The sequence below is a fragment of the Spirosoma rhododendri genome, from assembly GCF_012849055.1.
Taxonomy (GTDB): domain Bacteria; phylum Bacteroidota; class Bacteroidia; order Cytophagales; family Spirosomataceae; genus Spirosoma; species Spirosoma rhododendri.
The window spans coordinates 403,700-1,326,445 of record NZ_CP051677.1 but is presented as its reverse complement, the minus strand read 5'-3'; the positions used below and the strand labels follow the sequence as shown (position 1 = coordinate 1,326,445).

The following is a 922,746-nucleotide window of genomic DNA, read 5'->3' as shown; positions in this document are numbered from 1 at the left end:
TCGCCACCAGGTCATAGTCGGGCGCGGAGATGAGCTGTTTCAGGTTTTTACCCGGCATCATCGCTTTCATCGCCATACTCAGCATAGCCGCCGAGTCGACCGTTGTCTCGACCACTACCCCCGCCGACTTATCGAATGCCTGCTGCACGGCGGGTGCCTGTTTGAGGTAGCTGTCTTTCAGAATATGGTAGGTGCCGAACAGATAGGAGGGTTGTTTGAGGTCGTTGCCCGACACTTCCCACAGCATCGACTGACCGCTTACCCGGCCCCCGAGAAGAACCAGAATCAAAAGAAGAATGCGCATGATTGATAAAAGTTAGCGCTGTAAAGAAACGGGTTTTGGGGCGAATGCCGATTACCGCTCAACCCGACAAACCGGGCTTTCAACAAATTTAAAACAGTCGCCCTACGGCAGGACGTACCTTTGCTGTCAAACAGCCCATTCCTGCTCCCGGAACAACAAATTATGAATCAACAAATACGACTAGGGTACCTCTTGCTGATCAGCTGGCTGGTTGGTGCCGGTGCAGCTTTTGCGCAGGACAAACTGACAGTCAGCGGGTACGTGAAAGATGCGGCCAACGCCGAAGGGCTGATTGGGGTGTCGGTCTACGTGAAAGAAACCGGTACCGGTGCCGTAACCAACAACTATGGCTTCTATGCCGTGACGATGCCCGCCGGTACGTATAATCTCGTCATCAGCTATGTTGGCTACGCGAAGCAAACGCGCACGGTAACGCTGACCGACCGCAGCGTAAAACTCGATCTGGAACTGGCGCAGGAAGGCAAGCAGCTTCAGGAGGTAACGGTATCGACGCAGCGCGACGACGACAACGTAAAAAGCGTGGAAATGAGCGTCAATAAAATCGACGTACAGACCATCAAACGCATTCCGGCACTGCTCGGCGAGGTCGACGTGATCCGGAGTATTCAACTGTTGCCGGGTGTCAGTACGGTAGGGGAGGGCGCAACGGGTTTCAACGTGCGCGGGGCAGCATCGACCAGAATCTGGTGCTGCTCGACGAAGCACCGGTCTATAACTCGTCGCACCTGTTCGGCTTTTTCTCGGTCTTTAACCCCGACGCGATAAAGGATGTCAAGCTGATAAAGGGCGGTATTCCGGCCAACTACGGTGGGCGTATCGCATCCATTCTTGATGTACGGCTCAAAGAAGGCAACGCCAAAAAAGGCGAACTGAACGGCGGTATCGGGCTGATCTTCAGTCGGCTGGCGTATGAGCGGCCGTTCCTGAAAAACCGTGGTTCGTTTATCGTCGCGGCCCGGCGGTCGTATGCCGATATTCTGGCGCAGCCGTTCCTGCGGGGCGATTTGAAAGGGGCTAAATTTTACTTCTACGACCTGACGACAAAGGCCAACTACCGCATCAACGACCGCAACACGGTGTTCCTGTCGGGCTACCTCGGCCGCGACGTGTTCGGGGCTGATTTCGGTTTCAACTGGGGTAGTACGACGCTGTCGGCCCGCTGGAACCACGTGTTCAGTGACAGACTGTTTCTCAATACGACGGCCTATTACAGCAATTATCAGTACGCCCTCAACTCCGACCAGAGCGGTAAGAATCCGCAGGATAATTTCCGCACCGACTCGCGGATTGTCGACTACAGTATCAAGCCTGATTTCTCGCTGTTTCTGGGGAAAAGTACCCTGTCGTTTGGTGGGCAAAGTATTCTGCACGACTTCCAGCCCGGCGTAGCTACAGCGACGAGTGCGGGTGTCGAGCGGAGGTTTGGACTGGACAGCCGCTACGGACTGGAAAATGCGCTGTACATCGGCAACGAGCAGCAGCTAACCCGGCGGCTGCAACTGCAATACGGCCTGCGGTATTCGCTGTTCACCTACATCGGCCCCGGCGAGGCATATACGTTCAGCACCGACGGCGCGTTGGGCACCCGCAAATCACTCGTCTCGACCCGGACCTATGACCGGGGCAAGCCAATTCAGACCTATGGTAATTGGGAACCCCGCCTTGCCGCCAAGCTCGACCTCGACCCCAACAGCTCGCTCAAACTCAGCTACAACCGGCTGGCGCAGTACATCCACCTGATTTCCAACACCACAGCCTCAACCCCGCTCGACGTCTGGACCCCCTCGACCAACAACGTGAAACCCCAGATTGCCGATCAGGTGGCGGGGGGCTACTTCCGGAACTTCGGTAAGAGCAGCACGCGCGGTAGTGAGTTCGAAGCGTCGGTGGAGGTGTATTACAAATGGCTGCAAAACCAGATCGACTACATCGACGGGGCCAACCTGATTCTGAACCAGTATCTCGAAGCCGACCTGCTCAGCGGGCGCGGCCGGGCCTACGGGGCGGAATTTTACATAAAGCGTAACACAGGCGTCGTCAATGGCTGGATCAGCTATACGCTGGCGAAGACCGAACGGCAGGTGGCGGGAATCAACAACGGCGAGTGGTACGCTACCCGCTTCGACAAACGCCACACGCTGACGTCGGTGCTGCTGATCGATCCGCCCGGCCGCACCGAAGGCCGCAGCCGCTGGAATTTTTCGGCCACGTTCACCCTTACCAGCGGTACCCCGGCTACTTTCCCGACCAGCCGGTTCGAGTACGAAGGCTATGTGGGGTACACCGTCAACGGGCGCAACAACTACCGCATACCGCCGTACCACCGGCTCGATCTGGCGGCTACGTTGCAGGGCCGCAAACGAACCGGCAAGCGCAAAGACGACAACTGGGTGTTCTCCGTGTACAACGTCTACGCCCGTAAGAACCCGTTTTCAGTGTATTTCCAGCCGGGTAACACGAGTGACCCAATTGTCAATCCCCGCGTGACGCAGGCCATCCGGTACTCGGTCTTCGCTACCGCTATCCCATCTGTCACCTACAACTTTAAATTCTAGACCGGGCATGACAACTGCTAAATTTCTGCGCCTTTCGGGGATGCTGCTGGTACTAGCCGGTTTGACGACGGCCTGTACGACAGTCATCAACGCTGACCTCGATACGTCGCCAACGCAGCTATCGGTTGATGGTACGATCACCGATCAGGTCGGGGCCCAAACGATTCGACTTAGCCTGACGGCGGCTTACCTCGATAGCACGATCACCCCAGCCGCCAAAGGGGCTACCGTGACCGTTGCCGATAACACCGGCCGGATCTACGCCTTCACCGACCCCGACAACGACGGTTATTACGTCTGGAAACCCACAGCCCGCGACACGATGGGCCGCATCGGCCATACCTACAAGCTGACAATAGCGTATCAGGGCGATACGTACGTTGCGAGTTCAACCCTTAACCGTGTCCCCACCATCGACTCACTGGTGTTCAGGCAGGCCCGTATCAACCCGATTTCCAGCCAAATGGGGTATCAGGCCATTTTTTACGCTACCGACATCGCCGGTGCCCGCGACTATTACCGCGTCCGCTTTTTCTGGAATGGTGTATTGCAGAACCGACCCCGCAACATCGTTACCGTGCAGGATGCCGCCTTCCGGGGCAGCGCCGACACCGACGGACTTCAATTTATCCAGCCCATCCGCCAGTCGGCCAACCCCGACAGTTTGTACCGTATGAATGATTCGGTGCGGGTCGAGGTAAGCTCGATTACGGCGGAAGCGTTTGATTTTCTGGGCCAACTGCGCACGCAGCTTACCAACGGCGGTCTGTTTGCCACGCCCCCGCCAACCTGCCCACCAACATCGTCAACACCAACGCGGCTGGTCGGACCGCAACGGGTTTTTTCACTGCAACGGCCATCCGCAGCCGCTCAGCCGTTGTTAAAAAAGAGAATTTGCGGTAGTGTGTGCAACTTGGCGCGGTAGTGTAGCCTGGACGTCCACGTCCGGGTGGACGCGTAGCGGCCAAATAGCTGCCGCCGAAAGTGGTTGCCCTGACGGGCACCCGGACGTGGACGTCCAGGCTACACAGTACCCAAAGCCGATACAACGGATAAGAGTGCCCATGTGAGTCACCCCTCTCCTGTTTTAGGAGAGGGGCCGGGGACGGTCGGCCGCTGCCGTGAGTTCATTCGAGGTCAGCTACTACACCACCGGCGTAGTCGTACCCCGTTTTCGGAACCGGCGTATGCCGTCCTGAATTGTGTCACGCTCAACAATGGCGATAACGCCGAGGAATAGTGCGAACAGTGCCAGATGATACGGAATGGCAATCCAGAAGCTGCTGATTTTAATAAGGCCCGACGCCCAGATCAGCGCACCCGCGCCAGCGATGTACCCCAGCGCCGAACCGACGTCATAAGGGACCGGGTAGTATTTTTCACCCAGCAGATAACACACGGCGGTCATCACAACGCACGACGCCAGAAACGCGATGGCGCAGCCCATATAGCCAATTGCTGGAATCAGCAGTATGTTGCCCCCGACCGTCACGGCTAGCCCGATCACAGTAATCAACGTGCCGAAGCGGGTTTTGTCGCTGAGTTTGAACCAGAACGAAATGTTGTAGTAAACGCCCAGAAACAGGTTCGCCAGCAGCAGAATTGGTACAATAGCCAACCCCGTCCGGTACAACGGCGACCGCAGCATTAGTTGTCCGATCACGTCGATGTTCAGGCTGACGCCCACCCAGATCACGACGCAGATAATGACAAACCATTTCGTGACGCGGCCCAGTAGATCGGGGGCCTGCTTGTCGTCCGCCTGTGCGAAGAAAAACGGGTCAGCCGCGAATTTGAACGACTGAATTGCCAGCGCCATAAAGACCGACAGCTTGTAACAGTTGCCGTAGATACCCACTGCGTCATTGGTCGTCAGGCCGGGGTAGAAGCCGGTTGGGAGCCAGTGGGCCAGTACGATCCGGTCGGTTAGGGTGTTGAGCAAACCGGCCAGCGTCGTGAGCATCAGCGGAAACGAATAAATCAACAGTGGTTTTACGGCTTCCGGGCGAAGTTGGAATTTGAAGTTTTTCAGCGTGTCGCGCAGCAGGTAGACGTACAGCAGGTTCGCCAGCAGGTTCGCCAGGAAAATATAGCCGGGGCCGACGGCTGGAAAGTAAATCAGCCGGACGAGTGGTTGCAGGCTAGTGAGGTACTTCCCCATATACACGTCGCGGCAGAACAGCAGGAAAAAGAAGTTCAGCCCGACCATCACGACCACGTTGACAATCTTAGCCGTAACAAACTGCCGCGCCCGATTCTCGACCCGTAGCCGCGCGAAGGGTATAGACATGGTGGCATCGACGGCTACCAGCAGCGCACACCACGTAATCGACAGTTCCTGCCCCCGGTAGTCGAGCCAGCCCGCGATGGGTTTGGTCAACAGCAGAATCAGGGTCGTGCAGAGGGCCGTGATAACCAGTACGATACTAAGTGTATTGTTGAACGTTTCGTCGCGGACGGCTTTGTTTTCCGGGCCTTTGGCGCGGGCAGCACCCCGAAAAAAGGCCGTTTCCAGCCCAAACGTGTACACAGCCAGCATCAGCGCGACGTAGGAGTACAGCACGACGTTGGACGACAGTTCGCCGGGGCGGGTGAAAACCCACGTCTGCAACGGCACGAGCGCGAAGTTGATCATGCGCGGCACAATCGTGCTCAGTCCGTACAGGGCCGTATCGCCAGCCAGCTTTTTGAAGGTACTCATACGCGAGTGCGGACCACGAAGCCCGGCAAACAAAGGTAAGCACCTTTGGCTATCTTTGCGGATACGTTCATCGTACTGTATGTCCCTTCCAATTGCCTCCGCGCTGATTTCCGTCTACTACAAAGACGGCCTCGAACCTCTCGTTCGCCTGCTTCACCAGCACAACGTAAAATTGTACTCAACTGGTGGTACGCAGACATTTATCGAAAACCTCGGTATTCCGGTTACGGCCGTTGAAGACCTGACCGGCTACCCGTCGATTTTCGGGGGGCGGGTAAAAACGCTGCACCCGGCCGTGATGGGCGGGATACTGTACCGGCGCGACACACCCGAAGACCTCGCACAAGCCGAGCGACACCGCATCCCGCCGATTGATCTGGTGGTGGTCGATCTGTATCCATTCGAAGAAACTGTCGCGTCGGGTGCGTCGGATGAAGACATTATCGAGAAAATCGACATCGGCGGTATCTCGCTGATTCGGGCGGCTGCCAAAAACTACAACGACGTTCTGATCGTGTCGTCGCGCAGTCAGTACGACGGCGTGGTGAGCCTGCTGACCGAGAAAAACGGCGGTACCGACCTGACCGACCGGCGCGAGTACGCGGGCAAAGCGTTCAGCGTAACGTCGGGTTACGATACGGCTATTCAGAATTATTTCCTGGGCCAGTCGACCAGCCCTGATACGGCTGATGCCGCCGACGTACACAATTTCCAGCAGCTTCCCGAAAACCACCTGCGCTACGGCGAAAACCCGCATCAGCAGGCCCGTTTCTTCGGTGATCTGAATGCGATGTTCGATAAACTGCATGGTAAAGAACTGTCGTACAACAACCTCGTCGACGTCGATGCCTGTGTGGGGCTGATCGACGAGTTTGGCAGCACGCCGACCTACGCGATCATCAAACACACCAACGCCTGCGGTATCGCGACGGCCCCTACGGCGCAGGAAGCGTACCTCAACGCCCTCGCCTGCGACCCCGTGTCGGCTTTTGGCGGGGTGGTAATAACCAACGTGCCGGTCGATCTGGCGACGGCGCAGGAATTGAACAAGCTGTTCATGGAAATCCTGATCGCCCCCGACTTCGCCCCGGAAGCGCTTGATCTGCTGAAATCGAAAAAGAACCGGATTTTATTGAAACGCAAGCCCGTCGCGCTGCCTACGGCCATGTTCAAGACCATCCTGAACGGAGTGCTGGAGCAGGACAAAGATAACACCGCCGAGGTCGCTGACCAGTTCAAGACCGTCACGCTGAAAGCCCCGACCGACAGCGAAGTACGGGCACTGGAGTTCGCGCTGAAAGTGTGCAAGCACACCAAGTCGAACACGATTGTACTGGCAAGAGAAGGCCAGCTGCTGGCGAGTGGCGTCGGTCAAACGTCGCGCGTCGATGCGCTGCGGCAGGCTATCGAGAAGGCCCATGCCTTCGGCTTCGACCTGACGGGTTCGGTCATGGCATCCGACGCCTTCTTCCCCTTCCCCGACTGCGTTGAAATCGCGGGTCAGGCGGGTATCACGGCGGTCGTGCAGCCCGGCGGCTCCATCCGCGACCAGGATTCCATCGACTACTGCAATCAGCACGACATGGCGATGGTCACCACCGGCGTCCGGCATTTCAAACATTAATTCGTTTAAGGTTTGTGGTTCAATGTTTAAGGTTGTTTTCTCTCACGGAGTACTAACCTTAAACATTGAACCACAGGCCTTAAACTCATTCCATGCGTCTTCTCTACACGGTTTGGTGTGCTGTGGTGCTGGTGGGGCTGTATCTGCTGCTCTTTCCGGCGCAGTTCGTCTGTTTGCAACGGACCGCGTGGAAGCCGACAGCGCACTGGATCAACCGGTTGTGGGGAAAGGTATTTTTCGCGCTGGTGGGTATTCCCGTGCAGATCGAACACCGGTTCCGGCCGGAACCCGACGGGGTATATGTGTTTTGTGCCAACCACTTTTCGTACATCGATATTGCCGCGATGGGTGTTGTTGTGGATAACTACTTCGCTTTTGTGGGTAAAAGTGAGGTGAAGCACATTCCGCTGCTGGGGTATATGTTCGCCAAACTGCACGTACAGGTCGACCGGGAGCAGGCCAACAGCCGGGCTTACTCGCTGGCGAAGTCGATTCGGACACTGGCGTCGGGGCGTAGCATTATGATCTTCCCGGAGGGCGGCATCGTCGCTAAAGACATCCCGCAGATGCGCCATCCGTTCAAAGACGGCGCGTTTATCATGGCAATTCAGCAGCAGGTGCCCATCGTCCCGATTACGTTGCTGACGAATTACCAGATCCTGCCCGACGTCCCAACAATTCGGATGCGTCATTACCCGTTACGCGCCGTTATTCATCCGCCCATTCCCACCACCGGTTTGACGCAGGACGATGTAGAAACGGTAAAAGAGCAGACGTATCAGATCATTCAGGATGAATTAAATTTGACAAGCAAACAGGCTATATTTTAAACACAGAGGCACGGAGATAACAGAAAATGTTGTGTCTGACTCTGTTAGCTCCGTGCCTCTGTGTTTAACCAAACTCGTTGATTATGATTACCCCCGAACTCCTGCACAAAATCGCTCACCTCGCCCGGCTGGAAGTCCGGCCCGAGGAAGAAGCCGGTATGGTCAACAGCCTGAACGACGTACTGACGTGGATGGAACAACTCAATGAAGTTGATACGACGGGCGTTGAGCCACTGACGCACATCTCGCTGGAAACCAACGTCCTGCGCGACGACGTCGTCGCTAACCAACTCCCCCGCGAACAAGCGCTGACCAACGCCCCCCAACAGGACGGGCAGTTTTTCGAAGTGCCGAAGGTATTAGAGTAGCTGGTGGCTGGCTAATAAGCTCTCCGTAGATTCGCCACACAAGACGCTAGACGTCAGACAGTACGAACATGACTTCACAACTCGGTAAATGGCTGATTAGTATTGTGATGACAATGGTCATACCCATAACGGGTATCATCTATTGGGGTGCGACTAATTTGAGAGGGAAACTCTGCATTGCTCTTACAGGAGTGTTGATCAACATCGGGCTGGCTTTCTGGTATAGTTGGCTCGATCGTCGCCCCAAAAGCTTCACTGACTGGATAAGGAATTAGGTGTAGTCTAACGAGTTAATTTTCTGGACGCAGCCGTAGGTATGAAATAAGTACAACGCCCAGCTACCAATAGTAGTAGCTGGGCGTTGTACTTGTTGAGTAGTCAGTAACCTATGTAGCAATAGTGAACTAATGTTCTACAGCTTTCGGAAAAAACCGTGGGAGTATTCATTGCCGTACAATGAAGCGACCTTCTCGGGTCTGTCGGCGAAAAAAGCGTCACAGGCCAGCTTAACGCCGGGATTCGCATCGGCGCCTTTATCCCCTGTTTGGTCGTCGTGGTAATCCATCAGGACAACGACGGCTCCGCGAGACAGGCGCGGGTAAAGGTGAGTCAGGCAATGCAGCATGATTTCGCGGTGCTGTTGTGGCTCCCCGCCGAAACCGCAGTCGATGTGCGCAAAGCAAATCTGCTCCGGCAGATTCGCCGGGAGGGTCTGCTCAAAGTAGCCCTTGTGCAAAACCGGCTGTTTGAGGTTCGCTCTCTCAAAGTTGCTGACTAACTCCTGCTCGATGTTGCCTTTGAACGAGAAATGGGTGTCGAAGCTATCGTACAAATGCAGCTGCTTGTCGCTGTTATGATCGGCAATTATTTTCTGGAATAGCAACGCACACTGACCGGTGTAGCAGCCCAATTCCACGACGTCGCCGGGAACATGATACGCAATGACGGCATCCAGCAAATGAAAATAATTGATCCGCTGCTCCACCGAGTTCATATCGGTAGTCCAATCCAGGTGCTGGTGCAGAGTGTAGCGTAAGCCCAGCGACTTAATCAGCGTATTGCCTACCCGGCCCAGAAAGCGTTTGTTACCAATATGTATATACGGCTCCTGCGTGATAAAGAAGTTATCCATTTCGAGTAGGTACTGCTAGCGGTGAAGATGGGCGCGGCCAGTTTGATGGACCATCGCGCTGCCGATTTTGCAGCATAATCTATACCAAACGACAAATCGTATACTACTGAATGGAGTCTGACACTAAATGTACCAGGCGCAGTGTCTTCGCTTGCTCTATATCACGAGCGCAAGGCTATACGCTGTACCCGGCAGCATCCTGCTGTCTGGAACAATGTAATGGGTTATAGGAAGCCTATTACTGCGCCCGTAGGTCGACGCGGGCGGTGTCATCTTCGCCAGTATCGACACCATTATTTGGGGTTGAATCTGGGTCAGACGGGGTCGATGCGGTGATTTCTGACGTGCAGGTACCACTACCAGCGGCCGTGATGCGGGCCTGAAACTGGAGCGTGACGCTGCCGCCCGACGCGATGGAATCGACCGTGCCGAGGGCTCCGTTCTGCGTGGCGGTCATGTTGGTGCCCGACGCAAACGTCTGGCCGTTGGGCAGGTACGCCCGCGCTGATACGTTCGTGGCCGTTGCGCCCCCCCGGTTGTAGATCGTCAGCGTGTACGTAACTATGTCGTTGACTTTCGGCGTACGGTTGCTTACGGCGATGCCCAGACTCAGGTCAGCAGTGTTAGGGTCGGGCGTGGGTTGATTGCTTTGTACAGCGGGTAGGGGCGTCTGATTCGGGTTGGGCGATGCGTAGACGCTGCTGCCGCCACCCCGTGTGCGTAAATCGGCCTGTGCCGCGTCGTCCTGCCCGTCGCCGGTGCCGGAATTGGGCTGGCTGTCGGGGTCGTTGGTTTCGGTTTGCGCAATCTCGGCGGCATTCCGGTAGAGTCCGTCGGCGGTGGGCTGGGCGGTGAAGTTCAGGCTGGTACTATTGCCTGCGTTTAGTTGAGAAATTACGCCCGTCACGACACCATTCGCTACTGTTACACCCGTGCCGGATACAAACGCCAGGTTGGCCGGGAGCCGGTCGCGTACGACGATATTGGAACTGGTTACGGGGCCGTCGTTGCGAACGGTCAGCGAGACCGTCACAACATCGCCAACCGAGGGTGTGCGCGCACTGATATCCATGCCTAAGCTCAGATCGGCATTGTTACCCTGCGAATTGATTTCAAATGAGTTGGACGGTACAGCAGGTAGTACTGGCGACGTTGATACAACCCGCAGGCTATACGAGCCGCTGGTGTAGGTGCTGGGCAATGTGACCGTGATGGGGCTGCTGCTGCCACTACCCAGCGTGGCCAGATAATAGCCATTTGAGCCGATCAGCTGCACCTGCCACTGATTATCGCTGTTGAACGTACCGGTCGTGGCAAATGACACGCTGATCGTTCCGCCTGGTACTACATACCGCGCCACGTTGCCGGTAGCGGCAAACTGCGTCGGAGTGATCGGCGTGGCATTTTGAAAAAAGTTGCCATCCAGACTGGCGTTCCAGTTCCGGGCGAAGCGCGATAGCCCCATTTCCACCGGAATACTATTCGGGTTGAGGTAATACCGGGGGTGCACGTCGGGCCGGAAGCTGTTGCGGAAATGGACGTCGGTATTGCCAGCGTTGCGGTTCTGAATCGTATCGTTGTATGGCCCCGGATATACGCTCAACCCCTGCGTCAGGATAACCGCGTTTTGTTTGTCGATTACCGCCTGCCGTGTTACCGAACCGTCGAACGATGCCCGCGCAACGACCCACGGAATGTTGCGCCCGTTGAAATCCTGCCGCGATCTCTGAATCACATTGACCAGTCGATCGTAGTAATACTGGATGCTGGAGTTGCCATTGCCGAAGTCATATTCGGCCTCACCCTGGTGCCACAGAACGGCCCGCACACCCGCCACCGACAGGTAGTAATTCTGAACGTTTTTCAGGTTGGTGTAGGGTTGCAGGTTAGGCCAGTCTTCTGTGCAATTGTAGCGGTTGCAGGTTGGTTGCCCGTTGGCCGTCTTGTACCAGTTCTCGACCGTTGAGCCGTCCCAACCTGCCACGTAAAACGCAACGGGGACGTTGAACCGATTGACGATGTAGTCGCCCAGCTCGCCCCATCCCCACGAACTTTCGGCCATTGGAAACACCCGCCGACCCGCTGTCAGTGCCTTATAAACAGGCACCGGCGATGGATCACCGGATGAAAACAACTGCTTGCCGGTACCGGCCGGGTAATAATGGTTGATGGTATCGATGGCATTGACCCGGTCGGTAGCCGTGCCGAGGTCGTTGTCGCCCGAACCTAGTCCGCGCGCGTTCGACTGACCGGCTGTTACGAACACCTCGCCGATACCAACCGGCTGAACGCTCGCCCGCGCTGTCTCGGCCCCACCGGTAATCGTGCGGACTGTCAGCACGTACCAGCCGCCCGTACCGGCGACGGAGCCGATAAACAGATTATTCGTCGGGCTGGTCTGCACGATCTGCCAGTCGGTTGCCGTGCCCTGCCCGGCCGTAACGGGGGTCAATTGCGCTTCGACCCGGTCGACGGCCCCCGCTATACGCCCAGACACGTAAATCCGGCCGTTGTTGCTGCCGTCCCGCTGCACAACCAGCCGGGCCATGGGGTGTGAAATCTGAAGCTGTGCAGTTGCAATCAGGGGAAAAAATAGCAACAGAAAAAGACAACGAACGGGCAGCGACATGAGCAGGTGCGAAAGCCAGATAGAAAACAAAAGTAATGCCTTCGGACGGGTTTATGCCGGATTGTTAGTAAAGCGCCCTATCGGACACGGATCTGAAGTTGGGCGGTATCGTCTTCGCCGTTGGTCAGGCCATTGTTCGGTATTGAATCGGGATCGGCAACGCTGGCCGCGCTGATTTCGGCCCGGACAATGGCTGGCTGTGCGGTAGTCGCTTTTATCATGACAACGACCGGCGTGGTCTGGCCGGTTGCCAGCGTACCCGTGACTGTTAGCGAAATCGAACTACCGGCTGCGCTGCCGTCGGCCAGCGAAACCCCGGTAGGGAGTGCCAGCCGCAGGGAAATTCCGGTTACCGGCCGGCCTCCCTGATGTGTGACCAGCAGCGACAGCGCCGTTGGCGCACTGGCCATGAGCACCGGCTGACTGATTTGCATCGACAGGCTCAAATCAGCTTTGGTCGAGTCGGAACGGGGCTGGTTGGTCAATACGGCCGGTAATGGCGTTTGGAATGGATTGGGCGATACAAACACCGCCGGAGCGACCTGCGCGGTGCGGAAATCCACCGACGCCATGTCGTCTTCACCATCGCCCGTGCCGGAATTTGGAATAGAAGTTGGGTCGAACTGATCGGCGGCTGTTACCTGCGCTGTCGGCCGGTACGTGCCGGGCAGTGTCGGGCGTAGTAGCAACGAGTACGTGACCTGGTTGCCAGGGCCGAGTTGGGCAATCTGGCCTGTTAGTTGCCCATCGGTCATCGACAGGCCGGCCGTCGACAGGAGCGTCAGTTCGGCTGGTAGCCGGTTTCCGACCGATACGTTCGTTGCTGTTTCCGGCCCTTCATTCCGCACCGTCATGTACAGTTGCAGTGGGTCGCCGGGCTGCACAACGCGCTTGTCGGTTATGAGCTGCATGGTCAGATTGGCCGGGGGGATATTGGTAAACACGTAGGTGCCGCTACCGACGGCAAACACGATACGGTCGCCATCCTGCCGCAGAAATACCAGATCCGGCGATTCCACGGCCCGCCGACCGCCTTCCCAGACCAGTTCGGGTGCGCTGGCCGGTACCGCCACTTCGGCGCGGCAGTTGCCCGGCACCGTCACCGACCAGCGGAAGCCGCGTGCGTTCTTCTGCCAGTCGCTGCCGATCAGGCCATACGGCGACGAATGGCTGGCACTGACCCGGCTCAGGTCGCCAACGGGGGTTGGAACCATACTCAGCCGCCGGAAACCGGGTTCGGTTTGTTTAATACCGGCCACGTTTTCATACAACCACACCAGCAGATCGCCCAGCAGCATCACGTGGTTACCGGAATTCATAAATGCGCTGGCGGTGTTGCCGTTCCAGAGTTCCCAGATCGTGGTGGCTCCCTGTTGCGTCATGTAGCCCAGGCTGGGGTAGGTGGTATTGGTTGTAATTTGATATGCCAGATCCGGGCGGCCAAGGCTGGTCAGTGTACGCATCAGCCACTGTACGCCCACCACACCCGAACTGACGTGGGTGTTGTATTCCCCCGTCAGGCGGTTCAGCAGATTTTTCGTAACCCGATCGCGCCGGTCGTCGGGCACCATGCCGAAGGCCAGCGGTAGCACGTTGGCAGTGGTCGTGTTGTTGGCGTATTGCTGTTTGTCGGTGTCCCAGTGGTTGCGGTTAAACGCGTCCTTCACCAGCCCCGCCCGTTCGGCAAACCAGGCTCGGTCGGTATCGTTGCCGGTGATGGTAGCGAAGCGTTCGAGCAGTTTCAGAACATAGTAGTAGTGCGTCGATCCCAGCACATCGCCGGGTGTTTTGCGGGTCGGGTCCTGCGTAATGATTACCTCGGGCGCTTCGGGTGGCACGGCCCAGTCGCCGTATTCGTCTTTCCAGTAATTGTAGTTCTGCTGATACCGGTCGATGTACTGAATCCAGCGTTTCATCGATGCGTAGTGCTGGCGAATTGGGCCGTCGTCGCCGTACTGATCGTACAGCATATTGGCGATGGACGCGTAAGCGGCTGGCCAGGTAATGTTGTCGGTATAGGTTTTCCAGTACGACGGAGCGACGTCGGGAATGCTACCCTGGTCGGACTGGGCGTCTTCGATGTCGCCGAGCCACTTGGCATACAGAGCCTGATTGTCGTACAGGAAGCTTTCGCCCTGGGCGCCCGTCGTGCGGTCGCCGAGCCAGCCCAGCCGTTCGTCGCGCTGCGGGCAGTCGGTCGGGATACCCTGGTAGTTACCTTTGATACCCCAGTCCGCATTGGCCACGATCTGATTCAGCAATGCATTCGATGAGGTGAACTGCCCATGATGCACCATCTCGTCGTAGACCACGCAGCCGTCGAACTGATCGGCGGTAGGCATTGTCGGGAAACCCGATAGTTCGACGTAGCGGAAGCCGTGAACCGTGAAGCGGGGTTCCCAGACTTCCGGGCCATCGCCCCGCAGCGTGTAGACGTCGGTTTGCTGCGCCGACCGGAGATTTTCGGTGTACAGTGAGCCGTCGCCGGTCAGGCCCTCGGCGAAGCGCATCGTCAGGCGGGTGCCGCGCGGACCACTTACCCGCATACGTACCCAGCCGGTCATGGTCTGGCCCATATCCATGATATACACGCCGTCGCGCAATGGCCGGATCGAGCGGGGGCGAAGGGTTTCCATAACCCGAATCGGCGGGTTAATCTGGCTTTCCAGCCGACTCGCCGGGGCCGCGACCGACTCAGCCGCCAGCCAACCCGAATCGTCGTAGCCGGGCTGGTGCCAGTTGGTCAGTTCGTGGGTCGCGTCGTATTCTTCGCCGTCGTATTCGTTGTTGGCCCGGATCGGTCCGTCGGCCGTCACTTTCCAGGATGTATCGCTGATAATAGTTTGTTTGCTGCCGTCGGTATAGGTCACTTCAAGCTGAAACCACAGGCGGGGCAGGCCGTAGTGCGTTGTTTCGGGCAGGCCCGACTGGTTGAGCCGCATCCGGAAAAAGTGACCGTTCCCCAGCGTAATACCCAGCGCATTGGTACCCTGGCGGAGCTGGGCCGTGACGTCGAAGGTGTTGTAAAAAACGCGCTTGTTGAATTCCGTCGGGCCGGGAGCCAGCACCTGCGTGCCGATGCGCTGCCCGTTGAGATGCAGTTCGTACAGGCCTAACCCGCAGATATAGGCAGTAGCCTGCCGGATGGGCTTACTGAGCTGTGTTTCTTTTCGAAAATACCGCGCTGACAGCCGGGTGCGGTTGGCCGTGGGCTGATCCCAGGGAAACGTTTGCTCCAGCCCGATCCACTGCGCATGCCGGTCGCCGGGTTGTACCAGTCCCATCGTCCAGGTGGCAGGCTGGCTCCAGTCCGACGTTACGCCGTTGGTCGTCGTCAGTTGCACTTTCCAGAAGTAGGCTGCCCGGCTGGTGAGGGTTTGGCCACCGTAGGGCACCCAGATCGACCGGTCGGACTGCACGACGCCGGAGTCCCACAGGTCGCCCTCATTGCGGCTTAATTTCGCGGCTGAACTGGCGACCAGCACGTGATAAGACTGTTGAATCAATCCTCGTTCGCCCCCGCTTACCTGCCAGCCCAGTCGGGGTTTGAGTGTTTCCAGCGCGACCGGGTTGGTCAGGTTTTCACAGCGTAATGCTGTCGCACTGATCACATTTTGCGCTTTCAGGGAATACAAACCGAGCCAAAGCCAGCAAACGAAAGCCAGTAGCGAACGCGACATAGAAACGAAGGGTAAAAGCGTATAGTAGTACGCTTGATACATTTCCTATGCCGAACGTTGCCAAATGTGCCTGAAGTCAAACGAGTGGTCATAAAACGCAAAAGCGGATGTTGCCACCCGCTTTTAGGTCAGACTAACTTTTATAATTAAGCTGCTTTCTTTGAAGAAAACCCGTTGCGCAAGGATTGCATGGCTTCTTCCAGTAGAAAGCCACGCAGACTCAGATCTACATCGATGTCAGGCCAATGAATGCCCGCTGCCGACAGCGTATAGGCCGATAACTGCTGATCGCTGGCCTGATGCAACAGCGAGTAATCAGATAGCGACCGACTGATTATTTGTCGGCTGGATAGTACGATGAGGAACATATCCAGTTCACGAAGACAGACAAACCGGGCAATCTGCAACCCTTCCTCCGCGATCAGCACATCGACCGGATCGTCGTAAACGAGCGTCGCTTCATCTGAGTCTTGTAACCAGTTCGCCAGTCGACTACTAATCGAAGGTGTTGTACTAGGCGTTGATGATCGTTTCATAGTGGTCAGAAATAATCGTTACGATATCACGAATCTCACTCTTTTTAAAGCCTCGACTGTACGTCATATCAATTTCAGGTACCAGCACGAATCGGGCTTCACTGCCTCCTTTTGAGACATGAATATGAATTGGCTCGTGTTCATTTAGATAAAAATAAAAACGATACCCTCTGATCAACAATACGGTAGGCATACTCAAACCTACACTTTTCCGCGCAGGAAATCGGCGGTGAAGTTTTCGCCTTCGGGTAGCTGTACCATCTGCTCGGGCGTACCCGTAAACGTGACGTAGCCGCCCGTTTCGCCACCGTCGGGGCCGAGGTCGATGATGTGATCAGCGTTTTTGATGACTTCCATGTTGTGCTCGATGATAATCACCGAGTCGCCCTGATCGACCAGCGCGTTTATGGCGTCGAGCAGCTTGCGAATATCGTGGAAGTGCAGGCCGGTCGTCGGTTCGTCGAAGATAAACAGCGTGCTGCCTTTATTAGGATTACCCTTGCCGAGAAACGACGCTAGCTTCACCCGCTGCGCTTCTCCGCCCGACAGCGTATTGGCCGACTGCCCCAGCCCGATGTACCCCAGCCCGACCGCCTGCAACGGTAATAGCTTATCGGCCATTTTCGGATCGGCGGTGCGGAAAAAGTCGACGGCTTCATCGACGGTCATGTCCAGAATGTCGGATACGTTTTTGCTGTCGAGCGTGACTTCCAGCACTTCCTGCTTGAATCGTTTGCCGCCACAGCCTTCGCATTTGAGGTAAATGTCGGCCATGAACTGCATCTCGATCTTGACCTCACCCTCGCCCTGACACACTTCGCAGCGGCCCCCGTCGACGTTGAACGAGAAATGGCTGGGTTTGTAGGCGCGGGATTTCGACACCGGCTGATCGGCCATCACCTGCCGCAGGTAGTCGTAGGCTTTGATATACGTAACCGGGTTCGACCGGCTCGACTTACCAATCGGGTTCTGGTCGATCATTTCCACGGCCAGAATCCGGTCGAGCGATCCTTCGAGGGCGTCGTACTTGCCGGTTTCTTCGGTGGCGTCGCCCCGCTGCCGCATCAGGGCCGGGTACAATACCTTGCGAATCAGTGTACTCTTGCCCGACCCCGACACGCCCGTCACGACGGTTAGGTTGTTGAGCGGAAAACGTACCGATACGTCTTTCAGGTTGTTCTCCCGTGCGCCTTTCAACTCGATAAAATTGGCTGATTTGCGCCGGAACGACGGTACGGGTACGGTTTCGCGGCCCGTCAGGAAGTCGAGCGTGTGCGACGGATAGTGTTCGTCGGTGGTTGCGTGATTGTCGCCGTTTACGACGTCCTGCCATGTGCCCTGAAACACGAGGTGCCCACCCAGCGAACCGGCGTCGGGGCCAATGTCGATGAGTTGGTCGGCCGCGCGCATCACTTCTTCTTCGTGCTCCACCACGATCACGGTATTGCCCATGTCGCGCAGCGATTCCAGCACACTCACCAGCCGCTTTGTATCGCGCGGGTGTAGCCCAATGCTGGGTTCGTCCAGAATGTACATCGACCCGACCAGTGCCGATCCGAGCGACGTCGCCAGCTTGATGCGTTGATACTCGCCCCCCGACAGCGTGTTGGTCAGGCGGTTGAGCGTCAGATACCCCAGCCCGACGCGTTCCATGTAGTCCAGCCGGTTTTGTACCTCGACCAGAATACGGTCGGCTACTTTTCGCAGGTGGTCGGGTAGTTCGAGTTCGCGGAAAAAAGCAGTGGCTTTGTCGATGGGCATCAGTACCAGATCGGTGATGCTCTTGCCGCCGACTTTCACGTAGCCCGCGTCTTTACGCAACCGTGACCCCCGGCACTCCGGGCAGGTGGTTTTGCCCCGGTAACGCGACAGCATCACCCGGTACTGCACCTTGAACGTCTGACTTTCCACGAAGTTGAAAAACGTGTTCAGACCGTCGAAGTATTTGTTTCCCGTCCAGAGCAGTTCCTGCTCGGCGGGGCTAAGATCTTTGTACGGTCGATGGATGGGGAAGTCGAAGCGGATGCCGTTACGAAGCAGTGGTTTCAGGTATTCGGCGCTCATTTTCTCACTCCGCCACGGCATGATGGCCCCCTCGAACACCGACAGGTTTTTGTCGGGGATAACCAGATCGGGGTCAATGCCCAGTACTTTACCGAAACCGTCGCACCGGCGGCACGCACCGTAAGGGTTGTTAAATGTGAACAGATTCACGCTTGGCTCTTCGAACGTAATGCCGTCCAACTCGAACTTATCGGAAAATGTCCGCGACTCCTTGCCAACAATGTCGACGCGGCAGGTGCCGTTGCCCTCGCTGAAGGCCGTTTGTACGGAGTCGGAGAAGCGGTATTGGTTGTCTTCGTCGGGTTGCCCGGCTTCGTCGTAGATCACCGTGCCCCGGTCGACCAGGATCTCCAGCGGCTGCGATACCAGCTTATCGGTTTCGTCGGGCTGTTGCAGCAGTTCTTCGATAAATTGAACCGCTCCGTCGACCGCAATCCGGGTATAGCCCTTCTGAATCAGAATGTTCAGTTCCTGCGAGAGTGTACGGCCGTCGTGCAGCCGCAACGGAGCGAGAATCATTACCCGCTGCCCAGCCTCGAAGCTATACATATAATTGACCACGTCACTGACGGTGTCTTTTTTGACTTCGTGGCCCGAAATGGGGGAATAGGTCACGCCCACCCGTGCAAACAGCAGCTTCAGGTAGTCATAAATTTCGGTCGAGGTGCCGACCGTCGAGCGGGGGTTGCGGGTCGACACTTTCTGCTCGATGGCGATAGCGGGCGACACACCTTTGATGTATTCGACTTCCGGCTTTTCCATCCGCCCCAGAAACTGCCGGGCGTAGCTGCTCAGGCTTTCAACGTACATCCGCTGCCCTTCGGCAAACAGGGTGTCGAACGCCAGCGACGACTTGCCCGACCCCGACAGACCCGTCAGGACAACGAGCTGATTGCGGGGGATGGCAACATCAATTCCTTTCAGATTATGTACTTTCGCCCCCTTGATGATGATGTATTGCTTGGGGTCGAGATGGTCGACGGAACGCGGTGATTCGACTTCCGGTATATGAGTCATTCGGCGATTTTTCAGGCTATAAACTATCTAGGTTTTAACGGTTTTACGGCGCGATAGGTTCTTTCTGAGTCGAGCTGAACAACTATGGAATTTGCAACAGACGATTTAATCCGGCTGACAGTCGCGCTGGTCATGGGCGGGCTGATCGGGGCCGAGCGGGAGTACCACGGGAAAGCCGCCGGGTTTCGCACGATGATTATGATTTGTGTGGGGTCGGCCCTGTTTACGATGGTATCGAACCGGATGGGCGGCACCGGCGACCGCATTGCCGCCAACATCGTCAACGGTATCGGTTTTCTGGGGGCGGGCATCATCTTTCGTGAAGACAATCGGGTGAAAGGGCTGACCACGGCTGCAACGGTCTGGGCCGCGTCGGCGTTAGGTATGTGCGTGGGCAGCGGTCACTTCGACATAGCCATGGTGGGCTTCGTCTTTATTTTCAGTTCGCTGCTGTTGCTGGCGGGAGTGGCCAAGCGGATCGAGCGCTTAAATCAAACTCGTGATTATAAAATTGTTACGCCGTTCCGCCACAAAACCCTGAACCAGTACGAATCGTTGTTTCAGACGTGCGGTCTGTCGCCGACGCGGGGGCAGCAGCAGCGCATCGGCACCGAGATTATCGGACGCTGGCGCGTCGATGGGTCGCAGGCAAACCACGAGCGTTGCATCGAACGGTTGCTCAACGACCCGGAGGTAAAAGAATTCACGTTCTGATTTCGTTTCTATTTTTGTAATCTATAGACTATCAAACCAGCTCATGCACTCGCTTCAGAAGTTTCTGTTACTCATAGCTTTGTTTAGTAGCACGGTCGCTTTCGGGCAGCTAACTGCCGACCCCGAAGACCGGCGCGAGCAGGGCAAAGACCCCCTGCGTACGCAGACGCCCGAAGGCCGGCCACTGCCATTCAGTCAGCGGCTCCGCTTTGGGGGTGGTATCAACAACCTGCGCTTTGGTAATCCGTTCAGCATTGGCGTGTCGCCCGTAATTGCCTACCAAACGACTGAGCGACTGTTACTTGGTGTGGGTGGCACATACGCTTACACGCGCTACAAAGCCATTTCGAATACGGGCGCGACCGTGCCGTTCCAGACCTACAATCAGTACGGCGGACGTGTATTTGCCATGTACGAGTTTATTCCGTCGATTCTGCCGAACCTGTACCTGCATGGTGAAGTGGAAAACAGTTCGATTTCGGTGCGTAACGATCAAAGTGGTGCCACCGGCAACTACAGCCTGACCGCTCCGCTGCTTGGTCTGACGTACTCCCAACCCATTTCGGGCCGATTCGGTATCAACCTGACAGCTCTGTACAACCTGAATTACAACCAGAATCAGGCCGTGGCGCAGGCAATCTATGGTAGCCCGCTGGTTATCCGGCTGTCGTTCTTCTAGCAGAAATCGAGTCCTATTCCGACTTCCATACACACAGAAAGGCCCGGCTGATTATCAGCCGGGCCTTTCTGTGTTCGGTCATATACCGAGTACCGTAAACTGAATACCTTAACCATCCTACGGCATGGTGTCCCAGATGATGTCGGCGATGCGCTGCATACCGGCGTCGTTGGGGTGGGCGGCAACACCCGCATTGGCGTACTGACTGGCGAAGTAGGAGGGTACACCGACCATACTTTTCAGTTCAGCCAGTGGAACGCCTTTTTCGGCAGCTACCTGCCGGATGACGGCGTCGGCCTGCGGCCGATTCCATACGCTTGTCGAGCAGATGATTTGTACCGGTCCTCCTGCGTTCTGCCTCAGGAAGTCGAACAGCACCCGGAGGTTACCCGCCAGATTATTTTGCTGAACAGCGCCCTCGTCCATGTTTTCGCCAATACGAACGAAGACAATGTCGGGCTTGAACTCCTGAAGGGGCGTCAGAAACTCGGTGACACTGTAGCCTGCCTGCCCAAACTGCCGCTCGAAAGCACCGCCCGAAACCATTCGGAGCTGTACGTTGTCGCGCAGGCCGTTCAGCTTGGCTTGCAGCAGATGCGTATAATCTTTGTCGAGTGCCGACGCAGCCATGCCGTTGAAATTATTCCATCCCAGATTGGGGGCGGGGCCGTGGCTCATGATACTGTTGCCAATGACCATCATGCGCTGGAAATAAGGCGTTACCGTTGCCTGCGCCGTCTGCGAAGTCAGGTCGTTGATCCGCGTGCGGGCCAGCATCGGCTTCTTCGTAACGACGGGTACCTGATCGCCTTTCGTCCAGGTGGTACCGTTGTCGTACGAGTACTCCGTATAAGCCCCGCTTGGCATGTTGCTTGCAGAGAGCTTCAGGGTACTGCCGTAGGCTGCCGAGCCGCTTTGCTGGTTAAAACTCGGAATCGGTAAGCCCTGTGGCGTTGGTGCCGGCGTGTTGATGGGCGTCGTAACGCGCTGAATTGTGATGGTGCGGCACGAGGGGTCGGTCAGGGCCGCAGCCGATGTAGTAGCCGGCTCGACCTGGGCGCAGCCGAACTGCCAGAACGAAAAATAAAGGAGGTAGGTAAGGCCAAAACGGATAGCGCCCGTTCCGACTCGTAGATGCCTGAGAAGCTGATTCATGCCGAAGATTATTACTAGCTGACCAGCCATGAGGCTAAAAGTGTGCCAACCCGACAAAACTGTCAACAGACAGGACAAATCAGTTGACCCGCTGAACATCAGCAGTATGATCGCAAAAACGGACATCTGCATATAAAAACCAATTGAGAAAAAAGCGGACCCCTCACCAAATAGAGTGCCAATCAACGGATTAATACGAATACTACCCAGAAAGACTACCCAACGGAATGCTGTAATTAGTTACCTTTGACTCTATTCATAAACTTAACCTATGCTGTTCAGTTCGGCAATTTTTCTGTTTCTGTTTCTGCCGGCCTTCCTGATCGTTTATTACCTACTACCTAAACGATGGCACAACGCGTTCCTGTTTGGGGCTAGCCTAGTATTTTACGCAAAGGGTGAAGGCATCGTTGTTTTGGTACTGCTGCTATCGGCCCTGATTAATTACGTTGCCGGACAACTCATTGAGCAGGGCAGGCGAAAAGCCGGGTTGTGGCTGTCGCTGGTCGGGAGCCTGTCGCTGCTGTTTTACTACAAGTACGCCAATTTTCTGTTCGATTCGGTACGGGGCTTTGCCGAAGCGTTTATGTTTCCCGTATCCAGCGATTTCACGCTTGCCCAGATTGCACTGCCTATCGGTATTAGCTTTTACACCTTTCAGGGGATCTCCTACACGCTCGACATCTACTGGGGCCGTATCCGGGCCAACAAAAGCTTTCTTGACTACGGTACGTACGTAGCCATGTTTCCGCATCAGATCGCGGGGCCAATCGTGCGGTACGCTGATATTGCCCCCGAGCTGACCGAGCGCACCACGACGCTGGAGAAGTTTGGCATCGGGGCCGAACGGTTCGTGATCGGGCTGGCCAAAAAAGTGTTGATCGCGAATACATTCGCCAACATCGCCGACACCATTTTCAACGCCAACGCCAACAGTTACGGTACCGCCACGGCCTGGATCGGTATCATTGCTTATTCACTCCAGATCTATTTCGATTTTTCGGGCTATTCCGACATGGCGATCGGGCTGGGGAAAATGGTCGGTTTCGATTTTAAGGAGAACTTCAATTACCCATACATCGCGAAATCCATTCAGGACTTCTGGCGCCGGTGGCATATCTCGCTATCGAGCTGGTTTCGCGACTACGTGTACATCCCGCTGGGCGGAAACCGGGTCGGGAATGTCCGCACGTATGTCAACCTGCTGATCGTATTTCTGGTGACGGGCCTCTGGCACGGCGCCAGCTGGAACTTCATCATCTGGGGTTTGTACCATGGGGCATTCCTGCTCATCGAACGGGCTGGGCTGGGCAAATGGCTGGCGAAGGTATGGGCGCCGATCGCTCACCTGTATACGTTACTGGCCGTACTGATCGGGTGGGTCTTTTTTCGGGCACTGACCCTCACCGAAGCGATTGATTTCCTGAAAAAAATGGTCGGTGCCGGGCCGGAACTGCCTGATACACTTGCTTATCCGCCCGCTTTCTTTTTAAATGCCGAAGTACTTGTCACGTTTATTATCGGCATCATTTTCGCTACCCCCGTATATCATAAATTTCAACAAAACTGGTTTCGGTTACAAACGCGGTCACTGCGACCTACTCCGCACTACCTGTTTGATTCGGTTTATGTGCTGGGGCTGGTTTGTCTGTTTGTGATGTCTGTTATGTATCTGGCCGCTGATACATACAATCCATTTATCTATTTCCGATTTTAGCCACAGTTATGACCGCCTATCCGAAAAACGATCGTCTCGATGCGCCCAGGCCCGTGTTTACGGCGGGTGTACGTCGGCCGTCGCTGCGGTTTCGGGCCATGCTGGCGGGCTGTTGTTTTGCGGTGTTGCTGCTCATGCCGGCGCTCGATCAGTGGCTGCACCTGTCGGTCCGATTTCAGAGTACCGAGAAGCGTGCATTGGCGGCTCGGCCTGAACTGCACTTTCCGCACGTGAAAACGTTTGTGCGCGATTATGAGCAGTATTTCAATGAGAACTTCGGCTGGCGCAACGCGCTGTTCTACGCCTATAGCCGCTGGAAATTAAACATCCTCGGGCAGTCGCCCCTGCCCGAAAAAGTGGTGATTGGCAAGAACGGCTGGTTTTACCCCGGCAATTACTTTGCTGGAATCGTTGATCAGCACCGGGGTATTAGCCCCCTGCAACCGCAGGAACTGCGGGCCATCAACAATCGACTGACGTACTACCAGAAACAGCTGGCCCGGCAGGGTACGAAGCTGTATGTGATGGTCGTGCCGGACTCGTACACGATGTATCCCGAGTACCTGCCCGACGATATCAGACGCGCGGATAGCCTGTCGAATTTAGATCGGCTGAGTACCTACCTGAAAAAGAAATCGGCTGTACCGCTGATCGATATAAGACCGGCCTTGGGTGTTGCCAAGAAAGAGCGTCCTATCTACTGCCAGACGGATACGCATTGGAACGATTTCGGATCGCTGATCGGATCGCTGGCGATGGTCGACCGGCTCCGGCTGGATTTTCCGCAACTGACCGACCCCTGCCCAACCGATTACCGGATTAGCCCCAAGCCGGGCGTTGGTGGCGACCTGACGACGATGATGGCCCTGCACAGTGCTTATCGGGACTCTATCAGTTACGCCATTACGCCGACTGCCGGGCTGGTGGCGCGGCAAACGATGAATATACCGAATCCGGAGATGAACCTGCCGTCGTCGCGCTTCGTGGGGCCGAGCCCCGCCATGCCCCGGCTGCTGTTTATCGGCGATTCGTTCAGTTACAGCATGAATCAGTTCGTACCACAGTATTTTGGCGAAAGTTTTCTGGTGCGCAGCAATCGGCTGAACATGGCACTGGCACGGGCCGAACATGCGGATATTGTCGTCGTCGAAATCGTTGAGCGCAACTTGCGTAAACTGGCTGATCTATAACATCGTATTTTTGCGTTCGCTTACACGCCGGGTGCGTACGTATTAGTCCTGAATGAACACTTCTTTTCGGTTTAAACTGGCCGCGTTTGCGTTTACGGGCTTGCTTCTGCTGCCAACGCTCGATCAGCTACTGAACCTGTCTGTCGCCTTTAAGAGTACCGAGAACCGGACGCAATCGACATTGCCTTCGCTGCACTTTCCCCACGTACGCAGCTTTGTACAGCAGTTTGATCGGTATTACAAGGAAAATTTCGGCTGGCGCAACGCGCTGTTCTACACCTATAGCCGCTGGAAACTGAACATTCTTGGACAATCGCCCCTGCCCGAAAAGGTAGTGGTCGGCAAAAACGGCTGGTTCTATCTGGGAAACAGCTACAACCACGTTGTCGATCAGCACAGGGGGCTACTGCCTCTCTCGGCCGACTCAGCCCAAACTATTGCGCGGCACCTGGTTGATACGCAACAGGAACTGGCGAAGCAGGGAATTCGCTTTTACGTGCTGATTGCGCCTGATTCCCACACGATCTACCCCGAACACCTGCCCGAGGAGCTTACCGTCAGCCAACAGCCATCCCGACTCGATGTGCTGGAAACGGCCATGCGCCAGACCAGCGTGCCGTTCGTCGATATTCGCGATACGCTGATGGCGGCCAAAAAAGAACACGTGGTTTATTACCAGACGGATACGCACTGGAATGAGTACGGTACGCTGATTGGTAGTGCGGCCCTGCTGAATCGTATCCGGCAGGATGTGCCCGGCCTGCCTGCCCCCCGCCTGACCGACTACCACATCGAAAAACAGCGCGGTCTCGGCGGTGACCTGACGACAATGCTGACCGTGCAGAAGGAGCACACAGACCCGGTTTATTACGTAGTCGAACCGGTACCGGCGCGCAAGGCACGACAGGTGGCCGAAGTGCCTAACCCTGTGTCTGGCTTTCCGTCGGTGCGGTTCACCAACGCCAGCGCTGAGAAATTACCCCGGCTGCTGTTCATCGGCGACTCGTTCAGCCACAGTATGATGCAGTTTGTACCGGGTTACTTTCAGTCGGCTTATTTCGTGCGTGGCCGACACCTCGATCCTGCGGTCGTTGCCGCTGAAAAACCCGACGTCGTCGTTGTGGAGATTGTAGAGCGGAACATCAACGAGCTTGCCACGTTATAGCTGCCCGTGCGCTGACTGCGCCTTCTCTGCCGTATATACGGGTAGTTTACCTAAAATCAGATCGGCGGCTTTCTCGGCAATCATAATGACGGGTGCATTGGTATTGCCCGACACAATCGTTGGCATAATCGACGCATCGACTACCCGCAACCGGTCAACCCCCCGCACCCGCAGCTGATCGTCGACAACGGCCAGTTCGTCGCTGCCCATTTTGCAGGTACCAACCGGGTGATATACCGTTTCAAGCTGCCGCCGGACGTGGGTCAGAATCGTTTCGTCTGATGCCCGGTCAGGGGGTGTCAGCAGGCATTGATGGTACGGGCTGAATGCATCGGATTCCAGTACCGCAATCGCCTGCCGGACGCCTGCCAGCAGCACCCGCACGTCGTCTTCGTGGGTCAGGTACTGCGGGTCGATGATGGGCGCGTCGAACGGATTGGCCGACCGCAGCCCCACCCAGCCCCGGCTTTTGGGTTTCAGCAGCGTTGGCAGGATGGTATAGCCGTCGGTACGGGGGTAGGTGGCCATGTCGTATACGTCAGTAGTGTAATCATCGCCGAAGTGAACCGGTGCGAAGTGCAGCTGCATATTTGGCCGGTCGGTGGCTCCGTCGACCCGGGTAAAAGCGTTGGCTTCCAGTGGGCTGCTCGTCATTGGCCCTTTCTTGCTCACCATGTACTGCACCAGGGCCTTCAACTGGTTCAGCGGTTTCAGCGATGTGTTACCCGAAACAGCCTGCGAACAAAGACTGCTGACTCCCGTAAAGACGTGATCCTGGAGATTCTGCCCCACACCCGGCAAATTGAGCAGGCAGTCGATGTTGTGCTGCCGTAGGGCATCGGCCGGGCCAATCCCCGACAGCATCAGCAGCTGGGGTGAGTTGAAGGCACCAGCCGCCAGAATAACTTCGCGCTGCGCTTCCGCCCGCTGAACGGGTTGTTTGCCCACCGAAAACTCGATGCCGGTGGCCACTCCGTTGCGGCACACAACCCGGTGCGTATGGGCGTGCGTGATAACCCGCAGATTAGTCCGGTTCAGAATAGGTTTCAGAAAGGCCGCGGCCGTACTGTGTCGCCGGGCGTTGCGGATCGTAAACTGTAAAAGGCCCGCGCCCTCCTGTTCCCGCCCATTGTAGTCGTCGTTCCGCGCTATGCCAACCTGCTGACAGCCGTCGACGAAGGCACTGGATAGTGGAGTGCGAAACTGCTGCGCGAACGTTACGTTCAGCGGACCCTCAGTGCCGTGGTAAGTGGGGTCGAGCTGATCGTATTGCTCGTTGTGCTCCGACCGGATGAAGTAAGGCAGTACGTCGGCATAGCCCCAGCCCCGGTTTCCCAGCGCGGCCCAGTCGTCGTAGTCGAGCCGGTTGCCGCGTACGTACGCCATCGCGTTGGTTGAACTGCTGCCGCCCAGCGTTTTGCCGCGTGGCTGGTACATCCGCCGGTTGTCGACACCCGGTTGTGGTTCGGTCCAGTACCCCCAGTCGACAGCCGTGCCGTTGAGTTTACTGTAAGCCGCCGGGATATGAATTTCCGGCTTGGTATCCGGACCACCCGCTTCAACCAGCAGAACAGAAATGGCCGGATCAGCCGATAGCCGGTTGGCAAGCACACAGCCCGCCGACCCCGCACCCACAATGATATAGTCAGCCTTCATAGTTGTTTTTGGTCAGAGGAGTAGATAAAATAGAAAGAAATATTGTAGTCTTATTTACTGACTAACAGGCGAATAGGCACAAAAAAAGGGTAGCCCTGTACGGGTACCCCTTTATCAACAGCAGATTGATGTACTACTTACGCGGGCATGTCGGCCAGCACGGTAACACCACCTTTGACGCGGTCGCCGATGGCTACCTTAACATCGGCATCGAGCGGCAGAAACACGTCGACGCGCGAACCGAATTTGATAAAGCCAAACTCGCTACCCTGCTCAACGGGTTGCCCTTCTTTCACGTACCAGATGATGCGCCGGGCCACGGCACCCGCAATCTGCCGCAGCAGTACTTCGGCTCCGTTGGCCAGTTGAATAACGACCGTGGTACGCTCGTTTTCCGTACTCGACTTGGGGTGCCAGGCTACCAGATATTTACCGGGATAATACTTGAAATACCGCACGACTCCCGTCACCGGATTCCGGTTGACGTGTACGTTGAGGGGCGACATAAAAATAGACACCTGCCGTCGGCGACTCTTGAAATACTCCGTCTCGTCGGTTTCTTCAATCACGACAATCGTACCGTCGGCCGGGGCTACCACGTGCTGTTCGCCCGTTGTGAGCGGCCGGGTCGGAATGCGGAAAAACTGGACGACCAGTACGAACAGAATCAAACTGGCTACGGCTAACAGCGCAATGGCTGTGGTATTGTCGGAAAACAGGAAATAGTAAGCCAGCAGATTTAGAGCGAGCAGAACCAGCCCCGTTACCAGCATAATCGTGTTTCCTTCCCTATGTAAGCGCATCGAGTCGAGAGTGAAGTTCAAGATAAAGCCGGGTAATCGACGTTGATTACCCGGCCGAATAGCAAAAATCGGAAATTACCCGGCTGAAACCAACACTTGCTTAGTAACCGCCCCGATACTTATATGTACTAGCCACTTTATCGATGGCGACGATGTAAGCCGCCAGGCGCATGGGCACCTTATAATGCTGCGACGTATCGAACACCCGGTCGAAAGCATCTTTCATAATTCGGTCGGCCCGGCGATTAACCCGGTCGAGCGTCCATTTGTAGCCGATCCGATTCTGGACCCACTCAAAATACGATACCGTGACGCCACCGGCATTGGCCAGAATATCGGGTATCACCATAATACCCTTGCGGTTGATGATTTCGTCGGCGCTGGCGGAGGTTGGTCCGTTGGCGCCTTCTACAATCATCTTGGCCTGAATCGACTCGGCGTTATCGTCGGTGATGACGTCTTCTTTAGCCGCCGGAACCAGCACGTCGACGGGTAGGGCCAGCAGTTCTTCGTTGGAAATAGGTTCGGCACCCGTAAAGCCCTCCAGCGATCCCCGGTTGTTATTGCGGTAGGCTACCGCAGCGGTAATGTCGATGCCGTTTTCGTTGTAATAACCACCCGAAATATCACTGACCGCCACGACCGATACCCCACGTTCGTGAAGCAGTTCGGCAGCAAACGAGCCCACGTTGCCAAATCCCTGAATAGCCGCCGTCGACCGATAGGGGTTCATCCGAAGCTTGTCCATCGCGGCCAGCGCGGCTACCGTAACACCCCGCCCGGTCGCTTCCGTGCGGCCCAGTGAGCCGCCCAGTACCAGCGGTTTGCCGGTTACGACGCTGTTGACGGTCATTCCTTTCGCTTTCGAGTACTCATCGACGATCCAGGCCATCTCACGCGGGCCGGTACCCATGTCGGGGGCCGGAATGTCGCGGTCGGGGCCAAATACGTCGAGCATACCGGCGGTGTATTGCCGCATCAGCCGTTCGATTTCGCCCGCCGACATTTCGCGCGGGTTGCAGGCAATACCGCCTTTGGCACCTCCGTAGGGAATGTCGACTACGGCGCATTTCCAGGTCATCCAGGCGGCAAGTGCGCGTACCTCGTCGAGGTTCACCGCCGGGTCAAGCCGGATACCACCCTTTGACGGACCCAGAATGTTGGAGTGAATAACGCGGTACCCTTCAAATACCCGGATACTGCCGTTGTCCATCGTAACGGGGAGCCCAACGATAACCTGTCGGGCGGGTACTTTCAAAATATCATACATCTCGTCAGAGATACCAACCAGACGGGCTGCCGCATCGAAGCGCGACATCATCGACTCAAGTGGATTTTCTCTGTCTTTTATAGGAGCTGGTTCTATATACGCCATGGCCTTTACTTTACCGGTGTTAACCTGATTTTTAGTGAAGTGTATGGTAAACTTACGAAAAGCCTGAATATGTTATGAAAGGTCTATTTTTTCCTTGATTAAGATAAAATTAACGACCACTCGTAAATAAATGCATGCAAGAGTAAAGCCAAACAGTGTAATCATTGGCGGAATAGAAGCCAAAGAAAAATCGGTTGATTGGCCGTTTTGCCAATCGAATAAATAATTACCATAACCTCAAGATATTGGCTGAGGGATTGAAAATCAGATACAAATGCATTAATTTCGTGACTTCTTAAACACTAGTCATCACGGCAGTCTGCTATGGTCCAGGAAGAAAAAAAACGCTATTCTGAAGAAGATCTAAAAGAGTTTCAGGAACTGATAGGTCAGAAATTGGAAGCCACACGTAGCGAACTGAACTACATTAAGGAAACCCTCAGTAAGCGCAACGATAGCGGTACGGATAACACCTCGGGAAACTCGAAACTGCTGGAAGATGGCGCTGACACCAGCGAGCGGGAGAACCTGAGTCAGCTGGCGGCCCGCCTGCAAAAATTTACTCAACAGCTCGACGCTGCTATGGTCCGCATCAAAAACGGAACCTATGGCGTTTGCAAAGACACTGGAAAACTAATTCCTAAAGAGCGGCTTCGGGCAGTGCCACACACCCAGCAGACGATCGAAGCCAAGTTGCGCCAGTCTCGCTAGAACGCACACACATACAAACGATATAGTCAAAAGGCTGCCTGACCGCAGCCTTTTTTTGTGGGCAGAAATTTTGACGGGAAATCCGTTCCCCAAAAACAAAATCAGCTGTTATTTGTAAATAGAGAGAAACAAAAAAGTAAAGCCATGCTAGAGCACCTCGAAGAGATTCGGGAAAATATATTTCGCTATCTGGAAGCGCGTATCGAGTTGTTTACGCTCGAAACCCGGTCTAAGATAGAGGAAGGCGTCGTCGTCGGTATTCATGGCGTTGTACTGGCACTACTGGGAAGTATGACGCTGATTTTTCTGTTTTGCCTGTTAGCCGCTTATCTGAACGAAGTGCTCGACAGCCGGTATCTGGGCTTCCTGATTGTGGCGGGCTTTTTCCTCATCCTGACGCTTGTCTGGGCCGCAGCGAAAGACGCCATGAAAGGGCGGATCCGGGTATTTGCCTACAGCGCCATCAAGAAAAGTCAGGAGAAGAAAGCAGAGGAAAAAGCTGAAGCTGTTAAAGACCTGATGGAGAAAACGGACGGAATTGGTCCGAATCGGTGATCACGTTTCAGTTGTTAACAATCAATATAAGTGCGGATCAATAACATGGAAGATTCCAAAGTCCCATTCTCAGACACTACCGAACGCCGTGCGCAGCTGATTGCTGCTACCGAACGATTCAAATCGTCTATATCCGAAAGCGTCGATGACATCAGAGGAGATGCGTCGGAGGTTGGTAAAACGGCGGCTTTTGTTGCAGGCGTTAGTTTAGCCGTATATTTGGTAGTGAATGCAATCCTTCCGAAGTCGGCAGAGTATCGCTACGCTGAAAAGTATGGTGAGCCCGACGAGGATGATTACGACGAATACGGTGAACTGATCGCTCCGGCGGGCAAGCGCAAAAAAGAAGCGCAGAAAACGGGAGCCCTCAGTGGCATGGTTAGTGGTCTGCTGACAACGGTTGTCACCAACCTGGCCCGCCAGCAACTGACCAGTTTCGTCGAACGCATTCGGGACAACAATGCGCTTACTTCAACTGCAAAGACTGCGAGTGGACGTCAATACCAAACAAAGACACCCTCTGAATATACTGACTACTCTACAAACTCGTAGAGCGGTTGGTCAGAAGTCATTAGCCGTCCTGCTCGACCCCGATAAGGTCAGGCAGGACGCTTTGGTGGACCTGCTGGTCCGTACAATCGACTACCCGGTCGATTTTTTTCTGGTCGGCGGTAGCCTTGTCGTCGACTATGTACACCGCGAAGTGATCGACACCCTACGTCAGCACCGCGATGCACCCATCATCCTGTTTCCCGGCAATCCCCTGCACATCGATCCGGCGGCCGATGCAGTGCTTTTCCTGTCGCTTATTTCCGGGCGAAATGCCGACTTCCTGATCGGGCAACACGTGGTAGCGGCTCCTATGCTGCGGAAAAGCGGCCTTGAAATCATGCCGACTGGTTATATGCTGGTCGACAGTGGCGCGCAGACAACGGTTTCGTACATCAGCGGTACTATGCCCATGCCAAGCAACAAACCCGACGTTGCCGCCTGTACTGCCATGGCGGGCGAAATGCTGGGGCTTAAACTGATGTATCTGGATGCGGGCAGTGGGGCACAGCGTCCCGTTCCGACCGATATGATCGCGGCTGTCAATCGCGTAATCGACGTGCCACTTATTGTGGGGGGCGGCATCGATTCGGCTGAGAAAGCCCGGCAGGCGCTGTATGCAGGCGCGGATATGCTGGTTGTGGGGAATGGTATCGAGCGCAACCCCGATCTGTTGCCCGAACTATGCGCCGTGATGCAGGAAGTCAACCAAACTGTACTACAGGATTAACGCATGAACTGGATACGTACAACGCTGATTTGCCTGTTCACGTTGGCGGGTGCGCTTACCGCGACAGCCCAGACCCGCACAGGAAAAGTCTACACGATAGCGGAACGGGCTCCGGAGTTTCCGGGTGGCAAATCGGCCCTGAGCCGATATCTTGCCGAAAACATTCGTTACCCCAACGTTTTGCTGCGTAAAAATATCAATACCGGCCCGGTGTCAGCCCGGTTCATTATCGACGAAACGGGGCAGGTGTCCGATGTTCGGGTGCTGACGAAAGCGCTGGGTACTACGAACCGGAAAGGAATGGAAGAATACATGGGCACGATCATTACGGCGGTCGAGAAGATGCCCCGCTGGCAGCCCGGCCTGGTCGATAACCGGCCCGTACCCGTGTTCTACACGTTGCCAATCGAAATCAGTACGAAGTAATTTTAGCCCAAACAGGAAAGAGGTGAGAAGAAAGACGCTGGCGCAAACCAGTCCTTTTTCTCACCTCTTTCCTGTTTGCACTAGCTCCTATACGTTCATCAGCGATTCGCGACGGCGCATCTTGCCAGCCGGAATACCGAACATCATCTTGAAACGACGGCAGAAGTAAGCGGTGTCTTTGTACCCTACTTCGGCGCCAATCGCCCGGATGCTTTTCTTGCTGGTACGCAGCAGACCAACGGCCGCTTCCATGCGCTGGTACTCAATATAATCCTGCGGATTGATACCCGTCAGCATCTTGAAATACTGCCCGACGTAATCTTCCGACACGTTTGCAACGTTCGCCAGTACCTTGTTCGACAGATCGCCACCGAGGTTGTCTTTGATGTAAGCAAAGATGTCGATCAGGCGCGGGTCTTTGAAGTAGGTGCTGTTGGTAACCAGCTGCTCAACGAACAGGTGATTTTTCAGGATATACCGCACTACCTCGATTACGATCTCTTCCGTCTTGATCTTGATGATCCGGCCCTTACCCGCCAGATCGTTCATGTCTTCCGCCAGAATCTGATCAATTGTGGTAGCCAGACTGTCTTCCCGCTTGATGATGAACGGGGGTACGTCGAGCGAGTTGAAGAAGTTGACCGAATCGAACACTTTGGCTTCAAACGAAACAAAGCCGAACGAGTTTGGCAGGTGCCCGATCAGCCGTGGGTCGTGGTTCCCTTCCCAGTACGACTCCCGGTGGGTCATAAACTCTTCGTTCGACACCACCTTTGGGTTCGCCGGGTCGCCGTAGGTAACCGTAACGTGTTTGCCACCCGGAATGAACAGCATATCACCCACGTCGACCTTGATCCGCTCTTCACCGATCGACACTTCGCCGTTGTACAAAATCAGCAGCGTGTTTTCTACGTCGTAGAAGTTTTTGATCGTGATAGGCTGAAGAATACGAATGTTGCGAGCCTTGATGAACTTGACTCCCAGCGATTCGATAATTTTATTATAGTCTTCCATAGTCGAAAGAAGTATGTCGTAAAGTCAGGTTGTGCGTAAAGTTGCACAAAACTAATAATTTGTACAAAACTAATATAGGCATAAAAGTTTCAAAAAAAATAAAAAAGAGGGGCGTATTCTTACCGAACACGCCCCTCAGTTGCAGAAAATACTATTTTATTAAGAAATCAACTAGCGGATTAACTCGCGGGCAATCACCAATTTTTGGATTTCGGACGTACCCTCATAGATCTGAGTAATTTTCGCATCCCGCATCAGCCGTTCAACGTGAAACTCTTTTACGTAGCCATAGCCACCGTGAATCTGAACGGCTTCTGTGGTGGCCCACATGGCAACGTCGGATGCGAACAGCTTGGCCATTGCCGCTGCCTGCACATAATCCTTGTGTTCGTCTTTAAGCCGGGCGGCTTTGTAGACGAGTAAGCGGGCGGCTTCGATCTTCGTCGCCATTTCGGCTAGCTTGAACTGAATGGCCTGGTGATCGAAAATCTGCTTGCCAAATGCTTTTCGCTCCTGACTGTATTTCAGCGCCAGCTCGTAAGCCCCGGCCGCGATGCCCAGCGCCTGCGCGGCAATACCGATGCGGCCACCGTTGAGCGTCGACATAGCGAAGCGGAAGCCAAAGCCGTCGTCGCCGATGCGGTTTTTCTTCGGCACTTTTACGTCGGTGAATAGCAGCGAATGGGTATCTGACGCCCGAATGCCCATTTTGTCTTCTTTCTTGCCTACCACGAAACCGGGTGTGCCTTTTTCAACGATCAGGCAGTTGATGCCCCGGTGTTGCTTCGTGCGGTCGGTTTGGGCGATAACCAGGCATATGCCCGACGAATTGCCGTTGGTAATCCAGTTTTTAGTGCCGTTGAGCAGGTAATGATCGCCCTTGTCTTCAGCAGTAGTCGCCTGTGATGTCGCGTCGGAGCCGGCTTCGGGCTCCGACAGGCAGAACGCACCGATCGTTTCGCCGGTTGCCAGCCGGGTTAGGTACGTCTGTTTTTGCTCTTCGGTGCCGAACGCTTCCAGTCCGTAGCAGACCAGCGAGTTGTTGACCGACATGATTACCGATGCCGACGCGTCGACTTTGGAGATTTCCTCCATGGCCAATACGTACGAGACGGTGTCGAGCCCACTGCCGCCGTAGTCGGGCGAAACCATCATGCCCATAAAACCCAGTTCGCTCATGCGCTTTACCTGCTCGGCCGGAAAGCGGGCTTCGTTGTCGCGCTCAACGATGCCGGGAAGCAGTTCGGTCTGCGCAAAATCACGGGCTGCTTCCTGCACGGCCCGGTGTTCTTCCGATAAATTAAAGTTAAGTCCCTGTAAATCGAGCGGTGCCGTTGTCATCTGAGTGTCTGGCTAATTTGTGCTGAAGTATAGGGTAAAGGTAAGAATAAATTAAACTATAGTATGCACGCATACTATTCAAACAACAGCACAATCAGTTCGGCGACGCAGGCCGGTTTCGTTTCACCTTCCACCTCGAATACGCACTCCATGATAGCCCGTGCGCCAGGGTGATCGGGGTCGTTGGCGGGTTGTGGCTCTACGTGGTGCAGCCACGCTTTCAACCGCACCTGACTACCCACCGGTACGGCGTTGGTAAACCGAATTTTATTGGCTCCGTAATTGATCCCCATCTTCACCGAATCGACTTTATAAATCTCGGCCAGCAGGCGGGGGGCAAGTGAGAGCGTCAGAAAACCGTGGGCGATGGCCGCTTTGTAGGGTGATTCGCGCGCAGCCCGGTCGGGGTCGGTGTGGATCCACTGGTGATCGCCGGTTGCTTCGGCAAACTGGTCAACCATCGCCTGCGTGATGGTGATGTAGTCGGTTTCGCCCAGCGGTTGCCCGGCGTGGGCCGTAAATTCGGATAGATTGGCAAAGGTTTGCATGAAGGAAAAAAGGTTATGTGCATTTTTGACTATGGACGATCACGACAAACACCAGTTCTTCCGTTACCAGAACCATCAGCTCGCTTATCGGAAGCTGGGCACTGGCTCACGGGTAGCCCTGGCGTTTCACGGGTTTGGGCAAACGAGTGTCGTCTATGCCCCGTTGGCCGAAGTCGTCGGTGATGTATATACCATCTATGCCATTGATCTGTTTTTGCACGGTGGTAGTAAACGCGCGAATACCGACTGTTTGCAAAAAAACGAGTGGTTCGACTGCATAACCGCGTTTCTGGCCGACAGGCAGATTGCCCGGTTCTCGCTGATTGGCTACAGCCTGGGCGGCCGCTTTGCCCTGACGCTGGCTGAATGCCTCGCCGACCGGCTCGACGAGCTGATACTGCTGGCCCCCGACGGTATTCGGTTTAGTCGCTGGTACGGGGTAGCCACGCAGTCGATGGCTGGGCGGGCGGTGTTTCGGTATGCCATGCGTCATCTGTCCGTTCTACACCGGGTCGGGCAGGGGTTAGTCGGGCTGGGTGTGCTACGACCATCGTTGCTGCGATTTGCGGAGGTATCGCTCGCTACGCCTGAACAGCGAAAACTGGTCTATGACGCCTGGACGCAGTTCCGGCACGTAAAACCCGATCTGACCCGCATCGCGAATGAATTGACCCAACACGCAGTACCCACACACCTGATTGCGGGCATACACGATCAGCTCGTACCAGCCAGTTACCTACTGCCGCTCACCCGGCTGCTCGATGGATATACGCTGACACAGCTACCAACCGGACACAATCGGTTAATCGAGAAGAGCGCGACTGTGCTGCTCACTTGAGGGCTTTTTGCACGACCCGCCATAAGCCGAATATCGAAACCAGAACCAGGGCAACGATGATGACCTGCCCCCAGATGCCCTGCTGCGGATTTTCGAGCAGGGTGCGGATTTCCCGCGCTTCGCGGCCCGTGAAGATCGCCAGCAGGGTTCGGGGCAGCATACCCAGGAAGCCACCCAGCAGGATATTTTTCAGACTGGCTCCCGACAAGGCAAAGAGCAGATTCGTGAGGCCGAAGGGCAGGATGGGGGAGAGTTTGGCGAAGAAAATAACCTCCAATTCCTTATCGCGTATACGGTCGAGCACCGACTGCGCCTTGGGGTTCCGACGCAGAAATTTCAAAAACTGGTCGTGATTAAGCCAGCGGACGAGCAGGTTGATAAACAGAATGCCGCCCAGATTGATGATGAACAGGGGCAATACGGCCTGCCAGCCGAGAAAATAGCCAAAAATCAGGGCCAGAATAGTTGGCGGGGTCAGACCGGCCGAGGTCAGCGTGCAGATAAGGGTAATTAGTACCCACTGCTCCGTATCGAACGTACGAACGACCGGTTCGTAGACAATCGCATAGTACGTCAATACCGACGTAAAGACAATCGGTAACACCGACAGCACGACGCCCATCAGGGCTGGTCCCGTAATTTTCTGTAGAATGGCTTTGTTCACTGTTTGCTTAACCCGGAAACGGGCATTGGAGTTTATGTACCTTTGTCTATGAACTTCGCGACAAAAGCCATCCATGCCGGTGTCGAACCGGACCCCACGACCGGAGCCATTATGACGCCGATCTACCAGACGTCGACATTTGTGCAGGCGTCGCCGGGGCAGCATAAGGGCTACGAATATGCCCGTACCCACAACCCGACCCGCACGGCGTTGCAACAGAACCTGGCCGCGCTGGAAAACGGCCGTCATGGCATCTGCTTCGCGTCGGGGCTGGCTGCCACCGATGCCATTCTTAAACTCTACCGCCCCGGCGACGAAATCGTGGTCAGCAGTGATCTGTACGGCGGCACGTACCGGATCATGACGCGCGTGTTTCAGGAGTTCGGTCTGGTCTTCCGCTTCGTCAACTTGGCTGATACGGCACAGCTGGAAACGGCGCTGACGCCCGCCACGAAAATGGTCTGGATTGAAACGCCGACGAACCCACTGATGCGATTGGTCGACATTGCTGGCGTGGCCGCAATTACCAGAGCAAAGGGTATTCAGTTGGTTGTAGATAACACGTTCGCGTCGCCTTACCTGCAAAATCCGCTCGATCTGGGGGCCGACATCGTTGTACATTCGGCAACCAAATACCTCGGTGGCCACTCCGATACGGTAATGGGGGCTATCGTGCTGAACGACGACGATACGGCACAGCGGCTGGCGTTTATTCAAAATGCCTGTGGGGCCGTGCCGGGGCCGCAGGACTGCTTTCTGGTGCTGCGGGGCATCAAAACACTGCACGTTCGTATGCAGCGCCACTGCGAAAATGCGATGGCCGTAGCCCAGTACTTAAAACAGCACCCCAAAGTTGCCCACGTCTATTACCCTGGCCTGCCCGACCACCCCGGCCACGAACTGGCACAGCGGCAAATGCGCGGGTTTGGTGGCATGCTGTCGTTTGAGTTGACCGGTGATTCACTGGCCGACGCTACTCAGGTAATGGAACGCATACAGGTATTTTCCCTGGCTGAATCGCTGGGTGGAGTCGAGTCGTTGTGTACGCATCCGGCCAGCATGACCCACGCCAGCATCCCGAAGGAAGAGCGGGCTAAAAATGGCCTGCGCGATACGTTGATCCGGCTCAGTGTTGGTATCGAAGACAGTCAGGATCTGATCGCTGATCTGGCACAGGCAATTGGTTAACGGACGCTCCGTCAGCCAATTAAAACAGGCCAATGACCGTGAAATTGAAACGGTTTATCGAAAAAAGATGTAACCTTGTCATGGTCTGGCCGTCTAATATCCCATAAAGCCGCTAGAAAAAATGCAATCGGCATAATAGGTGTAAGAGTAGCTACTGGGACCGGTCGACGCGACGCGCTGCCTGTGCACCAATTGCTTACTGCCCGGCCTGCGGTATTTGCCGGACGACGGGAAATTGCTATATTGCCCAAGATGCCGTTTTAGTGACTTGCCAATCAACAATTTACAGCAGCATACCACCCACTAATACACCGTAACAATGATTTCGAAGAAAGCAAAATATGCCATAAAAGCACTCAAGGTGCTTACTGAAGAATATAGCAAGGGCCCCGTACTGATTTCATACATCTCAGCGCGGGAAAATATCCCGAAGAAATTTCTGGAGGCCATCCTGCTTGAGCTTCGTAATCACGGTATTCTACAAAGCCAGAAGGGCAAAGGCGGAGGCTACCTGCTGCGCGTTGATCCGGGCCGGGTCAATCTGGCGCAGGTACTCCGCGTAATCGACGGGCCAATTGCGCCAACACCCTGCGTGTCGTTCAACTTCTACGTTCGCTGCGACGACTGCACCGACGAAGTTACCTGCGCGCTCAAACCAATCATGGAGCAGGTGCGCGACGCTAACCTGAGCGTTTACGAAAACACGACGCTACTCAGCTTCGCCAGTAAACCGACCGTGGAGGTAGCAGAAAACAAGGAAGAAAACAACGGTGCGGCCGGGCACTCAGTCGGGCAATTCGAAGATTACGCAGCGGCCTAGTCTCATACAACATAAAAAAGCGGGGCCACTATCAGAGTGGCCCCGCTTTTTTATGTGACGCTTTACCAACAACACTAAGTGCTAACTTTTACTGGTATCCAGATTTCCTCTTCAGAGTCTGGATTGTTGTTTTTGTATTTGCTTCCCAATACTTCGAAGTGCGGGCGGTTGTCCAGTGTATAATCTGAGTCTGGTAACCACTCGCCTATGATGTACTGAAAAATGGTGTTGTCGGTACTCAAGCCTTTGTAATCAAAGACTGCGTAGAGTCCACCAGTCAGCGTGAAAGGCTCCATTCCAGTCGGAACAGTATCGAAATTGACAACTTCTACAGCGGCCCATTTATCAAACCGGTTGGAAGGATTGAAATCTGTAAAATGGGTTGAACTGTAGACGGCCATAGAGATAAGTTCGTCGGATAGGCTCTTTATCTCACTTCGTCTGGGCATAAATCGTTGCCAAAGCTGCCCCGCTTTGTAGTCCGTGAAACTCATAGTCATGCGTAGACCAACAAGCTTTCGTTCATTGGTCATACGTATCGTGGGTATCATAATCGGCTGATTCAGGACCGGCGTCAATTTTAGTTCTACTCCTGCGGCTGGTGCTCTTTCCGTAGCAGGTCGTTGACCGTTTTGACGGGGTTGAACGTAATCAGCGGCACCTCTACGAAGATCGTGTTCCAGTCCGCCATCGCACCGTTCCACAGGCCGGGCAATTCCTGCGCTTTCAGGTCCTTGCCGTCTTTCGACTTCGCTGTGATGAAGCCGGTCAGTGGGTCGCGAAAGTCGGGCAGGTTGTATTTTTTACCGTGGCTGTCTTTTACCCCGCACACCAGATCAACGGGGTTGAAGTGCGTAGCGGTGTCGAAAATGGTTTTCTGCTCATCGTCGGTCAGGTCGATCTGCGCTGATTCAACGACTTGTAGGGAAACAGACCCGTCAGTATTTCGCGCCCAGAACGGGCCACCGCCCGGCTCACCCACGTTTTTCACCATGCCGCACACCCGTACCGGCCGGTTCAACTTGCCACGCAGGTAATCGAGTTTCTGCGCGTTTGTCATCGAGTCATAAGCGGCCGGGGGCTGCGTAAACAGTGTCCGGCGCAGGAGTTCGTCGGCTTCGGCAATGTAGCCTTCGCTAGCGGTATCCATGTCGAGCAGGCCCTGTAAACGGGCAATCTGTTGCTGCGCATCGAGCAACACGGCTCCGATCACTTTCTTGTATGTGACGGTCGGCTCCTTGATTTCGTCGGGCACGACGTTGTCGATGTTCTTGATAAAAATGATATCGGCGTCGATGTCATTGAGATTCTCGATCAGCGCACCGTGGCCCGCCGGGCGGAACAGCAGTGAACCCGGGCCGCCGTCGCGGTCGTTGTTGCGGAACGGCGTGTTGTCCATGTTCACCGAGATCGTGTCCGTCGCTTTTTTCTGCTCCGAAAACGAGATGTCGAACGTCACACCCAGCCATGCTTCGTAATCCGCTTTGTTGTCGGCGATCAGCTTCTCAAAGCGGTCGCGGTGTTCGGGCGAAACGGTGAAGTGAATCCGTACGACGCCGTTTGAGTTGGCGTAAGCGGCCCCTTCCACCAGATGCTCTTCAACGGGCGTGCGCGGCCCGTCAGGGTATTTGTGGAACTCCAGCAAGCCTTTGGGCAGATTGCCGTAGTCCAGCCCCGGCGTCGCCAGCAGATAGCGCAGCACCGTTGCGCGGTCGTTAGCGGCAACGGCTTCGTCCAGGCTTTTGCCGTCGGCTTGCATGGCTGCTTTCAGATCGTCGTAAAACGCGAAGTCGGGCAGGCGGTCGAAAAAGCCGTCTACTGACTTATCCGATTTGCCGTCGAGGGCCGAGAACAGCGACTTAAACATACGGGTGGCCGCCCCTGACGCTGGTACGAATTTTACCAGATCCCGTTCCGCTGCCGCCTGATCGAACTGGTGCAGATACTGGTTCAGCTTATCCTCGCTGACGCGGATGATACCATCGTCGACGGTGGCGGCCCGGATTACGTTGAGGTAAGGGAAGCCATCAACAAAGTGCTGAATCTGCTGATTGATTTTTTCGAGGGGGATGCCCTGTGTTTCGATCTGGGCGTGGTCTTGTTGGGTAAACGACATAGTGGCTTTACGGAAAAAATAGGAGGGGTGACTCAGATGGCAAGTTGCGGATTTAGGCTACACGACGCAAACGAATCGCGGATAGCTTACTAGCCGGGTAAACTACTTCCAGCGTTCTTCGATGGCTTCGAGACTCATGCCTTTGGTTTCAAATACCAGAAAACGCGTAAACAGCAGGCCAAACAGTACAACGCCCGTGTAGATCATGAAAATACCCCCGTTGTTGCCCAGCGAGGTCGCGGCCATGATCGGGAAGGTGAAGCTGACCCAGAAATCGAAGAACCAGTGGTAGAAGCTGCCCATGCTGGTGGCAAATCCGCGAATACGCAGTGGGTATACTTCGGCAATCAGCAGCCAGCCCATTGGCCCCAGACTGATCGCGAAGAACATAATGTACACGTAAACCCCACCAACCGACAGGAGTTTGAGCAGGTCGGGACTGATTGATTCGCGGAAAAAGAACGCGGCTGCAATAGTCGCCAGCGAAATCGCCGTACCCGTCAGGCCGACGTACAGAATGGGTTTACGCCCCCACTGATCGAGGAAACGAACGGCAATCAGGGTGCTGATCGTGTTGACGACCCCAACCCCGACCGTAGCCATAATCGAGGTGGTGCTGGAGCCAAAACCCGCCATGCCGAAGATGCGCGTCGAATAATAAATGACGGCGTTGATACCCGAAAACTGCTGGATGAAGAAGATTCCTATGCCGATCAGTAGCGGAATGCGAAGCCGGGCCGAGAACAGTTCGCGCCAGTCGGCTTTCCGATTCCGTTCGTCGCTCATGGCTTGCTCGATCTGGCCCAGTTCGCGGTCGACAGCTTCGGTTTCGTGGAGTCGCAACAGTACCGTCCGTGCATCCTGTGTGCGGCCTTTACTAAGTAGCCAGCGCGGACTTTCGGGCACGAAAAACATGCCGATCAGCAGCAGTGCCGCCGGAATGAACCCCGCCCAGAACATAAGCCGCCAGCTATTTTCATATCCGGCGAAGGCATAGCCGCAGAGGTACGAAATGAGAATGCCGAGTGTAATGGCCAACTGGAAGAATGTTACCAGCCGCCCCCGGATATTACTGGGCGCGATTTCGGCGAGGTAAAGCGGTACCGAAAACGACACGATACCGATGGCCAGCCCCAGAAAAAGCCGACCGGCGATAAGCATACCCGGCGAGGTTGCCAGCGCTGCAATGCCTGAGCCAACTACGAAAATGATAGCCGCCAGGATGTTGATGCGTTTGCGACCCAGCCCATCGGCCAGCCGACCGCTGAGCAGCGAACCGGCCATGCCCCCGGCCAGTACCGCCCCGACGACCCAGCCTTCGGCCGTTTCGGAGAGGTTCCATTCCTGTTTGATGAAGGGGAGCGCAACGTTGATAACGCCGGTATCGAAACCGAAGAGTAGGCCACCCGTGGCCGCTATGGCCGCGATGACGTACGTAAGCAGGAGTTTCCTGTCCATTGTAGCAAGTAGAAAGGGTTCATAGGTTATGTGCCTAAAGGCCGGGCAAAGATAGCCGAATGCCGGGCCGTCGCAAGCCTACAAACTCGCTTCCTACAGCAACGTAAACGCGTCGGCGTCGAGGTTGGCGGGGAACGCCTGCCGGAACGCTTGCAGCTCGTCGAGCGACAGGGTTTGCTGGTGTGCCACGGTTTCGTCGGCCTGCCGAAACAGCACCTCGCCTTTGAAGTTAATCAGGGCTGAATCGCCCGAGTAAGGGTGACCGTTACCGTCGATACCCACCCGGTTGACACCCGCCACATAGCATAGGTTTTCGATGGCGCGGGCCTGCAAGAGCACGTTCCAGGCATTGCGCCGGGCAGCGGGCCAGTTGGCCACGTACAGCAGCAGGTCGTAGGCAAACGGCTCGGCGGTATCGCTGACGTTGCGGCTGAACACCGGAAAACGCAGGTCGTAGCAGATCAGCGGGCAGATGCGCCAGCCTTTCCACGTTTTGACGATGCGCCGTTGCCCGGCGGTGTAAATACCGTCTTCGCCCGCCATCCGAAACAGGTGTCGTTTGTCGTATACGTCGTATTGTCCGTCGGGCTGCATCCAGATTAGTCGGTTGGCGTACTGCGGTCCGGCTGGGCCATTCTCCCGCACCACGTAACTACCCGTCACAACGGCTCCCGTCTGCGCGGCTATCTGCTTCAGCCAGCGCAGGGTGGTCAGGTTAGCGGGTTCGGCTACGGTGGGGGCATCCATCGTAAAGCCGGTCGTGAACATTTCGGGCAATACGATCAGGTCGGTGGGCTGCGGCAGGGCGGCAATCTGCTCCTCCAGCATAGCGCGGTTGGCCACGGGATCGTGCCAGTAGAGTTCGGTTTGCAGGAGGGTGATGTTCATAGCAGACTGTTTCAACAAAAATAAGTGACCAGCAAACAGCAGGATGCTGTTTGAGACAAAGAAACACGACAATGAATAGCAGTAGAAACCGATAATCCAGCGTTTACTTCTACAATACGTTACTCATTTTTATCAAACTCAATGTTTAGTCGATTCGCTGCCGTTTGCCTACTCACTTGCTCTGCCCTGATCAACACCTACGCGCAAGCACCCAATACCCTGTCGGCATCCGAGAAGAAAGCGGGCTGGCAATTGCTCTTCGATGGGCGCGACCTGAAAGGCTGGCACCGCTACAACGGCAAAGGCACACCCACATCCTGGAAAGTGGAACAAGGGGCACTGCATCTCGACGTACCCAAAACGCCGGCGGCTACAGCCCGCGACGCCGGTGACCTGGTAACGGACACCCCCATCGCTGGTGATTTTGCGTTCAAAGCAGAATTTAAACTCGAACGATACACGAATAGCGGGGTATTTTTCTTCGTGCAGGAAAGCGCGAAGTATCCGAAGATTTTCGACACAGGGCTGGAAGCGCAGATTGGCGACGACGACCTCTACCAGCGCGACGTGAAACTGCCGCACCCGCACAACTCCGGCGATTTTTTCAGCATTGCCGATGCGCGTATCAAAGAGCCGAAGCCGCTTGGCGAATGGAATCAACTGGACGTGACGATGCGCAAAAACAAGCTGGTCGTGATGATAAACGGCTTTACCGTGCAGGAACACGACCTGACGAGTGCCGACTGGAAGCAGCGTATGGCCGCCAGTAAACTCAGCAAAGCCCCCATCGCCAGCGGCAAATTCAGCGGTCGCATCGGCTTGCAGGATTGGAATACGGGCGTCTGGTTCCGTAACATCAAAGTGCGGTCGTTGTAGAGACGCGACCAAATCGGCGACCGTCGTGGTGCCGCAGACAATCGAATGAATGTGTAGCCTGGACGTCCACGTCCGGGTGCCCGTCAGGGCAACTGCGTAAGGCGGCAGCTTTGTTGGTCGCTACGCGCCCACCCAGACGCGGACGTCCAGGCTACACCGGTCCAAGTTACCTCACTTCGGAAACTTCATCCGGTACTCGGCGTCGGTTTTGCCTTTGGTGATGTCAGACAGCTTTTTCTTGATAAGCTGACGGCGCAGGGTGGGTAGGTAATCGGTGAATAGCTTGCCGTCGAGGTGGTCGTATTCGTGCTGAATGATACGCGCGGCCATACCGTCGAACTCCTCTTCGTGTTCGTTCCAATCCGTGTCGAAATAGCGCACGACCACGATTTCAGGACGGAAAATTTCGCCCCGGATGCCGGGAATGCTCAGGCACCCTTCTTCAAAACCCCAGTCATCGCCCGCTTCTTCGATGATTTCGGGATTGACGAACACCTTCTTGAAACCGACCAGTGACTGGTCGATGTCTTCTTCTTTTTCGTCTTCGTTGAACGGCTGCCCGTCGACCACGAACATACGGACGCTCTGCCCAATCTGCGGAGCCGCCAGCCCAACGCCCGACGCTTTATACATGGTTTCGAACATATCCTCGCTCAACTTTTTCACGTCGATTGAGCCGGGTTCGATTTCTTTTGCCCGCTTCCGCAATACCGGATCGCCGTAGGCAATTATGGGGAGAATCATGATCTACTAACTAATTTTTTCAGGTTCTTGGCCGGCTACTTTCCATGTACGATTGCAGGATAATCGCGGCACTGACCTTGTCGATATTACCCTTGTCGCGCCGGTCTTTCTTGGTACTGCCGCTGGCAATCATCGCCTGCAACGCCATCACCGACGTAAACCGCTCGTCGTGCCAGTGTACTGGAATGGCGGGCAGTGTCTTTTGCAGCAACTCGACAAACCGCCGGACGCGGGGCGTATTGTCGGTATCGGTACCGTCGAGCCGCTTGGGCAACCCCACGATAAAAGCCTCGACCGGTTCGCGCTCCACGTAGGCTTTCAGGTAGGCCAGCAACTGATGCGACGGCACCGTCTCCAGCGCCGACGCGATTAGCTGAAGCGGGTCCGTAACGGCGATGCCGGTGCGTTTGGTGCCGAAGTCGATTGCAAGGAGTCGGGCCATAGGGGGGCAAAGGTACGAAGGATCGGGCTGTTTTGGGTACATCAACTGGCTTACTGACTTGCCTGTTGCGCCTGCCAGTGACGCAGGTCGGCGGGGGTGTCGAGATCGATGCCGGCCAGCGAAAACGGAACGCTGGTGCAGTCAGACGCATATTGCTGAATGAGTTTCCGGGCACCGGTATCGCCGGTCAGGCCCAGAAATTCGCGCCGGTAGTGGGTGTCAAACAGGGCCGGTACGCCCAGCACCCCGTCGGGTTCGGCGTAACGGCTGGCGATGATCCCCCGGCCGGTGTGATTGCGGGTGTCGATAAGTTGCTGGAGCAGCGTCGACGTTACGTAGGGCTGATCGGTCAGCATCACCAGAAACGCGTCGGTCGTTTCCCAGTCGATTGCCCGCAGGCCCACCCGTAGCGACGACGCCATTCCCTCCGACCAGGCCGAGTTTACGACGGTCGTTACGGATAGTCCAGCCAGTTCGTTGCTAATCCGGTCCTGACTGGCACCCAGCACCACCACGACCGGCCCCGCCTGTAACGCCAATGCCTGCTGCGCCATGCGCCGGACCAGCGTTTCGCCGTCAGCCAGAATAAGTTGTTTTGGCTGGCCCAGCCGGGTCGAACCACCAGCCGCCAGTATAATCGTCGCAATTGCCATCTGTACACCTTCCCTCTTATTGACCAACATAAACGGCGAACCGGAAGTTGTTTCTACGAACAAAAAAGGACGTTATGGAACACGAAGGACTCGATCATAAGGTAATTGGCATTGGCGTAATCGGTATGGGCGGTTTCGGTTTGTTTGCCGTGCAGCAGTTTCTGCAAACTCCTAACACGCGGCTGGTGGCCATTGCTGGCTCGAAGCGGGAAGAAGCCATCGCGACGGCTAAACGCTTTGGAGCCGAGCAACTGGAAACGCTGGAGCAGTTAGTCAATCACCCCGACGTCGACCTGATCTACATCGCAACCCCGCCGTTTCTGCACTACGAGCAAAGCAAACTGGCCCTGAACGCGGGTAAACACGTAATCTGCGAGAAGCCACTGGCGATGAACCCCGAGCAGGGCCGCGAAATGCTTGAACTGGCTGCCAGCAAGGGGCTGCTGATGGTAACGAACCTGATGCAACGCTACAACCCAATGTTTGCGCGGGTAAAACACCTGATCGACAAAAAGCTGCTGGGCGAATTTCTGCACGGCTATTTCGAAAACTACGCGGGCGATGAAGGACTGTCACCCGAACACTGGTTCTGGGATCGCAGCAAGTCGGGCGGTATTTTCATCGAGCACGGCGTTCACTTCTTCGATATGTTCGCGGGCTGGCTCGGCAAGGGTACCGTCGTTTCCGCGCAGATCGTAAAACGGCCGGATAGCAACGACATTGAAGATCAGGTGCAGGCTACCGTTGAATATGGTGACGACGAAACTGGCAAGAAGCTTGTCAATTTCTACCACGGCTTTACACAGACGGGGCGCATGGACCGGCAGGAGATGAGGTTACTATTCGAACGGGGCGACATCACGCTGTACGAATGGGTGCCGACTCGCATGGTGATGCGCTGCGTCGCCGACGAAGAAACGACCCGCGCCCTGATGGACCTTTTCCCCGGCGCGCAACTCAATGTAACGGCCAACATCGGCGGGTCCGACCGGACGCTGAAAGGGCGGCACAAGACCTTCGACGCGTACCAGCAGATCGAACTGAAGGCCGGTTTTGGCGACGAGAAGCAACACATCTACAGCGAACTGCTGCGGCTGATGTTCCGTGATCAGGCAAGCGCGATTCATTACCCAAACACGCACCGGATTGTCGCGGAAAGCAACGGGCTGGAGTCACTGGTTACCGCCACCGAGGCTGATTCGCTGGCTCGACAGGGGCACTAACCGGGCGTAACGGCTCAATTGATAAAAAATTTTAAAAATATGCCTGTCTCTGTGGGCATTGGCTGGATAGTGCCCCGATTTTTTGCCAACTTTGCCGCTTCACATAACGCTGTACACAACCGAATATGACTACGGAGTCTCTGGTACTCAACGGTTCCGATGGGCAGGTAGCTGGGTATCCGCCTGCGGGAGGGCCAATTCAGTCGGCTATTACCTACGAAAAAATTCCGACCCATATCTACGCTGACGCGAAGAACGCCAGCCGGGCCGTAGCACACGAAATTGCCGAGTTGATTCGGTCGAAACAGCGCGAAGGCAAGCAGGCAGTGCTGGGTCTGGCGACGGGTTCGTCGCCCAAGACGGTTTACGCCGAGCTGGTCCGGATGCACCGCGAAGAAGGGCTGAGTTTCCAGAACGTTGTTTCGTTCAACCTGGACGAATACTACCCGATGGAACCCGATTCCGTGCAGAGTTACTGGCGGTTTATGCGGGAGCAGCTTTTTGATCTCGTCGACATTCCGACTGGCAACTACCACGTTCCCGACGGTACCGTTCGTACCGACGAAGTTGCTGAGTTTTCAAAGCAGTACGAAGCCAAGATCGAAGCCGCTGGCGGACTCGATTTTCAGTTGCTGGGTATTGGCGGTAACGGCCACATCGGTTTCAACGAACCGGGGTCGCTGATTAACTCGCACACCCGCCTGATGATGCTCGACAACTCGACGCGGGCCGCTGCATCGAGTGACTTCGGCGGGCTGCCGAAAACGCCACGCAAAGCGATCACGATGGGCGTTGCCAGCATTCTGAATGCCAAGCGTGTTGTGCTGATGGCCTGGGGTGAGCGCAAAGCTCCCGTTATTCAGGAAGCGCTGGAAGGTGTCGTCACGGAACTGAACCCGGCGTCGTACCTGCAAACGCACCCCAACGCGCTATTCGTAATCGACGAGGCCGCTGCGTCGCAGCTGACGCGGATGAAAGCGCCGTGGCTGGTTGATTCGGTGGTGTGGGACAACAGCATGAAGAAGAAGGCCGTGACCTACCTGTCGCTGGCCCTCAACAAACCCATTCTGAAGCTGACCGACCGCGACTACAACGACAACGGCATGAGCGATCTGCTCGCGCTGTCGGGGCAGGCGTACGACATCAACATCGACGTGTTCAACCAGCTTCAGCACACGATCACGGGCTGGCCCGGTGGCAAACCAAATGCCGACGATACCAACCGCCCCGAACGGGCAAAACCAGCCCACAAACGCTGCCTGATTTTCAGCCCTCACCCCGACGATGACATCATCTCGATGGGCGGCACATTCCAGCGCTTGGTCGACCAGGGGCACGATGTACACGTGGGCTACCAGACGTCGGGCAACATTGCCGTGGCCGACGATGAAGCCCTGCGTTTTGCCGATTTCGTAGTCGATTTCAACAGCAAATTCGGCATCGACAGCCCTGAGGCTTCGCGCATTTTTGAAGATGCCGCCGAGTTTCTGCGCGACAAGAAAGATTCTGAAGTCGATACGCCCGAAGTACGGTACATCAAAGGGCTGATTCGTATGGGCGAAGCCAAAGCGACTTGCCGGTTTGTCGGTATCCCCATCGAGAACGCGCACTTCATGAATATGCCGTTCTACGAAACCGGTACGGTGGCGAAAAAGCCGCTGGGCGAAGCCGACGTGCAGATCGTGATGGATTTGATCGAAGAAATCAAGCCGCAGCAGATTTACGCAGCCGGTGATCTGGCCGATCCGCACGGAACGCACAAGGTTTGTCTGGATGCGGTGATGGAAGCCGTTCGGCGGTTGAAAGACAAGGATTTCATGCAGGATTGCTGGGTGTGGCTCTACCGGGGTGCCTGGGCAGAGTGGGACATCCACGAAATTGAAATGGCCGTGCCGATGTCGCCCGATCAGGTGATGAAGAAGCGGCTTGGTATCTTCAAGCACCAGTCGCAGAAAGATGGCGTGGTGTATCAGGGTACCGACGCCCGCGAATTCTGGCAACGGGCCGAAGAGCGCAACCGGGGCACGGCCGCGCTCTACAACCGGCTTGGTTTGGCCGAATACGAAGCGATGGAAGCCTACGTGCGCTGGAAATACTAAGCTAGTGTATACCAACGGAGGGCTGAAGCGCGCCACCATGGCGCGTTTCAGCCCTTTTTTATGTTATAAATTAAACCGAAAGCGTAGAAATATATAATAGTTGTATTATAATTGCTCTCATACCAGCCTGTAACACACAAGACAGCCCTGCAATGACGAGTAAACATAAACAGCGCACGACCCGGCTTTTTGCCGTACACGAGTTCGCGCGCAACCACTTCACCAAGTCAGACTGGTTCCGCGTGGCCCACCTGACCGATACCGTTGAGTTGCTCGAAGATCACCCGCGTCTGCTCAAAAGCCTCGACTTCCACGATGACGATTACGACGGCAACAGCCTGCAAGTGCTCTCGAAAATTGTGAACGTCGGGGCCGCGAACCTGGCGGAGCTGGAGCGGTACGTCGAGGAGCAGAAAATCCGGACAAATTACCCGCAGCCCGTTGAAGCGCGGTTTGTCTCGACGGCGTCGGGGCGATTGCCGGAGCGTATCGTTACGTTTGCGCCCGATGTGTTTCAGATTCCCGACAAAACCGTCGAGCCCAACGTACTGTCGGTAATGATGCCGTTTGAAAGCCGGTTTGCCGGTACGTACAACGCCATTCGGAACGTCTGCAACAAGCTCGGTATTGAGTGCCGCCGGGCCGACGACATCTGGGAAAACAGCATTTTGATTCAGGATGTGTTCGACCTGATCTTCACCGCCCGCGCCGTCCTGACCGACTTCACCGACCGGAACCCCAACGTGTTCTACGAAACCGGCGTTGCCCACACGCTGGGTAAGCTGGTGATCCCGATTACGCAATCGGTGGCCGATATTCCGTTCGACCTGCGGCACCACCGCGCCCTGACCTACCTGCCCAACTCGGAGGGCTTGCTGAAGCTGGAAGCCGATCTGGAAAAAAAGCTGGTGAAGGTGTTCCGGTAGGGTATTCCCCGGCGGAATTCCGGACGACAATCGCTAAGTTCGGGTCTGTGCGTCGGTCGACGCCGTAGCCTGAATCGTATGCAACCAAGTCTGACGCCCCAGGGTCTTCTGACGCCCGAATCGCCGCGCCCCGCCCGCCTGCTTTCGCTCGATGCGTTTCGCGGCCTTACGGTGGCCTGCATGATTCTGGTCAACAATCCCGGCGACTGGGGCCACATCTACCCGCCCCTCGAACACGCGCACTGGCACGGCTGGACGCCCACCGACCTTATTTTTCCGTTTTTCCTGTTCATCGTCGGTGTGTCGATCACGTTTGCGCTGGGGCAACCGGGCAATAGCCGGGGGCTGGTTGGGAAGATCATCAAACGTAGCGCGACGCTGTTCCTGCTGGGGCTGTTTCTAAACTTCTTCCCCAAATTCAACCTCCTGACGGTGCGGATTCCGGGCGTGCTGCAACGTATCGCGCTGGTGTATCTAGTCTGTTCGCTGGTCTTTCTCCGCACCACGCCCCGGCAGCAGCTCTACCTGCTGCTGGCTATTCTGGTTGGCTATTGGGGCCTGATGACGCTGGTGCCGGTACCGGGTGTGGGGTACGCCAATCTCGAACCCGAAATCAACCTCGCGGCCTGGCTCGACCGCACGATCCTGACCCCGGCACACGTCTACAAACCCGCCAAAGTCTGGGATCCGGAAGGTATGCTGAGCACCCTCCCCGCCGTGGGTACGGGCCTGCTGGGGATGCTGACGGGTAACTGGCTCCGCCGAACCGACATAGGCGCGGCCGAGCGGGTGGCGGGGCTGTTTGCGGCCGGTTGCCTGACCGCGCTGGCCGGGCTGTGCTGGGATGGCTTCTTCCCGATCAACAAAGCCCTCTGGACAAGCTCTTACGTGATGCTGGCGGGTGGCCTGGCCATGCTGGGATTAGCCTTGTTTTACTGGTTTATCGACGTTAAGCAGTACCGCCGGGGCGCGTTGCCGCTGGTGGCCTTCGGCGTCAACGCTATCACGGTCTTTTTCCTGTCGGGACTAATCCCGCGAGTGCTGGGTATGCTGAAAGTCGCTGAAGCCGATGGTCACGACGTGAGTTTGCAAACATATCTGTTTCGGCACATCATCGCGCCCCCCTTCACCGACCCGCGTAATGCTTCACTGGCGGGGGCGCTGACGTTTGTCCTGATCTGGTTCGTCGTGCTGTGGTGGCTGTACCGGAAGAACGTCATTATCAAAGTATAATCGATTCAAATCAGCGCACAAACTGTTGTACCTTCGTTATAGAGAAAACGCATACGGCTATGCAATGCACACTTCAGATATCCGATACAAAAGCGGCCTTTTTCATGGAGTTGATTGAAAGTTTAGATTTCGTACAAGTGATTGCTGACGATAGTACAGCTGAATGTGAGCCGTCGAAAGAGCAGCTCAAAGCGGAGATCCGGCAGGCAGTCAATGAAATGAATCTTGTACGAAAGGGAAAGATGAAGAGTCGCCCTGTGGAAAATCTTCTTGATGAGCTATAGTATCGAGACGATTTCTGTATTCGACCGTCAGGCCAAAAGGCTTGCGAAAAAGTACATCTCATTAAAAGCTGACATACAGGTATTAGTGAATGAGCTTCGTAAGCAACCTGAACTGGGTACGGCGATTGGTAAAAACTGCTATAAAATCAGGCTGGCTATAAAAAGCAAAAGAAAAGGGAAGTCAGGCGGTGCGCGGGTTATAACCTATGTCTACGTGGACGCTGAGACCATCTATCTGCTTTCTATTTACGACAAATCAGAAAAAGAAAATCTGGATGAGGGTGAACTGGACGCGCTACTCGGCGAACTCGATTCGGATCAATAATTACCCGTACTCGCCTAATAAACTCAATCCAATCCCTATGATCAAACGCATATTGCCGGTCGCGCTCGTCATCAGCGCCACGCTGGCAATGGGCCAAACAACGCCCAAACCGAAATCCACAACTGGAAAAACGGCGGCCAAACCGACCGCATCCGCGTCACCCGTCAACCTCAGTCAGGCCATTCCAACCGACCCGTCTGTGAAGGTGGGTAAACTGCCGAACGGACTGACCTACTACATCCGCAAAAACGCCGAACCGCGTAACCGGGCTGAACTTCGGCTGGTTGTGAAGGCGGGGTCGGTGCTGGAAACCGACGAGCAGCAGGGACTAGCGCACTTCATGGAACATATGGAGTTTAACGGCACGAAGAATTTTCCGAAGAACGAACTCGTCAACGTCCTGCAATCGTCGGGTATCCGCTTTGGGGCCGACCTGAACGCGTACACAAGCTTCGACGAGACGGTGTACCAACTGCCCGTCCCGACAGATTCGCAGCGGGTGTTCCGGCAGGCATTTCAGATTCTGGAAGACTGGGCGCACAACGCAACCATCGACCCGGCTGAGGTAGAGAAGGAGCGGGGGGTCGTGCTGGAAGAGCGTCGGCTGGGGCGGGGTGCCGGTCAGCGGATGCGCGACAAATACTTTCCGGTGCTGCTCAACGATTCGCGCTACGCCAACCGCCTGCCCATCGGGACCGAGCAGGTACTCACGACATTCAAGCCCGAAACGCTCCGCCAATTCTACAAAGACTGGTATCGCCCCAGCCTGATGGCCGTGATTGCCGTGGGTGATTTCGACATCAAACAGGTCGAGGGAATTATCCGCGAGAAGTTCGGGCGTATTCCCGAACCGGCCAACCCGAAGCCCCGCACCGAGTACACGATTCCGGGTAATAAAGACACGAAAGTCGCCATCGTGACCGATACCGAGCAGCCAAACACGATTGTGCAGGTGATCTACAAGCGCGAAGGGGTGAAAGACAAGACGCTGAACGACCTGCGCGAAGGCGTCAAGCGGGGGCTGTTCAACACCATGCTCGGCAACCGGATTCAGGAACTAACCCAGCAGGCTGACCCGCCGTTTCTGGGTGGCTACAGCAACTACAGCGACTTCCTCGGTAATCTGGATGCGTTCACGTCGATTGCGGTGGCTAAAGAAGGGAATGTTGAGAAGGCGATCCGGGCGGTGCTCAACGAAAACGCCCGCGTGAAGCAATTCGGCTTTACCCCAACCGAACTGGAGCGGGCTAAGCAGGAGTTTCTGACGAACGTGGAGCAGGCCTACAGCGAACGAACCAAGACCCGCTCGGCCAGCTTCGTGGAAGAATACGTCCGTAATTTCACCGACAAAGAGCCGTACACCAGCATCGACTTCTACTACAATTTCCTGAAAAAGGAGATGCCGGGCGTCAAGCTGACGGAGGTAAACGAGCTGGTCGATCAGTTTATTCACAACGACAACCGGGCCGTAATCGTGATGGCCCCGGAGAAGGATAAAGACAAACTGCCGACCGTCGAGCAGATCATTGGCTACATCGACGACGCGGGCAAGGGCCTGACCGCCTACGAAGACAAAACCCTCGACGCGCCCCTGCTCGCCAAACAACCGACGCCTGCGCCGATAGTCGACACGAAGCAGATCAAGGACATTGGCGTAACGGAATGGACGCTGAAAAACGGCGTAAAAGTGGTTGTTAAACCCACCGATTTTAAAAACGACCAGATTCTGTTCAGCGGCACGAGCTTCGGCGGCACCTCGCTCTATGACCTCAACGACTACACCTCGGCCCGCTTCGCGTCGACGGTGACGGCGATGGGCGGCACGGGCGCGTACAATCAGGTGCAGCTCGGCAAGTTTCTGGCCGGTAAGCAGGTGAGCGTGTTTCCGTACATCAGCGAACTGAACGAAGGTGTCAGCGGCAGCACGGCCCCCAAAGACCTCGAAACGGCCCTGCAACTGCTGTACAGCTACTTTACACAGCCCCGCAAAGACGCCGACGTGGTAAAAGGCTTCCTGTCGAATCAGCGGAGCGCGTTGCAGAATCAGATCAACACACCAACCCCGGCACGAGTTTTCCAAGATACGGTACAGGTAACGCTGGGGGCCAACAACCCCCGCCGTCAGCCGCTGCAACCCGCCGATCTGGACAAAATCGATCTCGATAAGTCGCTGAAGATTTATCAGGAACGTTTCGCCAATGCGGGCGACTTCACGTTTTTCTTCGTCGGTAACGTCGATGAAGCGAAGCTGAAACCGCTGGTCGAAAAGTACCTCGGTGGTCTGCCGTCGACGGGTAAGGACGAAAAATTTCGTGATCTGGGTATCCGCATTCCGAGCGGGCAGATCAGCAAAACGGTGTACAAAGGCGTCGACCCGAAAGCAACGGTGCAACTGGTGTATAGCGGTGATCTGAACTGGTCGCCCGAGAACACGACGCAGCTTGATGCGTTGGCCGAAGTGCTGGAAATCAAACTGATCGAGCAACTGCGCGAGCAGGAGAGTGGGGTCTATGGTGTTAACGCCAGTGCGTCGTACAGCAAGAATCCGGTGCCGCGCTACACGTTCCGCATCAGCTTCGGTTGCGGTCCGGAGAACGTCGATAAGCTGATCGCGAAGACGCAGGAACTGATCGCTAATCTGAAATCGAAAGGTGCGGACCCTGCCGACATCGCCAAGTTCAAGGCCGAAACACGGCGCGAAACCGAACTGCAACTGAAAGACAATCAGTTTTGGCTGGGATATCTGCAAAATCAGTTCGTCAACGGCGACGCGCCTGACGAAGTGCTGCGCGAAGATCAGCAACTGAACAAAGTAACGGTAGACAGTACAAAGGCATCGGCCAACAAATACCTGGGTGCCAACTACGCCAAATTCGTCCTGCTGCCGGAGAAGAAAGTAGAAGCCGGGAAGTAAAGGCTGAAGAGGAAAGAAAAAGAGGTGAGATGAAAGACGCTGGCGCAGGCTATCGTTTTCGTCTCACCTTTTTTTGTGGATATCTTCCTAGCGATGTTATCAAGTGCTGGTCCGTTTACCCCCCAGCCCCCTGAAGGGGGAGCACTCTGCGCATGAACTGCTCCCCCTTCAGGGGGCTGGGGGGTAAACGAACCCAACTCTTTTTTCTAGTAAATTCTGTCACTTTCACCTCTTCTGAGCGTCATGTAGTTACTATCTCACCAACGTTCGAACGCTTTTCGTTTCAGGCTATTCCGCACCCCGCCGGGTGGGTGCGTTCCGTAACTTGATCTGAATTACTGTGCGAACTGTCTGGCTGCTGCTGGTTGGGTGCTGCTTCGCGGCTCCGACGCTGGCGCAGAACGAAACCCCCTTCCGACCCAACGACCGCCGTATCGATGCTGTCGGTCGCTATTTACAGGACCTTTTCCCAACGCAGACCGAAGGCGTCAACTACGAAGCCGTGTACGACGCGCTAACGCAGCTCTACGCCAGCCCGCTCGATCTCAACACCGCCACCCGCGACGAACTGTCGGCTACCTACCTGCTGTCGGAATCACAGTTGAGCAATCTGCTCGACTATCGGCAGACGCAGGGCGATTTGCTGTCGCTGTACGAACTACAGGCTGTCCCCGGCTTCGATCTGCCCACCATCCGGCGGATGCTGCCGTTCGTTGCTGTCAGTGGCAGCCGGGATCTGTTGGGCGGTTTACCCAATCCTACCGATCACTACCTGATAGTCCGGCACGAGCGCATTCTGGAGCAGCAAAAAGGGTTTTCTGATGCATCGCCCGATAAGAACGGCAAACTGCCGGTGCGCTACCTGGGCAATCCGCAGCAGTGGTTTGTGCGCTACCGCTATAGCCGTCCCCGTACATTCAGCGTCGGGCTGACGATGGAGAAAGACGCGGGCGAACGAATGGCGTGGGAGCCTGCCCAACGACGATACGGGTTCGACTTTGTATCGATGCACGCCCAGCTACAGAACCGGGGCCGCTGGCGAAACATCATCATCGGCGATTACCAGTTGCAGGTGGGGCAGGGGCTGGTGTTGTCGGCGGGGTTTGTGTTGGGCAAGAGTGCCGAAACCGTGCAGACCGTCCGCCGACCAACGCTGGGCATTCGCCCGTACACCTCGCTGACAGAGTCCGGCTATTTCCGGGGCGGTGCCGCTACCTACGCCATTCACCGCAACCTCGACCTAACCCTGCTGGCATCGCACGTTCGGCGCGACGCTAATACCATAGACGTTGACCCAGATAGCCTGAGCGAAGAGTTACAGGTCACATCGCTACAAATGTCGGGGCTGCACCGAACGGATGCTGAATTAGCCGACCGGGGCAGTTTGCCGGAAACCAATATAGGCGCGCACCTGCTGTACCACAGCCGAAACCAACTGCAACTGGGGCTGACGGTGCTGCAAACGCAATTTGGTGTCGAACTCAAAAAGCGGTCGCAGACCTACAATAACTACGAGTTCTGGGGGACGGATAACCGGGTGGTGGGGCTGCACGGCGGCTATGTCCGGCATAACTGGAATCTGTTCGGCGAACTGGCTTACAGTGCAGGATCGCAGACAAATAGCGGAGGTGTGGGAGCCGTTGCGGGTGCGTTGGCCAGCCTGAGCCGCAAACTCGATCTGGCACTGTTGTTCCGCCACTACGACCGCAATTTCCACTCGTTCTACGCCAACGGGTTTAGCGAGGGCAGCCGGACGATCAACGAAACAGGCGCGTATGCCGGGCTGAAATATACCGTGTATCGGAAACTAACGCTGAGCGGTTTCGTCGACTACTTCCGCTTTCCATGGCAAAAATACTTGGTCAGCGCGTCGTCGCTTGGGTTCGACTATTTGCTACAGGCTCGTTACGCACCCAACCGACAGTCTGCGTACTACCTAATTTTTCACGATGAATACAAAGAGAAGAATCGGTCTAGTTCGACCAATGTCATCGGTACCGCTCGGCGGAATTTGGCTCTCAATGCGGAGTATCGCCCTGTGCCGGGACTGACGATGCGTTCGCGGGCGCAGTGGGGGATGTTTCAGTACACGGGGCAATCTGCATCGCACGGTTTCGCGCTAATTCAGGACGCCACCTTCGACTGGCGACGGCTGAGTTTGTCGAGCCGGGTCGCTTTTTTTAATACGAAAGACTATGATTCCCGGCAGTACGTTTACGAACGCGATGTGCTGTACGCTTTCTCGTTTCCGGCCTATTTCAATGAAGGTGTCCGGCATTATCTGCTGGCGCAGTATAGCCTGAGTCGACACCTCGACGTGTGGGTGCGCTGGGCACGTTCCGATTTCTTCGGTTTGAAAACTGTCGGAACCGGTCTCGATCAGATCAACGCGCCCCACCGGTCGGAGATTAAAGTGCAGGCTCGGTGGCGGTTTTGACTTATTTCTCCATTTCCCGGATCAGCTTATTGGCGTTGATAAACTCGTTCAGTTCATCAACGTTCGAATGCGTTAGTGTTTCGCTGTCGCCTTCCCACAGCTTATTGCCTTCGTAGAGGAACATGATTTTCTCGCCAATCTCCATCATCGAGTTCATGTCGTGGGTGATAATCACCGTCGTGACTTTGTACTCGTCGGTGATTTCCTTGATAAGCTGGTCAATCTTAATCGACGTCAGCGGGTCAAGGCCGGAGTTCGGTTCGTCGCAGAACAAGTATTTGGGGTTCAGTACGATAGCACGGGCAATGCCGACCCGTTTTTTCATGCCGCCACTGATTTCCGAGGGCATCCGATCGCCCGCGTTCTCCAGCCCAACGCGCTTCAGGCACTCGTTCGCCCGGTCGAGCTTTTCCTCCTCCGATTGATCGGTGAGCATATCGAGCGGAAAGCGCACGTTGTCGAGTACGGTTTTGGAATCGAACAGAGCCGACCCCTGAAACAGGACGCCCATCTCGCGCCGGATCGCTTTCTGCAATTCCTTATCGCCCGACAAAAAATCGCGTCCGTCGTAGATTACCTCGCCCGCATCGGGCTTTACCAGCCCGATCATGCACTTCAGCAGTACGCTTTTACCCGTACCGCTACCGCCGATAATCAGACTCGTCTGACCGGGCTCAAAACAGCCGTCGATACCCTTAAGCACCTGCCGGTCACCAAACGTCTTGACAATATTTTTTATGTCTATCATAGCTCAATGAGCGAATGAGTGATTGAGCGAATGAGTGAATAAGGCTTACGCAAAACATTCACTCATTCGCTCAATCACTCATTCACAATTAGGTCAGCAGTACCTGTGTCAGGACGAAGTCGGCGGCTACGATGGCGATACAACTGTTAGTGACGGCCGAGGTCGATGCCGTACCCACTTCGAGGGCACCACCTTTTACGTTGTAGCCCTGATAAGCCGAGATCGTGGAAACCAGAAACGCGAAGACAACGGTTTTTATCAGCGCAAACGTGACGCCAAATGGCTTGTACTCGAAGCGAAGACCCGATATGTAATCTTCGGGCGAGATGACTCCGGCGAGCGTACCAGCGATGTAGCCACCCAGAATGGAGAGGAATGCCGCCATGATAACCAGCAACGGAAACATCAGCACCGACGCAACGACCTTGGGCAAGATCAGGTACGAACTGGAATTGATACCCATCACCTCCAGCGCGTCGATTTGTTCGCTGATACGCATCGTACCGAGTTCACCGGCGATGTTCGACCCGACTTTACCCGCCAGCACGATACATGACAGCGTAGGAGCCAGTTCCAGAATCGAGCTGTCGCGCACGATCAGAGCGATGATATTTTTCGGGACAAATGGGTTGGTCAGGTTGTAGGCCGTCTGCACGCAGGTAACAGCCCCAATGAATGTGTTGACCAGCGCAACGATGAAGATCGAGCCAACGCCGATCGACATACACTCGTCCAGAATAAGGCGCAGGTAAACGCCTATCTTCTCGCGATTGCGAAACAGGGTACCCAGGAAAATAAAGTAATCACCAATGCGAGTGAGCATGATTCCGGTAAACAACGACCGCGTCAGTGTAGTGGGGTAACGGGCCTTACCGTGAAACTCCATCCATCGGCGAATGGTTTCTGGCGTAACTTGCGGGTCTGTCAGTCATCGTGTTTTTCTCGCTATGAAGTTATTAGCCGTTGTTACGGGGGGTACAAAAGGAATTGGACGGGCCATCGCCGACAAACTTGTTACCGAAGGCTTCGACGTCGTCGTCTGCGCCCGCTCGGTCGACGGCATTACCGGTGAAAGCTATTTACCTTTTGCCGCTGACCTCGGTACCCGCGCCGGTGTCGACGCACTGATTGGCTACGTTCGGTCGCTGGGCCGCCCGGTCGATATACTAGTCAACAACACGGGTGTTTTCCTGCCGGGGCAGATTCAAAATGAAGCCGAGGGGACGTTTGAACAACTCATGAACACCAACGTGGCCAGTGCCTATCACCTGACCCGGGGTGTCGTGGGCGAGATGGTGGCGCGCCGGAAGGGGCATATTTTTATGATGTGCTCGACGGCCAGCATTACGCCGTACACCAACGGTGGGTCATACTGCATTTCCAAATTTGCCCTGCTGGGTATGAGCCGGGTGCTGCGCGAAGAACTCAAACCGACAGGTGTTAAAGTGACGGCCCTGCTCCCCGGCGCGACGCTCACCGATAGCTGGGCCGGTACCGATCTGCCGACCGACCGATTCATGGAAGCTACTGACGTGGCCAACAGTCTGTGGGCGGCCTACACGTTGTCGGCGTCGGCCGTCATCGAGGAAATTCTGTTGCGACCTCAACTGGGCGATCTGTAGCGTGCTCCAGCAAGCAACTGGGTATATCGGGGAGTAGAGCGGTTTTTCATTAACTTGCGACCCATCTGTTGAGGATGCAGACTTTCTTTTAATCGAAAAAACGGTAAACGCAGGAAATGGCTTCTGTTGAGTATCTGGGTATAGACGTTGGCGGTACGAACGTCAAAATGGGTATCGTTGACGCGAGCACCGGTAAAATTTCAAACTTTTATAGCCACGATACGGGTAGCTGGCGGCAATCGGGTCACTTCATCGACCGCTTCGGCGATGCTGTCGCCCTGCAACTGCTGGGCAATAAAGAAGTAAAACACGTGGGTATTGGCCTGCCCGGTATGCTCAACCGCGAACGGACCGTGCCCCTCGAGATCACAGCTATTCCCGAGATTGATGACGTGCCGATGGTCGATATCCTGTCGAAACGCTTCCCAGGTATCCAGTTTTTCCTCGAAAACGACGCCAACGCGGCTGCGCTGGGGGAGTACTACTTCGCTGAGGAGAAGATCAACGAAAACTATATCTTCATTACGCTCGGTACGGGGGTTGGTGGAGCTGCTATCATCAACAAGAAAATCTTTACCGGGGGCGATGGCAACGCTATGGAACCGGGCCACATCCCGTCTCGGAATGGCCGGGTGCTGGAGCGTAACATCGGCAAAGTTGAACTGCTGCAACTGGCGAATCTGCGCCGGTCGGAGTTCAGCGGAGAGACGCAGCTCCCCAGCGATGGTAGTATCTCGACAACGGGTCTGGTAGCTGCTGCCGCTGAAGGCGATAAGCTAGCAATGCAGATTTGGGAAGAGGTTGGCGAAATGCTGGGCGAAGGACTGGCCGCCCTGATTAAAATTCTCGACATCAAATACGTCCTGATCGGTGGTGGTTTGTCGGCTTCGTTCGACTACATCCTACCCGCTGTTAACCGTACGCTCGATCATTGGCTTAACCCTTACTACAAAAACGGTCTGGCGATCAAACGCGCCACGCTGGGCAACGATGCGGGCCTGCTCGGTGCTGCATCGCTGTGTTTCGAGTAAGTGATACGACACAACACAAAAAAGGGGCGTAACCAATGGTTACGCCCCTTTTTTGTGTTGAGAAGCCGGGTAGCTGTTAGGTCTTTCTGAGAATTACACCGCCTAAACTACGTTTACTTCCGGTTGAATCGTAACACCGTATTTTTTCTGTACCGATGCCTGTATCTGCCGGGCAAGCGCCATAATTTCGTTGCCGGTTGCCTTGCCATAGTTCACGAGCACCAATGCCTGTTTGGCATGAACACCGGCATCACCTGCACGGTGGCCTTTCCAGCCCGCCCGCTCAATCAGCCAGCCCGCCGGTAATTTCACGCCACCTTCGGCCAGTGGATAGCCCGGCAAATCAGGGTACGTCTGTTTCAAAGTCTCGAACTGCTCCGCCGATATTTCCGGGTTCTTGAAAAAACTGCCCGCATTCCCGATCTGCGCGGGATCGGGAAGTTTGCTCCGCCGGATCTGAATAACGGCATCACTGACCGCCTGAATCGACAGGTTATCTTCCGATACCCCCATTGTGTCGAGCGTTTCCTGAATGGCCCCGTAGCGCGTATGGAACGTAGGTATCTTATCGAGCCGAAACGTCACGTGGGTGATAATGTACTGTCCTTTCAGGTCGTGCTTGAACACACTCTCGCGGTAGCCGAACCCGCAGTCGGCGTGGGAAAACGTGTGTTGCTCCCCCGTTGCGATGTGTACGGCGATCAGCGAGTCGAAAATCTGCTCAATTTCTACCCCGTAAGCGCCAATATTCTGCATGGGTGCTGCCCCCACCGTGCCGGGAATTAATGACAGGTTCTCCATCCCCGCATAGTCGTGCGTCACGCAATGCTGAACCAGCTGATGCCAGTTGACACCCGCCCCGGCGCGCAGATAAATGTGGTCATTATCCTCGCGCACTACCCCGATGCCCTGAATAGCCATCTTCACAACCAGCCCATCGAAGTCGTGGCAGAGTAATACGTTACTACCGCCCCCAGAATCAGTTTGGGAACATCGATAAAATCAGTCAGTAATAGTAAGGCGGGCAGGTCGTTTTCGTGGATGATCTCAACCAGATAGCGTGCCTGAGCATCAATGCCGAACGTGTTATACGGCTTGAGAGACACGTTACTTTGTATATTCAACATAAACCGAGGAGGTAGTCTGGCAAAAATAGCCAAAATCCACGAGGGTATCGCACCCGCACCGGGCCTACCAACATGGCTGCGAAACGCGTACTTTTGTCTTTTCACTACCGATAACTCTTATGGATGTCCGATATGGCATAGCGGGTATAAGCCTGATCGCCTTGCTGACGGGGTGCGCAACGAGCCGCCCGGTGAGCAGTGGCAACAGCCGCCCGTCAACCAGCTATGGTGCTTACAGCGAAGACCTGTCAGCCGTAAGACCGACTTATGGCCCAGCGACCAACCGCCCCGCTACTACCCGCCCGACATCGACCAGTTCAGCCCCGGCTAGTTCGTCTGCTGGACCGCCCCCCGCTCCGCCCCGCCGAACGGAGCCGCGCCGTTCGGCAACACCGGCTGCTCCGACGCTGAACGTAAACCGGCAGCTCGACGCCGTGCTCGATACGCTGGCGGTGCAAAACCGATCGATCCGCTACGCCCCCGGGTTTCGTATACAGGTCTACGTGGGTACGCAACGACAGGAGGTTGATGCCACTAAAGCATTGATTGCCCAGAACTTCCCTGAGCTTAACCCGTATCTCAGCTATAATCAGCCGACGTACAAACTGAAGATTGGCGATTTCATGCGCCGTATCGATGCTGAACGTTATTACGCGTCAATTAAGCAACTGATTCGGTCGGCACAGCTTCAGGGCGACAAGGTCGACGTGCGAAGAGCCCTATTAATAAAATAATACAATTTGTCGTGCAAAAGGATGTAGATTTGATTCGTTTTGTGCAAAAGAATGCAATCGATTTTTAAGAACGGATTATGAAAAGAGCGTTAATAACGGGTGTAACGGGTCAGGACGGAGCCTATCTGACCGAATTATTGCTGTCAAAGGGTTACGAAGTGCACGGTATCAAACGGCGTAGTTCGCTTTTCAATACCCAACGTATCGACCACGTCTACGAAGATCCGCACCAGGATGACGTACGGTTCAAACTGCACTACGGGGACCTGTCGGACTCGACGAACATTATCCGGATTATACAGGAAGTTCAGCCCGATGAAATTTATAACCTGGGTGCTATGTCGCACGTACAGGTGAGTTTCGAAGAGCCTGAATATGCCGCGCAGGTCGATGGTATCGGTATGCTGCGGATTCTGGAAGCAGTCCGGCTGCTGGGCTTGGCGGGAAAAACGAAAATATATCAGGCATCGACGTCTGAACTGTACGGCGGTGTGCAGGGACACGCGCAGTCGGAGACGACGCCATTCTATCCCCGTTCGCCGTATGCCGTTGCCAAACAGTATGCCTACTGGATCACGGTCAACTATCGTGAAGCTTATAACATGTATGCCTGCAATGGTATCCTGTTTAACCACGAGTCGCCACTACGGGGCGAAACGTTCGTAACGCGCAAAATCACCCGCGCCGTTTCGCGTATTGGCCTTGGTTTGCAGGAGAAAATCTACCTGGGTAACTTGGACGCGCAACGCGATTGGGGCCACGCTAAAGATTATGTTGAAGCCATGTACCTGATTCTTCAGCAGGAGACGCCGGAAGATTTTGTGATTGCGACGGGCGTAACAACCCGTATCCGCGACTTCGTTCGGATGGCCTTCGCTGAAATCGGCGTTGAGCTGGAGTTCTTGGGTGAAGGTGCCAGCGAAACCGCTAAGGTCGTGAGCGCCAATAACCCTGATTTCCCTGTGGCTATCGGTCAGGAAGTGGTCTCGGTCGATCCCCGTTATTTCCGCCCGACCGAAGTAGACCTGCTGCTCGGCGACCCTACTAAGGCAATGAGCAAGCTGGGCTGGAAACCAAAATACGACCTGCCTGCGCTAGTGAAAGATATGATGACGGCCGACATCGACCTGTTCCGTCGCGATCAACTGCTGGCAAAGAGCGGTCACCAGATTTTGAACTACTACGAGTAGTAGGTTTAACGTCTAATGTTTAAGGTTGGCTACCGCAGGATTAGCACGCGCCAGCCAACTTTAAACCTTGAACTGTAAACCTTAAACGTCGTTCTTTGAGCAACAAAAAAGCCCGCTGGCAAACGCCAGCGGGCTTTTTTGTTGCTCAAAGAACGATTAAACAGGCACAGCGTAGTAGTACATCCGCGAGCTGTTGGGGTACATCCCAATCAGCATAAGCCCTTCACCTTCCTTCACCGTGCTCATAATCGTTTGCAGGTCTTTAGCCGTCTTCACGTTCCGACCATTAGCCTTGATGATAATGAAGCCTTCTTCAATGTCGGTTTCGGCCAGTTTGCCATCTTTGATTTGCTTCACCCGGATACCACCACCAACACCCAGTTGTTTGGCTTCCTGTGCGCTCAGTTCTTCAAAGTCGGCACCCAGTGCGTTGAGCGAAGCCGCCGAAGCCGTTACTTCCGCCTTCTTGATAATGTCGCGGCCACCGTTCCGGTTGCGTAGTTCGACTTTAACGTCTTTCTCCGTGCCATTCCGGTTGATCGTTACGTTCACGATGTCGCCCGGACGACGACGACCGATGATTTCACGCATCTGAGCGTCTGAATCCAGCGGCTGACCTTCCATCTTCACGAGCACGTCACCTTTCTGAATACCAGCCTGTTTGGCCGCACCACCGTCGACGGCCGTCTCAACATAGATACCCCGATTTACTTTCACGCCCTTCTCTTTTGCCACCGTACTGTTAAGCTCCACTGGCAGGACGCCGATATAACCACGCTGTACGTTGCCATACTTCAGCAAATCAGCTGATACCTTTTTTACCAGCGATACAGGAACCGCAAAGCCATATCCGCTGTAGTAACCCGTTGCCGAAGCGATGGCTGAGTTTATACCGACCAGTTCACCACGCAGGTTTACCAGTGCGCCACCCGAGTTACCGGGGTTGATGGCAGCATCTGTTTGGATAAAGGCTTCAACGGGTGTGTCTCCCTGCTTGCTATCGGCGTTTTGCTGGCCTTGACGCCGGGCGAAATCCTGGTCCAGAATCCCGATTTTCCGGCCTTTGGCACTAACAATACCTGCTGTTACGGTCGATTCCAGATCAAGCGGATAACCAACGGCCAGTACCCATTCGCCAAGCTTTAGACCGTCCGAATCGCCCAGCGTGATGGCTGGCAGATTGGTAGCGTCTACTTTGATAACGGCCAGATCCGTCAGGGGATCAGTGCCGATTACTTTGGCTTTGAAGCTCCGCTTATCGGTCATGATAACTTCCACCTCATCGGCATCCTGCACGACGTGGTTGTTGGTAACGATATAACCATCTTTCGAGATAATAACGCCCGAACCCGATGCCTGCCCCTGCTGACGGCGGGGTTGCTGACGCTGCTGACCGCCGAACTCGTCACCGAAAAATTCCCGAAAAATATCGGGTACCTGTTGCTGCCGCACCGTGCGGGTCATCGTCGTGCGTATATGAACGACTGTAGGCGTAACGGCTTCTGCAGCCGTCGAAAAATCACCGGGCGCGGCCGATGGACTGTCGCCTGTCAGGGCTGCCAGCCGACTTGTAATTGTTGGCGTGGGCGACGATTCGTTGAAGATTACATCCCTATTGTTAAATCCCAACAGGTTGTAAGCGGCTAACGTTACGACGCTCGACAGAATCGCCATTAACGCTAAAAGTTTCCAGTTGCTTTTCATGATTGATTGGGAAAATGAAGTACTACGCTTTTGTGTAAGATAGTCGTTACCGACCTGTATGTGTAACGGAAAGTGATGGGTAAAAATCCGATGCGGGTCTGTCCTTAACAAAATTTAACAGGGCTTTGTTGATCGCATCAGCGGGGCGCTTTTCAGGCGTTTCCAGCGCCATCGACCTATTGGCCAACGGGCTCCTTGTCATCATAAAGTCAAATCCTGTACCATGCCTGCATAGCACGTTGAAAATGACAGACTGACAGCTAATCTACTGAGGTAAATGCGAAAACCGGCCAAAACAACCAATAGAATTGGCCGATGTGCCGGTTTGACAGAATAAAAACAGGAGTGATTACCTACTAGGCTTCGATGAGGGAAAGGGCTTTCTCGGCGGCTGCCTGCTCTGCTTTCTTTTTGGAATAGCCGCTACCCGTAGCAAACGGTTCTTCGTCGACAACCACCTGGGCGATGAACTCGCGGAAGTGGCTGCTGCCTTTCTCCGAAATGATGTCGAACCGGATCTCCTTGCCGGACCGTTGCGCCCACTCAATCAGGCGGCTCTTAAAATTGACATTGTTCTGAACGACCAGGTCGAGGTCGTAGTGCGACAGCAGTTCTTTTAGAATGAACTGGCGCGAGAAGCGAAAGCCTTTGTCCAGATAAACGGCACCGACGAGGGCTTCAAGTGCATCACCATACATTGAACTCCGGCTGGGAACGCTCTTCGTCCGCTGCCCATCGTACTCGATAAGCCGGTCGAGGCCAATCTTGCGGGCAATGCCGTTGAGCGTCTCCCGGTTGACGATCCGCGAGCGAATCTCGGTCAGGAATCCTTCGTCTTTGTAGGGGTATTTTTTAAATAGAAATTCGGCAATGACCATGCCTAGCACGGCATCGCCTAGGTATTCGAGCCGTTCGTTCGACTCTCGGAACCCTTCAATAGCCGTTGCTTTCGATGCCGACGTATGCCGTAAGGCAAGCTGATACAAACCCAGATTAGATGGCCGTTCGCCAATAATGTGGGCAATCGACCGACGTAGGTTCTTGCGGGGGTCAGCGTTGCCAGACCTGAACCAGTCGAGAGGGTTGAACAGACTACGAGGCAGCGTGAGTTGCAAGGGCTCAGCTTGGTTTACGGAAAATTACAATGGCATTGTGTCCACCAAACCCAAAGGCGTTGCTCATCACAGTCGTGATTGAACGCTCCTGCGCTTTGTTGGGCGTCAGGTTAAAGCGCGAGTCGATTTCCGGGTCAGGATTGTTCAGGTTGATCGTCGGCGGCACCAGCTGATGCTGAAGTGCCATTACGCTGGCGATTGCTTCAACGGCACCGGCAGCTCCCAACAAGTGGCCCGTCATCGACTTGGTCGAACTGATGTTCAGCTTAAACGCGTGATCGCCGAACAACTTGTAAATGGCTTTCAACTCCTGCGGGTCGCCAACGGGTGTCGACGTACCATGGGTGTTGATGTAGTCGATTTCAGTTGGTTCGATCCCTGCATCGTTCAGCGCGTCCTGCATCGCCAGGTAAGCACCAAGCCCTTCCGGGTGCGGTGCCGTGATATGATACGCATCCGACGACATACCCCCGCCGATTAGCTCGGCGTAGATTTTAGCGCCCCGAGCTTTAGCGTGCTCGTATTCTTCGAGAATCAGGGCACCGGCTCCTTCGCCCATTACGAAACCGTCGCGATCTTTGTCGTACGGGCGCGACGCTGTTTCGGGCGAATCGTTCCGCTCCGAAAGGGCGCGGTTGGCGTTGAAACCACCGATACCGGCTTTTGTGACGGCCGCTTCCGACCCGCCGACGACGCATACGTTCAGCCGACCGAGCCGGATGTAATTAAACGCGTCGATAATGGCGTTGTTGGTCGAAGCACAGGCCGATACGGTCACGTAGTTGGTGCCCCGAAAACCGTAGCGCATCGAAATCTGTCCCGACGCGCTATCGGCGATCATCCGAACGATAAAGAACGGGTTGATACGCGGGGTACCGTCGCCCTTGGCGTAGTCGATCATCTCATCCTCAAACGACTTCAGCCCGCCGATACCCGACCCCCAGATAACGCCGATCTTGTTCAGATCGTCGTTTTCGAGGTCAAGGCCGGAATCTTTGACAGCTTCGTCGGTAGCAATCAGCGCATAATGGGTAAAGGCGTCCATTTTGCGCGCATCCTGCCGGGGAATAAACTGCGTGACGTCGATCCCCTTCACTTCACAGGCAAACTGCGTGCGAAACTTAGAAGCATCGAACTTCGTGATCGGGCCGGCACCGCTTACGCCGGCTGATAAGTTGTTCCAGAAAGTAGGTACATCGTTACCAATCGGCGTAAGTGCGCCAAGACCCGTTACGACTACTCGTTTTAACGTCATACAGTTAAACTGCGAGGTAATGAAAAAGAAAGCTTCGGTACTACGATAGTAGCTTATTTACCAGCGTTTTCCTCGAGGTAAGTGATCGCCTGACCAACCGTGCCGATGTTCTCAGCCTGATCGTCGGGGATAGAAATATTGAATTCTTTTTCGAATTCCATAATCAGCTCAACGGTGTCGAGCGAGTCAGCGCCAAGATCGTTGGTGAAGCTTGCCTCAGGCGTAACTTCCGATGCTTCAACACCCAATTTTTCAACAATAATGTTTTTGACTTTCTCTGCAATTTCCGACATTTTGATAGTCTGTTCTAGTTAAAAAACTGCGCAAAGAAACAGATTTACGATTGGAATGCCAAATCAATTTTTGGCCTTTTAATGGCCTTGTAAGCCTGTTTTTTTGCTACTAAATAGCTGTTCATCAGTACATTGTTTGCGACTATCTTACCTGATTAAATCAGTCGGCGATTTGGGTATCCGCTAACTTTACGTTGTCGATGTTGTAGTGCAGCCCCCGGTTCTCCCGCCGGGCCATCGCCATCTTGATAACCAGATAGGCCACCTCGATCATGTTGCGCAGTTCGCAGATTGGCACCGATACCTTCGACTGCCGGTATAACTCTTCATGCTCGATGTACAGCAGTTCCAGCCGATCCATTGCCCGCTTCAACCGCCGGTTCGACCGGACAATACCGACGTAGTTCGACATGATGGACTCCAGTTCTTTCCGAATCTCCGTGACTAGCACTAGTTCCTCGGGGTGGGTCGTACCGGCGTCGTTCCAGTCGGGGATGTTTGTCGGCACGGAGGCCCCGCCCAACTGCTTGACCGTTTTCTCGTAGGCGCGGTGGCCGAACACAACCGCTTCGAGTAATGAGTTGCTGGCAAGCCGGTTGGCCCCGTGCAGACCCGTACACGAGCATTCGCCCACGGCGTACAGAAACTGAATATTCGTTTGCCCCCACTCGTTGACGCGCACGCCACCGCAAAGGTAATGCTGAGCCGGTACGACGGGGATGTAGTCTTTCCGCAGGTCAAGCCCCAAATGGTCGCGGCAGTAAGCGGTTATGTTCGGGAAATGCTCGACAAACTTGTCGTAGTCGCAGTGGGTGACGTCGAGATACACAAACGGATCACCGGCTTTTTTCATCTCCGAGTCGATGGCGCGGGCCACGATGTCGCGGGGGGCCAGCGAAAGACGGTCGTCGTAGTTTTCCATGAACGTCTCACCCTTGCGTGTACGTAGGATACCACCGAAGCCGCGCACTGCTTCCGAAATCAGGAAGTTGGGTTTCTTGCCGGGTTCATACAGCGCTGTGGGGTGAAACTGAATAAACTCCATGTCCTTGGCAATGCCTTTAGCCCGGTATGCCATCGCAATACCGTCGCCGGTGGCAATGCTGGGGTTGGTCGTGTTCTGGTAAATGTTGCCAATACCGCCCGTTGCTAGTAGTGTCGTTCTGGCCAGAAACCGCTCGACCTGCCCGTTCTGCGTGTTCAGCACATAGGCCCCGTAGCAATGGTTGTCGGTATCGTAGCGATGCACCGTTTCGCCGAGGTGGTGCTTCGTAATCAGTTCGACGGCGTAGAAGTGGGTGAAAATCTCGATAGACGGCAACGAAGCCGCTTTTTCCAGCAATGCCCGCTCGATTTCGGCCCCGGTAATATCTTTGAAATGCAGGATGCGAAAGTCGGAGTGTCCGCCTTCTTTCGCCAGATCGTAGTCGGTACCGCTGTGCTCCTTGTCGAAGCGGGTGCCGTAGTCAATCAGCTCACGAATGCGCTCCGGACCTTCGTTAACCACGATTTCGACAATGTGGCGGTCGCTAAGGAAATCCCCGGCGATCATCGTGTCGTCGATATGCTTTTCAAACGAATCGTCGGCGGCCCAGACGGCGGCAATACCGCCCTGCGCGTACTTGGTGTTTGTTTCCTCGGCCTGCACTTTGGTAATGACACCGATATGAACGGTTTCGTTGAGCCGCTCGAAGTGCATGGCCAGTTTAGTGGCGTAACTCAGGCCCGCGATACCGGAGCCGATAACCAGAAAGTCGAATTGATGGGGCATATTAATTAGGATGGGCAAGCCGAATTCGTAGCTGATCGTTGCTGAGCACCGCAAAGCTGTTGATGAGATCGTGCTGGTAGTTGATGATAACCTCGCAGACGCGAGCAGACTTTTCAGCACTGGTAATTTTCAACAAACGAACCAGCAAAATACCACAATGCGGCATACGGAGTCGGTGGACGAGTTCACCGAAATCCTTATCCTCAGTAAGTAAGATAGCTTTCCGGTCGGTCGCAATTTGTAGAACCTGTGGGTCGGGAATACTGGGAAACGATTCAGCTATGGCTAACACGAAATAACCGGCCTCCCGGAGTGCCTTAACGATGCTATAATCGAAGTTTTCATCTGCCACGAAGACTAACTCATCCGGCTTGGGCATATACGACTTCGTTTTTCACTACGTCGGAAGCAAACAGCAAACAGGCCATCAGATCGGTTTCCGTAGCCCGTGGGTAAGCATCCAGCAACTGCGGGATAGATTCACCACTTCCCAGCTTTTCCAGAATTAGATCGACCGGAATGCGGGTGCCCCGGATGACCGGCTTACCAAACATGATAGTAGGGTCCGACGTGATGTGGTTTTGCCAGTTCATAACCTGTGTGCGTTTGATTAGGGTCTGCCTTACTCCCGAAAAGCTATTTACTCATTTCCAGCATGCGAATCACCGAGGCCTCGGCCTTGACGCGGACGTCTTCCGGGACGAAAATTTCCGGCTGCTCATACAGCATACAGTTGTACAACTTCTCGAGCGTGTTCATCTTCATGTACGGGCACTCCGAACAGGCGCAGGTGTTGTTCTGACTCGCCGGGGCCGGAATGATTTTTTTGTGCGGAACGGCCTGCCGCATCTTGTGCAGAATCCCCGCTTCGGTGCCGACGATAAACGTTTGCTTCGGGCTATCGACTACGTATTTCAACAGGGCCGTCGTCGATCCTACGTAGTCGGCCTGACTCAGGATATGCTCCTGACATTCGGGGTGGGCGATGAACTCAGCGTCGGGGTTTTCGGTCCGCAGGCGTTGCAGTTTTTCGAGCGAAATATCGATGTGAACGATACATGCACCATCCCACAATACCATGTCGCGACCGGTCTTGTTCATCACGAACCGACCCAGATTGGCGTCGGGGGCGAAGATGATTTTCTGGTCTTTCGGCAGACTTTCAACAATCTTCAGCGCGTTAGACGACGTCACAATAATATCAGACAACGCCTTGATTTCGGCCGAGCAGTTGATGTACGACAGCACGATATGGTCGGGGTACTGCGCTTTGAAAGCCGCGAACTTATCGGCGGGAGCCGAATCGGCCAGTGAACAGCCCGCGTTGAGGTCGGGAATGACGACTTTCTTGTGGGGAGACAGAATCTTGGCCGTTTCGCCCATGAAGTGAACGCCACAGAACACGATCATGTCGGCTTCGGTACTAGCCGCCTGCTGACTCAGGCCCAGGCTGTCGCCGATATAATCGGCAATGTCCTGAATAGCACCGTCGACGTAATAGTGGGCCAGAATAACGGCGTTTTTCTCCTGTTTCAGCCGGTTGATTTCCGCGATCAGGTCGACGTCGCTGTCGACGGGCTTGTTGACGTAACCAACGCGCTGTACTTCGTCCAGCAGTGCTTCCATGGTATAAATCGAATGTCGTTTTTCTTGTAAACAAAAATGGAGTCGTAAAAGTCACTCCGTTGATAAACCCAGCCTGAGACGGGCGAAGTTGTGAAAAGGTTACGTGCTTTCAAACATACCCCCGCCAAACCCGCTGCTATGACCGACGATCATCTGCTGACCCTGCGCGTAACGGCTATTCGCTCCGAAACCGCCGACACAAACAGTTATGTGCTAAAGCCAATTAATAGCGGGCCGGTACCGCACCAGGCGGGGCAGTTCCTGACGCTGATCTTGCAACACCCCGACGGAGGGGGAAAACACCACGAAGTACGTCGGTCCTATTCGCTCAGTTCGGCACCCGATGAACCGCTGCAACTGACGATCAAGCGTATTCACAACGGCGAACTATCCCGTTTTCTGCACGACACACTCCGCGTTGGCGATACGCTGACCAGCCTGTATCCCGCCGGTCGGTTCACGCTCGACGACGAACAGCCCGGCGATTTGATTCTGCTGGGTGCGGGTAGCGGCATCACACCTTTGTTTTCGATGCTGAAGCAGGCCCTGCATCACAGCGAACGCCGGGTGACGCTGCTCTATAGCAACACCCGCGAGCGGTCGATTATTTTTCGGGATGAACTCGACGCACTGACCCGGCAATTCCCCAACCGGTTCCGGCTGATACACCTGCTCAGCGACCCCTCCGACGACTGGACGGGGTGGCGCGGTCGGCTGAACAACGTATTGCTCGAACGGCTCCTGCCTGATTTACTGGGCAATTCTGATCCGGCGACCTGCCAGTTTTATCTGTGCGGCCCCGCCGACTATATGCGGACGATTCGGTTTACGCTGGTGTTTCGCGGCATCCGACCGACGCAGATTCACCGCGAAGATTTCGTTATTCAGCCCGTCGTACTGACACCACCCCCGGCACTGGCGCAGGACCGGTCGGTGCGGGTACAGTATCGGGGGCAGGACGTCGAGATACAGGTGCCAGCGTACAAGTCGATTCTACAGGCGGCCCTTGACGAGGGTGTGCATCTGCCCTATAGTTGCCGGGGCGGGCGCTGCTCAGCCTGCGTTGCCCGCTGCACATCGGGTATGGTTCACATGACGATCAACGACGTGCTGACCGAACGCGACCTCGCTAACGGTTACGTCCTGACCTGCACCGGCTACCCCGAAAGCGATGGGGTCGTGATTGATGTTTAAGTACCCTACCCTGAGAGGTCGTTTGGGGGAGCGTTTTTGTCATCCCGACGACAGGAGGGATCTTCGCTGAAAGCAAACAAAGTCGCCTGCTAGCGAAGATCCCTCCTGTCGTCGGGATGACAAAAAAAGTCATTTTGACACGGATAATGATTCCTCAAAACAACCTCTGACGGGGGAGGGATGTCAAGTGCCAGTGGTGTCAGGCCGGGGACCTGACACCACTATGTCTTCAGAGGAATTGGGCATTCACACTTTCGATTTCAAAAACGCGATCACCACGTCAAGTCCTTTCTGGTAGTGGACGTTGTTGGGGATGACGATGTCGGCTTCGGCGCGGTAGGGCTTGATAAACTGCCGATACGTAGGCTTGACGTGGTATTTCCAGCGGTACATCACATCGTCGAGGTCGTAGCCGCGCTCTTCGGCGTCACGTTTGACCCGGCGTTCGAGTTTGATGCTGTTTTTGGCGTCGATGAAGATTTTCAGGTCCATCTGATCGGCCAGTTCGCGGAAGTGAAACACGAAAATACCTTCGACCACGATAATCGGGGCGGGGTTGAAGGTTAGCATCCGGGGTACGACGGTCGGGTTATTGAACGTGTATTCCTTTTGCTGAATGGCGACCCCGGCGCGTAGCTGTTCGATGTGCTGCGCGTAGAGGTGGTGGTCGATAGTTTCGGGCAGGTCGAAGTTGTGAATCCCCTGATCGTCGACCTGAATCTGATCGATGGAACGGTAGTAGTTATCCTGTGAAATCAGGCAGATTTCGTCGGCAGAAAACGCGCTGAGTACACCCCGCAGAAAGCTTGTTTTGCCGGATGCGCTGCCGCCGGTAATCCCGACGATAAACGGTTTGGTGGTCATGCGGGCAAAGATACGGCAGAAATCAGAGCGCGTACCACCGAATCAACAGCCCACCCACCACTGCGCCGATGATTGGCCCCAGCACCGGTACCCAGGCATAGTTCCAGCCCGACGGTCCTTTGTTGGGGATGGGTAGCACGGCGTGGGCAATGCGCGGCCCCAGGTCGCGGGCGGGGTTGATGGCGTAGCCGGTTGGCCCACCCAACGACAGGCCGATGCTCCAGACCAGTACGCCGACCAGGTACGGCCCGACGCCGATAGCCAGTTCGCCGAGGTGCTTCGAGGAAATACCGGCCAGCCCCAGAATCAGGACAATCGTGGCCATGGCTTCGCTGGTCAGGTTGGAACCGGTGCTGCGAATAGCGGGGGTGTTGCAGAACGTCGCCAGTTTAGCGGCTTTATCGTCCGTCACGGCCCAGTGAGGGAGGTGATGCAGCCACACCAGTACGGCTCCGATGAAGGCCCCGATCATCTGCGCTGTAATGTATGGAATGACGTGGCTATAGTCATCGGTAGCGACGGCAAAGGCGATGGTAACGGCTGGGCTGAGGTGCGCGTCGATACTACCGAAGGCTTTGGCAACAAAAATGCCGATGGTTACCGCAAACGACCAGCCCGCCGTAATGACGATCCAGCCCGCGTTATGGCCTTTCGTCTGGCTCAGTACCACGTTGGCCACAACGCCGTCACCCAGCAGAATCAGCACAATGGTGCCGATCAGTTCACCCAAAAACGGAGAGGTTTGCACAGAATTGGTTTGGGAATAGTTTGTGCGAATAAAGCCATATTTTTGGCCGTATCTACTTACTGATCCAACGATTGTCTCCAGCAGGATGCTGTCGGAGACAATAACTCCCCTTATCAAATGAAAGTCATCCAGTTTGAACAAACCGGCAAACCCGCTGATATTCTGAAACCTGTCGACCTGCCTACGCCCGAACCCAAAGCGGGTCAGGCGCGGGTACGCGTAGTGGCTAGCCCAATTAATCCATCTGACCTGATGTTCGTGCAGAACCGCTACGGCATTCGGCCTCAACTCCCGTCGTTGGCTGGTTTTGAGGGCATGGGCGTGGTCGACGCGGTAGGCGAAGGGGTGGAGATTTCTGTCGGAAGCCGGGTAAGTTTTACGGGGCTCGGCAGCTGGGGCGAATTTATAATCGTGCATCACAAAGCGGTCATTCCCGTCCCCGACGCAATGACCGACGACATTGCGGCTCAGTTGTTTGTCAATCCGTTTACGGCCTACGCGATGGTGCAGGATTCGGGCGTGCCCGAAGGCGGCTGGCTGATGCTGACGGCGGCCGGGTCGGCGTTTGGTAAGCTGGTGATTCAGCTTTGCGCCAAACGGGGCATCAAAACGATTGGTACGGTTCGGCGCGACGATCTGAACGACGAACTGACCAAACTTGGGCTGACGGAGATCATCAATACCGAAACCGACGATATGGCCACCCGTATCCGCGAGATTACCGGCGGGAAAGGCGTACCGTGTGTGCTTGATGCCGTGGGTGGGCCAACCGCTACCGAAGCGATGAAATGCCTCGGCAAAGGCGGTGTTATGTTGATCTACGGCTTGCTGAGCGAACAGGACCCGTCGCTAAACGTCGGGTTGATGATCTTCCGCGAACTGACCGTAAAAGGGTTCTGGCTCTCCGACTGGATGCGCAGAGCCGATGCACAGGTTCGGCAGGAGGTATCGAAAAACGTAATCGAATGGCTGACTACCGGCGACGCGCAGCTCCCTGTCGAGGCCCGGTACGGACTTGATCAGATCGCTGAAGCCGTCGAACACGCCGACCGGCCGGGGCGCTGGGGCAAAATTCTGATTACTCCCTGAACCGCTAGAGTATAGCCGTGATTCCGAAGGCTTACGTATCTTTGACAACAATAACCGGCAAAGTGGGCGCGTTTGTGCTATATTGACCGCTGGTCAACGTTTATCCATAATCCCGATTCGTCTGTATGCTCCTGCTTCAGGTTCCGGCCGTTGATTCGACGGCGTCATTATCGGCCACGACGGCGGCAACTCAACCCCAGCAGCTCCAGCTGCTCGACCTCGTCGCCAAAGGGGGCTGGGTTATGATTCCCATCGCGTTTCTGTTTTTCTGTTCGCTATACCTGATCTTCGAGCGATTCTTCGTGATCCGGGCGCAGACCAAAGCCGACGATAATTTCATCGATAACATCCGCGACATGGTCGCGCAGGGTAACATCAAATCGGCTGAGTCGTTCGCCAAAAATCAGCGCACGGCGATGGGGCGGGTTTTCGAGAAAGCCATCGGCCGGATCGGGTCGCCCATCCGTGAAATCGAAAGCACCGTTGAAACTGTCGGGCAGATCGAACTGTCGCGGCTGGAGCGGAACATGGGCTATCTGGGCATTATCGCCGGTATCGCGCCTATGCTTGGCTTCATCGGTACGATTTCAGGTATCATCCGTATCTTCTACGATATCTCTCTGACCGACAACATCAGCGTTGGTATCATCGCCGGTGGTCTGTACGAAAAGATGATTACGTCGGGGGCGGGTCTGATCGTGGGCGTTATTTCGTACACGGGTTATCACCTGCTGAATATGATGATCGAACGCTTTACGCTGGCCCTCGAAATGAACGCGTTCGAGTTTATCGAAGTCCTGCAAAAGCCCACCAACGAACCGGCACGCGTACGTTAGTTTAATGTTCAAAGTCTAGCGTTTAAGGTTGTTGCTGATTTGGCAAACCAACCTTGAACATCAAACATTAAACCTCAAACTCACCAATGAAACTCCGCCGGAAAAACAAGTTTGCCGCCGAGGTAGCGACCTCCTCGCTGAACGACATCATGTTCTTCCTGCTGTTGTTCTTCCTGATTATATCGACGGTTGCCAACCCCAACGTAATCAAGCTGATGCTGCCAAAAGCGGCTGCCTCGCAGCAGTTGAGCAAGAAGCAGGTGACGCTCTCCGTTGACAGCAACAAGCAGTATTTCATCGATAAAAAACCCGTCGACCCCGCTAATCTGGAGTTGGAACTGAAAACGATCATGGCCGGCATCGCTGAGCCGACCGTGGTTGTTCGCTTCGATAAAGCACTGACTGTTCAGGACCTCGTCGACGTCTTGCAGACGGGTGCCAAGCTGAATATCAAGATGGTGATGGCTACCTCGAAGTAGGTCTTCGGAAGAAAGAGGACACTGTAAAACCCCTAAATCCCCTGAAGGGGACTTTAGGGGTTAATCGATAGTAGTTAAACGTGCTTCGGCAATCGCCTACCTACGCGAACCGGCGCTTCAGGATTTCAACCAGTTCGTTGACCTCATCGCTACTCATGTCCCACGAATACTGCGATGCGTAGCGGTATTGAATCAAATCCAGGGCCTGCCCGTAGTTGTTCAGCGTGTCGAGTTCGGCAATGGCCTGCGTGTAAGCCGCCGTGTTACCGCCGAATAACTGATTGATAAACCGGAATTTCTGGTTCAATGAGATACTGCGGCCAACGCTTTCGATCGGCGTGTGGGTCAATGCCTGGGCAATACTTTCGGGCTCGGCGGCAGTTTTTCCGCGCAAAATATCGTTGAGCGTAACCAGTTCGTCGTCTTCCGTACCACTCACATTCAGCGTTTCGTTTGTCTCAGTCACGCTGGGCTGGCTGATAGCGCCGGTTTGCAACTGCGATGGCTGACTGATCGGGGCCACTGGCTCGGGGCCGGAGTCGCTGCCCAGAAACATAGGACCACCCGACGGCGAATCGACTACGGTAGCGGCTGGCGCAGGTGCTGGAGCCGGAACGTCAGCCGCTGGTTCAGACGCCTGCGGTGTTTCGATAGGCGCGGGGGGCGTTTCGGTAACGGGTTCGCTGGGGCAATGGATGTCGGTGCGTCGGGTGCGACGAGCGGAGCCGGTGGAACACCCGGTTCGGTAGCCATGTCGAAGAACGAACGGGTTGGCCCCGCCGGAATACTGTCGGGGACGTGACTACGTAACAGGGCGGGTACGTCCATCGGTACTTTTTCGGAGAAGATCGCGACGAACTTGTCGTAATGCTCGATCTCGTGTGCTTTCTGGGTGAGAGCCTCATCCAGGTACCCCAGCGCCTGATTGACGTATACGAACGGCTTACCGTTCATCCGCTCCGTCAGGTGGGCGGTGATAAACTGGTTGATTTTCGTGAACCGGCTGATCTGCTTCAGGGCGGGAGCCGTCAGCGTAAAATCGGGCTGACTACGGAGTAGCTCGTCGAAGTAAGCGCGGGGGTCGAAGATGAGAATGATTGTCCGGCGAACGGCATCGGCCAGCAGCGGTTCCAGGTTCTCGCGCCGAACGGCGATATGCTGCGACACTACGTTCATGAAGTGCTGCAACGCTTCCTGCACGTCGGCATGGGTGAAGTCGAAGTACGGACTGCGAAACTTCTCCGCATCGGCCTGCCACTTGGTCGACAGCGTACCAACAATCAACAAGTTGATCTGATTGATTGGGGTCAACGACAGAATCTGGTTGCCGTTGGCCGTGGAATGCTGCTGGTAGAAATCGGCCGCAATTCGCCGGGCATACGAACGACTGTACTCGTTGAGCGCGTTCGCGTTGAACTTGTTGGACATCAGTAGAGACCGTTGGAGAATGAGTGCCGCGTGGGGATCGATATGAACCATACGGGTTCACATTTAACAACAAACTTGCCAATTGTTGGTCTGAAAAAAAAGCGGTTTGCCGTAGAACAGCTGCTTTACATGACGCTATTGCGCTGTTTTTGAGTGTCTGGTTGCCGGCGCCGATAATACTTGCTTTTTTCTGCCTGCCTGTAAGCCTTCGGGGGCTATTTTTGTTGAACCGGCCCAGCCGCGACACCAACTAGTTCTACTCGACACGCTATGTTTATCGAACCCTCCCGACGACGCGAACCACCTCACCTCCGGACCGGCTGGATTGAAGTGATCTGCGGGTCAATGTTTTCCGGTAAAACGGAAGAACTGATTCGTCGGCTGAACCGCGCCCGGATTGCCAAACTAAGCGTACGCATCGCTAAACCGGCCATCGACACCCGGTACGACGACGCGAATATCGTGTCGCATTCGGCTATCAGTATCGAATCTGTACCGGTACATAATGCGATCGATATTCTGGAGCTGGCGGGCGATGCCGAGGTAGTTGGTATCGACGAAGCGCAGTTCTTCGACCGCGAGATTGTCGACGTCTGCCAGACGCTGGCCAATCAGGGAAAGCGCGTGGTCGTGGCTGGGCTAGACATGGATTTTGCCGGGCAGCCCTTTGGTTGCATGCCGCAGCTGATGGCTATTGCTGAGTACGTAACGAAAGTCCACGCGATCTGCGTCGTTTGTGGTGATATCGCCCAGCATTCGTACCGACTGGTGCCGTCGCAGGAGCGGGTGCTGCTGGGCGAAACCGATAGCTACGAGGCCCGCTGCCGCCGTTGTTTTAATCTGGGGGCCGACGCTGGTCGTCGGGAATGGGTTTATGAACCAGAACATCTATAGTCGGCTGGCGCTCATTGGCTGGCTGTGGCTGGCTGTGTCGGTGGGTGCGAAGGCGCAGATCGGTAACTGGCGGTCGCACGTTAGCTACCGTTCGGCGCAAACTGTGGCTGTGGCGACTAATTACGTCTACGCGGCTACGGCCAACGGCCTGTTTGCGTTCGACAAAACCACGAATGAACGCATGACACTGACGAGGCAGGATGGCCTGACCGACGTCGGCATCAGCCGGCTACTATACCTGCCCGATCAGTCGCGGCTGCTGATTGCCTACCGAACCGGTACGATTGACTTTCTGAGCATCGGTCAGGGTGGGGCGCCGGGCAGCGTTACGACGACGATCACGACCATCGCAGCGGCAACGAATCTGCCCGATGCACGGGGAATCAACTTTGTCAGCCGGGTTGGTAATCTGGCGTATCTAGGTACCGACTTCGGGCTGGTCGTGCTGAATCTGGCCGCGAACGATATTCGGGATACTTACTTCAGTCAGTGCACAAACGGCTCCCCGTTACCCATCTACCAGACGACCGTTGTGGGAGATAGTCTGTACGCACTGACGGCACCAACCGCATCGACCGGTACCGTTCAGGCTATTCGGGCCGTGCGCTATTCCGCCGGTACCAACCTGGCCGACCCCGGTAACTGGCGGTCGGTAGCGAATCCACCGGGTTCGCCCGAAACGCTCGTTGCCCGGCAGGGACGGCTGTTGGCAACCGTAAACGAGCGGGGTATCTACGACCGGGTTGCCGGGCAGTGGACGCTGGTGCAGGCCCTGTCGGTGACGCCGGTACGTCAGTTCGTGAGCAGCAGTTCAACAGATGCGGGCGTCATCGTTGCGGCAGGGTCGACGATAACCGCACCGACTGCCGGGACCAGTACCAGCGCACTGCTGACCGACCCACGCGACGCCATTGTGGATGGCAATACGATCTGGATTGCCGATGCGCAGAATGGGGTGTTGCAGGCTACAAACGGCACCATTCGTAGCAGTACACCAGCCGCTGGCCCCGACCGGGATGTGTTCAGTACGCTCTATGCTTATCCCGACCGGCTCGTTGCCTTGCCGAACGGGCCTCAGGATGCGACGGCTTTGCCGACCAATACGGCTTCGGCTAATGAACTACAGGTATCGGCTGATCAATGGCAGGCATTATCGGTGCCGGGGCTGGACCGGGGCTTTACGTCGGCGGCTTACCTGACCGATACACAAACCCTGTATCTGGGTGGTTTCGGGACGGGGCTATGGCAAAAGACCGCCGATCAGCCGGCGCCGGTCGCGGTGTCGCTGCCCGCTACCATCAGCAACTCGATCACCAGTCTGGCCACCGACGTGTTGGGGAATCTCTGGATAGCTACGGGGGGTGCGCAGACGCGGACTACGGCACTGCACGTACGCCGACCCGACGGTACGTTTACCTCTTTTCCAGCGGTAACGGTGCAGACGATCGAACAGCTCGTTCCCGACGATGCCGGGTATATCTGGATGCGTTTATCCGTTGGGAATGGACTACTGGTGTTCGATCCGCAAACCAACCGCACCCGCACCCTGACAACCGTGCTGGGGGGCGGGGGCTACTGACCAACAGTGTTCGGGCGCTGGTTAAAGACCGGCAGGGCGCTATCTGGGTCGGTACGGATCTTGGGCCAACGGTGTTCGATAACCTGAGCGACCCGTTTACGGGGGCCATAAACGCCCAGGCGCCGTTTATCAACCGACGTCGGTTGCTGCTCAATGAACTGGTAACGGCTATCGCTGTCGACGGGGGAAACCGGAAATGGCTGTCGACCCGAACGGGGCTGTACCGGGTGTCGCCGGATGGGTCGCAGTTGCTGGAGACATTCACCGATGATACAACACCACTGCCGCTCCGGTCTATCTCTACGCTGGCGATCGACCCGCTGTCGGGCCGGTTGTTTGTGCAGACGGCCAACGGAATCATCTCGTACCAGACGACCGCTACCGACCCGGCGGATGCCCTGAGCAGCCCGACGATCTTTCCCAATCCCGTCCGGCCCGACTTCACCGGCTCAGTTGGTATCACCGGCCTGACCGACAACGCGACCGTAAAGATCATGGATGCGGGCGGACAGCTCGTCTACGAAACCCGGTCGCAGGGCGGTACGGCAGCCTGGAACCTGCTCGACTACCGGGGCCGGTCAGTGCAAACGGGCGTCTACCTGGTTGTCGTCGTTACGGCGGCTGGCACCGAAGGCGTAGCGGGCAAATTAGCCGTCGTACGATAGCGCCCGGCTCTTTTCTCATCCTCACCACCCAACTAACCTTTGTATGCATCTCGACGCGCAACAACCGCTGCAACTTCAGGATTATCTCGTCCGCCGGGGCTGGATTGACGAATCGGAGTCGATTACGGCACTGGACAAGCCCGGCGAGGGGAATATGAATTACACACTTCGGGTCAGCACGCCAATCCGGACGCTGATTGTGAAGCAGGCGCGGGCTTACGTCGAGAAATACCCGACCATCGCGGCTCCGGCGGAACGCGCAGTGGTTGAAGGTCATTTTTACGAAGCCGTGCAGTCGGTTTCGGTACTGGCCGAGCAGATGCCGCAGCTACTGGGTATCGATCCCGAAAACAACATACTGGTACTGGAAGATTTGGGGCAGTCGCCCGATTACACAAGCCTGTACCAGCCCGGGCAGCAACTGTCCTACGACGAACTGACCGCGCTGACGGATTATCTGGCCAGTCTGCATCACCATTTCACCCAGATTACCCCCGCGCCCCTCTTCGTGAACCGGGCTATGCGCGTGCTCAACCATGAGCACCTGTTCGTGTACCCGTTCATGACCGACAATGGCTTCGACCTGAATACCGTACAGCCCGGCTTGCAGGAACTGGCGATGGCCTACAAGACCGACGAACCGCTGAAAGCCGCTGTACAACACCTCGGCGATGCGTATCTGGCTGACGGAACAACCCTGCTACACGGCGACTATTACCCCGGCAGCTGGCTCCGCACGGAGGCTGGTCCGAAAATTATCGACCCTGAATTTTGCTTCTACGGGCCGCCCGAATACGATCTGGGGGTTTTCATCGCGCACCTACTGATGGCCGATCAGCCCGTGTCGATGACCGAACAGGTACTGGCTATGTACCGTGAAACGAATCCGTTCGATGATAGCCTGCGACAGCGATTTACGGCCGTTGAAATCATGCGACGCCTGATTGGATTAGCGCAGCTACCCCTGCATTTGTCGCTCGATCGGAAAGCGCAGCTTCTGGGGGAAGCGAGGTACATATTTGTGTAGCCCGTGCCCAGCCGTGTCATCATCCGGTGTTGTAGACGTGATACCCGATGGTGAGGCAGGTAGTAGTCGGCCGGGGATTCCCTTGACCAGTAGCCCCCTTTTTGCTACTTTTGGCATCGCATTGTCGGTCATTCGCCGTTGCATTGCCCAGTAGATTGTAAAGTGGGCAAATTCCTTTCTGAACCGAAACGAACAGACTCATTATGAGAGAAATACAGTTCCGAGAAGCCCTGCGTGAGGCTATGTCGGAGGAAATGCGCCGGGATGCCAGCGTTTACCTGATGGGTGAGGAAGTCGCCGAATACAACGGTGCTTATAAAGTTAGTCAGGGAATGCTCGACGAGTTTGGTGCGGAGCGTGTACTCGATACGCCCATTGCCGAGCTTGGTTTTGCTGGTATTGGCGTGGGGTCGGCGATCAACGGTCTGCGTCCGATCATCGAGTTTATGACGTTCAACTTCTCGCTCGTCGCTATCGATCAGGTCATCAACTCGGCGGCCAAGATCATGTCGATGTCGGGTGGTCAGTATACGTGTCCGATTGTCTTTCGCGGCCCGACGGGTAATGCCGGTATGCTGTCGAGTCAGCACTCGCAAAACTTTGAAAACTGGTTTGCTAATACGCCCGGTTTGAAAGTAGTTGTCCCATCGAACCCATACGACGCTAAAGGGCTGCTGAAAACCTGTATCCGCGACAACGACCCCGTAATTTTTATGGAGTCGGAGCTGATGTACGGTGACAAAGGGCAGGTGCCGGAGGAAGAGTATCTGATTCCAATCGGGCAGGCTAACGTCGTTCGCGAGGGTAACGATGTGACGATCGTATCGTTTGGTAAGATCATGAAAGTGGCCCTAGCGGCTGCCGACGAACTGGCGAAAAACGGTATCTCGGCCGAAGTAATTGATCTGCGTTCGGTGCGTCCGATCGACTATCCTACGGTTATCAACTCGGTAAAGAAAACCAACCGGTGCGTGGTTGTTGAAGAAGCATGGCCGCTGGCGGCTATCTCGTCGGAACTGGCCTACAACATTCAGCGTAACGCGTTCGATTATCTGGACGCGCCGGTTATTCGTGTCAACAGCATGGACTTGCCGCTGCCGTATGCTCCCACGCTGATCGAGGCTATTCTGCCCAGCGTTAAGCGTACGCTGGAAGCCGTCGACGCGGTGATGTATAAGAAATAAGGTCAATGCCTATCCCCGGCAGCTTCCATCTGTCGGGGACGGATCACTAACCAACAAGGTCGTCTCTGACGGCATAAAAAAAGCACCCGCGCATTCGTTCGGGTGCTTTTTTATTAACAACGAAAAACGCCGGACGAAATGGTTCGTCCGGCGTTTCCTGCGTAGTTGATAGTAAAACGCCCATCACTACGGTTTAGTTTAAGCATTGAAAAATAGTGTGATTATTTTTCAATTTTATTCTCATAATCAGTAATGACGTCAGAATCGGCCAAAAAAGTCCCAAAAGTGCGGTCAGCTGGCCGCGTTTTGTACGAGGTTTCGGTATCATACACGGGGTCGCTGAATACGGTGCGGCAGCGCGAACCAGTCGTGACGTTTTTTAGCAACCTGCGGAAAGCGGTTGATGCCGTCGTGGGTGAACTGGCCATCAATAACTGGCCGGTGAAGGTAAACTACACGGCTGTGTACCGGGGCATTCGGGAGCGGGGGTTCTACGCCTGTGACTATGACCTGCGCGGGCTGCGGGTGTTTCGTATTCGTATCGTGCCGCGGGTGCTGAATCCGGTGTTGCCCCGGCTGGGGATCGACGAAAACCCGGCTTTGTGAATTAGTGGGGGAGGTGTTTGCGGACTGCGCCGTAGACCCACGTGCCAGCCAGCGCACTCAGCAACGTAATGGCAACCGCCGTGTAGCCCGCTCCAATCTGAGCGAAGAGTGGACCGGGACAGGCACCCGTGATTGCCCAGCCGAAGCCAAACAGCAGCCCACCCCAGATCTGCCCCTGACTGAACTGTTTGGGGGCAATGCTAATGGGGTCGCCCTGCAAGGTGCGGACGTTGAACCGGCGAATCAGGTACACCGACAGCATCCCGACGAGCACAGCCGAGCCGATGACGCCGTACATATGGAACGCGTCGAGTCGGAACATTTCCTGAATACGGAACCACGAAATGATCTCAGCTTTGACGAAGACGATGCCGAACACAACACCGACCAGCCCGAACACCCAGTTGGGTTTAGCCCGCTGCTGAATTGGCTTCGTTTGTGGATTACGTTCGCTAACCATGTGGATAAGTCTGTGTATAAGTGAATAACGTGTGGAATTACAGCCCAACCAGCCGCATCAGCAGGGGTAAACCCAGGTACGTCATGGCGAAGCCACCGATCATAAAGCAACACGTGGCAACCAGCGACGGCCATTGCAGATTCGACAAGCCCATAATCGCATGTCCCGACGTGCAGCCCCCGCGTAGCGCGTCCCTAACCCGACGAGAAAGCCGCCGAACACCAGAAAAAGTAAGGCTTTACCAATGGTCATGTCGGCCCAGCCAAACAGGTCGAGCGGGAGTAAACCACTGCTGAAATCGTGGACACCCAATTGCTGCAAGGCGGTTTGCGTGGCGGGGGCAATAGTCAGCGCAGCCGGGTTAGTCAGCAATTGATTGCCGATAAACCCACCAACGGCGATACCCCCAACGAACCACAGGTTCCAGCTTTCCTTGCGCCAGTCGTAACGGAAAAAGTCGATGTTGGCGGGTACACAGGCTGCGCAGATGTGCCGCAGCGACGATGAGATACCAAACGCTTTGTTGCCTAGCAGCAGCAGGATCGGTACCGTCAGCCCGATCAATGGCCCGGCGACGTACCATGGCCAGGGTTGCGACAGAAACTGAACCATGGCTTATTAACTAGTTGTGAGAAACGGGCTGATCGGCTAGGACCGGAACGTTTGTTTTGCGAATAGCGCCCATGCCGCCTTCTACGTTAACGACGTTATCGAAACCACGGGCTTTCAGAATCGAGTTGGCAACCATCGAGCGATAGCCACCCGCGCAGTGTACATAGACCGGTTCACTATGCGAGAAAGCGGTCATGTGGTCGTTGAGCGTATCGAGGGGGCGGTTCTCCGCGTTCGCCACATGTTCGCCCGCAAACTCGCCCGGCTTCCGCACATCGACCACCGAAAGCGACGGGTTTTGCGCCAGTCGCTGGGCAAATTCATCGGCAGAAATTGACTCGATTGTATCGACTTCGCGACCTGCGGTTCGCCACGCGTCGAAACCACCCGCCAGATAGCCGATGCATTGATCATAGCCAACCCGCGCCAGCCGTTTAACGGTTTCTTCTTCCTGCCCGGCGGGTGCCACCAGTGCAATCGGCTGGGTCAGGTCGGGAATTAACGCACCGACCCAGGGGGCAAACTGCCCGTCGAGGCCGATATTAATGGCGTTCGGAACGAAGCCCGCTGCAAACTCAACAGCCGTCCGCACGTCGAGAATCAGGGCGTCGGTTTCGTTGACGGCGGCTTCGAACGCGTCGGGCGACAGCGCCTGACTGCCCCGCTGCATTACCCGGTCGATGGATTCGTAACCTTCCTTGTTAAGCCGGGCGTTCTGCGCAAAATAGGCCGGTGCTTTTGTCAGGCCGTCGAGGACCTGCTCGATAAACGAGGCCTTTGATTCGGCCCGGAGCGCGTAGTTGAACCGCTTCTGATTACCGAGTCGGTCGGTGGTTTCACGGCTCATATTCTTGCCGCAGGCCGATCCCGCGCCGTGCGCCGGATACACGATCACGTCGTCGGGCAGGGGATAATTTTGGTGTGCAGGCTGTCGTAGAGCATTCCGGCCAGATCGCGTTCGGTGAGGTTGCCTTTGATGGCCAGATCGGGGCGACCCACGTCGCCAATGAACAGCGTATCGCCGGTGAAGATGGCATGCGGTCGGCCGGTTTCGTCCAGCAAAAGGTAGGTTGTCGATTCGGGGGTGTGGCCGGGTGTGTGCAGTACCTTAATCGTTACGTCGCCCAGCGAAAACGTGTCGCCATCGGCAGCGTGGTGGGCGTCGAACGCGGTGTTGGCGTTCGGGCCGTAGATGATCGGTGCGCCGGTTTGTTTCGCGAGGTCGAGGTGACCCGATACGAAATCGGCGTGGAAATGGGTTTCGAAGATATACCTGATCGTTGCCCCGGCGGCTTCGGCTTTGCGGATATACGGCGTTATCTCGCGTAGCGGATCGATAATGGCGACTTCACCCGCGCTTTCAATGTAGTAGGCTCCCTGCGCCAGGCAACCGGTATAAAGTTGTTCAACGATCATAGTACGAATCAAAAAGTAGCCGGTTGGTATGGCAGTTCCAGCCTGCACCGACCCGGCTATCAACTCACCGATAAACCTAAAATCAGTGGTAGAAAATTCCAGTCGGGGCGGTGATTGCTGCGGGTGTACGGCTGGATGGGCCCAAAACACAACAGCCCCCGACGGATGCCGGGGGCTGTTGTGTTTTGAGTAGACGCGACCGGAAACGCTACTATAATTGCTACTCCTGTGGATTGTTGAGATTACTGTGTTTACGGCTATAGGCGAAGTACACAATCAGGCCCAGAATACCCCAGACAACGAAGGTGAGTTTCGTATCCAGTCGCAGGTTCCACATTAGGTACAGGTTAGCCAAGATACCTAGCGTGGCAATGATGGGCAGGGCCGGGGTCCGGTAGGGGCGCTCCAGATTGGGCTCCCGTACGCGCAATAGCCATACAGCTCCGCAGATCATGGCGAAAGCGAACAGTGTACCCGAACTAGTGAGCTGCGATACCTTGTCGATTGGTGTCACGGCTGCTACGATCGAAACGATAGCGCCCACGAAAATCGTGCTTTTCCAGGGCGTTTTAAACTTGGGGTGAATAGCCGCGAAGAGTCCCCTTGGCAGCAGGCCATCTTTGGCCATGCCGAGGAAAATACGGGTCTGTCCCAGCATCATCACCAGCATTACGGAGGTTAAACCGGCGATGGCTGCAATCGTGATGAGGTAAACGGCCCAGGTCATGCCCACGTCGGAGAACGCCTGCGCTACCGGTGCTTTCAGGTCAAGCTTGTCGTAGTGTACCATGCCCGTCAGTACCAGCGATACCAGAATGTAAAGCACTGTACAGATAATCAGCGAGGCAATAATGGCGAACGGAACGTCTTTCTTGGGATTGATCGCTTCACCGGCCTGGGTCGACACGGCATCGAAGCCGATGTACGCAAAAAACACGATACCGGCTGCCGTCACGACACCTTCAAAGCCGAAGTGCGTCTGCCCGCTGGCATCGACTTTCGGTTCGGGCAGAAACGGAGTCCAGTTGGCGGTATCGATATAGAACGAACCTGCAACGATAACGAAGATTACCGTGACGACCTTCACGATCACGATCAGGTTGTTAGTACTCGCGGCTTCTTTGATGCCTTTTACTAGAATGTAAGTAACGACCCACACGATTAGGAATGCGGGTAGGTTGATAGCGAACGTGAAATCAGGGATGCTCTGCCCGGCTGCTCGCAATGCTTCGGCTTTCTCCTGCGCAGTAACGGGATCATTCATCAGCCAGACGGGCGGGTCGACATGGAAAAGATGCAGGAATTTCTCGAAATAGCCTGACCAGCTTACCGCTACCGTTGTAGCGCCCATCATATATTCCAGAATCAGGTTCCAGCCGATGAGCCAGGCGAACAGTTCGCCTACGGTTCCATACGAATAGGCGTAAGCTGATCCTTCAACCGGCAGAATCGACGCAAATTCGGCGTAGCACAAAGCCGCAAATGTACAGGCGATACCGGCGATGACGAACGCCAGCGCCAGTGCCGGACCCGCCCATTCGTTGGCCGCAATCCCCGTTAGTACAAAAATACCCCCGCCGATAACGGCACCAATACCCAGCGAGGTAAGTCCCCAGCGGGTCAGTACCCGTTTGAGTTCACTCTTCTGCATGTCCGCAGCATAAGCCGATAAAGGCTTTTTCCGCATCACGCTGGTATTAACCGGTTTCAATCTTGTTTCCATGCAGGCAAATTCAGTTTGGTGATTTAGTCAGAAGGGAAAATATTATTTCGAGCAAGCTCGGTAAAGATACAAAAATTAAAGAGCGAAAGAGTGAATGAGTGAATGAGCGAAAGATTAGTCACGCAGCTATTCACTCAATCACTCATTCGCTCATTCAACCATTGATTACGACTGCGAAGGCCGGATCAGCGGCTTTTTGTCTTTCTTCTCTTTCTTGGCTGTGAACTCGTCGGGGGTATCAGCCTCTTTGGTCGTGAAGTCGGCCGGAACAGCATCGAAGCCGGTTTTCTTCTCAACGACAGTGACCTTGGCTTCTTCAGCCTGCTCGTTGCTCAGCGAATCGACCACGATCGGGGTAGCCACGAACAGCGACGAGTACGTACCAACGATAACGCCGATCAGCATGGCGAACGAGAAGCCCCGGATGGTTTCACCACCGAAGATGAACAGAACGAGCAGAACCAGAATCGTCGAGAAACCAGTAACGGCCGTACGGCTCAGCGTGCTGTTCAGGGCGTTGTTGATAATCGTCGGGATACTCTCACTCTTGCCTTTGTTCTCGGCCAGGTATTCGCGTACCCGATCAAAAACCACGACGGTGTCGTTCATCGAGTAACCCATGATCGTCAGCAGCGCACCCACAAACGCCTGATCGACGTCGAGGTTGAAGGGCAGCAGGCCGTTGAAGATGGTGAAGATAGCCAGGATAATCAGTACGTCGTGGAACATCGCGACGACAGCACCGTAACCAAACGCCAGCTTCTTGAACCGGATCAGGATATACACGAACACGACCGCTACGGCCAGCAGAATCGACCATAGCGCCGACGTCAGAATGTCATACGCGATCGTGGGCCCTACTTTCTGCGAGCTTTCAATATGTGCCGGGTTGCCCTGTAGGGTGCTCAGCCCTTTGTACACGGTTGCTTCGGCCTGACGGTCGGCCCCCTGCGAATTGTCGTCGATCAGGTAAGGCGTTGTGATTTTAACCTGCGTGTTGGCACCAATCGATGCGCCACCGTACGTCTTCACCTCGGGCGATCCGCCCAGTACCGGCTCCAGCGCATTGCGAACTTCATCCGTGCTAACCGCTTTCTCGAACCGAACTACGTACGACCGGCCGCCTTTGAAGTCGACACCCAGACCGAAGCCTTTGAAGACCGCAGAGATAACACCCGCAGCGATAATAACCGACGATACGGTGTAGTACAGTTTCCGGCGCGATACGAAGTCGAAGTTCGAATCAGCAAACAGATTCTTGGCCCACGACGAGGTGAAGGTCAGCGTCTTTCCGTTGCGGATGTACGAATCAAGCAGTACCCGCGTGATGAAGATAGCCGCGAACAGCGAGGTCAGGATACCGATAATCAGCGTCGTAGCGAAGCCCAGGATCAGACCCGTACCGAAGATAAACAGGACGATACCCGTCAGGAACGTCGTTACGTTTGAGTCGATGATCGACGACAGCGAGTTTTTGAAGCCATCCTGAACGGCAATCTTAAACGGTTTACCTTCAGCCAGTTCTTCTTTGATCCGCTCGAAAATCAGTACGTTGGCATCGACGGCCATACCGATCGACAGTACGATACCGGCAATACCCGGCATGGTCAGTACGGCACCCAGCGACGCCATTACGCCCAGCAGGAAGAACAGGTTGACCAGCAGCGCAACGTCGGCAATCAGACCGGCGCGGTTGTAATAGAACACCACGAAGCCCAGTACCAGCAGGATACCGATAATCGACGAGAGCACACCGGCCTGCACAGCTTCCGAACCCAGCGTAGCACCCACGATGCTTTCTTCAACGATGTTGGTCGGGGCGGGGAGTTTACCAGCCTTCAGAACGTTGGCAAGGTCTTTCGTTTCTTCAACGGTGAAGTTACCCGAGATGCTCGAACGGCCGTTGGGAATCTCGTTCTGTACGTTAGGGGCGGTATAAACCAGCCCGTCGAGCAGAATAGCAACGGGACGGTTGACGTTAGCCGCCGTCAGGTTACGCCATTTGCGGGCACCTTCGGCGTTCATGTTCATCGTCACTTCCGGACGGCCACGGTCGTCGTAGTCGTTGGCTGCGTCGGTGATTACATCACCTTCCATCGGTGCGCGTCCGCCGGGCTTCTTGATGAAGTACAGTGGCAGAATCTCCTTGTTGTCGTTGGTCTTTTCCGACTTCCGGCCCCAGGCAAACATAGCGTCTGCTGGAAACAGGCTCCGTACTTCCGGCGCATTCAGAATGGCGTTGGCGCGGGCCGAATCTTTCAGGTATACGCCCAGTTGGTCGGGGCCCAGCGGAATAAACAGTTGGGTCAGGGCCGATCCCTGTGCCGCAGCAGCGGCCGTGTCCGTCTTGGCGGTTGCGGTCGAATCTTTCTTGCCACCTTTCGCTAGCTGCGATTCCAGGCTATTGTTTGGCGTGGCCGTTCCCGCTGCGGGCGTGGCTGGCGCACCGGCTTTCAACGCGGCTTTACGAGCGGTTTCTTCGCGCAGCAGGTAAGCACCCATGCCTTCGATGGCGGGGGCCAGTTCGTTCAGTTTGTAAACTTCGGTGAATTCCAGTTTGGCAGCACCCGTCAGCAGTCGGCGGATACGCTCCGGGTTGTCAACACCTGGTAGTTCGATCTGAATACGACCCGAACCCGGCAGCCGCTGAATGTTGGGGTTAGCTACGCCAAACTTATCGACACGCGCCTGAATGATCTGGAAGGCGCGGGCGATAGCACCGTTTACTTCCTCGGTCAGTACCTTCTTTACTTCGGTGTCCGACGACTGGTAGTTGATCTTGCTACGGTTGGCGCTCGTTGCGAAAACGCTGGCCAGTTTCGTATCAGGAGCAACTTCTTTGAAATTGCTGGCGAACAGGTCAACGAAGTTGCTGTTGCTGGTTTTCTGATCGTCCAGCGTCATTTTCAACGCCTGTGCAAACTTAGGATCGCGGTTGTTGCCCGACAGGCTCCGCAGGATGTCGGCGGGCGACACTTCGAGTACCACGTGCATACCGCCCTGTAGGTCGAGACCCAGACCCAGTTCGCGCTCGGTTACTTCCTGAAGCGTGCTGCCCAGGTAAACGGGCTCTTTCCAGAGCGAATCGAGGTAGCGCTGCTTCTTGTTGCTATCTACCTGCCCCTGCTTGTTGGTTGCGTATGCCTCGGCGTCGGATTTGATATTGCGCGAGACAAACGTAAACGACAGGAAGTAAAGGCATATAGCCGAAATTACCCCCGTCAGAATGAGTATGCCAGTTCTGTTCTGCATAATACGCACAGACGACCGTCTGTGTTGATTGAAAAAAATAGATGAAAAGTTGAAAAACGACCGAGTCCGCCAGACAAGTGGCTAGTGCGTAATCGGTAAAGCGGTGATGGCTGAGCGCATGAAAATGGGCTCAGCAGAAGGGCCAACTAGGGCGCATTCGTGGCGATGTGGTGCCCGAATACGTGCTGGAAAAAGGAAAAGTAAAAATGCGGCAGCGTGAAATGCCGAAGTAGCGGAACGCTCAGCAACAGCAGAATAACGAGCGCGGGGCGGGCAGCAGAAACACCGACTGCCCTGAATCGCCGAGTTGAACGGCGGGCGCAACAACAGCTTCCAGCGACTTGGCACTGAGCTGTGCCGAGGCTTTCTCCGGCTTGGCGGCTTTTTCAGCCTTGACAACTCCCGCAACGGATTTTTGCGTGCCGCCCCGCTTAGCTACGAGCGCAGCCGGTCCCCACATCGCCGTCACCAATAGGAGAACGGCCAGTGTCAGGCTCGAAACGCGTTGTATGATACGGGGTTGCTTCATCAGTCCGATTAGGGGATGACAAATTTCGCACCGTTTTTAGACTTATACAATAGGGTATTGGACCGGATTGCCGGATTAGCAGGATTTTCTACGGTTGTTGCCGGGCAGTGCCGGGTTTGGGCCGGATGCGGTGGATACCGGTGGTGCCGGGCCTGGAAATAAGGCAAATCCCGTCAATCCTGTAATCCTGTCGATACAAATTCCTTACTTTGCCGCTATGGATTTACCCGGTATGGACTTACACGAATTTATCAGACTTGCGCTGGCCGAAGACATTGGCGACGGCGATCATACATCATTATCGACCATTCCGGCCGATGCCACCAAACGGGCGCGGCTGTTGGTGAAAGAAGCGGGAATACTGGCAGGCGTCGATGTGGCACTGGCGGTGTTCGCCCAGGTTGACCCGGCGCTGCAAGTTGACGTGCTGATGCAGGATGGCGCGACGATCAAACCCGGCGACATAGTGCTGACTGTTTCGGGGAATGCCCGCAACATCCTGACGGCCGAACGGCTGGTGCTGAACTGTATGCAGCGCATGAGTGGTATCGCTACGCACACCCGGCAGCTTGTCGACCTGCTTGAAGGAACCCGGGCCCAGTTGCTTGACACCCGCAAGACGACGCCCAACTTCCGTATCTGCGAAAAGATGGCGACGAAAATTGGCGGAGCCGTCAATCACCGGTTCGGGCTATACGACATGATTCTGATCAAAGACAACCACGTCGATTTTGCCGGGGGGATCGAAGCGGCAATCAATAAGTCGGTAGCATATCTGGCCGAAACGGGCCGGAAACTGCGCATCGAAATCGAAACCCGTAACCGGGCCGAAGTCGAAGAAGTACTACGCGTCGGACAGTCTGACGCGACCCGAGTCGACATCGTGCTGCTCGATAATTTCGCGCCCGATGGTATTCGTGATATGGTACGGCTCATCAACGGGCGCTTTATCACGGAAGCATCGGGGGGCATCGACGAAACCAACCTGCGGGCCTACGCCGAAACGGGTGTCGATTTTATCTCGTCGGGAGCCCTGACGCACCACGTCAAGAGTCTGGATTTGAGCCTGAAAGCGTATTGACCTTTTGTCATTCCGAGCCTGCGAGGAACAACGTAAATTCATCATCAGTTAGCGACGTCCTTCACCGTTGGGCGGTTATCGGGTTGTCGCTTTTCATAGTAAATGCGGAACGCGCTCAGATCGGGCGCGTTTTTGCGTTTGCGCGCTAGTTCGTGCTGGTAAATCGTCTGACCCAGCTGGTACAGAAACGGTGTGCCGATGCTATCGTACTCGTACTTGTCGTCGTTCAGGATACCGTCGTGGTTGACGTAAATCGTGGCCGACAGCATGTATTCGACCTTGTGCGTGAAATCAGCGACGTAAGATGCGTCGGTTAGAAAGCCGTACGCCCAGCCGACCTTGTTGAACACCCGCACCCCGGTGGGTAGGGTATGGTGCAGACTATCCATAAAAAAGTATTTCACGTAGCTGTCGTAGTACTGCGCCGAATCATATTTGGGGTAGTTTGTTTCACCCGGAAACTGCGACAGATACTGCTTCATAAACCGATAATCGTCGGGTGTCAGATTGAACCGCTGCCGCGCTGGACCCGACTGCGGAAACAGCACTGATTTCAAAATCTGCTGGAGCGATTCGAGGGGTAACTTGTTTCGTCCTGTAAAATCGAACGGTTTACGGATAAGCGTATCGCCGGAGTAGTAGCCAATGCCCAGCGTGTCGGTGCGTCGGGTGTCGAACGGAGTGGGGTTGTAAGCGGCTGGCTGTGTATAGATCGTACTGCCGTCGGGCCGGATAAACCGGACGGGGTTGGTGTGCCGGTTCTGTTCCGGCGTCAGTCGGACGAAGCGGTGCGTAATCCGCGTGTCGACGTATCCTTTCGCGTGCAGCGATTGATTGATCGCTTGCTGCCCGACAAACTCGTACATCCGGCTATACGGGTCGTTTTCACTCACCAGCATCGCCTTCCGGATCAGGTGGGCAATCGACGGGTAACCGCTTTGGGCCGTCGGGTCGGTCCATTCCTTTGTTTGTCCGCTATGAGCACTGTCGAACTGCATGGCCGTTTCGCGGGTAAGCTGCGGATTTTTCAGCCCATTCAACTTTTCCAGCGACAGCAACGCCAACGGTAATTTGACCGTGGAAGCCGGGTTGAAATAAACTGTGCTGTCGACGTTGAAATAGTAATTCGTAAACGTCGGTTTGTTAGCCCGGTCGCGGTCGATCTGTGTGTAGATAATCTGGAGCCGGTAGCGGTCAGGGTGTTGCATCACCTCCCGGAACACCGGATTATGATTTGTTGTCAGTAATTTCGTCAGTACCGCATCGGTACGCGGCTGAGCGATGAGTGCCAGGGGTAAATGCAGTAGAAAAAAGGTGAGCCGTTTCGTCATCAGCTAAACAGGAAAAACAAACACGGGACGATACTACCAAAAAAATCAGCCGGGCACATCGTCCCCGGCTGATCTGGTTTATTGATAATCAGTACTCGTTAGAATTTGTAAGCGATACTGCCAACGACGTTTCGCAGCTTCTGTGGGTTCATTGTCGTGTACCCAATCCAATAGTGCTGGTTCGTCAGGTTGTCGACTTTGGCCGAAATCCGAAACTTTCGCTGGTCGTAGAAAGCCGACGCGTTCAGCACGGTGTAGGCTGGCAGGATAAATTCGCCCAGACTTACGCTGTTCTGAATCCGGTTGTCGCTGGCGTAGTTGCCGCCGAAGCCGAACCCTAAGCCGCGCAGGGCCGTGCTCTGAATACGGTAGCTCAGCCACAGATTCGCCAGTACGGGCGATGATGCTGTGGTAGGTCGACGACCGTTGACGTCTTCCGGCGCGTTGGTTAGTTTCGAGTTGTTGTAGGAGAAACCGGCCACGACGTTGAAGCCCGAAAATGGATTGGCAATCACATCGACTTCGATACCCCGGCTCAGCTGCGTACCGTCCTGTGTCTGGGCGAATTTGGTAGCTGCAATCGGGTTCGGGTCGGTGCGCAGCAGGTTCTTCACCTGAATATCGTAATAGCTGATGGTCGCGCTCAGCCGGCCGCTGTACGCGTTCAGCTTGACACCCGCTTCAAACTGATTGGCCTGCTCAAGTTTAGCAAAACGCTGCGTCAGGCTGTCGCGGGCCGTAACGTCATAGGCATTGTAGACACCCCGGTTGTTGAAGCTGTTCTGGTAGTTGGCAAACAGCGAGACTTTATCCGGAACGGCCTGATACACCAGACCAAATTTGGGTGAGAAAGCAGTTTGTTGATAAGGCGCCACCGCCGACCCTTCCAGTCCACCCTTGTTGTTGAAATGGTCGACGCGGAGGGCTGCCAGTACGCTCAGCCGATCGGTCAGGTTGAGCACGTCCGACAGGAAGGCGCTGTAGGTATCGCGGATGCCCGACAACGGGTAGGTGAAGTCAGGCGCTTTGCTGGCATACAGAGCCGCCATATTGGCCCCGTTGAACTTACTGTAATCGTAGGTTGAGTTGATGGGGACAACATCGTACGTGCTGCCAAAAAACAACTGATTCGAGTTGATGTGCAGGTAATCGAGCCCAACCACAATGCGGTTACGCAGGCTGCCCACCCGGAAATCACCGTTTATGAGCTGCTGCACCTCAAACACATCGTTGGTGCTGTTGCGCGTCGACTGATCGGCCCGAACCAGACTATTGTTGCCGAGCGCAGCACCCGCCGTTGGGATGATGTAGAAGTACGGCCCGATACCGTCGGAGAAGCTGTGGCTTGTGCTGATATTGGTCGACGAGGTGAATGCGGGCGAAATCCGGTAGTTGACCTGCCCGAAGAGGTTCGTGCTGCGCGACTGCTGAATCATGCCCGTACCCATGTACGAGTTGCGGTAGTCGACGTTGAGCTGATCGACGCGGGTCGACCCCAGCGATGCGCCCGGCACGTAGAAAAAGAAAATCTGCTTACCGACGCCCGTACCCCGGAAAATCTCCGCGTCCAGTTGCACCGACAGGCGGTCGTTGGGTTTGTAGAGCAGGCTGGGGGCGATGGCCAATCGGCGGCTGAAGCCCTGCGTCTGGAACGTGCCTTCGTGGGTAAAGGCCGTGTTCAGGCGGAACAGCAGGTTGCGTTTGGCGTTGAGTGGCGTGTTGACATCGACGCTGGCGCGCTGGAAATCGTAGCTACCCGCCGACAGGGCTACTTCACCGCCGAAAGTTTCGTAGGGTTTCTTCGTCACCCGGTTGACCAGCCCGCCGTATGACGTCAGCGCGCTGCCGAACAGCGTTGCCGAGGGCCCTTTGATCGTTTCGAGTTTTTCGAGGTTGACCGCGTCGATATCGCTCGTCACGTTACCGGCCAGCCCGTTGCGCAGCTGACTCTGCACGATGAAACCACGGGTGCTGTAATAGCTGCCGCCGTCGCCCGCCCGGCCCGTTGCTTCCCACATCCGCTGCACACCCGGCGCGTTGCGCATGGCATCGTCGACGGAGAAAACGAGCTGTTCGGTCAGCAGTTCCTTACCGATGGTGTTGTATACCTGCGGGTTCTCCAGATTCTTCAGCGGCATCTTCGACACGTAGTCGCTGTTGGTGCGGGCGAAGCGGTTATTTCGGCTGGCGTTTACCGTAACCTCGGTAAGTTGAGCCGCATTTTCCACCAGCATAAAGTCAACGGTGGCGGTTTCGCCATTCGTTACCGTAACTACTTTCTCGGTCGGTTTCAAGCCTACCGCCGACACCTGAATCGTGTACGTTCCCGGTTTGACCCGGTTAACCGTAAACGCTCCTTTCTCATCGGTGATTGCTCCCTGTCCGTGACCCCGTACACTAATGGTAACGGCTTCAACGGGTTTATTGTCTGACGAAAGAACAGTCCCCCGAATGGAGGCAACTTGCTGGGCTGCTACCGGAAGTGATAGTAGCAAACTCCAAAGGGCTAGCCAGATGGCTCGGTAACGACTCATGACTTACTAAACGTGCTTAATATTATTTAGACTTCTTCTAATCAGTGCAAAGCAACAGCATAAAATCCAGTATGCATACTGGCCAAAGCGAATTATTACCAAAAGCGCATAAGATGTTGGTATTGTACCAGCGTTGGGCCGCTAGTCAGTACCGACATACTACTGTTTATACGGGCTAAAAATTATCGTTGAGACCGCATTCCTGTAATCAATAGGCGGCAACAGCCGGTTTACGATGAAACCACTGATAATTATGCTGACAGACTACATGGAAGAAGCCGTTTGTGGGGTCGATGACCTTAAAGACGGTGAATTAAAAGACGTCCGCGTGGGCGATACCGATGTTTTACTGGCCCGCGTTGACGGGCAATATTACGCGCTCCACCCCAAGTGTACGCACTACCAGGCACCGCTGTCGAAGGGTCTGTTGAACGGCAACCGGCTGGTATGTCCGTGGCACAACGCCTGTTTCGACGTGCGCAGCGGTCACCGGCTCGAAGCACCGGCCCTGAATGGCCTGCCCACCCACGAAGTCCGTATTGAAGGCGATCAGGTCATGGTGCGGCTGACGACCGATAAGGAAAGCCTGGAAAATCCGATGAGTACCCCCGATCCGGCCAACAACACTACCTGCGTGATTGTCGGATCAGGCGGAGCGGGGGCCTTCGCGGCAGAAGCGATGCGCGAAGGCGGCTTTACGGGTAATATCCTGATGCTGACGAGCAGCAGTCAGGCCCCCTACGACCGGCCCAACTGCTCGAAAGATTATTTGCAGGGAAAAGCTCCCGACGAATGGATGCCGCTCCGCACCCCCGACTTCTACGCCGACTACGGCATCGAAATTCGGACTGGCCAGCAGGTGACGAGGCTTGACCCGCAGAAAAAAGAAATCGAACTGAGCGCGGGCGAAGGCCAGCCGACTGAGCGAATCACCTACGATAAAGCCCTGATCTGCTCCGGCGGCAAGCCCAACAAACTCCCGGTGCCGGGCGCAGACCTGAACGGTGTGCATGTGCTGCGGAGCCTGCACGACAGTCAGCAGCTGCGCGATCTGGGTCAGCAGGGGAAGCGTATCGTGATTGTCGGTAGTTCGTTTATCGGGCTGGAAGCGGCCATGAGCCTTCGGAAGCTGGGTAGCGAGGTCGATGTGGTGGGTATGGAAGCGATACCGTTCGAGAAAATTCTGGGCGGACGAGTCGGTAAGGTAATTCAGGGCTGGCACGAAAAAGAGGGCGTCCGGTTTCATCTTGGCCGTAAGGTTGGTACAATCGAAGGCACTGATACGGTCGAAGCGGTTGTGCTCGACAACGGCGACCGGCTCCCGACTGACGCCATACTGCTCGGTCTGGGTGTGAAACCTAACGTCGACTTCATCGCAGGTATCGATCGTGAAGAAGACGGTAGCCTGCGCACCGACAAACAGCTTCAGATTGCCGACGGGTTATATGTGGCTGGTGATGTGGCTACGTATCCAACGGCCGACGGGTCGCAGCGGATCGAGCACTGGAAGGTGGCCGGGCAGCAGGGCTACACCGCCGGTATGAACATCGCCGGCCAGGAAATGACATATCAGGAAGTGCCGTTTTTCTGGTCGAATCAGCAGGGTAAGCGGATCAATTACGTCGGTCATGCTGAAAAAATCGACGACGTTATTTACGACGGTAACCCCGAGCAGGACGATAATTTTCTGGCCTTCTACGTGCAGGGCGGGGAAGTCAAAGCCGTGGCCGGGTTGAAACGCGATACCGACATTATCGCCATCCGCGAGTTGATGCAGTACGGGCAACTACCCGCTGTCGATAAAATCCGCAAGGGGGTCGACTGGAAAGCAGAGCTGGTGACGAAGTAAAAAAGAGGCAGGGGTGCGAAGAAAGCTTGGTTCGCGCCAGCGTCTTTCTTCTCACCCCCTGTCTCTTTTCTTCAAAAAAACGCTATTCTTTTCCTTTGGCCAGTTCTTCCTCGCGCAACGACCGGCGCAGAATCTTCCCGACGTTAGTTTTAGGCAGTTCGGTGCGAAACTCAATCTGCTTGGGGACTTTGTAGGCCGTCAGATTTTCGCGGCAGTAGGCTTTGATAGCTTCTTCGGTTAAGGCCGGGTCTTTCTTCACGACAAACACCTTCACGACTTCGTTGGAGCGCTCGTTGGGAACACCAATGCAGGCCACTTCGCCCACACCGGGGCACATCGCTACCACGTCTTCGATCTCGTTGGGGTACACATTGAAGCCCGACACCAGAATCATATCTTTTTTCCGGTCAACGATGCGGAAGAAGCCATCGGTATCCATCGTGGCTATATCCCCGGTTTTGAACCAGCCATCGATCATCGCTTTTTCGGTTTCCTCCGGTCGTTTGTAATAGCCGATAAACACCTGTGGCCCCTTGGCTACGATCTCCCCCGGTTCACCCACCTGTGCATCGGTACCGTCGTCCAGAATCACTTTCATGTCGGTGCTGGGCCAGGGTACCCCGATCGTACCGACCCGCACGGTACCGTCGACGGGGTTCGACGATAGCACGGGTGAGGTTTCCGTCAGACCGTAGCCTTCGCAGGGGGTGTTGCCAGTGAGTTTGGCCCAGCGCTCGGCAACGGCGGTTTGCAGGGCCATGCCCCCTGCTGACGTGATGCGTAAGCCGCTGAAATCGACCTCGCCAATGCGGGGATGATTCAGCAACCCGTTGTAAAGCGTATTGACACCCGTGAAGCCGGTGATTTTATACTTTTTCAGCTCATCAACGAACGCGTTCATATCGCGCGGATTGGTAATGAGCAGGTTCATTGAACCGCTGCGAAGCGCACTCAATGCATTGGTTGTCAGTGCGTAGACGTGGTAAAGTGGGAGGGCTGCTACCATCAGGCCGGCCCCATCGGGAACACCGGCCGGTTTCATCCATTCGTACTGGCATTCAACGTTGGCGAGGATGTTACGCTGGGTCAGCATAGCCCCTTTCGAAACGCCCGTTGTGCCGCCGGTATACTGAATGAACGCTAACTCGCTGCTACGAATATCGACCGGTTTAAACGGCTGTCGTGTCCCCCGGCTGAGGGCATCGTTAAACGAAATAGCGTCGGGAAGGTAGTACGACGGTACCAGCTTCTTCACGTATTTGACCACCGCATTGACGAGTTGCTTTTTCGGAAAGCCCAGCATGTCGCCCAGTTCGGTAACTACAACGTGCTTAATATCCGTGCGGTCGATGATCTTCTCCAGGTTGGCCGCGAAGTTGGCCACTATGACAATGACCTTTGCCCCCGAATCCTTAAACTGATGCTGCATCTCACGAGGGGTATACAGCGGATTCGTATTGACGACCACCATACCAGCCCGCAGCGCCCCAAACATGGCAATCGGGTACTGCAACGTGTTCGGCATCTGAATGGCAATACGGTCACCTTTGAGCAGTTTCAGATCGTTTTGCAGAAACGACGCAAACTGCCGGGACAGCGTGTCGAGTTCACCGAACGTAATCTGCTTACCCATACAGGCATAGGCTGGCCGGTCGGCAAATCGCTGAAATCCCTCCTCCATCAGCGTCGCCAGCGACGTATACTTGTCTGCATCGATCTCATGCGGAACACCTTTTGGGTAAAGGCGAAGCCAGGGACGAGTGAGGGTATTGACGGAGGTTTCCATGTGAAGACTATAAGAATGTATAGCAATAATAAAACTAAAAAAGGAGAAAGTCACTTTCCCCCTGTTGAAGTTAGCCGTTTAAACACGAATACAAAACGGTCAGGCAAGTGCCTGACCGTTGTTCGAATCGAATAAAAAAATAAACAAGCGGAAGCTGTTGATCGTCAGTCTAGTTTTCCGACCAGACGAGAAAAGGCATTGGAAGCGGGACCGGCTTGCCCGACTGCTTGCGAACCCCGCGCGTAACGGCCCGGTCGTAGCGTTGCAGATAGGCTAGCAATGGGCGGTAATAAGCCCCGTGCCAGTCGCGCTCGATGGAATCAAGTTCGTAGCCCCCACTAGCCAGCAACAACGCCCGAACTGTCTGACAGGATAACCAGCCCGCCGACAGGGGACTGTTTAGCGATGCTATCGGTAGTTGTGCCAGAAAGTCGGCCGCTTGCTCCTGACAGGCTTCTACGAGCGGGTAGCCGCTGTTATTATCTGACTGCTGTTGGTAGGCAAACGTGCTGATCCACCGGTTAACCTCGGTCCAGCGGACACTAGTACGGGTTTGGGGCAACAGCCGACGGATTTCCCCAATTAGCATATCAGTTGCCAGATCAATGCCAAGTGGAGTAACGATTAATGAATACATAGGGCGCTCAGTCAACGGGAATTAGCTATTATTTGACTAGGTTACCCGCTTGCCGTCACTACATTATGCTATGCTACCTGTGTAGGTTCAGTATTTGACGCGTACATCAATAGCCGGGTTTGCTTAATCAGAGTATGGTAGAGGGCTACGGAACGTTCGGTCTCGCCCGCAACGGAACGGCCTACTTCTTTTGTAGCAACTGCTCCACGATTTTTTCCAGCCGCCCGATGCGTTCCTGTTGCTGATTGTCGCGCTGTTTTGCGTCCAGACCGGCCTTCTCCAGTTGAATCACGTACAGCGTCAATTCCTCGACTTTTTCCAGCAGTAGACTATTCATCCGCACCAGATCGATCCCTTCTTTCTGAATCTGCTCCGCCGACGGAACGCCGGGTAGATGGCCCTTCTGATGCACGTAGGTCGCTACATCGGTCAATGGTCGCAACTGGTAGGTGGGGCTAAACACTTTGTCACTCCATTGGCTAACATCATTGATACGTAGCTGATAGCGAGCCTTAACTACGTCACCTCGGTCATTGACCGTCAAAAAAGCGTCAGCCGACTGCTGTGCCGGGCTGGCGGCCGTCAAGTCCGACAGTCGAAAACCGGATTGATTCGCCTGACCACTGCTGACATGGAGCCGGGTGGCAGGGGCAGAGGTCCCGATACCGACGTTGGCCTCATTCCCCAGTATGAGTGCATTGCTGATGGCTACCCGCGCCCGCGAACCAATAGCCGTCGCATTGTGCAAACCATCTTCTGCCTGACTGTTGTAGCCCATCAGCACGTTGTCGCTACCGTCGGTGATAGCTGTCCCAGATGTGGGGCCAATAATGATGTTGTTACTACCGGTCGTTACGTTTCGACCCGCCTGATAACCCAGAAAGGTGTTATTTGTGCCGGTTGAGTTGTTATAACCAGACTGGTAGCCAACGGATGTATTTTGGCCACCCGTTGTATTTTGGCGCCCTGCTTCTGCTCCTACGAATGAATTGTACGCGCCAGTAGTGTTACCTATTCCGGCGAAGGGTCCGAAGAACGCATTGTATGTGCCGGACGAATTAGAGTAGCCTGCGCTTGCGCCAACAAAAGCGTTGGCATTGCCCGACTCATTGCCGTATCCAGCGTTGTAGCCGAGGAAAACATTGTTTGTTCCTGTTGTATTATATCGACCAGCTCTACTGCCGTTAAAGACATTATACGTGCCTGATGTATTCACATAACCAGATAGGTAACCTACAAATGTATTTTCTCCACTTGTTGTATTAGCTGCCCCGGCTTGATAACCAACGAATGTATTGTATGTCCCTGACGAATTGTAGCGTCCAGCCCCACTTCCCATAAATGTATTCTGGCTACCGCTTATGTTGTCATAACCGGCTTCATAGCCAACAAATGCATTATTACTACCAGACCTGGTGCTAAGTCCAGCTGTGTTCCCGACATATGTATTGTAGCTACCGTCGTATACGTTTTGTCCAGAATTAAATCCCACGAAGGTATTCTTGCTACCGATACCACTGTAATAACCCGTATTACAACCTATAAATGTATTCTCAACGCCAGTTGTGTTGTTCAAGCCTGCATTGGTACCGATCATTGTGTTGAACCCGCCTGTCGTGACTCCATAACCAGCTCTATATCCCAGGGCTGTGTTGAATGTCCCTGAGGAAAGGGAATATCCGGCTTGACACCCGATAATTGAGTTGTTGATCCCACTCATCCCGCTATTACCGGCCTGAGGTCCTACCAGTGTATTATTATTACCTGGTGAAGACGAATTGGCTGTGTTGGCTACGTAGTTAGTCTGTGCCTGGAGTGGGGCAGATGTAAATACACTTACTGTTAGAAAAAAGTAGAATAGCTTCATGTATACGTGCTTAGGGTGAATGCTGTTGAACCGAGCCAAATATACCCATCTGCTATTGTTCATATATCAGGCCGGTCATTAAAAAAGGCGGCCACCTGATTTACGTAGGTTTGCGGAAAACAAGGAGATAAATGATGAGCGAGGCTAGAACTACATAGCACAAACAAAAAGCGACGACCAGATCTGGTCGTCGCTTTTTGTTTGTGCTCCCGAAGGGATTAAAAAGTATATTGATTATCAATTAGTTATGAGGACGTTTGAATGTAGTTGACGGAATAGTTGACGGATTCGCGATAGCGTACCAATGAATAGCAAACTTTTTGAGCCTAGTTGACGGGTGGCCTTTCGGTGCTGCATACCTTTGTTTCAAACAAGCGGCCGTAACAGGCTACTTGGTTTGGTCAGAGCCGGGCGGGTGGTTCCCCCGGCTCATCGGGTCGGGTGGGTGGTTCCCCCGACCTTTTTTCATTCCCGCGAACGACCGTTCGCGGGAATGACCTGTACCTGCCTGCACAGATCCAGCCTTTATTGTTTAATCACTTTCACCGTTTTGCTCTGAGTCGGTGTAGTTACCCGCAACAGTAGAACACTTTCTGACGACTTGCCTACTTCTATCCGTTGGTGTTGGGTGGCAGATGCCCGCTCCAACTGGTAACCGTTTATCAACCGACCTGATTCGCTGAAAGCCTGTATAAGTAAGGGTTGGCCTTCCGCTCCCTCTATCTCCAACTCAGCATTAGCTTCCTTGATCGGATTACCCAAAACCCTGACCTGTAATCCAGCCGCCGATTCAGCAACTGTACCAATCCGAAAACTGCCTATTGGACAAACATATCTAATATTCCACTCATAGGATACTTCCAAACCGTTTTGGCGTGCTCGTAAGGTAATAATCGGTGCATCAGCGGCCGTGCGCGTTTCCCGATCGACAAACTGATTCGGATTGGTTGTCCAGCCCGTAATGCCAATAGCCATGAACTCAATGGCACTCCCGTCTCCTCCTGTTGTCTGAAACGTAAATGCACCACTGCTACAGGAATAGGATGGGGCAACTAATCGAAGGCTGGTCGTATTCCCGAGCGGGCATTGGGCCCGAATGTCCCATAGTAAACTGACTTCTTTTCCACTTTGCCGCGCCCGAAGAAGAATAGGCTGTGCATCGGTTGCTGTGCGTGTCTCCCTGTCTACAAATTGATCTGGATTGGTTGTCCAGCCCGTGATGCCGGGCACGGCATAGTACTCAATAGGCGTCCCGTCTCCTCCACTTGTGTTGAAATGGAATGCTCCACTCTGGCAGTTGTATGTTGGAGCTAGTAGGGAAAACGCGGTATTGATTGACGTACAATTGAGAAGTACGGTTATTTTATTTTGTTTCTCTACTACGATAGTAGCTAAATCTGGCTTAGTATCAAGATTGAAATCGCCGATGGTGACAAAAAATGGATACGTACTAACAGGATTAGGGCCCAAAACGAAATTAACCGGAGTTCCTAAATTACCACGACCGTCGCCTAGTAGTACTGATAGATTGGCACTGTTATAGTTTACTACAACCAAATCAGCATTCCCGTCCTTGTTAAAATCACTGGTCCGTATTGACTGAGGAAAGTTACCAGTGAAAATATTTTGTTTAGCCGAAAAACCTGCCTTGCCATCGCCCAAAAACACGGCTACCTGATTTACATTGGATACTGCTAAATCTAGGTTACTGTCTTTGTTTAAGTCAACCAAAGTAAGTGTTGAGGGGCCGGACCCGATAGCAATATCTATTTTGGGACTAAATCCACCCTGTCCGTTACCCAATAAGATTGAACCGGAGCTACTGCTGCTACCATTTACATTAGCTGTTATGACATCAAGATTACCATCACCATTCAAGTCGCCCTGAGTTATTGAAAGCGGATTTAGACCTACTGGGAAATCACTGTTTAAACCAAAGCCTCCTTTTCCGTCACCCAGCAGCAACGATGTGGAACTACTGTTGAAATTAGCGGTAACCAGGTCTACTTTGCCATCATTATTGTAATCACCAATTGCTATCGCGTTTGGATAAGCACCAGTGCTAAACTTGGCTACTGCGCTGAATTGCCCAGTGCCGTCACCCAACAGTATACCCACTTTATTTTCTGTATACAATCCAATGACTAAGTCTGCTTTGCCGTCAACATTGAAATCAGCCGTTCCCACGAATGCAGACGTATTTCCTACTTCGATGAGCGTGGCGGGGGCAAAACTACCCTTACCATCACCTAGTAGCATTGAAATCTTCGTGGCATCAAAGCTGCCACCGTTAGCCACTATATCAGGTTTGTTGTCTCCATTAAAATCAGCCACAACCATTGAAGTTGGTAGATTCGCTGTAGCATAATCAACGGGCGGGGTGAAACACTGTGCGTTGAGCACATTAGTCGATAAAAGTAGGTAACAAATGAGAAGCCATACCTTTAACTGACAATTGCTAACAGACTTAGATAAAACACACCACTCAGGGCGGAAAGAATGCGATAGAGTTGGATTCATAATAGCATGAATAGTTATCAGTTATATTCGATTGTAGAAAGTAACCATAAACGAAAAATACTTACACTTCCCCAATTTTGACGGCATATCTTTTTAACGGACCTAACAGTTAACGCGAACGCCGTCTTTTGGGAATAAACCTACCCCTCCCCGGTCAGTGTTACCGACCGTCCGAAAGGTTTGTGATGCTACCCGCCCCCCGCGTCGGAATACAGGCTATCTTTTGGGCTGTTTTTATCTGTCCGCCTTACTCCTTACCCTGTGACCTATCCCGAATTTGAAACCCGTTGGAAAAACTCCGGCGGGGCTGAACGTGCCAACTATGCCGGATTTCTTCAGGACCTGTGCGATTTGATCGGTGTTACCCGGCCTGACCCGATGACCGCAAACCCCGCTGAGGATGCCTACGTAATCGAACGGCCGGTTGAGTTCAATGACAATGGCAAACGTAGTACCGGCCGGATTGACCTCTACAAACGCGGCTGTTTCGTCTTGGAAACCAAACAGGGTACCGATACACCCGATGGGCAAAAGGCGGCTGAACGCGCCGAGCTTGGTTTGCCTACTGAGAAACGCCGGAAAGGTCATGCCGTGCGTGGGTCGGCTAAGTGGCAACAGATGATGCAGACCGCCCGGCAACAGGCGTTGGGCTACGTTCGCGCCTTACCTGCCGACGAACCCCGCCCCCTGTTTGTACTGGTGGCCGATGTGGGCTATTGTATCGACGTGTACAGCAACTTTGCCGGTGTTGGCGATCAGTTCGTACCGTTTCCCGATCAGACCCGGTACCGTATTCCGCTGGCCAGACTAGCCGACAAAGAAACCCGCGAACTACTGCGCCAAATCTGGACCGACCCCCGCGAACTGGACCCCAGCCGCCGGGCGGCACGGGTCACGCGGGAATTAGCGGGCTACCTCGCTAACCTGTCGGCACAGTTGGAACGCGCCGGACACGCGCCCGATTTGGTTGCACAATTCCTGATGCGCTGCCTGTTTACGATGTTTTCGGAGGACGTGGGGCTGATACCAAAGGAATCGTTTACGGGTATGCTGCGCCAATATGCACAGCCTGATCTACGCGACTTCTTGCCCGATGCCCTGCAAACGCTGTGGCACACGATGGACACGGGCGGGTTTTCGCCCGATCTGAAGGCGCGGCTGCGAAAGTTCAACGGCAAACTGTTTCACGATGCCAGAGCGTTGCCCCTGTCGGCCGATCAGATTGCCTTGCTACAAAAGGCGGCTGAAGCGGATTGGACCGCCGTAGAACCCGCTATTTTTGGTACGCTCCTGGAACGGGCATTAGACCCCCGCGAACGGCACAGTTTGGGTGCCCACTACACCCCGCGCCGGTACGTCGAACGGTTGGTACTGCCGACCGTTTTGGAACCCCTGCGCCGAGAATGGGCGGCTGCTCAGGCTGCGGCCGCACAGCTACTGAACGAAGGCAAAGAGAAACCCGCCCGCGCCGAACTGGAACGGTTTCTAAGACGACTAACAAGCATCAAAATTCTTGACCCCGCCTGTGGGTCGGGCAATTTCCTGTATGTGACGCTGGAACACCTGAAACGATTGGAGGGGGAGGTGTTGGCGGCTATCAACTCCTACGGCGTAACGGCCCTGCTCAACCTCAGCGGAGGTACGACCATTTCGCCCCGGCAACTGTTAGGGCTGGAATTAAACCCTCGTGCGGCTGCGATTGCCGATGTAGTGCTGAAAATTGGCTATCTGCAATGGCATTTGCGAACCCACGGCATGAGTGAACTACCCTCACCGTTGCTAGATGAATACGAAAACATTCATCAGCAGGACGCCGTGTTGCAGCACGGTCCCCCGGTGGCGCGGGTCGATGCCAACGGACAACCCGTCACGCGGTGGGACGGGATAACGACCAAACTGCACCCCGTAACCGGCCAACCCGTACCCGACGAAACCGCCCGCGTGACGGTTAACGACTACCCCAACCCCCGCCCCGCCGAATGGCCGCAAGCGGATTACATTGTAGGCAACCCGCCGTTCGTGGGTAACAAATACATGCGTGATGCATTAGGCGACGGTTACACGGAAGCCCTACGCAAGACGTATAAAGGCAAGGTGCCTGAATCGGCTGATCTGGTCATGTATTGGTGGTATAAAGCTGCCGAACATGTAAAACAGGGCAACACGGAACGTTTCGGACTTATCACGACAAACAGCCTGAAACAGACCTTTAACAGGCGTACGATGCAACCGTTCTTGGACGGTGATAAATCTACGTTGGTATTGACTTTTGCCATACCCGATCACCCATGGGTTGAAGGTACGGACGGGGCAGCCGTGAGAATTGCAATGACGGTGGTAGAACCCAAGAGCAATGTTGTAATAAATGGTAACCTCTTAACAGTCCAATCTGAAAGTGTCCCTGTCGGAGATGATGCAGCGGATGTAATGTTTGTTGCACGCCAAGGACAAATCTTGTCTGATTTGACTATTGGTGCTGCATTAGATAGCGTTTATCCCTTAAGGTCAAACAAAGATATTAGTAACAACGGGGTAAAACTTCATGGTTCGGGTTTTATAGTCACAGCGGAGAAGGCTACGGAGTTAGGAATTGGTAGAATTGACGGTATTGAAAAATACATCAAACATTATCGTAATGGAAAGGACCTTACTGATAAGCCTAGAAATGTCTTGGTAGTCGATTTGTTCGGACTGAGCGAACAGGACGTCTTACAAAAATATCCCACTCTCTATCAGCATGTGTACGAATTTGTGAAACCTGAGAGAGAGCACAATGAAAGATCATCAAGAAAAGATAAATGGTGGATTTTTGGCGAACCAAATCCCAAACTTCGTCAGATGGTTGCGTCGTTACCACGATACATTGCAACAGTAGTAACTGCCAAGCATAGGGTATTTCAGTTTCTTGAAGAATCAATTTTACCTGATGATGCATTGGCTATAATTGCTTTAAATGATGCGTACTATTTAGGCGTTCTGTCAAGCAAAATTCACGTTTCATGGGCTTTGGCTGCTGGCAGTGATTTAGGTGGTAACACGCCACGTTACACTAAAACCCGCTGTTTTGACCCGTTCCCGTTTCCTGATGCAGCACCGCAACAGCAGGCCCGTATTCGTGAATTAGCGGAACAGCTAGACGCACACCGTAAACGCCAACAGGCGGCACACCCTACGCTCACATTAACCGACCTGTACAACGTGGTCGAAAAGTTAAAGGCGGGTGAATCCCTCAGCACGAAAGAACAGACTATCAATCAGCAGGGGTTGGCGTCGGTGGTGCTCAGTCTGCATCAGCAGCTAGATACCGCCGTGTCCGATGCCTACGGATGGCTGGACAATCTACCCGACAGCGAGATACTTACCCGGCTGGTACGGCTCAACCACGAACGGGCGGCTGAGGAAACCGCCGGGCATATTCGTTACTTGCGTCCGTCGTATCAGGCACCGGGGCAGCAGCAGCTAGGTATCGACCTGCCAACGGTAACCGCCCCCGCTGTGGAGGTCAGCAGCGGTCCGGCGTCCCGGCAGGAATGGCCGAAAGAGTTAGCCCAACAGATGCAAGCCATACGCGACGCCGTTCAGCAGGCGGGCGTTCCAATCAACGCCAAACAGATAGCCGCGCAATTCCAGCGGACCAACGCCGGGAAAGTACAACCCCTGCTAGACACGCTGGCAACGCTGGCACTCATTCGACAAACGCCGGAAGGTGCCTACGCGGTGTAAAGTCGGGAACGCCTTGCGGAGTCGTCAGAACTTTACTTCGTAGGGCGTTCCTTTCCAGTAGTCGAGCGCGGCCCGTTGCGCGTCGGTGAGTTGAAACGCTCCGAACTCAGGAAACAGGGGTAGTTGCCCGCCCGTTGTCTGGCTGTGTTGCTCTAGGTGTTGTCGGAAGTTGTTGCGCTCTATTCGTCGTCGGAGGTTGTTGCGCTCATTGCTCTCTTTATTCCTGACGTTATGAGCCGCCCGGCTGTATTCATCCTCTTTTGAGCCTTTAGCATACTGTCGGTGCTGTCGTTCGAGCGTCAGCAGAAGGTCGTCGTTCGTGCGTAGCATTGCAGCCGATACAAACCGTTGGCCCGGCTGCGGCTGGTTGATAACCGCCCCCGTAACCGGACAGACCGTAGGGGGGGCGGGTGGTTGGTCTGATTTACCCGTGTCACAAAGTACCTCGGAACATAAAGGGTTAATTCGTGACAAACCGGCGTCAGCAACGTCGGTTAATTCGTGACAGGTTGGCCCGTCAACTGGCACTTCGTCGGTATCAATCGACCCGGTTAATTTGTGACAGGTTTCGCCCTCATCGCTCACTGTATTCTCACTGCAAACGCCGTTTAAAACATCGGGTTTTGGCAGGTTTCGCCACGCTGATTTGTACGTTTCAATCTGCGTCAGTAGGTCGTCGTCAACGGCTGTAAGTTGTGCCCACGTTTGCCGTATGAGCGTCGAAACGTCCCGTTGCCAATTACTCCCGTACTGATGTAGTAAGGCGCGGAAACGGTCTTTGCTACGGCTCATTCGTTGCCGATGGGTTGCAGCCTGTTTCGGGGTCAGATTGTTAGGTGTAGGCCAGTAACGGGGGTTACGGCATTCCTTGTAAAGAGTCCGTTCGTTTGGCGTCAGTACCTTTTGACTTATGGCCGGGTCGTCAAACAGGATAGCATCAAACGTATCGACCAACAAGGCCCCCAACGGCCCGTAATTGGCCACGTTCAGCAAATCGGCCAACGTACGTAACCGGATGCCGGTGCCGTTGAAGTACTGCATCTTTTTTACCCGTATCTCAAACCTCAGCAGATTACAGCCTAACCCTTTCTGTTTGCCTTTGTCGTAAATCTTCACCGTGTAGCGTTGCCGGTTGCAGGTGTAATACGGCGTTTGGCTGTATGGGTCCGATGCAAAGGGCTGGTTTTTGTAACAGATGAGGTTGGCAAACACCTGGCTAATTGCAAACGGCAGTTCGACATTCACGCCGAACTCTATGTTGTTGATTTTCGACTCATACAGGTTAAACCCGTACTCTGTTACCAATCGATCTAACGTCAGCAGTACGTCGTTTGCCGTGTACTGATCGGCGTTGTGTAGGCCGTTGTTATAGAACTTGTGCAAACTGCCTTTCACCTCAACCCGATGCCCCAGCCCCGCCCGGCGTGGTACAAGTCGGAAATTTAACCCCCGGTCTTGCGCCCGTTGTTCTGGATTGAGTACGAACCCCATCTGCATATCGACCAGCCCCCCAAACGTCAGGCGGTCGTTCGTCAGCAGTCCGTCAACGGAAACCGAAACGTCCTGCACTTTGATTCCGTCGAACATGGCATAGTAGACCCGCCCCGCGTGGATTCGCTCCCACGGTCAACGTGCGGTCAATTGCCCACGCTGGACGAATCCACGCGGGGCGGGTCATTTGATAAGAGAAAGATTAGAGCAGGCCCCGGCCAACGATAGCCGACACAAACGCGGCCCGGTCTTTCGGGAAAGGATAGTAGGCCGGGAAATAACGAAGAATCATAGACCCGGCATCGGCTGAGAATCGAATCAGCACACCGTTACGGACCTTGCTGCCGCCCTGCCCAAACGTGACCACGTTGCCGATGTAAACGCCGGTATGGTCGGTACGTTGCAGCCCGGTAAAGAACTTGATCGTGCGTCCTGCGCCTTTACCCGTTCCTTTCTTCTGTGTTTCAGGACCGCGCAAAATGAAATCAGCGTCTATGTTTTCATTAAACCGTCGTTCCTCAACCGTCAATTCGCGGGGAACCTTACAAAAACCCGGCTCGCATTCTTTCACGATGTACCGGCCCCGGTCATGGTCTAGCCGGTACGTCAGGCGGTGGGAGGTAGGTATGTACGTCATTGGTTCCGGCCCTCGTCTGCCTTATGCCGGAACCGGCGCGGCTGTTTTAGCGCGGCCAATACGTCTGCCTTTTGATACCGTACCCGGCCGTTAATTTTGCGCGGCACCAACACCGCCGGGCGGTCGTCAGTATCTGTTGCCCAATCGTGTAGGGTCGTCAGGCTAACTTGTAAGGCGTCGGCTGTCTGGCGACGTGTTAGCAGGTCCGGCAGGGTAGAGCCTTCCGGCGCGGGCGGTATGTAGTTAGCCAGTTCAGAGCGAACGGCCCCCCGTACCAGTTCGGTCAACTGATCGGGCGTTATTTGTATTTGTGTTACTGTGCCGTACATGGCCGTAGTTGATTTAGTACGGCTCAAAGTTGGCGTAAGTGAATCAGCAGATTTTTACGGGCGTAACGTTTCCCGTAACAAGTTAAATTAGTCAGTCTCTTTCGTAATGTGTAAATCAATGCGTCCCCGTTTTGCCTTCTCTAATCCCTGTGGCTCCCGCATCTTTTCCAATTCCCTCTCTACCGTTTCCACACTTGGTAAACCTTCCACGTGCTCTGATAAGAACCGTGCTAATTCTTTAATCGTATTTCCAATCAATCGCTGTCCTGGCTTGACATCTATCAGAGATAATTGAGCAAAAAGATCATATAGTACTCTGTTGGTACCATTCCACAGAAGTTTTACATCAGAACCTATTGGTTGGAATGTCTCCGGTGATGGAATTAATGTTGTTTGCGTGTCATCGTAGAAAGAGAAACGTTTCATTTCATTTATCCGGTCAGACTCGTTAAATAACTCCTCTATAACTCTCATTATCGGGTAATAGGCATTGTCATACCGTTCCTTATTTGATGTAAGAGTTGCGTATTTTTTGATGATAGTTAATATTTCGTAATCATGCTGAGATAAGTACTTATCAGTGTTTTCATCGGCTACATTACTCTCGTTATACTTGCTCAAAGATCCCCATAATTCAAATATTTTGCCTGACACAACATTCAAAAGTCTCAAAAGTTTATTATTGTCATCGCTCAATAGAAAACTGTTTGATATTTCTTCACTGAAGCGATCAACTAAATTGTCGTCATCCAACTTTTGTAGACTGATAGCCACATCTATCGCCCTCTTCATGAAGTCGGAATTAGGCGCGACAGTGTAGAATAAGTTATCTCTGTTTCTCAATAAGAATTCAATACCCTCAATTGAATTCCTTAGTAGATTATTGACAGTTGTTACGTTTTCAAATGGCATATCATTGGGGATGTTTTACACGTCTATTGGTCACTGCCTACTTAAATATGTTCACCAGTGCCAGAACCTTGATTAAGCAAGGTCTGAGAAACCGCCTGCCAGTTAGGGCGGTCAGTTTCCTCTGCCTGTTGCTCCAACAAATTCAGCAGACCAACGACGAGCGGAACAGCGTCGGGTGCAAGGTTGTGTAGGTCAATGGTCAGCACGAAGGGTTTGCCGTTGGGGTCGTTTATAACGTGTATGCCTTGCATGGTTGCCGTGGTTTGCTGTTATTGAAAGTGAGCGTGGTCAAGTAGCAGCATGGCGTTTTGCTCCGATGAAACTTTGATGTAGCGTAGCAGCATCTTTTCGGAACGGTGGCCGGTGATCTTCATAATCTGAACCGGGTCAACCTTTGCCAGATATGCGTTTGTAGCGAATGAACGGCGGGCGGTGTGGGTGCCTATCAACTCCCATTTTTGAACGTAGCGCGTTTTACGGCTACCGCCCTCCGTGCGGGTAACCTCAACCCGCTCCGTTAGCCCTGCCTTTTTGCCTAATTCTTTCAGATGTTCGTTCAGGCGTTGGTTGCTGATCGGCTGAGGGGGCACCCCGTCGTACTTTTCCAGAATAGCCCGCACTTTGGAGTTAAGGGGTATTACTACCCGCTCCGCTGTTTTCTGCGTTCGGCAGGTCAGCGTTCGGCAGGTCAGCGTTCGGCCGTTGTGTGTGATGTTTTCGGGCCGTAGTTCGGAGAAGTCCGAAAACCGTAACCCCGTGAAGCAGCCAATCAGAAACAGGTCACGCGCCCGATCAAGGCCCGGTGTTTGGGTCAGGCTGAGGGTAAAGATTGCCGTCAGCTCGTCGTCAGACAGGTAAACGCTGTCTACGTCCTCTGAGAACTTTTTGAAGTCTCTGTGCTGAAATACGGTGTTTGTGTGGAGTCCGTCAGCGTGTGCCTGTTTCAGCAATATCTTCAGATTCTTCAGCAGACAGCCCACATAGTTCAGCGACAGGCCCCGGTTGGTTAGCCATATCTTGAAACTGTTGTAGAACGTCAGGCTAAAGGCGTCGTAATCAATCGGGCTGCGGGTGTCTGTCTTGTATTCGATCAGCAGCCCTTTCAGGACGCGGTAGCTGGCTAACGTGTAGCGGGAATAGCGGGCGTTTTTTGCGTTCAGCCGTTTGCCATCCTCTGCCAGACTTACAAACCGTTCGATGAAGGCCGTAAACGGTTCCCGGTCAACCTCAACAACAGGTTCGGGTTTGGGTTTCTTCACCCGGCCCATTTCGGCGTTCAGGTGCTGTTTCAGCGTGTCGTTGTCGAGTGGGACGTTTGCCAGTTGCAGGCGCGTCAGGACGGTCTTAAACGCGGCCCTGTGGCGATCAATACCCGCGTTGATGGTTTGATACGTTTCCCGTATGGTTCGGCCTTTCTGGTTGACGTGTGCGCGTTGGTTGGCAATATCCCACTGATAAGGCTCAATAGTCAGGCCGGTTGAATAGACAAGCCGGGTGTTATTGTACCGATAAACGAGCGAAATGAGGGTTGGCCGGTCGGCGCGGGGGTCTTTGAGCAGAAACTTTACGTCCTGATCGGATACGGTTTTCATCAGCAGTACTTGGTTTGGTCACTTCCAAGTTACAAACAATACTGATGCGGTTGACGGATTTAGTTGACGAAACCGTATTTCTTTCGATAAAGCTAGATAAACAAAAAAGGCTAACTAGTTGATAGTTAGCCTTTTTGCCGTTTCACTGTATCGGGTAAAATACAGGATTTGTGCTCCCGAAGGGATTCGAACCCCTATCGTCGGTACCGGAAACCGAAATTCTATCCATTGAACTACGGAAGCAAATTCCCCGGTTGGGACCGCAAAGATAAGGATTGCGGTTGAATAGACGCAATGCAACGCCGAAAAAACCTTACAACAACGCCATCGTTTTGTAATCGCCGACGTGCTTAAGGTACATGAAGTTGAGCAACAGGCCGTTAACGTTGTTAATCAGCTTGTGCGATTCTGGCAAACTCGTTACAACGGTCGTGATCCGTTCAAACTCGGCATCGCTGCCCATATTCTTGTGGTGGAATGCCATGATTTCGTTTCGGGGCAGGGTACGCTCAATAAAGAAGAAGTGCATGCCTTCGTCGCTGGTGCCGGTACTCGGGAAGAATAGCCGGGGGTTTAGCTGAGTCAGCGCATCGGGGGTGACGGTCATACCGATTTCCTCGCTTAGTTCGCGGGCGGCTACCTCGTCGGGAGCGTCGCTGGCGTCGACCATACCGGCCGGATGCTCATACGTTTGCGACCCGTCGCAGATGCGCCGTTGCCGAACAAGTACGACGAATTTTTCGCCCGTTTGGTCATCGATCAGGCAAACCATCATCGAAACGGCGTGTCCTTTCAAAAACAGGGCGGGGGAATCTTGTCGCCTTCGGGCGTGGTAGCGTCGACCTCCAGCATGGCAAACAGCACTTCGCCGTTATGACGTCGGCGGATGTACTTCTCGTCAATCTTATTGATGATCAGGCCGTTGCTGATCATCTGCTCTTGCCAGAACTGAAATTTATGGGCCTGCTCAAGTGGCTCCGGGGTTGGTTTGCTCATCATCATAGGGGATAAAAAAAGCTGAATCGACGTCAGTGCGTCGATTCAGCAATCTAACCGCGAAACAGTTCGTGTGGTTGGGTTTATTTCTGCGTCAGACCCTGCGCGTCGGGGCCGACGTAGCGTTCGAAGAATTCGTAAATCCGCAGTAGCCGGTCGATGCGCTGCCGGACGTTGCCGCTGCGGCTCAGTTCGTGCGTGGCACCGGGCATCCGTACGTATTCGACGGGTTTACCCATAATTTTCAGGCTTTTGTACATCATCTCGCTCTGGATAACGCCCGTGCGTAGGTCGTTTTCGCCGTGCTTGATGAGCAGGGGCGTTTTGATGTTTTGCACGAAGGTGTAGGGCGAGTTGGCGTCGAGTACCTGCGCGCCGGGCATCCATGGGTACTCGAAATAATTAGGAACCAGCCGCCAGGCGTTGCCTTCGCCGAGGAACGTAGTCAGGTCGTAAACACCGCGCTGCGAAAAAGCGGCTTTGAAGCGGTTATCGTGCCCCACAATCCAGGCCGTCAGGTAGCCCGCGTACGAGCCACCCGTAATCACCTGACGACTCGTGTCGACCCATTTTTCGCGGGCGGCAGCGGTGGCGGCTGCCAGTACGTCTTCAGTCGGGCCGGTGCCCCAGTCTTTTTTGTTGGCCTGCTGGAAGTTCAGCCCGTAGCCGCCCGACCCGCGCGGGTTGGCGTATACGATGCCGTAGCCCTGCGAACACATATACTGAAACTCGTGCCACATCGACGATTCGCCCGGCCCCCACATGGCCGTCGGGCCGCCGTGCATATTCAGCAGCAGAGGGTATGTCTTACCCGTTTCGACCACGGCCGGTTTCATGATCCAGTAGTCGACGGTTTGGCCGAGCGAGTTTTTGTAGGTGCGTTTTTCGGGCGTACTCAACTGCCGCTGTGCCACCCAGTCGTTGTGCGTCGTCAGCTTGACGGCATTTTTCGCCAGCGCGTCGGCTTTGTACAGTTCGGATGGGTTGACGAGTTCCGTACGCGAAAAAAGAAGTTGTCCGTTTTCGGCGTCGAAGCTGGTGATGCCCTGCTCGAAATCGGTGAGTTGCGTGACCTGTAGCGACGCCGGGTCGAGCCGGTAGATGGGCACCCCGCCGTTGGCGTTGGCCGTGAAGTAAATCGCGTAACCGGCAGGGGCCTTTTTGCCCGCAGCGGGCAGTTTAGCCCACGTCATATTGCCAGCCGCCCGGTCGAATGTGACGAGCCGGGGAGTCGATACCGTCGTGCCATTCAGACTTACCAATCCGACCTGCGACTGCGTGATGCCTTCGGCGGGAGATACCAGATAGGTCAACAGCTTACCGTCGGGCGAGGGGGTGGGGGAGCCGTAGCTTTTTCCCGCTTCGCTCAGCACCGGACGACGCTGCCCCGACCCATCGGCAGCAATGAACACAATGGCGTTGTCCTGCTCGCGGTCAGGGTGTTTGAGCGAATCGCGGTCTGATACGGCCAGTAGACCCTGCCCGTTGGGAAGCCAGACAGCCGCCCGCGTAGTCGAGAAGCCGCGCGTCAGCGGTTTGGGCTGCGCTTTTTCGGTGACATCGACAATGTACAGGTGCGTAAAGCTGGGGTCGGGTTCGGTGGTCGATTCGCCCTGAAAGTTTAGCCGGTTGATGACCTTGGCCTTTTTATCCTCAACGTCCTTGTTCAGGTACGCCCGGACTTCGGCCAGCGATCCGTCGGGATTCGCTTTTACTTTTTTGTCGATTTTAACAAAGTCGTTAGTCCGAAAACCCGGTTTTTCGAGCGGCCATACCGGCCCGCCCTTCGATGGGTTCAGCAGGGAGTCATTCAGCATCTCGGCCATCGACACGGTGGCCGTGAACACAATCCGCTTGCCATCCGGCGACCACATTGGCCCCGACGCGCCGTAGGGTGTGCTGGTCAGTTGCCAGGCTTCGCCCCCGTCGAGTGGCATCACAAATACCTGCGGCTTGCCCTTTACCGTCCGTGAAAACGCAATTGACTTGCCATCGGGCGACCATGCCGCCTGCCGGGCCGATTCGCTGCCCCGCGTCAGGGCGCGGCTGTCGCCAGGTTGCAGGTTGGTCAGGTAAAGGTGCGTCCGGTAGTCGTATTCGTCTTTCTGGTCGGGGTTGGGTTCGATTGTCGTCAGGGCGTACACGGCGCGTTTGCCATCCGGCGACAGATCGACGGCCCCCACCTGCTTGATGCGGGTGAGGTCGGTAACGGTGACTTTTTGTTTGGTTTGCCCCAGTGCCATCTGCGCGACGCAGAGTAACAGCACGGTAGTTTGTCGAATCATGAAACAGGTTGTTTGTTGATGAAAAAAGAGGTCAGGCAATTTACGCCAGCAACGGCAGATAGCGTTCGCGCAGGATGTTGACGTGGTGCTGCGCGTGTCCGACGAGCACAAAACCCAGCGCCAATGTCGAAATTGGTTTGTCGGACGCCGTGCCGGAACGCAGCAGCATCTCGTCGGTGAAGCTGCTGAACAGCCGGATCGTCGACGCGCGTTGCTGTTCGTATTCTTCGTACAAATCGGCGACGGTACGATTAGCGGCATTGGTGAACTCCGCGAACGATTCTTCATCGAAGCCGGGCAGGGGCGTTTTGTCGTTGCGGGCGATACGTAGGGCGCGGTACGCCAGAATCCGCTCGGTGTCGATGATGTGTTGCAGAATGTCGGTCACGGTCCATTTGCCGGGCGCGTAGCGACGGTCGCCCAGTCGTTCGAGCGTTGGCGCGTCGATCAGGGCGTCAAATGATGCGGCTTGCTTCAGCGCGTCGAGAACATCGCTTTTCGGTACGAGGTTGATGTACCGATCAAAAAATGGCGGCATCGCCGGTAGGTCGTTTTGGGTCACTTTTCAGGGGTTTAATGTTTGCGGTTCAATGTTCAAGGTTAGCTGCTACTCGCTATGCACCGGAGCAACGTTAACCCTTAAACTTCAAACCTTGAACTACTTACCCGCCAACTCCGTCACGAGCCGGTCGGCTTTGTAGATGTAGCGCATCGCTGCGATCATGCCGCCCGCGTGGACGGAGATGCTGCGGTTAGCGTCGGGGACGAAGATAAACTCGCCGGGTAGGCTTTCGATGTTGCCGTCGAAGACCAGCCCCACCGCTTCCCGGTTTTTGTTGATCATCGGGCTGCCGGAGTTACCACCGATGATGTCGTTGGTCGTGATAAAGCACATCGGCTCCTTTAGCAAAGCCGTTGGTGGAGTTTTCCAGCGGTCGGGCAACTGCCACGCGGCCTGACCGGCGAAGGAATAACTGCGGTCGTACAGGCCCGAGAACGTGGTGACGACCGGGGCTTTGGTGCCGTTGTAATCGTAGCTTTTCACTACGCCGTCGTTGATACGCAGCGAGAACGTCGCGTCGGGTGGAACGGCGGCCCCGTAGACGGCATACAGCATCCGGCCCAGTTGCCCGCGCAAAACTTCCTGTTGTTGCGACAGTGCCTGCGCCTGCTGCGCGGCCTGTATGTAGCGGGGAAAACCGATCCGGGCCAGTGCCAGCAGCGGCTCGCTCGAACTATTGATAGACCCGCCCCGCGTGGCTAAGTCTTTGATAAACTCCGGGTCGGTCAGCTTCGTGGTTTTGAGCAGATAAGCGGCTGCTTCGGCGGGTGTTTTGCCGTTGAGGGCAGCTTTCACGTATGGGTCGTCGTTGCCCAGCCCGGCCTGTGCTTCGGCGAGGTGAGCCGCCAGATACGCTTCTTCGATCTGCCTGTTTTTGATGACCGGCGCAACGACCAGACCCCGCGCCCGTTCGGCGTCTTGTGGCCGTTGCGCGGCCAGTTGACCGTACTGCACCAACAGAGCCGCGAAGGGCAACAGTTGCCCGACGGTGCGGTCGTTGGGGGCGAGGTAGGTAGCGTCTTTGAACAGGGTGCGTAGTTTAGTCGTGTTGTCGGCAAGCTGTTTCCACGTCTGTAACTGATCGGCCGGTAGGTTCTTGGCCGTCGCTGCCGCCTGAAACTGCTTCTCGAAATTGGCTTTGCGGGCCATCAGAAACGGGTCGCGCAGACCGGCCAGTTGACCGCTAATCGCTTTGATGCTGTTTTCGTAGCTGAAAATCTCGTTCAGAATGCTGTCGTTCTTGACCGTTGTGTTGTACGCCTGCAAGGCTTTCGACCGGTTTTTCAACAGGTCCAGCGTAGCAGGTGTTTGCAGGTCGCGGTCGAATTCGAGTTCAGCGACGGTCTTAAGCCGCTCGGTCCGGCCGGGGTTGCCGACGACGAAAATGGGTTCGCCCTCGCGGACACCGCTAGGGTTGAACTTGAAAAAGTGCGTCGTTTTCAGTGGTTTCCCGTTGTCATAAACCCGAAAAAACGAGCAGTCGAGGGCATAGCGCGGGTAGGTGAAGTTGTCGTAGTCGCCCCCGAAAAAGCCGAGTTGCAGTTCGGGCATAAACACCAGCCGAACGTCGGTGTAGCGTTTGAAACCGTAGAGCGAGTACCGCCCGCCGTTGTAGAACGTGATCGTCTGAAGTTGCAGCCCCTGCCAGCCAGTCTTTGTCTCGTATTCTTTCTTGATGTCGTCAAATGCTTTTTCGCGGGCCTGTAGCTTGTCTTCTTCCGAACCGGCCTGACCCATTGCCGTCTGCACCCGGCCGGTAATATCTTCAATCTGCACCAACTGATCGACAAACAACCCATCGACTTTGCGCTCTTCGGTCAGCGTTTTGGCGTAGAAACCCGTTTTGTTGAGGTCTTCTCCTTTGCGTTGCACGCCCGTTCCCGACTCACGGGCGCAGTGATGGTTGGTCATTACCAGCCCGTTGGCCGACACGAACGAGGCCGAGCAATAGTCGGCAAAGCGCAGAGCCGCCAGCCGTGTTTCGTCGAACCATTTCGCGTCGGGTGTGAAATTGTATGTCTTTTGAAAATAGGCTGCGGGCGGAGCGTCGAACGTCCACATCTTGCCCAAGTCAGCCGGTCCACCTTTGGCCGAATCAGCCGCAGTGGGGACGAGTTGCGCCGAAACAGGCAGGGAAAATGCACCTGCCAGCAAACCCGGCAGAATCAGGGAACGGAAGGAGTGGCGAAGCATGAATACGGATGAAGGAAGTATACATGCAAATGTAGCGGAAAGACGATAGTGTGGTAAGGGTCTGCGGTAGCGTCGCCAAGTTCTTAACTCAGATTTGCTAATGGCCAATTTTTACTCGGCCCATCTACCCCCGGCCCCCTGAGAGGTTGTTTGGGGAAGGACAATCCGCGTCAACATTGCCTTTTTTGTCATCCCGACGACAGGAGGGATCCGCTCCGGCGGCCCGGTTCGCTAGAAGTAAACAAAACTGCCTACTACCGAAGATCCCTCCTGTCGTCGGGATGACAAAAAATCATTCTCCAGACAACATCTCAAAGGGCCGGAGGTGAAAGAGCCGACCGTAGTAGGGTGCGATTACACAGCCTCGTTGCGTTCCAGCATTTCCTGTCCCACTTTATCGTCTTTGCGGACAAATGGGCGGATGATGATACGGGTGCCGCGCTGGTAGGTGAACAACCGGTACATCCAGTTGCTGAACACGATCAGCTTGCTGCGGAAACCGACCAGGTAAAAGATATGGACAAACAGCCACGACATCCAGGCGATGAAGCCGCCGAGGTGAATGTTGCCCGGTAAATCAGCAACGGCGCGGCTCCGCCCGACGATTGCCAGTGAGCCCTTGTCGAAATAATCGAATGGCGTGGGTTGTTCTCCCTTGCGCATCCGTTGTAAGTTTTTCGCCAGATGCTCGGCCTGTTGAATCGCGGGTTGCGCGACGCCGGGGTGTCCTTTCGGCCATTTCTCCAGCTTCATCAAGGCAATGTCGCCGATGGCAAACACGTCGGTCAGGCCCTGTATCCGGCTGATCGGGTCGACCAGAATCCGGCCTCGCTCCACCACCTCCGACGGAATCCCCTCGATCATGGCTCCGGTTACGCCCGCTGCCCAAACCAGCGTCTGTGACCGGATCTGTTCGCCCCCCTTCAGCGTTACCGTCTGCCCATCGTAGTTGTCGACCAGCGTGTTTAGTTTGACGATGACGCCGAGATCATCGAGGTATCGCTTTGCATCGTTCCCCGCTTCTTCCGACATAGGCGGTAACACCTTGCCCAGCCCCTCGACCACGTAGATTTTCATTTGGCTGAAATCAAGCCCCGGATAGTCGGCGGGCAGAACGTGCTTACGCATCTCGGCCAGCGAACCGGCCATTTCCACGCCCGTCGGTCCGGCACCGGCAATAACGAACGTCAGCAGACTTTCGCGCTCGGCGGGGTCGGTCGTTACGCTGGCCTGCTCGAAGCATTGCAGAAACTGGCTCCGTACGTTGAGGGCTTCGGGAATCGTTTTGAGCGGAAACGAATACTGCTCGATCTGCTTGTTGCCGAAGTAATTGCTTTTCGAGCCCGTCGCAATCACGAGGTAATCGTATTTGAGATCGCCGATGAGCGTCGTCACGGTCTTGGTGGCCGGATCGATCTTGCTGACGCGCACCATGCGATAATGAAAATCCTCGACATCGTCGAACATCTTGCGGAACGGCTCGGCAATGGCGTCCGGCTCCAGCCCGGCGGTGGCTACCTGGTACAGCAGGGGCCAGAAACCGTTGTAGTTCTGCTTGTCGAAGAGCACGATCTGCATCCCCGCGTTGCGCAGACTTTTAACCATATTCATGCCGCCAAAGCCGCCACCGATGACAACGATGCGGGGCTTTTGGGTGTCGGGTATATTGAGCGATAATTTGTCGAATTGAAGCATATAGGCAGGATGCGCTGGCATCGGTTGTAGTCGACAGTATTACCTCGCAATCAGCCGTTTTGTTTGCCGGGCTGGGTTAAAAAACCGCTAAGAATGAGCAAACTGGCCCGGCTGGTACTGCCGCGATTTGCCGCCTGTCTGCGTATTATGCTTTATCTTTGATATGACGGCCAGCCAACCCATCGTTATAAAAGCCAGCGGTTCTGCCCAGCCGACTTACCCACTCGTTTCATGCGTTTATTTACTTACGGTCTGTTCTGGCTTGGCGTGTTCATAAGCGTAGTCGGGCAGGCCCAGTCAACCCGTTATACCATTAGCGGCTACGTGCGCGAAGCCGGTAGTCAGGAAGCCCTCATCGGTGTCAATATCTACCTGCCCGGCACCACTACCGGCACCACCACCAACACGTACGGTTTTTATTCGCTGACGCTGCCCGCCAGGGATAGTGTTCGGGTGGCGTATTCGTTCGTCGGCTACGAAACCAGCAGCCGGTCGGTGCGGCTACGGACCAATCAGCGCGTCGATGTTTCGCTGGCACCCGGCCGTGAATTGTCGGAAGTGGAGGTGCGGGCGGCTCCGCAGGAGAAAGTGAGTGAAACGGCGCAGATGAGTGCCATCGACGTACCGATTGCCCAGATCAAGAAGATTCCGGCGTTTTTGGGTGAGAAAGACGTCCTGAAAGTGCTGCAATTGATGCCGGGCGTGCAGAAAGGCTCCGAAGGGCAAACGGGCATCTACGTACGCGGTGGCGGCCCCGACCAGAACTTGATTATTCTGGACGATGCCGTGGTCTATAACGCCAGTCACCTGTTCGGCTTTTTCTCGGTCTTCAACGGCGACGCTATCAAGAGCGTCGAACTGATAAAAGGTGGATTCCCCGCCCGGTATGGTGGTCGACTGTCGTCGGTGATCGAGCTGAACATGAAAGACGGCAACCGCGAGAAGCTGCACGGCGAAGGCGGTATCGGCCTGATTGCATCGCGGCTGACGCTGGAAGGGCCGTTGACGAAGTCGAAAAAAGGGTCGTTTCTGGTATCAGGTCGGCGGACGTACCTCGACGTGGTGGGAGCCCCCATCATTCGGGCACAGACCAACGGACAGACCCGCGCCGGGTATTATTTCTACGACCTCAACGCCAAAGCTAACTACGACCTCGGCCCAAACGATAAGCTGTACCTGAGCGGCTACTTCGGGCGCGACCGGTTCTACGCGAGCGATGTGCAGTCGGCTACGGAGACGGGGCTGGGCTGGGGCAATGCGACCGGTACGCTCCGCTGGAACCATCTGGTCAGCGAAAAGCTATTCTCGAACCTGTCGGCGACGTTCAGCGATTACAAATTTCAGATTAACTCGACCGAGCGCGGGGCCGTTGACAACCAGACGTACTCGCTGGGTTACAGTTCTGGCATCCGCGACGTATCGCTCAAATACGACGTCGACTATTACCCGTCTCCGCAGCACGCTGTTCGGGTAGGCGCGCAAACGACGTACCACCGGTTTACGCCCAGTGCTATCGTGCTGCAAAATGCGCTGGTCAATCAGTATCGGCAGAGTGTAGAGAACATCGATGTGCTGGAATCGGGCGTTTACGCCGAAGACACCTGGCGACCGTCGGAGCGATTACGGGTCAATGGGGGGCTGCGGCTGAGTTACTACAAACACCCCGACGTGGGCTACCTCCGCCCCGAACCCCGGCTGTCGGCGGCTTATACGCTCCGCCCCGACCTATCGCTGAAAGCGTCGTATGCGTTGATGAATCAGTACGTGCATCTGCTTTCCAATACCGGTATCGGCCTACCGACGGATCTGTGGGTGCCCACGACCGACCGCGTCCGGCCACAGCAGTCACAGCAGGTAGCCATCGGTATCGCCAAAGACCTGCCCGACCGGGGGCTGGCTCTGACCGTCGAGGGGTATTACAAGACGATGAGCAACATTATCAACTATAAGGAAGGGGCCAGTTTTCTGCTGCTCAACGACCCAACCTCGGCGAACAATACGCGCTGGGAAGACAACGTAACGGCCGGGCGGGGCTGGAGTTACGGGGCTGAAGTGCTGCTGCAAAAGAAAACCGGGCGACTATCGGGCTGGGTCGGCTACACACTTTCGTGGACGCAGTGGCAGTTTGCCGATCTCAATAATGGCAAACCCTACTACCCCCGCTACGACCGGCGGCACGACATTTCGGTGGTCGGCATTTACGAACTTAACAAGCGCATTACGCTGTCAGGCACGTGGGTCTACGGCACTGGCAACGCCCTGACCCTGCCCACGGGCCGCTACGACGCCTACCGGCCGGGCGGCAGTTACGCCAACCTGAGTGGGGGCGGGCAGTTTGGCGGTTTGTTTCAGAACAGCCGCGTGGTTGATGATTACGGTACGCAGAAAAACAGCTTTCGGGCAGAGCCGTACCACCGCTTCGACGTTGCCGTGCAGTTCCACAAGCAGAAAAAGCACCACGAACGAACGTGGGAATTCAGCTTGTACAATGCGTACAACCGCCGGAATCCGTTCTTCTACCGGCTTGAATCGGTCGCGCAGACCAACGGTGAACCCAACAAAACCGTGCTGGTACGGTACTCCGTTTTCCCGGTCGTTCCGTCCGTAAGCTATTCCTTTAAATTCTGATGCGACACCCGGCTTTTCTTCACTGGTTCATCTTCCTGAGTGGCCTGCTGCTGGCGGGTTGTGGCAGTCTGCGTACCGAAATCAGTCCCGACCAGTTGGGTCTGGAATCCGCCAAGCTGGTCGTCACGGGCTTCCTGTCACCGCAGGATACGGTGCTGGCGGTCAAATTAACCCAGTCTCGAACGGTGCTGGGCGACAGTATCAGTGCCAGTCTGACTGATGGTAATGTGACCAGTGCTACCGTAACGCTCGGCGACGGAAGCCGGTCTGTCCGGCTGCGTTACATGGCCAATGGGCTACCGTATTACAGCGTCCCCGCCGGGCAGTTACCGATCATAACCGGGCGTACCTACACGCTCAATGTAAACACAGCTGAAGGGCAGCGGGCATCGGCGACCTGCACCATTCCCGCGCCCGTCAGCCTGTCGGCGGTGCAGGTCGACTCGCTGATGGAGAACAACCGCACCCGTCGCTATTTCGTCCGTACCACCTGGCAGGACCCCGCCGGGCAACCCAACTACTATCAGGCTATCGGCACGCTGCAAATGCCGGTCAGCAGGACCGCCACCACAAACAGTACAACCGTGTCGGGCTTTACGTACACCAACCTCAACTTCGACGACGATTTCCGGGGGCTACGCGACGACTCGGATGTTGATGGAACTACGTTGACTTCCGGTCGGGCGTTTCTGGGTAATGTGTCGGTTGCCAACGCGGTGGGGTTCCGGCAGCAGTTCAGCGGGAGTCGGGTGGCTGTGAGTCTATTGGCTGTCGATGCTGCGTATTACCAATACCGTTCGGCGGTAATTCGGCAGGGCCGCGTGCGGGGCAACCCCTTTGCCGAACCCGTGCTGATTCCCAGCAATATCACTGGTGGACTGGGCTGTTTCTCCGGCTATAATAGCTCGACCATCGGCTTCACCGTAAACTGAAAGATTAGTTGTCTCAGACAGCATCCCTGCTGTCGTAGTCGCGTCAGCGGCTTATCGGGATGTGGTAACTTTAGCCTGACGGCTCCGACAGCAGGGATGCTGTCTGGGACGAGTTGTAAAAAACAGAAGCCCCCGCCAGATTGTCTCCAGCGGGGGCTTGTTTGTTGACAGGAAAACGTCGTTACGCGTTTTGTGTCGAGTTGTTCATGATCTCGGTTTGCTTCCGAATCGACTCCATGTGGATAATCTTGTAGATTTCTTCCACCAGTTCGGGGTACAGGCCCAGCTTCTTACCCGTTTCGGTGCGGGTTTGCAGAATCTCCTTCCAGCGCTCTGGCTGAAACAGCGTTACGTTGTTATCACGCTTGTATTCAGCAAGCCGCTCAACCAGGGCCATACGGGCTGCCAGCATTTCAACCATCTGCCGGTCGACGTTGTCGATGCTCCGGCGTGACTGCTCCATGAACGTCTGGAATTCGCGGTTCGGCGAATCTACCTGCCGGATTTCGAGGTGATCGAGCATCTCTCCGAAGGCAGTAGGGGTCAGCTGCTGAGCTGCGTCGCTCCACGCTTTGTCGGGGTCGATGTGCGACTCAACGATCAGACCATCGTAGTTGAGGTCCATTGCCATCTGCGACAGCTCGTTGAGGTACGCCCGCTTACCGGCCATGTGGCTGGGGTCACCGATGATCGGCAGGCTTGGGAAGATCGACTTCAGTTCGATCGCCATCTGCCACATCGGTACGTTGCGGTACTTGCTTGTTTCGCCTGTAGCAAAACCCCGGTGAATGGCCGCCAGCTTGGTGATACCAGCACCAGCGATCCGCTCGAAGGCACCTACCCAAAGGGCCAGATCCGGGTTAACGGGGTTCTTAATCAGGACCGGTACATCCACACCACGCAGGGCATCAGCAATTTCCTGTACGTTAAACGGGTTTACCGTTGTCCGGGCACCTACCCACAATACGTCGATGTCGTACTTCAGGGCCAGTTCGATGTGTTCAGGTGTCGCTACTTCAACGGCAATCGGCAGGCCGGTTTCGGCTTTGGCGGTTTGCAGCCACGGCAAAGCGGCTTCGCCCATACCTTCAAAGCTACCCGGCCGGGTACGCGGTTTCCAGACACCCGCCCGAATGACGTGCACGGCGTTCAGGGCTTTCAGTTGCCGAACGGTTTCGACAACCTGCTCTTCGGTTTCGGCGCTACAAGGCCCGGCAATAATCAGCGGTTTGCCACTGGTATCGATCCACGAATTCAGCGGCTCAACGGTCAAATCTACTTTCATGGTAAACGTATCAGGGGTATGGTGTACCCGGACTAAACAAGGAACTTTAAATCTGATTTTGTGGTATATTTGCAGGGGGAACTAGTTGTGTTTTAGGCTAGTTCCCCACTTTGTCTACAACTGAATTTTGTTTCTTGAACAAGCCGTATCGGGGAGTTTAATCCATTGACCGAAATTTCCTTCTATATTTCGGTCGTCTTACCGACACGCATCTAACGCTATGGACGTAGCACCGTCAAAACGGAGCACTGATATGTCGAACCGAAGTAATGTATTGCCTGTGGCCGGTGAATGGGCCGAGGGCTCGCTTGAAGCCGGCCGAACAGACGCTGGTAAACACAGCACTCAGGTCGGACCAGTCTCTTTCGAAGATACCTCGATTGCGTTTTCAGCTCAGTCGAACGCCAAACTTAGAAAGACGTACTGGCTTTTTGCGTTGATGAATAAGGGTTGGCTGGTAAATTTAGGTACTTTTTTCATAAAACTTGCCCTCCGCCTTCACCTGCCCATCAAATCGCTGATTAAACACACGATTTTTGAGCAATTCTGTGGAGGAGAAAGTATTCGTGACTCAGAACCGACTATCCGCCACCTGCACGACGCACACGTAGGTACCATTCTTGACTATTCGGTTGAAGGTGAGGATGATGAAAAAAGCTTTGACGAGACGACGCTTGAAATCATGCGTACCATCGAACGGGCCAACGAATCAGCCGACATCCCCTTTACTGTCTTCAAGATAACCGGACTGGCATCGACCGAGCTGCTTGAAGCCGTACAGCTGGGCAACTCGCTCGATAAGGACCAGAAAGCGCAGTTTGACCGCGTATTGAAGCGGGTCGATTCACTGTGTCGCCGTGCTTTCGAGCGGAACGTTCGCATCTTTATCGATGCCGAGGAAAGCTGGATTCAAGACACGATCGATACACTGGCGTATGCCATGATGGACCGCTTCAACCACGAGAAACCGATCGTGTACAACACGTATCAGATGTATCGTTGGGAGAGCCTTGACCGGCTTAATCGTGACCTTCAGGAAGCGCACGCGAAAGGGTATTTCCTGGGTGTTAAACTGGTGCGGGGCGCTTATCTGGAGAAAGAACGGCTGCGCTCACACGAAGAAGAGTATCAGGACCCGATTCAGGCCACGAAAGAAGACACCGACCGCGACTTCAACCTCGCAATCGATTTCTGCTTGGAAAACCGCGACGTCGTTTCCTTCTGCCTCGGCACGCACAACGAATACAGCTGCCAGTACTGCGTGCAGAAAATGCAGGCGCTGGGTATCGACCACAACGACCAGCATATTTACTTTGCGCAGCTGCTGGGTATGAGTGATAACATCTCGTACAATCTGGCAACAGCCGGATACAACGTGGCCAAGTACGTACCATACGGCCCTGTTGAAACGGTAATGCCGTACCTGTTCCGTCGGGCCGAAGAGAATAAGTCGATAGCCGGACAGAGCAGCCGCGAGTATATGCTCGTGCGCGATGAACTGAAACGTCGGAAAGGGTGCGAAAAGTAGCGTACCTACCACTGGTTCACAACAGATAGTCATTGCGAACACAGTCTGGAATAGCCTTTAGTAACTCTGGCCCGGCCAACTGGCTGGGCCAAATTTTTTTATGATCAAGAAAAATCCGTTCCCCTTTTTCCTACTGACTGTAGTGCTGATTGCTATCGATCAGGGATCGAAACTGGCCGTTCACCACTACATGGAACCGGGCTTCGCTGGTCAGGTCAAACTGATTGGCGACTGGTTTAAGCTGCATTATGTGCTTAATCCAGGAATGGCGTTTGGGATGCAGCTTGGCTACGAATACGGGAAGTTATTGCTGAGCGTCTTTCGGCTGTTTGCCATGGTCGGCATTGGCTACTATCTGGTGCATCTGGCCCATCGGGGAGCCCCGAATGGATTGCTTTGGGCGATAGCGATGATTCTGGCCGGGGCTGTTGGTAACGTTATCGACAGTACATTCTACGGGGTTTTTCTTCACAACGCCCCCTACGGATCACCGACGCCCTGGTTTCACGGGCAGGTGATCGACATGATTTTTGTCGATGTCTGGGAGGGATTCATCCCGGAGTGGGTTCCGGTTTGGGGCGGACAGTATTACTCGACCCCTATTTTCAACATCGCTGACTCCTGTATCTTTATCGGCGTCTGCCTGATACTCTTGTTTCAGCGTCGTTTTTTCGGTGGTTTCGATCCTGAGGATGGTATGCTGCCCACCTCCGGCCCGGACGCTACGCAAGCATCCGTTCTGCCAATGAGTGAAGTGGAAGAGGAGTCGACACCTACACCTGCCCACAGCGACCGGACGGACGAATCGACTGATGACACGCGTCGCAACGACATCCACGGTGTAAGTGCGACACCGACAATCCCCAAAGAAGACTGACTGGACTAAGCCATTTTTCAACACAAAGGCACAGAGCACACGGAGTTTTTCCTCGGTGATCTCTGTGCCTTCGTGTTGAAAATAAGACTTTTACTGCGCTTCTTCGAGCATAGTAAAGTCTTTGAACGTGCGCTTGACTGCTTTATCGGTTGCTTCCTTTTTTGATTGCCAGTTGGCGTCCAGTTCCAGCGCAACCAGTCCGCTAAGGCTCATTACCCCCCTGAAATCGTCGAGTTTTTTGACAAATTCGTTGCTACGCCGACTTGATTTGAGCGCAAACTCTCGAGCGAATACGTCGCCTTTGTTCTGCAATTCCGCTTTCTTTCCGAGTACATAGTTGTATCGATCGAGTAAGTCTTTCATGGACTTGCCGATTACTTCGGTGGCTTCCAGCGTGCCCATCGTCAACACGGCCGTGCCGCCAATAGCTGAGATAAGCCGCTGCGTATCCTGACTGCCATTACTACTCGTAATAGCAGGTGACACGCCTGTAACGGCACCTAATGATGCGTTGGCAACCGAGCGGTTCCGCTTGCCGCCTTTGGCTCGTTTGTAGTCGCGCTTCAGCTGTTCCTCTTTTTCGCCCAACTGCTCAATCAGACCCCAGGCCTGTACCAGTACCTGCCGGTATTGAGTATAGTAGTACCGGTCTTTCTCCGCTTCGTTGACGGTGTTCTTCACTACAAACGTAATTTGCCGTTCCTGCCGGTTCTGCGCCTTATCGAGCACGTAAAACGTTACGTGCGCTTCCAGTGAATCGTAGGGGTCTTTAACGAAGTCGAAACCGGGTTGCCAGATGAATTCGTACTGATTGTCGGTATTCTTAACCAGCGCCGTTTTTGGGATCTGCTGGTTGTCAGACAGAAAGTTAAATTCGTTGATATCGTCGTCGCCATTCGGGTCTGACAGATAGAATTTCAGATCGACGGTGGCGTTTTCGCGAAGCTTGTAGCGGGTTTCCTGCGGAATAACGGCGATATCGGGCGGCAGGTCCATCTCGGTCACTTCGACTTTGAGCCGTCCTTTCGAGCGGGTCTTGGCGGGTTGATCTTCCACCCAGAACTCAATGTATATCGGTGCCTGCTTGAGTTTCTTGAACTGATTGTACGACAAGGTCCAGATCAGTTCACCCTGTGCGGAGAGCTTGCTGCCCTCCGGCATCTGATCCGGGATTGAAATAAACACGATCGGGTCACCATCGTCGTCATGAACCAGTTCGGGGTCCATTTTATAGGTATTCTGCGTCTTATACTGTACGTAAAAGGGACGCAGTTCGCCAATCATGGGTGGACGGTTGACGTGCAGCACCGCGAAGTCAATGGTTTGGGTCGCTGAATGCCCGTGCTGATCGCGTACGTCGAACGTGATGGGCACCAGCTTACGCGTCTGAATCCGGTCGGCCAGGTTGTGAGCCGGTGTCCAGCTGAAATGGCCCAGCGAGTCGATTTCAGCCCCTTCCGGGATTTTGTCGCCCCGAAGTGAGAATGTCAGCGTGTCGCCGGTAGGCGCGTTGGCTTTTACGTCGAAACGAACGGTGCTGCCTTCCGGTACTACGCTCCAGTCGGACTGAGCAGGGAAATTAAGACGTAATGGTTTTGTATCCTGAGCGTGGGTTCTGCCCCAAAGCAGGCCGATCAGCAACCCCGCCAGTAGACCGGCCGTACGGTTCATAGATAACGTTTACGAGTAGTACTAACAGAAAGAACGCAAAAGTAAGGCCGGGAATTTTGTCGTGGGTCGTTTCTGCCTAACTCTTTGGCCAGATTGACCAACGTACGACGGGCAGCTTTGCACAAATTTCGGGATATACCCGGCATAATGCGAAACGAGTCAGCCCGGTTAGGGACTGACTCGTTTCAATAAGAATCAATGCTTATTCAGCCGACTTACTTGTTTTTCTTTGGCGTCGCGGCTGGAGCAGCGGCCGAACCCGTACCCGTCGTTGCAGGCTTATTGGCAGCCGGAGCAGCAATTTTCGACGGATCGATACCCATCTTGCGAAGCACCAGCTCCGTGATGTTATTTTCTTCAGGCGCTACCAGCAGAATCGGCGTCGTGTTGGCACCGGCATCGAGGTTGAAAACGTAGGTGTACGCGTTCTCCTTCGCTACTGCGTCGATCGCTTTCTGAATTTTCTGTACAACCGGGTTTACCAGCTGACCGTACTTGGTTTGCAGCGACTGCTCAGCCGTCCGACCAAACTCCTGAATGCGGGTTTGCAGCCCCTGCAATTCGGTTTCGCGGTCTTTGCGGATTACCTCCGACATCTGCTCAGCCCCTTTCTGGTAAGCGCCATACTTGTCTTCCAGTTCTTTCTGCATCCGCTTCAGTTCGTTTTCCGACTGCGTCCGCTGAATGGTCAACTGGTTTTGTATGTCTTTAGCTTCGGGTGTCTGGCCGAGAATATAATCGATATTCGTATAGCCCAGCTTTACGGCTGCCGAGGCCGTCGTGGCGGGGGCTGCCGTTGTTTGAGCCTGAGCGTTCAGACCACCAGCCAGCAAAGCGGCTGCGAACGCCATAACGAGTGTCTTGTTCATCTTCAGTTTACTTGGTTTACTACTACTGTTTTGTGGTTGGTTTATTGTCTGTACTGGTTCCGGCGGGGTTGGTAACCGCACCGGCAACGGTGTTGGGCTTACCTGATTTTGCGTTTACATCGAGCCCCAGTTCTTCCATAACATACTCCGTGTAGTCGTGGCGGGGGTTGGTGTACAGCATAACAAAATCAGATGCTTTATCGAACATAAAGTCCAGCTTCTTCTGTACGGATACTTTTTCAATGGCCCGAATCACCATGTCCATCGGCGTCCGCATCAGCTCCTTTTTTTTCTGGTAGAGCATACCCTCGTAGCCAAACACCTTGTTATTGTAATCGCGGGCTTCCCGTTCTTTCTCGCTCAGTAACCGCTGCCGGTCACGCTTCATCTCATCGGTCAGCAGAATCTCTTCTGCCTGGTAGGCCCGCTGCATCTTTTTAATGTCGGCGTACTTGTCCTGTATGTCTTTGGCCCACTTGTCGGTAAACTTGTCGATTTCGCCAAGGGCCTTCTGATACTCAGGCATCTTGCTGTAAACGAACTCCGTGTCGACGTAGCCAAACTTCTGAGCCGAAGCCTGAACAGTTGGCCAAAAGGCGCACAAAAGTACAAAAATTATCCCCTTTCTCATGACCCTGCGTCAACTTTTCAAGACAAACGAATTGACTGTCAGTTAGATTCCCCTGCCAATACCGGGCCAATCATCGGGCCGGTTCGTCGTTTATAAAACGCTGACGCGAGCTAAATCTTATCGGATCTGTTGACCAATCGTGAAGTGGAACTGGCCCGATGGTTTCTCTTTGATGCCCGGAATAGTGTCGAAACCGTAGCCGTAGTCGATACCGATCAGACCGAAGGCTGGCATGAAAATCCGCGCACCAAAACCAATCGACCGTTTCAGATCAAACGGGTTGTACTGCTTGTAGCTCGCCCAGTTGTTACCCGCTTCAAGGAACGTCAGCGCGAAGATTGTGGCCGACGGGTTCAGCGATACCGGGTAGCGCAGCTCGGCTACGAATTTGTTGTACACAACCCCGCCCTGACTGCGGGCAGCCGCTGACGCAACCTGGTTGTAGTCTGCCGTGTAGACGCTCCGGTCGTCGTAACCGCGCAGACCAATGATGTCCTGCGCCAGGGCAAACTGACCCTGACCCGCCAGACCCGAACCACCCAGTACGAATCGCTCGAAGGGGCCGATCTCGGTGCGCTTGTTGTAGCTGCCCAGAAAGCCCATGTGCGCCCGTGCGTTCAGCACCAGCTTACCAACAACAGTCTGGAACCAGCTCGCGTCGAACATCCATTTGTGGTACTCGACAAACTTGAACCGGTTTTCGATGCTTACGTTTTCCTTTTCGGTTTTGAAGGCCGAGTAGGGGGGCGTAAACGAACCGCTCAGCGAGAACGACGAACCCGACCGGGGAAACTGCGGGTTGTCGATGCTGTTCCGGGCAATGGTCGTATTGAAGGTGAAGTTGTTCGAGATACCGTTCTTGTAGCCGATGTAGAACAGGTCGAGGTTGTTCAGATCGTACCGCTGATACGACAGCGAGTGCGTCAGCGAGAAAAAGTCATCGGGTACTTTCAACTGACGACCCAGACCAACGGTGAAAGCCGTGTTCGAGTACGAACCCGTTGGAGTGCGGCCCGCCAGACTCTGGTACAGACTGGCCGGGTTGAGCGGGTCATAGTACGAGCGGTATACCGTGTGGCTGGCACTAACCGACAGGGCGTTGGGCTTGCGGCCACCGAGCCAGGGTTCGGTAAACGACAGCGAGTACACCTGATACTGCCGGCCGTTGGCCTGAAAACGAACCTGCACCCGCTGCCCGTCGCCGGCTGGCAGGGGCTTCCACGCGCTCAGGTGAGGGATGTTACGGGCCGAGAAGTTATTGAACGTCAAACCGAGCGTACCAACGAAGCCGACGTAGCCGCCCCAGCCGCCCGATAGTTCAATCTGGTCGGATGGTTTTTCTTCAACCGTATATTCGATATCGACGGTACCGTCGTTCTGCGGCACAGGCTGAATGCCGATTTTCTCCGGGTCGAAATAGCCCAGCGTCGACAGTTCGCGTTGCGTACGGATGAGCAGCGTTTTGGAAAACTTCTGCCCTGGCAGCGTACGGATCGTCCGCATCACGACGTGGTCGCTGGTTTTGGTGTTGCCATTCAGCACGATCCGGTTGATGGTCGCCTGCTTGCCTTCAAAGACACGAATTTCCAGATCAATCGAATCACCGTCGATCATTCGCTCAACGGGTGTCGCGTTGTAGTACAGATAACCGTCGTCCATGTACTGCGAACTCAGGTCCTGACCGGGGTTACCGTTCAGCCGTTTTTCAAGGTCTTCCGGGTTATATACGTCACCCTTCTGAATGCCAAGCACACCCCGCAGTTGCGCAGCCGTGTACAGGTAGTTACCCGAAAAGTCGATGTTGCGGTAGTAGTACTTTTTGCCTTCGTTGAGCGTGATGTTGAGCGACACCGTATTGTCTGGGTTGTGGATCAGCGTGTCACTTTCAATGCTGGCGTCGCGGTAGCCCAGCTTGTTATAGTAGGCGATCAGCTTCTGCTTATCTTCCTCGTATTTCTTGGGCACAAACTTCGACGGGGTGAACAGGCGGCCGAAGCGCTTTTCCTTCGTGCTCTTCATCTTCATCCGCACGGCCGACTCGTCGGCTTCGTCCATCCCCTCGAAGTTAATTTTGGCAATTTTTACCTTCTGCCCCTTGTCGACCAGTACGCGCATCGTCGCGTTGTTGCGGGCGCTGTCGGGTATCGTCGTGATCTTTACTTTGGTGTTCAGGTAGCCTTTGTCGACGAAGTATTTCCGCACGGCCATCTGTGTATTCTTGACAATCGTGTTGCTGACGATCTTACCCAGGTTCAGCTTGGTTTTGTCTTTCAGCTGATCCTGCTCGCCTTTTTTTATGCCCATAAAGCTAACCCGATACAGCCGGGGGCGCTCCTGCACTTTAAACATCAGCGCGACTTTACCCTCGCCCGTGTGGGTAGCGAACAGTTCGACGTTATCGAGCAGGCCCGAGTCCATCAGCTTACGCACCGACGAGCCAACCGCTTCGCCCGGAATCCGGGTTTTGTCGCCTACTTTCAAACCAGCCAGCGATACCAGCGAGTTTGGGTCGAGGTAGCGGGTACCGGTTACGCTCAGGCCGGTGATCTCGTATTCTTTCGGGCTGGCGTAATTGGTTAGTTCGTCGGAAGAAAATGGCGTTTCAGTAGCCGGACGGCCGACGCCTACCCGCACCTGACCCAGAACGGGGGCCAGCGCGGTTAGCAGGCAAACGAGTGCCAGCATGTACGTTATACGGTGTTTCAACGAAGTAAGTGGTTTACTGATCGCAGGCATTGATAGTGGTAAATCAGCCCGATAGTTGGCTTGCATGAAGTCGGCAGGCAAATTGATTCTTAGCAGTGTATGCACGAACAGGCACGCACGGTGGTATGAAAAACGGATGACCCGCTGCGAACGCTGAGGGTTGGTACGATCACTTTCTTTTTAGTAAGCACGTTATCAATAAGCAGACTGAGCGCAACCCGCATACCAGCCTTATTTGGTTAATTGTTCGCTTGTTTTGCCAAACCGCCGTTCCCGTTGCTGGTAGGTGAGGATAGCCTCATGCAGGTGTTCACGGCGGAAGTCCGGCCAAAGTACTTCGGGCATGTAAAACTCGGAGTAGGCCAGCTGCCACAGCATGAAATTGCTGATTCGCATTTCGCCACTCGTCCGAATCATCAGTTCCGGGTCGGGCATATCGGCCGTCGTCAGGTGCTGGTGGAATCGGGTTTCGTCGATGTCTTCGGGGGCCAGTTTGCCATCGCGCACCTGTATGGCCAGCTGACGGGCGGCTTCCAGAATCTCCCACCGGCCGCTATAGCTCAGGGCCAGTACCAGCGTCAGACCTGTGTTGTTGGCCGTTTCGCGCATGGCTTCGGCCAGTTCGCGCTGACAATCTTTGGGCAACGTTTCGGTGTGGCCAATGGTCGTCAGCCGCACGTTGTTGGTCATCAGCGTTTTGATTTCACCCCGGATGGTATGCACCAGCAGCGTCATCAGCGCGTCGACTTCGAGTTTGGGCCGGTTCCAGTTTTCCGTTGAAAAAGCATAAAGCGTCAGAAACTTGACGCCGAGTTCCGCGCAGCCTTCGGTTACTTCCCGAACCGCCTTAATGGCGTTTTTATGACCAAAAATGCGGGCGGCTCCCTGCTGTTTCGCCCAGCGGCCATTTCCGTCCATGATAACGGCTATGTGCTGAGGCAGATTGCCCGGATCAATATCTTCCTTCATCCCTGGGGGATTGTTTTAACAGTATTTAACAAAGGCTGCGAAGATACGGAAAAAAACGCAGGGGGCCGTGCAATAGAATCAGAACTACAGACGTGGTAATCAGAAAGGTGCTGATGGCCGAATAACGGCTTGTCGGCTGGCTGGTTCTATATTTGCAGCGTAAATTCCGGCGTAATGCTTGACCTGATGAATCGATTTATGACGCAGTGGCTACTCCGTGTGGCACTGTTTTTTATACTGGGCACGTCGTTGACGGGGTGTGGGAATGAGGACGAACAAGTGGCCGTACCCAGGACCATCGCTGACCGGGTGCAGGAAGATGATCAGTTTCAGCTGCTACGGGCAGCTACCAATTATGCAGCCTTCGGTGGCGCGTTTAAATCGGCTAACATGACGCTACTGGCTCCCAACAACGATGCATTCGTTGCGGCCGGTCTGGGCAGCGAAGCGGCAATCCGGGCGCTGCCGCAAGCGCAGGTGCGGGCCCTGCTCACCCACCACATGCTGTACGCACCGCTGTCGACATCGGCCATTCCGTCGGGGCAAACGACGGTGCAGACCGCAGACAATGGTGTCGTGTTTATCAACAAAACGGCGTCGACGCTGTACATCAACGGTGCCAAACTGGTGCAGTCGGATATTCAGACAGCCAACGGGCCGATTCAGGTTATCGATAAGCTGCTGAGCCCATCGCAGAGCAGTTTGCTGGCAACCATCGATGCGAACCAGGATCTTACGTTTCTGTCGGCGGCTGTAAAGCGACTTGCCGTAGCCAACCCTACTTTGTTAACGGCGCTGAGTAGTACGTCGTCGGGTAATCTGGTAACGCTGTTCGCGCCGACCAACGATGCGTTCCGGGCGGCTGGCTACAGCAGCATTAACGCAATCGAATCAACCAGTTCGCAGACGCTGTCGTCGTTGCTGTCGTACCACGCTGTGTCTGGGTCGCTGCTATCCTATCAATTCCAGACCGGTGTACTGACGACGCTGAACGGGGCTCGCCTGACGGTCTTTACCAACACGGGAACGGCCACGATCAAAGGCAACCGCAACAGTACGTCGGCCAATATCAAACAGGCGGATCTGATCTCCAACAATGGGGTCATTCACATCGTTGATCAGGTGCTGTTGCCTTGATTCGGTTGACTGGTTCTGACCCGCTATTCCAACGATTCGCCACGAAACCGGGTCGATTTGCGTAGTATCAGTACATTTCTCTTTTCAATTCATGCGTAACGCAACACAAACTTTACTAACCCTACTGGCGCTGACCGGGGTAATTACGGCCTGCAAGCAAACAGATATCAACGGTACCAATGACCTGTATATCGCTAATGATCAGGCTATTCTGAACTATGCGTCGCAAAAGGCGTATAAAGGTTCTAAGCTGACGAGCGGGCTTTACTTCTACAAAACGGACTCGGTAATCGGGGCGAAAAAACCCGCCGTCGGCGAAGAGGTTCAATTCAACTATAAGTCGTACAACATCAATACGGGGGTGCTCGTCGACAGTTCGGCGTCTACCACGCCGGTGTATTATCCCTACGGAATTCAGTCGATTCTGTCGGGCCTGGAACAGGGGCTGGGGCTGATGGGCGAGGGCGACAAAGCCATCATGCTGCTTCCGTCGTACATCGGCTATAACGATCGGGCGCTGACCAACCTGCCTGCGTATTCACCCGTTCGCTTCGACGTAACGCTGGTCCGGTCGCGGACGCAGGATCAACAGATCAGCGACTACATCAGCCGCAACAGTTTGCCGACGCCCGAACTGAGCACAACCGGGCTGCGCTTTATCCGCACGCAGACAAACACGGCAGGTACTTCGCCCACGACCGGGCAGACGGTAACGATTCGTTATGCTGGCCGGACGTTACGGTCACGGACGGCTTTTGACAGTACCGGCACTGGCACCTTCGATGCTACGCTGGGGCAGGGTAAGTACGTTGCTGGTTTTGAAGAAGGCTTATCGAAGCTACGCGTTGGCGAGAAAGCAACGATCATTTTCCCCTCAACGCTGGGTTACGGAACAACGGGGGTTGTGCAGAACAACACATACATCATTACGCCGTATGCACCACTTCGCTTCGATCTGGAAGTCGTATCGGTGAAGTAAGCACTACCGTTTTGTCAATTGAAGGGGTCCGCACAATCGTGTGGACCTTTTCTGTTTTAAGGAAGTCGGTTAAACTAACATTATCACAATCAAATAGTATTTTTTCAATAACTATAATGATCGTACTTATGACTGTTTCTGTGATAGTATGACTATAGGTAATTATTAAATAAAATTATTAATTGGCAAACGATCAAATACGTAAAATATAAGACTGCTATTTTGGCTAGTAGCAATACGTTGTTTTTATTTGCTGTTTAATTAAAATAGGACTCTATGATTAATCTGTATTTCTATAAAACTTCACGATTTGTATTTTCCGCAGTTGCCTGGCTCTTCGCGCTCTCGCTGGCAGCCGCGCAGGGTCTGACCGGACGCGTCACCGACAAGACGAGTGGTTCGCCGATTCCGGGCGCAACGGTCGTGGTGGTAGGCAGCAGTACCGGTGCCACCGCTGACGCCGAAGGTGTGTATCGGCTCAACGTTAGCCCCGGTACGTACAATGTCCGGTTCAGCTTCGTAGGCTACGAAGCACTTACGCTACCCGTTACGGTAACGACGGGAGAGGAGACTAAACTCAACGCGGCTATTCAGGAATCATCGTCGCGGCTCAACGAAGTCGTTGTCGTGGGATCGCGTGCTGCTACAGCCCGCACCAACATTCAGACGGTGGCCCCGGTCGACGTGATTAGCACGAAAGACCTCAAAGGCTACGCGCAAACCGACGTCAGTCAGATTCTGAACTTCGTTGCGCCGTCGTTCAACTCCAACCGCCAAACCGTAACCGATGGTACCGACCACATCGACCCGGCATCGCTGCGCGGGCTTGGCCCCGATCAGGTGCTGGTGCTGGTTAACGGCAAGCGTCGGCACACGACGGCACTGGTTAACATTAACGGTTCGGTGGGTCGTGGTTCGGTTGGTACCGACATGAACGCCATCCCGGTAGCGGCTATCGAGCGCATTGAAGTGCTGCGCGACGGAGCGGCTGCGCAGTATGGTTCGGATGCCATTGCGGGCGTTATCAACGTCGTGCTGAAAAAGAACTACACGGGCCTGACGGCATCGCTGACGGCCGGGCAGAGTTTCACCAACATGAAATACAACGTGCCGCTGATTGGTGGTGGCTCGGACCCCCGCAGTCAATCGCTGCGCGACGGGGGCGTGTTGCAGTTCGATTTTTCAAAAGGCTTCCGACTCGGTAGAAACGGTAGCCTGACGGTCGCCGGGCAGGTGCAGGAGCGCGGCCGGACGAACCGCAGTGGCCCCGACAACGCGCCGACGGAGTATCTGGGTGCGTCGGGTGGTTTTCCAACGACACCAACGGGCCAAAACGCAAGTGATTTTCGGACCAAACTTATCGCCGACGATCAGGCGATTATCGCCCAGCGGGGCTACAACCGGCAGAACATGATCATTGGTAACTCGTCGTCGCGCAACTACGGGTTGTTCGTCAACGGTACGCTGCCGGTGGGCGTCAACGGAAGCGTGTATTTCACGGCGGGTGCCTCGTACCGCACGGGTACGGGCTACGGTAACAACCGCGTACCGGCCTCGCGTTCGCAGCAGCCGCTCAACGCCGATGGGTCACTGTACTACGCCGATGGTTTTTTGCCCGCCATTCAGTCGATCATCAACGATCAGTCGTTGCTGGTGGGGTACAAGACGAAGCTGGGACAGTGGAACATGGACCTGAGCAACACGTTCGGCCGTAACTCGTTCCGCTTCGACGTGCTGAATTCGGGGAACGCGTCGCTGCCCAACAGCAACACGCAGCAAACGGATTTTTACGCGGGTAAGCTGAAGTTCAACCAGAACACAACGAACCTCGATTTCTCGCGGCTGTACGCGCAGGTTGGCGAAATTACGGGGCTGAACCTGGCGGCTGGTGCCGAATACCGGCGCGACCAGTTCCAGATCGAAGCGGGTGAGCCAAACTCGTACATCGGTGCCAGCATCGGCAAGACTGTGCCAACGGCTCCGTTTACCATTGGCGGTACATCGCCCGGTACGACGCTGGCTCTGCCCGGTTCGCAGGTGTTTCCCGGCTACCAGCCTACCGACGCCATCAACGCCACCCGGCACAATTTCAGCCTGTACGCCGACGTGGAGGGCGAACTGTTCCGCCGACTGCTGCTCGATCTGGCGGGTCGGTACGAGAACTACTCGGATTTTGGCTCGAAAGTGACGGGTAAGCTGGCGGGTCGCCTGCGGCTGATCGACGCGCTCAACATTCGCGGAGCTATCAGCACCGGCTTCCGCGCGCCGAGCCTGCATCAGCGGTATTTCCAGAACACAAGTACGCAGTTTGTGAGCGGCAACCCGTCGAATACGCTGACGGTGAACAACGAAAACCCGATTGCCCGGCAGTTTATTGGTGTCGACGCGCTGAAGCCCGAAACGTCGGTCAACTACACGCTGGGTCTGACGAGTCAGATCGGTCGGCAGTTCACGATTACGGTTGACGCCTACTTGATCGACATCAAAGACCGGATTCTGTATTCGGGTGCGTTCAGCCGGTCGGTGCTGGGCTTTGCCGCCAATGAGTACGTGGGAATCAATAACGTTCGCTTCTTCGCCAATGCCGCCGACACCCGCACGAAAGGGATCGACATCGTGGCGACGGAGCGGCTGAAAGCTGGTCCGGGTCAACTGACGCTGACGGCGGCTATCAACTTCAACCAGAACAAGGTGTTGTCGGTGAACCCGTCGACGCTGATCAATAGTGCGGCCAACAACGAGAACAAGGGCGGCAACCCCGATACGTGGTTCCGCAACATCTTCTTCGACCGCTCGCAGGTAGCACTGCTCGAAACGGGACAGCCGCAGAACAAGATCAACCTGAGCGCGTCGTACACGATCAACAAGTTCGATGTAACGCTGCGGACGGTACGCTTTGGCTCGGTGACGAACCGGACGAATCTGGACCCCTACGCGAAAAACGCCAGCGGTGCCTACTACAATTCGCAGTTTGCCCGCAACGAAGCCGGTGATCCGTACATCGATCAGACATTCAATCCGGTCTGGATTACGGACCTAACGCTGAACTACCGCTTCACGAAAGCTGTCAGTCTGTCGCTGGGTGCTAACAACCTGTTCGATATCTACCCCGATCAGATTTATATCGACCCTCGCAACGCGCTGGGCTCGGTCGATTACGCGTCGGGTCGTGATGCGTCGAACCGGGGCCGGTTCCTGTTTGGCTCGAACCAGGGTGGCTTCAACGGTCGCTTCCTGTTCACCCGCCTAACGGCATCTTTCTAAGGTTACGGTTTACAGATTACGGTCCACGGTGGTCACCGTGGCGCGGGCTGACGCATCACCGGACCGATCAGAAGACAGAACGACCATCCATTTGTGGGTGGTCGTTCTGCGTTTTGGCGGTAACTTGCTTATTCGCTCGACTGTGTGCCGACCCGTCAGACCGCCGAAAACTGTAAACCGTAAACTGAAAACCGAATACCGTGCTACTCCCTGATAAACTACCCCGCGTGGGAACGACCATTTTCACCGTGATGTCGCAACTGGCGACGGAGACGGGGGCACTGAATCTGTCGCAGGGCTTTCCCGGCTTCGACTGCGACCCCGCGCTGACGGCACTGGTCGACGAACATATGCGGGCGGGCCGGAATCAGTATGCGCCGATGACGGGTGTACCGGTGTTACGGGAGCGGCTGGCGCAGAAAACGGCGGAGCAGTACGGGGTTAGTTATGATCCTGATACGGAGGTCACGATTGTGTCGGGGGCAACGGAAGCGATTTTTGCGGCTGTTACAGCAGTGGTGCAGCCCGGCGATGAAGTGATTGTGTTTGAACCGGCTTACGACAGCTACGTGCCGACCATCGACCTGAACGGTGGCATACCCGTCTACATCACGCTAACCCCGCCCGACTACGCCGTCGACTGGTCGGTGGTGGAAGAGGCCATTACGGACCGTACACGGCTGATCATGGTCAACACCCCGCACAACCCGACCGGGCGCTGCTGGACCCGCGACGACCTCGATCAACTGGCCCGACTGGTGCAGGACCGCAACATTTGGCTGGTCAGTGATGAAGTCTACGAGCATATCCTGTTCGACGGGCGCACGCATCAGTCATTGATGACGCATCCGGTGCTGCGCGACCGCACGTTCGTGGTTGGATCGTTTGGGAAGACGTTTCACATCACGGGCTGGAAGATCGGGTATTGTCTGGCCTCAGCCCCACTGACAGCTGCGTTTCGTAAGATTCACCAGTATGTCACGTTTAGCACCGTTACGCCCATGCAATACGCCATTGCCGACTATTTGGCTGAACCGGCCCGCTACCAGCAACTCCCCGCTTTCTACCAGCGCAAACGGGATCTGTTTCTGGCTGGCATCGCCAATAGCCGGTTTCGATCCACACCCGCCGAGGGCAGCTTTTTTCAGTGCGTCGCCTACGACGCGATCACCGATGAGCCAGATTACGACTTGGCTATTCGACTGACGAAAGAGATCGGCGTGGCCTCGATTCCAACATCGGTATTCTACCACCAGCAGAACGACTACCACATTCTCCGCTTCTGCTTCGCTAAAACCGACGACGTCATCCAGGAAGCCGCCGAGCGATTGAGTAAGTTGTAGCTACGGATAGCCTGTTAGTTGTGTAGCCCAGACGTCCATATCTGAAAGGAGCGTCCGTGTAGCCTGGACCGGTGCGCCGGAGCGATCCACGTCCGGGTGCTCGTCAGGGTAACTATGCCAGGCGGTAGCTTTTTCGGTCGCTACGCGCCCACCCGGACCTGGAGCCGCGCCGGCGGGCCGGTCCAGGCTACACAACTACATCAGCACTATTTGGGCCCCATGCGGATAGCGCCATCCAAGCGGATGACTTCGCCGTTGAGCATGGCGTTTTCGATAATACTTTTTGCCAGTTGGGCGTATTCCGCCGGGCGGCCGAGCCGCGACGGGAACGGTACCTGCTGCCCCAGCGATAGCCGTGCTTCTTCGGGTAGCGACGCCAGCAGGGGCGTCTCGAACAAGCCGGGTGCAATGGTCATCACGCGAATACCCGACCGGGCGAGATCGCGGGCGATGGGCAACGTCATCCCGACGATACCGCCCTTCGACGCCGAATAAGCGGCCTGCCCCATCTGCCCGTCGAAAGCCGCAACCGAGGCCGTGCTGATGATAACGCCCCGCTCTCTTTCGGCATTCGGTTCGTTGCGCTCCATGGCCATGGCCGATAGCCGAATAGCGTTGAACGTACCGATCAGGTTGACGGCAATCACTTTCTGGAAAGCCGCCAGCGAGTGCGCCCCATACACGCCATCGACCTTGCCGAGCGTCTTGCGGGCTTCGGCTACTCCCGCGCAGTTGACGTTGATGTGCAATCCACCGAACGTATCGACGGCCCGGTTGATAGCCGCCTGTACGTCGCTTTCGTCAGTGACGTTGGTTAGGCAGAAGCGTACCCGCTTGCCCAGCTCGTCTGCCAAAGCGTAGCCACGCTCCTGATTCAGATCGGCGATAATGACGTTGGCTCCCTGCGCGGCCAGCATCCTGACGGTGGCTTCGCCCAGCCCCGAGGCACCCCCTGTGACGAGGGCAGTTGTGTTATCGAAAGTCATGCGTTGGCTTTTTGAGCGTGCTGATGCGTTATAGAATCGCCATCAGTTCGCGCCAGTGTTGAATGGTATAGGTCGGCGGCTCATCGACGGGTGTACCGGCCTGATTGTAGAACAGCGTATCGAGTCCGGCGCGTTTGCCCCCCAGAATGTCGGCTTCGTAATTATCACCGATCATCAGACTCTCCGACGCGTTGGCTCCGCTAATGTCCAGCGCATACCGAAAGATGGCCGGGTCGGGTTTTTTCGCGTTGACAATACCGTTGGTAATGACGTGTTCGAAGTAATGCGTGATGCCCGAGCTTTCCAGTTTGATTGCCTGAATGTCTGCGAAACCGTTGGTGATGATGTGCATCTGGTAGCGGTTGTGCAGGTAATCGAGTACGTCCTGCGCCGAGTCGAGGAGGTGTTTCTTGCGGGGTAGCAGGCGAAGGTATTCGTCGTTCATGGCTACGTGTATGTCACCACACTCGACGCCCATTGCCTGAAATACCATCGGAAACCGATTCTCACGGATGTAGCCGTGTGTAATCAGATTCTTGTCGTAGTCGGCCCAGAGCTGCTTGTTGATGCGGATAAAATGATTGCTGAACGTGTCGACCGATGAAATGCCCAGGTCGATCAGCGCGAAGGTGTCATACAATTCAGCAATCGACTCAGCGGAGTTTCGGTCGAAATCCCAGAGCGTGTGATCGAGATCAAAGAAAAGATGCTTGTATGGGGCAGGCATAAGATCGGGTTTCGATAGTCAGTTTACGGTTTACGCCACGCGGTGGTCGCCACAAAAGTACGTGTACACCCGGTTACTTTTTGGCTACTACCATCGCCCGGCCGGGGAGAGTGCGGTACCAGATGACTTTATGCTTCTTTAAACCCGCCTGTTGTTGCCACCCCTGTATTTCAGCGATAGAGTAATTTCCGGCAGTACTGCTTAGTCCGTAAAAAAGATCCGTGCTGCTGCCGATTAGTTCGGGTTTGCTGCCGGTTTCGGGCCGGATGAACTCGTTGACGATAAACACGCCACCCGGCCGCAACGCTTTTGCCACCTTGTCGGTCACGTGCTGATTCTGCCCGGCTGTGAAGTGATGAGCCAGACTCGATAGCAGGATAATGTCATAAGCATCGGTGCCAAAATCGTCGGTGAGCGCGTTGCCCGGCTGGTACTGTACCCGGTCGCCCATGCCCTGCCGTTCCAGCAGGGGTCTCGCCTGTTCGATGGCCGGGGGTAGGTCGAGGATGGTCGACGTCAGGGCGGGTATTTTTTTGCAGAGCACTACCGAATGCTGCCCGTGCGACCCACCAATGTCGAGCATCCGCGTGGCCGTTTTCGGAACCGGTGCTCGACGGCCAAACTCTTTGGCTTCCGTGCTTGTCGCGGCTACCATCGCTTCCTGGTAATACTGCCATTCGTCGGTCGTCAGGCTGTCGTGGTAGTGGATACCCTTACCTGTTTCGAGGTAGTCGCCCAGGTGATCGAGCCAATGCCAGGCCACGCGGTTGTTGAACACCATCATGCCGTGCACCGACATAGGGTCGTCGGGGAAGGCAAACCGGCGGGCCATTGGCGTCAGTTCAAACAGCTCGTTTTTGTAGGTGAAGTAGTGCATGGCCGTTAACAGACCCAACAGTTCACCGAGTGCTTTGCGGTTCAGGTTCAGAGCCTGTGTTAGCTGATCGAGCGTCTGCGGACCGGCTCCGGCGGCTTTGAATACCCCCTTGTCGGCAGCTTCCAGCACCGCTTTGGCCATCACGGGCATCACCTGCGCGTGCAACAGCGGAACCGGAGCCAGATTGGCCGTTTTGACCAGCCACTCCAGCGGATTTTCAGTCGAGATCGTTAATTGCATAGAGAAGAATCAACCCGTATTACGGCGTATCTGTCGGGCGTTGAATACAGACCTGTCGGACCGCGCCACGGTGGCCACCGTAAACCGTGATCTATAAACTGTAAACCGCCGATGCTGGTCTATTGATTTGCCGATTTTACCACTACGACCCGGTGTAATTCGCCCCATGCCTGGTTTAGTACGTGTTCGATGCGCTGCCAGTCGGCCTCGGTAGCACCACGCCCGGCTTCGTCGCACAGGCGCATGGCTTCGGCCCGTAGTTGTCCGTACCGGGTGAATGACGACGCCGGTTGTCGGTACAGCACGGCGGCCGTGGTGTCGAGGGCGTTGGCGAGGTCGGCATACGAATAGCGGTCGCGCTGCCGATGGACGATCCACCAGTTGAGCTCTTCGCGAGCCATGTCGGGTATTGTGAACGGTTCGGCCGTCAGTTCCTGAATGTTGTGGTAGTAGGTCGTCAGCTCCGGAAGGGCCTGCTGATAATCGGCGTTCGACTGACCGCGTTTGAACACGAAAGCCGCTTTGGTTGCCTGAAAACCCAGCCCGAACGACCGCCAGAATGGTGCGTGAAATTGTTGCCGTAACCCGCCCGCCAACTGCCAGAACAGCAATACCGGATTCTTGTCATAATACGACCGCCACATCGCCGTTTCGAGCCGGGCGACGGCCAACGGGTCAAACTGTCGGATGCTGTGTTTGCGGGGAACGGACAGATCAACGGCGATCCAGCCAATTAGTAACAGAGCGAGCGTCGGCCAAAGCCAGCGTTTTGGGGGCATATACAAAAAGTAAGGCGGAGCAGTGGCCCCGCCTTACCAACAACATACTGTTCGCTATTTCTTCTTTTTCGCCATCACCTTTTGTGGTGCTTTCGTAGCGGCATTTGTTTGTGTCATCGTAACCGGGTCCCAGTCAACGACTTTCTGCGTAAAGTAGCTTTCGTTGCAGGCCAGCACCGGGGCCGCGGCCCGGAAGCCGAAAACGGGGTCTTCGATCGTACCCTGACTGCCTTCGCGAACATTCTTGAAAAAATCGGCGAAGTGATTGGCGTGCGGATCGTCGTCCTTCGGCGACTCAAATTTGACCTCTTGTACGGGTTCAGCCTTACGCGTATCGGGCGGGTATTTGGCGTCGTACTGCTTGACGAATTCCTGCTGCACGGGTTCGGTGAACGTAAAGAAACTGTCGTAGCCGCCGTAGCCGGGCGCGACGGGCAGCTTCTTCTTGGTCAGGATCAGGTTGTTTTCCGAGAACTCAATCTGTCCCTCATTGCCGATGATGCGCGTCACGTCGTTAATACGTCCCGCGTTGGCAAAGTTGACCCGCAGCACCATCTGGAAGGCATTATGTTCTGCCGTTTTGGGGTAGTCCATAATGCTCGTCATGATGTCGGGCACGTCGCGCCCTTCCTTCCAGTACGCCAGATTTCCCGACGAAAAAATACGGGTCGGCCCCAGCGTATTCGTAACGTAATGTACGCCCGTAATCAGGTGAACGAATAGGTCGCCCGCGACGCCGGTACCGTAGTCGCGGTAGTTGCGCCAGCGGAAAAAACGGTTAGCGTCGAACGGACGTTTTGGCGCATCACCGAGAAACCGGTCCCAGTCGACGGTTTGGGTTGAAGCATCGGGTGGTACCGAGTAGTTCCAGGCTCCGATGGCGCTGAACCGATCGTTGTTGGATTCGATGTAATTAATCTCCCCAATGTCGCCTGCCTGCACCATACGCTTGGCTTCCTGAAAAGCTGCGCTGCTGATCCGCTGACTGCCCACCTGCATCGTCTTACCCGACTTCTTCCACGCGTTGATGACGGCTTTGCCTTCGTTAAGGTGCTGCACCATCGGTTTCTCGCAGTACACGTGTTTGCCCGCGTTCAGAGCCGCGATCGTGATGTGATCGTGCCAATGGTCGGGTACTACGACGATTACCGCGTCGACGTCGGGGCGGGCCAGAATTTCGCGGTAGTCACGGGTCGTAAACAGGGCTTTGTCTTTACCGAACGCCGTCTTGGCGTGTTCGAGCCGCCCGTCGTACAGATCGGCCACGGCCACCAGTTCGACGCCGGGCGTCTTCAACGCGGCCAGTGTGTCGAAATTTCCCTGAATACCCATGCCAATCGTCGCCAGTCGAATCTTGTCGCTGGGCGCAATTTTTTTCAGGTTCGGGATGTAGGCAAAGCCGGGGATGGCGGGTACTGCCGCCAATGCAGAAGCCGCCGAAAGGGTCTTGATAAAGGAACGTCGCGTTGAGGTCATGCTATCGGATGTCGTACATCCGTAAAAGCATCGTGCACCACTAACTTTACCTACGAAGTATTCTTTGGATAAAGCTACAGAGCAAAGTCAGGGTACGTATCCAGCCCAATTCAACGAATTAACGTTAATTCATTGAATGAATTCAACCAATTTAGGTTACAGTCAAAAACAAGCGAGTCCGGCTGAGCGTATCTATCGCTCTACTTGGCCCGTATTTCTGCGGATTTGACAGTAAACTGACTAATTATCCACTGAAATACACCCAGTACTTTTTCTAGTTCGGGATAGTATAGAATAGTCGGATCGGTGATGGCACGGTTTCCGTTTAGTTGTAGAAAAAGCCACTCGTTACCCGTTGTAACGCAGCCGTAAACAGCATCAAAATCAATATTGACTCGCTCATTCGTACTTCGGGCTGCCAGCATTTCACCTACGCACTGCGGAATACCGCTGTACAAGTCCTGACGCTTTGCTTCGACCAATACCATGATAGGTGGCTCTGGTAAAAAAGCTTTTGGATTGGCTGCAATGATGAAATCACAGATGCCGGATAGCTCACCCGGTAACGTTAGGGCTTCGCCGGAGAACAGCGCGATTTTGTCGAGATTGTTCTCTTTCACCGCCGACAGAACGGGCGCAATTAGCATCTCCGATACCGCTTTCTCGGATTTGGCCAGTGCTGGCGACAGTTGATTGATGGCCAGATAGGCGCGCAGCCAGTCAGGCAACGCAACTGGCGTGACCGGTGGTAGAAACGATTCGTTTTCAACGGTAATACCAAACCGATGACGTAGTTCCTGAAACGTTATCTGGCTGTAGATAAGCATGAATAAAGTAAGTTTAGCCTAAAGATACCAGTTCTTTCAGTTCGTCGTCGGAGAGGTCGCCGAGCCAGGTTTCGCCGGTTTTGACGCTGAGGTCGGCGAGTTCTTTTTTGCTGCGGATCATGGCGTCAATTTTCTCTTCCAGCGTTCCCTGGTTCATTAGCCGGTACACCAGTACGTTCTTCGTCTGTCCGATGCGGAAGGCGCGGTCAGTGGCTTGATTTTCGACAGCCGGGTTCCACCACAAATCATAGTGAATGACGTGATTGGCCTGCGTCAGGTTCAGGCCCGTACCACCAGCTTTGAGCGACAGAATAAATGTGTGGTCAGAGCGGTTTTTCTGGAACTGCTCGACCATCTGATCGCGGTCGGGGCGGGAGGTGCCGCCGTGTAGAAACAGCGGCTGCTGCCCAAATGCCTGCTGGATAAACTGTTGGAGCAGTTCACCCATTTCGCGGTACTGCGTAAAAATCAGCACCTTCTCGTGGTTGGCGTAGATCGTTTCGAGCAGGTTGAGCAATAGGGTCGCCTTGCCCGATAATGACGGTGTCGCGTCGCCTTCTTTCAGGTACTGACGTGGGTGGTTGCCGATCTGTTTCAGGGCCGTCATCAGCTTCAACACCAAGCCGCGCCGGGCAATGCCGTCTTTCTCCTCGATAGCCCGGATACTTTCTTCGACCACGCTGTGGTACAGGGCTGCCTGCTCGGTCGTGAGAGCGCAAAACTGATTGTTCTCGATCTTGTCGGGTAGGTCGCTGATGATCGTTTTATCGGTTTTGACGCGCCGGAGCAGGAACGGACTCGTTACGCGCCGGAACTGATCGAGTTTCTGGCGGTCGCGTTCCTGCTGAATCGGCTTGCCAAACTCCTCATTGAACTTGGTCAGCCCGCCTAGATAGCCCTTATTGACGAAGTCCATAATGCTCCAGAACTCCGACAGCCGGTTCTCGACGGGCGTACCGCTGAGGGCAATGCGGATCGGTGATTTCAGGGCTTTGACCGCTTTGGTCTGTTCCGTATCGGCGTTTTTGATGTTCTGCGCTTCGTCGATAATCACCACTGCCCAGGTCGTCTTCTTAAGCGATTCCAGGTCAGAACGTACCACGCCGTAGGTCGTCAGCAGCAGATCGTAGTTCGCGTCGTCGGGAAGCTTGCGGCCGGGACCGTGGTAGACGTGCGGGCGCAGGTCAGGGGCGAAACGGGCGATTTCCTTCTGCCAGTTGGTTAGCAGCGTAGTGGGCAGCACAACCAGACCTTTCTGCTTTTTAAACCGACCTTCCTGCTTGAATTTCAACAGCAGGGTAATGACCTGCAAGGTTTTTCCCAGGCCCATGTCGTCGGCCAGCAGGCTACCCATGCCAAGGGCGGTGTTTTTGACGAGCCAGTCATAACCGCGTTGCTGGTAGGGGCGAAGGCTGGCGTTGAGGGCGTCAGGAAGGGGTTGCGCCTGCGCGTCGGTAAACTGCTGGATGATTTCGCGCACATCAGGCGGAATCCCCAGCCGCCCGCCTTTGTATTCTTCCGACAGAGCCGCCCGGAGGAGGTCGGCACCGGTCAGCTCGGGCGGGGTTTCGAGTTGCTTATAGAGCTTGCTCAGGTCATTGGCATCGATCAATACGTACTGATCTTTGATCTTGACCAGCCCCGTCGAATCGTTGACCAGCTTCTGAAACTCCTTCACGCCCACCATCTCCTCGCCGAGGGCAATCTGCCAGTCGAAGGTGAGCATATCGTCCAGCCGCATAAACGCATTGCTGGCCGTGGCTTTCGCTTTGGCCCGCAGCCGCCCACCCGCCGACGGGCGTACCCAGTGCCGGAGTGATTTTGGGAGCAGCAGCGAAATGCCAAGTAGCTGCATCCGGGGCAGCGTGTCGAGCAGGATCTTGACGAAGTCGTCGGGTTTGTAGTAGAGGTACGCTTCACCGTCGGCTTTGGTTAGCTGGGCCAAGTCGGGGAAGTGCCGCGACAGTACCAGCAGATCCTGCAACACGGCCATGCGAATACCGGCGTGGGCTTTGTCGCGCAGGATGTCGGCCAGCGGTATCGGGGGAACGACGGTGGGTGTGGTTGCCCCCTTTTTCGTCGACCGGCCCGACTTCGGCGCAGGTTCCGGCGCGACGGGTTTGGCGTCGTTGTCGCGGATGAGTAGGCTAACCCGGAATTCTTCGCCCAGTTCGCTGTCTTCCACCGCCAGCACGGGTACGAACCGTTTGTGGGTCAGGAAAAAGTCGTTGAGCCAGAGCTGCATGGCCAGTGGCATCTCCCGCTTGCCAAACCCCTCAAACCGGACTGTTTCGACCCCGAAAAAAAGCCGGTCGGCATCTTCCAGCGGCCAGCGTTCCCACAGTTCAACCGTGGCGTCGTGAACGAGTGGGCGCATCAACAACGAACAGAGCATCAGCGTCTGTTCGCGTCCGGTAAAGGCAAGCCAGTCTTTTTGCCAGCGCAGGGTGAGAAGCAATGGCGGTAGTTGCAGGGCCAGCAAATCAGTTTGCGTCCGTACGGCGTCGTTGAGCGTCGCTGGTAGCCACCGAACCCGATACTGCTCTTCTTTTACGCCCAAACACAGCAACTGCGGCACCACGGCTCCCCGGCGGAGCAGGGCGGCCGAAAACTGGTGCGCGAGGTACAGGGCCCGTACTGAATCGCTCATCTCCGCGAAGTCGGCTTCGGTAAGCGTGTCGAGCCAGTCGGTCAGATCGCTGATGTCGTAATCGGCAAAGGCGCGTTGTTCACCGTGTTCGGAAAACACGCCTACCTTTTTCACCTCCATCAACTCGTCGAGTTGTAGTTCGATGCTGTCGCTCGGGCTGGGCGTTTCGGGTTGCTCGGCGGTCGTTTTAGCCGTGACTTTGGCTGCGGCCCTGGGCTTTCGGCCACGCGCTGCCGCTACCGGACTGGTGGTTTTGGTCTGTTCGTTGGCCGCTTTGCCGAACAACGTGTACGCCCTGCTGAGCGACTTCAGGAAATCACTTTTTGTGAACGTAACGTCGGGTTGCAGCAGATCGAGAAGTTTCTCGGACAGGGGCGGAATGGTGGCAAAGTCGAGCTGTTTGCGGGCGTCGGTGTCGGGTCGCCAGTCTTCGTCGTCGGGCAGGTCGTCAGTACCCAGTTCGCGCAAAAGCAGTACGCTTTCCATCCCGCCAACCAGTACGTCGGCCTGCTGATTCTTCAACTCATCCAGAATGTCCAGCCCTTTTAGCTGAAACACCAGAAACGGATTCCGGTCGATTTCATTGGCAATGACGTAAATGACAGTCGCCAGGTGCTTACAGGGGACCGCGTAATCAGGACAGGAACAGCCCATTCCCAAATCATCGAAGGAAGCGGGAAACAGGGGGATTTTGCGGGCGTCCGCAAACTGTACCAGTTCCTCCGGCAACTGCCGGTTCAACAGCCGCGCCAGTATTGCGGGATTGTTGCTGATTTCCGCTAGCAGCGCTTCTTTTTCCGAACTGGTGAATAGGGGTACGGTCAGCTTTACCTTGTAAGGCCGTGGTTTTGTTCCCTTCACTGACGCGCTGATCAGATTGGCGTCAATTTTCAGGCTTTGAACGGCTCCTTTGTTGGCGTAGGTTTTACCACGGGGAATCCGACTCTCTTCATCAATCTGGGTCAGCGCGTTGAGCCACTGTTGGCCCCACCAGGTTTTGCCGTAGCTAATGCGTTCGGCCATGTAATACGGGATAATTTAGTTGATACGTAAAAGTAACGGTTTACCATTTAATGCTTGTCCGACACAGCCTGTACCCATGGTCGCATGGTGTACTAGTGGACGCTACTGATAGATAAACTGATAACCAGTAAATTTGTATATTGCTTTATGCTTACACCGCTGCAATTAGAATTATTAAAAACGTTCTCCCGGCCAATACCGGAGCATCAACTAGTTGAGATTCGTCAGCTACTAACGGATTATTTCGCGCAAAAAATCGACCAGGATATGGATCAACTGTTTGCCGAAAACGGCTGGGATGCATCCGTGGCTGAACAATGGGCTACTGAACATAATCGAACACCCTACCGGCCTGATTGATGCGAATTGTGCTCGATACGAACTGTTTGCTCGCCATTTTGCCTAAAGTGTCGGCGTATCGACCTGTTTTTGATGCCTATCGAAGTGAACGGTTTGAACTTGCCGTCAGTACGTCAATTCTTGCCGAGTACGAAGAAATTCTGAGTGCCCGGACCACGCCCGCTATTGCCCGCAACGTGTTGGAATTGATCAATCGTCAGCCCAATACTATTCTAAGCACAGTGTATTACCAGTGGGGGATTATCACCACCGACTATGATGATAACAAGTTTGTCGATTGCGCGCTTGCAGTTAGTGCAAACTACATTGTCACGAATGATCGTCATTTCAACCAGATTCGTGAACACGATTTTCCGGTTATCGCCTGCCTGCGGCTCGATGCATTTATGGCACTGCTTCCCTGGATAACCTTACACCAGCCACTTTTCCACAAACAAACCCTTCTCAGCTTCGCAGACGTCGCACGTATAGTCTGTTGCTAACTCCCCGAATGACGTGCCGGGCGTGATGCCCCGGTGCGGTTCGCCGTATTGCGCGTCGTAGCGGCTCAGGCAGCCGGGGCATTGATGGACCAGCCGTTTTGGCTGTTCGGCAGGTTTGTCATCGTCGGCGAAGGAAGGGCTGACGGGTGCGCTGAGTCGCTCGTAATATGCCAATGACAACTGCCGAATCGACTCGCCAAGCTGCCCCAGCGACTGGCTTTTGGCGAATAGCACGTACTGCGCATTGGTCGTGGAATGACTCGCCCGCTGATAGATGTCGAACGATTCAGGGCTACCGTTCTGCTGAATCACAACCTGCGCGGCTGCTTCCGAAAACGGTACTTTCACGGCAAAACTCAGCTCATCCGTCCGTACGTCGGTATCGTCCAGTTGGTTGAGAATCTGGTTTTTCAGCGCAATCGCGTGGTCGTCAGTATTGGGTAACTGCCAGTTCAGGTGCCACGCCGGAACGTTGGTGCGGATGCCGAAACGGCCTAGCAGCCGGTCCCAGGCGGGGCGGTCGGCGTCGCGGATTTCCTTGATGAGCAACGTCTTGTACGGCGTCAGATACAATTGCCCCACGCGGGTTTCGCGGCAGAGGTCGCAGAGGGCTTCTATGAACCCCAGTGGAAACGTAAACGATTTACGGAACAGGCCCAGCCAGTAGTTACCCGATGGTCCCCGGTGGAATCCTTCATAAACAGGCATGGTGCTGTCTGGTAGGATCAGTTCCTGCGACACCTTGCGGGTGTTGCCCTGAAAATCGGCCATCACCGCCCGGTAGAACGTTTCGGCTGTCGCCCGCACCCCCGTATCGACTTCGTTCTGAAAATAATACTTCTCAACTACCCGCACGAACGCGCCGATCGACTCACTTTCCAGCAGAATCGGCCACGCGTACCGGCGTACACTCCCCGACGGCCGCAGAAAGACATACCAGTATCCCGCTTCGGGCGACGCCACGAAATTGACATTACCCGTAAACGGCGAAACCAGCGACTGAGCCGGGTCGATGAAGTTGATTTTCAGCCGGGGGCTTACCTCCCGAAATTGCGCCAGCACGTCCAGATACACGCCCGCTGTCAGCCAGGGGGTATCAGCGAAAACGTCGGTGGCGGGTAAGGACGACACAATGTTCTGCGCCAGCGGATCGGCTTCGTCGGTGAGCAGTCCCAGCGCCTGAATACGCCGGGCAAGGTCTTCGCGAATCGTTTTCGAGGGCGGGTTGAGCAGAATTTCCTGCCGGTTGCTCACTTCCAGCGTTGTCAGGCCATAGTCCTGCGCCCAGCCAGCGATTTGCCGGAGGTCGTTGGGGGCAAGGCTACCGCCTTGTGTGAGAATACGGAGCGACGTCATGGGTTAGTCAATAGTTAGCAATCGGTCAGGCGAATCGATGAGAGACACAGGAAGAGTGGGAGGGGGTAATGGCGGATAGCGGAAGCCACGTTCCTGTTGAATAGCCACATTAATTCTGCCTGAAAGGGCCTTTCCCATGTCAATAGCTTTACTCAAAACTACGTAATTCTTGTCGGTCTACACCCCGACCGCTGCCTTCTTGCCAACCCGGTCGAGGATGGCTTTGACTTCGGGTTTGCAGGAGCCGCAGCCGGTTCCGGCACCGGTCGTCTGGCAAAGTTTACCGAACTCGGTAGCACCCCCTTTGATGGCTTCGATCAGGTTGCCTTCGCCGACGGTGTTGCACGAACAGACCAGCTTACCCAGCACGGGTTTGGGCGCCTGCCCCGACCGAAGCAGCGACAGCCGCTTGTCCGACAGTTCGGTGCGGTTGTGAATCAGGTCTTTGTACTCCAGAAACTCGTTTTTGTCGCCGATTAGAATCGCCCCAACAAGCCGGTCGCGGTGGATGATGCACTTTTTGTAGTAGCGTTTGGCCCGGTCGATGAACACCACTTCCTCGTATCCTTTGGCCCCCGCCGGTGCCGATGGAATGCCCAGCGAACACAGGTTCAGCCCGTCCATTTTCAGGATGTTCATCGATAGCGAACCGGCGTAGTGGTTAACCAGATCGCCGTTGAGGTGTCGGGCGATAACCTCGGCCTGCTCTTCGGCCGCTGCCGTGATGCCCCATAGCTGCCCGCTCATTTCGGCTACCTCACCGGCCGCGAAAACGCTGGGATCGCTCGTTTGCAGGTATTCGTTCACGACGATACCCCGATTAACAGTCAGGCCAGCCGCGCGGGCGAGTTCAGCGTTGGGCTGCGTACCGATAGCAAACACGACGGCTTTGACGGGAATGGTCTGCCCGTTGGCCATGTGTACACCCTCGACCGACTTTTCACCGACGTAGTAGCGAATGCTTTCGTTGTAGAGAATGTCAATGCCCCGGTCGGTCAGTTCCTGATACAGCAGTTCGCTGGCGACTTCGTCGAGTTGGCGGGTCATCAGGCGGTTTTCGCGTTGTACGACGTAGACCCGCACGCCAATCTCCCGCAGCGACGCGGCCAGTTCCAGCCCCAGCAGGCCACCGCCCACGATCATGCACGGGTCGCCGGGTTGAAGCTGAGCCAGCAGGTCGTCGGCATCGTGGCGGGTACGCATCGTCAGCACGCCTTGCAGGTTGGTTTTGTATTCGGCAGGCATAAACGCCCGGCTGCCGGTGGTCAGGAGCAGCACGTCGTAGGGGTGAACCGCGCCGGTTGAATCGGTGATCGTTTTGGCGTCGCGGTCGATGGTGTCGATGCTGACGCCGGTATGCAGCGTTACGTTCAGATCGGCCACGGCGTCGGGCGTGAGCTTCACCAGCTTGTCCCACGATTTGACTCCGCTGACGTAGTCGGGGAGCATGACGCGGTTGTAGAACGGGTTCACCTCCCGGCTGAAGACGTGGATGTCGTCGTCAACGTTGAGGGCGCGGTGGGCACTGACAAAGCGCGTAGCGGCAGCACCGGCCCCGACGATCAGGATGCGCCGGGCAGGCATGGCGACTTTCGCGACCTGCACGGCCGAAAACTTCAAATCCGGTTCTTTCGAGACGGGGTCGTAGAGCGAACTCGTGACGTTGTTGGCGCGGGCGAAGCCTTTGTTGAAGAGCTTGCCCCAGTGCATCGGCAGGAACACTACGCCCCGCCGGATGTCTTTCGTCACGGTCGCGTTGACCCGTACTTCGCCCCGGTGGCCCGTAATCACGACCGGGTCGCCGTCCTGAATGCCGCGCTCGTCGGCGTCTTTCGGGTGAATTTCCAGGAACGGCTTCGGGATGTGCGTGTTCAGCTTGGCGACCTTGCCCGTTTTGGTCATTGTGTGCCACTGATCGCGGATGCGACCGGTGGTCAACACGAGCGGAAAGTCGGGTGTGGTGGGTTCGGAGTGATTTTCGTCGGACACCGTTTTGATCTGCGCCCGGCAGTTGGGTGTATAAAACTGATGATCCGTGAACAGTCGCGCTGTACCGGTCGATTCAGTGGTCGGAACGGGCCATTGGATGGTGCCACCCGTGCGGAGTCGCTCGTGACTCAGGCCCGTAACGTCGATGTTCGTGCCCGTCGTCAGTCGTACGTGTTCGTCGTAAACCTGCGACGGATGCGTGTAGGGAAAAGCGTCGCCGAAGCCCATTTTCTGCGCGAACGTCCAAATGATTTCGGCGTCGGGTTTGGCTTCGCCCGGTGGTTCAGCAAATTTGTTCAGGTACGACACGCGCCGTTCCGAACTGGTCATTGTGCCGATTTTTTCACCCCAGCCAGCCGCCGGTAGCACCAGATCGGCGTAGGCGACGGTATCGGCCCGGTTCGAAATATCCTGTACCACCACGAATTTGGCGTTTTGCAGGGCTTCTTCGACAATTTTTGAGTCGGGCAGGCTGACCATCGGGTTCGTGCAGACGATCCAGACGGCTTTCATGCGCCCGTCGCGCAGGGCGGCAAACATGTCGGTCGCCGTCAGGCCGGGTTTGGCCGGTACACTGTCGACGCCCCAGAAGTCGGCTACTTCCTGCCGGTGGGCGGGGTTGGCCATGTCGCGGTGGGCTGATAGCAGGTTAGCCATGCCGCCCGTTTCACGCCCGCCCATCGCGTTGGGCTGCCCCGTCAGCGACAGCGGTCCAGCGCCGGGCTTACCAATCTGCCCTGTGATAAGCGACAGGTTGATGAGCGACACGTTTTTGTTGACACCGACCACACTTTGGTTCAGGCCCATCGTCCACATGCTCATAAACCCTTTCGAGCGACCGATGTATTCGATGGCCCATTTCAAATCTTCCAGCGAAATGCCGCAGATCGAAGCGGCTTCTTTCAGCGTCCGTTCGTGGACTTTTTCGTTGAACGAGTCAAAGCCGTCGGTGTGGTTGTCGATAAAATTCTGGTCGATCATCCCCCGGTCAATCAGGCCCCGCGCGATGGCGTGATAGAGCGTGATGTCGGTGCCGGGTTTGATTTGCAGGTGCAGGTCGGCCATCACGGCAGTCTGCGTCCGGCGCGGGTCGACCACGATCAGCTTGAAATCGGGGAAGGCCGCTTTGCGGGCTTCGACGCGCCGGAAAATAATCGGGTGGCACCAGGCCGGGTTCGCCCCCGCCACCAGCAGCGTATCGGCCAGGTCGATGTCTTCGTAGGAGCACGGCACCGAGTCTTCGCCCAGCGTCTGCTTGTAGCCCACCACCGCCGACGACATACACAGCCGCGAATTGGTGTCGAGATTGTTCGTCCCCAGAAACCCTTTCGTCAGCTTGTTGATCAGGTAATATTCTTCCGTCAGGCACTGCCCCGATGCGTAGAAACCGACCGAATCGGGGCCGTATTTGGCGATCAGGGATTTAAACACGGCAGCCGCCCGGTCCAGCGCGTCGTCCCACGACACCCGTTCGAGGGGCATACTCCGGTTGTAGCGCATCTGCGGGTACAGCAGCCGGTCCGACTGATCCATGACCGTGTAATGCAGGTTCATGCCCTTCGAGCACAACATGCCCTTACTGCCGGGGTGGCTGGGATCGCCCTGAAGCGTGAGCTGACCGTTACGGTCTTTATCAACCAACACGCCACAGCCGACACCACAATACGAACAGGTTGACTTTACCATAGGAGAGACTGTCTAGGTCTACCCCCAACCCCCTGAAGGGGGCTTCACCGCCGAGTGAGTAAAGCCCCTTCAGGGGGTTGGGGGTAAAATAAACCAACAAAAAAGTGTATAAGGGAGAGCGGATGAACGGGTGGAAGGGGCAGCGCAGGAAAGGCGTTACTAGCCCGACCCATGCTGTCCCCTTCCACCCGTTTCCGGTTTGGATTTATGCAAACTCAACGACCGATTCCTCCACCGGCTTTTTCTCGAAGCGCGTCACGGCGATAATCATCGCGACGACGGCCACGGCAATACCGATGTACAGAAACGCTTGTCCGTAGCTGATACTTTCCGACTTGAACAGGAAGCCCGCCAGCACCCCGCCGACGTTACCACCCGCCCCAACGATACCGCTGACAGCACCTACCGCCCGCTTGTTCACGAACGGTACGATGGCGTAGGTCGCTCCGTTGGCCATTTTCAGGAACATCGCGAAACCCAGCATTACCGCTACTGCCAGCGCGACGCTGGGCATTTGGGAAAACAGCATGATACCCAGTCCTTCGAGCAGCAGCATGGTTGCCAGCAGAATGCCCTTACCGCGCATGCCGTATTTCGCGCCTACTTTGTCGGCGACGATACCGCCGAGCGCACGGGCGAAAATGTTCATAAAGCCAAACACACCCGCCAACAGACCCGCCGTTGCCAGATCAAGTTTGAAGGTGTCGGTGAAGTAGAGCGCGGCCACACCGTCGAAGGTGATTTCGATACCGAAGCAGGCACCATAGGCCAGAAACAAAGCCCACACGCGCCAGTCGGCAGCGGCTTTACCAAAGCTAACCGGATTGGCGTCCGGGGTTTTGGCGCGGTTGATCTCCGAATAGTTGCCCTCCGGCGTGTCTTTCGTGAAGCGGTAATACACAAACGCCATTACCAGCAGCATTACGCCCGGTACCAGCATCGCCAGCCGCCACGCTTCGGGCTTGGTGTAGCCTGCCGCGACGAACGCGCCCAAGATCAGCGGCATCACCATGTTCGTGACGCCCCCGCCGAGGTTACCCCAACCACCGGCTACAGCGTTGGCCGTGCCTTTGATGTTGTCGGCAAACATGGATGAGGTGTGGAACTGCGTAATGACGAACGACGCGCCGATAACGCCAATCGCCAGCCGGAACCACAGAAACGACTCGTAGCTATGCGCCAGCCCGATGCCCAGCACGGGAATCGATCCCAGAATTAGCAGGGCCGTGTACGTAATCCGGGGGCCGAGCGTGTCGCATAACCGCCCGACGATCAGCCGCGCAAACACCGTGATCGACACGGCCGCGATGATCGCGTTACCGATCTGCGGTTTGGTCAGGTGCAGGTCTTCACGGATGATGGGCATCAGCGGGGCAATGCCGAACCAGCCGAAGAAACAAACGAAAAACGTCATCCACGTGATGTGGAACGTGCGCATCTGAATCCCCGATGCTGAGAAGATATTGAGCCTGGTTAACTTGCCGGTCGTCATGAGTACAGCCGTTTTATAGAAAGAAATTGATTATGCGATTACCACTTTTTGTAGCCGAGGAATTTGCCGTTCATCACGATCTTGACGCGGTCGCCTTTGGGGTCTTCCACCTTGTCGATGTCCATCGTAAAGTCGATGGCGCTCATGATACCGTCGCCCACTTTTTCGTTGATGATCTCCTTGATCGTAGGGCCATAGACGAAGCAGATTTCGAAGAACCGGTACAGCAGCGGATCGGTCGGGATGGTCGGGCCGAAGCCTTTGGTCGGGAATACCTGCAAGGCCGTAACAACCTCCGGGCCTAGCCCCAGAAAATCGCAGACCTGCTGTGCTTCCTCCGCCGACATGGTGTTCTGCCCCAGACAGGCCGAGGTGGTCCACACATCCGACCGGCCAATCACGGCCGCTATCTCCTGCCACTGCACACCTTTCGCGGCTTTGGCAACCACGATCGCTTCGGTCATTTCTACTTTGTTCATGCGTACTACGGGTATTGGTAAATGGGAATGAGTTACGGTGAGAGGTTGTGACGGTCGGCCGCTGCCGTGAGGTTTAGTCAGCAATCGACATTTTGTCGACCAGCAGGTCGAGCATACGGTCGCGAATTTGGTTGTAGACGGGTGAGTGAGCCACGTCTTTCTTGTGCCGGGGCCGTTCAATCGTGACGTTCTCGATTTCGCGGATGGTAGCCAACGGACCGTCGGTCATCACCACGATGCGGTCGGCGAGGAAGATGGCTTCTTCGATGTCGTGCGTAATCATGATGATGGTTTTCTGCCGGTTGTCGAGGTTCCAGAGCCGCAGCAGCTCGACGTGCATATCGGCCTTTGTCAGCGCGTCGAGGGCACCGAATGGCTCATCAAGCAGCAGAATTTCGGGGTTGATGGCAAAGGCGCGGGCAATGGCCGTCCGCTGCTTCATCCCGCCCGATATTTCGCTCGGCAGCTTGTTGCGGTGCTGTTCGAGGTTCACCGCCTTCAGAAAGTACTGCACGATCTCGGCCTTCTCGTCCGACGACTTGTCTTTCAGGACTGAGTCGACGGCCACGCGGATGTTGCGTTCAACCGACATCCACGGTAGTAACGAATAATGCTGGAACACCATGCCCCGGTCAGGACCGGGCCCTTTGACGGGTTGGCCGTTGATAAGCAGTTCGCCACCGGTGATTTTGTTCATCCCGGCGATGGCGTTGAGGATAGTCGACTTACCGCAGCCTGAGTGGCCGATAATCGCGACGATCTCGCCTTTCTGTATGGTCAGGTTGACGTTGCGAACCGCCACGAATCGCCCCTTCGCGCCCGTGAAGGCTATTTCGACGTTAGTGAGTTGTATCTGAGACATGGGTTCAGTTTTTGGTTTGTAGTTAGTAGTTCGTGGTTTGTAGTTCCTCCGGCAACAAAAGCTTGCGCCAGCAACTACGAACCGCCCGGCGGCCCGGCACAAACCACCAACTACGAACTCATTTTGCGTATGACACCTTGTTTTCGATGGCGGTGAAGACCCGGTCGAGGAGCAGGCCCACGATACCGATGATGAGGATGGCCGAGATGACTTTTTCCAGGCTCAGGGCGTTCCAGCTATCCCAGACGAAGAAGCCGATACCGACTCCGCCCGACAGCATCTCGCCCGCGACGATTACCAGCCACGCCACGCCAATCGACAGCCGCAGCCCCGTGATGATGTGGGGCAGGCTGAACGGCAGGAGAATTTTGGTGATGTACTGCCATGTCGAGAAGCCGAACACCTTTGCGACGTTCTTGTGATCCTGCGGCAGCGACGCGACGCCAAAGGCCGTGTTGATCAGCGTTGGCCAGAGCGAGGTAATGAAAATGATGAAGATCGTTGCTTTCTCCGCCGACTGAAACGACATCAGCCCGATGGGGAACCACGCCAGTGGCGATACCGGCTTCAGAATCTGAATGATGGGATAGAACACCTTGCGGCAGAAGTCGTTGGCGCCCAGCAGCAGTCCCAGCGGAATCGCGACTAGCGAACCCAGCCCGAAGCCGGTAAACACCCGCACAATCGAACTCCACAGTTGCAGGCCGATGCCCTTGTCGTTCGGGCCCGCGTCGTAGAACGGGTCTTCGAGCAGTGTTTTGAACACCTCCCACGTAGCCGCCGGGGTTGGGATTTCGTTTTTCGTGACGATGCTCACCAGCCACCAGATACCCACCAGGGTGAGCATACCGAGGGCGGCAAAGCCCAGCGATGCCAGCGACGATTTCAGCGAATCCGCCAGCGACGACATCCGGTCGCTGATGGCCGATTTGGGCGCTTCGTCCAGCGCGATAGCTGCCTGATTGCTTACTGCTTCCATTTGGTTGTGTGGGCCAATTCCGTTGCCGAAACCGGCCTGTTTTAGGTTGAATGCTTGTAATCAGTATCGCTTATTTCTTCGCCAGATAGCCCGATGGGTTATTAGGGTCGAACGTGGTTTTGTCAATCGTCAGTGAGAAAGGCTTCATGTCGTCGTTCGGAATCTTGACGCCCATCTTCGTCGCTACTTCTTTGTAGAGGTCCTGCAACACCAGCTTATCAGCGATGGCTTTGTAGTCGGGGGGCGTTTTCAGGTAGTCGAAGCGGACATACTGCGCCAGTGCCCAGATTGCGTGCGACTTGCGGGGGTAGTTGACCTGACCGCCCCGGAAGAACTGCATCATGTCGTCGCCGTAGATTTCCTGACCCTGATTGCAGCCCAGATCGTAGGTGCCGCTCATACGGTTCTCGATCACGTCGGCGGGTGCGTTGACGAACGGACCACGGCCAATTGTCGCTGCGGCTTTCTTGCGGTTGGCCGCGTTGTCGAGCCACTTACACGCTTCCAGCACCGCCATCATCACCTTCTTCAGCTTCTCGCGGTCTTTGGTTGCAAATTCCTTGTTGGCGACCAGCGCCTTTTCGGGGTGATGCTTCCAGATATCCTGCGTCGTGATTTCGGTGAAACCAACGCCCTGCTTCACCGCCACACCCGGCCAGGGTTCGCCCACGCAGAAGCCGTCCATATTGCCGACTTTCATGTTAGCGACCATCTGCGGTGGGGGAATCGTGATGATCTTTACTTTCTTCTGATCGACGCCCGCTGCTGCCAGCCAGTTACGCATCCAGAGGTCGTGCGTACCGCCGGGGAAGGTGATGGCGAAGGTCACTTCTTTCTCGGCTTTCAGCTTGGCGTTGACCGCTGCCGCAACCTTGTTGGTTTGCCGGAAGCCCAGCTTGCCGCAGAAATCATTCGAGAGAGCAATGGCCTGCCCATTGTTGTCGAGCATCATGGCGATAAACATCTCCGATCCCGCTTTGCCACCGATCCCGGTGTAGACCGACAGCGGCATCGAATACAGGCAGTGAGCCGCGCTCAGTTCGCCGGTCAGAATCTTGTCGCGGACGTTAGCCCACGACGCTTCCTTGCTGAGTTGTACGTTGACGCCGTACTTCTCGTAGAGGCCCAGTTCTTTCGCCATCACAATCGGCGCGCAGTCGGTGAGGGGAATAAACCCGATCTTGATTGGTTCCTCTTCTTTGGGCGCGAAGGCCATGAACCCAATCGCCGTGGCAACGACCGCCAGTGAGGAAAGCAGAAACTGTATAGTTGATTTTTTCATAGTGTCAGGTAGTTACGAAATGGGTTAGAACCGCAGGTTGACCATCAGGTACGCCCAGGTAGCTGTTTTCTTCGGAGTCGCTACGCTCTTGGCAGCGGCCAGAGCGTCGGTGGCGTTGAACATACAGTAGCCGCCTTCCAGTCCGATCTGCTTCGTTACGGCGTACTGCCCGATGAGGTCGTATTCCTGTCCGAAGGATGGCTTGTTCATCTCCACTTTATCCAGCCCCATAATCGGGTTGGTGCTCGTAAACTGGTGCGCGTCGAAGCTCAGCGTGAAGCGGTCGAGGGGTTTGTAGCGCAGTTTCAGGTACAGGTCCGACAGGCCACCCGTGCCGAAGCCATCGGCGACGTAGAAGTAATCCATGTAGCCCCAGTGCTTGTGCGGGGTGCCGTAGAGCGGGTCGAAGCGGTGACTCGTGCCGGTCGTGTTGCTGGGGTCGTTGCCGCTGCTGTGGTCGATCCCACCGAGCAGCGTTGTCCGGCGGCTGGTGGCGTATGACAGCACCAGCGAATAGAACGTCGCGCTCAGATCCCGACCATCGCGGTACTTACCGCCCTGGTAGTAGGCTTCGGCTTTCACACCCAGCTTTTTGAACTGCGCGTTGACATAAGCCCCGGCCGTCACCCGGCTCCACGTAGCGTCGGAGTAGGTCGTCGTGGCCGCTACCGTGCCGCTGGCGGGTGTCGTGGTGTACTGGCTGAAATCGTCCTTAATCGCTAGCAGCGAGAAGTTGCCCGCGAAAAACTTACGACCCAGATACACGAACTGAAGCGACTTGTAATCGGTACCGATACCGTTGGTTCCCGCCGAGTACGTAGTCGGGACGCCATTATACACCGTCCCCGCCTTCATTTCGCGGTTCTGGTTGTAGGCAACCCCGCCGTGGAGCATCCAGCCGTTGTTGCCCCATTTCAGCAGCGCCATGTCGTGCCGACGACCCTGCTGGAGCCAGTCGAGGTTGCCCAGCAGCCGCACATCGTCGTAGACCAGTTCCTGACGCCCGACTTTAAGGGCGAACTCCTTGCCGAGCTTGGTTTGGTTGGTGTCCAGCAGGCTGACCTCGCCCCAGGCCTCGTGGAGCATCAGGCCGTTCAGATCGGCGTTGGTCGTTCGGTTGATGGTCGATGCATCCTGTCCCCAAACGCGCACGTCCTGCACGGTGGCGAACGCCTTGATCCGATAGCCTGAATAACCCGCGCTGATGCGGGTGCGTTGTGAGGTGAAAAAGGCCGGACTATCGCCTTCCCTGAGCAGTGTGCCCTGTCCGTTCCGGTATTCCGTCCGGGTGCGGAGTTGGCCACTGAATGTAAATTGGGCAGTTACGGTGGGTGCTGTGAGAACCACCAGGCCGCAAAAACTTAGAATAGTTTTGCTACGTATGAATAATTTCATACATTTGACATGGTTTGAAGTGGAACACAAGATATTTTGAACCGTTTGCCCCGACCGGACCGCCATCCTGCCGGGGTTTTTTTGTCTGGCAAACCGCCATTCGTCAGACACGCTGATGCGTAGGTGAACCGGTAGTTTTTATACTGACTCAGCGGCAAGTGCCCGTTTATCTGGTCTGAGTAGTATTACTGAGTATTTATATCGTTAACGACAGAATAAAAGTAGGTATAAATTCTTATTGACAAAATGTATTGCCTGCTTTTTTATGTAAAACCATACTAAATTCTGATAAATTGCTATAATTAGTTTAAATAATTTGGTTTTTTCTGGAAAAAATCCTCTTTGATAAATGTACCGTATTTTCAGCAAATCGATGATATAGAGTGCATTGCCGCGTGGTCGGCCACACTTACGGGAATACTCACCTGAATTACCGTACCTGCCTGCGGTTGAGTAACCAGCCGAAACGTACCATCCAGCAGTTGTGATCGCTCCCGCATGTTGTGTAATCCCTGCGAACGGCTGGTGCTTACGGGGGTCGGGTAATGAAAGCCGCAGCCGTCGTCGCTGATGCAGAGCTGCAATTGATCGGCGCGCCGGTTCAGGCTGATCGTTACCCGGCTGGCCCCGGCGTGTTTGGCGGCATTGTTGACCGCTTCCTGCGCAATGCGGTACAGGCCAATCTCAACGGCCGGATTGAAGCGTATGTCGCTCCGCCGGGCGTCGATTAGTTTCGACTGGAAAACTACGTTCGTGCCTGTCTGCTCACGTTGGCTTTCTGTCAGTTGGCGCAGGGCCGCCAGCAGACCAAAATCGCTCAGTACGGGCGGCATCAGGTTGTTTGATGAGTGCCGGGTTTCCTGAATAATACGGATCAGCAACGTTCTTAGCTTGCCGAAATTGGTTTGATCGGCGGGTTTCAGCTGATCGACGGAGCGGATGTTTTCGGAGAGTAGCTTGGCCCCGGTCAGCATCTGCCCGATGCCGTCGTGCAGTTCACGCGACAGCCGCCGACGTTCATCTTCCTGCCCCTGCACTACCGCCGATAGCCGCATCCGCTGCTCGGCAAGCTGCCGTTTATGGCGAAGAGACGTTTCGCGCAGGAGTTGTTGCTGCGTCAGTTTCAGCGATTGATTCGTGTGTTGCAGGGCTTCATTGGCCCGTTCGGTCTTTTGTTGGGCTGCTGTTAGCTGATCGACTGCCTGGCGAATCATCTGCACGGCTGGCATAAAGATCAGCAGGGCTTCAAGTACCAGTACGAATAAAGTGACGAACAGCAGCCAGTTTTCGATGGTACGCAGCCGTTCAACTTTGTCGGTTGCTTCGCGGCTATACTGCCGTACAATGGCGTCCATGCGGGCCAGAAACAAAGTGTCGTGGGTCAGCATCGTCTGTAGAGTCGCCTGTTCGGCCGCTCTGTCGCGTACGGGGCGACTGGTCAGGTCGAGCAGGCGGTGGGCCTGATCCCGGATGGTCCGGAAATCCGGATCAATTTGCCGGAACAACGTTTGAACGCGGTCGCTGTTGGACACCGTCAAACCCAGGTCTGTCAGTTGCCCGCTCATCAGTTCGGTATGGTACCGTTCCCAGCGGGCCAGCACCTGCCGTTGCAGGTGGGCCAGCGCCTGCAACGAACTGGCGGGTATAGCCTGACCGGTCATCAGCAGTGCATCTTTCACGATCTGCTGACTCTGATACCGCTGCCGACCCGCGTAGTTGACGACGTACGAATCGCTGGTTTGCTGATCGAGCTGGCGGTGCACCAGCACCTGGCCAAAAATAGTCAGACCGGCTACCACCAATAGGGCCAGCATGTACCGTTGGGTGAACTGCGTCGTAACCATAATGAATCGATTGGGATAGCGAGAACTGACTTGTTTCCGGTTGCGGCACCGGCGGAAAAAAGACCGGGCGACCCCGTGAGGAGCCGCCCGATTCGTTACAAACCGACGTACACCATACCCGCGTCGACCCGGACGGGGTAGGTCTCGATGCGGTAGCTGTCGCCGTTGAGGTTTTCGCCCGTGCAGAGCGAGAACGTCTTTTTGTGGTACGGGCAGGCCACTTTTGGTTCGCCCTGCTGATCGCCGATCAGCCCCCGCGACAGGATCATCTGCATTTTGTGGGGGCACATATTCTGGCAGGCATACCACTCGCCGGTGTGGCTGAAGTTGAAGACGGCAATCTGCCGACCGTCGATCTTCACGCAGGCACCCCCATCGGCGGGGAACGCGCTGACCGGAGCCGCTACGTGCCAGCTTACGGTTTCTGGTGTTTCAAATTCGGTTGTCATAAGGCTGGGAAAATAAGGGTTACCACTGGGCCGGTTGCTTCTGTCCGCGACCATTCGACACGAAAGCCAACGTCTCGTCGGTGTCGCTGGCATTGACGAAGTGCTGATATTGACTACGCAGGTCTTCGTCGTCCACGACCGATTTCCATTCGCACTGGTACGTGTCGACAACGTGCTGCATTTCCTGCTCGAACTGCTCGTTCATGCCCAGCACATCGTCGATCACCACGCTTTTCAGGTACGCCATGCCACCTTCCAGCTTTTCGAGCCAGGGGGCGGTGCGTTGCAGCGGCTCGGCGGTCTTGACGTAGAACATCAGGAAGCGGTCGAGGTAGCGGATGCACGTCTCGCGGTCGATGTCGGTGGCCAGCAGCTGCGCGTGCCGGGGTGTTACGCCCCCGTTGCCGCAGACGTACAGGTTCCAGCCTTTGTCGGTCGCGATGATGCCGAAGTCTTTGCTCTGTGCTTCGGCGCATTCACGGGCGCAACCCGACACCCCACTTTTCAGCTTGTGCGGAGAGCGCAGCCCTTTGTAGCGGTTTTCGAGGTCAACGGCAAAGGCTACCGAATCCTGCACCCCGTAGCGGCACCAGGTCGAGCCGACGCAGCTTTTCACCGTTCTAAGCGACTTGCCATAAGCGTGGCCGCTCTCGAAACCGGCGTCGGTCAGTTCTTCCCAGATGTAGGGCAACTGATCGACGCGGGCACCGAACAGGTCAATGCGCTGACCGCCGGTAATCTTGCAGTACAGATCGTATTTCTTGGCGACTTCGCCCAGCACGATCAGTTTGTCGGCGGTGATTTCGCCCCCGGCAATACGCGGCATCACCGAGTAGGTACCGCCCCGCTGAATATTGGCCAGGTACTTGTCGTTGGTATCCTGAATAACGGCCTGCTTGGCAATCAGCTGGTTATGAACGCTCGCCAGAATCGACGCGACAGCCGGTTTGCAGACTTCACAGCCGCACCCTTTACCGTACTGCGCCAGTACGTCGCCGTAGGATGTCTGTTTGTTGATCCGCACCAGATCGTACAGCTCCTGCCGGGTGAGGTCGAAGTGTTCGCACAGCACCTTCCGCACGATCTTACCCTGCGCCTTGAGCGTTTCGGTAATGAGGTCGTTGAGCATCGGTACGCAGCCCCCGCAACCCGTTCCGGCTTTCGTGCATTTCTTGATCGCCAGAATGTCGGTCGCGTCTTTCTCAGTCACGGCCGAGCAGATCGTGCCTTTCGAGATCGCTTCGCAGGAACAAACGACGGCTTCGTCGGGCAGGGCCATCACGCCCGCACCCGCTGATGCGGCTTCACCCTTGCGGGCGGGCAGCAGCATGTCTTCGGGCGTCGGCGGCAGCACCATCCGGTTTTTGCTCGTTTGCAGCAGCATGTTATACGCTTCCGCGTCGCCGACCAGAATTCCGCCCAGCAAATGCTTACCATCTTCGGTAATGTTCAGCCGCTTGTAGACGCCTGCCAGCCGGTCTTCCCAGACGATGGTGCGGTGCGGAATCTGCTCGCAGAACGGATCGCCGAAACTCGCGACGTCGACGCCGATCAGCTTCAGCTTGGTCGACATATCGAAGCCCATAAACGTCTTGCCTGCTCCACCACTGACGATCTGTGTCGCCACGATGTCGGCCATGTCGTAGCCGGGTGCTACCAGGCCGTAGATCATGCTGTTGTGCAGGGCACACTCGCCGATGGCATAAATGTCGGGGTCGGAGGTTTGCAGCAGGTCGTTGACCAGAATGCCACCGCGCGGCCCCACCGTCAGGCCGCTTTGCCGGGCCAGTTCGTCGCGGGGTTTGATACCCGCCGAGATCACGACCATATCCGTTTCCAGCACCGACCCGTCGGCGAAGCGCAGGCCCGTTACGCGGTCGTAGCCTTCAAACTCCGCCGTGTTTTTGCTCAGGTGAATACGGATGCCGAGTTCTTCCATCTTCTGCCGGAGCATGTCGGCACCGGCCGTGTCGAGTTGCCGGGGCATCAGGCGGGGCGCAAACTCGACTACGTGCGTTTCCAGGCCCATGTCGAGCGCTGCTTTGGCCGCTTCCAGCCCCAACAGCCCACCACCGATTACTACGGCCCGCGTTGCCCGTTTGCCCCAGGCCATCATGGCTTCGAGGTCTTCGATGGTGCGGTAGACGAAAATGCCGTCTTTCTGCACGCCCGGTACCGGCGGCACAAACGGGGCCGAACCGGTTGCCATCACCAGCGTATCGTAGGGCACAACCGTACCCGTGTGCGTCGTGACGGTTTTGGCCTCCCGGTCGATGTGCGTGATGCACTGACTCGTCCGCAGATCGATCTTGTTGTCGGCGTACCAGCTGCCCGGAGCCATCGACAGCGCGTCGGCCGAGGTGCCGGAAAAATAAGCACTCAGGTGAACCCGATCATAGGCCGCGCGGGGCTCTTCACCGAAGACCGTAAGCGAAAACTGACCGCCATCAGTTAGTCCTTCCGTATGTCTTGCCAGCAGTTTTTCGCAGAACTTATAGCCAACCATGCCGTTGCCGGCGACCACAATGTTTTTCATAAACAACGGGTTAAAAAATGGAACACGTTTTACTGACTAAATTTAAATTGTATTATTTGACTAACAATTAGAAAAATATGGCAAAAGTCCGTTTAAGCAGACGAATATTTGTCTTTTACTATGTAAACTTATACTTAATTCTGAGAATAGAGAAATTAATTCTTATTTTTACTGAGTAATTATACTGAACAGAGTTTCTGCCCTATACCGTATATATTAATACCTAACCGGCGACAGACGATGGAAAAAATACCCAGGCTTACGCTGATCGGTGCGGGTCCCGGCGATCCGGAACTGATTACCTATAAAGCCGTTAAGGCGCTGCAAACGGCAGATGCTGTTTTGTACGATGCGCTCGTTCATCCCGATATTCTCCAGTTCGCACCTGCATCGGCTGAGTTAGTGTATGTTGGTAAACGGCCTTGGCAGCAGGGGAAGGGGGGCTGCGAATTTGCGCAGTCCGACATCAACCACCTGATCGTGCAATACGCCCATAGTCACGGTCATGTCGTGCGGCTGAAAGGGGGCGACCCCTTCATCTTCGGTCGGGGATTTGAAGAGCTGGTGTTTGCGCAGGACTGTGGCGTCGAAACGGCGGTCGTGCCCGGTTTGTCGAGCAGTTACGCCGTGCCCGCGCTGGCCGGTATCCCGCTGACCTGCCGGGGGGTGAGCGAATCGTTCTGGGTACTAACCGGTACGACTAAAGACCATCAGCTGTCAAACGACATTGCGGTGGCGGTTCAATCGTCCGCGACGCTGGTCGTGCTGATGGGTATGAAACACCTGCCCGAAATTGTCGGTTTACTGGCGAAGGCAGGCCGGGCTGATGAACCGGTGGCGGTGATTCAAAATGGCAGCCGCCCCGACGAGCAGGTGGCGCTGGCAACAGCCGATCAGATCGTCAAAACGGTGCTGGACCGGAAACTAAGTAATCCGGCCATTATCGTAATCGGTGCGGTTGTAGCCCTGCATCCTGACTGGGTGGCTTACAACCACATAGCCCGGCTGACAGACGCCCCGGTACTGACCAATAGTAGGTAGTCAGTACTGCCTGCTTTTATCTCGCTACTCGCTTACTCGCATGACCATGTCGACTGATAATCTGATTCTTGATTCGCCCACACAAACGGCTCTTGGCCGGGGTATCAAACACATCGGCATTGGTAAATATGGCAGTAAACCGCTCCCGCCCGACCTGCTGGCTGAGTGCCGCGCAGCCCTGATCGATCCAGCTACGCACCCTCTGCAACGCGGGGCTTTTCTGGGTGCGTTGATTGCCAAAGGGCCAACGCCGGAGGAAAAAACGCTGGAAGATGCCATCGGCAAAGGGGCGTTCGATCATCAGACGTTTTTTATCAACAAGGTATGTCCCGAACTCCCCGCCGGGCTGTTGCCCATCGCAACCAAACTGGTGCGGGGGCATAACCTACAGGTTAGCGAAGCCGAGCAACTGGGCGATTACCTGTTCGGAACTGGTAACTGCGAAACATTCCGCGGGCTAGCGGCCAGCATTATGCGGGTGCGGCACGAAACCAACGAAGAATATTACGGCCTGATGCGGTCGGCCGAACGGACATTTACGCCCGGCTTCGGCCCGATCAGTTGCGCCGACCGGCCGCTGGTGCAGCTCGCTGAACCATTTGATGGGGTCGAAAACAGCTACCTCATCACGCCGTTGCTGGCGCAGCAGATGCAGAAACGCGGGTACGGGGCTGTTTCGGTTGTGGGTCGGTCGGGTGGGCCTAAGTTCACGCTCAACGCGCTGGACCTGTACATGCATCTGGGCGTTCAATTTCTGCAAAGCAACCACGAACTCGACACACCCCTCGATGGCTACGGGTGGGTACTCGATCAGAAAGCGCTCTCGCCCGCATTGAACCGCTGGGTCGACCGGCGACGCACGATCATCAAGCGACCGTTTCTGGCGACGCTCGAAAAGTTGCTCAACCCCTGCCACGCCCGTATTCTGGTAACGTCGGTATTTCACATCACCTATCAGATGAAGATGGCGGAACTGGCGATGCTGGCCGGTTTTGATGCGGTGATGGTGCTGAAACGCGGGCTGGAGGGCAGCCTGGCTCCCTCGACAAGTCGGGCCTGCGGGCTCCTCTGTGCGGTCCGAACGCCCAAAGGCCATCTGTTTTTTCAGCAGTTTGAAGGTGATGCACCTGCTTTTGCCACCTACCGCACCGAATCCGAAACCAGCTACGAGCAGCCACAGGCGACAGATAACGCCCGGCTGGTACGGCAATTCATGGAAAAGCAGTATTCCGACGACGCTGACTTCGACAACCGGGTTCGGTTTGCACAGGCCTTGTACGGCCGTGGCCTCGACTGGATTGAAAGTCAGCTTGCCTGAGCAGAATCGCGTATCTTTACGGTTCAGAAACTAGTCCTACAGTCAACGGCGGGTTTCGATTCCATGACAGACGTATTGATTATCGGGGGAGGTATCGTCGGGCTGGCTACGGCCCTGCGTATCAAACAGCAGCGGCCTGGGCTGAGCGTGTTACTGATCGACAAAGAACCCGCCGTGGCCCGGCATCAGACCGGCCATAACTCCGGCGTTATCCATTCCGGCCTGTATTACAAACCCGGCTCGCTGAAAGCGACCAATTGCATTCGTGGCTACCGGATGCTGCTCGACTTCTGCGACGCCGAAAATATTCCCTACGACCTGTGCGGCAAAATCGTCGTCGCGACGAAGCAGGAAGAACTGCCCCAACTCGACGTGCTCTACCAGCGTGGGCAGCAGAACGGCCTGGGTGGGCTGAAAAAACTGACGGCTGGCGAGATGCGCGAGATCGAGCCGCACGTAACCGGCGTCGCGGGGATGTTCGTGCCGCAGACGGGCATCATCGATTACAAACAGGTATCGGAACGCTACGCCGATAAATTCCGCGAACTGGGTGGCGATATCCGGCTGGCCGAGCGCGTCGAGCAGATAACGCCCGGCAACACGCTGACCGTTGTCGTGACGGATAAGAACCGCTACGAAGCCAAACTTGTCGTCAACTGCGCGGGTTTGTACTCCGATAAAATCGCCCAGCTAACCCAGCGCGACCCTGTCGATGTGCGGATTGTGCCGTTTCGTGGGGAATATTTCAAGCTGAAGCCGGAGAAAGAATACCTCGTCAAAAACCTGATCTACCCCGTCCCTGACCCGAACTTTCCGTTTCTGGGCGTTCACTTTACGCGTATGGTACACGGGGGTGTTGAAGCGGGGCCGAACGCGGTACTGGCGTTTCAGCGCGAAGGCTACACCAAGTCGGATGTCAACCTGAAGGAGTTTTACGAAACGCTGTCGTGGCCTGGCTTCCAGAAAGTCGCGGCTAAGTACTGGCAGACGGGGCTAGGGGAGATGTACCGTTCGTTCTCGAAAAGTGCGTTTACGAAAGCATTGCAGGGGCTGATACCAGCTATTCAGGAAGCTGACCTCGTAGACGGGGGCGCGGGCGTCCGGGCTCAAGCCTGCGACCGCACCGGTGGTCTGCTCGACGACTTCGCCATTCTGGAAAACGACAAAGCAATCAACGTCATCAACGCCCCGTCACCAGCCGCCACGTCTTCGCTATCCATCGGCCAAACCGTCTCGGAGAAGGTCCTGGCGCGGTTTGATTGATACACTCCCGACACCACTGAAATGCGTGCATAGAAAAGCCTCTGTCAATTTTGTCTGACAGAGGCTTTTTGTTACTCCGACGATAGGAGGATTCTTTGGTAGCAGGCAATTCGGACCTTGCCTAACGAAGATTCCTCCTACCGTCGGAATGACAGAAAATCGGTAACAGTTACCCTTCCTGTTCCAGCAAAAACGCTTTGATGAACGGGTCGAGGTCGCCGTCGAGAACAGCGTCGGTGTTTGAGGTTTGGTGGCCCGTACGGTGGTCTTTCACACGCCGGTCGTCCAGCACGTAGGAGCGAATCTGCGAACCCCACTCGTTTTTTTGTTTGCCCGCTTCCACTTCGGCGCGTGCCGCGTTGCGCTTCTGTACTTCGATTTCGTAGAGTTTCGACTTCAACAGCCGCATCGCTACTTCCTTGTTCTGTAGCTGACTGCGCTCCTGCTGGCACTCGATGACCAGGCCCGATGGCTGGTGATGGAGCCGGACAGCCGTCTCGACCTTGTTGACGTTCTGACCACCGGCTCCGCCCGATCGAAACGTATCCCAGCGAATGTCTGCCGGATTGACCTCGATGTTGATCGTATCGTCGACCAGCGGGTAAGCGAACACCGATGCAAACGACGTGTGCCGCCGGGCGTTGGAGTCGAACGGCGAGATGCGAACCAGACGGTGAACGCCGTTTTCCGATTTCAAAAAGCCATACGCCAGCGCCCCGTCAACTTCAATCGTCGCCGACTTGATGCCCGCTGTATCGCCTTCCTGATAGTCGACCTGTTTGAGACTGTAGCCGTGTTTTTCGGCCCAGCGCATATACATCCGGTAGAGCATATCGGCCCAGTCCTGACTCTCCGTTCCGCCCGCTCCGGCGTTGATTTCGAGCACTGCGCTGAGCTGATCTTCCTCGTTGCCGAGCATTTTCTTGAGTTCGAGGTCGTCCAGCGTTTCGGCCAGTTTCCGACCTTCTACGTCGACCTCTTCTTCGGTAACGTCGCCCGCTTCGTAGAATTCGAACAGCGTTTCGAGGTCGCCAAACTGACTGTTCAGTTTTTCATAGCCGGTCGTCCAGCCTTTCAGCGTCCGCACCTGCTTCATCACACCTTCGGCGCGGGCGGCATCGGTCCAGAATTCGGGCTGGAACGTCTGCTGTTCGAGTTCAGCTAGCTGTGCCTTTTTATTATCGTAGTCAAAGATACCCCCTCAAAGCCTCTACTCTGGCTCTCAAGTCGGTCAACTGGTCAGTTGTCATGAACTTGTCTTACTAGATTGAAAATGAGTTTTAAACACGGAGTAACGGAGGGTTCACGGAGAAAAAGGAGAAATAACTCCGTGGATCTCTGCGCGTATGCTTCGTGCGCTCTGTGTTTACGAATACACAAAGATAGAACAAAGCCAGCGGGCGAGTGCGTTTCCGGGGAATGGGTATATTTGTCTGAAAACAACAGGACTATGGAAGCGGTACAGCACTATTTCAAAACTATCGAGCGCACCGAAAATCCGCAGCTCATCATCGACCTGCCTGAGGGTGTCGACAAAGCCGAGGTAGAAGTCATTATCCGCCCGCTGCACGACAAGCCAGTAGAAGAGCCGAAACCATCGCGGCTGGAGATCATACAGCGGTTCAAAGGAGCATTGAAAGAGTCAGATTACGAAGTCACTAAATATGATGTCTATGACCAGTAAGATTGTACTGGACAGTTCTATTCTGGTCGAATATTTCAAACAGAACAAAACGGAGTTACTAGATCATTTAATTGCCCTTGGAACGGTTGAGTTGATGATTAATTCAATCGTACTAAGCGAGGCCGCTTATTATTGGCTGGCCCGTAGAGGTAGTAAAGCGCCACGAAGTTTACAGGAAGCGCAACTGATCCCAGGTATTTTACAGCAATACAATCCAACAGATTTTCTGAGCCAGTTTACGGTTCTGCCGTCCGATGACCGCATCGTGTCGCTTTACCTCGACCTGATGCAGCAGTACAATCTGCTGCCCAACGATGCACTCATTATCGCGACCGCCAAGCTGCATCAGATTCCGGCCGTAGCCAGTTTCGACGCCGATTTTGCCGGTGAAGGCATCCGGCTTGTGCGCGACGTAGCCGATCTGGCTTAAGCCGGGCAAATCAACTTTTCGGGCTACCTTTGCGTTCTCCAGACAGGGGCGTTGGCCTATTTGTACCGCTGACAATCACCCCAGGACTAACTAAAACCAATCAATGGCTTCACAGTACGACGTAATCGTTTTGGGTAGCGGACCGGGAGGCTATGTAGCCGCGATCCGGGCTTCGCAGTTAGGGTTAAAAACGGCCGTAGTTGAGCGCGAAAGCCTCGGCGGTATCTGCCTTAACTGGGGCTGTATCCCCACCAAAGCCCTGCTGAAATCAGCGCAGGTTTTTGAATATATCAAGCATTCGGCCGATTACGGGATTACCGTACAGGGCGACGCGCAGGCCGACTTCGGGGCCGTTATCAAGCGGAGCCGGGGTGTTGCCGACAGCATGAGCAAGGGTGTGCAGTTTCTGATGAAGAAAAACAAAATCGATATCATCAGCGGTGTCGGTACGGTAAAGCCCGGCAAAAAGATCGAGGTTAAAGACAAAGACGGTAAGGCAACAACCTACGAGGGTAAGCATATCATCATCGCTACCGGTGGGCGGGCGCGGCAATTACCAGCTGTACCCATCGACGGTGAAAAGGTGATCGAATACCGCAAGGCCATGACGCTCGAAAAACGGCCGGATTCGCTGCTCGTGATCGGGTCGGGGGCTATCGGCGTTGAGTTTGCCTACGTCTACGCCAGCATGGGTACTAAGGTGACGATCATCGAATTCCTGCCCAACGTGGTGCCGGTCGAAGATGAAGACATCTCGAAAGAGCTGGCAAAGCAATACAAAAAGATGGGCATCGAGATCTACACCAAGTCGGAAGTGACGAAAGTCGACACGGCCGATAAAGGGTGTAAGGTGTTCGTGAAAACGCCCGATGGCGAGAAAACCTTCGACGTCGACATGGTACTGTCGGCGGCTGGGGTAACGGCCAATATCGAAAATATCGGTCTGGAAGAAGTCGGCATCAGCGTTGATAAGGGCAAAATCGTAACCGACGATTTCTATCGCACCAGCGTGGAAGGCTATTACGCCATTGGCGACTGCACGAAAGGGCAGGCACTGGCGCACGTAGCATCGGCCGAAGCGATTATCTGTCTGGAAAAAATCGCCGGACTGCCGCACGTCGAGCCACTGAACTACAACAACATTCCCGGTTGTACGTACTGCACGCCCGAAATCGCGTCGGTGGGTTATACTGAGAAAGCGGCCCGCGAAGCTGGCTACGAGCTGAAAGTCGGTAAGTTTCCGTTTACGGCCTCGGGTAAGGCGAAAGCCGCCGGTACACCGGAAGGTTTCGTAAAGGTCATTTTCGACGCCAAATACGGCGAGTTCCTGGGTGCTCACTTCATCGGTAACAACGTCACGGAGATGATCGCCGAGGTGGTAGCCGCCCGCAAACTCGAAACGACCGGCGAGGAAATCCTGAAAGCCGTTCACCCGCACCCAACCATGTCGGAAGCGATCAAAGACGCCACCGAAGCCGCCTACGGCGAAGCGATACATCTGTAGGTTTAAGGTTTGTGGTTTGACGTTTAAGGGTGCCTAAGCGGAAAACCTTGAACATTAAACCACAAACCTTAAACTAACCAACTAGCCCCCACCCAGCGCAAAAAAACGCTGGGCGGGGGCTTCTTTTTTGGCGTAATTTTGTTGTACGATAATCCGGCCCCCTCTACCGGTCGTACCAGTTTTCCCGACGCCATGCTGAACGTTATCCAACTCCTGCCTGATTCGATTGCCAACCAGATTGCGGCCGGGGAGGTAGTGCAACGTCCGGCGTCGGTGGTGAAGGAGTTGCTTGAAAATTCGGTCGATGCGAAAGCGAAGTCGATTCAGGTCATCATCCGGGAAGCCGGTCGCAACCTGATTCAGATCATCGACGACGGTATGGGCATGACCGAAACCGACGCTCGCATGAGTTTCGAGCGGCATGCGACCTCGAAAATTCGCTCGTCCGACGACCTGTTTCGGATCAAGACGATGGGTTTCCGGGGCGAAGCCCTCGCATCGATTGCCGCCGTCGCGCAGGTAGAGATGCGGACGCGCCGGGCCGAAGAAGAACTCGGTACACTCATTCGTATCGAAGGCTCCGACATCAAGGCGCAGGAGTCTATTTCCTGCCTGCCCGGTACGAACCTGCTCATCAAGAACCTGTTCTTCAACGTGCCCGCCCGGCGCAACTTCCTGAAATCGAACTCGGTGGAGATGCGCCACGTCATCGACGAGTTTCAGCGGGTGGCGTTGGCGAATCCCGAAGTGGCGTTCTCGCTATTTCATAACGATCAGGAGATTTACAACCTGCCCGCCGGGAAGCTGAGCCGCCGGATCATCGATATGTTCGGCAAGAGCTATCGGGAGCAGTTAAATCAGTGCGAAGAACAAACACCCTACGTAACGGTGCGCGGTTTCATCGGTAAGCCTGAATCGGCGAAGAAGGCGCGGAATGAGCAGTTTTTCTTCGTCAACAACCGGTATATCAAACATAATTATCTGCACCACGCGGTGATCGGCGCTTACGAAGGCACTCTGCCCGAAGGAAGCCACCCGTTCTACGTGCTGTTTATCGATATCGACCCGTCGCACATCGATATCAATATTCACCCGACCAAAACCGAGATCAAGTTTGACGATGAGCGGTCGGTGTATGCGATTATGATGGCGGCCGTGCGGAAAGCGGTCGGCGTATATAACCTCGCGCCCTCCCTCGACTTCGACTCCGACGTTAATTTCCTGTCGGGTGGGCGAGGGGCTAAACCCGCAGCGCTGCCGGGTGAGGGTGCGGACGCCGGACCGAAACCAATTACGCCGTCGTGGATGTCGGGGACTAGCTCACCGGCTCCGCGACAGGAACCGAAAGCTGAAAAGCCTACACCGCTACGGAACGATACGCTCGATAAGGCCGCCGGGCGGAGCTTTGATATGCCAGCGCGCAAGTCTGACGTACCGCCCAAACCGTCGGTCAACAACTGGCAGGCTTTGTTTGAGGGAGTAACCGACAAAGCATCCGTCCCCGGGCCAGCAAACCAGACCGCTGCTGATTGGCTGGGGCCAGCACCGACTAGTACGCCGACGCCAGCAGCACCCGCGCCGGTTTCCGCGCCTGAGCCCCCCGCCGAACCGATTCGGATAGCTAGCCGGGCCAATAAGATCGACGACGCGATTCCTGATGTGATGGACGATGAAGCCATCGTGCAGATACAGAACCGTTACTTATTGGCCCCCGTTAAGTCTGGTATGATGCTGATCGATCAGCGCCGTGCCTACGAACGGATCTTGTACGATCAGTTTCACGCGTCGCTGACCCGGCGTAACGGTTCGTCGCAGCAGTTGCTCTTTCCAAAAACGATCACCCTGTCGCCGGTGGATTTTCAACTGGCACTCGACCTGCGCGATGAACTGACGAGTCTGGGTTTTCAGTTCGATGAACTGGGCCATCACACGTTTATCATCCGGGGTGTACCGACACAAACGACAGATGAGAAGGAGGAAGAACTGTTTGCTAACCTGCTGGCCCAGCTGCGGGAAGATACCGGACGGCTCAAACTCGACCGGCAGGAGTCGATGGCGCGGTCGCTCGCGCGTCGGTCGGCGCAGCGGCACGCAACCCGGCTGAGCGCTCCCGAACGACGGGCACTAGTCGATCAGCTGTTTGCATCGACAAACCCCAGTTATACGCCCGGTGGTGAATCCGTCATGACTGTTTTATCGTTAGATAAAATTGCGGGACTGTTCGCTCTGAAATAAGTTAAAAAAAGTAAATTGTCTTGTAATACGTAATGTTCAATATTACCCCGGTTGTTCGTGCTCTTCTAATCCTGAACGTGATCGCCTATTTGATCACGGCTGTCAGCCCATCCGTTTTAGAACTGTACGGACTTCACTCGTTTCTATCCGACCTGTTTAACCCAATCCAATTGCTGACCCACATGTTTCTGCATGGTGGGTTTAGTCATATTTTCAGCAACATGATCGGGCTGATCGTGTTTGGGCCGATGCTGGAGCGATACTGGGGGCCGAAACGCTTTACGTTTTTTTACTTTTTCTGCGGACTGGGGGCGGCTCTGCTGTTTTCGGGAGTTAATTATTACGAAATGTCGGCCGTGTACGAAGCCGTTCGCGACTACCGGGCTGCGCCAACACCCGATGGTTTTTCGGCGTTCATCACGGAGCACGCGGGAGCCTATTACGACCAGATGGCGCAGTTTATCGATAGCTATCAGGCGCAGCCGACTAACCCGGATTATGTGCAGGGAAGCCTCAGAATAGTCAACAAACTATTTGGGCAGCAGGTTGATCAACCGATGGTTGGCGCGTCAGGCGCGATATTTGGAGTATTAATGGCATTTGGGTTACTGTTTCCGAACACTGAGCTATTTTTGTTGTTTCCGCCTATACCGATCAAAGCGAAATACTTCGTTATTTTCTACGGGGCATTTGAGATCTACTCGGGCTTATATCAACAGGCGGGCGATAACGTGGCCCACTTTGCCCACATTGGCGGAATGCTATTTGCGTATATACTGGTTAAATACTGGAATTCACAACGGAAAACGTTTTACTAGGAATGAGCGGCTTGTTTGATGACTTTCGGAGCGAATTCAGTAAGCCCAACAATACGTTGGTGCAGATCATACTGGTCAATACAGTTGTCTTTTTGCTATTGCTACTGGCAAAAATCGGGTTTATGATGGCTGAGAATCAGGGTATGTATTACCTGATTCGGCAGCAGATCATGATCCCCGGCAACATACAGGCGTTTCTTTATAAGCCCTGGACGCTGTTTACGTATTTTTTCGCCCACGACGATATTTTCCATATCCTGTACAACATGCTGTTTTTGTACTGGTTTGGGCGGCTGATCGATGAGTACCTGGGCAATAGACGGCTCGTTGGCCTATATTTTATGGGCGGTGTTGCCGGTGGGTTGCTTTATCTGGCCATTTACAACACGGTACCGTACTTCCAGAGCCAGTCTGATACGGCGCTGATGCTGGGTGCGTCGGGGGCTGCGTATGCGGTAGCCGTTGGTGCGGCAACTCTGCTGCCAAACTACACCTTTCATCTGCTACTGCTGGGTGCGGTGCGGATCAAATACATTGTGTTCTTCTTTATCATCTTGTCGTTTGCCCAGACAGCGGGAGCTAATGCAGGTGGTCATTTGGCCCACCTGGGCGGAGCTTTTCTTGGCTTTGCTTACGTGAAGCTGCTGCAAAACGGTACCGATATTGGTCGGCCCATCTACTGGGTAATGGAGTCGTGGAGCAATCTGGTTCGGCCCAAACCACCCGTGCGCGTGTCGTATCGGCAGCGCAGCAGCGCAGGTACAACGGCTACCAGTTACGCAGCGGGGAGCAGCAGCACATCTGTTAACACACCCGATCAGGACGAAGTCGACACAATTCTGGATAAAATTTCCCGCTCCGGCTACGAGAGCCTGACCCGCGAGGAAAAGCAGAAACTGTTTCGGGCCAGTCAGCGCAACAGTTAGCCAATATCGAAAAAAGATAAGCCCTCACGTTGTCTGCGCAAATCCAGACGGGTGAGGGCTTCGTTTATTTATAAATTCCCGACATTTGTGCTACTTTCGTTACCTGAACGACCCGGTGTGTCCGGCATGGTGAACATTGTAAACCAACAGGTTGTTCTTGTCACACAGATACTTATCAGGCACGTATCATGCTGATTACCCCCGGCCCCTTGTTGGCCACCATCAACACACCCGACGACCTTCGCAAACTCGATAAATCCCGTTTGTCTCAGCTTGCCGATGAACTCCGTCAGTTCATCATCGACGACGTTTCCGTCTTCGGTGGGCATTTCGGGGCAAGTCTGGGGGTGGTAGAGCTGACAGTCGCCTTGCATTATGTATTCAACACGCCCGACGATAAGCTGATCTGGGACGTGGGCCATCAGGCATACGGCCACAAGATTCTCACTGCCCGGCGGGAGAAATTTCATACCAACCGATTCTATAAAGGGCTGTCGGGCTTTCCCAAGCGGAAGGAAAGCATCTACGACGCGTTCGGCGTGGGCCACTCGTCGACGTCGATTTCGGCGGCTCTTGGGATGGCTGTAGCCTCGCAGTTGCAGGGTAACGACGAGCGGCACCATATTGCGGTTATCGGCGACGGTGCCCTGACCGCCGGGGAAGCTTTCGAGGGCATGAACCACGCGGGGGCTACCGACAGCAACCTGCTGATCGTGCTCAACGACAACTGCATGAGCATCGACCCCAACGTGGGCGCATTGCGCGAATACCTGACCGACATCACGACCTCGCAGACCTATAACAAGGTGAAAGACGAGGTGTGGAACCTGCTCGGCAAGATGAGCAAGTTCGGCAAGAGCGCGCAGGAAATCGTATCGAAGGTTGAATCGAGCATCAAAACGTCGGTGTTGAACCAAAGTAACCTGTTTGAGTCGCTTAACCTGCGGTATTTTGGCCCGATCGACGGGCACGACATCGACCATCTGGTTAGCGTACTCGATGATCTGAAGAAGATTCCCGGCCCCAAGCTGCTGCATGTGCTGACAGTGAAGGGCAAAGGATACGGCCCGGCCGAAAAAGACCAGACCAAGTGGCACGCGCCCGGTTTGTTCGACAAGGTGACGGGCGTTATCCAGAAGAAAGTTTACGATACCCCGCAGCCGCCCAAGTATCAGGATGTGTTCGGCAATACGCTGGTCGAACTGGCTGAGCAGAACCCGAATATCGTGGGCGTAACGCCAGCTATGCCGTCGGGTTCGTCGATGAATATCATGATGAAAGCGATGCCGAAGCGGGCGTTCGACGTAGGTATTGCCGAGCAGCACGCCGTTACGTTCTCGGCGGGACTGGCCTCGCAGGGTGAAGTTGTGTTCTGCAATATCTATTCGACGTTCATGCAGCGGGCCTACGATCAGGTCATTCATGACGTTTGCATTCAGGAGTTGCCGGTTGTTTTCTGCCTCGACCGGGCCGGTTTCGCCGGTGCCGACGGACCAACCCACCACGGTGCGTATGACATCGCGTTTATGCGCTGTGTACCTAATATGATCGTAGCCGCGCCGATGAACGAGCAGGAGCTGCGCAATATGATGTACACCGCGCAGTCGGACCTGGTGCAGCAGGGGAAGCAGGCGTTCACAATTCGCTACCCACGCGGTGAGGGAACGATGCCGAACTGGAAAACACCGCTGGAAGCGCAGGAAATTGGCAAAGGCCGGTTGATTAGTGACGGCGAAGACGTAGCAATTCTGACGATCGGGCACATTGGCAATTACGCCGTCGAAGCAACGGCGATGCTGGCGAAAGAAGGTATCCGTCCGGCGCACTACGACATGCGTTATGTGAAGCCACTCGACGAAGCTCTGTTGCACCAGATTTTTAGCCGGTTCGACCGCGTTCTGACCGTGGAAGACGGTTGCCTGATGGGCGGGTTTGGTAGCGCAGTGCTTGAGTTTATGGCAAATCACGGCTACATGGCCCGCGTGAAGCGGCTGGGTATCCCGGATGCCATCGTTGAACACGGCGAACAGATCGAGCTTCAGCGTGAGTGCGGATTCGACGCGCCGGGTATAGCTGATGCCGTCCGTGAACTGCTCTATACTGGCCGCGCGATAGCGGTCTAAAACGAAGAGCGAAGGAGTGAATGAGTGAAAGAGCGCGTTTGCCGTATGGCTTTCGCTCTTTCACTCATTCACTCCTTCGCTCTTTAAAATTTCTGACCTATGAAAGTTTTCAAGTTTGGTGGAGCGTCGGTGAAAGATGCTGCGGGCGTGCGGAATCTGGCTCGGGTTGTGAAAGAGCAGGGACCAAAGTCGGCGGTGATCGTGTCGGCGATGGGCAAAACAACTAACGCGCTGGAAGAACTGGTCTGGGCATGGCTGGCAGACGATAAGCCGTCGATTCAGGCGAAAAACGCGCAGATTCGGGCGTACCACGAGGGAATCATGGCCGATCTGACGGGAGACTTCGCGCCAGTCCACCAAACGATTGCGCTATTGGAATCGATGACGCAGCAGCCCGCAACCGGTAGCCGCGATGAAGTATACGATCAGATTGTATCGCTGGGTGAAGTCCTGTCGACGCAGGTTGTCGCGGCTCACCTGCAAAGTGCGGGTGTTCCGACGCAGTGGCTGGATGCCCGACAACTCATCCGCACCGATGTTACGTTTCGGGAGGGGCGCGTCGATTGGACGGAGACAAAAAAGCGGGTGTGCGAGGCCATCGACAAACAGCAGGTGTCGATCATTCAGGGATTCATCGGGCAGTCGACTGATGGGCGGACGACGACGCTGGGCCGCGAAGGGTCCGATTATTCAGCGGCTATCGTTGCCTACTGCCTGAACGCCGATAGCGTGACAATCTGGAAGGATGTGCCGGGGGTTCTCAACGCCGATCCCAAATGGTTTGACGATACCGTACTGCTGCAACGTATTACGTATCAGGACGCCATCGAATTAGCCTATTACGGGGCAACGGTTATCCACCCGAAAACTATCAAGCCCCTTCAGAACAAGAATATTCCGCTGTATGTCCGTTCGTTTATCGACTCGGATGCGCCGGGTACGATGATCGGCGACACGGGGCAGCACCTGACCACACCCTCGTTCATCTTCAAAATAAATCAGTTAATGATTTCGCTGCACCCGACAGACTTCTCGTTTATCGCGGAAGATAACCTGAGCCGGATCTTCGGGCGGTTTGCGCAGGCGGGGGTGAAAATCAACCTGATGCAGAACACTGCAATCAGCTTTACCGTCGTCGTCGACAACGACCCGACCCGTGTAACTCCGCTACTCGACATGCTCCGGCAGGATTTCCGGGTCAGCTACAACGACGGGCTCGAACTGGTCACGATTCGCTACTACGACCAAAGCACCATCGACCGGGTGCTGGTCGGAAAGCGGCTGTTGCTGGAGCAGAAAAGCCGATATACCGTGCAACTGGTGGTTAGAGGGGTTTAAGGTTTTTGGTCTAAAGTTTAAGGTTGCTATCCGTGTCTGTTCGTTGACGCCGGATGGCAACCTTTAACATTGAACCTCAAACGTTAAACCCGAGCATCAAAACTTCGGACAGGGGAGTTTTTTGTCGCGCCGACGGACACCGGTACGGCGTTCGGGCTTCTCGAAGATGTACGATAGCGACAGTTCGTGCGAACCACCGCTGGCTCCCAGCGACGAAATAGTAGCGTCGTAGCTATAGCCAATCGAAAACTTATCGACCCGGTAGCCAGCCAGCAGCGCCACCGCGTCGTTGTTGTTGATCGTCTGATCGTACTTTTTGAACGGAATCCCCCGGTAGTACGCACCGACGGTAATGGGCGAATACGTCAGGTAAGCCCCGACATCCAACTGATCGTATTTGCCCTGAAACTTGTAGAGAATCACCGGCGAAATACTGATTTCGCGGTCCAGCTCGTCGGACAGACCAGTAACACCGTTGAGTGGAATCCGCAGCCCCGCCTGAATACTTCCTTTCATTGGCAGCCGGCTCCGGCCATTGACAAAAAAGCCCTGATCGGGGCGGTTGATATGGTGCGCCGAAACCCCCACCCAATACCAGTCGGAGAAGACCAGCGCCCCCGTCGAGAAGTCGAGGTATTTGTTTTTTGGGAAACCGCCCTGCGCCACCGGATCGATCGTGCTGCTGCCGGAAATGAAGCCCCGATCACTGAACTGATCGCCGAACGTCAGGCCGAAATAATTGATGTTGCGGTTAACATACGAACCCTGCAACCCAAGCCGTACGGTCGACGACTCACTAACCTGAAACTGGTATGCGTATTGCAGGCCAATCTCCGTAGCCTGAATGCGGCCCTGCCCCTGATTGTCGTTGCTGATGAGCAGCCCAACGCCACTGTTGATACGATCGAAATAATGATCGAACCCAACCATTGTCGTTACGTAGTTGGTGATGGCTGGCCATTGATTTCGATAGTTGGCCGTCAGCCGGGGCGCGTAAGCCGAACCGGCGAAAGCCGGATTCAGGTAAAGTGGAGCTGCGTAAAACTGCGTAAACTGCGGATCCTGCGCCTGCGCCAGCCGACCCAACGATAGCAACAGTCCTAAAAGCAGGTATTTCTTGAACATAACAAGTCGTAAAGCAACAGTTGGACCAACTTGGCGGTTGCAACACTATTCCGTGTTAGACGGTACAGATAATTGGAGATAGACGTTAAAACTAGGGGATTTTACGGTGCCGTTTCCGTTGGACGGCGGATAAAATTTTAGTTCGCCAACATCGTTTATAGTAACGTAGTGCTCCCACGGTCTGATATGTTTTGGAGCGAAATTGTGCGGGGTGAGCATTGGTAGCAGCCAGTTCCATGAAAGTCGGTAAGAAGTATACGTGTTTAGCGGGAATGGTGTGGCTGCTGTGCCTGTTTTTTGGCATTGGCGGTGCCCAGGCGCAGGGAATAAAAATAAGTGGAAAAGCCTGTGTGCCCGATCAGCAGTGTAAGGCCGATTCCATGCGGTTTGTGGATAGTGTGCGGACGGGCATAACCCGTCGGGTCTGGAACTTTGGCGACGGCAGCGCAGCCGTAACCAGAACGGCCGTCGGCGATTCGGCCGTGCAGCACGTCTTCGAGCGGGCGGGTACATACACCGTGACGCTGACCCGAACCACCAGCGCGTCGGTAACGACGACCTCCGAGCGGATTGTGTCGGTGTATAACCGGCCGCAGTCGTTTGCCAACTGGAAAACGGACACGACTATCTGTAAAGGCGAAAAAATTACGCTCGATCCCTACGCCAGCGGCCCACCGCAGTCGGGGCTGCGGTTTCTGTGGTACCCCAAAGGCGATACGACGCAGACTATTTCAGTTGACAGTTCTGGCTGTTATTCGGTCGAAGCCATCGATCCGAATGGGTGTACGTACCAGGATCGTATCAACGTCGACGTTTGCGGGGAAAAGAAAGAATCGCAGGGCGTTAAGTGGTATTTCGGGCAGAACGCGGGGCTGGACTTCGGCGGTGGCGGATCGCCCAAGCCAATCACCGATGGTAATCTGAGTACGATCGAGGGGTCGTCGTCGATTGCCAATACGAAAGGGCAGCTGCTGTTTTATTCGGACGGGATTACGATCTACGATAAGAACGGTAACCCGATGAAGTCGCTCGTGCCGGGCGACACCAGTGCCGTTACGATACCATTGGGTGGCAATACCCGATCGACGCAATCGGCCCTGATCGTACCCAAACCGACCTGCCGGGGCTGCGAATATTTGTATTACGTATATACCACATCGGAGATTCGGGGCAACAAAGTATTGACATACAGTGTGGTCGATATGCGGCAAAACAGTGGCAAGGGCGCAATTGTCGAAAAGAACGTTCCGGTTACGCAGAACGGCACCGAACAGTCGGCGTCAGTACGCAACGACCGCGATTCGACGTACTGGGTTGTCAACCGGAAATTTGATTCCAACTGTTTTGAGATTCGCCACCTGACCACGGCTGAAAACCCCATCGTGACGACTTACTGCGGTGGACAGAAAATCGATTCGCTGGCGCAGGCGGAAGGGTATATGAAGATTGGTCCGGCCGATACGAGCAGCGCGAACAAAGGCAATCGCCCGATGGCCGTTGTTATCCCCGGCCCGCCCAAAAACTCCGTCGATCTGTATACGTTCAACGACTCGACGGGTAAGATGACATTCAACCGGACGCTACAGCTGGGCAACGCTCCGCCCAAAGCCTACGGTGTTGAGTTTTCGCCTGATGGCAATAGCCTGTACGTAACCATGCTGGCTGATACCAACCGCGACGGTAGCCAGAAAGGAACATCGTACGTTGTCAAGTATGACCTGACACAAAAGGATTCGTTGTTGACCCAGTCCCGAACGGTGGTCGACAGTAGCACGACGCGGCAATACGGCTCGATTCAGATCGGCCCGGACGGGCGGATTTATGTGGCTGTCAAAGGCAGCCGGAATCTTGGTACGATTGAAAATCCGAACGGTGGCCTGCTTGACAGCCTGCAATTCAACCCAGCCGGTCAATCGCTGGGTGGCAAAACCAGTCAGCTTGGGTTGCCGAACCTTGTGTCGAACTTCAACGACCAGTCGAGCGGTCCGGGCTTTACGTATTCCGACACCTGTGCCCGGCAACCAACCGTGTTTCAGGGAAGCCCCAACTGCCCCAAGCTAAAGGAAACCTATACCTGGAACTTTGGCGACGGTAGTGTACCCGTGTCGACAACGGCCCTGCAACCCCAGCGGCATACCTACCAGCAACCGGGCCAATACTACGTCAGTTTTCACATCGTCACCCGGACCAGTTCGGGCGGTATCTGTAAAGACACGCTCATCAAAGACACGTTGACGATCCTGGAAACTCCGCAGCAGATGAATCTGGGGCCGGATACGGTGATTTGTAACAAACGGGGTATAACGCTCGATCTCAAAGTGCCCGCAACAAACTACGTCTGGCTGGTAAACGGTGCGGTAGCGGGTCGACAACGAACGATCACGTTTACCCGGCCCGGCTTTTACTACGCCATCGGATTCGCTGCCAACGGCGAGTGTTACAAGACCGATACGATCCGGGTGCAGATCAGGCCCGTGCCCTCGCTCAACCTCGGCCCCGATACGCTGACCTGTTACAAATCGACGGTAGAGCTGACGGTACCGCAACAGGTGTGGCGAACGTTCCGCTGGAATACGGGGGCCACGACCAAAACAATTACGGCGCCGGTGGCGGGTGTATACAGCGTCACGGCTACGTTCCCAACCGACAACGCAACCTGCGAAAATAGCGATACGATCCGCGTAAGCGAGCTGCCTCAGATTCGCTTGCAGGCGGCCCTGACCGGGCCCCGGTCCTGTACATCGGCCGACGGAGCCATTGCGCTCACCGTTACGCCAGCGGGCAGCTATACGTATACCTACGCCTGGACCCGAACCGACGGGGCCGTATTGCCGGGCCGTTCGCAACTGACTAACCTGATCGAAGGGCGGTACGCCGTGCAGGTTACCGATAGTATTCATGCCTGTAAGGTTGACTCGGCGTTCCAGCTTAAATCGACCGCTAATCAGTTGACGCTAACGCCGAATGTGCGTGATGCGTTGTGTAGTATACCCAACAGCGGAACGATCAGCCTGAACATATCAGGTGGTACCGCCGTAGCTTATTCGTGGCTCGATCAGAACAACAACCTGATTACATCGACGCCCGTCTTTGACAAAGCTGCGCCCGGCCGGTATAATGTGCAGGTGCAGGACGCCAACGGCTGTAGGGCCGGGCGGGACAGTATCGTTGTCAGGCTGGACAGTGCAGGTTTCGCCCGCTTAGCCGCTGCCCCGCCCAAATGCAGCGGGCAGGGGGTGTCGCTATCGCTGGTGACGGGCGACCTGACCGGCAATGTCTATCAATGGAGCAATGGCGCGACGACGCCCACGATCAACGTCAGTCAGCCGGGGTCGTACAGCGTAACCGTAACGAATACGCAGACCGGTTGTAAAGGCAGCAGCAGCGTACAGGTGGCTGACCGACCCGCGCCAAACTTCGCGGTAACCCAGCAGGCTGCGTTGTGCGTGGGCGATCAGGGACGAACCCAACTGGTGGCCAACGGGGCCAGTGGGCTACAGTTTCAGTGGATTGGCAGCGATGGGCGACCGTTGTCGGATACGGCTCGTGTGCTGGCGGTCAGTCAGATCGGCAACTACATCCTGCGCGTTACCGACCCGCTCGGTTGCACGGCGACAGCAACGGCGAGTGTTATTAACCAGTGCGAGCCACGCGTGAACGCACCGGATGCGTTTTCGCCCAACAACGATGGCGTCAACGATCAGTTCCAGGTGTTCTCCAACTACATCACCGACTACGAAATGCGGGTGTATAACCGCTGGGGCGAAGTGATCTTTATGTCGACCAATCCTGAGCAGAAATGGGACGGCACCTACCGTGGTTCCGACTATCCATCCATGCTGTACCCATACGTCATTAGTTATAAAAGTGAGTCGTTTCCCGAACGGGGCAAAATCGTCAGGCGGGGGTCTGTGCTGCTCGTGCGGTAGTGAAATTGAGTACCCGGTAAAGCCCTGTCGGCCAGTTTAGATAGACTGGTCGGCAGGGCTTATTTCGTTCAAAAAAAGGTGGTAATTCGCAGTTGGATAGCCGTGATTTACGCTGGATTTCTGGCTGTTTTTTTGTACATTTGAAGGAAGTGAATCCGCCTTTAATCAGCTGTTTAGGGCTTTTTTGAGTGAGATTCTGTACCAACACAATAGCCATGCGAAACGATATTATGAAAGGATCGGGCGAGGGCATGACCGCAACGGATAAAGAAATCGAACGGGCTTTACGCCCCCTGTCGTTTGAAGACTTTACCGGGCAGGCGAAAATTCTCGATAACCTTGAAGTTTTTGTGCGGGCGGCTATGCAGCGGGGCGACGCGCTCGACCACGTGCTGCTCCACGGCCCGCCGGGACTGGGTAAAACCACGCTGTCGCACATCATTGCCAACGAGCTGAACGCCAACATCAAGATGACGTCCGGCCCCGTTCTGGATAAACCCAGCGACCTCGCCGGTCTGCTGACTAATCTGCAACCGAACGACGTGCTGTTCATCGACGAGATTCACCGGCTCAACCCCATCGTGGAAGAGTACCTGTATTCGGCGATGGAAGACTACAAGATCGACATTATGCTCGACTCGGGTCCGAACGCGCGTACGGTGCAGATCAAGCTCAACCCCTTCACGCTGATCGGTGCTACAACCCGGGCCGGTATGCTGACGTCTCCGTTGCGCGCCCGCTTTGGCATCAGCTGCCGCCTTGAGTACTACGACGCGCAACTGCTGACCAGCATTGTGCAGCGGTCATCGGCTATTCTGGGTACGGCCATCGATGAGACGGGGGCGTATGAGATTGCCCGCCGGAGCCGGGGTACACCGCGTATTGCCAACAACTTGCTGCGCAGAACCCGTGATTTTGCGCAGGTGAAAGGCAACGGCTACATCAACGTCGACATTGCCGAGATCGCGCTGAGCGCGCTCGACGTCGATCAGAACGGACTCGACGATATGGACAACCGTATCCTGTCGACAATTATCGAGAAGTTCAAGGGCGGCCCGGTGGGGATAACGACCATTGCCACCGCCTGCGGGGAAGAGTCTGAGACGATCGAAGAAGTGTACGAACCGTTTCTGATTCAGGAAGGGTTTCTGAAGCGCACGTCGCGCGGTCGGGAAGCGACCGAGAAAGCGTACCACCACCTGGGTATAATGCCCCCCATGCGGCCCGGTGAGCTGTTCAACTAACTGAACCGGATAAACACACAGCCCGGTTACTGACCAGAACGTATGGTCAGTAACCGGGCTGTCTGCTACGGGGTGGTTGGCGCTATTGAATAATCTTGCTGCGGTAGATGCAGTCAATGATTTCTGCCACGGCCGTATCGACGAGGAAATAGAAAATATTCTTTCCACTCCGCCGAATATCGAGAATGCCTTTGTCGCGCATGTTGATCAGGTGGTGCGAAATCAGCGACTGCTCGGCGTTCAGGTTCTTGTAGATCGTCGACACATTCAGCTCGGTACTTTCGTTCAACATCTGAATGATCCGGATGCGTAGCGGGTGCGCAACGGCTTTCAGCACGTATGCTGCTTTATCAATTTGTTTGTCGTTTTCCATAACCATATCAGGTGTCATTAAGAGAGAGACAAGAAGAAGTCTACTGGTGAATTTAATAGCAAAAGAGGCATCTCTACCTCTGTGAACCCGATTGAAGTTATCAAAAGGTCCAATAACTTCTTATTTAGGAATGAAAACAGGTTGATAAATTGAAAAACGGCATTGTTGCCGATTATAAGCTCATAATCAGTTAATTGTATTTCTATACTTATTTGATGATATAAGTAGCTTTTTCGGAGTTTTCCAGCTTGTCAGAAACACACCGAGCAGGACAAGGCCTGTACCAGCAACCTGCTGCCAGGTGATAACTTCGTGTAAGATAGCCGTCGATAAGCCGATCGTGAAAATGGGGCCGATACTGGCAATGATCGACGTGTTACCTGCGCCAACACGCCGGATACCCTCGGCCATCATAAACGTCGGGACGACCGTTACGAAAATTGCCATAATCAGACCCAGGCCGTATACGGGCATTGGGTAATGAAACAGACCCTCGCCGTGCGCAACGACGCCGTGCAGTACAGTCGGGACAGTAGCCGCTACCATAGCGTAACACGTGAACCGCTGCGAGCCCAGCCGACGCATGACGGACTCACTACCGACCAGATACAGCGCGTAAACGAGCCCGCTCAGAATAACCCAGAAGGCACCCAGCATTACGTTTGTGTGGGCTGACGCGCCGATGTTGCCCACAAACGCCAGTAGGATGCCCGAATAGGTGAGGAGCAACGCAATTACCTGCTGTCGCGTCACCCGTCGGCTGAAGCCAACCGCGTTGAGCAGCAGTACAAAGGTTGGGTAGATAAACAGCAGTATCCGCTCCAGACTGGCCGATATGTACACAAGGCCGATGAAATTGAACAGGCTGGCGAAGTAATAGCCCGTAATACCTACGGCGGCTAAGGCTACCCACTCCCGGCGTGATAGCGATACCGGCCCTTCGATGCGTTTCAGATACTGGCCGATGGCCAGATAAAATGGCAGTGAAAAGGCCATGCGTAAGGTCAGCAACGCAATCGGGTCGACGGGGTAGCGGAACGCCAGCTTGATCAGAATACCCTTGCAGGCAAAGCAGAAGGCCGACAGCAGCACCAGCCCGGCCCCAACCCAATACCGTTTACGATCGTCCATAGGTTAATTCTGCTCCGATAAAAAAAGCACTGACGCGGGCGTAGTGCCGTCGCGTCAGTGCCAGATAAGAAAATACAGTACGGTTATTTCTGCCGGAAGAAAAGCGTCAGCGGTACACCCGTAAAGTCGAAGTGTTCGCGGATTTTGTTTTCCAGAAACCGCTGATACGATTCCTGTACGTACTGCGGCAGGTTACAGAAGAACACAAACGTTGGCGAGGGCGTCGGTACCTGAAGCATGTACTTGATCCGAATCATCTTACCCTTAAGCGATGGGGGCGGCAGCTTCTCGATTTCGGGTTGCAACGCGTCGTTTAGTTTCGATGTCGTTATTTTCTTGCCCCGGTTCTCATATACCTCCATCGCTTTTTCCATCACCTGAAAAATGCGCTGCTTTTCATGGACCGACGCAAAAATGATGGGCACGTAGTCGATCGGCATCATACGCTGAATCATCTCCTTCCGCAGCACATCGGCAGTGCGGTGGTCTTTCTCGACAGCGTCCCATTTGTTGACCATGATGACCACGCCCTTCTTAGCCTTGACGGCCTGCCCGATGATGTTCAGATCCTGCGCTTCCAACCCCCGCGTCGCGTCGAGCATGACAATGCACACGTCCGAATCTTCCATCGCCTTGATAGAACGCAGTGTCGAATAAAATTCGATGTTGTCCTGCACGCGGGCTTTCCGCCGGATACCGGCCGTATCGGTCAGGATAAAGTCTTTACCGTAGGCTTTGTAGCGGGTGTTGATGGCATCGCGGGTGGTACCGGCAATGTCGGTTACGATGCTGCGTTCCTGCCCGGTCAGCACGTTTAGAAACGACGACTTACCGACATTTGGCCGACCGAGAATGGCAATTTTGGGCACACCGGCGTCGGGGTCCTCCACGCCCGGCCCCTGAAAATGCCTGACGACCTCATCGAGCAGATCACCTGTGCCCGAACCGGTCATCGATGAAATGGCGTATGGATCACCCAGGCCCAGGCTGTAGAACTCCGCGGCCTCCTGCGACCGCTCGGCCGATTCAGCTTTGTTTGCTACGATGTAAACCGGCTTTTTCGACCGGCGCAGCACGTCGGCGAAGTCTTCGTCGAGCCCGGTAATGCCCGTCTGGGTGTCGACCATAAACAGCAATACCGTCGATTCCTGAATTGCGATTTCGACCTGTTCCCGGATCGATTCTTCAAACACATCTTCTGACCCGACAACATACCCGCCTGTATCGATAACGGAAAAATAAATACCGTTCCACTCGGCGGTGCCGTAGTGACGGTCGCGGGTAACCCCGCTTTGGTTGTCCATAATGGCCTGCCGCTGTTCCGTCAGCCGGTTAAACAGCGTGGACTTGCCCACGTTTGGGCGGCCAACGATTGCTACAATATTTGCCATGACTGAAAAAGGGAGAAAGAGTGAAACCACAGCCGACAGACTCTATCGTCGCTCGGCGCATCTGATTGCATCTTTCGGTTATTCGTCGTACCCCAGCCGACGCAGCATTTTGTCTTTCTGCCGCCAGTCGGGTTCTACCTTGACGAATTGTTCTAAAAATACTTTTTTGCCGAAGAACCGTTCCAGCTCTTCGCGGGCCATGATTCCCGTCTTCTTAATCATTTTACCGCCTTCGCCCAGCAGGATAGCCCGTTGGGTTGGCCGCTCAACCAGTATTTCGGCCTGAATAACGATGATGTCTTCTTTCTCTTTGAACCCAATTACCACAACCTCGCTGCTGTAAGGTACTTCCTTCTTGTAGTTCAGAAAGATCTTCTCCCGAATGATCTCCGACGCGAAGAAGCGTTCCGGCTTATCAGTCAGTTCGTCTTTGGGGAAGTAGGGTGGGTGTTGGGGCAGGCGGGTGATAATTCCGTCGAACACCTGTTCGATATTGAAACCGTTCAGGGCGGAGATGGGAATAATTGCTTCCGCCCGGAAGTGTTCCTGCCAGTAAGCGATCTTTTCCTGCACCTGATCCTGCGTAGCCTGATCGACTTTGTTGATCAGCAGCAGAATCGGCACTTCCGATTTTTGCAGCCGCTCGATGACGTCGTTTTCATCGTGCTGCTCGAAAATATCGGTTACGAACAGCACCACATCGGCATCCTCGATGGAACCGCGCACGAAGCTCATCATCGACTCGTGCAGCTTATACTGCGGCTTGATGATGCCCGGCGTATCGGAGTAAACCAGCTGAAATTCTGTTCCGTCGTGCGTACCATTGATGATACCCATAATCCGGTGACGGGTGGTCTGGGCTTTCGAGGTGATGATCGACAGGCGCTCACCGACGAGCTGATTCATCAGGGTAGATTTGCCGACATTAGGCTTACCGACAATACTGACGAAGCCGGCCTTATGGGCGGCCGGAAAATTTTCTATGACTTGTGTATTCATTCGTAGGTGATCCCGCTGACTGATTGTCAGTGGCTTTTGCAGACAACGGCCGCTTTTTTAAAAACGTTTCCAGTGACCGCAAACTTTTTTTTGACAAAGGTAGTTGTAATTATCGAAAGGCGTTGTACTTTTGCACTCCCAACATCGCGGGATGGAGCAGTTGGTAGCTCGTTGGGCTCATAACCCAAAGGTCGCTGGTTCGAGTCCAGCTCCCGCTACTAGTAAGCCCTCACTGAAACTCAGTGAGGGCTTTTTTTGTGCCATATATTCTTGCCCAATGACCGTGTCGCAACATAAATCCGGTCGTGGTAGTTTATGTCCTTTGATCTCACCTTCTGACTACAATGATCTTTTATGGCTTACCAATACGTCTGACCACGCTGCTGACGATCTGGCTGTTGGCGGCTGGCCTGTCGGCGCAGGGGCAGCGACGATTGGCACCGGCTGACTCGACCGCCCCCCGACCGTCGACCCGGCGGGTGCGGCAACCCCTGCCCGCCGACCACCCACGGGCTATCGAGCCGGGTGTGCGTCGGCCGGGTATCTACTTCCCGCAGGCACCGATTCCGGGGCGATGGCGCAAGTCGATAGGGGTTGTGTTCACGACGACACCACCTGAACTAACCGAAGAGATCCGGGTCAACGTACCGGCGATTGACTTTAATCTTCAGCGTGGTATAAGCAAAAACTGGTTCATCACTGGCCGGATACTGACGCAGGTCGTGCAAAGCAATGTGGGGGTTGGAGTACGTTACGCCCGCCCACTGACCGACCGGCTCTTTATCTCCGCCGGTGACGATATGCACATCTGGTTCGGGGCGCTTCAAATCAAGGATGTATTCAACAGCCAGGCCTACGGGCTACAAAATTTTCCAAATGTATCCGTTGGCTATCGGTTCACGCGCGATGTGCAGATGACTCTGAAAGGCGAAGCGATTCTGGATGCTTATTACAAGTCGCAGGTGGGTAATCTGACCATCGAACGCAACGCCATCCGGTACAACGGACTGGCTGTAACCGTGGCTATCGAGCAGCCGCTGTACGACAAAAAACACGTTACGCTGGGGCTTCGGGCGGCTTATTCCAATTTCAACTGGCAGCTCTGGTCGCTCTACGATACGTTTGACCGTAATCTGTTTTATCCTCAGCTTATTTTCGGCTTTATCCTGTGAACACGCGCTATCTGGTATTGGTCGGCCTGCTGGTAACCTTATTGATGGGGTGCCGGAAAGAATACGAGGCCCCCGTACCCTACAACTTTTCAAACCTGACTGGGTCGGGAAAATTCTCGACAGCCATTCGCCAGTCCATCAACGGGGTGTACACGGTTACCGACGGATCGGACAAATTCGGCGCGCAGGTGGTACTTCGCTGGACATACACGCATACCGGAGCCGACACATCGCACCATTTGTCGGTTTTTACGTCGAACGTGGGGTACTTTGATATGGAGCCGCAACCGCAAACCGGGGGGCTGGCTGTGGGTGGTTACTGGCGTCGTTTGCAGGATACCGAGATCGGCCTGGTGCAGCTTACCGTAAATGTGCGTCGGAGCGGGGCGGTGAGTCCGTTTACGGGGCGGCTTTCCACGGGCGATACGCTGGTCGTGAGCGGGGTGTATGGTGATGGCGACGTAACCCCAACCAAACGCCTAACGATGACCTACGCACGGCCGCTGAATGCGCGCCCGTTCTCGGTTCTGGCGCACCGTAGTGGAGGTCGAACGTCAGATCTGCTGCCCGCGTCGGAAAATTCGGTGGAAATTATCAAGATGGCGTCCAGGCTGGGGGCGACCGGCATTGAAATCGACGTGCGCTACACCAAAGACGGCGTTCCGATTTTGTACCACGACAACACGCTCAACCTGCGGCTGATCCAGAAAAATGGGCTGGCTGGACCCATCGAAGAGTACACGTATCAGCAACTGAATACGCTGGTTCGGCTGGTCAATGGGGAGCGGATTCCGACTCTGGAAGAAGCCCTGCAAACGGTGGTCGATAACACGGACCTGAGTTTTGTCTGGCTCGATACCAAGTACGTTCGGTCGATGACGCAGGTGCAGTCTATCCAGCGGACGTATCTGCAACGGGCGAAGGCTGCGGGGCGGTCGCTTCAGATTGTAATCGGGTTGCCGAGCGACGATGCGGTTTCGCTGTATCGCGACCTGCCCGAAAAGAGCAATACGCCCGTCCTGTGCGAACTTGATACAAGCATTACCCGAAGCATCAACGCGAATATCTGGGCACCCCGCTGGACACTGGGTGACCAAACGGCAGAGGTAAACGCCATGAAAGCCGAGGGACGGACAGTGTTTGTCTGGACGCTGGACGAACCGCAGTTTATCCGGGAATTCATCGACCAAACCCGTTTCGACGGTATTCTGTCGAACTATGCCTGCGTCGTCGCCTACTACCACTACAGTCAGCAGTAAGTTATGCGCTATTCACTGATATTTATTGCGGGCTTGCTGATCGCAGGGGCTTTGGTACTGCCGGCTTTGGCGCAGAATCGGTCGGCGGCCGATACGACGCGTAAGCGCGGCCCATACGCCGTAGTGCTTTCGGTAGGTGGTGGGTTATCGTATTATTCGACGCACCTGGGCGTTCCGGCTGCTTTGTCGGATGAGCAGGTTAGCCGGTTTGGGGTGCCGCTCACGATTCGGGCGTTATGGGTACCTGACCATCGGCTACGGCTGGGGCTGGAAACCGGCTGGACAACCATGTACTCGTACAAAGGCCGGGTCGATAACATTAACAGCCATGTATACGTATCGGCCATTCCGGCGCTGGTTGTATTTTCAATGCCGATGGCCTGGCTAAGTGGTGACGAGCGCAGTGTAGCCAGGCGCATATCATTGACAGGCGGAACGGGTGTGTATATCATCCATTCGCGACTTGACTTCGCCGGAACAGTACAAACAAACACGCTTAGCCTGGGCTGGATGGCGGCTGCATCGTATACACAGCCGCTGGGCCCCCGATTCCGGCTGTCGGGCGAATTAAAATGGTATGATGCGGTAGCGTCGGAGAACGCAGCTTTTGCGGCCCAGCTGCAACTGAACTACCGGCTGGTGCAATGGTGAAATTGATTGACGAATACGTATGAACGATACTGAACAACACCCCGATATTCTGTTTCTGAGCGATACGCAGGCCCCTATGCTCGTTGAGCGGCTGGTACTGCGAACGCACCAGAACACGAAAGCTACCCGTACAATTCTGGATCAGATCGTCAAACTGCACCCCACCGTGCTGTACTGGCTGGGCGACATTGTATCACTGGGATTTCGGACCAGCAAGTGGCGGACAATCGACCAGTTTCTGGAAAAATGCCGGTCGGTCGGTACGTCGGTGTATGCCATCATGGGGAACCATGACGTGATGGGTCGCCCCCGCAAGGGCGCGCGTAATTTCCAGCAACGCTTTCCCGAACACGTCAATACGGGCTACGTACAGGTGACCGACGGGATCGCGGTTGTAATGCTGAATTCTAATTTCAGTACCATGTCGGGCGACGAGATTGTGAAGCAGCAGTCGTGGTACGAGAACACACTGAAAACACTCGACGCCGACCCGGCTATTCGCGTTGTAATCGTCACCTGCCACCACGCGCCCTACTCAAACAGTAAGCTGGTCGGGTCGTCAAAGCTGGTGCAGCAACGGCTTGTGCCGGCTTATGTCGCGTCGACCAAGGCAAAGCTATTTATTACGGGACATTCGCACGCGTTCGAGCGGTACGAATTCGAGGGTAAAACGTTTCTGGTAATCGGCGGGGGCGGGGGCCTTCGTCAGCCATTAAACACGTCGCCCAGTCGCCTGCCCGATCTGGCGACTAGCTACAAACCGATGTTCCACTACCTCGCCGTCCGGCGCGAAGGCGACGGGTTGGTGCTGACGTCCTATTGTCTCAAACGCGACTTTTCCGGATTCAGCGTCGGCTATGAGTTTGGTATCGGCACGGAAGTGCCTTCGGCTACGGCGGAGTAAGGCTATTGCTCCTCCACGCTGGCTGCGCCCAGTTCGTTGAACAGCGTTTGCCAGTACTGCGTAACGGTCGGATTGTTCTGCTTCACGGAGGCATTGGGTTCAAAGGGCAAGATCATCGTGATGTCGGGGTTGCCGATCTCGTAGCGCTTCAGTTGCTTCGCGTCGGCTTTGGCCCAGTCTTCCGCCTGCCCATTGTCTTTTGGGGCAATCTTCTGAAAATCGCGCCGGTCGGGTCCGTTCACGCTCTCGACCATGTCGCTGAGGTAATACGCCTTCACCGTCGCGCCTGATTCGTTGGCTTTGGCCAGCACGGGCAGGCTTGCCCAGATGTCGGTTTTCTGATTCGACGCGCCGGTATTCTGCTCGGCCAATTCCTGCAACACGCGCTGTCTGATCTGCGCTTTCTCCCGGTTCAGCAACAGCGTAAACTCCGTTTCGGCGGCTTCCCGGTCGGTGGGGCTGGCGGCCGACACGTCTTCCATTTCGCTCCGTACGGTCAGGTTCAGGGCGCGGGCTTTGGCGGTGTTTTCGTGGATAAAATATACCTCCAGCCGGTCGCCTTTCTGATGGATGTTCTGCTCAATGATCTCGTTGATAGCCTGCTGGTATTTCCGGGCTACGAACGCTTTGTTGACGTTGACGGAGCGGGTTTTATCCAGAAAAATCACTGTAAAGGTTGGCTCGTCGGTTTTGGTTGCTTTGTCTTTGTCTGACGAACAGGCAGTTATGAATAGCAGGAGCAACAGGGGAAGAAAGCGCATGAGGGGAGTTAGTTAATGAACCGATTAGTGCATGAGCGTATCGCGCAGCACACTATCGGCGGGGGCGTTGTGGTTCCAATAGGCCGACTGAATGCTTGTTTTCAGCACGGCGCGGGAGGTCAGCAGGTTGTCTTTGCTTTTGTAGGTCTCCGTCCAGCCGACGATTTTGTACGGAAAGACGTTCTCGAAGACGATCAGCAGGTTACGATTGTCGGTTGGGTATTCCAGCCGGTACGCTTTCAGATTCCGGCCCGGAAACAACACACCTTCGTAGTCATCGAGTTTGGCGGTTGCCGCCAGCGGGTCGAGCCGTTTGTGGCGCAGGCGGGCGGTCATGGTGCCGGGGATAAGCTGAATATCGCCCGTCGGGAGTTTGGTTGGGTCGAGCCGGATGCGGTTCCAGAGTTCATCCTCCAGCATCGCTTTCGGTACGGAATACGCTTCGTGGGCTTCTTTTTCGAAATACGACCGCCCATCGACCTGATACCCGTTGTTGGCGTAGTCGATTTGCAGATAGCTATGCCCGCACCATTCCTGCCCCGACGTGCTTACTTTCAACGTGTTCGGAAACGTCGGGTTGCTGATGGGCGTGAACACCGACGTGAACAGCGAATAATCGTAAATGCCAGTCGTGAAGCGTTTGATCAGGTTCGTTTTCAGCACTGGTACGGCTTTGTCGCGGCTGTCGGGCGTTTCGGCTTTTACGTGCGTGTCGGTGCGAAAATCTTCCGTTACGAAAATCAATACCGCTTCACCGCGATTCAGCGCGCCGTACTGCGCCTGCTCCAGACTGTATCGGCTCAACTCCGCCTTACCGCCGAACCAATACTGCCGAAACTGAGCCGGGGGCTCGGTCATGGGCGCGTCGTTGCCTCCGGGGGTTTGCTGAAAAACAGTCGCCTTCATCGCGAAGGCAAACACAATGGCTACGATCAGTACAATGAGCAGGAAATGTTTCGTGACGAAGGATTTCATCGGAACCAGTGAAAAGATATAGTACCTGTTTGATCGACAATGTCTAACTCGTGATGATCGGAAGTGACGACGGTCGCATCAAGCAGTGTGGCTGGTTATGCTCCCGCTCTTTTTCGAGCTGATTTTCCTGTGCTAACATAGCCGAGGTGATCCCCATGTGAGCATACGATCCTCGTAGCAGTTGCCAATCCGTAGTTTGAGTCGGTGTCGGCTGCTCGTTTTCGACCGTTACATACGGCACTGAGCGAAGGAAGTTGATGAGTACTTCCTTCTTCTCATCGGGAACGTGAATGATGACTGTGGACATAACGGGGCTAATTTTTGTCAAATCTACTAGATGGCTACGTATCTTGCTGACTAGCTTATTCCTCTAACGCTGTCGGTAATGGTAAAGAATATACGAAAACGGGTCATTGGTTGTTTGGCACTGGCGGTCGCGGGGCAACTGGCGATGGCGCAGGTGCCGAAAGCGTCGCCCCGCACCGAGGGCGATGGGCCGTTCGGAAAACTCATCATCCGGGGCGTTACGCTCATCAACAGCACCGGGGCACCCCCGATGGGGCCGGTCGATATTGTAGTCGAGAAAAACCGGATTGCGCAGATCAAACAGGTCGGCTATCCCGGCGTACCCATCGACCCCAAAAGCCGTCCGGCGGCTGGCCCGTCTGACAAAGAACTGAACTGCGACGGTATGTACCTGATGCCCGGCTTCATCGATATGCACGGGCACATCGGTGGGCAGGCGCAGGGAGCCAGTGCTGATTACGTCTTTAAACTCTGGCTCGGTCACGGCATCACGACCATCCGCGACCCAAGCTGCGGCAACGGCCTCGACTGGGTACTCGACCAACGGGCCAAAAGCGACCGCAACGAGATCGTAGCCCCGCGCATCAAAGCGTATACAGTGTTCGGGCAGGGGGCGAAGGAGTCGATCACGACGCCCAAACAAGCCCGCGCGTGGGTGCAGCAAAACGCCAAACGCGGTGCCGACGGGATCAAGTTTTTCGGGGCCGAACCCGCCGTGTTCCGGGCCGCGCTGGAGGAAAACAAGAAGCTGGGCCTGCGGTCGGCCTGCCACCACGCGCAGCTGGAAGTGGCCCGGATGAATGCGCTGGCAACGGCGAAAGCCGGTCTGACGTCGATGGAGCACTGGTACGGTCTGCCGGAAGCGTTGTTTGAAGACAAAACGGTGCAGAACTACCCCGCCAATTATAACTACAACAACGAGCAGGACCGGTTTACGGAAGCTGGCAACCTCTGGCAACAGGCTGCCAAACCCGGCACTGACCGCTGGAACAAAGTGCTGGACGAACTGATCGTGTTAGACTTCACCCTCGACCCGACGTTCAACATCTACGAAGCCAACCGCGAACTGATGCTGGCCCGGCGCGCCGAGTGGCACGATGACTACACGCTGCCGAGTTTGTGGCGGTTCTACGGGCCGAGCCGCATTTCGCACGGGTCGTACTGGCACAACTGGGGCACTGAACAGGAAGTGGCCTGGAAAAAGAATTACCAGCTCTGGATGGCGTTCATCAACGAATACAAAAATCGGGGCGGGCGCGTCACGACGGGGTCCGATTCGGGCTTTATCTACCAGCTCTACGGTTTTGCCTACATTCGCGAACTCGAACTACTGCGCGAAGCGGGTTTCCATCCGCTCGAAGTCGTCAGAGCGGCAACGATCAAAGGGGCTGAAGCCTTGGGCATGGCCGATCAGATCGGGTCGGTGGAAGTAGGTAAGCTGGCTGACTTTGTCATTGTGAAAGAAAACCCGCTGGCGAATCTGAAAACGCTCTACGGCACGGGCGCGATTCACCTTAACGACAAAAACGAAGTTGAGCGCGTGGGTGGCGTAACCTACACGGTAAAAGACGGTGTAGTCTACGACGCCAAACAACTGCTGGCCGATGTGCGGAAAATCGTTGCCGACGCCAAAACTGCCGAAAAATTCGAGATCACCCAACCCGGCGTCGCCCCTAAATCCGGCAAACTTTCCGGTAGTAACTAATTTTTTTGACAGGATTACAGCCGGGCCGCCGTTGCGGATTGACAGGATGAGCATGTTAGTAGAAAAAAGAAAATCCTGTCAATCCGCAACGGCGGCCCGGCTGTAATCCTGTCTATACCTCTTTCATCAATGCCTTCTCTTTTCATCGATGCTGAGCGGATGCGTGACCTCAACAGTGGGTTGGGGCAAGTCTGTCTGCATCTGAGCCGCGAACTGGTTCGGCAACGCCCCGCCGGCTGGAATATGACGTTTCTGGTCCCGAAAGGACAGTCGGGCGTATTCGGGTCTGACGCGCAGTACGTCGAAGCAACGGGCCTGCGTAAGCTGTGGGTGCCGGGTCAGTACGACGTCTGGCACTGTCTGCATCAGGATTCGACCTACCTGCCCAGCCCCATCCGGCAGCGCAGCAGCAAGCTGATGCTGACGATTTACGACCTTAATTTTCTGGAACGCGCTGATTATTCGGTGGCGAAAAAGGCCCGCAAACTGGCCCGCCTGCAACGCAAAATCAATCGGGCGACGCTGCTGACGGCCGGTTCAGCGTATACCGCGTCGGTGGTTAAGTCGCATCTGAACGTGCCGGATGGCTTACCATTAGAAGTGATTTATACCGGCCTGGCCGTTGATCCGGCGAATGCACCGGCTGAGGTGCCGCCTGCCGTGGCTAGCCTGACCGACACGCCGTACCTGCTGTTTGTGGGGGTTATTCACCCGAAGAAAAACGTGCATACGCTGTTGCCGCTGCTCGAAGCCTTCCCCGACTACAAACTCGTACTGGCTGGCCCCGACAAGCACCCCTACGCGCAACACATCCGCGAACAGGCCGACAAGTTGGGTGTTACTGACCGCCTGTTTATGCCCGGTGCCGTTGATGAGTCGACAAAGCTGTGGCTCTACGCCCATTGCGAAGCGTTTTTGTTTCCGTCACTCTCGGAGGGGTTTGGTCTGCCCGTTGCCGAAGCCATGACGTTCGGCAAGCCCGTGTTTAGCTCGACGCTGACCAGCCTGCCCGAAGTAGGGGGGAAGGCGGCTTATTATTTCGAGAACTTTGAGCCAGAGACGATGGCACAGACGCTACACGACGGCCTACATGATTTCGGGCAGGATTCGCTGCGCGAATCGGCGGTTCGGCAACAGGCGGCTCTGTTTACCTGGCCCGCCGTTGCCGCCGAATACTGGAAACGCTACCAACGGCTGGTGTAAGGCGATGACGAACGGAGGATAATCTGGTTCGCTATGGTCGTACCTTTACTCACCGATGAAGACTTACCTCCGTTTACTGTCGTTCGCCAAACCGCTGGGCCGCTTCCTGACGCCGTTCGTGCTCACGTCGCTGGTTGCGAGCGTGTTTGGCGTACTGAATTTTACGCTGCTCATTCCGCTGTTGAGTATCCTGTTCGACAAAGTCAATTCGGCGCAGATGCAGGCATTGCTAAGTCGCCCGGCCCCCGCGCTGACCAGTTCGCCGACCGACGCGTTTCAGTACTACTTCGCGCGGGTGTTCCAGCAGTATGGCAACATCGGGGCGTTGCAGTTTGTGTGCATAGTCATCGTCGTGTCGGTGCTGCTGAGCAACGTGTTCAAGTACCTGTCGGTGCGGCAGTTGGAGGGGTTCAAAGCGCGGATGGTGTCGAAGTTGCGCGAAACGGTATTCGACAGAGCCCTCAATCTGCACCTGGGTTTCTTCTCAAACGAACGCAAAGGCAACCTGATTTCCCGCATCACCACCGACGTGCAGGAGGTCGAAAATTCGATTGCCAACTCGCTGTCGGCGGCTTCCAAAGAAGTGTTTTTGCTGATCGGCTATATCGTCGCCCTGCTCAGTATTTCGGTCAAACTGACGCTGTTCGCGCTGGTCGTGATTCCGATTTCGGGTGGGTTTATTGCGGCACTGGTTCGGCGGATGAAGCGCGACGCGCAGACCGGGCAGCAGCGGCTAAGCGGGCTGGTCAGTCTGCTCGACGAAACGTTTGGCGGTATGCGCGTTGTGAAGGGATTTGTGGCCGAAGGGTTTATGCTCGATAAGTTCCGGCGAGAAAACAACGGTTACCGCGATGCCGTGCGGTCGCTGGCGTACCGGCGCGAGCTGGCGTCGCCGTTCTCGGAGGTGATGGGTGTGACCGTCGTGGCCGGGATTCTGCTGTATGGCGGTACGCTCGTACTCAACGGGCAGTCGGACCTGACGGCGGCTCAGTTTATTGCGTACATCGCCATTTTCTCGCAGGTGACGCGCCCCGCCAAAGACATTTCCAACGCGTTCAGCGGCTCACAGCGGGGGCTGGCGTCGGGCGAGCGCGTCCTGGAACTGATCGATGCTGTTCCGGCCATTCAGGATAAACCCAGTGCCCAGGTGCTTACCGGCTTCCGGGATCGCATTACGTTCGACTCCGTTTCGTTTGCCTACACGCCCGACGCGCCCGTACTGCGGAACATTAATTTCGACATTGAAAAAGGAAAAACCGTCGCGCTCGTAGGTTCGTCGGGGGGCGGCAAATCGACCATTGCCGATCTGGTACCGCGCTTCTACGACCCCACCGCTGTCGACTCCACGACGGTCGACTCCACGAGGGGACAGATTCTGATCGATGGCGTCGACCTGCGCGACTGTACGCTGGCGTCGCTACGGGGGCAGATGGGCATCGTGACGCAGGAAAGCATTTTGTTCAACGATACTATTTTCAACAACATCGCTTTTGGCAGCGACGCGACGGAAGCCGAAGTGATGGAAGCCGCCCGCATTGCCAATGCGCACGCTTTTATCATGGCCCAACCCGACGGCTACCAGACCGTTATTGGCGACCGGGGCGGCAAACTATCCGGTGGTCAGCGGCAACGCATCAGCATCGCCCGTGCTATTCTGAAAAATCCGCCGATTCTGATTCTGGACGAAGCCACGTCGGCCCTTGATACCGAGTCGGAAAAGCTGGTACAGGAAGCCTTGTCCCGGCTGATGGCCAACCGCACGACGCTGGTCATTGCCCACCGGCTTAGCACCATTCAGCACGCCGACGAAATTCTGGTCGTGCATCAGGGGCAGATCGTGGAGCGCGGCCGTCACGACGAACTCCTGTCGCTGGACGAAGGGTTTTATCGGCGGCTCAGCACGATGCAGGCCGTGTAAGTACTACCTGTCTCTGGCTCATCAGCGGGTTGCCACTAGCTATGTGGTGACCCGCTTTTTTTTCTGCCAACATACCGACTGAGCGCAGGCAGCAGCTGTTGGATATATGTAAACTCCGGAGTCTAGGTACCCTATGGTCCAACCCTGAATTTACCAGCTCAGACATAATTTGCCGAGAATTTATTGAGTGAGCGGCTGTTTTTAGGCCGCTGGCTCGATTAGAACAAGTTCAAAAAGAAAATTTCATATTTCTCAAATCCTTTTGGGCACTTGGAGCGTAGTTATGTTGTCTGCTCCGAACCGGGCCAGTATCAAACCAAACTTTTTTTCTCAATGGAAAAACAACAAACCGACCCGATGGCCACCGTAGAGGGACTGTCCGGTAAAGCGTCGGCAGCTCTGGGGCGCCGGGTGTTCATGCGATATATTGGTGCAACGGCGGCTGCTGGTGTTGCTCTGAGTGCATGTCACAGCGAACTCGTTGACCCAACAGCTACGGGTTCGGCCCGTCCTGGCGATGCAATCGACCTGGGCGATATCGGTAGCAAAGACGTCAACGTACTGAACTATGCGTATGCGCTGGAGCAGTTGGAGGCAGCTTTCTATACGCAGGCTGTTATGACGCCTTATTCGGGCATTACGGATGCTGAACGTCAGATTCTGACCGACATCCGCGATCACGAGATCGTACACCGTGACCTGTTCAAAGCCGCTCTGGCTTCTGCCGCTATTCCTGGCCTGACGCCTGATTTCAGCAGCATCAACTTCAACAGCCGCGCCAGCGTACTTGGAACGGCCCGCGTATTTGAAAACATCGGTGTATCGGCTTACAATGGAGCTGGTCAGTACATCCGCACGCCGGATTATCTGGTACTGGCAGGTAAGATTGTATCGGTAGAAGCGCGTCACGCGTCGATCATTGCCACATTGCTGGAGCCAATGAGCGCACTGTTCGCTGGCGATCAGGTTGTGTTCCCGGCATCGGGTCTGGAGGAAATCCGGAATCCAGAGGAAGTACTGGCTATTGTTAGACCATACGTTAAGGAATTCCTCAACGGCAGAAACGGACGTCGGTAATCACTACCTTTAAACCACAACGGCAATGAATCTCCAAAATATTCTTAGTGAAATTGAAAAAGTGGACGGTGACGCTCTTGCGCGTATCGAACACATGTCACGCCGGAGCGTTTTTCAGAACCTACTGAAAAAGACGGTTGCTGGCGCAGGCGCTGCTGCATTCGCGGGCGTTCTTAACAAAACATACGCTCAGACGAGCTCGGTTGCAGACGTGCTGAACTACGCACTGACGCTGGAGTATCTGGAAGCAGAATTCTACAACCTGAGCCTTGCTGCACCGAATCTGATTCCATCGGCTGCAAGACCTTACTACGAGCAGATCGCCAAGCATGAGAACGCACACGTAGCCCTGCTGAAATCGGCATTGGGTAGCGCAGCCGTCCCCAAGCCAACGTTCGACTTCACGGCAGGTGGTGCTTTCGGTAACGTATTTACGAATGTAGATACCAACTACGCACTGGCTCAGGCATTCGAAGACACAGGTGTTCGGGCTTACAAAGGCCAGGCTACCAATCTGATGTCAGCACCAGCTATCCTGACGGTTGCTCTGCAAATTCACTCGGTAGAAGCCCGTCACGCAGCGCGGATTCGCTACATACGTGGTCAGAAAGGCTGGATCACCAACGCTGACGCGAGTGGTCTGCCACAGGCCATTTATTCGGGCGAAGAAAACGTAACGCAGGGTGGTGTAAACCTGGTGAACGCACTGGGTATCAGCGCAGCCCGCGTATCGGAAGCATTCGACGAGCCACTGGGCATGTCGGAAGTATTCGCGATCGCTGGTCCGTTCATCAAGTCGCTGAACCGCTAGTCGATAGCTACGAGTACATAAAAAAAGCTCCTCCGGTATCGGAGGAGCTTTTTTTATGGCTTTGTCATGGTAATACTGCGGATGCGGGCGATAGATCCTTTCTCAAACTGAGTCTGGTCGGGGGGCGCATTCAGGCTCAGCTGCGTAACGATACCATCCCAGCCCGACAGACCCGCCATATTGACGGTGTATGTCCGGTACTGCCCATCGCCGATAATGGGTATGTCGATATAGCGACCCGGTATGCCAAAGAAGTCTGACTCGTCGGGTTTGCGCCAGATCATTCGGATCGATGTCGCCTTCGTACTGAAAGCGCCCTGTAGATAGATTGTTGGCACGTCGGTCGCCCGCCAGTAGACCATCGGGCTGGCGACGCGGAAATCAGACTTTGTCGTGTCGACGCGCTGCCATTTGATTGCCAGTTCGTTGTTGATGGGCCAGCCCCGGTCGCGGGCGTTGAAATAATACCAGCCCTGCCGGTCCTGGGTAAAGCGGAAATTGGGGCCAGCCGCCGGGCGAGGCTGCGCGTAGGCAAACTGCCTGATGTCGCTTACCGAACCCAGCACCAGCGTGTACTCAAACTCGTATACGCCGTTGTGGTCGATAAGAATAAAGCTATCGCTGTTGGTATACGTGCTGGTAACGTCGAACTCGCCCCCCACACCCGGCTGGCCAAACCCGGCTGTCCGGTAGCGGAACTCGTTGGATCGGTAAAGGCCAACGCCCCGTCCTTCTTTGTTGAGCAAGGCAACCCAGTTTTCCGTAGCATACCGCGTAACAATATTCTGATCGGTATACTCAGAAACACTACCGTTGGTAAACGGCTGCAAGCCCGTGTACATAACCATTCGGTTCCAGGGGCTATTGACGTAGACACAGGGCGTTTCCTGCGTGCGGGCCTCGTACTGAGTCGTGTCCCGCCGGTTAACGGTTGTGCGGCTGCGTACGTGCACCGTGTTGTCTTTCAGCTCAAGCCAGTGTTCCATGACGCAGTCGGCTGGTTCGTTAAGCAGCGGCCAGATAAGCGGGACCGTTTTTACGTAAAGCCTGTTCTGGTCCTGCTGATAGCTGACGACCTGCGCCGGGTTGTTGAAGTAGTCACCAGTCTGCACGGGGTTCCAGCCCAGGTTGCGCCATTGATAGACTGGGTCTTTGCCGTTGACGGAGTAAGGAAACGGCCCCGCGTAGAGCGCCGTCTGAAGTTGCCGCCCCAGATCATAATTATTGATCATGTTCACGCTCGTACCCGCTTCGGCCAGGTAGTTGATCGCCCCGCCCATGTTCAGGTCGATACCAACCCGGACTTTGTCATTGGCCAGAAAAAGGCGTTTCTGGGCGGGAGCAGGCTGTACTTGTGGGGGTAGGCTACCGGGATTCGTCGGCTGAACAGGGGGGACGTAGGGCGCTGTTGCCGGGTAATCGCGGGCGCAGGTAAAAGCCAGCAGACTAACAATCGAGCACCACGAATACAGGAAAAGACGGCGTTTGTTCATGAGGGACAAAACGGTTCTATCAAAAATAAAGCAGGCCTGTTCGTTTTGCAAGCACAAGGAATACTACGGATCGTTAATTGGAAGTTAATCCGCGAATCCTGTAACCTGTGCCTGAACAAGTGGGCTTTGCGCTAGTTGATAGGCTGTCTATTTGTGTGTTAATGCTAACCTCCAGCTTCTCATGCTTACACTCCTGCTAACTGCCCTATCGTTGGTAAGCCAGCCCAACTCAACGGCCGAAACAGCGTCTACCGCTGCGGTTGGCCAATACGCCCAGCAGCCGCAACCCCGCCGGTCGGGGCGCCGTATTGATCAGACAAAGCCACTGCCCGACACGACACAAAAAAAAGGCAGACCAAAACAGCCTGCCTCCGTTGATTCATTGCGTCGGGGTGGTGCTACGCGGGTAGACACCGTACGGGCCTAACGTTTGGCCGGTACAAATTGCTGCCCGTCGAGTGTCGTGTACTTGAATTCGGTACCACCGTCGAAATGCGCATTATCGAAGCGGGTGCCGCGCGGAAAGTGCGTGTACTTGAAATCGGCCGTGTTGACGAAGCGAGTGCCCTGAAAATCGGTCGGCTCGTCGAACTGAGTGTACTTGAAATCAGCGTACTGCGCAAACTTCACCTGCTGAAACGATGACGATTCACTGATTCGGGCGTACTTGAAGTCAGCGTATTTCTTGAACTGTGTGTTGTTGAAATCGACAGCCGCTAGAAATTTGGTGTATTTGAATACGACATCACCGTTGAACTGACTGCCGCTGAAAACGGCCCGCTGCTGAAATTTAGTGTATTTGAAGCCTGCTTCACCGTCGAATGTGCAGTTGGTAAACGTTACAGGCTCCTGAAAGTTGGCCGTAAACGTCGTCCCGTTTTTACCTATTTGCTGGTCGTATTTACAGGCGATAAACTTACCGGTAAACTGACAGTTATCGAACAGCAGGGGCATTGCCACCAGCGACTCAAACTGCTCCGTACTGCCCCAGTTGCAGTTTTTAACCTGCCGTTTGGTGCTTAGCTCTGTCAGGTCTAAGTCGCCAACGATCGTCGCATTTTTGTACGAAATCGCATCGCCTTTATTGATGCGGGCGACTATTTCACTGGCGTTGATTGTTGTCGACTGCGCCCAGATGAGGGTAGTGCTGACGAGGACAAATACGAAGCTTAAGAGGCTGGTTTTCATAGTGCAAACTGGCTTACACCATAAAGATGCAACTTTATTCTGGAATGTTGCAAACCGTTCGTCTTAAAAATTGATGAACTGATTATCAGTTGTATATACAACAAAAGCTCGATTTACCTTTTGTTATCAGATAAGTCGAGCTTTTTGAATCAGTAAGTCGCTGTGATCGCCTTAATCGAGCCACATGACTTTTTCGTAGGCAACTTCGTAGTCCATTTCTTCGAGGGGAATCAGGCTTTCAAAGTGCCCGGTCTGGCTGGTCCTGACGGCATGCCACAGCCCGGTTGCATCGCGCAGTAACAGCCGGTAGCCATACAGCGGGTGAAGCATATGAGCATCCGTGCGATGATCCCAGCCGGTCTGTAGTTCGATCGCAAACGCAATACGATCCATTACGTCATTCATCTGACTGGCCAGCGTATTGGCCCCGTCCAGTTCTTCAATCCAGAGTACCAGTCCATCGGTGCCCCAGTCGAAATGTACCTCACTGGGCGTAAGCGTAATCAGAGAAGCATTCATAGGTGATACGTTGTTAGACTGAAAGTGGCCGCTCAATCGGTAAGCAAGGCTCAAAGGCAATCAGGCACTGAGTTGCCAGGCCGGAGCCTGCACCAGCCGGTGGCCTTCCTGCTCCTCCCGCCACTTGCGCAGCCAGAACCGATACTTCTTCCGGCCGTACTCAACAAAGCCCGGAATCGATGTGGGTTCAATGGCAAACAAGCGGTGAGGTCGCTGTTTCATCACGCCGACAAATACAAATTTGAACTGCCGCGTATCGGCCCACTCGCCTGACTCGGCGTGGCGCAGGCTGTCGAGGTAGAAAGCTGCCTGCCGGTCGTAGTCGTAGGTGTAGCACGACTCCAGAAACTGCGCTGGTGTGCGGGCTGAGGTTGTTTTTAAATCGATGATAAGCGCGTTCCGGCGTTTGGGACTGGTATAAACCATGTCGAGCCGGGCTTTGCAGGCCACCCCCGTAGCTGGGTCAGTAGACAGAACCACGCGCTCGCAGTCGGCCTGCCGCAGATACCGGCGACAGAACGCGTCGTTGCGTACGGTGTTCATCAACTCCTTAACCTGTTCCGGCTGATGCGCGTCCTGCGACACTGGGGCAGGAAGCAGATCGGGCATAAACTGCTGCATCACCGTACCAATGGTTTCGGGTTCGAGCAGGTGCTGATGAAACGCTCGGCCAAATACCTTGGCCCGGTCGGTACCAGTGCGGCCGTTCGTATCGCCCGCGCCGTAGCCCAGGTGTTCTTCTTTAAGTCGGGTCAGATCAGAATTCGACAAACGGGGCAACGCCCGGTACAGATCGTCAGGGGTAATCAACATAAAAAGCGGATTAGGTGCGAAAAACCGGAAACAAGTCTGTTGCTTCGACCAGCACTGACGCCGGCCGAAGCAACCTTCTCAACGTCTGTTACACCTGAACTGTCTCGGCGGTAAGTAACTGCTCTTCGTCAGCCATCTGCGCAAACGGGTTGTAGTAGTTCATCGCCGTTTTGATATTGGCAATGTCGGTCAGCGTTTCCTGACGGAATATCTTCACCGCACCGCCCTGCGCAAACTGTTTGAGTTCGGCCGTTTTGGCGGGGTCGCCCAGCTTGTAGGAGAAGTTGGCAATGTAGTACACGCCCTTCGGCTGGATCTTGTTGTTCTCCTTTTTTTCAGCCACCGCCGTGATCACCACGTCGGCCAGCGTCTGATCGTCGTAGTAGAGCGGCTCGATAAGCCGGAAGATGTTGTCGACTGAATAGCCATGAAACAGCACCGCCGACACGCAGTCTTTCTCATCGATGAAGAAAAGCTCCGCCCAGTTTTTGGTACCCATATTCAGGATATTGTCGGTGAAGATGCGCCAGGCGATGGGCTGAAACGTCAGCGTGCGGCCCAGCTTTTCCGACCCGTTGATATTGAACACGCCTTCCTTAGCGTCGAATCGATATTGGCGGGGGTGACCTTCGAGATACTTGTACCGCCGGGCTGTACCGGGCTGATTCGTATCAGTTAGTACGGGCAATTGATCCGCATTCGATGCGCTCTCGCTTTGATTTGTCGAAAGTTGGCTTTTGTTTTGTGTGTTCATTAGTATTTGTTGTTTACTGTTCAAGCAGGGGGTCCGTTTTACGGTCCCTTTTGCCTTTTAAAGGGGTGCTGTTTACTGTTTTAAAATTACACAGTTTCGCGTAAAAACAAAACGTTTTGGGCTGCTAAATGGGTCCTTTTTTACGCATTTTTGTGTAAAAATATCGAAGTATAAGGGGCTGCTTTCGTTCGCGCCGGAAAACCCCGTTTATGGCCGCGTACGGGCCGTTTTAGATTCGGTTCCGTTCGCCGGAATCTCCCCGTTCCCCACCTCCTCGTTATGATTGAATCCCGAATCCAACAATTGATCGAGGCACTGAACGTAAGTGTGCTCGAATTTGCCCGGCAACTGGGCGAACACCGGGGTGAAAAAGTGTACCATATTCTGCACGGGCGGATGAAGCCCCGCTACGACACGCTGGAAAAAATTCTGGTGGCTTATCCACAGGTCAACGGCGACTGGCTGATGCGCGGGGAGGGACTGATGTTCAAGGTGCTCGACTCACCCTCTGCTGCTATCACCGTGGAAGAACGCCTGCGCAACATGGAATTTCTGCTGTTTCAACTCAATCAGCGCATGGCGCTGTTGCAGGAAACCAATGACTTGTTACGGACTGATATAGAACAGATGCGGCAGGAACGAAACCACCGTTCGTAGTCTATGATGGTGGCTGAGGTCTGGAAAAACAACCGGCTTGTTTTTCCGGTTACTAGCTGAAACGAATCCTTACGACTATGGCAACTACATCACCATTCGACCCAGATAAAGTAGATCCCGACTTTTATTCGCGCGACCCAAACCAGCATGGTAACTCCTCGTATGGTCAGGAATCGGCGGGTGTAAGTGCAAGCATATCGGACCCCGACCAAGCCAACATATCGCAGCCCAACGCGGCCACTCCCGACCATAACAGTGGTGACGTGACCAGTGCATCGATGCCAAAGAACGATGGTGTCGGCAACTCGGTAAGCTCGACCGGTGAAGATTCGGCTTCTGTTCAGGAGTGGGACGTGCCGGAAGACGTTAAACCACGCTCGGAAGGGCACATGATGAGCGACGAAGCGGCTGCAAAGCTGAATTCAGTTGCCGAAAACCCGTCTGACGACGCGCTGCTGCACCGGGCGGACGCCACATACCTAGAGCAGGGCGACAATCCGAACGAAGGCTACGACCCGCACAACAAAGGGTATGACGGCAAAGACAAAGAAGAAGTGAAATAATAGTATCGTCCAACTGACGCAGAAAGCGACCGGAGCCACGTGTTCCGGTCGCTTATTTTTTTGAGTAAGTCGCGAGTCGTAATCGTCTTTGTTTGTAAACTTGACCCATTCTTTACGCTCCCACACTCGTTTTTTACGCTTCGCCAGTGCTGATTGAAACTCGTGCCTACGCCCGTGCCGGGCTGCTGGGCAACCCTTCCGACGGATTTTTCGGTAAAACTATTGCCGTGTCGGTGCGCAACTTCGGCGCATCGGTTACGCTCTATCCCTCGCCTGAACTGCACATCGAATCACAGCCGCAGGACGGTAACGTGTTTCGTAGTCTGCACCACCTGCGCGATGCCGTCAGCACGCTGGGCTACCACGGCGGGGTACCGCTGGTAAAAGCTGCGATCAAAAAATTTGCGGAATACTGCGAAGCGGAGCGCATCCGGCTACCGAATCATAACTTTTCGATTCGGTATAACACGTCCATTCCCCGGCAGGTCGGGCTGTCCGGTTCCAGCGCGATCATCGTCGCGACGTTCCGGGCGCTGATGCAGTTTTATCAGGTCGAAATACCGCTGCCGGTGCTGCCTAATCTGGTGTTGGCCACAGAGTCGGAAGAGCTGGGCATCACGGCTGGTTTGCAGGACCGCGTTATTCAGTGCTACGAAGGCTGCGTGTACATGAACTTCGACCAGTCGATCATGGACCGACAGGGATACGGCGATTACGAACCCGTCGACGCCCGACTGCTGCCCAAACTGTACATCGCCTACAACACCGATCTCGGAAAACAGTCGGGCCGGATACACAACGACGTGCGGACGCGGTGGCTGAAAGGGGAAGAACTGGTGGTGAACACGCTGGCTGAAATCGCTGATCTGGCCCGGCAGGGCCGCGACGCGATTGCTGGACAAAATCTGCCGCTGCTGAACGAACTGGTCAACCATAATTTCGATCTGCGCACCCGTATTTATACCATCAACGAGCGCAACCGCAGCCTGATCGACACCGCCCGTTCGTGCGGAGCGTCGGCTTCGTTTGCCGGTTCGGGCGGCACGATCATCGGTATCTACCGCGACGACGCCATGCTCAACCGCCTGTTTGTCAGCCTCAAAAAAATCAACGCCCGCGTTATCAAGCCATACGTGGTTTAATGTTGAATGATAGAATTATTGAATGATTGAATAGGCTGGCGCAAGGCATTCACTCATTCTATCACTCACTCATTCTATCACTCAATCATTCTATCATTCGACAATGATCAAGAAAGCCGTTATACCTGCTGCTGGGTTTGGAACCCGGTTTCTGCCCGCCACGAAGGCGCAGCCGAAAGAAATGTTGCCGATCATCGACCGGCCCACGATTCAATACGTGGTGCAGGAAGCCGTTGATTCGGGTATCGAAGACATCCTGATTATCACCGGGAAAGGTAAGCGGGCCATCGAAGATCACTTCGACCGCAACCACGAACTCGAAACCCGACTCGAAGAAAAGGAAGATCAGCTACTGCTCGATGAGATGCGTCGACTGTCGGACATGGCGAATCTGCACTACGTTCGGCAGCGTGAGCTCAACGGGCTGGGCGACGCCATCCGGTACGCCCGGCATCACGTCGGCAACGAACCGTTTGCGGTACTGCTGGGCGACACGATTATGGATTCAGTGATCCCCGTAACGCAGCAACTGATCGATACGTACGCGCAGTACGGCGGGTCGGTGATTGCAGTGGAGGAAGTGCCGCACGACAAAGTGAACCGCTACGGCATCGTCGGTGGTACGACGCTCAGCGACCGGATTCTGCAACTCGATACGCTGGTCGAAAAACCGGCTCTGAGCGAAGCTCCGTCGAACCTCGCTATTGCCGGTCGCTACGTGCTGACACCCGACATTTTCGATATGCTCGACCAGACACCCGCCGGGAAGAACAACGAAATCCAGCTTACCGACGCGATGCTGCTGCTGCTCCGGCGCGAAAATCTGTACGCCCACCGCATTGAAGGCAAGCGCCACGACATCGGTAATAAACTCGATTTCCTGAAGACAACAGTCGAATTTGCGCTCAAACGCCCTGAGTTCGCCGACAAGTTTCGGGCGTTTCTAAAGGAGATTCTAGCCGAATAGTTCTTATTGAGTTTAAGGTTTGTAGTTCAATGTTTAAGGTTTTTCGGCGAAATAGCTCCGCAACCTTGAACGTTAAACATCAAACCTTAAACTAATAATCTCAACCGTTAAACTACCATGAACTACCTCCGTTTATCAGCCGCTGGCCTGCTGGCCCTGGCACTCACGTTTAGCCAACACACACAGGCAACTTCGACCGCAAAGCCACCCAAGGGCAAGTGGGAAAACCTGTTCGACGGTAAAGACCTGAAAGGCTGGCATACCTACCTCAAAGCGGGTCAGCCCGTATCCGACAAGTGGACCGTCGAGGATGGTGCCATTCACTACGCCGGTGGCCGGGGTGCCGGTGACCTCGTAACCGACAAAGAATACGGTGATTTTGAACTCGAACTGGAGTGGAAAATCGCGGAAGGGGCCAACAGCGGCATTATTTACCACGTCAACGAAGACCCGAAATACCCGGCTACCTACCGCACTGGACCGGAAATGCAGGTGCTCGACAACGAGCGTCACCCTGACGCCAAGATGGGTAAGGACGGTAACCGCACGGCCGGTGCGCTGTACGATCTGCAAAAGCCCGTGACGCCCAACGCGGCCAAACCCGCCGGGGAGTGGAACAAAGCCCGGCTCGTTATCAGCAATGGCCACGCGGAACAGTACCTGAACGGTAAAAAAACCGCCGACTACCCAACCAGCGGCCCTGAGTGGGACAAGATGGTGGCTAATAGCAAGTTCAAAGATTGGGAAGGCTTCGGCAAATACCCGGTCGGCCACATCGCGCTCCAGGACCACGGGGATCAGGTGTGGTTCCGCAACATCCGCATTCGCGAGCTTTAGTTTTGAGTGATAGAATGACTGAATGGTTGAATGAAGTCAATGCAGCTTCTTCAACCGTTTCGTCATTCTATCATTCCGTCATTCAATCAGTCAACAGTATATGAAACCTTCCCGCCGTTCGGCTCTTAAAACCATTACCGGCAGCGCATTAGCTCTGCCCGCCCTGACAACCTCGCTGGCTACCGCCAATCCGATGGATACTGCACCGAAGCTGAAAGGCAACATCAACCATTCGTTCTGCCGGTGGTGCTACAGCAAAATCCCGTTTGAGGAGTTGTGCGTGGTGGCTAAAGGCATGGGCATCAAGTCGATTGAGCTGGTTGATCCGCAGGACTGGCCGATTCTGAAAAAGCACGGCCTGACGTCGGCCTTGCCGCAGGGTGCCGGGAAGGGGATTACGGAAGGGTTCAACGATCCGAAATACCACGATGAACTGGTAGCCAGCTACGAAGCCATTTTCCCGAAGCTGAAAGAAGCCGGGTACAGCACAATTATCTGCTTTTCGGGTAACCGCCGGGGGATGAGCGACGAAGAGGGGGCGAAAAACTGCGCCGTGGGTCTGAAACGGCTGATGCCCAGTGCCGAGAAGTACGGTATCACGATGATTATGGAACTCCTCAACAGCAAGGTCGACCACAAAGATTATATGTGCGACCACACCGCCTGGGGGGCCGATCTGTGTCAGCGCGTCGGGTCGAACAACTTCAAGCTGCTGTACGACATCTACCACATGCAGATTATGGAAGGCGACATCATCCGCACGATCCGCAAGTACAGCCAATACATCGGCCATTACCATACGGGCGGCAATCCGGGCCGGAACGAGATCGACGAAACGCAGGAGATCTACTACCCCGCCGTGATGCGCGCCATTGTCGACACCGGCTTCAAAGGCTACGTTGCCCAGGAATTCATCCCCAAACGCGACCCACTGAAGAGCCTGAAAGAAGGGGTTATGATTTGTGATGTGTAATTTTGGGGTTTAAAGTCTACCGTTCAAGGTTTAAGATTATTTGTTGAGCACAACCTTAAACCTTGAACATCAAACGTTAAACGCACCAATGCATCCCGTTGATAGCCATTTGTTTCTGATCGTGGGGGCGGCCCTGTTTAGCATTGGGCTGGCGGTGGTGCTGGTCAAGCGTCACGCTATCGTCGTGCTGATGGGTATCGAACTGATGCTCAACGCGGTCAATATTAACCTGGTCGCGTTTAGTCAGTACGACCCCAACCGCTTGCAGGGGCAGATGCTGAGTCTGTTTGTGATGGTGGTTGCCGCTGCTGAGTCGGCGGTGGCACTGGCGATTGTCTTGCAGGTATACCGCCACTTCCGAACCGCCCAGCTCGACGATCTGAACGAACTCAAGCAGTAACGGTCGCGTTCGACGGACGTATGACTCCTGATTTTGAACCCATCATCGACGGTATACTGGCCAACGGCTATGGTATCGTCGATAATTTTTTATCGGCCGACGAAACCGCTGCGCTGGCAACGCAACTGCGTACACGCTACGAAGCCGGTCAGTTTCGGCAGGCGGCAATCGGTAATCAGTCTGTCGTGGTTGAGAAAAGTATCCGGGGCGATGAAATTCTCTGGATCGATGAAGCTACCGCTACATCCGACGAAGTCGTCTTCCTCGACCGCATTAATCAGTTTATCGACTACGTAAACCGCACCTGTTACCTCGGTTTGCAGGAGGGTGAATTTCATTACGCGCTGTACCCGGCCGGCACGGGCTACCAGCGTCACCTCGACCGCTTCCGCAGCGACTCGCGCCGGAAACTCTCGGTCATCTGCTACCTCAACACCGACTGGCAGGATACCGACGGCGGGCAACTGGCACTATTCCTTCTCCAACCCGACGGCTCCGAACAAACCGAACTGGTCACCCCAATCGGTGGTCGGCTGGTGTGTTTTGAAAGCGACCGGCTCGAACACGAAGTCCGCCCCGCCACCCGCGAGCGCCTGAGCCTGACGGGCTGGCTGAAGACGAGGTAAGTCTCTGGTTTAACGTCTAAAGTTCAAGGTTTAAAGTTGTCGGATGATGGCAACTTTAAACCTTGAACTTTAGACGTTAAACTCACTTTTTCACCATCCGAATCAGGAAGCCGGGTACGAAGCGGCCGAGTTGCCGGATTTTGAGGGGTATGGTATACCGTTTGGCATAGCCCTCGGCTTCGTAGGCCAGCGATTGATCGAAATACTTATTGTCGACAGGCTGGCCGGTGGCAATGTTGGTGATTTTGCGAACGTAGAGTTTATCAATCGTTGCGTCGGAGCGGAGCGGGGTGTAGTAGACGCAGTTCTCGAAAAAGTAGTGCGTCACCTGACTGTGGCGGGTACTGCCGGGCGTCAGGATTTTTTCACCCCCGTGCAGCAGATTGGCCGACCAAATAATCGCCATGCCCTTTTTCATGTTCAGGATGGCTTTCTTCAGCCCCTGCGCCTGAATGATGGAATCGAGTCGCTCTTCGTATTCTTTGTACGTTCTGCCGTATATCTCCTCGACTGTTTGTGCTTCCGATCCTTTCAGGCCGAGATCGATTAGATCGTAGAACGGTAGTCGGTGGCTGCCGGGATAATAATGCAGGGGGCCGTTGCCATCGCTGACGTCTTCCAGCGCGACCCATACGCCACACATGAACCGCTGCGGAATGGAGTTGAAGTGGATGGAATCGGAGTGGGTGCGCTGCTGCGTGCCGACGGGAAAGTTGAGCGTCTGAAACGGAATTGGCTCCCGACGGTATAGCATCCGTAACGTTTCCATGATTCTCGGCGCGGCTGCAATCTGCTGCACGGCCGGAACCGTCCGCCACCCGTCCTGTAGGCGTAACTCACCCTTGTAGAGCGGATCGACATCGGTCAGCGCGGCCTCAAGAATGGTCGGGTCGATCTGCGGGTCGAAGATTAGAAAGCCGTCTTCGGAATACCGGCGGGCCTGTTCGGCCTGCTCCGGGGAAAGGGTAGTGTTCTGTAATTCCTGCGCGAAAAATGGTGATTCGGTCCAGGGAAGATTGATGGCTGTAGATGTACTTGTCATATGTTAGTAGGCTATTTGTGCGGAGGGATAAAAGTACAAAAAGTGGTGACTTAATGATGTTCGGTTCTGGGTTTGTTTCCCCACACTTGAATGGGGATATTTGCGGCCACATTTATCACCACTTATGCCGTTCGCTACTCAACCGCTGGTTCTGCTGCTGCTCCCCTTCGCGGGCGCGTTGGTGACTGGTATGGCGAGTCGGCGGCTGGCTGGCGGCTTGGCTATTGCCCTGACAACCACAGGTCTGGTGCTGACGGGTCTGCTGGCGGCAAACGCATTGGCCGAACCGCTGACCGTCCGGCTCGACTGGGCGACGTTCCCCAATACTTCGTTTGTTTTGTCATTCCGGCTGGACAGCCTGAGTCTGATGATGCTTGGGCTGGTGCATTTCGTGGCGCTGCTGGTCCAGATTTATTCGCTGTCGTATCTGCACGACGAACCCGATCAGCCGCGCTATTTCGCGTATCTGCAACTGTTCGTCGGGGCCATGCTCGGTATCGTGTTGGCCGGTAATCTGCTGGTACTGTACATCTTCTGGGAACTTGTCGGGCTGGCGTCGTACCTGCTCATCGGCTTCTACACCGACCGGCCGTCGGCCAGCAAGGCGGCCATGAAAGCGTTTCTGATGAACCGCATCGGCGATATGGGTTTCCTGCTCGGTATCTTCCTGACGTACATCTGGACGGGTTCGCTCGACCTCGATCTGGCGACCGCAGCCGGTCCGCTACCGACACTGGCGGGGCTGTGCCTGTTTATGGGTTGCGTGGGTAAGTCGGCGCAGTTTCCGCTGCTGACCTGGCTGCCCGACGCGATGGAAGGCCCCACGCCCGTATCGGCCCTGTTGCACGCAGCTACGATGGTCGCGGCCGGTATCTTCCTGCTGGCCCGCATTCACCCACTGCTCTCACCTGACGCACTGGTCGTCATTACGCTGGTTGGTACGATCACGACGATTTGGGGCGGTTATTCGGCTCTTTTTCAAAACGACATCAAGAAAGTACTGGCCTTCTCGACCGTCTCGCAACTGGGCCTGATGGTAGCCGGGATGGGAACGGGTAACGTCGGCGGGGCGATGTTCCATCTGCTGACCCATGCCTTCTTCAAAGCGGGCTTGTTTCTGAGTGCCGGTGCCGTCATCCACGCTGTGCATACGCAGGATATGCGGCAGATGGGCGGGTTGCGGAAAGCGATGCCGGTTACGTTTGCTGTCTATGCGATCTGCACGGCAGCACTGGCGGGATTGCCGTTTTTCTCTGGGTTTCTGTCCAAAGAAGCGATTATTGGTGGCGCGTTTGGCTGGGCCTCCGAGCAGGGTGGGCTCGCCGGACTGATTCCGGTGTTGCTACTGCTGTCGTCGGGGCTGACGGCTCTGTACATGGCGCGGCAACTGCGGCTCGTCTTCTTCGGTAATTACCGCCAAACGGAACTGCCGCTGTCGGGTGTTCACGACGCCGACTGGCTCATGCGCGGGCCAATGCTGTTGCTGGCGGGGCTGTCGGTGTTTATCTGGTTTTCGGTCAACCCGTTCAGCGCGCATACTAGCTGGTTCTGGACGATTCTGCCGCCGGTGGCCGAGCCGGAACTGGTCTGGCTGGCACCCGTATCAATCGGGCTGGTACTGGCAGGTGGCTGGCTGGGTTTCCGGCTGCGCGAACCGGCGCACGACAAAGGCTACGTGCTGTTGTCGGTGGAATACGGTTTTCTCGATACGATTTACAAATACGTGTTTATTAACCCACTGCTGAAGCTGGCGGCTTTGCTGAACCGCACCGATCAGCGGGCGGTCGATGGGGTTGTCAACGGGGCGGGCGTCAGTACGGTTGTGCTGGCCCACCTGATGAGCCTGACCGACCGCTTTGGCGTCGACGGCATCGTCAACGGTGCCGCCTGGCTGGCCGGCCGAACGGGGCAACTGCTGCGTTCGGTGCAGAACGGCCGTGTACAGTCGTACATCACCGTCGCCGTCGTTGGCCTGCTGCTGGTGCTGTGGTGGGTGTTGTAGAGGGGTTTAAGGTTTGTGCCGGGCCGCCGGGCGGTTTAAGGTTCAACGTTCTTCCGATGGCAGTGATCCGGGTGAGAGCAACAACCTTAAACGTTAGACTTTAAACCTTAAACTAACTTAAGGATGCTGCTTTCGTTACTGATATTTTTACCGTTACTGAGTGCGTTGCTGATTGCGCTGCTGCCCGATTCGCAGGCGGAGCGGTTTCGCTGGATTGCGCTGGGCGTGACGCTGGCCGAAGTCGTGCTGGCGGGGGCTTTGGCGGCTGGCTTCGATACGGCCCGGCCTGATTATCAGTGGCTCGAACAGGCCGACTGGATTACGCTGCCGCTGGGTAGTCTGGGCGTCGCGTCGATCGATTATCTGGTCGGTGTCGACGGGATGAACCTGCCACTGGTAGTGCTGTCGGCGGTGGTTATGCTGGTGGGCGTTATCTCGTCGTGGAACATGACGCACCGGCTCAAAGCCTATTACGCTTTGTATTTGCTCCTGACGGGAACGGTCATGGGTTGCTTCGTCGCGCTCGACTTCTTCCTGTTTTTCCTGTTCTTCGAGTTCATGCTCCTGCCGATGTACTTCCTGATCGGCCTGTGGGGTGGCCCGCGCCGGGAATACGCATCGATCAAATTTTTTCTGTACACCCTGGCGGGTTCGCTGCTGATTCTGCTCGTAATGATCGGGCTGTACCTGTCGGCGATGGACCCGGTCAGTACGGCGGTGCTGGCAGGTTTCGTCAGTGACCCATCGGAGGTGACGCCGGAGGTGGTACGTATCGTGCAGGGGCATATGCAGAACGGGCAGCTCAACCCCGCGCAGATCGTGCATACATTCGATATGCGCTACCTCGCCGACGGGGCTAACTACCTGCCTACCGCCTTTCTGAACCCGGCAGCTGAACCCATCGTGCTGGGTTTGCCCGCCCGGATGCTGGCGTTCTGGGCCATCTTTATCGGCTTTGCCATCAAACTACCCATCGTACCGCTGCATACGTGGTTGCCCGACGCGCACGTCGAAGCACCAACGCCGGTGTCGGTCGTGCTGGCGGGGGTGCTGCTCAAGATTGGCGGCTACGGTTTTCTGCGAATTGCCTGGTCGTTTTTCCCGGACGGGGCTGCGCAGTACGCACCCATACTGGCGGGGCTGGGTGCGTTGTCGATTGTGTACGGCGGGTTAAACGCGCTGGCGCAGTACGACCTCAAAAAGATGATTGCCTACTCGTCGGTATCGCACATGGGCTTCGTGCTGCTGGGCGTCGCGTCGCTGACGGCTGAGGGTGTCAACGGGGCCATTTACCAGATGGTAAGTCACGGCGTACTGTCGGCGATGCTGTTTCTGCTGACCGGCGTTGTTTATGACCGCACCCACGACCGGCGCATCGACTCGTACCGGGGTTTGCTTGAACCGATGCCGAAGTACGCCGTACTGACGGCTATCGCGTTCTTCGGATCGCTGGGCCTTCCGGGCTTTTCAGGTTTTGTCGGTGAACTGTTTACGCTGATGGGTAGCTTCCAGTCGGTGTGGTTGCCGGGCTGGATCACGGCCGTGTCGGTGCTGGGTATCGGGCTGGCAGCTGCGTACTTTCTCTGGACGATGCAGCGGATGTTTTTCGGCCGGTTCTGGTCGCGCCACGAAACAAGCACGACCGACGCGAAGCACATCCTGACCGACCTGACCGCCCGCGAACGGCTATTGCTGATTCCGCTAGGCCTGCTTTCGCTGGTACTGGGTCTATTTCCCAACATCATCTTCGCCGTTACCAACAGCACCGTTGGGCAGTGGATTCTGCGCTTCGCTATCGACTAGATTTTTATAGACGGGATTACAGCCGGGCCGCCGGGCGGATTAACAGGACTATTTCTCTTACATCCTGTCAATCCGCCCGGCGGCCCGGCTGTAATCCCGTCCAAGAAAATTCTGGCATTAGCGGTTCCGCTAAAATCCTGTTTATCCTGTAATCCTGTCACATACAGTTTCGTATCTTTAGGTTTTCCTACTCAAACCGCATGAACGAAACACATCCTGAACAACCGACTGGCAACTCCTCGCGCCGGTCGTTTCTCAAGACGCTGGGTATCGCCGGAACCGCTGCCGCTGCCGCCCCAGCTGCATTAGCCAGCACGCCTGTTGCTGCTCCCCAGTATCTCAATCTGATTCGTAACCACGCCAGTACGGCCGCCAACGATAAAATTCGCATCGCCCTGATCGGGACGGGCGGCATGGGTATCGGCGACACACAGACGGCCCTGATGCTCGACGGTATCGAGATGGTTGCCGCCTGCGACCTCTACGACGGCCGACTGCGCCGGGCCAAAGAACTGTGGGGCGAAGGACTGGCCGTGACCCGCGACTATCGTGAGATCATCGACCGGCAGGATGTGGACGCTGTTATCAACGCGACTACCGACCACTGGCACGAAAAGATCTCGTCTGACGCCATGCGGAAGGGCAAGCACGTGTACTGCGAAAAGCCGATGGTGCAGAAGGTCGAAGATGGCCACACGCTGATTAAGGTGTCGCAGGAAACGGGTAAAGTGTTTCAGGTCGGCAGCCAGTTTGGTAGTTCGATCATCGTGGCCAAGGCGCGTGAACTGCTGAAAGCGGGTGATATTGGTGAACTCGTTTTTGCTGAAGCGCAGTACGATCGGCATAGTGCAATGGGCGCGTGGCAATACTCGATTCCGCCCGATGCATCGCCCCAAACCGTCGACTGGGATACTTATCTGGGCACGGCCCCTAAACGGGCGTGGGATCCGCTCCGCTTCTTTCGCTGGCGCAACTATCAGGACTACGGTACCGGTATCGCAGGCGACCTGTACGTTCACCTGCTCACCTCGCTGCACTCGATTACCGGCTCGAAAGGGCCAACCCGCGTGTATTCGAGTGGCGGTACCCGTTACTGGAAAGATGGTCGCGACGTACCTGATATTCAGCTGAGCATCTACGATTACCCCAAAACGGCTGAACACCCGGAGTTTAACCTGACAACCCGCTCGAACTTCGTCGACGGTGGGGGCGGGGGCTACCTGGTGCGGATCGTCGGAACGGAGGGCGACCTGTCGCTGGGCTTCGACACGCTGACCGTGCGTCGGAATAAATTTCCGAAGGCACCCGGTTTGTCGGTCGATAATTTTCCGAAGGATCAAAAGGAATTGTATCTGAAAGAGTACGCGGCCAAGTATCCGCCACACCCCGAACTGGACGGCCCGAAGGAGTTCAAGTATACCTTTCCGAAGGATTACAAAGGCGACCGCTATGAGCACTTCGCCAACTTCTTTAGCTCGATCCGCAACAAGACGCCGAACGTGGAAGACGCAACTTTCGGCCTGCGCGCCTGCGGCCCAACGCAGTGCGGCAACATCAGCTATTTCCAGAAAAAGGTCGTCGGCTGGGACCCGATTAAAATGAAAATTCTGGGGTAGGAATAGTTTGTCATTCCGAGCCTGCGAGGAATCTTCGGCAACAGGCGGCTTACACTGCTACTACCGAAGATTCCTCGCAGGCTCGGAATGACAAAACGCTCACATTATCACCCATAATACGACTGAAGCCACGCTTTCAGGAAGGCGGGCTGGGTCAGGCTTTTGAGCTGGCTTTTGATTGACTTTACGTCGCGTTTCAGCGAATTGACCGCTTCGCCGATGCTGATGTCCAGCCCGAATGCCGACTGTACACTGCTCAGCGGTCGGCCGAGCAGCGACGCCATATACTGTTGTCGTTCCGTCAGTTCTTCCGTCAGGCGGTCGATCTGCTGTTTCAGCAGGTTGTTGTAATGGCGCAGCGGCTCGTCGGCGAGGTTGCTGACGCGGTCCTGATCGAGTTCGCTGAGCGTGAGTTGTAGCCGGAGTAGCGCCATTAGATCGCCCTTTTCATAGGCGTCTGTCACCTGCTGCATGATCGCCGTTTTGCGAATCTTTTCTGCTTCGTCCTGTTCCAGGTCGGGGTGGTACGCTTTCACCAGCTCGCGGTAAAGCGTCCTCACGGTTTTTGTGGTCTGTTGCAGCTTTGCGGCCTGTTTCGCTTCGTCGGCCTGCTGGCGACCCGACTTGGTTTGCTCCGTCCGTTCGCTGCGCCGTTCCTGCTCGGCCTGCCGCTCCCGCAATTGCTGCTCGATATACGCCATCAGGTCGTCGGGCGTATCGAAATCAACATCGTCCAGATCGAGGCCGTAGGTAGCCGCAGCCGTCTGTTTCATCTGCTCCAGTTGCTGCGCGGCATCGTCGGCCTCGTCCATATCCTGCTGACTGTATTTGCCGACAATAGTCCGCAGGTCAGCGAAGCCGTGCCGGAAAATAAGGTCCTCGCCCATGTCGACAATCAGCCGGGCCAGTTTACGTCGTTCGGGGCGGGTGGCGTCGGGGTTGTCGTAGAACCGGTCGAACAGCCGGACGAGATCGGCGCGGCACTGATTGTATGTGTTCAACAACGGTATGTAGTCGCCCTGAATGCGCTGCTGAACCGCGTCGACACTGGTGCGGTAGTCGGTGAGCAGTTTTTCCAGTTCCGCCACGCGGGCCGACAGCCGGTTGAACTCCTTCTGCGCCTTCGACAGCGGCTTCGCGTTCGGCCCCGACAGCGCAATCCTGACAAGTTTATTAGTGTTGGTCATGCACTGCTATAACCCCGCCCGCGCCGTTTTGGTGTCGTTCGTTCATACCCACCGTTCATCACTTAATCCAGACTAATTCAATGAGAATCGTGAATTTTTGCACCGGTTCTCTGGTTCGCTTCCCTAGGGGTTACATGTGGTTACTAACAAAGGTTAACGCAGTAAGCACAACGCATCGGTTCACTTGGAGTAATACCAGTTAGTGTCTGATTAATGAATTGATTATCAGATGATTGTCGTAGGGTGAATAATTTTGATCGTCTGCGTACAATATCCGTTGCACAAAACCGACAGACTATATACAGACGAACGGGTACGCTACTCGCTGAGCTGTGACCCGGCAGCAGGTTTCGATTAGCTGTGGTGTGGCCAACAGGCCGGGAAAGGAAAATGCATCATTTATAACGAGTACACGAATTGAGTAAACCAATACAACCTGATTGATTATGAACATCACGAGTACAATCCGCACGGCAACGCTTTGGCTGTTGACGGGTGGGCTGATACCCGCGTCGGTGGCGCAGGTGGCTACGCAGCCATCGGTTGGGCAGCAACCCACGGGGGCGGCTGCCAGCGGTCAGCAACCGGGTGCCCAGCAGCCAGCCGCTACCGGGGCCATTGTCGCGCAACCCGGCACAACGCCCGGCACTGGAGTCGCCGTACCCGGTCAGCCCAACACAACATCGGCCGCATCGACGCCGTCGCTGGACGGATCAACTGGTCCCGTCAATTTACAGCCCGGTGTGGTATCGACGTTTAATTCGGGACTGGGGCTGGCACCGACAGGACTGACGCCTGCGGGCGGAACGGGTAATGGTCCGTCGTTTACGCTGCAACAGGCCATTGATCACGCGCTTCAGCAGAACATCAATGTAAAAAACAGTGTACTCGACGGCGTCAGCGCAGAGGGGCGCATCCGGGAAGTGAAAGCGTCGGCCCTGCCGCAGGTGGCGGGGAGCGCGTCGCTGACAGACAACCTGATTATCCAGCGCGCGTTTCTACCCGCTAATTTCTTCGACCCAACCGCATCGCCCGATGCGCCCGCCGTGCCGGTGCAGTTTGGCGTGAAGTATTCGGGAAATGCCACGCTGAGCCTGAATCAGGTTATCTACAGTCCGGGCCTGAACGTTGGTCTGCGGGCGGCTGCCACTTACCGCGAACTGGCGCAGCGCAACCTGCAAGGCACCAAAGTGACGGTGGCTGAGCAGGTCGCGAAGGCGTATTACGGGGTGCTGGTGGCGCTGGAGCGGGCCAAGCTGCTCGACTACAACATTGGGCGGCTGGATACGCTGATGAACGAAACCCGCGCCATGAATAAGCAGGGATTCGTGGAGAAGCTGGACGTGCAGCGGCTCGACGTGCAGGCCAACAACCTGCGGGCCGAGCGGCAGAACGTGCAGAACCTGATCGAGCTGAGCTATACGCTGCTCAAATTCCAGATGGGCATGGGCGTCAACGACGAGATCACCCTGGCGGAGCAGTTGCAGGACCGGTCGGTGGATGACCTGCGCCCGCTGATTTCGCCCGACCCGACGTTCAGGTACACGAGCCGGATCGAGTATTCGACGCTGGAAACGCAGATTAAACTCGCCGAGCAGGATGTCGAACTGACGCAGAAAGGCTACTATCCGACGCTGGCTGGTTTTGTTAACTACGGTTACAACAGCGGGCGTAATGCTATCGGTCAGCTCGTTACGGCCCCCTGGCTCAACTTTGCTACGCTGGGGCTGAGTTTGCAGGTGCCCATTTTCGACGGTTTTCAAAAGCGCTACCAGATCGCCCAAAAGCGGGTGACGCTCCAGAAAGCTCAGAACAGCGGTGCCCTGCTTCGCAACTCCATCGACCTGCAAATCCGGCAGGCCAGCATCACGCTCAATAACGGCCTGCAAACGCTGCAAACCCAGCAGCGCAACCGCGAACTGGCGCAGGAGATTGTGCGGGTGTCGCGCATCAAGTACAAAGAGGGTGTCGGGTCGAGCATCGAAGTGCTGAACGCCGAAACCGCCCTTCGTGAAGCGCAGACCAACTATTTCGCGTCGCTGTACGATTTTCTGATCGCCAAAGTCGACCAGGATCGCGCCCTCGGACGGCTCTACATTGGATTATAAACCTGATTGAATACAGAAAAATGAAAGTAGTCTACGCAATTACGCTGACCGCAGGCCTGTTAGGGGCTTGCTCGTCGGAGAAGAAAGAGGGCGCTACCGACCTGGCCGGTAAGCGGACCGAACTGGCGGAACTGAAAACCCAGCAGGCGGAACTCACGAGAAAGATTAAGACGCTGGAGGGCGAAGTGGCCCGGCTCGACCCCGTGGAAGCGACGGAAGGCCGCACGAAAGACGTGACGGTGGCCCCGGTTGCGGCCAGCACGTTTAAGCATTTTGTCGAGTTGCAGGGTACCATCGACGCCAAAAACAACGTGCAGGTGTCGCCCAAATCGGGCGGGGTCGTTACGGCGGTGTACGTCAAGGAAGGCGACAACGTGCGGGCTGGTCAGGCGATAGCCAAAGTCGACGATCAGTTGCTGCGCGAATCGCAGTCTGAGTTGAAAACACAGTTGTCGCTGGCCAATACGATTTTCGAAAAGCAGGCGTCTCTCTGGAAACAGCAGATCGGCACCGAGATCCAGTACTTGCAGGCTAAAAACAATAAAGAAGCCCTCGAACGGCGGCTGTCGACGCTCAACGCTCAGATTGGGCAGTCGGTCGTGACGGCACCCATTTCGGGTGTTGTCGATCAGGTCACTGTGAAAATTGGTCAGTCGGCGGCTCCGGGCATGAGCCTGGTTCGGGTTGTGAATCTGTCGCAGTTAAAGGTCGTCGCGAAAGTGGCCGATACGTATTCGGGCAGCGTGCAGAAAGGCGCGCCCATCATGGTACGTCTGCCGGACCTGAACCGCAACCTGAACTCGACCATCTCGTTCGTGTCGACAACGGTCGATCCGCTGAGCCGGACATTCACCATCGAAGCCCCGCTACCGGCCGACAATAGTCTGAAACCGAACATGCTGGCGCAGGTAAAGATCAACGATCAGACGAAAGCCAACGCCATCGTCATCAACCAGAACCTGATTCAGAGCACCGAAAGTGGGCAACTGGTGTACGTGGTGGAGAGCGCCGGTGGTAAGAAAATTGCCAAAGCCCGGCCCGTCAAAACAGGGCCGTCGTACGGTGGGCAGATTGCCATTTTGTCGGGCCTGAAAGCGGGCGATCAACTAGTAACGACGGGTTATCAGGACCTAGTGGATGGGCAGCCGATCAGTTTTTAGTAGGATAGTTCAAGGTTTAAGGCTCCTCCGGCTAACGTTCGGAGTGAGCGTTAGCCGGAGGAGCCTTAAACCTTGAACCTGAGACATTAAACTCTCTTTCAAATGAAATTTGAACAGTACAAAACCCTCGGCTTTACCAACTGGTGCGTCGAGAACAGGACGGCGATTTACATCTTCACGCTCCTGATTACGCTTGGCGGGCTGTTCGTGTACAACAACCTGCCCAAGGAGCAATTCCCGGACATCAAGGTGCCGCAGGTGTACATCAACACGGTGTACGTGGGTACGGCCCCGGCCGACATTGAGAACACGATCAATAAGCAGATTGAGAAGCAGTTGAAGTCGATTTCGGGTGTCAAGCGCATCAAGTCGAATGCCTTGCAGGACGTGTCGGTGATTCTGGTGGAGTTCAATCCCGATGTGCAGACGGCCGAAGCCCTGCAACGGGTCCGCGACGCCATCGACAAAGCCAAACCCGATCTGCCGCAGAAACTCGACGCGGGGCCAACGGCGCAGGACGTCAACTTCTCGGAGTTTCCGATCATGAACATCAACATGGCTGGTAACTTCTCGCTCAAGCAGCTGAAAGAGTACGCCGAAGATTTGCAGGACGCCATCGAAGCCATGCCTGAAATCCGGCGCGTGGACATCGTGGGTGCGCTGACGCGGGAAATCCAGATCAACGTCGACCTGCCCCGGATGCAGTCGGCGGGGCTGGCTTTTACCGATATTCAGCAGGCCGTGCAGGGCGAGAACGTCAACGTGTCGGGTGGTGAACTGAACGTCGACGGGGTTCGGCGGACGGTACGCGTGAAGGGTGAATTTACGGACGTATCACAACTCGAAAACCTGCAAATCCGCACGGCAACGGGCGCAACGGTCCGGCTCGGTGACATCGCGCAGGTGCAGGACAGCTTCGAGGAGCAGCAGGATTTTGCCCGGCTCAACAACAAGTCGGTCGTTACGCTGAACGTCATCAAACGGGCGGGGGCTAACCTGCTGTCGGCAGCCGACAACATTGAAAAGACGATTGACGACTACAAGGAGACCCGGTTCCCGCAGGGGCTGGACATCAAAATTACGGCCGATTCGTCGGAACCGACCCGCGAGAACGTTAACGACCTGATCAACACCGTCGTGCTCGGCTTCATCTTCGTCGTGCTGATTCTGATGTTCTTTATGGGGGTTCGCGACGCCATTTTCATCGGCTTGTCGGTGCCCCTGTCGGCGCTGGTCGCGTTCGTGCTGATGCCCGTCGTTGGCCCGGCGGTCGGTACGGCGTTCACGCTGAACACCATCGTGCTGTTTGCCTTTCTGCTGGGGCTGGGGCTAGTGGTCGACGACGCCATTGTGGTTATCGAAAACTCGCACCGGCTCTTCAACGAAAACCGGGACTGGAACATCCGGCAGGCGGTGAAAGCGGCAGCGGGTGAGGTATTTGTGCCGGTACTGACGGGTACGCTGACGACCATCGCGCCGTTCTTCCCGCTGTTGTTCTGGCCGGGTATCGTGGGCGAATTCATGAAATTTCTGCCCCTAACGCTGATCCTGACCCTGTTCGCGTCGCTGTTCGTGGCCTACGTTATTAACCCCGTTTTCGCCGTCACGTTCATGCAACGGCATGACGAAGAGCACAAGGAAGCTGTGAAGCCGGGGTTCGATGAGATCAAACGGCCGCTGATTATCATGGCGGTGCTGGCGGGTATTGGCTACGTCATCGACCGGGGTATCGGCAATCTGTTCGTGCTGTTCCTGCTGCTGTACGTCTTCAACCACTACGTGCTGACTCCGAAGCTGATTCTGCCGTTTCAGGAACGCCTGCTGCCTGCGCTGAAGAACAACTACCGCCGGTTGATTTCGTGGGTACTGACGGGCTGGCGGTCGGTATGGATCGTAGTCGGTGCGTTTGTGATGCTGATCGCTACGTTCATCATCACGGGCATCGCCAGTCCGAACGTCGTGTTTTTCCCCAGCGGTGAACCCGATTACATCTACGTCTACAACGTGATGCCGGTGGGCACCGACGCCCGCGTAACCGACTCGGTGACAAAGGTGATCGAGAAGCGAATTTTCAAGGTATTGAAAGACAACAACGCCGACCATATCGTCAACTCGGTGATCTCGAATGTGGGCAAAAACGCGGGCGACCCCACCAACCCCGACCGGTCGGCAACGCCCCAGAAATCGAAGGTGACGATTGCGTTCAAAGGCAACGAAGAGCGCGAAGGTATTCCGACAGATACGATTCTGGCGAAAGTCAGAACGGCGATGAACGGCTTGCCGGGTAGTGAAATTTCGGTCGAGCGCGAATCCAACGGCCCACCGACGGGTAAGCCCATCGCCATCGAGATTGCGGGCGATGATTTCAAAACGCTCAGCACCATCGAGAAGCAGGTGCGTCAGCGGATTCAGCAGGCCGGTATCAAAGGGATCGACCAACTCAAAACCGACCTGATTACCAACAAGCCCGAAATCGTGATCGACATCGACCGTGACAAAGCCGAGCGCGAAGGTATTTCGTTAGGGCAGGTCGCGCTGGCGATTCGGACGGCCCTGTTCGGTACGGAAATCTCGAAATTCCGCGACGCCAAAGACGAGTACCCGATCATGGTTCGGCTGCGTCCCGACGACCGGAGTCAGATCGAGCGGCTGTTGAGCCTGAACGTCGTCTATCGCGACATGGCGTCGGGTGGGCAGTTGCGGCAGGTACCCGTTACGTCGGTGGCCAACATCAGCTACTCGACTACGTTCAGCCAGATCAACCGTAAGAATCAGCAGCGGGTCGTCACGCTTAGTTCAGACGTAGTACCGGGGTATAACGCCAACCAGATTGTGGGGCAGATTCAGGAGGTCGTTAACGACATGGACGTACCGAACGGCTACACGATCAAGATGGGCGGGGAGCAGGAAGATCAGCAGGAGTCCGCAAACTTCCTGATTTCGGCCTTCGGCGTCGCCATTCTGCTCATCTACCTGATTCTGGCTACCCAGTTCAATTCGGTCGTGAAGCCGCTGATCATCTTCGTTACCATCGCACTGTCGCTGATTGGCGTGTTGCTGGGCTTTGTTATCGCAGGTAAAACGTTCTCGGTTATCATGTCGGGCGTCGGTATCATCGCCCTGGCCGGTATCGTGGTGAAAAACGGTATTCTGCTGATCGAATTTATTGAAGAGCTACGCGGGCGGGGTATTCCCCTGCGCGAAGCGATCATCGAAGCGGGCGGTATCCGCCTGACACCGGTACTGCTGACGGCGTCGGCCGCCGTGCTGGGCCTGATCCCGCTGGCGTTCGGCCTGACCATCGACTTCGTAAGCCTGTTCCGCGACTTCGACCCGCACCTCGTCATCGGTGGCGACTCGGCCGTATTCTGGAACATCCTGGCCTGGACAATCATCTTCGGTCTGACCTTCTCAACCGTGCTGACGCTGGTCATCGTGCCGTGTCTATACTGGATCAACGAGCGGGTGCGGATGAAGTGGTTCGGTAAGAAAGACCCCGCCCTGGACATGCAAAAGCAGCCAGAACGTGAGGAAGAGTTAGTGTAAAAAAACGCGGCCCGTAACTCAGTTACGGGCCGCGTTTTTTTGTGGCGACAATAAGCCGGGTGTCGCAAAATCAGTGGCTTCGTGCTCGTTCCGCCTTTAACCGTCTTATGGGGCTGGCTTGTTATTGGGCGAAAGCATATCCCGCGTGATCTCTTTGTCGATGTCGATGTAGCCGGGGTATTTGACCTGCTTGTTGCCCAGCATCAGAGTCGGTCTGATCTTGAGGGTGACGCGTGCCGGGGCTACCTGATCGCTACCGGCCAGATTACGGACGAGGTCGACAAACGCATTTCGTGTCGATGAGCTGGAGATCAGCCCATACGCGTTCGCGTTTACAGGTATGGGTACAATCACTTTCCCTCCGTTCGCTGGTACTTCTACCCGCCGGTCAACGGTGCCCGATGCCAACTCATTACCCGCCAGTAATAAGCGGTAGTCGAACTGATTGATAGCCGCTATCTCATTCGTTGGGTTGGTAATTTCCACGTTGAGGTTGGCCCGGAAGGGAACATCCTTCTTGATCAGACCGGCGGCAATTCGGGGGTAGTTAAGCGGATTTACATCATCCAGACCCCGCATATCCTTGAATTCCCGAACGTCGTAACCAGCGATGGTAATACTGTCGGCCGAGTGAATGGCGTATTTGCTTTTGCTCAACCCTTTAGCCTGTTGAACCTGTCTGTTGATGCCGCACTGGGTGAAGAGCAGTGGCGCAGTGAGGAAAAGAACCAGTTTGGTAGCGTGTCGCATAAGAATAGGTGAATGACGTGTTGATTAGCGTAGGCGATAGGTGAGGAGTACGTTGAGCGTTGGCAAATAGCCGTACTGGCGGAGCTTGGTGTCGATTTCGTTGTCCAGGTTGGTGTACAAACGCTGAGTGACACCGAGGTCATCGATAAGTGGTCGATTGGACGCGAACGTGTTTTTGGTGGTTACGATCTTGCCGAGGCTTAACTCGGTATTCAGACCGAAACGGGAATTGGTAAATTGAAAGGAACGTCCCACGCGCAGACCGGCAACCCAGAAATTCGACTGGAGATTGAAAACAAAGGCGGGCGAGTTGAGCGGGCTAAAGCCGGAAAAGTCCCGATTGAAGTAAATGCCCAGTCCGTCGGCAGGGGTAATTGGCCCGGCTGAAAAGTGAACGTACTGGCCAAACAGCGTTCCGTACCAGGGGGAGTTGGCATGAACGGAAATTCCCAGACTTGCCGAACTACCCTGCCGGAACGAGCGGTCGATAACCCGGCTCAGGTTAGGGTCTAGCCCGAAGCCTTCGAGTAATTTCAAGGTATATCGCTCGAAAGGAGCCGCAATCAATCCACCCTGAACTTGTACCGACAGGCGTCGGCTAAACTGGTACCGGTAGCCGAGGGTGTAGTTGAGCGGAATTTGTACACCCGCAAATACGGTGTGACCAGCCCGAAAAGGTGTGGCCGCGGTAAGCGAATCCTGACCCAGGGTCAGAAGTGGCACACTGACCAGCAGTGCCGACAACGACAGCCAGTGACGTATCTTTTTCATAACTAACGCTGAGCTTAAGCTGGAGTGACCGCCTGCGCGTTGACCCCGGAATTGTGGTACAGTAAGTACTGCCGACGCCTGAGCAGTGGTCCAGGAGGACGCAAAAGGCTGGCCGATGCGTTATGCCGGACAGCTACCCGGTTGATGAGCAGCTGTCCGGCTGTGCCCACTGTCTGAAGGGAGAAACAGTGAGCGTATGTGATGAACTGGCTACCGGCTACTACTTCGATTCGGTGCCCATTTTAGCACCATAGCCGGCGGCTGCAACACCGATCAGCAAACCAAAGAAGCCGAAGATGGCCGCTTTGGAAGCCGCACCGGCAGCAGCGTCAGCCGCTTGCCGCGCTTTTTCAGCCGCTTCCTGCTTGGTTTGCTCAAATTTGGCCGCTGCCTGTTTGTAGGTGTTAATCCAGTTGTCGACTACTTTCTCCGACTCCGCCCGGCTCTTGCCGGTTCGCTTCATAACCACGTTTACCGCGTCGTCCCGGTCTACCTGGCTAATCGTTGCCTGACCCTGCTTGAAGAGTCGGTCGAACAGACCATCGGCCATTCCGCCAGCGGCCTGCGGATTCTCGGCTGCCTGATCAGCGGTATTCTCTGCCTGATCGCCCGCCTGCTTCGCTTTCCGCTCCAGGGCATTAGGGTTCAGGGCGGGGTCGCCCGTTTGCCGAAGAACCGTGTTAACTTCCTTTTGCAGATCACCCAAATCAATACTGTTTACATCAACTCCGTTTTTAGCCAGCTCACCTTTTACCATCTGACCCAGTTCGGGGCCAGCGGCCGACGCAACCGAACCCGCAGCCGACCCGGCCGTTCTGACCAGGCTACCCACCAGCCGACCGGCTCCGCCAATCAGGCTACCGATGGTTGTCGTCAGGAAATAAATGGTAATCAGCGTAACAAGGCTCCAGGTAAGTACGCCGTGAATAACGCCGTCGAACAGCTGGGGGCTACTAGCCAGCCGACCAGCAACCCAGCCGCCAGCAAACAGGGAGAGCAGGCTACTTACGGCATACCATACGGCACTACCCACGCCCAGCCCCGCTGTCGGGTTTTGCTCTGTCATGGGGTCGATGGTGCCCAGGCCGATGCCCAGTCCCAGCAGTGTCAGCAGGAGTTGGCTGACAATAGCAACCAGCACGCCAGCGAACACGGCGCTCCAGGCGATGCGTTTTACAAAAGTGGTGCGGCCGTAAGCCGAGTCGTTTGTGTATGAAGGGGTACGTTCCATTTTGTTTTGTAACTGGATAAGTGAAAAAATGGTGAGTCAGATGAGGCCCAACTCAACTAACCGAAGTTGGCTGAACCGCTTAAAAGCAAGACCCGGTTCATATCATGAATCGGGTCTTTTTCATGATCGTTGAGTAAATCAGTACGTGCTGATGAGCACCGGGGATGGCTGATGGCCTATTAGCCGAGTTTGCCGGTATCCTTGAATTTGTCGAGTGCGGATTTAGCTTCGTCTGACAGGCGACCCGCTTCTTTCACGGCCTCCGTACCTGCCTGTTCTGCCTTATCGGCTTCTTTGACAGCTTTGTCGGCGTACTTGTTGACTTCGTCTTCTACTTTGTCAGCAGCCAGACCAACGTTTGTTTTGATTGTGTCGACTGTTTCTTTGGCCTGCGCTTTTGTTTTGTCCCATTGGTGTTTAACCTCTTTGGTCTGATCGCCAACTGTACCGGCAATCTGCTTCCGCAGCTCTTTTCCAGACCGGGGGGCGAATAAGAAGCCAACTGCCAGACCAGTCAACAAGCCGGTCAGCAGACCTGATACGTATGGGTTCTCGGAGAGGTATTCCTGTGGGTACTTATGCTTCTGTAAGAACATAGTAGTGAGCGGTTAGTGATAATGTTTGCCGCTCACCGTTGAAAAACATGTGCCAGTACCGGGTCAAAAGGTCTAATGTGTTGTCTATTAGCGACTTATTTGTTCTGTCGTGTGTATAATATATGTAGCTACATGTTGGTAATTATACTCAAGATTGTGGCACTACTTTCCCAGTTTTTACGCATATTTTGCTGAATGGTATAGTAAATTTATAAACGCCTAATTGGCTGATAAAGACCGGTAGTCGTTCTGAACTGGAGCTAAATTAGTCGATAGGTAGTCTAGAGTACATACAATCTGTAGAGACATTTTTGTTTGACGCGTATCTGTATTTTTACTGGTTTATAAAATAAAATGCTCACCAGCATTCGCCGGTGAGCAGCTCGTGAAGTACACGTTGTTTTACTGCTTAACGCCGACCAGGTTCAGCAGTAAGGCGTATCCCAGAGGAATCCTTTCAGCGCTACGAGCAGGTCCGTACAGGCTTGTTTCGTGGCGTTGTTGTTTTGTTGCAAATCGGAAAAGCGGCAGTGTACCCTGTGGTGTGGACTGCCACGAGGTAAGACCAACTCGATATCGATAAAAGGGCCGTCTTTTTGCTGTAAGCTCACTTCGGGGTGGGTCATCGCCCATCACCGGTATAATAGGGTCTTTTCGGGTCTAGCTATGAACCTACTGTACAGAAAAACGGTACGTCTGATTCTATCTTTTGGGGGATTAGGTTGGCTGATCGGGCAGTCGTTGCCGGGTAACGCCCAGTCCACACCGATTAATCTCACTCAGTACGTCGATCCGGCAATTGGCACCGGGGGGCACGGGCATGTGTTCATGGGTGCCAACGTGCCGTTCGGAGCTGTGCAGCTGGGCCCCACGCAGATGTCGAAAGGCTGGGACTGGAGTTCGGGCTACCATGCCTCCGATTCGCTTCTGATTGGCTTTGCCCACACGCACCTGAGCGGTACCGGTATTGGTGATCTGGGCGATATTTTATTTATGCCCACTACGGGTCCCGTTAAACTAATCCGCGGAACCCAATAGGACAGCCGGAGTGGCTACGGGTCCCGGTTTGAGCACGCAGACGAAACTACCCGACCGGGTTATTATGCCGTAACGCTGAAACGCTACGGTATCCGGGCTGAGCTAACCACTACCGAGCGGGTAGGTTTTCACCGATACACGTTTCCGGCATCGACCGATTCCCACATCCTGATCGATTTGCAGGAAGGTATTGGCTTCGACTGGTCGACCGATACGTATTTGGAAAAAGTAAACGATACGACGCTGGTGGGTTATCGGTTTTCCAGCGGCTGGGCCGACCGGCAGCGCGTTTACTTTGCCGCTGTATTCTCCCGACCCATTCAGCAGGTGGCGATCTACGACGATCAGACGCTTGTAGCGGACACTAAGGCTCAGGGGGTTAACCTGAAGGGCGTGATTAGCTTTGCTACATCGGCAGGCGAACAGATCAGCGTAAAAGTGGGTATTTCGCCGGTCAGCACCGACAATGCGCTGGCCAATATTCGGGCGGAGGTGCCCCACTGGAACTTCGATACCGTAGCTGCGGCTGCCGATGCGGCCTGGAATCGGGAACTCAACAAAATTATCGTCAACACGCCCGACCGGGCCCGGCTTCGTACGTTTTACACGGCGCTGTATCACACGATGATTGCCCCCTCGGTGTTTAATGACCACAATGGCGATTACCGGGGTACTGACCAGAAGGTGCGCACGAACGCACCGTTTACGAATCTGACAACGTTTTCGCTCTGGGATACGTACCGGGCTGCTCACCCGCTGTTTACGCTGACACAGCCCCGGCGCGTGTCAGACATGATGAATAGTATGCTGGCCATTTACCAGCAACAGGGCCGGTTACCGATCTGGCATCTGATGGGTAATGAAACGTACACGATGCCCGGCAACAATGCCCTGCCTGTGCTGGCCGATGCCTGTCTGAAAGACGTGGGCGGGTTCGACCAGCAGCTGGCTTATGAAGCCCTGAAAGCGACGGCCATGCACGACGACCGGGGGCTGCATTACGTGAAACAAAAGGGATACATCCCGGCGGACCTGGAGAAGGAAAGCGTTGCCAAAGGGCTGGAATACGCCATCGACGACTGGTGCGTGGCGCAGGTGGCCAGAAAACTCGGCCGTAGCAACGACTACACCTATTTCCTGAATCGCTCGAAAAATTACCGGCATTATTTCGATCCGCGGGTGCATTTCATGCGTGGCCGGCTGACCGACAGTACGTGGCGGATCCCGTTCGATCCCATTCAGTCCGACCACCGGAACGACGACTTCTCGGAGGGCAATGCCTGGCAGTACACCTGGCTGGTACCGCACGACGTCGAAGGGCTGGTGGGCCTGCTGGGTGGAACTGAGGGCTTTCGGCAAAAACTCGATTCGCTGTTCATTGTGAAAGGCAACCTGGGTGGTGGGTCTTCGGCCGACATTACGGGTCTGATCGGGCAATACGCGCATGGCAACGAACCCAGCCACCACATCGCATACCTGTATCCTTATGCTGGCCAGCCCCACAAAACCGCCGATAAAGTGCGGTACATTCTGGATAGCCTGTATACCGACCGCCCCGACGGCCTGTGTGGTAATGAAGACGTCGGCCAGATGTCGGCCTGGTACGTATTCTCGGCATTGGGTTTTTATCCGGTCAACCCGGCCAATGGGGTGTACGTGTTCGGTAGCCCGGTATTTGACAACGCTACGTTGCAGCTGGCCGATGGCAACACATTTCGGATTGTAGTTCGTAACAACAGTGCGACTCATCGCTATGTCCAGCGCATGACGCTCAACGGCATGCTGTATACCCGGACCTATATACGACACCAGGATATAATCAACGGGGGCGAGCTGATTATTGACATGGGCGAGCAGCCGAGTCTGACCTGGGGCGCACAACGGCACGACTGGCCCCGCTCCGACTATGCTACCAGCGCAGCCCCACCCGCCGACCTGAGCGCTACGCTGGAAACAGAACAGCTGGTGTGCCGCGTCGGCGAACCGATGGTCGTACGATTGCGGCTCCGTAACCATACGGCGATTACCGAGCCGGTCAGCGCGCTTTGGGAGCATCGGCTGCCATCCCAGCTGGAACTGGTACAGGCAACGGGTATGAGTTATGCCAACGGTGTGCTGACGGGTGCTGTGAACCAACTGGCGGGCCAGACGGATACGACCTTCCGGTTTCTGGTGCGCCCATTACGGGGCGGTGTATTTAAACTGGGTGCCGAACTTATCAGTGCATCGGCTGATGATCCCGACAGCCGGGTTAGTTCGGGACTGGGCGACGGAGAAGACGATGCAGCGATCGTTAGTTTTCGGACGTCAACCGCCGATACCACTCAGTACGTATCGCCCAACCCCTACCAGTTACCGCTTCCGGCCCTGCAAGATAACCAGCCCCCGGCCGACCCCGAAAAGGCCGATCTGAGCCTGCACATGCAGGTTAGCAGCCGGGCACCCGCATTGAACCAGTTAATCAGCTACACGCTCACGGTTGCTAATGGGGGCGGACAGGAAGCTCGCGGAGTTGAGATCGTTCACGAACTGCCGCCTGTCCTGACGCTCCTAAACGGAACCGGAAACGTACTGACCCATACCATTGATACGATTGCGCCCGGCACGAGCCGGAGCGTAGTCGTATCGGCGCGCGTCACCAGCCGGGGGGCGGGGTTGAGCCGGGCACAGATCACGGTTAGCAGCAAACCGGACCCCGATTCGGTGCCGGCCAATGGGTACGGCAACGGCGAAGACGACACGGCCAGCGTAGACATCCGAATCCGCTAAGTTTCGTTGGCAACGGGCTAAAGCATCTGTCGGCTCAGATTACCGACAGATGCTATTTAGCCAATCGCGATGCTTTCTTCCCCCGGCGGACCGGGTCTATCCAGTTACTGCTGAATACCGACCAGGTTCAGCATGAATGCGTACTCCAGGGCGATTTCTTTCAGTGCATGAAACAGTTCTTGTGTACTACTTTTCATACGGTCAGAATCTGCTATACCAATGACAGATTCGGCATTTCATCGTAAGTGCGGCCATGTAGCATACGGCCAGACTTCTTCTTGTTAACTCCGCCCCACTGCTTAAAGAAGAACGCAACGTCAGCTTCGATACATTTTTGATGAATTTCCTCGACCCATTCTTCACGCATAGGTCGTGGCTTCCGGCCGCTTTCACCGCCAACTATGACCCAATCTATTCCAGTGAGATTCAAGTCAGGTAGAGGACCTATAAGTGGTTCACACGATAGAAACTTGATGTAAGCATCTGTCTGGATCAAGTAATCGATCCGGTCTGTAACACGCTCATCTTCGACGGAAACACCCATCCAGATATTAGGTGTCCATGTAAGCATGTCGTTGTACTGTAAGAGTAAATCTGCTCTCTTTGTCAGGAGTTGAAACGTATGTTGCTGATTATCATTCATCACTTTAAATACTTTCTGAATGAATGATAAGGGGACGTCTCTGTGAAACAGGTCACTCATTGAGTTGACAAACACCATCTTGGAGCCCCGCCACGAATAAGGAATGGCTAAGGCACCTTCGTGAACTGCCAGTTGAAAACCATGTTCATACTTAGGGACGCCCATAGCCTGTAGCCTTCTCGCCATAATTTCTGCATAGCAAAACTTACAGCCAGCCGTGACCTTGTTGCACCCTGTTGTTGGGTTCCAAGTCATCTCTGTCCACTCTATGCTTGATTCTGCCATAATTAAATCAGCGAAACGACAACGACGTCTTTTTTTGTTGAGTAATTGTCGTAGTTTATGTAAAAAGTACCTTTATTTAGCTTTTTTCCATCAGTTCTCTCTGCTTTTATAAAGCTTATATTTTGAAGTTTCCTTAAAACCTTCACTAAATGAGTGGGCCGAAAATTATTTTTTAAAGCTATTAAGTACAATTCGATATTCTCTACTGTTTTTTTGATTTTTAGCCTATCTAAAACAATATTCTCTAATTTTAGAAGCTCGTGCTCAAGTTCTATGTTTACTCCAATCATATCAAACAATGATTGATTCATGTCGTTAAGGCGAAACCCCTCTCCTTTCTTTCTATCAATATCCCACTTAATATCTATAATTCTCTCTAATCCTAGAATGTTGTTCGTGATGAAAAAAAGAGCGTAATAATTCGACTGATCTCTTTGTAGGTAAAAGGAAGTTGAATGAAACTTACTGCTCATGGAGAGCGCATCACACACATGTGAAATAAACTCTCTAGTTGATATTTTTTTAACTTTATTGATAGTTCTGATCGGATGTGATTCAGGAAAAAAATCATACAAAAAGTTGCGTAGAGATAAATATGCCTGCTTTTCTTCTTCTTGAACAACATCTTTGAATCTATGCATGTGTGAAGCTGGTAAAAATAAAATAATTTCTGTTTTTTTAGTATTCATTATTTTTTCAATAGTTTCCTTTTTTATTTGGCTATAACCATAGGGGTCCAGAAACATTATATTTCTTTCATTATAATCTTGTGTCTTTATTATTGATAGGGCTCTTTCTATCATATCTTGTGCGTCTAGATTATTATATTCTATATTTACTCCTTCTACACGCTCTTTTTCGTCCAAGTATTGCTTTACATTGTGAATATTATTCTTATTGATATCATTCACATATAAGATAGTGTCTTTTATTTTGGTATTGTTAAATCCTCTCAAAAAAGTATTTACCTTTAATATATTTTCATAGGCTAGAATTGGGCTGCCTACTCTTCCATCGTTGTATATCCCAGTTCCGCAGAAAATATCAAAAATATGTATCTTACTAATTTTTGGGGCTACACTCATTATAGCGAGGTATTTCTCCAAATAATTGGCATATAAACTAAGCTTGGCCCTAGAATGTGGAAATACAACCTTCTTTGCATTGCTTGTTTTCTTCTTCCTCCTCTGCTTTTTCGTTGTTACAATCAGATTACTCGTGGAAATATCTCCAAACAGTGACTGACTCGATACAATATTTTCCTTCATGTTGACTGCACAAGTTTATTCTGTAAGTGCACACATTCGCATGCACTTACAGAATATGGCTTATAGATGCGTGAATTAGTCTGTGAAGAAGGCAATCTCCTTCTTTCGAAAGAAACAACGAATACGATTTCGATCTGCTTGCAAATAATCAACTTCATTCATCACGGCGGCTTGAAGCGATTCCAGAGTTATGAAGACTCGGTTCTTCAAGGATCGCTTCAACTGGCTCCAGACTAATTCCACCGGATTGAGTGCGGGACTGTAGGCTGGTAAACGCTCCAGATGGACCCGCCCCGGTCGGCTTTGGAGCCAGTTCCGAACGGTTTGCGACCGGTGGATGGCCGCCCCATCCCAAACAACCACCATGTTTTGACGGCGATACTGCCAGCAAAGCTTGCTCAAGAACCAACAGATATCGTCACTAGTAAAGGGCTGATCCTGCCCCGCTAGATACAAACGGCCTGTTGGCGAAATGGCAGCAATCAGGCTGAGATGTGCGCGGCCAGCCTGTTCCAGAAGCAACGGTGTTTGACCACGGGGTGCCCAGCTGTGGGCCACAAAAGGCAACAAATAGCACGCTGATTCATCCACGTATAGAATCGTACGCCCCTCAATCTGCGCTTTTTTTGAGCGCAGGCAGTCGCTCGGCTTGCCAGTTGGCCACGGCCTGCGGGTCCTGCTGGCGAGCTTGCCGAGCCGGTTTCTGCCGACTCCAGCCTACTTTCTTAAGCAGCCGTCCAATTTGAGAGGGGTCATAGCTAACACCAAAAAGCTTGTTAATCACATCATTAATACGGGGCCGGGTCCACACTTGGCCTGAAAAACCGTGTTGCTCAGCCCCCTTGGCCAGTTCTTTTGTCAGTTGGTCGAGTTGATCCGCCGTCAGCCGGGACGGGGCTCCGGTGCGTTTACCGGTCATTAGGCCTGCTTCGCCTTGCTCACGGTAGGTTTTCAGTGTTTGGCTGACCCAGCCCTGTGTCAAGCCAAAGGCCCGAGCAATATCGGCCTGTTTCCAGCCTGCCTGTTTAAGTTCGACGCACCGCCGACGCAGCGCTTCGTAATCCGCTTGTTTATAGATAGCCATCAAGAGCTAAAGCATAAACCTTTATGGACTTACTCACGCATCAATAATCTACACGTAATGTAACAATTTACTGCTGAACACCGACTAGGTTCAGCATGAAGGCGTATTCCAGGGCGATTTCTTTCAGTGCCTGGAAACGACCCGATGCACCGCCGTGACCGGCTTCCATGTTGGTGTGCAGCAGCAGTTGGTTAGTGTCAGTTTTCATTGTCCGCAGCTTGGCAACCCACTTGGCAGGCTCCCAGTACTGTACCTGCGAATCGTGCAGGCCGGTCGTGACGAGCAGGTTCGGGTAGGCTTGCTTCGTAACGTTGTCGTAGGGCGAATACGACAGCATGTAGTCGTAATACGGCTTGTTTTTGGGGTTGCCCCACTCTTCAAACTCGCCCGTTGTCAGCGGAATTGACTCGTCGAGCATGGTCGTTACGACGTCGACGAAGGGTACGGCGGCTACTACGCCCCGGTACAGTTGCGGAGCCTGATTGATAACGGCACCCATCAGCAGACCACCCGCGCTGCCGCCCATCGCAAACAGCTTGTCGGCCGAGGTGTATTTGCTTTTGATAAGCTGCTCCGACACGTCGACGAAGTCGTTAAACGTGTTTTTCTTCTTCAGCATCTTACCGTCTTCGTACCACCGGCGACCCATCTCCTGACCACCCCGGATGTGGGCAATGGCGAAGATAAAGCCCCGGTCGAGCAGGCTCAGGCGGGTCGAGCTAAAGCCCGGATCGGTTGAGTAGCCGTACGATCCGTAGGCGTATTGCAGCAGCGGAGCCGAGCCGTCTTTCTTCGTGCCTTTGCGGTATACCAGCGACACCGGTACCTGCACACCGTCCCGCGATTTGACGTAAATCCGCTCCGATTCGTAGTTGTTCTTGTCGAAGCCGCCCAGCACCTCCTGCTGTTTGAGCAGCGTTTTGGCCTTCGTATCCATGTTGTAGTCGAAGGTCGAGGCCGGGGTCGTCAGCGACGAGTAGCCGAAGCGCAGTACGTTGGTGTTGAAATCGGGGTTGTTGCCGATGCCCGCGACGTAAGCCGGTTCGCCGAAATCGAGGTATTCGTCGGCCTTCGTTTTCTGGTTGATTACCCGGATGTTGGTCAGGCCCGCTTTGCGCTCGCCCAGCACGAGGTGATTCACAAACACGTCCATGTTGCCCAGATACACGTCGGGGCGGTGCGGAATCACTTCTTTCCAAGCGGTCTTGTCGGCGGTTTTGCCTTCGGGTACTTCCATCAGCCGGAAGTTTTCGGCCTGCCAGTTGGTGCGGACGTAGAACTTGTTCTGGTAGTGTACGATGTCGTACTCGTGCCCTTTCTGCCGGGGTAGAAAGGTCGTAAACGCACCGGTTGGTTTGTTTGCTTCCAGCAGTTGATACTCCGTCGCGACGCCGTTATGGTCCGACACGATCTCGACGTATTTCTTCGACTTCGAGCGGTGCAGCCCCATGTAAAACTGGTTGTCTTTTTCTTCGTAGACCAGCACGTCGGCTTTGGAGTCGGTGCCCAGTACGTGCCGGTACACCTGATAACCCAGCAGCGTCTGCGGGTCTTTTTTGACGTAAAACAGCGTCTTATTGTCGGCCGCCCACGCCACCGAACCGCCTTCCGTGTTCTTGATGGCTTCGGGGTAAAGCTGACCGGTTTTCAGGTTTTTCACCCGGAGCGTATAAAGCCGCCGGCTGACGGTGTCTTCCGAGAAAATCGCCAGTTCTTCGTTGTCGGAAATTTCGTAGCCACCCAGCTGGTAGTAGTTGTGGCCCTTCGCCAGGGTGTTACCGTCGAACATCACCTCTTCGGCACCCTGCATCGATCCCTTCCGGCGGCAGTAGATCGGGTATTCGCCCCCGGTGATGTAGCGGGTGTAGTAAAAGTAGTTGCCCTCCTTGTACGGCACTGATTCGTCCTGCTCCTTGATGCGTCCTTTCAGTTCGGTAAACAGCTTGTCCTGTAAGGTTTTGACCGGTGCCAGCACCTGATCGACGTAGGTGTTTTCGGCGTTGAGGTACTTGATAACCTCCGGGTTTTCGCGCTCGTTGAGGTAGTAATAATTGTCGGTGCGCGTATGGCCGTTGGTCGTAAGTTCTTTGGGTTTGACAGCCGCTTTGGGCGGCACGGGTGTCTGTGCTTGAGTCATGCTATGCAGCGTGAGCGTGGTGATGAGGGTAAAACAGAGGTGCTTCATCGAACGGTTCGGTTTGACGCAGGTAAAAATACGGCTTTAGCGCATCTTTGTAGGTATGAATCAACCCGAACTGGTGGTGGCCCGCTACCAGGAAAATCTGAACTGGCTCGCTAACCTGCCTGTCCGCCGAACGCCTGACGGCTGGTCGGCGGGGGTAACGATTACCGTGTACGACAAAAGCCCCGATCAGTCGGCGGGGGCGCGGGCGGTGGTGCTGCCCAACGTGGGGCGGGAAGCGCATACCTACCTGCACCACATCGTCAGCCAGTACGACACGCTGGCCGACTGGACGATCTTCTGTCAGGGCAAACCGTTTGACCACGCGTTCGATTTCAAGAAAACGCTGCGGACCTACATCGACCATACCGATGCCCTGATTGACCCCGTTGGGCGACCGTTTCACTGGCTGGGCCACCTGATCGACACCGACGATAATCAGGGGTACCGCCTGTTTCAGCCGTGGAGCAAGAACGAAGACGGGCGCGGTCTGGACCTGCTGGGTTTTCACCGTGCTCTGTTCGGCACCGACGGCCCTGACCTGTACACCTTTGTATTGGGGGCGCAGTTCGCCGTGCACCGCGACCTCATCCGGCAGCGCCCCGTCGATTTCTACCGGCACGCGCTCGACGTATCCGTCACCTTTCCCGACGCAGCTCATTGTTACGAACGAAGCTGGGACCGCGTCTTCGGCATCGTCGGTATCGACCCCAGTTGGCTGGCCGGTCGGGAGACGGTGCACCTAAAGCCGATCAAGCGGCTGGACTATCCCTCGGCCCCGACCCGTCAAGGATAATACCTATCAACGACAATTTGCGCTGGCTTCCGACGCGGTGAGACAGTGCATTGCCCCCTTTTTTCTATCTTTAGCCAGCTCAACACAACAGCCTCATACAGCCTCCTATGAATAACCTCTCCCTGTCCCGACTGGTGCTACTTTCGCTCGGCACCGCCGGTCTGCTTTCGTTTGCTTCGTTCGACGGGGCTCCGCTCGACAAAACCTTTGCCCGGATCAATACCGAAGTGCTCGAACACAGCCGCGCCTACGAAACGCTGGCCGATGCGTCGCAGAAAATCGGGCACCGGCTAACGGGAAGTGCCAACGGGGCCAAAGCCGAAACCTATGCCCACGACCTGCTGCAATCGTACGGTTTCAAAGATGTACAGTATGAACCGTTTGAGGTTGAAGCCTGGAGCCGCGACACGGTGACGCTATCGGTTGTGCCGAACCGTAGCGATAATTTCCGGGAGATAAAAGTCGTTTCGCTGGCGCATTCGCCGGTAAAGGCGAAGATCGAAGGCGAAATTATCGACGTGGGCAACGGGCTGGAAGGTGATTTTGCTGAACTCAAAGATCAGATAAAAGGCAAGGTCGTGCTGGTCAATATCGGGCTGGCGGCACCGACGAAAGGTGCTCGTAACCTGCACCGTTCGGAGAAAACAGCCCTCGCCATTCAGCACGGAGCCATTGGTGTCATCATGGTCAATCTGGTGGCGGGCAACGTGCTGCTGACGGGGACGGCGTCGGTGACGGGCAAGCTCATCCCGATTCCATCGGTTTGTATTTCGCTTGAGAGCGGGCAGGCGCTGCGTAGCTGGATGGCCGAAGAACCGAGTCGGCTGCACGCGCAGATCAACATGACCAACAAGAGCCAGAAGATTCGGGCGCGCAACGTGATCGCGACGTTGAAAGGCACCGATATGCCCAACGAAAAAATCATCGTTGGTGGTCACCTCGACTCGTGGGATCTGGCAACGGGCGCTATTGACAATGGTATCGGCTCATTTGCCGTTATGGATATTGCCCGGACGTTCAAAGCGTTGAAATTGAAACCCAAGCGGACCATTCAATTCGTGCTGTTTATGGGCGAAGAGCAGGGCCTGCTTGGCTCGCGGGCAATGGTCGTCAATCTGAAGAAAAAGAACCAACTCGATCAGGTGCGCTACGTACTCAACCTCGACATGACCAATGATCCGAAGGGACTGAACGCCTTCGGCCGCACCGACATGACCACCATGCTGACCGACCTGGGCGAAACGATGAAGCGTACCGATCCGGCTTTTGCCAATCAGCTGAGCAATCAGGCCGGGCTGCACTCCGATCATCAGCCGTTTATGCTGGAAGGCGTACCTGTCGTGGGGATGAATGGTCACCTCGACCGCAACGTACTCGATTGCTACCACGCCGACTGCGACAAACTTAATCTGGTCAATGCCGATCAGCTGAAGAATACCGTGCGCTACTCGACCATGCTGCTCTACGCCCTCGCCAACGCCGAAACCATCCCGACCAAACGCCAGACCGACAGCCAAACGCACGATTATCTGGTCGCGCAGGGCCTGCGGACGCCCCTTCAGATTGCCAACGAATGGCGGTGGAAAGATTGAGTCGCCAACTGCTGTACGCGGATGATTTTGTTACTTTGTAGTGCCCACTAGCCCGTCGTTGTCATGGCAAAAAACACCTTTGGAACACGCCCTAATTCCCGACCGGCAGGGCGTGGAAGCCGGGCAAAATCGCAGTTCTGGGCTTCGCTGGACCGATTTACGCACTGGCTGGTTGGGGAAGAAAACTCCTGGGCGTCGAACAACTTCTGGCGTATAGCCTGGGTAAGCCTGCTGATGGGCGTCTACATTTACTTCAACCTGCGGGCCGAAAGCCTGGTGCGTCGAATTCAGTCGTCCCGTCTGATACTCGACGAGAAACGGTCGCAGGCCACCGTACTACGGGCTGATTTTGACAAAAGCGGACGGCAATCGGAGATAATGAAGCGCGTCGCCGACCTTGGCCTTACCAACGGCACAACTCCACCCCACAAACTCATTATTGATCGTGGCGAACCATAAAGAACAGATCATCGAGCGGGCCAAACACGTGTCTTACCTGGTGTTTGCCCTGGCCCTCTGCGTTATCGGCCGGCTGATCTACGTACAGTATTTCGACAGCTATCAGGGCCGAAGCTGGAGCGACTGGAAGCAGAAAGACTTTCCGGTCGATACCATCCGTGCCATGCGGGGGAATATCTATGCCGTCGACGGAAGCCTGATGGCCACATCGCTACCGTCCTACGAAGTTGGTATCGACCCCACCGTTGCCAAGGAAGACTATTTCCGGTCTAAAGTCGATTCGCTGGGTTTGTTGCTGTCGCGCATTTACGGCGACCGTACCCCCCGCGACTACACGCAACTGGTGCGCGATGCCCGGCGCAAAAAGCGGCAGTACGTTTTGCTGAGCAACCGGTACGTTACGTTTGAAGAGCGGCAGGAAATGCTCAAATGGCCGTTTTTCCGGTCCAGCGGGCGGGTATCGGCGCGGGGTGGTGTGCTGCGCGCGCATTACGAACGCTATCATCCGTTTGGTACAATGGCCGAACGGACGATCGGTAATCTAGACCCGAAAACGCACCGTGGGCAACGGGGGCTGGAAGCCAGTTTTCAGACGGCCCTGGCTGGTCACGATGCCGTCGGCGAAGTCGAATTGCTGTCGGGTGGCGTGCGTAAACCCGTTTCCGATGGACCAGAGATGAAGCCCGAACCCGGCATGGACCTGTATACAACCATCGACGTCAACTACCAGGACATGGCCGAATCGGCGCTGCGGACGACGCTGGAAAAGTACAATGCCGCCAAAGGGTGCGTGGTGGTGATGGAAGTGGCTACGGGCGAAATTCGGGCAATGGCAAACCTGAGTCGAGTCGAAACCCGAAACGGAGCCAGATACATCGAAACCTTCAATCACGCGCTGGCGGGTGGCTCGGACCCCGGTTCAACGTTTAAGCTGGCAACGATGATGGCCTTGCTGGAGCGTAAAGCCATTTCGCTCAATCAGCCCGTAGCCACCGGCGACGGCATTGCCCGCTGGAACGGCCGCACCATCCGCGATGCACACCGGGTTGGCTTCGGCACGCTCACGGCCCGGCAGGTGTTCGAAAAATCGTCGAACGTGGGGGTTCACCTGCTTATGCGCAGTTACTTCTACTCCCGCCCGGCCGATTACTGCCGGTTGCTGCGGCAGTTTCACCTCGACAAGAAAACGGGTATTCACATGGTGGGCGAAGCGCAGCCGTTTCTGCCTAACCCTGATATGAAAGGCTGGAGCGGACAGTCGGCCACGTCGATGTCGATGGGGTACGAAATGCGGCAGACACCCCTGCAAATGCTGACGCTGTACAATGCCGTAGCGAATGACGGTTTCTGGGTACGGCCCATGCTAGTGCGGCAGGTAAAACTGGCCGATGAGGTCAAGATCGAAAACAAGCCGTTTGTGTCATCGGAGCGGATTTGTTCACTGTCGACCATCCGACAGGTGCAGAGTCTGCTGCGGGGGGTGGTAGAAAACGGAACGGCTAAAAAGATTGCCAGTCCGTACTACACCATTGCCGGAAAAACCGGTACGGCCCAGAAAATTGAGAATGGCCTGTATAAAGTCGGTAAGTACAACACCTCGTTTATCGGCTACTTCCCGGCTACCAAACCGAAATACAGCATGATCGCGATGGTCGACAGTCCGCAGGGCGATAACGTCGATCTGTTGTATGCCGGAGCCGTGTCAGCACCTGTATTCAAGGAAGTCGCTGATCGGATCATGGCCTACGACGTGCAAATGCAGAAGCCCATCCGCGAACGGTCGGCGGGCAAGACACCGGAGTTGCTGGCGGGTTACGCCGACGATATGCACACCATCGATTCGGTGCTGGGCGTGAAACAGCGGGTAAACGTGGAAGGCTGGGTCGAAGCGGGCGAGAAAGGCCGCTGGGCCGAGCGGGCTACCCGGGCCGGTCATGTGCCCGACGTGCGCGGCCTGACCCTGCGCGATGCGCTGTTCCTGCTGGAAAACCGGGGGCTGCGGGTCGTTGTGCAGGGTAGGGGCAAAGTCACCGATCAATCGATCAATCCCGGAACATTAGTAAAGCAAACCCCGGCCCGGCAAATTAGTTTGACGTTGAAGGAGCCCGATCTGCCGTCGAAAGCCGATAGTCTGACTACTAAACGCCGTTCCTCCTGACTTACACATGAAACGAATTCTGATTATCATCGGCGTCATCGCCGTCGTATTGCTGGGTGGTTACCTGACCCTGCGTAGCATTACCAAGTCGAAGAGCCCCGAAGCCGTTGCCCAGGTCAATCAAAATGGCCTGTCGATTCGGGTCGACTATTGCCAGCCCTACAAAAAGGGGCGCAAGATCTTCGGCGGACTGGTACCCTACGGACAGGTCTGGCGAACGGGTGCCAACGAAGCCACTGTCGTTGATTTCGATCAGGACGTGTTTGTGGCCGGTCAGCCGCTCGCCGAGGGTAAGTACTCGCTCTGGACCATTCCGTCGCAGGACGGCTGGATCGCCATCTTCAACCGCGAAACCGGGCAGTGGGGTACCAACTACGATCAGACAAAAGACGCCCTGCGCGTGCCGGTGCCGGTTCGTAAGCGGGCGCGGATGGCCGAGCAGTTTTACATCAGCTTCATGCCCGACGATCAGGGTACCGACATGGTTCTGGCCTGGGACCTGACCGAAGCCATCATCCCCATTCGTAAGCGCGACAAGTAATCAGCGGTGAAACTCCGTTGCAAAAAATTGGAGTACACCCGGTAAACTGCCGCGCCAGTAGGTCCAGTTGTGCGCTCCATCGCGAACGCGGTACTCGTGCGGAATCTGCCGCTTCGTTAGCGCGATGTGCAGGTTGGCATTGCCTTCGCTCAGTGCATCGTCGTCGCCACAATCGATATACCACCGCACTTTTTTCAGGTCGTTCACCGGGGCCGACTGCGCCAGAATAATCGGGCTGTTACGCTTCCAGGTCAGTGTCAGCCGGTCGGCACCACTAACTGGCCCGCTCAGTATCGGTGCCAGCATCCGATTATACAGTTCGCCCGGCATGGCCGTTAGTGTCTCATCGGTAACAGCCGCTGCGCTCAGGGCCGCGCAGGCACCAAACAGGTCGGGATGGTGCATGGCCAGCACGAGCGATCCAAACCCACCCATCGACAAGCCCGATATGGCCCTGAACTCGCGCTGGGTGCGGGTCCGGAACGTTGAGTCGATATGCGGAATCAGCTCCTGCACAAACATATCTTCGTAGCGTACCTGATTGTGGTAATCGTTGATGAAAAAGCTGGTACCGCCGTTGGGCATGACCAGAATAGCCGGTGGTAACTGCCCCGCCCGGACCCCGTCGTCGACCGTACGGTCGGCTTCGCCAAACTGCACCCAACTCGTTTCGTTGTCGCCGTAGCCGTGCAGCAGATACACCACCGGGTAGTGCCGATTCGAGGTGTAGTAATCGGGTGGCAGGTAAATCGAGTAGCGCACCGCTTGATTCAGAATCGAACTGCGCAGGAGCATACCTTCCAGCAGACGGGCCTGCGGAGCCGCCACAACCGGCACGGGCGTGTTGGCTGTCGATGGATTGGTAAGCTGCGCCCGGCGACGCGACTGTGCCGATGCGGGTAGCAGACTCGTCAATAAGAAGCTGACAATAAGTAGTAAACGGACAGACATGGCGTAGAGGAGACAAAAATTACCCAACCCACCGCGTTATTTTCGTCGGTGTGGGTAGTCATAAGCCGCGTATGGCTCTCATGACGGTGACTCTGAAAAGTAAACGTACATGGACGGTGAATGCTTACCTGAACAGACTGTTTTGGCCGATTTTTTCTGTTCTTAGCCCGAAAAGGCAACCATTACTTCCCAAATGGTGATTGGTATACACTAAGGCGAACGGCCTTTTACCAATTAGTGAACAAAATCTACAGGAACGCAAACAAATTTGCGGGTGGTATCTTACCAACCCGTTGTAAATATGCCTACTTTCGGGCAGCTAATCCAATGACAATCGGTGTGATATATGGCTAAACTGCTCATCGTTGACGACGAAAAAGCTATCCGGGCAGCGTTGCGTGATATTCTGGAATACGAAGGTTACGAAATCGACGAGGCCCGCGACGGCGAAGAAGGCTTGGGAATGTTGCAGCGGACACAGTATGATGTGGCGCTCTGCGATATCTCGATGCCGAAACTCAACGGGCTGGAAATGCTTCAAAAAGCGCGTGAGACCAGCAAAGGAACTCAATTCGTGATGATCTCGGCGTACGGTAACGTCGAAAATGCGGTCGAAGCTACCAAAAGCGGGGCTTTCGATTTCGTTACCAAACCACCCGATCTGAACAGGCTGCTCATCACCATCCGCAACGCCATCGAACGGGCTAAGCTGGAGCAGGAAACGAAAACGCTCAAGAAGCGTATCTACAAACTCAACGAGATTGTGGGCGAATCGGACCCGATCCGGCGGGTGAAAGAAACCATCAACCGGGTGGCGGCTACCGAAGCGCGCGTCCTGATTACCGGGCCAAACGGGTCGGGTAAGGAAATGGTTGCCAAGCAGATTCACGAGAAAGGCAACCGATCGGCGATGACTCTTGTAGAAGTCAACTGCGCAGCCATTCCCAGCGAACTGATCGAGAGTGAGCTGTTTGGTCACGAGAAAGGTGCCTTTACCGGTGCTGCGGCCCGGCGCGTGGGTAAATTCGAGCAGGCTGATGGCGGTACGCTGTTCCTCGACGAGATCGGCGATATGAGCCTGTCGGCGCAGGCCAAAGTGCTTCGGGCGTTGCAGGAAAACAAGATTACCCGCGTCGGTGGCGATAAAGAGATAAAGGTCAACGTGCGGGTGATGGCGGCAACGAACAAAGATTTGCGGCAGGAAATTGTCAATGGCAACTTCCGCGAAGACTTGTTCCACCGCCTGAGCGTTATCGTGATTCACGTACCACCCCTCGCCGACCGCCGTACCGATATTCCGTTGCTGATCGACAAGTTTTTGCAGGACATCGCGACCGAATACGGTGCCTCGCCCAAAGACCTGACTTCCGACGCTATGTCGTATCTGCAATCACTACCCTGGACGGGTAACGTTCGCGAACTCCGCAACGTAGTCGAACGACTCGTGATTATGTGTGGCGACGAAATCAACCTCGAAGACGTACGCGCTTACGCGTAATGATTGAATGAGTGAGTGATAGAATGATTGAATGGGCTGGCGCAAACTATTCAATCATTCTATCACTCACTCATTCAATCATTAAATTACACCCCCGAATATCGGAATTGTCGAACCGGCCGATGACGCGGAAATGGCCGTCGGTGCCGACGTATTGCCCGAGGTCCTGCGTTTCGATGAACGAACAGGAGTCGAGGTTAGCCAGATCAATCACGTTGATGCCGCCGGTTCGGGTGTAGCCATCGGGGTATTTGTAGAATGGGTCGTTGATATCGCGCAGCAGCACCTGCAATGTCGGGCTGGGGCTGAATACCCCTTCACCCGTTGAATAAGCCTGCGACAGCAGTTCGGTCATGCCGTATTCAGAGTGAATACGCGGCACACCAAGCCGATGAGCCAGGATCTGGTGTACCTCATCCCGCAGCAATTCCTTCCGACGTCCCTTCATTCCACCCGTTTCCATCACAATCAGATTGGGGTTGTCGCGCAGAAACGAAAAATCCGTGCCTGATTCTGCCCAGTCGAGCAGGCCAAACGTAACGCCAATCAACAGAACGCGGGGTTTATCGGGCCGGGTGCTCAGATGCCGCAGTCGGGCAGTTAGTTCGTCGTGATCGTTCAGGAAAAAACCCGAAAGCGGGTGCGCTGAGCGGTCCATAAATTGGCGAACCATATACACCAGCGACGAGTTATTTCGTTCAAGATAAGACGGTAACAGCGCCAGAATCGCTACGTTGTCGAGCGGGCCGTAGGTTTGCTCAAACAGACGGATACTGACGGCGTCGTACAGGGGTGGGTCAGCTACGTAATGCCGGCTGGTTTGCTCACCGGTTGTCCCGCTACTCGCAAACGTCAGCAACGAGTCGGCTGGTGAATCAACCGAACCCTCGTTCGACAAAACCTGCTGCGTTTTGAAGAAACCAATCGGCATGAACGGAATCTGACGTAGATTGGTAACCGAGTCGGGCCGGATGGTCAGCAGGTCGAGAAAGCGGCTGTAAACCGGGTTCGTAGTGGCCTGATAACGAAACACATCCAGTGCCAGCGGTTCAAAAGACCCGGCGTCGACATCGAGAAGACGCGCGCGAAGGGCTTGCCGCCGGGCTGCTGTTTCGGTAGAAAGCGTAAGAGGAAACGACAAAATAACGAATACGTTTTATAGCAACACGAGTACAACAGTATGCGCCGGAAACAAATTCAACCGTACGTGCTCACGATTGGCATAGCTCTGCTGATGATGGGCTGTTTCAACGAACCTAACTATTCCAACACGCCCGCCATCGACTTTCGCAGCATTTTCCCCTACGAAATTGCCGCCGGTTCGGGTGTCGGTCAGTCACGGCGCGATTCGGTAGTGGTTACGGTTGGCTTCAAAGATGGCGACGGCGATCTGGGTATTTCGCTACCTGTTTCGAAGGCCGATTCGGCTCTGTATTTCGGCAATGGCGGGTGGGGTAATTACCGTATCCGCACGTTCCGGTTGGTGCGGGGGCAATATCAGGAAGTGATTATTCCGGTCAACACAAGTTTGTATTTCCCTGATCTGGCGCGCAACAAGCCAAAGGGACCCATCGAAGGCACGCTGGATTTCAGCACTATTTTTCAGTACGGTACCAGCTACCAGCTCTACCCGGTCAAGTTTCAGATTCAGATTCGCGACCGCGCCCTGAACGTCAGCAACACTATCGAAACCGACACGATCTCCGTACCCTTCCCCCGGAACTAGAGTCGGTACGTAGTTTTCGGTTTACGGTACACGGTTTACATTGTCCCCGACAGCTTCCAGCTGTCGGAGCCGTAGGCTAAGTGCGATTACTTAATTAGCCGCTGACGCGGCTTCGACATCGGACCGCCGAAGCGGCTGGAAGCTGTCGAGGACACCGTAAAACCGAATACCGTAAACCCCTATCCGTTCAGTACAATACGGAAGGTGGTGCCTTTGCCGACTTCCGAACTCTTGACGAACAACCGGCCGCTGTGGTACTCTTCCACGATACGCTTGGCCAGCGTCAGGCCCAGACCCCAGCCGCGTTTCTTGGTGCTGAAACCGGGGTTGAACACCTTCTGCATGTTGGCTTTTGAGATGCCCTTACCCGTGTCGGTGATGTCGATAGCGATACGCTGATTGGGCAGTTGCTGCATGGTGAGTCGCAATTCGCCCACACCTTTCATCGCGTCGACGGCGTTTTTGCAGATGTTCTCGATAACCCACTCAAACAGCAACCGGTTGATCTGCACGGTCTTTTCTGTCGGCAACTGACTCGACAGGCTCATCTTTACTTTCGTTGAAATCCGCTTCGCCAGATAATCGGTCAACTGACTGACGACATCGTTGATGTTTTCGTCTTTCAACGTCGGAACGGAGCCGATACTGGAGAAACGGGCGGTAATCGTTTCCAGCCGCTTGACATCCTTCTCGATTTCGTCGGTAATCGACTCGTCATACTGTGCCGTGTCGGAACGCATAAACTCGACCCACGCCATCAGCGACGATAGCGGGGTGCCCAGCTGGTGGGCCGTTTCTTTCGCCAGCCCGACCCAGACCCGGTTTTGCTCGGCCCGGCGCGACGAACTGAATGCCAGATACGCCAGCAGCCCAAGGGCCAGCAGGATGGTCAGCAGGGCATACGGAAAGTAAGTGAGCTGCCGGAGCAGGGGCGAATTGTCGTAGTAAACCAGCCCCCGTTCGCCGGTGCCCATCTCGACCACTACCGGGCTGTGCCGTTCACGCATGTCGGCGATGATGCTTCGGAGTTCCCGCTGCGTTTCTTCCGCACTCAGGCCCGCGGTTAGGGTGATGTTGTTGGGCTTGGAAATTTCGTTGTTTGGGTCGACGTAAATAGCCGGAATTGTGCTGTTGGCTTCCAGAATCTCACTCGTCACAAACGTCAGGTCGCCGGAGTTGATGTGGTTAGGGTCGACGAGGTAGGCGATGCTCTTTGCGTAGAGTTGTACGTATTGCTGTTCGCGCTGTTCAAGCCGCTCAATCAGCCGGTTGGTGTACAGCAGCGAGCCCGTACCGACCAGCAGCAGATTGACTGCGACGATAATTTTGAGAATGTTGTTCTGGTTGTAAATGTCAAACGACTTCAGCATACGCTCACTGGGTTGAACGACCGGTTGAGTAGCAGACCGTTCACTAAAAATCAACAGCTGGGTTGTTACAAATCTACAGAGACTCGGCGACTAAGCCCATGCTTTCCAACTAGTCCCTGTAGAACAAGAACGACGAAGCACGGGTAAATAATGCGATTGACGAACGTCTGATCGTGCCCTGCTGTTGTCAATAAGAATAGGATTCTGTTTAGACAGGATCAACTAGTTTGGACGGATTCTAAATAGTTGAAACCCGTCCGCAACCAGTTACAATGTCCGGTATTTGTGGCGTAATTTTGTGTTGGCCAATGGCCATTTAGCGCGTTCTGTTACCATGTTAAATACCTTCCGCTCGATTAGTCTGTCGTACAAAACGGCACCGCTTCAGGTCCGCGACCTAATTGCACTGAACGAAGAGGAGGCCAGGCGTTTTATGCTTCGGCTGCGGGATTTCTTTGCCCTTACCGACCTGTTGGTCATCTCTACCTGCAACCGGACCGAGGTGTATTACGCTGTCGATCCGGCCAGCGCGGAAACCGATATCAGTACCGAAATTACCCGACTCCTGCTGATTGAAAAAGGACTGACGGACACGGCCGCTTACCTGCCTTACTTCGACGTATTCAGTACCCACGAAACCGCCGTTCGGCACCTGTTTGAAGTGTGCACCGGTCTGCATTCGCAGGTAGTGGGCGACATGCAGATTCCGAATCAGGTAAAGCAGTCGTACCAGTGGTCGGCGGATCTGGACATGGCCGGGCCGTTTCTGCACCGGCTGATGCACACGATCTTTTTCACCAACAAGCGGGTGGCGCAGGAGACGTCGTTCCGCGATGGGGCCGCGTCGGTATCGTATGCCGCCGTTGAGCTGATCGATGAGCTGATGAGTGTGCAGGTGACGCCAAACATTCTGGTCGTTGGTCTGGGCGAAATCGGAACGGACGTGTTCCGCAATCTCGATGCGCGTAAGCTGGGTAATCTGACGCTTATCAACCGTACCCGCTCGAAAGCCGAAGCCCTCGCCGAAGGAACCGAATACCGGGTAGCCGACTGGGCGGACCTGACCAGCGAGATTCAGCAGGCCGACGTTATCATTTCGTCGGTACAGCGCGACGAGCCGCTCATTACGCTCCAGTTGCTGAAGAACCTGAACGTATTGACGTACAAATATTTCGTTGACCTGTCGGTGCCGCGTAGCATCGATGCGGCCGTTGAGCAGATTCCGGGCGTACTGGTCTACAACATCGACCATATCCAAAGCAGGGCCGACGAAGCCCTTAACCGGCGGCTGGCGGCTGTTCCGCAGGTAGAATCGATCATTTCGCAGGCTGTCGCTGAATTTGGCGACTGGTCGAAGGAAATGATGGTGTCGCCGACGATCAATAAATTGAAGAATGCGCTGGAGCAGATTCGTCGTGACGAGATAGCCCGGCACATCAAGCACCTGACGCCCGACGAATCGGAGAAAATCGACCGTATCACGAAGGGTATCATGCAGAAGATCATCAAACTCCCCGTATTGCAGCTGAAAGCGGCCTGTAAGCGGGGCGAAGCCGAAACGCTGATCGACGTGCTCAACGATCTGTTTGACCTTGAGAATCAGACAGCCGACGAGCCCAAGCGGTTCTTCTAATCGGTTGTTTTGTACTCAAAACGGTGAAGCCCGAACCTGTCGACAGGTTCGGGCTTCACCGTTTTGAGTATACCCGTCTGTACAAAAAATACGCCCTGGATGTTTACTGTTCGGCGCGTTACTTTTCGTTATTATGCTATTCAGAATAACAACCCATTCGCAGGCCTGCACAAGGCTGTATTTGTACGTACCATGTCTCGTTTTATAAATACCCTGATCCGGTTATTCCTGATCGTGCTGGTTGTCGTTGGTCTGATCGCTGCCTGGGAGCAAATCCGGGGGTTTAGCCTGATGGACCGGTTTCGGCGCGACGGACAGACGACTCAGTACATCGTTCTGAAGGAAGTTACAGCGCTGGGGCGGCTCGAACTGGTCAGGTATACGTTCAAGGACATTGTCGAACACGAGCAGGTCAACGCGTTACTGCCCAACGCCAACGCCGTGCTGATCGTAGAGGGAGAAGCGACCGGCTGTATCGATCTGACCCGTGTCCGGGCGGAGGACGTGCAAAGTACCGACGACTCCATCACGATTCGGCTACCACAACCGGAACTGTGCGGCTGGAAAGTTAACCACGACCGTTCGCGGGTATACGATACGCATTTCGCTTTTCTGGACGAGTCGCAACTGGTTAGCGATGCGTACCGGCAGGCCGAGAAGCAGATTAAACAATCGGCACTGACTGGTGGTATTCTCATGCAAACCCGCCAAAATGCGGATCAACTACTGCGGCCACTGCTGGCGCGTATATCGGGCAAAAAGGTAGGACTACGGTTCGACTAGCGGATAGTGAATCCGACTGTATAGTGATTTCGTATAGTAATGACCTGGCTACCTGTCGCCGACAAGTGACCAGTTTACTCACCTCACCCATGAATGATAATCATACTGCCGTTTCGACGGGAAGCCTGCTGGTTGCCGAGCCATTTTTGGGCGATGGTAATTTCGACCGTAGTGTTGTATTGATCTGCGAATACAGCCCGGCCGGTTCATTTGGTCTGATCATGAATCAGGCTACTGATCTGCAACTCAGTGATGTCCTGGATGATGTTTACGCTGACCTGCCGTTGTTTGTTGGCGGACCGGTTCAACAAAATACGCTGCATTTCATCCATCGCCGTCCCGACCTGATCGACGGGGCCATTCAGGTCGATCAGGGGCTGTACTGGAGTGGCGATTTTGAGCAGGTGAAGCAGGCGGTCAATATGGGAACGCTAACCGAGAAGGATATTCGGTTCTTCCTCGGCTATTCGGGTTGGGACGGCGGGCAACTGGCTAATGAAATCAAGCATAAGTCGTGGATTGTTACCCGCGCTAACGCCGATTTCCTGTTCGACACACCCGTGATTGATTTCTGGCGCGACGTGCTGAAACGAATGGGGGGCATGTACCAGACGATTGCGCACTATCCCGCCGACCCCAGTCTCAATTAGGACGTAATCGGCGGGGTGCCGCGCAGCGGAGGCAACCATGTTAACGTTTTTTAAGCCAATTTTACGGGCTGAACGCGCGTTATCGGGAATAACTGCGTCTCTGAATCATCCCGTATGCACACATCTCGACTGCTTGTCATTGCCATTCTGTTTGCCTTTGCCATCCCGCTTGCTGCCCGCGCGCAGAGCAACAAGCTGTATGGTGGTCACTTTGGGTTGAAACTGGGGGCCAACCTTAACCGTATTACGATCTCTGGTACGACGCAAAATATCCCCAAGCAACGTCTCGATCTGGTGCTGGGTGGTATGTACCGCTACCGCATCAACAAATTCGTGGCGCAGCCGGAAGTATTGCTGTCGTTGAAAGGGGCTAACTTCCAGACCGAAGTAACGGGCGGTAACCGGGCAACGACCAAAATTTCGTACCCCTACCTGAGCGTTCCGTTGCTACTGGGGTACATTCCCACCGAGGGGCTAACGATTCAGGCCGGTCCTGAACTTAGCTACGCCATCACAGGCGGTCAATCGGGCGGGCCGGGTGCTACGACCGATATTGGTGCAGTGCTGGGCATTCACTACGACTTCCTGGATATGCTGGACAAGTTCAGCCTGAACCTGCGTTATATCTACGGGTTCAACAACGTGTCGCCCGAAGCCGGTGCCAATTATTACAACCGGGTGTTTCAGGCGGCTATCGTGTACAACCTGTATCCGAAAAAGAAAAAGTAAGGCTTACGGTACATAGTTTACGGTTTACGGCGGTCACCGTGGCGCGGTCTGTCGTACGGTGGCTGACCCTGTACCGCTACGCGCACTGTAAACCGGGTACCGGAAACCATAAACTGTCATTCATGCTATCTGATTTTGGCGCTATCCTGCTGTTTATAGTAGCTGCCTTCGCGTTTATAGCGGTGGTGCTGTTTGGTGCTCGTTTGCTACGGCCCAGCCGCCCTAATGTCGAGAAGAACAGTACGTATGAGTCAGGGGAGGAGCCTGTCGGTAATGCGAACGTGCAGTTCAACATTCGGTTTTACATCGTCGCACTGGTATTCGTCCTGTTCGATGTTGAGCTGGTGTTTCTTTTCCCGTGGGCCACAGTCTTTGGTCAGGCTCGGCTCATCGAAGCGACAGACGGACGCTGGGGCTGGTTCGCCCTGACGGAAGTGGTACTGTTCGTATTGGTGCTGGCGCTAGGGCTGGCTTACGTCTGGGCGAAGGGTTACTTGGATTGGGTGAAGCCGCAGCCAAAACTCCCCGTCATAGAAACTAAGGTGCCCGCCGACTTGTATAAACAAGTAAACGAACGCTATAAATCCAATGATTGAATGGATGAATGATTGAGTGATTGAATCGGAATCGTGGTACGTCAGCCCATTCAGTCATTTAATAACTCAATCATTCAATCATTCAGTTAACATGGAAAAGACCGGCGATACAGGGGTAATTTTGCTCCGCTCTGAAGAACTGCTTAACTGGTCGCGGGAGAAATCGCTGTGGCCGCTGACGTTCGGGCTGGCTTGCTGCGCCATCGAGATGATGGGGGCTATGGCATCGAACTATGACCTCGAACGATTCGGCATTTTCCCCCGGCCTTCTCCCCGGCAGGCCGATATCATGATTGTGTCGGGAACGGTAACCTACAAAATGGCGGACCGTATCCGGCGGCTGTACGAGCAAATGGCCGAGCCCCGCTACGTGATCTCGATGGGGTCATGCTCTAATTGTGGTGGGCCCTACTGGCAGCACGGTTACCACGTTGTGAAGGGAGTCGATCGGATTATCCCGGTGGATGTATATGTGCCGGGGTGCCCACCGCGCCCCGAAGCCCTGATCGATGGTTTTCTGAAACTACAGGAGAAAATCCGCACGGAACACCCGTTGCTGGGCAATAAAGAAATCGTACTTTCGGACGACAAACCTGCCGAACCCGACGATTTTTTGCCCCGCGCTTAATGAAGCACCTCGCCCTTGCGTTTCGACAAACAATAGCATCGCTGCCGATGGTGGGGCTGATCTACGCTCTGACGTTGGGGTTGGCACTGCTGGTCGCGCTGCCGCTGTACAGTACGCTGACGACGGAGGCTCAGGGGTCGCTGGCTTTTCTAAATCTGCTGTCCGGTTTCGATTATACCGTCGTCACCGACTTTATGAAGCGCAGTGGACCGGCGGTAAAAGCCGTCTTTGGCGCGGTACGCTGGCTGAACCTGACTTATCTGCTGCTGACCATCTTTCTGACGGGCGGTATTCTCCTGCGCTTCGCTCAGTTGACCAGCTTACAGGATCGCCCGCTGGGGGCGGGTAGTCGCTTTCGGGCGGGCCTGTTCTGGGAGGGCTGTAGTCATTATGTGGGGCGAATGCTGCGGCTGTTCGGCGTTACTCTGCTGTTTGTACTCGTCACGGGCATTATCTGGATCATCATCGGTATTCTGGTGGGTGGTGCTGTCAGCAGTGAATACAGCGAGCGGGAGGTGTTCGGCGTTAGCATACTGTTCTTCGGACTGTTCGCCGTCACGACTACGCTGCTGCTCTGCATCGGCGACTTCGCGAAAGTGTTGCTCTTCCGCGCCGACGCGCATGGAGCGTTCCGCGCGTTTGGGCAGGCCGGGCGGTTTGTTTTAGCTAATCCGCTCAGGACGTACGGCCCTTACCTGTTGTTTATTCTGATTGGAACGGGGTTTTTCGCGCTGTACTTCCTGCTGGAAAACATGCTGCCAGTCGACGGCTGGCTGATGATTGCCGTACTGTTCGTCATCCAGCAGGTGCTCATCGCCGTACGTGTCGGCTTGAAAGTTGGATGGCTTGGTACGGCTTACGGCATCGCGCAAACGCTACCCCAGCCTGCGGTACGGGTGCAGGAACCGCAGCCGATTCAACAGCCCATCCGCGAACAGCCCGACGAGTTGTAGGTCGCGTATCAGCCGCACGGATCGGCTACGAATATCCCCGTAGTAGTAGGGTAGCGATTTGTCTTTTACTGTTAATATGAATAACTTTGTATCAACATGCTCACCCCGCTTCCCTTCAGAACAGCGCGCTCAGGGTGAGCTTTTTATGTTTATAGGCCATGAGTAGAGTTGCTTATCGCAAACCGGCCCTTATCTATCAGGAGCAACTCGACCAACTAAAAAACCGGGGCTTACTCGTGCAGGATGATGCCAAAGCCATGCATTTATTGGCTCAGGTCAGTTACTACAGGCTAAGTGGCTATTGGTATCCACTCCTGTCTGACAAACGCACACATCAGTTTAAGCCGGGCTCAACGTTTGAAACGGCATTTCGGCTGTATTGCTTTGACCGGGAACTACGCAAACTGGTATCGGCGGAATTGGAAAAGATCGAAGTAGCTGTTCGGGCGCAGATGATCTACGTTCTCTCGCATACCTATGGCCCTTTCTGGTTTGCCGACCAAGCACTGTTCGCAAACGGAGTTACTCATGCGAAGACAATGGCCAGCCTTACAACTGAATATGGCCGGAGCGATGAGGAATTTATCAATGCTTTTCAGCAGAACTATACCGACCCGCTTCCCCCAAGCTGGATGCTACTTGAAATTGCATCGTTTGGCTCACTATCCATGCTCTACAAGAATCTTGTCGCAGGCCATGCCAAGCGGAGAATCGCTAACCAATTTGGTCTGGATGAAAAAACGTTCACATCTTGGCTGCACAGCATCGTTTACTTGCGAAATACATGTGCCCATCATGGCCGGTTGTGGAATCGGGCAATGAGCATTCAACCCCGGATTCCCCGAAAGCCCCAAAAGAAATGGCTGACCAGCCAAACAGTCAATAACGACCGTACTTATTTCGCGCTCTCGATGATTCTGTTTCTGCTACAAACAGTAAATCCAAAACATCGATTCCTGAAAAAATTGGATTCGTTGTTCAGCTCATATCCTGAGATCGATAAAGCGGCTATGGGGTTTGAAACAGGATGGCAGAAAGAACCGCTCTGGCAATAAGACTCCTGACGCAACCCCGGCACGCCTTTTTTGGAGCGGCTGGAATTCGCGGGACCGGCGCGGGGTTTTCTGTATATTTACCTGACGTACCGCCCGCACCCAACTTGTGGAAAACGCCGATCTCTCGCTCTTTTCAACCCTCGACACCGACGAAGTTACCGTCTTCGCCGACCTGATTCTGCCCATACCCGTTCCCCGGCTATTTACCTACCGCGTCCCGCGCGGCATGACCGATCTGCTGCGCATTGGTGCCCGCGTCATTGTACCGTTTGGCAAGAAAAACAGCCGCGTCCTGACCGCTATCGTCGCCAAACTGCACAACTCCCCCCCGACTGCCTATCAGGCCCGCTACATTAGCGAAGTGCTCGATGAATACCCGCTCGTGACCGGCTATCAGCTCGAACTGTTCCGGTGGATGGCCGAATACTACATGTGTACGATTGGCGAAGTAATGAACATTGCCCTGCCGTCGGGCCTGAAGATTTCGAGTCAGTCGAAGGTGCAGTACAACCCCGATTTCGACTATCCCGAACTGCTCACCGAGTTTGAAGCGGTGTTGCTTGTCGAACTCAAAAAACAACCCGCCCTCTCGTATGATGAACTTGGTCGGCTGGCGGGCGAAGGCACCAATGTACCGGCCCTGATTAAGTCGCTGGTGGGGAAACAGGCGGTAATCGTGTTTGAGGAAGTCAAGGAAAAGTACATCCCGAAGATGGTGCGCAAAATCCGGCTGCACCGCAACTACGAAGAACGGGAGCAACTACTGGTGCTGCTGCAACGGCTTGAAAAGCTGCCCAAGCAGCAGGAGGTGGTGATGCGCTACCTGAGCCACGTGCCGATGCAGCGCAACCCCGAACTGAACCAGAAAGGACTCGACAAAACAATTCTGAATCAGGATGATGAACTGTCGCAGTCATCGCTGGCGACGCTCGTCAAGAATCAGGTGTTCGAAACGTTTGAGGTGATTCAGCCGCGCTTCGCCGACGATCACGCGCCACAGGTGGAGATCCGCCTGACGGAGCATCAGCAGCGGGCGTCGGACTCGATCATGGCGCAGTTCGAGAGTCAGAATGTGGTGCTGTTGCACGGTATCACGGGCAGCGGTAAAACGGAGGTGTACATCAACCTCATTCAGCAAGCGCTGGCCGGTGGCTCGCAGGTGCTGTATCTGCTGCCCGAAATCGCCCTGACCACCCAGATCGTCGTGCGGTTGCAGCGCGTATTCGGTGACAAAATGGGCATCTACCACTCCAAATTTTCGGACAACGAACGCGTCGAAGTCTGGAAGGGCGTCGTGTCGGGGCGGTATCAGTTCGTGGTTGGCGTGCGCTCGTCGGTATTTCTGCCGTTCGACAATCTGGGGCTGGTGATCGTCGACGAAGAGCACGAAACGTCGTACAAGCAGCACGACCCCGCGCCCCGCTACCACGCCCGCGACGTAGCGATTATGCTGGCCCACTGGCAGCAGGCTAAGGTGCTGCTTGGCTCGGCCACGCCCGCGCTCGAAACCTACTATCAGGCGAAGCAGGGGCGGTATGGGCTGGTCGAACTGTTTAACCGCTTCGGCAACGCAACCCTGCCCGACATTCGGTTGGTCGATACGAAGCGGGAGAAGCAGCAGAAAAGCATGAAGCAGGAGTTTTCGTCGGTGCTGTTGGAGTCGCTGGGCGCCAATATGGATCGCCGGGAGCAAAGCATACTGTTTCAAAACCGGCGCGGCTATTCGCCCTACATGCAGTGCGAAGACTGCGACTGGACGGCTGAATGCGACAACTGTGCCGTTAGCCTGACCTACCACCAACGCGACGCCGAACTGCGCTGTCACTATTGCGGGCACAAAGAGCAGGTGCCGCGTACCTGCCCGGCCTGCGGCTCTACGAAGGTTAAAACGATTGGGTTTGGTACCGAAAAACTGGAAGATCAGCTCCAGATTTTCTTCCCCGACTCGAAAATACTGCGGATGGACCTCGACACGACCCGCGCCAAAAACGCCTACCAGCAGATCATTCAGGAGTTCGAGACGGGTGGCATCGATATTCTGGTCGGGACGCAGATGATTACCAAAGGACTCGACTTCGACAACGTCAGTCTGGTCGGTATTTTCGACGCCGACCGCCTAATTCGCTTCCCCGATTTCCGGGCTACCGAACGCTCGTTTCAGATGCTGACGCAGGTCAGCGGGCGGGCCGGGCGACGGGCGGGGCGGCAGGGTACGGTGCTGATTCAGACGGCCAACCCACAGCAGTCTATCTTGCAGAAAATCATCCAGAACGACTACATCGGCCTGTACGAAGAAGAGATTCAGGAGCGGCAGAATTTCAACTACCCGCCCTTCTGCCGCCTGATAAAACTGACCATCCGCCATACCGATAAGCGAATCAGTCAGCAGGCAGCCGACCGGCTCGCGGCCGAACTCACCGACGCCCTCGGTAGTAGCCGTGTCCTCGGTCCGGAAGAACCGCTGATCGAGCGCATCCGCAACCAGTTTCTGTTCGACATTCTGATCAAACTCGAACGCGACAAGGTGAACGTGAAAGCCGTGAAAGCCTACATTCAGGACCGCATCAACGATATTCTGACCGACAAAGGCTTACGGCAAGTCAGCATCGTCGCGGATGTCGATTGTTTGTGATCAGTATGGTCTCAAGCAGCATCCTTGCTGTTTACTTTCCTCAGCCAACAAACAGCAAGGATGCTGTTTGAGACAAGTTACAAACCCGCGATCAGCGGCCGACCGGCCAGGGCTTCAAGCAGCACCCAGCTAACGGCCCCGACGTAGACTATCGCGAACAGAACCGTCTGGAACGGGCGACGCGCGATGTAGTAGCCGAACAGGGGAATCAGTTGCAGGGCGTGCATCCCGAAAAAGTGAGCGATACGCAGGTCGCCGTGCTGCGTACTCCAGTTGATGCCCGGCAGGCCCGCCCCGCCGTCGGGTGCGCCTACCGTGTGGGCCAGCCGGGCCGCCATCATCCCACCCTCGAAGGCAAACACGATGAAAATCAGCATGCCCAGTCGAATACCCCACAGGTAGGTACCGCTTAACTCGTCGGGTCGCTGTAGCAGGAACAGTATAGCAATGTACAGCGTCCACAGTATGGCGATAGTGATAGCGACACCCATCAGCGAAAACAGGATGCCACCCGTTGCTGACTTTACGTTGAAGTGCGACAACTGACCCAAACCCGCCTTCACGACAACAACTACCAGTTCAAACGCCAGAATCAGCGTAATTGCCCACGAGTAAATCCGCACGCTTCGCTGCTGACGCAGATAACCCATCAGCCAACCCATCGTCCAGACAAAGATGCTGGATGACAAAAAAAACTTGACGGGTTTGACAAATGCATTGATACCCAGCACCTGCACATTGGTAATGAGCATCAGCCCCACGCAGACGACGGCACTGATTAAGCAAATCCAGCCAAACGCCGATAGGATGGGGTTGCGTTGTCTGAGCGTTGTAAAAAATGAGTTCATCGGTTCAACAGCTAGTGGTTGATCGTCCCCGGCAGCTTCCAGCTGTCGGAGCCGTCAGGCTAAATGGCCGGAGTTCTGTTAGCCGCTATCGCGGCTCCGACAGCTGGAAGCTGTCAGGGACATAGTTGCTCAGTACAGTCAGGTCAGAGCGCGTGTGCGAACGGTACGAATGATCCAGTAGAGCAGCAGCCCGACCGGCCCCAGCATAAAGCAGAAAAACAGCGGTACGATAACCAGCCAATGCGGTATTTGCCGGGCCTGTGCGTCGCGCACCACCACCGACCCCGCCACCAGATCGAACGCCAGGTAATGCACCCAGCCCGCCAGCATAACCCCGTCGCCCCCGTTGGCGAACAACGCTTTTATCCCCGCCAGCGAACCAAACGACCCAAAATCGACCGGTCCGCCCTGAAACAGATAGCTAACGTAAATGACAGCCAGGCAAACCGGAATCAGGTATGAATTCATCAGCCAGCGCGTCACCGACCAGCGCGGAGCCACCACCATTAGCAGCCACTGCGGCAGCACCAGCATATTTGCCAATTGGAAGACCTTTTCGGGAGACATAGAATTTTCAACACGGAGGCACAGAGAACACGGAGAAAAGTTACTCAAAAACGGCTTGGTTCTCTATGCGGCTAGTGTTGAGAAAAATTATTCCGCCTTCGCCTGTCCGAGTACGCGCAGCAGGTTGCCACCCCAGATTTTGGCGATGTCGGCTTCCGAGTACTTCCGGCGTACCAGTTCGGCGGTCAGGTTCTCGATCTGACTGACGTCTTCCAGGCCGTTGACACCCCCGCCCCCGTCGAAGTCCGAACCGATACCGACATGGTCGATACCTACCAGTTTGACGATGTGGTCGATATGGTTGGCTATGTCCGACAGGCTGGCCCGTTCGGGTGCAAATACCTTCGCCAGCGAATCACTTTCGGCCTGTAGGCGGGTCTCCATCTCCGGCGTCATCACCTTCCCGACCCGCGCCATACGTACTTTCGTCTTGGCCGCCCGAAACGCGTCCGACGGCTTTTTCAGGTAGTCGCTCACAAAATTGACTTGCACCACGCCCCCCTTTTTAGCAATGGCCCGAATCATATCGTCGGTCATGTTGCGGGGGAAATCGCAGAGGGCGCGGCAATTGGAGTGTGACGCAATAACGGGTGCTTTCGATAGCGCCAACGCATCGTAAAACGTGCTGTCGGCTACGTGCGATACGTCGATCAGCATTCCCAGCCGGTTCATTTCCGGCACAACCTGCTTACCAAAATCGCTTAGTCCGCCGTAAATCGGCCCATCGGGGTCGGTCGACGAATCGCCGATCAGGTTATTGGCGAAGTGCGTCAGCGTCATGTAGCGGCAACCCAGATCGTAGTACGTTTTCAGCATGGCCAGATCACTACCGACCGGGTAGCCGTTTTCCATCCCGATAAACACCGCCCGTTTGCCCGCCTTCTGAATCCGGTAGGCATCGGCCGGGGTCGTTGCCAGTTCGGCCAGATCGGGGTACTTCTTCAGCGCTTTGTGGATCAGGTCGAACTGGTTGAGCGCGTTGCGTTTCGCTTCGGCATGACCCTCCGGCGTACGCGGCCCCTGCGAGGTGTATACCGCAAAAAACATCGCATCCATACCACCCTGCTTCATCCGGGGGAAGTCGATCTGCGAATTGTCGCGTTTCGTGTCGTGCGCTACACCAACGTCGAAGCCCGGCTTCTGCATGTTAATCGGCGCATCGGCGTGGGTATCGAGCGTCAGTACGCGCTGATGAAGTTTCTGAACAGCCGGGGTCGGTTTGTCGGGCGTCTGCCCGTAAGCAACTGAATTCAGTAACAAAGCCGGTAAAACAAAGCGAAGCATAATCGATCAGGTTGTAAGTAGGAAGGGGTTATTGTCGAAACTACGCACCGCCCCCCGCAATCGCAAACTTTCGCGCCCAACGTGCTGTTAGGCAGTGATTGAATGACTGAGTGACGGAATGATTGAATAGGCTGGCGCGTCTATGCCACTTAATCATTCAATCACTCTATCAGTCAATCATTCAACCATTTTCCCCATGCCCGTCGTCCCGTACAAAGACAAAGACACCTCCAAGCGCGAACAGGTCGCGGAGATGTTCGACACTATTTCGCCTAAATATGACCTGCTCAACCACGTTCTGAGTGGTGGTATCGACATTCTCTGGCGCAAGCGGGCTATTCGTGAGCTGCGCAAGGCACTGGCTCCCAAGTCGCCCAGACGCATTCTCGACATCGCCACCGGCACGGGTGATTTCGCGCTTGAAGCACTAGCCCTGAAGCCGGAGAAAATCGTTGGCATTGATATTTCGGAGGGTATGCTGTCGGTTGGTCGGGAGAAGATGAAGAAGCGCGGTGTCGACAACGTGATCGAAATGCGGTCGGGTGATTCAGAAGGTTTGCCCCTGCCAGACAATGATTTCGATGCCGTCATCGTTGCCTTTGGGGTACGTAATTTCGAGAATCTGCTCAAAGGGCTAACCGACATGTACCGCGTAACGCGCCCCGGTGGCGTCTGCGTGGTGCTGGAATTCTCGAATCCGCGCCAGTTTCCGTTTAAACAACTCTACGGTTTTTACTCCCGGACGATCCTGCCGCTGATCGGACGCGTAGTGAGCAAAGACGCATCGGCATACACCTACCTGCCCGAATCGGTGCAGGCGTTCCCCGATGGTCCCGACTTTCTGCGCAGTTACGAAGCAGCTGGCTTTACAAATACGAAATGGATACCGCTTACCTTCGGCGTTGCGTCAATTTACATTGGTCACAAACGGGCCTGATTTCGTTTCGGCAGTTACCGCTACTGCTTGGAATCTGTCTGTTGCTTTTTGCTGCTTCTCCGGGAAAAGCGCAGGGTTCGTACAAATACGTTGTCAAGCACCTGGAGCACTACGATGATAAGGAAATCCACTACGGTTTCTTTTTCGCCATGCCTGTCAGCCGGTTCAGCGTGGGCCACAGCCCGGCGTTCCTGACCGCCGACTCCGCCTACAGGATTCAGTCGCCGAACCGCCCCAACTTCCGGGTTGGGTTTGTGGTCAACGCGTTTCTCAACGACCGGTTTGATCTGCGTACGACACCATCAGTAACGCTGATGAGCCGCGAAGTACAGTACGACTACCCCAACAGTGCATCGCGTACCGAGGTCCGTGAGTCGACCTGGCTCGACTTCCCGGTATTATTGAAATACAAGTCAGAACGGCGCAACAACTCACGCATGTATTTCTTGGCGGGGGGCGCTTTCAGCGTCGAAACCAACGTACGGCGTAACGAACAGCAGAGTGCCAGCCGGCTCAGCACCGGCACGATGGACTTAGCAGTTGAGTATGGAGTAGGCTTCGAGCAGTTTTTCGAGTTTTTCAAGTTCGCCCCCGAAATTCGCTTCTCCCACGGCCTGATTAACCTTTATCGCCCCACCACCAACGCGGCTGGTATAGGCATCAACCGCCTGACAACGCACAGCGTGACGTTGTATCTGAATTTTGAGTAGGCTAAGCGGTGCTGATTCTTAGTGACTTGCAAAAAAGTCCGTTTTTTTTCAGTCTAACGCTTGCAAAACCCGCCAGTACACGCCTATATTTGCACTCCCAAACGACGACAACGGGCGGGAAATAAGAAGGGAGTTTAGCTCAGCTGGTTCAGAGCATCTGCCTTACAAGCAGAGGGTCGGCGGTTCGAACCCGTCAACTCCCACTACTAAAAGCAAAGCACTTAGCCTCATACGCTAGGTGCTTTTTTCATTTCTACTGATACGTGTCCTGACGCAAGTAGTTGAAGTCCCCTGGCCATACGTAGATATTCTACGACCTCTCTCGGAAAATTCTATAGTAGTGAATCGCGGTTATGGCCAGACCGATGCATATCAGCTTTGCCAACACTGCACCAATCCAATGAGCCGAAAAGGGTTCTGGACTGTGGGTGTCTGGTACAGGGTGAAGAAATTTGGTAATCGTATCATCGGCCACGCTAAAGATTATAAGCCAGCCAATAAAAGTCAGTGCACTGCCTAATCGTTTTCTTTTACGATCATTTGGTTTGGCCTGTAAGTGTACGCCTTCACACGGAGTAGACCTACCTCTACACTTCTTTTCGATCGGTAAACGAAAAGCCCCGCTCAGTAGCTGACGGGGCTTTTCGTTGGAAGGTGTTCTGATCCGTTCCGCTTCCTTCTGTTCATCGCTATAGCTACAGCTTAGACGGTTGACACTGCACGGGATTTATCCGTAGGCGGGCAGTGTGGTGGCTTACCGGGCGATGTCGTTGGTTTGGCCTGGCTTTACTGTTTCGTAGGTGGCCGTGGCTTTGCCGATCGTTACGTCGTCGTAGTACAGAACCCGCTCAGCGTACTTCGACTTGCCCGTCCAGGCGTAGATACCGGCTTTCCAGTAAGGCTTGTACTTCTGTGGGTAGCCGATGTTGATGTTCCGCTCGTTGGCTACCTGCTTGCCGTCCTGCCAGATCTCCAGGATGCCCGTGTTGCCGCTTGGATCCCACTTGATGTGCACTACGTAGTCAACCCATTTATCGTAGGTGGCCGTGCCTAAACGCAGGATGGTCTGGGCGGTTGGCATCTGCTGGGCTTTGGTGATGGCTACGTTTGACGAGCGGTAATAAGCTTTGATCTGGTTGCCCCCTTCCAGGTAGAAGGCCAGTGGAGGAAAGGTATCTTCTTCGCCGGGGTTGGCCACACCGTGCCACTGGCTGAAAACGATAGGCTCATTGTCATTGGCCATCTTAGCCGCTGGCATGTAAACACTGTAACCGTACCAACGCTCAACTTCACCATTCTTCAGCGCGTCGGTGCCCAGTTCCGAGTGAGCCGAGGGGTTGGTGCCGTCGTACTGAGCGGGTGTCCAGCTGAAGCGCATCGATTGCTTGCCCGAGCGGCTGTGGTCGGTGCTGATCGTACCGGCGGTAGCGGTGCGCAGCTCAGGAATCCAGAAGTTAGAGAACCAGCTGCCTTCGAAACCGTCGTTGTTGATAACCGATGAACCGGGGCGGGCCGACGCGTCGGCGGTGGTGATTTGGCTTTGGGGAGCAACGTTTTCCGACTGTGAGCAGCTCATCAGACCTGCGCTTACGACAACCAGCAGCAACAGGGTGCGGAGGGTGTTCAGCAGGGGGGCGGTAGCGGTGTTGAGGAGCATTTCTTTGGTCGTTTTTGCGTTTGCTTGACCAAAGTTGGCTTCTCAACAGGGGGTAGGAGGGGATCATTCGATGAATGACCGACAGCGGGGGGTAATCAACCGAAAATGGGGTGTTTTTGTAATTGGGTAAATACCGAATTAGCTAATGTGCACTTTTAGGTAACAAAAGGTGGTATTTGGTGAATAAGCGGCACTAAAATGGTAGAGTAAATACGTAAGCACCACTTTTCCTTGACACCAATACGAGCAATGACACAACTTAGCCCGTTCCACTGCCTGAAGCAGCTGGTTTATCATACTACTGCCGAGTGCATTCATGCAGCACTCATACCGGTCGAAGAACGCCGTTTAGGGACGGGCCAAAAGGTGGCCTGCCTGTGCTGCCAGCGGCTTATAAAGGGTCGATCGATCAAGCGTACCTAGCCACCCCTACAGAAACATCCGTTAGTTTACGTGAGCCAGCGATACGAGCTGGTCAACGACGTTTACCTTTTCGTCGGCCCGTCCCAGTTGCTGGCTGATCGTGTAGCGGTCAGAATCAACCAGGATACCTAGTTCGGCCAATAACAAAGCCGGAGCCGGAATGCTGACAAGCTGAAAGCCATTCACCGTACGAACAACGACCCGGTACACACCATCTGAGCGCAGTTGGTGGGCCTGATAACAGGCCGTACCGGGACTGGCGAGATTGAGCAGTATCTGGATGAGCTGTCCAAGTGGAGCCTGCGTTGGAATCGCTGATGAGTTGGTGGAAGATGAAGCGTGCATAGGTTCGGGGGTAATTGAATTCGTAACCAACGGATCAAAAGTAGGCGCTCCGGAAAGTGATGTGCCCCAGTATTCGATGAATGGTAATGTATCGAACCAGTTCGGCCGAAAAAGGAAGGTCGATGTTACAACCATGGCCAAATCAGGAGTCGAGACGGTACTCGTTGCGACTTGTATTGATGAACGTTTGGGGTTGGGTTTCCAACTAGCTGGTAGCCGGGAATGTGTTAACAGAAGCTAGGGATAACATTACCAGGTCATGCAGAACGGCTGCTGGACAGGCATTCGAGGAAAGCGGATTGCCCTGCCTTGTTTTCGGAAAAGCGAAATAACATTGCCGCTATGTATCGGTTTCTGTTAGTATGACAGATCTATTCGAGTATATACAAACGCGGAAGAACGAGGGTGGGCAAGTGCTGGGGTCGTATACGGTGAGGGATCTGAACCTGATCGTGCCGCAGCCACAGACGTTTCTGTTCACCACAGAGGGGAAGGGCGAACGAGCAGGTAAACTGGCGACGGTAGCTATCCGCGAGGTCAGCGAGGACGCCTACGAAGTCGATTTTACCGATACAAATGCGGCAAAGACTGTTTCGTATGGTTCGGTGTCGCGGCAGGCCGTCGAACAGTTTCTGCAAACGGGCCTGATGCCGGGTGCTGCCGAGTCGGTGTAGCCTTTTCGGTGCTATTCAATCCGCCGACGGGCGTAGTAAAGCACGTAGCCGTCGGGGTTGCGTGCTTTTTCGGTTTGGTAGTCAGTAAGCCGCGTTAGATTTGCTCTTCTGTTGTCACTATGAATAAACTACTGACGATCGTTACGTTACTGATCGTACACACGCTGGGGGTAGCGCAGACTACTACCGGCTGGAATGGAAAAAAATGCGCGGTGGTGCTGACGTACGACGACGCGCTTGATGTTCACCTGACCAACGTTGTACCGCTGCTCGACTCATTGGGCCTGAAGGGCACGTTCTACCTGTCGGGTTATTTCCCCGGCTACGTAAGCAACATCGATCGCTGGCGGGCCGCTGCGCGAAAAGGCCATGAATTGGGTAATCATACATTGTTTCACCCCTGTCTGGGCAATCAGCCGGGCCGGGAGTGGGTCAACCCGAACAAAGACATGAGCAAGTATACGGTGCAGCGCATGACCGACGAAATCGGTATGATGAACGTGCTGTTGCAAACGATCGACGGCAAAACGGAGCGCACATTTGCTTACCCCTGTGGCGATACGAAAATCGGGGGTGTCGATTATTATAAACCCATCGAGAGCAAGTTTGTGGCGGCTCGTGGCGTACGCTCCGAGATGAAACCAATAGGTCAGCTCAACTACGCGGATATTGGTTCGTACTCAATCGTCGATCAGACGGGTGAGCAGCTTATCGAACTCGTCAGGCAGGCACAGGCGAGCAATTCGCTACTGGTTTTCCTGTTTCACGGCGTCGGCGGTGGGCATTCGCTGAACGTGGCGTTGCCTGAACATAACAAGCTAATACGCTACCTAAAACAGCACGAAGCCGATGTGTGGGTTGCGCCCTTTATCGACGCTGTCAAATACGCCAAAACGCATTCGCCCACAACCCGGTAACGGCTGTAGGCGAAGGTACTGGTGGTGGATAGGCAGTGTCGTTAAAACCGGTCGGGGTTGAAAGCGTCGATAGCCATGCTGTCGACCTTTTCACCCACGGCTTCGCTGACGAGTTTGCCAGTGGCAGGTCCGAGACTCAGACCCATCATGCCGTGGCCCGTTGCCAGAACGACGTTATCGAACCGGCCTGTACGCCCGATATACGGCAGTCCGTCGGGAGAGCAGGGGCGCAGGCCACGCCAGACAGCCTCAACCTTCGGCAGGCTAACTTCAATTTCAGGATAGTAATTGTTGATCGACTGTACGATACCCCGCACGCGGTTCATATTTACGGTCATGTCGGTACCGGCCACTTCGAGGGTACCCGCAAAGCGTAGGTCCTGGCCCATTGGGGTTGCCGTGGCGCGGGCTTCGAGCATAATAGCCGGTACGCGTACGTTGTTTTTTAGTCCCCGCACCATAAAGCTGTACCCCTTTCCGCCCTGCAACGACAGATTCAAACCCAGCTGCTTGCTGATGCCCGGCGACCAAGCGCCACCCGCTACGACAACGGTATCGACCGACACGGCTCCCTCCGCCGTTTGAATTGATGTGACGTGGTTACCCGTTTTGCCAAAGCCCGTGACAGTGCGGTTTTCCAGTATCGTTACGCCGTTGGTCCGTAGGTAGGCTACCAGCGACCGAATCAGTTCGGTGGGATTGAGGTGGGCGTCGCCGGGGTAGAAAATGCCACCCCGCACGTTGACCTGTACGTCGGGCTCCAGATCCTGCACCTGCTGCCCGTTGAGCAGTTGCGCTTCGATGCCCGCCCGGTTGGCAACGTCAGCTTCTTCGGCCATTTCGTGCTCGGCACCCGCCGTTTTATAAAGCATCAGCAGGCCGCGCTCCTGCCACTCGAAATCGAGGTCGCCGTTGGCGGCCAGATCCTGATACAGCGTTTTGCTGAGCAGACTCAAATCGCGCAGGGCCGGAATCGACCGCTGCACGTGGGCATCGTTAGCATGGCGGTAGAACAGCCATCCCCAGCGCGCCAAATCCAGATCGAGCCGGGGTTTGACGTAAAACGGGCTGGTCGAATTAAGCATCCAGCGCATCCCTTTCGAGATCATGCCGGGCTGCGCCAGCGGGATAATGTGGCTGGGTACGATCATCCCGGCATTGCCAAACGAGCAACCGTCGGCAATGGTGTCCTGATCGAGCAGCGTCACGCGGTGCCCTGCCTTATGCAGGTAATACGCCGAGCAAAGGCCAATAATGCCCCCGCCAATAATACCGATGTGCATGGTTTGCAATGATTGAATTTTGAATGATAGAATGATTGAATAGTGCTGGCGTCAGCTCATTCATTCAATCATTCTATCATTCTATCACTCAAAATTAAATCACCTGAAACCCGTGGACGTATGGATCGTCGTCGTTGAGGATGAGGTGGTTGTAACCGTGTATTTTGGCCCAGCCTTCGATACTGGGGATAATGGCGGGCGTAGCCGCCAGCTCCGTAACTGCTTCGATACGCCCGTTGAAAATCGAACCGATGATGCTTTCGTGAACAAATACGTCGCCGGGCTGCATCCGCCCTTTGGCGAACCACTGCGCCATACGGGCCGACGTGCCGGTACCGCAGGGTGAGCGGTCGATGGCTTTGTCGCCGTAGAATACCGCGTTGCGGGCCGTCGACGTTTCCTTCAGCGGCTTACCCGTCCAGAGTACGTGGCTCAGGCCGTTGATCGTCGGGTTTTCGGGATGCACGAAGGTGTATTTTTCGTTCATCCGTGTCCGCATCGTGCGCGCCCAGCCGACAAGCTGATCGGCGGTGTAGTGCTCCAGACCGGGGAAGTTGGGCTGCGGATCAACGATAGCGTAGAAGTTGCCGCCATACGCCACGTCGACCGTTAGTTCGCCCAGGTCGGGGCAGTCGACGGTCAGGTTTTCAGCGGCCAGATACGATTTGATGTTCGTGATCTTCACCGACTGTACCTTGTTGCCTTCCTGCACGTATTCCGCCCGCACCAGCCCAGCCGGTACTTCCAGATTGAGCACGCCCGGCGTTTTGGGTTGAATCAGGTTCTGCTCGATAGCGACCGTGACGGTACCAATCGTGCCGTGCCCGCACATCGGCAGGCAACCCGACGTTTCGATAAACAGCACACCCGCATCGTTGGCCGGGTCGGTGGGTGGGTACAAAATACTCCCCGACATCATATCGTGGCCACGTGGCTCAAACATCAGCCCCCGCCGAATCCAGTCGAATTCGCGCATAAAGTGCTGCCGTTTCTCGCTCATGTTGGCTCCTTGCAGAAACGGAATGCTACCGCCCGTCACAACCCGAACCGGGTTGCCGCAGGTGTGGGCATCAATGCAGAAAAAATGATAAGTCATTTTTTGAATGATTGAATTGTTGAGTGATTGAATGATAGAATAGGGCTGGCGCACGAACAGAAAACTGCGCGCCAGCCCTATTCTATCATTCAATCACTCGATCATTCTATACTAACACCGGCCGCTTGGCCAGTGCAGAGTTGATAACGTTCAGAACCTGCTCGCGCTCGGTGCCGATCAGGGGCAGGCGTGGGGCACGGACGTGCTCCGAACCGATGCCGGTTGCCGTTGCCGCCAGTTTGATGTACTGCACCAGTTTGGGGTGAATGTCGAGTTCGAGCAGGGGCATAAACCAGCGGTAGATGTCCAGTGCTTCGGAAACCTGACCCGCTTTCGCCAGATCATAAATCGCCATCGTCTCCTGCGGGAAGGCATCGACCAGTCCACCAACCCAGCCGTCGCAGCCGAGCAGGATGGCTTCCAGTGCCAGCGTATCAACGCCACCCAGCAGTTTGAAGCGATCACCAAAGGCGTTGCGCATTCGGGTGATGTTAGTCAGGTCGCGGGTCGATTCTTTGACGGCCTGGATGTTGTCGTATTTCGCCAGCTCTTCAAACATGGCTACCGTTGTCATGATCTTGTAATCGTACGGATTGTTGTAGATCATGATCGGCAGGCTCGTTGCTTCTGCTACGGCGGTGAAGAACGCGACGGTTTCGCGGGCGTCGGCGGGGTAGCGCATTGGCGGCAACACCATCAGGCCATCGGCTCCGTTGGCTTCCGCTTCCTGTGCGCGCTTGATCGCCTGCTTCGTGCTTTGCTCGGCGATGTTGAGCAGTACGGGCACCTTGCCATCGCATACCGCCAGTGCTGATTTGAGCAGGGCAATCTTCTCATCGGGCTCCAGCGTGCTGGCTTCACCCAGCGATCCGCCAATGATAAAGCCATGCATACCCGCGTCGAGCTGGGCACGCAGGTTTGCTTCGAACAGAGGCAGATCGAGTTGATCATCGGCCGTAAACGGAGTCAGCAGCGCGGGATAAACACCTTCCCAACGAACAGGTACATGCATGAGAATATCGATTTAATACTGTGTAATTAGTGTATCAAAATTATCACGTTATCCCGTTTGGCATTAGCTATTGGTGCGCTATCTCTAATACTATTTTCACCAGAAAAAGGTTGATAGTGTGTATCTTTGTGCAAAAGATGCGCTATGAAGCCACTCCTGTTCAAAGTTCCGACGATTGATGACCGTTCGTTTCGTATCGAACAGGACACAATGCCGCATTTTTACGGTCACCTGCATTTTCACCCCGAAATTCAGCTGACGCTTATTCTGGAAGGGGAGGGCACCCTGATCGTCGGCGATAAAATCGATCGGTTTGCACCCGGCGACGTGCTGATGCTGGGGCCGAACCTTCCGCACGTACTGCGCAGCGATCCCGATTATTTTCAACCGGAGTCGACACGTCAGTCGGTATCGGTATCGGTTCTGTTTCGGCCGGAACAGCTCGAAATGGGTGTGCTGAGCCTGCCCGAAACGGGCCACCTGCGGCAACTACTGACGGAGTCGCAGCATGGCGTTCGACTCCGTTGTCAAACCAATCCGGCATTCACGGGCAAACTTGAACAGCTCCCCAGCCAGCGGCCGTTCGAGCAGTTGCTGACGTTGTTGCACATTCTGGACGAATTGACGACCCGCACGGACCGGGAAGTACTGTCGGTGACGGCCTACGTACAGCCCCAGCGCCCCGACGATCATCGGCGGCTGGAGCGGGTATTCTCATACATTCTGGACCAGTATCACACGCAGATTACGCTCGACGATATCGCAAATGTCGCCAGCCTGACACCGGGGGCTTTTTGTCGATTTTTCCGCCAGCACACCCGCAAAACGTTTTCGACGCTGCTCAACGAAGTGCGTATCGAGCATGCCTGCCGCCATCTGCGTGAGTCGAAGCAAAGCATCAGCCAGACGGCCTACGTCTGCGGGTTTACGAACCTGTCGAATTTTAACCGACAGTTCAAAACCATTACCGGTCTGTCGCCGAGTGAGTATCTCCGGCGCTACAACAGCTAACGGTCGATTAATTTTGTCTCAAACAGCATCCTGCTGTTTGACTATCCGTGTTCAAAACTATACCGGAACTATTCAATTCATATATCCAAACAGCAGGATGCTGTTTGAGACTATTGTTGCGCAAACATTCATTTGGTACAGCCGGTTAGCCCATCTCAATCAACCAACTCAACGAGATGCGCAAGGGAACGAAAGTACGCTGGAAGTGGGGCAGTAGCCATGCCGAAGGGAAAGTGGTCGAAGTCCACAAGGAAGAAATCGAAAAGACGATCGACGGGAAAAAGATCAAGCGCAAGGGTACCGACGATAACCCGGCGCTGGTCATTGAGCAGGACGACAAGCAACTGGTATTGAAGCTGCAAAGCGAAGTTGAAACCGACTAGCCCCAATCGATTATGGATAACGACGAGAAAAAAGACATTTACGATGCCTTCAGCGACCTAGCAAACATGTCGGTTTCCGAACTGGAGAAGTGGCTGGATACCGACGAATCGAAGTCGGTTGGGCAGAAAAAAGACAGCGATGAATCAGTCGGCCACAAATCGGGCGAGCGCATTGTCGAGATCAAGGGCAAGAAAAAAGGCGACCTGACCGACGATGATTACAAACACATGCAGAAGGTTGTCAGCTATATCAAGCGGCACAGCGCCCAGCGTCCGAAAGAAGTAAAAGGCAGCGACTGGGAATATTCGCTCAAGAACTGGGGCAACGATCCGGAGAAAAAGTAAGCTTAGCTATTTGCGCCAGAATTTGTCATTCCGAGCCTGCGAAGAATGACAAATTCTGGAATGACAAGAAAACACTAGTTACCCTGTCGCTCGAAGAAGCGGAGGGCTTCCAGATGCACGTCGATGTCCTTAGGGTAGTCGTGCTTTCCACCGATCACTTTCAATAGTACCACCTCCGGTTGCCCCTTAGCTTTGTACGTGTATCGCTCGATGGTACGTCCATCGCCGGGGTCGGTATTGGGTAGCGTTTCCATCGACGGTTTACCCTCGTAACGAGCCAGACTAGCCCAGTACGCCAGTGTTTGATCAGTCGAGCGGACCCGGCCCATCTTCATGTTCGGCCCCAGGTTGACATCACCCCCGTTGTACGGGTTAATTGGGTCTTCGGTACCGTTAATAATCATGATCGGTATGGCCTTGCCCGATGCAACACAATCCATATTGGTCGAGTCGGGAAGATTGGCGATGATGGCCGTAACGGCCCGGAACGCAGCGGGCATGGTCATCGCCAGCTTGTAGGCCATGTGCCCCCCGCCCGATGTGCCGACGACGAATACCTGCCGGTCGTTGATGCCGTACCGCTTCTGGAAATACTGAATCATGCCCGCGAAAAATCCCTGTTCGTTGATGCCGATTTTGTTGGCTTCGGCAGGCGACGACTTACGACATTCGTTCCAGTATTTTTTGTAGCCGTCGGGGTAAACGGGCAGTATATTGTCGGCGGTGGCCTGTTGCTGCATGGCGGTGGTTTCGCGCATCATCCCCTGTCCGTTACCGCCCGATCCGTGTAGTACGAACACCAGGCCGGTGGGTTTGGCCGTGGCTGCCGGTTTATTGAAATGGAATGTACGCCAGTAGCCATCGACCTTAACGGAGTCGGTTACGACCTGCGCCTGGGTCAGCAGTGTAGTCAGGTAAAGTAGGGTGAACAGGAAACACGTTTTCATGTACAGGGTCAGTTAGTCGCCGGTTGGTATCGTTGCTTTTGTGGTAGGCTGGCGAGCCATCGATTCGCTCAGGAATCCGGCTTTCAGGTGTTCGTAAAACGATTCGGGGTCGACCAGCGACGCGGCCCCCTGCGCCAGCAAACCACCCAATAATAACTGAAAAATAACCGAATGCCGATCCGTCATTTCCAACACAAGAATGGCGGCTGTGAACGGCGAACGTACAACTCCCGTCAGGAAGCTGACCATGCTGACCAGCACAATCAGATTGTGGTCGGTGGCCGGAATACGGATGAGCCGGGCAATGCCGTCGCCCATGATCGAACCAACGCTGAGGGAGGTTGCAAAAATGCCCCCGGCGGCACCACTGCTGTAGCTTAAGGCCATGCCTACCCAGCGCACAGCCGCCAGATACCAGGGCGTGTGATAAGTGCTTTGAAACAGCAGCCGGTTGATGATTGGCTTGCCCGTCCCGACGGCGTCATTACCAATCCAGTACGCCAGTCCACCCATCAGTAATCCGCAACCGAGCACCCAGCCAGCCTGTGCTTCGAGGGTGCGGAACTCCTTACGAAACTGATTGATCCAGAGCAGCGATTTAGCGAACAGAGCCCCGGCCAGCCCGCAGACAACTGCGACCGTACCGACGCCCAGCCAGACCATCCCGCCCGACATCACGACATTTGGGTAACCCAGATACAGATACGGCCCGAGCATACCCTGCGCCGTCAGGCCAGCGATGATGACGGCGGTGAATACAGCCGTGCGGAAGTGAGTGATATGCGTTTGCGTCAGCTCTTCGACGACGAATACGATACCGCCCAACGGCGTATTGAACGCGGCTGCAAGCCCTGCCGCGCCCCCGGTGATGAGGGCGATCTGCCGCGATAGCTGCGGCCACCCGACGGGTTGCAGCCGGTTGATCGCCCGAAAAATTGCCGCCGATACCTGAATGGTTGGTCCTTCGCGCCCGATGACGCCCCCGCCCAGCAACAGTACAACACTGCTGAGCACTTTCACGATGGCTACGCGCATACTGAGCAGCCAGCCCGCTCTGCGGTGATTGACGGGTGTCGATAGTTCGATAGCCGCCATAACCTGCGGAATACCGCTACCCCGCGCAGCCGGAGCCAGTTGGCGAACCAGAATCCAGGCCACCAGAAATGCCAGGGGAGTCAGCAGAAACGCCAATAGGGGCTGAGCGCGGAGCCACGTGAAGCTGGTTTCTTCGGCCCAGACAAATACGCGCTCGTAAGCGACGGCTGCTATACCCGTGAGCAGCGACGCAATCCAGAAGGGCAGGCTTTGCAGTACCGTTCGCCGGACCCGCGCCGAATAAAGAAACCGAAACACCCGCTGATCGAGCAGCGACAAAACCCGCTGGTAAAACGAGGGCTGCTGCTCGGGTGGTGGCTGGTTCTCGGTGGGTGACTGCATTACAGGCATCGCGGCAAAGCGCCGGGGTCAGAGTTAGCGAATATCGGCCTGTGGCAGGTTTTTCTCGAGCACTTTATTGATCGTATAAATTACGCCGTTCGTAGCCCGAACGTCGCGCTGAATGACATCGGCCACCGTGCCACGTCCGTCGGTAATGGTGATGTTGTCGCCTTGCTTGTGCACGACCAGAATCTGACCGGTGAGGTTCGTCAGCGTCTGTCCGTCGCGCAGTTTGTCGGAGGTGTAACGCCCTTTCACGACGTGGTAAGCCAGCATTTTCGCCAGTCGGCTTTTGCTGGACGGCAGCAGCAGTTCCTGCAACGTCGCATCACCCAGTTCATCGAACGCCCCGTTGTTGGGCGCGAAAACGGTGTACTGACCGGCGGCATTGGCCTGTTTGTCCAGGCCGGAGGCTGTTAGCAATTTCAGCACAGTTGTGTAGTCGGCCTGTCCCTGTGCGCTGGCCAGCATGGTTTTTCCGGTAGCCACGCCACTAGCTTTAAGCGTAGACTGCGCGTGTGTCAGCGTGGCCGACGTGATTGCGAGCGAAAACAACAGTACAGCGGCACGGAGGTGTTGAGTGTTCATAGGTATAGAAAAACGGAACGGACGTTTGCGGGGGCGATGTATACCCCACACTCTCAACTATCGGCCCCGCGAATAGTTTGCCCGACCCACACCCGGCCTCAACGCGTGTACTGGTAAGCCCACCAGATGAGCAGGCCCTGCAAGGGAAGCCGCCCCCAGCGTATCCAGTCGGGTATTTGGGCAAACTGGTCGGACATTGCCATGTGTACGTTGGCGGGAAATACAGCGATCAACAGCAGGATAAGGCCCCACGCTGCCCAGACCCGCGTCGCAGGGATAAGCAGCCCCAAACCCAGCACCACTTCGGCCACTCCGCTCAGGTCGACCAGTAGTTGATGGGCGGGCAGGTATGGCGGCATGAGTGCCAGATAGATCCGTGGCCTGATGAAATGATTGATTCCCGCAGCCATGTAAACGAGTGCCTGTATGTACAATCCTGCTTTGTAGAGCATACGTCTTTAGCGTCTAAATCCAGCCGATCGGTCGTCCGAAACCGGCATTCCATCAGCAACCCGACAGCCGGGCTTAAACCCGAACCGGGCATTACCATCAAACCGGCAAATTCAAACGAATTCCTACACGAAACAACGTAAAATCATGAACACTAAGTCCATCTTCGTTGCCCTGCTGGGCCTGTTTCTTTCGGTCGGTGCCTATGCCCAGGTACAGACGGGTGTGTATAAAGTGAAGCCCCGCCGGTCGCCGGAAGAGCGGGCCGCCCACCACGCGCAGATGAAAGAGAAGCTGGCACATATGTCGCCCGCCGAGCGCAAAGCCTTCAAAAAAGCCCGCCACGACAAGCATCAGGCCCGGTTCAACGCCATGACCCCCGAACAGCGAGCCCGCTTCCAGGACCGTCATCCGCACGGCAAGCGGAACAGTTAGTAGTTTGGGGTTTAAGGTTTAATGTTCAAGGTTAGCACGTGGCGTCAACCTTGAACATTAAACCTTAAACCTTGAACCCTATTCAACCACATGCCCGACGAAGCTGGCGGTGTTGTTGAGGATGGCACCACCACGCCGGAAGCCGAGGCCACAGGCGGCACCCGCGTAGAACACGCCCGCCTGGTAGCGACGGCCATCGGCGTCCTGCGGGAAGTCGACGTATTCCTGGTACACTTTCGGGTAGTCGGCGTAGTCGCCTTCCACCGCGTCGCGTTCGCTGCCGTCGGCGTTGAGCACTCGTACGTTGGCCCCTTCCCGGCCGAAGATCACCTTCTCGACACAGGCTTTGCCCGACAGTGGTTTGGCGTCGGTTTCGAGCAGTAGCGGGTGATTCGGGTAGAGTTCCCACAAAATTTTGAGAATGTGTTTCGACTGGAACAGCAGCGTATAGGCCGGGTTCAGAATCAGGGCGTGCCGTCTGCGGACAATCTCGGTCAGTATCTCGATCAGATCGGGCTCTTCGTCGGCGATAACTTCCCACGGCACAAGCCGGAACCAGAAATCCATTTTCTCGAACTGGCTGTTGCGTGGATTCTGCCAGTAGATGCCGTCTTCTTCCGAAAATTCGACCTCGTCGATAAAGTCAAATTCGACCTCGAAACCGGCTTCGCGGGCCGCTTCACCAATCAGGGCGACGTTGGCGTCGTCTTCGGGGAAATTGCGCATTGCCGATAGCAGCAGCGATGGTTGCAGATCGGGGTTGACGGCCAGAATCTCCTCAAACTGAGCCGTCAGTGTTTCAAATACGCTGTTGAACTGCTGGCTTTCGTCGCGCTTGTTGGCTTTCAGATGGGCAAACTGCACGACGGCCGTTTCGGGCAGGCAGGTAGCCGTGTCGGCGTTGAATTCGATGAGTTTGATCGGCTTGCCGTCGATACCCCCGGCCAGATCGAAACGGCCGTAGAGGTGGATGTTGCGGTCGTCATCCCAGGTTAGCTTGATAAGCTCAACCAGACTGTCGGGGATGCCCAGCTCGGCAAACCGGTTCTGATCAATCACCAGCTGACCAGCCGCGACGAACATATCGAATAACTCCTTGGCCGCTTCTTCGTAGGCGTCGACTTCGGCTACCGTCAATACAACAACTTCATTGGTCAGATAAGGTAATGTGTCCTGCCCCAGCATCCAGTCCCAACCGAGGTTTCGGAGTTGGTCGTCGGGTGCTTTTGGCAGTGAAGTAAGCGTAGGCATAATTTATCAAGTGTATAGGGAGTGCTAGGCAAACGAACGGGCGTCGGTTGGCATACCGGCCTGTTCGCGGAAAGCGGTCAGCAGCGACAGGTAGTCGGATAGATAACTATCGCGCTGTCCGGTGGTCCAGCCGAGCGACTGCGCCATCAGATCGGCTACCTGCGGAGCCGCCTGTGCGGTCAGCTGCCAGTCGGCCAGTTCGAGCCGCCAGCGCCGGGCCAGTACGTCGCGCAGGGTGACCGCCATTTCGTGCTCCACCTGATACAGTACTTCCGCCCGGATATACGGTTGCCCATCGAGAAGCCGGTCGGCCAGCGACGCATCGGTACGCGTCAGCGCGGCTACCCGGTCAGCGCGGTTACCGTAGGTGCGCAGCAGGTGCTGACACACGTCGTCGGGCAGGTTATACTGCTGCTGTAGTTTCGCCCAGTCGGCAAAGTGGTAGCCCTCACCCCCGACCAGGTAATGCGTCGCCGTGGTGCAGGCTACTGGTTGGTTTAGCTGCGCCCCCGCCCGGTCAATAGCGTCCTGCGCCATCAGGCGATAAGTCGTCCACTTACCACCGAGCAGGCTCAGCAGGCCGGATGTTTCGTCGTGTTCGACTTCGTGGTCGCGCAGCAGCGTCTTGGTGTCGGCCCGGCTACTAACGATCAGGGGCCGAATCCCGCCGAATCCCGCCCGCACGTCCGATCGTTTGGGTACTTCCGCTACGTAAGGGGCCAGGGTTTCGAGCAGGTAATCGACTTCGGCGGGTTCCAGCACCGGCTCTTCGCTCAGCGAGTGATAATCGTCGTCGGTCGTACCCACAAATACGCTGTCGCCGAAGGGGATGGCAAAAACCACCCGGCCGTCGGGTGTTTTCGGGATGAGGATGGCACTGTCGCTGTTGAGCACCGACCGGGGCAGTACGATATGAACGCCTTTGCTGGGCCGAATGCGCGGTTCAAGCGCGGGGTTCGCCATCAGCCGGACCGCGTCGGCGTAGGGGCCGGTACAGTTGAGGAAAAGTTTGGCTCGTACCGTAAGTGAGTCGCCCGTCAGTTGATCAGTCAGTGTCGCCTGATTAACACGGCCTGTGGTATCGTGCGAAAAGCCGGTGAGGGCGACGTAGTTGGCAACAGTTGCCCCTGCTTCGGCGGCCGACTGCGCCAGTGCCAGCGCATAGCGGGCGTCGTTGAGCTGCCCGTCGTAGTACTGCACGGCACTGTGCATCCGGGGTGTCAGCGTCGGCATGGTCGCCAGTGCCTGTTTCCGGCTCAACCACTGCCCTTTTGGAAAGGTACTGTCGTGGGCAAAAAAATCGTACAACGCCAGGCCGAAGGAAATATAAAGCCCTTCAAACCGACTGAAGACGGGGGTCAGCAGGCCCAGCGGATGCGCCAGGTGGGGCGCGTTGCGGATAACGGTCCGGCGTTCGGCCAGTCCGTGCCGCACCTGTTTCAGCTGCGCCAAATCAAGTTTTTTGATGGCCTGCTCCAGGTAGCGAACGCCCCCGTGAATGAGCTTGGTCGACCGCGATGAGGTTTCGCCCGAAAAGTCGCCCCGGTCGATCAGGGCAACCCGATAACCGCGCAGGGCCGCGTCGAGGGCGGCACCGGCACCGCTGGCCCCAGCACCGATAATACAGATGTCGAACTGATCGGTTTGTAATTGTCTCTTGGCAGCGTCCCGGTTCATAGTGTAAAGATACGTCAAGCTAGCTACGACAAGTACGCTGTAAGTCAACTCTATTTGGGAAGCCAGTAACCGGCTTACTGCTAGGACGAAAAGCCACCGCTACGGCTGCGACCAAAAAAGCCACTACGCCCACCCGATGGCCGACTGGTACGCACGACCCGCGACGAGCGGACCTGTTCGCCGACCTGGCTGGAGCGTTCGTATAGCCCACGGTTGGCGTATACGCCTGCGCCGTACCGCCGTTCATCGTCGCGAAATTGCGGGGCTGTCGACCGGCCAAGCATGTACCCGAGACTACCCCACATTAGCGCACTCGACAGGCCGCTATGATGCATGCCGTGGTAAGCGCCCGGATTGTTAAGGTAGGTTCGCGTCGACGAGTCGGTGTCGACCAGCCGTTTGGCCGCTGCCACGCTCAGTGTGTCGCGGTGTCCGTCGGCGTAACTGACGATAGCCCCAGCTTTGTCTGGCCCGACCTGTACCTCATCCGTGATTTTAAACGTGCCCGGCTGGGTTTCGGTAATGTAGGTGCGAACGCCCCGGTCGAACCGGGTTTCCGTCCGTTCGGCTTCGTCGTCGCTGCGGTCGTTGCCACAGCTTTGCAGCAATACAGAGCCGTTCAGCAGGGCCAGCGAAAGCGTGGTGCTGAGGGTAATATCTTTGACGCGACGGAGTACGGCACGTTGGCGAAGCGGAGTCATAGCAGCAGTGTTTACAGGCCGAAGCTACGATACGGACTCACCTGCTGCAAGTTGCCGGGGATAAACGGTTGGGAGGGTGGCTAAAAGGGCCGATTGGCGTTGACGAGCAGGATCGTAAGGCCAACGGATGCACTAACGACGCAGATCTGTCGATCGCTGCTGTAAAAAGGTGTTTCGGAAACCCCGTTGGCGCTCCAGGCCTTCGACGACAGATTGGCAAACGTCAGAACAGCGTAACTGAAATCGGCGTTGGCGTGGGCCGATAGCCAGGGGTTCAGCCGGTATCGAACGGTAGTGCCTGCCCCGGCGGTAAGCGCCGAGCTTTGCGACCCGATCGTCTGCATCGTTACGGGCGTGCTGCCGTACGTACCGCTTACCTGGGTGTCGGGCATGGTAGCCCGCGCCCAGCCCGCCAGTATCCGTCCGTCGAACGAAAAGCGGCCTTTCGGAATGGTGACGTACGGACCGGCCATGAATGTTGTTACCGACCAGTCGCCGGAGTTTACCGACCAGTCGGTTGAGTGGGTGGCGTCGACCGACTCGACCAGCGCGCGTGTCTGGATCGTGTTGCGGTGCTGTTCTACTTTCGCCATCAGGCCAGCATGATCCAGTAGCCGGTACCCTGCCGATAGACTGACGGCCAGACCCGGCCCCGCCATACTGGCCCGTTGCGTACCCGCGACCCCGCTGCCGTATTCGCCAACTGGTAGGCTAACCCCCGCTGATACCGCTACGAACGCTTTTTTATCCTGCATTGACAGAATAAACGTCTTCTGACCGAACGACGCCTGGACCAGCCCGAGCAGCAGTATAGATACAAAAAGCGCTTTCATAGACACACGAGTTTATCAACAAAACATGTTGACAAGCTCGTGTGCAATTATGGTACCATATTTGGAAAATTTGATTACTTGGTTATTTCACTTGTTAGCGAATTTATGAAATCGTAAATAAACGCCATTTGTCCAGCCGAAACCGTCCTGATTCGGGTATTCCCCGCCCCCCGTTCTCAGCGCGGCATCGACCACGTTATACTTTTCCATCATCTTGCCTGTTGCCCTGAAAACGCGGTCGTTCAGGTCCAGCCAGTTGTCGCGGCCGGTATCAGCCGTTTCGGTAAAGTGATAGTTGGTCAGCCCTTTGTAAACGATCCATTGCAGCGGTGCCCAACCGTTCGGCCAGTCCCACTGCTGCCCGGTTCGCTGAAGCGTTGTGACCCAGCCACCTGCCTGTAGAAAGCTCGCTTTCAGGTGGTCATGGACAAAATTCGCCTGTAAGTCAGTTGCCAGATTGAAGAAAAGCGGAAACGCGCCCGCCAGTGTCAGCTCCGGGACGAGTCGATCGTTGACCAGGTCGTAATCGTAGAAGAAGCGGGTTTTCTCGTCCCAGAACAGCGTCATGATGGCTTGTTTTCGGGCGTTGGCCAGCTGCTCAAACTGCGCGGCCTGCACCTGTTGCCCGGCGTATCCGTAGGCTTGCCGGAGCGTATCTTCCAGCGCATACAGCAGACAATTCAGATCGACGGGGACGATGTCGGCCGCGCGAATGGTGGCCATCGTCGACGCGTTTGCCATCCATCGGCTGCTGAAATCCCAGCCCGATTCGCAGGCTGCCCGGATGTGCGTGTACAGTTCACCAGCCCGCGGCCCCGCCAGTTTCAGCGCGTCCGACAGGTGCAATTCTTCCCGATAAGCTTCGGGTCGGGGTGTGGGCGTATCGTCCCAGTACCGGTTCAGCACGGTACCTGGCAGCCTGCTGAGACGCACCGTACGGCGGTTTACAGGTTGGGCTGAATCGCCCGCGCCATCCATCCAGAAATCGTATTCGCGCTGAAGCTGCGGCAGGTACTTCGTCAGTACGTCGGAGCCGTCGACCTCGGTCAGTAAACCAATCATCAGGGCGAAATAAGGCGGTTGCGACCGGCTAAGAAAGTACGTTCGGTTGCCGTTGGGGATGTAGCCAAACTCGTCAATCAGGTGGGCGAAGTTGTCGATCATATCGCGCATCAGGTCGTGCCGATTCGAGTCCATCAATCCCAGCATGGTGAAGTAGCTATCCCAGTAGAAAATCTCGCGGAAGCGGCCACCCGGCACCACGTAGGGCTTCGGCAGCGGCACCCGCGAATCGTAGGGCACGGCTTCGTCGGCGGGGCGCGTCAGGCGGTCCCACAGTTGGTGAATATGCGCAACGGTACCGGCGGCAATATCGCTTTCAAACTTGTCGACAGCGGGAGTTGGTATAATGAAATGCTTCAGTACGAACGCCTTAAGGTCGAAGTCAGGCTCATTTTTTTCGACTTCGTACAGCGCCATAAGCTGATCGGGGGCTGTGTGGGGGATGCAGTCGACAAACGTTTTCGAGTCGGGAAACAGCTTGCTGGTCTGCACCGCGATGAACAGATCACCAAACAACTGATCGGGCGACAGGGGGCGGGTTTTGGTAGTCAATGCAGTACGTTTTTTTTAGTAACCAGGTCCGTTTGTATTTGTCCCGGCGCGTGATAGGATTTAGTCGTCAAACTTTGACAATTGTTGAACTTTACCAAAGTTGCAGGACTAATTTTTAGTTCTTCACCCTACCGAACTTGTCTGTATGAATCATTGGCGCATCAAACTGTCTTTGTTGCTGAATTACTTTGTTTTTGCCATCCTGCTCAATAGTGTTGGCACCGTGATTTTGCAGGTTCAGAACAACTACGGCGTATCGGCCTCGTCGGCCAGTGTGCTGGAAGCGTTCAAAGACCTGACCATCGCGTTTGTGTCGTTTCTGGTGGCTTCCTACATAACCCGGATCGGCTACAAACGGGCCATGCTGATCGCGCTGGCGATGGTTGCGCTGGCCTGCCTGCTGATGCCGCAGGTGCCGACGTTCTGGACAACCAAGCTGCTCTTTGCCGCTACGGGGGCCAGCTTCGCGCTTATCAAAGTATCGGTCTTCGCCACGATCGGCCTCGTCACCGAAGACCGGAACGCGCACGCCAGCTTCATGAATTTTCTGGAATCGTTTTTCATGATCGGCGTACTGTCGGGCTATTTTCTGTTCAGCGCCTTCGTCGACGATACCAATCCCAAATCGACCGCCTGGCTGACGGTGTACTATGTGCTGGCGGCTATCGCGGGGCTGGCTTTTCTGCTACTGCTCAGCACGCCGGTCGATGAGTCGAGTGTGCAGCACGAAGCCGGTAAAAACCTGACGGATGATTTGGGCGATATGCTTCGGTTGGCCGTCACACCCGTTGTGCTGGTGTTCGTTATGTCGGCCTTTATTTACGTGCTGATGGAGCAGGGGATTATGAGCTGGCTCCCGACCTTCAACAGTCAGATTCTGAAACTGCCGACGTCGCTCAGTATTCAGATGGCGAGTATTCTGGCGGCAAGTACCGCGCTGGGTCGGTTTCTGGCGGGGCTGGTACTGCGTCGGCTGTCGTGGTACTGGCTGCTGATGATCTGTCTGGTCATCGCGGGTGGGCTGGTGCTGCTGGCCCTGCCGCTGGCGGCTTCCGTCGATGGGCGCAGCGTAACGGGCTGGAGCAGCGCACCGCTGGCGGCTTTCGTTTTTCCGATGATCGGACTGTTTATCGCGCCCATCTACCCGGCTATCAACTCAGCCATTCTGAGCAGCCTGCCCCTGCGGCAACACGGCCCGATGGCAGGGCTGATCGTGATTTTCTCGGCCCTCGGCGGCACCACCGGTTCACTGATCACGGGACACGTGTTTGAAGCGTACGGCGGACAGACGGCCTTCTATTTTTCGCTTGTTCCCATCGGCCTGCTGCTTGTTCTGCTGACTCTCTTCAACCGGATGCAACCCGCTACCAAACTCACCGTGACCAGCTCGGCCGGTCACTGATTGCGTCCCGTTTTTCATCGCCCGACCGTTGGCTCAAAGGCTGTTTCCGGACTCATTGGGTGTTGCGACTATACCGCAGTGGTCGTTGCAACACCCGTTAGTCAAACATCCTAAACAACGCATGGAGTCATGAAAAAACAAGCTAACCCCGCAACCGACGAGTCGTTGGCCGCCGGGCAGAGTGTGCTGGTCGAGATCAAAGTACCACAGGCAGGCTTGCAGGCCGGGCTACAATTTGAAACGACAATTCGGGCCACAACCGTAGCCTCAACGCTGGGCTTTGTCGTTGATCCGTCGTTTAATCCGGTGCCGGTTCGTCCTTCCAATACGCAGCGGGAAGCGATGCTCGCGGCCAATGAAGACAATCAGCATATCGTCGTCAAGGCGACGCTGACTGATGCGCAACGGGAAGCCGCCAAAGCAAGCCCCGATGTAATTGAAATCTGGTCGGACCCGGAAATAGAACCCATTGCCTGCCCCATTCCACCCTGCGATTGTTCGCCCGGTACGCCACACGGTACCATTGCCGACGTTGCTACCTATTTGGGCGTCAACCAGATCTGGAACGCAGGCAAACGGGGCGAGGGTATTGTGGTCGGTGTGGTCGACGGAGGAATCACGGCCACGGGCCGGACGCTGGCCGGTGGCGAAGCACCGGCTCGTACGATCAATAACGTCATCGGCGGCTGGCCGACCGATAGCTGGGGTACGCGCGGCTCGGGTTGGAACTACCACGGCAACATGTGCTCAACCGACGTGCTGGGCATGGCTCCCAACAGCCGGATCTACGACCTGCGAATTGCCGATGCCGCGAACACGACGGGACTGCTGTCCAACGCGTTGCAGGCATTTCAATGGGCAATCAACCAGCATGCCAGCAACGGAACGCCCCACGTCCTGACGAATAGCTGGGGTATTTTCAACATTGCTTCTGCCCCCGATTACGTCAGCAACCCCAACCACCCCTTCACGCGCAAAGTCGTCGAAGCCATCGACGCGGGTATCATCGTCCTGTTTGCCGCCGGTAACTGTGGCGACACCTGCCCCGACGGGCGCTGTGCCAGCAGTGGGCCGGGGCAAAGCATCTGGGGAGCCAACGGCCATCCGCGCGTGATAACCGTTGGTGCCGTCAACAAAGACGAGCAGTTTGTGGGCTACAGCAGTCAGGGCCCCGCTTCGCTCGATCCGCACAAACCCGACTTTTGCAGCATCACGCACTTCACCGGTTATTTCAATTCCGACAGCGGTACATCGGCGGCAACACCTATCGCGGCCGGGGTATGCGCCTTGCTGAAACAGGGGAAACCTTCGGCGTCGCCCGATAGCATCAAAAATGCGCTCATCGCTACGGCGAAAGATATTGGCCCGGCCGGTTGGGACCAGCATTCGGGCGCGGGTATTATCGGCGCCAAACGCGCTTACGATCGACTGACGAAGCTGCTTATCAAAGAAGGTAAAGGCGAAATCAAGGACGTCAAGGAGATCAAAGAACGCAAGCTGGAAAAGGTTGAAAAGCTGGAGATTAAAGAAATCAAGGAGCGCAAGCTGGAAAAGAACGAGGTCATCGAAACTGGTAAGCTCCAGAAAGACCTGCGCGATACGCGTAAGCCAATCATCGAGGTGCCCGTTCCTATTCCCGACCCAATCCGCGATCCGGTCATCAATCCCATCCAGCCCATTGGCCAGGGTGCAGCCACCGGTATCGACCTGCAAAGCCGAATTGATAACCTGGAGGCCGTTGTGCAATCGTTGAGCACATTCATCAGCACCGACGCCCGGCCCGATCTGAGTCAGGGAGCGCTGATGAACGAAGGTGATTTGCAGGCGGGCGACGACACGGCCAGTCAACTGATGAAAGACGCCAGCGACGCGATGATAAACAAGTTGACTTTCGACAATTCACCCCGCTAGCCGAACAGGCCGGAACCCTGCCGGTGCGGGGTTCCGACCGCTTGATCTCCGTCGTCATGATTCTGATTCTCTGCCACCTCCACGACGCCGACGCCATCTGGCTGTATCAGCGGCTAAAACGGGCCAGTCCGCCCGATTCGGTCCGTATCGTCAGCGTCGACGAATTGCTCTACGCCCGTACCGTCCGGCACACGCTGGATGCCGACAGTGTCGAGTTCAGGATCCAGCTCCAGAACGGCCAAACGCTGACAAACGACAACATTTCGCTGGTTATCAACCGGCTGTACTACATCGACCCCGTCGTCTGGAAGCAAACCAGTCCGGCGCAGTATCAGTACGTGTCGCAGGAAATCAACGCGCTGTACCTGAGTGTGCTAACGACGCTGGATAAGCGTCGGCTCTACAACCCGCCTTCGGCTTCCTGGCTGGGCGGGCGCAACCTGACCCCGGCCGAATGGCAGCTGCTGGGCCTGCGGTCGGGCCTGTCTGTTCCGCCCGGCTGGTCTCCGGTTGCTTCGCCGGTTCTGCCCGACAGTCGCGTGCTGGTCATCGTCAGGCAGTTGCTGGGGCAGTTGCCCGACGGTGTTTCGCCGGATGCCTGTCGGCTGGTGGCGCAGCAGGCTGGGATGCCGTTGCTGGAGTTGCAGTTTGTGGAAAACCAGTTCGTCGCGGCTACTTCCTTCCCGGCGTTTCACCACTACGGCGACGATCTGATCACTCATTTTCTAATTGCTACGACCAATGGTACTGATCTGGGGCATCCCGAGCGAATCGCCCATCCAACGTTTGCTTGACGAACTCGACACGCTCGACCAACCGTATCTGGCTGTCAGCCAGCGGCATTTTGCCGAAACGAATTTACACCTAACCGTCGACGCATCGGGTACATTGGGTGGAGAACTGGCGTATCAGCAGCGAACCTACCCACTCGACGCCTTCACGGGTGTGTACCTGCGCCTGACCGACGAAAACACCCTGCCCGAGTACCGGTGCCTTGCCGCCGACGATCCGCTACGTACCCACGCCCACCAACTAATACAGTCACTGACGCTATGGACTGAATGGTCGGGTTGCCGGACCGTCAACAAACTATCAGCAATGGCGTCGAACAACTCAAAACCGTATCAGGCTCAGTTTATCAGGCAGTGCGGCTTTCTGACACCCGACACGCTGATTACCAACGAACCCGCCGAGGTAACGGCCTTCTGCCAGCAGCACAACGACCGGATCATTTATAAGTCGATCAGTGGCGTTCGGTCCATCGTGCAGACGTGGCAGGCCAACGGCGACGCCGACAAGCTGGCACTTGTCCGGCACTGTCCGGTGCAGTTTCAGCGGCAGGTAGAAGGGTTCGACGTGCGGGTTCACGTCATCGGCGAACTGTGTATTGCCACGCGCATCACGGCTCAGGCCACCGATTATCGCTACGCGCTTCAGCAAACCGGCGAATCGGCCCAACTCTCCCCGTACGAACTGGACGATGACTTATCGGCGCGCTGTGTTGACCTGTCGCGGACGCTCGACCTTGATTTTTCGGGCATCGACCTGCGGATTGCGCCCAACGGATCGGTGTACTGTTTCGAGGTAAACCCCTGCCCAGCCTACACCTACTACGAATCGCACACGGGTCAGCCCATCGCGGCCCGGCTGGCCGAATACCTCAGCGGGCACGATAACTATTACCGGCGCGTTTGGCAGCTATAACCCTTCTATCAACATGGCCCAGACTACGTTTACCCTGACAAAGAAAGATGGCTCCCAGACCAGCCACGCCGAAACGACCGTCGACATCGGCCCCGACGAGCTGAAAAAACTAACCACTGATCTGAAAGCCAGCCAGCCCCAACAGTTCGGCGAACTGGCTACGATCTACGTCGCGCCGGAATCGTATGCGCTGCACGTCGACGGTCAGGACATTCCGGTTCAGCCACAGTTTTTCCCGGCTGAATACGGCTACATCATCAATGACCTGATGAGCAAACTAAAACCCGCCGACCGGTAACAGACGGGCCGGTTTTGTGGTTGCTGCCAGTGGACTCTGACGAATAAGCCCGGCTTGGAATACAGCCCGTTTTTTCGTAAATTAGCCAGATTCCAAACGCAGCTAATGAACTTTAAACTAACCTCTGAATTTCAGCCCACCGGCGATCAGCCTAAAGCCATCGAGCAGTTGGTAAAGGGCATCCGGGAGGGCGAACCGGCGCAGGTTCTGCTTGGCGTAACGGGGTCGGGCAAAACCTTTTCCGTGGCTAACCTGATTGCCCAGACCAACCGCCCGACGCTGGTGCTGAGCCACAACAAAACGCTGGCCGCGCAGCTCTACGGCGAATTCAAGCAGTTTTTTCCCGAAAACGCCGTCGAGTACTTCATCTCGTACTACGACTACTACCAGCCGGAAGCGTATATCGCCACGACCAACACGTATATCGAGAAAGACCTGGCCATCAACGAGGAAATCGACAAGCTGCGGCTGGCGGCAACCTCGGCCCTGATGAGCGGTCGGCGCGACGTGATCGTGATTGCGTCGGTGTCGTGCATCTACGGCATGGGTAACCCCGAAGAATTTAAGCGCAACGTGGTGCGGATCGGGGTGGGTGAGCAGATGAGCCGTAACAACTTCCTGCATCAGCTCGTCAGCATTCTGTACAGCCGGACGGAGGGCGATTTTCAGCGGGGTAACTTCCGCGTCAAAGGCGACACCGTCGACCTGTACGTGGCCTACGCCGACTTTGCCTACCGGGTCATTTTCTTCGGCGACGAGATCGAAACGATTCAGCGAATCGACCCGTCGACGGGCAAGAAAATCTCCGACGAAAACCTGGTCACGATCTTCCCCGCCAACCTGTTCGTAACCGGCCGCGATACACTCAACGGCGCCATTCACCAGATTCAGGATGACATGGTGGCGCAGGTGCGGTACTTTGAGTCGGAATTTCGCGAACAGGAAGCGACACGTATTCAGGAACGCACCGAGTTCGACCTCGAAATGATGCGCGAACTGGGCTACTGCTCGGGTATCGAGAACTACTCGCGATACTTTGACAAGCGGATGCCCGGTCAGCGCCCGTTCTGCCTGCTCGACTATTTTCCCGATGATTACCTGCTGGTAATTGACGAAAGTCACGTTACGATTCCACAGATTCGGGCGATGTGGGGGGGCGACCGCTCCCGCAAAACCGCACTGGTCGATTACGGCTTCCGGCTTCCCTCCGCGATGGATAACCGCCCACTGACGTTTCAGGAGTTCGAGGATTTGTCGGGTCAAACGATCTACGTATCGGCAACCCCCGCCGACTATGAATTACGGAAAAGTGAAGGCGTTGTTGTGGAGCAATTGATTCGCCCAACGGGTCTGCTCGACCCCGAAATCGAAGTGCGCCCCAGCCTGAACCAGATCGATGACCTGCTCGAATCCATCGACGGCCGGGTTAAGAAAAACGAACGGGTGCTGGTCACAACGCTGACCAAGCGCATGGCCGAAGAACTGACCAAGTACTTAGAGCGCGTTGGTATCAAAACTCGCTACATCCACTCCGAAGTCAAAACGCTTGACCGCGTCGAAATTCTGCGCGATCTGCGACTCGGCAACTTCGACGTGTTGGTCGGTGTCAACCTGCTGCGCGAGGGACTTGACCTGCCCGAGGTGTCGCTGGTGGCGATCATGGATGCCGACAAGGAAGGCTTCCTGCGCGACATCCGTTCGTTGATTCAGACCATCGGCCGGGCCGCGCGAAACGCCAACGGCAAGGTGATTATGTACGCCGATACGATCACGGGTTCGATGCAGAAAGCGATCGACGAAACTAACCGGCGCCGGGCGGTTCAGATGGAGTACAACACCGACAACGGTATCGTACCGACAACGGTACTGAAGTCGCGCGAAGCCATCCTGGGGCAGACGAAAGTAGCCGATTCCAAGCCGAAGCACTTCTATGTCGAGCCGGAGGAAATTCGCATTGCTGCCGACCCGGTGGTGGCGTACATGGGCAAGGGCGATCTGGAGAAAGTCATCAACGAAACGCAGTCGAAGATGGAGCGTGCCGCCAAAGAACTCGACTTCCTCGAAGCTGCCCGCCTGCGCGACGAACTGTTCCAGCTACGCGACAAACTGAAGAAGGAGACGGCGTAAACGTTTGTCAAACGTTTGCTATTTTGATTACATTTGATTACGTTTGTGACGGTTGGGGTGAGAGCCTCGACCGTTCCTTGAGGTGATGCAACCGGCCGGTACTAGCATCACCTCATTGTATTTTACGGCTTATCGTTCCGTTGAATATCTCTTTCCGCTTCAGGCGAATCAACTCACCCCGCCAGATAATCCACAGTTCCCTGACGTTCGGTGCGGCTTTCATCCGGTTAATCACACCGCTACATAAATCGCTTTTCCTGATGTTACTCCGAATATCGAGCAGTACGTAATCTGCTTGCCGACGGGCATCGCGAATCTCATTGTCGATTGCCGATGCTGTTGCTCGCTGATTATGCTTGAACTCGATTATGATCTGTTCGCGCAGCAAATAAGCGTCTGGATTTTTCATTCCCTGACTGTCATCAATCGCCAGCAGGCGGACTTGAAAACCGAGTTTAGCCAGCACAATAGCTGTTTCGATATTTAGTTCTGTTTCGTGAGAATCGTGTGATAGATGCACTTCGACATACCCGCCGGACGGTTCTACTTCGTTGGTGCGGGGATCGGGGTAAACAAGGCGGTAGTTACGGGTATCAGACATTAGGCAGGACGGCGTGGTACAAGTCAGCAAGTTAGCCAATTGCTGTCACATGACCGCGTCGTCATTAAACAGCGTGATAGCCCGCCATAAACGACGGAGTGTCGGCAGGGGCGATCGAAAACTCCGTTCGCTCCGTGCCGACACTCTGGTACCACTGTGTTTAGAATAAGCCTATTTCTGTACGAATTGAATCGCGCAGCCGCCCCCTTTTGCCAGATGCAGGTTTAGCTTTGTTTTGGCCGTTACGGTCTTTTTCTCGATCACATACGCTTCTGGGTTCGTGTCCCAGTCGGCGGTGGGGGCGTCGCGGTAGATCGTCGCTTCGTAGGTTTTGCTGGGTTCCAGAAAACTCAGATTCAACGGTAAATCGCGGGCGGCTTCGTCAGTGATCGCGCCGACGTACCAGTTGGGCGATTGCTTGTCGCGCCGGGCGATCAGCACGTAGTCGCCGGGTTCGGCCGCGAGTACGTTGGTCTGTGCCCAGTCGACGGGTACGTCGCGGATGAACTGGAAGGCGTCGAGGTGTTTCTCGTAGTTTTCGGGTAGGTCGGCGGCCATTTGCAGCGGGCTGTACAACGTCACGTACAGGGCCAGTTGCTTCGCCAGTGTCGTGCGGACGCGGGTGGTGCGGGTACTGTCGAACTGATTCAGGCGCATGCGAAACAGGCCGGGCGTAAAGTCCATCGGGCCACCGAGCAGGCGGGTGAAGGGCAGTACGGTCGTGTGTTCGGGCGTGATACCCAGCGTCGGGGCGTTGTTGAATTCGCTGCCCCGCGCTGCTTCACTTGCCATCCAGTTTGGGTAGGTGCGGTGCAGGCCGGTCGGGTGAATCGACTCGTGTGAATCGACCATGATTTTGTACTGAGCGGCCTTCTCGGCTACGCGCTGAAAGTGGTTGACCATCCACTGCCCGTCGTGGTGTTCGCCACGCGGGATAATCCGCCCGACGTAGCCCGTTTTGACCGTGTTAATGCCTTCCTTCACCATGTACTGAAAGGCTGCGTCCATGCGTCGTTCGTAGTTCGTGACCGACCCCGACGTTTCGTGGTGCATGATCAGCCGGACACCCTTGCCCTGCGCGTAGGCCGTCAGCGAGTCGATGTTGTAATCGGGGTAGGGCGTGACGAAGTCGAACACGTCTTCTTTCCAGTTGCCAAACCAGTCTTCCCAACCGACGTTCCAGCCTTCTACCAGCACGCCGTCGAAGCCGTATTTGGCGGCAAAGTCGATGTACTTTTTCACGTTGGCCGTGTTAGCGCCGTGCTTGCCGCCCGCCAGTGGCCAGTTTGCTTTACCGACGTGCATCTCCCACCACATGCCCACAAATTTCTGCGGCTTTATCCACGACGGATCGGCGATGACCGACGGTTCGTTGAGGTTCAGAATCATCCGCGACGCCAGCAAATCGGTGGCCTTATCGCTGACCAGAATCGTGCGCCAGGGTGTTTGCGTGGGTGTTTGCAAATATGCCTTGTTGCCGACAGCATCGGGCGTTAGCTGACTAGTCAATGTCAGCGTTTTCTTATCCAGTTGCAGCGCCATAACCGGGTAGTTCAGCACGGCGGCTTCGTACAAACTGATGTATAGCCCGTCGGCAGTTTTGACGAGCAGGGGCGTCTGTACGGCGTTCGGTCCGATGGGCGACTGGAGGGCGATATCTTTCTCTTTCGCCAGTGCTGCCGCTGCGTCGACCTCGGTTAGCTTGGTGAAGTTGTAGAGGTACTCGTTTGAATCGTAGTCGCCGGGCATCCAGAACGTGCGGTGATCAGCGGAAAAGCGGAACTGACTCAGTTCATCGGCCACGATAAAATGGTCGAGTTTGGCCTGCTTCGGAAATTCGTACCGGAAGCCGACACCGTCGTTGAATATTTTGACGTGCAGACGCATACCAATCCCCGACCCACCCTTATCCTGTAAACTGACGATCAGCTCGTTGTACTGATTCCGGATCTGACTTTCCTCACCCCAGACCGGTTTCCACGTGTCGTCGACCTTTGCCGAATCGACGGCTGTAATCGTAAAGCGGTTCAGCGTCACCTGCGGGCGACTCAGCTTGATTCCCACACCCGACGGCTCGATGACTGGCTTGTTTTTGTAGCGAATCTGGTAGGTAACTTCGCCCGCCGGGTTGTTCTGCACGGTTAGTCGGATAGCCTGATTTGGCGAACCAATCGACGTAGCGGACTGGGCATGCAGTAGTGCCCCCGTCAAACCGGTTAGCAGTGCGGTTAAGAATGGTTTGTACATGTTTATAGGTATCATAGGTTTTTCTTATCGGGGCACCATTCGTCCACGACAGCATCCCTGCTGCCGCTGACAGCTATGGCACCTGCGTCAGTTGCAGCACGACGCTGGTTCGGCGGGCGCTGACGTCGGGGTTTAGGCCAACGGTCATCAGGAAGGCACCGCTATAGGTTTTACCGTCTTCGAGCGTCGACTTCGTACCCGGATACAGATTGATCTCGCTGACGCGGTATTGTTTGGCAGGGTCCAGACCGGCTAGTTGAATGGGTCGGTTGGTGTTTGTGTCCACCACCCGACTGTCGTGGAAGTACGTGAACATTACTGCCTTTGCCTTGTCTTCGCTGACGTATGCCATCGACATTACTGAATTGTCGTACGGGCTGGCGAGTCGATATTGCTCACCGTGCCAGACGATGTCTTTGAAGCTGTCGTAGTTTTTGAGCGCCTGCTGGCAGAAGGCCAGATCGTTCGGACTGAGGTGGCTAACCACGATGTCGAAGCCGAGTTTGCCCATACTAGCCACGTCGGTGCGGAACTTGATCGGCTGTTTACCCCAGTCGGTGACGTGGCAGTCGGTGGTGATGGCGGGGAAGAAATACGAGTAGTTCCACTGCTGGAAAATGCGCTCGACAGGTTCGGTGTCGTCGCTGGGCCAGAATTCGGTGAAGTATTTCAGCATCTCGTAGTCGCCACGGCCGCCCCCACCCGAACACAGCATCATCGGCACCTTCGGGTACTTCGCCCGGATACGCTCCAGCACCTTGTACAGCCCCCGCACATACTCGACGTACAGGTGCGACTGCGGCAGTTTCTGCTTGTTGAGCCACGCCGAATACGCGTTGTAAATGACTGCGTTGCAATCCCATTTGATAAACGCTAGGTCTGGATTTTTGGTAAACAACCCGTCGACTACGCCGAACACAAAGTCCTGCACCTGCGGGTTGCTCAGATCCAGTACGAGTTGGTTGCGGTAATACTTCTCGGGCCGGTCGGGTTGGTGGATGACCCAGTCGAGGTGTTTTTCGTACAGTTCACTCTTCGGATTAACCATCTCCGGCTCAATCCAGACACCAAATTTCACGCCTGTTTTGGTGGCTTCTTTCACCAGATAGCCAAGCCCGTTGGGCAGTTTCTTCCGGTTCTCCTGCCAGTCGCCCAGCCCGGCATTGTCGCTGTTGCGCGGGTACTTGTTGCCAAACCAGCCGTCGTCCAGCAGAAACATGTCGGCACCCAGCTTTTTCGTGTCGGCAATCAGCGAGGAGAGTTTGGGTTCGTCGAAGTCGAAGTACGTTGCTTCCCAGTTGTTGAGCAGCGTCAGCCGACTGCCGTTGCCGTCGAGTACGCGGTAGTTGCGCGCCCACCGCTGCATTTGCCGACTTGCCTGCCCCGTACCACGATCCGACAGGCTGTAGATCAAGCCAGGCGTTTTGAACGACTGACCAGCGGGTAGCGTGTAGGCCGACGCGTAGGGGTTTATGCCGGCGATAAGCCGGAGGGTTTTGTAGGAATCGATCTCAAAATCAAGCTTATAGTTGCCGCTCCACGCCAGTTGACCCAGCATCACCATGCCGCTGTTTTCCTGCGCGGGCTGATCGAAGGCCACCATGAAATTGGGTGTACCGAGCAGCATCGCCCGCGTACCCAGTTTGGTATCGATCGTCCGCAGGCCCTGTTGCAGCTTTTCTTCCATCGGCTGCATCTCTTTCAGATACGTTCCCTGAAAGCTGGTCAGGTAAAATGACTTGTTCGGAAAAAACAGATTGGCCGACGCGTATTTCTGCAACACGACCGGCCCCTTTTCGGCATTGCTGATCTCCGACCATTGCTCGATCACGTTCAGCTTCGGCCAGGTTTTGTAGAACAGCGTCACCGTCAGCTTATACACCGGATCGGCCAGTTTCACCATCGTCAGCGTGGAATTGGCGTCGGGGCGGGTGGTCTGGTGTGATACGTATTTGAGGTCGAGTGAGGGGTTGCCGTCGGAGTGCGTCACCTGAATCGCGGGTTCGACCAGATTCCAGGTGCCGGCGGGTGTGTAGGCGTTGTTGTAGCTGCCGCTGTTGTCGCTCGGAAATTGATAGCCGTCGGCAACGCCGGCATAATCGGCTGACTGCGGCAGCTTTTTCCCGCAATAAACCATGTTCAGGTAATTGCCCTTATCGGTTTGTAGCACCACCGCGAAGTCAGCGGTTTCGATGGGTATAGTGGTCTGGGCGTAACTGTGCGCACCGATCAGCAGCCAAACGGTCAGCAGGCGGTAGAGGAGGGTCATGTGTAGGCGTCAGGGTTATCGTAGAATTACCGGCAATCTACGACTTCGGTGACAACTCGCGCAACAACCAGATAGCTGTCTACCGACAACCGGCAGGATGTATACCGTTGCCCACTGGGCGCGGCACATTTTTCAATTTATTAATACAGGTGTAAGTAATTGGTGGTTATATTTGTTTACACTGTTTGTAGCTAATGGAGTCCGTCTTCAGTGGCTGGATCGTTAAGCGCTACCATTATGCAAAAGGACAAATGGATCAGATCGCTTTTTAGACTAAAGCGCAACCATCTCGCCGAAGTGCTGACCTTTCATGCAGATGAAAAACATCTTCTGTGTGAATTAGTCCAGCGCCATCGCGTCAGCTTGTCCGAGGCAGACAGCCCGGCTTCCAGAGCATCCCTTGTTCTGAAAAATCTCCTGGACATCAAGCGATTGCAGACAGAAAGGAGCCTGCGGTTCATTGCCATGAAGCATCGTCACGAAGAGGAAGTCGCTAACCTGTTTCGTTTTCAGAAGCTGACTTCAGCCGTAATGACCTGATAGCGGTTGTCGGAGAATCCCGGTTTATTCTTCCAGATAATCGAGGTCTTTACCGTGGGTTTCGGGGATGGTCAGGATGGAATAGAAGCCCAGTATAAAACTAATCAGGCCCACGACGGCCCCGGCGTTGACGGTGGCCAGCGACGGTTTGAGGGCCTGATAGGTCAGCGTCATTGGAATAACCAGCCCACGTACCATGTTGGGAACGGTGGTCGCGGCTGTAGCGCGCAGGTTGGTGCCAAACTGCTCCGCGCCGATGGTTACAAACATGGCCCAGTACCCGATGCCGAAACCCGCAGCCAGACAAAGGGCATACAGCACGGTTGCGCTGCTGACACCGGAGTACAGGTAAAGCAGGCTAAATACAAGTGCGATGCTCATGAGCAGGGCGACGCCCCGCTTTCGCGACGCCAGCGCGTGACTGATAAAGCCGCTGGCCAGGTCGCCGGTTGCCAGACCTACGTAGCACCACATAATGGCCAGGCCGGGCTGAATTTCTTCGGCGATGCCCAGCGCCTTACCGAACTCGTTGCTGAACGTTGCCAGAATACCGATCACAAACCAGGTGGGCAGGCCGATACCGATGCACTTGAGGTAACGCCCCAGCCGGTTGGCGTTGGTGAAGAACGCAAAAAAGTTGCCCCGGCTGACATGCGACTGTGTGCTGAGGTCTTTAAACATTCCCGACTCGACAACCCCGACGCGCATCAGCAGCAGCCCGACGCCCAGCCCGCCACCGACCAGAAAGGCCGTTTGCCAGTCGAACAGTTTGACGGTGAAATACGCCACGACCGCCCCCGACAGGCCAACGCCCGCTACCAGTGAGGTACCAATCGCCCGCTTCTCGGTCGGCAGCACCTCGCTGACCAACGTAATGCCCGCGCCCAGTTCGCCCGCCAGCCCGACACCGGCAATAAACCGCATCAGCGCGTAGTACATCACCGGGTCCATAAACGTAACCTGCTTCACGAAACCACAGGCAATGTTGGCGATTGAGTAGGTAATGATTGATCCGAACAGCACTGACAACCGGCCACGCTTATCGCCCAGCACCCCCCACAGGATACCACCGATCAGCAGACCACCCATCTGCCAGTTCATAATCGAGGTGCCGACGCTGGAAATCTGCTCGGCGTCGAGGCCCAGGTCTTTCAGGCTCGGCACCCGCACGATACCAAACAGCAGGAGGTCGTAAATGTCGACGAAGTAACCGAGCGCGGCCACGATGACGGGCAGGCTAAACAAGCCGACCGGGGTCGACTGAACAGGTGATTGATGGGTAGGAACGGCCATAAAGTAGCTTCTGACCCGTAGCCAGAATTCGTTTTTACAATAATACGCAATGACCAAATTTTCCGGCACAATCTGATCCTTTTACGCCCTAATCCCTATTGCCCTTATGCCCAGTCAGCCAACTCGTCGTCAATTCATAGGGGCTACGGCCGCCCTCGTTTCCGGTCTGGCTATCAGCCGCACCAGCCTGTTTGGGGCGCCCGCTCTTGTGCGTCGCCTGGGCGACAAACCCAATTCCCGCATCAACGGTGTACAGATCGGAACCATCACCTATTCGTTTCGCGACCGGCCCGACCAAAGCGCCGGTGCTACCTTGCAGTATGTGCTCGACAGCGGTATCAGCGCCATTGAACTGATGGGCGGACCGGCCGAAACGTTTGCGGGGGCGCCGAAGAATCCGGTAGATATGCAGGCTGTGTTCCCGCTCATGCGGAAGCGCCGGGAAAATCAGCCGCTGACCGACGACGAACAGAAGCAACTGGCCGAAGCGGATGCAAAAACGAAGGCGTACCGCACTGAACTGACCAAGTGGCGGCTGTCGGCCCCGATGGACAAGTTCGACCAGTTACGGAAGCAGTACAATCAGGCCGGGGTGACGATCTACGGCTTCAAACCCGACGCGTTCGGTATGGACAGTTCCGACGCCGAAATCACCTATGGGATGCAGGCAGCGAAGCGGCTGGGTGCGAATCAGGTGACGCTGGAACACCCCGGCAACGACGAACACACGCTGAAGCTGGGTAAGCTGGCCGAGAAAAACGGAATCCGGGTGGCGTACCACGGTCATGAACAGCAAACGCCGACGTTCTGGGACACGGCCCTGTCGCAATCACCCGCCAACGCGATCAACTTCGACCTGGGCCATTACATCGCGGCTGGTCAGCCCGACCCGCTGGGGTTCATCCGCGAGCACCACACCCGCATTGCCAGCATGCACATCAAAGACCGGCAGGGTCCCGACCACGGCAAGGGTAATCTGCCGTGGGGGCAGGGCGATACGCCGTTGAAGCAGGTGCTGACACTGCTGCGCGAACAGAAATACACGTTTCCGGCCACGGTCGAGCTGGAGTACAAAGTGCCGGAGGGGTCAACATCGGTGGCCGAAGTGAAAAAGTGCCTGGACTACTGCCGGAATCTGCTGGCCTGACCCGGCAGGCTGCATCAACACTAATGGGATCGGTTTCGGCCGATGAAGCGTCGCGCAAAACGCTGCCGGTGGAAATTGTGTACTACGCCTAAACCTTTGTAAACGCACTGATTGTTATCTGGTAGACAGAACTAGACAACTGATTGACTTGTCGATGGATAACAAGCATATATACGACGTAATCATAGTAGGCGGTGGCCCCTGCGGGCTGGCGGCTGGTATCGAAGCCCAGAAAGCGGGGCTGTCGCACCTGATTCTGGACATGGGGAGCCTGACCGAGTCAATTCGGCAGTACCCGCGCCGGATGCGCTTTTTCTCGACGGCCGAAAACATCGAAATCGGTGGGTTGCCCTTCCCGATTTCGGGTGTCAAAGCCGGGCGCGACGAAGCCTTGCAGTACTACCGCAAAGCAGCGGCATACTACCACCTGAACTTCAAGCTGTTCCAGAAAGTCGAAACCGTTACGAAGGCCGATGACGTCTTTACCGTGACAACTGCGACGGGTGAACAGTTCTTTGCCAGCAAAGTCATCATGGCGACGGGCTACTTCACCCGCCCCCGCTGGCTGGGTATTCCCGGTGAAGAACAGGCCCACGTATCGCACTATTACGACGAACCGTTTAAGTATTCGTTTACGAACGTCGTCATCATTGGCGCATCGAATTCGGCGGTCGAAGCGGCTCTGGAACTGTATCGGCACGACGTCACCATCACGGTCGTACACCGTGGCGACGACTTCCGCAGCACGGTGAAATACTGGCTGATTCCCGACGTGAAAAACCGGGTGAAGGAAGGTAAGATCAAGACGATGTTCGATTCGGTCGTCACGGAAATCGGTACGGATACGGTGACAGTCAATAACCTGAAAACGGGTGAAGAAACCAGCCTCCCCGCCGACTTCGTGCTGGTGCTGACGGGCTACATCCCCGACGCCGACCTGCTGCGCCGGTGCGGTATCGAACTGGACCCCGTTACGCAAGTGCCGGTCTACAACAAGGAAACCTTTGAAACGACTGTGCCGGGGCTGTACGTCTGCGGAACGGTGATGGCGGGAATTTACACGGAAAAGGTGTTTATCGAAAACGGCCGCGAACACGCGCAGGCGATCATCGATCATATCATGGGTCGCGAGATTCACCAGGTCAAAGAGCTTATCCAGCGGATCTGACGAAATCGCTGGGTGAAGTAGGGAGTAGGAATGATGGTATATTTGCCGTCGTTCCTACTCCTTTTTCTATGCCCGTTCGCCTGCTCTTCGTTTGCCTGCTACTGTCGCTGACCACGTTTGCCCAGACCCCCGCCAACGACTGGACGAACCGCTACTGGACGGCGAAGTGGATTGCCTGCCCCGGTGCGCCCGCCAAACAGTACGGCGTCTATCACTTCCGCAAAACGATCAGCCTCCCGCAGAAACCGACGCGCTTTCTGGTACACGTATCGGCCGACAATCGGTATCAACTGTTCGTCAATGGCAAGCGGGTAGCCCTCGGCCCGGCCCGCAGCGACCCGCAGCACTGGTATTACGACAGCATTGACCTCGCGCCGTTTTTGCAGTCCGGGGCCAACACACTGGCCGCGCTGGTCTGGAACATGGGCGAGGGGATGCCGGTATCGCAGACGAGTTATCAGACCGGTTTCATCGTGCAGGGCGACACCGACGCAGAGAAGTCGGCCAACACGGATAGTGGCTGGAAAAGCTACCAGAACCGGGCATATTCACCGATCAAAAACGACATTCCCAAACTCCGTACCTACATCGTTGTGGGCGACGGCGACCGGGTCGATGCTGCGCAATATCCGTGGAGCTGGGAGCAGGCAAACTACGACGATGCCGCCTGGAAACCGGCGCAGCAACTCTGGTTTCAGGCCAAACCACGCGGTTTCGGTACCGATGGCAACTGGCAACTGATGCCCCGCCCGATTCCGATGATGGCCGAACAGCCCGTGCGGCTACAGACCGTCCGGCGCACGTCGGGTGCGCCCATGACCAATGCCTTTTTGCAGGGAAACGCCCCCGTTAACATCCCCGCCAGTACGACGGCCACGTTCCTGCTCGATCAAACTTACCTGACTAACGCCTATCCCGAGCTGACGGTCAGCGGTGGTAAAGGGGCGGTCGTGACGCTGTCGTATGCCGAAGCCTTAATCGATCAGGCGGGGAAGAAAGGCAATCGCAACGAAATCAACGGACGGCACATGCTGGGTTTCGACGATCAGTTTATCGCTGATGGTTCGGCCCGGCGTACGTTCCGGCCGCTGTGGTTTCGCACCTACCGCTACCTGCAACTGACCGTTGAAACGCGAGAACAGCCGCTGGTGCTGGACGATCTGAGTGGGCAGTTTACGGGTTATCCGTTCACCGAAAAAGCGCAGGTTAGTACGAATGATTCGACGCTCAAAAATATCTGGAACGTCGGTTGGCGCACGGCCCAGCTTTGCGCGGGCGAAACCTACTACGACTGCCCGTACTACGAACAACTGCAATACACCGGTGATACACGTATTCAGGCCCTGATTTCGCTCTACGTCACGGGTGACGACCGGCTGATGCGCAAGGCGATCACCGACTACGACCACAGCCGGTTCAGCGACGGCCTGACGCAGAGCCGTTACCCGTCGTCGGATTTTCAGGTGATTCCAACGTTTTCGCTGTTCTGGGTGTGTATGCTGCACGACTACTGGATGCACCGCCCCGACGATGCGTTTGTAAAGTCGATGCTACCGGGGATGCTGGCCGTGCTGAACTGGCACGAGCAGCGGCTGACACCAACGGGCATGAACGGCCCACTCTCGTGGTGGAACTTCGTCGACTGGTCGGACTGGAAAGGGGCGAAGGATGAAGCCGCTGGCGGTGTGCCCAACGGCGCGCGAACGGGCGGTTCGAGCATCCTGACGCTGCAACAGGCGTACACCTACCTGCGGGCGGGCGATCTGCTGGCGCATTTCGGGCAAAACGAGCGGGCCGAACACTACCGCGAACTCGCCCGCCGACTGGCCAAAGCAACCGTAGCGCAGTGCTACGACAGCAATCGGGGCCTGTTCGCCGATACTCCTGCCAAGACCAGCTACAGCCAGCACGCTAACATTCTCGCCGTACTAACCGACGCCGTACCGGCAGCGCAGCAGGCGGCCTTGCTCCAGAAAACCATCAGCGATACCAGCCTGACGCAGGCCACGTTTTACTTCAAGTTCTACCTGTTCGAAGCCCTGCGCAAAACCGGTATGGGCGATCAGTTTATTCCGCAGCTAAAACCTTGGCGCGATATGCTGGCTATGGGCCTGACAACCTTCGCCGAAAACCCGGAGCCTACCCGCTCCGACTGCCACGCCTGGAGTGCGTCGCCCCTGTACGAGCTACTGGCCACAACCTGCGGCATCCGCCCCGCCGAACCCAACTTCAAAACCGTCCGCATCGAACCCAGCTTCGGCCCGTTGACGAACATCAGCGGTAAAATGCCGCACCCGAAAGGTGATATCGCCGTCCAGTTTCAGAAGACGGCGACAGGCGGTTTAGCCGGCACCGTCACGCTGCCCGCTGGCCTGACGGGAACGCTCCGCTGGAAAGGTAAATCGCTGCTGCTGAAGAGTGGCACACAACCGGTGAGTTTGTAGGAGTGCATTCAAATCCAAAAGCACAATCGAAAGCCCCGTTTAGTAAACGGGGCTTTCGATTGTGCTTTTGGATTACGCAAATACCCGTTTAAGCCATAAAGCGGCTGGTCAATCGCCCGCATCACTCCCAAAAGCGGGCAGGTCCAAAACCTCATTTTTCTTTCGGATTTCTGACTACCTGACTGGTAAAAGAGTCTTCTAGGGGTAAATCGACGGCTTGACACAGGCGATGGAGTCGCTCGCTAAGCAAATCCATAAACGACTTGCTGGTACAATCTGAACGATGCTGGTAGCCGATGCTATCAGAACAACCGCGCACGGCCTACAGCGGAATAACCACTCTGCTGTAACAGGCAAATGGACTTGTTTGCGACCCGTACGACCGGTCTGCCAGACAAGCCTACGGTGAACTGATGTTGCTCAGCCTGAAGGGAAAACGAATCATTCCGTGTTGACTGGCTTGCCCGAACCACACGATAGGCCCTTCTGAAAACCCAAACGCTTCGCTCCACGAGCGGGGGCGTGGGTACCTGTGACGAAAATAAGTCTCGGTGGAATCTGCGCCTTTGCAGCCTACGCTTCCGGTAGGTGTCTAGACATGTCCTCGTTAGCGCGGCATGGCAGCTTGATGACTTCAGTCGATTCGTTTCATCATCCCTAACCCCAGCTTACTATGTTAGCCATGAATTTTCGCGGGCCTCGGCAAATCCGGCTAGACCGGGATAAGCCTGAACCCGAGATCAAGCATCCTTACGATGCCATTGTCCGGGTTACCCGATCCCTGATTTGCGGCTCCGACCTGCACCTGTACCACGGTCGTGTGCCCGATACCCGGGTGGGTATGACCTTTGGCCATGAGTTTACCGGCGTCGTCGAAGCCATCGGCTCGGGCGTGCAAAAGCTCAAAGTGGGCGACCACGTGCTGGTGCCGTTCAACGTTGCCTGCGGCACTTGCCCGCACTGCAAGCAGGAACTCTACGGCAACTGCAACGAGTCTAACCCGGAAGCCACGGCCGTCGGCGGCTTTTTTGGCTATGCACACACGGGTGGGGGCTACGATGGCGGACAGGCCGAATACGTTCGGGTACCCTACGCCGATGTGAGCCCCACCGTAATCCCCAAGGAAATGGACCTGGAAAACGCCGTCCTGCTGACGGACGTAGTGCCTACGGGCTACCAGGCTGCTGAGCAGGGGGGCATCCAGAAAGGCGACACCGTGGTAGTGTTTGGCGCCGGACCGGTGGGGCTGATGGCGGCCCGCTTTGCCTGGTTTTTCGGGGCTACCCGCGTCATCGTAGTCGACCACGTCGATTACCGCCTGGAGTTTGCCCGCAAGTTTGCCTTTGCCGAGGCTTACAACTTCCGGGACATGAAAGATCCGGTGTTGTTCCTGAAAAAAGCCACCGACTACTTTGGGGCCGACGTATGTATCGATGCGGTAGGCTGCGATGGTACCGGGAGTGCGCAGCAAACCATCACCGGTAAAGGACTGCTTTTGCAAGCCGGCGATGCCACGGCCCTGCACTGGGCGATCAACTCGGTCAAAAAAGGCGGTATTGTGTCCATCATCGGGGTATACGGTCCTCCCTGGAATCTGGTACCCGTTGGCAGCCTGATGAACAAAGGGATTACCGTACGGGCCAACCAGGCTTCGGTAAAACGGCTGCTGCCCAGGCTGATTGACCACATCATGAGCGGCCGTATCAATCCCAAGGAAATGATTACGCACCGGATACCACTGGAAGAAGTGTCGGATGCGTACCGCATGTTTTCTAGTAAGCTGGATCACATCATTAAACCCTTACTCATTCCACCACGCGCCAACGCGGCCTAACCCCTTGTCTTATGCAGCCCGTATTAGAAGATACAATAGACGAATTTGAGGACCGCAAAATTGCGGACCGAAACCGGGATACCCGCACCAAAGACATTCCCGGCTGGGGCATGGATGCCGATCCGGAGAATGATCCTACCTACCCCATGAAGCATTGGAACGGGGCGGATCACGAGCGGCTCAATTATGTAAAAGCCCCCAGCAGCGCGTCGACATGGAGATTCTGCATTCGGTGGAGCGGCCGGGCATTACCCGGGTCTTCGGGACGTCAACACCGCCTTCGGGTCTGAGTGGGGCTATCCGTCGCTACGCTTATAAGTACAGCGAAGCGACCGCCACGCACTGGATGACGCTCATATTGGCCGACCGGGTCAACGCCATCGAGGGAAAGCTCGACGACTTAAGACACGGCATTCTACCCAACCCGTGGGTTGAGCGGGGCTGGGGAGCGGAATGGAAGTACAACCGCCCTGCTTTTGTGCGCAAGGCCGCGACCACGGCTTTATTGATCACAGCCGGCGTCCTGCTGTTGAAGCGGAAAAACAAGCGTGGGTAACATGAACGTTTTTGTCATGGCTCCGGCCACCCGGCCCGACGTAGGAGGGATCCTCGTTAACAGGCGGTTTTGCTTGCTTTTGCCGAAGATCCCTCCTGTCGTCGGGATGACAAAGAGGCCGCTTTGAATGACTCAAAGTTGTCCCGAAAACAACCTCTCTACGGGTACCCTGTCAAGTAAACCGATCCGAGCATGAGCACGAGCAGTCAGGAATTGGAACAAGTCTTTTCCGATGATACCTACCAGTTAACCGGTGTGGCGATCGCGAAAGACGGGCGTTTGTTTAGCTGTTATCCGCTATGGCCCGGACCCCATCGGTACAGCGTTGTCGAAATATTCCCCAATAACCAGGTGAAACCGTATCCAGACGAGCCATGGAACAGCTGGCAGGAAGGGGACGACGGAACGAACAAATGGGTTTGTGTGCAGGCCGTCTATGTTGATGCGGAGAACAACCTGTGGGTGGTAGACCCGGCCTGCCCGAACATGGAGCAGGTGTATGACGCTAGTTTTAAGCTGGTCAAGTTCAACCTGGCTACCGACAGCATCGAAGCCGTGTACCGGTTTGAGGGCGTACTGAGCAACAAAAGCTACATCAACGATGTGCGGGTCGATACCCGTAGACAGGTAGCGTATCTGACGAACTCCAATGAAGGGGGGATCGTGGTGATTGACCTGTCAACGGGAACGATCCGGGAGGTACTGCGCAACCATCCGTCGGTGAAACACGACCCTTCCTTTACCCTGATCGTGGACGGGAAGGAGTTTAAAAAGCAGGGGCAGCCGGTACACCTTCAATCGGATGGCATTGCCCTGACGCCGGATGGTGAGTGGCTGTATTACAAACCACTCACCGACAATAAACTCTACCGCATTCCAACGGACTATCTGCGAAACGAAGCCTTGCCGGACGATCAGCGGGCGGCTGCGGTGGAAGATTTGGGCCGGTTTGCGGTCACGGATGGGATGATCTTCGACACCAACGGCAACCTGTATCTGGGCGATTACCAGAACTACAAACTGGTCCGAATAACGCCTGCGTACAAGCTGGACGATGTGGTGGCTGACGAAAGGCTGATCTGGCCGGATAGTTATTCCATTTCGACGGATAACTATTTATATATCAGTTGCTCCCAGATCAACAAGCAACCCGATTACAACGAAGGCGAAAACAAACGGACCAACCCGTATGCCATTTACCGAATGAAGCTGCCCGACACCTAAAAACGGCCCTTTCTCAGCCCTGACTTAGAAAAGGCTGGCGAGCGGAATGACCAATCAGGCAGGAAAACAACCCTTAATCTCCCCAAAACTATGGCAAACAAAAAACAGCCCGTGTCGAGCTTACTGGGCATGGGACCGATTGAACCAGATACCAGCGGGTCCAGTCGAATCAACGTTGATAATACGGAGCGAATCTGGTCGGCGGCTGGTGGCGCGCTATTAGCGACGTACGGCTTACGGCGTGGTTCGTTGGGCGGGCTATTGCTGGCCACGCTGGGCGGATTTATGGTCTACCGGGGCGCGTCGGGCTATTGCCCCATGAACAAAGCGCTGGGGCGAAATACGGCCGAGCCGAAGTCTGACGATAAGGCGATGGATTCGATTGAAATCGCCAAGAGCCTGACGATTAACAAACCTCGCAAAGAGGTATACGCCTACTGGCGGCAACTGGAGAACCTGCCCCAGTTTATGTTTCACCTGAGCGAAGTTCAGCAACTCGACAACAAACGGTCGCATTGGGTCGCGAAACTCTCGGATGGTTTGCTTGCGAAAACACTGGGAACGGTGGAGTGGGACGCGGAGATTCTGGAGGAGGTCAAAAACGAACGATTGGTCTGGAAATCAGTCGCCGACGCCCGGATTGACAACGCGGGCGAAGTCCGTTTTGTCGATGCGCCCAATGGCCAGGGTACGGAAGTGCACGCGGTGATCAAGTATCGTCCACCAGCCGGGCAACTGGGCGGTGCGATCATGAAACTGTTCAACCCGGCTTTCGAGGAGATGATCAAACAGGACTTGCGCCGGTTCAAGCAATTGCTGGAAACCGGCGAAATCACGACCATCGAGGGGCAACCGTCGGGTCGGAAAAGCGAGCAACAACCCGGTAAGAAACCTATATCTGAACAGGCCAAAGTAGACGAAAAACATGAAAGCGCTATGTTATAACGGTGTTGGCGACCTGCGCACAGAGCGGGTTCCCGATCCAACAATCATCAACCCCAAAGATGCGATTCTGCGGGTCATCCTGTCATCAGTCTGCGGCTCCGACCTGCACCTGCTCAATGGCTATGTGCCAACGATGCGCGAAGGCGACATCATCGGCCACGAGTTTATGGGCGAAGTGATCGAGATAGGCTCCGAGGTGAAGAATCTGAAAAAAGGCGACCGCGTAGTGGTGTGCTCGATTCTGGGGTGTGGCGAATGTCAATATTGCCAGAGTACGCAATGGTCGCTCTGCGACAACTCCAACCCCCACGCCTGGATACCGGAAAAAGCCTACGGTTATTCGCCAGCCGGAATTTTCGGGTACTCGCACGCCTTTGGCGGCTATGCCGGTTCTCATGCCGATTACATCCGCGTACCGTATGCCGACCGGGGCTGCTTTGTTATTCCCGAAGGCTTGCCCGACGAGGCCGCCGTATTTGCGTCGGATGCCCTCCCAACGGGCTTTATGGCTGCGGATTTAGCAGACATCCAGCCGGGTAACGTGGTGGCTATATGGGGTTGCGGAGGAGTTGGTCAGATGGCCATTCAAAGTGCGTTTCTGCTGGGCGCTTCCCGCGTGATTGCCATCGACCGCGAACCCGATCGGTTGCGAATGGCGAAAGAGATCAGCGGAGCCGAAGTGCTGGATTTCTCGAAAGTCGACGTTCAGGAAGCGTTGCGGGAGATGACCGGCGGGCGTGGCCCCGACCGATGCATCGACTGCGTGGGCATGGAAGCGGTTAGCGAAGGGTTGGATTATTACTACGACAAAACCAAGCAGTTTGTCCGGCTGGAGTCCGACCGGCCGATCGTGCTGCGGGAAGCCATCATGGCCTGTCGGAAAGGCGGCACCGTGTCGATTATTGGCGTTTACGGCGGCCTGGTAGACAGCATCCCGATGGGGGCGGCCATGAACAAAGCCCTGACCTTCCGAATGGGTCAGCAACACGGGCAGCGCTACATTCCCCGGTTGCTGGAACACCTGCAAAAAGGAGAGCTTAACTCAAGCTTCATGCTGACGCACAAAATGTCGCTCGATCAGGGCATGGCGGGTTACGATCTGTTCAACAAGAAAGAAACGATGCGGGTCGTTTTTGCTCCGCAGTAGTGGGTTTGATTCCTTATAAAACGGGTGGTCCGCCGTTGCGCGAGGCCACCCGCCTTGTATGCTGTTTGGTGAACCATTAACCGTGTCAAAATGGCATTTTTTGTCATCCCGACGACAGGAGGGATCTTCGGTATAAGGCAGTTTTCTTGTTTTTACCGAAGATCCCTCCTGTCGTCGGGATGACAAAAACACTTTCCCAAACAACCTCTTACAAGGAGTCAAATCTAATCGAACATGTCTGTCTTAGTCACCCCCTCCAGCAAACCCACTTCCGCAAGAAATCCGGCTGAGCACTATCTCACTCGTTCTACAACCGTACCGCCCCGACGATCTGCCCGCTGTCGGTACGCTGTATGTAAAGTAGCACGGCCGTTTGCTCTGTGCGGAGACCGGGCGGTACCGTTAGCAACACCTGACCGGAGCGGCCGGGTTTTTCGAGCGTTTTGAAATCGCGCACGACGTTGGTATTCGTCAGGGTGCGACCCCCGTTTTCGCCGTTTTTTACAACCGTTTGCACTTCTTTCTGCACCAGCGCAGCATTGAGTCGGTAAGGGCCGTCGCTGCCCAGTTCGTACTGAACAGCTATTTGCCCGTTGGCGCGGTCGGTGACTTTACCGTCGATACCGACGAAGGCTGCTGCGGGCTGTTGCTGTATTGCACGGATGCTTTGCTGAATCCGGCCGCTTTGACTGCCGACTATGTCCTGTCGCCCGTTGATGATGAGTTGTGGAGTGTACGTCTGCGTGTTCAGTGCGCGGTCGTACTGCCGTTGCCGGTTGGTAAAGGATGCGCTGCTGAACGGGTCGCGCCAGCCCAGCCGGTTCCAGTAGTCGACGTGGAACGACAGCCCGTAAACCGCTTGCCCCGACGCGTTGGCCTGATCGGTAATCTGCTTCAACGTCTGATCGGCCGACGGGCAACTTGAGCAGCCCTGCGACGTAAACAATTCGAGCACGACCACCGGGCGGGCCATCGGCTTGCCGGGATTTTTTGGGCCTGCCAGCAGGCTTGTCAGGAGAAGGAGGGTGAGCATAAGTGAACGCGTTTTCGGTATACAGTTTACGGTACCGTCTGGCACAACCGAAAATGGTATACCGTGAACTGAAAACGGATTACAGTCCTACATAATAGTCATAGCCGCGTTCGGTCCAGAAGTCGCGGGGGCGTTCGTCGGCGAAGAAAATCCGGCCGATGCGCTTCAGGTTCTTGACACCGTATTTCACCGGGATAATCAGGCGGACGGGGGCACCGTGCTGTGCGTTGATCGGCTCACCGTTGTTTTCATAGGCCAGCAGTGTCTGTGGGTGCAGGGCGCTCGCCATGTCGATACCCACGTAATAGCCTTTGTCGGGTGTTTCCATACCGACGTGTTTAAACAGGTCGTCGGGCTGATCGGGGTTAGGCGCGTTGCCGCTGCGGGTGCCGAGTTTGTAAGCCGCCATGAAATCCGACAGCCGTGCCCCGGCCCAGTTCTGTACCTGACTCCAACCCTCAATGCACTTAAATTCGTAGGTGATTTCGTGCTTCGGCAAGGCTTTGATCGCGTCCATCGAGAGCATAAGCGGCTCGGCGTTGGGCCGGTCGATCTGAAGCTGCCAATCGTCGGGGATGGGTTTCTTTATGCCGTCGTAGCCGTTGACGCGGGCGGGTCGGGCGGCTTGTTTCGGGTCGAACGTCGGGACAAGGTGATTGTTGCTGAAATAGGTCCGGGCAACCGCTTCGTTTTCGTTCAGCACCAGCCGCAGCGGGCGTTTAACCCCCAGCGCGTTTTTGCTGTCCGCGATGTACTTGTACAACCCCGTCGAACCGGCAGCAGCCAGCGCAAATACGCCGAACGAAATCAGCGTTTTTCGGCGCATGGCCGATTCGGGAACGTTTTCTTCGGGTAGTTTTGGTTCTGTTGACTGACTCATGACAAGGCGGGTTGAGAAGGTGAAACCGGATCGGGTTCGGGCATTGGCGCGGGTGCCTGACTTACCGGCCGTTCGGGATCGGATGGTTTGACAACTTCAAAGCCGGTTACCATCGACTGGAAGTTGTGCCAGCCCGCCCGGATCACCTGCGCGACGTGAATGAAGAAAAACAGTACAAAGCCGACCGTCAGCACGAAATGCTCCAGCCGGGCCGCTTTGTAGCCGCCGAGCAAGGTCGTCAGCCACGCAATCTGTACTGGTTTATAGATGGCGAAGCCCGTCAGTACCGAGCCGATTCCCATCAGTATGATGGTGAAATAAGCGATCTTCTGTGCGCCGTTGTACTTCACAAACGGCGGCTGGGTTTTGCGCAGGCCGAAGTCGTACAGAGTCACCTGAATGGCTTCCCGGAACGAATTTCGGTCGGGAACCAAATGCCGCCATTCGCCCGACATAAACGTGTAGCCGACGTACAGGATGCCGTTCAGAATAAACAGCCACATAAATACCCAGTGCCACGCCATGCCTTCGGCCAGCCGGAATGGCACGCCCAGCGCTTTGTAAAAACCATCCGGGAAAAACGAGAACAACACATAGTCACCGATCTGAATCTTGTACGGGTCGTAGGCCCAGTAGATCAGCAGACCACTCCAGATCATCACGAACAACACCGGGAAGTTGATCCAGTGAAACCACCGGATTGCCAGTGGGTGTTTATGCACAATACGTTTCATGCGCGGTAGATGAGTATATAGCGATAACGATTTTTACCCCATAGCGTTCAGTCCCTGTGGTATGCGTCGGCGGGTATTTGTCTGCGCGCTCAGCTCTTTGGTCTCTAAACAAGCAGTCCGTGAAGTTGTCAGAACCGTCACTACTCAGCGTCATTCGCCAGATCGTCCCGGTCAGTTCGGCCGACGAAGACTGTATCAACCGGTTGTTCGAAACGCATACGCTCAGCGCGGGCGATTTCTTTCTGCGGGCGGGCGAGGTGTGTCGGTACGTCGGGTTCGTTGAAACGGGCCTGCTGCGGTATTACGTGCTCGATGACGGGGAAGAACGAACGTACGATTTTTCGCCTGAACAAACGTTTACCTGCAACTACGAAAGTTTTCTGCCCCAGCAACCGTCAACCCGCTACATCGAAGCCCTCGAACCAACGACCCTTCGGCGGATCAGCTACGATAATCTGCAACTGCTATACGCTCAGATGGAGCACGGACAGGCGCTGGGCCGATTGATAGCGGAGCAGCTATTTCTGGTAACACTTGGTAAATTAACTTCTTTCTACCGCGAAACCGCCGATGAACGTTACGATTCGTTTATGCGGTTGTTCCCGAATCTGGTTGAGCGCTTACCGCAGTATGTTATTGCCTCGTACATCGGCATCAAGCCGCAGTCATTGAGTCGGCTTCGGGCGCAGCGGGCGGGCAAACAGTATTGAACGGAACGCAAGACGATCTTCACCCAGGTGAATGTGGGCGCGTTGGGGGTGGGAGACCTTTGTATCGTTAACCAAAACAAACACAACGATGCAAACGGAACAACTGCCCCGCTGGGCCAAAATCGCAGGTTATACGTTCGGTGCACTGCTCATGTTTATCGGACTCCGGTTTTTGATTATGCCGCAAGCCGCCGAACGCGGGTTTGGCCTGATCTACGACCAATCCGCTTATTCATTTCACTACATCAAAGGCATTCGGGACATATTCTCCGGCCTTATTCTGGCGATATTCACGTACATGAACTGGCGGCTACCGCTGGCGGTCACCTTGCTGGCCGGTTCGCTGATTCCCACCGTCGATATGCTGGTGGTAATGACGGCGGCCCGGGCGGTGCCGGGCGCCGAATGGATTCACGGCAGCACGGCACTGGCCATCTGGGTGACCACTTATTTTCTACTGCGTCGTCGGCGATAGGTTACCGTTCGGTAGCTGGCAGAACGGCAACAGCCCGGCTTTGGGTTATTGCCGTTTTTTGCGATTCTTTACCCGCAAAACCCGAATGCTTTTCCTATGCAACTCAAAACCATCGACGTCGGCCCGTTTAAACTCGACGGGGGCGCTATGTTTGGCGTCGTTCCGAAAACCATCTGGCAGCGTACCAACCCCGCCGACGATCGTAACCTGTGCGATTGGGCGTTGCGCTGCCTGCTCATCGAAGACGGTAACCGGCTGATGCTGGTCGATACCGGTACCGGCGACAAACAGAACGACCGTTTCTTTAGCTTCTATGACCTGCCTAACGGCAAAACCCTCACGGGCGAAATTGAGCGGGCGGGATATTCTACCAACGATATAACCGATGTATTGCTGACGCACCTGCACTTCGATCACGCGGGTGGGGCCGTCAGTTACGCCGACGCGGCCCGCACCCGATTGGCTCCCACTTTCGCCAACGCGACGTACTGGGTGCATAGCGGGCAATGGGACTGGGCCATGAACCCAACCCCCGCGAACGGGCGACCTACCTGCGCGAGAACCTGCTACCCTTGCAGGAAAGCGGCCAGCTGGTATTTACGGACAAACGCGATCACAGCATTGGCGGACTAGACCTGCTGTACGTCGATGGGCACACCGAAAAAATGACGTTGACGAAAATGCAGTACGCCGGTCGGACGTTATTATTCTGTGCTGATCTGATTCCGTCGACCTCGCACGTTCCCATTCCGTACGTGATGGGTTACGATATCCGGCCGCTGGTGGCGATGAGCGAAAAAGAACAGTATCTCGAACAGGCCGTCGATGGCGACTGGATACTGGTGTTCGATCACGACCCCTACGTCGAAGCGGCTTTGCTGGAACGAACCGAAAAAGGCATCCGAATTAAACAGAGCGGTAGGCTGGCCGAGTTATTATAGTGTCCGGTCTGTTCGCCAGACGCGGCCATTAGCTTGCATAGTATGAAAATTGGACTGGTATTGTCGGGGGGCGGTGCGCGGGGCATCGCGCATCTGGGTATTATCAAGGCCCTTCAGGAAATGGGCCTGACATTCGATCAGATTTCGGGAACGAGTGCTGGTGCCATCGTGGGCGCACTTACCGCACAAGGCTACTCGCCCGACGAAAGCCTGAAACTGCTCGAATCGTCGTCGTTTATGAAGCACCTGCGCCCGGCCTGGAACCGCATGGGCCTGCTCCGGCTCGACACCGCCATCGACCTGTTCCGCAAATACATCCCCCACGATTCATTCGAGGGGCTGCACATTCCGTTACACGTTGTCGCTGTCGACCTGACCGACGGTGTGCAGGTGCTGTTCGAGAAAGGGGAGTTGATTAGGCCGGTGCTGGCGTCCTGCTGCCTGCCGGGCATCTTTGAGCCGATGCTCATCAACAAACGACAATACATCGACGGGGGCGTGCTGAACAACCTGCCCATTGAGCCAATCGAGGACAAAATAGATATCGTTATAGCGTCGCATTGCAATCCGTTCGGGAAAGACCGGCCGGTGCGCTCGGCACGAGGGGTTATTGAGCGCAGCCTGATTCTGGCGGTGCAAAGCAAGACCCGCGATAAGTTTAGCCGTTGTAGCCTGCTGATCGAGCCGCACGATCTGGTTGGCTACGGCCCTACCGATATCAGCAAGGCGCGGGAGGTGTTCCGGATCGGGTATCAACACACGATTGCCATGCGGGCTGATATCGAGCAGGTTTTACAGGGCTGTAGTTAGTATTGCATGGACTCATAGTAAGACCGTTGCCCCGCAAGGCAGCGGTTTTTTTATGGGCAACGGGGTCAGCATGCATCGACATTCCAGCCTTATCGCTCCCGGATATGATTCAGTAATGACTACCGACTAACCGCCGAACAGGGGCGCGCCCATCGCTGGGCAAGCTGGTTTTGCGACAAATAGCATTATGAGTATAATACCATTGTGCAAAAGCCTGTTAATCCCGTTTTCATGGTATGATAAAGCGATAATTCAATAGAATATTCGCCCATACGTCAAAGGATTGAAATAAATTATAAACTCATTAAACTTAATCAAAACATAATATGGTCTTTTCGCTGGGGGTATATTTGTAATTGTACTTATAGCTTACCTAACGCAAATTACCTTATGAGAAAAGTTCTATGGATGAGTATACTGTTGGTATGCTCACTGTTGACTATTGTGCAGGCGCAGGATCGACGGGTCGTTGGCAAGGTTACGGCGGCCGAAGACGGTGCCGCTGTTCCGGGCGTATCGGTCGTTATCAAGGGAACCAATAGAGGTACCGTAACCGATGCCGGTGGTACGTATTCGTTGGCTGTACCGAGCGGCAACAACACCGTGCTGGTTTTTAGCTTCGTTGGGTTCAAAACCCAGGAACTGACCCTGCGGAACGACACTGAATTGAACGTCAGTCTGGCTTCCGACTCCAAACTGCTGACCGAAGTCGTCGTGACAGGTAGCGGTATCGCCACCAGCAAGGCCAAGCTGGGTATTTCGGTCGAAAGCGTATCGGCCAAGAACCTGCCCCAGACGCCGACGGCGTCTATCGATCAGGCGCTGATCGGTAAAATTCCGGGTGCACAGATTTCGTCGGTCAGCGGTAACCCCGGTGCGCCGGTCAACATTCTGCTGCGCGGTATCAACTCGGTGCAGGGCAGCACCAGTCCGCTGATCATGGTCGACGGTGTGCAGGTAGCAGGTACCGACATCAACTCACTCGACCTGAGCAACGTCGACCGGGTAGAGGTAGTACAGGGTGCGGCTTCGGCGTCGATCTACGGTGCGCAGGGTGCCAACGGCGTTATTCAGGTATTTACCAAAAAAGGCAAAAAAGGCCGCACGTCGGTTAGCTTCTCGACCAGCTATTCGTCGAACGAATTCCTCAACACGGGCAACGTACGCAAGGCCGACAAGCATTCGTGGCTCACCGACGCCAACAACAACATCATCAGTGGAACGACGGGTCAGCCGCTGGCCTACAACGAAAACGGCTCGATCGTTGGTCTGTCGTATCAGTACGGCGGGGGAACACGCTATGCCATTCAGAACATCAACAACGACAACAACAAAGCGTACGACGCGAACCTGAAATACTACGATCACTTCAAGCAGGTGTTCCAGACGGGTAGTACGACCAACAACACTATCACGATTTCGGGTGGTGGCGAAAAGAACGATTACAGCATCACGGCGTCGAACAACCACACCGTAACGCCGATTCTGAAAAACGGGTACCTGGATCGCAGCAACCTCTCGGCTAACCTGGGTACGGAGATTTTCAAGAACTTCACGATCCGCTCCAGCACGCAGCTGATCTACACCAAAAACACGCTGCACCCAGGGCTGGGCGCTACTTACGCCGTTGGTACGGGCGGTAGCACGGGTCCGGGAACCGGTGCCACTTATGGCTTCCTGAACACATCGCCGTTCTTCGACCTGACCCGCCCCCTGGCTGACGGTACCTACGCCGTTCACCCGCTGGCCGACTTTGTCAGTGTTAACTCCAGCAACCCCTACTACGTGCAGGAGTACACCGACGGGCTGAACAACAAAATCGAGGTACTTCAGAACTTCGACGCCAACTATAAGGTCAACAAGTTCGTGGAACTGGACGCCAAATACGGCATCAACTACCGGAACGAAGCAGCCCGCTGGACCTACTATAACCAGTCGGCCAACGTCAGCTCGAACTACTATAACAACTGGTCGGGCAATAACGCGTCGGATAACAAAGGGGAAATCGACAATTTCCAGTACACCAATACCTTCCAGAACTTCCTCGGTACGGCCTACTTCCGCACCAACTTTCAGGAGGATTTCCGCAGCAAACTCCCTATCGAAACCAGTACGCAGGTATCGTTTGACTACCGTAAAAACCGGTCGACCGATTACCGCACCTACGGACTGGGCCTGAGCATGGCGCCACCGTACAACATCAGCTCGACGGCGTCGCAGGCGGTATCGTACGATTATGTTACGCCGTTCATCACGTATGGTTATCTGGTCAACCAGAAAATCACGTACGGCGATCTGTTTGGTGTAACGGGTGGTTTCCGCAGCGACTGGTCGTCGGCCTTTGGTGGTGGCTCGAAGCCATTTACCTTCCCCCACGCCGACGTGTTCGTCAACCCGCTGTCGTTCTTCAAAAACAGCAGCATTGCTAACGCCCTGCCGTATTTCAAACTCCGGGCAGCCTATGGTGAAGCCGGTATTCAGCCGGGCGCCTTTGATCGCTACCCCGTGCTGAGTCAGCAAAACCTGGGTTCTGGTCTGGTGTATTCGATTCCGACGACGACCAACAACCCCAACCTTCAGGTTGAAGTATCGAAAGAACTGGAAATTGGTACGGACTTTACGGTTGGCGGTAACGCTGGCCGGTCGTGGCTCAACTCGATCACCGGTTCGTTTACGTACTGGAAGCGCAAGAGCGAAAACGTGATCTACTCGGTAAGCGTACCACCGTCACTGGGTTCGACGGGTCAGCTGACCAACGCTATCAATATGTCGTCGAATGGGGTGCAGTTCTCGCTGTCGCTGCCGGTCTACACTTCACCGGGCCTGAAGTGGAATTTTACCACCAACTTCGGTCATCAACTGTCGAAAATTGACGCCATCTCGGGCGGTGCCGACATCATCCTGACGACGAGCGCTGGTAGCACCGCACTGGTGCTGACGCCGGGTCAGCCAATTGGGCAGGTGTATGGTTATAAAGCCCTCACGAGCCTTGATTACGTAAACCAGTCGGGGCAGCGGTATATCACCCCGGCCAACGAAGGGCAGTACCAGATTGTCGATGGCCGTGTTGTGAACAAATCTACATATCAGATGCAGTTCACCAACGAAACGTACCCGCTGATGAACCCGAACCCCAAGTTCAACATGTCGTTCATCAACGGTATCTCGTTCAAAGACTTCCTGACCTTCAACTTCCAGTTCGACTGGGTCTACGGCAGCCACCTTTACAACCAGACGAAAGAGTGGATGTACCGCGATGGTATCAGTGGCGACTTCACCAAGCAGGTAACGATCGACGGCAAAACCGGTGCCTTCCCCGCCTACTGGTCGAGCGCTTATTACAACCTGTGGGGTAGCCTGCGCGGGGCCGGTAACAACGGTACCAAAGACTTTTTCGTAGAAGATGCCTCGTTTGTCCGGCTGCGTAACATATCGCTGGCTTTCGACATCGCCAAAGTGGTGAAGATTCCGTACCTGAGCCAGGCACAGATCGTCTTTACAGGACGCAATATCCTGACGTTCACTAAGTACACGGGCTACGACCCGGAGATCAGTTCGGGTGCGTCGAACTCGTCGTTCGACCGGGGTGTCGACCACAGCACATTGCCCAACATCAAGTCGTACCAGGTGGGTCTGAACATTGGCTTCTAATTTTCTAATGTCTTCACATATGAAATTCATATCGAATCATAAATTTATTACGGCTGCTTGTCTGACAGTTGCTTTGCTGAGCGGAAGCGCCTGCAAAGACCAGCTCGATGTCGGTAACCCCAATGCACCAACATTGTCGGCCAACGTAAACACCGAAGCCGGGCTTATCTCTTTCGCGCAGGGTGGCGTATACATCAACGGCTTCGCCAACGGCGACGGCTGGCTGGGCGACAGTTACTTTTCGCTGCCCTGGGGGTACAGCGCGCTGATGGCTGATATTGTTGGGGCCGATGCCTCCAACAACCAGGTGACGACGATCGGCGTACCCGACTATATCATTCTGGACGACGGTACGAAGCAGACCAACCCGGCCCCACAGATCGGTATCATCCGGGCGTACAACAGCCGGGCTGCCACGGGGGCCGGTAACAACCCGCTTTACTATCAGTGGCTGAATATGTACGCGCTCAACAACGCCTGTAATCAGGTGCTGGCGACCGTCGACAATATTTCGTTTTCAGGCGATGCGACTTCTAAGAAGAACACGGTGAAAGCCTGGTGTTACTGGTGGAAAGGCTATGCCTACGCGTCGATCGGGTCGATGTATTATGCCGGTCTGATCGAAGATCAGGCGGGTGCCACAAACGGGAATTACGTGTCGCACGATGCGATCATTACGCAGTCGAATACGTACCTGAACATGGCCGCTACGACGCTGAGCAGCATCTCCAGCACGACCGATTATCAGTCGATGCTGGGTCAGCTGATTCCGGCGGTCAATCAGGTGGGTCTGGGTGGTGTACCATCGGTCGATGTATGGAAGCGCAACATCAATACGATGCTGGCCCGTAACATCATCGCCAACAAACTGGCTCCGTTCGTCAACGGAAACCCAAGCGCGACCATCGCCAAATCATCGACCTCGACCATGACCGCTGCCGATTGGAACAGCGTGCTGACGCTGGCGACGAATGGTATTCAAAAGGGTGATATCGTGTTCACGGGTCGGAGTACGTCGCAGAACTCGTTCTTCACGCCTACGGGGGGCACCGTATCTGCGCTGACGACTAACCCCAACACGGCGTCGACGTTCAAGGTTACGGAACGGTTTATCCAGGCGTTCAATTCGGGCGATAAGCGGTTGTCGAACAACTTCGACACGAAGACAATGTACAAAAACAACTACACCTACACCACGCGCTACAGCATGGTAAACGGCGGCAACGGCGCGTCGGGTGTATATGTATATGGCAACCGGACGGCTGGCGCGTACGAACTGTACATCGCCGGTAGCTATGAAGAAAACGCCCTGATTCTGGCCGAAGCCAACCTGCGGCTCGGCAACATCGAGAAAGGGCTGGGCTACATCGACGACGTTCGCAACTACCAGGGTGCGGGTGTAGCGGCTGTAACAGGTACGAGCCTGACGCTGGCAAAAGCCCTGACCGAACTGACCAAAGAACGGCGGGTAGCCCTGTTCAGCCGGGGCCTGTCGTACTACGATAGCCGCCGGTGGGGCTGGATCTATGACATCGCCAACGGCGGAGGTAGCTACGGCAACACGGTTGTAACGACGGCTGGAGCGGTTAACAAAAACGTAACCATCAGCTATAACTTCCTCGACTACTGGGACGTTCCGGCGGATGAGTCGGTGTTAAACCCGTCGACATCCAGCGTGGCGACAAAAAACCCCAATTTCTAGGAATACCCTTCCGATTGGGGCTGGTCAGACAGCACAAAAACCGGGGTACTGCTTTCAGCGGTACCCCGGTTTTTGTTTGTAACGCCTGACGCCGGGATAAGGTCAAGGTGATGTCGACGCGAGCAGTGAAATCCTGAACACGTGTTGAAAGTTGACTTAATCCGCAGGTAGGATTGTACAATTTTGCTAAGGTGTTCGTTAACCAAATTTTAAGACGTACTTTGGACAGTAAACAGATCAATAACGTCGCTCATCTATGAGACAACATTTATCTAAACTAACGATTCTGCTATGCCTGCTGCTGACGCTACCGGCATTGGCGCAGAGCCGACGCGTAACCGGGCAGGTGACGTCGGCGGAAGATGGGACCCCCCTGCCAGGGGTGTCCGTTGTTGCGAAAGGAACAAGCCGGGGTACGCAGACGGATGCAGGCGGAAATTATTCGCTGGAGTTGCCACCGAACATCAACACACTGGTATTCAGCTTTGTCGGTGTTACTACGCAGGAGATCTCGGTCGGTAACCGTACGGCGGTGAACGTATCGATGAGCAATGATACCCGCGCGCTGGACGAGGTTGTCGTAACGGGCTATGGCGCGCAATCGAAGCGGAACCTGACCGGTAACATCGCGCAGGTGACCTCACGCGAAGTGGCGAACATTCCGGTACCCAGTGCTGAGCAGGCCCTCGCCGGGCGCGTAGCCGGGGTGCAGATCACGTCGCTCAACGGTAAGGTAGGGCAGGGGCTGCAAATCCGGGTGCGGGGTGCGGCTTCGCTGACGGCCAGCAGCCAGCCGCTTTACGTGGTTGATGGTATTCCGGTTACATCGTCGGATCAGTCGTCGACAACGGCCCCGACCAACCCGATTGCCGATTTGAACCCGAACGATATTGAGTCGATCGAAGTCTTGAAAGACGCATCGGCCGGAGCTATTTACGGCGCACGGGCGGCAAACGGCGTTGTGCTGATTACCACCAAGCGCGGTAAAGCCGGTAAAACGACCTTTGAAATCGGCGCGCAGTATGGTATGAGCACCCCAACCCATTTGCGGACGTGGCTCAATACCAATCAGTACGTCGAACTGCTTCAGGAAGCACTGGCCAACTCGATTAGCCTGGGTTATTTGGCCCCCGGTACGTCGCTGAACAACCGGTTTACGCGCTATGCCGCCGGTGACGCTTCGGGCTGGCAGGCGCCCAACCCGAAGTACAATACCGACTGGCAGGCTGAAGCGTTTCAAAAGGCACCTTCGCAGCAATATGATTTCAACGCTCGTGGTGGCGACGCCAAAACGCGTTTCTACGTATCGGGCCAGTACTTCGATCAGAACGGTATCCTGATTAAAAACCGATTCCGGCGGCTGAGCGGTCTGGCTAACCTCGACCATACGGCGTCGGAGAAGTTGACCATTGGCGTCAAGCTGAATCTGGTGAACTCCGTCAACGACCGGGTATCAAACGACAACGCCTTCTCGACTCCGATGCAGATTGTGGCGCTGCCGCCGATGACGCCCGTTATCGACCCCCGCACAAATCAGCTGAGTGGTAACTATACGCTGTACTACAACCCGTTGCTGAACCGCGACTTTGCGGCCTTGCAGGCACGGGTATTTCGGGTGCTGACCAATGCGTATGCCGAGTACAAAATAGTGCCGGGCGTGACGTTTCACACCGATTTCGGAACCGATATTATCAGTCAGCAGGAGGAGGAATATTATGGGCAGGAAACGGCCCGCAACACGGGTGCGCCGAACGGTCTGGGTGTTAACAGCTTCCGGCAGGTGGTCAACTACACGACCAATAACTACTTCACGTTTGGCCGGACGATCGCCGAAAAGCACGACATCGATGCAACATTGGGTATGTCGTACCAGCAGTCGCGCAGCAACTTCTCGTCGGTAACGGGACAGCAGTTTCCCAGTGATGCCTACAAACAGATTTCATCGGCGGCCCGGGTTACGGGTGGTTTGGGTAACGAAACGGGCTTTAGCTTCCTGTCGTACTTTGCCCGTGTAAACTACCGCTTCGCTAACAAGTACATTCTGGGCGCGTCGGCGCGGGTCGATGGATCGAGCCGTTTCGGAGCCAACAACCGGTACGGTGTGTTCCCGGCTGCATCGGCAGGCTGGATCATTTCGGATGAATCGTTCATGCGGTCGGTACCGGTTATCAGCCTGCTTAAACTGCGGGCCAGCTACGGCCTGACAGGTAATGCTGAAATCGGTAACTTCAACTCGCAGGCTCTATACGCTGCTTCAGGAACTACTGGCTCATATGGGTACGCCGGTATACCAGGGCAGGCTCCGTTGCAGATTGCGAACCCGAACCTGACCTGGGAGAAAACCTTGCAGGCCGACTTCGGCCTTGAGTTTGGTCTGTTCAACAACCGGCTGTCGGGCGAAATCGACTATTATCAGAAAAACACCACGGCCCTGCTGCTAAACGTGAACGTGCCGGGCTCGACGGGCTACCGAACACAACTGCGTAACGTGGGTAAGCTCGATAATAAAGGCGTTGAGGTACTGCTGAATTCGCAGAACCTGACGGGTAAGTTCAAGTGGAACACCTCGTTTAACATTGCCTACAACACCAACCGCGTAACCGATCTGGGCGGTACGACCATTACTGGCTCGTTCCTCAACCGGGCGCAGGAGGGGCAGCCGCTGGGCGTGTTCTACGGTCCTGAATACGCGGGTGTCGATACGCAGAACGGCGACGCGCTGTACTACACCAACACGACCAACGCTGATGGTAGCCTGAACCGCACGACAACCAACGACTATAACGCGGCTCAGTACGTAGCGCTGGGTAGTCCGACGCCGAAATTCATCGGTGGTCTGACCAACAACTTCAGCTATGCCGGTATCGATCTGAGCGTGCTGTTTCAGGGGCAGGCCGGTAACTACATCTACAACGGCGGTGGTAAGTTTCAGTCGGCCAACGGCGATTTCTTCGACAACCAGTCGATCGATCAGCTGAACCGCTGGCGTAAGGCGGGCGACGTTACCAACGTACCGCAGGCCCGCCTGCTGGGCGGCAATGGTACCGGCGAATCGTCGCGGTACCTGCAAAAAGGCGACTACGTCCGGCTGCGGACTGTTTCGCTGGGTTACACGCTGCCGCAGTCGGTTGTTAGCCGGGTGAAGCTGAATCGAGTACGGGTGTATGTGACGGGACAAAACCTGCTGACGTTTACCAACTACACCGGCTGGGACCCTGAGGTTAACTCAGATGCCTACAGTGCTAACCCCGTCAACCTGGGTATCGACTTTTATTCTGCGCCCCAGCCGCGTACAATCGTTGGTGGTGTGCAAATCGGTTTCTAACGCCATTCTTATCTGACAGTCATGAAAATCAACTCTATAGCACTGGCTTCGATGCTGGCAACGGGGCTTTGGCTCACGTCATGCACGGGTAAGCTGGATATTAAACCGGTGACCAACGTGTCGGCCGGACAGGCTCTGTCTACCGCTTCTGACCTGAACGCGCTGCTGGTGGGTGCCTACGACGCCATTGGTAACGTTAACGTGTACGGGGGCGATCTGCAACGCGACGCCGAACTGCTGGGCGATAACGGTGAGGTAACCTGGACGGGTACCTTCGCGGCTCCGCAGCAGATGTACACCAAACGGTTGCTGATTAACAACGATCAGATCGACGTTACCTGGACCAATGCGTACCGGGCTATCAACATCGCCAACACCGTGCTGGCTAACCTGAGCTTGGCCGCATCGGCCGACCGTAACCGCATTGAAGGTGAAGCCAAGTTTATCCGGGCGTCGATGTATTTTGAACTGGTGCGGGTGTACGCCAAGAGCTGGGGCGATGGCGATAACAACGCGAACCTCGGCGTACCCATCGTACTGACGCCGACAACGTCGATCGATGCCAGTAACAACGTCGCCCGCAGTACGGTAGCCGCCGTGTACACGCAAGTTATTCAGGATCTGGTCGATGCCGAATCGAAACTGCCAGCGACTAATGGTTTCTTTGCTACCAAAGGGGCTGCGGCTGCGCAGGCGTCGCGGGTGTATCTGCAAAAGCTGGACTATACCAACGCTGCGGCTGCCGCCAACCGCGTCATCGCGGGTGGTCAGTATGAATTGGTACCTATTGAGCAGGTATTTGACCTGCGTACAAACGTCAGCGGGGGCAATACCAACGAAACGATATTTGCTATTCAGATAACTGATCAGGATGGCACGAATGACCTGAACACGTTCTATGGCGCGTCGGAATACGGTGGTCGGGGTGATATTGAAATCAACGATAAACACCTGGCACTGTACGATGCCAATGATAATCGTGGCGCACTGTTCTACCAGGATGAGATTGGGGCTGTTCGTACGGCCAAATTTATCAATCAGTATGGCAACATCCAGATACTCCGACTGGCCGAAATGTATCTGACGCGGGCCGAAGCCAATTTTCGGGCTGGTACAACGGTTGGCGTAACGCCACTGGCCGACATCAATACGGTGCGGGCGCGGGCCGGCGCTACGGCACTGACGTCCGCTCAGCTGACGGCGGCTGCGATCCTGAAAGAACGGCGGCTGGAGCTGGCGTTTGAGGGTACGTTGCTTCACGATGTCAAGCGCACCCGTCAGAGCATCGTTGCCGGTACGACGACGGTAGCCTGGAACAGCACCCGGCTGATTTACCCGATTCCGCTGCGGGAGATCACGACCAATCCCGCGCTGTTGCAGAACGCCGGGTATTAATCAAGCTGCTTACCCCACAGAAAAAGTGCGCCAGGTGCAAACCCGGCGCACTTTTTTTTGAAAAGTACCACACGATTAAACCCTGAACCCGGCGTTATAATCCAACGTTTTAGGGATGTAATTCCCTGCCAAACAACGACTATGAACCGCCATTTTCTCTCCTTTCTGCTAGGATGCCTGCTGTTGGCTTCGGCTCTGTCCGCACAGGCGCAGTACGTAACGGTAGCCCCCCGCGTCGACGATATAAACGACAAGGACGTGTCTATCCGGCGCGTTGAACTGACCAGCGAATACACGATTATTTACATGACTCACCTGTCACCGGCAGGGCCTGGTTCGACGGGTCGGCGTCGGAATCCGTTTACTATTCCGTTGCCGGGCGGGGGGAGCCGAAACACGTGGACCGAGAGTACGATCGGCTTTCAGCCATCGTCCCGAATCTATGTCAACCAGGGGGAAAAGTCGTATAAGTTTATCCGGGCAGAGAATATTCCGCCCGAAACGAGCCGGGTTGTTGAACCGGGCGAACGGGTTGATTTTGTGGTGTATTTCGAGCGTATTGAACCCGGCTATACCGTATTCGATCTGTACGAGTGCCGCGATCACGGCTCAGTACGTTGCTTCAACTTCTGGGGGGTTCACATCACGAATCCGAAAAAGCAGCAAACGTATGCCCAACGTCGGCCGACGACGCCTGCAACACCCCGCGCCCAGACGCAGCCGCGTACCACACCGCGCACGACCCCCGGCGTTGCGACACCTGCCCCCAAACCCGCGCCAGAACCGGTACAGCCAGCTGAGCCAGCCGTGTCAGAAAACGTAGCGATTACGGGCCTGACGCGCGACGCCAAAACGCGTAAGCTGATTGGCGCGACGCTGACATATCAACTGCTGTCTGGTGCTGAATCAGACGGAAACACGACGTCCGATTCGGTGCGGAGTGGCGACCTGACAGGGGCTTACTCGATCCCGGTGGATACGCGCGGGCGGTACGTCGTAACGGCGTCGCGGCCGGGTTATCTGAGCCGGACCGATACGCTGAACGCCAGCAGCCGCAGCGTAGCCCGCGATTTCGATCTGTTACCCATCGAAGCCGGTACGAAAGTGACGTTGAAGAACATTTACTTCAACGTGTCGAAATACGATCTGAAAGCCGAGTCGTTCCCCGAACTCGACCGGCTGGCCGGGATCATGCAGACTAACCCAACCATGCACATCCGACTGGAAGGGCACACCGACACCGTCGGGGATTTCGACGCGAACGTTGAGCTGTCGCGCAACCGGGTCAATGAGGTGAAGCGGTATCTGGTATCGAAAGGCATCCGTGCCGACCGCGTAGACACGGTAGGTTACGGCCCCTCGCGCCCCATCAACACGAACCGTACGTTGAAGGAACGGCCGGAAAACCGACGCGTCGAGATGGTCATCACGAAAGTTTAAAAACAGTTTGCTTCGATTCGGTGTCAGGTTACGAAACCCTGACACCGATGAAGCCGAACTTTGACCTTGACGCCGTTCTGTCCCGCATTGCCGACGCGGTTCGTCCGTTTCCCAAAGCGGCCATGTTCGATCTGTTCGAACGCGGTTACGATACACTGTTCGAGCAACTGATCTCGTGCATCATTTCTATTCGCACGCTCGACGAAACAACCATTCCGGTATCGCTGCGGCTGTTTGAGCAGGCACGCACGCCCGAACAACTACTCGCGCTCGACATTCCGACGCTGACGGATTTGCTCTACGGCACGACGTATCCCGACCAGAAAGCGTATACCATGCGCGGTATCGCCGAGCGGATTGTCAATGAGTTTGGTGGTGAGCTACCTGCCGATTACGACATGCTCACCTCCCTGAAAGGCGTCGGGCCGAAGTGCGCGAACTTGGCGTTGGGGGTTGCAACGGGGCAGGCGGCTATAAGCGTCGATATTCATGTGCACCGGGTGGTCAATCGATGGGGATATGTGCAGACGACACAACCGGAGAAAACGCTGAAAGTACTGGAAAAGCAGGTGCCCCGCGAGCGGTGGGTCGATATCAATCGGCTGCTGATGCCGTTTGGCAAGCACATTTGTACAGGCACACTGCCCCGCTGCTCAACCTGCCCCGTCCTCGACTTCTGCGAACAGGTCGGCGTCGAAAAGCACCGGTAATGTTTTGTCTCAAACAGCATCCTGCTGTTTGCTGTAACTACAGAAGGATGCTGTTTGAGACAGGTCTAACCCTGCAATAGCGTCAGCCACGCTTCTTCGACCTTGTTATCGGCCAGCAGCTGTTTTGCGCGTAAATGCAGCAGATCGGGGAGATACTGGCAACCGTTTTGCGCTTCATCGAACGTGTCAGTCAACACTCCCGACTGCCTGTACTGCTGCACCGCTTCCGGCGTGGGCAGTGCCGAGAAGCTACCCAGCTTGCCCAGATCGTTGCCCGTCAGAATCGCACTGTTGCGGATCGGTTCGGGCATTTGATCGACACCAATACCTACTTTTGGGCGGGCCAGCGAAAATAGTGCCTCGCCATTGGCACGGCAGTACCAGTCGCCACCGAGTCGCCCGATCAGATCGACACGGCGCGGGTCGATGACGCCCTGCTGATCGAAAATGTCGTCGCGAAAGTGGCCCCGCACGACCTCGCAGATAATCAGATTGCCTGCACCGGGCTCGGTTCCCGTTTCAATGATCTGCTTCACCCGACACTCAAACGAAGCGGGTGCTTCGGCCACGCCCGGTGGTCGCACGACTTCCGACGGGCGTTCAGCGAAACCCGCTTTCTCGAACTCATTGACGCCTTTCTCGAACTCGGCACTCGCCAGCGACATCTGCTCGACCATGCTGTGGCTAACCACGCTGATCGTGACCTCACCGACTTCGCGCAGGTTTTGCAGGGTATGTTTCTGCGTTCCGTGACGGGTTACAGCGGTTGAAAAAATAAGTGTGGGTGGGTTCGAGCCAAAGACGTTGAAGAAGCTGAACGGACTCAGGTTGGGTCGTCCGGCCGTATCGACTGTACCGGCAAAGGCAATCGGGCGGGGGCCAATCGTGGCCGTCAGCAGCTTATAAAATTCAGGCGCAGGTACATCCGCCGGGTCAATCGTTTTCATAGCATTGGTTAAGTGTTCGGCTGAATTGTACCGACTACATCGCCCAGCGTCAGCTGATGCCCGTCGATGTAGCCGTAGCCACGTAGTGTAATGGTGTCGCCGTCCTGCAAGAATGTTCGGCTCGAACTGTCGGCCAGCATCAGCGGTCGGGCTCCGTTCCAGCTTAGTTCGAGCAGTGAGCCAAATGAGTCGCGCTGCGTTCCCGAAATCGTGCCGGTCGCCAGCACATCGCCGACTACCAGATTACAGCCATTGACGGTGTGGTGGGCAACGAGTTGGGCAAACGACCAGTACAGGTGCCGGGCATTGGTCTGACTGATACGCTGCGGGGGCAGGTCGCCGGTTTGCAGCCAGATTTCCAGCGTCAGATCAAAGTGGCCGGGTCTGGTCGAGCGCAGGTAGGGGAGCGGCACTGGTTCCTGCACTGGCCCATCAACCCGAAACGGTTCCAGCTCATCAAACGGAATGACCCAGGCCGAGAGGCTCGACGCAAAATTTTTACCCAGAAACGGGCCCAGCGGCTGGTACTCCCACCGCTGAATGTCGCGGGCCGACCAGTCGTTGAACAACGTGATACCGAAGATGTAGTCCTCCGCTTCACCGACCGGTACGGCCTTGCCCTGTGGGTTCGCTTTGCCAATAATTAGGCCCAGTTCCAGCTCTAAATCGAGCGCCTGCGTTGGCCCGAATACCGGTCGCTGATCCGGCCCTAGAAATGGCCCTGTCGGTCGGTGGACGGGGGTTCCCGATACCACGATCGACGACGCCCGGCCGTGATACCCAACGGGCAGATGCCGGTAATTGGGCAGGAGCGGCTCGGCATCGGGGCGAAACAGCTTCCCCACATTTTCGGCGTGATGAATACCCGCGTAAAAATCAGTGTAATTGCTGATCTGAACGGGTAGATACAGCGTGGTTCGGTCGAGCGGAATCAGCACCTGATCGTGTACGTTGACCAGCGTCGCTTCGCTGTCGGCCAGCAGGTCGCGGATGCGCTGCCCGACCAGCCGATGAACCGACCGGCCCAGCGCGATAAAGGCGTTGAGCGTCGGCTGCGCAAAAACGGACGGGTCGAGATCAAGGTCACTGAAGAAGCCGAGCAGGGCCACCACCTCCAGATCAAGAACAGCGTTGTTCCGTTTGTACCCTAACCGGGGTTGTGCGATGTCGTAGCTGAATATGCCGTACATGCGGGGAGTTCAAAGTTTGTGGTTCAACGTTTAAGGTTTGTGGCGATGCTCTGTTTGGTTGTACGACTAACCTTAAACGTTAAACTACAAACCTTAAACTTGTTCACCTACTCGCTCATATTCTGGTAGATCGAGTCCATGATCTTGACGAACTGATGGTAATCGTCGTCGCTGAGGTTGCCCCAGCCTTTTCGGCGCATGGCCGACACGACGGGTAATACTTCGTCGTATTTAGCTTGCCCGGCGTCGGTCAGGAATACCAGAAACTTCCGCCGGTCGGTATCCGCCATCCGGCGTTCAACAAGCCCTTTCTGGCTCAGCAGGTCGATGATTCGCGTCACCGTGGGCGCATCTTTGACGGTTATCTCCGAAATTGAATTCTGGCTGATACCGGGATTACGGGCAATGTGATCGAGCACAACCCACTGATCCACGGTCAGGTCGAATCCCGCATCGTTGAACTGCTTTTGCAGAGCGTTGCGGATCTTCTTGATCGTGGTGTCGATTTTGAAAAAATAAGCCCTTGCGTCCGAGGGGTGCGTCATAAACAGGGAGTGAGCAGCCGGTTAACCGGCAAGTTAACGCCTGCCGTTCAACTAACCAGCAAAGCCTCCAGCCGGGCTTCGATTTCGGGTATCGATGCGTACAACTGCTCATACGAATCGATCACGAAATACTGCTCCTGAAACCGGTCGATCACATACGGCGTCTGCAACAGCGTATCGACATCGTAGGGCCGACGCTGCACGGCGGGGTTATACAGGCTGTGACTGGTTTCGCCCGCCGACGACAGGATGCCCCCGCCGTAAATGCGCAACCCGCCCGATCCGAGAGCGGTATCTTCCTGAATCAGGCCGAACTCGACGGTGTACCAGTAGAGCCGCGAAATCATGGCAATGGCGTCTTCGCTGTCGATATGCGTCAACGCAATTCGACTCAGCGACGCCAGAAAATCGCAGAATGCCTGATTCGACAGCAGCGGTACATGGCCAAACGTGTCATGAAACATATCCGGCTCCGGCAGGTAATCCAGCTGATCGCGCCGACGCAGCCAGGTAGTCGCTGGAAACTGCTGATTGGCCATTAATTCGAAAAACTGCCGGTTGTCGATCAGCCCCGGCACGGCCACCACCTGCCAGCCCGTAAGCTGGCGGAGACGGGGGTTCAGGTCGTGGGCAAAGTCAGGAATACGGTCTTCGCGAAAGCCCGTCGCTGCGATACCCGCCAGAAACGTTTCACTGGCCATACCGGGCAACTGCGCCATCTGCCGTCGAAACAGCATCGCCCACATCGCCTGCTCGTCGGGGGTGTATTGGGGATAGGATTGGTGCATAGCTGTGATAGAATGATTGAATGATAGAGTGATGGAATGATTGAAAAATGTTCGCGTCAGCCCATTCAATCATTCTATCACTCCATCATTCACAATTAATCATAACGTCCCCCTAAGCGCCTGTTCGCGTTCGATGGCTTCGAAGAGGGCTTTGAAATTGCCTTTGCCGAACGAGCGCGCCCCCTTGCGTTGAATGATCTCGAAAAATAGCGTTGGGCGGGAGCCGACAGGGCGGGTGAAAATCTGCAACAGATACCCTTCCTCATCGCGGTCGACCAGCACGCCCAGCGGGCGCAGCGTGGCAATCTCCTCGTCGATCGGACCGACCCGCTCGGCCAGCGTGTCGTAATACGCGTCCGGTACCGTCAGAAACTCGACGCCCCGCTCTTGCAGCGTCAGCACCGTTTCCACGATGTTGTCGGTCGCCACGGCGATGTGCTGAATACCCGGACCGCCGTAGAAGTCAAGGTACTCTTCGATCTGCGATTTTTTCTTGCCTTCGGCCGGCTCGTTGATCGGGAATTTCACGCGCCCATTACCGTTGCTCATGACTTTGCTCATCAGGGCCGTGTATTCGGTCGAGATGTCTTTGTCGTCGAACGATACCAGTTGCTGAAAGCCCATGACATCGTGGTAGAAATCCATCCAGTAGTTCATGCGGTTCCAGTTGACGTTCGCCACCATGTGATCGACGTACCGCAGCCCCGCTTCGGCTGGCTGGTAGGCTGGTGTCCAGGCGGTAAAACCGGGCAGAAAGAGACCATCATACGCTTTGCGTTCCACGAACAGGTGTACAGTGTCGCCGTACAGGTGAATCCCCGACCGCACGACCCGCCCGTGTTCGTCCTGCATGGTCGTCGGTTCAATGAAGGGCTTGGCCCCCGCCTGACTGTTTCCTCAAAGGCCAGCGTTGCATCGTCGACCCACAGGGCCACCACCCGTACACCATCGCCGTGCTTGTCGACGTGCTCACCGATCTGGGTATAACCGTACAGCGAGGAGGTAAGTACCAGCCGGATCTTTCCCTGCTGCAACACGTACGATTCCCGATCGCGCAGGCCCGTCGTCAGCCCCGCGTGAGCTACCGGCTGAAAGCCGAAGGCCGTCTGAAAATAATGCGCCGACTGTAGGGCATTGCCCACGTACAGTTCAATGTAATCGATGCCGTTTAGTGGCAGGAAATCGGCAGTCTCGGTTTGATGAAGCTCGAGCGTTTCCATGATGAGTTGATGTATGTTTTTTGTTGACCCCACCCCGTTATGGTGGGGTCACTCCAGCCACGACTGGTAATAAATACCGTCGTCCAGTTTCAAAGCCTGCTCCGTCAGCATCAGCGGGCGGAACGTATCGACCATCACCGCGTATTCAACGGTTTCTTTCTTGCCAATGCTTCGTTCCATGGCACCCGGTGCGGGTCCGTGCGGAATACCACCCGGATGCAGCGTGATGTGACCCGGTTTGATGTCGTTGCGGCTCATAAAATCACCGTCGACATAGTAGATCACTTCGTCGGAGTCGATGTTCGAGTGGTTGTACGGAGCCGGAATCGCCAGCGGATGGTAATCGAACAGGCGCGGTACAAACGAGCAAACAACAAACGAATCGGTCTGGAACGTCTGGTGTACCGGTGGCGGCTGATGGACGCGGCCGGTTATGGGTTCGAAATTCTGAATGTTGAACGCATACGGATAGTTGTAACCGTCCCAGCCCACCACGTCGAACGGATGACTGGCGTAGACCAGCGAATGCAAAGACCCTTGTTTTTTGATCTTGATCAGAAAATCGCCCGTTTCGTCGTGCGTTTCCAGATCCTGCGGTCGGCGGATGTCGCGTTCGCAGAAAGGCGAATGTTCCAGTAACTGCCCAAACTGGTTGCGGTACCGTTTGGGCGTGTAAATCGGTGAATGCGACTCGACGTACAGCAGCCGGTTTTCGCTGGTTGCATCGGCAGGCTGGTCGAACTCGATCTGGTAAATCACTCCGCGCGGAATAATCAGATAGTCGCCGTAGCCGAATGGCAGTGTGCCGAACAAAGTCCGCAGCCGCCCCGCCCCCCGATGCACAAACAGCAACTCATCGGAATCGGCGTTTTTGTAGAAATAGTCCGTCATCGACTGACGCGGAGAAGCAAGCCCCACAATCAGATCGTTGTTGAGCAACAACGGCGTGCGGCTGTCGAGAAAATCATCGGCCGGTGGAACCTCAAACCCTAACAGCTTCCGCGACAGCATATTCTTATCGACGGCCAGCTTCGGCGTCATGTCAACACTGTCAGATACATGTTTGACCATCGTCGGGCGATGCGCGTGGTAGAGGAGCGATGACATGCCCTCGAATCCGATTGTACCGAACAGCTGCTCATAGTACAGGTTTGCCGACGGTACCGGGCTGTCGGTGCCGGTTGCCGGTTTGGCAAACTGCGTGTGGCGCTTCTGCGGAATCTGACCGAGTGTGTGGTAGAACGGCATAGCTTGTGCCGTCGCGCCGACGTTCTGCAACCCCGGCGCGACGGACTTTATTGATGAAGTGAATTAATTGCCAAGGCAACTATTGCTTTGCCTACAATTATACTAACAACAACTCTAAATAGAATATTGTTGAGAAAGAATTTTTATAATTGAAGATTAATGAGTGCGAATAAGCGTAACGCTGGGTTTAGTAACCAAAAGCGGGAAAGGCAGACGGCTATTTTTCTCAGTAACTAATGGCCGCTATCGTTTTTGGCTACTTTTGGGACGCTGAACGGAAGTGTTCGTCGGCGCAACCAATTACATTCCTATGAAACCAACACTTCTCCTGCTGGCAGCCGGAATGGGCAGTCGATACGGGGGTATCAAACAACTCGATCAGTTTGGACCGAACGGCGAAACCATCATGGACTACTCGCTGTTCGACGCTATCCGGGCTGGCTTCGGTAAGGTCGTTTTCATTATCCGAGAAGAGCTAAAAGCTGATTTCGAGGAAATCTTCGGTGCGAAACTGGCCGGAAAAATTGAGGTCGACTATGCTATTCAGGCGCTGAACTCCTACGTACCCGCCGACATGGGGCCGATCGACCGGACCAAACCCTGGGGAACGGGCCACGCCATGCTGTGCGCCTGGGAGCAGACAAAAACGCCGTTTGCCGTTATCAACGCCGACGACTTCTACGGCCCTGAATCGTTTCGGGTACTGGGCGAATTTCTGCAAACCGATCCTGATCCCGCGCTGCACGCGATGGTCGGTTATGAGGTAAAGAACACGTTGTCTGAGTTTGGGTCAGTGTCGCGCGGGGTATGCACGGTCGACGAGCAGGAAAACCTGACGTCGGTAGTTGAGCGCACGAAAATCTACCGGAAAGAAGCTGGCCTGACGGGTAGCGTTATCGGCTTTGAAGAAGGCGACGTGTTCGAGACGCTCGACCCCGATACGCCTGTGTCGATGAACTTCTGGGGCTTCAAACCGGCGGTATTTCCGCTGGTAAAGGATCAGTTTGAGGAGTACGCCCGCGCGAACTTCGACAAGCCCAAAGCCGAGTTTTATATCCCGTCGGTTATGGAAAAGCTTATTCAGCGGGGGCAGGGCCGGTGCCGGGTGTTCCGCAGTCAGTCGGAGTGGTTTGGCGTGACTTACCCCGACGATAAGCCGACTGTACAGGCGTCGCTGCGTCGGCTGCACGAGCAGGGTGTGTATCCCGAAAAACTCTGGTAACGGTACAATCCAACCAACAAAAAGGGGAAGCTGACGATCAGCTTCCCCTTTTCTATTTAGTCTTAAACAGCAGAATGCCGCTTCGGCGGTCCGATGTTTGTTTAACCTATCTCGCTTAGCTGTTACGATCCGGAAATTTGTCGACAATTTCCTGTACCTGCTTGGTGAGTCGGTCAGAGATGTTAGCCGGGTTGTTAACTGCATCCTGGATAGAACCGCGCCATACCAGCTTTTTGGTATCAGCATCGACCATATCAACGACTACGGTGCCGGATTTGTACTGCTCCTGCATGTACTGCTGTGTACCGCCCCAGCCACCCCAGTAACCGGGTCCCCAGCCGCCATAACCCCAGCGACCCCAGCCCCCAAACGGACCATAAAAGGCCGAGTTTGGCGTCGATACCGTGCGCGTTTTGTCTTCAACGAAGAAGTGATAACCTACCAGCAGGTCCGGGTTCTTCGTGTTTTCTTTCAGCCCCTTGCCCTTCAATACCTGGCCTACCGTGTTTTCGACATTGTCGGTAGCGATCTGATTGTAGTAGAGTGGATTCTGCCCCGCTTTTATGTCGGAGTCCATCCAGGTAAACGTACGGTACTTGCTGTAGTCAACCTTGTTGTTGTAGTCGACGGCAACGCGCGGTGCACAGGCGTACAGCAGCGGAAATAAAGCCATCAAAAGCATCAGACGTTTCATAACGTAGTTGTTGTTAGTGTTCCTGTAAAGAACGTCTGATGCTGCTGAAAGGTTTGTGGAAACCGGGCAGGCGTAAGGTTACATCGACGGGTGCTTCCTGTGCCATTCCGTAGCCTGCTGATAGGCTCCGGCCACGGCCAGTACATCGCCCTCCGCAAACAGCTGACCCATGAATGTAATGCTGGACGGGGTTTTCTGCGCGTTGAATCCGTTGGGTACAACCACGCAGGGATGGCCGGTCAGGTTGGTTAGCGTCAGGTTACCGCCCGCATAGGTCGGGCTGATGTACACGGTCAGCCGTTCCTTTTTCAGCAGAGCGGCCATGTCGTTGATGAGCCGGGTACGGGCGCGATTAGCCTGTACGTATTCCACCGCCGGTACAAACCGCGACGAGCGGAACTCATTCGGCCACGCATTTTTGATCTGCCGCACCATCTCGTCGTCGCGCCCGGAGCGGGTCAGTTCATCGAATGAGGCAGCCGCTTCCACGCCCAGAATAAAACCGATTCGACCGGAAGATATGGTAGTTGGCAGATCAATTGGTACCAGCTCGGCCCCAAGCGAACGCAGGGATTGAAGTGTCAGCGAATCGTTGCTGCGGGTGGGGTAGTTGCTCTCGAACGCTTTTTTTACGTAGCCAATCCGCATGCCTTTCAGTGAGGTTTTGAGCGCGTAGCGGAACGGAGCGGCCATAACGGTCAGGTCGAGCCCGTCGGGGCCGTGAATAGCGTTGAACACCAGCGCACAGTCGTTGACCGACCGCGTGATGGGACCAATTTTATCCATGCTCCAGCTCAGTGCCATAGCCCCGTGCCGGCTTACCCGCCCGAAGGTGGGCCGTAAGCCAGTCGTGCCGCACACCGTCGACGGCGACACGATCGACCCTAGTGTTTCAGTGCCAATGGCAAACGGCAACAGCCCCGCCGACACCGCCGATGCTGATCCCGCCGACGAGCCACTCGACCCCGTTTCGGGCTTCCACGGATTGCGGGTCATACCGCCAAACCAGACGTCGCCCCACGCCAGCTCACCCACCGACATTTTTGCGCACAGTACCGCCCCGGCCGCTTCGAGCTTACGGATCACCGTTGCGTCGTCGGTCAGCGTCTGATTTTTATACGGTACCGAACCCCAGGTCGTTTTGTAGCCGCGCTTGGTTAGCAAGTCTTTCGCACCGTAAGGAATGCCGTGCAGTGGCCCCCGGTAGTTGCCCGCTTTCAGGTCCGTGTCGGCTTGCCGGGCCTGCTGCATGGCTAGAGAATCGGTAAACGTAATCACGCAGTGCAGCGTAGCATCGTGTTTGTGCAGCCGGTCCAGAAAAAAGCGGGTCAGTTCTACCGAGCTGATCTGTTTGGTTCGGATCAACTCGCCCAGTTGCGCTACGGTGTAAAACGCCAGATCATTCAGTTGCGCCGGACGTTTAAGTCCCGTCGATGCGGGGGCGGGTATAGCCGACGCGCCCGTGGGCAGTTTAAAGCCGGTCGGCAGGGGGTTGAAATACAGGGCTGGGGCTACGTCGTTGGGCAGGTCGACTTTGCGGAGGGCTTCGTAGTCGGGCCGGAAGTCGTTGAGGTTGTCGAGCATGGAGTCGCGCTCGGCGGGGGTAAATGTTAGCCCGAACACCCGCGACGCCACATCGGCCATTTCACTGGTAATTGGTTTTTGAGGGTCGTCGGGTGCCATGACGAAGGCACCGAGCAGGAAGCTGCCCGCATAGGCCAGCAGCAGACGCGTAGTCGTTTTTTTCATTGCTATCGATGAGCGTGTATCTGCTAAAAATACGCGACGGATTTGATTTTGCCGCCTGAGATAGCGCGATCGTTCACGCCAGACCGATCTGGCGTCTCAGACGTTGTGTACGAATCTTTTTCTGTCATCCCGACGTCAGGAGGGCGGCCGGTGCCGAGGGATCTTCGTGAGAAGCTAATGAAATAGCCTATTAGCGAAGATCCCTCGGCACCGGCCGCCCGGCTGCGTCGGGATGACAAACTCGCCGTTTTTGTCATGGATGATTGAATGCCCAATAACCTCTCAGGGAGACACCTCAGGGTTAATTGTTAGCTGGTTGCGCCTGCGCTAGAAACTGCTGGTGCAGTGACCAGATTTGGGGTAGCAGCAACTGCGAATCGTCATTGACCAGTATGTGATCCGCGAACTGTCGACGCTGTTCATCGCTGACCTGATTGGCAATGATGCGCTGAATATCGTCCAGTGTGCGGTGTGTATCGCGCTTCAGGATGCGTTGCGTACGGATAGCCAACGGCGATTCAACGACGATTACCTGATCGATACCTGTTTCCGGGCTGGCGGCTTTCATCAGTGCGGCTTCTTTGATGACGTAGGGCGCGTGTGTTTGCTGCGCTACCCAGTCGGCGGTGTCGGCCCGGACGCGCGGATGAATCACGGCGTTGAGCTTTTGCAACAGGTCGGGATTGGAAAATACCTGACTCGCTACCCAACTCCGGTTGTAATGCCCCAGGGCGTCGTAGGCCATCGGGCCAAGCACCCGCACAATGTCGGCCTTCAGGATTGGGTCATGTTCGGTGAGCCATTTTGCGCGGTCGTCGGCCAGATACACTGGCACGCCCAGCGATTCAAACACCCGACAAACGAGGCTTTTCCCCGAGCCAATTCCTCCCGTAACCCCAACGCGAAACACAGATCTCATTCGTGAACTATCATTGACACGTACAAACACAATACCCTGACACAAAGCTACAGTGCCTTTGTGTCAGGGTAAAGCGACTAGCTAGAACAGTGGTAAACTGGTAGCTGATGTGTGGTGTGGTAACTGGCTAGGCGTTGCCGCGCATCAACTGATTACCGGACTTAGTTAGCCGAAGAAGAAGCCGGAAGCGATAGCAACTGACCAACTTCAAAGCTGATGAGCACCCGGTTGGCCGACGTCTGCAATTGAGGGTGCCGAAACTGTGTCAGCGGCACCTCGTCGTCGTAATTGTCGGCGATACGCTTGCGGGAAATTTTGAGTTGGAGCGTGTCGGGCAGGCCACGTACCAGCCGCTGTGGACCGGTGACGGTTACACTGCCTGGGGTCACGTTGATAACGCTCGACACGGCATAACCGGGGGCCAGATTGATGCTTGTACTATCGGCCCGGAGCCGGATCGTTTTTGTAATACGCCGGTCGAACGCGATGTCGACGGTATCAGCTACGACGTAGTTGACTTTCAGTCGTTTGATCTGCTCGGCCAGGGCCGCCGTCAGCGATGAGGTGTTGATAACCGACGCCCGCAGCGGAGCCTGCACGGGGTAATCGACCGGCTCGACCTGAAAGGGAAGCCACGAATGGCGTAACAGTCCCCAGCCGTCGCCCGACACGTTAACGCGTACGGTACGGGGCAGCGGTGTTACGGGGACGTAGGCCGTATCGTTGTAAACGAAATGAATCGGGTAATCGATGTTGAGCGAGTAGCCGGTTTTGTTCAGCGCATTCAGGAGCCAGAACAAGGCAGCAGCCAGCAGGCAAAGCAAGGCTTTGGTCGGTTGAAACGACGTCGTGTTGGGTGTATTTGTCAAGAGCGAAATCGGCTAGCGCGGCCCTACTTCTTTTCTTCTTCGACGGGTTTGGCCGTGGCCTCACGCGAAATCGACGACTTCTCGAAGGTCAATTTCATCCCCCGATCAACGTCGAGCTGTACCGTTGTGCTGTCGACGGAGGCAATGCGTCCGTGCAGACCGCCGATCGTAACGACGTTGTCGCCTTTCTTGAGGTTGTCGACAAAGCTCTTCTGGTCCTTCTGCTTTTTCTGTTGCGGGCGAATCATGAAAAAGTAAAAGACGATGATGATACCACCCCAGAGCAGGATGTTGGCCAGCATCGACGAGTTACCTCCGGACAGTTGTAGTAATAAGGCGTACATAGCAAATGGGTGACTGGATTAGTTTTTGGCCGTAACCTCCTTCGAGTTGACGAGAGCCTTGAATTGCAGGTCGGTCATCGACGGTTCGGTGTTGGCAAATATCGTGACCGTTTTGTTCTGTTCGCCACTTTTGCCCCGGCTGTTGAACCGAACGCGAATCGTTGAACTGGCACCGGGGGCTATCGGCTCGCGGGGCCACTCGGGCGTGGTACAGCCGCACGACGCCGTGATGTTATTGATAATCAGCGGAAACTCACCCGTGTTTTTAAAGGCAAACGCATGTTCGACCGTGTCGCCTTCGGTCAGGGTGCCGAAGTCGTAAACACCTTTTTGCTCAAAGGTGATTTTCGGCATTTTAGCCGAAACGCTGGCTTGTGCTTCCTTCGCCTGCTGTCGGTTATCGCAGCTGCTAAGCCCAAGACCGGCAATAGCCAGTACGAAAAACCAGTTCGATACGCGCATTGGTAAGTGGCAGTGGTATAGTGGCAGGAAGCCGGGCGCTTAACCCGGCTTCCTGTTCGATCAGGCGTTCTGCTGTTTGATTTGTGCCATCAGCCGATCGACGTCGGCCAGCAGCTGCTCTGCTTTCTCGCGCGCATTGTTTACAACGCGTTCGCCCTCATCCCGCGAGTTGTTGTCCGGTTGTTCGCTGGCGTGCAGCAGATCATCAAGCATTGATTCAACCTGCTCCCGGTATTTCGACAGCCGGTACGACAGCCGGTCGCGGGTTACTTTCCCCCGGTCGGGGGCATAGAGCAGGCCGATTGCCGTACCCGTGGCGGCACCGATGAGCAGAAAAGTTAGGTCGCGGCTTACTTTGTTCATTGGTCAAGAATTTAGGCGGTTGATCCGCGCTGTAGTGTAGGATAAACGAACGGCCTACCCCAAACTGACACGCCCAACCAGCAGAAATAACAATCTATTTATTATCCAGTAATCCCCGGCCACTCTTGCGCAGGCGACCCGACGCCATGAGTTTTTCGGACAGATTATCCAGTATTCCGTTGACAAACTTACCGCTTTTGGGCGTACTGTACGCTTTGGCCAATTCGATATATTCGTTGATCGTGACCTTGACGGGAATGTTCGGAAAACTAAGCAGTTCGCAAACAGCCAGTTTCAGAATGATCCGGTCGAGGATAGCTACCCGTTCAACGTCCCAGTTCTTCAATTGTTCGGCCAGCAACTGCTCGTAATCGGCATCGTTTTTAAGCGATTGCTCATACAGCGTGTTCAGAAACAGTTCGTCTTCCTCCCAGTCGTCGGTGAGCGGTTCGAGCTGCAAACCCGCCACGCTTTGTACTGATTTCAGCGTTCGAATGGCCAGTCCCCGTACAACTTCGCTGTTTTCGGCCCAGCTCAGGTCGATTTCGGCCAGGTGATCGCGGATGATTTCGTGTTTGAAAACCAGCGTCCGCAACACATACTGTACCAGTGCCTGATCTTCATCAGCGGTGTGGGTGCGCTGCTCGCAATACGCCCGGTACGTTTCGTCGTTCTTCAGCACTTCTTTCAGTGCTTTCCGGACGAAGCCCATGTCGTCGGTCCAGGAAATACTGTGCCGAATGGCTTCGTCCTGCAACGGCTGATGGGCCGTCAGTGCCTGCACGACGGTATTTTCGCTGAAATCGGATTCAAATGGGAACGGTGCTTCGTCGACGTCGCGGTACCGACGGTCGCGGTCGGTGCGGGCAGCTTGTCCAAGCGCGACGAGCAGCGTCATCACGCGGAGGTAGTCGTCGTAGATGCCGTTTACCTGCCGGATCATCAGCTGGGCGAGGTGCTGGCGGTCTTTCTGGGTACGGATTCGGTAGAAAACAAGGCCGTCGTTGGCGGCTTTCAGCACGGCTTTGGGCGCGTCGTCGTCCTGCGCGGGCTGATTGGTCTTAATCGCTTCGTCAAAGAGGAGCGCAGCCAACTGGCGATTTCCTTCGAGTTGCCGCTTATCCTGCGGCAGCATCGAGTTGAGGTCGGGTTGAAACAAGTCAGCAATACCGTCGTGGGCCAATTGCTGATTGGAAAATTCGGCCTGCCGAAGCGCGTACAACGCCTGCATGACCTTGATTCGGAGTAGTCGCCGATTAAGCATACCGCCAGAAGTGATTAAGCACCGATAAAGTAAAGAACGAGCTGTATAGAACCGCAAATTTACGGATTTATGGACAGAATTACAGGATTAACCGGATTTTAGTCGCTAGTAGAGGGCTAGCTCACGTACTACCAGTATTGTTACTACCGTCAGCAGATGAAGAAAGAGGAATCATTTTAGCGTCAATCCAGCGATCGGATACAAAAAATCCTGCTCATCCGCCCGGCGGCTCGGCTGTAATCCTGTCCACACCCTTATCTGCAACTTTTCGCGGGGGGGCGGGGTTAAAAATCTGACGCGAACCGGTTCCCTGTGAAAGCACTTTCCTACCTCAACAAATACCTCGTTAAGTATAAATGGTACCTGATCTGGGGTACGGTCTTTACGGCCATTTCCAACCTATTCGGTATCTTCCCTGCCCAACTCGTTCGGTACGCCCTCGACCTGGTGCGCGAAACACTCGACACCTACCATCTCTACGACGGCTCGACGCTGCAACCGGCACTGTACAGCATTTTCGCATTTAGCCTGCTGCTGTTTGCCGGGGGTACGCTGGCATTGGCCCTGCTGAAAGGTTTTTTCCTGTTCCTCGTCCGGCAGACGCTGATCGTGATGTCGCGGCACATCGAATACGACCTCAAAAACGAGATTTACGATCACTACCAGACCCTGCCGCTGAGTTTCTACCGGCAGCACAACACCGGCGACCTGATGGCGCGTATCTCGGAAGACGTCAGTAAAGTGCGGATGTACGTCGGGCCGAGTATCATGTACGGTGTCAACCTGATCGTGCTGTTTATCCTGGTCATTACGTACATGGTCAGCATCAACGCCCGGCTATCGGCCTACGTGCTGTTGCCGTTGCCGATTCTGTCAGTGCTGATTTATCTGGTCAATAACATCATCATCCGTAAGTCGGAGGAAATTCAGGCGAGCCTGTCGAAGATGTCGACTTATGTGCAGGAAGCGTTTTCGGGGATTCGGGTGCTGAAAGCCTTCGTTCAGGAACAACAATCAGCCGCGCGTTTTGAAGTCGAGAGCGACACGTACCGGGCTAAATCACTGAGTCTGACAAAAGTCGATTCGTTGTTCTTCCCCATCGTGGCCATTCTGGTTGGGCTGAGTAATATCCTCGTCGTGTATATCGGTGGTCAGGAAATCATCGCCGGTCGACTGACGCCGGGTAACATCACCGAGTTCATCCTGTACGTCAACATGCTGACCTGGCCCGTCATGGCTCTGGGCTGGACGACAAGTCAGACGCAACGGGCAGCCGCGTCGCAGGCTCGAATCAACGAGTTTCTTAATATCAAGACCAACATCGTATCGAAGAAGGATATCAACCGGTCAATTCAGGGCGAGATTGACTTTCGTAACGTCCGGTTTGTATATCCTGATTCGGGTATCGTCGCCCTGCACAACTTCTCGATGCATGTGAAGGCGGGCGAAACCGTCGCCATTCTTGGTACAACAGGTTCAGGAAAGACTACCCTCGCCAACCTGCTCACCCGGATGTACGATGTATCGTCGGGCGAGATCCGCATCGATAACACGCCCATCGTTGATTACAACCTGACCTCGTTGCGGAGTCAGATGGGCTACGTGCCGCAGGATGTTTTTCTGTTCTCGGAAACAATCAGCAACAACGTTCGCTTTGGCCGACCCGACCTGCCGCAGGCGCGTGTCGAGCAGGCCGTTCGCGACGCCGACTTGTACCAGAACGTGATCGATTTCCCCGAAGGCTTCGATACGGCCGTGGGTGAGCGGGGCGTTACGCTGTCGGGTGGACAGAAGCAGCGGTTGAGTATCGCCCGTGCCATCGCCCGCGACCCGCGCATCCTGATTCTGGACGACTGTCTATCAGCGGTTGACACGAACACAGAAAATATCATCCTGAACAACCTGCGCCGGATCATGGCCGACCGTACGTCGGTTATCATTTCGCACCGTGTATCGTCCGCCAAACTCGCCGACTACATCATCATGCTCGATGAGGGCACTATTGTTGAAGAAGGTACGCAGGCCGAATTGATGGCCCGCAACGGTGCCTTCCGCGAGCTGTACGAGAAGCAGTTACAGACCGAGGAGGTGTAAGGGATTATGAGATGTGCGTGAAATCACGGCGAATCAGAAAGCTTATTTGCTTGTGAACTCATATCGCTTTTCTGTCTATAAATTGGAATAGAATATATTTTTTACTTCTCGAAACGCTCAAGCCTGTATTCTAAAAACTCTTTTCTTGGTTGATACGATTTTGGAATCGTGATGGCTTGATTTTCAAATTTCTCAAAAAAGCGGATATAGTAATCCTTATTCTTTTTCTCTTTCAACTGTTTGGAAATGAGTATTCTATGATCTGTATCGATGCATATCAATCCCTTTTCGTACGCTCTGTCATACAGGTTTGAAAGGCAGATTCCGTTTTCGGGATTTAATCGCTCCTGTTCACTCACTGACCACGGCATTATATGCCCTGCAACTAACAACTCTGGTATGTCAATGCCGGAAACAGCACACCGGTTCTCATACGTTTTCAGAATCATTTGCCTGAAAACACTTTGATTGATACGAACTTTGACAATCCTGTCTTTGACTTCCCCTTTCAATCCGGTTAGGTCAAACGTTAATTCTGAGTAAGCTTCTTCAATTGTTTCGTTTTTGTAATTGGCTAAAATCTGTTCGCTTTCGTATACTAGATTTTCTCGATTGCTATTGAACTCATTCCATATCGGTTTGACTTGATTATATCCTCCAGTCATTCCTTTGACACCACGTTTCTGATGATAAGGATCGACACTAGCGAAGTTGGTGAGCCGCATTGCAACAGAGTCAGGCGTTCGACGTCCTAAAATGCCAGCTAATTTTATTACTTCGGGATTGCCTTTATGCATTTTTCCGAAATCCAATTTCAGATATAGATTAAAGGCCAGGATCAATTCTTCGCGTGTCCAGTTGGGCGATTTTGTCATGCACGAAAATAACGCTTTTGTCAGGGGAGGCTTACCAGATCAGTTCCACTACATCCCGGTAGCGCGTGAACTTCTCGTCGGCCGAAACAACTGGCATTTGCTCGGCTAGTGCCGTTGCCAGAATCAGCCGGTCGAACGGGTCGCGGTGGTCGTCAAAGAAAGGAATTTTTTCGTAAGCCAGAAGATGATTGTCGGTAATTGATAGTACATGTATGGCTTCGCTGCGGCAGTCCTGAATCAACCCATCCAGTCCTCTTTTAAGCGTCAGACGGCCACCGATCTTCAGCTTTATGGCTATCTCAAACAGACTGATTTGGCTTACGCATACCTCGTTGTCGGCATTGGTAATTAGACTCTGTATGTTGGCAGGGAGCGATTTATTTCCTTCGAAGAACCAAATCAGTATTTGTGTGTCAATTAATACACGCATCACATGTAGTCGCTCAAATCGTCTACAGGAGCATTGAAGTCATCTGACATCCAGACTTCTCCACGCATACTACCACCCCGCCGGGTAGCATTTTTTTTCTCGTTTGTCAGGAATGTAACAATCACTTCGGTCTGTTCCTGAACAGGTGGGGTTTCGTGGAGAATGATTTGGCCGTTTTGGTAAGTCCCTTGTACTGTGGTCAGCATGGCGGTTGTGGTTTACAGCTAGTAAAGCTAAACAAATTGTACCGGGAAATAATGCCGTTTCATAGCCACCGTTTTACCCCGCCATGACGCGAGCAGGTGCCCCGGTGCGACTGACTGAAACTGTACGAACCGTCGCGACATTCGGCCGTTGCGCCCGCCGGGGGAACTGAATAGAAGGTTGGCGACTGGACCCGACTACCTGCGCTGTTTCGGTAATAGTGGTAAGCACTTGTGCGCGTACTGCGATGCCGAATGTGCCGGGGAGAAGGCCGGTGAGCAACTATGTGGACCGGGTTGGTAACGGCTATGTTGGCCGATGATGGATCAGTGAAGCCGAGTAGAAAAGTGGTGAGATAGAGCAGATGACGCATAGCTTATTAAAGTGAGTCGCGGTTCTGAATTAACTACTATCGCCCCCTAAATCCGGTTGGGTCTGAGGAAACTACGCGGTGTCCGTTTACGTTGTTTTTTAGAATAAGCCAACCCCAAGCGTGACGACCGAAGAAACGACTCAACTGAACGATATTGACCTGACCGGCTACGAGCAAATCGAAGTGCTGGGGGCTCGCGAACACAACTTAAAGAACATTGACGTCACGATTCCCCGCAACAAGCTGGTGGTCGTGACGGGCATCAGCGGTAGCGGCAAATCATCGCTGGCGTTCGATACTATTTATGCCGAAGGCCAACGCCGGTACATGGAGAGCTTCTCGGCTTATGCCCGCTCGTTTATCGGTGATATGGAACGGCCTGACGTCGACAAGATCAACGGCCTGAGTCCGGTGATTTCGATCGAGCAGAAGACGACCTCGAAAAACCCCCGCTCCACGGTCGGCACCACGACCGAGATTTACGACTTTCTGCGATTGCTCTACGCCCGCGCCGGGGAAGCGTTCTCGTATATAACCGGCCGGAAGATGGAGCGGCAGTCGCAGGATCAGATCATCGATACGATTCTGGAGCAGTACAACGGGCAGAAGCTGACGCTGCTGGCACCGGTCATCAAAGGACGTAAGGGGCATTACCGCGAACTGTTCGTGCAGATCGCCAAGATGGGCTACACCAAAGTGCGCGTCGACGGGGTGGTGCAGGACATCGTGCCGAAGATGCAGTTCGACCGGTACAAAATCCACGATATCGAAATTGTTATCGACCGCATCGTGCCCAAAGCTGACGACCGCTACCGGTTGAGTCAGTCGGTGCAGACGGCGCTGAAGCAGGGCAAAGGCGCGATGCAGATGCTCGACGGGGATGGTCAATTGGTGTATTTCTCGCAGAATCTGATGGACCCCGAGTCGGGCATCAGCTACGACGAACCGTCACCAAACTCGTTCTCGTTCAACTCGCCCTATGGAGCCTGTCCGGTCTGTAACGGGCTGGGTGTGATCGAAGAAATCACAGAAGATTCGGTTATTCCTGATAAGTCGCTGAGTGTAAGCCGGGGTGCTATTGCACCGCTGGGTGAATACCGCGAGCTGTGGATTTTCAAGGAGATCGAAGCAATTCTGAAAAAATACAAACTGAGTCTGAGTACGCCCGTCAGCAAGTATCCCGATGATTTGCTGTATGCGCTGATGTACGGTACGGAAGCGGACGTGGTCGACCCATCGAAGAAGCAGTACGAAGCAGACCACTTCAGTTTCAAGTTCGAGGGGATTGTCAACTTTCTGAAGCGGCAGCAGGAGAACTCCACCGACAAAATTCAGGAGTGGATTAAAGACTTCATGGTCGTCAAGACCTGCCCGGAGTGCCACGGTGCCCGGCTGAAAAAAGAGTCGCTGTTCTTCAAGATCGACAAGAAGAACATATCGGAACTGGCCCGCATGGACATTTCGGAACTGACCGCCTGGTTCGATGGCGTGGAAACTCGCCTGACCGACCGGCAGAACGTGATCGGTAAGGAAATCCTGAAAGAAATCCGTAAGCGCATCGGCTTTCTGGTCGACATCGGGCTGGATTATCTGACGCTCGACCGCTCGTTACGGACGTTGTCGGGTGGGGAAGCGCAGCGGATACGGCTGGCCACGCAGATCGGTACGCAACTCGTCGGGGTGTTGTACATCATGGACGAACCGAGCATCGGTCTGCATCAGCGCGACAACGTGAAACTGATCGATTCGCTAAAAAACCTGCGCGATCTGGGCAACACGGTGTTGGTCGTGGAGCACGACAAAGACATGATGCTTGAGTCCGACTTTATCCTCGACATTGGCCCCGGCGCGGGTCGGCATGGCGGGCAGGTTGTCGGTATCGGTACACCCGATGAGTTTATTCAGAACGGCAGCACCACCGCCGACTACCTGAGCGGTCGCCGGGCGATTGCCGTACCGGCCGAACGACGCAAGGGTAACGGTAAGTTTTTGCTCATCAAAAACGCGACGGGTCACAACCTGAAAAACGTGACACTGAAACTGCCGCTTGGCCGGATGATCAGCATCACGGGCGTTTCGGGTAGTGGTAAATCGTCGTTGATTCACGAGACGCTGTTCCCAATTCTGAACCGGCATTTTTATAAGTCGAAGCGGGAGCCGCTTGCGTTCAAAACCGTCGACGGACTAGAGCACCTGGACAAAGTAATCGAGGTCGATCAGTCGCCGATTGGTCGGACGCCCCGCTCAAATCCGGCCACCTACACGGGTATGTTCTCCGAGATTCGCACGTTGTTCGCCGAATTGCCCGAAGCCAAAATTCGCGGATATAAACCCGGTCGGTTCTCGTTCAACGTGAAGGGTGGCCGCTGCGAAGATTGCGAAGGCGCGGGTATGAAAAAGGTCGAGATGGAGTTTCTGCCCGATGTTCACGTGCTGTGCGAAACCTGCAAAGGTAAACGCTTTAACCGCGAAACGCTGGAAGTGCGCTTCAAGGGCAAGTCCATTGCCGATGTACTCGACATGACCGTTGAGCAGGGGCTGGAATTCTTCGCGAGTCAACCCAAAATTCTGCGAAAAGTAACGACGCTGAATGACGTGGGGCTGGGGTATATCACGTTGGGGCAACACGCGACAACGCTGTCGGGTGGCGAAGCCCAGCGGGTAAAACTGGCCGAGGAACTGTCGAAGAAAGACACTGGTAAAACGCTGTACATCCTCGACGAACCAACCACCGGCCTGCACTTTCAGGACATTGCTCACCTGCTCGACGTGCTGAACAAGCTCGCCGACAAGGGCAACACCGTGCTGATTATCGAACACAATCTGGATGTCATCAAAGTATCCGATCACGTTATCGACCTGGGGCCGGAAGGCGGCAACAAAGGTGGTCAGATCATCGCCGAAGGCACGCCCGAAAAAGTCGCTGAAGCGAAAGGCAGCTATACTGGCAAGTTCCTGAAACTGGAGATGGCTGGTTGACAAGTTACACGGCATAGTTTTGTCATTCCGACGACAGGAGGAATCTTCGTTACCTGTGAAAAGTACCAGACAGTGACGAAGGTTCCTCCTGTCGTCGGAATGACAAATGATTCGAAAAAAGGCTCAACTAACGATAGTTGGGCCTTTTTAGTAGCTGTATAGCTGTCGACGGGCTGTAAAAAACTATCTTCGTTTCGATTAACTAACCTGATTGATACGGTTCATGCGTAGCCCATTTTTTTACGTTGTCCTGCTGGTGCTGGTCGTTCTCGACGGCTGGCTATTGTCGCACCCCAACCTGATTGGTCGGGCGGGCGTCCTTTTTTTTGATTACAACTACCTGGAAACGTTCCCCAAAGCACTCGGTACCGTTGCCGCCGTTGCCGTCGTTGCGGTATTGATTGCCGGTCTGGCTGGGCGACTCGGTCAGGCCATTGGTATCGGTATAGTAGTGGCCCTGCTGGCCCTGTCTGGCTACTGGCTCATTGATAGTTTTACCCTGTACAATGGTGGCGTGTATAAACTGACCGGCGCCGGTTTTCGGGCGGGGGCTATTCTGCTGCCGGGCATCTGCGTCCTGATTTTCGGCGAAAAACTACTAACGCTCATTCAGGGTAAGTCCACGCGCCGATGATAGTTTGTCTCAAACAGCATCCTGCTGTTTGTTTCTTGCGTCAGCTATATTGCCGGTGATAGAGCAAACAGCAGGATGCTGTTTGAGACAAAATAGCTGAGGCAAAACTTGATGCTCCACACCGACTTTTACCGCTCCCGTTTACCACACATCCAACCATTGGGCGGTACGTTTTTCGTGACTACACGGTTATATGGTTCTGTGCCGCAGATCGAAAAGCAGCGTCTGTCAGAAGATTTTTTACTCCGTAAACAACAGATCATCGCTCGACGCGACCACACGCCTGACGAACTAGACAGATTGACCAGACAGTACTTCGCTGCTTACGAAACGATACTTGAGAAATCGAACTTTGGCCCTAAGTGGTTAGCTGTTAATGCGATAGCGGAACAGATTGCTAGGGCACTTCACTATTTCGATGCAAAACGGTATGAGCTGATCGCGTACTGCCTGATGTCGAATCATGTTCACGTTGTCTTCACGCTCAATGATGAAGCAGTGTCGCTGCAACAGGTAATGCACAGCCTGAAGAGCTTTACCGCCAGTAAGTGCAATGAACTGTTGGATCGAACGGGCGCATTTTGGGAGCACGAGAGCTACGACCGGCTTGTGCGTGATCGCGCCGAACTACATCGCATTGTACAATACGTTTTGCATAACCCGGTCAAGGCTGGTTTGTGCCAATGTTGGCAGGACTGGAAGTGGACGTATATCAAACCCGAATACAATGATTTTACATAAGTTGTGGTTGCTCGTTGTTGTCTCAAACACCATCCTTGCTGTTTGTACGGGGCAGTCTATTCCTGCCAGAGCAACAGACAGCAAGATGCTGTCTGAGACATACCTGCTCAAGCCCGACCGCGTGTTTGATGGCGAGACGATGCACGAGGGCTGGGTCGTTCGGGTAAATGGTGATAAAATTGACGCGGCCGGACCAGCAGCCAGCGTACCGGCAAATGGCGCGGAAGTCGTTGAGTTGGCCGGGCAGACGCTGTTGCCGGGGCTGATCGAAGGGCATTCCCACCTGTTTCTGCATCCGTATAACGAAACGCCGTGGGACGAGCAGGTGCTGCGCGAAGCCCGATCACTCCGCACGGCGCGGGCTACCAATCATGCCCGAAAAACGCTGATGGCTGGTTTTACCACTGTGCGCGACCTGGGCACGGAAGGAGCCGAATACGACGATGTTGGGCTGAAACAGGCCATCAATCAGGGCATTATTCCGGGGCCGCGTATGGTCATCGTGACGAAGGCCCTGATCGCATCGGGTAGCTACGGACCGAAAAGCCCTAGCCCCGACATCCAGTTTCCGCAGGGGGCCGAAGAAGCCGACGGGCACGATGCACTGATTCGGGCGGTACGGTCGCAGATTGGCAAAGGGGCCGACGCGATAAAAATCTATGCTGACTACCGCTGGGGCCTGATGGCCGAAGCGAAGCCGACGTTCACGCTCGACGAAATTAAACTCATCGTGGAGGTGGCAAAAAGCAGCGGTCGGGCGGCAGTGGCACACGCCAGTACGGCCGAGGGTATGCGTCGGGCCATTCTGGGCGGCTGCGAAACCATCGAACATGGTGATGCCGGAACACCCGAGATTTTTGCCTTGATGAAACAACATGGTACGGCGCTTTGCCCCACGCTGGCGGCTGGCGACGCGGTGAGTCAGTACCGGGGGTGGAAGAAAGGGCAAGAACCCGAACCCGCCCGCATCCGCGAGAAACGCGTGACGTTCAAACAGGCCCTCGGCGCGGGCGTAACCATCTGCGCGGGGGGCGATGTTGGTGTGTTCAGTCACGGCGACAACGCCCGCGAATTGCTGATGATGGTCGACTACGGGATGAAACCGCTGGCGGTGCTGCGCTCCGTAACCTCAGTCAATGCCGACGTGTTTCACCTGGCCGATCGGGGGCGCGTCAAAGCCGGATTGCTGGCTGATCTGGTGGTGGTTCAGGGAGACCCGCTTGCTGATATGAATGCGCTGCGGCAGGTACGGCTGGTGGTCAAAGGCGGGAGTCGGTACAAGCCGTAAAAACTTAAATGCGCGACAGCCGGTTAGTATCCTATTAAGGAATCGCTTTTTTATGACGATTTCGACTGACTATTGGGTTTTTGGGCTAATTTCGCCCCGCTACCCCCATTGGGCTGTTAATCCTTTACTACTGAATATACTACCCTGATTTTCTGTATGGCAAACACTGCTGAACTCACCGTCGATGGTAAATCATACTCGTTTCCCACGCTGGAAGGGAGTGAACAGGAAAAAGCCTTCGACATTTCTAATCTGCGCGATCAAACAGGTTATGTAACGCTGGATCGGGGTTACAAAAATACCGGTGCTACCAAGAGCGCCATTACATTTCTAGACGGTGAAGAAGGCATTCTGCGCTATCGGGGGTATTCAATCGAAGAATTAGCGTCAAAAGCGTCTTTCCTGGAGGTTGCTTATCTGCTGATTTATGGCGAACTGCCTACGAAAGAGCAGTATGCGCAGTTTGAAGGAGCAATTCGGCATCATACGCTGGTAAACGAAGATATGCGTAAGATCTTCGACGGCTTTCCGGTTAAGGCTCACCCAATGTGCGTACTGGCGTCGCTGGTAAGTGCCATGAGTGGTTTCTACCCAGAATCGTACGAGGGCAATGGCGACGAAAACCTGGACATTGTTCGGTTGATTGCCAAGCTGCCAACCATCGCTACGTGGTCGTACAAGCGGTCGATGGGACACCCGCTCAACTATCCCAAGAATAAACTGGGTTACATCGAGAACTTCCTCAACATGATGTTTGCCCTGCCGGTTGAAGACTATACCGTCGATCCGGTAGTCGCCGAAGCCCTGAACATCCTGCTTATTCTCCATGCTGACCACGAGCAAAACTGCTCGACCTCGACGGTACGGCTCGTTGGTTCGTCGCAGGCGAATCTGTACGCGTCGATTTCGGCGGGTATCAGCGCCCTTTGGGGGCCACTGCACGGTGGCGCCAACCAGGAAGTAATCGAAATGCTTGAAGAAATCAAAGCCGGTGGTGGCGACGTAGCCAAGTACATTGACATGGCGAAGAACGCGAAAACGACGGGCTTCCGCCTGTTCGGTTTCGGGCACCGCGTGTACAAAAACTTCGACCCCCGCGCCAAGATCATCAAGAAAGCGGCCGATGACGTACTGAGCAAGCTGGGTGTGAACGACCCTGTGCTTGAAATCGCGAAAGGGCTGGAAGAAGCGGCTTTGAACGACGAATACTTCGTGTCGCGCAAGCTGTACCCGAATGTCGACTTCTATTCGGGTATCATCTACCGCGCACTGGGCATCCCGACCAATATGTTCACGGTCATGTTCGCCATCGGTCGTCTGCCGGGCTGGATTGCTCAGTGGAAGGAAATGCGCGAGACGAAGGAGCCAATCGGTCGTCCCCGTCAGATTTACACCGGCTCAACCCTCCGTGAATTCGTCCCGATGGAAAACCGGTAGTCGACGCTGCCAACATACAAAACCGCCCCGGTCGCTCTGATGCAACCGGGGCGGTTTGCTTTTCAGGTGGTAAGCATTGGCACTTACATACCCGTGTTGCTTTGCAAGGCAGCGAATCTTTTGTTCTGCTTCGCTTCTTCCAGCGTCATCACCTTCAGTTTGGGGCGGGCACCAAACAGGCCGAAGCGCGTTTTGTATTGCACTACGTACGTCTGGCCATCCTGCGCATTGATCGTCACCGCTTTGTTAGGATTGCGGGGAGCAATCGTGTGGGAACCCGGTGTCAGCGTCGTCGTGTAGATCGACTTATTTTTCAGTTTTGTCTGCTCCTGATTGTCGATGTTGACCCGGTATTTAGCCATGCTACCGTATATGCAACCGGTGCGGTACACGATTAGATTAGCAGCTTTTGGGCCTTCGGTGGGGGCTGCGGCAAACAACGAACCTGCCGACAGACATAGGGCAACGAATAACGATTTCATAGCGTGTGTAGCTTACGAGCCAGTCAACTATCGACCGGCTTCGTAACTATGTACGCATTGACGTATGTGTCTGGATTGAATGCTACCTTATAACGAGTTTGCCGACAGCCCGAGCACAACGATCATAAAGAGCATTACCGTAACCAGATAAATGCCGGAGATCAGTACGAATTTACCCACCGTACGCAGCCACGTCTGATTGTAGACGCGCTTGAGCGAAAGAAGAAAATAGCCAAAACTGACGACGACGGCCCAGAACAGAATCTGCGTTACGACGGATTCCGGCACGTAATGCTCCAGGTAAATGGCGATCAGCAACGCAATTGATAGAAACAGAAACAGCACCGTGTGGGCATGAATTGAGAAGACCAGGTGCTCGTAATAATACCGCCGGTACTGCTTCCGCCGGACATAAAACAGCCATAGCAGAAAAGCCACGAACGGCATCAGCACAAACATAGTCGTCGACAGGCTCTTGATAAACACGTGGCTCAACTCATCCGATACTGTATGAATATCATCAGCCTGGGAAATCTCGGTGATGCGGTTGGCTTTGCGCAGGGCCATACGACCGAAATACCCCGTTTTCAACCTGTTTTTCGTAAGTGTTGAATCGAGCTGCTCGTCGGAGAACAGGCTGATCTGATGGAGGAAATGCCGCCGTTCGCGCTCGGTTGGAAACGAAAAGGAATTCTCGTTGACATTACCGATCAGCACCAGTACCGGATACGTTGTCGGCTCGTCGCGGATCAGCGTCAGCAACCGGGTTAGCTTCGCCCGGTTATCACCCGTAGCCGGCAGTTTCTGTGTCCGGAGCAGCGAATCCAGACCAGCCGCAGGCAACGAAGTCAGGCTTTGGTAAAACAGTTTATGTTCGGCCGGCTGTCCCACTTTATCGACTTCGATAGTCGCGACCTTATCCAACCCCTGACTGGCCAGCAGCGAATCTTTTTTCTGACCAGTTTCCCCGCCGAGTGCCTTTTTGGATACATCGTCGGCCAGTGTCGTCAGCAACACTTCCCGGCTTGTGCTTTCGATCTGATGACTGGCGAATTTGCCGACCAGGAAAAAGAAGAGCACGCTGACGAACACATACAGCCGGGCGGGGGGGACGTAGCGGGCGCGTTTGCCTTCCAGAAATTCGGCCGTCATCTGACCGGGGCGGGTGAAAATGGCTTTCAGCGAGTTCCAGAGCTTGTTGTCGAAGTGGGTGATACTCTCGACAAACTCGTACCCGATGTGACTGAGCGGCAGTTTTACCTCGTGGTTCTCCTGACCGCAGTTGGGGCAAAAGTTAGCGTCGTGGCCGAGGTGGGTACCGCAATTTGGGCAAACGTCGAGTTTGTGATGAGCAGACATGCAGGCAGTGGTCGTTGGCAGGCGAAGCGAAAACACAAAAATAAAAAAAGAGGTGGCCGGACAATGCCAGCCACCTCTTTGTGCAGAAAGATAACGAGTGCTTAATCGTCGATTTCGCCTTCGTCATCGGCCTCGGTACCTTCGAGAACAGGATCGAGCAGGGCGTTTTCGTCGTCGGCGATTTTAGCCCGGATTTTCGTCTCCAGTTCGTTCATCAGCTCCGGGTTGTCGAGCAGCAGTTCTTTCACCGCGTCGCGACCCTGCGCCAGGCGGCTGGTGCCGTACGAGAACCACGAACCCGACTTCTTCACAATTTCCATTTCAACGGCCAAGTCGAGCACTTCGCCCACCTTTGATACACCCTGACCATACATGATGTCGAACTCAACGACTTTGAACGGAGCCGCCAGTTTGTTCTTCACCACTTTCACTTTCGTGCGGTTACCGATCACGTTGTCGGCACCTTCCTTGATCTGCCCGATCCGACGGATGTCGAGTCGAACCGACGCGTAGAATTTCAGGGCGTTGCCACCAGTGGTCGTTTCGGGGTTACCGAACATCACGCCGATCTTCTCACGAAGCTGGTTGATGAAAATGCAGCAGCAGCCCGTTTTGTTGATCGTGCCGGTCAGTTTCCGCAGTGCCTGCGACATCAGGCGGGCTTGCAGACCCATTTTGCTTTCGCCCATTTCGCCTTCGATCTCGGCTTTCGGCACGAGCGCGGCAACAGAGTCGATAACGATAATGTCGATAGCACCCGAGCTGATGAGGTGCTCGGCAATTTCGAGCGCCTGCTCACCATTGTCAGGCTGCGAGATCAATAAGTTTTTGGTATCGATACCCAGCTTCTCGGCGTAGACGCGGTCGAAGGCGTGTTCGGCGTCGATGAAGGCAGCAAGACCGCCGTTTTTCTGTGCTTCGGCGATGCAGTGCATCGTCAGCGTGGTTTTACCCGACGATTCCGGCCCGTAGATTTCAACGACCCGGCCACGGGGTACACCGCCAATGCCGAGTGCAAGGTCGAGGCCCAGCGAACCAGTCGAGATAACCGGAACGTCGACCACTTTACTTTCGCTCAACCGCATAACGGTACCTTTGCCGAATGCTTTGTCGAGCTTCTCAATGGTCGTTTGCAGCGCTTTTAGTTTGTTGTCATTAGCAGATGCTGTGGCTTGCGCCGTATCTGATTTCGCCATGTTGGGATGGTTGTTTTAAACAGATAAAATTACCCAGAATGGGGCAGAATATCAAGCCTTTTTTCAAAATAGATGGTAGGATTTGACGGGTTTTTTTGCTGACTACCAAGCTAGCTTAACGGCCTGTAAATGAGCATATAAAAGACGATATTCGGTGCCAGAAGATCGGGTGGCTGGCAGCGGTTAGTAGTCCGGTCAAAAAAGTAGGCGCTCCGGTACGAAGCGCCTACGTTGAGAGGGCAAAAATGAACTACCAATTGCCGGTTACAGGACTGAGTCAGCCGGGGCCATCGTGGGCTCCTGCATGGGCTGTTGCTGTTGCTGCCCCTGCTGCTGGTACTGCCCCTGCTGTGGATAACCCTGTTGCTGTTGTGGATAACCTTGCTGCTGACCGGGATAGCCATACGCGCCCTGAGCCGGGCCGACGGCTTCGACATTGGTGATGTAGTACTTGGTTTCGCCGTTCCAGGGTAGCCGAAGGATTTTTTCTTCGTAGTGCAGCGTCACGCGCTGACCCGTCTTGACGGCGTCGGTGATTTGCTTGGCGACATTGTCGTCTTTCACCGAAAAGTCAAAGTACTGGGGCGTCAGCGAACCGGTTTCGCCCGAAAAGCCGCCGACGTTCAGTACACCTTCGTAGGTTTTGAACACAAAGCCCCGGCGGCTAAATTTCGACACGGTGCCGGCCCGTTCGCCGTCGCTGAAACTCCAGCCGGTGAGCACGTATAGGATGCCGAGAACAACAAATAAGAACAGTAGGAAGTACAGTAATCCGCGCATGAATGTGGTTGTTTAGTTGCGGTTGAGACGCACAAATAGACGATTTGTTTGCCAGACCGTCAACAACTAGCAACGACTACCCTCACAAAATGTTTGACCGGACCACCCGACGGAATAGGTGAACTATGTACCTATTTGGCACGAATGGCGATGACGGGATCGAGTCGGGAAGCTGAGAAGGCCGGGATGATGCCAGACAGAATGCCAATGACACTCGACACGCCCAACCCCAGCAGAACGTTGCTAAGTGTGAGTTGCAGTTCCAGGCTGCCAAAGGGAATCAGCGACAGCAGATATACCAGCAGAATACCGCCCAACCCGCCAACAAGGCTGAGCAGTACAGACTCGAACAGGAACTGGAACAGGATAAAGTAATTCTTGGCACCCAACGATTTCTGAATACCGATGATGTTGGTACGCTCCTTCACCGACACAAACATGATGTTGGCGATACCAAACCCGCCAATCAGGATCGAGAACCCGCCGATGACCCAGCCCGCCAGCGTCAGGACGGTAAAGATGGCGCTGACAAACTTGACGGCGGCTTCGGGGCGGTTGACGGCGAAATTATCGTCCTGCGTCGGGCGTAACCCCCGCCGGGCGCGTAATAGTCCCTGAACTTCGCTTTCGAGTTCAAGCAAGCCTTCGTCGCTTTCGTATCCTTTAATGGCCACGTCGAACGTGGGAACGCCGGAGTTAAACAGCTTGGAAAAGATCAGGTAGGGGATGATGCACTTGATATCCGGCTGATTGCCGCCTACGCTGACGAGGCTTTTGCCCTTGGCCTGCTGCACACCGATCACCAGAAAGTTAGCCCCGCCGATTTTGATCGTTTTGCCAACCGCTTCCTGCCCGTTGAACAGGTCTTCGGCTACGGTCGCGCCGATGATTGTTACGGGGCGACCGACAGCCATTTCCTGCGGGGTGAAATACCGGCCACTGGCGATAGACACGTCCGAGATGCGGTTGTAGTCGTAGGTCGTACCCTGCACCTGCGACGACGTGCTGTTGTTGCCGTACTTGACAACGGTGCGCTTAAAATCCAGAATCGCCATTGCCTGCGCGTTCTCCAGCTGATCGTTCAGGTATTTAAACTCGCTGTATTTCGTTTCGGGCCGCTGAAAGTACTTCCACCACTGGTATTCACCGCCAAATGCCCACGGCCATTTACTGAGATACACCACTCTGTCGCCGACGAACGACAGGCTGGTTTTCACGCTGCGTTCAAGCGAATCGACTAGCGTGAAAACGGCGATAATGGCGAAAATGCCGATGGTGACGCCCAGCAGCGAAAGCAGCGTACGCAACAGATTCGAGCGCAGCGCCTGCCACGCGAAACGAAAACTTTCCAGAATCTGACGCAAAAAAAACATACTGCCGATGGGGTATACGAATCAAACAAAGAAACAAACAAAGGCGTTGCTGCCAAACGGGTTTTCGATAAGCTTAGCGCGTAAAGGGATAGACGGTCGAAAGAACATACGGCCAATGGAAGCGCGGACAAAATGGGGCCACTGCTTGATGCGAGCCCGCCTTTTCGTAGTTTAGAGGTTTCCAACAACCTGTACTACCTGCTACATGATGAAAAACGTATATCAGTATGCTGCCTGTCTGCTCGTCGGTGGGCTCATTGCCACGGCCTGTAAAACCACCAAATCGCCCGACAGTAAAGTGGGTAGCGTTCGGCAGGGGCAGGGGGTGTACCAGTACAGCGAGGAAGGCGCGTTAACGAAGCCGTTCTATTCCGACCGGAAGGGTGTGATCGGTCGTAACGGCATGGTCACCTCGGCGCACCCCGAAGCCTCGCAGGTCGGGCTAGCTATTTTGCAGGCGGGGGGCAATGCCGTCGACGCGGCCGTGGCGGTGCAGTTTGCGCTGGCTGTCGTGTACCCCAACGCGGGGAACATTGGCGGGGGCGGCTTTATGGTCTACCGCAGCCGCGACGGTAAATCGTACACGCTCGATTATCGCGAGAAAGCCCCCGGACGGGCAACGGCCAACATGTACCTCGATTCGGCGGGCAACGTACGGCCCGGCCTGAGCACGAGCGGCCACCTGGCGAGTGGAGTGCCGGGTTCGGTTGATGGGATGGCGGAAGCGCACAAGCGGTTTGGGAAGCTGACGTGGGCGCAGGTGCTGCAACCCGCCGTCGACCTGGCTACCAACGGCTACTCGCTGACCGAACGCGACGCGACGGGACTGAACCGCATTCGCAAAGAGTTACAGACCATCAACCCCGGCAAAGCGTATTTCCTGAAAAGCACCACCGATACGTCGAGCCGCTGGCAGCAGGGCGACAAACTCGTGCAGGCCGATCTGGCCCGTACAATGCAACGCATTCAGCAGCAGGGCCGGGCGGGCTTCTACGAGGGTGAAACGGCGCGGCTGCTTACCGACGAGATGAAGCGGGGCGGTGGTATCATCAGCGAGGAAGACCTGAAAAATTACCACGCTGTCTGGCGCGATCCACTACAGGCGACGTACAAAGAGTACAACGTGATTACAATGCCGCCAACCTCCAGCGGTGGTATCGCGCTGATTCAGTTGATGCGTTTGTCGGAGCAATACCCGCTGCGCCGGTGGGGCTGGAACCGCGACAGTACGGTGCAGGTGATGATCGAAGCCGAACGGCGTGTCTATGCCGACCGGGCGAAGTTTCTGGGTGACCCCGACTTTCTCAAAATCCCCGTCGCGCAACTGATCGACCCGGCCTATTTGCGCACCCGCTGGCAGGATTTCTCGTTTGCCCACGCGACCGACAGCCGGGCCATCAAAGGCGGTACGCTGCCCGGCTACGAGAGTCTGGAAACGACCCACTTCTCGATTGTCGACAAAGACGGTAACGCGGTCAGCATTACCACGACACTCAACGGCGGCTATGGTAGCCGGGTTGTGATTGGCGGGGCCGGGTTTTTCATGAACAACGAGATGGACGATTTCAGCGTGAAGCCGGGTGTGCCGAATATGTTCGGATTAACCGGCAATCAGGCCAACGCCATCGCGCCCAACAAGCGGATGCTATCGTCGATGACACCGACGATTCTGGAGAAAGACGGTAAGCTGTTTATGGTGGTCGGTACGCCCGGTGGGTCGACGATTATTACGTCGGTGTACCAGACGATTCTGAACGTGATCGAGCACGGGATGACGATGCAGCAGTCCGTCAATGCGCTGAAATTTCACCATCAGTGGCTGCCCGACAAAACGATTTTCGAGCAAAATGCTTTCACCGAGCCAACCACGCAAACGCTCGTCAACCGGGGCTATGTTCTCGAAAAACTGACCAACACACTCGGTCGGATGGACTGCGTCCTGATCCGCCCGGACGGCTCCTACGAAGGTGCCTCCGACCCCCGCGCCGACAACACAGCGAGAGGGTATTGATTGGTAGAGGAAAGCGAAAAGAGGTGAGCAGAAAGATGCTGGCGTAAACCAGTCTTTCTGCTCACCTCTTTTCGCTTTCCTCCAAAACCGTTAGTCCGCTACGGCAATCGTCACCATGCTGACGACTTCGCGGACGGTACTGCCGAGTTGCAGCACGTGTACCGGCTTGCGGATACCCATCAGTACCGGACCGATTTTCTCGATCCGGCCGATTTCTTTCAGCAGGTTGTACGCGATGTTTGATGCCGACAGGTTCGGAAAGATCAGCACGTTGGCGGGTTGCTCGGCCAATGACGAGAACGAATACGTTTCGCGTAGTAACTCCTGATTAAACGGCAGGTGGGCCTGCATTTCGCCGTCGATAATCCAGTCCGGGTGTTTTTCCTGCAAAACAGCCGTGGCTTGCTGCATCTTCTCAGCGTCTTCGCCGGGCGCACTACCGAAGGTCGAGTAGGAGAGAAGCGCCAGCCGGGGCTGAATATTCAGCCGCTGCACTTCGCGGGCGGTCGTTTCGGCGATCTCGACAATTTCCTCCATCGTCGGGTTGACGTTGACGGTTGTATCGGCCAGAAACAGCGGACCGAAGCGCGACATCAGCACGTACATGCCTGACACTTTTTTGATGCCCGGCTGCCGACCGATGACCTGCAAGGCGGGTCGGAGCGTTTGTGGGTAGTTGCGCGTCAGACCCGAAATCAGCACGTCGGCTTCGCCCGTTTCGAGCATTACGGCCCCGAAATAGTTGCGGTCGCGCATAAGGGCCTGCGCTTCGGTCAGGGTCAGTCCCTTGCGTTTGCGCTTTTCGTACAGTACCTGCGCGTAGCGTTCTCGTACGTCCGCCTGCTCGTCAGATCGTTGGTCGATGATGCGGACGTTGCCCAGGTTGAGCCGGAAGTCGCTGAGCATCGTGCGAATGATGTCGGGGTTGCCCAGCAGAATCGGGACGGCGATACGCTGCTCCAGCACGTCGGCTACGGCGCGGAGTACGGTCGGGTTTTCGCCGTCGGTGAAGACGACCCGCTTGGGCGACCGCTGCGCTTGTGCCAGTAGCCCCCGCGTCAGCGAGTTATCCTGCCCCAGTCGGCGCGACAGTTGCAGATCGTATTCGTTCCAGTCGGTGATGGGTTGCTGCGCCACGCCCGATTCGATGGCGGCTTTAGCCACGGCCGGGGCCACGGTCATCAGCAGGCGCGGGTCGGTAGGTTTGGGCAGAATATAGGTCCGGCTGAAGACCAACTCCTGTCCGTAGCTGCGGCTGACGCTCTCCGGTACGGCTTTCTTTGCCAGATCGGCCAGCGCGTGGACGGCTCCCAGTTTCATCGCTTCGTTGATTTCCGTTGCCCGCACGTCGAGTGCCCCCCGGAAAATGTAGGGGAAACCCAGCACGTTGTTGACCTGATTCGGATAGTCGGACCGGCCCGTTGCCATGATGATGTCGGGCCGGGCGGCCGTGGCGATGTCGTAGCTGATTTCCGGATTTGGGTTCGCCATCGCAAACACAATCGGGTTATCGGCCATCGTTTTGACCATCTCGCCCGTCACGACGTTACCGACCGAGAGGCCCAGAAATACGTCGGCCCCTTGTAGCGCATCGGTCAGTGTCCAGTTGGCGGGGCAGCGGTCGGTGGTGTACTTGTACTGATTGGGGGCCAGATTGTTGCGGTCTTTTGTCAGCAGGCCGTCTTTGTCGAACACGATGATATTGTCCGGCGACACGCCCAGGCTGACGTACAGGTTCATGCACGAGATAGCCGCAGCCCCCGCCCCGTTGACCACCAGCTTGATCTCCCCGATTTGCTTCCCGGCCAGTTCGAGCGCGTTGAGCAGCGCAGCCGCCGACGTAATGGCGGTGCCGTGCTGATCGTCGTGCATGACGGGAATGTTCAACTCCTTTTTCAACCGCTGCTCAATGGCAAAGCAGTCAGGCGCAGCAATGTCTTCTAGGTTGACCCCGCCAAACGTTGGTTCCAGAATCTTCACCGTCCGGACAAACTCATCGATGTTGGTCGTGTCGAGTTCGATGTCGAAGGCGTCGATATCGGCGTAGAGTTTAAACAGCAGGCTTTTCCCTTCCATTACCGGCTTCGACGCTACCGGGCCAATGTTGCCCAGCCCCAGCACGGCCGTGCCGTTGCTGATAACGGCGACGAGGTTGCCTTTGGCGGTGTAATCGTAGGCTTTGGCGGGTGTTTCGGCGATAGCCAGACAGGGTTCGGCGACGCCGGGCGAATACGCCAGCGAGAGGTCGCGCTGATTGGCCGTTTCTTTGGTGGGTGTAATTTCAATCTTCCCCGGTCGACCTTTGGCGTGATAATACAGCGCGTCTTCCCGAAGCTTATCCGTAGGATTCGTTGTCATTGTCAGGTAATTGCGTTCAATTCCACCAGCGGTAGTAGCTTCAACTGGTAGCTATCCTGCAAACCTAACTGATTCTATTCGTCTTTCGAGACTGGCCGTACAATCTGATTGGTATCGCGCACATCTTCCAGCTCCGGTGTCTGCGCAAACGCCCGTTCCATCTGCGCGCGGTCGAGTGCGTTTTCGTTGTTTGAGAGCCAGATCGTCGCTACGCCGTTGCCGATAAAATTGGTGATGCTCCGCGCTTCCGACATAAACCGGTCGACGCCCAGCAGTAGCGCCAGCCCTTCGAGTGGAATGGCTTTCACGGCCGTCAGCGTACTAGCCAGCACCACAAAGCCGCTGCCCGTAACACCCGCTGCCCCCTTCGACGTCACCATCAGAATCCCGATGATTGTCAGCATCTGGGTCAGGTCGAGGTGGACGTTGAAGACCTGCGCCAGAAAAATCGTTGCCATCGACAGGTAAATCGTTGTGCCGTCGAGGTTAAACGAATACCCTGCCGGAACCACCAGCCCCACAACCGATTTGGCGCAGCCCATCCGCTGCAATTTGTCGATCAGCGAGGGCAGGGCCGCTTCCGACGATGAAGTACCCAGCACGATCAGCAACTCTTCACGGATGTAGCGCAGAAACTGCATGATATTGACCCGGCAGGAGCGCAGAATCAGGCCCAGCACCCCGAAAATAAAGATGGCCATCGTGGTGTAGACCGTTCCCATCAGCTTGGCCAGTGGCAGCAGCGTACCCAGCCCGTATTTGCCGATGGTGTAAGCCATCCCACCAAACGCACCGATCGGAGCCAGGATCATCACCTTATGCAATCCCCAGAAAATGTATTTCGACGCGATGTTGAACCAGCCGATAACGCGGTCGCGACCACTGTAGCGGCTCAGCACGATGCCCGTCAGAATGGCCAGCACGAGCACTTGCAGCGTCACATTGTCGAGGAAAAACTGCCACCAGCTAAATTCCGTCGCGCCTTTGGTGTATTTGGAAATGTCGCCCCCTTTAGCTGCGACGTCGCGACCCCGTCGCCGGGACGGATGATGTTAGCCACGATGACGCCGATAATCAGCGCTACCGTCGTGATGATTTCAAAATAGAGTAGGGCTTTTGCTCCAACCTTACCCACTTTCTTCAAATCGCCCATGCTGACGATGCCGAGCGTGATTGTCAGAAAAATAATGGGGCTGATAAAGAGCTTCACCAGACTGATAAAAATGCCGCTGAGAAATTCGCTGAACGTCGCGCCGATGGTCAGTTCCTGCCCGATAAAGCGCGTTTTGATGGGCCCGTCGAGTACGGGCATCAGGGCCAGGTCAGGGCGGAAGTGGCCCAGCAGAATACCCAGCGTGATCGCCGTCAATACCCAGAAAGTGAGGTTGGTAAAGAGCCGTTTCATATTAGCCGTTCAGCGCAGTTTTCAGGTTGTTGAGCGTATCCCGGCAAACGGCATCGAGTGCTTTGTATAACTCCGCCTGCTGGTTGGCCACCGTTTCAACAACGGCAGGATTGGCGATCTGAGTGCCCCCCGCCCGCTGCATATCGTCGGCCGTAGCGTTGTTGGGCTGGATAGGTGCCAGCAGGCCGTTGTTTTCCGCAATCAGATCCGTGATAGTCGCTCGGTAACGGCCCATTTTCGCTTCGATCAGCATGGTAAACCGGACAAACTGCTCACCAATGGGGTAAACGCCCCGCACAAACAGAACTCCGTTGGCCAGATCGGGCTGTACCTCCGGTTCGTTGGCGGGTTTGAAATACCGCTCCGCCCACGCCTGACTTTGCGAAAAAACCTGTTTGGAGGGTCGGGTTTTGTCGGTCAGCCGAACCAGTTCCTGAAACTGAACCTGCCCATTGGCATCGGTGGGCAATTGCACCTGTGCCAGCGCCGGGTAGGCCGCAATGAAAAATAAGACTATAAGAAGACGGGTCATAACGCGAGAGGACTAAACATCGAAAGCTGCGACAATATAACCACAGGAAGGCAACCGGTGGTATGGTGTCGCAGAAAGATGCTTACCCGATCGGGCTAGACCAGCCGGTTCGGCGACTTGTCGACCAGTTCGAGCAATTGCTGATAAACCGGCGCGTGATCTAACGTATGCACAGTTCGTTTGGCCCACAACTCAACATCATACTGCCGCAGGTATTCCGCTACGGACGTGCGTACATCGACGTTTTTGCGCAGCAGTTTTTCCGCCAGCACCCGGATCGGTCCGGTTTGTTTGTTGAGGTAAGGCAGCATCGGCATGAGTTGATACAGTACCGTCTGGGGCAGAAAATGACAGCCGATCACTGTGTCCTGCCGGTAGGTGTGTACGCTGGCGTGCCGATCGACGGTTTCGGGAAGCCATATCTTGATGTGGCTCGCCGTTTCAACCATCAGGTAGCCTATTTCAAGGAAGCGTTGCTGGGTACTGTCCTGGCTGATTTCAATGAGTGCCCATTCGCCGGGGTGCATACGTTGCCAGGTCGTGTCGAGGGGGGCGTTGGCAGGCTGGCGGGGGGCGTGTTTCGCTGTTGGGCGTGCTGCTGGCAGGTGGCCGAGCAATAGACGGGGTTTAGATCAAAGGAGCGGAATCGTTTGTGGCACTGTGAACAGGTATAGGTACTATAGGCCATACGGGAGGATAAAGCGAATGAATGGGGGTGGCGGGGAAATTGCCATATTGGCAACGTCCGGAGCAAACATATCAAGAACAGCTAATATCAGGCCAGAGTAGGGGCTGTTTTTTTTGCGAATTCGGCAATCTGGTTACTAAACGGTTTGAAACAGGGCCGAGCGGGTAGCCGTAGCGCTGGCTGGCGCGATAAACCGTCGTCTGAAATACGCCGTTCAAATACAAAAGCGCCCTGATCAGTTATATGATTGCCTGCATCGCTCATCTTTGGCGCTAACCTCAAATCAAAACTACGTATGAAGCTTTCTTCCAAACGTCTATCGACCGTTTCGATCATCAACACGGTAGCTGCCCTGTCGCTGGCCCTGGGCGTGATCGTAAGCTGTAAAAGCGATGATCCGACAACAACCACTACCAACCAGTCTATCCAGGGTAACTGGCGGATATCGGCCATTAACATCAATCCGGCTGTCGTGCAGAATGGTGTCTCCTTTTCAGAAATTGTCTCACCGCTGAATCTTCTGGAAAACAACTGTATTGGTAGTACTACATTGACGTTTTCGAACGGGACAGTTACCAATAATGCGACGTCTATCTCGGCCTGTACAAGCTCCACTAATTCGAAGCTGTTGGTCAACAACATCTTTGGATCTTCTACGTCGTACACGGAAACTGATAATCAGCTAACAATCAGAGGTCCACAGACGGTGACGGCTACTAAAACGATCACGGGTAGTACCGCCATGCTTGTTACATCGTTGTCGGTCAACCCCGCCAATCAGCCAACGCCTACCTCGTACACAATGGTGCTGACTAAGCAATAGCTGATGTTTAGCTAGCTGAGAGTCAGTCTTGCTCGATACGACCGTATTAGTCTGAATTTTACCAAAAAAGCCCGATATGATCGGGCTTTTTTGGTGAGAAGAGAGGTGTATCTACGGGGGGTAGACAAACCGATATTGGTGATCTGTCCTGCGCTATCAGGCTGCCCGGCGTTGATCGGCATTCCATTGAACCGCTACGCCAATTGGTTGTAACAGTTCCCTTAGTTCGGTAATGTAGCGTTCGCGCAGTTCGGCGAACTGGTCGATTGCCAACTGATTAGGTATGTCGGTAGCCACATGACGGGCTATAGCTGCATTCATGCGCTCAATCATTGCTACACTGTGCGAAACCATTGCTGCCCGTTCTTCCGCAGTCCTCGGCTGATCCTCGTCGTCAATCACGTTATAAGGCTCCATGCATCAGATAGTTATTTCCAGAAATCCTTTTGACTCATGCTTTCGGGTTGTACCAAATTGGTACTGCCATTCAATCAGGTCACTCTGGTAGTCGTTATACAAACGATGGGTGTTGGGGTAAACCTTAACAAAATAGCCGTCGATACCAAAACTACGGTCGAGTCGGATACGTCTTAATTCATCGAACGCTGATTCGTGATTTTCGTACAACTGGTAATCTACGAATGTCAGGAAGTCGATATCTCGCGGGTTTAGTTTGCGGCTGATGAAACTCCCATCAACCCATTGTCTGAACCCCGCCGGGATCAACTGTCGTAGCGTGTCATTGTATTGCAAGTATCGCTCAAACAAGGCTCGGCGGGTAGTCGATTCACTCAACCCAAGCACAAATACCTGTTCAAGCGTAAATACGTCGCTCGTAAGTATATTATGTGGCAACAGGTAGCCGCTTGCATCGAAATCCATACTGGCGCGTCAGGCTACTTTTCTTAACTCACAGAGCCGAAAGGTGGCCGGCGGATGTACAGTAATCTACTTGCAAAGTGCATCAGTAATGATCTAGTAAGTGGTGGTCGCGACGGGAATCGAACCCATATCAAACGTTTAGGAAACGTCTATTCTATCCGTTGAACTACGCAACCAATTTTTCAAGTACTCTTTACCAACTCCTGACTTCAACCAGATCTCGCGCTTTCTGGCTTCTACGCGGTTTAGTGCCTGTTCGGTGTAAACTAATCGCCAGGGTCTGTAAAACGCAGTCGATTGGGTTTTGCCCAAATTATGTTCATGCAATCTATGTGTCACATCACCGGTCATCCCCACATAGATGCGGTTATCTTGCTGACTTTGAATAGCGTACACGTAAAACATACTAACTGTTTATGATCGTGACGGAAATCGAACCCATATCAAACGTTTATGAAACGTCCCTGCCTGCCGGCAGGCAGGTATTCTATCCGTTGAACTACGCAACCAAAAAACTGACCGGCAGAATATAAACCCTGCCGGTCAGGCTGTCAGACAAAAATACCGCAATGTGCTTAACCCGCCAAACCGTCGCCAAATTCGGCAGACTCCGATAGGGGGACGTTTACCCAGTTTGGGTAGATGTAGTAATGCTTCTCCCGAACCAGCGAATAAAGTAGTTCGCGCAGTTCGCTGATGTTCTCACCCGTCTCGGCCGAGATGAACACAACATGGTCGGCACGCTGCGCCAGATACGTCTTACGCAGGAAGTTTAGCGCGGTCTGCCGCTGTACAGCGAGGGGTATTTCGGCAACCTGCATCGGCTGATCGGCGTCGAAGTCGTCATCTTCCGCTGGCAGAACCGTTTCGAGCCATTCTGCCTTCGGTTCAAAGCGGTCCATCTTGTTGAAGACCAGCACCGTAGGCTTATCGGCGGCACCGATATCCGCGAGCGTCGATTGCACGACACTGATCTGTTCTTCAAACAACGGGTGCGACACGTCGACGACGTGGACCAGAATATCGGCTTCGCGCACTTCGTCCAGCGTCGATTTAAAGGCTTCGATCAGCATGGTCGGCAGCTTGCGGATGAACCCAACCGTATCCGTCAGCAGAAACGGAATGTTGCCCAGCGTTACCTTCCGAACGGTCGAATCGACGGTGGCAAACAGCTTGTTTTCGGCAAACACGTCGGTTTTGGCCATCGTCCGCATCAGTGTCGACTTGCCTACGTTGGTGTAGCCGACGAGGGCCACCCGCACCAGCCGGTCACGCTCTTTCCGTCGGGTCTGACTCTGCCGGTCTATCTTCGACAGTTTTTCCTTCAAAAAGGAGATACGGTCTTTTACGATCCGGCGGTCAGTCTCCAGCTCGGTTTCACCCGGCCCCCGCATCCCGACGCCCCCTTTCTGACTCGTCAGGTGGCTCCACATCCGGGTCAGGCGCGGGTACATGTACTGGTACTGCGCGAGTTCGACCTGCACGCGCGCCTGCGCCGTCTGAGCCCGCATAGCGAAGATGTTCAGAATGAGCAGGCTGCGGTCGAGGACTTTGACTTCCTTGAAACTGTTTTCCAGGTTACGCACCTGCGAGGGCGTGAGGTCGTCGTCGAAAATAACGATGTCGACGGGGTGCGCCAGGAGAAACTGTTGAATTTCCTCCAGCTTACCCTTGCCCACATACGTGCGGGTATCGGGCCGGTCGAGTTTCTGGGTAAAGCTTTTTATCGTCTTCACACCCGACGTTTCGGCCAGAAACGCCAGCTCGTCCAGATATTCGCGGGTCTGATCGGCGGTTTGTTTCTGGGTTACCAGCGCGATCAGAACAGCTGTTTCGGCTTCTTTATGTGTATCGTGTAACAAAATAGTGTGTCGTTAAAGGTTCGTGGTTTACGGGTCGTACCTGTCGGGCCGGTGCCGTTTTCGTGTGGGCCAACAGGCCGGAAAATCACGGGGCTTACCCCATCCAGCGTAAGCGGGATAGTCGGCCGTACCGGCTTTCGCTCGGCAGATCGACCAGCGGTTACTTCACTGAAAATACCTAACCGGCTGAAAAATAACGCCCCCCTGTTGGTAAAAGTTTCGGGGATAAATAAGCCGGAATCGGGCCTGTATTTCACACCTGAACGCCTTTCCAGCGCCCTCGCCGGAAGATGATAATAGCCAGCACGGCCAGCAGCGACTGACTGATCGCCACCGACCAGAACACACCTGGCGGCCCCCAGTTCAGGCTGTGGGCCAGTGTGTAGGCCAGCGGAATTTCAACCAGCCAGAAACTCACAATGTTGATGATTGTTGGGGTCCGGGTATCGCCAGCACCGTTTAGCGACTGACTCAGCACCATGCCGTAGGCGAAAAACACGTAGCCCGCGCAAAAAACCTGCAATGCATCGACGGCAACCGCGACCACCGCCGGGTTGGTGTTGAACAAGCTAACAATGCTCGTAGCGCTGAGGAAGAATACCAGCCCCACCACCGCCAGAAACACCATGTTGCCGACGGCCGCCCGCCAGGCCGACGCTTCAGCCCGGTCGGCCTGCCCCGCCCCCAGATTTTGCCCGACCAGCGTTGCCGCTGCGTTGGCCATACCCCACGACGGAAGAATCGTGAAGACGATAATCCGAATGGCAATCGTGTACCCCGCGACGACATCGCTACCAAACGTCGATAGAATGCGGGTCAGGAACACCCAGCTGGCTGATGAAACCAGAAACTGCCCTGTCCCGCCAGCCGCCAGACCCAGCAGGCTGCGGATCAATCCGGGATTGGGCGTTATGTCGGCGCGACGAATCTGTACCGTAGTGCCGGGCCGTGTCAGGGCACGCAGCTGATACAGCACGCCCACCGTGCGGCCAATGGTCGTAGCGACGGCGGAACCCATAACGCCCAGTTCGGGCAGTGGCCCCCAGCCAAAAATCAGCACCGGACATAGCACGATGTTGACGCCGTTGGCCAGCCACAGCGACCGCATTGCGTCGGACGCTCGCCCGGCCCCGCGCAAACAACCACTCAGCGTGTACAGCAGCATGATGGCGGGAGCACTGGCAAAGATCATCCGGGTAAAACCCGCGCCACTGGTAACCAGCCGGGCATCGCCCCCCATCAGCCGCAGAATCTGATCGGCAAACAGAAAGCCGGTTATGCCCATCAGCACCGCCAAGCCCAGCGATACCAACAGCACCTGACCGATAGCCGCACTGGCTCCCGATCGGTCGTTTTCGCCCACGCGCCGGGCAACCAGCGCGGTTGCGGCTGTGCTGAGACCAATCGCTACCGAATAGACCAGGGTAAGCACCGATTCCGTCAGGCCAACGGTAGCAACTGCCTCGGTGCCGATTTGGGCCACGAAAAAGATATCGACGATGGCGAACAGCGATTCCATGACCATTTCAAGAATCATGGGCACAGACAGTAGAAACAAGGCCCGGTTGATACTGCCGGACGTAAAATTGGTTTCGGAACCGCGCAATGCGGCTACGAATAACCGGATAAGTCGGGTCATTTGAACAGACAGATTTGCCGTGGTCAGATGCCACGGTATGATGAATAGACTGAATATGGGAAAGAGCCACCGGGCAAACCGGAGCGGGGCGGGTGGCTTACTGAAAGAGAAAAAGACCAGCGTAGGGTCTTAGCAGAGGAAAATCATCGGCGTAGGTGGCCTGCCTGTGCAAGGCGCTAATGCGGTAACAAAGGTAGTGTGAATTTGGTCGAAAAATCAAATGCGCCTGATAACCAGCAGCCTTATTCCCGTACTATAGTTGGCCGAGCACTAAACTCTACCGGTTGCCGACGGGTTATCTATGCATCACACTGGCCCGGCCAGTCAATCGAACCAATGAATACGACGACGCTGTCACTTACCGATATCAGCGATTTTTTACATACGCAGTTAGCGGCCGGCCGTTACCCGTCCGACGAACAGGGGGGCATCTACCGGCCCGGTACCCGACCCATCGCCCGGCTGGGAATAGCCCTGGAACCGTTTCCGGGCCTGGCCGACTGGGTTGAGCAGGAGCAACTCGATGCGTTGTGGCTGCACCGCCCGTGGCACCTCAACACCGATGCGCTACCGTCTGATGTGGGGGTTCTGTACCATCATTTACCATTCGACGAAACACTGACGATCGGCTATTGCGAACCACTGGCATCTCAACTCGACGCAACGGGTGATCTGGAGCCGATCGGCTACAAGCAGGCTACCACGAAGACGGGGGAACCCCTGCCCAAACGCGCGATCGGTATGCTGCTCGACGTCAATGGGCAGGAATTTGATGAATGCCTCGACCATGTGAAGGGCCTGCTCGGTAATTACGACCGGGCCGAAGCCGGGCGTCAGTTCGGTGTCGACAGGATAGCCGTTGTGGGCGCGATGACCGACGAACTGGTTCGGGAAGCCGCCGAACGGGGAGCCAACGTGTATCTGACCGGCCAATACCGAAAACCAGCCCAGGACGCTGTGAACGACACTGGCATGGCCGTTATCGCCGTTGGGCACCGGCGGAGCGAGGAGTGGGGCCTTCGGGCGCTGGCCGACATGATTCGGGCGGAGTGGCCGCAGCTGACAGTGATCGTAAACGAATAGCAGACTGTCAGCCCGTTAAACCATTTTTGTGTTCATTTGTCTTTATGACAGATTGGCCCAAACGGGCCGTCTGCCACGACAACCATTCAGCATAAAACTATGAAAACGAAAGTAAATCCTCTGCTTCTGGGTGCATTTATCATCAGTTTGTCGGCGGGGTCGCTGGCGGCCTGCGCACAGGCAACTACGGGGGTAGCCACTACCAGCCAACCCGTTACCGATACAAATAAGATCGCCGTCATCACCCCCATGCGGCAGATGATGTCGCGCCTGACGAAGCTCGAACCGACCGGCGATCCTGACTTCGACTATGCCTTGCAGGCGCGGGTGCAGACGCAGGGCCAACTGGACCTGCTGAAGCAGGAAGCGCAGAGCGGTAAAGACACTTCGCTGCGGAAAATGGCGCAGTCGATGATCCCTGCCGTGCAGGCCGATATCGACATGATTAACAATCTGGCGCGCCAGCTACGCCCATCGCGGCCTAACCAGGCGTTTATGCAGGCGCAGAATCAGAACATAAAAGCGATGGCGCTGAAGTTTCAGGCGGGTGGGAACACGGAGAACAAACTGACCAGCAACTTCGACAACAACTTCGTAACGGTTATGCTCGATCAGCGGCAGGATGCTATCGATCTGGCAAATACGTATCTGAAGTACGGCAGCAACGACACGCTGAAAAAATACGCCCAGGACCTGACAACGAAGGCGCAGCAGCAGATGAGCAGCATCAAGCAGACCATCAAGTAAAACAAATTGCCTGGATCGCGTGTAGCAATCGGAGTATACCGGTACTACACGCGATTTTTTTATGGAGTTGTCCGAAACATTTATCCCGACGGCGGGCACGGTTGGGCTGCTGCCCATGCTAGTCTACTACAGCTTGATCGTAACGAGTCTGGTGTTTCTGGCGCAGGCGGCCTTTACGTTTACGACCCGCCCGCTGGCTGAACCGGAGCACCAGGTATCGCACATCATAAGCGGGGTCATTGCCATTGTAGCGGGCTATGCTTATTTCCAAATGCAGGGTTTTTACCACGACATGCTGGCCGAACTGGCAACCGTCGCTGACCCCACCGACCGGCAAACCCTGATGCGCGAATCATACCCGGCTATCAGTCAATATCGTTACATGGACTGGGCCATCACTACGCCCCTGCTGCTGCTGACGATGGTGCGGTTGCTGAACGTGCCGCTGCGGGACGTTGCCCGCCCGATTATCCTGATGCTGGTTGCTGATCTGTTTATGATCGTGACTGGGTACATCGGCGAACAGCAGCTGACCTTCGATCAGGAAGCCATTGTGGGGCCGAAGCTGATCTGGGGAGCCGTGTCGACAGTTGGTTATGTTCTTGTGCCGTGGACGTTGTACAAGCTGTATCGCCAGTACGGCGCGTCTCCGAAACTCGACCGTACATTCCAGCTCGTAGCGCTTACGACAGTGACGTTCTGGGGTATTTACCCGATTGGCTACATCCTGTCGGCGGTGGGCGTCGACACAAACATCATTCACATCGCGCTCTGTTTTGGCGACGTAGTCAACAAAACGGGTGTGGCAGCTCTGCTATTTTTGTCGACGCACCAGCAGAAGTCAGCGCAACTGACACCCGACTAAACTGATTTTGGTCATAAAAACCCCGCCTGACAAACAATTGCCGGTGGAGGCTGTTCTAATTGGCAACTACCATTTATTGAAACTCAACTATCATGATTAAGAACGAAGAAATCGTTGACGATCTCAACGACCTGGTAAAAATCAACAACGACCGGATTCAGGGATACGAAAAAGCAATCGAAGACACGAAAGACGCTGATCTCGACTCGCTGTTTCGCCACAATATCGTCCAGAGCCAGAAGTTCCGCAGTCAGCTCGCCGAGCATATTGTCCGCATCGACGGATTGGCCGTGTCTGACGCGACGACCAGCGACATCTCGAGCAAAATTCACCGCGCCTGGATCGACATCAAAGCTGCGGTAACGGGTAAAGACCGGGCTACGGTACTGAGTTCGGTTGAATTCGGTGAGAATGCGGCCGTCGATGCGTATCAGGATGCCATCGAGAAGGATCATATTCCGGCTTACATCAAGGAAGATTTGCAAGCACAGCTCAGCGAACTGAAGGCCACCGCCGACAAGATGAATGCGCTGAAATAGTTAATTAGTGAATGATGGAGTGATAGAATGATTGAATAAAAGACGCTCGCGCCAGCCCATTCAATCATTTTATCACTCCATCATTCAACAGTTACCGAAGTAAGAAAAAGTAAGGGGGTAGAAACAACGTTTCTACCCCCTTACTTTTTCTTACTTCGGTAACGGCATATCCTGAAAATCTTCGTCGGTTAGTTTGAGCGTTGCGCCCAGCACATTCTCTTCGAGGTGCTTCACCGATGATGTTCCGGCGATGGGCAGCATCACCGGCGATGCGGCCAGCAACCACGCCAGCGCCACCTGATAATCGGTAGCGCCGTGCCGCTGAGCTACTTTGCTGATGGCGTTTTCGGCACTCAGATTACCACTCGCCAGCGGATACCACGGGATAAAGGCGATTTCCTCTTCCTCGCAGAATTTCAGCACATCATTCCACTTCTGCTGGCCGAAGTTGTACATGTTCTGCACCGATACCACTTCGAAATACTGCTGCGCCTGCCGAATCTGGTCGACGCCAACTTCCGACAAACCAATGTGTCGGATTTTACCCGCCTGCTGCGCTTCCTGCAAGAAACCGAGAAACTCTTCCGCTGGTACTTTATCGTCGAAGCGGTGAAGCTGGTACAGGTCGATACGCTCCAGTTTCAGGCGTTTCAGGCTACCGTTCAGGGCTTCTTCCAGATGCTTGCGGCTACCGTCGACTGGCCACTGATTCGGGCCGGTACGCAACAGCCCGCCTTTCGTACCGATAATCAGCCCATCGGGGTAGGGGTGGAGTGCCTCCGCGATCAACTCTTCCGATACATAAGGGCCGTAGCTGTCGGCGGTGTCGATAAAGTTAATGCCCAGTTCGAGCGCCCGCTTCAGTACCCGTATCGCTTCGTCGTGGTTCTTCGGCGGACCCCAGATACCGTCGCCGGTGATACGCATGGCACCGTAGGCCATCCGGTTAACGGTCAGGTCGCCACCCAATGTGATTGTACCCGCGTCGAGCGCAGGCTGTGCTGTGTTGGCTTGCATATGTTTTGTGTACTGTTTCCACTTCTATGACTAGGCAGACGGGCATTGTGTTCAACTAAGCTGGTAGATACATCAACTAAATGGGCCGTGTGTCAATCGGACCAGTACCCGCGCTCAGGTTAGCCCTGCATTTTCTAGTAAATCCACTGATTTACTTAAGTTTACCTTAGTAAAGAAAAGTAAATTTATTTCTTCTTTTTTTCGATGTATGGCAATCTATTTGACCTGAATGGAAGTAAATGGTCTGTAAATAGTAAGGGGAATACTACTTATGAGAAAATTACTACCTGTTTTTCTACTAGTACTTACAGCAGCGCTGGCTCAGGCACAAACAGAGGAAGCGATACAGCGCGTGTCGGTAACGCCCAGCGAGCAGACAGGGCAGAGCTATAAACCCTGGCTGAACGACAACGTAAATGACCTGATCGCTAAAGTGTGGCAGGGCAATATGAAATACATCGACGTGACGCTCAAACTGGGTAAAACCGCCAAAATCACGCGGCTGTCACTGTACGATTACGAGGATGTGTTTACCGCCCAGCCCGCCGAATTGTACGCGCTCAACGGAACGAAGAAAACCCTGATCGGTACGTTCGACGGGCGGGAGTACATGAAGTGGGTAGAGATGAAAGCATCGACCCCGTTACAGGCTGACGCCATTGTCGTACGGAAGTTTGGCAATAATTTTCCGCAGAAAATCAAAGTGTTTGGCATAAGTGTTGCGCCCGCGCCCGTCATCACTACCCCTGCCCCGGTAACGACTTCACCGCCAGCAACAACTGTAGGGACGCCCATCTCCACGACGCCCGTTGCTGGAACCGTAGCGCAGGCCCCAAAAATACCCGTTGATGCCAGTCGCTGGTATCAGGTCAACAACGTCAGCAACGGGCTTGGCGGTTTGTTCGATGGCCGCACGGATCAGGCCGTCAACACCGGCTGGGGAAAAATCCTGACCAACTACGACGCGTACTACCCGTTGAATTCGGGAGAAACGATGGTTATCGAGCGGGTGCGGTTCTACGACGGGCCGGGTACGAACGTCGATGCCCCGCTGACGCTGTCGGTGATTACCGACGACTGGAAGCGTGTTCAGATTGCCCAGTTTACCGGTACGCAGTATAACGCCTGGGTCGGCCCGGACCCCAATCAGCCCACCGATTACAATGTCAAAACGATTGTAAAGAACGCGCGCTACCTGGTCATCAACACGTCGGGCGCTTATCCCAACGAGCTGGAACTGTACGGTACGTATTCGGCACCGATCAGTGCCCAGCGCATATCGGCGCGGGCCGCATCGCCCCTGGCGCAGCAGTTTGGCGTAAACGCGTTTGAATGGAATATCGAAGACGCCCGGTCGCCCTGGCAGGTGGATGAGCCAAGCGTGAAGGCGGTGAAAAACTTTTCGGCCATCCGGCACTATATGGATTGGGAAAAGCTGGAGTCGGCGCGGGGCGAGTACACCTTCAACCCGACGCTGAGCGGCAGCTGGAACTACGACGCCATCTACGAGCGGATGAAGGCCGAACATATAGAGGTGCTGGCCTGCCTGAAAACGATTCCGAAATGGATGGAAAACACCTACCCCGACGGGCAGCGTGACTACGAAAATATTCCAACCGTCTATGGGCGGGACCTGAGCAAACCGGCGTCGTACATCGAGCAGGCGCAGGCTGGTTTTCAGTACATGGCGCGCTATGGCTACAACAAGTCGGTCGATCCGTCACTGGTTAAGGTAAGCAGTGTAAAGTCATGGGCTGGCGTCAACACCGTTAAGATCGGGCTGGGGCTGATTAAGTACATCGAGTGCGACAACGAGCGCGACAAAACCTGGAAAGGCCGGAAGGCGTATCAATCGGCCCGGGAATATGCCGCGAACCTGTCGGCGTTCTACGACGGGCATAAGGGCACGCTGGGTGCGGGTGTTGGCGTCAAGAATGCGGATCCGTCGGTGAAGGTAGTTATTGGTGGAATCGCTTCGTCGTCAACGGATTACGTACGCGCCATGATCGACTGGTGCAAGGAGTTCCGGGGTTACAAGGCCGATGGGTCGGTGAACCTGTGCTGGGATGTTATCAATCAGCACCTGTATTCCAACGACAGCAAATCGTCTCAGGATGGTGGCGGATCGCGCGGGGCCGCTCCCGAACTGTCGGGCACGGGCGAGCAGGCGGCTGCGTTCGTGGCTATCGGTCAGCAGTACAATATGCCAGTTTGGATTACCGAAGCGGGCTACGATCTGAATCAGGGCAGTCCGTTCCGGGCGATGCCGATCGGCGGTAAAACTGCCGAGCAAACGCAGGCCGACTGGATACTGCGTACGGCACTGATGTATAGTCGGGTAGGTATCGATCGGTTGTTTTTCTACCAGATGCACGACGACAACGCGGCCGTTCCGGTTCAGTTCTACTCGATGGGGCTCATCAACGACAACAAATCCCGCAAGCCAGCCGCCGACTATCTGTATCAGGTCAACAACCTGCTGGGAGCATACACCTACAAGGAAACACTCAACAGCGACCCACTGGTTGACCGCTACGAGCTGAGCAGCAACGGACAAACCCGGCAGGCATATATGCTGGTTGTTCCCGATGAGCGCGGCCGCACGGCTACCTACGACCTATCGGTTGGCAGTGGCATGGCGGTGAAGCTGTATACGCCGAAGATTGGCAGCGATGAGATGAGTGTAACGACATTGCTGCCGGGCAGTAACGGCAAGGTACGGGTGTCGGTGAGTGAAACGCCGGTATTCGTACTGACGACACCGGCAACGGGGGGGCGGACGGCGGTCGAAGTCGTTGAACCGGCACTGGGTTCGCTACAGGTGTTCCCAAACCCTACAAGCGATTACGTTGAACTGACGATTGACAACGACGACAGCCGTCCCGTAACGGCCCTGCTCTACGACGCATCGACCGGACGCGTACAGAAGCAAACCGATTTCGCCAAGCCAGCGAAACAGCTGCGCGAACGCATCGACATCAGCACGCTGCCTGTCGGGATGTACATGCTCGACGTTCGACAGGGTGCAGAACGGGCCGTTCGGAAGGTGATTAAGGTGCAGTAGATTCCCTCACCCCCAGCCCCTCTCCCAAAACGGGAGAGGGGTGACGACTAGCGGTAAAAACCGTCGGATACGTGGGTTTTTGATGAATATCACACAAGACCGAAACGCCGAAAGCACCATGCTTTCGGCGTTTCGGTCTTGTAGAGTACCGGTAAGAAGAAGGTTAGTATATAGAACAATGGTTCATGATAGCATCCCCTCTCCCGTTTTGGGAGAGGGGGCAGGGGGTGAGGGAGCAAGGGAAGCCTCACTTCTTCTCAATCCCATCCAGCACCCGCCGAATGACGTTGGCCTGCTGCATGAATTCCAGCGAAGCGGGGACATCCTGCGCGTCGATGACTTTTTTGAATTGCTGGAGAAAGTCGATGTACGCGGCCAGGGCGTCGGAAACGTTGGCGCGGTTCTGATCGAAAATGGGGGCCCACATCTGCGGGGAGCTTTTCGCCAGCCGGACGGTGCTGCTGAAGCCCGTACTCGCCATGTCGAAAATGGCCTGCTCATCTTTTTCCTTTTCCAGCACCGTCAGCCCCAGCGCAAACGCACTGATGTGGCTCAGGTGCGATACGTAGGCCAGGTGCAGGTCGTGCTCCTTCGGTGTCATGTAGAACAGCCGCATGCCCGCATCGCGGAACAAACTTTCGACCAGCGCCAGACTGTCGGCATTGCTTTTCTGCCGGTCGCAGATGATGAGGTTTTTGCCGGGTAGCAGATCGCGGAAGGCGGCACCGGGACCGGAATTTTCCGTACCTGCCATCGGGTGCGCGGCTACGAACTGACTCCGGCGCGGGTGCGCGTCGGCTACGTCGCAGATCAGCCCTTTGGTCGACCCCAGATCAACGACCGTGGCCGATTCGGGCAACTGGTCGAGGATCGTTGGCAGCAGGTTCATCAACACGTTGACGGGCGTTGCCAGCACCACCAGCTCGCTTTGAGCAACGGCTTCGTTCAGCGGCAGCACCTCATCGACAATTCCTTTCGCCAGCGCCAGCTGCCCATTGACAACCGACGTATCGACGCCGATAAACCGCATTTTGGGGTATTTCTCGCGAAGAATCAGGGCGAAGGAGCCGCCCAGCAAGCCAATACCAATGATGGAAACGGTCATGCGCGTAATCGGTTAACGGCTTCTTCAATACGTTCTTTCGGAACACAAAGCGAAATACGGATGTACCGTTCGCCTTTGGGGCCAAAGATGAAGCCAGGAGCAATGAAAATATGTTTTTCGTACAGTAGCTGGTCGACAAGGGCTGCGGCTGACTCGACCGAATCCGGCAGTTTGGCCCAGATAAACAACCCTTCTTGATCGGTGGCGTAGGTACAGCCGAGCGTGTCGAGCAGGGCGTGAACCGCGCTGAGCCGACCCTGATAGACGGCGTTGCGGTCGCGGTGCCAGTCGTCGGAGTTAGCGAGGGCTTCGGTGGCGGCATCCATCAACGGCTTAAACTGCCCCGAATCGACGTTGCTTTTGATGGTCAGCACGGCATCGATATACGGTTTGGCACCGGCCAGCCAGCCCATGCGCCAGCCCGCCATGTTGTGCGACTTGCTCAGCGAATTCAACTCAACCGCCACGTCTTTTGCGCCGTCGACCGACAGCAGGCTGATCGGGGCTTTCGTATTCAGAATCAGGCTGTACGGATTGTCGTGACACAGCAGGATTTTGTGGTCGTGCGCAAAACGAACGGCCTGCTCAAACAACGCTTTGGTGGCCGGTGCGCCGGTTGGCATGTGCGGATAGTTGAGCCACAGCAGCTTGGTCGGGTTTGGCGAACCGGCGGGTTGCACCAGTTCGGCCATCTGCGCCCAGTCGGGTTGCCAGCCCGCGTGTTCGAGCAGCGGGTATTCCTGCACCTGCGCCCCCACCATCTGACTCACGGCGCGGTAGGCCGGGTAGCCCAGTTCGGGTACCAGTACGCCGTCGCCCTCGTTCAAAAACGTCAGCGAAAGGTGCGTTATGCCTTCTTTCGACCCGATTAAGGGCAGTAATTCCGTTTCGGGGTCGAGGGTTACGCCGTAGGTATGTGCGTAGAACCGGGCAATGGCCTGCCGCAGGGCGGGCGTGCCCTTATACGACTGGTATCCGTGGGCGGTGGGTTGCCGGGCCGACGCCGTCAGAGCGTCGAGCGTTGCGGTCGACGGGGCCATGTCGGGGTTGCCGATGCCGATATTGATTACGTCGTGGCCCTGCGCCAGTAATTGCCGTACTTCGGCCAGCTTCACCGAAAAATAGTATTCCTGCGTTTGGTCGGCGCGGTGCGCCAGTGGGATAATCATGCACTCAACTGATTGCCGGTATGTGGGGCCGGGCAGATGATGAACTAGGTGTCAACGTGTCGATGAAACGGCAAAATTACGAAGCAGGCGGGGAGTTTCGGTATAGAGTAGCCGGTTTACGGTTTTCAGTTTATGACTTACATTGGCGCTGGCAAGACCACGCGCTGGCCAGCCGTTTTCCGAACATATGAAACTGCAAACCGGATATCCGAAACTGGCCCGTAGTTTGCAGTTTTTTAGTAAGCCTCAGTTCTCTCTTTATGCGATCAAATTTACTAAGCCGTATACTACTCGCCGGTTGCTTTTTGCTATCGGGGCAGTTGGTCGGACAATCTATTCTGCCGACACCAATCAGCGACCCGATCTGTCTGGGAACGTCGGTTGCGGTGCCGTTTACCCCGCAGGGGCGGTTTGCTGCCAACAACGTATTCACCGTACAACTGCGGAATGCGTATACCAGCGAGATTGTGCTGACCTCGGCTTCGGTAACCGCCAGCCCGGCGCAGATTCAGGTACCAGCCAGCCTGACGGCCTACACCGACGCGGCCCGGTATCAGTACCGTATCGTCAGCTCAAATCCGGCCGTCATCGGTGACTGGCAGCGATTCGGCCCCGTACAATCAACGGCGTCGGTTACGTTGGCAGGCAGCCCGGTGCCGCAGGTCAACCCCGGCCAGCCGTATGATCTGCGATTCACGACGGTGGGTTCGTCGCCGGTCAGTGTTACGCTCAGCGATGGAAGTCGCTACACACTGACCAACTGCTGTTCGGATTCGTTCGAGCAGCGTGTCAAGATCAACCCACAGGCATCGGGAACGTACACTATTCGGGCCGTACAAAACAGTTGCGGTTTGGGAAAAAGCACCGGTACTGCGTCGGTGTCGGTCAATGCGGCTTCGTTTAAAACCGTATCGGTTACGCCGGAAACCGTCTGCACAGGCGGGACTATTTCGGTTGCGTACGCGCAAACGGGTACCGCATTCAGCAGCGGTACGACTTTCAAAATCCGCCTGACGACGAGCAACCCGTTTTCGCAATCGTACACCACGGCTGGTCGGTCATACGACCTCGATGCTACGCCCGTTGTGGGTGGGCTGAAAGCGACTATTCCGGCCAGTGTCAGCGCGGATGCTACGACGGCTTATTTCGTGCAGGTTGTTGCGGGTGATCTTGTTAGTGATCCCGGTACGGCTACGGTGCGTGTCTCGTCGGGTATCACGGCGCAGATTACGACGCCATCGACCGCGATCAACATTGGGCAAACCGTACCGCTGCGGTTGCTTCTGACGGGTCGGGGACCGGCGGAGGTCGTGTTGAACGACAGCCTGTCGGTTCCTGTCAGCGACTTCGGTACCGCTACCAACGAAGCGATGATTCAGGTACGCCCGCTGCAAACGACAACCTTTCGCGTCACGCGGGTGCAGAGCGTGTGCGGTACGCAGGTCGTGACCGGCGCAACGGGGCCGACGATTAGCGTACGGCCGGGCATTGCCATAGACTCTCTGCCGGGGTCGGGTTTTGTGCGTGGGCCAGTATGCGAAGGGCAATCGGTTTCGCTGCCCGTCCGGTTGAATTTCACCCCCACAACCGATACACAGGTGTTTGTCGAATTTCGGTACGGCACCGCCGGAGACGTTATCAAGTTTACCCCGGCTACCGTACAGACCGGTAATAAGCTGGTGTTTACGGTGCCGGAGCTACCGTCTGACACGGCCAATTTTTTCGGGCGTCGGCAGTACGGTATACGCGTGCTGACGCTTAACCCAACAACCGCCAGCGTTGCCGATCCGAACTACGTGTTGGCCGTCAGTACCACACCCCGGCCAATTTTCGCTGCGACCGATCGGCAAACTACGCTGGCCAAACCCGGTACGGCTACCGTACGGATTCAGCGCGTAGGCGGTGGCCCGTACGAACTGAAGCTGTCAGACGGGCAGGTACTTTTCAACAACTGCCTGGATTGCGACGATGTCAACGCAACGATCTACGCCAGCCAGACAAAAACGGTGCGGATACTGTACGCGCAGAACGGTTGCGGACGAATTGACAACCCAGCCTCGGGAACGGCCACGCTGACCGTGCAGAACCCGGCCACGACGGGTATAGAAATCGATTCGGTCGAACAGAACAAATGTAATTCCGACAGTATCCGGGTGTTTTTTCGCACAACGGGCCTGAGTTCGCAGACTGTGGTCGTACAGGCTACGTCGGCGGGGTACGGCGCGGGCGAAGGCTGGACTACCGCACCGATCGTCGGGCGGGGTAGCGGTAGCCCGCTGCGGATCAAACTGGACGACATCAGTAAAATCCGCATCAGCGGGAGTGGACAGGTCAGCAACGAGGTTCGGGTCGAGGTAAACAAGAAGCCGACGGCCGAAATCAACTACATGGCACCCGTCACGGCGTTCTTGTTCGGAGCCGAGCCGAACACCATCCAGCCCGGTACGGCCGTAACGTTGAGTACCATCTTCGCGTCGGGCCAGGGACCGTACCGCACCGTGTATACTGATGGGACGACGGATTACGTAGCGCCGAACGGAGGGACGAGTGTTACTGTAACGCCTACGCAACGCACGACCTATCGGCTCAAATCAATTTCAAACGCGTGCGGTGCCGGTACCGTGTCGGGCACCGGGATTACGTACACCCCCATGCCATTCGCGATCAAAGTGCCGGCGCAACTCACCGACCTGTACTACTATTCGCTCTGTGCTGGTACCACGCAGACGATTCCGTTCATCGCCAGTCCGGCGGCACCGGCGGGCATTACGTACGCGCTGCAACTGACCTCGCGCCGTGACTCATCGTTCACAGACCTGACCACCACGACCGCATCGCCCTTTGTCGTGACCATCCCGGCGTCCCTGTCGACGGGTGATTACTACCTGCGAATTGTTGCCAAAAACACCGACGCCCGCACCGCTGCCCTGCTGACCCGTATATCGCAAACGCCAACGGCCGTGCTGACCAGTGCGGGCAGCGGAACGACGGTCGATGCGGGGAGCGCGGTTCCGTTACAACTTGCGCTGACGGGTTCGGCACCGTGGCAGGTGCAGTTTTCAGACCTGACTATGCAGACGTTTACCAGTGCAGCGGCTACCTACGAGGTGCGCCCAACGGCCGGACAAACGTACAGCATTCGTACGGTGGCCAACGCGTGTGGGTACGGCACGGCTACCGGTAGTGTCAGTGTGCGGGTGAAACCGCAGTTAGTCGTGGCAAATGCTGTGTCGGCGGGGAAAGCGGTTTGCGTAGGTAGTACGCTGCCCGTTTCGCTCACGGCCAATGGCGACTTTGCCACCGCTTCGACCGTTCGGCTGGCTCTGATTCCGCAAGCTGGCGGTGCCGATGTTGCCTTGCTGACGGTACCGGCCGCCAGTAGTGTTATGTCCGTATCGGTTCCGGCGGGTTTGTCGGCGGGTTCGTATCGGCTGCGGGCAACAACGGGCGACGGGCAGGCAGAAACGACCAGCCAGCCGTTTGCGCTCAGCGCCCCCCCGGTATACACGCTGTCGGGCAGCACAACGGTCAACGCGGGCGGAACGACATTCCTGACCCTGCGCGGGCCAAACACCAATACGCTGACAACGACATACACGCTTTCGGACGGGTATCAGGGTAGTTTCTTCACCAGCACCGGGCAGACGGGCGTACAGGTTGAACCGCTACAAACGACAACCTACACCATTACGTCGATCAGCAACGGATGCGGCACCGGAGTCGCATCCGGCAGCGCGGTCGTGACTGTATTGCCAGCCACCGAAAAAACCATCGAACTGACGGGGCTGGGCGACGGCTTTACTTGCTCCGGCTCGTCGATAACTGTGCTGTTCAACACAAAAGGCAGCTTCCCCACCGGCAATACGTTTACACTCCAGGTATCGGATTCGACGGGCACGACATTTCGAAATCTGGCCACCGCAGAAGCGGTTAACGCTATTCAGGGAACGCTTCCGGCAGACCTGCCCGCCGGGTATGGTTATCGCCTGCGGATCACCTCGGCGGATGGTACGATCAGCAACACCATCCCGTCGCCGTTCACCATCCGCACCGGCGCAACGGCTACCTTCAGCGCGGCTTCCTACACCGTACGATCGGACAAGGTTGTACCGCTGACCGTAAACTTTACCGGGCAGGGGCCGTGGGTTTACACCATCCAGAACGGGTCGACAAAGCAGGATTTGCAGGCGACGACCAGTTCAGCCACGATCGAGTTACCGTTCTCCGGTACTACGGCCTTTACGCTGACAATGGTAAGCAACGGCTGCGGTACCGGGCAGATTGGCGCTATCCCGACCGCGCAGGCACTGGTCATTACGGCCGAAGAACCACTTGTAGAGCCCGCGATCAGCGTTTATCCCAACCCTGCCGTCGACCGTGTGCAGGTTGATCTGACGAACTGGACGGGTGGCCCCGCCCGGCTGGAACTGATCGATGCGAGCGGACGACTGCTGAGTGAACAAACGATTAGCGGGGCATCGGGTGAGGTATGGCTGAACAAGTGGCCCGATCGGCTGTTTTTTCTACGAGTCAGCAGCACCCGTACCAACTTCCGGGCGACGTACCGGCTCCTGCGGCAGGCTCCCTAACGTCGATTTTAGTGTCGGTATATTGGCGTCCTGTCCGGATTCGTTCTGTTAGGGCCTGCCATCTATGCGCTATCTGTATCAACTTACCCAATGAGAAACCGGATTACTGCGTTCATTGCCTTTTTCTGCCTGACCCTTACGGCCTGTCAGCGGCCCGTCGCTTATTTTCTGCGGACGCCCCACGCTCCCGCTGCCCGTCTGACTGCATTGGTACCCTCAACCTCAGCGGATGTCAGGAGCGATACCGAACTAGTTCGCAGCGAACCTGCTAACCTACCCGAACCGGTGATGACGGTATCGACTGCTGAGCCGCTGCTAGTAGAGACGAGTTCGCAGATCAATCAGCGGGTAAAACATATCAATCGGTTGTTGACCAGCGCGGCAAACGAATCGGCCAGCGTGATCGATCAGCAGCCGAAACCAAAACCCAAGCCAAAGATGAAGCTGGGCAATCGCATTCGCGATGCGTTGGGTATGCCGCTGCGGGAAGAACTGAACTGGTGGCAGCGCATCAGCTGGAAACTCAAAGCGTCGGTGATAATTATTCTGGTCGCCGTACTGTTTGCCATTCTGCACATCACCATTCTGGCCATCATCTTCGGTATCGTCGCGGCATTCCTGCTTATCAGTGGCCTCCGCCGTTCGTTCAAAGTCCGCCGGCCGTGGTTTTAGTTATTAGGTTTAACGTTTTTGGTTCAACGTTTAAGGTTTGCTAACCCTCTGAACGAACTTTAAACGTTAAACCAAAAACTTTAAACCAGACGTCAGTCCGGCTGGGAGGGGAGTTGTTCGGCGGTGTTGCCTTTGCGGATGATGCGGTAGATGACCGACAGGACAAGGTTGTTTTTACCCGCCGAGACAATGGGGGAGAATTGATTCTGGTTGAAGGATGCCGGGCTGTAGTTCGTCTGATTGACCCAACCGATCTGCCCCACCCAACGCGGACTGAACTGGTAGCCAATCCCACCGTATAGCCGGTTTCGCTCGAAGGCTGGTCCCTTTGGGTTCAGAAAAATCTCGTCGTACACCGACGCGAATACCGTACCCGAGCCAATAGTCGGGGTGTTGAGCGGAATGAACAGGTTCAGCCGGTAGCGGAATCGATTGCGGCACTCCGATGTGTTGCCCCGAAAGTCGAACCAGCGCTGCTCCAGCCGGTAGCGGTGCTCAAACCGAATCCGGTTGAGGTATTGATTCAGAGATAGTTGCTCCCAGACGCGTTTCTCCAGGTTTAACGGCCCTGCTGACAGATCCTGATAATCGTTGGTCTGGTAGCGTCCACCCACTACCATCACCTGCACGTTGCGGTCAAGGTCGTAGCTGACACCAGCTTTTAGTTCGTTATAGAAATACTGGTCAAACAAGCCGTTGGAGCGGGCCTGAACCTCTACGTAACCACCCCAGTGCGTGGTGGGCGAAGATGGCATTAGCACCGTCCCGATAAACCAGGTTCCCCAGGTATTCGTAGGCTGCGAAACAGTCTGCGCAGCAACGGTTGCTGTGTACAGGAAGCCAGCGAAGAAAAGCCAGAGGTAGCGCATACGAATCATACCTGCAAAAATAGTCCCCGGCTCACACACGCGTGCGAACCGGGGACTATTTACTTATTGACTGTGTAACCCCGACCGGCCTGCACGGAGTACCCGTTTAGCCTTTCAGGTCGACTTTCCGGCCGGTTTCGGCGGCTTTGTAGATCGCTTGCAGCAGCGTCACGTCGCGTAGACCCTCGGCCCCGGTGATGTGGTCGGGGAGGGGTTTGTTTTGCAGCAATACCTCGCAGACGCCGTCCATGTGCATCGCCTGATGATTCACGATGGGCTTGTCGATGGGGCCTTTGCTGGTGCGCCCTTTCAGCGGGCCGTAGCCGAAAGCGGGCGCCAGTTCAAACCAGCCGTTCTCACAACTGGCGTAGAGCCGTTCGACATTCGCCGTATAGCTCGTTGTCGAATTGCTGACGGCCCCGCTCGGAAACTGAAACTGCCAGAATAGCGTCTCTTCGACGTCTTTAAATTTCTGCGGCTCGGTTTTGGGGCCAAACTGCGCCGTTACCGAAATCGGTTCTTCGCCCGTTACGTACCGCGCGCCCTGCACGGCGTAGATGCCTACGTCCATCAGCGGACCGCCCCGGCCATCTCCTTTTTCATACGCCACTGACCCGGATCACCGATGCGGAAGCCGTCGCTCGATTCGATAAACTTAATCGGTCCGAACACCTTCTGCTGACCCAGTCGCATCGCTTCCTGCGTGAATGGCTCGTAATGGAGCCGATAGCCAACGGCCAGTTGTTTGTTGGCTTTTTTGCAGGCGTCGATCATATCCTGACATTCCTGCGGCATAATCGCCAGTGGCTTTTCACAGATTACATGCTTCCCCGCCTGAGCCGCCCGAACGACGTATTCGCGGTGCATCGAGTTGGGCAACACCACGTACACCACGTCGATGTCTTTGTTGTCGGCGATACGGTCGAACGTCTTGTAGTCGTAGACGTTGGCTTTCGGGATGTTGTATTTCTTCATCCACTCCTCCGCCTTCGACGGGGTGCCGGTTACGATACCCGCCAGGCGGCAATTGGTGGTTTGTTGCAGAGCCGGGGCCAGTTGGTTTTTGCTGTAACTGCCCAGGCCAACGAGCGCGATACCGAGTTTGCGGCCGGGCTGCGCCGTCGGGAGCGGGTTGCCAAATACATCAGTCAGCGCGGGCAACGACAGGGCGGACGCACCTAAACCCGCCATAAACTGGCGACGTGAAAAAGACGAAAGTTGGGTCATGGTAAAACGAAGTAGTCAGTCGAAGTAAGGTAAAGCCATAAAACCCCATTCACAAAAAAACCTACTAACCAGACTCGGCTAGTAGGTTTGGCGTTGCGATAAGCTGATCAGCGAATAATCCCGACCTGTACCTCGGTTACGCACTTCGCCGGGTCGTTCATGTCGACCACGGTATGAATCTCCCGGACGATGTTGCCTTCGGTATAGCCATCGCGGTAAAACTGAGCGAATACCCGATCATAAACGGCGGGCATATCGGTCCACGGGCCGGTGTATACGTGACTTACGCAGCTAAAGCCCGGTAACTCTTTGTAAGAACAAACCTCAGAAGGGGCCCCGGTTTGCTGAATGGGTAGCACAACGTCGAGTTGAAACTCCTGATTATCGTCGCCAGACGCACCGGTGTAATGCCATTGCGATGGGCCGTTGATGATCAGGTTTAGCCGGGCTGCTTCGCCATACAACGCCTGCATAACAGGTTCGCACTCGTGGAGTCGTTTCAGCGTGGTTCGCAGGCTGCTGACCAGTGCTGTAAAGGGCGGAATGGTTTTAGGGACAAGCGTCAGGGGTTGAACTTGTGCGTCGGTTGTCATAAACGTAGGGGGTTTGAAACGTACCCTACAAAGATCAACGCACCCACTGACAGCCCTATGTCAGCAGGCGGGGGCGAGTTTGACGTTTGGGGTTTAAGGTTTGATGTTTAACGTTTAAAGTTAAAGACCGGGAACAACCTTAAACGTTAAACATCAAACCTTAAACCCTACAAATAATGCCCAGTTATGTCCTGAATAAAATGCTGCATGATTGAGCGCATGGATGACGGACTTTCAATGCATACCGACCGGCCGTACATCAGCAGCCAGCGGCCCAGCGACTTTGGGCACTGCGTCAGGAACGTCATGCGAACGCCATCGGGTGTCTCCTCTTCCGACACAAACCCGAATTCGTACCGCTGATCCTGTGCAAACCGCGCCATGTCCCGACTGAATACGATAACGACTTCCTGCAAATCCTGTTCCTGCGTCAGCCGATTCAGGTAATCCTGCAACGACAGCCTCGATTGGCGGGAAAAGGGCTCGGTCAGTTCGGTCAATTGCTCAATCCGGTCAACGCGGAAGTCGCGGTAATCGTGGCGAAGCCGGCAGTAAGCGATCAGGTGCCAGCCCACGCCGTAGTGGCACAAGCCGATGGGTTCGATAGTACGTTGCGTCTGCGTGTCGCTGTAGCCTGCCCGGTAGTCAATCGTCAGCCGGTGGCCCCGTACCAGCGCGCCCTGAATAGCGTAGAGCAACTGCTCGGAGTAGGGGCGGGGCTGCATGGGTTTGATAATTTCAATTTGCCCGGCCAGCTCATCCAGGTGGTCTTTTTCGGTCCGCGATAGCACCGCCTTGATTTTGAACAGGGCCGATTCGTACGGCGTCCGGATGGACTCGTCGGTCATCTGCGCCAGGATTTTGCCGCCGATTAGCAGGGCCGACGCTTCGGCGTTGGAAAACATCACCGGCGGTAGCTGATACCCCGTCAGAAAATAACCGATTCCGGCTTCCGCCCCGATCGGGACACCGGCTTCTTCCAGCGCCCGAATGTCGCGGTAAATCGTACGCAGGCTCAACCCAAACCGATCTGCCAGTTCCTGCGCTTTCACCACCCGTTTCGATTGCAGGTGAATCAGAATAGCCGTTAGCCGATCGATGCGATTCATGAGCGGAAAGCTGGTTTTCTACGCAAGTTAAGGACTTCGTCCCGCCCACAAAACCAGCTCTACAACGCTGTAACACTACAACTTTTGTCAAAACAAGAAAGGCGGCTCTGACCCAGAGCCGCCTTTGCACCAATCATTGTTGTTGGATAATTTGTTTCAGGCTTCCGACTCGCCTTAGAAAATGTATTTGTTCTCCGCAATCATGGCGTCGGCAATCGACCGGCGGGCATCCTTGAGGTTCATTGGTTCTATTTTGGTGAAGCGCTTCAGGCCCATCAGCATACCGCGTAATTCGTCGCCTTCGGCAAACGATGTAACAGCCTGCCGACCCACGTTGTTGATTTTTTCGACGGCTTCGTGCAGGTAAACAAGCGCAATCTGCTTTTGCAGGCTTATTGCTTCTTCGCCCTGCACCCCGATTAGTTTCTCGACGCGCAGCAGCACCGATTCGGCCACGTAGATTTCGATAACCATATCGGCAATGTTCATCAGAATCTCCTGCTCGTTGGAGAGGGTCATCATGAACTTCTGCACGGCGGCACCAGACACCATCAGGGCGGCTTTCTTCAGGTTTTTCAGTACCTTCTTTTCTGCCACAAACAAACCTTCTTCCTCCTCCGTGTTGAAATCAGGAATAGCCATGATCTCTTTCGCCACGGCCATCGCCGGACCCATCAGATCGAGTTCGCCTTTCATCGCCCGCTTCAGCATCATGTCGACCACCAGCATCCGGTTGATCTCGTTGGTGCCTTCAAAAATCCGGTTGATGCGCGCGTCACGGTAGGCCCGGTCCATCGGGGCGTCGGCCGAGTAACCCATCCCGCCGTAGACCTGCACACCCTCATCGACTACATAGTCGAGGGCTTCTGAACCGTGTACTTTCATGATGGCGCACTCGATGGCAAACTGCTCCAGCGCCTGTAGCTTGGCGGGTACGTCGGCGATGTCCTGACTTTTCAGATCCTCGATCATGTCGTCGATATTCTGACCCGCCCGGTAACTCGCCGACTCCGACGCGTACACTTTGATCGCCATCTCAGCCAGCTTGTGCTTGATAGCCCCAAACTGCGAGATCGCCGTTTTAAACTGCTTGCGTTCGTTAGCGTAATTAACCGCGTTGTTGATAACTTCCTTGCTACCACCCACAGCCGCCACGCCCAGCTTGATCCGGCCAATGTTCAGGATGTTGACCGCGATCTTAAAGCCATTTCCACGCTCTGATAGCAGGTTTTCGACGGGTACCTGTACGTCGTTGAAGAAAATCTGACGCGTGTCCGATCCTTTGATGCCCATCTTGTGCTCGGGCTCGTTCATCGTGATCCCGGCAAAGTCTTTCTCGACAATAAACGCCGACAGATTCTTATCGACCTGCCCGTTCTCGTCAATTTTGGCGAATACGATGTAAACGTCGGCAAACCCGCCGTTGGTGATCCACATCTTCTGCCCGTTGAGCACGTAATGCTTACCATCGTCCGACAGTTTTGCGCGGCTCTTTCCCGAGTTAGCGTCTGAGCCTGAATCCGGCTCAGTCAGGCAGTAGGCGGCTTTCCATTCGCCGGTTGCCAGCTTTGGCAGGTACTTTGCTTTCTGCTCGTCGTTGCCGTAGTACACGATCGGCAGCGTTCCGATACCGGTGTGCGCCGACAGGGCTACCGAGAACGAATGCCCGGCTCCCGTTACTTCGGCTACCAGCATTGAGGTATTGAAACTCATGCCGAAGCCGCCGTACTCTTCGGGTACGCCCGTACCGAGCAGCCCCAGTTCACCGGCCTTGTCCATCAGCGACGAGATCAGTTCGGGCGATTTCGCCTTGTCGATTTCGTCGAGCCGGGGCCATATTTCGCGCTCCAGAAATTCGCGGCAGGTGGCCGCGATCATCTGTTGCTCTTCAGAAAATTCTTCGGGTATAAAAACCTGCGCTGCGCTGGTTTCTTTGATCAGGAATTCGCCCCCTTTGATCGATGCTTTTGGTTCGGTCGCAATCATGACTCGTGGTTTGTTATGCTTGCATACTAATTTACACAAAGTAACACGACTCGGAATTAGTATGCAAGCATACTAATAACAAATTTTTCTTTGTAAAGTGCTGACGTCTCGTATACAATTTGCGTCATAAAAAATGGTTAGCTAATTGCTACAATCGTCAACGGTATCCGTTTCGTCCCGAAGCGGCTTCCTGCTCATGAACGGCGTTTGGCGGGTAGCTGGGCGTGTAATATGGCTTACCTATAGTTTTAAAGGTATCAGGCTACTATTTATTGATATTTTTGGTTGTCGACCCGACAGGGTTGGCATAACCCACCATACATGGAACAAGGATTGTTGAAACGACTGGTAATTGGTTGTCTGCTGTTTGCAAGCTGGGAAATAACCAATGGGCAGGCCGTTCCGCAGGTTCCGTTTGACGTGGAGTTTGCGGGAGTTACGGTGCACATCAACGAAGTAGCCCGCCAGCTGATTCAGCAGGAAGTCAACGGCATGTACGCCAACCGGGCCGTGTTGCTACGTGATCTGGAAACGCTCCGGCAATTGAGCCCCCTGCTTGAAGCCCGGCTGGCGGAAGATAAGCTACCCGCCGACTTTCGCTACGCGGCCATGCCGTTTTCCGATCAGACTGGTACCGGCTACTGGGGGCTGACAATCGTTGATGCGGGTCCGTTGAAGCTGCGTATTGATCCGTCGGTTGATGAACGGTTCCACCCGGTTCTGGCGACTAACGCCGTTGTAGATCGACTATCTGATTTGCAACTGCAATCGGGCAACTATGCCCAGACGCTATTGCAGTATCTACAGAGCATTGCGCCGACAGACCGGAAACCAGCCAGCAAATACGCGACCTATCTCCTGCTGACGGAGAAAAATCCACCGCTACTCTGGAAAATACTGGCGCGTAAGTTCGCCGTCGAACGCGAGGAGCCCACGTTTCGACCAACGCAGGTATTTGTGCTGTTTGAATATGCCAATGCCAGCGGGAAGACGCTGGCATCCATCGCGCGGCAACTTAATCTGGGCGAAGACCGGTTTTCGCCGTTCAATCAGTGGCTGAAAACGACGGTTATCCCAACCGACAAGCGGTACCCGGTGCTGATTCGGGTCACGAATGAAGAGTTCACGCAGGCAAAGACAAGTACCCAAAATCAGACCCGGCTGAGCGCTGCGCAACCGGCTGACGTTGGTTTCCCCGTGCTGGTCAAGCGACCGCAGGAACCAGCCAGTATCTATAGCCCGGCGATGTACTACACGATCAATGGGTTGCGGGGGGTACAGGCTCAGCCCTGCGACAATGTGATTACGATGGCCTATTACGGCAAGATGCACGTTGAAGCCTTTATCGCCGATAACGACCTCACTACGCAGGATGTAATCCGTCCCGGACAGATCTATTACCTGGAGCGGAAAAATCGGCGGGCCATGGTTCCGTTTCACGTTGTCCAACGCGGACAGACGTTACGGGATATCGCCAACATGTACGGTGTTCGCCTGCGGTCGTTGCTGAAATTCAACCGGCTTCCGGCTAATCAGCGCGTACAGACCGGCCGAATTATCTGGCTGCAACGGAAACGCCCCCGAAGCCGGCCTGTCGAGTATCAGCAAGTGCCAGAATTACCCGCACCGATCGAACCGTCTGTTGATACACCTGTGCTGACACAACAGGAAAGTGATGTAAAGGCTGATACGATTGTCAGCTCGCCGTTGCCTAAACCTGTGTCAATACCCCCCAGTCGGGCTGTTGCTGTTGCGCCCCCGGCCCGTACGCCAACACCCACACTTGCACCTGCACGTACGAAGCAAAACCCGGCTACGATAGTCACACCAGTGGCCACACCGTCGGTTTCGGTTCAGTCAACCGTGAGTAGTCAGCGGCCCGCCAAAGTATCGTCTGACTCGGGAGCTATTCGCACTACTGCAACCACGCGCCGGGACACAGTGCAGGCTGAGCCGCGCGAAATTGTCAGACTGCATGTTGTGAAGGCGGGCCAGACGTACTATTCCATTGCGCGGCAGTATGGTGTTGCCGTGGGCCAGCTCTACACGTGGAATAATCTGTCGGAGCGTTACCCGCTGGAAATTGGTCAGGAAATTATCGTGAGCGTCGTGAAAGTACCTGCCTCGATAAAGGCCAGAACGACTCCCGGCTCGCCAGTACAGGCTGCGCTATCGGCGCAGGCCGCTGCCCAGTCAAATTACTACTACTATTTTGTTCAGCCCGGTCAGACAGCTTACCGCATTGCGCTGATTAACAAGGTATCGGTCGAGGATTTGGCTCGCTGGAATAACCTGAAAAACTACAGTGTCTCCGTGGGGCAACGGCTGATCATCCGTAAGAAATAATAAGACGCCCTTATAAAAGCAAGGCCGGACTGCTGATTAGCGGTCCGGCCTTGCTTTTGTGGAAAAGCTGTTGAACGCCCTAATTGAGCCGCTCGAAAATACCCGCTACACCTTGTCCACCACCGACGCAGGCAGATACCATACCGTATTTTTCGTCCTGCCGACGCATTTCGTTGAGGAGCTGTACGGTGAGCCGGGCCCCGGTCGATCCCAGCGCATGACCCAGCGCGATAGCTCCCCCGTTCGGGTTGATCTTGCTGCGATCGAGGGCGAGTTCCTGAACAACAGCTAATGCCTGCGCAGCAAAAGCTTCGTTCAGTTCGATCATGTCGATATCGTCCTGCTTTATACCCGCTTTTTGCAGCGCGATGGGGATAGCCGCTACCGGTCCAATGCCCATGATCTTGGGTTCAACACCCGCTGATGCATACGACATCATCCGGGCGACGGGTTTGAGATTTAATTCGTTTACCAGCCGTTCCGACATAACGATCACGAAAGCCGCGCCGTCTGACGTTTGCGACGAGTTACCAGCCGTTACCGAACCGCCAGCCGTAAAGACCGGCTTCAGCTTTGCCAGCCCTTCCGCGCTCGTGTCTTTGCGGGGGCCTTCGTCCTGAGTAACCGTCCACTGACGGGTTTTCTTTTTGTTGCTTTCCGCGTCGAAGTACGTTTCCGTTACGTTGATCGGTACGATCTCGTCGGTGAATTTACCATCGCGCTGAGCCGCCAGTGCCCGCTGATGCGATTCGAGAGCAAACTCGTCCTGTGCGTCGCGGCTGATGTTGAACTGCTGCGCAACCTGCTCAGCCGTGAGCCCCATTCCGATATAATAATCGGGGTGGGACTTGGCTATTTCGTAGTTCAGCGCGGTTTTCCAACCCATCACCGGCACCATCGACATCGACTCCGTACCACCGGCAATGATGCAATCGGCCAGCCCAGCGTGAATCTTGGCGGATGCAATGGCGATGGCTTCCAGCCCAGATCCGCAGTACCGATTGATGGTAAAGCCGGGCACACTGTTTGGCAATGAAAGCAGCGCGATATACCGGGCGATCTGCATGCCCTGCTCTGCTTCGGGCACTGCATTGCCCACGATCAGATCTTCAACGCGTACGGGATCCAGCGCCGGTACCTGACTGAGCAAATGCTTGATAACTTCAGCCGCCATATCGTCGGGGCGGGTTAGGCGTAAGCCACCGCGAGGTGCTTTACCTACCGCCGTCCGATAACCGGCTACGATGTATGCGTCCATATATGAACCAGGTTTATTGACTTATTCGATGAACTATAGCGCAATAACCTACTTTTCAGTCGAAAAATTACACGTTCGGGCGATATTATTATGCACGCATACTATTATGGCCTGAATGAAATGATTTGCTGGTGCAGGCCATAAAAAAAGCCACCCAATGGGTGGCTTTACTAATTGCTCAGGTGGTCAGGTTTAAAAATGGCGATCGCCAGCTTCGCGCTTACCCAGCATCACCGCGCCGACCATCGCGATCAGGAACAGGACCGAAACCAGTTCGAACGGCAGGATATAGCTGCCGTAGAGCAGATGACCAAGATTCTCGACCATACCGGTCTGCGAATCAAATCCGACGACGCTACCGGTCGGCATTTGCGACGATTTAGCCCGGAAGATCATAATCAGCATCACCATCAAGGTGCCTCCCACAATGACCGACGCTATCTTCGTCAGGTTCGTTTTCGACTCTTCGTCATCTTTCCGCAGGTTCAGAAACATGATCGTGAAGAGAAACAGTACCATGATGGCTCCTGCATACACGATAATGTTAACGGCTGCCAGAAACTGGGCATTAAGCAAAATGTAGTGCCCCGACAGGCAGAAGAACGTGGCAATCAGCGCCAGCACACTGTAGATCGGGTTGCGGGCTGTTACAACGCCCATGGCACTGATAAGCGTCAGCGCGGTAAGGATCAGAAACAGATAGCCGGTAGGCGTCAGTGATTTGATAAACGTTAGAAATTCGGTCATAGCTTGGTTATAGCAGAAGCGAACAGGCTGGGAAAGCAGTCAATACTAGGTGGCTGAGCGAGTCAGGCTAGGTTCGGTTGGCGTCGTTTTGACTTCCGAGTTCTTCCGAATATAGCGGTCGTCCATTTTTTCCACCAGCCGGTCTTTACCGTAAATCACCTCGTCGCGCTCCAGGAATACGGGCACCATCTGATCGTGCCGCAGATATACGGCCTGCTTCGGACAGGCTTCTTCACACAGGCCGCAGAATATGCAGCGCAGCATGTTGATCTCGTAGACAGCCGCGTATTTCTCTTCCCGGTAGAGTGACTCTTCTCCTTTTTCGCGCTCGGCGGCTACCATAGAAATAGCTTCGGCCGGGCAGGCAACGGCACACAGACCGCAGGCCGTGCAGCGCTCACGCCCCTGTTCGTCGCGCTTTAGGATGTGGTGTCCCCGATAGATCGGTCCGAGATACTTTTTTACTTCCGGATACTGAATTGTCGGCTTCTTACGGAAGAAGTGTTTGATGGTGATGGCAAGCCCACTCACCACCGCTGGCAGATACATCTTTTCCGCCAGCGTCATTTCTTTATTACTGACCTGCTTGGCGCGATTGGTAAGTTGCATGAGGTTTATAGTTCGTGGTTTGTGGTTTGTAGTTCCGCTGGTTGAAGCAACCACGAATTACAAACTACAAACTGGTTAACTTCTCTGTGGTACGACCTGCTGCTTTGGCGCTTTGGCCTGCGATGTAACGGCCAGCACAATCATAACAATTGCGATTAGCCAGGACGAGTACTTGAAATTGTACAGCAGGCCAGCACCCGTTATAACAACGTTCAGAATCGACAGAGGAATGAAAATTTTCCAGCCCAGATTCATCAGCTGATCGTAGCGGAAGCGAGGGAGCGTCCAGCGCACCCACATGAAAAAGAAGATGAAGAACAGAATCTTGCCGAAGAAAACAAGGAATCCGAGTGCTGTAGCCAGGTTATGACCAGTGATAGCCCCCAGCGAATTTTCCAGTGCACCGTTCACTTCGTTCATAAACGGATAGTGGAAACCGCCGAAGTATAGCGCCGAGATAAAGGCCGACGACACGAACATGTTGATGTACTCCGAGAACAGATACAGACCCAGTTTCATCGAGCTATATTCGGTGTGGTAACCGCCAACCAGTTCGGTTTCGCACTCGGGCAAATCGAACGGGGTGCGGTTACACTCCGCAAACGAGCAGGTCAGGAAGATGATAAAGCCCAGTGGCTGCGTGAATACGTTCCACTCGAAAAAACTGGCTTGCTCATTAACGATCTGCCGCACCGACAGCGAACCCGTCATCATCAGAATCGTGATGATCGACAGACCCAGCGCGATTTCGTAGCTAATGTTCTGCGATGCCGCCCGGATGGCACCTAGCAGTGAGAACTTGTTGTTCGACGCCCAACCACCGACCATAACGCCATACACGCCCAGCGATACGACGCCAAAGATGTACAGTACGCCAATGTTGATCTCGATGCCCTGTACGTTGATGTCGTAGCGAACGTTGTCCCACATAAACCGGATACTGTCTCCGAATGGAATGACCGCACTCGACATCAAAGCCGTGAACATGGCCAGCGAGGGGCCGAGAATAAACAGCCATTTGCTTGCCTGCGACGGGATGAAGTCTTCTTTGAAAAACAACTTACCGGCGTCGGCAATCGGCTGAAGCAGACCCCACGGACCCGCCCGGTTCGGACCAATACGGTCCTGTAGAAAAGCCGCTACTTTCCGCTCGGCATACGTCGAGTAGGTAGCGATCAGGAGCGAAATCCCGAAGATGACCAGGATAATCAGTCCTTTGGTTAACAGAATGGGTAAGGCCATTACTACTAGTTAGTTGATTCGTTATGCCGACCTCGGTCGGTCAGGATCAGGGCTCAGGTTCTACGGCTGAAGGCAGTGTTTTGGCAAACCGGTCGGCCGGAAGCGGCTGAATGCCGAGCTGCGACGTATCCCGCTCATCATGAATCGGCTTGTACTCAGCCGCAGCCAGTCGTTTGCCGAAGCTTGGCTTTTCCAGATCTGCGCGGTACTTGTTAGCCGAAATAACCGACGAACGCGACACTTTCGTCGGCCCTTCGATTACCCAGTCGCTGGTTTTCTTTTTCTCAAACCGGCAGGTGTTGCAGATAAACTCAGTCACCTCGTTCCACTCGTTCTTGCGAGCTGTCACGCGGATTACTTCCTCGCCCCGATACCATACCGTCACCTTACCCGAACAGGTTGGGCAATCCCGGTGCGCATCGACGGGTTTGGTAAACCACACCCGATTTTTGAAGCGGTACGTCTTATCTGTCAGCGCACCAACAGGGCATACATCGATGACGTTGCCTGAAAAGTCGTTGTCGATTGCCTTCTCGATGTACGTTCCGATTTCTGACGCATCACCCCGGCCCAGCACGCCGTGAACGCGCTTTTCGGTGATCTGATCGGCGGTGTACACGCAACGGTAGCACAGGATGCAACGCGTCATGTGCAGCTGAATGTACGGCCCGATGTCCTTCTTCTCGAACGTCCGGCGATCTTCTTCGTAGCGCGTCGTTACCTTGCCGTGATCGAACGCAAAATTTTGCAGATCGCACTCCCCCGCCTGATCGCAGACCGGGCAGTCGAGTGGGTGGTTCAGCAGCAGAAATTCCACGATACCATTGCGGGCGTCGATCACCTGCGGGTTTGTGGTGTTTTCTACCACCATCCCGTCTTGCACGGCCGTCAGGCAGGAAGCGACCAACTTGGGCATCGGACGCGGGTCTTTGGCCGATCCGGCCGCTACCCGCACCAGACAGGCCCGGCACTTGCCACCGCTACCCTTTAGAGGCTGGTAATAACACATGGCCGGTGGGGCCACGTCCGGCCCGATTTTGCGGGCCGCCTGTAGGATCGTTGTTCCGGGTTCGACCTCAACGGCAATTCCGTCAATGGTGACGGTCAGCAACTGCGGTTTTGTATCTTCCATGTATCAATTCAATTCTTAAGGTCTGTAAGCCATGATCCGGTCGAAAGCGTCCTGCTTGATCTGATCGGTATCAATCATTGCAGCGAGCTGATCGGATGAGTGAGTACCCTCAAACGCTTCGTAAGATGCATTACGAATGGCCGATGGAAATGCCTCATCGATCAAAGCGGAAAGCTCTTCGGGTCGTAAATAATAGCCCCCCGCGCTTCGACGCTTGTTTGACGTGGTAATACCGTCCAGCGCATTTTCGATAGATCGATTCCACGACTTTGTCACGCGCTGTTCGGCTTGTTGCTTGATAAGGTGGATCAGTAAAATGCCCAAAAACGATCTGATTTTATTGATTTTATCGTCTTTGGCCATCTCATCCAACTCGCTAATTATGGAGAGAGCACCTTCGTAGTCGTGTTCCTCGACCATTTTTCGTAGCAGCGTTAACTCTTCCATGTTACTTTACATTTAGATTACACCAACGCCATTTCGCCCCGATATACAGCACCGGGCTGGGTGGCTTCAGTTGGATGATCTATGTGCCACTGGAATTCGTCGCGGAAGTGCCGGATCGCACTGGCAACCGGCCAGACAGCCGCATCACCTAATGGGCAGATGGTGTTGCCTTCGATCTTCTTCGACACGTCAACCAGCAAATCGATATCCTGCTGATGCCCGTGCCCGTGTTCGATGCGGTGGAGTACTTTCTCCATCCAGCCGGTACCCTCGCGGCAGGGGCTACACTGTCCGCACGATTCGTGGTGGTAAAAGCGGGAGAAATTCCACGTGTTCCGTACGATGCACGACGTTTCGTCGAACAGGATAAACCCACCCGAACCCAGCATTGTGCCCGTCGCGAATCCACCGTCCGACAGGGATTCGTAGCTCATCAGACGCTTCTCACCGTTTGCCAGTGTCAGTGCCAGATTGGCGGGAAGAATTGGGACGGACGAACCACCGGCAACCAGTGCTTTGAATTTGTGGCCGGGCCGAATGCCGCCACACCATTCATCAGCGTAAATAAAATCTTCAACCGGCAAGCCCAGTTCGATTTCATACACGCCCGGCTTACGCATGTGTCCCGACGCCGAAATCAGCTTTGTACCCGTGCTACGGCCGATACCGATGGCCGCATAAGCATCTCCACCGTTGTTCACGATCCAGGACGTCGTGGCAATCGACTCAACGTTATTAACAACCGTAGGGCACTGGTAAAGTCCTTTGACGGCGGGGAACGGCGGCTTGTTACGCGGATTGCCCCGCTTGCCTTCCAGCGATTCCAGCAGCGCAGTTTCTTCTCCGCAGATATACGCGCCACCGCCGGGCTGCACGACCAATTCGAGATCGTAGCCGCTGCCCAGAATATTTTTGCCCAGAAAACCCTTCGCTTTCGCTTCAGCAATCGCTTTTTCGAGGATTCTGATGACGTACATCAACTCACCCCGTACGTAGATAAACGACTTGTTGGCCCCCAGCGCGAACGACGAGATAATCATCCCTTCGATCAGCAGGTGAGGCAAGTTCTTCATCAGGTGATGGTCCTTGAACGTACCCGGCTCCGACTCATCAGCGTTGCAGACGAGATAACGGGGAACACCTTCCGGCTTGGCCAGAAAGCTCCACTTCATACCCATCGGGAAACCGGCACCACCCCGCCCCCGAACACCGGCTTTCTTGACTTCCTCAACAATCTCGTCGGGCGTCATGGTTTTCAGCGCCTTTTCAACCGCCGTATAACCACCCTGCTGCCGGTAAACATCGAAAGTCTCGATGCCCGGCACGTCAATATGTTCTGTTAGGATTTTAGTCGCCATGGCTATGCTTACTTCGACAGTTCGTCAATGATTTCGTCGACCCGATCGTTGGTCAGGTGCATGTAATACTTCTCCCGAACCTGAAAAACAGGGCCCATTCCGCACGCGGCCAGGCATTCCACTTCCTTCAGGGTAAACTGCCCGTCGACGGTGGTTTGGCCGGTGTCGATGCCCAAACGTTGCTTGAGGTGACCCAGTACGTCTTCGCCACCCATCAGGCAGCACGGACCCGTCCGGCAGTATTCGATCACGTGTTTCCCGACGGGCTGCACGTGATACATGGTGTAGAAGGTGGCTACTTCGTACACTTCGATCGGCTGGATGTCGAGCATTCGGGCAATGTAATCCATGCCTTCGGGGCTTGTCCAGCCTTCCTGCTCCTGCATCAGGTGGAGGAGCGGAAGAAGCGCCGATTTCTGCTTCCCTTCCGGGTATCGGGCGATAATTTCAGTGGCTTCAGCCAGCCGTTCCGGCGTAAACTGTATGGTGGATTCGGTGGTCATAAGTTGACGGAAATGGTCAATCGGGAAAAATTACCCGTCTAGTTCACCCGCGATTACGTTCATGCTGCTCATGATGACAATCGCATCCGACAGCGTCAGCCCCTTACACATTTCGGGGTATGCCTGGTAATAAATGAAACACGGCCGCCGGAAGTGCAACCGATACGGAGCGCGTCCGCCATCGCTGATCAGGTAGAAGCCCAGCTCACCGTTTCCGCCTTCGACAGCGTGGTACACTTCGCCGACCGGTGCGTCGATTTCGCCCATCACAATTTTAAAGTGATAGATCAGTGCTTCCATATTTTTGTATACTTCCTGCTTGGGCGGGAGGTAGTACTGGGGGGCATCGGCGTAGTAAGAACCCTCCGGCAGGTTATCCATCGCCTGACGGATAATGCGCATGCTCTGCCACATCTCTTCGTTTCGAACCATAAACCGATCGTAGGTGTCGCCACTCTGACCGACAGGAATGTCAAACTCGAAATCCTGGTACGACGAATACGGATTCATCACCCGAACGTCGTAGTCGACACCCGCAGCCCGAAGGTTTGGGCCGGTAAAGCCGTAACTCAGGGCGCGTTCCGCCGAGATACCACCAACCCCTACGACGCGGTCCATAAAGATCCGGTTGCGGTTGAACAGATTCTCGAACTCACGCAGCACGCCCGGAAACCGGTCCAGAAACTCGTTGATCTTGCGGATCGCAGTCGGGGAAAGATCGCGCTCCATACCGCCAATCCGACCCATGTTGGTCGTCAGTCGGGCACCACAAATCTCTTCGTAAATTTCGTAGATGTTTTCCCGCTCCTGATAGATATACAGGAAGCCGGTAAAGGCACCGGTGTCGACACCAAGAATACCGTTGCAGATAATGTGGTCGGCGATCCGGGCCAGTTCCATCAGGATCACCCGAATGTATTGGGCCCGCTTCGGTACTTCGATACCCAGCAGCTTCTCGACCGTCATGTGCCAGCCCATGTTATTGATCGGCGATGAACAGTAGTTCATGCGGTCGGTCAGGGTGGTAATCTGGTAGAAGGGCCGACGTTCAGCGATTTTCTCGAACGCCCGGTGTATGTAGCCGATTGTCTGCTCACCCGATACGATCTTCTCCCCATCCATTTGCAGCACGTTCTGGAAAATACCGTGCGTGGCGGGGTGCGTCGGTCCGAGGTTAAGCGTAGTCAGTTCGTTGACGTACTGAACAGGTCCCTGCTCGGCGGGCAGGTTTTGCTTCGTTATATCAAGTTCTTCGGAAACCATATCAGAAAGAGTGAAAGAGCGAAAGAGTGGAAGGGCGAAAGCAGCAATATCGCTCTTTCACTCTTTCGCCAGTTTGTTACCGGCCAAACAAAGCGTCGATCTTGTCTTCACGGGTGGCGTCTTCCAGCGGGTACTCTTTGCGCATCGGATGGTAATCCATCTCTTCCATGTTCAGGATTCGGCGCAAGTCCGGGTGCCCGTCGAAGAGGATACCGAAATAATCGAACGTTTCGCGCTCCATCCAGTTGGCGCTGGCAAACAGCGGTACCATCGTCGGAATATGCAGGTCGTCGGCCGTAAGGAACACTTTGATGCGCAGCCGGAAATTATGAACGAAGCTGTGCATGTGATACACCACGCAGTATTCCTTACCCGGCGAGTCGGGGTAATGAACCGCCGTAATGTCGGTCAGGAAATTGACCTGTAGGGTAGGGTCGTTCTGTAAGTAGCTGATGACCGAAACGATCCGCTCCCGGCTGGTTGAAAACGTGAGTAGGTCGTATGGGTCGTCGAAGTCACCGACGGTATCGCCAAACTGATTGATGATATGCTGCGCAAGTTGCTCGTTGGTGAACATGGCGGACGGAAACGAACTGGTGAGCGATAGCTAGTTATGGTACAAAGCTATCGTTCACCGATTCTGTTATTGGATACTGTATGAGTTCAGCAGTTTTTGGTACTCTTCGGTATTGCGACGACGCAGCGACTCATTTTTCGCCAGTTCCTGCACCTGCATCACACCTTCCAGAATCTGTTCGGGACGGGGCGGGCAGCCGGGTACGTAAACGTCAACCGGAATAATCCGGTCGATACCCTGCAAAACGCTGTACGTGTCGAAAATACCCCCGCTCGACGCGCAGGCACCGATGGCAATTACCCAACGGGGCTCGGCCATTTGCAGATACACCTGCTTAACGACGGGACCCATCTTCTTGGCAATCGTACCGGCTACCAGCAGCATATCGGCCTGCCGGGGCGAAAAGCTGGGACGCTCCGACCCGAACCGGGCCAGGTCGAATGTCGATGCCATCGTGGACATGAACTCGATGCCGCAACAGGAAGTCGCGAATGGCAGCGGCCAAAGCGAGTTGGCCCGTGCCAGGCCAATTATTTTATCGAATGAAGTGGCCTGAAAACCAGCTCCGTCGTAACTCTCAGGACCTTCTACTACCTTGATATTACTAGCCATAGTAAGCGAACGAATTGTCTACTTATATAACAGACAAAACTGTATTATGATTCGACTGTAGACTATTCCCACTTCAAAACACCCTTGCGGATGATGTAGTAGAAACCAGCCAGCAGCAGGCCCATAAACAGCACCATTTCGATGAAACCGGTCATGCCCAGCCCTTTGAAATTTACTGCCCACGGATACAGGAAGATAACTTCAACGTCGAACAGAACGAAGAGGATGGCAATCAGAAAATATTTGATCGAAATTGGTGTACGGGCATCGCCCTGAACGGGAATACCACACTCGAACGGATCGTCTTTCTTGACGCTGTTACGCTTCGGACCGATTGCGTGGGTAACGAGCATCGTTGTGACGATAAACCCCAGCGCCAGCGCCATCTGAATCAGAATGGGCAGGTAATCGGCAGGCACATATGTAGCATTCATCTACTTATCGGAAAATTATGCGATCAAAGGTAAGGATAAAACCGATTGGCCTTCGTCTATATGCCAATGCGCTGGTCGAACCTTATTCAAAAATACAAAAAACAGCGCAGTCGAGCAACATAGGCGGGTGGGGTTGCCCATGTACACCGTCATCAAACAAATGAAGCCTTCCCAGAGAGAAGGCTTCGAGTAGCTAGAGAGAGCGAATCGATGTTAAGGATTAACAAGGATGCGTCGCGAAATATTGAAACTGGCCGATTTAACCTGAATCAGGTATTCGGCCGGTGCTAGCCCGGTCAGGTCAATAGCCTGCCGGTTGTTGAACGTAGGAATCAGGTAAGTTGCCAACTTCTGGCCCGTCATGGAAAAAATGTTAACCTGCGCATCAGCGAGGTTTTCGATTGTTTCGATCGTAACGACTCCATTGGATGTCGGGTTGGGGTAAACACTCAATCCACCCAGGGTGGCGTCGAAGGCGAACGATTGGGGCGAGCTATATGCCGATGCACACGTCAGGTTGCTGCCGTCACCAAGCGTAAAGGTCGATTTAGTTCGGGCCGTGTAGTTGGCCGTGACCACCACTTTTATCTCGGCTCCGTTTTGGGGGATCAGCTCGCCAGACCGACGCCAGTCGAATTGATCAACCTGCGCGCCCGTTGCGCTGGGCAAGTTTGCGCGCAAGGTGTAGGTACCTACCTGCTCGATGCTTGGTGTTGGTAGCCGGGGGCGAACCGTCAGATTTATGGCGCTCGACTGACCCGATCGGCACCCATACACGTTCAGCGTCCGGGCCGAGTACGTACCGGCTGTGCTTACTGCTAAGCTTTTTCCAACAAATCCATTGCTCCACTGCAACACACTGTTCGACGGTAGGTTGGCTGTTAGGGTGAGTACCGAATCGGCGCAGATCTGTTGCTGGGTGGAAGCCGCCTGATTGGTTTGGCTACCCAATGTTAGCGTTGGCGTCGTAGGCTGAATAGCCGACTGAACATCGATCGTGGGCGATAAAAAGGTGTTGCCATAATTATCTTTCAGCGTAGCCTGATACGTCCCCGTCGAATTAACCGAAATAGACTGGGTCTGCTGCCCTGATTTCCAGCTGTAGCTCTTGTACAGCGACGGCAGCGTCAGGGTCAGGCCGGTGTTGCTGGTGTTACAGGCTACCGTGATGCTGGGCTGTATCAGCGGGCGCGAGGGCTGCGAGATGCTGAAAAACACAGCATTGAGGCTGTTGAACCAGGCTTGACCCAACTGATTCAGTCCTTCGTTGCCCGGTGCATTTCCGAAGTGAACTTCGCCTTCGAAGCGGGGTATCTGAATGTTGTCGGTATAAGGACCGGCAAAGACGTTGTTGTTGTACGTGTTGATGACGTCGTTCTGGGCCTGAATAATATCCTGACTGGTCTGCCCCGCGTTGTACGACGAACGGGCCAGCACCCAGGCCGGGTACCGGTTCAGGTCGGAGCGGGTTTTGTTGACCAGGTACTGCATGTCGTTTCGGTACGTCTCTCGTGTTGATCGCAGCGGGATGTTATCATTCTCACCCTGCTGCCACAGTACCGCCCGCAGCCCCTGCAAAGACGCGTAGTAGCGCAGCGCAATCACCAGGTTGGCATAAGGCATACCCACCGGGAAATTTTCGTCGGGGGTGCCCAGTGCAAAGATGTTTTTCGTGATCTGACCGTCTGAGCTTTCTTTCCAGTTACGGATCACGGTACCCTGCCAGGCCGTGTTGATGAACAGCACCGGTACGTTGTACTGTTTGGCGATCAGATCGCCCAATACGCCCCAGCACCAGGCGCTCTGCCCGCGCGGACCAATTAAGGCATTGGCCGTTAACTGCTGAAAAGAAGGAGCGGATGGGTCGGCCAGCGAGTTGGCCTTCGAGTTATCGTAGGTAACGCAGTTGACCCGATCGTCGGCCGCACCAACGGCACCGAAGCCCTGAAAGCCCTGCGCGTTCGACTGGCCGGTGATGATGAACACTTCACCAACGCCCACTTTTCTAACGACATCGGTGCCTAAAACTGCTCCCCCGGCAAAAACCTGCACCTCGAGACGGTACCAGCCCCCCTGTACGCGAATCGATCCCTGGAAGATGCCGCCTGTTGGATTGCGCTGAACCGTTGCCCAGTTTGTGTTAAGGCCCTGTCCGGTTACTTCGGCAACCACGCGAGCCTGCACGCTGTCGATGGGCTGGTAGTAATTACCCGACAGATACAGAATCGATGTGTTGTCGTTCTCGCGCTGAAAAACCGCCCGGCTACCGGGGTACGTAATGCGAACGGGCTGTGAATTGTTTTGGGCAAGTATTCCGGCAGGGGCAATAAGCCAGCCCAGCAGAAAAAGCCCAACCAAACGACTGTATATATTCTTCATAAATTCTTGAGAAAATCGGTTTATGAGCAGTAGTGGCTGAGTCTGGTGGGTACTCACACAATACCGATTTTAGTTGGTTAAAGTATTGCTCAATATGGGCACTTTCCCGGTATAATACAAATTCTGAGCAATGCTTTTATTGACTGAACGGTGGAATGACGTTTAAATTACAAGCCGAGTAAAATTCGTCTCGATACATTGTAATCACTTGCCTGAACCGTAATGACGTACACACCACCTGCGAGGCTGGTCAGGGTTAGTTGCCGACGAGCATCAAACGTTGGCACGACAGTCGAGTAAAGCAGTTGACCGGTCAGGGAATAGACCGAAACGGTTGCATTCGTCAAATTTTGCTGTGTTTCAATGGTGATGACCTTATCGGGGCTGGGGTTTGGGTACAGGCTAAGTCCCTGAAGGGCGGCATCGATGGTGTATGTGTAAGCCGCCGAGGGCAGCGAATAGCACGTCAGCGTATTGGAATAGACGACGGTTGCCTGCGCTGTGTACACGCCAGCCTGACTAGCTTTAATGACCGACGTCGTCGTGCTAAGCGTGTCGGCACCCAGCCGCCAGCGGAACAGCGGGCTGTTTGTCGAGCTTACGGCCTCTAACGTAAATGTACCAATGGCGTTGATCGACGGAGATGGCGGTAGCGGACGTAACTCAACTGTTGTAGCCGCCGACTGTGGCGACAGACAGCCATTTACATCCCGCACACGGGCGGAGTAATTACCGACAACGCCCGTTACGATGCTGCGGGCCGTATCGCCGGTTGACCAGTATACGGTGTATGGGCCAGGAACCGTAAACGTTACCCGGTCGCCTTCGCACAAAATCGGCGATTTATCCGTCAGCAGGGTAGGGGCAGCAGGCAGCGGGTTGACCTGTACGGCAATGACGGATGAGTAGGGCGATAAACAGCCGTTACCATCCTGCGCCTGCGCGGCATAACTCCCCGATTGATTGACGGTTATCGTTTTGGCGGTTTGCCCGCTCGACCAGACTACATTTTGCGTGGTCGTGGCCGATAGTACCACCGTATTGCCAGCGCAGAATGTGGTTGCACCGGCGGCTGAAACCGTCGGGGTTGCCGGCAGCGGATTGACCGTGATCGCCAGTACATCGGACTGGGTCGACTGACAACCAAACTGGTTAGTGACACGGACTGAAAAACTACCCGACTGGCTGATCGTGAGGCTACGGCTGGTCTGCCCGGAGGTCCAGGCGTACGAGGTGGCTTCGGGAGCTGTCAAGGTAATCGTACGGTCAGCGCAGAAGGTCGTTGGCCCGTTGGTGGCTATGGCAGGCTTCGCCGGAACGGGATTAGCCGTTACCTGAACAGTATTTGAAACCGCCGACGTACAGCCATTCTGATCGGTAACCGTCAGGTTATAATTGCCCGATGAGCCAACTGTAACCGCCTTCCCCGATTGGCCATCACTCCAGTTGTAGCGAACATTATCGGCTGAAGCACGCAGTACCGTGTTATCGCCCTGGCAGAATGTGGTCGGTCTGTCGGCGGCTACCGTTGGCGTAGAAGGCAAGGGGTTAACGGAAGGCGTTACTACGTTCGATGTAAACGTACAGCCACTCACATCGTTGTAGCGGAAGAAATAACCGGCGGGTGTATTGACGTTGATCTGTTTTGTGGTGGCGATGACCGCGTTGGTCTGCTGATTCACCCACGACACCGCGTCATAGTTAGCCGTCAGCCCCAGCGAACTACCGACGCAGATTGAGGCCGGACCACCCCCAACAACCGAAACCTGGGGCGCATCGCTAACGCGGACGTAACTGGTGAAGGCCGTATTACCACTAGCGTCTTTCACCTTTGCCCGATATAGACCGGCTCCCTTTGTAATGCTCCGGCTCGTTTCGCCCGACTCCCACTGGAATGAGCTGTAGTTTCCGTTGACGCTGATTGTCAAATTATTACCAGAACAGGCGACTGCTACGGTAGGCGAAGCGGCACCTGATTGTGGGGTCGACTGCTGAAAAAACGTGTCGTTGAGGCTGCTGTTCCAGGCGTTCGCTACTTCGACCAGACCGTCGTAATCGAAGTGGAAACCTTCGGGATCGTACAGCGGGGCACGCGTACGAGGTATTTGAATATTGTCGGTTGATGGTCCAGCAAATACGTTCGGCCCGGCGCTGATAACATTGTTTTGACCAGCAATAACATTGGCATCGGTCAGGCCGGGCACCCGGTCGCCGTACGTTGCCCGCGCCACCACCCAGCTCATATTACGCCCAAAATCCTGCCGGCTCTGGTTGATAACGAACTGTAAATCGCTGGTGTAACTGGCGGCTGAGGTGTTGATCAGATTGTCGGCTTCGCCCTGATGCCAGAGCACAGCACGCACCCCAAGCGTATTGGCGTAGAATTGAAGGGCCAGCTTCAGGTTGATATACGGCTGACGGGGTGCATACGCCAGGGTTGGGTCGTACACACTATTGGCTACACCGCCTGTGGGGGCACTCTGCCGCCAGTTCTGAACGGCAGTGCCCGTGAAGGCACCGTTGAAAAACATGATCGGTACGTTGAGCCGACTAGCCAGCAGGTCGCCCAGCCGTCCCCAGCACCAGCTCCCCACACCTCTTGGGGCAATGGTAAAATCGGTTGAATTGTCGAGATGGGAGAAGACCGGCGTAGGGGGGTCATTCGGGAAACCGTCGTTCGGATAGCGGTAGTTGACACAGTTCACTCGGTCATCGGTCGATACCGGGGCGCTCTGGTGAACGCCCTGTGCATTCGACTGACCCGCAATAACGAATACTTCGCCAACACCAACGCGCTCAACGGTATACGAACCAACCTGCTGATCGCCGTTCATGGCCCGTACTTCGAGAATATACCAACCGCCGGAAGCCGTCAGATCACCGGCAAAGACGCCACCAGTTGGGTTTGTCTGAATTGGCTGCCAGTCGACCGTTGTACCCTGCCCGTTACGGGCTGTCAGGCGGGCATCGATGCGGGTAACTGTGGTAGTATAATAGCCGGTAATGCGAAAGGTTGCCTGATTGGCATTGTTACGCTGGAACACCGCCCGGCTGGTTGGAAACGATACCTGAATCTGTGCTACGGTCATTATTGGCAACAATAGACAGACCACCATACCAGCAGCCAGCAGAACGTGTTTCATAGTGACTAAATACTAAATCGCTTCAAGCGTGATAATCAAAACAGGTGTATAGGTAGTATTAAACAACGGCTGCTGGAGTCTGCGTCAGGTGCTGCCAGATCTGATCTTTCAGTTCGCTCAATCCCTTCTGGCTGACGGCGGAAATAAACGTCACCGGCAGTTTTTCGGGTAACTCTCCCTTTATACGTGCAAGATCGGCTTCATCGACCGTATCTATTTTCGAGATGGCCAGCAACCGATCCTTGTCCATCAACTCGGGGTTATATTCCCGCAATTCATTCAACAGCGTGTTGTACTCCTGTTTTACGTCAGGACTATCGGCCGGAATGACGAAAAGTAATACGGAGTTACGTTCGATATGACGCAGGAAACGCAGGCCAAGCCCTTTACCTTGCGATGCGCCTTCGATGATACCCGGAATGTCGGCCATTACGAATGACTTATAGTCCCGGTATGCTACGACCCCTAAATTGGGGACAAGGGTTGTAAACGGATAATCAGCAATTTCGGGACGAGCCGCCGAGACAACCGATAACAAGGTCGATTTGCCCGCGTTTGGAAAGCCAACCAGACCGACGTCGGCCAGTAGTTTCAATTCCAGAATCACCCATTCTTCGCGACCGGGTTCGCCGGGCTGCGCGTGTTCGGGTGCCTGCAAGGTTGGCGATTTAAAGTGGTCGTTGCCCAGTCCGCCCCGCCCGCCTGGCAACAGGATTGCCTCCTGCCCATCGGTCGTGATTTCCTGCAACTGCTCACCGGTGTCGGGGTTGCGGGCTATGGTTCCCAGTGGTACATCCAGAATCACATCTTCACCCTGGGCACCGCTGCGCCGACCGCCATCACCATTGCCGCCACTATCGGCTTTTACGTGTTTGCGGTATTTCAGGTGCAGCAACGTCCACATCTGCGCGTTACCGCGTAAGATGATATGCCCACCCCGACCGCCGTCGCCCCCGTCGGGGCCACCTTTCGGAACGTGCTTCTCCCGACGAAAATGTGACGATCCTGCCCCGCCCGCACCCGAACGGCAGTTGATCTTGACATAATCAATAAAATTTGAAGAAGCCATAACGTTGTGTTAAATACGAGAATCGAGAAGCGTGGCCTAGTTTGTCTGACCGGTTGCCTGCTCGATCTGTTTGGTAATCAAATCAAAAATAGTCTCGATGTCGCCGATTCCATCAATCGTCGCCAGCTTCTGCTGATCGGCATAATAACTGGCAACAGGCGTTGTCTTTTCGTTGTATTCCGTCACCCGACGACGAATCAGTTCTTCGTTCTGATCGTCAGGGCGCCCTGATGTTTGACCCCGAAGCAGCAAACGGCGCGTCAGTTCCTCATCATCGACCATCAAAGCCACCATCAGATCAATACCTGTCCGGTATTGGCTGAGCAGTTCATCAAGGGCTTCCGCCTGTCTGACCGTGCGCGGAAAGCCGTCAAAAATAAAGCCGGACGCATCCTGGTTTTCGCGCAGCTTACTTTCAATCATGCCGATTACTACCTCATCGGGTACCAGCAAACCTTGGTCCATCAACTGCTTGGCCCGCAAACCCAGCGCGGTACCAGCGGCAATCTGCGAGCGCAGCAAATCGCCTGTCGACAGATGTACCAGCTTATACTTCTGAATGATTCGTTCACTTTGTGTGCCTTTACCGGCACCCGGTGGGCCAAATAGTACAAGATTGAGCATTGTAAGAATAGAAAGCGTGTAGTGGGTCAGACGTTTGCACCTGCAAAGGTATAATACGGCTGGAAATAATAATGCGTGGCAGTTAAAGGCCTAGTTACTGGCTCTGTATATCGCAAAAAAAGCACCGAGGGCTATCCTCGGTGCTTTTTTACTGGTCAGGCAAGCCTTACTTCTTGACGGGCTTCTTCGGAGCCGCCTTGGCTGGGGCCGCCTTAGCTGGCGCCGGGTTCAGCGCCTTCTGAACATCGGCGTCGTTCGGGTCAAGCTCAAGCACTTTGTTGAAGTATTCTTTCGCTTTTGCATCGTCGTTCTTGGAACCGTAGTACGAAGCCAGGAACTTGTACGACGTGATCAGCGGCTTTTTGTACGAATCCTTTACCTTCTGGTCGGTCTCGGCAGTTGCCTGCGCGATAAACTTCTCGTAGTAAGGAACGGCTGTACCACGTGCCAGCGAAACGGCTGATGGGTAAGCGTAGTAGTTCGACTGACCTTCGTAGTAGTAAGCAAGTGGGTACTTGCTGGTTGCTGCGGTGTCGGCCTCAATCTTCGCTGCCATTTTGCCAAAAGCTGAGTCAGCACGCATAAAGTACATCTGGCGAGCCATCCGGATCTGCGCGGTATCCATCGGAGCTACCGTTGAATCGCGGCCTACACGGAAACCATACTGGTAGTTAGACAGACCCTGATATAGGAAGTCGTTGTTCAGCGGCTTCTTGTCCGTCGAAACTACTTTGGCGTAGTAATCCGCTGCCTTGTTGTACTTCTTCATATCGTAGTACTTCTTGGCGATATCACGGTACAGGTTCTCCGTCGTGTCGAGCGGGGCTGCTTTCTCCAGATACACAATGCTCATCGAGTCAGCCTGTGGGGTGTTGACCATGCCATATGCCCGGCCCAGGTACTTGTAATCGTCATAGATTACTTTGTCGGGAGCCGACGAGATGAACTTGTTCAGTGCGTCAACCGACTGCTGAGGCTGGTTCAGACCGTAGTAAGCCCAACCATACATCCGGTCCATGATCGGGTTGTTCACCTTGCCTTTCAGTTGATCGAGGTACGACGTTGCACCCTGATAGTCTTGGGCCAGGAAGCGATAGCGCGCTACGTCGAGCAGACGCTCAGGATCAACAGTGCCACTTTTCTGCACGTACAGATCGTAGTTCTGAGCGGCACTTTTATAAGCCCGCGAGTTAGCAAGTGCATCGGCGTAGGCCAGATAGGTAGGAGCGAACTCAGGATCGTTCTGAATGGCTTGCTTGAAATACTCCTGTGCTTTCAGATAGTTCTTACCACGCAGGTACAGCCGACCGATCTTATAGTTAGCTTCTGCCAGATTTGGCTTCATCGCCATCGCGTTTTCGTACTTGGTGATGGCGTTACCACCATCATTTTTCAGAAAGTAAGCGTCGCCCAATGCCATCTCGATTTCGGCATTTTCGTTCTTCTTATCTTTTTCGTCGGCCATTGTCAGCAGCCGAATCGCTTCCGCCGGATCATTTGTCTTATCCGAAAGCGTGTACATTTCACCCGCGCGGATCAGCACATCCTGATTCTTGCCTTTGGAAGCACCAACAGCACCATCGATCAGCGTCTTGGCCGTAGCCCGGTCGCCTTTCATCAGCGCGACACCAGCCAGACCGACGTTATTCAGCTGATTTTTACCGTCAGCAGCAACGCCTTTTTCGAAAGCCGCTTTCGCCTGATCCAGTTGACCGGTTTTCAGGTAGTAATAGCCGAGATAAAACTGATTGTCGGCAGACGGCGAACTGTTAGCCAGCTGCGTAAACGTTTGGCCAGCCTTCGTAAACCGCTCAGCCTCCAGGTCTTCCAGACCTTTCTGCACGTCCTGCGCATAGACCTGTGTGGTCATTGCCGCACCGACGAACAAGATGGTCATCAGCGATTTTTTCTGGTTGTTCATCATGTATTTAGGTTGGAATTGAAAAAAGGTTATGTACTGGTTAAACAATGCACAAATTTAAAAAAGTGCCGCTAAACCAAAAAATCTACCTATTTCTGTAGGTTTATCTCCCGATTATAGCGTACAGAAGGCCATAGACCTACTTTGTAAATAATGAGCGAACCTGCGTCCCGGATCAGGTAATTCAACAGTCCACCACCCAGTCCAGGGTGCGCTTCGCGGCTTAGAACGTATACGGGCCGGCGCAGTGGATAACGCTGCATACCGAGGTCCTCCTGGAACGGCTGGAAATAATCAGCCCGACCAACCGGATTCGACTTTGCCGACACTCCCATAACTCGTAAGTCGGCTGATAGTTCAGCCGTCAGCGGTTCGTCGCCATCACTGATCCAGTTTACGCCGATAAAACCCAAAGCAGACCGATTTTTCCGCACGTAGTCGATCACTTCACGATTCGACCGGGTTGTAAAAATGCGCAACCCTGCCATCGATTTCACGCCGAACGTACTTAAAACGAAATCCAGGTTGCTGGAATTGTTATTGTCGAACACTAGTGTAATCGGCTCTGCCTGGTTGCCCTTTAATTGCGACCAGTTTTTGATCTTTCCGCTGAATATCGAGCGTAGGGCGTCCATCGTGATCAGGCTGTCGGTATTTGCCTTGTTTACGATAAGGGCTACACCATCCGTCGCGATCTTTACAGCTCCACCAACAATCTTACGCTGATCCAGCGCACGATGCTCGTTTTTCGTCAGCTTACGCGTCGTAAAGGCTAGCCGGGCACTGTCATTGAGCATCATGTTAATGGCTGCCTGCTCGGGCCGGAACACTAAATTAAACTTTACGTTCGGGTAAATGCCTTCGTAGGCAGACGTGATTTGCGTCACCAATGGCTTGAACGACTCGTCGGCGGCAATCGTGATCGTACCCTGCGATGGAGTATCGAGCGGAGCTTTACCCTGGCCACAACCGAGCATCAGCCCGGCGACGGCCAGCATTGCTACAGGAAGGAGGCTACGTTTCATCCCGAATCTGTTGATAAGCCCGGAACATCCGGAAACTCCCATATACGATCAGCATGGCGGCCATGCTATACCGTAATAGGCCCGGTTCTGGGAACACACCAAAAGACTGAGAGGAGGCTATCAGTGCGATGCCTCCTCCCAGATAAGCCAGCGACGCCAATACTGCGATAAACAGCGTCAGACGAGCTGGTCCTCTATTTTGTCCGCGCATAGAAACTATTCCAGCGTGAAGTTGATCGGCAGGTTGTATTTCACCCGTACCGGACGACCCGACTGTTTACCTGGCCGCCATTTCGGCATCGCTTTCACTACGCGCTGTGCTTCTTCATCCGTTCCGAATCCGAGACCTTTCAGTACAGCAACATCCTGGATACTTCCGTCGGTGTTAACAACGAAGCTAACGAATACACGACCCGAGATGTTGGCACGCTGAGCAGCGGCAGGGTAACGCAGGTTCTTTTGCAGATACTGACCAAGAGCGGCCATGCCTCCGGTGAACTCAGGCTGCTGTTCTACCACGGTGAAGACTTCTTCAACCTTCGGTGCGGCTTCTACAGCTACCTCAACCTTCGTTGGTCCAACTGATGCTTCAGGGGCTGCAATAACCTCTTCTGCGTTCGGGTCACCTTCCTGCGTCTTTTCAGCTGCAACGGCTTCCTTCAGTTCTTCAACGGCCGGTGGTGGCGTTTCCTCTGGTACTTCCTGGTCCGGCTTAACTTCCGGCGGCAGGAATTTCACCGTATTCACCTTCGGTGCTTCGACCGGTGGTGGTGGCGGTGGTGGCGGTTCGTTCGGATCAATGGGTGGTGGTGGGAGCTTCATCAGGTCCACCTCTACCATCGCCTGTTCCTCTTGTTCCGGTGTCAGGGCAGTGATAATCGTCGGGGTCAATACACCCAGCGTAAACAGGATACCGCCGATAATAAGGGCGCGGGTAACTGTTTTGGGGTACGTCTTCCGCAATTCATAAGCACCATACGCCTTGTTCCGGTCGGCAAACACGATATCATCGAGTGTCGCCTTAGAATCGAGTTCTGCCATGGTGTTAGATTTGTAGTTTTGCTTTGTCTTTCAGCAGCTTCTCCTCGTCGGGAGTCAGTGCATCTACCAGTGCGTAGCGCTTCGTTTTGGTAATCGCCATTTCGTCCAGCACATCGACCATATTCTTGTAGTTCGACACTTTGGTAGGCTTGATTACGACAACGAATTTGTCGGCGGGTACTTTACGAGCATTGTCCTGGATCGCCTTACGAAATTCATATCCGTAACCAACTGTTTCCAGCTTCGGATCTTCGTTTGCGGCTTTCCCGAATATGTAGTACGCCTTGTTGTTGTCACCGAGGAAAACCGTCATTACGTTTGAGGCTTTGATCGGTTCAGTTTCTTCTTTCTGCGTTTTATCTGGTACGTTGAGCGTCATCGATGATGGTTTGCTCAAGGTGGTAGCCAAAATAAAGAAGGTGATTAGCAGGAATCCCAGGTCAACCATGGGCGTCATGTCTATACGAGTAGACGCTTTTTTCGACCGTACCTTACCACCCTCACTTTTGCCACCACCGCCACCAGTGTTAATTTCTGCCATGGCTTTTTTGGTTTGTCTTTAATTAGGGTGAGCTAATTAAAGTTGTGGATTAGTCAGCTTTCCAACCAGCTGGCGGAGCTTCTGTACCCGTGATGAGGTTGAACTTGTTGATGTTCTGCGCCTGAAGCGTAGCCAACACGTTCTTGAACTCAGGAAACTTGGCCAGGTTATCACCTTTCAGCGCGATACGCAGGCCGTTGTTAGCCTTCCGCGAGTTGAATACCCAATCTTTAAGCTCGTTAGTAACAGCTGCTCCCGTCGAATCCGTGGGGATACCAGGCTGCTTTACTTTTGCTTTTTGATCGTCAGGTAAAGCCAGATACGCTTTCAGCTGACTGATGGGTATGCCGAAGTTCGACATCAACGAAAAATCTTTCTTTTCCTTATCAGAAAAAGAAATGCCCTTTATAGCGGCTACGTTGTCCAGCATCGTGATACGATCCTGCTGGCTGTCAACACCGAAATAAACTTTTCCGTCTTTGCCTAGCGCAATAGTCATGATGTCCTTGTCAGGGACTTTGATACCAGAGATAGAAGACGGCGTTTCGATTGCCGCGGCATCCTGAGACTTAAACTGAGCGGTCAGAATAAAGAACGTCAGCAGCAGGAATGCAACGTCAGTCATCGCGGTCATATCTACCGAAGAGCTGGCGCGTTTAACTTTAACTGCAGGCATGAAATAGTCTGTTTCTGCCTGCCCAGTCCGAGAACTGGGCAGGCGGGTTGTCAACTAAAAGAAATCTAGTAGTGAGCAGCAAAGTTCTGCTGGATGCTCAGACCGATTTCGTCGATGTTGTACGTAAGAACGTCGATCCGGCTAGTGAAGTAGCTATACATGATCGTAGCGATAGCCGCTGTACCGATACCCAGAGCCGTGTTTACAAGGGCCTCAGAGATACCCGTCGACAGAGCACCTGTGTCAGGCTGACCACCAGCACCCATGGCCGCGAAGGCACGGATCATACCAAGTACAGTTCCAAGCAGGGCGATCAGGGTAGATACCGACGCCAGCGTAGCGATGATCGTCAGGTTCTTTTCCAGCATCGGCAGTTCCAGCGTAGTAGCTTCTTCTACTTCCTTCTGGAGAGCGGCCAGCTTCTGCTCTTTGTCGAGGTTGGTGTCGGTAGCCAGTTGCTGATACTTCAACAGGGCGGTTTTAACGACGTTACCAATCGAACCTTTTTGCTTGTCGCACTCCTGAATAGCTGCGGCTACTTCGTTCCGGTCGAGTAGCGATTTGATCTTACGAACGAAATCGTCGATAGAACCCGTACCGTTAGCACGGCCGATGGTGATGAAACGCTCGATGGAGAAAACCAGCACCGTCAGGAAGCAGGTGAACAGAATTGGTACGATGAAACCACCCTTGTAAACGGTACCGAAGTAATCGCCGGGCAGGGGCTCTTTTGTGTTGTCTCCATCCTGGAAGTGGCTGCTATCACCGAAGACGAACATGTACGTCAGGATACCGATGACAAGTAGTACGGGCAGAACGAACGCAGGGTTCAGACCACCTGACTTCTTTTGTGCTGCTGCCGCTTTGGCTGGTGCTGGAGAAGGAGTTTGTGTTTTCATTGGAACTGGACTGTAGGGTTAAAATGAAAGTTGGTTTGCCCGGTAAAAAAAGCGAAAAATCTAACTGTTTCAGTTTATACCAGTCAAAATTTGACGGAAAACCACTGAAACCTCCACAAAACTATGGTTTTTCTGATGAATACAAAGCAATCAGATTTGCCAAATTTTACGCCTTTATTGGAGTTGCCCGCTAATTTGTTGGATATAAACGGCTGTGTTAATAAGCCATCAATAGCGCGAAAAGGCAACCCGACCGGTAAACGCCTGTCTGTCAATCAACCAAATAGTACCTTTCTTTCTGAAATACCCACAGAATAAGTTACTGGTGCTGGGAGGGGCCTTGTTCATAAAGTAAATATTAAGTTTTACTGATTGACTGGCATTCACATCAGAATGCTTTCTGCCTGATAGATGCCGCGGCTCACCTTATTCCATAAAAATTCTCTGGAGAAATTTGAGAGATAGTAAATCCAAGATTTGTGTACAGGAGTATATAGTCGCACTCAACGCCTAAATCTTATGCGAACCTTCCTCATCCTATCAACATTTTTCGCCGTTATCGGCGATGTCTTTTGGCAACTGTCCGAAAAATTGGCCGACCTCGCGTTGCCTATCCGTGTACCGCTCTTACTTGGGGCTGTACTCTTTGCCATATTGATTGGCACATTAGTAGCTCACACACTGTTGTCCCTGGTGCGCGGCACGAATTTGTTTACAGACCTTGTTCAGGAGGAGCCTGTAGAGCAACTTGTCAAGTAGTTGGGTTGGTTGACTAGGAAACAAGAAAGCCCGGCTTGAGTAGCCGGGCTTTCTTGTTAGAAACAAAAAAAGAGCAGCCTGTGCAGACTACTCTTTCTGTCGGGAAGGCGGGATTCGAACCCACGACCTCTTGCACCCCATGCAAGCACGCTACCGGACTGCGCTACATCCCGAATTGGTTTGCAAAGATAGTGAGTCTTATCAAATGCACAACCGACACCGAATGAAAAAGTGCCGGTTGTGCATTTTCAACACATAGCTAGCTATACTTAGTTTCGACCACCACTTTGCGTGGCTGGTGGCTGCGTACCCCGGCGCTGTTGCTGCATTGGGTTACCAGCCTGGGGCGCGTTCTGGTTTTGCCGCTGCCGGAACAGCTGGAAACGCGATGGCTGCGACACCCGCGGAAACGAGTTGTTTTCCGTATCGATATCGGCGATTTCGTAGAACGGATCAAGGGTCCATTGGGTCACCTTCTTGTTCGTGACAAGTACCTTCTTGATCGCTACATCGTTGAAACGCCATATTTCGGCCGGAAAACGCGCAACGGAATCGGTACCGTCTTCGAACTGCATGCGCAGAATAACCGGCATCGGCACACCGCCCTTATTTTTCAGCGATATCGTGTAAAAATTGTTTTTATCGGCGGCTTCGATGCTCTGCCGTTCGCTTTCGCTCAGCGTAGCCAGATAATCCTGATAGCGCTTCCTATCGGTGTCGGTGACTGTATTGGGGTCGTAGCTGTTGTAGAAATCGCGCATAGTCGAGTCCTGCGCTACCACCGATGAACCCTGTGTACCGGCGTCGCGCTGTTTGCTGATCGTACCTGCTTTGCGCTTCTCTTCGGCGCGGGCCGCAGCTTTCGTGATCTCTGGATTGCCCGAATCGATCTGGTACCAGTCAACTTCTACCAGATCCTGATCAACGGGTTCGACACCGTAGAACCAGCCTTTCCAGAACCAGTCGAGATCAACGCCTGATGCATCTTCCAGGGTGCGGAAGAAGTCGGCGGGTTCGGGGCTTTTGAAGGCCCACCGGCGGGCGTATTCCTTGAAAGCATAGTCGAACAGGTCTCGACCCATTACCGTTTCGCGCAGGATGTTGAGCGCCGTAGCGGGCTTGGCGTAGGCGTTGGCCCCCAGGTTAATTACGTTGTCCGAAGAGGTCATAATCGGCGACAGCACGGCTTTGTCTGACTTCATGTAGTCGGTGATGTACTGCGGCTCACCCCGGCGGCTGGGGAAGTTATAATCCCACTCTTTCTCGGCCAGATACTGGCAGAACGTGTTTAGCCCTTCGTCCATCCAGGTCCACTGCCGCTCATCGGAGTTGACGATCATGGGGAAGAAGTTGTGGCCCACTTCGTGGATAATTACGCCGATCATACCCGCTTTCGTGCTGGCCGAATACGTACCATCAGCTTCCGGGCGACCACCGTTGAACGAAATCATTGGGTACTCCATACCGCCACCGGGTGTAGCATGGCACGAAATCGCGACAGGATACGGGTATTTGATAGTCCGGTTGCCGTACGATTTCAGTGTGTGCTCAACAACGCGGGTCGAATACTGACCCCACAGCGGGTTTCCTTCCTTCGAGTAGAACGACATGCTCCAGATCTTGCGTCCGTCGCCGTAGACGTCGGTCTGCATGGCGTCCCAGATAAATTTGCGGCTACTGGCGAAGGCGAAATCGCGAACGTTGTCGGCTTTGTACACCCAGGTTTTGGTGGCCTTCACGTCGCCCGCTTTGGCTTTCTCGGCAGCAACGGCTTCATCCTGCGTGACGATGACGATTGGGTTTTTCGAGTTAGCCGCCTGCGCCATGCGCTTCTGCTGCGTCGCCGTCAGTACCTGTTTGTAGTTCTGGCACTCGCCCGTTGCACCAACAACGTGATCGCTTGGTACGGTGATTGCGACGCGGTAGTTGCCGAAGATAAGGGTAAACTCGCCCTGGCCCAGAAACTGCTTGTTCTGCCAGCCGTTGACGTCGTTATAAGCGCAGAGACGGGGAAACCAGTGAGCGATGAAGTAGTTGTAGTTGCCGTCTTTGGCGAAAAACTCCATCCCGCTCCGACCATAGTACTCCGTGATAAAGTAATTCCAGTCGACTTTAAACGAGTAACTCGCGCCGGGCCGGAGGGGCATCGGCAGGTCAACCCGCATCATGGTCTGGTTGATCGTGTACTTCAGCGCGCTATTCGACTTGGCGTCTTTGATCGAGAGGATCTTATAGCCGAATTTGTCGGTTGCCTGCTGACTGCTGCGTTCCCGAACCGAAGTCAGGTTCTGTAGCTGCGAAAAACTCATCCCGCTTTCGTTGATGCTGCCCGTACGGGTCAGGCTACCCGTCGAGCCTTTGGCAAACAGGTTCTGGTCGAGTTGGAGCCAGATGAAGCGTAGTTCGTCGGTCGAGTTGTTGTGGTACGTAACCGTTTCCGAACCGGTAATTTTCTGGGTGGCATCGTCGAGCGTTACGTTGATGTCGTAGTCGGCGCGGTTCTGAAAGTAATCACGTCCGGGCGCTCCGGCGGCTGTGCGGAAGGTGTTGGGCGTTGGCAGTACGGGGCCGAGCTGTTCGAACCGCGTGTTGGCGTTCTGCGTGGGCGGCCCTTGCTGCTGAGCGAGCAATGACGACGACCACAGGGCCACGCTAACCAGAAACACTAGTTTTTTCATGGTAGATTGAGTTGTTGATTGTTGAGTTAATTACGACCAGTACTTTGGCGGGCCGGTGCCTGCTGCCGCTGTTGCTGCATGGGGTTGGGCGCACCGCCAGCGCGGTTTTGCTGCTGCTTGAAGAGTTGAAAACGGCTGGGCTGAGCCACACGCGGAAACGAATTGTCTTCGGTGTTGATGTCGGCAATTTCGTAGAATGGGTCGAGCGTCCACTGCTTGACTTTCTTCGATGTAGCAATCACCTTCTTAACCGAAACGTCGTTGAATCGCCAGATTTCGGCCGGGAAACGGGCTACCGAATCGGTACCGTCTTCAAACTCCATCCGGACGACGACTGGCATTGGCATACCACCCTTGTTTTGCAGCGAGAGGGTGTAAAAGTTGGTGCCCGCTTCGGCCAGCAGACGCTCTTCCTGAGAAAGCGAAGCCAGGTAATCCTGATACTTCTTCCGATCGTCGGCAGTGACGGCGTAGGGGTCGTATTGATTGTAGAAGTCGCGCATAGTGCTATCCTGCGACACAACCGTCTGATCTTTACTGAGCGCGTCGCGCTGCCGGCTGATGGTGTTGAGTTTTTGCTGAGCCGCAGCCCGTGCTTCCGATTTGGTGACGTCCGGATTTTGCGAACTGGCCTGATACCAGCCGACACTGGTCAATGTCTGATCGACGGGTTGAACGCCGTAGAACCAGCCTTTCCAGAACCAGTCGAGGTCGACACCCGATGCGTCTTCCATAGTGCGGAAGAAGTCGGCGGGTTCGGGGCTTTTGAAGGCCCACCGACGAGCGTATTCTTTAAAAGCATAGTCGAACAACTCGCGGCCCATCACCGTCTCGCGCAGAATATTCAGTCCCGTGGCTGGCTTCGTGTAGGCGTTTGGCCCGAACGTACCCGCCAGAATATTGTCGGAGCTGCTCATGATGGGTACCTGCTGCGTCGAATCAATCTGCATGTACGGTACGATATACTGCGGGTCGATGCCGTGGGCCGGGAAATTAGCATCCCACTCCAGACAGGCCAGTCCTTCCAGAAAACTGTTCAAGCCTTCATCCATCCACGACCATTGACGCTCGTCGGAATTGACGATCATGGGGAAGAAGTTGTGGCCCACTTCGTGGATAACGACCGAAATAAGAAAGTTCTTGGTGCCTACCGAATACGTGCCGTCGGCTTCGGGGCGCGCGCCGTTGAAGCTCATCATTGGGTATTCCATGCCGCCCACCGGGCCGTGTACCGAGTAGGCCACCGGGTACGGGTAGGCGATGGTCCGGCGGGAGTAGGAGTGGAGCGTGTGCGCAATCAGGCGGGTTGAGTACTGCCCCCACAGTGGGTTGGCCTCCTTGGGATACAGCGACATGGCCCACACCCGCTTGCCTTCTACGTTTGGCTGCATGGCGTCCCAGATGAATTTACGGCTGCTGGCGAAGGCGAAATCGCGGACGTTGTCGGCTTTGTAGATCCAGGTTTTGGTGGCTTTCACGTCGCCTGCTTTGGCTTTCTCAGCCGTTTCAGCTTCGGCCTGCGTAACGATCTGCACCGGGTTGTCCCCGCGTTTGTCGCCCCAATTTTTGGCTTCGTTCCACCGCTTTATCTGCGTGGCCGACAGCACCTGGGTTGGGTTCTGCAATTCGCCCGTTGCGCCGACGATATGGTCGTTCGGTACGGTCAGTGCCAGTTTATAGTTGCCGAATATGAGGGTAAACTCGCCCTGACCCAGAAACTGCTTGTTTTGCCAGCCCGTGACGTCGCTGTAGGCACACAGGCGCGGAAACCACTGCGCCATTTCGTAAATGTAGTTGCCGTCTTTCGGGAAATATTCGTACCCCGACCGGGCACCCGTCTGTCTGGCATCAACGATTTTAAAATTCCAATCGACTTTGAAGGAGTAACCTGCGCCGGGCTTTAGCGGGGCGGGCAGGTCGATCCGCATCATCGTTTCGTTGATCGTGTATTTCAACGGCTTCCCGGCCTGATCGAGCACCGCTGTTATCTTATACCCATAGTCTTTACCCGTAAGGGCTGCACTGGGGTCGATCTGGCGGAGCGATGCACCCCGCTCGGCATTGATGCTGCTCGTACGCGTTATATTGCCGGTAGCGTTGGGCTTGAACAGGTTCTGATCGAGCTGGAGCCACAGGTAGGGCAACGCGTCAGTCGAGTTGTTGTGGTAGGTAATTACTTCTGACGCCGTAACCGTCTGATTTACATCGTTGAGCGTAGCCTTGATGTCGTAGTCGGCGCGGTTCTGAAAGTAATCGCGGCCGGGCGCTCCAGCCGCCGTGCGGAAGGTGTTGGGCGTGGGAAGTTTGGGACCCAACTGCTCGAAGCGGGTGTTGGCGTGCTGCGAAGGCGGCCCCTGCTGTTGTGCCCGGGCGCCAAATAAGAGGGCACTAAATCCGGCTGTCAGCAAAAGTATCTTTTGCATAAATGCGTAGAATGTTGATAAGTCGAGGGCTAAAGATACAGAACAGGCCAATTTATACGAAATGAGACTTCGTCAGTCCGACAATTAGTCTACTGATTCGATACTACCGTTCGCGGGGCACTGCGGGCTAGTTGCTCGTATTGCGTGTGCAGATAGTTGGAATACCGTACTGATTCGTCATACAGCAAATGAATGCCGTCGGAGGTGCGAAACGAGTCGGCAGGTAGGGCGATGTGCTGATAGGCGGGGGCCGGGAAATAGCGGTCGGCGTATTGCCGAATCGTGCGGGGGGCCAGCAGATTTTCCAGCCGCGCGTTGATCGGCATCTCGAACAGTATGACCGTGGTACCCTGCTGACGTAGCTGACTCAGGTACGCCAGCGCTTTTTTGAACGGAATGGCGGTTCCTTCCGCCGAAATCGGTCGGCTCATTTCACCCTGTAACTGCCGCACCATCCTCTGCTGAAGCGTCGTGTCGAGCCGGAAAGCCGATTCGGGGGCTACGGTCTTACCGGCCCCCTGTTGCCAGTCGCGCAGCACCGCCTTAAATACGCCCACGGGCTGGTATTTCTGCCGCAGGAAGGGGAGCCACTTCTTGATCCGGCGTTCGGCCGGGTCGGTGAGCTTGGTCAGGTCAAGGGTAGTCGGCGTTTGGCGGGCAATCGAGTTTATTTCAACGAACAGCACGTTGGGAACATGGCCGCTTTGCTGAATCAGGTACAATCCTTCAAGTGCCGATAGTCCGCTAAAACTCAGGTTGTAGCCCTGCGGAGCGATCTGCTCGGTATGCAGACGTTCACTCATCGACGAGCCAACGATCAGCGTGTCGGCGGTAGCGCTGGCTTCGTACAGGTATTCTTCGGCTTTGACCATATTGCGCTGCGCCGTAGTCTGCGCAGTGCGGTTGATCGACGAGCCGTATTGGTTGATGAAAAGCGTGTAGGCCAGCAGCAGCAGACCAGTGATGGCGACGGATTTCCAGATCATCTGAAACGGGTTGCGGAACTGACGTTAGAATTGGAAGTAAATGAATGCCCCGCCCGATCCGCTGTTGGTGATAATCAGAAACAGCAGCAGGCCGTAGGCGAGAGCCATCCGGGTCGAGCGACCCCGCGATAACGTCAACTGATAGGAAGCCGACTGTTGCAACAGGTAGTGCAGGTGATACAGAACGACGGGTATCGAATACAGGACGATAAAACTGATCGCCAGCGTTTCGTGGGGTTTGTTGATGTTGGCGACGATGGCCCGCAGGTAAGCCAGCACGTGATCGAAGTTGGGCAGGCGAAACAGCAGCCACGCCAGCGTGATGTAGCTAAAGACAAGAAGGCCGCGTAGTAGCCGGAAACCCCGGAAAGCCGCTTTGCCGATGGTGTCGCCCGCGAGTCGTTCGAGGGCCAGTGCCAGCCCGTGCGCGAGGCCCCAGACGGCGTAACTCCAGGCCGCTCCGTGCCAGAGCCCCCCCAGCACCATCGTCAGCAGCAGGTTGGTGTAGGTTCTGAACTGACCGTGCCGGTTGCCGCCCAGCGGGATGTACAGGTATTCGCGCAGAAAGCTGGAGAGCGAGATATGCCAGCGACGCCAGAAATCAGCGAACGACGTGGAGACATACGGAAAGTTGAAGTTGATGGGAAACTGATAGCCAAACACAGCCGCCAGCCCCAGCGCAATCAGCGAGTAGCCCGCGAAGTCGGCGAAAATCTGCATCGAGTAGCCGAGCAGCAGCGTAATCAGCGTGACCGACGAGAACGCTTCAAAGTACGGGTACGTCATCAGCATAGTGTGGTCTTTCAGGTTGTCGGCCACGACCATTTTCAGAAAATAACCCAACACCAGCGTACGGAAGCAGTACTCCCATCGCACGGCCTGAATTGGCTTATAGCCGATCTGGGGCAGGAAGAAGTTGGCTTTGACGATGGGGCCAGACACGAGCTGCGGAAAGAAACCCTTGAAAAACAGTACGGTCTGCGCGTGCTTCACCAGGTTGCGGGCAATCAGCGAACGGTATTCCGCTACGTGACGGTATTTGTACGTATCGACAACCAGACTAATGCCCTGAAACGTGAAGAACGAGATGCCGATGGGGAGCGGCAAACTGGCGAGCCAGGCCCCGGCACCACTATCCGATGTGGCAAAGGTTTGCCCCAAGAGCGGCCCGTATTTGAAGAAGATCAGAATCAGCAGGTTAAAGACAACCCCCAGCACGGCATACAGATGATGTCGGTCGGCCCGGCCGTAGATGACCAGGTAGCTGGAAGCGATGTTGATACTAACCGACAGCAGCAGCAGCCACAGCAGATCGGCCTGCCCGTAGGCGTAGAAGTACAGACTGGCGGCAATCAGAATCGGAACCTGATACCGACGCAGGGGCGGCAAATAATAAAGTACGAACGTGCAGATAACCAGAAGTGCGAACTCCGGACTGGTAAAGAGCATGAATGCAGAATGGTATAAGTAGTTGAATAAATCGAAGTGGGCTTTCAGCCAAAGATAGAAAACAGCGCGCTTTTACCTGCTCGCGAACCGGAGAACAGCTAAAAATGGAGCGTTGCCAGGTACTCGTTTTCGAGAAGCAGTGAGATAGCCATGCCAGCTACGATTCCCGAAACGGCCAGCACCCAGCGCAGTTGCGGTACCCGCAACGTGTTGACAATCAAGTAAGAAAGTAGTAGTACAAACGACACAATCAGCAACTGCCCCAGCTCCAGCCCGACGTTGAACGCCAGCAGGGGCGACAGGATGTCGGCTTCACGGCCCAGCAAGCTGCGCAGGTAGTTGGAAAAGCCCATCCCGTGAATCAGGCCGAACGCCAGAGCCAGGCCGTACCGCCATCGCTGGCTGTTGATAACCCCCGCGGAGCGACTGACCTTCTCCCGAAAAAAGAAGTTACTAAACGCTGTGATCAGAATGGTTATGGGAATCAACAGTTCGATTAGATCGGTGCTGTAGTGAATCAGGCGGAGCGTTGCCAGAGCGAGAGTGATCGAGTGGCCAATGGTAAAGGCCGTGACCAGAATCAGTACCTGCCGCCACTGCTGCAACTGGTAAACGGCGCAAAGGGCAATAACGAACAGAATATGGTCGTAGCCGCTGGGATCGGTGATATGGTCGAAGCCCAGCCGAAGGTAAATCAGAAAATCGCTCATTTGAACCAGTCGGCGTACATGACGTAGTTGTTGGCTGTTCGCATGAACACCTCAGCCTGTTCGTCGGAGACGGCCTTGAGAAACCGGGCCGGGTTGCCTGCGTAGATCGAGCCGGGCGGCACAACGGTATTCTGCGTAATGATAGCCCCGGCGGCAATGATGCTGCGCGACCCGATCACGGCCCCGTCCATGACGATAGCGCCCATACCGATCAGCACTTCATCTTCGATGGTGCAGCCGTGAACAATGGCGTTGTGCGCGATAGATACGTTGTTCCCGATGGTGGTTTTGGTCCGCTGATAGGTGCAGTGAATGACGGCTCCGTCCTGCACGTTGCAACGGTCGCCAAAGGTTATCGCGTTGACGTCGCCCCGTATGACGGCGTTGAACCAGACTGTACAGTCGCGCCCCATCCGAACATCGCCAACGACGGTTGCGTTGTCGGCCAGCCAGCAGTTTTGGCCAAACTGAGGCTCAATACCTTTAACCGATTTGAGTAGTGCCATAGCACAAAGATAACCGGTTGGGCGCGTTTGGCCTTGTATAAAACAAAAGGGAGTCGCCCAGACTGAGCAACTCCCTTTCGCTGATGGGTCTGTCGACCTTACATTTTCTTGTCGATCTTGTCGCCCATTTTGTCCATCCAGTCTTTGACATCATCGAGCGACTTGTCAGCGTCCTTCTTGACTTTATCAAAATCGTCGCCGGTAGACCGTTGCACTTTGTAGTACGAATCCATCAGGTCGCTACGCTTGTCTTTCAGTTCGTTGACCTGTTTTTCGCGATTACGTTTGTCTTTGCGACTTTCGTTTTTCACGTCCTGCTTCGCGTCATCCAACTGCTTGTCGATTTTGTCGAGCTGGTCAGAAATACGGTTGCTCAGATCACGTTTTTCACGGTCGTTGTTGCGGTTGTCCCGATCGTTATCACGGTCGCTCATTCGGCGATCGTCGTTCCGGTCCCGATCATCCATCCGACGGTCGTCGTTCCGGTCCCGGTCGTTCATCCGGCGGTCATCGTTACGGTTCCGGTCATTATCGCGGTCATTCATCCGGCGGTCGTCGTTGCGGTCACGATCGTTATCACGATCACGCATACGATCATCGTTTCGGTCACGGTCGTTGTCCCGATCACGCATGCGATCATCGTTCCGGTCCCGGTCGTTCACGCGGTTATTCCGGTCGTTGTCGCGGTCGTCCATCCGGTCATTGCGGTCGCGATCCCGGTCGTTCCGGTTATCACGGTCGTCGTACCGGCTGTTTGAATTCCGATCGTCGTTCCGGTCGCGCATCCGATCGTCATTCCGGCGGTCGTCATTACGATCATTGTACGAATCCCGGTTGTCCCGATCATCATACCGACTATTCATGTTCCGATCATTGTACGAACCGCGGTTATCCCGGTAGTTGTAGTCAGAGCGATCGTTCCGGTCCCCGTACGAATCGTTGTCGTTGTTGCGGTTGCTATACGACCCGCTGCCCATCCGGCCCGACCGGCTATAATCGTCGTTGCGGCTCCGGTAGGAGTATGCGTCCTGGTTTGAGTCGTATGAATCGTTATTCCGGTTTCGACGACCGCTAAACAGGCCCGGTTCACGGTCGCTGTCACGATCATTGTTGTTGTCCCGGCGATTGCCGAACAGACCCCCTTCGCGATCATCACGAGTTGAGTTCCGGTCGTTGTTCCGGTTCCGGCCGCTGAACAGGCCACCCTCCCGATCGTCCCGGCTGTTGCGGTCGTCCCGGTTGCGATCGTTCCGGCTATATCGCTGATCGTCGTCCGACCGGTCCCGGTCAGTCGTACGATCGTTCTGTACCATCTCCTTGCGGCTCGCCTGCGAGTCGCCATATAGCCAACGTTCTGTTGTTGCACAGGAAGAGAGCCCGATTGTAGCCGCCAGCATTGCTCCGACTACCCATGTTCTGCGTTTCATAACGTTGTATCGTTAGGTCGTTGTAGTGATTACCAAAGAAGGCCCAAAAAGCGTACCAGTGCCCTTTTAAGCCATTCAGTACGGATTGTAGCTGCCCGATGGGTATTCCTTTCCCTGAAAACTGTGGAGTAAATTCCCTATTGGCTGTAGCCTTTCTGCCAGATATGTGCTGGTCGACGACTAATCGATTACCAGCGTAGCCTGTAAACCGCCTGTCGACACAAACCGGCTATGTTCGGGGTTGGTGCGCCCTCCGGTCGTATGGGTAAATAGCCGACTGTTGTATCGATCGGCGTAACCCGCACAGACTGGCGGGGTCGCTCGTTTGGTAAAAAAGAGACCGTCAGGACGCATAGTTGCGTTGGTCGTTCCATCTTTACACATTCCTAAATCCACCATTTCACATAGTATACTATGACTATTCAATTTTGGGGTGCCGCCCGCACCGTAACGGGTAGTAAGCACCTGCTGACCACGGCCTCCGGCAAACGAATCCTGCTCGACTGTGGCTTGTTTCAGGGTATCAACACCGACGAGTTGAACCAGCAGTTTGGTTTCAACCCGGCCGACATCGATTACATGGTGCTGTCGCACGCTCATATCGACCATACGGGGCTGATTCCCCGCCTGGTCAGGCAAGGGTTTACCGGGCCCATCTACACCACATCGGCAACGATCGACCTGTGCGAGATTATGCTCATGGATAGCGCTCGTATTCAGGTGCGGGATCTGGAGCGGGTCAACGCCCGGCGCAGCAAGCGGGGAGAAGCTGAACTCGAAGCACTCTACGACGAGGACGACGTGAAACAGGCGCTATCGCAGATGAAGCCGGTGGCATACCGCGAGTCGTTTGTTATCTGCGACGAAGTGACCGGCCTGCTGACTGATGCCGCCCACCTGCTCGGTAGTGCCGCCGTGAACCTGACCATCCGCGAGAACGACAAAACAACCAATCTGACGTTCAGCGGTGATATTGGCCGACCCGACGACAAAATTCTGCGCATATTCGACCAGTTTCCGCAGGCCGACTACATCATCTGCGAATCGACCTACGGCGACCGGCTGCACGAACCCGAACCCGACGTGAAAGCGCACCTGCTGCGAATCGTGCAGCAAACCTGCGTTGAGCAGCGGGGTAAGCTCATCATTCCCGCCTTCGCCGTCGACCGTACGCAGGAACTGATTTACGCGCTCGATCAGCTGGCGAGCGAAGGTAAACTGCCCCGCATCCCCGTTTATATCGATAGCCCGATGTCGGTGCTGGCAACGCGGGTGATGCGTCGGCACGAAGAAGACTTCAACCCGGCTATTCTGGCGTACATCAAAAAAGACGGCGACGCCTTTGATTTCCCCAATCTGTACTACATCGCTGATGTGGAAGATTCGAAGTCGCTGAACGATAGCGACGAGCCCTGCATCATCATTGCGCCATCGGGTATGGCGGAGGCCGGGCGGGTGAAGCACCACATCAAAAACAACATCGAAAAGGCAAGTACAACGATTTTGATGGTCGGGTACGCGTCGCCAAACAGTTTGGGGGGAGCCTTGAAGCGGGGCGATAAGCAGGTAACGATTTTTGGCGAGCGCTACACGGTAAACGCCAATATCGAAATTATGGACTCGTTCTCGGCCCACGGCGACTACAGCGAGATGCTGGGTTTCCTGAGCTGTCAGGACCCCGCCCGCGTAAAAACGATTTTTCTGGTGCACGGCGACTACGATACGCAGGTAGTCTGGCGCGATAAACTGCTGGCGGCTGGTTTTCCGGCTGTGCAGATTCCCAGCATGGGCGATGTGGTTACGCTGGCCTGAGTGCTGCTGGGGTAATCGGTAGAAAAACAGAACCCCGGCGGGTGGGCCGGGGTACATATCGATAAGCCAAAAAAGGAAAAAGTCTACGTAAAACTCGCCCGCGAAAAGCAGCGGTTCAGCACAACCCGGTATATCTTACCGAACTGCGCATAGCACCAGCGTCTGAGTTGTTTAACTTCGTCAGGAATCAGCAGCTTAATGGCTTTGGCCAGTTCTTTCTCGAACAGACCTTTATCAAAACTTACCTTCTGAAGGATCGTTTTGATGTATTCAAGCATCGAAAGCATACCACACGTTGCGTTTGGAGTTATAGGGATTTATTAGCTGTGACGTAAGTGGAAAAGAAGATTTACATTCGTACTAATACCACTGAGCCGTATATAGCGAGAACGGCCTGTTTACTTTATTGTTGCCCAAAAGTACGGATGATAATAGTAATATTCCGAAAATTGTTTGTATTATTTTTTCTATGTTTTACAGAGGTTTTCGCGCAACAGTCTGATAATCTGATCGCCATTGAACTGGGTCCGACTAATTTTTCGATTGAACGGCCTTACACGATTTCGGTAACTGTTCGTAACAGCGAAGACCGCCCCGACATTCGATTTCCTGATATTCCGGGACTGTTGAAGAAAGGAATTTCGACCAGCGTAACGAGTCCCGAAGCCGATGGAAAAGTCACGGTCAGTCAGGTAATCACGCAGATTTATCAGGCAAAGGCTCCTGGTCGATACGTGGTGGCCCCGTTTACTGTCAGCGTAGGCGATAACGTAGCCCGTTCGGAAGGGGCCGTGCTCATTGTGAGGCCCACCGCGGGGGCTTCAGCGCCGGGTAGTCTGTCAGTGACAGCCGCCGGTCCGCCACCGGCTGGCTCAGCGTTTTTACAACTGACAAGTTCAAAATCGCAGATTTATGCCGGGGAAGGGGTGGCGCTAAGCCTGTCTTTTTTTATTGCCGACAACTATCCGTACGCCCTGAACTTTACGGCGCTTGATCGTCAGATTCAGCAAATTGCCAACCGTATCCGGCCGGTCAACGTGTGGGAAGAAAACCAGAATATTACGGAGCTGAAGCCTGTCGCGGTCAGTATTGGGAATCGGAAATTCCGGCAATATCGGCTGTACCAAGCCGTCTTTTTTCCGGTGGCTGCCCGCCCGCTGGCTATTCCGGCCGTAACGCTGCAACTTGCCCGGCCCGGCAACGTAGCCGGTGCACCTGCCTACGTTGCCTTTACCAGCAAACCACTGACGATCGACGTACGGGCATTACCACGGTCGGGGGGGCAGGTGCCGGTTGGGCGGTTTCAGCTGGAAGAGCGGCTGGACCGGCGACGGGTACCGGCGGGGCAAAGTGCGCGCTTCGTCTTTCAGATCGTCGGTGAGGGTAATATTGCTACCCTGCCCGCCCCCGTTACCCTGCCTGATTCGAGCGGCACCGACATCTTTCCGCCGGAAGAGCAGCAGCTTATCAATCGGGATGGCAACCGGATTACGGGTCGAAAGAGCTTTTCTTATTTCATTGTGCCACACCGAAATGGCGTCGTTTCGTTGGCGAATCGGTTTCAATGGGTTTACTTCGACCCCCAATTGGCCCGGTACGATACGTTGCGCCCCGGGCTCAGCCTGCGCGTAGGCGGAACACCCGATTCTACGGATGTTGCGGCTGCGGTGGAGTCAGACGAGCTACTGACGGGCAGTGGCAAAGGAACGAATCTCGCAGCCAAGTCGATTTATGCCGGGTTGAAAACACAGGACAGCCAACAGCAGCCTATCGACTGGGCGGGGTTGATTCGATTGCTGGCGAGCAGTCTGATTGCGGTAATGCTGGTTGGGGTGATTTTTATAATCGTAAAAAAATGAGCAGTACATACGGTACACTTTTCAAAATTTCCACCTTCGGCGAGTCGCACGGCCCCGCCATCGGCGTCGTGATCGACGGTTGCCCGGCGGGTTTGCCCTTCGATACCGACTTTATCCAGCAGGAACTCGACCGGCGCAAACCCGGTCAGTCGCGCATTACGACGCAACGGCGCGAAGCCGATGAGTTTGAGGTGCTTTCGGGCGTATTCGACGGTCAGACGCAGGGTACACCCATTGCGCTGGTGATTCGCAATACCGATCAGCGGAGTAAAGATTACGGCCACATCGCCCGGCAGTTTCGCCCGTCGCATGCCGACTACACTTACCAGACCAAGTACGGCTCCCGCGATTATCGGGGGGCGGACGTTCGTCGGCGCGGGAAACAGCGGCCCGCGTTGCGGCCGGGGCGGTGGCCAAGCTGCTGCTGACTCAACTGGGCGTGCAGATTCAGGCGTATGTGTCGCAGGTTGGTACGCTCCGACTGGCAAAATCTTACACTGAGCTCGATCTGGCAAAGGCCGAGGATAACGCCGTTCGTTGCCCCGACCCCGAGATGGCGGAGGAAATGTTTGCCTACATCGATGACGTACGCAAGAAAGGCGATTCCGTCGGGGGCGTGGTCGACTGCGTAATTACCGGGGCTCCGGCAGGCTGGGGCGAACCGGTTTTCGATAAGCTACACGCCGAACTGGGCAAAGCCATGCTCAGCATCAACGCGGTAAAAGGCTTTGAATACGGTAGTGGTTTTGCCGGTGCCGAACTGTTCGGTTCGCAACACAACGACGAGTTTTACACCGATGAAACCGGTGCCGTGCGGACAAAGACGAATCAGTCGGGCGGGATACAGGGCGGAATCAGTAACGGCGAACCGATCTACTTCCGAACGGCGTTCAAACCCGTTGCCACAATCATGCAGGATCAGGACAGCGTCGATGTTGATGGGCAACCTGTCACGGTATCAGGCAAGGGGCGGCACGATCCCTGCGTTGTGCCACGCGCCGTCCCGATTGTTGAAGCAATGGCGGCACTGGTACTGGCCGACATGATGCTTCGCAACAAAGCCGCGCGGGTTGAAACGCTTCAACCCGTCGGTGAGAAAAGTCACTGATACGTTTCGCCCCGCTCCAGCAGAAAGGAGCGGGGTTCATTTTTTCTTCGAGAAAACGGCCTGCATCAGCACATAGCCGAAAAAGCCAAAGCCGATAGCCTGGGCCGTAATACCAATCGTAAACAACAGATCGGTAAACGACCACTGCTGCGATTTTCCAGCGGCCCCCAGCAACACCAACACCAGCCCGGAGAGCCAGAAACCACCGGCCAGCAGTAGGAATTTATTCTTAATTGTAACCATGCGATTGCGGGTCAATGTCAGGGTAATAACGGTAATCAGCCCCATTTTGTCGTCACGAACGCTTTTTTTACTGATAAGCCTGTGGAGCTGGGCGGGGCACTCGCCCGCGTCGGCGCAACCGATGGGCCGGTATCAGTTTCGGCGCGGGCTGATGGGTACGCAGTTTACGCTGACCATGTACGCGCCCGATAGCCTGACGGCCAGCCGGGCCAATGCCGCCGTGTCGGCGCGGATGGACACGCTGAATCAGGTGATGAGCGACTATCTCGACGGATCAGAAATCAACCGGCTATCGGCGACATCGGGTAGCGGAAAATGGGTACCCGTGTCCCGCGATTTGTTCAACGTACTGGCAAAAGCTCATACGATTGCCCGGTTGTCAGGTGGCCGGTTTGACCCAACCGTTGGCCCGCTGTCGTTGCTTTGGCGACGGGCGGTTCGACGGGGTGAGTTTCCGGCCCGGCAGCAACGCCGACAGGCACATCGGGTTGTTGGCTATCGCTTGCTGGAGCTGGATAGTGTGACCCGCTTGGTACGGTTGCGCCGGGCCGGTATGCGGCTCGACGTTGGTGGTATTGGTCAGGGGTTTGCCAACGATGAGGCCATGCAGGTACTCCATCAGCTCGGTATTCGATCCGCGCTGCTCGATCTGGGTGGTGATATTCTGGCCGGCGATGCACCTCCCGATCAATCGGGATGGCGCCTGGGTATTGGTTCCCCTGAAACGGGCGACACGGCGACCTTGCTACTGCATAATCAGGCCATCACGACCTCCGGCGACCTGTACCGGCATCTTGACTACCGTGGTCGGCGGTATTCGCACATTATGAACCCACGATCCGGGCTGGGCCTGCGGCATTTTGTCAGCGCAACCGTTTCTGCCCCCGAAGGCTGGCAGGCCGACGCGCTTACGAAAGTGTTCAGCGTAGCCGGTCTGCGCAAAAGTCGCCGACTGATACGCCGATTTCCGTATGCCAATGTGCGGCTGCTGGAACGTAAGAGCGGTCGGCTGCACCGCTGGCAGTCGACCGCTTTCTGAGCGTAAAATGCTGGCTAATAAACAGCCTCGGAAAGACTATTTGGCCGGTCTGGTTTTGTAGTATCGCTGCACGAAACCAACTCAGTCTCTCTCCGTTGTGGGAATGCGGACGTCGGGCGCAAACCCTACGTTATCGATACGAAACTGGCGCGTCCAGCCGGTTCGTGACCAGGGAACGGCCAGGTTGAATGTACCGTCGCAGAGGGCTTTGTTTTGATCGCCCCCGTAGTCCATGACGCCGTGCGTGTTTGTGCCGAAGGTTGTCACCTTGCGGCTTTGTTTTCCTTCGTAGACAAAATATTCCGTCGAACTGCCGCAGTCCTTATCGATCAACAGAGCAACACGCTGCGGATTGGCCGTCGGCGATACGTCGGCTGTTCGCGTCAGGTCGTCGCCATAACGGACCATGCCGCCCGGGTTCGCTTTCAGGTCCTGTACCAGTTTTTTAGCCCGCTGGTAAAAGAACGCATTACTGACGGTGTCTTTCCGGTAGGATCGCACTTCCTTTTCGGCATCCTCTATCCGCTCCTTGCTCGACCGTTCGTCCTGCGCCGGGTAAATGATCGGGTTCGTGTAGATGAGCTTAATCATTTCCTCCGACGTGCTGGTGTTGCCTCCGCCGTTTCCGCGCAGGTCCAGAATAAGGTTGGGCGTCCGGGCAATCAACGCGGCATTGGCCCGCAGCAGACTGTCTAATTCGTTGACGTCGCGTTCGTTGAAATGGGCCAGTTTTACGTAGACAAAGTCGGGATTCAGCTGGTTGAACTCGACCAGATTCGTTGCGTTTTTATAAGCCTCCTTGGCCGTTTGTAGCTTGTCCCCCGATCTATTCCAGATCGCAAACACATGGCTATCCCGGAAAAACGAGGTGTAGGCTGTCAGAACCTTACCGCAGTCGTCCATTGTGCGAGCCTGCCCGGCATCGCTCCTGACCCGTTGCAGCAACTGGCTGTATTGCGAACGGGTTTGCGCCGTGACTTTGTCGTCGAAGCCAGCGTACATACGACTTACCTTGTCAATGGCTTCGTCGAGTACGGCAGAGCAGGGGCAGGCGACAGGCAGAGGCTTACTCGCCGAACTGGTATTTTGGGTAAAGGCCGAGCCTGCGACGAGACTGTATCCCATCGCCACGGCTACTATCGATTTAGAGGTGATTCTGGGAAGTATTTTCCATGTCGAAAACGTTTTTTTGTCATCCCGAGCCTGCGAGGGATCTTCGTTAGCAGGCGGTTTTTCTGCACCTAACGAAGATCCCTCGCAGGCTCGGGATGACAAAAATGCGTTCTCAAAAAACCTCTTGAAAACCATATTGTAAACGTCGTTCGTTAGACCGTCACCGTTTTGCCGGGTACGGCTATCGGGTAAAAACCGTCCTTGTCGGGGAGCACTTTGGGCATGGCGTCCCAGGCCAGTTTTTCAGGGAACAAGTCGATCTGCGAGTTCAATGCTTCGTCCCATTTGACGACTTTGCCGGAGTATGTCGCCATACGGCCCATAATTGCGGTCATCGTGCTTTTTGCCACCCGTTCTGCGTCGGCAAATTTGTAATCGCCCTTGGCAATAGCCGCGAACAGTTCGTCGTGCTCGATCTGATACGGGTTGCCGTCCGCTTTGGCGTCATGCGTGTAAATAGGCTGGCCATTGTATCCCATCAGGGCACTGGTCCGTTTCTCCATCCCTTCAACTTTGCCTTTCGTACCCAGGAATAGTTCGTCTACCCGGCTAAAGGTGCCCTCGTAGTGTCGGCATTGGCTGTTGATGGTTGTCCCATCGGCGTAAACGAAGTCTACGATGTGGTGGTCGAAGATTTCGCCGTCGTCTTTGCCATTCCGGACCTGCCGCCCGCCCGTTCCCTGACAGGATACCGGATAACTGTTTTTGACCCAGTTGGCTACGTCGATATTGTGAACGTGCTGCTCGTTGATGTGATCACCGCACAGCCAGTTGAAGTAGTACCAGTTGCGCATCTGATAGTCCATTTCGGTCTGTTGGGGCTGGCGTGGCTTGTGCCAGACCCCCCCGCTGATCCAGTACACCTGACCACCCACAATATCGCCAAGGGCTCCGTCCTGAATCCGCTTGATCATCTCGCGGTAACTGGGCTGGTAGCGCCGTTGCAGGCCAACGACGACATTGAGTTTTTTCTTTTTAGCTTCTTCCGCAGCCGCCAGCACCCGCCGAATACCCGGTGCGTCGGTAGCGACCGGCTTTTCCATGAAAACGTGCTTGCCCTGCCGAACGGCCTCTTCGAAATGGCTGGGCCGGAAGCCCGGTGGCGTTGCCAGAATAACGACGTCGGCCAGCGGAATGGCCTGCTTGTATGCGTCGAAGCCAACAAACTTATGATCTTCCGGTACGTCGACCTTTGCTGATCCGTCGGCGGCTTTGGCTCCCCGGCCAGTCAGGGCCTTGTAGGACTCATCGAGCCGGTCGCGGAAGGCATCGGCCATCGCTACGATTTTAACGTTCTGCTTGGTGCTCAGTGCCTGCTGAGCGGCCCCGGTACCGCGTCCGCCACATCCAATCAGCGCAACCTTGATAACGTCGTTCGCCGAATTATGATAGCCGGTGGCAAACGCTGCGCCCGGCAGGCTGCTCAGCAGTGTTCCTCCGGCCAGCAGCCCCGATGTTTTCAGAAACGAGCGACGGCCGGTCTGATCCAGTAAATTCGATAGGGGAGTAGAGTCGATTGAGTGCTTCATGGTAACCGAAACAGTTGAGAGGTTTGGGAATACAGTTGAAAGGAAAAATATCGGCTGGATATACTAATCGACTGATCGTGAATGTAAAATGGCGGCAAAATCATACCGTTTGTTGCGCCGTTTACTGTATGCTTGCATACTGTTTTTGTGACCACCTGTATACTTATAGTGTGTTAATAGTCAGGTAGTTGACTTAATTAGGTAGAAAATTTTTTTATAAAATGCCAAGAAAAAACAATATAAAACTTATGCTTATCCGTATGTTTACCCAATAAGAGCCATTTACACCTGATGTTGACCGTTTACTAACGAATTATGCAAAAAACCACTACCTACGCACTTTACCTGACCTGCCTTTTAAGTTTGTTAAGTCTGGCCGCCGTGGCTCAGACGCGTGTGTCGGGCCGGATCACCGATGAATCAAAACGAGAGCCGCTGGCGGGTATAAGTATCGCCGTCGTCGGAAAAGTTGTCGGTACAATCACCGACCAGAAGGGACAGTTTTCGCTGTCTGTCAACACCCCGCCCCCGTTTACGCTGGCCATATCGGGCGTTGGTTTCCAGACCCAAACGATTGCTGTCAATGGCAATCGCACCGATCTTGACATTGCCCTCAAAGAGCAGGTAATGCTGGGGCAGGAAGTCGTTGTATCGGCGTCACGGGTTGAAGAGAACGTGTTGAAGTCGCCCGTTACGGTGGAGAAAATGGACATTCGTGCCATCCGCGAAACACCATCGGCTAACTTCTACGACGGATTAGCGAATCTGAAAGGCGTCGACGCGGCTACGCAGGGCGTACTGTTCAAATCACTCAACATGCGCGGTTTCGGCGCGACGGGTAACCCGCGTACGGTGCAGCTTATCGACGGTATGGATAACTCGGCACCGGGTCTGAATTTCCCGGTCGACAACATCAACGGTATCCCGGAGCAGGATGTGGAGAGCGTCGAGATTTTGCCCGGTGCAGCTTCGGCGCTTTACGGCCCCAACGCCATTCAGGGCCTGATTCTGCTGAACAGCAAAAGCCCGTTCCTGTATCAGGGAGTGAGTGCCAACGTGAAAACCGGCGTGATGAACGCCAGCAACCGGACTACGCCGACGACGGGTTTTTACGACGCATCGATCCGCTACGCGAAAGCATTCAACAATAAGCTGGCGTTTAAAGTCAACCTGTCGTACATCAGGGCGCAGGACTGGCAGGCCACCAACTATTCCAACCTGAACGCCCTGAATGGTAATTTCGGTAACGCCGACCCAAACCGGGGCGCAGGGACGGCACTCAACTACGATGGCGTAAACGTTTACGGCGACGAAGCGCAGGCGAACATGCTGACGGTAGGTCAGTCACTGGTAACGGCCGGCCGAATTCCGTCGTCAGCACTGGCGCTGATTCCCAACGTCAACGTGAGCCGGACGGGTTTTGCTGAAGCCAATCTGGTTGATTACAATACGAAAAGCCTGAAGCTGAATGGAGCCGTGCATTACCGGCTGTCGGAAGGGCTGGAACTGATTGGGCAGGCCAACTACGGCTATGCAACGACAGTATACACGGGCAACGGACGGTATGCGCTGCGGGATTTCAGTCTGACCCAGGCCAAGATCGAACTGCGGGGTACCAACCTGACTCTGCGCGCCTATACCACACAGGAGCGGTCGGGTAAGTCATACACGGCGGGTCTGACCAGCATTCAGATGAACGAAGCCTGGAAGACAAGCCCGAACTGGTTCGGCCAATATGTGGGTGCCTACGTAGGCGCACGGGGAGCGGGGCAGGGCGACGACGCGGCTCAGCTAACCGCCCGTGGTGTAGCAGATCAGGGCCGGCCGCTGCCGGGTTCCGATGCCTACAACACGTTGTATGAGCGTATCCGCAACACGCCCATCTCGCAGGGGGCGGTGCTTTCTCCGACAAGTCGAACCTGTATCATTTTGAGGGGCTGTACAACTTTAGAAACATCATCCGCTTTGCCGAGGTACTGGTAGGGGCCAACTACCGGATCTATCAACTCCGCTCCGACGGTACGCTGTTTGCCGATAAAGTCGACGGCCGCAATGGCAGCATTCCTATTCACGAGTTCGGCGGGTTTGCGCAGGCCAGCAAGTCGCTGTTCAGCGAACATCTGAAACTGACGGCGTCAGTTCGTTACGACAAGAACCAGAACTTCCAGGGCCAGTTTACCCCCCGCGTATCGGCCGTGGCTACGTTTGGGGAGCAAAATTTCCGCTTGTCGTACCAGACCGGTTTCCGCATTCCGACCACGCAGAACCAGTATATCGACCTCGTTACGCCGTTGGCGCGCCTGATTGGTGGTCTGCCTGAAGCGTATAACCGTTATGGGCTGGAAGGCAACGCCTATTCGCGCACCGACGTCGCTAACTTCGGCGCGGCTGTGTTACGCACGGCTGCGGACCCGGCTACTGCACAACAGGCGATTGCACTTATCACGGCGCAGGTTAGGAATCAGGTTACAGCCGCCGTAAACGCGGCTGTTGCCGCCGGGCAAGTTCCGGCCGCAGCAGCGGCAGCCTTAATTCAGCAGCAGATTGCGGCTGCGCTGCCGGCAGCACTTCAAGCCAACGGCACCGCTGTTGGGCAGGCAGTGGCCGTTAATAACAACATAAGTAGTCTGCAACCGTATCAGCGCAAAGAGTTTAAGCCAGAGCGCGTAGCCAGCTACGAAGTTGGCTACCGGGGCGTCATCAACCGGCGGTTGTTTGTCGATGCCTACTACTACTATAGTATGTACAAAAACTTCATTGGTAACGTCGTGCTGATTCAGCCAACCGCATCGCTGGCACCGGGCCTGTTGCCTTTGCAATCGGGTGTGCTGAGCGGCAACACGCGGAACGTGTACTCGATGCCCGCCAACAGTAGCGAGCGGATTACGACGTCGGGTTGGGCAATCGGGCTGAACTATCAGCTGAACAAAGGCTACGGACTGTCGGGAAACATTGCCAACAACACGCTGAATAATTTTACGCCGTCGGCTGAGCTGCAAACGTCGGGTTTCAACACGCCGAAATACCGCTGGAACGTTGGGTTCAGCAAGCGGAGTCTGGTAAACTCGAACATCGGTTTTGCCGTGACGTTCAAGCATCAGGACCAGTTTACCTGGGAAGGCTTTGCAGTGCCGTCGGAAGCGGGCGTACCTTTATATGACAACGCCATCGTACCAGCGATCAATAACTTCGATGCGCAGGTCAACTACAAAGTGTCGAGCCTGAAGTCGATTGTAAAAATTGGCGCTACAAACCTGTTCGGAAAGCCCTACTATCAGGCATACGGCAGTTCGTACGTCGGCACTACCTATTACATCGGGCTGACATTCGATCAATTGCTGAATTAAGCGGCCAATAAACCTTGTCTGTTTTTGGAAAACCGGTTCGCCAATGGTGGGCCGGTTTTTTGTTGGCCAATCGATTGGAAACGCGGTCTGCGCCAGCTACCGGCGAACTTTTAGGCCAGTTCCAGCCTTACACGCACAGGCCAATGCCGGTCTGTTTTCAACCCGTACCCCTTTGTCGAACGCTGCATCGACTGGCTCGTCCAGTCTACCGGATGCCCCGGTTCCCGAACATTTGCCCCGTCGGCTGAATCTGCTTCAGGGAACGGCGCTCAACATGATCGACATGGTCGGTATCGGTCCGTTTGTGGTGTTGCCACTGGTGATCAAAACGCTGGGTGGCGGGCTTTTTTTGTGGGCATGGGTGCTGGGGGCCGTTGTTTCCCTGATCGATGCCTTCGTTTGGTCGGAACTGGGCGCGGCCTTTCCGCAGGCGGGGGGTAGCTACAACTTTCTCAAGATTTCGTATGGCGAACAGCGCTGGGGGCGACTGCTATCGTTTCTCTATGTCTGGCAGACGCTGATTCAGGCCCCGCTCGTGCTGGCATCAGGCGCGATCGGCTTTGCCCAATATGTGTCGTACCTGACTCCGCTCGATGAGTGGCAGCGTAAAGCGATTTCGGGCGGTATCGTCCTGCTGATTATCGTGCTGCTCTACCGCAAAATCGATTCGATCGGCACCATCGGTGTGGTTATGTGGGGAGCTGTGCTGCTGACGCTCGGCTGGATCATCGTTGGCGGATTAACCAACGTCAGAATTCCGCTATCGCAGACGCTGTCATCGGTAAGTTCGATCAGCGGGGGTGTGTTGGCCGTTGGGCTGGGGCAGGCTACCGTCAAAACGATCTACTGCTATCTCGGCTATTATAACGTCTGCCATCTGGGCGGAGAAATTCAGAAGCCGACCCGAAACATACCCGCCAGTATGTTTATCTCCATCGTCGGTATTGCCGCACTTTATCTGCTGATGAACCTGAGCGTGGTCAGTGTTGTACCCTGGCAGCAGGCGCAGCACAGTCAGTTTATCGTCAGCACCTTTATCGAAACGTTGTACGGCCCGGGTGTGGCCCGGCTGGCTACGATACTGGTCCTGATTGTCGCGTTTTCGTCGCTGTTCGCGGTGCTGCTCGGTTATTCGCGGGTACCGTATGCCGCTGCTGTCGACGGGCAATTTCTACGTGTGTTCGCCAAACTCCACCCGACCCGCCAGTTTCCATACGTATCGCTGCTGTTTCTGGGTGGATTGGGGTTCGTGTTCAGCCTGCTCTTCAGACTCAGCGACGTGATCGACGGTATTCTGGCGATGCGGATCATGGTGCAGTTTGTGGGGCAGGCCGTGGGCTTGCTGCTGTTGCACCGCCGTCGGACGGCCGAAACTTTCCCTTTCCGAATGCCGCTGTATCCCATACCGGTTCTGCTGGCCATCGCCGTTTGGCTGCTAATCTTTGCCTCGACCAAAGTAACGTTTATGCTTTCCGGCCTGGCTGTGCTGGCGCTGGGCGTCGTCGCATTCCTGCTCTTCAACCGCTACCGGCGGCAGTGGCCGTTTGGACAGTGATTGAATGATAGAGTGATAGAATGACTGAATGCGTCAGCCTATTCAATCATTCTATCACTCTATCATTCAATCATTATTCAGCGCGTCAAACAAGATCTCGGCGGGGTGTTGCGCTTTGCGGGCGGTGCCGTCTTTGATCTGGTGGCGGCAGGAGGTGCCCGGTGCGGCAATGATAACGTCGTCGGGTTGTTGCCGGACGGTCGGGAACAGGACCAGTTCACCGATTTTCATCGATACATCGTAGTGCTCGGCTTCGTATCCGAACGAGCCAGCCATACCGCAGCAACCCGACGGAATCAGCTGTACCGTGTAATTCTTCGGTAACGACAGGGCTTTCTTACCCGGCACCAGTGACGATACCGCCTTCTGCTGGCAGTGACCGTGTAATTTAATCAGCCGCGTTTCCTGCGTGAACTGCTCCGGACGTATGCGTTTGGCGTCGAGTTCGCGGGCGATAAATTCTTCAAACGTCAGCGCATTTTTCGACAGGGCTTTAGCATCGGCAACCAGCGATTCATCGACCAGATCGGGATATTCATCACGGAATGTCAGAATGGCCGACGGCTCCAGCCCGACGAGGGGTGTGTCGGTGGTGATGACGCCACGCAGGCTGCGAACGTTATGGTCGGCCATCTGCTTCGCCATCTTCAGCATACCTTTCGACAGAGCCGCCCGCCCACTTTCGCCGTGTTTGGGTATGATGACCGTGTATCCCAGCCGCTCGAATAATTGCACGGCTTTCTGACCAACCGGTACATCGTTGAAATTGGTAAACTCGTCGCAGAACAGGTAGACGGTTTTCTGCGCCTGATTGCCAGCCGTGGCTACTGTCGACCGGCGCGACGTAAACCATTTTTTCAACGTCGTTTTGTCGAGCAGTGGCATCGTCCGGTCGGGGTGGAAGCCGAGCGTTCGGTTCGCGATCCGGCGCAGGGCAGGGGTTCCGAGTACGCCATTGTACGCCCAGGGTACCAGCGACGCCAGACCCGACAGCCGCCCGAAGTTGGCGATCATGCGCGACCGAAGTGGTACGCCATTAGCATCATAGTAATGCTGCAAAAACTCGGCTTTTAGCTTGGCAACGTCCACGTTCGACGGACACTCCGATTTGCATCCTTTGCACGATAGACACAGGTCGTAGACTTCCTTGATCTCCTTGTTGTCGAAGCGGTTGTCTTTGTCGGAGCGCGTCAGCATTTCGCGCAGGATGTTTGCCCGCGCCCGCGTCGTATCTTTCTCGTTGCGGGTTGCCATGTAGCTGGGGCACATCGTCCCGCCCGACCGCTCCGTTTTCCGACAGTCGCCGGAGCCGTTGCACTGCTCGGCATGCTGGAGAATCGTCTGGTTTTCGTAGCGGAAATACGTCTGGAAGTCGGGCGTCTGCTGACCCGCTTCGTAGCGCAGGAACGTATCCATCGGTGGCGTCTCCACGATCTTGCCGGGGTTGAAAATGCCGTCGGGGTCCCACGTATGCTTAATCTGCCGCATCAGCTCATAATTGTGCTGACCAACCATTTGCGGAATGAACTCGCCCCGCAGTCGCCCGTCGCCGTGCTCACCCGACAATGACCCGTCGTATTTCTTAACCAGCGTGGCAATCTGTTCGGCAATTAGCCGGTACTGCCGGTGCCCTTCGGCCGTTTTCAGGTTGATAATCGGGCGCAGGTGTATTTCGCCCGAACCCACGTGGGCGTAGTGAACCGCCGACATCTGATTTTCTTTCAGGATATCGTTGAACTCGCGGATAAAGTCAGGCAGGTCGTGCACATCGACGGCCGTATCTTCGATAACGGCTACGGCTTTCGCATCGCCGGGCAGGTTACCCAGCAAACCCAGACCCGCTTTGCGCAGCGTCCAGATTTTCTTGGTGTCTTCGCCGTACAGCACCGGGTAATGATAGCCCATCGTCGCCGTCTGCATCTCGGCAATCATCGCATCGGCCAGTTCCTGAATCTCCGCTCTCGTATCGCGCGATAAGTCAACGACCAGAATGATCGGGAAGGTGTCGCTGGCTGTTTTCTGGACGAAAAAGCTGTTTTTGCGCTGCTCCGGATTTTCGTCGGCCCGTTCCAGAATGATGTCGTCGATCAGTTCGACGGCATACGGCTGATACTTCAGTGCCACCAGCGTTGCCCGCAGTGCTTCGTCGATCGACCGGCAGTGAACGCATACCAGCCCACCTTCCTTCGGCGGCAGTGGCACCAGGTTGAGTTTGATCTCCGTCAGGAAACAAAGCGTTCCTTCCGAGCCGGCAATAAATTTAGCCAAGTTGAAAGCCGCCCCATCGGCGGTATAAGGCGCCATGTCGAGCAGCGCGTCGAGCGCGTAGCCCGTGTTACGCCGTTCGATGGTCTGCTTCGGGAAGTTGCGCCGAATTTCTGCCTGATTGGCTGAGTCCGATAGTATCGCGTTCGTGGTCAGTAGAATCCGGTCCACCAGTGAAGCCGTGCCGTTTTTGCGAGTGGCCGTAGCAAGTTGCTCCGCAAAATCTGCCGACGATGTTGCACCAAATTCGACTTCGCTACCATCGGCGAGCAGCGCTTTTACCGACAATGTGTGCTCCCGTGTGGCCCGGTACACAACCGAATTAGAGCCGCACGAATTATTGCCGACCATACCCCCGATCATGGCCCGGTTTGCCGTCGATGTTTCCGGTCCAAAATACAAGCCGTATGGTTTCAACGCCTGATTCAGCTCATCCCGAATTACGCCCGGCTGCACCCGCACCCAGCGTTCGTCCGGGTTGATTTCCAGGATTTTTGTAAAATGCTTCGATACATCGACCACGATACCATTGCCCACCACCTGCCCGGCCAGCGATGTTCCGGCGGTTCGCGGGATGACGGGTAACTTATGATGCCTGGCAAAAGAAAGCAGCGTTTTGAGATCGTTTACGGTTTTGGGCACAGCTACGGCCATGGGCATTTCCCGATAAGCCGATGCGTCGGTCGCGTATAGCGTACGCTGTGTCGTATCGTCATACAGCTCTCCGTCCAGTTGAGCGGCCAGTGGCTGAAAAAAAACAGAATTCATACGGGCAGGTTAACCGGCCTGTGTAAGTAGAACCGGTACAGTTTATACAAAAATAGCCTTTAAACGCACATTCTCCCGGTATACGGGGGAGTTGATAAGTAAAAAGTGAGCGTATGCCGTTGCAGCAGTAAATGGGCGATAGTTGGCTGATTTTCAATTAATTATTGAAATAGGTATAGTTTTGGCTGACCAATTTCGCTTGGAAAAATGAAATTATACTTATACCAATAGTACAATTTTAACCCTCATTGTGCAAATTTTGATATTATCCCTTTGTATTATTAGGAGTAATTCTATTAGTTTTGCCCACTGGTCTTGATATGTTTTTCTTTAATCTGGAATAAATGCATGGGGCTGTCGAAGAAAATAACCTGGTTAAACTAGTGTGATTTCGTCAGTGTATGCGCTGTTGCAGAAGACAGTGAGTAGTATATCAGCCAATTAATAAACCACCCTCCAAGTCTTATTCATTAAATTTTACAGAACCTATGATGGACAAATCCTACTTAGTAGGTCGCACCGATGCAGTTCGGTGTAAGCAATCCGGCCATATCCTGACTCGATTGGGTATGCTGGTTGTCTTGTTGTGTGCATTGCTGAGCACACAGGCTGTATTTGCGCAGGGTACGACAATCTCTGGTAAAGTAACGGACGGTACTGGCGCTGGCCTGCCGGGTGTTACAGTGCAGATTAAAGGTACCACGAAAGGAACGACGACCGACGGAAACGGTACCTACCAGCTGGCCAACGTGCCGGGTGGTTCGACCCTTGTATTCAGCTCGATCGGCTACACGACGCAGGAGATTGCCGCTGGTTCGCGGGCTTCGGTCGATGCCAGTCTGGTTGAAGACAACAAGACGCTGAACGAAGTTGTCGTCGTCGGTTACGGTACGCAGAAAGTAAAAGATGCGACCGGTAGCGTATCGACGCTGAGCACCAAAGAATTCAACAAAGGGGTCATTGCCTCGCCCGAGCAGCTGTTGCAGGGCCGGGTTGCCGGTGTGCAGATTACGCCTGCCAGTGGTGAGCCGGGTGCCGGTATCAACGTACAAATCCGTGGCGCTACGTCGTTGCGGGCTGGTAACAACCCACTGTACGTTGTTGACGGTGTACCTCTCGATGGTGGTGACTTCAGCAGCGGTGGTGTTGACGTCGGTGCGGGTGGCACTTCGACGCCCCGTAACCCGCTGGCGTTCCTGAACCCCAACGACATTGAGAATATCTCGGTACTGAAAGACGCTTCGGCTGCTGCTATCTACGGAGCGCGGGGTGCCAACGGCGTAATCCTGATCACGACCCGTAAAGGTAAAGTAGGTCAGTCGCAGCTGAACATTTCGGCTTCGACCGCTTTCTCGAGCCCGTTGAAGCGGTACAACCTGCTCAATGCCGCTGATTTCGTTAACGGCGTAAAGGCTGCTGGTGGTAATGCATCGGATGCCGCTGTAAACGCTGGTGGCAACACCGATTGGCAGGATGTGCTTTTCCGCTCGTCGGTATCGCAGATCTACAACGCCAGCTTCGGTGGTGGTACGGAAACCACGCGATACAACTTCTCGCTGGGTTATCAAGACCAACAGGGTGTTGTTAACAAGACCGGTCAGAAGCGGATTACAGGCCGTATCAACGCGTCGCACGATCTGTTCAACCACAAAGTAACACTGGCCGTTAACGCGACGACGTCGAACATTCAGGATCAGTACACGCTGAACAACAACAACGCTGGTTATAACGGTAACATCATCGGCGCCATGATTTCGGCCAACCCGACCTACCCCGTTCGTAATGCCGATGGTACGTACTATCAGCTGGCGGGTGGTGGCTTCCGTAACCCGGCTGCGATCCTGGAGTACTACAAAGACAATGGGGTAACGAACCGCTCGTTGGCAAACGCCAGTGCTACGTGGCAGGTACTGCCCAGCGTATCGCTGAAAGCTAACTTCGGTATCGATAACTCGGTACAGACACGGAGTACGAGCATCGATTCGCGGTTGAATGCACAGCTGACGGGAACGATCATCCCGAACGTTGCCAGCGCCAACATCTTCGCCGATCCAACGACTGGCTTGGGTGGCTATGCGTATGTAAACAACCTGAACCGGTTGTCGAAACTGGTTGAATATACGGCGAACTACAACGGAACGGTTGGTCCGGGTACACTGGAAGGACTGTTGGGCTTCTCGTACCAAACCTTTGGTACACGCTCGAACTACCAGGTTGCCGGTAATTTCCCCTACAACGAAGCTGACATCAGCTATCTTGACAATATAGGCGCTGCTGCTACCAAAAACCCCGCTACGGGCGCTGCTATCACCTCGTTCGGTTCGGGTTCGGGCCGTAGCCAGAATGACCTGCAATCGTACTTTGGTCGATTGAACTACAACTTTCTGGAGAAGTATCTGGTAACGGTAACGGTTCGGGCCGATGGTTCGTCGCGTTTCGGTGTCAACAACAAGTACGGTGTGTTCCCTTCGGTTGCCGGTGCGTGGCGTCTGTCGCAGGAAAGCTTCATTCCGAAGAACATCTTCAACGACCTGAAGCTGCGTGCTAACTACGGTATCACGGGTAACCAAGATTTTGCGGGTGGTGCGTCGAAGATTATCTTCACGCGTAACGCCGACGGATCACAAACGCAGCAGAACAACCCCAACCCTGACCTGAAGTGGGAGCAGAATGCAACTGCTGGCATCGGTCTTGATTTCTCGGTTTTGAAGGGCCGTTTGGGTGGTTCGATCGACTACTATCACCGTGAAGCGACCAACACCCTGTTCCAGGTATTCTATGCACAACCTGCTCCGGTACAATACCGCTTCGTAAACTTGCCGGGCTCGATTGTCAGCACAGGTGTCGAGTTGTCGCTGAACTTCCAGGCCGTACAGACCCAGAAATTCACATGGGAAATCCAGGGTAACTTCACGACGCTGAAAAACGAGGTGAAAAACATCGGAACAACCGTAACGGTCGGTGCTATCGACGGTCAGGGTCTATCGGGCGCTTACGCCCAGCTGGTGACGAACGGCTATCCTCCGTTTGCGTTCTTCACACCGACCTTCACGGGTTACGACTCGAACGGCTACGCGACCTACGCTGACGGTGGTGCTTCGGCATACCAGGGAAGCCCCTTCCCAAAAGCTCGTCTGGGTCTGACTAACAATTTCACGTACGGTCGGTTCAACGCCAGTATTTTCTTCGACGGTCAGGTGGGTGGCTACATCTACAACAACACGGCTAATGCCCTGTTCCTGAAAGGTTCGTTGAAAAATGGCCGGAACGTAGACTATGCTGCGGCTAACTCACCAGAGAACGGTCTGAACCCCGGTTCGGTATCGTCGCGCTTCCTCGAAAAGAGCGATTTCCTGCGCCTGACGAACCTAAACATCGGTTACACGTTCAACCTGCCACAGGGTGGCTTCGCCAAGTCGCTGAACGTATCGCTGACAGGTCAGAACCTGTTCATTCTGTCGCCATACACGGGTCTAAACCCGAACGTAAACACGGTGAAAGTGCTGAACAACGTTCCATCGCTGGGTATTGATTACACGCCGTACCCAACGCCACGCACGTTTACACTGGGCCTGAACGTAGGTTTCTAGGACGTTCGGCTGTAGAGTTAAACTTTGCCTATGGCTGATCTTTTTGCTATCGGCAAAGTTTAATCTCCTCGCACTAAATCAAAACGCGTTTTGTACACGTTTTACCAATAAAACACAAAATGAACTTCTCAAAATATAATACAGTAGGTGTGCTGGGCGCTGCTCTGATGATGAGCACAATCAGCTGTACCAATCTGGACGACAAGGTTTTTGGTCAGCTGTCGTCCACCGAGGCATCTCCAGATGCTGTAGTACTTGATCCGCAGGCTACTCTTCAGGGGGCTTATGCGATTCTGAATAATATCGCCACGAACCAGGGAGGCACGTACGCTATGGAAGAGCACCCATCTGACGAAATGATGGGTCCAACGCGTGGTACTGACTGGGACGACTTCGGTACATGGCGGAAACTGCACCAGCATACGTGGGATGCATCGCACCAGCGTATTCTGGAAGCATGGAATGACCTGAACACGGGTGCATTCCGGGCAACACAGGCACTATCGGTAGCGGGGTCGAACACACAACGGGCAGCCGAATCGCGCTTCCTGCGTGGTTTCTTTACCTCATACATTGTTGACCTGTTCGGTCGGGTTCCCGTTCGGCAGGTATCCGATGCCGCCGATGCTAACCCACGCGTGCTGAGCCGTACGGAGGCTACCAACTTTGTTATCAGCGACCTGCGCTACGCATTCAACAACCTGGCAGCAGGTTCGGCGCCGAACGTAGCAACGAAGGAAGCGGCAGCAACGATGCTGGCCAAAATGTACCTGAACAAAGCGGTATATACCAACTCGTCGAGCCCGGCGGGACCGTACACCTTCGCAAAGTCGGATATGGACTCAGCGGTGTACTTCTCTAACCAGGTTATTTCGTCGAGCAAAGGTTTTGCGCTGACGTCGAAGGGTAAGTATTTCGACAACTTCCACTGGGAGAACGATTCGCGCTCGAAGGAGCTGATCTTCACGATTGCCAACAGCTCGGCCGCACAGCCTGGTAACGTGCGGAACCGCTACTACATGACGATGCACTACAATCAGTACGTCAACGCATGGAACGGTTTCACAACGCTGGCGGACTTCTACAATAGCTTCGAAAAATCAGACGAGCGTCTGAGTTCGCAGCCGTCTGACCTGACATCGAAGACGGGTCTGAACGCCGGCTTCCTGGTTGGTCAGCAGTTTGTAGTGAAGCCAAACACGACGGCTGCCGTTGCAGCCACTGATCGTAGCGGTAACCCGCTGGTATTTACTCCGAATGTGAACCTGGGTTTTGCCAATGAGGTACAGGGCATCCGGGTTATCAAATACCTGCCGCAGCCAGGTGCTGTCGATGCTCCGGCCAACGACTACGTATTCCTGCGCTATGCCGACGTACTGCTGATGAAAGCCGAAGCTATCCTGCGTGGTGGCACGGATTCGCAGGGGCAGACGGCACTGGCCATCGTGAACAACCTGCGCACCACCCGTGGCGCATCGAGCCTGAGCAGCCTTGATCTGGCTGGTATGCTGGCTGAGCGTGGCCGCGAAATGTATTGGGAAGGGTGGCGCCGGAGCGATCAGATTCGCTTTGGTACGTTCCTGGCCCCGGTCGATCAGCGGTCTTCGACATCGCCCGCAACGGCTGTTTTGTTCCCGTTCCCGCAACAGGCTATCGACAGTAACCCGAATCTGGCTCCCCAGAACCCAGGGTACTTATAACAGCTGATTTTTCGATTATAGTACCAAACAGCAGCCTGCCCGCAGGCTGCTGTTTGTAGTTTAAAGACCTACCAATTAAAATTGGCTAAAAGCCTGACGGATTGTGATGTATCACGGCTGTCTGGCGTTGTTTACTTAATGAAATTCTGGCTCGCTGTACCGTTCCTCCTTTCCCTGTACGCCTGTAATCAGTCGACTCCGCTGTTCACGCGGGCTGATCCGGCCAGGACGGGAGTGCAGTTTACTAATCAGCTTCAGGAAACCCGAACCGAGAATATTCTGGCCTTCGAGTACTTCTACAACGGAGCCGGTGTTGCGGCTGGCGACCTGAACAACGACGGTCACGTCGATCTGTACTTCACGGGCAATCAGGTCAGCAATAAGCTATTTCTGAACAAGGGTAATGCTTCGTTCGACGACGTGACGGCAAAGGCAGGCGTAGCTGGCCGGGCGGGGGGCTGGAAAACGGGCGTCACGCTGGCCGACGTCAACGCCGACGGCTGGCTTGACATTTATGTTTCCTATTCGGGGCTGCGCCCTGATTCACTGCGCCGAAACCAACTATTCATCAACAATAAAAATCTGACGTTTACCGACCGGGCAGCTGAGTATGGGCTGGCCGATTCAGGGTATTCGGTACAGGCTAACTTCTTCGATTACGACCGGGACGGTGACCTCGACTGCTTTCTGATTAATCATAACCTGAAAAATTACCAGCGTAAAGAAGCCTCCGTCATGCGGACCGAACGCGACTACAACGCGGGCGATAAGCTGTTTCGGAATATGACCGTTGAACGGCAGAAAGGAGACATAGCAACCGGTCCGCTGTTTGTCGACGTGTCGGAGCAGGCCGGAATAAAAGGCAATCCACTGGGGTTCGGGCTGGGTGTATCTGTCTCCGACGTGAACGGGGATGGCTACCCGGACGTGTACGTGTCCAATGATTTTGTCGAAGACGATTACCTGTACATTAACCAGAAAAACGGCACCTTTCGCGACGAACTCCGCGACCGTGTCGATCACACGTCTTACTCCGCAATGGGTATGGATATGGCCGATGTCAATAACGACGGTCGGTCTGATATCATGACGCTGGATATGCTGCCGGAAAGTAACGCCCGGCAAAAGCTGCTGCCCTGGCCCGACAACTGGAACGTGTATCAGGCCCAACTGCGTAACGGATTCTGGCACCAGAACATGCGCAACATGCTCCAGATTCAACAAACCAACGGTCAGTTTGCGGAGGTCGGCCAGCTGGCGGGCGTGTCGGCTACCGATTGGAGCTGGGGCGTGTTGCTGGCCGATTTCGATCTCGACGGTTATAAGGATATTTTCGTCAGCAACGGTATTTTACGCGATTTCACAAACGCTGATTTTGTGAAATTTTCTGACCAGATGCCGGGTACCGATGTGCTGGAGCAGATAAAGCAGATGCCGACGACGCAGACGAAAAACTATATTTTCCGCAACAACCAGAATCTGACGTTTACCAACGAACAGAAGGCGTGGGGCTTCGATGAACCAACGACATCGAACGGATGTGCCTATGCTGATCTCGACAGCGACGGCGATCTCGATCTAATCACGAACAACTTAAACGAACCGGCCCGCATCTACCTCAACCAGGAGCGCGAAACCAAAGCGACGCCCTATCTAGCCGTTAAGTTGACTGGCCCCAACACTAATCCGTTCGGTATCGGCGCGACGGTTACTGTTGCTGTCGACGGGAAAGCGCAGCGGCAGGAGCGGTATCCGACGCGGGGCTACGAATCGTGTAGCCACGGTGATCTGGTGTTCGGGTTGGGGGCAGAACCGAAGCAAATCAGCGTAACCGTACAATGGCCGGATGGCCGTAATCAGACGATAAGTGTGGTGAAGCCAGATCAGGTTCTGGTGCTTGACTATGGTAAGGCATCGGATATTGCACCAACGGTGCCGACGACTGCTAACCCACTTTTCTCGTCAGCCAATGGCCCCGCCTACGTGCACAAGGTCGATTCGACCAGTAACTTCGATCGGCAGGTGCTGTTGCCAATGCAATATTCGGCATCCGGGCCACGCATGGCGGTGGGTGAAACGAATGGTGAGCAACTGGTTTTCGTAGCCGGTAATGCTCAAAACTCAGGTCAGCTATTCAGACAAACGGCTAATGGTACGTTCCAGCCTGAACAGCTGGCAGGTGTAGCGGATGCCACTACGAATGATGCTTGCTTCGCTGACTTTAACGGCGATGGCCGGGTCGATCTGTACCTGGCCAATGGCGGGTACGGGGTAGCCGAAGCCGCCCGACGGCAGGATCAGCTTTGGCTCTGGACACCTGCCGGGTTTGTTCGGCAACCGCTGCCAGCGGAGTCGCTGAACAGCAGTTGTGTAAAAACGCTCGATGTTGACCTTGACGGTGATCTGGATGTGTTTGTCGGGGGCGGCATCCGGCCGTTTCGTTTCCCCGCCGATGATGAAAGTATGTTACTCGTCAACGACGGGAAAGCGCACTTTACGGCGCAGTCGCTGGGGCGGCTGGGGATGCTCACCGATGCCGCTGTTTTGGATGTCGACAAGGACAAGTTTCCTGATCTGGTGCTGGTTGGCGAATGGATGCCCGTCACCGTATTGCTGAACCAGAAGGGTAAACTCAGTGCGGATAGCAGAAAAGTGTACAACGAACTGGCTGGCTGGTGGAACCGTGTCGAACCGGCCGATCTGGATGGCGACGGGGACCTCGATCTAGTGGTTGGTAATCTGGGCTTGAACACGCCAATCCGGGCGAGTGCCGACCAACCGGCGCGACTGACCTACGACGACTTCGATCAGAACGGTACGCTCGACTTTTTCATGAGTTACCTCATCGACGGTAAGCGCTACCCGGCGTACTCCCGCGACGAAATTTGTGAACAGGTGCCGTCGCTGCGAAAAAAGTTTACCAATTATCAGAGTTTCGCCGATGCTACGATAGAAACCTGCTTCGATGAACAACAGCTGAAACAAGCCAAAAATTGGGAGATAAATGAGTTGCAAACGATGGTGCTGGAAAACAGAAACGGCACGTTGATTCCGCATCCGCTCCCGACGATCGCGCAGGCATCGCCCGTTTATGGAATTCTGACCGATGACTTCGATCACAACGGCACCACCGACTTGCTGTTGATGGGTAATAATTCCCGCATGCGGTTACGCATTGGTAAAGTCGATGCGAACCACGGGTTGGTGCTGAGCAACAACCGAAACTGGCAGTTCAGCGAGGTGCCGACCGACAAAACGGGCCTGTTCGTCCGGGGCGATGTGCGCGACGTGAAGCAAGTGAGAAATACTGTGCTGATTGGCGTTTGCAACGGAACCGTACAGGCCAAGCGGTTAGGTGGCTCTAGCCAATTAGTAGCATCGAAACACTGAATTTGTCATTCCTGACTGACAATGGCGATTCCTGAAAGGTCCAGCGTATCAGAATAACTATCTATAACCTATAGCGCGGTTGCCGTAGCCGCCAGTGACGAACAATCAATGAATCATCAGTATAATCGAAAAGCCAGTTTGCTCAGCGCGGGTTTTGTGCTGACTATGTTACTGGTAAGTAGTTGCTCCGGGCCGAAAAAGGATACGCTGTTCGAGCGTATGGACAACAAAGCCATCGGCGTCAACTTTGAAAATACAGTCAAAAACCGGGAGGACTTCAACATATTCAACTACCGTAATTTCTACAACGGTGGGGGCGTAGCCGTGGGCGACATCAACGGCGACAGCCTGCCCGACATTTATTTCACGGCCAATATGGGCTCGAACAAGCTGTACCTGAACAAAGGCAACTGGCAGTTCGAAGACATCACTGATAAGGCAGGCGTTGGTGGCAAGGGCAAGTGGGGTACGGGTGTCGTGATGGTCGACGTCAATCACGACGGCAAGCTGGATATTTTCGTCAGCAACGCCGGGTATCAGAAAAACGTCGGGCAGGAGAAGGACCTGTACATCAATAACGGTGATCTGACCTTTACCGAATCTGCCAAAAAATACGGCCTGAACGAAAACGGCTACACGACACAGACCGCGTTCTTCGATTACGACCTCGACGGCGACCTCGATTGCTACATCCTGAACAACAGCTTTATTCCCGTCAACTCGGTCAATTACGAAAGCAGCCGTAACCTGCGGGCGGAAGACTGGCCGGTAAAGGATTTTTTGAAGGGCGGGGGCGACCGGCTAATGCGGAACGACAACGGCGTTTACCACGACGTCAGCAAGGAAGCTAACATTTTCAGCAGCCTGATTGGCTTCGGGCTGGGCGTGACCATCATCGACGTCAACAACGATCAGTACCCGGATATCTACGTATCGAATGACTTCTTCGAGAAAGATTACCTGTACGTCAACCAGAAAGACGGCACGTTTAAGGAGGACATCGAGTCGCGGATGAAGCACCTGAGTATCGCGTCGATGGGAGCCGATATGGCCGACATCAACAACGATGGGCACCCCGAGATTTTTACGACCGAGATGCTGCCCCGCGACGAAAAGCGACTGAAAACGACGACTTCGTTTGAGAGCCATTACCTCGCTAACCTGAAGCGCGACAAAGGCTTTTACAATCAGCTACAGCAGAACTGCCTGCAACTGAACAATCAGGACGGGACGTTCAGCGAGATTGCCTGCTACGCCGACGTTGCCGCCAGCGACTGGAGCTGGGGCGCGCTGATGTTCGACGCCGACAACGACGGCTATAACGATATTTTTGTCTGTAACGGCATTTACCACGACGTAATCGACCAGGATTTTATCGACTTCTTCGCCAACGACATGGCCCAGCGGATGGCTCTATCGGGCGAGAAACAGCGGTTCGATGAGATCGTGAAAAACATGCCGTCGAACCCCATACCGAACAACTTTTTCCATAACAAAAAGAACCTCAAATTCGACGAGCGGGGCGACGATTTCGGGCTGGCCGATCCGTCGTTCTCCAACGGTGCCGCCTATGCCGACCTCGACAACGACGGTGATCTCGATCTGGTTGTCAACAACGTCAATCAGCCGTGTTTTGTGTACCAGAATCACGCGGAACGCAACCCGGCCAATAGCTTCATTCGGATCAAACTGACCGGTGCCGGGCAGAACACCTACGCCATCGGCTCGAACATCGAACTGTTTGGCGGGGGGCAGATTTTCAGTCGGTACGTAGCCCCGTCGCGCGGGTTTCAGTCGGGGGCCGAGTACACGCAGACGATTGGCCTGGGTAATCTCGATAAGCTGGATTCGGTTCGGATTACGTGGTACGACAAGCGCGTTACGGTTATCAAAAACGTAGCGACCAAAAAGACCTACACGTATTCGGTGGCCGATGGTGTAACCGCTCCGGCCAAAGCAAGCATTGTAACGCCTGCTCCTGCATTTGCTCTACTAACGGCATCGCCGATTCAGCTCGATAAGCACGTGGAGGACGATTACGAGGACTATTTCAATGAACGGAATATCCCCATGAAACTCTCGTCGGAAGGGCCGAAAGCGGCCATTGGCGACGTTAACGGCGACGGTCGGGCCGACCTGTACGTAGGTGGGGCGAAGGGGCAGGGGGGGCAGCTTTATCTGCAAACCGGCGCGGGCTTTACCAAAACAGAGCAGTCGTTCTTTTCGCGGTTCAGCGGCTTTGAAGATACTGCCGCGCAGTTTTTTGATGCCGACGGCGACGGCGATCTTGACCTGTACGTGGGCAGTGGTGGCAACGAACCCGCCACCGACCCCCGCGACCGGCTCGACCGGCTGTACGTCAACGACGGCAAAGGCGGCTTTACGTTCAACAGCCGCGCCCTGCCGCCCAACGATATGAACACGTCGGTGGTGCTGCCCTACGATTACGACAACGACGGTAAACTGGACCTGTTCGTCGGTAGCCGTAGCTACCCGCAGCAATACGGTGTCAGTCCGCAGAGTTTTCTCTACCATAACGTCGGCAACGGCGAGTTCGACGACGTGACACAGCGCATTGCGCCCGATTTGCTCGAAATCGGTATGCTTCGCGATGCCGCCTGGACCGACCTGACCGGCGACGGGCGTAAGGAACTCGTTGTGGTGGGCGACTGGATGGCCCCGCAGGTGCTGCGCTTCGACGGAGGCAAACTCCACAAAACCACGACCGGGCTGGAAAACGTCAATGGGTTCTGGGGCAGCGTGGGCGTGATGGATGTCGATGGCGACGCCCGGCCCGATCTGGTGCTGGGCAACATCGGCGAAAACTTCTCGCTGAAAGCGTCGGAGCAGGCACCGCTCAAACTATGGGTCAGCGACTTCGACAAAAACGGCATTCTCGACAAGATCATGACAAAAACTGTCGACGGGCGGGATATGCCGATTTTCCTGAAGCGCGAAATGGCCGATCAGTTTCCGTTCCTGAAAACCAAGATTCTCAAGCACCACGACTACGCGACCAAGTCGATTCAGGATCTGTTTGCGCCCGATGTGCTGGAGAAAGCGCAGGTTAAGACGGTGAATTACCGCAAGTCGGTGGTGGCGCTGAACCGGGGTAACGGGCAGTTTGGGCTGGCGCAACTACCATCGGTGGTGCAGCTGTCGTGCGTCAACGCCATTGCCTGCGAAGACGTTAACGCCGACGGGCGTAAAGACATGATTCTGGGTGGCAACTTCACCCATTTCCTGCCACAGCTCGGCATGATCGACGCGTGCCGGGGCCTTGTGCTGGCCAACGAAGGGCGCGGTCGGTTCCGGGTGCTGTCGACGCAGAAAAGCGGCTACGTTGTCAATGGCGAAGTCAAGCAGATCAGCCCAATCACGATTAACGGTCGTAACTACCTGATTAACCTGGTCAACAACGACCGCCCCAAACTTTTCGAAGTAAGACGGTGATGCAGAACTGTGTAACCCAGACTCGACTGGCAGTCGGCCGTTGCTGCGGAGTACTCTGCACCCTGCTTTTAGTTGGTTACCTGACCGCCTGCCGAACCGAACCGGCCGAACCTGAGCTGTTTCAGTCGCTCGACTCGACCAAAACCGGTATCGGCTTCATCAATCAGTTGCGCGAAACGGATAGTCTGTCGATTCTCGATTACCTGTATTTCTACAACGGCGCGGGTGTTGCTGCTGGCGATCTGAACGGCGACGGCTTGTCGGATTTATATTTCGTGTCGAGTCAGGGGCCAAACAAGCTGTACCTGAACAAGGGCAACATGGCCTTCCGCGACGTTACGACAAAGGCAAATGTAGCGGGTAAGGCTGGCTGGCAGACGGGCGTGACAATGGCTGACGTCAACGGCGACGGTCGGCTCGACATCTACGTCAGCGCAGTTAGCAAGTTTCGGGGGCTGACGGGTACCAACGAACTGTACATCAATAACGGCCCCGGTCCCGATGGTGTGCCGACGTTCACCGAGCAGGCTGCGGCTTACGGACTGAACTTCGCGGGCTTTTCGACACAGGCCGCTTTCTTCGACTACGACCACGACGGCGATCTCGACTGCTTCCTGCTCAACCACGCCGTACACACCTCGCGTAGCTACGACAACGTATCGGCCCGGAGCGTCCGTGTCCCCGAGTCGGGTGATTATCTGTTCAAAAATCAACTCGTTGAAACGGGCAAGCCGACCTTTACCGACGTCAGCGAACAAGCGGGCATCTTCGGCGCGGCTATGGGTTATGGGCTGGGCATTGCCGTGGCCGACCTGAACAACGACGGCTGGGAGGATATGTATGTCTCCAACGATTTCCACGAAGACGACTACTACTATATCAACGATCAGCACGGCCATTTTCGCGAGAGCGTCCGGCAGGCGTTTGGGCATACGAGCCGCTTCTCGATGGGTAACGATGCCGCCGACGTCAACAACGACGGCTACCCCGACCTGATGACGCTGGACATGTATCCGGCCGACGAGGTGGTCGAAAAATCGTCGCAGGGCGAAGATGCGCTTGACGTGTACCGCTACAAGCTGTCGTACGGCTACATGGATCAGTACAGCCGCAACTGCCTGCAACTGAATCTGTCCGGCAAGCAGTTTATGGACGTCGGCTTATTGGCGGGCGTAGCGGCAACCGACTGGAGCTGGTCGCCCTTGCTGGCCGATTACGATAATGACGGGCAAAAAGACCTGTTTATCGCCAATGGCATTGTCCGGCGGCCCAACAACCTCGACTACGTCAAGTACATTTCGAGCGATTCGGTGCAGAGCCGGATGAACACCTCGGCCGGAACGTTCAACGAGCAGGATCTGGCGCATATGCCGAGCGGGAAGGTGCATAACTACCTGTTTCGGGGTGGCCGTAATCTGCAATTCACCGACAAGTCGCTGACGTGGGGTTTCGAGACGCCGACCTTTTCCTGCGGTGCTGCCTACGCCGACCTCGACAACGACGGCGATCTCGATCTGGTCACGAACAACATTGCCGACCCGGCGGGTGTCTATCAGAATCAGGCCCGCACGCTGTTTCCGGCCAATCAATACCTGAAAATTAAGCTGGCAGGGCAGGCACCAAACACGTTCGGCGTCGGGGCAAAAGTTATTTTGTATAGCCGTGACACGGTGCAGGTACAACAGCTTATGCCGACGCGGGGCTTTGAATCAGCGGTGGAACCTGTGCTGACGTTCGGGGTGGGGACGCACAAAAAGCTGGACTCCGTAGCCGTTATCTGGCCAAATCAGCAGGTCGAGGTTCGACGTAATGTAGCCGCCAATCAAACACTGACCTTGCGGCAGGCCGACGCTCGGGCAATACCGTTTTTGTTTCCCAAACCAGCTGCGGATCCGCTGTTTACGGTGATCAATGACACAACGCTGATACTATACCGGCATCGGGAAAACGTCGACTATTACGATTTTACCCGTGAATCGCTAATGCCATTTAAGCTATCAACCGAAGGGCCGAAGCTGGCAACCGCCGACGTCAATGGCGACGGACTACTTGACGTGTACATTGGTGGTGCCCGTCGGCAGGCGGGGTCGCTGCTGCTGCAAACACTCGACGGACGCTTTACCAATTCGGCGCAACCGGCATTTTTGGCCGATGCTGACGCCGAAGATACCGGGGCAACGTTCTTCGATGCTGACGGCGACGGCGACGCTGACCTGTACGTGGTGACGGGCGGGAACGAGTTTTACGGTCCCGCGCCCGAACTGGCCGATCGACTGTACATCAACGACGGCAAGGGTCAGTTCACCCGTCGCCCTGATGCTTTGCCGCCCATGTTCAGCAACAAAAGCTGTGCGCGCCCTGCCGACGTTGACCATGATGGTGACCTCGATCTGTTCGTTGGGGGTCGTGTCGTTGGCTTCGCATACGGAAAAACGCCCGACTCATACCTGCTCATCAACGACGGAAAAGGGCGATTCACCGATCAAACCGCGTCGGTAGCCCCGGCGCTCAAACAAGTCGGCATGGTGACCGATGCCGTCTGGGCCGATACTGACAATGACAAAGACCTCGACCTGATCGTAGCGGGCGACTGGATGCCGGTGCGGGTATTTGCGAACGACGGTGGTAAACTGACTGAGGTTGAAAATCCGTTCAACGGTACACCTATGAATGGTTTCTGGCAGTGCCTGGCAGCCGCCGATTTCGATCGTGATGGCGACATAGACTTGATAGCTGGTAACCTGGGCCTCAACACGCGTCTGCGCAAGGGAGCCGATATAAAGCTGCACCTGTGGGTCAAAGACCTTGACAACAACAAAACCAACGACCCTATTCTGGCTTACAACGTGCTCGACCATTGGTACCCGACGGCCACGAAAGACGAGCTGGGCAAGCAGGTGCCAAGTATCATCAATCGTCGGTACACTAACTACGCCGACTATGCCGGGCAGACCGTCGAGCAACTGTTTTCGCAGGGCGAACTGACCGATGCTGAAGAGCGGGACGTGAATCAGCTGGCGTCGGTATACCTGGAAAATCAGTACGGAAAATTCGTCGTGCATACGCTGCCAGTACAGGCTCAGGTGTCGAAATTATTTACCCTATTGCCGCTCGACATCGACCACGACGGCGACCTGGATGTGGTAGGGGGCGGCAATTTCTACGGGGCCAGTATGTATCAGGGCCGGTACGACGCCAGCTACGGGCTGGTGCTGCGCAACGACGGTAAAAGGTCGGGCAGTTCCCCGCAGTTCACCAGCTTATCACCAGTCGATACGGGGCTGTTGCTGTCCGGTGAGGTGCGGGACATGGTGGCTATTCCGGCCACGTCGGGAACACGCCTGATCATGGCCCGAAACAATGCGCCGGTGCAACTCGTGCGGCTGAAACCCGCCGGAAATCAGTAAGTAGTAACCGACGTTTTTTCTGCGATTTGTCCGGTATTTTCCGTTAATTTTGTAAGATCAATCAGCCGGTTTACACACGACAACCGGATGCTCAATGTCCCTGCCGTATGAAACGTTTTGCTCACTGGACGAGCTTTTTTACGCTGCTGGCCCTGCTGGCAGGCTGCAAAAAAGAAGCTACTCCCGCTGAATATAATGCGAAAGCTGCCAATCCTGAACGCTATAATTCAGCGCTCAACAAACTGACGGAAGTCGTCGTCCACGACATTTTTTCGCCCCCCGTGGCCAGTCGGATTTACGCCTACGCCAACCTCGCGGGCTACGAAGCGCTCGTGCCGTTCGACCCCAATTATCAGTCCCTCGGCGGTAAGCTGAAGCGGTTTCAGGCTGGGCCGCAACCCGAGGCCGGGCAGCAGTATTGCTATCCACTGGCCAGCGTCCGCGCTTTTATGACTGTCGCCCGCGCGCTCACGTTCAGCGTTGAATTCTACGATGAATTTGAAAAGCCGCTCTACGAGCAATACAAGGAAGATGGCGTGCCCGACGACGTTTACGAACGGTCGATGGCGTATGGCGAAGCGGTAGCCAAACACGTGCTCGACTATGGCGCCAAAGACAATTACAAACAAACCCGTGGCTTCAAGCATACCGTAACCAACGCTGAAGGAACCTGGGTACCAACGCCCCCTGCTTACATGGATGCCGCCGAGCCGCAGTGGAACAAACTGCGCTGCTGGGCTATGGACACCTGTAATCAGTTTATGCCAACCCGCCCGACACCGTACAACATGACTGCGGGTAGCCCCTACCGAAAGGAGGTCGATGAGGTGTACACCATCGGCAAGAATCTGACGAAGGAGCAGGAAGCGACCGCCTACTTCTGGGACGATAATGCGTTCGTGATGAACGTAGCCGGTCACGTTATGTATGCGTCGAAAAAAATGACCCCTGGTGGGCACTGGATGGCAATTGCCCAGACGGTCGGGCGGCAGAAGAAGCTGTCTATGATCCAGATGGTTGAAGCCTACGCCCTGACGTCGTTTGCCCTGACGGATGGCTTTATTTCCTGCTGGGACGAAAAATACCGTAGCAACATGGTCCGGCCAGAAACGGTCATCAACAAGCTGATGGACCCGAAGTGGACACCTTTTCTACAGACCCCTCCCTTCCCGGAGTACCCCAGTGGGCACAGCGTAATTTCCACAGCCGCAGCCACAGTACTGACCAATCTGATCGGCGACAATATCGCCTTCACCGACTCGACTGAGTACAAATACGGGCACGGTGTGCGGTCGTTCAAGTCGTTCCGTGATGCCGCCAACGAAGCGTCCATCAGCCGGCTGTACGGTGGCATTCACTATCGGTCGGCACTGAGCAACGGGCAGATTGAAGGCGAAAAAGTAGGGAACTGGGTGGTGCAGAAAGCAACGGCCCGTCGCAAGCCCGTCGCTGCACGCTAGCTTTAATATGGCTTTAATGCGCCTAGCCCGCGAAACCGGCACTTTGGCTGTTTATCTAAACTCAACAGCTTGTGAAAAATCGTGTTTGGTTAGCCTGTACGCTTGTACTGCTTGCAGCCAGGTCTCTGCTGGCACAGCAGACGTACTTCAACGTGCCATCGTCCGACATTGTCGATAAGAAAAAGTTTGCCGTTCAGCAGCAGTTCAACATCGAATCGTCGTACCACTCTGCGACAACAATCAATTACGGACTGGGGAAGGAATTTGAGGTAGGCGCGAACCTGTACAATCTCATCTACGATCCCGATCTGCGGCAGATCTCCCGCAACGATACCAGTGTGCAGATGCCCTACGGCCCGCTGGTACTGTTCAACGCGCAGAAATCATTCGATCTTACCGATCATCTGGAAATCGGCGTCGGCACGCAGATGGGCTTCAATCTGTCGCCCAGTCACCGGACCCGCTTTGTTTCCTACGGCTACGGACAGTTGGCTGGTTCGTTCGAAAATAAGCGGTACAAATGGTCTTTGGGTGGCTACGTGGGCAATCAGCCCTATCTGGGCGAAGGGCGGGCCTATGGTTTTCAGGGTGGTTTCGATGCGGGCGTTTTCAAGAAACTGCACGTACTGGGCGACTGGATTTCGGGCCAACACGTGCAGGGGCAGCTTGTGGTGGGTGTTGAATATTACCTGACAAAGCAACTGCCCATTGCGCTCGGCTGGCAACGCACAAACGTCGACGGTAGTCAGTCATTCGTCGTTCAGTTCACCTACGCGCCTAACTGACCCCCGTATTTTCTCGGCAACGATAGTTTAGGTGGCGGGCTATTGTTTTCCAGTGTCGGATAGAATTATTTTGATAACTAATTTTTCTATACCCACATGAGAAAAACGTTACTACTGACAGGTTTGCTGGGCGTCGTTGCCTTCAGCCAGCCTGTCTGCGCACAAACTACCTCACCCGACTGGCTGATCGTGGGCCAGAATATCAATCCCGCCAATTATTACGGCATCACCGTTGCCAACGGTATGGTCGGGCTGGTGTCGTCGCCGGAACCGATGAAAGTAAAGGATGTCGTGCTCAACGGCGCATTCGATACCTACGGTCGGGGGCGTGTGTCGAACATTCTGAAAGTGTTCAACTTCGCCAATATGAACCTCGACGTCGACGGTACGCGGGTTGGGCCGAAAGACATCAGCAACTACCGGCAGACGCTCGACATGCAGAAGGCGGCCCTCACCACGACCTTCGATTACAAGGACAAGGTAAGTGTTCGGCAGACGATGATGGCCCTGCGGCACCTACCTTTTTCTGAACTGACGATGATGGAAATTACGGCCAAAAAAGACTGTGATATCATCCCCGCCAGCGTCATCGAAACCCCCGACAATCTGCGGGAAGTAAAAAACCTGTACTCCGAAATCGACCGATCTCACGTTACGATTCGCCTGCTGACCTCGGTCGCTAAAAGCCCGACGGGTCGGCATACGGTAGCCGCGTCGACCAGCTTTATTTTCGAGGAACCGCACGGGCAGGAGCCTGATGTGATCCACGAAGACTGGGACTACAACATGCATCTGGCGAAATTCAAGAAGCACCTGAAAGCGGGCGAAACCTACCGATTCAGCGTTGTTGGCTCAGTATCCTCGACCGCCCACACCGCTGATCCACTCAACGAAGCTGAACGCCTGACGCTGTTTGCCGCCCTCGAACGCAACGACCGGCTGCTGACCCGCCACCGCGCCGAATGGGACAAACTCTGGCAAAGCGACATCGTCATTGACGGCGACCCCGACGCGCAGCGGGCCGTGCGCTCGGCTATTTATCATCTGTATTCGTTTTCCCGCGCTGGTACGGCGTACAGTCTATCACCGATGGGCTTGTCGGGGCTGGGCTACAACGGTCACGTGTTTTGGGACACCGAACTCTGGATGTACCCACCACTGCTGACGCTAAAGCCCGAACTGGCGAAGTCGTTGCTGGAATACCGTTTTGAGCGGATGAGTATGGCCCGGCAAAACGCGTTCAGTCACGGCTACAAGGGGGTGATGTTTCCGTGGGAGTCTGATTCAGATGGGCAGGAAGCAACGCCCGTCTGGGCCTTGACAGGCCCGTTTCAGCACCATATCACCGGCTGCGTCGGCTGGGCGTTCTGGAAATATTATCAGGTAACGGGCGACAAAGAATGGCTGCGCACGCGTGGTTACCCTATGCTAAAAGAAGTGGCCGAATTCTGGGCGAGTCGCGTCGAGCGGGAGGCCCCCGGTAAATACCACATCAACAACGTGATCGGGGCGAACGAATGGCAGGAAAATATCGACGATAACGCCTTCACTAACGCGATGGCAAAAACGTCGCTGAACTACGCCATACAAGCTGCGCAGACGCTCGGTATAACCCCTGACGCCGACTGGAAGCTTGTGGCGGATAATATTCCAATTCTGAAATTTCCAGATGGTGTGACCAAAGAAAACCGTACCTACGACGGCGTGCAGATCAAACAGGCCGACGTAAATCTGCTGGCTTATCCGCTGCGCGTCGTGAGTGATGAAGCCGCCATTCGGCGCGATCTGGATTATTACAGCCCCCGGTATTCACCCGAAGGTCCGGCCATGGGCTGGTCGGTGCTATCGACGCTGAATGCCCGGCTGGGCAACACTGATAAAGCTTACGAATGGTTTCAACGCAGCTATAAGCCGAATGAGGTACCGCCGTTTGGCGTGATGGCTGAAACGGCGGGCGGCACAAACCCCTACTTCGCCACGGGCGCGGGTGGCATGTTGCAGTCGGTGATGAACGGCTTCGGCGGGCTGGAAATTACCGACGCCGGAATCGTTCAGCAGAAAGCCCGCTTGCCAAAGCAATGGAAGTCGCTGACAATAAAAGGGTACGGTCCGCAGATGAAAACGGTAGTAGTGAAATAAGAAGAAGCGGCCGGGGTTTAACTCCGGCCGCTTCTATTAATACGAGTTAGTTAGTTAGTAAGGTAGGGGGAACTACCATTGTGCCATCGGCAATTGCGCCGACTGCAATTCAAGATTAACTTCTTTGGCCTGACTAGCCATGCGGTTCAGGGCAATGTAAATCGTTTTAATCGCGCTCTCAACCCGCTTCCAGCCTTCTTCGCTGCGCAGATCAATGCTGATCATCGTGCGATCGTTCTGGGCCATGATGGTCAGATAATTCATGGCGCCCAGGATGACGGCTGAGATAGCCTGCGTGTCGGCTCCCTGTACAAATGACAACTGCTCAACCAGCCGGGTCATTTCCTCGTCCTGTGCGCGGGCAGTTGTTTCGGCGATCGAATCATTTTCGATGACACTGGCTTTCAGCACTTCGCGGGCTGCTTTGAACGTGCGGAAGTACCGGTACGTCTGAATAACCTGACGGTACCAGATACGGGCAACATCCGAATCGTGCAACGGACGAATCTGATCCAGAACAGCTGGGTTGAATACCGGGAAGAGTTTACCCATCTTCACATAGTATTCCATCAGGCCTTCCATGCCACCGAAGTAGCGGTAGATCAGGACTTTGCTTACATTAGCTTTCTCGGCCACCCGGTTTACGCCCACGCCCTCCAGACCACGTTCAGCAATCACCTCTTCAAGAGCTTCAACGATACGTTGGGTCGTTTTCGCGCGGTTCCGCCTGACCTTCTCGTCCTTCTCCATACAACAAATATGAATTAAAATTCAGAACATTATATTAGTCTGACGTAATTCTTAAAACACGGTCACATCAGGTTATTTACTGTTTTATTCAATCAGTGCGGTTTTTCGTCGCTTAGACAGAATAAGCTTAGTACTTAAACGAATTCAGAATGTTTACCTATACATATATCACGAAAACAGTACGATAAATTTTCAGCGGTAACCGTAGGTCAAGAATTAACCAAGATCAGATACATAGTTGCGCAACCTGAGCGCCTACAGCTCTGTATAGCAGTAAACGGGTAGCGGTTCATACAGCGTTCCTGGCTTCTTCTCTCCTTGTACCAAGGCCGCAGAGTACATCATGCGCCCGGTTGACTGTGTGGGCGACATGCCGTTGCCGGAGCGTTCTAAAACAGTCTGTTGAAAAAATGTGTACGAACTGGCAGATAAACAGAAAGGCCGCTAAGTGTGAGCTTAGCGGCCTTCTTCTGTTGCCCGAGAAGGATTCGAACCTCCACAAACAGAACCAAAATCTGTCGTCCTACCCTTAGACGATCGGGCAATTGCGAGTGCAAATGTAAGGCGTTTTGTGCCTCATAAGCAAGCACACATCATAAAAAATGTGCCAGAAAGGTCTAAATAGCGCCTTTCTGGCTGACAATCAGCGGTAAAAAAAGTTAGATCGCCCGCGCTGGTACTGTCGGTACAATCTTTTTGATCAGGCCTTGCAGCACTTTTCCGGGGCCGCATTCGATAAATTCTGTGGCGCCGTCGGCAACCATGCGCTCGACCGACTGAGTCCAGCGAACTGGCGCGGTTAGCTGCGCGATCAGGTTGGCTTTGATCTCGTCTGGATCGGTGTGGGGCTTTGCGTCGACGTTTTGGTAAACCGGGCAGCGAGGGGCCTGAAACTTCATGTTGGTCACAGCTTCTGCAAACTCGGCCCGGGCCGGTTCCATAAATGGTGAGTGAAACGCGCCACCTACCGATAGTTGCAACACCCGCCGGGCACCAGCCGCCGTCAGCTGCTCGCCCGCCAGCCTGATCCCTTCCATGCTACCCGATATTACGACTTGGCCGGGGCAGTTGTAGTTGGCCGGAATAATAATTTCGTCCGTGATACCGGCGCAGATCCGTTCGATTACATTGTCAGCCAGATTGGTCACGGCAGCCATGCCTGATGGGGCCAGTTCGCAGGCCCGCTGCATCGCCGTAGCCCGAATTGAGGCCAGTCGCAGCCCGTCGGCAAACGACAGGGCTCCAGCCGCTGTCAGTGCCGACAGCTCGCCCAGCGAATGGCCAGCTACCATGTCGGGGACAAACGAGTCGGTGGTCAGCGCCAGTGCCACACTGTGCAAGAAGATGGCGGGTTGGGTGTAGATGGTTTGTTTCAGTTCCTCTTCGGTGCCCTCAAACATAATCTGGGTCAGGTTATAGCCCAGAATGTCGTTGGCCTGATCGAAGAGTTCTTTGATAGCGGGCGAGGTTTCGTACAGGTCGCGGCCCATACCGGGCGACTGCGAACCCTGCCCCGGAAACACGTATGCGTTCATAAATAAATCGGTTTCGCCACTACCCAATGAGCACGTTATTGGGTCGGCGGATGTTCTTACAAAGGAACGGGCCTTTTGGGGTTTATTCAAGATCGGGTTGGAATCCGGCCGGTGATGGTCTATGGATAGACGGGGCGGTGTTGTGTCACCAATTCTACAAAGATCTACCACTATACGCACAAACAATCCTGACGAACAGCCTGTTGGGAAACCATTTCACCTGTATGTATAAGGTACGTAGATAAGGTCTAAATACATGGCGAAAAGGAAATTCAAAGTTGTTTGCATGGGCTTTGTGAAGTAGCTTTGACGCGTCGCAAAACGCGGCTTTTGTCTATATTTTCCCACTACAATTTCGTGTCGTTTTTTATATGGTTTGGATAACGCAGGCATTGTCCAGCTCCCTCGGCCGCAAAGTAATCATGTCGCTGACGGGGCTTTTTCTGAGTACGTTCCTGATCGTCCACATGGCAGGTAATCTGCAATTGTTCAAGGCCGACGGCGGGCGGGCGTTCAATGAGTACACGTACTTCATGACGCATAACCCACTCATTCTGACGGTATCGTACCTGTTGTACACGTCGATACTGGTGCACGCACTGATGGCGTTCATTCTGACCCGCCATAACCGTGATTCCCGTCCGGTACAGTATGCGTATTCGAAACCCGAAGCAAACAGTGACTGGTCATCGCGCAACATGGGCATTCTGGGTACGGTCCTGTTGCTGTTTATCATCATTCACATGCGGACGTTCTGGTACGAGATGCACTTCGGCTCGGTTCCGATGGCTGAATACGATGGTAAGCAGTACAAAGACTTGTATGCCGTAGTGAAAGTGGCATTCGGGGAGTGGTGGTACGTGCTGCTGTACGTCGTGTGCATGGTGGCGCTCGGGTATCACCTGGCGCACGGTTTTCAGAGTGGTTTTCAGTCACTTGGCATTCGGCACAAGAAATACACGCCAGCTATTGAGCTGCTCGGCCGTTATTTCTTCGCGCTCATCATTCCGCTGGCGTTCGCTGCCATGCCGGTGTATGTGTTTTTACAGGTTCACGGGGTTATTTAATAGGTGAAGTATGGATGTATGAACACGGCCATGCCGGTCATGCATTCGCTCACAGAAGTGTCGGACTATCACTAATTCACAATGAATTATGAAACTCGAATCTAAAATTCCTGCGGGGCCGCTGGCCGAGAAATGGGCGCGGCAGAAGTTTGGTTTGAAGCTGGTCAACCCGGCTAATAAACGCAAATATGATATTATCGTTGTGGGAACAGGGCTGGCGGGTGCTTCGGCAGCTGCTTCGCTGGCTGAGCTGGGCTATAACGTAAAAGCATTTTGTTTTCAGGATAGCCCGCGTCGGGCGCACTCGATTGCGGCTCAGGGGGGAATCAATGCCGCCAAAAATTACCAGAACGACGGCGACAGCGTATTCCGGCTATTCTACGATACAATCAAAGGGGGTGACTACCGGGCTCGTGAAGGGAACGTACACCGCCTGGCCGAAGTGAGTGTCAACATTATCGACCAGTGCGTAGCGCAGGGCGTACCGTTTGCGCGGGAGTACGGCGGTCTGCTGGCCAACCGTTCGTTTGGTGGTGCGCAGGTATCGCGTACATTCTATGCTCGTGGTCAGACCGGTCAGCAACTGCTGTTGGGTGCTTATTCGGCGCTGAGCCGGCAGGTGGCCAATGGTAAAGTGAAACTGTATACCCGTACCGAAATGCTTGATCTCGTGGTCGAGGGCGGCAAAGCACGGGGTATCGTGACACGCAACCTGATTACGGGTAAGATCGAATCGCACTCGGCGCATGCGGTGCTGCTTTGCACGGGTGGCTACGGCAACGTATTCTATCTGTCGACCAACGCGATGGGCTCGAACGTGACGGCCGCATGGCGGGCGCACAAAAAGGGTGCCCTGATGGCGAACCCCTGCTTCACGCAGATTCACCCAACCTGTATTCCTGTATCGGGTCACTATCAGTCGAAGCTGACGCTGATGTCGGAGTCGCTGCGGAATGATGGGCGGGTGTGGGTACCTAAGACGAAAGAGGATTCCATGCGGATCCGGGAAGGCAAGATTAAGCCGACAGATCTGGCTGAAGATGCCCGTGACTACTTCCTGGAGCGCCGTTATCCATCGTTTGGTAACCTCGTACCACGCGACGTAGCGTCGCGGAATGCTAAGTATGTCTGCGACGAAGGTCGTGGCGTCAGCAAAACCGGCCTGGCTGTATATCTCGACTTCGCCGACGCCATCAAGCGCGACGGGAAGAAGACGATCGAAGCGAAGTACGGTAACCTCTTCGAGATGTACGAGAAAATCACCGGCGAGAACCCCTACGAACTGCCGATGATGATCTACCCCGCTGTGCACTATACAATGGGCGGCCTATGGGTTGATTACAACCTGATGACGACCGTACCGGGCTGCTACGCGCTGGGTGAAGCAAACTTCTCTGATCACGGTGCCAACCGCCTTGGTGCTTCGGCACTGATGCAGGGCCTTGCCGACGGTTATTTTGTAATCCCGTACACGGTCGGCGACTATCTGGCGACGATCGGTCCGGCCGATAAAATTGCTGTCGACTCACCGGTGTTTAAGGAAGCCGAGCAGAAGGTGCATGACATGGTGCAGAAACTGCTGTCGATCAAAGGTGACCGCCCGGTCGATGATTTCCACCGCGATCTGGGCCACATCATGTGGGAGTACTGCGGCATGTCGCGGGATGCGGAAGGTCTGAAAACGGCTAAGCAGAAGATTCAGCAGCTGAAGAAAGACTTCTGGTCGAATGTGAAAGTGCTGGGTGATTCAGAGGAAATCAATCAGGCGCTGGAGCAGGCATCACGCGTGGCTGACTTCATCGAACTGGGTGAGCTGATGGTCGACGACGCGCTGAACCGCGAAGAGTCGTGCGGTGGTCACTTCCGCGAAGAGCATCAGACGGAAGATGGCGAAGCCCTGCGCGACGACGCCAACTTTGCTTATGTAGCAGCCTGGGAGTTTCAGGGGGAAAACCAGCCTGAAATCCTCAACAAGGAAGTGCTGGAGTTCGAAAACGTGAAGTTGACGCAGCGGAGTTATAAGTAGTTCAAGGTTTGATGTTTAAGGTTTAAAGTGGCATCGCTATCCAACCTTAAACTTTAGACCTTAAACTCTAAACTTATCAAGAAGATGAAGATTACACTCAAAGTCTGGAGACAGAAAAATAATAACACAGCCGGTAAGCTGGTCGAATATCAACTGGATAACGTATCGGAAGATATGTCGTTTCTGGAAATGTTCGACGTGCTCAACGACTCACTGACCCGCAAAGGCGAAGAGCCGGTGGCGTTTGATCACGACTGCCGCGAGGGTATCTGCGGTATGTGCTCGATGTACATCAATGGCCGGGCACACGGACCACAAACGGGCGCAACGACCTGTCAGCTGCATATGCGTTCGTTCAGCGACGGCGATACGATCGTTGTTGAACCCTGGCGGGCACGGGCGTTCCCCGTTATCAAAGACCTGATGGTTGATCGGTCTGCGTTCGACCGCGTCATTCAGGCGGGCGGTTACGTATCGGTCAACACCGGTTCGGCTCGCGACGCCAACGAAATCCTGATTCCGCGTACGATTGCCGACGAAGCGATGGACGCAGCCGCCTGTATCGGTTGCGGAGCCTGCGTAGCGGCCTGTAAAAACGCGTCGGCTATGCTTTTCGTATCGGCGAAAGTATCGCAGCTGGCTATTCTGCCGCAGGGGCAGTCTGAGCACGTCGAGCGGGCTGAGCGGATGGTTGCGCAGATGGACTCAGAAGGTTTTGGTGCCTGTTCGTTTACGGGTGCCTGCTCGGTTGAGTGCCCGAAGTCGATCTCGCTCGATCACATCGCCCGTCTGAACCGCGAATATCTGGGTGCAAAACTGACGTCAGACAACGTTCAGTAAGCCTGATCATTTCAGCTTGCGAAAGCCTGATTCTCCGGTAGAGAATCAGGCTTTTTTTGTGTAGCAATGTATAGATGCCGAACCGTTCGCCTTCTTACAAGAAACCAGTTAGTTTTTAGGCTAGTCTAAAAAATAAATTTAGAAAAGCAATTTTTGCGTTTGATTATGCCGTTACTTCGCTGTTGAATAACGGTTGAGACAGCTACGGTTTGCTGACAAGAACAGACATACGACGATATACGGCGCGGGGGCTGATGCTACTTTGGGGGTTGATTACCCTCAACAGCATGATCTTTATCCACGCCCACCGGCTGTCTGACGGTCGCATCGTTATTCATACTCACCCGTATAAACTAACGGGTAAACAGGGGCCGATTTCCAATAATCCGCACACGTCTTTCGAGCTATTCTGGCTGGACATGTGCAGCCATGCCCCCTTCGTTCCCGGCGTCGAACCGGTAGTTACACCGCCTGTTTTCTGGACGATTACGCTGCCCGACGGCATTTTCTCGTACATCGTACAGACGCTTGAGCAACGTATTGTGCTCTCCCTGCTGCGCGGCCCGCCCTGCCTCGCTTAGCTATTCTTCACGCTTCACGTTCAGGCATTTGTCTCAGACGGCTTCCAGCTGTCTGCGCGTCAGCTACAATGCCCTGGCTTATCCAGAGACGCCCTGTTTTCTGTCAGCCAATAGCAATCCCATCCGCTGGGATTAACGGACAGTATCCTGTTCGGTCATCAGCACACGTCATTCTATGTTATTCCGGGCCTGCCCTGCGGTAGGCGCTATCAACCTCTTTATCATGCGGGTACCGCTTTTACTTGTCTTCTACTTCGTAGTTGCTACATCACTTTTTGCCCAGTCGGTCAGCTCATCAACCATTCGCGGAACGATAACCGCCGGCGAGCAAGTCCTGCCGGGCGCGACGGTTACGCTCATTAACACCCGGTTCGGCACGGCCACCGATTCGGCGGGCGTGTTTCAGCTAGCCGACGTTCCGACGGGGACGTATCAACTTAGCGTATCGCTCGTCGGGTACGATTCATACCGTAAAAGTGTGCGGCTGATGGCTGGGCAGTCCGTACAACTGTCAATTTCGTTACGGGAGGCAGCCAATAATCTGAACGAAGTGGTCGTGACAGGTGCGCGGGCCACGGAACTGCGGAAGAGCCCGGTGGCGATTGCGGTCATTACCCGGAAGGAAATGAATCTTAACGCGAACACCAACGCGGTCGATGCGGTGCTGAAAGGTGTGCCGGGGTTGAGCGCCGTAACAACCGGCCCCAACGTCTCGAAGCCATTTATCAGGGGGTTGGGCTACAATCGGGTGCTGACGCTTTATAACGGTGTTCGACAGGAGGGGCAGCAGTGGGGCGACGAACACGGTATCGAAGTAGATCAGTATGGTATCGAGCGGGCGGAAGTGATCAAGGGACCGGCTAGTCTGATCTACGGGTCGGATGCCGTTGCCGGAGTAATCAATTTCATCCCATACATCCCGCGCGGGGCCGAGGGCAAAGTAAACGGCGACGTTGTTGGCGAATACCACACGAACAACGGCATGATCGGCACATCAGCGGGGCTATCGTACACGAAAAACGGCTGGAAAGCTGCTTTTCGCGCATCCAACAAGCTGGCGACGGCCTACACAAATCCTGTCGATGGGCGGGTGTACGGCACCGGATACCGCGAGTTGAATCTGTCGGCCATGACGGGGGTGGAAAAACGCTGGGGCTCGTCGTTTCTTTACGCGACGCTGTACAACAACTTGCAGGAGATTCCCGACGGAAGCCGCGACTCGCTGACGCGTCGGTTTACCCGGCAGGTGTTGGAGAGCGATCAGGATGATATCAGACAGCGCCCGCTGGTGCCCGAAAATGAATTGCGCACGTACCGTATCAACCCGCTGCACCAGCACATTCAGCATTCGCGGCTGTTCACGCGAAACCGGTTTCTGATCGGTAAAAGTGATCTGTCTGTACTGGCCGGTTTTCAGCAGAGCGTTCGCCGGGAGTACAATCACCCAACGGTTCCTGAGCAGCCGGGGCTGTACGTGCGACTCAACACAATCAATTATGAGGTGAAATACAACCTGCCGATCTGGAGAGGCTTCGAGCCGACGTTGGGTGTGAATGGTATGTATCAGACAAACAAAAACCTGAACGGTACTGATTTTCCCATTCCTGACTACGCCCTGCTGGATATTGGCTCGTTTCTGTTTGTCAAGAAAACAATCGGAGCCGTCGACATCAGCGGGGGTATGCGGTACGACACGCGCTCCGTCGACTGGGGGAATCAATACGTGCAGAACAATCCTGCAACGGGGTTTGACCAGCTGGTTTACTCGCCCACGAGCGCGACGGCAACGCCCCAGTTTGCGGCCTATAGCCGGTCGTTTACCGGTATGTCGGGTAGCCTGGGCGCGACCTACAATATTTCCGAACGGTTGCTGGTAAAAGCGAACCTGTCGCGGGGATACCGGGCGCCAAATATCACCGAAATTGGCTCCAACGGGCTTGACCCCGGTGCGCGCATCGTGTATCTGGGCAACCGTAATTTTCAGCCGGAATTCAGCCTGCAAACCGACATTGGCTTTATCGGTTACCTCAACGACATGGACGTTAGCGTTGAACTGTTCAACAACGTCATCGACAACTACATCTATCAGGCTCGGCTGTACGATGATGCCGGGCAGCCGGTTGTGATTGTGCCGGGCAATTTCACGTACCAGTATCAGCAATCGAAAGCGCAGTTGTACGGAGCCGAATTCAGCCTGAACCTGCACCCCCGCACAAGCCGGTGGCTGACGATTAACAACAGCCTGGCTCTGATCCGGGGGCTAAATCGTAACCCCCAGTTAATCGAACTGGAAGGCGACGCGGCACGGTACCTGCCGTTTATACCCCCGTTGCATGGTCGTTCAGAAATCCGGGCGACGTTTGGGCGGGAAAAGGCGCGGCTGTCGGGCCTGTATGTCCGGGCCGAACTCGACTACTATGGCGCGCAGAACCGGTTTTACGGTGTCGACAATACGGAAACGGCGACGCCCGGCTACGCACTGGTCAACGCGGGTTTTGGCGGTACAATCAACAACCGCCAAAACCGACCGCTACTCCAGCTCTTCTTCCAGGTCGACAACCTGTTCAACGTAGCGTATCAGTCGCACCTGAATCGACTCAAGTATTTTGAGTACTACACGGCGTCGCCAACGGGCCGGTTTGGTATCTACAATGTGGGTCGAAACGCGAGCGTCAAGGTGATCGTGCCGTTTTGATGCCTAGCGCATCGTGATCTGACGCTGGGGGAGCGTTTCGCGGATGCCGGGCGTACTGATGCGGAAGCTGCGCTCCTGAATTTGCTTACCGTCGCTGATGGTGAAGGTATACAGGCCGTCGGCGAGCTGGCTCATGTCGAAGCATTGCCGCCCTTTGTCGGTCTGGCGCGAAACGTAGTCGTCATACATCTCCGTGTTTTTCGCGTCGCGCAGGGTAATGTGCAGCGGTTTGGTGCGGTCGTAACGCTCAAAGTTGAGCCAAATTTTGGTCTGGTCGGGGTTGGGAAACATGCCGATCTGGAACGTCGGTTGTTCGTAGTAATCGGCTTTCTGGGCGAACGTGAGCGACGAAACCGTAAGGCTTGTCAACAGTAGCAGGGCAGACAGGAGGGAGGCATAACGCGTTTTCATTCTCTTTTCAACGTTTCCGATCCGAGGTGTTTCGAATCTGACCAAGAGATGTGCGTTCGTTGGGCCAAGTTGCACCGACTGGACAAACGGCCGATTTTTGGGATGGATGGAAGTTTGCCTGTCACACTAAAAACAAAACGAGCGTCGTTTTGCGCGACGCTCGTTCTGACTTATCTGTTATTACTTCACTGAGAAACAGGCTTACTTCATCAGCTTATTCAGCTTGCCGGACGCCTGCATGGTGTTCATTTTCTTCATCATCTTCCGCATCTCGTCGAACTGCTTCAGCAGATTATTCACCTGCGTAATGCTGGTGCCGCTACCGGCGGCAATGCGCTTCTTACGACTACCGTCGATGATTTCCGGCCGACCGCGCTCTTTCGGGGTCATCGAACTGATGATTGCTTCGATGGGCTTGAACGAGTCGTTATCGATGTCGAGGTCTTTGATCATCTTGCCCATGCCCGGAATCATACCGAGCAGGTCTTTGACGTTACCCATCTTCTTGATCTGCTGAAGCTGCGACAGGAAATCGTCGAAGTCGAACTGGTTCTTGCGCATCTTGGCGTTGATGCGCTTGGCTTCGTCTTCGTCGAACGCCTGCTGTGCCCGCTCGACCAGCGAAATAACGTCGCCCATGCCCAGAATCCGGCTGGCCATCCGGTCGGGGTAGAACACGTCGAGCGCTTCCATTTTCTCGCCCGTGCTGATAAACTTGATCGGCTTGTTGACAACCGTCTTGATCGACAGGGCGGCTCCACCGCGCGAATCACCGTCGAGCTTGGTCAGTACAACACCGTCGAAATTAAGCCGGTCGTTGAAGGTTTTGGCCGTGTTGACCGCATCCTGCCCGGTCATCGAATCGACCACAAACAGCGTTTCTGCGGGGTTGATGGCTTTCTTTACTGCTTCAATTTCCTGCATCATCGCTTCGTCGACCGCCAAACGACCGGCGGTATCAACGATCACGATTTTTTTGCCGGTCTTGCGGGCGTGGTCGATACCATTGCGCGCAATGCTAACAGCGTCTTTGTTGTCTGGCTCCGAGTATACGTCTACCCCAACCTGTTCGCCCAGCACTTTCAACTGGTCGATAGCGGCTGGGCGGTAGATGTCGTCGGCAATGAGCAGCACCCCGCGACCCTGCTTTTTCAGGTGGGCAGCCAATTTGCCCGAAAAGGTTGTTTTACCCGACCCCTGCAACCCTGAAATCAGGATAACCGCCGGGTCGCCTTTCGTATTAATCTGCTGTGCTTCGCCACCCATCAGCTCGGTCAGCTCTTCCTGCACGATCTTGACAAACAGTTGCCCCGGTTCAACCGAGATCAGTACTTTCCGGTCGAGAGCTTTGTCGCGAATACGATCGGTAATGTCTTTGGCAACTTTATAGTTAACGTCGGCGTCGGTCAGTGCCCGGCGTACTTCTTTGACCGTGGCGGCCACGTTGATTTCGGTAATACGGCCCTGCCCTTTAAGGGTCTTAAATGCCTTATTGAGTTTATCCTGAAGGTTCTCGAACATAGTCTATGGCAAACAGTGCTACAAAGATAGTAGTTTCCGGTGGGCAACCGTCACGTATATACCCGGCCGGTCAGGCATCAATCAGATCGCCACAAACTGCCCTGAAACGGGTATCGATGAATTTATAAACATTGTTTGCGCGAATTGGCAATAGGGTAGCGTAAATTGCGTTAATTCCAAACAAATCAACACTAAGTCTCGCATCGGCCGTATATAAATTGGTCAACTTGGTTGATTAATTAAGAATGTTTGGTGGGTGCTTAAAATTTTAATGTGGCTATAAGTAGCACAAATTAGATTATTTTTATATGTTTGTTGTGGGCATACTATTTGCCCGCTACTGCCTAACCGATCTCCTGCAAAAGAATGAAAACGAACCGTGTGAAAGGACTGGCCGTGACGGCTCTGATGCTGGTGACGATGGCCCTCCCGGCTGTATCAGGTAGCATCGACAAACAGGTACCGCTAAGCCGAAATACCGTGCTGAACAAAGCGGATATGCCGGGCAGAAACGCCGTACTTGTCCGTAACACGACTGCGAAAACCGAGTCATCAGCACCGGCTGCCGCACCCGCAAAAACGCACGATAAAAAGGCCGTTGGACGTTGCTGGGGCCGTCTGATGGGTATGTTCCGTGAGATCAACCTGGCTCATCGCAGCCGTACGAAATAATTGGTTTAAGGTTCAATGTTTATGGTTTAAGGTTAGACCGCGATAGCAACCTTGAACATTAGACATCAAACCTTGAACTACCCTTTACAACGCAACAGGCCGTGCAATCACTATGATTGCACGGCCTGTTGCGTTGTAAAAGCTAAACTACCGTTGGCCTGACGTCGCTTTTTTCAGATCGGCCTGCTGATCGTCGCGCAGGGTAGGGTACTTGATACCGAGTTGGTCGAGGTAGGTTTTGTATTTCGTGGGGTCGTAGTAAAACGTCTCCAGCTTTGGCTTGTACTCAGTCATAATCTTCTGGTTCAGGTAAATGGCCGGGTACTCTTTCGGCGAAATCAGCGGGGTATACTTCTGATCCTTCGTCTGCTCGTCTTTGTAGTACGCCCACGCCTGTTTGATTATTTCCGGTTTCATCAGCATATCGATCAGCGTCATGGCTTCGGCTTTGGCGCCGGCTACGATGCCTTTGTGCGCGATGGGCGTTGCCATCGAAATGGCGTTGCTCCAGTGGTGCCCCGGCAGTCCCGGAATGTTCGACGGGTAGTACAAAACCACCGTCGGCAGCGACCACGAAATATCGGCGATATCATCGGAGCCACCCGTTAGCGGAACGAACGTTTGCCCGCCCATCATCATCGTTGGCTGCGTGTTGGCGGGCAGGTCGATGCTGTCGAGTTTCATGGCCAGCCCTTCCACCTTCGGGGCCTGTAATTCTTTCTGCGTCGCCTTAGCCAGCGTCTGATCGTCGGCCGACCAGGTGGGCAGGCCGACTTTTTTGATGTTCATGTACATCGTTTCGGCGATGGGCTTATTGAAGTGCCCCGGCCATGCCGACCCCAGAATTTCGTAGGTCATCTTGGTGTCGGTCATCATCGCGGCACCTTCGGCGATCTTCTTCCCGGTTTCAAACAGCTTCGTGATTTTGGGATAGCTGCGTTCGCGGAAATAGTACCAGGCTGATGCTTTGGACGGTACAACGTTGGGCTGATCGCCCCCGTCGGAAATGACGTAGTGCGAGCGTTGGGTTAGTTCGAGGTGTTCGCGCCGGAAGTTCCAGCCGATGTTCATCAACTCAACGGCATCGAGCGCACTCCGACCGCGCCAGGGGGCACCCGCTGCGTGAGCCGCTGACCCTTCAAAGTTGAACTTCACCGACACCAGTCCGTTGTTGCCCGCGTCGCCGTAGCCGACTTTCAGGTTGTTGCCAACGTGGGTGAAAATGCAGGCATCGACGTCTTTGAAATAGCCATCCCGTACGTAAAACGCCTTCGCCCCGACGAGTTCTTCGGCGACGCCCGGCCACAGCATCAGCGTACCGGGAATCTTCTCCCGCTCCATGAGTCTCTTGACCGATAGAGCCGCCACGATGTTGAGCGCCTGCCCGGAATTGTGTCCTTCGCCGTGGCCCGGCGCGCCCTCAACGATCGGGTCTTTATAGGCCACACCCGGCTTCTGACTCGCTTTCGGAATACAGTCGACGTCGGAACCGATGGCGATAACGGGTTTGCCGCTACCCCAGGTCGCAATCCAGGCGGTAGGCATCCCGGCGACACCTTTCTGCACCGTGAAACCTTCTTTTTCGAGCAGGCTGGTCAGGTACGTAAACGTTTCCTGTTCCTGGAAGCCCAGTTCCGAAAAGCTAAATAGCATGTCGTTGATCTGCTGCGCCTGATCTTTTCGCGCATCGACAGCCGCCATCGCTTCGGCTTTCAGCTTCTCGATCCGGGCGTCTGGCTTTGCCGCTTTTTTCGACTGCCCAAATAGGAGGGTAGGGGCAAGCAGCATGGCAATCAGTAGATTCGTGTGTTTCATTGAGGAAGCAGGTTGTAAGTAGGTTGATAAAAACTGTGTTCGACTGACTAGGGTCCGTCGCGATGTACGTCGCCGTTACCTGCGGTAGTCCAGGGGTGGTTTGCGGTCGCCAGCGAGCGATTTATAGGTGAACGCTTCACCGCCCCGCGCTTTATAAAGTTCGGCTTTCGCGTTGGCGATTAGTTCGGGGTGCTGAAACAGGTCGATGGCAGTTATCGCTAATGTCTTGGCGGCTACCATCATGCCCTTAAACCCGATCGACATACCGTCGCAGGCAACGGCCTGCCAGCTATGGGCCGGTACGCCGGGCACCCATGTCGCCGTCGACAGACCGGCCGTGGGCACTACCCAGCTAACATCGCCCACGTCGGTCGAAGCAGGCGCAATACCACCCAGGGCGTAGGTGCGTATCTCGCCCGCAGTGCTGACCGGCGGTATCGTCTGACTCACCAGCGACTGGCGAAGTTTGTTGGCAAAAGCTACTTCGCCGGTGGTCATTTGTACGCCACCCACCTGTTGCAGGCTGCGCTGCATGGTTTTCGCCAGTGTCTCGTTGGGTAGCAAGTTGTACAGACCGGCCATTACCTCGTGGGTCATGGTGGTTTCGGTGCCGAGGGCCGCTGCCTGCGCCGTTTTCATGATTCGTGCCCACACCTCTTCCAGCCCCTGGGCCGTCGGGTGCCGAACGGTGTATTCCACTTCGGCAAAATCCGGGACGATATTGGACGTCAGCCCACCGTGTTTGATGACGTAGTGAATGCGCGTTTCGGGCGTAACGTGTTCGCGCATCAGGTTGACCATGTAGTCCATGGCTTCCACCGCGTCGAGGGCCGAGCGACCTTTTTCTGGGGCTGCGGCTGCGTGGGCGGCCTGCCCGCTGAACCGAAACAGACCCACCCGATACGCCAGCGACGATGCCGGGCTGGCGCTGTTGTTATCGCCGGGGTGCCAGTGCAGCACTGCATCGACAGATTTAAACGTACCGGCCTGCACCAGATAAGTTTTGCCGCCACCGGCTCCTTCTTCGGCTGGGGTGCCGATGAGCTGAATCGTGCCGGGCTTTCCTGACTGTTTAAGCCAGTCTTTGGCAGCAATGGCAGCTGCTACGGACCCCACCCCAAACAGGTTGTGCCCGCAGCCGTGCCCGTAGGCATTGGGTACCAGCGGTTTCCGGGTCGGCAGTGAATCCTGCGACAGGCCGGGGAGTGCGTCCATCTCGGCCAGCAGGCTGATGACTGGCGCACCCTGCCCGTATGTGGCCACAAACGCCGTCGGGATGCCCGCTACGCCCTGCGTAATGGTAAAGCCGTGCTGCTGGAGTTCGTTCTGCAACAGTCGGGTAGTCTTTTCTTCCAGATACCCCGGTTCAGCCAGTTTCCAGATTTGCCCGGCCAGCGCGGCATAATGCGGATATTGGCCATCCAGTTGGGTAATAACTGCCTTTTCTGGCTGAGCCAGCAGCGGCAAACTAAGTAGAAGCGTGATCGTTAGATGTATAAAGCTGCGCATCAATGAACCCAAATTTTATAACAACTATTTTTGGTTTAGCCGTATAAAGATAGGGTACATTGTGAAAAGACGATGTTTTTTTAGGGTCTATGGTGCGATTAATACCGTTTTATGAGCGGTATGTTGACGTTCAGCTGGTACGAATGAGACGTCGCTATGTTCGTTACGCCATCCAGCACGGCATGGGGCATCGCCCGTGCTTCCACGTAAATGGGCTGGTTTTTTCCAATTATAAAATTGGTTCCTACACCGGCGAGGTACCCGATACCTATGTTTGTGCGATTCAGAATATCAACGGGAATCGTCATGCCCAAATCACTCGATACGAAGTTGGCGTCCCGGATGGTCGTTAGCGTTGGCCCCAGCCCCGCTTTGACATACCAGCGCATACGCTTGTTTATAAAGACGTAACGGGCCGTGAATGGCAGTGAGATATATGACTCTTTAAATGAGTAGAGCCGAGATGCTTTTTTAGCTGGTTCCAGTGGATCGGTAAGGGGGACGTTGCGATTACCCGAATACCAACTGGCGGTTAGTTCGACGCTGGCCGACAGCCGTTTGCGGGGCGCAATCGTGAAAAAACCGCCGACGGCAGCGGTGTAGGTTGGGCTGTAGCTGCCGCTAGGATCGTAATAGGTTGCATTTAACTGGCCCGATCGCCCGTACGCCCAGTGATTTCGGGCTATACCTGCCGACAGGCCAAGTTCGTAGCTCATTTTCTTTTTCTTGGTCGATTGCTTCGCCACCTGATCGGGTCTGACGCAGGCATTGTACGCACTGACGATACGCTTCAACGTAACGTCCGACACGTAAAATGATTGGGGGCTAAGCAGTCGGGTAAAGCTGGGATTGCTGCATTCCTTCAGGCTATTGGTGAGCATCAGCAGCGACAGCTTGCCCCGCAGCGGTACGAACGTTTTGTCGGGTAGACGAAGGGCGTGTGTTAGCCGGCCTTCCGGGCTGAAGAGTCGATACAGACTGACATAGCCATCGAGAAGTTCATACATGAAATAAGAGCTAACCTGTCCGTTTTCTTTCAGATGGACCGCAACCCGGTTGGCATTGTCGGCGAAGTAGCTGGCGAGCTGTGCCGGTGTGTAGTCCTGAGTAGCCGATTGTTCGTTCTGGCGAAACTGAAGCAACTGGCTGCTTTGCTCCCGCAGTTCACCCTTGAGGGTATCGCCGGTAGCTGTCACTACGTAGCCGGGTGTGAAAAAAAGCTGGGCGAAGCTTTGGCTGGTCAGCAGAAAAAAGCAGGCAAGCAAGACGGCGATGCGTCTGGTAGGGGATAGTGACATACAGGCTACGGTGATAAACGATCGGCAAAATACCACGACTGCTTTGTATATCAATCAAGTAACAGCGGTATACATTGCTTTTATGAGCAGATGGTCGCCCGCCTGGTCAGTTGCTCAATTGGTATGGGTAGAATCCGGCGGAGACAGGGTTTTTTACTACTTTTGCCCCCCGAAAGTTGTATCGTTTTCAATCGCTTATACCCAAGTCCAATGGAGAAAATTAAAGTAGCCAATCCGGTAGTCGAACTGGATGGCGACGAAATGACCCGGATTATCTGGAAGTTTATCAAAGACAAGCTGATCCTGCCGTACGTCGACGTCGACATTAAATACTATGACCTCGGTATTGAGTACCGCGATGAAACGAACGATCAGGTAACGATCGACGCGGCTAACGCGATCCGGGAACATGGCGTCGGTATCAAATGCGCTACCATCACGCCCGACGAGCAGCGCGTGGAAGAATTCGGCCTGAAGCAGATGTGGAAGTCGCCCAACGGCACGATCCGTAACATCCTCGACGGTACCGTATTCCGCGAGCCAATCGTGATGAGCAACGTACCGCGTCTGGTTACCAACTGGACGGCCCCGATCATCATCGGCCGTCACGCGTTTGGCGATCAGTACCGCGCTACGGATTTCGTCGTACCCGGTCCCGGTAAGCTGACGATGAAGTTTGAAGGCGAAGACGGTACCGTGATGGACTTCGACGTATTCAACTTCAAAGCGGGTGGTGTTGCTATGGGTATGTACAACGTTGATGAGTCGATCCGTGGGTTTGCGCGGGCCTGTTTCAACGTAGCCCTCGACAAAGGCTGGCCGCTCTACCTGTCGACCAAGAACACGATCCTGAAAAAATACGACGGTCGGTTCAAAGACATCTTCCAGGAGATCTACGACGCCGAATACAAAGGCAAGGTTCATTACGAACACCGCCTGATCGACGACATGGTAGCGTCGGCCCTGAAGTGGGAAGGTAATTTCGTATGGGCGTGTAAGAACTACGACGGCGACGTACAGTCGGATACGGTAGCGCAGGGCTTCGGTTCGCTGGGTCTGATGACGTCTGTACTGGTTACGCCCGATGGCAAGACGATGGAAGCCGAAGCCGCGCACGGTACGGTTACGCGTCACTACCGCGAATACCAGAAGGGCAACAAAACCTCGACCAACCCGATTGCATCGATCTACGCCTGGACGCGTGGTCTGGCTTTCCGTGGTAAACTCGACGGTAACCAACCCCTGATCGATTTCGCCAACGCGCTGGAAGCGGTCTGCGTAGAAACGGTTGAGAGCGGCAAAATGACCAAGGATCTGGCCCTGTCGGCGTTCCCGGCTGGTACGAAGCTGGTAGCTGGTGAGCACTATCTCTACACCGAGGATTTCCTCGAAGCACTGGACGAAAACCTGCAAGCCAAACTGGCGTAAGCGGGTTTTATCCGGATAAAAGCGGGTTGGTTTCTTCGGGAATCAACCCGCTTTTTTATCGGCAAATCGTTACCTTCGCCCTTCACCGTTACCGCCTATGCAAGTTCAAATAGACATTGGATTCAGCCAGTTGGTACAGATCGTCAAAGCGCTGCCGCCAACGCAATTGAAGCAACTACGGGTCGCGATCGACGAAGAAATTCAGGCAGAACGGCCACCGACGAATCTGGAAACGTTGCTATTATCGGGGCCAGTTGCTACCGAGGAAGAGATAGCCGTTATCGAAAGCAATCGAAAAGCAATCAATCAATGGCGAATCAAGTAATGCTGGTTGATACGTCGATTCTAATTGATTACTACCGCAAATCGGACAAGAGTAAATCGATATGGGTTGAGCTGGTAAGGCAAGGATACACATTCGCCGTATCGGCCGTAACTAAGTACGAGATTTATTCGGGAGCCACTGATAGCCAGTTGGTCTTTTGGGATATTGTATTTAGATCGATAACGAATTTACCGTTCGATGAAGCCTGCGTCGATACAGCTGTTCGTATCAATGCCATTCTCAAACGCAAGCGAAAACAGATTGGTATCGCCGACTTGTTTATTGCGGCCACCGCAATGAGTCATCAGCTTCCCGTGGCGACGTTAAATCGAAAGCATTTTGAGCGCGTCGACGACTTACGAATTTTAAACGAGTGACCTGCTTATAATCAACTGTTCCTATGAAACGAATTCTTTCCCTGCTGATGGTTGGCCTGTTGCTGGCTGTCGGTACGTATGCTAAACCGCCTAAGAAAGTCATGAAGAATGCCGTCGTGCAGCACATTGTCCTGTTTAAATTCAAGCCGGAGACGACGCCCGAAAAGCTGAAGGAAATCCTGACGGCGTTTGAGGCTTTGCCGTCGAAGATCAAAGAAATCAAGGGTTTTCAGTGGGGAACGAACAACAGCCCCGAAAACCACGCCCACGGCCTGACACATGCGTTTATCCTGACGTTTGATTCGGAAAAAGACCGGGACGCCTACTTGCCGCATCCGGCTCACAAAGAGTTCGGAACCATCGTCGGTCCATGGCTGGCCGATGTCACGGTCGTTGATTTTACCAATCAGGCCAAGTAACTCGTAACCGGGTGTAAGGAGGGCGGTTGCAACGGTCTATTGATTAGATTGTTGCAACCGCTTTCTTTTTACCACATTAGATAGTCGATAGCCCGAAAAGAAGGGTAGAAAGTCGGCTGTGCATGTTGCAGTAAATACAAATATTCTGCTTAATAATAGTACTTATTGTATTGTGTAGATTCTACACTATATATTTGTTTGCCTGATTAAACCACCGCCTTTCTCTGACCTATGAATCTATACGAAAACAGTCATCGAATATTAGTCGCGTTAGACTGTATTATCTTCGGGTTCGATGGGAAGGCGCTCAAGCTATTGCTGATCAAGCGAAATTTTGAGCCCGAGTTTGGTAAGTGGTCGCTGATGGGTGGGTTTCTGGAAGAAAACGAGGCCTTAGAATCGGCGGCTTCCCGGATTCTGTTTACGTTGACCGGCCTGCACAACAACTACCTGGAGCAACTGCAAACGTTCGGTGCCGTTAACCGGGACCCCGTTGAACGAACCATATCGGTGGTCTATTACGCCCTGGTTACGATCGACGATCAGGACCCGGTTACGCTACAGGCCCACAATGCGTCGTGGATCGACCTCGCCGACAAGCCCGCTCTGATTTTCGACCATGATCAGATGGTGGAAACGGCCCTGCGCCAACTGCGCTACAAAGCGGCCATGTACCCCATCGGTTTCGAATTGCTGCCCGAAAAATTCACGGTGCCGCAACTGCACAAACTCTACGAAGCGATATACGGCGTTCAACTCGACCGGCGGAATTTCAGCCGGAAAGTGATCGCTACCGATCTCTTGCGGGGTACTGGTGAAAAAGATGAGACATCGCTGACCAAGAAGGGGCAGTTGTACGCACTCAATACGGAGAAATACCAGGCTTACCTGAACGGCTACGCGACGTTTATGCCCGAGCTGGCTGAACTGGCGAAACCGTAGCAACTACCTGATGAGTCGCCCTGCTGATTGCTGGCTGACGCGACATAAAAGCGATGCGCTGTGCCGCGTCATTACGATAAGCTAACCACCCAAAACTAGTCTAACAGACGCATGCACGTAGTAACAAAGACGGTTGCCCTGTTGCTGGCAACTGCCTGCCTTGCCCTCGCTCAGCCCGCGCCCGTACTCCGGGTCGACGTGGCCAGGCCCGTCGCGGAAATTCAGCCGACGATGTGGGGTGTATTCTTTGAGGATATCAACTTCGGCGCCGACGGCGGTATTTACGCTGAGATGGTCAAGAATCGCTCGTTCGAGTTTTTTAAGCCGCTGATGGGCTGGAAAGTCGACGGGAAAAAGCGCACCGAAGGCGACGTGCTGGTGCAGAACCGGGGCGATGAGAAAAGCAGCAATCCCCGATACCTACGCGTGACAACCAACGGCGCGGTAGCTGGCGACCTGAGCCTGACCAACGAAGGGTTTCGGGGAATGGGTATCAAAAAAGGGCTGCGCTACGATTTTGCCGTTCTATACGGTTACCCGTCGGCTGGCAAGGTGACGATGCAACTGAACTTGCTCAACGCCCAAAACGAAGTCATCGGCACGGGCACGCTAAGCCCCGACGCGACCGCATCGGCGGACCGCGACGGCCAATGGCACAAAGCACAGGTCAGCTTTACGGCGACGGCCACCGAGCCCAAAGGCAAGCTGCGCATCGGGCTGGAAGGAACGGGCGTGATCGATCTCGACATGATTTCGCTGTTTCCCGAAGATACATGGAAGGGGCGACCCGGCGGGATGCGGGCCGATATGGTGCAGATGCTGGCCGACCTGAAACCCGGTTTCGTGCGTTTCCCCGGCGGCTGTATCGTGGAGGGCCACGACCTCGAACAGCGGTACCAATGGAAGAAAACGCTTGGCCCGATTGAAGACCGGCAACTGCTGATCAACCGCTGGAATTTCGAGTTTGGTCACCGCCCTGCACCCGATTATTTCCAGACGTTCGGCCTGGGCTTTCTGGAGTATTTTCAATTGTGCGAAGACATTGGTGCCGCCCCGCTGCCGATCCTGAACTGCGGCATGGCCTGTCAGTTCAACACCGCCGAACTGGTGCCGATGAGCCAAATCGACCCCTACGTTCAGGACGCTCTTGACCTAATCGAGTTTGCCAACGGCGATGTGTCGACCCAATGGGGGAAAGTGCGGGCGGGTTTGGGCCATCCCAAGCCGTTCAACCTCAAAATGATGGGTGTGGGTAACGAAAACTGGGGACCGCAGTACATCGAACGGTTGGCCGTTTTCCAGAAAGCCATTAAAGCCAAATACCCCGATTTCAAACTCATTTGCAGTTCGGGTACCGACCCCAACGGCGACCGTTTCGACTACCTGAACGGGAATCTGCGTGCCATGAACGCCGACCTTATCGACGAACACTACTACCGTCGGCCCGAGTGGTTTTTGCAGAACGTTGGCCGCTACGACAGCTACCCGCGTAACGGCTCGAAGGTGTTTGCCGGGGAGTGGGCCGCGCAGAGCGACGACGTTGCGAAGCCAACCAACAAAAACAACTGGCAATGTGCGCTGTCGGAGGCTGCGTTCATGACCGGGCTGGAGCGCAACGCGGCCGTCGTGCAGATGGCGTCGTACGCGCCCCTGTTCGCCAACGCTGACGGCTGGCAATGGACCCCCGACCTGATCTGGGTCGATAACCTGCACGTCTACGGGACGCCCAACTACTACGTACAACAGCTGTACTCGCGCAACAAAGGCACGAACGTATTGAGTATGACGGCGAACGGGCAGGCGTTGGCTGGCAAAGACAGCCTGTATGCATCGGCCGCCTGGGACAAAGCAGCCAGTGAGATCATCCTGAAGATGGTCAACGTATCGGGTAAGTCCGTTAACCGTACCGTTCAGCTCGACGGCGCGAAAAAGCTGGCCAGGACGGGGACAGTGATGCTGCTGACGAATGACAAGCTGGATGCCGTGAATTCGTTCGAAAACGCTACCGCCGTCAGCCCGGTAGAACAGCAGATTCCGGTCGACAGCAACAAAAAAACAGTAGCGATGATGCTGGCACCCCGGTCGTTATCGGTCGTACGCATAAAGGTTACGCCATAAATTTTTTCTTATCATAGGTTGGTAGTGCAAATGGGGGTGGGGCCCTGCTCCACCCGCTTTTCGACCGCCGACAAACTACACTATCCCATGAATAACCCTTACGTGATTGGCGTCGATTTCGGGACTGATTCGGTCCGGGCGCTGATCGTTGATACGCAGACCGGGCAGGCCGTCGGGACGCACGTGCACGAGTACGCCCGCTGGAAGCAGGGGCTCTACTGCGACCCCGCCACCTCGCAGTTCCGGCAACACCCACTCGACTACCTCGAAGGTATCGAAGCGACGATCAAGGGCGCACTGTCGCAGGCTCCGGCGGAGGTTCGCGGGCAGGTTGTTGGTATCTCCATCGATACGACCGGTTCGACACCCGGCCCGGTCGACGAAACCGGTTTGCCGCTGGCCCTGCGCCCCGACTTTGCTGAGAACCCCAACGGTATGTTTATCCTCTGGAAAGACCATACCGCCAATGCCGAAGCCGAGGAAATTAATAACCTGGCGCACCATTGGGATACCGATTACACCAAGTACGTTGGTGGTATTTATTCGTCGGAGTGGTTCTGGGCCAAGATGCTCCGTACCATTCGGGTCGATGAGGCCGTTCGGGAAAAAGCGTTCTCGTGGATCGAGCACTGCGACTGGATTTCGGCCGTCCTGACGGGAAATACGAACCCGCTGACCTTGAAACGGTCGCGCTGTGCGGCTGGGCACAAAGCCCTCTGGCACGCCGAATTCGACGGCCTACCTTCCGACGAATTCCTGACCAAACTCGACCCTCTGCTAGCCGGTCAGCGCGACCGGTTGTTCCACGATACCTACACGTCCGATCAGGCGATGGGTACGCTGTCGCCGGAATGGGCGGAGAAACTGGGTCTGTCAACTGACGTGGTCGTGGGCGTAGGAGCGTTCGACGCGCATATGGGCGCTATCGGGGCCGAGATCGAACCGTACGCGTTCGTTCGCATCATCGGTACCTCGACCTGCGATATTCTGATGGCGCCCAATGAAGAAATTGGCCACCGCCTGATTCGCGGTATCTGCGGGCAGGTCGATGGGTCGGTGGCGCCGGGAATGTTGGGTCTGGAAGCAGGTCAGTCAGCGTTTGGCGATGTCTACGCCTGGTTTGCCCGGCTGATTACCAAACCCGTCCGCGAACTACTGGGCGACGAAGCTGCCGACAAAATGGCGGCAAAACTCATCCCGCACCTGACCAAACAGGCCGAGCAGTTGCCCGTTACGCCAACCGACCTGATTGCCCTCGACTGGATCAACGGTCGTCGTACCCCCGATGCTAACCACACGCTGAAATCGGCTATTGCTGGTCTGAACCTGGGTACCGATGCGCCCCGCGTGTTCAAGGCGCTGGTAGAGGCAACAGCCTTTGGTTCGCGCAGCATCGTCGACCGGTTCATCGAAGAAGGGGTCCCCATCAAAAAAGTGATCGCCATTGGGGGCGTTGCCAAGAAGTCGGCGTTCGTGATGCAAACCCTGGCCGACGTACTGAACAAACCAATTCAGGTGGCGCAGGCCGATCAGGCGTGTGCGCTGGGGGCAGCTATGTGCGCGGCTGTTGCGGCTGGCGTTCACCCCACAATGGAAGCGGCTCAGCAAGCGATGGGTTCTGGCTTCGACGCCGAGTATCATCCCCGCCCGGAGCTGGTACCGGTCTACGAAATGCTGTACCAGCGCTATCGGAAACTGGGTGGCTTTGTGGAGAGCGAATTGGCCAAAAACGCTGAGCTGGTTAGTGCTTAAATTTTACCCCCCAGCCCCCTGAAGGGGGAGCATTCCGCGAATGAACCGCTCCCCCTTCAGGGGGCTGGGGGGTAACCTGCCAATTAGAGAAACGCAGCAAAAATCATCGAAAAATCATTCTACAACCGAATACAATGCTTGATTTAAAACAGTACGAAGTCTGGTTCGTAACCGGCAGTCAGCACCTTTATGGCGATGAAACGCTGCGGCAGGTAGCCGACCATTCGACGCAGATCGCGCAATTCCTGAACAGTAATGCTGCTGTGCCGGTACGGGTCGTGTTCAAACCGACCGTTACCCGGCCCGACGAGATTTATGCCGTTTGTCAGGAAGCCAACGTCGCGCCGAACTGCGTGGGTGTGATTGCCTGGATGCACACGTTCTCGCCCGCCAAGATGTGGATTCGGGGTCTGACGATCCTGAAAAAGCCGCTGCTGCACCTGCACACGCAGTTCAACCGCGACATCCCCTGGTCCGACATCGACATGGACTTTATGAACCTCAACCAGTCGGCGCACGGCGACCGGGAGTTTGGGTTCATGGTCTCGCGGATGCGGATGAACCGGAAGGTGGTCGTGGGTTACTGGCAAGACGAAACCGTACTGAAGCAGGTTGGTGCATGGACCCGGGTAGCCGTAGCTGGCTACGAGCTGAAAACGCTGAAAGTAGCCCGCTTCGGCGACAATATGCGGCAGGTAGCCGTGACCGAAGGCGACAAGGTAGCTGCCGAAATGACCTTCGGTATGTCGGTCAACACCTACGGCATCGGTGATCTGGTGGCAGTTATCAACCAAATGGCCGATGGCGATGTGGATAAGTTGGTGCAGGAATACGCCGACACGTATACGCTGATGGATTCGCTCGTGAAGGGCGGGGCGCAGCACGAATCCCTCCGCGACGCAGCCCGGATCGAACTCGGCATGCGTGCCTTCCTAACCGACGGTGGTTTCGGCGCGTTTACCGATACGTTCGAGGACCTGCACGGTATGAAGCAACTGCCTGGCATCGCATCGCAGCGACTAATGGCCGACGGCTTCGGTTTCGCCGGTGAGGGCGACTGGAAAACGTCGGCGATGGTCCGCACGATGAAAGTGATGGCGGCTGGTTTGCCCGGCGGTAACTCGTTCATGGAAGATTACACCTACCACTTCGATCCGTCGAACCCGCTTGTGCTCGGTTCGCACATGCTCGAAATCTGCCCCTCGATTGCGGCTGGTAAACCGACCTGCGAGATTCACCCGCTGGGTATTGGCGGTAAGGAAGATCCTGTCCGGCTGGTGTTCAACGCCCCCGCTGGTCCGGCGATTAACGTGTCGCTGGTTGATATGGGAAATCGCTTCCGCCTGATCGTCAACGAAGTCGAAGCCGTCGAGGTGGCGCAGGCACTGCCCAAGCTGCCCGTAGCCCGCGCGCTTTGGAAGCCCATGCCCGACATGGCCACCGGCTGTGCTGCCTGGATTTACGCGGGTGGCGCGCACCACACGGTGTATAGCCAAAACCTGACGACCGAACACGTCGAAGACTTCGCCGAACTGTTTGGCGTCGAACTGGTGGTGATCGATAAAAACACCACCCTGCGCCAACTCAAAAACGAGCTTCGCTGGAGCGAGGTGGCGTATAAATAAATAGTGAAAGAGCGAAAGAATGAAAGAGCGACTGTTCGGGAGCGCGTCTTTCTTTCGCTCTTTCACTCTCTCACTCTTTCGCTCTTTAAAAATGAAGAAACTACTTACCACACTACTTCTTGCCTCTCTAGCCATACCCACGTTGGCGCAGAACAAGGCGACCATCAATGCTGAGGGGGCCAGCATTACGATTAATAAGCACATCTACGGACACTTCGCCGAACACCTCGGCCGCTGTATCTACGATGGCTTCTACGTGGGCGACAACAACAAGACCATCCCGAACAAAAACGGAGTGCGGCTTGACGTGGTCGACGCGCTGAAGAAGATGAAAATCCCGAATCTGCGGTGGCCGGGCGGCTGCTTCGCCGATACGTACCACTGGAAAGACGGCATCGGTCCGAAGGGCAAACGTCCGAAGATCGTGAACACCTGGTGGGGTGGCGTTACGGAGGATAACAGCTTCGGTACGCACGACTTCCTGAACATGTGTGAACTGCTGGGCACCGAGCCGTATCTGGCGGGTAACGTTGGTAGTGGTACCGTGCAGGACCTTAGCGAATGGGTACAGTACGTCAACTTTCCGAGCAACAGCCCCATGTCGACCCTGCGGCAGCAGAACGGGCGCGAAAAGCCCTGGAACGTTAAATTCTGGGGTGTCGGCAACGAAGCGTGGGGTTGCGGGGGTAATATGAAACCCGACTACTACGCTAACATCTACCGGCAGTACAGCACATTCATGAACGGAACAGTCGGTACCGAAAAGATTTTCCGGATCGCATCGGGGGCCAGTTCCGACGACTTTAACTGGACCGAAACGCTGATGAAAAATATCCCCGGCAACATGGTCGAAGGGGTGGCGCTGCACCACTACTCGGTGTTCGGCTGGGGCGAAAACGCGAAAGGCTCGGCCACCCAATTCACCGAAACCGATTACGCCCACACCATGAACGAAGCCCTGAAAATGGATGACTTCGTGCAGAAGCACTCCGACATCATGGACAAGTACGACCCGAAGAAAAAGGTCGCGCTGGTGGTCGACGAGTGGGGCGCGTGGTACAACGTCGAGCCGAACACGAATCCGGGGTTCCTCTTCCAGCAGAACACCATGCGCGATGCTGTACTGGCGGGAGCTACGCTCAACATTTTCCATAAGCACGCTGAACGGGTTCGGATGGCCAACCTGGCGCAGGCGATCAACGTACTGCAAGCCGTCATCCTGACCGACGGCCCGAAGATGCTGCTGACGCCGACCTACCACGTGCTGGAGATGTATAACGTCCACCAGGACGCGACGATGCTACCCGTCGACGTGAAAGCTGACGACTACAAAGTGGGCGAGTACAAACTCCCCGCCGTATCGGTTTCTGCTTCGCGCGACAAAGCAGGTAAAACGCACGTGTCGCTGGTGAATATCGACGCGGGTAAGCCCCAGACCATCACGGTAAACTTGAAAGGCATCAGCGCGAAAAGCGTAATGGGTCGCATCCTGACGTCGGCAAAAGTGCAGGACTATAACACCTTCGCTCAGCCGAACAAAGTAAAACCCGCGCCCTTCTCCGGTGCAAAGCTCTCCGGTGATGAACTAACGGTAACCCTACCCCCGGTGTCGGTGGTGGTATTAGAAATGTAATGTTTGAATGATTGAGTGAGGGAATGATTGAATAGGCTGACGCACGATTGGGCTGACGCTTCACAGCCATTCTATCATTCAATCAGTCAAAATTCAATCATTGAAATCATGTACAAAGATCTCCAACAGGAGTGCTACGAGGCTAATATGCAGTTGCCGCAGTTGGGGCTGGTGCTGTTTACGTTTGGGAACGTCAGCGCCGTCGACCGCGACAAAGCGGTGTTTGCCATCAAGCCTAGTGGGGTGCCGTACGCCCTGCTCAAACCCGGCGATATCGTTATCTGCGACTACGACGCGAAGATTGTCGCCGGAACGATGCGCCCGTCGTCGGATACGAAAACGCACGCGCTGCTGTACAAAACGTGGGACGACATTGGCGGCATAACCCACACGCACAGCACATACGCCGTTGCGTGGGCGCAGGCCGGTATGGACATCCCCATCTTCGGAACGACCCATGCCGACCACACGCATCAGGACATCCCCTGCGCACCGGCCCTGACCGACGAGATGATTCAGGGCGATTACGAGCACGAAACCGGCAACCAGATTTTCGACGTGTTCCGGGAGAAAGGCTTGTCGCACCACGAAGTCGAGATGGTGCTGCTGCAAAATCATGGGCCGTTTACGTGGGGTAAAACCGCTGAGAAGTCAGTCTACAACGCGGCTGTGCTGGAAGAGGTGGCCCGAATGGCATACATGACACTAGTGATCAACCCCGATACGCCACGCATTAAAGACACGCTGCGCATGAAGCACTACGAGCGCAAACACGGCAAAGACGCCTACTACGGACAAGGCTGCTAACTGTCTCAAACATCGGACCGCCGAAGCGGCATCTTGCTGTTTGCCGCAATACCACACAAACAGCAGGATGCTGTTTGAAACGAAATTATCCTACCCTTACCTTCCATGAAACTCGGACTTGAAACTATTGACTACGTAATTTTCGGGGTCTACTTCGTCATTGTGGCGTCCTACGGCTACTGGGTCTACCGCAACAAAGGCAAGCAGACCGCCGATAGTAAAGACTTCTTTCTGGCCGAAGGCTCGCTGACCTGGTGGGCCATCGGTGCGTCGATCATTGCGTCGAATATTTCGGCTGAGCAGTTTATCGGCATGTCGGGGCAGGCGTTTCAGCTGGGGCTGGCTATCTCGGTTTATGAACTGGTCGGCGGGCTGTCGCTGGTAATTATCGCAGTGTATTTTCTGCCGATGTACATCCGCAACAAGATCTACACCATGCCGCAGTTTCTCGAATTGCGGTACGATAAGCGGCTGGCGACGATCATGGCCGTGTTCTGGCTGTTTCTCTACATCCTCGTCAACCTGACGTCGATCATCTACCTCGGTGCGTTGAGTCTGGAGAAAATGACCGGATTCGACTTCATGGCCTGCGCCGTTTTCCTGACCGTCTTCGCCGTGTTTATCACGCTGGGGGTATGAAAGTGATTGGCTATACCGACGTTATTCAGGTAGTCTGTCTGGTGGTTGGCGGGCTGGCGACGACCTATCTGGCGTTGAACCTACTGTCGGACAAAGTCGGTACGGGGGCGGGTGTGTTTGAAGGGCTGAGTCTGCTGCGCGAGAAAGCCGATCACCACATGCACATGATCTTTGCCAAAGGTGAATACTTCGTGCACGACGGACGTGGTGGCAAGATCGACGCGTATAATCAACTGCCGGGCCTGTGGATGTTTATCATCGGCGGGCAATGGATTGTGAATTTCAACTACTTCGGCTGTAATCAGTACATGATTCAGCGGGCGCTAGGTGCCGATCTGCCTACGGCGCGTAACGGTGTTTTGTTTGCCGCGTTCCTGAAAATCATGATGCCGTTTATCGTGGTATTGCCGGGGTTGGCGGCTTATGTTTTGTTCCAGGAAAATGCCGATATGGCCATTGTGCAGGGTATCACCGACAACAACATCGTCAAGCCCGACAATGCTTACCCCGTACTGCTGAACATCCTGCCGACGGGCCTGAAAGGTTTGTCGTTCGCGGCTCTGACGGCGGCAATCGTAGCGTCGCTGGCGGGCAAAGCCAACAGTATCTCGACGATCTACATGCTCGATATTCACCAGAAGTTTTTCAACCCGAACATGACCGAGAAACAAACGGTATGGCTGGGTCGGGTAGCGATCGTGGTGTCGTTTATCATCGCGCTGGCGATCAGTCCGTTCCTGAAAAATTTCGGACAGGGCTTCGAATACATCCAAGAGTACACGGGCTTCATCTCGCCGGGTATCCTATGTATCTTCCTGTTAGGCATGTTCTGGAAGCGGGCAACAGCGAGCGGTGCATTGGTTGCCGCGCTGCTGAGTATTCCCCTGTCGACGTTTTTCAAATACGAATACCCCGACATTCCGTTCCTGAACCGGATGGGTATCGTGTTCTGGATTTGCGTCGTCGTTCACGTAGCGATCAGTCTGCTTAGCTCAAAAGGAGCGGAAAGCCCGAAAGCGTTTTCGGTCAACAGCGAGTGGTTCCGCACGAATTCGTCGTTCCGGCTGGGTGCCGTAGCTGTCTGCGCCCTCCTGGCGACGGTCTATATCTTCTTCTGGTAAGAAAATTCGCTAACAACAGCGACGGCCCCCTTTCTGACCAGAGTTAGTCAGAAAGGGGGCCGTCGATTGTATCGGGATGACAAAAAATCAGGGCTAATTACTTAACCGGTTCGGCAGCGGGAGTGCCTTCCAGTAAGCCTTTACGCCGGAGAATAGCGTCGGTAAATTTCATGTCCTGCTCGCTATTGAAAATGCTGAACGGCAGGTAGAGAAACTGCGCTTTAGCCAGCCCCTTCGTCACCGTTTTGGCGATCCAGTTTGCTTTAACGTTGCGGGTTGCTTCGGCGTTGTCGAGGTACAGAATATAAGCGTCCGTGTCCTTGCTGACGCTGCTGATCTGATCCCATTTCAGGATACCGCCTTCTTTGGCGTTGATACGCATCAGAATCTGGCGGCTGTCGATTTCGTAAACGTACTTCTGAAACAGGGCTTTGCTCTGCTCCATCTGCGCGATACCTGTGATTTGCACGGCCCAGAACAGGACGTACAACACGGTTAACAGAAAAATAACGATGGCGGGCCAGTAATGATCGAACGTGCCGGTAGCGTAGAGCGCAATATTGATAATAATCAGCGCGAGCGGAATCAGACCCCATTTCCAGTTGTCGCGCAGCCACTGCTTGAGCGCGAGGTTAATGTACGTTTTCTGGTCTAAGGCGTATTTTTTAGTCTTAACAATCATACCTGTGGTAAAATAAAGACAAAGATACGCAACCGACGTCGGTTGTAAAGTTGTAGGGTTATAGAGTTATACAGTTGGATAGTTGTAGAGTTATAAAGTTGCTGCCTGGCGCGGCTACCGGCCGGAGGGGTTGACGCGCCAGTCCCGGCGGGGAACCGCAACTCTACAACTTCATAACTTTGCGACTTTACAACTCTACAACTTCCAACTCTATAACTTTACGACTTTACAACTCTATAAAGAATGGAAACTGTCCAGCCTACGCTGATCCTGACCGCCGAACAAATCCGCCAGAAGATTCGGCGCATTGCTTTTCAGATCTACGAAAACAACGTTGATGAGTCGGCATTGCTACTGGCCGGTATTTCCGGTGAAGGGTTTATGATGGCGCAGTCGCTGGCTGGCGTGTTGCGGGAGATAGCCCCGTTCGCCGTCGATCTGATCGAACTGAAGCTCGACAAAACGCAGCTTAGTCAGACGCCGGTACAGACCGACCGACCCGCCGACGCCTTTACCGACAAAGTGATTATTCTGATCGACGACGTAATCTATACCGGTCGGACGCTTGCGTTCAGCCTGCAACCGTTCCTACAGGTGCCGGTCCGTAAATTACAGGTCGCCGTATTGATCGACCGAAATCACCCGCGCTATCCCGTAGCTGCCGACTACAAAGGCTATGAACTGAGCACCACGCTGACCGAACACGTCGATGTTGTCCTGAGCAACGACGACCGGATGGGGGTGTATCTGCGGTAGAAAAGACAAAAGAGGAAAGAGGTGAGAAGAAAGACTGGTTTGCGCCAGTGTCTTTCTTCTCACCTCTTTCCTCTTGCTGCTGAACGGAGCTTAGCCCTTCGTCGTACGGATCAGGCTGATACCGGCGAAGAAAAGGATACCACCCATAATCAGGTAGACGAACGATGCCTGGGCAACACCCCCTTTGGTGAAGTCGATGCCGCCGTAAATCAGACCAACAAGACCGACCAGGGTCAGGATAAAGCCAATTATACTTTTAGGAGTCATTGTGGTAGAATCAGTTAGTGAGTGATAGGTTTTGATTCACAACTAATTTCGGACCAAAATGTCCCGGAAAATTTAGTAGGCCGCTTGCCAGACTATTCCAGCAGCACCATGATATCTTCCCGCGTCAGCGACTTGATGAAGTTTTCTTCGGTCGTGATCAGGCTGCCCGCGAGTTGTTTTTTAGCCTGTTGAAGCGCCAGTATTTTCTCCTCGACGGTATTCTTGGCGATGAATTTATAGGTGAACACCGTTTTCTGCTGACCAATCCGGTGCGCCCGGTCGACGGCCTGCGCTTCGATGGCCGGGTTCCACCACGGGTCGAGGATAAACACGTAGTCGGCAGCGGTCAGGTTATGCCCCAGTCCACCCGCCTTGAGCGAGATCAGAAACAGCTTTACCGAATCGTCGGTCTGAAACAGCTCGACCTGACTTCGCCGGTCGGTGGTCGATCCGTCGAGGTACGCGTATTTGATGCCTTTCTCCTTCAGATACTGCCTGACCACGTTGAGGTGCTTGATAAACTGGCTGAACACCAGAACCTTATGGTTTTCGGTCATGGCACTTTCCAGCCGCATCAGCACGTCCGACAGTTTTCCCGAATCGCCTTCGTACTCGTCGTTGACCATGCGGGGGTGGTTGGCGATCTGCCGGAGCTTGGTCAGGCCCTGCAACACGACCATCTGCGAACGCGCCATGCCTTCTTCTTCAATCCGTTCCAGAATCAGGTTGCGGTAATACGACTTGGCTTCCTCATACTGCTCGGCCTGCGCGTCGGTCATGTCGCAGAACAGCACACTCTCCACTTTTTCGGGCAGGTCGGTAGCTACCTGCGCTTTGTTTCGGCGGAGCAGGAACGGCTTTATGAGCGTGTACAGCCGGTTGGTTTTGGCTTCATCGTGCCGCTTTTCGATGGGAATCTGAAACTCGTTCCGGAAAAACGTCTGACTACCCAGTAGGCCCGGATTGATGAACGTCATCTGCGCCCACAGGTCCATCGTACTGTTTTCCAGCGGTGTGCCCGTCAGAATCAGCCGGTGCGCTGCGTCGAGATGCATAACGGCCTTCGTGATGTGCGACGACGGGTTTTTGATGGCCTGCGACTCATCCAGAATGACGTAGTGAAAGCGGTAGTCGCTCAGCAGGTCGATGTCAATTCGGACGATACCGTACGATGTCAGAATCAGATCGTAGTCGTCGAACTGGGCCGTGTTTTTCTCGCGATACGTACCCGTGTAGACCATCACCCGCAGGTTCGGGGTGAACTTACGGGCTTCAAGTTCCCAGTTGTAGATCAGCGACGTCGGCATTACCAGCATCGACGGCTGGGTGGCCCCGGCTTCTTTTTGCCCCTGCAACAGTGCCAGCGTCATCACTGTCTTGCCCAGACCCATATCGTCGGCCAGGCACCCGCCGAAGCGGTACTGCCGCAGGAAACTCATCCAGTTGTAACCCGCCTGCTGATAGGGGCGCAGCGTACCGTTGAAACCATGCGGCAGCGGAAACGGCTCGATTTCCTGAAAGTCACGCAGGCGTTCGAGCTTGTGGCTCATCACGGCTGTCGCCAGGTTATCGCGCTCCAGTTCCTGCACCAGGGCGAGGTGATGCTTCCGCAGCATCAGCCGGTCCATTATCAATCCGTCGACACCGTCGGGGTGTTCCAGAAAACCGAACAGTTCGGAGAAGCGCGTAAACCACGCTTCGGGAATAACCGCTATTTCGCCGTTGGGCAGCGTAAACTCCTGCTTCTTATCGAGAATCAGCGAACGCAGTTTAATAAACGGAATCTCGAATTCACCGAAGCGCACGTTGGCGTAAATATCGAACCAGTCGCGCCCTTCTTCGATCGATACGTCGATACTCGAATAGCCGAGGAAATAGCGTTTGTTATCCTGATTATGCTGTTGCAGCAGAAAACCCGCATCGCGCAGCTCATTACTATGGGTGTTGAGCCAGTCAAAGGCCTCGGACTTGGGCAGTACGAGTCGCCCGTGCCGAATGTCGAGCCCGACCTCGCGCAGAAACGTTAGCTTTTGCCGCTCCAGCCGCTGATCGCGCCGAATGCGGTGGAAGATATAGTCGTCGCCTTTCTTCTCCAGATTAACGTTGGCCGACGTGCTGAAACTGTCGAACCGGAAGCCGAAGTCGCCGTACTGAAACGACAGGTCGAACGCGATGCGCTGACAGCCTTCATCGTCGGCGTCGGATCCGTCGATGAACGGCCCCGATGCTACTGTCCGGCTCGATGCTACCTGCTCCGAAACCGTCAGCACCGGAACCGGCTCCAGCGATTCCTGCCGAATCTCAAATCCTTTGGCGTAGACGTCGTACGATGCGATAAGGGGCGAAACAAAGCGTTCGTAGTACTGCTGCTCGATATTACGCGGGATGATGATGTGATTCTTGGCAAAAAACGGCCGGAGTTTACGTCCATCGACGTTTTTGCTGAAATGGTACAACTGATTTCCCACCATCATATAAGCGGGTTCGTCGCAGATCATCAGCGCGTTTTTAAACTGAAATTCGATCCGGCGTGTCTCCCGCGATCCGTCGGGATTTGTGCCGCCGGTCGGATACCGGATGATGGGGAAGTAGTGGGTCGCGTCGGCTTTACGATCGAAGTGAAAGTGAACTTTGGCGGGTTCGGGCATCCAGACGATGGGCTCGCCCGCCGGGTTGCCATCGTTACCCATGATATAAAAGGGCTTGCCTTCCATCAGCCCCATAATCTTGGGTTTGATGGTTTCAAGGTAACTGCTGATGGCCTCCTGCACTACTTTATCGCCCTTGCTGGAGTCGTACAGCTTCAGGAAAAAGTCGACGGTAGGGAGCTTCCGCGTGTTGTACTTCTTAAGAATAATGTCTTGCTGAATGCTTTCGATCAGCCGTACCAGCTCGAAATCCCGTTCATCCAGCCCATAGGCAAACTCACTGACGTTCTGTGTCGATAGCGTTTGATTGAGCAGGGTCAGTTCGCCCCGACTATTTCGCTGCACAACGAACGCTTCAACGAGATAGCCCAGAAACTCATGCTCAAGCAGGGAATAAACAATCTGAAAAGGTTGAGTGGGCGAAACTTTCATGCCGACAATCGATCAGCCCGTCAGGGTGCGCATTCTCACTGCGGGCCGTATTTTAAAGTAGGGAGATCAACTAAGGTTAGGCAAATAAGCTAGTCGAAAAAATGCTTATCAAGTAGCTCATTATGAGTAGGTTAGGTAAGTTTTTTGAAAGGTATTGGGGTCAAATATACAAACGGCAGTAAAAAAACCAAGTGCCTTTAGGTATGATGGTTAAAAAGTACCGACATGTGGTAATTACTTAAGTATCAAGTTGAGCAAGCGGTATAAATAGTCAAAGGTAGGCCGCGTTTCTGACGGATGTATTACATACAGATGTTAGTGAAAAAGTGTGATTGGCATAATCTTAGTGTGGAGAACGCGCTATTTGTCAAAAAAGATAGGCTTCAGAAAATTGGCACACTCTGTAACTATGTTATACGTATATCCCGATTGGGTCAATTAAGTATATTATTATCCAAAAAGAACAAATTATTTAGTGTATAATGAGATTTCTTGCAAACAGAATCTATAAGTAACCTAAATAGCTAAAAATATATACTATACGCTTTATTAAATATCTGTATATCAAGATTTTATGCTTACATAAAGGTGGATTTTTCTGATAAATATGCCTTGAACAGACGGCTGGACCAGAAAATATGACGCTGTGTCCCGGAAGGGGATGTCTATCAGCCGGAAGGGAACCCGTAGTCTGGCATTTTGTTTGCCGACCCCCTACGCGGATAAACGTATGGACGTACATACGTAAGATCCGTAAAGCTATACTGTTTTGATAACTATGAAGAACACCTACAAATCGGGGCGTTCTGCGTTCATTGCAGCATGGACAATCAGCCTTGCCTGGCTGATGTCCATGACTGTATGGGCGGGGAGCCCGTCCGACAGGCCCCCGGACGAGTGGGCGCGCCAACAGCGCTGGCAATTGGCACCCGAATCTTTCAGGATTATAACCGGAATGGTATTCAGGATGCTATCGATCCGGGCGTGGCAAACGTCCCGGTTTATCTTTATGAAAACGGGGTACTACGCGGGTCAACGACGTCGGATGCTAATGGAACCTATGCCTTCGACAACACAAACGTTACAAATGGGCTGAAGCCTAACACGGTTTACGAAGTGCGTATCCGGCGGGCCGACTTTCCGACGGGTTTTACGCTGACCAAACAGGATGTCAACAGCAACGGAAACGATGCGGCTGACAGCGACGCCCAACTGGTCGGTAATCTGGCGGTAATCAACGTAACTACCACATCGAACAACACAGCGAGTAATGCCAATGATTTTGGGTTCTCGTCGGGCGATCCCGATTTGAGTATTACCAAAACCACTAATGCCTCATCCGTAACATTGGGCAGCAACGTGACCTTCACCATTCAGGTGACCAACGTAGCCGCCAACGCAACCGACGTAGCCACCGGCGTCACGGTACGGGATACCCTCGACCTCGGCCTGACTTACGTATCTTCTTCGCCCGCAGCCGCGACCAGTACCGTCGGCAGCGGCACAGCAGTCCAGACCGTATTAACCTGGTCGCTGGGCACTATCTCGGGTGCTAATTCATCGAGTACAGTAACCGTAACGACACGGACAGCTTCTGAAGGGGTGCTGTTCAATACGGCTTATGTAACGGCCGACGCTTCGAGCGGACAGCCCGAATACAACCTGAGCAATAACGTCAGCCGGACCTGTGTAACAGTGCCGGTTAAACTATGTGCGGGCCAGTCGTATCTGGCATCGGTACCGGCTAGTTTCAGCAATGTAACCTGGTACCGGGGTAGCACACAGGTAGCCACCGGTAACAGCTACACCATTACGCAGGCGGGCAGCTATAGCTACACGGCCTCAGGAACGGGTGGTTGCGGAACTGGCAGCTGCTGTCCGATCATCGTAGAAGACGGCATCATTCCGACCCTGGCGATTACACCGAGCAACCCGGCCATCTGCGCAGGCAGCTCGGTTAGCCTGACGGCCACGGCTACTGGTAACGGTAGTTCGGCTGGTACGATGACATGGAGCGACGGAACAACTGTATCGGCCAATACCAGCACAATTCTGGTAGCACCGACCAGTACGACGGCGTACTCAGTAACGTTCACATCATCGGCTTACGGGACCTGTCCGGCATCAGCAAGCACAACGGTAACGGTGAATCCGAACCCAGTGGTGACCTTGACCAGCGCAACCATCTGCGCCGGTACGACAGCAACGCTATCGGCTAGCGTAGCAGCGGCAGGCACCTACACCTACGCCTTCTCGACGGGCCTGACGCCAACCTCGGCTGGCAGCAGCAGTGCGACCACGGGTATACTGGCAGCAGGTTCCTACCCCTACAGCGTGACGGCCACGTCAGCACAGGGTTGTTCCTCGACGGCCACGGGCACGGTAACGGTGAACCCGAACCCAGTGGTGACGCTGACCAGCGCAACCATCTGCGCCGGTACGACGGCTACCCTGTCGGCTAGCGTCGCAGCGGCAGGCACCTACACCTACGCTTTCTCGACGGGTCTGACGCCAACCTCGGCTGGCAGTAGCAGTGCGACCACGGGTGTACTGGCAGCAGGTTCCTACCCCTACAGCGTGACGGCCACGTCAGCACAGGGTTGTTCGAGCACCGCGACGGGCACGGTAACAGTCAACCCGAACCCAGTGGTAACGCTGACCAGCGCAACCATCTGCGCCGGTACGACGGCCACCCTGTCAGCTAGCGTCGCAGCCGCGGGCACCTACACCTACGCCTTCTCGACGGGTCTGACGCCAACGGCACCGGGCAGCGCATCGGCAACGACGGCTTCGCTGGCAGCAGGCACGTACCCTTACAGCGTGACGGCCACGTCAGCACAGGGTTGTTCCTCGACGGCCACGGGCACGGTAACGGTGAACCCGAACCCAGTAGTAACGCTGACCAGCGCGACGATCTGCGCCGGTACGACAGCAACGCTATCGGCTAGCGTCGCAGCCGCGGGCACCTACACCTACGCCTTCTCGACGGGCCTGACCCCAACCTCGGCTGGCAGCAGCAGCGCTACTACGGGTGCACTGGCAGCAGGCACGTACCCTTACAGCGTGACGGCCACGTCAGCACAGGGTTGTTCCTCGACGGCCACGGGCACGGTAACGGTGAACCCGAACCCAGTAGTAACGCTGACCAGCGCAACCATCTGCGCCGGTACGACGGCCACCCTGTCAGCTAGCGTCGCAGCCGCGGGCACCTACACCTACGCCTTCTCGACAGGTCTGACCCCAACGTCAGCCGGTAGCTCGAGTGCGACCACGGGTACACTTAACACAGCCGGTAGCTTCCCCTACAGCGTGACGGCGACTTCGGCAGAAGGCTGCTCGAGTACTGCAACGGGCACGGTAACGGTGAACCCGAACCCAGTGGTGACCTTGACCAGCGCGACGATCTGCGCCGGTACGACAGCCACGCTATCGGCTAGTGTAGCAGCCGCAGGTACGTATACCTACGCCTTCTCGACGGGTCTGACCCCAACCTCAGCTGGCAGCAGCAGTGCTACCACGGGTGTACTGGCAGCAGGTACTTACCCTTACAGCGTGACGGCCACGTCAGCACAGGGTTGTTCCTCGACGGCCACGGGCACGGTAACGGTGAACCCGAACCCAGTGGTGACCTTGACCAGCGCAACCATCTGCGCCGGCACGACGGCAACGCTATCAGCTAGTGTAGCAGCCGCTGGTACCTACACCTACGCCTTCTCGACGGGCCTGACCCCAACGTCAGCCGGTAGTTCAAGCGCGACCACGGGTGTACTGGCAGCAGGTTCCTACCCCTACAGCGTGACGGCGACGTCGGCAGCAGGTTGTTCAAGCACCGCGACGGGTACGGTAACGGTGAACCCGAACCCAGTAGTGACGCTGACCAGCGCGACGATTTGTGCCGGTACGACGGCTACCCTGTCGGCTAGCGTAGCAGCCGCTGGCACCTACACCTACGCCTTCTCGACGGGCCTGACGCCAACGGCACCGGGCAGCGCATCGGCAACGACGGCTTCGCTGGCAGCAGGTTCCTACCCTTACAGCGTGACGGCCACGTCAGCACAGGGTTGTTCCTCGACGGCCACGGGCACGGTAACGGTGAATCCGAACCCAGTGGTGACGCTGACCAGCGCAACCATCTGCGCCGGCACGACGGCAACGCTATCAGCTAGTGTAGCCGCAGCGGGCACGTATACCTACGCCTTCTCGACGGGTCTGACGCCGACCTCGGCCGGTAGCTCGAGTGCGACCACGGGTGTACTGAGCGCGACGGGTACAACGACCTATAGCGTGACGGCAACGAGCACCGAAGGCTGTTCGAGCACCGCGACGGGTACGGTAACGGTCAACCCGAACCCAGTAGCCACGATCACGGCCAGCAGCGCAACAGCCTGCCAGGGCACGAGCATCCTGCTCACAGCTAATGGCGGCTCGGTATTCCGGTGGTCAGACGGCGAAACGACGCAAAGCATCAGCGTAACCGTAAGCGGTACTTACTCGGTAACGGTAGGCAACGCAGCCACCGGTTGTACGAGTGTAGCGAGCACCTCGGTAACGGTATACCCAACGCCAGTACTGACCGTGACGAGCTCGGCTCCATCGGCAATCCTGTGCGCTGGTCAGTCGACCACGCTGACGGTGAATGGTTGCAGCGGTACGGTAGTCTGGAACACGGGTGACACGAATGCTTCGCTGCTGGTTGAGCCAACCATGACGACGAGCTACACGGCAACCTGTACGCTCTCGACTGGCTGCTCGGCTACGACGGCGGTAACGGTAACGGTTAATCCGGCACCCGCTTACGATGATCCGGCGACGGTAACGATGGCGACCTGTAACGGAACTACCGCGAACAGCGATGCTAAAATTACCCTCACCACGCTGCGCAACACGGCGAAAGCAGGCTACTCAATGGGTGCTACCTACAGCGGTCCTGACTTCAACGGTGCAACGGCGGTCAGCGGTACGAGCATCACGTTCAGCGGTCTGACTAATCCGAACACACGGCAGGCCTACACTGTCCGTCTGTATAGCGCGGGTGGTACCTGCTTCACCGACGTGGTTGTGTACCTCAACCCTGCGGAGTGTGTCTGTGCACCTAAGTGCGTACCGGTTGTAATTCGGAAAACGCGCTAACGAAACTGCCCGCTTCGGTGGGTACGTAGAGTGACATAGAGAGAGACTATGCCAAGCAAAAACCCCGGCGACACTGTTGCCGGGGTTTTTTGTTTCTACGAAAAACGCCAGGCGATTCGCCTATTCAACAGACCGCCCGGGGGTAAGTCAATCCGTAACCGATCTTTTGTAGTTTCTGCTGGTATAAACTATACACCGTGGCTATATCCCGACTGCTCATTTTACTGGCCCTGTTCACGATCGGCTGTCAGTCGCGGGAGGAAGGAAAGACGCGGAAGCTTGTGTTCTGGTGCTCGAACAACGGTGGGGAAATTCAGTTTGCGCGGGAGTTTGCCGAGCGTTGGCAGCGCACCCGGCCCGACAAGCCCCTCCGCTACCAGCCCATTCCCGAAGGGCAGTCGAGCGAGGAGATTATTCTGGCGTCGGTGGTGGGCAAGACTACGCCCGACATTTACGCCAATATGTGGCAGGGGAGCGTGGAGATGTACGCCAAAGCCGGTGTGCTGGTACCCCTCGACACGATTGCTGATTTTCGATCGTTCATCCGGGCGCGCTGCGACAGTGCCATGATTCGAGAAGTCACGTCGTCTGACGGGCACATTTATCAGGTGCCGTGGAAAGTGAACCCGATCATGACGCTGTGCAATACTGGTATGCTAACGCCTGACACACCCGCCGGGCCACCTTTTGACTACAGCCGTTACCTGCGGGCGGGCGAACTGATGCAGACCAAGGATGCGAACGGCTATGTCAATCACTGGCTGGGGTATACCGAAGTGAAGGCGATCTGGTACCAACGGCTGTTTAATTTTTACCCGCTCTATCTGGCCGCGTCCAACGGTGCTCCCCTGTTGTCGCAGCAGCCGGGGCAACTGGCTAAAGCGGCTTTCAACAACGCAGCAGCGGTGGAGGTGTTTCGCTTTTTGCAGACGCTGTACCGCAATAACTACTTCGCCCGCGAACGACTTTCCGCCACCCGCGACCCCTTCATCGACCAACGTATCGCGACGCAGTTTACGGGGCCGTGGCAACTGAGCTACCTGGATAAATTCGGCGGTGCTGACCTGCGCTATGCGTTCTACCCAATGCCTGTACCCGACGGCCATCAGGGGCCAATTTATACCTATGGCGACCCCAAAAATATTGTCATTTTCAACACCTGCCCTGATCCGAAAGCGGCCTGGGCGTTCGTCAAAACGCTGGTCGACAAACCCGGTGATCTGCGGCTGATGGAACTGACCGGGCAGTTTCCGCGTCGGCAGCAGCTCGACACCGATCCATTTTTTGCACCGTTCTTGGCTAAGAACCCGCGCATGGCACCGCTGGCCCGGCAAACCCGCTACATCCGGGGTGTCGACAACAGCGAGGTAATCGTGGAAGTGTTCGACATTATTTCGCAGGAGTACGAAGCCTGCGTCATCTTCGGTAAGAAAACGCCCGAAGCCGCCATCGCCGATGCCGCGCGGGCGGTGGATGTGTTGTTAATGACTGAATAATAGAGTGTTGAATGGTTGAATGGGAAACACTTCCGGTAACGCATTCAATCATTCTATCACTCTATCATTCAATAACTGTAGCTATGAAAAAACTCACCCCATACCTGCTCGTTTCGCCGTACGTGCTGCACTTTGCGGTGTTTGTGGCGTTTCCCGTTGTGTTCTCGATTGTGCTGACGTTTCACCGGTGGAACATCATTTCGCCAATGGAATACATCGGGCTGAGCAATTACGAGCGGCTGCTGCACGACCGGCTGTTCTGGCAGGCACTCTGGAACACAATCCGGTTTCTGCTGGTACATATTCCATTGCAGATCGTCGTCGCGTTGGGGCTGGCCGAGCTATTGAACCGGACGGTGCGGGGGGCAGCTTTCTTCCGGGCGTCGTTTTTTCTGCCCGTCATCGTGTCGGGCGTTGTCGTCACGATTCTGTGGCAGCAGCTGCTCGGGTTCAACGCCGGACTCATCAATCGACTGCTAACCGACCTGCATCTGCCGCGTGTGGCCTGGCTCGACGACCCGGCTATCGCCATGTATTCCATCGCGATGATGGCAACTTGGAAGAACGTCGGGTTGTATGTAATTCTATTTCTGGTCGGCCTGCAATCGGTGCCGGAACAGTATTACGAAGCGGCTGATCTGGAAGGAGCAACGACCTGGCAGAAATTCCGGTACATCACGCTGCCCATCATCAACCCCACACTGTTTACGGTCGTCGTCCTGTCGACCATCAGTGGATTTTCGCTGTTTATCGAACCGTATATCATGACCGAGGGTGGGCCGTTGAACAGTACGTTGTCGGCGGTGATGTACATTTACAAACAGGCGTTTCAGTACTATCACATGGGTTATTCGGCCACGCTGGGTTTCTGCTTCGCCCTGATCATCCTGTTCGTCGTCATCATCCAACGCAAGTATGTTGAGCAAGTGTAAGGTTTGTGGTTTAGCGTTCAAGGTTGCTCCGCGAATAGTAAATACATTGAACATTGCCCCGGTCTGCGTCCTCACAGACAGGTCATCCGGCAGGTGAATTTCGCTGACGCAGCAGCGGTCTGTGAGGACACAGACTAAACCTTAAACGTCAAACCCTAAACCCACCCATGAAATACGTCCTCCTTGCCCTGGCTGCGCTGACGTTCGTGTACCCGTTTGTCTGGATGCTCAGTGCGTCGCTGTCGGCGGAGAGCGGGCTGGGTGACCTGACGCTGCTGCCGGAGCAGTTTACGTGGGATAACTACATCACTGTCTTCACCAAAATACCGCTGGGCCGGGCCTTCCTTAACAGTGCATTCGTGGCGATCGTGACAACGGGGCTGGTGCTGGTGACGGGCGCGATGGTCGGCTACGCATTGGCCCGGCACGAGTTCGTCGGGCGCAACTGGATTTTCTATGCCATTATTTTCACCATGACCCTGCCGTTTCAGATTACGCTGATTCCGAACTACATTACGATGGTGCGGCTGGGCTGGATTGACACGTATCTGGCGCTGATTATACCGTTTTCGCTGAGTTCGCTGGCCGTGCTGCTGTTCCGGCAGGCGTTCCAGAGTCTGCCGCAGGCCCTGATCGACGCGGCCCGTATCGACGGGGCGGGGGAGTTGCGCATCATCTTCCAGATACTCGTCCCCAACGTCCTGCCGACCGTGCTGACCATTACCATCCTGACGTTTATGGGCCTGTGGAACGAAGCGCTGTGGCCGCTGATCGTTATTCGCGATGAATCGACCATGACCATGCCACAACTCGTGACGCTGTTTTCGGTGGGTGGCCGGGCTGAGGGGCAATTGGGCGTAAAAATCGCGGCTGCGGTGTTGCTGGCGGTGCCGGTGGTTATTCTCTACCTGTTTTTCCAGAAACACTTTATCCGCAGTATGGCTTCGTCGGGGCTGAAAGACTGAGGTTTCAGACTATGAATCACGCTTATCTGTACCGCCTTGTAGGAATCGTTTTACTGATTGTCAGTAGCGGACGTCTTACCGCGCAATCAACTCCAGCCGGGCGATATGTCAATCTGGCCCATCTCAACCATCTGTACCAGACCGTGACACTACCCAACAGTGCAACGGTTGGGACGGTCGCGATTTACAGCAATGCGCCCGACTATCGACTTGTCGGTGATGACGATGAGGGCTTCACCTGCATCGATGATGTAGCCAGGGCGGCCCTTTTTCTGCTCAACGAACCCGACCTTACTACCAGCCCCAGCAAGCAGACCCGGTTACGCGCCATGACGGAGTTTGTGCTGCAACTACAAGCCCCCGAGGGCGCGGCCGGGGCGGGTTATTTTTACAACTTCCTGTGGCCCGATCGTACAATCAATAAAACATTCCGCACCAGCGTGGCCGAAGCCAACTTCTGGTCGTGGCGGGCGTTTTGGTGCCTCTCAGAAGCCAATTCGTATTACCGGCAGCGCGACGTAAAACTGGCCGGTCGTATTGCGGTTGCAACGCAGAAAATTACGGCCAACGTGCTGCGTGATTTTGGTGGAAAGCCTGCTGAATATGACACAATCCAGAGTGTTGCCGTGCCGAAATGGCTACCGTTCGGATCAGGAACTGATCAGGCGGCTATCCTGCTGATTTGTCTGGCTAATGAGCAGCAACGGCAGGCCAGCGCCGACGTGCTGAAGCTGATCGAGAAGCTGGGTGATGGCATCGTAGCGATGCAACACGGTGGACAAAACCAGTTTCCGTACGGGGCTATCCTGAGTTTTGAAAATACTTGGCATGCTTACGCCAGCGATCAGGCTTATGCCTTATTGCGGGTGGGTAGACAGCTAAACAAGCCCGACTGGCAGGCGGCCGCCCGGCGCGAAATCGACAACTTCTACCCCTGGCTTATTCGGCAGAACTATCTTGAATCGTTCGACGTGCAGCAGACCGGCGATGCAATTACCTCCATCCGGATGAGTCAGTTTTCGCAGATTGCCTATGGTATCCGGCCCATGATCTGGGCCACGCTCGAAGCCTACGACCAGACCAACGACCAGAAATATACCGCCCTTGCCCGTCGGTTAGCGAGTTGGTTTCTGGGTAAAAATATCGCCAGTACGCCCATGTACGACAAAACGACCGGGCGAGGCTACGACGGTATCGGTGCCAACGGCGTCAACCGAAACGCCGGTGCCGAATCAACCATCGAAAGCCTCTGGGCCTTCCAGCGGCTGGAGAAATACAAGATTTTATAAAGAGCGAAAGAACGAAAGAGTGAAAGAGCGAATGACACGCCAGCCACTCTTTCATTCTTTCGCTCTTTCACTCTTTAACTATGGCTAACGTAACTTTAACGCACATTGTCAAAGCCTACGGCGACGGGCCGACCGTGATTCGGGATGTCAGTATCGACGTGCGCGATCAGGAGTTTGTCGTGCTCGTGGGGCCGAGCGGCTGCGGAAAATCGACGCTGTTGCGGATGATTGCCGGGCTGGAAGATATCACATCCGGTGACATGCTGCTGGACGGCAAACGGATCAACGATCTGCCGCCGAAGGACCGTGACATCGCGATGGTGTTCCAGAATTACGCCCTGTACCCGCACATGACTGTGTTCGAGAACATGGCGTTTGGCCTGAAACTGCGCAACATGCCGAAGGCCGAAATCCGGGAGCGCGTAACGCAGGCGGCCCGCATTCTGGAAATCGAGAACCTGCTCGATCGTAAGCCAAAAGATATGTCGGGCGGGCAGCGGCAGCGCGTCGCAATCGGTCGGGCGATTGTGCGTGAACCTAAAGTATTTCTGTTCGACGAGCCATTGAGTAACCTCGACGCCAAGCTGCGCGGACAAACCCGGATTGAACTCCAGAAACTGCACCGGCAGCTCAAGGCCACGATGATTTACGTTACCCACGATCAGGTCGAGGCCATGACCCTTGGCGACCGGATCGTCGTGTTGCGCGGTGGCGACGTGATGCAGTACGATACGCCCCTTGAACTGTACAACCATCCCGCTAATCGCTTCGTCGCGGGCTTTATCGGCACGCCACCGATGAATTTTCTGGCTGGGCAGATTCGGCAAACTACCGAAGGGGCAAGCTTTGTAACAACTGGCAGCGGGTTACAAATTCCGCTAACGGAAGCAGGACCGCAAACGTCACTTACACCTTACGTCGATAAGCCTGTAACGCTGGGCATCCGGGCCGAACACCTGACCCTGTCGCCGGCCGACACGCAAGCAGTACCGTTGCCGGTGGTAATCGATGCCGTCGAAAACATGGGTAACGAAGCATTGGCATACGTCACAATGAACGGCATTCCGCTGGGCGGCATTCCGCTCGTTGCGCGCGTGTCGCCTGCTGATGCGATGCGCTTGCGGGCGGGGCAATCCGTAACGCTGTACCTGAACGTTGGTCAGGCCCACTTCTTCGACGACGCCACCGAGTTAGTCATCCGATAGATTTTTGTGGAACAACCCCACCCCGTTCTAATCTTGTAGGGGTTTCGAGCATTTAAATCTGAGTACTACGAAAAGGAGATTTTTTACCCCTAAATCCCCTGAAGGGGACTTTACTCATGTGTAGAATAAGTCCCCTTCAGGGGATTTAGGGGTAAAAAGGCCTGTCTATGAAGCCAATTAATATACACCACGTGAAACTCCTGCAAGATTAGAATGGGGAGGGGCCACTCTTCCGGTAGTGCCGGAGCGTTAGGAAAGCGGTGAACATGGCTAGCAATGCCAGGCAACCACCAAACAAACCGATGGTCGGGGCGGTGAAGTGCAGCAGGGCCGTACCGGCGAAATAAGTCCCCGCGACGTCGCTCAGGTTTACGAACGCCATGTACGTCGTAAACTGCGATCCTTCGACACCCTTCCGGCAAATCGCCATCAGTACCGGCATCGCGGCCGCACTCACAGCCGGGTCCATAAAATACAACGCCACCAGCCCCGACTGCGCAATGTCGCGCCTGACCCAGCTGGACGACAATAGGTTGAAGCTAATCAGGTACACCGCCACGACGCCCATGACGATGATAAGCAACCGACGGGCACCCATGCGGTCGGCGAGGTAGCCGCCGGTCAATGCGATGGCCGTTGCCGCCACCATCCCATACGTGCCAGTCAGTACAGACACGTCATCGTCGGCCCAGCCCAGTTCGTCAATCAGGTGGTGATTATAGGCGCGTAGAAACAGGGCATTACTGACGTAGGCTAGCAGAATAGCGCCAAACAGCAGCAGACTTTTTCGGGCGAACAGACTTTTGAACAACTCCGTAAACAGCCACTTAAAATCGTGGGTCGGGTGGCTGGCAGCTTCAGTTTTGCCGGGTCCGGCTGCCATGTTAGACTGATTGGTTTCGTCACTAAATAGCGGCAGTAGCCGGTCACCGGGTTTTTCGCGAACAAAAATCATCAGCAGCACACCCGTCAGCAGACACATGATTTGTACCAGGGCCGCGCTATGAAAACCGTAGTCGTGCAGCAGGTTGGCGAACACGGCCGCGCCAATGCCCGTCCCGACGAGGAACCCTGCCCGCATGAACGCATTCACCCGCCCACGCTCGTCTTCGGGAATCACGGTGATTGCCATCGCGTCGACGCTCGCATCCTGAATGGCGGCAAAGACACTCCGGAGGCAGAATAGCCAGCCCAGTGTACCGATCTGCGCGACAGGATTACCCACGAACAGCAGTACGCACGATGCCAGCACAGTCATCAGTTGAGCGCCAACAACCCACGGTTTGCGCCGACCCATCGGCGATCCCTGAAACCGGTCGATCAAGGGGCCCCAGATAAACTGAAATGCCCATGGCAAACCAATGATGGCGATAAACGACCCAACCACGTCCGGGCTGACGCCTTTCCCCGTAAAATAATTGGCCAGTGCCGTCAGGTAGAAGCCCGATGGAATGCCCTGCATGACGTACAGATAGAAGAATACGCCATACCGTAGTAGTCGGCTCTGGCTAAGCGTCAGCGGGTAGCTGGGCGAGGGAAGGGCAATCTGCATGGGTTGGGAAAGGAGATCGGCACGATTATAGATCGTACAATCGGGGCTAACCTACTCATTCACAGCCTCGACTGTTAGTGTACGGAATGTAGAGTCAATATGTTTAAAAAGTAGGTGAACTATCGATGAAAAAATCCGTTTTTACTATTGCATGACCCGGATAAACTCCCGATGTTTGTCCGCTATTTTTGTCAGTTCACAACCGATGGGTAAGCTCGTTTTCATACCGGCCTTCTTCCATACTACACCCTTCCGGTTTAGGTCCGTATGGACCATATAGCATTATTTACCTACGCGGTAAATCAGTTTCGCCCTCTTTTCCGTTTATTCATTCCAATCCATTCACGACGCGGATAGCAACGTCTCCGCAGCGGCCGTAGGGGTCGCCCAATCAACGACGATGATTAAGCCAGAAGTAGTCAACGACCAATACATTGTTCAGGTAGCCAGCGAAAACCATCTGCGACTGGCAGAAGCCATTTGCCATGAGATGGAAGAAAGTGCGAAAGCACGCGGAACCGGTATTGCCAAACGGTCGCCGATATACGTCATGGAAAAAATGCTCGAAGGGAAGGCGATTATCGCCATGACCCTGTCGGGTGAGTGGGTTGGGTTCTGTTATATCGAAACCTGGGACCACGGCAAATTCGTGGCTAACTCAGGATTGATTGTACACCCCGAGCACCGCAAAAGTGGCATCGCGACGCGCATCAAGGCGAAAGCATTTGAGCTGTCGCGGACGATGTTTCCGACGGCCAAGATCATCGGTATCACGACGAGTCTGGCCGTGATGAAGATCAATTCCGATCTGGGCTATCACCCGGTTACGCTCAGCGAACTGCCGGGCGATGAGTCGTTCTGGAAAGGCTGTCAGACCTGCACTAACTTCGACATTCTGACCCGGACGAATCGCAAGCATTGCCTATGCACGGGTATGCTCTATGACCCCGAAGAGCACCGGAAAGAAGAGAAAAAAGAGAAGTGGAATTTCCTGACCGAGTCGAGCCTGTACGAACGCTGGATGCGGATCAAGAAAGGTATCCTGATGCGTCTGCATATTGATCGGGCCCGCACGAAGTCGCGCGACCGTGAACTGGAACCAGCACATTAAGTCGTTTAACGTTCAATGTTTATCGTTTAAGGTTTATCCTTGAAAGCCCCGCCGATGATCGGCGGGGCTTTTTGTTTGTGGCTAAATGGTTAAGTCAGGCGGGGGCATGTCTTTTTTAGATAAACAACGTCACTCCCGTTATGACCGCCTTTTCCCTCGATCGTCGCCATTTTCTGCTGGGCTCAGCCGCTTCACTGGCCATGAGTACCCTTGATGCAAGCGGCCTGCCACTTACTTCGTTTGCCAAAACCTACCGCGTCGGGTTGATCGGCACGGGCTGGTACGGCAAAAGCGATCTGTTCCGGCTCATTCAGGTATCACCAGTCGAAGTGGTGGCCCTGTGCGATGTCGATCAGCATCAGCTTGATGAAGCGGGTAAGCTGGTGAGTCAGCGGCAAAAATCAGGGAAGGTGCCGAAGCTGTACGGCGATTACCGGAAGATGCTGGCCGAGAATCAACTCGATATCGTACTGATCGGTACACCCGACCACTGGCACGCGCTAACCATGATCGAAGCTGTGAAGTCGGGGGCGCATGTCTACGTACAGAAACCCATCAGTGTCGACGTGCTGGAAGGCGAAGCGATGGTCGCTGCTGCGCGTAAATACGGCAAGGTCGTGCAGGTCGGGACGCAGCGCAAAAGCACCCCCCATCTGATTGACGCCAAGAAGAATATTGTCGATGCTGGACTGCTGGGCAACATCCGGCACGTGGAGATGTGTTGCTATTACCCAATGCGTAACAACGGCACCCCGCCCGTCGAACCCGTTCCTGCCTTTTTCGACTACGAGATGTGGAGCGGCCCTGCGCCGAAGCGCCCCTACGACGGCCTGCCGCACATTCGCTGGTGGCGTACATTTATGGAGTACGGTAACGGGGTTGTGGGCGATATGTGCGTGCACATGTTCGACACTGTCCGCTGGATGCTGAAACTGGGCTGGCCGAAGCGTATCAGTTCGACGGGGGGCATCTACGTGCAGAAGGAAGGCAAGTCGAACATTTCCGACACGCAGTCGGCCCTGTTCGAGTACGACGGGCTGAACTGTATCTGGCAGCACCGCACTTGGGGTACACCCAACAATCCTGATTACCCGTGGTCGTTTACGCTCTACGGCGACAAGGGCACGCTCTGGGGCAGTACGATGAGTTACGACTTCATCCCCGCCGATAAAGACGGCCCGACGAAGGGTGAGAAAATCCACAAAGACGTCGTTTTCGAAAAAGAGAAGTACCCCGAAGACCTGAAAGAAGATCGCATCGAACTAAACGCAGCCCCCGCTACTCGTCTGCACATGCTCGATTTTCTGGCCGCTATCGAAAAGAATGGTCGCCCCGTAGCCGACATCGAAGAGGGCCATATCTCAACGGCAAGCTGTATTCTGGCAAACCTGTCGATGAAAACCGGCCGCCCGCTGGTGTACGACCCGCAAAAGCGCGAAGTCGTCGGCGACCCTGAAGCGACCAAACTGCTGCAACGCCCGTACCGGCAGCCGTGGGTACATCCTAACCGGCAGAAGGTGTAGCGACAGGGTGCTGTTACAGCCGAGTTTTGATCCTGCTCATTTCTGATGAACTTGGTCCAAAAATTACGGTCGTTCATGGAAAAAGACGTGCGATGGAAACAGCGGTTTTCCAACTTTAAGAAAGCATTTGGACAACTACAGGAAGCCGTCAGTCTGCATAGCTATTCGAAGCTGGAACAGCAGGGACTTATCAAGTGCTTCGAGTTTACCTATGAACTGGCCTGGAACACACTGAAAGATTATCTCGTCGATCAGGGTTATACGAACATTACGGGATCGAAAGACACCTTTCGACTAAGCAATCGTGTCGGCCTGATTACCAATGGAGAACGTTGGATGGAGATGGTCAGCAGCCGAAATGCTACTTCGCATACTTACGACGAAGCAACGGCTAACAGGATCGCCGAAACTATCCGGCAGGAATATTTTTACGATTTTGAGCACCTGCTCACGGTATTCAACGAGCTGCTAATAGACGATATGGAGCCGAAGAAAAACGATATCGAATGATGTACGGACTGACGGATAAACAACTGGTTCAGATTCGGCAGGTGTTATCGCGAACACCCCGGCTGGAACGGGCAATCCTGTTTGGGTCGCGGGCTAAAGGAACGAACCACCCCGGTTCCGACGTCGACCTGGCGTTATTCGGTGAGTCGTTTGCCCTGCGCGATCGCTTCCGGCTCGACAACGACCTGGACGATCTGGATCTGCCGTTCACCTTCGACTTATTGCTCTACGATCAGCTAACCAACCCCGCCCTGCGCGACCACATTGACCGGGTTGGCGTAACGCTGTACGAGCAAACTTCGTAGTAAGTCACTCTGACTTGTTAGTTCTCAGATCACACATATTCCTATGTCTGTGTCTTCACAGACATAGGGAAAAGGAAGACATTCGGTCAGTTGCAGGAAGCCGTGAGCCTGCATAGTTACAGCGAGATGTTTATACCTATGGAGTTATTGAGTTGAAAAGTACGGGGCGACAGGGCAGGCTCGTTGTTAGTGATGGTAGGCACTTTATATACTGACAGAAAGGCGGCTGAATAAACCAGGCGCATATCAGCAACAAGTGTTAGGCGATTCGCTACCTGCCATAGTAAGCCGCCCCCTAATGAACCGCCCAGCTCGTCTAATCCTGCCTCTTTATTAACGGTTGCAGTCCAAGGGACTAAGTCATCGTAGGTAGCCGTAAACCGATTACGTGGATAGAGACGATTGATAGTCAGTTGACTATTGAGTAGCTTATTGAAAACCAAACCGGCTACCACATAAGGCACTAACCGTTGATGGCTTTGTTTACGAAACTCATATCGTAGAAAAGGACTGACGTATAAGGATTGGCCGCTCAATGCATCAACGATCCAAACTCGTTTAGCCGTGCTATCGGTGTTCCAGTTTATCGTTTTACTGATAAGTGCTATGTCCAGCCCTGCGGTTAGTCGTCTCTCCCACGAAAAATTTACCGAAATGCCGACACCCGGCTTGACGGAAATGGTCGAAGGAGGAGTGGTAGCCCCGTCGGAATAGTGTAGTTTTCCGTAAATTACCGGTATATACAGACGAGCGCCTATCGCCACTTTCAGGGGTCGATAACTGAGGTTCGCATTTTTACTGGTTGAGCCCGGCTCCACGCAACGGTTATAATCGGTCAGGTAACGGCTCAACCGGGCGGTATTCAGCGATAATGGTGTATCGAACGCTGTTGGTCGAATCGAACCACAATCGGGCAGGGTGGCCAGGGTGGAACTAGGCTGACGTGGTTGGATTATTGTGAATTCGCCTTTTTGTTTGAGTAGATAAACTTTGATCCTGTCGCTACGTCTGTATAGGTAAAGTGATGCAGGACCATCTACCAGTTGTTGTACGAATACGGCAGACGAAGCGGAGTCATTACTGGGTCGCCAGCTAACGAATCGCCCCGATTCAACCTCAAACGAACGTAATTCATCGGGGGAATACGTAATCGGTGATGCCTGATTATCTGGACGAAACAGCAGTTTATCACCCAGTTTACCCGTTGTGTAAGCGATTTCGCCGGTTTGTGTAGAACCATCCACTCGCTGGATCCGACCGGGGGCATACACAAATTGCGCAAAGAGCTGAGTAGAAAAACTGACAAAAAGCGATAGTAGTAACCAAACTCGACCGTAGTGGTGTGCCATAGTATCTTGATTGACTGAACAGTAGGTGCCCGATTCGTTAACAAAGCCTGATAGTAAGTATCAAAAAATACAGAATCAACTATTCTGCATAAAAACTACATATGTCTCGCTTATCCTGAGTACTAAGGTCGCTTACAGCTTGAATAGGCTCACGTACAACTATATGATCGACTCACACTTATAGTGAAGAAATAAGTTGCTTTGTCCAGCAGAGGTCGCCAAGTGTACGTGTGGTAAGCGGTACACATTTCTCATAACCGAAGCGGGGGGCTGCGCGTTAGGCAGAGACGATGGTCGATAAAATGGCGGCTGTCGACTCAACGCTATGAACAGATCGAATAGTCACTCTTTACTCTGGACGCTGTTAGGTGTCGGAGCCGCCGTTGCCGCCCGTGCGTATGTCAAGCATCAGCGGACGATGCGTTTCGCGGGTAAAACCGTTGTCATCACCGGCGGGTCGCGCGGGCTAGGGCTGGTTATGGCCCGGCAGTTTGCCATTGAAGGCGCGAACGTGGCCATCTGTGCCCGCGACGCCGACGAGCTGATCCGGGCCGAAGCCGACCTGCTGCAATACGGCCCCGACATTCTCGCCATCACCTGCGACCTGACCCGCAAGCCCGACATCGACGCTTTTATCACGACTGTCGAGCAGCAGTTCGGACCCATCGACGTGCTGGTTAACAATGCGGGTGTTATCAGTGTGTCGCCCTACGAAAACACCACGGAGGAAGACTTCAAGCTGGCGATGGATAGTAACTTCTGGGCGGCTTACCGGACCATCGAAGCCGCACTGCCTGGAATGCGTGACCGCGCCCGGACGCACCCCTGCCGCATCGTCAACATCGCGTCGATTGGTGGTAAAGTGGCGATCCCGCACATGACGCCTTACTCGGCCAGTAAGTTTGCGCTCGTGGGTTACTCGGAAGGCATCCGGGCTGAACTGCTGAAAGATGGCATTCTCGTTACGACAGTCTGCCCCGGCCTGATCCGCACGGGCAGTCCGCGTCATGCGATTGTCAAAGGGCAGACCGAGAAAGAGTATGCTTGGTTCAAAATCGCCGATGCCTTGCCGCTGCTGACCGTCAGTGCCGAAACCTGCGCTAAACAGGTGATCGACGCGTGCCGGATTGGTCAGGCCGAAATCGTTGTATCGCTACCCGCCAAAACGCTGACCGCCCTGCACAACCTGATGCCCGGCTTGTTCATGGATACAATGTCGGTGGTCAACCGGTTGCTGCCTAGTCCCGGCGGTATCGGCGAAGCAAGTGCAAAAGGGTATGAAAGCGAGTCGGCAGTGTCGCGCTCATTCGTAGCTACCCTCGCCGATCAGGCTGCGGAAGCGAATAACGAGTAGCTGTTGAATTGGCTCAGTAGGCTACGCTGTTCAACCAAGCTCGTAGTTCTGGCAGTTGGAAGACCAGTAGCAACACCGGGTCGATGTTGCTACTGAGGACAGTTTGTGGCCCCATATTCGCCCATGTGTAGAACGAGATCGTATCAGTGTCTATGAGCGGTACACTCGCAATAAGTTAGGAGTCGAACACATTCTTATTGAAGCCAAAGCTGACAGTCACAAAATCAGCAAATAATTAATCCGTATGGAGCGCGATCTATCTCTTCGTATCGTATTGGAACAACCGCCGGTGGGGGTCGATTTCGGTTTGCAGAAAGGTAGCGGAAACCACTTTGAAACCGTTCAGGCACAGTGCTCTAACGGACAGTCCATTACGTTTGATTTTACTGTCCGGGTAAAGGGAGACGATAGCCACTCATCGTTACCAAATTTTTTGGGAGCTTACGTGCAGGGACCACCCAACGGCCGGTTTGTGTATCTAGATATTGGGAAAGCCGCCGGTCAGATGGATTCGGTGTGGAGCCGACGCATGAAAATTTCACTCGCTATTTCCTGGGAATTGATCCATCAGCTCGACGCTAGTCAGGGCGGTTTACTGGATGTTCATGTTGCCGGAACTGGTAAAGATGGCAGCCCGGCCTGTGCCACAGTTAAGCCGTTAATCGACTGGTCAATCAGGCTTTTATACAGCTCTACGAACTCCCCCATTACTGTCCGCCGATAACCGGAAACTGCGCGATACGGAGGTTGGTGCAGCCGTAGGGTATCAGCGTGATTTCCTCGACGTCGTTGTCGGCGTCGAGGCCGTAGATGGCGCTGTAGGGCATTGGGCCGGTCATGTCGTTGTACAATTGCCAGGTTGGGATGCGCCGGGCTTTGGCCTTGATCGTCAACGGGGCACTTTCCGGATTCCACGGGTATGCTGAAACCGGGCTGGTCGTGACGGAGAATGCACTGTCGAGTTTGTCGTCGGCAACGTGGAGCAGGCCGTAATTCCAGGGTGTCGTCGGACGGAGTTCAGTGTAGGTGTCGCCGTATTCGATGGGGTCCTTTTTGTTGGTGACCAGCTTCGCCGTCTCGCCAATTTTTAGTGCGTACACCAGCGGTCCACGCTCCACCGACATCGAGTTTTCGTACCACCGGCTCCGGCTGATGTGCATCGGCAGGTGCAGTTCGACTACATCGCCCGAGTGCCACGCCCTGCTGATCGTCACGATCTGATTGCCGGTCGGTTCCTGCGATGTTTTGCCGTTGATAGTGATTTTTGCCCTTTTGCACCAGGCTGGAATACGCAGTTGAAACGGAAAAGATGCCGTTTTCGCGCTGTTACCGACGTTGACGGTGAATCGGACGGTTTCTTCAAACGGGTAGTTCGTTTCCTCGCTGATCGTTACTGGTACATTCCTGCCAACGGTGGTTTTGACTTCGCTGGGCGAATACAACAAGGCCGCGACGCCGTGATTAGCTTGCCCCGCTGTTCCGGTGCTGTACCACAAATTCTGCGTGAACTTGGGCCAGCCCTGATGCATATTCGACGTGCAGCAGGCATAACCCGTCAGTAGGCCGAAGCAAACGTCGGTACCGCCGTGGTTGTCGCGGAAGTTGCGCATGTGCCGGGTCGCCATCACCTGATTGGCCTGCTGAAAATACTGCCGCCCCAGATAATCGTCAGTCGCCTGAGTCGGAAGCGCGTTAAACGCGATGCGCTCCAGCTGATCGGCGTAGGTGAGATCGCCAGCGATTTCGAGCATACTTTCGAGTGAGAACAGCATCTCCACCGCCGAGCAGAACTCCGACCCCTGCGTCGGGTCGTTGCCGTGCAGGGCTTCGTCACCCCCAAACAGACCGTGCGCCATGCCGTTGTAGGTCCGCAAATCAGCCAGTCCTTTCTTCGACGCATCGACGTATTTTTTGTCGCGGTGATACTGGTAGTACACCAACGGCTCCTTGAACCCCTGTGCCAGATTGACGCAGTGAATGCTGCCTTTCCGGCTTAGCAGGTCGGTGTTCAGAAAAGCATTGGTGTAGTCGAAGGTTTGTTTGTGAATCAGGTCGCCGAGAGAGAGCAGGAATTTGTCGCCGGTGATGCCGTAGAGCCAGTACACGACCTGTAGGTTGTCGCCACCCCGGTAGCGTCCCCAGAACGTCCAGTGGTCGAGCGGCTTTTTGGGTAGTTCGGCCAGTTGGTAGCGAAAGTAGCGGGTCATCAGGTCGATTACGCGCTTGTCGTTGGTAGCGGAATAGTACTGCTTCAACACTTTCAGCATCACCATTTTGGGCCACCAGTCGCGACTGTTATCGCGCTGAATACCAGGTTCGGGGCTGTAGTCCGTCGACGGGCCAAAGTACCCGTCGGGTTGCTGACTCTTGATCGCCCATTCGACCCACGGTTTGGTTTTGGCGATCAATGCTTTATCGTCCAGCATATAGGCCAGCGGCAGTAGCCCGTCGATCCAGTACGGCCCGCGCTCCCATTGGTCGCCGTCGCCACCCAGCCAGCCGTTGCGTTGGTTCATCACCAGCGGGTACAGGCTATCGAGTTTACCGGTAGCCCCGTCGCGCTGCCGTACCAGCATTTCGCGCAGCCAGCCCTTGGGCCGGATAGCACCCAGCGGCAGTTCACGGTAGGGATTCTGAGCGACGGACTGCTGTCCCCAGCCGGTCGACCCGAGTAATAACCCCAGTAAGAGGAGGTAGTATCGATTCATAAATTCGTTGAAAAGAGGGTACAGAATCACAAAGCGCCTTGCTCGTATGGACGGAACAAGGCGCTTTGTGTTACTTCTTTGGATGTTTGTCGAGGTAGTCGGCCAGCATCTTGATGTAGTAGCCGCCGACGACTGAGCGGGCCTGAAACCCGACCTGTTTGGCATCAGTGGTTTCGTGCCAGTCGCTGAGTGGTACGCGCGTCGGGGTTTCGTTGGCGTACTTCCAGACCGGTGCGACGAACGCCCTGAAATCCTTGTCTGAGTCGGCCATCGTCGCCGTCCACATAATCCAGTCCGATTTGGTGTAGGTCTTGCGGCTGTCGAGCGGCAGACCGTAGGGTTGCTGTTTGGTCAGGTAGAAGTCGATTTCCGTCTTTGCTACTTCGGTCGGGAACACGTTCAGATCGAGCAGTTTGTCCCAGACGATGTTGTACTTCTGGCTCCAGCTACCCGGCGTTTTGTCGAACGTCAGCGCATAGTGCGTTCCTTCCGAGTCCATCTGCATCCACTTACGAGCGAGGTCGCGCGCCAGCGTCAGGTGCTCGTCGGCCGTTTTCTGATCGCCCAGTTGTGCGGCCATCTGCCCGTAGCAGGCAATGCCCATGATCGCTTTGGCCGACAGGTTGGCGTTGCGGGCCAGGTGCCCGGCAAAGTCGTCGGTGCAGAGCTGACTACCCGGATCGAAGCCATCGCGTTTGAGGAAGCCGACCCATTTGGTCAGCGTTGGCCAGTGCTGTTTGGCGAAGTCGGGCTTACCATCCATACGTACGGTAGCAGCGGTTATAATCATCATGTTGCCCGCTTCTTCGACCGGCATATCTTCGCCGTAGGTCTGCCCGTTGGCCAGCGGATACGTGCCTACGTCGTGCGCCGGAAAATCTTTTTTCCACCGCCCCGACTCGCTGTAGTCGAAAATGAAGCGCAGCAGCCCTTTCGCCAGTTCGTTGTTGTACAACAAAAACATCGGTGCCGATGGATAGGTGATGTCGACGGTACCGATGGAGCCGTTGGAGAAATTCTCTTTCGAGAAAAACAGCAGATCGCCCGTCGGACCGGCTACGATTTTATGGGCCGCAATGGCCTGCCGGTACGCCAGTACGCAGAGGTCGGCGTATTGCTTACCGCCGGATTTTTCCGCGTCCGAACGCAATTGTTTGTCGAAGTTCGCGCTCTTTTTGCGCAGCCGGGCGTAGTCGTTCTCAGCCGTTTGCAGCAGTTGCGGCATGGTCGTTTTGCCATCGCGACGCCACCACGCCCGCAGGTTTTTACCGAAATACTGCACCGAGTACAGGTCGTCGTAACCCAGCAGCAGGTGCCGCTCGACCACATCGTTACCGACTTTACCCATTGGTAGGCTCATCGCCAGGCCGTAGGTTTGGCCCGTACCCAGCGCAATTTTTCCGGCCGGTACGTGACCCGCCTGAATGAATCGGGCTTTCATGGCGTCGATGGGGCCGGGCGACAATTGAGCACCCTCCGCATTGGGAGCGGCCAGATAGGCGTAGCCCCAGTCGATACGGACGTTGTCGCCTTTCTTCTGCAACACCGGCTGCTGCCGTGTGCCAACGTTTAGCCACTTGAGGCTCGCCGTCGTACCCGCATCGCCGATCACTTCCTGACTGCCGGTGTTGGTCGCCATCGTACCCGCTTCACCGAAATACACCTGCACATCGTGGGTCTTGCCGTCGCGCGATTTTACGTCGAAGGTTACGTACGTAACGGGCCGGGCTACGACTTCGAGTTCATCGAGCAGCAGGGGCGATAGGAAGTTCAGGTGCAGATTGACGGGACCCGCCGTGAAGCCATAGTCCGTCTGCGTCGCCGTCACCGTCACGTCGGTCTGCTGCGCCGTTTCGATGCCTTTCGACACGACTGGACTTACGAGACCGACATCGACAAACGAGCCGCCGATGGGGCTGACGCAATGGATGGCCAGTACGTTGCGGCCTTTCCGCAGGGCTTTCTTCGCTTCCGCTGACAACGGTTCCTGCCGGTATTCGCCCGCGCAGCAGGTTTTGGTTAGAATCAGCGTACCGTTCAGATAGACCGTCAGGTCATCGTCGTAGCTGGTCGACAGCAGCAGTTCGTCGGGGTCGAGCTTACCGTCGTAGGTGAATTCGCGCCGGATATGAATGCCGTTAGGGTCGGTTTTGCTGCTAAGCCAGCGCGTGCGCGATTCCGCATTGTCGCCAAACGGACCGGGGCCGGTTTTCCAGCCTTTCGCGTTGTAGTCGGCTTTTTCCCAGCCCGCGTCGGGTTTGGTCAGCGTGTACTGCGCCGTGTAGGGGGCTGATTCGCCGGTGGGTAGCAAGTTGATGTAGGTCGGCGGTACCGCGCCCAGAAACTGATACGATTTCCCATCGACCCGGATAACGCCCTCCATTGACTGCGGCTTACCGGTCCAATGGCGGGTGGGGGAGTCGGTGAGTTTGTCGGTCATGCTCCAGACGCTGAAATACGGGTCGTGGGTGACGAGCGGGTAGGCAGGCGGGCGAAGTTCCTGCGCCTGGGACGTAAGGGCAGCTAGAGCCGCGAACAGCGTTAGTGCGCGGAGCGGAAAACGGTTTTGCATTGACACGTTGAATAGAATGGCTTACTAATACCATTCTGAAAAGCCAGCGACCCCCGGATTATCCCCATTAGCAGCGGAAATCGGGCGAATTCGCTAGCTTAGCGCGTTGTCCATGCCCCTTCTCAATGAGTAAACAGGTAAATCAGTACGACAAAATTCTACGGGAAAATCTGGAAGCGATAATTCCGGGATTGCTGAAAAATGTACTTGGCATCACGGTTGTAGAATCGGAAGAGTTACCTGACGATGTACAGCATACAAAAGAACGAAAGCCCGATTTGCTGAAGAAAATAACCGATGAACACGGCAGTACTTACGTGCTGCAATTAGAGTTTCAAGTTGCTGATGAGCCGGATATGGTGTACCGGATGGCGGAATACTACATCATGCTGGAACGCAAATACCGGCTACCTATTCGACAGTACGTCATTTTTCTCGGTTCAGCGACCCCGCAGATGACGACCCGGCTCGACCGGCCCAATCTGCACTTCGACTTCCCGCTGATTTCATTCGCTGAACTGGATTACCACCTTTTTCTACAGTCGACGCAACCGGAGGAAGTATTGCTGAGTATTCTGGCGAATCTTGGTGGTGATGATACCGAAAAAACGCTGGTGCAAATCGTTCAGCGCGTGGGTGAAACGAGCGTGGGCGATTTATCGTTTAGAAAGCATATCAATCAGTTGCGTGTGCTGGCCCAGCTGCGTAACTTAGGCATCAAACTCAAAGACGCTATGGACAGCATCGAAAAACTTATCAGCCCGGAGAAGGACGTGTTTTATCTGATGGGTGAGGAGAAGGGCGAGCAACGGGGGCAGACGAAAGCCGAGGAGCGTTTTGTCCGAAATCTGCTGGCCAAAATGAACTTATCCGCTGAACAGGCCGCCGACATAGCCGGTGTATCCGTCGAGTTTGTGGAGCAGGTTCGGCAGAAAATGGCGAAGAAATAATCATCCTGCTTGTAGCCACAGATCTCTGCGGATAATGATAGCTGTCGTTACGCCCAGTCGATGTCTACTACACTAGCCACATAAAAAATCCCCGCTGGCATCAGATTGACGCGCAACGGGGATTTTTTTGTGCTATGAGAATTACTGCCGGATCAACCGATAGGTGTAGTTGCCGGGTTTGCTCAGGTCCAGTATGACGGTGTAGGTGCCAGCCGACGGTACGCTGATGTTGTCGCCGTTCAGGTCGAGCAGGCCGTCGGCGCTGGTGTCGCCGTAGTTGATGTCCCAAGCGCCGTTGGCCCGGAATTTAAGCACGTCTTTCGTCAGGGCTACGGTGCCGCGCCAAGTGCCGGTCGTCGCGTCGTAGGTCAGGGGTGTGTCGGCGTCCCAACCTTTGGGCGTTGCTGCACCGATCACCGACCAGGTGGTGGGCGTGAGGGTGTAAGTCAGTGCGTTCAGGTCGGCTTTCAGCAGGTAGTAGCCCGGCGTGGTCACGCTCAGGTTGCCCGCGCTACCTTCAGCCGATAGCTTGCCCGCTGCACCGGCCCCGTAGTTGGTACCGCTCCAGGCCGGTACGCTGGTGAGCTTGAATTCCGACGCGCCGGGGAAGTTGATGTACCCTTCGTATATTTTGTTGTTCGTCACCGACGATAGTTTCGGGGCCTGATCGGGTGCCCAGCCCTGATACGCACCCGGCACGTAGATCGACGGGTAGTAGATCACGACCAGATAAGGCGTACCTGTCAGCGTGGTCGACGCCGAGTAGGTCGGCATCGTCGTGGCGGCTGTCGTGCCGTTTAGTACCAGTTCAGCCCGGACGCGCGCTTCGACCTGTCCGGCGCTACCCGCTGGCAGACCCAGTCGGAGCAGGTTCTGATTCAGGTCGGCGACGGTGACGACGGCGCTGGTGCTGTTGCCCGCCGAAATCTCGACCGGTGCGGCAAAGTTGTTGCCCACTTTGTCGAGTTGAACGGTATACAGCGTTGCCGCCTGATAGCCGTATTGAGCCGGTGTCCAAGTGAAGGTAACGGCGTTCTGCGTCGACTGATCCGCCGATAACGACAGGCTGGTTGCGTTGCTGGTCAGCGTAACGGTACCGGATGGTTGCAGCACGACCCGGTCGTCGGGTTTTTCGCAGGCACTCAAACCGGCCAGTCCGAGGCCAATGAGTAGGATGGAGTTAAGCCAGAATTTCATAAGTGGTTGATGATTAATAGCCCGGACTTTGTTTGAGGTTGGGGTTGGCGATTAGGTCGGATGCTGGAATCGGGAAGATGCGCCGGTACGACTCGACACCCCGCCCCGCGCTGATGCCGCCTTTGAACGGCCACAGGTAGCTGGCGTCGGTGAAACGGCCGAAGCGAATCAGGTCGGTACGGCGGTAGCCTTCCCAGTACAGTTCTCGCGCCCGTTCGGACAGAATCGTGTCAAGGTTCAGCGTCGTCAGGTTGCCCGACGTGTTACCGTAGGCGCGTTGCCGCAGGGCGTTCACGTAGGTCAGGGCCGTGGCCAGATCACCGCCCGTGCCACCCCGCACGACGGCTTCCGCGTACATCAGGTATACGTCGGCCAGACGCAGCAGTGGGAAATCGGTGTCGACGAAGTCACCCGCCGGGTCGGAGCCTTTCGTGCCCGTTGAGGTGATGTTGGTGAACTTCGGAACGGCGTACCCGTCGGTGAACTGGTTGAGAATAGTCGTGATTTCCAGATTCTGTCCGTTGCTGTAGAAGATGGCCCGGCGGTCGGTAGCGCCTGTCGGGTCGGGAAACTGGTTGACCAGTGCTTTCGTAGTCCGCATCCCGGCCCAGCCGCTGTTAACGCCGTAGTTGGCTGCGTTCATCGACCCACCGATCGCACCGTGTACCAGGAAGGTCGTGCCGCCGTAGGTTTTGGTGTTCAGCCCGTCGAAGGCTACCGGCAGGATAATCTCCCGCGACCGGTTGTTGTCGGCTTTGAACAGGTTGCTGTAGGTCGGCTCCAGCGTGTATGCATTGGCACCGATCACCTGGCTGGCATAGGTAACGGCGTCGGTATTGCGGGCCGTGCCGGTGTAGACCTGCGCGTTGAGGTACAGCCGCGCCAGCAACGTCCAGGCAGCGGCTTTGTCGGCCCGGCCGTACTCGTTGGTGCGGGGTGCCAGCAGGTCGGCGTCGATGGCTTTCAGTTCCGATTCAATGTAGCTGAACAGCGCCTGCGCGTTGGTCTGCGTTGGCAGGAACGCGCCGGGTGCGTCGGTTTCGGTTACGAACGGGACGTTGCCACCGTACAGATCCAGCGCGTGCATATACGCCATTGCGCGCAGAAACCGGGCTTCGGCGCGGTAGGCGCGGATGTTCGTCAGTTCCTCGGGCGTGAATCCACGGCTACTGAGCCGGTCGTCGGTGGCTTCGCGGATAAACTCGTTGGTCTGCCCGACGACGTAGTAAATCCGGTTGTACATAGCCGTGACGTACTCGCTGCCGGAGGTCCAGCTCAGGTTGTGCAGATCCTGCACAGTACCGTCATTCCACGAAATAACCGCTTCGTCGGTGGTCAGCTCCTGCATCATCCAGTACTGCCGCACGTAGCTCGACAGTCCTTCGTCGATGTTGCTGATGTCGGGTCGGCCAGCTGGTCCGGCCTGCCCTGTCACGGCCAGCCCGGCGTAGAGTTTGGCCAGCACGGGCTTGTAGTTGGCGGCATTGGCATAGACCGACGCCGACGTAACGTCGTAGGTTGGTAGTCGGTCCAGGTCATTGACGCAGGCGCCCATCGTCAGGGCCAGCGCAACGGCAGGTAGGATCCGTTTGAAATAAGACATGATCGTTGATGATTAGAAGCTCAGGTTAACGCCCAGCGACACGATGCGCGGCCGGGGGTAGAAATTGTTGTCGATACCGCCCGCGATTTCCGGGTCGAGGCCCGTGTACTTCGTCAGCACAAACAGGTTTTGGCCCGTCAGGCTGGCCCGCAGCGGGTAGCGGTTGGCGATGATCTTACCGAAATCGTAGGCGACGTTGAGGTTGTCGAGCCGCAGAAAGCCCGCGTTTTCGAGGTAGTAATCCGAGAAGTACTGGTTGTTGACGAAGTTGGTCGTCAGCACGTTCGTCACCCCGTTGCCCAGGAAGCCCAGCGCGTTGGTAAAGTTGCGGTAGGCTCCGTTGTTCGACCGGGCGTTGTTATAGAGGTAGTTGCCGAAGTTGCCCCGCAGCACAAAACTGGCCGTCAGTTTCCGCAGTGTCAGTTGGGTCGTGAAGCCCAGCAGCACTTTCGGGTTGGCCGTATACGAGCGGTAGCGGTCATCAATCGTGATGCGTCCGTCGGCGTTGCGGTCTTCGTACAGCCCTTCCACCGGCTGCCCCTGAGCGTTGTACACCTGCCGAAGCAGGTAGAACGTGTTGGTCGGGTAACCCACCGTCTGAATCTGCACCGTGTTGCCCGTACCGCCCGAGATGGTTCCGACCAGAATACCCGGATCGTTCGGCGTCGGTACTTTCGACAGGTTGGTGATGCGGTTCTGGTTGTAGGTGATGTTGAAGCCGAGGTCGAGGTTTACGCCTTCGCGCCGGTAGGGCGTCCCCGTAATCTGAAACTCGACGCCCTTATTGGTCAGATTACCCACGTTGGTCAGAATCTGGTTTGTCAGGTTCGACCCGGCCGGTACGGGAATCGTCGCCAGCAGGTTGCTCGTGTTTTTCTGGTACAAATCCAGGCTACCCGTCAGCCGACCGTCGAAGAAGCCGAAGTCAAGCCCCGCGTTGATGGCTTCGGTCTGTTCCCACTTGATGTTGGCGTCGTATCCTTCGGCCCGCAGCGTGCGGTAGTAAGACCCGCCGAGCGGATACTGCGCCGTCAGGTCGCTGAGCGTGTAGCGCGGCAGGTAGGGGTAGTCGCTCAGGCCTGTGGGCAAATCCTGCTGCCCGGTAATGCCGTAGCCCGCCCGGAATTTGAGCAGCGTGAACGCTTTCGAATTCTTCAAAAACGACTCTTCCTTGATGTTCCAGGCGAAGGCCAGCGACGGAAACGTTCCCCAGCGGACGTTGGGCGCGAAGCGCGAAGTGGCATCTTCCCGCACGGTGGCCGTCAGCACGTAGCGATCTTTGAAGGTGTAGTTGACCCGGCCAAAAAACGCCAGTAGCGTATACTGCGTACGGAACGGCGTACCGGCGGCACTAACCGTATCGGTCAGTACGCCATTGACCGGGCGGGGTTCGGCCCGCAAGCTCGCGTACGAGGGTTCATCCCGGATGAAATCCTGGTACGAATACCCCGCCGTTACGTCGAGCCGACTGCTGATTTTCTTTAGATCGCGGACGTAGTTGAGGTAAAATTCCAGCGTCTTGTTATTGCGCGTCTGCGAATACTGCGTGATGCTACCGCCCTGATTGAACGACGCTGCTGCTGCGGCCGGTACCACGCTCTGCCCCGTTGTCGACGACAGATCGTAACCCAGGTTCAGGTTGGCCCGCAGGTCGCGCAGGAAGGGAAGCCGGTAGTTGAATACGGCGTTACCAAACGAACGGCGCACCGTGTTGTGGTCGTTGGTTTGCATCAGCAGGCCTACCGGGTTGCGCGTCGCTTGTGTGTTGATGACTGAGGTGCCGTCGGCGTTACGCGTCACCCACTCGAAGAAGCCGCCGTAGGGCGACCCTTCCTGATAAACGGGCTGCGTCGGGTCGAAGGAAATGGCCGCGCCGATAGCGCCCTGATTGGCGAATCGGTTCTTGATGATCGTGCCTTTCAGGTTGATATCGACCGACAGGTCATTGTTGAAGAACTTGGGCGACAGGCCGATAGCGCCCGAATACCGGTCGAAGTTCGACGTTTTGAGCACCCCGTTCTGGTTCAGATACCCCAGCGATACCCGGTACGGCACGTTTTTAAACGAACCCGTTCCGCTCATATCGATCTGACCGCTGACGGCCGGGCGGTAAATCTCCTTCTGCCAGTTGGTGTTGGCCGTCCCCAGCAGGGCTTTCTGCTCCGGCGTTGCCGCCAGCGTCGTGTTGTTGGTAACCAGATCGCGGAACTGATCGGCCGACAGCACCGGTACCAGCTTCGAATTAACCGACAGCGATCCCAGCGCATTGACGTTCAGGTGAAACTGGTCGCCCTGTCGTCCTTTTTTGGTCGTAATCAGAATGACGCCGTTGGCGGCCCGCGCCCCGTAGATAGCCGCAGCACTGGCATCTTTCAGCACCGTAAACGTTTCGATATCCTGCGGATTAATGAAACTCAGCGCGTTGGCGGCTCCCGATACCCCGTTGTTGTCGAGCGGCACCCCGTCGATTACGTACAGCGGGTCGTTGCTGGCGTTGAGTGACGAGCCACCCCGAATTCGGATCTGACTGCCCCCGCCGGGCTGTCCGCTGGGGGGCGTGATGCTGACCCCCGCCAGCTTACCCGCCAGCAGCTGCTCCGGGTTGACGATGTTGCCCTTCTGAAAATCGTTGGACGAAATGCTGGCAATGGCCCCCGTCACGTCCTGTCGACGTTGCGACCCGTAACCAACCACCACTACTTCCTGAAGCGACTTGGTGTCGTCGGCCAGCGTAACGTCGACCGTACTGCGATTGCCGACCGCCACGCTCTGCGACGTTTTGCCGATGAAGCTGAAAACCAGCGTTGCCGAGGTCGGCACGTTGGTCAGTTGGTACCCCCCGTCGACGGCGGTCTGCGCTCCGCGGGTGGTGCCCTGAATCTGCACCGTTACGCCCGGCAGTGCTGAGCCATCCGTTTCGCGCACCGTACCCGAAACGGTAATTCCCTGTGCCATAGCTGCCAGCGTGGCAAGCTGTAGCACCAATACCCAAACCAGGCTCATTCGCCACACGCCGATCCGCCTGTGGGAGCCTTTATACTGTTGTTTCATAGGTTTATTGTTGATGAAAAAACAAACGAAGCCAATCGGCTTCGTCCCCCGTCGATTAAGAAAAAGGTTTCAAAAGTACAAAAATCAACTTGTATTATGGGGTAACTATACTTTTAGGAAAGCAAAAAGTGATGGAATGGGGATAAATCGCAAAACCCCGCTCAGACCGATGCTGAGCGGGGTTTGTCAAAATAGTTTACAGGGAATCTGGTGCTACTGACCGTGATTACCAACACTTAGACGCGGGGCTGACTATCGGCAGCGGTGACGTATCTTTTGATGAAATCGGGTTTGCTGTCGCGGTACGAAGACACCATTCCGACTTTGTATAACCCGTAGATATACACCCAGGCCAGATCAAGCTGAAAGGGCAGAAAACCAGCGCGGGCACTGCTGGGATACAGGTGGTGATTGTTGTGCCATTCGCCAGCGAACAGGCCGGGACGCCATTGGTTGATCGACAAATTCCGGCGGTCGAAATCCACCCCGTCGACGTGCTGTTCTTCCCCTTTACCATGTCCGGTATAGTTGAACGCCCGCACGATTACGAACCAGAACAGTGCGCCCGTAAACAGCGCGCAGGCCAGACCGGGGCCCCCGATCAGGAAGAAGACGGTGTACCAAAACCCCCAGTTCATCAGCCACAGCCCAACCGTGTAGAGCGGTGACCCAACCGATCCCCAGCGCAGGTAGTCGGCGTAACTGTTGATACGGATGCCGGTATGCGCCAGAAAACCAGCGACACGACCGTAGTCCGTTTCCGACAGATTCTTGGCAATGGGTTGGTGGTTAACATCCGAAAGCAGGCAATACAGCAGCCCCCCACGGGCGTTGTAGGGGTCGCCCGGCTGATCTGACTTGGCGTGGTGAACGTGGTGCGACACCACGTAAATCTCTTCGGGAAACGTCTTGAGCACCAGATTCTGGGTAATGAATCGCCAGATCGGATGACTGAATGTGTACGCTTTGTGCGTGCCGTAGCGGTGAAACCAGATCGTAGCGTGCGTACTCATAATCACCATCCCGTACAGGATGCCAATACCAAGCAGTGAAAACGAAAAATACCGGGTGAACGCAATGATAGCGAAGGGCAGTAAACAAAGAATCATGAGCCAACTAATGGCCGGAATCCAGTTTTTACGGGTGGTGAGGATATTTACCCGCCTGAGCGCTTCCTGAAACAGCTGTCGATGGGTAGGAACGACTAAGTCGCCGGTGGGGGTGCGCCAGCCGTAGGAAGGCTCTTGCAGTACATTGTCGATAAATGGCATAAAGAACTAAGTGAGAGACGGACGGCGGAGTCTGGGCAGACGCAGCCTGATTAAGTTAAGTAACAGAAAGTTGCGGAGCGTAAACGTTGCTAAAAGTAGCTCGTCTGGTCGGTAAAACAACCACTGACAGTCAGATCGCCAGCAATAGCCTCGCCTGATCGACGGCCCGATGCAACTGATTGTGAAGATAAATACGCTGATCGTCGATGAAGAACGCGACGTCTCCATCGAATTCATTAGCGAAGGAACAGCCGTTGGCAAATCGACCCCAGCCTTCGTTGGCATACCGGTTTAGTCGATTCTGTGGCCATTGGCCCGGCCGGTCGGCGGCTACGTCAGGCAGGTGCCGATTCATCCAGTGTACGAGTGATGTAATGTCCTGAATTTTGCCGTTCACCCCGACACCCCGCATAAAGTCGACTCGATACCCCCGTGCTTCAACCTGGGTCAGCAGCGTGTCGACCCGGCCAATCAATTCGGCAAATGCGGTGCGCCAGCCCTGGTCATCGGTAGCATCAGCGGCAAGCGCTGGCGAACGAAACAGGGTATCAATGGCTGTCAGATCGTCAGCCGCCGGTTGTGGGTCAATGGGCATATGTTGTATACAGAGAAAGGTAATCAAGAACAATGGGAGGCTGCGAAGCTATTGGATGGCCCGGTCGGGGTAGATTGTGGCTGACGGCAGCACCGGGCATGGCGCGGGCTGACCGGCTCGCGAGAAAAGACGTACCCGCTGCATAAGTAGCCCCGGACGGGGCTGAGATGTCCGTAGTAACGGACGAAAAACCGGGCTGATGACCAGTTCATACTGATCAAGTAAAGCGGACAGGAACGCCTGAATAGTTGTTTTGACCTGAATGACGGACTGGTGCATTGAGTGAGGGGTTTACAGGCGAATTGGAGGAAAGCTGGTTGGGGAAGCGGAACCAGCTACTGAACAGGGGAGGGGGCGCTGGTCGCCAACTATAGGTAGTAGCTGGCCGATGGTGGTACGAATGGGCGCGTTGTGTTTCGCGGAACAAACGTTTGTTTCCCGGCGCGGGGCCCGGTAATCAGCTCACCAATGGTCGTGACTTGGTTAGTTATGCTGATCTGGTTTTGGACGGTGAAGCCAACCAACGTTTGGTGCGGGTGGGTGCTTCACTTATGCTGTGGGGAAACCGGCGAGCGAGGTGGATTGTCAGCCGGGATCAACTGGAAGTGTGGTCGACCGATGAACCGTTAGTCAGTATGCCGCCGGTCGGGTGTATATACTAAACTGGTTTACACGCCAAAAGATTACCCTGAATGCGATATATTTGCTGACAGCAGCCTGACAATGACGCGCTTCAAAACCGAATTGTCAGGTAAAAACAGGTAGTACAACGCTACAGGACGGTATTCAATCACCAGCTATGAGTAAACAGACCTTAGCAAATGAGCCTTGGCTTTTAATGATCTACCCGTTTAGGCGGGTTTATTTTGGTGAGGTTACGAGCCGATTAAACGAAATGGCGTCTGCTGGGGTTCAATAGAAGACGCGTTATCAACTTTACTCATTGAACTGCGTCTACTCTTCATGAAGCAATACACAGAAATTCCCGACACCAGCGATTCGGATTACTGGCAGATCAAAGTGACAGAGGGCCAATTGCGTAGCCAGACGTTTATACCTCGTGATAAAGCGCTTCACCATCGTCTGAAAACGCAGGCATGGGCGGCTATTCAGGCAGCCCAACCACGTCGGCGCCGGAATTCCAAAGAGTGAGCGTATTCCCTCGTTACGGTAGGAAAGGGGAATCAGGCTTCTTCTCAAAGCAACGGTAACGTGGCAACAGGGATATTGCGTGAACTGCAAAGCCGTAGTAGCCTGATCGCACCATATCGAACTATGGTACTCAGACAGTAGCAGTAGCTATAGACCTAAAAAGCCGCCTGGTAGTCCAGGCGGCTTTTTAGGTCTATAACCAGACGAGTTGATGTTGCTACTTGCGGGGCTAATAAAGTAGACGTGCAGCCATTCGAATGGCTGCACGTCTACTTTATTTCTTTTGCAGCAATTCGACCAGCATCCGTTCCAGTTTGTCGATACGCTCCTGCTGGCTAATACTATAAAGCGTCAACTCCTCGACTTTTTCCAGCAGCAGACTATTCATCTTCACCAGATCGACGCCCTCCTTCTTGACTTGCTCGGCCGAAGGAACGCCCGGTAGATGCCCCTGCTCACGCACGTAGCTCGCCACCTGACTCAGTGGCCGAAGTTGATAAGTTGGGCTGAACACTTTGTCGCTCCACTGACTAACGTCGCTGATGCGCAACTGGTAGCGGGCCTTAACTACATCGCCCTGCGGATTGACCGTCAGAAACTGGTCGGTAGCCAGCACCGACGGACTATTCGTGGTCAGGCTCGTCAGCCGCAACCCGCTCTGATCGGCCTGTGGGCTAACCACTTCCAGCCGGGTCGCTGGAGCCGACGTACCGATCCCCACGTTAGCCCCGTTGCCCAGAATCAGCGCATTGCTAACCGCCACCCGCGACTCCGCTCCGATCGCCGTGGCATTGTGCAGCCCGTCCTCCGCTTGGCTATTGTAGCCCATCAGCACGTTGTCGCTCCCGTCGGTAATGGCCGTGCCGGACATTGGCCCAACGATGATATTGTTGCTACCGGTCGTTACATTGTAACCCGCTTGGAAGCCGAAAAAAGTGTTGTTAGCACCGCTGGTCGTATTGTAGCCAGCGTTATAACCCACTAGTGTGTTGGCAGAACTAGTGAGGTTGTACCCAGCCTGATAACCTGCGATTGTATTCTGTGAACCGGTCTGATTGTTGTACCCTGCGCCACTACCAGAATAACTGTTATACATGCCAGCGGAGTTGCTAAGACCTGCACCTGTACCCATGAAGGTATTGTTACTGCCGGTAGTATTGTTCAATCCAGCATAATAGCCGACAAAACTATTGGCGCTACCGGTAGTGTTGAGGGATCCCACATTATAGCCCATAAAGCTATTCTGACTACCAGAAGCATTGTTGTTACCTGCTCCATAGCCAACAAAACTGTTGTAGTTACCAGTTGAGTTGATTGCGCCTGCATAAGTTCCGACAAATGTGTTGGAACTACCGGTGGTATTATTGTATCCGGCACTGTATCCTAGGAAGCTATTGTTGCTACCGGTGGTATTGCTGTATCCCGCTTGGGTGCCAATGAAACTGTTGTTATTACCGTCCGCATTCCTATATCCAGCATTGTGACCTACGAAGCTGTTGAAAGAACCATTGTTGTTACTTGCCCCCGCGTAAGCGCCTACGAAGCTGTTGTTTTGTCCAGTAGTGTTGCCGCGCCCTGCGTAGAAGCCTAGAAAACTATTACCACCACCAGTTGTATTGCCAAAACCTGTCTGAAAGCCCACAAAACTATTTTGGGTACCAACGGTATTGCTATATCCCGACCCATATCCCACAAAACTATTATTGTCACCTGTCGTATTACGATAGCCAGCATTGCTACCCAGAAAAACGTTGAAATTACCCGTAGTGTTACCGGCTCCTGCAAAGCTTCCTATAAAGTTATTGTAGCTACCAACGTTATTATTGGAGCCGGCACTGATGCCCACGAAACTGTTGTTGACACCAATAGTATTGTTGGCCCCTGCATCAACGCCTACAAAGCTATTTTGACTACCACTAGTGATGGCGGTGCCAGCTCTGGGGCCTATCAACGTATTATTTTGACCGGGTGACGAGGCATTGGCCATATTAACCACGTAGTTAGTCTGCGCTTGCAGGGAACTATAAGCCATACTCAACAACAAAAAGTAGAAGGACTTCATCGATGCTTAATTAAGTAACGGATAAATGAAAGTGGTTAAATATACTCATGTAATGCCGGTCTACTAAAGCGACGAGCAGGTTAAATGTGCCAAACACAGTTCATTATGCCTGTGTAACTGACAAGGGGAGAAGAAAAGCGAGCGATAGATAATTTGCAGGCTCGTGCAAGAAGACAACAAAAAAGCCGCTCAGATGATCTGAGCGGCTTTTTGAGCCTCCTACGGGATTCGAACCTGCGACCTACGCATTACGAATGCGTCGCTCTACCAGCTGAGCTAAGGAGGCCTTTGCTGTTTTGAGGTGCAAATATAATGTGCTAGCCGATAGTTACGCAACTGGTGCCACTCTTTTTTTCAATGCAATCGGTTACATAAATCTGATTAGATTCTGTATGTCGCTGTCTTTAAGAAGCATGACACACAAACCGACAACCGTTAGCCGCCGGTCATTTCTCGACCTGGCCGCCAAAGGAACGCTGGCATCGTCCGCGCTCATCAGTGGATTCCCGACCATCGTTCCGGCGTCGGTGTTTGGTAAAAATGCACCGTCAAACCGGATCAACGTAGCGGCCATCGGTACGGGCCGTATCTCGCGGGGGCACGATATACCCGGCGTTTGGCAGTACGACAACGCCCGAATCATGGCCGTATGTGACCTCGACAGCCAACGCGCAGAAGATGCCAAACGACTGGTTAACGAGTACTATACGAAGAAAACAGGTAAGGATTACGACGGGGTGCGGGTCTACACCGACTACCGCGACTTGCTGACAAACAAAGACATCGACGCCGTAATTGTCAGCACGCCCGATCACTGGCACGCGCCGATGGTGGTCGATGCAGTGCGGGCGAAGAAAGACGTGTATATGCAGAAGCCCGCGTCGCTGACCGTTGCCGAAGGACGCATGATGGCCGACGCCGTGAAGCAGTCGGGGCAGATTGTGCAGGTGGGGAGTCAGCAGCGGTCGTCGCCCCAGTTTCGGTACGCGGCCGAGCTGATTCGGAACGGGCGCATCGGGCAGCTCAAAACGGTGTACGTCGGCCTGCCCGGCGACCCATCGGGCGATGAAGAGCCGCAGATGCCTATTCCCAAAAACCTGAACTACGACATGTGGCTCGGCACCACGCCAGAGGTGTACTACACCGAAAAGCGGGTGCATCCGCAGATGGGCTACGACCGGCCCGGCTGGCTGCGCTGCGAACAGTTTGGCGCGGGTATGATTACCGGCTGGGGGTCGCACCATATCGACTGCGCGCACTGGGCCATGAACACCGAACATTCCGGCCCCGTCGAAATCTGGGGTAAGGCCGACTTTCCCAAGTCGGGCCTTTGGGACGTTCACGGCATCTTCCGTACCGAAGCGATGTACGACAACGGTGTCCACATGATCGTCAGCAACGAGATTCCGAACGGCATTCGCTTCGAGGGTACCGACGGCTGGATTTTCGTGTCGCGGGGGATGCAGCCGTCACGTCCAGTGATCCAACGGCGAAACAGCAACTGGCTAAAAAACTCGACGCCAGCGATCCGAAACTGCTCACGTCAGTGATTGGGCCAAACGAAATTCACCTGCCAGTCAGCAATGAGCACCACGGCAACTGGCTGGAAAGCGTCGTCAGTCGGAAGGAGCCGATAGCGCCGGTCGAAGTTGGGCACCGCTCGTGTTCGGCCTGCCTGCTGCACCACGCGGCCATGAAACTCAACCGGCGGTTGTACTGGGACCCGAAAAAAGAGCAGTTTAAAAACGACGCGGAAGCCAACGCGATGCTGTCGCGTCCGCAGCGCAAGGCGTATGCGATCAAAGCCGTTGCCAGTTCCCGCTAATTCCCCCACCGTTTATATGACTGGTTGATTACGTTGTATCCGACCGCTTCTAGCTGTCGGAGCCGCGTCAGCGGCTAATCAGGCAATCGCACTTAGCCTACGGCTCCGACAGCTAGAAGCTGCCGGATACAACGCAATCGCTCAATATATACTTCACCGTCTATGCATTACCGTTTTTTTGTTGGCGCGGCCCTGTTGTCGCTTGGTCTGATGGCTTACCACCTGCCCGGGCCGCGCTCTGGCGAACCTATCCGGCTGATTACCCTCGACCCCGGCCATTTCCACGCGGCACTGGTTCAGAAAACTGATTACCCAAACGTCGACAAAACGGTGCGGGTCTATGCACCTGCTGGGTCCGACCTCGAGCAGCACCTTACCCGAATCAAGGGCTACAACAGCCGGGCCGAGAACCCGACGCACTGGGATGAACAGGTATATACAGGACCTGACTTTCTCGAAAAAATGCTGACCGAAAAGGCGGGAAACGTGGTTGTGATGGCGGGAAACAACCGGCTCAAAACCGATTATATCCTGAAAAGTGTTGCCGCTGGATTCAACGTGCTGGCCGACAAGCCGATGGTAATTCAGGCGTCGGCGTTCGACAAGTTGAAGGAAGCTTTCGCCACGGCCGCCCGGAACAAGGTGCTGCTCTACGACATCATGACTGAACGCTATGAAATCACAACGCAGTTGCAGCGGGCGTTTTCGCGGCAACCGGGTGTGTTTGGTACACTGGTAAAAGGTACGCCCGACAATCCGGCCATTGTTAAGGAAAGCGTTCACCACTTCTACAAAAACGTGTCGGGTAGTATCCTGACGCGTCCGGCCTGGTTTATGGACGTCGCGCAGCAGGGCGAAGGCATCGTCGACGTGACGACCCACCTGGTCGATCTGGTGCAGTGGGCGGCTTTCCCCGAACAGGTGCTCGACTACAAACGCGATATCCGGCTGACATCGGCGCGGCACTGGCCGACCAACATGAACTGGAGTCAATTTCAGGCCATCACAAAGCTGTCGACTTTTCCCGATTACCTGAAAAAAGACGTGGTTGGCGACAGTGTGCTGCGGGTGTTCAGCAACGGCGAAATCAACTACCAGCTGCGCGGTATCAACGCTCGGGTGGCTGTGACGTGGGCCTACAAAGCGCCCGAAGGCGGGGGCGACACGCACTACTCGATCATGCGCGGTAGCAAGGCCAATCTGATTATCAAGCAGGGAGCCGAGCAGCAATACAAGCCGGTACTATACATCGAACCCATCGTGGGCAATACCAGCTTCGACAGCGACCTGAAAGCGGCCCTGCCTACTATCCAACGCGAATTTCCCGGTATCGACCTGACCAAAACACCCGCCGGCTGGCAGGTGACGGTACCGGAGAAATACAACGAAGGCCACGAAGCGCACTTCGGCCGGGTCATGGAAAAGTACCTCGATTACCTCAACGCCGGAAAACTCCCCGCCTGGGAAGTCCCGAATATGCTGGCGAAGTACTACACCACGACGCAGGCGTTATCAATGGTGAATAAACGAATGCGTGAATGAGCGAATAACTGCTGTCGCTCATCTACCCGTTGTTCCTGCTATTCACTCATTCGCTCAATCACACATTCACTCATTGTTCTCCTATGCAACGACGTAATTTTCTAACGACGGCCGCCGGACTGGTGGCTCTGCCCGCTCTGCCGACCGTCGCGCAGGCGGCTGTACAACCCGATCTGCGTGGCGCTAACCGAATCAAGTTTGCGGCTGTCGGGCTGAACCATAGCCACATTTACGGGCAGGTCGAAGCGGTGATCCGGGGTGGGGGCGAACTGGTGTCGTTCTACGCCAAAGAACCCGATCTGGCGGCTGCGTTCGCCAAGCGATACCCGCAGGCGAAACAGGCCCGCAGCGAGCAGGAGGTACTGGACGACAAGTCTATTCAACTCGTGCTTAGCTCCGGTATCCCCATCGACCGCGCTCCGCTGGGTATTCGCGTAATGCGGGCGGGCAAAGACTATATGTCTGACAAGCCCGGTATCATTACGCTCGATCAACTGGCCGAGGTGCGGAAGGTGCAGCGCGAAACGAAGCGCATTTACTCGATTATGTACAGTGAGCGCTTCGAGAACCGGGCGACGGTGAAAGCGGGCGAACTGGTGAAGGAAGGCGCTATCGGTAAAGTCGTTCAGACAATTGGGTTGGGTCCGCACCGCATTGCGCTGATGTCGCGCCCAGACTGGTTCTTCGACAAAAAACAGTTCGGCGGTATTATCTGCGATATCGGCTCGCATCAGTTCGACCAGTTCCTGTTTTTCACTGGTTCAACCAAAGCTGACGTGGTTGCGTCGGAGGTGGGCAATGTGCGTTACCCGCAGCACCCGCAATTCGAGGATTTCGGCGACGTGATGGTACGCGGCAACGGCGGGATGGGTTACGTGCGTGTCGACTGGTTTTCACCCGAAGGGTTGAAAACGTGGGGCGACGGGCGGCTGACGATTCTCGGCACAGAGGGCTATATCGAAATTCGCAAGAACATCGACATCACCAAAAGCGAGAAGGGCAATCACTTGTATCTGGTCAACCAGAAAGAAACGCGCTACATCGACTGCGCCGATGTGCCCCTGCCGTACGGGCAGCAACTGGTCGACGATGTGCTGAACCGCACCGAAACGGCTATGACGCAGGAACATTGTTTCCTCGCCACCGAACTCGCCATCAAAGCCCAGAAGCAGGCGGAAGTAGTCAAGCTGAAGGTTTAAGGTTTATGGTTTAAGGTTTAATGTTGGTGGGTGGAGTGTAGCCTGGACCTCCAGGTCCGGGTGGCCGTCAGGCCAACTATCTCAGGCGGCAGCTTTTAGGTCGCTATCGCGCCCACCCGGACGTGGACGTCCAGGCTACACACCAGCTAACCGTAAACCCACAAAACTACCGGAATTTAAAGCCGTGCAGATCGGTTTTCTTTCTGGTAACTTTGTGCTATGATTTCCATTACCAACCTCTCGTATTATCTCGGCAGTCGGGCGCTCTACGAAAATGCGTCGCTGCATATAAAGCCCGGTCAGAAAATTGGTCTTATTGGCCTCAACGGAACCGGCAAATCGACGCTGCTGCGTATCCTCAACAACGAATACCAGTATGACGGCGGTACGATCTCCAAAGCGGGCGACGTAACCCTCGGCTTCCTCAATCAGGACCTGCTCTCGTACCAGACCGACGACTCGATTCTGTCGGTAGCCATGCAGGCGTTCGAGCGGCAGAACAAGCTGCAAATACAGATTGATGAGGTGCTCCACGAAATGGAGACCGATTACAAAGACGAACTGGTCGATAAGCTGGGTAAACTTCAGGAAGAATTCGAAGCGCTCGACGGCTACTCGGTGCAGTCGAAGGCGGAGGAGATCATGGAGGGACTGGGCTTCTCGACGGATGATTTGCAAAAGCCACTCCGGCAGTTTTCGGGGGGCTGGCGGATGCGCGTGATGCTGGCCAAACTGCTGCTGCAAAAGCCGTCGCTGCTCATGCTCGACGAGCCGACTAACCACCTTGACCTGCCCTCGATCCAGTGGGTGGAGAAATACATTCAGACTTACGAAGGGGCCGTGATCGTGGTTTCGCACGACCGCGAATTCCTGGACAACGTCATCGACGTAACGGTCGAAGTCGCCAACGCCAAGCTGAACTATTACGCCGGTAACTATTCGTTCTATCTGGAGGAAAAGGCCCTGCGCAACGAAATTCAGAAGGGTGCTTACGAAAACCAGCAGGCTAAAATTCGGCAGACGGAGCGATTCATCGAACGTTTCAAAGCCCAGGCCACTAAGGCTAAACAAGCCCAAAGCCGTGTCAAGCAACTGGCCCGGATGGAGCGCGTCGACGACGTTATCGATGAAGCTGCGCGGGTGAACTTCAAGTTCCAGTTCTCTACCCAACCTGGTCGCCACATCCTGCACCTGGACGACGTGACAAAAGCGTACGGTCCGAAAAAGATTCTGACCAAAGCGGATATCCGGCTCGAGCGGGGCGATAAGGTTGCGCTGATCGGTGCCAACGGGCGCGGTAAGTCGACGTTGTTGCGGATTATTTCGGGGTCGGAGCCGGTCAACGATGGCAACCGGCAACTGGGGCACAACGTGTCGTTTAGTTTCTACGCCCAGCACCAGCTCGAATCGCTCAGCGTCGAAGATACGCTGCTCGATGAGTTGAAGCATGCCAACCCGACCAAGAGCGAAGGCGAACTGCGGGGCGTTCTGGGCTGTTTCCTGTTCTCCAACGACGAAGTATTCAAGAAAATCAAGGTGCTGTCGGGGGGGGAAAAGTCGCGGGTGGCGCTGGCGAAGGTACTGCTCTCGCAGGCCAACTTCCTGCTGCTTGACGAGCCGACTAACCACCTTGATATGCAGTCGGTGAACATCCTGATTCAGGCGCTGGAGCAGTACGAAGGTACCTACGTCGTTGTCTCGCACGACCGGTATTTCGTTTCGCAGATTGCCAACAAAATCTGGTACATCGAAGACGAGCAGATTAAGGAATACCACGGCACCTACGACGAATACGAATGGTGGATGGAAGAGCGCAAAGCCGGTAAGGCCGAGGCTCCACCTGCCCCGCCGAAGCCCGCTGCGACCAACGGAGCGGTAAACGGTAAGAAAAACGGCTCCGACGACGAACGCCGGGACTGGCAGAAAACGCTGAAAAAGCTCAACCAGCAGGCCGAGGACTCCGAAACGAAAATCGGGCAGTTGGAAGAACGTAAGAAGCGGCTCGAAACCGAACTTGCCGACCCCGCTACCTACGGCGACGACAAGCTGATGCAGGCCAAAAACGACGAGTATAGCCGCTTGAAAGCGCAGATCGGGCAGCTACAGGATGAGTGGGAAACCGCCATGCTCGAAGCTGAGGAGTGGGAGAAAAAACTGGCTTAGTCTTTACTTTTTAACACGGAGGCACGGAGATAGACACAGAGAGTATAGAGTTAAAACCTCTGTTTGCTCCGTGTTTATCTCCGTGCCTCTGTGTTTGAAAAAAGACTGTCTTACCGTTAAATAAAGGGCGTTATCCGGAAAAGGTTGATTGCGACTAAGGGAGTGGCCGAATAATCGGTTCAAGCGGTGCAGGCATTGCCCGTTTTCACCTGATAACCCTCTTTCAATCATGTCGCTCGATCTTACTAAGTCTGGTATCAGCCAGACAGATCCAGGCTACCTTGCCATTGCCAACGACCTTCAGGGGAATATCCTGACTTCGCACGGCCGTAATTTTACCGGACAACTACTGGTTCGATTTAACCCGGCTAAGCGGGCTGACGTCCGGGCGTATCTGAAAAAGCTGGCCATTACCGAACGCATCACGTCGGCGAAGCAGCAGCGGGCCGATGCCGACCTGTTCAACAAGCAGAAAAAAGCTGGTAAAGTACCGACGCAGGTTTTCTTCCGGGGTGTTTACCTGACCGCGAAGGGCTACGAAGCGCTGGGTTTTACCAACCTGCATCAGTTTGATTCACAGTTTCAGGCGGGTATGCAGGCGTCGCAGGCTGACCTGCACGACCCACTGGTGAACGACTGGGAGGGCGGCTATCAGAATGAGGGCGATGCGCTGTTTTTATTCGCGCATGGTGTCGAACCGACGCTGCGCGCCAAAGTAGCTGAGTTTGCCGCTTTCCTGCGCGACCAGAAGCTGGCGAAGGTGCTGGCGGTTGAATACGGCAAAGGGTTTACCAACGAAGTAGGCGACCATCTGGAGCATTTTGGCTACGTTGACGGCGTCAGTCAGCCCGTATTTTTCACGCAGGATACGCCCCCGGATCGTACTAACTGGAACCCTGTGGCCCCACTCAAACTGGTGTTGGTACCCGACCCGATGGGTACGCCCGGTCAATCGTTTGGTAGCTATTACGTGTTCCGGAAGCTGGAGCAGAACGTGCGTGGCTTCAAGGAGATGGAGAAAAGTCTGGCTGATGCCCTCGGGTTAGAGGACGATGACGCCGAACGGGCCGGTGCGATGGTTGTTGGGCGATTTGAAAATGGAATGCCCGTGACGATGAGTGCAACCGACAAAAAAGTGACGCTCAAAGACAACCAGATTGGTAAGATCAACGACTTCAACTACGGCCAGCTCATCGACGGTCACGACGATCTGAAAGGTGGCCGTTGCCCGTTTCAGGGGCACATCCGTAAAACCAACCCACGTGGCACGGGCGACGGTGAAAGCCCGGCCGACGAGCGTATGCACCTGATGGCCCGCCGGGGCATTACCTACGGCGACCGACTCATCGAACCCAAAGACGAACCGGATTTTGACGAGATGCCAACGGAGGGTGTCGGCCTGTTGTTCGCCAGTTTCCAGAGCAGCATCGGAGAGCAGTTTGAGTTCACCCAAAAGAACTGGGCTAACCTGTCCAGCTTCCCATTCAGCAGCCCCGACATAACGGGTATCGATCCGGTTATCGGCCAACCAGCGCCGGGCGAAGCCGTCAGCCACTGCTTCCCCACGGTATGGAACGACGGCAGCCCCGGCAACATGAAACAGTTCGACGGCTTCGCTGGGTTCGTGACCATGAAAGGCGGAGACTACTTCTTCGCGCCCTCACTCACGTTCTTTAAAAACCTGTAATTTTTTCAACACAGAGTCACAGAGAGCACGGAGAATGATTGTCGCATCAACTCTGCGTTCTCTGTGACTCTGTGTTGAAAATTTATTTCCGTACCGCTGCGTTTAAAACCACCGGTGTCGGGTGTTCAAAACCCTGCCGGACGGTTTTGTCAATCGACTGGCAGATGGAGTCGAGCGGCAGGTCGTTCTCGTCGTTTCCGAATGGGCTTTCGACTTCTTCGGCCAACACCTCCAGACTCGCCAGTACGTAGAACACAAACATTGTAAACGGCACGACGAGGTAGTGCAGGCTGAAGGTGAAGCCAATGGGTAGCGTCAGGCAGTAGCTGACAATGAATTTTTTGATAAACGAGCTATAGGAATAGGGAATGGGCGTTTTCTTGATGCGCTCGCAGGCTCCGCAAATCTCCATAAACGATTGCAGTTCGAGGTTCAGTACCAGCAGGTGCTCCGGCCGCAGAATGCCCCGCTGCTCCAGCGCATACGCTTGCCCAAACATCGCCGACGCCAGTTGATTCGGAATATGTTCATCGGCGCGCAGATCGGTGAAACGCAACAACGGCGTATCGGCAAACTCGCTCGGTTGCGTATCGTCGCGGAGGTGGTTTTTGAGCGCGAAGGCAAAGTTGGGAATCATGGATTGGTAAAACTGGCGCACGTCGGTGGCTTCGGCGGGTAGCATCTGATGCAGTTTCAGGCCCAGATTCCGGCTATTGTTGACCAGCGACCCCCACAACCGCCGACCTTCCCACCACCGGTCGTACGCCGTGTTGGTGCGAAACACCAGCAGCAGTGAAATCACGAAACCAAGCAGCGTATGCAGTAATGTCACGTTACGTAGAATCGACTCATCAGACAGGTGAAAGACGTGTTTTTCGAGCAGTACAATCGCCAGCGCATAAGCCCCAAACCCCAGAATGTAGGGGGCTAGTTTGCGGGCCGTGTCGCTACGTTTGAGCGTGAAGAGGTTAAACCACTGCTTAGGTTCGTAGGGAATCATGGAGGAGAAATGACAGGTGATCCGGTAGCGTTATAACGACCTAATTGGCCTGAAAGTTGACCGATTTCATTACTACCGGGTTGTGCTGCAAGGCCAATGATAACTAACCAAACTGGCGCATTCGGTACATTCCTGAGCGCATCTCGCGGATTATGTGGTAATTTTAGTGCCAAATCAGTCACAGAACCTGTTTGAGGCATCGTATGAGGATTGCCGGAGTCGTCGTGTTATACAACAGTCCCCTAGACTGCCTGCACAACATCGACACATACATTCATCAGATCGAGAAACTCTTCGTCGTCGACAATTCTGATGTTTCCAATGATGAACTTATTGCTACGCTAAGCCGAATCCCTACTGTCAGTTACATCAATAATGGCGGGAATCGCGGTATCAGCTATGCCCTGAATCGTGGTGCTGAACAGGCGATCAGTGAGGGGTTCACGCACCTGCTGACGATGGATGACGACAGCAGAGCACCCGCCACGATGATCGCCGAGATGGTACAGTACCTGTCGACGCAGCCAGCTGACCAAGTCGGTATTGTCGGGGCGGCCCATTCACCATCGACGATAAAGGCCGGGGTGCCCAGCTCGGTACTGTATACGATGACGTCAGGTAATCTGCTCAATTTACAGGTATACAAAACCGTTGGCCCCTTCCGCGACGACTTTTTCATCGATCACGTCGACCACGAATACAACCTTCGGTTGAACAAGGCCGGTTACAAAGTGGTGGAACTGCCTACTGTTCAGCTCGATCATCCGTTAGGTGAACGAAAACAACGGTGGGGTAAGAAATACGTGTCGCACAACCCGGTTCGGCAGTATTACATCGCCCGGAACGGAATTATCGTAGCCCGTCAATACCGACGTGACTACCCGGCTTTTTCGCTGAAAATGGTTGATCTGCTTGCCAAAGAATGGATAAAAATACTGTTTGGCATGAACGAGCGCGGGCGACGGGCGCGAATGCTGGTCAAGGGTATCAAAGATGGTTTTGCGGGAAAAACGGGCCGACTCTAACTGTACTGAACTACTGGCGAACACGCAGAAACCGAGGTGTTCGACGTGGTATAATTAGCTGATATGAAGCGAATAAGTGTTTGTATGGCTACCTACAATGGGGCCGAATTCGTTGCAGAGCAAATTGACTCGATCTTGGTACAACTGGGTGACAACGACGAACTTATCATCTCAGATGACGGATCGAAAGATGCTACGGTAGCTATCATAAACGGCATACAGGACAAACGCATCCGGTTAGTACCCAGCCAGCGATTTGGCTCAGTAGTCAAGAACTTTGAAAACGCGCTGCGGCATGCCGAAGGTGAAATTATTTTTCTGGCCGACCAGGATGATGTCTGGTACGAGGGTAAAGTCGATGCGGTTATAGCCCGTCTGGAAACCTGTGATCTGGTCCTGACCGACTGCCGGGTAGTAGCGCAGTCGGGTGAGGTGCTACACGAATCGTTTTTTCGCAGTCGCGACAGTCGGCCGGGGTTCTGGCGAAACCTGTGGAAAAATGCGTACCAGGGGTGTTGCATGGCGTTCAGACGAAGTGTGCTGACGTATGCGTTACCGTTCCCCAAAAACATCGACTACCACGACTGGTGGATCGGCTTGCTGGTCGAGCTGAAAGGTACCCCCTGCTTCTACGACAAACCGTTGTTACACTACCGTCGGCATGGGGGCAACATATCGCCAACTGGCCAGGCTCCGCAGGAAAAAGACTGGAAGAATCGGCTGAGGAATCGCTTCTGGCTAAGCTGGTATATCATCGGTCGATCACTGCAACACTGATTGACGTAATTTAGATCGACAATGTTGCTGCGCTACCGGCGTTAGGTTCTCAAAGGCTATCTATGCGGTTTATCCATTTTCTACTGATTGGCTGGCTGGTTATCGGCGCGTGTTCGACCGGTTTGGCACAGGCACAGCAACTGCCCACCATCGACCACATTTACGACCCCAACGTACAGACACCCCTGCTGTTTCCACTGGTTAGTGCCAACCCCGCCGACCCGGCCTTGACGCTTAACCCGCCAATTATTTCGCTGGATGAACCAACGGCGCTGCAACTCGAATTCGACGACCTGACGGCTAATTACCGCTCGTTTCGCGCCCGGCTCATTCATTGCAATGCCGACTGGCAGCAATCGGTGCTGAACGATATCGAGTTTACCTACGAATACAACGACAGTCCGATTACCGATTATCAGGTATCGCAGAATACCAAAATTCCCTACTATCACTATCGCTTTCAGGTGCCGCGAGTGAAGCTGCCGGGCAACTATCTGCTGGTGGTGTATGATGAGCGCAACCGCACCAACATCATCCTGACGCGCCGGTTTTCGACGTACCAGAACCGCGTCGCTGTTAGTGCGGCAGCCCGCTTTTCCGTCGACCCCGCGCGGCAGTTCAGTGATCAGCAAATTGATCTGGCGATCAGTTACAAAGGCTATCAGGTGATTTCGCCACAGGACGATTTCAAGGTCGTAATCCGGCAGAACTACCGCGACGATCGCGAAATCCGGGGACTCAAACCGACCAACGTGCAGGCGTTCGATCAGACACTGCAATACAACGTCGCCGACCTGAGCAACACTATACCGGGCGGTAACGAGTACCGCTTCTTCGATACACGCACCATCCTGTCACGCGCCAACTACATCGACCGAATCGAACGCCCCGCCGACCGTAACATTGCCTATGTGCAGGTCGATCAGCCGCGCAGTCAGGGCCCCTATATTCAGAGCGACGACTTCAACGGGCTGTTTGTGATCGACCACCGCGAAACGGGTAACGGCGACGTTTTCGGCGACTACATCGAAACTATATTTACACTTCGCGCTCCCCAGCTGCCGGGCGATGTATACGTCAACGGTGCCTTCAATTTCTGGCAGCGCAACGATCGTAACCGCATGACCTTCGATCCCGCGACGGGTACGTACCGGGCGGCTATCCTGCTCAAACAGGGTGTATACAACTACGACTACGCATTGCTGACCAGTCAGATGCCCCGACGGTCAATGAGACGCTGATCGAAGGCGATTTTTCGGGTGCCGAAAACGATTACGAGATTTTCGTCTACCACCGCCCCCCGGCCGCCCGCGCCGATCAACTCATCGCCTATCAGCGGCTGGGCGTTAACAAGCGGAAATGAGTGTTGATGGCTGGCTATAGGTAAGCATAAACCGCCTGTGCATCAAAATGATAGCTAAAATCGGCTGTGTTAATGTGGTAGTTCCATTGTGACATAATTGTTTACTAAACATACCTATTGAATAGAATATGTAAATAGTTCTTACCCCACAAGTAGTGCGGGCGTACTTTTGATCGTCTACGAGTCCCAATACTGCGTAGGAGTATCCACACATATAGGTAACTGAAGCGCATTGCTTTCAGCTGCTATGACTGATACCCCATATTAAACAATCACGCTCCTGCCACCTGGCACAACGGTCGTAGACATGCTGTTTCCCGGCGCATTACAAACGCCCGGCAAACAAACTAATCACAGACAAACCGATAGTTTGCGCACTTACACCCAAACGGGGAAGTAAGCGTCTATGCCCTGCCAGTTTCCGGCCGGGGGGTGTATCGCCTGTACCATGATACAACCCGAAAAATTAACGAAGTGGTTAAGTGTTGGCTTGTTTGTCATCCTGATCGGCGGCTTAATTCCTTCCTTATTTTACAAGGAGCAATGGCTGTGGCTCGATGAAGTGCTGAGCTATCTGCTGGTGTCCGATCCGTCGCTAACGCATATGAACGACGCCATCGTAAGCGGGATGGACGCGAACCCGCCACTTTTTCCGAATCTGTACTGGCTTATCGGGCACGGCATCAGTCTGAATCCGATCTTTCTGCGGGCGGTTTCAGTCCTGCTGTTTGCCAGTACGATCGCGTTGTTTTATCGGTACGTTACCTCGCTGATCGGCACGCCCGTTACCAACTTTGTGCTGATTACGCTTATCGTGAGCCTGACGTACCTGAACGTTACGCTGGCGACGCAGGTACGGGCCTACGCCGTTTTTCTGCTCATCGGATTTGGGTACTTCATCGCGTTGCAGCGGCTCATCGGTGCACCGTCCCGAATCAGTTGGTTGCTGGCGCAGTATGGGCTGGGACTGCTACTGGTGTTTACGCACAACTTCGGCTTGTTTTACGTCGCAGTATCGGGCGCGTTTTTCGTCGTGCTGTGGCTGTGGTCGGGGCAGCGGACGTACCTACTTGTGCTGGCCACACACGGGCTTATCGCGTTGAGCTGGCTGCTACTCTGGTACCCTGAATTTGCCATTCAAACGCAGGCTGGTAAACCGCACTCCTGGATACCGCTGCCAACCGTGACTTCCTTTTTCCGGATTGCCGGTGAGCTGGCTCCCACACTATCGGCGAAGCTCGAGATGAAACCGGGGATGCTGACGCTGACTATTCTGCGATTTGTACTGGTCGTCGGTCTGTTCGCTTACATCGCCATCCCCCGACTTCGGAAACCATTCTCGACCATAAAAACGGACCCTGCGTTTGGCCTGTATCTGCTCAGTGGCTGGATCTATATTGGTGTGCTCGCGATAGCCGTGGGCGTATCGCTGGTACATACGTCGGTTTTTCTGAGCCGGTATCTGTGGCCGAGCCATCTATTGCTGGTCTACCAGTTGCTGTATGCCTGGTATGCCCTGGGCGGCCGATGGACAGTTTGGGTGTTCGACTCGGTTTGGGTACGTCGGGCCATTCCCGTGTATGCGTTGCTACTGGTGGGCTTTCTGTTTTACCAGAATAAAAAAGGTGGTATTCCGTTCACCGACGGCATCATGCGTTACATGCCTCAGCTCGACAGTCGTTATCCGGTCCTGTTCGAGTCGGCCCATTATTTTCTGCCAATCTGGTTTCAGGATAAGGGCGTAAACGCGCACTACCTGCTCAACTGGAAAACGGCGAACGACAAAGACAATATTCTAAATGCGACTGTCGAATACAAGATACTCGAAGCCGTGCGTAACAACTACCACATCAACAACATTCTGCCCGAACACAGCCTGGCGCACTACGCCACATCACACTTTTACGTCATCGACGAAAGCAACCGGTACCAAGTCGAAGATTTTATTCGGAAAGGCAGTATTCGGGTGGTTCGGCAACTGCCCATCGACTTACCGGGCCACCGTATTCTGGAGTGTGTTATTGCGCACTGATGCCACATAATGAGCGTGTTTGCTGGCGCTGACAGTCGGTACGTCGTTCATTCGTCGTTGCCTGATAGCCATTCGTGTAATACCGGACCGCATTGGTCGAAATAAGTTTTGACTGCCAGGGATGATCGCGTAATTTGGAAAGGTCTTCAACCTCCCTATTGCGAACGATAACACCATGAAAATCAAACTCGGAAACGTAGTGCTGAATTATCGGGCACTAGTTAAATTATTCCTAATTTTCTTTCTCTTCGGCGCTCTGATCGGAGTAAAAATTCTCATTCGCGATGGGCATAACGATGTATCGTTGCTACCGTTCATGCCAATTTTCGTGATTCTCATCGTACGGCTATACCGCGGTGTTCAAAAGGAAATCGACAGCGAACGGTTGTAAATACCAACGCATCGGTATCAGTAAACCACACCCATGAACATCAAAATTGGCTCATTCATCATCAGCAAACCAGTCTGGATTCGGCTTGGCCTGATTGCAATTGTGGTTATCCTGATGATCGCCCTCGACTGGCTTGACAAATTCATCATTTGGGGGCTGTTTATACCCACTACGCTTACGGAAATCGTTCGTCAGTTTCGCGTCGACAATGGCTACGCGGATGCCGACGAAACGCCGGAGCATTAGTCGGCGGAACGGCCTGCATTGGTCGAAAAAATCCGGGCATTGGTCGAAATAAATTTTTGCCGCAACGGCCTGTTCGTTGTTTCGTACCAGCTTTTCGCGGCTGTCCATCCACCATATTCAATCTCCCACGAACCTTTCTCTTTTTACTATGAACCTACTAATCGACGGCCTGACCAAAACCTACGACAACGGGGTAAAGGCCCTCAACGGCGTTTCGCTGACTATCGAACCGGGCCTGTTCGGCTTACTGGGTCCCAATGGGGCCGGTAAATCGTCGCTGATGCGTACCATCGCTACGCTCCAACTGCCCGATCAGGGCCGCATCGTGATGCAGGACGTTAACGGGCAGGACATCGACGTGCTGACCCAGCCCGACGAACTGCGCAAAATACTGGGCTATCTGCCGCAGGATTTTGGCGTATACCCCCGCATCGATGCCGTAACCCTGCTCGATCACTTGGCCGTACTGAAAGGCATTCACAACGGCAAGGAGCGCAAAGAAGTAGTCGAGACGCTGCTCCAGCGCGTCAACCTGTGGGAAGCCCGTAAGAAAAACCTGAGTGGCTACTCGGGCGGCATGCGGCAGCGGTTCGGTATCGCGCAGGCGTTGCTTGGCAACCCCAAACTGATTATTGTCGATGAGCCAACCGCCGGTCTTGACCCCGCCGAGCGCAACCGCTTTCTGAATCTGCTGGCGGGGCTGGGTCAGGAGGCCATCGTGATTTTATCGACGCATATTGTGGAAGACGTACAGGAACTGTGCGCGCAAATGGCGATCATCAACAAAGGCACCGTGCTGCTGTCGGGCCACCCGCTCGACGCCGTGCAGATGGTGCAGGGCGTGATCTGGAAAAAGAGCGTGGCCCCCGGCGATCTCGATTTGATGCACCGCATGTACGCCGTCATCAACGACCGTATGGTGGCGGGTCAGCCGATGGTGTACGTGTATGCCACGTCGCAACCCGCGCCCGGTTTTGTTCGGGTGGAGGCCGGTCTGGAAGAGGTGTATTTCACGGAAATCACCGACGCCGAAAACCGCTATCACGCCCAGCGTACCGTACCTATCCCCGCCCTCTAACCGCCCGAATCCATGAATTGGTTATCGATTTTTCGTTTCGAGTTTCGCTACCGGCGGAACCGACCGGCTACCTATTTGTATTTCGCAATCCTGCTGGGCATCAGCTTTGCCGCCGTCACCACCGACATGATAGATGGTATGGCAGGTGGAGCCATCAAGGAAAACGGCACGCGCACCATAGCAACGCTCAGTCTTTTTTTATACCTGATGATGGGCGTCCTGATGACGTCGGCCATCATGGGCGTGGCGGTCGTTCGTGATTTTGAACACCGTACCGATTCGCTGTTTTTTACCAAACCCATCAAGCGGTGGGAGTATCTGACCGGCCGCTACCTGGGTGCCCTGACGATTTTACTGCTGACGCTGACGGCCATTCCGCTTGGGCTGATGATTGGCGAATGGATGCCCTGGCGCGACGCCGACCGGCTGCTGCCATTCAGAGCTGCAACCTACTGGCAACCGTATCTGGTACTGATCGTACCGAACGCCCTGATCGTTGGCAGTATCTTCTTTGCCGTGGGCGCGCTGAGCCGTAAAATGCTGGTCGTGTTCACGCAGGGGATGGCGTTTCTGATGCTGTACCTGCTGTCGGGCACGCTGATGGCGCAGATTGACCGGCGCGAAACGGCGGCTCTGCTCGATATTTTCGGCATGCGGGCAATGTCCTTCACGACACAATACTGGTCGATTGCGCAGCAGAATAATCAGCTCATCACGCTGACCGATACGTTTCTGTACAACCGGCTGATCTGGCTGGGCGTCGCGCTACTGGTGATGGCCGCTACGTATTATTTCTTCTCCTACGAACATTCGGCGGGGCCATCGGGCAAACGACGTACTGACAAAACGCCGGTGCTGAGTGCGGCTGCGCTGCGTCGGCCGCTACCGCGCGTCAGTCGACAGTTTGGTACGCTGGCTTGGCTGTCGAGCCTGCGTTCGCAAACGGTGTTTTACGCCAGAGTCGTGCTGCGTGACCTGCCGTTTCTGGCGCTAAGCATCGGCGGGCTGTGTATGTTTCTGTTCCGGGCGTTCGATGATGCGGGCGGCTGGTACGGCTCCCGCACCCTGCCCACGACCTACGTCATGCTGAGCAAGATGAGCATCTTCACCGGCCTGTTTCTGATGATCCTGATGGTGCTGTACGTGGGCGATCTGGTCTGGAAAGAGCGCGACGTGCGGATCAGTCAGATCAGCGACGCGCTGCCCGTACCGAACTGGGTGTCGCTGCTGAGCAAGTACCTCGGCCTGGGGCTGGCATTCGCCCTGATGCTGACCATCGCGATTGGGCTGGGGGCGCTGATGCAAACGATCAAAGGGGGCGCGTCGCTGATTGAATGGTCGGTTTACGTCACCGATCTCTACGCCGGAACGCTAACGGGCCTCCTGATTTTTATGCTGCTGGGTTTCTTCGTACACGTGCTGGTCAACAACAAATTCGCGGGCCACGCCATTGTCGTACTGTTCTTTATCTCGCTGGGACTGCTGTCGTACCTGGGCATCGAACACCGGCTGCTGCTGTTCGACAGCGCCAGCATGGGCACCTACTCCGACATGAACGGGTTCGGGCATTACGTTTCGCCGTTCTCCTGGACGACGCTCTACTGGGCGGCTTTCGCGTCGCTGTTGTTTGCCGGGGCGGTGGTGCTGTCGGTGCGGGGGTCGGAAGAACTGTTTAAGCTGCGACTGCGCATCGGGCGGCATCAGCTAACCCGCCCCATCCTGACGGTAGCAATGGCGTTGCTGATCGTGTTTGTATCGAGCGGTTCGTACATCTACTACAATACCAACGTGCTGCACGATTACCAAAACAGCAAGAAAAACGAAGCCGAACTGGCCCGTTACGAAACGACGCTGAAGAAGTTTGCCAGCCTGCCGCAGCCGCGCATTACCGACATCGATGTCGACGTAGAGCTGTACCCCGACGTGCGCGACTTCTCGGCAAAGGGGCACTACTGGCTGAAAAACAAGACTACGCAGCCTATCCGGCAGATTCACCTGCAAACCTACCCCGCCGACGAAATGCAGGTAAAGCAACTGAGTCTGTCGCGCCCCGGTCGCTTCGACGACCGCTACGTACACGACTTCGATTACCGCATCTACCAGCTCGACCAACCGCTGCAACCCGGCGACAGCCTGCAACTTGCCTTCGACCTGCTGTACCATACCAACGGGTTCAAGAACGGGCGCGAAAATGTCGACATCGTGCAGAACGGCACGTTTTTCACGAACCAGTATTTTCCGGGTATCGGCTATGATGAGCACTACGAACTGGGTTCCGACGATAAGCGCAAAGACAACGGCCTGAAGCCGAAAGAGCGGATGCGTGCGCAAAACGACCCCATCGGACTGCGGCAAAGCGTGATGGGCGACGATGCCGACGATGTGCGTTTCGCCATGACCATCGGTACCACACCTGATCAGGTGGCTATCGCACCGGGCTATCTGCAAAAAGAGTGGACGGGCAAAGGTACCGACGGTAAGCCACGCCGGTTTTTCAGCTACCGAATGGACGCGCCAATGGCCAATTTCTACTCCGTTGTGTCGGCGCGGTATGCGGTGAAGAAAGAGACGTACAAGGGCGTGAATCTGGAAATCTATTACCACCCCGGCCACACCCGCAACCTCGACCGGATGATGAAGGCGATGCAGTCGTCGCTCGATTACTACCAGCAGAACTACGGCCCGTATCAGCACCGGCAGCTACGCATCATGGAGTTTCCGCGCTACCGGGGCTACGCCCAGTCGTTTGCCAACACGATTCCGTTTGGCGAAGACATGGGTTTCGTGGCCAACATCGACGACGCGAAAGACATCGACATGCCGTTTTTTGTGACGGCCCACGAAACGGCGCACCAATGGTGGGGGCATCAGGTGACCGAAGCCGACGTGAAGGGCGGGGCGATGCTGTCGGAGTCGTTGGCTGAATACAGCGCGCTGATGGTTATGAAGCATCACTACCCGAAAGAGCGCATGCAGGAGTTCCTAAGCTACGAACTGGATTACTACCTCAGCGGTCGGCGTGGTGAAAGTAAAAAGGAGCAGCCGCTGAGTCAGACCGAACATCAGTCGTACATCCACTACAACAAAGGCGCTCACGTGCTCTACGCCTTGCAGGATCAGATCGGTGAAGACAAGCTGAATCAGGCCCTGCGCACCTACCGCGATAAATGGAACGTGTCGCAGGTGGCTAAAACGGGTGTTTACCCCACAGCCGCCGACCTGACCGCTGAACTTCGCGCCGTCACGCCCGACAGTCTGCGTGGCCTGATCGACGACTGGATCGACGCGATCACGCTCTACGAACTCAAAACTGATAAGGTCACGGTAAAACCCGTCGGCAAGCAGTTCGACGTAACGATGACGATCTCGGCCGAGAAAGTCCGGGCTGATAGCCTGGGTAACGAAACGCCCCGCCCGCTCAACGAGTGGATGTGGGTTGGGGTGTACGCGCCGAAAGCGAAGGGAAGTCACACCGAAAAGCTGCTCTACTACCAGCGGCAACACATCACGAAGCCGAAGCAGACGATCACCGTCCGCGTCGATCAGAAGCCCGACCGCGCCGGTATCGACCCGCTGAACCTGCTCATCGACCGTCACCCCCGTGACAACGTCAAGACAATTGAGTAAAGACGTGAAAAAAAAGAACGGCCCTGTTTAATCGCTAGACAGGGCCGTTTGTATATGTAGCCTGGAGCCGCGCCGGCGGACCGGTCCAGGCTACATATTCGCGTCAGCTACCGAAAACTGTAAACAGAAAACCGTGAACCGGTTTACGCGCTGTGCAGGAATTCCATAATGTCGCCGTCCTGCACGATGTATTCTTTGCCTTCGACTGACAGTTTACCCGCTTCGCGAACACCCGCTTCGGTCTTGAACTGCTCGAAGTCGGGCAGTTTCATCACCTGTGCGCGGATAAACTTCTTCTCGAAATCAGAGTGAATAACGCCAGCGGCCTGCGGTGCTTTCCAGCCCCGGTGAATCGTCCAGGCGCGGACCTCCTTGACACCGGCCGTGAAGTACGTAATCAGGCCCAGCAGTTTGTACGACGCTTTAATCAGTTTGCTTAGTCCCGATTCGGTCAGGCCGTATTCACCAAGGAACAGTTCGCGCTCTTCGGGGTCTTCCATCTCCGAAATCTGCGACTCGATACCCGCGCTGATGATAATGACTTCGGCGCCTTCATCTTTCACCGCTTCCCGCAGCGTATCCGAGTAGGCGTTACCGTTGGGTAGTGATCCTTCATCGACGTTGGCGACGTAGATAACCGGCTTCACCGTCAGCAGGGCAATGTCGCTGATGGCTTCCTGCTCGTCGGGGGTTGCCTGAACCGTGCGGGCACTTTTCCCGGCTTCGAGGGCTGTTTTGTACCGTTTCAGAACCTCCAGTTCGGCTTTTGCTTTAGCGTCGCCCACCTGAGCTGCCTTCGCAATCCGCTGAATCTTCTTATCGACCGACTCAAGGTCTTTCAATTGCAACTCCGCGTCGATGATTTCCTTATCCGACACCGGGTTAACTTTCCCTTCGACGTGTACGATGTTGTCGTCTTCAAAGCAGCGAATGACATGTACAATCGCGTCGACTTCGCGGATGTTGGCCAGAAACTTGTTGCCCAGCCCGGCTCCCTGACTCGCGCCTTTCACCAGTCCGGCAATGTCGACAAACTCGATAATCGTCGGCACCACTTTCTGGGGTTTTACCAGCCCTTCCAGCGTATCGAGCCGCTCGTCGGGGACGGTTACGACGCCCACGTTTGGTTCTATCGTACAGAACGGATAGTTGGCGGCTTCGGCCTTCCCGCTCGAAATTGCATTAAACAGCGTCGACTTACCTACGTTCGGCAAACCAACGATTCCACATTGTAGACCCATCGTTGAATGGGCGAAAGAGCGAAAGAATGAAAAAGTGATCCATAAGTGTGGGTTTACAAGATCACTCTTTCATTCTTTCGCTCTTTCGCTCTTTAGTTTTTCCACAAAATTACACCTACATCGGCGGACCACCGCACCGGCGGGCCGTAAAAAAAGCCTTCGGTGGCAGCGAAGGCAGCGTAACGTAAGAGGGCTGGTCGGTGAGGGGAAACGTAGCAGACCCCGCTACTCCCATTTCAACTCCGTACTGAAGTCGTCGGATTGCTCGCGATCGTGCTGGGCGAACTGCGAAAAGTCGACGTCGGGCATCAAATCCTGCTTGACGTGGCAGAGCGTTTCCTGGAGGGCTTCCAGAAACTTATCGAAGTCTTCTTTGTACAAAAACAACTTCTGCTTTTCGTAGGTGTAGCTTTCGCCCTGCCCCTGCCGCCGACTTTCGGTGATGGTCAGGTAATAATCGTTCGAGCGCGTCGCTTTGACGTCGAAGAAGTACGTCCGTTTACCCGCCCGTACACGTTTTGAGTAGATTTTCTCCCGATCCCGATCCTCCACAGGTTGATTAAGTTAGCCGATAGTTCGGGCTAAAGTACGTGGAATCAGGCCATAATAAAAAAAGCGGCCCCATCTTTTGTAGAACTGGCGGGATAGATTTCCGCGTACCTGTAGAAGCATTTCCACAGGTTTCGGCCTAATTGCTTGGTAGTAAGGGCTGGCAGGACTACCTTTGTTTTACAGGAGTTGTACTTTTTGGAGATTTCGGCCACGCAGCCATCGTTTTTCGGCAACTGGTCAGTCCGTAACCTTTACCAAAAGTCAAATGAATTTACTCGTGTCGTTGCTGCTTTTTGTAGGCGGCTTTAAGTCGGCAGTAAAACCGGCTGGGCCTGCCCAAAAGGGAAAAGCAACCTATTACGCATCGAAATTTGCCGGTCGCATGACGGCCTTCGGTGAGCGTGTCAACCTCAAAGCCTTCACGGCCGCTCACCGCACCCTCCCCCTCAATACGCTGATTGAAGTAACCAATCTGAAAACGATGAGATCGGTTATCGTGCGGGTGAATGACCGGGGGCCATTCACCAAAGGGCACATCGTCGATCTGTCGCACGCGGCCGCCGAAGCTATTGGTCTGATGGGTAAAGGTGTTACCAGCGTCACCCTGCGCGTACTCGACAAAAGCCGCGTTAACGACTTGGTATCGGTGCTGATTACGCCCGATATGAATCAGTCGCTAATGCAGCCTGCGCTGTAAATCGTCGTCAGTTACAATTGTCGATACCACGGCCGTGCCCCGCGCCGTTGGTAGGATAGGTACGTGCTTTTGCGTACCTTTTGGCAATGAAACAATCCCTTAATCTTGGGCAGGTGCGCGAATTCGGCAACGTCGAATTTCTGGCCCGGCAGATGGTCGAAGGCTTTATCACGGGCCTGCATAAGTCGCCGTTTCACGGGTTTTCGGTTGAATTTGCCGAACACCGGCTGTATAATACCGGTGAAACGACCCGGCACATCGACTGGAAAGTGTTCGGCAAGACGGAGAAGCTGTTCGTCAAGCGGTACGAGGAAGAAACCAACCTCCGCTGCCACCTCCTGATCGACACGTCGTCGTCGATGTATTATCCCGAAGCCAACTACGGCAAGATGACGTTCAGCGTGATGGCCGCTGCCTGCCTGGCGTATATGCTGCAACGTCAGAAAGATGCCGTCAGCCTGACGACCTTCGCCGACACCATCGACGTACAGACGCCGGTCAAATCGACACCCTCGCACGTTCACAAGCTGTTCACGCAGCTCGACCTGCTCATGAAGCAGCCGAAGCCCCTACGACGTACTTCAGCGGCCGACGTGATTCATCAGGTGGCGGAGAAAATCAACAAGCGGTCGCTGGTGATTATTTTCAGCGATATGTTCGAGAACGTGTCGAAGAGTGATGCGCTGTTCTCGGCCCTGCAACACCTGCGACACAATCTGCACGAGGTGTTGCTGTTTCACGTCACGGATAAGAAAACAGAAGAGGACTTTGCGTTCGATGAGCGGCCTTACGAGTTCATCGATTTGGAAACAGGTGAGAAGGTAAAGCTACAGCCGGGGCAGGTGCGGGCGTCGTATCAGCAGGCGGTGAAGCAGCAGTTTCAGGACCTGCGGATGCGCTGCGGGCAATACAAAATCGACTTCATTGAAGCCGACATCGCGCAGGGATTTGAGCAAATCCTGACGGCGTATCTGGTGAAGCGGACGAAAATGAAGTAAAAGGTTCTTCAACACAGAGGCACGGAGGTCACGAAGAAAAAAGAGCAAAGCTCTGTGACCTCCGTGATGCACTCCGTGCTCTCTGTGTTTAAGAACCCCTATTTTTTAGCCGATGCTTTGGCGGTGGCTGCCTGCTGCTTTTTGTGGAACTGCACGAAGTCTTCCAGTTGCTCGGGCGGTAGCTTGCGGGCGATGATCTTCTTCTGCTTGTCGAGCACGTAGACAGTTGGTGTCGTCCATACATCGAAGCGGGTACGGAAGTCGGTTTGGTGCTTGTAATCGTAGCCGTTGATGGCGTTGCCCAGCTTAAACTCACGGATAAACTTCTTCCATTCGGCCGGTGTCTGGTCAATCGCAATCGCGACGACTTCCACACCCTTACCTTTGTTGGCATCGGTGAATTTCTTCAGGCCGGGTGCGCTCTCGCGGCAGTGACCACAGTGCGGGTCGTAGAAGTACACGACCGTATAGTCGGCTTTGATGTTCTGAAAGTTGATGGGCCTGCTCAGCGTGTCGCTCACGACGGGAGCAGGCAGGACTTTTCCAACCAGTAACGGTTTCAACGTGGCTACCCGTTCGCCAATGCTTTTCAACGTCGAGCTATCCGAAACGGGCATAACGCCGGTCTTGTAGTACTTCTCGAACATATGCACGAACAGTCCGTCGGTGCCGACCACTTTGGGCCGTTCGTACTGACTCGTGATGTAGTAAATGACGTACTGGAGCACATCTTTGTTCTTCCCGGCCTGCGCCTTACCAACGACATAATCGGCTTCTTTGACGAGCGAATCCGGGTTCTGCACGGTCAGCTCCTTAATGTACCGATCAAGCTTACGTTGTAGAATGTTGGTGCGGACGAACCGCTCGTCCGAGAAGTCGTAGTCGTCCCAGAAGTGTTTTTTGAAGTAGTTGAATACCCATACCGAGTCGGGGCGACCGTTTGACGCTTTGGGCGCGGTGGGCACTTCGGGTTCGCTGGCGGCTTTGATGATTTTCACCGCAAACGAATTTTTGTTAGCCGTAAAGAACTGATCGCGGTCGGTTTGTGCCTGCTTTTGCAGGGCCGTCATTTTCTTATCGACCTCGGCGTTGGCGGCTGCATCGCCCGGCTTTTTCTGCTGCCCGATTACTTTCGCTTCGTCATACAGTTTGTTCAGGCTCTGCTGGTAGCCATAGAACAGTTCGTTCTCTTTCGAGCCCGTGATTTTCATGTTCTTCACGACGCTCCCCGTGTCGGTGGCAAACGAAAAATTCTGGTCGCTGTCGATCAGGAATTCGACGTAGCCGTTTTTGGGCGTTACGAGCAGATACAAGCCTTCAGGCAGGGGTTTGGCGCCAGTAAATACCATGTGGCCCTCGCGGTCGGTGCGGGCCGTATCTTTGGGGATGTACTGCGTGGTGCCGTAGTAGTGGGCCAGCACACAGGTCGTATCGGAGACTCCGCGAATCTGCCCGTTGATAGTGTAGGCTGCTCCGCCGGTTGCCGGTGCCGACTGGGCCAACAGCCCGGTGGCCGAAGCGAACGCAACCAGCACAGCTAAAAATAAATGATGCATAAACGAGTGGAAATATATCTTCATGGCTGAACAGTCAAATTTACGGGTTTTGCGCCCATCCTCCGCATCGTTACAACGTCTGTGCCAGCCCCGCTAGTCTATGTTTTTCTTCTTTTCTAAAACGCTCAATTACCTGCTCACCCCCGCTGGCTGGCTGCTGGCCGCGCTGCTCTGGGCGTTCTTTACCCGTAACCCACACCGCCGTCGCTGGGGTGTCGGACTGGCTATCGCGCTGTTCTGGTTATCAGGCAATTCGCTGCTGACGAACGAACTGGCGCGGTGGTGGGAATACCCGCCTTCGACCTTGCCCCGCCCCGACAGTTCCCGCTCTGTAGCCGTGGTGCTGACCGGCGGCACAACCAACAGCCACATTGATACGGGCGATGAGCATCCGTCGCTGGGGCCGGAGTCCGACCGGCTGGCGCAGGCGCTGTATCTCTACAAGCGGGGTGTTGTTCGGAAAATTCTGATCAGTGGGGGCAGCGGTAGCTTACCACTCGGGCCGGAGCCCGTCACCGATGAAGGACATCAGGGAGGGCGTTTTCTGATCCTGGCCGGGGTGCGACCGGGCGATATATGGCTGGAAAATAACTCGCGAAATACGCGGCAGAACGCCCTATTTTCTGGCCGGGTGCTGCGCCGACAGTTTCACACGAATCGCTGCGTGCTGGTTACGTCGGCCCCGCATATGCGTCGGTCGGTGAAATGCTTTCAGAAAGCAGGGGTCGATGTATTGCCCTATCCCGGCGGCTTTCGGCAGGCACCCCGCTCGTTTGCTATCGGGGAATGGCTCCTCCCCAACGAAACCGCCTTCCTCGACGCCTACCACCTGATCCGCGAGATCGTCGGCTACGTGGTGTACTGGGTAGCGGGGTATATTTGAAGAGCGAAAGAGTGAATGAGTGAAAGAGCGATGGCGCGCGTTAGCAACCTTTCGCTCTTTCACTCTTTCACTCTTTCATTCTTTCGCTCTTTAAACGCTCAGTATCTTCACCATCCGAAGGAGGTCTTCGCTGATGGGTTTGGGCAGGCGGATCGTATCGCGGAACGGGGTGTAGACGAGTTCGTTGTTGACGACACCCGCCATCACGTTCTTCTCGCCGTTCATCAGGCCTTCAAGGGCACCCAGGCCGAGTCGGCTGGCCAGAATCCGGTCGTAAGCCGTGGGGATACCACCCCGCTGAATGTGGCCCAGCGTCGTGACGCGCATATCGACTTTCGGCTCTACCTGCGCCCGTATTTTTTCCGCAATTTCGGTGGCGATACCGGCTTCTTCGCCTTCAGCGATGACGACGATCGACGATGATTTCTGACGGCTCCAGCCTGCTTTCAGCGTCTCGACAACTTCCGAAATCGGCGTCAGCACTTCAGGAACCATCACCATTTCGGCACCGCCCGCAATACCCGACTGAATGGCGATGTAGCCAGAGTCGCGGCCCATCACTTCGATAAAGAAAATGCGGTCGTGCGAGTCGGCGGTGTCGCGGATTTTGTCGATAGCTTCCAGCGCAGTGTTAACGGCCGTGTCGAAACCGATGGTATGATCGGTGCCGTAGAGGTCGTTATCGATGGTGCCGGGTGCGCCGACGGTTGGGATGCCGTATTCGTCGTAAAATAGCGTAGCACCAGTAAAGGTACCGTTACCGCCGATAGCCACCAGTCCTTCGATGCCGAACTTCTGGAGTTGTTCGGCGGCTTTGGCCCGGCCTTCCGGCGTCATGAATTCTTTGCTCCGGGCCGATTTCAGGATGGTTCCGCCACGTTGAACAATATTGCTCACCGAGTGTGACGTCATCTGAAATATGTCCCCATTTATCATTCCGCTGTACCCCCGGCGAATCCCGAATACTTCGAGTCCGTGATAGACCGCTCCCCGGACAACGGCCCGGATGCAGGCGTTCATACCCGGTGCGTCGCCACCCGAGGTAAACACAGCTATTCGTTTCATAGGTTAAAGACTAAGTTTTATCAGAAAAAGGATAAAAAGGAGATTTAGGGTAGGTTTCAGGGCCAAATTTATGGTCATTCTTCTGTAAAAAGCATAAGACACCTACTTATCACGCCTTTTCCACAAAAATTTAAAAAAATCGTAATGACGGTGCTGTACTCGTGTGTTTGCCGTGGGCCTACCGATCTGCCGCGCGTATCGAGTCTGCCAGCTCCGCGTAGGCCGTCTCTACCTGCCGTTGCAGCCCCGCTGCTACCTGCTCCGCTGCCTGCTTTCCGCTAATGATTTGGCTGGGGTTGAGCGTTGCCAGAAATTGAGCCACCGCCGGGTCGATGGGTTGCCGGGCGTCGATCAGATAGGCGGCCTGTTGCAGCAGCACGTAGCTGTCGCTATCGGGGCTACCGCAGAACAGTACGGGTGAGCCTGAGCCAACCGCGCTCATGGCCTTTGAGGGCACCGCAATGTGTGTCCATTCGGGGAGCAGACTCACAAGCTGAATATCGAGGTAATGCAATTGGCTACGGGGAATATTAGGCAACCGGATGATGCCCGCCTTTCCTTCAGTGGCTTTCAATACCGATTCGGCTTTGGTGCCGTACAGGGCAAGCACCAGCCGGAAACGAGTTGGGTCGAGGTGGCGGATGACGCTTTCCAGAAAGTCCGCCGAGTGCGCCTGCCCGACGTTACCCGCGTAGCCGAGGTAGATCAGGCCGTCGGTTGGGTCGCGCCAGGGCGGGCAGACGCGGTCGCGCTCCTGATGCATCAGCACCCCGCAGGGCAGAATCGTAGTCGGGATGGGTTTGCCGTATTCGTGCCGGACGTGTTCGGCCTGCCGGGGACCAAGCGCGATTAGGTGGTGCGGGGCGTTGCGGTACGTCTGCCGGATTACCCACTTGTAGAGCGCATTCGTCGGGCTGACCTTGCCTTCGGCCGCGAAGCCTTCGGGAAACAAATCCATCGACCAGAGCCAGTAGGGTGTACGTCGAAGCAGCAGCGACGCCCAGAATGGCAGCATCGGCGGACTCGTCATAATCAACAGCGGCCCCCGCCGAACCTTCAGTGCCCGGCGAATGAGCAGAAAACCATCTAGTAAGCCTGCGATGAGTTTGAGCAGCCCATTCTTCCCCGCGTAGACCGTTTTGACGCCGTGCGTTTCACCCACCGGCTGCCGGATAGCCCCACCGCCGTCGTAGGTGCGTTCGATATGTACCACCACAACATCGATGCCGTGCCGGTCGATCAGGTACCGCGCCAAATCCCAGGCCGACTCCCCGGTGATGCCCGGATTCGGCGGATAGTGGCGATTAACGATGGTGAGGGAGGGCATATGTTAAAGAGCGAAAGAATGAAAGAGTGAAAGAGTGATGGCGCCAGACGGTCGCTCTTTCACTCTTTCACTCTTTCGCTCTTTTGTCGGTATAGTTCTAGGTGTTGCTTCACAACTACCCTCTCCCCATAGTGCGCTTCGGCGAAGTGGCGGGCGTTGTAGCGCAGGGTGATCGGGTCGGAGTGGTCGAGCAGGCGGGTGATAGCTTGGGCGAGGTCGGTGGCACTGGCGACGTCGGCGAGGTAGCCGGTCAGGCCGGGTTCGATCATTTCGGGGATGCCGCCAGTGCGAAACCCCACGACGGGCGTACCGCAGGCAAGGGCTTCCATGATCGTATTCGGCAGGTTGTCTTCCAGCGACGGCACGACGAGCGCGTCGGCGGCATTGTAAGCGGCTACGATGTCGTCGGCGTCGCGCAGGATGCCGAGGTGACGCACCGTGTACGGGATTTCGTTGAACAGATAGGTTTTGCCTTTGCCGAACACCAGCAGTTCGAGCGACAGCTCCGGGCGGACTTTGTGAATGTGTTGCAGAGCTTCGGCCAGAAACCGGAACCCTTTCCGTTCGTCGGTAACGTTGGCACTGCCGAACAGCAGCCGCTTCGTCTTCGTGTCGGGCAGGTCGAGCCGGGCGTTGGCATCGGCCCGGTCGACGGGGCAGAAAACGGCCTGATCGATGGTATTGGGAATAACCGTCATCGGCGCGTTTCGCAGCAACGTACTTCGCCGGAGATCGTCGCCCAGCCACTGACTCGGCGGGACAAAATGTGGCGTATGCTGCTCGAACAGGCTTTTCTTCTGCTCGAACAAGCGGTATGACAGGTCGCGTTCGCCCGGTTTTTTCAGGTACGGGCAGGTATGGCAGTGGGTCTGGTAGTGCAGGCAGGTGCGGCTGTAGTGGCATCCTCCCGTAAACGCCCACTGATCGTGGATGGTCCAGACGACGGGTTTACCGAGCGCAAACAACGCCCGGAGCCCCGCTATCGACAGAAAACCGAAGTTAATCCAATGCAGGTGCAGAACGTCGGCCTGCTGGATGGCTGGGTGAAAGGTCAGGTTCGCGCCAAACTGAGCCGGGGAAAAGCCAAACCGCACCGCCGGGCTGCGTTCGTAGGGCAGGAAGTACAGCCGCTCAGCCACGAATCGCCCGAAAGCCGTTTGTTCGGCCAGAAAATTATTCGCCAGATAAAGCACCCCGTCTTCCGGTTGGTGCCGTTCGAGTCGGTCGGGAATACCCACCAGCAGCGTCGACGCAATACCCTGCGCGAGCATGGCCCGGTGCAGGCGCGTGGCCGCAACGCCCGCCCCGCCCGACAGGTGGTAGGTGCTCAGGTGGACGACGTTCACGGGCGGTACGCGAAGATGTTGAGCTGCAAATCCATGATGTCGTTGCCCCGGTACCGGTGGTTAACCAGCGGACGTGTCCGGCCCTGATTGCTATCCATGTAGTACCGAAAGCCGCTGCTTTCCAACACCTGAATGACCTCGCCCAGCGTCTGCTGATGCCCGATGTAGGCGTGAAATTCGACGAACAGATTCTGCACGTGAGCCAGCGCGTCGCGGCAGTCAGTCAGTACGGCGGTTTCGGCCCCTTCGATGTCAATTTTGAGCATATCGACGCGGGTTTCGCGCAGCAGGTAGTCGCGCAACCGCACCGACGGTACCCGCCGACGCCCCGTATCCGAAAACATCGACGCAGCATCGGCCTCGCCCGTTCCGAAGTCCAGCCCGTTTTCATCGACCCAGACGGCTTTGTTGATGATCTCGATGTCGGGAATGTTGTTGTCGCGCAGGTTTTTTGCCAGCACCTCACCGATGGCCGGGTCAGCCTCAAACGCCAGAATCCGGGCAGTGGGGTAGGTCTGCCGAAAGTAGGCCAGACTCGTACCTATGTTGGCTCCGCAGTCGAGGATGATCGGGTGGGCGGCCGTCGTAGTAAACCGGTACGATTCGTCGGCGAAGATTTCCTTGAACTGCCAGACGAACGACAGCGCGTCGGGCACCTGAAAGCGGTAGTTGATAAACGGAATCAGCCCCGACTGGTGGCGCGGCCGTCCGGCGTAGCGGAAGAACAGCCACAGCAGCCGTCGGCCGTTCGGCGTCTGCACCGCCCGGTACAAGTTCGTAAACAGGTATTTAAAGAGCCACATGGTGGGTTTACCGTTTGTGGTTGAAGGTTTAAGGTTCAATGCTTAACGCTAATCTGTGAGAGCAACGTTAAACCTTGAACTACAAACCTTAAACTCATAAAAAAGAAAAGCCGATGCCGGCGCCGGGGTACCAGTGGTCTTTCGGCACTTCGGGGTAGTAGACAAACTTGCGGCCGACTTCCAGCGAGAGTTGTGCTAACGAACTGGCCACGTGTGCGTTGTCGCTGAGTAATACGCCGTTGGGCGTCAGCTTCGGCAACACGACTTTATACTCTTCCAGCTCGTAGGTTGCCGAGTGGTCGCTGTCGTTGATGAACAGGTCGATGGGCTGGTCGAACGCTTTCAGGCTGGTGATCGAATCGCCGTACAGCACCTGCCCGACTTCCTTGTAGATGCCATCGAGGAGGTAGCCCGCTTTGGGCGCGATGTCGGTGCCGTAATAGCGACCCGGCGATCCCTCGGCCCGGTTTCGCAGGAGGGCCGAGCACAGCAGCACCGCCCCTAACCCCTTGTCGACGCCCGTTTCGATGACGACGCCCGGCTTCATAATCCGGACGAGGGCGTACCAGCCCAGCCGCCGACCGAATTCCACGCGTAGATCGGCCACACGCTTGTACGACGACGTTCGGGTTTTTTCCAGGACGTAGTCGCGTAGGGCGTCGTCGGTCTGCACTTCGCGGAAATACGCCTGCACCGTTGCGGGCGACACCCCCGATACCACCGCGACGGTATGCGCCAGATAAAGCAGGCTGTCGTCGGTGAGGGCGTAGGTGTAGTTGGTATCCTCCCGCGAGTCGACGCTCCAGCGCAGAATCTGCCCGTAGCGGTAGTTGTAGGCGCGGGTAGCCTGCCGGAGCCGGGGCAGGTAGTTGACCACCCGCGACTTCCGAATTTTATACAGCCGGTCGAGACCGAACAGATCGATTAGTAGTTTGCGCATAGAATAGAAAACCCCTCACCCCCGGCCCCTCTCCCAGAACGGGAGAGGGGGGCAAAACACTCAAAACTCTCCCTTCTCCTGTTTTGGGCGGTCCGCCGTCGCGGGAGGGGCCGGGGGTGAGGGCCGAGGGGTTACACCGCAAAGATAACCGTTGTTAGCGAACCCGGCGGATGCGTTGCCAGGCAGTTACGGCCATACTGCTCGCGTCGGGCGATAGATTCAGGCCGATAACGCCCCCCACGAACAGGCCGGTTATCAGGGCTGACCGGATCGCCATGTCGAGCAGCGTCTGCCACATCGGGACGGTGGGGGCGGGGTACGGAATTTGTACCGCGAGCCACCAGACGGCCAGCCCGAGTGCGATAACGGCTGCGTTGCGCCAGGTGAACGGCTGCATCCGAAAAGCAAAACCGACGAACAGCGTCCGGGCGAGGTTGAACAGACCCGTTGCCAGTGCCGCGCCGATGGATGCCCCCGTAATGCCGTAACGCGGAATAAGCCAGCCGTTGACGGCGATGGTGATGAAGATCAGCGCAACGAAAAACAGCGAATCGTAGGCGTAGTAGCGCGAGGTCGACAGGATCATGCCGTTGACGCCCGTCGCCATGTCGAGCAGTTTACCCAGCCCTAGCCACAGAATGACGTAATACCCCGCGTCGTAGCCGGCGGGCAGAAAGCGGAATACACCCGGCAGGTTGGCCGCTACGCCTACGAACACCAGGCAGCCCGCCACCAGTTGGTTCAGGCAGCTTTTGCGGTAAATCATCCGAATGTTGTCGAGGTCGTTGGTTTTCCATGAATCGGCGATGAGCGCGCCCGACACTTTGTAGAGGGCCGTAGCGGGTACAGCAATGACCACCGCGAAGTATGACGCTGTGCCGTAAATACCCGTATCGTCCAGTCCCAACTTGTTGGAAATCATAACCTTATCGATCGCCAGAATCACCTGCGACGACAGGGCCGTGGCCAGACTCAGGGCCGAATAACGGATGAGGTCGTAGCGCAGTTGGGCGGTGACGGAGATAAACCGGCGACTCAGGAAAAATGCATCGTCGCGGATGACTTTGGCGATCATCAGCACCGTTGCCAGCAGAAACGCGACAAGCCAGACGTACAGAAACTGCTCGAACGTTACCCAGCCGAGCGAGTACAGCACGCCCGACAGCAGAATCAGAATGCGCAGGGCGAACTGTTGCAGGAGTGTACCCGTAACTGGGTCATAGAGTAGCCGGGCGTAGTTATCGAACACCGAAAAAACCAGCGTAAACAGCGTCAGCGGGATAAGCAGGTAATAGTAGCTGACGAACAGGGGCGAGGCCGTACCGTAGTAATCGAGTACCAGCGGACGCGCCAGCCACAGCCCCAGCACGCTCAGGCCGAACCCCGCCAGCATTGTCAACAGACTAATCAGCAGGTAGCCGTTGTGCTGCCGGTCGGCGTCGCGGAAATAGGTGAAATACCGCCCTCCGGCACTGTTCAGCCCGAGTGTACTTGCCTGCGTCAGCACCTGCGACAACGACACCAGCAGCGTCAGCAGGCCGATTTCGGCTTTGCTGAACAGGTGCGGAAAAAACAGACCCTGCGTCAGAAAGCCCACCGCCACGCCCGCATACGTGTACACCGAACTCTGTATAGTCTGTCGTTTAATAATGCCCATATGTTGAATGATTGAATGAGTGAATGAGTGAATGATTGACTGACCGGGCCGCCGGGGCGGTGAATAGGCTGGCGCGTGATGCATTCAACCACTCAATCATTCTGTCATTTAATCATTCCCCACGCCAATGCTGTTCCGGCGGTGATGTCTTGGGTGGCAACGCTGCCGAGGATATCGTCGTAGTAGCGGGTGTGGAGGCCGTTGGCGGGGCGGATGCTACGGACGGTGTCCGGGGTGAACGGGTCGCCCGCTTTCATGTCGCGCACGACGTAGAGCGACCGTTTGAATTGCAGGCTTTTGCACTCCTTCGGTGTCAGCGTGTAGCTAACGTGGCCCAGTGCCAGTTGTGCCCGTTCTGTTTCGATGACCAGGGCTTTCAGCTCATCAGGTTCGAGCGAGAAGGCCGAATCGACACCGCCATCGGCCCGGCGCAGGGTGACGTGCTTTTCCAGCACGACCGCGCCGAGGGCCACAGCCGCTACAGCCGCGCCAATGCCCATGGTGTGGTCAGATAGACCCACCGGGACGTCGAACAGCGTGCTCATGTGCGGAATCGTGAGCAGGTTGGTGCTTTCGGGCGTGGCGGGGTAGGTGCTCGTACATTTCAGCAGAACTAGTTGCGTACAGCCGTTTTCGCGCAGCACCCGCACCGACTCTTCCAGATCGGCTACCGACGCCACGCCCGTGCTCATAATGACCGGCTTACCCGTCTGCGCCACCTTTTTGAGCAGGATATGATCGGTATTTTCAAACGACGCGATCTTGTACAGCGGTACGTCGAGCGATTCCAGAAAATCGACGGCGGTGGTATCGAAGGGCGAGCTGAACGGAATTAGGCCCCGCTTCCGGGCGTGCTCGAAAATGGGCTTGTGCCACTCCCAGGGCGTGTAAGCGTCCTGATACAGTTTGTACAGATTTTTATCGGCCCATAGCGATTTGTCGTCGCGGATATAAAACTCCTCTGACCCGCCGTTGAACGTAATCGTGTCGGGGGTGTAGGTTTGTAGCTTGAGCGCCTGCGCGCCGGTGTCGGCAACGGCATCGACAATTTCCAATGCCCGGTCGAGCGACTGATTGTGGTTCCCCGACATTTCCGCGATCACAAACGGCCGGGAGCCGGGGCTAATGGTATGGTGAGCAACCTGAATGGGTTGAATTCGGCTCATGGTGTATTCACGTAAAGCAAGCTCAGTTTACCGCTTGCTGAATCCGTAAATTTACCGCTTTCGCCAGACAATGTGAAGCCTGCCCGCTCGAAGGCCCGCACCGACGCCCGGTTGTCGGGTTTGATATAGGCATGAACCGGCACGTCGCCCCACTGCGCGCGGCAGGCCGCACACCCTTGTTCAATCATCTGGCTGGCCAGCCCCTGCCCCCGATAGTTGGCATCAATTGATAGGCCAATGATGATTTCGTCGGGCATATCGGCTTCGGGTTTTCGCTCGAATCGTACCTGCCCAACGGGCTCACCAGCTTCGTTTTCAAACACTAGTAGCATGGCATTAGCGTCGATCAGCTTGCGCGTAAACCAGTTGGCGTGTGTCTCGGCGGAAATCGGATTGCTGTTGAACGACTGTCGGCGCGTGTACGGGTCGTTGGCCCAGTTGAAGTACAGGGCTGAATCGTCGGGCTGGGCGGGGCGGTGTGTGAGGATCATGGTAAAGCTGCCGAAGACAATTAGCTAAATAACGCCCGAAACCGCTCGGGTGATTTACCGTCGAAATAACGACGCTGGTTGGCCAATGATTCGTCGATTTGTTCGGGTGTGAACTGGATCGACTGAATGGCCAGTTTCAGCACCGTTTCCAGCGAGATCGACGGGTCGAGCTGGCTGAGCAGGTGGGGGAAATGCACCGATAGTGCCAGCTTTTCGTCGCTCAGAAACCGGGCGATGCGGTCCTGATTGTCGGCGGTCAGGATGCCAATCAGAGGACGATTAACAGCGCAGACTTCGTAGGCAATCGTACTGCACGCGGTGATCGCCAAACTACATCGTTCAAGTTCGGCTACCATCTCCTCCGCACTCAGATTTTCCAAAATGGTCAGATTGGGTAGATTGGTCCTGAGTGCGTCGATACTGTCGCGCTGCGCATACAGTGGTCCCAGTACCAGCCGCACCACCTGTTTTGGGTCGAGCTGCTGAATGGCCTGCACGACTGACAGTGACACGTTCGATGGGTCAGCCCCGCCCAGACTGACGAAGTACGGGCCGTCCGACGGTGGTGGACCAAAGCCACCGGGTTTTAGAAACGGCGACCGCAGCAGCGCGTAGTGCGGGCCTAGGCAAAACGTGGTGTTTGGGCCGGCGTCGTAATCGGTTGGAGAAACGCCACCCGCATGATTGATAATCACATCGGCAATCTGACGCCCGTCCAGCAAATCATCAATGAAAAACAGTCGTTTAACCCGCTTTTTCACAGCCCGTTGAAACGCACTGTCGAATGAATATCCATCCAGAACGACCTGATCGCTGGGTTCGAGAAGTGTCAGAAAATCGGTCGCTATGCTGTTTTTTTTCAACGCGATGACCTGCAAACCCGCTTGTTCCAGCCGGGTTTGCACGACCGGTTCTGGCTCGGTGATGGCCATATACCGGTCAACCGATGACCCGAGCATATCGGCCAATGCCAGGCAACGCATAACGTGCCCCAGTCCAATCTGACTATCGGCATCGGCGCGAAAGATGATACGGTTCATAACGGGTATACGTCTTACAGACCATGCATCAGCCGATACTTAAACTCGGCGATTTGCCAGTCGTCTTCGGTGTCGATGTCGTGGGCGTGTAGTTCGGGAATGAGGAGTCCACCGGAATTGCTGGTGATGAGTTTGCCGGTGGCGCGCAACACGTCGGGGCGGAACACGTAGCACTGACCGGCGTCGTGGTAGGCGGGTTCGAGGTCCTGCGACCGTGTTAGGGCGTGTTCGGGGTTGAGCCACGCTACCCGGTCGTCGCGCAACGTGACGGCCCGCTGCACCGCAAAGCTGAACTGCTGCACCGGATATACTGTGTCGAATTGCCGGTCGGTCAGCAGCGTGATGGCACGTTGGAGCAGGTCGGCGGTGACGAACGGGGCCGTTGGGTATAGGCAGCATGCCAGATCGAACGACTGACCCAGCCCTTCATACTGACCCAGGACTTCCGTCAATACATCGGCGGTAGTGGCGTAGTCGTTGGCCGTCTGCGCGTTTCGGCGGAACGGTACCGATGCGCCATACTGCCGGGCAACAGCTGCAATTTCGTCGTCGTCGGTCGACACCATTACTTCGTCGAACAGCCCCGATTCTATAGCCGCAACGATACCGTACGTCAGAATAGGCTTGCCCAGAAACGGCCGGATGTTCTTGCGTGGGATGCGTTTGCTGCCGCCCCGCGCCGGTATGATGGCAATGGCTGTCATAGGCTGACCTCACCCCCAACCCCCTCTCCTCGAACAGGAGAGGAGGCTTTTCTGGAGATAGCGTTTATACAATTACTTCTTGCGGAGAAGGTACATGACGTCCTGATTACCGCTTTCGGCCTGATTGACATACGGGTACAGCGTCTGTTTTTCCAGCGTCAGTTCGGGTGATTGCTGCTGAAACAGGGCAGCGTAATCGGCTTTCCAGAGGAAGCCTTCATTACCCCGATACGGTACGCTCGTCAGCGACGGGCTGTAGTATTCAAACCCCCATATGTACTGCCGACTGCACCGGACCATTTCGCCCATGATGCGGGGCAGATCGTCGGGGGCGATGTGGATCAGGACGCCGTTGGTACAGACCAGATCGAAGAAGCCATCGCGAAACGGCAACTCAAACCCTGACCCCTGAATGATGTTGATGTACTGCGTCTGCTGCTTCGCTTTCTCGACCGCGTAGGGCTGCAACTCCACGCCGTACAGGTTAGTAAAGCCCATGTCCTGCAAGCCGCGCAACTGCATACCGGTGTTGCAGCCAACTTCCAGAATGCGGGCGTCGCGGGGCAGGTCGGCCAGAAAAGCCGCGTTCATCTCGGTCTTGGTTAGGCCCCAGTTTTGGCGGTAGAAGTCGTCCCACTCGGCGCGGTCGCGGGTATTGCGGTCGGTATAGCTTTGGCCGAAGTCACCGGCCCAGAATTGTTCCTGTTGGGTCATTGAAATGTAGTTTAACGTTCAAAGTTTAAGGTCTAAGGTTGTTTACCGGAGGAACATTAACCATTAAACCTCAAGCCTTAAACCTAACTTCACCGACTCGATCACGTGGGCTTGCTCGTCGGGGGTGAGGGTGGGGAACATAGGTAGACTCAGGCAGCGGGCGTAGTAACGCTCGGCGTGGGGGAAGTCGCCGGGTTTCCAGCCGAACTGCCGGTAGTAAGGCATCAGATGCACTGGGATGTAGTGAACCTGTACCATGATGTTGCGGCTTCGCAGAAAGTCGTACAGTTCCTTCCGGTTGTCGGTCTGAATGACGTACAGATGGTACGCGTGACCCACATTGGCCGGTGGTACGATCAGGTCGAGGCCGGGCGTGTTGGCAAAGGCGTCGTCGTAGCGACGGGCGATGGCGGTTCGCTCAGCAAACATCGCGTCGGCCCGACCAAGCTGACTTAGCCCTAGCGCGGCCTGGAAATCGGTCAGGCGGTAGTTGTAGCCCAGCTCCTGCATCTCCATGTACCAGCCCCCGCGCTCCGGTTCGCCCGGATATGGTTCGGTAAAGTCGCCGGGTTTGTTGGTGATGCCGTGGGTGCGCAGCCGCATCAGATGATCGTACAGCGTTTTGCTGGCGGTCGTAACCATGCCCCCTTCGCCAGCCGCAATGTGCTTGACGGGGTGAAAGCTGAAAATCGCCAGATCGGCCAGCGAACCGTCACCACAGCGGTGCGTTTGTCCAGCTGCATCCGTGAAAAAGCCGCCCGGTGCGTGGCAACTGTCTTCAATCAGCCACAGCCCGTGCTCATCGGCCAACTGACGGAACTGGTCCATTGGCACCGGGTAGCCCGCAAAATCGACCGGGATGATGCCGGAGAAATAGCCCGCCGGATGCTGTTCGATCAACGCCCGCACTGAATCAATGGAGAGCAGGGCGGTAGCCGGGTCGATGTCGGCGAAATACACCTCGCCCCCGCAATAGCGCACGCAGTTGGCCGACGCCGAGAACGTAATCGGTGTCGTGATGACGCGCGTCCCCGGCCCGACGCCGAGGGCCATGCAGCACAAATGCAATGCAGCTGTTCCGTTGGCAACCGCGACCGCGTATGGCGCATCGACGTATTGCGCAAAGGCAGCTTCAAACTGCCCAATAGTCGGGCCCTGCGTCAGAAACGGGCCCCGCAGTACTGCGTTGACGGCTTCTATGTCGTCGTCCGTAATATGCTGCCGACCGTAGGGAATGGGTTTTTCAGGCATTGGCGGTTCGGGTTTCCACCCAGAAAATAATCGTTTCGGCTAAGTGTATCAGCTTGCCTTTGATGCTGGTGTGTGACTGCCTATAGTGCGTTGCCCGATATATCTCGTCTCGTCTGATGTATCGGTAACATCTGGCTGAGCAGGCAACTCGCCGTAGGTAATGGTCGGTACTTTGCCAATGGCCAGCGACAGGTCGACCAGTTTGCTGATTTTATGATCGAAATCACCATTGAGAACCTGCGATATGTACCCCTTTGTAACGCCAAGCTGCTCCGCCAACTGCGTTCGCGATAGCTTGTTGTCGGCCATGTACTGCTCGATCTGCGCGAAGAGATCAAGCTGAATTTTGGTAATCCAGTACTCCCGGCTGTTGATTAGTTCGTCCCGTGTCATGGCTCTAGTGAATCAAGGTACTGTTGTTTTAACGAACGAAATCGCTTGAAATCTGCCTTCTGCGTCGTCTTAAATCCGCCCAGGATAATGAGCTTACCGTTCTCTTTCTTAATGGCGTAAATGCGCAGGTGCTTTGACTTGAACTCGTACTCTTTTACTCGCTCACTCGTGGGTGTTACGTCTTTAAACTTAGTGTCAGGGAGCGAGTTGCCGTTGCTGATGTATTCCATGTATGTCAGCAGGGTTCTGAATTCGCTCAGGAATTGCTTGTCCCGCAACGTGCGTTCAAACTCAGCGAGCTGACCTATTCCGTCGATTTCCAACTCATCCAGTTCTTGCTTCGCCTAAACGGCAGCTACCTTGCGAACTGTAAATATAGACATAAAAGTTTAGTTCAAACTAAACAGAGTTAGGCACTGGAGGAGGGGTACGCAAAAATACCCGCGTGTCGCTACGCCGAAAAGTTCGGGTCGACGTGTTCGCGAATCTGGTCGCGCAGTTGATCGACGGTGAGCCAGTCGGTGTTGGTGCCAGAGTTGTATTTGAAGCCCATCTCAACCTGCTTCCCGTTGAACGCTTCCAGATAGTCGTCGGTGCTCCAGATCGGTGTCGACGGCGTGATGACGTAGTATTTGTCCGTCTCGATGGTGTTGAGCGCGTCGGTTTCGGTAATCATCTCCTCATGCAGCTTCTCGCCCGGCCGGATGCCGACCAGCTTCTGCTCGCAGTCGGGACCAATGGCTTCCGCCACATCGGTGATGCGGTACGACGGAATTTTTGGGACATAAATTTCACCTCCCCAGGCGTGTTCCAGCGCGTACAGCACCATCTCGACACCCTCTTCGAGCGAGATGTTGAACCGCGTCATATCGGGGTGGGTAATGGGTAGCACGCCGTCTTTGCGCTTTTCCAGAAAGAACGGTACTACCGAACCGCGTGAGCCGATAACGTTGCCGTAGCGCACCACCGAAAAGCGGAGGTCGCGGCTGCCTTTCGCGTTGTTGGCGGCCACAAACAGCTTGTCGGAGCAGAGTTTGGTCGCGCCGTAGAGGTTGATGGGGGCAGCGGCTTTGTCGGTCGAGAGGGCCACCACGCGCTGTACGCCCATGTCCATGGCCGCGTTGATGACGTTCTCCGCGCCGAATACGTTGGTTTTGATGCACTCGATGGGGTTGTACTCAGCCGCCGGAACCTGCTTGAGCGCAGCCGCGTGGATGATAACGTCGATCCCCTCACAAGCCCGCCGGAGCCGGTCGGCATCGCGGACGTCGCCGATGAAAAACCGGATCGACTTGTACTTGCTCTGCGGGTAGTACTGACTCATCTCGAACTGCTTCAGCTCGTCGCGCGAGTAGATCACCAGCCGTTTCAGGTTCGGATACCGCTGGTACACCATCTCGACGAACTTCTTGCCGAACGATCCGGTGCCGCCCGTAATCAGAATGGATTTATTGGTTAAATCAAGCATAAACGAAGGAACGAATTAAACCGGCTGATTCTGTGATTCAGGACCGGTCGCCGTGGTAGTGACGGGCGTTGGGGGTTGAGAAATAACGACGCGGGTAAAGGCGTCGATGTAGCTTTTAACGCTGGCGTTCAGCACCTGTACCCCCCGGTAACGGGCGTAGGCTTGCAGGCGTTCGTAGCCGCGAAAAACTTTGTGCAGCGACAGAAACTGCGATGCCATCGACCAGGTTTGCTGCTGACTGGCGTCGGAATAGACCGGTACGTGGGCGACTTTGCTGGCGTCTTCGTAAAAGTGCGTTTGCTGCATCAGCAACTGATTCTGATCGCTGACGCGGATTTGCTCGTGCCAGGAGGTGTCGGCTCCGAACAGGTAGATGGTCTCGAACCGGCGGTTAATCATCAGGGCCAGCGTCGCGATAATCACGTTCTGCGACTGCATCATGCCGAAGCCGTTGGCGCAGAGCCAGAACGTCAGCCATTGGAATCCGTCGACTACGGTATAGTTGAAATGGGCAACCTCTATGCGCGGATTTTTCTCGGCAATCAGCCGTAGCAGATACGAGCCTTTGGCGAATTGCGGTACGTAGAGCGTCATCTGCCAGTCGACCTGCTCGATAAAGGCGGTCACCGTTTGCCGGATGTCAGCGCGTTCGTCGGGTCCACCCTGATACGTGAAATATGCCGGATCGAACAGAACGTAGTTTTGCGGCTGTAGCTGCGCGAACACGGGCGAATGGGCGAAGTTGTTCACACAGACGAGTTCGGTCTGCCGCAGAAAATCGGTGTGGAGCGCAAGTGACTGGTTGAGCGATGGGCCGTTGCCGAGTACCGAGCAGATGGGCCGACGCGGGGCGGGCAGGCGGGTGCGATGCTGCAACCGGACGGCTACTTTGAGCAGCGACAGCAGCGATGCCAGCCCGTTGCTTACCCATTGATTTACCGTTTTGAATCCGCGCTCAATCATGCTGACGCCCACCAATGACGCGGGCTGTTTTCGACAAAAGTAACGAAAAAAATGGCAGGACGGGGTGCGACGGCTGACCGGTCAGAGCGCGCGTTCGTAGACTGTTTTCGCCGACGACTGCCCGCCCAGATTTCGCTTGAACTGTATCAGGCTGGGCTTGGGTGTACGGTCGCCGTTGAGCGAAACGCCCAGGTCGAGCAGGCTGATCTGCTGTTGCTGGCAGTATTGCCAAAGCCCGTCGATGAGCAGCACCATCGGGCTGTAGGCGTCGTAAGCCGGGTCGGAAACGGGCAGGAAATAGTAGAGAATATCGGGACTGACCCGCACCGCAGCGGCCAACGCGATAAGCCGGTCGGCATCCCACACGCCGAAGAGTGGAAACTGATCGGGGAAAGATAGGAGAAGCTGCCGGAGCGATGCTGGTTCTATGGTCTGTGCGTGGCAGCGCAGTTGCCGAATCTGCCCTACGAATGCCGTTGCCGCACACAAATCGGGCGATTGCCAGTGTGCGAACCGAAATCCGGCGGTCCGGCATTTGCGAAGCCGACGCTGTTTCATTGAGTCAATGCCCGACCCAAACGGTTGGCTGGTTACAGTGAGGTGCAAATTTTCATACGTAGCAACCGGTTCAAAACCGTGTTCAACGAGCTGACGCGCCAACCGCCGGGCCTGAGTGGGTGCGTAGCAATCGGGGTAGTTGACCAGCCGCAGCGAGGTAGCTCCCGCCGTTCGGGCCGCTTTTATCAGGCTGTTGATCAATAGGCTTAGTACATCGTCGGGTAGATCGGGCGCAAACTCGACGGAGCCAAACGGAGCCGCCAACGGGCTAACGGCCTGTTGGTCCCGCAAAAAAAATGCACACCGCCCGTCGGCTTGCCCCGTTTCCTGATTTATAACCACGATTTGATGCACTGTGCCGCCCTGCTGATTCAGGTGCGCCGGGCTATTGAAGAAAAAGCCGGGTTCGCTGAAAGTAGGCAGGGCGGGTGAAATCTGGTCAACCTGATCTAGAATAGTGTATTCGGGCATGGGGTAAGCTACGTGGTGATCAATGCGCTGCAACGATTGAGCCGTATTTTAGTGAAAAGCCTGATGTTTATGTAGCCTGGACCGGTCCGCCGGTGTGGTCCAGGCTACACAACACGCTACCGAATCAGCAACAGCGGGCCTTGCTGCTTGGTGAAGGTCGTTTGTTTGTTGCGCGTTAGCTGGTAGCTGACTGTCCAGGCGTACTCTCCGGCGGTGCAGGGCTGGCCCTGAAACAGACCATTCCAGCGGAACGGCTCCTGCTTCGTCTCGAAAATCACTTCGCCCCAGCGGTTGACGATGATCAATGATAGAATCGTAATGTCGCCACAGCCGGTCGTGAGGAAAGTGTCGTTGAGGCCGTCGTCGTTGGGGAGAAGCTGTTGGGCGCGTATAACTGGCATTCGCAGCCGCTATAGTCGATGCTGACGGAGTCGGCCAGGGTGGCGCAGTCGTTTTGCACCGTGGCCCGGAACACGCCCGAATGGCTGACTTCCCGCACCGGTTCGGCGAAGCCGTCCAGCCAGCGAAACTGCCCGTTGGTTACGGCGGGTTTGAGGTCGAATATCTGTGTGCCGCATAGCTGCTGATCGGGGCCGAGGTCGAGCGTCGGTGGGCTGACATAGCGCACTTGAATCGCGTCGAGTACGGCGCAGCCCCCCTGGGTGACGCTCACCGAATAACTGCCGGGTTGCCCCACCGAAAACGTACGCTGCCGCGAACCATCCTGCCAGCGGTAGGTGGCCCCCGGAATGTCGGGGGGCGACAGTACCAGGTTTTGGCCGGTGCAGAGCGTAGTGTCGCGACCCAGTGAAAAGTCGAGTGCGTAGTTGATCTGAACCGAGTCGGTCAGCGTTTTGCAGGCTGTGATGGCCGTAACGGAGTATTTACCGGGCTGGGTAACCTGTAGTGTTGGCTGTCTGCTGCCGTCGCTCCAGCGGTAATCGAATGCCCCCGGCGTGGTGGCGTTTAGTTCGTAGCGGTCGTTGCGACTGCACAGCGTCTTGTCATCGCCGAGATTGAGCGTAACGCGGGTCAGCGAAATATCGTCGATAAATAGATAGTAAAAGCCGAGGAAAGGTGGGTCTTTAAAAAAGCTGCCGATGGTCAGGTATTCTTCACCGCCCCGGGCTATAATCATCCCGCTGACGCGCTGCCACTGCAACCGGGCGACCGACGTTCTAGGGGTATTGTCGAGTATTTGTGGGCCAGCCTTTAATCGCTCCGTTGAGTTAGGATCCCGTACCGGTTCTTTTGAAACGTACGCACCAATCGTTTCAGAGATATACTTGCCCGGTGTATCGGTCGCGATGAACATCTCGAAGTAGTAGCACTCGTCGGCTTTCAGGGGCTCGGTCAGGCGAACGCCCATGTATTCGGCCCAGCCCTGATCGAAGAATAGCCTCCCTAGTCCCTGTCCGGTACGCGGGGCGAGCTGCATCTGGCCGGAGTCGAAACAGCGGTGGTAAAAGTCGGGTGTTGCTCGGTTGGGGTTGTACCAGGGCACGGCTTCGGACAGCAGGTTGTCCTGGTGGGGGCAGTCGCGGTAGGTTTCAAAACTGCCGTTGGGTACGAGGTTCTGCGCCCCGGCAAGCATCGGCCACGTAGCTATCAACCAGATCAGAAGCCCCGTAATCCGTCGCTGCATAAAACCTGCCCGTTCGCGATTGCTGGGTTAACTACTCCGAACGACAGGCTTCGAAGATACAGAATTTTCGCCAGATAGTGCAAAAATGGTGTTGACAGGGTGCCAGATAGTCCCGCCCCTAAGCGATTGTTTGAAGAATGACTTTTATGGGATTCGACTAAGCAAAATGGTAACAAACCCTATCCGTACTATGGTCTCTGTACAGGCAGTCGTTTTCTCGTGATCCACGCTCAGTCGACAACATTAACTCCGCCATCGGACCGCCGATGCGGCCAAAAATCTGCTCGACAACCCAACGACGGGATACCACCACAACATAATGCGCTTTGTGATTCAACAGAGCTTCTATTGGCCGGCTCGATTCCTGAATTAGTACGTCGACAATTAGGGCGTCGACGCTTGATCTGCTGTTTGTTAATTAGGATTTATTCAATTATGAGTTGTCTCTAGTTTAGGTTACATTTGGTCTGTAGCACTAACCTATGAATCATGAATGGTCTGTTTACGTCGTCAGTTCGCTGCCCGGTGAGCCGAAGGGTGTTGGGAAACGCCCTTTTTGTTCTGCTGATGTTGCTGCTTGATGGTTGTTCTACAGCACCTGAAAAGACCTACCGCATCGGCTTCTCGCAACGGACACAGGCCGACACCTGGCGCCGGTCGATGCTGGCCAGCATGAAGCAGGAGCTGTCCTTTAATCCCGAGGTCGAGTTTATCGTCAAGGATGCGGAAGGGCAAAGTGATAAGCAGGTCAAACAGATTCAGGAACTGATCGATTCAAAGGTCGATCTGCTGATCGTATCACCCAACGCGGCCCGGCCCATCACACCTATTACCGAGCGCGCCTACCAACTGGGTATTCCCGTCATCATCGTCGACCGGCGAACCGCGTCGGATCAATACACGGCTTATGTCGGGGCCGACAACACAGACGTGGGCCGCACGGCGGGTCAGTATGCCAGCGCGCTGCTGAAAGGACGGGGCCAGCTAATCGAGATTGGCGAGTCGCCGGGGTCGTCGGCCGACATCGACCGGCACAAGGGTTTTGCCGAGGTCGTGCGCACCAAGCCGGGGCTGCAACTGGTAGGGAAGCTGGACGGCGACTGGGACAAGCAGTCGTTTTCTGCTGACCTGACGGCACTGCTTCGGGCCAATCCAGCCACCCGGCTCATCTTCGCCCAGAACGACCGCACGGGCCTGAAAGCCTACGACATCTGCCGACAACTGGGAATCGATCAGCGCATCAAAATCATTGGTGTCGATGGTTTGCCCGGTAAAAACGAAGGCATCGACCTGGTTGACCGGGGTATTCTCGATGCTACCGTGCTGTATCCAACGGGCGGCAAGGAAGCTGTTCGCACGGCCGTAGCGATTCTGAAGAAACAACCGTTCCGGCGCGAAAACCGCCTGCCGATTACGCTGATCGACTCGACGAACGTGGATATCATGAAGCTTCAGAATCAGAAAGCTATCGAGCAGCAGACCGACATCGAAAAGCAGAATCAGAATCTGGAGACCCTGACCCGCACCTATACCTCCCAGAAAAATACGCTGTACCTCACGCTGGCCAGTCTCATTATTGCGTTGCTGCTCGGTATGTGGGCCTTGTATCTGTTTCGGAGCAAGCAGCGGGCCTACCTGAAACTGGCCCGGCAGCACGAACAACTCGAAGCACAGAACGAAGAAATCCGGGCGCAGAAAAACCAGATCGAGGTAGTGTCGCAGCAGGCGCGCACGGCCACTGAAGATAAGCTGCGGTTTTACTCGTACATCTCCCACGAATTCAACACCCCGCTCAGCCTGATTCTGATTCCTACCGAAGATTTGCTGGCCAAGAAAACGGTCGGTACGCACGAACTGCGCGGGAATCTGTCGCTGGTGCAGAAGAACGCCTACCGGCTGCTGCGGCTGGTCGATCAGATGCTCGATCTGCGGAAGACCGACGCGGGCAAGCAACAACTCAACGCGTCGGAGCAGGACCTGATTGCATTCGTACGCGACATCGTCACCGATTTTGGCCGAAAGGCAGAAAAACAGCGGATCGACCTGCAACTGATTACGGATCAGGCCGGACTACTCATCTGGTTCGATACTGAAAAGCTGGACAAGGTACTGTTCAACCTGATGTCGAACGCGTTTAAATACACCCCGCGCGGGGGCCGAATCCACGTGCAGATCAATACGATGGATGGGCAGGTGCGGATTCAGGTGATCGACAACGGGGAGGGCATGACCGCACAGGAAAAAGAACATGCCTTCGATCTGTTCTACAGCGGTGCGCCAACGTTCAGCCTCTCGAAAGGTATCGGGCTGGCAATGTCGCTGGAGTTTATCCAACTGCACCGGGGCGATATTAGTGTGACGTCCGCCAAAGGGCAGGGCACTACGTTTACCATTACATTACCGCTGGGTAGCGACCATCTGGATGCGAGCGAACAGACCGGCCCGGCGGGGCGCTATCGGCCGTTTATCGAAACCGAACTCGACGCCGAGGCTGAACCCGTGCTTCGACCGACGGGCCGACATAATGGTACGCTGCTGCTGATCGAAGATAACGACGACCTGCGGGCGTTCCTGATTAATCGGCTGGGGGCTGAATTCGACATCATCGCCGAAACCACCGCCGAGCGGGGCTGGGAGCGAATACTGGAAACTATTCCTGACCTGATCCTGAGCGACGTCATGCTGCCCGGTATAGATGGGGCCGGCCTGGATGGAATAGAACTGACGCAGCGCATTAAGTCTGACTGGCGCACCTCGCACATCCCGGTTATTCTGCTGACGGCCAAACGGCAACTAGAGCAACAGATAGAAGGCACCCGCGCCGGGGCCGACTGCTACATTACCAAACCATTCGACACGACATACCTGATCGAAACGCTGCGCACGACACTAGCCAACCGCCGGAAACAGCAGCAGCGATTCGCGACCGATACCCTGCCTAAGTCCGACAACAAACAGGATCGCCGATTCCTGAACGAGCTGACGGCATTGATCGAGAAAAACATCAGCGACCCGTCGTTCGGAGTCGAAAAGCTAAGTCGCGAGATGGGGCTATCGCGGGTGCAGCTATATCGTAAGGTGCAGGCTCTGCTCGACAAAAACGTGGTCGATCTGCTCTCGGAAGTACGCTTGAAAAAAGCCCGGCAACTCCTGCGCGACACCACCCGAAACGTCGCGGAGGTTGCCGTCGAAACGGGGTTCAGTTCACCGACCTACTTCACGACGTTCTTCAAACAGCATACCGGCAAAACACCATCGGAGTACCGCCGTAATCCGATTAACGTATAGGGGGTGCGTATCAATTTGCTAGTCCCCAGAGATGAGTATTTTTACACGTAACAAAAGCGGAGAGTCAGGTAACAAAAGTTAAGGCCCCTATGTATATATTGTTACTATATTGCTGATAATCAATAGATTGTGATTGAGATTATTTCTTAATCTATTTGAACGTTTTCTTAAGCCGCCCCGCCCTGACATGCGCTAGGTTTGCTGACATGAGCCGCTGAAAAATCGGTTCGTACCAACAAACGTGAGTCAGCAACAACGCATTTTCGTCTGGTCGATTACGGCTGCGCTAGGCGGTTTCCTCTTCGGTTTCGATACCGCCGTTATTTCCGGAGTTGAGCAGTCGCTCCAGACCCTTTGGCACCTCAATGTGTGGGAGCACGGCCTGACGGTTTCCATCGCGCTTATCGGTACGGTGATCGGGTCCATGACCGGCGGTATACCGGCTGAGCAACTGGGCCGTAAGAGAACCTTATTCTGGATTGCCGTTCTCTACCTGGCCGCATCGCTCGGTACAGCACTGGCTCCCAACTGGCCAATCTTTCTGCTGTTCCGGTTTCTGGGCGGGCTGGGCGTGGGGGCGTCGTCGGTGGCGGCACCCATGTACATCACCGAAATTTCGCCCGCCAAATCGCGGGGTAAACTGGTCGGGATGTTCCAGTTCAATGTGGTGCTGGGTATCCTGATCGCGTACCTGTCTAACTACCTGCTGGCTGATGCGGGCAGCGAACCGTGGCGCTGGATGCTGGGTATTCAGGCCCTGCCGTCGCTGCTGTTTCTGGTGGCCGTGCTGAACATACCGGAAAGCCCCCGCTGGCTGCTGCTCAAAAAGGGTGACGCCCAACAGGCGCGGGTCGTGCTGAACATGATCGACCCCGCCACCGCCGACCAAACGTTCGTGGCCATCGAGCAGAGCCATTCGCCACAGGCATCGTCGGCCCGGCTGTTTTCGGGGCAGTACACCCGACCGATCATGCTGGCGGTGCTCTTTGCCGTGTTCAATCAGGTATCGGGTATCAACGCCATCATTTACTACGCCCCCCGGATTTTTGAAATGACGGGATTGGGCAAAAGCTCATCCCTGCTGTCGTCGGCGGGCGTCGGGCTGATCAACCTGATTTTCACGCTGATTTCGATGAATCTGATCGACCGCTACGGGCGACGGAGGCTGATGCTGATCGGCTCGGTGGGGCTGATTGTCACGCTGGGGCTGGTGGCGCGGGCTTTCTACGTGCAGGATTTTGGCGCGACGGTTCCGTTTCTGCTGTTTGCCTACATCGCTTTCTTCGGCTTCTCGCAGGGGGCCGTTATCTGGGTGTTTATCGCCGAAATCTTCCCCAACGAAGTCCGGGCGAGCGGTCAGGCACTGGGCAGCTTCACCCACTGGCTCATGGCCGCCATTATCACCTTCACTTTTCCGTACCTGTCGGAAAAACTGGGGGCGGTACCACCTTCCTGTTCTTCGCTGGCATGATGGTATTGCAGCTTCTGTTCGTACTCCGGCTTATGCCCGAAACGAAGGGTACCAGCCTGGAAAAGATCGAACGCACCGTCTTCGCCCACTGAAAGTCGGTTTTCGCTGTCCCCGACAGCATCCTGCTGTCGAGTCGCGATAGCGGCTAATGGGGTAACTGCACTTAGCCTACGGCTCCGACAGCAGGATGCTGTCGGGGACAACGTAATCAATCAGCTTACATTAACCCTTAAACCCGGAACAAAAATGACACACACCGTCACCTGTTTTGGCGAAACCCTGTGGGACGTCCTGCCGACGAGCAGGCAGCCCGGTGGGGCACCCATGAACGTCGCCGTCGATCTCCGCAATTTCGGAATTACTGCCCGGCTGATTAGCCGGGTGGGTAGTGATGAATTAGGTAGCGAACTGTTCCGATTTATTGAACAGAACGGCCTGCCACCCGACCTGATTCAGACCGGGCATACGCACCTGACGGGAGTGGCGAAAGCCAATATCTCCGACAGCAACGAGGTCACTTACAAAATCGTACAGCCCGTCGCCTGGGACTATATTCACCTCGAACCCCACCTGATCGACGTCGTTCAGAACAGCGACGTGTTTGTATACGGTAGCCTGGCAGCCCGCAGCCCTATGACCCGCGAAACCCTGCTGACGCTACTCGACGTGGCCCGGCAGAAAGTGTTCGACATGAACCTGCGGGCACCCCACTACGACCGCGAAACGGTCGAACACCTCCTGCACCGGGCCGACGTTGCCAAGTTGAACGAGCATGAGTTGGCCGAGCTGGCAGACTGGAATAAAACCGACGCATCGGCCGATCTGCGCGACACGATGCAGCGTATCCGCGAGCGCTACGACCTGCAAGCCCTCTGCGTCACCCTTGGCAGCAACGGGGCTGCGCTGCTCGATGCGGCCGGTTTCGTGCAGCAGGGGGGCTTTGCGGTCAGGGTGAGCGACACCATCGGCAGTGGCGACGCCTTTCTGGCGGCTTATCTCTACAAAACGCTACAGGGCGTACCGGCCCGGCAGGCGCTTGAATTTGCCTGTGCGACGGGGGCTTACGTGGCGATGCAGCCGGGTGCCACACCGTCGTTTACGGAAGCCCTCATTGTCGATACGCTGCTGCGAACTACTCCGAATACCACCCAGACTTCTCTTTCACTCAATTAATCACGTAACCCTATGACTCATGTAAAAAACTACCTGTTCATGCTGGCCCTGCTGCTGTTGTCCGCAACGGCTGTTCTGGCCCAGCAGCGCACGTTGACCGGCACCGTGGTCGACGCTAAAAACCGCGAACCGCTGCCCGGCGCGAGCATCCTGGTGCCCGGCACCACAACCGGAACGGTGTCTGATGCCGCCGGAAAATTCACGCTGTCGGTGCCGCAGGCCGCGACGGGCGTAACCGTTTCGTTTATCGGTTACACGACGCAGGACGCCCCCATTGCCAATCGCAACGATATCATCGTGGCCCTGAACGAAGGCAGTCAGCTCAACGAAGTGGTCGTGCTCGGCTACACCACCGCCCGTAAGCAGGACCTGACCGGTGCCGTAGCCGTGGTCGATGTGGCCGCGACGAAAGCCACCAGTTCGGGTAACCCCATGCAGGCGTTGCAGGGCCGGGTGCCGGGGCTGTACGTCGAAAAGTCGGGGACACCGTCGGGTGAAGCCAGCCGTATCCTGATCCGGGGTGCCAATACGCTCGGCAACAACGACCCGCTGTACATCATCGACGGGATACCGACCAAGCGGCCACAGGTGTTTCAAAGCCTGAACCCCACGGCCATCCAGACGATTCAGGTGCTGAAAGATGCGTCGTCGGCGTCGATCTATGGGTCGCGGGCCTCGAACGGAGTCATCATCGTGACGACAAAAAACGGGTCGAATACGAACGGTAAACTGAACGTACAGTTCAACACCAGTATCGCGGCACAGTCGGAAAAGCCCGAGCGGTTTAAGATGCTGAGCGCGGTCGACCGGGGGCGGGCACTCTGGCGGGCGTCGGTCAACGACGGTGTCGATCCGACGTCGGCCTACGGGGAAATCTATTCGTTCGACTGGAACAAGAATTTCCAGAACCCGGTGCTGAATAATGTCACGGTGCAGCCTTTCGTCGGTGGTGACAGAACCGTTCCGGCGGGCAATACCGACTGGCAGCAGGAGCTGTACAAAACCGGCTACGTGACCAACAACGATCTGACTGTTTCGGGTGGTACGAAAGCGTCGTCGTTGCTGATTAACCTGAGCTACCTGAACAACTCGGGATGGTACAGTACACCAACTACCGCCGACTGACGGGCCGGATCAATGCCGCCACCAGTCTGCTCGACAACAAGGTCCGGTTTGGGGCGAACGTGCAGATGACGTCGTCGCGCGAAACGCCCGTCACGACCGACCTCGGCGGTGCCCCCACGCCGGGTCTGGCGGTTACGCTGGCTCCGACCATTCCCGTCTACACCACCACCGGCGACTTTGCCGGGCCGATTGGGTCGGGCTATTCGGATCGTAACAACCCGGTGTTCATGCAGTACATCAACCGCTGGGATAAGATCAACCGCAACTTCGTATTCGGCAACGTCTTCACCGAGATCGAGCCGATTCCGGGGCTGGTGTTCCGCTCGTCGCTGGGTATGGACAACGCGGGCTACGAGTTTAAAAACATCGAGCAGTCGTTCAAAAACGGATTCATCGCCCGGACGCTCAATAGCCTGACGCTCAATACGAACAAGTTTCTGAGCCTGACCTGGACCAACACGCTGCGGTATAACTTCGAGGTGGGCGCGCACCGCTTCAACGTGCTGGGCGGAATCGAAGCCATCCGCGACAACCTCGACGACGTTACCTCGTACCGCGAAAACTTTGCGGTGCAGTCGGAAGATTACTTTGTGCTGAGCGCGGCTTCGGGCAACGCCAGCAGTACGGGCAACTCGACCGGGAGTCGGCTACTTTCTCAATTTGCCCGAATCGATTACGGGTTCGGCGACCGCTATCTGGCGGCTCTGACGCTGCGACGCGACGGCTCGTCGCGCTTCGGGCAGGAAGACAAGTACGGCTTTTTTCCGGCGGCTTCCGTAGGCTGGCGCATCGACAAGGAAGCGTTCATGCAGAACGTCCGGGCGGTTTCCAACCTCAAACTGCGGGCGGGCGTCGGCCGGATCGGTAATCAGGACATTGGTGATCTGGCCCGTTTCGGTTTGTTTGAAGCGCGGTACGGCACGCTGGCATCGCAGGTGCCCAACGGCCACAACAGCTTTTTCGATCAGTACTGGAACGTGGGAACGGCCTACGACCTGAACGGGGTCAATAGCGGAACGCTGCCCTCGGGCTTCGTGCAGACACAGGCGGCCAACAACGCGCTCCGGTGGGAATCGACCAACGAGCTGAACGTCGGTCTTGACTTCGGCTTTCTGAACGGTAGTCTGGTGGGATCGTTCGATTATTTCACCCGCGAAACCAAAGATATTCTCATCAAGCCACCCGTCGCGTCGGCGGTGGGCGAGGGGCAGTTGAAGTTCGTCAACGGGGCTACCAAAACCAACAAAGGCTTTGAACTGCTGCTGACCTACTTCGGCAAACCCAAGGGTGACTTCACCTATAACGTGTCGGCCAACTTTGCCCGCTTCCGCGACAAAATCACGAGCCTGCCCGAAGAGGTTCGCTCGGCTTTCCCCGGCAACGCCGTCACCACGATTCTGGGCCATTCGCAGTTCGACCTGTTCGGCTACCGCACCGATGGTATTTTCCAGAGCCAGGAAGAGGTGAAGAATCATGCAGCACAGGTAGGAGCCGCACCGGGCCGGATTCGCTACCGCGACCTGAACGGCGACGGCAAAATCGACGCCCTCGATCAGGAGTTTTTCGGCACAACGTTGCCCGGCCTGGAGTACGGCCTGCGCATCGAGCTGGGCTACAAACGGTTCGATCTGTCTATTTTCGGTTCGGGCATTGCCGCCCGGACGGGTTTTGATCCGTACACGTATTACAACAACTTCATCCGGGGGCGGGAGAACGTAGGACCGGGCGTATTCAATGCCTGGACGACCCAAAACACGGGTTCGCGGATTCCGGCCCTGACCCTGGCCGACGGCAACAACGAAACCCGTACCTCCGACTATTTCAACGTTAGTACGGCCTACTTCAAGATTCGGAATATTCAGCTTGGCTACAACGTGCCGCAGGACGTCGTCGGCCGGTTGCGGCTAACCAACGTGCGCCTGTATGCAATGGCCGAAAACGTGTTCTGGTTCAAGAGCAAGAGCTTCGATGGACCCGACCCGGAGCGCACCGACATCAATACGGTGCCCATTCCGCGTACGATCACCCTCGGTCTGAATGTTTCGTTTTAACCCCAAGCGGCTTCCATCATGAAAAATAAAGTACTGATTTCGATAGCGATGCTGGCGGGCACGGGTCTGCTGTCGTCCTGCAAAGACTTTCTGGATTATCAACCCCAGGGCACGCTCTCGTCCGAGAATGTGAAAAGCGTCGACAATGCCGACGCGCTCGTGACGGCGGCTTACGCGTCGCTGGGCAACGGCGAAATGATTGGCCCCATCGCCAGTATGTGGGTGTACGGCTCTGTCCGCTCCGACGATGCCTACAAAGGCGGGGGCGGGGTATCTGACCTCGAAGACATCAATTTCTACGAGCAGCATAACCTCACGCAGCCGCAGCAGGGGGCGGATTCTACCACCCCTACACCTGGGAAAACTACTACAAGTCGATCTCGCGGGCCAACGTCGCCCTCCGCTCGATCAGTGACCTGACCGAAGCGAGTTTTCCGCTGAAGCGCACCCGGCAGGCGGAGTTACGCTTCCTGCGTGGCCACGCCCATTTCATGCTGAAGATGTTGTTCAAATACGTGCCGTACGTCGATGAAACGCTGACGAATGACCAGATTCTGGCCACCTCGAACCGGCAGTACACCAGCGATCAGCTCTGGGATAAAATCGCGGCCGACTTCCAGTTTGCCGTCGAGAATCTGCCCGTTACGCAGTCGCAGCCGGGCCGGGCCAACAAGCTGTCGGCATCGGCCTATCTGGCCAAACTGCGGCTGTATCAGGCGTATGAGCAGGACGATAACAACAAAGTCACGACGATCAATAAAGACAAACTACAACAGGTGGTCAGCCTGGCGCAGACGGTCATCAGTTCGGGAAAGTATAGTCTCCAGCCCGATTTTGCGGAGAATTTTCTGCCCGAGTACGACAATGGTGTTGAATCGGTTTTTGCCGTGCAGTACTCGATCAACGATGGCACGACGGTAGGGCGGCTCAACTTCGAAGATGGCCTGAACTACCCCCACGGGGCACCACAGTACGGCTGCTGCGGGTTCCACCAGCCCAGTCAGAACCTCGCCAACGCCTTCGGTACCGACGCCAATGGCCTGCCGAAGTTCGACACGTTCAACGACGCGGTCATTGATTTCAAAACCGCCACCGTCGACCCCCGCGTCGATCACACAATCGGTATCGACGGGCACCCCTACAAGTACAACGCATCGCTGCCGTTCAGCAATAGCTGGGTGCGCGATCCGGGAACGTACGGGTTTTTCCAGGCAATGAAATCACAGCAACTGGCCAGCAGTTCGTCGTACAAAAAGCTGGGTCCGTTCATGGGTGTGTCGAAAAACATCGACGTCATCCGCTACGCCGACGTGCTGCTGTTTCAGGCCGAAGCGTACATCGAGCTGGGGCAGCAGGCACTGGCCCTGCCGCTGATCAACCAGCTACGGGCGCGGGCAGCCAACAGCACCGGGCGCACCAAAAAAGCCGACGGTACCAACCCCTCGGCCTACCTGATCAAGCAATACAGTTCGGCCAACTGGACGCAGTCGTATGCCCGGAAAGCGTTGCAGTTTGAGCGTCGGCTGGAGTTCGCGACCGAAAGCCCCCGCTTCTTCGACCTGGTTCGCTGGGGTATTGCCGCCGAAACGCTGAACGCGTACCTGACCAAAGAAAAAACCCGGACCTCGCACCTGAACGGAGCTGTGTTTACGGCCGGTCGCGACGAGTATCTGCCGATTCCGCAGCGCGAAATCAACTTTACGAAGGGGTTGTACAAGCAGAACGTGGGTTTCTAACCTGAGAAACCGTCCCCGCCAGCAATTCTCAAAAAGGTTAGTAGTTTGAGCTATCGTGGGAGTCGACGCCAGCAATGGCCGACTCCCGCATACTTTTTTCATCCGAAAACAAATGACAGGTTATGAAAAACGCATGGTTACTGAGTGTGCTGCTGCTGGCCGGAGCCGGTCAACTGTCGGCGCAGAACGCCCCGACTAGTCCGGCCGCGGAACCGTACCGGCCGCAGATTCACTTCTCGCCCAAAGCCCACTGGATCAACGACCCCAATGGGATGGTATTCCACAACGGTACCTACCATCTATTTTACCAGTACTACCCCGACGCGACGGTCTGGGGGCCGATGCACTGGGGACACGCTACCAGCAAAGACATGGTGCACTGGCAGGAGCAGCCCGTCGCGCTTTACCCCGACAGCTCAGGGTATATTTTCTCAGGTAGTGCCGTGGTCGACGTGAACAATACGAGCGGCTTTGGTAAAAACGGGCAGGCACCGCTGGTGGCGATCTTCACCCACCACAACGCGAAACTGGAGAAGTCGGACCCGACGCACGTGGAGCAGCAAAGCATCGCCTATAGCCTTGACGAAGGCAAAACGTGGACGAAATACGCGGGTAATCCGGTTGTGCCAAACCCCGGCATCTCCGACTTCCGCGACCCCAAAGTGCGCTGGTTCGAATCGCAGAAAAAGTGGATTATGACGCTGGCGACCAAAGACCGCGTAACGTTCTATTCGTCGCCCAACCTGAAAAACTGGACGCGTGAAAGTGACTTCGGTGGCAACGCGGGTGCCCACGGTGGCGTTTGGGAATGCCCCGACCTGTTTCCGCTAAAGCACAACGGGAAAGATGTCTGGGTGCTCATTGTAAACATCAATCCGGGCGGACCAAACGGAGGCTCGGCCACGCAGTACTTTTTGGGTAATTTTGACGGCAAAACCTTCCGACCCAACTCCACACAGACGAAGTGGATGGACTACGGCACCGACAACTACGCGGGCGTCACGTTCGCCAACACCGGCAACCGCACCGTGCTAATGGGCTGGATGAACAACTGGCTCTATGCCAACAAAGTCCCGACGGTGGCCTGGCGCGGAGCCATGACCGTACCGCGCGACCTGAGTCTGACGCCCGTTGGCAGTGAACTATACCTGACGTCGACCCCCATCCGGGAACTCGACAAACTCGAGAAGCAGGCTAAGTCTCTAACAAACCTGAAGGTCAACGTAGAAACCGATCTGACGACGAAGTTGAACGTCGGTGCTGGTCCGTACCAACTGAAACTGACCGTGCCGAACCCCGCCGATTTCTCACTTGTGCTGGCGAATCAGCAGGGCAACGAACTCGTAATCGGCTACGATAAAGCGGCCAACGCGTATTTCATCGACCGGACCAAATCAGGCAAAACTGATTTCGATACGAGTTTTGCCGGTCGGCACACCGCCCCCCGGCTATCAACGGCCCCGACGATGCAGCTTACCCTGCTCATCGACCGGGCATCGGTGGAGTTGTTTGCCGACGGCGGCTTATCGGTGATGACCGACGTTTTCTTTCCCGACGCCCCGCTGAATCATCTAAAAATTAAGTCGGCGACAGGCTTGCTGATTACAGAATGCGGCTACAAGCAACTCAGCTCCGCTCGTGATAGTGGTTTGTAGTTTTTCTATCGATGCGCATACGCTGCTACTGGTTTTAGTCAATCGTAATGCAGATTACAGGAGTGCTTAAACCAAAAGAGGTGCCGAGTCCCTGACCCGACACCTCTTTTGGTTTAAGCACTCCTGTAATCCTGTCGAAAAATTAGTACCCTTCGTTTTGGGTCAGGTAGCCGGGGATGTTCGAGGCTCCGTCGATGGCGGTTTGCGGGATGGGGAAAAGCCGCTTCCGAACGTCGGTGTTGGTTTTCTCGGTCCACGTGCCCTCGTACTTACCGAACCGGATCATGTCCGTCCGGCGCACCATTTCCCAATACAGTTCAAAACCACGCTCGCGGAACAGCAGATCGAGGCTCATGCTCGTCAGGGCCGGGGTCGTCGTCGGGAACGTACGGGCCGCCCGAACGGTGTTCACGTCGGCGAGGGCACTGGCGGCATCGTTGCTCTTGCGCAGCTTGGCTTCGGCCCGCATCAGGTACACATCGGCCAGGCGAATGATCGAAATATCGGCGTCGCCGAGGTTACGGCCGCTGGTCGATTTCTTACTGAACTCGTACTTCTCGACCCGATAGCCGGTGCTGTAGTTGCTGCCCGCCACTGTAAAATCGACCTGCTCGGTGAAGTTTACGGGTACCGTGGGGAGGTTACGGGTTACGTTGAACAGCTTGCCAACCTTGTAGTTGCCGTTGGGGCATTTCAGGAACGCGCCGTTTACGCGCAGCAGGCCGTACTGCTGACCTCGCAGGATACCCCGGTTGATGTTGAAGTTAGACTCAGCTACACACGAATCGCCCGGGTTGCTGTAGATCGACAGATTCTGCCGGTAAAAACGCGGGTCGACGGTCGGGTCTTTCGGCGAATAGGCCTGCGCCCAGCTCTGGTAAAAGTCGGGCGTAATGGCCGGGCCGTCGGTGCCGTTGGCAGCTGGGTAAGCCGGAATCGGAAACTGGTTGCCCGACAGCGAGAAGTACGGCAGTCGGTTGTTTCCGTTCAGTTCGGCGCGCTGGTCGACGGCGAAAATCAACTCCTTGTTGTTGTGGTTGTCCTGATTGAAAATCGTGAAATAATCACTGGCCAACTGGTACTGCCCGGAGTTGATGATCTTGTCGCAGTACGAAATCACGTTGTCCATGTCGGTCGACTGGAACGTGAACGAGGTGGCGGTACGGTTACGGTACACGGCCGCGTTGAGGTACATCCGCGCCAGCAAGCCCCATGCTGCACCCTTGCTCAGGCGACCGGGGCCAACCGTCGTCAGTAGGTTTGGCTCGACGGCCAGCATCTCGCTCAGGACGTAGTTATAAGCCGCTTCGCCCCGCAGGATAGTCGAGGTGCTTTGTGGGTCTTCTTTCACGAACACGATGCCAAACAGGTCGAGCAGCAGCATGTTGTAATAGGCCCGCATCCCCCGCGCTTCGGCCAGATACACTTTTGCACTGGCGTCGTTGAGTGTTGGTAGTGCATTGATCGCCGATACCGACCGCGATAGGCTCTGTACCAAGTTGTTCCAGGTGCTCAGCAGGTTCGGATCGGTGCTGGTAGTGGTGTGCTGGTGCAGGGCCAGGTAAATGCCGTTGTCGCCCCAGTCGGTGCCGCCCCGATACGGCAGAATAGCCTCGTCGGTCGAGATTTCCTGAATGGCGAAGTAGTTGGTATGCAGGAAAATATTGGGCAGCAGCGCATACACCGGGGCGATGTTGCCGTCGGCCAGCTGCTGATTCGAGAGACCCGATACCGATGCTTCGTCGAGCACGTTCTCGGCCAGATTGGTACAGCTATACGTCCCCGTCAGGGCTATGGCTGTGAGTATGGAAAGGAGTGTCTTTTTCATCTTTGGGAGGGTTCAAAGTCCAAGGTTCAACGTTTAAAGTTGTTGACCAGTCGATCACTGATACCGCCGGAAAAACCTTGAACGTTAGACCTTAAACCTTAAACTTTAAACCAGCTTTAGAACGTCAGATTTAAACCAACAATAACCGTCCGGGCTTTGGGGTAGGCGAGGTAGTCGATGCCGTACGAGACAACCCCGTTGATAGCCTGGTTGCCGTTGACTTCCGGGTCGTAGCCGTTGTAGGGCGTAATGACGAACAGGTTTTGCCCCGTTACCGACAGACGGATGTTATTAACCCAGCGGTTCATGCCGATCAGCTTCGGGCTGAGATTGTACCCCAGCGCGAGGTTGTTAAGCCGGAAGAACCGACCGTCTTTCAGGAAGCGCGACGATACCGGCGCCGAGTTGTTGATCGACTCCTGCGCGTATTGCACCGCTTCGGGCGTCACGTTCAGGCCCTTGCTCAGCCGCAGTTTGTAGAAGTTGGCGTTAGCCGTGTTGTCATACACTTTGTTGCCCGACACGCCGTTGAAGTTGATCGCCAGATCGAAGCCTTTGTAGGCCAGCGTCGTGTTAATATTGAACTGCTTCGTAGGCAGCGCACTGCCGAGGGCCACCCGGTCTTTATCCGTCACGAGTCCATCGCCGTCGGTATCACGATAAGTACTCATGCCCTTCTCATCGAAACCGGTAAACTCTTTCAGAAAGAACGTGCCGATGGGCTGGTTGTTGACGTAGCCGTTGATCGTTGCCGAGGTCAGGCCCGAGCCGTTGGCCGACCCCGACGTGATAACCGAATAGGGCGAGTTGGTGACCACGTTTTTGATGAACGTCAGGTTGCCCCCAATGTCGAAACGGAACCCGCTCTGGCTGCTGTAGCGGTAATTCAGGTCCAGTTCAAGCCCCTGGTTCGTGATCCGCATGTCGGGTACGTTGGTCCAGTAGGTGCTGGCGGGTTGAACGGGGTCGGCGGGGATAACCTGTAGCAGAATTTTCTCCGACACCTTGCGGAAATAATCGACCGAACCCGACAGCGCCCCGTTGAAGATGGCGAAATCAAGGCCGAGGTCGGTCTGCGTCGACACTTCCCACTGAATATCGGGGTTGGCCAGCCGCGTGTATGAAATGCCGGCGGGGTAGGTGCTCGAACTGTTGAGCGGGTAACTCGTCGTGCCCGAAACGGTCGCCGTGTACAGTGCCTGCGTGATCTTGGCCGGAATTTCCTGGTTGCCCGTCTGCCCCCAGCCAGCGCGTAGTTTCAGATCGGTAAACGGGCCTGATTTCAGGAAATCTTCGTCCGACAGACGCCAGCCTGCCGAGAACGACGGGAAGACGCCGTACTTATTGTTCGAGCCAAATTTGCTCGATCCGTCGGCGCGCAGCGTCGCCGTCAGCAGATAGCGGTCTTTAAAGTTGTACGTGGCCCGGCCGAAGAACGACTGGAGTTCGTTTTGAATCGCGTAGCCGCCCGGCTGGTTGTTGGCCAGCGAGAGGTCCTGCCCCAGGCCGGGGTTGTAGATTGGTTCGACGGGCGTGATCGGAAATTTGTTGATGCTCCAGTTGCGGCCCTGAATGAAAAACTTCTGGTACGAATGACCCAGCAGCGCGGTCAGGTTGTGGCTGCCCTGGTTCAGCGTATATGTGAAATAGTTCTCTACCAGCGTGTTGCGGTTGTTGGTGTAGTAACTGTCCAGACGACCATCCTGCTGCGGCACCGCGTTTGCCAGTGCTTGTACGTCCTGATTGGCGTTGGAATAATCAAGGCCGAGGTTCAGCTTGTAAACCAGGTTCTTCAGGATTTTGAACGAGGGCGATACGTTTGCGATAACCCGGGTCGTGGCCGTCACGTCCTTATTCAGGTTCATCGAGATCAGCGGATTCACACCACTCTGATACTGGTAGGGTGCGCCGGTCGAGTCGTAGGCTGGGTAGGTCGGGTTGGCCGAAATAGCTCCGCCGACCAGACTGGTGATGGGTGGCCGCTGATTGTCGGTGTACGACGCATTCAGGTTGACGTCCAGCGACAGCCGGTCTTCGAGCAACTGCTGCGTTACGTTGATACGACCCGTGTAGCGGTTCAGCTGACTGTTTTTCAACACACCCTGCTGCCGCTGCACACCAACCGACCCAAAATAGGTCAGCTTCTGCGAACCGCCGTTGAAGCCGAGGTTATAATTCTGCGTCACGGCCGTACGGCTAACTACTTTCTGCCAGTCGGTTGCGCCACCTTTATCGTCGAGCACACCACCAACCGCAACGACCTGCCGCCGGTATTCGTCGGCAGAAAACACGTTCAGCGGACGCGCCAGATTCGACACACCCACACTCGCCGACAGCGTCAGGTTCGACGTGCCCGACTTACCTTTTTTTGTCGTAATAAGCACGACGCCATTAGCACCCCGCGCCCCGTAAATCGCCGTTGCCGACGCATCTTTCAGAACGTCGATGCTTTCGATGTCCTGGGGGTTCAGGAACGTCAGCGGGTTGGTTGCGCCACCGGTCGAGGAGTTGTCGAGCGGCAGCCCGTCGAGAACGAATAGGGGCGTACTACCCGTACGGATACCACCCGGTCCGCGAATGGTAATCGTCTGCGTACTACCCGGTTCGCCACTCGCCGAGGTTACGTTGACACCTGCGATTTTGCCCTGAATCAGTTGCTCCGGTGAGTTGATGATACCCCGGTTAAAATCAGCACTTTTGATCGACTTAATCGAGCCGGTCATGTCGCGCTTGGTCGTGCTGCCGTAGCCGATCACAACGACCTGATTCAGCTCCGACGCCGACGATTTCAGCCCGACGTTGATGGCAGTTTGATTGCCGACGACAATCTCCTGCGAGACGAAGCCGATGAAGCCAAACACCAGCGTTACGTTGCCGTTGGGTACAGATAGGCGGTAGTTACCGTTGGCGTCGGTCGTCGTGCCGCGCTGCGTACCTTTGACTACGACGCTACAGCCCGCGAGGGCTTCGCCGGTCGCGGCATCCGTTACTTGCCCGGTAACGGTTACGTCGGCCAGCACGGCGCGCGACGCTGCACGAATGCCGGGGTTTTTCGCCTGCGCGGCAAAAGCCAGCAAACTCAGTAAAATACAAACCACAGCCCACCGCCGGTACTGAGGGGGCGGTGAGAAGGCGTAAAGATTTGTCATGATTTAGTTTGGATTGAGGGGGGCAAATTTCACCCTTATCCGCACCGGTCAGGAGATAGGAAGTGTTATTTAAAAATTTAATAATATCTACGGCAAACAATACGCATGGCTGCTTAGTAACCACTTTTTTCAAATAGATTATAAATCAATTGCCTGATAGTGAATCGCGTATCATTCGTATGGCTGATTGCCGTGATGAGTGCAATGAGAGACACTACTGAATCTGAACGCTACACGGATCGGTAAGTACGGCCTACGTTCCGTGGCTAAAAAACAATTAGTCGTTGTTAAGAAAAGTAGATGATTTTGTAGTGTTCTGGTAACGAATGGTTAACAACGACTGCTGTAAATGATCGGTGGGTAATCTTAGTTTTGTTTCTTTTTCGTCTTTATAGTTTTTGTATGAAAATAGTCCTTTCTACCCTGCTAATCGTTCTATATAGTTGCGCTATTTTGGCACAGCGGCCCGTCGACTACAGCAATCAACTGGCGGCAGGGTATGAATTGGGTGTTATTCCGAACCTGCAAACGCTCGACAACGCACTGAACTTCGCGGTCATCGGCGATTGGGGGCGGCAAGGCGAGTTTCATCAGCGCGAAGTAGCCTTGCAGATGGCGAAGGCGATGGCTGGCCTGGGCGGTAGTTTCATCATCTCGACCGGCGACAATATCTACCCGCAGGGCGTCGCCAGTGTGCAGGACCCCCTCTGGCAAAGCAGCTTCGAGCAGGTGTACCACTACGCCTGGCTACAACGCGACTGGTACGCTATTCTCGGCAATCACGACTATTACGGTAACGTCGACGCGCAGATCGACTACGGCAAGATCAGCCGGCGGTGGCACATGCCCGCCCGGTACTACACGATGAAAAAACGGCTGTCGGGTGGTAAAACGGTGCAGTTCGTTTTTCTGGACACCAACGGCCTCGAAACCGGCTATTATAATGACCCGGAGATGATGGCCGAACTCGCCAAACAGGATACGACCGCTCAGCTACGATGGCTTCGCGAAACCCTCGCCGACCCGGACCCCAGCATCCGGTGGCGCGTGGTGGTGGGGCATCATCCGCTCTACACGGCGGGTAAGCGGGTCAACGTCTCTGGCCCGGTACGCAGCAAACTGGAGCCGATCCTGAATCAGTACAAGGTCGATGTCTACCTCTGTGGCCACGATCACGATTTACAGTACAACAAAGCCGCCGGACCGACACATCATTTCCTGTCGGGGGCGGGTTCGGAGCTGAGCAATGTACCGCATCAAATGCCCTGGAACGTGTTTTACAAGGGCGTCAACGGCTTTATGACATTCTCCATCCAGCCCGATCAGTTCCTCGTCCAGATCATCGACGCCAAAGGCGCGATCCTGTATACGAAGCTGATACCGAAGGGGTAAGGGAGTTTGTCGTTCGTAGTTTGTTGTTCGTAGTTGCTGGCGCGAACGGTGTAGCCTGGACCTCCAGGTCCGGGTGCCCGTCAGGGCAACTGTTGCAGGCGGCAGCTTTTTTGGTCGCTCTCGCGGCCATTCGGACGTGGACCGCACCGGCGGACCGGTCCAGGCTACACCGTTCGCGCCAGCAACCGTGCACAGCAAACCGGATACCGGATACCTATTTCTTCTTCCGGCTGCAAACCTGCTCGTAGACAAGCTGCATGATACCATCTTTCAGGCCCAGATCGGGGACCATGATTGTTTTGGCACCCGCCCATCGCATCACCGAGATATAGATGTCGGCGGCCGGGACGATAACGTCGGCCCGGTCGGCGTTCAGGCGGAGCTTGTTGATACGGTCTTCCTGGCTGAAGTTGGCGACGTAGTTGCGGATGTGCTCGATCTCGCTCAGAGTCGTGGTTGCGTCGGAGAGTTTGGCGGCCATGCTGAACAGCTTGCTGATGTTGCCCCCCGTCCCGACGGCCACAATTTCCTGACTGGCATCGAGGTACTCTTCGACCCAATCCTGCATTTTGCGCCAGGCTCCCTTCGTTTCCTTGCCTTCCAGCAGCCGCACCGAGCCGATCTTGAACGATTTCGACGCGATCTTTTCCCGGTGTTGGTACAGGTTGAGTTCGGTGCTGCCCCCGCCCACGTCGATGTGGATAAACTGCCGATCGTCGAGCGACTGCACTACCACATTGTTGATAAGCTGGGCTTCTTTCTGCCCGTCGATAATCTGAATTTTGATGCCGGTGCTGGCTTCGATGCGTTTGGCTACCTCGTGGCCGTTGTCGGATTCGCGCATGGCCGACGTCGCGCAGGCCATGTAGTGCTCAACCTCGTGCAGCTCCATCAGCAGCTTGTATACCTGCATCAGCTTGGTGGTGCGGGCTTCGCTTTCGGGCGTCAGTCGGCCAAAATTAAACACGTCGTGGCCCAGCCGCAGCGGAAACCGCACGTATTCGACCTTTTTAAAACTAACCTGATCGTCGTTGTGCAGGACGGTCGATATTTGGAGCCGGGCCGCGTTGGAACCGATATCAATGGCTGCCAGTTTCATGCAAGAATAGGAGATACGTAAGGCGGGAACGGGCCAAACAGGATTACACCCGTTTTGCCCGTTCCCGCGCCGTAAAAGTAAGCCTTTTTCGACGGATCAGCCCCTGTCGGCGTATCTTTGTCGAAGAGCAACGGTCTTTCCGGGGGCTACCCGTCTCTGCTTGTCCGTACCGACTGTAGGTACGGTCGGTTCAACCAAATTACGGTTTCGCTTGAAAACGATATACGACCACCTTCGCGACCGAATCCTTGTCCTCGACGGCGCAATGGGTTCTATGATTCAGCAGTATAACCTGACGGAGGAAGACTATCGGGGGAACGCTTCGCCGACTGGTCGCACGACCTGAAGGGCAACAACGACCTGCTGTCGCTAACCCGCCCCGACGTCATCCGGGAGATTCACCGGCAGTATCTTGATGCGGGTTCCGATATTATTGAAACGAACACCTTCAGCGGTACGTCGATCGCCATGGCCGACTACCGGATGGAGGAACTGGTCTACGAACTCAACTATGAATCGGCCCGGATCGCCAAACTCGAAGCCGATGCTGTAACGCAACAAAACCCCGACAAGCCGCGCTACGTAGCCGGGGCGATGGGACCAACCAACCGCACGGCCAGTCTCTCGCCCGACGTGAACAACCCCGCTTACCGGGCCGTCACGTTCGACGAACTGGTTGATGCTTATTACGAGCAGGTGCGCGGACTAATCGACGGCGGGGCCGACCTGCTGCTGATCGAAACCATCTTCGACACGCTCAACGCGAAAGCCGCTCTGTTCGCGGTGGATAAATATTTTCAGGATCAGGGCAAGCCATCGGTGCCCATCATGATCTCCGGTACCATCACCGACGCGAGCGGTCGGACGCTGTCGGGACAAACGACCGAAGCGTTCCTGTATTCGGTGTCTCACCTGCCGCTGCTGAGCGTCGGGCTGAACTGCGCGCTGGGTGCCCGCCCGATGCGCCCGTACATTCAGACGCTGGCGCAGGAAGCCCCGTTCTTTACGTCGGCTTACCCCAACGCGGGCCTGCCCAACGAGTTCGGCGAGTACGACGAGACGCCTGAAATGATGGCCGAGCAGGTCGAGGATTTTATCCAGAACGGCTTCGTCAACATCGTCGGTGGCTGCTGTGGTTCAACACCTCCGCATATCAAAGCCATTGCTGAGGTCGCGGCCAAGTACCCACCCCGCCCACTCCCGACGCCCGAACCGTACCAGAAACTGAGCGGACTAGAGCCGCTGAAAATTACCGAGCAAACTAACTTCCTGAACGTCGGCGAACGTACCAACGTAACCGGCTCGAAGAAATTTGCCCGGCTTATCAAAGAAGGTAACTACGACGAAGCCCTGAGCATTGCGCGGGGACAGGTTGAAGGGGGGCGCAGGTGATCGACGTTAACATGGACGAGGGGATGCTCGATTCTGTCGAAGCGATGACTACGTTCCTGAACCTGATCGCTTCTGAACCCGACATTGCCCGCGTGCCCATCATGGTTGACTCCTCGAAGTGGGAAGTGATCGAAGCGGGGTTGAAATGCGTGCAGGGAAAGGCTATCGTGAACTCCATTTCGCTGAAAGAAGGCGAAGAAGCGTTCAAGGAGCGCGCCCGGCTCATCAAACGCTACGGGGCCGCATCAGTGATTATGGCGTTCGACGAAAGCGGTCAGGCCGATTCCTACGAACGACGCATCGAAATCTGCGAACGGGCCTACCGGATTCTGGTCGATGAAGTCGATTTTGCCCCGCAGGACATCATCTTCGACCCCAACATCCTGACCGTTGCGACGGGTATCGAAGAACACAATAACTACGCCGTTGACTTCATTAACGCGACGCGCTGGATCAAGGAAAACCTGCCGCTGGCCAAGGTAAGCGGTGGCGTGTCGAACATCTCGTTTTCGTTCCGGGGCAACGACGTCGTCCGCGAAGCCATGCACTCGGCTTTCCTGTACCACGCCATCCGCGCCGGCATGGACATGGGTATCGTGAACGCGGGGCAGCTCGAAGTGTACGACAGCATCCCGAAAGATCTGCTCGAACGCTGTGAAGACGTGCTGCTTAACCGCCGGGACGACGCTACCGAACGGCTGGTCGAGTTTGCCGAAACCGTCAAGGCGAAGGGTAAAGCTATCGTGCAGGACGAAAGCTGGCGGCTGGAACCCGTCCGCGAACGGCTCAAATACGCACTCATCAAGGGCCTGACCGACTATATCGATCAGGACGTTGAGGAAATCCGGCAGCAGGTAAACCGCCCGCTCGACGTGATCGAAGGGCCGCTCATGGACGGTATGAACGTCGTGGGCGACCTGTTCGGTGAGGGTAAAATGTTCCTGCCGCAGGTCGTGAAGTCGGCGCGGGTGATGAAAAAAGCTGTGGCTTACCTGACCCCGTTTATCGAAGCAGAAAAAAACGGAACCGGCTCGTCGTCGGCGGGTAAAATCCTGCTGGCAACCGTCAAGGGTGACGTGCACGACATAGGTAAAAACATCGTGGGCGTCGTGCTGGGTTGTAACAACTACGAGATCATCGACCTAGGTGTGATGGTGCCAACCCAGAAAATTCTGGACGCGGCCCGCGAACACAACGTCGATATTATCGGCCTGAGCGGCCTGATTACGCCCTCGCTCGATGAAATGGTGGGCGTCGCGAAGGAGATGGAACGGCAGGGGTTCAAACTTCCGCTGCTGATCGGTGGGGCTACGACCTCGCGGATGCACACAGCCGTCAAAATCGACCCGCACTACTCCGGGCCGGTGGTTCACGTGCTCGACGCGAGCCGTAGCGTACCCGTTGCTGGCCGGCTTGTCAGCGACACGGTAGGGACGAAGGAGCAGATTTTTACCGAAATAAAGGCGGAGTACGTCAAGCTGCGGGAAGACCATAGCCGCCGTCGGCAGGACAAAGCCACGCTGACCATCGAGAAAGCCCGCGAAAACCGGACGAAAATCGACTGGTCCGATTTCGAACCGACCAAACCGGCTTTCCTTGGTAACCGCTATTTCGAGGATTACGACATCGCCGAACTGGTTCCCTATATCGACTGGACGCCTTTCTTCCAGACCTGGCAACTGGCTGGTAAGTACCCGGCTATTCTGGAAGACAAAGTCGTCGGCACCGAAGCGAAACAACTGTTCGATGATGCCAATGCGTTGCTGAACGACATTGTCAAAAACAAGTCGTTGAAGGCGAAAGCCGTGGTCGGTTTCTATCCGGCCAACGCGACGGTTGACGATGTGCTGCTGCACGATTTTGAGGAAGAGCGTCGGCAAATTGCCTGCGAACGGCACGGCTCGCACGAGCATATTCAGTACAAAATCTCGCGGGCATCGGCTGTGCAAACGTCGGTTGATTCGGCGGGTGAACTGGTGTACGATACTAAAACGGTGCTGCACTTCCTGCGGCAGCAAAATCAGAAAGCGCCCGGCCTGCCCAACTATTCGCTGGCTGACTTCGTAGCCCCGCTCGATAGCGGCCGTGAAGACTATATCGGTGGCTTTGCCGTAACCGCCGGTATCGGCATTGAACCGCTGCTGGAAGCCTACGAACGCGACCACGACGACTACAACAGCATCATGCTCAAAGCCATCGCCGACCGACTTGCCGAAGCCTTCGCCGAGCGGATGCACGAGCGCGTCCGTACCGAGTTCTGGCCCTACGCGCCGAATGAGCAGTTCAGTAATGAGCAACTGGTGAAAGAGGAGTATCAGGGTATTCGTCCGGCACCGGGCTACCCCGCCTGCCCCGACCATACCGAAAAAGGACCCCTGTTCGACCTGCTCGACGCGGGTAAAATCGGTATCGAACTGACGGAAAGCTTTGCGATGTACCCGGCGTCGTCGGTCAGTGGGTTCTACTTCTCGCACCCGGCCTCGACGTATTTTGCGCTCGGCAAGATCAACAAAGATCAGGTCCACGACTATGCCCTGCGCAAAGACATGCCGCAGGATGAACTCGAACGCTGGCTGGCACCGGTACTCAACTACGACGCGTAGGTGAGTTCGAGAGTGCAAAACACAGCGAAGCCCGACCGTTTGGCCGGGCTTCGCTGTATTCAACAAATCGGTACTGATTACGGAATCAGGACCGTGTCGATTACGTGAATAACGCCGTTCGACTGGTTTACGTCGGGGATGGTTACCGTGGCAGTGTTGCCCTTGGCGTCCATCAGTTCGACTTTCTTACCTTTCATCATCGCCGTCAGCGACTCACCGTTTACGGTCTTCAGCGTGGTTTTGCCTTTGCCGTCCTTGATCATCTTCATCAGCTCTTCCGCGCTTACTTTGCCCGGTACAACGTGATAGGTCAGCACGCTCGTCAGCTGTGCTTTGTTTTCTGGCTTCAGCAGCGACTCAACCGTGCCTTTAGGAACTTTGTCGAACGCTTTGTTTGTGGGAGCAAACACCGTGAACGGACCCGGGCCCGACAGCGTCTCAACCAGATCAGCAGCTTTAACAGCAGCTACCAGCGTGGTGTGATCTTTCGAGTTGACAGCGTTCTCAACGATGTTCTTCGACGGATACATTGGAGCACCACCAACCATAACGGTTTTTTCTTGGGCAAACGAAGCCTGGCTAATAGCCAGTACTGTAATTAGAGAGAAAAAAAGTTTGGTAATTTTCATTCCTGTAGTGTCAGGTAGTTTTGTGTGAAGACCCAACTGCCCAGATTTACGGCGGGCGGGCTTTGTTTAGATTGATCCTGGGTAAATAAATTTTTGAATAGCAGGGTTAAGAGATTGACTTGAAGCAAGTTAACGCATGAATAAATGAGTGTCTGAAACGGCTGGAACGAGTGCGAAAAGGGCACGATTGTCAGTTAATCAACCGGTTGATAAAAGGAAACCTGTCGGGTAGGGTTAGGTATTGTCGAAACTGGCCTAATCCTCTACCTTCCAGCGAGTTATTCGCCATTTTATCGACGTTTATCCATGCCAATATCCATCGCCATTGCCGACGACCACACGCTGGTGGCTGAAGCATTCGCCAACCTGATTCAAAAGTTCGATGCGTACCAGGTATCGATCATGGCCGCAAACGGCCGCGACCTGCTCAATCAGCTATGCCATCTGCCGCTGCCCGACATTGCGTTGGTTGATTTGACCATGCCTGTGATGGATGGTTTCGAAACAACCGCTCAGCTACGCGAACTGTACCCTTCGGTGCGGGTGTTGGCCCTGTCGATGTCCGCCGACCAGGAGCACATCGTTCGGATAATGCACAACGGAGCGCGGGGCTATCTGCTCAAAGGATGCCGGGCCCCCGAACTACGGCAGGCCCTGGACGATGTAATGGAAAAAGGAATGCACTACTCAGATTTTCTGACCAGCCAACTGCTCGGCAACCTCAATAAGCCGGTTGCCGTGTCGCCAGCGTCGGCCTTTGACCTGAACAACCGCGAATACCGCTTTTTGAAAATGGCGTGTAGCGAACTGACCTATAATCAGATTGCCGATCAGATGTGCGTCAGCCCCCGGACGGTGGATGGCTATCGCGAGATGGTGTTCCAAAAAATGAGCGTTCGGTCGCGCGTGGGAATGGTCATCAAAGCCGTACGTTACAAACTGGTTGATCTCTAGCCAGCCAGCTGGAGCAGGTGCTGACCCAACTCCCGGATGGATTTTTGCAGCTTGCACGTCTGCTCAGCGGATGGAAACGCGGTGCCGCCGATGAACTGATTGACCAGTGCAAGATCAACACCAGAGTTATCAGCCAGATAACTTCCCCGTATCTGCCGGAGCAGATCCCAGACCTCCGTCATGTCCTGACAGGCTTCAATATGTAGTGATTCGACGAGTTGGCAGGAATCGCCAATCGTGTCGGCTAACAAAGCGGCTAATATCTCCCGGACCTGCGTAATCAGACAGGTCGTATCTGTGCTGCGCACGATCAGTAGCAGGCCGTTTATGTCCAGCCGTCCCCAGAGGTGGTCGCCTGTTCTCTCGGTAGTCAGGTGTAAAGCCCCCTTATTCGTGATGGCCTGATGCCAGGGTTGAGTCGATTTAACCTGACCTGCCCGGCGCATAATCGCTTCCAGCGTGCCAGTGGGTACGGGAACGCTATTTTGTGAAGGTAAAACGATAAGCCGTTCCGTACGAAGCTGACTATCTGGCGATAACAGGTACATTCGGCTTGTTTTGTCGATTACTTGCCAGCCACGATTGATAAGTAATTTGTTGACGACCAGTAATTTCATAGGTAAGTAAGCTGACGAAATTGGGATAATCTGCGGCAGGATCAACAGATTATCATTTGTACAATGTGTTTACCTGTTATCCCAGCAAGTTTGTAGCCAGAAGACGATGTACCGGCTAGTAGAATGTATAAAACTGAGGTAAAGGGGCCCGCTACCACTAGGTTGTTGTGTAAGTCAAAAAAAAATAGCCTTCGTCAAATCTAAGTAGTTAGAACTTTCGTACGTATATACATCTGGGGTTCACATGAGTTGAATTGATGAGCAAACTGTACGTCCAAGTAAACTTTCTTAACGCGTTACACCAACCGCCGGTAAGCAACCAGGCTGACTCCGTTTGGTGTAAACAACGTATGTCCGCTCTATCCCGACACTACACGGGATGGAACGGACATACGGAAACAAGATGGTATGGCTGCTACACAGTTAACCCATCAATATGCGTGTATCAGGTACGTCAGTTAGCGAATTGCGTACTGAACCTGATGAATAGCGTGGTAAACGGCGTTGGTCAGCGACTTCCACAACGTGTTTCGTTGTTGCGGCCCTGTCACGCGATAAATCGCTTCAGCACTGTTGTCGACCGTATTATAATAGATGACCCGATCCTCGGCCATTTCCACGATTGACAACATATCGTTCGCTTTTGCAACGCCTGATTCCAGCAAGGTTATCAGGTGCATGCGCGCGTCAACAAGTGTAGACGTTTGTTGAAACGTCGTCGTCATGCCATTGTTGTGAACGGTGAGATAAGGAAGCATAGCGGTATTTTCCTCCGTAAGAAATTTATTGTCAATCAGTTAAGCGACACGATTTTTGCCAAAAATACACCAAAACGTTTGTGCCTATATACGTTTAGCCTTCTTTTCTTAGTATACGAAATCGTTTTATCTGAAAATAGTTTTATCTATTTACGTTAAAACGACAGGTTGCATTTGGAAGAAGAAGCTACCGGTAAATAAGAGGTGTATTTCTGAACGACTTATTATATTGACGTGACCTGCCCGAAACCGTCACATCAGTTAATGAGGTAAGAATCAGTTCCCTCAAATTATGTATGTAAAGTGGGGGTTGATGACGTTCTTTGTCAGACAGTGCTATGCTTCTGACGTTGGCTGAACAATGGCGGAAGCATGGTCAGAAACGAACTGGTTACGCCGACATATAATGCTGAGTGGTGTACCTGCCAATGGCGAGTGCACGGACAGGGTAACAACGTATGAGCCTTTGGCAAACAATCCGACAAACCATTGCCCCGTCGCAGGCCGCGTCGCCGACTGTACCGGCGGATGCCTGTTTCTGGCGTGTCGATATGCATTCTCACCTGATTCCCGGTGTTGACGACGGCGTTAGTTCGCTGGATGAGTCGCTGGTGTGTATGCAAAAATTAGCTAACTGGGGTATCGAGAAAGTGATTACCACCCCCCATATCAGTCGCGACTGGTACCCCAATCGATCCGCTGAGTTACGGGCGGGGCGCGCCGAATTGCAGGCCGTTGCGGACGAGAACGGGCTAAATCTGACCATCGAGGTTGCGGCTGAGTATATGCTCGATGAATTTTTTCCCGAACTGGTCAACGACGACGATATACTTACCTTCGGGGCGGAACGGTATGTGCTGGTGGAAATGGGCTGGGCAGCGGCCCCCCGGCAGGTAGAAGATCTGCTGTTCCGGATGCAGACGAAAGGGTATACTCCTGTGCTGGCCCATCCCGAGCGGTATACTTACCTGTACGAAGACAATAGTCTGCTGACTGCGCTTCACGAAAACGGTTGCCTGTTCCAGCTCAACTGGATGTCGGTAGCGGGGCGGTATGGCGAGCGGGCGCAGTTTCACGCCCGGCAACTGCTGAAAAAAGAATGGGTCGATTTTATCGGCAGTGACATGCACCGGCCGGTCGACCTGAAAGCGATGGAAGCCTTATTTTCGTCGGTCGATTACGAGTTGCTGAAAAAGCAGCCCCTCCGCAACGAGTCACTACGCTGACCGAAGCCAATCACTTTGCCAGAACGTCGTTGATAAGTCGAACGGTGCCCCGCGCCTTGGCGTCTGGGTTAGTCGGCAGCGTGTTCATAACTGTCTGGAGTTGTCCGTAGAAATCGTCGTTTGATTGCGACAGCAGCGCGGAGAGAGATTGGGTGGAGGTGGCTGGCGAGTGAACAGGTGGTGTTGTAAGCATACTGGTAGATGAAGGTGGGCTGGTTGATGCCCCGTTGTAGTGGTTTAACGGGTCGAGAGCGCTTACTGATGTGTACGCTTAGGAGTGGCCCGCCGGATTTAAGGAATTTTAGGATTAAAGGTCCGAAGCGTTAAATCAGGTCGGTAAGACGCTTTATCGAACGGTACGTCACCTTATGCAATGAATCGCCGACTGTTTACCCGCTTCCTCTCGACCCTGCCCACCCTGCCGGATATACTGTCGAATACCAATAACCAGGCCAAATCCATAGATGATCGGGCGTACTGGCGGCAGATGCTGCTACGCACGGTTGATCCGGTACTGAACGCGCTGAGCCGGGGACAGCTACGCGCCCAAATGCCCATAGAAGCGGTAACGGGCGGGAAAGCCGGGCGGGCAGAGGTGTCGCATCTGGAAGCCCTCGGCCGGTCGCTGGCAGGGCTGGCGCCGTGGCTGGAGCTCGCAGCCGACGCCGACGAACGTACCTTACAGCAGCGCTATCAACAACTGGCGCGCGAGAGCATTGCGCAGGCCGTCGATCCGGCATTGCCTGATTTTATGAACTTCACAAAAGGCGGGCAACCCGTTGTCGACACGGCGTTTCTGGCGCATGGGTTGCTGCGCGCGCCGACGCAGTTGTGGGGCGCACTGCCCGCCCGAACCAAAGAGCAACTGGTACAGGCGTTGCAGAGCAGCCGGGTTATTAAACCGGTGTATAGCAACTGGCTGCTGTTCAGCGCGATTATCGAAGCGGCTTTGCTAAAATTTATCGGTTCGGGCGATCTGATGCGGATGGACTACGCCATCAAGCAGCACCTTACCTGGTACAAAGGCGACGGTGTGTACGGCGACGGGCCCGATTTTCACTGGGATTACTACAACAGCTACGTGATTCAGCCGATGCTGCTCGACGTGGTGCAGACGCTGGTTGATGCGGGGAAGGAAGACGAAAAACTGCTGGCGACGTTGCGGACCCGAGCGCAGCGATACGCAGCCGTGCAGGAGCGGCTGATCGCGCCCGACGGTTCGTTCGCGGCTTTCGGCCGGTCGCTGGCGTACCGTTGCGGGGCGTTTCAGCTGCTGGGACAAACTGCCCTGCAACGAAATCTCCCGGCCGACTTATCTCCGGCGCAGGTGCGCAGTGCCATGACAGCCGTGATCCGGCGGACGATGGACCCGGCGGGTACGTTCGATGCGAATGGCTGGCTGCAAATTGGGTTGTGCGGGCACCAACCGGCCATCGGTGAGAGCTATATCTCGACCGGAAGTTTGTATCTGTGTACCGTCGGGTTTCTACCGCTGGGCCTGCCCGCCACTGATCCGTTCTGGACAGGACCGATGCAGGACTGGACGGCCAAAAAAATATGGTCGGGACAAAACGTCCCGACCGATCATGCCATTCATTAAGTTAAAGCGAGGCTTACCTGGCCAGACCATCGCGTCGGGCGCGTTCGTATATGCGCTCGGAGCGGGCTTTGCTGTCGGGGTGGCTCGACATTAGTTCGGCTACTTTGCCCCCCTGACTTCCCCCGCTCAGCTTGGCCAGCTTTTCAAACGACGTGGCCAGCGCGATTACGTTTTTGCCGTTTCGTTTCAGAAAATCGTAGCTGTAATCGTCGGCCTGACTTTCCTGCTCGCGGCTAAATTTAGCCCCCAGAAACCCGTCGGCTACGGCCCCCAGCTGCGAGCGCGACAGCCTGCCGATAGCACCCGAACCCGAACCCAGCGCGTTGCGAACTGCTGACCGGCGCAGCGCGCTTTTCATCGCGTCGCGCGAGTCCTGGTTAACGACGTGGCCAATTTCGTGGCCGATAACGGCCAGCACTTCTTCATCGGACATCAGGTCCATCAACCCTTTGAATACCCGCACACTACCATCGGCGGTGGCGAACGCGTTAACATCCTTAACGGCGTACACTTTGTAGTTGATGGGGATGTTATCGATGGTGCGGTACGGCCCGATGATATTGTTCAGGCGTTGCGTATACGGGTCGTTCGGGCCGGCGACCGGGTTTTTAGCGTCCATTTGCTGAACGGCCTGTTTCGAATATTGAGCTACCTGCTCGTTGGTTACCGTAACGGAGCCAATGGCGTCGGCAACGGCCTGACCCAGTCCCTGAGCGTGGCTGACAGCCTGCGTACAGATCGTCATGCCAAGAAATAACATTACTTTTTTCATATGTCGTGGAGTGCGTATGGTTTGTTTACGTATGTCTATTGACTGAGAAATCAGGGCAAAAGTTTAACCCGGCCCGATAATCCGATCCGCTGATAGCGTCGACTAAAGCCGTATAACCACGTTAGCGGCCTCGTTTCAGCAGCCAGCGTCTAATCATCAATAGCCAGCGTTCGGGGCGGGTCAGGCGGTTCCAGCGTATGGAATAGTAGGTTTCTTCGACCGCGCCGAAACTGCGGTAAAACTGAGTTATCGACTGTTTTTCAGGGCTTTCAAAGTCAAACGCAACCGGTTGCCCGGCCTGCTGCTGAATAAACTGATCGAGCAGCAGCGTCCGGGCGTTACCCCGTCTGCCCTGTTCCGAAGCCGCATTGAACAGATAGATGGCCCGGCTGTCGCTGTGAGCAATTAACATCCCGGCTTCAAGCTGATTGTTGTGTCTGGCGTATCGCAAGGTTGCCAGTTCCCGACGCTGTAATTCATCGATAAGCCGCCTAAGAATGGCATAAGCCCACTCACCGACGCCACCCTCGATAGTGTGAGCGTGGTGTTGCCGGAACAGGAGCAGTAGGGGTTCAGAGTCGGTCTCGTCGGTAACCTGCCAGCCGTGCCGGAGCGCGCGCGTGCGGTTCAGCTGACGGTCAGCTGTGTAGCCCGCCAGTAGGCGTTCGTAGCCGACGGACAGGTCGAGTACATGCGTTGTGCGCGGCTGAACGATCAGATTTGGCAAAGCGGGCGGAAAGCGTAGCGCCAGTCGGGAGCCGTATCGGAATCGCCTGACGACGGCCTGCAAAAATGGCGTCGGATCGCACTGATCGTCGCGGGTGAATACATCCAGAAACGGGCAGAACAACGGCTGATGTACGACCCATCGACCGGCTTTCCGGCGCAGCGGTATAGGCAGCACCGCGACGTAGCGGTCCTGTGCGTCGGTCTGCACCACGGCCTGCCACTGCCAGTCGGGGGCGGGCAGCACGGCGTCGAGGTACCAGCTATAGCCGTAGAGCAACGGATTGTGGGCGTTGGCAATGCAGTCGTCCCAGGCGCGGGTGTCAAGCTGCGAACGATGAAGTAGGGTAGGGGCCACGGGTAGGTCGCGGCTACTTAAACAGGGCTTTCAGCTTCTCGACCGCGTTGCGCGTTTCCGACGGTTTGGCGACGAGATCGCTGATCGTCTGCACGGCATGAATAACGGTGCTGTGGTCGCGTCCGCCGAAGTGATAACCGATTGATTTGAGCGACAGATCGGTTTTTTCTTTTGCCAGATACATCGCCACCTGCCGTGGGTGCACCAGTTCGCGCTTGCGGCTTTTGGCTTTTAAATCGGCCACGGTTACGCCAAAATAATCAGCGACGGCTTCCTGCACGGAGTCGATAGTGACCTCACGCTCAGAATCTTCCACGATGTTGCGGAGCGTGTTCTTGGCCAGTTCAAGGTCGATGTCGCGCCGGTTGAGTGACGCCTGGGCAATCAGCGACACGATGACGCCTTCCAGTTCCCGAACGTTGGTATTGACGCTGTGAGCGAGGTATTCGATCACCGCATCTTCAATGTAAATACCTTCGGCCTGTAGCTTTTTCTGGATAATGGCGATGCGCGTTTCCAGGTCGGGCGTTTGCAAATCGGCCGAAAGGCCCCATTTGAAGCGCGACAGCAGCCGGTCTTCCAGCCCATCGAGGGCGCGGGGTGCCCGGTCGGAGGTCATGATGATCTGCTTGCCCGACTGGTGGAGGTGGTTGAAGATGTGGAAGAAAATTTCCTGCGTCTTTTCCTTTTTCTGGAGAAACTGCACATCGTCGATCACCAGCACGTCAACCTGCATATAAAACGACGTGAAGTCGCGGATACCATCGGTACGAACGGCGTTGAGAAACTGGTTGGTAAACTTCTCCGACGTGACGTACAGGACAAACTTATTCTGGCTGTTGTTCTTGATGTAGTTGCCAATGGCCTGCACCAGATGGGTTTTGCCCAGCCCCACCCCGCCGTAAATCATCAGCGGATTGAACGACGTAACGCCCGGCCGTTCGGCCACCGCGTAACCCGCCGACCGCGCCAGCCGGTTGCAGTCACCCTCGATGTAATTGTCGAAGGTATATACCGGGTTGAGGTACGAATCGAGCGTCAGCGAATCGAGGTCTTTGAGCTGAAACGGGCTCTTCAGAATGTCGGGGCTGACGTTGTCGGGCTTGGCCGACTGGGGCGTCTTCGTCGTCGGCATGTTCACCGTCAGCGGGCGGTTCTGCTCATTGCCTTTGTCGACGATGATCGAATACTCAAGCTGCCCTTCGCGCCCGATGGCCGTGTCGAGTGCCCGGCGCAGCGCATGGACGAAGTTTTCTTCCAGCCATTCGTAGAAAAATTCGCTCGGCACCTGAATGGTCAGGATCTTGCCGTTGAGCCGCAGCGGTACGATCGGCTCAAACCACGTGTTGAAACTCTGCTCCGGTATGATGTCCCGAATCACGGCGAGGCAACGGTTCCAGACCGTTGTTACTTCGCGTTGCGGGCCGGGTTGGGGAGTTCCGTTCACAGATAAAGCGTATTCGTTACGTAATGGGGTGCAAAAAAGGGAGACAAATGTAGGGAAATATCTGGCTTGGCAGCCTATCTCGATCTTGTTCAGGCGAAAATACCGCGAAACAAAGGCTGGGACAATGCCGTACGCGAATCCCTTCGAATAATGCAACCCCACTGTGCGCTACGATACTACGTGGCCGGATTGTCCCCGAAAAGAGAAAATACTACTTTTACCAGTAATAAGGCAACTCGCTTCGTTATGGATACATATTCTCCCCAATCGTTCGCCCCCGCGACGTTCAGCGACTGGCAAAAGCAGGTTCGCCGGGAACTGAAAGATGAGCGGGCCGACGAAGGGCTACGCTGGCTGACGCCGGACGGATTCACAATGGAGCCGTACTACACCGCCGACGCCCTGACAACCCTACCGCTGACGGCCATACAGGGCGCACAACGGACCCAGCCGGGATGGCTCAACGCGCCGGAACGGGTGGTGAAGGATGGCGGAGAGGCCAGTACCGGACTGCGGCAGCTGCTCGATAGCGGGGCCGATTCGCTGGTGCTGTCGCTGCCCGACGCGGTTGATCCGGTGTCGGTGTCGCGGATAATCAGCGGTATCAAACTAAGCGAAACGCCCGTTTTTTTCAGAACCGGCAAACCCGACGAACTGGTAAAAATGCTATTAAACGTCGCGCCGTACCAGTGGCGGGGCGGGCTGCTGAGCGACCCGATTGCCGCGTACGTCTATACGGGAAAAGCCGCCGATACACTACAAACGACATACGCCGAGGCCACCCGGTTGTCAGGTGGTTCACCGCGTTTCAGGACGATTTGCGCCAGTAGTCACGTGTTCCATAATGCGGGGGCTACCGCCAGTCAGGAGCTGGCTTTTCTGCTGGGGAATCTGTCCGATCAGTACGACGCGCTGACGGACGCTGGTTTGTCGATAACTGAACTGCTTGACCGGACGATACTGTCGGTGTCGGTTGGGACGGGTTATTTTCTGGAAATTGCCAAGCTACGGGCCCTACGGGTGCTGTGGTTCCGGCTGGCTGGCTGTTACGATCTGAAGAGCGTACCAGCACCCTACATCCACGCCCAGACATCGACATTCTACGATGCCAAAGCAACGCCTAACACCAACCTGCTCCGGTCGACAACTGAAGCGATGGCAGCCGTAATTGGCGGGGCCGACGTGCTGACCGTTCATCCGTTCGACGCCGTGTTGACAACGCCCTCGGCCTTTAGTGAACGCATCGCCCGCAACGTATCAGTACTGTTGAAAGCGGAAAGCTACCTCGACAAAGTGGCCGACCCATCAGCCGGGTCTTACTATATAGAAACACTGACGAATGAGCTGACCGAATCGGCCTGGACGCTATTTCTTGAACTGGAAAAACAGGGCGGTTTGCTGGCTGGGCTGTCGTCTGGTTGGGTAGGCGAGCAAATCGAGCGGTCGTGGCAGGCGAAGGTAGATGCCGTGCGTCAGGGCCGGGTGCTGGTGGGTGTCACCAAATTTCGGTTCGATGAGCCGAGTGCCGGACAGGATGCTGTGGTACCGGCTGCACAAACCGGCCTGCTACCCGACCGACGGCTGGCGGCTGAATTCGAATGATGAGTTTTTCAACACAGAGTCACGGAGAACACAGATACCGTTCTTCTTGACGGGAAAATCGACGTGTATGCGTTGGGATGAGAAACCATCGTTACGTGCTCTGTGACTCTGTGTTTAAACTAGTAATGATGAACGATGGCAAAGCGATGGATTGAGCGGCACGAATCGTTTCAGCGGGCGTTGGGCCAGCTAACAGCCGGACTGGCAGCTTATCCAGATTTGAACGAACTGGAAAAAGACGGGGCTATTTTGCGGTTTAAATTCACCTTCGAACTGGCCTGGAAAACGTTACAGGATTATCTGGCGCAGGAGGCTGGCCATGCTGATGTAAAAGGGCCGCGTGTTGTTATCAAACAGGCCATTCAGGACGGGCTGTTGACGGATGGGCATTTGTGGCTACAAATGCTCATTGATAGAAACGAACTGATGTATAGTCACGATGGAGAGAAACGCCGATTCGTATTGACCTTGATTACGGTTACTTATGTCGGTTTACTAACCAAACTAAACACGCTCTTTATTGGGAATTGACGATCACCTCCCTGGCAAAGCATTACCTTATGAAACCCGACTTCAACCGATCTGCTTCACCCGCCCAGCCAGCACCTACGAAACCGGCGGGCAAACCGTTCGTTACGGCCGAAGGCATTCCTGTCGAGACGCAGCCCGAAGCGGTAGAGCGGTTCGCGGGCGATCAGGCCGGGATTCCGCCGTATCTGCGGGGGCCGTATGCCAGTATGTATGTGCGCCAGCCCTGGACGGTGCGGCAGTACGCGGGCTTCTCGACCGCCGAAGAGTCGAATGCGTTCTATCGGCGCAACCTGGCTGCCGGGCAAAAGGGACTATCGGTGGCGTTTGATCTGGCTACGCACCGGGGCTACGACTCCGACCACCCGCGCGTCGTGGGCGACGTGGGTAAGGCGGGTGTGGCTATCGATACGGTGGAGGATATGAAGATTCTGTTCGATCAAATTCCACTGGATCAGATGTCGGTGTCGATGACCATGAACGGGGCTGTGCTGCCGGTGATGGCGTTCTACATCGTCGCGGCTGAAGAGCAGGGCGTATCGCCGGAAAAGCTGTCGGGCACCATTCAGAACGACATTCTGAAGGAGTTTATGGTACGGAATACGTATATCTACCCGCCTGAACCGTCGATGCGGATTGTGGGCGATATTTTCGCGTACACCAGTCGCCACATGCCCCGCTTCAACTCGATCAGCATCAGCGGCTACCACATGCACGAAGCGGGTGCCCCGGCACATATCGAGCTGGCCTACACGCTGGCCGACGGGCTTGAATACATCCGGACGGGGTTGCGGGCGGGCATGGGTATCGACGATTTTGCGCCCCGGCTGTCGTTTTTCTGGGGTATCGGTATGAATCACTTCATGGAGATTGCCAAGCTGCGCGCCGGGCGGCTGCTGTGGTCGCGCATCGTTGGGCAGTTCACTCCGAACAATCCGAAGTCGCTGGCCTTACGGACGCACTGCCAAACCTCCGGCTATAGCCTGACCGAGCAGGACCCGTTCAATAACGTCGCCCGGACGACTATCGAAGCTCTGGCCGCTGTGCTGGGTGGTACGCAGAGTCTGCACACCAATTCGCTTGACGAAGCCATTGCGCTGCCCACCGACTTTTCGGCCCGTATCGCCCGAAATACGCAGCTCTATCTACAGAACGAAACAGACATCACCCGCGCTATCGACCCCTGGGGCGGCTCGCACTACGTCGATTACCTGACGAGCCAACTGGTCGACAAAGCGTGGGCGTTGATTGAAGAAGTCGAAGGCTTGGGGGGTATGACCAAAGCTATCGACACCGGCCTGCCCAAGCTGCGTATCGAGGAAGCGGCCGCCCGGAAGCAGGCCCGTATCGACAGCGCGAAAGACGTAATCGTGGGTGTAAACCGCTACCAGCCCGATGTGCCTACCGACATCGAACTGCTTGAAGTCGACAACAAAGCCGTGCGCGACGCTCAGCTAAACCGACTGGCGCGGGTAAAGGCCGAGCGCGACCCGGCGCAGGTCGAACGGGCACTGGCTGCACTAACGGAAGCTGCTCAGGGAACCGATAACCTATTGGAACTGGCTGTCGACGCAGCCCGGCACCGGGCTACGCTGGGCGAAATTTCCGACGCGCTGGAGCAGGTATTCGGGCGGCACAAAGCCACGATTCGGGCCGTATCCGGGATTTATTCGGCGGAAGTGTCGGATGACGAAAACTTCCGGCTGGCGCGGCAGCTGAGCGATCAGTTTGCCGAACTCGACGGTCGCCGTCCCCGAATTCTGGTTGCGAAGATGGGGCAGGATGGGCACGACCGGGGCGCTAAAATCATCGCGACCAGTTTTGCCGATCTGGGCTTCGACGTCGACATGGGGCCGCTGTTTCAGACGCCCGCCGAGGTGGCCCGTCAAGCCGCCGAAAACGACGTGCATATCGTGGGCGTGTCGAGTCTGGCGGCAGGGCATAAGACACTAGTGCCGCAGCTAATTGAGGAGCTGGCGAAACTGGACCGGGCCGATATTATGGTCATTGCGGGGGGCGTCATCCCAGCAGGCGACTATCAGTACCTGTACGACGCGGGCGTTAAAGGCGTGTTTGGCCCCGGCACAGTCATCTCGATAGCCGCCCAAAAAATCCTGAATGAGCTAATGACCGAACTGGCGGAATAGGTGAGATACTAGCAACAGAATCAGGCGGGTTGGTTAGCCGCTATTGCGGCTCGACAGCTGGAAGCTGCCGGAGACACTCGACAATCCGTTCAGCCGCGCGGCCATCCCAGAGTGGAATAGTTGTTTTGGGGCTCTGCTGGCGGGTTAGGGCCGCGTCGACTGCTTCCAGAACGGCCGTCGGGGTCAGGCCGGGGATAAGTCGATTCGTACCCAGTGACGCCGTAACGGGTCGTTCGGTGGTGGTGCGGAGCGTCAGGCAGGGTACGTTGAGGTAAGTCGTTTCTTCCTGAACACCGCCCGAATCGGTCAGCACAATGGCCGCGTTTTCCAGCAGATTCAGAAACTCCAGATAGCCCTGTGGGTCCAGCAGCCGGACGTTCGGCGTGGCCGTCAGCCTATCCAGCAACTCGTGCCGAATCAGGCTGGCGCGGGTGCGTGGATGCAGCGGAAACAGCACCGGTCGGCGTTTAGCCAGTTCCGTCACAATCTCTACGACGCTACGAAGCCCGGTTTCGGTGTCGACGTTGGCGGGGCGATGCATGGTCAGCAACACGTAACGTTTCGGCAATAAACCCAGCTTACCAATTGTATTCAGCGCTGTGGCGGCCGGGCGATGATGCACCAGCGAATCGATCATGAGATTACCCACGAGCCGAACCTTCGCGTCGGGAATGCCTTCCCGGTGGAGATTGTCCAAACCCGCTTGCTCAGTCACGAACAGCAGGTCGGCCAGGTGATCGGTCAGGATGCGGTTGATTTCTTCGGGCATCTGCCGATCGCCGGAGCGCAGCCCCGCTTCGACATGCGCCACCCGGATACCCAGCCGTGCAGCTACCAGCGCGCAGGCCAATGTACTTGTTACGTCGCCCACAACGACGAGCCAGTCGGGTTGTTCCCGCGCCAGAATCGGTTCAAAACGCAGCAGAATATCGGCAGTCTGACGGGTTGGCGTGCCGCTGTCTATGCCCAGAAAATAATCGGGCTGGGGCAGGTCGAACTGTTGGAAAAAAACGTCGCTCATCCGGGCGTCGTGGTGCTGCCCGGTATGTACGAGTTTCGACTCGATGGTTGGGTCGGCCTGAAACGCGCGGTGTAGCGGGGCTACCTTTACGAAGTTGGGCCGGGCCCCGACAACGGTAAGAATCTTCACGAAGCAAGGTAAGCAGAATCCGTCGACCCACGGGGTCGTTGCTCCGCAATCAGGCTGCCATTGCCTGATATACGAATTGCCATTGGTCGACGTTGGCGTTGATGTCGAAACGCTGCCGGGCCAGCGTAGCCGCCTGACTGCGGTAGTGCTGATACTGCTCCGGCGACATGCTCAGGTAGCGGTCAATTTCTTCTTGCAGTGCCGTAGCATCGTTTGGCACCCAGCTACCCGCCTGCTCGGCTTCCAGCACTTCCCAGGGCGTACCCGTCGACGCAATAACCGGCGTGCCCTGCGCCAGCGATTCAAGCACCACATTGCCAAAACTCTCCGACTTCGAGGGCAGGATCGTTATCAGCGCATCGGCATAAAACTGGTCTTTGATCGCGCCCGTCACCAGTCCTGAAAAAACGATTTTCTGGTGCAGATTAAGCCGCCGAATCTGTTCGCGCAATTGCTTTGCGTAGACTGGGTCCGACTCCGGCCCGGCAATAATCAGTTCGTAGTCGCTCTGCCGGAACAGGGCCGACTGGCCCAGCGCGTCGATCAGTTTATCGATGGCTTTGATGGGATGAATCCGGCCCATAAACAGCAGATAAGGCCGGGCTTTGCGGTCGACGGGCAGGGGAATGTCCATCATGTTGCGTACTTCGCTGACGGTGGCGCAGGGGCCGAACTGTTGCCGGATATAGGTCGCTTCGGCGGGGCATGTGGCGTGAAACAGCACCTGCTTCCGCAAGAGCCAGATCAGGCTCAGCACTGCTTTCTTGATGCGCGGACTATAGTCGAGCGCGGGCGGGCTGAGTTCGCCGTGGGGCGACCAGATAACCGGTTTGCCCAGCAGCCGCGCCAGCACCGCCAACACCAGCGAACTGGGGTAGAACAGGCTGTTTAGGTGAACGACATCGGCTTTGCGCATAGTCCGCCAGCCCTGCCAGATGTGGCGGAAGGGCAGGTAAAAATGCGGATTCCGCGTGTAAATAACCTGTCCGCAGTCCATCGTCAGCCATTTGTCGAGCGGGACGGACGACTGCTGCCCCTGCGCCGTTGCGATGACGAATACCGAGTGTCCGGCGCGGGTCAGGGCGCGGGCCTGCCAGTAGATCGTGTTGCTTGGCCCGCCGATGTGGCAAGGGTAAAACCAGTCGGCCGACATTAGAATGGTCATACGAACTATATCGTTAACGGTGGTAAGGAATCAGGCGTTGGTACTGAGTCAGATAGTGAACAGCAATCATTTCGGGCGAAAAACGCCGGGCGTTTCGGTAGCCAGCATCGATTAGCTGTTGCCGGTAAGCCGTGTCGTTGATGAGTCGCGATACGCCCTGCTGAATAGCTTCGGTATCAGCAGGATCGACCAGGTGAGCCGCGTCGCCAGCTACATCGCGCAGGGGCGAAATCGCTGACGTCAGCACCGCCCGGCCAACAGCATTGGCTTCTACAATAGGCATACCAAAACCTTCATACGTCGACGTAAATGTTACTAAATCTGATTCAGTGTAAATTTTTAGGATAGAGGTTGAATCAAGGTTCTGGTACGATTCGTAGTGAATGGCGTTTTGCTGAAGTCGTTTCCGCAGATCGGGCGTGAGCGGCCCAACGAGCCGTAGTGTGCAGGGAATGCCCGTCAGCGCATCGAGCAGGCGCGGAATATTTTTGTGAGATGCCGTACCGACCTGTAGAATGATTGGGTTTATCGTGTTGAAATCAGCCGGTTGGGCGAGAAAAGCCGGATCGACAGCGTTGGGCACTACTATGACTTTTTCGGCCACACGCCCAACGTACCGAAGCAGATCCTGCCGCGTTTTTTCGGAAATCGTCGTCACGACGCGCGCCCGTCGGATGGGCAGGTAATACCAAATCAGCCAGAACAGGGCGTAGCGCAGGGGGCGGTGTCGGAAGCGTTCGAGCGGAATGCAGTCGTGAATTGTTAGTACGGTGCGCGACGCGGGTAGGGCCAATGCCGCGTATTGCACGTCGCCGGTGATGTGAACGATTCCCTGGAATCGCTGCCGCCGGATGAAGCGCAGGTTGTGCCAGACATCGCGCAGGCTACGGCTGACACGGGGCAGATAGACCGAATCTGGCCCGGTGCCGGTCTGCTGACCCACGGCCTGCCGAATCGTGCCGAACAGCGTTTCGATACTGTAGCCGGTGCCGGGGCTACGAAATAGGTACGTGATACGCATGGCTGTTAGAGCTGAATCGAAAATCGCTTCAGCAGCCCGTACAGCACCAGCAGAAATAAAGCGTTGTTGAGTAGACTTCCCCAGGTCGAAAGCAGATCCGTTTCCATGGTCAGGCACCCTACAAACAGCATGGGAAGCCACAAAATAAGCGTTGGTTGCTGTTTCGCCAGTTGAAAAACGCGCCGGAACACGTAGCCTAGCAACCCGCCATAGCCCAGGGCAAATAGCAGCCCGCCGTAGCCAAAATTGACGTAGCCCTCACCCAGGGGCGACAGGTTGATGCTGGTATTTTCCGACTGTGGGAGCGATGTGAACCGCCGAATGTTTTCGTAGCCGCCCGTCTGCGGTTTGCCTGGCCACAGCAGGCGCGGCACGAACGGATACACCAGCGAGAGGAGCACTTCGCCCCCGGCGTAAGGCTCGTGCCGTGGTACTTTCGCCATCGCGCTGCCAATCATCAGGCCTTGGTTGAAGCGCATAAACGAACTGAAAAAATGCGCCGGTGTCAACAGCTTTGACGGGTCGGTCAGGCGGTCGGCGAGCAGTTCGCCCATTAGCCCGGCGTTGCCGCTGCGTTCCTTCCGGGTATGGCCCCATGTGCTGAAGCGGTACTCAGCCTTTACCGACTGAATCAACAGTAGCAGGGCAAACGCCGACGTGACGAAGGCGGTTTTGGTTGTAGCCGACAGTGGGGTAGTTCGCCCGGTCGTCAGAAACAGCGTCAGCAACATCAGCCAGAAAAACAACTCACCGAACATTCCTTCCCGGATGGTATACATGCCCAGCACAACCACGACCAGCCCGACGATGAGCCAGCGCAGCGGACTTCGGGCGTACCAGGTATACAAAACGCTGATAAACAAGCAGTAAGACGGGATATGGCTAACGAACGTTGGCGCGCCCGGCATCAGCGTGCGAACGCCATAACCCGCTAGGCCGATCAGTAGCAGGACTAATCCCGCCCGCTGGTTGTGCCGTAGGGCATCGATAGTCGACCTAATGGCGGCTGCGTGATCAATCTCGCTCTGTCCGGGCCGGACCATAAGGCCGAGGTAAAACAAACTGAACGCGGGCAGCGCGTAGCTGAAATACACGTCAGACTCAATGGGCATCGACGCGGGCAGCAGCCAATACGTGACGGCCGGAATCTGTAGAATTTCCAGCGCGGCCACGAAGGCAATACACTCCAGCAGGGCTATCCGTCGGCTGATCTGATTGACAAACGTCAGGAAGCAATATACGGGCAGAGCAAAGGCAATTGCTTCGGGCAGGGTACCCTTCCAGCCGACATAAGCTACCCAAAAAACGACCAGTGTGGCCAGTATACGCTTCATGGCAGGATAAAAAGGACTCGATAGACATTACCGTGCTCCGGTGCACCGGTCTACCGCTGAAACAGAAAACGGGCCAGCGCAAACTGAGCCGCGTAACCGATAGCCGTTGCCCACGCGGCTCCGGCGATACCCAGCCGGGGGATCAGTAGCACATTGAATGCCAGATTTACGACGACGCCAAACACAGTGTGCAACAAGATATACCGGGTCTGCCCGAAGGTGTACCACTTCAGTTCGAGCAGGTGAATACTGGTCAGGAACAGGTAACCGACGGCTACGAGCGGGGCGACGTCAAATGCCGGGCTGTACCGATCCGACAGCAGCAGCGTGCCAACCCAATTTCGGCTCAGGAAAAAGAGCAAACAGGCAATGCCGGCCAGCCCCAGATAAGGTCGCACATAGCGCAGCAGCAGCGGATTCGCTGTCGATGGCGGTTGATTCTGCGTACGTAAACTCAGCACCTGTGGCGACAGAAACGCCAGTAGGGGCGATGCAAACAGCAATAGTTTGGCCCCCAGACTGTACCCCATGCTGTATTGTCCAACATCGGCGTCGGTCAGGTACAGGCGGATCAGATAGCGGTCGGCGTAGTTCAACACCCAAGCCCAGACGGCCATGCTGAGCAAGGGCGTCACGTAGCGTTGGTAGGCTCTGAAAAGTTGGATCCGGTCGGGGAACGGGTTTTGAACAGGCCGGACCTGTCGGGTCAGCGGGGTAATTGATAGTACCGCAAACAGGCCGTTGACAAGGGCCGCCGATTGCCAGAGTGCAATGCTCGTGTAGTGCTGCAACCCAACGACAACTACGCCAAACGAAACCAGCGCTCCGGCTGCATAGCCGACCTGCAAACGCGTAAACTGACGGTGTTGCCCCAGGGCATTCCGATAATCTGCGCCGGCCTGATACAGCCCCTGCCCAACCGCCACCAGCCAGATCAGCCCAAACACGGGGTTCTGGTAATACAACCCGGCCAGTAGCGCCACCAATGGCATGACCAGCAAATAAATCAGCCCGGCCACCTGCCCATAAAAACGAATAGCAGACGGGTGCGAAAACTGACCCAGTGCCGATTTGAACGACTGAATAGTGGGCGATACCAGCAGACTATGTACGAAGGTCACGGCTACAAGCAACAGGCTATACTCACCCCATACGTCAGGCGAAATGTACAGGGCTGTCAGCTTGCCATATAGCAGGCTCAGCCCGGCCGATAGCCCCTGACCACTCAATAGCGTCAGCAGCGAACCAGACCAGACAGGCCAGCGGACAGGCTTGCTAAACGGGCCGACGTTCATGCATGATTGGCAGGCTATGACCCGTAATACGCAGCAACTCATCGACCCGCTGATCGAACGTATGGTGCTGCTGGAAATGCGTATGCTGGCAGTCGGCAAGTGTGTGCCGCTCGGCGGGGTGCGCCAGAAAATACCGGATCATGTCGATCGCTTCGGCCGTTGTTCGGTAGGTTACGCGCTCAGTCGGGACGAGGCTGTATTCGTCGAGCGTTGGTTTGTAGTCGCAGAGTTGAAAGCCACCGATGCCGTTAATTTCAAAGTATTTCTGGTTGGCTGAGGTGACTTCGGCGTAGTGAAAATTATTAAACACGATCCGTGCCCCGTAGAGCAGCCGGTTTTTTTCGTCGCCAACGAGATACCGCCCCTGAAACGCCGATCGTACCGACGCGGGTAAATACGGCCCTTCGCTGCCGAACACGGCCACCCGAACACCCGCCCGCTGCAACTGATCGACCATGCGGGCGCGGTAGGCGTAAAGGCCGCCGTAGAGCAGCACGTCGATGTTAGTTTGCTGTTCGGCCGTGGCCTTGTCGAGATCGGGTCGGCGGTGAATACGGGGGTTAAATCCTTCGGGCAGGTAGTGCGCGTTCAGTCCGGCTTTGTTGCGCAGAAAATCGGCGATGTACGGTTCCTTTGTGAAGTAATGATCGAAGTCAGCGGCAATGACCTGCTGCTTTTCTAGGTTTGACAAGGCATCGGGATTGATCTGCGCCACGACGATGCCCGGCAGTAATTGCTTCACCGTATCAACAAAAATCGGGTGCAGGTGTCGGTACACAACCAGCACCAGATCGGGTCGTTCGGCCGCCACCCGCCGGGCCAGCTGCCTACACGCAGCCCGGTCGTACGATTCAACAAACCGGCTAACCCAGTAGTGTGCTTTCCGCGCCAGCGTGTATCGGCTTGCCCCATCGACACAAACCGCCTGACCGCCCAGCGCCCGTACCGAATCGGCCAGGTGGTACTCCAGCGAATCAAACGCGCGACTGCCGACGATAGCGATTTTCATAGGTTTATATTTGGTTTACCCTCACCCCCAGCCCCTCTCCCAAAACGGGAGAGGGGTGACTACTGAGAGCGAGTCTTTTGACTACCGCTTTTGTTACACAATGGCTATATGCATGAGTATGATCTACAATATTTATTGCACCCCTCTCCCGTTTTGGGAGAGGGGCCGGGGGTGAGGGTGAACTCACCTACAGCCGCCAGTAATCGAGTCCCGTTTCGTTCTTGACCGAATACAGCCCTTTCAGGTCGAGGAGGATGGGCGAGCCGTTCATCAGCGACCGGAAATACGCGATGTCGAGCGATTTGTACACGTCGTGCCCTACCGCCACGATCACCGCATCATACTGCGCTGAGGGGCTGTCGAGTAGGGTCATGCGGTACTCGTGAGCTACCTCATTGGGCGACGCGTGCGGATCGATCAGATGTACACTGATCGAGTAATTCATCAATTCCCGTACCAGATCGGCGACGCGCGAATTGCGGATGTCCGAGACGTTTTCCTTGAACGTCAGGCCCATGACCAGCACCTTCGTCTGCCGGGGGTTCTTCCCGTGCTGAATCAGTTTTTGCAGCAGTTTAGTCGCGACATAGGCAGGCATACCGTCGTTGATGCGCCGACCCGAGTTGATAACCTGCGGGTCGTAGCCGAGCTGCCGGGCTTTGTAAAGCAGGTAATACGGATCGATGCCGATGCAGTGCCCACCCACCAGACCCGGTGTAAACGGCAGGAAATTCCACTTGGTTGAAGCCGCCCGGATCACTTCATGCGTGTCGATACCCAGCTTGTCGAAGATGATCGCCAGTTCGTTCATCAGCGAAATATTCAGGTCGCGCTGCGTGTTTTCGATCACCTTGGCCGCTTCCGCTACTTTGATACTCGGCGCGACGTACACCCCGCCCGGATGATGCTGTCGTACAGTTCAGCGATAACCCCGGCGGCTTCGTCGTCGCTTCCCGACACGACTTTGAGGATATCGACCAGCGTCCGGTCTTTGTCGCCGGGGTTGATGCGTTCGGGGGAATAGCCCAGTTTGAAATCCCGCCCCAGCGTCAGGCCAGAGGTTTGCTCCAGCGTGGGCAAACAATCGTCTTCCGTACAGCCGGGGTACACCGTTGATTCGTACACAACGTAGTCGCCCGGTTTCAGCGCCCGGCCTACGTCGGCTGATGCGCGTTGCAAAAATCGCAGGTCAGGGACTTTATAATCGTCGATGGGTGTCGGTACGGCGATGATGAAAAAATGGGCCGCGCGCAGGTCGTCGGGGTTGGCCGTAAAAGTAATGTCGGCACCAGCGAAGGCGTCGGCACCTAGTTCGCGCGACGGGTCTTCGTGCCGCTGCATCAGCGCGATCCGGTCAGTGCTGATGTCATAGCCAATTACCCGAAACTGCCGGGCAAACGCCAGCGCGAGGGGTAGCCCCACGTAGCCCAGCCCGATCACGGCAATCGCTTTTTCCTTTTGTCTGAGTGCGTCGAGCAAAGTGGGTTTTCAGTTTACGGTATTCGGTTTTCGGCGGACCGGTCTGGGTTACACCAACATCGCCCGTAGTCTATCCATTACCCCGATCTGTTTGGTCAGCAAATAAACAATGCCGACGATCAATCCGGCGAGGGCGTATGTCAACACGAGCATGGCACGTTTGGGCGAAACGCGAAGTAGCGGAATTTTTGGCGGTTCGAGTACTTTAAACACGGGTGTTCGTTCCTGCACCTTCAGCCGGGCCTGCTCGTACTGCCGCGACAGTTCGGTATACACCGTCTGGGCAATGGTCAGTTCGGCTTCCATGCGCTGCCGGTCCATCGTCGCCGACTGGACAACCAGATACTTGTGCTGATCGTTGTAATGAAACACGTTGTACTGCGCCGTCTGGTAGCGTCGACGCGCTTCGGTAAGCCGCTGTGTGTAAAAGTGCAGATCCTGCCGTGCTTTTTCGGTTCGGTAGCTCGTCACGTACTGCGTCAGGTAATTCATGGCCTGCTGCGCCACTGTAGCGGCTACGCTCGGGTCGGGCATCTGGGCGGTAATCGAAATCACGCCCGACCGGGTGTCGAGTCGGGCCGTTACCCGCTTCTCGATCTCTTCGGCCAGCTGCTGCTGCTGCATGGTCAGCTTCACCGGCTTGTTCGGCCCTGTTGGGGTTGGGGCAGTCGTGGCAACCGGGGCCGGACGCAGCCAGCTAAGCAGGGAAAAGCCGGGTTTCCCACCGTCGGGGTCAAGCAATTGCGTAACGGTCAGCTTTCTCCCGGCTGACGTGACAACCGGTTGATCGAGCAAATACAGAATAAACGGGGTACTTTGCAGTACGTTCGGGTACAGATCCGGCCGTACCGCGTCGACTCCCTCGGCATCCGACAGGTCTATCCCGCCGAAACCCGCCACCGACGCCAGCCGCCGAAATACATCCCCCGAACCGCTGTTCATTTCGGGCATAATCCGCGCTTCCGATATGTATTCCGACCGGGTCAGCAGGGCTACTACGATGCCCAGCGCAGTAAAAACGCCCACAAACAGCATCAGCCGAACGCGCCCCCGCCAGACCGTGCGAACGAGGTTGTCGGGTGATAAATTTAGCCAGGAGTCGGACATGGTATTCAGTTTACGGTTAACAGGTTACGGTATTCGGTTTACAGTGGTTGGCGGGCCGGTGTAGCCTGGACCTCCAGGTCCGGGTGGCCGTCAGGCCAATTGCTCAAGGCGGCAGCTTTTCAGGTCGCTCCGCGCCCACCCGGACCTGGAGGTCCAGGCTACACCCGTGCGACGGACCGCCCGTAAACCGAAAACCAATCACAAAAACAGGCGAATGACCGACAGCACTACGGCGGCACCCGACGAGATTACTGTTAGCAGAGCCGCCCGTTCGGTGGCTGATAATCGATTTTGCTCTTTCGGGGGAACGGCCGGAATAACGACGTTCATACCGCGTTCGGGCGTCGGATAGCGGTGTATACCCAGAAACGAACGCGTCGATACGATTTTGCCGTTGGCGCGTACTGCATACACTTTGCTACGTTGCGCATTGTTCGTGAAGCCCCCCGCTTCGCCGATGTAGTCCCGAAACGATTTGCCTTGCTCAAACTCCACCGTAGCCGGATTCAGCACTTCACCCCGCACCCGCACCAGTTCGGTCCGGCGCGGAATAACCAGTGTGTCGCGGTCTTCCAGCAGCAGGTTTCCTACGTTGGATGGATCGTTCAGAATGGTGTGAATGTCGACGGAAACAACCTCACCCTGACGCGTAAACCGGGCCGATAGCAGATCGGCATCGGGTTTCAGTCCACCCGCCCGGCTGATGAGATCGGCGATGCGGTCGGTGCTGGCGCGGATGGCGTAGGGGCCGGGGTAGTATAATTCGCCAACTGCGACGGCTCCTTTCTGCGCTTCGTAACGGGGCGACGTGCGGACAAACACCTGATCGTAGGGATGCAGCACCAGTTGCGCGTCGGCGGGGCTAAGGCGTAGGTTGCGGTCGATGCTGAACGAGATCAGCCGGGTATTCTGCTCGCTGGGAACACCGGCCGTGTCGGACCCGATGCGCCGGGCAATCTCCAGCCGCGACGCCGTAGCCCCGTCGGTGAAACCACCCGCCTGTACGATCAGATTAGCCACCGTCAGGCTGTCGACAAACGGAAACGAACCGGGCTGATTGACCGCCCCCTGAATAGACACCGTGCGTTCCTGCCGCAACTGCCCGACGCTGATGATTTCGATCACGTCGTCGCGCTTGAGCGGCATATCGGGTTGCTGACCCCGCAGGAGCTTGCTCAGATCGATCGAAATCAGTTCGGGGTCGAGGTTGGCGCGCAGTCGGCGGATGGTAGCCCGGTTCAGAAAGGCGTCTTCCCGCAATCCTTCCGCCGTGCGAATCAGCTGTGTCAGCGAAGGGTTCTGGGTCAGCGCAAATTCGCCGGGCCGGAAGACTGCCCCTTTGATCGTAACCTTGTTTTCGACCCGATTCAGTAAGCTGCCGACCGTATAGCGATCTCCGGCTTTGGGCGCAAATGTATCAATGTCTCCGGCGGGTATCGTCAGTAGTTGTTGCCCCGTCGGCGTGTTGCGTAGCAGACTGATCGATGCCGTGTAGGCCTGATCGGCAAAACCACCGGCTATGTTGAGCAACTGCCGCAGCGTTTCGCCCCGTTTGGCTTCGTACAGACCCGGCTGCCGTACCTGCCCCGCCAGTTCGACGCGCGTATCGTAATGGTCGACAAAGATGATATCCTGATCGTGCAGCCGGACGTTGGCCGACTGATCGGCCCGTAGCAGAAAATCGTATATGTCGAGCGTTTTCACGAGCCGGTTAGCCCGGTACACGCGCACGTCGCGAAACGACCCACGGTCGGGCGACGGTCCTCCGGCTGCGTAGAGCGCGTTGAACACACTGGCCAGCGATGACAGCGTGTACGTGCCCGGCCGCACGACCTGCCCCAGCAGCGTAACGCTGATGCTGCGCACACTGCCGAGCGTCACCTGTGCGCCGATACCCCCGCCGTTGTTCAGTCCCTGAAACAGCGTTCTGAGCCGCCCGACGATGCGTTGTTCTGCCTGCTCGATGGTCAGACCGCTGACGAAGATCGGGGCCAGATTTTCGACGCGAATGCTACCCTCCGGACTGACTTTGGGCCGGTAGGTTTGCTGCGCATTGCCGAAAATATCGATCACCAGTTCATCGTCGGGGCCGAGCTGGTAGTTGCGGGGCGTCGGGATGCGCAGGTTCGGTTCAAACGTCAGATTACTATTGCTGAACAGCGACGCGCCAAACACGGTCGGTGTGGTCGGTGCGGAACCGGTCGTGGACGTCGGCGGGGCCGGGGTGGGGGGCTGCTCACGGGTTACGACAACTGGCGCGGAGGTGCTGCCGGGGCGGGTGGGCGTACCGACCGTTTCCAGAATACGCTGCTGCATCCGGCTGATGTCCGTATCGGTAAAACCCCGGCTACGGGCCATTTGCTCCATCTGCGACTCGTTCATACCGCTGGCCTGCGCCTGCTGGACAAACTGCCGAATCTGATCGGGCGTCAGGTTCTCCACCGTCTGCGCCCGAACGGCCCCAGACAGACAAATCAATGAGATGACTAACCCGCTGATTAGTAAAAAATGACTATAAATCAGTTGGTTACTGGTAATTCGCTTCACGAAAACGAACGGTATGTGTACTTGTCGACACCGGCTAACAGTGGGTAGGTGTCGTTTTCGTGGAGGGTGTGTACAAATTACGGGCCGAAAAAGTGGGAGTGGGGAAGGGACCTCACCCCCAGCCCCTCTCCTAAAACAGGAGAGGGGTGACTCTAAAGACAAACTTGTTGCCGTTTTGTAAAGATTCTAGTGGCGAAGCCAACCAATTGATGGGTCGAAGCCGAAGGTTTACGTGCTGCTAGTCACCCCTCTCCTGTTTTAGGAGAGGGGCCGGGGGTGAGGTAAACCTACAGCCGCTGCATCAACTGGCCGACGATGCTGTTTTTCCAGCTTACGTAATCACCCGCTTCGATGTGCATACGGGCCTGCCGGACCAGCCACAGGTACATCGTCAGGTTTTGCAGACTGGCGATCTGACCGCCCAGCAGTTCATCCGCCTTGAACAGATGGCGTAAGTAAGCTTTCGTGTAGAACGTACTCGCGTAGCCACCCAGCCCCACGTCGATCGGGCTGAAGTCGCGGCTCCACTTCTCATTTTTGATGTTGATGATACCAGCCGTTGTGAATAGCAGCCCGTGCCGCGCGTTGCGGGTCGGCATCACGCAGTCGAACATATCCACGCCCAGTGCAATCGCTTCCAGAATGTTGGCCGGTGTGCCGACGCCCATCAGATAGCGTGGTTTGTCGACGGGTAGAATACCGTTGACCAGTTCGATCGTCTGGTACATTTCCTCCGCCGGTTCACCCACGGCCAGGCCGCCGATGGCGTTGCCTTCGCGTTCTTTACTCGCAATCGTTTCGGCCGATTGTCGGCGCAGATCGGCGTAGGTGCTGCCCTGCACAATCGGGAACAGCGTTTGCCGGTATCCGTAGTGGCCTTCGGTGGCGTCGAAGCGGGTAATGCAGCGATCGAGCCACCGGTGCGTCATCTCCATCGACTGCCGGGCGTAGCCGTACTCGCAGGGGTAGGGCGTACACTCGTCGAAGGCCATAATTATGTCGGCCCCGATGGTGCGCTGAATATCCATCACGCCTTCGGGCGTAAACGTATGCTTCGAGCCGTCGATGTGCGATTTAAACGTAACGCCCTCCTCCTTGATCTTGCGCGTATTCGACAGTGAATACACCTGATAGCCACCCGAATCGGTCAGGATGGGCCTACGCCAGCCGTTGAAGCCGTGCAGGCCGCCCGCCTGTTGCAGCACGTCGAGGCCGGGGCGCAGGTACAGGTGGTAGGTATTGCCCAGAATAATCTCCGCGTTGACGTCGGTTTCGAGTTCGCGCTGATGCACGGCTTTCACCGTTCCGGCCGTCCCGACGGGCATAAAAATCGGCGTTTGTACGGGGCCGTGGTCGGTCGTAAAAACACCCGTTCGCGCCTGCGACGCCGTGTCGCGGGCAGTAATCGAAAATGTCATAAGACAAAGGTACGCAGAAAAGGCGGGTAGGGCAGGGGCAGTATGTGCCGGTATGGCTAGGCCAGCTCCATGTATTTTGGGGCCATTTCCTTGTTATAATCGGCAATGATTTCGCGCAGAATCTGCATGTCGCGGGGGCAGGCTTCGGCAAATTCGGCCCAGTTCGTTATGATCACCTGCTGGGGCATTTCATCGCGGGCAGCGGCAATCACACAGTCCCAGAACGCGTCCCAACTGACGCCGTACCAGTCGGGAAAAGGCAATTCAGTTTTGGCCAGGTGGTGAAAACCGACTTTTGTGTTGATACCAGTCAGGTCGAGCGTCATTGGTTGTTAGTAATGAATTAAAACTAGCTCAACACAGAGCCACAGAGAGCGTAACGGTAAACTGACAGCAATACATGGTCTGTCGGTCAATTAAAACTCTGCGTTCTCTGTGACTCTGTGTTGAACTGTTTTTGCGTTGGTACTCATGATTTTTTACGTAAACGACGAAACGGGGTAGAGGTTGCGGCTCAACGGGCCCTCAATTCCCAATCCCTCTACCCCCCGTCCCGACCCGTCGGACCGCCCTGAAGGGGGTGAGGACTTGGCCTTTGTTGCGGTGACTTCTCCCCCTTCAGGGGGACGGGGGGTAACAGCCACACAGCTAAAACGAAACATACCATACCTACCCCAATCTCCGCCTGACAAACCAGCCGTCGATGGCTGCACCGACCACCACGCCTACGGTGTAGCAAATCAGGTCGCTCCAGACAAACGAAAACCCCAGTACCAGGCCGCCCAGCGTCGTGGCCCGCACCCGGTCGATCCAGGGCGCGTGGTATAGCTGACTCAGTTCGATACCGAAGCAAAACAGGAGGGCTACCAGTGCGACCGTACGCGTCGACCGGCGGGGGAAAAGAAACGCGATGCCGAAAAAGACCATCAAGGCCCACAGGCTGTCGCCGACGTACAGCCGGACAAACGAGTAATTGCCCAGCAAGCGTCGGGATGCGAAGCCAGTCAACAGGGTAGCGATGGCGAGGGCGCCGTAGGTGAGTCGGTTGCGGAGTAGTATTGGGCTGGGCATTGGTTGCTGGCAGGACGGCGTACGACCCGAAAGCTACGGGCTGGCGTTCGTATGACAAGGTTTGCCTTTCCGTATCTTTGCGCGCCCAACCGTATCTGCCTACGTTTCAACCATTACCGACACTGTGCTTAGTATTCTCCTGACTGGCTGGCTGCTGATGCTGGCCGTTCAACTTAGTTACGTCCTGTTTGTCTTTACCCGAACCGCGTTTCGATCGCCCGACCCGACCCCGGCCACGCCGAGGGCTGCTGGTGTAACGGTGGTCGTCTGCGCGCACAACGAACTGGCAAACCTGACCGAACTGCTACCCCTGCTCAACGCCCAGCAGCACCCGCAATTCGAGGTGCTGGTCATGGACGATCGCTCGACCGATGGGAGCCGCCAATTTCTGGAAAACGCCATTGCCGATCTGAAACACGTTCGGTTTCTGCGCATCGACACCGAGCCGGAACACATCACACCGAAGAAATACGCGCTGACGATCGCGCTCAAAAAGGCGACGTACCCCACCGTGCTGCTCACCGATGCCGACTGCCGCCCGGCGTCTGACGGCTGGCTGGCGCAGATGGTGGCCTCGCTGGCCAACCCCGACAAAGCCATTGTGCTGGGCTTTTCACCCTACACCTACCGCCCCGGTCTGCTCAACTTCCTGATTCGCTCCGAAACGTTGTTTACCGCCGTGCAGTATCTGTCGCTGGCGCTGGCGGGTCGGCCATACATGGGCGTGGGACGGAATCTGGCGTACCGCACGAAAACGTTTTTCGACAACCGGGGCTTCTATTCGCATATGAACGTGCTGGGGGGCGACGATGATCTGTTCATCAACGAAGTCGCGACGGGCCGCAACACCGCCGTTTGCCTCAACCCCGACTCGTTTATGTGGTCGGAACCCAAAACGACCTGGTCGGCCTGGCGGATTCAGAAACGGCGACACCTGAACGTCGGCAAGTTTTACCGGACGGGCCACAAAATCCGGCTGGGGCTGCTGGTCGGGTCGCACGTGTTGACGTGGTTACTGGCCCTGGCAACGGGCGTGGCTGTGCTGGTGAAAATGCGGGTCGACCCGTCGTTTACGCCGACCGAATGGCTACTTTTGTGGGGTACGATCGGCCTGTTTGCTGCGCGGCTGCTGCTCTTCTGGGGCATCGTTGGGCGCATCAGCTATCGGCTGAGCCATACCGTTCACTGGCTGCTGATACCCGCTATGGACCTGATGCTGGGTATGTATTACGGGCTGGCGGGACTAAAAACGGGCCTGCGCCGACGGCAGAAAACCTACGACTGGCGGTAGCGCCCTGTATTCGCATGAACATCGACTTACTACTAAAATATTTCCCCAGCCTGACCCCGCAGCAGAAAGAGCAGTTTGCTGCGCTGGATGGGCTGTACCGCGAGTGGAACGCGCAGATCAACGTCATTTCCCGGCAGGACATCGACGCCCTGTACGAAAAGCACATACTGCACTCGTTGGGTATCGCCAAAATCATTCAGTTTAAGCCCGGTACCGAGATTCTGGACGTGGGCACGGGTGGCGGTTTTCCCGGCATCCCCCTGGCGATTCTCTTCCCCCTGGCCGACTTCCACCTTGTCGACAGCATTGGCAAGAAGATCAAGGTCGTGCAGGGCGTAGCCGACGCGCTGGGCCTAACAAACGTAAAAGCGGAGCAGGCTCGGGTCGAGCAGCTCGACACGACCTACGACTTTGTGGTGAGCCGGGCCGTGACGCGGCTAAAGCCGTTTCTGGGCTGGGTACGTTATAAAATCGTGAAGGCGGGCAACAACGACCGCCCCAACGGGGTTCTGTACCTCAAAGGGGGCGACCTCGCCGAAGAGCTGGCCGAAGTACCCGACCGCTACCGCGTCTACGACCTCTCCGACTATTTCGAGGAACCCTTCTTCGAAACCAAAAAAGTAATCTACGTACCGAAGAAATAAGTTTACAGTTTGATGTATAAGGTTCAAAGTTGCTCCGGGGTCAGCAAATGCCCGTAGCGAACAACTTTAAACGTTGAACCAGAAACGTTAAACCAGCAATCGCATGCCCAACGAAACATTCCGCTCCAGCAGCTTTAAAGACCCGATCACCCGCGACGAAGTCGAATTCAGCGACAAGGGTGTCACCTTCCGCGTTCGTAAACTGATCGGCGGCACCGACAACTTTGTTTTTTACTCCGACATATCGGGCGTCGAGATCGACAACGGCATCTTCTTCTGCACCGTCCGGATCATTCCCCGTGCCCGGCCGGAGATCGTTATCAGCAATTTCACCAAGGGCGACGCCCGGCGCATCAAGGAGATTATCCTGAACAACGTCCCGAGCCACCGCCCCGACGCATTTGGCAACCCACCGATGGGGAACCCGCCCCGCTGACACTCAGCCTGATACCGGCTGGGGCATGCAGAAAGGCGATTTTGGTCAACATTTTTTAGTCCGATCGCTTGCGTAGAACCGCACTACGCACTACTTTTGCACCACAATAACCGACAACACTCCCGAATAGCTCAGTCGGTTAGAGCATCTGACTGTTAATCAGAGGGTCGCTGGTTCGAGCCCAGCTTCGGGAGCATTAAAAATTAAGCACTTACAATACTTTTGTAGGTGCTTTTTTTGTTTGGTTGCAATACAAATGGCAATACATTTTGGCAATTGAGAGTATATATTCTTTTTCTATTCATTAACATTCATAAAATTTTATCTTGCCTTTCATCAGGTAGGTCTGGGTCACTTACTTAACATCCAGATTTTGACATCGAGTCACTTTCAATACCGCTATCCAAATGCAATCCCAACACTCCAGTATACAAGCTACTAAACTACCTCTTACCTCTCCAGATTTGACTCAAGAATTGCTTAACCAGCTACTCCAAGCAACTCCTCAAATTTTCAATGAGGGTAAGGTCGACTTCTCAAAATTACGTGCCGCTTTAGGTGATGTAGTTGATGAGTCGCCTGAACGGTATGGGTTAACATGGGCGGGTAAACGAGAAGCATTTCGTAATGTGCAAACCCCAAGCATTGGTACGCTGCGGCCGCAGTTTGAGGAAAGCCAGAATTGGGACACCACGGATAACCTGATTCTGGAAGGTGATAACCTTGAAATTCTGAAACTTCTGCAAAAGTCATATCACGGGCAGATAAAGTTAATTTACATTGACCCGCCATATAATACGGGCAATGAGTTTATCTATCCCGATAATTTCCGGGAGGGATTAGTCGATTACCTGCGCTATTCCAAACAGCAAACAGAAAAGGGCACGGCGACCTCGACAAACCGAGAAACGAATGGACGTTATCATTCTGCCTGGCTCTCTATGATGTATCCACGTCTATTTCTGGCTCGGAATCTATTGAAAGAAGATGGAGTAATCTTTGTCTCTATTGACGATCATGAAGTACCAAACCTGCGCCTGCTAATGGATGAAGTTTTTGGCGAAGAGAATTTCGTTGGACAAATCATTTGGAAATCTCGCCGAAGTGAAGATACTCGAGCTAAAACAGGACTGTCAACTGATCATGAATACATTTTATCATATAGGAGGTCAGAGAGTGCCATCTTTCGGGGGTAGAAAAAGATGTTAATAAGTTTAGTAATCCAGACAATGATCCTCGTGGGCCTTGGCGCAGTGCTGATATGACAGGTCTGGCAACGAAAGAACAAAGACCAAACCTTCATTATGACTTAATAGACACAGAGACAGGCAGAATATTCGAATCACCACCTAAAGGATGGCGTTATGAACCTTCGACAATGTCTAAAAAGATAGCAGAGGGACGAGTGCTATTTCCTTCAGACAATGGTCGGCCAAGGCATAAACTCTTCCTACACGAAATGGATAGTCTGAATAAAAACCTTTCTTCTGTCATTACATCAATTACGACAGGAGAAGGTACAAAGGAGGTGAACGAATTACTTGGTGATGGTAATTTCTCGTTTCCCAAGCCCTCGGCGCTTATTAAGCTCTTGATTACACAGATAACTAATGAGTTAGATAACGATATCGTCTTGGACTTCTTTGCAGGGTCCGGCACTACTGCTCAAGCTGTTTTGGAAGCTAATGAAGATGGGGGTAATCGTCGGTTTATACTTGTACAATTAGATGAGGGAACTGATAAACCAAATTATCCAACTATAGCTCACATAACTCGTGAACGTATTCGTAAAGTAATCCATAAATTAAATCAAGTTCGAGATAGAAGCCTCAATTTTAACCCGGAATCAGTTAAACGACTAGGATTTCGTGCTTTGAAACTAGATTCAAGTAATTTTAAGATTTGGCAACAAAGCGATTCATCCCATACGCTGGTCCAACAACTAGCAATGTTTGCAGATAATCTAGAACCGGGACGGACCGATGAAGATCGACTTTACGAAATTATTTTGAAGACTGGGTTGCCATTAGAGACAAAAATTGATCAGGTATTGATCGCAAATAATTATGTTTATTCCCTTGAGAAAGGAAGTATTATCGTTTGTCTGGTAACACGCCTTTCAATGGAGATGCTGAATGAAATTCTTCGTCCAATATCCTCACCAAAGCGACAAAGACCTAAGTTAGTTATTTGCCTTGATAGTGCCTTTAATGGCAATGATTCGCTAAAAACGAATGCCGTTTTAGAAGCGCAGATGAATAGTATAATGTTAAAGACTATTTAAGCATTGGCACAGACAAACCAACCACCAGTTCAGATTACTCAACAACGACTAATTAGTATGCAGATAAAGCGGCTAAAAAGTTTGGTTGATGTGCGGATAGTGTTTGAAGATGATAAGCCATTAACAGCCATAATGGGCCCCAATGGCTTTGGTAAGTCGACTATATTACATCTGTTGGCTTCGAGTTTCCAACCTACAAATGTTCGGACAGGAAGTACCCAAATAGTACAAGGTGAAGAATGGCAATATGTGAATTTTTTTCCAAGTACTCCTGACGGTACTTGGAGTAGTTCACAAGCATCAATCACACATACTTATCGCACAGGGGCGAAAGAGAATCGTGAGGAATTAACAATTAGTAAGAGCATAAGGTATTGGTTACCTAAAATTAAAAGTAAACCTCACCGGGAAACTTACTATGTCGGAGTGAAAGAATCTGTCCCAGAGATAGAAAAAGAACGTATTCTAAAAAACGTTAAGTATAAGACGAAAGACCAAGTTGATGCTCAATCAGAGAAAATTCGCAAAAAAGTAGGAGAAATTCTGAAACGAGAATATAGCAAATCCTACATAAATCAGTTGAGTGGCAAACGTTCGCTTCTCGGAGTAAAATATGGAGTAATAAATTATTCCTCTTTATCAATGGGAGCTGGTGAACAGCGATTATTTAAATTAATTGAAACTCTTGAAAAAGCGGGAAAGTACGCATTGATATTAATTGATGAACTTGATCTTCTTCTTCACACAGATGCTTTAAACAGATTATTAAAGGTGTTAAAAGAGTATGCCTTGTCTAAGAGTCTACAAATTATCTTTACGACTCACCGAGAAAGCGTAACAGATGTAGATTTCAGCGACTATATAGCAGTGAGGCATTTGTATCATAGTTTAGTTGCGCCTTATAAGACTTTATGTTTTAACGACACTAAACCAGAAGCGTTAGCGCGACTAACAGGAACACTTATTAAAGATTTAGAAATTTTTTGTGAAGATGACATGGCAAAAGCAATAATTGAGAAGCTTGCCTTTCAAGTTGATGTTGCCCGCTTCCTAGCCATTTCTTCCTATGGACCAGCAATTAATAGCTTTACTTACGCATCAGCTTTTATATTGAAAAGAGAAAGTGACGGCACACCTCTCGATAAAACTTTATTTGTATTAGATGGAGATGAGTATGCAACGCTTGATGAACGGAAAACACAAATCAAAAGAATACTGACGGGCAACGAAGGTGGTCAAGGTGGTTTAGGTGATCGCAGAAGAGCTCAAGCACTAGATCTGTTAACCTCGTTTAATTCACCAGATCGTAAATGCCCAGAAGAAATGCTCTATAACATGGTGCGGAGCATAAGTTTGGGTGTTAACGATCAAACGGATCAAGTTTTAAAGGCCGCTGCTGAAGCATCAGGAGAAATACAACCTAAGCAGAAAGTAGAAAAAACCTTAGAATATATTGGTGGTGAGCGTTCAAGAGCACTTGGTCACTTTATTGACGTAGCGGCTCAATCACATACTTGGCCAGCATATACAGAGCCAGTAAGGCAATGGCTTGAGGTTCGAAAAACAGTAATTTTAGAACAGCATTGAGGCAATGAAAATCAAATTCGACAGTAATCAGCCTTATCAGCGCGAAGCCATTGAATCGGTAGTCAATTTATTTGAGGGTCAACCGTTAAAGGCTGGCACCTTCGAACTTACGTTGGCTGTTGCCAGCGAATTAGTTTCAGAGTTAGGTCTAGGTAATCGTCTAGCAATCAATGAAAACACACTTCTAGCCAACTTACGAGCTGTACAACAGGTTAATAATCTACCTGAAAGCGAAGTTTTGAGTGGATTAAACTTCTCAGTTGAGATGGAAACCGGTACAGGTAAAACGTATGTATATATACGCACTCTGTTTGCTCTACACCAGCGTTACGGTTTTACAAAATTTATCATTGTAGTGCCTAGCGTAGCCATACGGGAAGGCGTCATGACAAGCCTACGTTTAATGAGTGAGCATCTTAGGGGACTGTATGACAATGTAGTTGTAGATGCCTGGGTTTATGATTCAAAGCAAGTAACCAAAATAAGGCAGTTCGCACAGAGTAACACCCTTCAGATTTTGGTTATGAATATTGATGCGTTCAATAAACAGGCAAATAATGTCATTCACCAAGAGCGTGATCAGCTATCGGGCCGGCGGCCCATTGAGTTCATCCAGGCAGCTTGTCCAATCGTGGTCTTGGACGAGCCACAGAATATGGAAAGCGAACAGGCAAAAAGTGCGATTGCTAGTCTTAACCCAATTTGTACACTACGCTATTCCGCCACGCACCGTAACTTATACAATCAGGTTTATAAGTTAGATCCAGTACGAGCCTATGACTTGAAATTAGTCAAACGAATCGATGTAAGTTCAGTACTAGATGACCCTGATTTTAATCAGCCTTTTATTCAAATACAGAGTATCAGTGCTACAAAAACTCAGGTGTCGGCCAAGCTGATAATTGATTTTAATGCAAAAGATGGTCCGCAACGGAAAGCCTTTTCAATTAAGGGTAGCGGTGCCGATTTATTTAGCCTGTCCGGCGAACGCGCTAGCTATCAAAATTACATTGTCGATGAAATCAATGCGGCTGATGGATACGTTAGTTTTACAAACGGATTGTCACTATATGTAGGCCAATCACATGGCGGACGTACCGACGATGTATTACGTATACAGATAAAAGAAACAATTCGCGAACATCTGGACCGTGAATTAAAAATAAAAAAGCTATTACCAGGTACTACTGAACCTAACGTACGGCTTAAAGTATTATCTCTGTTTTTTATTGATCGTGTAGTCAATTATGCTTCCGAAGACGGTAAGATTCGGTATTGGTTCGAGCAGGCATATAAAGAACTTTCAGTTCTGCCGAAATACCGCGAGATAGAGCCATTACCTGTTGAACAAGTTCATAACGGCTATTTTGCTGCCTATAAAGGAATACCCAAAGATACGCGAGGGGATACATCTGCCGACGATGAGGCATATGAACTTATTATGCGAGATAAAGAAAGATTATTATCGCCTGATGAGCCTTTACGTTTCATTTTTAGTCATTCAGCACTTCGTGAAGGCTGGGACAATCCCAATGTGTTTCAGATTTGTACATTAAACGAAACTAAGTCAGATGTAAAAAAACGTCAGGAAATAGGCCGTGGTCTGCGTTTACCAGTTATGTCTAACGGGGAGCGGTGTTTTGATGAAAGCATTAACCGTCTAACCGTTATAGCTAATGAACATTATGATGAATTTGCTCGTCAGCTTCAAACTGAAATTGAAGAAGAGTGTGGTGTAAGTTTTGCTGGACGCATCACGAACAAGAAGGAAACACGAACCGCTGTTCTTAAATCTGGATGGAAGCTTAATGAAGATTTCAAAGCTTTGTGGGATCGAATCAAGCATCGTACCCGGTATGCTGTTAAATATGATACGCCCACACTAATTGAGCGTGCTGCTAACAAGCTAGCTAACAGCGATAAACTAGAGTATTCCCGGATTAGCGTTCAAAAAAGCAAGGTTGCAGTGACTGAAGAAGGGTTAGAAACTCAATTGGTGAGCGTCCGTGAAGCTGAAGTTAAGGATGTGGCTTCCGTTACTATACCAGATTTATTGGGCTATCTTCAATCTAAGACAGACCTAACTCGTCGAACGTTGGCTGGCATTTTAATACAATCGGGTCGACTCGACGAAGTAAGGTACAATCCTCAGCAATTTCTAGATCAGGCACAACATGCCATAATGAGCGAGTTACGCACTTTGATGGTAGATGGTATAAAATACGAACGTGTTGATGGTAGAGATTATGAAATGCTTTTATTTGAGGATCGAGAAGTTACAAGTGCATTGGCCAATATGGTGGATGTAGATAACAGTATTTTCGATAGCATAGAGGTAGACTCTAATGTTGAACGTGAGTTTGCTGAGATCATGAGCAGACGCCAAGATATCAGGCTTTTTATTAAACTTCCGGGCTGGTTTCAGATTAATACTCCGCTAGGTAATTACAACCCGGACTGGGCTATTGTAAAGGAGGAAGACGAAAAAGTTTATCTAGTTCGTGAGACTAAGGGTAGCAAAGAAGAACTAAAGCTTAGAGCTTCTGAATGGGCAAAAATACAATGTGGTAAAGCTCATTTTGATGCTTTGGGTATTGACTATAGCGTGGTTACTTTTGCAGATGAGGTCTGAAAGGAGAACTGAGTAATTGAACTGCGTTATTACATCAGTAGTTTACATATCTAATACTACATCCACTTAACAAGTAACTTTCAAAAAAACATCCTTATTCGACTTAGGAACAGGCATTTATTCTATGCCTGATGTAGCAATAATACTCGGTATGCCACAGGATAAAGTACGGCGGTGGCTACTGAATACTAGAACCCACATTTTGGTAAGACTGACCAAATTGCCTCTTCGTATGGCACAGGGCGCCAGAAGTCAGAACTTTGAAGGGATGTGAACAGTTTTGTATCCTACGCCTAATTTACTAGCACTTGATTAGAATAGTCGATAGATATTCATGTTGAGTACCTGTACTTGCATCTGTGCCTTTCTTATAGCTTATCAACAGTTGATCGCGACGACGGGCTAATATAAGCGGTAAGGGCTTATCGGTTTTTCCGAAAACAGCTCGGCATGCCACTACAGCAGAATGCGGTAACAAGGTAGTAACTTAGCCCAGAATTGTGCTTTCTGCATTGTATCTAGCGAGTTTATTTGGTGGATTTATTTTTACGGGTAGTGGTGGCCTGTCTGCTATTGGGGCAAACAGTGGGATTGGCGCAAAAGAAAAACGAAGGCTATCAGCTTCGTATTCAGCGGGCAACATCGCCCATCGTGGTCGATGGTACGGTCGATGAGCCGGTTTGGCAGGGGGCCGATGTCGCAACCAATTTCTGGATGGTGCTGCCCGCCGACACCAGCCGGGCGAACGTCCGGACGGAGGTGCGGATGACCTACGACGACCACGCGGTGTACCTCAGCGCGGTTTGTTTCTACGGTAATGTGCCGGGTCCGTACATCGTGGAATCGCTGCGACGCGACTGGTCATTCGGCAAAAACGATAACTTCATCTTCTTTGTCGACACCTTCGACGATCAGACCAATGGCTTTACGTTTGGGACCAATGCGGCCGGGGCGCAGTGGGATGGCCTGCTCTACGAAGGCGGTAAAGCCAACCTGAGCTGGGATAACAAATGGACGTCGGTGGTGCGCAACTATCCTGATCGCTATGTGCTTGAGATGGCCATTCCCTTCAAGACGCTCCGCTACAAAAAAGGCATCACCCGCTGGGGAATTAACTTCAGTCGGCTTGATCTGAAAACCACCGAAAAATCGTCGTGGACGCCCATTCAGCGGCAGTTTCCCACGGCGTCGCTGGCGCTGACGGGTGTGCTGGTGTGGGATCAGCCGCCACCGCAGCCGGGGCCGAACATCTCGCTGATTCCGTACGCGCTGGGCGGCATGACCCGCGACTACCAAACGACCGCCCCCACGAGCAACCGGTTCAGCGCGGGGCTCGACGCCAAAATTGCGCTGACGTCGTCGCTCAATCTGGACCTGACGGTTAATCCCGATTTCTCACAGGTCGACGTCGATCAGCAGGTGACGAACCTTGACCGGTACGAACTGTTCTTCCCCGAACGGCGACAATTCTTTCTGGAGAACGGTGATCAGTTCGCCAACTTCGGCTATTCAACGATCCGACCATTTTTCAGTCGGCGCATTGGGCTGGGTGGGGTGCCGATCCGGTTTGGGGCGCGGGTAAGTGGTAAGCTCAACAAAGACTGGCGACTGGGCGTGCTGGATATGCAGACCGGAGCTGTGAACGAAACGGGCCTGCCCGCGCAGAATTTTGCCGCGCTGGCTCTGCAACGGCGCGTGTTTGCCCGGTCGAACATCGGGGTGCTGTTCGTCAACAAACAATCCATCGGCTACCACGAGCCGGACGTGCAGGGTGTCCCGGCGGGTTCTGCTCCGGCGGTGAGTCTGCCCGTTTATTCGCAGTACAATCGCAATCTGGGTATTGAGTATAACCTAGCGTCGGCCAATAATCTGTGGTCGGGGAAGGTGCTGTACATTCGTTCGTTCAACGCGCCACCAACACCGGGCAGCGCCGAAGCGACCGCTGCGGGTAGTGGAAATGACAATGCCGTGTATGCGGCTAACCTGCAATATTTCAGTCGGCAGTGGCTGATTGGGGCGCAGCTGGAAGCCGTTGGGCAGAACTACACTGCCGAAGCGGGCTATGTGCCGCGTCGGGGCTACGAACGGGCCATCGGTACGCTCGGTTATACGTTTCTACCAACGGGTGGCCCTGTGCTGAGCCACGGCCCAACGGCCAACTCCACTTATTTCTTCGACCCGGCGGGGCGGCAGAGCGACAACGAAAGTGTGCTGTCGTACACGATTACGTTTCGCAGCAAAAGCGTCTTTACGGGCTGGGTCGCGACCGACTACGTGCGGCTGCTGCAACCCTTCGATCCAACAAATTCCGGCCGCCCGACGCTGGCGACCGGCACCGAACACCGCTGGACGGCCTGGGGCACCGACTTCGATTCCAAGCCGCAGAGCCTGTTTACATATGGCCTGGCGACGCGTTACGGCGGTTATTATGCCAACGGCACGCGCCTGAACGTAACGGCCGACCTGGGCTATCGCTTTCAGCCGTACGTGAGCCTGGCGGCCAGTGCCAGCTACAACGCCATCCAACTGCCGCAGCCGTGGGGTCGAACCAACTTCTGGCTGGTCGGTCCGCGCTTCGACGTGACGTTGACCAACACGCTGTACCTCACCACCTTTGTGCAGTACAACGAGCAACAGCAGAACATGAACGTCAACGCCCGGGTGCAATGGCGGTATAAACCCGCGTCCGATTTCTTCCTTGTCTACACTGACAATTACCTGCCGGGTTCGGCACAGATCGGGCAGGACGTGCCGGGCTTTTTATCGGTAAAAAATCGGGCGCTGGTGATTAAATGGACCTACTGGTGGAACTTATAGCCGTATGCAGAACAGACGTGAGTTTATCAGACAAACAGCCGCTGGCGTAGTTGGGGGCGCGTTGGTGGGGTTTAGCCCCCGCAGTTACAACCGCATCGTCGGGGCTAATGACCTGATCCGGGTCGCGACGATCGGTGTCAACAGCCGGGGCGACGGGATGGGTGGCACGTTTGCTATCCAGAAAAACACGGAAGTCGGCACGGTCTGCGACGTCGACGAGCGGGCCATTCCGAAGGCCATTCAGACCATCCAGAAAGCAAACGCGACGGCGAAACCGAAGTCGGAAAAAGACTGCCGCCGGGTGCTGGAAGACAAAAGCATCGACGCCATTTACATCGCTACACCCGACCACTGGCACTCGCCCCTGACGATTATGGGCTGTCAGGCCGGGAAGCACGTGTATGTCGAGAAGCCGCTGAGCCACAACCCGCGCGAGGGTGAACTGGCGGTGGAAGCGGCCCGCAAGTACAAGCGCGTGGTGCAGATGGGCGCGCAACGCCGGTCGGCCCCGACGCTGACGAAGGGCATTGAAGAACTGCACAACGGCGTCATCGGTCGGGTGTACATGGCCAAAACATGGTACACCAACAAACGCTCATCTACGTTCGTCAAACCCGGTACCGTACCCACCTGGCTGGACTACGATCTCTGGCAGGGACCGGCCCCGCGCCAGCCGTATCAGGACGGGCTGATTCATTACAACTGGCACTGGTTCTGGCACTGGGGAACCGGCGAAGCCCTCAACAACGGCACCCACGAAGTCGACGTGGCGCGGTGGGGGCTGGGCGTCGATTTTCCCACGCGGGTTAGCTCAGTAGGCGGTCGGTACGAGTTCAAAGACGACTGGCAAACACCCGATACGCAGCTGATTATCATGGACTATCCGGGTCGGGTGTCGCTGCTGTGGGAGTGCCGCAGTTCCAACGGCCGGAAGATCGAGGACCGCGACCGGGGCATCATTTTCTACGGCGAAAAAGGCAGTCTGGACACGGGTGGCGACAGCTACAAAGTCTATGATCTGGATGGTAAGCTGGTGAAAGATGTCAAGTCAGCATCGGCCGAAAGCGACGTTCAGGGGCGCAACACCGCCAGCCCCAGCCTGGGTATGGACAGCCTGCACGTTGCTGATTTTCTGGATGCCATTCGCACCGACCGCAAGCCCAACTGCGATGTCGAGACGGGGCACAAGAGCGTGGTGGCTATGCAACTCGGCAACATTGCCTGGCGCGTCGGTCATGACCTGCACATCGACCCCAAGACGGGCCACATTCAGAACGACAGGGAAGCCCAGAAACTCTGGAGCCGCGCGTACGAAAAGGGCTGGGAACCAAAGGTGTAACGTCGATTCGCGAAATACTGGCCCCGTGAAGGCCAACTTACTGGCCGGGGCAGCGCGGCAAATCATAATCAAATTTTAATCAGCCCGGCCAAGAGCATACTATGCCTGTTTAGTAGATTGCTGTATGTCGTTTCAGGAGTTGATGCTTACCTATGGCTACCCCATCCTGTTTTTTGGGGTGTTGTTAGAAGGCGAAGCCTTTTTGATTGCCGGTGCTTATCTGGCGCACCGGGGTTACTTTTCCATGCCCTTCGTGATCGGATTAGCGGCTCTGGCGTCGGTGCTGATTAGTCAGGGCTACTTCTACGTCGGGCAGCGCTACGGGCAGCAGTTTCTGACCCGAAGACCGCGCTGGCGGCAGCGATTCAGCCGGGTGCAGCGTCTGTTACACGACTATGGGGCCGTGCTCGTGCTGGGCTTTCGGGCGCTCTACGGACTGCGGATTGTTATTCCGGCGGCTGTGGGTGCGTCGGGTTATTCGTGGTTCCAGTTTTTGTTACTCAACGTACTGGGCGGTTTGGTCTGGGCGCTGCTGATCGGGCTAGCTGGTGCAAATTTGATTCGGCTGGCCGAACCGATCCTTACCGACATTCGGCACCACGAGCGCATGGTGGTTGGTGTACTGGCAGGGTTGGGTCTGTCGTGGGCGGCTTACCGACTGTACCGTCAGCCCCGGCTCGTTAAGCGATAGCCAGCGCGGTCAGATTCGGCGAATAATGAAGTTCTTGATCGGGTTCTTCTTGATAATCCGTACCAGCTGCCCGTTTTCGTAGACGTATTCACCCGCCCGTCGCGCCGGGCCAGATAGGTGTGGTTGCCGTTGGGCGACAGGCTGGCATAGTCTCCGAAATATTCAGCAAAGGCGCTGCTCATACCGACCGGTTCGCTGAAAAACAGGTTCGTAATCGCGTAAGTGATCGGTTTTGGGTCAGCAGTTTTATATGACCATTTGTACTGCTCCGCGTCGATAGCGTAGTGCTCGCCCGTCCACAGTGTCTGCGTCAGGAAGTTGCCCCGGTTAGTCTGAACATCGGCGATGGAACGGACGAGTTTACCCCGCTCGAATAGGTTCGTCACCTTGTAATAAATGGTCACTTTGTACAGCAGCAGATTCGCTTTTACGTCACTGACAAGCGTGTACTGCACCCGCTGATTGCTTTGCGCCTGCCGGGTGGTGGTCATCGTGCCGACGCGAATACCGGCGACTTCAATAGCATATTGCTGCGTTTGATCGGCATCCGGCGATACGCGCTGCGCCGTGGCCGACAGACAAATTATGAATAGACAAGCGGTCAGAAGGGCGGGAAGGCGAAACTGACTCATGGCTGAACGTGGATGCTGTTGTTGCCCAGCAGAATTGGGTTAGGTGAAGTCAGACGGCTGGTTTCGTCGGCGTTTTCCAGATTGAGCACCCCGCGTGGACATACCGACGAGCAGATGCCGCAACCCACGCACGACGACCGCACGATGTCCTGCCCGCGCTGCGCGTACCACCGCACGTCGATGCCCATTTCGCAGTAGGTCGAGCAGTTGCCGCACGAGATGCACTGCCCGCCGTTGGTGGTGATGCGGAAGCGCGATTTGAACCGCTGCACCAGCCCCAGATAAGCCGCCAGCGGGCACCCAAACCGGCACCAGACGCGGTTACCCATGAGCGGATAAAACCCTGTGCCGACGACCCCCGCGAAGACCGACCCGATGGCAAAACCGTAGGTCGAACGCAGGCTGTACGAATCCAGAATACCGAACAGGCTGGATTGGCCGGTGGCGTAGGTGTAGAGCACCAGCGCGGTCATGACGACAGCGAAAGCCAGCACCGAATGCACGATGACCCGCTCGAACTTCCACGCTACCAGTCGTTTGTCGGACAGTTGGCGGTAGGGATCGCCGAGGGTTTCGGCCAGTCCACCGCAGCCGCATACCCACGAGCAGTACCAGCGTTTGCCGAAAAAGTACGTCAGAATTGGTACGCCAACCAGCCAGAGTGCCGTACCCCAGACGAGCAGAAATAGCCCGAACGTTCCGGCCTTGATTTTCTCGTCGATGCGGTAGTCGAAGTAAAAGCTGTAGTCGAGTGGCCACATATTTTTTAAGTCCTGCGCGGGCTGGTTGAACAGGGCCATCAGTTCGGGGATGAGGAAGGCGAAGGCGAGCTGGAAAAACATCACCGACACCGTGCGGATTTGCTGGTAGGGGTTGCCCCGGTACTTTACCAGCATCCGCACGCCCATCACCAGAATCGCCAGCGTGTACAGCGACCCGTACACAAACCATTGGCTCGCCGGACCACCGTTGACCAGCCGACTCAGCGGGTCGAACAGCAGCGTCCAGTTGGTCAGGTATTCGGGGTAGAAATACAGTACGACGTAAAAGCCGATCAAGAACGTACCGACGATAATGCCGATCCAGCCCCGATTCGTGGCCGGGTTGTGGAAGACGCCGTTGTTTTTAATGCCCGGCAGTGTGCGTCGTTCCGGCAGAAAATACAGCAGAGCCCCGCCGACGCACAGCAGCAGACTCGCCCAGAAAAACCACTGGCTATGGGCTGGGAAAAAGCCTGTGCTGGCGGCTTTCGTCGTCTGAAAAATAAAGTCGCTGCCAATCTGTTTGTCGTACTGCTTCGCCTGCTGATAGCCACTGTTCAACTGCCCGACGGCCGCTTTTAGATCACCGACGAACCCAAACGACGAGCCGTATAGCTTTCCCAGTATCGGTGCTGTAGCGGTACGAAGGTCAGTCAGTTGCTCTTTCTTCGCCGTTTTCGCCAGCACCTGATCGGTCAGGCGGTACTGACTAAGCGTCAGCGTACCGACGAACAGCGCGAAGCCGATCAGAAACAAAAACAAGCCCGCGCGTTGCCCGGTGGTTTGCATAGAAATAGCAGTTAGTGTAGTTGTCTCAGACAGCATCCCTGCCGCTTCGGCGGTCCGATGTCGAGCCGAAGGCTGAATCGGGTTAAAGGAAGTTAGTCGGGCTCGCGTTTGTCATCCCGAGCCTGCGAGGAATCTTCGGTAAAAGCAAGTAGAACCGCCTGTTAGCGAAGATCCCTCACGGGCTCGGGATGACAAACGCGAGTTTCCGAATAACTACTCAAACAATTAAGGTGACGAAAACAGGCGACGCAGCCAGCTTTTGCGAACGGGGCCGTTACCGGTGAGCGCGTCGGTATAGGCGTCGGAAAATTCAGGGTTAAAATCGGCCTGCCGGAAATGGCGTAGCACGTAGTCGAGCGGTCGACGGTCCTGAATCCAGCGGTCGATAACGGCGTGGCGCAGGCGCAGGCCCAGTGCGTGAATCCCCACAACCCGCCCATCGTCGGCGCGGTAGTTGATTCGCACGCACTGCCGCCCGTTGGGATGCTCCCAGTAATGCGTCTGTTCGCCCTCGGTCGGTTTGGCGTTCAGCGTGCCGTAGGTCTGGTACTCGATGTCGAGGAACTTGGCCGAGTTGAAAAACGCACCCGGTCGGTAGGCCGTGCGGTGGCCGCAAAGCGTTTGCGCCAGCGTTTCGCCGTGCATCCGACCCGTGTACCAGATCTGTTCGATAGTCTTGCGCGGAGCACCGTCCGTACCGATAATCGGATCGCGGAACTCGTTGCAGTCGCCAATGGCGTAGACGTCGGGGATGCTGGTTTCAAAGTATTCGTTGACCAGCACACCCTTGCCCAGTTCGATACCCGACCCACGCAAAAAGCCGACGTTCGGCGTAACACCGATGCCCAGTCCCACAAACTGACAGGGAATTTCCTGTCCATCGGTCGTGACTACTGCCCGCACCCGTCCTGATTCGTCGGCCTGAATTTCGCGCAGTTCCGTAGCCAGCCGTAGGTCGATGCCGTGGTCGCGGATGTGTTGTTCGAGAATTCTACCTTCCTCGGCGGGTAAAGTCGATCCCCAGTAAGTTTGGTCGCGCACCAGCATCGTCACGGCGATATGGCGACTGTGGAGCATTTCGGCCAGCTCGATACCGATCAAACCGCCACCCACGACCACCGCCCTGTCGATGCCCTGCGTGTACTGTTCCATACTCGCCAGATCGGGCAGGCCGTAGAAGCCCTGCACCCCTTTCGCGTTCAGCCCCGGCCAGTCGACCGTTGTCGGGACGGAGCCGGTCGCGATCACCAGCGCATCATAAGGCAATGTTTTGCCATCGGCCAGTTGCACCTGCTTCCCCGCCGTATCAACCCGCTCGACGTAGCCGCGCATGAGGTCGATGCGGTTTTTCGCCCAGAAAAAGTCTTCATACGGCTTGGTATGCGCGTAGGTCATGTGGCCCATGTAAATGTACATCAGAGCCGTCCGCGAATAGAAATGATCCGATTCCGCCGAAATAACCGTAATCCGCACCTGATCGTCCTGCTGCCGGACGTGCCGGGCGGCCGTGATCCCGGCGATACCGTTGCCGATAATGACAAGCTGTTTCATAGGGTGGGAGTGTGGGCAAATAATCCAACTACTGCTCGTTGAGCTTCCAGTTGTAATCGAGGTACGAGATTTTCGTGTCGTCGGTGATTTTGGTGTCCGAATATTTGTCGACCCACTTCACGACCGTTTGCCCGTTGTCGTTCCAGTCGCCTTTGTACCAATCGAAGTATTTCGATAGTTGGGCAGCATCTTTCGTGATCTTGTTCTTGGCGGGGTTGTTCAGGAAGTCTTTTCCCTGATCGTTAAGCTGGGCATCGAGTTTGCTGGCGGTGTAGGCTTCGTTGCGCAGGCGTGGGCAGGAAATCGACGCACAGACCAGCGCGAAGTGAATGCGCGGATCGTCATATTTCTTGCGAAGCGTGCCGTGTTCGATGTTGTCGAGGCTCATTTTTTCGCCACCGATGGTGAAGAACTTAGCCGCCCAGGGGGTAGTCACAAACGGAATCTTGATCTTCGAGCCAATGTCTTTGATGCTCTCTACGGGGTAGTGATTCAGAATCAGCTTAATCGTATAGGCGTTGTAGGCGTTGATCCAGTAGGCCATCTGCTCCTGCTTGCTCCACGACGATTTAGGGGCGTTGGCACTCAGCATATTGAGGTACTGATCGAACGTTTTTTCGTCGGCTTTGAAACCCTTGTAATCGACCAGACCTTTGGCGTTGACGTGTTTCTTCAGCAGCTTATCAAACGCACTATGGTCGACGCCATCGGCAACGGGTGTGGTAAAGGCTACTGCCAGCAGGCAGAACAGGCTCAGAAGGGTTGTTGTAAAGAATGGTATCTTGCTCATTCGTTCATCATAGTTCAGTGTCCATACATATACGCCCGCTGCCGGCAAAAGGTTTTGACGCCGATGACCTGCAAACCGGGCGGCTTGTTTTTGCGTAAACCTACCAGATTATTCTGTCTCTGCATGTTCCTGACCGCGCTGTTTGCCGCTCTGCTTGCCCAGCCCCCGCCGACAGCCTGCCGAAAGCGTTTAGTCTGCTACCCCTTCCGCTGGTTTATTACACGCCCGAAACGCGGCTTGCCTACGGTGTGGCGGCTACGGCTACGTTCCGGTTTCGGCGCGATCTGACCCGGCTCCGGGCCGACACGAGCCTGAGAAGCCGCCCGTCGCAGGTAACGCTGGGGGCGGCTTACACGCAGAATAAGCAACTGCTGTTTTACGTGCCGTTTCAGCTTTTCTACGACCGCGACACCTATTACGTCAACGGCGAAGTGGGCTACTATCGGTACAGCTATTACTTCTTTGGCGTTGGGCAGCGCGAGGTGCCGCGCGAACTGTATGCCGTCAATTTTCCCCGCATTAGGGTCAACGCGTTCCGGCGCATTGCACCGACGCTGCCCGTCGGGAAACTCTACGCGGGCGTCCGGTATCAGTACGAAGACTATCAGGTGACGAGCGTTGAACCAGATGGATTACTGGCGACGGGCGAGGTGCCGGGTGGGCTGGGAAGCCGGTTGTCAGGCGCAGGACTGGGGCTGTTCTACGACTCGCGCGATCAGCTTTTCTTCCCGTCGAAAGGTATTGTGGCCGATGTGGCGTACCTGAATCAGACCAGTTTGTTGGGGAGCACCGTCCGCTTCGACCGCTACACTGCCGACGTATCGTCGTACCATACGCTGAATCGGCATCTGATTCTGACTATGAATTATTTCGCCAGTTTTACGGCGGGAATTGCGCCGTTCAACGCGATGTCGCTGCTGGGTGGAACGAAGCGAATGCGGGGCTACTACGAAGGTCGGTTCCGCGATCAGAACGCGGCCCTGCTGCAAAGTGAACTGCGTTTCGATATTTACAAACGACTTGGTGGGGTAGTATTCGGTGCGGCCGGTATCCTGGGCGACGCGCAAACCGTGCTCCGCCCAAACGACCCGAAATTTGCTTATGGCGCAGGCTTACGGTTTACGCTCAACCGGCTCGACCACCTCAACATCCGGCTCGACTACGGCTTCGGTCAGCAATCGAGCGGGTTTTATCTGACCATCGGCGAAGCGTTTTGATTCTGATTGCGAATGCCTGTGTCCTCACCGCGCCACGGAGGCAGACACCTATGCGTCAGCCGTAACCCACCGCGAGCAATGTCCGTGAAGACACGGGGCAACTGCACTTGTACAGACTATGACGATTAGTGTAATTATTCCAACCTACAACGAAGCCGCGACCATCGGCCCGCTCGTAACCCAGTTGCTGACCTGTGGCGGCACGGATCTATGCGAGGTGCTGGTGATCGACGCCAACAGCCCCGACGGTACAGCCGACATGGCCCGGCAGGCGGGGGGCGTTGTACGACAGTCGCCCCGGAAGGGGAGGGCTGCGCAGATGAACTACGGCGCGTCGCTGGCAACGGGGGAAGTGCTGTACTTCGTCCATGCCGACGTGGTGATCCACTCTGACTTCGTTGCCGACATCACTGAGGCTGTGCGGGAAGGTTACGAAGCAGGCTGCTACCGGTTTCGCTTCGCGTCGGACAAACCCATGCTGCGATTCAATAGCTATGGCACCCGCTTTCCGGGAATAATGAGTCGCGGGGGCGATCAGACGCTATTTATCACCCGCGCCCTGTTCGACCGGCTGGGTGGGTTCGACGAACGGTATGTCATCATGGAAGATTTCGAGATTATCATCCGCATCCGCCGGGTGGCCCGGTTCTGGATCGTGCCGAAAGACGTGTATGTGTCGGCTCGTAAGTACGAGACCAATAGCTGGTTACGGGTGCAACTGGCGAACCTAACCGCTTTTTCGCTGTTTTTTCTGAAGGTGTCGCCCCCCCGTATCGCCCGGACCTATAAAGCGATGCTCTCGTACCGCTGATGAATCAAACCGTTCTACTGACGGGGGCCAATGGCTTTTTGGGTAGCCACCTAACCCGCGAACTGCTCCGGCGCGGCTATGCGGTGCGGGCTTTCGTGCGGTCGCGGACGAACAGCCCGACGCTGGCCAATCTGCCCATCGAGCTTGTTGAAGGCGACATCCTGGACGCCGACGCCCTCGACCGGGCGGCTACGGGTTGTGACGCCGTCATCCATGCGGCTGCGCTGGCGCAGGTCAACCCCGCCCGCAGCCCGGCACTCTGGGCCGTCAATCAGACGGGAACGGCCAACGTGATTCGGGCGGTGCAGCAGGCGGGTGTCGGGCGGCTGGTGTACGTCGGCACGGCCAACGTCTTCGGCTTCGGCACGCTCGACCTGCCCGGCGACGAAACAACCCTCTTCGCCGGCCACCGCTACGGCTCCGACTATATCGACAGCAAACGGGCCGCGACGCTGCTGGTCGAGCAGGCCGTGCGCGAAACGGGACTGCCCGCCGTGTTGGTCCACCCGACGTTTATGCTGGGGTCGCTGGACGCTAAACCCACATCGGGGCAACTGCTGCTGGAACTCTACCGGGGGCGGCTGATCGGCTACCCGGCGGGCGGGAAGAACTACGTACACGTGCAGGACGTTGCCACGGCGACGGTCAACGCGTTGACGCAGGGACGTATCGGTGAATCGTATATTCTGGGCCACCAAAATCTGAGCTACCGCGATGCGTTTCGGCTGATGGCGGAGCGGATGAACGTGCAGCCACCCCGCCTGTCGCTACCCCCAGCATTGGCCCGTCTGTACGGCTACGGCTGTGACGCCTGGACGCGGCTGACGGGTCGACCTGCACCGGTCAATTCGGCAATGGTCGCTGTTGCCAACGACGGGCATTATTTTCAGTCCCGGAAAGCCATTGCTGAGTTGGGGTTGACACAAACACCCATCGAAACCGCCATTGACGAGGCTTTCGACTGGTTTAACGAACACGACTATGTTACACGACGTACCCGATAAGCCGGGGAGCCATACAAGCGAATTGCCCGAACCCCTGTCATCAAGTTCGGGTGTGTTTACCCCCCATCCTGACCCGTCTACCCCCGTCCCCCTGAAGGGGGTGAGGACTCGGCATTTGCTGCGGTGACTTCCCCCCCTTCAGGGCGGTCCGACGGGTCGGGACGGGGGGTAAATGCAGAGAAGGGGGTAAACGAACCCGGCAGGGAAGCATACACCCCGACTCCCATAAAACCCTCCACAAAACCCGGAGCGTTTGCTGGAAAGGTCGCCATTGTGACTGGGTCGGAGTCGGGGATTGGTAAAGCTACCGCCCGTGCGCTGGGGCAGGCCGGGGCGAAGGTCGTGCTGAACGGGCGCATGGCTGACCGACTGCACCGGACGGAGCAGGAACTGCGCAGCGAAGGTCTGATCGTAACGAGCTGCCTGGCTGATATAACCAACTATGCCGACTGCGAACGGCTGGTTGGTACAGCCATTACGACTTTCGGGCAGCTCGACGTGCTGATTGCCAACGCCAGTATTTCGATGCGGGCCTACTTCGCCGATATGCAGCCCGACGTGTTTCGGCAGGTGCTCGACAGCAATGTCTACGGGGCGGTTTACCCACTCAAAGCGGCTCTGCCGCACCTTACCCGGACGCGGGGCAGCGTCACGTTTATTTCCTCGATTTCGGCCCTCAACGGAATGCCCAGCGGGTCGGCGTACTGTGCGGGGAAAGCGGCCCTGACCAATCTGGCTCACACGCTCCGGCTCGAACTCGATCATACGGGTATTCACATCGGCGTCGTACACATCGGTTTCACGCAGAACGACCCCGAAAAACGCGTACTCGACGCCCTCGGCCAACCCGTACCGATTGCCCACCGCCCACCACGCTGGCAGAAAAGTCAGGCGCAGGTTGCGGCTATCATACTCAAACACATCCGGCGTCGGCGCACCCGAACGGTCATTTCTGCGTTGGGTTGGCTGATCGCCATTGTACACACCTACCTGCCCCGCGTCGGCGACTGGGTCGTGCTGACCACCATTCGCCGGATGCGCCATTTTTACGAATAAACCGTGCAATCAACGCTACTTACTTCGCCCGGACAGCCCATTGTGGTCGTGATTATTCCGGCGTTCAACGAAGAAAATTCGGTGGGCCGGGTCGTGCGCGACATTCCCGACGAACTGGTTGGGGAAATCATCGTCGTCAATAACAATTCCAACGATCAGACCGCCGTCGAAGCGGCCCGCGCCGGGGCTACCGTGCTCGATGAACGCATTCAGGGCTACGGTCGGGCCTGCCTGCGCGGAATCGCCTACGCACAGCAACGGCGCCCCCGCCCTGACATCGTCGTGTTTCTCGACGCCGACTACTCTGATTTTCCCGGCGAAATGCCCGCGCTGGTCGCGCCGATCCTGAATGGATCGGTCGATATGGTGATCGGGTCGCGGGCACTGGGCAACCGGCAGCGGGGTTCGATGACGCCCCAGCAGGTATTCGGCAACTGGCTGGCGACGTCGCTGCTTCGCCTGCTTTACGGGGTGCGCTACACGGATTTAGGCCCGTTTCGCGCCATCCGGTTCGATACGTTGCTGGCCCTCGATATGCAGGACAAAACCTACGGCTGGACGGTCGAAATGCAGCTCAAAGCCGCCAAACAAGGCTTCCGGTCGACGGAGGTGCCAGTGAGTTACCGCAAACGCATCGGGCATTCCAAGATTTCGGGAACGATTAAGGGCACGATACTGGCCGGTTACAAAATTCTGACGACTATTTTCCGCTACGCCTGATGATTTTCGGCTCAGACAGCATCTTGCTGGCGGGGGATGTTAAGTTCCAATAGTGGCCGGGCTGGCATTTCAGACCTGGCACCACTAGTTCGCTAAAAGTAATAGGGGATAAGTGTGAATTAAAAACAATTCAACACAGAGGCACAGAGAACACAGAAGTTTAGTTGCCTGATAATTAGCGCATTATTGCTAATCTGTCTCTGCGTTCTCTGTGACTCTGTGTTGAACTGTTTTTGCCTTGGTATTTAACACTTAACAGCCTTGGGTAAAGTACGAACGAAGTAGGTATCTGTAATCGAATGACCAACCCGCACAACCCCGTCAAACCGTTTCTGATTACGCCCTTCCGGGTTGGGTGGCTGGTGCTATCGTTGTGGTTGTTTATGCTGCTGGGGTATGGCGTGGCAAGGCCGCAGTTTACCTTGCTGATGACCCTGTCGGCCTTGCTGTTCTGGGGATACAGCCGCATCGCGCAGCCGCTTTGGTTCGATACGCCCGCAACCCACGACGCAACCGTAAAACCCGACCGATTTCTGTTTGGCGCGGCCATTCTGTTTCGGCTGGCCCTGCTCGTGATGACCCCTAATCTGTCCGACGATTACGCCCGCTTTCTGTGGGACGGGCATCTGGTCGCCAATGGCTATAACCCCTACGAATACCTGCCGAGTCAGTTTTTGGGTACGTCGATGGCTGCATCGGCCGGGCTGACCGATGCACTGTTTCAGCGACTGAATTCACCCGATTACTTTAGCGTCTACCCGCCCTTGACCCAGGTGCTGTTTGGCGTGGCCGCCGGTCTGTTTCCGGGCGACGGGCTGGGCGCAATCGTTGCCCTGCGCGTGCCGATTCTGCTGGCTGAATTCGGGACGCTGTGGCTACTGGTACGCCTGCTGCGCCGGTTTGGTATGAACCCCAATCGGGCGCTGCTGTACGGCCTGAACCCGCTGGTGATTCTGGAGCTGACGGGTAACCTGCATTTCGAAGCCGTAATGATTTTCTTCGTGCTGCTGGCCGTATGGCTGTTTACGCAGCAACGACGTATCGCTGCGTCGGTAGTACTTGCCTTGGGTATCGCCACCAAACTACTGCCGCTGTTGCTGTTTCCGCTGCTGATCCGGCGGCTGGGGTGGAAGCGGGGCCTAGCCTACGCATCACTGATCGGTGGGTTGATCGCCCTGCTGTTTACGCCGTTTCTGAGCGTGAACCTGCTGCATAACATCATGGACAGTCTGAACCTGTATTTCCAGAAATTCGAATTCAATGCCAGCGTGTATTACCTGATTCGCACGGTTGGCTATTGGCTGAAAGGCTACAACATCATCGGGCAGTTCAGCACGACGCTACGGCTGCTTATCATCCTGAGCGTGGTTTACATCGCCGTCCGCACGCCCAACCGATCATCGGCCGTCACACTCGCCATTAGCGTGTTGCTTACGCTGACAATTTACTGGCTGCTGTCGACCACAGTGCATCCGTGGTACATCAGCTCGCTGTTAATTCCGGCCCTGTTTACCCGCTTCCGGTATCCGTTCGTCTGGTCGGCCCTGATCGTCGTATCCTACGCCACCTACCAGACGCAGCCGTACCAGGAACACCTGTGGCTGACGGCACTGGAATACGCCGTCGTTGTTGGCTACGGTATGCTGGAGTGGAAACGCGTTATAGTGAATCAGCCGGTACGGGCATGACTGGCGACGAAATGATAAGACCCGGCCAGGCTGGCCGGGTCTTACTCAGATTCATAACTAACTCAAAAAAACTAGGGAACAAACGACTGCGTGATGGTAGCCGTGTTGCCATTGCCCATCTGCATCACGTTGGCGAGGTTGCCAACGGTGCCCGATGCCGGGCTGGTTTGCTTAACCGTCATTACGTTGCCGTTACCTTCCTGAAGAGCGAACGGTCTGTCGGCGTTACCGCGCAGGACGTTGCCGTTGCCCGTTTGCGTAATATCAGCCATGTTGTCGTTGTGCAGTTGCTCCAGCCGGGCCACGTTGAGAGTACCCTGCTGACTGATCGAGGCTACGTTGTTAGTAGAGCCGAACTGCGGAGTGGCAGCGCCCTGAATGATACTGGCCGTATTTTTTCCTCCGCCTGCGGTCGTGTTCTGATTAATAGTGGCAGTACCTCCATCGAAATAAGTATTTTGCTGCGTAATATCGGCCGAGTTACCACCTGTACTCAGGCTACCCTGGTTGATCGTCGCTACGTCACCATACGAATTGGTAATCTGGCTGATGGACGCCATGTCACCTGTTGTTCCGCCCCCGGCCTGCCTGACGGTAGCCGCATTGTTGAAACTGGCGTCGTTTTGGGTAACGAACGCTTTGTTGTTCCGCCCCGACTGCGTAATGATCGCATCGTTGTTGCCGCTGCCTCCTGTGCCTCCGCCGTTCGTATCATCGCCCAGTTGGTTGACTGTCGCTGTATTGGTCGATCCGGTTTGGGTAACAGTAGCTTCGTTGTTAGAACTACTACCAGAGCCGCTACCATTCTGCATCACCGTTGCCGTATGGTTACCCGACCCTGCCTGATCGACGACAATCGTGTTGTTATTACTCCTGTTGTCCTGCTGAGTCGATGCGGTATTGCCATTGCTGGACTGTGTGATGGTCGATTTATTCAATTTACTCTCGCCATTCGCACCTGCGTTCTGCTGAATACTGGCCGTACCGCTGCTAATACCATTCTGGGTGACCGTCGCCATGTTCTCTGAACTGGCCGCTCCACCCGCTACCCCGTTCTGCTGAACGGTTGCCGTGGCACCCGTTGTGTTTGGGCCGCCGAACGCGCCAGAAATCCCCTGACGGACGCTGGCGGTATTTTTTGATGAGTTGTTCGACTGCGAAATGCTCAGTGTATTCCGGTCGCCAAACTGATTTGCTGTGGCGGTGTTTTCGGTCGAGGTGTTGTTCTGGTCAATCGTGACAATCTGCGACGATGAGCTGTTGTTGTAGTTGTCCTGACGGGAGGTGGCTACGTTTTTCGACGCGTTGTCGTTCTGGTTGATTGTAACCTGCTCCTTGCTGCCCTGCTGGTACGCGTTGGCATAGTTACCGCCAGCCGCCTTCACGTCGGCCTCCGTAGCTGTGGCCGCTATCGCAGCTCCCGTACCGGCCCCATTGTTCTTCTGATTGATCGTCGCGGTGTTTCCACCAGCCTGTCCATCTTCCTGGCCTATGCTGGCATACCCCGACTTGGTACCCAACTGATTGACCGTTGCCTGGTTGTTAGTAGACTGAAAGTACGATGGCTGCTGAGTTGTTACGGCTGCGTTGCCCGCGTTGGTAATGGTCGCGGTGGAGGTTTGCTGAATGGTTGATTGCAGGTTGGAACCCGTCTGAGCAACGCTGGCCGTCTGCTGATTGCCATTCTGGTTGACGGTCGACGTGTTGCCCTGGGCGAAAGAGGCAGCGGCAAAGGCCATCAGCGATGCCCCGGTAAGGAGTGCTTTTTTCATTTTGGTTAGTTAGAAGAGGTGATAGAACTACTGCTTCCGCCGATTTCGCCGGTTGAATGGGCGTGTTTTCGGGCGGATGTCGGGTGTGCGGGGGAGCGTGTGGATAGAATTTTCGCCCGTCTCCGACGACTGATTGATTGTCGCCGTAGCCTGACCTTCCTGCGAAATCTCGACTGAATTAGGGTCGATGTTGTGCTGATTGATCGTGGTTTCGGTGCCTTTGGGCACCCGCAGGCTCACCCGGTTGCCGGGTTTACTGCCGTCGCTGGTCGCACTACCGCTCTGGTTGATGCTGACGCTGTTGCCCTCACCCGACTGGGTGACAGATGCCGAGTTCCCGGGCCCGCCGTTCTGTACGATGCTGACGCTGTTTTGCCCGAAGGCGGTGGCAACGGTAGTCAATACCAGACTAAAGGCCAGGAGGGATAGGTACAGCATGATAGGGCAGGGAGTAGACTCGTTGGGCAATTGATGAGTCAAATGTAAACTCCGCTACCGGGGTCGTTTTGAGAAAGGAAGTGAACGACGCTCTATGGTAAGTAAGCAGCACTATATAGTAAGTGGATAGCATTATTACCCTAAAAAGTAGTGCAGTAACAAGTAGCTCCTGCGAGGGCTAGGCTAGCCGATTACGTGAAGGCGACACAACGATGACCTGCTTACCGTTTGCTGTCGTCGTTGGCGATTTTGCGGCTGGTTTTACCGCTGCCCGAACTGGTCGAGCCGAACTTGTAGCTGAACGTCAGCCGAACTGATTGGTTGACGAAGGCCAGCCGCTGCTGCGCCACGAACGTCGTCGAAAACTGGTTGACCGACAGGATGTTGGCGGGCGTAAATGGGTTGTTGATGTTGAGCGTCAGGCTGGCTTTTTTGGTCATAAACTCTTTCTTTGCCGACAGCCCGTAGAAAAAAACGCCGGAGTAATCGCTCTGGAGTGCCACCCCGCCCGTGTTGGCATAGCCGTTCGCTTCGAGCGTCAGGTCGTGCGGCAGTTTGTAGCTGACGGTCGCGTTAAAGTTGCCGATCCAGCCCCGGTTCCGCAGGCTCAGTGCCCGGCTGATCAGATCGACGTACACAATGTCGGTGCCGACCGTGACGCTCAGGGCTTTGCTGGCCTGCCAGACGCCGTTGATGTTCAGGCCGTAGCTTGCATTGCGGCCAATGTTTTGCGGGCCGCTCAGCCCCACGCCCTGCGCGTCGACGGTGGTCAGAAATTCGATGGAATTGTTGGTCTGCCGCCAGTACAAAGCCGCGTTGAACGATGAGCCTTCCTTGTTGAACGTGCTGTACGACAGTTCCGTCGCGTGTGTCAGTTCGGGACTTAGGTAGGGGTTGCCGGTGCGAACGTTTTTGGCGTCGGTGTAGTCACGGTAGGGGTTGAGGTACCAGATCAGTGGGCGCGAAATACGCTGCGTGTAACTCGCCTTGACCGTGTGTTTTTCACGCATCGTTTTCGCCAGCGTCACGCTTGGAATCAGGTTGGTGTACCCGTTGCTGAACGATGTGTTCGTTGTCGGGAAGTCGCCCATGATGCGGGTGTGCTCCAGCCGAAGCCCCGATGTCAGGCTCCATTTGCTTTTCGTATCCAGCTTCAGCGACGCGTAACCCGCTGTAACCTGCTGACTATACGTAAACTGATTCGAGCGGGCGGGATCGATGGCGTAGTCGGCTTCGCGGCCCGTCAGCGACGATTCGATCAGGTAGTCGCTGCCGATGTCGCGCCGGATGGTTTTGGCCCCCACTTCCAGTTTGGCGGTCGTGGTGTCGTGCCAGTTGAGTTTGAACGGGTGTGCGTAGTCGGTTTGCAGCGTGTATTCCTTGTTGCGGCTGTAGTTGGTGGCCCGTTCCAGATAGGTCGTCGCGTCGGAGCCGGGCGTGGTTTGGCTGAGGTCGTAGAAGTAGTTGTCGGGGGTGCGGCTGTACTGCGACAGCACCGAAAATTCGCGGCCGGGCTGCTTGAACGTGCGCGTCCAGCCGAGGTTAAACTCCGTATTGCCGAACGGGTTACGGTGGCGAATGGCGCGGTCATATTCCTGCACGACAGCCCCCTGCGCGTCGGTCTGCCGGGTGTACAGGTTTACGTTGTTGGGGAAATTGCCGCCCCAGGCCGTCGCCGACAAACTGATGCGGTTAAGCGAGTCGGGGTCGTAGTCGATGCTCATCGTGCCGTTGCCCGACAGGCTGATGTTGTCCCGGTCGCTACGCTGATACAGATCACCGGCGGGTTGCCCATCGACCAGCGTTGTGCGGTTACCGCTCGAACTGGAGATATTGCGGTACTGATCGCTGTTGAGTTGAGTAGCGAAACCCAGTTTCTTTCCCTTCACCGTCAGGTTCAGCCCCAGCCCCCGGTTCAGGTTGCCGCCCGTCGCGTTGACCGATCCGTTGGTACCGGTGATGGCTTTTTTAGTGATGATGTTGATAACGCCCGCCGAACCTTCCGCGTCGTATTTCGCCCCCGGACTGGTAATGACTTCAATACTTTTGATGCTGTTGGCGGGCATCTGCTTCAGCGCGTCGGCCAGATTGCGGGCCATAATGGCCGACGGTTTGCCGTTGACCAGCACTTTGATGTTGCTGCTGCCGCGCATTTTCAGCGTACCATCCAGATCGACCGACAGCATCGGCACCTTCCGCATTACGTCGACCGCCGTGCCGCCCGCGTTGGCCAAGTCATTTTCCGCGTTGTACACCAGCCGGTCGCCTTTGTCTTCGATCAGCGGTTTTTGCGCCACCACGTTCACTTCGCCCAGCGTACGCGTATCGGCCCGGAGCGATACTGTCCCTAAATCGGTTGGTTGCCCGGCTGTTATCGTTACCCCCGGCCGGGTGGTTGTGCGGTAACCGACAAACGAAACGGTCAGGGTGTAGGAGCCGGGCGTAACGTCGGTAAAGCTGAAACGGCCCTGCTCGTCGGTCGTCGTGCCGGTCGTGATGGTGGTGCTTTTAAGCAGTGCGACGGTCGCAAACGACACCGGTTTGCGCGCTGTTGAATCGATCACTGTGCCGCTCAGTAGGGTAGCATTGCCGGGCTGGGTACTACCGCCCGACTGCGCCCGAACGGTGTTGAAAAATAGTGTGGATAGAAGGAATAGCCAGAAAAGGTTTTTCATGCCCGAAATAAGAATCAGAACGCGTTGACAGTAGCGGCAAAAGTACAGGCGGCACCAAATGCGGATTATTGGCAGGCTGTTAAGATTCCTTAAATCAGGTTGTTAAGAATTGTTAAGTAGGGTTGTAACGTGCTGGTCCGTTTACCCCCGTCCCCTGAAGGGGGAGAAGTCACCGCAGCAAATGCCGAGTCCTCTCCCCCTTCAGGGGGACGGGGGGTAAACGTGTTTTTGTCATCCCGAGCTTGCGAGGGATCTTCGTTAACAGGCGGTTTTCTTGCTTTTAACGAAGATCCCTCGCAAGCTCGGGATGACAAAAAAGGTCATTTTTAGCCCGAACCATGCTTCCCCAAACAACCTCTCAGGGGGACGGGGGCGTATTTAACATGGCTGGGTGAAAGGTCTTTCACAGTAGCCCCCCTAATTCGTCTTCATTAACAAACCGTGATGCCACGACCGCCAAAGTACTGATCCATTGATGCACATACTGTCTCGATTCCATAACCACCTGCCAACAGATTCGCGGTAAATGCTGAGTCGGAAAAGCGCTAGATTTGTAGTCGATATTCGTTTTACACAGCCTGAAATTTGTCGATAAGTCGCTGGTTGAATACCCATCCAGATCAGAAATCAGGCCGTATATTGCCGTAGCACTTAATCAATCCGTTCACCCAACGTGTACCCTATGAGGTTACCCCTACTTTTTTTCTTTCTGCTCACAACACTCACCGTATCCGCCCAGAAACTGACCGGGCAAGTTACTGACAAAGCCACGCAACAGCCCATCGCGGGAGTGAGCATCGCGGTGAAAGGCACGCTGACCGGTACACTCACCAACAACGGCGGCACATTCAGCCTGACCAATCTCAAATCCACCGACGTACTGGTATTTTCGTACCTCGGTTACCGGACGCAGGAGATACCCTACACCGGGCAAAACAGCCTGACGGTCGAGCTGGAGGAAGGGCTGGCCCTCAACGAAGTCGTTGTGACGGCACTGGGACTGGAACGCAACGCCCGCAGCCTGGGCTATGCGATTCAGAAGGTCGATGGGCGGCTCATCAGTGACGTCAAAGCCCCCAATTTTCTGGACAATCTGGCCGGGAAAGTAGCGGGTGTAAACATTTCGGCCGGGTCGACGGGCGTTGGTTCGTCGTCGAAAATCACCATCCGGGGCGAATCGTCGTTCACCAATACCAACCCGCTGTTTGTTGTCGACGGTATTCCAATCAACAACGCGACGGTGGTTAACAACGTCAACGACGATGCCAACGGGTTTCAGGAAATCGACTTCGGCAATGGGGCGATGGAGATCAACCCCGACGATGTGGCTGCGGTGTCGGTGCTGAAAGGCCCCGGTGCGGCTGCGCTCTACGGCACCCGCGCATCCAACGGCGTCATCCTGATTACGACCAAAGACGGGGTCACCAATAAAGGCATCGGCGTCAGTTTCAACAGCACGTTCTTCGCCGAGCGGCCGTTTCAGTTGCCCCGTTTTCAGAACAGTTACGGGCAGGGCAACAGTGGCGCATTCAAATACGTCAACGGCCTGGGCGGGGGCATCAACGACAACATTTCGTACAGCTACGGCCCGCGCCTTGACGCTGGTTTGCTGATTCAGCAGTACGACAGCCCCGTGTCGCTGCCCGACGGCCGTACCGTGCGCGGGGGCGACATTTACGTCTACAGTGGTCAGCCGATCACGCCCACGCCTTTCGTTTCGCACCCCGACAACGTCAGCAGTTTTTATCAGCTTGGGCATACGGCCATCAACAACCTGGCCGTGTCGGGTAGTTATGCGAAGGGCAACTACCGCCTGTCGTTCTCCGATCTGAACAGCCAATCGACCATTCCGGGTGTCAACCTCGACCGGAAAACGCTGGCGGCCAAGCTGCAATTCGAGCCGGTGAAATGGCTGAAAATCAACTCATCTATCAACTACATCAACAGTAGCAGCGATAATCGGCCAGCGACGAAGTACGGTTCCGAAAACATCAACTACGCCATGAGCGCGTGGCTGGGGCGGCAAACCGACGTCAACCCGATGAAGCAGTACTGGCAGCCGGGGCTGGAAAACGTGCAGCAGTTTTCGTACAACTACACCTACTTCGACAACCCGTATTTCACGCTCTACGAAAACCGCAACTCGTTCAATCGTGACCGGCTTATCGGTAACATCTCCGCCACGGCCGACATTGCCGAGCATTTCCGGGTGATCGTGCGGAGCGGGATGGACTACTCCAGCGAAGCCCGGCAGTTCCGGCGGGCGTTCAGCAGCAACCGCTTCCGCAACGGTGCCTACGCCGAGAACCGGGTCTATTTCCGGGAAGTCAACACTGATTTCTTGCTGAACTACACCCGCAACCTGGGGCCGCTCTCGCTCGACGTATCGGCCGGAGGCAACCAGATGAATCAGCAGACGTCGTTTGATCAGGATCAGGCCCTGTCGCTGGCGCAGCCGGGCGTGTTCAAACTGACCAATGCTGCGTCGCCGGTGGAGGTGTATCAGCAGGTGGGCCGCAAGCGCATCAACAGCCTGTACGCGCTGGCGAAGCTGAGCTACCGCGACCTGCTGTTCGTCGACATTACGGGCCGTAACGACTGGTCGAGTGCCCTAGCGACGCCCACGTCGACGGCCAATACCTCGTTTTTCTACCCCTCGGTGTCGGCCAGTTGGGTGCTGTCGAACCAGTTCCGGTTGCCCTACGGCATCTCGTTTGCCAAAGTGCGGGCGAGCGTCGCCAATGTCGGCAACGACACCAGCCCGTACCAGACGACCGGCGTATTCAACGCCCGGACGCCGGTGTTTTCGCAGCCCGCGTTCAGCGCGCAGAGCAGCATCGCCAACACCAACCTGAAGCCGGAATCGACAACTTCCTTTGAAGTGGGGGCCGACATCCGCTTCTTCAACGACCGGCTCGGTTTCGACCTGACCTACTACGACGCACTCACCAGCAACCAGATTCTGTCGCTGCCCATCGCCCAGCCAACGGGCTATAGCGAACGGGTCATCAACGGCGGGGCGGTGCGCTCGCGCGGGTTAGAGGCCGTCGTGACGCTCACGCCCATACAGACCAACAGCGTCCGGTGGAACGTCAACCTGAATTTCAGCCGCAACCGCTCGACGGTCGTGTCGCTGCCCGACGAAGCCGGTACGCTGACGCTGGGGTACAATCGTATCTACGACAACGTTAACCAAACGGTCTGGTATCAGGTCCGGCAGGGCGACCGCATGGGCGATATGTGGGGAACGGGCTACTTGCGGAACGCGCAGGGTGAGTTTATCGTCGGGGCCAACGGGCAATACATCGCCGACAATACACTGAAAAAACTGGGCAACTACAACCCCGATTTCATGCTCGGCCTGAACAATCAGATCAGCGTGAAAAACTGGAACCTGAACTTCCTCCTCGACTGGCGGCAGGGTGGGGTGCTGGTGTCGCGGACGCTGGCCCTGGCGGGTGTAGCGGGTCAACTGATCGAAACCGCCGACCGCCCCGACGCGGGTATCGTTGCGAAAGGCGTGGTGAATACGGGCACGGCCGAAAACCCCGTGTACCAGCAAAACACCCGCGCCATTCCGGCCGAGACTTACTACCGGATGTACTACGACCGCAACAACGAAGAGAACAGCACCTACAACGCGTCGTATGTGAAGCTGCGCGAGATGAGCATCGGTTACACCGTGCCCGAAACGGCCTGGCTCGCCCAGAAACTGCGAATGCAGCGGCTGACGGTGGCCGTCGTAGGCCGCAATCTGTTCGCGCTGTCGCACATGCAGCACTTCGACCCGGAGCAGACGTCGTTTCAGCAGCAGCAGTTTCAGCGGGGCGTCGAGGACATGACCTACCCGTCGAGCCGGAATATCGGGGTTAAACTAAGCGTGAATTTTTAACCGAGTTAGCCGGGGATTTAACCCGGTTTGTGTTACCCCCCGTCCCCCTAAAGGGGGTGAGGACCCGGCATTTACTGCGGTGACTTCTCCCCCTTCAGGGGGACGGGGGGTAACACAAACCGGAAGGTGAAAGCCAAACCGAGAGAATCAACAAAGTCAACCGACTTGCAACATAGCCATGAAACGAAACCTGTATACTAAACTCCTCCTGCTCGTGCTGCTCGGCGTATTCCAGAGCTGTACGGACGGGTTCAAGGAGATCAATACCAACCCCAACGCGCCGGTCGATGTTCAGCCGTCGCTGCTGATGCGGAAAGTGCTGTTCGACTACGGCGAACAGATGTCGTACGAAGCGTTTGTGGCCGGGAACCTGCTGGGGCAGTACTTCACCGCCATCGACTTCAACCTCTTCGACCGGCACAGCCTGTCGGAGCCGCAGTACGGCGGTAATCCGTGGCCGTTTCTGTACACCAACCTGCGCGACAACGAGATCATCCTGCAAAAGTCTCGCGCCAACGTGGCCTACGGGGTGTATGAAGGTCCGGCGCTGATTATGAAAGCGTACATGACGGCCGCCCTGACCGACCTGTACGGCGACGTGCCCTACAGCGAAGCCCTGTCGGGGCAGTCGGGCGTTATCACCCCCGCCTACGATGGGCAGGAAGCCATCTATACGGCATCTGGCGGTATTCTCGACAACCTCAACAAAGGCATCGCGTCGATCAATGCATACAAAGGCGCGACGGCCCTCGATGGTGACATTATTTTCAGCGGTAACCGCACGAAGTGGGTGCTGTTTGCCAATTCGCTCAAGATCAAATACCTGATGCGTATTTCGGGTCGGGTCGATGTGAAGTCGGACTTGCAGAAGGTGCTGACGGAGGGAAATTTCATTAAGGCCAACACCGACAATGCCGCGTTCCGCTTCTCGACGCAGCCTAATAATTTCCGTATGTCGACGGCCCGCGTTGGCGACTACAACCTGTTCATTATGTCGCTGACCAGCCAGGAAATCCTGACGAACCTGAGCGATCCCCGTATACAAACGTACTTCCGGTCGACGACCGCCAAACCCGGCACGTACAAGGGGCTATTGAACGGACCGGATGCTTCGAAGCTGTCGATCTCCGTCGCCGATTACTCCCTGACGGGTAGTATCTTCCGCGAGAATTCGGATAAGCTGTCGGCCAATTTCATGACCGCTGCTGAAACGAGCCTGTTGCTGGCCGAAGCCGCCGAGCGGGGGCTGGTGTCGGCATCGGCGAAGGACTGGTACGAACGCGGCATCACGCAGGCGTTTGAATACTGGCAAACCACCCTGCCGACGAGCTATCTGAGCAGCAATGCGGTGGCGTACAAGCAGAACGGGCAGAACCCGATTGAGCAGATTCTGACGCAGAAATGGCTGGCGAACATCAACAACGGCTACGAAGGCTGGATCGAGTGGCGCCGGACGGGTTTCCCCCGCCTAAAAACGATTTCGGCCAGTCTGAATAACAACCTGATTCCCGTCAGGATGCCATATCCCGGCACGGAAAGCGCGCTCAACAACGTGCAGTACAAGAAAGCCGCCGACAAAATCAACAACAACAGCATCAACGCCCCCGTCTGGTGGGACGTGAACTAACCGCCGATGACGAGTAGTGTTTTTCAATGGGTGCTGGTGCTGGCTTCCAGCGTGGTGCTGTATATCGTGGCACCGTTTGCCCGCACCGCCCCGAATTTTTCAAAGGTGCGCGCAATCACCACGCGCCGAACACGGTCTATTTGACGAGCAGTCTGGTCATTTCGTGGCTGTTTGCCAAGTCGATCACCAATGCCGCCAACCTGGGCCACAGCTTCGGGTTGGTGGGCGGGGTGGCTTACGCGGGCTACTACCTATCGTTTGTAGTGGCGGGCTTTGTGCTGGTGGCCATGCGGACTAAAGGCGGCTACCGGAGTATTCACCATTTTCTGGAAACGAAGTTCGGCCGGGGGCGGTGGTTGTGTTTACGGGGCTGATTATCATTCGGTTGTACAACGAAATCTGGTCGAATACCATCGTGATCGGCTCGTACTTCGGCGCGACCGGCACGAGCAGCTACTACATCGCCATCGTCGTCTTTACGCTGCTGACGCTGGCTTACACGCTGAAAGGCGGCATGAGCAGTTCGATCATGACCGATGTAATTCAACTGACGCTGTTTGTGGGGCTGCTGACGGTAATTCTGGGGTTCATCCTGCCGCAGTACGGGGGTAGCCTGACGCCCTTCGTGAGCAGTGGCCGCTGGGAATTGGGGCAGGGCCTCGACCTGCTGCTGGTGGCGCTGGTGCAGTGCCTGAGCTACCCCTTCCACGACCCCGTCCTGACCGACCGGGGCTTCATCTCCGACCCCCGCACCACGCTTCGTTCGTACCTCTGGGCGGGGGCAATCGGCTCGCTGTGCATCATCTTCTTCAGCTTTGTCGGTATCTTCGCCAAACTCAACGATCTGTCGGGTGAAGCACCGGTGGCCGTCGCGAAATACTTTGGCGTACCGATGCTGTTGCTGATGAACCTGATCATGGTTACGTCGGCGTCATCGACGCTTGATTCGGCGATGGCATCGTTTTCCAAACTGGTCAGCATCGATTTAGGCAACGCGGAAACACCCAATGTTACGACCGGCCGCTGGGCAATGGTCGTACTGACGGTGCTGGGTACGATCCCGGTTTTCTTCGATCCGGTTATTCTGTCGGCCACGACCATCAGCGGAACGCTCGTGCTGGGACTGGCACCGATTTTTTTGTTTTGGAATGTCGCCGTACCGCGCATCGCTTTTCATCTGTCGGTCGTGGGTGGGCTGGTACTGGGTGCCCTGCTGACGTTTCTGCCCCTGCCCGACGCCCTCCGCCTGACCGACGGCAAGTACGGCGCGCTGCTCAGTACCAACCTGATTACAACCGCTTACTGTTTTCTGGTGTTCTTCGCCTGTACCGTCTTCCGTACTAAAAACGCATGAACACTCCCGCAACGACTACCGACCTCGGCACCCTCAGGGGCCCGCTGCTTATTTTCGGCGGTCCGTACTCTAACATACAGGCGCTGGAAACGCTCCGGCAGATCGCCGAACAGCGCGGCATCTCGCCCGACCGGATCATCTGTACCGGCGACATCGTGGGTTACTGCGCCCAGCCCGATGAGTGCGTGCAATTGATAAAAGCGTGGGGCATTCACAGCATTCAGGGTAACGTGGAGCAGAACGTCGTCGAGGGCGCGGACGACTGCGGCTGTAATTTCGCCGAGGGTGGCCGCTGCGATACATTCTCCCGGACGTGGTTTCCCTACGCGGTGCAGGCACTATCGGGGGCGTCAGTAGAGTGGTTACGTACATTGCCGTTGCACCTGCGCTTTTCCTATGCTGGCAAGTCGGTGGCCGTTGTGCACGGGTCCGCGACAAACATTTCGGAGTTCGTATTTGCGTCGACGCCGTGGTCCGTCAAGGAACAAACGATGACAGCTACCGGTGCCGACGTTATCCTGGCTGGCCATGCCGGACTGCCGTTTGATGATGTGCGGGAGGATAAATACTGGCTCAATGCGGGGGTTATCGGGATGCCCGCCAACGACGGTACCCCGCGCGTCTGGTACCTGCTGCTTGATGATGCCGACGGTCAGTTTACGTACCAGTTTTGCTCGTTCACCTACGACAACCAAACGGCTAACCAGCTTATGCAGGCGAACGGCCTGCCCGATTCCTACGCACAAACCCTGCTGACGGGTATCTGGGACAACTGCGAAATCCTACCCGACGCCGAAAAGCAGCTACAGGGCGTCGGTATCGCCTTTTCTGACAGCGTTAGCTAACCGGCTGCGTTACAGATACGTATCTTCTTTGAGGTAATTGCCCACGTAGTCAGCGATGCCTTCTTCAAGCGAGCAGAACGGGCGGTCGTAGCCGATGGAGCGCAGCTTGGCCATGTTGGCCTGCGTGAAATACTGGTACTTGTCGCGGATGTCGGCGGGGGTATCGATAAAGCCGATGTTCGGTTCGAGGTCGAGAGCGCGGAAGGTGCTGGTAACCAGATCGAGGAAGGTGCGGGCTTTGCCGCTGCCGAGGTTGTAGATGCCGGAGTTGCGCCGGTGATGCATCAGAAACAGACACACCTCAACGACGTCTTTCACGTACACGAAATCGCGCATCTGCTCGCCGTCGGCGTAATCGGGGTTGTGCGACCGGAACAAATTCATCTTACCCGTTTTCCGAATTTGATTGACGGTGTGAAAAATCACCGACGCCATCCGGTCTTTGTGGTATTCGTTGGGGCCGTAGACGTTGAAGAATTTCAGTCCTGCCCAGAAAAACGGTTTGCGTTCCTGCTCCAGCGCCCAGATGTCGAACGCGTTCTTCGATTCACCGTAGGGGTTCAGCGGTTTGAGCTGCGGAATCTGCGATTCGTTGTCGTCGTAGCCCAGCTCGCCGAGGCCGTACGTAGCCGCCGACGATGCATACACGAGCGGAATCTGATAGTCGATGCAGGCTTGCCAGATACGCTTGGAATACGTCAGGTTGAGGTGCTCCAGAATCGACCAGTCGAACTCGGTCGTGTCGGTACGGGCACCGATGTGGAAGATGAATTCGATCTCCTGATAGTTCTGATCGAGCCAGTCGAAAAACACCTCCCGGTCGACGCGCTCCTGAATGCGCTTGCCTACCAGATTCTTTTCTTTACGGGGGTCAGAAAAATCGTCAACGGCGATGATGAAATTGAAGTTTTCCTGATTCAATTTGCTAATCAAACAACTGCCGATAAAACCGGCTGCCCCCGTAACGATAATCATAGAGAAATGGAAAATAGGTGCTGAAGCCCTTAAACTGGTAGAAATCAGCGTGAAACTTAAAAAAGAGATCGTAAAGGTACGGGTTAGGGGCTATACAAAAGAATAGGTGATTTTTTGATTAAATTGTATTATTTATATGTGAATCCCGTTGCCTCATCGCTTGTTCAACCCGGATACAATGGCCGTTTACCGCGCAGGTCTCCGCCGAAATGCGTACCTTTACGCCCTAATTTTTCACCCGGCGTTTCTGGCAACCGCCTTATCTAAACCAGAGCTATGGTCTATATCAACAGAATTGAGCACTTCAACGCGGCTCACCGGCTATACAATCCGAACTGGTCGGAAGAAAAAAATGCGGAAGTTTTCGGTCCCTGCGCCAACATCAACTGGCACGGCCACAACTTCGAACTGATCGTCACGGTCAAGGGCGAACCTGACCCCGATACGGGCTTTGTGATCGACCTGAAAATGCTGGGCGACATCATCAAACGGGACGTAATCGAAAAGGTCGATCACAAAAATCTGAACCTCGACGTTGACTTCATGCGGGGTAAAATGGCGTCGTGCGAAATCTTCATCATGGAAATCTGGAAGATCCTCGAACGCGCCCTCGCCGACGTCAGCGAAGCCCACCTGCATCAGTTGCGGCTCTACGAAACGCCCAAAAACTTCGTCGATTATTTCGGCGAATAGTCCATGACCTATTACCTGATTGCGGGCGAACGCTCCGGCGACTTACACGGTGCCAACCTGATCCGGTCGATCCGGCAGCACGATCCGCAGGCTGCGTTTCGGGCCTACGGTGGTGAGCAGATGGAAGCCGCCGGGGCCACGCTCGTTCGGCACTACCGCGAGATGGCCTTTATGGGTTTCGTGGAAGTGGCCCGCAATCTGGGAACGATCCGCCGGATCATGCGCGAGTGTCAGGCCGACCTGCTGGCCCACCGCCCCGATGTGCTGATCCTGATCGACTATTCGGGTTTCAACCTGCGCGTGGCCAAATTTGCAAAAGCGCACGGCATTCGGGTGTTCTACTACATCGCGCCAAAAGTGTGGGCGTGGAACCCCGGCCGGGCCAAAAACATCAAGGCGTCGGTCAACCGTCTGTTTACGATACTGCCGTTTGAAACCGAGTTTTTCGCCCGCTACGACTACCGCGTCGATTACGTGGGCAACCCCCTGCTCGATGCACTTGCCCAGTTTCAGCCCGATACTCAGTTTCTGGCCAAACTTCCCGCCGACGAACGTCCCGTTGTGGCTCTGCTGCCCGGTAGCCGCCGTCAGGAAATTGTGGGCATGCTGCCGACGATGCTGGCGGCTACGCGCCATTTCCCCAACTATCGTTTCGTCGTCGGTACGGTCAGCAACCTGCCCGCGAGCCTGTACGACGACCTGTTGCGCGACTACCCCAACGTGGCCCGCGTCAGCGATGCGGCCTACGACCTGCTGACGGTAGCAACGGCCGCGCTGGTAACGTCGGGGACGGCGACGCTCGAAACGGCCCTGCTCAACGTGCCGCAGGTGGTGTGTTACAAAGCGTCGAAGCTGTTCTACGCCATTGGCAAGCGCGTGATGTCGGTGCGGTTTATCTCGCTCGTCAACCTCATCGCCGACCGCGAAATCGTCAAAGAACTGATTCAGGATTTTCGGGAAGACACGGTTGTCGCCGAACTGCGGGCCATCCTGCCGGGGGGCACCCGCCGGGCCGATCAACTGGCTGGCTACGCCGACGTCCGGCAGCGGATGGGCGAACCCGGCGCGTCGGAGCGGGCCGGTGCGCTGATGGTGCAGGCACTGCGGGAGGGCTGATGATGTCTGGGGAACGGATTTTTGTCATCCCGACGCCAGGAGGGATCCGCTCCGGCGGCCCGGTTCGGTAACAGGCGGTTAAATCAGCCCCTCGCGAAGATCCCTCCTGTCGTCGGGATGACAGAAATTGATCGTTCAGGCAGACGTATCTAAATCGTAAACGGCTTCACTGATTATAAATCACCTATACTCAACGATGACTTCTCAACCTGATCTCGCACCCATTACCCGCCAGCTACGGGCCATGTACGGGTCGCGTCTGCTCATTGTCGCGGTACACCACATACCCGTTTTTAGCGAACTGATAAACGGGCCGCTGTCCGTGGCGGAACTGAGCCAGCGACTTAATCTGCAAGAGCGACCGGCCCATGTGTTGTTCCCAGCCCTGTGCGCGATGAACCTGCTGACTTACGACCAAACGGGTAAACTGTACATCACCGAGTTGGGCCGATACGTGTCGCAGCGGCATACGCCGAATCTGAGCGGATACATTGAACTGGAAAAAGACGACGTGGGCGCCGTGGAAATGGCCGTCCGACTGCGAAACGACGGGCCGCTGGAAACGCCCAACGGTATTTCGTTCGTCAAAGAAGGTGATGCGCCCTCGCCGATGGATGATCCCGACGAGTCGCGCCGATTTACGCTGGGGCTGGCTGGTCGCGCCCGGCACCTGTCGCCTTTGGTCGCGGCCAGCATGACCCGGCGCGACGGGCATCTGCTCGACGTGGCGGGTGGTACCGGCTTTTACACCTACGAATGGCTGCTGAACAACCCCACGTCGACGGCCACGCTATTCGACCGCCCGGCGGTACTGACCGTTGCGCAGGAGTTGCTCGATGAATTCAGCCGGAGCGGCCGACCGGGGGCAGAAAGCGTCCGGGAGCGGGTAACGTTCCTGCCGGGCGATATGCTCACCGACGATCTAACCAATACCGACCTGTTGCTGGCTGCCAGCCTGTTCCACGATTGGCCAACCGATACCTGTCAGGCACTGACCAACCGCTTTGCTGCGGCCCTGCGCCCCGGTGGTGAACTCTGGGTACACGACGCGTTTCTAAACGATGCGCTCGATGGTCCGCTGGCCGTTACCGATTATTCGGCCCAACTATTCTGGGGAACAAAAGGACGCTGCTACAGCCGTGTCGAGCACCGGAGCTGGTTCAAACAGGCCGGTCTGCAACCCACCGACGAAGCTATTCCTACGCAACTGGATTACGGATTGATCTGGGCAAAGAAGTTGTAGCCTGGACCGCACCGGCGGACCGGTCCACGTCCGGGTGCCCGTTAGGGCAACTAGTGCAGGCGGATGCTTTGTTGGCCGCTGTCGCGCCCACCCGGACGTGGACCGGTCCAGGCTACGTAACTACCAAGCTACAATACGCTAACTGCGTTCGATAACGCCGGTCTTTTCCCACTTCAGCAGCCAGTCTTTTTTGATGCCGTGAACCTGTGAGAAAAACTGGTAGAAGGGGAGCATATCGCGCTCATAGTCGCCGGTTACGTAGAGCGGTTCGCTGAGGAGCACGAGTTTGCGGGGCCAGTCGAAGCCGACGAGAATCAGCGGGACGTTGGCTTTCAGTGCGATGTAGTAAAAACCCGTTTTGAGTGTAGCGACGTTGGCGCGGGTACCTTCGGGCGTGATGCAGATGTGGAGCCGGTCGCTTTGGTTGAAAACGTCGACGGTAGCATCGACCAGATTACGCGACCGGTCGCGGTAGACGGGCTTACCACCGAGCAGGCGAAACAGCCAGCCCGAGTACCACGTGAACAACGAACTTTTGGCGAGGTACTGAATCCAGATACCGACGGTCGGGCGGATACCCAGCCCGACAGGGAAATCCCAGTTGGTGGTGTGGGGCGCAACGACCCAAATGGCTTTGGGCACCGTAGGTACCGGCCCCTGAATGCGCCAGCCCCACAGTTTAAACAACCAGCGAGTCAGGGCACCAAGCATGATGGGTTTGAGGTTTGTAGTTTAACGGTCAAGGTTCTGAGCGGACAAAGCATCGGGAATATGGTTGCCGCAGAAGAAACGTTAAACGTTAAACCACAAACCTTGAACCAGATTAATACTTCCGGTCTTTGCGCTCCAGCCACTTGCCGGTCATGAACGAAGCGATCAGCAGAACCGCGTAGAACAGAAGGGTTAACGGGGTTGATAAATCCATGTCAGTGCTCAATTGAAGATGGGGCAAAAGTACGACGGAAAAGCCGTGCCGCAAAGTCTTGGTACAAAGCCTTGTTACAAAACGCCTTTCGTGCTGGGCAGGTTATCGATTTCCCGAATGTCGCGCCGAACGGCCATCTTGATCGATTTGGCAAACGCCTTGAAAATCGCTTCGATCTTATGGTGTTCGTTATCGCCTTCAACCTTTACGTTCAGGTTGCACTGCGCCGTGTCGGAGAATGATTTGAAGAAGTGGTGAAACAGCTCGGTCGGCATGTCGCCCACTTTCTCGCGCCGGAACTCAGCGTCCCACACCAGCCACGGCCGTCCAGAAAAGTCGATCGCTACCTGCGCCAGTGCGTCGTCCATCGGCAGCAGATAGCCGTAGCGGCTGATGCCTTTTTTGTCGCCGAGCGCACGTCGGTACGCTTCGCCCAGGGCCAGCGCGGTATCTTCGATGGTGTGATGTTCGTCGATGTGCAGGTCGCCCTGTACGCGGATGGTCAGGTCGGAGCCGGAATGCTTGGCCACCTGATCGAGCATGTGATCGTAGAAGCCCAGGCCCGTGTGAATGTCAGCTTTGCCCGTGCCGTCGAGGTTCAGGTCGATACGAATCTGCGTTTCTTTCGTGTTGCGCTCGACCGTGACGGTGCGGGCAGGCAGGCGCAGGAAGGTGTAAATGGCGTGCCAGTCGCTGGTCGTCAGCGCGATGGCCTGTTTCATGGCGTCGGTCTGCTGGGTGACATCGGCCATCTGTACCGATTCCAGACCGCCGGGGGGCAGAAACAGAATGGCTTTCGCGCCCAGATTAACGGCCAGCTGCACGTCGGTCAGGCGGTCGCCGATGACGTAGCTATTGGCAAGGTCGTATTTCGTACGGTCAAAGTACTCCATCAGCATACCCGTTCCCGGCTTGCGGGTGGTGCTATTCTGATGCGGGAAATGCCGGTCGATGTGGATGTCGTCGAAATGAATGTTTTCACCTTCGAAGGTCGACAGCATCTTGTTTTGGGCAGGCCAGAACGTATCTTCGGGGAACGCGTCGGTGCCGAGACCGTCCTGATTAGTGACCATCACCAGCCGGTAATCGGTTTCCTGCGCGATCTGCCGCATGGCCGACAGCGCACCGGGGATGTAATCAAGCTTGGCCAGTGAATCGACCTGCTGATCGGGTTGTGGTTCAGCAATCAGCGTTCCGTCACGGTCGATAAATAGTATTTTTTGCATAAAGGAGCAGCGGTAGAAGCGGCAAAGATACCGGCCCGGTCGCGATTGCTGTTAAAAAAGCTTTACTTTTGCCCCACGACCATACTGTGACTAGCCTGCTATTTCTGAACGTCGTTTACATACCAGTCAACCAGAATCCTCCATTATCCACATTACTCTATCATACCGTACGCGCTTGTCCATATCCATACAATACACAGTTAATTAGTAAGCTTACCATTTACAACAAACAGTATATATGCAGTCAGTATCATCCCGACTGACCCGTATTGGGGTCTTTTATGACGGTAACTATTTCCTCCACGTAAGCAACTATTATAACTACTCCCACGAGCGACGCAGCCGGATCAGCATTTCGGGGCTGCACGCGTTTATTCGGCAGCAGGTAGCTGAGCGGGAGGGTGTTAATGAACGGTTGTGCCAGATTGTCGACGCCCATTATTTTCGGGGGCGGCTCAACGCCCACGAAGCCAATCAGCGCGGTAATCAACTGTTCTACGACCGGCTGTTCGATGATATCCTGATGTCGGAAGGCGTCGTGACCCACTACCTGCCGGTCAAGACCTACCAGGGGTACCGCCAGGAAAAAGGCATCGATGTATGGCTGGCGCTGGAAGCGTTTGAACTGACTCTCTACAAGAAATTCGACGTTATCGTGCTCATCACGTCCGACGGTGATTACGTGCCGCTCATTCGTAAGCTGAACACGGTAGGCTCGCGGATCATGGTACTGAGCTGGGATTTTGAATTTGAAAACGAACAGGGCGAACGGCAGGTGACCCGTACCTCGCAGGATCTGCTCGAAGAAGTGTCGTACCCGGTCGCCATGCACGCCATGATCGATGACCGCACCCGGCGCAACGACCCGATCATTCAAAACCTGTTCGTCAAGCAGGCTTCCCGCCCGACATTCACGCCAGCGACAGCTACTACGAGTGGGAATAGTTTCGTCAATAGCCAGAACTCATACGCGGCTAACTTTGAAGATGAAGACGAGCCAAACTACAACCTCATCGATCGGCCGGACGATGACCCGACCGGTCGGAAAATCAGTACGGTTCGCAGTCTGAAATCGGGGTATGGGTTTATCAATTACCCACCTAATAACCTGTTTTTCCACTATACCAGCCTGATCGATACCGAGTTCGACGAACTCCACATTGATGACGAAGTAGAGTTTACGCTGGGCCAGAATCCGGAAGGTAAAGACATCGCCGTCGACGTATCGCTGGTACGAAGTTAGTTTCAGGTTTAATGGTCAAGGTTTAACGTTTTCGGTGGATACTAACCTTGAACATAAAACATCAAACGTTGAACTCGTTTTCTGGCAACGGGCGCTGGCCTGGGCACTGGCACAGCCGCAGAACGACGGCGTAGTTGCGCTACTGAACAACAGTAATATTGAGTACCCCAACGACCCGTTTCCAAACCGACTCTTTGTCGGGGCGAAGCGGGTCGTTGGGGTTTCTGATGCGTCGGATGGGCCGGATGCCTTTGAGCTGCTAAGGCTGGCGCAGGCCGAACGCCCGTCACACTGGGTCGGGTATTTGGGCTATGATCTGAAGAATCAACTGGAACGGCTCAACAGCCGACATCCGAACCGGATTGGGTTTGCTGACGCGTTTTTTGCCGAGCCCCGCTGGATTATCGACTACCACGACGGAGCACCAACGCTGGCTGGCGAGGGCGATACTGATGCGCTGCTGACCGATCTGCTGGCGTTTCCAATGCCTGCTTTCCTGCCTGTCGACCCGCAACAGGTGCAGTGCCGCGTTACGTCCGATGCATACATGACCACCGTCCGACAGATTCAGCAGTTCATTCGGGCGGGGGAGGTTTACGAGCTGAATTACTGTGTCGAGTTTTTTGCCGAACAGGCCCGGCTCGATCCAATGGCCACGTACTGGGCGCTGAACGAACGGTCGCCGATGCCGTTTTCGGCCTTTTTAAAGCTTGACGACCACTATATGATGGGGGCGTCGCCGGAGCGGTTTCTCAAAAAAACGGGAGCGACGCTTACCTCACAGCCTATCAAAGGCACCATCCGCCGGGGAAAAACGGCCGATGAAGACGCCCAGCTCCGGGTACGACTGCTTAACTCCGAGAAGGAGCGGGCCGAGAACCTGATGATCGTCGATCTGGTCAGGAACGATCTGGCGCGGTCGGCTCAGACGGGTACGGTACGGGTCGATGAATTGTTCGGGATTTACAGCTTTCGGCAGGTATTTCAAATGATCTCGACTGTATCGGCCACGCTGCACCCCGACAGTTCGTGGACCGACGCCATCCGTAACGCCTTTCCGATGGGCAGTATGACCGGTGCGCCCAAAATCCGGTCGATGGAACTGATTGACGAGTTGGAAAGCAGCCGCCGGGGGCTGTATTCGGGCGCGTTTGGTTACGTTACCTCCGACAACAATTTCGATTTTAACGTTGTGATCCGGTCGCTGCTGTACGACGCCCGGCAGCAATACGCTTCGTTCTCGGTAGGTAGTGCCATCACCTACGACGCCGATCCCGCCCAGGAGTGGGACGAATGCCTGCTCAAAGCCCGCGCCATCCGCGACCTGCTCGAAGGGTGTTGACACTGTCTCAGACAGCATCCCTGCTGTCGTAGCCGAAGGCTAAAGTGGCGTGTCCTGTTTGTTAGCCGCTGACGCGGCTACGACAGCAAGATGCTGTCTGAGACAAACGTATACCGTTTAATCAATACTGTCGAAAATACCCGTGAATTCGGTGTGGAATTGAGGTGATTTTGGTCTCCTTTAACATGTTCCGTGCAACGGTTTGGCGTTTTTTTAACTCATTATCAGTGCGCTATACCGTTTACGAAATAGTGTACTATAAAAATAGTTAAATAACGTTAACACGGTGTCAACCTGTTTCGGCTTGGCCTATCTTGTCACCACAACCAGTCAACCTCTACTCTATCACCCATGCGAAACCTCTTTTTGTTGGCGGCATTGTGCCTGCTAACGGTGGTGTTACGTGCCCAGACGCCCACGCGCTTCACACTCCAGGGACGGGCCGTCGACACGCTCAACAATGCACTGCCGTCTTCCACAGTGATGTTGCTTAGCCCCAAAGATTCATCGATGGTGAATTTTGGACGAACCGATGACAAGGGAGCCTTCACCTTCAAAAATCTAAAGGCGGGTAGCTACATCCTGAAGGTTACGTTCGTCGGTTACATTCCGTACAACGCGCTGATCAAAAATGGTGATGATGCCGTACTCGATCTGGGCGGTCTGAAGCTAAAACCCATCACGAAGGAACTGATGGAAGTCGTCGTCCGGACGGCGAAAGCACCGCTCACGATTAAGGGTGATACCCTCGAATACAACGCGGCTTCATTCAAGGTACCGCCCGGCTCGACGGTCGAAGACCTGCTCAGAAAACTGCCGGGGGTGCAGATCGATCAGGACGGCAATATCCGGGCGCAGGGGCAGGCGGTTAGTAAAGTGACGGTCGACGGGAAGCAATTCTTTGGGAGTGATCCGAAGCTGGCTACCAAGAACTTACAGGCCGATGCCATCACGAAAGTGCAGGTGTTCAGCGACAAAACGGAGCAGGCGAAGCTGACGGGTGTCGATGACGGGAAGAAAGAAAAAACCGTCAACCTGCAACTCAAGGACGAATACAAGAAAGGCGGATTCGGAAAAGTGACTGCCGGTGGTGGACCAGCCTCGAACAACGTTTCGGCGCGCTATGACGTGCGGGGGAACTACAATAAGTTCGACAGCAAGCGGCAGCTATCGGCGGTGCTGCTGGGCAACAATACCAATCAGGGCGGCCTCTCGTGGAACGATTACCAGGATTTTCGGGGAGTAACTCGTTCAACTGGAACGACGACGCGGATTTCGGCTTCAGCGGCAATAACCGGTATCTTTCCTTCGGCGACGATAATGAAAGCCTGAGTATTCCGATTAGCGGGGGCGATAACCGGGGCTTTACGCGGAACCTGGCCGGTGGTGTCAACTACAACTACGATACGAAGAAGACCAAGCTCAGCACCAGCTACTTCTTCAACCAGACCCGGCAGGACCTTTCCACGCTGCGCAATCAGCAACGCTTTCTACCCGGCTCAACGCTCACGACGACCGACACGAGTACGCAGATGAATCAGAACGCTAATCACCGGGTTAGCCTGCGTTTTGAAAAACAACTCGATACCACGCAGACGCTGATTTTGATTAGTAATGGTCGGCTGGGTATCGGCAACAACAACCTGACCAGTTTACAGCGTATCAATCAAAGCCTGGCTGGCGGTCCGCAGCAATTGTATTCGACCAGCAATACCCTCAACGGTACACAGGCCAATCAGTTTGCGCTGGCGAATACGGCTCTCTATCGGCTGAAATTCAAGAAAAAAGGGCGCAGCTTTGCCGCCAGCGCGACGTATCAGATAACCAAAAACGATGCTGACTTACGGTTACAGTCTGTCAACCAGTTTTTTCAGGCAACGACGGTTAGTGACATGTTCCGCAACCTGAATCAGGATCAGAACACTGACCTGCTCAGCAATCAGTATAAGGCCAGCTTGCTCTATGTCGAGCCGTTTGCCAAGAAGTTTTACTGGGAAACGTTCTACAATTTCAGCCTGCGCTTCGATGAAGTTGAACGTGGGGTATTTAACCTCAACGACTCCCGCCGACGGGTCGATACGCTGAGCCTGTACTACAAAAATAATTACACCTACAACCGGCTGGGAAGTAGCCTTCGGTATTCATACAAAGGACTGAACGTGTCGGCGGGTTTGGCCGGGCAAAGCTTTGTGCTCGATGGTAAGTACAACCGGGATCGTTCGCAGGAGTTAATCCCGATCCGGCGTACCTTCAATACGCTGCTTCCGAATGTTGGGCTCAACTACGATCTGAAAAACAACAAGTACCTCTATGGTAGCTACTCGGTAGGCGTACAGATTCCGGCCTCACGTGATTTGCAACCGGTACGCACGATCACCAACCCGCTCTTCGTAACGGTGGGTAACCCCAACCTGCTACCGGGTCTGAATAAAGAAGTGGATCTTGGCTTTTACTATTTCAACCCCGGTAGCTTCATCAACTTTTCGACGAATCTAAGCTCAACCTGGAACGATAACCAGATTGTGTACGGGCAGAGTGTCGATACGCAAACGCTGATTACGACGACATCGCCCGAAAACGTCTCGGGCGGGCGCTCTACGGGTGGCTATCTGGGCTTTGGTTTTCCGCTGAAGAAAACCAAAGCAACGCTGAACCTGAACGGGCAATTCAACGTCGGCCGTAACTTTACACCAATTCGGCAGACGCGGCAGGTTGGGGGCGTAACCGAAGTGGTGAGCGACATCCTGAACGATACGAAAAATCAGAACATCAGCGGTGGCGCCCGGCTCGAACTGACCCCAAAAGAGTGGCTCACGTTCTATGGTAATGCCAACGTCAACATCACCAACGCGCAGTACTCGGTCAATACGGCGCAGAACCAGACGATCTACACCTATACGTACCGGGGGGATCTGAACCTGAAATTTCCCAGGGATATCTACCTCAACACGACGCTCAATTATCGCTCCTACATCAATGACCGATTGGGCTTCCGTCAGCAGGTACCGATTCTGAACACGTCGCTGTACCATATCATCGGCAAAGCCAAACGGGCGGAGGTACGGCTGTCGGCCTATGACCTGCTGAACCGTAACGTGTACGTCAGTCAGTATGCCGGACAGAACTACAGCCAGACGGAGAGTATTCAGACGCTGGCCCGCTATTTTTTGCTTAGTTTCACCTACAACATGCGGGGTGTAACGGCCAAGATGCGCCGTCAGGATTTTTATTGATACAGTAATGTAGCCTGAACCGGCCCACCGGTTCAGGCTACATTACTTGCCAAGCTACAGAAAACCGAAAACTGCAAACCATATACCGACTATGTACCGACTACTTATTGGCTTGCTACTGCTGAGCCTGCCGTCGCTGGTGATGGCCCAAAAAACCGAAGGCGTCGTGGAATACCGGCGCATCACGCACTGGAACAAGATTTACAGCCGCATGACCTACCTGAGTCAGGAGCAGAAAGACCGGATCATGCTGCGAAGTAAAAACTGGGAGGACGATAACAAGGGCGAGAAGATGAAGCTACTGTTTACGCCCACGCAAAGCCTGTATACTTATTCGGGCGATGCGTCGGAAAGTCAGGATGAAGGCTATTCATGGCGGCAGAGCGAACTAATTATGACGCGTAACTTCGAGAAAGAACGTCAAATGGACATCATGGAGATGCTGGGCAGAGTATACATTGTTGAGGACTCGCTACGGACACCTACCTGGAAAATTGGTAATCAGATCAAAGACGTAGCGGGCTATATCTGCATGAAGGCAGAGACTACCGATCCTATCAAGAATCAGACGATAACGGCCTGGTTCGCGCAGGATATTCCCGTATCAGCTGGTCCCGAACGAATGAGTGGGCTGCCGGGGCTGATTCTGGAATTGGACCTTAATGACGGTGATGTCGAAATCATCGCGCAGAGTGTTACGTTCCGTCCCGTCACGGCCGACGATCTTAAACTACCCAAGACTAAAGGCAAGAAGATTACCGACGCAGATTACAACGCGATGGTCAAAAAGAAAATCACCGAGAGTATTACTGCCCATGAGAATCCGTACTGGAGTATCCGGTACTGACGCTAACCGGCGTAGTACTGGCTGACGAATTGCCCGATCTGCTGCAAACCCGCTTCGACGCGCTGATCGTAGGTCATACCGTAGCTGAGTCGTAGGCAGTTGGCGTATTGCGGCTGGAGCGAAAACATACTCCCCGGCATGATACTGATTTTCTGAAGTAACAAATCTTCGCAAAGCGACACCGTATCAATGGCTGGGTCGAGTTCGAGCCACAGGGAGAAGCTTCCTTGTGGCTCACTTATTCTTGTGCCTGCCGGAAACGACGCCCGAATCGTTTGCTGGTATCGCACACAGTTGCTCTTCAGCGTTTTACGCAGGCGGTGCAGGTGTAATTCGTAGCGGTCGTTGGCCAGAAAATGGGCGATAGCCTGCTGCGTGATGCCCGGCGATACACCCGCCTGAAATCGTTTGAGTTGTAATAGGGCGTCGTAGTAGCGGCCGGGGGCCACCCAGCCCACCCGATAACCCGGTGCCAGCGTCTTGCTGAACGAACCACACCACAGCACCAACCCCTGCCGGTCGTAAGCTTTGCAGGGTACGGGCCGGTGCGAGGCATAGTGCAGGTCGCCGTACAGATCATCTTCGATAAGTGGCACCTGATACGTTTCCAGCAGGCGTACCAGCTGCTGTTTACCAGTGTCGGTCATGCAACTACCCAGCGGATTGCTGAAGTTTGTGACGAACAAACAGGCCTGCACCCGCCCCGCTTTCAGGTGGCCGTCCAGCGTTGGTAGGTCAATACCGGTCAGCGGGTCCGTTGGAAGTTCCAGCACCTGCAATTCCAGCGACAGCACTGTTTGGAGAATGCCGAAGTACGCCGGGCTTTCCACGGCTACCGTGTCGCCCGGCTTCGTTACGGCTTTCAGGCATAGCGTCAACGCGGCCGTACAGCCTTCCGTCGTGATTAGCTCATCGGCCGTTAGGTTGCCGCCCCAGAACATCGTGTGTCGGGCAATCTGCTGGCGCAGAGCGAGATTTCCCGGTATGGCGTCGTAGCCGATTCCCGCGTTGGGCATGGTGCGCAGTGCCTGTTGCAACGCCTTGTTCAGTTTCTGAATCGGAATCAGGCCGGGAGCCGGGACGTTCATGGAAAACGGTAGCCAGTCGGGTTGGTTTTGCAGCCCGATCAGCCGAAGCAGCAGCGAATCCTTGGCGGGTTGGTCAGACTGATGCGTGCCGGGGGTTGGCTGTGAATGGTGCGGCAGCGCATCCTGTCGACGGCTGCGACTTCGTGCGTAATAGCCTGACTGCGGGCGGGCTTCGACCAATCCTTCCGATTCCAGACAATAGTAGGCCTGTTGCACCGTATTGATGCTGACCCGAAGCTCCCGACTAAGCGTACGAACAGACGGCAGCTTGACATCATCGTCCAGTTGCCCGAGTCGCAGCTTGTCGCCGAGCTGACGCGCAATGGTCTGGTATTTAGGCGTTCGACTGGTCATGGCGTTCGGGTTATGACGAATGAGCAGCCGCAAAAGTAAGTGCATAAACTGTACTAGGCCAGATACACAATGAGCGAAAAATAGCCGTACAGTTTATAAATCAATCTGGTCAACTGTACGACCCGAAAAAGGCGGGAGTGTATCTGGTGCCACGTTGACAAATACCCGTCTTTTGCCCCATGCAAACAGATCAAGTGATACCCATTGATAAGAATACGGTTCGGGCTGATACGCCTGGTTTGGCTACTGCAACACTGTTCATGAACAGCGCCGGGGCTTCGCTGATGCCCCGCCCCGTCATAACGGCCATGCAGGACTATCTGCATCTGGAAACGCAGGTGGGCGGCTACGAAACCGAACGGGTACGGGCCGATCACATGGCGCAGTTGTACGGCGAAATAGCCAAACTGATTAACGCCCGCCCCGACAACATCGCGTTCTCATACAGCGCAATGGCTGCTTACACGCAGGCGCTGTCGGCAATCCCGTTCCAACCGGGCGATGTTATCCTGACTACTACCAACGATTACATTTCCAATCAGCTCGCGTTCCTGAGTATGCAACAGCGGTTGGGTATCCGGCTCATCCGAATTAATGACCTCGACAACGGCGATCTCGACCTGATGCACCTTGAACAGCTGATTCAGCAACACCACCCGGTGCTGGTCGCGATTACGCATATCCCCACCAATTCGGGCATAGTGCAGCCTGCCGAACTGATCGGGGCTATCTGTAGCCGGTACGATTGCTGGTATCTGCTCGATGCGGCTCAGTCAGCAGGGCAACTACCGCTCGATGTCGAACGAATTCAGGCTGATTTTCTGGTCGCGACGGGTCGTAAGTTTCTGCGGGGACCGCGTAACACCGGCTTTCTCTATGTGTCGGACAAGGTGCTGGCAACTGGTCTGACACCGCTTTTCGTCGACCGCCAGGGTGCCGACTGGACTAGCCCCGATACGTTTGCCGTGCGGGCGAATGCAAAGCGATTCGAGCCACAGGAAAAGTCGCTGTCTGTCGTCGGGCTGGTGGAGGCTGTGCGGTACGCCAACCAGCTTGGTATCGAAGCAATTGCGCAGGTAAATCAGGTATTGATGCAGCGATTACGGACGGGGCTTAGTCAGATCGACGGAATTGACCTGACGGATTTAGGGTCGGTACAGAGTAACATCCTGACGTTCCACTCGACGCGTCAGCCGCTGGCGACACTGGACACGGCCCTCCGGCAGGGCGGGGTTTTATTCACGGTGCAGCACAAACAGGGCGCTATCATCGACTTCACGCGAAAAGGCATCGACTGGATTATCCGGCTAGCTCCGCATTATTTTAATACAGAAGCGGAAATCGACGCAGTGGTCGAACTGGTCGATCAGGCCGTTACGCTACCCCCCGCCCCCTGAGAGGTTGTTTGGGGAATTGTTCTTGTCATCTTGACGACAGGGGGGATCTCCGCTAGTCGGTGGATTTGTTTGCTAGTGCTGCGGTACTAAGGTTTGGGTAAGGGCGTGACCTGAATATTTTTCTGTTCGATACGCGATAGTTCGACCATCTGCCGGGCCTGATACCGCCGGGCGTAGGTGGCCACATCGAGCGTGTCGGCGTCGGACTTGTAGTTGATGTAATCCTGAAACCGGATACCTGCCACCGTCTGCGGATGAATGGCCCGACGGAAGCGGGGGCCACCTTCGCTGTAGGCGAGGCAGTCGAGGGTGTAGGTGCGCTGATTGAACCAGTACACAAACGTGTCGCCGTGGTCTTTGCCCCCGCCGTCGGCCCGGAATTTCACCTGCACCTTGTCGTACGTCTGCCCGTCGATCTGTTCGGAACCCAGCAGCGTCGGTACTACGGCGGGGTCGTGCAGTTTCCAGGGTAGGAGCACGAAGTACGCAATTGAGTTGACCGAGCGGCTGTACTTACCCACCTGTGCCGTGTCGAGCACTTGCGGCTTACCGTCGATATGGCGGGTGAAACCGTCGTTGGTCAGTACATCGCGCACGAGTTGGCCGGTCGAGTCGGGCTGCGTTCGCTCGTACCGGAACCGCCCGCCTTGCTGCTCCAATACCAGATGGGCCTTTCGAAAGTCGAACGAAATACGGGTGTTGTTGATCGCATCGCCCCCGTGGGCCGCAATGGCCTGATCGATCAACGACTGAGCAGGGTCCTGTGGCGACTGGCAGGCCATGAGGCTGGACAGCAATAAAACGACGATGGGCAGCAGGCGCATAGTGGGGCAGGTTGAGTGCGGCAAACCTACGAAAAGCCGCTTGAATCGACCAACCGACGCGAGATGGTTTGTACATTCGCTGGATGAACCCGCTGCCGATGAATCAGACCGACGATTTCCTGAAACATATCCGTTTTGAAAAGCGGCTGAGTCAGCACACCCTAACGGCCTACACCGGCGACATGGCGCAGTTCAGCCAGTTTCTGACGACGGAATGTAACGTCGATCAGCCCGAACGCGCTGATTTCCGGCACATCCGGTCGTGGATCGTCAGCATGGTTGAGGGGGGGATGGACAAGACGTCGGTGAACCGGAAGATCGCGACGCTGCGGGCGTTTTTCGGTTACCTGCTGCGCCGGAAGGTGATCGCCGTTGACCCGATGACCAAGATTCAGGCGCTGAAGATGTCGCGCAAGCTGCCGGTTTACGTCGAGGAAAAGCCGATGGAAACGCTGCTCGACGAGGTCGAGTTTCCCGACACGTTTGAGGGGCTGCGCGATAAGCTGGTGATCGAACTGCTCTACGGTACGGGCATCCGGCTCAGCGAACTCATCGGCCTGAAAACCGTCGACGTCAATCTCTACAATCGCACGATCACAGTGCTGGGTAAGCGCAACAAACACCGGCTGATCCCGCTGACGCAAACGCTGTATGACCTGATTCAGCAGTACACCACGCTGAAGGAAACTGAGTTCAACGGGCAGGCCGACGCTACGGTGCTGATCGTGAGCGACAAAGGCGTTGGCGCGTACCCGGTACTGATTCAGCGCATCGTAAAAAAGCATCTGTCGGTCGTGACGACGCTGGAGAAGAAAAGCCCACACGTACTGCGCCATACGTTTGCGACGCACCTGCTCAACCGGGGGGGCGACCTCAACGCGATCAAGGATTTGCTGGGCCACAGCAGCCTGGCCGCAACGCAGATTTACACGCACACCAGCCTGGAGCAGTTGAAGAAAACCTACGATCAGGCGCACCCCAAAGCCAAAAAAGACGGGTAGAAAGGGGAGGGGCGTCGTATTTTTACAGCATGACAATTCTTGCCATGAGCCAGACGCTGCTCTACCTGCTGGAGCAGCAACCCGATTCAGCAGCGGGGGTGCAGTACCTGCGCGAGCAAACCGATCAGCTTCAGATCGAACCCAAACCGGCCCTGTTTTATCGCGTCTTTACGGCCATGCCCCGCTACGTTGGTCGGCAGGTGATCGAGGTGCCGCAGGACATGGCGTTTGCCATCGAGCGCATCCGTCCCGACTTTACCGTGGCTGGCTGGACCCGCGACCGACTGGCGCGGGTGTGGTGGCTGCTGCAACTCCCCGCCGACGATGAGGAGCGGTACGTCAGCACGATTACGCAACTGTTCAAAGCCGCTGAACTTAACGAGTTGGTGGCCCTGTATTCTGCCCTGCCAGTGCTGTCGTACCCCGAACGCTGGCGGTTTCAGGCGACCGAAGGCATCCGTAACAACATCGCCGATGTGCAATCGGCGATCATGCTGCACAACCCATACCCCGCCGAGCAGTTCGACGAAGCGGCCTGGAATCAACTGATTCTGAAAGCGTTCTTCACCGACAAAGACATTACTCAGATCACGGGTCTGCACGAACGCAAAAACGCCCGACTCGCCCAGACGCTGACCGATTACGCGGCCGAACGGCGAGCTGCCGGGCGTTCACTGCCCCCGCATATTGGGGAGCTAATGTGAGGCAGGTTTAAAGTCTAAGGTTTAACGTTTAAGGTTGGCTACCGCATGGATTACGTGCGGTAGCCAACCTTAAACGTTAAACTACAAACCTTAAACCCGACCTAATACCAGCGATAAATAAGCCCGGCGGAGAGCATGAGCGAGGGGGCGTTGTTGGGTAGCTGACCGTAGTTGAAGAATACGTTCTGGTACTGCGCCTGAATCTCGGCACCGAATTTCTGCTCCGGCCGGCCGTAGAACTTTAACCCGATCGCCGGAGCAATAGCACCTTTAAAGCCTTTGCTCTGATCGGCCAACGCGCCGAAATAGTTGATGTAATCGACGAAGGCACCGCCCCCGGCAATCTGCACGTAGGGACGAATTGCCCCTGAATTCTGAGCGAAATAGTACGACAGCGACGCCATCACCGGAATCACGCTGAAGGTGCGTGTCTGTACCGCCGAAATAGTTTGATCGCCGTAGTAGATGGTCTGCCGGGGAAGTCGCTCGCTGGTGTACTGATAGCCTGATTTCAGACCAATCGAAAAACGCTGCGGAAACAGCCACTCGCCGTCGAGGGCCAGGTTCGTCGCCGATGTGCCGCTGGTGTATGTTTTCAGGCCACCCATCGGGAGGGCAACACCGTAGCGGGCTGACAGATTGAACGTTACGTATCGGTCGTATTCCGACACGCTTTCATAAACGTAGGGGCGCTCAGGGGTAGTCTGAGCCAGGGCCGGAAGTGCCAGCGTGATCGCCAGCAAAGCCGGAAGCATATAACGATTCATGGGTGATGCTTAGTTAGGTCGCAGGTAAGACGACTGGTTGAAAATGGCCGTGGTAGCGGCATCGACCGACTGCGTATCCGTAATGTCGTCGCCCCGTACGGTCGCGTCGTAGACAACGTTGAGTTGCGGCTGGGTGGTACCTGTCCCGGTTCCTGTTCCAGTGCCGGTACCCGTTCCAGTACCTGTCCCGGCTCCAGCAGGTGCGTTCTTCAGATCGACCGCCTGAATCTCCCAGTACCGGTCCGTCACCTGATACGTGTAGTAAGTTGGGTAGTACGGGTAGTAGCCACCGAATCCGCCATAGCCAAAGCCGCCACCCCAGTAATTTGAGTAATACGAGCCGTACGGATCGACGCCAACGCCCGTATACCGGTTATTGACCTTGATAACGGCTACCCCCAGATCGGCTTTCTGACCAGCCGCCACGCGGGTGAAGCCACGAGCGGTCAGGGCAGCGGCAACGTTCGAGACAAATCGACTTTCAACGCTGCCGAGCGAGGTCGTGTAGCCGGTATTCGATTCGACCACCACGGAGTCGGGCAGGCTGAAGGTTTTGTACTGGCTGAAGTTGACCGAGCGGTCGTAGTTGGTGATGTATACCTGCGATTGGTCGGGCGTCAGGTCGTTAATTGCATCTTTATTACAGGCAGTTAACCCGGTGCCAATAGCCAGTGTAGCTGCGATACCCAGTAGCCACCGGGCGGATCGCGCTGATTGAGATCGTACCATATCAGTATTTGTTGTTTACTGTTTATAAAACGAATCCGGTGCGGATTGGGTTGTGAATTGTGCATTAAAAAAGGATTCGGCGGGGCAATCTCATCCGACCGTATCTTTGCTGACGCCAGCATGTAAACGCTGGCGTTGACGTTTCCAAACCCACTCTGTTATGGACTTTATGGACTCTATTCGCGGCATGTCGTTCTTCGATATGCACGTACACATGACCTCCCGCACTACCGACGACTATCAGGCGATGGCCGACGCGGGCGTGGTGGCGATGATTGAACCGGCGTTCTGGCTGGGGCAGCCCCGCACCGGCGTCGACTCGTTCCGCGATTACTTTGCCAGCCTCGTGGGGTGGGAGCGGTTCCGGGCGTCGCAGTTCGGTATCCGGCACTACTGCACCATCGGCCTGAACTCGAAAGAAGCCAATCAGGAAGAGCTGGCCGAGCAGGTGATGGAGATTCTACCGCTGTTTATTTACAAAGAAGGCGTCGTTGGCATCGGTGAAATCGGTTTCGACGATCAGACGGTCTCCGAAGAAAAATACTACCGCGCCCAGCTCGATCTGGCGAAAGAAGCGGGCCTGCCGGTGCAGATTCACACGCCCCACCGCGACAAAAAACAGGGCACAAGCCGGAGTATGGACATCGCCATCGAGCACGGTATCGACCCCGGCATGGTGATCGTTGACCACAACAACGAAGAAACGGTTCGCGAAACGCTGGACCGGGGCTTCTGGGCGGGCTTTACTATCTATCCGTTCACCAAAATGGGCAACGAGCGGATGGTCGAGATCGTGAAGCAGTACGGCCCCGAACGTATCATGATCAACTCCGCTGCCGACTGGGGCATCAGCGACCCGCTGGCCGTCCCGAAAACGGCTGCGCTGATGAAGCAGCACGGCATTTCCGACGAAGCTATCCGGCTCGTCACGTTTACTAACGCCGTTACGGCTTTCGCCCAGAGCGGGCAGCTAAGTCTGGACGAGCTGAGCCAGCCGCTGGGCATTGATCAAAGTCAGCGGTTCAACGGCAGTTCGGTGCTGCGTGGTGGGCAGGCTCCCCGCGTCGATAAGGAATCGACCATTATCCGGTAGCGGTTGAAATTACCCCCAGCCCCCTGAAGGGCAGGGCTGTTAAGTTCTTGTATTAGCTTAGATAGCTAGCAAATTTCCTTCGGCCCGTTTACCCCCAGCCCCCTGAAGGGGGAGCGTTCCGCAAATGAACCGCTCCCCCTTCAGGGGGCTGGGGGGTAATTTCAGCCATTGACAGACTTGTGGATATTGGTTGTGCCTTTTGTCTCAAAAAGGCACCCGAATAGGCTGAATAGAAGCCTGAATCTGGAATGACTATAGGCCAACCAGTGTTGTATGGTAAACCAGACGACCCATGCTGGAACTAACCGCCCTGACCGCTTTTGTCGGTTATATTATTTACCTGCGTTACTACGCCGATCAGCGGACGGCCGCCCAAAAAGAAGCCGACCGTCTCCGCGATGGAATCAATCTGTACGATGGTGGACAGACGGCGGATGCACTGGCGTATTTCAACGCGGCTCTGGCGGAGCAGCCCAAATCGAGCGTGGCGTATCTGTACCGGGCCCGGATTTACCACGATCTGGGTGATCCGGCAGCAGCATTGACCGACCTGAACCGGGGGAAAAGCTACGACGACACCGTGTCTGAGCTGCATCTGGAAACGGGTAAAATCCATTACGAACAGGGCGACTACGAGCAGGCATTCACCGATTTCGACAAAGCCGTTTTTCATAACAGCACCGATCTGCCCGAACCATACCGATGGCGGGGTATGGCGGGGCAGAAGCTGCGCCGTACCGATCTGAGCCGTAGTGATCTGGAACGGGCCGATACACTGGCAAACGCGGCAACCGTACCGATTGGCGGTGAACCCGCACCCACCGCTTTTTTCGATCGGCGGTTCGTGCTGCACATGGGGCTGGTCGTGCTGACGAGTACGCTGCTGCTGCTGATTATCAAGCGCAGCAATGTCATTCACTGGCCGTATCTGGCAGCCGCCATTGTGGGTGTGCTGATCGGCTTTCTGGAAACCCGCAAAGGGTGGGCGCTGGCTATCGAGCAGGCGCTGCTACTCTGGCTGGGGTACACGTTTGTGCTGGGTCCGGCTGTGGGTGGACACCGGCAGGATCTCGAAAATTTTAGCCTGTACGGCTCCATCGGTCTGACATTCATCGGCAGTCTGTTGGGTAGTGTCATCAAACGGGCGCAGGGCTGACCCGCCGACTTTTACTGTTTATCAACTATGCTCAAAGCATTGCTTTCGCTGACTCGTCCGGCCAACCTCGTCACCGCCATCGCCGACGTGCTGGCGGGTATGGCTATCGCGGGGTATTTCGCAACCAACAGTCCCGCCCCCGCCCCGATTGGCTGGCTGGCGCTTGCTACAGTTGGTCTGTACGGGGGGGGCGTCGTATTCAACGACGTGTTCGATGCCGAACTCGACGCTGTCGAGCGACCCGAACGACCCATTCCGAGTGGCGTCGTCAGCAAAGGCGCGGCTGCCGGGCTAGGGGCTGGGCTGTATGCGCTAGGTGTAATTACGGCGTTTCTGGTCAACAACACGGCGGGGTTGCTGGCGCTGGCTATCGTTGTCGTATCGCTTGTGTATGACCGGTTTGGCAAACATCATTCGCTGGCTGGCCCGCTGAACATGGGCTTGTGTCGGGGACTTAACCTGCTGCTGGGCGTCAGCATCCTGCCCGATCAACTGATGCCCTGGCTGTGGGTCGGTATCATTCCGATTATTTACATCGCGGCTATCACCATGATCAGTCGGGGCGAAGTACACGGCGGTAGTCCGGTGGTGCTGCGCGTGGCCGGATTACTCTACGCGCTGGTTATCGGCTGCGTGGCCGCGCTGGCGCAGGACCGGCAGCAACTCGGCACGGCTTTCCCGTTTCTGGCTCTGTTTGGCTATTATATTTTCCCTCCGCTCTGGCAGGCCGTCCGCGAACCGATTGGCCCCAACATTGGCCGGGCCGTGAAAGCCGGTGTGCTATCGCTGATTGTGATGAACGCGGCCTGGGTAGCGGCTTTTGCGTCGTTTCCGCTGGCTATGCTGGTGTTTTGTCTGCTGCCCTTATCGCGGTTGCTGGCTAAGGTCTTCGCTGTGACGTAGTTTTTTAAACACAGAGGCACAGAGATTTACACGGAGAACACTGAGGTTTCGCGTATTTTCACAGATGTTATGACCTCTGTGCTCTCTGTGCTTATCTCCGTCCCTCTGTGTTTAACTAAAATTCTATGCTCAAATACCTGCTACTCGCTTTCGCCTTTCTCATTCAGCCCGCTTACGCACAACGCTACAAAACCCGGCCCGTGACGGGCTTGCTGGGGGCGTTTGGGGCGGAGGTCGCGCTGGTGAAGCAGTCGCTGAAAAAGCCGAAAGAGGTTGTTGTAGACGGTATCGTGTTCACAACCGGACAATTAGGGAAGCAACGCGTCGTGGTGGCCGAAACGGGAATCGGTAAGGTGAATGCCGCCATGACAACGGCCCTGTTGCTCGACCACTTCCGGCCCCGGCGGGTGCTGTTTACCGGTATCGCGGGCGGCACTAATCCCGATCTGCAACCCGGCGACATCGTTATCGCCAGCCGCACGGCCCACCACGATTACAGTTCGGTTACCGATAAAAATACGCCTGTCCGGCAAACGCGCGACGCCATCACCCGGCAGTTCAATCCGCTGTATTTTCCGGCCGATTCGACCCTGCTGGGGCTGGCGCAGCGGGTGAGCGGTGCCGTAACATTGGAGGGAATTCCCCTGGCCGACGGTGGAGTGTCGAACCGGCCGGTGCGGGTGATGACGGGTACGGTTGTGACGGGCGACGTGTTTGTGGCGTCGGCGGCAAAGGGAGTTAGCCTGCGGACGGACTTCGGTGCCGATGCGACCGAAATGGAAGGCGCGGCCGTAGCGCAGGTATGCTATCAGCTTCAGGTACCGCACCTCATTATCCGCAGCCTGAGCGACCGCGCCGATGCCGAAGCGCACATCGCCTACGACAAATTTTACCCGACAGCTGCCCGCAATTCGGCCAAACTCGTGCTGGCTATCGTGCAGGGATTATAGCTCCTTTAGCTCACAAAGTAGCCGGTAAGTTTGCCTACCGTCCCATTTTTAGGCACCTTTGGTAATCACTCGCACAGTCCGTAGACTGTTTTCCTCATGCCCTCAACGTTATCTGTATCGACCACCGGGAATCCATTTCGTTCGTTCTGGTGGGCCGGTTACGAGTGTACCGATCAACTCAACGCTTTTGGTAATCGCGTCGATTTTCTGCCCCTGACGGGCCACCTGCAACTCATTCAGCAGGATTACGAAGACCTGAAACAGTTCGACCTGCGTACCGTCCGGGAAGGCATCCGCTGGAGTCAGGTCGAAAAAACGGCGTATCAGTACGACTGGCGCACGGTCGAGTCGATGCTTGCCGAAGGCCACCGGCAGGGTATTCAACAAGTTTGGGACTTGTGCCACTTCGGCTACCCCGACGACCTGACACCCCTGCACCCGATGTTTGCCCGGCGCTTTGCCGCGCTGGGTCGGGCATTCGTTCGATTTTACCGCGACCTGTATCCCGACGAGCCGCTGATTGTAACGCCGATCAACGAAGTGAGTTTCATGTCGTGGCTGGGTGGCGATGCCCGCGGCACATCGCCGTACTGCACGAAACAGGGCTGGGAAGTGAAGCGCGGACTGATGCGCGGCTACATCGAGTGCGTGGCGGCCATGCGCGAAATCGACCCGTCGATTCGTATTCTGACCACCGAACCATTGGTGCATATCGTGCCACCTTTGCCGGCCACCAAAGCCGAACGGGACAGAGCCGCCGAAGGGCACAATAACCAGTTTCAGTCCGTCGATATGTTGGCGGGTCGGATTTCGCCCGAGCTGGGCGGGTCGCCTGAATTTCTGGATATTCTGGGCTTCAACTATTATTACAACAATCAGTGGATCAGCGGTACGCACACGTTCCTGGGCTGGGCCGACGCCGTGCCCGACCCGCGCTGGGTACCGCTGCGGAAACTGCTGATCGAAGCCCACGATCGCTACAAACGACCCATCGCCCTAACCGAAACCAGCCACCCCGGTATTGACCGGCCGCAGTGGATTCGGATGATCGGGCAGGAATGCGCAGCTGCTTTACTCGCGGGCGTACCGCTGTGGGGCGTCTGCCTGTATCCAATTGTCGACCGGCCCGATTGGGATCACCTCACGCCCTGGCACAAGTCGGGCCTGTGGGATGCTGACTTGTCGACAACCCCGCCGGGGCGCGTGCTCTACCAACCCTATGCCGATGCGCTGTTGCAGGCGCAGGCCGAAGTGGCTCCGCTGCTGCCCGTAGCCGAGCAATTGCTGATCTGAATCTATCCACAAGAATGCGGTAAACGATGAAAAACGGACTGTTGGTGCTCCTTGCCTGCCTGAGTTTGACCCACATCGCACAGGCGCAGAAATTGAAACCCGGCTTCGACAAAGCTGAATACGTTGAACTGCTAAGCGTATTCGCCAAACAGGTCGATACGCTGCCCGCCAACACGCCGATACCGAAGCCGCAGCGCTTCGCCCGGCTGTACCGTTCACCCATCGTGGGGCTGGATAACCGCTGGGAACTCTGGTCCAGCCCCGATTCAGTGGGCGTCATCAGCATCCGGGGTACAACGCTGAATCCGGTGGGCTGGCTCGAAAATTTCTACGCGGCTATGGTGCCCGCCAAAGGAAATATCGTGATGACCAACGATTACAAGTTCGATTACCAGCTGGCCAATGATCCCCGCGCGGCCGTACACATTGGCTGGCTGATCGGCACGGCGTTTCTGGCGCAGGACATCATGCCCCGGCTCGATTCCTGCGTACGGAAAGGGATCACTAATTTCTACGTGATGGGCCACAGTCAGGGCGGGGCTATTGCGTATCTGATGACGGCGCACCTGAAGCAGCTACAGCGGTCGGGGAAAATTCCGGCGTCGGTTCAGTTCAAAACCTATTGCAGTGCCGCGCCCAAACCGGGCAACCTACAGTTTGCCTACGAATACGAAGCGATGGCGGTCGGCGGGTGGTCGTTCAACGTGGTCAACGCGGCCGACTGGGTGCCGGAGATGCCGATTACGATTCAGACGCTCGACGATTTCAACCCGGTCAATCCGTTTGCGAATGCGCCTGCACTGATCAAAAAGCAGAAGTTTCCAAAAAATCTGGCCTTGCGGTACGTGTTTAACCGGCTGTCGAAACCGGCGCAGAAAGCAAGTAAAGTCTATCGAAAATACCTGGGTGAGTACGCCAGTCGGTATGTCAAAACCAACCTGAAAGAGTACGTGCCGCCGACGTTTCATCAGTCGAGCGACTACGTCCGTACCGGCACGATCATATCGCTTGTTCCCGACGAAGCCTACTATAAAAAGTACCCGCAGGAACGCGAGAAGATATTCACCAATCATCTGCTGCCGCCGTACTTCGATCTGGTGCGTCTGCTACCCTGACCGAGCTAGCTGTTAGCCGCATCGAGCGGTTGTATTATATCCGGCAGCTTCCAGCTGTCGGAGCCGTCAGGCTAAATGGCCAGAGCACTGTTAGCCGCTATCGCGGCCCCGACAGCTGGAAGCTGCCGGATACAACGTAATCACTTAACAGCCGTTAGCCGCTTACCAATTGCGCAGGTAAGGGCTGAAAAACTTGTCGAACAACTGCCGATAATCGTCCAGCCGTTCGGGTTTGGTGATGCAGCCGTTAGCCCCGCTGGCGAGGGCTTCCTGGATAAGGGAATCGTTGTCTTCCTCCGTAAACAGCAGAATAGGGATCGTGTCCCAGTTGTGATTCTGACGGATGGCTTTCACAGTCTCCAGACCATTCAGTCGGGGCATGTGCATATCCAGGATCAGCAGCCAGTGTACATCCTCGTCGTTCCGCGACTCCCTATTATCGAGTAAATAATCGACAACGTACTGTCCATCAACAAATTCCCGGACGGGTAGGGGGCGTTGCTGCTGCGACAGGGCCGCACGCATCAGCAGTAGCTCATCCGGGTCGTCATCGGCTACCACGTAGCATACAGGGTACAGTTCTTCTTCGGGTAGGTAGTGGTCTTTCTTGTTGTACATTACGATGAGTTCGTGAAAAGAGCAGGTTATAACGATTGGTCCGCCTGACTGCTGTAATCAGGCCACTGACTGGAATCGACGGCCAGCCAGGGCGCAAAGTGTCGATCGAAAAGCGGCCCATAGTCCTGCATCGATGTCGGCTTGACCAGATAGCCGTTGGCCCCTTTTTCCAGTGATAACTGCCGCGTGACGTCGTCGTCGGCTGTCGACAGCATCAGCACAGGCAACTTGGCCCAGTGAGGGTCCTGCCGAAGCGTTTGCAGGGCATCGAGTCCGTTCATGCGGGGCATGTTTACGTCCATAATAACCAGCCAGTGCATGTCTTCGTCGGGGCGGGCACTGGTATCCTGCGACAGGTAGTCAATCAATTCCTGACCGTCAGAAAATTCAAGCACGGGTAGTGTGCGCTGTGACTGCTCGAGGGCAAGGCGCATCAACAGGCGGTCGTCCTCATCATCATCGACCACCACGTAGGATAGTTCACAATGACTATTCATAAACGTAATCGAATTTCAAAAGTAGAATGACTTACACAGGTAGAATCAACTACACGTATGAAGAAATAGTTATACCCTTTCCTGAGCCGATAGGTCTTTGGCCAGTTCAACAGTAGCGGTCAATCCAGCTTCTCGTTCGGTCAGGCCGGGTTTGTACGTACGGTGCCCGGTTGGGCCACGTCGAGGGACGCTGTCCAGGTACGGATCAGGGCCGTCAGCGGTCGAAACTCAATCAGAAAGCCGTCGTGGCCGTAAAGCGAGTCGATTTCCTGGTACGATGCGTTGGGGATGTGCCGGGCCAGAAACTGCTGCTCCGATGGGGGAAACAGCAGATCAGAGCGGATGCCGACAACCAGCGTGCGCGATTTTACCCGGCCCAGCGCCTGCGGTATGCTGCCCCGGTTCCGCCCGACGTTGTGCGAGTCCATCACCTTCGACAGCAGCCGGTAGGTAAAGGCGTTGTACCGGTCCACGATCTTGTCGCCCTGATACCGCTGGTACGTCGCGGCTTTGTAATCGTCGAGTTGTTCGTTGTTGTCGAGGGCCTGCGTAAAGCCGTAGGTGTCGTAGTTGCGGTACGAAATCATGGCCATAGCGCGGGCGGCTTTCATACCCATTGCCCCGGCGTCGGCGCGTCGTTCGGTCCAGGTGGGGTCGGCTTCGATGGCCATTCGCTGCGCTTCGTTGAAGGCAATGCACCAGGGCGACGCCACCGCGCCCGACGCAATCAGAATCAGGCGCTGAATCAGGTCGGGCTGGTCGATCGCCCATTCCAAGGCCTGCTCACCCCCCAACGACCCGCCAATGCAGGTATGGATACGGTCGATACCCAGTTCCTGCCGTAACAGGTCGAGGCTGTTTACGATGTCCCGCACGGTCACGACGGGGAAGTCGTGGTAAAACGGCTCTCCGGTGGCCGGATTCTCCGATAGTGGCCCCGACGAACCGTAGCAGGAGCCCAGCACGTTGGCGCACACGATAAAGTGCTTTTCCGGATCAAAAAATTTACCCGCGCCGACCATCCCGCCCCACCAGTCGCTCACATTGGCATTGCCCGTCAGGGCGTGGCAGATCCACACCACGTTCGACTGGCCGTTTTCCTGCCGCAGCGTTCCCTGCGTGGTGTAGGCCAGCCGAAAACCCGGCAGCGTTGCGCCCGATTCCAGTGGAAACGAATATTTGTAGTCGAAGTAGTGTATCGTCGATGGAGCAGACATGGGTTTTAAAAAATCCCCTTACGCCAGCGCAGCCAGTACAGTGGCGTTGCTGCTTACCGGCCAACAGGCGGTATGACAGCGTCACGCCCGGCGTCGGCGGTGCGATGCGGGGGTGATGTTTAGCGTACCCAGATGGGCAGGCAGGTGGTGCTGAAATACATAGTTAATACCGATTTATAGTCCCTAACGTCCGCTGCCAGCGTGGCAGTCGGCTGCTTTAGGCAGGAGTTAGCACCTTGCCGTGTGGTAGGTTGCCAGCGGTTCGCAGAGCCTGATCTCTCCCCGCTTCTGTATAAATCAACCCGCGCCGGGATACTGGGTGGCGCCTGACAATTGACTTGATACTGCAAGTATAGTACCCAGTCGTCAGGCCACCAAACACCCCACCCGATTTGTCGGTGCGTGGGTAAAAATCCCGTAAAATGTAATCAGGCGCGTTTAGTGTCCGGGTGGTTTTCTACATTTGTAAAGAGATCCAACGTCGATGAGCCAGCAAACCTACCGATACAACCGCGACAACGCCACCCGCGCGGCCGGTGTCACTTCCCTGAAAGATGCCATCGGGCAACTGCTGAAAGCGTATCAGCTTCAGGGGCGGTTCAACGAAACGTATCTGGAGGCTTTCTGGGGCCGTATGATGGGCCCCGCCATCGCGACCCGCACCAAACGGCTCTACGTCCGCGACGGTAAACTGTACATCGAACTTTCGTCGGCCCCGCTCCGCAACGAACTCGTCAACGCCAAGCAGAAGCTCATCCAGCTCGTCAACCGCGACATGGGCAGCGAGGTGATTACGGATGTGGTGTTTATTTAGTTTGAGGTTTAATGTCTAAGGTCTAAGGTTGTGCGTCTGGTGGTTGTGCGCGCCAGCAACGTTAAACCTTAGACATGAAACGTTAAACCCCTTGCAAATTCCCCCATTGTGCTGAATTCGCCCTGCGGTTTGAGGTAGCGGAGCAGGCTTTCGACCCGGTCGAGGAGTTCGTCGCGCGAATGGCGTTTGACGTAGGCCGGTATCTTTTCGTAGGCCGACAGATCGGTAAATTCCCACGGATGCACGTACAGATTCAGAAAACCGTCGGCCTTCAGGGTTTGTCGGCAAAGCTGTTTGTAGTACGCCCAGGGGAAGTTTTTCAGGCTCAGCCAAAACAACGGTAGCCGCAGCGTGGGTGTCACCGACGCGGGAATCTGCCAGACGCCCTGCTCGCGAAAGGGGTGTCGGGGTTCGCCCCAGTGATTGTACCGGCCCGGTAGCCAGGTTGGATGCAGTGAAGAATTGTACTGGTAACCAGCCTGCTGCACATCGGTGGGGTCGACGAAGCCCATGCGCGCGCGACGGAAACCGGTGATGGGTTGCCCCAGCAGCTTTTCCAGTTCCAGCCGCGACTTCAGCAGGTCGGCAGGTTCAAACGTGGTGTGGTAATAACCGTGCGAGGCAATCTCGTGCTTGTGCGACAGCGACCGGATCAGCTCGGTTTCGTGCAGGGCGTAATTGGCGGTAGTGAACAGCGTGGTGCGGGCACCTACGGCGTCGAAACGCTCAGCCAGCAGGCGCAGACCCCGCGTTGAAACGGCAATCTGCTCAGTCAGCGGGATGTCGTGGCCGAATTCAACGGCGGTATCGAACTCCTCTACGTCAACGGTGAATAAAATTTGCGGTCGGCTTCGTCCGGCTGTACCCATGTAGTCGTTTCGTCAATCTCGTCCGTATCGCCAATAATGTAGGCGGGTCTGTTTTTGACCTCGACGAACGTTTTGCCCAAATATACGCCGATAATGCCGATCATGATGAACTGCACCCCGCCGATGAGCACCGACAGCACGACGAGCGTTGTCCAGCCCGATACGGTAGCATCCGTAAAGAAATACTCGTAGGTCGCTTCGGCGCCGAACAGCAGCGCAAGCAGCGACATGCCGAAGCCGAGCAGCACCGACATGTACAGCGGCTTGGTCGAGAATGAGGTGATGCCCATTGCCGCCAGTTGCATCATCTTGCGCAGCGAATACTTCGACCGACCGGCGTAGCGGGCGGCTGGCTGGTACAGGATACGGCATTGCCGGAACCCAACCCACGAAATGGCCCCGCGCAGAAACAGATCGTTTTCTTTGAACTGCTTCAGCGTGTCGACCACTTTGCGGTCGAGCAGGCGAAAGTCGGCCGCGCCGTCTTCGATTTCCAGCCCAGACACGTTGCGGAGCATACTGTAAAATTTCCGCGAGCTGGTGCGTTTGAACCAGGATAGATTGGGATCCGGCTGGCGCACGGTGTAGACCACGTCGTATCCTTCGTGCCACTTGTCGATCAGCGCCGGAATCAGTTCGGGGGGGTGTTGTAGGTCGGCATCGAGGCAGATAACGGCGTCGCCACGGGCGTGGTCGTAACCGGCCCGAAGGGCCATCTGGTGGCCGAAGTTGCGCGAGAACGACAGAAACCGGACCGCCGGGTATTCCTGACTAAGCTGCCGCAGGACGTAGCGTGTCTGATCGGAACTGCCATCGTCGACGATCAAAATTTCATACGAGTCGTACGGTTCAAGCACTGCTGAGAGCCGTTGAACCAAAACGTGCAAATTTTCCTCTTCGTTGAAAGCGGGTACAACCACACTTATCATCCGCTGAGATAGTATTTTGTTCATAGGTTGGGGTAAGCAGGCAGTCAAACGGTAATGCCGTAGCGAAGTTAAGTACAACTACTTATATGTGCTATAGGTAGGTCGAAAGTCGTTGCGGCTGCTGTACAGTAACTGACAAACAGCAAATAAACTGAGGGTGACAAGCGCGGGTTCCCACTGATACAATGCTTAACATTACCACAACCTGTAGCCGGTTACGAATCTGTCTGCCTTTATATTTGACTAGTTTATGGAGCAGAAAAAAAACATCCGTCCCTCGTCTGATGAACCCGCACTGCACGGGGCCAACAGTCGACTGGTACAGCAGGAAGAGCAGCGGCAGGATCTGGGTTTTGGCACGAAACTCAACGACGCTTACTCGCGGCTGGTCAACAAAAACGGGAGCGTCAACATCAATCGGGTCAACGAGCGGTTCTGGGATCGGATTAATCTGTACAATCGCCTGATTACAATGTCGTGGTGGCATTTTCTGGGGTGGGTACTGGTTTTTTACTTTGTTGTGAATGGGGTTTTTGCCGGTACTTATCTGCTGGTAGGAGCCGAAAATCTACAGAGTAGTGTCAATGGTGAGCCCTATGGTTCGTTCTGGAAAGCGTTCTTTTTCAGTTCGCAGACCATGACTACGGTAGGCTACGGACACATTGCACCGGTCAATTTTCTATCCAGCATTGTTGCGGCCATGGAGTCGATGATCGGGTTACTATCCTTTGCCCTGGTAACGGGGCTGCTATACGGACGTTTCTCCCGTCCGCTGGCCCACGTACGCTTCTCCAAACAGTCTGTTTTCTCGCCTTACCTTGACGTGAATGCCTGGATGTTTCGGGTGGTCAATAACCGGGCAAACCAGTTGATCGACGTCGAAATGGAAGTGTCATTGTCGCGGCTGGAAACCAAACCCGACGGTACCCGATACCGGCGGTATCATGGGCTGAAGCTGGAGCGGAATAAAGTCGCGTTTTTTCCCACTAACTGGACGCTCGTGCATCCAATAACGGAGACTAGTCCGCTCTACGGTTGTACACCAGAAGAACTAGCTGAATCTGACGCGGAGTTTCTAATCCTGTTCCGGGCTATGGACGACACCTTTTCGCAGCAGGTACACAGCCGGACATCGTACCGATATGACGAGATTCAGTGGGGCTATAAATTTGTGCCCATGTTCGATAGTGCCCAGCACGGCATGGTCGCGCTGGACCTCGACAAACTAGACGATACCGCCCCGGCGGAGTTGAATTGATGGGTTTAAGGTTTGATGTATAAGGTTTAACGTTCAACGTTGATGTTGCCAGTGACTTTAAACATTAGACTTTGAACCTTAAACAGTAAACGCCCATTTCCTTGCTCATTCCCTCATTTTTACGTCCCGGCGATACGGTCGGGGTGGTGTCGCCCGCGAGCCGGGTGCCGTATGCTGAACTAACCGAAGGCCTGCGCATCCTGCGCGACGACTGGCAACTCAACGTGATCGAGGGCGACAGTCTGCACGCGACCGATGGGCCGTTTGCGGGCTCCGACGACCTGCGCCGTGCCGACCTGCAACGGCTGTTCGACGACCCGTCCGTTCGGGCGGTGTTTGCCTCACGTGGGGGCTACGGCTGCTACCGCATCGCCGACGACCTCGACCTGACGGGCCTGCTCCGGCACCCGAAATGGCTGGTTGGCTTCAGCGATGTTACGGCCCTTTTGAGTTTGTTGTACCGGCATGGCGTTGGCAGTCTGCACGGTATCATGCCCCGGCAGTTCGGCGATGTCGACCGGGCTGATTCGCTTGAATCGCTGCGGCAGTGGCTGTTTGGTGAATTGCCGGATCAGTATGCCATAGCGTCACACTCGCTGAACCGAACGGGTCAGGCAACGGGGCCGCTCGTGGGGGGAATCTGACGATGCTGATTAACTCCATCGGTACGCCGACCGATATCGACTACGACGGAACGGTGCTGTTTATCGAAGATATTGACGAAACGCTGTTCTCGCTCGACCGGATGATGCGGCAGCTACACCGGTCGGGTCGGCTGGCGAAGCTGGCGGGGCTGGTGGTGGGACAGTTTACCGATATGCGCCTGAATCCGTCGCTGCCGTTTGGGCAGGATGCCTACGAAATCATCGCCGATGTCGTGGCCGATTATAAGTACCCGGTGCTGTTTGACCTGCCAGCCGGTCACGTCGATTATAACCTGACGCTGCCCATCGGGCGCACTGTCCGGCTCGATGTGACAGGGGGGGCGGGCAAGTGATTTTTTAAACACAGAGAAACGGAGATTTCACGGAGATAACAGAGTAATATCCAGTGCTTATCTCCTCTCTATGTTCTCTGTGAAACCTCCATACCTCCGTGTTTAAACTCATAACTGCCTTATTGCTAATCACCCTGTTTGGCTGTTGTGCCAACGACGCTGACTTGCGGCAGTATCGGGTAGTTCGGGCGTCGCAAACGGGCTACGGGTCTAAACTGACAATAACGTACAGATACGATGAGCAGGGGCGGCTGGCTTCCATTGTCGACTATCCCGACACGATGGCAAGCGGCCCGACAACCGCTCAGACAACTGTCTACTACGACCCCGCTCAACCCACTCACATCGACCACGTCGACCGGCAACTGACGCAGCCTGCCATTGATGCCGATGGGCCGTTGACGGGCACGCGCCGGACATACGCCTACAATGCCAACGGGCAGCTTTCGACCGTCAGCGAGTCGAAAGCACAGGCCGATTTCGACCATCTCAAGCCGGTGCAGGTGTATCAGTACGTGTACGATGCCAACGGCCTGCCTGCCACGCTGACCATCACCGGCCCGGCACCGCGCTACGCCCGCGATATGTACAGCTTTACGTTTACCGATGGAAATGCCGCACTGATCGGTCTGACGAGCACGACGGCTTACACGACGGAGCCGCGCATCACGCAGGACACCACCCGCTTCGATGGTGCGCTCAACATCTACCGAAATTTCTTCGCGGTCTACCCCGGCATCACTTCGTTTAACCGTAATAATGTAATCACGAAAAACACAACTCACTATCACGACAGCCGTGGACTACTCATCCGGCGCGTCAAAACCGGCGTCTATATCGACGAAGTGACAACGTACTGGTATGAGGCCTATTGACCGTTAGAAGCGACGGCCCAGGCTGATGCCCACTAGCGAGCTGATACCAGCTTCGCCCAGGTTAGCCAGCCCGAATCGGCCGGCGGCAACAACACGGGTTGTCAGGGCGTATTCGTACTCAGCAGTCAGGTGATAGCCGACGTTTGTTTCGTTGATTTCGACATGGTCGATTGCCGGAGCGTTGCCCGGTACCAGGCTGATTTGCCGAACTACGTCGTCCTGCCGGTACCAGACAGATAGCCCTCCGCCGAGCCGTAGTGCATGGCGATAGCTGCGGATGAAATCGTAGGAGAGCGTCAGATCGGCAGTAACCCGCTGCCGGGGGCGACCGTCGAAAATGACGGGGGTGGACAGGGTGTACTGTCGGCGGTTCGCTACGTTGGCGTAGCCCAGCGTACCCGATAGAACGATGCGGTCCTGTGCCAGGTGGCGGTCGTAGCGGACCCAGTAGCGAAATCCCGTGTCGTCGGGGGCATCAAGACTCATAAAGTCGACACCGACCCGGCCCGTGTTCCGGTAATACTGAGCGTATGTCGACAAAGTCGACAGCAGAATCGCCGTCAGCGTAAGCAAAAACAGTCTCATGGCGTTGAGTTTACTTGATAGTCTATACTCTTACTAGTAAACTCATTGCGACGGTTAATCTACTTCGTCGCGATGTAGAAGAAGTCGAGGCTACCGGCGGGGTCGCGGCTGACGAGGTAGTCGGTGTAGTCGATTTCGGCGGCAATACCGCTGGCCTCGTGCAGCCGGTTGCGGTTCAGGCGGTTCATCAGGTCGTAAGGTACTTGCAGGAGTCGGCGGGGCAGGCGGTATTGCAGGTTGAAAATGTCGAAGCGGGTCAGCTTCTTCACCGATGCCTTGTTCTGCTCGTAGTAGGTCATCACCTTCTCGTTGCCGTGTACGCCCCGCGTTTCGACCGTCGGAAAGTACTTCCGCATCAGCGTTTTCAGTCCATCGGCGTAGTATTCCCGTACGTGCCAGGGGTTGCGCGTGAGCGAAAACGTTTTGTTGACCGTCGTTAGCAGCAGCTTACCACCCGGTTTCAGGACGCGATGCGCTTCCTTTACAAACAGATCGTCGTTTTCGATGTGCTCGATCACCTGAAAGGTCACGATAAAATCGAAGGTGTTATCGGGCAGGTTCGACAGGGGCGGGATGTTGGCCGCAATGAACGTCGACTGTGGGTATTCGGCGCTGAGGGCCGCAATCAGATCCGCATTTTTGTCGATGCCCGTATAATGGTCGGCCGCTTTGGTCAGTAGTTCGAGACCACGACCCCAGCCGCAGCCAATTTCGAGCAGATTACCGCTAACCAGCTGAGCCGCTTCAACGTAAGGAAACAGCAGCCGCTGGTGAACGGGATTGTCGGAAGCGATCTCGGCGGAGGTAATCTCGGTGGTCTTGTACATTGCTAACAGTCGGAAAAACGCAGCGTGGCAGGACGTTCCCTGCTGATGCGCTTGTAATTAAGCGACAAAAATACTCTTTTGCAGGGGCAAAGAAAACGGTGAGTGCCGAAACGGGGTTCGACTGGCTCGGGTAGTCGTAAAAATGGCGGCACCCGATAAGCGGAACCGCCTGCTTTTTTCGTTATAGACAACGAGTTGATACCGTTATCCGGTCGACGGCTCACTGAGGTTGATTCCCCACTACCAGTTATGCGAACGCTCTTTTACGGCCTGATTATACTAAGCCTGTCGGCCTGTGGGTCGATGAAAAAAACGCAGCAGCAACGCGTCAATACGGCCTATGAAGCCCGCACCGAAGCGTCGCGTCCGACCAGCACCCAGCCCAGAGCGGCTACCTTATCGTCGCCGTCAACGGCTCCTCCGCGTACGGTCGACGCTCCGGCTGCCGCGCCGACCGTGGCTGATCGCTCGTCGGGCTGGTCGGTCACCTCGATCAAGGGTAAGTTTCTGGCTATTGATAGCACGACGCTGCATGTCATACTTGATATGACAGCGCAGAAGCCGGAAGGCGGGCAGGCTGACCCTGCGCAGTTTGCCGAGCATTTTCAGATAGCCTACGTGATGTATCCGGATTATAACAACCGCGAACGGTTGGGCTACGGCAACATTCCGCTCGACGGACAGACCGTCAAAAAGCAGGGTAACCACCTGACTATTGCGTTCGACGTAAAGCGCCCCGCCAACCGCACCGATCTGGCTAATGCTGTACTGCTGACGGAGGTTACGGAAATTGCCAGCGGCAATAAGGCCCGCAATGATTTGCCGCTCCGGTTCCGGAATTTCCGGCTTAGCGACCGCTTCGCCCTGACGAACGCAACGGGGCAGGAGGTTGAGCTACGCAACTATGTCAACGCGGGCGACATGATTCAGCTGAGCGATCTGGCGAATACGAAGAAAACGTTGTACGGTGTTCGCTACCGGCACGATTTCGAAGCGGCTTCCTCGCCGATGAACACCTCCGCCCGTCCGGCCCCCAAGTCACTCGTGGTTGATTCGACGCTGACGATTACGACCAATCAGCCGTTTTCGCTACCCAGAGAAGGACTGTACTACTTCACTGAAGATACGACCGCCGACAACGGTATCGGGCTGGTAGTGACTGACAATCGCTTTCCGAAAATGACCCGGCCGGAGAAGCTGATCCGGCCCGTGCTGTACATGAGCACGAGCAGCGAAATCAACGAGATGACGCAGGCGCAGGACACCAAGAAAGCCCTCGACCGGTACTGGTTAAGTCTGATGTCGGGCAATGAAGAGACGGCCCGGCGCACGATCAAGGCGTATTACGACCGGGTGGAAGACGCCAACCGCTTGTTTACGACGTACAAGGAAGGCTGGAAAACCGACAAAGGCATGATCTATATCGTGCTCGGCCCACCCGACCGCATTCAGCGCAACCGTGAACGGGAAGTATGGGTATACAATCGACGGCCAAACGTGTCGGAGATTAACTTTACCTTTACCAAAAAATCGAATCAATTTGTCGAGGATCATTACGAACTGGTGCGCTTCATGGAGTACCAACCCGTCTGGTACCCGATTGTCGAAGCATGGAGAACCGGCGCAATTCGCGAGTAAATCGCCCCAACTATAAGCAGTATAACAAACCCGCTCAGACCGGCCCAAACCCGGATGAGATGGTATTCGGTATTCAGTCCGTACTGGAAACACTGCGCTCCGATCAGCAGATCGACAAGCTATATATGGAGAAGGGGCTGAGCAACCCTGATATTCAGAATCTGGCGTTTCAAAAGCGGGTGACGATACAGCGCGTACCACCCGAACGGCTCGACCGCCTGACGCGCAAGAACCACCAGGGCGTCGTCTGCCTGATTGCGCAGGTGCAGTACGTCAAGCTGTCGAACGTCATTGCTGACGTGTACGAGCGCGGTGAAACCCCGTTTTTCCTGCTCCTCGACCGTATTACCGACGTCCGTAATTTCGGAGCGATCGCCCGTACGGCCGAATGTACCGGGGTGCAGTGCATCGTGATACCGGGCCGGGGTGCCGCTGCCATTAACTCCGACGCGATGAAAACATCGTCGGGGGCACTGAACCACATATCCGTCTGCCGCGAACCCGACCTGACAGAAACGGTAAAATACTTACAGGAGTCAGGCATCACGATCGTGGCCTGTACCGAAAAATCGGCCCGTGACCTCTACGAGCGCACCACCGACCTGACCGGCCCAATGGCGATTATCATGGGTTCGGAGGAAGACGGTATCTCGCCCGAACTCCTGCGCATGGCCGACACCAACGTGAAGATTCCCCTGCTGGGCAGTGTCGGCTCGCTTAACGTATCCGTCGCGACGGGCGTCGTATTATACGAAGCCGTCCGTCAGCGGAGTATAGTTATTCAAACTGAATCCTAGCGCGTACGGATATGGCAACGACAGCAGCAACGACCCGCCGATTAACTCAGTCAGTGTCAATCTAGGCGAAAAAGATGCTGGAGTCTCTCATCTATGAGACGATTGATGGAAAGCCCTTTTATCGGAAAGGGTATCGGGACGTTGTTGCCGAAAAAAAAACGTTGGAAGAGATCAAGGGCACCAGCACACTTCAGTCTGTTATTAGCTATTACCTGATAAAGATGATTTCTATGTTCACCAGTGAAGACCGGTATTTTGTGCTGGTCAACAAGCCGGGCGTGCATATCGATCACCGGAGTAATTTGGTAAACGACGTGGCTATCTACGATCAGGCCGTGTTACCGCCGTCAAGTATTTCAAAAAAGTACGCTGATGTGCCACCCCGCATTGCTATCGAAGTCGATATCAACATCGATGCGGCCGATACCAGTGAAACGAGCTATATCTACCGCAAAACCCGCAAACTTCTCGACTTCGGTGTTGAAAAAGTGATCTGGGTGCTGACCGACGCACGCGTCGTCATCGTGGCCACGAATGACCTTATCGAAACGATTGACTGGTCGCGGAACATTGAACTCATGGACGGTCAGCAGTTCAACGTCGGTGCTTATCTACAGAAGCGCGGCATAACGGTTGAGTAATTTTGAGCCGCCGGGCGGCCCCGTGTGATTTTTGTGATTTCGCTGATTCTTCAAATCACAGTTCATCAGCGTGATCATAAAAATTACAGTTCAGATAATCTTGAACTGTGATTTTTATGATTTATTGATTGCCCTGATTTCTCTTTTCAGAATCATAGTCCATCAACGTAATCACAAAAATCACAGTTCAAGACAATCACAGTTCAGAACAATCAGCGGTTACGCGTTGCCGCCGTTGACGTCGAGGAGGCTGCCGGTGATGTAGCTACCATCCTGCGAGGCCAGCAGTACATAAGCCGGTGCCAGTTCATCGGGTTGGCCGGGGCGTTGCAGGATCGTTTTGGAAGCCGCCTGCTTGACACCATCGGGGCCCATACCCGCACCCGGCAGGAACGGCGTATAGATCGGTCCGGGCAGTACAGCATTCACCCGGATTTTTTGTTCCCCTAACTGCGTAGCCAGCGACATCGTGAACGCGTGAATGGCTCCCTTCGTCGACGCGTAATCGACCAGTTTTGGCTCACCCTGCTTACCAACGATGCTACCTGTGTTGATGATCGTGTCGCCTTCGGTCAGGTGCGGTACAACGGCCTGCACCATGAAGAAATACCCAAGGATGTTGGTGTCGAACGTCCGGCGGAGCTGCTCTTCGGTGATGTCGGTGATCTTCTCGACAATGTGCTGATAAGCTGCGTTGTTGACCAGAATATTTACTTTACCAAACTGGCTGATCGTTTGATCAACAATTTCCTGACATTTCGCTTTGCTGCGTACGTCCGATGGAATGTTGAGACAGGTCACACCATATTGCTCAACCATCCGCTTGGTTTCGGCAGCGTCTTCCTCTTCTTCGGCCAGATAAACGTTGGTGACGTTGGCGCCTTCTTTCGCGAAGGCTACGGCTACCGCCCGACCGATACCACTGTCTGCACCCGTAACGATTGCCACTTTACCGGCTAGTTTTCCGGCGGCATTATAACCCGACAGATCGCTCTGTGGCTCGGGGGTCATCTTGGCCTGAATGGCCGGAAAATCCTGTACTGCGGTTTTGAGTTCGTCGGCTGTAGGCCGTTCTTCTACTTGTGCCATTGGTTGCAAAAATTGACGTTGAGTTTTGACGCTCGTCGTGAGTGTCGTTGAGTAATCCTTGTGTCAAGACCTTTTGTTATCAGCCGTATCAGGTTTTTGGGTACAAAATCGAATAACTGGTTTAGTGGGACATAAATCGGTTAGAAACCACCGGGCTTCCCCTTTGTCATGTATGTTCACGACCCGCAGACAGTTTCTCCTTCAGCTTGGCATCGGCGCAGCCGGTTTTACGCTAACGAATACCGCCAGCGCCTTTCCAACGGCGCTCGTACCGACCCGTACGGCGGGGTTGCCCCGTAGCCTGCCCGAAGCGCAGGGCGTAACCTCGCAGGGGCTGATCGACTTTGTGAATGCCGTTGAAAAAGCAAACCTGAACCTGCACAGTCTTATGGTTGTGCGGCACGGACAGGTTGTGGCCGAAGGCTGGTGGTCTCCCTACGCGGCACCGCTGAAACATACGCTGTATTCGCTCAGCAAAAGCTTCACGTCGACGGCGGTCGGTATGGCTGTTGCGGAAAAAAAACTGTCGCTTGATGATAAGGTCGTGTCGTTTTTTCCAGGTAAAGTACCCGTAGCCATTAGCCCGAATCTGGCGGCTATGTGCGTGCGCGACCTGCTGACGATGAGCACTGGACACGATAAAGATACGACGCCACAGATGCTGACGTCGGCCGACAAGGATTGGGCAAAGGCGTTTCTGGCGCAGCCGGTCGATCACAAGTCCGGCACGCACTTCGTCTATAACAGCGGAGCAACGTACATGCTGTCGGATATCGTTCAACTCAAAACGGGGCAGCCCGTACTCGACTATCTGAAACCGCGCCTGTTCGATCCGCTAGGTATCAGCGGGGCCGATTGGGAAACCGACCCGACCGGTGTGGATACGGGCGGCTGGGGCCTGCGCGTTCATACGGAAGACATTGCCAAGTTTGGGCAACTGTATTTGCAGAAAGGCAAGTGGCAGGGCAAACAACTCCTGTCGGAGTCCTGGGTTGCTGACGCAACCTCATCACACGCGCAGTCGACGGGTGGCAAAGGCGGTGCTGATGTAAACGACTGGATACAGGGCTACGGCTACCAGTTCTGGCGGTGCCGACACAACGCCTACCGGGGCGACGGCGCGTTCGGTCAGTTCTGCATCGTGATGCCAGAGCAGGACACGGTTGTGGCGATCACGTCAGAAACGGGCGATATGCAGGGGATTCTGAATCAGGTCTGGAGCCACATTCTCCCCGCCGTACAGGGCAAAGAGCTAAGCAAAACACCGAAAGCCACCCAGCAGCAGTTGAAGCAGCAACTGGCGGGTTTGTCGTTTATGCCGCCAACGGGGCAGGCGTCGCCCCGACAGGCGGAGGTTAGTGGTAAAAAATACGACGTCGCCAGCAACAGTATGGGCATCAAGTCGGTGTCGCTGGCATTCCGGCCCAACGAAGCGCGCTTCACGATGGTCGATGAAAAAGGGGAGCGTGATGTGCTGTGCGGCCTGAGCGAGTGGCGACTAGGACAAACGACGCTGTCGCTGATTCCGCTTAAGCTGGTGCCGACCAGCGTACCCGGCGAAACGATAACGCCAATTGCCGCTACCGGTACCTGGGCCGATGCCAACACCTTTTCGATGATCTGGCGCTTCATCGAAACGGCCCACTACGAAACCGTGACGTGCCGGTTTAGTGACGACGGCGTACAGGTTGACTTCAAGAAGAGCTTGGCTATTATTAATCCATCGACGAAAGATGACCGGCCGGTGCTGGAAGGAAAGCGCGTAGCGTAGTCAATCAGGAAGGCCGGTTGCCCATCATCTGGATAATAACTTGCTGAAGCTGGCTTAACTGCTGGATAATCTGCTGCTGCCCCTGCTCAAGACTGCTTTGTCCTTGTTTGAGGTCGCCGGTATCCTGTTGAAGCTGATCTAACTGCTGATTTACGCCCTCGAACCGCTGATCAATGCCGTCAAACCGTTGGTCCATAGCATCAAGACGTTGGTCAATGCCGTCAAATCGCTGATCAACATTGTCGAATCGTCTGGCAGTAATTTGTGTCAGATCAGCCAATCCTTTCGCTGTGAGCGCAATGGAGCGCTCTTGAGCGGGTATTTTTGATACTTCGACCGCGATACGGCCCGTTGTTTCAACCAGACGGTCTACTTTCTGAGCAGTGTCTGCTATCACAGGTTCAATCTGGTCGAGTCGCTTTTCCGGTGTCATTAAGTGAATATAATAGATAGATGTACTATATCGTGCTATAAAACACCGAAGCCTTTCCCTGCGGAAAGGCTTCGGTGTTAACAAAGAGACTGATTGACTACGCTTTTTTCGTGGTCTTCTTGGTCGTGGTCGTTTTCTTGGTCGACGATTTTTTGGCGTCACCGTCCAGCGAGTTGATCCAGACGGCCAGTTTCATGGCGTCTTCCTTCGGTACCTGCTTCATCGCAGCCATCGGGGGTAACCCGGCCAGTGAGCAGGAACTGGATTATAGATCAGGTTGACGATTTCTTCGTTCGAATAGTTCTTCTTCGCAACGTCGGCGTAGGCTGGACCAACCAGACGTTGGTTTGGCCGGTGACAGGCAATACAGGTGTACTTAGTCATCAGCGCGTTCATGTCGGCTGGAATGTCGCCAGCAGGGGCTTGGGCGTTAGCGTCGACAGAAGCCGTTGCCAGCGCTGCGGAGGCAAAAAGAAGTCCGAGCAGTTTTTTCATGTGAATCGGGTAAACGAAAAGTAAGAGTAATGGCTGGTTGTGGCGAACCAACCCCCACAAAAATAGACGGTTCCGCCCTATAAGCCAATGCCGTCACGCCATTTTACAAGTAAAACGATTGTTGGACAAAAGTTTCTGGCAAACGTTTAATTCTTTGTTAAAAAAAGTGATAAATGAAGTCGCGGCATGAACAGGAAGCTATAATTTGCCCCGCTGGAATCGCCATCCATCGAAGCCGTTTATCCCTCTAAACAGGTTTATCCACCATATTCCTGCCTTGGCAATATTCTTTTATGAAACCAATTGATCGCTTTTCCGGCCACGCTGGCCTGTACGCGCAGTACCGCATCGACTACCCCGATGAGTTGTATACGTTTATCCTGGGCGACATGCCCGACCGCCAAATCGCCTGGGATTGCGCCACGGGAAACGGACAGGTGGCCAACGCGCTGGCTGACTGGTTTGCGCAGGTTGAAGCGACTGACATCAGCGAAACGCAGCTCGTAATGGCGGTACAGCGGCCTAACATCCATTACCAGATCAGTCGGGCGGAACAGACACCATTTGCCGATCATACGTTCGACCTGGTCACGGTTGGGCAGGCGATTCACTGGTTCGACGTGCCTGCGTTTCACCGGGAGGTTCTGCGGGTTGCAAAACCGGGTGCTGTGCTGGCCGAATGGGGCTACGGCCTTGTCGAGCTAAGTGACGAACTCAACCCGCCTATGCTCGATTTTTATCGCAACCGCATCGGCCCGTACTGGGATCCCCAGCGCAGCCATATCGACAATCGCTACGCCGATCTGGCGTTTCCGTTTGCCGACGTTCGTACCGCTACGTTTATGGTTAACCACAACTGGACGCTAGAACGGTTTCTGAACTACCTGCGAACATGGTCGGCAGTGCGGCAATACATATTCGAGAACGAAGAAGACCCCGTCACGGCTTTCGGCGAGCGCATTCAGTCACTGTGGGGCGACGGCGAACAGACCGTCTGCTTCCCTGTCTTCTGCCGGGCGGGTAAACTAGTTTAAGGTTTGTAGTTCAAGGTTTAATGTTGACTTCTGAAAACTTTAAACCTTGAACCACAAACCTTAAACCTCATGAATTGACCACCGAGCCGCCGTTTACGTGGATGACCTGACCGGTGATGTACGAACCGCTGTCGGATGCCAGCAGGACGTAGGCCGGGGCCAGTTCGGCAGGTTGACCGGGGCGTTCCATCGGGGTGTCGTGCCCGAACTTGGCAACCTTTTCGGGCGTCAGCGACGACGCAATCAGGGGGGTATAAATCGGGCCCGGTGCCACGCCGTTGACCCGAATACCTTTCTCCACCAGATTCTGCGACAGCGACCGGGTGAACGCCGTAACCGCTCCTTTGGTAGACGAATAATCAACCAGCGTTTCGCTACCCCGATACGACGTTACCGATGTGGTATTGATGATGTTGTCGCCCGCTTTCATGTGGGGCAGGGCGGCTTTCGTCACCCGGAAAATACCGATGATGTTGATCTCGAAGGTGTCGATCAATTGCTCATCGGTGATGTCGGTGAAGTCTTCCTGCGGGACATGGTTAGCCGCGTTATTCACCAGTACGTTGATGGCCCCGAACTCGGCAGCCACCTGATCAACGGCTGATTTAATGTAGTCCGTATCGCGCAGGTTGCCGGGAAACAGCAGTGCTTGCTGTCCTTCAGCTTCGATCAGTTCCTTCGTTTTCTGGGCGTCTTCTTCCTCACGAGGATGGTAGAAAATAGCGACGTCTGCTCCTTCGCGGGCAAAATGTATGGCTACCGCCCGGCCAATACCACTGTCGCCACCCGTAATCAGCGCTTTCTTACCCGCCAGTTTACCCGCACCCCGGTAGTTGTCGCGGATGTAGATGGGCTGGGGCGTCATTTCAGATTCAAGACCCGGCTGACCGTCCTGATGCTGCGCCGGGATATCAATTTCCATTTCTTCCATGATCGTTGAGGGTTAGGCGTTGACGATAGTGCCGCCGTTGGGGTGAATCATTTGTCCGGTTACGTAGGTCGCGTCTTCCGAGGCCAGGTAGACGTAAATCGGCGCTACTTCGCTGGGCTGACCGGGTCGCTTCATCGGCACATCCTGACCAAATTCGGCGACTTCTTCGGCACTGACCGACGCCGGGTTGAGCGGAGTCCAGATTGGGCCGGGTGCGACACCGTTGACCCGAATTTTCTTCGACGCCAGATTGCTCGACAGCGCGCGGGTAAACGTCATGATCGCCCCTTTCGTCGACGAATAGTCGAGTAGGTCGGCCCGTCCCTGATAGGCCGTCACGGATGTGGTGTTGATGATGCAGTCGCCTTCGTGGAAGTGGGGGACTGCCGCCCGCGCTACTCGGAACATGGCGTAAATGTTTGTCTCGAAGGTTTCGATCAACTCCTCGTCAGAAATGTCTTCGAGGTTTTTATTCTGGTATTGCACACTGGCGTTGTTGACCAGAATATTCAGCGTACCAAACCGGCTGACGGTATCAGCAACGATTTTTTCGCAGAAGGTCGGCTGGCGCAGATTACCCGCCAACAGCAGGCAATGCTGCCCTTCGGCTTCGACCAGTTCTTTGGTTCGCTGCGCGTCTTCTTCCTCGCGCTCGGTGTAGGCAATGGTGACGTTGGCCCCTTCGCGGGCAAAGTGTACGGCAACAGCCCGACCGATACCGCTGTCGCCCCCGGTGATCAGCGCAATTTTCCCTTTGAGCTTCTCCGACCCGACGTAGTTGTCTTTGATGACTTCCGGTTGTGGGGTCAGTTCCGCTTCGATACCCGGCTGCACGTCCTGGTGCTGCGGAGGAATCTGTATGTTCATAACGTTGTCGTTGGTTTGTCTGGATAAGCCCAAAACCGACGCGGTTGTTACGAAAATCTACTGAAATAGTGGGGTTTCGATTGGAGCTATCACTAACAAAAAAAGCTCCCACGTTTCCGCAGGAGCTTTTGCTATGTGTAGTCGGTGTGTTGCTTACCCGACGCTGCCTTCGAGACTGATCGCCAGCAGCTTCTGGGCTTCAACGGCGAATTCCATCGGCAGTTGGTTCAGTACTTCCTTAGCGTATCCGTTGATAATCAGAGCAACGGCCTGCTCGGTTGGGATACCCCGCTGATTGCAGTAGAACAGCTGGTCTTCACCGATTTTCGAGGTCGTGGCTTCGTGCTCCACCGTTGCCGATGGGTTGCTGACTTCCAGATACGGGAACGTGTGCGCTCCGCACTTATCGCCCAGCAGCAGCGAATCGCACTGCGAGTAGTTCCGGGCGTTTTCGGCGCGCTTCAGCACCTGTACCAGACCACGGTACGAGTTTTGGCTCTTACCCGCCGAAATACCTTTCGATACGATCCGGCTCTTCGTGTTCTTGCCGATGTGGACCATCTTGGTACCCGTATCGGCCTGCTGCATATTGTTGGTAACGGCTACCGAATAAAACTCACCGATGGAGTTGTCGCCCTTCAGAATAACCGAAGGGTATTTCCAGGTGATCGCCGAGCCGGTTTCAACCTGCGTCCACGAAATTTTGGCGTTCGGACCGTCGCAGATACCGCGCTTGGTCACGAAGTTGTAAATACCACCTTTGCCTTCTTTGTCGCCGGGGTACCAGTTCTGCACCGTCGAGTATTTGATCTCGGCGTCGGCGTGGGCGAACAGTTCGACAACGGCCGCGTGTAGCTGATTCTCGTCGCGCATGGGGGCCGTACAGCCTTCCAGATAGCTGACGTACGAACCTTCGTCGGCGATAATCAGCGTCCGCTCAAACTGACCGGTACCGGCCGCGTTGATGCGGAAGTACGTCGATAGTTCCATCGGACAGCGCACGCCTTTCGGAATGTAGCAGAACGAACCGTCGGTGAAAACGGCCGCGTTGAGGGCTGCGTAGTAATTGTCTTTCGCCGGAATTACCGAGCCGAGGTAGCTCTTCACCAGTTCGGGGTGCTCGTGTACGGCTTCGCTCATCGAGCAGAAGATAATGCCCCGCTCGGCCAGATCTTTCTTGAACGTCGTGGCAACCGAAACCGAGTCCATAACGGCATCGACCGCGACCTGTGGCCGTTCACCCATCGACTTGTCGCCGATAGTCTCATCGACTACGCCCGCCAGCCGCTTCTGTTCGCTGAGGGAAATGCCTAGTTTGTTGAATGTGTCGAGCAGTTCGGGATCGATCTCGTCGAGCGAGCCCACCGTTTTCTTCTGCTTGGGAGCCGAATAATACTTAATCGCCTGGTAGTCAACCTTGGGGTATTGTAGGTTGGGCCACTTCGGTTCGGTCATGGTCTGCCAGAGCGCAAACGCCTGCAACCGCTTTTCGAGCAGCCACTCCGGTTCGTTTTTCTTGGCAGAAATAAAGCGTATGATATCTTCATCCAGACCGACCGGGGCTTCGTCGGCCTCGATCAGGGTCTCGAATCCGTATTTGTATTCGGCGTTAGTGATGCTTTCTAAGATGTCAGCGTCCTTACTCATCGTCGGTCGGTTAAGCGTACGGGTTTATATCCGTAGCGATACAAATTTAACAACCAGCCGGTTGGGTACGTTCCGGCCATAGTGGACAAATATCGGAAACTTTCCGTTATTACGGGCTTCAACAGCCCTTCTCGCACCATGCCTGCTCCGCCCCGTCGTCGTATCAATATCGAGTTACTGTTGGGCATTTCAGCGACGTTTTTAAGCCTTGCTGCGCTGATCGTTTCTATTGTTCAAACCAGAATAGCCCGCGAACAGCAGCACGCATCGGTATGGCCGTATTTGCAAATACTAGCTAGTAACTTTTAACTTTGACAGTGAATTACACTACGGATTAGAAAATAAGGGCGTGGGTCCAGCTATAATTCGTGATTTTGAGATTACATACCGGGGAAAGAATTACAAAAACATCCGCCCCTTGTTCTATGATGTAATCGGTAAGGATACGGCGGGTGGCAAGGGATTTGGTACTATATCGAAAGGATCGGTGTTTAAATCAGGTGATGATATTGATATACTGTTCGTTACGAAAGATGATTCGGTCATAAATCAGGTCAACACTATGTTGAATGACTCCTCCTTTCACATCCGAATTCGCTATGCGGACGTGTATGGCAATTGCTGGTTACTCGATCAGGAAAAAGTGACAGAACTAGGTTCGTGTCCTGAATAAATCAAAAGGGGGCTGCACGGTGCAGCCCCCTTTTGATAGCGTGTTGTTTGCATTATAAGGCCGTGACTCTGATGCGGCTGTAGTACAGCGTCGTTAGTCCTTCGTGGCCGGAATCGGTGCCGACGATCAGCCAGAGTTGGCCGTTGCTGTCGCTGCGGACGGTGAGAGGGGCGTCGGCGTTGTTGCGGTTGATGAGCGTGTACTGTTCGACGTCTTCGCCCGCGCCGATGTTGCCCAGCACAAGTACGTCTTTGCCACCCTGGGCCTGATTCCCTTTATCGACGTTGATTTCGTAAAAGTCATTGATGAGCTGCCGTTTCGGTTCGGTGGCCGATGCACCCGCCTTCACGTAAACGCTGCTACCGGGTGATCCGCCGATACCGAACGAGTTGGTCGCGTAGGGCGACGCCAGTTCAATGCCGAATACCAGCTTATAGTCGTGGTTGGGTTGCAGACCGGTGAGCGAACGGGTCAGGTACATAAAGAGGTCATCGCTGCGGTTCATACCCGACAGCATGATCGACCGGCGGGTAGAATCGAGTGGTTTGGGCAATACCGTCCAGTCGGAGCGGAGTTGCATGTCGCCATTGGCCGTGCTGTAGTCGGCGAAATCGGCTTTCCAGCCGTCGGTGCCCGCCGAGAAGTTTGATTCGTAGAGAACGCCCGTCAGTGGTAGGGTAGGGGCGACGTCGGGGTCACAGGCGGCAGCACCAAGCAGAACAAAGAAGAGAAGGCTTACACGTTGAGTAAATGACATTGTCAAAAAGGATTGATACTGCTCTAACGACCCCGCTTCCGTCAAGACCGTTGCAACGGGAGCCGTTAAGCGGTAGCTCCACAGACGACAGATCATATATTTATCCGGTTGATACTGAGTGCAATTGTGCGTAGGTTGCGGCAGGTATTTGGTTGACAATCAGTCGTGTGCTTCTGTCGAAATTACCGTTGGCTCAAGGCATGTTTGCTGGTTGTTCATTTTTTCGACCAATCCGATAGAGTCTTCCTCTTTTACATATGCGTTTTTCTATCCACACCCCGTTTTGCCGTGGCAGTCTGTACCGTAATCTGGTGCTGACTGTCATGGTACTAAGCGGGTTCACTACCCTGTCTGCGCAGGACCGGCCGACAGGGGCCGTGCTTGACGTTGGAATACGCGCCCAGAAGTCGATTGGACTCTACACCGAAAACGGAATTACGGCGCAGTTCGCCCACTCAAAACTTGCCAATCAGCGGCTGTACGTGGGCCTGACGTACGTGACGTCGCGGCTGGGTACGGCCCTGAACTCCAACGCTATCAAACAGGATAATTACCTGGCATCGGCAACGTATCTGTTCCGGCCCAACTGGCTTGTTCAACCACTGATACGACTCAACGCTGGGTACTTCCGCGCCGACTACGGCAGTGAGCTGTTCCGCGATTTGCCGCAAACCTCGTTGCTGGCGTCGCCTGAACTGGGACTATGCGTTTGCCCCCGCTTTCCGCTCAAACTCAACGCGTCGGTTGGATACAACCTGCTGACGGGCGATGGCGTTACCGGCCCCGGTACGCTCTACCCCGTTTTCGTGCAGACCAGCCTGACCTGGAATGTATTTCACCGCTCATCGGCCCGCTGACATGAAATCTTTTTTTACACTACTGTTGGTTGCGCTGTTGGGGATAAGCTGCTCGAAAGAACCGGCGATCACTGACGCTATGCTCGACAGCGGTAAACTGTTCGACCCGTCGCTCTACAAGCCGGAGCAGTACCTGATCTCGAAAGCGATACCCAACCCAAACGCTGCGCAGGCCAATCGGCCGGTGATCATTGCCTGCCACGGCTACTCGGCTACGACCTTCGAATGGGACGAGTTTCGCGCGTATCTGGGCAATCGCTCCGATGTGTATCTGTCGCAGGTATTGCTGGGCGGCCATGGACGCAGCTACGCCGATTTCAAGCAGTCGACCTGGCGCGACTGGCAGGCGGCTATCACGATCGAGTACGAAGCACTGCTAAAGGCGGGCTACACAAACATCAGTCTGCTAACGTCATCGACGAGTGGGCCACTGCTGCTGGAACTGGTGTCGTCGGGCTACTTCGCGAACCGGACGGTCCCACGCAACCTGTTGCTGGTTGATCCCATAGTCATACCGTCGGCAAAATCGCTGTCGTTGATTGGGGTGCTGGGGCCGATGCTGGGGTACATCGACACCGATCAGCCTGCCACGGAAGACAAAGTATACTATCATTTCCGGCCGCAGGAAACGTTGCAGCAACTGGAGACTCTGCTCAATATCGTACGCAAAGAGCTGGAGAAAGGCGTTACCCTGCCGACGGGTACGACGCTGAAGGTATACAAATCGAAGCAGGACCCGGCTGCCGATCCGGTCAGTGCCGTGCTGATTTATAACGGTACGAAAACGGCAGCGGGCCAGCCGACGGAGGTGCAGTTGATCGACTCGAAGCTGCACGTCTACACGCGGTTAAACCTGCGTACCGACGTCTCGACAGCCGATAGACAGAATCAAACGGCGACGTTTGCCGACATCGTCAGTCGGGTGCTGCGCTAATGGGGACTATGACGAAAGCGGTTTCCCGCTGGGCTAACCAACACACTCGGCTGGCTATTACACTGCTGATCGGGTGCGAACTGACGAATGGATTTGGCGGTGTGCTGCTGGGGGCCAATGCACTGAATAACCTACCAGGCGCGACCCTCTTGTTGCTGGGTGTACTCGCTGCTGGGCTGGCAATTGGGGTGCGCAGCCCAGCCGCAGCGCGGATCGTGGGCCACACATACGCTGCCCAACGGTGGCGGCTGGCAGTGGCATTCGGCAGTAACTGGCTGCTGTGGATAGTGCTGGGCGCGTACTGGAGCTATTCTGTACAAACGGCGGCACCTTCCGGGACGGCCTGGGGGAGTCGGCGGGTTGTGGTGCGGTCGGATACGCTGATTAACCCCGCCGACACAACCATTCGCCCACCAGTGGTGTACGCGAAGGCGGCTCAGAAATCGGAAAAGCGTAATCAATATGTAGGCAAACGGATCGGGTTCTTTCTACTGTTTTTGCTGGGCTTCGCGACATGGTATTTCTCGATCGCGCTGGCCTGTACGATGGCCTGTTCGGGCTATGGCGCGCTGGCAGCATTGACGTTGTCGCTGGGGCTTGGCTTTCTGGCTGGGGGCGGTTACTTTCTGGGCCGGGCCTTAGAGAGCCCCTTTGTACCGCTTCGCGAACGGCCTTTGCCGCAGCGTCGACGGGCACTGCGCCGATTCTGGCTGTTGTGGCTAATTCTGATTGGCACTTTCGGTGTGTCGCTGCTAACCTGTAGTCGATGAGGCATGGTGGGGGCGTTGCGCTACTTGTGCTGCCGTTGTTCACAAACGATTACCTCAACATTGATTTCCAAATCGGCGCTGGTCCGGGCTACGATTTCTAACCATACCTGCTATAAACACCCAAACATGACACACGTGCGTTCCTATCCACACCAAACCAGTTGGTTTCTCAAATTCTGCGAATGCGTACTGGCGGCCGTCGGTATTTTGTCGGTGCTAGCAATGCCGCTTGAAATGATGCCCACGTCGTTTTGGGTGAAATATGGTCAATACGCGCAGTACATCCTGCCCGTTCTGGGCGGGCTGGCGCTACTGAGTGGCGTCGGTTACAGCATCGTGTGGCATCGACGCGAACGGGCGGGACTCATTGTGGACAGTGGGTTACGCCATGCCTGGTTGCAGGCTATCATCCGCTACTGGCTGGCGTTTGAAATCAGTACGTATGGCTTTGCCAAAATTCTGAAAAGCCAGTTCAGCACGCCCAACTACCGGCTCGATATGGCCTTGAGCGACCTGAATGGCTTTCAGCTGACGTGGTATTACTATGGCTATTCCTACACGCTGGCCGTGATTATTGCGCTGTTTCAGATCGGCGGTTCGTGCCTGCTGCTCTTTCGCCGGACAACCTTGCTGGGCGTGATGATTTTGCTGCCCGTTATGGTCAATATCGTTTTTATCAACGTGTTTTATAACATCGCGGTCGGCGCTTTTTTCAATTCCGTGATGTTTACGCTGGGTTTGCTGCTGTTCCTTTTTCTGGATGTCGACAAGCTCAAACGGGCGTTCTGGGACCTGATCGAACGGTTGCCACCCATTGCCTCAGGACGGGGACAATGGCTGAAAAATGGCGCTCGCGTGTTGCCTATCATTCTGGCATTTGCCACGATGCAGGTGTTGCTGAAAGCGCACCCAAACGAGAAGGTACTGGCCGGTACCTGGAAGGTGGAATCGCTCATGCGAAACGGGCAGGCGGTTCCGATGAACAGCTGGCAGACCGATACGACGGCCTGGAACCGGGTTTATTTCGCGGGCTGGCAGGGCGTTGCCTTTAGCCCTAACCCGTACCGATACAAGCCCACTGAAAGCTGGCGGGGCGAGTACGAATTCGACAGTACAACGAACAAACTGAAGATCTTCTTCGAACGAAAAGAGGGTCAGTCGTACGATACCATGCAGGCTACCGTGGCCAATCGGACCGCCAAAGCCATGACGCTTCAGGGGCAGTTGCACCGCGATACGTATGCCATGAAACTAACCCGGCTACGCTGACACCCGCTCACGAAAACGCGTCGACGATGACCAATGTACGCGTTTTTCCAACATAAATCATAAAAGAGTTTTCTGTGTCTGTGTCCGCATAGGTGACTGTGCATCAGTCAGGTATACCATTCGATAAAGCGTCTGTGTCTTCAGCGATATGGGTATTCGCCTGGGTGCTAAATTGAACGAGTACTAGCTATCCCAAACAAACCATGAACACCGTACAACTCAGTCTCATCCGCGATTCGTGGGCCTGCGTAGCGCCTAATGCCGATGCTGCCGGTCAGGTATTTTACGCGAACCTGTTTGCCATCGACCCCGCCCTGCGTCGGCTGTTTCCCGATGATATACAGCCGCAGGCGCACAAACTGATGGCGATGCTGAATCTGCTGATCGGGCAGTTGGAAAACGCCGATGTCATCACCCGCGAACTGACCGGGCTGGCCCGCCGACACGCTCGCTACGGCGTACAACCCGACCAGTTTAACACGGTTGGGCTGGCCCTGATTCAGACGCTGCGCGATGGGCTGGGCGACCGTTGGACACCTGATGTGCAGCTGGCGTGGGGCGCGTTGTACCAGACCGTGGCCGGGGCTATGATTGCGCTGGGGAAAGAACAGGATTTGCCCGCTGTGGCCTAACGAAACAAAACCTCTTACTACCCATACCGACTCACATGACCGATCTACGCGCTGAAATTACCATGTATGGGCTGCGGCTCATCAACGAAACACCGGCTGGGCAACCCATCGCCCGGAGTCGTCGACTACTACTGACGCCCAAGCCAAACGATCAGAAAGTCAATCAGATCAACCTGCTCTTTCGCGACAATGGTCCCGCCATCGTGGGCGACGTGCAACGCCTGACCGACGGTAACGTAGCCGTGCGGGTATACCTGCCCTACAACGAATTTCCGGTCTACTACAACGTGCTGCAAACCGAAAAGCCAGTACGTGCACAGATCATTTTCGACGGCGACTTACTCCCAAATCAGGTTATCCCGATTCGGTTTGCGATGCTTTACGTGGATAAGCCGGTTGGTGAAGGGCCACAGGATAACTGATTAGTTTATAGCCCAATAATCAGATGGAACAGGCAATGCTTTCGCCGACCGCTAACCGCCAGGTTGAGCTGTACCCAAACGCGCCCTGGTACTTTGCGCTGGCCGTGGTCGTGACCTGGGTTAGTTTTTCGCGGTCGTATTTTGCCCACCTACGGGAAAACGATATCTATCATCATCTGCACGGCGCGTTCGTTGGCACGTGGACGGTCCTGCTTATCATCCAGCCGATTTTGTACAGGCGGAGGCAACTACAGCTTCACCGTCGATTAGGCTGGGCGGGCGCTATCATTCTGGTGCCAGGTATTCTGCTGGGTGGCGCAAAGATGATGCAGATGATGATTCAGGGGCAGGCTACCTACCCGCCGGGGATTGTGTATCAGTTGTCGTTCATCGATGCCACATCGCTTTTCTTGTTCCCGCTGTTTTTGGGATTGAGCCTTCGGTATGGCCGTCGTTTACCGCTGCACGCCCGCTACATGGCGTGTACTATATTGGTCGTGCTGCCGCCCGCCATCACTCGCCTGCTCTTCTTCATTCCCTGGTTCGACAGCTTTGGCAAATCGCTAAATGGCAGTTTCGTAGTTATCGAGCTTATTCTGTTTGTTCTGATCGCGGACGACAAGCGCAACCACGGCCGGATCTGGCAACCCTACCCACTGGCACTATTGCTGTTTGGGCTGCTACATCTGAAAATGAACTACGCGGGTAACTGGCAATGGTGGCACGAACTGATGGACCGATTCGCTGGTCTGTAATAGCGTCGTTGCTATTGACGTCGGTTACTGTCGAGGGTGCGGAGCGCGTAGGCAAAGGCGATTACGTAGATGGTTTGGTTGCCCGCTCCGGTCCAGTCTTCTTTCAACGTGGTGCCAAACAGCAGGATCGCGATGATAAGCCCACCCAGCGCGTATCCCCATTTGCTGAGCTGACCACCCAGTAGAATCAGCAGGCCACAAGCCAGCTCAGCAAATGGGAGTGCGTACAGAAAGCTGGTCGTCAGAGCCGAGGGCAATACCGTTTGTGAAAAGCCCGCGCTGGTTTTAGCCACAAACTCGCCTAGTTTGGGAATACGCACCAGCCCATGCATCAGCATATTGACGCCCAGCCCAAGCCGCAGCACCAGCCGCGACAACTGACTGGCCGACGGCTCATCAAAGGACGCCATTCACGGTCAGCGAGTTAGTTTCTACGTCTTCCTCGGTCAGTTCGTCGGTATTTATGCTCGAATCACCATCTTCCTCCGCGTCGTCGTTGACTTCTTCCTTGACGGGTTCCGGCCCCGAATTGGTTACGGTCGAGTCCACGACGGGATTCATGCGCTCGACCTGCGAAACGCCGGGTTCGGCATCGGCACCCTGTGCCATGAGTTGCGCCACGCCCTGATTATCGTCGTCGGCGGGGTTGTAGCTGGTGTTGTCGTTGGGATTCATACGATTAGTTGTTTAGTGTTCAGCAGGAAATTGTTATGGCTACTCACTTGATCGCGTGACGTGACCACCCAGGGCATAATTGTCGTCTTGCTGGTGGTCATGCTCGCCAGTGGGGTCACCGTCTTCGTCGGCCGGTTCATCGACCAGGCCGGTGTCGTTATCGGGTTCGTTGTCGAGGTCGTCGCCGTTGCCGTCGGGGGCGGTTTGTGTCAGGATCGGGTTCATCAGCTTTCGCGGTTTAGTTGTACGCTACTAAACCCGGTAGAATACGGAAAGGTTAGGCTTACCAATTGATTAGTTAGCCACTTTTCCACATGAAAGCGTTGCTGTTGTTGATAAGTCTGTTGCCCGGTAGTTTGTGGGCGCAGGCGGTGTCGGAATCGTCGTCTCGCGAACCCTTGTTCACCTCGTTCGACGGTACCAAAATTCACTATGACACCATCGGTCGGGGCCGTCCCGTCGTGTTGTTGCATGGCTTCATTTCGAACAGTACCAGCTGGAAGCGGGCAGCCGTTCGGCAGGCACTGGCCGATGCCGGTTTCAAAGTCGTGACGCTCGATCTGCGCGGTAATGGCCTGTCTGACCGCCCCCACGCGGCCGAAGCGTATAAAGACGACGCCGAACTCCGCGACGTACTGGCACTGATGAAACACCTGGGTCTGACGAATTACGATGTCGTCGGCTATTCGCGCGGGGCTATTCTGGCAGCCGAACTGCTCACGCTGAAAGCCCCCATCCGCCGGGTTGTGCTGGGCGGTGTCGGGGCTGATTTCACCGATCCGAACTGGGAGCGACGCCGTAATTTTCAGGAAGCGTTCGCCAAACCCGGCACGCATCCCGACCTACGCCCCGCCGTCGAAAATGCCAAACGCGCCGGAGCCGATACGATCGTGATGGCGCGGTTGCAGGAGTTTCAGCCAGCTGCCAGCCCGACCAAACTAAAGAAGGTAAAGATTCCGGTGCTCATCGTCAACGGCGATCAGGACCGCGATAACGGCGACCCGCAAAAACTGGTCGACATGATTCCCGGCAGCAAACTCATCGTCGTCCCCGGCGACCACGGCGGGGCCATGCGTACGCCCGAATTTGCCAATGCCGTCGTCCAGTTTTTAACGCGGTAAGTAACCGCTGGCTTACTCAGCGAGTTACCCGTGCATGCAATTCCACCAGCTCACCTTTGCTCATATCATGGAGCGGCACGTACTCTATTACGATGCCGACGCGCCCGACGCTTGTGCATTTATCTGCCAGCGACTGAACATCAACGCCCTGCCCGGTCTGGACGGGGAAACGTACTACCCGTTTGACGAAGAAACCAACCAGTTTGGCGAACCCCGGCCGATGGCTGACCACCACCGGGCACAGCGTCACGACCGGTTGTTTACCGACACCGTAAAAGAGCGTTTCGCGCAGACTGACCCCAACGTGCTGTTCGTCTACGAAGGGCGGGTGCTGGTGGGCGTGGCGCACGTCTCCGACTTCAACCACAACAGTGTGCTGCAAATCGTGCAGGACGACATCATCCTGTTCGAGCGCGACCTGCGCCGGTTCTTCATTCTGCGTGGTCGGTCGGACGCCGACATGCTTCATTTTTTCGAGTACCAATCGCAACACGCTAATGCGGATGGACTACGTGCGTTCTACCGAGACAAACTCCGCGATGCCACGCAGCCCCGTCGACAAAACGAACGCCGGCTGCTCGACCCGTTCCAGACATTCGAGTTCAGCGATCTGCTTTACTTTGCCAACTCCGATGCATCGGGACCGCTGATGCGATTCGACCAGATCAAAGACCTCGTCGGGTTGCGTAACCGGGTGATGCACGCCAAAAACCCGGTCGAATACGACGAACATCACGTGTATTCCTACGAAAGTCTGGAGCGGCTCTACGACGAATTATGTCTGCTCGAAAGCGAGTACAACCGCCTGCTCCGCACCATCGCCAACGACCTTGACCACAGCCGTAGTCGTCGGGAAGCCAACCGCGCCCGGCTCGATCAGATCAGCGAATCGGGCGAAAAAGCCCTGCGGTTTTTCAAGTCGGGGTTGTAGTTAACCGGCCCGAAAGTTTGTCTGCCGAATATTGACGCTACTTAGCAGCGGGCTGCGCCGACCGGACTCGGTAGAGCCGGATGGCGAACAGAAAAACGACGGCGTAACAGATGATGGGCAGGTAATAGGCTTCGGCGACGCTGCGGTTGGCCACGATACCCATTAGCCGGGGGAACAGCGCGCCACCGACTACGCCCATCACGATAAACGACGAGCCCAGCCCTTTGTGACGGCCCAGATCTTTCAGTCCCAGGCTGTAGATGGTCGGGAACATGATGCTGAAAAACAGGTTTAGCCCCATCAACGCCACGAATGATACACAGCCCCAATGCTGCGCGATGATGAAGCACAGGCACAGATTTGCGAAAGCCGCGACGGCCAGCAATCGATTGGGCGCGATGAACTGCATCAGGTACGTACCCAGAAAACGGCCGAGCATCATCAGCCCCAGACTCAGCGAGAAAAAGTACGATGCCTGCGCGTCACTCATGCCGGGCATATAAGCTACGCCGTAGTTGATAAAAAACGCCCACGTGCCACCCTGAGCCGCTACGTTGAACAGTTGCGCCACGCAGGCCCAGACAAAATGCCTGTGCTGAAACAGCTTTTTATCGGCCGTGGTATCGGTTGGAGATTCTGGAACGGCTTCGTGGTCGACGACCAGCGGGGGAACTTTCACGAACGAAAACACAATGCCGACGCTCGCGACAACCAGACCGATGATGAGATACAGCGTTTTTACCGATGTCAGGTCTGTGTCATTGGTGCCGCTGCGCAGGATGAAATAGCCACCGATCAGCGGCCCCGAAATCGCACCGATGCCGTTGATGGCGTGGGCAAACGTGATGCGCCGGTCGCTGCTACGGGCGTCGCCGAGGCCGTCGAGGAAGGGGTGCGCAACGGCTTCCAGCGTCGCCAGTCCGCAGGCGAGGATGAACAGCGCAATCCGTAGTCCCCCAAACGACGCGGCACTGGCGGCTGGCAGCATCAGAAACGCTCCGGCTGCGTAAAGCCCCAGCCCCAGCAACACGCCCCGCTGGTAGCCGAAGCGATTCATAAACCAGCCCGCTGGCAGGCCCATCACGAAATAAGCACCGAAAATAGAAAACTGGACGAGTGCCGAATCGGCTTTCGACACGTGCAGCACCTGCTGGAAATGGCGGTTCAGCACGTCGCCGAGCGTGATACCGACGCCCCAGAGCATAAACAGCGAGGTGACGAAACCCAGCGTAACGAGGTATTTGGACTGGGTAAACGCGGGCCGGTCTACGGCTGGCGTAAGGGCAGGTTGCATCAGGATGGGGTCAGGTTGTTGTAGTCAGGGAGGTAACGGCTTGTGCTGGGTTGAAGTTTGCCGATTTACGGCTATTTGGTTTGATAATCAGCCGACAAGTCCTGCTTCACAATTGCTTAATAGCGGTGAAAACGGCTAATGCTTTACTTTTGGGCAACTAACCTGCTTTGCCTTATGCGTCGCTGCTACGTATCGCTGCTGCTAAGTCTACTTGCCCTGTCGGGGCTGGCACAAACCACGGCCCCCGCTCACAGACTACCGCCCCCCAACAACGGCTAACCCTGCCCAACGGCTGGAGCCTGTCGCCCATTGGTAAATCGCTGCCGCTCGGCGACCTGCCGTTGACGACAGTCGTCTCGCCCAACGGCAAACGACTGGCCGTGACCAACAATGGGCAGAGCACGCAGACGCTACAGCTTGTCGACATTACGGGCGAAAAAGTGCTGAGTGAAACCGTCATCAGCAAGTCGTGGGTGGGGCTCTGCTTCACGCCCGATGGCAAACGATTGCTGGCATCGGGCGGCAACGACAACCGCGTGCTGATCTACGACGTGTCGGGCGACAAGCTGGTGAAAACCGATTCGGTGGTGCTGGGTAAGCCGTGGCCCAACCGCATCTCCGTCGCCGGGCTGGCCACCGACAAAACCGGGCAGACGTTCTACGCCGTCACCAAAGACGACAGTTCGCTTTACGTCTGTGACCTCGGTACCCGGCAGATTCGCGAGCGCATCAAACTGCCCGCCGAAGCCTACACCTGCCGCCGGTCGCCGGTGTCGGATGAATTGTACATTACCGTTTGGGGAGCCGATAAAGTGGTTGTGTTTGACCCGAAGACGAACAAGCTGACGGGTGAAATCGCCACCGGTAGCCACCCGAACGATCTGGCGTTCAGTAATAACGGTAAGTACCTGTACGTCGCCAATGCCAACGACAATACCGTGACGGTGATCGACGTGAAAGCCCGGCGCGTACTCGAATCGCTCAACACAGCCCTCTACCCCGACGCGCCCGCTGGCAGTACGCCCAACGGCCTGGCCCTGTCTGCCGACGGTAAAACGCTGCTTGTCGCCAACGCGGATAACAACTGTCTGGCTACTTTCGACGTCTCGCAGCCGGGCCGAAGCCGGTCGCTGGGCTTCATCCCGACGGGCTGGTACCCCACGAGTGTGCAGGTGGTCGGTAAAAAAGTGTTAGTTGCCAACGGTAAAGGGTTTTCGTCGCAGGCCAACCCCGCCGGGCCGAACCCTTACAAACGGCGCGAGTCTGACACGCAGTACATCGGTGGGTTGTTCAAAGGCACGCTGTCGCTATTTGCCATGCCAACGCCTACGCAGCTTACCGGCCTGACCCGGCAGGTGTACGCCAACACGCCGTACACGAAGGAGCGCGAAAAAACGGCCGTGGGTGCAAACTGGCCCGCCAACTCGCCCATTCCGAAGCAGGTTGGCGCGAAAACGTCGCCCATCAAACACGTCTTTTACATCATTAAGGAAAACCGAACCTACGATCAGGTATTCGGCGATATGAAAGAAGGCAATGGCGATACGTCGCTGTGCCTGTTTCCTGAAAACGTAACGCCGAATCAACACGCACTGGCCCGCGAATTTGTGCTGCTCGACAACTTCTACGTCGACGCCGAAGTGAGTGCCGACGGCCACAACTGGAGCACGGCCGCCTACGCCACCGACTACGTGGAAAAAACGTGGCCGACGAGCTACGGCGGTCGGGGCGGCACCTACGACTACGAAGGGTCGCGGCCGGTGGCGTTTCCGAAGCGCGGTTTTATCTGGGATTACTGCAAACGGGCGGGCATTCGCTACCGGTCGTACGGTGAGTTTGAAGCGTATTCAAAGCGTAAAAATTCGGCCTTAGCCGGGCTGTTCGCGCCCAACTACCCCGATTACGATCTTGGCGTGAAAGACATCGATCGGGTGGAGGTTTGGAAGCACGATCTGGATTCGCTGATAAAAATCAATGCTGTGCCGAACTTCAGCAGCATCCGGCTTGGCAACGACCACACGAGCGGTGCCCGGATCGGGGCGCGTACGCCAGCCGCTTTCGTCGCCGACAACGATCTGGCCGTGGGTCGTTTTGTCGAGTACCTGTCGAAAAGCCCGATCTGGAATGAATCCGCGGTGTTTGTGCTGGAAGACGACGCCCAGAACGGCTCCGACCACGTCGACGCGCACCGCTCGCCCGCGCTGGTCATCAGTCCCTATACGAAACGGCACCACGTCGAGCATACATCGTACACCACGTCGGGAATGCTGCGGACTATCGAGCTGATTCTGGGCTTACCACCGATGAGTCAGTACGACGCGGGTGCCCGGCCGATGTACGCCCTATTCACGGATAAAGCGGACCTGACTACCTACGACCACCGCCCCGCGCAGATCGACCTCGACGCCAAAAACACGGCGATGACCGAACCCGCCCGGCAGTCGGAAAAGCTGGACCTGCGCTACGCCGACAAAATCGACGACCGGCTATTCAACGAAATCATCTGGAAAGCTGTCCGGGGTGAACACGCCGTGATGCCCGCCCCCCGGCGCGGTGCCTTCCTGACCGTCAGCCGCAAGGACGACGATGATGACGATTAGATCGGTTTACGGTATCCAGTATACGGTTTACAGCGACTACCGTGGCGCGGTCCTTCGCACTGGGTGGTGAGTTGATAGAGTGGTCTAATCTCCTCTCCGAGGGCTGTGTCTTCACAGCCCTCTTTTCCTGTAGGCCACACCACGATTTACATCTTCATAACCCCCTCACCGGTAACGTGAATCGGCGACAGCTACTTTGCCACTCAGTACGCCGTCGCTGATAAGCCGCTGGACAATTTCGCGGGGGCTGAGGGCAGTAGTTGTCGACAACGTGATGGCTTTCCAGAACGGCTTGCCGGTGGCAACACTGCTCATTTCGAGGTAAATATTGTTGTAGCCTGCGATGTACTTGCCACTGTTGCCGCTGAAACTTCGGTTAAGGTCGAGCGTGAGCATGACCTGACTCTTACACTCGTTGAGTTGCCGACTGACGAGTTCGTCCGGCGTTTCGAAATCAATAGGCGACACATCGACCGAGCAGACCGTGTACTGCGACGGAAACGCGCCAACAAACGTAGACGCGTAGCCCGGCGGCACGTTAGGCAGCCGCGATACGATCAGAATACGCTCGAACGGCGGTTTATCCGCCACCCTGACATTCGACTGAATATCAAGAATCGTCACGCAGCCAGTGAGCAGCACCGACGGTAGCAGGCAAACAGGAAGATAAAGTCGCATGGTATTGAAAAGTTTTCGTCTCAAACAGCATCCTGCTGTTTGTACTAAATGCAATACAAACAGCAGGATGCTGTTTGAGACATATTGTCACCGCCTGAACAAGTTGCGAATGCGTCGCCAGATCGTAGGTTTCTTCACGACGTATTCACCAGCGTAGATGACTTGATTCAGGGCTTCGGTGTCTTCGCGGAGCGCAAACAGCAGTGGCTGACCAGCCATGTAGGCGGTTAGCGTCAGTTCTTGGTTGATGTATGCAATAGAACTGGCAACTAGCTGTACCGTACTGTCGAGGTTAACAGCCGGTCCTGTCAACCGAAATCTGCCAGCCAAATCGGTGGTAGCTCCGTAGACAGTGTTTTTAATGACAACTGTCGCACCAGCAACGGGGGCCCGGCTGGTAGCGTCGATAATTCTACCTTTCAGGATCATCGTACCATCTATCATCAGGCCTTGTGAGGCTGTATCAGGTGATATCGTCCCGGTCTTTTTTGTTGTCAATGCAGGTATGAAGGTGCTGCCTACGTGCCTGTCAGTAACTGCTTCCGTCTGCGCCTGCACCATCTGCGAACTAAGCCATCCCGACAACAACACACTCAACCACTGCCACCGCCCCGGTTTTCCGGCCGTAGGGGTCGCCAATGCGCGGTTTAGCTGATCGGCGCGGAGTCGGCCGCAGCCGGAAGCCCTCGATGGTGTGCTCAGAAACGCTACCAGCTGCGCATCGGTCATACCCGTAAAATCTACGACAGTTTTTTGGCAATGCGCACAAAATCGCCCTTGCTGATCGGGTGTCATCGCCTGCCACGGCTGCGTGCAGGGGCTGGGGATTGTCAGTCTGACGGAAGAAGAAGCCATGCGCATAGGTCGATCTGATTATCAGTAAAGTAACTATTTTTTTCGGCAGCTCGGTCGTACTGTTTTGGGGTAAAGTGCCGGTTGCAGTCGGGTTTTGCGTACTTTCCGGCAAAGCCTCGTTGTTATGCTCGCTCTGCGTTATCTTACCGTCTGCCTGTTTCTCCTGTCGGGCCCGCTGTTTGGCCAATCCCGGTCTGCTGCGAAGCGGGCAGTGCTACCCCCTCGCAAGGGCTTACAGCAACCCGTCGAAGTCATCCGCGACCGCTGGGGGGTAAATCATATATACGCTAAAAACGAGCACGATCTGTTCTACGCGCAGGGCTATTCGGCGGCCAAAGACCGGTTGTTCCAGTTCGAAATGTGGCGTCGGCAGGCGACCGGAACGGTAGCTGAGCTGCTGGGGCCGCAGGAGTTGAAGCGCGACATCGGCACGCGGCTGTTTCGCTTTCGGGGCGATATCAATCAGGAACTGCTTCACTATCACCCGCACGGTCCGCAGATTGTTGGGGCGTTTGTCGAGGGTATCAATGCTTACGTGGCTGATATCCTGAAAACGCCTGAAAAACTGCCCTTCGAATTTCAGGTGCTGAATATGAAGCCCGGATTCTGGACGCCGGATGTCGTCGTCAGTCGGCATCAGGGTTTACTGGGTAACGTACGTGATGAATTGAAATACGGTCGGCTTGTGAGCCTGATCGGAGCCGATAAATTACGCGAACTCAACTGGTTTCACCCGGCCAGCAACCCCACCCAACCCGACCTAACCCTGCACGTCAACGGCGACGAGCTGTTTCAACCCATCCTCGAACTCTACGAAGCCTTCCGGCTACCGCTGAAATACCAAGGTCGTCTGGCCAAAGCCGATGAGGATGAAGCGGCCCTCACCCCCGGCCCCTCTCGCGACGGCGGACCGCCCAAAACGGGAGAGGGGAGTAGTACTGCCGATTTTGCTCCCCTCTCCCGAAGCGGGAGAGGGGCCGGGGGTGAGGGTAACGCCAACGAAATCGACCGCTGGTTCGAGACGGAAAAGCAGTATACTGGCTCCAATAACTGGGTTATTTCGGGCGATAAATCCGTCAGTGGTTATCCCATGCTGGCCAACGATCCCCATCGCTCGCAATCGACGCCGTCGCTGCGGTACTGGGCACATTTGAGTGCGCCCGGCTGGAACGTGATCGGGGCGGGGGAGCCGACGCTGCCCGGCATTTCGATTGGGCATAACGACTACGGCGCGTGGGGCCTGACCATCTTCGAAACCGACAACGAAGACCTGTACGTCTACGACACCAACCCCGCTAACCCGAATCAGTACCGGTACAAAGGGCAGTGGGTGTCAATGCGGGTGCTGACCGAAACGATACCGGTCAAAGGCGCTCAGGCTACAACGGCGACGCTCAAATACACCCGCCACGGCCCCGTTGTCTACGAAGACACGAAAAATCACCGGGCCTACGCCATCCGGGCGGCCTGGCTCGAACGAGGCTGTGCGCCGTATCTGGCGAGTTTGCGGATGAGTCAGGCACGGAGCTGGGCGGAGTTTCGGCAGGCGTGTTCGTATAGCCGCATTCCGGGCGAGAACATGATATGGGCTGAGCGACCTACGGCCACCAATCCCGGTACCATCGGCTGGCAGGCGGTGGGGCTCTCGCCGATTCGCAAAAACTTCTCCGGGCTGGTGCCGGTGCCGGGCGACGGGCGCTACGAGTGGGGTGGCTACCTGCCCATTCAGCAACTGCCCAACAAACTCAATCCAACGGAAGGCTATGTCGTGACGGCGAACAATAACCTGACGCCGGTCAACTTTCCGCATCGCGACGCCATCGGCTGGACATGGGCGTCACCCAACCGGGCTGATCGGATCGAGGAAGTGCTGAACGACGGAAAACGCAAAAATCTAGTCGACTTTATGGCGTTGCAGGCCGATTACCTGTCGCTGACCGCCCGGACGCTGGTACCACTGTTGCAAAACCTGTCGTCGCCGGAGGGGCGCACGGAGCAGGCCATCGGTTACCTACGCAAGTGGGACTTTCGCCTTGATCCGAGTTCGGTTGCCGCGTCGATCTACGTAGCGTGGGAGGGGCAGTTGAAAAAAGCAATCGCGCAGCGAACCATCCCCGAAAAAGCCCGGCCTTATTTAACCACACTGCCTACCAAACGCGTGATCGACTGGCTCGTTACGCCCGGCCTGATGCCCGGCGCGTCTGGCGATCCCGTTGCCTACCGCGATAGTCTGCTGCTTACCTGCCTCGACAAGGCCGTCGCCGAACTAACCGACCGGCTGGGCAGCGACACGGACGAATGGCAGTACGGCCAACGCAACAACAAGCACATCACGATTACGCACCCACTGAGCGACATGGTCGACAAGGCGATGCGCGAAAAAATTAACCTGGGTCCGGTGGCGCGGGGTGGGTACGGCGAAACCGTTAACGCGACGGGCAACGACCTCAACCAAACCCACGGGGCCACCTTTCGCATACTGGTCGACACCGAGGACTGGGACAAAACGCTGGGCATCAACAGCCCCGGCCAATCCGGCGATCCCGCCAGCCCGCACTACCGCGACCTGTTCCCGATCTGGGCCGAAAACGGCTATTTCCCCGTCTTCTTCTCGAAAGACAAAATCAAGTCCGTCGCCGAACAAACGACCGTGCTGAAGTAATGTGTATCCCAGACGGGGAAGTCTGGGCTATACACATCCGGCTATATCCTGTACTTTTGCGGATGAAGGCCGTCAACCTGTGGCCCCACCCGTAAACAATGACCATTCAGGACACCATACAACAGGCCATCCAACAGGCCGTCAGCGAATTATACCAGCAGTCGATTGGTGAGGTTGTGCTGCAACCGACCAAAAAAGAATTCGAGGGGCTATACACGTTCGTCACCTTCCCGCTGACCAAAGCCCTCCGGCAGCCCCCCGCGCAGATCGGGCAGGCTATCGGGGAGTGGCTGAAGGCGAACAGCCCCGTCGTCAGCGCGTTTAACGTCGTGCAGGGCTTCCTGAACCTGAGCGTGGCCGACAGTGCCTGGATCGACACGCTCAACGACATTGCCGCGCATGAAAACTTCGGGCAGCTACCCGCCAAAGGCGAATCGGTGATGGTCGAGTTTTCGTCGCCGAACACCAACAAGCCCCTGCACCTGGGCCATTTGCGGAACAACTTCCTCGGCGATTCGGTCAGCCGGATTCTGAAAGCCAACGGCTACGATGTGAAGAAAACCTGTATCGTCAACGACCGGGGCGTTCACATCTGTAAGTCGATGCTGGCGTATAAGCTGTATGGCAACGGCGAAACCCCCGAATCAGCCGATATGAAAGGCGATCACCTGATCGGTAAATACTACGTGCTGTTCGACCGGGCATACAAAGGTGAGGTCGAGCAGATGGTGGCGCAGGGAACCCCGAAAGAAGAAGCCGAAAAAACGGCCCCGCTCATGCAGGAAGTACAGGCCATGCTGCGCCGGTGGGAGCAGGGCGACCCCGAAACGGTGGCCCTCTGGAAAAAGCTCAACGACTGGGTCTACGAAGGCTTCGCCGTGACCTACAAAACCATCGGCGTTAGCTTCGATAAGACCTACTACGAATCGAACACCTACCTGCTGGGTAAAGAAATCGTGCAGGAGGGGCTGGAAAAAGGCGTTTTCTACCGCAAAGACGACAACTCCGTCTGGATCGACCTGACCGATGAAGGACTCGATCAGAAGCTCGTGCTGCGGGCCGATGGTACATCGGTCTACATCACGCAGGACCTCGGCACGACCGAACTGAAAGACCACGACTTCCATACCGACCGGCAGATTTGGGTCGTGGGTAATGAGCAGGATTACCATTTCAACGTGCTGTTTGCTATCCTGCGTCGCTTGGGCCGGGCCTACGCGCAGAACCTGTACCACCTCTCGTACGGCATGGTCGACCTGCCTACGGGCAAGATGAAGTCGCGTGAAGGAACCGTTGTCGACGCTGATGATCTGATTCGCGAAACGACCGAAGCCGCTGCCACAGCTGCCGACGAGGCCGCCAAAGGCAAGATGGATGAGTTCAGCGACGAGGAAAAGCAGGCCCTGTTTCAGATGCTGGGTTTGGGTGCGCTGAAGTACTACCTGCTGAAAGTCGACCCGCAGAAACGGATGCAGTTCAACCCCGCCGAATCGGTCGATCTGCACGGCAACACGGGGCCGTACATACAGTACGTCCACGCCCGGATTCAGTCGGTATTGCGCAAGGCCGGGGACATGGGCCTGACATCGACCGGCGCGGCCATGGCGACTGAACTCGACGATGTGGAACAGCAGCTTGTGTTTCAGCTTAGTCAGTATCCGCAGCGTGTGGCCGAGGCAGGTGCCGATTATGCGCCGTCGTACATTGGTCAGTACGCCTACGAACTGGCCCGGACGTTCAACCAGTTTTACGACCGGCTGTCGATTTTGAAAGAAACGGATTCGGTTAAGCTGCAAAACCGGCTTGTGCTGGCCGAGGCTGTAGGAAAAGCGATCAAGTCGGCGATGGGATTGCTGGGTGTCGACGTGCCCAACAAGATGTAGACTAACGCCCAAAAAACTATTTCAATAGGCACCGCGTTGACGAAAGGGCGCGGTGCCAGCAGTTTTCTAACTCTCCTTTTCGCCATGAAAAAACAGGTTTCACTCACACTGGCAGCCGTCGCGCTGATCGTTATTTCTTCCGGTTTTATGTTCAAAGACGTTGTAAAAGGCTTGTTCAGCGACAAAAATGAAGTCGCTACAGCCCCCGCCGACCACGCGGCTCCCGCCAAAACGCTGTACGATTTTACGGTAACCTCGCTCAGCGGCAAGCCTGTTGCGCTGAGCAGCTACAAGGGTAAGAAAGTCGTTATTCTCAACACGGCCTCGAAGTGCGGCTTCACCCCGCAATACGCCGACTGGGAGAAATTCTACGAAACCCACAAAGACAAAATCGTGGTGCTGGGTTTCCCGTCGGGCAACTTCGCCGGTCAGGAACTGGGCAGCAACGCCGAAATTGCCAGCTTCTGCCAGAAGAACTACGGCGTGTCGTTCCCGATGTTCGAGAAAGTCGACGTGCTGAAAAACGACGGTCAGGCTCCGCTTTACAAGTGGCTGACGAGCAAAGATCTCAACGGCTGGAACGATAAGGTGCCAACCTGGAACTTCTGCAAATACGTCGTCAACGAAAAAGGTGAACTGACCCATTTCTTCGCGTCGAAAGTGAAACCCGAAGACGCAGAGTTTAAGAAAGCCGTAGGACTTTAATTGTTGAATGACTGAGTGATTGAGTGATTGAATATTTTCTGCGTAAGCTTATTCAATCATTCATTCACTCAACCATTCTATCATTCAATACCATGAAAACCTGGCTTGCGGCTGCCCGGCCGCGTACGTTGCCGCTGGCGCTGGCCAGCATTATTCTGGGGAGTTTTCTGGCTCGCGCCGATCAGCGGTTTAGCTGGACTATCGCGGGGCTGGCGGCACTGACGACTATTCTGCTGCAAATCCTGTCGAACTTCGCCAACGACTACGGCGACGCGGTATCGGGGAAAGATACCGAACTGCGCGTGGGTCCCCGCCGGGCCGTGGCTACCGGCGACATCAGCCGTGAAGCCATGCTGCGGGGTGTGATTATTACGTCGGTGCTGTCGCTGATTTGCGGTATTGCGCTGCTGTATCTGGCGTTCAACAACCGCGCCGATGGGGCCGTCGATTCGTCGGTGTTCTGGGTGTTTCTGGTGATCGGCCTGCTGTGTATCGCGGCTGCGATTGGCTACACCAACGGTAAACGGCCCTACGGCTACGCCGGTTTTGGCGACGTGGCCGTGCTACTGTTTTTCGGCTGGGTCGGTGTGTTGGGTACCTACTTCCTGCACACGCTGTCGTTCAGCCCCTTGCTGTTGCTGCCCGCTACGAGCGTTGGCCTGTTTGCGACGGGTGTGCTGAACGTCAACAACATCCGCGACATCGAAACCGATACCATGACCGGCAAAAAGTCGATTCCGGCGCGTATTGGCCGCGACCGGGCGGTGCAGTACCATTGGCTGCTGCTGTATGCTGGCATGGCCTGCGCGATGGCCTATTCGGTGTTTACCGATGCACCCGCAACGGCCTACCTGTACCTGCTGTCGTTTCCGCTGTTCATCCTGAACGGCCGCGCCATTGCGAACCACAAACAGGCGTCTGAACTGAACCCCCGCTTGGGTCAACTGGCTCTGTCGACGCTCCTGTTCGTCATCCTGTTTGGCATCGGCACGGTGCTGTGATTACACGGTGTTGAGAATGGCGAAGGCCGTAAATTTAAAGTCGGACTTTAGATTTACGGCCTTCGCTTTTTACGATATACTCAGTTCTTATCCGCTGGTTGCCCCGTTCGTGAAAGATTTCAGCGGTACTAGCCGTTTCCCTCAGTCAATGCTTTAGCTTTAAACTGCGGCCCAACTAGTTAACCGCAACGGTATGGCATCTTCCTCTCAACCCAATAAACAGGCCGACGACCTACTGGCGGCTCAGAAGCTGCTCCGGGCTACCCTCGACAGCTCGATGGACATGATCCAGGTCTTTGAAGCCGTTCGGAATCAACAGGGACAGATTGTTGATTTTACCTGGATACTCAATAATCACGCGGCCGAAAAAATATACGGTGATGTGGTGGGTAAAAGCCTGTTGCAGCACCAGCCCGGCGTGGTGGAAGAAGGCATTTTTGAGGCTTTTAAACACGCGGTGGAGACCGGTCAGCCTCAGCAGTACGAGAAGCATTACGTACACGAGCAGTTTGATGGCTGGTTCCACCAGTCGGTAGTCAGGCTGAACGATGGGGTGGCTACTACTACCACCGACATTACGAGCCGCAAAAAAGCCGAGCAGCAACTGCGGGAAAGCAAAACGCTCTTGCAGGATGTCATTGACGCACCCCGGATTGGTATGGCCGTCTACAGGGCCGTTCGTAACGACGAGGGCGACATCGTTGACTTTCTGCACGAATACATCAACCGGGCCAGCATTCAGATGCTGGGTGGCGAAGACTTTACCGGCCGGTTATTTACAGCCCACGGCGACAACGCCGTCGTGCAATTGCCCCAGTTCATCGACGTCATTTGCTCGGGGCAGGCAAACGGGTATGTCAGAGAAGCCCAGTTTCGGGGCCGGAAAGTTTGGTTTGCCATTACCAATACATCCCTGGGTGAAGACCGGCTGGTGCATACCTGGGAAGACGTTACCGAACGCAAACAGGCAGAAGCAGAAATCCTCCGGCTGAACGATGAAATAGCCCGTAAAGCAACCGATAAGTATTACACCATCTTCAACTCCATCGATGCGGGTTTCGTCATCCACGAGATGATCCGCGATGAGTCCGGCCGGTCGATCGACTTCCGGTTGATGGAAGTCAATCCGACGTTTACCCGCCAGACGGGGCTGGGGACCGACACCGTGGGCATGCGTGCCAGCGAGTTCCTGCACAATCTGGAGCAGTTCTGGATCGACACCTTCGACCGGGTGGCGCGCAGCGGCATACCCGAGCAGGTCGAAGACTACAACCAGGCCACCAACCGATGGTACAACGTCCACATTTCCCGGGTCGGCGGGCAGGACCGCCAGGTTGCCGTCCTGTTTGAAGACATGACCGAACGCAAACAGCGCGAGACAGGTCGGGAACTGCTCATGAATATTGCTCAGGATCTGGGGCAGCTTACCGACGAGGCCCAGATCATCCGCTCCGTGGGTACCCGGCTGGCCGCGCACCTTGGCATCACCTGTTATCACTACGTGGATATCGATGAAGACCGCGATCAGGTTACCGTTCGCCATTTCTGGCATGCGAATGAGGTGCCCCCGCTGCTGGGTACCCACCCCCTCCGCGCCTTTGTTTCCCCCGCAGCCCTGACCGCCTGGCGGGCGGGAATGCCGACCATTATCAACGACATCGAGCGCGAGGTACCCGATGGCACGCCCGAAGCTGCCGTGCTGAAAGCCGGTGCGGCAGCGCAGCAGATTAGCGCCTTTATCGCTACTGGGTTGAGCCACGAGGGGAAGTGGAAAGCGTACTTCGCTATCGCCGATAGTCGCCCACGGGAGTGGACCGCCGTCGAGATCGAACTGGTTCAGGAAGTGGCCGGGCAGTTGCTGCCGCGCATTGAACGCGTCCGGGCCGAAGAAGCCCTGCGCCAGTCGCAAAAGCGCTTTGAGTCGATTGCCAACCTGGTACCCGACCTGCTTTGGGATAGCCAGCCGGATGGGTCAACCAACTGGTACAACCAGCGTTGGCTGGAATATACCGGACAGCGTCTGGAAGAGGCCATCGGCTATGGCTGGACAGACGCTATTCACCCGGATGATCGGGACGGTTCGGCCCAGCGTTACGCACAGGCCGTGGCCGCCAGTACCTCGTTGCGGCAGGAGCACCGGATACGGCGCCACGACGGGTCGTATCGCTGGTTTGCCGTCAACGCGACACCGCTTAAGGACGAAACCGGGCAGGTGGTCAGCATGTACGGAGCGGCCACCGACATCCACGAGAGTAAACGCCTGGAAGCGACGTTGCGGGAAACGGATCGGCGCAAAGACGAGTTTCTGGCCATGCTGGCCCACGAGTTGCGCAACCCGATGGCCACCCTTCGTTCCGGTCTGACGCTCCTGGACTTAACCACCACCGACGAGACAACTCGCCCCACGGTAGCGATGATGGAGCGGCAGATCGATCACCTGGTGAGGATGGTGGATGATCTGCTGGACGTAGGCCGCATCAGCCGGGGTAAGATTGAGCTGCATAAAGAGCGGGTGAATTTCGTGGAGTTGGTTCAACAGGCGGTGGCGAGTTGTCAGCCGTTGTTTGCACAGGGAAAGAAACTTCACCTGCAAGTACCCCCGGCACCTATCGAACTGGATGGCGACGCAACCCGGCTGACCCAAATCGTCACCAATCTGTTAACCAACAGCGCTCGTTACACGGGTGAGCAGGGGCAGATCTGGCTGAGTCTGGAGCACAATGCCGGCAGGCCGGACCACCCGGAAGCCATCCTTCGGGTACGCGACAATGGTATTGGCATAGCAGCGGATCATCTGTCGGCTATTTTTGAATTGTTTGTGCAGGTCGACAACTCGACTGCCCGTTCGCGGGGGGGCTGGGCCTGGGCCTGACGTTGGTCAGGCGGTTGGTAGAACTGCACGGCGGACGGGTGGAGGCCCAGAGCGAAGGGCCGGGAAAAGGCAGTACGTTCACGGTTCATCTGCCGGTCCTGACACCGGCTGCTCCACCAACCCCCGAGCCTGCTCCCCAGGCGCTGAACTCCGCCGGAGCCCGCCGTATTTTAGTCATCGACGATAACGTAGATGCCGCTTTTACGTTAGCCATGCTGCTCAAGGTAAAGGGCTACGAAACCCATACCCGCCACAGTGGTCGGGCGGGAATCGAAGCGGCAGAAAGCCTGCGCCCATCAGCTATTCTGCTGGATATCGGGATGCCCGAACTCGATGGCTATGCCACTTGTCAACTGATCCGTCAGCAATCCTGGGGGCAGACGATGCTGGTTATTGCCTTAACGGGATACGGTCAGGAAGAAGACCGGCAGCGAACCCGGGAAGCGGGTTTCAATAGCCATCTGGTCAAGCCGGTGGATTTGCCCGAACTACTCAATCTGCTCACTGACCTGTTCGACCAGACCAGTACGCTTTTGACATAGCCCATCGGCTGTTGCTCATCTCCGGCGTAGTACAGCGAATGCAATTTTTTAGAAAATCTGATCCGGGAGCCGGTAAAATAAAGGCAACGCTGCCATTGCCATTCTGAAACCAGAATTGTCAGGCTGTAACTGGCTGATCACGGTGCGCAGGTAGGCAGCAGGACCATTCGCTTCCGGTCGGAGACCGGCGGCTTGTCCCAATTTTAGTAGTTGGGTTTGGCGTGCCCGGCTTACCCCGTTCGTCCCCCTGCCGCTCAGAGATACCGATCTGTTAATGTTGCCTTCTTAATAATCTAAAATTGCTGACAGTGAGACAGTTATGCTGTCTGGTCGATGGCGAGACAGACACTGCACTACGATAACGAACGATTCGCCAACGATAGCCTTGCCCTAACTTACTTTCTTACAACTAGCCACCCGTATGCCGGTAAAACAAGCCCTGATTCAATTGAAAACGCAACTTGGATTAATTGCAGTAGCCTGCGCGTTGATGGCTACTACCGCGACGGCACAACCTGCACCAGTGCCCGTTGGTCCGGTACCCAATGCCAGACAAATCGAATGGTATCACCGGGAGATGATTGCTTTTTTTCATTTCGGGATGAACACATTTGCCGAGGTCAATGAAGGCGATGGTAGCGCGAGCCCGCAGCTGTTTAACCCCACCGCGCTAAATTGTAATCAGTGGACAAGTGTATTGAAGAGTGCCGGTATCTCGACCGCTATTCTGGTTGCCAAGCATGCAGACGGCTTTTGTAACTGGCCTACCGCCCATACCAATTACTCGGTAAAAAATAGCCCGTGGAAAAATGGGAAGGGGGATGTTGTCCGGGAGTTTGCTGATGCCTGTAAAGACTCAGGGATAAAAGCAGGCATCTATCTGGGGCCTCACGACCGGCATGATTCACGCTACGGCACACCTGATTACAGCGATTATTACGCCAGCCAGTTATCGGAATTGCTGCGTAACTATGGCCCCATCTGGGAAATATGGTGGGATGGTGCCGGTGCCGATCAGATTACGTCGTCTTTTTACGACCGCTGGGCTGATACAGTCCGCACGCTGCAACCCAACTGTGTCGTTTTTGGTACCAAAAATTCCTACCGCTATGCCGACTGCCGCTGGATGGGTAATGAATCGGGCTTGTCCGGCGATCCATGCTGGTCAACGATCAACCCGGGGTCAATTCGGGACGAAGAAACGCACATTGCCCAACTGAATCACGGCGAAGTGGCGGGCACCGCGTATGTACCGGCCGAGGTCGATGTGTCAATTCGGCCCAGCTGGTTTTATCACCGGGAGGAAGACGCACAGGTAAAAAGCGTGGCCGCTTTGTGGGATCTTTATTTCAATTCGGTTGGCCGTAATAGTGTACTGTTGTTGAATTTTCCACCCGATAAGCGTGGGCTGGTCTCTACCATCGATTCGGCCAGGGCGGCAGGTCTACAGTATCTGATCAAGGGTACGTTTAAGACCAATCTGGCAGCTGGTGCGGTCGTCAAATCGCTCCATCCACGGGGGGGTACTTATAAACCGGCCAATCTGGTCGATAACAGCGAGCAGACGTATTACGCTACGAGTGATAACTACGTTACAGATACCATCACGGTCGATCTGGGCAAGAAGAAAACATTTGACGTACTGATGCTACAGGAGGTGATTGAACTGGGCCATCGGACCACCGGCTGGTCGGTTGATTATTCCGCCGATGGGAAAAACTGGATGCCTATTCCAGAAGCTACCGGTAAAGAGTCGATTGGCTACAAGTGGCTCATCAAGTTTAAGCCGGTAACTGCCTCACGCGTCCGGTTGCGGGTTACGTCTGGTAAGGCTGGTGTTGCTATCCACACGTTCGGTATTTACAAGCAACCGTCGTTACCATAACGACTGACATCAATAGGCTTCTTATCGCACGGCGGTTGCCGGTACTACCTGAGGCCAACCGGCGAATTAGCCGGGCGACCAGTGCCGGATTTTTCTGACGAACTACCGTAACGCCTACTCTTTCACCACTTTTCGGGTGATGGTCTGCGTGCCGATGGTAACGGAGAGCAGGTAGGTGCCAGCCGTTGCTGGTAGCGGAACGGTCGTATTCAGTGTACTCGTTGGGCTGAACTGCTGCTGGTAAACGGTTTTCCCCTGCACGTCGCGCACCGACAGGCCGACCGCATTAGGCTGCGTAGTCGTCAAATCGAGTTGGACGTTGTCTTTGGTGGGGTTGGGAAATAGCCGCAACTGCCCGCCCGTGAAGGTTTCCGTCTCCGTCAGCACCAATACAGTTATGGTGGCCTGCCCCGCTACGGTGCCAGTGCCGCAGCCGTTGCGCAGCGACGACAGGCCGTAGGTCGTTGTGCGGGTGGGCGAAACCGATAGCAGCGTGGGCGACGTAGTGGCCGAAAATGCCGTCCCGTCGGTCAGTGTACCCTGCCAGGGGCCGTCGCCGGTAAAGGTTAGCGTCAGCGAAGCGGGAACGCCCTGCGCAATTGTGCCGGAACCGGCCAGCGTAGCCGTCGGGGCGGGGCGGATCGTGATGGCGTCGCTGGCTACCAACTCGGCGTAGCTGATGCCCCGCGCCCTGACGCGCAGCCGGTAGCCGCTGCCCGATACGCTGGCCGGTAGCGTAGCCTGTAGCGTGTTGATTGACCCACTACCAACGATTCGTTCGGTGCTGAAACTACCCGACGCGTCCGACAGCAGGACGTCGTACTGCCAGCCAGCGGCTTTGGTCGTGTTTTCGGGGGACGCCGTCACTGGAATCGTGCTGCCTGCGCAGGCGGTCGTGGCGGTGCGGGTCGTCAGGCGGGGCTGCGCCGAAACCGTCAGGTTGAATTTGTCGACAAGGCACTGCTTGTCGTCGGTAACGTCGACGCTGTACGTGCCTGACTTACTGGCCGGGTAGCGGATGGCGCGGGTCGTTGCGCCGGTGGGCCAGCGGTAGATGTTATCGGTTGCGCCGGTTGTGGATGCAACGGGCCACGATGCCTGCAACGCCAGCGTATCGGCAAATTCAGCCGTCAGCGAGGTGGTTTTGTTCGCGTTTTTGATGATCGTAAACCGGTCGGGGGATGAGCCGTCGGCTAGAATCAGCTGCGCGTCGAGCCGGTTGTCGGTCACGTCGATAGCCATCGAGCCGCCTACAAAGGTGTTGGCGTAGATGGTGGCCGGGTGCGGAAAGCCAGGTGACTGCCCGCCCAGCGCCCCGCCCGACCCACTGACGACGTAAACCGTGCCCTGCCCCTTCATCAGAATCGGGCAGGAGTTCGTCGACCCATCGTAGCGCCCCGTTGTGGTCTCGGCCCGGTTCACATCGGCTTTGTAGCTTTCCGCGAAACCCGTCAGATTTTTCAGGCGGTAGTAGCGTTCGTAGCCGTGGCTATGGCCGTTCAGCACCAGATCGACGCCGTAGCGTTCCAGAATTGGCGTCAGATTCCGGCGAATCATCATCATCTGATCTTCCGTGTCGGAGTCGTGGCCGCCTTTGCTGTAGGGTGGGTGGTGAAAAATGACGATCGTCCACGGGAGTTTATTGGCGGCAAGGTCGCGTTTGAGCCATTGAACCTGCCGTCCGGTGGTGTCGTAGAGCCGGTAAATCCCGTCTTCCTGCGCCTGGGAGTCGAGCGAAATCAGGTGCACATTGCCGTAGTCGGCCGAGAAGTACGATTTTGAGCCAGACGGTACACCACCTGCTTCGCCCTTCGTCGGAAACGAAAACAGCTTATAATAGGCAATGTCGAAATTGGTGCGGCTGTCGGCGTAGTCGTGGTTGCCGGGCGTCGGGAATATCGGCGTGTTGCGCAGCGTCGGGCCGTAAAGGTCGAAAACATACTGCTGAAACTGATCCTCCGTGCCGCAGCAATAGGCGTTATCGCCGAGCCACAGCCATAAGTCGGCGGGGTGAGTGGTCGTTGCGTTGCGCCAGGCCTGATACACCTGCTTCTGATTGTCGCTGCCGATGCCAAAGTCGCCCAGCGCCCAGATGCGAAACGGGCGTGTGCTGCCAGTAGTGGGGGCCGTCGGAATGTAGTAATCAGTGCCCGACGTTAGTTTGGTGTCGTCGTAACCGATGGCGTAAGCGTACCGGGTGGCTGGCTGCAAACCGCTGACCGTGAGAACGTGTTCCTGCGTGGCCTGCGTTTCGCGCTGATCGCTGGTGAGCGACGTGGCCGATGCGCCGTACCACACCCGCCCGACTGTTGGCTGGCTGGTGCGCCAGCGAATGACGGCCGAGGTAGGTGTAACGACCTGAATATAGGGCCCCCGTACCAGCTGAACCGTTTGCGCTATGGCTGAAGAATAGCTGATGAGCAGGGTCAGCAGAAAGCAGGTGTACAGTTTTGTCATGTTACGGTCATTAACTACATGACAAAAATAAGCCGGGGGCTGGAATTACCAGCGCCCCGGCTCGACCACCCCGTAAGGGATGGGTACCGGATCAGGAGGCAAGCTCTTCGTTCAGAATCAGATTCTGGTGCATTTTCAGTAGATGGTGTACCGGCCAGTCGCTTACGTTATAGGCGTGAAACTGGGATTTCTTGATGGGGACCAATCGTTCGTAGCGTCGGCGTTCGCGCAGGGGCAGGGTCATCCATTGCTGCGGTATTTCCTTTAGGAGTTGGTCGAGCTGCACACAGGCCGTTGTTGGCATATTGAAATACGACGACAGCCGATTAATGTCCGACAGTTTCCACAGGTCGGGTTTGGCCCGGCGACTACGGATAACGCTGCTGCTGACACCAATGGCCGCTGCCAGTTGCTCATCGTTGAGCGCACATTCACGCAGCCGCCACATAACGGCTTTGTAACTGTTTACAAATGATTGTAGGGAGGTACGTAATGGTTCAATCATGACAGAGCGGTTCGCAATGACGCCGTGTAGCCAGAGCCACACGACGATTGCACGTTTAAGTTGGATAAGGCGGTATGTGAATGCCGCTCAGTGCGTATTGAGACAGTTTAACTGCTCTCTGGTTACACACCATTTATCGACTTACAAATCCTGTGCCGCTCGGTGGTTATTATTTACAATAGATATACAAAATTTTAAATAAGGTAACAATATGGTTGTAGATATGTATATAAGTAAAAGGCCCCGGCTGCGTCAGAGCACAGCCGGGGCCTTCGTTGAGCGTCACGAAAAAAATTAGCTTTTGCCGATCAACACCCGCAGGCGGAATTCGTCAATCTCTACTTCGGTCGAAGCCCCGTTCAGATCGGGTACGACTTGCAGCGACACGGCCTGTACCTCCTGCTGAATATAGGGCCGGTTGGCTTCGATCGCGTCGATCAGCTGCGCGTCAGTCTGGCCAATTTCGATGGTGATCTTATCGGTCACGTCGAACTGGAGATCTTTGCGCAGGTTCTGAATCCGGTTCACAAAATCGCGGGCGATACCTTCCCGGCGCAGCTCGTCGGTTACGGTTACGTCAAGCGCAACGGTCAGACCGCCTTCACTGGCAACCAGCCAGCCGGGGATGTCTTCCGTCAGAATCTCAACGTCGCTCAACTGAATCGTGAACGGGGCCAGGTCGATAGTACCCTGCTGCTCCAGCTGAGCCAGCTGCGATTCGGTCAGGGCCGTAATCGCAGCCGCAACGTCTTTCATCTGCTTGCCAAAACGCGGGCCGAGGGCTTTGAAATTTGGCTTCACCTTCTTTTTGAGGATACCACTCGCATCGTCGATAAACTCAACTTCCTTCACGTTCACCTCCGACTGGATGATCGGCGCGACGTGTTCGATCTGTCGGCGGGTAGTGGCGTTCAGCACCGGAATCAGCACGCGGCTCAGCGGTTGACGCACCTTCAGCTTGTGCCCTTTCCGCAGCGAGTGCACCAGCGACGATACCTGCTGCGCCAATTCCATCGATGTTTCCAGATCGGCGTCGATCTGCGATTGATCGGCTTTGGGGAAATCAGTCAGGTGTACCGACGTTTCTCCATCTACCAGGTTGCGGTACAGCCAGTCGGCGTAGAACGGCGCGATGGGCGACATCAGCTGAGCTACGGTTGTCAGACAGGTGTAAAGCGTTTCGTAAGCCGCCTGCTTGTCGGTTGTCATTGCGGCTCCATCGTGGGCCGAACCTGCCCAGAACCGCCGACGCGACAGCCGCACGTACCAGTTCGACAACTGATCGTTGACGAAGTCCTGCACCGCCCGGCCCGCTTTGGTAGGGTTGTAACTATCAAACTGCCCTTCTACCTCCAGCACCAGCGATTGCAGTTTCGATAGAATCCACCGGTCGAGTTCAGGTCGCTCAGCAACGGGTACCGAGTTGGTACTGCCAACCGTGAACTTGTCGAGATTGGCGTAGAGCGCGAAGAAATTATACGTGTTCGACAGCGTGCCGAACAGCTTGCGCTGCACTTCACCCACCCCGTCGAGGTTGAATTTCAGGTTGTCCCACGGTTCGGCGTTGGTAATCATGTACCAGCGCGTGGCGTCGGGGCCGTACTGGGCCAGCGTCTTGAACGGGTCGACGGCGTTGCCCAGCCGCTTCGACATTTTGTTGCCGTTTTTGTCGAGCACCAGCCCCGTCGATACCACGTTTTTGAACGCGACCGAATCGAACAGCATACCGGCGATGGCATGGAGCGTAAAGAACCAGCCCCGCGTCTGGTCGACGCCTTCCGAGATAAAATCAGCCGGGAAGGCGGTGCCGTTGTCGATCTTGTCTTTGTTCTCGAATGGGTAGTGCCACTGCGCGTACGGCATCGCGCCCGAATCGAACCACACGTCGATCAGGTCCGGCTCGCGCTGCATCAGTTTACCCGATTCGGAAACGAAATAAATTTCGTCTGAGTAAGGCCGGTGCAGATCGTAGGTCGAGTCGTTGACTGATTGAAGGAATGCACTGTTTTTCTCGACGTAAGGCTGATAGTCCGAATGACCTTGCGCGATCAATTCGCTCATTCGCTCATTCGCTCTTTCGCTCATTGACACCAGCTCGTCTATCGACCCGATACACACTTCTTCGCCCGACTCGCTGCGCCAGATCGGCAGGGGCGTACCCCAGTAGCGGCTACGGCTGAGGTTCCAGTCGACGAGGTTTTCGAGCCAGTTGCCGAAGCGGCCGGTACCGGTGCTTTCGGGCTGCCAGTTGATGGTCTTGTTCAGCGCAACGAGCCGGTCTTTTCTCGCCGTCGTACGGATAAACCAACTGTCGAGCGGGTAGTACAGAATCGGCTTGTCGGTGCGCCAGCAGTGCGGGTACGGGTGTTCGTACTTCTCCACCCGAAACGCCTTGTTCTCCTGCTTCAGCTTGATCGAAATCAGCACGTCGGTCGGTTTGAACTCCGGTTCGGCGCGTTCCTCGTCGCTGTAATATTCTTCTTTGACGTACCGCCCCGCGAAGTCGGTGATTTCGGACACGAAGCGGCCCTGCCGATCGACAACGGGCACATCTTTCCCGGTTTCATCCTTCACCATGATCGCCGGGATGCCAGCCGCCTGCGCTACCCGGAAGTCGTCGGCACCGAACGTCGGCGAGGTGTGCACGATACCCGTACCATCTTCGGTCGTGACAAAATCGCCCGCGATAACCCGGAACGCAGGTGCATCGGGCTGCACATACGGCATCAGCTGCTCGTATTCGACGTCGAGCAGGTGTTCGCCTTTCATACCGGGAATATCGACGTACGCCCAGGGGATAGACGGTCCGGCGCTCCGGTTGTCGTTGGGCTGATACGTGTTGAAGGCCGGGTCGGAGGGGGAATCGACGCGGGCTTTCTCGTTGAACCACCGGCTCACCAGCGCCTTCGCCAGCACGACGTTGATCGGCTGGAAGGTGTAGGCGTTGAACGTCTTGATAAGCACATAGTCGATGTCCTTTCCAACGGTCAGGGCCGAGTTGGCGGGCAAGGTCCAGGGCGTGGTTGTCCAGGCCAGGATAAAGACATCGTCGGAGTCGGCACTGTCGAAGAGGTAGCCCGATTTGCCGGTCAGCTTCACCCGAAACTGAGCCACGATTGTCGTGTCGCGGACGTCTTTGTAGGTACCCGGCTGGTTCAGCTCGTGCGAACTCAGGCCCGTTCCGGCTTTGGGCGAGAAGGGCTGAATCGTGTAGCCTTTGTAGAGCAGGTTCTGATCGTACAGCTGTTTCAGCAGCCACCAGACCGACTCGATATATTCGTTTTTGTAGGTGACGTACGGATTGTCCAGATCGACCCAATAGCCCATTTTCTGGGTCAGGTCGTTCCACTGATCCGTGAAGCGCATCACCGTTTCGCGGCACCGGCGGTTGTATTCTTCGACGCTGATCGTTTTGCCGATGTCGTCTTTGGTGATACCCAGTTCTTTTTCAACCTGTAGTTCGATGGGCAGGCCGTGGGTATCCCAGCCCCCCTTCCGGTTGACCTGAAAGCCCTGCAACGTCTTGTACCGGCAGAAGATATCCTTGATCGTCCGGGCCATGACGTGGTGAATCCCCGGTGCTCCGTTGGCCGAGGGCGGCCCTTCGTAGAACGTAAACGACGGTTTCCCGGCACGGGTAGCGACCGACTGTTCGAAGACCTGATTCTGATTCCAATAGGTAAGTACCTCGGCTGCGAGTTTGGCGTAATCGAGGGTGTCGTATTGCTGGTAAGTCACGCCTGCTATAATTAATCGACGGACGGGCTGCCCTGAGCTGTCCGGTCGGTGTATGATACGGGAAAAATAAGGGCAAAGATACGGAAAATGGACGGGGCCACTGCGTATCGGGGAAACACCAGCGGATGGGCGATGGGTTCGGCACGCTACTCAAACAGCATGTAGTACAACAGCAGCAACCCTATACTACCAAATGCAAGGCTCCATAGCAGGGCCACTATCCGCGATAGCTTGCTGTGCTGCGTGTCAACCGCATCACGCATATACACGTATGCGCACGTCAACTCCAGCACCAGGGAAAGACACACAAATACAGTTTTCATTCAGTCAACGGGGGAGAGGAAGCCACCCGTACTATATGGCCGGTCCTGCGCGTATGTACGCAATTGACCAGTTGTCGGTTCATACCGTTAAATCAGCAATTGAGCGGTTAAGGCAAGTCAATGCGGACGTCATTACAGAGGCCATCGGTGCTTTTGGCAGCAAAAACGGTTCCAGCCAGCTTTTGATGGGGCTAAAATAAGCAAGTTGGCCGTGTAACGGCTAAAATAAAGCTAGTTCGACGCTGATTCTGTTTGCTTTATCGTCTGAACCACCTTGCCGTTTTCTATTAAACGGGTACGTAACACGGTTTGTCTGGGAATGCTGAGCAGCAAAAGCGGCTGTGCAACGAACGATTGCGCGGTTTTGGCGGTGTCGGCTAGTCGAATGTAGCGGACGGTCAGTATCGAATCCTGCACGAATACCCGGCTAACAGACAGGCGGGGGGGCTTGCTCGTGGCGGGGGTGACGATGCCAACAACCATGTCGCGCTTGAAGTTGGGCGCGTCGGGACGGCGATTGGTGGTGGTGGCTGGTTTAAAAACCGCGCTGAACGCGTCGGCGTCATTGAAGATAAACAGCGTTGCCTTACCCTTGTTGACGGGGGCGTCGGTGCTGAGCAGATAGCCACCAAAAAGCCGGAAGGTGAGGTTGGTCTGGGCCAGGGTCAGCAGGCTGATCGACAGGCAGAGAACGAAAACAAGGGGAAAGCGAAACGAACGAAACAGACGCTTTGGATGAAAGGAGGAAGGCATACGTAAACACGAACTACATAGGGATACTCTACTGAGTAACGTCCGTTGCAGGGGTTCGGTGTACGTATGAAGGTAAAAAAGGCGCCGACACGAATCTGCCCAAAGCTATCGGGCGGGGTTTTCAACGGCCAGCCCCGCTACATTGAAACAGGAATTCTGGTTATCGCTCTGGCACTCAAACAGATCAAAGTTCTCAACGCCTTCGTCCAGCCGCTCGAAGTACAGCACAAACGATACGTGATCATCATTTTTGATCTCGCGGCTGTCGGGCGTCATCGGAATACCGTCGGCTTTGAGCAGCGCGTAGGTTTTCCGGCCGTCGCTCGATGCCAGTTTTGCCTTCGGGTTGAACGAGATACTGCTGGTGCCGAAGTAGCTGCCGTCGCGGTTGTTGGGGTCTTTGGCGAAGGTCATGTAAACGACTGTGTAGCTGGCCGTCAGCCGGATATCGGTCACCCGAATGTCGGGGTCCTGCGAATGGCCGAGCCCACCGTGCGGGTCGGGGTAGAGCCGCGACGAAGCGGTCCGCGCCGACTGACCGAGCTGGTAGTATTCCGCGCCGTCGACGGGGGCGTTGCTGGCTACGGGCCGATTTGAGGCACACCCCACCGCCAGCAGACAGGACAAAAACAGGATTGCTTTCATAGCCGGGTCAGCGCGCCATTCGTTGCCATCACAAACCGTATTCTAAGGTACAATTAGCCCCGTAGAGACGCAACCCTTCGCGTATCTTTTTGCGGCAGCGGTCAACACACGGCCTGCCACCGTCAGACAACTCAGAGGTTGTTTGGGGAAGCATAAATCGGGTCAAAAATTCGTTCCCCAAACAACCACTCAGGGCTGACTGATAACCGGTGCCGTGAGTGTTTCCCAGATCTGATCGTATACCTCGACTGCCGACAGGCTTTTTGCCGTTGGGTGGTTGCTGATGAATACGGGATGGTACTCGGGCGGGGTACCGGTACGCCCGTGCGACCCTTTGACCAGTGTGGCATCCAGCGAGATTACGTTCATCAGGTAGCGGAAACCGAGCATCTTACGCCCCAGTTTGTAGCCTGCCTTGAGCTTGATAAGCGGATTCGTCTGGTCCATAAACATCTCGGCGGGGTCGTAGCCGGGTTTCTGGTGAATGGCTACCAGCCGGGCAAAATCGGGTGCGCGGGCATCGTCGAGCCAGTAGTAGTAGGTAAACCAGCTGTCTGCGTCGGCCACGACAACCAGATCACCGGCCCGCTCGTGGTCGATGTGCTCGGCTTTCTGCTGTTCACGGTCCAGCACACGCTCGACGCCGGGCGTCTTTTCCAGCAAGGTCCGTACCTGCTCGTACACCGTAGGGTCGTTGATGTACACATGGGCAACCTGATGGTCCGACAGGGCAAAGGCGGGTGACGCGCCCGCGTCGAACAGTTCAAGGCCGCGCTCTTCCCGGTAGCGAATCATACCGGCGTCGCGCAGAATCCGGTTTAAATGCACAGGGCGACTGACGTTGGTGATGCCGTATTCCGACAACACGATTACGTCGGCCCCTTTTTGTTCGTAATACTGAATCAGGTCGCGGCAGACATCGTCGATCTCGCGCAGGTCGCTGGCCACGTTCGGGATTGTCTGTCCGGCCGTGGGAGCACCAAACTTTTGCAGGCAGTAGTCGAGGTGTGGCAGGTAGATGAGCGTGAGCGTCGGGTCGTGCCACTTATCGACCAGCATCGACGCGTCGGCGATCCAGCGCGAACTTTTGATGGTTGTCTGCGGTCCCCAGAAATGAAACAGCGGAAACGTGCCGAGTTCCTGCTGAAGGCGGTCGCGCAGGTCGGCGGGCTGGGTGTAGCAGTCGGGGAGTTTGATGCCGTCGGAAGGGTACTGCGGGCGGGGGGTGGCGGAGTAGTCGGCCGAGGAGTACATGTTGTACCACCAGAACATCTTCGAGACGGTGAACGACGGGTCTTCGCGCCGGGCGCGTTCCCAGATTTTCTCACCAGACACCAGTTTGTTCGATTGCTTCCACATCTTCACTTCGGCATCCGTCCGGTCGTACCAGCCGTTGCCGACGATGCCTGTTTCGCTGGGCCATTTGCCCGTCACATACGTCGACTGTACAGACGTGGTAAGGGCGGGAAGCATCGGGTCGATGGTGGCCCGGTTGCGGCTTTCCATCCACTGTTTCAGAAAGGGAGTATGCTCGCCAATGAGCGAATACGACAGCCCCACAACGTCGAGTACTACAGTCTTTTGCATGAGTTAGTTTAAGGTTTGTCGTTCAACGTTTAAAGTCGACCCGAAAAGACAGTCTACTCTATCGCTGACCTACCTGTTTGGGATAATTACGTTTCGGTCGATTTTCGCAACACGTCCAACCTTACACTGACCGTGGTGTCAGGCAGACCAACTAAACACCGCCAACATTAAACGTTAAACATTGAACCTTAAACCAACTGCACCACCCAGTTCAACTCCCGCGCGATGGAGTCGGCGAGGTTGGTTTTGAGCTCGGGCGGGAGCACATCCCAGGTGTAGGTTTCGACCTCAAACTGATTGGTGAATGAGCGTTCTTTTTGCAGGTTGATAACCTCGATTATCGCGTCGCGGGTTGAGTGAAGACGCCCGTATCCGTCGGCAAACAGCGGTACGTGGAAGTGCGCCCGCCATTCGACATGTGTATCGTCGAAGGCCGTCAGCGCATCGGGCAGATCGGCGAAATGCAGTAGCTGCCCGTCGGTTGTGCGGGCCACCACCTGATGCAGGTACGTTGGCTCGTTGAATCTGGCGAAGGTGTCTTTTACTGCGTCGCGTTCAACGGCATCGCCAGCCGGGAAATCAGCTTTCAGGGCCGCGCTGATCTGGACTTTACCCACCCGCAGGCCGTATTCTTTCAGCTTGTCGAGCACATCGACCGGGCGTTCGTAGCTGACAGCCGCGTGGCAAACGTCGTAGCAGAGCCGGACGTGTTCGCAGATAGCGGCTTCGGCGGCTTCATCGGTCAGGCCAAACTGTTCGGTCAGCTGTTCGATACCCATTGGCAGCAGGTAGTCGGTATACCAGGCAATAAATTCGTCGGTGGTTTCGAGCAGCCCGTCGGGTTCGGGTTCGATGTCGAGGTGCATCAGCCGGTCCGTCTGTTGCCGGAGCGTAATCAGTTCGGCTACGACTTCAAGGATATTCTGCGTCGTCTGCGAAAACAAATAGTCGCGGGCCGCTGGCAGGTTCCACTCAAACCAGTGCCGGTAGGAAAGGGGCGAGGTCGAAATGCCGCCCTGAATGGCGTTGCCCAGCTCATCGACCGGCAGCAGAATCGCCAGCAGCCTGAACAGGCGCTTCGTGTATTCGACCCGTGCTTCGGTGGTCCAGTCGGGCGCGTGCACCTGATCCTTCACGACCGTGTGGTGAAAGCCGCCATACGGGAAGCCATTCATCGTAAACACGTAGCAGTCGTGGTCGGTCAGCCAGTGCTGGAAAGCAATCAGATTTTCGGGTTGCTCCAGTTCTTCACTTGCCTGATTCGACAGCCGCAGGCCGATGCCAAAGGGACCCGTCGGCGCGCCGTCGGCGGGTGGTGTCAACTGCGTTTTCAGGACTGGAATGGCCCGCTGAAGTTCCGCGAAGTGATCGGCCCAGCTTTCGCCGGGGTGAATGTTGGTGCAGTAGCCGAGGTGACCAATAGCCGTTTTCATGCGGGTTGCGGTTCGGTCCGTTTCAACTGTACAATTGCCTGCCGCACCCGCTCGTCGTCCATCTCGTGTACTTCCACGCCGGTGCCAAGGCTGGTCAGCAGCATAATCGTGAGCTGCCCGCCGAGGTGTTCGCGGAATTCGGCCAGTCCCTTCAGCACGTCGGCACTATCGTTGGCGTCGAGCATGGGCTGGTAAAGCGCGAAGCCCAGCGTCCGCAACAGGGCAAGCACCCGGTCGGCGTCCGACTGGCTGAGCCAGCCAAGCTGCGCCGAGTAAATGGTGTCGAGCGCGATGCCGATGGCGACGGCCTCGCCATGACGCAGTTCAAAGTTGGTAAGCTGTTCGAGTTTGTGGGCGCTCCAGTGGCCAAAATCCAGTGGTCGCGACGAGCCCATTTCGAAGGGGTCTCCGCCGGCAATGTGCTTTAGGTGCAGATCGGCGCAGCGGTGAATCAGGTACTGCATCGCGGGCAGGTCGCGGTGGGCGAGGGCTGTCGCGTTGCTGTCGAGCCAGTCGAAGAAAGGGCGGTCTTTAATCAGGGCTACTTTGATGGCTTCCGCCATGCCCGCCCGCCAGTCGCGGTCGTCGAGCGTGGTGAGGAAAGTGCTGTCGTTGAACACCGCTACGGGCGGAACAAACGTGCCGAGGAAATTCTTTTTGCCCCGATAGTTGACCCCGTTTTTAACACCCACGCCTGAGTCGTTCTGCGATAGCACGGTCGTTGGCACGCGAACGTGCCGGATGCCCCGGTGCGAAATAGCAGCTGCGTACCCGACCATGTCGAGTACCGATCCTCCGCCAATGCCAACGACAAACGAGTGCCGGTCGACACCATAGCGGTCGATGGCGTCAACGATCGTTTCGACGGCGTCGGGCTCATTCTTGGCCACTTCGCCCCCCGGTATCAGCAGGAGATCGTCAACCAAATCGAGCGCGGGCAGGTGCTGGGTGACATACGCACGAATTGAATCGACCAGCTGCGGGTGTGCCTCAACAACGCCTGAATCGATAACAAACAGCAACTTCCGACGAATGGTACTGGCTGACGCGTTGAAGAAGTCGGCAAAAAGTAGATTGGCTGGGTTAAACAGATCGTCCGTGAAAAAAACCGGGTATGAAAAACGGACGCTGAACTCTTGTTGCAGATGATCCATGAAGGAATAAAACGGAACGTTGTTGGAAAGGCTGTCAGGGCAAAAAATCACCAGTCAGGCCTTTAGACAACTTATTCTGATAAACGGTAGTTCCGGACTGGTGCGTCGGCCGGCAGGCCAGACACATACTGCCGGTAGAAGCCAACCGTAGCCGCTTTATACCCGCACGGTAGCCATCAATCTGTAACGCTGTGTCTGAATTTGCTGTGTAGCTGCCAGTAAACAGACACGAAGGGGGTGGCCAGCTGAATGCCCACCAGGCGGATGAAGGCGGTTTGCCGCTGGGCCTTCGGTTGCTCCCGTCGGCCAAACAGGGCTGGCAACAAAAACCAGACGCCGAGCCCCACTACCGTCAGCAGTACCTCACCCGTCAGTAGCCCCGTCAGGCCGGTGAATGCCCCACTGATAGCGGCCCAGTAGACGGGCAGCGACTGGTCGTTAATACCCGCCCGCTTCCAGGGTTTCCGCTCCTGCTGATTGTGATCTGCGGCATTGGCTCCGTAGGGGTGCTGCCGCTGGCTGAGCAGCTCGTGCTGGCCGCGCAGGCAATGAATAACAGACGTATTTCTGCTGTTTTTTATGGAGACACCCTGCCGGGTCAGATTGGCCAGTAACGACAGGTCGGCCTGTCGGCTGTAAGCGGTTTCCAGAAATCCGCCCACGCGTTCAAGCGTAGTTTTGCGACAAAAGCAGTTTGCGGATAACAGACTGACCGGATCGATGTTTAATACGTCAGGACTGACCGGATCAGCAATGTAGGCAGGTTGCAGCCACAACTGGCCGATGACAAACTCAGTGGCATCGTTGAAACAGGCGAGCGCATTGGCAAGCCAGGTAGGCTGGGGTAAACATTCGTCGTTGGTGAAGGCAACAATCCGGCCCCGCGCGGCCTGCCAGCCCCGGTTGCGGGCGGTGGCGGCTCCCCGGCTGATAGGTTGGGGAAGGTACCGGATATCCAGCGTGCCATGCTGCTGATTGAGTTGCCGGGTGAACAGCGCAACGGCTGCGGCCATAGCTGGCGAATCCCCATCATCGACGACGATAATCTCAAACTGATGGCGTGGTAGAGACTGACGCCCCAGTGCGTCGAGGCATTTTAATAAATGAGCGGGTTGATGGTGTGTGGTAATGACTACCGAAAGATCGGGATTCATAGTCTGGGCAACGTTACGGTGTTGTATGCATTAAGGAGGCTGGTTTTTATGGTCGATAAAGCAGTAAAGTAACAGCGGTGTGCTACCTGCGAAATGAGCAAATTTGGGGCCGGGTTTATGGCTATCTGGCCGTTTTGTGACTGATATGCATTAAGTGAAGCTTAATTTTTAAGCAAACTGCCTTTGTTGATTTTTCATTAAACTAATGGTACGTATATGTTAGCATTAATTACTGGCGCTACGTCGGGTATTGGCCGGGCAACCGCCGAAGCTCTCGCGCCACTCAACTACCGACTCATTCTGTGTGGACGGCGGCAGGACCGGCTGGACGAAATCAGCCGCGAATTGTCGGTAACGACAGAGGTATATACGCTGGCGTTCGACGTCCGCGATCGAAACGCTGTTGAAACCGCCATCGGGAATCTACCCGCTGAGTGGCAGGCTATCGATTTGCTCGTCAACAGTGCCGGAAATGCCCACGGTCTTGACCCGATTCAGAATGGGGACCCCGCCGACTGGGACCTGATGATCGACGCCAATGTGCAGGGGCTGCTCTACGTATCGAAAGCGGTGATACCGGGTATGATTAGCCGGAGCAAGGGGCACATCGTCAACCTGAGTTCAATTGCTGGTAAGCAGACCTACGCCAACGGGGCGGTTTACTGCGCCAGCAAAGCGGCTGTCGAAGCCCTCAGCACCGGTATGCGGCTCGACCTGACCCAGCACGGTATCAAAGTGACCAACATCGCACCGGGGGCCGTCGAAACGGAGTTTTCGGTGACGCGCTTCAAAGGTGATACCAGCCGTGCCGACAAAGTATACGAAGGCTTCGACCCGCTGACCGCCAAAGACATTGCCGACACGATCGTGTATGCCGTTTCGGCCCCGGCCCACGTTACCGTTGCCGATGTAACGATACTGGCCAGTGCCCAGGCCGCTGCCTCGACGATTTATCGGAAATAGGAAGAAAGAGGGGGATGGGGGGTGAATCATTTTTGTCATCCCGAGCCTGCGAGGGATGACAAAAATGATTCCTCAAAAACAGTATTGATTCAGAATCTACGGGAAGCTCACCGCCTTTTTTGTCTCCAATCTACAAATCCAGCCGGAGCTGACCCGTTGGCGTCGCGTTGGCAGTTTGCAGGGTCGAAAGCGATACCCCCAGCAGCCGGATTCCCTTGTCGACGGGTAGCACCGACTGGAGCAACTGCGTAATGGTCTGCTCAATGACGGCCCGACTACCCGCCGGGCTGAGTAGAGTCCGGCTGCGGGTGATCTGCTGAAAATCGCCGTATTTCACTTTCAGCGTAACCGTGCGCCCGCGAATGCCGGTCCGTTCGCAGTAACTCCACACATCGTCGATCAGGGGTCCCAACTGCGCCAGCAAATCCGGTTCGTCGGTCAAATCCTGCTCAAACGTCGTTTCTGAACCGACCGATTTACGGATGCGGTTGGGGGTAACGGGGCGCTCGTCGATGGCACGGGCGATACAGTAGTAGTGATGGCCGACTTTACCGAACTGCTGCGTCAGGTAGGCCTCGCTTTGCTGGCGAAGATCGAAACCGGTAAAGATGCCCAGTTCGTTGAGCCGGGCCGCCGTTACACGGCCGATACCGTGAAATTGTCCCACCGCCAGCTTTGCCACGAAGTCCAGCCCCTGATGCGGCTTGATGACATACAGCCCGTCGGGTTTGTTGTAGTCCGACGCCAGCTTGGCCAGAAACTTGTTGTACGACACCCCCGCCGACGCCGTCAGGCCCGTTTCCTGCCGAATACGCTCTTTCAGCACGCGGGCCAGTTGCGTTGCTGTGCGCTCGCTGCTGGTGGCGTCGGTTACGTCGAGGTACGCTTCATCCAGCGATAACGGTTCGATCAGGTCAGTATGTTCGGCGAAGACGGCCCGAATCTGGGCAGAAACGGCTTTGTAAACGTCGAATCGGGGTTTGACGAAAATCAGATCAGGGCACTTTCGTATGGCAATCGACGAAGCCATGGCCGAGTAAACGCCATACTGCCGGGCTTCGTAACTCGCGGCTGCTACAACCCCGCGCTGACGCGAACCACCCACAGCAAGGGGTTTTCCGCGCAGATCGGGATTGTCGCGCTGCTCAACGGATGCGTAGAAAGCATCCATGTCGACGTGAATGATTTTGCGATGAGCCGGAGTTACCACGACCAATTCGTTGAGTTACTAGTGCAAGCTATATAGCAAAAGTAAAATATATTCGGCTAAACGAGAAGGGTGTATACGCAGAAAGGCAGCGCCATCGACGCTGCCTTTCTAAGGTAAAGATTGACAGGCTACGCTGACTACTCGGCGTTTGCCAGCGACCGGTCGAGGTGGACGTAACCACCGTCGACGTAGACAAGCTGACCAGTGGTGTGGCTCGACCGGGGCGATAGCAGAAACACGACGGCGTCGGCAATTTCCTGCGCGGTCGTCATGCGGTTTTCGAGTGGAATACGATCCGTAATCGACGCCAGCTTTTCTTCCGGATTCGGCAGCGAATTAATCCAGCGTTCGTAGAGCGGAGTCCAGCATTCAGCCACGACCACCGCATTGACCCGGATACCGTATTTGAGCAGTTCGACGGCCCACTCGCGGGTCAGCGCGTTGCGCCCCCCGTTGGCGGCTGCATAGGCCGACGTGTTTCCCTGCCCGGTGTCGGCGGTTTTCGACGTGATGTTGACGATGCTGCCTTTCGATGCTTTCAGGGCAGGCAGTGCATGGTGCGCCATCAGGTAATAATGCACCACGTTTTTGTGCAGCGAATGCATAAACCGTTCGTAATCGCCCGACTCCAGCCCGACGCCGTCGTTCTCGCCCGCGTTGTTGACCAGCCCGTCGATCCGGCCAAACTGCGCCAGCACAGCATCGACAGCCCGCCGGGAAGCCTCCGGGTCGGTGAGTTCGGCAACGACCTGAAACGCCTGCTGCCCGGCGGTTTCCAGCTCGGCAACCAGGTTCAGATTGTGTACTTCACTCCGGCCTACGATGACGGGAATTGCCCCTTCAGCGGCCAGACTTTTGACGATTCCTGCCCCGATACCGCGCGCGCCACCAGTGACGATAACCACTTTTTTTTGCAGTCCTAGATCCATGAGTTTACGAATAGGGGTGCAAGATAGGCAATGCAGGACGGCGGGTAAAATTTCCGTTAATACCACTGTTTATTTACCCCACCGGTTATTTTTGCACCGGCTTCTGGCCGATGTTGCCCAATTTTTCCCGTCCCTCATGTCTAAGAAAACCAAGATCGTGGCCACGATAGGCCCGGCTTCCGAAACGAAAGAACAATTGCTGGCATTGGCTCAGGCCGGAGTAAACGTCTTTCGGCTCAACTTCTCCCACGGTACCCACGAAGATCACCTGATGCGGCTCAACCGCATCCGCGAAATCAACGCTGAACATAACCTCAACCTCTGCGTTTTGCAGGATTTGCAGGGGCCCAAAATTCGTATCGGTAACGTCGAGAGTAAAGACGGTGTACTGATCGAAGCAGGTAACGAACTAACGTTTACCAACGACGATATCATCGGTACGTCTGAGCGTGTCAGTACGCCGTACAAAGACATGTACAAAGACGTGCACACCGGCGAGCGTATTCTGATGGACGACGGTAAGCTGGAAGTACGCGTGCTGCGGACCGAAGGAACCGATGTTGTTACGGAAGTCGTATACGGTGGTCCGATGAAGTCGAAGAAGGGTGTTAACCTGCCCAACACGAAAGTGTCGATGCCAGCCGTGACCGAGAAAGACTGGGCCGACCTGGAGTTTGGTCTGGAGCACGACGCCGAGTGGATCGCCCTGTCGTTTGTTCGGGAAGCTTCGGAAATCATCGAAATCAAAGAATATATCCGGTCGCGGGGCAAGAAAAGCCGCGTGATTGCCAAGATCGAAAAGCCGGAAGCGATTCAGAACATCGACGAAATCATTGCCGCTACCGACGGTTTGATGGTAGCCCGGGGTGACCTCGGCGTGGAACTGCCCGCCGAAGAAGTGCCGATGATTCAGAAGATGCTGGTCGAGAAGTGTAACCGTGCCGCCAAGCCGGTCATCGTAGCGACGCAGATGCTTGAGAGCATGATCGACGCGCCCCGCCCGACCCGCGCCGAAATCAACGACATCGCCAACTCGGTGATGGATGGTGCCGACGCCGTGATGCTGAGCGCCGAAACCGCATCGGGTAAGTACCCAATTCTGGCGGTTGAAGCGATGGCCAACACCATTCTTCAGGTAGAGACCACGTCTGACAAGATTTATTACCGCTACCACGCGCAGGTCAACGAGCAGCCGAGTGAAAACGCCATCAACGACAACGTAGTGATGAGCGCCTGCCGCCTGGCCCGCGACACGCACGCGAAAGCCCTGATCGGTATCACAAATTCCGGCTACACGGCCGTGCGGCTTTCGCACCACCGGCCCAAAGCCGACCTGCTGGTGTTCTCGCCCGACGCGCAACTGCGCAACACGCTCGGTCTGTACTGGGGTGTGCAGGTGATGCCGTACGAAGCCAACCTAGACCAAACTGTCGATGAAACGGTTGAAGGTATCAAGCAGACGCTGATTAGTCAGAAGCGGCTGGTATCGGGCGATATTTTCATCAACACGCTCAGCATGCCGCTGACGCAGGCCCGCCGGACCAACACCGTTAAACTCAGCACGGTCGATTAATTTTTTCGACAGGATTACCAGTTTCGCAAAATGCCTTACCCTACGAGAGTCGTTCTTGTAGAGTAAGGCATTTTCGTTGCACAACCAATAAGTACTGAGCTGTAGCTGCGGTCGGGAAATTCAATACAGCTATAAAAATGACCCTCAGTACCGATGTTTATTGTTTCTCGATGGTCACCAGATAATGGCCGATGCTATCGTAATAGTACAGATCCCACGCTTTATTTTTCTTGACAACAGGCCACTCTTTCTGTCGGTTTATCCACGATTTCTGAGCGGCTAATTTTACGTTGCGAAGTTCATCGTTATCGAGACTATCTTCCCCTTTGGCCTGACTGATAAAATTGTTGATAAATGCATCATGATGGCCCATGTACGCACTCTCGGCTTTGGCACTCTCTTCCAGCACAATATCATTTATACTGAGCCAGAGATTTACCGTTTTGCCTGTATCATTGAGTTTGCCGTCCAGTTTACTGCCGATGTGAAATATACCCCCATATTTGGTGGGATGAGGTGTTTTAAACGAAGGGATGAGTTCATCATTGTCGCTCTCGCCGACTGGTAGAAGGTAGCCTACTAAATTCCCTATCAGTAGCTGATGATTCTGGTCGTAGTGTTTGTGAATCAGTAAGTCGCTGCGGTCGATGCTGTCCAGCTTTACAAACGGAGAACCGTCTGGTTCTGACCACGGTACCAATGGAATCCGCTCCGGCTTGATCTGACCCATCGCCAAATGGATCTGACCAGATGCCCGAATCGTGACACGATCCCCATTTTTAATTTCCAAGCCGGTATTTACCCAGCATTTGGAAGCCGGTACGATAAAAACTGCGCTCTTAAACTCCTTGCTATCGGTCGACGAGTGCAAAACAATAGCGGTTCCGCCCAGCGGAAAATGCAGTTCAAAATCATCTTTCCACCACCGTCGGAAATATTCAAGAAGTACGATGGCTAATGTCAGCAGGATTACTAACATAACGAGTGCCCGAACTACCCGCTGGTAGCTTTCGACAGTTCCGACCACAGCGTTGAGCAGTGACTGCGGTATGTTCTTTATCAGCAGTTTATCCGACAGTTCCTTTGCTGTGTCTTCGTGGATCTCCGTGGCAGAATGCTTCATGGCAACAACTTGCTTAGGCAGTAGCGTGTGTAGAGATAGGATTGTACGGCTTTGCACCTAAAAAAAGTAACGCAGCGACAGACAACTGGCTACGGCTGTGCTGTCGCGGGAGATTAGTCGGTCAAATGAGCTGGCAGGAAACACGAATGCTTAAATTATTTTGAACGGGTATCATAAAAAAAAGCCGCGAAACCAAGGGTCATCGCGGCTTTTCCGTTCTCACTGAAAAATGAAACTGGTTGCAGATCAGCCCGTAGGCTCGTTCTGCTTATGCTTTCTCGTCCGACTCAGTCTCGGTGGCTGGTGCTTCTTCAGCCGGTGCCTCGTCGGTGGTTGGTTCTGCTACGGGCTGAGCCTCGAAAATCTCGGGGGCATGTTGCCGGAGCAGGCCATACCACACGATTAACTTCTTGATGTCGGCTGGGCGAACGCGGTCCCGGTCGTAATCGGGTACGACAGTTGCCATGAAGTCGGCCAGCTCGTCGTTCGACCCTTTTGGATCAGCGGTCAGGTTCTCGCCGTACTTTTCGTTGACGGCCAGCAGCACATCAGCCAGCGGCACCGACTGCTCTTCGGTGTCTACGTAAATTGAAATATCATTCAGAACCGAAACGCGGGCAGTTGGGCCCATCATGGTTTTGGTTTTCTTATCGTCGAGCGTTTCAACAATGACCCCGTTGCGGCTGGGTTTCAGGATACGATACAGGCCGCTCTGACCGGCAATGTTGGCAATCTGTTTTAGGGCTTCCATAAATACTGTAGTAACTGACTAACGCCTGTTTCGGCCGGCGTATTGCCTTTTTCTAATGAAGGACTGATGAATTAAGACGAATTAACAACCCGGCTGCTGCGACCCCGCCGGGCCTACTTCTTCGCGGCCCGGTAGTCGACGTTGAGGGGGCGGATAAAGCCCAGGATATCCTCGCGCCCGGCTGCCGTCACCGCCGAGGTTACAAACATGGTCGGGGTTTCTTCCCAGGTCTGAAGCAGCGTCGCCCGGTACTGATCGAGTGCCGCCTGCAATTTAAGCTGACTTAGTTTTTCGGTTTTGGTAAACACGATGACAAACGGCAGACCACGCTCGCCAAGATTCGTCATGAAGTCGAGGTCAATGCGCTGCGGGTCGATGCGCGAGTCGACAAGTACGAAAATGCACAGCAGGTTAGGGCGGCTGGTGAGGTAACCATCGATCAGGGCTGCAAACTTCTCGCGTTCGGCCTTACCCACCTGCGCGTAGCCATAACCCGGTAAATCGACCAGGTACCATTCATTATCGATGATGAAATGGTTGATGAGCTGCGTTTTGCCCGGCTTGCCCGATGTTTTGGCTAACGACGAACGCCCCGTCAGCATGTTTATCAGCGACGATTTGCCCACGTTGGAGCGCCCGATAAACGCGTATTCGGGTCGGTCGGGTGGGGGGCACTTAGCCGGGTCGGAGTTACTGACGAAAAATTCGGCTTGCTTAACGGGCATAACGAAGGCGGAAGAACAAGGGACAAAGGTCGGAAAGAATCGCCAAAAAGCCACGGTTGCGTTTTGCCGGGCGACTTGCTTACTTTGGATTCCGAACGGCGCAGAAACGAAAGCGATCCGTTGATTCGTTATCCATCCGAAACTATCAAACATACCGGTTCGCCGGTCGATCTATGAGAAAAGTAACTTGGCTGCTGGTAATGTTGCTCGTTGGCGCTACGCTCGCAGGAACCTGGGCCGCATCGCCCGGTAAATCATCGCCCGGCAAGTCGTCAACCGGCAAACCGGCAAGCGCTAAAGAAGAAGGGATTCAGTTTACAGAAGCGTCGTGGAAAGACGTGCTGAAAAAGGCGAAGGCCGAGAAGAAAATCATCTTCCTAGACGCGTACGCGAGCTGGTGCGGTCCCTGCAAGATGTTGCAGAAGAAAGTATTTACGCAGCGTGCCGTGGGCGATCTGTACAACAGTAAATTCATCAATGTAAAGATGGACATGGAGAAGGGCGAAGGCCCGGCCCTGTCGGAAGTGTACCCGCTGGAGGCTTATCCTACCCTGCTGTATATCAATGCCGATGGCCGTGTCATCCGGAAAGTGGTTGGTGCCATTCCGGCCGAAGAACTGATTGCCGTAGGCCGCAGCATCCGGTAAGCGCAGTATAACGCATAAAAAATGCCGACAGCCACGTCAGGCTGTCGGCATTTTTTATGGGCAACAGAAACGGCTAAACGTCGGTGGGAACGGGCTGCAAAACGGACGCTGATGCCAGCCAATGACGGGCCATGTCGGCCATGATCGTCTGGCGTTGAAACCGGTCGACAAACTGGGGGCGGGTCAGTCGTTGGTAGCGTGTCTGCTGTAGCTGCTGTACCAGCCCGGCCGCGTCGCCCGGCGCAAAGAGCAGCGTATTGGTGAGGTGTTCACGGATGAACTGCGCGGCATAACCGGCTACCCCGGCCACGATCGGTTTGTCGGTAGCGCCGTACTCAAACAGTTTTGACGGTAGCACCCGCCGGAATGCGTTCAGGTCGTTGAGATGTACAAACAGATAGTCAGCCTGCGCGTACGCATCGAGCAGCTCGTGTCGACTGACGGGTGCGTGCAGGTCGATGTTCGTGACGCCCGCGACCCGGATAGCCGCTTCGAGCTTTCGCCGTCCGGCCCCGTCGCCGATTACGATAAATCGATAGCCGTTACCGAGCAGCCGGGCGGCCTCCGGCAGAATGATATGCAACCCCTGCCCCTCACCGATGTTTCCGGCGTAGAGCAGCGTGCGTGGTTTGTTTTCTGGCAATGGGTTGCTTGCGTCGCTGACTGCGGAAAGAAATTCGGTATCGATGCCGTTGGTGAAGTAGCTGTAGCTGACGCGGGGAAATCGGTCGAAGTAAGGCTTGAACCCTTTTGAGACGAGGTTAATATGCTTCGCCCGGCCGAATGTGTAGCGCTCTATCCGGGTCAGGACCGGGTTGAGGAGCAACCGGATCAGCGGGTGGGGTAGTACATCCAGAATACTTTCCCGAAACAGATCCCGGATGTCGAGCGAGAGTTCCGCCCGCTGTCGGCGCGCAACCATCGACCCTAAAAACGCGGTGAACAGCCGCGACGACGACACCATCACCCGGTCGTAATGATGGTCGCGGGTCAGGCGGCAGACAGCCCGGTAGTAAGCGACAAACGCCCGGACCTGACTGCGCATGCTACCCGTATGGGCGGGTACTTGCACCCGCTCTACCCACACCCGCGCGCCGGTTGCCGGGCTGCGGTCTTCCTGCGCCGGAGCCGCTACGCTGAACGAGCGGTAGCGGTTAGGCTGGGTCGTGATGACGTGTATCGTATCGGCGGGGCTCAGCTGCCGGGCGAGTTCATCGACGAATGGTGTGTTGCGGAACGAACCGGCACTCAGGTCAGGGTGGAAATAATAAGTCAGGTACAGGATGGTCATTCGTCGAGGGCGAGCGTCGTGGTAAGTTGTTGCTGGAAGGTTACAGCAATGCACGTGCCGCGCCGGAGCCGGTTGAAGCCGTCGCTCAGGTCCACTGGGGTGATACGAATCGTCGGAGGCATATCAGCCAGAAAAGATAGCTGATGCGATCCAAGCCGAATACCCGAATCCGACTGCTGAACCCGGACGTCGGGGTGGACGTAGAACCGGGCGATCCCGGTTTTTGTCTCCGGGCGTCGACGGTTCGGAACGAGTTGATCCACGATGCGAATAACAGTGGGGGTTACCTGCCAGCATCGTTCGTGAACGATACCTAACTCATTATAACCGTCGTGGCAGGCTATCAGTGTATCGTCGCTGCTTGCTGTTACGGTGGCCCGGGCCCGCTGCCCCACCCTGAACGTGCTCCACACTTCCGACGAGCTTAACCCGCCTACCTCGACGGTGTTGTGCGCGGCCGTACTGCGCTCCCACAGGCGCCGAACGCCCAATTGATAGGTTGAGGTGCCCGCATCGATCAGGACGGGCTTGTCGTCGATGTGCAGAATAAACGACAGTGTATCGGCGTGGGCATGACCCGGCTGAAGCCCCGACCCGATCGGCCCTACGTCGGCCAGCAGTTCGTAGCGGGGCCGACGAATCATACGGTAACCCGACTCCGCCAGCCGACCGCCGATCGGGCGCACGCCCAGCCGGATCGCTTTCCACCGAAGCTGACAGGTATCGGGTGCCATGCCGACGGCTGCATCGTTGACCAGCGGAATAGCGCCGTTGCCAAACGTAATGGTATCGAGCCAGCCCAGCATCTGCCCGACCTTTCGCGTCAGAAACTCCATGAGTGCCGTATCAGTCGGCCAGCCAGACCCGCGCAGTATAAACAGCAGATCGAGCAGCCGGTCGAGCAGGATCTGGTGGTACATCGGGCTGCGTTCGTCGTGCCCCCCGTCGGGGAGTATCTGGCGGTCGAGTTCGGCCAAGAGCAGTGAACGCCCTTTGTCGAACCAGCGCCGGTGCCGAAAAAACAGGGAAGCCGTCAGCAGCGCAATGCCGTTTTCGAGCAGATGATTGCCCCCCAGATGGTATTCCAGGCGGTGGTGCAGTCGATCGGCCTGCATGAACAGGTGCGTGTTGATGTAAGCGTCCTGTACCCGATGGCGGCTCAGAAACTGAACCCAGTTGCCGATGCGCAGCGAGATCGGGTACGGTTCCATACCGTCGACAAGTTCGCTGGTCTGCTGTATAAAATCGTCGATCAGCGCCAGTCCCGTCGCCATATCCATCGTCGGCTGATTGAGGCAGTCGAAGTAGTTAAGCGTATAGGTCCAGAGCTTGCCATGCCGCGCTTCATTCCAGTTTTCCGGGCGCAGCGGGGGGCAGTTCAGCAGCGAAAAGGTGCCATCGACGTTGTAAGACACCGGCTTTGTGGGCTCCGGTACCGTCAGTGGGTAGCCCGTCGGTGCGTGATTGGGCAACCGTAGTGCCGATCGCTGGCGAAGTCTGTAGGCAAGCTGATACACCATCTGCCGGGCATGCAGATGACGGACCGTCCGCCAGTATCGTCCGATAGTACTCATGCTGGTATGTGCGCTACGGATTGGTACCAGTATCGTTCGATCTGCGGGTGTCTGTCCGGCAGGTGCCGGTCCGGGCGTAGGCTCGTTTTGAGCTGATGTATCTGTTGTATCGACATACTGGTGCTATCCAGTATTCGGGGTTAGCAAAAGCTTAGCCAATTCGCATAATGATTAACGTATCATGTGTTAGTAATTGACTATAACGCAAAATCGCCGTAACTGCGGGGCAGCACGGCGATTTTGGTCAGGCTATCGGTGGTGTTAATACCGGTTTATAATCGAGTCGGGTAACGCCTGTACGTTGATCCCCGTCGCCTTCATCAGGTTGTTACGGTTGTTCTGCCCGTCGACGTAAGCGGGGTTTACGACCATCGACCGGTTGTAGTAGTACGACGCCAGTTCCAGCTTCCGCCGGTCGTTGTTGGAAAAGCCTTCGGTCTGGTAAATGACCCCCAGGTTATTGTAAGCCGGTGCGTAAGCATTGGCTGCCCGGATGGTTTGCTTGTAATAGTACTTGGCGGAGTCGACGTTCGGAATGATCTTCTGGAACACGTAGGCCATCGAGAAGTACGCTTCACCGAAACTTGGATAAATCCGGGTCGACTCCTGAAGGTGGTCGAGTGCCCATCGGCCGTGGGTGTTGGCCCATTTCTGCGCGGTATCCAGCGAAATCTGTGCCCGGCGCAGCGAATCAGGCTGTTTCATTTTAGGCAGCTTTGCCGAAACCGAATCGATCACGGCGCGGTCTTTCAGCCCCTTCTGAATCCACTCGTTGGCAACGTGCCGCTGTACCTGACAGCTATTTTCGGCGGCCGGCAGCGCTGAATTAAACAGCACAAAGTTGTTTTCCCAATCCCGGTTGCGGTCGACCGTCTTGAACGAATACAGACCCGCGACAACGACCATCAATGCCAGCAGTGGTGCGTATCGAACCAGTACCGGGCGGGGTGCCGGTGTTGCGTTGCTTTCGTTGTCCGGCTGGCGAACCAGTAGCTTCTGAGCGGCCCAGACAAAGACGAAGGCAAAGCCCATCACGGCTGCGTACAGGAATCGCTCGGCGAAGATGCCGCCCCGCGCCCAGATAAAGCCCAGGCCCGGCATCATCGTCACGAAAAACCAGAACAGACCGAAGCCCCACAGTGTACGTTTCACAAAGCCTTTCCACGACAGCCAGACCAGACCAATCAGCGTAACAAAACCCGCCCAAGTCAGCAGGTCGCCCTTGCCGCCGGACGGAATGATGTTGTACGAATAATCGTAGACCAGCGGGTGGGGGAGTACCAGCAGCCGGATGTAGTACATCAGAAACTTGAACGTGGTCGACTTCTGCGTTTTCTCGATGGCATACGGGTAGTTGGCCCAGTCGACCGGTGGGTTACCACTCAGTGTGCCAATCATTCGCTGCTTCTGGTAGAAAAACAGGGCGGCTACGATCAGAAACGGCCACAGGCTGATAAGCGACTGCCACACGTTGCGTTTGGCAAACCAGTACTGCATCCCCGGAATCAGGGCCAGACTGACGACCGACGATTCTTTCGACAGAAAGGCAAAGTAGAGCGACAGGCACGAACCGACGATCCAGCCCCAGTCATTGGTTTCCAGGTATTTCCAGTAGCTCAATAACATGAGCGAAATGAACAGAAAACTCAGAATTTCGTCTCGCCCCTTGATGTTGGCAACAATCTCGGTGTGCAGGGGGTGCGCGATAAAGACCAGCCCGATCAGAAAGGCAATAACTATCTGGCCGGGAAGCCATTTTTGCAGCAGAACGGCAATCACAGCGCCCGTCAGGCCGTACAGTACGGCATTGATGATGTGGCTGACGCCGGGGTTGGTGCCAAAATATTCCTGCTCCAGCGCAAACGTGATCAGGGAAAGCGGGCGGTAGTAGCCGAGCGAGATATTGCTGAAATGCCAGAATTCGGTACGCATCAGATCGGGAATACCGGCGATACCTTTGCGAACGAACAGGTTCTGCTCAATAGCGGCAATGTCGTCAAGGGCGTACTGGTGTCCGAACGTGTTGACGTAGAGCAGCACGCCCAGCAGGCCCAGTGCGGCAACGGGCCACCAGACAAACGGCCGGTGGTCGATGGGCAGGTCTGATTTGGGCGGCTGCGATGCGGCAGCTACCGGGCGAACGGGTTGCCGGACGGTGGTGTCGGCCGCGCGGGCCGGGGCCGGTCGGCTGGCAACTGGCGTTACCGGCTTGGGGGCGACTGGTCTGGTAGGCCGGTCGGCGTTGGGTTGGTCAGTTGGATTACCAGCGTTCTTTTTTTTGGACATGAGAGCAGCGAAGCGTCTGTTTCAGATCAGTTTAGCGTTACAGTTGCGGTGAGTACTCGATTCTTACGTAAAGTTCATCAGGAATGGTAGCAAAATCAATTCGGCTTTTTGGTATGAAGCAAACAATTCTCCTTTTCCTCGGGATCAGCCTGTTTGTCAACGGCTGCCGACGTCCTGTATTGCCGGGTGGACCACCGACCGCTCCGCCACCCATCGGTAGCACGGAGCCTACCCGCGACGATAACCTGGCGCTGGGTAGCCCAACGGCGAACCTGCCTGAAGGCGACGACAATTTTATAATCCGCCGACCAACCTACGTGCTGTCGTATAACCGGCAGCGGGGCATTGCCAACTGGGTGAGCTGGCATCTGAGTACTGCGTGGAAAGGCGACGCGAAACGTGCCAATGAGTTCCGCCCCGACCCGATGATTCCGGCGAGCTGGGCCGTTATCCGCACGAGTGATTACAGCAACACGGGCTTCGACCGGGGGCATCTGTGCCCCTCCGACGATCGCGATGGGTCGCCCGAAGACAACGCCACTACGTTCTTTTTATCCAACATCGTGCCACAATCTCCGCGTCATAACCGGGAGGTCTGGCGGTTTCTGGAGGAGTACGAACGTAAGCTGATCGACACTGGCAACGAAGTTTATATCATCGCTGGCCCCAACGGAACGGGCGGAACGGGACAGAACGGACCGGCCAACGGCATCGCCAATGGCAAGATTACCGTACCGGCGCTGCTCTGGAAAATCATCGTGGTACTGCCCGTTGGCTCCGACGATCTGAACCGAATCACCACCAACACACGTGTCATTGCGGTTGGTATTCCCAACGTCCCGACCGCTGCCGACAAGCCGTGGCAGGCTTACCTGATGAGTGTCGACGCACTGGAAAAACTAACCGGCTACGATTTCCTGTCGACCGTCCCGACCGACGTGCAGCGTGTCATCGAAGCCCGGATTGATGGAGGAAATAGTTGAGGGGAGTTGGATAGTTTTAGAGTTGTAGAGTTGAATAGTTATAGAGTTGGAAAGTTGAGCCTGTTCTATTCCCAGGTCTGTGAAGACACATACCGCTTGCGATGGCTGGCGCATGAATGTCTGCCTCCGTGGCGCGGTGAAGACACAGACACAAGGGAGTAGAGTAGGGCACAGACGCCGGTTTTGTACAAAAAAAGAGCGGGTTGCTCTGACGCAGGAAATAGATCCATCGCGTCAGGGCAACCCGCTCCTTTTGTGCCAGCTCTCATGCGCCAGCAACTACAAACTATAAACTACAAACCTCGAACTAACCTATGCGGCCACCGGCTCGGCAACCGTCAGGGGGATACGCTGCGTGCGGCTGCGGAGTAGTTCGATCGCTTCCTGCTCGTTGGCGAAAACACCGTTGACGTTGACCATGTGCTTCGCCAGCCGGTCGTAGCGACGGCGCATCAGCAGAAAGAAAATTTGCAGGAAATCGAGACCATCGAAGACGACCGCTTTGTGCTGGGCGTATTTATCGATGGTTTTCTGGAAGAAGCCAGGGTGCTCGGTCCAGTGCATCGCCGGGCGGATGTGGTGGCTGATGTGATAGCCGTCGTTCCAGCACTTTTTGTTGTACTTCACGTTGATGCACGTGATGCTGTTTTTGTAGGCATTACCCGGATCTTCGCTGCACACAAAAGCGTGCTGAGTCCAGTTGCCGAGCATGGCGATCAGTCGGTAAATAAACATCGGCAGGATAAATACCGCCACCGTAGCGGGCCAGTTGACAAAGCACAGCCCAATGCAGAACGCGATGAATAACAGTTCACCAATCATGGCGCGCTTCGCCAGCTTGTCCCGGTTTTTCCAGCGCAGATAGCCCAGCAACTCGTGGACGCCCAGCAGCAGAAACTGTCCGAAATAGGCCATGAAACTACGCAGGCTGTCGCGCTGATAGGTCATGGTGCTGCTTTCGTCGTCTTCGAGGTTATTTTCCGAGTGGTGCATGCCGATGTGGTGGCTGTAGTACGTTTCGGGCGAGTGACCGAAAAACGGGGCTACAATCCACGGAATGTACTTGTTCATCCAGTCGTATTCAGACTTGAAAAACTGCCGGTGACTCGTGCAGTGCAGCATCAGACCAAACGGCCCTTTAAATACAAAGTTGCTGATATAGAAATGGACAGCCGCGATACCCCACCATAGCGCCCCCGTCACGAAGGGCATAAACAGGAGAATAGACAGGGGAATGAGCGTCAGCGAAATTTTAAGCGTCAGATAGACAAATGGCAGATCGCGTTCGTCTTTGATAAAGGGTAGCAGCGCCTGATCGAGACGAGAATACGTACGACCGGTGAAAACCGGGTCGTGGATGGGGCCAAGTGTTTTCATAGTTAGTACGGCGGATGATTGAGATATGAAGGATAAGTAGCTAAAAAAAACCGGCGAATGTTAAACAATCCGCCGGTTGTCAACAGGTGCCTCAGGTAAGTAACGAAGCAAGTTTACATAGATTTGATTGTCGACTGGATAATGAAGCTTATTGGGTACACAGTTGTAGTCAGAGACTGTTTCCCAGACTCATTACCAGCCGTATAAGTCGAAAAAAGACGAATCTACTTTTTCTCGACCGCGTGGCCGCCAAATTCGTTGCGCAGGGCTGCCACTACTTTACCCGTGAAGGTGTCGTCTTGCAACGAACGGTAGCGCATCATCAGCGACATGGCGATAACGGGCGTCGGTACACCCAGATCGAGGGCGGTTTCGAGCGTCCATTTGCCTTCGCCCGACGAAAACATCCGGCCTTTGATCTCGTCCAGCTTCGGGTCCTTGCTGAACGCGTTCTGCGTCAGCTCCATCAGCCAGCCGCGAATAACCGAGCCGTGGCTCCACATCTTGGCAACCGCTTCAAAGTCGATCGGGAAATCGCTCTTGTCGAGTACTTCGAAGCCTTCGGCAATCGACTGCATCATACCGTACTCGATACCGTTGTGCACCATCTTGACGAAGTGGCCACTCCCCGACGGACCCGTGTAGAGGTAGCCGTTTTCGACAGAAATATCCGTGAATACGCCGTGCAGCGGCTCAATCACGTCGGCGTCGCCACCGACCATCGTACAGGCACCGTTGAGGGCGCCACTCATGCCGCCACTCGTGCCGCAGTCGAGGTAGCCGATTCCTTTTTCCTTGAGGTAATCGTGCCGCCGGATCGAATCTTTGTAGTGCGAGTTACCACCGTCGATCAGGGTGTCGCCGGATTTGATAACGCCCAGCAGTTCTTCGATGACTTTGTCGATCAGCGGTCCAGCCGGAATCATCAGCCACAGTATCCGCTTCTCGGGCAGTGAGTCATACAGTTCCTGCAACGTATAGGCACCTTGTGCGCCCTGCTCTTTGATGGAATCAACCAACGTCCGATTGACGTCGTAGCCGACAACGGTATGACCATGACGGATCAGGTTCTTGACAAGGTTGAACCCCATCTTACCCAGACCAACAAATCCAATGTGCATAAAAATCAATGGTTAGTGGGCCTCAAATTGGCGAATTTTCGCGAAAGGGTAGCCGTTGTTGGCCACTTTTTAACCGTATGAGCCATTCGACGGTCTGCAACTATCGCCTGTCGGGCGGGCGGGAAAGCACCCGGCTGCCCGTACTCGTTCCCCGATGCGGAAACGTTGGGAATGCCGGGCCGGGCAGCGCCTGAAACACAAACGCCCGACTAAGCAGGGAGCTTATCGGGCGTTTGCTGCTGACCAGCAAGCGGTTAAGCGGTGCTGGCCAGTCAATCGTATGGTGTGGAAAGAAGCAAGATGATACAAAAATGCCCGATTGATAAAGCGGTTCCTATACCACGTTCGGGGTATTTTTACTCCTCCGCAAAGGCTGTTAACTTGGCGATATGTACCGAGGTCAGTCTAGTCGCTATGTCGTCATCACTCTTCTGCTTGCCGGACTACTGATCGGGTATTGTCAGCCGTCGGTTGGTCAGCCGATACCCGCCCTGTTGAGCAACCGACGGGGTAATGTGGCGTATATGGACAGTATGGCGCGGGTAATCAAACAGCACTACGCCCGGCTGGCTACTACCGCTGCTACCCCACGCACCGATACCCTTCTGTTTCAGTGCCTGTATCGCCTGTCTCAATTGTATCAGGTATGGTCCGGGCGTCGCGACAGCCTGCTTTACTTCGGGAATGAGCTGGTGCGGCAGGCTCATGACCGGAAAAATCTGTTTTACGAGGTAAACGGTAAGCTGCTGCTCGAAGCCTACTACCGAACGGGCGAAATAAACACGCCCAAAGCGTTGCGGCTCAACCTCGATGTGCTCTCCCTGATTCCGCCGGACAAGTACTACGATAACGTTCGATTTCAGGCTAACCTGCATCTGGGTAGCCTGTACAAACTGTCGACCGAATACGCCAAAGCGCTCCACTACACCGAGTTGGCGCGGCAGGTTATCATCCGGGATACTGTGTATCGGTCGGCCATAACAAACAGCCTGCTCATTGATCTGGAACAGCACGTGGGCAGTATCTACAACCGGCAGGGGCGGTTTCAGGCCAGCGAACAGCACTACCTGAAAGCCGAATCGATGCTGAACCGTACGTCTTCCGAAGCCGAATACGGGTACGTTTTTGATGACCTGGCCGAACTGTATCTGAAATATGGTCACTACGGGCAGGCGCTGCATTATGGCAAGAAAGCGGAAGCTGTCTGGGAGCGTATCAAGTCGACAGGTGAATCGAAAGGGTGGGGAACACTGGCCAGTATCTACGCCGGGCTGGGTAACGACGAACTGGCGATCTGGTATGCTCAGAAAGTACTGCACCTGGCCCGGCCAAACAAGTTTGTGCTGGAGCAGGCCTACAGGACTTTGTATCTGGTGGCCGAGCGGCAGCACGACTGGCAGCGCGCAATGGGTTACTACAAACGGTACGTAACGGTTCGCGACAGTATCGAAAGCGACCGGCGCGGGCTGGAACTGATGAGCATCGAGAAGCAGGCTGAATACGATCAGCTGGCGTTGCAGAGTAAGCAGGCGCAGCAGCTACAGGCCGAACGGGTGCGAACTGTGGAGCAGGAAAAGCAGCTGGTGCAACTGCGGGCTGACGCAGAGGCCGATCGGCTCTACCGGCGTAATCTGCTAACCGAAAAGCTACGGATGCTGGACAAGGAACGGGCGGACGCCCAGATTGCCCAACAGCAGGCCAGGCACCGACTCCAGCAACAGGATTTCGATCGGACGGTGGAGCAGCAGGCCGATCAGACACAACGCAACTGGCTGTTTTTCGGCTTCGTTTCGACCCTGTTGCTGCTGGTTGCGCTCGGTCTGTTGTTGTACTCGACCCGGCTCCGCAAGCGACAGGCCGACGCCAACCTACGGCTGGCCTACGAACGCAAGGCCACCGACGCCCGCATTATCCAGACCCAGGAATCGGAGCGGGCGCGGCTGGCGGCCGATCTGCACGACGACCTGGGCGGTACGCTCGCTACGCTGAACCGACGCCTGACCGATATGCAGGACCTTGTGCAGGATGATGCGGGTCAGCAGGCGTTTGCCGATCTGGTGCCGCTGGTGCAGAAAAGCAGCGACGACCTCCGACGAATTGCGCACAACCTGATGCCGCCCGAATTTGCCCGGATCGGTCTGCGCTACGCGCTGGAACAACTGGTGCAGAGCCAGCCGCTCGTACCAACCCGGTTTACGTTTCTGGTATCTGGGAATGAACGTCGGCTGCCACTCGATACCGAACTGAATCTGTACCGGATCGTGTCGGAGCAGGTTCAGAACGTCAACAAGCATGCAAAGGCGGGCCGGGCGGCCGTTCAGCTGCTGTACTACGACGATAAGCTGACCATCACGGTTGAAGATGACGGACTGGGTAACCGAACGACTTTAGCGGGTAATTCGCCCGGAATTGGGTTAAAAACGAGTAAATTACGGGCTGAATACATCGGAGCAACGCTGTGGCGCGACGCGAGTGAAGCCGGTACGCTGGTTGTTCTGGAAATCACCTACCCACTCCACATCCATGAACCGCCCCAACCCCGCCCGCCTGCTACTGATTGACGATCACCGTATTTTCAACGACGCGCTGGTTAGTTTACTCAGCACCCAACCCGACCTGATGATCTGTGGACAGGTGTTCGACGCAGCTGATGCGCTGCCCGCCATCCAGCGTACCAGCCCGCATCTGATTCTGCTCGATATAAACCTCCACCATAGCAACGGCATCGACCTCGGCAAGACCATCATGGCCAACTTTCCCGCCGTCCGGATTCTGATGCTGACGATGTATAACCAGACCCGGCTGATGGACGAATCCCGCCGGGCGGGCCTGCACGGGTATATGCTCAAGGAGGCCAAAACGGCCGATTTACTGCGGGGTATCCGGGCGGTACTGGCCAACGAAACGCACTTTGTTGGTGAGCTGGCAAACAAAGCTGCGCCCATCGACGACGCGTTCGGCGACGAATTTGCCCGCCGGTTAAACCTGAGTTTTCGGGAAGTAGAAGTGGTGGCGCTGGTTCGGGAAGGGCTGAACAATGAGCAGATAGCCGCCCGGATGCATATCAGCGTCGAAACGGTGAAGACACACCGCAAAAACATTCACTTCAAATTAGGCATCACTAAAGTCACCGACCTGATCCAGTTTGCCCTCCGGCACGGGATATAGGGGAAGCGCGCCTGAACGCGCAAACAGCCTCTAAACGACTTTCGACAGGTACCGGTTAATGGGTAGGGCGAGCAGGATACCGATGCAAACGCCAGCCGTATCGGCTACGGCATCGGCCAGATCGCACGACCGGTTGATGGGCATGATACCCTGCCAGATCTCGATCAGGACGCCGTAGAGAATACCCGCCAGCAACACCTTGACGGTACTTTGACCCGCCAGCCGCCAGAGAAAACCGAAGGCCGCGAAAATGGCGATGTGCGTCAGTTTATCCCGGTTCGAGAGCGATTCCGGCACGCTTTCACCCGGCCACGAGCACCCGATAAACATGATGATTGTCCACCCGATAGCCGCGATCAACAGCAGTTTTTTAAAGATCATTGTGTTCATAGCGTTTTTGGTCTACACTCTTACCGGTTCAACCGATTGACGGTCAGCCATAAAAAAAAGGCCATCAGGCTCAACAGATAAATAACGTTGCGGGAGTCGATCAGGCCACGACCCAGCGCGCGGTACTGCTCATCGAGGGCGAAATACCCCACGTAGTAGCCCGCGCTGCCCAGTATCGGCAGGCTGGCAATGGCGCCCAGCCCAACAAACAGCAGAAAGCACAGAAAGACGCCCAGCACGAAAGCAACCACCTGATTATCATTGAGCGACGAGGCCCACAACCCGATGGCGACAAACACGCCCGCCAGCAGCAGCAACCCTGTGTAGGCACCGAACACCCCCGCCGAATCGATGTTGCCGACGGGCGAGCCGAGCTGATACAGCGTCAGATAGTACAGCAGCGTTGGGAGCAGGGTAATGAGCACCAGCAGCCAGCAGGCCAAAAACTTGCCCCCCACTACGCCCCACCGGCTGACGGGCTTGGTCAGCACCCATTCGAGGGTACCGCTGCGGACCTCGTCGGCAATGGTCCGCATCGTGATGGCCGGTACCAGAAACAGGAGTACGTAGGGTGTCAGGCTGAAAAAAGCGGACAGGTCGGCGTACCCGGCGTCCAGCAGGCTTGTATCCGGAAACACCCACAGCATCAGCCCCACAGCCGTCAGAAAAACAGCCATGATGATGTACGCGATGGGCGACGAGAAAAACTGATTGATTTCTTTACGAAAAATAGCCAGCACGGATAGCGATTGGGGTAAGGTGCGGGTTAGAACAGGGGGCGATTCCGGCGCAGCACAGCCGCGACGATCAGGGTCAGCAGCACACCCATGATGATGGTACCGAACACACCCGATACAAAAACGAAACCGGGCGACTGAAATTTTTGCGCCAGCTCCATCGCCTTGTCAATCTGATCGTCGTCCATGCCCTGCTTCTCCAGCTGTTCGCGGGCTCCTTCAATGGTCCGCTGCTGAATAGTCGGGTCGATAACAACGTTGTAGAACGTAATAAACGCCGACGACAGCAGCCCCGCTACCGCCGATAGCAGCGCGCCGATACTCATTCCTTCGCCGTAGGTGAGAAAACCTTCGTTTGCGCGCCGGTACTCCTGCAAGCCCAGCACCAGAAAGCCAACCATCGCCACCAGCGTCAGGACTGAAAAGCTGGGGTTGCCCGCCGGGTTGGTCATGTACATAATCAGGGTAATCAGAATCAGCACGAGACCCAGAATACCGCCCCATTTGAGGGCAATGCGCGCCGAAGAAGGTTGTTCGTTCATGGTAACAGTGGAAAAGAAACGATTGGTTATAGAGAGAACACAGAGTAATTACTGCCGGTAGATACCGTAATCCTGTTTGCGAAAGATCAACGAAATAATCAGCACCGGCAACACGGCCAGCGCGGTTTTCTTGGTCATTTCGTCGGGCAGCAGCACGCCGGGTGTCATCGCGCTGACCTTCTGCCACTGCTCGGCAAACGTTTCCGGCCCGAACTGATCGACCAGTTGTTTTTTGCCTTCGAGGAGCAGCTTTTTTGAGTTAATGACGTATTCCGCAAATACGTCGGGATTGACAACCGTGACGAAAAAATAAATGAGCCATCCTGTCAGCAGGGCGGCTATCGTGTTGAGCACGTAGCAGATTGTAATGCCTTCCCACAGGTGGAGCGTGCCCTTGCCTACGTGCTTCCGGTAGTACCAGACGGTCGCAATCATCATGATGATGACGATGCCGAAGTCGAGCACGCGAATGTTGCCCAGCGGGGGAATGCCCAGCGCGTACAGAGACAGGAAGTAGATGAAGCAGAAAAGCCCGGTGATCAACCCCCGAAGACCGGATATTTCAGCAGCGGGTTGTTGAAGTAAGACAGAAAGGTATTCATATCAATATTTTCAAAGTCTATGGGTAACCATTCGATGAGTGATATACCACGCAGCTGAAACATGCACCGGCACAGCAGAAAACTCAACCATTGACTGTATTTTGTCCCCGGCAGCTTCCAGCTGTCGGAGCCGCGTCAGCGGCTAATCAGGTAATTGCACTTAGCCTACGGCTCCGACAGCTGGAAGCTGCCGGGGACAATGTAATTAATCGATTCACTTAACCGTGAAATGCCCGCCAACCACCGTGCCCAATACCCGGCCAGTCAGGGTTTGGCCCAGAAATGGCGAGTTGTGCGATTTTGAGCGTGTTTTGGCATACGTCCACGACTGCGTGGGGTCGAAGAGCGTCAGCGTAGCGGGTTCACCTTCGGCAATGTGGGTAGCGGGTAGCCGCAGAATCTGCCGGGGGCGGGTCGTTAGCCGGTCGATCAGGAGCGACAGCGGCAGGGCGCGGTTGTGGGTCATCAGCGCGGCAAAAACCGTTTCCAGACCGATAATCCCGAACTCCGCCAGGTCAAATTCCAGATTTTTGCTTTCGGCATCCTGCGGAGTATGGTCCGATACAATCGCGTCGATGGTACCATCGGCCAGTCCGGCCCAGAGCGCGTCGACGTCGGCGGCAGAGCGGAAGGGCGGGTTTACTTTCAGGTTGGTGTCGAAACCAGCCAGGTCGGTATCGGTGAAAACGAGCTGGTGAACGGCAACATCGCAGCTAACGGGCAGGCCCTGTGCTTTCGCCTGCCGGATCAGCTCGACCGACCGGGCCGACGACAGGGTGGAGAAATGCAGCGCAGATGGCCGATCGCCGGTCGATTCTTCGCTGTCTTCCAGCACGTAAGCCAGCAGCCGCAGGTCGCGCTCGACGGCAATTTCTTCGGCCAGCGCCGGTATACCTTTCATACCCAGCAACGTACTCTGAATCCCCTCGTGCATCTGCCCGTACCGGGTCAGGGTGGCTTCTTCGGGCTGATTGATGAGCAACCCGCCGATGGGTTGCAGGTATTGCAACGTCTTCAGCAGCAGATCGGGGTTTTGCAGCGAGTGCGTCCCGTCGGAGAAGGCGACCGCCCCGGCATGGTGCAGATCGATCATGTCCGTAAAGTCGACCCCGGCGGCTCCCTTCGTTACGGCTGCCAGTACATGAACCCGCGCGTCGAGTCCGTCGCTCATTCGCTGTACATAACCCAGCGCGCCTTTCGCGTCGATAACCGGCTGCGTGTTGGGCAGGAGGGCAATGTCGGTGAAGCCGCCAGCCGCTGCCGCCCGACATACGCTCGTGAGGTCTTCCTTGTGCTCGAAGCCGGGGTCCTGGGCCAGCACCCGCATGTCGAGCCAGCCCGCCGACACGTGTAAATTATCGCCTTCGATTATCCGGATACCGTCGGGAGCCGATAGGTCAGTGCCAATCTGCCGAATCAGGCCGTTTTCAATCAGCAGATCGACCGCTTGCCCATCGTGGGCCGAAGTCGCATCAACAATCCGGGCCGCGCGAATAAATAGGTTCATGAAGAAAGTTGCTCGTTGCGTTTTCATAAAAAAGGCTCCCCCGGCGCGGTGCTGGTGGAGCCTTCTTATTGGTATATAGTCAGAACGATCAGGCTCCCACCAGTTCCTGATAGGCGTCGACGCTTAGCAGGCTGTCGAAATCGGTGTTGGCCGGTTTGATCTTGATGATCCAGCCATCGCCGTAGGGGTCGCTGTTGAGCAGTTCGGGCTTTTTCTCGACCGCGCTGTTGAGTTCCAGAATCTCACCTTCGAGGGGCAAAAACAGATCAGATACAGTTTTAACGGCTTCGACCGACCCAAATACGTCGCCCTGCGCCAGCGACTGACCAACCGACGATACGTCGACGAAAACGATGTCGCCCAACTCGTGCTGCGCAAAATCAGTGATGCCAACAACGGCCGTTCCGTCGGCTTCCAGCCGAATCCACTCGTGGTCCTGCGTATATTTCAGTTCTGCGGGGAAATTCATTTCAGGTACGTGATTTATGGATGCAAAATACGGTATTGCGACCCGCATTTGCAACGGACACTAGTATTCTGTTAATTGCATAAGGGCTTATATAAAAACCTATGCAAAACGATTTCTTTCAGAGAACAGGCGCCATGGCGCTGGGTAGCCGACTGCGCCAAACCAGCGACCGGCTCACGCAGGAAGCCGCCAAAATATACCAGCTATACGGTCTGGAAATCGAACCGAGGTGGTTTCCCGTGCTGTACACCCTGAGTCAGCAGGATAATCAGTCGGTGGCCCAGTTGGCAGTATCCATCGGTCATTCGCAGGCGTCGGTCAGTCAGATTGTGAAGGAGATGCAGGGGCGGGGCTACGTGCACGTCGCCAAATCGGCCGATGATGGGCGCAAAACGATAGTTACCCTGTCAGAGAAAACGCAGCAGCAGCTACCGCTTCTTCAGGAGCAGATTGCCGATGTCGCCCAGGTTGTCGATGTGCTACTGGGTCAGATGCAGCACAATATCTGGCAGGCACTCGATGAGCTGGATTACCTGCTCGATCAGCAGAGTATGCTGGCCCGAACCAGTCGGCAGCGCAAACAGCGCGAGAGCGGCCGGGTCGAGATTGTCGCGTATGAGGAGTCGTATCACGACTCGTTTCGGCGGCTGAATCAGGAGTGGATCACGACTTATTTCACCATGGAAGCCGCCGATTATCAGGCACTGGATCACCCGTACGAAAAAATTATTCAGCCGGGTGGCTGCATCCTGATGGCCCTCTACGACGGCGAAGCTGTTGGCACGTGTGCGCTGCTGAAGATGGACGACGAAACCTACGAACTGGCGAAAATGGCGGTCTCGCCCCGCGCGCAGGGCAGACATGTGGGCTGGCTGCTGGGGCAGGCCGTACTCGAAAAAGCAAAACAGCTGGGTGCCACAACGGTGTATCTGGAAAGCAATACGATCCTGAAACCCGCGATCAGCCTGTATCACAAGCTGGGTTTTGAACGCGTCAAAGGCCCGGCTTCGCCCTACAAACGGTGTAACATCCAGATGAAACGGATACTGTAAGAGTGGCTAAAATCCGGCGGATGCCAGTAGCTGGTCTCAGAATGAGCCTGTGCATATTCGTTGCGTCATCAGCGACAGGCAGCATAGCGGATGGGCTAACTACTATTTCTGCTGGTCGGTAAAAACATAACTCATTGACAGCCAAATTTATGCGCTTCACATACATGGTTTTTGTTATTTAGTATTTCTTCATACGTTGTTGTCAGGATTTGAATAGTTTTAAGCTTTCCCCCGATTCATGACGCGACTTCTATCAACACTGTTAATGCTGGTTACTGCCTATACGTCACTGCGGGCGCAATCGGCGCGGGTAGTCATTGATTCTATTGGGCAGAAACCCGATACGGTACAGATAAAAATCTGCCGGACTGCCACCGACAAGTTCGTTGACAGGGGGCAGTTCGACGCGGCTGATTCAGTACTGCAATACGCGCTGCGGCTGGCTACTAAAAATGGTAAGCCCGCTGTGCTGGGGAACGTGTACCGGTCGATGGGGTATCTGGCCAAGCAGCGGAGCGAATTTCCGAAAGCGCTGGACTATTTTCAGCGGGCCATTGCCCTGCATCGGCAGGCCGGTAATCACGGGCAGGTATCGAACCTGCTGGTTATGATCGGACACGTTTATGAGCGCGTCAACGACGACACCAACCGGGGTAACTATTACCGGGCGGGGCTGGCCGAAGCGCAGCAATACAAGCTGGTCGGGGCGGAGGCTGATGCACTGTCGAACATGGCGAACTACTACGACAACGCCCGCCATCGTTCCCAATCGCTGGCCTACAGTGAAAAAGCGCTCCGGCTGTATAAGCAAATCAACGAAGACTGGGGCTACCATGTGCTACTGCTCAACCGGGCTATTACCCTCAAAAACGCCGGTCGGCTTGCTGAGTCGGAAAGTGCCCTGCGGGTCTGTCTGGCCTGGGCTAAGAAAGCCAACGAGCAAGCCGTTGAAGGAGCCGTATATGCCAATCTGCCCAATACACTGCTGCTGTTGAATCGCCCGGCCGAAGCGGCTACGTATGCCCGGCTGGCCCTGGCGCTGGCTCCAAAATCGGGCGAAGCCCTCACGATGCAGAAAGAAGCGTACGACGTTCTGACGCGCATTGCCGAGTATGAGGGCAATTACAAACAGGCGTTGGCATATCATCGGCAGTACATAACCTTCAGCGACAGTCTCCTGACGCTGGAGAAAAGTCGGCAACTGATCGAAGTTGAAACCCGCTACCAGACGGCAAAGAAGCAGGCTCAGATCGGGCAACTGGCCACTGACAACGAGCGGCAGCGCAACCAGCTTTTGTGGCTGATTGGGGGAGCGTCGGGGCTGATGATACTGCTGGGGCTGCTATTCTGGCAATACAGAATCATCCAACGTACCAATGCTCGACTAGCTGACACCAACCGGACGATTTCGGCCAACAATGTACAAATCAGCCAGCAGACCGATCAGTTGAAAACGCTGATGCAGGAATTGCATCACCGGGTCAAAAACAACCTCAGCATCATCTCCAGCCTGCTGCGGCTTCAGTCGAACCGGTTGCAGGATAAGGTGGCCGCGCAGGCCGTACTCGATGGACAATTGCGCGTCGAAGCCATGGCGATGATTCACCACCGGCTGTACCAGAGCGATAACGTAAGTCGCCTGAATATGCAGGAATACATCCGGGAGCTGGCTCACGAACTGATGCGTGCCTACAATTTTGCGCCGGCCGATATTGACCTCGACATCGACGTAATGCCGCTCCAACTCGATGTCGACGTAGCGGTGCCGATTGGGTTGATCCTCAACGAACTGCTGACGAATGCCTTCAAATACGCGTACCACAGCGTCGATAAACCGTACCTGTTTATCCGGTTCGGGCCACCCGTCGACAGCCCCGCGACGGACGAACCCCACACGCCACTCCAGCTTATCGTGCAGGACAACGGGCCGGGTATCGACACGCAGCAGTGGGGGCGGGGCAACTCGTTCGGGCACCGGCTAATTGCGTCGTTAAGCAAACAACTCAACGGTGAAATTCATGTCGATGGCCGTAACGGAACCCGCTTCGAGTTGCTCATTCCAGCCGAAGAGTTGATGAATCGTTATGCGGCCAAGAGCGTGTAGACTGGACCTCCAGGTCCGGGTGCCCGTTAGGGCAACTATTCAGGCGGCAGCTTTTAGGCCGCTGTCGCGGCCAGGCTACACGGCGCTACCCGGCTGCGCTATTCAGCCAGGTTGAATTTGACCTGAATACCACCGGCGGTGGTGGCCCGGCGGAACGAGTTCGATACGAGCGGATCGTTGAAGGTGCGGTCGAAGTAGAAGTTCAGGTTTAGTCGACGGCTGACGATGTAGCTGACCTGTGGGCGCAGCTGGAAATTGACGTTACCGGCCGTAATTGTCTGCTCCGCGTCGAGTTTGCGCTGAATGGCGCGGGTGTCGCGCAGCGTCAGGTTCATCGAGAACGTCAGGTCGTTTTTCAGTTTCTTGTAAGCCCCGTTAATGCGGAACGGAACGCGAATGTTCTGCTTCGTAAATCCGATCGACGCCGTCAGGTCTTTGTTGGTCAGTTCGGCCACCTGCGCGTTGGAAAGGTTCAGCGCCACGTCGCGGCTTTGGTTGTATTCGAGCCGCCCACTCACCCGGCTCTTGGTTTGGAACTGCACACCCAGCATCGGCGCAAATTTCTCCGACATCGTGATCGTGCTCATCGCAAACACCGGCACATACTGACCGAGCTGATTAACCGCCGACGCCAGTGGGTAGCCCTGCACCGACAGGTTTACGAAGGCCGCGCCGTAGTCGAGGTTCGAGATGAAGTTACCCACGCTGTAGTTCGACGTGTAGCTGTGCGTGATGGTGAATGCGCTGAACTTGTTGCGAATCAGCGACAGCCCCGACAGCCCGTTGTAGTCGACGCGCCAGTTGGGCAGCGGGAAACTGTAGAACGGCGACAACTGCGCTTTCTCTTTCGGCTGACCACTGTAGGCCGCGAAAAATGCCGGAATCAGCACGTCCTGCGAGTTCTTGTCATACCGTCCGCGTGTGTCGGGGTTGGTGGTCGCCAGCCGGTCGAGGAAGTATTGACGGTATTCAGCGAAGCGGTCGAAAATGGGCGAGGTGTTGTTGTCGCGCAGGCCGGTGAAGGCGGTACGGAACGACCAGAACGACATCGAAAACTGCCCGTTGCGTACTGGCGTCTGCGTTTCGAATGGCCCACCGATCGACGCTGGCCGGAAATATTCCTGGTACGCGTCGGTGCGGGTCAGCCGCCATTCAACCTGCATCCGGAAATCCTTGAACGGCTCCAGCGTGGTGCGGGCATTGAAGTTGCGCGACAGGTTCTGCTGAAACGCCGTGTTCTGCACCGTACTCGGCGACAGCCAGCCTTTATCAGCCGCTTTGTAGGCGATGCTCCGGTCCTGTCCACCCAGCACGAAGCCCAGGCCCGGCGCGCCGTTGCGGTCAAGGCCGAAGAAGCGGGGCGTCGGCAGGAAGCCCGGCAGAATGGTCGACTCCTGCACCGTATACGAGAAGTTGATGCCGCGAACAGTGAGCAGGGCGCGGGTGAAGTTTTTCAGGATTTTGCTTTCGCCCCGTTCAATCTCTTCGATGTCGCCGGGGTTGCGGGCGAAGTTTTTCCGGATTGGTGCGGGGGTGTTGGCGAAGCGCAGGTACCGGATTTTGTTGTACAGCCGGATTAGGTCGACACGGCCGGTAATGCCCCGTTCGCGGTTGTTGCGCAGAATATTGCCAAACGGCACGTTGAGCGAATCGGCAATACCGTAGGAGTTGGCCTGAAACTGATAGCCCATCGCGTAGACGGCGTCGGCCGCCATCCAGTCGAGCAGCGGAATCTTGTCGAGTGGCAGGCGGTAGGTAGCCCGGATGTCCTGCACGTAGTTTTTCAGCCGTCCGAAGCGTCGCAGACTACTCAGCATCGAGTCGCGCTTGGCCTGGGTATTAATGTCGCCCGCCGGTTCATCGATGATGGCGTTGGCCTGGGCGTGGTACGTCACGATCAGGCTGCGTGTCAGGTTCCAGGTCAGGTCGTAGTAGCGGTTGAACAGGAAGTATTTTTCGTATTGTGGCAGAATATTGTCCGTCGTCAGGTCGGAATTACGGAGCTGCGTTTTGATGAAACTCCGGTCCAGATCAGTGCGCAGCGACACCAGCGAGGGCAGGGGCGTCAGGTTGAAATCCTTGAGCCAGCGCAGGTACGGGGCTTCGAACGACGCTTTGTTGCGGAACGGCTCGAACGTCTTGGGCTGCCCCGCGAAGGTGTACGACAACCCACCCCGGTTCTGCTGCTGAATGTACTCCTGCGTCAGAATGTTGGTGCGTTTGACGTCGTTGAAGGCGTAGGTCAGGGCGAAGTTTTCGACATCCCAGAAGTGCGCTTTGGCATTGGGGTTTGTCTTGATCTTCCGCACGTTGGAGAAGTTGTAGCCGCGCCGGGTGGTGTTGTCCTGCACCAGCATATTGTACGCCCCCCGGTCTGATTCGGGCCGTGTCGAGAGCGAGGTCGTCAGCGGTACGTCGGGGTCGAGCGGGTCGAAGTGGGGCGTTATGTTGCGGTGGTCGTAGTTGAGATACAGGGGAATCTGTAGCCCCCACTTAGCCGGCAGAAACTTGCCCACCGACAGGGCCGAGGCCACGCTGAACTCGGTGGTGGTTTCGAGGGCGCGGTCGCCGATACGGGTCTGCACACCGCCAAAACCAAACGTCTGAATCCGGCCCGAAGCCGTGAGCGTACCGAGGTCGGCCAGCTTCATGTTGACGGCGGCAATGGCGGCCATACCCGCGTGCTGATCGTAGCCGTAGGCGCGCATCTCATCGACCCACAGCGTGAACGTCTCGGCCCGTTCGCCGTCGTTGGCCTGCTTCGGGTTACGCATCCCGATCATCACCGACTGCACCGCACTCAGGTCGGGGTTACCCACGACCGTAATTACGTACCGGCCATTGGCCGACTGCGCCGAAAACGGCAGACCGGTCCGGCGGGTTAGTTGCAGGTTGCGCTGGGCTTTCAGGTTGACCAGTTCCTCAAACGAAATGTCGAGGTTGTTGGCTTCAGGCCACACCTGCAACCGGAAATTCTCGTCGTTGATATCGCCCGTCACCCCGTCGCGGGTGGCCTGTAGATTCGGTACTTCGATCTCGTAGTAGTTGTCGGTATAGTCGGTACCGAGCCGCACAAACGCCGAGACATTGCCGCTGGTGTTATTAGGGTTGTGCATGTGAATAAACATGCGCAGCGACTGCCGGAACAGCAGGTTGAAATTGGTGTTGCGGAAGGCCCCCCGCGAGTCACCGTCGCGCAGGTTGGTCACGCTCATCCGCATCGACTGCTCGTTCAGCTCCACCGTGTTCACCTGCGTATAGTCGCGGTCGCGGACGTAGCCCGGCGGTACGGTGTAGGTGTACTTGGTTTGGTTCTGTGTAGTTGTAGTGTCACTGTTTTCTTCCACGTTGACCGTCGACACCGTAAACTGGGCGTCGTAGGGTTCGGGTACTTCCTGCAAGCCACGCTGATTCAGGTCGCCGGTGTACTTGCGGTACTGGTTGGCTTCCATCTGCAACTGGGCAAAGCGTAGTACGACCGGCTGAGAAAAACCCGTCAGGTACATCCGCATGAACCGGATCGACTTGAAGCCGTTGATGTTGCCCACCTTGCGCAGGTATTCGCGGATCGGAATACGGAACTGATACCAGGTAACGGGTTCGCCACCCTGCACGGCTGGTTTCACTGTTACCTTATCGACGATATATCCTTTACCTATGTCTAACTGACCAGGTTGCAGGCCCAGTTCGTACTCGTAATAGGCTTCGGTGTCATTGATGGTGTTGTCGATATTAAGGTCTTCGATGTCGGGCAGCGTGGTCGACGCCGGTGTCAGGAACTGGTTGGTCGTGGTGTTTTCGGGCGAGTTGTTTTCCATGCCCATGAACTGCTTATAGCGCGCCACGATGTACCGCTCCCGGTCGGCTTCTTCACCCAGGTAAAACTTGAAATCGTCGCCCGATGGGTCGTTCAGAATAGCCGACAGGGCGTTCGGGTCGGTAACCCGCGACCGCACCTGATTGAGGTAGTCGCTGAATTTCTGCTGTTCGCCGTTGCTCACGCGGCTGCCCAATCCGTCGAGGCCGATGTCCTGCTGATCGCGGCCACCACTTTGAAAGGCGTTCGTAACGAACTGCTGACGTGGCGCCCGGCCCCAGGCGGTATTGTCGGTGCCGCCGTTGATACGCGGATCGTTGTTTGTACTGTCGATGGGGTAACCGTTTTCAAACTCGTACCGGCTGTCTTTCATCACGTCCTCCGACACGTCGCCGAGGTTGAAGACCAACTTGCCCCCCGTGTCGTTATTAACGTTCTTACTGGGGTCGGCACTCCACCGGATTTTACCCGCTTCATTCTGCACGAAGGGGTCCATCAGCCAGAACGTCAGGTTCTCGATGTTGGCGTTGTCGAAGTCGATGTCCGACGCGATAGCCCGCGTTACCGCGCCGAAGTTCTGGCGCGGGTCGTTGTTAAGCGTACCGTCGCTGCGCAGGTTGGGGTTGTAATTGTACATGCCCCGCTCCGAGGGAAAGTACGACACGTCGAGAATACTTTCGGGCAGGTTCACCACCCGCACCGACCGGCCGGGAAACAGATCCTGCGGCAGGAAGTAGCGTTCGTAAGCGTACTTGTTTACTTCGTCGGGGTCGATGTTGGAGGCTACCCCCACCTGACCGGGCGTGTACAACGACGGGTCGACAGAGTAAACCGACATCCGGGCGCGGTTGTAGGCCGATTCGAGCGGGTTCTGGAACGAACCCTGCGAAAACTGCTGCGGGGTGCTGCCCAGCCGCCACCGCGTGGGCTGGCGCGTCAGGTCGAAGATGGTGCGGGCGGCCTCAAAATCGTCGAGATAGCTTTCGTTGCGGGCGCGTTGGTTGGTGCCCGGCAGCAGCTGCGCCACTTCGCCCGTCGCCTGAATCGTCGACATCTCTTTGGTCTGCACGTTGGGCAGCTTGTCGAGCAGGCGGGTCAGGCCGGGCAGGTCTTTGCGGATGTTGGCGTTGATGCCCAGAATCGTGTTGTTGACCGGCTCATTGCCCAGCGCCACACGGGTCAGGAACCCGGCGGGGGTTTCCTTCATGTGCATGGCCGTCAAGCCGATGCTGATGTCGCGGCTGATGGCGTAGTCGAGTCGCGTACCGATCAGGGTTCTGATCTGGTTCTGAAACAGGTCGGGCTGTTCGTAGCCAATGCGGATTTCGCGGCCGGAGTTGGTCACGCTTTCGTTGATGATCCGCAGCCGTCCCGTCTGACTTTCAAAGACGTAATCGGCTCCCGGTGCCAGCGGAACACCCCCCGCCGTGACGGTGATCGACTGCTCGTTGACACCGTAGGGTAGCTGCACTTCGGCCCCGTTGCCCGACTGAAACGCGCCTTTCAGGAAAAACTTGTTTTTGTCGGCAATCTGCTGGGCGTCGGCCAGTGTCGTGCGGTACAACTGGCTGAATACGTACTTGGCCCGCAGGTTTTCTTCACCGTTGGTAAACTGCGCGTTCAGGTACGACCCAAACGGTTCGAGCACCGGGAAAATAACCTTGCCGAGCGTACTGTTGATGGTGATGTTCTCGACGTAGTCGAAGTTACCGTCGGGCTGCGCGTCGAGTTGCTGGTTGAGCCGGTCGAGGCCGAATACCCGAATCAGTGGCTTGTTCTGAATCAGCACGCCCTCCTGCAAGTTGGGGTTGTCGATACCCGTCAGGTCGTCTTTGTAGATCACGCGCAGCTGGAAACCCTGCCGCGAAATCTGCCCCGTGTTGATGGAATAGATGTTTTTCATCATCAGGTTCCACATCGGCAGTTGCAGGTTGTTGCGCAGCGTGGCCGATTTCAGCAGCTTCAACACCAACACCTGATCGACCGGGCGCGACTGGTAATCTTCGGTCAGCTCACCGACTTTGTAGCGCCGACCCTGATAGGTGTACTCGAAGGCTACAGCCAGCACTTCGTCGTTGCGCAACGGGGTGATGAGCGAGATATAACCGAGTTCGGGCTGGAGTTTAAAATCACGGTCGGTCAGGCGTTTGGCTCCGCGCAGAAAATCGAAGTCAGTACCTTTCGTCAGACCAAAATTTGTCGTCAGGGCTTCCGTCGTCTGATCGACCTGCCGGAAGGGGGCGTTGGTATTGTTGGTCAGCTTGGCGTACAGGCCGTTGGCTTCGTTGGCGGCCACCGACCGGGTGTTGATCGGTTGCAGGTTGGGGTTGGCCGTGTTATACGGATTGCCTTCCCCGAGGTCCTGAAAACCGACGATGTTGCGCAGCGTTTCGGTGGTGTTGGTTCGGTTAGTCACGTACACCTCTACCCGCGTTACGTTTACGCCCGACGTTACCTGCGGCAGCGTTTTCAGCGACCGTTCGTAGTTGCTGCGGAAAAACTGCGACAGGAAGAAGTGCCGGTTTTCGTCGTATTGATCGGCCCGAATTTCAAACGGCCGGTTCGAGGTGCCGCCCCGAATGACGATCTCGCTCTTGCGTGACCGCTGCTGCGACGCGACGACCGTGGCGTTGAGTTTGCCGAAGCGCAGCTGTGTTTTCACCCCAAACAGGTTCTGCACCCCCGGAATCAGCTGACTGTTGACGGCCCAGCTGATGTTGCCCACTTCCAGTCCCTGAATGATGCTTTCGTTCTGCGGCTGAAACTGGCCCGGCGTCGGTAGTTGTCCGTTCATACCGGGCAGGGTAGGGGCGGTGGGCAGGTTGGGAACGCCCGGTAACCCGCCGGTTCCCAGAGCGGGCAAGCCGCCACCGGGCCGGTAGTTGACCTTCAGCGCATTCTCGAAGTTAAAGGCCGCTTTGGTGTCGAAGTTGGCCAGTATGCCCAGCCGTTCACCGATTTTGCCGTTGAAGTTGATGCTGATCTGCTCGTTGAACAGGAAGTTACCGTTCCGACGCTGTCGCACCGGAATCACGGGGTTGTCGATAAACTGGTAGAGGTAGCCGAAATCGAGCGTAACGAAGCCGTTGGGCTTGAAATCGACGGTGCTGCCGCCAAACAACCGGTCGACCAGTGGGGGCAGTTCGAGTTTAGGAAACAGGCCCCGACCCGTCAGGGCGTTCTGCCCATCGCTGCTGGCACCGTATTCACGCCAGATGCTCCGTTGTACCCGGTCGTTTTGCAGCTGATTGTAGGTCGAAAACGGAATTGTTTCCGAAGGGCGGAAGGGCATACCGAACTGCGACGGCGGCAGCACGACCCCCGGCAGCGGTTCGCCCGGTGGCAGCGTACCGGGCGTCACAACAGGTGCGGTCCCGCTGCCCGGCGTAGCGACGCCCGGCATGGATGTGCCCGGCATGGATGTGCCCGGCGATACACCGTTGGTTTGCCCCTGCACGTTGTTTTGCATGGGCGTACCTGACAGCGACACGCCCGACCGAACACGCTCCGATACGCCCACGCGCCCGTCGGGGCTGAGCAGGAAGTCGGTCGAAACGCCTTTAGGGTCACGCAGGATAAAGGGCGAGCGTGAGGGTCGGTCAGAGAAGCGGGTCGCCCGGCGGTCGGGCCAGTTGACGGTTGGTCGGCGGTTGGCCGAACGCAGGGCGCGCAGGCTGTCGGTGCGGTTCTGGTTGACCTGTTTGATAGAATCGGCCCGGAACTGGGCGCGACGGCGGGCATCGGCGCGGGCCGAATCCGTCAGCGCCTGTTGCCGACGCCCGGCGGCTCCCCGGCGGGCGGGTGGCGTCTGCGCCAGACCCGTTCCCGCACCGATAAGCAGGCCGATCAACAACAATAGCAGTCGTTTGCTGGCCAGCGTCCACTTCGCCCGACCAGGGGTGAAGTGATTAATGGTCAGAGAATTACAAACGAAGTAGGGGTGGGTCATTGACTAAACGTGCTGATTCTGGCCAGGGCTTTGACAGGCGATGACTATCCTTAAACGGCCAAAATCGCGCCAACTGTCTAGGGAAGCGGTATATTTTTTAATCGGCTTTAAACCTTTTGGGTCCATTGTTGTTGGAGCCGGTTTCCCACAAAGCTAACCGATGCGGGGCAAGAAAGAGGAAAGACAGAAGCAGAAAGATAGAACTATCGGTAAGCCCCCTTTTTTCTCGCGCCTTTCCTGTTTCTTCTGATTTACCTTTGCTGGTCTAACTTGTCATACAACCCATATGAAACACGCCCACTGGCTTACCGCTATTGGCCTGACGCTGGCCATCGGCGCATCGGCGCAGCAGCATTCCGAACAGAACAACAGTCATTACATGGCCCCCACTGATCCGGCCGTGAAACAGAAATTGAGTCAGTGGCAGGATACCAAATTCGGCCTGCTCATGCACTGGGGTACCTACAGCGAACGCGGCATCGTGGAATCGTGGTCGCTCTGCCCGGAGGATGAAGGCTGGTGCGAACGCAAAGGCCCGACGGCGGTCAATTATTTCGAGTACAAGAAGGGTTACGAAGGGCTTCAAACGACCTTCAACCCCGTGAAGTTTGCGCCCGAACGCTGGGCCGAAGCGGCTAAAAGTGCCGGTATGAAGTACATGATCTTCACGACCAAGCACCACGACGGCTTCTGCATGTTCGACACTAAACAGACCGACTACAAAATCACCGACGCCAAAACACCCTTCTCGACCAATCCGCGCAGTAACGTCACCAAAGAGATTCTGGACGCCTTCCGCAAGCAGAATTTCATGGTCGGCACGTACTTCTCCAAGCCCGACTGGCACACCGATTCGTACTGGTGGCCGTACTTCCCGCCCAAGGATCGCAATGTCAACTACGACCCGAAGAAGCACCCGGAGATGTGGACGAAGTTTAAGGACTTCACCTACAACCAGATTCAGGAGCTGATGACGGGCTACGGCAAAGTCGACATTCTCTGGCTCGACGGCGGCTGGGTGCGTCCGTTTAGCACCATCGACACCACGATCAGCTGGCAGAAAACCATTCCCTTCGATCAGGACATCGACATGGCCCGGATTGCGGCAATGGGTCGTAAGAACCAACCCGGCCTGCTCGTCGTCGACCGGACGGTGGAGGGCGAATTCGAGAACTACGCGACCCCCGAACAGACCATCCCCGACAAGTACCTGCCCATACCCTGGGAGTCATGCATGACGATGGGCGATAGCTGGTCGTACATTCCGAAAGAAAATTTCAAACCCGCTCGTAAACTGATTCAGACGCTGGTCGATATCGTTGCTAAAAACGGGAACCTGCTGCTCAACATCGCGCCCGGCCCGGATGGCGAATGGCACGAAGAAGCGTATTCGCGACTGAAAGAAATCGGCAGTTGGATCGCCGTCAACGGCGAGTCGATTTACGGCACCAAGCCGATGGCACCGTACCGGCAGGGTCAATGGGCCTTCACGTCGGGCAACGGCGCGTCGTACGTGTCGTACCTGCCAACGGAAACCGAGACGATGCTCCCCGCCAAACTGACGTTGCCTAAATCGGCGAAAACGATCACAGTTCTGGGTGTGAAGCAAGCCCTGAAAACGACCAAAACCGCCGACGGCGTTAGCGTCGTTATTCCCGAAAAAGTCCGGCAGCAACTGGCGAAGCAACCCGTCTGGGTATTTAAGTTGGTGTAGCGTGTAGCCTGGTACCACGTAGCCTGGACCGGTCCGCCGGTGCGGTCCAGGCTACACGTATCGTCAGGCTACTTTTGTCGCAGACCGGTGCGGATTACATACCACCTAAGCAGTCTTATAAGCCCCTGATACAGGAATTTGTACACTGTATCAACGGCTTTTTTAGCTTCGTGTAAAACCAAACCAATCTCCCTATGAACGCTCTGATTTACCGACTGATGGTGATCGTCGGGCTGCTGCTACCCATGACTATGCAGGCCCAGCAACCGGCTCTCATCGACCGGCAACTGATCTTCGGCGACCCCGAAATTTCGGGCGCGAAACTCTCCCCCGACGGCAAATTCATGTCGTTCATCAAGCCCTACAAAGGCACCCGAAATATCTGGGTCAAGAAAACAGCCGAACCCTTCGATGCGGCTAAACCCATGACCGCCGATACGACCCGGCCCGTTCGCGGCTACTTCTGGTCGCGCGACGGGAAGTACCTGCTGTACTCGCAGGATAAGGGGGGCGACGAGAATTTCAACGTCTACGCCGTCAACCCAGCCGAGATACTGAAGCCGGGGCAGGACGTGCCCACCGCCCGCGACCTGACGCAGCTTAAAGGTGTTCGCGTGGCCATTTACAATGTACCTAAAACCGACCCCAACGCGCTCTACATCGGCCTGAACGACCGCGATAAAGCGTGGCACGATCTGTACAAACTAAACCTCGCAACCGGCGAAAAAACGCTGCTCCGCAAAAACACCGACCGGATCTTAGGCTGGAATTTCGACTGGAACGACAAGCTGCGGATGGCCAGCCGGTCGCCACAGGATGGCAGTACCGAACTGCTGCGCGTCGACGGCGATTCGCTGGTGAAAATCTACAGCACTACGCTCGAAGAAAACAGCTACGTGGCGGGTTTTCAGAAAGACAACAAACGGGCGTATCTGGTGAGTAACAAGGGTAACCGCGATCTGACCCAATTGCTGTTGTTCGACCCGGCAACCGGCAAGGAAGAACTCGTCGAGATGGACCCGCAGAAGCGCGTCGACTTCGGCGAGCTTGCTCTGTCTGAAGTGACCCACGAGCCGATCTTCACCGCCTACACCGACGACCGCTTGCGTCGTAGCTGGAAAGACAAGTCGTACGAAAAAGATTTCGCTATGATGCAGGCCAAGTTGCCCGGTGCCGACCTGTACCCGACGTCATCGACCGATGACGAGCAGTTGTGGTTGATCTCGGCTACCAGTGCTACCGACCCCGGCGCGGTTTACCTGTTCGACCGCAAAACCAAACAGTTTACGCTCCAGTACCGCCCCCGCCCGAAACTGCCCGTTGCCGATCTGGCACCGATGACGGTGGTTCGTTATAAATCGTCGGACGGGCTGGAAATTCCGGCCTACCTGACGCTGCCCAAAGGCGTTCCGGCGAAGAATCTGCCCGTCATCATATTTCCGCACGGTGGTCCGTGGGCGCGGGATGAGTACGGCTATAATGCCTATCATCAGTTTTTGGCCAACCGGGGCTACGCCGTGCTGTCGCCCAACTTCCGCGCATCGACCGGCTACGGCAAAGCATTCCTGAACGCAGGCAACAAGCAGTGGGGCGACAAAATGCAGGATGACATTACGTGGGGTGTGAAATACCTCGTCAGTCAGGGTATTGCCGATCCGAAGCGGGTGGGCATCATGGGCGGCTCGTACGGCGGCTACGCAACGCTGGCCGGCGTAACATTTACACCCGACCTGTACGCGGCTGCGGTGGCTATCGTCGCCCCGTCGAACCTGATTACGCTGCTCAAGTCGATTCCGCCGTACTGGGAAGCGGGTCGTAAGCAGTTCTATGAGCGCATGGGCGACCCCAACACGCCCGAAGGTAAGGCGCAACTCGAACGGCAGTCTCCGCTGAACTCAGCCAGTAAGATCAAGACACCGTTGATGGTGGTGCAGGGGGCCAACGACCCGCGCGTCAACAAAGCGGAGTCTGACCAGATCGTGGTTGCCCTGCGCGACCGCAACTACCCGGTGCAGTACATCTGCGCGCCCGATGAAGGCCACGGTTTCGCCCGGCCCGTCAACAACATGGCGATGCTGGCAGCTGCCGAGAAATTTCTGGCGGCTCAGCTGGGTGGCCGCTATCAGGAGTCGATGGCCGCCGACGTCGCCAAACGCCTAACGGAAATTACGGTCGACCCCAAAACGGTGACGCTGGCCAAGAAAGAAACGGCGGAAAAGAAGTAAGTTTTCTGTTTACGATTTTCGGTTTTCGGCGGTCGTGTCAGCGATGGTTGAGGCACAAGTCCAGACTGTACACTACATGAACCGGTCGATTACGTTGTCCACGGCAGCATCCTGCTGTCGGAGCCGTCAGGCTAAATGGTACGGACCCTATCAGCCGCTAGCGCGGCTCCGACAGCAGGATGCTGCCGGGGATAACGTAACTAGCCAACACGAGTATGCCGAAAACTGAAAACTGTATACCGTACATCGTCAGCCAAACCGTTCGAAGAAATCTGCCTCGTAGCTGGCGCCGATGGGGATTGATTGACCGGCGAGTTGAATGACTTTGTTGCGGACGGATTCGATGCGCCGGAACGGGACGATGAACGAGCGGTGAACCCGGATAAAATCAGTGTCGGGGAGTTTTTGCTGCATCGCCTTCATCGTCATCCGGGCAACGATGGGGTGGCCCGTCTGCACATGGATTTTCAGGTAATCGTCCAGTCCTTCGACGTACAAAATGTCGCTCAGGGCAATCTGGTACAGCTTGTAATCAGCCCGGACGTGCAGAAAGCGTTCGGGGGAGGCCGACGGTTCGTCGGGGGTGCTTTGCCAGCGGAGTTGCTCGGCCGCCTTGTCGACGGCCTGCCGGAAGCGGTCGAGGGTGAAGGGTTTGAGCAGGTAATCGACTGCGCTCAGGTCGAAGCCCGTTACGGCGTATTCGGCGTAGGCCGTCGTGAAAATAACCATCGCCCGGTTCGGAATCGCCTGGTAAAACTCGATACCCGTCATGGCGGGCATGTTGATGTCGAGAAACAGCAGATCGACCGGATGCTGCTCCAGAAACTGCATCGCTTCGTCGGTGCGGGTAAACGTGTGCAGCAGGTCGATTGACTCGGTCAGGTTGCAAAAATGTGTGATGATACGAAGGGCGGGCGGTTCGTCGTCGATGGCAATGGCGCGGATCATGCGAGTTGAATAGTTAGGTCGACAATAAACGTATCGGCCTGATCGGTGATAGTGAGCGTGTGCCGATCAGGGTAGAGCAAGGCAAGCCGGGCGCGGGTGTTCGCTAAGCCAATACCGCCCGACTCCCCCGCCGAGCTGGCCTGCCGCACTTTCCGGTTGCCGACATGCAGGTGCAGTTGATCGTTCTGAAGCGTAGCCGCAATCCTGATTGGCGAGTCGACGGCTGGATTGACACCGTATTTAAACGCGTTTTCCACGAACGAAATCAGCAGCAGGGGCGCAATCTGCAAACCCGCCGTCGACCCGTTGCGGGTGTACGATACCGTTGCCGTGTCGGCCAGTCGCAGCCGTTGCAGATCGATGTATTGCTCAATGTAATCGAGTTCGCGCTGGAGCGGTACCCAATCGTTGCCTGTGTCGCGCGTGACATACCGCATGAACGACGACAGCTTAACGACCGCATCGGCCGTATGGGGAGACTGCTCGATGGCCAGCGCGTAAATGCTATTGAGCGTGTTGAACAGAAAGTGCGGGTTGATCTGGGCTTTCAGGAACGACAGTTCGGAAGCGACCCGTTCCTGTTCCGTCTGCCGCCATCGTCCGCTAACCCGCAGCGACAGCGTAACGAAGACCCCCACCAGAAACAGAAACAGGGTTTGGTTCAGCTCAAATCCATAGCCGGGTTTCGGCATGTCGCCGGATGGTGGAAGCGAATAAGCCTGCCGCTCCTGCCGGGGCGGTTGCCGGTTTGAAAATGCGTCTGGTGGTGGAAACATCCGGCCCGGCTCCGCTGATGGCTGGCCGCCAAATGGGGGTGGGTCGCCAAAAAAGTCGTGCCGGTCGCGGATGGTCATGACGAACCCTATTGCCAGAAAGCCAAGCAGCATAATCCCGGTATACAGTCCGTAGCGGTGCGAAAAGTAAAGCCGGGGAATCAGTACGTAGTAGTTCAGATACAGAAACGCCAGCATCAGCACATAGCCCAGCAGCGTGGTTTGCTCATGCGGACTCGTTCCGATCAGTTTCAGCTGTCCCGTCAGGCCGTGCGGGGCAAACACGTAGGGTAACGCCAGAAACGCCAGACAGGCCAGCACATGAATGGCGATCCGGCGGGGTAATGGAGAGACGGGCATCGTTTGATAAAGCTACGAAACGGGGTCATTGCGCGAAAATGATTGCGGCCAACGGTGGGTTTGTGCCGGTTATTCGCTTGCATACAGACCGTTGGCAGACAGCTATCGAACCGTCCGTTTCTACCGGTTGTCATCAGGCCACACGAACACCATTTATGGCAATCTGCCGGCTGTTCGCTACCGATCGTGGGGTTGATTATCAGTGCGATAAACGAATGCCGAAGACTGACTTACCGGGTTTCCCAAAAAATTAAAGTATCAGCTTAACTGGCATCTTTTTTGGCGGACTTACGTAGATTTGCACTTTACTAAGAAAGAGCCCGGTAGCCATCTGTTCGCCGGGTTTGCTGCAACGACTGGACGTCTAGCTTACAACCACGATTATGCAAACATCAACGTACGTTCCGTACAAAGTAAAAGACATCGCGCTGGCCGATTGGGGTCGCAAAGAAATCAAACTGGCCGAAGCCGAAATGCCGGGCCTGATGGCACTGCGGGAGGAGTACGGTCCGTCGAAGCCGCTGGCTGGTGCGCGCGTCGCCGGTTGCCTGCACATGACCATTCAGACCGCCGTGCTGATCGAAACGCTGGTCGAACTGGGTGCCGACGTAACCTGGTCGTCGTGCAACATCTTCTCGACGCAGGATCACGCGGCTGCTGCTATTGCCGCTGCCGGTATTCCGGTCTATGCGTGGAAGGGCATGAACGAAGAAGAGTTCAACTGGTGCATCGAGCAGACGCTGTTCTTCGGTGAAGATCGTCAGCCGCTCAACATGATTCTGGACGACGGTGGCGACCTGACCAACATGGTGTTCGACGTGTATCCCGAACTGATTCAGAACATCAAAGGGCTATCGGAAGAAACCACGACGGGTGTTCACCGCCTGTATGAGCGGATGAAGAACGGTACGCTGCACCTGCCCGCTATCAACGTCAACGACTCGGTAACAAAGTCGAAATTCGACAACAAATACGGTTGCCGCGAGTCGTTGGTCGATGCTATCCGTCGCGCTACCGACCTGATGATGGCCGGTAAAGTGGCTGTCGTTGCTGGTTATGGCGATGTGGGCAAAGGCTCAGCTGAGTCGCTGCGGGGCGTGGGTTGCCGCGTGCTGGTTACGGAGATCGACCCGATCTGCGCACTTCAGGCCGCTATGGATGGCTACGAAGTCGTGCCGATGGACGAGGCCGCTACCCGCGCCAACATCTTTGTTACGGCGACTGGTAACGTCAACATCATCAAGGAGCGTCACTTCAAAGCGATGCGCGACAAGGCCGTTGTTTGTAACATCGGTCACTTCGACAACGAGATCGACATGGCGTGGCTGAACAAGGCTTACGGCAGCACCAAGAATCAGATCAAGCCGCAGGTTGATATGTACGAGATCGATGGTAAAGAGATCATTGTACTGGCCGAAGGTCGCCTAGTGAACCTGGGTTGCGCCATGGGCCACCCCTCGTTCGTAATGTCGTGTTCGTTCTCGAACCAAACGCTGGCGCAGCTTGAACTGTGGGCGAACTCGGAGAAGTACGAAAACAAAGTGTACGTACTGCCGAAGCAACTCGACGAGAAAGTAGCTGCCCTTCACCTCGCCCACGTTGGTGCCAAGCTGGAGCCGCTGGAGCAGGAGCAGGCCGACTACATCGGCGTATCGGTTGAAGGTCCGTTCAAGTCGGAAATGTACCGGTACTAGACCGCTGATTTTCTTGATTTTTCTTGAACTGTGACTGTCTTGAACTGTGATTTTTATGATTTATTGATTGCTCTGATTTTTCTTTTTTCTGAACTGTGATTTTCATGATTACGCTGATGGACTGTGATTCAAAAAAGAAAAATCAGAGCAATCAAATAATCAGTAGTAATCATAGTTCAAGAAAAATCACAGTTCAAGACACACAGCGCAGCTTCGGAAACGGAGCTGCGCTTTTTTGTTACATTTGCTGATAGTGAGCCTGATAGCCGTTTCCTATGCGTAGTCTGACCGTTCTGCTGCTGTTGATTGCCCGTCTGACCTACGCGCAGACGCCTATCGACACGCTGCACTGGCAGGCCGACCGGCGGTTGCAACTGGCCGATTTTCACGGTCCGGCGCAGCGGGGGCTGGGTGGCTCCGAGTTTCACTACCAGCTGGGCTACAACATGCAGCCGCTGCTGCTGAGTCGGCAACCCGCCGTTGATGCCTATTGCCTGATGTTTCGGAATCTGTCGTGGGTGTCGGAAACGGCCCGCAACGACCGGACGCTCGATTATAATCAGGTGCTGTTCGATCTGGTCGAACTGTATACGCGTCGCTTGAAAACGCAGCTGGTAGCCCTGCGCCCCGACCGGCATTTCCGGGAAAAAGCGACTCGGCTTGACTACGAAACCAACGCCGATCTGGGTCGTGAGGTAGGTCAGTTTCGGGCCGAAACGGGTGGGGGCGATGAGGTTATCCCCCTGCGGGACTGGCAGCAACGCGTGGCCCGGCAACTGAGCGAAACGCCTGAGCTACGAACCGTATACCGACAGTCGGCGGTGGGCTATGGTATCTGGGCTGGGCTGACGGGGCTGATCCCCGCCGGGGCGGCAACGCAGACGCTGAACATCGCTCCCGGCCTGACCTACGGACTGGACATTGCGTACCGGCAAACGATGTTGCTGGCCAGCATGGGGCTGCACCGTACCAGCCTGAAAAGCACCGTTTATCAATCCGGTCACGTATGGGAAAGTGGTTTGTCGGTACGGGCCACAACGTTCGACCTGGCGCTGGGACACGTTATTGCCGAGTCTGCCCGGCGTCGGCTGATTCCGTTTGCGGGCTATCGTCAGTTGCTGATTACACCACAAAACCGGTTCGACGAGCAGTACAAGGGATATGCGATGACGTATCACCTACCGGTCGTTGGCGCGCTGCTCGATCTGACCTTTGCTGACAACGCGCGCAACCGCAGCCGGATCGATAACCGGCAGTGGTTTGTCCGCACGCGCATCAGCTACAGCCCACTCCTGACCAACGAAACCCTCACGGGGGGCTTGCTGATGGTACAGGTTGGCGTGGGTAGCTTCGGTCGCCTGCGTCGCGTCAGCTATCAGTCGGTCACCACAAATCCTTAATCGGGTCGACGCTGGAACATTGCCCGGACTTACCGAACTTGCAGGCTTATTTCGGTTTAACGTTTGCGGTTTAACGGTCAAGGTTACTGCAAACCCAAGCAGTAGCCGTCAACCCCCAATTCCTACAACGGTTTATGAAAAAATACGCGTATCTGCTACTGCTGGGTGCATTGGCGGCCTGTCAGCCCGGTGGGTATCATCTGACTAATCGAACGGCGCAGCGCATTGGGGTGGACTCGATGGCGGCTCCGGCCGACAGCAGCGTGGCCCGCTTTCTGCAACCCTACCGCGAGGGGCTGAACCGCAGCATGAACGAAGTGCTGACCCACTCGACTGGCCGCATCGAGAAGGGGCAACCCGACGCGCCCCTCAATGATCTGCTCTGCGACGCGCTGCTAAAAGAAGCGCAGTTGCGCTACGGCAAGCCCATCGATATGTCGCACCTGAACTACGGTGGCATTCGTAACAACCTGCCCGACGGCGACATTACCACCGGATCGATTTTCGAGGTAATGCCGTTTGATAATCAGCTGGTCGTGCTGACTCTCCGGGGCGATATGCTGCAACAGCTGCTCGATCATTTTGCCAACGGCGACAAGCTGGTGGTGGGGGGCATACGGGCTAAAGTTCACGCCGGACACGCCCACGACGTGACGTTCGCCAACGGCCGCACGCTGCAACCCACCGAGTTGTATACCGTGGCCATGAGCGATTACATTGCCGACGGGGGCGATAATGCCGGTTTTCTGAAGAATGCCGTTAAGCGCGAAACCCTGACGTATCTGATCCGTGATGCGCTGCTCGATTACTTCCGGCAGCAGGGCAAAACCGGACAACCCATAACCCCACTTTCCGATGGACGTATCAGCCTCGACTAGACGCGATTTCCTTAAACTGCTGGGTACTGCCGCCGTAATCGGAGCGGCCACGCCCGACCTGCTGGCTTGTGTACACAAGCAACCCGTTCGCCTGACAATTCTCCACACCAACGACGTACACAGCCGGCTCGATCCGTTTCCGATGGACGGGGGGCGCAACGCCGGAAAGGGCGGAGTGGCGCGCCGGGCCACGCTGATCGACCAGATTCGGAAGCAGGAAAAAAACGTGCTGCTGTTCGACGCGGGCGATATTTTTCAGGGGACGCCGTATTTCAATCTGTACAAGGGCGAACCTGAAATTCTGGCCATGAACCGGCTGGGGTACGACGCCGGAACGCTGGGTAACCACGACTTCGATGGCGGTGTCGACAACATGGTGACGCAGTTTGGCAAGGCTACCTTCCCGATGCTGATTGCCAATTACGACTTTAAAAATACGGTGATGGATGGCCGCACGAAGCCGTACAAGGTGTTCGAGAAAGACGGTATCCGGGTGGGCGTTTTTGGTCTGGGTATTAAACCGGAAGGGCTGATTCCGAAAGATGCGTACCGCGAAACGGTATATCTCGACCCCGTCGAAACAGCGACGACTACGGCGCAGCAGCTCCGGCAGCAGGAGCGATGCGATTACGTCGTCTGCCTGTCGCACCTGGGGTACAAATATGAAGGGCCGACGATTTCGGATACGGTACTGGCTGGCAAAACGCGTAACATCGACCTGATTATCGGTGGCCACACGCACACCTTCCTCGACGCACCCGTCGCCATCAATAACCTCGACGGATTCCCGGTTTGGGTCAATCAGGTGGGCTTTGCCGGTATCAACCTCGGTCGGCTCGACCTTACGTTCGAACGCGGAAAAGCGTCGCTCAGCGGCCAATCCCTCGAAATAAAGGCGTAAATTTGCCGTGTAGAGAAAGAATGAAAGAGCGAAAGAGCGAAAGACAGCGCATGAGCCACTCATTCTTTCGCTCTTTCACTCTTTCACTCTTTCATTCTTTCGCTCTTTATGAAGTTTGGCGTTGTTGTTTTTCCCGGTTCGAACTGCGATCAGGATGCGGTTGATGCGCTGACGCTGATGGATCAGCAGGTGGTTAAGCTGTGGCACAAAGACCACGATTTGCAGGGCTGTGATTTTATCATCCTGCCCGGCGGCTTTTCCTACGGCGATTACCTGCGCACAGGAGCGGTAGCCCGCTTTTCCCCCATCATGAACGAAGTGATCGCCCACGCCAAACGCGGTGGTTACCTGATGGGTATCTGCAACGGATTTCAGATTCTGGCCGAAGCACGGCTGGTACCCGGCGTGCTGCTGCGTAATACCAGTCAGAAATACGTCTGCAAAAACATCTACCTCAAACCCCAGTCGACCGACGCACTGCTGACGGCCGGGCTTGATAAACCCGCTTACAAAATCCCCATCGCCCACGGCGACGGCCGCTATTTCGTCGATAACGATACGCTGAACGAACTGAACGACAACGGGCAGGTGCTGTTCCGCTACTGCGACGAGTTCGGAAACATCGGCGAAGATATTCACAATCCCAACGGTAGTGTCGACCACATCGCCGGGGTGTGTAACCTGGAAAAGAACGTATTTGGTATGATGCCGCACCCCGAACGGGCAGCTGACTCTATGCTGGGCAACACCGACGGGCGGCTGATTCTGGAGCAATTGCTGAAAGGCGCACTGGTGTAGAAAAGGCTTACCCTGAGTCGATAAAAACGGGAACGGTCTGCCACGCGGCAGACCGTTCCCGTTTTGCATTTATTGGCTTATCCGGCCAGAATGGCGTGGTATAAATAAGGGGGAAAAAGCTTTTCTTGCGTACAGAATCCGGTCATGTCTGCTTGCCCCGCCGGGCCGGATTCTATCTTCCTCCAACCCACCCACTTGTATGAACCGACTCGTTACCTGCCTGTTGCTGGTTTGGTTTCGCTGCCTGCTATGCGCGGGACAATCCGGCGTTACCTGCCACACCGACGTCTCGACCCTCAGCCCCGCCGTTCGGCAACTCATGCAGGGGCTAAACCGCGACACCGTCCGCAGCCGCGCCCGCCTGGCCGCATCGACAAAGCTGGAGTGCCGCGTCGCCGTCGATATCGATAATAGCCTGTTCAAGCAGTTCAACGGCAATTCCGACCAGATCCGGCAGTATGTCTATGCGACGATGAACGAAGTGTCGGCGGTGTTCGAGCGGGAAATTAATGTCCGGCTAACGGTTACGCACATAAAAATTTGGGATGCTGTCGATCCATATTCGGCAGTGAATGAAAGCCTGGGTCACCTGAATGCGCTTTTCAACTGGTGGAAAGCAAACCAGCAGCAGGTGCCGCACGATATTGTGATCGGCTACACCGCTAAGTATGGTGGAGGCCGGGCCTATCTGGGTAGCACATATGGAGGTGTGGGCGGAGCCTATTGTGGCGTGGTAGGTGGGCGTATAAACGACCTGGATACACCAATTACGGCCCATGAAATCGGGCATATGTTCGGCTCACCCCACACCCACGACTGTAGCTGGCCGGGCGGGCCAATTGACCGCTGCGCCCAACTGGAAGGGGGTTGCCCGGCCACCGAAGACCGCAATGATATGTCGTATCAGGTTGGTACGCTCATGAGTTACTGCCAGAAAGCCATGACATTTCACCCGCTCTGCCGCGATTTGATGCGCACCGTGGCCGAAGCCAGCCGGTTTACATCCATGAGTACCCTGCCTGATGCCCCCGCTGTATCGACTACCATCCTTACCACGACGCAGCCCAACCCGTATCTAAACTGGTCGGCTACGCTCCGTACCAGTGCGTATCGCCTTCAGGTGGCCGCCGACAGTGCCTTCGCGCAGGTCGTGACCGATACACTGGTAGCGTCTCCGCAATACCGTAGCTACCAACTCAGCTCCGATACGCCCTGGTACTGGCGCGTAGCCGCCGTCGGCCCGGAGGCAGGGGCAGGGCCGTGGTCGGCGGTGGGGCGGTTTCGGTGCCCGGCCTCCGGAAGTCTGGCGGCTCCCACCCTGCGCAGTCCCGCCTTTGGCGAACGGTCTGTTGCCGTCGATGGCATGAGCTGGTACCCTGTAGCGGGCAGTACGTCGTATCAGCTTCAGTTCTCGTCGTATTCCGACATGACTTACTCCCGCGACATCACCCTTACCAGTACGTCGGCAAGTAACGTAATCGGCATACCGGGGCAGGTGCTCGCTCAAGCCAACGTGCCGATCTACTGGCGGGTGCGGGCCATACGCAACGGCGAAACCGGGCCGTGGTCGGGTATAGGCTGGTTCCGGCAAACGCCCCGAGTGGGCTACGTCAGGCCTGATCGACAAACGGGCTACACCCGGTCGATGCCACTGAGTTGGGTCGTCAGTCAGGAGCCGGGGGTGCGTTCGACCGTCGAGCTGGCATCGTCGATGTCGTTCGACCGTCTGCTGTTCAGACTGACGACGGTACAGAACGCTGTCGGTGACTACCAGACCAATACCAGCCTGGCCGTTTTCGACTCGCTCCAGGACGACAAAACCTACTACTATCGCATTCAGGAAACGACGGCCGAGGCTGCCGGACCACCGCTCTATGGCAGCTTCACGACGGGTAATCAGCGACCGATGTGGCAATACCTCAACGCGGGTAATTCGCCCCTGCCCGCAAGCGGGGGCATACGGGCCAAACCCCAGCCCGACGGATCGCTGTGGGTGGCGACCGACAGAGGGCTTTTTTACCGAAAACCTGACCGTAAAACGTGGGTTAGCTACACACCGGCCAGTACTGGCAATAAGCTAACGGGGCTGGCAAAAGACGTCGTGGTCGACCGGCAGGGCGTGGTATGGGTGGCTACCGAGCGGAATCTGTTTCGGCTCGAAGGCGGCAACTGGCAGAAAATTCCGTATCCGTTTCCACAGAGCGTGTACGTTGGCGATATGCTGATCGATAGTCAGGGAACCATCTACGTGCTGATCGGGGGAGACGGGATCATCCAATACAAAAAAGGCCAGTGGACCCGTTACGGTACATCAACGGCCTTCTTCCACGGTGCTATAGACCGCAATGATGTGCTGTGGGCGAACTCGTACAACAGCATCGGTCGCTTCGACGGAACGAACCTGACCTTTATCGACAGGGCTACCGGCGGTTTACCACTCGGCAATGTCAATCAGATCAGCGTCGATTCGTCGGGAACCGTGCTGGCCGTGTCGAGTGGTAGCAATTTGGCTGTCAGGTCAGCCGGAGGGAACTGGACCCAGACCAACGTAAGTAATATCGACCGTAATGCGTCGTACATCAGTAGCCTTGCCTTTGATCAGCAAAACCGATTGACCGTGCTGACATCAACCAATCTGTGTCGGCAGATCGGGCAAACGTGGGTCGGGGTAGAGGGTGCCTTCCTGACCTCTGCCAGTGGGGGAAATATGGCATTGACCACTGATCGACAAAACCGGTACTGGATTTCCGACGGTAGTAGCGGTGTTCAGGGTATCAGCGTGTACGACGAACGGAATATCCGGCTGAGTCAGCCGGTTCGGGCCCGCTACTGCACCGGTGATTCGCTGACGCTGCGGGTGTTGCCTACGTTCACAATGCCCGCCAGTGCTACCTATATAGCGCAGCTCAAAATGGCCGATGGTTCGTACCGCACGCTGCCCATCCGGCGTTCGGGCGATTCGATACGCGTGCGTTTCCCCGACGACCTGCCCACCTTCGACTTCTACGCGCTGCGGCTGCTACTACCCGAACAGGACATCACGGGCGACCGCACCACTTCGTTTCGGATGGGGCAGCTTCCGGCAGGGCAGATCAGCGGGAACCCGGTACGCAGCCTGTGCGTCGGTGATGCGGCTCCGCTGTCGGCTACGGCCACGGCCGGTGCGTATCAGTGGTTTCGCGACGGCGTGGCCATACCGGGTAGTACGTCGCTGACCCACGCACCTGCGCAGTCGGGCGTGTATTCGCTCTCGGTTACGTCGGATGGATGCAGTACCGTAACGCCCACCGTCAGCCTGACGATGAACGAATCGCCGGTTGCGACGGCCGTTCCGCAGAGCGCGACACAGGTGTATGCGCCTGCTACAGTTGCGCTGGTCGGGAGTGGAGGCAGTAGCTACCAGTGGCTCAACGGTGGCGTTGTTGTGGAAGGGGCTACCGAAGCCGTTTATAAGGCCCCCGTATCGGGAACATATGCGGTTCAGGTGACCAGCCCGGCGGGGTGTACGGCCGTATCCGCGCCGGTAGCCGTAAACGTGCTGATCCCGTTGGCGACCGACGAACTGCCCGACTGTAACCTCACCGTCGGCCCCAACCCGACATCAACCGCCGTCGTTGTGCAATACACAACAACAAGCCGGGCCGACGTAGGCCTGACGCTGACCGACGCAGCCGGGCGTATTGTTCGGGCGCAGACCTGGCCGGGCGTATCGGCTGGTTCGCATCGCCACACGCTGGATATGCCTGCCAGCGCCGGAATATACATACTGACGCTGACTGTCGGTGCGCAACGAGCCAGCCGACAACTCATCCGGCAGTAAACCAAAAAAAACCGGGTCGCTAATTGGCGTAACTACCCTGCACGGGGTTTGCGCCAACTAGCGACCCGGTAGGTCAGAATCAGTTGCTTATTGCTTGATCAGCTTCACCGTCTGGTGCTGCTGACCGCTCTGCGCCCGTAGGAACAGCACCCCCGTTGGCTGACGCTGCAACTCGAAACGCTGCTCCTCGACAACCCCGGCCTGCTCGATGTGCCGCTGTTCCAGCACGTGTCCGCTGGCATTGAGCAGATCAAGCACAACCGCCTGCCCCTCGACACCACTAATGTCAACGATAGCCGTGTTGCCCACCGGGTTGCCTTTTACCGTCAGTTGCAGCCCCTGTCCGGCTTCCGCAGCCGCTACCCGCGCCGACCGGCCGCAGGCGGCTTTCAGATCCCAGGTGTAGGTGACGACCTGCCCATTCTGACGGGCCATCAGCGTAAACGGCTTGACATCGTTAGCCGTGCGCGAATCCCTGTCGACAAACTGATTGGGGTTAGTCGTCCAGCCGGTGATACCCGCAGCCTGAAACTCAACGGGTGAGCCATTGCCCCCGGTGTAGTTAAAGGTAAAGGCGCCCGTCGAACAGTTGTAGGTCGGTGCTACTAGCGTGAACGGACTGCTACCGCTGGCTGGATTGACGATAAGTCTGAACGTAGACGTAGCAGCTGGGTCGCATTCGTTCTTTCCGGTAACGGTGATAGTGTACACACCCGTCATGAAGGTGTTCAGTTGCAGAAAGGCGTAAGGTTGCAACGAACGGACAGTGGAAGTCTGGTCGTCAATACTTGACCCGTTGGGAGCACCAATAAGTTGAAATGAGAATGTTGGTGCATAGCGATTAACAGGATTAGTCTCCGTCTTGAAGTAATCACCCAGCGTGATACGAGTGTACTGACCGAGCGGTAAGTTGACGTCTGGAATCTGCGTTGCTACAAGCGGCTTCACGCCAAGATAAGCCGGACATAGTTTGACGAAATCAAAGCCGTCGTAGGTGGTGGTGTAGCCGCTTTGTGTAGCCTGTAACACGGGCGGCTGGACTCCCACGCAGCGATCGACAGTACCCGTTGGGCTAGTGGCCGATGAGCGGGTGATGGTCGGCGTGTTGAAGGTAATCGCCGAACCATCCCCACCGCTGGTAACCAGGGTGACTTGTCTGGTCGAACAGTCTACGACGGGAGCCAGTAATTTAAGTGTCGAGGATGGTGTAGGTGTGGTCCCGTTACAGAAAGCTTTCAGATCGAAGCTGTAGCTGGTGGAATAGCCACTCTGCGTAGCAGTGATGGTGATGGTCTTAGGATCGTTGCGCAACCCCTGTTCAACGATACCACTGTTGCTGGTAACCGACGAACGCATGATACCCGGTGCCGAGTAGGTAATGGCTGAACCGTCGCCGTTGGCAAAATTGAATGTGATGGCCCCCGTTGAACAATTGTAGGTGGGTTGTGTCAGTATCAATAATTTATTTGGTCCGCAGTTTTGTGATGGGTTAGCGCAGAAAGCAGCAAAATCACCACCACCGGGCAGGCCGACGTTACTGCTTAGCTGAACGTCTTTACCGCAAAGGGCTGTGTATCCCGGAGGAATACAACCACTAAACCGGTTGGCATACAGATGAAGCGACTGTATCTGCGGTAGGCTGGCGAAACTGTTGGGAAGGTTTCCTGTCAGTTGGTTAACGAATAAATAGAGGGTTTTCAGACTCGACAGGTTACCTAAGCTCTCGGGAATGCTGCCGCTCAATTCGTTCTTTGCTAGAAGGAGTTGCTCCAATTGCTTCAAGTTGCCCAGGCTTTCCGGTATAGATCCGCTGATTTGCGTGTATTCGATTTCGAGCAGTTGGAGTTTACTCAGGTTGCCCAAAGACGCTGGAAGGGTACCACTCAACAAGGGCTCGATGAAGATAACAAGACGCTGGAGCTCGGAAAGGTTGCCCAGACTGGACGGCAGCGTTCCGTTTAGATTGTTAGACCCGAAATTTACCTCTGTCACCCGGCCGTTGGCATTGCAGCTTACGCCAAACCAGTTACAGGGGCTGTTGCCAGTCAGCCAATTGGTTTTGTTTTTCCACGATGGTCCGTTCGTGGCGTTGTAAAGATCGACCAGTGGTTGCATGTCAGGATGCATTGTTGGTGTGGTCGGTGTTGTTCCGTTGCAGAATGCTTTCAGATCAAAGCTGTAGCTGGTTGTGTGCCCGCTTTGCATGGCGGTGATGGTGATGACCTTAGGATCGTTGCGTAGCCCCTGCTCAACGGTGCCGGTGTTGCTGGTTGCCGATGAACGCATGATACCCGGTGCGGAATAGGTAATAGTTGACCCATTGCCCCCGGTGGTATTGAACGTAATTGCGCCTGTTGAGCAGTTATACGTGGGCTGCGTTAGTGTTAGCGTACCGCCGGTCGTGGGTGGGGTGGGGGTAGGTGTTGGCGTGGTTGGGGTTGTCCCATCGCAGAACGCTTTCAGATCAAAGCTATAACTGGTTGATTGACCGCTCTGCGTAGCCGTAATCGTAATCGTCTTGGGGTCGTTACGCAACCCCTGCTCGACAAAACCGGTGTTGCTGGTAGCAGACTGGCGACTGATGCCCGGTGTGGAGTAGGTGATGGGAGAACCATCTCCGCCACTGGTGTTGATGGTGATAGCCCCTGTCGAGCAGTTATAAGTCGGCTGACCTAGTACCAGCGGTGAACCGGTAGCCAGTTTTACAAGCCAGCCTGATACGTTGCCAGGCGTATTTCCCTGTATATCGCCATCGTTCGACTGCGTAGTACCGCTGATAAGAAAGCCTTTATCAATCGTTGTGATAATACCATAAGGTGCTTCTTTCGAAGATCCTCCCAGAATCTTAGTCCACCGAACCTGATTAGCTTGGTCAAAACTCGTCAGACGAATGTCGCCAGACCGCTGATCTATACCGTCCAGTATTTCGTAGCTGGTCAGAGCTGAACTAACAATTCGTGCTAGTCCAGTGCCAGTACGGGCAACAGCGCCTGTGTTATTTAGATCGGAACGGGTTGGGCTAATGACAAACGCACGAACAGGGTTACTGATTGGCGTGCTGATATTAGGATAATCCGAATTTTTTACGCCAACGACGATGTAAGCATCGGTGGTGAAGGGGCTGGGAGTAATATCCGAAATGCCACTAACGAAATCGTATCGATCGTTCCACACTTGATCTAGATTTACATTCAGTTTAACGGCCCACCCTTGCTTGCTTTGATAGGAATTGCCATCAGAAGCAGGTGTTGGATCACTGTTGGTACTACCGACAATAAGATAACCATTGTCTGGAGTTGTAATAAGTTGATTTCCAACCGAACTAGGGCGAAAGAAGCCCTGACGAGGATATTCAATGTAGGCCGTCTTGCTGAGCGACCCGTCTGCAGTAAACTTATAAACTAGAGTAGTAATCCCTTCCCGTCCATAAAAAATACTGCCCAATACTACCAGACTACCATCTGAACTTTGAGCGATTGTCGTCAAAGTTCGTTGTGGATAGCCTGCACTTGAACTGGTGTAGTCAGCAAATGGCTTCGTTGATAAGATCGTACCAGTCGCATCTAGCTGAATTATTGCCCACTTGTAGTAATAGTAGCTGTCACGTGCTAAAACCACGCTATTTCCATTTGGTGCTAAAACGAGATCGACGGCAGAGTACGTAGCTAAGCTCATTGCCCATTTCTGAGTACCATCGCTGGCCAAGCGAATCACGTTTCCATTCGCGATTAATAGATCTCCATTAGTTGCCTGCCTGGCTGGACCGTTCAACAGTTTTTGCCACTGAACAACCGGGGCGGTTTGGGCTAGTAGGGTTCGGCTGCTGAGCAGTAAGAGCAGAATCAGCCATCGACTGAGTACGCTGGTGTACATGTTTTTCATGTGGTTGGTTGAAATGGTTGATAGTTGTCGTAGGACACCGAAAGCTAATCGATTAGTGACATGATTTATATTACCGACATATGATATTGACTATATGGTCGGTAGGAGATTAGATTGTACGCGACCATGACTGTCGGCGCTCAACAGTGTATTGCGCAGGCTATGAGAAGGTGAGTCGTTGGCCGCGAAAAACATCGCCCGCCCAGTCGACTATTGACTAAGCGGGCGATGTAGATAGGGTTAACTACCGGCTGATTCGTGGCTCGGCACCAGGCAAGCGGGCTGATAGTTCGATGGTCTGGTGCGGTCAGCGATGACTAATGATTACTGTTTAATCAGCTTGACGGTCTGGTGCTGCTGACCGCTCTGCGCCCGTAGGAACAGCACCCCCGTTGGCTGACGCTGCAACTCGAAACGCTGCTCCTCCACAACCCCGGCCTGCTCGATGTGCCGCTGCTCCAGTACGTGCCCGCTGGCATTGAGCAGATCAAGCTGAACCGCCTGCCCCTCGACACCACTAATGTCAACGATAGCCGTGTTGCCCACCGGGTTGCCTTTTACCGTCAGTTGCAGCCCCTGTCCGGCTTCCGCAGCGACCCGCGCCGACCGACCACAGGCGGCTTTCAAATCCCAGGTGTAGGTGACGACCTGCCCATTCTGGCGAGCCATCAGCGTAAAGGGCTTAACGTCGTTAGCGGTACGGGAATCCCTGTCGACAAACTGATTGGGGTTAGTCGTCCAGCCGGTGATACCCGCAGCCTGAAATTCGACGGGTGAGCCGTTACGTGCGGTGTAGTTAAAGGTAAACGCGCCCGTCGAGCAGTTATAAGTCGGAGCCGTCAGTAACAGTCCGTTTTCTGTTACCGGCGGTGTTGGCGTAACCGGGGTGGTGGGGTTGCCACTACAGAATGACTTGAAGTCGAAACTGTAGCTGGTTGAGTAGCCACCTTGCATGGCCGTGATCAGAATCGTTTTGGGGTCGTTGCGCAGACCTTGTTCTACAACACCGGTGTTACTGGTCACCGACGAACGCATGATGCCCGGTGCGGAGTAGGTAATGATCGAGCCATCGCCCCCGGTGCTGTTGAAGGTGATCGCCCCCGTCGAGCAATTGTAAGTTGGCTGGGTCAGTGTCAGTGTACCGCCGGTCGTGGGTGGGTTGGGTGTAGGTGTTGGCGTGGTTGGGGGTGTCCCACTGCAGAAGGCTTTCAGATCGAAGCTGTACGTAGCCCGTTGACCGCTCTGGTTAGCTACGATAAAAATCGTTTTAGGGTCGTTACGTAATCCCTGTTCGACAGTGCCGGTGGTACTTGTCAACGAGGGACGGCTGATACCAGGCGCTGAAAACGTGATCGGTGATCCGTCTCCGCCACTTACATTGAACGTGATAGCGCCCGTCGAACAATCGTAGGTGGGAGCATTCAGCGTTAGTGGTTTGACTGGGGCTAGCTTTACGATCCACCCTGATGCTGTATTATCCGTTTTTCCCTGCACCTCACCATCCGTAGAGGTCGTGGTACCCGCTAGCAGAAAACCACCGTCTGGCGTTGTGACAAGGGAAGATACTGCTTCGTCGCCCGTACCACCCAACGATAGGGTTAACCCAGGCGTTGATAACCGAAAATCGTTACCCCGGCTTGAGCTACCGGACGTGGTGAGCAAAACACTTTGAGCCGGTGAACTGCCGGGAAGCGGGGTGATCAACGCATTCCCGCTGAAAAAGTAGGTATCGCCTGTTAGTCTGTCGCTTCTTAGGTCCTGGATTGGCTGTCCGCTGGGGTCGATGGCCAGGATACCGGCGAAACTGGGCAGTGTGGCCGTGGTAACTCCTGTAATCAGATAGTTTTGCCCGTCAGTAGCATTGGTAGCGTCATTGAACCTGCGCGTCGGCTCGTATCGATTTTGCCAGATGACGCTCAATTGGTTGTTTAGTTTGACTGCCCAGCCACGAAACCCCGATCCTAATCCATCGGATGATTCGCCTACCAGTAAGTACCCCCCATCTGCTGTCTGAATAATACTATTCCCGACTGAGATGGGTCGCGGAGCGTTTGGATAGATATAGCCAAGTCCTTGTGAACGGACTAAGTTGCCATCGGCATCGAATCTGTACAGATCCGTGTTGGAGCCGTCACGGCCGTATTGTGTACTTCCCATTGCAACGTAACCTCCATCTGAGGCTTGAATTACCTTTGTCAGTTTAGTCTGGGTGAGTTCACCTGGTTGGGTAATGTTCCTAAAAGGTTTCAGCCACTGTACTGTTCCCGAAGCACTTAGTCTGATCAGCGACCATTTGTACGGGTCACGCGCCAGTACTGTCACACCACCATCAGGTAAGGGGGTAAGGTCAATACCGATGGAGTACAGGTAGGTGGTTGGCAGTGTTGTCTTCCATTGCTCTGTCCCGCTTGAGCCTGATAATTTTAGTACGCTTGAACCGTTTGTCGTTATGATGTCCCCACTAGAAGTTTTTACTGCTTTTACTTCCGTTATGCCCGGCAAGACACGTTGCCATTGAATAACCGGTGCGGTCTGCGCAAATAGAGCTTGGCTGATGAGCAGGCCGACTGAAAACAGCCATCGACTGGCTGTACTGATGTAATCGTTTTTCATGTGGTTGGTTGAATTGGTTGATACTTGCACTAAGACGCTCAAAATGTAGACATTGGTTGGACGAGTGGTGTTATGAATCTATGATATCTATTATATGGTTAGTCGGTGACATTGTTGTATAGATCGATGAACGATAACCCGTAACAGGTTATCGTTCATCGCTAAAAAATGGAATCGGAGAGGGATGAATAAAATGGCCCGGCTAATCGGTATCGATCAGTCGGGCCGGAAAAGCGCGAAGCAAGAGATGCGTTACAGACCCCCGATCCAATCAGTCAGCAAACCGGGCCGGATGAAGAGAAGCAGCGTAATCAGTGCCAGCAGTACCGACAAGCCGACGGCGAAACGGGGCAGGGGGGTAGGAGCCGGTAAGTCGGCCTGGGCGGGGCGGAAGAACAGCAGAAACGGAATTCGGAGGTAATAAACCAGCGAAATCAGCGCGTTGAGCAGCCCCAGCGCGAACAGAATCAACAACCACGGGTCGCTGCTGCGCTGATACGCGTCGAACAGGGCCGTAAACGACAGGAGTTTGGCTGTAAACCCTACCGTCGGCGGCAAACCCGTCAGGGCCAGCATCACAATCATCAGGGCTACGGCCAGCAGCGGCTGACGCGATCCTAACCCGGCAAATTGGCTGATGCTAAGCGAGTCGCTACCCTGCGAGCGGGCCAGCAGGTCTATCAGGAAAAACGCGCCCAGCGACATAAACAGGTACGTTGCCGAGTAAAATAGCACCGCGTTGAACCCCGCCGGACTCAGCGCGACGACGCCCACCAGCAGAAAACCGGCGTGGGCGATGCTCGAATAAGCCAGCAGCCGTTTGGCGTCGGTTTGGCGCAGGGCGGTCAGGTTGCCGATCAGAATACCGGCGAGGGCGAGTACCGCCAGTGGTGTTTGCAGCACGGTCATCGTCGTACCGCCCGACGACCCATCGACTGGCAGGGCAGATACCAGTCGCAGCAATACCAGCACGGCAGCGGCTTTGGGCGCGACGGAGAAGAACGCAGCAACGGGTACGGGGGCGGCTTCGTAGGCGTCGGGTGTCCAGACGTGGAAAGGTACCCCCGCCAGCTTGAACAGCAGCCCCGCCAGTGTGAGCAGCATCGCCACCGTCGCCACGGGTGCGTCCTGCTGCGAAAGGCCAATGCCGAAGTTATCGGCGGTGAGGTCGAGCGTGCCGGTCATGCCGTAGAGCAGCGACATCCCGTAGAGCATGATGGCCGAACTGACCGCGCCAAACAGTAAGTACTTGATACCGCCCTCCGACGCCTTGCGGTCGGCGTTGAGGGCCGTCAGCAGGTACGAACAGATCGACACCAGTTCGATACTCAGGTAAATGCTCAGCAGGTTGACCGACAGCGTCATCAGAAACATACCGAGCGTCATGGCCACGATCAGCGCGTACCATTCGACCGGCAACCGGTTGATCGTTGGTTGGTCCTTTGAGCCGTAGGCGGATGCTTCGTAAGCAAGCACCAGCACCGCGCTCAGGGCGACGATCAGCTGGAAAAAGACAGCCTGATTGTCCAGAAACAGCAGGTGCGTAAACAGAAAACCCCGCGCCCCCAGCACCGCCGACCAGACACCCGCTACGGCTACGCTGCCGATGCTCAGCCCCACCAGCCACCGACGCCGTGTGCGCGCATCCGTCCGCAGCAGGAGCAATTCGGCCAGTAGCAGCCCGCAGAACGCCACCGACAGCCACACCTCCGGCCCAAAGCCGCCGAGGCTGTTCAGAATGTCGGTAAGCTGATCGGAGAGAGACAAGGCAGTTTGTGGTTTGAGGTTCGTAGTTGATGGTTGTCTCCGGCAGCTTCCAGCTGTCGAGCCGTCAGGCTAATTGTGCATACGGTAGCTTTTTTAGCCTGACGGCTCGACAGCTGGAAGCTGCCGGAGACAACCATCAACCAGCTGGTGGCCCGGCACTAACTAGATTACCCCGTCCCGGCCCGGTTGCCCGTCGTAGGGGTGGAGGTGAACGGGTTTCTGAGCTTTACGGAGCCGGATGTTGAGAAATTCGACCAGCAGCGAGAACGCAATAGCGAAATACAGATATCCCTTCGGCACTTCGCCCACGTGCTGATTGAAAAAGGCAACGTCCGACAGGTGCGCGCCTTCGGCCACCAGCATGAACCCAATCATAATCAGAAACGCCAGACCCAACATCTGAATCGTGGGGTGCTCGTTGACGAATTTGCCCACCGGACCGGCGAAAAACATCATAATGCCAATGGACAGCACAACGGCAATCATCATGATCGATACGTTCTGCGTCAGGCCTATGGCCGTCAGGATGGAGTCAATGGAAAAGACGATGTTGGTGATGGCGATCTGCGTCACGACGCTTGAAACGGTAGCTTTGCCTTTGGTGGCGCTGGCCGTATCTTCCTCACCGCCTTCGAGTTTGTGGTGAATTTCGGAGGTCGCTTTGTAGAGCAGAAACAGACCCCCGCCGAACAGAATCAGGCTTTGTCCCGTCAGATCGGCTTTGAACCAGCCCGCGTCGATGTGCGTAAAGGGTTTGCTGAGTGAGATAACGACCGAGATTACCGTCAGCAGGGCGAGCCGGAACGCCATCGCCAGAATCAGCCCGATATTGCGCGCTTTCCCCTGATCCTGCGGGACCAGTTTATTGGCGGCAATGGAAATAAAAATGATATTGTCGATACCCAGTACGATTTCCAGAAACGTCAGTGTAAGCAGACTGATGATGGATTCGGCTGTAAAGAGGTCACTCATGGATAGCAGGACGAGGTGGTCCAGATGGTCGGCTGCAAAAGTACCGGCTGCGGGGCGGGTCTGCAACTAACCCTCACAAGAAAGGACTCCCAGCCGGACAAAAGGTTGTGCCGTGCGCCAGGCGGCCAGGTTTCGGCGACCGGGCAACAAAACAGCCGTTTGGAACGTATATCACTAATAGGGGTGTTGCCAGACCGGTAACATAATTCCCGCCAGACCGGTTATAACCAGAACCCATCGTAAGCGGCCGGTGCCTGCCCCCGGCTCATCAATCGACTTTTTACCAGCCGATTCACTACATACTGAATGTCTGCCCCAAAAATACTTGTTCGTGTACTGCTTGGTTTACTGGCCCTGATCCTGCTTGTGGCGGGGTTTGTCGTTTTGGTAGCTACCACCCCCTGGGGGCAGCAGTTCGTCACGAAACAGGTCAATTCCTACCTCGCCAGCCGTCTGCAATCGCCGTTCCGCATTGGCCGGGTCAGCTACGAAATTCCCGATTATATTCAGCTTTCCGATGTCCTGTTTATCACGCCAAAAGGCGATACACTGATTAATGGGGAGAAAATGCGGGTTGACCTCGATATGTGGGGCTTGCTGAATAATAAGCTGGCGATCAATCAGATCGATTTTGAGAAAGTCAATCTGAACATCAACCGCACCCTGCCCGATACGACGTTCAACTTCCAGTACATCATTAACGCCTTCGACACCGGCACGGCTCCCGAACCCGCCGATACGGTATCGACACCGATGGCGATCAACCTGACGGCTGTTACGCTGAAGGATGTCCGTATCCGCTACCACGACGATGTGGTCGGGGCCGACGTCAACGCCTATACCGACAGCCTGGGCGTTACGTTCGACGAAACCAATGTGTACAAGTCGATTTACCACCTGAAAGACGTAACAGCCAACGGCCTGAACGTGTATACGCGCCTGTACGAAGGGTTGCCTACACCACCCAGCGCCCCCTCTGCCCCCGACGATACGCTGGACATTGGGCTGGGTAAGTGGCATTTGAATCGCACGAAATGGAACGTCAACGTGGAAACGGCGGATTTCAAGACGACCGGCAACGTTGGGCGGCTGGCAATGGAGACGGATTATTTTTACCTGAACGGCGAAAAAATCGGTATCAAATCGCTCAATCTGCTCAACGGCGACATCACCGCCACGCTGACCAAACCGACTAAAAAAGCAACCCCCGCCGAACCTGAATCGACAACGACATCTACCACGCCGGGCTGGCAGGCGAAGCTGACGAACGTACGCTTTGCCAATAACCGAATCCGGTACAACGACGAAACGGCTCCCCGGCAGGCGCGTGGGCTGGACTATAGCCACCTCGACCTGCAAAATCTGGGTATCGACGGGCGGTTTCTGGTTTATCGCGATCTGGGCGCGAAGGGGCAGCTCGTCAGTGGGCAACTGCGGAATGGCCGGTTTCGGTCGAGTTCGGGCTTCTTCCTGCAAAAGCTGGAGGGCGATGTCCTGTATACCGACAAAACGACGTCCGTTACGCGGCTGTACGCCCAAACTCCGACCAGCCTGATCCGCGACCGGCTGGTGCTCAAATACGATTCGCTGGGGCAACTGTCCGACCCGCGCTTTGCCAAACGGGTAAGCGTCAACGTCAACCTGAAACAAAGCCGCCTGTCGGTGGCCGACGTTCTGCAACTGGCTCCGTTCCTGGCCGACACGCCACCGTTCAACAGTCCGGGCGGGGTGTTCCGCGCCAACGCCACGGCCACCGGTACGCTGGCGGCTCTGAACCTGCCCCGGCTCGAACTCGATATGCTGTCGGGAACGCGCATCGCAGCCAGTGGGCGGCTCACCAACGTTACTGACCCCGACCAGATTGGCGTCGATCTGACCATCCGCGAAGGCACGACCAATCTGGCCGACATCAACCGGCTGGCTCCGCCCGGCTCGATTCCGTCGTCGGTTGCCTTGCCGCCCACGCTGCGGCTAACGGGCAAAATCAAGGGTGCGTTGAACAACCTCGACCTCGACGCCAACCTCGCTACCGCTTGGGGTACTGCCGCGTTCGACGGGCAACTGGCGGGTTTTGTCGCCGGGAAGAACCAGAACTACAAAGGCACGCTCAACCTGACCGACTTCGACGCGGGTAAGTGGACCAAACAAACCGGCACGGTCGGCAAGGTCACGGGCCGGGCCACCGTCGACGGGCGCGGTATCGACGTCAATACGCTCAGCACGACCTTCGATCTGGCGATTCAGTCGGCCGATCTGAACGGTTACGTGTATAAAAACGTCGACGCAAAAGGCAGGCTAACCAATGGGCTGCTGAACGTGACGGGCGGTTTGAAAGACCCCAACGCCAACCTGAGTCTCGACATCAATACCAACCTGAAAGGCGAGTACCCCAGCGTGGCCGGTAAAGTGTCGATTGCCGAACTGAACCTGAAACCGCTCAAGCTCTACAGCGATCCACTGTCGCTCAAGGGCGACATCAACCTCGACATGACCTCGACCAACCCGGCGCGTCCCATCGGAACGGTATCGGCGAGTGATGCAGTGCTGAGCCTGAACGGGACGCGCTACCCCGTTGATTCGCTATATGCCCGGCTGACGGCGGAGGGTAACAGCAAGGGCGTACTGGCAGTGCTGCCCGGCGCGCGGCTTCGGCTCAACGGGCAGTTCGGCTACGATCAGTTGTACGACATTGTGGCGGGGGAAATTGGCCGGTACATTGCCGCGCCTGATCTGACGTACAAAAAAGTAACGACGCCCTACGATTTTACGGTAAACCTGAAAGCGTACCAGAATCCGCTGTTCCGCGCCTTCGTTCCTGCCCTGACCCGGCTCGACACCGTCCGGCTGAACGCCCGGCTCGACAGTCAGGGGGGCGGCATTGCCAACGACACCACGCTATCGGCCACGCTCCGAACGGGCGTCATCGTCTACGACACAACGACCATTAAACCCAGCGAATTTGCACTGCGCGGCAACGGGCAGCAGCTGGCCGTCGACGGAAACATTTCGGGCGTGGTGTACGACGGCATGAACATCGGCCCCACCAGCCTGACGGGTACGGCGCAGAATAACCGCTTTGCGTTCGGCGTGGTCAATAAAGATTCCGTCGATCAGGATCGCTACGGGCTGGCCGGCACGCTGAGTATCGTCGATAAAAATTACCGCTTTCAGTTTGCCCGCAACGGCCTGCTGACCAATTACGAAAAATGGACCGCCGATACCAGCGGCTTCGCGCAGTACGGTAAAGATGGTGTACTGGTCGACCGGCTGCGGCTGGAGGCCGACAATCAGTCGCTGGAAGTGAGTAGTACGGAACCGTATGGCAACGCCCCCCTGCGCGTGACGACACGAGCTATCGAGCTGGCTAATCTGGCGCGGCTGGCCGGGCAGGATACGACGCTGGCAAGCGGGCAGCTGAACGGTACCGTCGTCGTGCGCGATTACATGTCGAACGACAGTCAACTGGCGTTTATCGGGTCGGTGTACGTCGATAGTCTGCGGGTGATGCAGCAGCCCATCGGCAACCTGACGGCCCGGTTCAATAACAGTACCGACGGCAAAATAAACGTCAATACGGTGCTGAAAGGGCCGTACAACGACGCGACTGTAACGGGCTTCTATAATCCCGACGACGCGAAGCAGGCCCTGAATCTGGCCATCAACCTGACCCGGCTGGATGCCCGCACAATCGAAGCGTTCAGCTTCGGCGAACTGCGGCAGGCGAAAGGGCAACTGACGGGTAAACTCGATATTTCCGGCTCCACTAGCGATCCCCGGCTCAACGGCAACGTGGCCTTCGATTCCGTCGCGTTCAACATCAAGCAGTCGAACGCGACGTATTTCATCGATAAAGAAAGCATCGGCTTTTCAGGGCAGACGGTTACGCTTGACAACTTTACCCTGCGCGACACGCAGAACCGTACGCTTGACGTCGATGGGAATGTGGTACTAAAAAACCTGCCCGACGCGACCTACAACCTGCGCGTGCGGACAAGCGGTTTTCAGGTACTCAACGCGGCCCGTAAAGACAATGACTATGCCTATGGGCAGGCTGCGATCAGTGCCGATCTGCGCATTCGTGGTACCGGTACGAGTCCGGCGGTAGTCGGGAAGATACGACTGGAGGACGGCAGCAAGATATCAGTCGTGCTGCCCGACGAATCGATTGCGGCCGAGGAAATGAATGGTATCGTCACGTTCGTCAATCCGAAAGATTCGCTGGCCCTGACCAAGTACCTGTATGCATCCAAAAAGGACAGTACGCAGCGCAAACTTTCGTTCGACAATCTTAACAATGCCAATATTTCGCTCGATCTGGAAGTTGACGAAAAGTCGGAGCTGACGATTGTGGTCGATGAACTGAACGGCGATTACCTGCGGGCGAAGGGCAACGCACAGCTTAACGTGACCGTAACGCCGTCGGGTGATATTTCGGTGCTGGGCCGCTACGATATCACCGAGGGTGAATACTCGCTGACGTATCAGGTGCTGAAACGGCAGTTCGAAATTCAGAAGGGGGGCTATATCAGCTTTACCGGCGACCCGCTCAAGGCCGACCTTAACATCACGGCGATCTACAACGTGTCGACCCCGGCGGGTGATCTGGTTGGTAGCGAGTCGACCTCGCTGCCTACGACAGCCACCAAACGAAAACTGCCGTTTGAGGTGCTGCTGACGATCTCGAACAACCTGGCCGCACCCAAACTGGATTTCGACATTCAGCTGGAAGAAGGTCGGGGTAGTTCGGAGACAGAACTGGCTTCGGCTATTGAGGCCAAGCTGAAAACGCTGCGTCAGGATCAGACGCAGATTAACAAACAGGTGTTTGCCCTGCTGGTGCTGAACCGGTTCCTGCCCGAAAATACGTCGGACTTCTTCTCCGGCTCCGACAACGGTGGGTTGAATAATCAGGCCGAAGGCATTGCCCGGAGCAGCGTTAGTAAGTTGATTTCCGATCAATTGGGTCGGCTGGCGTCGAACGTGCTGAAAGGCTTCGACGTCGATTTCAACCTGCTCTCGCAGACGGGCAGCACCAACACGGGCGGTACCACCAACGGTGCCCGCACCGACCTGAACATCGGCCTGTCGAAGAGTTTCCTCGAAGGACGACTGACGGTAGCGGTTGGGCGGAATTTCCTGCTCGAAAACTCGGCTAACAGCGCGACCCGTAACCCCAACGAAGTCTTCGACAACGTATCGGTGAACTACAACGTCACCCGCGATGGTCGCTACGTGCTGCGCGGCTACCGGAGCAATGACTACCAGGCCATTCTCGACGGCTACATCATCGAAACGGGCGTCGGTTTCGTTATCACGATTGATTACAACACACTGGCCGACCTGCTCCGCCGTTCCACCGGTAAGCCTACGGCGAATTAATAAGTTTAAGGTTCAAGGTTTAATGGTTAACGTTTTCCGGCAGATAACCTTAAACGTTAAACCTTGAACGCCCACACTACCTGCTTATGCGGATATATCAATACCTGACTGCTTACGTAAATCGACTCGCCGACCGGCGCGGGGTGATGCGGTGGCTGTGCTTCGGCCTGCTGCTGTCGCTGTCGGCCTGTAACATCGGGCGTCACCTGCCCGCCGGGGAGAAGCTGTACGCCGGCACCGACATCAACATCGTCGCTGACTCGACCGTCACGAAAGACGAGCAGACGGTCCTGAAAACGAAGCTGGCCGAACTGGCGCGGCCCCGGCCCAATTCGCAACTGTTCGGCTTTCCGTACAAAGTGGCGCTGTATTACCTGTTTGGCGAGCCCAAAAAGGAGAACGGTTTTCGGGCGTGGTTCCGTAAGAAGTTTGGCTCCGAACCGGTGCTGGCGAGTGCGCGGGCGATCAACGCCAACGCAGCAGTATTTGCCGGTACGCTGAAGAACGAAGGTTACCTCGAACCGAGCGTTACTGGCGAACTGAAAGAAGACGGCTATAAAGCGCGGGGTGTGTATCAGGTCAACGTGCCGCAGCGGTTTCTGGTCGATTCGGTGGCGATTACCATTCGGCAGGAGAAAGACACGGTTCGCCGAGTGATGCAGGCGACGGCGGGCCGGACGGTCATCAAAAAAGGCGACCCCTGGCGGCTGGATGCTATCAAGATCGAACGCGAACGCATCGCGCAGGCGCTCAAGCAACGCGGCTTCTATTATTTCCAGCCCGACTATATCAAGGTGCTGTCGCTCAACGACACGGCCCGACACCGCGCCAACCTGTACTTTGCACTCGACCCGGCCATGCCCGAAGCCGCCGGGGTGCCCTACGCCATCCGTAACGTATACATCTACCCGAACTACGACCTGTCGACGGCCCGCTCCGATACCAACCTGCGGAAGTCGTACCAGACCGATCAGGATTTTATCGTGGTTGATTCAAGCAAGCAGTTTAACCCCAAGTTGTTCCGCGACATCGTGGCCGTGCGCCCCGGCCGGCGCTACAGTTCGCGGGCGCAGGACCTGACCTTGCAGCGGTTCATCAATATCGGTGCCTTCAAATTCGTTCGGAACCGCTTCGCCCCCGATGAGCAGGGCGACTCGGCCGTACTCGACGTACACTATTACCTGACGCCCTACCCGTCGAAGTCGATTAAGCTGGAGCTCGATGGTACGTCGCGCTCCAACAACTTCAACGGTACGCAGGTCATTGCGAGCTGGCGCAACCGTAACACGCTGGGCCGGGCCGAACTGCTGACGATCAACGCCAACGCAGGTATCGAATTTCAGGTTAACTCCGGCGAACAGAGTATAACCAACTACCGCTTTGGTACTGAAGCGACACTGACGTTTCCCCGACTGGTCAGCCCGGTCCGGTTCAATTACGATCAGCGGTCGACCCTGCCCCGCACCAACGCAACAATCGGCTACCAGCTTATCAAACGGGGCGGGTTGTACGATCTCAACTCGTCGCAGATAACCTTTGGCTATGCCTGGCGACGGAATCAGAAGATCGAGCATATCTTCCAGCCGTTCAACATCAACTACATCTCGGTGTCGAACGTCAGTCAGGCGGTTACCGACACGCTGATTAGTTCTGATGTGCCGAACATTATCAAGCGGCAGTTTAACAGTATTCTAATGAGCGATCAGTTGATTTTCAGCACACTCTACACGTTCAACTACAACTCGTCGCCCCGGTCAAATTCACCCAATACGTTTCTGCTGACGGCCAATGTCGAACCGGCGGGTAATCTGGCGAGTCTGATTTTTCGAAAGCCATTACCTAATGACCCGACCCGGCGTGGGCTGCTGGGCGTACCCTACGCGCAGTTTATCCGGGCCGATGTCAACGCCCGCTTCTACCGCAAGCTGACGCCGACGTTAACCTGGGCTAACCGGGTTTTTGCCGGTGCGGGCTTCACCTACGGTAATTCGCAGGGCTTTCAGATTCCGTTTACCAAACAATACTTTGTAGGTGGTATCAACAGCATCCGGGCGTTCCGGCCACGCGCGCTGGGGCCGGGTACCGTTCCCCGCGACACAATCACGAGTTTTCCACCGTTTCAGGATGGTGGGGGCGACATCAAGCTGGAAATTAATACTGAGTTCCGGCTTAAATTCAACAAGTACTTGGAGGGAGCCGCATTTGTCGATGCTGGCAATATCTGGACGTATACGAATACCGCACTCTACGGTGAGGGGTCGCAGTTTACGGCTGATTTTTACAAACAACTCGCCGTTGGTGCGGGACTGGGCGTCCGGCTTGATCTGTCGTATTTCCTGATCCGGCTCGACGTAGCGACGCCCTTACGGAAACCATACGACGTCGAGGGCAGCAACTGGGTTATCAAAGACTTCGACTTTGGCAGCAGTGCGTGGCGACGGCAAAACCTGATCTTCAACATCGGTATAGGTTACCCGTTCTGATTTTTTCTGGACAGGATAACAGGATTTTCCGTGGCGTCAGGTCGGGCCGGGCTGGCGTCCCAGACCTGACACCACTGATAGCTAGAATTACGAAAACCGAATTCTGTCTACAAAATCGGCTGAATCACTCGCCAGACAGTATTGGCGACGATACGATGACCCGCAACGGTGGGATGAATACCATCGGGCTGATTTAGTTTCTGAATACCGCCCACGTTTTCCAGTAAAAACGGAATCAGCACCAGCTTATTCTTATCGGCCAGTTGCCTGTACAGTTCGCGAAATTCCTTCGTGTAGACTGTACCCATATTGGGCGGAATCTGCATACCGGCCAGTACGATTTTGGCCTCCGGACTTTTGGCCCGTACCGTGTCGATGATCGCCTGTAAATTCTGGCGCGTGGCCGAGAGCGGCAGTCCCCGAAGCCCGTCGTTACCGCCCAGTTCGAGTACAAACACGTCGACCGGCTTACGCAGTACCCACCCGATCCGGCTTTTGCCACCGGCCGTTGTCTCGCCACTTAGCCCGGCATTGACGACCGTATAATCCAGCCCAACGGAATCGATTTTCTTGCCAACCAGCGCGGGAAATGCCTGATTGGGTTCAACGCCGTACCCGGCTGTCAGGCTATTACCATAAAACAGAATCGTCTTTTTCGTCGACGCTGCCGCTGGTTTGGTGTCAGCCGGTTTCGTCGCGGTAGTGCTCGTTTCGGTGGTCGATTCAGTTTTGGTATCGGACGAGCCGCAACCAGTGACCACTGACAGTAGCAGCCAGCCGCTCATCACGGAACCAGCCAATCGGGAGAACTTCATAGGGGGAATGGGGGTTGGTTTATTGGGTTTAAAGTTCAACGTCTAATGTCTAAGGTTGTAGTGACCTAACATTAAACGTTAAACATTGAACCTTAAACCAATTGTTCAATGAGCATACTTCGCGTTGAAGATCTGACCCGTACCTATTCGAGTGGCGGGCGCGATCTGATGGTGCTGCACGGGGTCAGTTTTACGCTGGAACCCGGCGATACATTCTCCATCGTCGGCCCGTCGGGGTCGGGCAAGACAACCCTGCTGGGCCTGTGCGCCGGTCTCGACCGGGCCACCTCGGGCAGCGTCTACCTGAACGACATCCGGCTCGATACGCTCAACGAAGATCAGCGGGCGGCTATTCGTAACCAGCACGTTGGCTTTATTTTTCAGAACTTTCAGCTACTGCCCACCCTGACGGCCCTCGAAAATGTGATGGTGCCGCTTGAGTTGCGGGGAGAAAAGGGGGCGAAGCAAACGGCGCAGTCGCTGCTGGAGCGGGTCGGGCTGGGGCAGCGGGGGCATCATTACCCCACGCAGTTGTCGGGCGGTGAACAGCAGCGCGTATCGCTGGCCCGCGCCTTCGCCAACCGCCCCAAAATCCTGTTTGCCGACGAACCTACCGGCAACCTCGACGCCGACACCAGTGCCACCGTCATCGACCTTTTGTTTGAACTCAACCGTGAAGCCGGAACGACGCTCGTACTCGTCACCCACGACCTCGACCTGGCCGCCAAAACCAACCGCATCATCCGCATCAAAGGCGGAACGATGGTCAATGGTTGAATGAATGAGTGATAGAATGATTGAATGGTGGTTAGCCGCTACAGCAAATTAGTCTATCATTCCATCATTCAATAACTCATTCATTATGAATCTCTCCTGGCTTTTCAACATGGCGTGGCGCGACAGTCGCCGGAGCCGGCAGCGGCTGCTGCTGTTTATGTCGGCGATTGTGCTGGGCATTGCCGCGCTGGTCGCTATCAATTCCTTTGGCGATAATCTGGCCCGGAGCATCGATGAACAGGCCCGCGAGCTACTCGGTGCCGACCTGACGCTGTCGTGGAACCGCACCCCGACCAAACGCACGCAGCAACTGCTCAAAACCATTGGGCAGAACCGTGCTTACGAAGTGTCGTTCCCGTCGCTGGTGTCGATTCCGCGCACGGGCGGGGTGCGGCTGGCGCAGGTGAAAGGGCTGGAAGGCGGCTTTCCGTACTATGGCGAGTGGGAAGTCGAGCCGCGTTCGGCTGTCGCGTCGTTTCGCCGGGCCGATCAACGGCTGGCCCTGGTCGACGATGCGCTGCTGGTGCAGCTTGGCGCGCAGGTTGGCGATTCGGTGCGGCTGGGGAACGTATCGTTTCTGATCGCCGGGCGCGTCGAGAAAACACCCGGTCAGGCCGCGATTGCGGCTACGGTGGCCCCGACGGTGTTTGTGCCGAATCAATATCTCAGCAAGACCGGCCTGCTGCAACGCGGAAGCCGGGTCAACTACAAATATTATTACCAGTTTGCGCCCGGTACCGACGTAGCGCGGACCATCCGGCCCATCGAGCGACGGCTGGAACGGGCGGGTATCAACGTCGATACCGTTGCCGACCGCAAAAAACAAACCGGCCGGGCGTTTGGTGATCTGACCAAATACCTGAGTCTGGTGGCATTTGTGGCCCTGCTGCTGGGGTGTGTGGGCGTGGCAAGCGCGGTGCAGTTGTACGTGAAAGAGAAAGTCGCGTCGGTGGCGATTCTGCGGACGCTGGGCGCGAGCGGCCGGCAGGCGATGCTGATTTATCTGCTGCAAACCGCCATCATGGGTCTGATCGGCGCGACGCTGGGGGCTGTGCTGGGGTCGGTGGTGCAACTGGCCCTGCCGCAGGTGTTCGGCCGGTTTCTGCCCATCGCCGTGCAAACGACACTGTCGGCCCCGGCGGTGTTGAGCGGTATCGGAACGGGGGTGCTGATCGCCGTTTTGTTTGCCCTGTTGCCGCTGCTGAGCATCCGCAAGGTGTCGCCCCTGCGGACCCTGCGGTCGGCTTACGAAGCTGATACCGCCGGGCGCGACCCGCTCCGCTGGCTGGCCTACGGGCTGATTTTAGCCTTTATCGTTGGCTTCGCTTATTGGCAGACGCGTAACCTGATGCTGGCGGGCTGGTTCACGGCCGGACTGGCACTGGCCTTCGGCGTGCTGACGGCCGTCGCGCTGGGGCTGATCTGGCTGGTACGGCGGCTGTTTCCCGCGTCGTGGAGTTACGTCTGGCGGCAAAGTCTGGCGAATCTGTACCGACCCAACAACCAGACCGTTATCCTCGTCACGGCGATTGGGCTGGGCGCATTTCTGATCGCGACGCTGTACCTGACGCAGGGGCTGCTGCTGAGCCGGGTCGAACTGTCGGGGAGTGGACAGCAGCCGAATATGGTGCTGTTCGACATTCAGAACGAGCAGATTGCGGGGGTGCGAAAAGCTGTGCAAACGCAGAAGCTGCCCATCTTGCAGGAAGTGCCCGTCGTGACGATGCGCCTGACCGGTATCAATGGCCGCAGCAGTGCCGCCGATACCGCCCGGACTGGCGAGTCCCGGACTATGGATCAGCCGCAGACCGCCCGCACTGATACGACCGCCCCGCCACCGTGGGCCTTTACGCGGGAGTACCGCGTTACCTACCGCGACTCGCTGATTTCGTCGGAAAAGGCGGCTGCCGGTAACGGACCGTATCAGGCCAATGGCAACGTGTACATTTCCGTCGAAAAAGACTTCCTGAGTCGGCTCCGGGCGAAGATTGGCGATACGCTCGATTTCAACGTACAGGGATTGCCCATTCAGACCATCATTGGCGGTACGCGCGAAGTCGACTGGAACCGGGTGCAGACCAATTTTCTGGTTGTGTTCCCAGCTGGTGTGCTTGAGCAGGCTCCACAGTTCAGGGTATTGATGACCCGCGTGCCCGACAACCAAACCTCGGCCCGGTTGCAGCGCGTGCTGGTTAGTCAGTTTCCAAACGTGTCGGCTATCGACCTCGGCCTGATCCTGAAAACGCTGGACGAGATTCTGGGTCAGATTTCGTTCGTCATTCGCTTTATGGCCCTGTTCAGCATCCTGACGGGCCTACTCGTACTGGGCAGTTCGGTGGTGCTGAGCAAATACCAGCGGCTGCGCGAAAGCGTGCTGCTGCGAACCCTCGGAGCCAGCCGGGCACAGATACTACAGATCACCGCGCTCGAATATGGCCTGCTGGGCTTGCTGGCGGCATTGTCGGGCATCCTGCTGTCGGTGGCGAGTACGTGGTCGCTGGCGCGGTTCGTATTCGAGGTGCCGTACCGCGCCAATCCCGTTCCGTTGCTCGTAGTTATGGCCGTTGTGACAGCGCTGACGGTGCTGATCGGCGTGTTCAACAGTCGCGAGGTGCTAAGCCGCTCCCCGCTGGAGGTGCTGCGGGGTGAAGGGTAAAATCTGGCGTTCGTAGCCGTAAGTTCAGGGTAAGCTAAGATAAGCTTTTAACGAGGGGTTGCTGCTCCTGTACTGAGCGACTAAGTTGTCCCCGACAGCTTCTAGCTGTCGGAGCCGTCAGGCTAAATGGCCGGAGTCCTGTTAGCCGCTGCCGCGGCTCCGACAGCAGGATGCTGCCGGGGACAAGATATCAACCGGCTCGCATTGCCTTGGGCGGCATAACCAAGTCGGCGTAATGCGTGTTTTCTGGATTATACACTGACCAGCCCCAACGCATGACCAGACTGATCGCCCTCGAAGAACATTTCCTTACCCCCGCCATTCGCGCTGCCTGGGCGGCATCCGACGTTGGGCAGGAGGGTACCGACCGGCTCGATCAGGGCATCATTGACGAACGCCTGAACGAAATCGGTGAACAGCGGCTGGCTTTAATGGACGAGAGCGGGGTCGACGTGCAGGTGCTGTCTGTGACGACACCCGCGCTGCATAACCTCGCCCCCGAAGAAAGTGTAACGCTGGCCCGGCAAACCAACGAACTGATCGCCGAAACCATCGCAAAATACCCGACCCGTTTTCAGGGGTTTGCCACACTGCCGATGCCGTCGCCCGAACGCGTCGGGCCTGAACTGGAACGCGCCGTGCGGCAATTGGGTCTGAACGGCGCGATGCTCTGCGGGCGTACCCGCGACAAAAACCTCGACCACCCCGACTTCTGGCCTCTGTTCGAGACGGCGGCAAGGCTGCGGGTGCCGCTCTACATCCACCCCCAGATTCCGCAACGCGCCGTGCGGGATGTGCTTTATTCGGGGTTCGGCAACCTGGTCGACACAGCTTTTGCCACCTTCGGACTGGGCTGGCACTACGAGGCCGGTATCCAGTTTCTGCGGCTGATTCTGGCCGGTGTGTTCGACAAATATCCTGACCTTCAGATTATTCTGGGCCATTGGGGCGAGGTAGTTCCGTTCTATCTGGAGCGAATGCAGGGGCTTGACCGCGTCGCGAACCTGCAACGGCCCGTCGCTGATTATTTCCGGCAGAACCTGTACGTAACGCCCAGTGGGATGTGGAGTCAGGACTATCTCCAGCGGTCAGTTCAGGTAGTCGGCCCCGACCGGATTCTGTTCTCGGTCGATTACCCGTACCAGTACAAGCCCGGCCGACCGGGTCGTCTGTTTCTGGAAAATACCGCCCTCACCGACGAGCAGAAGGCCAAGTTTGCGCACGGCAACTGGGAGCGGATCGTCGGGTCGATTGTCCGGTAAATAATGAGGTAAAAATGGTTCAACACAGAGTCACAGAGAACGCAGCGTTTTAATTTATTGACAGGCAATGAGTTACTATCAATTTATCGCTGCGTTCTCTATTGCTCTGTGACTCTGTGTTGAATCATTCTTGCTCTGGTAGATTAGCTGATTCCGTAACTCAGCGTAGATACGGCTTCACGACCGGCACCCACAGGGCGTAGCCGCTGGGGTTCATATGCAGGCTGTCGGGCCGGAAAATCGACCCTAGCAGGTGGCCGCTGGCGTCGTTCATGGCCGGGCGGATGTCGATAAAGCGGGCGTTCTTTTGCTTCGCCAGGTAGTTCTTTATTAGCGTGTTGGCTTCCTGCACTACCGGCCAGTATTTCCGGCGCGACGGGCTGAGTTTGATCGAAATAAAATCAATCGGCAGCTTAGGCCGGTGACTTCGCAGATAAGTAAACAGATCGACGAGTCGTTGGCAGGTTTCCTGCGCCGAATGGTCGTTGGCGATGTCGTTTTCGCCCGCGTAAATCACCACCTGCTTTGGGCTGTACGCCAGAATGACCCGGTCGGCGAAGTAACGCACGTCACTCAATTCGGAGCCGCCGAAACCCCGGTTCAGGACTGGCTTGCCGGGGAAATCCTGCACCAGCGACCCCCAGTTGACAATTGACGAACTGCCCGTAAACACGATCGGGTGGGCGGGGGGCGGTGTTTGCTTGTCGGTGGCGGCAAAGGCAGCAATATTGGCGTCGAATTTATTCTGCGCCAGCGATAGCCGGGCTATAAATAACAGGGTAAGCAGCAGGTAACGCATGGGCGATTAGGTAACTAACTTATATGGACGTAAGCCCCACGGGCTTATAAACTACCGAAGGTACAGGCGGGTTTGCCTTGTGCGTGTTTTGCTCACCCCAGCATTTGACGGTTTGACCACTTTTGTGCGGGTGTCGACGCGGGTTCGTTTAGTTTTGTCGTTTATCCCATTCAGGCATGACCTTCCGGTTCAGCGAACTGTATATCCGCGTGTTGGCTGGCCTGATTCTGCTGGCCCTGCCCGTTTTTTATTTCGCCTACAGCGGGGTTAGTCTGAATCCCCTCAATCCGCACGACCACCTGATTCAAAATGGGTTAGCCTACCTGTTTCTGATTCTGTTTTCGTACGTCAACCATACCCTGTTCGTACCGCGCTGGTTTCTGGCTAAACGGTACAGGCTGTATCTGATTGTGGCTATCGGCTGCGTACTCGGCGCAGTGTATTTGCCCTATCGAATCGAGCAGTGGGCGTACTTCAAACCACCCCGGCAGCACACAGTCGGGGCGTGGTTCCGGCAGATTTTTGTGGCCGAAATGATGCTGAGCGACCCCGCTAATTTCTCGCCCGAACATCGGCAGAGAAACTCCCCGTTCGATGATCTGGGGCGCGAGCACTGCCTGCGCGACCATCCGCCCGGCGAAGGCTCCCCCGGTCGCCCACCAATGAACATTCCACCGGGAACGTTGCTGCTGCCGGTGAAGCTGACGATCTTTTTCCTGCTCGGCAGTATCAGTACGCTGATCTCGATTTCAGTGCAAACGTCCAGCCGGTTGCGGCAGGTCGAGAACGATCAGCTACAGGCTGAGCTGCGGCAGCTGAAAGCGCAGATTCACCCGCATTTTCTGTTTAACACACTCAACAGCATCTACGCGCTGGCGATCCGGCAGGACGAACGAACTGCCGATACGGTGGTGAAACTGTCGGAGTTTATGCGCTACAACATCCGCGATGCCCAGCGTGACAAGGTGCTGCTGAGCAAAGAAATTGATTACATCGGCAACTACGTCGACCTGCAAAAAGCCCGGCTGCGCGATGCCGTTACCGTCGATTACCGGCTGGACGGCAAACCACGCCAACTGGCGATTGCCCCGCTGCTGTTGTTTTCGTTTATCGAAAATGCGTTCAAGTACGGGGTCAATCCCGAAGAAGAATCGCTCATACAAATTGCGATCGATATTCAGGGTAATCGGCTGCGCATGGAGGTGGTCAACAATAAAGTGCAGGTCAGTCAGCTGGAACCGTCGACGGGGATTGGGCTGCGGAACGCCCGCGACCGGCTGCGGCTGATTTATCCCAACGACCACGACCTGACCATCGACGAAACGGCCAGCCGCTACCAAGTTACCCTTCGACTGAATCTGGTATGATAACCGCCATCGCCCTCGACGACGAACGGCCCGCTCTGGACGTCATAGAAGCCTTCTGCGACCGCATCGACACGATTGATCTGGTGAAGACGTTCACCCGTACGGGCGAAGCCCGGCAATTCCTGGCCGAAAATCCGGTCGATCTGGTGTTTCTCGACATCAACATGCCCAACGAGTCGGGGTTGTCGTTTTCCCGGCTAATCCCCCCGCCGACGCTGGTTATTTTCACAACTGCCTACAGCGAATTTGCCGCCGAGAGCTACGAAGTCGAAGCGATTGATTACCTGCTGAAGCCGTTTTCGTTCGAGCGATTTCAGAAAAGCGTCGAGCGCGTGCAGACCCGGCGGCAGGGGCTGCAACAGGCGTCCGGCGGGGATACGGATATGCCAGAGCCAACTCATCTGTACTTCCGGGTCGATTACGGGCTGGTAAAAATTACGGTGGCCGATATTCGGTACATCGAAGGGCTGGACAACTACCTGAAAATACACCTGATCGCTGGTAAGCCGGTGGTGGTCCGGCTAACGATGAAAGCCATGCTGGACAAGTTGCCGGCAGGTCAGTTCGTGCGGGTTCACCGGTCGTTTATTGTCGCGTTCGACAAAATTCAGGGCGTTCGCAACAAACTGATTCTGATGGATGACGTCGAACTGCCGGTTGGCAGCAGCTACGAAACGGAGTTTTTCGGTCGATTTGGGCGGTGACCCGGCAGGGCGTCACGGCGGAGCTGAATTGGTGCTGCTGCGCCGTTCGCCACAACTTTCCGGCTCTCTACCCCACTTGTCGGCGTTGGCTGTAACGCAGGTGCTTGCTGTGGCGTACTTACTGGAAATCAACTTAACCCTCAACGTGCAGGGTTCAACTAGCTTATGAAACAGATTATTCTGACGGCCTGCCTGGTAACGGTAGCGATTGGCGGTATCAACCTGCTGGAGTCGTGCAAATCGACCGATGTCGACGCCAGCAGCACAACGACCACGCCGGGTAGCTCGACCACGGCCACATCGGGCAGTTCAACTACCCTGACGACCAATTCCAATACGATCACGACGGCGCTGGCGACTACGGCTACCACGACAACCTGCGCGTCGACGGGGGTAGCGCAGGTCGTTTGCCTGGCTGAAGCGTTCAAGGCGACGCTGAGCAGTACGCAGCTGTCGACCATGCAGCTGACGTACACCAAAGCCAACGCCCAGAAATGGTCGAACCTGCCCGCCGGTTTGTCGGCCCGCAATGGTATCAGCCTGGGTGCGCTCAGTACCACTCAACTGGCGGCTTTCCGGAACCTGATGGTGGCGGTACTGGCCCTGAACGCGACCAACGAAGGCTACGACGAGATGGTTGGCAATCTGGTGGCCGACGATTATCTGAATACCATCGGGGGCGGGTCTGACTACGGCGCGGGTAATTATTACCTTTCGTTTCTGGGAACGCCCAGCACGTCGGGTCTGTGGGCGATTCTGTTTACGGGCCACCATTACACCCAGCCTTACACGTTCAACGCCGGAGCCGTTACGGGTGTAACGCCCGCCTTCAGGGGTACCGAACCACAGGCCGCCGTAACCGCCGGTAGTCGGACGTATCAGGCGTTTGAGCAGGAACGGGTTGCCTTTGCGGCTATGCTGACCGGCCTGAGTAGCACTGAACAAACTACTGCCAAGCTATCAGGGTCTTACAGCGATCTGGTGTTGGGGCCGGGGCAGGATGGCAAGTTTCCGTCGACCAAGTCGGGTATTCAGGTCAGCGAGCTGAGCAGCGACAAGCAGGCACTGGTACTGGCAGCTATCAAGCTGTATGTCAATGACATGAACACCAGCACGGCCGCTACCATCCTGACCAAATACACCAACGAGTTGGCCAGCACTTACGTCGCTTATTCGGGTAACACCAGCATGACGGCGTCGGGCGACTACGTGCGTATCGATGGCCCAAGTGTCTGGATCGAGTTTTCGTATCAGGGTGGAGTCATCATCAGAAACACCCCCCACTCACACTCGGTCTGGCGCGACCGGTCGGGCGATTACGGCGGTAACTGATAGTCGGAACATGGAAAGCTGGTTGAACTACCCAACCTTACATCCCTCCTCGTTAGGGAGGGACTTAAAAATTCGACAAGTCAAGTCCCTTCCCAATGGGGAGGGATGTAGGGTGGGGTGTTTTGGGGCAGTCAGCCGGTTGGCAGTCTTGTTCCTGCTCTTCCTGCTGGCGGGTGGTTCGCGGATGGCGCTGGCGCATCCCATGCCGAATTCGGGGGTGCTACTCAATGTACACGCCGACCGTATTGACGCCGAACTCCAGATTCCCCTGGTCGAACTGCAATTGGCCTGGGGGCACGCCGTCAACGATTCATCGGCGGGGCTGGTGGCGCGGCTGGGGCCACAACTGCGCGATTACCTCAGAAGCCACATCCGCCCGCAAAGCCCCGATGGCCGGTTCTGGACCGTTTCGGTGGGGGAACTGGTCGCGCACGAAACGCAGAATCCCATCGTCGGGGTGTATCGGGAACTGACCGCGCAGGTGCAGATGATCCCGCCCGGCGTGGACTCGCCGGGCGAGTCCACGCCGGGCGAGGCCGATGTCCGGCAGTTCACTTTCTACTACGACGCAGTGCTGCATCAGGTCAGAACCCACAAGATTCTGGTGTCGGTGCGGCAGGACTGGGAACGCGGGCAACTGGCGGAAGCCGCCCCCGTGCAGGTAGGCGAAATCAGCCTTGACATCGTCAACGACCGGGTGCTACCCCTACCTGTCAACCTGGCGTCCGGTAGTAGCTGGATGGGCTTTGTCTCGATGGTACGACTCGGTACGCAGCATATCGCCGAAGGTACCGACCATCTGCTGTTCCTGCTGGTGCTGCTCCTGCCCGCCCCGCTGCTGGTGACAGGACAATCAGGCTCGCGACGACGGACCGGACGTTTTGGATGGGGCAATTTTGGCGGGTCGCGCTACAGCCTACGGCGGCTGCTGCTCATCGTGACGGCCTTTACCGTGGGCCACTCGCTGACGCTGCTGCTGGGTTCGCTCGGGTGGGTGCGGTTGCCTGGCCAGCCGGTCGAAATTCTGATTGCCGTATCGATTCTGGTGTCGGCCATGCACGCCGTTCGTCCGTTGTTTCCCGGTCGCGAAACATGGGTAGCGGCTGGGTTCGGCCTGATTCACGGGCTGGCTTTTGCCGGTACGCTGGCCAACCTGAACCTCGATGCGGGGCCAATGGCGCTGAGTATTCTGGGTTTCAACCTCGGTATCGAAATGATGCAGCTGCTCGTAATTGCCCTGATTATCCCGTGGCTGATGCTGCTGAGCCGCACGCCGGTATATGCGTACGTGCGAGTTGGGGGAGCGGTGCTGGCGGGTGTGGCGGCAATGGCCTGGATCGTGGAGCGCGTCACCGGTCAGCCGAACGGGCTGACGCAGGGTGTCGAGCTGGTCGTTGGGTATGCGCCCTATGCGCTGGTTGGGCTGGCCGGACTGGCCCTTTATATAACCTGGCGGCTGCGTCGCTCTAAACAACCATCGGCTTCCTAACTTAGCTACGAAATCAGGAAGCCGATGAAGATACATGCTACCATTCGACGTTTCGCGATAAGCAGTTGGCCGCTGTTGCTACTGGTCGGGCTGACGGGCCGGGCCGTGCTGGCGCAGTCGACGGAGAAAGCGGGCTGGCACGGAGAAGCCGAGGTGGGTGGCTGGGCCGCATCGGGGGCGTCATGCCGTTCTGGCTACGGGCCAATCAGTGGGGGACGGTACCCCTGACAACCCCCGCCGGTACGCTACGGGCCGGTTTCCGGCGATCCTACACCCCAACCGATACCACCAAAACCAGTCGCCCACGCCGGTTCGACTGGACGGTGGGGGCGCAGGTGGTGGGCAATGCCGCCACCGAAAGCCGGGTACTGCTGCCCGAACTGTACGCGAAAGGGCGCTGGCGGTCGATCGAACTGGCCGTTGGGCGGTGGCGGCAACTGACCGGTCTGGGCGATTCAACGCTGTCGTCGGGCTTTATCAACGGGTCGGGCAACGCCATTCCGATTCCGAAGGTGCAGCTGGCTACGCGGGGCTACGTGCCGCTGGGCTTCACGAAACGCTTCGTGGCCATCAACGCGGGTTTCGTCCACGGCTGGTTTACGGGGGCCTACATTCACGGAGCGTATCTGCATCAGAAGTACGTTTATCTGCGACTGGGTAAACCCGCCAGCCGGTTCAAAGGCTACCTGGGCATCAACCACGAAGTGCAGTGGGCCGGGCAGGCTGATTATCTGATCGGCTCGACGGCGGCTGTGAACGGCAAACTGCCCTCGCAGTTCAACTATTACCCGGCGGTGGTGCTGGGTACGCGGCCCGATAGCTGGGAAACAGCCGATTATACCAGTTTCGATGGGGCTTACTGGTTTGGTAACGGCCTGGGCAGCATGGATTTGGGCGTCGAGATGAAAACAGCGACCGGTACCTGGCTGCTTTACCATCAGCATATTTACGAAGACCTGTCGGGTTTGCTCTGGATCAACGCGCCCGATGGGCTGACGGGGCTGAGCTGGCACCGGAATGCGGGGAGCCGACCGGGCTGGCTGAACCGGATCGTGGTTGAATACCTGACGACGACGAATCAGAGCGGATCGACGTTCGATTACAATGCGAAGTATCAGGGAGCCGACAATTATTTCGATCACGGACAGTACATTCAGGGCTGGTCGTACATGGGCCGCACCATCGGTACACCCTTTATCATGCCACAAAACGAAGTCGTACCAACGGCCCGGACTAGTCAGTTTTTTCCGAACAATCGGGTGCAGATGGGCTACGTGGGCGCAGCGGGGCAGCTTGGCAGTGGTGTCGACTGGACCGTGCGATTGTCGTACAGCCGGAATTATGGCACCTTCTCCGAACCGTATTTACCCTCACTCGACCAGTTCTCGGCACTGGTAAGCGCGCAATGGCACCTGCCCCGAATGGCCGGTACGCAGCTGACGGCTTCGCTGGCTGCCGATCAGGGGCAGCTTTTACCCAGCACCATTGGCGGCTTCGTGAGCCTGCGCAAACAGTGGTAATCATCAACAGACTGAGTATGCATTTTAAACAACTAACGGCTTCTCTTTTCCTGATTTTACTGACAGTACAACTGGCATTCGCACACCTCGGCACACTGACCGGCGTTGTCATCGACGCACAGACCCGCCTGCCGCTACGGAGCGTTTCGGTCAATCTGATCGGCACCGGGAAGATGACCCTGACCGACGAACTGGGCCGTTACCGCTTCGACCGACTGGCCCCCAAGCTGTATAAAATTGAGTTTTCGCACATCGGTTACGCCACTACCGCGCAGAAAACGGCCGTGGGCGACGATCAGACCGCCCATATCCAGACCAGCCTGATCGCGGCACCGGTCAACCTGAGCGCCGTGACGGTCTCGGCACTCCGGCCCGCCGATCAGCAGCTCATCAGCGGAATCGACATCAAGCTGCGGCCCATTGTAAACTCGCAGGAAATTCTGCGGCTGGTGCCGGGGCTGTTTATCGGGCAGCATGCGGGGGGCGGCAAGGCCGAACAGATTTTCCTGCGCGGCTTCGACCTCGACCACGGCACCGACATTCGCCTGAGCGTCGACGGGATGCCCGTCAACATGGTGTCGCACGCCCACGGGCAGGGCTACGCCGATCTGCACTTCGTCATTCCCGAACTGGTCGATGGCGTCGATTTCAAGAAAGGACCATACACCACCGATCAGGGGAATCTGGCCACGGCGGGCTGGGCCAACATGCGTACCCGCACCACGCTCGACCGCTCGTTTGTCAAACTCGAAGCCGGGCAGTTCAACACCTACCGGGCCGTCGCCGGGATTAACCTGCTGGGGGATGCCGCCCGGCAGAAAAGTCAGTCGGCCTATGTGGGCGGTGAGTATTCGTACAGCGATTCGTACTTCGATAATCCGCAGCGTTTCAAACGAGTCAACGTGCTGGGCAAATACCACCGGCACATCGGCGACAACACCACCCTGACCCTGACAGCGTCGACGTTCTGGAGTAAGTGGAACCACTCCGGGCAGATTCCCGACCGGGCCGTTGAATCGGGATTGGTCGACTGGTTTGGGTCCGTCGACCCCACCGAGGGGGGCGAAACCAGCCGCACCAACCTGAATGCCCAACTGACGACCGTTACGCCGAAAAATCACATCATCAAGAATCAGTTTTTCTACAGCAGCTACAATTTTGAGCTGTATTCCAACTTCACCTTCTTCCTGAACGACACCATCAACGGCGATCAGATTCGCCAAAAAGAAGGCCGCAACCTGTTTGGTTACAACGGCAGCTACACCACGCAAACCACCCTCGGCCGCACCAGCTGGACTACTACGCTGGGCGCGCAGTACCGGCAGGACATAACGCCGGGCCGTGGCGACGGACCGACCGAACTGTCGCACACCAAAGACCGGACGATCACACTGGAACGGCTTCAGTACGGCAACGTCAACGAAATCAATGCGGCCCTGTACGCCGACGAAGTCGTGCAGCTGTCGAGTCGGTTCACGGTCAACGCCGGATTGCGGGTCGATCAGTTCCGGTCGCAGTACGAGGATTTGCTGGTAAAGTCGAGCGCGACCCCGGACCCCACGACAAAGCACGTGACGCAGGCCATCGTGTCACCCAAGCTGAATTTGTATTTCACCGTCAACCCGACGCTGCAACTGTACCTGAACACGGGTAAGGGCTTTCACTCCAACGATGCGCGGGTCGTGACGGCGCAGAACGGACGGCAAATCTTACCGGGTGGCTACGGTTCCGATCTGGGCGTTATTGCCAAGCCGTTTCCGCGTTTGCTGGTCAATGCCGCTGCGTGGTACCTGTATCTGCAACAGGAGTTTGTGTACGTGGGCGACGAGGGCGTGGTCGAACCGAGCGGTCGGTCGCGGAGGATGGGGCTGGATTTGTCGGCGCGGTACCAGATCACCAACCGGTCGGCTGGCCCCAACCTCTTCGCCGATCTTGACCTGAACACGGCCAACCCCCGGTCGCTGGATGCTGAGAAAGGCCAAAACTACCTGCCGCTGGCTCCCGTCCTTACCTCGACGGGCGGGCTGTCGCTGCAAGGCGGGGGCGGGTTTAGTGGCTCGCTGCGCTATCGTTACATGGCCGACCGACCCGCCAACGACGACAATACGGTGGTAGCGAGAGGCTACTTCGTGACGGATTTACAGGCCAACTACAACCGGAAAAACTACACGCTCGGCCTGACGGTGCAGAACCTGCTCAACACCCGCTGGAAAGAAACCCAGTTCGATACCGAGAGTCGATTAAAAGGTGAAGCGACTCCGGTTAGTGAGATTCACTTCACACCTGGTACGCCCTTCTTCGCCCGCCTGAGCCTGACCTATTTTTGGTAAGATTCGAGTTGTCTGGAATGTCCCCGACAGCATCCTGCCGCTTCGGCGGTCCGATGTCGTAGCCGTAGGCTAAGTGCAGCTACCCGATTAGCCGCTGAAGCGGCTCCAACATCGGACCGCCGAAGCGGCTGGAAGCTGTCGGGGACATTCTAATGGTAACGTATCGGTCAGATAAACGGCACAACGCTTTCCAGCCCCATCCCGCGCGAGCCTTTGATGAGGAAATGCGTATCAGTCTGGGGGTGGTCCATCACCCAGTTGTGGAGCGAGAATTTATCGGGGAAATAGTACGCCGTTGGTAGGGCATTCAGCGCGTACTTCATGTCTTTACCCGCCAGTATGACGAGATCAAACTTGCCCTCTGCGATCAGTTTGCCGAGGGCTTCGTGTTCGGCTGCGCTTTCATCGCCCAGCTCGTACATATCGCCCAGAATCACCACCTTACGCTGGGCGGGCGTCGCGGCAAACTGCCGGATCGCGGCCGCCATCGAGCTGGGGTTAGCGTTGTAAGCGTCGAGTAGCACGGTGTTGCTGCCCTTCTGCACCACCTGCGAGCGGTTGTTGGTTGGGTTATACCCCGCGATAGCTCGGTTGGCTTCCTCGACCGTCACGCCGAACTGGTATCCCACGGCCATAGCCGCCAGCATGTTGTCGAAGTTGTACTGCCCCGGCAGGTGCGTTACCGTCTCGCCGGTGCTGTCGCGGTAGGTAACGGGCGATTCCGACAGCAGTTCGATGGGCTGACTGGCTGGCTCGTCGGCGGGGTAGAAAATGACCTGAGCAAACGTTTCATCCGATTTGTCGGTTTTCAGCCGTTCGCGGTACATCGCCATCAGCACCTTGTCGCGGGAGTTGATAAAGACCGTCCCGCCCGTCTGCATCAGATAGTCGTACAATTCGCCTTTGCCCTTGCGAACACCGGCGATGCCCCCAAACCCTTCCAGGTGCGCCTTGCCAACGTTGGTCAGCAGGCCGTGGGTGGGCTGGGCAATGCTACAGAGCAACGCAATCTCGCGCTGATGGTTGGCACCCATCTCCACCACCGCCATCTCGTAGGCCGATGCGTCGCCATCGGTGCGGATAGCCAGCAGCGTCAGCGGTACGCCGATGTGGTTGTTGAGGTTGCCAACCGTCGCATAGGTGCGGAACCGGGTCGACAGCACGGCTGCGATCAGCTCTTTGGTTGTCGTCTTCCCGTTCGACCCCGACAGGCCAACGACCGGAATCGTCAGCGTTTGGCGGTGGTACCGGGCCAGATCCTGCAAGGCCAGCAGCCCATCTTCCACCAGCAGGCAGCGCGGGTTTCGGTCGGCCACGGCGGGGTCGTCGACAATGGCGTACTTAGCCCCGTCGGACAACGCTTTTTCGGCGAACTGATTACCATCGAACGACGCGCCTTTGAGGGCTACGAACAGCGAATCGGGTGTAATCCGGCGGGTATCGGTCGAGACGCCGGTGCATTCCAGAAATTTATCGTACAGGGCAGGGGTTGATACCATGTCGGGTAGACGTAAACGGGAGTATTGTTCGTTTTCTTTGCGGCACGTTCGGTGTAACCGTTTTACCCCGCAGCGGCCGACTCCCCAACCCCGAAGCGTCGGCCCGGCCTGAAGGGGGAGTGGTTCACCCGTGGAATGCTCCCCCCTCAGGGGAGTGGGGGGTATTGGCGACCGAGTTCAACGTTGGCTATCGGCACCCGAACGTATTGCAAAAGAAACCCAAAAGTAAATGAAAAAGCTGTGTACGCTCTGGTTGGCACTGATTCCGTGGGTTGGCTACGGGCAGTCGGCGTCGGCACCGTTTGGGTTTCAATATAGTCAGCAGCCTGCCGTCAGCGTCGATGGGCGGGCCTTGCTGAACCCCTGGGTGGGTGGATTGAACGCCATGCAGTTTGCCACCCTGCGCCTGAATGACGACAACCGCGACGACCTGCTCGTCTACGACCGGACAAGCCGAAAGGTAAGTACGTTCGTCGCTATCGACAACCCGACCGGAAGTGGTATTGCCTGGCAATACGCACCGGCATACGAAACGATACTGCCCGCGCTGTCGGGCTGGGTAATTGCCGTTGACTATGACGGTGATGGCCGGAAAGATCTGTTCTCCCTGATCGACGGCAACGTGCGGGTATACCACAACGACTCGCAGACTGGAAAGGTCGCGTTCAGTGTAGCCGTCAGCGAACTGATGACGCAGGGGTTTGCCGGTCGGCAGATTCTGTATGTATCCCCCGCCGACCTGCCCGCCATTCTGGACTACGACGACGATGGCGACATCGATATTCTGACCTTCGACCCGACTGGTAATCTGATTGCCTATCAGCAGAACATGAGCGTCGAACGGACGGGGAAGAAAGACGGGCTTGACTTCAAACGGCCCGACTGCTTCTACTGGGGCCATTTTCTGAAAGAATTCTGCAACGATTTTGTCTTTGGCATCGACTGCGACGGTACGCAGTCGGGCAAGTCTGTTCCGCTGAAACCCGCCACCGGCGCGGCCCGGCCTATGCACAGCGGCAACACCCTGGCGGTGATGGATACCGATGGCGACGGTAAAAAAGACCTGCTGTTCGGCGCGGTCAGTTGTCCCGGTGTCGCCCGGCTAATCAACGTCGCGACCAACGACAGCGCGGCCCGTTTTACCCGCTTCGATACCTTATTTCCGGCGAAGAACCCGGTACTGTTCCCGGCCTTTGCCGGGGTGTACTCAGAAGATGTCGACGGCGACGGCGTGCGCGATTTGCTGGCGTCGCCTTTCGTCGATCAGAACGACAACGACCTGTATGATTTTCGGGCGTCGGCCTGGTATTACAAAAACGCCGGGACGAACGCGAAGCCCGATTTTCAGCTGAAGCAGAAAGACTTTCTGCAAAGTGAGATGGTCGATCTGGGCGAAAATGCCGTGCCCGCCCTGGCCGACCTCGACGGCGACGGCGACATGGATCTGCTGGTTGGCTACGCGGGGGCGCAAACGACGAAGGGCTACCGGGCGGGTATCTGGCAGTTTGAAAACAAAGGCACCGGGCAAAATCCGGCTTTCGCGCTCATCACGACTGATTACCTGAGTCTGGCGCAGTCGCTGACGCTGGTCAACACGATGCCGACCTTCGCCGACGTCGATGGCAATGGTAGTATGGATCTGATCGTGACGGGTACGGGGGCTAGTAGTCTGGAAATACGGCTGTTTGTCAACGCAGCGGCCAAAGGTGCCCCGGTGCAGTACAGCCTGCCCACCGCCGTCCGCTGGCCCAACCCCGACCTGATGCAGTTGGGCGAACGCCTGCTGGTTGCCGACCTCGACCGCGATGGAAAAGCCGACGTGCTGCTGGGGAAAAACAATGGGTTGATCCACTACTTCCGCAATACGGGTACGGCCACAGTTCCCGTATTCCAGTTGCAGAGCCAGAACTTCGGCAACCTGCCAACGACGTTCTACACGGGTGCATCGTCGCTGGCGCTGGCTGATCTGAACGGCGATCAGAAGAACGAATTCATCACCGCGTCGGGCGATGGCAAAGTGAAACTCTACCAGTTTCCCGACGCGCTCACCGGTCCGCTGACCCTGCTCGACAGCCTGCCCGCGCTGGGCTCGCCCGGTCTGAAACTGGCCGCTGCCACCGCCGACCTCGACGGCGACGCCCTGCCTGACTTACTGCTGGGAACGGGTGGGGGCGGTTTGCGCTACCTGAAAAATACGTCGCAGAAAGTAGTCATCACCGGCTTGCCGACCGAAACCACTGGCCCCTGGGCGTTCCCCAATCCCACCGACCGCTACCTGACCATCCGCGCCCCCCACGACGGACAGGTCGAACTGCTATCGCTATCCGGGCAGGTTGTGTTGGCCGGGCAGTCCGTCAAAGGTAATACCGAGCAGATGCTTGATTTGGGCAGCTTGTCCGAAGGCACCTATCTGCTCCGCCTGACCGCTTCCGGCAAAGCCACGCTGGTAGAGAAAGTGGTGGTCTGGAAGTAGGGGCAGTCAGCGAATTATTCCCGCAAATCGAATAAAAGTTGTTCGATTTGCGGGAATAATTAACCGTTTACGCAGAGTGTCACGCACGGATTTAAGCTTGTTCCGGCTGCTCTGTCTGTTGGCCGATGCAGGCGTTCGTAGTCGAAAACTCTTTGCCGGATGGGTGGTTAACTATCCAGACAAACACGAAACGTTATGCAAACCAATCATCAGAACGAGGACGAAGACAACGGCGTGGCCTATACCGGGCTCGGTGTGAATAACGAGCCTGACAACATGAACCCCGGCGACGAAGAAGCGTCGGACACGCTGCTTTACACCGACAACATAACGGCGCAGCACGCCACCGATGAAGTATCGAACGGTGCCGACGGTGATGAGCTGCCCGAAGACCTGCTCGATGAAGACTTATCGGACGATGAACTCGATGAAGAGATCACCGAACTGGCCGAGGAAGAAGACGAAGGCAACGAGCGGTATTAATCTGCGATGCGGATGAATCAAAAGCCCATCCCAGCCAGGGAGGGCTTTTGATTTTATACGGCTCACCAACAATTGCCTGTTGCCCTATCGGTCGGCTACTGCATTGCCTCGACGGGCCAGCAGGTCGAATGTTAGCTCGAAAGTGTTGCGGATGGCGTGGTCGCCCAGCCCGGCGAAGAAACTAGTCGAATTATAGTTGACGCCAAAGAGCGTTCGGTCGATACTGGCCTGCCCTTTCAGGTGAATCATGTCGCCGGAGAGCGTAACCATGACGGGAAACGAAATCGGTTTGGTAACGCCCTTGATCGTCAACAGACCGCTTGCCTGCCCACCGCTGATCTGCTGAACGGTGAAGGTGGCCGTCGGGAATTTGGCCGTGTCGAAAAAGTCTTCACCGCGCAGGTGAGTCTGCATCTGCCCATTTTCGTGCTGAATCGTCCGCATATCGATGTCGATCCGTGCCTGACTGATCTGACCGTTTCGCACCTGAATAAGTCCCTGCCGAAGCTGAACCGTACCGCTGGGCGCGTAACTGCCGATTTCACTGTGTCCCGTCCAGCTTAGTTTGCTTTGCTGGCTGTCGGCCACGTAGCGCTGGGCCACGGCGGAGAGTGTACTGATTAGGAAAAGGCTGAGGCAGGCTATCGTTTTCATGGCTTTGTTTTTTGAGTTTGTAAGTAATTGGCTGCTTCGTCGCTGGCAGCCGGTTGGCGGTGTTAGTTTGTTTTCGCTTCGGTTTCGATGATGCCGTAGCCCTTGTAGAGCTTGCCCGTTTTGTCGCGGGCGATGATATACCAGAGGGCGTCGCCCCCGTAGAGCTGTTTGCCGAAACGCCAGTTTTTTACAAACGTGAAGACTTTGTTTTGGGGAAGTTTGCCGTCGATACAGCCAAAATTGTCGGCGAAGTCTTGCGCATTTTCCCGCAGATTCGGGTGCCAGCCCGACGCGTCGTACCAGATATAACTGCCCGCTTCTACAAACTCCAGATCGCCAACGTCGGCCCGTACCATGGTGCTGTGTTTCCAGACGTAGAGACTGTCTGTTTTCTCCGGTATGCAGGGGTTGTTGGTGTGCCAGAGGGTCAGGCCAACGGGCAAGCCCCGCAGCTTGTCAGGCATGATCCGGCTTTTATCGGTCCAACCGGTCTGGGCCTGTGCTGGCAGCGCAGCCACCGCGAATACGGTAAGCAAACAGGCGAAAAGAAAGCGGGTCGTGTGCATCGTCGTTCGGCGTTTTGGTGAATGAACGATGCAAAGGTGAGCGTAGAAACAGCCCTGTGCGCCCCATTTTCGGCCTGAGACGTCCCAACGGATGATTTGGGACTAGCTGCGGGCCATGGCGAAGGCACTTGGCGACAGACCAGTATGCTCCTTGAAAATCCGGTTGAAGGTTGTCTTTGAATTGAAGCCCGACTCCAGCGCAATCCCCAGCAGCGTAAAGCGGTTGAGGTCGTCGGAGTGGAGTCGCTGCTTTACTTCGCTTACCCGGTGGGCATTGACGAAGTCGTTGAACGACTGCTGCATGCCGGTGTTAATGACCTGCGACACCACTTTTGGATTCAGCTTTACGTGTTGCGCCAGTTCGATCAGGGTCAGGGTAGGGTTGAGGTACAGTCTGTCTATGTTCATAGCCCGGCGAATGCGCTCTAAATATTCGGGGTTGACCTTGTCGGCTGCCTTTTCGGTAAATGGCGGGGCTGGTGTTGCTTCGGCGTGAAACTGCACCTGCTCCATGGTACGCTGCTGAAGACCAACGATGCCCATAGCCACCAATACTACGCCCAGCATCCAGTACGAATAGTCGTTGACGTAGTAGCTATTGAACCGGTCGCGCAGCACCATCTCATACGTCCACTGCCCGCAGATCAGTACCAGTCCGATCAGCAGCACCTGCAACCAGCGTAGTGTAAGCTGACTGGTTTCAGAAAAATTCTCCTGCACATACCGCCGATACCACTGCAACAGCCGCAGCGACAAACCCACGTAAATCAGCAAAGACAACCATGTACCGTCGAACTCGATCCGGTACGTAACGGGGTAATGAATCGTTTGCCAGAACCAGTCTCGAAACTCGTAGCTATTGAGCGACAGTACGATGTAGAGGCTGGCCTGTATGGCAACGGGCAGGAAGTGCCAGGCGTGGTGCCGGGTAAACACAAACTGGCTGTCCGTTAGGCTGCGAACGTAGAAATAGATCAGGGGGCCGAAGCCTAGCGAATAAAAGATGGGCAAGAAATAAAGACTGGCGTTTTGCCCGTAGATATTGGCCAGCCGAAACAGCCCGTCGATTAGCCAACACGAGATGCTGAACATCAGCAGCGCCAGAAACCGGTTGGCTTGTCGATTAGTAGATACAAACAGCAGAAGCCCGGCCGAAAAGAAGCCGATGATGACGATGGCATTGGCCAGCAAAATAGCCAGGCTTACGTGAACCTGCATGAGCAGCGACGGAATGGGCGGGTCTGATGGCGTGCCGTTTGCCACCTCTGTAAAGGTAAAGCCCGGCGGTATAAAACCATACCCCAATTATGTACACTGGTCGGGAAACGGAGGGGAACAGCTTTGTTGTTACATAGGCGGACGGCGTCAATCGCCCGTTCTGTCAGCTATGAATACAAGCACGAAGCCCGCGTCAGCGGTTCGGAAAACATACCCGGTACTGGAAATGAGTTGTGCCGCCTGCGCCGTCAGCGTCGAGTCGATGCTGAAGCACACGGCGGGGGTTGTCGATGCCGGGGTCAACTACGCTAATCAAACTGCCTGGGTGCAGTACGACCCCAAACAGACTACGCCCGATACGCTGCAAAAAGCTGTTCAGTCGATTGGATATGATCTGGTTATCGACGCTGAAGACCCCAATGCTGTACAGGAAGAAGCCCGGCAGCAACACTATGCCGATCTGAAGCAGCGTACGGTCTGGGCTGTGGTGCTGGCCGCGCCGGTACTCGTGCTGGGTATGTTCGGCATGAACTGGCCCTACGCCAACGGTATCATGCTGGTGCTGACGGCTCCGGTGGTGTTCTGGCTGGGCCGGTCGTACTTCGTCAATGCGTGGCGACAGGCCCGGCACGGCATGGCCAACATGGATACGCTGGTGGCACTCAGCACCGGTATCGCCTTTCTGTTCAGCGCCTTTAATACACTGTATCCGCAGTTCTGGCTCGACCGGGGGCAACAGCCGCATGTGTATTTCGAAGCCGCAGCGGTCATCATCGCCTTTATTTCGCTGGGTAAACTGCTGGAAGAGCGGGCCAAGTCGAACACGGGATTGGCCATCAAAAAGCTGATCGGAATGCAGCCGCAAACGGTGCGCGTGGTTGAAAACGAGATCGAACGGGAAGTCCCGCTGGCCGACGTGCTGCCCGGTCAGGTGCTGGCGGTGCGCCCCGGCGAACGAATCGCCGTCGATGGGGCTGTGCTATCGGGCAGTTCGTTTGTCGATGAAAGCCTGATTAGTGGCGAACCCATACCGGTCGGCAAATCGGCTGGCGACGCGGTTTTCGCCGGGACAATCAACCAGAAAGGCGCGTTTCGGTTCGAAGCGGCAAAGGTCGGGACCGATACGGTGCTGGCCCGGATTATCCGGTCGGTGCAGGACGCGCAGGGCAGCAAAGCTCCCGTTCAACAGCTGGTCGACCGGGTGGCGGGGGTGTTTGTGCCGGTCGTGCTCGGTATTGCCCTGCTGACGTTCCTCGGCTGGCTGGTGTTCGGCCCACCCGGAACGGCCCTGACGACGGGTCTGCTGACGGCTGTGACGGTGCTGGTTATTGCCTGCCCCTGTGCGCTTGGGCTGGCGACACCCACCGCGATCATGGTCGGTATTGGCAAAGGAGCCGAATCGAATATCCTCGTTAAAGACGCCGAAAGTCTGGAACTGGGCAGCAAAATCAACGCCGTCGTGCTCGACAAAACCGGTACCATCACCGAAGGTAAACCAACCGTTACGGATAGTCTGTGGCTCATTGACAGCGGTGATAAAGCGTCGCTGGAATCGGTATTGCTGGCACTCGAATCCAAATCAGAACACCCGCTGGCCGAAGCCGTTGTCAACTACCTGACCGGATCAGGAGTAACGCCCGCCCGACTAGCCGACTTCGACAGCCTGACGGGGCAGGGCGTGACGGGGCGATACGACGGCAAAACGTATCTGATCGGTAACCGGAGTCTGCTGGCCGAAAATCAGGTTAGCGTCCCTGCCAATGTGGATAACCAGGTTAATATGTGGGAAAGTCAGGCCAAAACGGTCGTTTTCTTCGCCCGCGCTGGTCAGCCGGTGCTGGCTATCCTTGCCATTGCCGACCCCATCCGGCCGTCGGCTAAACAGGCGGTTGCGGAGTTGCAGCAACGGGGCATCACCGTGCATATGCTGACCGGCGACAATGCCCGTACCGCTGCCGCCGTGGCCGCGCAGGTCGGCATTGAACGCGTGCAGGCTGGCGTACTTCCCGCTGATAAAGCCCATTTCGTAGAGCAGTTGCAGCGGCATGGCTGCACCGTCGCGATGGTCGGCGACGGTATCAACGACGCCCCAGCGCTGGCCCAGGCCGACGTCAGCATGGCGATGGGACGCGGGGCCGACATCGCGCTCGACGTGGCCCGCATGACGCTCATCTCCACCGACCTGACGAGCGTACCGAAAGCACTTACGCTGGCCCGCAAGACTGTCCGCACTATTCGACAAAACCTGTTCTGGGCGTTCGTCTACAACCTGATCGGTATTCCCATTGCCGCCGGACTGCTATACCCCGCCTTCGGCTTCCTGCTCAGCCCCATGATCGCCAGCGCGGCTATGGCCTTGAGTTCAGTGTCCGTCGTCAGCAACAGCCTCCGGCTGCGAGGAGCGAAGTTGTAGGGCGGTATATGGTATACAGTTTACGGTTTTCAGTTTACGAAGGTCTGTCGCGCAGGTTTTGGGGGTCCGTAAGTGTCTGAGTTGATTCGTTCGTAGTTTGCGACATCAGACACAATCGACGAAACTATGCATCAACAGGCCATGCGACGGACCGCCGTAAACCGTATACTGAAAACTGTAAACCTTCTTCTCCTCGCTTCCCTCTGCTACGCGCAGACGCCGGGTAGCGACTCGCTGTTCGTCCGGCAGAACTACCGCAAACTCGACCGGCAGATCGTTATGCGCGACGGGGTGAAGCTGTACACGACGATCTACGTACCAACCGACGCATCGCCGACGAACCGCTACCCGGTGCTTATGGAACGGACGCCCTATTCGGCGGGGCCGTACGGCGAATCGAACTATCCGAAGTCGGGGCCGGGACCATCGAAAGAGCTGTCGCAGGAAAAATACATCTTCGTTACGCAGGACGTTCGGGGGCGGTACATGAGCGAGGGGCAGTTCGAGGAAATGACGCCCGCCCTGAATCGCAGTATGTCTACGACGCCGAGAAAAGGCAAGAAGGGGCAGACGGCGGCACCCGCCGGAACCGACGAAAGTACCGACACCTACGACACCATCGACTGGTTGCTTAAAAACCTGCCGACCAACGAGCGTGTTGGGCTGATGGGCATTTCGTATCCCGGCTTTTACGCGTCGGCGGCTCTGCCCGGCGCTCACCCTGCCCTGAAAGCGGTGTCGCCACAGGCTCCCGTCACCGACGAGTTTATTGGTGACGACGCCCGGCATAAAGGCGCGTTTTTCCTGCTCGACAATTTCGGGTTTATGAACTACTTCGACGGTCCCCGCAACGGGCCTGTCGAAGACTATGCCCCGCTGTTCAACGCGCCGATTAAAGACGCGTACCAGTTTTTTCTGAAGATGGGCGCGCTGAAAAATGCCAACGGGCCGCAGTACTACAACCAGAAAAGCAAAATCTGGAACGAGTACATTCAGCACGACACCTACGACGCGTACTGGCAGAGCCGCAACATCCGTCCGCACCTGAAAAACCTGACCCCCGCCACGCTGGTCGTGGGCGGCTGGTTCGACGCCGAAGACCTGTTCGGCGCGGTGAACACCTACAAAGCCATCGAAGAGCAATCGAAAAGCCAGAACAAACTGGTTATGGGGCCGTGGACGCACGGGGCCTGGTCGCGGGCCGACTGGAGTCAGTTTGGGCCGCTTAGTTTCGGGCAGAACACGGCCAAATACTACCGCGACAGCATTGAAACCCGCTTTTTCAGTTACCACCTGAAAAGTAAAGGAACGTTCGATCAACCCGAAGCGCGCGTGTTCGATACGGGCGTCGACGCGTGGCGGTCGTTTGAGCAGTGGCCCCCGGCAGCAGGGCAGGGCAAGACATTCTATCTGTCTGCCAATCAGCAGTTGACTGCGACCAAACCCGCCAGTACAGATGCTTTCGCCGAGTACGTCAGCGATCCCGCCAAACCGGTACCGTATACCGATGGTGTGTTTGCCCGGCGCAACAATCAGTACATGATTGAAGACCAACGCTTTGCCAGTCGTCGGCCTGATGTGCTGGTCTTTGAAACCGAACCGCTCACCGCCGACATGATTATAGCCGGACCTATCGATGCAACCCTCTTTGCCGCCACCTCCGGCACCGACGCCGACTTCATCGTCAAGGTAATCGACGTGCTGCCCGACACGACGCAAAGCCCCGATTTCAGCAAAGCAACCAGTCCGTTGAAGGGTGTTCAGCTAGCCGGGTATCAGCGGCTGGTGCGGGCGGAAGTTATCCGGGGGCGGTTCCGCAACTCATTCGAAAAACCCGAAGCGTTTGCGCCGAATCAGCCCACCGAGGTAAAAGTGCAGCTTCCCGACGTGATGCATACGTTCCGCAAAGGCCACCGGCTGATGGTGCAGGTGCAGAGTTCGTGGTTCCCGCTGGTTGATCGGAATCCGCAACAGTTTATCAACATCGGTACGGCCAACGACAGCGACTACAAAAAAGCAACGATCCGGCTTTATCACGACGCGACACACCCATCAGCCATTCAGATGCAGCAGCTGCGTTAACGATTGCCGGATCAAATCATGACTGCCTGGGCAACCGGTCAGGAATCGTTTTTGCCGTTCCACCCGATCCGCCCATGCGACGTAAGAGGAACGACAGGGGCAGTTTGAATGAAAGCCGAAAAATTCAAGACAAACGGTCTATTACAAAGTGGATGCTGTAGTGTAGCGTCCGCTTTGTAATAGACCGTTTGTTAATATTGGGGTAATAGCAGGTCGTATGAGAAAGTATTGATTAATATGCTGAATAGTAGATTATTGGCGCAGTATAATCCCTTGATTACATACTCTTTGCTGACCGAATAATAATTAATATTACGCCAATGTTAACATTTAGATAACATTGGCGTAATATTACAGTAATGTAAGTTAACGCGGTTTCGGGGCGACCTAACAGGCGATATACTATTCACCTTAATTAATGAAGTCAATGAAAAAGTCTCTTTTTCTCGTTGCGCTGGTAGGCTTCCTGGCGACGCAGGTCTATGCTGACCCCGCCAAAAGCCGCAAACTAAAAGCGCCAAAAGCCAGTCTGGAAAAACAGCTGGCGAGTTACATATCAACGCCCGACGCGCTGAAGCAGGCGCAACAGGCCGGCGTCGTCGTGATTCAGTTTCGGGTCAACGCTGAAAATGAAGTGTGTCAGTTGTCGGTGTTCAGCCATAACGAGCAAATCAACAACAGCCTGACGCGGCAACTTACGGGTAAGAAACTGGCTGGCTACGGCAGCGACACGGGCGAACTGCACACCGTCCGGCTGCGCTTCCAGCCGGAATAGCGCAAGGCACGTACGATACAGAAAAAGCCGCTGGCGCAGGAAACTGGTCAGCGGCTTTTTCGTGTCCAACCATTTTCCCCAACAGCCGGTTTGTACCGTAAACCGATCTAATTGGGCTACCGAAAACTGTAGACCGTACGCTGAAAATATGGCTGAACCTTTATCGCTCGTCTGGCTCCGGCGCGACCTGCGTCTGCACGACAATGCGGCTCTCTACCACGCGCTGCGCAGCGGCAAACCTGTACTCCCCGTCTTTATCTTCGACAAAACCATTCTCGACGCGCTGGACGACAAGCACGACCGGCGGGTGACGTTTCTGGTGCAGGAAATTGAACGGCTGCGCGACGAACTGGCAAAGCTGGGTTCGGCGATTTATGTTGAGTACGGCAAGCCGGAGGCCGTATGGGAAACGCTCATCAAGAAATACGACATCGACGCCGTTTATACCAATTACGACTACGAAGTTTACGCCAAAGACCGCGATAAGGCTATCGGTGAATTGCTCGACAAAAAAGGTATCGGCTTTCACAGCTTCAAAGACCAGACGATCTTCGACCGCGACGAGATTCTGAGTAAGGCCAAACAGACGCCCTACACGGTGTTTACGCCCTACAGCAAGACGTGGCACGCCAAACTCAATGAGTTTTACCTGAAATCGTATCCGACGGAGACGTACGAGAAGAATTATTATCAGACGAAGGCATTGCCGGTGCCGTCGCTGAAGTCGATGGGGTTTGAATCTGTGACGGACAACATTCCGCCCCGCACCGTACCCGACAAGGTGCTCGACCACTACGGAAAGACCCGCGATTTTCCGGCCGATGAAGACGGAACGAGTCATCTGAGTATGCACCTGCGTTTCGGCACGATCAGCATTCGGGAACTGGCGCGGCAGGCCCACGAAGCGAAAGACAAGACGTTTCTGAATGAACTGTGCTGGCGGGACTTCTATTTTCAGGTACTCGACCACTTTCCGCATGTCGAGAAAAACTCGTTTCGGCGCGAGTACGACCATATCAAGTGGCGCAACGACGAGGCCGAATTTGAAAAGTGGTGCAAAGGCGAAACAGGCTTCCCGATCATCGACGCGGGGATGCGGCAACTCAACACGATTGGCTGGATGCACAACCGCGTTCGCATGATTACGGCCAGTTTCCTGTGCAAAAACCTGCTCATCGACTGGCGGTGGGGCGAAGCGTATTTCGGCAAAAAACTCCGCGACTATGACCTCTCCGCGAACAACGGCGGCTGGCAGTGGGCGGCCGGGTCCGGCACCGACGCGTCGCCGTATTTCCGGGTGTTCAGCCCCGACTCGCAAACGAAAAAGTTTGACCCAAAAAGTGAGTACATCAGGAAGTGGGTCCCCGAAGTCGACGACCCCAACAAGTACCCCAAACCGATGGTCGACGCCAGCGAAACCCGCCTGCGTGCCCTGGCAGTGTATAAGAAGGGGCTGGGGAAAGAGTAGTTTAAGGTTTGTAGTTTAATGTTCAAGGTTGTTCGAACGATAGCCAACCTTAAACATTAAACTACAAACCTTAAACCCAACCTACAGCTTCCACTGCACAACCCAGCCGGGCTTGACCGCTTTGGGGTGGGGGACTCCGGCGAGGCCGGTAAGCGGATCGATTGCAATCAGGGTAAGCGGAACGACCGCTTTTGTTTCGGCGGAAACGGCTTTGGTGGCCCGGAAAAACAGGTTGCCGCGCGCATCGACGTCGTCGATGATGGCGTAGAGAATATCGCCGGGCTTTAACTCATCTTCCCCCGCCAGCAGCGGTTCGGTCAATGTAAAGCGCCACGACTGCCCAATTTTGGGCTGTCCGGCCTGGGCCAGTTTGGCGGCTACATCACCCGTAAACACAGCGGGTGTGTTGGGATGACTTTTCAGCAGTGCGATCAGGACACTATCCATCTTGGCGGCTTCGCTCCGGACCGACGCCGGTAGGTCGGGGGCCGGTTCAATGGGTGTACCGACCAGATCGGGCTCCTGATCCTGAAGCCAGCCCATACGCCGGGCCTGCTCCCGCTCGGCTTCGTAGTCCCGCCCGGTCGATGCCAGCAGAATACCCACCGAGCCGACGCCGTAGGCCGGGTTGGTAAACAGCTCCTTCATTGCCAGAATCCGGTAGAGATAGTAACCCGTTTCGGGGTTCATCGCCATCGAATAATAGTCGCGGTGGCCGGTGCGCGAAATTTTGCGCTGTACCATCCCAAGCCCGCCGTTGTAGGCCGCAGCCGCCAGTGTCCACGAGCCCAGCTGACGATGCAGGTCTTTCAGATAACGGCAGGCCGCTTCAGTCGACTTGCGGAGGTCGGTCCGTTCGTCGTTGGCCGGGTCGATGGAAAGGCCCATCAGTTTGGCCGTTTCATCCATAAACTGCCAGTAACCTACCGCTCCGGCCGATGATACGGCGTTGGCCTGCCACGCACTTTCAATCAGCGGCAGATACTTCAGATCGTTGGGAATGTTGTGCTTCGCCAGGATTGGTTCAATGACGGCAAAGAACGGGGCCGACCGGGCTTTCAGGGCACCTACGTGCCGGGCATAGCCCGAACTACCAGCCAGTGCAACGGCCAGCTTGGCCGAAACGGTGCTTTGCTGCGTGGGTACCATTTCTCCGCAGAAATGCAGCCGGGCCAGCCCTACAGCGGGGCGTAATGTCGAGCTAACCGGAGTTGGTTTACGCACCGGGCGAACCGGTTTTTTTTGTGCCGCCAGCGGGCCCGCCACAAGCAGTAGCACAACCGGCAGCAGCCAGTAACGGCCTGTTAAGTGAGACAATAGTGTGTGGTGATGGTTCAACTTATGGACAACAGACTCCGCTTTGGGTTTAGTTCGACCATACAGTTTGTTGATCTACAGGCTCTTCCACGTAAGTGTCCAGCCGATGCGTACCTGGTCGATATCCGGTACTTCGACGCCCAGCCGCCCGGTAGCCGCGTCGATAGCTGCCAGCGACAGGTCGTATGTGCGGTGCTCGCTGGCCGAATACACTTTGTCGGCACGGAGGTAGATACGGCTGGTTTTGGGGTCAATATCTTCCACAACGGCGTAGAGCATGTCGCCCTCCGATACGGGTTGACCGTCGACCATACCCGCGCGTGTCAGGTTAAAGACCCACGTTTGGCCGCGCTCCAGATTGGCCGACTGATGCAGCCGCGTACGAATACCGTCCCGAAACACGTCGGCCGCATTGGGCAGCGGAATATCGGTCAGGCGTTCGCCATCGGCAGGCGTATCGACCGCGTCGTTGATCGCTACTTCGGTGGCCTCGTTGATTAGCTGAACCGGCATCAGCACGTCGCTGTCGTCGGCTGCCAGTACACCGCCAACTGGTTGCCGCAGACTGGCCAGTATCCGGTCTGGAATGACGCCCTCGTACAGATGTGAGTTGGAAAACAGCTCTTTAAACGCCAGAATCCGGTACAGGTACTTGCCTGTTTCGGCGTTGAGCCGCAGGTAATAATAGTCGCGTTGCTGCTGCTTCCGGATATTGCCCAGCAGCGCGCCAATGCCGTTGTTATAGGCCGCAGCCGCCAGTGTCCAGGAGCCGAGCCGGTTGTGGAGGTAGCTAAGGTAGCGGCAGGCGGCTTCGGTCGATTTACGCAGGTCTTTCCGGTCGTCGTGGCCGGGCTGTACGCTCAAGCCAAGTTCACGGGCGGTGGCGGGCATAAACTGCCAGTAGCCCGTAGCTCCGCGTGGCGACACCGCAAATCCTTGTAAAGCACTCTCGACCAGCGGTAAATATTTGAAGTCGGCGGGTATGTTGTGCTTAGTCAGAATAGGTTCGATGATGGGGAAGAAGCGGGAGGCCCGCTGCCGCATCTGAAACAGGTATTCGTCCTGCTTCGTGTTCCGCACGAGTGCATTTACCAGCCGCCGGGCAACGACCTCTTCGTGCAGCGGCACCGATTCGCCACAAAAGTAAACGGGCGGCAACGTTTTCAGATCGGGGCTGAACAGCCGATTGGTGGCGGTTAGCTGTACGGTTGTGGATGGGCCCGTATGAACGAATTGTATGGATGAAGCAGTGCCCGTCAGCAGTAACGCTGATAAGGACAGGGTAACGAATGAATGCATTCAGCGAATAACAAGTACGGTATGGGGTTGTGACCATCTCCGTTCTACAGAGTAACTAGAGAACGTGGGTATTTCGTGAGCGGTCATCAATACCGGTACGTAGCAAAAAACAGGCCTGTGGAAAAAAATCCACAGGCCTGAATAGAAAAAAGTTGGCGGACCGCTGTTATATCCAGTCCCAGAAGTGAAGTGGACGAATGCCGCCTTCTTTCTTTTTAAGAAAGCGGGGCCGCCGGAACCGCAATACCGTCAGGCCCATAATTACTTTGCGAATAGGCTGTTCACTGTTCTGATCCTCAATGCCATCCGCAAGTCGCTTCATTGCTGCCGACGCCAGCCACTGGCTCGTGTCAGAAGGAGCTTTGGTCAGTGCGTTGTTTGGCCGGGGGCCCCAGCTCGGGTCAATATCGTCATCGTCAACCAGTTCGATCGTAGGCGAGTCCTTGATCTTGTGGGGCGTAGCCAGGGGTTTGTGCCAGCTTGGGAGTGGCTTGATGAGCTGCTCCATCGTCGAGTTTTTCAGTAGTACGGCATACTGACGCGGGTTGCTGAGCAGTTCTTTGTAGGCCAGCACCCGAAACAGGTAGTGGCTGGTTTCGCGGTGCAGACGCAGCCGGTAGTAATTGGCGTTTTTCTGCTTGGCAATCGTTTTCTGGACGTGGGTAATGCCCCCGTTGTAAGCAGCCGCCACCAGTGTCCACGAACCCAGTTCGCGGTATAGCTGGTGGAGGTGATGGCAGACGGCGATGGTTGCTTTCTCCAGGTTGTACCGCTCATCGACACCATCACCAACTTTCAGACCCAGATCGCGGGCGGTGCCGGGCATAATCTGCCAGTAGCCCGACGCGCCTTTCGGCGATACCGAGTTACTGACCAGTTCGCTTTCGGCCAGCGGCAGGAAGCGGAAGTCGCGCGGAATTTTGTATTTCCGCAGGATCGGGTCAATGATCGGGAAGAATTTAGACGCGCGCTGCCGGAGGGTAAACAGGCATTCCTGCTGCGCGCCGTAGGTCCGTAAAACCTGCACCCAGCGCCGGGCAATGCGGGGCTCGCTGACGGGCAGTTCTTCACCACAAAAATAAACCGGGAATACCCGTTTGGAGGAATCGACAACCAGCAGAGCGGGGTTATCAAGGCCACTCGCGGCAGACTGAATGCGGCTGGTATCCGGCCCCAAAACGGGCCCTGCCAATGCAGACGTCATCGACGCGAGCAACAGTGAAAAGCTAAGTTCCTGAATCAATTTATAACTAGTTGGTGTAACATGTCACAGACAAGAAAACCCGTCGTGTCGGACGGGTTTGTCAATTTCTGTATTACGAATGTAGCTGATTGTCTGGTATATACCAAATGATCATTCTACGAATTATCCAACGGTCTTATAGCTATCAGGTAGACTACTGCTCCATCAGGCCGACGACGAGCGTGAGCTTGGCGTAGTCGTAACGACCGTTTAAGTACTCAAAAACGGGCTTTAAACGCCCTTCTTCCAGCCCTACTTCGCGGATGGCTTTTTCAATCTCGCGCCGTTCAATCGGGTCAAGCAGGGATACCAGATCGATGTCGTAGCCCGCGCGGGCGAGCTGCACCAGATGACTCGCAATTGAGCTGCTTTTAAGGGTACGTTCGACCGCAATCTCGTCGATCGTCATGCCCTGATTGAACAGGTCGAGCGTCTGTAACTGGGTCGATCCTTTGGGCTTTTCACCGGCCTGCACCCGCCCCCGGACGTAGTTGGTGATCGTTGCCAGAAACTGCCGCCCGAACAGTTGCAGCTTGCGTTCGCCTACCCCGCTGACGTTGCGCAGCGCGTCGGGCGTCGTGGGTTTTTGCCGGGCCATATCTTCCAGCGTCGTATCGGTAAAGATGACGTAGGGCGGCACGTTCTGCTCGTCGGCGAGTTGTTTGCGCAGGGTACGCAGTTGCTCGAACAGCTCGTCGCGGTTGACTTCCGTTTTAGTCTTTGGTTTCTCGACCGGTGCGGGCTTCGGCGCGTCGTCGGGCCGGACGAGTTCGATCTTGCGCCCGTTCTTCAATACGGCGTCGGCCAGGATACCCCGGCGCAGGGCGTAGTGCTGATCGTAGGCCACCTCGATTACGCCGATGTTGATAAGCTGATGAATATAGCTGCGCCACTCCTCGAAGCGGAGGTCGCGGCCCGCGCCGTAGGTTTTGATCTGATCGTAGCCACCCTGCATGACGGCCTGACTCCGTGAGCCGCGCAGAATGTCGACCAGCAGGTTCATCGGCACGCGTTCGCCCGTCCGCACCATCGCCGAGAGCGCCTTTTGGGCCAGTATCGTCCCGTCGAACGTTACGCGCGGGTCGCGGCAGACGTCGCAGTTGCCGCAGGGTTCGGGCAGATCTTCCGAGAAATACGAGAGCAGAATCTGACGGCGGCAGGTGTGAGCGTCGGCGTACTGTTGCATCCGCTCCAGCTTGGCGAGTTGCAGCCCCAGGTTAGCCGGGTTGTTTTCGGCCAGCATATCCTTGTACGTCGCCACGTCGGCGAAACTGTAGAACAATACCGTTTGCGCATCGGCCCCGTCGCGTCCGGCCCGCCCGATCTCCTGGTAGAAGCTCTCGATGTTTTTGGGCATGTTGTAATGGATCACCCAGCGCACGTTCGACTTGTCGATGCCCATACCGAAGGCAATCGTCGCGCACATAATCCGAACGTCGTCGCGCAGAAACGCTTCCTGCGTGCGGGCACGGTCGGCGGGGTCCATTTTGGCGTGGTAGAAAGCCGCGTTGAAGCCTTTTTCCTGCAACTTGGCCGCCAGCGATTCGGTCGATTTGCGGCTCAGGCAGTAAATAATCCCCGACGTGTTGGGCTTCTGCTGCAACAGCCTGATGATCTGCTGAATGCGGTTCTGCCCCGGCATCACCTTCAGGCTGAGGTTTGTCCGGTTGAACGACGAGATAAACACTGCCGGATCGACCATGCCGAGCCGGGTGGCAATGTCGGCGCGGGTCAGCTTGTCGGCTGTCGCGGTCAGGGCAATGGTTGGTACCGTGGGGAACTGCTCTTTCAGCACGTGCAGCTGCGTGTATTCCGGCCGGAAATCGTGACCCCACGACGAGATACAGTGCGCTTCATCGATGGCGAAGAGCGACAGGTTTGTGTGTTTCAGAAACTCAAAAAACGCTTCGGTCAGCAGCTTTTCGGGCGACACATACAGCAGTTTGAGCTTACCCTTCAGGCAGTCGTCTTCGATGGCGTGCTGCTCGCGGCTGGTCTGGGTGCTGTTGTAATAAGCCGCCGGAATACCGTTCATGTGCAGCGCGCCAACCTGATCTTTCATCAGGGCAATCAGCGGGGAGATAACCACCGTCAGGCCGGGCAGCATCAGGGCCGGAATCTGAAAACAAACCGATTTGCCCCCGCCCGTCGGCATGAGCACCACCGTGTCGCGCCCGCCCACTATCGACCGGACGATGTCTTCCTGCATGGGCCGGAAGCGGTCGTAGCCGTAGTATTGTTTCAGGTAATCGGCGGGCGTTTGCAGGGTCGTGGTAGCCGACCCCTGTGCGTCGGCCCCCGGTGCATCGGTAAGCAGCATAAAGCAGTCGAATGAATGTACCAAATTTACGAAAAAAACACGACATGCCGACCGTTTTTGGCCCCGATTCGCTGTGTAGGTTTAATGGGCAATTAATTGATTTTTAGGAAATTTTATCCATCATTGCCCGTAAATAGTTCTATTTCTCACCCAATCTGGTACACCGAATGAAAACCGTACTGTCTCGCCTGAGTCTGGCACTGGGCCTGCTGATTTCGCTGAACACGCTGGCGCAGACGCCCGCTGCCAGCCCTATGTCGCCGAGCGACCGGATGGCAAAAGCCCGTGCCGCTAAAGCTGCCAAGCGCGATGCCGCCAATGCAACGGCCGCCATGCCCGCGTCGGATGCGAAAGCAAAGAAAGAAATGAAGATGGACGATGCGTCGGCCAAGAAAGCGGCCAAAGCTGAGACCAAAGCCGCCAAGGAAGGTGCAATGGCTGGCAAAGACGCGACGAAGGCCGACAAGGGCAAGATGGACAAAGCCATGTCGTCGACGAAAAGCAGCATGAAGGAGGAGAAAGCGACCCCCGCCGACTACAAAGCCCCGGTGGATCGCTCGAAGAAAGGGCCTAACGGTGAAGCCGTGATGACCGGTCCGCGTGGTGGTAAGTACTATATCAATAAGAACGGCAACAAAACATACGTCAGCGGGCAGAAAGGCTCCTGATAGTCTGGTTGGACTGAAGCGAAAAGCGGAAAGAAGAAAGGTTGGCCTTCGCCGGTGTCTTTCTTTTTTCCGCTTTTTGCTTTAGTTCTGCCAGCGAATTACTTCAGATCGACGTACGACATCGTGTGTACCTGATCGGCTTTCTTGTTGACGAAGTGCTTTTCGGGTTTGTCGAAATCCGTGATGTAAAGCCGGTTTCCTTTCAGCAGCACTTCGGCCGGCTGGTCGACCCGGCCATCCTTACCATCCGTGTCCGGGTTCTGCACCAGCGTACTGACTTTTCCATCGGGCTCGACCACGACGATGGCGTTGGTGCGCGAGTTGCAGACGTACAGCTTATCCGTCCGCCGGTCAACAATCAGCCCGTCGACGCAGCTGATGGGTGTGCTGACTTTTACTGTTTCTTTCGACGCCAGCGTACCGTCGGGTTTGAGTGTTAGTTTGTAGAGCGTGCCGTCGCCGAACGAGCCGGTGTAAAAGGCCCCTTTGCTGTCGTAATCCAGTCCGTCGGCCCCATTGTCGACGCCCGTTTCATTGACCGTTGTGGTGAACGTAGCCAGAATATGGGGGTCCATCGTTTTGGGTTTCAGCGTAACGACGCCTTTGTTTAGCTCGTCCAGTTTAAAGTGGAATACGGCACTGCCCTTGTCGTTGTCAGGCATATCCCACTGACTGTCGGTGACGTAAATCGTGTTGCCTTTCCAGACCACCGCGTTGCCCAGCGCCAGATTGACTACCACCGGATCGATCTTGCCCGGCTTGCCGTTCTGCATCGTAATCCGCATTAGCCGCGACTTGTAGTCTTTGCTGTTTTCGTGCTGATTTTCAGCGTAGTATAGGTTGCCGTCCGGGCCGAAGGCAAGGTCCATCGGTGCCGCGTGTTTCGTATCGGGCTGTTGCGGCAGGCTCGTAAAAAACTGCACGGAGTCGGCGGCAAACTTCACGATAACGCCGGGGTAGGTATTGTTGGCCAGGTTCGGCACCGATAGGTAGATCGAGCTGTCGGGCCCGATTGCCATGCCGTCGGGCGTGTTGTACTTATTTGGCAGGGTGTACAGCAGTTTTGGGTCACCCACCGTCGATACGCTTTGCGCAGTGGTATCGCCTTCGCTGCTACCCGAACTGGCAGTATCGCCCGTTTCTTTTTTCTGACAGCCGGTCAGTAGGCTCAGGCCGAGTAAGGCCGGAATAAGGAACTGTTTCATCGAATTTCGTTGAGTGAGAATCGTTTTCCTAACCCGCTGACTCGCGCAAATGTTGTAAAGCCCGTCCGGGAGGAACTGTATGCCCGGCCCGTACGTCGTCAAGAGTATGAATCAACACATCGGACAGATCGCCCTGCTCGTCGACGATTACGACGAAGCCATTGCTTTTTACACGCAAAAACTGTCGTTCGACCTACTGGAAGACACCCGACTGAGCGACACCAAACGGTGGGTTCGCGTGGCTCCCCGCAACAGTACCGGGTTCAGCCTGCTACTGGCCCGCGCCGATTCCGACGAGCAGCGTAGCCGGGTAGGTAATCAGACGGGTGGGCGTGTTTTCCTGTTCCTGTACACCGACGATTTCCAGCGCGATTACGAGGCTATGCGTACGGCTGGTATCGTGTTCACGCGTGGGCCAGTCGAGGAACCATACGGCACGGTGGGTGTTTTCGCGGATCTGTACGGCAACCTATGGGATATGATTCAGCCAAAGTAAACCTAAACGGTTTTTGAAGCCGTTTAGGTCTGCTATTTAGTGTATTACTGGTTTAATAATGAATGTGTTAATTAGTTGACAGTATATCTGCCAAACAAGAAAAAACCACTCAGACTCTGCGCGATCAACTCGATAATCGTATAGGCAAAAAAATTGTCATGTGGGCGAAGTAGGGCGTGAAGCACAAGCCAGACAAGCAGCGCTGCCGTGTGTGCGACCAGCCAGCCAATATATGTATCTGTGTAATCTTCCTTGAAAATGAGCGGAATAGTAAATGAATTGATCAGCTGACTAACGTAATAGGCAAGTACGACAGGCAAGACACTATCATCGAGTCCCCATCTCAGCCATATGTACACCGTTAGCGGCAACGTAAGGAAACACCAGGCAGGATGCCTGGCTGACGAATACTGTCTAAAGAATACATAATAGCCTACTGTCAGCAGGAGGGGCAAAAGTAGTATAGCTGCAAGACCTGCTGCGAGACTCAAAGCAAGAGCTACAATTGGAGCAAATACCCAGGCACAATAAATACATTGTTGCTCTTCCGATAATGAAATAAAGTTTTTCATAGTTTTAAAGTTTCAGAAATAATTGAAATATAGAATCAAAAAAATTATCGGAATACTTTGATGAACTGACTCATAAGCCAGTTTTCTTCGGCTTTGATTACCGCGTTCAGCGTACTGTCGGCAAAACCAACGACGTTGCTAAGTCCAGTCATTACCCGTTGAAATTCCTGCGCTTCCGGTGTATCGGTGGAGATGTTCTTCAACTCATTCAACACCTCGACAACGGGCGTGATTTCCCGGCGACGTCGTTCTTTAGCTACCTGTCGGGCCACTTTCCAGATGTCTTTCTCCGCCCAGAAAAATTCCTTTCGTTCGCCGGGTTTGAGCTGCTTGAAAATCAGCCCCCAATCCATCAGGTCGCGTAGGGTCATGCTGGCGTTGCCCCGCGAAATCTGAAGCTGCTCCATGATACTTTCCGTACTCAGTGGTTCGGGCGCGATGAGCAGCAGGGCGTGAAGCTGCGCCATCGACCGGCTGATGCCCCATTGTGTCGCCAGGGTACCCCAGGTGTGGATAAATGTATCTTTTGCTTCCTCAAACGTCATGCGTCAAATGTACAGTCTCATTTTAAAGTTTCAAAATATTTTGAAACTTTAAAATGAGACTTCGATATGCTGTCTACGAGACACAGAAACATTCGAGATCTTGAAACACACAGTCGCTTAGTGGGGCGTGGCCGATGAATCGGAAGTAATCGCGGCTATCAGGTAATCAGGTACCACCAGGGTTACTTTCAAAAATTGAGTAGATCGTTGTCGCGTTGCTACCAATTTACTTGCTGTAACAAAATTGTGGCGGTCAATATATCTTTTGTCCGTATTTTGTTCGGCAGATAAGTTAAGTTGCCGAATTTTATGGATATACAGCACGCACAGAAAGGTACCGCTTCGGTATGGGCGGGTGAAACCGAACCCTTCGCCGACGGCGCTACTACGCCCCCCATTGTCAACAGTGTTACCTACGCCTACCACGATCTGGACGAATGGCACGCCGTGGCGACGGGCCGGGCAGACGGGCATATCTACAGCCGGAATACCAACCCGACGGTGCGGGTGCTGGAGGAGAAAATCCGTGTGCTGGAAGGAGCTGAAGCCGCTACGTCGTTTTCGACGGGTATGGGGGCCATCAGCAATACACTGTTCGCGCTGCTAGGGCCGGGCAAACGGGTCGTGTCGCTCAACGATACGTATGGTGGCACGAGTCGGCTGTTTCTCGATTTTTTGCCTGGCTATCAGGTCAATGTCACGCTGTGCGAGACCACCAACCACGAGCAGATCGAAGCCGAAGTAGCGAAAGGCTGTGACCTGCTCTATCTGGAAACCCCCACAAACCCTACGCTCAAGATCGTTGATATTCAGCGGCTGGCTGCGGCTGCGCACCGGGTCGGGGCCGTGGTTGTGGTCGATAATACGTTTGCGACGCCGATCAACCAGAACCCGCTCCGGCTGGGGGCTGATCTGGTTCTCCACAGTGCTACCAAATTTCTGTGCGGTCACTCTGACGCGATGGGTGGGGTGCTCTGCGGTAAAAAAGAACTGGTCGAGCGGGTGTTTCGCTTCCGCGAGATCAACGGGGCCAGCTTGCAGGCTGAACCGGCTTACCTGATTGCGCGGGGAATGAAAACACTCGAACTGCGTATCGAACGACAGAACGCGTCGGCGATGCGCATTGCCCGGTATCTAAACGACCATCCAAAAGTCGAAACGGTATTTTTCCCCGGTCTGGAAACCCACCCCGGCCACGCCATCGCGTGCGCGCAAATGACGGGTTTCGGTAGCATGATGAGCTTCTCGCTGAAAGCCGGGTACGACGCCGTAAAGCAGTTTCTGCCTGCGTTGCGGTTCGTGCATCTGGCCGCCAGTCTGGGGTCGGTCAGTACGCTGGCCGGACCACCGCGTACCACCAGCCATGTCGAACTGACATCGGAGCAACGCGCGCAGTTGGGCATCCCCGAAGGGCTGATCCGCTACTCGGTCGGTATCGAAAACGTCGACGATCTGATTGCTGATCTGGAGCAGGCACTGGCGATAGTCCCCGAACCGGCCGACGCACTGCTGACCGCCTGACGCGCCATGAAATCAGCTGCCAATGCGATTAGCCGCATCATACTACTTGCCGCAGGACTGTTCATTACAGGGGTAGGCTGGGCCCAGACGCTACCCGTTGCGCAGGGTGTCGATGTGGCTACCCAGCGGCTCGGCCAGGAAATGGACCGCATCGCCAGACTGGCGAAGGGGCGGGTGGGTGTATCGGCACTGCATCTCGAAAGCGGCCGGCAGGTACATCTGAATCCGACCGATTCGTTTCCGATGGCCAGTACCGTTAAAGTTGCCATTGCTGCCCAGTTGCTCCACCGCATCGAGCAGGGTGACCTGTCGATGATGACGATGACCGACCTGCACGCTGCTGACCTGCACCCCGGCAGCGGTACGCTCGATGTGCTGTTTGCCAAACCGGGTGTGCAGCTATCGGTACAGAATCTGCTCGAACTGATGATGGTCATCAGCGATAACTCGGCAACCGACATACTGCTGCGGCTGGCGGGTGGGCCAGTGGCTGTACAGCAACGACTCAACGCGCTTGGTATACGCGGAATGTCGGTCGATCGGTCGATTATTCAATTGCTGGCCGATCTGGAAGGCGTCACCTTACCCCCGGCTGACCAGTGGACACCGGGCTTCTACAACCGACTCGGCAAGGCCGTAACTGCTGAACAGGCTAAAGCCGCCGTTGCCCGGTTCAACAAAGACCGGCGCGACCGGTCGACACCCGACGCGATGGTCAGTTTGCTGGCGCAGATTTATCGGGGAACGGCGCTGCAACCCGCCAGCCGGGATACGTTGCTGGCCGTAATGGCCCGGTGTCGGGGTGGGGCAAACCGGCTGAAAGGCTACCTGCCGCCCGGTACGGTCGTATCCCATAAAACCGGCTCGCTCGACGAAACCGCCACCGACGACGTGGGGATCATTACCCTGCCGGGCGACGCGGGTCATATCGCCATTGCGGTGTTTGTGGGGTATTCGACGCAGCCGGCCGCTGACCGCGAGCAGGTTATCGCGCAGCTGGCCCGTAGTATCTACGATTATTTTCTATACCAGCCGCCTGTTTCTCCCACTGCTACCCGCTGATATGACGCGTTTGTACTGCCTGCTCTTCCTGCTGATAACGGTTCGTGCCGTCGGGCAAAAGCCCATTTCCCCGAAACAGATCCGGGAATTTGATACGTACGTCGAGCGTGTGCGTCAACAATGGGATATACCCGGCCTGGCAATTACGGTCGTGAAAGACGGACGGGTGCTGTTTGCCAAAGGATACGGCGTCCGCGAACTGTCCGGGACAGCTCCAGCCAACGGCGGACCCGTCGATACGCAGATGCTGTTTGCCTGTGCGTCAACGACCAAAGCCATGACCGTCACGTTGCTGGGTATGCTGGTCGATGCCGGAAAACTGCGCTGGGACGACCCTGTCTACCAGTACCTGCCGGAACTACAGTTTTACGAACCGTACGTCACCCGGCAGGTCACCATCCGCGATTTACTACTGCATAATACGGGCGTGGGCGGCACCGATTTTTTTACCAGTGCCATGAATATTCCGGCCAGTGAAATGTTTCGGCGAATGGTGCTGGTCAGGCCCAGTTACTCGTTCCGGTCTGGTTACGTCTACCAGAATACCATGTACTCAGCGGCCGGCCGGATCATCGAACGGGTGACGGGTCAAACCTGGGCAGAGACCATACAGGCCCGTATTTTTCAGCCGTTGGGTATGACCCGGACAGTGCCCAAGCGCGGCTATATCAGGGACGATAATCTGACGCGTCCGCACGTTCGTATCAACGATACCATTCGCGTAATTCCGTACGGCCCCGATAGCGAAATCGGGTCGGCGGGGGCAGTATGGTCATCCGCCGACGATATTGGTAAATGGGTTATCTGCATGCTCGACAGCGGGAAGTACGCGGGTGGCCGACTGCTCAAACCGGCTACCTGGGCCGAAATCTTCCGTCCGCAGACCATGGTACCCGACGACGAGTACGCGACCATGCAGCTGCTGAAACCCAACTGGTTTACGTACAGCCTGGGCTGGTATCAGCACGACTACCGGGGCCACAAGGTAAACTTTCATACGGGGAGTCTGGCGGGGTTGACGGCCATCACGGGTCAGCTCCCCAACGAGAAACTGGGCGTGTTTGTATTCGGCAATCTTGACCACGCCGAGGGGCGGCATGCGTTGCTTTACAAAACGCTCGACTGGTTCGCCCTGGGGGGTAATCGCGACTGGAGTACCGAATTTAAAAACCTGTACGATGGACTGGCCCGGCAAAGCCGGGAGGCCGGGCAGGCCCTGGAAGCCCGGCGCGTTGCCAATACGAAAACTACGCTCCCCCTGCCGGCTTATGCCGGTACGTACACCAGCCCGCTTTATGGTGAAGCCACGGTAACCGTAACCGGTGACCGGCTGGCCTTCAACCTGAACAACGTACTGACGGCCACGCTGCCCCACTGGCAATACGATACGTTCCGGGGTAGTTACGACAACACCTGGACTGGTAAAGCTACGGCTCAGTTTACGCTCAGCCCCGCCGGTACTGTTCAGACGCTGCTGTTCGACGGGCTTCTGTTTCAGCGTAAACCGTGAGCAACGGGCGACCGCCTGTTACAACCCCGGAATACGCAGCAGTAGGTTGGGGTCGGGGCAGATCGACAGGAAATAGGCGCGGTCGGCGAGGGAACAGACGCCGGGGAAATCGCCCCGACGGCCGAGCATATCGGTCATCAGCTGAAAATGCAGGTGCGGGGGCCAATCACCGTTTTCGGGGTAGGGTCCGATCTCAGCAATCTTGTCACCCGCCCGAACCGGTTTGCCGTCGTACAGCCCGTCGAGCGATGGGCGGGTCAGGTGGCCGTACAAACTGTAAAGTGGCTTGCCCTCGTACTGGTGTTCCAGAATGATCGTGGGGCCGTAGTCGCCGAAGTTGGCGTTGTCCTGAAAACTGTGAACGACACCATCCAGTGGGGCAAAAACGGGCGTTCCGGCGTCGGTCCATAGATCGATGCCCAGGTGAACTTCGCGCGGTCCGTCGTACGGGGGGGCGTCGTACGGTGGCTGCGCTGTCTGCTGAAAATGGGGGCTTCGGCGGTAAATGACCCGGTGTTCGTTATAGCCACCTACCCCGACCTGTGCCCCGGCCGCGCGTAATTTGCCGAATACATAGTCGGAAAATGCGGCTGTATCGGTCAGGTTCAGCGGTGGCTGTCTGGCTGGGTCAAGGTCGGGGTTGGTGGCCGAAAAGTCCAGAATCAGGTAGGGGTCGGTTGCGAAGTCGAACGGGAGCAGCATAACGGCAGCGTGGTTACGCCCGCAAGTTAGTTGCCGGATTGACGCGACGTCGGTATCTTTACCGTTCCTTTTTACCTGAATAAGCCAAATTATCTTCGGCTGCCCTTTTCTATCGCGACAAACTACATGGAGTCAACGATTGCTCAACCGCCTGCCCGGACGGGCCACCCCACCGGCCTTTACGTACTGTTTTTCACCGAGATGTGGGAGCGGTTCAGTTATTACGGGATGCGGGCCATCCTGCTGCTGTTTCTGATCGACAATGTGCGGGGCGGAATGGGTCTGACCGAAGCTGAGGGTGCGGCCATTTATGGTATCTACACGGCATCAGTCTACCTGCTGTCGTTGCCCGGCGGCTGGATCGCCGATAACCTGCTGGGTCAGCGTAAGTCGATCTGGTACGGCGGTATCATCATCATGCTGGGCCACATTATTCTGGCGTTTCCGGCGGGGCAGTCCCTGTTCTTTCTGGGCCTGACAGTGGTGGCGCTGGGCACGGGACTACTTAAGCCCAACATCAGTACACTCGTTGGCGAGTTGTACCCCGAAGGTGGTGCGCGTCGCGATGCCGCCTTTTCGATCTTCTACATGGGGATCAATATCGGCTCGTTTCTGGGTATCACCATCGTGGGGTACCTGGGCCAGAAAGTGGGCTGGCATTACGGTTTCGGGGCGGCTGCGGTCGGCATGGGGCTGGGCCTGATTACCTTCCGGGCACTGGGGCAGAAGCACCTGAGTCACCTGGGCAATGTGCCCCGCAAGGCGGAAATCGCCGAAGCCACGACATCGGGTGGTAACAAATCGTTGCTCGGTTTTCTGGTCGGACTGGTGGCGGTCTTCGTCGTACTGCAACTGACGGGCGTTCTCGACATGTCGACGGCGCAGGGTCTGGCGAAGGCGATGGGTGCCATTATTTCGCTGATCGCCGTTAGCTATTTCGTGTATATCCTGGTGGCCGGTGGACTCGACAGCGTCGAGAAGAAGCGGGTCGTCGTGCTGTTCATCTTCTTCCTGGCGTCGGCGGCTTATTGGGCTGGCAACGAACAGCAGGGATCGTCGCTGCAAATTTTTGCTGACCGCTACACGAGCCTGAGCCTGTTTGGCTGGCAGATGCCGTCGAGCTGGTTTCAGAACCTCAATCCAGCCTTTATCGTAATTTTTTCGCCCGTCCTCGCGTCGTTGTGGGTGTATCTGGCCAACCGGAAGATCAACTACTCGGTACCGGCTAAAATGGCAACGAGTCTGCTGCTGCTGGGTCTGGCTTACGTCGTGATGGTATTTGCCGCGCAGATTGTCGTGGCCGGTGGCATGACCTCACCGCTTTACCTCGGCTCGACATACCTGCTTTTTACCCTTGCCGAACTGTTTCTGAGTCCGGTCGGGCTGAGTTCGTTCTCGAAGCTGTCGCCCAAACGGTATGCCAGTCAGCTGATGGGCCTGTGGTTTGTCGGTTCGTCGCTGGGTAACCTGATTGCCGGTCTGTTTGCGGGTGGTTTCGACGAGAAGAACGTGGCTCAGATGCCGCAGCTGTTCCTGAGTGTGGTGTATTTCAGCATGGGCTTCGGTTTCCTGCTGCTGCTTTTCTCCGGTAAACTCAAAAAATGGATGGGGGGTATTGAGTAACGAATGAACAACCCGCACGACAAACTATTCAAGGCCACGTTCTCCCACCCGGACGTGGTTGCTTCTCTGATCGAATCACTGTTTCCGCCTGAACTGAGCCAGGCTATTCAGCTCGATTCGCTGGTGCTGACCACTAACTCGTACATAGACGATGAACTGAATGAGCACTTTGCCGACCTGGTCTACGACTGTGTGTTGAGTGATGAAACGCCGGTTCAGATCGCACTGTTGCTGGAGCACAAAAGCTACACGGTGGCTCACCCGCATTTGCAGCTGCTACGCTATCTGCTCAATCGCTGGCAGCAGGATGTTGAGCAGGGCGTTAGACTCACGCCTATCATCCCGGTAATTATTTATCACGGTCGGGAAATATGGCAGCACCAGCCGTTCGCGTCGTCGCTGGCGGGGAAAAATGCGCTGCTGCGACCCTTCTTTCCTGAGTTTGACTATGTACTGGTAAACCTGACGACGCTCAGCGAGGAACAGATCTTTGCTTTTCGGAGCCGGTTCCTGACCGTATCGGCTGCGTTGATGAAGCATCGGCAGGACAAACAGTTTGCCGACTACGTTCGTCAGAACATACGGCGGCTGATGCAGGGCTTCGCCGACGATGAGCTGATGTCGGTCGTTTTGCCTACGTTTCTGTACCTGCTCGAAACGACTGACTTGACTGGGACGGATATTGTGGTTATGTTTAGTACAGTATCCAAACAAACTGAAGAAGCTGTTATGAATGGAGCCGATCAACTACGGATGGAAGGGCGAATCGAGGGGCAAATTGCCGGACAAATTGCGGGCCGTGCAGAAGCGAGTCGCAAGTTTGTCAAGGGTGCCCTCAAACTGGGAATGGACGCGAAGACCATTGCCGATACTTTCGAGATGAGCATCGCCGAAGTCGTTGCGCTGATCGAGCAGGTGCGGCAGGAGAAGCCCTGACCACGCATCAGCCGCCCGCTTTCTTGGCTTTATAGCCTTTGCCGGTGAGCCACGTCAGCACTTTGTCGCGGTGGTCGCCCTGAATCAGAATTTCGCCGTCTTTCACTGAGCCGCCTGTTCCGCAGGCGGCTTTTAGCTGTTTACCCAGCTCGGCCAGATCGGCGTCGGTGCCGATAAATTCCCGAACCGCCGTAACGACTTTACTGCCCCCCAACTTGACCAGCCAGATTTTCAGGTTCTGCTGCGCCGGTGCCAGCGTTTCCGCTTCCGGCGTATCGTCGGATTGGTAGTCGAAATCGGGATTTGTCGAATAGACGACGCCGGAGCGGTTTTTCTTACTCATCTGAGAGGGGTCAAGGTTTGATGTATAAGGTTTAAAGTTAGCCGACAAACCTTAAACCATAAACCCCAAACTTTAAGCCCAACGTTCACAATTCCAGCAGCTGCCGGATGGTATCGCCGTAGGTGGTGCCGGTGGTCAGGCGGGTGGCTTTTTTGTCGCCCATGACCAACTGGAATTTACCGTCGAAATGCTTGTGGGCTTCGCTGATTTTCTGGCGGTTAATCATCGCCGATCGGCTGATGCGCACAAACGTGTCGGGGAGTTTGTCGCTGAGCGTGGTGAGGGTGTAACTGGTCAGAAATTTCTGGCCGTCGGTGGTCGACAGAAACACGTATTTGTCTTCGGCTTCAAAGTAAACGATGTCCGACAGGGGGATAAGCCGGATCTTATCGCCCAGTTTTACCGAGATCGAATAGATTTCTTTCTTCGGCTGCATCTGCGCCAGCAACCGCATTACATTCTCCGTCGCCATGGGTAGCGGAGCCGGTTCGTCAGCCGGATTGGGTGAGGCAACGCTACGTTCGGCCAGTGTCTGAATTTTCTGCGCCGTGCGGGCGAGCCGCTCCGCTTCGATCGGTTTGAGCAGGTAGTCGACGGAGTTCTCTTCGAAAGCACGAATGGCGTACTGATCGAAGGCGGTAGCGAACACAACCAACGGCATCGTCGTGACGCGCGCCAGCATTTCGAAGCCGTTGAGCAGAGGCATTTCAATATCCAGAAAAACCAGATCGGGCTGTTTCGTTTCGATCATAGACAACCCTTCCGCTCCGTTGGCCGCGTCGCCGACAACGGTAAACACATCTCGGTGTTTATCAAGAAGTCGGCGCAGGCGGTTGATGGCGAGCGGTTCGTCGTCGATGAGTAGCGTGGTGAGGGGGAGTTTCATAACGGTGTCGGTGTTGGCGGGGTGGGCGATGCGGTAACAGTAGACATGGTGTTGATCCGGGCTAATCGGATTGAGATAAGCACCTGCTTGAGCGGAAAATTCTGGAATTCAACGTCGGCATCGTCGCCGTAGAGCAGGTGCAGCTTATCCTGAATACTGCGCAGGCCGTAGCCACCGCCCATATCGTCGGGGAACGCAGGGCCATTGTCGTGGACGCAGAGGTGCAGGTAGTCGTTTTTTTCGTAAATCCTGACGTCGATCCGCCCTGACTCGGCGCGTTTGGCAATGCCGTGTTTGATGGCGTTCTCGACGATGGGCTGGAGCAGAAACTGGGGAAGCCGCAGGGCATTGAGCGCCGGGTTGCTGATGTCGACGGTAAAGGTGAGCCGGTTGCCGAAGCGCACCTGCTCGACCTGTAGATAGGTACGCACCATTTCCAGTTCATCGGTCAACGACGAAAACAGATCCCCATCGCGGCCGGTCGAATAGCGGAATAGTTTCGACAGCAGCAGCGTCATTTCTTCGGCTTTTTCGGGGTCGTCGTGGACCAGACTGGCGATGCTGTTGAGGGCGTTGTACAGAAAGTGCGGGTTGATTTTGGCCTGTAGCGCGTCGAGTTCAGCGCGAGTCTTTAGCTTTTCAAGGTTCAGTAGCTGAAACTCCTGTTCTGTGAGCTTGCGCGTCATTTGCCGGCCCTGTTGCAGGATGTACAGGAAAAAATTGGCCACCAGCAGATCACCGATGACGTAGAAAAACCACGGGGCGGTGTCGTCGATACCCTGCGGGCGTTTTTTTAGTTCGTCAATACTGGGTTTCCCGATCAGATAATAAACGCCGGTGTTGACGACGAAAAAACTGATCAGGACAACTACGGTGACGATCAGGTGTCGTTTCCAGGGTTTAGCTACAGTTCGCGCCAGCCGAATCGACAAGGCCCAGACAAGCAGAAACATGACGACTCCATCGGACATGTTCTGCACAACCAGGAAGCGGTACAAACCAACTAATGCCGGGTCTTTTGCCGTGACAATCAGGTTGGTAAAATAAACAATCGCGTTGCAGCCGTAGATGAGCAAGGCCCCCAGCAGGGCACCGATCAGCAGCCCCCAGCCGGGTTTTTGCAGGATAGTCGTCAGGGTGATCGGTTCGGCGGGCAGCTTCGCGGTCGAATACGGCTGACTCTGGCCAACGGAAAAATTGACCTTAGCGCCTTCCATATTAGCCCCGGTGAGGTTGGTGTCCGACAGGCCGCAAAAGTTCAGGTTTGCTTCGTACAGGTCAGCGTCGGTGAGGTTGGCCCCCGTCAGATTCGCGTAGCTAAGGTCGGCCTGCCGTAAGATGGCACCCCGGAAGTTAGCCCGTCGCAGGTCGGCGAATCGGAAGTCGGCCTGCGTCAGATCGAGTCCGCTAAAGTCGAACCCGGTCAGGTCGGCGGCTTTCATGCTTAGCCGCCGACCGTTTTTGCCAATCGTGTCGATGAGTTGTTCGCGGGTCATGGGTCGCTATACGGTTTTCGGTGTACGGTTTTCAGTTCACAGTTTTCAGCGGTTTTATGCCGGCATGCGGGTAAATCGTATACCGAAAACTGTAAGCTGAAAACCGTCCTGCCGCTATTTGCACTTCGTCAGCAGGGGTTCGATCTGTTGCTTGCCCCAGCCGGGGGCAAATTCGCTGGCAGGCTTGAAGGTCGCCAATTTTTCCATAGCCTGCTTCAGTACCGGGCAGGCTTTGTCGGGGCCACCACCAAACTGGGCGGGGGTATACATCAGCGATGACCCTTCGAGTACATACGGGCAGGGGTTGGCCGGGTTCATGGCTTTGGCCTGCTCGATACCTGCCTGAAACAGCGGGCCGTACTGCTGCCAGCGGTTCATCGCGTCGACCGTCAGGCGGGCCTGGGCGATGTACGCTTTCAGCACAGCCAGTTCGTCGTTTTTGGGCGAGATAGTTTCGGCCGCTTTTAGATTGACATCCGCCTGATCGAGATACTTGTCTTTCTCTGCTTCGCTGCCGCCCAGAAAACCCAGATACACGTAGTTCAGACCGGCATAATATCGAGGCAGCCACTCAGCGGATTCGGCACCGGCGATGCGCTCGAACTGGTTGGCCGACGCCAGAATATCGGCCGTCGCGGGCTTATCGGTTTTCTTGTTCATACCGGTCAGCGCGTCGGTCATGGCTTGCTTGTACTGGGGCGATTGCGCCAGCGTAGGAGCGGTTGCGCCCAGCAGGGCCGCGAAGAGGGTGATAATAAGGGTTTTCATTGGACTGGTTTGGTTGGGAGGGGAAATGATTTGAGTTTGTGGAGTTGACATTATGGCAGCGGCTGACCTCACCCCCGGCCCCTCCCGCGACGGCGGACCGCCTAAAACAGGAGAGGGGTGTCGTTACAGACAAGCAGTATTCTGTTACGCACTCATTGTGAAAAAATAGACACTGCACTGAATGTATGCCAAAGGCTGTTTTGCCGCTAGTCACCCCTCTCCTGTTTTAGGAGAGGGGTAGGGGACGGTCGGCCGCTGCCGTGAGGTAATTCACAACTCCCGCGCATTAACCTTCGCCTTGCGCGACAGCATGACGATGCCGCCAACGAAGAAGCTACGGTACGAAGCCGGGCCGACGGCGTAGCGGGTGGGGGCGGGGCCGTCGGCGCGGGCGGGGGTGTAGAGGTAGGTGTAGACGTTGCGGGTGTTCAGGATGTTGTCGACACTGGCGTAGAGGATAGTCAGGTTTTTACCGATGTGGGTCAGGTGGCTCGCCATAAAGCTGAGGTTCGTAACGGTCGGGGTGCGGTCGGCCATAAAAACGGGGTTGGTTGGGTTGTAGTAGGGGCGACCCGTGCTGATGGTGTACGTCAGGCCCATGTTCGTGCTGATTTTCTCGAAGTACCGTTTGCCAATCAGGGCAATGTTATGATTCGAGATAAAGGAGGGTGTTGCCAGCGTCGGGAATTGCTGAAATAAGCGTTTCGAGTCGACGAAGCTGTACGTGATCCAGTAGTCCAGCCCTTTAATCGTTGCCTGATCGCGCCAGAACAAATCGAACCCTTTGGCGTAGCCGTAGCCCGTGCTGTTCGTCTGCCCCCACGGAAATCGGTACGGGTTCGCGTCGTAGGGGCCGAGGGTCATGTTGGGGCCGGTGAACTCCCGCACCAGTTGCGCGTAGTTTTTGTAGTACGTTTCGATACGGAACGTGCGCTTGTTTTTGATGAGCTGGTAATTCAGAATCAGGTGGTCGGCGCGTTCATAGCTGAGAGTCGTATTGCGATACAGGTAGCGATAGTCGGGCGTCTGGTAAAACTGCCCGTAAGCCAGCGACACCTGACTGTATAGGCCCGTTTTGTAAGCCATCGAAATACGAGGAGCCAGGTTGAACCGGTTGATAGCCGACGAATATTCACCCCGTACGCCCGACTGAATTGCCAGTTTCCGGCCCGCGTACACCTGCGATTCAAAAAACACCGCGCCGTACGCGTCGACCAGTGAATAAGCCGTTCCCGACACCGCGTTTCGGTACGTCACCCGGTTGCCTTCGGTGCCAAACAGCAGCTGATTGCCCAGCTTGCCACCCAGAGCCCGCGTCAGCACGAACCGGCCCTGCAAGCGATCGGTACCCCGGCCAAAATCCTGCGTGCCGTAGGCCGTTGCGTCGGTGTCGTGGCTGTACGACAGACCCGACAGTAGTTGCCAGGTACCATTGCCCCAGCTATCGGTATAGGTGCTGGTCGTGAAGAAGTTGCGATTCTGCTGATTAAAAGCCGTTTTGCCCGACTCGCTGCCTGGGTCAACGAAGTTCAACCCCGTCTGACTGTTGGAGTACATGCTGTACAGCTTGAGCATACCCGTTTTGCTCGTCTGCAACCGGTACGTCAGCGAGCCACCGCCGAACTCCGGTACGTGCGTCCAGTCGATGTTTTGCGGGACAAGGGCAAACAGCGGTTTGAGGTTGCCGTAATGAGCCGTTGCCGAAATCGACGCGTTGGCGGTGGCGTGGTCGTAGTTGAGGCCGGTGTTGGCGAGGTTTATACTCACGCCCAGCCCTTCGTTCTGGTTCTGATCGGTCGTGTTGAGCAGCAGCACGCTCGATAGTGCCTGCCCGTACTGCGCCGAATAACCGCCCGTGCTGAACGACGTACCTTTAAACATGAACGGCTGAAACCGGCCCCGCGACTGAAGATTGGGCGACTGGCTGAAAAAAGGATTCTGCACGATCATACCATCGATCACCACCTTGGCTTCTTCGCCCGATCCGCCCCGCACAAACAGGCCCGTCTGATCGCCGACGCGCTGCGTGCCGGGCAGCAGGTTCATCACCGACGTAATGTCGGCCCCGGCCCCGGCGGTGGTTACGATATCCATCGGCTTGAGCATCGTCATCCGCTTCGAGTCGGACGCTTCAAATACCCCGGCCGTCACGACAACCGTATTCAGTTCGTTGGCCGATTCATTCAGGCGGATCGTGGTCGGGCCGGGGCCGATCGTGATTTCGCGGGTGTCTGGTTCGTAACCGATATAGGAAACAAACAGCGTTGCGGTGTCTTTGCGGCTGGTGCTGAAGCGGAACGCGCCCGTGCTGTCGGTGCTGGTGCCGTCGTAAGTGCCCCGCAGCATAACATTGGCACCGGGGAGGCCGTGGCCTTTCTGGTCGGTAACGCGGCCGGTCAGTACGGTTTGTGCCGATGCGGTGAAGGCAAGCAGACAGGGGAAAAGTAGAGCGATTCGGTTCATTGTCGTGGGAGGTTGGCCTTGACGAATCAAAGGTGGCCCGCTGCGATGCCAAACGCTTGTCTTTTCCGACCAACCCCGTCAGGCATGGTGTGAATTGCCGTATATTCCCGGTGAATTTCCCCGCGTGAGTTGACGGAAGCAGAGAAAGGTCAGCCGTCAACATTTACCCCCCAGATTTGTTTACTACGTATAGCCCTGACCTTGCCTTGATCGCTACTTCGACTACATTCCAGCTAACCAAATGCCGCCTTCGCCCCTGGCGCGAGGGCGATGAAGAAACGCTGTCTTATTACGCCAGCAACCGGTTGATCTGGAATAACGTCCGCGATTTCTTTCCATACCCATACACCCCCCGCGATGCGCATTCGTGGGTGCGTTCCAACAAGTCGTACCAGCAGCCGACCAACTTCGCCGTTGAGGTCGACGGGAAGGCAGTCGGTAACATCGGCTTCACGGTGAAAGACGACATTTACCGGTATAATGCCGAGATCGGTTACTGGCTGGGGGAGCCCTTCTGGGGGCGGGGTATCATGGGCGAAGCCATACCGGTGCTGACGCAGTACATCTTTGAAAATTTTCAGGTTAACCGCCTGTTTGCCTGCGTACTGGAAGGTAACAGGGGGTCGATGCGGGTGCTGGAATCAGCTGGCTACCGGCCCGAAGCCGTACTGCGCAAGGCGGCTGTGAAGAATAACCAATACCTCGACGAGCATATTTTCGCCATGCTACGCGCCGATTTCCTGGCTCGCCGGGCCTGCTGATTGGTTTGGCCCATCGGGTGTTTTGTGGTTACTTTTGCTCCTGTAAGGAAGTTTAAAGTTTAACGTTTACCGTTCAATGTTGCTGGCAAGCCGTTTCGAACGGGATAACCTTAAACCACAAACTACAAACCTTAAACCAACCAATTACCCGCTTCGGCGGACCTATTTGTCATGCCGAAGATCGTGATTGCCATTGATGGCTATTCAAGCTGCGGAAAGAGTACGACCGCTAAGGCTGTAGCTGCCCGAATGGGATACGCCTACATCGATACGGGGGCTATGTACCGGGCGGTCAGTCTGTTTTTCAGCCGCGAACACGTCTCGCTCTCCAACACCGGTGATGTGCTGAACGCCCTCGACAAAATTCATATCACGTTTAATTTCAACGGGCGTACGGGTAAAAACGAGACCTGCCTCAACGGGCTCAATGTGGAAGAAGAAATCCGTACGATGTTTATCTCCAACATCGTCAGCGAAGTAAGCGCCATTCCCGAAGTGCGCTGGGCCATGGTGGCCCAGCAGCAGAAGATGGGCCGCAAACGGGGCGTCGTGATGGATGGACGCGACATTGGCACGAAAGTATTTCCCGATGCCGAAGTCAAAATATTCATGACTGCCGACGTCGAAACCCGCGCCCGGCGACGGCAGCAGGAACTGCTGGAGAAAGGCGAGATGGTCAACCTGAACGACATCATCGAGAACCTCGAAAAGCGCGACCGCATCGATAGTACCCGCTCGGAAAGCCCGCTGGTGCAGGCCCCCGATGCTGTACTGCTCGACACCTCGCACATGGCCATCGAAGAGCAGATCGAGTGGGTTATCGAACAGGCCGACACGCGGCTGGCCCAGATTCACCGGCACGGCCGTGGGCATCGGAAAGCAGTAAACGGCTGATCCATGACCATCGATTACCTGATTGTGGGGCAGGGTGTAGCTGGCTCGGTGCTGGCCTGGACCCTCGATCAGCGCGGCTCCTCGGTCGTGCTGACCAACGACCCCACAACACCGTCGGCGTCGGCCGTAGCTGCCGGCATCGTCAATCCGCTGACGGGGCGCAAACTGGTGCAGACCTGGAAAGCCGATGCGCTGTTTCCGTTTCTGCACGACTTCTACAGTAGTATCGAGGCCGAGCTGGGCGTCCGCTTTTTCCACCCCGGTACCATCTACCGGCCCTACCGCTCGGAAGCCGAGAAGCTCAGCTACCAGACCTATACCGCCGACCCCGCCGTTCGCCCATACATCGATTCGTCGACCAACGACGACGCCTACGCGCCCTACATCAACAACGCCCTGGGTGGCCTGACGGTGGGGCAGGCGGGCTGGGTCGACCTGACGGAGTTCGGGCGGCTCATCAAAGGGTATTTCATCCGCAAAAATCAGTACTACGAAGGTCGTGTACCGGTCGATGAGCTGCTGATGACCGAATCGTCGGTGATCTGGAACGGTGTTCGGTTTGGGAAAGTCATCTTTTGCGATGGCGTACAGGCCACCGAAAACCCGCTGTTTAACTGGCTGCCCTACGCCCCCGTGAAAGGGCAGATCCTGACGGCGACGGTCGAAAATTACCCCGTGAAATCCATCGTTAATCAGGGGGTATTCGTGCTGCCCGTCCGGCCCGGCCTGATCCGTATCGGTGCCACCTACAGCTGGCACGACCTCGACTGGAAAACCACCGACGAGGCTCGTACGTATCTGGAAGAGAAAGCGCGGGCGTTGCTGAAAATTCCGTTTGAAATCGTTGGGCAGCAGGCCGGTATCCGACCGTCCAGTAAAGATCGGCGGCCGTTTGTCGGGATTCATCCTGACCAGCCTGCCGTGGGTATTTTCGGGGGGATGGGTACCAAAGGCGTGTCGCTGTCGCCGTATCTGGCCGAACAGTTTGCCCGTTACCTGCTCGACGGCGAAGAAATCGAACCCGAAGCGAATATTACCCGCTGCGTTTCGTTATAATCACGTTACTTTGACCGAGGTTTTTTCGACAGGATTACAGGATTTCTCAGACCCGACACCACTGTCTGATAAATCCATCAAATTCTGTAATCCTATCGAAAAAACCTGTTCCACTGTGTCGTATGCGAAATCATTACTTATTGTTGCTGCTGTGGCTGGGAACGGCGGCAACGGCGTTGAGTCAGAACTACCCGTCGCAGGAACGATTCGGGAAAAACCGGATTCAGTACCAGCAGTTCGACTGGAAGATTATCCGTACGTCGAACTTTGAAATCTATTACTATCAGGAGGGAACGCAGATCGCCAATCTGACGGCGCAGTATGCCGAGTCGGAGTTCGACCGCGTCACCGAACTGCTGGGCTATACCCCCTACAATCGGGTCAAGATTTTCCTGTTCAACTCCCCGCAGGAGCTGGCGCAGAGCAACATCGGTATCAACACGCAGGGTGGCCTGAGCAGCCGCGAACTCAACCTGTCGAAATCGCGCATCGAACTGGCCTTCACCGGCGATCAGGTCAGCTTCCGGCGGCAGGTCGTCCGTGATATTGCCATGCTGTTCGTCTACGACATGCTGTATGGCGGTAGCCTGAAAGACGCCCTCCAAAGCTCACTGCTGCTAACTCTGCCCGACTGGTTTATGCCCGGTATTGCCGCGTATATCGCCGAGGGAAACAGCCTCGATCTCGATGATTACATGCGCGATATAGCCCAGACCCGACCCATCAAAAAGCCGTCGACCCTGACGGGCTACGAAGCCGAGCGGGTTGGGCAGTCGATCTGGAATTACATCGTTCAGCGGTATGGCCGCGACAACGTGTCGAACATCCTGAACCTGACGCGCATCATCCGCAACGAGCAGCGCAGCATTTCCAGCACACTCGGTATTCCCTACAGCCGGTTTCTGCGTGAATGGAACGAGTATTATGCGGGTATGGCCAACACGGTCGGGCAGTCGTTCCGTCCGGCGTCAGACGATTTCCAGCTGAAGGTCAGCACCGACGCGGGGAATCCGGCACTGCGCAGCCTGAAACTAAGCAAAGACAAACAGTACATCGCCTACTCGACCCTGCGCGACGGTCGGTTTACGGTGGAAGTAGTGAACACGGCCAACCGCAAACGGACGACCGTATTGACGGGCGGCTACCGGCTCGATGGGCAGTCACTCGCCCGGACGGCGACGCCCCTCGTGGCCTGGCAGCGCGACAATAACCTGATCGTGCTGACCGAAGAGGAGGGCGAAACCCATATCTACCGCTTCAGCGATTTTGAGAAAAAACCAACGCACGACTTCCGCCGGACGGTCAACGGACTGTCGCAGGTGGTGTCGGTCGATGCGTCGGACGATGGGGGAAGCCTGATTCTGAGTGCCGATCGGCAGGGGCAGAACGACCTGTTTCTGTACAGCATCAACCGGGGTACCTATCAGCAACTGACCAACGATCTGTACGACGACGCCAACCCGGCATTTATCGGCCGTACGGCCCGGCAGGTGGTATTTAGCTCGAACCGGCGGCAAGATACACTGAACGTCGACAAGGGCAGCTACCGCGATACCCGCGAGCAGACGAGCCTGTTCACCCACGAAGGCAGTGCCCGTGATCTGTCGCTCACCCGACTGACCGACTCGACGATGAACGCGACGCAGCCCATTCCGGCCAGCGAAACGGTATTTTATTTCCTGAGTGATGCGTCGGGCGTGCGCAACCTGTACCGACTCAATACGGAATCGGGGCAAATGGCGCAGCTAACATCGCTGCCCGAAAGCATTCGTCTCTACGACCTTATTCCCGAAAACGGCGGGTTTGTGTACAGCAGTCAGCGCAACGGGCAGGAGTACATCGGCTACCGCTCGCAGGCAAATCTGACGCAGGCCGTGTCGCCGACGCCCACGCCCCGCGCAGCCGCACAGCGGGCGCTGATGAGCCGTACGCAGGCTGCCCGGCCGAGTCCCGCCATAGTGCCGACACCCGATACAACAAGGCGCGCCGTCGTTGCTGACTCGGCGGTAGCCAAAGCCGATACGGCCCGGCCTGTATCAACAACCGGACTGGCGCTGAAACCCGGCGAAGTCGATACCGATAACTATACGTTCGATGCCGATGTACTGAAAGCCGTGGAAGCCCGGCAGCGTCGGTCGACGGGTGTAGGCGGAACGCTTACCCAGACAGCACCAACCCTGCGTACGCGCCGGCGGGAGAATATTACCATTCGCGGGCCATTTCCCTACAAAGGCATTTTCGGCGTGACCGACGCCGTGTCGAACTGGCGCGTGGATCCGGTGCGGGGCTTTGGCTACGAGCAGGACGTTACGCTGACCGACATGCTGGAAAACCACGTGCTGCGGGGCGGTGTATTTATCACGACGACGCTACGTAACAGCAACCTCTTCGCCGAGTATACCAACCTGACCAACCGGATTGACTACGGTATCCGGGTCGACCGGCAAACGCTGGCCGTCGATGGGGAGGGCTGAATCAGCGCAACCGCTACAACCGCGTCGCGCTGACGGCGTCGTACCAGATCTCGGTAACGACGCGCTTCACCGTATCGCCTTTTTACGCCATCACCCGTCTGATCGACCTGACTTCGTTTTCCGAGGGTGATTACACGTCTGATTTTGCCGGGCTGCGGGCTGAAGTCGTGTTCGACAATACAAAAGCGATCGGTATGAACCTGATGGCTGGTACACGGGCGAAACTGCGCTTTGAAGAATACGCGGGCATCCGGTCGTCGGCTGAAGGGTTCCGGCGGATCACCCTCGACCTGCGGCACTACCAGCGCATTCACCGCGACCTGATTCTGGCGGCCCGTCTGTCGATCAGTCAGTCGGGTGGCCCGGCGCCGAAGGCCAGTATTCTGGGCGGTATGGAAAACTGGATCGGTACGGCAGCTGGTATTAAGGAACAGACGGCCAACAATCCGCTGCTGATTCCGAATCAGATAGCCGCCAATATTCCGTACGACTACCGCAATATTTTCTTCGCCGATTTCGCGGCTCCCCTCCGTGGTTTCCGGCAGGGCAAGCTGGTTGGTACAAGCCACATGCTGTTCAATGCTGAACTGCGGTTGCCGCTGGTGAAGTACTTATATAAAGGTAACGTAACGTCGAATTTCCTGCGGAACCTGCAATTCGTCGCTTTCACCGATATCGGCACCGCCTGGACCGGACCGGGGCCGTTCAGTCAGCAAAACAGCCTGAACACGGAAGTCGTGGGGGGGGTAGTATTCCATTCCGGGCCACGGTGACCAACTTCAAAAACCCGTTCCTGATCGGGTACGGGGCGGGTGCCCGGACGGTGTTGTTTGGCTACTTCGTCAAGTTCGATTACGCGTGGGGCCTGGAAAACAAAGTCCTCAGCAGTCCGATCGCGTACCTCACACTCGGGTATGACTTTTAGCGAACCGGATTTATAGACAAAAAAGACCATCCGTCAGGTTGGTCTTTTTTTGTGCCCTTTCGATTTAGTTAGTTTCCCGTAAGTTACTCTTCAGGGAAAATCTGGCATAGTTTTCGATCATGTGGGCCACGCTTACCAACGAATTGGGTGAATAGTTTGCTGGTTTTTTCCGATTAACGGTGGTTTCAGGAAGGGTATCGACACCACGACAGGTAAACTCACATATATGCCAGCGTCGCAAATCAACGCGCGTATTTGGCATAATTTTCGATCAAAATAGCCTGTGCGAACTGCCGCGATACCAACTCGTGACAATTCATGTACATGCTGGTCAGAATATATGTCAGCCGAAGCAGCCGGCTGGTACCCACCACTCGCTTTCCAGAATCGATGAATGAATTAGGTTTACCGTATAAACAATACACTTCCTCAGACGACCAATCGGTCAGCTGGCCAGACAGCGAGTCTCGTGCCACGCTGGCAAATGGAGTCCGCCGACTGGCAGGCCGTTTGCTGGATAGTCGACGCGACCGACGAACGGGGAGGGCGCTGGTTCGGGTGGGCGTACTGCTGCTGGGTTTACTCAGCCTGAGTGCTGCGGCCTACAGTCAGGCCACGATTGATCTGAGTGTGCATACGCATATCGACAGGTCGAAACCCGCCCTGGGCGATGTGGTGACCTATACGGTCGTTGTTAGCAATGCGCCCAGTTTATCGACAGCAACGGGCGTAGTGGTAAAGAATACCTTACCCGGTGGCGCAGCGTACGTACCTTCTTCAGCCGTAGTGGCGCGGGGTACCGGCAGCTACGATCCCCAGACGGGTAACTGGGTGGTAGGCGCGCTGGCTTCGGGCGACTCCGCCGTGCTGACGCTGAAAGCGACGGTACTGGAGCGCGGTGTCTGGTTCGACACTGCTCAGGTAACGGCGGCCGATCAGACTGATCTGGACTCGACGCCCAACAATGACAAGCTGTACGAAGACGATTACGAGGGATCCTGTTTCTCGGTGCCGCTCCAACTCTACCGGGGCGACGAATTTACCGTTGAGGTGCCTTCGGGGTATCATCAGGTAACCTGGTACCGCAACGATGTGGATGTGCGTACTGTCTCAGCTGATTCCGCCGTCGTCAACGGCGATTCATCACTGACAATAAAAAGCCCCGGTACCTACCGATTCACTACTTATAATAAAGGCTGTCCGTCGTCGAACTGCTGCGACATTGACGTTATCCAGGGTCCGTACGGCAGCCTGGGTAATTTTGTGTTTTTAGATGCCAACAAAGATGGGTTGTTTGACTCGGGCGATACCGGACTGGACGGCGTAAAAATTTACCTGTACGATCAGACGGGGCAAACCAAACTTGACTCGACAGTATCGGCCAACGGTGGTAAGTACGTGTTCGGCAATTTGCGGAGTGGCACGTACCGGGTACGATTTATAGCACCCGATAATTTACAGTATGCGCAGCAGTCGGCGTCGAGTGTGGCGGGCGCAGATGGATTCACTGGCCTGTACACGATTGATACCGATAAAGGAGCGACCGATCAGGCCCGCAACAACACGACTGTCGTGGCTGGGTTTATTCCCAAAGCAGTACCAACTGCTACCGCCAGCGGGCAGGTGTTTGCCGACGCGAATGGCGATGGCATCCGCGAGACGGGTGAAGGTGGGCTGGACGGCATCAAGGTAACCCTCTACCAGAACGGCACCACCGTGGTCAGTAGCACGACCACCACGACTGGCGGTGTCTACAGCTTCACGGGCATCGCACCGGGCAGCAACTATACGGTGGTCTTCGACACGACGGGCTTCGCTGCGAAGGGGCTGGCTCTGAGTCCGCCCAACGCGACAACCAATACGGCCATCGACAGCGACGCGCTGGCGAGCGGTAGCACGGCTCCGTTTAGCCTGACGGCTGGTCAGACGCTGAGCAATATCGATGCGGGGGTTAAGCCAAATCGCTTCAATGTAACCCTGGCTGGCACGGCACCAACGGGTGGGCCGTACTACCCGGGTGACCAGGTGGTGTACGTGGTCAACGTGATCAATGCGGGCAACGTACCAGCTTACAACGTCGTAGTAGGCGACCGCCTGCCTGCTGGCTTGACGCTGGTACCGGGCGGTAGCTTCACCAGCGTAAGCGGTGGGGTTGCCAGTACGACGCTGGCCGGACCATTGGCCCCGGGGCAGGTTGTCTCGCTGACGCTGGTGGCACGGATTGATCCGACGTTCACGGGCACCAACCTGCACAACGTAGCCGAGATCACGTCGCTCGATAACGATACAAACCCAGCCAACACCCCGCCAACCAACGCGGGCTCGACACCGAACAACAACGTCAAGGGTGAACCCGACCAGGTCGATACGGATCTGCCAATGGGCAGCAAAGGCACTGCCAGCGGTCAGGTGTTTGCCGACGCTAACGGTAACGGCATCCGCGAAACGGGGGATACGGGTCTGGATGGCATTAAGGTAACGCTCTACCAAAACGGCACCACCGTGGTTAGCAGCACCACCACGACAACTGGCGGTGTGTACAGCTTCACGGGCGTTGTGCCGGGTAGCAACTACACCGTTGTCTTCGACACGACAGGCTTTGCCGCCAAAGGGCTGGCTCTGAGTCCGCCTAATGCAACGACAAACACAGCCATCGACAGCGACGCGCTGGCCAATGGCAGCACGGCTCCGTTTAGCCTGACGGCTGGTCAGACGCTGAGCAATATCGACGCGGGGGCCAAACCCAACCGCTTCAATGTGACCCTGGCCGGTACAGCACCAACGGGTGGCCCGTATTATCCGGGTGATCAGGTTGTCTATGTAGTCAACGTGACCAACGCGGGTAACGTACCAGCTTATAACGTGGTGGTCGGCGACCGCCTGCCTGCTGGCCTGACGCTGGTACCGGGTGGTAGTTTCACCAGCGTAAGCGGTGGCGTGGCCAGCACGACGCTGGCTGGACCATTGGCTCCGGGGCAGGTTGTCTCGCTGACGCTGGTGGCACGGATTGATCCCTCGTTCACCGGTACCAACCTGCACAACGTAGCCGAGATCACCTCGCTCGATAACGATACCAACCCAGCCAACACCCCGCCGACCAACGCCGGTTCGACGCCGAACAACAACGTCAAGGGTGAACCCGACCAGGTCGATACGGATCTGCCAATGGGCAGCAAAGGTACCGCCAGCGGTCAGGTGTTTGCTGACGCCAATGGCGACGGTATCCGTGAAACGGGCGACACAGGCCTAGATGGCATCAAGGTAACGCTCTACCAGAACGGTACCACTGTCGTGAGTAGCACGACGACAACCAGCGGAGGTGTCTACAGCTTCACAGGCATCGTGCCGGGCAGCAACTATACAATCGTGTTTGACACGACGGGCTTCGCTGCGAAGGGTCTGGCTCTGAGTCCGCCGAATGCGACGACCAATACGGCCATCGACAGCGACGCGCTGGCGAGCGGTAGCACGGCTCCGTTTAGCCTGACGGCTGGTCAGACGCTGAGCAATATCGACGCGGGGGCCAAGCCCAACCGCTTCAATGTGACCCTGGCTGGCACGGCACCAGCGGGTGGGCCGTACTACCCGGGTGATCAGGTGGTGTACGTAGTCAACGTGACCAATGCGGGTAACGTACCGGCTTACAACGTGGTGGTCGGCGACCGGCTGCCGGCGGGACTGACACTCGTACCGGGCGGTAGCTTCACCAGCGTGAGCGGTGGGGTTGCCAGCACGACCCTGGCTGGGCCACTGGCCCCAGGTGAGGTGGTATCACTGACCTTGGTAGCGCGGATCGATCCGACGTTCACGGGCACCAACCTGCACAACGTAACCGAGATCACCTCGCTCGATAACGATACCAATCCAGCCAACACCCCGCCGACCAACGCCGGTTCAACACCCAACAACAACGTCAAGGGTGAACCCGATCAGGTGGACACCGATCTGCCGGTGGGTACTGTACCAACGGCTACGCTTAACGGTATTGCTTTCGCCGATGCCAACGGAAACGGTATTCGTGAGCCGGAAGACGGTGGCATGCCGGGTATTGTCGTGACGCTGTTCCGCAGCACGACTGCCGGAGTGGCGCAGGTTGCCAGCACGACCACAACCGCCACTGGAGCTTACAGCTTCACGGGGATTACGGCCGGGTCAGGTTATTACCTCAAGTTCGATACGACGGGTCTGGCTGCACGGGGTTATGTTGTAACAAAACCCGGTGCGACGACCAATACCGCGCTTGATAGCGATGCCGGTCCGAACGGGGAAACGGCACCGTTTAGCCTGACGGCGAATGAAGTAAACACGACGATCAATGCCGGTTTCGCACCGAAAGCTGGTACGATCAGCAGCATTGTGTTTGCTGATACGAACAAAGACGGTCAGCGCAATGCGGGTGAGGGTGGTGTTGCTGGTGTCGTTGTCCGGCTGTACCGCGACGGGCAATCGTCGCCGGTGCAGAGCTTCACGACAGACAGCAACGGGGCGTTCCAGTTCGCCAGTCTGCAACCCAATGTCGGCTACTATATGGTGTTCGACACGACGGGGCTGAAAGCGAAAGGGTATGGCCTGACCCTGTACCACCAGGGCAACACGGCTACCGACAGCGACGCCGACCCCGTAACGGGCCGTACCGACAGCTTCACGCTGACGCCGGGTCAGTCGCTGACCAGTATAAGCGCCGGTCTGAAACTGCTTTGCCCAACCAATTTCAACCTGACCATAGCGAGTACCGCGCCGATCTGTCCGGCTGGTATCGCCAGCCTGATTGCATCGACATCGGTAACCGGCGCCAGCATCAACTGGTACACGTCATCAACCAGCAGCCAGCCGTTTGCTACGGTCAGCAGTGGTACGTCCGTGACTGTCTCGCCAGCGCAGACGACCGTTTACTACGTGTCGGCCCGCACGGCGGATGGCTGCGTTAGTCCGCAGCAGTCGGCTACGGTTACTGTAACGACGGTGGCTACACCAACGCTGGCCCGGAACACGGTGCAGAATACATGCCCGGCAAAAACGGCTGACCTGACATCGACCACGATCAGCAACCGCGACGCCAGCCTGACCTACGAGTGGTACACCAGCACGACCCGCTCGGCCAGTACACAGGTAACTAACCTGACGGCTGTCAATGCCGGTACGTACTATGTATTTGCTAAATCGGCATCGGGCTGCTACAGCAGTACCCCGGCTACGCTGTCGGCGGTGGTTGTCGATTGCGGTTGCCAGAGCATAGCTGGTGTCGACGCCGGTCCGTCGCAAACGAGCTGCGGTGCCAGCCCGGTAACGCTCATCGCCAAACTCAGTGGTTCGGCAACGGGTATCACCTGGTCGGCAACTGGCGGGGGTACGTTCAGCAACCCGACCAGCCTAACCACGACGTTTACGCCATCAGCAACGAACGTAGCTAATACGTCGGTCGTGATTACGGCCACTACGAATGACCCCGACGGTGCGGGTGTGTGCGTTGCCGGTACATCGTCGGTGGTGCTGACGATCAACGCCTGCAAAACGGATCTGGCCGTTGTGAAACAAATCACGACCCCCGGTTCCTACACGCTGGGACAAACGGTTTCGTACGCCATTACGGTTAGCAACGGTGGTAAGACCGACGCTCGCAGCGTAACGGTTAGCGACAAACTGCCCGCCAGCCTGTCGTTCGTCAGTGCCAGCCCGGCCGCCGACTACAACGCCGGTTCGGGTGTCTGGACGGTCGGTACGCTGACCGCCGGTGCGCAGCGCAGCCTGACCATTCAGGCCATGATTACCGGAACGGGTACGATCCGGAACACGGCTTCGCTACAAAGCCCCGACAACGATCTGGCGCTTGGCAGCAACGATACGTCGCGCGTCGATATTCAGGTGAACGGCTGTACGGCCCAGGCACCGACTATCGCCAGCAGTATCAGCGAAATTTGTAAAGGTAGCCCGGCTACTCTGACAGCAACCGGCTGCTCGGGTGGTACCATCCGCTGGTCAGATGGCCAGACAGGCGCAACGGTTTCGGTAATTCCTGCGATGACGACGGTCTACTCGGCCAGCTGCGTACAGGGAGCCAACTGCGTGAGCAGTGCGTCGAATGCGCTCACTATCAATGTACGCGATCCGCAGACGCCAACGCTCGTGACCAGTACCACCAGCGTCTGCCCCGGTGGGCAGGCAACCCTGACGGCGTCGGGCTGTACAAACGGTACCTACCAGTGGTCGACCGGTTCGGAAACGGGCGCGTCGATCGTGGTTAGTCCGTCGAGCCGCACAACCTACACGGTGCAGTGCCGGATGGGATCGTGCGTAAGCGCAGCCGCATCAATCGTCATCGACGTAACGAATACACCGGCCAAACCGACGATTGTTGCCAGCACAACGGTGGCCTGTCCGGGTGAGCAGGTAACGCTGACCGTCAATGGATGCAGCGGTACCCCGACCTGGAGCAGCACAACCGCCACCACGGGTCAGATCGTGGTTACACCAACCAGCGGCAACAATACGTACACGGTGTTCTGTAAGAATGGCGCCTGTGTAAGTCCCGTCTCAGACGCAGTCGTGATCCGCATTGCAACCCCGGCCGTACCAACGCTGGTGGCCAGTTCCGACTCGACCTGTTCGGGTGGCCGGGTGACGCTGACGGCCAATGGCTGCGAGGGTACGGTACTTTGGAGCAACGGACAAACCGGAGCCAGCATCACCGTAACACCGACGTCTACCATCAGCTACACGGCGCAGTGTAAAGTCCGCGATTGCCTGAGCGCAACATCGGTGGCTAAGCAGATCACGGTCGTATCGCCAGCAACGCCTATCGTGAAGGTCGACAAAACGACGCTTTGCAGTGGCGAACGCCTGACGCTGACGGCTGAAGGCTGCAACGGTACGGTTCGCTGGGTAGGTACCGACGCGGTCGGGGCCAGCATCAGCATCCTGCCGACCGAAACGAAAGAATACTACGCAACCTGCCGAATTGGTAGCTGTGAAAGTGCCGCATCGAACAAAGTGCGCGTAACGGTCAACACGGCCGGTACCCCGCCGACCATTGCTGCGTCGACCACGGCAACCTGTAGCGGTGGCGTTGTTACGCTGACGGCGTCCGGCTGCACCGGAACCGTTGTCTGGTCGGATGGGCAGACGGGCGCTACTGTATCGGTAACGGCGGTGGCCGCCAGCACGCAGTACTACGCGGTTTGCCGCGTCGGTGCCAACTGCGCCAGCGGTCGCTCGAACACGGTAACGATCAACACCACGACGACCGCAGCACCAACCATTATTGCCAATGCATCGACGATCTGTCCGGGTGGTTCGGCCACACTGACGGTGGGTGGTTGCAGCGGTACGCCGGTCTGGAGTACGGGAGCCAACACGGCCAGCATCGTCGTGTCGCCAACCGTCAATACCAGCTACTCGGTTTATTGCCAGAACGCAAGCTGCCGCAGCGACAACTCGATGGGCTTCCTGATAACGGTCAGCCAGCCAACCCCGCCAACCATCTCGGCTTCGTCGACAACGGTTGTTGCCGGTGGTACGGTTACGCTGACAGCCACGGGTTGCTCGGGCGACGTAATCTGGTCGGCCAAAGGCGTCGACGGATCGAACACCGGCTCGTCGATCGTAATCAAGCCGGAGGGTAGCCAGACGTACTATGCCCAGTGTAAAATTGGCGAGTGCATCAGCGCGGCTTCGTCGGGCATCACCATCAACCGCACCGACTGCGCGGCCCGCGCCGGTACGCTGGTGGCGAGAGCCGCCAGTGTCTGCGCCGACGATAACGGTGCCGTCGTAAGAGCGACGGTGAATGGTGGCCTGGTTCGCCCCGACGATTATACGGCTGTGTATCTCCTGACGACTGGTTCAACCAAAGTCGTTTCGCAGATCAGCCCCGCAGCGACGTTCACCGTCACGGCCCAGTCGGCTGACTACACTATCCATACACTGGTGTACGACGGACGACCTTCGTCGAAGAATTACCTGGATATAAGTCTGATCAAGATGGGTCTGACTTCGATTACCGACGTGAGCAAGCTAATCGCCGACCGCAGTGTCTGTGCCGACGTTGACCTGACGGGAGCCAGCACGAGCGTAACGTACACGCCAGCGCCGAAGCTGATTGCATCGACCTCGCTGATGACCTGCGCTGGTTCGCCGATTACGCTGACGGCTCAGGGTTGCGATGGTGGCACGATCACCTGGTCGGACAACACGGTGGGGGCTTCCATTACCCGGACACCGACCAGCAGCTTCTCGCTGACGGCTAGCTGCTCGCTCAATGGCTGCACCAGCAGTCCGTCGCAGCCGATCAACGTAGTCGTGGGTAGCCCGCAGGGTATCCCGTCGATCGTGGGTAACAAAACCACGATATGCCTGGGTGAAGCCGTATCGCTGACGGCCACGGGCTGCGCAGGTGGTACACTGGTCTGGTCGGATGGTAAAACGACGGGCAGCATCCTGACGGCGTCGCCAACGACCAACACCTCGTACCGCGTGAAGTGCGTGGTAGGTAACTGCGAAAGTGGCTGGTCGGCCTTTACGACGATCACGGTGGGTACGCCCGCTGCGCCGACCATCGCGGCCAATGGCACATCGAACCCGACCGTCTGCAATGGCGCATCGGTGGTGCTGACGGCGCAGGGATGCGCGGCCGGCTCGACGGTACGGTGGTCGAACGGAACGACAGGCGCGAGCATCGTCGTAACGCCGACCAGCAGCACGACCTACTCGGCCAGCTGCACGACCTCGGGTAGTTGCCAGAGCCCGGCATCGGCGGTACAGACCATTACGGTACTGCCGAAAGTGACGAAACCGCTGGTTGCCGACAAGACCAATACGTGTCCGTCCAACACCGTCGACCTGAGCACCGCCGTAACCAGTGCCGCATCGACCAGTGGCGGTGTGTACGAATACTACACCAGCCCGACGCTGAGCAGCAGTACGCTGGTCGGTACCAGTTCGGCGGTTGGTACGGGAACGTACTATGTTGTGGAGAAAACCACCGGCGGCTGCTACAGCGACCCGGCGACCATCCACGTACAGATTACCACCTGTACGTCGCAAACAGCCTGCGATACCACGAACCCAGTCACTGCCAACGCCGGACCTGATGCCGTCGTCTGCGGAGCAAAGTCCTACCGCCTGCAAGGCAGCGTCGGTGGAGCCGCCAGCAAGTTGTACTGGAGATCGAGCGGCAGCGGTACGTTCGACAATCCATTCGCAGCTAACGCCATCTATACCGCCAGCACTCAAGACGTACTGGCTGGCAAGGTGACGCTGACGCTCTCGGCCAGTGCCAACAACGCAGCCTGTCCGGTAGCCACCGACAACATGATCTTGACGATCGAGGGTAGCAAAACGATTCCGACCATCCAGGCCAGCGGCCCATTGGCCTTCTGCGCGGGTGACTCGGTTACGCTGACGGCCCCTGATGGTGTGTCGGGTTATATGTGGAGCAACCGCGCCGTGACCAGAAGCATCGTCGTGAAAGCCAGTGGTGATTACACCGTACAGGTCTACGACGCGAACGGCTGTAGCTCGCCGGTATCTGAACCCACCAAGGTGCGCGTATCGGAGCCGATCGCGACGCTCGTGACCAGCAACCTGCGTAATAGCTGCCCGGCAGTAGTAGTCAACCTGAGCAAGGCGCTGAGTACAACGGCCCCGGCGGGTAGCAGCTACGAATACCGGACAGGTGCCGCTGTGACTTCGGCACGTGTGCTGCGGCCCGACTCGGTCGGTGCTGGTACGTACTACGTCTTCCAGCGCAACAGCACGGGCTGCGTCAGCGCGGGTGCGCCGATCGTTGTGAGCATCGTCAGCTGCCAGGGCGACACGGCCTCGGTTGACCTTGCCATCGTGAAAACGGCGAATAAAACCGTAGCGAAGGTAGGCGACGCGATTACGTACACCCTGCGCGTTACGAACACCAGCCGCCGGACGGCCCACCGCATCGACGTACGCGACGTGCTGCCGACAACGGTACAGCCGCAGTCGACTACGGCCACCAGCTACTCGCTGAGCAACGGTGTCGTGACGGCGCGGATCGATAGCCTGATCGGTGGCGCTTCGCGCGACATCGTGATCCCGGTATCGGTCATTGCGAAGGGTGCCATCGTCAACCGGGCCGACATTACGTACCTGGATGAGCGCGATCCGAACCTGACCAACAACAGTTCGAGCGTTACCGTCCGCGATAGTGTCAGCTCGACTCCGGTTAGCAATACGAGTGTACTGGGTCTGGCGAAAGCCGTGGTCGGTACACCGACACTGGTGGGCGACACAACGCTGAACGTTCGCTATCGCTTTGTGGCCACCAACTTCGGGGGCGATACGCTGCGAAACGTGCAGATCACCGACGACCTGGCCTACGCCTTCGGATCGGCAACGGTGAAAGCGGTGAAGTTTGAAACCGTCGATCCGGCCTTTACACTGGTCTACAAGCCGTCGTACACGGGTGGTGGTAACACCTCGGCCATCTTCGATTCAAGCAGCTACATCGCGCCGGGTCGGTCGCAGACCTTTATCCTCGACGTAACGGTGCTGCGCCGGAAGGGTGATACAACCACGACCTACCGCAACATTGCGAGTGGTAGGGCCACTGGAATGAACGCGCTGGAACTGTCGACGGACGGTAGCAATCCGGACCCGGACAGCGATCGGAACCCGCTCAACAACACCAGCTTCACGGTGTTCCGCATCGACACGACCCGGCAACAGCAGCCCGCTCTGGGCGTTGCCCTGGCGGTGGTCAGCGTGGTTGATAAGCAGGACGGTAGCTACGAGGTGAAATACCGGGCAACGCTGAAAAACTTCGGCAACCAGACGCTCTACGGCGTCAGCCTGACCGATACGCTGGCGAAAGCCTTCCCATCGCCGACGACAGCGTCGATCGTTGGGTCGCCAACCGTACGGAACGGTAGCAACCTGGTGCCAAACGGACAGTACAACGGTACGTCGAACCTGAATCTGCTCTACGGCACGAGTACGCTGGCAGCCGGTGAACAGGACACGCTCACCTTCGTTATCAACGTCCGGCCGAACGGTAACAACGGGCTGTACTACACCAGCATCACCGGTGCGGGCAGCACGGCTGACTCGGTACGGGTACGCGACGTGTCGAACAACGGCTACGATCCGAATCCGCTGGGCACCACGCCGACGCCGGTTCGCTTCGACCAGACGGGTGGTTTGCTGGGTATAGCGAAAGCCGTTGGTAAACCGGTCGAAGTACAGCCGGGTGTCTACGACGTGCCTTACACGATCAAGCTTGTTAACCGGGGTACGACGGAACTGAAGCGGGTGGCGGTAGTCGACGATCTGTCGCAAACCTTCGGCAGTGGTGTGCTGATCGTCAGCAACCAGGTATCGCTCACGGCCGATGCCGGACTGACGGGCAACACCAGCTACACGGGCCGGGGCCGAAACACCAGCCTGCTGGTTGATTCGCTCAGCACGCTGCCAGCCGGCACCAGCCGCAGTGTCAGCTTCACGGTACGGGTCGATGTTCGCAATACCGATTCGACACGGTTCTACAACCGCGCCTTCGGTAGTGCGCTGACGACAGACAATGTCGCGGTCACCGACACGTCGACGGCTGGTACGAACGACGATCCGAACAACGATCTCGATCCGCGCAACGACAGCAACCCGACGCCGGTGGTGCTCGGGCCGTATGTTGGCAACCCGCACATTGGACTGGCACTGGCGATCACCGACACGCTGCGACAGGCCGATGGTAGCTACAACGTGACCTACACGCTCGTCGTCAGGAACTTCGGTAATGAATTGCTGCGCAACGTGGCAATCACCGATACGCTGTCGAATGTGTTCAATGCGCAGACCGGGGCCTCATACCGAATCGTACGCGGACCGTTTACTACCTCGACGGGCAGCGCGCTGAAGCTGAATCCAAACTTCGACGGGCAGGCATCGCCTTACCTCGTCCTGGGCGACAGCACCAGTACGATGGCGGTGGGTAAGATCGATACGATCCGGTTTGTGATCAACGTCGCATCGACCGGCTCGACAACGGCAACGTTCCAGAACTCGGCCTACGGTACGGCAACGGCGCTGAGTGGGGTGGTATCTGACCGCTCGACGGATGGTCTGCTGACCGATCTGAACGATAACAACAGTCCGGGCGATTCGAACGAGAGTCAGCCAACACCGTTGACGCTGCCGCCGACCAACACCTCGTTCTTCATACCGGAAGGCTTCTCGCCGAACGGTGATGGCGTCAACGATCTGTTCGTCATCCGGGGGGCTACGGGCCTGACGGTTAGTCTGGAAGTGTACAACCGCTGGGGCCACATGGTCTACAAGAAGGACGACTACCAGAATGACTGGGACGGCACGTCGAACACGGGTATCCTGCTCGATGGTGACAAAGGGCTGCCAGATGGCACTTACTATTACATTGTACGGACCAGCGACAGTCGTAGGTTTGTACGATACATGACGATTTACCGCTAAAAAGCGGGTTCAAGGTCTAAGGTTTACTGTTTAACATTCCTCCGGGAAAAGCCAAACATTGACCCTTAGACCTTGACCCTTAAACCGATAACAATGCATATGTCTACGAAAAAATGGCTGGCTGCGCTGGTGCTGATGCTGGGCATCGGGGAGCGCACGGCGCAGGCCCAGCAGGACAAAATGTTCTCGCAGTATATGTTCAATATGCTGGCCCTGAACCCGGCCTACGCCGGTAGTCGCGACGTACTGAGCATGTCGGCTCTGTACCGCAACCAGTGGACGGGGGTGGAAGGGGCTCCGCAGACGGCGACGTTTACGATGGATATGCCCATCAACCGCGAACGCGTCGGTATCGGGCTCCAGCTGTACGGCGACCGCTACGGCGTGATGGAAGAAGCCGGGGGCTTTGTGTCGTATGCCTTCCGCATCAAGGTCGGGCAGAAGTCGACGCTGGCGCTGGGCTTGCAGGGGGGCGCGTCGAGTTACCGCGCCAGTCTGACGCAGGTGAAACTGACGCCCGACGGTACGGGTGCCAGCGACCCGGCCTTTGCCAGCGACATCTCGAAGGTGCTTCCCAACTTCGGCACGGGTCTGTACCTGAGCAACGACCGGGGCTATATCGGCCTGTCGGTACCACGGCTGATTAAAAACAAGCTGAGTGAGTACTCATCGCCCGCGCTGGGCTTGCAGGCCCGGCAGCGTCGGCACGCGTATCTGACCGCCGGTTTCGTCATCGGCGTTAGCCCGCAGATCAAGATCAAGCCGTCGACGCTGGTCAAGTACGCTGAGGGCGCTCCACTCGGTTTCGATGGTAACGTCAACATCTGGTTTGCCGACCGTATCGCCATTGGCGCGTCGGTGCGCCGGAATCAGTTTACCGACTGGACACAGTACGGCACCGACGCCATTGTGGGTATGCTCGAAGTACAGGTGACCGATCAGCTACGCTTCGGCTACGCTTACGACCGCACAACAAACCGGTTGGGCGATGTGGCTCCAAACTCCCACGAAATTATGCTGCGCTATGAATTCGGCTTTGGTAAAAATCGGATACTGACCCCCCGCTATTTCTAAGAAATTCGGCGCACTATTTGCTTATTTCGACAGTACGCTGGCTCATAATCTGTGCCATGCGTACTTTTTTTTTGCCCCACTGACGACCACCTACCTATGAATCGTTTTTTGTTGATATGCCTGCTGCTCGGTGCCCGAATGGCCGCTGGGCAGGTACAGCCGCTGATCGCGCAGGCCGACAGATACTTCGACCGGTTATCGTTTACCAAAGCGGCCGAACTCTACGAAGAAGCCCTCGGCAAGGTAAGTAGCATGACCGACGCGCAACGGCGGTCGGCCCTAGTGCAGCTGGCCTACAGCTACCGGCAGTTGAACGATATGAAAAACGCCGAACGGGTTTATAATAACCTGTTGGTAAACGGCCAACTGCCCGCCGACCTGTCGCAGCACTACCTGTATTACGCGCAGGCGCTGGCCAGCAACGGTAAATACGATGCCGCGCAGACGGCCTACAACCACTACGAAGACAGTCAGCACGCGCACACGGGTGGCCCGACCTTTGCCGAGCTCTACGACGATGCGGCTGCCCGTAACGAGGGAACCTACACGCTCGAATTTCTTAAACTCAACAGCCGTAACCCCGAATTCAGCCCTGTTCGCTACGGCGATGGATTAGTCTACGTAACGACCGGCAAATCGGCGGGGTTACGCGGGCTGTTTGGTAGCAAACGCTTTCTGGATCTGTACTACCAGCCCACGATCGAACTCGGCCGGTCGGCTAAACTTGGCGGCTCGCGGACTGCCAGCACCCTGTTCAAACGCTCACTGGGCCGGGATTCGTACACGTCGCTGACCGCCAACGACTCCCGCACGGTTGGTTTCTACGGCGGCAACAACGTAGCGGCTGGTTTGGGCTACAGCGACGTACTGGTCAGTGAGTCGGAGCGGTTCGGTAAGTCGCTCAATACGCGTTACCACGAAGGCCCGGCTACGTTTACCAAAGATGGTAGCTGCATTATTTTCACCCGCAACAATTTTAATGGCGGGCAGGCCCGGCGCAGCGCCGACGGCGTCAATAAACTCAAACTCTATACGGCCAGGCAAACCAACGGAACCTGGAGTCAGGCTGTCGAACTACCATTCAACAGCGACGAATTTTCGACGGGCCATCCCTGCCTGTCGGCCGACGATCAGCGGCTGTATTTTGCGTCTGACCGGCCGGGTGGTTTCGGGGGTAGCGATATCTACGTGTCGCTCTGGAAAAACGGAGCCTGGTCGGAGCCGGTCAATCTGGGTAGTGAGGTTAATTCCAAAGGCAACGAACTGTTTCCGTTTGTCGATGAGCGCGGTACGCTGTACCTGTCGTCGGATGGGCACGAGGGGTTGGGTAAGCTCGATCTGTTTTCGGCGCAGCTCTCACCCGACGGCATGAAGGTGCGTAAGCTCTGGAATCTGGGCGAGCCGATCAACTCGGCGGCCGATGATTTTGGGATCACGACCGACGGCGAACGCAACAGCGGCTACTTCAGCAGCAACCGCAAAAACGGCGGTTCCGACGACGATATCTACCGGTTCACCCGGCAGGGAACGGCTCACCCCTGCCGTGAGCTGACCGTAATCGTGTATGATGCGCAGTCGCGGATGCCGCTGCCGGAGGTAAACGTCCGCGTGACGGGTAGCGACACCCTGACGGGAAAGCAGTTGAAAACCGACGAGAAAGGTATGTTACGCTTCTGCCTCGACAATACCAGCGATGTGCAGTTTATCACAAACCACGCGGGCTACCTGGAAAATCACATCGGCTTCTCGGGTCGTAACCTGTCTGACAACCAACCCCTGCGGCTCGATATTTCGCTGATGAAGCCAATTGCCATGTCGACCACCGAACTCGCCATCAATGGGCACGTACTGACGCAAAACGACCGCAAACCCATTGGCGGGGCTACGGTCGTCCTCATCAATCAGTGCGACAAATCGCGGCAGGAAGTGGTGTCGGCAGCGGACGGTACATACGGTTTTGTGGCCATACCGGGCTGCGCGTACCGGCTGGAAGCGCGCAAGGAAGGCATGGGTACGGCGGGGAGCCTGATTACGAAGGAGGGTACCGGCAACACCGATCTCCTGATGTTCCGCAAAGGCGATATCGTCCGGATCGACAACATTTACTACGACCTCAACAAAGCCACGATCCGGCCCGACGCAGCCATCGAACTCAACAAACTGGTCGACCTGATGAACCGGTACCCGGCCATGCGTATCGAGCTGCGCTCGCACACCGACAGCCGGGCCAAGGCCGATTATAACCTGAGTCTGTCGGACAAGCGGGCCAAAGGGGTCGTCCGTTACCTCCGCACGAAAGGGATTGCCGCCAAACGCATGGTAGCCAAAGGATACGGCGAAACCGACCTGGTGAATAAGTGCGCCGACGGGGTCGACTGCCCCGAGGAAGAGCATCAGCAAAACCGCCGGACGGAAATCAAGATTCTCGAACTGAACTAACGCGAATCGCTTACCTTCGCGACTGGCTACAGGGGCTGTCTCTCTCCGCATCTGCCGGACTGGAGATAAGCCGTCGACGGGTCACGGAGCTAAACGTTGATTGGTACAAGCGTGTGAATAGGATGCGGAATTGCTGGCTGGTTGTGATTGGTGTTGTGTGCGGGCTGGCAGGACCGGTGCGGGCGCAACGGGAAATGCTGTATTCGCAGTATCTGGTTAATAACCTGAGCATCAATCCCGCCTACGCCGGTAGCCGGGAAAGCTTTCAACTGTCGGCCTTTCTGCGCCGGAAATGGTTTGGCATTCGTAACGCCCCGGTGTCGCAGGCGGTGTCGATGGATGGGGCCGTCAGCAACGGGCGCGTGGGGCTGGGCTTTCAGGCCTTCAACGATCGCATGGGCCTGTTTGCCGCCACGGGTGTACTGGGCAGCGTAGCGTACCGATTCAACCTGCCCGCCCTGTCGCATTTGTCGGTTGGTTTATCGGGCGGGGTCAACGTGCTGCCCATTTACGATCAGGCCAGTGCCGCCAACATCAACCGCCCGATAGGCAGTCTGGGGCTGGGCGTTTACTACCAGGCCGATCGCTTTTTTGCCGGCATCTCACTGCCCGAACTGATCTCGCGCGAACCCAGCGTGGCGGGGCTGACACTCTACCCCGCCGTTCGGCCGTTGATGATCCAGGCGGGCTATCGCTTCCCCCTCAGCGAAACCGCCGTTCTGATACCCTCGGTACTGCTTTCCAAGATAGCGGACCGTCCGCTGGGTGTCGACCTCAACGCACGGCTCTGGTTTGCCGAGCAACTGGGTCTGGGGGTGTCGTACCGGCAGAACAGCCCCGGCATCATATCGACCAATTACCTACAGTTGCTGGCCGAGTACCAGATTTCCCCGGCTATCCGGCTCGGTTATCTGTTCTACTCCCGGACGCCCGAGAGCCCCAACGCCATGCAGTACAATGAAAACAGCGTCCATGAAATCATGCTTCGCTTTTCCCCCGGCTCCCTTCGCTTTTCGTACTGAGCGTTTGCCGATCAAGGGTTACTGGTTAAGGTTGGATCGACCGGCGCTGCCGATGGCCGACAACTTTAAACCGTAAACCCTAGACCGTAAACCGTCAAGTGTTACCTTCGGGATACTGAACCGAAACCGACCTGATTGATGCCGCACAAGGAGCGGGCGATGACTAACCGGCTTCGCCGTCTGGGGGCTGACCATTATATGCCGAATTCGCCAATCATTCAAAATTTATACATTCCCAGCGACCTCGACCGGGAGTTTCCGCTGGCCCCGCATTTTGTACAGACGTTCGGGTCGTATCCCAACTACCTGCATTTCAGCGAAGATTTCAAACCGTCGGCGCGGGAGTTGTTCGCGAGTCGGGGTTTTCAGCTCATTAACCAGTCGATACGCGTAACCGACGAAGGCTGGCAGTCGGTTGAGCGGGTATACCAGCACGACGACGGGATACTGCTGAAAGCCGAGTTTGTGGGCGACCGGTTTTTTCGGCTCTACGGCTTGTACCACACTGAACCGTCGGTAAAAACGCTGCTCGACGGGCTGAACGAGTACAAATACGCTCACGAAGATAATCAGACGAATATCTACCTGATTCAGAGCGGACTGGGGGGATTGCACACCGAACGGGTCGAGATAAATCCGCCCGATATCAACCTGGATTTACACTACAACGACGATTTTCTGCCCGTTCACGAGCGGCTGGTCACGTTGCTGGGGCAACCCAAAAGCAAAGGACTGATTCTGCTGCACGGCGAACCGGGCACCGGCAAAACCACGTACATAAAGCACCTGAGTTCGCTGGTCAAGAAGGACATGCTCATCCTGCCGCCCTACATGACCAACTACCTGACCTCGCCCGAAATCATTCCGTTTCTGCTCGAAAACAAAGACTCGGTGCTGATTATCGAGGATGCCGAGCGGATTCTGCAATCGCGCGAAGCCGGGGGTGATACCAACAGCGTGTCGAACATTCTGAACCTGACCGACGGACTGCTGGCCGATTGTATGCACATTCAGGTTATTGCCACGTTCAACGCCAGCAAACACCTGCTCGACAAGGCCCTGATGCGGAAGGGACGCCTGATGGTCGACTACGCATTCGGCAAGCTAAGCCCCGACAAAGCCAACGCGCTGCTCACGCAACTGGGCATGGACTACCGGACGCCGGAACCTATGACCCTCGCCGACATCTTCAACATCGACGACCAAACCGTGTCCGGCGAACGGCAGGAATTCAAAAAGGTTGGCTTTTAGGGGCTGCCTTATGAAACGCTTTTTGTCATCCCGACGACAGGAGGGATCTTCGTTAGAAGCGAGGAAATTGCCTATTACCAAAGATCCCTCCTGTCGTCGGGATGACAGAAAAGCGTTAAGGCCAGGCTAAGTCAATTAGCCGCCGACTTTCTTGAACGGAGAGCCATAACTCCTCACTATTTTCTTTCCGATATATAAACTACGCACCGATTCGGGGGCAACGTGGCCAACGAACTCCCACCGGTTCGTCAGATTTGTGTCGGCGTGTGACACCATCGTGTACGGCTTAGTTCCTGCCTTTTCCCACTGCTCGATCTCGTAGACCTCTTTTACAATACCCTTGCAGGTAGCGAAGGCATATAGAAAGGAAGCGTCATGTTCGGGTACGTCTTTCCAGACACCACGCGTTGCTTCGTAAAGAGCCTCCGCCGACATATCCTTCTTGTATGATTTGGTGATAATAAACGCCAGCCCCTTGTGTTCGGGTAATACTTGGGTGAGTGTTTCGTCAGTCATAACAACCGCAATTTCGTCAGTAAACTGTAAATAAAAGTCCGAAGATAAATTACTGCCAAAAGCAGTTGGGCCCCGAAATACGAGACTAGCGTATTTCGGGGCCCAACTGCTTTTGGACAACGCGTCGTTACTCCGCCTTGACGATGCGGAGCGTCTGCGACTGCGTGGGCGTGATGGCGCGGAGCAACAGTACGCCGGTCGGGTAGCGGCTGATTTCGAAGGTGTGTTGCTCCTGCGAACCAGCCTGCTCAACCCGGTGCGTATCGACCTGCTGACCCTGCGCGTCGAGCAGATTCAGGTTCAGCGACTGCCCGGCGGCACCCAGCACCTGTACGCTCAACCGACCATTTCGGGCCGGATTGCCCAGCACCTGAAGTTGCAGGTTCGCGCCCGGTTCGCCCGTACCGATGCGGCTGGGCGTGGGTGTCTGGCAGTTTGCCAGCCAGTTGTACGCAAAGCTGACTTCCGTGTCGGTGCCCTGTTGCATGGCTTTGAGCGTAATCACCGGGTTGTCGGTGTACAGACTCAGCATATACGGGCCTGCGCTGGTCGTCGGGGTCGTTTCGTTGACGACGTGGAACGTGATGGGTTGCCCCGTCGTGCCGCTATACTGGGGCGTGATGCTGATGTCGCGCTTGGTGGCCGACGTGGTCTGGCAGTTGTTCATAACGACACTGGTAATGGTAAACGACGCTGTTGGCGACGTGGTCGGTGACGTTGGTTGCGTAGTTGTGGTGCAGGCAGCCAGCCAGTTGTAGACATAGCTGGCGGTGTTGGCACCCTGCACAGCCCGTAGCGTGATAGCCGGGTTGTCGGTGTACAGGTTCAGCGTGTATGGGCCGGTGGCGGTTGTCGGCATCATCTCGTTGACGACCGAAAAATGAATCGGTTCCGCCGTTCCACCGCCATACTGCGGGCTAAACTGAAGCTGCCGCTGCGTGGCTGATGTGGCCTGACAGCTAACCAGTGTAGCGCCCGTGATCGACAGGGGAATCGTGGGCTGGGGCGTTGTCGGTGTAACAGCAGTACTGCTGGTGCAGGTTGCGAGCCAGTCATAGACGTAGCTGGCTTCGTTGTCGGTGCCCTGCTGTACGGCTTTCAGCGTGATGGCCGGATTGTCGGTATACAGTTTCAGCGTGAAGGGGCCAGATGCGGTGGTGGCTGGCAGTTCATTGACTACCCGGAACGTAACGGTCTTGCCGGTCAGCCCTTCGTAGCGCGGGCTGAACGTCAGCTGCCGCTGCGTGGCCGACAGCGTTGTACAGGACGGCTTGGTAACGCCAACAATCGAGAAGGTCGTGTTACTGTTGTTTTCCTTAATGACAATCGTAGCGGCCTCCTCCGATGGGTCGAGGTCGTAATCGGCCTCATCGATCAGCGAGAACACGGCTGTTTCATCGCCTTCGCCATCTTCGTTGTTGTCGAGGGGGTCGAGTTCTTCCATCACGACCGACTGGCCATTGGTGAACGTGACCGACGTAGGCAGGGTGGCGAAGTCTTCGCCGGGCGTAGCCGTACCACCGATTTTGTAGTTGACGACCAGCGTACCGACCGAATTACTGCGCTCGAATTTGAGCATGCCCGGATCAACGGCCCCCGCACGGGCACCGACGGCCGCTTTACGTCCACCGCTTCTTGGCCCTTCCGATGCAACCGGGTCAGGCGCGGTGATTTTCACGATGGGGGGAGCCGGGGCCGTAATGGTAAAGTTGGCGTTTGAAATGTCGAAGAATACGCCGTTGCTGCTGACGATCTTGATCCGGGCTTTTTCGGTCAGTACGGAAGGCAGCGTTATCGGTTCGTTACCGTCGTTGGGGGTGGCGCTCAGCAGCGTTGTTGGAAAGGTTTGTCCACCGTCGGTTGAGAGCAGAATATCGACCGTCGCGCAGTTGATCGGGGCTACGTCGGTATTGTTGACGCTCCACGTGATGGTTTGCGACGAACCGCCAGCGTATGAACCGGACAGGTTGGTTGTTTCCAGGAATGGCCCCGAATTACCATCGACCGTTACCGTGACCATCTGGTAGGTCAGGCCCCCGACGTTGTCACGAACCGTCATGCGGAGGTTAGTGGCCACTCCGACCGACGGTAGTTTGTCGCCTTTGGCGTAGTTGCTGCCGTTCAGAATGGCCGACAGGCGGGGGAAGATACGGGTGCCGGTGCTGGCGGGTGCGTAGCTGCGGAAGAACGGCGGCTGTGCGGTGTTGGCCAGGGTCGTGCCATCGGGCGTAACCTGCCCAATGTCGGTCCCTTCCCACGAATAGCTCAGTACGTCGGCCGTGTTGGCGTCGGTGGCTTCGCCCGACAGGGTAAACGGGGTCGATTTCGGAATCGTTACGTTGGCCGGGAACTTTGTAATTGCCGGAACGGCGTTGTCGAGCACGGTCGATGTGAAGCAGGTCAGCGTGCCGATGTACTTGGCTGCCTGGGCGTAGCTGGCCGTGTGGAAGTTCAGAATGGGCTGGTAGGTGGGCGTTTCGTAGTCGTCGTTACCGGCCGCACCCGAACAGGTATAGCCGTAGCTCATGATCGTCGTACCGGCACCGGGCTCCACCGACGTTTTAGCTTCGCGGGTTGTACAGACGGGGATGCTGCTGTTGAAGGTGTGGCTCATGCTGAACTGGTGGCCTACTTCGTGGCTAAACGTCTGATCGTCGAAGATGGGAGCAAACGAACCGTCGCCGAAGCTACTGGCACCCATTGCTTTCTGGCCGGAAACACAGGCCGACGGAGCGACGGCCAACCCTTCACCCGAGCCGCCCGAGTTCCCCAGTACGTGGCCGATGTCGTACTTGCTATCGCCCACGGCCGCGTCGAGCACCGACTGGTTTTTACCCAGCATCGACGCCAGGTCGCCATTGTTATAGCCACCGTCATTAGCCGCCGTAAAAATGGTCGACTGGTCGCTGACGAGCGTAAACGCAACACTCAGTTCAACGCGGTACACGGCGTTCATCCGGTTTACGTAGCCAACCAGCGCGTTGTAGGCGGCTGTAACGTCGCCACCACCCCGCTTGTTGGTAAACTCCTTCGTCGCGGCCAGGGCAAGCCGGAACGTACGCAGGGTCGCGCCGGTGTTGTTGTCAGCCCCCACCCGGGCACCGTTGTTTCCGGTCCTGGTATCGATCGCTGGCGACACCGTGCCGCATTTGCCCGTACCAACGGGTCCGAAGGGCTGAGCGGATTCGGCTTTCTTCGCGTCGCGGGCGAAGTACGTCACGTATACCTGACTGGCCGGATCGGTCGATACTTTGGTGTAATAGACGGCATCATTGCTGACGCCGAGAATAATGGCGTCGAAACCGCTGCTGGTAAAGCTAAGCCGGATCGTGTAGGTTGGGTGACGGGTCCCTTTACCCGTATACGTCTTGATTTCCGGGTGCTTAGACGCCACCGCCGGTGCCAGAATTGGCGATTCGAGCAGGGCAAACGTTTCGGTCGTACCGTCGGGCAGCGGGATGGTCACGGGGAGCGGGTTGCCCCCGCGCTGGAATTCGAGCGGTGCTTTGGCCAGATAACTACGCAGGTCAGTAGTTTTAAGCTGGTAGGGAACGTAGGCTTTTAATCCCAAAATGACCGGTGTCGCTACGCGTGCCTGTGCCGACGAAAGCGGCTCAAAAAACGGGTTTTGCCCCCAGCTGGTGGCTACGCTGGAACAGAGTGCCGCCAGTAGTAGGACGGCTCTACACATAAACGCACGTTGCATGCAAAGTAAGAATAGTGGTTATAAAGAGATAATTATTGGGTCTGCCGGTTGGGCAGATTAAAGGGGCGTTGAGCAAAATGGGGAATCCGCCAGTCGACTGCGGGATGGCGTCAGCTTATCACGGCGATCAGTCGGCAGGGGGCGGACTGATCGGGAAGGGTGCCAATAGCGGTTAGCTGCCGAACGTCGCGTTGATGGGCGTTGCCGAGGAAAGAAGCATGCTTTGATACAGAGCAGGAGGGGCGACGGGCAGGAAGTTCATGGGTGGTGTCTGGTAATTTTACTCAGTAAAACTACATATGATAGTATGCTATAAGCAATCATATTTAGTAGATGGTAGCTGTGTATCAGGAGACAACTGCACTGGCTGCGTATGGTGCCGTTTATCGCTGTAAGTCGATACCAAAAAAAAGGTCAGGGCCGCCAACCAGTATGATGGTGACGGCCCTGACCAGCACAAAGCATTGTACGTCAGGAAGCGTGAGTAGGGGAGAAGCTGTCGGTTACTTGACCGCTTTCAGATCGATGTCGAATACCAGTATCGAGTTGGCCGGAATACCCGGCTGCTCCTGCGAACCGTAAGCCAGACTGGGCGGTAGATACAGCGTAATCCGGCCACCGGGTGCGATGAGCGGAATGCCTTCCTGCCACCCCAGCACCAGTTGATTCAGTCCGAAGCTTACATCGTTGCCGCTGTCGAACGTTTCATTGTTGGTCAGCTTACCGACGTAATTGACCGTAACCTCCGAACAGATGGTTGGTTTGGCACCGGTACCGGGCGACTGAATGGTGTAGTAAAAGCCGCGCTCGTCGGCCGTAGCCTTGATGCCTTTGCTGGTGATAAACTGCCTGAGGGTCGTAATTTCTTCCGGCAGGGCCGATACCGCAACCGGTGTCGGGTCGCAGGGTTGATTGCTGGCCGAGCCGCAACCCATTATCAGTACCCCCGCGAACAGGCAGGGAAGGCTGTTTTTCAGAATAAATCGAATCATGCGGGCAAGTTAGCGATTTCACGCTGTGGGTAGAGTATCAGGGTGAGGTACGCAGCGTATCAGCTAAAGAAGTGACGGCCGGGCGTTTGCGGAGCGCCCGACGCATGGCGGGCATGCGCAGCACCAGATTTGCCTGCTGTACCATACCGTTGACACCGGCGTACCCCACACCCCGGTGAATTAGCTGGCCGTCGGGGGTCAGAAACAGGGCGGTTGGGTAGCTGGCAATGCCGTATTGCCGGGCCAGCGATAGCCCTTCCCCGACTTCAGCATCGAGCTGGTAGTTGATGAACCGGTCGTTGTAAGCCGCCCCAACGACCGGACTGGGCAGCGCTTCGCGGGCCATCCGCTGGCAGGGCGGGCACCAGTGAGCGTAGATGTCGAGGAAAATAGGTTTGTGCTGCCGCCGGGCTTCGGCCAGTGCCTGCTGCCAGGAGCCCGTAAAAAACTGAATGCCACCCGACTGACTGGCCTGCACTCCCGGCCGCGACAGCAACAACAAACAAACGAGTACAAAACGGTTCATCCCGTAAAAGTAGGCAAATGGCGTACGGTATCCCTACCCGGCGGGTCGTCTACTGCGTTGGGGGCACGGGCTGTTGGGTGGTCGATGCTGATGTGAACGTTGTTCTGAGGAACGCGGCAAACATCACCCACAGTACCAGTGCTGCGATCAGCTTACTGCTGTCCGGCGAATAGTTGACGGCGATAAAATCGTCGACGGTGGGGTCGTAGCGAACATCCAGCCGGGTATCACCCGCGGCCAGCCGGTCGTAATCGTCGGCGTCGATAGCGATGCGCCGGGATTGGCCGCGAAACGCAACTGTAGCGTCGTACTCGTATCGTTTCCAGAAACTGCGCTTGTGCGTCGACCCACGGACGCGGTGCCGGTCGACTCCCGTAACCCGGACGGTCATGGGTTGCCCATGATCGCTTACCCGTTCGTCGTACTGGTAATACTGCCAGGTGTCGTAGCTGAGATACAGCGCCATCGCCCCCAGAAACAACGTCAGCACGATCTGAGCCAGTGTCTGTGCACCGGTAAAGCTGGTCAGCCGCAGGATAAGTCCCATGACAACGACAAACAGTATCATGGCCATCAGGCCGAAGGCTCCCAGCGCCAGCCATTCCGGACTGACATCGCGGGCGGAGGTCCAGCCGATCAGCCGGGATGCCCCCCGTAGCGGTACGGACCGCAGCACCGACTGACGTTGCCCGAAGGTATCGGTGGGCGCAAGGTACAGCAGCGAGAGGGTATCGCCGGGCGAAAGCCAGCGGGTGCTGTTCAGGTAGCGTACTTCGTAGGGCCGGTTGCGGTACGTGAAGCCCGCATAAACGACGTTGTTCAGCTTATCCCAGATCACGCGGCTGTCGCGGTCGGTACGCTGAAGCCGCACCGTAACCAGTTTTCCTTCCTCCTGAAGCTGGGTTTGGAACTGTTCCTGCTCGTAAAGATGCCATGCGAAAACCGTAGCGAAACCCAGCCCAACGATGACGACGAGCAGCCAGAAGCCGTAATACAGCCGTCGGAGTAGCTGGAAAAAGGAGTGAAACATGGATAAGATTGAATGATGTGGATAGAAAGATTGAATGATGTGGATAGAAAGATTGAATGGTGTGGATAGAAAGATTGAATGGTGTGGACAGAAAGATGATGTGCAGCCAAGCGGCTTGTCGTGTCTGGTCAGCGAACGGGGGCGTCGAATGTGCCTTCGATGGCGTAGGTTTTACCGTCTTTATCGTTCTGACCCGCCCCCGAAAATGAACCCGCGCACCGCGTCGACGTGGCCGTTGTTAGTTGAACCTGACCGGCATTGGGAATCAATACGCCATCGGTACCCGCGTAGGTGGGCGGCAGGTCATAACTCTGGTAGAGGAAATTGGCCCGGCCGCTGGTCAGCGTTTCGTGGGGTTTGATGAACGGGTACGTACCCGCCGATTGCCCCTCTATGCTCAGCACGATGGAGTGCCGGGTATCGGTACTGGCGATGACGATTGAGTAGCCGCCACCGCCCACGACCGTTACCTCATCGACGGAAAACTGGGTGATTACCGTTCCGTTCTGCGTTACCTTGACGCTACCGGTCGATGAACCGCCGTCGGGTTGGGTATCGTTTTTCTTGCAGCTGTAAAGCCCAACGACGAAGGTCAGCAGGAGCAGTGTACGGCGTACTGTGTTGATAAGCATGGGTAGTATGTGGATAAGGGTGAAGCGATCACATTGACTTGACTGGTCAAATCTCCGCAATCGCGTTGTCCCTGTCCATAACCCATTACACCCACTGAGCCAACGGTTTACGGTAGCTGGTTTACAGTTTACAGTTTTCGGTTTTACGAGCTGTTGACAACCGGATACCGGATACCGTGAACTGTAAACCGTCGGTCTATTTACACGTCATGCCGTTGAGCAGGAAGGGCGAACGAACAGCCGTTTTCTGGATGCTGTTGTCACCGGCCAGCACGACTTCTTTGCCCCAGCCTTTCAGCGTCGCAAAGGTGCTGTTGGTGGTCAGGTCCATGATTTCACAGAGATGATCGTCAACGTCGTTTCCCGGCCCCCACTCCCATATCAGCCACCCGATGTCGAGCCGCTGCGCTTCCGACACAATGGTCTGGTAGTTGATTCGCCCCTTCGGCCCGCAGCTACTTTCCGGTTTGCCAGTTTGTGGGTTTATACCCGCGTAAGCCCCGTAAGCCGCAAATTCACCCACGATAAACGGTAACCCCGCGTCGACGGCCGACTGAAACTGCTGCCTGATGAACGCTGGTGTAGCACCATCGGTAGCGGGCCAGTAGGTATGCACGGAAAACAGCAGGTTCCGGTCGGGATCAGCCTGTATCACTGGTGGACCAACCTTGACCAGTTGTTCGAGATTCTTGCCGAAATCGGTGCCGTCGATCACCAGCGGGGTGTGGATGCCCGCCTGCCGAAGCTGCTGCACCGCCTGACTATAGCCCGCAATGAATTCATCGTCCTTTACCTGATCGTCACCGCATTCGTTGGCGATATTGACGAGCAGGTACCGTTCGTGTTTTTTGATAACAGCTACGATGTCGGGCCGTTTCCAGTAGTCGACCATTGCGCCGAGTTTGCTCCAGTCGCCGGTTGCGTCGTGCACTTCGACTATCGGAATCATCTGCTGGGCCACGCATTTCGTAATCAGGTTGTCGAGATCAGCAGCTTTGGTGGGCTGCTTGGTATCTTCGTCGGTGGCTAGCCAGACAATGCGAACGCAGTTGGCCCCGGTTTTGGCGATTTCGGCAAACGAAGCCCCGGCCCGGTCGGTCCAGACGTTCATTTTGTTGATGCCCCGCAGCGTGATCTTGGTACCGCAGGGGTCGTGGAGAAAGCGGCCGTCGACGTAGAAGCCGGGCTTGCTGGCGGGGGTGTTCATGGGTGAGTCGGTTGTGGCTGGCTGACAGCGGAACAGCAGGCCGGTCAGCAGCAGTGCAGGGGGAAGATAGGCGAAAATGTGTGGCTTCATGCTTGTAACTTACTTAACGTGAAATGTTTACGGGCTGGCTAAGTGCCGAGCCGCTGCGCTGATGGTACTGCACCCGAACGGCGTACTGGTAGCGGCCGGTCGAAGCCGTGGCGTTGTCCTGAAAGCTGCGCTGCTGCCCGTCGACGGCCCGGTACATGCTCAGCCCTTCGCCGTTGAGCGACCGGTACACCACGAAATGATACGGTTCGGCAAGGGTCGGAAACTCCCAGTTCAGCACCACCGCCTGGCGATTGGCGTCGTAGCGGCCCTGTATGTTCCGCACCGGCTGGGCTACCCCCGCACCGGGCTGCACCGGCACCGCAAACGATCGCTCTGACTCCAGCTTCGCGTCGTCAATGGCCGTCAGGGCGTAGGTGTAAGTTTTACCGGCAAAGCCCGGCTGCGCCCGGAAGCTCGTGTCGCGCAGGGTCAGTAGTCCGTCGGCGCGGCCGGGTAGTTGGCGGAGCAGCGTCCAGGGTGCGTCGCCGTCGCGCCGGTAGAGCCGATGCCCGACCACGTCGACGCTCGAACTGGGCAGCACCATCAGCGTAACGCCCCCCGCATCGACCACCACCGACCGGATAACGGGCGCGGTCGGTGGCATCCGGTCGGGCACGGCAACGGGGAGCGCGGCTGAAAACAGCGAGTGGTTACCCGTGCGGTCGATGGCGACGATTTTGTAGAACACCTGCTTGTTCAGCATCGGGTGGGGCAGTGTGTCGGCGAAGGTCGTGTCGGCGATACCCAGCGGGGTAAGCTGCCGGTAGAAATCGTTTTGCTGCTCGTAGGACCGGTACACCTTATACGCCACGATGTCGTCGTCCTGCCCCAGCGGCCACGTCAGCTGAACGATGCCGCTGGTGTCGGTCTGCGCGCTTAGTCCGGTGGGTTTGTCGGGCGGCAGCAGGTCGGCGATGATACCGACGACGGCGGGGGCATACGCAATGTTCCCCGCCGTATCGACTGCACCGACCGTGTAGAAATTGCTGTACGTGTCGGGCTTTGTGTCGAGAAACTCCAGCGTGCTAGCTGACAGTACCGTGGGTGAAATCGACTCGAACGGCCCGTTGACCGCTGAACCCCGCCCGATTACGTACCCGGCCATGTCGGGCGTGGTAAGCCGGGCGCGGTTCCACTGCACCCGAATCTGCTTATTATCGATGACCTGCGTGCGGAGGTTGGCGGGCGGTAGGGGTGGAGTCAGGTCGCGGGCCATCCCCGTCACAACTTCCGACGCCGGACTTAGGTCGCCAAAGGCGTCGATGCCGATAACGCGGTAGTAAAACCGGCGGTAGTTGACCACCGAATCGCTGTACGAGATCAGCGATCGGCCCAGGCTGTCGGTCTGGAAGCGGACGGTGTCGCGCTGCTGTATGTCGGCGTCGGGTTGCGACTGGATGTAGGGCTGCGCGGTCAGGCGTTTGAACGTTTTGCCGTCGGTGCTCCGCTCGACGTAGAAGCCAGAGAACGCGCCCTGTGTACTGTGCCGGTGCCAGGTCAGCGAAATGGCACTGTCGCCGGACTGAATGGCTTCGAGCAGGGGCGCAACAGCCCGAAACCGACTGTTGGGGTCGACCAGTACGGCCACTGTATCGGTCAGGTTGCCCGTAATGGCCGACGACCGCGCCGGGTAGATGCGGTAGACGTACACCGCGTCGGCCTGCCGGGGTTGCCGGTCGACCCAGCGCAGGCCCAGCGCATCGGCGGCACGGGGCGAATAGTCGGCGGCCATCAGGGCCACGGCAAAGCGGTTGTTCTGCTCTTCGCTGAGGTTGATGATCGATGCGGCATCGGGCGAAAACGTTTTGGTGTACCCTTTTCCATATAGCATTTGCAGGCCGATAGCCGGAAACCGGTCGCCGGCTTTGATGCGCTGCCGGGCTTCGTCGAGTGTCCAAGGGCGGACGGGGCTGGTGCTGAGCAGCGTGATTTTTCCGTCGGGGAATCGCTTGCTCAATTCCACTCGTTCGACCCAGTAGCCCGTCTGGCTACCGGCCAGAAAGTGCCCCGCCCGGTTAGGCGACCACCGCAGCACTACCGAGTCGCCGTAGTTGCGGGCCAGCAGCACGAGCCGGGCCGGTGCCTGCCCCGTATCGGCAGGGGTAGTCGTGGATGGTGCCGGAGCGGGGGCAGGCGGGGTGCGGTTTCGCTGGGCGTATAGATTTACTGAAGCCAGTAGGGCGATTAGCAGGCTAAGCCGAAAAACGATCTTGACAACGTTCATGGTCGGGTTATTTGAGATAAATAGCAGATGAGGTGGGCGTTTTGAACACGAATTCTTTCCGGCCTTCCCAGCGGGCGGCCGTGGGATAAGGCGTGTACATCAGCCGTACGGCACCCCGCGAGCCGTTCGCCCGTGGCACAAAATCGCGGCCCGTTCCGAACGAAGGTCCCGTCGGTACCGGGTAGCGGTTGATCAAATCGTTGGGTAGGTCGTTCATGCGTCCGTACACCGCCGACAGCACGAGTGTCGGGCTGCTGGTCCAGACGTCGATGTTTTTCAGGAATTTTTTGAAGCTCAGTCTATACCCCGTCCCCTTTGGCATTGCCTGGCGCAACTGGTCCTCCAACTTCAGTTCCTGCTGGAGGGCCCGGTACAGGGCGGTACCAAACTGCTCGACGGCCTGCCAGTCGAAGTAGCTGATGCGGTCGCGCTGCACGTAGAATTTGTAGCCCCGCGTCGGTTCCGGATTCAGGACAAACAGGTTCAGCACTGCCGTCGTGGGTCTGATGAGCCGTTCACCAGTTGGCGTGATCGGCGCGGCCGCTACGGCCCCTTTGCCAGTGGCAACCAGCACGGGCTCCCGGCCCAGTACGGATGTAATCGGTCGCTGACCGAACGACAGCACGTAGGCTCCCCGCTTCGACCGCATGGCCGCCATCGGGTAATCGAGCAGCCAGTTGCGGGAGTTCATCTCGGAAAACAGCGTGAACTGCGGCCGGACACTGTAGCGGGTCAGTACTTGCAGGGGCTGGTACACGTTTCGGTACACCCAGCTTTCGTGTGGGTAGCTTTCATCGGCCGGCGACAGCGGGCTGGGGTCGATCATGGGGGGGACGAAACGCAGCGCCGAGTTGTAGCCAAACAATTCGGTATCCTCGAAATTCTCGACTTTTCCGGCCGGTATCAGGTCAAACGTAAAGTAGTTGGCGAAACTGGTACTGCCGATGTAGCTGGTCGGTGCAAACTGTAGCGCGGCCAGTTTCTCGGCGAACGTATTGTAACGACTTGTGCGGAAGGCCGTGCTATACAGGGTTTTATCGAAACTGATGTTACTGCCGCCGACCTGCCCGACCAGGGTATTCTGCCGGATAACGGCCCGGCCCTGAATACCGCTCGAATTCGACACCGCCTGCCGGATTCCTTCCTGCACGCCCGCCGAGCTGGAGCGATTGCCCGATAGTAACATGGTTGAAATGGGGCTGATGCGGTGGAGTTCGAGCCGATACGTTTTTTCGTTCTGTAAACCCAGCGGCAGGGCGAATACGACCTGACTCGGATGATCGGCATTGCCCGTCTGGTAGGTGAATGGTACCCGCAGCGACGCCCCCGGCTCTTTCGGCACAAACACCGCTTCGTAGCGGTAGCCGGGTTTAGTCAGGGCTTCGTTGGGCAACGGGCCCGCCACAAGCCCCTGCGGTACCTGCCGTTTCAGGCAATACAACTGGCCGCTGAGTGGATACTGATAGGCAATATTTTCGAACCGGATTTCGTCGGGCTGGTCGCCGGTGGTAAACGAGACAGTTTTCGTTTCGACGCGCTGATTCGCTCCGTTGAACAGGTAGACGAACGAGCCGTTGGGTTGCTGCTGCTCGATGGTGGCCGTTACCGAAAACGTGTGTGGTCGTCGGCTGGGGAGTTGCCCGCTGTTCATCTTCAGCAGCAGTAATTGATTGTTGTTGGCCCAGACTGGTGACGCCAGCCCGGTGAAGGGCTGCGTCCGCCCACCCGCGTCTTTGTAGGTGAGGCTGTACGCACCTAGTCTAAACCGGTACGTGCGGGTCGATTTATCGGGCAGGTGAACGGTGTATTCCTGATTCATGCTGACGTTGAACACCGCCGACAGCGTCTGATCGGTCGCGACGTTCGTCGCCCCGGCCGTCGGGCGCAGTTCCTGAATGATTGTTAGCGACAATGGCTCGCCGGTATAAACGGGCTGGCATTTTTCACCGAACGCCACGTGGGCACTGGCGTCGAAACTGACCAGTCCGCCCAGTACCGAGCCTCTGGCCCTGACCCGCCCATCGCCCCAGGTTGGGTTAGGAACACCGCCCTGGAAGAGTGCCCCAGCCGTCAGCTCACACAGTTGAAAATCGCCGTCGGCAATGCCAAACAGGTCGACGTGGATGTCGATGCCGCCGTTCAGATAGGCGTATAACTGTGCCGTGCCGTACCAGCCGTTCAGCCCTGGGGGCGGGGTGCCACTGCCTCCGCATGTCTGATCCATGGATATAGCCGCGTCGAAACCTACTATAGCGTCGGCGTGAACGGCCAGCACCAGCACGTTGACGCGCAGACTCCCCTTCAGCTCGGCTCCCAGCAGAACCTGAAACTTGCCACCGAGCGGATTCCCGGTCCCCGATGAATTAACGGCATCAAACTCACTCTGCCGCTGTTGCTGTACAGCGTCGGCGGTCGTGGGGTTTTCACCCGTTACCAGGAACTTCGCTACATCCTCAGGCAAGGGAGGGATACCCGACAGGTCGTTACCAAAGGCGACGTAGGCACTGGCTCCCAGATACGCTTTTACCGGCCCTTTGTCGAAGTCGATCAGGGTAGCACTCATCCGGGGGTTTTCCGGGAACCCTACCTTGACGTGCCAATGACGTGGGTCGAAATGGGCCCGAATCGGAATGGTGAAGGTGGTAGTCAGGAATTTTCCGCTGACGTCGGTCCCGAATACGTAGCTTTTCTGGGCCACGTCATGCTCGAATATGGCATCGGCTCGCACCATCGCATTATCGGGGGTGTTCAGGTTGCCGTCGGTGTCGAGCACGTTGGCCTTGCCGCGTAGGCTGAACTTACTTAAAGCCGTGCCGTTGAAACTGGCTTCCACTTCAACCAGCGAGGTTAGCAGGTGCTTGTCGGCGAGGGCCAGATAAACGCCAGCCTTGATGCCCCAGCCACCCCGCTGGGGCCGGTAACTCACGCCCGAATTGGTGTAGCCGGGTGTGGGTTTCTGCGGTGCTGTTTTGTTCGCAATCGCCGTCGGGGTGACCCAGTTGGCCGGGGTCATGTTGTAGTAAAAGCCGCCTTTGAATCCGCTCAGTAGCAGCGGGGTCGGTGGGGCGACCGGAATGCCGCCCGCGTCCAGATCAACGCTGGCATCGGCGTAGGCGTAGTAGAATCCGCTGACCTTGCCAAACTGCACCGTCGCTTCGACCGTTGCCAATGCTGGAATCTTTACCTGTCCTACGCCCCGGAAGCCGTTGCCGTAAGTAGCATCGTCATAATACAAATCGATAGCCGCACTGACTTCACCTCCGCCGAAGCTGCCTTTGATGCCGAAGCGGGTCGGGTGGATCCCGCCAAACGACGGCGTGGGCCGCTTTTTAACCGGGTCCAGCGTAATCTTCCCCAGAATCTGCACGAAGCCATTAGCCTGCATGATGTTGGCCGATGCCTCGCCCAGCGACACATACGCCCCCAGTTCGACGCCCATCCCGTTGGCATTGGCCACGGCTTTGGGTGGAGCAATCTCGATGGGGAAGCCCGCCAGCCCGCCGTCGTTGCCGGGTACCCAGCCCGGTTCGGGCGCGTCGGGGGCAAACGGGCCACCGCTGCGCGCACCCGGCACGGGGGCGTCTGAGGGCGTATCCCTGAAAATACCGCCGACCAGTTTCCAGCTACCCGGATTGACGTAAACGCCCCCGCCACTGGCCGCGCCCGGACTGTTCTGATTCGAGACGGTGAAATTCTCGAAGAACAGTTTGGGCAGCGCCAGAGCTACTGCGGTAGATACTTTCGCGGTGTTGATCTGAATTTTGCCGTTTAACCTCATGTCCATCACCGGGTTGCTGTTTTGCAGACCCACCAGGATATGTGAGGTTTCCTCCAGGCTCATGTCGGCGGCCCAGAGTGGAATTGTGTAGCCGCCCGGTTTCGGCTGCACCACGAACTGAAGGTTTTTCAGGTTGTCGCGCAGGGTTGTCGTATACGTAAAATAATCGGTGCTGATCGGAAACTGGATTTTGCCGTTCATGCCACCCCGCTCGAAGCGGTTCTGCACGAACAGAATCTCGAAGTCGTCGATCGAGAAGCCCCAGTTGCCCATCGAACCCACGTTGTAGTCGAGCAGCGGATTGGTTGTCGGCGCTAGTCGCCCCGTAAATTCACCACTGGCAAACAGGCAGTTTTTAGCCGCAAATCCCGTACGGTTGCCGTTTTGCCCGGCGAAGGATTTGGGAAGCAACACCTGCAATTCGTTGAGGTACAACCCCTGAAACGTCGGGCCACGTTCGCCGGTGTATTCGGTGGGTGGCGCAAAGGTGGGCGAGTTGCGCAGGTCGGAGTGGTCGTACTGCACGCTGACTCCTTTAAGCGTAAAACCCGCCAGCGGAGCCAGCGTAAAGGCGGGCGGCAGTTTAACGTCGGCTACCCAGTCGGCCCATTTTGTAAAGTCGGTGGTGAGCGTCGCCGTCACGTCGCCGGGTACTACGTTGCCGTTGCCATCGTCCAGTTGTAGCATACTACTGCCGAGGTTCAGCGCCAGTTCGCCGTGAATGCGTTTCAGCCCCTCGGCAGCGGTCAGTTCGGCGAAGGTGCCGGTCGGGTTGGCGGGGGCGAGGTTGCCCGTTTTGAACGTCAGCGGGGTAAACGGTACGGTAAAGTCTTTCAGCAGGTAAAGCAGTGCGTTGTTTGGGATAAGCCGGTCGGGGTCCATGCAGATGCCGACGCCCGCCAGCGCGAGGTACGAATTGGCCTCGGGCATCTCCATGTTGAATACCAGCCCCATATCGGCACCGGTGGGCGTAAATCGCATGTAGTTGATACCGATCAGCCCGCTACCCGCATCGTAACCCAGCGGCAGTGGCACCGCCACGGCGGCTTTACCCTGATCGTAGAGGTTGTTTTTCAGATGGTCGACGTAGGTCTTGACGGCCGGACCAGTCAGGTTACTCAAATCGCTCAGGTTACCCGATGCCAGATCGACACCCGGTTCACGAAAAGCGTCGTCGATGCCGTTGGCGTAGCCTGCAATTACCTGTTTGGCAGCGTTGATCTGAATCGTGGTGAACGACACCCGTACCGGTACGCCGTTCCAGCGGATGCGCCCTTTACCGGTATAGCCGCCACCGTCGGCCGCGATATCGTCGATGGTCAGGTCGAATTTGCCGATTTTGACGGTCTGATTCTGGTAATTGCCCGCCACGGGTGCGTTGTCGGCGGGGGCTGTCACGTCGACGCAGGGGCTGACGCCCGGCGCGACGGCCATCATCGTACGCATCGGCCCGGTGGGTAGTTTGGGTTTGGCGGGCTGCTGGGCGAGTACCGCTGCTGCGGGCGCTACGGGCGGGGCGGCTGCGTTGCGGGTCGTGAACGTGCAGTAGTTGCTGCGGCCCTGATTCTGAAAAACCGTGCGTCCGTCGGGGTCGCGGGCGATGACCCGCCACGCGTAGTCGCCTTCGGTCAGGGGTGGTTCGGCCACGCCGTAGTTGAACGAGGTCGTCGTCAGGTCGCGCTCGATAAAGGGGTTGCCCACGCGCCGGTCGATGGCGTTGTTGATAGCGTCGTTGGGGTTCTGGCCGGGCGGCACCTTCACCAGGTAAAAGTCGTACGTCAGCCGCGCTCCGCCGATATTGCCGACGGGCGGGGTCCAGCTAAACAGCGTCTGATTGGGTTCGTTGGGCCGGATGAGCAGGTCGCGCCCGCAGGTTGGCTGAACGAGCCGGGGCGGTTCGAGGTACGTGATGTTCAGCACGGTGCAGCCCCGGTACGGCGTCCCGACGGGTTGGCCGTTATCGTAGCGGTACGCCAGCAGGCAGAGGTCGTAACTACCCGGCGGCAGCAGACCCGTCGTCAGAATCTGCGTCTGCGTCGCATTGTCGACCCCGGCGACTTCGAGGTTTTTGCGGTCCAGATAATCCTGATTGCCTTCGGCCAGCGTAAAGCGTTGCGACTGCCCCGGCTGGAGTTCGATGGGGCGAGCTGGCCGGTAGTTAGGCGAGGTATAGACCCGGACGCCGTTGGTTCGGCCGGTCAGTTCACCCCGCAGCATCAGCGTTACGGCCTGCCGCGAGGTGTTGGTCAGTACGATGGCGTTACGGTCGGCAAACTGTTCCTGATAGTCGTACAGGTAGGGGCTGTAGGGGGGCGGTATCAGTGTCTGCACCGTGACCTGCGCGTATAGCGGGCGCAGGATCAGCAGGGCGCAAAAGAGTAGTAACGGCTTCATGGTGAGGATGGGTTAAAACGATAGACCGTAGCCGACCTGCCCGAAGAGTTCGGTGAAGTTGCGGCTCTGTACGACCTTGTCCTGGTTGATGGTGCTGGCGACGCTCAGGCTGAACTCGTGCGTACCGGCGGGGCGGTAACGGCCACTCAGCCGGGTGCGGAGGGTATAACCGTTGGCCGCGCCCTCATAAAAATTCTGGTAATAGTTGCCGCTTAGCGACGTGTTGAGTTTGCCCTTGTCGAAGCCCTTACTGGCAATCACCGTTGCGCCGAACGACTGCGTGTTGTAGCCCGGCACGAAGTTGCGGATGGCCGACAGCCCCGGCGTCAGCGACAGCCGTTCTTTCGGGCGGGTATACGCGTAGTTCAGATTCGCCAGGATGTTGTTGAAATCCGTGCGGACCTGCGAGACGGTGTTGACATCGTTGGCGTTCTGGTAACTGACAAAGGCCGACAGCGTGTGCTGCACCGCTTCGCCGTTGAAAAACAAGCGCGGAGCGATAATTACACTCTGGTTGACCTGTTGAATTTTAAGCGTGTCGATGATGCGTTCGGTGCCTCGCTGCGAGGTGCCGTAGTTCGAATAGCTCATCAGCATACTGAACACCTGATTGGGCTGCACCGTGACGTTGGCCGACCCGATCTGCCTCGTCGTGGTCGTCGGGCGCAGGTTGCTGACATTGTCCTGCTGGTAGCCGTAACTCCCACTAACCTGCACCTTACCGTCCAGCAGCACCAACGACGGGCTGACGGTGATTTCACGCAGGTCGTTGTTGAAAAAGTAGGCACCCATCGACTGGTACTCCGCTGAAATCTGCCGCACTTGTAGCTGCATCGTCAGCAGGGTCGATGAATAGCTGAGGCTGCTCTCGCCCGCGTAGCCGACCTGCGTACCGGTGCGGGGCACGATGAACGTGCGCAGCCACGGTGCCTGATCGAGTACATCGGTATTTTCCGACCGTCGGATGTCGCGGGTGTACGCACTGATGCCGAGGTTGGCGCTCCAGGTGAAATGCTTCAGAAACGTCAGTTGCGACGACAGCCCCACGACCGCGTTTTCGTCGGGGGCGATGCGCGTATTGGCCGGAAACCGGATCGAACCGACGTTGTCTTTCGCCCGGAAATAAATCAGGTCGATAAAGCTGTTGGCCGTGCCGTACCCGACTTTCACGGCGTAGCCTGTTCGCTGAAAGCGGGGTGCTGGCGGGGGCACGTCGGCTAGTACGAACCGGAGCGAGTCGGCGGGCTGCGCTTTCTCGAATTGCCCGTACATGGCCGCCAGCCGTAATTTGCCCGGCGTCAGCTCGATACCCCCGCCCAGAAACAGCCGCCCCGCCAGCGTGTAGGGCGAAAACGACAGGTTCCGGTAGCCCGCGTGAACCCGAATCCATTTGTAAGTCGGACTCATGCCGAACTGCTGATACGGCCCCGTCAGCGACCGCGACTGGTTGTTGATGAGCACGTAGATCGGCAGGCTGATGCCGTAGATCGAGAGCGTCGGCGACCCACTGATTGTCCAGGCCAGCGGGTCGAGCCGTTCGCGGCCCTGCACGTTGTTGTACCCGTCGACGGTGACGTTGAGCGCCCCCGAAATGGCGAACGGCTTCTGCTTACCCAGGCTGCCGAGGTCCTGCGCGTAACCCGCAACCGCACTCAGCAGCAGCCCAAACAGCACACATCCGATGCGGCTCATCGGGTAGAGTTGACGAACGGGCCGCATCATTTCAGGATAGGTCGAGGTAATTCAATCACAGT

At 55.7% G+C, this 922,746-nt stretch carries 709 protein-coding genes, 9 tRNA genes, 20 pseudogenes and 1 riboswitch (2 of these 739 only partly in view); of the genes and pseudogenes, 357 read left to right on the top strand and 381 right to left on the bottom strand.

The features are described 5' to 3' along the window. On the bottom strand, nt 1-304 hold the beginning of the coding sequence (locus HH216_RS05245) for a TraB/GumN family protein (protein WP_169549841.1). Its footprint begins 554 nt before the window's first position; the window shows 304 of its 858 coding nt (coding positions 1-304); its start codon is at nt 302-304; its stop codon lies off the left edge, out of view. A 162-nt stretch (nt 305-466) separates the two neighbouring features. On the opposite strand from HH216_RS05245, the pseudogene HH216_RS05240 reads away from it, so the two are divergent. Both HH216_RS05240 and HH216_RS05235 read left to right on the top strand, forming a co-directional pair. After that, nucleotides 467-2,880, top strand: a pseudogene (locus HH216_RS05240) (TonB-dependent receptor). A 7-nt stretch (nt 2,881-2,887) separates the two neighbouring features. Then, on the top strand, nt 2,888-3,805 hold the full coding sequence (locus HH216_RS05235; RefSeq protein ID WP_254448694.1) for a DUF4249 domain-containing protein: 918 nt from the start codon (nt 2,888-2,890) through the stop codon (nt 3,803-3,805). Nucleotides 3,806-4,024: 219 nt separating this feature from the next. Here the strand turns inward: HH216_RS05235 and HH216_RS05230 are convergent, their stop codons facing one another. Next, nucleotides 4,025-5,581, bottom strand: coding sequence for a lipopolysaccharide biosynthesis protein (locus HH216_RS05230; protein ID WP_169549840.1), 1,557 nt, complete (start codon nt 5,579-5,581; stop codon nt 4,025-4,027). A gap of 79 nt (nt 5,582-5,660) precedes the next feature. Between HH216_RS05230 and purH the strand changes: the two genes are divergently transcribed. From purH to gatC, 3 genes are all read left to right on the top strand, one after another. Next, nucleotides 5,661-7,205, top strand: a complete 1,545-nt coding sequence (gene purH, locus HH216_RS05225) for a bifunctional phosphoribosylaminoimidazolecarboxamide formyltransferase/IMP cyclohydrolase (RefSeq protein WP_169549839.1) — start codon at nt 5,661-5,663, stop codon at nt 7,203-7,205. 92 nt (nt 7,206-7,297) lie between these two features. Beyond that, a complete protein-coding gene (locus tag HH216_RS05220) occupies nt 7,298-8,035 on the top strand; it encodes a lysophospholipid acyltransferase family protein (RefSeq protein WP_169549838.1) in 738 nt (245 codons plus the stop codon). A gap of 83 nt (nt 8,036-8,118) precedes the next feature. Continuing rightward, nucleotides 8,119-8,403 carry an Asp-tRNA(Asn)/Glu-tRNA(Gln) amidotransferase subunit GatC gene (gatC, locus tag HH216_RS05215; protein WP_169549837.1) on the top strand — a complete coding sequence of 95 codons (285 nt, stop codon included), beginning with the start codon at nt 8,119-8,121 and terminating at the stop codon, nt 8,401-8,403. A 412-nt stretch (nt 8,404-8,815) separates the two neighbouring features. On the opposite strand, the gene HH216_RS05210 is transcribed toward gatC, so the two are convergent. The 6 genes from HH216_RS05210 to uvrA (HH216_RS05185) all read right to left on the bottom strand — a co-directional run bounded on the left by HH216_RS05210 (nt 8,816) and on the right by uvrA (HH216_RS05185) (nt 19,461). Next, a complete protein-coding gene (locus HH216_RS05210) occupies nt 8,816-9,535 on the bottom strand; it encodes a TylF/MycF/NovP-related O-methyltransferase (protein ID WP_169549836.1) in 720 nt (239 codons plus the stop codon). A gap of 238 nt (nt 9,536-9,773) precedes the next feature. Further along, the gene (locus HH216_RS05205) at nt 9,774-12,083 is read right to left on the bottom strand and encodes a sialate O-acetylesterase (RefSeq protein ID WP_254448693.1); all 2,310 of its coding nucleotides are present in this window, start codon (nt 12,081-12,083) and stop codon (nt 9,774-9,776) included. Between the two features lie 158 nt (nt 12,084-12,241). Further along, nucleotides 12,242-15,844, bottom strand: coding sequence for a family 78 glycoside hydrolase catalytic domain (locus HH216_RS05200; RefSeq protein ID WP_169549834.1), 3,603 nt, complete (start codon nt 15,842-15,844; stop codon nt 12,242-12,244). Nucleotides 15,845-15,990: 146 nt separating this feature from the next. Beyond that, the gene (locus tag HH216_RS05195; protein ID WP_254448692.1) at nt 15,991-16,380 is read right to left on the bottom strand and encodes a DUF2442 domain-containing protein; all 390 of its coding nucleotides are present in this window, start codon (nt 16,378-16,380) and stop codon (nt 15,991-15,993) included. Then, a complete protein-coding gene (locus HH216_RS05190) occupies nt 16,358-16,573 on the bottom strand; it encodes a DUF4160 domain-containing protein (RefSeq protein WP_169549833.1) in 216 nt (71 codons plus the stop codon). The genes HH216_RS05195 and HH216_RS05190 overlap by 23 nt, the downstream gene beginning before the upstream one ends. Nucleotides 16,574-16,581: 8 nt before the next feature. Beyond that, a complete protein-coding gene (uvrA, locus tag HH216_RS05185) occupies nt 16,582-19,461 on the bottom strand; it encodes an excinuclease ABC subunit UvrA (protein ID WP_169549832.1) in 2,880 nt (959 codons plus the stop codon). A gap of 84 nt (nt 19,462-19,545) precedes the next feature. Between uvrA (HH216_RS05185) and HH216_RS05180 the strand changes: the two genes are divergently transcribed. Next, nucleotides 19,546-20,175 (top strand): MgtC/SapB family protein, encoded by a 630-nt coding sequence (locus tag HH216_RS05180; protein ID WP_169549831.1) that lies wholly within the window; start codon nt 19,546-19,548, stop codon nt 20,173-20,175. Nucleotides 20,176-20,218: 43 nt separating this feature from the next. Next, nucleotides 20,219-20,854 (top strand): hypothetical protein, encoded by a 636-nt coding sequence (locus HH216_RS05175; RefSeq protein WP_169549830.1) that lies wholly within the window; start codon nt 20,219-20,221, stop codon nt 20,852-20,854. A gap of 117 nt (nt 20,855-20,971) precedes the next feature. On the opposite strand, the gene HH216_RS05170 is transcribed toward HH216_RS05175, so the two are convergent. Then, nucleotides 20,972-22,009, bottom strand: a complete 1,038-nt coding sequence (locus tag HH216_RS05170) for an SGNH/GDSL hydrolase family protein (protein ID WP_169549829.1) — start codon at nt 22,007-22,009, stop codon at nt 20,972-20,974. Between the two features lie 271 nt (nt 22,010-22,280). On the opposite strand from HH216_RS05170, the gene HH216_RS05165 reads away from it, so the two are divergent. Genes HH216_RS05165 through HH216_RS05155 form a run of 3 tightly spaced genes read left to right on the top strand, consistent with a single transcriptional unit; the run spans nt 22,281 to nt 26,081 of the window. Next, on the top strand, nt 22,281-23,726 hold the full coding sequence (locus tag HH216_RS05165; RefSeq protein WP_169549828.1) for an MBOAT family O-acyltransferase: 1,446 nt from the start codon (nt 22,281-22,283) through the stop codon (nt 23,724-23,726). Nucleotides 23,727-23,734: 8 nt separating this feature from the next. Next, nucleotides 23,735-24,916 carry an alginate O-acetyltransferase AlgX-related protein gene (locus HH216_RS05160; RefSeq protein ID WP_169549827.1) on the top strand — a complete coding sequence of 394 codons (1,182 nt, stop codon included), beginning with the start codon at nt 23,735-23,737 and terminating at the stop codon, nt 24,914-24,916. Nucleotides 24,917-24,968: 52 nt separating this feature from the next. Next, the gene (locus HH216_RS05155) at nt 24,969-26,081 is read left to right on the top strand and encodes an alginate O-acetyltransferase AlgX-related protein (RefSeq protein WP_169549826.1); all 1,113 of its coding nucleotides are present in this window, start codon (nt 24,969-24,971) and stop codon (nt 26,079-26,081) included. On the opposite strand, the gene HH216_RS05150 is transcribed toward HH216_RS05155, so the two are convergent. The 3 genes from HH216_RS05150 to HH216_RS05140 form a co-directional block, all read right to left on the bottom strand. Beyond that, nucleotides 26,076-27,737 carry a GMC family oxidoreductase gene (locus HH216_RS05150; RefSeq protein ID WP_169549825.1) on the bottom strand — a complete coding sequence of 554 codons (1,662 nt, stop codon included), beginning with the start codon at nt 27,735-27,737 and terminating at the stop codon, nt 26,076-26,078. The genes HH216_RS05155 and HH216_RS05150 overlap by 6 nt on opposite strands. Nucleotides 27,738-27,874: 137 nt before the next feature. Then, nucleotides 27,875-28,540 carry a phosphatidylserine decarboxylase family protein gene (locus HH216_RS05145; protein WP_169549824.1) on the bottom strand — a complete coding sequence of 222 codons (666 nt, stop codon included), beginning with the start codon at nt 28,538-28,540 and terminating at the stop codon, nt 27,875-27,877. Between the two features lie 100 nt (nt 28,541-28,640). Further along, a complete protein-coding gene (locus HH216_RS05140) occupies nt 28,641-29,915 on the bottom strand; it encodes a Glu/Leu/Phe/Val family dehydrogenase (protein WP_169549823.1) in 1,275 nt (424 codons plus the stop codon). 324 nt (nt 29,916-30,239) lie between these two features. Between HH216_RS05140 and HH216_RS05135 the strand changes: the two genes are divergently transcribed. The 5 genes from HH216_RS05135 (at nt 30,240) to HH216_RS05115 (ending at nt 32,886) form a co-directional block, all read left to right on the top strand. After that, a complete protein-coding gene (locus HH216_RS05135; protein WP_169549822.1) occupies nt 30,240-30,626 on the top strand; it encodes a TraR/DksA family transcriptional regulator in 387 nt (128 codons plus the stop codon). A 144-nt stretch (nt 30,627-30,770) separates the two neighbouring features. After that, entirely contained in the window at nt 30,771-31,181 is a 411-nt protein-coding gene (locus tag HH216_RS05130; protein WP_169549821.1) for a phage holin family protein, read from the top strand. Between the two features lie 45 nt (nt 31,182-31,226). Then, nucleotides 31,227-31,733 (top strand): hypothetical protein, encoded by a 507-nt coding sequence (locus HH216_RS05125; RefSeq protein ID WP_169549820.1) that lies wholly within the window; start codon nt 31,227-31,229, stop codon nt 31,731-31,733. A gap of 28 nt (nt 31,734-31,761) precedes the next feature. Then, complete coding sequence (locus HH216_RS05120) at nt 31,762-32,460, top strand: phosphoglycerol geranylgeranyltransferase (RefSeq protein ID WP_408641785.1); 699 nt, start codon at nt 31,762-31,764, stop codon at nt 32,458-32,460. Between the two features lie 3 nt (nt 32,461-32,463). After that, nucleotides 32,464-32,886, top strand: a complete 423-nt coding sequence (locus HH216_RS05115) for an energy transducer TonB (protein ID WP_169549818.1) — start codon at nt 32,464-32,466, stop codon at nt 32,884-32,886. 87 nt (nt 32,887-32,973) lie between these two features. Here HH216_RS05115 and HH216_RS05110 read toward each other — a convergent pair whose 3' ends face one another. The 3 genes from HH216_RS05110 to HH216_RS05100 all read right to left on the bottom strand — a co-directional run bounded on the left by HH216_RS05110 (nt 32,974) and on the right by HH216_RS05100 (nt 35,789). Continuing rightward, complete coding sequence (locus HH216_RS05110) at nt 32,974-33,900, bottom strand: AraC family transcriptional regulator (protein WP_169549817.1); 927 nt, start codon at nt 33,898-33,900, stop codon at nt 32,974-32,976. A 171-nt stretch (nt 33,901-34,071) separates the two neighbouring features. Then, complete coding sequence (locus HH216_RS05105) at nt 34,072-35,241, bottom strand: acyl-CoA dehydrogenase (RefSeq protein ID WP_169549816.1); 1,170 nt, start codon at nt 35,239-35,241, stop codon at nt 34,072-34,074. Between the two features lie 74 nt (nt 35,242-35,315). Next, a complete protein-coding gene (locus tag HH216_RS05100; protein ID WP_169549815.1) occupies nt 35,316-35,789 on the bottom strand; it encodes a MaoC family dehydratase in 474 nt (157 codons plus the stop codon). Between the two features lie 31 nt (nt 35,790-35,820). Between HH216_RS05100 and HH216_RS05095 the strand changes: the two genes are divergently transcribed. Beyond that, nucleotides 35,821-36,627 carry an alpha/beta fold hydrolase gene (locus HH216_RS05095; RefSeq protein WP_169549814.1) on the top strand — a complete coding sequence of 269 codons (807 nt, stop codon included), beginning with the start codon at nt 35,821-35,823 and terminating at the stop codon, nt 36,625-36,627. Here the strand turns inward: HH216_RS05095 and HH216_RS05090 are convergent. Beyond that, nucleotides 36,620-37,291, bottom strand: a complete 672-nt coding sequence (locus HH216_RS05090) for a TVP38/TMEM64 family protein (RefSeq protein ID WP_169549813.1) — start codon at nt 37,289-37,291, stop codon at nt 36,620-36,622. The genes HH216_RS05095 and HH216_RS05090 overlap by 8 nt on opposite strands. 48 nt (nt 37,292-37,339) lie before the next feature. Between HH216_RS05090 and HH216_RS05085 the strand changes: the two genes are divergently transcribed. Further along, a complete protein-coding gene (locus tag HH216_RS05085; protein ID WP_169549812.1) occupies nt 37,340-38,479 on the top strand; it encodes a cystathionine gamma-synthase in 1,140 nt (379 codons plus the stop codon). Between the two features lie 319 nt (nt 38,480-38,798). Next, complete coding sequence (locus HH216_RS05080) at nt 38,799-39,299, top strand: RrF2 family transcriptional regulator (RefSeq protein ID WP_254448691.1); 501 nt, start codon at nt 38,799-38,801, stop codon at nt 39,297-39,299. Between the two features lie 74 nt (nt 39,300-39,373). On the opposite strand, the gene HH216_RS05075 is transcribed toward HH216_RS05080, so the two are convergent. The 4 genes from HH216_RS05075 to HH216_RS05060 all read right to left on the bottom strand — a co-directional run bounded on the left by HH216_RS05075 (nt 39,374) and on the right by HH216_RS05060 (nt 43,761). Next, complete coding sequence (locus HH216_RS05075) at nt 39,374-39,832, bottom strand: GyrI-like domain-containing protein (RefSeq protein ID WP_254448690.1); 459 nt, start codon at nt 39,830-39,832, stop codon at nt 39,374-39,376. Between the two features lie 53 nt (nt 39,833-39,885). Continuing rightward, complete coding sequence (locus tag HH216_RS05070; RefSeq protein ID WP_169549810.1) at nt 39,886-41,415, bottom strand: DUF4301 family protein; 1,530 nt, start codon at nt 41,413-41,415, stop codon at nt 39,886-39,888. Between the two features lie 102 nt (nt 41,416-41,517). Then, entirely contained in the window at nt 41,518-42,873 is a 1,356-nt protein-coding gene (locus tag HH216_RS05065) for a sugar porter family MFS transporter (RefSeq protein WP_169549809.1), read from the bottom strand. Nucleotides 42,874-42,966: 93 nt separating this feature from the next. Then, nucleotides 42,967-43,761 carry an amidohydrolase gene (locus HH216_RS05060; RefSeq protein ID WP_169549808.1) on the bottom strand — a complete coding sequence of 265 codons (795 nt, stop codon included), beginning with the start codon at nt 43,759-43,761 and terminating at the stop codon, nt 42,967-42,969. Between the two features lie 141 nt (nt 43,762-43,902). On the opposite strand from HH216_RS05060, the gene HH216_RS05055 reads away from it, so the two are divergent. Further along, nucleotides 43,903-44,637 (top strand): 3-keto-disaccharide hydrolase, encoded by a 735-nt coding sequence (locus HH216_RS05055; protein ID WP_169549807.1) that lies wholly within the window; start codon nt 43,903-43,905, stop codon nt 44,635-44,637. A 171-nt stretch (nt 44,638-44,808) separates the two neighbouring features. Here HH216_RS05055 and def read toward each other — a convergent pair whose 3' ends face one another. The 3 genes from def to HH216_RS05040 are packed head-to-tail and all read right to left on the bottom strand — an operon-like array spanning nt 44,809 to nt 46,506. Beyond that, on the bottom strand, nt 44,809-45,381 hold the full coding sequence (def, locus tag HH216_RS05050; RefSeq protein WP_169549806.1) for a peptide deformylase: 573 nt from the start codon (nt 45,379-45,381) through the stop codon (nt 44,809-44,811). 19 nt (nt 45,382-45,400) lie between these two features. Continuing rightward, nucleotides 45,401-45,823 (bottom strand): Holliday junction resolvase RuvX, encoded by a 423-nt coding sequence (gene ruvX, locus HH216_RS05045; RefSeq protein WP_169549805.1) that lies wholly within the window; start codon nt 45,821-45,823, stop codon nt 45,401-45,403. A 50-nt stretch (nt 45,824-45,873) separates the two neighbouring features. Then, on the bottom strand, nt 45,874-46,506 hold the full coding sequence (locus tag HH216_RS05040) for a nucleotidyltransferase family protein (protein ID WP_254448689.1): 633 nt from the start codon (nt 46,504-46,506) through the stop codon (nt 45,874-45,876). 44 nt (nt 46,507-46,550) lie between these two features. Between HH216_RS05040 and HH216_RS05035 the strand changes: the two genes are divergently transcribed. The 8 genes from HH216_RS05035 to HH216_RS05000 all read left to right on the top strand — a co-directional run bounded on the left by HH216_RS05035 (nt 46,551) and on the right by HH216_RS05000 (nt 57,917). Further along, on the top strand, nt 46,551-47,699 hold the full coding sequence (locus HH216_RS05035; RefSeq protein WP_169549804.1) for a Gfo/Idh/MocA family protein: 1,149 nt from the start codon (nt 46,551-46,553) through the stop codon (nt 47,697-47,699). A gap of 125 nt (nt 47,700-47,824) precedes the next feature. Continuing rightward, the gene (locus HH216_RS05030) at nt 47,825-49,798 is read left to right on the top strand and encodes a glucosamine-6-phosphate deaminase (protein WP_169549803.1); all 1,974 of its coding nucleotides are present in this window, start codon (nt 47,825-47,827) and stop codon (nt 49,796-49,798) included. Between the two features lie 152 nt (nt 49,799-49,950). Then, nucleotides 49,951-50,724: a hypothetical protein gene (locus HH216_RS05025; RefSeq protein ID WP_169549802.1), complete on the top strand. Its 774-nt coding sequence runs from the start codon at nt 49,951-49,953 to the stop codon at nt 50,722-50,724. Between the two features lie 78 nt (nt 50,725-50,802). Beyond that, entirely contained in the window at nt 50,803-51,957 is a 1,155-nt protein-coding gene (locus HH216_RS05020; protein ID WP_169549801.1) for an acyltransferase family protein, read from the top strand. Nucleotides 51,958-52,016: 59 nt separating this feature from the next. Then, entirely contained in the window at nt 52,017-52,241 is a 225-nt protein-coding gene (locus HH216_RS05015; RefSeq protein WP_169549800.1) for a hypothetical protein, read from the top strand. Next, the gene (locus HH216_RS05010) at nt 52,231-52,566 is read left to right on the top strand and encodes a type II toxin-antitoxin system RelE/ParE family toxin (protein WP_169549799.1); all 336 of its coding nucleotides are present in this window, start codon (nt 52,231-52,233) and stop codon (nt 52,564-52,566) included. Before HH216_RS05015 ends, HH216_RS05010 begins: the two co-directional genes overlap by 11 nt. Nucleotides 52,567-52,603: 37 nt before the next feature. Continuing rightward, on the top strand, nt 52,604-55,480 hold the full coding sequence (locus HH216_RS05005) for a M16 family metallopeptidase (RefSeq protein ID WP_169549798.1): 2,877 nt from the start codon (nt 52,604-52,606) through the stop codon (nt 55,478-55,480). A 340-nt stretch (nt 55,481-55,820) separates the two neighbouring features. Beyond that, nucleotides 55,821-57,917, top strand: a complete 2,097-nt coding sequence (locus HH216_RS05000) for a ComEA family DNA-binding protein (protein WP_169549797.1) — start codon at nt 55,821-55,823, stop codon at nt 57,915-57,917. Between the two features lies 1 nt (nt 57,918). Here HH216_RS05000 and HH216_RS04995 read toward each other — a convergent pair whose 3' ends face one another. Together HH216_RS04995 and HH216_RS04990 are read right to left on the bottom strand one after the other, a co-directional pair. Then, the gene (locus HH216_RS04995; RefSeq protein WP_169549796.1) at nt 57,919-58,665 is read right to left on the bottom strand and encodes an ABC transporter ATP-binding protein; all 747 of its coding nucleotides are present in this window, start codon (nt 58,663-58,665) and stop codon (nt 57,919-57,921) included. An 88-nt stretch (nt 58,666-58,753) separates the two neighbouring features. Continuing rightward, nucleotides 58,754-59,488 (bottom strand): MlaE family ABC transporter permease, encoded by a 735-nt coding sequence (locus HH216_RS04990; protein WP_169549795.1) that lies wholly within the window; start codon nt 59,486-59,488, stop codon nt 58,754-58,756. Nucleotides 59,489-59,612: 124 nt separating this feature from the next. On the opposite strand from HH216_RS04990, the gene HH216_RS04985 reads away from it, so the two are divergent. Both HH216_RS04985 and HH216_RS04980 read left to right on the top strand, forming a co-directional pair. Further along, nucleotides 59,613-60,287: an SDR family oxidoreductase gene (locus HH216_RS04985; RefSeq protein ID WP_169549794.1), complete on the top strand. Its 675-nt coding sequence runs from the start codon at nt 59,613-59,615 to the stop codon at nt 60,285-60,287. Between the two features lie 116 nt (nt 60,288-60,403). Next, nucleotides 60,404-61,318 (top strand): ROK family protein, encoded by a 915-nt coding sequence (locus HH216_RS04980; protein ID WP_169549793.1) that lies wholly within the window; start codon nt 60,404-60,406, stop codon nt 61,316-61,318. Nucleotides 61,319-61,420: 102 nt separating this feature from the next. Here HH216_RS04980 and murB read toward each other — a convergent pair. Further along, a pseudogene (murB, locus tag HH216_RS04975) lies at nt 61,421-62,445 on the bottom strand (UDP-N-acetylmuramate dehydrogenase). Nucleotides 62,446-62,564: 119 nt separating this feature from the next. Between murB and HH216_RS04970 the strand changes: the two are divergent. Both HH216_RS04970 and gmd read left to right on the top strand, forming a co-directional pair. Continuing rightward, a complete protein-coding gene (locus tag HH216_RS04970) occupies nt 62,565-63,179 on the top strand; it encodes an SPOR domain-containing protein (RefSeq protein WP_169549792.1) in 615 nt (204 codons plus the stop codon). A 77-nt stretch (nt 63,180-63,256) separates the two neighbouring features. After that, complete coding sequence (gmd, locus tag HH216_RS04965; protein WP_169549791.1) at nt 63,257-64,369, top strand: GDP-mannose 4,6-dehydratase; 1,113 nt, start codon at nt 63,257-63,259, stop codon at nt 64,367-64,369. Nucleotides 64,370-64,525: 156 nt separating this feature from the next. On the opposite strand, the gene HH216_RS04960 is transcribed toward gmd, so the two are convergent. The 8 genes from HH216_RS04960 to nadA form a co-directional block, all read right to left on the bottom strand. Continuing rightward, nucleotides 64,526-66,073, bottom strand: coding sequence for a Do family serine endopeptidase (locus tag HH216_RS04960; protein ID WP_169549790.1), 1,548 nt, complete (start codon nt 66,071-66,073; stop codon nt 64,526-64,528). A 356-nt stretch (nt 66,074-66,429) separates the two neighbouring features. Then, nucleotides 66,430-67,188: a ribonuclease III gene (gene rnc / locus HH216_RS04955; RefSeq protein ID WP_169549789.1), complete on the bottom strand. Its 759-nt coding sequence runs from the start codon at nt 67,186-67,188 to the stop codon at nt 66,430-66,432. Nucleotides 67,189-67,192: 4 nt separating this feature from the next. Beyond that, nucleotides 67,193-68,443, bottom strand: coding sequence for a beta-ketoacyl-ACP synthase II (gene fabF / locus HH216_RS04950; protein ID WP_169549788.1), 1,251 nt, complete (start codon nt 68,441-68,443; stop codon nt 67,193-67,195). Between the two features lie 53 nt (nt 68,444-68,496). Beyond that, nucleotides 68,497-68,736, bottom strand: a complete 240-nt coding sequence (locus HH216_RS04945) for an acyl carrier protein (RefSeq protein WP_169549787.1) — start codon at nt 68,734-68,736, stop codon at nt 68,497-68,499. 160 nt (nt 68,737-68,896) lie between these two features. Beyond that, complete coding sequence (gene nadB / locus HH216_RS04940; protein WP_169549786.1) at nt 68,897-70,507, bottom strand: L-aspartate oxidase; 1,611 nt, start codon at nt 70,505-70,507, stop codon at nt 68,897-68,899. Nucleotide 70,508: 1 nt separating this feature from the next. Further along, the gene (locus HH216_RS04935) at nt 70,509-70,886 is read right to left on the bottom strand and encodes a DUF5615 family PIN-like protein (RefSeq protein ID WP_169549785.1); all 378 of its coding nucleotides are present in this window, start codon (nt 70,884-70,886) and stop codon (nt 70,509-70,511) included. Beyond that, entirely contained in the window at nt 70,870-71,100 is a 231-nt protein-coding gene (locus HH216_RS04930; RefSeq protein ID WP_169549784.1) for a DUF433 domain-containing protein, read from the bottom strand. Before HH216_RS04930 ends, HH216_RS04935 begins: the two co-directional genes overlap by 17 nt. A 43-nt stretch (nt 71,101-71,143) precedes the next feature. Beyond that, nucleotides 71,144-72,133 (bottom strand): quinolinate synthase NadA, encoded by a 990-nt coding sequence (gene nadA / locus HH216_RS04925; RefSeq protein WP_169549783.1) that lies wholly within the window; start codon nt 72,131-72,133, stop codon nt 71,144-71,146. 138 nt (nt 72,134-72,271) lie between these two features. Here nadA and HH216_RS04920 point away from each other — a divergent pair, with 138 nt between their 5' ends. Then, a complete protein-coding gene (locus HH216_RS04920) occupies nt 72,272-73,327 on the top strand; it encodes a ferredoxin--NADP reductase (RefSeq protein WP_169549782.1) in 1,056 nt (351 codons plus the stop codon). 246 nt (nt 73,328-73,573) lie between these two features. On the opposite strand, the gene udk is transcribed toward HH216_RS04920, so the two are convergent. Continuing rightward, nucleotides 73,574-74,191 (bottom strand): uridine kinase, encoded by a 618-nt coding sequence (gene udk, locus HH216_RS04915; protein ID WP_169549781.1) that lies wholly within the window; start codon nt 74,189-74,191, stop codon nt 73,574-73,576. A gap of 22 nt (nt 74,192-74,213) precedes the next feature. Beyond that, nucleotides 74,214-74,939, bottom strand: a complete 726-nt coding sequence (locus HH216_RS04910) for an MIP/aquaporin family protein (RefSeq protein ID WP_169549780.1) — start codon at nt 74,937-74,939, stop codon at nt 74,214-74,216. Between the two features lie 117 nt (nt 74,940-75,056). Here HH216_RS04910 and HH216_RS04905 point away from each other — a divergent pair, with 117 nt between their 5' ends. The 3 genes from HH216_RS04905 to HH216_RS04895 all read left to right on the top strand — a co-directional run bounded on the left by HH216_RS04905 (nt 75,057) and on the right by HH216_RS04895 (nt 77,343). Continuing rightward, a complete protein-coding gene (locus HH216_RS04905; protein ID WP_169549779.1) occupies nt 75,057-76,028 on the top strand; it encodes a zinc-dependent alcohol dehydrogenase family protein in 972 nt (323 codons plus the stop codon). Nucleotides 76,029-76,153: 125 nt separating this feature from the next. Then, a complete protein-coding gene (locus HH216_RS04900) occupies nt 76,154-76,864 on the top strand; it encodes a MotA/TolQ/ExbB proton channel family protein (protein ID WP_169549778.1) in 711 nt (236 codons plus the stop codon). Between the two features lie 86 nt (nt 76,865-76,950). After that, nucleotides 76,951-77,343, top strand: coding sequence for an ExbD/TolR family protein (locus HH216_RS04895; protein ID WP_169549777.1), 393 nt, complete (start codon nt 76,951-76,953; stop codon nt 77,341-77,343). A gap of 100 nt (nt 77,344-77,443) precedes the next feature. Here the strand turns inward: HH216_RS04895 and HH216_RS25735 are convergent, their stop codons facing one another. Together HH216_RS25735 and HH216_RS25730 are read right to left on the bottom strand one after the other, a co-directional pair. Next, nucleotides 77,444-77,899: a hypothetical protein gene (locus tag HH216_RS25735; RefSeq protein WP_254448688.1), complete on the bottom strand. Its 456-nt coding sequence runs from the start codon at nt 77,897-77,899 to the stop codon at nt 77,444-77,446. A gap of 23 nt (nt 77,900-77,922) precedes the next feature. Next, a complete protein-coding gene (locus tag HH216_RS25730) occupies nt 77,923-78,822 on the bottom strand; it encodes a hypothetical protein (protein ID WP_254448687.1) in 900 nt (299 codons plus the stop codon). A gap of 219 nt (nt 78,823-79,041) precedes the next feature. Between HH216_RS25730 and HH216_RS04885 the strand changes: the two genes are divergently transcribed. The 6 genes from HH216_RS04885 to HH216_RS04860 all read left to right on the top strand — a co-directional run bounded on the left by HH216_RS04885 (nt 79,042) and on the right by HH216_RS04860 (nt 84,726). After that, on the top strand, nt 79,042-79,665 hold the full coding sequence (locus tag HH216_RS04885; protein ID WP_169549776.1) for a thymidine kinase: 624 nt from the start codon (nt 79,042-79,044) through the stop codon (nt 79,663-79,665). Next, nucleotides 79,646-81,244 carry a PorZ beta-propeller-like domain-containing protein gene (locus HH216_RS04880; protein ID WP_169549775.1) on the top strand — a complete coding sequence of 533 codons (1,599 nt, stop codon included), beginning with the start codon at nt 79,646-79,648 and terminating at the stop codon, nt 81,242-81,244. The genes HH216_RS04885 and HH216_RS04880 overlap by 20 nt, the downstream gene beginning before the upstream one ends. A gap of 71 nt (nt 81,245-81,315) precedes the next feature. Then, nucleotides 81,316-81,909, top strand: coding sequence for a T9SS type A sorting domain-containing protein (locus HH216_RS04875; RefSeq protein ID WP_169549774.1), 594 nt, complete (start codon nt 81,316-81,318; stop codon nt 81,907-81,909). A 43-nt stretch (nt 81,910-81,952) separates the two neighbouring features. Next, nucleotides 81,953-82,936, top strand: coding sequence for a phosphotransferase (locus tag HH216_RS04870; protein ID WP_169549773.1), 984 nt, complete (start codon nt 81,953-81,955; stop codon nt 82,934-82,936). 203 nt (nt 82,937-83,139) lie between these two features. Further along, complete coding sequence (locus HH216_RS04865) at nt 83,140-84,120, top strand: pyruvate dehydrogenase complex E1 component subunit beta (RefSeq protein ID WP_169549772.1); 981 nt, start codon at nt 83,140-83,142, stop codon at nt 84,118-84,120. 252 nt (nt 84,121-84,372) lie between these two features. Next, nucleotides 84,373-84,726, top strand: a complete 354-nt coding sequence (locus tag HH216_RS04860) for a hypothetical protein (protein ID WP_169549771.1) — start codon at nt 84,373-84,375, stop codon at nt 84,724-84,726. 1 nt (nt 84,727) lies between these two features. On the opposite strand, the gene HH216_RS04855 is transcribed toward HH216_RS04860, so the two are convergent. The 6 genes and pseudogenes from HH216_RS04855 to HH216_RS04830 all read right to left on the bottom strand — a co-directional run bounded on the left by HH216_RS04855 (nt 84,728) and on the right by HH216_RS04830 (nt 92,718). Then, nucleotides 84,728-85,186 (bottom strand): YeeE/YedE family protein, encoded by a 459-nt coding sequence (locus tag HH216_RS04855; protein WP_169549770.1) that lies wholly within the window; start codon nt 85,184-85,186, stop codon nt 84,728-84,730. Nucleotides 85,187-85,223: 37 nt separating this feature from the next. After that, nucleotides 85,224-85,798 (bottom strand): annotated as a pseudogene (locus HH216_RS04850) (YeeE/YedE family protein). A 10-nt stretch (nt 85,799-85,808) separates the two neighbouring features. Further along, a pseudogene (locus HH216_RS04845) lies at nt 85,809-87,214 on the bottom strand (MBL fold metallo-hydrolase). 220 nt (nt 87,215-87,434) lie between these two features. After that, nucleotides 87,435-88,937 (bottom strand): APC family permease, encoded by a 1,503-nt coding sequence (locus tag HH216_RS04840; RefSeq protein WP_169549769.1) that lies wholly within the window; start codon nt 88,935-88,937, stop codon nt 87,435-87,437. 165 nt (nt 88,938-89,102) lie between these two features. Continuing rightward, entirely contained in the window at nt 89,103-92,189 is a 3,087-nt protein-coding gene (gene secDF, locus HH216_RS04835) for a protein translocase subunit SecDF (protein ID WP_169549768.1), read from the bottom strand. Between the two features lie 241 nt (nt 92,190-92,430). After that, nucleotides 92,431-92,718 (bottom strand): hypothetical protein, encoded by a 288-nt coding sequence (locus HH216_RS04830; protein ID WP_254448686.1) that lies wholly within the window; start codon nt 92,716-92,718, stop codon nt 92,431-92,433. 232 nt (nt 92,719-92,950) lie between these two features. On the opposite strand from HH216_RS04830, the gene nadC reads away from it, so the two are divergent. Further along, on the top strand, nt 92,951-93,799 hold the full coding sequence (nadC, locus tag HH216_RS04825; RefSeq protein WP_169549767.1) for a carboxylating nicotinate-nucleotide diphosphorylase: 849 nt from the start codon (nt 92,951-92,953) through the stop codon (nt 93,797-93,799). A 44-nt stretch (nt 93,800-93,843) separates the two neighbouring features. On the opposite strand, the gene HH216_RS04820 is transcribed toward nadC, so the two are convergent. Both HH216_RS04820 and HH216_RS04815 read right to left on the bottom strand, forming a co-directional pair. Then, nucleotides 93,844-95,130, bottom strand: coding sequence for a serine hydrolase (locus tag HH216_RS04820; protein WP_254448685.1), 1,287 nt, complete (start codon nt 95,128-95,130; stop codon nt 93,844-93,846). 98 nt (nt 95,131-95,228) lie between these two features. Further along, the gene (locus HH216_RS04815) at nt 95,229-97,664 is read right to left on the bottom strand and encodes a TonB-dependent receptor (RefSeq protein WP_169549766.1); all 2,436 of its coding nucleotides are present in this window, start codon (nt 97,662-97,664) and stop codon (nt 95,229-95,231) included. 235 nt (nt 97,665-97,899) lie between these two features. Here HH216_RS04815 and HH216_RS04810 point away from each other — a divergent pair, with 235 nt between their 5' ends. Beyond that, complete coding sequence (locus HH216_RS04810) at nt 97,900-99,513, top strand: FAD-dependent oxidoreductase (RefSeq protein WP_332871475.1); 1,614 nt, start codon at nt 97,900-97,902, stop codon at nt 99,511-99,513. An 82-nt stretch (nt 99,514-99,595) separates the two neighbouring features. On the opposite strand, the gene HH216_RS04805 is transcribed toward HH216_RS04810, so the two are convergent. From HH216_RS04805 to HH216_RS04790, 4 genes are all read right to left on the bottom strand, one after another. Further along, on the bottom strand, nt 99,596-101,299 hold the full coding sequence (locus tag HH216_RS04805) for an AMP-binding protein (protein WP_169549765.1): 1,704 nt from the start codon (nt 101,297-101,299) through the stop codon (nt 99,596-99,598). 169 nt (nt 101,300-101,468) lie between these two features. Continuing rightward, on the bottom strand, nt 101,469-101,936 hold the full coding sequence (locus tag HH216_RS04800; RefSeq protein ID WP_169549764.1) for a hypothetical protein: 468 nt from the start codon (nt 101,934-101,936) through the stop codon (nt 101,469-101,471). Nucleotides 101,937-102,117: 181 nt separating this feature from the next. After that, a complete protein-coding gene (locus HH216_RS04795) occupies nt 102,118-103,803 on the bottom strand; it encodes a serine-rich family protein (RefSeq protein WP_169549763.1) in 1,686 nt (561 codons plus the stop codon). 525 nt (nt 103,804-104,328) lie between these two features. Next, a complete protein-coding gene (locus HH216_RS04790) occupies nt 104,329-106,137 on the bottom strand; it encodes an FG-GAP repeat domain-containing protein (protein ID WP_169549762.1) in 1,809 nt (602 codons plus the stop codon). Nucleotides 106,138-106,584: 447 nt separating this feature from the next. On the opposite strand from HH216_RS04790, the gene HH216_RS04785 reads away from it, so the two are divergent. Then, entirely contained in the window at nt 106,585-110,046 is a 3,462-nt protein-coding gene (locus HH216_RS04785) for a class I SAM-dependent DNA methyltransferase (RefSeq protein ID WP_169549761.1), read from the top strand. Between the two features lie 24 nt (nt 110,047-110,070). Here the strand turns inward: HH216_RS04785 and HH216_RS04780 are convergent, their stop codons facing one another. The 12 genes and pseudogenes from HH216_RS04780 to HH216_RS04725 all read right to left on the bottom strand — a co-directional run bounded on the left by HH216_RS04780 (nt 110,071) and on the right by HH216_RS04725 (nt 122,738). Next, the gene (locus tag HH216_RS04780; protein ID WP_169549760.1) at nt 110,071-111,633 is read right to left on the bottom strand and encodes a hypothetical protein; all 1,563 of its coding nucleotides are present in this window, start codon (nt 111,631-111,633) and stop codon (nt 110,071-110,073) included. A gap of 106 nt (nt 111,634-111,739) precedes the next feature. Beyond that, nucleotides 111,740-112,174, bottom strand: a complete 435-nt coding sequence (locus HH216_RS04775) for a hypothetical protein (protein ID WP_169549759.1) — start codon at nt 112,172-112,174, stop codon at nt 111,740-111,742. Beyond that, nucleotides 112,171-112,503, bottom strand: coding sequence for a helix-turn-helix domain-containing protein (locus HH216_RS04770; RefSeq protein WP_169549758.1), 333 nt, complete (start codon nt 112,501-112,503; stop codon nt 112,171-112,173). The genes HH216_RS04775 and HH216_RS04770 overlap by 4 nt, the downstream gene beginning before the upstream one ends. Before the next feature lie 87 nt (nt 112,504-112,590). After that, nucleotides 112,591-113,415, bottom strand: a complete 825-nt coding sequence (locus HH216_RS04765) for a hypothetical protein (protein ID WP_169549757.1) — start codon at nt 113,413-113,415, stop codon at nt 112,591-112,593. 41 nt (nt 113,416-113,456) lie between these two features. Further along, the gene (locus HH216_RS04760; RefSeq protein WP_169549756.1) at nt 113,457-113,666 is read right to left on the bottom strand and encodes a hypothetical protein; all 210 of its coding nucleotides are present in this window, start codon (nt 113,664-113,666) and stop codon (nt 113,457-113,459) included. Between the two features lie 18 nt (nt 113,667-113,684). After that, nucleotides 113,685-115,007 carry a site-specific integrase gene (locus HH216_RS04755; RefSeq protein WP_169549755.1) on the bottom strand — a complete coding sequence of 441 codons (1,323 nt, stop codon included), beginning with the start codon at nt 115,005-115,007 and terminating at the stop codon, nt 113,685-113,687. Nucleotides 115,008-115,178: 171 nt separating this feature from the next. Next, a tRNA-Arg gene (locus HH216_RS04750) sits at nt 115,179-115,250 on the bottom strand. A gap of 70 nt (nt 115,251-115,320) precedes the next feature. Further along, nucleotides 115,321-116,003 (bottom strand): annotated as a pseudogene (locus HH216_RS04745) (NUDIX hydrolase). Between the two features lie 83 nt (nt 116,004-116,086). Next, nucleotides 116,087-118,288: a S9 family peptidase gene (locus HH216_RS04740; protein WP_169549754.1), complete on the bottom strand. Its 2,202-nt coding sequence runs from the start codon at nt 118,286-118,288 to the stop codon at nt 116,087-116,089. Nucleotides 118,289-118,328: 40 nt separating this feature from the next. After that, on the bottom strand, nt 118,329-118,850 hold the full coding sequence (locus HH216_RS04735; protein WP_169549753.1) for a DinB family protein: 522 nt from the start codon (nt 118,848-118,850) through the stop codon (nt 118,329-118,331). 96 nt (nt 118,851-118,946) lie between these two features. Next, nucleotides 118,947-121,043: a S46 family peptidase gene (locus HH216_RS04730; protein ID WP_169549752.1), complete on the bottom strand. Its 2,097-nt coding sequence runs from the start codon at nt 121,041-121,043 to the stop codon at nt 118,947-118,949. Nucleotides 121,044-121,397: 354 nt separating this feature from the next. Next, nucleotides 121,398-122,738, bottom strand: a complete 1,341-nt coding sequence (locus HH216_RS04725) for an NAD(P)/FAD-dependent oxidoreductase (protein WP_169549751.1) — start codon at nt 122,736-122,738, stop codon at nt 121,398-121,400. Between the two features lie 231 nt (nt 122,739-122,969). Between HH216_RS04725 and HH216_RS04720 the strand changes: the two genes are divergently transcribed. Then, nucleotides 122,970-125,366: a TonB-dependent receptor gene (locus tag HH216_RS04720; protein WP_169549750.1), complete on the top strand. Its 2,397-nt coding sequence runs from the start codon at nt 122,970-122,972 to the stop codon at nt 125,364-125,366. Further along, a complete protein-coding gene (locus tag HH216_RS04715; RefSeq protein WP_169549749.1) occupies nt 125,366-126,298 on the top strand; it encodes a DUF4249 domain-containing protein in 933 nt (310 codons plus the stop codon). Before HH216_RS04720 ends, HH216_RS04715 begins: the two co-directional genes overlap by 1 nt. Before the next feature lie 181 nt (nt 126,299-126,479). On the opposite strand, the gene HH216_RS04710 is transcribed toward HH216_RS04715, so the two are convergent. Further along, nucleotides 126,480-127,583, bottom strand: coding sequence for a chorismate mutase (locus HH216_RS04710; protein WP_169549748.1), 1,104 nt, complete (start codon nt 127,581-127,583; stop codon nt 126,480-126,482). Between the two features lie 439 nt (nt 127,584-128,022). Here HH216_RS04710 and HH216_RS04705 point away from each other — a divergent pair, with 439 nt between their 5' ends. Next, entirely contained in the window at nt 128,023-129,111 is a 1,089-nt protein-coding gene (locus HH216_RS04705) for a proline dehydrogenase family protein (RefSeq protein WP_254448684.1), read from the top strand. 100 nt (nt 129,112-129,211) lie between these two features. Further along, nucleotides 129,212-129,988 carry a lipoprotein signal peptidase gene (locus HH216_RS04700; protein WP_169549746.1) on the top strand — a complete coding sequence of 259 codons (777 nt, stop codon included), beginning with the start codon at nt 129,212-129,214 and terminating at the stop codon, nt 129,986-129,988. Nucleotides 129,989-130,078: 90 nt separating this feature from the next. Here HH216_RS04700 and HH216_RS04695 read toward each other — a convergent pair whose 3' ends face one another. The 5 genes from HH216_RS04695 to HH216_RS04675 form a co-directional block, all read right to left on the bottom strand. Next, the gene (locus HH216_RS04695; RefSeq protein ID WP_169549745.1) at nt 130,079-131,659 is read right to left on the bottom strand and encodes an Ig-like domain-containing protein; all 1,581 of its coding nucleotides are present in this window, start codon (nt 131,657-131,659) and stop codon (nt 130,079-130,081) included. Nucleotides 131,660-131,874: 215 nt separating this feature from the next. Further along, entirely contained in the window at nt 131,875-132,528 is a 654-nt protein-coding gene (locus tag HH216_RS04690) for an OmpH family outer membrane protein (protein WP_169549744.1), read from the bottom strand. 22 nt (nt 132,529-132,550) lie between these two features. Next, nucleotides 132,551-133,159: an OmpH family outer membrane protein gene (locus HH216_RS04685; protein ID WP_169549743.1), complete on the bottom strand. Its 609-nt coding sequence runs from the start codon at nt 133,157-133,159 to the stop codon at nt 132,551-132,553. Nucleotides 133,160-133,276: 117 nt separating this feature from the next. Continuing rightward, complete coding sequence (bamA, locus tag HH216_RS04680) at nt 133,277-135,865, bottom strand: outer membrane protein assembly factor BamA (protein WP_169549742.1); 2,589 nt, start codon at nt 135,863-135,865, stop codon at nt 133,277-133,279. 231 nt (nt 135,866-136,096) lie between these two features. Continuing rightward, nucleotides 136,097-136,834, bottom strand: coding sequence for an isoprenyl transferase (locus tag HH216_RS04675; RefSeq protein WP_169549741.1), 738 nt, complete (start codon nt 136,832-136,834; stop codon nt 136,097-136,099). A 186-nt stretch (nt 136,835-137,020) separates the two neighbouring features. Between HH216_RS04675 and HH216_RS04670 the strand changes: the two genes are divergently transcribed. From HH216_RS04670 to HH216_RS04655, 4 genes are all read left to right on the top strand, one after another. Further along, on the top strand, nt 137,021-137,971 hold the full coding sequence (locus HH216_RS04670; protein WP_169549740.1) for a fasciclin domain-containing protein: 951 nt from the start codon (nt 137,021-137,023) through the stop codon (nt 137,969-137,971). Between the two features lie 91 nt (nt 137,972-138,062). Then, nucleotides 138,063-138,950: an FKBP-type peptidyl-prolyl cis-trans isomerase gene (locus HH216_RS04665; RefSeq protein ID WP_169549739.1), complete on the top strand. Its 888-nt coding sequence runs from the start codon at nt 138,063-138,065 to the stop codon at nt 138,948-138,950. Nucleotides 138,951-139,226: 276 nt separating this feature from the next. Then, nucleotides 139,227-142,214 (top strand): TonB-dependent receptor, encoded by a 2,988-nt coding sequence (locus HH216_RS04660; RefSeq protein WP_169549738.1) that lies wholly within the window; start codon nt 139,227-139,229, stop codon nt 142,212-142,214. Between the two features lie 251 nt (nt 142,215-142,465). Then, complete coding sequence (locus HH216_RS04655) at nt 142,466-143,557, top strand: methionine aminotransferase (protein WP_254448814.1); 1,092 nt, start codon at nt 142,466-142,468, stop codon at nt 143,555-143,557. A gap of 206 nt (nt 143,558-143,763) precedes the next feature. Here HH216_RS04655 and HH216_RS04650 read toward each other — a convergent pair whose 3' ends face one another. From HH216_RS04650 to HH216_RS04620, 7 genes are all read right to left on the bottom strand, one after another. After that, complete coding sequence (locus HH216_RS04650; protein ID WP_169549736.1) at nt 143,764-144,543, bottom strand: 3-hydroxyacyl-CoA dehydrogenase; 780 nt, start codon at nt 144,541-144,543, stop codon at nt 143,764-143,766. Nucleotides 144,544-144,571: 28 nt separating this feature from the next. Then, the gene (locus HH216_RS04645) at nt 144,572-145,270 is read right to left on the bottom strand and encodes a YjjG family noncanonical pyrimidine nucleotidase (protein ID WP_169549735.1); all 699 of its coding nucleotides are present in this window, start codon (nt 145,268-145,270) and stop codon (nt 144,572-144,574) included. 73 nt (nt 145,271-145,343) lie between these two features. Next, the gene (locus HH216_RS04640; protein WP_169549734.1) at nt 145,344-146,387 is read right to left on the bottom strand and encodes a class I SAM-dependent methyltransferase; all 1,044 of its coding nucleotides are present in this window, start codon (nt 146,385-146,387) and stop codon (nt 145,344-145,346) included. Between the two features lie 119 nt (nt 146,388-146,506). Next, the gene (locus HH216_RS04635; protein ID WP_169549733.1) at nt 146,507-147,166 is read right to left on the bottom strand and encodes a hypothetical protein; all 660 of its coding nucleotides are present in this window, start codon (nt 147,164-147,166) and stop codon (nt 146,507-146,509) included. 54 nt (nt 147,167-147,220) lie between these two features. Then, nucleotides 147,221-148,642 (bottom strand): Gfo/Idh/MocA family protein, encoded by a 1,422-nt coding sequence (locus HH216_RS04630; protein ID WP_169549732.1) that lies wholly within the window; start codon nt 148,640-148,642, stop codon nt 147,221-147,223. A 200-nt stretch (nt 148,643-148,842) separates the two neighbouring features. Next, entirely contained in the window at nt 148,843-149,469 is a 627-nt protein-coding gene (locus HH216_RS04625; protein WP_169549731.1) for a hypothetical protein, read from the bottom strand. A gap of 13 nt (nt 149,470-149,482) precedes the next feature. Then, complete coding sequence (locus tag HH216_RS04620) at nt 149,483-153,142, bottom strand: DEAD/DEAH box helicase (RefSeq protein ID WP_169549730.1); 3,660 nt, start codon at nt 153,140-153,142, stop codon at nt 149,483-149,485. A 147-nt stretch (nt 153,143-153,289) separates the two neighbouring features. On the opposite strand from HH216_RS04620, the gene HH216_RS04615 reads away from it, so the two are divergent. Both HH216_RS04615 and HH216_RS04610 read left to right on the top strand, forming a co-directional pair. Beyond that, nucleotides 153,290-153,502, top strand: a complete 213-nt coding sequence (locus HH216_RS04615) for a hypothetical protein (protein WP_169549729.1) — start codon at nt 153,290-153,292, stop codon at nt 153,500-153,502. Beyond that, nucleotides 153,502-153,984, top strand: coding sequence for a putative toxin-antitoxin system toxin component, PIN family (locus HH216_RS04610; protein WP_169549728.1), 483 nt, complete (start codon nt 153,502-153,504; stop codon nt 153,982-153,984). The genes HH216_RS04615 and HH216_RS04610 overlap by 1 nt, the downstream gene beginning before the upstream one ends. Here HH216_RS04610 and HH216_RS04605 read toward each other — a convergent pair. The 11 genes from HH216_RS04605 to nirB form a co-directional block, all read right to left on the bottom strand. Beyond that, complete coding sequence (locus HH216_RS04605) at nt 153,913-155,340, bottom strand: rubredoxin (RefSeq protein WP_169549727.1); 1,428 nt, start codon at nt 155,338-155,340, stop codon at nt 153,913-153,915. The genes HH216_RS04610 and HH216_RS04605 overlap by 72 nt on opposite strands. A gap of 177 nt (nt 155,341-155,517) precedes the next feature. Further along, a complete protein-coding gene (locus tag HH216_RS04600; RefSeq protein ID WP_169549726.1) occupies nt 155,518-159,015 on the bottom strand; it encodes a nitrate reductase in 3,498 nt (1,165 codons plus the stop codon). Between the two features lie 205 nt (nt 159,016-159,220). Beyond that, nucleotides 159,221-160,507, bottom strand: coding sequence for an MFS transporter (locus HH216_RS04595; RefSeq protein ID WP_169549725.1), 1,287 nt, complete (start codon nt 160,505-160,507; stop codon nt 159,221-159,223). A gap of 38 nt (nt 160,508-160,545) precedes the next feature. Further along, complete coding sequence (cynS, locus tag HH216_RS04590; RefSeq protein ID WP_169549724.1) at nt 160,546-160,986, bottom strand: cyanase; 441 nt, start codon at nt 160,984-160,986, stop codon at nt 160,546-160,548. A 73-nt stretch (nt 160,987-161,059) separates the two neighbouring features. Next, on the bottom strand, nt 161,060-161,848 hold the full coding sequence (locus tag HH216_RS04585; RefSeq protein ID WP_169549723.1) for an ABC transporter ATP-binding protein: 789 nt from the start codon (nt 161,846-161,848) through the stop codon (nt 161,060-161,062). Between the two features lie 118 nt (nt 161,849-161,966). Further along, nucleotides 161,967-162,827, bottom strand: coding sequence for a nitrate ABC transporter permease (gene ntrB / locus HH216_RS04580; protein ID WP_169549722.1), 861 nt, complete (start codon nt 162,825-162,827; stop codon nt 161,967-161,969). A gap of 70 nt (nt 162,828-162,897) precedes the next feature. Beyond that, nucleotides 162,898-164,109, bottom strand: coding sequence for a CmpA/NrtA family ABC transporter substrate-binding protein (locus HH216_RS04575; RefSeq protein WP_169549721.1), 1,212 nt, complete (start codon nt 164,107-164,109; stop codon nt 162,898-162,900). 24 nt (nt 164,110-164,133) lie between these two features. Next, nucleotides 164,134-165,504: an alginate export family protein gene (locus tag HH216_RS04570; protein ID WP_169549720.1), complete on the bottom strand. Its 1,371-nt coding sequence runs from the start codon at nt 165,502-165,504 to the stop codon at nt 164,134-164,136. Nucleotides 165,505-165,866: 362 nt separating this feature from the next. Continuing rightward, entirely contained in the window at nt 165,867-167,348 is a 1,482-nt protein-coding gene (locus tag HH216_RS04565; protein ID WP_169549719.1) for a sensor histidine kinase, read from the bottom strand. Between the two features lie 95 nt (nt 167,349-167,443). Next, nucleotides 167,444-167,797 carry a nitrite reductase small subunit NirD gene (nirD, locus tag HH216_RS04560; RefSeq protein WP_169549718.1) on the bottom strand — a complete coding sequence of 118 codons (354 nt, stop codon included), beginning with the start codon at nt 167,795-167,797 and terminating at the stop codon, nt 167,444-167,446. Nucleotides 167,798-167,816: 19 nt separating this feature from the next. Further along, entirely contained in the window at nt 167,817-170,333 is a 2,517-nt protein-coding gene (gene nirB, locus HH216_RS04555) for a nitrite reductase large subunit NirB (RefSeq protein WP_169549717.1), read from the bottom strand. Nucleotides 170,334-170,573: 240 nt separating this feature from the next. On the opposite strand from nirB, the gene cobA reads away from it, so the two are divergent. The 3 genes from cobA (at nt 170,574) to lhgO (ending at nt 173,955) form a co-directional block, all read left to right on the top strand. After that, a complete protein-coding gene (gene cobA, locus HH216_RS04550) occupies nt 170,574-171,374 on the top strand; it encodes a uroporphyrinogen-III C-methyltransferase (RefSeq protein WP_169549716.1) in 801 nt (266 codons plus the stop codon). A gap of 46 nt (nt 171,375-171,420) precedes the next feature. Continuing rightward, complete coding sequence (locus HH216_RS04545; protein ID WP_254448683.1) at nt 171,421-172,692, top strand: anthranilate phosphoribosyltransferase; 1,272 nt, start codon at nt 171,421-171,423, stop codon at nt 172,690-172,692. A gap of 63 nt (nt 172,693-172,755) precedes the next feature. Further along, nucleotides 172,756-173,955 (top strand): L-2-hydroxyglutarate oxidase, encoded by a 1,200-nt coding sequence (lhgO, locus tag HH216_RS04540; protein ID WP_169549715.1) that lies wholly within the window; start codon nt 172,756-172,758, stop codon nt 173,953-173,955. Between the two features lie 169 nt (nt 173,956-174,124). On the opposite strand, the gene prfB is transcribed toward lhgO, so the two are convergent. Further along, nucleotides 174,125-175,205, bottom strand: a protein-coding gene (gene prfB, locus HH216_RS04535) for a peptide chain release factor 2 (RefSeq protein ID WP_169549714.1) whose coding sequence is annotated in 2 segments (ribosomal slippage) — nt 174,125-175,144 and nt 175,146-175,205 — 1,080 coding nt in all. Because the reading frame shifts where the segments join, the coding sequence is not laid out codon by codon here. Between the two features lie 200 nt (nt 175,206-175,405). Here prfB and HH216_RS04530 point away from each other — a divergent pair. The 8 genes from HH216_RS04530 (at nt 175,406) to HH216_RS04495 (ending at nt 185,013) form a co-directional block, all read left to right on the top strand. Further along, a complete protein-coding gene (locus tag HH216_RS04530; protein WP_169549713.1) occupies nt 175,406-175,639 on the top strand; it encodes a hypothetical protein in 234 nt (77 codons plus the stop codon). Then, nucleotides 175,629-176,069, top strand: coding sequence for a PIN domain-containing protein (locus HH216_RS04525; protein ID WP_169549712.1), 441 nt, complete (start codon nt 175,629-175,631; stop codon nt 176,067-176,069). Before HH216_RS04530 ends, HH216_RS04525 begins: the two co-directional genes overlap by 11 nt. Before the next feature lie 103 nt (nt 176,070-176,172). Beyond that, nucleotides 176,173-177,573 (top strand): dihydrolipoyl dehydrogenase, encoded by a 1,401-nt coding sequence (gene lpdA / locus HH216_RS04520; RefSeq protein WP_169549711.1) that lies wholly within the window; start codon nt 176,173-176,175, stop codon nt 177,571-177,573. A gap of 192 nt (nt 177,574-177,765) precedes the next feature. After that, entirely contained in the window at nt 177,766-179,808 is a 2,043-nt protein-coding gene (gene mutL / locus HH216_RS04515) for a DNA mismatch repair endonuclease MutL (protein WP_169549710.1), read from the top strand. A 32-nt stretch (nt 179,809-179,840) separates the two neighbouring features. Continuing rightward, complete coding sequence (locus tag HH216_RS04510) at nt 179,841-180,626, top strand: rhomboid family intramembrane serine protease (protein ID WP_169549709.1); 786 nt, start codon at nt 179,841-179,843, stop codon at nt 180,624-180,626. Nucleotides 180,627-180,628: 2 nt separating this feature from the next. Continuing rightward, nucleotides 180,629-181,552 carry a rhomboid family intramembrane serine protease gene (locus HH216_RS04505; RefSeq protein ID WP_169549708.1) on the top strand — a complete coding sequence of 308 codons (924 nt, stop codon included), beginning with the start codon at nt 180,629-180,631 and terminating at the stop codon, nt 181,550-181,552. 188 nt (nt 181,553-181,740) lie between these two features. Next, nucleotides 181,741-183,675, top strand: a complete 1,935-nt coding sequence (gene dxs / locus HH216_RS04500) for a 1-deoxy-D-xylulose-5-phosphate synthase (RefSeq protein ID WP_169549707.1) — start codon at nt 181,741-181,743, stop codon at nt 183,673-183,675. 99 nt (nt 183,676-183,774) lie between these two features. Beyond that, complete coding sequence (locus HH216_RS04495) at nt 183,775-185,013, top strand: aspartate kinase (RefSeq protein WP_169549706.1); 1,239 nt, start codon at nt 183,775-183,777, stop codon at nt 185,011-185,013. Between the two features lie 96 nt (nt 185,014-185,109). Here the strand turns inward: HH216_RS04495 and HH216_RS04490 are convergent, their stop codons facing one another. After that, on the bottom strand, nt 185,110-186,138 hold the full coding sequence (locus HH216_RS04490; RefSeq protein WP_169549705.1) for a PorP/SprF family type IX secretion system membrane protein: 1,029 nt from the start codon (nt 186,136-186,138) through the stop codon (nt 185,110-185,112). A gap of 272 nt (nt 186,139-186,410) precedes the next feature. On the opposite strand from HH216_RS04490, the gene HH216_RS04485 reads away from it, so the two are divergent. Then, nucleotides 186,411-190,067, top strand: coding sequence for a PKD domain-containing protein (locus tag HH216_RS04485; protein ID WP_169549704.1), 3,657 nt, complete (start codon nt 186,411-186,413; stop codon nt 190,065-190,067). A 215-nt stretch (nt 190,068-190,282) separates the two neighbouring features. Continuing rightward, nucleotides 190,283-191,311, top strand: a complete 1,029-nt coding sequence (gene ruvB / locus HH216_RS04480) for a Holliday junction branch migration DNA helicase RuvB (RefSeq protein ID WP_169549703.1) — start codon at nt 190,283-190,285, stop codon at nt 191,309-191,311. Between the two features lie 82 nt (nt 191,312-191,393). Here the strand turns inward: ruvB and HH216_RS04475 are convergent, their stop codons facing one another. From HH216_RS04475 to era, 4 genes are all read right to left on the bottom strand, one after another. Continuing rightward, nucleotides 191,394-191,684 carry an ArsR/SmtB family transcription factor gene (locus tag HH216_RS04475; protein ID WP_408641761.1) on the bottom strand — a complete coding sequence of 97 codons (291 nt, stop codon included), beginning with the start codon at nt 191,682-191,684 and terminating at the stop codon, nt 191,394-191,396. Nucleotides 191,685-191,870: 186 nt separating this feature from the next. Next, on the bottom strand, nt 191,871-192,815 hold the full coding sequence (locus tag HH216_RS04470) for a DMT family transporter (RefSeq protein WP_169549701.1): 945 nt from the start codon (nt 192,813-192,815) through the stop codon (nt 191,871-191,873). Between the two features lie 83 nt (nt 192,816-192,898). Further along, on the bottom strand, nt 192,899-194,206 hold the full coding sequence (gene der, locus HH216_RS04465) for a ribosome biogenesis GTPase Der (RefSeq protein WP_169549700.1): 1,308 nt from the start codon (nt 194,204-194,206) through the stop codon (nt 192,899-192,901). 78 nt (nt 194,207-194,284) lie between these two features. After that, nucleotides 194,285-195,205: a GTPase Era gene (gene era / locus HH216_RS04460; protein WP_169549699.1), complete on the bottom strand. Its 921-nt coding sequence runs from the start codon at nt 195,203-195,205 to the stop codon at nt 194,285-194,287. A 145-nt stretch (nt 195,206-195,350) separates the two neighbouring features. On the opposite strand from era, the gene HH216_RS04455 reads away from it, so the two are divergent. The 5 genes from HH216_RS04455 (at nt 195,351) to HH216_RS04435 (ending at nt 199,191) form a co-directional block, all read left to right on the top strand. Beyond that, a tRNA-Met gene (locus HH216_RS04455) sits at nt 195,351-195,423 on the top strand. Between the two features lie 126 nt (nt 195,424-195,549). Next, nucleotides 195,550-196,377 carry a hypothetical protein gene (locus tag HH216_RS04450; RefSeq protein WP_254448682.1) on the top strand — a complete coding sequence of 276 codons (828 nt, stop codon included), beginning with the start codon at nt 195,550-195,552 and terminating at the stop codon, nt 196,375-196,377. Beyond that, on the top strand, nt 196,374-197,636 hold the full coding sequence (locus HH216_RS04445) for a glycerophosphodiester phosphodiesterase (RefSeq protein WP_332871473.1): 1,263 nt from the start codon (nt 196,374-196,376) through the stop codon (nt 197,634-197,636). Before HH216_RS04450 ends, HH216_RS04445 begins: the two co-directional genes overlap by 4 nt. Before the next feature lie 3 nt (nt 197,637-197,639). Beyond that, entirely contained in the window at nt 197,640-198,287 is a 648-nt protein-coding gene (locus HH216_RS04440) for a hypothetical protein (RefSeq protein ID WP_169549698.1), read from the top strand. A 19-nt stretch (nt 198,288-198,306) separates the two neighbouring features. Continuing rightward, complete coding sequence (locus tag HH216_RS04435) at nt 198,307-199,191, top strand: metallophosphoesterase family protein (RefSeq protein ID WP_169549697.1); 885 nt, start codon at nt 198,307-198,309, stop codon at nt 199,189-199,191. A 2-nt stretch (nt 199,192-199,193) separates the two neighbouring features. On the opposite strand, the gene HH216_RS04430 is transcribed toward HH216_RS04435, so the two are convergent. Both HH216_RS04430 and HH216_RS04425 read right to left on the bottom strand, forming a co-directional pair. Beyond that, the gene (locus tag HH216_RS04430; RefSeq protein ID WP_169549696.1) at nt 199,194-199,952 is read right to left on the bottom strand and encodes a hypothetical protein; all 759 of its coding nucleotides are present in this window, start codon (nt 199,950-199,952) and stop codon (nt 199,194-199,196) included. Between the two features lie 24 nt (nt 199,953-199,976). Then, complete coding sequence (locus HH216_RS04425) at nt 199,977-200,927, bottom strand: hypothetical protein (protein WP_169549695.1); 951 nt, start codon at nt 200,925-200,927, stop codon at nt 199,977-199,979. 451 nt (nt 200,928-201,378) lie between these two features. Between HH216_RS04425 and HH216_RS04420 the strand changes: the two genes are divergently transcribed. The 5 genes from HH216_RS04420 to HH216_RS04400 all read left to right on the top strand — a co-directional run bounded on the left by HH216_RS04420 (nt 201,379) and on the right by HH216_RS04400 (nt 207,947). Further along, on the top strand, nt 201,379-202,938 hold the full coding sequence (locus tag HH216_RS04420) for an amidohydrolase family protein (protein WP_217371909.1): 1,560 nt from the start codon (nt 201,379-201,381) through the stop codon (nt 202,936-202,938). Between the two features lie 129 nt (nt 202,939-203,067). Beyond that, the gene (locus HH216_RS04415) at nt 203,068-204,141 is read left to right on the top strand and encodes a glycosyltransferase family 4 protein (protein WP_169549693.1); all 1,074 of its coding nucleotides are present in this window, start codon (nt 203,068-203,070) and stop codon (nt 204,139-204,141) included. Between the two features lie 55 nt (nt 204,142-204,196). Then, entirely contained in the window at nt 204,197-206,059 is a 1,863-nt protein-coding gene (locus HH216_RS04410; RefSeq protein WP_169549692.1) for an ABC transporter ATP-binding protein, read from the top strand. A gap of 333 nt (nt 206,060-206,392) precedes the next feature. Next, the gene (locus HH216_RS04405) at nt 206,393-207,136 is read left to right on the top strand and encodes a ferritin-like domain-containing protein (protein ID WP_169549691.1); all 744 of its coding nucleotides are present in this window, start codon (nt 206,393-206,395) and stop codon (nt 207,134-207,136) included. A 94-nt stretch (nt 207,137-207,230) separates the two neighbouring features. Beyond that, entirely contained in the window at nt 207,231-207,947 is a 717-nt protein-coding gene (locus HH216_RS04400) for a ferritin-like domain-containing protein (RefSeq protein WP_332871472.1), read from the top strand. Between the two features lie 53 nt (nt 207,948-208,000). Here the strand turns inward: HH216_RS04400 and HH216_RS04395 are convergent, their stop codons facing one another. Then, on the bottom strand, nt 208,001-209,440 hold the full coding sequence (locus HH216_RS04395) for a hypothetical protein (RefSeq protein WP_169549689.1): 1,440 nt from the start codon (nt 209,438-209,440) through the stop codon (nt 208,001-208,003). A gap of 181 nt (nt 209,441-209,621) precedes the next feature. Between HH216_RS04395 and HH216_RS04390 the strand changes: the two genes are divergently transcribed. After that, entirely contained in the window at nt 209,622-209,867 is a 246-nt protein-coding gene (locus HH216_RS04390) for a hypothetical protein (protein ID WP_169549688.1), read from the top strand. Here HH216_RS04390 and HH216_RS04385 read toward each other — a convergent pair. The 4 genes from HH216_RS04385 to HH216_RS04370 all read right to left on the bottom strand — a co-directional run bounded on the left by HH216_RS04385 (nt 209,864) and on the right by HH216_RS04370 (nt 212,714). Continuing rightward, nucleotides 209,864-210,628, bottom strand: a complete 765-nt coding sequence (locus HH216_RS04385) for a pentapeptide repeat-containing protein (RefSeq protein WP_169549687.1) — start codon at nt 210,626-210,628, stop codon at nt 209,864-209,866. The genes HH216_RS04390 and HH216_RS04385 overlap by 4 nt on opposite strands. A gap of 171 nt (nt 210,629-210,799) precedes the next feature. Further along, a complete protein-coding gene (locus HH216_RS04380; protein ID WP_169549686.1) occupies nt 210,800-211,147 on the bottom strand; it encodes a hypothetical protein in 348 nt (115 codons plus the stop codon). Between the two features lie 60 nt (nt 211,148-211,207). Next, the gene (locus tag HH216_RS04375; protein WP_169549685.1) at nt 211,208-211,960 is read right to left on the bottom strand and encodes a PD-(D/E)XK nuclease-like domain-containing protein; all 753 of its coding nucleotides are present in this window, start codon (nt 211,958-211,960) and stop codon (nt 211,208-211,210) included. A gap of 88 nt (nt 211,961-212,048) precedes the next feature. Beyond that, entirely contained in the window at nt 212,049-212,714 is a 666-nt protein-coding gene (locus HH216_RS04370) for a hypothetical protein (protein WP_169549684.1), read from the bottom strand. 279 nt (nt 212,715-212,993) lie between these two features. On the opposite strand from HH216_RS04370, the gene HH216_RS04365 reads away from it, so the two are divergent. The 8 genes from HH216_RS04365 (at nt 212,994) to HH216_RS04330 (ending at nt 218,879) form a co-directional block, all read left to right on the top strand. After that, on the top strand, nt 212,994-213,371 hold the full coding sequence (locus HH216_RS04365; protein ID WP_169549683.1) for a helix-turn-helix domain-containing protein: 378 nt from the start codon (nt 212,994-212,996) through the stop codon (nt 213,369-213,371). Nucleotides 213,372-213,448: 77 nt separating this feature from the next. After that, nucleotides 213,449-213,934 carry a hypothetical protein gene (locus HH216_RS04360; protein ID WP_169549682.1) on the top strand — a complete coding sequence of 162 codons (486 nt, stop codon included), beginning with the start codon at nt 213,449-213,451 and terminating at the stop codon, nt 213,932-213,934. A 146-nt stretch (nt 213,935-214,080) separates the two neighbouring features. Beyond that, nucleotides 214,081-215,076 (top strand): mevalonate kinase family protein, encoded by a 996-nt coding sequence (locus HH216_RS04355; RefSeq protein WP_169549681.1) that lies wholly within the window; start codon nt 214,081-214,083, stop codon nt 215,074-215,076. Nucleotides 215,077-215,179: 103 nt separating this feature from the next. After that, complete coding sequence (galU, locus tag HH216_RS04350; protein ID WP_169549680.1) at nt 215,180-216,043, top strand: UTP--glucose-1-phosphate uridylyltransferase GalU; 864 nt, start codon at nt 215,180-215,182, stop codon at nt 216,041-216,043. Nucleotides 216,044-216,160: 117 nt separating this feature from the next. Further along, nucleotides 216,161-216,880 carry a 3-keto-disaccharide hydrolase gene (locus tag HH216_RS04345; RefSeq protein ID WP_169549679.1) on the top strand — a complete coding sequence of 240 codons (720 nt, stop codon included), beginning with the start codon at nt 216,161-216,163 and terminating at the stop codon, nt 216,878-216,880. 100 nt (nt 216,881-216,980) lie between these two features. Further along, entirely contained in the window at nt 216,981-217,853 is an 873-nt protein-coding gene (locus HH216_RS04340) for a hydroxypyruvate isomerase family protein (protein ID WP_169549678.1), read from the top strand. Nucleotides 217,854-217,941: 88 nt separating this feature from the next. Next, complete coding sequence (gene nuoK, locus HH216_RS04335) at nt 217,942-218,253, top strand: NADH-quinone oxidoreductase subunit NuoK (protein WP_169549677.1); 312 nt, start codon at nt 217,942-217,944, stop codon at nt 218,251-218,253. 20 nt (nt 218,254-218,273) lie between these two features. Then, entirely contained in the window at nt 218,274-218,879 is a 606-nt protein-coding gene (locus tag HH216_RS04330; RefSeq protein WP_169549676.1) for a 2OG-Fe(II) oxygenase, read from the top strand. An 82-nt stretch (nt 218,880-218,961) separates the two neighbouring features. Here the strand turns inward: HH216_RS04330 and HH216_RS04325 are convergent, their stop codons facing one another. Beyond that, nucleotides 218,962-219,921 (bottom strand): phytanoyl-CoA dioxygenase family protein, encoded by a 960-nt coding sequence (locus HH216_RS04325; protein ID WP_169549675.1) that lies wholly within the window; start codon nt 219,919-219,921, stop codon nt 218,962-218,964. Nucleotides 219,922-220,045: 124 nt separating this feature from the next. Here HH216_RS04325 and HH216_RS04320 point away from each other — a divergent pair, with 124 nt between their 5' ends. The 3 genes from HH216_RS04320 (at nt 220,046) to HH216_RS04310 (ending at nt 225,342) form a co-directional block, all read left to right on the top strand. Further along, entirely contained in the window at nt 220,046-221,923 is a 1,878-nt protein-coding gene (locus tag HH216_RS04320) for an NADH-quinone oxidoreductase subunit 5 family protein (RefSeq protein ID WP_169549674.1), read from the top strand. A 123-nt stretch (nt 221,924-222,046) separates the two neighbouring features. Further along, nucleotides 222,047-223,726, top strand: a complete 1,680-nt coding sequence (locus HH216_RS04315) for a complex I subunit 4 family protein (RefSeq protein WP_169549673.1) — start codon at nt 222,047-222,049, stop codon at nt 223,724-223,726. 200 nt (nt 223,727-223,926) lie between these two features. Beyond that, nucleotides 223,927-225,342, top strand: a complete 1,416-nt coding sequence (locus HH216_RS04310; RefSeq protein WP_169549672.1) for a Gfo/Idh/MocA family protein — start codon at nt 223,927-223,929, stop codon at nt 225,340-225,342. Nucleotides 225,343-225,449: 107 nt separating this feature from the next. Here the strand turns inward: HH216_RS04310 and HH216_RS04305 are convergent, their stop codons facing one another. Beyond that, nucleotides 225,450-226,529: a J domain-containing protein gene (locus HH216_RS04305; RefSeq protein WP_169549671.1), complete on the bottom strand. Its 1,080-nt coding sequence runs from the start codon at nt 226,527-226,529 to the stop codon at nt 225,450-225,452. Nucleotides 226,530-226,975: 446 nt separating this feature from the next. On the opposite strand from HH216_RS04305, the gene HH216_RS04300 reads away from it, so the two are divergent. The 3 genes from HH216_RS04300 (at nt 226,976) to HH216_RS04290 (ending at nt 233,343) form a co-directional block, all read left to right on the top strand. Further along, complete coding sequence (locus HH216_RS04300; protein ID WP_174842698.1) at nt 226,976-228,637, top strand: TolC family protein; 1,662 nt, start codon at nt 226,976-226,978, stop codon at nt 228,635-228,637. 20 nt (nt 228,638-228,657) lie between these two features. Continuing rightward, nucleotides 228,658-229,797: an efflux RND transporter periplasmic adaptor subunit gene (locus HH216_RS04295; RefSeq protein WP_169549670.1), complete on the top strand. Its 1,140-nt coding sequence runs from the start codon at nt 228,658-228,660 to the stop codon at nt 229,795-229,797. Nucleotides 229,798-229,899: 102 nt separating this feature from the next. Beyond that, complete coding sequence (locus HH216_RS04290; RefSeq protein WP_169549669.1) at nt 229,900-233,343, top strand: efflux RND transporter permease subunit; 3,444 nt, start codon at nt 229,900-229,902, stop codon at nt 233,341-233,343. 105 nt (nt 233,344-233,448) lie between these two features. On the opposite strand, the gene HH216_RS04285 is transcribed toward HH216_RS04290, so the two are convergent. The 4 genes from HH216_RS04285 to HH216_RS04270 all read right to left on the bottom strand — a co-directional run bounded on the left by HH216_RS04285 (nt 233,449) and on the right by HH216_RS04270 (nt 236,691). Then, the gene (locus HH216_RS04285) at nt 233,449-234,093 is read right to left on the bottom strand and encodes a hypothetical protein (protein ID WP_169549668.1); all 645 of its coding nucleotides are present in this window, start codon (nt 234,091-234,093) and stop codon (nt 233,449-233,451) included. A gap of 24 nt (nt 234,094-234,117) precedes the next feature. Next, nucleotides 234,118-234,864, bottom strand: coding sequence for a hypothetical protein (locus HH216_RS04280; protein ID WP_169549667.1), 747 nt, complete (start codon nt 234,862-234,864; stop codon nt 234,118-234,120). A gap of 220 nt (nt 234,865-235,084) precedes the next feature. Then, a complete protein-coding gene (locus HH216_RS04275; RefSeq protein ID WP_169549666.1) occupies nt 235,085-236,095 on the bottom strand; it encodes a hypothetical protein in 1,011 nt (336 codons plus the stop codon). Between the two features lie 179 nt (nt 236,096-236,274). Beyond that, nucleotides 236,275-236,691, bottom strand: a complete 417-nt coding sequence (locus HH216_RS04270; RefSeq protein ID WP_169549665.1) for a YtxH domain-containing protein — start codon at nt 236,689-236,691, stop codon at nt 236,275-236,277. A 666-nt stretch (nt 236,692-237,357) separates the two neighbouring features. Here HH216_RS04270 and HH216_RS25725 point away from each other — a divergent pair. Both HH216_RS25725 and HH216_RS26580 read left to right on the top strand, forming a co-directional pair. Next, nucleotides 237,358-239,529, top strand: a pseudogene (locus tag HH216_RS25725) (GH92 family glycosyl hydrolase); the annotation flags it as partial. After that, nucleotides 239,509-240,498: a DUF11 domain-containing protein gene (locus tag HH216_RS26580; RefSeq protein ID WP_332871505.1), complete on the top strand. Its 990-nt coding sequence runs from the start codon at nt 239,509-239,511 to the stop codon at nt 240,496-240,498. The pseudogene HH216_RS25725 and the gene HH216_RS26580, both read left to right, overlap by 21 nt. 211 nt (nt 240,499-240,709) lie before the next feature. Here the strand turns inward: HH216_RS26580 and HH216_RS04260 are convergent, their stop codons facing one another. The 5 genes from HH216_RS04260 to HH216_RS04245 all read right to left on the bottom strand — a co-directional run bounded on the left by HH216_RS04260 (nt 240,710) and on the right by HH216_RS04245 (nt 245,963). After that, nucleotides 240,710-241,426: a DUF5131 family protein gene (locus HH216_RS04260; RefSeq protein ID WP_169549664.1), complete on the bottom strand. Its 717-nt coding sequence runs from the start codon at nt 241,424-241,426 to the stop codon at nt 240,710-240,712. Nucleotides 241,427-241,428: 2 nt separating this feature from the next. Further along, on the bottom strand, nt 241,429-242,694 hold the full coding sequence (gene tcmP, locus HH216_RS04255; protein ID WP_169549663.1) for a three-Cys-motif partner protein TcmP: 1,266 nt from the start codon (nt 242,692-242,694) through the stop codon (nt 241,429-241,431). A 75-nt stretch (nt 242,695-242,769) separates the two neighbouring features. After that, on the bottom strand, nt 242,770-243,285 hold the full coding sequence (locus HH216_RS25715; RefSeq protein ID WP_254448681.1) for an IS630 family transposase: 516 nt from the start codon (nt 243,283-243,285) through the stop codon (nt 242,770-242,772). A 19-nt stretch (nt 243,286-243,304) separates the two neighbouring features. Beyond that, nucleotides 243,305-243,778: a helix-turn-helix domain-containing protein gene (locus HH216_RS25710; protein ID WP_254448425.1), complete on the bottom strand. Its 474-nt coding sequence runs from the start codon at nt 243,776-243,778 to the stop codon at nt 243,305-243,307. Nucleotides 243,779-243,845: 67 nt separating this feature from the next. After that, on the bottom strand, nt 243,846-245,963 hold the full coding sequence (locus tag HH216_RS04245; protein ID WP_169549662.1) for a S9 family peptidase: 2,118 nt from the start codon (nt 245,961-245,963) through the stop codon (nt 243,846-243,848). Nucleotides 245,964-246,018: 55 nt separating this feature from the next. Here HH216_RS04245 and HH216_RS04240 point away from each other — a divergent pair, with 55 nt between their 5' ends. From HH216_RS04240 to HH216_RS04220, 5 genes are all read left to right on the top strand, one after another. Continuing rightward, nucleotides 246,019-246,756 carry a DUF3431 domain-containing protein gene (locus HH216_RS04240; RefSeq protein ID WP_169549661.1) on the top strand — a complete coding sequence of 246 codons (738 nt, stop codon included), beginning with the start codon at nt 246,019-246,021 and terminating at the stop codon, nt 246,754-246,756. A 107-nt stretch (nt 246,757-246,863) separates the two neighbouring features. Then, nucleotides 246,864-248,348: a M20/M25/M40 family metallo-hydrolase gene (locus HH216_RS04235; protein ID WP_169549660.1), complete on the top strand. Its 1,485-nt coding sequence runs from the start codon at nt 246,864-246,866 to the stop codon at nt 248,346-248,348. Nucleotides 248,349-248,411: 63 nt separating this feature from the next. Further along, nucleotides 248,412-248,807 (top strand): FtsL-like putative cell division protein, encoded by a 396-nt coding sequence (locus tag HH216_RS04230; protein ID WP_169549659.1) that lies wholly within the window; start codon nt 248,412-248,414, stop codon nt 248,805-248,807. Further along, nucleotides 248,794-250,965, top strand: coding sequence for a penicillin-binding protein (locus tag HH216_RS04225; protein WP_169549658.1), 2,172 nt, complete (start codon nt 248,794-248,796; stop codon nt 250,963-250,965). The genes HH216_RS04230 and HH216_RS04225 overlap by 14 nt, the downstream gene beginning before the upstream one ends. Before the next feature lie 7 nt (nt 250,966-250,972). Next, a complete protein-coding gene (locus HH216_RS04220; protein ID WP_169549657.1) occupies nt 250,973-251,506 on the top strand; it encodes a DUF2911 domain-containing protein in 534 nt (177 codons plus the stop codon). Here the strand turns inward: HH216_RS04220 and HH216_RS04215 are convergent, their stop codons facing one another. Further along, a complete protein-coding gene (locus HH216_RS04215; RefSeq protein WP_169549656.1) occupies nt 251,507-252,457 on the bottom strand; it encodes an alpha/beta hydrolase in 951 nt (316 codons plus the stop codon). A 346-nt stretch (nt 252,458-252,803) separates the two neighbouring features. On the opposite strand from HH216_RS04215, the gene HH216_RS04210 reads away from it, so the two are divergent. Then, nucleotides 252,804-253,955: a sigma-54-dependent transcriptional regulator gene (locus tag HH216_RS04210; protein WP_169549655.1), complete on the top strand. Its 1,152-nt coding sequence runs from the start codon at nt 252,804-252,806 to the stop codon at nt 253,953-253,955. 70 nt (nt 253,956-254,025) lie between these two features. Here the strand turns inward: HH216_RS04210 and HH216_RS04205 are convergent, their stop codons facing one another. Beyond that, entirely contained in the window at nt 254,026-255,096 is a 1,071-nt protein-coding gene (locus HH216_RS04205; RefSeq protein ID WP_169549654.1) for a long-chain-fatty-acid--protein ligase, read from the bottom strand. A gap of 39 nt (nt 255,097-255,135) precedes the next feature. Here HH216_RS04205 and HH216_RS04200 point away from each other — a divergent pair, with 39 nt between their 5' ends. After that, nucleotides 255,136-255,681: a hypothetical protein gene (locus HH216_RS04200; RefSeq protein WP_169549653.1), complete on the top strand. Its 546-nt coding sequence runs from the start codon at nt 255,136-255,138 to the stop codon at nt 255,679-255,681. Between the two features lie 179 nt (nt 255,682-255,860). Here HH216_RS04200 and HH216_RS04195 read toward each other — a convergent pair whose 3' ends face one another. Beyond that, nucleotides 255,861-257,051, bottom strand: a complete 1,191-nt coding sequence (locus HH216_RS04195) for a sensor histidine kinase (protein ID WP_169549652.1) — start codon at nt 257,049-257,051, stop codon at nt 255,861-255,863. Between the two features lie 334 nt (nt 257,052-257,385). Between HH216_RS04195 and hemA the strand changes: the two genes are divergently transcribed. From hemA to priA, 9 genes are all read left to right on the top strand, one after another. Continuing rightward, entirely contained in the window at nt 257,386-258,684 is a 1,299-nt protein-coding gene (gene hemA / locus HH216_RS04190) for a glutamyl-tRNA reductase (RefSeq protein WP_169549651.1), read from the top strand. A 192-nt stretch (nt 258,685-258,876) separates the two neighbouring features. Then, entirely contained in the window at nt 258,877-259,467 is a 591-nt protein-coding gene (locus HH216_RS04185; RefSeq protein ID WP_169549650.1) for a DUF4230 domain-containing protein, read from the top strand. Between the two features lie 89 nt (nt 259,468-259,556). Continuing rightward, nucleotides 259,557-260,117: a YqgE/AlgH family protein gene (locus tag HH216_RS04180; protein ID WP_169549649.1), complete on the top strand. Its 561-nt coding sequence runs from the start codon at nt 259,557-259,559 to the stop codon at nt 260,115-260,117. A gap of 114 nt (nt 260,118-260,231) precedes the next feature. Further along, nucleotides 260,232-260,846, top strand: coding sequence for a porin family protein (locus tag HH216_RS04175; RefSeq protein ID WP_169549648.1), 615 nt, complete (start codon nt 260,232-260,234; stop codon nt 260,844-260,846). A 122-nt stretch (nt 260,847-260,968) separates the two neighbouring features. Then, the gene (locus HH216_RS04170) at nt 260,969-261,442 is read left to right on the top strand and encodes an NADH-quinone oxidoreductase subunit A (protein ID WP_169549647.1); all 474 of its coding nucleotides are present in this window, start codon (nt 260,969-260,971) and stop codon (nt 261,440-261,442) included. A gap of 91 nt (nt 261,443-261,533) precedes the next feature. Beyond that, nucleotides 261,534-262,070, top strand: a complete 537-nt coding sequence (locus HH216_RS04165; RefSeq protein WP_169549646.1) for an NADH-quinone oxidoreductase subunit B — start codon at nt 261,534-261,536, stop codon at nt 262,068-262,070. Beyond that, complete coding sequence (locus HH216_RS04160; protein WP_169549645.1) at nt 262,070-263,023, top strand: hypothetical protein; 954 nt, start codon at nt 262,070-262,072, stop codon at nt 263,021-263,023. Before HH216_RS04165 ends, HH216_RS04160 begins: the two co-directional genes overlap by 1 nt. 158 nt (nt 263,024-263,181) lie before the next feature. After that, a complete protein-coding gene (locus HH216_RS04155; RefSeq protein ID WP_169549644.1) occupies nt 263,182-264,078 on the top strand; it encodes an Abi family protein in 897 nt (298 codons plus the stop codon). 106 nt (nt 264,079-264,184) lie between these two features. Continuing rightward, nucleotides 264,185-266,710, top strand: coding sequence for a replication restart helicase PriA (priA, locus tag HH216_RS04150; RefSeq protein WP_169549643.1), 2,526 nt, complete (start codon nt 264,185-264,187; stop codon nt 266,708-266,710). Between the two features lie 77 nt (nt 266,711-266,787). Here the strand turns inward: priA and HH216_RS04145 are convergent, their stop codons facing one another. The 3 genes from HH216_RS04145 to HH216_RS04135 all read right to left on the bottom strand — a co-directional run bounded on the left by HH216_RS04145 (nt 266,788) and on the right by HH216_RS04135 (nt 269,409). Further along, a complete protein-coding gene (locus HH216_RS04145; protein ID WP_169549642.1) occupies nt 266,788-267,558 on the bottom strand; it encodes a hypothetical protein in 771 nt (256 codons plus the stop codon). Between the two features lie 138 nt (nt 267,559-267,696). Further along, entirely contained in the window at nt 267,697-268,125 is a 429-nt protein-coding gene (locus HH216_RS04140; protein WP_169549641.1) for an ABA4-like family protein, read from the bottom strand. Between the two features lie 87 nt (nt 268,126-268,212). Then, on the bottom strand, nt 268,213-269,409 hold the full coding sequence (locus HH216_RS04135) for a dipeptidase (RefSeq protein WP_169549640.1): 1,197 nt from the start codon (nt 269,407-269,409) through the stop codon (nt 268,213-268,215). A 196-nt stretch (nt 269,410-269,605) separates the two neighbouring features. Here HH216_RS04135 and ubiE point away from each other — a divergent pair, with 196 nt between their 5' ends. From ubiE to HH216_RS04120, 3 genes are all read left to right on the top strand, one after another. Further along, complete coding sequence (gene ubiE, locus HH216_RS04130; protein ID WP_169549639.1) at nt 269,606-270,346, top strand: bifunctional demethylmenaquinone methyltransferase/2-methoxy-6-polyprenyl-1,4-benzoquinol methylase UbiE; 741 nt, start codon at nt 269,606-269,608, stop codon at nt 270,344-270,346. Then, on the top strand, nt 270,289-271,056 hold the full coding sequence (porT, locus tag HH216_RS04125) for a type IX secretion/gliding motility protein PorT/SprT (protein ID WP_169549638.1): 768 nt from the start codon (nt 270,289-270,291) through the stop codon (nt 271,054-271,056). The genes ubiE and porT overlap by 58 nt, the downstream gene beginning before the upstream one ends. 128 nt (nt 271,057-271,184) lie before the next feature. Then, a tRNA-Val gene (locus HH216_RS04120) sits at nt 271,185-271,259 on the top strand. 551 nt (nt 271,260-271,810) lie between these two features. Here the strand turns inward: HH216_RS04120 and HH216_RS04115 are convergent. Both HH216_RS04115 and HH216_RS04110 read right to left on the bottom strand, forming a co-directional pair. Further along, entirely contained in the window at nt 271,811-272,713 is a 903-nt protein-coding gene (locus HH216_RS04115) for a polysaccharide lyase (RefSeq protein ID WP_169549637.1), read from the bottom strand. Between the two features lie 444 nt (nt 272,714-273,157). Continuing rightward, nucleotides 273,158-273,481 (bottom strand): hypothetical protein, encoded by a 324-nt coding sequence (locus tag HH216_RS04110; RefSeq protein ID WP_169549636.1) that lies wholly within the window; start codon nt 273,479-273,481, stop codon nt 273,158-273,160. A gap of 362 nt (nt 273,482-273,843) precedes the next feature. Between HH216_RS04110 and HH216_RS04105 the strand changes: the two genes are divergently transcribed. Continuing rightward, nucleotides 273,844-274,155, top strand: a complete 312-nt coding sequence (locus HH216_RS04105; RefSeq protein ID WP_169549635.1) for a hypothetical protein — start codon at nt 273,844-273,846, stop codon at nt 274,153-274,155. Nucleotides 274,156-274,274: 119 nt separating this feature from the next. Continuing rightward, a complete protein-coding gene (locus HH216_RS04100) occupies nt 274,275-275,072 on the top strand; it encodes a polysaccharide deacetylase family protein (RefSeq protein WP_169549634.1) in 798 nt (265 codons plus the stop codon). Nucleotides 275,073-275,113: 41 nt separating this feature from the next. On the opposite strand, the gene HH216_RS04095 is transcribed toward HH216_RS04100, so the two are convergent. The 3 genes from HH216_RS04095 to HH216_RS04085 all read right to left on the bottom strand — a co-directional run bounded on the left by HH216_RS04095 (nt 275,114) and on the right by HH216_RS04085 (nt 278,463). Next, complete coding sequence (locus tag HH216_RS04095; RefSeq protein ID WP_169549633.1) at nt 275,114-276,355, bottom strand: NAD(P)/FAD-dependent oxidoreductase; 1,242 nt, start codon at nt 276,353-276,355, stop codon at nt 275,114-275,116. Nucleotides 276,356-276,449: 94 nt separating this feature from the next. Continuing rightward, nucleotides 276,450-277,451 carry a 4-hydroxyproline epimerase gene (locus HH216_RS04090; RefSeq protein ID WP_169549632.1) on the bottom strand — a complete coding sequence of 334 codons (1,002 nt, stop codon included), beginning with the start codon at nt 277,449-277,451 and terminating at the stop codon, nt 276,450-276,452. 106 nt (nt 277,452-277,557) lie between these two features. Beyond that, a complete protein-coding gene (locus HH216_RS04085) occupies nt 277,558-278,463 on the bottom strand; it encodes a dihydrodipicolinate synthase family protein (protein ID WP_169549631.1) in 906 nt (301 codons plus the stop codon). Between the two features lie 144 nt (nt 278,464-278,607). Between HH216_RS04085 and HH216_RS04080 the strand changes: the two genes are divergently transcribed. The 3 genes from HH216_RS04080 to HH216_RS04070 all read left to right on the top strand — a co-directional run bounded on the left by HH216_RS04080 (nt 278,608) and on the right by HH216_RS04070 (nt 280,202). Beyond that, nucleotides 278,608-279,474 carry an AraC family transcriptional regulator gene (locus tag HH216_RS04080; protein ID WP_169549630.1) on the top strand — a complete coding sequence of 289 codons (867 nt, stop codon included), beginning with the start codon at nt 278,608-278,610 and terminating at the stop codon, nt 279,472-279,474. 176 nt (nt 279,475-279,650) lie between these two features. Next, nucleotides 279,651-279,857: a hypervirulence associated TUDOR domain-containing protein gene (locus HH216_RS04075; RefSeq protein ID WP_169549629.1), complete on the top strand. Its 207-nt coding sequence runs from the start codon at nt 279,651-279,653 to the stop codon at nt 279,855-279,857. Nucleotides 279,858-279,869: 12 nt separating this feature from the next. Then, nucleotides 279,870-280,202, top strand: a complete 333-nt coding sequence (locus tag HH216_RS04070) for a DUF3140 domain-containing protein (protein ID WP_169549628.1) — start codon at nt 279,870-279,872, stop codon at nt 280,200-280,202. 74 nt (nt 280,203-280,276) lie between these two features. Here the strand turns inward: HH216_RS04070 and HH216_RS04065 are convergent, their stop codons facing one another. The 4 genes from HH216_RS04065 to HH216_RS04050 form a co-directional block, all read right to left on the bottom strand. Then, entirely contained in the window at nt 280,277-281,149 is an 873-nt protein-coding gene (locus HH216_RS04065) for an alpha/beta hydrolase family esterase (RefSeq protein WP_169549627.1), read from the bottom strand. Between the two features lie 12 nt (nt 281,150-281,161). Continuing rightward, a complete protein-coding gene (locus HH216_RS04060; RefSeq protein ID WP_254448680.1) occupies nt 281,162-282,595 on the bottom strand; it encodes a chloride channel protein in 1,434 nt (477 codons plus the stop codon). 24 nt (nt 282,596-282,619) lie between these two features. After that, nucleotides 282,620-283,174, bottom strand: a complete 555-nt coding sequence (locus tag HH216_RS04055) for a fasciclin domain-containing protein (protein WP_169549626.1) — start codon at nt 283,172-283,174, stop codon at nt 282,620-282,622. 98 nt (nt 283,175-283,272) lie between these two features. Beyond that, complete coding sequence (locus HH216_RS04050) at nt 283,273-283,626, bottom strand: DoxX family protein (RefSeq protein ID WP_169549625.1); 354 nt, start codon at nt 283,624-283,626, stop codon at nt 283,273-283,275. 145 nt (nt 283,627-283,771) lie between these two features. On the opposite strand from HH216_RS04050, the gene HH216_RS04045 reads away from it, so the two are divergent. Next, nucleotides 283,772-284,059: a hypothetical protein gene (locus tag HH216_RS04045; RefSeq protein ID WP_169549624.1), complete on the top strand. Its 288-nt coding sequence runs from the start codon at nt 283,772-283,774 to the stop codon at nt 284,057-284,059. Nucleotides 284,060-284,137: 78 nt separating this feature from the next. Here HH216_RS04045 and HH216_RS04040 read toward each other — a convergent pair whose 3' ends face one another. From HH216_RS04040 to treF, 5 genes are all read right to left on the bottom strand, one after another. Beyond that, entirely contained in the window at nt 284,138-285,310 is a 1,173-nt protein-coding gene (locus HH216_RS04040; protein WP_169549623.1) for a glutathionylspermidine synthase family protein, read from the bottom strand. A 24-nt stretch (nt 285,311-285,334) separates the two neighbouring features. Continuing rightward, the gene (locus HH216_RS04035; protein WP_169549622.1) at nt 285,335-286,987 is read right to left on the bottom strand and encodes a glycerol-3-phosphate dehydrogenase/oxidase; all 1,653 of its coding nucleotides are present in this window, start codon (nt 286,985-286,987) and stop codon (nt 285,335-285,337) included. Nucleotides 286,988-287,067: 80 nt separating this feature from the next. Then, nucleotides 287,068-287,688 (bottom strand): hypothetical protein, encoded by a 621-nt coding sequence (locus HH216_RS04030; RefSeq protein ID WP_169549621.1) that lies wholly within the window; start codon nt 287,686-287,688, stop codon nt 287,068-287,070. Between the two features lie 80 nt (nt 287,689-287,768). Further along, the gene (locus HH216_RS04025) at nt 287,769-288,521 is read right to left on the bottom strand and encodes a hypothetical protein (protein WP_169549620.1); all 753 of its coding nucleotides are present in this window, start codon (nt 288,519-288,521) and stop codon (nt 287,769-287,771) included. An 87-nt stretch (nt 288,522-288,608) separates the two neighbouring features. Continuing rightward, a complete protein-coding gene (treF, locus tag HH216_RS04020) occupies nt 288,609-290,135 on the bottom strand; it encodes an alpha,alpha-trehalase TreF (protein WP_169549619.1) in 1,527 nt (508 codons plus the stop codon). Between the two features lie 145 nt (nt 290,136-290,280). On the opposite strand from treF, the gene HH216_RS04015 reads away from it, so the two are divergent. The 6 genes from HH216_RS04015 to uvrB all read left to right on the top strand — a co-directional run bounded on the left by HH216_RS04015 (nt 290,281) and on the right by uvrB (nt 297,577). Next, on the top strand, nt 290,281-291,537 hold the full coding sequence (locus HH216_RS04015) for an MFS transporter (protein WP_169549618.1): 1,257 nt from the start codon (nt 290,281-290,283) through the stop codon (nt 291,535-291,537). Nucleotides 291,538-291,666: 129 nt separating this feature from the next. Next, nucleotides 291,667-293,448 (top strand): S8 family serine peptidase, encoded by a 1,782-nt coding sequence (locus tag HH216_RS04010; RefSeq protein ID WP_169549617.1) that lies wholly within the window; start codon nt 291,667-291,669, stop codon nt 293,446-293,448. Between the two features lie 56 nt (nt 293,449-293,504). Next, nucleotides 293,505-294,242, top strand: coding sequence for a hypothetical protein (locus tag HH216_RS04005; protein ID WP_169549616.1), 738 nt, complete (start codon nt 293,505-293,507; stop codon nt 294,240-294,242). After that, entirely contained in the window at nt 294,190-295,152 is a 963-nt protein-coding gene (locus HH216_RS04000; protein WP_169549615.1) for an ATP-grasp domain-containing protein, read from the top strand. The genes HH216_RS04005 and HH216_RS04000 overlap by 53 nt, the downstream gene beginning before the upstream one ends. 13 nt (nt 295,153-295,165) lie before the next feature. Beyond that, entirely contained in the window at nt 295,166-295,450 is a 285-nt protein-coding gene (locus HH216_RS03995; RefSeq protein WP_169549614.1) for a hypothetical protein, read from the top strand. Nucleotides 295,451-295,555: 105 nt separating this feature from the next. Continuing rightward, the gene (uvrB, locus tag HH216_RS03990) at nt 295,556-297,577 is read left to right on the top strand and encodes an excinuclease ABC subunit UvrB (protein WP_169549613.1); all 2,022 of its coding nucleotides are present in this window, start codon (nt 295,556-295,558) and stop codon (nt 297,575-297,577) included. Between the two features lie 112 nt (nt 297,578-297,689). Here uvrB and HH216_RS03985 read toward each other — a convergent pair whose 3' ends face one another. The 3 genes from HH216_RS03985 to HH216_RS03975 form a co-directional block, all read right to left on the bottom strand. Then, entirely contained in the window at nt 297,690-298,178 is a 489-nt protein-coding gene (locus HH216_RS03985) for a hypothetical protein (protein WP_169549612.1), read from the bottom strand. 171 nt (nt 298,179-298,349) lie between these two features. Beyond that, the gene (locus HH216_RS03980; protein WP_169549611.1) at nt 298,350-300,425 is read right to left on the bottom strand and encodes a glycoside hydrolase family 97 protein; all 2,076 of its coding nucleotides are present in this window, start codon (nt 300,423-300,425) and stop codon (nt 298,350-298,352) included. Between the two features lie 73 nt (nt 300,426-300,498). Then, on the bottom strand, nt 300,499-302,694 hold the full coding sequence (locus tag HH216_RS03975) for an alpha-galactosidase (RefSeq protein ID WP_169549610.1): 2,196 nt from the start codon (nt 302,692-302,694) through the stop codon (nt 300,499-300,501). 237 nt (nt 302,695-302,931) lie between these two features. On the opposite strand from HH216_RS03975, the gene HH216_RS03970 reads away from it, so the two are divergent. Further along, the gene (locus HH216_RS03970) at nt 302,932-303,234 is read left to right on the top strand and encodes a hypothetical protein (RefSeq protein ID WP_169549609.1); all 303 of its coding nucleotides are present in this window, start codon (nt 302,932-302,934) and stop codon (nt 303,232-303,234) included. A gap of 24 nt (nt 303,235-303,258) precedes the next feature. On the opposite strand, the gene HH216_RS03965 is transcribed toward HH216_RS03970, so the two are convergent. Beyond that, entirely contained in the window at nt 303,259-304,527 is a 1,269-nt protein-coding gene (locus tag HH216_RS03965; RefSeq protein ID WP_169549608.1) for an MFS transporter, read from the bottom strand. Between the two features lie 106 nt (nt 304,528-304,633). Here HH216_RS03965 and HH216_RS03960 point away from each other — a divergent pair, with 106 nt between their 5' ends. From HH216_RS03960 to HH216_RS03925, 8 genes are all read left to right on the top strand, one after another. Beyond that, nucleotides 304,634-305,674, top strand: coding sequence for a sugar phosphate isomerase/epimerase family protein (locus tag HH216_RS03960; RefSeq protein ID WP_169549607.1), 1,041 nt, complete (start codon nt 304,634-304,636; stop codon nt 305,672-305,674). A gap of 154 nt (nt 305,675-305,828) precedes the next feature. Next, nucleotides 305,829-306,842 (top strand): YpdA family putative bacillithiol disulfide reductase, encoded by a 1,014-nt coding sequence (locus HH216_RS03955; RefSeq protein WP_169549606.1) that lies wholly within the window; start codon nt 305,829-305,831, stop codon nt 306,840-306,842. A gap of 68 nt (nt 306,843-306,910) precedes the next feature. Next, nucleotides 306,911-309,286 (top strand): family 78 glycoside hydrolase catalytic domain, encoded by a 2,376-nt coding sequence (locus HH216_RS03950; protein WP_169549605.1) that lies wholly within the window; start codon nt 306,911-306,913, stop codon nt 309,284-309,286. Between the two features lie 673 nt (nt 309,287-309,959). Further along, a complete protein-coding gene (locus HH216_RS03945) occupies nt 309,960-311,120 on the top strand; it encodes a zinc-dependent alcohol dehydrogenase (protein WP_169549604.1) in 1,161 nt (386 codons plus the stop codon). 154 nt (nt 311,121-311,274) lie between these two features. After that, nucleotides 311,275-311,676: a hypothetical protein gene (locus tag HH216_RS03940; RefSeq protein WP_332871469.1), complete on the top strand. Its 402-nt coding sequence runs from the start codon at nt 311,275-311,277 to the stop codon at nt 311,674-311,676. A gap of 192 nt (nt 311,677-311,868) precedes the next feature. Further along, a complete protein-coding gene (locus HH216_RS03935) occupies nt 311,869-312,900 on the top strand; it encodes an L-dopachrome tautomerase-related protein (RefSeq protein WP_169549603.1) in 1,032 nt (343 codons plus the stop codon). A 90-nt stretch (nt 312,901-312,990) separates the two neighbouring features. Continuing rightward, on the top strand, nt 312,991-313,845 hold the full coding sequence (locus HH216_RS03930) for an SRPBCC family protein (RefSeq protein WP_169549602.1): 855 nt from the start codon (nt 312,991-312,993) through the stop codon (nt 313,843-313,845). Continuing rightward, a complete protein-coding gene (locus HH216_RS03925) occupies nt 313,826-314,992 on the top strand; it encodes a zinc-dependent alcohol dehydrogenase (RefSeq protein ID WP_169549601.1) in 1,167 nt (388 codons plus the stop codon). The genes HH216_RS03930 and HH216_RS03925 overlap by 20 nt, the downstream gene beginning before the upstream one ends. 307 nt (nt 314,993-315,299) lie before the next feature. Here HH216_RS03925 and HH216_RS03920 read toward each other — a convergent pair whose 3' ends face one another. From HH216_RS03920 to HH216_RS03910, 3 genes are all read right to left on the bottom strand, one after another. Next, nucleotides 315,300-316,025, bottom strand: a complete 726-nt coding sequence (locus HH216_RS03920) for a DUF1223 domain-containing protein (protein ID WP_169549600.1) — start codon at nt 316,023-316,025, stop codon at nt 315,300-315,302. A gap of 79 nt (nt 316,026-316,104) precedes the next feature. Then, nucleotides 316,105-316,905, bottom strand: coding sequence for a molybdopterin-dependent oxidoreductase (locus HH216_RS03915; RefSeq protein ID WP_169549599.1), 801 nt, complete (start codon nt 316,903-316,905; stop codon nt 316,105-316,107). Continuing rightward, a complete protein-coding gene (locus HH216_RS03910; protein WP_169549598.1) occupies nt 316,902-317,639 on the bottom strand; it encodes a cytochrome b/b6 domain-containing protein in 738 nt (245 codons plus the stop codon). The genes HH216_RS03915 and HH216_RS03910 overlap by 4 nt, the downstream gene beginning before the upstream one ends. A gap of 119 nt (nt 317,640-317,758) precedes the next feature. Here HH216_RS03910 and HH216_RS03905 point away from each other — a divergent pair, with 119 nt between their 5' ends. The 11 genes from HH216_RS03905 (at nt 317,759) to HH216_RS03860 (ending at nt 332,798) form a co-directional block, all read left to right on the top strand. Further along, the gene (locus tag HH216_RS03905) at nt 317,759-318,349 is read left to right on the top strand and encodes a Crp/Fnr family transcriptional regulator (protein WP_169549597.1); all 591 of its coding nucleotides are present in this window, start codon (nt 317,759-317,761) and stop codon (nt 318,347-318,349) included. Between the two features lie 88 nt (nt 318,350-318,437). Next, the gene (locus HH216_RS03900; protein ID WP_169549596.1) at nt 318,438-318,824 is read left to right on the top strand and encodes a DUF4267 domain-containing protein; all 387 of its coding nucleotides are present in this window, start codon (nt 318,438-318,440) and stop codon (nt 318,822-318,824) included. A 96-nt stretch (nt 318,825-318,920) separates the two neighbouring features. Beyond that, entirely contained in the window at nt 318,921-319,457 is a 537-nt protein-coding gene (locus HH216_RS26575; protein WP_332871468.1) for an MBL fold metallo-hydrolase, read from the top strand. A 32-nt stretch (nt 319,458-319,489) separates the two neighbouring features. After that, entirely contained in the window at nt 319,490-319,765 is a 276-nt protein-coding gene (locus HH216_RS26570; RefSeq protein ID WP_332871467.1) for an MBL fold metallo-hydrolase, read from the top strand. A 42-nt stretch (nt 319,766-319,807) separates the two neighbouring features. Then, nucleotides 319,808-320,575, top strand: a complete 768-nt coding sequence (locus HH216_RS03890; protein ID WP_169549595.1) for a patatin-like phospholipase family protein — start codon at nt 319,808-319,810, stop codon at nt 320,573-320,575. Nucleotides 320,576-320,965: 390 nt separating this feature from the next. Then, nucleotides 320,966-324,226 (top strand): SusC/RagA family TonB-linked outer membrane protein, encoded by a 3,261-nt coding sequence (locus tag HH216_RS03885; protein WP_169549594.1) that lies wholly within the window; start codon nt 320,966-320,968, stop codon nt 324,224-324,226. 19 nt (nt 324,227-324,245) lie between these two features. After that, nucleotides 324,246-325,928 carry a RagB/SusD family nutrient uptake outer membrane protein gene (locus HH216_RS03880; protein WP_169549593.1) on the top strand — a complete coding sequence of 561 codons (1,683 nt, stop codon included), beginning with the start codon at nt 324,246-324,248 and terminating at the stop codon, nt 325,926-325,928. Nucleotides 325,929-326,184: 256 nt separating this feature from the next. Beyond that, nucleotides 326,185-329,253 (top strand): SusC/RagA family TonB-linked outer membrane protein, encoded by a 3,069-nt coding sequence (locus tag HH216_RS03875; RefSeq protein ID WP_169549592.1) that lies wholly within the window; start codon nt 326,185-326,187, stop codon nt 329,251-329,253. Between the two features lie 21 nt (nt 329,254-329,274). Continuing rightward, entirely contained in the window at nt 329,275-330,648 is a 1,374-nt protein-coding gene (locus tag HH216_RS03870) for a RagB/SusD family nutrient uptake outer membrane protein (protein WP_169549591.1), read from the top strand. A 141-nt stretch (nt 330,649-330,789) separates the two neighbouring features. Further along, the gene (locus tag HH216_RS03865) at nt 330,790-332,088 is read left to right on the top strand and encodes an OmpA family protein (protein WP_169549590.1); all 1,299 of its coding nucleotides are present in this window, start codon (nt 330,790-330,792) and stop codon (nt 332,086-332,088) included. 47 nt (nt 332,089-332,135) lie between these two features. Beyond that, complete coding sequence (locus HH216_RS03860) at nt 332,136-332,798, top strand: endonuclease III domain-containing protein (RefSeq protein WP_169549589.1); 663 nt, start codon at nt 332,136-332,138, stop codon at nt 332,796-332,798. A 65-nt stretch (nt 332,799-332,863) separates the two neighbouring features. Here the strand turns inward: HH216_RS03860 and HH216_RS03855 are convergent, their stop codons facing one another. The 6 genes and pseudogenes from HH216_RS03855 to HH216_RS03830 all read right to left on the bottom strand — a co-directional run bounded on the left by HH216_RS03855 (nt 332,864) and on the right by HH216_RS03830 (nt 338,736). Beyond that, nucleotides 332,864-333,745, bottom strand: a complete 882-nt coding sequence (locus tag HH216_RS03855) for a flavin reductase family protein (RefSeq protein ID WP_169549588.1) — start codon at nt 333,743-333,745, stop codon at nt 332,864-332,866. Nucleotides 333,746-333,753: 8 nt separating this feature from the next. After that, nucleotides 333,754-334,935 carry a fumarylacetoacetase gene (fahA, locus tag HH216_RS03850; protein WP_169549587.1) on the bottom strand — a complete coding sequence of 394 codons (1,182 nt, stop codon included), beginning with the start codon at nt 334,933-334,935 and terminating at the stop codon, nt 333,754-333,756. 107 nt (nt 334,936-335,042) lie between these two features. Continuing rightward, nucleotides 335,043-335,480, bottom strand: coding sequence for a MarR family winged helix-turn-helix transcriptional regulator (locus HH216_RS03845; protein WP_169549586.1), 438 nt, complete (start codon nt 335,478-335,480; stop codon nt 335,043-335,045). 47 nt (nt 335,481-335,527) lie between these two features. Next, nucleotides 335,528-336,268, bottom strand: coding sequence for a phenylalanine 4-monooxygenase (locus HH216_RS03840; protein ID WP_169549585.1), 741 nt, complete (start codon nt 336,266-336,268; stop codon nt 335,528-335,530). A gap of 99 nt (nt 336,269-336,367) precedes the next feature. After that, a pseudogene (gene hppD, locus HH216_RS03835) lies at nt 336,368-337,488 on the bottom strand (4-hydroxyphenylpyruvate dioxygenase). Nucleotides 337,489-337,536: 48 nt separating this feature from the next. Then, on the bottom strand, nt 337,537-338,736 hold the full coding sequence (locus HH216_RS03830; protein WP_169549584.1) for a homogentisate 1,2-dioxygenase: 1,200 nt from the start codon (nt 338,734-338,736) through the stop codon (nt 337,537-337,539). A 310-nt stretch (nt 338,737-339,046) separates the two neighbouring features. On the opposite strand from HH216_RS03830, the gene HH216_RS03825 reads away from it, so the two are divergent. Continuing rightward, nucleotides 339,047-339,958, top strand: coding sequence for a nucleotidyltransferase family protein (locus HH216_RS03825; protein WP_169549583.1), 912 nt, complete (start codon nt 339,047-339,049; stop codon nt 339,956-339,958). A gap of 115 nt (nt 339,959-340,073) precedes the next feature. Here HH216_RS03825 and HH216_RS03820 read toward each other — a convergent pair whose 3' ends face one another. The 8 genes from HH216_RS03820 to nusB all read right to left on the bottom strand — a co-directional run bounded on the left by HH216_RS03820 (nt 340,074) and on the right by nusB (nt 346,589). Further along, nucleotides 340,074-340,652: a DUF4136 domain-containing protein gene (locus tag HH216_RS03820; protein ID WP_169549582.1), complete on the bottom strand. Its 579-nt coding sequence runs from the start codon at nt 340,650-340,652 to the stop codon at nt 340,074-340,076. A gap of 78 nt (nt 340,653-340,730) precedes the next feature. Then, nucleotides 340,731-342,401 (bottom strand): amidase, encoded by a 1,671-nt coding sequence (locus HH216_RS03815; protein ID WP_169549581.1) that lies wholly within the window; start codon nt 342,399-342,401, stop codon nt 340,731-340,733. Nucleotides 342,402-342,702: 301 nt separating this feature from the next. Then, nucleotides 342,703-343,320, bottom strand: coding sequence for a dephospho-CoA kinase (gene coaE, locus HH216_RS03810; protein ID WP_169549580.1), 618 nt, complete (start codon nt 343,318-343,320; stop codon nt 342,703-342,705). Nucleotides 343,321-343,481: 161 nt separating this feature from the next. Continuing rightward, complete coding sequence (locus HH216_RS03805; protein WP_169549579.1) at nt 343,482-344,189, bottom strand: YbbR-like domain-containing protein; 708 nt, start codon at nt 344,187-344,189, stop codon at nt 343,482-343,484. Between the two features lie 23 nt (nt 344,190-344,212). After that, a complete protein-coding gene (gene yajC / locus HH216_RS03800) occupies nt 344,213-344,533 on the bottom strand; it encodes a preprotein translocase subunit YajC (RefSeq protein ID WP_169549578.1) in 321 nt (106 codons plus the stop codon). A gap of 18 nt (nt 344,534-344,551) precedes the next feature. Further along, nucleotides 344,552-344,995 carry a DUF1573 domain-containing protein gene (locus HH216_RS03795; RefSeq protein WP_169549577.1) on the bottom strand — a complete coding sequence of 148 codons (444 nt, stop codon included), beginning with the start codon at nt 344,993-344,995 and terminating at the stop codon, nt 344,552-344,554. A 60-nt stretch (nt 344,996-345,055) separates the two neighbouring features. Continuing rightward, nucleotides 345,056-345,358, bottom strand: coding sequence for a YtxH domain-containing protein (locus HH216_RS03790; protein WP_169549576.1), 303 nt, complete (start codon nt 345,356-345,358; stop codon nt 345,056-345,058). A gap of 94 nt (nt 345,359-345,452) precedes the next feature. Further along, a complete protein-coding gene (gene nusB / locus HH216_RS03785) occupies nt 345,453-346,589 on the bottom strand; it encodes a transcription antitermination factor NusB (protein WP_169553259.1) in 1,137 nt (378 codons plus the stop codon). Between the two features lie 345 nt (nt 346,590-346,934). On the opposite strand from nusB, the gene HH216_RS03780 reads away from it, so the two are divergent. Then, complete coding sequence (locus tag HH216_RS03780) at nt 346,935-348,716, top strand: ABC transporter ATP-binding protein (RefSeq protein WP_169549575.1); 1,782 nt, start codon at nt 346,935-346,937, stop codon at nt 348,714-348,716. Between the two features lie 101 nt (nt 348,717-348,817). Here the strand turns inward: HH216_RS03780 and HH216_RS03775 are convergent, their stop codons facing one another. Genes HH216_RS03775 through HH216_RS03760 form a run of 4 tightly spaced genes read right to left on the bottom strand, consistent with a single transcriptional unit; the run spans nt 348,818 to nt 350,598 of the window. Next, a complete protein-coding gene (locus tag HH216_RS03775) occupies nt 348,818-349,591 on the bottom strand; it encodes an HNH endonuclease (RefSeq protein ID WP_169549574.1) in 774 nt (257 codons plus the stop codon). A 31-nt stretch (nt 349,592-349,622) separates the two neighbouring features. Then, nucleotides 349,623-350,021 (bottom strand): type II toxin-antitoxin system VapC family toxin, encoded by a 399-nt coding sequence (locus HH216_RS03770; RefSeq protein ID WP_169549573.1) that lies wholly within the window; start codon nt 350,019-350,021, stop codon nt 349,623-349,625. Continuing rightward, nucleotides 350,021-350,227, bottom strand: coding sequence for a hypothetical protein (locus tag HH216_RS03765; RefSeq protein WP_169549572.1), 207 nt, complete (start codon nt 350,225-350,227; stop codon nt 350,021-350,023). Before HH216_RS03765 ends, HH216_RS03770 begins: the two co-directional genes overlap by 1 nt. A 59-nt stretch (nt 350,228-350,286) precedes the next feature. Next, on the bottom strand, nt 350,287-350,598 hold the full coding sequence (locus HH216_RS03760; RefSeq protein ID WP_217371894.1) for a DUF3761 domain-containing protein: 312 nt from the start codon (nt 350,596-350,598) through the stop codon (nt 350,287-350,289). A gap of 120 nt (nt 350,599-350,718) precedes the next feature. On the opposite strand from HH216_RS03760, the gene uvrA (HH216_RS03755) reads away from it, so the two are divergent. From uvrA (HH216_RS03755) to HH216_RS03735, 5 genes are all read left to right on the top strand, one after another. Then, nucleotides 350,719-353,577 (top strand): excinuclease ABC subunit UvrA, encoded by a 2,859-nt coding sequence (gene uvrA, locus HH216_RS03755; RefSeq protein WP_174842697.1) that lies wholly within the window; start codon nt 350,719-350,721, stop codon nt 353,575-353,577. 223 nt (nt 353,578-353,800) lie between these two features. Then, nucleotides 353,801-354,211, top strand: coding sequence for a hypothetical protein (locus HH216_RS03750; RefSeq protein ID WP_169549571.1), 411 nt, complete (start codon nt 353,801-353,803; stop codon nt 354,209-354,211). Nucleotides 354,212-354,322: 111 nt separating this feature from the next. Then, nucleotides 354,323-354,952, top strand: coding sequence for an REP-associated tyrosine transposase (locus HH216_RS03745; protein WP_169549570.1), 630 nt, complete (start codon nt 354,323-354,325; stop codon nt 354,950-354,952). Between the two features lie 85 nt (nt 354,953-355,037). Next, nucleotides 355,038-356,240, top strand: a complete 1,203-nt coding sequence (locus HH216_RS03740) for a metal-dependent hydrolase family protein (protein ID WP_254448679.1) — start codon at nt 355,038-355,040, stop codon at nt 356,238-356,240. 156 nt (nt 356,241-356,396) lie between these two features. Continuing rightward, on the top strand, nt 356,397-357,677 hold the full coding sequence (locus tag HH216_RS03735; protein WP_169549568.1) for a citrate synthase: 1,281 nt from the start codon (nt 356,397-356,399) through the stop codon (nt 357,675-357,677). Between the two features lie 83 nt (nt 357,678-357,760). Here HH216_RS03735 and HH216_RS03730 read toward each other — a convergent pair whose 3' ends face one another. From HH216_RS03730 to HH216_RS03710, 5 genes are all read right to left on the bottom strand, one after another. Then, nucleotides 357,761-358,159 carry a DUF2846 domain-containing protein gene (locus tag HH216_RS03730; RefSeq protein WP_169549567.1) on the bottom strand — a complete coding sequence of 133 codons (399 nt, stop codon included), beginning with the start codon at nt 358,157-358,159 and terminating at the stop codon, nt 357,761-357,763. An 87-nt stretch (nt 358,160-358,246) separates the two neighbouring features. After that, entirely contained in the window at nt 358,247-359,518 is a 1,272-nt protein-coding gene (locus HH216_RS03725) for a DUF3667 domain-containing protein (protein WP_169549566.1), read from the bottom strand. Between the two features lie 101 nt (nt 359,519-359,619). After that, entirely contained in the window at nt 359,620-360,714 is a 1,095-nt protein-coding gene (gene recA, locus HH216_RS03720) for a recombinase RecA (protein ID WP_169549565.1), read from the bottom strand. Between the two features lie 264 nt (nt 360,715-360,978). Continuing rightward, nucleotides 360,979-361,494, bottom strand: coding sequence for a hypothetical protein (locus HH216_RS03715; RefSeq protein ID WP_169549564.1), 516 nt, complete (start codon nt 361,492-361,494; stop codon nt 360,979-360,981). A gap of 131 nt (nt 361,495-361,625) precedes the next feature. Continuing rightward, nucleotides 361,626-362,867: an ABC transporter permease gene (locus tag HH216_RS03710; protein WP_169549563.1), complete on the bottom strand. Its 1,242-nt coding sequence runs from the start codon at nt 362,865-362,867 to the stop codon at nt 361,626-361,628. Nucleotides 362,868-363,075: 208 nt separating this feature from the next. On the opposite strand from HH216_RS03710, the gene ggt reads away from it, so the two are divergent. Beyond that, nucleotides 363,076-364,878 (top strand): gamma-glutamyltransferase, encoded by a 1,803-nt coding sequence (ggt, locus tag HH216_RS03705; protein WP_408641783.1) that lies wholly within the window; start codon nt 363,076-363,078, stop codon nt 364,876-364,878. Between the two features lie 90 nt (nt 364,879-364,968). Here ggt and HH216_RS03700 read toward each other — a convergent pair whose 3' ends face one another. The 4 genes and pseudogenes from HH216_RS03700 to HH216_RS03685 all read right to left on the bottom strand — a co-directional run bounded on the left by HH216_RS03700 (nt 364,969) and on the right by HH216_RS03685 (nt 369,790). After that, the gene (locus HH216_RS03700) at nt 364,969-367,236 is read right to left on the bottom strand and encodes an NADP-dependent malic enzyme (protein WP_169549561.1); all 2,268 of its coding nucleotides are present in this window, start codon (nt 367,234-367,236) and stop codon (nt 364,969-364,971) included. Nucleotides 367,237-367,310: 74 nt separating this feature from the next. Next, nucleotides 367,311-368,641, bottom strand: a pseudogene (locus HH216_RS03695) (cation:dicarboxylate symporter family transporter). Nucleotide 368,642: 1 nt separating this feature from the next. Continuing rightward, entirely contained in the window at nt 368,643-369,173 is a 531-nt protein-coding gene (locus tag HH216_RS03690; RefSeq protein WP_169549560.1) for a DUF4468 domain-containing protein, read from the bottom strand. A gap of 95 nt (nt 369,174-369,268) precedes the next feature. After that, the gene (locus HH216_RS03685; RefSeq protein ID WP_169549559.1) at nt 369,269-369,790 is read right to left on the bottom strand and encodes a hypothetical protein; all 522 of its coding nucleotides are present in this window, start codon (nt 369,788-369,790) and stop codon (nt 369,269-369,271) included. A gap of 366 nt (nt 369,791-370,156) precedes the next feature. Between HH216_RS03685 and HH216_RS03680 the strand changes: the two genes are divergently transcribed. After that, entirely contained in the window at nt 370,157-370,684 is a 528-nt protein-coding gene (locus HH216_RS03680) for a hypothetical protein (protein ID WP_169549558.1), read from the top strand. Nucleotides 370,685-370,840: 156 nt separating this feature from the next. On the opposite strand, the gene HH216_RS03675 is transcribed toward HH216_RS03680, so the two are convergent. The 7 genes from HH216_RS03675 to HH216_RS03645 form a co-directional block, all read right to left on the bottom strand. After that, nucleotides 370,841-371,101 carry a hypothetical protein gene (locus tag HH216_RS03675; protein WP_169549557.1) on the bottom strand — a complete coding sequence of 87 codons (261 nt, stop codon included), beginning with the start codon at nt 371,099-371,101 and terminating at the stop codon, nt 370,841-370,843. A 3-nt stretch (nt 371,102-371,104) separates the two neighbouring features. After that, entirely contained in the window at nt 371,105-371,566 is a 462-nt protein-coding gene (locus HH216_RS03670; protein WP_169549556.1) for a DUF6932 family protein, read from the bottom strand. A gap of 101 nt (nt 371,567-371,667) precedes the next feature. Beyond that, nucleotides 371,668-371,742 (bottom strand) — tRNA-Arg (locus HH216_RS03665). After that, complete coding sequence (locus tag HH216_RS03660) at nt 371,705-371,917, bottom strand: GIY-YIG nuclease family protein (protein ID WP_254448812.1); 213 nt, start codon at nt 371,915-371,917, stop codon at nt 371,705-371,707. Before HH216_RS03660 ends, HH216_RS03665 begins: the two co-directional genes overlap by 38 nt. Nucleotides 371,918-371,983: 66 nt before the next feature. Beyond that, nucleotides 371,984-372,075: transfer RNA gene (locus HH216_RS03655), tRNA-OTHER, on the bottom strand. Nucleotides 372,076-372,141: 66 nt separating this feature from the next. Further along, the gene (gene hflX / locus HH216_RS03650) at nt 372,142-373,428 is read right to left on the bottom strand and encodes a GTPase HflX (protein ID WP_169549555.1); all 1,287 of its coding nucleotides are present in this window, start codon (nt 373,426-373,428) and stop codon (nt 372,142-372,144) included. Between the two features lie 253 nt (nt 373,429-373,681). Further along, a complete protein-coding gene (locus HH216_RS03645) occupies nt 373,682-375,067 on the bottom strand; it encodes an MATE family efflux transporter (protein WP_169549554.1) in 1,386 nt (461 codons plus the stop codon). Between the two features lie 336 nt (nt 375,068-375,403). Between HH216_RS03645 and HH216_RS03640 the strand changes: the two genes are divergently transcribed. The 4 genes from HH216_RS03640 (at nt 375,404) to HH216_RS03625 (ending at nt 378,301) form a co-directional block, all read left to right on the top strand. Further along, nucleotides 375,404-376,150: a Nif3-like dinuclear metal center hexameric protein gene (locus HH216_RS03640; protein ID WP_169549553.1), complete on the top strand. Its 747-nt coding sequence runs from the start codon at nt 375,404-375,406 to the stop codon at nt 376,148-376,150. A gap of 99 nt (nt 376,151-376,249) precedes the next feature. Then, nucleotides 376,250-376,897, top strand: coding sequence for a DUF305 domain-containing protein (locus HH216_RS03635; protein ID WP_169549552.1), 648 nt, complete (start codon nt 376,250-376,252; stop codon nt 376,895-376,897). A 61-nt stretch (nt 376,898-376,958) separates the two neighbouring features. Then, a complete protein-coding gene (locus HH216_RS03630) occupies nt 376,959-377,762 on the top strand; it encodes a bacteriorhodopsin (protein WP_169549551.1) in 804 nt (267 codons plus the stop codon). 92 nt (nt 377,763-377,854) lie between these two features. Next, a complete protein-coding gene (locus HH216_RS03625) occupies nt 377,855-378,301 on the top strand; it encodes a ferritin-like domain-containing protein (RefSeq protein WP_169549550.1) in 447 nt (148 codons plus the stop codon). Between the two features lie 150 nt (nt 378,302-378,451). Here the strand turns inward: HH216_RS03625 and HH216_RS03620 are convergent, their stop codons facing one another. After that, nucleotides 378,452-379,318, bottom strand: a complete 867-nt coding sequence (locus HH216_RS03620; protein ID WP_169549549.1) for an aldo/keto reductase — start codon at nt 379,316-379,318, stop codon at nt 378,452-378,454. Between the two features lie 271 nt (nt 379,319-379,589). On the opposite strand from HH216_RS03620, the gene HH216_RS03615 reads away from it, so the two are divergent. Then, nucleotides 379,590-382,382: a T9SS type A sorting domain-containing protein gene (locus tag HH216_RS03615; RefSeq protein ID WP_254448678.1), complete on the top strand. Its 2,793-nt coding sequence runs from the start codon at nt 379,590-379,592 to the stop codon at nt 382,380-382,382. 247 nt (nt 382,383-382,629) lie between these two features. Here the strand turns inward: HH216_RS03615 and HH216_RS03610 are convergent, their stop codons facing one another. Both HH216_RS03610 and HH216_RS03605 read right to left on the bottom strand, forming a co-directional pair. Then, on the bottom strand, nt 382,630-383,487 hold the full coding sequence (locus HH216_RS03610; protein WP_169549548.1) for a prephenate dehydrogenase: 858 nt from the start codon (nt 383,485-383,487) through the stop codon (nt 382,630-382,632). Then, complete coding sequence (locus HH216_RS03605; protein ID WP_169549547.1) at nt 383,484-384,656, bottom strand: pyridoxal phosphate-dependent aminotransferase; 1,173 nt, start codon at nt 384,654-384,656, stop codon at nt 383,484-383,486. The genes HH216_RS03610 and HH216_RS03605 overlap by 4 nt, the downstream gene beginning before the upstream one ends. A gap of 260 nt (nt 384,657-384,916) precedes the next feature. Here HH216_RS03605 and HH216_RS03600 point away from each other — a divergent pair, with 260 nt between their 5' ends. Then, nucleotides 384,917-389,245: a T9SS type A sorting domain-containing protein gene (locus tag HH216_RS03600; protein ID WP_169549546.1), complete on the top strand. Its 4,329-nt coding sequence runs from the start codon at nt 384,917-384,919 to the stop codon at nt 389,243-389,245. A gap of 90 nt (nt 389,246-389,335) precedes the next feature. Continuing rightward, a complete protein-coding gene (locus tag HH216_RS03595) occupies nt 389,336-389,917 on the top strand; it encodes a hypothetical protein (protein ID WP_169549545.1) in 582 nt (193 codons plus the stop codon). Between the two features lie 92 nt (nt 389,918-390,009). Here the strand turns inward: HH216_RS03595 and HH216_RS03590 are convergent, their stop codons facing one another. The 5 genes and pseudogenes from HH216_RS03590 to HH216_RS03570 all read right to left on the bottom strand — a co-directional run bounded on the left by HH216_RS03590 (nt 390,010) and on the right by HH216_RS03570 (nt 395,701). Then, on the bottom strand, nt 390,010-390,795 hold the full coding sequence (locus tag HH216_RS03590; RefSeq protein WP_169549544.1) for a DUF2490 domain-containing protein: 786 nt from the start codon (nt 390,793-390,795) through the stop codon (nt 390,010-390,012). A gap of 97 nt (nt 390,796-390,892) precedes the next feature. After that, nucleotides 390,893-392,013 (bottom strand): annotated as a pseudogene (locus HH216_RS03585) (Gfo/Idh/MocA family protein). Between the two features lie 107 nt (nt 392,014-392,120). After that, nucleotides 392,121-392,606 carry a GyrI-like domain-containing protein gene (locus HH216_RS03580; RefSeq protein WP_169549543.1) on the bottom strand — a complete coding sequence of 162 codons (486 nt, stop codon included), beginning with the start codon at nt 392,604-392,606 and terminating at the stop codon, nt 392,121-392,123. Nucleotides 392,607-392,773: 167 nt separating this feature from the next. Then, entirely contained in the window at nt 392,774-393,715 is a 942-nt protein-coding gene (locus HH216_RS03575) for a helix-turn-helix transcriptional regulator (RefSeq protein ID WP_169549542.1), read from the bottom strand. Between the two features lie 174 nt (nt 393,716-393,889). Continuing rightward, nucleotides 393,890-395,701 carry an acyl-CoA dehydrogenase family protein gene (locus tag HH216_RS03570; protein WP_169549541.1) on the bottom strand — a complete coding sequence of 604 codons (1,812 nt, stop codon included), beginning with the start codon at nt 395,699-395,701 and terminating at the stop codon, nt 393,890-393,892. Nucleotides 395,702-396,022: 321 nt separating this feature from the next. On the opposite strand from HH216_RS03570, the gene HH216_RS03565 reads away from it, so the two are divergent. After that, nucleotides 396,023-398,047, top strand: a complete 2,025-nt coding sequence (locus HH216_RS03565; protein WP_169549540.1) for a LysM peptidoglycan-binding domain-containing protein — start codon at nt 396,023-396,025, stop codon at nt 398,045-398,047. Between the two features lie 79 nt (nt 398,048-398,126). On the opposite strand, the gene HH216_RS03560 is transcribed toward HH216_RS03565, so the two are convergent. From HH216_RS03560 to HH216_RS03455, 22 genes are all read right to left on the bottom strand, one after another. After that, the gene (locus HH216_RS03560; protein WP_169549539.1) at nt 398,127-399,305 is read right to left on the bottom strand and encodes an acetyl-CoA C-acyltransferase; all 1,179 of its coding nucleotides are present in this window, start codon (nt 399,303-399,305) and stop codon (nt 398,127-398,129) included. A 192-nt stretch (nt 399,306-399,497) separates the two neighbouring features. Beyond that, nucleotides 399,498-400,052, bottom strand: a complete 555-nt coding sequence (locus HH216_RS03555; protein WP_169549538.1) for an NADH-quinone oxidoreductase subunit J family protein — start codon at nt 400,050-400,052, stop codon at nt 399,498-399,500. A 45-nt stretch (nt 400,053-400,097) separates the two neighbouring features. Next, the gene (locus tag HH216_RS03550) at nt 400,098-400,661 is read right to left on the bottom strand and encodes a NuoI/complex I 23 kDa subunit family protein (RefSeq protein WP_169549537.1); all 564 of its coding nucleotides are present in this window, start codon (nt 400,659-400,661) and stop codon (nt 400,098-400,100) included. Between the two features lie 75 nt (nt 400,662-400,736). Further along, complete coding sequence (nuoH, locus tag HH216_RS03545; protein ID WP_169549536.1) at nt 400,737-401,903, bottom strand: NADH-quinone oxidoreductase subunit NuoH; 1,167 nt, start codon at nt 401,901-401,903, stop codon at nt 400,737-400,739. 46 nt (nt 401,904-401,949) lie between these two features. Further along, nucleotides 401,950-403,035, bottom strand: a complete 1,086-nt coding sequence (locus HH216_RS03540) for a 2Fe-2S iron-sulfur cluster-binding protein (protein ID WP_169549535.1) — start codon at nt 403,033-403,035, stop codon at nt 401,950-401,952. 15 nt (nt 403,036-403,050) lie between these two features. Beyond that, nucleotides 403,051-403,482, bottom strand: a complete 432-nt coding sequence (locus HH216_RS03535; protein ID WP_169549534.1) for a DUF29 family protein — start codon at nt 403,480-403,482, stop codon at nt 403,051-403,053. Nucleotides 403,483-403,499: 17 nt separating this feature from the next. Then, nucleotides 403,500-404,840, bottom strand: coding sequence for an NADH-quinone oxidoreductase subunit NuoF (gene nuoF, locus HH216_RS03530; protein ID WP_169549533.1), 1,341 nt, complete (start codon nt 404,838-404,840; stop codon nt 403,500-403,502). Nucleotides 404,841-404,848: 8 nt separating this feature from the next. Then, nucleotides 404,849-405,343 carry an NADH-quinone oxidoreductase subunit NuoE family protein gene (locus HH216_RS03525; RefSeq protein ID WP_169549532.1) on the bottom strand — a complete coding sequence of 165 codons (495 nt, stop codon included), beginning with the start codon at nt 405,341-405,343 and terminating at the stop codon, nt 404,849-404,851. A 30-nt stretch (nt 405,344-405,373) separates the two neighbouring features. Further along, complete coding sequence (nuoD, locus tag HH216_RS03520; protein WP_169549531.1) at nt 405,374-406,606, bottom strand: NADH dehydrogenase (quinone) subunit D; 1,233 nt, start codon at nt 406,604-406,606, stop codon at nt 405,374-405,376. 76 nt (nt 406,607-406,682) lie between these two features. Then, nucleotides 406,683-407,183 carry an NADH-quinone oxidoreductase subunit C gene (locus HH216_RS03515; protein ID WP_169549530.1) on the bottom strand — a complete coding sequence of 167 codons (501 nt, stop codon included), beginning with the start codon at nt 407,181-407,183 and terminating at the stop codon, nt 406,683-406,685. A 66-nt stretch (nt 407,184-407,249) separates the two neighbouring features. Continuing rightward, nucleotides 407,250-407,795: an NADH-quinone oxidoreductase subunit B gene (locus HH216_RS03510; RefSeq protein WP_169549529.1), complete on the bottom strand. Its 546-nt coding sequence runs from the start codon at nt 407,793-407,795 to the stop codon at nt 407,250-407,252. A 62-nt stretch (nt 407,796-407,857) separates the two neighbouring features. Beyond that, entirely contained in the window at nt 407,858-408,229 is a 372-nt protein-coding gene (locus HH216_RS03505; RefSeq protein WP_169549528.1) for an NADH-quinone oxidoreductase subunit A, read from the bottom strand. A 213-nt stretch (nt 408,230-408,442) separates the two neighbouring features. Then, nucleotides 408,443-410,608 (bottom strand): sialate O-acetylesterase, encoded by a 2,166-nt coding sequence (locus HH216_RS03500; protein ID WP_169549527.1) that lies wholly within the window; start codon nt 410,606-410,608, stop codon nt 408,443-408,445. 167 nt (nt 410,609-410,775) lie between these two features. Then, entirely contained in the window at nt 410,776-413,751 is a 2,976-nt protein-coding gene (locus HH216_RS03495) for a sialate O-acetylesterase (RefSeq protein ID WP_169549526.1), read from the bottom strand. 58 nt (nt 413,752-413,809) lie between these two features. Further along, on the bottom strand, nt 413,810-414,820 hold the full coding sequence (gene obgE / locus HH216_RS03490) for a GTPase ObgE (protein WP_169549525.1): 1,011 nt from the start codon (nt 414,818-414,820) through the stop codon (nt 413,810-413,812). Nucleotides 414,821-414,856: 36 nt separating this feature from the next. After that, a complete protein-coding gene (locus HH216_RS03485; RefSeq protein WP_169549524.1) occupies nt 414,857-415,444 on the bottom strand; it encodes an adenylate kinase in 588 nt (195 codons plus the stop codon). 166 nt (nt 415,445-415,610) lie between these two features. After that, nucleotides 415,611-417,368 (bottom strand): tetratricopeptide repeat protein, encoded by a 1,758-nt coding sequence (locus HH216_RS03480; protein WP_169549523.1) that lies wholly within the window; start codon nt 417,366-417,368, stop codon nt 415,611-415,613. Between the two features lie 86 nt (nt 417,369-417,454). Next, the gene (locus tag HH216_RS03475; RefSeq protein ID WP_169549522.1) at nt 417,455-418,390 is read right to left on the bottom strand and encodes a substrate-binding domain-containing protein; all 936 of its coding nucleotides are present in this window, start codon (nt 418,388-418,390) and stop codon (nt 417,455-417,457) included. Between the two features lie 216 nt (nt 418,391-418,606). Beyond that, on the bottom strand, nt 418,607-419,431 hold the full coding sequence (locus tag HH216_RS03470) for an energy transducer TonB (protein ID WP_169549521.1): 825 nt from the start codon (nt 419,429-419,431) through the stop codon (nt 418,607-418,609). A 4-nt stretch (nt 419,432-419,435) separates the two neighbouring features. Continuing rightward, nucleotides 419,436-419,972 (bottom strand): ExbD/TolR family protein, encoded by a 537-nt coding sequence (locus tag HH216_RS03465; protein ID WP_169549520.1) that lies wholly within the window; start codon nt 419,970-419,972, stop codon nt 419,436-419,438. Between the two features lie 49 nt (nt 419,973-420,021). Further along, nucleotides 420,022-420,648 (bottom strand): ExbD/TolR family protein, encoded by a 627-nt coding sequence (locus HH216_RS03460; protein WP_169549519.1) that lies wholly within the window; start codon nt 420,646-420,648, stop codon nt 420,022-420,024. Nucleotides 420,649-420,713: 65 nt separating this feature from the next. Beyond that, nucleotides 420,714-421,547 (bottom strand): MotA/TolQ/ExbB proton channel family protein, encoded by an 834-nt coding sequence (locus tag HH216_RS03455; RefSeq protein WP_169549518.1) that lies wholly within the window; start codon nt 421,545-421,547, stop codon nt 420,714-420,716. A 519-nt stretch (nt 421,548-422,066) separates the two neighbouring features. Between HH216_RS03455 and HH216_RS03450 the strand changes: the two genes are divergently transcribed. Next, entirely contained in the window at nt 422,067-422,306 is a 240-nt protein-coding gene (locus HH216_RS03450) for a hypothetical protein (protein WP_169549517.1), read from the top strand. Between the two features lie 99 nt (nt 422,307-422,405). Here the strand turns inward: HH216_RS03450 and HH216_RS03445 are convergent. The 9 genes from HH216_RS03445 to HH216_RS03405 form a co-directional block, all read right to left on the bottom strand. After that, nucleotides 422,406-422,479 (bottom strand) — tRNA-Pro (locus HH216_RS03445). 96 nt (nt 422,480-422,575) lie between these two features. Further along, complete coding sequence (locus HH216_RS03440; protein ID WP_169549516.1) at nt 422,576-424,984, bottom strand: M1 family metallopeptidase; 2,409 nt, start codon at nt 424,982-424,984, stop codon at nt 422,576-422,578. Nucleotides 424,985-425,010: 26 nt separating this feature from the next. Continuing rightward, nucleotides 425,011-427,407 carry a M1 family metallopeptidase gene (locus tag HH216_RS03435; protein ID WP_169549515.1) on the bottom strand — a complete coding sequence of 799 codons (2,397 nt, stop codon included), beginning with the start codon at nt 427,405-427,407 and terminating at the stop codon, nt 425,011-425,013. A gap of 89 nt (nt 427,408-427,496) precedes the next feature. Next, on the bottom strand, nt 427,497-428,393 hold the full coding sequence (locus tag HH216_RS03430) for a hypothetical protein (protein ID WP_169549514.1): 897 nt from the start codon (nt 428,391-428,393) through the stop codon (nt 427,497-427,499). Nucleotides 428,394-428,417: 24 nt separating this feature from the next. Continuing rightward, nucleotides 428,418-429,842 (bottom strand): MBOAT family O-acyltransferase, encoded by a 1,425-nt coding sequence (locus tag HH216_RS03425; protein WP_169549513.1) that lies wholly within the window; start codon nt 429,840-429,842, stop codon nt 428,418-428,420. 98 nt (nt 429,843-429,940) lie between these two features. Further along, complete coding sequence (locus HH216_RS03420) at nt 429,941-430,552, bottom strand: HupE/UreJ family protein (RefSeq protein ID WP_169549512.1); 612 nt, start codon at nt 430,550-430,552, stop codon at nt 429,941-429,943. Beyond that, entirely contained in the window at nt 430,549-431,058 is a 510-nt protein-coding gene (locus HH216_RS03415; protein WP_169549511.1) for a gamma carbonic anhydrase family protein, read from the bottom strand. The genes HH216_RS03420 and HH216_RS03415 overlap by 4 nt, the downstream gene beginning before the upstream one ends. 98 nt (nt 431,059-431,156) lie before the next feature. After that, on the bottom strand, nt 431,157-432,485 hold the full coding sequence (locus HH216_RS03410; protein WP_169549510.1) for a hypothetical protein: 1,329 nt from the start codon (nt 432,483-432,485) through the stop codon (nt 431,157-431,159). Nucleotides 432,486-432,665: 180 nt separating this feature from the next. Beyond that, nucleotides 432,666-432,839, bottom strand: coding sequence for a hypothetical protein (locus HH216_RS03405; RefSeq protein WP_169549509.1), 174 nt, complete (start codon nt 432,837-432,839; stop codon nt 432,666-432,668). Nucleotides 432,840-432,899: 60 nt separating this feature from the next. Between HH216_RS03405 and HH216_RS03400 the strand changes: the two genes are divergently transcribed. Beyond that, entirely contained in the window at nt 432,900-434,297 is a 1,398-nt protein-coding gene (locus HH216_RS03400; protein ID WP_169549508.1) for an MBL fold metallo-hydrolase, read from the top strand. Nucleotides 434,298-434,380: 83 nt separating this feature from the next. Here HH216_RS03400 and HH216_RS03395 read toward each other — a convergent pair whose 3' ends face one another. After that, complete coding sequence (locus tag HH216_RS03395) at nt 434,381-434,584, bottom strand: hypothetical protein (protein ID WP_169549507.1); 204 nt, start codon at nt 434,582-434,584, stop codon at nt 434,381-434,383. A gap of 162 nt (nt 434,585-434,746) precedes the next feature. On the opposite strand from HH216_RS03395, the gene HH216_RS03390 reads away from it, so the two are divergent. Next, nucleotides 434,747-436,156, top strand: a complete 1,410-nt coding sequence (locus HH216_RS03390; protein WP_254448677.1) for a BatD family protein — start codon at nt 434,747-434,749, stop codon at nt 436,154-436,156. Beyond that, nucleotides 436,153-437,264: pseudogene (aroC, locus tag HH216_RS03385) on the top strand (chorismate synthase). Before HH216_RS03390 ends, aroC begins: the two are co-directional and overlap by 4 nt. 36 nt (nt 437,265-437,300) lie before the next feature. On the opposite strand, the gene HH216_RS03380 reads toward aroC, so the two are convergent. Further along, a complete protein-coding gene (locus tag HH216_RS03380; protein ID WP_169549505.1) occupies nt 437,301-437,507 on the bottom strand; it encodes a hypothetical protein in 207 nt (68 codons plus the stop codon). 46 nt (nt 437,508-437,553) lie between these two features. On the opposite strand from HH216_RS03380, the gene HH216_RS03375 reads away from it, so the two are divergent. Next, nucleotides 437,554-438,546, top strand: a complete 993-nt coding sequence (locus HH216_RS03375) for an FAD:protein FMN transferase (protein WP_332871464.1) — start codon at nt 437,554-437,556, stop codon at nt 438,544-438,546. Between the two features lie 81 nt (nt 438,547-438,627). Here the strand turns inward: HH216_RS03375 and HH216_RS03370 are convergent, their stop codons facing one another. Together HH216_RS03370 and HH216_RS03365 are read right to left on the bottom strand one after the other, a co-directional pair. Beyond that, nucleotides 438,628-439,671: a S41 family peptidase gene (locus tag HH216_RS03370; RefSeq protein WP_254448810.1), complete on the bottom strand. Its 1,044-nt coding sequence runs from the start codon at nt 439,669-439,671 to the stop codon at nt 438,628-438,630. Between the two features lie 200 nt (nt 439,672-439,871). Then, the gene (locus HH216_RS03365) at nt 439,872-441,248 is read right to left on the bottom strand and encodes a Gfo/Idh/MocA family protein (RefSeq protein ID WP_169549503.1); all 1,377 of its coding nucleotides are present in this window, start codon (nt 441,246-441,248) and stop codon (nt 439,872-439,874) included. A 315-nt stretch (nt 441,249-441,563) separates the two neighbouring features. Here HH216_RS03365 and HH216_RS03360 point away from each other — a divergent pair. Both HH216_RS03360 and HH216_RS03355 read left to right on the top strand, forming a co-directional pair. Next, nucleotides 441,564-444,595, top strand: a pseudogene (locus HH216_RS03360) (carboxypeptidase-like regulatory domain-containing protein). A 172-nt stretch (nt 444,596-444,767) separates the two neighbouring features. Then, nucleotides 444,768-446,150 carry an APC family permease gene (locus HH216_RS03355; RefSeq protein WP_169549502.1) on the top strand — a complete coding sequence of 461 codons (1,383 nt, stop codon included), beginning with the start codon at nt 444,768-444,770 and terminating at the stop codon, nt 446,148-446,150. A 66-nt stretch (nt 446,151-446,216) separates the two neighbouring features. Here the strand turns inward: HH216_RS03355 and HH216_RS03350 are convergent, their stop codons facing one another. Further along, a complete protein-coding gene (locus HH216_RS03350) occupies nt 446,217-449,183 on the bottom strand; it encodes an FAD-binding and (Fe-S)-binding domain-containing protein (RefSeq protein ID WP_169549501.1) in 2,967 nt (988 codons plus the stop codon). 488 nt (nt 449,184-449,671) lie between these two features. Between HH216_RS03350 and HH216_RS03345 the strand changes: the two genes are divergently transcribed. The 8 genes from HH216_RS03345 to HH216_RS03310 all read left to right on the top strand — a co-directional run bounded on the left by HH216_RS03345 (nt 449,672) and on the right by HH216_RS03310 (nt 469,107). Next, on the top strand, nt 449,672-452,773 hold the full coding sequence (locus HH216_RS03345; RefSeq protein WP_169549500.1) for a SusC/RagA family TonB-linked outer membrane protein: 3,102 nt from the start codon (nt 449,672-449,674) through the stop codon (nt 452,771-452,773). 119 nt (nt 452,774-452,892) lie between these two features. Then, nucleotides 452,893-454,473 carry a RagB/SusD family nutrient uptake outer membrane protein gene (locus HH216_RS03340; protein ID WP_169549499.1) on the top strand — a complete coding sequence of 527 codons (1,581 nt, stop codon included), beginning with the start codon at nt 452,893-452,895 and terminating at the stop codon, nt 454,471-454,473. Nucleotides 454,474-454,611: 138 nt separating this feature from the next. Beyond that, on the top strand, nt 454,612-457,863 hold the full coding sequence (locus HH216_RS03335; RefSeq protein ID WP_169549498.1) for a VCBS repeat-containing protein: 3,252 nt from the start codon (nt 454,612-454,614) through the stop codon (nt 457,861-457,863). A 108-nt stretch (nt 457,864-457,971) separates the two neighbouring features. Beyond that, nucleotides 457,972-461,316: a VCBS repeat-containing protein gene (locus tag HH216_RS03330; protein WP_169549497.1), complete on the top strand. Its 3,345-nt coding sequence runs from the start codon at nt 457,972-457,974 to the stop codon at nt 461,314-461,316. Beyond that, nucleotides 461,316-464,723, top strand: a complete 3,408-nt coding sequence (locus HH216_RS03325; protein ID WP_169553253.1) for a VCBS repeat-containing protein — start codon at nt 461,316-461,318, stop codon at nt 464,721-464,723. Before HH216_RS03330 ends, HH216_RS03325 begins: the two co-directional genes overlap by 1 nt. Before the next feature lie 107 nt (nt 464,724-464,830). After that, nucleotides 464,831-466,183 carry a vanadium-dependent haloperoxidase gene (locus HH216_RS03320; protein WP_169549496.1) on the top strand — a complete coding sequence of 451 codons (1,353 nt, stop codon included), beginning with the start codon at nt 464,831-464,833 and terminating at the stop codon, nt 466,181-466,183. Nucleotides 466,184-466,254: 71 nt separating this feature from the next. Beyond that, nucleotides 466,255-466,968, top strand: coding sequence for a hypothetical protein (locus tag HH216_RS03315; RefSeq protein WP_254448676.1), 714 nt, complete (start codon nt 466,255-466,257; stop codon nt 466,966-466,968). A 96-nt stretch (nt 466,969-467,064) separates the two neighbouring features. Then, entirely contained in the window at nt 467,065-469,107 is a 2,043-nt protein-coding gene (locus tag HH216_RS03310) for a glycoside hydrolase family 65 protein (RefSeq protein WP_169549495.1), read from the top strand. A gap of 72 nt (nt 469,108-469,179) precedes the next feature. On the opposite strand, the gene HH216_RS03305 is transcribed toward HH216_RS03310, so the two are convergent. From HH216_RS03305 to fabD, 3 genes are all read right to left on the bottom strand, one after another. Beyond that, complete coding sequence (locus HH216_RS03305; RefSeq protein ID WP_169549494.1) at nt 469,180-469,857, bottom strand: TetR/AcrR family transcriptional regulator; 678 nt, start codon at nt 469,855-469,857, stop codon at nt 469,180-469,182. A gap of 473 nt (nt 469,858-470,330) precedes the next feature. Further along, nucleotides 470,331-470,401, bottom strand: a tRNA-Gln gene (locus HH216_RS03300). A gap of 115 nt (nt 470,402-470,516) precedes the next feature. Continuing rightward, nucleotides 470,517-471,392 carry an ACP S-malonyltransferase gene (gene fabD, locus HH216_RS03295; RefSeq protein WP_169549493.1) on the bottom strand — a complete coding sequence of 292 codons (876 nt, stop codon included), beginning with the start codon at nt 471,390-471,392 and terminating at the stop codon, nt 470,517-470,519. A 422-nt stretch (nt 471,393-471,814) separates the two neighbouring features. Between fabD and HH216_RS03290 the strand changes: the two genes are divergently transcribed. The 5 genes from HH216_RS03290 (at nt 471,815) to HH216_RS03270 (ending at nt 478,601) form a co-directional block, all read left to right on the top strand. Then, nucleotides 471,815-472,459, top strand: a complete 645-nt coding sequence (locus HH216_RS03290) for a succinate dehydrogenase cytochrome b subunit (protein WP_254448809.1) — start codon at nt 471,815-471,817, stop codon at nt 472,457-472,459. A gap of 88 nt (nt 472,460-472,547) precedes the next feature. Further along, on the top strand, nt 472,548-474,485 hold the full coding sequence (locus HH216_RS03285; protein ID WP_169549491.1) for a fumarate reductase/succinate dehydrogenase flavoprotein subunit: 1,938 nt from the start codon (nt 472,548-472,550) through the stop codon (nt 474,483-474,485). A gap of 84 nt (nt 474,486-474,569) precedes the next feature. Continuing rightward, complete coding sequence (locus tag HH216_RS03280; RefSeq protein WP_169549490.1) at nt 474,570-475,325, top strand: succinate dehydrogenase/fumarate reductase iron-sulfur subunit; 756 nt, start codon at nt 474,570-474,572, stop codon at nt 475,323-475,325. Between the two features lie 287 nt (nt 475,326-475,612). Further along, nucleotides 475,613-475,906 carry a hypothetical protein gene (locus tag HH216_RS03275; protein ID WP_169549489.1) on the top strand — a complete coding sequence of 98 codons (294 nt, stop codon included), beginning with the start codon at nt 475,613-475,615 and terminating at the stop codon, nt 475,904-475,906. A gap of 223 nt (nt 475,907-476,129) precedes the next feature. After that, nucleotides 476,130-478,601 (top strand): TonB-dependent receptor, encoded by a 2,472-nt coding sequence (locus HH216_RS03270; RefSeq protein WP_169549488.1) that lies wholly within the window; start codon nt 476,130-476,132, stop codon nt 478,599-478,601. Nucleotides 478,602-478,604: 3 nt separating this feature from the next. Here the strand turns inward: HH216_RS03270 and HH216_RS03265 are convergent, their stop codons facing one another. Further along, nucleotides 478,605-479,012: a hypothetical protein gene (locus tag HH216_RS03265; RefSeq protein ID WP_169549487.1), complete on the bottom strand. Its 408-nt coding sequence runs from the start codon at nt 479,010-479,012 to the stop codon at nt 478,605-478,607. Between the two features lie 201 nt (nt 479,013-479,213). Further along, complete coding sequence (gene ffh / locus HH216_RS03260; RefSeq protein ID WP_169549486.1) at nt 479,214-480,533, bottom strand: signal recognition particle protein; 1,320 nt, start codon at nt 480,531-480,533, stop codon at nt 479,214-479,216. A gap of 366 nt (nt 480,534-480,899) precedes the next feature. On the opposite strand from ffh, the gene HH216_RS03255 reads away from it, so the two are divergent. Next, nucleotides 480,900-481,205, top strand: coding sequence for a hypothetical protein (locus HH216_RS03255; RefSeq protein WP_169549485.1), 306 nt, complete (start codon nt 480,900-480,902; stop codon nt 481,203-481,205). Between the two features lie 147 nt (nt 481,206-481,352). Here HH216_RS03255 and HH216_RS03250 read toward each other — a convergent pair whose 3' ends face one another. The 3 genes from HH216_RS03250 to HH216_RS03240 form a co-directional block, all read right to left on the bottom strand. Further along, nucleotides 481,353-483,020, bottom strand: a complete 1,668-nt coding sequence (locus tag HH216_RS03250) for an amidohydrolase (RefSeq protein ID WP_169549484.1) — start codon at nt 483,018-483,020, stop codon at nt 481,353-481,355. A gap of 75 nt (nt 483,021-483,095) precedes the next feature. Further along, nucleotides 483,096-484,529 (bottom strand): amidohydrolase, encoded by a 1,434-nt coding sequence (locus tag HH216_RS03245; RefSeq protein ID WP_169549483.1) that lies wholly within the window; start codon nt 484,527-484,529, stop codon nt 483,096-483,098. 98 nt (nt 484,530-484,627) lie between these two features. Beyond that, a complete protein-coding gene (locus tag HH216_RS03240; protein WP_169549482.1) occupies nt 484,628-485,827 on the bottom strand; it encodes a porin family protein in 1,200 nt (399 codons plus the stop codon). A 210-nt stretch (nt 485,828-486,037) separates the two neighbouring features. Here HH216_RS03240 and HH216_RS03235 point away from each other — a divergent pair, with 210 nt between their 5' ends. From HH216_RS03235 to HH216_RS03185, 11 genes and pseudogenes are all read left to right on the top strand, one after another. After that, the gene (locus HH216_RS03235; protein WP_169549481.1) at nt 486,038-487,255 is read left to right on the top strand and encodes an NADP-dependent isocitrate dehydrogenase; all 1,218 of its coding nucleotides are present in this window, start codon (nt 486,038-486,040) and stop codon (nt 487,253-487,255) included. Nucleotides 487,256-487,352: 97 nt separating this feature from the next. Continuing rightward, a complete protein-coding gene (locus HH216_RS03230; protein WP_169549480.1) occupies nt 487,353-487,580 on the top strand; it encodes a hypothetical protein in 228 nt (75 codons plus the stop codon). Further along, nucleotides 487,565-487,957: a type II toxin-antitoxin system VapC family toxin gene (locus HH216_RS03225; protein WP_169549479.1), complete on the top strand. Its 393-nt coding sequence runs from the start codon at nt 487,565-487,567 to the stop codon at nt 487,955-487,957. Before HH216_RS03230 ends, HH216_RS03225 begins: the two co-directional genes overlap by 16 nt. A gap of 23 nt (nt 487,958-487,980) precedes the next feature. After that, entirely contained in the window at nt 487,981-488,376 is a 396-nt protein-coding gene (locus HH216_RS03220; RefSeq protein ID WP_169549478.1) for a Dabb family protein, read from the top strand. 231 nt (nt 488,377-488,607) lie between these two features. Beyond that, nucleotides 488,608-489,318, top strand: coding sequence for an NUDIX hydrolase (locus tag HH216_RS03215; protein WP_169549477.1), 711 nt, complete (start codon nt 488,608-488,610; stop codon nt 489,316-489,318). Nucleotides 489,319-489,429: 111 nt separating this feature from the next. Further along, on the top strand, nt 489,430-491,436 hold the full coding sequence (locus HH216_RS03210; RefSeq protein ID WP_169549476.1) for an alpha-L-arabinofuranosidase C-terminal domain-containing protein: 2,007 nt from the start codon (nt 489,430-489,432) through the stop codon (nt 491,434-491,436). An 87-nt stretch (nt 491,437-491,523) separates the two neighbouring features. After that, nucleotides 491,524-493,188: a ribulokinase gene (locus HH216_RS03205; protein WP_169549475.1), complete on the top strand. Its 1,665-nt coding sequence runs from the start codon at nt 491,524-491,526 to the stop codon at nt 493,186-493,188. A 134-nt stretch (nt 493,189-493,322) separates the two neighbouring features. Beyond that, on the top strand, nt 493,323-494,813 hold the full coding sequence (araA, locus tag HH216_RS03200) for an L-arabinose isomerase (protein ID WP_169549474.1): 1,491 nt from the start codon (nt 493,323-493,325) through the stop codon (nt 494,811-494,813). Between the two features lie 91 nt (nt 494,814-494,904). Continuing rightward, complete coding sequence (locus HH216_RS03195; RefSeq protein ID WP_169549473.1) at nt 494,905-496,446, top strand: alpha-N-arabinofuranosidase; 1,542 nt, start codon at nt 494,905-494,907, stop codon at nt 496,444-496,446. Between the two features lie 108 nt (nt 496,447-496,554). Beyond that, nucleotides 496,555-497,253 (top strand): L-ribulose-5-phosphate 4-epimerase, encoded by a 699-nt coding sequence (locus HH216_RS03190; protein WP_169549472.1) that lies wholly within the window; start codon nt 496,555-496,557, stop codon nt 497,251-497,253. A 105-nt stretch (nt 497,254-497,358) separates the two neighbouring features. Continuing rightward, nucleotides 497,359-499,013, top strand: a pseudogene (locus tag HH216_RS03185) (sodium/sugar symporter). A gap of 97 nt (nt 499,014-499,110) precedes the next feature. Here the strand turns inward: HH216_RS03185 and HH216_RS03180 are convergent. After that, nucleotides 499,111-499,695 (bottom strand): YcxB family protein, encoded by a 585-nt coding sequence (locus HH216_RS03180; protein ID WP_169549471.1) that lies wholly within the window; start codon nt 499,693-499,695, stop codon nt 499,111-499,113. Nucleotides 499,696-499,938: 243 nt separating this feature from the next. Here HH216_RS03180 and HH216_RS03175 point away from each other — a divergent pair, with 243 nt between their 5' ends. Beyond that, nucleotides 499,939-500,451 carry a phosphoribosyltransferase family protein gene (locus tag HH216_RS03175; RefSeq protein WP_169549470.1) on the top strand — a complete coding sequence of 171 codons (513 nt, stop codon included), beginning with the start codon at nt 499,939-499,941 and terminating at the stop codon, nt 500,449-500,451. 90 nt (nt 500,452-500,541) lie between these two features. On the opposite strand, the gene HH216_RS03170 is transcribed toward HH216_RS03175, so the two are convergent. Next, on the bottom strand, nt 500,542-500,718 hold the full coding sequence (locus tag HH216_RS03170) for a hypothetical protein (protein WP_169549469.1): 177 nt from the start codon (nt 500,716-500,718) through the stop codon (nt 500,542-500,544). A 92-nt stretch (nt 500,719-500,810) separates the two neighbouring features. Next, nucleotides 500,811-503,798 carry a DEAD/DEAH box helicase gene (locus tag HH216_RS03165; RefSeq protein WP_169549468.1) on the bottom strand — a complete coding sequence of 996 codons (2,988 nt, stop codon included), beginning with the start codon at nt 503,796-503,798 and terminating at the stop codon, nt 500,811-500,813. Between the two features lie 822 nt (nt 503,799-504,620). Between HH216_RS03165 and HH216_RS03160 the strand changes: the two genes are divergently transcribed. From HH216_RS03160 to HH216_RS03135, 6 genes and pseudogenes are all read left to right on the top strand, one after another. After that, complete coding sequence (locus HH216_RS03160; protein ID WP_169549467.1) at nt 504,621-508,928, top strand: beta strand repeat-containing protein; 4,308 nt, start codon at nt 504,621-504,623, stop codon at nt 508,926-508,928. A 197-nt stretch (nt 508,929-509,125) separates the two neighbouring features. Further along, nucleotides 509,126-510,154: pseudogene (locus HH216_RS03155) on the top strand (ABC transporter substrate-binding protein); the annotation flags it as partial. A gap of 353 nt (nt 510,155-510,507) precedes the next feature. After that, the gene (locus HH216_RS03150; protein ID WP_169549466.1) at nt 510,508-511,356 is read left to right on the top strand and encodes a carbohydrate ABC transporter permease; all 849 of its coding nucleotides are present in this window, start codon (nt 510,508-510,510) and stop codon (nt 511,354-511,356) included. A gap of 167 nt (nt 511,357-511,523) precedes the next feature. After that, nucleotides 511,524-512,321: a carbohydrate ABC transporter permease gene (locus HH216_RS03145; RefSeq protein ID WP_169549465.1), complete on the top strand. Its 798-nt coding sequence runs from the start codon at nt 511,524-511,526 to the stop codon at nt 512,319-512,321. Between the two features lie 11 nt (nt 512,322-512,332). Continuing rightward, nucleotides 512,333-513,610: a hypothetical protein gene (locus HH216_RS03140; protein ID WP_169549464.1), complete on the top strand. Its 1,278-nt coding sequence runs from the start codon at nt 512,333-512,335 to the stop codon at nt 513,608-513,610. Between the two features lie 80 nt (nt 513,611-513,690). Further along, nucleotides 513,691-514,815, top strand: a complete 1,125-nt coding sequence (locus HH216_RS03135; RefSeq protein WP_169549463.1) for an ABC transporter ATP-binding protein — start codon at nt 513,691-513,693, stop codon at nt 514,813-514,815. Nucleotides 514,816-515,023: 208 nt separating this feature from the next. On the opposite strand, the gene HH216_RS03130 is transcribed toward HH216_RS03135, so the two are convergent. Then, a complete protein-coding gene (locus HH216_RS03130; protein ID WP_169549462.1) occupies nt 515,024-516,367 on the bottom strand; it encodes an MFS transporter in 1,344 nt (447 codons plus the stop codon). 400 nt (nt 516,368-516,767) lie between these two features. Here HH216_RS03130 and HH216_RS03125 point away from each other — a divergent pair, with 400 nt between their 5' ends. The 4 genes from HH216_RS03125 to HH216_RS03110 all read left to right on the top strand — a co-directional run bounded on the left by HH216_RS03125 (nt 516,768) and on the right by HH216_RS03110 (nt 519,816). Continuing rightward, nucleotides 516,768-517,478, top strand: coding sequence for a GNAT family N-acetyltransferase (locus HH216_RS03125; RefSeq protein ID WP_169549461.1), 711 nt, complete (start codon nt 516,768-516,770; stop codon nt 517,476-517,478). Nucleotides 517,479-517,618: 140 nt separating this feature from the next. After that, nucleotides 517,619-519,001 (top strand): Gfo/Idh/MocA family protein, encoded by a 1,383-nt coding sequence (locus tag HH216_RS03120; RefSeq protein WP_169549460.1) that lies wholly within the window; start codon nt 517,619-517,621, stop codon nt 518,999-519,001. 75 nt (nt 519,002-519,076) lie between these two features. Then, on the top strand, nt 519,077-519,511 hold the full coding sequence (locus tag HH216_RS03115; protein WP_169549459.1) for a nucleotidyltransferase substrate binding protein: 435 nt from the start codon (nt 519,077-519,079) through the stop codon (nt 519,509-519,511). Next, complete coding sequence (locus HH216_RS03110) at nt 519,508-519,816, top strand: nucleotidyltransferase domain-containing protein (protein WP_169549458.1); 309 nt, start codon at nt 519,508-519,510, stop codon at nt 519,814-519,816. The genes HH216_RS03115 and HH216_RS03110 overlap by 4 nt, the downstream gene beginning before the upstream one ends. A gap of 116 nt (nt 519,817-519,932) precedes the next feature. Here HH216_RS03110 and HH216_RS03105 read toward each other — a convergent pair whose 3' ends face one another. Further along, nucleotides 519,933-521,165, bottom strand: a complete 1,233-nt coding sequence (locus HH216_RS03105; RefSeq protein WP_169549457.1) for a hypothetical protein — start codon at nt 521,163-521,165, stop codon at nt 519,933-519,935. A gap of 325 nt (nt 521,166-521,490) precedes the next feature. Here HH216_RS03105 and HH216_RS03100 point away from each other — a divergent pair, with 325 nt between their 5' ends. Together HH216_RS03100 and HH216_RS03095 are read left to right on the top strand one after the other, a co-directional pair. Beyond that, nucleotides 521,491-522,519 (top strand): SDR family NAD(P)-dependent oxidoreductase, encoded by a 1,029-nt coding sequence (locus tag HH216_RS03100; protein WP_169549456.1) that lies wholly within the window; start codon nt 521,491-521,493, stop codon nt 522,517-522,519. 244 nt (nt 522,520-522,763) lie between these two features. Next, nucleotides 522,764-523,243 (top strand): DUF5990 family protein, encoded by a 480-nt coding sequence (locus tag HH216_RS03095; RefSeq protein WP_174842696.1) that lies wholly within the window; start codon nt 522,764-522,766, stop codon nt 523,241-523,243. On the opposite strand, the gene HH216_RS03090 is transcribed toward HH216_RS03095, so the two are convergent. Continuing rightward, nucleotides 523,227-525,227 (bottom strand): beta-L-arabinofuranosidase domain-containing protein, encoded by a 2,001-nt coding sequence (locus tag HH216_RS03090; protein WP_169549455.1) that lies wholly within the window; start codon nt 525,225-525,227, stop codon nt 523,227-523,229. The two genes, HH216_RS03095 and HH216_RS03090, sit on opposite strands and share 17 nt — an antisense overlap. A 70-nt stretch (nt 525,228-525,297) precedes the next feature. After that, nucleotides 525,298-527,799: a glutaminase family protein gene (locus HH216_RS03085; RefSeq protein WP_169549454.1), complete on the bottom strand. Its 2,502-nt coding sequence runs from the start codon at nt 527,797-527,799 to the stop codon at nt 525,298-525,300. A 125-nt stretch (nt 527,800-527,924) separates the two neighbouring features. On the opposite strand from HH216_RS03085, the gene HH216_RS03080 reads away from it, so the two are divergent. Beyond that, nucleotides 527,925-528,749, top strand: coding sequence for an RpnC/YadD family protein (locus HH216_RS03080; protein WP_169549453.1), 825 nt, complete (start codon nt 527,925-527,927; stop codon nt 528,747-528,749). A gap of 141 nt (nt 528,750-528,890) precedes the next feature. Here the strand turns inward: HH216_RS03080 and HH216_RS03075 are convergent, their stop codons facing one another. From HH216_RS03075 to HH216_RS03050, 6 genes are all read right to left on the bottom strand, one after another. Then, complete coding sequence (locus HH216_RS03075) at nt 528,891-529,946, bottom strand: SusE domain-containing protein (RefSeq protein ID WP_169549452.1); 1,056 nt, start codon at nt 529,944-529,946, stop codon at nt 528,891-528,893. A gap of 13 nt (nt 529,947-529,959) precedes the next feature. Beyond that, nucleotides 529,960-531,549 carry a RagB/SusD family nutrient uptake outer membrane protein gene (locus HH216_RS03070; protein WP_169549451.1) on the bottom strand — a complete coding sequence of 530 codons (1,590 nt, stop codon included), beginning with the start codon at nt 531,547-531,549 and terminating at the stop codon, nt 529,960-529,962. A 12-nt stretch (nt 531,550-531,561) separates the two neighbouring features. Then, a complete protein-coding gene (locus HH216_RS03065) occupies nt 531,562-534,600 on the bottom strand; it encodes a SusC/RagA family TonB-linked outer membrane protein (RefSeq protein WP_169549450.1) in 3,039 nt (1,012 codons plus the stop codon). Nucleotides 534,601-534,836: 236 nt separating this feature from the next. After that, nucleotides 534,837-535,871, bottom strand: a complete 1,035-nt coding sequence (locus tag HH216_RS03060; protein ID WP_169549449.1) for a fatty acid desaturase — start codon at nt 535,869-535,871, stop codon at nt 534,837-534,839. Nucleotides 535,872-536,001: 130 nt separating this feature from the next. Further along, nucleotides 536,002-536,466, bottom strand: coding sequence for a hypothetical protein (locus HH216_RS03055; RefSeq protein WP_169549448.1), 465 nt, complete (start codon nt 536,464-536,466; stop codon nt 536,002-536,004). A gap of 48 nt (nt 536,467-536,514) precedes the next feature. Next, nucleotides 536,515-536,745: a hypothetical protein gene (locus HH216_RS03050; RefSeq protein ID WP_169549447.1), complete on the bottom strand. Its 231-nt coding sequence runs from the start codon at nt 536,743-536,745 to the stop codon at nt 536,515-536,517. 684 nt (nt 536,746-537,429) lie between these two features. Between HH216_RS03050 and HH216_RS03045 the strand changes: the two genes are divergently transcribed. Further along, nucleotides 537,430-537,618 carry a hypothetical protein gene (locus HH216_RS03045; RefSeq protein ID WP_169549446.1) on the top strand — a complete coding sequence of 63 codons (189 nt, stop codon included), beginning with the start codon at nt 537,430-537,432 and terminating at the stop codon, nt 537,616-537,618. A gap of 274 nt (nt 537,619-537,892) precedes the next feature. Here HH216_RS03045 and HH216_RS03040 read toward each other — a convergent pair whose 3' ends face one another. Next, nucleotides 537,893-539,680, bottom strand: a complete 1,788-nt coding sequence (locus HH216_RS03040; protein WP_169549445.1) for an autotransporter outer membrane beta-barrel domain-containing protein — start codon at nt 539,678-539,680, stop codon at nt 537,893-537,895. A gap of 213 nt (nt 539,681-539,893) precedes the next feature. Continuing rightward, nucleotides 539,894-539,966, bottom strand: a tRNA-Thr gene (locus tag HH216_RS03035). Between the two features lie 127 nt (nt 539,967-540,093). Between HH216_RS03035 and HH216_RS03030 the strand changes: the two are divergent. The 5 genes and pseudogenes from HH216_RS03030 (at nt 540,094) to HH216_RS03010 (ending at nt 548,096) form a co-directional block, all read left to right on the top strand. Beyond that, nucleotides 540,094-541,505, top strand: a pseudogene (locus HH216_RS03030) (Gfo/Idh/MocA family protein). 210 nt (nt 541,506-541,715) lie between these two features. Further along, nucleotides 541,716-543,047 carry a putative oxidoreductase C-terminal domain-containing protein gene (locus tag HH216_RS03025; RefSeq protein ID WP_254448808.1) on the top strand — a complete coding sequence of 444 codons (1,332 nt, stop codon included), beginning with the start codon at nt 541,716-541,718 and terminating at the stop codon, nt 543,045-543,047. Between the two features lie 83 nt (nt 543,048-543,130). Continuing rightward, entirely contained in the window at nt 543,131-544,246 is a 1,116-nt protein-coding gene (locus tag HH216_RS03020) for a Gfo/Idh/MocA family protein (RefSeq protein ID WP_169549443.1), read from the top strand. Between the two features lie 219 nt (nt 544,247-544,465). Next, the gene (gene abc-f / locus HH216_RS03015; RefSeq protein ID WP_169549442.1) at nt 544,466-546,409 is read left to right on the top strand and encodes a ribosomal protection-like ABC-F family protein; all 1,944 of its coding nucleotides are present in this window, start codon (nt 544,466-544,468) and stop codon (nt 546,407-546,409) included. Nucleotides 546,410-546,638: 229 nt separating this feature from the next. Continuing rightward, a complete protein-coding gene (locus tag HH216_RS03010; protein ID WP_169549441.1) occupies nt 546,639-548,096 on the top strand; it encodes a Dyp-type peroxidase in 1,458 nt (485 codons plus the stop codon). Nucleotides 548,097-548,178: 82 nt separating this feature from the next. Here HH216_RS03010 and HH216_RS03005 read toward each other — a convergent pair whose 3' ends face one another. Further along, nucleotides 548,179-549,096, bottom strand: coding sequence for a bestrophin family protein (locus HH216_RS03005; RefSeq protein WP_169549440.1), 918 nt, complete (start codon nt 549,094-549,096; stop codon nt 548,179-548,181). Nucleotides 549,097-549,299: 203 nt separating this feature from the next. On the opposite strand from HH216_RS03005, the gene HH216_RS03000 reads away from it, so the two are divergent. The 8 genes and pseudogenes from HH216_RS03000 (at nt 549,300) to HH216_RS02965 (ending at nt 559,635) form a co-directional block, all read left to right on the top strand. Then, the gene (locus tag HH216_RS03000; protein ID WP_169549439.1) at nt 549,300-550,121 is read left to right on the top strand and encodes a glycosyltransferase family 2 protein; all 822 of its coding nucleotides are present in this window, start codon (nt 549,300-549,302) and stop codon (nt 550,119-550,121) included. A gap of 84 nt (nt 550,122-550,205) precedes the next feature. Continuing rightward, nucleotides 550,206-550,898 (top strand): glycosyltransferase family 2 protein, encoded by a 693-nt coding sequence (locus HH216_RS02995; protein WP_254448674.1) that lies wholly within the window; start codon nt 550,206-550,208, stop codon nt 550,896-550,898. Between the two features lie 62 nt (nt 550,899-550,960). Continuing rightward, nucleotides 550,961-552,261: pseudogene (locus HH216_RS02990) on the top strand (type IX secretion system plug protein). A gap of 448 nt (nt 552,262-552,709) precedes the next feature. Further along, nucleotides 552,710-554,293: a hypothetical protein gene (locus HH216_RS02985; protein ID WP_169549437.1), complete on the top strand. Its 1,584-nt coding sequence runs from the start codon at nt 552,710-552,712 to the stop codon at nt 554,291-554,293. 175 nt (nt 554,294-554,468) lie between these two features. Then, on the top strand, nt 554,469-554,684 hold the full coding sequence (locus HH216_RS02980; protein WP_169549436.1) for a hypothetical protein: 216 nt from the start codon (nt 554,469-554,471) through the stop codon (nt 554,682-554,684). A gap of 33 nt (nt 554,685-554,717) precedes the next feature. Continuing rightward, nucleotides 554,718-554,930 (top strand): hypothetical protein, encoded by a 213-nt coding sequence (locus HH216_RS02975; RefSeq protein WP_169549435.1) that lies wholly within the window; start codon nt 554,718-554,720, stop codon nt 554,928-554,930. Nucleotides 554,931-555,078: 148 nt separating this feature from the next. Next, entirely contained in the window at nt 555,079-556,008 is a 930-nt protein-coding gene (locus HH216_RS02970) for an ABC transporter ATP-binding protein (RefSeq protein WP_169549434.1), read from the top strand. Nucleotides 556,009-556,020: 12 nt separating this feature from the next. Continuing rightward, a complete protein-coding gene (locus tag HH216_RS02965; protein ID WP_169549433.1) occupies nt 556,021-559,635 on the top strand; it encodes an ABC transporter permease/M1 family aminopeptidase in 3,615 nt (1,204 codons plus the stop codon). A 143-nt stretch (nt 559,636-559,778) separates the two neighbouring features. On the opposite strand, the gene ychF is transcribed toward HH216_RS02965, so the two are convergent. Beyond that, the gene (gene ychF, locus HH216_RS02960) at nt 559,779-560,876 is read right to left on the bottom strand and encodes a redox-regulated ATPase YchF (RefSeq protein WP_169549432.1); all 1,098 of its coding nucleotides are present in this window, start codon (nt 560,874-560,876) and stop codon (nt 559,779-559,781) included. 225 nt (nt 560,877-561,101) lie between these two features. Beyond that, nucleotides 561,102-561,428 carry a DUF3276 family protein gene (locus HH216_RS02955; RefSeq protein ID WP_169549431.1) on the bottom strand — a complete coding sequence of 109 codons (327 nt, stop codon included), beginning with the start codon at nt 561,426-561,428 and terminating at the stop codon, nt 561,102-561,104. A 265-nt stretch (nt 561,429-561,693) separates the two neighbouring features. Here HH216_RS02955 and HH216_RS02950 point away from each other — a divergent pair, with 265 nt between their 5' ends. Together HH216_RS02950 and HH216_RS02945 are read left to right on the top strand one after the other, a co-directional pair. Beyond that, nucleotides 561,694-562,125, top strand: a complete 432-nt coding sequence (locus tag HH216_RS02950) for a septal ring lytic transglycosylase RlpA family protein (RefSeq protein WP_169549430.1) — start codon at nt 561,694-561,696, stop codon at nt 562,123-562,125. An 86-nt stretch (nt 562,126-562,211) separates the two neighbouring features. Then, nucleotides 562,212-563,123: a DUF58 domain-containing protein gene (locus HH216_RS02945; RefSeq protein WP_169549429.1), complete on the top strand. Its 912-nt coding sequence runs from the start codon at nt 562,212-562,214 to the stop codon at nt 563,121-563,123. 98 nt (nt 563,124-563,221) lie between these two features. Here the strand turns inward: HH216_RS02945 and HH216_RS02940 are convergent, their stop codons facing one another. Next, the gene (locus HH216_RS02940) at nt 563,222-564,679 is read right to left on the bottom strand and encodes a TlpA family protein disulfide reductase (RefSeq protein WP_169549428.1); all 1,458 of its coding nucleotides are present in this window, start codon (nt 564,677-564,679) and stop codon (nt 563,222-563,224) included. Nucleotides 564,680-564,779: 100 nt separating this feature from the next. Here HH216_RS02940 and HH216_RS02935 point away from each other — a divergent pair, with 100 nt between their 5' ends. Further along, the gene (locus HH216_RS02935) at nt 564,780-565,562 is read left to right on the top strand and encodes a YdcF family protein (protein ID WP_169549427.1); all 783 of its coding nucleotides are present in this window, start codon (nt 564,780-564,782) and stop codon (nt 565,560-565,562) included. Nucleotides 565,563-565,652: 90 nt separating this feature from the next. Here the strand turns inward: HH216_RS02935 and pfkA are convergent, their stop codons facing one another. From pfkA to HH216_RS02845, 19 genes are all read right to left on the bottom strand, one after another. Beyond that, on the bottom strand, nt 565,653-566,627 hold the full coding sequence (gene pfkA, locus HH216_RS02930) for a 6-phosphofructokinase (protein ID WP_169549426.1): 975 nt from the start codon (nt 566,625-566,627) through the stop codon (nt 565,653-565,655). A gap of 178 nt (nt 566,628-566,805) precedes the next feature. Then, nucleotides 566,806-567,954: a glycosyltransferase gene (locus tag HH216_RS02925; RefSeq protein WP_169549425.1), complete on the bottom strand. Its 1,149-nt coding sequence runs from the start codon at nt 567,952-567,954 to the stop codon at nt 566,806-566,808. A 59-nt stretch (nt 567,955-568,013) separates the two neighbouring features. Further along, the gene (locus HH216_RS02920; RefSeq protein ID WP_169549424.1) at nt 568,014-569,300 is read right to left on the bottom strand and encodes a glycosyltransferase family 4 protein; all 1,287 of its coding nucleotides are present in this window, start codon (nt 569,298-569,300) and stop codon (nt 568,014-568,016) included. Beyond that, nucleotides 569,297-570,103, bottom strand: a complete 807-nt coding sequence (locus HH216_RS02915) for an FkbM family methyltransferase (RefSeq protein ID WP_169549423.1) — start codon at nt 570,101-570,103, stop codon at nt 569,297-569,299. The genes HH216_RS02920 and HH216_RS02915 overlap by 4 nt, the downstream gene beginning before the upstream one ends. Before the next feature lie 94 nt (nt 570,104-570,197). Continuing rightward, entirely contained in the window at nt 570,198-571,043 is an 846-nt protein-coding gene (locus HH216_RS02910) for a class I SAM-dependent methyltransferase (protein WP_169549422.1), read from the bottom strand. Nucleotides 571,044-571,197: 154 nt separating this feature from the next. Further along, on the bottom strand, nt 571,198-572,700 hold the full coding sequence (locus HH216_RS02905) for a lipopolysaccharide biosynthesis protein (protein ID WP_169549421.1): 1,503 nt from the start codon (nt 572,698-572,700) through the stop codon (nt 571,198-571,200). Between the two features lie 104 nt (nt 572,701-572,804). After that, a complete protein-coding gene (gene pseI, locus HH216_RS02900; protein WP_169549420.1) occupies nt 572,805-573,866 on the bottom strand; it encodes a pseudaminic acid synthase in 1,062 nt (353 codons plus the stop codon). Next, nucleotides 573,863-574,357: a GNAT family N-acetyltransferase gene (locus tag HH216_RS02895; RefSeq protein ID WP_169549419.1), complete on the bottom strand. Its 495-nt coding sequence runs from the start codon at nt 574,355-574,357 to the stop codon at nt 573,863-573,865. The genes pseI and HH216_RS02895 overlap by 4 nt, the downstream gene beginning before the upstream one ends. A 20-nt stretch (nt 574,358-574,377) precedes the next feature. Further along, nucleotides 574,378-575,397: a UDP-2,4-diacetamido-2,4,6-trideoxy-beta-L-altropyranose hydrolase gene (gene pseG / locus HH216_RS02890; protein WP_169549418.1), complete on the bottom strand. Its 1,020-nt coding sequence runs from the start codon at nt 575,395-575,397 to the stop codon at nt 574,378-574,380. A gap of 14 nt (nt 575,398-575,411) precedes the next feature. After that, on the bottom strand, nt 575,412-576,101 hold the full coding sequence (gene pseF, locus HH216_RS02885; protein ID WP_169549417.1) for a pseudaminic acid cytidylyltransferase: 690 nt from the start codon (nt 576,099-576,101) through the stop codon (nt 575,412-575,414). Between the two features lie 72 nt (nt 576,102-576,173). Continuing rightward, nucleotides 576,174-576,815 carry a pseudaminic acid biosynthesis-associated methylase gene (locus HH216_RS02880; protein ID WP_169549416.1) on the bottom strand — a complete coding sequence of 214 codons (642 nt, stop codon included), beginning with the start codon at nt 576,813-576,815 and terminating at the stop codon, nt 576,174-576,176. 63 nt (nt 576,816-576,878) lie between these two features. Continuing rightward, the gene (gene pseC, locus HH216_RS02875) at nt 576,879-578,066 is read right to left on the bottom strand and encodes a UDP-4-amino-4,6-dideoxy-N-acetyl-beta-L-altrosamine transaminase (RefSeq protein ID WP_169549415.1); all 1,188 of its coding nucleotides are present in this window, start codon (nt 578,064-578,066) and stop codon (nt 576,879-576,881) included. 48 nt (nt 578,067-578,114) lie between these two features. Continuing rightward, the gene (locus HH216_RS02870; RefSeq protein ID WP_169549414.1) at nt 578,115-578,459 is read right to left on the bottom strand and encodes a helix-turn-helix domain-containing protein; all 345 of its coding nucleotides are present in this window, start codon (nt 578,457-578,459) and stop codon (nt 578,115-578,117) included. Then, complete coding sequence (locus HH216_RS02865; RefSeq protein WP_169549413.1) at nt 578,456-578,782, bottom strand: hypothetical protein; 327 nt, start codon at nt 578,780-578,782, stop codon at nt 578,456-578,458. The genes HH216_RS02870 and HH216_RS02865 overlap by 4 nt, the downstream gene beginning before the upstream one ends. Nucleotides 578,783-578,910: 128 nt before the next feature. Then, nucleotides 578,911-579,927, bottom strand: coding sequence for a UDP-N-acetylglucosamine 4,6-dehydratase (inverting) (pseB, locus tag HH216_RS02860; protein WP_169549412.1), 1,017 nt, complete (start codon nt 579,925-579,927; stop codon nt 578,911-578,913). A 15-nt stretch (nt 579,928-579,942) separates the two neighbouring features. Next, a complete protein-coding gene (locus tag HH216_RS02855; protein WP_169549411.1) occupies nt 579,943-580,890 on the bottom strand; it encodes a hypothetical protein in 948 nt (315 codons plus the stop codon). Between the two features lie 81 nt (nt 580,891-580,971). Further along, a complete protein-coding gene (locus tag HH216_RS02850) occupies nt 580,972-581,919 on the bottom strand; it encodes a GNAT family N-acetyltransferase (protein WP_169549410.1) in 948 nt (315 codons plus the stop codon). Nucleotides 581,920-582,035: 116 nt separating this feature from the next. Continuing rightward, a complete protein-coding gene (locus tag HH216_RS25705; protein ID WP_254448673.1) occupies nt 582,036-582,320 on the bottom strand; it encodes a T9SS type B sorting domain-containing protein in 285 nt (94 codons plus the stop codon). After that, complete coding sequence (locus tag HH216_RS02845) at nt 582,221-583,564, bottom strand: gliding motility-associated C-terminal domain-containing protein (protein ID WP_254448672.1); 1,344 nt, start codon at nt 583,562-583,564, stop codon at nt 582,221-582,223. The genes HH216_RS25705 and HH216_RS02845 overlap by 100 nt, the downstream gene beginning before the upstream one ends. Before the next feature lie 567 nt (nt 583,565-584,131). On the opposite strand from HH216_RS02845, the gene HH216_RS02840 reads away from it, so the two are divergent. From HH216_RS02840 to HH216_RS02815, 8 genes and pseudogenes are all read left to right on the top strand, one after another. After that, on the top strand, nt 584,132-586,852 hold the full coding sequence (locus tag HH216_RS02840) for a hybrid sensor histidine kinase/response regulator transcription factor (protein ID WP_254448671.1): 2,721 nt from the start codon (nt 584,132-584,134) through the stop codon (nt 586,850-586,852). 241 nt (nt 586,853-587,093) lie between these two features. After that, nucleotides 587,094-588,415 (top strand): annotated as a pseudogene (locus HH216_RS02835) (sugar porter family MFS transporter). Nucleotides 588,416-588,569: 154 nt separating this feature from the next. Next, entirely contained in the window at nt 588,570-589,496 is a 927-nt protein-coding gene (locus tag HH216_RS02830; RefSeq protein ID WP_169549408.1) for a carbohydrate kinase family protein, read from the top strand. A 12-nt stretch (nt 589,497-589,508) separates the two neighbouring features. After that, nucleotides 589,509-590,621 (top strand): TonB-dependent receptor plug domain-containing protein, encoded by a 1,113-nt coding sequence (locus HH216_RS26565; protein WP_332871461.1) that lies wholly within the window; start codon nt 589,509-589,511, stop codon nt 590,619-590,621. Beyond that, nucleotides 590,591-592,672, top strand: a complete 2,082-nt coding sequence (locus HH216_RS02825) for a SusC/RagA family TonB-linked outer membrane protein (protein ID WP_332871460.1) — start codon at nt 590,591-590,593, stop codon at nt 592,670-592,672. The genes HH216_RS26565 and HH216_RS02825 overlap by 31 nt, the downstream gene beginning before the upstream one ends. A gap of 18 nt (nt 592,673-592,690) precedes the next feature. Then, nucleotides 592,691-593,092, top strand: coding sequence for a hypothetical protein (locus HH216_RS25700; RefSeq protein WP_254448670.1), 402 nt, complete (start codon nt 592,691-592,693; stop codon nt 593,090-593,092). Beyond that, nucleotides 593,050-594,408, top strand: a complete 1,359-nt coding sequence (locus HH216_RS02820) for a RagB/SusD family nutrient uptake outer membrane protein (RefSeq protein WP_332871504.1) — start codon at nt 593,050-593,052, stop codon at nt 594,406-594,408. Before HH216_RS25700 ends, HH216_RS02820 begins: the two co-directional genes overlap by 43 nt. Before the next feature lie 122 nt (nt 594,409-594,530). Beyond that, nucleotides 594,531-596,063: a glycoside hydrolase family 32 protein gene (locus tag HH216_RS02815; RefSeq protein ID WP_169549407.1), complete on the top strand. Its 1,533-nt coding sequence runs from the start codon at nt 594,531-594,533 to the stop codon at nt 596,061-596,063. 142 nt (nt 596,064-596,205) lie between these two features. Here the strand turns inward: HH216_RS02815 and HH216_RS02810 are convergent, their stop codons facing one another. After that, a complete protein-coding gene (locus HH216_RS02810) occupies nt 596,206-597,891 on the bottom strand; it encodes a RagB/SusD family nutrient uptake outer membrane protein (RefSeq protein ID WP_169549406.1) in 1,686 nt (561 codons plus the stop codon). Nucleotides 597,892-598,007: 116 nt separating this feature from the next. Next, a complete protein-coding gene (locus HH216_RS02805) occupies nt 598,008-601,040 on the bottom strand; it encodes a SusC/RagA family TonB-linked outer membrane protein (RefSeq protein WP_169549405.1) in 3,033 nt (1,010 codons plus the stop codon). A 402-nt stretch (nt 601,041-601,442) separates the two neighbouring features. Between HH216_RS02805 and HH216_RS02800 the strand changes: the two genes are divergently transcribed. Next, a complete protein-coding gene (locus HH216_RS02800; protein ID WP_169549404.1) occupies nt 601,443-602,432 on the top strand; it encodes a metallophosphoesterase in 990 nt (329 codons plus the stop codon). Nucleotides 602,433-602,646: 214 nt separating this feature from the next. On the opposite strand, the gene HH216_RS02795 is transcribed toward HH216_RS02800, so the two are convergent. Next, a complete protein-coding gene (locus HH216_RS02795) occupies nt 602,647-603,531 on the bottom strand; it encodes a Ppx/GppA phosphatase family protein (RefSeq protein ID WP_169549403.1) in 885 nt (294 codons plus the stop codon). Nucleotides 603,532-603,742: 211 nt separating this feature from the next. Between HH216_RS02795 and metH the strand changes: the two are divergent. Continuing rightward, nucleotides 603,743-607,526, top strand: a pseudogene (gene metH / locus HH216_RS02790) (methionine synthase). 77 nt (nt 607,527-607,603) lie between these two features. On the opposite strand, the gene HH216_RS02785 reads toward metH, so the two are convergent. Next, entirely contained in the window at nt 607,604-608,155 is a 552-nt protein-coding gene (locus HH216_RS02785; RefSeq protein ID WP_169549402.1) for a fasciclin domain-containing protein, read from the bottom strand. A gap of 306 nt (nt 608,156-608,461) precedes the next feature. Here HH216_RS02785 and HH216_RS02780 point away from each other — a divergent pair, with 306 nt between their 5' ends. Continuing rightward, nucleotides 608,462-609,109, top strand: coding sequence for a response regulator transcription factor (locus HH216_RS02780; protein WP_169549401.1), 648 nt, complete (start codon nt 608,462-608,464; stop codon nt 609,107-609,109). Here the strand turns inward: HH216_RS02780 and HH216_RS02775 are convergent. Both HH216_RS02775 and HH216_RS02770 read right to left on the bottom strand, forming a co-directional pair. Then, complete coding sequence (locus HH216_RS02775; protein ID WP_169549400.1) at nt 609,106-609,726, bottom strand: hypothetical protein; 621 nt, start codon at nt 609,724-609,726, stop codon at nt 609,106-609,108. The two genes, HH216_RS02780 and HH216_RS02775, sit on opposite strands and share 4 nt — an antisense overlap. Before the next feature lie 458 nt (nt 609,727-610,184). Further along, the gene (locus HH216_RS02770) at nt 610,185-610,484 is read right to left on the bottom strand and encodes a hypothetical protein (RefSeq protein ID WP_169549399.1); all 300 of its coding nucleotides are present in this window, start codon (nt 610,482-610,484) and stop codon (nt 610,185-610,187) included. A 458-nt stretch (nt 610,485-610,942) separates the two neighbouring features. Between HH216_RS02770 and HH216_RS02765 the strand changes: the two genes are divergently transcribed. Then, complete coding sequence (locus HH216_RS02765; RefSeq protein WP_169549398.1) at nt 610,943-611,710, top strand: tyrosine-protein phosphatase; 768 nt, start codon at nt 610,943-610,945, stop codon at nt 611,708-611,710. Nucleotides 611,711-611,720: 10 nt separating this feature from the next. On the opposite strand, the gene HH216_RS02760 is transcribed toward HH216_RS02765, so the two are convergent. Continuing rightward, entirely contained in the window at nt 611,721-611,903 is a 183-nt protein-coding gene (locus tag HH216_RS02760; RefSeq protein WP_169549397.1) for a hypothetical protein, read from the bottom strand. Nucleotides 611,904-612,083: 180 nt separating this feature from the next. On the opposite strand from HH216_RS02760, the gene HH216_RS02755 reads away from it, so the two are divergent. Then, nucleotides 612,084-613,310, top strand: a complete 1,227-nt coding sequence (locus tag HH216_RS02755; RefSeq protein ID WP_169549396.1) for a DUF2264 domain-containing protein — start codon at nt 612,084-612,086, stop codon at nt 613,308-613,310. A 13-nt stretch (nt 613,311-613,323) separates the two neighbouring features. On the opposite strand, the gene HH216_RS02750 is transcribed toward HH216_RS02755, so the two are convergent. From HH216_RS02750 to dnaA, 3 genes are all read right to left on the bottom strand, one after another. Then, nucleotides 613,324-614,082, bottom strand: coding sequence for a M48 family metallopeptidase (locus tag HH216_RS02750; protein WP_169549395.1), 759 nt, complete (start codon nt 614,080-614,082; stop codon nt 613,324-613,326). A gap of 121 nt (nt 614,083-614,203) precedes the next feature. Next, on the bottom strand, nt 614,204-615,166 hold the full coding sequence (locus tag HH216_RS02745; protein WP_254448669.1) for a GNAT family N-acetyltransferase: 963 nt from the start codon (nt 615,164-615,166) through the stop codon (nt 614,204-614,206). A gap of 13 nt (nt 615,167-615,179) precedes the next feature. Further along, nucleotides 615,180-616,613: a chromosomal replication initiator protein DnaA gene (gene dnaA / locus HH216_RS02740; protein WP_169549394.1), complete on the bottom strand. Its 1,434-nt coding sequence runs from the start codon at nt 616,611-616,613 to the stop codon at nt 615,180-615,182. A gap of 246 nt (nt 616,614-616,859) precedes the next feature. On the opposite strand from dnaA, the gene HH216_RS02735 reads away from it, so the two are divergent. The 3 genes from HH216_RS02735 to scpA all read left to right on the top strand — a co-directional run bounded on the left by HH216_RS02735 (nt 616,860) and on the right by scpA (nt 620,890). Beyond that, nucleotides 616,860-618,215 carry a methylmalonyl-CoA mutase family protein gene (locus HH216_RS02735; protein ID WP_169549393.1) on the top strand — a complete coding sequence of 452 codons (1,356 nt, stop codon included), beginning with the start codon at nt 616,860-616,862 and terminating at the stop codon, nt 618,213-618,215. A gap of 135 nt (nt 618,216-618,350) precedes the next feature. Further along, nucleotides 618,351-618,746 (top strand): HI0074 family nucleotidyltransferase substrate-binding subunit, encoded by a 396-nt coding sequence (locus HH216_RS02730; RefSeq protein ID WP_169549392.1) that lies wholly within the window; start codon nt 618,351-618,353, stop codon nt 618,744-618,746. A 29-nt stretch (nt 618,747-618,775) separates the two neighbouring features. After that, a complete protein-coding gene (gene scpA / locus HH216_RS02725; protein WP_169549391.1) occupies nt 618,776-620,890 on the top strand; it encodes a methylmalonyl-CoA mutase in 2,115 nt (704 codons plus the stop codon). Between the two features lie 40 nt (nt 620,891-620,930). Here scpA and wecB read toward each other — a convergent pair whose 3' ends face one another. The 13 genes from wecB to HH216_RS02665 all read right to left on the bottom strand — a co-directional run bounded on the left by wecB (nt 620,931) and on the right by HH216_RS02665 (nt 635,486). Beyond that, nucleotides 620,931-622,040, bottom strand: coding sequence for a non-hydrolyzing UDP-N-acetylglucosamine 2-epimerase (gene wecB / locus HH216_RS02720; RefSeq protein ID WP_169549390.1), 1,110 nt, complete (start codon nt 622,038-622,040; stop codon nt 620,931-620,933). Nucleotides 622,041-622,089: 49 nt separating this feature from the next. Beyond that, on the bottom strand, nt 622,090-623,205 hold the full coding sequence (locus tag HH216_RS02715) for a glycosyltransferase family 4 protein (protein WP_169549389.1): 1,116 nt from the start codon (nt 623,203-623,205) through the stop codon (nt 622,090-622,092). Nucleotides 623,206-623,218: 13 nt separating this feature from the next. Beyond that, a complete protein-coding gene (locus HH216_RS02710; RefSeq protein WP_169549388.1) occupies nt 623,219-624,226 on the bottom strand; it encodes a glycosyltransferase family 4 protein in 1,008 nt (335 codons plus the stop codon). A gap of 5 nt (nt 624,227-624,231) precedes the next feature. Further along, nucleotides 624,232-625,560 carry a hypothetical protein gene (locus HH216_RS02705; RefSeq protein WP_169549387.1) on the bottom strand — a complete coding sequence of 443 codons (1,329 nt, stop codon included), beginning with the start codon at nt 625,558-625,560 and terminating at the stop codon, nt 624,232-624,234. A 50-nt stretch (nt 625,561-625,610) separates the two neighbouring features. Further along, entirely contained in the window at nt 625,611-626,855 is a 1,245-nt protein-coding gene (locus HH216_RS02700) for a lipopolysaccharide biosynthesis protein (protein WP_169549386.1), read from the bottom strand. Beyond that, the gene (locus tag HH216_RS02695; RefSeq protein ID WP_169549385.1) at nt 626,836-627,864 is read right to left on the bottom strand and encodes a CgeB family protein; all 1,029 of its coding nucleotides are present in this window, start codon (nt 627,862-627,864) and stop codon (nt 626,836-626,838) included. The genes HH216_RS02700 and HH216_RS02695 overlap by 20 nt, the downstream gene beginning before the upstream one ends. Nucleotides 627,865-628,051: 187 nt before the next feature. Further along, the gene (locus HH216_RS26560; RefSeq protein ID WP_332871459.1) at nt 628,052-628,756 is read right to left on the bottom strand and encodes a nucleotide sugar dehydrogenase; all 705 of its coding nucleotides are present in this window, start codon (nt 628,754-628,756) and stop codon (nt 628,052-628,054) included. Then, nucleotides 628,729-629,343: a nucleotide sugar dehydrogenase gene (locus tag HH216_RS26555; protein WP_332871458.1), complete on the bottom strand. Its 615-nt coding sequence runs from the start codon at nt 629,341-629,343 to the stop codon at nt 628,729-628,731. The genes HH216_RS26560 and HH216_RS26555 overlap by 28 nt, the downstream gene beginning before the upstream one ends. Before the next feature lie 48 nt (nt 629,344-629,391). Then, nucleotides 629,392-630,450, bottom strand: coding sequence for a Wzz/FepE/Etk N-terminal domain-containing protein (locus tag HH216_RS02685; protein ID WP_169549384.1), 1,059 nt, complete (start codon nt 630,448-630,450; stop codon nt 629,392-629,394). Nucleotides 630,451-630,648: 198 nt separating this feature from the next. Continuing rightward, a complete protein-coding gene (locus HH216_RS02680) occupies nt 630,649-632,997 on the bottom strand; it encodes an SLBB domain-containing protein (RefSeq protein ID WP_254448668.1) in 2,349 nt (782 codons plus the stop codon). Nucleotides 632,998-633,284: 287 nt separating this feature from the next. After that, entirely contained in the window at nt 633,285-634,415 is a 1,131-nt protein-coding gene (tgt, locus tag HH216_RS02675; protein ID WP_169549383.1) for a tRNA guanosine(34) transglycosylase Tgt, read from the bottom strand. Between the two features lie 56 nt (nt 634,416-634,471). Then, a complete protein-coding gene (locus HH216_RS02670; protein WP_169549382.1) occupies nt 634,472-634,741 on the bottom strand; it encodes a barstar family protein in 270 nt (89 codons plus the stop codon). Between the two features lie 343 nt (nt 634,742-635,084). Beyond that, complete coding sequence (locus HH216_RS02665; protein ID WP_169549381.1) at nt 635,085-635,486, bottom strand: ribosomal maturation YjgA family protein; 402 nt, start codon at nt 635,484-635,486, stop codon at nt 635,085-635,087. Nucleotides 635,487-635,610: 124 nt separating this feature from the next. Here HH216_RS02665 and HH216_RS02660 point away from each other — a divergent pair, with 124 nt between their 5' ends. The 11 genes from HH216_RS02660 to HH216_RS02610 all read left to right on the top strand — a co-directional run bounded on the left by HH216_RS02660 (nt 635,611) and on the right by HH216_RS02610 (nt 649,207). Next, entirely contained in the window at nt 635,611-636,777 is a 1,167-nt protein-coding gene (locus tag HH216_RS02660; RefSeq protein ID WP_254448667.1) for a glycosyltransferase, read from the top strand. A gap of 14 nt (nt 636,778-636,791) precedes the next feature. Continuing rightward, nucleotides 636,792-637,421, top strand: a complete 630-nt coding sequence (gene rsmG, locus HH216_RS02655; RefSeq protein WP_174842695.1) for a 16S rRNA (guanine(527)-N(7))-methyltransferase RsmG — start codon at nt 636,792-636,794, stop codon at nt 637,419-637,421. Nucleotides 637,422-637,524: 103 nt separating this feature from the next. Continuing rightward, on the top strand, nt 637,525-637,857 hold the full coding sequence (locus tag HH216_RS02650) for a hypothetical protein (protein WP_169549380.1): 333 nt from the start codon (nt 637,525-637,527) through the stop codon (nt 637,855-637,857). A 120-nt stretch (nt 637,858-637,977) separates the two neighbouring features. Beyond that, nucleotides 637,978-638,051: transfer RNA gene (locus HH216_RS02645), tRNA-Asn, on the top strand. A 270-nt stretch (nt 638,052-638,321) separates the two neighbouring features. Beyond that, nucleotides 638,322-639,053, top strand: coding sequence for a site-specific DNA-methyltransferase (locus HH216_RS02640; RefSeq protein ID WP_169549379.1), 732 nt, complete (start codon nt 638,322-638,324; stop codon nt 639,051-639,053). Between the two features lie 65 nt (nt 639,054-639,118). Further along, nucleotides 639,119-640,141 carry a DNA methyltransferase gene (locus tag HH216_RS02635; RefSeq protein WP_169549378.1) on the top strand — a complete coding sequence of 341 codons (1,023 nt, stop codon included), beginning with the start codon at nt 639,119-639,121 and terminating at the stop codon, nt 640,139-640,141. Between the two features lie 3 nt (nt 640,142-640,144). Next, a complete protein-coding gene (locus HH216_RS02630; protein WP_169549377.1) occupies nt 640,145-641,728 on the top strand; it encodes an AAA family ATPase in 1,584 nt (527 codons plus the stop codon). Between the two features lie 4 nt (nt 641,729-641,732). Then, entirely contained in the window at nt 641,733-644,360 is a 2,628-nt protein-coding gene (locus tag HH216_RS02625; RefSeq protein WP_169549376.1) for a restriction endonuclease, read from the top strand. Nucleotides 644,361-644,894: 534 nt separating this feature from the next. Continuing rightward, nucleotides 644,895-647,177, top strand: a complete 2,283-nt coding sequence (locus HH216_RS02620) for a carbohydrate binding family 9 domain-containing protein (RefSeq protein ID WP_169549375.1) — start codon at nt 644,895-644,897, stop codon at nt 647,175-647,177. A gap of 4 nt (nt 647,178-647,181) precedes the next feature. After that, a complete protein-coding gene (locus tag HH216_RS02615; protein WP_169549374.1) occupies nt 647,182-648,516 on the top strand; it encodes a Gfo/Idh/MocA family protein in 1,335 nt (444 codons plus the stop codon). A gap of 124 nt (nt 648,517-648,640) precedes the next feature. After that, on the top strand, nt 648,641-649,207 hold the full coding sequence (locus tag HH216_RS02610) for a DedA family protein (RefSeq protein ID WP_169549373.1): 567 nt from the start codon (nt 648,641-648,643) through the stop codon (nt 649,205-649,207). Here the strand turns inward: HH216_RS02610 and HH216_RS02605 are convergent. The 4 genes from HH216_RS02605 to HH216_RS02590 all read right to left on the bottom strand — a co-directional run bounded on the left by HH216_RS02605 (nt 649,183) and on the right by HH216_RS02590 (nt 653,730). Further along, nucleotides 649,183-649,839 (bottom strand): DUF6134 family protein, encoded by a 657-nt coding sequence (locus HH216_RS02605; RefSeq protein WP_254448666.1) that lies wholly within the window; start codon nt 649,837-649,839, stop codon nt 649,183-649,185. The two genes, HH216_RS02610 and HH216_RS02605, sit on opposite strands and share 25 nt — an antisense overlap. Then, nucleotides 649,836-651,389, bottom strand: a complete 1,554-nt coding sequence (locus HH216_RS02600; RefSeq protein ID WP_169549372.1) for a 4Fe-4S binding protein — start codon at nt 651,387-651,389, stop codon at nt 649,836-649,838. The genes HH216_RS02605 and HH216_RS02600 overlap by 4 nt, the downstream gene beginning before the upstream one ends. A 225-nt stretch (nt 651,390-651,614) precedes the next feature. Next, nucleotides 651,615-652,940, bottom strand: a complete 1,326-nt coding sequence (locus HH216_RS02595) for an NAD(P)/FAD-dependent oxidoreductase (protein WP_169549371.1) — start codon at nt 652,938-652,940, stop codon at nt 651,615-651,617. A 28-nt stretch (nt 652,941-652,968) separates the two neighbouring features. Then, nucleotides 652,969-653,730 (bottom strand): DUF547 domain-containing protein, encoded by a 762-nt coding sequence (locus HH216_RS02590; protein ID WP_169549370.1) that lies wholly within the window; start codon nt 653,728-653,730, stop codon nt 652,969-652,971. A 248-nt stretch (nt 653,731-653,978) separates the two neighbouring features. On the opposite strand from HH216_RS02590, the gene HH216_RS02585 reads away from it, so the two are divergent. From HH216_RS02585 to HH216_RS02560, 6 genes are all read left to right on the top strand, one after another. After that, on the top strand, nt 653,979-654,947 hold the full coding sequence (locus HH216_RS02585) for a BamA/TamA family outer membrane protein (RefSeq protein WP_254448664.1): 969 nt from the start codon (nt 653,979-653,981) through the stop codon (nt 654,945-654,947). Nucleotides 654,948-655,065: 118 nt separating this feature from the next. After that, nucleotides 655,066-655,758 carry a TIGR04283 family arsenosugar biosynthesis glycosyltransferase gene (locus HH216_RS02580; RefSeq protein ID WP_169549369.1) on the top strand — a complete coding sequence of 231 codons (693 nt, stop codon included), beginning with the start codon at nt 655,066-655,068 and terminating at the stop codon, nt 655,756-655,758. After that, complete coding sequence (locus HH216_RS02575; protein ID WP_169549368.1) at nt 655,758-656,762, top strand: NAD-dependent epimerase/dehydratase family protein; 1,005 nt, start codon at nt 655,758-655,760, stop codon at nt 656,760-656,762. The genes HH216_RS02580 and HH216_RS02575 overlap by 1 nt, the downstream gene beginning before the upstream one ends. A 273-nt stretch (nt 656,763-657,035) precedes the next feature. Further along, entirely contained in the window at nt 657,036-657,818 is a 783-nt protein-coding gene (locus HH216_RS02570; RefSeq protein ID WP_254448662.1) for an SDR family NAD(P)-dependent oxidoreductase, read from the top strand. A 3-nt stretch (nt 657,819-657,821) separates the two neighbouring features. Further along, a complete protein-coding gene (locus HH216_RS02565; RefSeq protein ID WP_169549366.1) occupies nt 657,822-658,538 on the top strand; it encodes a glycosyltransferase family 2 protein in 717 nt (238 codons plus the stop codon). Between the two features lie 299 nt (nt 658,539-658,837). Then, nucleotides 658,838-660,226: a glycosyltransferase 87 family protein gene (locus HH216_RS02560; protein WP_254448661.1), complete on the top strand. Its 1,389-nt coding sequence runs from the start codon at nt 658,838-658,840 to the stop codon at nt 660,224-660,226. Nucleotides 660,227-660,297: 71 nt separating this feature from the next. Here HH216_RS02560 and HH216_RS02555 read toward each other — a convergent pair whose 3' ends face one another. The 3 genes from HH216_RS02555 to HH216_RS02545 form a co-directional block, all read right to left on the bottom strand. Then, entirely contained in the window at nt 660,298-661,998 is a 1,701-nt protein-coding gene (locus HH216_RS02555) for a beta strand repeat-containing protein (RefSeq protein WP_169549365.1), read from the bottom strand. 27 nt (nt 661,999-662,025) lie between these two features. Next, the gene (locus HH216_RS02550; RefSeq protein ID WP_169549364.1) at nt 662,026-662,436 is read right to left on the bottom strand and encodes a curlin repeat-containing protein; all 411 of its coding nucleotides are present in this window, start codon (nt 662,434-662,436) and stop codon (nt 662,026-662,028) included. Between the two features lie 221 nt (nt 662,437-662,657). Beyond that, nucleotides 662,658-665,111, bottom strand: a complete 2,454-nt coding sequence (locus HH216_RS02545; RefSeq protein WP_169549363.1) for a TonB-dependent receptor domain-containing protein — start codon at nt 665,109-665,111, stop codon at nt 662,658-662,660. A gap of 682 nt (nt 665,112-665,793) precedes the next feature. Here HH216_RS02545 and HH216_RS02540 point away from each other — a divergent pair. From HH216_RS02540 to HH216_RS02525, 5 genes are all read left to right on the top strand, one after another. Further along, nucleotides 665,794-669,003, top strand: coding sequence for a SusC/RagA family TonB-linked outer membrane protein (locus HH216_RS02540; protein WP_169549362.1), 3,210 nt, complete (start codon nt 665,794-665,796; stop codon nt 669,001-669,003). A 178-nt stretch (nt 669,004-669,181) separates the two neighbouring features. Beyond that, nucleotides 669,182-670,630 carry a SusD/RagB family nutrient-binding outer membrane lipoprotein gene (locus HH216_RS02535; RefSeq protein ID WP_169549361.1) on the top strand — a complete coding sequence of 483 codons (1,449 nt, stop codon included), beginning with the start codon at nt 669,182-669,184 and terminating at the stop codon, nt 670,628-670,630. Between the two features lie 26 nt (nt 670,631-670,656). Beyond that, nucleotides 670,657-671,004, top strand: coding sequence for a hypothetical protein (locus HH216_RS25695; RefSeq protein WP_254448659.1), 348 nt, complete (start codon nt 670,657-670,659; stop codon nt 671,002-671,004). Further along, nucleotides 670,983-671,984: a sodium:solute symporter family transporter gene (locus HH216_RS02530; RefSeq protein ID WP_254448657.1), complete on the top strand. Its 1,002-nt coding sequence runs from the start codon at nt 670,983-670,985 to the stop codon at nt 671,982-671,984. The genes HH216_RS25695 and HH216_RS02530 overlap by 22 nt, the downstream gene beginning before the upstream one ends. Beyond that, nucleotides 671,981-672,829, top strand: a complete 849-nt coding sequence (locus HH216_RS02525; RefSeq protein ID WP_169549360.1) for a metallophosphoesterase family protein — start codon at nt 671,981-671,983, stop codon at nt 672,827-672,829. The genes HH216_RS02530 and HH216_RS02525 overlap by 4 nt, the downstream gene beginning before the upstream one ends. Nucleotides 672,830-672,838: 9 nt before the next feature. Here the strand turns inward: HH216_RS02525 and rfaD are convergent, their stop codons facing one another. Beyond that, nucleotides 672,839-673,804 (bottom strand): ADP-glyceromanno-heptose 6-epimerase, encoded by a 966-nt coding sequence (gene rfaD, locus HH216_RS02520; protein ID WP_169549359.1) that lies wholly within the window; start codon nt 673,802-673,804, stop codon nt 672,839-672,841. Nucleotides 673,805-674,080: 276 nt separating this feature from the next. Here rfaD and HH216_RS02515 point away from each other — a divergent pair, with 276 nt between their 5' ends. The 3 genes from HH216_RS02515 to HH216_RS02505 all read left to right on the top strand — a co-directional run bounded on the left by HH216_RS02515 (nt 674,081) and on the right by HH216_RS02505 (nt 676,856). Then, a complete protein-coding gene (locus HH216_RS02515; protein ID WP_169549358.1) occupies nt 674,081-674,497 on the top strand; it encodes a 6-pyruvoyl trahydropterin synthase family protein in 417 nt (138 codons plus the stop codon). 3 nt (nt 674,498-674,500) lie between these two features. After that, complete coding sequence (lpxB, locus tag HH216_RS02510) at nt 674,501-675,613, top strand: lipid-A-disaccharide synthase (protein ID WP_169549357.1); 1,113 nt, start codon at nt 674,501-674,503, stop codon at nt 675,611-675,613. A 196-nt stretch (nt 675,614-675,809) separates the two neighbouring features. Beyond that, nucleotides 675,810-676,856, top strand: coding sequence for a methyltransferase (locus HH216_RS02505; protein WP_169549356.1), 1,047 nt, complete (start codon nt 675,810-675,812; stop codon nt 676,854-676,856). Nucleotides 676,857-676,994: 138 nt separating this feature from the next. On the opposite strand, the gene HH216_RS02500 is transcribed toward HH216_RS02505, so the two are convergent. Together HH216_RS02500 and hisB are read right to left on the bottom strand one after the other, a co-directional pair. Continuing rightward, complete coding sequence (locus HH216_RS02500) at nt 676,995-677,567, bottom strand: 1-acyl-sn-glycerol-3-phosphate acyltransferase (protein WP_169549355.1); 573 nt, start codon at nt 677,565-677,567, stop codon at nt 676,995-676,997. 288 nt (nt 677,568-677,855) lie between these two features. Then, a complete protein-coding gene (hisB, locus tag HH216_RS02495; RefSeq protein WP_169549354.1) occupies nt 677,856-679,007 on the bottom strand; it encodes a bifunctional histidinol-phosphatase/imidazoleglycerol-phosphate dehydratase HisB in 1,152 nt (383 codons plus the stop codon). 238 nt (nt 679,008-679,245) lie between these two features. On the opposite strand from hisB, the gene HH216_RS02490 reads away from it, so the two are divergent. The 5 genes from HH216_RS02490 (at nt 679,246) to HH216_RS02475 (ending at nt 685,672) form a co-directional block, all read left to right on the top strand. Next, entirely contained in the window at nt 679,246-680,250 is a 1,005-nt protein-coding gene (locus tag HH216_RS02490) for an NYN domain-containing protein (RefSeq protein WP_169549353.1), read from the top strand. A 34-nt stretch (nt 680,251-680,284) separates the two neighbouring features. After that, entirely contained in the window at nt 680,285-681,592 is a 1,308-nt protein-coding gene (locus HH216_RS02485) for an anthranilate synthase component I family protein (protein WP_169549352.1), read from the top strand. Nucleotides 681,593-681,943: 351 nt separating this feature from the next. Beyond that, the gene (locus tag HH216_RS26550) at nt 681,944-682,924 is read left to right on the top strand and encodes a carboxypeptidase regulatory-like domain-containing protein (protein WP_332871455.1); all 981 of its coding nucleotides are present in this window, start codon (nt 681,944-681,946) and stop codon (nt 682,922-682,924) included. Further along, a complete protein-coding gene (locus HH216_RS02480) occupies nt 682,807-684,825 on the top strand; it encodes a TonB-dependent receptor domain-containing protein (RefSeq protein WP_332871454.1) in 2,019 nt (672 codons plus the stop codon). The genes HH216_RS26550 and HH216_RS02480 overlap by 118 nt, the downstream gene beginning before the upstream one ends. Nucleotides 684,826-684,916: 91 nt before the next feature. Then, entirely contained in the window at nt 684,917-685,672 is a 756-nt protein-coding gene (locus tag HH216_RS02475; RefSeq protein ID WP_169549351.1) for a GLPGLI family protein, read from the top strand. 2 nt (nt 685,673-685,674) lie between these two features. Here HH216_RS02475 and HH216_RS02470 read toward each other — a convergent pair whose 3' ends face one another. Beyond that, complete coding sequence (locus tag HH216_RS02470) at nt 685,675-687,159, bottom strand: aminotransferase-like domain-containing protein (protein ID WP_254448656.1); 1,485 nt, start codon at nt 687,157-687,159, stop codon at nt 685,675-685,677. A gap of 134 nt (nt 687,160-687,293) precedes the next feature. On the opposite strand from HH216_RS02470, the gene HH216_RS02465 reads away from it, so the two are divergent. Continuing rightward, nucleotides 687,294-688,511, top strand: a complete 1,218-nt coding sequence (locus HH216_RS02465; protein WP_169549350.1) for an aminotransferase class V-fold PLP-dependent enzyme — start codon at nt 687,294-687,296, stop codon at nt 688,509-688,511. Nucleotides 688,512-688,597: 86 nt separating this feature from the next. Here the strand turns inward: HH216_RS02465 and HH216_RS02460 are convergent, their stop codons facing one another. Further along, a complete protein-coding gene (locus HH216_RS02460; protein ID WP_169549349.1) occupies nt 688,598-689,335 on the bottom strand; it encodes a DUF6503 family protein in 738 nt (245 codons plus the stop codon). 98 nt (nt 689,336-689,433) lie between these two features. Between HH216_RS02460 and HH216_RS02455 the strand changes: the two genes are divergently transcribed. Next, nucleotides 689,434-690,336: a tyrosine-type recombinase/integrase gene (locus tag HH216_RS02455; RefSeq protein WP_169553243.1), complete on the top strand. Its 903-nt coding sequence runs from the start codon at nt 689,434-689,436 to the stop codon at nt 690,334-690,336. 29 nt (nt 690,337-690,365) lie between these two features. Further along, entirely contained in the window at nt 690,366-691,040 is a 675-nt protein-coding gene (locus HH216_RS02450) for an EboA domain-containing protein (protein ID WP_169549348.1), read from the top strand. A 101-nt stretch (nt 691,041-691,141) separates the two neighbouring features. On the opposite strand, the gene HH216_RS02445 is transcribed toward HH216_RS02450, so the two are convergent. Together HH216_RS02445 and HH216_RS02440 are read right to left on the bottom strand one after the other, a co-directional pair. Then, on the bottom strand, nt 691,142-691,807 hold the full coding sequence (locus HH216_RS02445; protein ID WP_169549347.1) for a hypothetical protein: 666 nt from the start codon (nt 691,805-691,807) through the stop codon (nt 691,142-691,144). A 9-nt stretch (nt 691,808-691,816) separates the two neighbouring features. Then, nucleotides 691,817-692,536: a DUF4136 domain-containing protein gene (locus HH216_RS02440; RefSeq protein WP_169549346.1), complete on the bottom strand. Its 720-nt coding sequence runs from the start codon at nt 692,534-692,536 to the stop codon at nt 691,817-691,819. A 160-nt stretch (nt 692,537-692,696) separates the two neighbouring features. Between HH216_RS02440 and HH216_RS02435 the strand changes: the two genes are divergently transcribed. From HH216_RS02435 to HH216_RS02410, 6 genes are all read left to right on the top strand, one after another. Further along, nucleotides 692,697-693,629 (top strand): TatD family hydrolase, encoded by a 933-nt coding sequence (locus HH216_RS02435; RefSeq protein ID WP_169549345.1) that lies wholly within the window; start codon nt 692,697-692,699, stop codon nt 693,627-693,629. A 292-nt stretch (nt 693,630-693,921) separates the two neighbouring features. Next, nucleotides 693,922-694,785, top strand: coding sequence for a tetratricopeptide repeat protein (locus HH216_RS02430; protein WP_169549344.1), 864 nt, complete (start codon nt 693,922-693,924; stop codon nt 694,783-694,785). Between the two features lie 27 nt (nt 694,786-694,812). Beyond that, entirely contained in the window at nt 694,813-695,688 is an 876-nt protein-coding gene (gene eboC / locus HH216_RS02425) for a UbiA-like protein EboC (RefSeq protein WP_169549343.1), read from the top strand. A 125-nt stretch (nt 695,689-695,813) separates the two neighbouring features. Beyond that, nucleotides 695,814-696,638 (top strand): 5'-methylthioadenosine/adenosylhomocysteine nucleosidase, encoded by an 825-nt coding sequence (locus HH216_RS02420; RefSeq protein ID WP_169549342.1) that lies wholly within the window; start codon nt 695,814-695,816, stop codon nt 696,636-696,638. Nucleotides 696,639-696,734: 96 nt separating this feature from the next. Next, a complete protein-coding gene (locus tag HH216_RS02415; protein ID WP_169549341.1) occupies nt 696,735-697,931 on the top strand; it encodes a glycoside hydrolase family 1 protein in 1,197 nt (398 codons plus the stop codon). Nucleotides 697,932-697,957: 26 nt separating this feature from the next. Continuing rightward, nucleotides 697,958-699,046, top strand: a complete 1,089-nt coding sequence (locus tag HH216_RS02410; RefSeq protein ID WP_169549340.1) for a lipase family protein — start codon at nt 697,958-697,960, stop codon at nt 699,044-699,046. A gap of 162 nt (nt 699,047-699,208) precedes the next feature. On the opposite strand, the gene HH216_RS02405 is transcribed toward HH216_RS02410, so the two are convergent. The 3 genes from HH216_RS02405 to HH216_RS02395 all read right to left on the bottom strand — a co-directional run bounded on the left by HH216_RS02405 (nt 699,209) and on the right by HH216_RS02395 (nt 701,378). Then, nucleotides 699,209-699,664 carry a response regulator gene (locus HH216_RS02405; protein WP_169549339.1) on the bottom strand — a complete coding sequence of 152 codons (456 nt, stop codon included), beginning with the start codon at nt 699,662-699,664 and terminating at the stop codon, nt 699,209-699,211. Nucleotides 699,665-699,690: 26 nt separating this feature from the next. After that, on the bottom strand, nt 699,691-700,161 hold the full coding sequence (locus HH216_RS02400) for a response regulator (RefSeq protein ID WP_169549338.1): 471 nt from the start codon (nt 700,159-700,161) through the stop codon (nt 699,691-699,693). A gap of 140 nt (nt 700,162-700,301) precedes the next feature. Continuing rightward, a complete protein-coding gene (locus tag HH216_RS02395) occupies nt 700,302-701,378 on the bottom strand; it encodes a homoserine O-acetyltransferase family protein (RefSeq protein WP_169549337.1) in 1,077 nt (358 codons plus the stop codon). Between the two features lie 171 nt (nt 701,379-701,549). Further along, nucleotides 701,550-701,677: riboswitch (SAM riboswitch) on the bottom strand. 185 nt (nt 701,678-701,862) lie between these two features. Here HH216_RS02395 and HH216_RS02390 point away from each other — a divergent pair. Then, nucleotides 701,863-702,192 (top strand): DUF721 domain-containing protein, encoded by a 330-nt coding sequence (locus tag HH216_RS02390; RefSeq protein ID WP_169549336.1) that lies wholly within the window; start codon nt 701,863-701,865, stop codon nt 702,190-702,192. A gap of 68 nt (nt 702,193-702,260) precedes the next feature. Here the strand turns inward: HH216_RS02390 and HH216_RS02385 are convergent, their stop codons facing one another. Both HH216_RS02385 and HH216_RS02380 read right to left on the bottom strand, forming a co-directional pair. Then, complete coding sequence (locus HH216_RS02385) at nt 702,261-703,061, bottom strand: polysaccharide deacetylase family protein (protein WP_169549335.1); 801 nt, start codon at nt 703,059-703,061, stop codon at nt 702,261-702,263. Beyond that, nucleotides 703,010-704,014, bottom strand: a complete 1,005-nt coding sequence (locus tag HH216_RS02380) for a glycosyltransferase family 2 protein (RefSeq protein ID WP_254448655.1) — start codon at nt 704,012-704,014, stop codon at nt 703,010-703,012. The genes HH216_RS02385 and HH216_RS02380 overlap by 52 nt, the downstream gene beginning before the upstream one ends. 226 nt (nt 704,015-704,240) lie before the next feature. Here HH216_RS02380 and HH216_RS02375 point away from each other — a divergent pair, with 226 nt between their 5' ends. The 3 genes and pseudogenes from HH216_RS02375 (at nt 704,241) to HH216_RS02365 (ending at nt 707,120) form a co-directional block, all read left to right on the top strand. After that, nucleotides 704,241-705,248, top strand: coding sequence for an ion channel (locus tag HH216_RS02375; protein WP_169549334.1), 1,008 nt, complete (start codon nt 704,241-704,243; stop codon nt 705,246-705,248). A gap of 101 nt (nt 705,249-705,349) precedes the next feature. Continuing rightward, a pseudogene (locus HH216_RS26855) lies at nt 705,350-706,245 on the top strand (S66 peptidase family protein). Nucleotides 706,246-706,343: 98 nt separating this feature from the next. Then, entirely contained in the window at nt 706,344-707,120 is a 777-nt protein-coding gene (locus HH216_RS02365) for a hypothetical protein (RefSeq protein WP_169549333.1), read from the top strand. A gap of 3 nt (nt 707,121-707,123) precedes the next feature. On the opposite strand, the gene HH216_RS02360 is transcribed toward HH216_RS02365, so the two are convergent. Continuing rightward, complete coding sequence (locus HH216_RS02360; protein ID WP_169549332.1) at nt 707,124-707,705, bottom strand: hypothetical protein; 582 nt, start codon at nt 707,703-707,705, stop codon at nt 707,124-707,126. Nucleotides 707,706-707,764: 59 nt separating this feature from the next. Continuing rightward, a complete protein-coding gene (locus tag HH216_RS02355; RefSeq protein WP_169549331.1) occupies nt 707,765-708,532 on the bottom strand; it encodes a class I SAM-dependent methyltransferase in 768 nt (255 codons plus the stop codon). A gap of 249 nt (nt 708,533-708,781) precedes the next feature. Between HH216_RS02355 and HH216_RS02350 the strand changes: the two genes are divergently transcribed. The 3 genes from HH216_RS02350 to HH216_RS02340 all read left to right on the top strand — a co-directional run bounded on the left by HH216_RS02350 (nt 708,782) and on the right by HH216_RS02340 (nt 711,608). Further along, a complete protein-coding gene (locus HH216_RS02350) occupies nt 708,782-710,170 on the top strand; it encodes a GWxTD domain-containing protein (protein WP_169549330.1) in 1,389 nt (462 codons plus the stop codon). After that, nucleotides 710,143-710,967 carry a 23S rRNA (guanosine(2251)-2'-O)-methyltransferase RlmB gene (gene rlmB, locus HH216_RS02345; protein WP_169549329.1) on the top strand — a complete coding sequence of 275 codons (825 nt, stop codon included), beginning with the start codon at nt 710,143-710,145 and terminating at the stop codon, nt 710,965-710,967. Before HH216_RS02350 ends, rlmB begins: the two co-directional genes overlap by 28 nt. 74 nt (nt 710,968-711,041) lie before the next feature. Next, nucleotides 711,042-711,608 carry a Uma2 family endonuclease gene (locus HH216_RS02340; protein ID WP_169549328.1) on the top strand — a complete coding sequence of 189 codons (567 nt, stop codon included), beginning with the start codon at nt 711,042-711,044 and terminating at the stop codon, nt 711,606-711,608. A gap of 219 nt (nt 711,609-711,827) precedes the next feature. Here HH216_RS02340 and HH216_RS02335 read toward each other — a convergent pair whose 3' ends face one another. Next, nucleotides 711,828-712,697, bottom strand: coding sequence for an SDR family oxidoreductase (locus tag HH216_RS02335; RefSeq protein WP_169549327.1), 870 nt, complete (start codon nt 712,695-712,697; stop codon nt 711,828-711,830). 172 nt (nt 712,698-712,869) lie between these two features. On the opposite strand from HH216_RS02335, the gene HH216_RS02330 reads away from it, so the two are divergent. Then, a complete protein-coding gene (locus tag HH216_RS02330) occupies nt 712,870-714,468 on the top strand; it encodes a serine hydrolase domain-containing protein (RefSeq protein WP_169549326.1) in 1,599 nt (532 codons plus the stop codon). A gap of 4 nt (nt 714,469-714,472) precedes the next feature. Here HH216_RS02330 and HH216_RS25480 read toward each other — a convergent pair whose 3' ends face one another. The 3 genes from HH216_RS25480 to HH216_RS02320 all read right to left on the bottom strand — a co-directional run bounded on the left by HH216_RS25480 (nt 714,473) and on the right by HH216_RS02320 (nt 715,396). Then, on the bottom strand, nt 714,473-714,901 hold the full coding sequence (locus HH216_RS25480; protein ID WP_174842694.1) for a hypothetical protein: 429 nt from the start codon (nt 714,899-714,901) through the stop codon (nt 714,473-714,475). Nucleotides 714,902-714,998: 97 nt separating this feature from the next. Further along, entirely contained in the window at nt 714,999-715,133 is a 135-nt protein-coding gene (locus HH216_RS26850) for a hypothetical protein (RefSeq protein ID WP_408641760.1), read from the bottom strand. Further along, nucleotides 715,121-715,396: a c-type cytochrome gene (locus tag HH216_RS02320; RefSeq protein WP_408641759.1), complete on the bottom strand. Its 276-nt coding sequence runs from the start codon at nt 715,394-715,396 to the stop codon at nt 715,121-715,123. The genes HH216_RS26850 and HH216_RS02320 overlap by 13 nt, the downstream gene beginning before the upstream one ends. 293 nt (nt 715,397-715,689) lie before the next feature. On the opposite strand from HH216_RS02320, the gene HH216_RS02315 reads away from it, so the two are divergent. Then, entirely contained in the window at nt 715,690-716,430 is a 741-nt protein-coding gene (locus HH216_RS02315; RefSeq protein WP_169549325.1) for a class I SAM-dependent methyltransferase, read from the top strand. A gap of 67 nt (nt 716,431-716,497) precedes the next feature. Here the strand turns inward: HH216_RS02315 and HH216_RS02310 are convergent, their stop codons facing one another. The 4 genes from HH216_RS02310 to HH216_RS02295 form a co-directional block, all read right to left on the bottom strand. Further along, complete coding sequence (locus HH216_RS02310) at nt 716,498-717,361, bottom strand: SDR family oxidoreductase (RefSeq protein WP_169549324.1); 864 nt, start codon at nt 717,359-717,361, stop codon at nt 716,498-716,500. Nucleotides 717,362-717,373: 12 nt separating this feature from the next. Continuing rightward, a complete protein-coding gene (locus tag HH216_RS02305; protein ID WP_169549323.1) occupies nt 717,374-718,228 on the bottom strand; it encodes an SDR family oxidoreductase in 855 nt (284 codons plus the stop codon). A 153-nt stretch (nt 718,229-718,381) separates the two neighbouring features. After that, nucleotides 718,382-719,875 carry a Fe-S cluster assembly protein SufB gene (gene sufB / locus HH216_RS02300; RefSeq protein WP_169549322.1) on the bottom strand — a complete coding sequence of 498 codons (1,494 nt, stop codon included), beginning with the start codon at nt 719,873-719,875 and terminating at the stop codon, nt 718,382-718,384. Between the two features lie 725 nt (nt 719,876-720,600). Then, nucleotides 720,601-721,305, bottom strand: a complete 705-nt coding sequence (locus tag HH216_RS02295) for a hypothetical protein (RefSeq protein WP_169549321.1) — start codon at nt 721,303-721,305, stop codon at nt 720,601-720,603. Between the two features lie 257 nt (nt 721,306-721,562). On the opposite strand from HH216_RS02295, the gene HH216_RS02290 reads away from it, so the two are divergent. The 7 genes from HH216_RS02290 to HH216_RS02260 all read left to right on the top strand — a co-directional run bounded on the left by HH216_RS02290 (nt 721,563) and on the right by HH216_RS02260 (nt 726,944). Then, nucleotides 721,563-722,162 carry a hypothetical protein gene (locus HH216_RS02290; protein ID WP_254448654.1) on the top strand — a complete coding sequence of 200 codons (600 nt, stop codon included), beginning with the start codon at nt 721,563-721,565 and terminating at the stop codon, nt 722,160-722,162. A gap of 1 nt (nt 722,163) precedes the next feature. Then, nucleotides 722,164-723,096 carry an alpha/beta hydrolase gene (locus HH216_RS02285; RefSeq protein WP_169549320.1) on the top strand — a complete coding sequence of 311 codons (933 nt, stop codon included), beginning with the start codon at nt 722,164-722,166 and terminating at the stop codon, nt 723,094-723,096. 8 nt (nt 723,097-723,104) lie between these two features. Continuing rightward, nucleotides 723,105-723,866: a hypothetical protein gene (locus tag HH216_RS02280; protein ID WP_169549319.1), complete on the top strand. Its 762-nt coding sequence runs from the start codon at nt 723,105-723,107 to the stop codon at nt 723,864-723,866. Between the two features lie 135 nt (nt 723,867-724,001). Continuing rightward, complete coding sequence (locus HH216_RS02275) at nt 724,002-725,135, top strand: hypothetical protein (protein WP_254448653.1); 1,134 nt, start codon at nt 724,002-724,004, stop codon at nt 725,133-725,135. A gap of 203 nt (nt 725,136-725,338) precedes the next feature. Next, nucleotides 725,339-725,767, top strand: a complete 429-nt coding sequence (locus tag HH216_RS02270) for a globin family protein (RefSeq protein ID WP_169549317.1) — start codon at nt 725,339-725,341, stop codon at nt 725,765-725,767. Between the two features lie 35 nt (nt 725,768-725,802). Continuing rightward, entirely contained in the window at nt 725,803-726,189 is a 387-nt protein-coding gene (locus tag HH216_RS02265) for a hypothetical protein (RefSeq protein WP_169549316.1), read from the top strand. A gap of 23 nt (nt 726,190-726,212) precedes the next feature. Then, entirely contained in the window at nt 726,213-726,944 is a 732-nt protein-coding gene (locus HH216_RS02260) for a hypothetical protein (RefSeq protein ID WP_169549315.1), read from the top strand. Nucleotides 726,945-726,955: 11 nt separating this feature from the next. Here the strand turns inward: HH216_RS02260 and HH216_RS02255 are convergent, their stop codons facing one another. The 3 genes from HH216_RS02255 to HH216_RS02245 are packed head-to-tail and all read right to left on the bottom strand — an operon-like array spanning nt 726,956 to nt 727,844. Beyond that, nucleotides 726,956-727,354, bottom strand: a complete 399-nt coding sequence (locus HH216_RS02255) for a DoxX family membrane protein (protein ID WP_169549314.1) — start codon at nt 727,352-727,354, stop codon at nt 726,956-726,958. Then, nucleotides 727,341-727,619 (bottom strand): hypothetical protein, encoded by a 279-nt coding sequence (locus HH216_RS02250; protein ID WP_169549313.1) that lies wholly within the window; start codon nt 727,617-727,619, stop codon nt 727,341-727,343. The genes HH216_RS02255 and HH216_RS02250 overlap by 14 nt, the downstream gene beginning before the upstream one ends. Nucleotides 727,620-727,658: 39 nt before the next feature. Next, nucleotides 727,659-727,844 carry a hypothetical protein gene (locus HH216_RS02245; protein WP_169548912.1) on the bottom strand — a complete coding sequence of 62 codons (186 nt, stop codon included), beginning with the start codon at nt 727,842-727,844 and terminating at the stop codon, nt 727,659-727,661. 89 nt (nt 727,845-727,933) lie between these two features. On the opposite strand from HH216_RS02245, the gene HH216_RS02240 reads away from it, so the two are divergent. Both HH216_RS02240 and HH216_RS02235 read left to right on the top strand, forming a co-directional pair. After that, nucleotides 727,934-728,740 carry an alpha/beta fold hydrolase gene (locus HH216_RS02240; protein ID WP_169549312.1) on the top strand — a complete coding sequence of 269 codons (807 nt, stop codon included), beginning with the start codon at nt 727,934-727,936 and terminating at the stop codon, nt 728,738-728,740. 34 nt (nt 728,741-728,774) lie between these two features. Further along, nucleotides 728,775-729,671, top strand: coding sequence for a hypothetical protein (locus tag HH216_RS02235; RefSeq protein WP_169549311.1), 897 nt, complete (start codon nt 728,775-728,777; stop codon nt 729,669-729,671). A 37-nt stretch (nt 729,672-729,708) separates the two neighbouring features. On the opposite strand, the gene fucP is transcribed toward HH216_RS02235, so the two are convergent. Then, nucleotides 729,709-730,965 (bottom strand): L-fucose:H+ symporter permease, encoded by a 1,257-nt coding sequence (gene fucP / locus HH216_RS02230; RefSeq protein WP_169549310.1) that lies wholly within the window; start codon nt 730,963-730,965, stop codon nt 729,709-729,711. Nucleotides 730,966-731,132: 167 nt separating this feature from the next. Between fucP and HH216_RS02225 the strand changes: the two genes are divergently transcribed. Continuing rightward, a complete protein-coding gene (locus tag HH216_RS02225) occupies nt 731,133-733,565 on the top strand; it encodes a bifunctional YncE family protein/alkaline phosphatase family protein (RefSeq protein ID WP_169549309.1) in 2,433 nt (810 codons plus the stop codon). Nucleotides 733,566-733,730: 165 nt separating this feature from the next. Here the strand turns inward: HH216_RS02225 and HH216_RS02220 are convergent, their stop codons facing one another. Continuing rightward, nucleotides 733,731-734,243: a hypothetical protein gene (locus tag HH216_RS02220; protein ID WP_169549308.1), complete on the bottom strand. Its 513-nt coding sequence runs from the start codon at nt 734,241-734,243 to the stop codon at nt 733,731-733,733. Nucleotides 734,244-734,330: 87 nt separating this feature from the next. Further along, on the bottom strand, nt 734,331-735,098 hold the full coding sequence (locus HH216_RS02215; protein WP_169549307.1) for a carboxypeptidase-like regulatory domain-containing protein: 768 nt from the start codon (nt 735,096-735,098) through the stop codon (nt 734,331-734,333). Between the two features lie 124 nt (nt 735,099-735,222). On the opposite strand from HH216_RS02215, the gene HH216_RS02210 reads away from it, so the two are divergent. The 7 genes and pseudogenes from HH216_RS02210 to HH216_RS02180 all read left to right on the top strand — a co-directional run bounded on the left by HH216_RS02210 (nt 735,223) and on the right by HH216_RS02180 (nt 746,648). Then, nucleotides 735,223-737,760: a penicillin acylase family protein gene (locus HH216_RS02210; RefSeq protein WP_169549306.1), complete on the top strand. Its 2,538-nt coding sequence runs from the start codon at nt 735,223-735,225 to the stop codon at nt 737,758-737,760. A gap of 98 nt (nt 737,761-737,858) precedes the next feature. Next, entirely contained in the window at nt 737,859-739,643 is a 1,785-nt protein-coding gene (gene argS / locus HH216_RS02205) for an arginine--tRNA ligase (RefSeq protein WP_169549305.1), read from the top strand. 84 nt (nt 739,644-739,727) lie between these two features. Beyond that, nucleotides 739,728-740,348, top strand: coding sequence for a glutathione peroxidase (locus HH216_RS02200; RefSeq protein ID WP_169549304.1), 621 nt, complete (start codon nt 739,728-739,730; stop codon nt 740,346-740,348). A gap of 92 nt (nt 740,349-740,440) precedes the next feature. Further along, a complete protein-coding gene (locus tag HH216_RS02195) occupies nt 740,441-741,349 on the top strand; it encodes a 1,4-dihydroxy-2-naphthoate polyprenyltransferase (RefSeq protein ID WP_169549303.1) in 909 nt (302 codons plus the stop codon). Between the two features lie 193 nt (nt 741,350-741,542). After that, nucleotides 741,543-744,256, top strand: a pseudogene (locus HH216_RS26495) (PAS domain S-box protein); the annotation flags it as partial. Between the two features lie 177 nt (nt 744,257-744,433). Further along, the gene (locus tag HH216_RS26845) at nt 744,434-744,763 is read left to right on the top strand and encodes a response regulator (RefSeq protein WP_174842732.1); all 330 of its coding nucleotides are present in this window, start codon (nt 744,434-744,436) and stop codon (nt 744,761-744,763) included. Nucleotides 744,764-745,184: 421 nt separating this feature from the next. Continuing rightward, a complete protein-coding gene (locus HH216_RS02180) occupies nt 745,185-746,648 on the top strand; it encodes an alpha-L-fucosidase (RefSeq protein ID WP_217371892.1) in 1,464 nt (487 codons plus the stop codon). Between the two features lie 114 nt (nt 746,649-746,762). Here the strand turns inward: HH216_RS02180 and HH216_RS02175 are convergent, their stop codons facing one another. From HH216_RS02175 to ileS, 3 genes are all read right to left on the bottom strand, one after another. After that, nucleotides 746,763-749,105: a metallophosphoesterase gene (locus HH216_RS02175; protein ID WP_169549300.1), complete on the bottom strand. Its 2,343-nt coding sequence runs from the start codon at nt 749,103-749,105 to the stop codon at nt 746,763-746,765. 91 nt (nt 749,106-749,196) lie between these two features. After that, nucleotides 749,197-749,610, bottom strand: a complete 414-nt coding sequence (locus HH216_RS02170) for a hypothetical protein (protein ID WP_254448652.1) — start codon at nt 749,608-749,610, stop codon at nt 749,197-749,199. 294 nt (nt 749,611-749,904) lie between these two features. Further along, entirely contained in the window at nt 749,905-753,357 is a 3,453-nt protein-coding gene (gene ileS / locus HH216_RS02165) for an isoleucine--tRNA ligase (protein ID WP_169553238.1), read from the bottom strand. A 262-nt stretch (nt 753,358-753,619) separates the two neighbouring features. On the opposite strand from ileS, the gene HH216_RS02160 reads away from it, so the two are divergent. Further along, nucleotides 753,620-753,871, top strand: coding sequence for a hypothetical protein (locus HH216_RS02160; protein ID WP_169549299.1), 252 nt, complete (start codon nt 753,620-753,622; stop codon nt 753,869-753,871). A 31-nt stretch (nt 753,872-753,902) separates the two neighbouring features. On the opposite strand, the gene HH216_RS02155 is transcribed toward HH216_RS02160, so the two are convergent. The 6 genes from HH216_RS02155 to HH216_RS02130 form a co-directional block, all read right to left on the bottom strand. After that, entirely contained in the window at nt 753,903-754,424 is a 522-nt protein-coding gene (locus tag HH216_RS02155; RefSeq protein ID WP_169549298.1) for a hypothetical protein, read from the bottom strand. Between the two features lie 105 nt (nt 754,425-754,529). Beyond that, on the bottom strand, nt 754,530-755,069 hold the full coding sequence (locus HH216_RS02150) for a hypothetical protein (RefSeq protein WP_169549297.1): 540 nt from the start codon (nt 755,067-755,069) through the stop codon (nt 754,530-754,532). A gap of 189 nt (nt 755,070-755,258) precedes the next feature. Next, complete coding sequence (locus HH216_RS02145; RefSeq protein ID WP_169549296.1) at nt 755,259-756,656, bottom strand: alkaline phosphatase family protein; 1,398 nt, start codon at nt 756,654-756,656, stop codon at nt 755,259-755,261. Between the two features lie 188 nt (nt 756,657-756,844). Continuing rightward, nucleotides 756,845-758,089: a metabolite traffic protein EboE gene (eboE, locus tag HH216_RS02140; RefSeq protein ID WP_169549295.1), complete on the bottom strand. Its 1,245-nt coding sequence runs from the start codon at nt 758,087-758,089 to the stop codon at nt 756,845-756,847. Then, nucleotides 758,086-759,243 (bottom strand): 3-dehydroquinate synthase, encoded by a 1,158-nt coding sequence (locus HH216_RS02135; RefSeq protein ID WP_169549294.1) that lies wholly within the window; start codon nt 759,241-759,243, stop codon nt 758,086-758,088. The genes eboE and HH216_RS02135 overlap by 4 nt, the downstream gene beginning before the upstream one ends. A 176-nt stretch (nt 759,244-759,419) precedes the next feature. Then, on the bottom strand, nt 759,420-760,397 hold the full coding sequence (locus HH216_RS02130; RefSeq protein ID WP_169549293.1) for a glycosyltransferase family 2 protein: 978 nt from the start codon (nt 760,395-760,397) through the stop codon (nt 759,420-759,422). Nucleotides 760,398-760,613: 216 nt separating this feature from the next. Between HH216_RS02130 and HH216_RS02125 the strand changes: the two genes are divergently transcribed. After that, nucleotides 760,614-761,360: an SDR family NAD(P)-dependent oxidoreductase gene (locus HH216_RS02125; RefSeq protein WP_169549292.1), complete on the top strand. Its 747-nt coding sequence runs from the start codon at nt 760,614-760,616 to the stop codon at nt 761,358-761,360. 130 nt (nt 761,361-761,490) lie between these two features. On the opposite strand, the gene dinB is transcribed toward HH216_RS02125, so the two are convergent. Then, complete coding sequence (gene dinB, locus HH216_RS02120) at nt 761,491-762,531, bottom strand: DNA polymerase IV (protein WP_254448806.1); 1,041 nt, start codon at nt 762,529-762,531, stop codon at nt 761,491-761,493. Nucleotides 762,532-762,707: 176 nt separating this feature from the next. Next, on the bottom strand, nt 762,708-763,499 hold the full coding sequence (locus HH216_RS02115) for an L-fucose dehydrogenase (protein ID WP_169549290.1): 792 nt from the start codon (nt 763,497-763,499) through the stop codon (nt 762,708-762,710). A 136-nt stretch (nt 763,500-763,635) separates the two neighbouring features. On the opposite strand from HH216_RS02115, the gene pyk reads away from it, so the two are divergent. Continuing rightward, entirely contained in the window at nt 763,636-765,072 is a 1,437-nt protein-coding gene (gene pyk / locus HH216_RS02110) for a pyruvate kinase (protein WP_169549289.1), read from the top strand. Nucleotides 765,073-765,229: 157 nt separating this feature from the next. On the opposite strand, the gene HH216_RS02105 is transcribed toward pyk, so the two are convergent. The 3 genes from HH216_RS02105 to yihA all read right to left on the bottom strand — a co-directional run bounded on the left by HH216_RS02105 (nt 765,230) and on the right by yihA (nt 767,671). After that, entirely contained in the window at nt 765,230-766,195 is a 966-nt protein-coding gene (locus HH216_RS02105) for a hypothetical protein (RefSeq protein WP_169549288.1), read from the bottom strand. Between the two features lie 268 nt (nt 766,196-766,463). Next, nucleotides 766,464-766,946, bottom strand: coding sequence for a DUF5606 family protein (locus HH216_RS02100; protein WP_169549287.1), 483 nt, complete (start codon nt 766,944-766,946; stop codon nt 766,464-766,466). A gap of 113 nt (nt 766,947-767,059) precedes the next feature. Beyond that, nucleotides 767,060-767,671: a ribosome biogenesis GTP-binding protein YihA/YsxC gene (gene yihA / locus HH216_RS02095; RefSeq protein WP_169549286.1), complete on the bottom strand. Its 612-nt coding sequence runs from the start codon at nt 767,669-767,671 to the stop codon at nt 767,060-767,062. Nucleotides 767,672-767,844: 173 nt separating this feature from the next. On the opposite strand from yihA, the gene HH216_RS02090 reads away from it, so the two are divergent. Beyond that, nucleotides 767,845-768,318, top strand: a complete 474-nt coding sequence (locus HH216_RS02090) for a thioredoxin family protein (protein ID WP_169549285.1) — start codon at nt 767,845-767,847, stop codon at nt 768,316-768,318. Nucleotides 768,319-768,391: 73 nt separating this feature from the next. On the opposite strand, the gene HH216_RS02085 is transcribed toward HH216_RS02090, so the two are convergent. From HH216_RS02085 to HH216_RS02075, 3 genes are all read right to left on the bottom strand, one after another. Further along, nucleotides 768,392-769,609 carry a glycosyltransferase family 4 protein gene (locus HH216_RS02085; protein ID WP_169549284.1) on the bottom strand — a complete coding sequence of 406 codons (1,218 nt, stop codon included), beginning with the start codon at nt 769,607-769,609 and terminating at the stop codon, nt 768,392-768,394. Beyond that, nucleotides 769,606-771,183, bottom strand: coding sequence for a heparinase II/III family protein (locus HH216_RS02080; protein ID WP_169549283.1), 1,578 nt, complete (start codon nt 771,181-771,183; stop codon nt 769,606-769,608). Before HH216_RS02080 ends, HH216_RS02085 begins: the two co-directional genes overlap by 4 nt. A 261-nt stretch (nt 771,184-771,444) precedes the next feature. After that, entirely contained in the window at nt 771,445-773,469 is a 2,025-nt protein-coding gene (locus HH216_RS02075; RefSeq protein WP_254448651.1) for a tetratricopeptide repeat protein, read from the bottom strand. A 113-nt stretch (nt 773,470-773,582) separates the two neighbouring features. Between HH216_RS02075 and HH216_RS02070 the strand changes: the two genes are divergently transcribed. Beyond that, nucleotides 773,583-774,452, top strand: a complete 870-nt coding sequence (locus HH216_RS02070) for a DNA/RNA non-specific endonuclease (RefSeq protein WP_254448650.1) — start codon at nt 773,583-773,585, stop codon at nt 774,450-774,452. A 312-nt stretch (nt 774,453-774,764) separates the two neighbouring features. Here HH216_RS02070 and HH216_RS02065 read toward each other — a convergent pair whose 3' ends face one another. Beyond that, nucleotides 774,765-775,829: a fatty acid desaturase family protein gene (locus HH216_RS02065; RefSeq protein WP_169549281.1), complete on the bottom strand. Its 1,065-nt coding sequence runs from the start codon at nt 775,827-775,829 to the stop codon at nt 774,765-774,767. 224 nt (nt 775,830-776,053) lie between these two features. Further along, nucleotides 776,054-776,950 (bottom strand): phosphogluconate dehydrogenase (NAD(+)-dependent, decarboxylating), encoded by an 897-nt coding sequence (gene gnd / locus HH216_RS02060; protein ID WP_169549280.1) that lies wholly within the window; start codon nt 776,948-776,950, stop codon nt 776,054-776,056. A gap of 389 nt (nt 776,951-777,339) precedes the next feature. On the opposite strand from gnd, the gene HH216_RS02055 reads away from it, so the two are divergent. Both HH216_RS02055 and HH216_RS02050 read left to right on the top strand, forming a co-directional pair. After that, entirely contained in the window at nt 777,340-779,511 is a 2,172-nt protein-coding gene (locus HH216_RS02055; protein ID WP_169549279.1) for a tetratricopeptide repeat-containing sensor histidine kinase, read from the top strand. Further along, entirely contained in the window at nt 779,474-780,118 is a 645-nt protein-coding gene (locus HH216_RS02050) for a response regulator (RefSeq protein WP_169549278.1), read from the top strand. The genes HH216_RS02055 and HH216_RS02050 overlap by 38 nt, the downstream gene beginning before the upstream one ends. A 30-nt stretch (nt 780,119-780,148) precedes the next feature. Here the strand turns inward: HH216_RS02050 and HH216_RS02045 are convergent, their stop codons facing one another. The 6 genes from HH216_RS02045 to gcvH form a co-directional block, all read right to left on the bottom strand. Continuing rightward, entirely contained in the window at nt 780,149-780,508 is a 360-nt protein-coding gene (locus HH216_RS02045; RefSeq protein ID WP_254448648.1) for a VanZ family protein, read from the bottom strand. A gap of 20 nt (nt 780,509-780,528) precedes the next feature. Beyond that, nucleotides 780,529-781,248: a gliding motility-associated ABC transporter permease subunit GldF gene (gene gldF / locus HH216_RS02040; protein ID WP_169549277.1), complete on the bottom strand. Its 720-nt coding sequence runs from the start codon at nt 781,246-781,248 to the stop codon at nt 780,529-780,531. Nucleotides 781,249-781,274: 26 nt separating this feature from the next. Beyond that, a complete protein-coding gene (locus HH216_RS02035) occupies nt 781,275-781,787 on the bottom strand; it encodes a DUF4199 domain-containing protein (protein ID WP_169549276.1) in 513 nt (170 codons plus the stop codon). Between the two features lie 48 nt (nt 781,788-781,835). Beyond that, a complete protein-coding gene (locus HH216_RS02030; protein WP_332871451.1) occupies nt 781,836-782,330 on the bottom strand; it encodes a DUF4199 domain-containing protein in 495 nt (164 codons plus the stop codon). Nucleotides 782,331-782,603: 273 nt separating this feature from the next. After that, the gene (locus HH216_RS02025; protein ID WP_169549275.1) at nt 782,604-783,896 is read right to left on the bottom strand and encodes a dihydroorotase; all 1,293 of its coding nucleotides are present in this window, start codon (nt 783,894-783,896) and stop codon (nt 782,604-782,606) included. Nucleotides 783,897-783,984: 88 nt separating this feature from the next. Beyond that, nucleotides 783,985-784,365 carry a glycine cleavage system protein GcvH gene (gene gcvH / locus HH216_RS02020; protein WP_169549274.1) on the bottom strand — a complete coding sequence of 127 codons (381 nt, stop codon included), beginning with the start codon at nt 784,363-784,365 and terminating at the stop codon, nt 783,985-783,987. Nucleotides 784,366-784,466: 101 nt separating this feature from the next. On the opposite strand from gcvH, the gene HH216_RS02015 reads away from it, so the two are divergent. Together HH216_RS02015 and HH216_RS02010 are read left to right on the top strand one after the other, a co-directional pair. Next, entirely contained in the window at nt 784,467-785,417 is a 951-nt protein-coding gene (locus tag HH216_RS02015) for a bifunctional helix-turn-helix transcriptional regulator/GNAT family N-acetyltransferase (protein WP_254448647.1), read from the top strand. Between the two features lie 265 nt (nt 785,418-785,682). Beyond that, the gene (locus tag HH216_RS02010) at nt 785,683-787,521 is read left to right on the top strand and encodes a sensor histidine kinase (protein WP_169549273.1); all 1,839 of its coding nucleotides are present in this window, start codon (nt 785,683-785,685) and stop codon (nt 787,519-787,521) included. Nucleotides 787,522-787,619: 98 nt separating this feature from the next. Here HH216_RS02010 and sov read toward each other — a convergent pair whose 3' ends face one another. After that, on the bottom strand, nt 787,620-795,287 hold the full coding sequence (gene sov, locus HH216_RS02005) for a T9SS outer membrane translocon Sov/SprA (protein ID WP_169549272.1): 7,668 nt from the start codon (nt 795,285-795,287) through the stop codon (nt 787,620-787,622). Between the two features lie 286 nt (nt 795,288-795,573). Between sov and HH216_RS02000 the strand changes: the two genes are divergently transcribed. Both HH216_RS02000 and HH216_RS01995 read left to right on the top strand, forming a co-directional pair. Further along, nucleotides 795,574-797,001, top strand: coding sequence for an alpha-L-fucosidase (locus HH216_RS02000; RefSeq protein ID WP_169549271.1), 1,428 nt, complete (start codon nt 795,574-795,576; stop codon nt 796,999-797,001). 194 nt (nt 797,002-797,195) lie between these two features. Further along, nucleotides 797,196-799,226 (top strand): S9 family peptidase, encoded by a 2,031-nt coding sequence (locus HH216_RS01995; RefSeq protein WP_169549270.1) that lies wholly within the window; start codon nt 797,196-797,198, stop codon nt 799,224-799,226. A gap of 249 nt (nt 799,227-799,475) precedes the next feature. Here the strand turns inward: HH216_RS01995 and HH216_RS01990 are convergent, their stop codons facing one another. Both HH216_RS01990 and HH216_RS01985 read right to left on the bottom strand, forming a co-directional pair. Next, entirely contained in the window at nt 799,476-800,174 is a 699-nt protein-coding gene (locus HH216_RS01990; RefSeq protein WP_169549269.1) for a LytR/AlgR family response regulator transcription factor, read from the bottom strand. Continuing rightward, entirely contained in the window at nt 800,171-801,307 is a 1,137-nt protein-coding gene (locus tag HH216_RS01985; RefSeq protein WP_169549268.1) for a sensor histidine kinase, read from the bottom strand. The genes HH216_RS01990 and HH216_RS01985 overlap by 4 nt, the downstream gene beginning before the upstream one ends. Nucleotides 801,308-801,690: 383 nt before the next feature. Here HH216_RS01985 and ahcY point away from each other — a divergent pair, with 383 nt between their 5' ends. The 6 genes from ahcY (at nt 801,691) to HH216_RS01955 (ending at nt 810,798) form a co-directional block, all read left to right on the top strand. Further along, nucleotides 801,691-803,001, top strand: coding sequence for an adenosylhomocysteinase (gene ahcY, locus HH216_RS01980; protein WP_169549267.1), 1,311 nt, complete (start codon nt 801,691-801,693; stop codon nt 802,999-803,001). Between the two features lie 275 nt (nt 803,002-803,276). Continuing rightward, nucleotides 803,277-804,401, top strand: coding sequence for a hypothetical protein (locus HH216_RS01975; protein ID WP_169549266.1), 1,125 nt, complete (start codon nt 803,277-803,279; stop codon nt 804,399-804,401). A 134-nt stretch (nt 804,402-804,535) separates the two neighbouring features. Then, on the top strand, nt 804,536-805,279 hold the full coding sequence (locus HH216_RS01970; RefSeq protein ID WP_169549265.1) for a 5'-nucleotidase C-terminal domain-containing protein: 744 nt from the start codon (nt 804,536-804,538) through the stop codon (nt 805,277-805,279). Further along, nucleotides 805,257-806,180 (top strand): bifunctional metallophosphatase/5'-nucleotidase, encoded by a 924-nt coding sequence (locus HH216_RS01965; protein WP_169549264.1) that lies wholly within the window; start codon nt 805,257-805,259, stop codon nt 806,178-806,180. The genes HH216_RS01970 and HH216_RS01965 overlap by 23 nt, the downstream gene beginning before the upstream one ends. Nucleotides 806,181-806,288: 108 nt before the next feature. Continuing rightward, the gene (gene purQ, locus HH216_RS01960; RefSeq protein WP_169549263.1) at nt 806,289-806,978 is read left to right on the top strand and encodes a phosphoribosylformylglycinamidine synthase subunit PurQ; all 690 of its coding nucleotides are present in this window, start codon (nt 806,289-806,291) and stop codon (nt 806,976-806,978) included. Between the two features lie 199 nt (nt 806,979-807,177). Next, nucleotides 807,178-810,798, top strand: coding sequence for a M12 family metallo-peptidase (locus tag HH216_RS01955; protein ID WP_169549262.1), 3,621 nt, complete (start codon nt 807,178-807,180; stop codon nt 810,796-810,798). Nucleotides 810,799-810,885: 87 nt separating this feature from the next. On the opposite strand, the gene HH216_RS01950 is transcribed toward HH216_RS01955, so the two are convergent. The 4 genes from HH216_RS01950 to HH216_RS01935 form a co-directional block, all read right to left on the bottom strand. Continuing rightward, a complete protein-coding gene (locus tag HH216_RS01950; RefSeq protein ID WP_169549261.1) occupies nt 810,886-813,972 on the bottom strand; it encodes a leucine-rich repeat domain-containing protein in 3,087 nt (1,028 codons plus the stop codon). 1,032 nt (nt 813,973-815,004) lie between these two features. Beyond that, on the bottom strand, nt 815,005-816,600 hold the full coding sequence (locus HH216_RS01945; protein WP_169549260.1) for a T9SS type A sorting domain-containing protein: 1,596 nt from the start codon (nt 816,598-816,600) through the stop codon (nt 815,005-815,007). 945 nt (nt 816,601-817,545) lie between these two features. Beyond that, nucleotides 817,546-819,060: an NADH-quinone oxidoreductase subunit N gene (locus tag HH216_RS01940; protein WP_169549259.1), complete on the bottom strand. Its 1,515-nt coding sequence runs from the start codon at nt 819,058-819,060 to the stop codon at nt 817,546-817,548. A 162-nt stretch (nt 819,061-819,222) separates the two neighbouring features. Continuing rightward, entirely contained in the window at nt 819,223-820,032 is an 810-nt protein-coding gene (locus HH216_RS01935; protein WP_169549258.1) for a TerC family protein, read from the bottom strand. A gap of 306 nt (nt 820,033-820,338) precedes the next feature. Between HH216_RS01935 and HH216_RS01930 the strand changes: the two genes are divergently transcribed. Together HH216_RS01930 and tamL are read left to right on the top strand one after the other, a co-directional pair. Then, on the top strand, nt 820,339-825,411 hold the full coding sequence (locus HH216_RS01930; protein WP_169549257.1) for a translocation/assembly module TamB domain-containing protein: 5,073 nt from the start codon (nt 820,339-820,341) through the stop codon (nt 825,409-825,411). Nucleotides 825,412-825,497: 86 nt separating this feature from the next. Next, on the top strand, nt 825,498-827,894 hold the full coding sequence (gene tamL, locus HH216_RS01925; RefSeq protein WP_254448645.1) for a translocation and assembly module lipoprotein TamL: 2,397 nt from the start codon (nt 825,498-825,500) through the stop codon (nt 827,892-827,894). A gap of 107 nt (nt 827,895-828,001) precedes the next feature. Here the strand turns inward: tamL and HH216_RS01920 are convergent, their stop codons facing one another. Beyond that, nucleotides 828,002-828,709, bottom strand: coding sequence for an arylesterase (locus HH216_RS01920; RefSeq protein WP_169549256.1), 708 nt, complete (start codon nt 828,707-828,709; stop codon nt 828,002-828,004). 108 nt (nt 828,710-828,817) lie between these two features. On the opposite strand from HH216_RS01920, the gene HH216_RS01915 reads away from it, so the two are divergent. The 3 genes from HH216_RS01915 (at nt 828,818) to HH216_RS01905 (ending at nt 833,404) form a co-directional block, all read left to right on the top strand. Beyond that, nucleotides 828,818-829,486: an ABC transporter ATP-binding protein gene (locus tag HH216_RS01915; RefSeq protein WP_169549255.1), complete on the top strand. Its 669-nt coding sequence runs from the start codon at nt 828,818-828,820 to the stop codon at nt 829,484-829,486. A gap of 85 nt (nt 829,487-829,571) precedes the next feature. Beyond that, nucleotides 829,572-832,142, top strand: a complete 2,571-nt coding sequence (locus HH216_RS01910) for an ABC transporter permease (protein WP_254448643.1) — start codon at nt 829,572-829,574, stop codon at nt 832,140-832,142. 275 nt (nt 832,143-832,417) lie between these two features. Next, nucleotides 832,418-833,404, top strand: coding sequence for an amidohydrolase family protein (locus tag HH216_RS01905; RefSeq protein ID WP_169549254.1), 987 nt, complete (start codon nt 832,418-832,420; stop codon nt 833,402-833,404). A gap of 160 nt (nt 833,405-833,564) precedes the next feature. On the opposite strand, the gene HH216_RS01900 is transcribed toward HH216_RS01905, so the two are convergent. Continuing rightward, nucleotides 833,565-834,203, bottom strand: a complete 639-nt coding sequence (locus HH216_RS01900; protein ID WP_169549253.1) for a GDSL-type esterase/lipase family protein — start codon at nt 834,201-834,203, stop codon at nt 833,565-833,567. Nucleotides 834,204-834,379: 176 nt separating this feature from the next. Here HH216_RS01900 and HH216_RS01895 point away from each other — a divergent pair, with 176 nt between their 5' ends. The 7 genes from HH216_RS01895 to HH216_RS01865 all read left to right on the top strand — a co-directional run bounded on the left by HH216_RS01895 (nt 834,380) and on the right by HH216_RS01865 (nt 842,945). Next, on the top strand, nt 834,380-835,570 hold the full coding sequence (locus tag HH216_RS01895; RefSeq protein ID WP_169549252.1) for a sensor histidine kinase: 1,191 nt from the start codon (nt 834,380-834,382) through the stop codon (nt 835,568-835,570). Further along, nucleotides 835,567-836,274: a LytR/AlgR family response regulator transcription factor gene (locus HH216_RS01890; protein WP_169549251.1), complete on the top strand. Its 708-nt coding sequence runs from the start codon at nt 835,567-835,569 to the stop codon at nt 836,272-836,274. The genes HH216_RS01895 and HH216_RS01890 overlap by 4 nt, the downstream gene beginning before the upstream one ends. A 165-nt stretch (nt 836,275-836,439) precedes the next feature. Beyond that, nucleotides 836,440-837,606: a DUF3500 domain-containing protein gene (locus HH216_RS01885; protein WP_169549250.1), complete on the top strand. Its 1,167-nt coding sequence runs from the start codon at nt 836,440-836,442 to the stop codon at nt 837,604-837,606. Nucleotides 837,607-837,754: 148 nt separating this feature from the next. Further along, nucleotides 837,755-839,095: a HupE/UreJ family protein gene (locus HH216_RS01880; RefSeq protein ID WP_254448642.1), complete on the top strand. Its 1,341-nt coding sequence runs from the start codon at nt 837,755-837,757 to the stop codon at nt 839,093-839,095. A gap of 24 nt (nt 839,096-839,119) precedes the next feature. Then, complete coding sequence (locus tag HH216_RS01875) at nt 839,120-839,323, top strand: hypothetical protein (RefSeq protein WP_169549249.1); 204 nt, start codon at nt 839,120-839,122, stop codon at nt 839,321-839,323. Continuing rightward, complete coding sequence (locus HH216_RS01870; protein WP_169549248.1) at nt 839,278-840,615, top strand: capsule assembly Wzi family protein; 1,338 nt, start codon at nt 839,278-839,280, stop codon at nt 840,613-840,615. Before HH216_RS01875 ends, HH216_RS01870 begins: the two co-directional genes overlap by 46 nt. Nucleotides 840,616-840,632: 17 nt before the next feature. After that, complete coding sequence (locus HH216_RS01865; RefSeq protein WP_169549247.1) at nt 840,633-842,945, top strand: TonB-dependent receptor; 2,313 nt, start codon at nt 840,633-840,635, stop codon at nt 842,943-842,945. A gap of 167 nt (nt 842,946-843,112) precedes the next feature. On the opposite strand, the gene HH216_RS01860 is transcribed toward HH216_RS01865, so the two are convergent. Then, a complete protein-coding gene (locus HH216_RS01860; RefSeq protein ID WP_169549246.1) occupies nt 843,113-844,444 on the bottom strand; it encodes a UDP-N-acetylmuramoyl-tripeptide--D-alanyl-D-alanine ligase in 1,332 nt (443 codons plus the stop codon). Between the two features lie 229 nt (nt 844,445-844,673). On the opposite strand from HH216_RS01860, the gene HH216_RS01855 reads away from it, so the two are divergent. Together HH216_RS01855 and HH216_RS01850 are read left to right on the top strand one after the other, a co-directional pair. Then, on the top strand, nt 844,674-846,917 hold the full coding sequence (locus HH216_RS01855) for a T9SS type A sorting domain-containing protein (RefSeq protein WP_169549245.1): 2,244 nt from the start codon (nt 844,674-844,676) through the stop codon (nt 846,915-846,917). 195 nt (nt 846,918-847,112) lie between these two features. Further along, nucleotides 847,113-847,400, top strand: a complete 288-nt coding sequence (locus HH216_RS01850; protein ID WP_169549244.1) for a hypothetical protein — start codon at nt 847,113-847,115, stop codon at nt 847,398-847,400. A gap of 84 nt (nt 847,401-847,484) precedes the next feature. Here the strand turns inward: HH216_RS01850 and HH216_RS01845 are convergent, their stop codons facing one another. The 3 genes from HH216_RS01845 to HH216_RS01835 all read right to left on the bottom strand — a co-directional run bounded on the left by HH216_RS01845 (nt 847,485) and on the right by HH216_RS01835 (nt 849,883). Further along, complete coding sequence (locus tag HH216_RS01845; protein ID WP_169549243.1) at nt 847,485-848,054, bottom strand: YceI family protein; 570 nt, start codon at nt 848,052-848,054, stop codon at nt 847,485-847,487. Between the two features lie 62 nt (nt 848,055-848,116). Next, nucleotides 848,117-848,620, bottom strand: coding sequence for a hypothetical protein (locus HH216_RS01840; RefSeq protein WP_169549242.1), 504 nt, complete (start codon nt 848,618-848,620; stop codon nt 848,117-848,119). A 102-nt stretch (nt 848,621-848,722) separates the two neighbouring features. Next, on the bottom strand, nt 848,723-849,883 hold the full coding sequence (locus tag HH216_RS01835; RefSeq protein ID WP_169549241.1) for a helix-turn-helix domain-containing protein: 1,161 nt from the start codon (nt 849,881-849,883) through the stop codon (nt 848,723-848,725). Nucleotides 849,884-850,007: 124 nt separating this feature from the next. On the opposite strand from HH216_RS01835, the gene HH216_RS01830 reads away from it, so the two are divergent. The 4 genes from HH216_RS01830 to HH216_RS01815 all read left to right on the top strand — a co-directional run bounded on the left by HH216_RS01830 (nt 850,008) and on the right by HH216_RS01815 (nt 856,576). After that, complete coding sequence (locus tag HH216_RS01830; protein WP_254448641.1) at nt 850,008-852,251, top strand: heavy metal translocating P-type ATPase; 2,244 nt, start codon at nt 850,008-850,010, stop codon at nt 852,249-852,251. Between the two features lie 126 nt (nt 852,252-852,377). Beyond that, nucleotides 852,378-854,333 (top strand): CocE/NonD family hydrolase, encoded by a 1,956-nt coding sequence (locus HH216_RS01825; RefSeq protein WP_254448640.1) that lies wholly within the window; start codon nt 852,378-852,380, stop codon nt 854,331-854,333. 427 nt (nt 854,334-854,760) lie between these two features. Beyond that, nucleotides 854,761-855,108: a hypothetical protein gene (locus HH216_RS01820; RefSeq protein ID WP_169549240.1), complete on the top strand. Its 348-nt coding sequence runs from the start codon at nt 854,761-854,763 to the stop codon at nt 855,106-855,108. Between the two features lie 148 nt (nt 855,109-855,256). Further along, nucleotides 855,257-856,576, top strand: coding sequence for a cryptochrome/photolyase family protein (locus HH216_RS01815; protein ID WP_169549239.1), 1,320 nt, complete (start codon nt 855,257-855,259; stop codon nt 856,574-856,576). Nucleotides 856,577-856,657: 81 nt separating this feature from the next. On the opposite strand, the gene HH216_RS01810 is transcribed toward HH216_RS01815, so the two are convergent. From HH216_RS01810 to recQ, 4 genes are all read right to left on the bottom strand, one after another. After that, a complete protein-coding gene (locus tag HH216_RS01810; protein WP_254448638.1) occupies nt 856,658-857,893 on the bottom strand; it encodes a lytic transglycosylase domain-containing protein in 1,236 nt (411 codons plus the stop codon). 75 nt (nt 857,894-857,968) lie between these two features. Beyond that, nucleotides 857,969-859,192 carry a lytic transglycosylase domain-containing protein gene (locus HH216_RS01805; RefSeq protein ID WP_169549238.1) on the bottom strand — a complete coding sequence of 408 codons (1,224 nt, stop codon included), beginning with the start codon at nt 859,190-859,192 and terminating at the stop codon, nt 857,969-857,971. Nucleotides 859,193-859,358: 166 nt separating this feature from the next. Beyond that, nucleotides 859,359-860,396 (bottom strand): lytic transglycosylase domain-containing protein, encoded by a 1,038-nt coding sequence (locus HH216_RS01800; RefSeq protein ID WP_169549237.1) that lies wholly within the window; start codon nt 860,394-860,396, stop codon nt 859,359-859,361. 193 nt (nt 860,397-860,589) lie between these two features. Continuing rightward, on the bottom strand, nt 860,590-862,755 hold the full coding sequence (gene recQ, locus HH216_RS01795; RefSeq protein ID WP_169549236.1) for a DNA helicase RecQ: 2,166 nt from the start codon (nt 862,753-862,755) through the stop codon (nt 860,590-860,592). 167 nt (nt 862,756-862,922) lie between these two features. On the opposite strand from recQ, the gene HH216_RS01790 reads away from it, so the two are divergent. Further along, on the top strand, nt 862,923-863,423 hold the full coding sequence (locus HH216_RS01790) for a hypothetical protein (protein ID WP_169549235.1): 501 nt from the start codon (nt 862,923-862,925) through the stop codon (nt 863,421-863,423). A 98-nt stretch (nt 863,424-863,521) separates the two neighbouring features. Here HH216_RS01790 and HH216_RS01785 read toward each other — a convergent pair whose 3' ends face one another. Continuing rightward, the gene (locus HH216_RS01785; protein ID WP_169549234.1) at nt 863,522-864,628 is read right to left on the bottom strand and encodes an NHL repeat-containing protein; all 1,107 of its coding nucleotides are present in this window, start codon (nt 864,626-864,628) and stop codon (nt 863,522-863,524) included. 106 nt (nt 864,629-864,734) lie between these two features. Here HH216_RS01785 and HH216_RS01780 point away from each other — a divergent pair, with 106 nt between their 5' ends. Next, a complete protein-coding gene (locus HH216_RS01780; RefSeq protein WP_169549233.1) occupies nt 864,735-865,124 on the top strand; it encodes a VOC family protein in 390 nt (129 codons plus the stop codon). A gap of 71 nt (nt 865,125-865,195) precedes the next feature. Here the strand turns inward: HH216_RS01780 and HH216_RS01775 are convergent, their stop codons facing one another. Continuing rightward, a complete protein-coding gene (locus tag HH216_RS01775) occupies nt 865,196-865,696 on the bottom strand; it encodes a hypothetical protein (protein ID WP_169549232.1) in 501 nt (166 codons plus the stop codon). A gap of 44 nt (nt 865,697-865,740) precedes the next feature. Further along, nucleotides 865,741-866,241, bottom strand: coding sequence for a GbsR/MarR family transcriptional regulator (locus HH216_RS01770; RefSeq protein WP_169549231.1), 501 nt, complete (start codon nt 866,239-866,241; stop codon nt 865,741-865,743). Between the two features lie 309 nt (nt 866,242-866,550). Here HH216_RS01770 and HH216_RS01765 point away from each other — a divergent pair, with 309 nt between their 5' ends. The 3 genes from HH216_RS01765 to HH216_RS01755 are packed head-to-tail and all read left to right on the top strand — an operon-like array spanning nt 866,551 to nt 870,334. Then, a complete protein-coding gene (locus tag HH216_RS01765; protein WP_169549230.1) occupies nt 866,551-867,762 on the top strand; it encodes a cystathionine gamma-synthase family protein in 1,212 nt (403 codons plus the stop codon). Between the two features lie 6 nt (nt 867,763-867,768). Continuing rightward, nucleotides 867,769-868,824 (top strand): class A beta-lactamase, encoded by a 1,056-nt coding sequence (bla, locus tag HH216_RS01760; RefSeq protein ID WP_169549229.1) that lies wholly within the window; start codon nt 867,769-867,771, stop codon nt 868,822-868,824. Between the two features lies 1 nt (nt 868,825). Beyond that, nucleotides 868,826-870,334 (top strand): serine hydrolase, encoded by a 1,509-nt coding sequence (locus HH216_RS01755; RefSeq protein ID WP_169549228.1) that lies wholly within the window; start codon nt 868,826-868,828, stop codon nt 870,332-870,334. 18 nt (nt 870,335-870,352) lie between these two features. Here the strand turns inward: HH216_RS01755 and HH216_RS01750 are convergent, their stop codons facing one another. After that, nucleotides 870,353-871,036 (bottom strand): peptidoglycan DD-metalloendopeptidase family protein, encoded by a 684-nt coding sequence (locus HH216_RS01750; protein WP_169549227.1) that lies wholly within the window; start codon nt 871,034-871,036, stop codon nt 870,353-870,355. A 126-nt stretch (nt 871,037-871,162) separates the two neighbouring features. Between HH216_RS01750 and HH216_RS01745 the strand changes: the two genes are divergently transcribed. Next, nucleotides 871,163-872,659 carry a peptide MFS transporter gene (locus tag HH216_RS01745; RefSeq protein WP_169549226.1) on the top strand — a complete coding sequence of 499 codons (1,497 nt, stop codon included), beginning with the start codon at nt 871,163-871,165 and terminating at the stop codon, nt 872,657-872,659. Nucleotides 872,660-872,662: 3 nt separating this feature from the next. After that, nucleotides 872,663-873,595 (top strand): Rpn family recombination-promoting nuclease/putative transposase, encoded by a 933-nt coding sequence (locus tag HH216_RS01740; RefSeq protein ID WP_169549225.1) that lies wholly within the window; start codon nt 872,663-872,665, stop codon nt 873,593-873,595. Nucleotides 873,596-873,602: 7 nt separating this feature from the next. Here the strand turns inward: HH216_RS01740 and HH216_RS01735 are convergent, their stop codons facing one another. The 5 genes from HH216_RS01735 to HH216_RS01715 form a co-directional block, all read right to left on the bottom strand. Next, complete coding sequence (locus HH216_RS01735; protein WP_169549224.1) at nt 873,603-873,938, bottom strand: translation initiation factor; 336 nt, start codon at nt 873,936-873,938, stop codon at nt 873,603-873,605. A gap of 85 nt (nt 873,939-874,023) precedes the next feature. Further along, nucleotides 874,024-874,824, bottom strand: coding sequence for a LytR/AlgR family response regulator transcription factor (locus HH216_RS01730; RefSeq protein WP_169549223.1), 801 nt, complete (start codon nt 874,822-874,824; stop codon nt 874,024-874,026). Beyond that, nucleotides 874,821-876,320: a histidine kinase gene (locus HH216_RS01725; RefSeq protein ID WP_169549222.1), complete on the bottom strand. Its 1,500-nt coding sequence runs from the start codon at nt 876,318-876,320 to the stop codon at nt 874,821-874,823. The genes HH216_RS01730 and HH216_RS01725 overlap by 4 nt, the downstream gene beginning before the upstream one ends. A gap of 114 nt (nt 876,321-876,434) precedes the next feature. Then, the gene (locus HH216_RS01720) at nt 876,435-877,088 is read right to left on the bottom strand and encodes a hypothetical protein (RefSeq protein WP_169549221.1); all 654 of its coding nucleotides are present in this window, start codon (nt 877,086-877,088) and stop codon (nt 876,435-876,437) included. Between the two features lie 270 nt (nt 877,089-877,358). Next, nucleotides 877,359-879,551 carry a TonB-dependent receptor gene (locus HH216_RS01715; RefSeq protein WP_169549220.1) on the bottom strand — a complete coding sequence of 731 codons (2,193 nt, stop codon included), beginning with the start codon at nt 879,549-879,551 and terminating at the stop codon, nt 877,359-877,361. Between the two features lie 176 nt (nt 879,552-879,727). On the opposite strand from HH216_RS01715, the gene HH216_RS01710 reads away from it, so the two are divergent. The 9 genes and pseudogenes from HH216_RS01710 (at nt 879,728) to HH216_RS01670 (ending at nt 903,897) form a co-directional block, all read left to right on the top strand. Further along, complete coding sequence (locus HH216_RS01710) at nt 879,728-880,312, top strand: GNAT family N-acetyltransferase (protein WP_408641758.1); 585 nt, start codon at nt 879,728-879,730, stop codon at nt 880,310-880,312. A gap of 171 nt (nt 880,313-880,483) precedes the next feature. Next, nucleotides 880,484-881,206: a (d)CMP kinase gene (cmk, locus tag HH216_RS01705; protein ID WP_169549219.1), complete on the top strand. Its 723-nt coding sequence runs from the start codon at nt 880,484-880,486 to the stop codon at nt 881,204-881,206. A 3-nt stretch (nt 881,207-881,209) separates the two neighbouring features. After that, nucleotides 881,210-882,262, top strand: coding sequence for an NAD(P)/FAD-dependent oxidoreductase (locus tag HH216_RS01700; protein WP_169549218.1), 1,053 nt, complete (start codon nt 881,210-881,212; stop codon nt 882,260-882,262). Nucleotides 882,263-882,384: 122 nt separating this feature from the next. Then, a pseudogene (locus HH216_RS01695) lies at nt 882,385-885,661 on the top strand (hypothetical protein). A 510-nt stretch (nt 885,662-886,171) separates the two neighbouring features. Beyond that, on the top strand, nt 886,172-898,111 hold the full coding sequence (locus tag HH216_RS01690) for an SdrD B-like domain-containing protein (RefSeq protein WP_169549217.1): 11,940 nt from the start codon (nt 886,172-886,174) through the stop codon (nt 898,109-898,111). A gap of 99 nt (nt 898,112-898,210) precedes the next feature. After that, nucleotides 898,211-899,185 carry a PorP/SprF family type IX secretion system membrane protein gene (locus HH216_RS01685; protein ID WP_456300618.1) on the top strand — a complete coding sequence of 325 codons (975 nt, stop codon included), beginning with the start codon at nt 898,211-898,213 and terminating at the stop codon, nt 899,183-899,185. 96 nt (nt 899,186-899,281) lie between these two features. Continuing rightward, nucleotides 899,282-901,624, top strand: a complete 2,343-nt coding sequence (locus HH216_RS01680) for an OmpA family protein (protein ID WP_169549216.1) — start codon at nt 899,282-899,284, stop codon at nt 901,622-901,624. A 122-nt stretch (nt 901,625-901,746) separates the two neighbouring features. Beyond that, complete coding sequence (locus HH216_RS01675; RefSeq protein ID WP_169549215.1) at nt 901,747-902,646, top strand: PorP/SprF family type IX secretion system membrane protein; 900 nt, start codon at nt 901,747-901,749, stop codon at nt 902,644-902,646. Between the two features lie 138 nt (nt 902,647-902,784). After that, on the top strand, nt 902,785-903,897 hold the full coding sequence (locus HH216_RS01670) for an AAA family ATPase (protein WP_408641757.1): 1,113 nt from the start codon (nt 902,785-902,787) through the stop codon (nt 903,895-903,897). A gap of 135 nt (nt 903,898-904,032) precedes the next feature. Here HH216_RS01670 and HH216_RS01665 read toward each other — a convergent pair whose 3' ends face one another. The 11 genes from HH216_RS01665 to HH216_RS26485 form a co-directional block, all read right to left on the bottom strand. After that, nucleotides 904,033-904,413, bottom strand: a complete 381-nt coding sequence (locus HH216_RS01665; RefSeq protein ID WP_169549214.1) for a hypothetical protein — start codon at nt 904,411-904,413, stop codon at nt 904,033-904,035. A 127-nt stretch (nt 904,414-904,540) separates the two neighbouring features. Beyond that, nucleotides 904,541-908,104 carry a reprolysin-like metallopeptidase gene (locus HH216_RS01660; protein ID WP_169549213.1) on the bottom strand — a complete coding sequence of 1,188 codons (3,564 nt, stop codon included), beginning with the start codon at nt 908,102-908,104 and terminating at the stop codon, nt 904,541-904,543. Between the two features lie 518 nt (nt 908,105-908,622). Next, nucleotides 908,623-909,111, bottom strand: coding sequence for an FKBP-type peptidyl-prolyl cis-trans isomerase (locus HH216_RS01655; protein WP_169549212.1), 489 nt, complete (start codon nt 909,109-909,111; stop codon nt 908,623-908,625). A gap of 37 nt (nt 909,112-909,148) precedes the next feature. Continuing rightward, nucleotides 909,149-909,637 carry a thioredoxin family protein gene (locus tag HH216_RS01650; protein WP_169549211.1) on the bottom strand — a complete coding sequence of 163 codons (489 nt, stop codon included), beginning with the start codon at nt 909,635-909,637 and terminating at the stop codon, nt 909,149-909,151. Nucleotides 909,638-909,686: 49 nt separating this feature from the next. After that, nucleotides 909,687-910,667: a hypothetical protein gene (locus HH216_RS01645; protein ID WP_169549210.1), complete on the bottom strand. Its 981-nt coding sequence runs from the start codon at nt 910,665-910,667 to the stop codon at nt 909,687-909,689. A gap of 128 nt (nt 910,668-910,795) precedes the next feature. Beyond that, entirely contained in the window at nt 910,796-911,299 is a 504-nt protein-coding gene (locus HH216_RS01640; RefSeq protein WP_169549209.1) for a hypothetical protein, read from the bottom strand. A 196-nt stretch (nt 911,300-911,495) separates the two neighbouring features. Then, a complete protein-coding gene (locus HH216_RS01635; protein ID WP_169549208.1) occupies nt 911,496-912,596 on the bottom strand; it encodes a cellulase family glycosylhydrolase in 1,101 nt (366 codons plus the stop codon). Between the two features lie 13 nt (nt 912,597-912,609). After that, nucleotides 912,610-914,820 (bottom strand): fibronectin type III domain-containing protein, encoded by a 2,211-nt coding sequence (locus HH216_RS01630; RefSeq protein WP_169549207.1) that lies wholly within the window; start codon nt 914,818-914,820, stop codon nt 912,610-912,612. 7 nt (nt 914,821-914,827) lie between these two features. Then, nucleotides 914,828-920,992: a hypothetical protein gene (locus tag HH216_RS01625; protein ID WP_169549206.1), complete on the bottom strand. Its 6,165-nt coding sequence runs from the start codon at nt 920,990-920,992 to the stop codon at nt 914,828-914,830. Nucleotides 920,993-921,004: 12 nt separating this feature from the next. Then, on the bottom strand, nt 921,005-922,714 hold the full coding sequence (locus tag HH216_RS01620) for a hypothetical protein (protein ID WP_169549205.1): 1,710 nt from the start codon (nt 922,712-922,714) through the stop codon (nt 921,005-921,007). Then, nucleotides 922,711-922,746, bottom strand: partial view of a PKD domain-containing protein gene (locus HH216_RS26485; RefSeq protein ID WP_169549204.1) — the end only. The gene runs 1,086 nt beyond the window's last position; only the last 36 of its 1,122 coding nucleotides appear in the window; its start codon lies off the right edge, out of view; its stop codon occupies nt 922,711-922,713. The genes HH216_RS01620 and HH216_RS26485 overlap by 4 nt, the downstream gene beginning before the upstream one ends.

Coding starts and splice junctions, on each gene's coding strand:
- HH216_RS04140 (WP_169549641.1), bottom strand. CDS start 268,125: ATGTCTCCCGAAAAGGTCTTCCAATTGGCAAATATGCTGGTGCTGCCG.
- HH216_RS01660 (WP_169549213.1), bottom strand. CDS start 908,104: ATGTGTAGAGCCGTCCTACTACTGGCGGCACTCTGTTCCAGCGTAGCC.
- HH216_RS03100 (WP_169549456.1), top strand. CDS start 521,491: ATGAACAGATCGAATAGTCACTCTTTACTCTGGACGCTGTTAGGTGTC.
- HH216_RS03605 (WP_169549547.1), bottom strand. CDS start 384,656: ATGATTATCCCACTGGCGCACCGCGCCGACCAAACGCAGGAATACTAT.
- sufB (WP_169549322.1), bottom strand. CDS start 719,875: ATGAGTAAGGACGCTGACATCTTAGAAAGCATCACTAACGCCGAATAC.
- HH216_RS03970 (WP_169549609.1), top strand. CDS start 302,932: ATGCAAAAGGACAAATGGATCAGATCGCTTTTTAGACTAAAGCGCAAC.
- HH216_RS02080 (WP_169549283.1), bottom strand. CDS start 771,183: ATGAGTACTATCGGACGATACTGGCGGACGGTCCGTCATCTGCATGCC.
- HH216_RS02460 (WP_169549349.1), bottom strand. CDS start 689,335: ATGCGCCTGCTGCCCATCGTCGTTTTATTGCTGTCCAGCCTCATGGCC.
- HH216_RS04470 (WP_169549701.1), bottom strand. CDS start 192,815: ATGGACGATCGTAAACGGTATTGGGTTGGGGCCGGGCTGGTGCTGCTG.
- HH216_RS04860 (WP_169549771.1), top strand. CDS start 84,373: ATGACGTCAGAATCGGCCAAAAAAGTCCCAAAAGTGCGGTCAGCTGGC.
- HH216_RS04275 (WP_169549666.1), bottom strand. CDS start 236,095: ATGGAACGTACCCCTTCATACACAAACGACTCGGCTTACGGCCGCACC.
- HH216_RS04180 (WP_169549649.1), top strand. CDS start 259,557: ATGAATGATAATCATACTGCCGTTTCGACGGGAAGCCTGCTGGTTGCC.
- HH216_RS02390 (WP_169549336.1), top strand. CDS start 701,863: ATGAGCCAGCAAACCTACCGATACAACCGCGACAACGCCACCCGCGCG.
- HH216_RS03340 (WP_169549499.1), top strand. CDS start 452,893: ATGAACTTCTCAAAATATAATACAGTAGGTGTGCTGGGCGCTGCTCTG.
- HH216_RS03745 (WP_169549570.1), top strand. CDS start 354,323: ATGCTCCACACCGACTTTTACCGCTCCCGTTTACCACACATCCAACCA.
- HH216_RS02270 (WP_169549317.1), top strand. CDS start 725,339: ATGAACACCGTACAACTCAGTCTCATCCGCGATTCGTGGGCCTGCGTA.
- hemA (WP_169549651.1), top strand. CDS start 257,386: ATGTTAAATACCTTCCGCTCGATTAGTCTGTCGTACAAAACGGCACCG.
- HH216_RS03305 (WP_169549494.1), bottom strand. CDS start 469,857: ATGGAGAAGGACGAGAAGGTCAGGCGGAACCGCGCGAAAACGACCCAA.
- HH216_RS04430 (WP_169549696.1), bottom strand. CDS start 199,952: ATGCGCTTTCTTCCCCTGTTGCTCCTGCTATTCATAACTGCCTGTTCG.
- HH216_RS04015 (WP_169549618.1), top strand. CDS start 290,281: ATGAATCATTGGCGCATCAAACTGTCTTTGTTGCTGAATTACTTTGTT.
- HH216_RS03885 (WP_169549594.1), top strand. CDS start 320,966: ATGAGAAAAGTTCTATGGATGAGTATACTGTTGGTATGCTCACTGTTG.
- HH216_RS02490 (WP_169549353.1), top strand. CDS start 679,246: ATGCAGTCAGTATCATCCCGACTGACCCGTATTGGGGTCTTTTATGAC.
- HH216_RS02090 (WP_169549285.1), top strand. CDS start 767,845: ATGAGAAAAGTAACTTGGCTGCTGGTAATGTTGCTCGTTGGCGCTACG.
- HH216_RS02650 (WP_169549380.1), top strand. CDS start 637,525: ATGCCCAACGAAACATTCCGCTCCAGCAGCTTTAAAGACCCGATCACC.
- HH216_RS03405 (WP_169549509.1), bottom strand. CDS start 432,839: ATGCGTCCTGACGGTCTCTTTTTTACCAAACGAGCGACCCCGCCAGTC.
- HH216_RS04040 (WP_169549623.1), bottom strand. CDS start 285,310: ATGCCTACGCTTACTTCACTGCCAAAAGCACCCGACGACCAACTCCGA.
- HH216_RS03915 (WP_169549599.1), bottom strand. CDS start 316,905: ATGAGTCAGTCAACAGAACCAAAACTACCCGAAGAAAACGTTCCCGAA.
- HH216_RS04505 (WP_169549708.1), top strand. CDS start 180,629: ATGAGCGGCTTGTTTGATGACTTTCGGAGCGAATTCAGTAAGCCCAAC.
- HH216_RS02515 (WP_169549358.1), top strand. CDS start 674,081: ATGGTCTATATCAACAGAATTGAGCACTTCAACGCGGCTCACCGGCTA.
- HH216_RS04340 (WP_169549678.1), top strand. CDS start 216,981: ATGAAACCTTCCCGCCGTTCGGCTCTTAAAACCATTACCGGCAGCGCA.
- HH216_RS04270 (WP_169549665.1), bottom strand. CDS start 236,691: ATGTTCTTACAGAAGCATAAGTACCCACAGGAATACCTCTCCGAGAAC.
- HH216_RS02600 (WP_169549372.1), bottom strand. CDS start 651,389: ATGCAAACCACCGGGCAACGCGCGGGCTTGTTTTTGTTTCTGATCGGC.
- HH216_RS01645 (WP_169549210.1), bottom strand. CDS start 910,667: ATGTTTCACTCCTTTTTCCAGCTACTCCGACGGCTGTATTACGGCTTC.
- HH216_RS03985 (WP_169549612.1), bottom strand. CDS start 298,178: ATGTCTGATACCCGTAACTACCGCCTTGTTTACCCCGATCCCCGCACC.
- HH216_RS04700 (WP_169549746.1), top strand. CDS start 129,212: ATGATCAAGAAAAATCCGTTCCCCTTTTTCCTACTGACTGTAGTGCTG.
- HH216_RS03515 (WP_169549530.1), bottom strand. CDS start 407,183: ATGTTCACCAACGAGCAACTTGCGCAGCATATCATCAATCAGTTTGGC.
- HH216_RS04905 (WP_169549779.1), top strand. CDS start 75,057: ATGAAAGTCATCCAGTTTGAACAAACCGGCAAACCCGCTGATATTCTG.
- HH216_RS01740 (WP_169549225.1), top strand. CDS start 872,663: ATGAACAACCCGCACGACAAACTATTCAAGGCCACGTTCTCCCACCCG.
- HH216_RS02545 (WP_169549363.1), bottom strand. CDS start 665,111: ATGAAAAACCTTTTCTGGCTATTCCTTCTATCCACACTATTTTTCAAC.
- HH216_RS26850 (WP_408641760.1), bottom strand. CDS start 715,133: ATGGCTGCGATGAAGCAGGTACCGAAGGAAGACGCCATGAAACTGGCC.
- HH216_RS03350 (WP_169549501.1), bottom strand. CDS start 449,183: ATGAATTCTGTTTTTTTTCAGCCACTGGCCGCTCAACTGGACGGAGAG.
- HH216_RS03930 (WP_169549602.1), top strand. CDS start 312,991: ATGGCAAACAAAAAACAGCCCGTGTCGAGCTTACTGGGCATGGGACCG.
- HH216_RS02590 (WP_169549370.1), bottom strand. CDS start 653,730: ATGAGCAAGATACCATTCTTTACAACAACCCTTCTGAGCCTGTTCTGC.
- HH216_RS03010 (WP_169549441.1), top strand. CDS start 546,639: ATGTCGCTCGATCTTACTAAGTCTGGTATCAGCCAGACAGATCCAGGC.
- HH216_RS02970 (WP_169549434.1), top strand. CDS start 555,079: ATGAACCTACTAATCGACGGCCTGACCAAAACCTACGACAACGGGGTA.
- HH216_RS03205 (WP_169549475.1), top strand. CDS start 491,524: ATGAATAACCCTTACGTGATTGGCGTCGATTTCGGGACTGATTCGGTC.
- HH216_RS03345 (WP_169549500.1), top strand. CDS start 449,672: ATGATGGACAAATCCTACTTAGTAGGTCGCACCGATGCAGTTCGGTGT.
- HH216_RS03555 (WP_169549538.1), bottom strand. CDS start 400,052: ATGACCGAATTTCTAACGTTTATCAAATCACTGACGCCTACCGGCTAT.
- HH216_RS01715 (WP_169549220.1), bottom strand. CDS start 879,551: ATGAACCGAATCGCTCTACTTTTCCCCTGTCTGCTTGCCTTCACCGCA.
- abc-f (WP_169549442.1), top strand. CDS start 544,466: ATGATTTCCATTACCAACCTCTCGTATTATCTCGGCAGTCGGGCGCTC.
- HH216_RS02700 (WP_169549386.1), bottom strand. CDS start 626,855: ATGAACGTCGGCCCGTTTAGCAAGCCTGTCCGCTGGCCTGTCTGGTCT.
- HH216_RS02145 (WP_169549296.1), bottom strand. CDS start 756,656: ATGCAAAAGACTGTAGTACTCGACGTTGTGGGGCTGTCGTATTCGCTC.
- HH216_RS04660 (WP_169549738.1), top strand. CDS start 139,227: ATGATTAATCTGTATTTCTATAAAACTTCACGATTTGTATTTTCCGCA.
- HH216_RS03730 (WP_169549567.1), bottom strand. CDS start 358,159: ATGAAATCGTTATTCGTTGCCCTATGTCTGTCGGCAGGTTCGTTGTTT.
- HH216_RS02540 (WP_169549362.1), top strand. CDS start 665,794: ATGAGGTTACCCCTACTTTTTTTCTTTCTGCTCACAACACTCACCGTA.
- tamL (WP_254448645.1), top strand. CDS start 825,498: ATGCGGATATATCAATACCTGACTGCTTACGTAAATCGACTCGCCGAC.
- HH216_RS02580 (WP_169549369.1), top strand. CDS start 655,066: ATGACGATTAGTGTAATTATTCCAACCTACAACGAAGCCGCGACCATC.
- HH216_RS04300 (WP_174842698.1), top strand. CDS start 226,976: ATGAACATCACGAGTACAATCCGCACGGCAACGCTTTGGCTGTTGACG.
- HH216_RS02200 (WP_169549304.1), top strand. CDS start 739,728: ATGAAAAAACAGGTTTCACTCACACTGGCAGCCGTCGCGCTGATCGTT.
- def (WP_169549806.1), bottom strand. CDS start 45,381: ATGATTCTCCCCATAATTGCCTACGGCGATCCGGTATTGCGGAAGCGG.
- HH216_RS02265 (WP_169549316.1), top strand. CDS start 725,803: ATGACCGATCTACGCGCTGAAATTACCATGTATGGGCTGCGGCTCATC.
- HH216_RS04640 (WP_169549734.1), bottom strand. CDS start 146,387: ATGCAATTAACGATCTCGACTGAAAATCCGCTGGAGTGGCTGGTCAAA.
- nusB (WP_169553259.1), bottom strand. CDS start 346,589: ATGCAGGCGTTGTACGCGCTTCGGCAGGCCGAATTTTCCAATCAGCAA.
- HH216_RS03120 (WP_169549460.1), top strand. CDS start 517,619: ATGACCGCCTTTTCCCTCGATCGTCGCCATTTTCTGCTGGGCTCAGCC.
- HH216_RS04095 (WP_169549633.1), bottom strand. CDS start 276,355: ATGCACATCGGTATTATTGGCGGGGGCATTATTGGCCTTTGCTCGGCG.
- HH216_RS02135 (WP_169549294.1), bottom strand. CDS start 759,243: ATGGATCATCTGCAACAAGAGTTCAGCGTCCGTTTTTCATACCCGGTT.
- HH216_RS04375 (WP_169549685.1), bottom strand. CDS start 211,960: ATGTTGATTACCCCTGACGATCTGTACCGGGCGTTGCCCCGTTTGTCG.
- rsmG (WP_174842695.1), top strand. CDS start 636,792: ATGAACATCGACTTACTACTAAAATATTTCCCCAGCCTGACCCCGCAG.
- HH216_RS04795 (WP_169549763.1), bottom strand. CDS start 103,803: ATGAAGCTATTCTACTTTTTTCTAACAGTAAGTGTATTTACATCTGCC.
- HH216_RS04360 (WP_169549682.1), top strand. CDS start 213,449: ATGGCAACTACATCACCATTCGACCCAGATAAAGTAGATCCCGACTTT.
- HH216_RS02945 (WP_169549429.1), top strand. CDS start 562,212: ATGAAACAATCCCTTAATCTTGGGCAGGTGCGCGAATTCGGCAACGTC.
- HH216_RS03255 (WP_169549485.1), top strand. CDS start 480,900: ATGAAAACGAACCGTGTGAAAGGACTGGCCGTGACGGCTCTGATGCTG.
- tgt (WP_169549383.1), bottom strand. CDS start 634,415: ATGACATTTTCGATTACTGCCCGCGACACGGCGTCGCAGGCGCGAACG.
- gatC (WP_169549837.1), top strand. CDS start 8,119: ATGATTACCCCCGAACTCCTGCACAAAATCGCTCACCTCGCCCGGCTG.
- HH216_RS03465 (WP_169549520.1), bottom strand. CDS start 419,972: ATGGCAGAAATTAACACTGGTGGCGGTGGTGGCAAAAGTGAGGGTGGT.
- HH216_RS03910 (WP_169549598.1), bottom strand. CDS start 317,639: ATGAAACGTATTGTGCATAAACACCCACTGGCAATCCGGTGGTTTCAC.
- HH216_RS02085 (WP_169549284.1), bottom strand. CDS start 769,609: ATGACCATCCTGTACCTGACTTATTATTTCCACCCTGACCTGAGTGCC.
- pseI (WP_169549420.1), bottom strand. CDS start 573,866: ATGAGCCGAATTCAACCCATTCAGGTTGCTCACCATACCATTAGCCCC.
- HH216_RS02610 (WP_169549373.1), top strand. CDS start 648,641: ATGTCGTTTCAGGAGTTGATGCTTACCTATGGCTACCCCATCCTGTTT.
- HH216_RS01635 (WP_169549208.1), bottom strand. CDS start 912,596: ATGAAGCCACACATTTTCGCCTATCTTCCCCCTGCACTGCTGCTGACC.
- HH216_RS04005 (WP_169549616.1), top strand. CDS start 293,505: ATGATTCTGATTCTCTGCCACCTCCACGACGCCGACGCCATCTGGCTG.
- HH216_RS02410 (WP_169549340.1), top strand. CDS start 697,958: ATGAAAAACGGACTGTTGGTGCTCCTTGCCTGCCTGAGTTTGACCCAC.
- HH216_RS03550 (WP_169549537.1), bottom strand. CDS start 400,661: ATGCAACTTACCAATCGCGCCAAGCAGGTCAGTAATAAAGAAATGACG.
- HH216_RS01745 (WP_169549226.1), top strand. CDS start 871,163: ATGGAGTCAACGATTGCTCAACCGCCTGCCCGGACGGGCCACCCCACC.
- HH216_RS03165 (WP_169549468.1), bottom strand. CDS start 503,798: ATGAAAGTTTCGCCCACTCAACCTTTTCAGATTGTTTATTCCCTGCTT.
- HH216_RS02975 (WP_169549435.1), top strand. CDS start 554,718: ATGAACATCAAAATTGGCTCATTCATCATCAGCAAACCAGTCTGGATT.
- HH216_RS03620 (WP_169549549.1), bottom strand. CDS start 379,318: ATGCAAGCCAACACAGCACAGCCTGCGCTCGACGCGGGTACAATCACA.
- HH216_RS03055 (WP_169549448.1), bottom strand. CDS start 536,466: ATGCCCATTGACCCACAACCGGCGGCTGACGATCTGACAGCCATTGAT.
- HH216_RS02315 (WP_169549325.1), top strand. CDS start 715,690: ATGAAACCAATTGATCGCTTTTCCGGCCACGCTGGCCTGTACGCGCAG.
- HH216_RS05145 (WP_169549824.1), bottom strand. CDS start 28,540: ATGCGCTTACATAGGGAAGGAAACACGATTATGCTGGTAACGGGGCTG.
- HH216_RS01720 (WP_169549221.1), bottom strand. CDS start 877,088: ATGAAAACCCTTATTATCACCCTCTTCGCGGCCCTGCTGGGCGCAACC.
- HH216_RS02765 (WP_169549398.1), top strand. CDS start 610,943: ATGAGCCTTTGGCAAACAATCCGACAAACCATTGCCCCGTCGCAGGCC.
- HH216_RS25710 (WP_254448425.1), bottom strand. CDS start 243,778: ATGGCTATCTATAAACAAGCGGATTACGAAGCGCTGCGTCGGCGGTGC.
- HH216_RS04345 (WP_169549679.1), top strand. CDS start 216,161: ATGAACTACCTCCGTTTATCAGCCGCTGGCCTGCTGGCCCTGGCACTC.
- HH216_RS02940 (WP_169549428.1), bottom strand. CDS start 564,679: ATGCATCATTTATTTTTAGCTGTGCTGGTTGCGTTCGCTTCGGCCACC.
- dinB (WP_254448806.1), bottom strand. CDS start 762,531: ATGGATGCTTTCTACGCATCCGTTGAGCAGCGCGACAATCCCGATCTG.
- HH216_RS03525 (WP_169549532.1), bottom strand. CDS start 405,343: ATGACCACCGAATCCACCATACAGTTTACGCCGGAACGGCTGGCTGAA.
- HH216_RS03825 (WP_169549583.1), top strand. CDS start 339,047: ATGAAACCAACACTTCTCCTGCTGGCAGCCGGAATGGGCAGTCGATAC.
- HH216_RS04115 (WP_169549637.1), bottom strand. CDS start 272,713: ATGCTCCTCAACACCGCTACCGCCCCCCTGCTGAACACCCTCCGCACC.
- HH216_RS03570 (WP_169549541.1), bottom strand. CDS start 395,701: ATGATTGCGACCGAACCAAAAGCATCGATCAAAGGGGGCGAATTCCTG.
- HH216_RS01915 (WP_169549255.1), top strand. CDS start 828,818: ATGAGCATACTTCGCGTTGAAGATCTGACCCGTACCTATTCGAGTGGC.
- HH216_RS02260 (WP_169549315.1), top strand. CDS start 726,213: ATGGAACAGGCAATGCTTTCGCCGACCGCTAACCGCCAGGTTGAGCTG.
- HH216_RS02445 (WP_169549347.1), bottom strand. CDS start 691,807: ATGAATCGTTATATGCTTCCGGCTTTGCTGGCGATCACGCTGGCACTT.
- HH216_RS02075 (WP_254448651.1), bottom strand. CDS start 773,469: ATGTCCAAAAAAAAGAACGCTGGTAATCCAACTGACCAACCCAACGCC.
- HH216_RS03635 (WP_169549552.1), top strand. CDS start 376,250: ATGAAAACGAAAGTAAATCCTCTGCTTCTGGGTGCATTTATCATCAGT.
- ruvX (WP_169549805.1), bottom strand. CDS start 45,823: ATGGCCCGACTCCTTGCAATCGACTTCGGCACCAAACGCACCGGCATC.
- HH216_RS02470 (WP_254448656.1), bottom strand. CDS start 687,159: ATGCACTTACTTTTGCGGCTGCTCATTCGTCATAACCCGAACGCCATG.
- HH216_RS01620 (WP_169549205.1), bottom strand. CDS start 922,714: ATGATGCGGCCCGTTCGTCAACTCTACCCGATGAGCCGCATCGGATGT.
- HH216_RS01845 (WP_169549243.1), bottom strand. CDS start 848,054: ATGAAAACGATAGCCTGCCTCAGCCTTTTCCTAATCAGTACACTCTCC.
- HH216_RS04440 (WP_169549698.1), top strand. CDS start 197,640: ATGCGCTATTCACTGATATTTATTGCGGGCTTGCTGATCGCAGGGGCT.
- HH216_RS03145 (WP_169549465.1), top strand. CDS start 511,524: ATGAAATACGTCCTCCTTGCCCTGGCTGCGCTGACGTTCGTGTACCCG.
- HH216_RS04595 (WP_169549725.1), bottom strand. CDS start 160,507: ATGACGACCGGCAAGTTAACCAGGCTCAATATCTTCTCAGCATCGGGG.
- udk (WP_169549781.1), bottom strand. CDS start 74,191: ATGACCACCAAACCGTTTATCGTCGGGATTACCGGCGGCAGCGCATCC.
- HH216_RS03250 (WP_169549484.1), bottom strand. CDS start 483,020: ATGAAACACACGAATCTACTGATTGCCATGCTGCTTGCCCCTACCCTC.
- HH216_RS04920 (WP_169549782.1), top strand. CDS start 72,272: ATGACCGACGATCATCTGCTGACCCTGCGCGTAACGGCTATTCGCTCC.
- HH216_RS03870 (WP_169549591.1), top strand. CDS start 329,275: ATGAAAATCAACTCTATAGCACTGGCTTCGATGCTGGCAACGGGGCTT.
- argS (WP_169549305.1), top strand. CDS start 737,859: ATGACCATTCAGGACACCATACAACAGGCCATCCAACAGGCCGTCAGC.
- HH216_RS01630 (WP_169549207.1), bottom strand. CDS start 914,820: ATGAACGTTGTCAAGATCGTTTTTCGGCTTAGCCTGCTAATCGCCCTA.
- HH216_RS03965 (WP_169549608.1), bottom strand. CDS start 304,527: ATGGCCGTTCCTACCCATCAATCACCTGTTCAGTCGACCCCGGTCGGC.
- HH216_RS05235 (WP_254448694.1), top strand. CDS start 2,888: ATGACAACTGCTAAATTTCTGCGCCTTTCGGGGATGCTGCTGGTACTA.
- HH216_RS03795 (WP_169549577.1), bottom strand. CDS start 344,995: ATGCGCGTATCGAACTGGTTTTTCGTACTGGCTATTGCCGGTCTTGGG.
- HH216_RS03450 (WP_169549517.1), top strand. CDS start 422,067: ATGCGAACCTTCCTCATCCTATCAACATTTTTCGCCGTTATCGGCGAT.
- HH216_RS01990 (WP_169549269.1), bottom strand. CDS start 800,174: ATGATCCGCGCCATTGCCATCGACGACGAACCGCCCGCCCTTCGTATC.
- HH216_RS02395 (WP_169549337.1), bottom strand. CDS start 701,378: ATGTCTGCTCCATCGACGATACACTACTTCGACTACAAATATTCGTTT.
- HH216_RS02965 (WP_169549433.1), top strand. CDS start 556,021: ATGAATTGGTTATCGATTTTTCGTTTCGAGTTTCGCTACCGGCGGAAC.
- HH216_RS04210 (WP_169549655.1), top strand. CDS start 252,804: ATGGCTAAACTGCTCATCGTTGACGACGAAAAAGCTATCCGGGCAGCG.
- HH216_RS05125 (WP_169549820.1), top strand. CDS start 31,227: ATGGAAGATTCCAAAGTCCCATTCTCAGACACTACCGAACGCCGTGCG.
- HH216_RS01800 (WP_169549237.1), bottom strand. CDS start 860,396: ATGACGTCTGCATTGGCAGGGCCCGTTTTGGGGCCGGATACCAGCCGC.
- HH216_RS04155 (WP_169549644.1), top strand. CDS start 263,182: ATGAGTAGAGTTGCTTATCGCAAACCGGCCCTTATCTATCAGGAGCAA.
- HH216_RS01875 (WP_169549249.1), top strand. CDS start 839,120: ATGAAGATACATGCTACCATTCGACGTTTCGCGATAAGCAGTTGGCCG.
- HH216_RS04195 (WP_169549652.1), bottom strand. CDS start 257,051: ATGCTGAAGTCGTTTGACATTTACAACCAGAACAACATTCTCAAAATT.
- HH216_RS04840 (WP_169549769.1), bottom strand. CDS start 88,937: ATGGAAACAAGATTGAAACCGGTTAATACCAGCGTGATGCGGAAAAAG.
- HH216_RS04585 (WP_169549723.1), bottom strand. CDS start 161,848: ATGTCTCAGATACAACTCACTAACGTCGAAATAGCCTTCACGGGCGCG.
- HH216_RS03075 (WP_169549452.1), bottom strand. CDS start 529,946: ATGAAATTCTGGCTTAACTCCATCCTACTCATTGGCCTCGGACTGGCC.
- HH216_RS01755 (WP_169549228.1), top strand. CDS start 868,826: ATGACGCGTTTGTACTGCCTGCTCTTCCTGCTGATAACGGTTCGTGCC.
- HH216_RS02855 (WP_169549411.1), bottom strand. CDS start 580,890: ATGATTGAGCGCGGATTCAAAACGGTAAATCAATGGGTAAGCAACGGG.
- HH216_RS03170 (WP_169549469.1), bottom strand. CDS start 500,718: ATGACTCCTAAAAGTATAATTGGCTTTATCCTGACCCTGGTCGGTCTT.
- HH216_RS02150 (WP_169549297.1), bottom strand. CDS start 755,069: ATGAAAGCAATCCTGTTTTTGTCCTGTCTGCTGGCGGTGGGGTGTGCC.
- HH216_RS03320 (WP_169549496.1), top strand. CDS start 464,831: ATGAAACGTTTTGCTCACTGGACGAGCTTTTTTACGCTGCTGGCCCTG.
- HH216_RS02350 (WP_169549330.1), top strand. CDS start 708,782: ATGCGAACGCTCTTTTACGGCCTGATTATACTAAGCCTGTCGGCCTGT.
- HH216_RS03000 (WP_169549439.1), top strand. CDS start 549,300: ATGAGGATTGCCGGAGTCGTCGTGTTATACAACAGTCCCCTAGACTGC.
- HH216_RS03220 (WP_169549478.1), top strand. CDS start 487,981: ATGAAACGAATTCTTTCCCTGCTGATGGTTGGCCTGTTGCTGGCTGTC.
- nirD (WP_169549718.1), bottom strand. CDS start 167,797: ATGACAACCGAATTTGAAACACCAGAAACCGTAAGCTGGCACGTAGCG.
- HH216_RS26550 (WP_332871455.1), top strand. CDS start 681,944: ATGCGAAACCTCTTTTTGTTGGCGGCATTGTGCCTGCTAACGGTGGTG.
- HH216_RS03440 (WP_169549516.1), bottom strand. CDS start 424,984: ATGAAAAAACTAGTGTTTCTGGTTAGCGTGGCCCTGTGGTCGTCGTCA.
- HH216_RS05025 (WP_169549802.1), top strand. CDS start 49,951: ATGACGAGTAAACATAAACAGCGCACGACCCGGCTTTTTGCCGTACAC.
- HH216_RS03415 (WP_169549511.1), bottom strand. CDS start 431,058: ATGGCACTACTCAAATCGGTTAAAGGTATTGAGCCTCAGTTTGGCCAA.
- HH216_RS04930 (WP_169549784.1), bottom strand. CDS start 71,100: ATGAACTGGCAAAACCACATCACGTCGGACCCTACTATCATGTTTGGT.
- HH216_RS02750 (WP_169549395.1), bottom strand. CDS start 614,082: ATGAAAAAAGTAATGTTATTTCTTGGCATGACGATCTGTACGCAGGCT.
- HH216_RS03790 (WP_169549576.1), bottom strand. CDS start 345,358: ATGAACAAAGTAAGCCGCGACCTAACTTTTCTGCTCATCGGTGCCGCC.
- HH216_RS04770 (WP_169549758.1), bottom strand. CDS start 112,503: ATGTACGGCACAGTAACACAAATACAAATAACGCCCGATCAGTTGACC.
- HH216_RS05030 (WP_169549803.1), top strand. CDS start 47,825: ATGACTACGGAGTCTCTGGTACTCAACGGTTCCGATGGGCAGGTAGCT.
- HH216_RS26580 (WP_332871505.1), top strand. CDS start 239,509: ATGCTGTATACCCGGACCTATATACGACACCAGGATATAATCAACGGG.
- HH216_RS02380 (WP_254448655.1), bottom strand. CDS start 704,014: ATGAACAAAATACTATCTCAGCGGATGATAAGTGTGGTTGTACCCGCT.
- HH216_RS03700 (WP_169549561.1), bottom strand. CDS start 367,236: ATGACAACGAATCCTACGGATAAGCTTCGGGAAGACGCGCTGTATTAT.
- HH216_RS03485 (WP_169549524.1), bottom strand. CDS start 415,444: ATGCTCAATCTTGTACTATTTGGCCCACCGGGTGCCGGTAAAGGCACA.
- HH216_RS04320 (WP_169549674.1), top strand. CDS start 220,046: ATGCCGTTCGCTACTCAACCGCTGGTTCTGCTGCTGCTCCCCTTCGCG.
- HH216_RS04935 (WP_169549785.1), bottom strand. CDS start 70,886: ATGCCCAAGCCGGATGAGTTAGTCTTCGTGGCAGATGAAAACTTCGAT.
- HH216_RS04425 (WP_169549695.1), bottom strand. CDS start 200,927: ATGAAATCCTTCGTCACGAAACATTTCCTGCTCATTGTACTGATCGTA.
- HH216_RS01665 (WP_169549214.1), bottom strand. CDS start 904,413: ATGACTGACGAAACACTCACCCAAGTATTACCCGAACACAAGGGGCTG.
- HH216_RS04325 (WP_169549675.1), bottom strand. CDS start 219,921: ATGACAAGTACATCTACAGCCATCAATCTTCCCTGGACCGAATCACCA.
- nadB (WP_169549786.1), bottom strand. CDS start 70,507: ATGCCCCATCAATTCGACTTTCTGGTTATCGGCTCCGGTATCGCGGGC.
- HH216_RS01820 (WP_169549240.1), top strand. CDS start 854,761: ATGAAAAAGTCTCTTTTTCTCGTTGCGCTGGTAGGCTTCCTGGCGACG.
- HH216_RS01965 (WP_169549264.1), top strand. CDS start 805,257: ATGGACGTATCAGCCTCGACTAGACGCGATTTCCTTAAACTGCTGGGT.
- HH216_RS05110 (WP_169549817.1), bottom strand. CDS start 33,900: ATGGAAGACTATAATAAAATTATCGAATCGCTGGGAGTCAAGTTCATC.
- ychF (WP_169549432.1), bottom strand. CDS start 560,876: ATGGGTCTACAATGTGGAATCGTTGGTTTGCCGAACGTAGGTAAGTCG.
- HH216_RS04665 (WP_169549739.1), top strand. CDS start 138,063: ATGCGTAACGCAACACAAACTTTACTAACCCTACTGGCGCTGACCGGG.
- HH216_RS03475 (WP_169549522.1), bottom strand. CDS start 418,390: ATGAAACGTAGCCTCCTTCCTGTAGCAATGCTGGCCGTCGCCGGGCTG.
- HH216_RS04405 (WP_169549691.1), top strand. CDS start 206,393: ATGGAAAAACAACAAACCGACCCGATGGCCACCGTAGAGGGACTGTCC.
- HH216_RS05165 (WP_169549828.1), top strand. CDS start 22,281: ATGCTGTTCAGTTCGGCAATTTTTCTGTTTCTGTTTCTGCCGGCCTTC.
- HH216_RS04395 (WP_169549689.1), bottom strand. CDS start 209,440: ATGAACAAACGCCGTCTTTTCCTGTATTCGTGGTGCTCGATTGTTAGT.
- HH216_RS05020 (WP_169549801.1), top strand. CDS start 50,803: ATGCAACCAAGTCTGACGCCCCAGGGTCTTCTGACGCCCGAATCGCCG.
- HH216_RS04780 (WP_169549760.1), bottom strand. CDS start 111,633: ATGTTCGACGGAATCAAAGTGCAGGACGTTTCGGTTTCCGTTGACGGA.
- HH216_RS01850 (WP_169549244.1), top strand. CDS start 847,113: ATGCAAACCAATCATCAGAACGAGGACGAAGACAACGGCGTGGCCTAT.
- HH216_RS25730 (WP_254448687.1), bottom strand. CDS start 78,822: ATGGTTCATATCGATCCCCACGCGGCACTCATTCTCCAACGGTCTCTA.
- HH216_RS02355 (WP_169549331.1), bottom strand. CDS start 708,532: ATGTACAAGACCACCGAGATTACCTCCGCCGAGATCGCTTCCGACAAT.
- purH (WP_169549839.1), top strand. CDS start 5,661: ATGTCCCTTCCAATTGCCTCCGCGCTGATTTCCGTCTACTACAAAGAC.
- HH216_RS03025 (WP_254448808.1), top strand. CDS start 541,716: ATGGCTTACCACCTGCCCGGGCCGCGCTCTGGCGAACCTATCCGGCTG.
- HH216_RS01830 (WP_254448641.1), top strand. CDS start 850,008: ATGAATACAAGCACGAAGCCCGCGTCAGCGGTTCGGAAAACATACCCG.
- HH216_RS04960 (WP_169549790.1), bottom strand. CDS start 66,073: ATGAAAAGCAACTGGAAACTTTTAGCGTTAATGGCGATTCTGTCGAGC.
- HH216_RS02535 (WP_169549361.1), top strand. CDS start 669,182: ATGAAACGAAACCTGTATACTAAACTCCTCCTGCTCGTGCTGCTCGGC.
- HH216_RS03855 (WP_169549588.1), bottom strand. CDS start 333,745: ATGAAAACGATTGACCCGGCGGATGTACCTGCGCCTGAATTTTATAAG.
- HH216_RS03050 (WP_169549447.1), bottom strand. CDS start 536,745: ATGCACCAGTCCGTCATTCAGGTCAAAACAACTATTCAGGCGTTCCTG.
- dxs (WP_169549707.1), top strand. CDS start 181,741: ATGCTGATTACCCCCGGCCCCTTGTTGGCCACCATCAACACACCCGAC.
- nadA (WP_169549783.1), bottom strand. CDS start 72,133: ATGGAAGCACTGCTGGACGAAGTACAGCGCGTTGGTTACGTCAACAAG.
- HH216_RS05140 (WP_169549823.1), bottom strand. CDS start 29,915: ATGGCGTATATAGAACCAGCTCCTATAAAAGACAGAGAAAATCCACTT.
- HH216_RS04525 (WP_169549712.1), top strand. CDS start 175,629: ATGACCAGTAAGATTGTACTGGACAGTTCTATTCTGGTCGAATATTTC.
- HH216_RS04215 (WP_169549656.1), bottom strand. CDS start 252,457: ATGTCTGTCCGTTTACTACTTATTGTCAGCTTCTTATTGACGAGTCTG.
- HH216_RS03180 (WP_169549471.1), bottom strand. CDS start 499,695: ATGATTGTTAAGACTAAAAAATACGCCTTAGACCAGAAAACGTACATT.
- HH216_RS03500 (WP_169549527.1), bottom strand. CDS start 410,608: ATGAAGAATATATACAGTCGTTTGGTTGGGCTTTTTCTGCTGGGCTGG.
- HH216_RS05230 (WP_169549840.1), bottom strand. CDS start 5,581: ATGAGTACCTTCAAAAAGCTGGCTGGCGATACGGCCCTGTACGGACTG.
- HH216_RS04055 (WP_169549626.1), bottom strand. CDS start 283,174: ATGAACACTCAACACCTCCGTGCCGCTGTACTGTTGTTTTCGCTCGCA.
- HH216_RS03365 (WP_169549503.1), bottom strand. CDS start 441,248: ATGAAGCACTCAATCGACTCTACTCCCCTATCGAATTTACTGGATCAG.
- der (WP_169549700.1), bottom strand. CDS start 194,206: ATGGCAAATATTGTAGCAATCGTTGGCCGCCCAAACGTGGGCAAGTCC.
- HH216_RS05180 (WP_169549831.1), top strand. CDS start 19,546: ATGGAATTTGCAACAGACGATTTAATCCGGCTGACAGTCGCGCTGGTC.
- mutL (WP_169549710.1), top strand. CDS start 177,766: ATGCTGAACGTTATCCAACTCCTGCCTGATTCGATTGCCAACCAGATT.
- tcmP (WP_169549663.1), bottom strand. CDS start 242,694: ATGAAGGAAAATATTGTATCGAGTCAGTCACTGTTTGGAGATATTTCC.
- HH216_RS02595 (WP_169549371.1), bottom strand. CDS start 652,940: ATGAAACAGCTTGTCATTATCGGCAACGGTATCGCCGGGATCACGGCC.
- HH216_RS02065 (WP_169549281.1), bottom strand. CDS start 775,829: ATGAAAACACTTGGCCCCATCCACGACCCGGTTTTCACCGGTCGTACG.
- HH216_RS03830 (WP_169549584.1), bottom strand. CDS start 338,736: ATGCCGTTCTACCACACACTCGGTCAGATTCCGCAGAAGCGCCACACG.
- HH216_RS02695 (WP_169549385.1), bottom strand. CDS start 627,864: ATGAAAATCGCTATCGTCGGCAGTCGCGCGTTTGATTCGCTGGAGTAC.
- HH216_RS02155 (WP_169549298.1), bottom strand. CDS start 754,424: ATGCCTTCCTCCTTTCATCCAAAGCGTCTGTTTCGTTCGTTTCGCTTT.
- HH216_RS04635 (WP_169549733.1), bottom strand. CDS start 147,166: ATGCCCCCAAAACGCTGGCTTTGGCCGACGCTCGCTCTGTTACTAATT.
- HH216_RS03480 (WP_169549523.1), bottom strand. CDS start 417,368: ATGATGAACAACCAGAAAAAATCGCTGATGACCATCTTGTTCGTCGGT.
- HH216_RS05035 (WP_169549804.1), top strand. CDS start 46,551: ATGGAACACGAAGGACTCGATCATAAGGTAATTGGCATTGGCGTAATC.
- HH216_RS04435 (WP_169549697.1), top strand. CDS start 198,307: ATGAACGATACTGAACAACACCCCGATATTCTGTTTCTGAGCGATACG.
- HH216_RS03245 (WP_169549483.1), bottom strand. CDS start 484,529: ATGCGCAGCTTTATACATCTAACGATCACGCTTCTACTTAGTTTGCCG.
- HH216_RS02550 (WP_169549364.1), bottom strand. CDS start 662,436: ATGCTGTACCTATCCCTCCTGGCCTTTAGTCTGGTATTGACTACCGTT.
- HH216_RS05190 (WP_169549833.1), bottom strand. CDS start 16,573: ATGCCTACCGTATTGTTGATCAGAGGGTATCGTTTTTATTTTTATCTA.
- HH216_RS03210 (WP_169549476.1), top strand. CDS start 489,430: ATGCACGTAGTAACAAAGACGGTTGCCCTGTTGCTGGCAACTGCCTGC.
- HH216_RS03900 (WP_169549596.1), top strand. CDS start 318,438: ATGCAAACGGAACAACTGCCCCGCTGGGCCAAAATCGCAGGTTATACG.
- HH216_RS04045 (WP_169549624.1), top strand. CDS start 283,772: ATGAACACTAAGTCCATCTTCGTTGCCCTGCTGGGCCTGTTTCTTTCG.
- HH216_RS02195 (WP_169549303.1), top strand. CDS start 740,441: ATGAAAACCTGGCTTGCGGCTGCCCGGCCGCGTACGTTGCCGCTGGCG.
- HH216_RS03865 (WP_169549590.1), top strand. CDS start 330,790: ATGAACCGCCATTTTCTCTCCTTTCTGCTAGGATGCCTGCTGTTGGCT.
- HH216_RS05015 (WP_169549800.1), top strand. CDS start 52,017: ATGCAATGCACACTTCAGATATCCGATACAAAAGCGGCCTTTTTCATG.
- HH216_RS03740 (WP_254448679.1), top strand. CDS start 355,038: ATGCTGTCTGAGACATACCTGCTCAAGCCCGACCGCGTGTTTGATGGC.
- HH216_RS03125 (WP_169549461.1), top strand. CDS start 516,768: ATGATTAAGCCAGAAGTAGTCAACGACCAATACATTGTTCAGGTAGCC.
- HH216_RS02100 (WP_169549287.1), bottom strand. CDS start 766,946: ATGGAAGCCCTAAAACAGATTGCCAACATTGCCGGTCAGAGCGGCCTG.
- HH216_RS04000 (WP_169549615.1), top strand. CDS start 294,190: ATGGTACTGATCTGGGGCATCCCGAGCGAATCGCCCATCCAACGTTTG.
- HH216_RS04230 (WP_169549659.1), top strand. CDS start 248,412: ATGGCAAAAAACACCTTTGGAACACGCCCTAATTCCCGACCGGCAGGG.
- pseG (WP_169549418.1), bottom strand. CDS start 575,397: ATGAACCGTATCATCTTTCGCGCCGATGCCGATAGTCAGATTGGACTG.
- HH216_RS03150 (WP_169549466.1), top strand. CDS start 510,508: ATGAAAAAACTCACCCCATACCTGCTCGTTTCGCCGTACGTGCTGCAC.
- HH216_RS03095 (WP_174842696.1), top strand. CDS start 522,764: ATGGAGCGCGATCTATCTCTTCGTATCGTATTGGAACAACCGCCGGTG.
- HH216_RS25695 (WP_254448659.1), top strand. CDS start 670,657: ATGGGTGCTGGTGCTGGCTTCCAGCGTGGTGCTGTATATCGTGGCACC.
- HH216_RS04420 (WP_217371909.1), top strand. CDS start 201,379: ATGGCGCAGGTGCCGAAAGCGTCGCCCCGCACCGAGGGCGATGGGCCG.
- HH216_RS01895 (WP_169549252.1), top strand. CDS start 834,380: ATGACCTTCCGGTTCAGCGAACTGTATATCCGCGTGTTGGCTGGCCTG.
- ubiE (WP_169549639.1), top strand. CDS start 269,606: ATGCCCGTCGTCCCGTACAAAGACAAAGACACCTCCAAGCGCGAACAG.
- lhgO (WP_169549715.1), top strand. CDS start 172,756: ATGACAGACGTATTGATTATCGGGGGAGGTATCGTCGGGCTGGCTACG.
- HH216_RS02320 (WP_408641759.1), bottom strand. CDS start 715,396: ATGAAAAAACTGCTCGGACTTCTTTTTGCCTCCGCAGCGCTGGCAACG.
- HH216_RS03195 (WP_169549473.1), top strand. CDS start 494,905: ATGAAGAAACTACTTACCACACTACTTCTTGCCTCTCTAGCCATACCC.
- HH216_RS04010 (WP_169549617.1), top strand. CDS start 291,667: ATGAAAAAACAAGCTAACCCCGCAACCGACGAGTCGTTGGCCGCCGGG.
- HH216_RS03070 (WP_169549451.1), bottom strand. CDS start 531,549: ATGTCTTATTTCAAACGGATCCTACCTGCCGTTGCGCTGGCCCTGACG.
- HH216_RS04575 (WP_169549721.1), bottom strand. CDS start 164,109: ATGAAAAAATCAACTATACAGTTTCTGCTTTCCTCACTGGCGGTCGTT.
- ffh (WP_169549486.1), bottom strand. CDS start 480,533: ATGTTCGAGAACCTTCAGGATAAACTCAATAAGGCATTTAAGACCCTT.
- HH216_RS04410 (WP_169549692.1), top strand. CDS start 204,197: ATGAAGACTTACCTCCGTTTACTGTCGTTCGCCAAACCGCTGGGCCGC.
- HH216_RS04100 (WP_169549634.1), top strand. CDS start 274,275: ATGAATAAACTACTGACGATCGTTACGTTACTGATCGTACACACGCTG.
- HH216_RS04475 (WP_408641761.1), bottom strand. CDS start 191,684: ATGGAAAACGACAAACAAATTGATAAAGCAGCATACGTGCTGAAAGCC.
- era (WP_169549699.1), bottom strand. CDS start 195,205: ATGAATACACAAGTCATAGAAAATTTTCCGGCCGCCCATAAGGCCGGC.
- HH216_RS03715 (WP_169549564.1), bottom strand. CDS start 361,494: ATGCGCGGATTACTGTACTTCCTACTGTTCTTATTTGTTGTTCTCGGC.
- eboC (WP_169549343.1), top strand. CDS start 694,813: ATGCTCAAAGCATTGCTTTCGCTGACTCGTCCGGCCAACCTCGTCACC.
- HH216_RS04510 (WP_169549709.1), top strand. CDS start 179,841: ATGTTCAATATTACCCCGGTTGTTCGTGCTCTTCTAATCCTGAACGTG.
- HH216_RS02925 (WP_169549425.1), bottom strand. CDS start 567,954: ATGCCCTCCCTCACCATCGTTAATCGCCACTATCCGCCGAATCCGGGC.
- HH216_RS02160 (WP_169549299.1), top strand. CDS start 753,620: ATGCGCACGTCAACTCCAGCACCAGGGAAAGACACACAAATACAGTTT.
- HH216_RS03370 (WP_254448810.1), bottom strand. CDS start 439,671: ATGGGATACAGTCTCGTCGCAGGCTCGGCCTTTACCCAAAATACCAGT.
- HH216_RS02475 (WP_169549351.1), top strand. CDS start 684,917: ATGTACCGACTACTTATTGGCTTGCTACTGCTGAGCCTGCCGTCGCTG.
- HH216_RS02310 (WP_169549324.1), bottom strand. CDS start 717,361: ATGGAAGAAATGGAAATTGATATCCCGGCGCAGCATCAGGACGGTCAG.
- HH216_RS03630 (WP_169549551.1), top strand. CDS start 376,959: ATGGAGTTGTCCGAAACATTTATCCCGACGGCGGGCACGGTTGGGCTG.
- HH216_RS02340 (WP_169549328.1), top strand. CDS start 711,042: ATGCTGGAGTCTCTCATCTATGAGACGATTGATGGAAAGCCCTTTTAT.
- HH216_RS05205 (WP_254448693.1), bottom strand. CDS start 12,083: ATGGCCCGGCTGGTTGTGCAGCGGGACGGCAGCAACAACGGCCGGATT.
- HH216_RS02400 (WP_169549338.1), bottom strand. CDS start 700,161: ATGAATAGTCATTGTGAACTATCCTACGTGGTGGTCGATGATGATGAG.
- HH216_RS01625 (WP_169549206.1), bottom strand. CDS start 920,992: ATGAAGCCGTTACTACTCTTTTGCGCCCTGCTGATCCTGCGCCCGCTA.
- HH216_RS04545 (WP_254448683.1), top strand. CDS start 171,421: ATGTCGACTGATAATCTGATTCTTGATTCGCCCACACAAACGGCTCTT.
- HH216_RS02575 (WP_169549368.1), top strand. CDS start 655,758: ATGAATCAAACCGTTCTACTGACGGGGGCCAATGGCTTTTTGGGTAGC.
- HH216_RS02105 (WP_169549288.1), bottom strand. CDS start 766,195: ATGAAGCATTCTGCCACGGAGATCCACGAAGACACAGCAAAGGAACTG.
- pfkA (WP_169549426.1), bottom strand. CDS start 566,627: ATGAAACGAATAGCTGTGTTTACCTCGGGTGGCGACGCACCGGGTATG.
- HH216_RS04160 (WP_169549645.1), top strand. CDS start 262,070: ATGAAGCACCTCGCCCTTGCGTTTCGACAAACAATAGCATCGCTGCCG.
- HH216_RS02450 (WP_169549348.1), top strand. CDS start 690,366: ATGACAATTCTTGCCATGAGCCAGACGCTGCTCTACCTGCTGGAGCAG.
- HH216_RS02175 (WP_169549300.1), bottom strand. CDS start 749,105: ATGACAAAACTGTACACCTGCTTTCTGCTGACCCTGCTCATCAGCTAT.
- HH216_RS02605 (WP_254448666.1), bottom strand. CDS start 649,839: ATGAGTCAGTTTCGCCTTCCCGCCCTTCTGACCGCTTGTCTATTCATA.
- HH216_RS04565 (WP_169549719.1), bottom strand. CDS start 167,348: ATGGTTACGACGCAGTTCACCCAACGGTACATGCTGGCCCTATTGGTG.
- HH216_RS02505 (WP_169549356.1), top strand. CDS start 675,810: ATGACTTCTCAACCTGATCTCGCACCCATTACCCGCCAGCTACGGGCC.
- HH216_RS04485 (WP_169549704.1), top strand. CDS start 186,411: ATGGTGTGGCTGCTGTGCCTGTTTTTTGGCATTGGCGGTGCCCAGGCG.
- HH216_RS01995 (WP_169549270.1), top strand. CDS start 797,196: ATGAACGCTCTGATTTACCGACTGATGGTGATCGTCGGGCTGCTGCTA.
- HH216_RS04060 (WP_254448680.1), bottom strand. CDS start 282,595: ATGCCTGTAATGCAGTCACCCACCGAGAACCAGCCACCACCCGAGCAG.
- galU (WP_169549680.1), top strand. CDS start 215,180: ATGATCAAGAAAGCCGTTATACCTGCTGCTGGGTTTGGAACCCGGTTT.
- HH216_RS02525 (WP_169549360.1), top strand. CDS start 671,981: ATGAACACTCCCGCAACGACTACCGACCTCGGCACCCTCAGGGGCCCG.
- cmk (WP_169549219.1), top strand. CDS start 880,484: ATGCCGAAGATCGTGATTGCCATTGATGGCTATTCAAGCTGCGGAAAG.
- HH216_RS04030 (WP_169549621.1), bottom strand. CDS start 287,688: ATGACTCCGCTTCGCCAACGTGCCGTACTCCGTCGCGTCAAAGATATT.
- HH216_RS03065 (WP_169549450.1), bottom strand. CDS start 534,600: ATGAAACAACAGTATAAAGGCTCCCACAGGCGGATCGGCGTGTGGCGA.
- HH216_RS05055 (WP_169549807.1), top strand. CDS start 43,903: ATGTTTAGTCGATTCGCTGCCGTTTGCCTACTCACTTGCTCTGCCCTG.
- HH216_RS01910 (WP_254448643.1), top strand. CDS start 829,572: ATGAATCTCTCCTGGCTTTTCAACATGGCGTGGCGCGACAGTCGCCGG.
- gmd (WP_169549791.1), top strand. CDS start 63,257: ATGAAAAGAGCGTTAATAACGGGTGTAACGGGTCAGGACGGAGCCTAT.
- HH216_RS02560 (WP_254448661.1), top strand. CDS start 658,838: ATGACCAACCCGCACAACCCCGTCAAACCGTTTCTGATTACGCCCTTC.
- HH216_RS02685 (WP_169549384.1), bottom strand. CDS start 630,450: ATGTCCGACTCCTGGCTAAATTTATCACCCGACAACCTCGTTCGCACG.
- HH216_RS02760 (WP_169549397.1), bottom strand. CDS start 611,903: ATGCTTACAACACCACCTGTTCACTCGCCAGCCACCTCCACCCAATCT.
- HH216_RS01650 (WP_169549211.1), bottom strand. CDS start 909,637: ATGAACCGTTTTGTACTCGTTTGTTTGTTGTTGCTGTCGCGGCCGGGA.
- HH216_RS03410 (WP_169549510.1), bottom strand. CDS start 432,485: ATGAAACGCAGAACATGGGTAGTCGGAGCAATGCTGGCGGCTACAATC.
- HH216_RS03455 (WP_169549518.1), bottom strand. CDS start 421,547: ATGAAAACACAAACTCCTTCTCCAGCACCAGCCAAAGCGGCAGCAGCA.
- HH216_RS03750 (WP_169549571.1), top strand. CDS start 353,801: ATGCGTAGCCCATTTTTTTACGTTGTCCTGCTGGTGCTGGTCGTTCTC.
- pseC (WP_169549415.1), bottom strand. CDS start 578,066: ATGCCTGAAAAACCCATTCCCTACGGTCGGCAGCATATTACGGACGAC.
- HH216_RS03980 (WP_169549611.1), bottom strand. CDS start 300,425: ATGTACAAACCATTCTTAACCGCACTGCTAACCGGTTTGACGGGGGCA.
- HH216_RS03460 (WP_169549519.1), bottom strand. CDS start 420,648: ATGCCTGCAGTTAAAGTTAAACGCGCCAGCTCTTCGGTAGATATGACC.
- HH216_RS05150 (WP_169549825.1), bottom strand. CDS start 27,737: ATGAAGGCTGACTATATCATTGTGGGTGCGGGGTCGGCGGGCTGTGTG.
- HH216_RS04655 (WP_254448814.1), top strand. CDS start 142,466: ATGTCGCAACTGGCGACGGAGACGGGGGCACTGAATCTGTCGCAGGGC.
- HH216_RS04980 (WP_169549793.1), top strand. CDS start 60,404: ATGGCTTCTGTTGAGTATCTGGGTATAGACGTTGGCGGTACGAACGTC.
- HH216_RS02305 (WP_169549323.1), bottom strand. CDS start 718,228: ATGAACATACAGATTCCTCCGCAGCACCAGGACGTGCAGCCGGGTATC.
- HH216_RS03890 (WP_169549595.1), top strand. CDS start 319,808: ATGAAAATTGGACTGGTATTGTCGGGGGGCGGTGCGCGGGGCATCGCG.
- HH216_RS04570 (WP_169549720.1), bottom strand. CDS start 165,504: ATGAAATTATTCATACGTAGCAAAACTATTCTAAGTTTTTGCGGCCTG.
- HH216_RS03285 (WP_169549491.1), top strand. CDS start 472,548: ATGAAACTCGAATCTAAAATTCCTGCGGGGCCGCTGGCCGAGAAATGG.
- HH216_RS02010 (WP_169549273.1), top strand. CDS start 785,683: ATGCTGGTTACTGCCTATACGTCACTGCGGGCGCAATCGGCGCGGGTA.
- HH216_RS03085 (WP_169549454.1), bottom strand. CDS start 527,799: ATGCAAAACCGTTTTCCGCTCCGCGCACTAACGCTGTTCGCGGCTCTA.
- HH216_RS03470 (WP_169549521.1), bottom strand. CDS start 419,431: ATGGCAGAACTCGATTCTAAGGCGACACTCGATGATATCGTGTTTGCC.
- HH216_RS02870 (WP_169549414.1), bottom strand. CDS start 578,459: ATGACACGGGACGAACTAATCAACAGCCGGGAGTACTGGATTACCAAA.
- HH216_RS02995 (WP_254448674.1), top strand. CDS start 550,206: ATGGCTACCTACAATGGGGCCGAATTCGTTGCAGAGCAAATTGACTCG.
- HH216_RS04740 (WP_169549754.1), bottom strand. CDS start 118,288: ATGATTCGACAAACTACCGTGCTGTTACTCTGCGTCGCGCAGATGGCA.
- HH216_RS01765 (WP_169549230.1), top strand. CDS start 866,551: ATGGATATACAGCACGCACAGAAAGGTACCGCTTCGGTATGGGCGGGT.
- HH216_RS02500 (WP_169549355.1), bottom strand. CDS start 677,567: ATGCTTGGTGCCCTGACTCGCTGGTTGTTTAAACTGTGGGGCTGGCGC.
- HH216_RS04645 (WP_169549735.1), bottom strand. CDS start 145,270: ATGCCTGCCCCATACAAGCATCTTTTCTTTGATCTCGATCACACGCTC.
- HH216_RS26845 (WP_174842732.1), top strand. CDS start 744,434: ATGCTGCTCAAGGTAAAGGGCTACGAAACCCATACCCGCCACAGTGGT.
- HH216_RS02800 (WP_169549404.1), top strand. CDS start 601,443: ATGAAAATAGTCCTTTCTACCCTGCTAATCGTTCTATATAGTTGCGCT.
- rlmB (WP_169549329.1), top strand. CDS start 710,143: ATGGAGAACCGGCGCAATTCGCGAGTAAATCGCCCCAACTATAAGCAG.
- HH216_RS05155 (WP_169549826.1), top strand. CDS start 24,969: ATGAACACTTCTTTTCGGTTTAAACTGGCCGCGTTTGCGTTTACGGGC.
- HH216_RS04995 (WP_169549796.1), bottom strand. CDS start 58,665: ATGATAGACATAAAAAATATTGTCAAGACGTTTGGTGACCGGCAGGTG.
- HH216_RS02785 (WP_169549402.1), bottom strand. CDS start 608,155: ATGAAAATTACCAAACTTTTTTTCTCTCTAATTACAGTACTGGCTATT.
- HH216_RS05065 (WP_169549809.1), bottom strand. CDS start 42,873: ATGGACAGGAAACTCCTGCTTACGTACGTCATCGCGGCCATAGCGGCC.
- HH216_RS03955 (WP_169549606.1), top strand. CDS start 305,829: ATGGATAACAAGCATATATACGACGTAATCATAGTAGGCGGTGGCCCC.
- HH216_RS03335 (WP_169549498.1), top strand. CDS start 454,612: ATGAAATTCTGGCTCGCTGTACCGTTCCTCCTTTCCCTGTACGCCTGT.
- HH216_RS04415 (WP_169549693.1), top strand. CDS start 203,068: ATGCCTTCTCTTTTCATCGATGCTGAGCGGATGCGTGACCTCAACAGT.
- HH216_RS03960 (WP_169549607.1), top strand. CDS start 304,634: ATGCCCAGTCAGCCAACTCGTCGTCAATTCATAGGGGCTACGGCCGCC.
- HH216_RS01805 (WP_169549238.1), bottom strand. CDS start 859,192: ATGCATTCATTCGTTACCCTGTCCTTATCAGCGTTACTGCTGACGGGC.
- HH216_RS03945 (WP_169549604.1), top strand. CDS start 309,960: ATGTTAGCCATGAATTTTCGCGGGCCTCGGCAAATCCGGCTAGACCGG.
- HH216_RS03645 (WP_169549554.1), bottom strand. CDS start 375,067: ATGACCCGACTTATCCGGTTATTCGTAGCCGCATTGCGCGGTTCCGAA.
- HH216_RS01735 (WP_169549224.1), bottom strand. CDS start 873,938: ATGAGTAAGAAAAACCGCTCCGGCGTCGTCTATTCGACAAATCCCGAT.
- HH216_RS02290 (WP_254448654.1), top strand. CDS start 721,563: ATGCGTTTTTCTATCCACACCCCGTTTTGCCGTGGCAGTCTGTACCGT.
- HH216_RS05210 (WP_169549836.1), bottom strand. CDS start 9,535: ATGGATAACTTCTTTATCACGCAGGAGCCGTATATACATATTGGTAAC.
- HH216_RS04530 (WP_169549713.1), top strand. CDS start 175,406: ATGGAAGCGGTACAGCACTATTTCAAAACTATCGAGCGCACCGAAAAT.
- nuoK (WP_169549677.1), top strand. CDS start 217,942: ATGCATCCCGTTGATAGCCATTTGTTTCTGATCGTGGGGGCGGCCCTG.
- HH216_RS04800 (WP_169549764.1), bottom strand. CDS start 101,936: ATGTATTCATTAATCGTTACTCCACTTGGCATTGATCTGGCAACTGAT.
- HH216_RS04710 (WP_169549748.1), bottom strand. CDS start 127,583: ATGAAAGTAGATTTGACCGTTGAGCCGCTGAATTCGTGGATCGATACC.
- HH216_RS04035 (WP_169549622.1), bottom strand. CDS start 286,987: ATGAACCGGGACGCTGCCAAGAGACAATTACAAACCGATCAGTTCGAC.
- HH216_RS04805 (WP_169549765.1), bottom strand. CDS start 101,299: ATGGAAACCTCCGTCAATACCCTCACTCGTCCCTGGCTTCGCCTTTAC.
- sov (WP_169549272.1), bottom strand. CDS start 795,287: ATGACCCACCCCTACTTCGTTTGTAATTCTCTGACCATTAATCACTTC.
- fucP (WP_169549310.1), bottom strand. CDS start 730,965: ATGCAACCTGCCCTTACGCCAGCCGTAGACCGGCCCGCGTTTACCCAG.
- HH216_RS02050 (WP_169549278.1), top strand. CDS start 779,474: ATGAACCGCCCCAACCCCGCCCGCCTGCTACTGATTGACGATCACCGT.
- cobA (WP_169549716.1), top strand. CDS start 170,574: ATGGAAAAAATACCCAGGCTTACGCTGATCGGTGCGGGTCCCGGCGAT.
- HH216_RS02555 (WP_169549365.1), bottom strand. CDS start 661,998: ATGAAAAAAGCACTCCTTACCGGGGCATCGCTGATGGCCTTTGCCGCT.
- HH216_RS03625 (WP_169549550.1), top strand. CDS start 377,855: ATGATTAAGAACGAAGAAATCGTTGACGATCTCAACGACCTGGTAAAA.
- HH216_RS05200 (WP_169549834.1), bottom strand. CDS start 15,844: ATGTCGCGTTCGCTACTGGCTTTCGTTTGCTGGCTTTGGCTCGGTTTG.
- HH216_RS03540 (WP_169549535.1), bottom strand. CDS start 403,035: ATGGAAGATACAAAACCGCAGTTGCTGACCGTCACCATTGACGGAATT.
- HH216_RS01685 (WP_456300618.1), top strand. CDS start 898,211: ATGTCTACGAAAAAATGGCTGGCTGCGCTGGTGCTGATGCTGGGCATC.
- HH216_RS02245 (WP_169548912.1), bottom strand. CDS start 727,844: ATGAACCCGATCCTGACACAAACCGCCCCCGACGGCAACGGCGACGAC.
- HH216_RS01770 (WP_169549231.1), bottom strand. CDS start 866,241: ATGACGTTTGAGGAAGCAAAAGATACATTTATCCACACCTGGGGTACC.
- HH216_RS25705 (WP_254448673.1), bottom strand. CDS start 582,320: ATGCCAGTTATACGCGCCCAACAGCTTCTCCCCAACGACGACGGCCTC.
- HH216_RS03235 (WP_169549481.1), top strand. CDS start 486,038: ATGGAGAAAATTAAAGTAGCCAATCCGGTAGTCGAACTGGATGGCGAC.
- HH216_RS03920 (WP_169549600.1), bottom strand. CDS start 316,025: ATGCTCACCCTCCTTCTCCTGACAAGCCTGCTGGCAGGCCCAAAAAAT.
- HH216_RS02015 (WP_254448647.1), top strand. CDS start 784,467: ATGCAAAACGATTTCTTTCAGAGAACAGGCGCCATGGCGCTGGGTAGC.
- HH216_RS03925 (WP_169549601.1), top strand. CDS start 313,826: ATGAAAGCGCTATGTTATAACGGTGTTGGCGACCTGCGCACAGAGCGG.
- HH216_RS01730 (WP_169549223.1), bottom strand. CDS start 874,824: ATGAAACTCCCCCTCACCACGCTACTCATCGACGACGAACCGCTCGCC.
- HH216_RS03310 (WP_169549495.1), top strand. CDS start 467,065: ATGAGAAAAACGTTACTACTGACAGGTTTGCTGGGCGTCGTTGCCTTC.
- HH216_RS02465 (WP_169549350.1), top strand. CDS start 687,294: ATGCAAACAGATCAAGTGATACCCATTGATAAGAATACGGTTCGGGCT.
- HH216_RS03660 (WP_254448812.1), bottom strand. CDS start 371,917: ATGACCGGTGATGTGACACATAGATTGCATGAACATAATTTGGGCAAA.
- HH216_RS03845 (WP_169549586.1), bottom strand. CDS start 335,480: ATGACGCACCCCTCGGACGCAAGGGCTTATTTTTTCAAAATCGACACC.
- HH216_RS02980 (WP_169549436.1), top strand. CDS start 554,469: ATGAAAATCAAACTCGGAAACGTAGTGCTGAATTATCGGGCACTAGTT.
- HH216_RS04070 (WP_169549628.1), top strand. CDS start 279,870: ATGGATAACGACGAGAAAAAAGACATTTACGATGCCTTCAGCGACCTA.
- HH216_RS03690 (WP_169549560.1), bottom strand. CDS start 369,173: ATGACCCGTCTTCTTATAGTCTTATTTTTCATTGCGGCCTACCCGGCG.
- HH216_RS04730 (WP_169549752.1), bottom strand. CDS start 121,043: ATGCTTCGCCACTCCTTCCGTTCCCTGATTCTGCCGGGTTTGCTGGCA.
- nuoD (WP_169549531.1), bottom strand. CDS start 406,606: ATGGTTTCCGAAGAACTTGATATAACGAAGCAAAACCTGCCCGCCGAG.
- HH216_RS02330 (WP_169549326.1), top strand. CDS start 712,870: ATGTTCACGACCCGCAGACAGTTTCTCCTTCAGCTTGGCATCGGCGCA.
- fabF (WP_169549788.1), bottom strand. CDS start 68,443: ATGACGTTAAAACGAGTAGTCGTAACGGGTCTTGGCGCACTTACGCCG.
- HH216_RS03710 (WP_169549563.1), bottom strand. CDS start 362,867: ATGTTTTTTTTGCGTCAGATTCTGGAAAGTTTTCGTTTCGCGTGGCAG.
- HH216_RS02420 (WP_169549342.1), top strand. CDS start 695,814: ATGCTCAAATACCTGCTACTCGCTTTCGCCTTTCTCATTCAGCCCGCT.
- HH216_RS04675 (WP_169549741.1), bottom strand. CDS start 136,834: ATGAAGGAAGATATTGATCCGGGCAATCTGCCTCAGCACATAGCCGTT.
- HH216_RS03275 (WP_169549489.1), top strand. CDS start 475,613: ATGATCTTTATCCACGCCCACCGGCTGTCTGACGGTCGCATCGTTATT.
- HH216_RS03045 (WP_169549446.1), top strand. CDS start 537,430: ATGAAGCAATACACAGAAATTCCCGACACCAGCGATTCGGATTACTGG.
- HH216_RS04245 (WP_169549662.1), bottom strand. CDS start 245,963: ATGAAGCACCTCTGTTTTACCCTCATCACCACGCTCACGCTGCATAGC.
- ahcY (WP_169549267.1), top strand. CDS start 801,691: ATGCAAACATCAACGTACGTTCCGTACAAAGTAAAAGACATCGCGCTG.
- HH216_RS04065 (WP_169549627.1), bottom strand. CDS start 281,149: ATGAAAACGTGTTTCCTGTTCACCCTACTTTACCTGACTACACTGCTG.
- HH216_RS04495 (WP_169549706.1), top strand. CDS start 183,775: ATGAAAGTTTTCAAGTTTGGTGGAGCGTCGGTGAAAGATGCTGCGGGC.
- nirB (WP_169549717.1), bottom strand. CDS start 170,333: ATGAAAAACATTGTGGTCGCCGGCAACGGCATGGTTGGCTATAAGTTC.
- HH216_RS05160 (WP_169549827.1), top strand. CDS start 23,735: ATGACCGCCTATCCGAAAAACGATCGTCTCGATGCGCCCAGGCCCGTG.
- HH216_RS03280 (WP_169549490.1), top strand. CDS start 474,570: ATGAAGATTACACTCAAAGTCTGGAGACAGAAAAATAATAACACAGCC.
- gcvH (WP_169549274.1), bottom strand. CDS start 784,365: ATGAATTTCCCCGCAGAACTGAAATATACGCAGGACCACGAGTGGATT.
- HH216_RS03080 (WP_169549453.1), top strand. CDS start 527,925: ATGAGTAAACAGGTAAATCAGTACGACAAAATTCTACGGGAAAATCTG.
- HH216_RS03775 (WP_169549574.1), bottom strand. CDS start 349,591: ATGACAAAATCGCCCAACTGGACACGCGAAGAATTGATCCTGGCCTTT.
- ruvB (WP_169549703.1), top strand. CDS start 190,283: ATGCGAAACGATATTATGAAAGGATCGGGCGAGGGCATGACCGCAACG.
- HH216_RS04200 (WP_169549653.1), top strand. CDS start 255,136: ATGCGCCGGAAACAAATTCAACCGTACGTGCTCACGATTGGCATAGCT.
- HH216_RS02735 (WP_169549393.1), top strand. CDS start 616,860: ATGGATACATATTCTCCCCAATCGTTCGCCCCCGCGACGTTCAGCGAC.
- HH216_RS03270 (WP_169549488.1), top strand. CDS start 476,130: ATGCGGGTACCGCTTTTACTTGTCTTCTACTTCGTAGTTGCTACATCA.
- HH216_RS04695 (WP_169549745.1), bottom strand. CDS start 131,659: ATGAACCGTACGGCCGGTCTACTGGCGGGGTTGCTGATCGGCCTGCTT.
- HH216_RS04450 (WP_254448682.1), top strand. CDS start 195,550: ATGATCTTTTATGGCTTACCAATACGTCTGACCACGCTGCTGACGATC.
- HH216_RS26565 (WP_332871461.1), top strand. CDS start 589,509: ATGACTCATGTAAAAAACTACCTGTTCATGCTGGCCCTGCTGCTGTTG.
- HH216_RS01775 (WP_169549232.1), bottom strand. CDS start 865,696: ATGAAAAACTTTATTTCATTATCGGAAGAGCAACAATGTATTTATTGT.
- HH216_RS04990 (WP_169549795.1), bottom strand. CDS start 59,488: ATGCTCACTCGCATTGGTGATTACTTTATTTTCCTGGGTACCCTGTTT.
- HH216_RS02235 (WP_169549311.1), top strand. CDS start 728,775: ATGCAATTCCACCAGCTCACCTTTGCTCATATCATGGAGCGGCACGTA.
- HH216_RS03175 (WP_169549470.1), top strand. CDS start 499,939: ATGGAAACTGTCCAGCCTACGCTGATCCTGACCGCCGAACAAATCCGC.
- HH216_RS01855 (WP_169549245.1), top strand. CDS start 844,674: ATGAAAAAGCTGTGTACGCTCTGGTTGGCACTGATTCCGTGGGTTGGC.
- HH216_RS02985 (WP_169549437.1), top strand. CDS start 552,710: ATGATACAACCCGAAAAATTAACGAAGTGGTTAAGTGTTGGCTTGTTT.
- HH216_RS05170 (WP_169549829.1), bottom strand. CDS start 22,009: ATGAATCAGCTTCTCAGGCATCTACGAGTCGGAACGGGCGCTATCCGT.
- HH216_RS04855 (WP_169549770.1), bottom strand. CDS start 85,186: ATGGTTAGCGAACGTAATCCACAAACGAAGCCAATTCAGCAGCGGGCT.
- HH216_RS01935 (WP_169549258.1), bottom strand. CDS start 820,032: ATGAGTGACCTCTTTACAGCCGAATCCATCATCAGTCTGCTTACACTG.
- HH216_RS03875 (WP_169549592.1), top strand. CDS start 326,185: ATGAGACAACATTTATCTAAACTAACGATTCTGCTATGCCTGCTGCTG.
- HH216_RS03565 (WP_169549540.1), top strand. CDS start 396,023: ATGGAACAAGGATTGTTGAAACGACTGGTAATTGGTTGTCTGCTGTTT.
- HH216_RS01815 (WP_169549239.1), top strand. CDS start 855,257: ATGGCTGAACCTTTATCGCTCGTCTGGCTCCGGCGCGACCTGCGTCTG.
- HH216_RS05075 (WP_254448690.1), bottom strand. CDS start 39,832: ATGACCAATGAACGAAAGCTTGTTGGTCTACGCATGACTATGAGTTTC.
- HH216_RS04630 (WP_169549732.1), bottom strand. CDS start 148,642: ATGACCTCAACGCGACGTTCCTTTATCAAGACCCTTTCGGCGGCTTCT.
- HH216_RS03230 (WP_169549480.1), top strand. CDS start 487,353: ATGCAAGTTCAAATAGACATTGGATTCAGCCAGTTGGTACAGATCGTC.
- HH216_RS02755 (WP_169549396.1), top strand. CDS start 612,084: ATGAATCGCCGACTGTTTACCCGCTTCCTCTCGACCCTGCCCACCCTG.
- HH216_RS01700 (WP_169549218.1), top strand. CDS start 881,210: ATGACCATCGATTACCTGATTGTGGGGCAGGGTGTAGCTGGCTCGGTG.
- HH216_RS03675 (WP_169549557.1), bottom strand. CDS start 371,101: ATGGAGCCTTATAACGTGATTGACGACGAGGATCAGCCGAGGACTGCG.
- HH216_RS04720 (WP_169549750.1), top strand. CDS start 122,970: ATGCGTTTATTTACTTACGGTCTGTTCTGGCTTGGCGTGTTCATAAGC.
- HH216_RS02880 (WP_169549416.1), bottom strand. CDS start 576,815: ATGACCCAACAGGAACAATTCTGGGCCGGTGACTTCGGCCAAAGCTAT.
- HH216_RS04075 (WP_169549629.1), top strand. CDS start 279,651: ATGCGCAAGGGAACGAAAGTACGCTGGAAGTGGGGCAGTAGCCATGCC.
- HH216_RS04165 (WP_169549646.1), top strand. CDS start 261,534: ATGGAAAAGACCGGCGATACAGGGGTAATTTTGCTCCGCTCTGAAGAA.
- HH216_RS04280 (WP_169549667.1), bottom strand. CDS start 234,864: ATGAAAAAGATACGTCACTGGCTGTCGTTGTCGGCACTGCTGGTCAGT.
- HH216_RS02780 (WP_169549401.1), top strand. CDS start 608,462: ATGCCAATATCCATCGCCATTGCCGACGACCACACGCTGGTGGCTGAA.
- HH216_RS02415 (WP_169549341.1), top strand. CDS start 696,735: ATGCCCTCAACGTTATCTGTATCGACCACCGGGAATCCATTTCGTTCG.
- HH216_RS04885 (WP_169549776.1), top strand. CDS start 79,042: ATGTTTATCGAACCCTCCCGACGACGCGAACCACCTCACCTCCGGACC.
- HH216_RS04260 (WP_169549664.1), bottom strand. CDS start 241,426: ATGGCAGAATCAAGCATAGAGTGGACAGAGATGACTTGGAACCCAACA.
- HH216_RS04610 (WP_169549728.1), top strand. CDS start 153,502: ATGCGAATTGTGCTCGATACGAACTGTTTGCTCGCCATTTTGCCTAAA.
- HH216_RS05105 (WP_169549816.1), bottom strand. CDS start 35,241: ATGACAACGGCACCGCTCGATTTACAGGGACTTAACTTTAATTTATCG.
- HH216_RS01680 (WP_169549216.1), top strand. CDS start 899,282: ATGAATCGTTTTTTGTTGATATGCCTGCTGCTCGGTGCCCGAATGGCC.
- HH216_RS03020 (WP_169549443.1), top strand. CDS start 543,131: ATGCAACGACGTAATTTTCTAACGACGGCCGCCGGACTGGTGGCTCTG.
- HH216_RS03560 (WP_169549539.1), bottom strand. CDS start 399,305: ATGGACGCATACATCGTAGCCGGTTATCGGACGGCGGTAGGTAAAGCA.
- HH216_RS02795 (WP_169549403.1), bottom strand. CDS start 603,531: ATGAAACTGGCAGCCATTGATATCGGTTCCAACGCGGCCCGGCTCCAA.
- HH216_RS03575 (WP_169549542.1), bottom strand. CDS start 393,715: ATGAATCGCATCGATCGGCTAACGGCTATTCTGATTCACCTGCAATCG.
- ggt (WP_408641783.1), top strand. CDS start 363,076: ATGAAAAACGTATATCAGTATGCTGCCTGTCTGCTCGTCGGTGGGCTC.
- HH216_RS01675 (WP_169549215.1), top strand. CDS start 901,747: ATGCGGAATTGCTGGCTGGTTGTGATTGGTGTTGTGTGCGGGCTGGCA.
- HH216_RS01970 (WP_169549265.1), top strand. CDS start 804,536: ATGAAAAAATACGCGTATCTGCTACTGCTGGGTGCATTGGCGGCCTGT.
- HH216_RS03880 (WP_169549593.1), top strand. CDS start 324,246: ATGAAATTCATATCGAATCATAAATTTATTACGGCTGCTTGTCTGACA.
- HH216_RS02635 (WP_169549378.1), top strand. CDS start 639,119: ATGACAGGTCTGGCAACGAAAGAACAAAGACCAAACCTTCATTATGAC.
- HH216_RS03325 (WP_169553253.1), top strand. CDS start 461,316: ATGCAGAACTGTGTAACCCAGACTCGACTGGCAGTCGGCCGTTGCTGC.
- HH216_RS04380 (WP_169549686.1), bottom strand. CDS start 211,147: ATGAATGCTTCTCTGATTACGCTTACGCCCAGTGAGGTACATTTCGAC.
- HH216_RS04110 (WP_169549636.1), bottom strand. CDS start 273,481: ATGCACGCTTCATCTTCCACCAACTCATCAGCGATTCCAACGCAGGCT.
- nadC (WP_169549767.1), top strand. CDS start 92,951: ATGGACTTACACGAATTTATCAGACTTGCGCTGGCCGAAGACATTGGC.
- HH216_RS02335 (WP_169549327.1), bottom strand. CDS start 712,697: ATGGCACAAGTAGAAGAACGGCCTACAGCCGACGAACTCAAAACCGCA.
- HH216_RS01780 (WP_169549233.1), top strand. CDS start 864,735: ATGAATCAACACATCGGACAGATCGCCCTGCTCGTCGACGATTACGAC.
- HH216_RS04490 (WP_169549705.1), bottom strand. CDS start 186,138: ATGTTCAAGAAATACCTGCTTTTAGGACTGTTGCTATCGTTGGGTCGG.
- HH216_RS04870 (WP_169549773.1), top strand. CDS start 81,953: ATGCATCTCGACGCGCAACAACCGCTGCAACTTCAGGATTATCTCGTC.
- HH216_RS03005 (WP_169549440.1), bottom strand. CDS start 549,096: ATGATTCCCTACGAACCTAAGCAGTGGTTTAACCTCTTCACGCTCAAA.
- HH216_RS02250 (WP_169549313.1), bottom strand. CDS start 727,619: ATGAATCCCAACGACAACACCAGCTACAACCCCGCCGACGACGATAAT.
- HH216_RS02125 (WP_169549292.1), top strand. CDS start 760,614: ATGTTAGCATTAATTACTGGCGCTACGTCGGGTATTGGCCGGGCAACC.
- HH216_RS26575 (WP_332871468.1), top strand. CDS start 318,921: ATGCAACTCAAAACCATCGACGTCGGCCCGTTTAAACTCGACGGGGGC.
- HH216_RS01975 (WP_169549266.1), top strand. CDS start 803,277: ATGCGTAGTCTGACCGTTCTGCTGCTGTTGATTGCCCGTCTGACCTAC.
- araA (WP_169549474.1), top strand. CDS start 493,323: ATGCTTGATTTAAAACAGTACGAAGTCTGGTTCGTAACCGGCAGTCAG.
- ntrB (WP_169549722.1), bottom strand. CDS start 162,827: ATGGAAGCAGTAAGCAATCAGGCAGCTATCGCGCTGGACGAAGCGCCC.
- HH216_RS04690 (WP_169549744.1), bottom strand. CDS start 132,528: ATGAACAAGACACTCGTTATGGCGTTCGCAGCCGCTTTGCTGGCTGGT.
- HH216_RS03060 (WP_169549449.1), bottom strand. CDS start 535,871: ATGCCATTTATCGACAATGTACTGCAAGAGCCTTCCTACGGCTGGCGC.
- HH216_RS01655 (WP_169549212.1), bottom strand. CDS start 909,111: ATGATTCGATTTATTCTGAAAAACAGCCTTCCCTGCCTGTTCGCGGGG.
- HH216_RS03115 (WP_169549459.1), top strand. CDS start 519,077: ATGGAAAAAGACGTGCGATGGAAACAGCGGTTTTCCAACTTTAAGAAA.
- HH216_RS03820 (WP_169549582.1), bottom strand. CDS start 340,652: ATGAAACGTCTGATGCTTTTGATGGCTTTATTTCCGCTGCTGTACGCC.
- HH216_RS01865 (WP_169549247.1), top strand. CDS start 840,633: ATGCATTTTAAACAACTAACGGCTTCTCTTTTCCTGATTTTACTGACA.
- HH216_RS04290 (WP_169549669.1), top strand. CDS start 229,900: ATGAAATTTGAACAGTACAAAACCCTCGGCTTTACCAACTGGTGCGTC.
- HH216_RS04760 (WP_169549756.1), bottom strand. CDS start 113,666: ATGCAAGGCATACACGTTATAAACGACCCCAACGGCAAACCCTTCGTG.
- HH216_RS03265 (WP_169549487.1), bottom strand. CDS start 479,012: ATGAAAACGCGTTATGCCTCCCTCCTGTCTGCCCTGCTACTGTTGACA.
- HH216_RS02405 (WP_169549339.1), bottom strand. CDS start 699,664: ATGTACAACAAGAAAGACCACTACCTACCCGAAGAAGAACTGTACCCT.
- HH216_RS04365 (WP_169549683.1), top strand. CDS start 212,994: ATGATTGAATCCCGAATCCAACAATTGATCGAGGCACTGAACGTAAGT.
- purQ (WP_169549263.1), top strand. CDS start 806,289: ATGAAGTTTGGCGTTGTTGTTTTTCCCGGTTCGAACTGCGATCAGGAT.
- HH216_RS02170 (WP_254448652.1), bottom strand. CDS start 749,610: ATGATTGAACCATTACGTACCTCCCTACAATCATTTGTAAACAGTTAC.
- HH216_RS05175 (WP_169549830.1), top strand. CDS start 20,219: ATGCACTCGCTTCAGAAGTTTCTGTTACTCATAGCTTTGTTTAGTAGC.
- HH216_RS02220 (WP_169549308.1), bottom strand. CDS start 734,243: ATGCGACTTTATCTTCCTGTTTGCCTGCTACCGTCGGTGCTGCTCACT.
- HH216_RS04235 (WP_169549660.1), top strand. CDS start 246,864: ATGAATAACCTCTCCCTGTCCCGACTGGTGCTACTTTCGCTCGGCACC.
- recA (WP_169549565.1), bottom strand. CDS start 360,714: ATGGCGAAATCAGATACGGCGCAAGCCACAGCATCTGCTAATGACAAC.
- HH216_RS03495 (WP_169549526.1), bottom strand. CDS start 413,751: ATGAAACACGTTCTGCTGGCTGCTGGTATGGTGGTCTGTCTATTGTTG.
- HH216_RS04135 (WP_169549640.1), bottom strand. CDS start 269,409: ATGCTTCGCTTTGTTTTACCGGCTTTGTTACTGAATTCAGTTGCTTAC.
- gnd (WP_169549280.1), bottom strand. CDS start 776,950: ATGCACATTGGATTTGTTGGTCTGGGTAAGATGGGGTTCAACCTTGTC.
- HH216_RS04615 (WP_169549729.1), top strand. CDS start 153,290: ATGCTTACACCGCTGCAATTAGAATTATTAAAAACGTTCTCCCGGCCA.
- HH216_RS04170 (WP_169549647.1), top strand. CDS start 260,969: ATGCTATCTGATTTTGGCGCTATCCTGCTGTTTATAGTAGCTGCCTTC.
- HH216_RS02045 (WP_254448648.1), bottom strand. CDS start 780,508: ATGAACACAATGATCTTTAAAAAACTGCTGTTGATCGCGGCTATCGGG.
- HH216_RS02950 (WP_169549430.1), top strand. CDS start 561,694: ATGAATTTACTCGTGTCGTTGCTGCTTTTTGTAGGCGGCTTTAAGTCG.
- HH216_RS03535 (WP_169549534.1), bottom strand. CDS start 403,482: ATGGAAGAGTTAACGCTGCTACGAAAAATGGTCGAGGAACACGACTAC.
- HH216_RS02025 (WP_169549275.1), bottom strand. CDS start 783,896: ATGAACCTATTTATTCGCGCGGCCCGGATTGTTGATGCGACTTCGGCC.
- HH216_RS02775 (WP_169549400.1), bottom strand. CDS start 609,726: ATGAAATTACTGGTCGTCAACAAATTACTTATCAATCGTGGCTGGCAA.
- HH216_RS02055 (WP_169549279.1), top strand. CDS start 777,340: ATGTACCGAGGTCAGTCTAGTCGCTATGTCGTCATCACTCTTCTGCTT.
- HH216_RS05080 (WP_254448691.1), top strand. CDS start 38,799: ATGATTTCGAAGAAAGCAAAATATGCCATAAAAGCACTCAAGGTGCTT.
- HH216_RS04370 (WP_169549684.1), bottom strand. CDS start 212,714: ATGAACACACAAAACAAAAGCCAACTTTCGACAAATCAAAGCGAGAGC.
- HH216_RS02115 (WP_169549290.1), bottom strand. CDS start 763,499: ATGGATCTAGGACTGCAAAAAAAAGTGGTTATCGTCACTGGTGGCGCG.
- HH216_RS01640 (WP_169549209.1), bottom strand. CDS start 911,299: ATGCTTATCAACACAGTACGCCGTACACTGCTCCTGCTGACCTTCGTC.
- HH216_RS02910 (WP_169549422.1), bottom strand. CDS start 571,043: ATGCGCAAACTACTAATCGATCTGTTCGGTCTCGACCGGCTGTATAAA.
- uvrB (WP_169549613.1), top strand. CDS start 295,556: ATGAACTTTAAACTAACCTCTGAATTTCAGCCCACCGGCGATCAGCCT.
- coaE (WP_169549580.1), bottom strand. CDS start 343,320: ATGAGATCTGTGTTTCGCGTTGGGGTTACGGGAGGAATTGGCTCGGGG.
- HH216_RS03615 (WP_254448678.1), top strand. CDS start 379,590: ATGAGAAAATTACTACCTGTTTTTCTACTAGTACTTACAGCAGCGCTG.
- obgE (WP_169549525.1), bottom strand. CDS start 414,820: ATGGCTTCTTCAAATTTTATTGATTATGTCAAGATCAACTGCCGTTCG.
- HH216_RS04085 (WP_169549631.1), bottom strand. CDS start 278,463: ATGCATGTACCTGTTCGTTGGGAAGGTGTTTATCCCGCGCTGCTGACT.
- HH216_RS04985 (WP_169549794.1), top strand. CDS start 59,613: ATGAAGTTATTAGCCGTTGTTACGGGGGGTACAAAAGGAATTGGACGG.
- HH216_RS04775 (WP_169549759.1), bottom strand. CDS start 112,174: ATGACGTACATACCTACCTCCCACCGCCTGACGTACCGGCTAGACCAT.
- HH216_RS03190 (WP_169549472.1), top strand. CDS start 496,555: ATGTACAAAGATCTCCAACAGGAGTGCTACGAGGCTAATATGCAGTTG.
- HH216_RS04295 (WP_169549670.1), top strand. CDS start 228,658: ATGAAAGTAGTCTACGCAATTACGCTGACCGCAGGCCTGTTAGGGGCT.
- HH216_RS02000 (WP_169549271.1), top strand. CDS start 795,574: ATGAAACACGCCCACTGGCTTACCGCTATTGGCCTGACGCTGGCCATC.
- HH216_RS02810 (WP_169549406.1), bottom strand. CDS start 597,891: ATGAAAAAGACACTCCTTTCCATACTCACAGCCATAGCCCTGACGGGG.
- HH216_RS03580 (WP_169549543.1), bottom strand. CDS start 392,606: ATGACAACCGACGCACAAGTTCAACCCCTGACGCTTGTCCCTAAAACC.
- HH216_RS03330 (WP_169549497.1), top strand. CDS start 457,972: ATGAATCATCAGTATAATCGAAAAGCCAGTTTGCTCAGCGCGGGTTTT.
- HH216_RS03135 (WP_169549463.1), top strand. CDS start 513,691: ATGGCTAACGTAACTTTAACGCACATTGTCAAAGCCTACGGCGACGGG.
- eboE (WP_169549295.1), bottom strand. CDS start 758,089: ATGAAAACGGCTATTGGTCACCTCGGCTACTGCACCAACATTCACCCC.
- HH216_RS04670 (WP_169549740.1), top strand. CDS start 137,021: ATGAATCGATTTATGACGCAGTGGCTACTCCGTGTGGCACTGTTTTTT.
- HH216_RS04620 (WP_169549730.1), bottom strand. CDS start 153,142: ATGGCCGAACGCATTAGCTACGGCAAAACCTGGTGGGGCCAACAGTGG.
- HH216_RS02130 (WP_169549293.1), bottom strand. CDS start 760,397: ATGAATCCCGATCTTTCGGTAGTCATTACCACACACCATCAACCCGCT.
- HH216_RS04175 (WP_169549648.1), top strand. CDS start 260,232: ATGCACACATCTCGACTGCTTGTCATTGCCATTCTGTTTGCCTTTGCC.
- HH216_RS04285 (WP_169549668.1), bottom strand. CDS start 234,093: ATGCGACACGCTACCAAACTGGTTCTTTTCCTCACTGCGCCACTGCTC.
- HH216_RS04080 (WP_169549630.1), top strand. CDS start 278,608: ATGAAGCCACTCCTGTTCAAAGTTCCGACGATTGATGACCGTTCGTTT.
- HH216_RS02240 (WP_169549312.1), top strand. CDS start 727,934: ATGAAAGCGTTGCTGTTGTTGATAAGTCTGTTGCCCGGTAGTTTGTGG.
- HH216_RS05010 (WP_169549799.1), top strand. CDS start 52,231: ATGAGCTATAGTATCGAGACGATTTCTGTATTCGACCGTCAGGCCAAA.
- HH216_RS02710 (WP_169549388.1), bottom strand. CDS start 624,226: ATGCGTATCACGTACCTATTTCGTAGCCCCGGCACCGGCTACAGTATC.
- HH216_RS05115 (WP_169549818.1), top strand. CDS start 32,464: ATGAACTGGATACGTACAACGCTGATTTGCCTGTTCACGTTGGCGGGT.
- HH216_RS01670 (WP_408641757.1), top strand. CDS start 902,785: ATGCCGCACAAGGAGCGGGCGATGACTAACCGGCTTCGCCGTCTGGGG.
- HH216_RS04240 (WP_169549661.1), top strand. CDS start 246,019: ATGAATCAACCCGAACTGGTGGTGGCCCGCTACCAGGAAAATCTGAAC.
- nuoH (WP_169549536.1), bottom strand. CDS start 401,903: ATGGCCTTACCCATTCTGTTAACCAAAGGACTGATTATCCTGGTCATC.
- HH216_RS03420 (WP_169549512.1), bottom strand. CDS start 430,552: ATGAGCGATTTTCTGATTTACCTTCGGCTGGGCTTCGACCATATCACC.
- HH216_RS02840 (WP_254448671.1), top strand. CDS start 584,132: ATGTTGCTGCTTGATGGTTGTTCTACAGCACCTGAAAAGACCTACCGC.
- HH216_RS04755 (WP_169549755.1), bottom strand. CDS start 115,007: ATGAAAACCGTATCCGATCAGGACGTAAAGTTTCTGCTCAAAGACCCC.
- HH216_RS02705 (WP_169549387.1), bottom strand. CDS start 625,560: ATGAAGCGTATACTGGCCACACTGGTCGTTTTTTGGGTAGCTTATGTC.
- HH216_RS04090 (WP_169549632.1), bottom strand. CDS start 277,451: ATGACTTATCATTTTTTCTGCATTGATGCCCACACCTGCGGCAACCCG.
- bla (WP_169549229.1), top strand. CDS start 867,769: ATGAAATCAGCTGCCAATGCGATTAGCCGCATCATACTACTTGCCGCA.
- HH216_RS02430 (WP_169549344.1), top strand. CDS start 693,922: ATGCTGGAACTAACCGCCCTGACCGCTTTTGTCGGTTATATTATTTAC.
- HH216_RS03110 (WP_169549458.1), top strand. CDS start 519,508: ATGATGTACGGACTGACGGATAAACAACTGGTTCAGATTCGGCAGGTG.
- HH216_RS03425 (WP_169549513.1), bottom strand. CDS start 429,842: ATGCTCTTTACCAGTCCGGAGTTCGCACTTCTGGTTATCTGCACGTTC.
- HH216_RS04600 (WP_169549726.1), bottom strand. CDS start 159,015: ATGGTAAAGTCAACCTGTTCGTATTGTGGTGTCGGCTGTGGCGTGTTG.
- HH216_RS04385 (WP_169549687.1), bottom strand. CDS start 210,628: ATGAAAACCAGCCTCTTAAGCTTCGTATTTGTCCTCGTCAGCACTACC.
- HH216_RS01930 (WP_169549257.1), top strand. CDS start 820,339: ATGTCTGCCCCAAAAATACTTGTTCGTGTACTGCTTGGTTTACTGGCC.
- HH216_RS04900 (WP_169549778.1), top strand. CDS start 76,154: ATGCTCCTGCTTCAGGTTCCGGCCGTTGATTCGACGGCGTCATTATCG.
- HH216_RS02435 (WP_169549345.1), top strand. CDS start 692,697: ATGGACTTTATGGACTCTATTCGCGGCATGTCGTTCTTCGATATGCAC.
- HH216_RS03240 (WP_169549482.1), bottom strand. CDS start 485,827: ATGTCACTATCCCCTACCAGACGCATCGCCGTCTTGCTTGCCTGCTTT.
- HH216_RS03640 (WP_169549553.1), top strand. CDS start 375,404: ATGAATACGACGACGCTGTCACTTACCGATATCAGCGATTTTTTACAT.
- HH216_RS04220 (WP_169549657.1), top strand. CDS start 250,973: ATGAAACGAATTCTGATTATCATCGGCGTCATCGCCGTCGTATTGCTG.
- HH216_RS02730 (WP_169549392.1), top strand. CDS start 618,351: ATGGCAAAGCGATGGATTGAGCGGCACGAATCGTTTCAGCGGGCGTTG.
- HH216_RS04830 (WP_254448686.1), bottom strand. CDS start 92,718: ATGAAGCAACCCCGTATCATACAACGCGTTTCGAGCCTGACACTGGCC.
- HH216_RS03130 (WP_169549462.1), bottom strand. CDS start 516,367: ATGCAGATTGCCCTTCCCTCGCCCAGCTACCCGCTGACGCTTAGCCAG.
- HH216_RS01885 (WP_169549250.1), top strand. CDS start 836,440: ATGAAACAGATTATTCTGACGGCCTGCCTGGTAACGGTAGCGATTGGC.
- HH216_RS03040 (WP_169549445.1), bottom strand. CDS start 539,680: ATGAAGTCCTTCTACTTTTTGTTGTTGAGTATGGCTTATAGTTCCCTG.
- HH216_RS02845 (WP_254448672.1), bottom strand. CDS start 583,564: ATGCAGCGACGGATTACGGGGCTTCTGATCTGGTTGATAGCTACGTGG.
- HH216_RS02285 (WP_169549320.1), top strand. CDS start 722,164: ATGAAATCTTTTTTTACACTACTGTTGGTTGCGCTGTTGGGGATAAGC.
- HH216_RS25480 (WP_174842694.1), bottom strand. CDS start 714,901: ATGACACCGGAAAAGCGACTCGACCAGATTGAACCTGTGATAGCAGAC.
- HH216_RS25735 (WP_254448688.1), bottom strand. CDS start 77,899: ATGTTTCTGGGCAGCGACTCCGGCCCCGAGCCAGTGGCCCCGATCAGT.
- HH216_RS01725 (WP_169549222.1), bottom strand. CDS start 876,320: ATGACCCGCGAACAACTCATCGACACGATTGGCAAAAACGGTCGGCGG.
- HH216_RS04945 (WP_169549787.1), bottom strand. CDS start 68,736: ATGTCGGAAATTGCAGAGAAAGTCAAAAACATTATTGTTGAAAAATTG.
- HH216_RS03950 (WP_169549605.1), top strand. CDS start 306,911: ATGCCCGTTCGCCTGCTCTTCGTTTGCCTGCTACTGTCGCTGACCACG.
- HH216_RS02770 (WP_169549399.1), bottom strand. CDS start 610,484: ATGCTTCCTTATCTCACCGTTCACAACAATGGCATGACGACGACGTTT.
- HH216_RS03765 (WP_169549572.1), bottom strand. CDS start 350,227: ATGCTGACCACAGTACAAGGGACTTACCAAAACGGCCAAATCATTCTC.
- HH216_RS05085 (WP_169549812.1), top strand. CDS start 37,340: ATGAACTTCGCGACAAAAGCCATCCATGCCGGTGTCGAACCGGACCCC.
- HH216_RS02895 (WP_169549419.1), bottom strand. CDS start 574,357: ATGATCCTCACACACCGCCCCGCCCAGCCCGACGATTCAGCCCTGTAC.
- HH216_RS03935 (WP_169549603.1), top strand. CDS start 311,869: ATGAGCACGAGCAGTCAGGAATTGGAACAAGTCTTTTCCGATGATACC.
- HH216_RS02255 (WP_169549314.1), bottom strand. CDS start 727,354: ATGGCGTCCTTTGATGAGCCGTCGGCCAGTCAGTTGTCGCGGCTGGTG.
- HH216_RS02905 (WP_169549421.1), bottom strand. CDS start 572,700: ATGGGCATTATTAAACGACAGACTATACAGAGTTCGGTGTACACGTAT.
- HH216_RS04025 (WP_169549620.1), bottom strand. CDS start 288,521: ATGAAAGCGCTTTTTGTATCTATACTGCTGCTCGGGCTGGTCCAGGCG.
- HH216_RS03770 (WP_169549573.1), bottom strand. CDS start 350,021: ATGCGTGTATTAATTGACACACAAATACTGATTTGGTTCTTCGAAGGA.
- HH216_RS03595 (WP_169549545.1), top strand. CDS start 389,336: ATGAGAAACCGGATTACTGCGTTCATTGCCTTTTTCTGCCTGACCCTT.
- HH216_RS03435 (WP_169549515.1), bottom strand. CDS start 427,407: ATGCAAAAGATACTTTTGCTGACAGCCGGATTTAGTGCCCTCTTATTT.
- HH216_RS04810 (WP_332871475.1), top strand. CDS start 97,900: ATGAAACCACTGATAATTATGCTGACAGACTACATGGAAGAAGCCGTT.
- HH216_RS02440 (WP_169549346.1), bottom strand. CDS start 692,536: ATGGTACGATCTCAATCAGCGCGATCCGCCCGGTGGCTACTGGGTATC.
- HH216_RS04705 (WP_254448684.1), top strand. CDS start 128,023: ATGAATAAGGGTTGGCTGGTAAATTTAGGTACTTTTTTCATAAAACTT.
- HH216_RS01900 (WP_169549253.1), bottom strand. CDS start 834,203: ATGCGTTACCTGCTGCTTACCCTGTTATTTATAGCCCGGCTATCGCTG.
- HH216_RS03160 (WP_169549467.1), top strand. CDS start 504,621: ATGGACAATCAGCCTTGCCTGGCTGATGTCCATGACTGTATGGGCGGG.
- HH216_RS02180 (WP_217371892.1), top strand. CDS start 745,185: ATGCCGGTAAAACAAGCCCTGATTCAATTGAAAACGCAACTTGGATTA.
- HH216_RS04145 (WP_169549642.1), bottom strand. CDS start 267,558: ATGAACTCATTTTTTACAACGCTCAGACAACGCAACCCCATCCTATCG.
- HH216_RS05220 (WP_169549838.1), top strand. CDS start 7,298: ATGCGTCTTCTCTACACGGTTTGGTGTGCTGTGGTGCTGGTGGGGCTG.
- HH216_RS01920 (WP_169549256.1), bottom strand. CDS start 828,709: ATGAAGTTCTCCCGATTGGCTGGTTCCGTGATGAGCGGCTGGCTGCTA.
- HH216_RS03760 (WP_217371894.1), bottom strand. CDS start 350,598: ATGCGTCATCTGCTCTATCTCACCACTTTTCTACTCGGCTTCACTGAT.
- HH216_RS02035 (WP_169549276.1), bottom strand. CDS start 781,787: ATGAACGAACAACCTTCTTCGGCGCGCATTGCCCTCAAATGGGGCGGT.
- HH216_RS03290 (WP_254448809.1), top strand. CDS start 471,815: ATGTCGCTGACGGGGCTTTTTCTGAGTACGTTCCTGATCGTCCACATG.
- HH216_RS04400 (WP_332871472.1), top strand. CDS start 207,231: ATGTCACGCCGGAGCGTTTTTCAGAACCTACTGAAAAAGACGGTTGCT.
- HH216_RS04315 (WP_169549673.1), top strand. CDS start 222,047: ATGCTGCTTTCGTTACTGATATTTTTACCGTTACTGAGTGCGTTGCTG.
- HH216_RS03590 (WP_169549544.1), bottom strand. CDS start 390,795: ATGATTCGTATGCGCTACCTCTGGCTTTTCTTCGCTGGCTTCCTGTAC.
- HH216_RS26570 (WP_332871467.1), top strand. CDS start 319,490: ATGACGTTGACGAAAATGCAGTACGCCGGTCGGACGTTATTATTCTGT.
- HH216_RS04105 (WP_169549635.1), top strand. CDS start 273,844: ATGACAGATCTATTCGAGTATATACAAACGCGGAAGAACGAGGGTGGG.
- HH216_RS01750 (WP_169549227.1), bottom strand. CDS start 871,036: ATGCTGCTCCCGTTCGACTTCGCAACCGACCCCTACCTGATTCTGGAC.
- fahA (WP_169549587.1), bottom strand. CDS start 334,935: ATGTACGGCATATTCAGCTACGACATCGCACAACCCCGGTTAGGGTAC.
- HH216_RS02825 (WP_332871460.1), top strand. CDS start 590,591: ATGGTACAGTACACCAACTACCGCCGACTGACGGGCCGGATCAATGCC.
- HH216_RS03725 (WP_169549566.1), bottom strand. CDS start 359,518: ATGTCTGCTCATCACAAACTCGACGTTTGCCCAAATTGCGGTACCCAC.
- HH216_RS04880 (WP_169549775.1), top strand. CDS start 79,646: ATGAACCAGAACATCTATAGTCGGCTGGCGCTCATTGGCTGGCTGTGG.
- HH216_RS03995 (WP_169549614.1), top strand. CDS start 295,166: ATGGCCCAGACTACGTTTACCCTGACAAAGAAAGATGGCTCCCAGACC.
- HH216_RS04330 (WP_169549676.1), top strand. CDS start 218,274: ATGACTCCTGATTTTGAACCCATCATCGACGGTATACTGGCCAACGGC.
- porT (WP_169549638.1), top strand. CDS start 270,289: ATGGATACCGCTTACCTTCGGCGTTGCGTCAATTTACATTGGTCACAA.
- pseB (WP_169549412.1), bottom strand. CDS start 579,927: ATGCTTGATTTAACCAATAAATCCATTCTGATTACGGGCGGCACCGGA.
- recQ (WP_169549236.1), bottom strand. CDS start 862,755: ATGCTGCTTACCGATGCACCGGGGGCCGACGCACAGGGGTCGGCTACC.
- HH216_RS25700 (WP_254448670.1), top strand. CDS start 592,691: ATGAAAAATAAAGTACTGATTTCGATAGCGATGCTGGCGGGCACGGGT.
- HH216_RS03510 (WP_169549529.1), bottom strand. CDS start 407,795: ATGGCTAGTAATATCAAGGTAGTAGAAGGTCCTGAGAGTTACGACGGA.
- HH216_RS02625 (WP_169549376.1), top strand. CDS start 641,733: ATGAAAATCAAATTCGACAGTAATCAGCCTTATCAGCGCGAAGCCATT.
- scpA (WP_169549391.1), top strand. CDS start 618,776: ATGAAACCCGACTTCAACCGATCTGCTTCACCCGCCCAGCCAGCACCT.
- HH216_RS02850 (WP_169549410.1), bottom strand. CDS start 581,919: ATGCCCGAATACACTATTCTAGATCAGGTTGACCAGATTTCACCCGCC.
- HH216_RS05040 (WP_254448689.1), bottom strand. CDS start 46,506: ATGTTGGTCAATAAGAGGGAAGGTGTACAGATGGCAATTGCGACGATT.
- HH216_RS03975 (WP_169549610.1), bottom strand. CDS start 302,694: ATGACCCTCCTCTACCGCCTGCTGACCGTTTGGCTGCTGATCGGTGCG.
- HH216_RS03815 (WP_169549581.1), bottom strand. CDS start 342,401: ATGAAAAAAACGACTACGCGTCTGCTGCTGGCCTATGCGGGCAGCTTC.
- HH216_RS01905 (WP_169549254.1), top strand. CDS start 832,418: ATGACCAGACTGATCGCCCTCGAAGAACATTTCCTTACCCCCGCCATT.
- HH216_RS02210 (WP_169549306.1), top strand. CDS start 735,223: ATGCTCGCTCTGCGTTATCTTACCGTCTGCCTGTTTCTCCTGTCGGGC.
- HH216_RS02935 (WP_169549427.1), top strand. CDS start 564,780: ATGTTTTTCTTCTTTTCTAAAACGCTCAATTACCTGCTCACCCCCGCT.
- HH216_RS01785 (WP_169549234.1), bottom strand. CDS start 864,628: ATGAAACAGTTCCTTATTCCGGCCTTACTCGGCCTGAGCCTACTGACC.
- HH216_RS01955 (WP_169549262.1), top strand. CDS start 807,178: ATGAACCGACTCGTTACCTGCCTGTTGCTGGTTTGGTTTCGCTGCCTG.
- HH216_RS03670 (WP_169549556.1), bottom strand. CDS start 371,566: ATGGATTTCGATGCAAGCGGCTACCTGTTGCCACATAATATACTTACG.
- HH216_RS03840 (WP_169549585.1), bottom strand. CDS start 336,268: ATGCACCAATCCTATCCCCAATACACCCCCGACGAGCAGGCGATGTGG.
- HH216_RS04865 (WP_169549772.1), top strand. CDS start 83,140: ATGAGAGAAATACAGTTCCGAGAAGCCCTGCGTGAGGCTATGTCGGAG.
- lpdA (WP_169549711.1), top strand. CDS start 176,173: ATGGCTTCACAGTACGACGTAATCGTTTTGGGTAGCGGACCGGGAGGC.
- HH216_RS02215 (WP_169549307.1), bottom strand. CDS start 735,098: ATGGCTTCTTCTTCCGTCAGACTGACAATCCCCAGCCCCTGCACGCAG.
- HH216_RS05130 (WP_169549821.1), top strand. CDS start 30,771: ATGCTAGAGCACCTCGAAGAGATTCGGGAAAATATATTTCGCTATCTG.
- pseF (WP_169549417.1), bottom strand. CDS start 576,101: ATGACAGCCATTGCCATCATACCGGCGCGGGGCGGCAGCAAACGCATC.
- HH216_RS04895 (WP_169549777.1), top strand. CDS start 76,951: ATGAAACTCCGCCGGAAAAACAAGTTTGCCGCCGAGGTAGCGACCTCC.
- secDF (WP_169549768.1), bottom strand. CDS start 92,189: ATGCAGAACAGAACTGGCATACTCATTCTGACGGGGGTAATTTCGGCT.
- lpxB (WP_169549357.1), top strand. CDS start 674,501: ATGACCTATTACCTGATTGCGGGCGAACGCTCCGGCGACTTACACGGT.
- HH216_RS03140 (WP_169549464.1), top strand. CDS start 512,333: ATGAATCACGCTTATCTGTACCGCCTTGTAGGAATCGTTTTACTGATT.
- HH216_RS01825 (WP_254448640.1), top strand. CDS start 852,378: ATGCATCAACAGGCCATGCGACGGACCGCCGTAAACCGTATACTGAAA.
- HH216_RS04050 (WP_169549625.1), bottom strand. CDS start 283,626: ATGCTCTACAAAGCAGGATTGTACATACAGGCACTCGTTTACATGGCT.
- HH216_RS04715 (WP_169549749.1), top strand. CDS start 125,366: ATGCGACACCCGGCTTTTCTTCACTGGTTCATCTTCCTGAGTGGCCTG.
- HH216_RS03600 (WP_169549546.1), top strand. CDS start 384,917: ATGCGATCAAATTTACTAAGCCGTATACTACTCGCCGGTTGCTTTTTG.
- HH216_RS03105 (WP_169549457.1), bottom strand. CDS start 521,165: ATGGCACACCACTACGGTCGAGTTTGGTTACTACTATCGCTTTTTGTC.
- HH216_RS03680 (WP_169549558.1), top strand. CDS start 370,157: ATGAAGCTTTCTTCCAAACGTCTATCGACCGTTTCGATCATCAACACG.
- HH216_RS02715 (WP_169549389.1), bottom strand. CDS start 623,205: ATGACCATTCTAATGTCGGCCGACTGGTTTTACCCTTGCCACATCGGC.
- HH216_RS04625 (WP_169549731.1), bottom strand. CDS start 149,469: ATGCTTATCTACAGCCAGATAACGTTTCAGGAACTACGTCATCGGTTT.
- HH216_RS04185 (WP_169549650.1), top strand. CDS start 258,877: ATGTCTCGTTTTATAAATACCCTGATCCGGTTATTCCTGATCGTGCTG.
- nuoF (WP_169549533.1), bottom strand. CDS start 404,840: ATGGCGACTAAAATCCTAACAGAACATATTGACGTGCCGGGCATCGAG.
- HH216_RS05095 (WP_169549814.1), top strand. CDS start 35,821: ATGGACGATCACGACAAACACCAGTTCTTCCGTTACCAGAACCATCAG.
- HH216_RS02375 (WP_169549334.1), top strand. CDS start 704,241: ATGGAGCAGAAAAAAAACATCCGTCCCTCGTCTGATGAACCCGCACTG.
- HH216_RS03380 (WP_169549505.1), bottom strand. CDS start 437,507: ATGGTTACAATTAAGAATAAATTCCTACTGCTGGCCGGTGGTTTCTGG.
- HH216_RS03395 (WP_169549507.1), bottom strand. CDS start 434,584: ATGCTTTCGATGCTTGAATACATCAAAACGATCCTTCAGAAGGTAAGT.
- HH216_RS02070 (WP_254448650.1), top strand. CDS start 773,583: ATGAAGCAAACAATTCTCCTTTTCCTCGGGATCAGCCTGTTTGTCAAC.
- HH216_RS02360 (WP_169549332.1), bottom strand. CDS start 707,705: ATGAGACTGTTTTTGCTTACGCTGACGGCGATTCTGCTGTCGACTTTG.
- HH216_RS03400 (WP_169549508.1), top strand. CDS start 432,900: ATGACTATTCAATTTTGGGGTGCCGCCCGCACCGTAACGGGTAGTAAG.
- HH216_RS03430 (WP_169549514.1), bottom strand. CDS start 428,393: ATGATCTGGAAATCCGTCGCCATCACTGGTCTGCTGCTGCTGGCCTAC.
- HH216_RS04815 (WP_169549766.1), bottom strand. CDS start 97,664: ATGAGTCGTTACCGAGCCATCTGGCTAGCCCTTTGGAGTTTGCTACTA.
- HH216_RS01840 (WP_169549242.1), bottom strand. CDS start 848,620: ATGCACACGACCCGCTTTCTTTTCGCCTGTTTGCTTACCGTATTCGCG.
- HH216_RS02665 (WP_169549381.1), bottom strand. CDS start 635,486: ATGCCCAGCCCAATACTACTCCGCAACCGACTCACCTACGGCGCCCTC.
- HH216_RS02280 (WP_169549319.1), top strand. CDS start 723,105: ATGACGAAAGCGGTTTCCCGCTGGGCTAACCAACACACTCGGCTGGCT.
- rfaD (WP_169549359.1), bottom strand. CDS start 673,804: ATGATTATCGTTACGGGGGCAGCCGGTTTTATCGGCAGTTGTTTGATT.
- HH216_RS02295 (WP_169549321.1), bottom strand. CDS start 721,305: ATGTCATTTACTCAACGTGTAAGCCTTCTCTTCTTTGTTCTGCTTGGT.
- HH216_RS04605 (WP_169549727.1), bottom strand. CDS start 155,340: ATGACGTCGCTCCGTATTCTCACACAAGGCGGTAGCCTTGCCCCCAAC.
- HH216_RS03610 (WP_169549548.1), bottom strand. CDS start 383,487: ATGACCGTTTCCATCATTGGTATTGGCTTGCTGGGCGGCTCCTTCGCC.
- HH216_RS01790 (WP_169549235.1), top strand. CDS start 862,923: ATGAAAACCGTACTGTCTCGCCTGAGTCTGGCACTGGGCCTGCTGATT.
- HH216_RS01890 (WP_169549251.1), top strand. CDS start 835,567: ATGATAACCGCCATCGCCCTCGACGACGAACGGCCCGCTCTGGACGTC.
- HH216_RS03090 (WP_169549455.1), bottom strand. CDS start 525,227: ATGAATCGATACTACCTCCTCTTACTGGGGTTATTACTCGGGTCGACC.
- HH216_RS03225 (WP_169549479.1), top strand. CDS start 487,565: ATGGCGAATCAAGTAATGCTGGTTGATACGTCGATTCTAATTGATTAC.
- hisB (WP_169549354.1), bottom strand. CDS start 679,007: ATGCAAAAAATACTATTTATCGACCGTGACGGAACGCTGATTGCTGAA.
- HH216_RS01860 (WP_169549246.1), bottom strand. CDS start 844,444: ATGGTATCAACCCCTGCCCTGTACGATAAATTTCTGGAATGCACCGGC.
- HH216_RS05060 (WP_169549808.1), bottom strand. CDS start 43,761: ATGAACATCACCCTCCTGCAAACCGAACTCTACTGGCACGATCCCGTG.
- fabD (WP_169549493.1), bottom strand. CDS start 471,392: ATGAACGCATACGTGTTTCCGGGGCAGGGTTCGCAGTCGCCCGGTATG.
- HH216_RS04765 (WP_169549757.1), bottom strand. CDS start 113,415: ATGCCATTTGAAAACGTAACAACTGTCAATAATCTACTAAGGAATTCA.
- HH216_RS04970 (WP_169549792.1), top strand. CDS start 62,565: ATGGATGTCCGATATGGCATAGCGGGTATAAGCCTGATCGCCTTGCTG.
- HH216_RS02455 (WP_169553243.1), top strand. CDS start 689,434: ATGAATCAGACCGACGATTTCCTGAAACATATCCGTTTTGAAAAGCGG.
- HH216_RS03215 (WP_169549477.1), top strand. CDS start 488,608: ATGAATCTATACGAAAACAGTCATCGAATATTAGTCGCGTTAGACTGT.
- yajC (WP_169549578.1), bottom strand. CDS start 344,533: ATGTACGCCTTATTACTACAACTGTCCGGAGGTAACTCGTCGATGCTG.
- pyk (WP_169549289.1), top strand. CDS start 763,636: ATGTCTAAGAAAACCAAGATCGTGGCCACGATAGGCCCGGCTTCCGAA.
- HH216_RS02805 (WP_169549405.1), bottom strand. CDS start 601,040: ATGACAAATCTTTACGCCTTCTCACCGCCCCCTCAGTACCGGCGGTGG.
- HH216_RS05005 (WP_169549798.1), top strand. CDS start 52,604: ATGATCAAACGCATATTGCCGGTCGCGCTCGTCATCAGCGCCACGCTG.
- HH216_RS03860 (WP_169549589.1), top strand. CDS start 332,136: ATGAAGCCGAACTTTGACCTTGACGCCGTTCTGTCCCGCATTGCCGAC.
- HH216_RS03735 (WP_169549568.1), top strand. CDS start 356,397: ATGGCAAACACTGCTGAACTCACCGTCGATGGTAAATCATACTCGTTT.
- cynS (WP_169549724.1), bottom strand. CDS start 160,986: ATGAACAAAGTAGAAATGACCGAAGCGATCGTGGTTGCCAAAGCCGCG.
- HH216_RS04820 (WP_254448685.1), bottom strand. CDS start 95,130: ATGACGAAACGGCTCACCTTTTTTCTACTGCATTTACCCCTGGCACTC.
- uvrA (WP_169549832.1), bottom strand. CDS start 19,461: ATGACTCATATACCGGAAGTCGAATCACCGCGTTCCGTCGACCATCTC.
- HH216_RS04390 (WP_169549688.1), top strand. CDS start 209,622: ATGCTTACACTCCTGCTAACTGCCCTATCGTTGGTAAGCCAGCCCAAC.
- HH216_RS04305 (WP_169549671.1), bottom strand. CDS start 226,529: ATGACCAACACTAATAAACTTGTCAGGATTGCGCTGTCGGGGCCGAAC.
- HH216_RS05100 (WP_169549815.1), bottom strand. CDS start 35,789: ATGCAAACCTTTGCCAATCTATCCGAATTTACGGCCCACGCCGGGCAA.
- HH216_RS05135 (WP_169549822.1), top strand. CDS start 30,240: ATGGTCCAGGAAGAAAAAAAACGCTATTCTGAAGAAGATCTAAAAGAG.
- HH216_RS04725 (WP_169549751.1), bottom strand. CDS start 122,738: ATGCTTCAATTCGACAAATTATCGCTCAATATACCCGACACCCAAAAG.
- HH216_RS04310 (WP_169549672.1), top strand. CDS start 223,927: ATGAACGAAACACATCCTGAACAACCGACTGGCAACTCCTCGCGCCGG.
- HH216_RS04650 (WP_169549736.1), bottom strand. CDS start 144,543: ATGACTTTCGATAACACAACTGCCCTCGTCACAGGGGGTGCCTCGGGG.
- HH216_RS03505 (WP_169549528.1), bottom strand. CDS start 408,229: ATGAATGCTACATATGTGCCTGCCGATTACCTGCCCATTCTGATTCAG.
- HH216_RS02815 (WP_169549407.1), top strand. CDS start 594,531: ATGAAAAACGCATGGTTACTGAGTGTGCTGCTGCTGGCCGGAGCCGGT.
- HH216_RS02615 (WP_169549374.1), top strand. CDS start 647,182: ATGCAGAACAGACGTGAGTTTATCAGACAAACAGCCGCTGGCGTAGTT.
- HH216_RS04685 (WP_169549743.1), bottom strand. CDS start 133,159: ATGAGAAAGGGGATAATTTTTGTACTTTTGTGCGCCTTTTGGCCAACT.
- HH216_RS02385 (WP_169549335.1), bottom strand. CDS start 703,061: ATGGGTACAGCCGGACGAAGCCGACCGCAAATTTTATTCACCGTTGAC.
- HH216_RS01870 (WP_169549248.1), top strand. CDS start 839,278: ATGCCGTTCTGGCTACGGGCCAATCAGTGGGGGACGGTACCCCTGACA.
- HH216_RS05070 (WP_169549810.1), bottom strand. CDS start 41,415: ATGTCGTTTACCCAACAAGACCACGCCCAGATCGAAACACAGGGCATC.
- HH216_RS01985 (WP_169549268.1), bottom strand. CDS start 801,307: ATGCCCGTCTCTCCATTACCCCGCCGGATCGCCATTCATGTGCTGGCC.
- HH216_RS05195 (WP_254448692.1), bottom strand. CDS start 16,380: ATGAAACGATCATCAACGCCTAGTACAACACCTTCGATTAGTAGTCGA.
- HH216_RS02830 (WP_169549408.1), top strand. CDS start 588,570: ATGACACACACCGTCACCTGTTTTGGCGAAACCCTGTGGGACGTCCTG.
- HH216_RS02915 (WP_169549423.1), bottom strand. CDS start 570,103: ATGTGGCTCTTTAAATACCTGTTTACGAACTTGTACCGGGCGGTGCAG.
- yihA (WP_169549286.1), bottom strand. CDS start 767,671: ATGCCCGTTAAGCAAGCCGAATTTTTCGTCAGTAACTCCGACCCGGCT.
- HH216_RS02670 (WP_169549382.1), bottom strand. CDS start 634,741: ATGACGCTCGACCTGACTGGTATCAACACAAAAGTCGGTTTTCACCAC.